Origin of the sequence: Exiguobacterium sp. SH0S1 (genome assembly GCF_004337165.1) — a bacterium.
Lineage (GTDB): Bacteria > Bacillota > Bacilli > Exiguobacteriales > Exiguobacteriaceae > Exiguobacterium > Exiguobacterium aurantiacum_A.
Map to the genome: position 1 here is coordinate 460,815 of NZ_SJVC01000001.1, position 871,543 is coordinate 1,332,357.

General features: G+C 52.4%; 887 protein-coding genes, 5 tRNA genes, 2 other RNA genes, 10 pseudogenes, 7 riboswitches and 2 other annotated features (1 of these 913 running past the window's edge). Of the genes and pseudogenes, 353 read left to right on the forward strand and 551 right to left on the reverse strand.

Features of this window, described 5'->3' with window-relative positions; translation table 11 throughout:
- The 6 genes from EVJ20_RS02295 to EVJ20_RS02320 form a co-directional block, all read left to right on the forward strand.
- Positions 1–589: the 3' portion of a GntR family transcriptional regulator gene (locus EVJ20_RS02295; RefSeq protein WP_016510124.1), read on the forward strand. It extends 131 nt beyond the left edge of the window; the window shows 589 of its 720 coding nt (coding positions 132–720); the start codon falls outside the window, past its left edge; the stop codon is at positions 587–589.
- 131 nt (positions 590–720) lie between these two features.
- On the forward strand, positions 721–1,806 hold the full coding sequence (locus tag EVJ20_RS02300; protein ID WP_131489986.1) for a BMP family lipoprotein: 1,086 nt from the start codon (positions 721–723) through the stop codon (positions 1,804–1,806).
- A 61-nt stretch (positions 1,807–1,867) separates the two neighbouring features.
- Positions 1,868–3,394 carry an ABC transporter ATP-binding protein gene (locus EVJ20_RS02305; RefSeq protein WP_131489828.1) on the forward strand — a complete coding sequence of 509 codons (1,527 nt, stop codon included), beginning with the start codon at positions 1,868–1,870 and terminating at the stop codon, positions 3,392–3,394.
- The gene (locus EVJ20_RS02310) at positions 3,391–4,455 is read left to right on the forward strand and encodes an ABC transporter permease (RefSeq protein WP_131465249.1); all 1,065 of its coding nucleotides are present in this window, start codon (positions 3,391–3,393) and stop codon (positions 4,453–4,455) included. Before EVJ20_RS02305 ends, EVJ20_RS02310 begins: the two co-directional genes overlap by 4 nt.
- Complete coding sequence (locus EVJ20_RS02315; protein WP_071399634.1) at positions 4,452–5,411, forward strand: ABC transporter permease; 960 nt, start codon at positions 4,452–4,454, stop codon at positions 5,409–5,411. Before EVJ20_RS02310 ends, EVJ20_RS02315 begins: the two co-directional genes overlap by 4 nt.
- Positions 5,412–5,494: 83 nt before the next feature.
- Complete coding sequence (locus EVJ20_RS02320; RefSeq protein ID WP_131506959.1) at positions 5,495–6,304, forward strand: thermonuclease family protein; 810 nt, start codon at positions 5,495–5,497, stop codon at positions 6,302–6,304.
- Between the two features lie 39 nt (positions 6,305–6,343).
- On the opposite strand, the gene EVJ20_RS02325 is transcribed toward EVJ20_RS02320, so the two are convergent.
- Positions 6,344–6,592 (reverse strand): ferredoxin, encoded by a 249-nt coding sequence (locus EVJ20_RS02325; RefSeq protein WP_016510114.1) that lies wholly within the window; start codon positions 6,590–6,592, stop codon positions 6,344–6,346.
- 144 nt (positions 6,593–6,736) lie between these two features.
- Here EVJ20_RS02325 and EVJ20_RS02330 point away from each other — a divergent pair, with 144 nt between their 5' ends.
- From EVJ20_RS02330 to EVJ20_RS02360, 7 genes are all read left to right on the forward strand, one after another.
- The gene (locus tag EVJ20_RS02330; RefSeq protein ID WP_070327450.1) at positions 6,737–7,759 is read left to right on the forward strand and encodes a helix-turn-helix domain-containing protein; all 1,023 of its coding nucleotides are present in this window, start codon (positions 6,737–6,739) and stop codon (positions 7,757–7,759) included.
- A complete protein-coding gene (locus EVJ20_RS02335) occupies positions 7,743–9,170 on the forward strand; it encodes a RecQ family ATP-dependent DNA helicase (RefSeq protein ID WP_131440210.1) in 1,428 nt (475 codons plus the stop codon). The genes EVJ20_RS02330 and EVJ20_RS02335 overlap by 17 nt, the downstream gene beginning before the upstream one ends.
- Positions 9,171–9,211: 41 nt before the next feature.
- Complete coding sequence (locus EVJ20_RS02340; RefSeq protein ID WP_070327448.1) at positions 9,212–9,415, forward strand: hypothetical protein; 204 nt, start codon at positions 9,212–9,214, stop codon at positions 9,413–9,415.
- A 170-nt stretch (positions 9,416–9,585) separates the two neighbouring features.
- Entirely contained in the window at positions 9,586–10,443 is an 858-nt protein-coding gene (locus tag EVJ20_RS02345) for a MerR family transcriptional regulator (protein WP_131506961.1), read from the forward strand.
- Positions 10,444–10,503: 60 nt separating this feature from the next.
- Positions 10,504–11,085 (forward strand): adaptor protein MecA, encoded by a 582-nt coding sequence (locus EVJ20_RS02350; RefSeq protein WP_131440208.1) that lies wholly within the window; start codon positions 10,504–10,506, stop codon positions 11,083–11,085.
- A gap of 96 nt (positions 11,086–11,181) precedes the next feature.
- On the forward strand, positions 11,182–12,099 hold the full coding sequence (locus EVJ20_RS02355) for a D-alanine--D-alanine ligase (protein WP_131506963.1): 918 nt from the start codon (positions 11,182–11,184) through the stop codon (positions 12,097–12,099).
- Positions 12,100–12,246: 147 nt separating this feature from the next.
- On the forward strand, positions 12,247–13,515 hold the full coding sequence (locus EVJ20_RS02360) for a Glu/Leu/Phe/Val family dehydrogenase (protein WP_070327444.1): 1,269 nt from the start codon (positions 12,247–12,249) through the stop codon (positions 13,513–13,515).
- 76 nt (positions 13,516–13,591) lie between these two features.
- Here EVJ20_RS02360 and EVJ20_RS02365 read toward each other — a convergent pair whose 3' ends face one another.
- Both EVJ20_RS02365 and EVJ20_RS02370 read right to left on the reverse strand, forming a co-directional pair.
- On the reverse strand, positions 13,592–14,602 hold the full coding sequence (locus EVJ20_RS02365) for a YpdA family putative bacillithiol disulfide reductase (RefSeq protein WP_131507416.1): 1,011 nt from the start codon (positions 14,600–14,602) through the stop codon (positions 13,592–13,594).
- Between the two features lie 28 nt (positions 14,603–14,630).
- Positions 14,631–15,602 (reverse strand): asparaginase, encoded by a 972-nt coding sequence (locus EVJ20_RS02370; protein WP_070327442.1) that lies wholly within the window; start codon positions 15,600–15,602, stop codon positions 14,631–14,633.
- Between the two features lie 108 nt (positions 15,603–15,710).
- On the opposite strand from EVJ20_RS02370, the gene prsW reads away from it, so the two are divergent.
- From prsW to EVJ20_RS02505, 27 genes are all read left to right on the forward strand, one after another.
- Positions 15,711–16,367 carry a glutamic-type intramembrane protease PrsW gene (gene prsW / locus EVJ20_RS02375; RefSeq protein ID WP_070327441.1) on the forward strand — a complete coding sequence of 219 codons (657 nt, stop codon included), beginning with the start codon at positions 15,711–15,713 and terminating at the stop codon, positions 16,365–16,367.
- Between the two features lie 19 nt (positions 16,368–16,386).
- Complete coding sequence (locus EVJ20_RS02380) at positions 16,387–17,052, forward strand: flagellar brake protein (protein ID WP_131465242.1); 666 nt, start codon at positions 16,387–16,389, stop codon at positions 17,050–17,052.
- Between the two features lie 74 nt (positions 17,053–17,126).
- Complete coding sequence (cmk, locus tag EVJ20_RS02385) at positions 17,127–17,804, forward strand: (d)CMP kinase (protein ID WP_070327439.1); 678 nt, start codon at positions 17,127–17,129, stop codon at positions 17,802–17,804.
- On the forward strand, positions 17,801–18,424 hold the full coding sequence (locus EVJ20_RS02390; RefSeq protein WP_131443335.1) for a lysophospholipid acyltransferase family protein: 624 nt from the start codon (positions 17,801–17,803) through the stop codon (positions 18,422–18,424). The genes cmk and EVJ20_RS02390 overlap by 4 nt, the downstream gene beginning before the upstream one ends.
- A 141-nt stretch (positions 18,425–18,565) precedes the next feature.
- Positions 18,566–19,714, forward strand: coding sequence for a 30S ribosomal protein S1 (rpsA, locus tag EVJ20_RS02395; RefSeq protein WP_070327437.1), 1,149 nt, complete (start codon positions 18,566–18,568; stop codon positions 19,712–19,714).
- A 129-nt stretch (positions 19,715–19,843) separates the two neighbouring features.
- Positions 19,844–21,154 (forward strand): ribosome biogenesis GTPase Der, encoded by a 1,311-nt coding sequence (gene der / locus EVJ20_RS02400; protein WP_035386714.1) that lies wholly within the window; start codon positions 19,844–19,846, stop codon positions 21,152–21,154.
- Positions 21,155–21,171: 17 nt separating this feature from the next.
- Positions 21,172–22,200, forward strand: coding sequence for an NAD(P)H-dependent glycerol-3-phosphate dehydrogenase (locus EVJ20_RS02405; protein ID WP_131440198.1), 1,029 nt, complete (start codon positions 21,172–21,174; stop codon positions 22,198–22,200).
- Positions 22,201–22,295: 95 nt separating this feature from the next.
- Entirely contained in the window at positions 22,296–22,496 is a 201-nt protein-coding gene (locus tag EVJ20_RS02410) for a DUF2768 domain-containing protein (protein WP_070327435.1), read from the forward strand.
- Positions 22,497–22,508: 12 nt separating this feature from the next.
- A complete protein-coding gene (locus EVJ20_RS02415; RefSeq protein WP_201738990.1) occupies positions 22,509–23,210 on the forward strand; it encodes a hypothetical protein in 702 nt (233 codons plus the stop codon).
- A 107-nt stretch (positions 23,211–23,317) separates the two neighbouring features.
- A complete protein-coding gene (locus EVJ20_RS02420) occupies positions 23,318–23,593 on the forward strand; it encodes an HU family DNA-binding protein (protein WP_198010937.1) in 276 nt (91 codons plus the stop codon).
- Positions 23,594–23,720: 127 nt separating this feature from the next.
- Positions 23,721–24,293: a heptaprenyl diphosphate synthase component 1 gene (locus EVJ20_RS02425; protein ID WP_071399652.1), complete on the forward strand. Its 573-nt coding sequence runs from the start codon at positions 23,721–23,723 to the stop codon at positions 24,291–24,293.
- Between the two features lie 20 nt (positions 24,294–24,313).
- Positions 24,314–25,015 carry a demethylmenaquinone methyltransferase gene (locus EVJ20_RS02430; protein ID WP_035386712.1) on the forward strand — a complete coding sequence of 234 codons (702 nt, stop codon included), beginning with the start codon at positions 24,314–24,316 and terminating at the stop codon, positions 25,013–25,015.
- A 3-nt stretch (positions 25,016–25,018) separates the two neighbouring features.
- Positions 25,019–25,981 carry a polyprenyl synthetase family protein gene (locus tag EVJ20_RS02435; protein WP_071399653.1) on the forward strand — a complete coding sequence of 321 codons (963 nt, stop codon included), beginning with the start codon at positions 25,019–25,021 and terminating at the stop codon, positions 25,979–25,981.
- 91 nt (positions 25,982–26,072) lie between these two features.
- Entirely contained in the window at positions 26,073–26,489 is a 417-nt protein-coding gene (ndk, locus tag EVJ20_RS02440) for a nucleoside-diphosphate kinase (protein ID WP_131489824.1), read from the forward strand.
- A 116-nt stretch (positions 26,490–26,605) separates the two neighbouring features.
- Complete coding sequence (locus tag EVJ20_RS02445; RefSeq protein ID WP_070327943.1) at positions 26,606–27,385, forward strand: CheR family methyltransferase; 780 nt, start codon at positions 26,606–26,608, stop codon at positions 27,383–27,385.
- Between the two features lie 10 nt (positions 27,386–27,395).
- Positions 27,396–28,559 (forward strand): chorismate synthase, encoded by a 1,164-nt coding sequence (gene aroC / locus EVJ20_RS02450; RefSeq protein ID WP_131465238.1) that lies wholly within the window; start codon positions 27,396–27,398, stop codon positions 28,557–28,559.
- A complete protein-coding gene (locus EVJ20_RS02455) occupies positions 28,553–29,602 on the forward strand; it encodes a 3-dehydroquinate synthase (protein WP_131506965.1) in 1,050 nt (349 codons plus the stop codon). Before aroC ends, EVJ20_RS02455 begins: the two co-directional genes overlap by 7 nt.
- Positions 29,602–30,852: a 3-phosphoshikimate 1-carboxyvinyltransferase gene (aroA, locus tag EVJ20_RS02460; protein WP_131489822.1), complete on the forward strand. Its 1,251-nt coding sequence runs from the start codon at positions 29,602–29,604 to the stop codon at positions 30,850–30,852. The genes EVJ20_RS02455 and aroA overlap by 1 nt, the downstream gene beginning before the upstream one ends.
- A gap of 35 nt (positions 30,853–30,887) precedes the next feature.
- Positions 30,888–32,159: a tetratricopeptide repeat protein gene (locus tag EVJ20_RS02465; RefSeq protein ID WP_070327427.1), complete on the forward strand. Its 1,272-nt coding sequence runs from the start codon at positions 30,888–30,890 to the stop codon at positions 32,157–32,159.
- Positions 32,160–32,183: 24 nt separating this feature from the next.
- Complete coding sequence (locus tag EVJ20_RS02470; protein ID WP_016509965.1) at positions 32,184–32,717, forward strand: ReoY family proteolytic degradation factor; 534 nt, start codon at positions 32,184–32,186, stop codon at positions 32,715–32,717.
- Between the two features lie 166 nt (positions 32,718–32,883).
- On the forward strand, positions 32,884–33,324 hold the full coding sequence (locus EVJ20_RS02475; protein WP_236633388.1) for a DUF2487 family protein: 441 nt from the start codon (positions 32,884–32,886) through the stop codon (positions 33,322–33,324).
- A 110-nt stretch (positions 33,325–33,434) separates the two neighbouring features.
- Positions 33,435–33,938 carry a QcrA and Rieske domain-containing protein gene (locus tag EVJ20_RS02480; protein ID WP_131465232.1) on the forward strand — a complete coding sequence of 168 codons (504 nt, stop codon included), beginning with the start codon at positions 33,435–33,437 and terminating at the stop codon, positions 33,936–33,938.
- A gap of 16 nt (positions 33,939–33,954) precedes the next feature.
- A complete protein-coding gene (qcrB, locus tag EVJ20_RS02485) occupies positions 33,955–34,626 on the forward strand; it encodes a menaquinol-cytochrome c reductase cytochrome b subunit (RefSeq protein ID WP_016509980.1) in 672 nt (223 codons plus the stop codon).
- 33 nt (positions 34,627–34,659) lie between these two features.
- Positions 34,660–35,454, forward strand: a complete 795-nt coding sequence (locus EVJ20_RS02490) for a menaquinol-cytochrome c reductase cytochrome b/c subunit (protein ID WP_070327424.1) — start codon at positions 34,660–34,662, stop codon at positions 35,452–35,454.
- 88 nt (positions 35,455–35,542) lie between these two features.
- A complete protein-coding gene (locus tag EVJ20_RS02495) occupies positions 35,543–36,160 on the forward strand; it encodes a DUF1405 domain-containing protein (protein WP_131506967.1) in 618 nt (205 codons plus the stop codon).
- Between the two features lie 38 nt (positions 36,161–36,198).
- Positions 36,199–36,882 (forward strand): zinc metallopeptidase, encoded by a 684-nt coding sequence (locus EVJ20_RS02500; RefSeq protein ID WP_070327422.1) that lies wholly within the window; start codon positions 36,199–36,201, stop codon positions 36,880–36,882.
- 50 nt (positions 36,883–36,932) lie between these two features.
- Positions 36,933–37,397 (forward strand): GreA/GreB family elongation factor, encoded by a 465-nt coding sequence (locus tag EVJ20_RS02505; protein WP_131506969.1) that lies wholly within the window; start codon positions 36,933–36,935, stop codon positions 37,395–37,397.
- Positions 37,398–38,071: 674 nt separating this feature from the next.
- On the opposite strand, the gene EVJ20_RS02510 is transcribed toward EVJ20_RS02505, so the two are convergent.
- A complete protein-coding gene (locus EVJ20_RS02510) occupies positions 38,072–38,947 on the reverse strand; it encodes a YitT family protein (RefSeq protein ID WP_016509982.1) in 876 nt (291 codons plus the stop codon).
- 113 nt (positions 38,948–39,060) lie between these two features.
- Between EVJ20_RS02510 and bshB1 the strand changes: the two genes are divergently transcribed.
- From bshB1 to nth, 14 genes are all read left to right on the forward strand, one after another.
- Positions 39,061–39,744 (forward strand): bacillithiol biosynthesis deacetylase BshB1, encoded by a 684-nt coding sequence (bshB1, locus tag EVJ20_RS02515; protein WP_131465226.1) that lies wholly within the window; start codon positions 39,061–39,063, stop codon positions 39,742–39,744.
- Positions 39,741–40,862 (forward strand): N-acetyl-alpha-D-glucosaminyl L-malate synthase BshA, encoded by a 1,122-nt coding sequence (gene bshA / locus EVJ20_RS02520; protein WP_131489819.1) that lies wholly within the window; start codon positions 39,741–39,743, stop codon positions 40,860–40,862. Before bshB1 ends, bshA begins: the two co-directional genes overlap by 4 nt.
- The gene (locus EVJ20_RS02525; RefSeq protein ID WP_070327418.1) at positions 40,859–41,998 is read left to right on the forward strand and encodes a CCA tRNA nucleotidyltransferase; all 1,140 of its coding nucleotides are present in this window, start codon (positions 40,859–40,861) and stop codon (positions 41,996–41,998) included. The genes bshA and EVJ20_RS02525 overlap by 4 nt, the downstream gene beginning before the upstream one ends.
- Positions 41,971–42,933 carry a biotin--[acetyl-CoA-carboxylase] ligase gene (locus EVJ20_RS02530; RefSeq protein ID WP_131465220.1) on the forward strand — a complete coding sequence of 321 codons (963 nt, stop codon included), beginning with the start codon at positions 41,971–41,973 and terminating at the stop codon, positions 42,931–42,933. The genes EVJ20_RS02525 and EVJ20_RS02530 overlap by 28 nt, the downstream gene beginning before the upstream one ends.
- 214 nt (positions 42,934–43,147) lie before the next feature.
- Entirely contained in the window at positions 43,148–43,984 is an 837-nt protein-coding gene (gene panB, locus EVJ20_RS02535; RefSeq protein ID WP_070327416.1) for a 3-methyl-2-oxobutanoate hydroxymethyltransferase, read from the forward strand.
- Entirely contained in the window at positions 43,981–44,811 is an 831-nt protein-coding gene (gene panC / locus EVJ20_RS02540; protein WP_070327415.1) for a pantoate--beta-alanine ligase, read from the forward strand. Before panB ends, panC begins: the two co-directional genes overlap by 4 nt.
- A 5-nt stretch (positions 44,812–44,816) precedes the next feature.
- A complete protein-coding gene (gene panD / locus EVJ20_RS02545) occupies positions 44,817–45,200 on the forward strand; it encodes an aspartate 1-decarboxylase (RefSeq protein WP_070327414.1) in 384 nt (127 codons plus the stop codon).
- A 116-nt stretch (positions 45,201–45,316) separates the two neighbouring features.
- Positions 45,317–48,127, forward strand: coding sequence for an ATP-dependent DNA helicase DinG (dinG, locus tag EVJ20_RS02550; protein WP_131506971.1), 2,811 nt, complete (start codon positions 45,317–45,319; stop codon positions 48,125–48,127).
- Positions 48,128–48,191: 64 nt separating this feature from the next.
- Positions 48,192–48,377: a YpmA family protein gene (locus EVJ20_RS02555; protein WP_016509977.1), complete on the forward strand. Its 186-nt coding sequence runs from the start codon at positions 48,192–48,194 to the stop codon at positions 48,375–48,377.
- A gap of 29 nt (positions 48,378–48,406) precedes the next feature.
- The gene (locus EVJ20_RS02560; RefSeq protein ID WP_236633731.1) at positions 48,407–48,853 is read left to right on the forward strand and encodes a hypothetical protein; all 447 of its coding nucleotides are present in this window, start codon (positions 48,407–48,409) and stop codon (positions 48,851–48,853) included.
- 22 nt (positions 48,854–48,875) lie between these two features.
- Positions 48,876–50,063, forward strand: coding sequence for a pyridoxal phosphate-dependent aminotransferase (locus EVJ20_RS02565; protein WP_131506973.1), 1,188 nt, complete (start codon positions 48,876–48,878; stop codon positions 50,061–50,063).
- A 20-nt stretch (positions 50,064–50,083) separates the two neighbouring features.
- Positions 50,084–51,385, forward strand: a complete 1,302-nt coding sequence (asnS, locus tag EVJ20_RS02570; protein ID WP_070327410.1) for an asparagine--tRNA ligase — start codon at positions 50,084–50,086, stop codon at positions 51,383–51,385.
- A gap of 61 nt (positions 51,386–51,446) precedes the next feature.
- The gene (locus EVJ20_RS02575; protein WP_070327409.1) at positions 51,447–52,034 is read left to right on the forward strand and encodes a DnaD domain-containing protein; all 588 of its coding nucleotides are present in this window, start codon (positions 51,447–51,449) and stop codon (positions 52,032–52,034) included.
- Entirely contained in the window at positions 52,034–52,696 is a 663-nt protein-coding gene (gene nth / locus EVJ20_RS02580; RefSeq protein ID WP_131465218.1) for an endonuclease III, read from the forward strand. Before EVJ20_RS02575 ends, nth begins: the two co-directional genes overlap by 1 nt.
- A 34-nt stretch (positions 52,697–52,730) precedes the next feature.
- Here nth and EVJ20_RS02585 read toward each other — a convergent pair whose 3' ends face one another.
- Positions 52,731–53,582 carry a DUF3800 domain-containing protein gene (locus EVJ20_RS02585; RefSeq protein ID WP_083273962.1) on the reverse strand — a complete coding sequence of 284 codons (852 nt, stop codon included), beginning with the start codon at positions 53,580–53,582 and terminating at the stop codon, positions 52,731–52,733.
- Between the two features lie 351 nt (positions 53,583–53,933).
- Between EVJ20_RS02585 and recU the strand changes: the two genes are divergently transcribed.
- From recU to EVJ20_RS02625, 8 genes are all read left to right on the forward strand, one after another.
- Positions 53,934–54,530, forward strand: a complete 597-nt coding sequence (gene recU / locus EVJ20_RS02590; protein ID WP_131506975.1) for a Holliday junction resolvase RecU — start codon at positions 53,934–53,936, stop codon at positions 54,528–54,530.
- A 20-nt stretch (positions 54,531–54,550) separates the two neighbouring features.
- The gene (locus tag EVJ20_RS02595; protein WP_131506977.1) at positions 54,551–57,145 is read left to right on the forward strand and encodes a transglycosylase domain-containing protein; all 2,595 of its coding nucleotides are present in this window, start codon (positions 54,551–54,553) and stop codon (positions 57,143–57,145) included.
- Between the two features lie 89 nt (positions 57,146–57,234).
- Positions 57,235–57,795 carry a hypothetical protein gene (locus EVJ20_RS02600; protein WP_236636151.1) on the forward strand — a complete coding sequence of 187 codons (561 nt, stop codon included), beginning with the start codon at positions 57,235–57,237 and terminating at the stop codon, positions 57,793–57,795.
- An 18-nt stretch (positions 57,796–57,813) separates the two neighbouring features.
- The gene (locus tag EVJ20_RS02605) at positions 57,814–60,063 is read left to right on the forward strand and encodes a DEAD/DEAH box helicase (protein ID WP_131506980.1); all 2,250 of its coding nucleotides are present in this window, start codon (positions 57,814–57,816) and stop codon (positions 60,061–60,063) included.
- Positions 60,060–61,217 carry a ribonuclease H-like domain-containing protein gene (locus tag EVJ20_RS02610; protein WP_131443307.1) on the forward strand — a complete coding sequence of 386 codons (1,158 nt, stop codon included), beginning with the start codon at positions 60,060–60,062 and terminating at the stop codon, positions 61,215–61,217. Before EVJ20_RS02605 ends, EVJ20_RS02610 begins: the two co-directional genes overlap by 4 nt.
- On the forward strand, positions 61,214–61,759 hold the full coding sequence (locus tag EVJ20_RS02615) for an SLOG family protein (protein ID WP_016509942.1): 546 nt from the start codon (positions 61,214–61,216) through the stop codon (positions 61,757–61,759). Before EVJ20_RS02610 ends, EVJ20_RS02615 begins: the two co-directional genes overlap by 4 nt.
- A 5-nt stretch (positions 61,760–61,764) precedes the next feature.
- Positions 61,765–62,061, forward strand: a complete 297-nt coding sequence (gene gpsB, locus EVJ20_RS02620; RefSeq protein ID WP_051121542.1) for a cell division regulator GpsB — start codon at positions 61,765–61,767, stop codon at positions 62,059–62,061.
- An 18-nt stretch (positions 62,062–62,079) separates the two neighbouring features.
- The gene (locus EVJ20_RS02625) at positions 62,080–62,655 is read left to right on the forward strand and encodes a nuclease-related domain-containing protein (RefSeq protein WP_070327404.1); all 576 of its coding nucleotides are present in this window, start codon (positions 62,080–62,082) and stop codon (positions 62,653–62,655) included.
- 22 nt (positions 62,656–62,677) lie between these two features.
- Here the strand turns inward: EVJ20_RS02625 and EVJ20_RS02630 are convergent, their stop codons facing one another.
- A complete protein-coding gene (locus EVJ20_RS02630; RefSeq protein WP_236636152.1) occupies positions 62,678–62,968 on the reverse strand; it encodes a hypothetical protein in 291 nt (96 codons plus the stop codon).
- A 91-nt stretch (positions 62,969–63,059) separates the two neighbouring features.
- Here EVJ20_RS02630 and EVJ20_RS02635 point away from each other — a divergent pair, with 91 nt between their 5' ends.
- Positions 63,060–63,311, forward strand: coding sequence for a hypothetical protein (locus EVJ20_RS02635; RefSeq protein WP_236633386.1), 252 nt, complete (start codon positions 63,060–63,062; stop codon positions 63,309–63,311).
- Between the two features lie 34 nt (positions 63,312–63,345).
- Here EVJ20_RS02635 and EVJ20_RS02640 read toward each other — a convergent pair whose 3' ends face one another.
- Positions 63,346–64,884, reverse strand: coding sequence for an FAD-dependent monooxygenase (locus tag EVJ20_RS02640; protein WP_084812875.1), 1,539 nt, complete (start codon positions 64,882–64,884; stop codon positions 63,346–63,348).
- 95 nt (positions 64,885–64,979) lie between these two features.
- Between EVJ20_RS02640 and EVJ20_RS02645 the strand changes: the two genes are divergently transcribed.
- From EVJ20_RS02645 to EVJ20_RS02705, 13 genes and pseudogenes are all read left to right on the forward strand, one after another.
- The gene (locus EVJ20_RS02645; RefSeq protein WP_083274014.1) at positions 64,980–65,606 is read left to right on the forward strand and encodes an NUDIX hydrolase; all 627 of its coding nucleotides are present in this window, start codon (positions 64,980–64,982) and stop codon (positions 65,604–65,606) included.
- A 41-nt stretch (positions 65,607–65,647) separates the two neighbouring features.
- The gene (locus EVJ20_RS02650; protein WP_035386447.1) at positions 65,648–65,848 is read left to right on the forward strand and encodes a DUF2187 family protein; all 201 of its coding nucleotides are present in this window, start codon (positions 65,648–65,650) and stop codon (positions 65,846–65,848) included.
- A 17-nt stretch (positions 65,849–65,865) separates the two neighbouring features.
- Positions 65,866–67,050, forward strand: a complete 1,185-nt coding sequence (locus EVJ20_RS02655) for a DUF2157 domain-containing protein (protein ID WP_070327402.1) — start codon at positions 65,866–65,868, stop codon at positions 67,048–67,050.
- Positions 67,047–67,511 (forward strand): GDYXXLXY domain-containing protein, encoded by a 465-nt coding sequence (locus EVJ20_RS02660; RefSeq protein WP_016509950.1) that lies wholly within the window; start codon positions 67,047–67,049, stop codon positions 67,509–67,511. Before EVJ20_RS02655 ends, EVJ20_RS02660 begins: the two co-directional genes overlap by 4 nt.
- 225 nt (positions 67,512–67,736) lie before the next feature.
- The gene (locus tag EVJ20_RS02665; RefSeq protein ID WP_131465212.1) at positions 67,737–68,459 is read left to right on the forward strand and encodes a 3D domain-containing protein; all 723 of its coding nucleotides are present in this window, start codon (positions 67,737–67,739) and stop codon (positions 68,457–68,459) included.
- A 107-nt stretch (positions 68,460–68,566) separates the two neighbouring features.
- Positions 68,567–69,235 (forward strand): annotated as a pseudogene (locus tag EVJ20_RS02670) (ABC transporter ATP-binding protein); the annotation flags it as partial.
- Between the two features lie 58 nt (positions 69,236–69,293).
- Complete coding sequence (locus EVJ20_RS02675) at positions 69,294–70,799, forward strand: ABC transporter permease/substrate-binding protein (RefSeq protein WP_070327398.1); 1,506 nt, start codon at positions 69,294–69,296, stop codon at positions 70,797–70,799.
- Positions 70,796–71,668 (forward strand): diacylglycerol/lipid kinase family protein, encoded by an 873-nt coding sequence (locus EVJ20_RS02680; protein WP_131440138.1) that lies wholly within the window; start codon positions 70,796–70,798, stop codon positions 71,666–71,668. The genes EVJ20_RS02675 and EVJ20_RS02680 overlap by 4 nt, the downstream gene beginning before the upstream one ends.
- 125 nt (positions 71,669–71,793) lie before the next feature.
- On the forward strand, positions 71,794–73,146 hold the full coding sequence (locus EVJ20_RS02685) for a sodium-dependent transporter (protein ID WP_070327396.1): 1,353 nt from the start codon (positions 71,794–71,796) through the stop codon (positions 73,144–73,146).
- Between the two features lie 146 nt (positions 73,147–73,292).
- A complete protein-coding gene (locus EVJ20_RS02690) occupies positions 73,293–74,009 on the forward strand; it encodes a 5-bromo-4-chloroindolyl phosphate hydrolysis family protein (RefSeq protein WP_016509957.1) in 717 nt (238 codons plus the stop codon).
- Positions 73,993–75,222 (forward strand): toxic anion resistance protein, encoded by a 1,230-nt coding sequence (locus EVJ20_RS02695; protein WP_131506982.1) that lies wholly within the window; start codon positions 73,993–73,995, stop codon positions 75,220–75,222. The genes EVJ20_RS02690 and EVJ20_RS02695 overlap by 17 nt, the downstream gene beginning before the upstream one ends.
- A gap of 49 nt (positions 75,223–75,271) precedes the next feature.
- Positions 75,272–75,847 (forward strand): deoxycytidylate deaminase, encoded by a 576-nt coding sequence (locus tag EVJ20_RS02700; protein ID WP_131465208.1) that lies wholly within the window; start codon positions 75,272–75,274, stop codon positions 75,845–75,847.
- A 199-nt stretch (positions 75,848–76,046) separates the two neighbouring features.
- On the forward strand, positions 76,047–76,403 hold the full coding sequence (locus EVJ20_RS02705; protein ID WP_070327393.1) for a hypothetical protein: 357 nt from the start codon (positions 76,047–76,049) through the stop codon (positions 76,401–76,403).
- A 310-nt stretch (positions 76,404–76,713) separates the two neighbouring features.
- Here EVJ20_RS02705 and EVJ20_RS02710 read toward each other — a convergent pair whose 3' ends face one another.
- Both EVJ20_RS02710 and hisJ read right to left on the reverse strand, forming a co-directional pair.
- Positions 76,714–77,805 (reverse strand): RNA-guided endonuclease TnpB family protein, encoded by a 1,092-nt coding sequence (locus EVJ20_RS02710; RefSeq protein WP_131506984.1) that lies wholly within the window; start codon positions 77,803–77,805, stop codon positions 76,714–76,716.
- A gap of 182 nt (positions 77,806–77,987) precedes the next feature.
- A complete protein-coding gene (gene hisJ, locus EVJ20_RS02715; protein ID WP_131506986.1) occupies positions 77,988–78,803 on the reverse strand; it encodes a histidinol-phosphatase HisJ in 816 nt (271 codons plus the stop codon).
- A 109-nt stretch (positions 78,804–78,912) separates the two neighbouring features.
- Here hisJ and EVJ20_RS02720 point away from each other — a divergent pair, with 109 nt between their 5' ends.
- The 10 genes from EVJ20_RS02720 to hisE are packed head-to-tail and all read left to right on the forward strand — an operon-like array spanning position 78,913 to position 85,863.
- The gene (locus tag EVJ20_RS02720; protein ID WP_070327390.1) at positions 78,913–79,836 is read left to right on the forward strand and encodes an ATP phosphoribosyltransferase regulatory subunit; all 924 of its coding nucleotides are present in this window, start codon (positions 78,913–78,915) and stop codon (positions 79,834–79,836) included.
- Positions 79,833–80,441 (forward strand): ATP phosphoribosyltransferase, encoded by a 609-nt coding sequence (gene hisG / locus EVJ20_RS02725; RefSeq protein WP_070327389.1) that lies wholly within the window; start codon positions 79,833–79,835, stop codon positions 80,439–80,441. Before EVJ20_RS02720 ends, hisG begins: the two co-directional genes overlap by 4 nt.
- Positions 80,438–81,655, forward strand: a complete 1,218-nt coding sequence (gene hisD, locus EVJ20_RS02730) for a histidinol dehydrogenase (protein ID WP_070327388.1) — start codon at positions 80,438–80,440, stop codon at positions 81,653–81,655. The genes hisG and hisD overlap by 4 nt, the downstream gene beginning before the upstream one ends.
- Positions 81,652–82,668, forward strand: a complete 1,017-nt coding sequence (locus tag EVJ20_RS02735; RefSeq protein ID WP_131465198.1) for a pyridoxal phosphate-dependent aminotransferase — start codon at positions 81,652–81,654, stop codon at positions 82,666–82,668. Before hisD ends, EVJ20_RS02735 begins: the two co-directional genes overlap by 4 nt.
- On the forward strand, positions 82,655–83,242 hold the full coding sequence (gene hisB, locus EVJ20_RS02740) for an imidazoleglycerol-phosphate dehydratase HisB (RefSeq protein ID WP_070327386.1): 588 nt from the start codon (positions 82,655–82,657) through the stop codon (positions 83,240–83,242). The genes EVJ20_RS02735 and hisB overlap by 14 nt, the downstream gene beginning before the upstream one ends.
- Positions 83,239–83,826: an imidazole glycerol phosphate synthase subunit HisH gene (gene hisH, locus EVJ20_RS02745; protein WP_071397365.1), complete on the forward strand. Its 588-nt coding sequence runs from the start codon at positions 83,239–83,241 to the stop codon at positions 83,824–83,826. Before hisB ends, hisH begins: the two co-directional genes overlap by 4 nt.
- The gene (locus tag EVJ20_RS02750; RefSeq protein WP_131506988.1) at positions 83,804–84,523 is read left to right on the forward strand and encodes a 1-(5-phosphoribosyl)-5-[(5-phosphoribosylamino)methylideneamino]imidazole-4-carboxamide isomerase; all 720 of its coding nucleotides are present in this window, start codon (positions 83,804–83,806) and stop codon (positions 84,521–84,523) included. The genes hisH and EVJ20_RS02750 overlap by 23 nt, the downstream gene beginning before the upstream one ends.
- Complete coding sequence (hisF, locus tag EVJ20_RS02755; protein WP_070327383.1) at positions 84,510–85,277, forward strand: imidazole glycerol phosphate synthase subunit HisF; 768 nt, start codon at positions 84,510–84,512, stop codon at positions 85,275–85,277. The genes EVJ20_RS02750 and hisF overlap by 14 nt, the downstream gene beginning before the upstream one ends.
- The gene (hisI, locus tag EVJ20_RS02760; protein ID WP_131465196.1) at positions 85,226–85,558 is read left to right on the forward strand and encodes a phosphoribosyl-AMP cyclohydrolase; all 333 of its coding nucleotides are present in this window, start codon (positions 85,226–85,228) and stop codon (positions 85,556–85,558) included. Before hisF ends, hisI begins: the two co-directional genes overlap by 52 nt.
- A complete protein-coding gene (hisE, locus tag EVJ20_RS02765) occupies positions 85,555–85,863 on the forward strand; it encodes a phosphoribosyl-ATP diphosphatase (protein WP_070327382.1) in 309 nt (102 codons plus the stop codon). Before hisI ends, hisE begins: the two co-directional genes overlap by 4 nt.
- Before the next feature lie 41 nt (positions 85,864–85,904).
- Here hisE and EVJ20_RS02770 read toward each other — a convergent pair whose 3' ends face one another.
- On the reverse strand, positions 85,905–86,828 hold the full coding sequence (locus tag EVJ20_RS02770; protein WP_070327381.1) for a DUF7916 family protein: 924 nt from the start codon (positions 86,826–86,828) through the stop codon (positions 85,905–85,907).
- An 88-nt stretch (positions 86,829–86,916) separates the two neighbouring features.
- Here EVJ20_RS02770 and EVJ20_RS02775 point away from each other — a divergent pair, with 88 nt between their 5' ends.
- Positions 86,917–87,471 (forward strand): maltose acetyltransferase domain-containing protein, encoded by a 555-nt coding sequence (locus EVJ20_RS02775; protein WP_016509483.1) that lies wholly within the window; start codon positions 86,917–86,919, stop codon positions 87,469–87,471.
- 43 nt (positions 87,472–87,514) lie between these two features.
- Here the strand turns inward: EVJ20_RS02775 and EVJ20_RS02780 are convergent, their stop codons facing one another.
- From EVJ20_RS02780 to EVJ20_RS02805, 5 genes are all read right to left on the reverse strand, one after another.
- On the reverse strand, positions 87,515–88,873 hold the full coding sequence (locus tag EVJ20_RS02780) for a glycosyltransferase family 2 protein (RefSeq protein ID WP_131506990.1): 1,359 nt from the start codon (positions 88,871–88,873) through the stop codon (positions 87,515–87,517).
- 191 nt (positions 88,874–89,064) lie between these two features.
- A complete protein-coding gene (locus EVJ20_RS02785; RefSeq protein WP_070327379.1) occupies positions 89,065–90,075 on the reverse strand; it encodes a pyridoxal phosphate-dependent aminotransferase in 1,011 nt (336 codons plus the stop codon).
- Positions 90,072–90,830 carry a transporter substrate-binding domain-containing protein gene (locus tag EVJ20_RS02790; protein ID WP_070327378.1) on the reverse strand — a complete coding sequence of 253 codons (759 nt, stop codon included), beginning with the start codon at positions 90,828–90,830 and terminating at the stop codon, positions 90,072–90,074. Before EVJ20_RS02790 ends, EVJ20_RS02785 begins: the two co-directional genes overlap by 4 nt.
- 122 nt (positions 90,831–90,952) lie before the next feature.
- A complete protein-coding gene (locus tag EVJ20_RS02795; RefSeq protein WP_131465192.1) occupies positions 90,953–91,483 on the reverse strand; it encodes an AAA family ATPase in 531 nt (176 codons plus the stop codon).
- 110 nt (positions 91,484–91,593) lie between these two features.
- Positions 91,594–92,100 carry a hypothetical protein gene (locus EVJ20_RS02805; RefSeq protein ID WP_070327376.1) on the reverse strand — a complete coding sequence of 169 codons (507 nt, stop codon included), beginning with the start codon at positions 92,098–92,100 and terminating at the stop codon, positions 91,594–91,596.
- A 142-nt stretch (positions 92,101–92,242) separates the two neighbouring features.
- Here EVJ20_RS02805 and EVJ20_RS02810 point away from each other — a divergent pair, with 142 nt between their 5' ends.
- The 14 genes from EVJ20_RS02810 (at position 92,243) to nhaC (ending at position 108,731) form a co-directional block, all read left to right on the forward strand.
- Positions 92,243–93,706 (forward strand): phytoene desaturase family protein, encoded by a 1,464-nt coding sequence (locus EVJ20_RS02810; RefSeq protein WP_131489809.1) that lies wholly within the window; start codon positions 92,243–92,245, stop codon positions 93,704–93,706.
- Positions 93,707–93,722: 16 nt separating this feature from the next.
- Positions 93,723–94,151: a GNAT family N-acetyltransferase gene (locus tag EVJ20_RS02815; RefSeq protein WP_071397378.1), complete on the forward strand. Its 429-nt coding sequence runs from the start codon at positions 93,723–93,725 to the stop codon at positions 94,149–94,151.
- Between the two features lie 102 nt (positions 94,152–94,253).
- A complete protein-coding gene (locus EVJ20_RS02820; RefSeq protein WP_070327373.1) occupies positions 94,254–94,685 on the forward strand; it encodes a RicAFT regulatory complex protein RicA family protein in 432 nt (143 codons plus the stop codon).
- Between the two features lie 53 nt (positions 94,686–94,738).
- A complete protein-coding gene (gene mutS, locus EVJ20_RS02825; RefSeq protein ID WP_070327372.1) occupies positions 94,739–97,270 on the forward strand; it encodes a DNA mismatch repair protein MutS in 2,532 nt (843 codons plus the stop codon).
- 4 nt (positions 97,271–97,274) lie between these two features.
- Entirely contained in the window at positions 97,275–99,071 is a 1,797-nt protein-coding gene (mutL, locus tag EVJ20_RS02830) for a DNA mismatch repair endonuclease MutL (RefSeq protein WP_131506992.1), read from the forward strand.
- A 164-nt stretch (positions 99,072–99,235) separates the two neighbouring features.
- Positions 99,236–99,883 carry a 50S ribosomal protein L25/general stress protein Ctc gene (locus tag EVJ20_RS02835; RefSeq protein WP_131506994.1) on the forward strand — a complete coding sequence of 216 codons (648 nt, stop codon included), beginning with the start codon at positions 99,236–99,238 and terminating at the stop codon, positions 99,881–99,883.
- A gap of 208 nt (positions 99,884–100,091) precedes the next feature.
- On the forward strand, positions 100,092–100,931 hold the full coding sequence (locus EVJ20_RS02840) for a formate/nitrite transporter family protein (protein ID WP_070327936.1): 840 nt from the start codon (positions 100,092–100,094) through the stop codon (positions 100,929–100,931).
- A gap of 191 nt (positions 100,932–101,122) precedes the next feature.
- A complete protein-coding gene (locus EVJ20_RS02845; RefSeq protein WP_131465184.1) occupies positions 101,123–102,967 on the forward strand; it encodes an anaerobic ribonucleoside triphosphate reductase in 1,845 nt (614 codons plus the stop codon).
- Complete coding sequence (gene nrdG, locus EVJ20_RS02850) at positions 102,945–103,400, forward strand: anaerobic ribonucleoside-triphosphate reductase activating protein (RefSeq protein WP_131506996.1); 456 nt, start codon at positions 102,945–102,947, stop codon at positions 103,398–103,400. Before EVJ20_RS02845 ends, nrdG begins: the two co-directional genes overlap by 23 nt.
- Positions 103,401–103,455: 55 nt before the next feature.
- Positions 103,456–104,274, forward strand: a complete 819-nt coding sequence (locus tag EVJ20_RS02855; RefSeq protein WP_131443861.1) for a fumarylacetoacetate hydrolase family protein — start codon at positions 103,456–103,458, stop codon at positions 104,272–104,274.
- 121 nt (positions 104,275–104,395) lie between these two features.
- Entirely contained in the window at positions 104,396–105,649 is a 1,254-nt protein-coding gene (locus EVJ20_RS02860; protein WP_131465182.1) for a S1C family serine protease, read from the forward strand.
- 54 nt (positions 105,650–105,703) lie between these two features.
- On the forward strand, positions 105,704–106,048 hold the full coding sequence (locus EVJ20_RS02865) for a DoxX family protein (protein WP_173647363.1): 345 nt from the start codon (positions 105,704–105,706) through the stop codon (positions 106,046–106,048).
- Positions 106,049–106,070: 22 nt separating this feature from the next.
- Positions 106,071–107,168 carry an amidohydrolase gene (locus EVJ20_RS02870; RefSeq protein ID WP_131489807.1) on the forward strand — a complete coding sequence of 366 codons (1,098 nt, stop codon included), beginning with the start codon at positions 106,071–106,073 and terminating at the stop codon, positions 107,166–107,168.
- Between the two features lie 162 nt (positions 107,169–107,330).
- On the forward strand, positions 107,331–108,731 hold the full coding sequence (gene nhaC, locus EVJ20_RS02875; RefSeq protein ID WP_370246370.1) for a Na+/H+ antiporter NhaC: 1,401 nt from the start codon (positions 107,331–107,333) through the stop codon (positions 108,729–108,731).
- A gap of 15 nt (positions 108,732–108,746) precedes the next feature.
- On the opposite strand, the gene EVJ20_RS02880 is transcribed toward nhaC, so the two are convergent.
- Positions 108,747–109,943 carry an HTH domain-containing protein gene (locus EVJ20_RS02880; protein WP_131506998.1) on the reverse strand — a complete coding sequence of 399 codons (1,197 nt, stop codon included), beginning with the start codon at positions 109,941–109,943 and terminating at the stop codon, positions 108,747–108,749.
- A gap of 81 nt (positions 109,944–110,024) precedes the next feature.
- Here EVJ20_RS02880 and EVJ20_RS02885 point away from each other — a divergent pair, with 81 nt between their 5' ends.
- Positions 110,025–111,155: a mandelate racemase/muconate lactonizing enzyme family protein gene (locus tag EVJ20_RS02885; RefSeq protein ID WP_131465174.1), complete on the forward strand. Its 1,131-nt coding sequence runs from the start codon at positions 110,025–110,027 to the stop codon at positions 111,153–111,155.
- Positions 111,142–111,813, forward strand: coding sequence for a hypothetical protein (locus EVJ20_RS02890; protein WP_131489805.1), 672 nt, complete (start codon positions 111,142–111,144; stop codon positions 111,811–111,813). Before EVJ20_RS02885 ends, EVJ20_RS02890 begins: the two co-directional genes overlap by 14 nt.
- 35 nt (positions 111,814–111,848) lie before the next feature.
- On the opposite strand, the gene EVJ20_RS02895 is transcribed toward EVJ20_RS02890, so the two are convergent.
- Entirely contained in the window at positions 111,849–112,598 is a 750-nt protein-coding gene (locus tag EVJ20_RS02895) for a GDSL-type esterase/lipase family protein (RefSeq protein ID WP_071397395.1), read from the reverse strand.
- Between the two features lie 117 nt (positions 112,599–112,715).
- Between EVJ20_RS02895 and EVJ20_RS02900 the strand changes: the two genes are divergently transcribed.
- From EVJ20_RS02900 to hfq, 7 genes are all read left to right on the forward strand, one after another.
- Positions 112,716–113,636, forward strand: coding sequence for an ABC transporter ATP-binding protein (locus EVJ20_RS02900; RefSeq protein WP_070327361.1), 921 nt, complete (start codon positions 112,716–112,718; stop codon positions 113,634–113,636).
- Positions 113,629–114,627 carry an ABC transporter permease gene (locus EVJ20_RS02905; protein ID WP_070327360.1) on the forward strand — a complete coding sequence of 333 codons (999 nt, stop codon included), beginning with the start codon at positions 113,629–113,631 and terminating at the stop codon, positions 114,625–114,627. Before EVJ20_RS02900 ends, EVJ20_RS02905 begins: the two co-directional genes overlap by 8 nt.
- A 179-nt stretch (positions 114,628–114,806) precedes the next feature.
- Positions 114,807–116,336 (forward strand): M4 family metallopeptidase, encoded by a 1,530-nt coding sequence (locus EVJ20_RS02910; protein ID WP_131465170.1) that lies wholly within the window; start codon positions 114,807–114,809, stop codon positions 116,334–116,336.
- 130 nt (positions 116,337–116,466) lie between these two features.
- Positions 116,467–117,318 carry a PPK2 family polyphosphate kinase gene (locus tag EVJ20_RS02915; protein WP_131465168.1) on the forward strand — a complete coding sequence of 284 codons (852 nt, stop codon included), beginning with the start codon at positions 116,467–116,469 and terminating at the stop codon, positions 117,316–117,318.
- A 112-nt stretch (positions 117,319–117,430) separates the two neighbouring features.
- A complete protein-coding gene (locus tag EVJ20_RS02920) occupies positions 117,431–118,024 on the forward strand; it encodes an AmiS/UreI family transporter (protein WP_131440514.1) in 594 nt (197 codons plus the stop codon).
- A gap of 237 nt (positions 118,025–118,261) precedes the next feature.
- A complete protein-coding gene (gene miaA / locus EVJ20_RS02925) occupies positions 118,262–119,212 on the forward strand; it encodes a tRNA (adenosine(37)-N6)-dimethylallyltransferase MiaA (protein ID WP_070327357.1) in 951 nt (316 codons plus the stop codon).
- 12 nt (positions 119,213–119,224) lie between these two features.
- A complete protein-coding gene (hfq, locus tag EVJ20_RS02930; RefSeq protein ID WP_016509830.1) occupies positions 119,225–119,473 on the forward strand; it encodes an RNA chaperone Hfq in 249 nt (82 codons plus the stop codon).
- A gap of 41 nt (positions 119,474–119,514) precedes the next feature.
- Here the strand turns inward: hfq and EVJ20_RS02935 are convergent, their stop codons facing one another.
- Positions 119,515–120,027, reverse strand: coding sequence for a hypothetical protein (locus tag EVJ20_RS02935; RefSeq protein ID WP_236633493.1), 513 nt, complete (start codon positions 120,025–120,027; stop codon positions 119,515–119,517).
- A gap of 157 nt (positions 120,028–120,184) precedes the next feature.
- Between EVJ20_RS02935 and EVJ20_RS02940 the strand changes: the two genes are divergently transcribed.
- The 6 genes from EVJ20_RS02940 (at position 120,185) to EVJ20_RS02965 (ending at position 126,638) form a co-directional block, all read left to right on the forward strand.
- The gene (locus tag EVJ20_RS02940) at positions 120,185–121,366 is read left to right on the forward strand and encodes a DNA-binding protein (protein ID WP_236633494.1); all 1,182 of its coding nucleotides are present in this window, start codon (positions 120,185–120,187) and stop codon (positions 121,364–121,366) included.
- Between the two features lie 15 nt (positions 121,367–121,381).
- Positions 121,382–122,317: a CobW family GTP-binding protein gene (locus EVJ20_RS02945; protein WP_131507000.1), complete on the forward strand. Its 936-nt coding sequence runs from the start codon at positions 121,382–121,384 to the stop codon at positions 122,315–122,317.
- Positions 122,314–123,096: a 5'-3' exonuclease gene (locus tag EVJ20_RS02950; RefSeq protein WP_131465162.1), complete on the forward strand. Its 783-nt coding sequence runs from the start codon at positions 122,314–122,316 to the stop codon at positions 123,094–123,096. Before EVJ20_RS02945 ends, EVJ20_RS02950 begins: the two co-directional genes overlap by 4 nt.
- Positions 123,077–123,466 (forward strand): reverse transcriptase-like protein, encoded by a 390-nt coding sequence (locus EVJ20_RS02955; protein ID WP_131507002.1) that lies wholly within the window; start codon positions 123,077–123,079, stop codon positions 123,464–123,466. The genes EVJ20_RS02950 and EVJ20_RS02955 overlap by 20 nt, the downstream gene beginning before the upstream one ends.
- A 110-nt stretch (positions 123,467–123,576) precedes the next feature.
- Complete coding sequence (gene fumC, locus EVJ20_RS02960; RefSeq protein WP_131507004.1) at positions 123,577–124,977, forward strand: class II fumarate hydratase; 1,401 nt, start codon at positions 123,577–123,579, stop codon at positions 124,975–124,977.
- 170 nt (positions 124,978–125,147) lie between these two features.
- The gene (locus EVJ20_RS02965) at positions 125,148–126,638 is read left to right on the forward strand and encodes a GGDEF domain-containing protein (RefSeq protein ID WP_131465158.1); all 1,491 of its coding nucleotides are present in this window, start codon (positions 125,148–125,150) and stop codon (positions 126,636–126,638) included.
- Positions 126,639–126,652: 14 nt separating this feature from the next.
- Here the strand turns inward: EVJ20_RS02965 and EVJ20_RS02970 are convergent, their stop codons facing one another.
- The gene (locus EVJ20_RS02970) at positions 126,653–127,138 is read right to left on the reverse strand and encodes a dihydrofolate reductase (protein ID WP_131505003.1); all 486 of its coding nucleotides are present in this window, start codon (positions 127,136–127,138) and stop codon (positions 126,653–126,655) included.
- Positions 127,135–127,929, reverse strand: coding sequence for a thymidylate synthase (locus tag EVJ20_RS02975; RefSeq protein ID WP_131507006.1), 795 nt, complete (start codon positions 127,927–127,929; stop codon positions 127,135–127,137). Before EVJ20_RS02975 ends, EVJ20_RS02970 begins: the two co-directional genes overlap by 4 nt.
- Positions 127,930–128,102: 173 nt before the next feature.
- Here EVJ20_RS02975 and EVJ20_RS02980 point away from each other — a divergent pair, with 173 nt between their 5' ends.
- The 3 genes from EVJ20_RS02980 (at position 128,103) to EVJ20_RS02990 (ending at position 130,584) form a co-directional block, all read left to right on the forward strand.
- Complete coding sequence (locus EVJ20_RS02980; RefSeq protein ID WP_070327347.1) at positions 128,103–128,627, forward strand: type 1 glutamine amidotransferase domain-containing protein; 525 nt, start codon at positions 128,103–128,105, stop codon at positions 128,625–128,627.
- Between the two features lie 26 nt (positions 128,628–128,653).
- Positions 128,654–129,388, forward strand: a complete 735-nt coding sequence (locus EVJ20_RS02985) for a Bax inhibitor-1/YccA family protein (RefSeq protein ID WP_084812878.1) — start codon at positions 128,654–128,656, stop codon at positions 129,386–129,388.
- An 80-nt stretch (positions 129,389–129,468) separates the two neighbouring features.
- Complete coding sequence (locus EVJ20_RS02990) at positions 129,469–130,584, forward strand: NAD(P)/FAD-dependent oxidoreductase (RefSeq protein ID WP_131507008.1); 1,116 nt, start codon at positions 129,469–129,471, stop codon at positions 130,582–130,584.
- 36 nt (positions 130,585–130,620) lie between these two features.
- Here the strand turns inward: EVJ20_RS02990 and EVJ20_RS02995 are convergent, their stop codons facing one another.
- Entirely contained in the window at positions 130,621–131,196 is a 576-nt protein-coding gene (locus EVJ20_RS02995; RefSeq protein WP_236636153.1) for a TetR/AcrR family transcriptional regulator, read from the reverse strand.
- A gap of 111 nt (positions 131,197–131,307) precedes the next feature.
- Between EVJ20_RS02995 and EVJ20_RS03000 the strand changes: the two genes are divergently transcribed.
- The 6 genes from EVJ20_RS03000 (at position 131,308) to EVJ20_RS03025 (ending at position 140,881) form a co-directional block, all read left to right on the forward strand.
- Positions 131,308–132,180: an ABC transporter ATP-binding protein gene (locus EVJ20_RS03000; RefSeq protein WP_201740699.1), complete on the forward strand. Its 873-nt coding sequence runs from the start codon at positions 131,308–131,310 to the stop codon at positions 132,178–132,180.
- Complete coding sequence (locus EVJ20_RS03005) at positions 132,181–132,978, forward strand: ABC transporter permease subunit (RefSeq protein WP_131505005.1); 798 nt, start codon at positions 132,181–132,183, stop codon at positions 132,976–132,978.
- A 64-nt stretch (positions 132,979–133,042) separates the two neighbouring features.
- Entirely contained in the window at positions 133,043–133,855 is an 813-nt protein-coding gene (locus EVJ20_RS03010; RefSeq protein WP_131465142.1) for an aldo/keto reductase, read from the forward strand.
- Between the two features lie 122 nt (positions 133,856–133,977).
- Entirely contained in the window at positions 133,978–134,724 is a 747-nt protein-coding gene (locus tag EVJ20_RS03015) for a TspO/MBR family protein (RefSeq protein WP_131440548.1), read from the forward strand.
- Between the two features lie 269 nt (positions 134,725–134,993).
- The gene (gltB, locus tag EVJ20_RS03020; protein ID WP_131505006.1) at positions 134,994–139,433 is read left to right on the forward strand and encodes a glutamate synthase large subunit; all 4,440 of its coding nucleotides are present in this window, start codon (positions 134,994–134,996) and stop codon (positions 139,431–139,433) included.
- Positions 139,430–140,881, forward strand: coding sequence for a glutamate synthase subunit beta (locus EVJ20_RS03025; RefSeq protein ID WP_131507012.1), 1,452 nt, complete (start codon positions 139,430–139,432; stop codon positions 140,879–140,881). The genes gltB and EVJ20_RS03025 overlap by 4 nt, the downstream gene beginning before the upstream one ends.
- A 148-nt stretch (positions 140,882–141,029) precedes the next feature.
- On the opposite strand, the pseudogene EVJ20_RS03030 reads toward EVJ20_RS03025, so the two are convergent.
- From EVJ20_RS03030 to EVJ20_RS03040, 3 genes and pseudogenes are all read right to left on the reverse strand, one after another.
- A pseudogene (locus EVJ20_RS03030) lies at positions 141,030–142,349 on the reverse strand (Na+/H+ antiporter family protein).
- 147 nt (positions 142,350–142,496) lie between these two features.
- The gene (locus EVJ20_RS03035) at positions 142,497–143,210 is read right to left on the reverse strand and encodes a YebC/PmpR family DNA-binding transcriptional regulator (protein ID WP_070327338.1); all 714 of its coding nucleotides are present in this window, start codon (positions 143,208–143,210) and stop codon (positions 142,497–142,499) included.
- A gap of 79 nt (positions 143,211–143,289) precedes the next feature.
- Entirely contained in the window at positions 143,290–143,736 is a 447-nt protein-coding gene (locus EVJ20_RS03040; protein WP_070327337.1) for a MarR family winged helix-turn-helix transcriptional regulator, read from the reverse strand.
- Positions 143,737–144,122: 386 nt separating this feature from the next.
- Here EVJ20_RS03040 and adhE point away from each other — a divergent pair, with 386 nt between their 5' ends.
- Entirely contained in the window at positions 144,123–146,714 is a 2,592-nt protein-coding gene (adhE, locus tag EVJ20_RS03045) for a bifunctional acetaldehyde-CoA/alcohol dehydrogenase (protein WP_070327336.1), read from the forward strand.
- 399 nt (positions 146,715–147,113) lie between these two features.
- On the opposite strand, the gene EVJ20_RS03055 is transcribed toward adhE, so the two are convergent.
- The 6 genes from EVJ20_RS03055 to nikA are packed head-to-tail and all read right to left on the reverse strand — an operon-like array spanning position 147,114 to position 153,175.
- Positions 147,114–148,427, reverse strand: a complete 1,314-nt coding sequence (locus EVJ20_RS03055; protein WP_161568082.1) for an MATE family efflux transporter — start codon at positions 148,425–148,427, stop codon at positions 147,114–147,116.
- Positions 148,414–149,184, reverse strand: coding sequence for an ABC transporter ATP-binding protein (locus tag EVJ20_RS03060; protein WP_070327335.1), 771 nt, complete (start codon positions 149,182–149,184; stop codon positions 148,414–148,416). The genes EVJ20_RS03055 and EVJ20_RS03060 overlap by 14 nt, the downstream gene beginning before the upstream one ends.
- Positions 149,168–149,938 (reverse strand): ABC transporter ATP-binding protein, encoded by a 771-nt coding sequence (locus EVJ20_RS03065; protein WP_070327334.1) that lies wholly within the window; start codon positions 149,936–149,938, stop codon positions 149,168–149,170. Before EVJ20_RS03065 ends, EVJ20_RS03060 begins: the two co-directional genes overlap by 17 nt.
- An 18-nt stretch (positions 149,939–149,956) precedes the next feature.
- Positions 149,957–150,736 (reverse strand): ABC transporter permease, encoded by a 780-nt coding sequence (locus EVJ20_RS03070; RefSeq protein WP_070327333.1) that lies wholly within the window; start codon positions 150,734–150,736, stop codon positions 149,957–149,959.
- A complete protein-coding gene (locus tag EVJ20_RS03075; RefSeq protein WP_161567031.1) occupies positions 150,733–151,674 on the reverse strand; it encodes an ABC transporter permease in 942 nt (313 codons plus the stop codon). Before EVJ20_RS03075 ends, EVJ20_RS03070 begins: the two co-directional genes overlap by 4 nt.
- A 1-nt stretch (position 151,675) precedes the next feature.
- Positions 151,676–153,175 carry a nickel ABC transporter substrate-binding protein gene (gene nikA, locus EVJ20_RS03080; RefSeq protein ID WP_070327331.1) on the reverse strand — a complete coding sequence of 500 codons (1,500 nt, stop codon included), beginning with the start codon at positions 153,173–153,175 and terminating at the stop codon, positions 151,676–151,678.
- A 266-nt stretch (positions 153,176–153,441) separates the two neighbouring features.
- On the opposite strand from nikA, the gene EVJ20_RS03085 reads away from it, so the two are divergent.
- The 10 genes from EVJ20_RS03085 (at position 153,442) to EVJ20_RS03130 (ending at position 165,408) form a co-directional block, all read left to right on the forward strand.
- Positions 153,442–154,638 carry a hypothetical protein gene (locus tag EVJ20_RS03085; protein ID WP_131507016.1) on the forward strand — a complete coding sequence of 399 codons (1,197 nt, stop codon included), beginning with the start codon at positions 153,442–153,444 and terminating at the stop codon, positions 154,636–154,638.
- A 99-nt stretch (positions 154,639–154,737) separates the two neighbouring features.
- Positions 154,738–155,646: an alpha/beta hydrolase gene (locus tag EVJ20_RS03090; protein ID WP_131507018.1), complete on the forward strand. Its 909-nt coding sequence runs from the start codon at positions 154,738–154,740 to the stop codon at positions 155,644–155,646.
- Between the two features lie 142 nt (positions 155,647–155,788).
- A complete protein-coding gene (locus EVJ20_RS03095) occupies positions 155,789–156,535 on the forward strand; it encodes a DeoR/GlpR family DNA-binding transcription regulator (RefSeq protein ID WP_131507020.1) in 747 nt (248 codons plus the stop codon).
- Positions 156,532–157,461, forward strand: coding sequence for a 1-phosphofructokinase (pfkB, locus tag EVJ20_RS03100; RefSeq protein WP_131507022.1), 930 nt, complete (start codon positions 156,532–156,534; stop codon positions 157,459–157,461). The genes EVJ20_RS03095 and pfkB overlap by 4 nt, the downstream gene beginning before the upstream one ends.
- Complete coding sequence (locus EVJ20_RS03105) at positions 157,458–159,365, forward strand: PTS fructose transporter subunit IIABC (protein WP_131489796.1); 1,908 nt, start codon at positions 157,458–157,460, stop codon at positions 159,363–159,365. Before pfkB ends, EVJ20_RS03105 begins: the two co-directional genes overlap by 4 nt.
- Positions 159,366–159,497: 132 nt before the next feature.
- The gene (locus EVJ20_RS03110; RefSeq protein ID WP_131507024.1) at positions 159,498–160,019 is read left to right on the forward strand and encodes a GNAT family N-acetyltransferase; all 522 of its coding nucleotides are present in this window, start codon (positions 159,498–159,500) and stop codon (positions 160,017–160,019) included.
- Between the two features lie 76 nt (positions 160,020–160,095).
- A complete protein-coding gene (locus EVJ20_RS03115; protein ID WP_131440576.1) occupies positions 160,096–160,608 on the forward strand; it encodes a hypothetical protein in 513 nt (170 codons plus the stop codon).
- Positions 160,609–160,773: 165 nt separating this feature from the next.
- Positions 160,774–161,634, forward strand: a complete 861-nt coding sequence (locus EVJ20_RS03120) for an SDR family NAD(P)-dependent oxidoreductase (protein WP_131507026.1) — start codon at positions 160,774–160,776, stop codon at positions 161,632–161,634.
- Entirely contained in the window at positions 161,615–163,174 is a 1,560-nt protein-coding gene (locus EVJ20_RS03125) for a class I adenylate-forming enzyme family protein (RefSeq protein ID WP_236636154.1), read from the forward strand. Before EVJ20_RS03120 ends, EVJ20_RS03125 begins: the two co-directional genes overlap by 20 nt.
- A 254-nt stretch (positions 163,175–163,428) precedes the next feature.
- Positions 163,429–165,408 carry a methyl-accepting chemotaxis protein gene (locus tag EVJ20_RS03130; protein WP_131465118.1) on the forward strand — a complete coding sequence of 660 codons (1,980 nt, stop codon included), beginning with the start codon at positions 163,429–163,431 and terminating at the stop codon, positions 165,406–165,408.
- A 63-nt stretch (positions 165,409–165,471) separates the two neighbouring features.
- Here the strand turns inward: EVJ20_RS03130 and EVJ20_RS03135 are convergent, their stop codons facing one another.
- Complete coding sequence (locus tag EVJ20_RS03135; protein WP_158625523.1) at positions 165,472–166,314, reverse strand: GGDEF domain-containing protein; 843 nt, start codon at positions 166,312–166,314, stop codon at positions 165,472–165,474.
- Positions 166,315–166,542: 228 nt separating this feature from the next.
- Entirely contained in the window at positions 166,543–168,000 is a 1,458-nt protein-coding gene (gene cls, locus EVJ20_RS03140; protein WP_131507028.1) for a cardiolipin synthase, read from the reverse strand.
- Positions 168,001–168,125: 125 nt separating this feature from the next.
- On the opposite strand from cls (EVJ20_RS03140), the gene EVJ20_RS03145 reads away from it, so the two are divergent.
- From EVJ20_RS03145 to EVJ20_RS03155, 3 genes are all read left to right on the forward strand, one after another.
- A complete protein-coding gene (locus EVJ20_RS03145; protein WP_370252266.1) occupies positions 168,126–168,521 on the forward strand; it encodes an OsmC family protein in 396 nt (131 codons plus the stop codon).
- 85 nt (positions 168,522–168,606) lie between these two features.
- Positions 168,607–169,095: a GNAT family N-acetyltransferase gene (locus EVJ20_RS03150; RefSeq protein ID WP_071397441.1), complete on the forward strand. Its 489-nt coding sequence runs from the start codon at positions 168,607–168,609 to the stop codon at positions 169,093–169,095.
- Positions 169,096–169,156: 61 nt separating this feature from the next.
- A complete protein-coding gene (locus EVJ20_RS03155; protein ID WP_131507030.1) occupies positions 169,157–170,152 on the forward strand; it encodes a Gfo/Idh/MocA family oxidoreductase in 996 nt (331 codons plus the stop codon).
- A 40-nt stretch (positions 170,153–170,192) separates the two neighbouring features.
- Here EVJ20_RS03155 and EVJ20_RS03160 read toward each other — a convergent pair whose 3' ends face one another.
- Positions 170,193–171,227: a PTS sugar transporter subunit IIC gene (locus EVJ20_RS03160; RefSeq protein WP_131489791.1), complete on the reverse strand. Its 1,035-nt coding sequence runs from the start codon at positions 171,225–171,227 to the stop codon at positions 170,193–170,195.
- 246 nt (positions 171,228–171,473) lie between these two features.
- Between EVJ20_RS03160 and EVJ20_RS03165 the strand changes: the two genes are divergently transcribed.
- Complete coding sequence (locus tag EVJ20_RS03165; protein ID WP_071397444.1) at positions 171,474–174,137, forward strand: cation-transporting P-type ATPase; 2,664 nt, start codon at positions 171,474–171,476, stop codon at positions 174,135–174,137.
- A gap of 57 nt (positions 174,138–174,194) precedes the next feature.
- Positions 174,195–174,326: a hypothetical protein gene (locus tag EVJ20_RS15325; protein WP_016509559.1), complete on the forward strand. Its 132-nt coding sequence runs from the start codon at positions 174,195–174,197 to the stop codon at positions 174,324–174,326.
- A 71-nt stretch (positions 174,327–174,397) separates the two neighbouring features.
- Here EVJ20_RS15325 and EVJ20_RS03170 read toward each other — a convergent pair whose 3' ends face one another.
- The 3 genes from EVJ20_RS03170 to EVJ20_RS03180 all read right to left on the reverse strand — a co-directional run bounded on the left by EVJ20_RS03170 (position 174,398) and on the right by EVJ20_RS03180 (position 175,834).
- The gene (locus tag EVJ20_RS03170; RefSeq protein WP_236633769.1) at positions 174,398–174,670 is read right to left on the reverse strand and encodes a hypothetical protein; all 273 of its coding nucleotides are present in this window, start codon (positions 174,668–174,670) and stop codon (positions 174,398–174,400) included.
- Between the two features lie 88 nt (positions 174,671–174,758).
- Positions 174,759–175,391, reverse strand: a complete 633-nt coding sequence (locus EVJ20_RS03175; RefSeq protein WP_016509573.1) for a hypothetical protein — start codon at positions 175,389–175,391, stop codon at positions 174,759–174,761.
- Positions 175,392–175,477: 86 nt separating this feature from the next.
- Positions 175,478–175,834, reverse strand: coding sequence for a PilZ domain-containing protein (locus tag EVJ20_RS03180; RefSeq protein WP_071397445.1), 357 nt, complete (start codon positions 175,832–175,834; stop codon positions 175,478–175,480).
- Positions 175,835–175,981: 147 nt separating this feature from the next.
- Between EVJ20_RS03180 and EVJ20_RS03185 the strand changes: the two genes are divergently transcribed.
- On the forward strand, positions 175,982–176,242 hold the full coding sequence (locus EVJ20_RS03185; RefSeq protein WP_233589672.1) for a hypothetical protein: 261 nt from the start codon (positions 175,982–175,984) through the stop codon (positions 176,240–176,242).
- 16 nt (positions 176,243–176,258) lie between these two features.
- Here the strand turns inward: EVJ20_RS03185 and EVJ20_RS03190 are convergent, their stop codons facing one another.
- From EVJ20_RS03190 to EVJ20_RS03220, 7 genes are all read right to left on the reverse strand, one after another.
- Positions 176,259–176,954, reverse strand: coding sequence for a queuosine precursor transporter (locus EVJ20_RS03190; RefSeq protein ID WP_070327311.1), 696 nt, complete (start codon positions 176,952–176,954; stop codon positions 176,259–176,261).
- Positions 176,955–177,100: 146 nt separating this feature from the next.
- Positions 177,101–177,661, reverse strand: a complete 561-nt coding sequence (locus tag EVJ20_RS03195; protein ID WP_131507032.1) for a hypothetical protein — start codon at positions 177,659–177,661, stop codon at positions 177,101–177,103.
- Positions 177,662–178,001: 340 nt separating this feature from the next.
- Positions 178,002–179,021 carry a hypothetical protein gene (locus EVJ20_RS03200; RefSeq protein WP_131507034.1) on the reverse strand — a complete coding sequence of 340 codons (1,020 nt, stop codon included), beginning with the start codon at positions 179,019–179,021 and terminating at the stop codon, positions 178,002–178,004.
- A gap of 757 nt (positions 179,022–179,778) precedes the next feature.
- Positions 179,779–179,849, reverse strand: a tRNA-Thr gene (locus EVJ20_RS03205).
- A 109-nt stretch (positions 179,850–179,958) separates the two neighbouring features.
- The gene (locus EVJ20_RS03210) at positions 179,959–182,340 is read right to left on the reverse strand and encodes an immune inhibitor A domain-containing protein (RefSeq protein WP_131507036.1); all 2,382 of its coding nucleotides are present in this window, start codon (positions 182,338–182,340) and stop codon (positions 179,959–179,961) included.
- Positions 182,341–182,505: 165 nt separating this feature from the next.
- Positions 182,506–183,279 (reverse strand): class I SAM-dependent methyltransferase, encoded by a 774-nt coding sequence (locus EVJ20_RS03215; RefSeq protein WP_236633497.1) that lies wholly within the window; start codon positions 183,277–183,279, stop codon positions 182,506–182,508.
- Positions 183,280–183,320: 41 nt separating this feature from the next.
- Positions 183,321–183,632, reverse strand: coding sequence for a hypothetical protein (locus EVJ20_RS03220; protein ID WP_070327307.1), 312 nt, complete (start codon positions 183,630–183,632; stop codon positions 183,321–183,323).
- A gap of 181 nt (positions 183,633–183,813) precedes the next feature.
- Between EVJ20_RS03220 and EVJ20_RS03225 the strand changes: the two genes are divergently transcribed.
- The 9 genes from EVJ20_RS03225 to EVJ20_RS03265 all read left to right on the forward strand — a co-directional run bounded on the left by EVJ20_RS03225 (position 183,814) and on the right by EVJ20_RS03265 (position 191,616).
- Positions 183,814–184,677, forward strand: a complete 864-nt coding sequence (locus tag EVJ20_RS03225; RefSeq protein WP_131443828.1) for a cation diffusion facilitator family transporter — start codon at positions 183,814–183,816, stop codon at positions 184,675–184,677.
- An 86-nt stretch (positions 184,678–184,763) separates the two neighbouring features.
- Positions 184,764–185,240: a GNAT family N-acetyltransferase gene (locus tag EVJ20_RS03230; protein ID WP_071397451.1), complete on the forward strand. Its 477-nt coding sequence runs from the start codon at positions 184,764–184,766 to the stop codon at positions 185,238–185,240.
- Between the two features lie 47 nt (positions 185,241–185,287).
- Complete coding sequence (locus EVJ20_RS03235) at positions 185,288–186,277, forward strand: LacI family DNA-binding transcriptional regulator (RefSeq protein WP_131465097.1); 990 nt, start codon at positions 185,288–185,290, stop codon at positions 186,275–186,277.
- Between the two features lie 109 nt (positions 186,278–186,386).
- Entirely contained in the window at positions 186,387–187,331 is a 945-nt protein-coding gene (locus EVJ20_RS03240) for a carbohydrate kinase family protein (protein ID WP_131465095.1), read from the forward strand.
- Complete coding sequence (locus EVJ20_RS03245; RefSeq protein WP_131465094.1) at positions 187,328–188,758, forward strand: sucrose-specific PTS transporter subunit IIBC; 1,431 nt, start codon at positions 187,328–187,330, stop codon at positions 188,756–188,758. Before EVJ20_RS03240 ends, EVJ20_RS03245 begins: the two co-directional genes overlap by 4 nt.
- A gap of 22 nt (positions 188,759–188,780) precedes the next feature.
- Positions 188,781–190,199: a glycoside hydrolase family 32 protein gene (locus EVJ20_RS03250; protein ID WP_131507038.1), complete on the forward strand. Its 1,419-nt coding sequence runs from the start codon at positions 188,781–188,783 to the stop codon at positions 190,197–190,199.
- Between the two features lie 124 nt (positions 190,200–190,323).
- Positions 190,324–190,617: a hypothetical protein gene (locus tag EVJ20_RS03255; protein WP_131507041.1), complete on the forward strand. Its 294-nt coding sequence runs from the start codon at positions 190,324–190,326 to the stop codon at positions 190,615–190,617.
- A gap of 77 nt (positions 190,618–190,694) precedes the next feature.
- Positions 190,695–191,117 (forward strand): hypothetical protein, encoded by a 423-nt coding sequence (locus EVJ20_RS03260; RefSeq protein ID WP_131489784.1) that lies wholly within the window; start codon positions 190,695–190,697, stop codon positions 191,115–191,117.
- 82 nt (positions 191,118–191,199) lie between these two features.
- Positions 191,200–191,616: a hypothetical protein gene (locus EVJ20_RS03265; protein ID WP_236633498.1), complete on the forward strand. Its 417-nt coding sequence runs from the start codon at positions 191,200–191,202 to the stop codon at positions 191,614–191,616.
- A gap of 25 nt (positions 191,617–191,641) precedes the next feature.
- On the opposite strand, the gene EVJ20_RS03270 is transcribed toward EVJ20_RS03265, so the two are convergent.
- Positions 191,642–192,487 (reverse strand): alpha/beta fold hydrolase, encoded by an 846-nt coding sequence (locus EVJ20_RS03270; protein ID WP_131465086.1) that lies wholly within the window; start codon positions 192,485–192,487, stop codon positions 191,642–191,644.
- Between the two features lie 116 nt (positions 192,488–192,603).
- Between EVJ20_RS03270 and EVJ20_RS03275 the strand changes: the two genes are divergently transcribed.
- From EVJ20_RS03275 to EVJ20_RS03285, 3 genes are all read left to right on the forward strand, one after another.
- Complete coding sequence (locus EVJ20_RS03275) at positions 192,604–193,599, forward strand: helix-turn-helix transcriptional regulator (protein ID WP_071397464.1); 996 nt, start codon at positions 192,604–192,606, stop codon at positions 193,597–193,599.
- A 221-nt stretch (positions 193,600–193,820) separates the two neighbouring features.
- The gene (locus tag EVJ20_RS03280; RefSeq protein ID WP_131465084.1) at positions 193,821–194,681 is read left to right on the forward strand and encodes a metal-dependent hydrolase; all 861 of its coding nucleotides are present in this window, start codon (positions 193,821–193,823) and stop codon (positions 194,679–194,681) included.
- An 8-nt stretch (positions 194,682–194,689) separates the two neighbouring features.
- The gene (locus EVJ20_RS03285) at positions 194,690–195,448 is read left to right on the forward strand and encodes a DUF817 domain-containing protein (protein WP_131507043.1); all 759 of its coding nucleotides are present in this window, start codon (positions 194,690–194,692) and stop codon (positions 195,446–195,448) included.
- 38 nt (positions 195,449–195,486) lie between these two features.
- Here EVJ20_RS03285 and EVJ20_RS03290 read toward each other — a convergent pair whose 3' ends face one another.
- Positions 195,487–195,894, reverse strand: a complete 408-nt coding sequence (locus tag EVJ20_RS03290) for a hypothetical protein (RefSeq protein ID WP_131507045.1) — start codon at positions 195,892–195,894, stop codon at positions 195,487–195,489.
- Between the two features lie 76 nt (positions 195,895–195,970).
- Here EVJ20_RS03290 and EVJ20_RS03295 point away from each other — a divergent pair, with 76 nt between their 5' ends.
- The 4 genes from EVJ20_RS03295 to EVJ20_RS03310 all read left to right on the forward strand — a co-directional run bounded on the left by EVJ20_RS03295 (position 195,971) and on the right by EVJ20_RS03310 (position 198,967).
- A complete protein-coding gene (locus EVJ20_RS03295; protein WP_131489780.1) occupies positions 195,971–196,387 on the forward strand; it encodes a hypothetical protein in 417 nt (138 codons plus the stop codon).
- Between the two features lie 365 nt (positions 196,388–196,752).
- The gene (locus EVJ20_RS03300; RefSeq protein WP_201739238.1) at positions 196,753–197,613 is read left to right on the forward strand and encodes an ABC transporter permease subunit; all 861 of its coding nucleotides are present in this window, start codon (positions 196,753–196,755) and stop codon (positions 197,611–197,613) included.
- On the forward strand, positions 197,613–198,671 hold the full coding sequence (locus EVJ20_RS03305) for an ABC transporter permease (RefSeq protein WP_131465076.1): 1,059 nt from the start codon (positions 197,613–197,615) through the stop codon (positions 198,669–198,671). Before EVJ20_RS03300 ends, EVJ20_RS03305 begins: the two co-directional genes overlap by 1 nt.
- A 59-nt stretch (positions 198,672–198,730) precedes the next feature.
- Positions 198,731–198,967, forward strand: coding sequence for a hypothetical protein (locus EVJ20_RS03310; RefSeq protein ID WP_236633766.1), 237 nt, complete (start codon positions 198,731–198,733; stop codon positions 198,965–198,967).
- 85 nt (positions 198,968–199,052) lie between these two features.
- Here the strand turns inward: EVJ20_RS03310 and EVJ20_RS03315 are convergent, their stop codons facing one another.
- The 4 genes from EVJ20_RS03315 to EVJ20_RS03330 form a co-directional block, all read right to left on the reverse strand.
- Positions 199,053–199,472, reverse strand: coding sequence for a DUF7674 family protein (locus EVJ20_RS03315; RefSeq protein ID WP_131489779.1), 420 nt, complete (start codon positions 199,470–199,472; stop codon positions 199,053–199,055).
- Positions 199,473–199,557: 85 nt separating this feature from the next.
- Complete coding sequence (locus tag EVJ20_RS03320) at positions 199,558–200,001, reverse strand: hypothetical protein (protein WP_131489778.1); 444 nt, start codon at positions 199,999–200,001, stop codon at positions 199,558–199,560.
- Between the two features lie 2 nt (positions 200,002–200,003).
- Positions 200,004–200,420, reverse strand: coding sequence for an NAD(+)--rifampin ADP-ribosyltransferase (arr, locus tag EVJ20_RS03325; protein ID WP_131507047.1), 417 nt, complete (start codon positions 200,418–200,420; stop codon positions 200,004–200,006).
- A gap of 130 nt (positions 200,421–200,550) precedes the next feature.
- Positions 200,551–200,919 carry a GNAT family N-acetyltransferase gene (locus tag EVJ20_RS03330; protein WP_131489776.1) on the reverse strand — a complete coding sequence of 123 codons (369 nt, stop codon included), beginning with the start codon at positions 200,917–200,919 and terminating at the stop codon, positions 200,551–200,553.
- Between the two features lie 180 nt (positions 200,920–201,099).
- On the opposite strand from EVJ20_RS03330, the gene EVJ20_RS03335 reads away from it, so the two are divergent.
- On the forward strand, positions 201,100–201,615 hold the full coding sequence (locus tag EVJ20_RS03335) for a short-chain dehydrogenase (protein ID WP_131507049.1): 516 nt from the start codon (positions 201,100–201,102) through the stop codon (positions 201,613–201,615).
- Between the two features lie 188 nt (positions 201,616–201,803).
- Here the strand turns inward: EVJ20_RS03335 and EVJ20_RS03340 are convergent, their stop codons facing one another.
- Together EVJ20_RS03340 and pyrH are read right to left on the reverse strand one after the other, a co-directional pair.
- Positions 201,804–202,649, reverse strand: a complete 846-nt coding sequence (locus EVJ20_RS03340; protein WP_071397477.1) for a GGDEF domain-containing protein — start codon at positions 202,647–202,649, stop codon at positions 201,804–201,806.
- A 220-nt stretch (positions 202,650–202,869) separates the two neighbouring features.
- On the reverse strand, positions 202,870–203,607 hold the full coding sequence (pyrH, locus tag EVJ20_RS03345; RefSeq protein ID WP_131507051.1) for a UMP kinase: 738 nt from the start codon (positions 203,605–203,607) through the stop codon (positions 202,870–202,872).
- A gap of 221 nt (positions 203,608–203,828) precedes the next feature.
- On the opposite strand from pyrH, the pseudogene EVJ20_RS03350 reads away from it, so the two are divergent.
- Together EVJ20_RS03350 and EVJ20_RS03355 are read left to right on the forward strand one after the other, a co-directional pair.
- Positions 203,829–204,173, forward strand: a pseudogene (locus EVJ20_RS03350) (NUDIX hydrolase); the annotation flags it as partial.
- Positions 204,174–204,176: 3 nt separating this feature from the next.
- Entirely contained in the window at positions 204,177–205,094 is a 918-nt protein-coding gene (locus tag EVJ20_RS03355) for an alpha/beta fold hydrolase (protein ID WP_131507055.1), read from the forward strand.
- Between the two features lie 127 nt (positions 205,095–205,221).
- Here EVJ20_RS03355 and EVJ20_RS03360 read toward each other — a convergent pair whose 3' ends face one another.
- The 5 genes from EVJ20_RS03360 to EVJ20_RS03380 form a co-directional block, all read right to left on the reverse strand.
- Positions 205,222–206,445, reverse strand: a complete 1,224-nt coding sequence (locus EVJ20_RS03360; RefSeq protein WP_131489771.1) for an MFS transporter — start codon at positions 206,443–206,445, stop codon at positions 205,222–205,224.
- Between the two features lie 115 nt (positions 206,446–206,560).
- Positions 206,561–207,091 carry a hypothetical protein gene (locus tag EVJ20_RS03365; protein ID WP_071397482.1) on the reverse strand — a complete coding sequence of 177 codons (531 nt, stop codon included), beginning with the start codon at positions 207,089–207,091 and terminating at the stop codon, positions 206,561–206,563.
- Positions 207,088–207,504, reverse strand: a complete 417-nt coding sequence (locus EVJ20_RS03370) for a group-specific protein (protein ID WP_131507057.1) — start codon at positions 207,502–207,504, stop codon at positions 207,088–207,090. Before EVJ20_RS03370 ends, EVJ20_RS03365 begins: the two co-directional genes overlap by 4 nt.
- Positions 207,505–207,789: 285 nt before the next feature.
- Positions 207,790–208,236: a hypothetical protein gene (locus tag EVJ20_RS03375; RefSeq protein ID WP_131489768.1), complete on the reverse strand. Its 447-nt coding sequence runs from the start codon at positions 208,234–208,236 to the stop codon at positions 207,790–207,792.
- Between the two features lie 13 nt (positions 208,237–208,249).
- Positions 208,250–208,705: a helix-turn-helix transcriptional regulator gene (locus EVJ20_RS03380; protein ID WP_131505029.1), complete on the reverse strand. Its 456-nt coding sequence runs from the start codon at positions 208,703–208,705 to the stop codon at positions 208,250–208,252.
- Between the two features lie 174 nt (positions 208,706–208,879).
- On the opposite strand from EVJ20_RS03380, the gene EVJ20_RS03385 reads away from it, so the two are divergent.
- Positions 208,880–209,182, forward strand: a complete 303-nt coding sequence (locus EVJ20_RS03385) for a hypothetical protein (RefSeq protein ID WP_131489766.1) — start codon at positions 208,880–208,882, stop codon at positions 209,180–209,182.
- A gap of 498 nt (positions 209,183–209,680) precedes the next feature.
- On the forward strand, positions 209,681–210,046 hold the full coding sequence (locus tag EVJ20_RS03390) for a hypothetical protein (protein ID WP_131507059.1): 366 nt from the start codon (positions 209,681–209,683) through the stop codon (positions 210,044–210,046).
- Here EVJ20_RS03390 and EVJ20_RS03395 read toward each other — a convergent pair.
- Positions 210,033–210,350: a hypothetical protein gene (locus tag EVJ20_RS03395; protein WP_131507061.1), complete on the reverse strand. Its 318-nt coding sequence runs from the start codon at positions 210,348–210,350 to the stop codon at positions 210,033–210,035. The genes EVJ20_RS03390 and EVJ20_RS03395 overlap by 14 nt on opposite strands.
- A 125-nt stretch (positions 210,351–210,475) precedes the next feature.
- On the opposite strand from EVJ20_RS03395, the gene EVJ20_RS03400 reads away from it, so the two are divergent.
- From EVJ20_RS03400 to EVJ20_RS03455, 12 genes and pseudogenes are all read left to right on the forward strand, one after another.
- Positions 210,476–210,778: a hypothetical protein gene (locus EVJ20_RS03400; protein WP_131489763.1), complete on the forward strand. Its 303-nt coding sequence runs from the start codon at positions 210,476–210,478 to the stop codon at positions 210,776–210,778.
- Positions 210,779–211,174: 396 nt separating this feature from the next.
- Positions 211,175–211,951, forward strand: a complete 777-nt coding sequence (locus tag EVJ20_RS03405) for a hypothetical protein (RefSeq protein ID WP_131489762.1) — start codon at positions 211,175–211,177, stop codon at positions 211,949–211,951.
- A 48-nt stretch (positions 211,952–211,999) separates the two neighbouring features.
- Positions 212,000–212,248, forward strand: coding sequence for a hypothetical protein (locus EVJ20_RS03410; protein ID WP_131489761.1), 249 nt, complete (start codon positions 212,000–212,002; stop codon positions 212,246–212,248).
- A 245-nt stretch (positions 212,249–212,493) separates the two neighbouring features.
- On the forward strand, positions 212,494–213,015 hold the full coding sequence (locus EVJ20_RS03415; RefSeq protein WP_131507063.1) for a DUF2750 domain-containing protein: 522 nt from the start codon (positions 212,494–212,496) through the stop codon (positions 213,013–213,015).
- Positions 213,016–213,170: 155 nt separating this feature from the next.
- Positions 213,171–213,323 (forward strand): annotated as a pseudogene (locus EVJ20_RS03420) (DUF2199 domain-containing protein); the annotation flags it as partial.
- Positions 213,324–213,337: 14 nt separating this feature from the next.
- On the forward strand, positions 213,338–213,946 hold the full coding sequence (locus tag EVJ20_RS03425) for a hypothetical protein (protein WP_131507067.1): 609 nt from the start codon (positions 213,338–213,340) through the stop codon (positions 213,944–213,946).
- Positions 213,947–214,121: 175 nt separating this feature from the next.
- Entirely contained in the window at positions 214,122–214,346 is a 225-nt protein-coding gene (locus EVJ20_RS03430; RefSeq protein WP_131507070.1) for a hypothetical protein, read from the forward strand.
- Positions 214,347–214,385: 39 nt separating this feature from the next.
- Positions 214,386–214,631, forward strand: a complete 246-nt coding sequence (locus tag EVJ20_RS03435; protein ID WP_328591029.1) for a GNAT family N-acetyltransferase — start codon at positions 214,386–214,388, stop codon at positions 214,629–214,631.
- Positions 214,632–214,809: 178 nt separating this feature from the next.
- Positions 214,810–215,604: a hypothetical protein gene (locus EVJ20_RS03440; protein ID WP_131507074.1), complete on the forward strand. Its 795-nt coding sequence runs from the start codon at positions 214,810–214,812 to the stop codon at positions 215,602–215,604.
- A gap of 12 nt (positions 215,605–215,616) precedes the next feature.
- Positions 215,617–216,099: an SRPBCC family protein gene (locus EVJ20_RS03445; RefSeq protein WP_131489757.1), complete on the forward strand. Its 483-nt coding sequence runs from the start codon at positions 215,617–215,619 to the stop codon at positions 216,097–216,099.
- Positions 216,100–216,101: 2 nt separating this feature from the next.
- Positions 216,102–216,578 (forward strand): GNAT family N-acetyltransferase, encoded by a 477-nt coding sequence (locus tag EVJ20_RS03450; RefSeq protein WP_131507076.1) that lies wholly within the window; start codon positions 216,102–216,104, stop codon positions 216,576–216,578.
- A 19-nt stretch (positions 216,579–216,597) separates the two neighbouring features.
- Positions 216,598–217,578: a Gfo/Idh/MocA family protein gene (locus tag EVJ20_RS03455; RefSeq protein WP_131489755.1), complete on the forward strand. Its 981-nt coding sequence runs from the start codon at positions 216,598–216,600 to the stop codon at positions 217,576–217,578.
- 136 nt (positions 217,579–217,714) lie between these two features.
- Here the strand turns inward: EVJ20_RS03455 and EVJ20_RS03460 are convergent, their stop codons facing one another.
- Together EVJ20_RS03460 and EVJ20_RS03465 are read right to left on the reverse strand one after the other, a co-directional pair.
- On the reverse strand, positions 217,715–221,095 hold the full coding sequence (locus EVJ20_RS03460; RefSeq protein ID WP_236636155.1) for a dynamin family protein: 3,381 nt from the start codon (positions 221,093–221,095) through the stop codon (positions 217,715–217,717).
- Positions 221,096–221,111: 16 nt separating this feature from the next.
- A complete protein-coding gene (locus EVJ20_RS03465; protein ID WP_131507080.1) occupies positions 221,112–221,732 on the reverse strand; it encodes an NAD(P)-dependent oxidoreductase in 621 nt (206 codons plus the stop codon).
- Between the two features lie 187 nt (positions 221,733–221,919).
- On the opposite strand from EVJ20_RS03465, the gene EVJ20_RS03470 reads away from it, so the two are divergent.
- The gene (locus tag EVJ20_RS03470) at positions 221,920–223,011 is read left to right on the forward strand and encodes an FUSC family protein (RefSeq protein ID WP_071397493.1); all 1,092 of its coding nucleotides are present in this window, start codon (positions 221,920–221,922) and stop codon (positions 223,009–223,011) included.
- Between the two features lie 272 nt (positions 223,012–223,283).
- Here the strand turns inward: EVJ20_RS03470 and EVJ20_RS03475 are convergent, their stop codons facing one another.
- Genes EVJ20_RS03475 through EVJ20_RS03485 form a run of 3 tightly spaced genes read right to left on the reverse strand, consistent with a single transcriptional unit; the run spans position 223,284 to position 225,963 of the window.
- Positions 223,284–224,339: a DUF58 domain-containing protein gene (locus EVJ20_RS03475; RefSeq protein ID WP_131440665.1), complete on the reverse strand. Its 1,056-nt coding sequence runs from the start codon at positions 224,337–224,339 to the stop codon at positions 223,284–223,286.
- A complete protein-coding gene (locus EVJ20_RS03480) occupies positions 224,336–225,262 on the reverse strand; it encodes an AAA family ATPase (RefSeq protein WP_131440667.1) in 927 nt (308 codons plus the stop codon). Before EVJ20_RS03480 ends, EVJ20_RS03475 begins: the two co-directional genes overlap by 4 nt.
- Entirely contained in the window at positions 225,262–225,963 is a 702-nt protein-coding gene (locus EVJ20_RS03485) for a hypothetical protein (RefSeq protein ID WP_131440669.1), read from the reverse strand. Before EVJ20_RS03485 ends, EVJ20_RS03480 begins: the two co-directional genes overlap by 1 nt.
- Before the next feature lie 392 nt (positions 225,964–226,355).
- On the opposite strand from EVJ20_RS03485, the gene EVJ20_RS03490 reads away from it, so the two are divergent.
- Together EVJ20_RS03490 and EVJ20_RS03495 are read left to right on the forward strand one after the other, a co-directional pair.
- Positions 226,356–226,865 (forward strand): PH domain-containing protein, encoded by a 510-nt coding sequence (locus EVJ20_RS03490; RefSeq protein WP_071397497.1) that lies wholly within the window; start codon positions 226,356–226,358, stop codon positions 226,863–226,865.
- A complete protein-coding gene (locus EVJ20_RS03495; protein ID WP_131505043.1) occupies positions 226,862–228,355 on the forward strand; it encodes a PH domain-containing protein in 1,494 nt (497 codons plus the stop codon). The genes EVJ20_RS03490 and EVJ20_RS03495 overlap by 4 nt, the downstream gene beginning before the upstream one ends.
- Before the next feature lie 118 nt (positions 228,356–228,473).
- On the opposite strand, the gene EVJ20_RS15370 is transcribed toward EVJ20_RS03495, so the two are convergent.
- From EVJ20_RS15370 to EVJ20_RS03515, 4 genes are all read right to left on the reverse strand, one after another.
- Positions 228,474–228,707, reverse strand: coding sequence for an ATP-binding protein (locus EVJ20_RS15370; RefSeq protein WP_131507082.1), 234 nt, complete (start codon positions 228,705–228,707; stop codon positions 228,474–228,476).
- Positions 228,708–228,822: 115 nt separating this feature from the next.
- Complete coding sequence (locus tag EVJ20_RS03505; protein WP_161568084.1) at positions 228,823–229,557, reverse strand: sensor histidine kinase; 735 nt, start codon at positions 229,555–229,557, stop codon at positions 228,823–228,825.
- Between the two features lie 49 nt (positions 229,558–229,606).
- Positions 229,607–230,287, reverse strand: coding sequence for a response regulator transcription factor (locus EVJ20_RS03510; protein WP_131505045.1), 681 nt, complete (start codon positions 230,285–230,287; stop codon positions 229,607–229,609).
- 19 nt (positions 230,288–230,306) lie between these two features.
- Complete coding sequence (locus tag EVJ20_RS03515; protein ID WP_131505046.1) at positions 230,307–230,867, reverse strand: VanZ family protein; 561 nt, start codon at positions 230,865–230,867, stop codon at positions 230,307–230,309.
- A 777-nt stretch (positions 230,868–231,644) separates the two neighbouring features.
- Between EVJ20_RS03515 and EVJ20_RS03520 the strand changes: the two genes are divergently transcribed.
- The 15 genes and pseudogenes from EVJ20_RS03520 (at position 231,645) to EVJ20_RS03590 (ending at position 243,887) form a co-directional block, all read left to right on the forward strand.
- Positions 231,645–232,907, forward strand: a complete 1,263-nt coding sequence (locus tag EVJ20_RS03520) for an NCS2 family permease (protein ID WP_016508713.1) — start codon at positions 231,645–231,647, stop codon at positions 232,905–232,907.
- A gap of 229 nt (positions 232,908–233,136) precedes the next feature.
- Positions 233,137–233,712: a TetR/AcrR family transcriptional regulator gene (locus EVJ20_RS03525; RefSeq protein ID WP_131505047.1), complete on the forward strand. Its 576-nt coding sequence runs from the start codon at positions 233,137–233,139 to the stop codon at positions 233,710–233,712.
- A 100-nt stretch (positions 233,713–233,812) separates the two neighbouring features.
- Positions 233,813–234,046, forward strand: a pseudogene (locus tag EVJ20_RS03530) (alpha/beta fold hydrolase); the annotation flags it as partial.
- A 33-nt stretch (positions 234,047–234,079) separates the two neighbouring features.
- Positions 234,080–235,093 carry an NADP-dependent oxidoreductase gene (locus EVJ20_RS03535; RefSeq protein WP_131505048.1) on the forward strand — a complete coding sequence of 338 codons (1,014 nt, stop codon included), beginning with the start codon at positions 234,080–234,082 and terminating at the stop codon, positions 235,091–235,093.
- A gap of 47 nt (positions 235,094–235,140) precedes the next feature.
- Positions 235,141–235,923, forward strand: a complete 783-nt coding sequence (locus EVJ20_RS03540; RefSeq protein WP_131507086.1) for an SDR family NAD(P)-dependent oxidoreductase — start codon at positions 235,141–235,143, stop codon at positions 235,921–235,923.
- A 151-nt stretch (positions 235,924–236,074) separates the two neighbouring features.
- Positions 236,075–237,109 carry a DUF2332 domain-containing protein gene (locus EVJ20_RS03545; RefSeq protein ID WP_131507088.1) on the forward strand — a complete coding sequence of 345 codons (1,035 nt, stop codon included), beginning with the start codon at positions 236,075–236,077 and terminating at the stop codon, positions 237,107–237,109.
- 91 nt (positions 237,110–237,200) lie between these two features.
- On the forward strand, positions 237,201–237,794 hold the full coding sequence (locus EVJ20_RS03550; RefSeq protein WP_161568085.1) for an Imm64 family immunity protein: 594 nt from the start codon (positions 237,201–237,203) through the stop codon (positions 237,792–237,794).
- 128 nt (positions 237,795–237,922) lie between these two features.
- Positions 237,923–238,411 (forward strand): DinB family protein, encoded by a 489-nt coding sequence (locus EVJ20_RS03555; protein WP_131507092.1) that lies wholly within the window; start codon positions 237,923–237,925, stop codon positions 238,409–238,411.
- Positions 238,408–238,899, forward strand: a complete 492-nt coding sequence (locus EVJ20_RS03560) for a DUF3916 domain-containing protein (RefSeq protein ID WP_161568086.1) — start codon at positions 238,408–238,410, stop codon at positions 238,897–238,899. The genes EVJ20_RS03555 and EVJ20_RS03560 overlap by 4 nt, the downstream gene beginning before the upstream one ends.
- Before the next feature lie 257 nt (positions 238,900–239,156).
- A complete protein-coding gene (locus tag EVJ20_RS03565) occupies positions 239,157–240,128 on the forward strand; it encodes a DUF2268 domain-containing protein (RefSeq protein ID WP_131440684.1) in 972 nt (323 codons plus the stop codon).
- A gap of 286 nt (positions 240,129–240,414) precedes the next feature.
- The gene (locus tag EVJ20_RS03570; protein WP_236636156.1) at positions 240,415–240,843 is read left to right on the forward strand and encodes a DUF58 domain-containing protein; all 429 of its coding nucleotides are present in this window, start codon (positions 240,415–240,417) and stop codon (positions 240,841–240,843) included.
- A gap of 14 nt (positions 240,844–240,857) precedes the next feature.
- Complete coding sequence (locus EVJ20_RS03575; protein WP_131507096.1) at positions 240,858–241,562, forward strand: hypothetical protein; 705 nt, start codon at positions 240,858–240,860, stop codon at positions 241,560–241,562.
- The gene (locus EVJ20_RS03580; RefSeq protein ID WP_131507098.1) at positions 241,559–242,695 is read left to right on the forward strand and encodes a hypothetical protein; all 1,137 of its coding nucleotides are present in this window, start codon (positions 241,559–241,561) and stop codon (positions 242,693–242,695) included. The genes EVJ20_RS03575 and EVJ20_RS03580 overlap by 4 nt, the downstream gene beginning before the upstream one ends.
- 119 nt (positions 242,696–242,814) lie before the next feature.
- Positions 242,815–243,063, forward strand: a pseudogene (locus EVJ20_RS15275) (CPCC family cysteine-rich protein); the annotation flags it as partial.
- 272 nt (positions 243,064–243,335) lie between these two features.
- Positions 243,336–243,887, forward strand: a complete 552-nt coding sequence (locus EVJ20_RS03590; protein ID WP_131507102.1) for a hypothetical protein — start codon at positions 243,336–243,338, stop codon at positions 243,885–243,887.
- Positions 243,888–244,352: 465 nt separating this feature from the next.
- Here EVJ20_RS03590 and EVJ20_RS03595 read toward each other — a convergent pair whose 3' ends face one another.
- Positions 244,353–245,063, reverse strand: coding sequence for a GntR family transcriptional regulator (locus tag EVJ20_RS03595; protein ID WP_201740008.1), 711 nt, complete (start codon positions 245,061–245,063; stop codon positions 244,353–244,355).
- Between the two features lie 164 nt (positions 245,064–245,227).
- On the opposite strand from EVJ20_RS03595, the gene EVJ20_RS03600 reads away from it, so the two are divergent.
- From EVJ20_RS03600 to EVJ20_RS03610, 3 genes are all read left to right on the forward strand, one after another.
- Positions 245,228–247,117, forward strand: a complete 1,890-nt coding sequence (locus EVJ20_RS03600; protein ID WP_131505056.1) for a beta-glucoside-specific PTS transporter subunit IIABC — start codon at positions 245,228–245,230, stop codon at positions 247,115–247,117.
- A 12-nt stretch (positions 247,118–247,129) separates the two neighbouring features.
- Positions 247,130–248,584, forward strand: coding sequence for a 6-phospho-beta-glucosidase BglA (bglA, locus tag EVJ20_RS03605; RefSeq protein WP_131489741.1), 1,455 nt, complete (start codon positions 247,130–247,132; stop codon positions 248,582–248,584).
- A gap of 422 nt (positions 248,585–249,006) precedes the next feature.
- Positions 249,007–249,270, forward strand: coding sequence for an excalibur calcium-binding domain-containing protein (locus EVJ20_RS03610; RefSeq protein WP_016508727.1), 264 nt, complete (start codon positions 249,007–249,009; stop codon positions 249,268–249,270).
- Between the two features lie 33 nt (positions 249,271–249,303).
- Here the strand turns inward: EVJ20_RS03610 and EVJ20_RS03615 are convergent, their stop codons facing one another.
- Positions 249,304–250,176 (reverse strand): alpha/beta fold hydrolase, encoded by an 873-nt coding sequence (locus tag EVJ20_RS03615; protein ID WP_161567351.1) that lies wholly within the window; start codon positions 250,174–250,176, stop codon positions 249,304–249,306.
- 193 nt (positions 250,177–250,369) lie between these two features.
- On the opposite strand from EVJ20_RS03615, the gene EVJ20_RS03620 reads away from it, so the two are divergent.
- Complete coding sequence (locus tag EVJ20_RS03620; protein ID WP_131507106.1) at positions 250,370–251,128, forward strand: glucose 1-dehydrogenase; 759 nt, start codon at positions 250,370–250,372, stop codon at positions 251,126–251,128.
- Positions 251,129–251,157: 29 nt separating this feature from the next.
- Complete coding sequence (locus tag EVJ20_RS03625; protein WP_131507108.1) at positions 251,158–252,078, forward strand: NAD(P)-dependent alcohol dehydrogenase; 921 nt, start codon at positions 251,158–251,160, stop codon at positions 252,076–252,078.
- An 85-nt stretch (positions 252,079–252,163) separates the two neighbouring features.
- Here EVJ20_RS03625 and EVJ20_RS03630 read toward each other — a convergent pair whose 3' ends face one another.
- A complete protein-coding gene (locus EVJ20_RS03630) occupies positions 252,164–252,976 on the reverse strand; it encodes a helix-turn-helix transcriptional regulator (RefSeq protein ID WP_161568087.1) in 813 nt (270 codons plus the stop codon).
- 165 nt (positions 252,977–253,141) lie between these two features.
- Positions 253,142–253,402, reverse strand: a complete 261-nt coding sequence (locus EVJ20_RS03635; RefSeq protein ID WP_071397523.1) for a DUF1294 domain-containing protein — start codon at positions 253,400–253,402, stop codon at positions 253,142–253,144.
- A 208-nt stretch (positions 253,403–253,610) separates the two neighbouring features.
- Here EVJ20_RS03635 and EVJ20_RS03640 point away from each other — a divergent pair, with 208 nt between their 5' ends.
- Complete coding sequence (locus EVJ20_RS03640) at positions 253,611–254,393, forward strand: LysM peptidoglycan-binding and 3D domain-containing protein (RefSeq protein ID WP_035386025.1); 783 nt, start codon at positions 253,611–253,613, stop codon at positions 254,391–254,393.
- 170 nt (positions 254,394–254,563) lie between these two features.
- The gene (cls, locus tag EVJ20_RS03645; RefSeq protein ID WP_131505061.1) at positions 254,564–256,030 is read left to right on the forward strand and encodes a cardiolipin synthase; all 1,467 of its coding nucleotides are present in this window, start codon (positions 254,564–254,566) and stop codon (positions 256,028–256,030) included.
- A gap of 49 nt (positions 256,031–256,079) precedes the next feature.
- Here cls (EVJ20_RS03645) and EVJ20_RS03650 read toward each other — a convergent pair whose 3' ends face one another.
- The 5 genes from EVJ20_RS03650 to EVJ20_RS03670 form a co-directional block, all read right to left on the reverse strand.
- Entirely contained in the window at positions 256,080–257,057 is a 978-nt protein-coding gene (locus EVJ20_RS03650) for a hypothetical protein (RefSeq protein ID WP_131505062.1), read from the reverse strand.
- Positions 257,054–258,082 (reverse strand): DUF58 domain-containing protein, encoded by a 1,029-nt coding sequence (locus EVJ20_RS03655; protein ID WP_131440713.1) that lies wholly within the window; start codon positions 258,080–258,082, stop codon positions 257,054–257,056. Before EVJ20_RS03655 ends, EVJ20_RS03650 begins: the two co-directional genes overlap by 4 nt.
- Before the next feature lies 1 nt (position 258,083).
- Entirely contained in the window at positions 258,084–258,992 is a 909-nt protein-coding gene (locus tag EVJ20_RS03660) for an AAA family ATPase (protein ID WP_131442828.1), read from the reverse strand.
- A gap of 96 nt (positions 258,993–259,088) precedes the next feature.
- Positions 259,089–259,784, reverse strand: a complete 696-nt coding sequence (locus EVJ20_RS03665) for an amino acid ABC transporter permease (protein ID WP_016508715.1) — start codon at positions 259,782–259,784, stop codon at positions 259,089–259,091.
- A gap of 6 nt (positions 259,785–259,790) precedes the next feature.
- Positions 259,791–260,639: a transporter substrate-binding domain-containing protein gene (locus tag EVJ20_RS03670; RefSeq protein ID WP_131507113.1), complete on the reverse strand. Its 849-nt coding sequence runs from the start codon at positions 260,637–260,639 to the stop codon at positions 259,791–259,793.
- A gap of 422 nt (positions 260,640–261,061) precedes the next feature.
- On the opposite strand from EVJ20_RS03670, the gene EVJ20_RS03675 reads away from it, so the two are divergent.
- On the forward strand, positions 261,062–261,571 hold the full coding sequence (locus tag EVJ20_RS03675) for a flavodoxin family protein (RefSeq protein WP_131505063.1): 510 nt from the start codon (positions 261,062–261,064) through the stop codon (positions 261,569–261,571).
- Between the two features lie 255 nt (positions 261,572–261,826).
- Here EVJ20_RS03675 and EVJ20_RS03680 read toward each other — a convergent pair whose 3' ends face one another.
- From EVJ20_RS03680 to EVJ20_RS03690, 3 genes are read right to left on the reverse strand one after another with little or no spacing between them, the layout of a single operon-like run.
- The gene (locus EVJ20_RS03680) at positions 261,827–262,276 is read right to left on the reverse strand and encodes a GNAT family N-acetyltransferase (RefSeq protein WP_131507115.1); all 450 of its coding nucleotides are present in this window, start codon (positions 262,274–262,276) and stop codon (positions 261,827–261,829) included.
- An 18-nt stretch (positions 262,277–262,294) separates the two neighbouring features.
- The gene (locus tag EVJ20_RS03685; RefSeq protein WP_070327246.1) at positions 262,295–263,011 is read right to left on the reverse strand and encodes an MBL fold metallo-hydrolase; all 717 of its coding nucleotides are present in this window, start codon (positions 263,009–263,011) and stop codon (positions 262,295–262,297) included.
- A gap of 15 nt (positions 263,012–263,026) precedes the next feature.
- Positions 263,027–263,638 carry an NUDIX hydrolase gene (locus EVJ20_RS03690; RefSeq protein ID WP_131505064.1) on the reverse strand — a complete coding sequence of 204 codons (612 nt, stop codon included), beginning with the start codon at positions 263,636–263,638 and terminating at the stop codon, positions 263,027–263,029.
- Positions 263,639–263,811: 173 nt separating this feature from the next.
- Between EVJ20_RS03690 and EVJ20_RS03695 the strand changes: the two genes are divergently transcribed.
- Positions 263,812–264,321: a DinB family protein gene (locus EVJ20_RS03695; RefSeq protein WP_131505065.1), complete on the forward strand. Its 510-nt coding sequence runs from the start codon at positions 263,812–263,814 to the stop codon at positions 264,319–264,321.
- Positions 264,322–264,392: 71 nt separating this feature from the next.
- Here the strand turns inward: EVJ20_RS03695 and parC are convergent, their stop codons facing one another.
- From parC to EVJ20_RS03710, 3 genes are all read right to left on the reverse strand, one after another.
- A complete protein-coding gene (gene parC / locus EVJ20_RS03700) occupies positions 264,393–266,798 on the reverse strand; it encodes a DNA topoisomerase IV subunit A (protein WP_070327244.1) in 2,406 nt (801 codons plus the stop codon).
- Between the two features lie 2 nt (positions 266,799–266,800).
- Positions 266,801–268,768 carry a DNA topoisomerase IV subunit B gene (gene parE / locus EVJ20_RS03705; protein ID WP_071397535.1) on the reverse strand — a complete coding sequence of 656 codons (1,968 nt, stop codon included), beginning with the start codon at positions 268,766–268,768 and terminating at the stop codon, positions 266,801–266,803.
- A gap of 132 nt (positions 268,769–268,900) precedes the next feature.
- Complete coding sequence (locus EVJ20_RS03710) at positions 268,901–269,305, reverse strand: CoA-binding protein (RefSeq protein ID WP_131505066.1); 405 nt, start codon at positions 269,303–269,305, stop codon at positions 268,901–268,903.
- 352 nt (positions 269,306–269,657) lie between these two features.
- Between EVJ20_RS03710 and EVJ20_RS03715 the strand changes: the two genes are divergently transcribed.
- Both EVJ20_RS03715 and EVJ20_RS03720 read left to right on the forward strand, forming a co-directional pair.
- Positions 269,658–270,710 (forward strand): GGDEF domain-containing protein, encoded by a 1,053-nt coding sequence (locus EVJ20_RS03715; protein ID WP_131505067.1) that lies wholly within the window; start codon positions 269,658–269,660, stop codon positions 270,708–270,710.
- Positions 270,711–270,726: 16 nt separating this feature from the next.
- Positions 270,727–271,737, forward strand: a complete 1,011-nt coding sequence (locus EVJ20_RS03720; protein ID WP_131505068.1) for a tyrosine-type recombinase/integrase — start codon at positions 270,727–270,729, stop codon at positions 271,735–271,737.
- Between the two features lie 58 nt (positions 271,738–271,795).
- Here EVJ20_RS03720 and EVJ20_RS03725 read toward each other — a convergent pair whose 3' ends face one another.
- The 3 genes from EVJ20_RS03725 to EVJ20_RS03735 all read right to left on the reverse strand — a co-directional run bounded on the left by EVJ20_RS03725 (position 271,796) and on the right by EVJ20_RS03735 (position 275,386).
- Positions 271,796–272,935 carry a hypothetical protein gene (locus EVJ20_RS03725; RefSeq protein WP_131464976.1) on the reverse strand — a complete coding sequence of 380 codons (1,140 nt, stop codon included), beginning with the start codon at positions 272,933–272,935 and terminating at the stop codon, positions 271,796–271,798.
- Positions 272,932–274,143 carry a hypothetical protein gene (locus tag EVJ20_RS03730; protein ID WP_131464974.1) on the reverse strand — a complete coding sequence of 404 codons (1,212 nt, stop codon included), beginning with the start codon at positions 274,141–274,143 and terminating at the stop codon, positions 272,932–272,934. Before EVJ20_RS03730 ends, EVJ20_RS03725 begins: the two co-directional genes overlap by 4 nt.
- Before the next feature lie 70 nt (positions 274,144–274,213).
- Positions 274,214–275,386: a MalY/PatB family protein gene (locus EVJ20_RS03735; protein WP_131464972.1), complete on the reverse strand. Its 1,173-nt coding sequence runs from the start codon at positions 275,384–275,386 to the stop codon at positions 274,214–274,216.
- A 117-nt stretch (positions 275,387–275,503) separates the two neighbouring features.
- On the opposite strand from EVJ20_RS03735, the gene EVJ20_RS03740 reads away from it, so the two are divergent.
- Positions 275,504–276,160, forward strand: coding sequence for a M48 family metallopeptidase (locus tag EVJ20_RS03740; protein ID WP_131464970.1), 657 nt, complete (start codon positions 275,504–275,506; stop codon positions 276,158–276,160).
- A gap of 49 nt (positions 276,161–276,209) precedes the next feature.
- Here the strand turns inward: EVJ20_RS03740 and EVJ20_RS03745 are convergent, their stop codons facing one another.
- The 4 genes from EVJ20_RS03745 to EVJ20_RS03760 form a co-directional block, all read right to left on the reverse strand.
- Positions 276,210–277,115, reverse strand: a complete 906-nt coding sequence (locus tag EVJ20_RS03745; RefSeq protein ID WP_201739010.1) for a methyl-accepting chemotaxis protein — start codon at positions 277,113–277,115, stop codon at positions 276,210–276,212.
- 367 nt (positions 277,116–277,482) lie between these two features.
- Positions 277,483–278,733, reverse strand: a complete 1,251-nt coding sequence (locus EVJ20_RS03750) for a hypothetical protein (RefSeq protein ID WP_131507117.1) — start codon at positions 278,731–278,733, stop codon at positions 277,483–277,485.
- A gap of 9 nt (positions 278,734–278,742) precedes the next feature.
- Positions 278,743–280,044 (reverse strand): hypothetical protein, encoded by a 1,302-nt coding sequence (locus EVJ20_RS03755; RefSeq protein ID WP_131463521.1) that lies wholly within the window; start codon positions 280,042–280,044, stop codon positions 278,743–278,745.
- Positions 280,045–280,148: 104 nt separating this feature from the next.
- Positions 280,149–280,532 (reverse strand): DUF302 domain-containing protein, encoded by a 384-nt coding sequence (locus EVJ20_RS03760; RefSeq protein WP_131463523.1) that lies wholly within the window; start codon positions 280,530–280,532, stop codon positions 280,149–280,151.
- 174 nt (positions 280,533–280,706) lie between these two features.
- Here EVJ20_RS03760 and EVJ20_RS03765 point away from each other — a divergent pair, with 174 nt between their 5' ends.
- Positions 280,707–281,102: a Spx/MgsR family RNA polymerase-binding regulatory protein gene (locus tag EVJ20_RS03765; protein WP_070327923.1), complete on the forward strand. Its 396-nt coding sequence runs from the start codon at positions 280,707–280,709 to the stop codon at positions 281,100–281,102.
- A gap of 30 nt (positions 281,103–281,132) precedes the next feature.
- Here EVJ20_RS03765 and EVJ20_RS03770 read toward each other — a convergent pair whose 3' ends face one another.
- From EVJ20_RS03770 to EVJ20_RS03790, 5 genes are all read right to left on the reverse strand, one after another.
- On the reverse strand, positions 281,133–281,795 hold the full coding sequence (locus tag EVJ20_RS03770; RefSeq protein ID WP_071397545.1) for a methionine ABC transporter permease: 663 nt from the start codon (positions 281,793–281,795) through the stop codon (positions 281,133–281,135).
- The gene (locus tag EVJ20_RS03775; protein WP_070327233.1) at positions 281,767–282,801 is read right to left on the reverse strand and encodes a methionine ABC transporter ATP-binding protein; all 1,035 of its coding nucleotides are present in this window, start codon (positions 282,799–282,801) and stop codon (positions 281,767–281,769) included. The genes EVJ20_RS03770 and EVJ20_RS03775 overlap by 29 nt, the downstream gene beginning before the upstream one ends.
- Before the next feature lie 9 nt (positions 282,802–282,810).
- Entirely contained in the window at positions 282,811–283,632 is an 822-nt protein-coding gene (locus EVJ20_RS03780) for a MetQ/NlpA family ABC transporter substrate-binding protein (protein WP_131507119.1), read from the reverse strand.
- A 77-nt stretch (positions 283,633–283,709) separates the two neighbouring features.
- A riboswitch (SAM riboswitch) is annotated at positions 283,710–283,813 on the reverse strand.
- A gap of 41 nt (positions 283,814–283,854) precedes the next feature.
- Positions 283,855–284,871: an iron-containing alcohol dehydrogenase gene (locus EVJ20_RS03785; protein WP_131507121.1), complete on the reverse strand. Its 1,017-nt coding sequence runs from the start codon at positions 284,869–284,871 to the stop codon at positions 283,855–283,857.
- Positions 284,868–286,043: an aminotransferase class I/II-fold pyridoxal phosphate-dependent enzyme gene (locus EVJ20_RS03790; protein WP_131507123.1), complete on the reverse strand. Its 1,176-nt coding sequence runs from the start codon at positions 286,041–286,043 to the stop codon at positions 284,868–284,870. Before EVJ20_RS03790 ends, EVJ20_RS03785 begins: the two co-directional genes overlap by 4 nt.
- 76 nt (positions 286,044–286,119) lie before the next feature.
- A riboswitch (SAM riboswitch) is annotated at positions 286,120–286,220 on the reverse strand.
- A gap of 177 nt (positions 286,221–286,397) precedes the next feature.
- Between EVJ20_RS03790 and EVJ20_RS03795 the strand changes: the two genes are divergently transcribed.
- From EVJ20_RS03795 to EVJ20_RS03805, 3 genes are all read left to right on the forward strand, one after another.
- A complete protein-coding gene (locus tag EVJ20_RS03795; RefSeq protein WP_131463531.1) occupies positions 286,398–287,498 on the forward strand; it encodes an AI-2E family transporter in 1,101 nt (366 codons plus the stop codon).
- 258 nt (positions 287,499–287,756) lie between these two features.
- A complete protein-coding gene (locus EVJ20_RS03800) occupies positions 287,757–289,001 on the forward strand; it encodes an MDR family MFS transporter (protein WP_131463533.1) in 1,245 nt (414 codons plus the stop codon).
- A 142-nt stretch (positions 289,002–289,143) separates the two neighbouring features.
- Positions 289,144–290,637 carry a peptide MFS transporter gene (locus EVJ20_RS03805; RefSeq protein WP_070327228.1) on the forward strand — a complete coding sequence of 498 codons (1,494 nt, stop codon included), beginning with the start codon at positions 289,144–289,146 and terminating at the stop codon, positions 290,635–290,637.
- A gap of 52 nt (positions 290,638–290,689) precedes the next feature.
- Here the strand turns inward: EVJ20_RS03805 and EVJ20_RS03810 are convergent, their stop codons facing one another.
- Positions 290,690–291,985, reverse strand: a complete 1,296-nt coding sequence (locus EVJ20_RS03810) for a glutamine synthetase family protein (protein WP_131440764.1) — start codon at positions 291,983–291,985, stop codon at positions 290,690–290,692.
- Between the two features lie 306 nt (positions 291,986–292,291).
- On the opposite strand from EVJ20_RS03810, the gene EVJ20_RS03815 reads away from it, so the two are divergent.
- Positions 292,292–293,329 (forward strand): SDR family oxidoreductase, encoded by a 1,038-nt coding sequence (locus EVJ20_RS03815; RefSeq protein WP_131507125.1) that lies wholly within the window; start codon positions 292,292–292,294, stop codon positions 293,327–293,329.
- Positions 293,330–293,380: 51 nt separating this feature from the next.
- On the opposite strand, the gene EVJ20_RS03820 is transcribed toward EVJ20_RS03815, so the two are convergent.
- The gene (locus tag EVJ20_RS03820; RefSeq protein WP_035386614.1) at positions 293,381–293,704 is read right to left on the reverse strand and encodes a general stress protein; all 324 of its coding nucleotides are present in this window, start codon (positions 293,702–293,704) and stop codon (positions 293,381–293,383) included.
- A 103-nt stretch (positions 293,705–293,807) separates the two neighbouring features.
- Positions 293,808–294,035, reverse strand: coding sequence for a hypothetical protein (locus EVJ20_RS03825; RefSeq protein ID WP_070327225.1), 228 nt, complete (start codon positions 294,033–294,035; stop codon positions 293,808–293,810).
- Positions 294,036–294,154: 119 nt separating this feature from the next.
- Here EVJ20_RS03825 and EVJ20_RS03830 point away from each other — a divergent pair, with 119 nt between their 5' ends.
- Both EVJ20_RS03830 and EVJ20_RS03835 read left to right on the forward strand, forming a co-directional pair.
- Positions 294,155–295,213 carry a GTP pyrophosphokinase gene (locus EVJ20_RS03830; protein ID WP_236633674.1) on the forward strand — a complete coding sequence of 353 codons (1,059 nt, stop codon included), beginning with the start codon at positions 294,155–294,157 and terminating at the stop codon, positions 295,211–295,213.
- Positions 295,214–295,302: 89 nt separating this feature from the next.
- Positions 295,303–295,740, forward strand: a complete 438-nt coding sequence (locus EVJ20_RS03835) for a MarR family winged helix-turn-helix transcriptional regulator (RefSeq protein ID WP_071397555.1) — start codon at positions 295,303–295,305, stop codon at positions 295,738–295,740.
- Between the two features lie 483 nt (positions 295,741–296,223).
- Here EVJ20_RS03835 and EVJ20_RS03840 read toward each other — a convergent pair whose 3' ends face one another.
- From EVJ20_RS03840 to EVJ20_RS03860, 5 genes are all read right to left on the reverse strand, one after another.
- The gene (locus tag EVJ20_RS03840) at positions 296,224–296,865 is read right to left on the reverse strand and encodes a class F sortase (protein ID WP_236633675.1); all 642 of its coding nucleotides are present in this window, start codon (positions 296,863–296,865) and stop codon (positions 296,224–296,226) included.
- Positions 296,810–297,607 carry a DUF4397 domain-containing protein gene (locus EVJ20_RS03845; protein ID WP_070327221.1) on the reverse strand — a complete coding sequence of 266 codons (798 nt, stop codon included), beginning with the start codon at positions 297,605–297,607 and terminating at the stop codon, positions 296,810–296,812. Before EVJ20_RS03845 ends, EVJ20_RS03840 begins: the two co-directional genes overlap by 56 nt.
- A gap of 250 nt (positions 297,608–297,857) precedes the next feature.
- A complete protein-coding gene (locus EVJ20_RS03850; protein WP_131507127.1) occupies positions 297,858–298,571 on the reverse strand; it encodes a glycerophosphodiester phosphodiesterase in 714 nt (237 codons plus the stop codon).
- A gap of 11 nt (positions 298,572–298,582) precedes the next feature.
- A complete protein-coding gene (locus tag EVJ20_RS03855; protein ID WP_131489716.1) occupies positions 298,583–300,049 on the reverse strand; it encodes a carboxypeptidase M32 in 1,467 nt (488 codons plus the stop codon).
- Positions 300,050–300,115: 66 nt separating this feature from the next.
- Positions 300,116–301,648: an FAD-dependent oxidoreductase gene (locus tag EVJ20_RS03860; protein WP_131489715.1), complete on the reverse strand. Its 1,533-nt coding sequence runs from the start codon at positions 301,646–301,648 to the stop codon at positions 300,116–300,118.
- Between the two features lie 163 nt (positions 301,649–301,811).
- On the opposite strand from EVJ20_RS03860, the gene EVJ20_RS03865 reads away from it, so the two are divergent.
- A complete protein-coding gene (locus EVJ20_RS03865; protein WP_236636157.1) occupies positions 301,812–302,828 on the forward strand; it encodes a D-alanyl-D-alanine carboxypeptidase family protein in 1,017 nt (338 codons plus the stop codon).
- Positions 302,829–303,177: 349 nt separating this feature from the next.
- Complete coding sequence (putP, locus tag EVJ20_RS03870; RefSeq protein ID WP_131463546.1) at positions 303,178–304,659, forward strand: sodium/proline symporter PutP; 1,482 nt, start codon at positions 303,178–303,180, stop codon at positions 304,657–304,659.
- 59 nt (positions 304,660–304,718) lie between these two features.
- On the opposite strand, the gene EVJ20_RS03875 is transcribed toward putP (EVJ20_RS03870), so the two are convergent.
- From EVJ20_RS03875 to EVJ20_RS03900, 6 genes are all read right to left on the reverse strand, one after another.
- Positions 304,719–305,015 (reverse strand): hypothetical protein, encoded by a 297-nt coding sequence (locus EVJ20_RS03875; RefSeq protein ID WP_236636158.1) that lies wholly within the window; start codon positions 305,013–305,015, stop codon positions 304,719–304,721.
- Between the two features lie 14 nt (positions 305,016–305,029).
- Entirely contained in the window at positions 305,030–305,584 is a 555-nt protein-coding gene (locus EVJ20_RS03880; protein WP_070327215.1) for a hypothetical protein, read from the reverse strand.
- Positions 305,585–305,662: 78 nt separating this feature from the next.
- The gene (locus EVJ20_RS03885) at positions 305,663–306,484 is read right to left on the reverse strand and encodes a YihY/virulence factor BrkB family protein (protein ID WP_070327214.1); all 822 of its coding nucleotides are present in this window, start codon (positions 306,482–306,484) and stop codon (positions 305,663–305,665) included.
- 110 nt (positions 306,485–306,594) lie between these two features.
- Positions 306,595–308,013 (reverse strand): alanine/glycine:cation symporter family protein, encoded by a 1,419-nt coding sequence (locus EVJ20_RS03890; protein WP_201739970.1) that lies wholly within the window; start codon positions 308,011–308,013, stop codon positions 306,595–306,597.
- 60 nt (positions 308,014–308,073) lie between these two features.
- The gene (locus tag EVJ20_RS03895; protein WP_131489713.1) at positions 308,074–308,979 is read right to left on the reverse strand and encodes a Gfo/Idh/MocA family protein; all 906 of its coding nucleotides are present in this window, start codon (positions 308,977–308,979) and stop codon (positions 308,074–308,076) included.
- Positions 308,980–309,048: 69 nt separating this feature from the next.
- Entirely contained in the window at positions 309,049–309,231 is a 183-nt protein-coding gene (locus tag EVJ20_RS03900; protein ID WP_016509062.1) for a hypothetical protein, read from the reverse strand.
- 197 nt (positions 309,232–309,428) lie between these two features.
- Between EVJ20_RS03900 and EVJ20_RS03905 the strand changes: the two genes are divergently transcribed.
- Both EVJ20_RS03905 and EVJ20_RS03910 read left to right on the forward strand, forming a co-directional pair.
- Complete coding sequence (locus tag EVJ20_RS03905; RefSeq protein WP_131489712.1) at positions 309,429–310,391, forward strand: DNA/RNA non-specific endonuclease; 963 nt, start codon at positions 309,429–309,431, stop codon at positions 310,389–310,391.
- 242 nt (positions 310,392–310,633) lie between these two features.
- A complete protein-coding gene (locus tag EVJ20_RS03910) occupies positions 310,634–310,855 on the forward strand; it encodes a hypothetical protein (protein WP_131458076.1) in 222 nt (73 codons plus the stop codon).
- Between the two features lie 101 nt (positions 310,856–310,956).
- Here the strand turns inward: EVJ20_RS03910 and EVJ20_RS03915 are convergent, their stop codons facing one another.
- Both EVJ20_RS03915 and rnpB read right to left on the reverse strand, forming a co-directional pair.
- On the reverse strand, positions 310,957–312,123 hold the full coding sequence (locus EVJ20_RS03915) for a THUMP domain-containing class I SAM-dependent RNA methyltransferase (protein ID WP_131504737.1): 1,167 nt from the start codon (positions 312,121–312,123) through the stop codon (positions 310,957–310,959).
- Positions 312,124–312,233: 110 nt separating this feature from the next.
- An RNA gene (gene rnpB, locus EVJ20_RS03920) (RNase P RNA component class B) lies at positions 312,234–312,601 on the reverse strand.
- Positions 312,602–312,721: 120 nt separating this feature from the next.
- Here rnpB and EVJ20_RS03925 point away from each other — a divergent pair.
- A complete protein-coding gene (locus EVJ20_RS03925; protein WP_070327210.1) occupies positions 312,722–313,126 on the forward strand; it encodes a hypothetical protein in 405 nt (134 codons plus the stop codon).
- A gap of 55 nt (positions 313,127–313,181) precedes the next feature.
- Here EVJ20_RS03925 and EVJ20_RS03930 read toward each other — a convergent pair whose 3' ends face one another.
- Both EVJ20_RS03930 and EVJ20_RS03935 read right to left on the reverse strand, forming a co-directional pair.
- Positions 313,182–314,636, reverse strand: coding sequence for a S8 family peptidase (locus EVJ20_RS03930; RefSeq protein ID WP_236633378.1), 1,455 nt, complete (start codon positions 314,634–314,636; stop codon positions 313,182–313,184).
- A gap of 106 nt (positions 314,637–314,742) precedes the next feature.
- A complete protein-coding gene (locus EVJ20_RS03935; protein ID WP_131440802.1) occupies positions 314,743–315,150 on the reverse strand; it encodes a hypothetical protein in 408 nt (135 codons plus the stop codon).
- Positions 315,151–315,319: 169 nt separating this feature from the next.
- Between EVJ20_RS03935 and EVJ20_RS03940 the strand changes: the two genes are divergently transcribed.
- From EVJ20_RS03940 to EVJ20_RS03960, 5 genes are all read left to right on the forward strand, one after another.
- Positions 315,320–316,210 (forward strand): hypothetical protein, encoded by an 891-nt coding sequence (locus tag EVJ20_RS03940; RefSeq protein WP_131489710.1) that lies wholly within the window; start codon positions 315,320–315,322, stop codon positions 316,208–316,210.
- A 79-nt stretch (positions 316,211–316,289) separates the two neighbouring features.
- Positions 316,290–316,955 carry a response regulator transcription factor gene (locus EVJ20_RS03945; protein WP_131507129.1) on the forward strand — a complete coding sequence of 222 codons (666 nt, stop codon included), beginning with the start codon at positions 316,290–316,292 and terminating at the stop codon, positions 316,953–316,955.
- Positions 316,952–318,307 carry a sensor histidine kinase gene (locus tag EVJ20_RS03950; protein ID WP_131507131.1) on the forward strand — a complete coding sequence of 452 codons (1,356 nt, stop codon included), beginning with the start codon at positions 316,952–316,954 and terminating at the stop codon, positions 318,305–318,307. Before EVJ20_RS03945 ends, EVJ20_RS03950 begins: the two co-directional genes overlap by 4 nt.
- 66 nt (positions 318,308–318,373) lie before the next feature.
- The gene (locus EVJ20_RS03955) at positions 318,374–319,378 is read left to right on the forward strand and encodes an ABC transporter permease (protein WP_131463560.1); all 1,005 of its coding nucleotides are present in this window, start codon (positions 318,374–318,376) and stop codon (positions 319,376–319,378) included.
- Positions 319,375–320,010, forward strand: coding sequence for an ABC transporter ATP-binding protein (locus tag EVJ20_RS03960; protein ID WP_131463562.1), 636 nt, complete (start codon positions 319,375–319,377; stop codon positions 320,008–320,010). The genes EVJ20_RS03955 and EVJ20_RS03960 overlap by 4 nt, the downstream gene beginning before the upstream one ends.
- 177 nt (positions 320,011–320,187) lie before the next feature.
- On the opposite strand, the gene EVJ20_RS03965 is transcribed toward EVJ20_RS03960, so the two are convergent.
- A complete protein-coding gene (locus EVJ20_RS03965; protein ID WP_131463564.1) occupies positions 320,188–320,607 on the reverse strand; it encodes a hypothetical protein in 420 nt (139 codons plus the stop codon).
- 171 nt (positions 320,608–320,778) lie between these two features.
- On the opposite strand from EVJ20_RS03965, the gene EVJ20_RS03970 reads away from it, so the two are divergent.
- The gene (locus tag EVJ20_RS03970) at positions 320,779–321,657 is read left to right on the forward strand and encodes an alpha/beta hydrolase (RefSeq protein ID WP_070327201.1); all 879 of its coding nucleotides are present in this window, start codon (positions 320,779–320,781) and stop codon (positions 321,655–321,657) included.
- Here EVJ20_RS03970 and EVJ20_RS03975 read toward each other — a convergent pair.
- On the reverse strand, positions 321,635–322,333 hold the full coding sequence (locus EVJ20_RS03975; protein ID WP_131489706.1) for a CPBP family intramembrane glutamic endopeptidase: 699 nt from the start codon (positions 322,331–322,333) through the stop codon (positions 321,635–321,637). The two genes, EVJ20_RS03970 and EVJ20_RS03975, sit on opposite strands and share 23 nt — an antisense overlap.
- 87 nt (positions 322,334–322,420) lie before the next feature.
- On the opposite strand from EVJ20_RS03975, the gene EVJ20_RS03980 reads away from it, so the two are divergent.
- Both EVJ20_RS03980 and EVJ20_RS03985 read left to right on the forward strand, forming a co-directional pair.
- The gene (locus EVJ20_RS03980) at positions 322,421–323,104 is read left to right on the forward strand and encodes a lysozyme (RefSeq protein ID WP_236633385.1); all 684 of its coding nucleotides are present in this window, start codon (positions 322,421–322,423) and stop codon (positions 323,102–323,104) included.
- A gap of 33 nt (positions 323,105–323,137) precedes the next feature.
- Positions 323,138–323,725, forward strand: a complete 588-nt coding sequence (locus EVJ20_RS03985) for a DUF1643 domain-containing protein (protein WP_131463566.1) — start codon at positions 323,138–323,140, stop codon at positions 323,723–323,725.
- A 13-nt stretch (positions 323,726–323,738) separates the two neighbouring features.
- On the opposite strand, the gene EVJ20_RS03990 is transcribed toward EVJ20_RS03985, so the two are convergent.
- From EVJ20_RS03990 to EVJ20_RS04035, 9 genes are all read right to left on the reverse strand, one after another.
- Positions 323,739–324,476: an energy-coupling factor transporter transmembrane component T family protein gene (locus EVJ20_RS03990; protein WP_131489705.1), complete on the reverse strand. Its 738-nt coding sequence runs from the start codon at positions 324,474–324,476 to the stop codon at positions 323,739–323,741.
- A complete protein-coding gene (locus tag EVJ20_RS03995; RefSeq protein WP_161566995.1) occupies positions 324,476–325,804 on the reverse strand; it encodes an ABC transporter ATP-binding protein in 1,329 nt (442 codons plus the stop codon). Before EVJ20_RS03995 ends, EVJ20_RS03990 begins: the two co-directional genes overlap by 1 nt.
- Entirely contained in the window at positions 325,797–326,372 is a 576-nt protein-coding gene (locus EVJ20_RS04000; RefSeq protein ID WP_070327197.1) for an ECF transporter S component, read from the reverse strand. Before EVJ20_RS04000 ends, EVJ20_RS03995 begins: the two co-directional genes overlap by 8 nt.
- Complete coding sequence (locus EVJ20_RS04005) at positions 326,365–326,958, reverse strand: YkoF family thiamine/hydroxymethylpyrimidine-binding protein (protein ID WP_131507133.1); 594 nt, start codon at positions 326,956–326,958, stop codon at positions 326,365–326,367. Before EVJ20_RS04005 ends, EVJ20_RS04000 begins: the two co-directional genes overlap by 8 nt.
- A gap of 79 nt (positions 326,959–327,037) precedes the next feature.
- A riboswitch (TPP riboswitch) is annotated at positions 327,038–327,138 on the reverse strand.
- A gap of 65 nt (positions 327,139–327,203) precedes the next feature.
- Positions 327,204–328,397: a GTP-binding protein gene (locus tag EVJ20_RS04010; protein WP_070327195.1), complete on the reverse strand. Its 1,194-nt coding sequence runs from the start codon at positions 328,395–328,397 to the stop codon at positions 327,204–327,206.
- 335 nt (positions 328,398–328,732) lie between these two features.
- Positions 328,733–328,999: a hypothetical protein gene (locus EVJ20_RS04020; protein WP_016509018.1), complete on the reverse strand. Its 267-nt coding sequence runs from the start codon at positions 328,997–328,999 to the stop codon at positions 328,733–328,735.
- A gap of 12 nt (positions 329,000–329,011) precedes the next feature.
- Positions 329,012–329,893: an SMP-30/gluconolactonase/LRE family protein gene (locus EVJ20_RS04025; RefSeq protein WP_070327194.1), complete on the reverse strand. Its 882-nt coding sequence runs from the start codon at positions 329,891–329,893 to the stop codon at positions 329,012–329,014.
- Between the two features lie 163 nt (positions 329,894–330,056).
- Positions 330,057–331,118, reverse strand: a complete 1,062-nt coding sequence (gene rlmN / locus EVJ20_RS04030) for a 23S rRNA (adenine(2503)-C(2))-methyltransferase RlmN (protein ID WP_016509033.1) — start codon at positions 331,116–331,118, stop codon at positions 330,057–330,059.
- A 69-nt stretch (positions 331,119–331,187) separates the two neighbouring features.
- On the reverse strand, positions 331,188–332,582 hold the full coding sequence (locus tag EVJ20_RS04035; RefSeq protein WP_131463578.1) for an amidase family protein: 1,395 nt from the start codon (positions 332,580–332,582) through the stop codon (positions 331,188–331,190).
- Between the two features lie 120 nt (positions 332,583–332,702).
- Between EVJ20_RS04035 and EVJ20_RS15200 the strand changes: the two genes are divergently transcribed.
- Positions 332,703–332,864, forward strand: a complete 162-nt coding sequence (locus tag EVJ20_RS15200) for a hypothetical protein (RefSeq protein WP_173647367.1) — start codon at positions 332,703–332,705, stop codon at positions 332,862–332,864.
- Between the two features lie 44 nt (positions 332,865–332,908).
- A riboswitch (SAM riboswitch) is annotated at positions 332,909–333,008 on the forward strand.
- 61 nt (positions 333,009–333,069) lie between these two features.
- Positions 333,070–333,588 (forward strand): peptide-methionine (S)-S-oxide reductase MsrA, encoded by a 519-nt coding sequence (gene msrA / locus EVJ20_RS04040; protein ID WP_131463580.1) that lies wholly within the window; start codon positions 333,070–333,072, stop codon positions 333,586–333,588.
- 29 nt (positions 333,589–333,617) lie between these two features.
- Here the strand turns inward: msrA and EVJ20_RS04045 are convergent, their stop codons facing one another.
- On the reverse strand, positions 333,618–334,481 hold the full coding sequence (locus EVJ20_RS04045; protein ID WP_131507137.1) for a GRP family sugar transporter: 864 nt from the start codon (positions 334,479–334,481) through the stop codon (positions 333,618–333,620).
- A 144-nt stretch (positions 334,482–334,625) separates the two neighbouring features.
- Between EVJ20_RS04045 and EVJ20_RS04050 the strand changes: the two genes are divergently transcribed.
- The 3 genes from EVJ20_RS04050 (at position 334,626) to EVJ20_RS04060 (ending at position 335,780) form a co-directional block, all read left to right on the forward strand.
- Positions 334,626–334,698, forward strand: a tRNA-Ala gene (locus EVJ20_RS04050).
- Between the two features lie 115 nt (positions 334,699–334,813).
- Positions 334,814–335,146: a four-helix bundle copper-binding protein gene (locus tag EVJ20_RS04055; protein WP_131463583.1), complete on the forward strand. Its 333-nt coding sequence runs from the start codon at positions 334,814–334,816 to the stop codon at positions 335,144–335,146.
- 67 nt (positions 335,147–335,213) lie between these two features.
- Complete coding sequence (locus EVJ20_RS04060; RefSeq protein WP_131463585.1) at positions 335,214–335,780, forward strand: 3'-5' exonuclease; 567 nt, start codon at positions 335,214–335,216, stop codon at positions 335,778–335,780.
- Positions 335,781–335,807: 27 nt separating this feature from the next.
- Here the strand turns inward: EVJ20_RS04060 and EVJ20_RS04065 are convergent, their stop codons facing one another.
- The 5 genes from EVJ20_RS04065 to EVJ20_RS04085 all read right to left on the reverse strand — a co-directional run bounded on the left by EVJ20_RS04065 (position 335,808) and on the right by EVJ20_RS04085 (position 340,448).
- Entirely contained in the window at positions 335,808–336,869 is a 1,062-nt protein-coding gene (locus EVJ20_RS04065) for a bifunctional glycosyltransferase family 2/GtrA family protein (RefSeq protein ID WP_131504729.1), read from the reverse strand.
- A gap of 111 nt (positions 336,870–336,980) precedes the next feature.
- A complete protein-coding gene (locus EVJ20_RS04070) occupies positions 336,981–337,970 on the reverse strand; it encodes a sodium:calcium antiporter (protein ID WP_070327186.1) in 990 nt (329 codons plus the stop codon).
- 213 nt (positions 337,971–338,183) lie between these two features.
- Entirely contained in the window at positions 338,184–339,032 is an 849-nt protein-coding gene (locus EVJ20_RS04075) for an HD domain-containing protein (protein WP_131463588.1), read from the reverse strand.
- Positions 339,033–339,147: 115 nt separating this feature from the next.
- Positions 339,148–339,852 (reverse strand): SDR family NAD(P)-dependent oxidoreductase, encoded by a 705-nt coding sequence (locus tag EVJ20_RS04080; RefSeq protein WP_131463590.1) that lies wholly within the window; start codon positions 339,850–339,852, stop codon positions 339,148–339,150.
- Between the two features lie 38 nt (positions 339,853–339,890).
- Complete coding sequence (locus EVJ20_RS04085; RefSeq protein ID WP_131463592.1) at positions 339,891–340,448, reverse strand: glycerol-3-phosphate responsive antiterminator; 558 nt, start codon at positions 340,446–340,448, stop codon at positions 339,891–339,893.
- 121 nt (positions 340,449–340,569) lie between these two features.
- Between EVJ20_RS04085 and EVJ20_RS04090 the strand changes: the two genes are divergently transcribed.
- The 3 genes from EVJ20_RS04090 to EVJ20_RS04100 are packed head-to-tail and all read left to right on the forward strand — an operon-like array spanning position 340,570 to position 342,637.
- Positions 340,570–340,989 carry a GNAT family N-acetyltransferase gene (locus EVJ20_RS04090; RefSeq protein ID WP_070327182.1) on the forward strand — a complete coding sequence of 140 codons (420 nt, stop codon included), beginning with the start codon at positions 340,570–340,572 and terminating at the stop codon, positions 340,987–340,989.
- A gap of 37 nt (positions 340,990–341,026) precedes the next feature.
- Complete coding sequence (locus EVJ20_RS04095; protein WP_131463594.1) at positions 341,027–342,220, forward strand: cation:proton antiporter; 1,194 nt, start codon at positions 341,027–341,029, stop codon at positions 342,218–342,220.
- A gap of 6 nt (positions 342,221–342,226) precedes the next feature.
- Complete coding sequence (locus EVJ20_RS04100; RefSeq protein WP_131463596.1) at positions 342,227–342,637, forward strand: arsenate reductase ArsC; 411 nt, start codon at positions 342,227–342,229, stop codon at positions 342,635–342,637.
- Positions 342,638–342,673: 36 nt separating this feature from the next.
- Here the strand turns inward: EVJ20_RS04100 and EVJ20_RS04105 are convergent, their stop codons facing one another.
- Complete coding sequence (locus tag EVJ20_RS04105; RefSeq protein ID WP_131463598.1) at positions 342,674–343,303, reverse strand: DedA family protein; 630 nt, start codon at positions 343,301–343,303, stop codon at positions 342,674–342,676.
- A gap of 104 nt (positions 343,304–343,407) precedes the next feature.
- Here EVJ20_RS04105 and EVJ20_RS04110 point away from each other — a divergent pair, with 104 nt between their 5' ends.
- The 7 genes from EVJ20_RS04110 (at position 343,408) to EVJ20_RS04140 (ending at position 350,472) form a co-directional block, all read left to right on the forward strand.
- Complete coding sequence (locus EVJ20_RS04110) at positions 343,408–343,965, forward strand: DNA-3-methyladenine glycosylase I (RefSeq protein WP_070327178.1); 558 nt, start codon at positions 343,408–343,410, stop codon at positions 343,963–343,965.
- A 127-nt stretch (positions 343,966–344,092) separates the two neighbouring features.
- Positions 344,093–345,580 carry a sodium/proline symporter PutP gene (putP, locus tag EVJ20_RS04115; protein WP_131463601.1) on the forward strand — a complete coding sequence of 496 codons (1,488 nt, stop codon included), beginning with the start codon at positions 344,093–344,095 and terminating at the stop codon, positions 345,578–345,580.
- Between the two features lie 138 nt (positions 345,581–345,718).
- Positions 345,719–346,855, forward strand: coding sequence for a CapA family protein (locus EVJ20_RS04120; protein ID WP_236636180.1), 1,137 nt, complete (start codon positions 345,719–345,721; stop codon positions 346,853–346,855).
- A 127-nt stretch (positions 346,856–346,982) separates the two neighbouring features.
- Positions 346,983–348,194, forward strand: a complete 1,212-nt coding sequence (locus tag EVJ20_RS04125) for an argininosuccinate synthase (RefSeq protein ID WP_070327175.1) — start codon at positions 346,983–346,985, stop codon at positions 348,192–348,194.
- Positions 348,187–349,572, forward strand: a complete 1,386-nt coding sequence (gene argH / locus EVJ20_RS04130; protein ID WP_131507141.1) for an argininosuccinate lyase — start codon at positions 348,187–348,189, stop codon at positions 349,570–349,572. Before EVJ20_RS04125 ends, argH begins: the two co-directional genes overlap by 8 nt.
- 110 nt (positions 349,573–349,682) lie before the next feature.
- Positions 349,683–350,213: a biotin transporter BioY gene (locus EVJ20_RS04135; RefSeq protein ID WP_016510846.1), complete on the forward strand. Its 531-nt coding sequence runs from the start codon at positions 349,683–349,685 to the stop codon at positions 350,211–350,213.
- A gap of 64 nt (positions 350,214–350,277) precedes the next feature.
- Entirely contained in the window at positions 350,278–350,472 is a 195-nt protein-coding gene (locus EVJ20_RS04140; RefSeq protein ID WP_016510851.1) for a hypothetical protein, read from the forward strand.
- Between the two features lie 29 nt (positions 350,473–350,501).
- Here the strand turns inward: EVJ20_RS04140 and EVJ20_RS04145 are convergent, their stop codons facing one another.
- The 5 genes from EVJ20_RS04145 to EVJ20_RS04165 all read right to left on the reverse strand — a co-directional run bounded on the left by EVJ20_RS04145 (position 350,502) and on the right by EVJ20_RS04165 (position 357,253).
- On the reverse strand, positions 350,502–351,353 hold the full coding sequence (locus EVJ20_RS04145) for a sulfite exporter TauE/SafE family protein (protein WP_131463605.1): 852 nt from the start codon (positions 351,351–351,353) through the stop codon (positions 350,502–350,504).
- Positions 351,354–351,421: 68 nt separating this feature from the next.
- Positions 351,422–352,309, reverse strand: a complete 888-nt coding sequence (locus EVJ20_RS04150; RefSeq protein WP_131507143.1) for an alpha/beta hydrolase — start codon at positions 352,307–352,309, stop codon at positions 351,422–351,424.
- Positions 352,310–352,350: 41 nt separating this feature from the next.
- Positions 352,351–353,133 carry an aminoglycoside N(3)-acetyltransferase gene (locus tag EVJ20_RS04155; RefSeq protein WP_201738342.1) on the reverse strand — a complete coding sequence of 261 codons (783 nt, stop codon included), beginning with the start codon at positions 353,131–353,133 and terminating at the stop codon, positions 352,351–352,353.
- A 5-nt stretch (positions 353,134–353,138) separates the two neighbouring features.
- Positions 353,139–356,150 carry an AAA family ATPase gene (locus EVJ20_RS04160; protein ID WP_131507145.1) on the reverse strand — a complete coding sequence of 1,004 codons (3,012 nt, stop codon included), beginning with the start codon at positions 356,148–356,150 and terminating at the stop codon, positions 353,139–353,141.
- Positions 356,147–357,253: an exonuclease SbcCD subunit D gene (locus EVJ20_RS04165; protein ID WP_131507147.1), complete on the reverse strand. Its 1,107-nt coding sequence runs from the start codon at positions 357,251–357,253 to the stop codon at positions 356,147–356,149. Before EVJ20_RS04165 ends, EVJ20_RS04160 begins: the two co-directional genes overlap by 4 nt.
- A 105-nt stretch (positions 357,254–357,358) precedes the next feature.
- On the opposite strand from EVJ20_RS04165, the gene EVJ20_RS04170 reads away from it, so the two are divergent.
- Genes EVJ20_RS04170 through EVJ20_RS04180 form a run of 3 tightly spaced genes read left to right on the forward strand, consistent with a single transcriptional unit; the run spans position 357,359 to position 360,240 of the window.
- Positions 357,359–359,092 carry an ABC transporter ATP-binding protein gene (locus EVJ20_RS04170; RefSeq protein WP_131507149.1) on the forward strand — a complete coding sequence of 578 codons (1,734 nt, stop codon included), beginning with the start codon at positions 357,359–357,361 and terminating at the stop codon, positions 359,090–359,092.
- Entirely contained in the window at positions 359,089–359,961 is an 873-nt protein-coding gene (locus tag EVJ20_RS04175) for an NAD(P)-dependent oxidoreductase (RefSeq protein WP_131507151.1), read from the forward strand. The genes EVJ20_RS04170 and EVJ20_RS04175 overlap by 4 nt, the downstream gene beginning before the upstream one ends.
- A 42-nt stretch (positions 359,962–360,003) precedes the next feature.
- Positions 360,004–360,240, forward strand: coding sequence for a hypothetical protein (locus tag EVJ20_RS04180; protein WP_070327164.1), 237 nt, complete (start codon positions 360,004–360,006; stop codon positions 360,238–360,240).
- A gap of 22 nt (positions 360,241–360,262) precedes the next feature.
- Here EVJ20_RS04180 and EVJ20_RS04185 read toward each other — a convergent pair whose 3' ends face one another.
- The 12 genes from EVJ20_RS04185 to EVJ20_RS04240 form a co-directional block, all read right to left on the reverse strand.
- Positions 360,263–360,910: a DUF975 family protein gene (locus EVJ20_RS04185; RefSeq protein ID WP_131507153.1), complete on the reverse strand. Its 648-nt coding sequence runs from the start codon at positions 360,908–360,910 to the stop codon at positions 360,263–360,265.
- Between the two features lie 59 nt (positions 360,911–360,969).
- On the reverse strand, positions 360,970–361,632 hold the full coding sequence (locus EVJ20_RS04190; protein ID WP_131463621.1) for a copper homeostasis protein CutC: 663 nt from the start codon (positions 361,630–361,632) through the stop codon (positions 360,970–360,972).
- An 18-nt stretch (positions 361,633–361,650) separates the two neighbouring features.
- Complete coding sequence (locus EVJ20_RS04195) at positions 361,651–362,421, reverse strand: DeoR/GlpR family DNA-binding transcription regulator (protein ID WP_131439717.1); 771 nt, start codon at positions 362,419–362,421, stop codon at positions 361,651–361,653.
- A gap of 225 nt (positions 362,422–362,646) precedes the next feature.
- Positions 362,647–363,261 carry a glycerol-3-phosphate 1-O-acyltransferase PlsY gene (gene plsY, locus EVJ20_RS04200; protein WP_370251742.1) on the reverse strand — a complete coding sequence of 205 codons (615 nt, stop codon included), beginning with the start codon at positions 363,259–363,261 and terminating at the stop codon, positions 362,647–362,649.
- 11 nt (positions 363,262–363,272) lie between these two features.
- Positions 363,273–364,157, reverse strand: a complete 885-nt coding sequence (locus EVJ20_RS04205) for a M15 family metallopeptidase (protein ID WP_236633377.1) — start codon at positions 364,155–364,157, stop codon at positions 363,273–363,275.
- Between the two features lie 76 nt (positions 364,158–364,233).
- Entirely contained in the window at positions 364,234–364,653 is a 420-nt protein-coding gene (locus EVJ20_RS04210; protein WP_071397620.1) for an acyl-CoA thioesterase, read from the reverse strand.
- Positions 364,654–364,683: 30 nt separating this feature from the next.
- Positions 364,684–366,945, reverse strand: coding sequence for an AAA family ATPase (locus tag EVJ20_RS04215; RefSeq protein ID WP_131507155.1), 2,262 nt, complete (start codon positions 366,943–366,945; stop codon positions 364,684–364,686).
- A 57-nt stretch (positions 366,946–367,002) separates the two neighbouring features.
- Complete coding sequence (locus tag EVJ20_RS04220; protein ID WP_071397622.1) at positions 367,003–367,692, reverse strand: hypothetical protein; 690 nt, start codon at positions 367,690–367,692, stop codon at positions 367,003–367,005.
- Positions 367,693–367,795: 103 nt separating this feature from the next.
- Positions 367,796–369,361 carry a BCCT family transporter gene (locus EVJ20_RS04225; RefSeq protein ID WP_131489692.1) on the reverse strand — a complete coding sequence of 522 codons (1,566 nt, stop codon included), beginning with the start codon at positions 369,359–369,361 and terminating at the stop codon, positions 367,796–367,798.
- A 127-nt stretch (positions 369,362–369,488) separates the two neighbouring features.
- A complete protein-coding gene (locus tag EVJ20_RS04230) occupies positions 369,489–369,977 on the reverse strand; it encodes a DUF3939 domain-containing protein (RefSeq protein WP_131463629.1) in 489 nt (162 codons plus the stop codon).
- A gap of 106 nt (positions 369,978–370,083) precedes the next feature.
- Complete coding sequence (gene acnA, locus EVJ20_RS04235; RefSeq protein WP_131507158.1) at positions 370,084–372,798, reverse strand: aconitate hydratase AcnA; 2,715 nt, start codon at positions 372,796–372,798, stop codon at positions 370,084–370,086.
- Positions 372,799–372,999: 201 nt separating this feature from the next.
- Positions 373,000–374,595 carry a peptide chain release factor 3 gene (locus EVJ20_RS04240; RefSeq protein ID WP_131458805.1) on the reverse strand — a complete coding sequence of 532 codons (1,596 nt, stop codon included), beginning with the start codon at positions 374,593–374,595 and terminating at the stop codon, positions 373,000–373,002.
- Between the two features lie 180 nt (positions 374,596–374,775).
- Between EVJ20_RS04240 and EVJ20_RS04245 the strand changes: the two genes are divergently transcribed.
- Entirely contained in the window at positions 374,776–375,207 is a 432-nt protein-coding gene (locus tag EVJ20_RS04245) for a DUF2621 family protein (RefSeq protein WP_070327153.1), read from the forward strand.
- A gap of 45 nt (positions 375,208–375,252) precedes the next feature.
- On the opposite strand, the gene EVJ20_RS04250 is transcribed toward EVJ20_RS04245, so the two are convergent.
- Both EVJ20_RS04250 and EVJ20_RS04255 read right to left on the reverse strand, forming a co-directional pair.
- The gene (locus EVJ20_RS04250) at positions 375,253–375,711 is read right to left on the reverse strand and encodes a CcdC family protein (RefSeq protein WP_174545499.1); all 459 of its coding nucleotides are present in this window, start codon (positions 375,709–375,711) and stop codon (positions 375,253–375,255) included.
- Between the two features lie 13 nt (positions 375,712–375,724).
- Positions 375,725–376,423: a cytochrome c biogenesis CcdA family protein gene (locus EVJ20_RS04255; RefSeq protein WP_016510637.1), complete on the reverse strand. Its 699-nt coding sequence runs from the start codon at positions 376,421–376,423 to the stop codon at positions 375,725–375,727.
- Positions 376,424–376,612: 189 nt separating this feature from the next.
- On the opposite strand from EVJ20_RS04255, the gene EVJ20_RS04260 reads away from it, so the two are divergent.
- Positions 376,613–376,792, forward strand: a complete 180-nt coding sequence (locus EVJ20_RS04260; protein WP_070327150.1) for an aspartyl-phosphate phosphatase Spo0E family protein — start codon at positions 376,613–376,615, stop codon at positions 376,790–376,792.
- A gap of 80 nt (positions 376,793–376,872) precedes the next feature.
- Here EVJ20_RS04260 and EVJ20_RS04265 read toward each other — a convergent pair whose 3' ends face one another.
- From EVJ20_RS04265 to EVJ20_RS04295, 7 genes are all read right to left on the reverse strand, one after another.
- Positions 376,873–378,636, reverse strand: coding sequence for an ABC transporter ATP-binding protein (locus EVJ20_RS04265; RefSeq protein ID WP_131463633.1), 1,764 nt, complete (start codon positions 378,634–378,636; stop codon positions 376,873–376,875).
- Positions 378,626–380,380 (reverse strand): ABC transporter transmembrane domain-containing protein, encoded by a 1,755-nt coding sequence (locus tag EVJ20_RS04270; RefSeq protein ID WP_131507160.1) that lies wholly within the window; start codon positions 380,378–380,380, stop codon positions 378,626–378,628. The genes EVJ20_RS04265 and EVJ20_RS04270 overlap by 11 nt, the downstream gene beginning before the upstream one ends.
- A 123-nt stretch (positions 380,381–380,503) precedes the next feature.
- Positions 380,504–380,737: a YneF family protein gene (locus EVJ20_RS04275; RefSeq protein ID WP_070327147.1), complete on the reverse strand. Its 234-nt coding sequence runs from the start codon at positions 380,735–380,737 to the stop codon at positions 380,504–380,506.
- A 129-nt stretch (positions 380,738–380,866) separates the two neighbouring features.
- On the reverse strand, positions 380,867–382,858 hold the full coding sequence (gene tkt, locus EVJ20_RS04280) for a transketolase (RefSeq protein ID WP_070327146.1): 1,992 nt from the start codon (positions 382,856–382,858) through the stop codon (positions 380,867–380,869).
- 199 nt (positions 382,859–383,057) lie between these two features.
- Complete coding sequence (locus tag EVJ20_RS04285) at positions 383,058–383,291, reverse strand: DUF896 domain-containing protein (RefSeq protein ID WP_070327145.1); 234 nt, start codon at positions 383,289–383,291, stop codon at positions 383,058–383,060.
- A 60-nt stretch (positions 383,292–383,351) separates the two neighbouring features.
- Positions 383,352–383,996 (reverse strand): YneB family resolvase-like protein, encoded by a 645-nt coding sequence (locus tag EVJ20_RS04290; RefSeq protein ID WP_131463636.1) that lies wholly within the window; start codon positions 383,994–383,996, stop codon positions 383,352–383,354.
- A gap of 73 nt (positions 383,997–384,069) precedes the next feature.
- Positions 384,070–384,306, reverse strand: a complete 237-nt coding sequence (locus EVJ20_RS04295) for a hypothetical protein (protein WP_070327144.1) — start codon at positions 384,304–384,306, stop codon at positions 384,070–384,072.
- Positions 384,307–384,506: 200 nt separating this feature from the next.
- Here EVJ20_RS04295 and lexA point away from each other — a divergent pair, with 200 nt between their 5' ends.
- Complete coding sequence (lexA, locus tag EVJ20_RS04300) at positions 384,507–385,127, forward strand: transcriptional repressor LexA (RefSeq protein ID WP_070327143.1); 621 nt, start codon at positions 384,507–384,509, stop codon at positions 385,125–385,127.
- Positions 385,127–385,567, forward strand: coding sequence for a metal-binding protein (locus EVJ20_RS04305; RefSeq protein WP_131463638.1), 441 nt, complete (start codon positions 385,127–385,129; stop codon positions 385,565–385,567). The genes lexA and EVJ20_RS04305 overlap by 1 nt, the downstream gene beginning before the upstream one ends.
- A 103-nt stretch (positions 385,568–385,670) precedes the next feature.
- Here EVJ20_RS04305 and glnA read toward each other — a convergent pair whose 3' ends face one another.
- From glnA to hflX, 4 genes are all read right to left on the reverse strand, one after another.
- The gene (gene glnA, locus EVJ20_RS04310; protein WP_016509758.1) at positions 385,671–387,011 is read right to left on the reverse strand and encodes a type I glutamate--ammonia ligase; all 1,341 of its coding nucleotides are present in this window, start codon (positions 387,009–387,011) and stop codon (positions 385,671–385,673) included.
- A 45-nt stretch (positions 387,012–387,056) separates the two neighbouring features.
- Positions 387,057–387,461, reverse strand: coding sequence for a MerR family transcriptional regulator (locus tag EVJ20_RS04315; RefSeq protein WP_131463640.1), 405 nt, complete (start codon positions 387,459–387,461; stop codon positions 387,057–387,059).
- A 93-nt stretch (positions 387,462–387,554) separates the two neighbouring features.
- Positions 387,555–388,850, reverse strand: coding sequence for a methionine gamma-lyase family protein (locus EVJ20_RS04320; RefSeq protein WP_070327912.1), 1,296 nt, complete (start codon positions 388,848–388,850; stop codon positions 387,555–387,557).
- Between the two features lie 3 nt (positions 388,851–388,853).
- Positions 388,854–390,098 (reverse strand): GTPase HflX, encoded by a 1,245-nt coding sequence (gene hflX / locus EVJ20_RS04325; RefSeq protein ID WP_070327140.1) that lies wholly within the window; start codon positions 390,096–390,098, stop codon positions 388,854–388,856.
- Positions 390,099–390,202: 104 nt separating this feature from the next.
- On the opposite strand from hflX, the gene EVJ20_RS04330 reads away from it, so the two are divergent.
- On the forward strand, positions 390,203–391,198 hold the full coding sequence (locus EVJ20_RS04330) for a tyrosine-type recombinase/integrase (protein ID WP_070327139.1): 996 nt from the start codon (positions 390,203–390,205) through the stop codon (positions 391,196–391,198).
- 38 nt (positions 391,199–391,236) lie between these two features.
- Here the strand turns inward: EVJ20_RS04330 and EVJ20_RS04335 are convergent, their stop codons facing one another.
- On the reverse strand, positions 391,237–391,785 hold the full coding sequence (locus tag EVJ20_RS04335) for a GNAT family N-acetyltransferase (protein WP_131507162.1): 549 nt from the start codon (positions 391,783–391,785) through the stop codon (positions 391,237–391,239).
- A gap of 175 nt (positions 391,786–391,960) precedes the next feature.
- On the opposite strand from EVJ20_RS04335, the gene EVJ20_RS04340 reads away from it, so the two are divergent.
- Complete coding sequence (locus tag EVJ20_RS04340) at positions 391,961–392,509, forward strand: DUF4256 domain-containing protein (RefSeq protein WP_131458793.1); 549 nt, start codon at positions 391,961–391,963, stop codon at positions 392,507–392,509.
- 24 nt (positions 392,510–392,533) lie between these two features.
- On the opposite strand, the gene EVJ20_RS04345 is transcribed toward EVJ20_RS04340, so the two are convergent.
- The 24 genes from EVJ20_RS04345 to EVJ20_RS04460 all read right to left on the reverse strand — a co-directional run bounded on the left by EVJ20_RS04345 (position 392,534) and on the right by EVJ20_RS04460 (position 415,624).
- Positions 392,534–393,016: a hypothetical protein gene (locus tag EVJ20_RS04345; protein WP_131489686.1), complete on the reverse strand. Its 483-nt coding sequence runs from the start codon at positions 393,014–393,016 to the stop codon at positions 392,534–392,536.
- Complete coding sequence (locus tag EVJ20_RS04350; protein ID WP_131507164.1) at positions 393,016–393,297, reverse strand: hypothetical protein; 282 nt, start codon at positions 393,295–393,297, stop codon at positions 393,016–393,018. Before EVJ20_RS04350 ends, EVJ20_RS04345 begins: the two co-directional genes overlap by 1 nt.
- Positions 393,298–393,551: 254 nt before the next feature.
- The gene (locus EVJ20_RS04355; RefSeq protein ID WP_070327133.1) at positions 393,552–394,733 is read right to left on the reverse strand and encodes a glycine C-acetyltransferase; all 1,182 of its coding nucleotides are present in this window, start codon (positions 394,731–394,733) and stop codon (positions 393,552–393,554) included.
- Positions 394,734–394,748: 15 nt separating this feature from the next.
- The gene (gene tdh / locus EVJ20_RS04360) at positions 394,749–395,825 is read right to left on the reverse strand and encodes an L-threonine 3-dehydrogenase (RefSeq protein ID WP_070327132.1); all 1,077 of its coding nucleotides are present in this window, start codon (positions 395,823–395,825) and stop codon (positions 394,749–394,751) included.
- Positions 395,826–395,994: 169 nt separating this feature from the next.
- Positions 395,995–396,255 (reverse strand): stage V sporulation protein S, encoded by a 261-nt coding sequence (locus EVJ20_RS04365; protein ID WP_016509762.1) that lies wholly within the window; start codon positions 396,253–396,255, stop codon positions 395,995–395,997.
- A gap of 26 nt (positions 396,256–396,281) precedes the next feature.
- Positions 396,282–397,076, reverse strand: coding sequence for a TIGR00282 family metallophosphoesterase (locus EVJ20_RS04370; RefSeq protein WP_035386387.1), 795 nt, complete (start codon positions 397,074–397,076; stop codon positions 396,282–396,284).
- 48 nt (positions 397,077–397,124) lie between these two features.
- On the reverse strand, positions 397,125–398,687 hold the full coding sequence (rny, locus tag EVJ20_RS04375) for a ribonuclease Y (RefSeq protein WP_370246299.1): 1,563 nt from the start codon (positions 398,685–398,687) through the stop codon (positions 397,125–397,127).
- A 189-nt stretch (positions 398,688–398,876) separates the two neighbouring features.
- Positions 398,877–399,926 (reverse strand): recombinase RecA, encoded by a 1,050-nt coding sequence (gene recA / locus EVJ20_RS04380; RefSeq protein ID WP_070327130.1) that lies wholly within the window; start codon positions 399,924–399,926, stop codon positions 398,877–398,879.
- Between the two features lie 76 nt (positions 399,927–400,002).
- On the reverse strand, positions 400,003–401,229 hold the full coding sequence (locus EVJ20_RS04385) for a competence/damage-inducible protein A (RefSeq protein WP_131507166.1): 1,227 nt from the start codon (positions 401,227–401,229) through the stop codon (positions 400,003–400,005).
- A 62-nt stretch (positions 401,230–401,291) separates the two neighbouring features.
- Positions 401,292–401,870, reverse strand: a complete 579-nt coding sequence (gene pgsA, locus EVJ20_RS04390) for a CDP-diacylglycerol--glycerol-3-phosphate 3-phosphatidyltransferase (protein ID WP_035386389.1) — start codon at positions 401,868–401,870, stop codon at positions 401,292–401,294.
- Between the two features lie 29 nt (positions 401,871–401,899).
- A complete protein-coding gene (locus EVJ20_RS04395) occupies positions 401,900–402,754 on the reverse strand; it encodes a helix-turn-helix domain-containing protein (protein WP_233589550.1) in 855 nt (284 codons plus the stop codon).
- 48 nt (positions 402,755–402,802) lie between these two features.
- Complete coding sequence (locus tag EVJ20_RS04400; RefSeq protein ID WP_071397654.1) at positions 402,803–403,579, reverse strand: YmfK family protein; 777 nt, start codon at positions 403,577–403,579, stop codon at positions 402,803–402,805.
- A gap of 99 nt (positions 403,580–403,678) precedes the next feature.
- Positions 403,679–404,374 (reverse strand): elongation factor P 5-aminopentanone reductase, encoded by a 696-nt coding sequence (gene ymfI, locus EVJ20_RS04405; protein WP_131489684.1) that lies wholly within the window; start codon positions 404,372–404,374, stop codon positions 403,679–403,681.
- Positions 404,371–405,630: an EF-P 5-aminopentanol modification-associated protein YfmH gene (gene yfmH, locus EVJ20_RS04410; RefSeq protein WP_131463660.1), complete on the reverse strand. Its 1,260-nt coding sequence runs from the start codon at positions 405,628–405,630 to the stop codon at positions 404,371–404,373. Before yfmH ends, ymfI begins: the two co-directional genes overlap by 4 nt.
- A complete protein-coding gene (gene yfmF / locus EVJ20_RS04415) occupies positions 405,627–406,865 on the reverse strand; it encodes an EF-P 5-aminopentanol modification-associated protein YfmF (protein ID WP_131463662.1) in 1,239 nt (412 codons plus the stop codon). The genes yfmH and yfmF overlap by 4 nt, the downstream gene beginning before the upstream one ends.
- 7 nt (positions 406,866–406,872) lie before the next feature.
- A complete protein-coding gene (locus EVJ20_RS04420; protein ID WP_131439764.1) occupies positions 406,873–407,424 on the reverse strand; it encodes a cob(I)yrinic acid a,c-diamide adenosyltransferase in 552 nt (183 codons plus the stop codon).
- A gap of 53 nt (positions 407,425–407,477) precedes the next feature.
- Complete coding sequence (locus tag EVJ20_RS04425) at positions 407,478–409,181, reverse strand: HAMP domain-containing sensor histidine kinase (protein WP_071397658.1); 1,704 nt, start codon at positions 409,179–409,181, stop codon at positions 407,478–407,480.
- On the reverse strand, positions 409,181–409,897 hold the full coding sequence (locus EVJ20_RS04430) for a response regulator transcription factor (protein WP_070327120.1): 717 nt from the start codon (positions 409,895–409,897) through the stop codon (positions 409,181–409,183). The genes EVJ20_RS04425 and EVJ20_RS04430 overlap by 1 nt, the downstream gene beginning before the upstream one ends.
- A 160-nt stretch (positions 409,898–410,057) precedes the next feature.
- The gene (gene ccsB, locus EVJ20_RS04435; RefSeq protein WP_071397659.1) at positions 410,058–411,242 is read right to left on the reverse strand and encodes a c-type cytochrome biogenesis protein CcsB; all 1,185 of its coding nucleotides are present in this window, start codon (positions 411,240–411,242) and stop codon (positions 410,058–410,060) included.
- Positions 411,242–412,789: a cytochrome c biogenesis protein ResB gene (gene resB, locus EVJ20_RS04440; RefSeq protein WP_236636160.1), complete on the reverse strand. Its 1,548-nt coding sequence runs from the start codon at positions 412,787–412,789 to the stop codon at positions 411,242–411,244. The genes ccsB and resB overlap by 1 nt, the downstream gene beginning before the upstream one ends.
- Before the next feature lie 19 nt (positions 412,790–412,808).
- Complete coding sequence (locus EVJ20_RS04445) at positions 412,809–413,390, reverse strand: redoxin domain-containing protein (protein WP_071397661.1); 582 nt, start codon at positions 413,388–413,390, stop codon at positions 412,809–412,811.
- 136 nt (positions 413,391–413,526) lie between these two features.
- The gene (locus tag EVJ20_RS04450) at positions 413,527–414,285 is read right to left on the reverse strand and encodes a pseudouridine synthase (RefSeq protein ID WP_071397662.1); all 759 of its coding nucleotides are present in this window, start codon (positions 414,283–414,285) and stop codon (positions 413,527–413,529) included.
- Complete coding sequence (gene scpB / locus EVJ20_RS04455) at positions 414,286–414,879, reverse strand: SMC-Scp complex subunit ScpB (RefSeq protein WP_173647368.1); 594 nt, start codon at positions 414,877–414,879, stop codon at positions 414,286–414,288. It lies immediately after the preceding gene.
- Complete coding sequence (locus EVJ20_RS04460; RefSeq protein ID WP_070327115.1) at positions 414,857–415,624, reverse strand: segregation and condensation protein A; 768 nt, start codon at positions 415,622–415,624, stop codon at positions 414,857–414,859. Before EVJ20_RS04460 ends, scpB begins: the two co-directional genes overlap by 23 nt.
- Positions 415,625–415,703: 79 nt before the next feature.
- Here EVJ20_RS04460 and EVJ20_RS04465 point away from each other — a divergent pair, with 79 nt between their 5' ends.
- Positions 415,704–416,174, forward strand: coding sequence for a DUF309 domain-containing protein (locus EVJ20_RS04465; protein WP_131507169.1), 471 nt, complete (start codon positions 415,704–415,706; stop codon positions 416,172–416,174).
- 10 nt (positions 416,175–416,184) lie between these two features.
- Here EVJ20_RS04465 and EVJ20_RS04470 read toward each other — a convergent pair whose 3' ends face one another.
- The 6 genes from EVJ20_RS04470 to xerD form a co-directional block, all read right to left on the reverse strand.
- Positions 416,185–416,541 (reverse strand): GCN5 family acetyltransferase, encoded by a 357-nt coding sequence (locus tag EVJ20_RS04470; protein ID WP_070327113.1) that lies wholly within the window; start codon positions 416,539–416,541, stop codon positions 416,185–416,187.
- Positions 416,542–416,630: 89 nt separating this feature from the next.
- A complete protein-coding gene (locus tag EVJ20_RS04475; protein ID WP_035386247.1) occupies positions 416,631–417,071 on the reverse strand; it encodes a peptidylprolyl isomerase in 441 nt (146 codons plus the stop codon).
- 106 nt (positions 417,072–417,177) lie between these two features.
- The gene (locus EVJ20_RS04480) at positions 417,178–418,479 is read right to left on the reverse strand and encodes a pyrimidine-nucleoside phosphorylase (RefSeq protein WP_131439774.1); all 1,302 of its coding nucleotides are present in this window, start codon (positions 418,477–418,479) and stop codon (positions 417,178–417,180) included.
- 28 nt (positions 418,480–418,507) lie between these two features.
- Positions 418,508–419,317, reverse strand: coding sequence for a purine-nucleoside phosphorylase (locus EVJ20_RS04485; RefSeq protein WP_016509380.1), 810 nt, complete (start codon positions 419,315–419,317; stop codon positions 418,508–418,510).
- 13 nt (positions 419,318–419,330) lie between these two features.
- A complete protein-coding gene (gene deoB / locus EVJ20_RS04490) occupies positions 419,331–420,497 on the reverse strand; it encodes a phosphopentomutase (RefSeq protein WP_131439776.1) in 1,167 nt (388 codons plus the stop codon).
- Between the two features lie 21 nt (positions 420,498–420,518).
- Positions 420,519–421,403 carry a site-specific tyrosine recombinase XerD gene (gene xerD, locus EVJ20_RS04495; protein ID WP_016509359.1) on the reverse strand — a complete coding sequence of 295 codons (885 nt, stop codon included), beginning with the start codon at positions 421,401–421,403 and terminating at the stop codon, positions 420,519–420,521.
- A 207-nt stretch (positions 421,404–421,610) separates the two neighbouring features.
- On the opposite strand from xerD, the gene EVJ20_RS04500 reads away from it, so the two are divergent.
- Entirely contained in the window at positions 421,611–421,991 is a 381-nt protein-coding gene (locus EVJ20_RS04500) for a VOC family protein (RefSeq protein WP_131507171.1), read from the forward strand.
- A gap of 55 nt (positions 421,992–422,046) precedes the next feature.
- On the opposite strand, the gene fur is transcribed toward EVJ20_RS04500, so the two are convergent.
- Positions 422,047–422,526 (reverse strand): ferric iron uptake transcriptional regulator, encoded by a 480-nt coding sequence (fur, locus tag EVJ20_RS04505; RefSeq protein ID WP_016509373.1) that lies wholly within the window; start codon positions 422,524–422,526, stop codon positions 422,047–422,049.
- Positions 422,527–422,638: 112 nt separating this feature from the next.
- Positions 422,639–423,169, reverse strand: coding sequence for an NUDIX domain-containing protein (locus tag EVJ20_RS04510; protein ID WP_071397666.1), 531 nt, complete (start codon positions 423,167–423,169; stop codon positions 422,639–422,641).
- Between the two features lie 77 nt (positions 423,170–423,246).
- On the opposite strand from EVJ20_RS04510, the gene EVJ20_RS04515 reads away from it, so the two are divergent.
- On the forward strand, positions 423,247–424,077 hold the full coding sequence (locus EVJ20_RS04515) for an aldo/keto reductase (RefSeq protein ID WP_236633375.1): 831 nt from the start codon (positions 423,247–423,249) through the stop codon (positions 424,075–424,077).
- A 3-nt stretch (positions 424,078–424,080) separates the two neighbouring features.
- Here the strand turns inward: EVJ20_RS04515 and EVJ20_RS04520 are convergent, their stop codons facing one another.
- Positions 424,081–424,626 (reverse strand): PadR family transcriptional regulator, encoded by a 546-nt coding sequence (locus tag EVJ20_RS04520; RefSeq protein ID WP_236636161.1) that lies wholly within the window; start codon positions 424,624–424,626, stop codon positions 424,081–424,083.
- Positions 424,627–424,746: 120 nt separating this feature from the next.
- Between EVJ20_RS04520 and EVJ20_RS04525 the strand changes: the two genes are divergently transcribed.
- A complete protein-coding gene (locus EVJ20_RS04525; RefSeq protein WP_071397668.1) occupies positions 424,747–425,061 on the forward strand; it encodes a thioredoxin family protein in 315 nt (104 codons plus the stop codon).
- 26 nt (positions 425,062–425,087) lie between these two features.
- Here EVJ20_RS04525 and EVJ20_RS04530 read toward each other — a convergent pair whose 3' ends face one another.
- The 9 genes from EVJ20_RS04530 to EVJ20_RS04570 all read right to left on the reverse strand — a co-directional run bounded on the left by EVJ20_RS04530 (position 425,088) and on the right by EVJ20_RS04570 (position 433,393).
- The gene (locus EVJ20_RS04530; protein ID WP_131507173.1) at positions 425,088–426,023 is read right to left on the reverse strand and encodes an FAD-dependent oxidoreductase; all 936 of its coding nucleotides are present in this window, start codon (positions 426,021–426,023) and stop codon (positions 425,088–425,090) included.
- Entirely contained in the window at positions 426,020–426,601 is a 582-nt protein-coding gene (locus tag EVJ20_RS04535; RefSeq protein ID WP_071397670.1) for a CDP-alcohol phosphatidyltransferase family protein, read from the reverse strand. Before EVJ20_RS04535 ends, EVJ20_RS04530 begins: the two co-directional genes overlap by 4 nt.
- Complete coding sequence (locus tag EVJ20_RS04540; RefSeq protein WP_131490355.1) at positions 426,601–427,485, reverse strand: ABC transporter ATP-binding protein; 885 nt, start codon at positions 427,483–427,485, stop codon at positions 426,601–426,603. The genes EVJ20_RS04535 and EVJ20_RS04540 overlap by 1 nt, the downstream gene beginning before the upstream one ends.
- Entirely contained in the window at positions 427,482–428,183 is a 702-nt protein-coding gene (locus EVJ20_RS04545) for an ABC transporter permease (protein WP_131507175.1), read from the reverse strand. The genes EVJ20_RS04540 and EVJ20_RS04545 overlap by 4 nt, the downstream gene beginning before the upstream one ends.
- Positions 428,180–428,956 (reverse strand): ABC transporter permease, encoded by a 777-nt coding sequence (locus EVJ20_RS04550; RefSeq protein WP_131490357.1) that lies wholly within the window; start codon positions 428,954–428,956, stop codon positions 428,180–428,182. Before EVJ20_RS04550 ends, EVJ20_RS04545 begins: the two co-directional genes overlap by 4 nt.
- Positions 428,943–430,115, reverse strand: coding sequence for an ABC transporter substrate-binding protein (locus EVJ20_RS04555; protein ID WP_070327100.1), 1,173 nt, complete (start codon positions 430,113–430,115; stop codon positions 428,943–428,945). Before EVJ20_RS04555 ends, EVJ20_RS04550 begins: the two co-directional genes overlap by 14 nt.
- A 19-nt stretch (positions 430,116–430,134) precedes the next feature.
- Positions 430,135–430,881: an SDR family NAD(P)-dependent oxidoreductase gene (locus EVJ20_RS04560; RefSeq protein ID WP_236633374.1), complete on the reverse strand. Its 747-nt coding sequence runs from the start codon at positions 430,879–430,881 to the stop codon at positions 430,135–430,137.
- Positions 430,878–431,855, reverse strand: coding sequence for an MBL fold metallo-hydrolase (locus tag EVJ20_RS04565; protein WP_233589552.1), 978 nt, complete (start codon positions 431,853–431,855; stop codon positions 430,878–430,880). The genes EVJ20_RS04560 and EVJ20_RS04565 overlap by 4 nt, the downstream gene beginning before the upstream one ends.
- 101 nt (positions 431,856–431,956) lie before the next feature.
- A complete protein-coding gene (locus tag EVJ20_RS04570; protein ID WP_070327910.1) occupies positions 431,957–433,393 on the reverse strand; it encodes an NADP-dependent glyceraldehyde-3-phosphate dehydrogenase in 1,437 nt (478 codons plus the stop codon).
- 228 nt (positions 433,394–433,621) lie between these two features.
- On the opposite strand from EVJ20_RS04570, the gene EVJ20_RS04575 reads away from it, so the two are divergent.
- Positions 433,622–434,497: a chemotaxis protein CheV gene (locus EVJ20_RS04575; protein ID WP_084812901.1), complete on the forward strand. Its 876-nt coding sequence runs from the start codon at positions 433,622–433,624 to the stop codon at positions 434,495–434,497.
- Positions 434,498–434,537: 40 nt separating this feature from the next.
- On the opposite strand, the gene EVJ20_RS04580 is transcribed toward EVJ20_RS04575, so the two are convergent.
- Positions 434,538–434,909, reverse strand: coding sequence for an Hpt domain-containing protein (locus EVJ20_RS04580; protein ID WP_236633372.1), 372 nt, complete (start codon positions 434,907–434,909; stop codon positions 434,538–434,540).
- A 146-nt stretch (positions 434,910–435,055) separates the two neighbouring features.
- Here EVJ20_RS04580 and EVJ20_RS04585 point away from each other — a divergent pair, with 146 nt between their 5' ends.
- On the forward strand, positions 435,056–435,991 hold the full coding sequence (locus EVJ20_RS04585) for a magnesium transporter CorA family protein (RefSeq protein WP_070327095.1): 936 nt from the start codon (positions 435,056–435,058) through the stop codon (positions 435,989–435,991).
- A 47-nt stretch (positions 435,992–436,038) separates the two neighbouring features.
- Here EVJ20_RS04585 and EVJ20_RS04590 read toward each other — a convergent pair whose 3' ends face one another.
- A complete protein-coding gene (locus EVJ20_RS04590) occupies positions 436,039–437,157 on the reverse strand; it encodes a PP2C family protein-serine/threonine phosphatase (RefSeq protein WP_236636162.1) in 1,119 nt (372 codons plus the stop codon).
- Positions 437,158–437,312: 155 nt separating this feature from the next.
- Here EVJ20_RS04590 and ytzI point away from each other — a divergent pair, with 155 nt between their 5' ends.
- A complete protein-coding gene (gene ytzI / locus EVJ20_RS04595; RefSeq protein WP_131439801.1) occupies positions 437,313–437,480 on the forward strand; it encodes a YtzI protein in 168 nt (55 codons plus the stop codon).
- 27 nt (positions 437,481–437,507) lie between these two features.
- On the opposite strand, the gene EVJ20_RS04600 is transcribed toward ytzI, so the two are convergent.
- Positions 437,508–439,634 (reverse strand): DNA topoisomerase III, encoded by a 2,127-nt coding sequence (locus EVJ20_RS04600; RefSeq protein ID WP_131507177.1) that lies wholly within the window; start codon positions 439,632–439,634, stop codon positions 437,508–437,510.
- Between the two features lie 127 nt (positions 439,635–439,761).
- On the opposite strand from EVJ20_RS04600, the gene EVJ20_RS04605 reads away from it, so the two are divergent.
- Positions 439,762–440,631 carry a DMT family transporter gene (locus EVJ20_RS04605; RefSeq protein WP_236633681.1) on the forward strand — a complete coding sequence of 290 codons (870 nt, stop codon included), beginning with the start codon at positions 439,762–439,764 and terminating at the stop codon, positions 440,629–440,631.
- Here the strand turns inward: EVJ20_RS04605 and EVJ20_RS04610 are convergent.
- The 3 genes from EVJ20_RS04610 to EVJ20_RS04620 all read right to left on the reverse strand — a co-directional run bounded on the left by EVJ20_RS04610 (position 440,626) and on the right by EVJ20_RS04620 (position 444,256).
- Positions 440,626–442,008, reverse strand: coding sequence for an MATE family efflux transporter (locus EVJ20_RS04610; RefSeq protein ID WP_131507179.1), 1,383 nt, complete (start codon positions 442,006–442,008; stop codon positions 440,626–440,628). The two genes, EVJ20_RS04605 and EVJ20_RS04610, sit on opposite strands and share 6 nt — an antisense overlap.
- 81 nt (positions 442,009–442,089) lie before the next feature.
- On the reverse strand, positions 442,090–443,343 hold the full coding sequence (locus tag EVJ20_RS04615; RefSeq protein ID WP_131507181.1) for a peptidase U32 family protein: 1,254 nt from the start codon (positions 443,341–443,343) through the stop codon (positions 442,090–442,092).
- Positions 443,344–443,353: 10 nt separating this feature from the next.
- Positions 443,354–444,256, reverse strand: coding sequence for a peptidase U32 family protein (locus tag EVJ20_RS04620; RefSeq protein WP_131507183.1), 903 nt, complete (start codon positions 444,254–444,256; stop codon positions 443,354–443,356).
- Between the two features lie 148 nt (positions 444,257–444,404).
- Between EVJ20_RS04620 and EVJ20_RS04625 the strand changes: the two genes are divergently transcribed.
- Entirely contained in the window at positions 444,405–445,199 is a 795-nt protein-coding gene (locus EVJ20_RS04625; protein WP_236633370.1) for an SDR family NAD(P)-dependent oxidoreductase, read from the forward strand.
- A 60-nt stretch (positions 445,200–445,259) separates the two neighbouring features.
- On the opposite strand, the gene EVJ20_RS04630 is transcribed toward EVJ20_RS04625, so the two are convergent.
- The 7 genes from EVJ20_RS04630 to rnz are packed head-to-tail and all read right to left on the reverse strand — an operon-like array spanning position 445,260 to position 449,921.
- The gene (locus EVJ20_RS04630; RefSeq protein WP_131464896.1) at positions 445,260–445,586 is read right to left on the reverse strand and encodes a hypothetical protein; all 327 of its coding nucleotides are present in this window, start codon (positions 445,584–445,586) and stop codon (positions 445,260–445,262) included.
- A 32-nt stretch (positions 445,587–445,618) separates the two neighbouring features.
- Complete coding sequence (locus tag EVJ20_RS04635) at positions 445,619–446,164, reverse strand: hypothetical protein (protein ID WP_131439815.1); 546 nt, start codon at positions 446,162–446,164, stop codon at positions 445,619–445,621.
- Positions 446,137–447,099, reverse strand: coding sequence for an ATP-binding cassette domain-containing protein (locus EVJ20_RS04640; protein WP_131504714.1), 963 nt, complete (start codon positions 447,097–447,099; stop codon positions 446,137–446,139). Before EVJ20_RS04640 ends, EVJ20_RS04635 begins: the two co-directional genes overlap by 28 nt.
- Positions 447,059–447,736, reverse strand: a complete 678-nt coding sequence (locus EVJ20_RS04645; RefSeq protein WP_131490364.1) for a hypothetical protein — start codon at positions 447,734–447,736, stop codon at positions 447,059–447,061. Before EVJ20_RS04645 ends, EVJ20_RS04640 begins: the two co-directional genes overlap by 41 nt.
- On the reverse strand, positions 447,714–448,127 hold the full coding sequence (locus EVJ20_RS04650) for a DUF4430 domain-containing protein (protein ID WP_131507185.1): 414 nt from the start codon (positions 448,125–448,127) through the stop codon (positions 447,714–447,716). Before EVJ20_RS04650 ends, EVJ20_RS04645 begins: the two co-directional genes overlap by 23 nt.
- Positions 448,124–449,014 (reverse strand): hypothetical protein, encoded by an 891-nt coding sequence (locus tag EVJ20_RS04655; RefSeq protein WP_071397691.1) that lies wholly within the window; start codon positions 449,012–449,014, stop codon positions 448,124–448,126. Before EVJ20_RS04655 ends, EVJ20_RS04650 begins: the two co-directional genes overlap by 4 nt.
- A 1-nt stretch (position 449,015) precedes the next feature.
- A complete protein-coding gene (rnz, locus tag EVJ20_RS04660) occupies positions 449,016–449,921 on the reverse strand; it encodes a ribonuclease Z (protein ID WP_131458475.1) in 906 nt (301 codons plus the stop codon).
- A gap of 74 nt (positions 449,922–449,995) precedes the next feature.
- Here rnz and EVJ20_RS15205 point away from each other — a divergent pair, with 74 nt between their 5' ends.
- Positions 449,996–450,169 carry a hypothetical protein gene (locus EVJ20_RS15205; protein WP_167615642.1) on the forward strand — a complete coding sequence of 58 codons (174 nt, stop codon included), beginning with the start codon at positions 449,996–449,998 and terminating at the stop codon, positions 450,167–450,169.
- A gap of 45 nt (positions 450,170–450,214) precedes the next feature.
- Here the strand turns inward: EVJ20_RS15205 and EVJ20_RS04665 are convergent, their stop codons facing one another.
- Both EVJ20_RS04665 and EVJ20_RS04670 read right to left on the reverse strand, forming a co-directional pair.
- Positions 450,215–451,345 (reverse strand): M20/M25/M40 family metallo-hydrolase, encoded by a 1,131-nt coding sequence (locus EVJ20_RS04665; RefSeq protein ID WP_131463704.1) that lies wholly within the window; start codon positions 451,343–451,345, stop codon positions 450,215–450,217.
- A gap of 171 nt (positions 451,346–451,516) precedes the next feature.
- Positions 451,517–452,515 (reverse strand): aromatic acid exporter family protein, encoded by a 999-nt coding sequence (locus EVJ20_RS04670; RefSeq protein WP_131490366.1) that lies wholly within the window; start codon positions 452,513–452,515, stop codon positions 451,517–451,519.
- Between the two features lie 67 nt (positions 452,516–452,582).
- Here EVJ20_RS04670 and EVJ20_RS04675 point away from each other — a divergent pair, with 67 nt between their 5' ends.
- Both EVJ20_RS04675 and fadH read left to right on the forward strand, forming a co-directional pair.
- On the forward strand, positions 452,583–453,665 hold the full coding sequence (locus EVJ20_RS04675) for an N-acetylglucosaminidase (protein ID WP_236633717.1): 1,083 nt from the start codon (positions 452,583–452,585) through the stop codon (positions 453,663–453,665).
- A gap of 90 nt (positions 453,666–453,755) precedes the next feature.
- Positions 453,756–454,526 carry a 2,4-dienoyl-CoA reductase gene (fadH, locus tag EVJ20_RS04680; protein ID WP_201738976.1) on the forward strand — a complete coding sequence of 257 codons (771 nt, stop codon included), beginning with the start codon at positions 453,756–453,758 and terminating at the stop codon, positions 454,524–454,526.
- 33 nt (positions 454,527–454,559) lie between these two features.
- On the opposite strand, the gene EVJ20_RS04685 is transcribed toward fadH, so the two are convergent.
- The 8 genes from EVJ20_RS04685 to EVJ20_RS04720 form a co-directional block, all read right to left on the reverse strand.
- Complete coding sequence (locus tag EVJ20_RS04685; RefSeq protein ID WP_131507427.1) at positions 454,560–455,147, reverse strand: HD domain-containing protein; 588 nt, start codon at positions 455,145–455,147, stop codon at positions 454,560–454,562.
- Positions 455,147–455,821, reverse strand: coding sequence for a metal-dependent hydrolase (locus EVJ20_RS04690; protein WP_131463710.1), 675 nt, complete (start codon positions 455,819–455,821; stop codon positions 455,147–455,149). The genes EVJ20_RS04685 and EVJ20_RS04690 overlap by 1 nt, the downstream gene beginning before the upstream one ends.
- A 38-nt stretch (positions 455,822–455,859) precedes the next feature.
- The gene (locus EVJ20_RS04695; protein ID WP_070327076.1) at positions 455,860–456,582 is read right to left on the reverse strand and encodes an amino acid ABC transporter ATP-binding protein; all 723 of its coding nucleotides are present in this window, start codon (positions 456,580–456,582) and stop codon (positions 455,860–455,862) included.
- Positions 456,579–457,238, reverse strand: a complete 660-nt coding sequence (locus EVJ20_RS04700; protein WP_201738347.1) for an amino acid ABC transporter permease — start codon at positions 457,236–457,238, stop codon at positions 456,579–456,581. The genes EVJ20_RS04695 and EVJ20_RS04700 overlap by 4 nt, the downstream gene beginning before the upstream one ends.
- A 56-nt stretch (positions 457,239–457,294) precedes the next feature.
- Entirely contained in the window at positions 457,295–458,086 is a 792-nt protein-coding gene (locus EVJ20_RS04705; protein ID WP_131463712.1) for a transporter substrate-binding domain-containing protein, read from the reverse strand.
- Between the two features lie 181 nt (positions 458,087–458,267).
- Positions 458,268–458,609 (reverse strand): DUF952 domain-containing protein, encoded by a 342-nt coding sequence (locus EVJ20_RS04710; protein ID WP_071397702.1) that lies wholly within the window; start codon positions 458,607–458,609, stop codon positions 458,268–458,270.
- A 59-nt stretch (positions 458,610–458,668) separates the two neighbouring features.
- Positions 458,669–459,097 (reverse strand): BrxA/BrxB family bacilliredoxin, encoded by a 429-nt coding sequence (locus tag EVJ20_RS04715; protein WP_070327072.1) that lies wholly within the window; start codon positions 459,095–459,097, stop codon positions 458,669–458,671.
- A gap of 34 nt (positions 459,098–459,131) precedes the next feature.
- Entirely contained in the window at positions 459,132–460,316 is a 1,185-nt protein-coding gene (locus EVJ20_RS04720) for a class I SAM-dependent methyltransferase (protein WP_070327071.1), read from the reverse strand.
- 99 nt (positions 460,317–460,415) lie between these two features.
- Here EVJ20_RS04720 and EVJ20_RS04725 point away from each other — a divergent pair, with 99 nt between their 5' ends.
- The gene (locus EVJ20_RS04725) at positions 460,416–461,192 is read left to right on the forward strand and encodes a sporulation protein (protein ID WP_070327070.1); all 777 of its coding nucleotides are present in this window, start codon (positions 460,416–460,418) and stop codon (positions 461,190–461,192) included.
- Between the two features lie 41 nt (positions 461,193–461,233).
- Here the strand turns inward: EVJ20_RS04725 and EVJ20_RS04730 are convergent, their stop codons facing one another.
- The 8 genes from EVJ20_RS04730 to EVJ20_RS04765 form a co-directional block, all read right to left on the reverse strand.
- Positions 461,234–462,520 (reverse strand): dihydrolipoamide acetyltransferase family protein, encoded by a 1,287-nt coding sequence (locus tag EVJ20_RS04730; protein ID WP_131507187.1) that lies wholly within the window; start codon positions 462,518–462,520, stop codon positions 461,234–461,236.
- Between the two features lie 11 nt (positions 462,521–462,531).
- Positions 462,532–463,509 (reverse strand): alpha-ketoacid dehydrogenase subunit beta, encoded by a 978-nt coding sequence (locus tag EVJ20_RS04735; protein WP_131507189.1) that lies wholly within the window; start codon positions 463,507–463,509, stop codon positions 462,532–462,534.
- Complete coding sequence (locus EVJ20_RS04740; RefSeq protein WP_131507428.1) at positions 463,509–464,507, reverse strand: thiamine pyrophosphate-dependent dehydrogenase E1 component subunit alpha; 999 nt, start codon at positions 464,505–464,507, stop codon at positions 463,509–463,511. The genes EVJ20_RS04735 and EVJ20_RS04740 overlap by 1 nt, the downstream gene beginning before the upstream one ends.
- A gap of 23 nt (positions 464,508–464,530) precedes the next feature.
- Positions 464,531–465,940 (reverse strand): dihydrolipoyl dehydrogenase, encoded by a 1,410-nt coding sequence (gene lpdA, locus EVJ20_RS04745; RefSeq protein ID WP_131490369.1) that lies wholly within the window; start codon positions 465,938–465,940, stop codon positions 464,531–464,533.
- Positions 465,924–467,015, reverse strand: coding sequence for a butyrate kinase (gene buk / locus EVJ20_RS04750; RefSeq protein WP_131507191.1), 1,092 nt, complete (start codon positions 467,013–467,015; stop codon positions 465,924–465,926). The genes lpdA and buk overlap by 17 nt, the downstream gene beginning before the upstream one ends.
- Before the next feature lies 1 nt (position 467,016).
- The gene (locus EVJ20_RS04755; RefSeq protein ID WP_131463720.1) at positions 467,017–468,138 is read right to left on the reverse strand and encodes a Glu/Leu/Phe/Val family dehydrogenase; all 1,122 of its coding nucleotides are present in this window, start codon (positions 468,136–468,138) and stop codon (positions 467,017–467,019) included.
- A gap of 24 nt (positions 468,139–468,162) precedes the next feature.
- On the reverse strand, positions 468,163–469,059 hold the full coding sequence (gene yqiS, locus EVJ20_RS04760; RefSeq protein ID WP_131463722.1) for a phosphate butyryltransferase: 897 nt from the start codon (positions 469,057–469,059) through the stop codon (positions 468,163–468,165).
- A 122-nt stretch (positions 469,060–469,181) separates the two neighbouring features.
- Positions 469,182–470,819, reverse strand: a complete 1,638-nt coding sequence (locus EVJ20_RS04765; RefSeq protein WP_131463724.1) for a sigma 54-interacting transcriptional regulator — start codon at positions 470,817–470,819, stop codon at positions 469,182–469,184.
- Between the two features lie 132 nt (positions 470,820–470,951).
- Between EVJ20_RS04765 and EVJ20_RS04770 the strand changes: the two genes are divergently transcribed.
- The 3 genes and pseudogenes from EVJ20_RS04770 to EVJ20_RS04780 all read left to right on the forward strand — a co-directional run bounded on the left by EVJ20_RS04770 (position 470,952) and on the right by EVJ20_RS04780 (position 472,374).
- Positions 470,952–471,200 carry a DUF2627 domain-containing protein gene (locus EVJ20_RS04770; RefSeq protein ID WP_016510497.1) on the forward strand — a complete coding sequence of 83 codons (249 nt, stop codon included), beginning with the start codon at positions 470,952–470,954 and terminating at the stop codon, positions 471,198–471,200.
- 568 nt (positions 471,201–471,768) lie between these two features.
- Positions 471,769–472,119: pseudogene (locus EVJ20_RS04775) on the forward strand (IS1595 family transposase); the annotation flags it as partial.
- Between the two features lie 30 nt (positions 472,120–472,149).
- Positions 472,150–472,374, forward strand: coding sequence for a hypothetical protein (locus tag EVJ20_RS04780; protein ID WP_131463726.1), 225 nt, complete (start codon positions 472,150–472,152; stop codon positions 472,372–472,374).
- A gap of 154 nt (positions 472,375–472,528) precedes the next feature.
- Here the strand turns inward: EVJ20_RS04780 and spo0A are convergent, their stop codons facing one another.
- From spo0A to nusB, 10 genes are all read right to left on the reverse strand, one after another.
- Entirely contained in the window at positions 472,529–473,260 is a 732-nt protein-coding gene (spo0A, locus tag EVJ20_RS04785; protein WP_131439845.1) for a sporulation transcription factor Spo0A, read from the reverse strand.
- A complete protein-coding gene (gene recN / locus EVJ20_RS04790; protein WP_131507193.1) occupies positions 473,261–474,958 on the reverse strand; it encodes a DNA repair protein RecN in 1,698 nt (565 codons plus the stop codon).
- 13 nt (positions 474,959–474,971) lie between these two features.
- On the reverse strand, positions 474,972–475,421 hold the full coding sequence (ahrC, locus tag EVJ20_RS04795) for a transcriptional regulator AhrC/ArgR (RefSeq protein WP_016510386.1): 450 nt from the start codon (positions 475,419–475,421) through the stop codon (positions 474,972–474,974).
- Between the two features lie 148 nt (positions 475,422–475,569).
- Positions 475,570–476,391 (reverse strand): TlyA family RNA methyltransferase, encoded by an 822-nt coding sequence (locus EVJ20_RS04800; RefSeq protein WP_070327061.1) that lies wholly within the window; start codon positions 476,389–476,391, stop codon positions 475,570–475,572.
- Between the two features lie 6 nt (positions 476,392–476,397).
- Positions 476,398–478,290, reverse strand: coding sequence for a 1-deoxy-D-xylulose-5-phosphate synthase (gene dxs, locus EVJ20_RS04805; RefSeq protein ID WP_070327906.1), 1,893 nt, complete (start codon positions 478,288–478,290; stop codon positions 476,398–476,400).
- Between the two features lie 124 nt (positions 478,291–478,414).
- Positions 478,415–479,290, reverse strand: coding sequence for a polyprenyl synthetase family protein (locus tag EVJ20_RS04810; protein ID WP_070327060.1), 876 nt, complete (start codon positions 479,288–479,290; stop codon positions 478,415–478,417).
- Positions 479,287–479,517, reverse strand: coding sequence for an exodeoxyribonuclease VII small subunit (gene xseB / locus EVJ20_RS04815; protein WP_016510387.1), 231 nt, complete (start codon positions 479,515–479,517; stop codon positions 479,287–479,289). The genes EVJ20_RS04810 and xseB overlap by 4 nt, the downstream gene beginning before the upstream one ends.
- Positions 479,486–480,835, reverse strand: coding sequence for an exodeoxyribonuclease VII large subunit (gene xseA, locus EVJ20_RS04820; protein ID WP_070327059.1), 1,350 nt, complete (start codon positions 480,833–480,835; stop codon positions 479,486–479,488). Before xseA ends, xseB begins: the two co-directional genes overlap by 32 nt.
- On the reverse strand, positions 480,828–481,664 hold the full coding sequence (locus tag EVJ20_RS04825; protein WP_131439853.1) for a bifunctional methylenetetrahydrofolate dehydrogenase/methenyltetrahydrofolate cyclohydrolase: 837 nt from the start codon (positions 481,662–481,664) through the stop codon (positions 480,828–480,830). The genes xseA and EVJ20_RS04825 overlap by 8 nt, the downstream gene beginning before the upstream one ends.
- 87 nt (positions 481,665–481,751) lie before the next feature.
- Positions 481,752–482,135 carry a transcription antitermination factor NusB gene (nusB, locus tag EVJ20_RS04830; RefSeq protein WP_131458862.1) on the reverse strand — a complete coding sequence of 128 codons (384 nt, stop codon included), beginning with the start codon at positions 482,133–482,135 and terminating at the stop codon, positions 481,752–481,754.
- 252 nt (positions 482,136–482,387) lie between these two features.
- Here nusB and EVJ20_RS04835 point away from each other — a divergent pair, with 252 nt between their 5' ends.
- Positions 482,388–483,503, forward strand: coding sequence for an RNA-guided endonuclease InsQ/TnpB family protein (locus EVJ20_RS04835; protein ID WP_131463730.1), 1,116 nt, complete (start codon positions 482,388–482,390; stop codon positions 483,501–483,503).
- A 281-nt stretch (positions 483,504–483,784) separates the two neighbouring features.
- On the opposite strand, the gene accC is transcribed toward EVJ20_RS04835, so the two are convergent.
- The 5 genes from accC to aroQ all read right to left on the reverse strand — a co-directional run bounded on the left by accC (position 483,785) and on the right by aroQ (position 487,794).
- Positions 483,785–485,128, reverse strand: a complete 1,344-nt coding sequence (gene accC, locus EVJ20_RS04840) for an acetyl-CoA carboxylase biotin carboxylase subunit (RefSeq protein WP_131463732.1) — start codon at positions 485,126–485,128, stop codon at positions 483,785–483,787.
- A gap of 7 nt (positions 485,129–485,135) precedes the next feature.
- Positions 485,136–485,582: an acetyl-CoA carboxylase biotin carboxyl carrier protein gene (accB, locus tag EVJ20_RS04845; protein WP_070327054.1), complete on the reverse strand. Its 447-nt coding sequence runs from the start codon at positions 485,580–485,582 to the stop codon at positions 485,136–485,138.
- 114 nt (positions 485,583–485,696) lie between these two features.
- On the reverse strand, positions 485,697–486,263 hold the full coding sequence (gene efp, locus EVJ20_RS04850; RefSeq protein WP_070327053.1) for an elongation factor P: 567 nt from the start codon (positions 486,261–486,263) through the stop codon (positions 485,697–485,699).
- Between the two features lie 30 nt (positions 486,264–486,293).
- Entirely contained in the window at positions 486,294–487,361 is a 1,068-nt protein-coding gene (locus EVJ20_RS04855; RefSeq protein WP_070327905.1) for a M24 family metallopeptidase, read from the reverse strand.
- On the reverse strand, positions 487,357–487,794 hold the full coding sequence (aroQ, locus tag EVJ20_RS04860) for a type II 3-dehydroquinate dehydratase (RefSeq protein WP_070327052.1): 438 nt from the start codon (positions 487,792–487,794) through the stop codon (positions 487,357–487,359). Before aroQ ends, EVJ20_RS04855 begins: the two co-directional genes overlap by 5 nt.
- Positions 487,795–487,935: 141 nt before the next feature.
- On the opposite strand from aroQ, the gene EVJ20_RS04865 reads away from it, so the two are divergent.
- A complete protein-coding gene (locus EVJ20_RS04865) occupies positions 487,936–488,877 on the forward strand; it encodes a DUF1385 domain-containing protein (protein ID WP_071397716.1) in 942 nt (313 codons plus the stop codon).
- A 16-nt stretch (positions 488,878–488,893) separates the two neighbouring features.
- Entirely contained in the window at positions 488,894–489,307 is a 414-nt protein-coding gene (locus EVJ20_RS04870; protein ID WP_016510385.1) for an SA1362 family protein, read from the forward strand.
- A gap of 26 nt (positions 489,308–489,333) precedes the next feature.
- Here EVJ20_RS04870 and hpt read toward each other — a convergent pair whose 3' ends face one another.
- The gene (gene hpt / locus EVJ20_RS04875) at positions 489,334–489,861 is read right to left on the reverse strand and encodes a hypoxanthine phosphoribosyltransferase (RefSeq protein WP_070327050.1); all 528 of its coding nucleotides are present in this window, start codon (positions 489,859–489,861) and stop codon (positions 489,334–489,336) included.
- Between the two features lie 174 nt (positions 489,862–490,035).
- Positions 490,036–490,464, reverse strand: a complete 429-nt coding sequence (gene mntR, locus EVJ20_RS04880; protein WP_070327049.1) for a transcriptional regulator MntR — start codon at positions 490,462–490,464, stop codon at positions 490,036–490,038.
- Positions 490,465–490,628: 164 nt separating this feature from the next.
- Here mntR and EVJ20_RS04885 point away from each other — a divergent pair, with 164 nt between their 5' ends.
- Positions 490,629–491,009, forward strand: coding sequence for a rhodanese-like domain-containing protein (locus EVJ20_RS04885; RefSeq protein ID WP_016510373.1), 381 nt, complete (start codon positions 490,629–490,631; stop codon positions 491,007–491,009).
- 59 nt (positions 491,010–491,068) lie between these two features.
- Here EVJ20_RS04885 and EVJ20_RS04890 read toward each other — a convergent pair whose 3' ends face one another.
- The 16 genes from EVJ20_RS04890 to EVJ20_RS04965 form a co-directional block, all read right to left on the reverse strand.
- Complete coding sequence (locus EVJ20_RS04890) at positions 491,069–491,296, reverse strand: thioredoxin family protein (RefSeq protein ID WP_035386597.1); 228 nt, start codon at positions 491,294–491,296, stop codon at positions 491,069–491,071.
- A 13-nt stretch (positions 491,297–491,309) separates the two neighbouring features.
- Complete coding sequence (locus tag EVJ20_RS04895; protein ID WP_131507196.1) at positions 491,310–492,254, reverse strand: permease; 945 nt, start codon at positions 492,252–492,254, stop codon at positions 491,310–491,312.
- A complete protein-coding gene (locus EVJ20_RS04900) occupies positions 492,247–492,558 on the reverse strand; it encodes an ArsR/SmtB family transcription factor (RefSeq protein WP_236636163.1) in 312 nt (103 codons plus the stop codon). The genes EVJ20_RS04895 and EVJ20_RS04900 overlap by 8 nt, the downstream gene beginning before the upstream one ends.
- Before the next feature lie 167 nt (positions 492,559–492,725).
- Positions 492,726–494,201, reverse strand: coding sequence for an aminomethyl-transferring glycine dehydrogenase subunit GcvPB (gene gcvPB, locus EVJ20_RS04905; RefSeq protein WP_070327045.1), 1,476 nt, complete (start codon positions 494,199–494,201; stop codon positions 492,726–492,728).
- Positions 494,201–495,538 carry an aminomethyl-transferring glycine dehydrogenase subunit GcvPA gene (gene gcvPA / locus EVJ20_RS04910; protein WP_131464900.1) on the reverse strand — a complete coding sequence of 446 codons (1,338 nt, stop codon included), beginning with the start codon at positions 495,536–495,538 and terminating at the stop codon, positions 494,201–494,203. Before gcvPA ends, gcvPB begins: the two co-directional genes overlap by 1 nt.
- 25 nt (positions 495,539–495,563) lie before the next feature.
- The gene (gcvT, locus tag EVJ20_RS04915; protein WP_131490372.1) at positions 495,564–496,637 is read right to left on the reverse strand and encodes a glycine cleavage system aminomethyltransferase GcvT; all 1,074 of its coding nucleotides are present in this window, start codon (positions 496,635–496,637) and stop codon (positions 495,564–495,566) included.
- Between the two features lie 147 nt (positions 496,638–496,784).
- Positions 496,785–497,123, reverse strand: a complete 339-nt coding sequence (locus EVJ20_RS04920; RefSeq protein ID WP_131490373.1) for a hypothetical protein — start codon at positions 497,121–497,123, stop codon at positions 496,785–496,787.
- Entirely contained in the window at positions 497,120–497,605 is a 486-nt protein-coding gene (locus EVJ20_RS04925) for a shikimate kinase (protein WP_236633366.1), read from the reverse strand. The genes EVJ20_RS04920 and EVJ20_RS04925 overlap by 4 nt, the downstream gene beginning before the upstream one ends.
- Positions 497,598–497,900, reverse strand: a complete 303-nt coding sequence (locus EVJ20_RS04930) for a hypothetical protein (protein WP_070327042.1) — start codon at positions 497,898–497,900, stop codon at positions 497,598–497,600. Before EVJ20_RS04930 ends, EVJ20_RS04925 begins: the two co-directional genes overlap by 8 nt.
- Entirely contained in the window at positions 497,864–498,358 is a 495-nt protein-coding gene (locus EVJ20_RS04935; RefSeq protein ID WP_161568088.1) for a hypothetical protein, read from the reverse strand. The genes EVJ20_RS04930 and EVJ20_RS04935 overlap by 37 nt, the downstream gene beginning before the upstream one ends.
- On the reverse strand, positions 498,294–498,530 hold the full coding sequence (locus EVJ20_RS04940) for a hypothetical protein (RefSeq protein WP_070327040.1): 237 nt from the start codon (positions 498,528–498,530) through the stop codon (positions 498,294–498,296). Before EVJ20_RS04940 ends, EVJ20_RS04935 begins: the two co-directional genes overlap by 65 nt.
- Positions 498,517–498,954: a prepilin-type N-terminal cleavage/methylation domain-containing protein gene (locus EVJ20_RS04945; RefSeq protein WP_131490375.1), complete on the reverse strand. Its 438-nt coding sequence runs from the start codon at positions 498,952–498,954 to the stop codon at positions 498,517–498,519. Before EVJ20_RS04945 ends, EVJ20_RS04940 begins: the two co-directional genes overlap by 14 nt.
- On the reverse strand, positions 498,951–499,274 hold the full coding sequence (locus EVJ20_RS04950; RefSeq protein ID WP_083273936.1) for a prepilin-type N-terminal cleavage/methylation domain-containing protein: 324 nt from the start codon (positions 499,272–499,274) through the stop codon (positions 498,951–498,953). The genes EVJ20_RS04945 and EVJ20_RS04950 overlap by 4 nt, the downstream gene beginning before the upstream one ends.
- Before the next feature lie 14 nt (positions 499,275–499,288).
- Entirely contained in the window at positions 499,289–500,266 is a 978-nt protein-coding gene (locus tag EVJ20_RS04955) for a type II secretion system F family protein (RefSeq protein ID WP_131490376.1), read from the reverse strand.
- Positions 500,236–501,054 (reverse strand): ATPase, T2SS/T4P/T4SS family, encoded by an 819-nt coding sequence (locus EVJ20_RS04960; RefSeq protein WP_236633685.1) that lies wholly within the window; start codon positions 501,052–501,054, stop codon positions 500,236–500,238. Before EVJ20_RS04960 ends, EVJ20_RS04955 begins: the two co-directional genes overlap by 31 nt.
- Before the next feature lie 59 nt (positions 501,055–501,113).
- On the reverse strand, positions 501,114–501,485 hold the full coding sequence (locus EVJ20_RS04965) for a Spx/MgsR family RNA polymerase-binding regulatory protein (RefSeq protein WP_016510368.1): 372 nt from the start codon (positions 501,483–501,485) through the stop codon (positions 501,114–501,116).
- A gap of 265 nt (positions 501,486–501,750) precedes the next feature.
- Between EVJ20_RS04965 and EVJ20_RS04970 the strand changes: the two genes are divergently transcribed.
- Positions 501,751–502,014, forward strand: a complete 264-nt coding sequence (locus EVJ20_RS04970; RefSeq protein WP_070327035.1) for a DUF2626 domain-containing protein — start codon at positions 501,751–501,753, stop codon at positions 502,012–502,014.
- 39 nt (positions 502,015–502,053) lie between these two features.
- Here EVJ20_RS04970 and EVJ20_RS04975 read toward each other — a convergent pair whose 3' ends face one another.
- Positions 502,054–502,674, reverse strand: coding sequence for an MBL fold metallo-hydrolase (locus EVJ20_RS04975; protein ID WP_070327034.1), 621 nt, complete (start codon positions 502,672–502,674; stop codon positions 502,054–502,056).
- Between the two features lie 157 nt (positions 502,675–502,831).
- Between EVJ20_RS04975 and EVJ20_RS04980 the strand changes: the two genes are divergently transcribed.
- The gene (locus EVJ20_RS04980; RefSeq protein WP_070327033.1) at positions 502,832–503,011 is read left to right on the forward strand and encodes a DUF2759 domain-containing protein; all 180 of its coding nucleotides are present in this window, start codon (positions 502,832–502,834) and stop codon (positions 503,009–503,011) included.
- Between the two features lie 91 nt (positions 503,012–503,102).
- On the opposite strand, the gene EVJ20_RS04985 is transcribed toward EVJ20_RS04980, so the two are convergent.
- The 22 genes from EVJ20_RS04985 to EVJ20_RS05090 form a co-directional block, all read right to left on the reverse strand.
- Positions 503,103–505,016, reverse strand: a complete 1,914-nt coding sequence (locus EVJ20_RS04985; protein ID WP_131507201.1) for an LTA synthase family protein — start codon at positions 505,014–505,016, stop codon at positions 503,103–503,105.
- Positions 505,017–505,239: 223 nt separating this feature from the next.
- Positions 505,240–506,202, reverse strand: coding sequence for an ROK family glucokinase (locus EVJ20_RS04990; RefSeq protein WP_304984974.1), 963 nt, complete (start codon positions 506,200–506,202; stop codon positions 505,240–505,242).
- 93 nt (positions 506,203–506,295) lie between these two features.
- Positions 506,296–506,490 carry a YqgQ family protein gene (locus EVJ20_RS04995; RefSeq protein ID WP_070327032.1) on the reverse strand — a complete coding sequence of 65 codons (195 nt, stop codon included), beginning with the start codon at positions 506,488–506,490 and terminating at the stop codon, positions 506,296–506,298.
- A gap of 2 nt (positions 506,491–506,492) precedes the next feature.
- On the reverse strand, positions 506,493–507,509 hold the full coding sequence (locus EVJ20_RS05000; RefSeq protein WP_131490378.1) for a M42 family metallopeptidase: 1,017 nt from the start codon (positions 507,507–507,509) through the stop codon (positions 506,493–506,495).
- Positions 507,510–507,524: 15 nt separating this feature from the next.
- Positions 507,525–508,583, reverse strand: a complete 1,059-nt coding sequence (locus tag EVJ20_RS05005; protein WP_070327030.1) for a rhomboid family intramembrane serine protease — start codon at positions 508,581–508,583, stop codon at positions 507,525–507,527.
- A gap of 148 nt (positions 508,584–508,731) precedes the next feature.
- Entirely contained in the window at positions 508,732–509,688 is a 957-nt protein-coding gene (locus tag EVJ20_RS05010) for an L-lactate dehydrogenase (protein WP_131439899.1), read from the reverse strand.
- A 169-nt stretch (positions 509,689–509,857) separates the two neighbouring features.
- Positions 509,858–510,628: a DUF92 domain-containing protein gene (locus EVJ20_RS05015; protein WP_070327028.1), complete on the reverse strand. Its 771-nt coding sequence runs from the start codon at positions 510,626–510,628 to the stop codon at positions 509,858–509,860.
- On the reverse strand, positions 510,607–511,161 hold the full coding sequence (locus EVJ20_RS05020; RefSeq protein WP_131507204.1) for a 5-formyltetrahydrofolate cyclo-ligase: 555 nt from the start codon (positions 511,159–511,161) through the stop codon (positions 510,607–510,609). Before EVJ20_RS05020 ends, EVJ20_RS05015 begins: the two co-directional genes overlap by 22 nt.
- Positions 511,162–511,217: 56 nt before the next feature.
- Positions 511,218–511,382 carry a 50S ribosomal protein L33 gene (rpmG, locus tag EVJ20_RS05025; RefSeq protein ID WP_016510885.1) on the reverse strand — a complete coding sequence of 55 codons (165 nt, stop codon included), beginning with the start codon at positions 511,380–511,382 and terminating at the stop codon, positions 511,218–511,220.
- Between the two features lie 84 nt (positions 511,383–511,466).
- Positions 511,467–513,668 carry a 1,4-alpha-glucan branching protein domain-containing protein gene (locus EVJ20_RS05030; protein ID WP_131463756.1) on the reverse strand — a complete coding sequence of 734 codons (2,202 nt, stop codon included), beginning with the start codon at positions 513,666–513,668 and terminating at the stop codon, positions 511,467–511,469.
- A gap of 12 nt (positions 513,669–513,680) precedes the next feature.
- Positions 513,681–514,445, reverse strand: coding sequence for a DUF4912 domain-containing protein (locus EVJ20_RS05035; RefSeq protein ID WP_131440104.1), 765 nt, complete (start codon positions 514,443–514,445; stop codon positions 513,681–513,683).
- Between the two features lie 120 nt (positions 514,446–514,565).
- A complete protein-coding gene (phoU, locus tag EVJ20_RS05040; RefSeq protein WP_131463758.1) occupies positions 514,566–515,228 on the reverse strand; it encodes a phosphate signaling complex protein PhoU in 663 nt (220 codons plus the stop codon).
- Positions 515,229–515,243: 15 nt separating this feature from the next.
- Complete coding sequence (pstB, locus tag EVJ20_RS05045) at positions 515,244–516,005, reverse strand: phosphate ABC transporter ATP-binding protein PstB (protein WP_233589588.1); 762 nt, start codon at positions 516,003–516,005, stop codon at positions 515,244–515,246.
- Positions 516,006–516,108: 103 nt separating this feature from the next.
- Complete coding sequence (gene pstA, locus EVJ20_RS05050; protein WP_131463761.1) at positions 516,109–517,020, reverse strand: phosphate ABC transporter permease PstA; 912 nt, start codon at positions 517,018–517,020, stop codon at positions 516,109–516,111.
- 1 nt (position 517,021) lies between these two features.
- Positions 517,022–517,966, reverse strand: a complete 945-nt coding sequence (gene pstC, locus EVJ20_RS05055) for a phosphate ABC transporter permease subunit PstC (protein ID WP_131463763.1) — start codon at positions 517,964–517,966, stop codon at positions 517,022–517,024.
- Between the two features lie 84 nt (positions 517,967–518,050).
- Positions 518,051–518,989 (reverse strand): PstS family phosphate ABC transporter substrate-binding protein, encoded by a 939-nt coding sequence (locus EVJ20_RS05060; protein ID WP_131463765.1) that lies wholly within the window; start codon positions 518,987–518,989, stop codon positions 518,051–518,053.
- Positions 518,990–519,141: 152 nt separating this feature from the next.
- Positions 519,142–521,199, reverse strand: a complete 2,058-nt coding sequence (locus EVJ20_RS05065) for a peptidoglycan D,D-transpeptidase FtsI family protein (RefSeq protein WP_199749299.1) — start codon at positions 521,197–521,199, stop codon at positions 519,142–519,144.
- A gap of 153 nt (positions 521,200–521,352) precedes the next feature.
- Positions 521,353–521,961, reverse strand: coding sequence for a superoxide dismutase (locus EVJ20_RS05070; protein ID WP_071397750.1), 609 nt, complete (start codon positions 521,959–521,961; stop codon positions 521,353–521,355).
- Positions 521,962–522,045: 84 nt separating this feature from the next.
- Positions 522,046–523,515 carry an alpha-amylase gene (locus EVJ20_RS05075; protein WP_131507206.1) on the reverse strand — a complete coding sequence of 490 codons (1,470 nt, stop codon included), beginning with the start codon at positions 523,513–523,515 and terminating at the stop codon, positions 522,046–522,048.
- Between the two features lie 122 nt (positions 523,516–523,637).
- A tRNA-Ile gene (locus tag EVJ20_RS05080) sits at positions 523,638–523,711 on the reverse strand.
- A 4-nt stretch (positions 523,712–523,715) separates the two neighbouring features.
- Positions 523,716–523,792 (reverse strand) — tRNA-Met (locus EVJ20_RS05085).
- Between the two features lie 114 nt (positions 523,793–523,906).
- Entirely contained in the window at positions 523,907–525,553 is a 1,647-nt protein-coding gene (locus EVJ20_RS05090; protein ID WP_131490382.1) for a Na/Pi cotransporter family protein, read from the reverse strand.
- 182 nt (positions 525,554–525,735) lie between these two features.
- Between EVJ20_RS05090 and EVJ20_RS05095 the strand changes: the two genes are divergently transcribed.
- The 3 genes from EVJ20_RS05095 to EVJ20_RS05105 all read left to right on the forward strand — a co-directional run bounded on the left by EVJ20_RS05095 (position 525,736) and on the right by EVJ20_RS05105 (position 528,225).
- Entirely contained in the window at positions 525,736–526,194 is a 459-nt protein-coding gene (locus EVJ20_RS05095) for a hypothetical protein (RefSeq protein WP_236636164.1), read from the forward strand.
- A gap of 254 nt (positions 526,195–526,448) precedes the next feature.
- Positions 526,449–527,570, forward strand: a complete 1,122-nt coding sequence (ispG, locus tag EVJ20_RS05100; protein WP_016508052.1) for a flavodoxin-dependent (E)-4-hydroxy-3-methylbut-2-enyl-diphosphate synthase — start codon at positions 526,449–526,451, stop codon at positions 527,568–527,570.
- 70 nt (positions 527,571–527,640) lie between these two features.
- Positions 527,641–528,225 carry a hypothetical protein gene (locus EVJ20_RS05105; RefSeq protein ID WP_236633687.1) on the forward strand — a complete coding sequence of 195 codons (585 nt, stop codon included), beginning with the start codon at positions 527,641–527,643 and terminating at the stop codon, positions 528,223–528,225.
- Between the two features lie 32 nt (positions 528,226–528,257).
- On the opposite strand, the gene EVJ20_RS05110 is transcribed toward EVJ20_RS05105, so the two are convergent.
- From EVJ20_RS05110 to EVJ20_RS05125, 4 genes are read right to left on the reverse strand one after another with little or no spacing between them, the layout of a single operon-like run.
- Entirely contained in the window at positions 528,258–529,655 is a 1,398-nt protein-coding gene (locus EVJ20_RS05110) for an NAD(P)H-hydrate dehydratase (RefSeq protein WP_131507208.1), read from the reverse strand.
- Between the two features lie 56 nt (positions 529,656–529,711).
- Positions 529,712–530,122, reverse strand: coding sequence for a Fur family transcriptional regulator (locus tag EVJ20_RS05115; RefSeq protein WP_131463777.1), 411 nt, complete (start codon positions 530,120–530,122; stop codon positions 529,712–529,714).
- Positions 530,109–530,972, reverse strand: a complete 864-nt coding sequence (locus EVJ20_RS05120; protein WP_131442970.1) for a metal ABC transporter permease — start codon at positions 530,970–530,972, stop codon at positions 530,109–530,111. Before EVJ20_RS05120 ends, EVJ20_RS05115 begins: the two co-directional genes overlap by 14 nt.
- On the reverse strand, positions 530,969–531,727 hold the full coding sequence (locus EVJ20_RS05125; RefSeq protein ID WP_070327013.1) for a metal ABC transporter ATP-binding protein: 759 nt from the start codon (positions 531,725–531,727) through the stop codon (positions 530,969–530,971). Before EVJ20_RS05125 ends, EVJ20_RS05120 begins: the two co-directional genes overlap by 4 nt.
- Positions 531,728–531,917: 190 nt before the next feature.
- Between EVJ20_RS05125 and EVJ20_RS05130 the strand changes: the two genes are divergently transcribed.
- The 3 genes from EVJ20_RS05130 to EVJ20_RS05140 all read left to right on the forward strand — a co-directional run bounded on the left by EVJ20_RS05130 (position 531,918) and on the right by EVJ20_RS05140 (position 535,877).
- A complete protein-coding gene (locus EVJ20_RS05130) occupies positions 531,918–533,453 on the forward strand; it encodes a Ppx/GppA family phosphatase (protein WP_131507210.1) in 1,536 nt (511 codons plus the stop codon).
- A complete protein-coding gene (locus tag EVJ20_RS05135) occupies positions 533,450–535,615 on the forward strand; it encodes an RNA degradosome polyphosphate kinase (protein ID WP_070327011.1) in 2,166 nt (721 codons plus the stop codon). The genes EVJ20_RS05130 and EVJ20_RS05135 overlap by 4 nt, the downstream gene beginning before the upstream one ends.
- 91 nt (positions 535,616–535,706) lie before the next feature.
- The gene (locus tag EVJ20_RS05140; protein WP_021065708.1) at positions 535,707–535,877 is read left to right on the forward strand and encodes a DUF1427 family protein; all 171 of its coding nucleotides are present in this window, start codon (positions 535,707–535,709) and stop codon (positions 535,875–535,877) included.
- A 37-nt stretch (positions 535,878–535,914) separates the two neighbouring features.
- On the opposite strand, the gene EVJ20_RS05145 is transcribed toward EVJ20_RS05140, so the two are convergent.
- From EVJ20_RS05145 to EVJ20_RS05165, 5 genes are all read right to left on the reverse strand, one after another.
- On the reverse strand, positions 535,915–536,484 hold the full coding sequence (locus EVJ20_RS05145; RefSeq protein ID WP_131507212.1) for a hypothetical protein: 570 nt from the start codon (positions 536,482–536,484) through the stop codon (positions 535,915–535,917).
- A gap of 3 nt (positions 536,485–536,487) precedes the next feature.
- Positions 536,488–537,390 (reverse strand): deoxyribonuclease IV, encoded by a 903-nt coding sequence (locus EVJ20_RS05150; RefSeq protein WP_131442975.1) that lies wholly within the window; start codon positions 537,388–537,390, stop codon positions 536,488–536,490.
- Positions 537,391–537,475: 85 nt separating this feature from the next.
- Positions 537,476–538,819 carry a DEAD/DEAH box helicase gene (locus EVJ20_RS05155; protein WP_071397764.1) on the reverse strand — a complete coding sequence of 448 codons (1,344 nt, stop codon included), beginning with the start codon at positions 538,817–538,819 and terminating at the stop codon, positions 537,476–537,478.
- Between the two features lie 61 nt (positions 538,820–538,880).
- Positions 538,881–539,816, reverse strand: coding sequence for a sugar ABC transporter substrate-binding protein (locus EVJ20_RS05160; RefSeq protein ID WP_071397765.1), 936 nt, complete (start codon positions 539,814–539,816; stop codon positions 538,881–538,883).
- Complete coding sequence (locus EVJ20_RS05165; protein ID WP_071397766.1) at positions 539,813–541,576, reverse strand: sensor histidine kinase; 1,764 nt, start codon at positions 541,574–541,576, stop codon at positions 539,813–539,815. Before EVJ20_RS05165 ends, EVJ20_RS05160 begins: the two co-directional genes overlap by 4 nt.
- Before the next feature lie 120 nt (positions 541,577–541,696).
- Between EVJ20_RS05165 and EVJ20_RS05170 the strand changes: the two genes are divergently transcribed.
- Positions 541,697–542,650: a 4-hydroxy-3-methylbut-2-enyl diphosphate reductase gene (locus EVJ20_RS05170; RefSeq protein ID WP_131463783.1), complete on the forward strand. Its 954-nt coding sequence runs from the start codon at positions 541,697–541,699 to the stop codon at positions 542,648–542,650.
- Positions 542,651–542,697: 47 nt separating this feature from the next.
- Here EVJ20_RS05170 and EVJ20_RS05175 read toward each other — a convergent pair whose 3' ends face one another.
- From EVJ20_RS05175 to EVJ20_RS05300, 26 genes are all read right to left on the reverse strand, one after another.
- Positions 542,698–543,810 (reverse strand): Nif3-like dinuclear metal center hexameric protein, encoded by a 1,113-nt coding sequence (locus EVJ20_RS05175; protein ID WP_131490386.1) that lies wholly within the window; start codon positions 543,808–543,810, stop codon positions 542,698–542,700.
- A complete protein-coding gene (locus EVJ20_RS05180) occupies positions 543,810–544,526 on the reverse strand; it encodes a tRNA (adenine(22)-N(1))-methyltransferase (protein ID WP_131490387.1) in 717 nt (238 codons plus the stop codon). The genes EVJ20_RS05175 and EVJ20_RS05180 overlap by 1 nt, the downstream gene beginning before the upstream one ends.
- A 107-nt stretch (positions 544,527–544,633) precedes the next feature.
- Positions 544,634–544,972: a cytochrome c550 gene (gene cccA, locus EVJ20_RS05185; protein WP_070327002.1), complete on the reverse strand. Its 339-nt coding sequence runs from the start codon at positions 544,970–544,972 to the stop codon at positions 544,634–544,636.
- 132 nt (positions 544,973–545,104) lie between these two features.
- Positions 545,105–546,199, reverse strand: a complete 1,095-nt coding sequence (gene rpoD / locus EVJ20_RS05190; protein ID WP_016508087.1) for an RNA polymerase sigma factor RpoD — start codon at positions 546,197–546,199, stop codon at positions 545,105–545,107.
- Positions 546,200–546,234: 35 nt separating this feature from the next.
- The gene (dnaG, locus tag EVJ20_RS05195; RefSeq protein WP_233589561.1) at positions 546,235–548,052 is read right to left on the reverse strand and encodes a DNA primase; all 1,818 of its coding nucleotides are present in this window, start codon (positions 548,050–548,052) and stop codon (positions 546,235–546,237) included.
- Between the two features lie 110 nt (positions 548,053–548,162).
- A complete protein-coding gene (locus EVJ20_RS05200) occupies positions 548,163–549,005 on the reverse strand; it encodes a pyruvate, water dikinase regulatory protein (RefSeq protein WP_070327897.1) in 843 nt (280 codons plus the stop codon).
- The gene (locus EVJ20_RS05205) at positions 548,992–549,621 is read right to left on the reverse strand and encodes a helix-turn-helix transcriptional regulator (protein ID WP_070327000.1); all 630 of its coding nucleotides are present in this window, start codon (positions 549,619–549,621) and stop codon (positions 548,992–548,994) included. Before EVJ20_RS05205 ends, EVJ20_RS05200 begins: the two co-directional genes overlap by 14 nt.
- Positions 549,622–549,642: 21 nt before the next feature.
- A complete protein-coding gene (gene glyS / locus EVJ20_RS05210; RefSeq protein WP_131507214.1) occupies positions 549,643–551,697 on the reverse strand; it encodes a glycine--tRNA ligase subunit beta in 2,055 nt (684 codons plus the stop codon).
- Positions 551,690–552,592 (reverse strand): glycine--tRNA ligase subunit alpha, encoded by a 903-nt coding sequence (gene glyQ, locus EVJ20_RS05215; protein ID WP_016508054.1) that lies wholly within the window; start codon positions 552,590–552,592, stop codon positions 551,690–551,692. Before glyQ ends, glyS begins: the two co-directional genes overlap by 8 nt.
- 280 nt (positions 552,593–552,872) lie before the next feature.
- Positions 552,873–553,622, reverse strand: a complete 750-nt coding sequence (gene recO, locus EVJ20_RS05220) for a DNA repair protein RecO (protein ID WP_131507216.1) — start codon at positions 553,620–553,622, stop codon at positions 552,873–552,875.
- A gap of 3 nt (positions 553,623–553,625) precedes the next feature.
- Positions 553,626–554,534, reverse strand: coding sequence for a GTPase Era (gene era / locus EVJ20_RS05225; RefSeq protein WP_070326997.1), 909 nt, complete (start codon positions 554,532–554,534; stop codon positions 553,626–553,628).
- Between the two features lie 34 nt (positions 554,535–554,568).
- Entirely contained in the window at positions 554,569–554,910 is a 342-nt protein-coding gene (locus tag EVJ20_RS05230; RefSeq protein WP_070326996.1) for a diacylglycerol kinase family protein, read from the reverse strand.
- The gene (gene ybeY, locus EVJ20_RS05235; protein ID WP_131507218.1) at positions 554,907–555,383 is read right to left on the reverse strand and encodes an rRNA maturation RNase YbeY; all 477 of its coding nucleotides are present in this window, start codon (positions 555,381–555,383) and stop codon (positions 554,907–554,909) included. Before ybeY ends, EVJ20_RS05230 begins: the two co-directional genes overlap by 4 nt.
- Positions 555,361–557,442, reverse strand: a complete 2,082-nt coding sequence (locus EVJ20_RS05240; RefSeq protein ID WP_236636165.1) for an HD family phosphohydrolase — start codon at positions 557,440–557,442, stop codon at positions 555,361–555,363. Before EVJ20_RS05240 ends, ybeY begins: the two co-directional genes overlap by 23 nt.
- A 17-nt stretch (positions 557,443–557,459) precedes the next feature.
- Positions 557,460–558,422, reverse strand: a complete 963-nt coding sequence (locus EVJ20_RS05245; protein WP_370251801.1) for a PhoH family protein — start codon at positions 558,420–558,422, stop codon at positions 557,460–557,462.
- Positions 558,423–558,549: 127 nt separating this feature from the next.
- A complete protein-coding gene (locus tag EVJ20_RS05250; RefSeq protein ID WP_131490391.1) occupies positions 558,550–559,014 on the reverse strand; it encodes a hypothetical protein in 465 nt (154 codons plus the stop codon).
- A gap of 5 nt (positions 559,015–559,019) precedes the next feature.
- Positions 559,020–559,895 (reverse strand): flotillin-like FloA family protein, encoded by an 876-nt coding sequence (locus tag EVJ20_RS05255; protein ID WP_131507222.1) that lies wholly within the window; start codon positions 559,893–559,895, stop codon positions 559,020–559,022.
- Entirely contained in the window at positions 559,892–560,404 is a 513-nt protein-coding gene (locus EVJ20_RS05260) for an NfeD family protein (protein ID WP_070326992.1), read from the reverse strand. The genes EVJ20_RS05255 and EVJ20_RS05260 overlap by 4 nt, the downstream gene beginning before the upstream one ends.
- A gap of 136 nt (positions 560,405–560,540) precedes the next feature.
- Positions 560,541–560,990: a GatB/YqeY domain-containing protein gene (locus EVJ20_RS05265; protein WP_070326991.1), complete on the reverse strand. Its 450-nt coding sequence runs from the start codon at positions 560,988–560,990 to the stop codon at positions 560,541–560,543.
- 33 nt (positions 560,991–561,023) lie between these two features.
- The gene (rpsU, locus tag EVJ20_RS05270; RefSeq protein WP_286203271.1) at positions 561,024–561,218 is read right to left on the reverse strand and encodes a 30S ribosomal protein S21; all 195 of its coding nucleotides are present in this window, start codon (positions 561,216–561,218) and stop codon (positions 561,024–561,026) included.
- A 79-nt stretch (positions 561,219–561,297) separates the two neighbouring features.
- The gene (gene deoC / locus EVJ20_RS05275) at positions 561,298–561,963 is read right to left on the reverse strand and encodes a deoxyribose-phosphate aldolase (protein ID WP_070326989.1); all 666 of its coding nucleotides are present in this window, start codon (positions 561,961–561,963) and stop codon (positions 561,298–561,300) included.
- 77 nt (positions 561,964–562,040) lie between these two features.
- A complete protein-coding gene (gene rarD / locus EVJ20_RS05280; RefSeq protein ID WP_236633361.1) occupies positions 562,041–562,904 on the reverse strand; it encodes an EamA family transporter RarD in 864 nt (287 codons plus the stop codon).
- Between the two features lie 147 nt (positions 562,905–563,051).
- The gene (locus EVJ20_RS05285; RefSeq protein ID WP_131463798.1) at positions 563,052–564,209 is read right to left on the reverse strand and encodes a bifunctional cystathionine gamma-lyase/homocysteine desulfhydrase; all 1,158 of its coding nucleotides are present in this window, start codon (positions 564,207–564,209) and stop codon (positions 563,052–563,054) included.
- Positions 564,175–565,113, reverse strand: coding sequence for a PLP-dependent cysteine synthase family protein (locus tag EVJ20_RS05290; protein WP_131463800.1), 939 nt, complete (start codon positions 565,111–565,113; stop codon positions 564,175–564,177). The genes EVJ20_RS05285 and EVJ20_RS05290 overlap by 35 nt, the downstream gene beginning before the upstream one ends.
- 1 nt (position 565,114) lies before the next feature.
- Positions 565,115–565,582, reverse strand: coding sequence for an S-ribosylhomocysteine lyase (locus EVJ20_RS05295; protein ID WP_131439956.1), 468 nt, complete (start codon positions 565,580–565,582; stop codon positions 565,115–565,117).
- Positions 565,579–566,223 (reverse strand): class I SAM-dependent methyltransferase, encoded by a 645-nt coding sequence (locus tag EVJ20_RS05300; RefSeq protein WP_131463802.1) that lies wholly within the window; start codon positions 566,221–566,223, stop codon positions 565,579–565,581. The genes EVJ20_RS05295 and EVJ20_RS05300 overlap by 4 nt, the downstream gene beginning before the upstream one ends.
- Before the next feature lie 338 nt (positions 566,224–566,561).
- On the opposite strand from EVJ20_RS05300, the gene EVJ20_RS05305 reads away from it, so the two are divergent.
- Positions 566,562–570,230, forward strand: a complete 3,669-nt coding sequence (locus EVJ20_RS05305; RefSeq protein WP_131463804.1) for a S8 family serine peptidase — start codon at positions 566,562–566,564, stop codon at positions 570,228–570,230.
- Positions 570,231–570,329: 99 nt separating this feature from the next.
- Here EVJ20_RS05305 and EVJ20_RS05310 read toward each other — a convergent pair whose 3' ends face one another.
- From EVJ20_RS05310 to hrcA, 6 genes are all read right to left on the reverse strand, one after another.
- The gene (locus EVJ20_RS05310) at positions 570,330–571,076 is read right to left on the reverse strand and encodes a 16S rRNA (uracil(1498)-N(3))-methyltransferase (RefSeq protein ID WP_131507224.1); all 747 of its coding nucleotides are present in this window, start codon (positions 571,074–571,076) and stop codon (positions 570,330–570,332) included.
- Positions 571,077–571,079: 3 nt separating this feature from the next.
- Positions 571,080–572,018, reverse strand: a complete 939-nt coding sequence (gene prmA, locus EVJ20_RS05315; protein WP_070326982.1) for a 50S ribosomal protein L11 methyltransferase — start codon at positions 572,016–572,018, stop codon at positions 571,080–571,082.
- Between the two features lie 18 nt (positions 572,019–572,036).
- Positions 572,037–573,143, reverse strand: a complete 1,107-nt coding sequence (gene dnaJ, locus EVJ20_RS05320) for a molecular chaperone DnaJ (protein ID WP_131439963.1) — start codon at positions 573,141–573,143, stop codon at positions 572,037–572,039.
- Positions 573,144–573,252: 109 nt separating this feature from the next.
- Positions 573,253–575,076 (reverse strand): molecular chaperone DnaK, encoded by a 1,824-nt coding sequence (gene dnaK, locus EVJ20_RS05325; RefSeq protein WP_071397788.1) that lies wholly within the window; start codon positions 575,074–575,076, stop codon positions 573,253–573,255.
- Between the two features lie 29 nt (positions 575,077–575,105).
- Positions 575,106–575,681, reverse strand: a complete 576-nt coding sequence (gene grpE, locus EVJ20_RS05330; protein WP_131463808.1) for a nucleotide exchange factor GrpE — start codon at positions 575,679–575,681, stop codon at positions 575,106–575,108.
- Between the two features lie 17 nt (positions 575,682–575,698).
- Positions 575,699–576,721, reverse strand: coding sequence for a heat-inducible transcriptional repressor HrcA (hrcA, locus tag EVJ20_RS05335; protein ID WP_070326978.1), 1,023 nt, complete (start codon positions 576,719–576,721; stop codon positions 575,699–575,701).
- Between the two features lie 192 nt (positions 576,722–576,913).
- On the opposite strand from hrcA, the gene EVJ20_RS05340 reads away from it, so the two are divergent.
- On the forward strand, positions 576,914–577,519 hold the full coding sequence (locus EVJ20_RS05340; RefSeq protein ID WP_131469711.1) for a DUF1054 domain-containing protein: 606 nt from the start codon (positions 576,914–576,916) through the stop codon (positions 577,517–577,519).
- Positions 577,520–577,556: 37 nt separating this feature from the next.
- Here EVJ20_RS05340 and hemW read toward each other — a convergent pair whose 3' ends face one another.
- The 5 genes from hemW to lepA all read right to left on the reverse strand — a co-directional run bounded on the left by hemW (position 577,557) and on the right by lepA (position 584,123).
- Positions 577,557–578,711 (reverse strand): radical SAM family heme chaperone HemW, encoded by a 1,155-nt coding sequence (gene hemW / locus EVJ20_RS05345; RefSeq protein ID WP_070326976.1) that lies wholly within the window; start codon positions 578,709–578,711, stop codon positions 577,557–577,559.
- A 66-nt stretch (positions 578,712–578,777) separates the two neighbouring features.
- The gene (locus EVJ20_RS05350; protein WP_131490393.1) at positions 578,778–579,962 is read right to left on the reverse strand and encodes a DUF1015 domain-containing protein; all 1,185 of its coding nucleotides are present in this window, start codon (positions 579,960–579,962) and stop codon (positions 578,778–578,780) included.
- Between the two features lie 12 nt (positions 579,963–579,974).
- Positions 579,975–581,138, reverse strand: a complete 1,164-nt coding sequence (locus EVJ20_RS05355; RefSeq protein ID WP_070326974.1) for a phosphoglycerate dehydrogenase — start codon at positions 581,136–581,138, stop codon at positions 579,975–579,977.
- Complete coding sequence (serC, locus tag EVJ20_RS05360) at positions 581,116–582,192, reverse strand: 3-phosphoserine/phosphohydroxythreonine transaminase (protein WP_131463815.1); 1,077 nt, start codon at positions 582,190–582,192, stop codon at positions 581,116–581,118. The genes EVJ20_RS05355 and serC overlap by 23 nt, the downstream gene beginning before the upstream one ends.
- Before the next feature lie 107 nt (positions 582,193–582,299).
- The gene (lepA, locus tag EVJ20_RS05365; RefSeq protein ID WP_070326972.1) at positions 582,300–584,123 is read right to left on the reverse strand and encodes a translation elongation factor 4; all 1,824 of its coding nucleotides are present in this window, start codon (positions 584,121–584,123) and stop codon (positions 582,300–582,302) included.
- A gap of 219 nt (positions 584,124–584,342) precedes the next feature.
- On the opposite strand from lepA, the gene rpsT reads away from it, so the two are divergent.
- The gene (rpsT, locus tag EVJ20_RS05370; RefSeq protein ID WP_034778152.1) at positions 584,343–584,603 is read left to right on the forward strand and encodes a 30S ribosomal protein S20; all 261 of its coding nucleotides are present in this window, start codon (positions 584,343–584,345) and stop codon (positions 584,601–584,603) included.
- Positions 584,604–584,633: 30 nt separating this feature from the next.
- Here the strand turns inward: rpsT and EVJ20_RS05375 are convergent, their stop codons facing one another.
- Both EVJ20_RS05375 and holA read right to left on the reverse strand, forming a co-directional pair.
- A complete protein-coding gene (locus EVJ20_RS05375; protein ID WP_131490394.1) occupies positions 584,634–585,065 on the reverse strand; it encodes a GNAT family N-acetyltransferase in 432 nt (143 codons plus the stop codon).
- 9 nt (positions 585,066–585,074) lie between these two features.
- Positions 585,075–586,085 carry a DNA polymerase III subunit delta gene (gene holA, locus EVJ20_RS05380; RefSeq protein ID WP_233589589.1) on the reverse strand — a complete coding sequence of 337 codons (1,011 nt, stop codon included), beginning with the start codon at positions 586,083–586,085 and terminating at the stop codon, positions 585,075–585,077.
- Positions 586,086–586,175: 90 nt separating this feature from the next.
- Here holA and EVJ20_RS05385 point away from each other — a divergent pair, with 90 nt between their 5' ends.
- Entirely contained in the window at positions 586,176–586,340 is a 165-nt protein-coding gene (locus EVJ20_RS05385; protein WP_016508105.1) for a YqzM family protein, read from the forward strand.
- A 53-nt stretch (positions 586,341–586,393) separates the two neighbouring features.
- On the opposite strand, the gene EVJ20_RS05390 is transcribed toward EVJ20_RS05385, so the two are convergent.
- The 7 genes from EVJ20_RS05390 to EVJ20_RS05420 form a co-directional block, all read right to left on the reverse strand.
- Complete coding sequence (locus EVJ20_RS05390; RefSeq protein ID WP_131507226.1) at positions 586,394–588,526, reverse strand: DNA internalization-related competence protein ComEC/Rec2; 2,133 nt, start codon at positions 588,524–588,526, stop codon at positions 586,394–586,396.
- Between the two features lies 1 nt (position 588,527).
- Positions 588,528–589,079: a helix-hairpin-helix domain-containing protein gene (locus tag EVJ20_RS05395; RefSeq protein ID WP_131490396.1), complete on the reverse strand. Its 552-nt coding sequence runs from the start codon at positions 589,077–589,079 to the stop codon at positions 588,528–588,530.
- A 180-nt stretch (positions 589,080–589,259) separates the two neighbouring features.
- Positions 589,260–590,903, reverse strand: coding sequence for a methyl-accepting chemotaxis protein (locus tag EVJ20_RS05400; protein ID WP_070326966.1), 1,644 nt, complete (start codon positions 590,901–590,903; stop codon positions 589,260–589,262).
- Positions 590,900–591,871, reverse strand: a complete 972-nt coding sequence (locus EVJ20_RS05405) for a BMP family lipoprotein (protein WP_131490397.1) — start codon at positions 591,869–591,871, stop codon at positions 590,900–590,902. The genes EVJ20_RS05400 and EVJ20_RS05405 overlap by 4 nt, the downstream gene beginning before the upstream one ends.
- A 164-nt stretch (positions 591,872–592,035) precedes the next feature.
- Positions 592,036–593,556, reverse strand: coding sequence for a flotillin family protein (locus tag EVJ20_RS05410; RefSeq protein WP_070326964.1), 1,521 nt, complete (start codon positions 593,554–593,556; stop codon positions 592,036–592,038).
- A 3-nt stretch (positions 593,557–593,559) separates the two neighbouring features.
- On the reverse strand, positions 593,560–594,081 hold the full coding sequence (locus EVJ20_RS05415; RefSeq protein WP_083273931.1) for a nfeD-like family protein: 522 nt from the start codon (positions 594,079–594,081) through the stop codon (positions 593,560–593,562).
- Entirely contained in the window at positions 594,081–594,482 is a 402-nt protein-coding gene (locus tag EVJ20_RS05420; RefSeq protein ID WP_070326962.1) for a hypothetical protein, read from the reverse strand. Before EVJ20_RS05420 ends, EVJ20_RS05415 begins: the two co-directional genes overlap by 1 nt.
- Before the next feature lie 123 nt (positions 594,483–594,605).
- On the opposite strand from EVJ20_RS05420, the gene rnhC reads away from it, so the two are divergent.
- From rnhC to EVJ20_RS05435, 3 genes are all read left to right on the forward strand, one after another.
- Positions 594,606–595,517, forward strand: coding sequence for a ribonuclease HIII (gene rnhC, locus EVJ20_RS05425; protein ID WP_131507228.1), 912 nt, complete (start codon positions 594,606–594,608; stop codon positions 595,515–595,517).
- A 72-nt stretch (positions 595,518–595,589) separates the two neighbouring features.
- On the forward strand, positions 595,590–596,402 hold the full coding sequence (locus EVJ20_RS05430) for an alpha/beta fold hydrolase (RefSeq protein ID WP_070326960.1): 813 nt from the start codon (positions 595,590–595,592) through the stop codon (positions 596,400–596,402).
- 344 nt (positions 596,403–596,746) lie between these two features.
- Positions 596,747–597,769: a PTS transporter subunit IIC gene (locus EVJ20_RS05435; protein WP_131507230.1), complete on the forward strand. Its 1,023-nt coding sequence runs from the start codon at positions 596,747–596,749 to the stop codon at positions 597,767–597,769.
- Between the two features lie 47 nt (positions 597,770–597,816).
- On the opposite strand, the gene pheT is transcribed toward EVJ20_RS05435, so the two are convergent.
- From pheT to infC, 9 genes are all read right to left on the reverse strand, one after another.
- Complete coding sequence (pheT, locus tag EVJ20_RS05440; RefSeq protein ID WP_131463829.1) at positions 597,817–600,192, reverse strand: phenylalanine--tRNA ligase subunit beta; 2,376 nt, start codon at positions 600,190–600,192, stop codon at positions 597,817–597,819.
- 12 nt (positions 600,193–600,204) lie between these two features.
- Positions 600,205–601,227, reverse strand: a complete 1,023-nt coding sequence (pheS, locus tag EVJ20_RS05445) for a phenylalanine--tRNA ligase subunit alpha (protein WP_070326957.1) — start codon at positions 601,225–601,227, stop codon at positions 600,205–600,207.
- Positions 601,228–601,525: 298 nt separating this feature from the next.
- Complete coding sequence (locus tag EVJ20_RS05450; protein WP_070326956.1) at positions 601,526–602,272, reverse strand: TrmH family RNA methyltransferase; 747 nt, start codon at positions 602,270–602,272, stop codon at positions 601,526–601,528.
- A 1-nt stretch (position 602,273) separates the two neighbouring features.
- A complete protein-coding gene (locus EVJ20_RS05455) occupies positions 602,274–603,350 on the reverse strand; it encodes a M42 family metallopeptidase (protein WP_131490399.1) in 1,077 nt (358 codons plus the stop codon).
- A gap of 25 nt (positions 603,351–603,375) precedes the next feature.
- Entirely contained in the window at positions 603,376–603,858 is a 483-nt protein-coding gene (locus EVJ20_RS05460) for a dUTP diphosphatase (RefSeq protein ID WP_070326954.1), read from the reverse strand.
- Between the two features lie 23 nt (positions 603,859–603,881).
- Positions 603,882–604,136, reverse strand: a complete 255-nt coding sequence (locus EVJ20_RS05465; RefSeq protein WP_070326953.1) for a hypothetical protein — start codon at positions 604,134–604,136, stop codon at positions 603,882–603,884.
- Positions 604,137–604,222: 86 nt separating this feature from the next.
- Positions 604,223–604,582 (reverse strand): 50S ribosomal protein L20, encoded by a 360-nt coding sequence (rplT, locus tag EVJ20_RS05470; protein ID WP_016508086.1) that lies wholly within the window; start codon positions 604,580–604,582, stop codon positions 604,223–604,225.
- A gap of 28 nt (positions 604,583–604,610) precedes the next feature.
- On the reverse strand, positions 604,611–604,805 hold the full coding sequence (rpmI, locus tag EVJ20_RS05475; RefSeq protein ID WP_016508031.1) for a 50S ribosomal protein L35: 195 nt from the start codon (positions 604,803–604,805) through the stop codon (positions 604,611–604,613).
- A gap of 30 nt (positions 604,806–604,835) precedes the next feature.
- A complete protein-coding gene (gene infC / locus EVJ20_RS05480; protein ID WP_070326952.1) occupies positions 604,836–605,366 on the reverse strand; it encodes a translation initiation factor IF-3 in 531 nt (176 codons plus the stop codon).
- 348 nt (positions 605,367–605,714) lie between these two features.
- On the opposite strand from infC, the gene EVJ20_RS05485 reads away from it, so the two are divergent.
- Positions 605,715–605,924 carry a hypothetical protein gene (locus EVJ20_RS05485; protein ID WP_070326951.1) on the forward strand — a complete coding sequence of 70 codons (210 nt, stop codon included), beginning with the start codon at positions 605,715–605,717 and terminating at the stop codon, positions 605,922–605,924.
- Between the two features lie 329 nt (positions 605,925–606,253).
- Here the strand turns inward: EVJ20_RS05485 and EVJ20_RS05495 are convergent, their stop codons facing one another.
- The 8 genes from EVJ20_RS05495 to EVJ20_RS05530 form a co-directional block, all read right to left on the reverse strand.
- Positions 606,254–607,117, reverse strand: coding sequence for a DUF1002 domain-containing protein (locus EVJ20_RS05495; protein WP_070327894.1), 864 nt, complete (start codon positions 607,115–607,117; stop codon positions 606,254–606,256).
- A 112-nt stretch (positions 607,118–607,229) separates the two neighbouring features.
- On the reverse strand, positions 607,230–609,167 hold the full coding sequence (gene thrS / locus EVJ20_RS05500; protein ID WP_070326950.1) for a threonine--tRNA ligase: 1,938 nt from the start codon (positions 609,165–609,167) through the stop codon (positions 607,230–607,232).
- A 309-nt stretch (positions 609,168–609,476) separates the two neighbouring features.
- Complete coding sequence (gene dnaI, locus EVJ20_RS05505) at positions 609,477–610,391, reverse strand: primosomal protein DnaI (protein WP_070326949.1); 915 nt, start codon at positions 610,389–610,391, stop codon at positions 609,477–609,479.
- A 5-nt stretch (positions 610,392–610,396) separates the two neighbouring features.
- Positions 610,397–611,746, reverse strand: coding sequence for a DnaD domain protein (locus EVJ20_RS05510; RefSeq protein ID WP_131463833.1), 1,350 nt, complete (start codon positions 611,744–611,746; stop codon positions 610,397–610,399).
- A 42-nt stretch (positions 611,747–611,788) separates the two neighbouring features.
- The gene (nrdR, locus tag EVJ20_RS05515; RefSeq protein WP_035385865.1) at positions 611,789–612,256 is read right to left on the reverse strand and encodes a transcriptional regulator NrdR; all 468 of its coding nucleotides are present in this window, start codon (positions 612,254–612,256) and stop codon (positions 611,789–611,791) included.
- 12 nt (positions 612,257–612,268) lie between these two features.
- On the reverse strand, positions 612,269–612,640 hold the full coding sequence (locus EVJ20_RS05520; protein WP_070326947.1) for a hypothetical protein: 372 nt from the start codon (positions 612,638–612,640) through the stop codon (positions 612,269–612,271).
- A gap of 111 nt (positions 612,641–612,751) precedes the next feature.
- Positions 612,752–613,138, reverse strand: a complete 387-nt coding sequence (gene speD, locus EVJ20_RS05525; RefSeq protein ID WP_029595188.1) for an adenosylmethionine decarboxylase — start codon at positions 613,136–613,138, stop codon at positions 612,752–612,754.
- A 230-nt stretch (positions 613,139–613,368) separates the two neighbouring features.
- The gene (locus EVJ20_RS05530; protein WP_131463835.1) at positions 613,369–614,400 is read right to left on the reverse strand and encodes a glyceraldehyde-3-phosphate dehydrogenase; all 1,032 of its coding nucleotides are present in this window, start codon (positions 614,398–614,400) and stop codon (positions 613,369–613,371) included.
- A gap of 154 nt (positions 614,401–614,554) precedes the next feature.
- Here EVJ20_RS05530 and EVJ20_RS05535 point away from each other — a divergent pair, with 154 nt between their 5' ends.
- Positions 614,555–615,037 (forward strand): site-2 protease family protein, encoded by a 483-nt coding sequence (locus EVJ20_RS05535; RefSeq protein ID WP_070326945.1) that lies wholly within the window; start codon positions 614,555–614,557, stop codon positions 615,035–615,037.
- A 17-nt stretch (positions 615,038–615,054) separates the two neighbouring features.
- Here the strand turns inward: EVJ20_RS05535 and coaE are convergent, their stop codons facing one another.
- The 15 genes from coaE to dnaE form a co-directional block, all read right to left on the reverse strand.
- Positions 615,055–615,660, reverse strand: coding sequence for a dephospho-CoA kinase (coaE, locus tag EVJ20_RS05540; RefSeq protein WP_070326944.1), 606 nt, complete (start codon positions 615,658–615,660; stop codon positions 615,055–615,057).
- Positions 615,661–615,672: 12 nt separating this feature from the next.
- Positions 615,673–616,497 (reverse strand): DNA-formamidopyrimidine glycosylase, encoded by an 825-nt coding sequence (gene mutM / locus EVJ20_RS05545; protein WP_131507232.1) that lies wholly within the window; start codon positions 616,495–616,497, stop codon positions 615,673–615,675.
- Between the two features lie 20 nt (positions 616,498–616,517).
- Entirely contained in the window at positions 616,518–619,115 is a 2,598-nt protein-coding gene (polA, locus tag EVJ20_RS05550; protein ID WP_131507234.1) for a DNA polymerase I, read from the reverse strand.
- A 208-nt stretch (positions 619,116–619,323) separates the two neighbouring features.
- Positions 619,324–621,051 (reverse strand): two-component system histidine kinase PnpS, encoded by a 1,728-nt coding sequence (pnpS, locus tag EVJ20_RS05555; protein ID WP_131463840.1) that lies wholly within the window; start codon positions 621,049–621,051, stop codon positions 619,324–619,326.
- A complete protein-coding gene (locus tag EVJ20_RS05560) occupies positions 621,048–621,752 on the reverse strand; it encodes a response regulator transcription factor (RefSeq protein ID WP_070326940.1) in 705 nt (234 codons plus the stop codon). Before EVJ20_RS05560 ends, pnpS begins: the two co-directional genes overlap by 4 nt.
- 196 nt (positions 621,753–621,948) lie before the next feature.
- Positions 621,949–622,884 (reverse strand): malate dehydrogenase, encoded by a 936-nt coding sequence (gene mdh / locus EVJ20_RS05565; RefSeq protein ID WP_070326939.1) that lies wholly within the window; start codon positions 622,882–622,884, stop codon positions 621,949–621,951.
- A 40-nt stretch (positions 622,885–622,924) separates the two neighbouring features.
- Positions 622,925–624,196 carry an NADP-dependent isocitrate dehydrogenase gene (icd, locus tag EVJ20_RS05570; RefSeq protein WP_070326938.1) on the reverse strand — a complete coding sequence of 424 codons (1,272 nt, stop codon included), beginning with the start codon at positions 624,194–624,196 and terminating at the stop codon, positions 622,925–622,927.
- 114 nt (positions 624,197–624,310) lie between these two features.
- The gene (gene citZ / locus EVJ20_RS05575) at positions 624,311–625,423 is read right to left on the reverse strand and encodes a citrate synthase (protein WP_070326937.1); all 1,113 of its coding nucleotides are present in this window, start codon (positions 625,421–625,423) and stop codon (positions 624,311–624,313) included.
- Between the two features lie 184 nt (positions 625,424–625,607).
- On the reverse strand, positions 625,608–626,072 hold the full coding sequence (locus EVJ20_RS05580) for a DUF441 domain-containing protein (RefSeq protein ID WP_016508479.1): 465 nt from the start codon (positions 626,070–626,072) through the stop codon (positions 625,608–625,610).
- A gap of 68 nt (positions 626,073–626,140) precedes the next feature.
- The gene (gene pyk / locus EVJ20_RS05585; RefSeq protein ID WP_070326936.1) at positions 626,141–627,883 is read right to left on the reverse strand and encodes a pyruvate kinase; all 1,743 of its coding nucleotides are present in this window, start codon (positions 627,881–627,883) and stop codon (positions 626,141–626,143) included.
- Positions 627,884–627,978: 95 nt separating this feature from the next.
- The gene (gene pfkA / locus EVJ20_RS05590; RefSeq protein ID WP_083273929.1) at positions 627,979–628,947 is read right to left on the reverse strand and encodes a 6-phosphofructokinase; all 969 of its coding nucleotides are present in this window, start codon (positions 628,945–628,947) and stop codon (positions 627,979–627,981) included.
- Positions 628,948–629,107: 160 nt separating this feature from the next.
- On the reverse strand, positions 629,108–630,043 hold the full coding sequence (gene accA, locus EVJ20_RS05595) for an acetyl-CoA carboxylase carboxyl transferase subunit alpha (RefSeq protein ID WP_131443027.1): 936 nt from the start codon (positions 630,041–630,043) through the stop codon (positions 629,108–629,110).
- The gene (gene accD, locus EVJ20_RS05600; protein WP_131507237.1) at positions 630,036–630,890 is read right to left on the reverse strand and encodes an acetyl-CoA carboxylase, carboxyltransferase subunit beta; all 855 of its coding nucleotides are present in this window, start codon (positions 630,888–630,890) and stop codon (positions 630,036–630,038) included. The genes accA and accD overlap by 8 nt, the downstream gene beginning before the upstream one ends.
- 14 nt (positions 630,891–630,904) lie before the next feature.
- Positions 630,905–631,459 carry a FadR/GntR family transcriptional regulator gene (locus EVJ20_RS05605; protein ID WP_070326933.1) on the reverse strand — a complete coding sequence of 185 codons (555 nt, stop codon included), beginning with the start codon at positions 631,457–631,459 and terminating at the stop codon, positions 630,905–630,907.
- Between the two features lie 74 nt (positions 631,460–631,533).
- Entirely contained in the window at positions 631,534–634,701 is a 3,168-nt protein-coding gene (gene dnaE / locus EVJ20_RS05610; RefSeq protein ID WP_236636166.1) for a DNA polymerase III subunit alpha, read from the reverse strand.
- Positions 634,702–634,802: 101 nt separating this feature from the next.
- Here dnaE and EVJ20_RS05615 point away from each other — a divergent pair, with 101 nt between their 5' ends.
- Positions 634,803–634,994 (forward strand): hypothetical protein, encoded by a 192-nt coding sequence (locus tag EVJ20_RS05615; RefSeq protein ID WP_016508471.1) that lies wholly within the window; start codon positions 634,803–634,805, stop codon positions 634,992–634,994.
- 16 nt (positions 634,995–635,010) lie between these two features.
- On the opposite strand, the gene EVJ20_RS05620 is transcribed toward EVJ20_RS05615, so the two are convergent.
- A complete protein-coding gene (locus tag EVJ20_RS05620; protein WP_070326931.1) occupies positions 635,011–635,976 on the reverse strand; it encodes a DHH family phosphoesterase in 966 nt (321 codons plus the stop codon).
- Between the two features lie 76 nt (positions 635,977–636,052).
- On the opposite strand from EVJ20_RS05620, the gene EVJ20_RS05625 reads away from it, so the two are divergent.
- Complete coding sequence (locus EVJ20_RS05625; RefSeq protein ID WP_236633359.1) at positions 636,053–636,367, forward strand: YtpI family protein; 315 nt, start codon at positions 636,053–636,055, stop codon at positions 636,365–636,367.
- A gap of 40 nt (positions 636,368–636,407) precedes the next feature.
- Here EVJ20_RS05625 and EVJ20_RS05630 read toward each other — a convergent pair whose 3' ends face one another.
- Complete coding sequence (locus tag EVJ20_RS05630) at positions 636,408–637,718, reverse strand: DRTGG domain-containing protein (protein WP_070329497.1); 1,311 nt, start codon at positions 637,716–637,718, stop codon at positions 636,408–636,410.
- Between the two features lie 161 nt (positions 637,719–637,879).
- Between EVJ20_RS05630 and EVJ20_RS05635 the strand changes: the two genes are divergently transcribed.
- A complete protein-coding gene (locus EVJ20_RS05635) occupies positions 637,880–638,974 on the forward strand; it encodes a M24 family metallopeptidase (protein WP_071397827.1) in 1,095 nt (364 codons plus the stop codon).
- Positions 638,975–639,264: 290 nt separating this feature from the next.
- On the opposite strand, the gene EVJ20_RS05640 is transcribed toward EVJ20_RS05635, so the two are convergent.
- A complete protein-coding gene (locus tag EVJ20_RS05640) occupies positions 639,265–639,987 on the reverse strand; it encodes a metallophosphoesterase family protein (RefSeq protein ID WP_131507241.1) in 723 nt (240 codons plus the stop codon).
- 12 nt (positions 639,988–639,999) lie between these two features.
- A complete protein-coding gene (locus EVJ20_RS05645) occupies positions 640,000–640,725 on the reverse strand; it encodes an SDR family oxidoreductase (RefSeq protein ID WP_070329494.1) in 726 nt (241 codons plus the stop codon).
- Positions 640,726–640,908: 183 nt separating this feature from the next.
- Here EVJ20_RS05645 and EVJ20_RS05650 point away from each other — a divergent pair, with 183 nt between their 5' ends.
- On the forward strand, positions 640,909–641,346 hold the full coding sequence (locus EVJ20_RS05650) for a universal stress protein (RefSeq protein ID WP_016508455.1): 438 nt from the start codon (positions 640,909–640,911) through the stop codon (positions 641,344–641,346).
- 49 nt (positions 641,347–641,395) lie between these two features.
- Here EVJ20_RS05650 and EVJ20_RS15360 read toward each other — a convergent pair whose 3' ends face one another.
- From EVJ20_RS15360 to tpx, 4 genes are all read right to left on the reverse strand, one after another.
- On the reverse strand, positions 641,396–641,986 hold the full coding sequence (locus EVJ20_RS15360) for a 3D domain-containing protein (RefSeq protein ID WP_131440042.1): 591 nt from the start codon (positions 641,984–641,986) through the stop codon (positions 641,396–641,398).
- 450 nt (positions 641,987–642,436) lie between these two features.
- Positions 642,437–643,648: an acetate kinase gene (locus EVJ20_RS05660; protein WP_070329492.1), complete on the reverse strand. Its 1,212-nt coding sequence runs from the start codon at positions 643,646–643,648 to the stop codon at positions 642,437–642,439.
- A 126-nt stretch (positions 643,649–643,774) separates the two neighbouring features.
- The gene (locus EVJ20_RS05665; protein WP_070329491.1) at positions 643,775–644,662 is read right to left on the reverse strand and encodes a class I SAM-dependent methyltransferase; all 888 of its coding nucleotides are present in this window, start codon (positions 644,660–644,662) and stop codon (positions 643,775–643,777) included.
- A 100-nt stretch (positions 644,663–644,762) separates the two neighbouring features.
- Positions 644,763–645,251 carry a thiol peroxidase gene (tpx, locus tag EVJ20_RS05670; protein ID WP_071397833.1) on the reverse strand — a complete coding sequence of 163 codons (489 nt, stop codon included), beginning with the start codon at positions 645,249–645,251 and terminating at the stop codon, positions 644,763–644,765.
- A 163-nt stretch (positions 645,252–645,414) separates the two neighbouring features.
- Between tpx and EVJ20_RS05675 the strand changes: the two genes are divergently transcribed.
- Complete coding sequence (locus EVJ20_RS05675; RefSeq protein WP_071397834.1) at positions 645,415–646,224, forward strand: NAD kinase; 810 nt, start codon at positions 645,415–645,417, stop codon at positions 646,222–646,224.
- A 43-nt stretch (positions 646,225–646,267) separates the two neighbouring features.
- Here EVJ20_RS05675 and EVJ20_RS05680 read toward each other — a convergent pair whose 3' ends face one another.
- Together EVJ20_RS05680 and ezrA are read right to left on the reverse strand one after the other, a co-directional pair.
- Positions 646,268–647,839 (reverse strand): amidohydrolase, encoded by a 1,572-nt coding sequence (locus EVJ20_RS05680; RefSeq protein WP_070329488.1) that lies wholly within the window; start codon positions 647,837–647,839, stop codon positions 646,268–646,270.
- A 75-nt stretch (positions 647,840–647,914) separates the two neighbouring features.
- Positions 647,915–649,645, reverse strand: a complete 1,731-nt coding sequence (ezrA, locus tag EVJ20_RS05685; protein WP_131443037.1) for a septation ring formation regulator EzrA — start codon at positions 649,643–649,645, stop codon at positions 647,915–647,917.
- A gap of 237 nt (positions 649,646–649,882) precedes the next feature.
- Here ezrA and EVJ20_RS05690 point away from each other — a divergent pair, with 237 nt between their 5' ends.
- Positions 649,883–650,365 carry a GAF domain-containing protein gene (locus tag EVJ20_RS05690; protein ID WP_070329486.1) on the forward strand — a complete coding sequence of 161 codons (483 nt, stop codon included), beginning with the start codon at positions 649,883–649,885 and terminating at the stop codon, positions 650,363–650,365.
- A gap of 222 nt (positions 650,366–650,587) precedes the next feature.
- Positions 650,588–651,187, forward strand: a complete 600-nt coding sequence (gene rpsD, locus EVJ20_RS05695) for a 30S ribosomal protein S4 (RefSeq protein WP_016508465.1) — start codon at positions 650,588–650,590, stop codon at positions 651,185–651,187.
- 43 nt (positions 651,188–651,230) lie between these two features.
- Here the strand turns inward: rpsD and EVJ20_RS05700 are convergent, their stop codons facing one another.
- Positions 651,231–651,857 carry a GTP pyrophosphokinase gene (locus EVJ20_RS05700; protein WP_131490408.1) on the reverse strand — a complete coding sequence of 209 codons (627 nt, stop codon included), beginning with the start codon at positions 651,855–651,857 and terminating at the stop codon, positions 651,231–651,233.
- Positions 651,858–651,964: 107 nt separating this feature from the next.
- Positions 651,965–653,212 carry a tyrosine--tRNA ligase gene (gene tyrS / locus EVJ20_RS05705; RefSeq protein ID WP_131469748.1) on the reverse strand — a complete coding sequence of 416 codons (1,248 nt, stop codon included), beginning with the start codon at positions 653,210–653,212 and terminating at the stop codon, positions 651,965–651,967.
- Between the two features lie 48 nt (positions 653,213–653,260).
- Positions 653,261–653,457, reverse strand: a binding site (T-box leader).
- Positions 653,458–653,624: 167 nt separating this feature from the next.
- On the opposite strand from tyrS, the gene EVJ20_RS05710 reads away from it, so the two are divergent.
- Complete coding sequence (locus tag EVJ20_RS05710) at positions 653,625–656,093, forward strand: transglycosylase domain-containing protein (RefSeq protein WP_131507242.1); 2,469 nt, start codon at positions 653,625–653,627, stop codon at positions 656,091–656,093.
- 49 nt (positions 656,094–656,142) lie between these two features.
- On the opposite strand, the gene acsA is transcribed toward EVJ20_RS05710, so the two are convergent.
- Entirely contained in the window at positions 656,143–657,849 is a 1,707-nt protein-coding gene (gene acsA / locus EVJ20_RS05715; protein ID WP_131507432.1) for an acetate--CoA ligase, read from the reverse strand.
- Positions 657,850–658,005: 156 nt separating this feature from the next.
- On the opposite strand from acsA, the gene EVJ20_RS05720 reads away from it, so the two are divergent.
- Genes EVJ20_RS05720 through EVJ20_RS05730 form a run of 3 tightly spaced genes read left to right on the forward strand, consistent with a single transcriptional unit; the run spans position 658,006 to position 660,445 of the window.
- The gene (locus EVJ20_RS05720; RefSeq protein ID WP_070329482.1) at positions 658,006–658,635 is read left to right on the forward strand and encodes a GNAT family N-acetyltransferase; all 630 of its coding nucleotides are present in this window, start codon (positions 658,006–658,008) and stop codon (positions 658,633–658,635) included.
- An 11-nt stretch (positions 658,636–658,646) separates the two neighbouring features.
- On the forward strand, positions 658,647–659,279 hold the full coding sequence (locus EVJ20_RS05725) for an acetoin utilization AcuB family protein (RefSeq protein WP_070329481.1): 633 nt from the start codon (positions 658,647–658,649) through the stop codon (positions 659,277–659,279).
- A complete protein-coding gene (locus EVJ20_RS05730; protein ID WP_131507244.1) occupies positions 659,276–660,445 on the forward strand; it encodes an acetoin utilization protein AcuC in 1,170 nt (389 codons plus the stop codon). The genes EVJ20_RS05725 and EVJ20_RS05730 overlap by 4 nt, the downstream gene beginning before the upstream one ends.
- A 49-nt stretch (positions 660,446–660,494) precedes the next feature.
- Here EVJ20_RS05730 and ccpA read toward each other — a convergent pair whose 3' ends face one another.
- From ccpA to EVJ20_RS05750, 4 genes are all read right to left on the reverse strand, one after another.
- Complete coding sequence (ccpA, locus tag EVJ20_RS05735; protein ID WP_070329438.1) at positions 660,495–661,508, reverse strand: catabolite control protein A; 1,014 nt, start codon at positions 661,506–661,508, stop codon at positions 660,495–660,497.
- Between the two features lie 126 nt (positions 661,509–661,634).
- On the reverse strand, positions 661,635–662,726 hold the full coding sequence (locus tag EVJ20_RS05740; protein WP_131507246.1) for a bifunctional 3-deoxy-7-phosphoheptulonate synthase/chorismate mutase: 1,092 nt from the start codon (positions 662,724–662,726) through the stop codon (positions 661,635–661,637).
- Between the two features lie 135 nt (positions 662,727–662,861).
- Positions 662,862–663,560, reverse strand: coding sequence for a YtxH domain-containing protein (locus EVJ20_RS05745; RefSeq protein WP_070329436.1), 699 nt, complete (start codon positions 663,558–663,560; stop codon positions 662,862–662,864).
- A 21-nt stretch (positions 663,561–663,581) separates the two neighbouring features.
- Entirely contained in the window at positions 663,582–664,100 is a 519-nt protein-coding gene (locus EVJ20_RS05750) for a DUF948 domain-containing protein (RefSeq protein WP_131490410.1), read from the reverse strand.
- Between the two features lie 172 nt (positions 664,101–664,272).
- On the opposite strand from EVJ20_RS05750, the gene EVJ20_RS05755 reads away from it, so the two are divergent.
- On the forward strand, positions 664,273–665,385 hold the full coding sequence (locus EVJ20_RS05755) for an aminopeptidase (protein ID WP_131463850.1): 1,113 nt from the start codon (positions 664,273–664,275) through the stop codon (positions 665,383–665,385).
- A gap of 40 nt (positions 665,386–665,425) precedes the next feature.
- Here the strand turns inward: EVJ20_RS05755 and EVJ20_RS05760 are convergent, their stop codons facing one another.
- From EVJ20_RS05760 to EVJ20_RS05785, 6 genes are all read right to left on the reverse strand, one after another.
- Positions 665,426–665,878, reverse strand: a complete 453-nt coding sequence (locus EVJ20_RS05760; protein ID WP_016508447.1) for a Dps family protein — start codon at positions 665,876–665,878, stop codon at positions 665,426–665,428.
- Between the two features lie 103 nt (positions 665,879–665,981).
- Complete coding sequence (gene murC, locus EVJ20_RS05765) at positions 665,982–667,289, reverse strand: UDP-N-acetylmuramate--L-alanine ligase (protein ID WP_070329432.1); 1,308 nt, start codon at positions 667,287–667,289, stop codon at positions 665,982–665,984.
- A gap of 86 nt (positions 667,290–667,375) precedes the next feature.
- The gene (locus EVJ20_RS05770) at positions 667,376–668,260 is read right to left on the reverse strand and encodes a hypothetical protein (protein ID WP_131507248.1); all 885 of its coding nucleotides are present in this window, start codon (positions 668,258–668,260) and stop codon (positions 667,376–667,378) included.
- A 54-nt stretch (positions 668,261–668,314) separates the two neighbouring features.
- On the reverse strand, positions 668,315–668,935 hold the full coding sequence (ytpR, locus tag EVJ20_RS05775; protein WP_131440072.1) for a YtpR family tRNA-binding protein: 621 nt from the start codon (positions 668,933–668,935) through the stop codon (positions 668,315–668,317).
- 48 nt (positions 668,936–668,983) lie between these two features.
- Positions 668,984–669,778: a DUF1444 family protein gene (locus EVJ20_RS05780; protein ID WP_131507250.1), complete on the reverse strand. Its 795-nt coding sequence runs from the start codon at positions 669,776–669,778 to the stop codon at positions 668,984–668,986.
- Positions 669,779–669,783: 5 nt separating this feature from the next.
- Positions 669,784–670,095, reverse strand: a complete 312-nt coding sequence (locus EVJ20_RS05785; RefSeq protein WP_070329428.1) for a thioredoxin family protein — start codon at positions 670,093–670,095, stop codon at positions 669,784–669,786.
- 114 nt (positions 670,096–670,209) lie between these two features.
- Here EVJ20_RS05785 and EVJ20_RS05790 point away from each other — a divergent pair, with 114 nt between their 5' ends.
- A complete protein-coding gene (locus EVJ20_RS05790; RefSeq protein WP_016508496.1) occupies positions 670,210–670,542 on the forward strand; it encodes a hypothetical protein in 333 nt (110 codons plus the stop codon).
- Between the two features lie 65 nt (positions 670,543–670,607).
- Here EVJ20_RS05790 and EVJ20_RS05795 read toward each other — a convergent pair whose 3' ends face one another.
- Complete coding sequence (locus EVJ20_RS05795) at positions 670,608–671,624, reverse strand: PTS transporter subunit IIC (protein WP_131463854.1); 1,017 nt, start codon at positions 671,622–671,624, stop codon at positions 670,608–670,610.
- A 128-nt stretch (positions 671,625–671,752) separates the two neighbouring features.
- Positions 671,753–672,826 (reverse strand): M42 family metallopeptidase, encoded by a 1,074-nt coding sequence (locus EVJ20_RS05800; RefSeq protein WP_070329426.1) that lies wholly within the window; start codon positions 672,824–672,826, stop codon positions 671,753–671,755.
- 136 nt (positions 672,827–672,962) lie between these two features.
- Here EVJ20_RS05800 and EVJ20_RS05805 point away from each other — a divergent pair, with 136 nt between their 5' ends.
- From EVJ20_RS05805 to dhaM, 4 genes are all read left to right on the forward strand, one after another.
- Positions 672,963–673,265 carry a PepSY domain-containing protein gene (locus tag EVJ20_RS05805; RefSeq protein ID WP_016508468.1) on the forward strand — a complete coding sequence of 101 codons (303 nt, stop codon included), beginning with the start codon at positions 672,963–672,965 and terminating at the stop codon, positions 673,263–673,265.
- Positions 673,266–673,368: 103 nt separating this feature from the next.
- Entirely contained in the window at positions 673,369–674,346 is a 978-nt protein-coding gene (gene dhaK, locus EVJ20_RS05810) for a dihydroxyacetone kinase subunit DhaK (protein ID WP_071397850.1), read from the forward strand.
- 19 nt (positions 674,347–674,365) lie between these two features.
- The gene (dhaL, locus tag EVJ20_RS05815) at positions 674,366–674,956 is read left to right on the forward strand and encodes a dihydroxyacetone kinase subunit DhaL (RefSeq protein WP_131507252.1); all 591 of its coding nucleotides are present in this window, start codon (positions 674,366–674,368) and stop codon (positions 674,954–674,956) included.
- A 16-nt stretch (positions 674,957–674,972) separates the two neighbouring features.
- A complete protein-coding gene (gene dhaM, locus EVJ20_RS05820) occupies positions 674,973–675,317 on the forward strand; it encodes a dihydroxyacetone kinase phosphoryl donor subunit DhaM (RefSeq protein WP_255569939.1) in 345 nt (114 codons plus the stop codon).
- Between the two features lie 143 nt (positions 675,318–675,460).
- On the opposite strand, the gene EVJ20_RS15145 is transcribed toward dhaM, so the two are convergent.
- The 3 genes from EVJ20_RS15145 to trmB form a co-directional block, all read right to left on the reverse strand.
- The gene (locus EVJ20_RS15145) at positions 675,461–675,688 is read right to left on the reverse strand and encodes a hypothetical protein (protein ID WP_070329422.1); all 228 of its coding nucleotides are present in this window, start codon (positions 675,686–675,688) and stop codon (positions 675,461–675,463) included.
- A gap of 155 nt (positions 675,689–675,843) precedes the next feature.
- On the reverse strand, positions 675,844–676,353 hold the full coding sequence (locus tag EVJ20_RS05830) for a hypothetical protein (protein ID WP_233589570.1): 510 nt from the start codon (positions 676,351–676,353) through the stop codon (positions 675,844–675,846).
- 105 nt (positions 676,354–676,458) lie between these two features.
- A complete protein-coding gene (gene trmB, locus EVJ20_RS05835) occupies positions 676,459–677,106 on the reverse strand; it encodes a tRNA (guanosine(46)-N7)-methyltransferase TrmB (protein WP_131463856.1) in 648 nt (215 codons plus the stop codon).
- A gap of 136 nt (positions 677,107–677,242) precedes the next feature.
- Between trmB and cydS the strand changes: the two genes are divergently transcribed.
- Entirely contained in the window at positions 677,243–677,353 is a 111-nt protein-coding gene (cydS, locus tag EVJ20_RS15375; RefSeq protein WP_438802343.1) for a cytochrome bd oxidase small subunit CydS, read from the forward strand.
- 45 nt (positions 677,354–677,398) lie between these two features.
- Here cydS and EVJ20_RS05840 read toward each other — a convergent pair whose 3' ends face one another.
- From EVJ20_RS05840 to pepV, 6 genes are read right to left on the reverse strand one after another with little or no spacing between them, the layout of a single operon-like run.
- Entirely contained in the window at positions 677,399–678,199 is an 801-nt protein-coding gene (locus EVJ20_RS05840) for a phosphotransferase family protein (RefSeq protein ID WP_131490413.1), read from the reverse strand.
- A 44-nt stretch (positions 678,200–678,243) separates the two neighbouring features.
- On the reverse strand, positions 678,244–680,409 hold the full coding sequence (pulA, locus tag EVJ20_RS05845) for a type I pullulanase (RefSeq protein WP_070329419.1): 2,166 nt from the start codon (positions 680,407–680,409) through the stop codon (positions 678,244–678,246).
- A 17-nt stretch (positions 680,410–680,426) separates the two neighbouring features.
- Complete coding sequence (locus EVJ20_RS05850) at positions 680,427–681,266, reverse strand: NERD domain-containing protein (protein ID WP_071397856.1); 840 nt, start codon at positions 681,264–681,266, stop codon at positions 680,427–680,429.
- Positions 681,236–681,811, reverse strand: a complete 576-nt coding sequence (gene thpR / locus EVJ20_RS05855; protein WP_131463858.1) for an RNA 2',3'-cyclic phosphodiesterase — start codon at positions 681,809–681,811, stop codon at positions 681,236–681,238. The genes EVJ20_RS05850 and thpR overlap by 31 nt, the downstream gene beginning before the upstream one ends.
- Before the next feature lie 6 nt (positions 681,812–681,817).
- Positions 681,818–682,969, reverse strand: coding sequence for an MFS transporter (locus EVJ20_RS05860; protein WP_236633356.1), 1,152 nt, complete (start codon positions 682,967–682,969; stop codon positions 681,818–681,820).
- A 59-nt stretch (positions 682,970–683,028) separates the two neighbouring features.
- The gene (pepV, locus tag EVJ20_RS05865; RefSeq protein ID WP_131463862.1) at positions 683,029–684,414 is read right to left on the reverse strand and encodes a dipeptidase PepV; all 1,386 of its coding nucleotides are present in this window, start codon (positions 684,412–684,414) and stop codon (positions 683,029–683,031) included.
- A gap of 306 nt (positions 684,415–684,720) precedes the next feature.
- On the opposite strand from pepV, the gene EVJ20_RS05870 reads away from it, so the two are divergent.
- A complete protein-coding gene (locus EVJ20_RS05870) occupies positions 684,721–684,942 on the forward strand; it encodes a DeoR family transcriptional regulator (protein ID WP_083274163.1) in 222 nt (73 codons plus the stop codon).
- A 99-nt stretch (positions 684,943–685,041) separates the two neighbouring features.
- On the opposite strand, the gene EVJ20_RS05875 is transcribed toward EVJ20_RS05870, so the two are convergent.
- Positions 685,042–685,752: a pseudouridine synthase gene (locus tag EVJ20_RS05875; RefSeq protein ID WP_131490417.1), complete on the reverse strand. Its 711-nt coding sequence runs from the start codon at positions 685,750–685,752 to the stop codon at positions 685,042–685,044.
- Positions 685,742–687,448 (reverse strand): putative polysaccharide biosynthesis protein, encoded by a 1,707-nt coding sequence (locus EVJ20_RS05880; protein WP_131490418.1) that lies wholly within the window; start codon positions 687,446–687,448, stop codon positions 685,742–685,744. Before EVJ20_RS05880 ends, EVJ20_RS05875 begins: the two co-directional genes overlap by 11 nt.
- Before the next feature lie 159 nt (positions 687,449–687,607).
- Between EVJ20_RS05880 and EVJ20_RS05885 the strand changes: the two genes are divergently transcribed.
- On the forward strand, positions 687,608–688,885 hold the full coding sequence (locus EVJ20_RS05885) for an NAD(P)/FAD-dependent oxidoreductase (protein WP_131507254.1): 1,278 nt from the start codon (positions 687,608–687,610) through the stop codon (positions 688,883–688,885).
- Positions 688,886–689,068: 183 nt separating this feature from the next.
- On the opposite strand, the gene EVJ20_RS05890 is transcribed toward EVJ20_RS05885, so the two are convergent.
- The 5 genes from EVJ20_RS05890 to EVJ20_RS05910 form a co-directional block, all read right to left on the reverse strand.
- Entirely contained in the window at positions 689,069–689,578 is a 510-nt protein-coding gene (locus EVJ20_RS05890; protein ID WP_131441468.1) for a hypothetical protein, read from the reverse strand.
- A gap of 14 nt (positions 689,579–689,592) precedes the next feature.
- The gene (locus EVJ20_RS05895) at positions 689,593–690,675 is read right to left on the reverse strand and encodes a hypothetical protein (protein ID WP_131507256.1); all 1,083 of its coding nucleotides are present in this window, start codon (positions 690,673–690,675) and stop codon (positions 689,593–689,595) included.
- Positions 690,676–690,792: 117 nt separating this feature from the next.
- Positions 690,793–693,195, reverse strand: a complete 2,403-nt coding sequence (gene leuS / locus EVJ20_RS05900; RefSeq protein WP_131507258.1) for a leucine--tRNA ligase — start codon at positions 693,193–693,195, stop codon at positions 690,793–690,795.
- A gap of 42 nt (positions 693,196–693,237) precedes the next feature.
- Positions 693,238–693,455 (reverse strand) — a binding site (T-box leader).
- A gap of 57 nt (positions 693,456–693,512) precedes the next feature.
- A complete protein-coding gene (locus tag EVJ20_RS05905; RefSeq protein WP_131490422.1) occupies positions 693,513–694,259 on the reverse strand; it encodes a bacteriorhodopsin-like in 747 nt (248 codons plus the stop codon).
- 142 nt (positions 694,260–694,401) lie between these two features.
- Positions 694,402–695,583 carry an MDR family MFS transporter gene (locus EVJ20_RS05910; RefSeq protein WP_131490423.1) on the reverse strand — a complete coding sequence of 394 codons (1,182 nt, stop codon included), beginning with the start codon at positions 695,581–695,583 and terminating at the stop codon, positions 694,402–694,404.
- 176 nt (positions 695,584–695,759) lie between these two features.
- On the opposite strand from EVJ20_RS05910, the gene EVJ20_RS05915 reads away from it, so the two are divergent.
- On the forward strand, positions 695,760–696,737 hold the full coding sequence (locus tag EVJ20_RS05915; RefSeq protein WP_131507260.1) for a TIGR01212 family radical SAM protein: 978 nt from the start codon (positions 695,760–695,762) through the stop codon (positions 696,735–696,737).
- On the forward strand, positions 696,691–697,260 hold the full coding sequence (locus EVJ20_RS05920; protein ID WP_131507262.1) for a class I SAM-dependent methyltransferase: 570 nt from the start codon (positions 696,691–696,693) through the stop codon (positions 697,258–697,260). The genes EVJ20_RS05915 and EVJ20_RS05920 overlap by 47 nt, the downstream gene beginning before the upstream one ends.
- Positions 697,261–697,291: 31 nt before the next feature.
- On the opposite strand, the gene EVJ20_RS05925 is transcribed toward EVJ20_RS05920, so the two are convergent.
- Both EVJ20_RS05925 and EVJ20_RS05930 read right to left on the reverse strand, forming a co-directional pair.
- Entirely contained in the window at positions 697,292–698,008 is a 717-nt protein-coding gene (locus EVJ20_RS05925) for an alpha/beta hydrolase (RefSeq protein ID WP_070329405.1), read from the reverse strand.
- Between the two features lie 89 nt (positions 698,009–698,097).
- Positions 698,098–698,568: a GNAT family N-acetyltransferase gene (locus tag EVJ20_RS05930; protein WP_071397869.1), complete on the reverse strand. Its 471-nt coding sequence runs from the start codon at positions 698,566–698,568 to the stop codon at positions 698,098–698,100.
- 164 nt (positions 698,569–698,732) lie between these two features.
- Here EVJ20_RS05930 and EVJ20_RS05935 point away from each other — a divergent pair, with 164 nt between their 5' ends.
- Positions 698,733–699,230: a YtxH domain-containing protein gene (locus EVJ20_RS05935; RefSeq protein ID WP_131507264.1), complete on the forward strand. Its 498-nt coding sequence runs from the start codon at positions 698,733–698,735 to the stop codon at positions 699,228–699,230.
- A gap of 39 nt (positions 699,231–699,269) precedes the next feature.
- On the opposite strand, the gene metK is transcribed toward EVJ20_RS05935, so the two are convergent.
- On the reverse strand, positions 699,270–700,478 hold the full coding sequence (gene metK / locus EVJ20_RS05940) for a methionine adenosyltransferase (protein ID WP_070329402.1): 1,209 nt from the start codon (positions 700,476–700,478) through the stop codon (positions 699,270–699,272).
- Between the two features lie 131 nt (positions 700,479–700,609).
- Positions 700,610–700,729: riboswitch (SAM riboswitch) on the reverse strand.
- Positions 700,730–701,047: 318 nt separating this feature from the next.
- Between metK and pckA the strand changes: the two genes are divergently transcribed.
- Complete coding sequence (gene pckA / locus EVJ20_RS05945; protein ID WP_131507266.1) at positions 701,048–702,619, forward strand: phosphoenolpyruvate carboxykinase (ATP); 1,572 nt, start codon at positions 701,048–701,050, stop codon at positions 702,617–702,619.
- A gap of 33 nt (positions 702,620–702,652) precedes the next feature.
- Here pckA and EVJ20_RS05950 read toward each other — a convergent pair whose 3' ends face one another.
- The 12 genes from EVJ20_RS05950 to EVJ20_RS06000 form a co-directional block, all read right to left on the reverse strand.
- Positions 702,653–703,411: an alpha/beta hydrolase family protein gene (locus EVJ20_RS05950; protein ID WP_131463878.1), complete on the reverse strand. Its 759-nt coding sequence runs from the start codon at positions 703,409–703,411 to the stop codon at positions 702,653–702,655.
- Positions 703,392–703,865, reverse strand: a complete 474-nt coding sequence (ytkD, locus tag EVJ20_RS05955; protein ID WP_131507268.1) for an RNA deprotection pyrophosphohydrolase — start codon at positions 703,863–703,865, stop codon at positions 703,392–703,394. The genes EVJ20_RS05950 and ytkD overlap by 20 nt, the downstream gene beginning before the upstream one ends.
- Before the next feature lie 98 nt (positions 703,866–703,963).
- Positions 703,964–705,316: a glucose-6-phosphate isomerase gene (locus tag EVJ20_RS05960; protein WP_131463882.1), complete on the reverse strand. Its 1,353-nt coding sequence runs from the start codon at positions 705,314–705,316 to the stop codon at positions 703,964–703,966.
- Positions 705,317–705,422: 106 nt separating this feature from the next.
- Positions 705,423–706,586: an iron-containing alcohol dehydrogenase gene (locus EVJ20_RS05965; protein ID WP_131463884.1), complete on the reverse strand. Its 1,164-nt coding sequence runs from the start codon at positions 706,584–706,586 to the stop codon at positions 705,423–705,425.
- A gap of 68 nt (positions 706,587–706,654) precedes the next feature.
- A complete protein-coding gene (locus EVJ20_RS05970) occupies positions 706,655–707,653 on the reverse strand; it encodes a Gfo/Idh/MocA family protein (protein WP_131463885.1) in 999 nt (332 codons plus the stop codon).
- 97 nt (positions 707,654–707,750) lie between these two features.
- Positions 707,751–708,143 carry a S1 domain-containing post-transcriptional regulator GSP13 gene (gene yugI, locus EVJ20_RS05975; protein WP_016509788.1) on the reverse strand — a complete coding sequence of 131 codons (393 nt, stop codon included), beginning with the start codon at positions 708,141–708,143 and terminating at the stop codon, positions 707,751–707,753.
- Positions 708,144–708,362: 219 nt separating this feature from the next.
- Positions 708,363–708,485 (reverse strand): hypothetical protein, encoded by a 123-nt coding sequence (locus EVJ20_RS15330; protein ID WP_268887649.1) that lies wholly within the window; start codon positions 708,483–708,485, stop codon positions 708,363–708,365.
- 179 nt (positions 708,486–708,664) lie between these two features.
- Entirely contained in the window at positions 708,665–709,852 is a 1,188-nt protein-coding gene (locus EVJ20_RS05980) for an aminotransferase (protein WP_070328780.1), read from the reverse strand.
- Positions 709,849–710,343 (reverse strand): Lrp/AsnC family transcriptional regulator, encoded by a 495-nt coding sequence (locus tag EVJ20_RS05985; protein ID WP_070328779.1) that lies wholly within the window; start codon positions 710,341–710,343, stop codon positions 709,849–709,851. Before EVJ20_RS05985 ends, EVJ20_RS05980 begins: the two co-directional genes overlap by 4 nt.
- Before the next feature lies 1 nt (position 710,344).
- Positions 710,345–711,148 (reverse strand): glycosyltransferase family 2 protein, encoded by an 804-nt coding sequence (locus EVJ20_RS05990; RefSeq protein ID WP_131507270.1) that lies wholly within the window; start codon positions 711,146–711,148, stop codon positions 710,345–710,347.
- Positions 711,145–711,393, reverse strand: a complete 249-nt coding sequence (locus EVJ20_RS05995) for a NifU N-terminal domain-containing protein (protein WP_070328777.1) — start codon at positions 711,391–711,393, stop codon at positions 711,145–711,147. The genes EVJ20_RS05990 and EVJ20_RS05995 overlap by 4 nt, the downstream gene beginning before the upstream one ends.
- A 12-nt stretch (positions 711,394–711,405) precedes the next feature.
- A complete protein-coding gene (locus EVJ20_RS06000) occupies positions 711,406–711,639 on the reverse strand; it encodes a DUF1871 family protein (protein ID WP_016509787.1) in 234 nt (77 codons plus the stop codon).
- A 509-nt stretch (positions 711,640–712,148) separates the two neighbouring features.
- Here EVJ20_RS06000 and EVJ20_RS06005 point away from each other — a divergent pair.
- Genes EVJ20_RS06005 through EVJ20_RS06015 form a run of 3 tightly spaced genes read left to right on the forward strand, consistent with a single transcriptional unit; the run spans position 712,149 to position 715,950 of the window.
- On the forward strand, positions 712,149–714,416 hold the full coding sequence (locus EVJ20_RS06005) for a ribonucleoside-diphosphate reductase subunit alpha (protein ID WP_255570028.1): 2,268 nt from the start codon (positions 712,149–712,151) through the stop codon (positions 714,414–714,416).
- A gap of 30 nt (positions 714,417–714,446) precedes the next feature.
- Positions 714,447–714,953: a flavodoxin domain-containing protein gene (locus tag EVJ20_RS06010; protein ID WP_131490429.1), complete on the forward strand. Its 507-nt coding sequence runs from the start codon at positions 714,447–714,449 to the stop codon at positions 714,951–714,953.
- Positions 714,910–715,950 (forward strand): ribonucleotide-diphosphate reductase subunit beta, encoded by a 1,041-nt coding sequence (locus EVJ20_RS06015; protein ID WP_070328775.1) that lies wholly within the window; start codon positions 714,910–714,912, stop codon positions 715,948–715,950. Before EVJ20_RS06010 ends, EVJ20_RS06015 begins: the two co-directional genes overlap by 44 nt.
- Before the next feature lie 108 nt (positions 715,951–716,058).
- Here EVJ20_RS06015 and EVJ20_RS06020 read toward each other — a convergent pair whose 3' ends face one another.
- Both EVJ20_RS06020 and EVJ20_RS06025 read right to left on the reverse strand, forming a co-directional pair.
- Positions 716,059–717,972: an N-acetylmuramoyl-L-alanine amidase gene (locus tag EVJ20_RS06020; RefSeq protein WP_131463893.1), complete on the reverse strand. Its 1,914-nt coding sequence runs from the start codon at positions 717,970–717,972 to the stop codon at positions 716,059–716,061.
- A gap of 128 nt (positions 717,973–718,100) precedes the next feature.
- A complete protein-coding gene (locus EVJ20_RS06025) occupies positions 718,101–718,889 on the reverse strand; it encodes a MazG nucleotide pyrophosphohydrolase domain-containing protein (protein ID WP_131507272.1) in 789 nt (262 codons plus the stop codon).
- A gap of 85 nt (positions 718,890–718,974) precedes the next feature.
- On the opposite strand from EVJ20_RS06025, the gene ytvI reads away from it, so the two are divergent.
- A complete protein-coding gene (gene ytvI / locus EVJ20_RS06030; protein ID WP_131490431.1) occupies positions 718,975–720,105 on the forward strand; it encodes a sporulation integral membrane protein YtvI in 1,131 nt (376 codons plus the stop codon).
- Positions 720,106–720,110: 5 nt separating this feature from the next.
- On the opposite strand, the gene EVJ20_RS06035 is transcribed toward ytvI, so the two are convergent.
- From EVJ20_RS06035 to EVJ20_RS06040, 3 genes are read right to left on the reverse strand one after another with little or no spacing between them, the layout of a single operon-like run.
- Positions 720,111–720,770 carry a DUF429 domain-containing protein gene (locus EVJ20_RS06035; protein ID WP_131441446.1) on the reverse strand — a complete coding sequence of 220 codons (660 nt, stop codon included), beginning with the start codon at positions 720,768–720,770 and terminating at the stop codon, positions 720,111–720,113.
- Positions 720,751–720,909 carry a hypothetical protein gene (locus EVJ20_RS15150; protein ID WP_161567373.1) on the reverse strand — a complete coding sequence of 53 codons (159 nt, stop codon included), beginning with the start codon at positions 720,907–720,909 and terminating at the stop codon, positions 720,751–720,753. The genes EVJ20_RS06035 and EVJ20_RS15150 overlap by 20 nt, the downstream gene beginning before the upstream one ends.
- Positions 720,906–722,348 (reverse strand): leucyl aminopeptidase, encoded by a 1,443-nt coding sequence (locus EVJ20_RS06040; protein ID WP_131490432.1) that lies wholly within the window; start codon positions 722,346–722,348, stop codon positions 720,906–720,908. The genes EVJ20_RS15150 and EVJ20_RS06040 overlap by 4 nt, the downstream gene beginning before the upstream one ends.
- A 331-nt stretch (positions 722,349–722,679) precedes the next feature.
- On the opposite strand from EVJ20_RS06040, the gene ptsP reads away from it, so the two are divergent.
- Positions 722,680–724,398 (forward strand): phosphoenolpyruvate--protein phosphotransferase, encoded by a 1,719-nt coding sequence (ptsP, locus tag EVJ20_RS06045; protein ID WP_070328769.1) that lies wholly within the window; start codon positions 722,680–722,682, stop codon positions 724,396–724,398.
- A 138-nt stretch (positions 724,399–724,536) separates the two neighbouring features.
- Here the strand turns inward: ptsP and ptsG (EVJ20_RS06050) are convergent.
- The 5 genes and pseudogenes from ptsG (EVJ20_RS06050) to EVJ20_RS06070 all read right to left on the reverse strand — a co-directional run.
- Positions 724,537–726,474: pseudogene (ptsG, locus tag EVJ20_RS06050) on the reverse strand (glucose-specific PTS transporter subunit IIBC); the annotation flags it as partial.
- Positions 726,475–726,607: 133 nt separating this feature from the next.
- Positions 726,608–728,107: pseudogene (ptsG, locus tag EVJ20_RS06055) on the reverse strand (glucose-specific PTS transporter subunit IIBC); the annotation flags it as partial.
- A gap of 216 nt (positions 728,108–728,323) precedes the next feature.
- Positions 728,324–729,172 (reverse strand): glucose PTS transporter transcription antiterminator GlcT, encoded by an 849-nt coding sequence (glcT, locus tag EVJ20_RS06060; protein WP_131441442.1) that lies wholly within the window; start codon positions 729,170–729,172, stop codon positions 728,324–728,326.
- Positions 729,173–729,278: 106 nt separating this feature from the next.
- Entirely contained in the window at positions 729,279–729,596 is a 318-nt protein-coding gene (locus tag EVJ20_RS06065) for a YuiB family protein (RefSeq protein ID WP_070328765.1), read from the reverse strand.
- Positions 729,597–729,725: 129 nt separating this feature from the next.
- Positions 729,726–730,937 (reverse strand): NAD(P)/FAD-dependent oxidoreductase, encoded by a 1,212-nt coding sequence (locus tag EVJ20_RS06070; RefSeq protein WP_131507274.1) that lies wholly within the window; start codon positions 730,935–730,937, stop codon positions 729,726–729,728.
- A 268-nt stretch (positions 730,938–731,205) separates the two neighbouring features.
- On the opposite strand from EVJ20_RS06070, the gene EVJ20_RS06075 reads away from it, so the two are divergent.
- Complete coding sequence (locus EVJ20_RS06075) at positions 731,206–732,183, forward strand: NAD(P)/FAD-dependent oxidoreductase (protein ID WP_131463906.1); 978 nt, start codon at positions 731,206–731,208, stop codon at positions 732,181–732,183.
- A gap of 40 nt (positions 732,184–732,223) precedes the next feature.
- On the opposite strand, the gene EVJ20_RS06080 is transcribed toward EVJ20_RS06075, so the two are convergent.
- Both EVJ20_RS06080 and EVJ20_RS06085 read right to left on the reverse strand, forming a co-directional pair.
- Positions 732,224–733,078, reverse strand: a complete 855-nt coding sequence (locus EVJ20_RS06080; protein WP_236636167.1) for an epimerase — start codon at positions 733,076–733,078, stop codon at positions 732,224–732,226.
- 109 nt (positions 733,079–733,187) lie between these two features.
- Positions 733,188–733,544: a HesB/IscA family protein gene (locus tag EVJ20_RS06085; RefSeq protein ID WP_131441440.1), complete on the reverse strand. Its 357-nt coding sequence runs from the start codon at positions 733,542–733,544 to the stop codon at positions 733,188–733,190.
- Between the two features lie 97 nt (positions 733,545–733,641).
- Positions 733,642–733,783: riboswitch (FMN riboswitch) on the forward strand.
- Between the two features lie 158 nt (positions 733,784–733,941).
- Here EVJ20_RS06085 and EVJ20_RS06090 point away from each other — a divergent pair.
- On the forward strand, positions 733,942–734,529 hold the full coding sequence (locus EVJ20_RS06090; protein ID WP_131463908.1) for an ECF transporter S component: 588 nt from the start codon (positions 733,942–733,944) through the stop codon (positions 734,527–734,529).
- Positions 734,530–734,640: 111 nt separating this feature from the next.
- Here EVJ20_RS06090 and EVJ20_RS06095 read toward each other — a convergent pair whose 3' ends face one another.
- Together EVJ20_RS06095 and EVJ20_RS06100 are read right to left on the reverse strand one after the other, a co-directional pair.
- A complete protein-coding gene (locus tag EVJ20_RS06095; protein WP_131463910.1) occupies positions 734,641–735,852 on the reverse strand; it encodes a NupC/NupG family nucleoside CNT transporter in 1,212 nt (403 codons plus the stop codon).
- Positions 735,853–736,051: 199 nt separating this feature from the next.
- A complete protein-coding gene (locus tag EVJ20_RS06100; protein WP_035386187.1) occupies positions 736,052–736,288 on the reverse strand; it encodes a YuzB family protein in 237 nt (78 codons plus the stop codon).
- Positions 736,289–736,384: 96 nt separating this feature from the next.
- Between EVJ20_RS06100 and EVJ20_RS06105 the strand changes: the two genes are divergently transcribed.
- Together EVJ20_RS06105 and EVJ20_RS06110 are read left to right on the forward strand one after the other, a co-directional pair.
- Positions 736,385–737,440 carry an NAD(P)/FAD-dependent oxidoreductase gene (locus tag EVJ20_RS06105; protein ID WP_131455937.1) on the forward strand — a complete coding sequence of 352 codons (1,056 nt, stop codon included), beginning with the start codon at positions 736,385–736,387 and terminating at the stop codon, positions 737,438–737,440.
- A gap of 249 nt (positions 737,441–737,689) precedes the next feature.
- Positions 737,690–739,120 (forward strand): S8 family peptidase, encoded by a 1,431-nt coding sequence (locus EVJ20_RS06110; RefSeq protein ID WP_131463912.1) that lies wholly within the window; start codon positions 737,690–737,692, stop codon positions 739,118–739,120.
- A gap of 56 nt (positions 739,121–739,176) precedes the next feature.
- Here the strand turns inward: EVJ20_RS06110 and EVJ20_RS06115 are convergent, their stop codons facing one another.
- Positions 739,177–739,464 carry a DUF1462 family protein gene (locus EVJ20_RS06115; protein WP_071397900.1) on the reverse strand — a complete coding sequence of 96 codons (288 nt, stop codon included), beginning with the start codon at positions 739,462–739,464 and terminating at the stop codon, positions 739,177–739,179.
- 126 nt (positions 739,465–739,590) lie between these two features.
- On the opposite strand from EVJ20_RS06115, the gene EVJ20_RS06120 reads away from it, so the two are divergent.
- Positions 739,591–739,818 (forward strand): NifU family protein, encoded by a 228-nt coding sequence (locus EVJ20_RS06120; protein ID WP_016509169.1) that lies wholly within the window; start codon positions 739,591–739,593, stop codon positions 739,816–739,818.
- A 32-nt stretch (positions 739,819–739,850) separates the two neighbouring features.
- Here the strand turns inward: EVJ20_RS06120 and EVJ20_RS06125 are convergent, their stop codons facing one another.
- Positions 739,851–740,621 carry a TIGR01457 family HAD-type hydrolase gene (locus EVJ20_RS06125; RefSeq protein WP_070328756.1) on the reverse strand — a complete coding sequence of 257 codons (771 nt, stop codon included), beginning with the start codon at positions 740,619–740,621 and terminating at the stop codon, positions 739,851–739,853.
- A gap of 4 nt (positions 740,622–740,625) precedes the next feature.
- Positions 740,626–741,069 carry a DUF86 domain-containing protein gene (locus EVJ20_RS06130; RefSeq protein ID WP_070328796.1) on the reverse strand — a complete coding sequence of 148 codons (444 nt, stop codon included), beginning with the start codon at positions 741,067–741,069 and terminating at the stop codon, positions 740,626–740,628.
- Positions 741,070–741,227: 158 nt separating this feature from the next.
- Here EVJ20_RS06130 and glpX point away from each other — a divergent pair, with 158 nt between their 5' ends.
- A complete protein-coding gene (gene glpX, locus EVJ20_RS06135; protein WP_070328755.1) occupies positions 741,228–742,208 on the forward strand; it encodes a class II fructose-bisphosphatase in 981 nt (326 codons plus the stop codon).
- A gap of 37 nt (positions 742,209–742,245) precedes the next feature.
- Here glpX and EVJ20_RS06140 read toward each other — a convergent pair whose 3' ends face one another.
- The 8 genes from EVJ20_RS06140 to EVJ20_RS06175 all read right to left on the reverse strand — a co-directional run bounded on the left by EVJ20_RS06140 (position 742,246) and on the right by EVJ20_RS06175 (position 749,265).
- Positions 742,246–742,923, reverse strand: coding sequence for a DUF975 family protein (locus EVJ20_RS06140; RefSeq protein ID WP_131507279.1), 678 nt, complete (start codon positions 742,921–742,923; stop codon positions 742,246–742,248).
- Between the two features lie 102 nt (positions 742,924–743,025).
- Positions 743,026–743,331 carry a hypothetical protein gene (locus EVJ20_RS06145; RefSeq protein ID WP_131463916.1) on the reverse strand — a complete coding sequence of 102 codons (306 nt, stop codon included), beginning with the start codon at positions 743,329–743,331 and terminating at the stop codon, positions 743,026–743,028.
- Between the two features lie 156 nt (positions 743,332–743,487).
- Positions 743,488–743,868, reverse strand: a complete 381-nt coding sequence (locus tag EVJ20_RS06150) for a YutD family protein (protein ID WP_035386184.1) — start codon at positions 743,866–743,868, stop codon at positions 743,488–743,490.
- A gap of 47 nt (positions 743,869–743,915) precedes the next feature.
- The gene (locus EVJ20_RS06155; protein ID WP_131507281.1) at positions 743,916–745,262 is read right to left on the reverse strand and encodes a bifunctional metallophosphatase/5'-nucleotidase; all 1,347 of its coding nucleotides are present in this window, start codon (positions 745,260–745,262) and stop codon (positions 743,916–743,918) included.
- A 9-nt stretch (positions 745,263–745,271) separates the two neighbouring features.
- The gene (locus EVJ20_RS06160; protein ID WP_131507284.1) at positions 745,272–746,117 is read right to left on the reverse strand and encodes a DUF72 domain-containing protein; all 846 of its coding nucleotides are present in this window, start codon (positions 746,115–746,117) and stop codon (positions 745,272–745,274) included.
- Between the two features lie 17 nt (positions 746,118–746,134).
- On the reverse strand, positions 746,135–747,316 hold the full coding sequence (locus tag EVJ20_RS06165) for an MFS transporter (RefSeq protein WP_070328751.1): 1,182 nt from the start codon (positions 747,314–747,316) through the stop codon (positions 746,135–746,137).
- A 110-nt stretch (positions 747,317–747,426) separates the two neighbouring features.
- The gene (gene brnQ, locus EVJ20_RS06170; RefSeq protein ID WP_131463922.1) at positions 747,427–748,746 is read right to left on the reverse strand and encodes a branched-chain amino acid transport system II carrier protein; all 1,320 of its coding nucleotides are present in this window, start codon (positions 748,744–748,746) and stop codon (positions 747,427–747,429) included.
- 246 nt (positions 748,747–748,992) lie between these two features.
- Entirely contained in the window at positions 748,993–749,265 is a 273-nt protein-coding gene (locus tag EVJ20_RS06175; protein WP_131490438.1) for an acylphosphatase, read from the reverse strand.
- Between the two features lie 92 nt (positions 749,266–749,357).
- Here EVJ20_RS06175 and EVJ20_RS06180 point away from each other — a divergent pair, with 92 nt between their 5' ends.
- Positions 749,358–750,740, forward strand: coding sequence for an alanine/glycine:cation symporter family protein (locus EVJ20_RS06180; protein ID WP_131504667.1), 1,383 nt, complete (start codon positions 749,358–749,360; stop codon positions 750,738–750,740).
- Positions 750,741–750,775: 35 nt separating this feature from the next.
- Here EVJ20_RS06180 and EVJ20_RS06185 read toward each other — a convergent pair whose 3' ends face one another.
- A complete protein-coding gene (locus EVJ20_RS06185; protein WP_131463928.1) occupies positions 750,776–751,741 on the reverse strand; it encodes an L-lactate dehydrogenase in 966 nt (321 codons plus the stop codon).
- Positions 751,742–751,859: 118 nt separating this feature from the next.
- On the reverse strand, positions 751,860–752,273 hold the full coding sequence (locus EVJ20_RS06190; RefSeq protein ID WP_071397913.1) for a DUF6678 family protein: 414 nt from the start codon (positions 752,271–752,273) through the stop codon (positions 751,860–751,862).
- A 778-nt stretch (positions 752,274–753,051) separates the two neighbouring features.
- Here EVJ20_RS06190 and EVJ20_RS06195 point away from each other — a divergent pair.
- Positions 753,052–753,981 (forward strand): hypothetical protein, encoded by a 930-nt coding sequence (locus tag EVJ20_RS06195; protein ID WP_131507286.1) that lies wholly within the window; start codon positions 753,052–753,054, stop codon positions 753,979–753,981.
- Positions 753,982–754,050: 69 nt separating this feature from the next.
- Here the strand turns inward: EVJ20_RS06195 and EVJ20_RS06200 are convergent, their stop codons facing one another.
- From EVJ20_RS06200 to EVJ20_RS06260, 13 genes are all read right to left on the reverse strand, one after another.
- The gene (locus EVJ20_RS06200) at positions 754,051–754,467 is read right to left on the reverse strand and encodes a protein-export chaperone SecB (protein ID WP_131507288.1); all 417 of its coding nucleotides are present in this window, start codon (positions 754,465–754,467) and stop codon (positions 754,051–754,053) included.
- Between the two features lie 4 nt (positions 754,468–754,471).
- Entirely contained in the window at positions 754,472–754,900 is a 429-nt protein-coding gene (locus EVJ20_RS06205; protein ID WP_131507290.1) for a hypothetical protein, read from the reverse strand.
- Between the two features lie 58 nt (positions 754,901–754,958).
- Complete coding sequence (locus tag EVJ20_RS06210) at positions 754,959–755,606, reverse strand: hypothetical protein (protein ID WP_071397917.1); 648 nt, start codon at positions 755,604–755,606, stop codon at positions 754,959–754,961.
- A gap of 236 nt (positions 755,607–755,842) precedes the next feature.
- Positions 755,843–757,240: a Fe-S cluster assembly protein SufB gene (sufB, locus tag EVJ20_RS06215; RefSeq protein ID WP_070328746.1), complete on the reverse strand. Its 1,398-nt coding sequence runs from the start codon at positions 757,238–757,240 to the stop codon at positions 755,843–755,845.
- 19 nt (positions 757,241–757,259) lie between these two features.
- Positions 757,260–757,694: a Fe-S cluster assembly sulfur transfer protein SufU gene (sufU, locus tag EVJ20_RS06220; RefSeq protein WP_070328745.1), complete on the reverse strand. Its 435-nt coding sequence runs from the start codon at positions 757,692–757,694 to the stop codon at positions 757,260–757,262.
- Positions 757,684–758,904: a cysteine desulfurase gene (locus tag EVJ20_RS06225; RefSeq protein WP_071397918.1), complete on the reverse strand. Its 1,221-nt coding sequence runs from the start codon at positions 758,902–758,904 to the stop codon at positions 757,684–757,686. Before EVJ20_RS06225 ends, sufU begins: the two co-directional genes overlap by 11 nt.
- A gap of 1 nt (position 758,905) precedes the next feature.
- On the reverse strand, positions 758,906–760,174 hold the full coding sequence (gene sufD, locus EVJ20_RS06230; RefSeq protein ID WP_131463934.1) for a Fe-S cluster assembly protein SufD: 1,269 nt from the start codon (positions 760,172–760,174) through the stop codon (positions 758,906–758,908).
- Between the two features lie 12 nt (positions 760,175–760,186).
- Positions 760,187–760,948, reverse strand: coding sequence for a Fe-S cluster assembly ATPase SufC (gene sufC, locus EVJ20_RS06235; protein WP_131507434.1), 762 nt, complete (start codon positions 760,946–760,948; stop codon positions 760,187–760,189).
- Between the two features lie 172 nt (positions 760,949–761,120).
- Entirely contained in the window at positions 761,121–762,335 is a 1,215-nt protein-coding gene (locus tag EVJ20_RS06240) for an MDR family MFS transporter (RefSeq protein WP_131507292.1), read from the reverse strand.
- 104 nt (positions 762,336–762,439) lie between these two features.
- A complete protein-coding gene (locus tag EVJ20_RS06245; RefSeq protein ID WP_131507294.1) occupies positions 762,440–763,270 on the reverse strand; it encodes a MetQ/NlpA family ABC transporter substrate-binding protein in 831 nt (276 codons plus the stop codon).
- Between the two features lie 29 nt (positions 763,271–763,299).
- Positions 763,300–763,962, reverse strand: coding sequence for a methionine ABC transporter permease (locus EVJ20_RS06250; protein WP_131507296.1), 663 nt, complete (start codon positions 763,960–763,962; stop codon positions 763,300–763,302).
- Positions 763,952–764,980, reverse strand: a complete 1,029-nt coding sequence (locus tag EVJ20_RS06255; RefSeq protein WP_071397923.1) for a methionine ABC transporter ATP-binding protein — start codon at positions 764,978–764,980, stop codon at positions 763,952–763,954. The genes EVJ20_RS06250 and EVJ20_RS06255 overlap by 11 nt, the downstream gene beginning before the upstream one ends.
- Positions 764,981–765,058: 78 nt before the next feature.
- A riboswitch (SAM riboswitch) is annotated at positions 765,059–765,164 on the reverse strand.
- A gap of 452 nt (positions 765,165–765,616) precedes the next feature.
- Positions 765,617–765,874: a thioredoxin family protein gene (locus tag EVJ20_RS06260; RefSeq protein WP_131441425.1), complete on the reverse strand. Its 258-nt coding sequence runs from the start codon at positions 765,872–765,874 to the stop codon at positions 765,617–765,619.
- 190 nt (positions 765,875–766,064) lie between these two features.
- Here EVJ20_RS06260 and EVJ20_RS06265 point away from each other — a divergent pair, with 190 nt between their 5' ends.
- Positions 766,065–767,120 (forward strand): PTS transporter subunit IIC, encoded by a 1,056-nt coding sequence (locus EVJ20_RS06265; protein WP_071397924.1) that lies wholly within the window; start codon positions 766,065–766,067, stop codon positions 767,118–767,120.
- 44 nt (positions 767,121–767,164) lie between these two features.
- On the opposite strand, the gene gcvH is transcribed toward EVJ20_RS06265, so the two are convergent.
- The 3 genes from gcvH to EVJ20_RS06280 are packed head-to-tail and all read right to left on the reverse strand — an operon-like array spanning position 767,165 to position 768,724.
- Positions 767,165–767,548 (reverse strand): glycine cleavage system protein GcvH, encoded by a 384-nt coding sequence (gene gcvH / locus EVJ20_RS06270; protein ID WP_071397925.1) that lies wholly within the window; start codon positions 767,546–767,548, stop codon positions 767,165–767,167.
- A 48-nt stretch (positions 767,549–767,596) separates the two neighbouring features.
- Complete coding sequence (locus EVJ20_RS06275) at positions 767,597–767,950, reverse strand: arsenate reductase family protein (protein WP_131443112.1); 354 nt, start codon at positions 767,948–767,950, stop codon at positions 767,597–767,599.
- Between the two features lie 45 nt (positions 767,951–767,995).
- Positions 767,996–768,724, reverse strand: a complete 729-nt coding sequence (locus tag EVJ20_RS06280) for a hypothetical protein (RefSeq protein WP_236636168.1) — start codon at positions 768,722–768,724, stop codon at positions 767,996–767,998.
- Positions 768,725–768,977: 253 nt separating this feature from the next.
- Between EVJ20_RS06280 and tnpA the strand changes: the two genes are divergently transcribed.
- Positions 768,978–769,376 carry an IS200/IS605 family transposase gene (gene tnpA, locus EVJ20_RS06285; protein WP_083274102.1) on the forward strand — a complete coding sequence of 133 codons (399 nt, stop codon included), beginning with the start codon at positions 768,978–768,980 and terminating at the stop codon, positions 769,374–769,376.
- A gap of 4 nt (positions 769,377–769,380) precedes the next feature.
- Positions 769,381–770,457, forward strand: a complete 1,077-nt coding sequence (locus tag EVJ20_RS06290) for an RNA-guided endonuclease InsQ/TnpB family protein (protein WP_070328733.1) — start codon at positions 769,381–769,383, stop codon at positions 770,455–770,457.
- Between the two features lie 146 nt (positions 770,458–770,603).
- Here the strand turns inward: EVJ20_RS06290 and EVJ20_RS06295 are convergent, their stop codons facing one another.
- From EVJ20_RS06295 to EVJ20_RS06305, 3 genes are read right to left on the reverse strand one after another with little or no spacing between them, the layout of a single operon-like run.
- Positions 770,604–772,388, reverse strand: a complete 1,785-nt coding sequence (locus EVJ20_RS06295; RefSeq protein WP_131507300.1) for an acyl-CoA dehydrogenase family protein — start codon at positions 772,386–772,388, stop codon at positions 770,604–770,606.
- A gap of 13 nt (positions 772,389–772,401) precedes the next feature.
- Positions 772,402–773,574 (reverse strand): acetyl-CoA C-acetyltransferase, encoded by a 1,173-nt coding sequence (locus EVJ20_RS06300; protein WP_016510281.1) that lies wholly within the window; start codon positions 773,572–773,574, stop codon positions 772,402–772,404.
- Positions 773,575–773,593: 19 nt separating this feature from the next.
- The gene (locus EVJ20_RS06305) at positions 773,594–776,005 is read right to left on the reverse strand and encodes a 3-hydroxyacyl-CoA dehydrogenase/enoyl-CoA hydratase family protein (protein WP_131507302.1); all 2,412 of its coding nucleotides are present in this window, start codon (positions 776,003–776,005) and stop codon (positions 773,594–773,596) included.
- A 214-nt stretch (positions 776,006–776,219) separates the two neighbouring features.
- On the opposite strand from EVJ20_RS06305, the gene EVJ20_RS06310 reads away from it, so the two are divergent.
- From EVJ20_RS06310 to EVJ20_RS06325, 4 genes are all read left to right on the forward strand, one after another.
- Positions 776,220–777,122 carry an SDR family oxidoreductase gene (locus tag EVJ20_RS06310; RefSeq protein WP_131507304.1) on the forward strand — a complete coding sequence of 301 codons (903 nt, stop codon included), beginning with the start codon at positions 776,220–776,222 and terminating at the stop codon, positions 777,120–777,122.
- A gap of 124 nt (positions 777,123–777,246) precedes the next feature.
- A complete protein-coding gene (locus EVJ20_RS06315) occupies positions 777,247–777,804 on the forward strand; it encodes a YcxB family protein (RefSeq protein WP_131463950.1) in 558 nt (185 codons plus the stop codon).
- 94 nt (positions 777,805–777,898) lie between these two features.
- Positions 777,899–778,462, forward strand: coding sequence for a YcxB family protein (locus EVJ20_RS06320; RefSeq protein ID WP_131463952.1), 564 nt, complete (start codon positions 777,899–777,901; stop codon positions 778,460–778,462).
- Positions 778,463–778,495: 33 nt separating this feature from the next.
- The gene (locus EVJ20_RS06325; protein ID WP_131463954.1) at positions 778,496–778,771 is read left to right on the forward strand and encodes a hypothetical protein; all 276 of its coding nucleotides are present in this window, start codon (positions 778,496–778,498) and stop codon (positions 778,769–778,771) included.
- Positions 778,772–778,815: 44 nt separating this feature from the next.
- On the opposite strand, the gene EVJ20_RS06330 is transcribed toward EVJ20_RS06325, so the two are convergent.
- From EVJ20_RS06330 to secA2, 5 genes are all read right to left on the reverse strand, one after another.
- On the reverse strand, positions 778,816–779,733 hold the full coding sequence (locus EVJ20_RS06330; RefSeq protein WP_131463959.1) for a proline dehydrogenase family protein: 918 nt from the start codon (positions 779,731–779,733) through the stop codon (positions 778,816–778,818).
- A 157-nt stretch (positions 779,734–779,890) separates the two neighbouring features.
- Positions 779,891–780,562 carry a PAQR family membrane homeostasis protein TrhA gene (trhA, locus tag EVJ20_RS06335; RefSeq protein WP_070328723.1) on the reverse strand — a complete coding sequence of 224 codons (672 nt, stop codon included), beginning with the start codon at positions 780,560–780,562 and terminating at the stop codon, positions 779,891–779,893.
- A 94-nt stretch (positions 780,563–780,656) separates the two neighbouring features.
- On the reverse strand, positions 780,657–782,099 hold the full coding sequence (locus tag EVJ20_RS06340) for a carbon starvation CstA family protein (protein ID WP_131507306.1): 1,443 nt from the start codon (positions 782,097–782,099) through the stop codon (positions 780,657–780,659).
- Between the two features lie 201 nt (positions 782,100–782,300).
- Positions 782,301–783,110 carry an SLAP domain-containing protein gene (locus EVJ20_RS06345; RefSeq protein ID WP_131507308.1) on the reverse strand — a complete coding sequence of 270 codons (810 nt, stop codon included), beginning with the start codon at positions 783,108–783,110 and terminating at the stop codon, positions 782,301–782,303.
- Between the two features lies 1 nt (position 783,111).
- On the reverse strand, positions 783,112–785,475 hold the full coding sequence (secA2, locus tag EVJ20_RS06350) for an accessory Sec system translocase SecA2 (protein ID WP_131507310.1): 2,364 nt from the start codon (positions 785,473–785,475) through the stop codon (positions 783,112–783,114).
- A 254-nt stretch (positions 785,476–785,729) separates the two neighbouring features.
- Here secA2 and EVJ20_RS06355 point away from each other — a divergent pair, with 254 nt between their 5' ends.
- Both EVJ20_RS06355 and EVJ20_RS06360 read left to right on the forward strand, forming a co-directional pair.
- Entirely contained in the window at positions 785,730–787,025 is a 1,296-nt protein-coding gene (locus EVJ20_RS06355) for a Y-family DNA polymerase (RefSeq protein ID WP_131507312.1), read from the forward strand.
- Positions 787,022–787,351: a YolD-like family protein gene (locus tag EVJ20_RS06360; RefSeq protein WP_070328717.1), complete on the forward strand. Its 330-nt coding sequence runs from the start codon at positions 787,022–787,024 to the stop codon at positions 787,349–787,351. The genes EVJ20_RS06355 and EVJ20_RS06360 overlap by 4 nt, the downstream gene beginning before the upstream one ends.
- Here the strand turns inward: EVJ20_RS06360 and EVJ20_RS06365 are convergent.
- Positions 787,348–788,904: a SulP family inorganic anion transporter gene (locus tag EVJ20_RS06365; RefSeq protein ID WP_131507314.1), complete on the reverse strand. Its 1,557-nt coding sequence runs from the start codon at positions 788,902–788,904 to the stop codon at positions 787,348–787,350. The two genes, EVJ20_RS06360 and EVJ20_RS06365, sit on opposite strands and share 4 nt — an antisense overlap.
- Before the next feature lie 139 nt (positions 788,905–789,043).
- Positions 789,044–790,456, reverse strand: a complete 1,413-nt coding sequence (locus EVJ20_RS06370) for an NAD-dependent epimerase/dehydratase family protein (protein WP_131507316.1) — start codon at positions 790,454–790,456, stop codon at positions 789,044–789,046.
- A gap of 139 nt (positions 790,457–790,595) precedes the next feature.
- On the opposite strand from EVJ20_RS06370, the gene EVJ20_RS06375 reads away from it, so the two are divergent.
- Positions 790,596–790,787, forward strand: coding sequence for a hypothetical protein (locus tag EVJ20_RS06375; protein WP_131443139.1), 192 nt, complete (start codon positions 790,596–790,598; stop codon positions 790,785–790,787).
- 85 nt (positions 790,788–790,872) lie between these two features.
- Here the strand turns inward: EVJ20_RS06375 and EVJ20_RS06380 are convergent, their stop codons facing one another.
- Entirely contained in the window at positions 790,873–791,832 is a 960-nt protein-coding gene (locus EVJ20_RS06380) for an HNH endonuclease (RefSeq protein WP_161568089.1), read from the reverse strand.
- Positions 791,833–792,032: 200 nt separating this feature from the next.
- Between EVJ20_RS06380 and EVJ20_RS06385 the strand changes: the two genes are divergently transcribed.
- Positions 792,033–792,872, forward strand: a complete 840-nt coding sequence (locus EVJ20_RS06385) for a hypothetical protein (protein WP_201740009.1) — start codon at positions 792,033–792,035, stop codon at positions 792,870–792,872.
- 330 nt (positions 792,873–793,202) lie between these two features.
- On the opposite strand, the gene EVJ20_RS15335 is transcribed toward EVJ20_RS06385, so the two are convergent.
- The 20 genes from EVJ20_RS15335 to EVJ20_RS06485 form a co-directional block, all read right to left on the reverse strand.
- Complete coding sequence (locus EVJ20_RS15335; RefSeq protein ID WP_268887650.1) at positions 793,203–793,334, reverse strand: hypothetical protein; 132 nt, start codon at positions 793,332–793,334, stop codon at positions 793,203–793,205.
- 217 nt (positions 793,335–793,551) lie between these two features.
- Positions 793,552–796,329, reverse strand: coding sequence for a TrlF family AAA-like ATPase (locus tag EVJ20_RS06395; protein ID WP_131507320.1), 2,778 nt, complete (start codon positions 796,327–796,329; stop codon positions 793,552–793,554).
- A gap of 557 nt (positions 796,330–796,886) precedes the next feature.
- Positions 796,887–797,042: an alcohol dehydrogenase gene (locus tag EVJ20_RS06400; protein ID WP_131507322.1), complete on the reverse strand. Its 156-nt coding sequence runs from the start codon at positions 797,040–797,042 to the stop codon at positions 796,887–796,889.
- Between the two features lie 127 nt (positions 797,043–797,169).
- Positions 797,170–797,525: a transfer-messenger RNA gene (ssrA, locus tag EVJ20_RS06405) on the reverse strand.
- 49 nt (positions 797,526–797,574) lie between these two features.
- Positions 797,575–798,045, reverse strand: a complete 471-nt coding sequence (gene smpB, locus EVJ20_RS06410; protein WP_070328710.1) for an SsrA-binding protein SmpB — start codon at positions 798,043–798,045, stop codon at positions 797,575–797,577.
- Positions 798,046–798,093: 48 nt separating this feature from the next.
- A complete protein-coding gene (rnr, locus tag EVJ20_RS06415) occupies positions 798,094–800,508 on the reverse strand; it encodes a ribonuclease R (protein WP_131507324.1) in 2,415 nt (804 codons plus the stop codon).
- 16 nt (positions 800,509–800,524) lie between these two features.
- Positions 800,525–801,265, reverse strand: coding sequence for an alpha/beta hydrolase (locus tag EVJ20_RS06420; protein ID WP_070328793.1), 741 nt, complete (start codon positions 801,263–801,265; stop codon positions 800,525–800,527).
- Positions 801,266–801,367: 102 nt separating this feature from the next.
- Positions 801,368–801,592 carry a preprotein translocase subunit SecG gene (secG, locus tag EVJ20_RS06425; RefSeq protein WP_012726902.1) on the reverse strand — a complete coding sequence of 75 codons (225 nt, stop codon included), beginning with the start codon at positions 801,590–801,592 and terminating at the stop codon, positions 801,368–801,370.
- A gap of 73 nt (positions 801,593–801,665) precedes the next feature.
- Entirely contained in the window at positions 801,666–802,553 is an 888-nt protein-coding gene (locus EVJ20_RS06430) for a YitT family protein (protein ID WP_167615727.1), read from the reverse strand.
- Between the two features lie 55 nt (positions 802,554–802,608).
- Complete coding sequence (locus tag EVJ20_RS06435; RefSeq protein WP_201740010.1) at positions 802,609–803,946, reverse strand: glycosyltransferase; 1,338 nt, start codon at positions 803,944–803,946, stop codon at positions 802,609–802,611.
- On the reverse strand, positions 803,943–805,151 hold the full coding sequence (locus EVJ20_RS06440) for a glycosyltransferase family 4 protein (RefSeq protein ID WP_236636184.1): 1,209 nt from the start codon (positions 805,149–805,151) through the stop codon (positions 803,943–803,945). The genes EVJ20_RS06435 and EVJ20_RS06440 overlap by 4 nt, the downstream gene beginning before the upstream one ends.
- Positions 805,152–805,172: 21 nt before the next feature.
- Positions 805,173–806,054, reverse strand: a complete 882-nt coding sequence (galU, locus tag EVJ20_RS06445) for a UTP--glucose-1-phosphate uridylyltransferase GalU (protein WP_131507328.1) — start codon at positions 806,052–806,054, stop codon at positions 805,173–805,175.
- A gap of 532 nt (positions 806,055–806,586) precedes the next feature.
- Entirely contained in the window at positions 806,587–807,888 is a 1,302-nt protein-coding gene (eno, locus tag EVJ20_RS06450; protein ID WP_070328705.1) for a phosphopyruvate hydratase, read from the reverse strand.
- 33 nt (positions 807,889–807,921) lie between these two features.
- A complete protein-coding gene (gene gpmI, locus EVJ20_RS06455; RefSeq protein ID WP_131507330.1) occupies positions 807,922–809,460 on the reverse strand; it encodes a 2,3-bisphosphoglycerate-independent phosphoglycerate mutase in 1,539 nt (512 codons plus the stop codon).
- Entirely contained in the window at positions 809,461–810,213 is a 753-nt protein-coding gene (tpiA, locus tag EVJ20_RS06460) for a triose-phosphate isomerase (protein WP_070328703.1), read from the reverse strand.
- A gap of 18 nt (positions 810,214–810,231) precedes the next feature.
- A complete protein-coding gene (locus EVJ20_RS06465; RefSeq protein WP_070328702.1) occupies positions 810,232–811,416 on the reverse strand; it encodes a phosphoglycerate kinase in 1,185 nt (394 codons plus the stop codon).
- Between the two features lie 98 nt (positions 811,417–811,514).
- Positions 811,515–812,522: a type I glyceraldehyde-3-phosphate dehydrogenase gene (gap, locus tag EVJ20_RS06470; protein WP_131469815.1), complete on the reverse strand. Its 1,008-nt coding sequence runs from the start codon at positions 812,520–812,522 to the stop codon at positions 811,515–811,517.
- 60 nt (positions 812,523–812,582) lie between these two features.
- Positions 812,583–813,608, reverse strand: a complete 1,026-nt coding sequence (locus EVJ20_RS06475) for a sugar-binding transcriptional regulator (RefSeq protein ID WP_201738329.1) — start codon at positions 813,606–813,608, stop codon at positions 812,583–812,585.
- Between the two features lie 112 nt (positions 813,609–813,720).
- A complete protein-coding gene (locus EVJ20_RS06480) occupies positions 813,721–813,978 on the reverse strand; it encodes a glutaredoxin family protein (protein ID WP_070328700.1) in 258 nt (85 codons plus the stop codon).
- 1 nt (position 813,979) lies between these two features.
- Positions 813,980–815,119 (reverse strand): RNA polymerase factor sigma-54, encoded by a 1,140-nt coding sequence (locus tag EVJ20_RS06485; protein ID WP_131507332.1) that lies wholly within the window; start codon positions 815,117–815,119, stop codon positions 813,980–813,982.
- A 124-nt stretch (positions 815,120–815,243) separates the two neighbouring features.
- On the opposite strand from EVJ20_RS06485, the gene EVJ20_RS06490 reads away from it, so the two are divergent.
- Both EVJ20_RS06490 and clpP read left to right on the forward strand, forming a co-directional pair.
- Positions 815,244–815,316: transfer RNA gene (locus EVJ20_RS06490), tRNA-Arg, on the forward strand.
- A gap of 114 nt (positions 815,317–815,430) precedes the next feature.
- Positions 815,431–816,045 (forward strand): ATP-dependent Clp endopeptidase proteolytic subunit ClpP, encoded by a 615-nt coding sequence (clpP, locus tag EVJ20_RS06495; protein WP_255569836.1) that lies wholly within the window; start codon positions 815,431–815,433, stop codon positions 816,043–816,045.
- A gap of 40 nt (positions 816,046–816,085) precedes the next feature.
- Here clpP and EVJ20_RS06500 read toward each other — a convergent pair whose 3' ends face one another.
- From EVJ20_RS06500 to hprK, 13 genes are all read right to left on the reverse strand, one after another.
- Positions 816,086–816,781 (reverse strand): MerR family transcriptional regulator, encoded by a 696-nt coding sequence (locus EVJ20_RS06500; protein WP_131507333.1) that lies wholly within the window; start codon positions 816,779–816,781, stop codon positions 816,086–816,088.
- A 57-nt stretch (positions 816,782–816,838) separates the two neighbouring features.
- On the reverse strand, positions 816,839–817,279 hold the full coding sequence (locus EVJ20_RS06505; protein ID WP_131507334.1) for a hypothetical protein: 441 nt from the start codon (positions 817,277–817,279) through the stop codon (positions 816,839–816,841).
- A gap of 60 nt (positions 817,280–817,339) precedes the next feature.
- The gene (locus tag EVJ20_RS06510; protein WP_233589578.1) at positions 817,340–817,864 is read right to left on the reverse strand and encodes a DUF2179 domain-containing protein; all 525 of its coding nucleotides are present in this window, start codon (positions 817,862–817,864) and stop codon (positions 817,340–817,342) included.
- Between the two features lie 93 nt (positions 817,865–817,957).
- Entirely contained in the window at positions 817,958–818,194 is a 237-nt protein-coding gene (locus EVJ20_RS06515; protein ID WP_016508644.1) for a hypothetical protein, read from the reverse strand.
- A gap of 86 nt (positions 818,195–818,280) precedes the next feature.
- Complete coding sequence (gene whiA, locus EVJ20_RS06520; protein WP_131441394.1) at positions 818,281–819,234, reverse strand: DNA-binding protein WhiA; 954 nt, start codon at positions 819,232–819,234, stop codon at positions 818,281–818,283.
- A 25-nt stretch (positions 819,235–819,259) separates the two neighbouring features.
- Positions 819,260–820,255, reverse strand: coding sequence for a gluconeogenesis factor YvcK family protein (locus tag EVJ20_RS06525; protein ID WP_131455833.1), 996 nt, complete (start codon positions 820,253–820,255; stop codon positions 819,260–819,262).
- A 1-nt stretch (position 820,256) separates the two neighbouring features.
- The gene (rapZ, locus tag EVJ20_RS06530) at positions 820,257–821,129 is read right to left on the reverse strand and encodes an RNase adapter RapZ (protein WP_016508640.1); all 873 of its coding nucleotides are present in this window, start codon (positions 821,127–821,129) and stop codon (positions 820,257–820,259) included.
- A gap of 124 nt (positions 821,130–821,253) precedes the next feature.
- Positions 821,254–822,207 carry a thioredoxin-disulfide reductase gene (gene trxB / locus EVJ20_RS06535; RefSeq protein WP_070328693.1) on the reverse strand — a complete coding sequence of 318 codons (954 nt, stop codon included), beginning with the start codon at positions 822,205–822,207 and terminating at the stop codon, positions 821,254–821,256.
- Between the two features lie 68 nt (positions 822,208–822,275).
- On the reverse strand, positions 822,276–823,748 hold the full coding sequence (locus EVJ20_RS06540) for a tetratricopeptide repeat protein (protein ID WP_236636169.1): 1,473 nt from the start codon (positions 823,746–823,748) through the stop codon (positions 822,276–822,278).
- A 296-nt stretch (positions 823,749–824,044) separates the two neighbouring features.
- Entirely contained in the window at positions 824,045–824,527 is a 483-nt protein-coding gene (locus tag EVJ20_RS06545; RefSeq protein WP_131441393.1) for an acyltransferase, read from the reverse strand.
- Positions 824,520–825,170, reverse strand: a complete 651-nt coding sequence (ppaX, locus tag EVJ20_RS06550; protein ID WP_131443172.1) for a pyrophosphatase PpaX — start codon at positions 825,168–825,170, stop codon at positions 824,520–824,522. Before ppaX ends, EVJ20_RS06545 begins: the two co-directional genes overlap by 8 nt.
- Positions 825,170–825,991, reverse strand: coding sequence for a prolipoprotein diacylglyceryl transferase (gene lgt, locus EVJ20_RS06555; RefSeq protein WP_070328688.1), 822 nt, complete (start codon positions 825,989–825,991; stop codon positions 825,170–825,172). Before lgt ends, ppaX begins: the two co-directional genes overlap by 1 nt.
- On the reverse strand, positions 825,988–826,926 hold the full coding sequence (gene hprK, locus EVJ20_RS06560) for an HPr(Ser) kinase/phosphatase (RefSeq protein ID WP_131507335.1): 939 nt from the start codon (positions 826,924–826,926) through the stop codon (positions 825,988–825,990). The genes lgt and hprK overlap by 4 nt, the downstream gene beginning before the upstream one ends.
- 156 nt (positions 826,927–827,082) lie before the next feature.
- Between hprK and EVJ20_RS06565 the strand changes: the two genes are divergently transcribed.
- The gene (locus EVJ20_RS06565) at positions 827,083–827,439 is read left to right on the forward strand and encodes a hypothetical protein (protein ID WP_070328686.1); all 357 of its coding nucleotides are present in this window, start codon (positions 827,083–827,085) and stop codon (positions 827,437–827,439) included.
- A gap of 93 nt (positions 827,440–827,532) precedes the next feature.
- Here the strand turns inward: EVJ20_RS06565 and EVJ20_RS06570 are convergent, their stop codons facing one another.
- The 3 genes from EVJ20_RS06570 to uvrB all read right to left on the reverse strand — a co-directional run bounded on the left by EVJ20_RS06570 (position 827,533) and on the right by uvrB (position 833,626).
- Complete coding sequence (locus EVJ20_RS06570; protein WP_131507336.1) at positions 827,533–828,711, reverse strand: DUF4097 family beta strand repeat-containing protein; 1,179 nt, start codon at positions 828,709–828,711, stop codon at positions 827,533–827,535.
- Positions 828,712–828,775: 64 nt separating this feature from the next.
- On the reverse strand, positions 828,776–831,649 hold the full coding sequence (uvrA, locus tag EVJ20_RS06575; RefSeq protein ID WP_131507337.1) for an excinuclease ABC subunit UvrA: 2,874 nt from the start codon (positions 831,647–831,649) through the stop codon (positions 828,776–828,778).
- Entirely contained in the window at positions 831,650–833,626 is a 1,977-nt protein-coding gene (uvrB, locus tag EVJ20_RS06580) for an excinuclease ABC subunit UvrB (protein ID WP_442899271.1), read from the reverse strand.
- Positions 833,627–833,769: 143 nt separating this feature from the next.
- Here uvrB and EVJ20_RS06585 point away from each other — a divergent pair, with 143 nt between their 5' ends.
- The 3 genes from EVJ20_RS06585 (at position 833,770) to glpK (ending at position 836,982) form a co-directional block, all read left to right on the forward strand.
- Entirely contained in the window at positions 833,770–834,627 is an 858-nt protein-coding gene (locus EVJ20_RS06585) for a sulfite exporter TauE/SafE family protein (protein WP_131507339.1), read from the forward strand.
- 99 nt (positions 834,628–834,726) lie between these two features.
- The gene (locus EVJ20_RS06590) at positions 834,727–835,434 is read left to right on the forward strand and encodes an MIP/aquaporin family protein (RefSeq protein WP_131507341.1); all 708 of its coding nucleotides are present in this window, start codon (positions 834,727–834,729) and stop codon (positions 835,432–835,434) included.
- Positions 835,435–835,464: 30 nt separating this feature from the next.
- Entirely contained in the window at positions 835,465–836,982 is a 1,518-nt protein-coding gene (gene glpK, locus EVJ20_RS06595; protein WP_131464009.1) for a glycerol kinase GlpK, read from the forward strand.
- A gap of 37 nt (positions 836,983–837,019) precedes the next feature.
- On the opposite strand, the gene EVJ20_RS06600 is transcribed toward glpK, so the two are convergent.
- From EVJ20_RS06600 to cspD, 12 genes are all read right to left on the reverse strand, one after another.
- Positions 837,020–838,156: a PDZ domain-containing protein gene (locus EVJ20_RS06600; protein ID WP_131507343.1), complete on the reverse strand. Its 1,137-nt coding sequence runs from the start codon at positions 838,154–838,156 to the stop codon at positions 837,020–837,022.
- 40 nt (positions 838,157–838,196) lie between these two features.
- On the reverse strand, positions 838,197–839,600 hold the full coding sequence (locus EVJ20_RS06605) for a S41 family peptidase (protein WP_131507345.1): 1,404 nt from the start codon (positions 839,598–839,600) through the stop codon (positions 838,197–838,199).
- 98 nt (positions 839,601–839,698) lie between these two features.
- Entirely contained in the window at positions 839,699–841,033 is a 1,335-nt protein-coding gene (locus EVJ20_RS06610) for a murein hydrolase activator EnvC family protein (RefSeq protein ID WP_131507347.1), read from the reverse strand.
- Between the two features lie 25 nt (positions 841,034–841,058).
- Positions 841,059–841,961 carry a permease-like cell division protein FtsX gene (gene ftsX, locus EVJ20_RS06615; RefSeq protein ID WP_131464015.1) on the reverse strand — a complete coding sequence of 301 codons (903 nt, stop codon included), beginning with the start codon at positions 841,959–841,961 and terminating at the stop codon, positions 841,059–841,061.
- The gene (gene ftsE / locus EVJ20_RS06620) at positions 841,951–842,637 is read right to left on the reverse strand and encodes a cell division ATP-binding protein FtsE (protein ID WP_071397982.1); all 687 of its coding nucleotides are present in this window, start codon (positions 842,635–842,637) and stop codon (positions 841,951–841,953) included. The genes ftsX and ftsE overlap by 11 nt, the downstream gene beginning before the upstream one ends.
- Before the next feature lie 337 nt (positions 842,638–842,974).
- Positions 842,975–844,594: a BCCT family transporter gene (locus EVJ20_RS06625; RefSeq protein WP_070328675.1), complete on the reverse strand. Its 1,620-nt coding sequence runs from the start codon at positions 844,592–844,594 to the stop codon at positions 842,975–842,977.
- Between the two features lie 104 nt (positions 844,595–844,698).
- Positions 844,699–845,031, reverse strand: coding sequence for a cytochrome c551 (cccB, locus tag EVJ20_RS06630; protein ID WP_131507350.1), 333 nt, complete (start codon positions 845,029–845,031; stop codon positions 844,699–844,701).
- Between the two features lie 107 nt (positions 845,032–845,138).
- Positions 845,139–845,996 (reverse strand): YitT family protein, encoded by an 858-nt coding sequence (locus EVJ20_RS06635; RefSeq protein WP_131507353.1) that lies wholly within the window; start codon positions 845,994–845,996, stop codon positions 845,139–845,141.
- A gap of 61 nt (positions 845,997–846,057) precedes the next feature.
- Positions 846,058–847,158 carry a peptide chain release factor 2 gene (gene prfB / locus EVJ20_RS06640; RefSeq protein WP_016508664.1) on the reverse strand — a complete coding sequence of 367 codons (1,101 nt, stop codon included), beginning with the start codon at positions 847,156–847,158 and terminating at the stop codon, positions 846,058–846,060.
- 54 nt (positions 847,159–847,212) lie between these two features.
- On the reverse strand, positions 847,213–849,735 hold the full coding sequence (secA, locus tag EVJ20_RS06645; RefSeq protein ID WP_131464019.1) for a preprotein translocase subunit SecA: 2,523 nt from the start codon (positions 849,733–849,735) through the stop codon (positions 847,213–847,215).
- A gap of 141 nt (positions 849,736–849,876) precedes the next feature.
- The gene (gene hpf, locus EVJ20_RS06650; RefSeq protein WP_016508657.1) at positions 849,877–850,437 is read right to left on the reverse strand and encodes a ribosome hibernation-promoting factor, HPF/YfiA family; all 561 of its coding nucleotides are present in this window, start codon (positions 850,435–850,437) and stop codon (positions 849,877–849,879) included.
- A 325-nt stretch (positions 850,438–850,762) separates the two neighbouring features.
- Positions 850,763–850,960, reverse strand: coding sequence for a cold-shock protein CspD (gene cspD / locus EVJ20_RS06655; RefSeq protein WP_035386012.1), 198 nt, complete (start codon positions 850,958–850,960; stop codon positions 850,763–850,765).
- 271 nt (positions 850,961–851,231) lie between these two features.
- Between cspD and EVJ20_RS06660 the strand changes: the two genes are divergently transcribed.
- The 8 genes from EVJ20_RS06660 (at position 851,232) to EVJ20_RS06695 (ending at position 856,812) form a co-directional block, all read left to right on the forward strand.
- A complete protein-coding gene (locus EVJ20_RS06660; RefSeq protein ID WP_131507442.1) occupies positions 851,232–851,726 on the forward strand; it encodes a competence protein ComK in 495 nt (164 codons plus the stop codon).
- 92 nt (positions 851,727–851,818) lie between these two features.
- Positions 851,819–853,534: a hypothetical protein gene (locus EVJ20_RS06665; protein WP_236636170.1), complete on the forward strand. Its 1,716-nt coding sequence runs from the start codon at positions 851,819–851,821 to the stop codon at positions 853,532–853,534.
- 9 nt (positions 853,535–853,543) lie between these two features.
- Positions 853,544–853,834, forward strand: coding sequence for an EscU/YscU/HrcU family type III secretion system export apparatus switch protein (locus EVJ20_RS06670; protein ID WP_071397988.1), 291 nt, complete (start codon positions 853,544–853,546; stop codon positions 853,832–853,834).
- Complete coding sequence (locus EVJ20_RS06675) at positions 853,831–854,211, forward strand: flagellar export chaperone FliS (protein ID WP_131507357.1); 381 nt, start codon at positions 853,831–853,833, stop codon at positions 854,209–854,211. Before EVJ20_RS06670 ends, EVJ20_RS06675 begins: the two co-directional genes overlap by 4 nt.
- Positions 854,195–855,097, forward strand: coding sequence for a flagellin N-terminal helical domain-containing protein (locus tag EVJ20_RS06680; RefSeq protein ID WP_131507359.1), 903 nt, complete (start codon positions 854,195–854,197; stop codon positions 855,095–855,097). The genes EVJ20_RS06675 and EVJ20_RS06680 overlap by 17 nt, the downstream gene beginning before the upstream one ends.
- 22 nt (positions 855,098–855,119) lie before the next feature.
- Positions 855,120–855,563 (forward strand): YaaR family protein, encoded by a 444-nt coding sequence (locus EVJ20_RS06685; RefSeq protein ID WP_016508634.1) that lies wholly within the window; start codon positions 855,120–855,122, stop codon positions 855,561–855,563.
- Between the two features lie 8 nt (positions 855,564–855,571).
- Positions 855,572–856,237, forward strand: coding sequence for a DUF2225 domain-containing protein (locus tag EVJ20_RS06690; RefSeq protein WP_131507361.1), 666 nt, complete (start codon positions 855,572–855,574; stop codon positions 856,235–856,237).
- Positions 856,238–856,311: 74 nt separating this feature from the next.
- A complete protein-coding gene (locus tag EVJ20_RS06695) occupies positions 856,312–856,812 on the forward strand; it encodes a DUF1572 family protein (protein ID WP_131507363.1) in 501 nt (166 codons plus the stop codon).
- A gap of 31 nt (positions 856,813–856,843) precedes the next feature.
- Here EVJ20_RS06695 and EVJ20_RS06700 read toward each other — a convergent pair whose 3' ends face one another.
- Positions 856,844–857,482, reverse strand: coding sequence for a DUF4352 domain-containing protein (locus EVJ20_RS06700; RefSeq protein ID WP_131507365.1), 639 nt, complete (start codon positions 857,480–857,482; stop codon positions 856,844–856,846).
- A 152-nt stretch (positions 857,483–857,634) separates the two neighbouring features.
- Entirely contained in the window at positions 857,635–857,820 is a 186-nt protein-coding gene (locus tag EVJ20_RS06705) for a hypothetical protein (protein WP_131441372.1), read from the reverse strand.
- A gap of 158 nt (positions 857,821–857,978) precedes the next feature.
- On the opposite strand from EVJ20_RS06705, the gene EVJ20_RS06710 reads away from it, so the two are divergent.
- Complete coding sequence (locus tag EVJ20_RS06710; RefSeq protein ID WP_131507367.1) at positions 857,979–858,362, forward strand: DUF3021 family protein; 384 nt, start codon at positions 857,979–857,981, stop codon at positions 858,360–858,362.
- 34 nt (positions 858,363–858,396) lie between these two features.
- Here the strand turns inward: EVJ20_RS06710 and EVJ20_RS06715 are convergent, their stop codons facing one another.
- The 5 genes from EVJ20_RS06715 to EVJ20_RS06735 all read right to left on the reverse strand — a co-directional run bounded on the left by EVJ20_RS06715 (position 858,397) and on the right by EVJ20_RS06735 (position 861,474).
- On the reverse strand, positions 858,397–858,750 hold the full coding sequence (locus EVJ20_RS06715) for a flagellar protein FliT (protein ID WP_131507369.1): 354 nt from the start codon (positions 858,748–858,750) through the stop codon (positions 858,397–858,399).
- Positions 858,747–859,121 carry a flagellar export chaperone FliS gene (gene fliS / locus EVJ20_RS06720; RefSeq protein WP_114165847.1) on the reverse strand — a complete coding sequence of 125 codons (375 nt, stop codon included), beginning with the start codon at positions 859,119–859,121 and terminating at the stop codon, positions 858,747–858,749. The genes EVJ20_RS06715 and fliS overlap by 4 nt, the downstream gene beginning before the upstream one ends.
- A 14-nt stretch (positions 859,122–859,135) precedes the next feature.
- A complete protein-coding gene (gene fliD / locus EVJ20_RS06725; protein ID WP_131507371.1) occupies positions 859,136–860,821 on the reverse strand; it encodes a flagellar filament capping protein FliD in 1,686 nt (561 codons plus the stop codon).
- Between the two features lie 12 nt (positions 860,822–860,833).
- Positions 860,834–861,190: a flagellar protein FlaG gene (locus tag EVJ20_RS06730; RefSeq protein WP_131507373.1), complete on the reverse strand. Its 357-nt coding sequence runs from the start codon at positions 861,188–861,190 to the stop codon at positions 860,834–860,836.
- Positions 861,191–861,258: 68 nt separating this feature from the next.
- A complete protein-coding gene (locus tag EVJ20_RS06735) occupies positions 861,259–861,474 on the reverse strand; it encodes a hypothetical protein (RefSeq protein WP_131507375.1) in 216 nt (71 codons plus the stop codon).
- A 101-nt stretch (positions 861,475–861,575) separates the two neighbouring features.
- Here EVJ20_RS06735 and EVJ20_RS06740 point away from each other — a divergent pair, with 101 nt between their 5' ends.
- Both EVJ20_RS06740 and EVJ20_RS15210 read left to right on the forward strand, forming a co-directional pair.
- Entirely contained in the window at positions 861,576–861,764 is a 189-nt protein-coding gene (locus EVJ20_RS06740; RefSeq protein WP_131507377.1) for a hypothetical protein, read from the forward strand.
- Between the two features lie 4 nt (positions 861,765–861,768).
- Positions 861,769–862,458 carry an endonuclease gene (locus tag EVJ20_RS15210; protein ID WP_201740012.1) on the forward strand — a complete coding sequence of 230 codons (690 nt, stop codon included), beginning with the start codon at positions 861,769–861,771 and terminating at the stop codon, positions 862,456–862,458.
- Between the two features lie 90 nt (positions 862,459–862,548).
- Here EVJ20_RS15210 and EVJ20_RS06750 read toward each other — a convergent pair whose 3' ends face one another.
- The 10 genes and pseudogenes from EVJ20_RS06750 to EVJ20_RS06790 all read right to left on the reverse strand — a co-directional run bounded on the left by EVJ20_RS06750 (position 862,549) and on the right by EVJ20_RS06790 (position 870,741).
- Positions 862,549–863,883, reverse strand: coding sequence for a flagellin N-terminal helical domain-containing protein (locus EVJ20_RS06750; RefSeq protein ID WP_131507381.1), 1,335 nt, complete (start codon positions 863,881–863,883; stop codon positions 862,549–862,551).
- A gap of 235 nt (positions 863,884–864,118) precedes the next feature.
- Positions 864,119–865,051, reverse strand: a pseudogene (gene arcC / locus EVJ20_RS06755) (carbamate kinase).
- Complete coding sequence (locus EVJ20_RS06760) at positions 865,044–865,286, reverse strand: hypothetical protein (RefSeq protein ID WP_131507383.1); 243 nt, start codon at positions 865,284–865,286, stop codon at positions 865,044–865,046. The pseudogene arcC and the gene EVJ20_RS06760 overlap by 8 nt, the downstream one beginning before the upstream one ends.
- A gap of 25 nt (positions 865,287–865,311) precedes the next feature.
- Entirely contained in the window at positions 865,312–865,440 is a 129-nt protein-coding gene (locus EVJ20_RS15340; protein ID WP_268887651.1) for a hypothetical protein, read from the reverse strand.
- 60 nt (positions 865,441–865,500) lie between these two features.
- Positions 865,501–866,790, reverse strand: a complete 1,290-nt coding sequence (locus EVJ20_RS06765) for a methyl-accepting chemotaxis protein (RefSeq protein WP_131507385.1) — start codon at positions 866,788–866,790, stop codon at positions 865,501–865,503.
- A gap of 188 nt (positions 866,791–866,978) precedes the next feature.
- The gene (locus EVJ20_RS06770; RefSeq protein WP_131507387.1) at positions 866,979–867,410 is read right to left on the reverse strand and encodes a hypothetical protein; all 432 of its coding nucleotides are present in this window, start codon (positions 867,408–867,410) and stop codon (positions 866,979–866,981) included.
- Between the two features lie 239 nt (positions 867,411–867,649).
- Positions 867,650–867,973: a hypothetical protein gene (locus EVJ20_RS06775; protein ID WP_131507389.1), complete on the reverse strand. Its 324-nt coding sequence runs from the start codon at positions 867,971–867,973 to the stop codon at positions 867,650–867,652.
- A 94-nt stretch (positions 867,974–868,067) separates the two neighbouring features.
- Positions 868,068–869,240 (reverse strand): IS200/IS605 family element RNA-guided endonuclease TnpB, encoded by a 1,173-nt coding sequence (gene tnpB / locus EVJ20_RS06780; protein ID WP_131507391.1) that lies wholly within the window; start codon positions 869,238–869,240, stop codon positions 868,068–868,070.
- Positions 869,241–869,342: 102 nt separating this feature from the next.
- Positions 869,343–870,197 carry a GNAT family N-acetyltransferase gene (locus EVJ20_RS06785; RefSeq protein WP_131507393.1) on the reverse strand — a complete coding sequence of 285 codons (855 nt, stop codon included), beginning with the start codon at positions 870,195–870,197 and terminating at the stop codon, positions 869,343–869,345.
- 58 nt (positions 870,198–870,255) lie between these two features.
- Positions 870,256–870,741 carry a hypothetical protein gene (locus EVJ20_RS06790; protein ID WP_236634178.1) on the reverse strand — a complete coding sequence of 162 codons (486 nt, stop codon included), beginning with the start codon at positions 870,739–870,741 and terminating at the stop codon, positions 870,256–870,258.
- A 158-nt stretch (positions 870,742–870,899) separates the two neighbouring features.
- Between EVJ20_RS06790 and EVJ20_RS06795 the strand changes: the two genes are divergently transcribed.
- Complete coding sequence (locus EVJ20_RS06795) at positions 870,900–871,394, forward strand: hypothetical protein (RefSeq protein WP_016509305.1); 495 nt, start codon at positions 870,900–870,902, stop codon at positions 871,392–871,394.
- Positions 871,395–871,543: the final 149 nt, after the last annotated feature.

Consider the following 871,543-nt stretch of genomic DNA (forward strand, 5'->3'; position numbering starts at 1 on the left):
AGTCAGTCGAGCGACGCTCCGAGAAGCGCTTCGTATTCTCGAAGACGAGAAATTTGTCGTGCGGAAACATGGTGTCGGGACATTCATCAGTTCAAAACCCCCATTCACTTCTGGGATCGAGGAACTGTTCAGTGTCACGGACATGATCATGCGCGCCAAGATGACACCAGGAACAAAAGTATTGGTGGCCGAAAAAGTGTTAGCGACAGAGAGAGAAGCCGAGCGTCTGAAAATTGAACCGAACTCACCGATTTATCGGATTGTCCGGATTCGTTATGCAGATGAAACACCGGTCGTTTACTGTGTGGATAAAATTCCAGCCCATCTCGTCTCTAATCCTGAAGCGTTGACAGAAGGAAAGTCGTTATTCGATGCGCTTGAAAAAGAGGTAGGACGTCGGGTCGCATACGCGATCACGCACATCGAACCGAGTGTGAGTTCAGAGATCTCGACCCAACTTCAAACGGACCAACCGTTACTCGCTTTAAAACAACTGCATTACGATGAGAGCGATTTACCGTTGCTCGATTCGGCAAACTTTTTCCGAGCGGACCGCTTCGACTTCCACGTCGTTCGTAAACGCGTCTAAGCAAGTTCTTGTAAAGCGGAAATAGTTATTTTTGGGTAATTGCGTGAAAGCGCTTTCTTATACCGGTGTAAAGACGACTGATGACATGACAACCTTAATTGTTATGATCCGAAAGGGGAAACACGACGATGATGAACAAGAAAAAAACGATTCTTTCAGCTTTAGCAGCAGGTCTCACGCTCTCAACAGTACTTGCAGCATGCGGTGGGGATGACAACGAAGGTACTTCTTCAAATGGCGAAGGCGGAGAAGGCAGCGACTTCAAAGTCGCGATGGTAACTGATACAGGCGGCGTTGACGACAAATCGTTCAACCAATCAGCTTGGGAAGGTCTTCAGAAGTTCGGAGCAGACAACAACTTGACTGAAAACGAAGGCTTCAAATATCTTCAATCTTCAAAACAAGCGGACTATCAGCCAAACTTGCAACAATTGGCACGCGATAACTTCAACTTGATCTACGGTATCGGTTTCTTGATGGGTGAAGATATCCAGAAAGTTGCCGAGCAGTTCCCAGACAACAACTTCGCGCTCGTCGACATGGTCGTTGACGCACCGAACGTCGCGTCGATCACGTTTAAAGAACAAGAAGGTTCGTTCCTCGTCGGTGTCGTCGCAGGTCTCACAACGAAAACGGACAAAGTCGGTTTCATCGGCGGCGTCGAGTCAGACTTGATCAAAAAGTTCGAAAATGGATATAAAGCGGGCGTCATGGCCGTCAACCCAGACGCGACAATTGACGTCAAGTACGCTGAAGACTTCAACTCGGCTGAAAAAGGAACGGCAATCTCTTCAGGGATGTATGGAGCAGGCTCTGACATCATCTATCACGCAGCAGGCGGAACGGGTGTAGGTGTCTTCACAGAAGCGAAAAACCGTAAGAAGAACGGCGAAGACGTATGGGTCATCGGCGTTGACCGTGACCAGTACGAAGAAGGACTTCCTGAAAACGTAACCCTTACTTCAATGGTCAAACGTGTTGATACGGCAACTTACGAAGTATCGAAACTCGCAATGGAAGATAAGTTCCCAGCAGGCGAAATCGTTGAGTTCTCATTGAAAGATGATGGTGTAGGTATCGCTGAAACATCAAGCGAAAACGTTGCAGCTGACGTCCTCACAAAAGTTGAGGAATACCGCACGCAGTTGATCGACGGCGACATCACGGCTCCAGCTACTGACGCTGAGTTCGAAGAGTTCATGAAAACAGTAAAATAATTCATTAAGTTAGGGGGGACCCATGCGGTCTCCCTTTACTTAAAGTTAGGGGTGGACTTTCTTGGAATATGTAATTGAAATGCTCAATATTCGCAAAGAGTTCGGAACGTTCGTAGCCAACGACAACATCACCCTCCAACTTCGCAAAGGCGAGATTCATGCGCTGCTCGGCGAGAACGGTGCCGGGAAATCAACGCTAATGAACGTCTTGTTCGGTCTCTACCAGCCAGAAGGTGGAGAGATTCGAGTGCGCGGGGAGAAAGTGAATATTGAAAATCCGAACATCGCCAATGATCTCGGGATCGGCATGGTACACCAACACTTCATGCTCGTCGAGAAGTTCACGGTGACCGAGAACATCATTCTCGGGTCTGAACCGAGAAGTGGATTGACGGTCGACCGGGCGACGGCTCGTAAAAAGGTAATGGACATTTCGGAACAATACGGTCTTCGCATCGATCCTGATGCCAAAATCGAGGATATTTCGGTCGGGATGCAACAACGTGTCGAAATTTTAAAAACGCTTTACCGCGGGGCTGAAATCTTGATTTTTGATGAGCCGACCGCTGTTTTGACGCCGCAAGAAATCCAAGAACTCATTCAAATCATGAAGCGTCTCATTGAAGAAGGCAAATCGATCATCTTGATCACGCATAAATTAAAAGAAATCATGCAAGTCGCCGACCGTTGTACGGTCATTCGTCGCGGACGCTATATCGGTACCGTCGAAGTCGACGAGACCGTGAATGAAGATAGCTTAGCCGAGATGATGGTCGGGCGTGAGGTAAACTTTGATGCGGAATATTCCAAGGCAGATCCACAGCAAGTCGTACTCGACGTTCAACAGCTCGTCGTCAAAGACAGCCGCGGACTGAAAGTCGTCGAGGGCTTGGATTTACAAATTCGTTCTGGAGAGATTCTCGGTATCGCCGGGATCGACGGGAACGGTCAGACCGAATTAATTGAAGCGCTTTCAGGTCTGAAAAAGCCTGAAGCAGGTAAAATCTTATTGAACGGGAAAGACGTGACCGGATTCACGCCGCGTAAAGTGACAGAGTCCGGTGTCGGGCACATCCCACAAGACCGTCACAAGCACGGACTCGTCCTCGACTACTCGATCCGTGACAATATGGTGCTCCAAACGTACTATAAAGAGCCGTTCTCAAAGCGTGGTTTGATGAACTATAAAGCCGTCGCTGAGAAAGCGAAAGCGTTAATTGAGAAGTTTGACGTCCGAACTCCGTCGATCGACGTGCCAGCCCGTGCTCTATCTGGCGGTAACCAACAGAAAGCGATCATCGCCCGGGAAGTCGACCGGTCACCAGACTTGTTGATCGCCGCGCAACCGACGCGGGGGCTCGATGTCGGAGCCATCGAATTCATTCACGAGCAACTCATTAAAGAACGGGAGAAAGGACGCGCCGTCCTGCTCATCTCGTTCGAGCTTGAAGAAATCCTTCACGTCTCCGACCGGATCGCCGTCTTATACGAAGGAAAGATCGTCGGGATTCGCGATCCGAAAGAAACGACCGAGCAAGAGCTTGGCTTCTTGATGGCCGGCGGTAAGAGAGGGGAAGAAACAGTATGAACAAGCTAGCATATAATCGACTTCTCATCCCGCTTTTGTCGATCTTGATGGGACTACTTGTCGGTGCGATCGTCATGCTCATCGGTGGTTACAACCCGGTCCAAGGGTTCTCATCACTTTTCAGCGGCATGGTCGGCAGCCCGTATGCGATCGGTGAGACGCTCCGTGCGGCAGCACCGCTCATTTTCTCAGGTTTGGCCGTCGCGTTCGCGTTCCGGACCGGACTGTTCAACATCGGGGTCGAAGGTCAAGTCTTGATCGGGTGGGTGGCAGCGGTTTATGTCGGGATCAACTTTGACTTGCCGATGTTCATTCACTTGCCGCTCGCGCTTCTCGCGTCCATGTTCGCGGCAGCGCTATGGGCGTTCGTTCCTGGTTTCTTGAAAGCCAAGTTCCACGTCCATGAAGTTATCACGTCAATCATGATGAACTATATCGCCCTCTACACGACGAACGCGATTTTGCGTAGCGTCATCGGTGTGACGAACGAACGGACCGAAGATATTAAAGACTCGGCCTCGCTCGCCTCACCGTTGCTACAAGAATTGACGACGTTCTCGCGTCTGCACTGGGGTATTCTCATCGCCGTGCTCGCAGCGATCGTCTATTACTACATCTTACAACGGACGACGCTCGGGTATGAGCTTCGTGCCGTCGGATTTAACAAACACGCCTCGCAGTATGCGGGGATGAGCGTTAACCGGAACATCATTCTCTCGTTCGTCATCTCTGGAATGTTCGCCGGACTTGCCGGCGCGATGGAAGGTCTCGGGACGTTCAACGGAATGACGCTTAGCGCGTCGTTCACCGGCGTCGGATTCGACGGGATCGCTGTCGCCCTGCTCGGTGCGAACACGGCGGTCGGTGTCTTCCTGGCAGCAATTTTGTTCGCCGGTCTCAACATCGGCGGACTTGCGATGCAACTCGGGGCCAACATCCCGTCTGAGCTCGTCAAAGTCATCATTGCCGCCATCGTCATCTTCGTGGCGTCAGGATACGCCTTGAACTATGTGATTGAAAAACTTAAAGGAAACCGTAAGAAAGGAGTGGAGAAAAAATGAGCTTCTTAGAAGTACTCTACATCGTCGTTCCGGTTGCGTTAGCCTATGCGACTCCACTCATCATCGCGGCGCTCGGCGGCATTTTCAGTGAACGTTCGGGTGTCGTCAACATCGCTCTAGAAGGCATCATGGTCATCGGGGCGGCGACGGGAATCATCGTCACGCTCACATTGACCGATATGGGATTTGGCGGGCTCAGCCCGTGGCTCTCACTGTTGATCGCCATGGTCGTCGGCGCGCTGTTCTCGCTATTCTTGGCCGTTCCTGCCATCCTCTGGCGGGCTGACCAAACCGTTCTCGGTGTCGCGATCAACATGCTCGCCGTCGGGCTCGCCATCTTCGTCGTTCGGGTTCTTTACAATAAAGGACAGACCGATTTCATCGAATATCGGATCGCCAAAGAGAACGTGCCGATTCTGTCGGACATCCCGGTGCTCCGCATGTTCTTTATCAACGTCCAATACACGTCGTTCATCGCGATCATCCTCGCGTTCGTCGTCTGGTTCGTCATCTTCAAGACGCCGTTCGGTCTTCGCCTTCGTTCAGTCGGTGAACATCCGATGGCGGCGGACACGATGGGAATCAACGTCACGAAGATGCGCTTCATGGGCGTCATGCTCTCAGGTGCGTTCGGTGGTTTGGCTGGTGCGGTCTATGCCGTCACGGTTACGACCAACTTCAGTGGGACGACGATCGTCGGACAAGGCTTCCTCGCCATTGCCGCGATGATCTTCGGGAAATGGAACCCGCTCGGTGCCCTAGGCGCTGGTTTATTCTTCGGGTTCGCCCAAGCGCTGTCGATCATCGGCAGTAACTTGCCGGTCATCAATAACGTACCGCAAGTATTGCTCTTGATCGCGCCGTACGCGTTGACGATCCTCGCCCTAGCAGGTGTCGTCGGACGAGCGGACGCTCCGAAATCAGTTGGTATCCCGTATATTAAAGGGAAGCGCTGACGAGGGAAAGGACATATGTCTCGTTTTGCCAAGGTTGTTTGACGCTTAAGTCAAACAACCTTTTTTGTTATACTGGTGTAGAGGTGAGACAATTGAAACAATGGTGGCAACTACTGCTCGTTCTCGTGCTGAGCGTTTCGTTAGCAGGTTGCTCGGTCGATGACTGGTTCGCCGAGCAAGTCGAGCCGCCGGAATCGCTCGTCGAACTCGAGGCGGATTACCCGGCAGCGGACGCCGGGACAAAAGTCCGAGCGCCGATCGGCAAGACGGAGACGGTCACGTTAGACCGCGTCATCGATGGCGATACGCTTAAAGTCGAGTTTGAGAGCGGTGCGACCGAGTCGATTCGACTCCTGCTCGTCGACACGCCTGAGACGAGTCATCCGACGTTGCCGGTCCAACCGTTCGGTGAGGACGCGAAGGCGTTCGTCGCGCGTTGGTTACCGGAAGGTGAGACGATCGTCCTCGAGTACGACGTCGGGCGGTACGACCGCTATCAGCGGACGCTCGCTTACGTATGGTATGATGATGCGATGCTCAATGAAGAGCTGCTGCGTCGCGGTCTCGCACGTGTCGCGTACGTTTACGCCCCGAACACCCAGCACGTCGATGCGTTCCGCGATGTCGAACGCGCGGCCCGGCGCGAGCTGCTCGGGATTTGGAGCATCGAGGACTACGTGACGGGCAACGGTTTCGACCATGAAGCGGCGCGACCGGCGAAACCTCGATCGGAGCCGAGCGAAGCGTGTGACATTAAAGGGAACATTAATCGGGAAGGCGAGAAAATTTATCACGTGCCGGGCGGTGCGAGCTATGAACGCACGAACCCGGAGGAAATGTTCTGTACGGAAGGAGAGGCCGAGGCGGCAGGGTTTAGAAGAGCGGCCCGTTAAAAAAAAGACATGTGTGTCAACTTGACACACATGTCTCTCTTATTCGTATTTGAGTGCGTCGCCATCGAACGATTCGTCAGCGACTTTGATTGAGTCGGTCGGACATCCTTCGAACGCATCCATCAAATCTTCCGACAGTTCGTCAGGTACTTCGACTGTGCCTGTGTTGTCGTCCATCAAGTTGAAGGCGAGACCTTCGTCATCATAGTCGAAGATGTCGGGAGCAGCTGCTCCACAAGCACCACATGCGATACATGTATCTTTGTCAACGATAGTAAATTTTGCCATTTGTAACCCTCCAAACGTTTCGTCTCTCTGCATAGAAATGACTTTCTACTGACTATGAGTAATTGTAGTCTACATACCCTAATATTTCAATGAGGAAACGAATAACGTTTTGGAGAGATAGTAATAATGAGAGAGGGTGGAAGGATGGTTCATTTAGCCGACGGAGTGTTGCTCCTATCGATTCAACGCTTAAAAGGGGAGCGCAGCGAACGCAGCCTGTTTCACGTTTTAAACGGAAAACGTTCGGCGACGACGCTCCAAGATGCTTTTTTTTATGACCTTGAACCGATTTTCGGACTGTTCCCTTATACGAAATATGATTATGAGAAGCTGTTAGTCTCGTTTGAGAAAAGAGGCTGGCTCAATCGGGCGACGTTCACGTTAACTGAAGCCGGAAGTATGCTCGCTAGTCCGGACGCGGTCAGCCAGTTGTTTGACCGGCTCGGTGGCGAGTACCGGGACTATACGACGATGACATGGAAACGTCTCAGTTTATTTATCCAGACGTTCATGTCACTCGAACACGAGCGCACGTTTTATCCGGTCCAAGCCGATCGGATGGCCGAGCGGTGGGTCAAGCAAATCGTGCGAACGGAACGAGAGTGGAAAGAACTGATCGCCTCGTTTCATCAAGAACTCGAAACAGCGCTTGAGACGGTCGGTGATCCATATGCGACGGCAGTCGTCTATCGCTTCACCGGAGCGTTCGAGACGGGATACACGTATGAACAGATCGCGACGCTCCTTGACGTCGATGCTCGGACGGCACGGCTTTACTTCTTGGCCGGATGGAACGCGCTGTTACGGACTGTGCCGCGAGACGCCAAAATACTAGGGTTTGCCCACGGGTTGTCGGATGAGCGGATGACGTTATCGGCGCGCGAATCGTTCGATTTGTTTTCGGCCGGCCGCACGTTCGCGCAAGTACAATCGATCAGGCGCCTGCGCACGAGCACAATCGAAGACCACGTCGTCGAGATGGCGATGTATTTGGACGACTTCCCGCTCGATCAATTCGTGCCAGCCGACGCGATTGCCGAAGTCGAACGGTTACGGGAAGAAGACAGCTGGGCGCTAAAGCCGATCTTCGAGAAAACCGACAATCTCAGTTACTTCCAAATTCGGTTAGTGTTCGCGAGATTGAAACGAGGTGAGACATTTGTATGAAAAAACGTTGAAGCGTGTGTTCGGTCACGAGACGTTTCGTCCCGGACAGCGTGACGTCATCGAAGCGGTCGCCGAAGGGCAGGACGTGTTGGCGATCATGCCGACGGGTGCCGGGAAATCATTAACGTTCCAACTCCCGTCGTATTTAAAGAACGAAGGCTTGACGATTATCGTCTCGCCGCTCTTGTCGTTGATCGAAGACCAAATGCTCCATATCCGGGAGCGCGGCGAGCGTGGCGTGGCGAGGCTGACGTCGATGGAGACGTTAGAAGAGAAACAAGACATACTGAATCATTTGAAGCGCTATCGGTTCTTATACCTATCTCCCGAACAGCTTGCCGTGCCGCACGTGACCCGGGCGCTCGCAAGGACTCCGATTCAAATGCTCGTCATCGATGAAGCGCACTGTATCTCGCAATGGGGTCACGAGTTCAGGCCAGAATACGCACGGCTCGGGGAGCTCCGCAAACAACTCGGAAGCCCGCAATGCATGGCCGTCACGGCGACGGCCCCGGAAAACGTGAAACGGGACATTATTGAAAAATTAGCTTTATTCTCGCCGTCCCAGTTCGTCCATTCGGCCAATCGACCTGAGATCCGTCTCATCGTCGAACGGCTCGAGACGGAACGAAAGATGCCGCGACTGATCGAACTCGTTCGAGAAGTGCCGACACCGGCCGTCATCTATACGGCGACACGACGGGAAGCTGAAGCGCTCGCGCTTCAACTCGATGACGCCTTGTTTTATCACGGCGGGATGTCGACCGAGGATCGGCGCCTCGTTCAATCGCAGTTTTTACGCGACGAAGTCGCGATCATGGTATGTACGAGTGCGTTCGGGATGGGCGTCAACAAAGATAACGTGCGCTCTGTCATCCATTTCCAACTGCCGGCGACGCTCGAGGCGTATATGCAAGAGATCGGCCGGGCCGGCCGGGACGGCGAACCGGCGTTTGCCGTCTTACTGTATGCCGAAGGGGATGAACGGATCCAACAGTTTTTAATCGATCAACAGTACCCGAAAGATAAAGACATCCGCATAGCTTATCTAGAACGGGACAACGGCACGAGCTTGTCGCAATTACCGCGGCTGTTGAAGATGAACGAGGAAGATCCGGTATGGGGCTTGCTAAACCAAATGCTCGCCGAACGCACGCTTGCCGATGCGGTCGATTGGGTAAAAGAGAGAAAGCGGGCCCGGTACCGCCAGCTCGGTCAAATGATCGACTACGCGCTTATCAAGAAGTGCCGGCGCGACTACTTGCTGAATTACTTTTCAGAGCAACCGGTCAAACAAGCCGATTGCTGTGACGTCTGTGGTGAGATTTCATTCCCGCCGTCGGTTCAAGTTGTGTCTAAAAATGTGACAGATTGGAAACATCGGTTGGCGCGCATCTTTTCCTTTGATTGATATCATAGTAAAATGATAAAAAAGGTAAAGGAGGGCACACGTTGCGACATCGAAACCAAGCAGATTCTCTTCGTGAAAAAGTCGTGGACACGTTGCCGTCTCGGTCGGAACGGCAAGAGCACGAGCGGAAAGAAAAATTGAATGATAATTGGTTGAAACGACCGCTGGCTATGATGCTGACTTTGACGATGTTTGCGATTATCCTCGCATTTTTATATATAGGACGTCATACATTATTTTTCTGATGATACGGTGGAGACGCCGTATTTTTTTATTTTGTTTCAACATCCTTGAGATGTTTACTTGAATTGGAAAAGTCACACCTGTTTCTCACAAATTTGCACAATAAAACAGGTAAAGCTGAAATGATGGGTCTATACTTAAAGAGAAGAACCTGTAGGAGAGGAGGGCTGCTATGCCGAAGTACTCCATCAAGACGGTCGCGTCACTGACCGGTGTGAACCCGACGACGATTCGGGCTTGGGAGCGTCGTTATCAGTTTATCGAGCCGAGTCGGACCGATTCGGGTCACCGGTTGTATTCCGACAAAGACGTCGAAAAAATCAAATGGGTCGTTGAAAAACAACGGGAAGGGTTGACCGTCTCGCAAGCGATTCAGCAACTTCACGAGGCACCGAAGCCGAAACCCGCTCGTCTCTACGACGAAGAATTGAAGGATGGATTAATGGACGCGCTGCTCAAATTTGATGAACGGAAAGCGCACGATTTGATGAACCGTGCCTTCAACACGTTCAGTTTTGAAAAAGTGACGAAAGATATCATTAGCCCGTTGCTGATGGATATCGGCACACGCTGGGAAAATGGGGAGGTCACGATCGCGCACGAACACTTTGCGACGTCCTTTTTCCGAGCCCGCTTGTCGACGTTGTCTCTTCAAATGCCGATGAATCCATTTTTGCCCCGGATCATTTGCGTCTGCGCCCCGGGTGAGATGCATGAAATCGGCCTTTTGTTCGTGACACTCTATTTAAGACAATACGGCTTTGACGTCATTTTCCTCGGATCGGGGTTCCCGAAAGAGGATTTGAGCATGGCGCTCCATGATATCGACGCGAAATGTTTAATCTTTTCATGTACGTTGACTGAGCACATTGCCAATCTTCAAGAAGCGATGCGTTACATTCAAGCGGAGCATCCAGACCTCGTCATCGGTGCGGGTGGATACGCCGTCAGTCAACAAGCGTCGCAATTTGAAGGAGCGTTTCTAGGAGATACGCCCGAAGCTTGGAACGAGTGGTTGTCAACCATTTGACAGGTCGACAAAACGGGAGTAGCTTATTAAGTAGAATGATTTTTCTTTGGAGGTTTTCGTTTGAGATTTGAAAAACAGACAAAAGAACATTTGAGGGTATACTTGACTGCGAGCGACTTATCGATTCGAGGGATCGCCATCGATACGATTGTCGGAGAGAGCGGTCAAGAACTATGGCGGGAATTGCTTGAAACGGCCGAGGCCGAATATGGGTTCATGCCGCAAGGTGCTGTCGACTTGAATGTGACGATGTTTCCACGCGATGGACTCGTCATCGATGTTCAAAAAGTCGATACGGTCGTCGCGGAGTCGGACCAAGAACAAGTCGAGATTCGCTTGACGATCGATGTGATCCACCATTTGATTTATCAGTTTGACGATATTGAAGACGTGATCAATGCGTCGATTTGTGCGTTTCCGCATATGCAAGATACCGACCAAGGTGGGGCACTCTATCATTATGACGGCCGCTACTACTTACATTTTGTAGAAGTTCTCAAACCGCAAGTCGAGGAACGGCTCGCCGCCATCCTGTCTGAATATGGCAAGACGACGACCGTCAGCCCGTATCTCATGATGGAGTACGGGAAGACCATCCAAACTGAACAAGCAGTGAAACAGCTGTACGATACGTTCGCGTAAGTACGGCTTTTTTACTATTCTGTTTCTATTGTTTTCAGCTGACACATGGTATGATAAAACTTGAATTTTTGAGAAGTTAGCTGAAGGAGAGATATGATGAAAGTCGCTGTTTTATATGGTGGAGTATCGGGTGAGCGTGAAGTGTCGCTTACGAGTGGTAAAGGTATGATCGAAGCGTTAGAGGCACGGGGTCATGAAGTCGTGGCCATTGATTTTCACCCGGATCGGGCTGAAGAGTTATTGACGCTTCAAGCAGACGTCGTCGTCAGTGCCCTGCACGGCAAGTATGGAGAAGACGGTCGCGTCCAGTCGCTCCTCGAGATGGCGCAGCTCCCTTATACAGGGTCGGGCGTCTTGGCTTCGGCTCTCGCGATGGACAAGGCACGCGCGAAAATCATTTTCGCCGCTTCAGGTATTCGTGTCGCCCGTGACGTCCTCGTCCAAGCAGGGGATGACCTCGATTTGAAGGTGGCCGAATGGGGCGGTGAGTTTCCTTGTGTCGTCAAACCGGCGCAAGAAGGCTCTTCGAACGGACTGACGATCGCGACCGACGAGTCGATGCTACGCGCGGGCATCGCCAAGGCGTTCCAATGTGATACGGCCGTGTTGGTCGAACAGTACATCAAAGGTCGTGAGCTGACCGTTCCGGTGCTCGGCAACCGTGGGAACGAGCACGCCCTCCCGGTCATCGAGATCATCCCGAAGAATGAATTTTACGACTACGAGTCTAAGTATTCGGAAGGCGGGTCGATTCACGTCTGTCCGGCGGAGTTGCCGGAGGTGTTGACGAAAGAAGTGCAAGCGGCCGCGATTGAGGCGCACCGTGCCCTCGGCTGCAGCGGCTATTCACGTTCTGATTTCTTAGTGTCGGAGCAAGGATTGGCCTACATCCTCGAGACGAACACGCTCCCGGGGATGACGCCGCTCAGTTTGTTCCCGGACAGTGCGAACGTCGCCGGTATTTCTTACGGTGAATTGCTAGAGCGTTTCATCGCGCTCGCCTTAGAAAAATAAGAAGGGATTCCCCTTCTCCGCTTTTTAGAGAACGCTTTCATTATTTTTGTAAAACCCTTTCAAAATGCTTGCTTATCGGCTATACTTTTAAACGAATACGAGGTTGATTCTTGGGGGAGAATTGACAATTTAGGGGAGGAAACCTTCATGATTACGGATCAAGAAAAAGGTCATCAAAAACGAAAAAACATCCTTGAATCGACACAGGAAGTTGTCCACGAGGCGCTCGAGAAACTCGGTTATCCAGAAGAGATGTACGAGCTGTTGAAAGAGCCGCTTCGGATGTTGACCGTGCGTATCCCTGTCCGCATGGACGACGGTTCGACGAAGATCTTCACTGGCTATCGGGCGCAACATAACGATGCTGTCGGCCCGACGAAAGGTGGGATTCGCTTCCACCCGAGCGTGACGGAAGTAGAAGTCAAGGCGCTGTCGATATGGATGAGCCTGAAGGCCGGTATCGTCGACCTTCCTTACGGTGGCGGTAAAGGGGGCATCGTTTGCGATCCGCGTGAGATGAGTTTCCGTGAAATCGAACGGTTGAGCCGCGGCTACGTTCGAGCGATCAGCCAAATCGTAGGTCCGACCAAAGATATCCCGGCGCCTGATGTGTTTACGAACTCGCAGATCATGGCATGGATGATGGATGAGTACAGCCGTATCGATGAATTCAACTCACCGGGCTTCATCACCGGTAAGCCGCTCGTGCTCGGTGGTTCACACGGTCGCGAGACGGCGACGGCAAAAGGTGTCGCCATCATGATCCGGGAGGCGTCGCTTCGCCGTGGGATCGAGTTGAAAGGCGCGCGCGTCGTCGTCCAAGGATTTGGTAACGCCGGAAGCTTCTTATCGAAGTTCATGCACGACGTGGGAGCGAAAGTCATCGCTGTCAGTGACGCGTATGGCGCGATCTATGATGAGAACGGACTTGACATCCCGTATTTGCTCGATCGACGCGACTCGTTCGGGACGATCTCGACACTGTTCAAAAACACGATTTCGAACAAAGAGATGCTCGAGCTCGACTGTGACATTTTAGTCCCGGCCGCGATCGAGAACCAGATCACTGAAGATAACGCCGATAACATCAAAGCGTCGATCATCGTCGAGGCGGCGAACGGACCGACGACGAACGAAGCGACGCGTATTTTGACAGAACGCGGCATCTTGCTCGTCCCTGACGTCCTCGCTTCAAGCGGTGGCGTGACAGTCTCTTACTTCGAATGGGTCCAAAACAATCAAGGTTATTACTGGACGGAAGAAGAAGTCGAAACGAAGCTTGAAAAAGTGCTCGTCCATTCGTTCAATACGGTATACAACACATCATCAGCCCGGAAAGTCGACATGCGTCTCGCTGCCTATATGGTCGGTGTCCGTAAAATGGCGGAGGCCTCACGCTTCCGTGGCTGGGTGTGATGGCGACTTGCCGATGAACATCGCAAAATGAGGAAGGACCCGCAGTCGGGTCCTTCCTCATTTTAGTTGAACAAGTTTATGACGATGTCACACCGATGCGCTCCCGAAGCGCTTCGGCGATCGCTTGGCCGTGAAAACGGCCGTTTTCGATGAAGATTTTGTTGGCATCGTTCCCGGCCGCGACGACGCCGGCGATGAACAGGTTATCGACGTTTGTCTCATACGTCGCCTCATCAAACTGCGGGATGCCGGTCTCGTCGTCGACGAGCACACCGGCTGCCGAGAACAGCCCGTGGTCAGGCAAGTAACCGGTCATGGCGAGGACGTGGTCCGTTGCGACCCGTTTCTCTTCGCCATGTTGTCGATAGACGACATGGTCCTGTTCGATGCGAATGATCTCGGCCTCGAGCTCAAGACGTACTTTTTCATGACGAACGAGGGAGTCAAAAGCGGGTAGTACCCATGGTTTGACCGATGGGCTATAGCCGTCACCGCGGTAGAGCACCGTGACGTATGCCCCGGCTTTCTCGAGTTCGATGGCCGCATCGACCGCCGAGTTCTTTCCGCCGATGACGGTGACGTGTTGCCGATAAAACGGATGTGCTTCTTTGAAATAATGGGTCACGTGCGGGAGTTCTTCTCCCGGGACGTCTAACTTGCGGGGCCGTCCGTAGTACCCGGTCGCGAGAACGACGAAGTCGGCAAGGTGTTCTGTGACGCCGTGGCGGTCGTGACGGGACCGGACGATGAATTTGTCGGCACGACGGTCGACCGATTCGACCGTCTCGAACGGTTTGACGACAAGCCCGGTCCGGCTCACGACTTCACGATAATAGACGAGCGCGTCTTGGCGATGTGGTTTTAAGTCTTTACAGATGAACGGGATATCCCCGATTTCAAGCAAAGTGGCTGATGAGAAAAACGTCTGATGGGTCGGATAGCGGTAAATCGCATCGACGATGTTGCCTCGTTCGATGATCGTGCACGAGATACCGATCCGTTCTAATTCGATTGCCGCCGACAGGCCGCACGGGCCGGCGCCGACAATGATCGCGTGTTTGTCCAATGAAATCACCTCATCCCTCATTGTATGGAACGAAAGCTGAGATGGCAAGTCACTGCTGGAAGCTGAAGCTGTGTTCCATGACCGGTTGCGATGAGCCTGATTCGAGCTCGACGAGAAGACGGAGCCGTGCTTTTTGCGAATTGAGACCGTTCGAGAAGATGATGCCCATCTCTTTCAGTTGTTTACCGCCACCCTCATACCCGTACACGTCTTGAACGATACCGTTAAAACAGCGGCTGACGATGACGACCGGGATGTGGTCGACGAGTCGTTCGAGTGCCGGGACGATCGATGGTGGAACGTTTCCTTGACCGAGCACTTCAAGGACGAGCCCGTCGTAGCCGAGGTCGAGCACGGCTTCTAGCAAGTCAGGCTCCATGCCGGCGACAACTTTCAACACGGCGACCCGTTTCGTGATCGCTGGAATCATCTTCGGCTGTCTCGTTGTCGGTTGGCTGTAGATGAGGACGTGGTCCTTCGTCACCATCCCGACGTTTCCGAAGTGGACCGATTTGAACGTGTCGACGGAAGAGGTGTGCGTCTTCGTGACGTTGAACGCCGAGTGGATCTCGCCGTTGAAGACGACGAGCACCCCTTTGCCACGTGCGGCTTCGCTCCTTGCGACCCGGAGCGCCGTGATGAGATTAAACTCGCCGTCCGACCCGATCTCGTTCGACGAGCGCATCGCCCCTGTCAAGACGATCGGCACGGGGGCACCGAGCGTGATCTGCAGGAAGTACGCCGTCTCCTCGAGCGTGTCGGTCCCGTGGGTGATGACGACGCCGTCGTACGTGTCTTGCGTCAACTGCTGCGCGATGAACTGGGCGAGCTCGAGCATCTTCTCGGGCGTCATATGAGGAGACGGAATGTTTGAGAAGTGCTTCGTCGTAATTTTTGCGATGTCGGTCGCTTTCGGCAACGTCGCGTCAATCGGATTGACCTCACTTGGTGAGACGTGGCCCGAACCGGTCTGCGACATCGCGATCGTGCCGCCGGTATGGATGAGTAATAGATGATTCATAGTCGACCTCCAACTTTTTTTGTCCTTTTCTTCCATTTTCTAGGCGTTAGCTACTTTTTCTTTCGGCTTATTCAGTGTATGCTTAACGATAGAAAGGAGAGATGCATCATGATTGCAATCGCCTTGTCTGCGGTTGCGCCAGGATTCGCCCTTCTTTCCTACTTCTATTTACGGCATGAGTTGGAAGCGGAACCGCTCGGCTATGTGATTCGTTCGTTTGTCGCCGGTGCCATTCTTGTCTTTCCGATCATGTTCGTCCAATATGCGTTTGTGGAAGAAGGGGTCCTTGTCGGCCCGTTTTGGCAAGCGTTCGTCGCCACCGCTCTATTAGAAGAATTTTTTAAATGGTTCATGATCTATTATACAATATACATACATAAAGTTTTTGATGATTACTACGACGGGATTCTCTATGCGGTCGCCTGTTCACTCGGCTTTGCCACGTTGGAGAATTTTCTATACTTGTGGGTTTATGACTCGCTCGAGATTGCGATTTGGCGAGCCGTCTTACCGGTGAGCGGCCATGCGCTCTTCGCCGTGGCAATGGGCTTTTGTCTCGGTCGGGCCAAACACTCCGCGCATGAACGGTTTTGGCTGTTCACCGCTGTCATGTCGGCAACGTTGCTACACGGAATGTTTGACTATATCTTACTCGTTGAATCGACGAACAAGGTGCCGGCCGTGCTCTATATCGTCATTTTATGGATGGTCGCGCTCTTGCTCGTCCGCACTGCAAATCGATCAAATCGTCGTCAATACAAATAGATAAAAGGGGAACGGGTTCATGTTAAAAGTTGGTCAAGAGTTACGAGTTGAAGTTGAAGGGAGAAACGAAGGGAAGACGAAAATCGCTGCCATTAACGGCGGTGTCGTCTGGATCGAATCTCCGAGCGAGATTGCGACGCTAAAGACGTTTTTTTTGCATGAGGATGAACCGATGCGTTTGTACTTTTTCAAAGGCGAAGATCAACTGTACGCTTTCGATTCAGTCGTCACGAAACGGATCAGTGACGCCCAGCTGACGCTTCGCTATGCGTTTAACTTGCCGGATGAGAAAAAAATCAAGCGCGTCCAACGTCGCGAGTACTTGCGCGTGCCGGAGATGATCAACGTGACGGTGCTCGCGGCAGACGGCGAAGCGTTTCCGTCATTCGAGACGACGTCACTAGACGTGTCGGCCGGCGGGATGCGTGTCGTGGCGAACCGTTCGCCGGTCGACGTCGATGAGTCGGTCATCGTCGTATTCCGGATCGAGGACGAGCGAGGGATACCCCAGACGTTCCGCGTCAAGAGCCGTCTCGTCCGGGTTCAAGAGCAGGCCGTAAAGCACGAGCTGTCACTTTGTTTTGAGGATTTGACGCCTCGTGATCAGGAGACGATTTTACGTTATTGTTTCCGGGCCCAGCTCGAAGCCAGAAAACGGACCGGCTCCGTATTTTCTTCACGTTAAAAAACTGGTATGATGTTCTCGGAACAAACGACCGAGAGGAGGTGGGTATCGGAATGAGCCGATACCCAATTTTTATGACTAAACCGCTACAAATCGCATTAGATGGGCCGGCAGGAGCCGGCAAGAGCACGATCGCTAAAACGCTCGCTAAAAAGTTAGGTTACGTGTACATCGATACCGGGGCAATCTACCGGGCTGTCACATATCGCGCGCTCGAGCAACACGTCGGATTAGAAGACGGCCCCGCCCTCGCTGAGATGATCGGCAAGATGGAGTTACGTCTCGTCCCGAGCGAGAGCGGGCAACGCGTGTTTGACGGTGACGAGGAAGTGACCGAAGTCATTCGGACGAGTGAAGTGACGAACAACGTCAGTTTTGTCGCAAGACAGCCTGAGGTCCGGGACGCACTTATGGATTTACAACGGGACTTGGCTCGGGACGGCGGCATCGTCATGGACGGTCGTGACATCGGGACGCACGTATTGCCTGAGGCAGACTTGAAAGTGTTCATGACCGCGACCGTCGAGGAACGTGCCCGTCGTCGCCACGAGGAGAACGTGTCAAAGGGTCTCCCGAGCGATTTCGAACAATTGAAACAAGAGATCGCCTTGCGTGATAAACGGGACTCGGAGCGCGTCGTCGCTCCACTCCGTCAAGCGGATGACGCCCACTTCCTCGACACGACCCATTTGTCGATCGATGGTGTCGTCACGGCTGTTGAACAGCTCATGGAACAGGTGGTCGGACGATGAAGCCGCTCAACAACGGCCCGTTCGGGATGTATCGGTTAACGGTCGGCGTCGTTCGAATCATGCGTCTGCTCAGCTTCCGCGTCGAGTATGTCGGTCGTGAGAATGTACCTGAGGACGGCTCGATCATCGTCTGTTCGAACCACCAGTCGAACTGGGACCCGGTCTTGTTGGCCAGTGCCATGCCGAAGCAACGGCCAATTCGTTTTTTTGCAAAAAAAGAGCTGTTCGATGTCCCGGTTTTAAAACGGATTTTGACACGCTCCGGGCAAATCCCGGTGTCACGCGGGGAAGGGGACCGTCAAGCGCTACGTACTGTTCTTCAGAAGTTGAAAGAGGACGAGGTCATCTCGATCTTTCCGGAAGGGACCCGTTCGAAAGACGGATCGCTCGGTAAGGCGCAGGCGGGTGTCGGTTTTTTTGCCCTCCGTTCAAACGCTGCCGTCCTTCCGATCGCGATCATCGGTAAATACAAGTTCCGTTCGAAGTTGAAGGTCGTCATCGGCGAGCCGATCGACTTCTCGCAACTGAAAGCGGACAAAGCGAGTGCCCAAGACGCCGCCGATTTGATCATGGCGACAATCGCCGAACTGTACATGACCCATTCACAGAACGTTCGCTAATTTCAGGTTTAATCTGTTGCAATCAGAGGAACAAACCTGATAACACCTTGACAAATCTGTCGAATTATAAGAAGTTTATACTAGGTGTTAAGCGCCTTAGGGCGCTCCTTTTTGTACTCATCGTGAGGGGGTAGTGTTGGAATGGTCGAAGAAATGAAAGATATGCCTGATTTTGAAATTAATCGAGGTCAAATCGTGACCGGTATCGTCGTCAAAATCGAGGACAAGCAAGCGTTAATTGATATCGGTTACAAAACCGAGGCGATTTTGCCAATCAGCGAAGTATCAAGCATGCATTTAGACGATTTAAACGAATCACTCCATGTCAACGACGAAATCCGTGTCAAAGTGAAAAAGGTCACGGATGAAGAGGTTGTCGTATCGAAGAAAGACGTAGATGCCGAGGCAGCTTGGGATCAAATCGTTGAAAAATTCGAATCGGGCGAAGTATTTGAAGTCATGGTGAAAGATAAGGTCAAAGGCGGTCTTGTTGTCGATATCGGCATCCGCGGCTTTATCCCGGCTTCACTCGTAGAAAACCACTTCGTCGAAGATTTCTCATCATACTTGCATAAGCCGATTACGGTTAAAGTCGTCGAGATGGACCGCGAAAAAAATCGCGTCATCTTGTCGCATAAAGCGGTGGCAGAGGCAGAGATGAGTGCGAAGAAGGCGGAAACGCTTGAATCGCTCGAGGTCGGTCAAATTATCGAAGGAACCGTCCAACGTCTGACTGACTTTGGTGCGTTCGTCGATATCGGCGGCGTCGACGGTCTCGTCCATATTTCTGAGATGGCTCATAGTCGTGTTGAAAAACCGAGTGATGTCGTCACAGAAGGTGACAAAGTGAAAGTGAAAGTACTTGGTCTTGACCTCGACAATGAAAAAGTGAAATTGTCGATCAAAGAGACGCAACCGGGACCGTGGGAATCGGTTGAAGGCAAGATTCAACCTGGGGACGTGATCGCGGGGAAAGTCAAACGTATCGTCACGTTTGGTGCGTTCGTCGAAGTCGCGCCGCAAGTCGAAGGGTTGCTCCACATTTCTCAGATTGCGAACCGACACATCGCGACGCCATCTGAAGTCTTGTCTGAAGGACAAGAAGTGAAAGTGAAAGTGCTCGACGTCCATCTCGATGAGAAGAAAATCTCATTGTCGATGCGTGCACTCGAATCAGAAGACGGTTCACGCGATGATGAAGAGCAGTCGCTGCTTGACGAATATAGCGATCAAGGCGGATTCTCTGTATCTGAACTGACAGGTGAGAACGCCTCGGACGATTCTAAATAAGACGGTCGTTCAAGCGGGAGTCATACTCCCGCTTCTTTTTGTATGGTCACTAATATTCGACTGTGCTATAATTGTACAGTTGCAAATAAGAACGATAATTTTTTGAATGAAAGTTAAAGAGGTGTTTATATGGGAATTCCAGCAGTGGCCATCGTAGGCCGCCCGAATATTGGGAAATCCACGATTTTCAACCGGATCATCGGTGATCGCGTATCGATCGTCGATGACAAACCGGGAGTTACACGCGACCGTATTTACGGTACGGGTGAGTGGTTGAACCGAAAGTTTCATTTGATCGACACAGGCGGGATCGAGGTCGGCGATGAGCCGCTTCTCGTTCAGATGCGTCATCAAGCCGAACTCGCGATCGATGAGGCGGACGTCATCGTCTTCATGGTAAACGGTCGCGAAGGGATCACGGCAGCGGATGAAGAAGTCGCGAACTTGTTGTTCCGTTCGAACAAGCCGATCGTGCTTGCCGTCAACAAAGTCGATAACTTCGAGATGCGTGAACTCATGTATGAGTTCTACTCGCTCGGGTTTGGCGACCCGTTCCCGATCTCGGGAACACACGGACTCGGTCTTGGTGATCTGTTAGATCGTGTCCTCGAACTCGCGCCGGACAAAGACGATTACGAATACAACGAAGATGTCATTCAGTTCTCGCTCATCGGACGCCCGAACGTCGGGAAATCGAGTTTGACGAACGCGATTCTCGGTGAAGAACGTGTTATCGTCTCGGCGATCGCCGGAACGACGCGCGATGCGATCGATACACCGTTCACTCGTGATGGACAAGAGTACGTCATCATCGATACGGCCGGTATGCGTAAGCGCGGCAAAGTGTACGAATCGACGGAACGTTATAGTGTCATGCGTGCCCAAAAGGCGATTGAACGCTCGAACGTCGTCCTCGTCGTCATCGACGGTGAAGAAGGCATCATCGAGCAAGACAAACGCGTCGCAGGACTTGCCCACGAAGCAGGGAAAGCGATCGTGCTCGTCGTCAACAAATGGGACGCTGTCGAGAAAGACGACAAGACGATGAAGAAGATGGAAGAGAAGATCCGCAAGGAATTCCTATTCCTCGACTACGCGCCAATCGTATTCTTATCGGCACTCACGTCGAAGCGGTTGCAAACGCTTCTTCCTGTCATCAATCAAGTTGCCGAATCACACCGTCAGCGTATTTCGACGAGCGTGTTGAACGATGTCATCGTCGACGCGGTCGCGATGAACCCGACACCAACGGACAAAGGACAACGACTCAAGATCAACTATGCGACGCAAGTGGCGATCGAGCCACCGACGTTCGTGTTGTTCGTCAACGATCCCGAGTTGCTTCACTTCTCGTACAAACGTTATCTAGATAACCAGATTCGCCGCGCGTTTGACTTTACTGGTACACCGATTCACATCGTGGCTCGTCAGAAAAACTAGTAATGGGGGTGCCTCACATGGCAAAAGTAGCTGTCATTGGTGCAGGAAGCTGGGGAACGGCATTATCGCTCGTCCTCGCTGACAATGGACACGACGTCGTGCTCTACGGACGTGAGGAAGATCACGTCCATGAGATCAACACGTCGCATACGAATTCGACTTACTTGAAAGATGTGCCGCTTCCGGCGTCGATCCGGGCAACGACCGATTTGAAAGAGGCGGTTCTAAATTGCTCGATCATTTTCCTCGTCGTCCCGAGCTCGGCGATTCGTCCGGTTTCCCGTGAAGTGAACGATCTGCTCACGGAACCGGTCACGATCGTTCATGCCGCAAAAGGGATCGAACCGAAGACGCATAAGCGGTTGTCTGAGATCATCGCTGAAGAGATCGATCCGTCAAAACGTCGAGCCATCGGTGTATTGACGGGTCCGACCCACGCCGAGGAAGTGGCCGTCCGCAAACCGACGACGATCACCATCGCGTGTGAGGATTTATTTGTCGCTGATGAGATTCAAGAACTGCTCACAAACGATCAGTTCCGAGTCTATTTGAACTCTGACGTCATCGGAGCGGAATACGGGGGCGCGCTTAAAAACATTATCGCCCTTGCCGCCGGGATGACCGACGGGCTCGGATACGGCGACAATGCGAAAGCTGCCCTCATGACGCGCGGCATCGTCGAGATCGCTCGGCTCGGTGTCAAACTCGGCGCCAACCCGGCCTCGTTCTCGGGCTTGACCGGGATCGGTGATTTGATCGTGACCGCGACGTCACAGCACAGCCGAAACTGGCGAGCTGGTAACGCCATCGGACGTGGGGAGAAGCTTGAAGACGTACTCGATCAGATGGGTATGGTCGTCGAAGGTGTGCGTGCCTGTGAAGCAGCGCATACACTTGCCCGCGAAGCCGGCGTCGACATGCCGATCACGGAAGCGCTCTACAACGTGCTGTTCGAAGGAAAAAGTCCGCATGATGAAGTGAAAAAGTTGATGAGACGCCCGCAAAAACATGAAATGGAAGAAGTTTTCCATTTCGAGGGCGAATAACAGCAAAGGAACTGACGTTTTCGTTCAGTTCCTTTGTTTTTTTTGCTACACTAAATTACGGAGTAAGATTTATAGAGAAAGTCGAGGGGATAGACGTGACACCGTCACTCATCAAGATGTGGATTTCATTTGCGGGGATTGGGGCGTTTGCCGTCGCTGCGCTCATGGTGGCAGTCAGCCACACGAAACTTTCAGGCTGGTTTGCGGTGCTCATTCGAGTCGTCGCATTCGTGATTTTTCTATTCGGAACGATCATTATGATTTATGTGGTCGCTTCTGGACCGACAGGAGGGTAAACCGTGAAACGAATGTTATTAGCCGTCAGTTTGGCGACGGCGACGCTGCTCGCCGGATGTATGTTCCCGGAAACAAATCGGGTCGACAACGTGCCTTATGAGGACCAGTTGCAATCGGTCCAGACGGCGGTCGACTCGTTCAAAGAGACGACCGGTGTCTTACCGATCAAAACAAAGCCGGCCGAGACGCCGCTGATGGAACGTTACCCGATCGAGTTTAGCCGCCTCGTCCCTGGTTATTTGGCAGATCCGCCGGCAAACAGTTTCGAAGGGGGCGGCTTGTTCTTATACGTCCTTGTCGACGCCGAGACAGAGCCGACGGTCAAACTGATTGACTTGCGGGTGACCGAGCGCCTCCAACAACTGCAGACGAATATCAACTCGTTCCGAGTCAAAGAAGGGAAATATCCGTTCAAAGGTTCGCTCGGCAAGAATCAGTTTACGATCGATTACGACCTCGTTTTCGTCTCCGAAGAACCGTTCATCCCGAGCCCATACACGGAAAACGAGTTGCCGATCTATGTGGATGGGACTGGTCAATTGTTCGTCGATTACCGGGCTGACATCGAAGCCGTGCTCGAGAACACGGATGCCGAGCCGAAAGTAGGAGAGGATATTCGTTATTTGCTCTACGATGACGCACCGTTCGCTCCGGCTTATTCGCAAGGGTATACGATTAATGACCAAGGTGAGGTCGAGTTTTTAAACAATTGAGTCGAGCAAGGTGTCCGCTTATGACCTTTTCGCTTAAAAAATGTTGTCATATCAACGTTTGTACGATATGATTAATCCCGTAAACTCTCTGTGAGAGGAGGTGAATCGTGATGAACAAAACTGAATTGATCAACGCAGTTGTCGAGAAAGCAGATGTGTCTAAAAAAGACGCAACGAAAATCGTAGAAGCAACGTTTGAATCAATCACTGAAGCACTCCAAAGCGGTGAGAAAATTCAATTGATCGGTTTTGGTACTTTTGAAGTTCGTGAACGTGCTGCCCGTAAAGGTCGCAACCCACGTACGAAAGAAGATATCGAAATCCCTGCAAGCAAAGTTCCTGCCTTCAAAGCAGGTAAAGCGCTTAAAGATGCGGTCAAATAATGAGCAATACATAAGTCGCCGAGAGGCGGCTTTTTTTGTAGTTGAAAGCAAGTTCACATGGCGTGAATGTGACAAAAATGTGCTATACTATGTCAGAATGACAACGAAGAGGACGAGGGGGGATAGCATGGAACAGTTGACAAACGAAAGCGTTGTCACCGACCTTGCTCGTCAAATCGAACAACGTATGACTCATCCGTATTTGACGAGACACGAGATTGTACCCGCAGTCGACATGCCTTTACTTCGTTGGATGATCGACATGATTGAACTCGAATCGCATCAACATCGACAGCTCGTGCTCGCGACTTATTTTGCCCATCAAGCACTCGAGCTGCACGATCAAGTGAAGGAGTGCCCGAACGGGTCCCTTGAACGGCAACTTAAAGTGCTCGCCGGAGATTACGCCTCGGCTCAATTTTATAAAATATTGGCGATGTTTCCAGCGGACTATAGCAACCGTTTCGGTCGAACCGTGCAGCTTGTGAACGGCGCGAAGTGCACACTCGCCTTGGGGACGGACGTCGCTGTTGTGACGTGGATGGAAGCGAACTTCGGATTAATCAAAACGTTTTCCGAACTGCTAGGTCAATCTTATTTGACATCGTACGGGAAAGAAATCATCGAACAGAAGGCAACAGAACTGCGCCAAGAAAAAAGAGAACAGCTATCGACACTACTCGCGCATGCTGTCGCTTAGAACGGAAAGGGTGTTACGTGTTGCAACCGAAAGAGAAAGAGCAAAAAGTATATGAAGTATTTCAAACGATCTCGCCAAGCTACGATACGATGAACTCGATCATCAGTTTCCGTCTGCATAAATGGTGGCGCAGAGCGACAATGCGGCGCATGCAAGTGTTCCCCGGCGCAAAATGTTTGGACGTTTGCTGCGGGACGGCCGATTGGACGATTCAACTCGCCGAGGCGGCCGGAAACACCGGGGTCGTCAAAGGACTCGATTTTTCTGAAAATATGCTCGCTGTCGGACACGAGAAAGTGGCTGATTATCCGATGATCGAACTCATTCACGGGAACGCGATGGAGTTGCCGTTCGGAGATCATTCATTCGACTATGTGACGATCGGATTTGGCCTTCGGAACGTACCGGATTATATGACGGTCCTCCGGGAGATGCACCGCGTCTTAAAACCGGGCGGGACCGTGGTCTGTCTCGAGACGAGCCAACCGACGGCACCACTATTCAGCGGGCTCTATAAATTTTACTTTGGATCAGTCATGCCGCTATTCGGCAAAGTGTTTGCCGGGTCGTATGATCAATACAAGTGGCTGCAAGAATCGACGGATCAGTTCCCTGACCGGTTGACGTTAAAGCGCATGTTTGAAGAAGCCGGGTTCGAGCAAGTCGAAGTCAAGGCGTTTTCCGGTGGTGCGTGCGCCATGCACCTAGGAAAGAAGTGGTGAACGATGTCTTTAAAGCGACTTTATCGCCACATGAACCGAGAAATCGAACAGATTGATCGGTTTTTGTCGACGCGGGTCCACACGGAACATCCGGTGATCGAAGCCGCATCGAAACAATTGCTAGATGCCGGGGGGAAGCGGATCCGTCCGGCGTTCGTATTGCTCAGTGCCGGATTTGGGACTGGGAATGATATTCGTCTGACGAAAGTTGCGGCGAGCCTCGAGCTGATTCATATGGCGTCACTCGTTCACGATGATGTGATCGATGACGCGACACTGCGCCGCGGAAAACCGACCGTGATGGAACGATATGACGAGAGCGTCGCCATGTATACCGGTAATACGTTGTTCGGGGAAGCGATTCGGCTCGTGTCCGAAGTCGATTCCCCGGAAGTGATGCAAATCATGGCGGAGACGATGGAACTGATCTGTATCGGCGAGATCAATCAAATTCAAGACCAATATGACTGGGCGCAATCCCCGAAGCGGTACTTGGACCGGATCGCCCGGAAGACGGCACTCTTGATCGAGACGAGTTGCGCGGCCGGGGCCGTCGTCTCCGGGGCGTCACCTGACGTCGTCAAACAACTTCGGTTGTTCGGCTACGATATCGGGATGGCGTTTCAGATGACGGATGATTTGCTCGATTTCACGGCGAAGAGTTTTCAACTCGGTAAGCCCGTCGGTGAAGATTTGAAGCATGGGCATAAAACATTGCCGCTCTTCTATTCATCAGAAGATCCTGTGTTTTATGAGCGGTTGCAGCAAGTCACGAACGCCTCGAACGATGAGATGACCCGGACGCTCGTCCGCGAAGTGCAACGGAACGGAACGCTTGAACGAAGTCAACGCACGATCGACCGTTACGTGAGTCGGGCGATTCAGCGACTCGATTCACTGCCGGATATTCAAGACAAACGGTCGTTGATTGAGATTGCCGAATATATCGGCAAACGAAAATGGTAGTTCACACCTTGTAAACCCTTTCAAAAATGAAGATGACCGTGTAAACTGATAAAGTACATGGTACACATATTGATTTAGGGGGACTAGGGGTATGGAAAAGACATTTTTAATGGTAAAACCTGACGGGGTGAAGCGTGGTTTGATTGGGGAAATCATCACACGTTTCGAGAACAAAGGGTACACGTTGAACCGTCTCGAAATGCTGACGCCGTCAGTTGAGGTTGCAAAATCGCACTATGCGGAACATAAGGAAAAACCGTTCTTTGGAGAACTCGTCGCATTCTTGACGTCAGGTCCGGTCGTCGCGATGGAGTGGGAAGGCGAGAACGTCGTCGCCGTGTCTCGGTTGATGATTGGCAAGACGAACCCACTCGACGCGCAGCCGGGAACGATTCGTGGCGACTTGGCCTCGACAATGTCACAAAACGTCATCCATGGTTCAGACAGCGTGGAAAGTGCCGAGAGAGAATTATCGCTCTGGTTCGCCACTGAAACATCACACGTTTGATGACGATAAAAGGGACGGGGCCTCCTGTCCCTTTTTCTATTTGCATTAAAGCGCTTTCGTATGTTCGGACACGACATGATCTAGGATAAGAGAAAGAATTGAGGTTAGAACTGGTGATAAATGATTATGCGATCTTCGTAAAAAAGTTTTATTTAAAGTCTGGAATCGACTTGAATTTATACAAAGAAGCACAAATGAAAAGACGAATGGTCGCGCTCCGCGAGAAGAAGGGCTACGCCACATTTATCGAGTATTTTAAAGCGATGGAGTCAGACCGAGGTTTGTACGACGAATTTTTAGACCGGATGACGATCAACGTCAGTGAGTTTTATCGAAACCCGGTCCGCTGGCAACAGCTCGAGACGGACGTGTTGCCTGAGCTCATTCGTAGAAGCCAAGGGAAACTCCGGGTCTGGAGCGCGGCTTGTTCGACGGGAGAAGAACCGTATTCACTTGCGATGTTATTGTCGAAGCATTTGTCACCCGCCCAGTTCACGATCACAGCGACTGACCTAGATGACTTGGTGATCGAAAAAGCGAAACAAGGGAAGTATCATGAACGGGCGCTCGTCGATTTGCCGCCTGAGTTTCGAGATCGTTATTTCACCCGTCGAGATGACGACTATTTTGTCTCGGACGAGATTAAAAAACTCGTGACGTTCAAAAAGCACAACTTGCTCGCTGACGTCTACGAACGTAACTTTGACTTGATCGTCTGTAGAAACGTTTTGATTTACTTTACGGAAGAGGCGAAAGAGAAAGTGTACAAGTCGTTCCACCGCTCGCTTCGTCCGGGCGGGGTCCTCTTCGTCGGAGGGACTGAACAAATCTTCCAGCCGAAGCGTTACGGATACAAGATGAAACAAAGTTTCTTCTACGAAAAATTTGAGGAGTGAGGTGGCGCATATGCGTTATTTGACAGCGGGAGAGTCACACGGACCGGGATTGACCGTCATCATCGAAGGAGTCCCGGCCGGCTTAAGCGTCGACGTCGAGGCAATCAACGGCGAGTTGGCGAAACGTCAGTCGGGCTATGGCCGTGGACGCCGAATGCAAATTGAATCAGACAAAATCGAGGTGAGGGCTGGGGTTCGTCATGGGATGACGACCGGAGCCCCTGTTTCGTTTTGGATTGAAAACAAAGACCATGCGCATTGGCGGAACGTCATGCAGGCAGAGCCGGTCGACGACGAGTTTGAAATCAAGCGCCGGGTCGTTCGGCCTCGTCCGGGACATGCTGACCTTGTCGGCGGTCTTAAGTATGACCACCGAGACCTTCGGGACGTGCTCGAACGTTCGAGTGCCCGCGAGACGGCGGCCCGCGTCGCTGTCGGTGCGCTCAGCAAACAGTTGCTCGACGCAGTCGGCATGTCGCTCGTCAGCTATGTGAAAGTGATCGGCGGCATCGAGTCCGCGCCGAAGCACTACGCAGCACTCGAAGAACTACGGACCGTCATCGAGGCGTCACCCGTACGCACGACTGACGAAACGTCCGGTGAAGCGATGATGCGTTTGATTGATGAAGCGAAAGCGGCCGGAGATTCACTTGGCGGCGTCGTCTGCACCGAAGTGCATGGCGTCATCCCAGGGTTGGGTTCTTACGTCCAATATGATCGCAAGCTCGATGCGGCCATCGCTCGCGCCGTCATGAGCGTCAACGCCATCAAAGGGGTTGCCTTTGGCGATGGATTTGACATGGCGTACCGTCCAGGATCGGAAGTGATGGACCCGATCGCCTATGACGAGTCCGGGTATACGAGACTGAGCAACCATCTAGGCGGTTTTGAAGGAGGGATGACGACCGGGATGCCGATCGTCTGCAGTGCCGTGATGAAGCCGATTCCGACGCTCTACAAACCGTTGCAATCGGTCGATATCGATACGAAACAGCCGTTCCTCGCTCAAATCGAACGAAGTGACGCTTGTGCTGTCCCGGCTGCGTCACTTGTCGTCGAGGCGGTCGTCGCGTTCGAACTCGCGCGTGAGTTGTGTGAGACGTTCGGACACGACACCGTCAAACGAATTCAGTCGCGGGTCGAGTCGTATCGTGAGGAAATCCGGTCGTGGTGACGATTCATGTTGACGCATCAGTCCCTTATGACGTGTCGATTGAACACAGCGACGCCTGGTTGGACCGCGTGGATTATTTCCCGGCCTGCTCGACGGTATGGGTCATTACAGACCGGACGGTGGATGCGCTACACGGTAAGGTGTTCAAACAACGTTTAGCCGGCATCCATCCGCAGATCGTTTGGTCGGTCGTCACGCCGGGTGACGGCTCGAAATCACTCGAGACCGTTGAAAAACTCGTGACAGATGGGTTGACCGCACGTTGTGACCGCGACACGCTCATCGTCGCTTTTGGCGGGGGCATGATCGGGGACTTGGCCGGTTTTCTTGCGAGTGTGTATATGCGAGGGGTCCGTTACATCCAAGTACCGACGACGGTGCTCGCCCATGATTCAGCGATCGGTGGCAAAGTCGCCGTCAACCACCCGCTGTCTAAAAATGCGATCGGTGCGTTTTATCAACCGATCGGTGTGCATTATAACGTGTCCCGTCTCGAGACGCTGAGCAATCGTGACGTCTTGAGCGGGCTCGGTGAGTTGATTAAACATGCTTACTTGTCACGTTACGTCCTCGCTACTTCATTCGAGGACGAACTGTTTCAGGCGTTGTCAGTTGGTACGCTAGACTGGGAAATGTGGCTTGCGCGCGGGATTGAAGTGAAACGTGTCGTCGTCGAGGCAGACGAACGGGAACACGGTGTCCGGGCGTGGCTCAATTTTGGTCATACGTTCGGGCACGCTTTAGAGTCGGTCGAACGGTATCGACTGTCACACGGGGAGGCGGTGCTGTACGGCATGGTATACGCCTTTCTCGTCGGAGGAGACACGGATCGGGCCAGTAAGCTCGCCGCTTGGATGCGGGCGCGCCGCGTCAGCCCGGTTGAATGGAAACCGTTCAAGACGTATTTGACGGTGATGGGGCTCGATAAGAAAAATCGGGATGGACAAGTCCGTTTCGTGTTGCTCGGTGAAGCGGCTACCGTTGAGGCGGTGCCGTCCGAGCGGCTTGCTGAAGCATACATACAGTTGAAAGGGTGGTTCTGATGGGGTTGAATGGATTGATTCGCGTACCGAGTGATAAGTCGATCACGCACCGCGCGATCTTATTCGGTGCGATAGCGAGCGGGGAGACGGTCGTCATGAATCCGCTCCTTGGGGCAGATTGCCGTTCGACGATCGATGCGGTCCGTAGTCTCGGGGCAAGCGTCGAAGAACTCGACGAGCGGCTCCGGATCGAAGGTGTCGCGTCAGTCGTTCCGGCCACGCTTGACTGCGGGAATTCGGGGACGACGATGCGCCTGCTCTCGGGTCTCGTCTCCGGATATTCGGGTGAGTTCACGCTCGTCGGAGACGACTCGCTCTCGAAACGGCCGATGCGTCGCATCACCGAACCGCTTCGACAGATGGGGGCCGACATCGACGGCGAATTCGCCCCTGTTCGGATCAAGGGGCGGCGCTTGAGCGGGATCGATTACACGTTACCGGTCGCGAGCGCGCAAGTGAAGTCGGCTATCCTATTGGCCGGTCTTCGCGCTGACGGGACGACGATTGTCCGGGAACCGATGCTGTCACGCGACCATACGGAACGGATGCTGCCGCTGTTTGGTGGACGAGTCGAGATCACGAACGAAGATGGCGTGCGGACGATCCGGCTATCGTCAAGTCACCTCGACGGGGCGACAGTCGACGTGCCAGCCGACCCGTCGTCGGCTGCTTTCTTCTGGGCCGGGGCCGCCATCGTCCCAAACAGCCGCGTGACGACGACCGACGTCTGTTTGAACGAGACGAGAATCGGCTTTTTACGAACACTTGAGCGTATGGGAGCGAACGTCGAGATCACTCGGCTGCGACCACTCGGGGAAGAGACGGTCGGAGATGTGACGGTGACGACGAGCGAACTTCAAGGGGTGACGCTCGAAGGCGAGGCCATCCCACGACAAATCGATGAACTCCCACTCTTCGCTCTCGTCGCGTCGCAGGCGTCGAGCCCGTCAGTCGTAAAGGATGCGGGTGAACTGCGTGTGAAAGAGACCGATCGGATCAAGACGGTCGCGAGCGAGCTCGCGGCGCTCGGTGTCGATATCCGCGAGACCGAAGACGGGTTCAGCGTTTTCCCGAGCCGGCTTCAGGCTGGTCATGTGTCCTCGCATGCGGACCATCGTCTATCGATGATGCTACAAGTGGCAGCTTTACTGATCGACGAACCCGTCGTCATCGACGGGATCGAAGCCTCTGAAATCAGTTACCCTCATTTTCGTGACGATTTACAACGGCTCGGTCGTGAGATAGAATAACGGCAATACCTGAAAGTGGTAGGAGGAAATTAATTATGTTAGACGAATCAGTATTAAACCATATAATCGAGATGCTCGAAAAAGGTGAGACCGAGCACGCCTTGGCGCACCTTGAAGCGCTTGAGACAGAAGGTTCGGACGAAGATCGGTTGGCGATTGCCGACCTATATCTCGAACTGGGCCTCGCCGACCGGGCTGTGAATTTACTAGCAGCACTGTATGTCGACTACGCGGGCAACCCGCACGTGGCGCTGTCGCTCGCTGAAGCGTATCTCGACAGCGACCGGGAAGAAGAAGCGATCGCCGTCCTTGAAACGATCGATGCGAGCGACAAAGAGGCGCACATGAGAAGTCTCGTCTTATTAGCTGATTTGTATCAATCGCAAGGACTTGACGAAGTCGCGGTCAAGAAATTGATGGAAGCGTTACAGGCGAATCCGGACGAGCCGCTGCTCGTCTATGGGCTGGCCGAACTATACGCCTCGATCGGTTCGTTTGAACAGGCGGTACCGCTCTATGCTCGCTTACCGCACTTGCGATTACCCGAAGAACTCGATTATCAAGCCGATTACGCTGAAGCACTGACGATGATCGGCTCGTTTGAAGAAGCGCTCGATGAATTCGAGAAGACAGAGAACCGCAATCTGAACACCGTGTTCGGACATGCGATGACGGCCCACCGCATCGGACGTGATGAGGTCGCCATCAAACAGTTCGAAGAGCTCCGCTTGATGGACCCTGACTTCACATCGCTTTACTTGCCGTATACGGAAGCACTCGAGGAACTCGGTCGCATCGATGAAGCGCTCGAAGTGATCGATCAAGGGATCGACCGTGACGACTATAACGATGAGCTGCGCACTGTCAAAGCGAAGCTGTTCTTGAAGCAAGGCCGCACAGACGAAGCGGTCAATGAACTCCGCGAAGCGCTCGCCTTGAACCCGGAATCGCTTCAAGCGACCGAACTGCTGTTGTCAATCTTGTTCGAAGCGGGAGACATGGAAGCCGTGCTCGAGACGATCGATGCGCTCGAGGAGCACTCGACGTCGACGCTCATGACGTGGTACAAGGCGAAAGCCGCCTATGAACTCGAGGACTATGAGCAGGCCGTCAATCTATACACATCGATCGAACAAGTTTATAAAGAGGACGTGTCATTTTCGACTGAATGGGCTACACTATTGGTAGAAGAAGGACAGCGTGACAAGGCGCAGCGTGTGCTCGAGCAAACGCTTGCGCTCACCGTGGATATGATCGACCGCCAAATTCTCGAAGAGCGGATCGACTTGTTGACGGATCGCGATTAATCAATATAAAGGAGATGGGGTCATATGGTCGAGCGGAAAAAGAATTTTTTAAAGCGATTCCTCGCTCATCATACGCTTCGTAAGCGAGAGGCCAAATGGATCATTGATTATTGGCTTAGACATCCTGAAAAACTTGGGAACGTTCATTTCGTGACGAACGCCTCGGTTTCACCGCGCAGCCTCGTCATGACGGCGTACGGCTTCGAAGGGGAACCGTTCCGTTACCGACGAGGTGACCTCATCACGGTCAATCCGGAAAAGGCGTACCATGACATTCGGCTCCACGACGGGACGATTTATGTCGAACTAAACTTTCAAGGGATGATGATTGATGAGAGTTGGATCGACATCGTCGAGCTCAATCCGTTTGAGCCTGTCGCCGAGATTAAAGACGAAGTGACGAACTCGGCCCAGACGGTCATTCGAGCATCGGTCGCCCAGTTCGAGGAAGAGCGTCTGCTCGTCGAGATCGACGAGGCGCTTGATCGCCGGGACGAGAAGCTGTTTCGTAATTTGACGAGCAAACTTCATCAAGTGAGAGCATCGAAATTATTTTAGGAAAAACAAGCGCTTCCGTTATGGAAAGCGCTTGTTTTTTGGTATATTAATGACGTAGGAATACACAATAATTTCACATTTCGTTCATAACTTTCGAGAGGAAGCGAATGTAGGTACGCTACAATGGACATGATGATGTATGTCTTCTAAAGAGAGGAGGAGGAAGATGAGGTTCGATGGCATGGATGCGTTGAAATCGCTGACCGAACGCCAATACGTCGATACGCTCATCGTCCCACTCGTCGAACTGGCGTTTGATGAGGAGATGGTGCGTAAAGCCGAAAGCTACGAGGTCGTCCAAGCGGTGGCGCTTGAAACCGAACGACAGCTGTCTGGACGGACGATGCTGAATCCGACGCTTAGCTATCTCGATGTCGAGGCCGGGTACGAATTTGCATGCGCAGTCATGACAAAAGCAACGACGGCCGGGTTTGCCCACGTGTTGTTCATCTCTTCAGACGTTCGCTTCAAAGCGTTCGAGTTACCGGTCATATTCGTTCCGCCGCTTGCCTTGAAAGGCATGTCGGGGGAGCAGTCGCACACGATGGTCCAAAATTTTGCGACGCAAGTCATTACAGAGCTTTCGGGCCGTTGGATGGCGACATGAAGCGGTTGACGTAGAGGTTTTATTGATATACTATTTTGGTGAGTGAGAAATTTTTGTGAAGAATGCATAAAGAATTATGGGGTTATGCACACGAATGAGGGGGGAACCAAATGGCTCAAAATGGGTCAAAAGTCACGCGCCGTCAGTTCTTAACGTATACGTTAACTGGTGTAGGTGGCTTTATGGCGGCAACATTGATCAGTCCGATGGTCAACTTTGCGATCGATCCGGTCTTGAAAAAATCGGGTGCGGGCGACAAAGTGAAGGTCATGAGTCTTGACGACATCACGACTGAGCCGCAACGTGTCGACTTTAAAAAACAAACGCAAGACGCTTGGTATGAATTTGAAGAAACACTTTCAGCATGGGTGTTCAAAGACGAGAACGGTGAAGTAATCGCACTCTCTCCTATCTGTACGCATCTTGGCTGTCAAGTAGGTTATGGTGGAGATCCGACAAGACCGTCAGAATTTTTCTGTCCGTGTCACTTCGGGCGTTACGAAAAAGACGGAACGAACATTCCGGGTACACCTCCGACATCACCGCTGGCACGCTATGAAAAAGAAGAAAAAGACGGCTTCCTATACTTGGGCAGTCCAGTCGCACAGTTGTGAGAGGGGGAAATAGTCGATGTTACAAAAAATTTATGATTGGGTCGATGAACGCGTCGACATCACGCCGTTATGGCGCGACATCGCTGACCATGAAGTACCGGAACACGTCAACCCTGCCCATCACTTTTCAGCATTTGTTTATTGCTTCGGCGGTCTGACATTTTTCACGGTCGTGATTCAAATTCTGTCAGGGATGTTCTTGACGATGTACTACGTTCCAGATATCATCAATGCCCACGCATCGGTGTATTACTTACAGAACGAAATCGCACACGGACAAATCGTTCGTGGGATGCACCATTGGGGCGCATCGGTCGCGATCGTCATGTTGTTCTTACACACGCTCCGTGTGTTCTTCACCGGATCGTATAAGAAACCACGCGAACTCAACTGGGTCGTCGGAGTCCTCTTGTTCTTCGTCGTCTTGGCGCTCGGTCTTACAGGTTACTTGTTACCTTGGGATATGAAAGCGTTGTTCGCAACGAAAGTTACGCTTCAAATTGCCGAAAGTGTTCCTGTCATTGGTGGAATCGCCAAGACCCTTCTCGCCGGTGGTGAGATCGTCGGGGCACGGACGCTCACGAACTTCTTCGCCATTCACGTCTTCTTCTTACCGGCGGCCTTGTTCGGACTCCTCGGAGCCCACTTCCTGATGATTCGTAAACAAGGAATATCTGGACCGCTATAAGCCGATTCGAAGACAAAAAGGAGGAGAAACGATATGCATCGCGGTAAAGGGATGAAATTTGTAACCGACTCTCGAGTAGGAATCGGGAATCGGAAACAAAATATTGCAAAAGACTATTCTGAATATCCAGGACGCACAGAAGCGTTCTGGCCGAACTTCTTGCTTAAAGAGTGGATGGTCGGTTCGGTCTTCTTGATCGGATTCATCGCCTTGACGATCGTCGAGGCAGCACCGCTCCAAAACATCGCCGATCCAACGAACACGTCATACATTCCGTTACCGGACTGGTATTTCTTGTTCTTGTATCAATTGCTCAAGTATCAATTCGCGGCGGGGGACTGGATCCTTCTTGGAACGGTCATCTTGCCTGGGGTCGCGTTCACGGCGCTCTTGATCGCACCGTGGCTCGACCAAGGAATCGAGCGCAGGCCGGCCAAACGACCGGTCGCGATCAGCTTCATGCTGCTCGGGATTCTCTCGATCATGTACTTGACGTGGGAATCTGTTCAAACGACGCATTGGGATCAAGTTCATGAGCAAGGAATCTTAGTCGTACCGGGTGAAGGTCCGGAAATCGACACAGCCGCACCTGGCTATGAGATTTATGCAGCCCAGTCTTGTGTGAACTGTCACGGTCAAAACCTCGAGGGCGGGGCGGCAGCTCCAGGACTCATCGGAACGGCCTACACGGCTGAAGAGATCGCGGAGATCGCGGTCAACGGTGTCGGCACGATGCCGGCCGGTCAGTGGGACGGTTCGGATGAAGACCTCCAAGCCATGTCCGAGTTCCTCGCCTCATACGGTGAAGGCGGCGAAAATAACCAGTAAGCAATCGAGTGTAGTCCCCTATGGGCTACACTCTTTTACTTATCGGTCACGCAAGCTACAATAAAGAAAAAAAGGACGGAATGATTTCATGAACTATACGATGTGGCTTCCCTTTCTAAAACATAAAGCCGTTTTAACATTCCTCTTCATCGTCAATCTGCTCGGCACGATTTACGGATACGTCTGGTATGAACCACAGCTTCGCGACACGCCGCTCATCTATTGGCCGTTCGTACCGGACAGCCCGACGGCGTCACTATTTTTCACAATCGTCCTGGCGCTGTGGCTGCTCAAGAAAAGCTCACCGCTCATCGAGACACTCGCCTTCATCACACTCGTCAAATACGGGGTCTGGGCCGTCGTCATGAACGTCATGTTCCTCATGAAGCTAGGAGACGACGCGGATACGTTCATCGTGCTCATGGCCGTCATACTCATGCTGTCTCACGGTGCGATGGCGGTCCAGGCGTTTCTATACGCCCCGTTCATGCGTTGGACCGTGTCGTCGTTCGTCTTGACGCTCATCTGGGTCATCCATAACGACGTCGTCGACTACGTGCTCGGACAATGGCCGCGTTATCCGTCGCTCGCCGAGCATATTATGTGGATCGGCTACGGGTCGTTCTGGTTGACGGGAATATGTTTTTTTGTGGGATACCGACTCATCCTGCGCGCTTCGCTTGATAATAAGTTCATAAGAATGTAAAATCGAGATATCAAATATACGCAGAGGTGATATAGAAAATGTCATTAGGTGGCTATATTTTCTATCTCGCGCTGATCATGCTCATCCCGTTATGGGCCCAGATGCGAGTGAAAAGTACGTACAAAAAGTTTTTACAACAACCACTTCAAAGCGGTGTCACCGGCGCTCAAGTCGCTGACTTCATCATGAAACAAAACGGTGTGCACGATGTCCGCATCGAGATGGTCGACGGTTTGATGAGTGACCATTACGACCCGACGCATAAAGTCGTCCGCTTGTCGCGCGAAGTGTATCAAGGATCAACGATCTCGTCGGCAGCGATCGCGGCCCATGAGATCGGTCACGTCGTCCAAGACGCGACGGACTATAAGATGATGCGTGTCCGCCATCGGCTCGTGCCGGTCGTGAACATCACGTCAAACTTGTCGTTCCCGCTGCTCATAGGAGGTTTCCTCTTAGGTGCGATGGGACTTGCCCAGCTCGGTGTCGTCATGATGCTCGGGGCGGTCTTGTTCCAACTCGTCACGCTCCCGGTCGAATTTGACGCCTCGAAACGCGCCATGGCCGAACTGACGAGCCACGGGATCGTGACCGCGACGGAAGAGTCAGGTGCCCGTAAAGTGTTGAACGCGGCTGCTTGGACTTATGTCGCAGCGACACTTGTCGCGGTTGCCGAACTGATCCGTCTCGCACTGATCGTCTTTATGCCACGCGATGAATAGAATCGATCCCGTCGACTGACGGGATTTTTTTGTATGAGGAGGGGAATTGTATGGCAAAACCACAGTTGACGAAGTCAGGCCGTCTTCGTCTCATCGAACAGCTCGAGTCGCTCCGCGGAAGCGGCCGGAGCGAGGCGCTCGAACGAGTGAAGATGGCGCGCAAATTTTGTGACTTTAGAGAAGACGTGACGTACTTTGAGGCGGTCCGGGAACAAGAGCGCATCGAGGCGAAAATTGTTGAACTCGAGCGCGTGCTTGCCGACGCGATGATCGAGGATGATGCGCCAACGGATCGCGTCGGTTTCGGAGTGGAGGTATGGATCAGGGAACTGCCGGACGGTGAGGACGAGACGTATCGGATCGTCGGTGAGCTCGAGGCTGATTTGGCGAACGGGACGATCTCGGTCTCGTCCCCGCTCGGAAGCGGCTTGATCGGAAAACGAGTCGGGGAGACCGCTAGTATCGATTCGCCGGGCGGTGCCCTTTACTTTGAAATTAAACGGATCGAACGATGATAAAACGAAGTGGAGACAGAACGAGCCGGTTTTTTTCCAATGAGAAGAGGCCACCTGGAGCAAACAAGTCGCTCTAGGTGGCCTCTTTCTTATCAATTTATTAGGTGATGACTCAATCTTATTTCAAGTCGTGGTGAGTTTAACATGTCTTCGAAAACTAAAATTGTCCATTGAAGTCGCGTGGAACAACTGAGGTTAATATTTTCTTATCTGAGTTTTTCTTAGACTCGTAAGAGATAATATACTCTTCATTTTCGTTCAGTAAAGCCCATATACTAACGTCAGCAATGTAAACTTTCTTCTCGTTTGCGAGTATGATCCATTGCTCTGTCTCAGACTGGTCTTTCGTAGTAACCTTTACTTTCTCAGTCACGGAGATCACCGAGCTATCCATAAATACATAAGTCGTAAACACTAAGACCAATATTACAAATAGTGAGGAGATAAAGATCGCTTTTTTCATCATACTGGATTACCAAAGATCATATTAGAAACATACAACTTCATACAACGAGCGTGTCTTTTCAAAATATAACCTCCCTCTGAAATGTGTAGACCACCATACTATCCTACCGCGCAGCAATTGGTGTGCGCTATATGGAGAACTATGGATGAACTATATCTCGTCCAATAAGGAGAAGAGAAACACAACTTAGCTTCAAATTTGGTGTGATTTATTTCAAAGGAACTCGATTCTCGTCGAACGTGAACCCTTCGCCGCCGACTTCGTATACGTGATGGAACGTGACGAAAGCGTGCGGGTCGATCTGTTTGACGATCGTCTTGAGGCGGTTGACCTCGTTGCGTCCGACGACGACGTAAATCACTTCGAGCTCTTTATTCGAATAGCCGCCTTTCGCGAGCAGACGGGTCGTCCCGCGGTTCATCGTCGCGTGGATGCCGTCGGCGATGGCGGTCCGGTGGTCGCTGATAATCATCGCGGCCTTACCGGCATATGTGCCTTCCTGCATCGAATCGATGACGCGGGCGCCGATATAGACGGCAAGGAGCGTATACATCGCCTCGCGGATGTCGAGATACGTCAAACTGAGGACGATGACGAAAAAGTCGAACACGAGGAACGTCTTGCCGATCGACCAACCGACGTAACGTTGGACGAGGCGAGCGATAATATCGATGCCCCCGGTCGTCCCGCCGTTGTTGAAAATGATGCCGAGACCGACGCCGATGAACAGACCGGCGAATAAACTCGCGAGCACCATGTCATCGGTCAAATCGATGACGAGGTTCGAGTACTTAGCGATCAGCCCATACCAGAGCGAAAAGCTGAACGTCCCGACGAGCGTATAGATGAACGTCGTCCGCCCGAGCAGCTTGTAGCTGACGAAGAAGAGCGGCAGATTGAGCGCCAAGTTCGTGATCGATGGCGACCAACCGAACAAGCCGCGCAGAATCAACGTGATCCCGGTGAAACCGCCTTCGGCCAAGTTGTTTTGGACGTTAAAATGAAACACGCCGAATGCAAAAATGAATGAACCGATGAGAATAAAGAATATATTGCGAAACCGAATCGGTAATTGTACCGTCATGTGGTTTACCTCCCATCCATAAGCGTACTCGAAAAACCTGTGGATTGCCTACCCTGAACATATGACATTCGACAGTGAGTCCGATATACTTTTCACAGAAGAGGTGATTTTTTATGAAAATAGTAGCAATCGGGGCCCATCCGGACGATATCGAAATCGGCATCGCCGGCATGACGGCCCAGTGGACGGGTGATCGCATCCCAGTCCTGTACGTCGATTTGACGCGGGCCGAACTGTCGTCGAACGGCGATGTCGTCACGCGGGCACAGGAAGCGGCAACAGCCGATAGAATTCTCGGCGTCCGTCGCATCAATCTCGGTTTCCCTGACCGTGGCCTGCTCGGGACAGCCGACCAAATTGAAACGCTCGTCCGCTTGATCCGGACCGAGCGACCGACGCATCTGCTCTATCCGTACGGCGTCGACCGCCATCCCGACCACGGGGCGTGCGCCCGTCTCGTCGAAGAGGCGCTGTTCAACGCCGGGATTCGCAAATATATGTCCGACGTCCCGGCTTACCGTCCGGACAGCGTCTATCAATACATGATCAACGCCCACGTGCGACCGGACGTCTGCATCGACATCACGGCGACGCTCGATAAAAAAGTGGACGCGTTGACGTCATACGCAAGTCAATTCACACCAGTTGACGGCGTCGACACACCATTGACCGATGCGTACGTCGACCGCGTCGTCGCGCGCGACCGTCACTTCGGTAGCTTGATCGGCACGGACTACGCCGAAGGGCTCATGACCGTCAAACCATACGTCGTCACGCAGGCGGGTGAGCTCGCATGAAGCTACGTATCGGAGTCCTCTGTTATCCGTCGGTCGGAGGTTCAGGCATCCTCGCGACCGAGCTCGGGATGAAACTCGCCGACCGGGGGCACGACGTCCATTTCATCACGTCGAGCATCCCGTTCCGGTTGAATGCGTATCATCCGAACATCACGTTCCACCAAGTCGAGATCAACCAGTACTCGGTGTTCCGCTATCCTCCGTACGATATCACGCTCGCCTCGAAGATCGCGAGCGTCATCCGTGCGTTCGGCCTCGACGTCATCCACGCGCACTATGCGGTGCCCCATGCGGTTTGTGCCGCGCTCGGACGCGAGATGGCCGAGAGTAAGACGCCGATCGTCTCGACGCTCCACGGCACCGATATTACGGTGCTCGGGGAAGATGAAGAGTTGAAACCGGCGATCCTGTACGGTTTACGTCAGTCGGACGCGATCACGGCCGTGTCCGACAGTTTGAAGCGCGAGACGCTTGAGCGGATCGATGCAGGCCTTGAGATCGATGTCATCCATAACTTTATCGACGAATCGGTTTATCAGCCGCAAGCCGAGCCGTCGCTCCGTGAACGTTACGGCTTGTCAGCAGCCGACCGCGTCGTCATCCATATCTCGAACTTCCGACAAGTGAAGCGGATCGACCTCGTGCTCGAGGCGTTCCAGCGGATGAGCGTCCCGGGCAAGAAGTTGCTCCTCGTCGGTGACGGACCGCTCATGGGGGCGATGCGTCGACTCGTGAGCGAGATGGCGCTCGAAGACAGTGTCATCTTCGCCGGGAAACAAGAGCAAGTCGCGGCGTTGTTGTCGATCAGCGACGTCCATCTTCTGTTGTCGGACAAAGAGGCGTTCGGTCTCGTCGCTCTCGAGGCGTTAGCGACAGGCGTCCCATCGGTCGTCAGCGATGCCGGGGGCTTGCCGGAAGTGATCACGGACGGAGTGGACGGTTTTGTCGTCGCGCGCGGCGACGTCACAGCGGCCACGACCGCGCTCGAAGCGATCTTGCTCGACGATGCGCTCCATGCGAAACTGCGTGCCGGCGGTCTCGTGAAAGCGAGACAGTTCGCGTCTAAAGACATCGTCACGCAATATGAACGACTATACGAACAGGTGGTGCGCCGATGACAGAATGGGAGTATGCGAAACAAATCATAAAAAAAATCAACGACCACGGGGGCGAGGCGTACATCGTCGGCGGTGCCGTTCGTGACTACGTGCGCGGCACGCTTCCCGACGACATCGATATCGCGACGTCGTTGTTCCCGGAAGACGTCATGAAACTGTTCCCGAAATCGGTCCCGACCGGAATCGATCACGGGACGGTCACGGTCATCCTCGATCATCATCCGTTCGAGGTGACGACGTTCCGTTCGGAAGGGACGTATTCGGACTCGCGACGCCCCGACCACGTCTCGCTCGGCGTCACGCTCGAAGAGGACATGTTGCGCCGCGACTTCACGATGAACGCGATGGCGTTCCATGACGGCAACGTCGTCGACTTGTTCGGCGGCCGGCTTGACCTCGAGGCGCGGATTATCCGGACCGTCGGGAGCCCGTACGAACGGTTCGGGGAAGACGCGCTCCGGATCATGCGTGCGTTTCGGTTCATGTCCCAGCTCGACTTCACGCTCGCTGATGATGTGCGGAACGCGGCGCGGACGCTCGGCCACAAATTGCAAGACATCGCGATGGAACGCATCGCCATCGAGTTCGAGAAGTTGATGACGGGACCTGCTTACCGCCGGGCGCTGACCGACCTTGTCGAGCTCGGCATCCATCAGTACTTACCGGACGTGTCCAAACAGCTCGTCCATCGTGTTATCGCTGACAGACGGGCACCAATCAACGCGGTCGGAGGCTGGGCGCTATTCGTCTATCACGCCGGAGACATCCGTTGGCTCTCGCCATGGAAGCGTTCGAACGCCTTGAAGCGGGAAGCGGGCGTATTGGCCAACCTGTTCGACTCCGGGCTCGATACGTTCACCGTATATGAGACGTCTCAAGCGACGCTCGAGACGTATTTGCGGATGACCGGGAGCACGGAATCGTCCGACGCCTTGAAACGTGTGCTCCCGATCCAGTCACGGCGGGAGCTCCGGTTCGACGGTCGCGATGCGCTTCAGGTCGGGGCGAGCGGCGCACGGATCAAGCACTTGCTCGCCGACCTCGAACGGCGCGTCGTCCTCGGCGAGTTAGCTAACGAGGAACAAACGTTACGAGAGGAGGCGGTCATGTGGCTTCAACGAGAGGAAAGGTCTTAAACTTGCTCCAAGACGGGGCGGTGTGGAGCGGACAGGAATTGGCCCGCCAATTAAATATTTCACGTACCGCCATTTGGAAACACATCGAGACGTTAAAACAAGACGGTTACGACATCGAAACGATCCCGCGTAAAGGGTATCAACTGTTCGGACGGACGGACCGGCTCGATGAACCGGCGTTCGTCTCGTTCCGGCACGGCCGGTTCGGGCAACACGTCTACGCCTACGACCAAGTCGACACGACGCAGCGCATCGCCCACGAACTCGCCCAAAAAGGGGCGCTTGAGGGGACGCTCGTCATCAGCGAAGAACAGACGGCAGGGCGCGGCCAACTTGGGCGCAGTTGGCACAACCCGAGCCACGTCAATATCGCGGCTAGTATCATCCTTCGTCCGGCGCTGCCGATTCGGGAAGCGTCGAAGCTGACGCTCATGGCGGCGAGCGCTTTCGCCCGGTCGCTAAGGCAACAAGGCGTCCCGGCATTTATCAAATGGCCGAACGACCTTCTCGTGAACGGGAAGAAGATCGGCGGGATTTTGACCGAGATGCAAACTGAAGGCGACCGCATCCAAGCCGTCATCCTCGGCTTCGGATTGAACGTCAATACGGAGTCGATCCCGACTGACCTGGTTCACCGGGCGACGTCGATCAAATTGGAGACGGGCGTCGCGTTACGACGCAGTGAAGTGCTCGCCGATCTATTGGCCGAGCTCGAGACCGAATATGACGCGTTGCTCGAATCCGGGTTCGGCCCGGTCCGCGACAACTGGCTAGAGCACGCCGCTTATTTGAATGAAGAAGTGACGTTGACCGCCTCGGGGGAGTCTAAACGCGGTATCATGCGCGGCATCTCAGAACAGGGGGCGCTCCTGCTTGAGCGTCATGGTGCCGTCGAAGCCATCTATTCCGCTGAAATCGCAGTCTGGAATGATTGATGGAAACGTATTCGTGGTCTATAATGAACGTGTCGGACGCTATCGCAAGAAGTGTACCGGAATTGCAGACCGTCGTTTTAGTTAATTGTCTGCCTTGATCATTTTGACAGGGACAGAAGGACACTCAACCTTGAGTTCGTTTTCGTGCGCCTTCTTGCCAATCGTGTAAGAAGGCGTTTTTCCTTTCCTGTCTCCACATTTAGGAGGAGAGCATATGCATACGATGACTTCATTATTGAAAAAGATGAAGCAAGAAGAGAAGTTGGTCATGTTGACCGCTTACGATTATCCGTCGGCGAAACTGGCCGAAGCGGCGGGAGTGGACATCATTCTTGTCGGAGACTCACTAGGAATGGTCGTGCTCGGTTACGACTCGACGATCCCGGTGACGATTCATGATATGGTCCACCATGCCAAAGCGGTGCGCCGCGGGGCGAAGGACACGTTCGTCGTCGTCGATATGCCGTTCGCGACGTATCACGGTGATTTCGACCGAACGCTTCAAGCGGCGGCGACATTGTTCCAAGACGGACATGCCGACGCCATCAAACTTGAAGGGGCGGGCGAAGTGCTCGAGACGATCGAACGATTGACGAAAGTCGGCATGCCGTGTGTCGCCCATCTAGGGCTCACGCCACAATCGGTCGGCGTGCTCGAAGGCTATAAAGTCCAAGGGAAGTCGCTTGAGGATGCCGAGCAACTGATCAACGACAGCCTCGAGGCCGAACGGGTCGGGGCGAAAATGCTCGTTCTCGAGTGTGTGCCGCATCAACTCGCTAAAAAAATCGCCGAAGCGCTTCACATCCCGGTCATCGGGATTGGTGCCGGTGCCGACGTCGACGGCCAAGTGCTCGTCTATCATGACGTCTTGAAGTATGGGGTCGACCGTCTCCCGAAATTTGTCGAGGCGTACGCCGACGTGAACGCGGTCGCGACGAGTGCCATCGGCTCTTACGTCCAAGCGACGAAAGACGGCTCGTTCCCGCTCGAACGCCACACGTTCACGATGGACGAGACGCTGCTCGACACGTTGTACGGTGGCAAAGCATGAGGATCGTCACCGATCCGATGTCGTTACGTGAAACTCTGTCCGACGGGTTGACCGTCGGCTTTGTGCCGACGATGGGTTACCTGCATGAAGGACACTTGAGTCTCGTCGAGGCGGCCAAACGCGAGAATGATCGCGTCGTCATGAGCATCTTCGTCAATCCGACCCAATTTGGGCCGAATGAAGACCTCGATCGTTATCCGAGAGATTTTGAACGGGACGAACAGTTGGCGCGAGAAGCGGGGGTAGACGTACTATTTTATCCGGATACCGCGACGATGTATCCGCTCGATATGGCGCGCGTGACGGTGCGTACCGGAGCCGACGTCTTATGCGGCGCCAGCCGGCCCGGTCATTTTGACGGTGTATTGACGGTCGTCTCAAAACTGTTCAACTTGGTGCGGCCGACGCGTGCTTACTTCGGCTTGAAGGACGCCCAACAAGTCGCACTGATCGAGGGATACGTCCGGGACTATTTCGTGCCGGTCGAGATTATCCGCTGTCCGATCATTCGTGAGGACTCGGGACTCGCCAAGTCGTCGCGTAACGTCTACTTGTCTGAAACGGAACGGATTGACGCGAGCGACATCAATCGAGCACTCATCGAGGCGCGTGACGCGTTGACTGAAGGGGACGCGATCACGTCGGTACAAGAACGACTCGTCGAACGGCTGTCGGCCATCCCGAACAGTACGATCGACTATGTCGAACTGGTAGACTATCCGACGCTTTCGCAAGTGACAGACTCGTCGACAGAACTGTTGATTGCAGTGGCGGTGCAGTTTGAACGCGCCCGCTTGATTGATAATACGATTTGGAAGAGAGGGTGAATCAAATGATTCGAACATTTATGCACGCCAAGCTACACAAGGCGACCGTGACCGAGGCGAATTTACACTACGTCGGCTCGATTACGATCGATGAGGATTTGATGGACGCGGTCGGGATTATGGAAAATGAGCACGTCCACATCACGAACAACCATAACGGCGCCCGCATTGAGACATACGTCATCAAGGGTGAGCGCGGTTCAGGCGTTATCTGCCTAAACGGGGCAGCGGCCCGCCATTTCCAAGTCGGCGATGTCGTCATCATCATGGCCTACGGTCAGATGACGGCTGAAGAGGCGAGATCGCATCGTCCGAAAGTTGCGGTGTTGAACGATCGCAATGAAGTCGATCAACTGTTGTACGAAGAAATCGCACATACGATTCTATGAACAGAGCGGGGATGCCCTTAGAGGCAACCCCGTTTTTTCGTGCATCGTTCTATGGTAAGATGAGACAGACAGAAAGAGACAGAAAGCACGAGCGTGCCGAAGATGGGATGGATGTTATGGACACTTATGTGATAGTGGATTTAGAGACGACCGGTCATTCCGTCAAATCCGGCGATGAACTGATTGAATTCGCGGCGGTGGTCGTACAAGGTAGTGAAGTGATTGAGCGCTACAGTACGTTGATTCGACCGAGTCGTCCAATCCCTCCTTTTATCACGCAGTTGACGACGATAACAGATCAGGATGTGGCGTCTGCTCCGACGTTTGAAGACGTTATCCCTGATATTTGGAAGATGTTAGATGGGCGAGTGTTCGTTGCCCACAACGTTTCGTTTGATTTGAATTTTTTAAATGAGAGTTTAGAACTGGCAGGATATTTACCTTTCCAAGGGCGGGCCATCGATACGGTCGAACTCGCGCGCATCTTGTATCCGACACTTGAAAGCCACGCGCTCGAGTCACTCGCCGACACGTTCGACTTGGTGCACACGGACGCGCACCGCGCCCTCAGCGACGCTGAGGCGACCGCGGAGTTGTTTATTCAACAACTCGATCGTCTGCAGACGCTACCGGTCGTGACGCTAAAACAGTTGCGCCGTCTGTCCGAGTCGTGGACGAGCAACATCGAGCCGTTGCTCGATGATCTCATCGTCGAGATTGGTATTCGACCAGATGACGAGACGACGTACGATATCCACCGGAAAATCGCACTCCGTCGCCTGACTGATTCGTTTGAGCCGGCGGTCGAGCGCGAACCGTTCGAACCGTTTCTTCATCGGACGATCGAAGAGACGCTTCCGTCACTGTTCGACCAATTCGAACCGAGACAAAGTCAATTCGAGATGATGCGGCACGTCTATAAGGCGCTCGACGATGAGGCGACGCTTCTCATCGAGGCCGGGACCGGCACAGGCAAGACGTTAGCCTACTTGATCCCGAGCGCGCATCACGCCCTTGAGACGAAACGCCCGGTCGTCGTCAGCACGCATACGATCCAATTACAAGAACAGCTGCTCAACCGGGACTTGCCGATCTTAAAAGCCATCTTCCCGGAAATCGAGTTCACGCTTTTGAAAGGAAGACGCAACTATATCGATCTTCGGAAGTTTGAGATGGTGCTCGAGGAGACGAATGACGGGATGCTCTCGGCGATGTGTAAGGCGATGGTGCTCGTCTGGTTGACCGAGACGGAGACAGGGGACTTGGAAGAGTTGTCACTCCCTGGAGCGGCGACACAAGGACCGGCTTCGTTCAAACGGCTCATTCAAGCCGACGCGGCAACGGATTTCGGCCGCTTCGATCCTTGGTATAGCCGTGACTTCTTCACGCGGGCCGTCCTGCGTTCGAAAGAGGCGGACATCATCGTCACGAATCACGCGTTGCTCTTCTCGGATTTGCAGCATCAGGCCGGGATTCTTCCGACCGACACGCCGCTCATCTTGGACGAGGCGCATCAAGTCGAAGAGGTCGCCTCACATCATTTCGGTGTCACGTTCGACGCGATCCAGTTCGATCGCTTATTCAAATGGTTCGGCTACGGGGCCGACGGGAAGTTCCACTCCCGGCTGCTGCAACTTGCCGACTTGACGTCCGTGTCCGAAGAGACGGAAGCGTTCAGTAAAGAGACCGACCAGGCGTTAGCCCAAGTCGATGTCGAACTAGACGACCTGTTGACGGCACTCCAGTCGCTCGGCAAGAAAAAAGATCAACGGCAAACCGTTCGCTTCGAACGGGAAGGTGACGTGTTCCGACCGATCCGTGAAGTGGCGAAGCGGCTTGAGAACCGTTTACGGACGCTTCGGATGTCGCTCCGGCAGATGCTTCGTCTTCTCGATGAGCATAAAGAGCATATGACGTTCAAGCAACGCGCCGTGATCGGTGACTTGAAGGCGTTCATCGGGGACGTGCGGGAGATTGAGAGCGTGCTGTATGAAACGATGCTCACCCGCGACGACGACGCTGTCAGTTGGGTCGAGTTGAATTTGGCCAACCGCAAATTGACCTCGGTCTATACGCAACCGGTCGAAATCGGACCGTTGCTCCATGAGCGCTTGTTTGCGAAACGGCCGACGATTTTGACGTCGGCGACGATGACCGTGTCCGGTCGCTTCGGTTTTATCGAGCGCAGGCTCGGTCTCGACGGTCAGGATGTGAGACGGGTCGTCCTCGCTTCGCCGTTTGACTTCAAGAAACAGGCGAAATTGTTCGTCCCGTCAGACATCCCGTTGATCAACGAAGTGCCGTTACCGCATTTCGTCGATCAAATCGCCGCTTCGATTGCCCGGATTGCTAACGTGACGAAAGGACGCATGCTCGTCTTGTTCACGTCGAACGAACTGTTACGTTTGACGCACGAGGCGGTGAGACATCAGCTAGACGACGCGTATACGTTGCTTGCCCAAGGCGTCAGCGGCGGCTCGCGCAGCCGTTTGACGAAGCAGTTCAAACGAATCGATCAGTCGATTTTGTTCGGGACGGCCAGCTTTTGGGAAGGGGTCGATATCCCGGGAGAAGCGCTCACCTGCCTCGTCATCGTGCGTCTCCCGTTCGCCCCGCCCGACCAACCAGTCATTCAGGCGCGGTCTGAAAAAATTGAAGCGACCGGGAAGTCGTCGTTTTTCGAACTGTCACTTCCGCAAGCGGTCATCCGCTTTAAACAAGGCGTCGGTCGCCTCATTCGCTCGAAAGAGGATTACGGCGCCATCTTCGTCTTCGACCGCCGCGTCGAGACGACGCGTTACGGGAAACAGTTTCTCAATAGTCTCCCGGCCGTCGACCGGATCGAAGGATCGCTTGAGACGTCACTGGCCGAGCTCGAACTGTTTTTAGATGAGAAAGAAGAGACGACTCTAGGAAATCAGAGATAACGCTAGGCAGCGTGAAATTATCGCTTTATAATGATGGGTATAGTGTTTTGAAGGAGGAGTAAACATGAATTCGAATATTGAGACGCTCGCGACCGTTCGGATCGAGCCGACGGCAGACGTGTACAAAATCGTCGACCTATTGAATCGTACACTGAAGAGCCAAGATTTGATGTTCGGTCTTGCACTAGAGAAAAAAGTGAATGATCCGAAGAAAGAAGAGATGGTGTTCACCATCTATCGGACAGAATGACGCGGAAGACAAAAGTAGTGGTTGCTCTTATGACGGCACTCATCGGTGTCGTCATCGTGTTTAGTGGGATTTATTGGTTCACGGTCGGTCATACGGAACGGACAAAACAAAACATGATCGCGGAAGCGCGCGATCGTCTTGAGGCCGAACAGCCGACGGTCCGGATCGAACGGGCTGAGCTCTTTAACGGGACGGAACCGTACGTCGTCTTCGAGGAGACGGACCGCGTCCTGTTCGTGCCGGTCGACAGTAAGCAACCGATCGAGACACGTGAGATCGAGTCGGTCGACTTAGATAAAGTCTGTGCCGATTCGCTCGAGGAGACCGGTGGTACGCTCGTCAGTTGTAAGTACGGGTTTGACGAGCGGGCGCTCATCGAAGTCGTGACGAAATCAGGGGCGACGTATACGTATTCCTATTACACGCTTCAAACCGGAGACTTTATAAGACGGGTCCAACTGGCGGATTCGAACTGAACGAGATTAGAGGAGGATATCGATGGAACATCTATTGGCAAGACGTGTAAAACAGTTAACACCTTCGACGACGCTCGCGATCACGGCGAAAGCGAAAGCATTGAAAGCTTCGGGACAAGACGTCATCGGACTCGGGGCCGGTGAGCCGGACTTCAATACGCCTGAACGAATTATTGAGGCCGCATGCAAGGCTGCACGTGACGGCGATACGAAGTATACGCCTTCAGGCGGAACGGTCGCTTTAAAAGATGCCATCATCGAGAAGACGAAACGCGACAGCGACCTCACGTTCGAGCGTAACGAGGTCATGGTCGCCTCAGGGGCGAAACATGCGTTATACGCCTTGTTCCAAGCGATTCTCGACGAAGGTGATGAAGTCATCATCCCGGTCCCGTATTGGGTGAGTTATCCGGAACAAGTGAAACTTGCCGACGGTGTCCCGGTCTATGTGGAGACGACAGAGGCGACGACGTTCAAACTGACGCCAGAGTCACTTGAAGCCGCCATCACAGACCGGACGAAAGCGGTCATCTTGAACAGCCCGTCCAACCCGACCGGTATGATCTATACGGAGTCAGAATTGGTCGCGCTCGCCCAAGTCGTCAAACGGCACGACCTGCTCGTCGTCAGTGACGAGATCTATGAGAAGCTCGTCTATGGCGATAGCGAGTTCGTCTCGATCGCCACGCTTCCTGACATGCGTGAGCGGACGATCATCATCAACGGGGTCTCGAAGTCACATGCGATGACCGGGTGGCGCATCGGGTACGCGATCGGAGACAAGACGATCATCGAAGCGATGACGAACCTCGCATCGCACTCGACGTCGAATCCGACGTCGATCGCCCAAGCGGCGGCCGTCGAGGCGTACAACGGCTCGCAAGATGATGTCGAGATGATGCGGGTCTCATTTGAAGAGCGCCTTGAGATCGTCTATGAGCGATTGATCAACATACCAGGCATCACGTGCCTGAAACCGCAAGGGGCATTCTACTTATACGCCAACGCCAAACAAGCCGCGTCGATGAGCGGCTACGACTCGGTCGACGCATGGTGCGAAGCAGTGCTCGGTGAAGCATTCGTCGCGCTCGTGCCGGGATCGGGCTTTGGGCAGGATGATTACGTCCGCTTGTCTTATGCAACAGAATTGAAGCGAGTACTAGAAGCGCTCGATCGAGTGGAAAACTTTATCAAGAGTAGCGCTCGATAAGCGAAAGGATGGATATGAACATGACAACTATTTCAATTAGCCAATTTAAAGATTATGAAGGACAATCGGTCCGGGTCGGTGCCTGGATCGCCAACAAACGTTCGAGTGGTAAAATCGCCTTCCTTCAACTCCGGGACGGGAGCGGGTTCGCCCAAGCCGTCGTCGTCAAAGCAGAAGTCGCGGAAGAACTGTTCGCCCTCGCAAAAGGCGTGACGCAAGAGACGTCAGTCTGGGTGACGGGTAACGTCAAATCGGACGGCGGCCGGACGCCGCTCGGCTTCGAACTCGAAGTGACAGCGATGGAAGTCATCTCGGAATCGATCGACTATCCGATCACGCCGAAAGAACACGGGACGGAGTTCTTGATGGACAACCGTCACCTCTGGCTCCGGTCGCGTCGCCAGCACGCGATCATGAAAGTCCGGAACGAATTGATCCGGGCCACATACGAGTTCTATAACCAAGAAGGATTCGTCAAGATCGATCCGCCGATCATCACGTCGAGCGCGCCGGAAGGAACGACGGAGTTGTTCGAGACGGACTACTTCGGTCAACCGGCCTACTTGTCGCAAACAGGTCAGTTATATATGGAAGCCGCAGCGATGGCGCTCGGCAAAGTGTTCTCGTTCGGTCCGACGTTCCGCGCTGAAAAATCGAAGACACGTCGCCACTTGATCGAGTTTTGGATGATCGAGCCGGAGATGGCATTCTTCGACCATGATATGAGTCTTGATCTGCAAGAGCGTTATGTATCATACATCGCGAAGTCAGCGCTTGACCATTGCCGGAACGAGCTTGAGTTGCTCGGACGCGACTTGGAGAAACTTGAAAAAGTTCAAGCGCCGTTCCCACGTATTCGTTATACGGACGCGATCAAGTTCTTGAAAGAAGAAGGCTTCGATGACATCGAGTACGGGGATGACTTCGGGGCGCCGCACGAGACGGCGATCGCCAACGCGCATGATTTGCCGGTGTTCATCACCCATTGGCCGAAAGAAATCAAGCCGTTCTACATGAAAGTCGATCCAGAGAACCCTGAACTCGTCCTTTGTGCCGATTTGATCGCACCTGAAGGTTACGGCGAGATCATCGGCGGTTCGCAGCGTGAAGACGACTACGACCGCTTGAAAGAAGAGATCGTCAAAGAAGGACTGGATGAGACCGATGCGTATGACTGGTATCTTGAGTTGCGTAAGTACGGCTCGGTCCCACACTCGGGCTTCGGGCTCGGTCTTGAGCGGACCGTCGCTTGGATCAGCGGAATCGAACACATCCGTGAAGCGATTCCGTTCCCACGTCTATTGAACCGAATTCACCCATAATCGCCAATCGGGGATGACTAATTGTCTTCCCCGATTGATTTGTCTAGAAAGGATGTGCGACATGGATGCACATAATCTGATCAAGCTGTTTGAACAAAGTCCGGTCGTCGTTCCGAGGAAGCTGTTCACCGATGCACGTCGTCTCAATCTCAACCCGGTCGAGTTTTGTCTCGTCGTCCACTTGTTGGAGTTGACGGGAGAAGGCATCGAGATGCCGCTTCCGAGCGAGCTCGGCGACCGGATGAACGTTCCCGAGAGCGAGGCACGCTCTGTTCTGCTCGGGCTGCTACAAAAAGAGCTCGTCGCCATCGATGCGTCGGCGGAAGTGGAGCGATACAGTCTGCTCCCTCTTTTCCAAGCACTCGAAGAAGACGGCGCCCCTGAAAAAAATACGCAGTCGCTAAACGAGAACCTTATCCATACGTTCGAGCGGGAGTTCGGGACGATCACGCCGTTTGAGATCGAGCAAATCGTCGGCTGGTTGACCGAAGACGGTTTCAGTGAAGAACTCATCTTGGCCGCGCTCCGCGAGGCGAAACTGCGTAACGTCCGCAACTTCAAGTACATGGATAAAATCTTGAGCGTTTGGCAAGACCATAAAGTCGAGTCACTTGAAGACTTGGTCGAGTATCAACGGAGGAAAAAGTGATGTTGACGAGAGCTCAATTGAACGAAATCTCGGAGACGATGCGGCAAATGTTCCCGGACGCCCATTGTGAGCTGACCCACCGCAACCCGTTCGAACTCGTCGTCGCCGTGGCGCTGTCCGCGCAGGCGACGGACGCGCTCGTCAACCAAGTGACGCCTGGACTGTTCGAGGCGTTCCCGACGGTCGAGGCGATGGCTGCGGCTGACGTAGCGGAAATCGAGTCGCTCATTAAACGAATCGGTCTGTTTCGAAACAAGGCCAAAAACGTCAAAGCGCTATCGATGCGAATTCTTGATCTGCACGGAGGGATCGTCCCGGACGACCGGGAATCACTCGAGGCGCTGCCTGGAGTCGGGCGTAAGACGGCGAACGTCGTGTTGTCGGTCGCCTTTCATGAACCGGCGTTCGCGGTCGATACCCACGTCGAGCGTGTGTCCAAACGGCTCGGCATCTGCCGTTGGAAAGACAACGTCCGTCAAGTCGAAGACACGCTCATGAAGAAGTTTCCCCGTGAAGACTGGTCGCAGCTCCACCACCAGTTTATCTTTTTCGGACGGTATCACTGCAAGGCACAACGGCCCGGCTGCGAGACGTGCCCGCTCTTGCATATGTGCCGCGAAGGCAAGAAGCGGATGAAGTCGCAACAAGCGACGAATTCATAAAAAAATCGCCTCGTAGATGGCTACGAGGCGATTTTTAATGGTTCCAGGGATGGTCGCTCCATTCGCGACGTTTTTTCGTGATTGGGACTTTTTTGAAGCCCCAGTTGCGGAAATCTTGGTCTGGACTGTCTTTACGAATGTAAATCTTGTCCTTGATGGCTTTGAAGATTCGGTTTTCATCCCCATAATGGACGAACCGTGGTTTCACTTCGATCACGCCGCGGCGCACGCGCGAGAGCGGCAGGCAGACGAGGTCAGCGATTTCAAGACCAGATTGATAGATCGTGCTTTGTTTCTCTGAGAAGATGAACCCTTTGATTTTTTGTCGGCTCTTCTCGACGTCGAGATGGACCGTCCCGGAATTGAAGATATCGAAAAATGCTTTTTGAATGAGCAGGTTCTGATAATCGTCGCGCGACTCGAGGACGACACGGGCGCTGACAGCTTCCGTCTCTTCCAAAAATGCATAAAACGATTTCATCAAATGGGCGAAAGCGACGACATAAGGGTCTTTCGGCGTCGAGTAGAAATCGTGAAGCTTCTGTTTATCGACCTCGACACTGACGATCGTGCAATTGATATCGCGCAAGAAGTCTGGGAGTTTGTTCCAAAAATCACGGAGCATATCGATTGTAATCCCATCGTCTTTTCCATATGGATGCTCGGCCTTTAAAATTTCTTTTAAATGCAGTGGGATATTTTCCGTTTTGAAGACATCTCGTTTGAACGCTTGTAAGCGTCGCTTCAATTCGCACGGCATTCCGGCCTCATCGGCGTCAATCGCATACTTGTATTCCATCAGTACCCCGGTCAAGTTGAACTGAGTGTTGCCTTTTGGTGTACCTGTCTCGTCGACGAACATGACATACTTCTTTTGTGTCTCCATCTTACTCCTCCAACAGGGCTTAGGGATATGGATTCCAAGCCGCCTAGTTTATTTCCAGTCCTCGCGAAACGCTCTCGATCGCTTACTTTTTTAAAGTCTCGTCAATCAGCGTTTAGCCTGTTCACATTTCGGTTAATAAGTAGAGGACTTATTGTAGAAAAGTATTCAGTGACACCGTAACAAGGTCGTGTCAATTTGAATACACAATGTACTACACACTAGTTTAACATACGGGAGTTTGGTACGATATGGATTGCGGAAAATCCACGGAGGAGTCGAGCGACATAACTCGACAATCAGACTTCAGACGGAAGGAACGAGTGGATCAACCTGTTAAACTAGTAATTAGGGGTGACGACATTGTTCCATTATCCAAACGGGAAGAAACCGAGAGCGGCCGAGATACCGGCAAAGTCCAGTCCACCAACGTATGCGAATCGAGGCATGAATTTAGAGACGCTTCTGAACGATACGAACGAGTTTTATCGACTCCACGGAAAAGCGGTCATCCATAAAAAACCGACCCCGCTTCAAATCGTCAAAGTCGATTACCCGAAACGGAGCGCGGCCAAAGTGACCGAGGCGTATTTTAAGCAAGCCTCGACGACCGACTACAACGGGGTCTATCGCGGGAAATACATTGATTTTGAAGCGAAAGAGACGAACAATAAAACGTCGTTCCCGCTCGGAAACTTTCATGATCATCAAATCAATCACATGCGCGAGTGTGAGCATCACGGAGGGATTTGTTTTGTCATCATCCGGTTTAGCCGCTATAATACGCAATATGTGTTATCAACGGAGCAATTATTACATTGGTGGGAGCAGCGAGAGACGGGACGTAAGTCGATCCCACTCGCATATATTGAACAAGAGGCAATCGAAGTTCCAACACGAGCCCTTCCAGCCATCGATTATTTGACGGCGATTGAAGCGTGGCTCGATTGAATAGAAGGAGTGAAGCGTGAATGGAACGAAGTCGGATGGCGCGTCGACAAGATACGACGAAAAAGCCAAAGCAACAAACGAAAAAATCAAAACAACAAACAAAGAAACCGATGTGGAGACGCATCCTACTTATTATAGGATTGTTGTTGATCGTCGGAGTGGTCGTCGGAGGAGCTTATACAGCCTACGCGATTGCGACCGCACCGCCGCTCGATGAGGAGAAATTAGTCGATACGTACCCGATTCAGCTACTGTCGGCTGAAGGTGAACCGCTTGAAGAAAGCGGTCAGATCCGTGAGTACGTGTCAATCGATGATATTTCAGAAGTGATGCAGCAAGCGGTCATCTCGATCGAGGACCGTCGCTTCTATGAGCATAACGGGATCGACTTGCGCCGCATCGGCGGTGCCGTGCTCGCGAACGTGACCGACGGTTTCGGGTCTGAAGGTGGTTCAACGATCACGCAACAGCTCGTCAAACAGTCGTTCTTGTCGACCGACAAGAAATTAAAACGTAAATTACAAGAGCAGTGGCTCGCCGTGAAACTCGAGCGCGAGTACACGAAAGAACAGATTCTCGAGATGTACTTGAACAAGAACTACTACGGTTCAGGGGCGTGGGGTGTGCAAGCGGCCTCGAAGACGTACTTCAATAAGCCGGTGTCAGAAGTGAACTATCAAGAAGCAGCTATCTTAGCGGGGCTCCCGCAGCGACCGAGCGCTTATGATCCCATCGCTGGCGACCAAGAACTCACGCGTTACCGTCAAGAACAAGTGCTGTCGGCAATGAAGCGGGACGGTCATATCACAGAACAACAGTATAACGAGGCGCTCGACGTCGAGATTGCCGACGTCATCTCGCCGGGTGCGCAGACAGAAGAAGAGTCGTACACCCGTTCGATTTACGCCCGTGTCCAAGCGGAACTCGAAGAAGACTACGGCTTAGAACAGTCTGATATTTACGGGACAGGTTTGAAAGTTTATACGTCGATCAATAAAGAGCTCCATGCGAAATTCAATAAAGATATTAAGACAGATAACGTGAACATTCCAAACGGTGAGTTCCCGGAAGATCTCCGCATGGGAGCGACCGTGTTGAACACGAAGACGGGTGAAATCGTCGCCGTCATCGACAGTCAGCAACCGAAACAAGGCGACAAGAACTACCGTGACTATTCGCGGGAGAAACGCCAAATCGGGTCGACGGCGAAGCCGTTCTTCGATTACGGCCCAGGGATTGAGAACGCGCAATGGTCGACCGGGAAGATCTTGATGGATGCGCCGTTTGAAGGGGAAGATGGCCCAAAAAACTATTACGAAGGTTATCGCGGTCCTAACACGATGCGCTACTACTTGACGATTTCCGGGAACACACCGGCCGTCCGTGCTTTCCAAGAAGTACAGGACGAGTTCGGTCCTGAGGCGATCGAATCGTTCGTCGAGAACGTCGGCATCGAACCGGCCCGTTCAGGTGACGAGATAGTGTTGTCGAACAGTCTCGGTACAGCCGAGGCGAGCACGACGCAAATGGCGGCTGCCTACGCGGCGCTCGGGAACAACGGGATGTATACGAAGCCGCACTTGATCCAAAAGATCGAGTTCAACGACGGATCGACGATCAACTCGCCGATCAAAGCGAAGCAGGCGATGGAAGACTATACCGCATATATGTTGACCGATATGCTCCGTGACGTCGTCAGCGGCTCAAACGGGACGTACGAGCCAGGAGCGTTCCCGTGGGACGTCGCCGGAAAAACCGGGACGACGAACGATGAGAAAGACAAATGGTTCACGGGTTACACGACCGATTATGCGATCTCGGTCTGGACCGGAAGAGTAAGCGGGGCTGATGAAAAAGTGAGCAAACCGAACCATGCCCAGTATTACTTCGAATATATGATGCAGCAAGTGACGAATGCGACCGGAAGCCCGGACCGCTTCCAACAGCCGGATTCCGTCTTGTCGCTCGGCAATGAACTCTACGTCAAAGGGACGAAACCGAAAGATTTGGAACCGAAAAATCTTCCGGCACCGACCGGCGCGTCAATCAATTACGACATTCCGGCTGACAGCGGGACGTTGACGTGGTCATATAATCGTCAAGCGGTCGAAGCGGACGGCTATCAAGGTCTCTCGTTCACCGTGACGGAGAAACGTCCGGACGGCAGCGAACGTGTCGTCGGAACGACGGAAGACACGAGCATTGCTATTTCGGGCCTCCAGAACGGGACGACGACGTTCACCATCGTCGCGACCGCTTCGAACCAACTCGTAGGTGAGCAACAGTCGAGCCCGGCCCAAACGCAATACACGGTCGAACGCAGTCAAGAACCGGCTGAAGAAGAGGAAGAACCGGCAACGGAAGAGACGCCTCCAGAAGAAGAGCCGACTGAAGAAACACCACCGAATGAGACTGACAACAATAACGGTAATGGTAACAGCGAAAACGAAAATGGAAATGGGAACAATGAAGGCGGTGAAGGAGAGACGACTGAAGAGCCGGCGACAGAAGAGACGCCTCCGGCTGAAGAAGAATCTTCGACCGAGCTCGAATCACAGTCTAACTCAGACACGTCTGAATCAAACCAAGACCGTGAAAATGACAATCGCGAATAAATTGACTTACTTTAAACAGGGCGACATCAACGCCCTGTTTTTCTGTGTGGTTTGTTATAATGAGAAGAAAGCGAATAGGATGGTGACATATGGTTCAACTCTCTCTTAAGCGAAAGATGAAAGTGTTGTTTGTAATCGATCGACTGCAAGACGATGATCTTGGCCTACCCCTTCACGGCGTCAATGGATTGAAGATGGGACGCATTCTGTTAGAAGAATCGATCCCGTTCGGACGATTGATCGATGATTCGGCCGTGGCAGAGGCGATCGGCCATCCTTATTTGAAACGGATCGGCGTCGAGACGATGTTTCTCGGCGATGAATCTTTTTATCCAGAACTTCTGCGCGGCAAGCGCCAAGCGCTGACGAAGCACGAGGATTATCATAAAGCGGTGCAACGTTACACGAAACATTTGCAAGCAGTCCATTCGAAATGCACGAAGTTACATACCATCGTCTTGTTCGGCCGTTCGACGCACCTGTTATACAACGATGCGTTGGAGCGGCTTGAAGAAGAAAATGAGCATGTCGCCGAGGCGTTCAAAGCGATGGAGGTGCTACACTTGCCTGCGGTTCATCGTCTCTTGCGTGACGAACGAATCAGTCAAGTGAAGACGATCGTGGAGCGACTTGCACCTTCAAAATCATGAAATAAGTTGGTGAGCACTATGCGGAAAAAACGTTCCGTCGAAGAGATGATTAAGACATTAAAGACCGACCCGAGTTTTTCCGCCAATGTCACACACTGGCATACGGTCGAGGCACAACCTGCAAGATACGCGGCCATCCCGTCGAGCGTCCCAGACGATCTTGTCCGGGTGTTAAACAGTCGCGGCATCGAGCAATTGTACACGCATCAGGCCGAAGCGGTCGAACAGACGTCACGTGGGCACTCGACTGTCATCGTGACGCCGACAGCTTCTGGTAAAACGCTCTGCTATAACTTGCCCGTGCTGTCTAGAATGATTGAGAAACCGACGGCACGAGCCCTCTATCTGTATCCGACGAAAGCGCTCGCGCAAGACCAGAACAGCGATTTGATGGAGATGGTCGAGGCGCTCGAAGGCGACCTCCGATGCTTCACGTATGATGGGGACACGTCGCCGGCAGCGCGGACGAAAGTGCGGGACGCCGGCAACATCGTCATCACGAACCCGGATATGCTTCACTCAGGGATTTTGCCGCATCACACGAAATGGATCCGGTTGTTTGAAAACCTCGAATATATCGTTGTCGATGAACTGCATACGTATCGTGGCGTATTCGGGAGCCATGTCGCCAACGTCTTTCGGCGGCTCAAACGAATCTGTGCCTACTATGGAAGTTATCCGAAATGGATCATGACGTCCGCGACGATCGCGAACCCGGTCGAGCTGGCCGAACTGTTGACCGAGGAAGAAGTGACGCTCGTCAACAATAATGGAGCTCCGCAAGGGAGGAAACACCTCATTTTCTATAACCCTCCGGTCGTCAATGAAGCGCTCGGGATTCGTCGGAGCGCCACGCTCGAAACGAAGCGGATCGCATCAAAACTTGTCGAAGCCGATATTCAAACGATTGTCTTCGCTCGGTCACGGGTCCGTGTCGAGGTGCTATTGACGTATTTGCAAGAATTGACGAGACGTGAACTTGGACCGAAGTCGATCGTCGGTTATCGGGGCGGTTATCTTCCGTCAGAGCGGCGTGAGATTGAACGCAGGCTCCGGAACGGTGAAATCAAAGCCGTCGTTTCGACGAACGCGCTCGAACTCGGTGTTGACATCGGTCAACTCGAGGCGTGCGTATTGAACGGATATCCCGGCACCGTCGCCTCGCTCTGGCAGCAAGCAGGAAGAGCCGGCCGTCGCCAGTCGGAATCACTCGTCATCTTCGTCGCCTCGTCGTCATCACTCGACCAACTCGTCGTCGAGCAACCAGACCTGATTTTAGAGCGTTCGCCTGAGGCGGCCCGTCTTGACCCGAACAACTTGATCATTTTAGTCGATCATATGAAGTGCGCCGCCTTCGAGCTCCCGTTCCAAAAAGGGGAGCGCTTCGGTACGGTCGAGACCGAGGATATCCTTGATTTCTTGACGGACGCGCAAATCTTGCATGAGCGTGCCAATAAATACTATTGGATGACGGACGCCTTCCCGGCCCACGACATCTCGCTGCGGACGAGCGATCAAGAGAACGTCGTCATCGTCGACCAGACGGCGAAACATCAAGTCATCGGCGAGATGGACACGTTCAGTGCGATGACGCTGCTTCACGACGAGGCGATCTATTTGCATGGGGCCGAGCAATATCAAGTCGAGAAACTCGATTTTGAAGAGAAGAAAGCGTACGTGCGGCGCGTCGATGTCGATTACTACACAGATGCGAACTTGGCCGTGGAGTTAAAAGTGCTAGAAGAAAACAAGACGAGCGGTGCCAAGACGTTCGGTGAAGTGTCGGTCATCGCGATGGCGACGCTGTTCAAGAAAATCAAGTTCGGGACGCACGAGAATATCGGATCTGGTCCGATTCACTTGCCGGAACGGGAGCTGCATACGACGTCGACGTGGTTCACGCTCGATGACCGGTTCGCTTACTCGGAAGCCGATATGGAAGATCAGCTCGAGGCCGTCAGCGACTTGTTACGCCGGCTCGCCCCGCTCTACTTGATGTGCGACACGCTCGACTTGTTCACGACGATTCAAATGAAAGCGACCCATACGAATAAACCGACCGTCTACTTGTACGACCGCTATCCGGGCGGTATCGGCTTGAGCGAAGCGCTCTTCCGAGACGCCGCTGAAATTTTAGACGCAGCAATCCGCACGGTCGAGGATTGTCCGTGTGTGAGCGGATGCCCACGTTGCGTCGGGATGATCGGCTACGGTGACTTTAAAGACCAAGTTGTTAATCAGTTGACCGCATTGAAAGGAACGATATGAAAGCGAAGCTATCACGACTCATCAAAACAAATGAACCGAAACAAGCGACGGTCACACCAGATGACGCGGAGCAAGCCAAGTGGATTGCGCGAGGTGGCGAGATCTTGACGTTTGAAAGCGAGTGGTGCGTGCGCTTGAAAGAGATTTATCCGCTTGAAGCGACGTATCACGACTTTACGTTCGACGCGGCGAAACGTGCCCTCGGGACGGCAGACCATCCGTTCTTCACGGTCGACGTGCCGTATGACCAAGTGTTGTTCATGGATACGGAGACGACCGGGCTCCGTGGTGCCGGGACGTCCATCTTTTTGATCGGGTTCGCCCGCTTCAAGCCAGACCATCTCGAGATGATTCAGTACGTATTGCCGCACCCGGCATTTGAGACCGCGTTCTACTATCACTTTCTCAATGACATCGGCGACGAGGTCCGGTTCGTGACGTACAATGGAAAATCGTTCGATTGGCCGCAAATCAAGACGCGTCATACGTTCGTCCGGACGAAAGTGAAGGCGTTGCCCGCCGTCGGTCATGTCGATCTGTTGCATGCGTCAAGGCGTCTGTTGAAGCCGACACTCGAGTCGGTCTCGTTAAAAGCGGTCGAGGCCCATTTTGGACATGCCCGAACGGACGATCTGCCAGGTTTTCTCGCCCCGATGCATTACTTTCAATACGTCAAAGAGCGGGACCCTGATATTTTACAACCGGTCATCGAGCACCATCACGCCGATTGCTTGAGCCTCGTGTCGCTTTATAAGCGGCTCTGTCACCTCGTCGAAGCAGACGAGCCGACGTTTGGAGAAGAGCGGGCCCATTGGTTGAACGATCTAGGGAGTACGGATGAGGCACTCAAACAGTATGAACGGATCGAGCAACCGACAAAACGAGCGAAAATGCGTCAAGCGCTGCTGTTAAAGCGGACCGGCCGCATCGTCGAAGCGCTTCCTCTTTTCAAAGAAGTCGGGACGACCGAGGCGTTGGTCGAGCTAGCCAAGTATGCAGAACATCAGCAAAAAGATGTCGTGTCAGCCATTCGATATACCGAGCAGGCGATTGCGATCGTGGAACAGCAAAAGACGGTCTTGAAACAGACCGTCCAAAAACAGCAACACGCGCTCAACCATCGTCTAGCTCGGTTAGAAAGGAAGAGGTTATGAAAGTTGTTGCGATTACCGGGTATCGGCCCCATGAGCTTGGGATCTTCAAAGCCGACCATCCCGGCATCGAGATCATCCAAGAAGCGTACCGCCGAAAGATCACAGAAGCAATCGAACTCGGGGCCGAATGGTTCATCTTCAGTGGAACGAACGGTTGTGAATTGTGGGCAGGACAAGTATTGTTAGAGTTAAGAGAAACACATCCGATTAAAATCGCGGTGTTTCCGCCATTTTTAGAGATGGAAGAACGGTATAAGCCGTATGAACAAGAGTTGTTCAGCCAGTTGCGGCTCGAAGCCGATTTTTTTGAACCGCTCACGCAACGTCCTTATGAAGACCCGAGTCAGTTGCGCGCAAAAACGGCGTTCTTTTTAGACAAGGCAGCAGGATTAATTACGTTGTATGACGAAGAGACGGGAGGAAGCCCCCGTTTCCTCGTTGAAGGGGCTAAACGAAAACACCAGATGGAACTATTCATGATCACACAAGACGACCTGCGTGTGATCGAGGAAGAAAAACAGTGGGAACAACAGTGGGAGTGAAGACTATGCAAACCGAATTAACAGCCGAAGCAATCTATAAACAAGAATTCAAGACGGCCCTCCGCGGCTACTCGCAAGAAGAAGTCGATCAATTTTTAGACGTCGTCATCCGGGACTATGAGAAGATGGCGAAAGAGATCGAACGTTTGCGACAAGAGAACGAATCGTTGCGCCGTGGTTCAAGCGAACCGACCGAGCCGGTGAAACCGGCCCAACCTGTCGCCTCGAACTACGATATGTTGCGTCGGATTTCAAACTTAGAAAAGGCCGTCTTCGGAAAACAAGTCGGACCTAGCGAATAACGAGAGGAGGTGGAATAGATGTTACAAGTGTTGACGGCCGTCAAGAAAGAGCCGGTGAAACGACAGACGAAAGGATTGTTCCGAACGAAAGAAGAGGTCATCTTGCCGCCGAAATCGTATACGGATGAGATCGTAGAAATCATTCGGCACACGTGTCGCTTCGATTGGATGATGATTGAACGGGTCGAAATCGGTGACAACGTGCTCGACTACGTGCTCGTCGGACCGAAAGGCGTCTTTTTAGTCCAAATCAATCGGACGACGACGGCCGTCCATGTGACGAACCGAGAGTGTCGGTTAGAAACCTCACTCGGGTGGAAAAACATCTATCCGCATCCAGTCGAAGGGCTCGAGCAGATGACGAAACAAGTTCGGAGCCTATTAAAAAAAGAATGCGGCAAGGCCGTACCGGTCACGTCATTTTTAATTTTTCCAGAAGCGTCACGTCTTAAAGTCGAACGTGTTAAAGCGAACTGTGAAGACTCGTTTGAAGCGATCGACAAAGTCATCGCCAAGACGAAACTCGAGCTCCTATCCGAGGCGACAATCAAACAAATCGCTTATTATTGTTCAGAGCGCCAGTTACATAAGTAAAAAAGGTGCCGCGGCACCTTTTTTACTTTAGTAGCTCTTTTGCTTTTTTTTCATCATTTCGGTGCACGAACAAGGCGACCCGGTCATCCAGGTTTTTGGCGAGCGGTTTAAACAAGCGCCCGGTCGGCAAGCCTTGTTCTATTCGGCACGTGACGCCTTTTTCCGTCAAGTAGGTGTAATCTTCGAGTAACTCCTCACCTTGTTTTCCGAACGCCTCACCAAAGCGGACCCACCGCAAGTTACGAATCGTCCGGATTGTCACGAGGATGACGAACAGCGCGCCAAGCGCAATAATCAATATAGTTTCCAACACATTCAACCCCTTCTTTACACAATTTTAAAGGGGGAAACGGTTGAAAGCAACAGCGGCGGACCGTATACTCGAAAAGAAGAGAGGGATGACTGTGAAAACGACGATACAATCACGGCGTGAAGCCGTAAAATTACTGCAAAGTGAGCACGTGCTCTACATTCGAATTCATAACGGACAGACGGGCATGATCAAATCGACGGTCGATGGTATCATCGTCGCGATACCGAACGAACAGACGGATAAAGTCGATTTTCGGAAATTAGAGGACGTGGAAGCGTTCGAGGCGTTTTATGACTTGACCCTCTCGAAACCGGGGACACTTTATTACAATGCACCATCCTGACAAAAGCTCCACTCTCACGAGTGGAGCTTTTGACTTAAGACGGTAACCAGACCGACAGTTTGTCACGTAGCGGTTCAGGTCGCATATGACGCTGTTTATGCAGCAAGTATCCGTCCGGTCGAATGACGAGGACACCCCGGCGCATGAACAAGGATTTCGCAAGTTCGTTGCCTTGGTCAAAGAAAGGACGGCTTGTTTTAGACAACGTGATGATTTGGAAGAATGATTGATGAGCGTTCAAGTATTCATATAACTCACTTGGGTCACGTTTGCCGTCATCGAGGACAAGTACTTGGAAGCGGCCATCGGCGACTTCTGAGATCTTTTGACGAAGGCCATCATCGGATCGGATCATCTCGATCTCGGGAAAGATCTTTCCTTCGGCGACCCGGATGAACGGTACACGTGAGTGCCCAGGGTAAGACAAGTGAAGCTGAGCGATTCGTTCGGTGATCTTTTCATTAATCAAATTGACGCGGGTGAACACGTCCGCTCCGACTGCTTGAAACGGCAATAAGATCGGGAGCGTCGTTTGGAGCACTTCGGTCGCGACGTTCGTCGTCTGCAAGACGTTTCTGGCGACGTGTTCACGCTCGTCCCGGTACGTGTCGACGACACTGAACGGCGCCCCTGCTTTCAGATGAAGCCAAAGCTTCCAGCCGAGGTTGAACGAGTCGGCGATGCCCGTATTCATCCCTTGGCCGCCGACGGGCGAATTGATATGCGCCGCGTCGCCCATTAAGATGACACGGTTATGGATGAACGAGTCGACCATGCGATTGTGCACCCTAAACAGCGAGAACCATTCGACCTCGTCGATTTCTACCGGCATGTGGCTCCGTTGTTCGACCAATTCGTGCAATTTGGCCTCGCTGAATGATTCGTCGCTCGCGAGATTACCGGTAATCCGGATTGTGTCATCCGTCAGCGGGAATACTTCTAACACGCCACGGTCCGAGAAAAAGATGTGTACTTCTTCACGGGAGATGTTCCATTTCGCCTTCATATCGGCCAACACCCAAGACTCTTTGAACGACTTCCCGCTGAACGGGAGCGCGAGCATACGGCGAATCGAACTGTTGGCGCCATCGGCCGCAACGATATACTTGGCTTCGATCGTGCGGTTCGAGTCGGATTCGAGATGGGCGAGCACACGTGTCGGATAGTGGGTCAACGAGACGAGTGACTCGCCGCGCTTGACGTAGTGCCCGTGGTCGTTCAACGCCTGTTCTAAGATGGCCTCGGTCTCGTTTTGTCGCAATAGCGTGACGAACGGGTAAGGTGTGACGAGACGTGAGAACTCGAGTTTGGCCGTCCACTGCCCAGAAAAGTATAAGTTTCCTTTTTCGATTGTTCTGGCGCGACTGAGTACTTCTTTGGCGACATCAAGGCGTGAAAACACTTCGATTGTTCGCGGCTGAATCCCGATGGCCCGTGAGTTGTTCGAAGGCGTCGTTTTTCGATCGATGATTTCAAAAGAGATTCCATATCTGGCTAATGTCAAAGCGAGTGTGAGTCCTGTCGGCCCCGCCCCGACGATCAATATATCAACTTGTTGAACCAATTCCACCATCTCCTATCATTAATAATGATATTTCCGACATTTGCCACGTTTAAACGAGGAGACGCTGGTGGAACTGTAAAACAGAGAGAGCGAGGTTGAAAATCATGAAACAATCATGGGTTACTGAAGCGAAATTACGAGAAAGTTTCTCGATGGAAGAGAATTATGAACAGACCGCCGCCGTCTTGATCCCGTTGACGCGAATCGATGACGTCTGGCACGTCGTCTTTGAAGTCCGGGCCCATACGATGCGGCGCCAACCTGGAGAGATCTCGTTCCCGGGAGGTCGGCTCGAGCGAGGGGAGACACCTGTCGAGGCCGCGGTCCGAGAGACGAGTGAAGAACTCGAGGTACCGCTCGAGACGATCGAGGTCATCGGTCGCTTACAGCCGCTCGCCACGCCGCACCGTCAACTCATCTATCCGTTCGTCGGGATGATTCCGACAGTTCCGGACGTACGTCAAACGGATGAAGTCGATCATTTGTTCACCGTTCCCGTCGAAACGTTACTGTTAATTGATCCGTTTCACGGCGAGATGGAATGGACGATGAATCCGGATCAAAATATTCCGTTTGACCGAATGGCGAACGCTAAAGCGTATGAAAAACGGGTAATTAAAATGAGAGAACCTTTTTACGAACATGAAGACTACATTATTTGGGGATTGACTGGAAAAATTTTGTCACAATTCATCAAATGTACAAAAGAAAACGTATTCAAACCTATATAATTTAGTTATAATGATAAAAACAAATTTAAGATTGGAAGTGAATGGGTGTGTCTTTAGAATTCGCTGTGGGTGATATCGTCAAGTCAACTCGTGAAGGATGGGTCGCAGAAGTGACTGCCGTATTAACGAATACGGTCATCGGGGACGTTTCCATCATGGAGGAATATCAACAGCTCGGCCTCGAGTTTGAGAAACAAGTTTTGTTGAAAAAAGAATTGGAATTGATTGAACGCGCCAGCTGACCTTTTAACCGAAAGGGATGATTCAGGTGTCCATTGACAAAAAAGTTCGTGAATGGAAAGAGGCGGGTTTGCTAGATGAAACGACCGGTCAACGGTTGATTGATTTTGAATATAAGAAATTGGCGGTTAGTGACAAACGTGAGCACAAACCGCCAATTCTTGTCATTATCGGATCAATCCTGCTCGCCCTTAGTCTATTCAGTTTTGTCGCCGCCAACTGGCAAGCGATCCCAGACCTCGTCAAAGTATCCATATTCCTTGTCTTCATGCTCGGGATGTACGTAGCAGCGGAGCGGCTTCAAGTGAAAGCCCCTCGGTATGTGACGTTGTTCCGCGTCCTCGGCGTCGTTTTCTTCGTCGCCACGATGATTGTCATCTTCACAACGTATAATCTTTCCTCGCAACTACCGCTTCTGTTCTGGCTATTCTTTGCTGTCGCCGTCCTGCACAAACTGATCTATAAGCACCCGATCTTCACGTTCATCGCAGCGCTAGCCGCTTTTTTAGCGGTCACGAACAGTTTTCAAGGAATCGGGATCACACTCATCCTGTTCGGCCTGCTCGTGACGTGGGTTTGGTTCCATTACGGTGATAACGAGCTCGACCGGATTTTCGCCTGGTTCAGCTTTTACGGACTGTTGCTCACGATCGGTCAGTATATCGATTACGAGGGACGGTTTTGGCCGCTTTGGGCACTCGCAGCACTGCATATCCTGTTCCTCGTCTACCGGGAGCGGGCTCAGTGGCAGTATCTCTACTTGTTCGTCGCTGCCATCTTGTCCATCGGTTACTTGGTCAATGCGACCGAGGGTTGGTTGTCTCAACGTCAGCCGTCCGTCATCGAGGCCACGCTGCTTTCCGTCGTCCTCGTGGCTGTGTACTTGACACATCGTCGCCCCGATTTGCTGTGGGTGAGCCTACTCGCGGTCATCCCGTTCTCGCTATTCGAAGATTCAGGTATCTTACTCGCGATCTTGCTTGAAGTGGTGGCGCTCGCTTACTTGATCATGCAAGACCATGAGCGGAAACCGATCGTTTTGGCGTTCATCTATTTCTTGCTTGTCCAAATGACGATCTACTTCATTTATGTTTGGGACCGGCTCGACATCTCGCTCTTCTTCTTGATCGGGGCGTTGATCGTATTCGCGTTGTCGCTCGCGTTGTGGTGGCGTAGCCGTACGAGAGGGGATGCTCGGACATGAAACGAATCACTCCTTGGCTTGTACCGATCGTACAAGTATTGATTGCCATCGGTTTTATCTTGCTCGTTTATGCGGTGTCTTGGTTCGGCCAGTCGTATACGTTCAAAGCGACGTCGTACGAGCCGTATGACCCATTTTTTGGGGATTACGTCTATCTCGAGTTCGATTCGTTGCAAGGGCGACAAGATGTCGATTCCGGGACGGTCTACGTCTCATTCAAAACGGATGACGCTGGTTTTGCCACAATCGACCGGGTCAGCTCCCGACCGTTCTTTGGTGGGACGCGGGCTGAATATTACGATCGCCAAGTCTTCATCACCGACATGAGTTCATACCGTGTCGCCGAGGACGAGAAAGCTGTGATCGAAGGTGCGAAAACGTTCGAAGTTGAAGTCGATGTGGCGCCTTGGGGGATGGTCCGGGCTCATGATTTACGTCCAATCGAAGCTGAAACAGAATGACAAAAAGATTACAGATTTGTTACGAGAACGTTTGTAACCGATCTGTAATTTTTTTGTTAGGTCGCTTGTATAGCAACGTTTTCGGCAATTGTTACAATCTGTAACTAAGCGTTCGCCCATATGTCAGCAATATTTCACTTCGTCAAAACCACTTCTCGGGTTCGAGACGGCATGGTAAATTTACTCCTGTTCGTTAGAAGACGAGAAAGGGATGACCTAATTTCAATGACATTCTTAAAATATATGATGACGCTTCTGTTTGTCCTAGCCGGTACGTTCGTGGTATCTACGACTGCCCACGCCGCTCAAATTGGAATCGGAACAGAACAGAAAATCGTACAAAACCCGCTTGAATTGGAACGGATTGCGATCGAGCTTGAACGCCAACAAAAAATCGAGCGTGAAAAGCGACTCGCGGAAGAGAAGCGCCTCGCTGAAGAGAAACGAGTGGCAGAAGAACAAGCCAAGCAGCAGGCAGAGCGGGAAGCGAAACGGTTGGCGGAAGCCAAGCGAATCGCGGCTGAGGAAGCGCGGCTTGCAGAAGCAGCGAAACGCCAGGCAGAAGCGACGGCAAAGCAAGCGAAAGCAGAGCAAGCCACGACAAACGCTGTGGCGACACCTGTCTCGACAAGCAGCGGGCGCGTCATTCAAGCCGAGTCGACAGCTTACACGAATGATGCGGCAGACAATGGCTCATACGGGGGCCGGGTGTTGACGGCGACGGGACACGACGTGACGGATTCGATTTTTTATAACGGCATGCGCATCATCGCCGTCGATCCGGGCGTCATCCCGCTCGGTACGGTCGTACAGATCGAAGGGATCGGTCAAGCGATCGCTCTCGATACAGGGGGACGCATTAAAGGCAACATCGTCGATCTACTCGTCGATACGAAGAGCGAGGCGATCAATTGGGGTCGTCGCCACGTTACCATCACACTTCCATAACGAAAAGGTTCTCCCGCGGGAGAACCTTTTGTTGTTTAACAATCGTTGGAAACGGGCAAACTAATATTTGACTTTCATATAACGTGAAAAGCCGAGGAGGGATTGTGTTGATTGAATTTCAAAATGTTTCCAAGCGTTATGATGATGGGACATTGGCCGTCGAAAACTTGAGTTTGACGGTACGAAAAGGAGAGATTTTCGTATTGATTGGGCCATCAGGTTGTGGCAAGACGACGACGATGAAGATGGTGAATCGTCTGATTGACCACACTGACGGGAAAATCCTGATTGATGAGCGCGAAATCTATCAGTTCGATATTTATGAACTGCGACGCAACATCGGCTATGTGCTCCAACAAATCGCATTGTTCCCGCATTTGACGGTCGAAGAGAACATCGCCGTCGTTCCGGACCTATTGAAATGGCCGAAGACGAAGACGAAAGACCGTGTGACCGAACTGATGAAAATCGCCGGTCTCGACCCTGTCCTCCGTTCTAAAAAACCGCCTGAACTGTCGGGTGGTCAACAACAACGAGTCGGCGTCCTGCGAGCGCTCGCGGCCGACCCGGAAGTCATTTTAATGGATGAACCGTTCTCGGCGCTCGATCCGATCAGTCGGGCCCAGCTCCAAGATGACATCAAACGGTTGAACGATGAGTTAGGGAAGACGATTCTGTTCGTCACTCATGACATTGAGGAGGCGATGAAACTCGGGGACCGGATCGCTCTCATGCGTGACGGGAAACTGGTCATCGTCGGCACGCCTGACGAGATTCGAGCGAGTGATGATCCGTTCGTGCTCGACTTTACACAACACGGAAGAGGTGAGGTAGATGCTTGAAACGTTCCAAAACCGACGCGGGGAATTGGTCGAAGCGCTAATCGAGCATTTACAACTTTCTGTCGTCTCCCTTTTGATTGCGGTGTTGATTGCGGTCCCGCTAGGTATCTGGCTGACGCGGCGTAAAAAAGTGGCTGAAACGGCAATCGGCTTCACCGCCATCATCCAAACGATTCCTTCTTTGGCTCTACTCGGTCTTATGATTCCGCTCGTTGGGATCGGTGCACTTCCTGCCACGATTGCGCTCGTTCTGTACGCGTTGTTGCCAATCCTTCGCAATACGTTCACAGGGTTGAACGAAGTCGATAAGTCACTGATCGAAGCCGCGCAAGGTTGCGGCATGAAACCGAACCAAAGTTTGATGAGAGTCGAACTACCGCTCGCACTACCGGTCATCATGGCCGGGATTCGAACGGCGATGGTGTTAATTGTCGGTACAGCCACGCTGGCGGCACTCGTCGGAGCAGGCGGACTCGGGACGTTGATCCTGCTTGGAATTAACCGAAACGACAACTATTTGATTTTGCTCGGAGCGATTCCAGCAGCCATTCTCGCATTACTGTTCGACTTCTTGCTCCGTCAAATGGAAGGTGCGACGGCGACCCGCAACAAGACGAAGCTGATCGCCGTATCGACCGTCTTGGCGTTAATTATCGCAGCACCGCTCGCATTGGGACGCACCCAACAGACCGACCTCGTCGTCGCCGGGAAGCTCGGTCCCGAGCCGGAGATCTTGATGAACATGTACAAACTGTTGATCGAAGAAGAGACGGATCTGACCGTATCGGTCCGTCCGAACTTCGGAGAGACGACGTTCGTATGGGGAGCGTTAAAATCCGGTGATGTCGATATTTATCCTGAATTTACCGGGACGGTACTCGCGAGTTTAGTGAAAGAAACACCGAATTCAAACGATGCCCGTGAAGTGTACGAACAAGCACGGGATGCGCTAGCAGACGACGGCTTCGCTTTACTTGAACCGATGCAGTTCAATAACACGTACGCCATCGCGATCCCGCGTGACTATGCGGAAACTGAAGGCGTCACGACGATTTCTGATTTACGTAGCGTGCAAAATGACATCCAGGCCGGGTTCACGCTCGAGTTCACGGACCGTGAAGACGGATATCCAGGACTTCAGCAAGCGTACGGACTTGATTTCCCTTCTGTCGTTTCGATGGAGCAGAAACTTCGTTACCGCGCCATCGCACGGGGCGACGTCAATCTTGTTGATGCGTATGCGACCGACCCGGATATCGCCGAAAACGACCTGCTCGTGTTAGAAGACGATCAACAGTTCTTCCCGCCTTATCAAGGTGCTCCACTCTTGAAAGCAGAAACGCTTGAAGAACATCCGGAAATCGAGGACGCGCTCAACCAGTTGGGCGGACTCATCACTGACGAAGAGATGTCTGAATTGAACCGTCGGGTCGCTTACGGGAAAGAACGGGCCTACGACGTGGCCGAAGACTTCTTGGAACAAGCGGGTCTATTATGAAGGCGATGATCATTTCGAACCCGAAGTCGGGTGCGAGCGAGACGATGCTCGGCGAAGTGGTCGGGACAATCGAGTCGATGTATCAAGAGATTCTCATCCGAAAGACGCTAGCTGAAGGGGATGCAGCGCACCTTGCTCGAACGAGCAGTGGGTTCGATCATTTGATCGTCATCGGTGGGGATGGGACGCTTCATGAAGTCGTCAACGGATTGATGGCGTTGCCTCGTGACGAACGTCCGAGCGTCGGTCTCGTACCGGCGGGGACGTGCAACGACTTCGCGAGGGCGATTGATCTGCCTGTCGAACCGATTGAGGCGGCTCGCCTGTTTAAAATGAGCGAGCAGCAATCGGTCGATGTGATGCGTGTCAACGACCGGTTCGGTCTCAACTTTGTCGGGGTCGGATTGATCGCGGACGCTTCCCGACAGATCGATCCGCTCCAAAAAGAAACGCTCGGCTCGATCGGATACTTTTTAGCGACGATCCGTCAGTTCCGCGAACTCGATCCGTTCAAGGTCCGTATCGAGCGGGCGGGCGAGGTCATCCACGATGGGGCCGTCAGTTTTCTATACGTCGGCAACGGTGCCTATCTCGGAACGGTCCCGACGAAGCTCGCGACGCAATCGTTCACGGACGGTCTCGTCGAAGTCGTCCATAGCTCGGCCATCGGCTTCCCGATGATTCGTCAGCTATTGACGCAACAGCTCGGACTCGAACAGTCGTCGCCAGAATGGGTCCATCTCCAAATGGAGCAACTTGATGTGTTTTTACGTGAGCCACAAGTCATCGATGTGGACGGTGAACACTTTGAGACGGATCATTTACAGATTGAAGTGTTGCCGAATGAGCTGACATTTCTCGTCCCATAATCGTTTACGAAGGCAGAGGAAAGAATTCAGACTTTTCTCTGTTTTTTGTTGTTCTCGTTTCTGAACCGTGTTAGTATTTCACTATTATTATGAAAATGAAATGAAATTAGGAAGTAGGGATAGTAATGGCGCAAAATTCGTTCGCCTCAAAAATTGGATTCATTTTAGCGGCCGCAGGGTCCGCAATCGGTCTCGGTGCCATCTGGAAATTTCCATATGTCACGGGAACAAGTGGGGGCGGCGCCTTTTTACTCATGTTTTTAGCATTCACATTCTTACTCGGTCTGCCGCTTCTCATTGGTGAGTTCATCGTCGGGCGTTCGACGCAAAAGACGGCGCTCCTTGCCTTTAAAAAACTTGGCCATCGCCGTTGGACATTGGTCGGTTACCTCGGCGTAATCGCTTGCTTCTTACTGCTATCATTCTACAGTGTCATCGGTGGATGGGTGTTGATCTACGTCGGGCTCGGCTTGAGCGGGACGCTCAGCGGCCGGTCACCTGACGAGTTCGGGACCGTGTTCGCGGACGTCGTCGCATCTCCTGGGATTGCCGTCTTCGGACAATTTTTGTTCTTATTGATCACGCTACTCATCGTCTTGAAAGGGGTAGAAGGCGGAATCGAGCGGATGAGCAAGATTTTAATGCCGCTCCTGTTCGTCAGTTTCATCGTGCTCGTCATCCGCTCGTTGACACTTGACGGTGCCATGGAAGGGGTCCGCTTCTTCTTGCAGCCTGACTTCTCGGCACTGACCGGCGAGTCGGTCTTGTTCGCGCTCGGGCAAGCGTTCTTCTCGCTGTCGCTCGGGGTGGCGGCGATGCTCACATACGCCTCGTACATTCAAACGAAAGGGACGCTCAACCGCTCGGCAAATATGATCGTCTTGTTGAACGTCACCGTTTCAATTTTAGCGGGGCTCGCCATCTTCCCGGCCGTCTTCGCCTCGGGGCTCGATCCGGCAGAAGGCCCGGCGCTCCTGTTCGTCGTGTTGCCGGCCGTATTTAACCAAGTCCCACTCGGCGGCTTCTTCATGGTATTGTTCTTCTTATTGTTCACGTTCGCCTCGATCACGTCTTCGATTGCGATGCTCGAAGTCGTCGTCGCCGGTGTGACGGATAAATTGAACGAGAAGAAACAAACGATGTCGAAGCGTAACGTCACACTCCTCTCGGCGGCCATCGTGTTCGCTGTCGGGATCCCCTCGGCCTTATCGTTCGGACTGATGAGTGAGTTGCAGTTCTTGAACGGCCGTACGTTCTTTGACTCGATGGACTATGTCGTCAGTTACATCCTCATGCCGACAGGTGCGTTACTCACGTCGATCTTTGTCGGACATGTCGTCGATGAGCGTATTTTGCAAGACGAGATTAAAACGTCCGGGACAGGCGCTAAACTGTATCCGGTATGGCGTTTCCTCATTCGTTACGTCATCCCGGTGACGGTCGCAATCGTTATGGTCTCGACATGGGTAATCAGCTAAGCAAGGGGAACTTCCCCTTGCTTTTTTTCGTACTTGCGACCGAGAGAGTGAACGTCGTCATTATGCTAAGCTTATAAAGATGACGAAACTTTTGTTGACGGTTCACGTAAGGTACAATAGAAGTATCATGAGACGAGGTGACAAGGATGAAGACATGGATGAAATGGGCCCTGACTGGGGCGATCCTGTATTTTGCCATAAGTGTGTTTGATTTCTCCTGGCTGTTTATCATCGTCGGGGCGCTCGTATTGAACGAGGTGTGGTCGAGTAACAAACGGCGTAAGCGGGCACCCGCACCGGTAGCGAAACGGGCGAAGAAAAAACTGCTGCTCGATGAAGAAGAACCGTTCGTCGGTTCTCGCATCCTTAAGCCGATGGAAGATGTGGCACCGGTCCGTCAGTTCGAAGCGACAGACGACTTGGAACTACAATTTTTACAACGGACGATCGAGCAAGGGTACGAGAAACTCCAGCAGATCGATCGTATCTTGCCTGAAATAAAAGATGTCGAAGTTCGTCGTGAAATGAAGGCGGTCTCGAGAGAGGCCCACGAACTGTTTGCCGAATTGTTCGAGAACCCTCAAGACGCGAAACACGTCAGAGATCTGTTCACGTTTTATTTGGACTCGCTCGTGTCCGTCGTCTTGAAATTTAAAGAACTAGAAGGAAAACGTGTCGTCATTCAAGAAGAGACACGAGAGCAACTGATCACCAATATGCGGCTCATCGTCGATAAGTTCAAAGAGCAACGGAGCCGTCTGCTCGAGGACGACGCTGTCGACTTCGAACGCGAATTGATCATGATGGAACGGGTATTGGCAGATCAACCGGAAGGGAGAAAAAAACATGACTTCATCGAATGAAACGAACTGGCAGTCATGGCCAGAAGAAGAGCTCACTTCACAGACAAAAACAAAGACCGAGACAGAGGAAATCTCTGACCCGTCTGTGGATTGGTCCGCGATGACAAAAAAACATGAGGTGCCGGCCATCCAACCGAAAGCCGACGTGCCGCAACAACATCGGGAACGAATCACCCGGATCGCCGAGTCGATCGATATTAAAAAAACAGACTCCGTCATGTTATTCGGATCGAACGTCCAACGGGAACTATCTCAATTCTCTGACCAGATCTTGACCGAGGTCCGCATGAAAGACGGTGGTGACGCAGGTAAGTTACTGTCCGATTTGATGCAAAACGTTCGGAAGATGGACCCGGATATGCTTCAACCGGAGAAGAAGAGTTTTATGGACAACTTGCCGCTCATCGGACGAGCGAAAAAGAAAGCTGAAAATTATAAGCTTCAATTTGAAAAAATGAACGTCTATTTGGAAGAAGTCATTCACAATCTCGACCGAGCCAAGTTCGGTCTGATGAAGGACATTACGATGCTCGATCAAATGTATGACAAGAACAAGCGCTACTTCGAAGAATTGAACGTCTATATCGCAGCCGGTGAGACGAAGCTCGACCACGTTCGCGATCACGAGATCACGCCGCTCCGTCAAGAAGTCGAAACGACGAGAGATCAAGTGAAGCTGCAACAGCTAAACGATATGATTCAACTGACAGACCGGTTCGAGAAGAAGTTGCATGATTTGAAGTTGAGTCGGACGATCAGTCTGCAGATGGCACCACAAATCCGTGTCATCCAACAAAATAACCAAATCTTAGCCGAGAAAATCGAGTCGGCTGTCGTCAACACGATTCCGCTTTGGAAAAACCAAGTCGTCCTCGCTCTCAGCTTGACGCGCCAGAAAACGGCACTCCGGATGCAGCAAGACGTCACGAAGACGACGAACCAACTGCTCGAACAAAACTCGAAAATGTTAAAAGACTCGTCGATCGAGATCGCAACCGAGAACGAAAAAGGGATCGTTTCGGTCGAATCGCTCAAAGTCGCGCACGAGAATCTATTGTCAACGCTCGACGAAACGCTGCGTATCCAACAGGAAGGCAAGCAGAAGCGTCGTGAGGCTGAACGTGAGCTCGATCGGATGGAGCACGAACTGAAAGAAAAAGTCATCGAAATTGCCTCAAAGAATAAAGAGTTGCCAAAAGAGACTGGATACTAAAAAGAAAGTCTGAGCATTCAGACTTTCTTTTTCCATGAGGAGGATCAGGATGGAGAAACAACGATTGTGGGACGAGACGTGGTTGCAGTTCGCCGATATGATGGCGGAACGGCACTCGAAATGTGCCTCGAAGAGTGTCGCCTGTGTCATCGTCAAAGATGAGAAACCGATCTCGATCGGATTGAATGGGACACCGCCGGGACATACGAACTGTAATGAAATCTTTCTAAAACGTGATGACGGGTTTTACCAACGAGCCGAATATGTGACGGATGATACGGTCGACTTGACCGAGCCGTCTGTGCGCATCATCGAGCAAGGTGTGACATTTGTTAAATGTAGCGACCCGTTCGAACATCACAATTGGTCAAAACAACATGAGATCCATGCCGAGATCAATGCGATCGGGAAATTGGCCGCTGATTCGACGAACGCGTTCGGTGCTACGGCTTATGTGACCCATTCACCATGCCATTCTTGTTCGCTCGCGCTCATCGCGGCGCGCGTGGCCCGAGTCGTGTACGCTGTCGGTTATGAGCACGGGGATGGCCTTGATTTGATGCGGGAAAGCGGGATTGACGTCTTACATATGCCGCTTGAAAAAAGTTTCAAAAACACATTGTAAACGTTTACATTCGATGTTATATTATTAATGTACTGCCAATGGTGTTTTACTCTTCCATTATTCGCCCTTCCTCGGAAGGGCCTTTTTTTATCAAATCATGAAGTGAGACAAAGTTTACACATAATGTTCAATATTTCACAAACTATTCCGCCGAATCTTTTTTATAATAAGAGTAGATAAACGAGAGGGGATATGTCACATGGAAAAACTAGTTCGTTTCACAGATGGTGCCTATGATGTGGAAGCGTTGATCACACTTGAAGAGGTATGGGAAGATAAATTTGCAATTGGCACGCACAAAGAGCTGGCTGTAAAATCACTTAAAATTAATGGGAATGACGTCTCCGAGATGAAGCATGTTCGGGCGTTGCTCCGTTACTACCCGACGCTAGGTGTTTCAGGAATTCTACTCGCACTTGACGGTGCGGCTGCTGAAATCGTCGCCTTGTCAGGTGATACCGATCCAGCCCTGCGCTTCGTCGAGCTCGTCGCCCTTCAAATGGATGAAGCCGCGACGAAACAGTTAAAAGACATGTATGCCGAAATCGCAGTTTAAACGTTAGGATGACTTTCGGGTCATCCTTTTTAATTTTGTCTTGAAACTCGTGACGAGTGTGGTAATATAGATAGTAGATGAAGAAATGGAACGCCATATCGTTGTCGACAAACCAAACATGGGGATCTAGATAGCTAGATCGCTGTTAAGGAGCCACGTTCATAGGAACGTGGCTTTTTTTTGCATATTTGTGAACTACTCACCACTTATTTGCTTCGCAACTTGAAGTGGGAGCTTCTTGGGAAGACCGTGCTTTGACCAGCCACGGTTGTGGACCAAGCTCGTCGGGCAGTCCCTGCCCTGGAGTGTTTCAGTCGGCGAGACCCAACAGGTTGAGGCTCGCGTTGACGTCGCGGTCATGGTGCGTGCCGCATACGGCGCATGTCCACTCGCGGACGTGCAGGTCCTTCTTGCCGCCGTTCTCGCCGCAGGCCGAACAGACCTGGGTCGAGGCGAACCACGGATCGGCTTGAACGAGCGTCCGGCCGTGGAACCTGCATTTATAGGCGAGCTGGCGGACGAACTCGCCCCATCCGGCGTCCCCGATCGACTTCGCCAGGCGGCGGTCCTGCATCATCTCCCTCGGTTTCAGCGTCTCGACGACGACGACTTGGTTCTCGTCGACGATGCGTCGTGACAGCTTGTGGAGGAAGTCATGTCGGCGGTTCCGTACCTTTTCATGCTTTTTGGCCAATAGGAGCCGCGCCTTCTCGCGGTTCCGGCTGCCGGGCTTCTTGCGGGAGAGCGAGCGCTGCGCCCGTCTCAGCCGTTCCTCGGCCTCGCGCAGGTTGCGCGGGTTCGCGATCTTCTCCGTGACGAGCGCGTCGTTCGTCATGACGGCGAAGTGCCCGAGGCCGAGGTCGATCCCGATCTTGTGCTCGGCCGGGACCCACGGCTCGTCGTCCTGCTCGACGAGGAGCGACACGAAGAACTTGCCCGTCTTCGTCATCGACACGGTCGCAGAGCGGATGGCCCCGTCGAAGATTCGGTGCTGTGTGAAGCGGATGAACCCGACCTTCGGGAGCCGTACCCGGTCCCCCTCGATGCGGATCGTGCCGTGCTGGTTGTTCGTCGTGTAGGACGCGCGCGCCTTTCGTCTCGACTTGAACACCGGGAAGCCGGCCGTCCCGGCGAAGAACTTCGCGAACGCCGCGTCGAGGTGAAGCTTCGCGTTGGCGAGCGCGAGGCTGTCCGCCTCGGCGAGGAACGGGAACAGGGGCTTGTACGAGGCCGGTGTCGGCGGCTTCCGCTTCGACCCACCGCTCGCCTTCGCCTCCTCGTGGATGGCGATGCGGTCCTCGAGCAGCTTGTTGTAGATAAAGCGGGCACAGCCGATCGTTCGTACCAGAAACTCGGCCTGTGCCGCCGTCGGGTGGAGCCGGTATTTGTAACCCTTCAGCATGTCTCCGCCTCCTCTCGGCCGATGGTCGTGATGCGTGTCTTCTACATCCGATACCCGCGGCGGGGGAAGGGAAATCCGACGGAATCACGAACTTCCGTTCGTCATATCTGTCACAGGGGTGGCCAAGAGGTTTATGTACGGGCGATCCATCTCCCACCTACGCTGGGCTTCGCCCCAGACGCTTAGAGGTGGGAGAATTCTCGCTTAATTATGTTAAAGTCGGCACCGACATCTGCCGCGATATGGGCGTCCGAACCGAGCACGAGTGGGATGCCGAGCCGGGTCGCTTCAGCGGCGACGGCCATGGCGTATGGCTGTCCGCAGGCGGCTTTACGGAGACCGGCGGTGTTGAAGTCTAGTCCGAACCCGCGTGAGGCGATTGTACGCAACAGTCGCGACTCGGCGTCTTTGACGTTCGCACGGTCCCATGAGTAGTTCGTCTGATATTTAATCGGTAAATCGATATGCCCGATGCGCGCGACGTTCAGTCGCTCCCACGGGAACTGTAACCCGGTCTCGAGCGCTTCGTAATACCGGTGTAGCACTTCTTCGAACGACCCGATCCGGCTGACGAGCGCATCAAACGTCTCCGGTGAGAAGTCGACGGGCAGGAGCTCGCCTTCGACTTGTAGAAAGTGTTGAGACAAGATCGTCTCGTCGAGGTATGAGCGATAGGGCTCGAGCAAGGCGAGCGTCTCATCGACATATCCCGGCAAATAATCGATCTCGAGACCGATCCGGATCTCGAGTCTTTCGGCGTAATCTCGTTTCAACTGCCCGACCTCTTCTATATAACGGGGCAATAAGTCGAGCGCCATCGCCGAGTCTTGATCTGGCGTCGGATCAATGAAACGTGCCGGCAACGGGGCGTGCTCGGTGAACGTCAGCGTCCGAACGCCTTGAGCAAGTGCTTGTTCGACGTACGCGTTGAGTGAATCGGTCGATCCGTGCGGACAAAATGGGGTATGGACGTGGCCATCATGGGTATAATCAATCATCAAACATCGTTCCTTTCGAGTTCGCCGGTTGACAGCATTGGCTTGATTTGATAAATTTAACACACTACTTTAGTTTGGTAAAGTGATAATAAGGTAAAGGGTGATACTGATGATTTGGTTCAATAAAAAAGGATCCATCCCGGAAGGATGGCACGAGTTGCAAGGTGAGGACGTGCTGCGTCCGAAGCAATGGATAAAATCATTTTTAGAGCGGGCCGAGGGGGACGGCTATAGTGTGATCGAGCCGCCGCTCGTTGAATACTATTCCCATTATCAAGATCTCGCACTCTTCGATGAGTCGGCGTATTACCGCTTGTTCGGCAACGATGGGGAGTTGCTCGTCATGCGACCGGACTACACGCTCCAGATCGCAAGGAAGCTCGCCGACGGACATGAACCGATGCGCGTCGCTTATGCCGGTGCCGTCTATCGACGCACGCCGAAGCATTCGGGACAACCGCATGAACGTCAGCAACTCGGTCTTGAATGGATCGATGGGGATTCAAAAGATATGGAGTTGATCGAATCGTTCCTTAGTATGACGGAACGGGTCCTGCCGAAAGGAAGCTTACGCATCCAAGTCGGATCTGCTGCATTGATCGCGTTAGTGGCGAACGAGGCCGGTATCCCGGAACGGACGTTGCGTCAATACTTAGCACTCCGTAATTTGGAGTCACTTCGCGACCTCGCGGAATCGTATCAATACCCGTTGATCGCCAAGCTGCCGTTCTTGATCGGTGACTCGGCGTTAGCAGAGTTACGCGACCTCGCGGAACCGGGCTTAAAACCGGCCATCGACGAAGTGGAGCATGCGGTCGAACATCTACGTGCGATCGGATTGAACGTCTCGTACGACTTCGGACAGACCGGCGACTTTGATTATTATTCAGGTTTGACCGTGACCGGCAGTATCGACGGCAGACGCGTCCTCTCAGGTGGCCGTTACGACTCGTTATACGGGCATTTCGGACAGTCGCGACGTGCCTTCGGACTATCGCTCGACTTAGAACAGTTAGGTGAGGTGATCAAATGAAAGTCGCAATCGCGAAAGGGCGCATCGAAACAGCGGCCCGTGAGTATTTTGAACAAGTCGGTCTCACCGTTTGGCCGGAAAAGCGGGGCCGTGAGTTGACCGTCGAAGTAGACGGTCATGAATTCATCTTCGTCAAAGGCGATGACGTCTATAAATACGTCATGCATGGCGCAGCGGACGTCGGAGTCGTCGGCGGCGACATTTTACGCGAGAAGACACCAGGCGTCCTCGAAGTCGTCGATTTGCCATTCGGCCGTTGTCGTATGGCGGTATGTGGTCCGAGAGAACGGAGAAACGGTACGAAGAAGCTGAAAGTTGCCAGCAAGTATCCGAATATCGCCATCTCGCACTTTGCCTCGAAACGTCAAAACGTCGAAGTGATCGCTTTGAACGGTTCGGTCGAACTCGCGCCGTTGACCGGTCTCGCCGACTGCATCGTCGATATCGTCGAGACGGGGGCGACGCTTCGCGCGAACGATTTAGAAGAATATGAGACGATTTTCACGGTTAACGCGAAATTCATCACGAGCGAGACAGCGCTCGCGAACGACCCGGACGAATTGAAAGCGTGGATTCGCCGGTTAAGCAAGGAGGCAGACAGATGAACGGACAAACGAATCGCACGCGCCGAGAACAGTGGGCAGAAGCCGTCAAACCGATTTTAGAATCGGTTGAGGCGAGAGGTGACGCGGCGCTCCTCGAATGGACGACGCAATTTGACGGGGTCGATGTGATTGAAACGGTCGACCTTGAGACGTTTGAACCGCCGGAGGCGTATCGGGAATTGACCGAGGCGCTAACGCTCGCGGCCGAACGGATCCGTACGTTTCATGCGCGGCAACAGCGTCAAGACGACGTCTTCGAAGATGAGATGTTCCGGCTCGGTCGTCGGTTCATGCCGCTCGATTCGGTCGGCGTCTATGTGCCTGGCGGGACGGCGGTCTACCCGTCGAGTGTGTTGATGAACATCATCCCAGCGAAAGTGGCCGGAGTGAAGCGGGTCGTCATGGTGACGCCACCGAAACAAGGCGGGATCGACTTATCGCTGTTGATTGCCGCGAAGATTGCCGGTGCCGACGAATGTTATCTCGTCGGTGGCGCCCAAGCCGTCGCCGCACTCGCGTTCGGCACCGAGACGATTTCGGCCGTCGATAAGATCGTCGGGCCGGGCAACGCTTATGTGGCGACCGCGAAGTCACTCGTCTCGCATTTCGTCGGGATCGATTCCGTCGCCGGTCCGTCCGAAGTGTTGATCATCGCCGACGAAACGGCCAATCCTAGATGGGTCGCAGCCGACCTGCTCGCGCAAGCCGAGCATGACGTCGAAGCGACAGCACTCGCCCTCGTGACGACAAGTGAACAGGCCGAAGCGATTCGGTCTGAGCTGGACAAGCAACTGCTCGATCTGCCACGCCGTGACATCGCGGTCGAAGCGCTCAAGCGCGGAGGCGTTCTCGTCAAAACGAAAGCAGAAGCAATTCGCTACGCGAACGATATGGCGGCCGAACACGTGCAACTTGCGGTGACAGATCCAGCCGATTATATGGCACAGATTCGCCACGGCGGCTCGTTCTTCCTCGGCCATGAGGCGGCCGAGGCGTTCGGTGACTATATTGCCGGACCGAACCACGTCTTGCCGACGAGCGGGACGGCCCGCTTCTCGAGCGGACTGTCGGTCGATGATTTTTACCGCAGACAGACGTTTCTCGAGATGACAGCGATCGACGAAGCGGTCACACGCGCCGCGATCCGAATCGCGAGACAAGAACAGCTTGAAGGACACGCCCGAGCGATGGCGGTCCGATTGGAGGACGTATGAGACGTAACTATACAGCGATCCCGCGCTATGTCCCACATGCGGTGAGCGGATACGCGCTAAATCAAAACGAGAGTCAATTCGAGCTGCCGGAGCGCCTGCAACGAGCGATTCAGCTCGTGACGCTCCGCTCACTCAGCCGTTATCCGGTCGATGAGCTGACGGCCCTTAAAACTAGCTATGCGACTTATGCGGGTGTACAAACTGACCAATTGATGGTCGGGAGCGGCAGCGATGAGCTGCTCGCCATACTTTGTCAAGCCATTCTCGACACAGAAGACGTCGTCTTGGCACCGGCACCCGACTTTTCGATGTACGGCATTTACGCGCACATCGCCCGGGGCCAGTTCTTCCAACCTGAGGCAGACGGCCTCACGATCGATTCATTGCTTCGATTGATTGAAGCGAACGAACCGAAACTTGTGCTCGTGTCGAACCCGAACAATCCGACCGGGAAGATGTGGACGCTCGACCAATTAGAAATGATTGCGAAACAAGTCCCGTACCTCGTCGTCGACGAGGCGTATATCGACTTCACGATGAGTGATTCCTTCAAGTCGCGACTCGCGGATTACCCGAACGTCATCATTTTGCGGACGTTATCGAAAGCGTTCGGGCTCGCGAACTTACGGATCGGCTTCATGATCGCCCATCCCGATTTGATCGAGAAGATCGACCGGTTCCGCTCGCCGTTCAACGTCAGTGGATTGAGCGCGGCTGTTGCGACCGTCGTCCTTGACGACCCGGATTATATCGCTCAGTCCGTCGCCTTCCATAACGGGCAACGTCAAAAGCTCGAACGACTGCTCGCGCCAATCGGCAACGTCTTGCCGAGCCGGGCCAACTTCCTATACGTCGAGACGCCCAATAGTGAGATGTGGGCCGAGCGGTTCCTCGCTTACGGTGTCCACGTCCGTGCGTTTCCGACCGGACTGCGCGTCAGTGCGGGGACGGACGAGGCGTATCGATTCATCAAACAAATGTTAGAAGAGGTGACTTCTTTTGAGAACAGCTGAAATTAAACGTGAGACGAAAGAAACGAACATCGAGCTTCGCCTCGATTTAGACGGTACAGGTCAAAGTGACATTAAGACAGGCGTCGGCTTTTTCGACCATATGTTGACACTGTTCGCCTTCCATAGCCGCATCGACTTAACGGTGCAAGTCGAAGGGGACACGTGGGTCGATGCGCACCACACGGTCGAAGACGTCGGCATCGCCCTCGGGCAGATGATCTTAGAAGCGCTCGGGGACAAAGTCGGGATCCGTCGCTACGGGACGAGCTACTTGCCGATGGACGAGACACTCGCCCGGGCCGTCATCGACGTCTCGGGACGCCCGTTCCTCGTCTACCGAGCTGAAATCAACAATCCGAAGCTTGGTGACTTCGACACGGAACTCGCGGAAGAGTTCTTCCGCGCCGTCGCGATGAACGCGCGGTTGACGCTCCATCTTGACGTGTTATACGGCTCGAACTCGCACCATATGATCGAAGGGCTGTTCAAAGCGTTCGGCCGCGCCCTCGCCGAAGCGATCGGGAAAGACGGGCTCGACCGCCTCCCTTCGACGAAAGGACGGATCGAAGGATGAACGTCGCGGTGATTGACTACGGCATGGGAAACGTCTTCAACGTCGAACGGGCGCTACAAGCGATCGGTTGTTACGTCACGATCACGAACGATCCGGCTGAAATCGAAGCGGCCGACGCCATCCTCTTGCCTGGCGTCGGTGCGTTCCCGCAAGCGATGCAGTCGCTTGAGGACACGGGACTCATTCCGTTGCTCAAGCGAGTGGCGACAGAGAAGCCGTTGCTTGGGATTTGTCTCGGGATGCAACTGTTATTCGAGTCGAGCACGGAAGGCATGCCGACGCCAGGACTTGGTTTGATTGAAGGACGGGTCGAACGGATGCGGGCCAAACGGTTGCCTCACGTCGGTTGGAACTCGATTTTACGCGACGAGGACGTCTATTTCGTCCACTCGTATCACGTCGTGACCGCTGACGACAATATCGTCGCCTCAGCTGACTATATGGGAGAGCGCGTACCGGCCATCGTCCGATCAGGTCTCGTGACCGGGATGCAATTTCACCCGGAGAAGAGCGGCGCGTTCGGACTCAGCTTATTAAAAGAATGGAAGGAGGCGGTCGAACGTGAAACTGCTACCGGCAATTGACTTAATCGGCGGCAAGATTGTCCGCCTGACTGAAGGTGATTTCAACACGGAAGAGCAATACGGCGACCCGTATGAGAAGTTAAAAGAATGGACCGGGCGCGTCCCGATGCTCCACTTGATCGATTTAGAAGGAGCGAAAGCTGGTGAGCCGAAACATCTCGATGTCGTCCGTTTCGCCAAATCGTGCGGCTTTTTCGTCCAGACGGGCGGAGGGATTCGCTCCGAAGCAGCGCTTGATGCTGTCATGGCTACTGGTGTGGACCGTGTCCTGCTCGGTACGAAAGCGTTCACCGATCCTGATTTCCTGGACCGGGCACTCGCCAAGTACGGGAGTCGTGTCGCCGTCGCCCTTGACGCCTATGACGGCATCGTTGCCATCAACGGCTGGCAAGACGCGACCGAACTAAATGACATCGATGTGGCCATCGATCTCGCCAGCCGCGGGGTCGAGACGATTCTTTACACGGACATCGGTTCGGACGGGAAACTGAACGGACCGAACTTAGAGCGCATGAAGGCGCTCCGGGAAGCTGTCTCGGTCACGCTCATCGCCTCGGGCGGTGTCACGACCGAAGCCGACGTCAAGGCACTGAGTGAGGCCGGAATTGATGAGGCGGTCGTCGGGAAAGCGCTCTTGTCTGGCAAAGTCAGTCTTGACGACTTGATCGAATGGGAGGCGCGACATGCTAAAGCGTAGAATCATCCCATGTTTAGACGTGAAAGACGGACGTGTCGTCAAAGGCATCGAGTTTGTCGAACTGCGTGACATCGGTGACCCTGTCGAGATTGCCAAGTACTACGACGCCTCAGGTGCGGATGAACTTGTCTTTCTAGACATTACGGCAAGCACGGAACGAAGACAGACGATGCTTGACGTCGTCAGTGCCGTCGCCCGAAAAGTGTTCATCCCGCTCACGGTCGGGGGCGGCATCCGTTCACTTGAAGACATCTCGTCCCTGCTCAAAGCAGGAGCCGACAAAGTGTCGCTCAACACGCTCGCCGTCGAGTCACCTGACTTGATCAAGCGGGCAGCCGAACGTTTCGGTTCCCAGTGTATCGTCGTCGCCATCGACGTCCGTTTCGAAGAAGGTGACTATTACGTATACACATACGGTGGGAAACACCGGACCGAGCTGACGGCAGTCGATTGGGCCAAGCGCGTCGCTGAACTCGGGGCCGGGGAGTTGCTCGTCACGTCGATGAACCAAGACGGGAAACAGAGTGGCTATGATTTAAAAATTCTCGAATTGCTACGGGCAGCGGTCGATATCCCGATCATCGCCTCAGGCGGGGCCGGGAACGCTGAACACGTCGTCGAGGCACTTGAAACAGTCGACGCCGCCTTACTCGCTTCGATCTTGCACGACCGAAAAACGACAGTAGAAGAGGTGAAGCACGTATGCAGCGCGAACAACTTGCCGATGCGGTTCGTTACGACGCAAACGGACTAATCCCGGCGATTATCGTTTCGACGGAAGATAACGCCGTGCTCATGCTAGGTTATATGAACGATGAGGCGATTCAGAAGACGATTGAGACGAATATCGTCACGTTCTGGTCACGTTCGAAAGGGCGGCTTTGGATGAAAGGTGAATCGAGCGGCAACACGCTCGACCTTGAGAGCATCCATGTCGATTGCGATCAAGACGCGCTGTTAGTCCGCGTCCATGCGAACGGACCGACGTGCCATACCGGAAATCGCAGTTGCTTTTTTACGGAGGTGAACACATGATCCACGAACTCGAAAAGCTGATTCAAGAACGAAAGACAGAGCCGAAAGAAGGTTCTTATACGTCGTACTTGTTTGATGAAGGGTTAGACAAAATCGCGAAAAAGTTTGGGGAAGAGTCGTTCGAGGTCGTCATTGCGGCATTGAACGATGAAGACTTGGTCGAAGAGACGGCTGATTTGTTGTACCACTTGCTCGTCTTGCTCGCAGCCAAAGGCGTCTCCTTACATGACGTCGAGACGTTGCTCGCCGAACGGCATGGGACGACGACACCGGCGAAACCGCGCCGCGACGTCACGGAATGGTGACAGACAAAGGGAAGGAAGCCGCGGCTTCCTTCCCTTTCTGGTTAACGATTGACGGAAGCAGCCATACGAATGTACGTATGACGGCGTCCACGGATGGCGATTGACAACGCCTGAATATTCTCAGGTGTGGCGATTCCGGACAGACCGGCGTCGCCGATATGGAAGATGTCGGTACCGCCGCGTTTTGATGATAAGGCGATGTCGCGGATCGTCCCTTCGTCGGCGCCTTCTTGTGACGTTCCGATGGCGGCCAAGACGAGCTTGTTCAGTGCTTGGATTTCTTGCGTCACGTGATAGAACTCATCTTCACGGACACCTGGGACGGTTCCTGGCGCGGGAATCAAGATGATGTCGGCACCAGCTTCGGCAAAGCGGACGTACGCATCACGGTCGATCACGTTACCGACACCCGCTTGATGCATCTTCCCGGCAATGATGACGCCGGCAAATTCAGATCGGGCCGTGATGATCGCCTTTTCGATGGCCTCATTCGTGACACCGGTGTTCGGATTACCGGTCAAACAGACGAAGTCGATTCCGAGTTCGGAAGCGCGGGCGAACGCTTCCTGCGTCGCCAGTCGGCCTTGTTTCACGTCGAACATGTCCGAGGACTTCTCGCTGAAGTCGACAGGCTCGAGATTGACACCGACCGGCAGTCCGATCAGCCGTTTTAATTCCGTGATCGGATTGTCGGACATCGTCTCACCCGGGATGTCGCCGAATAGGGCGTGGCTTTCAAGCCCCTTTATGTACGGATGGAACACGTCAAGCATGTTGAGCAAGATCATGTCGGCACCGAAAGCCCGGGCGAGCTCGGCGTTCGTCACTTCAGGATAGAGCGGCTGCACGGTCGGAATGACTTCGGCGAGCACGGTCCGGCCTTCGGCTTTTCGGATCGACTCAATCAAATCGTTACGGTTGAACGTCAAGAAATCACTCGCTTTGCAATCAAGAATGCGTTTCATAGTCAATTACCTCCTCTGATTCGTCCATTTTCCTATTCCCTATTCTCGCCAATATTCCTCTATAATAAAATAGAATGGAGGCAAAAACATGACAGAAAAAGAAAAGATGATTCAAGGTGAACTTTATCTGGCCGGTGATTTGGAACTCGTCGCTGACCGGCGGCAGGCGCGACGTCTGACGGAGCGGTTCAATCAGTCTGGGATCGATGAGCTCGACGTCCGCAAGCAAGTACTCGGCGAACTGTTCGGTTCGACCGGGGCATCGTTCTACCTCGAACCGACGTTCAAGTGTGACTACGGATACAACATTCATCTCGGGGACCGTTTTTTTGCGAACTTTGACTGCGTGTTTTTAGATATCTGTCCGATCCGGTTCGGAGATGATTGTATGCTTGCTCCAGGTGTCCATATCTATACAGCAACACATCCGCTCGACCCGACGGAACGGATCTCGGGCCTCGAGTATGGCAAACCGGTCACGGTCGGACATCGCGTCTGGATCGGTGGCGGGGCCATCATCAATCCGGGCGTGACGATTGGGGACGATGCGGTCATCGCCTCAGGTGCGGTCGTGACGAAAGATGTGCCGGCCCGTGCCGTCGTCGGGGGAAATCCGGCCCGAGTGATCAAGCTAATTCCATGAATCTTAAAATGACCTTTCCGAACTCGTTCGGAAAGGTCATTGTTCATTTCCAGACTCGTTTTACGTTGAGCGTTTCTTGAGCATAACCCCAAACGGAAATCGGGGACATGAACAATTGATAGCTCACAACAAAAAAGAGGAATCCGAAGAAGTTTTTGCGGACCCGTAAGTTCAAGTTTTTGAAAACGTAATCGCGTTGGTAGAAGTAGAGCAGTCCATAGCTAAGGACGGTCAATGGCAGGACGAGGAGCGTCATCGGTCCAACGATCCAATAATGACCGAACAGAGCGAGAACGAGACCTGGGATCCAGAAGAACGTGAAGGCGATATCGAGATACGGCATGATCAAATTGACCCCGGTCAAGTACTTCGTATAAAGCTGGGGCTGACGCCACGGTTTCACTTCTTGCAATCCCTCGATCATCCCACGGGCCCAACGCGACCGTTGACGCGCGAAATGGCGGAACGATTCAGGCGCGTCCGTGAACGCGACGGCGAGCGGTTCGAAATAGACGCGACGTTTCATTTCAAGGAGACGCCACGTGAGAACGATGTCTTCTCCGATCGCGTCCGGCCAACCGCCGACTCGTTTGACGGCATCGGTCTCGTACAAACTGAACGCACCTTGAGCGACGAGTGTCCCTTGGTAAAGCCCTTGAAGCCGCTTGATCGATGCGATGCCGAGAAAATAATCCCACTCTTGAAGCCGTGTCCAAAACGAACTGCGGCTATTGCGAACGAGCATGCTGCCGGCGACGGCACAGACGTCTTTTGGACTCGACACGAGCCGTGCGACCAAATAGCGAATCGCGGACGGATGAATCAACGTATCGGCATCGAGCGTGATGATGTATGAGGTAGTCACTTTCGTTAAACCGTAATTGAGCGCTTGGAACTTGCCGGCTCTCGGTTCATGCAATAGCTCGATTTGTAAGTCGAAATCTTCTTGCGCCCGCATCACTTCGGCTGATGTCGCATCGCTTGAGTTGTTATCAATGACGAATACTTGGAGCGGGCCCGTGTAGTCTTGCAGTGCCACGTAACGAATCGTCTCATAGATGGATGATTGTTCGTTGTAGGCGGCAATCATGACCGTCACGGCTTCGTCCGGATGTTCGTTTGTGAACGGCGGCTGCCGATCGAGGATGAGACTAGCGAGCAAGAACGCCATCAAATAGCCCGGAACGTAAGCGATACCACCGATGATGAACAAGGCGAGCACCCAATTCGTCAGTGCAGCCAAATCGGTCAACCAAGGTAAAGAGATGTAGATAGAAAACAATAACCAGAGCCATGAAAAACCGTGTGCCAACCAAAAGCGAGTCAAAATCGTCCAATACCAACGATTTCCGATGCGATTGCGTCCCCATCTCGATTCGACCGGTTCATTTCGTGAAATCATATGATGTCCTCAATTCTGTTTCAATGGAAACGAGCTTGTCTAATATTGAAAATATATCGTTCAAGTTAGATATACAGACAGCAAATTGAATTTTGATGGGGAATGATTATAAAGTCAACAAATGATGCGTCGTGCATAAAAAATATTGACCCAAATTAAAAACAGGACCCGGGTCCTGTTTTTAGTTTTAGTTATGAAATTGTTTCGGATGCGTGCGCCCAAGCCATCAATGTTTGTCGAGCAAGGGCAAGTGCTTGCTCGTTCCCGAGCGTGACGCGGATCCCGTCCGGTTGCCGCGACGTATGGATGCCGTGCTCGGCTAAGTGGGACCAAACCGCTTCGGGTTGGTCGAGTGTGACGTATAAAAAATTCGCCTCAGCTGGCTGAACTTGACCGATCGTCCCGAGTAACTCTGACCACTTGACGCGCATGTCGTGATGCCAAGCGATCGACTCGTCCAAGTAGGTCGCATCAGCCAAAAAGACGTTGGCAATTTTCGCGCTCACACCGCTTATATTGAACGGGGGGACGAACTGCCGGAAATACTGAGCGAGTTCGGTCGTCGTGATCATAAACCCGAGACGGACGTTGGCTAAGCCGAACGCCTTTGATAGCGTCCGTAAGACGATCACGTTCGTCAGTTCATTCAAGTGCGTGACGATACTCGATGCAGGCGTGAAATCGATATACGCCTCATCGACGATCAAATAAGGGACGAGGCCTGCCAGTTCGGTCAACTCACCGACCGTCCACAACTTACCGGTCGGGTTGTTCGGGTTCGACAACAGCAACAGCTTCGGTGCATGTTGCTGAATCGCCAGGGCGAGCGCCTCATACGATAAATCGTCCGCCTGAACATGCCGACCGTGTGCGATCGTCGTGAAGATCGGGTAGAGCGCGAAGTCAGGACTCGGTGACAAGACGACGTCTTCTGGTGACAAGAGCGCCTGCGTGACGACGTGAATCATCTCATCACTGCCACAGCCGACGAGCAACTGGTTCGGTTCGACGCCAGCATAGGCCGCGTAGCGGGTGAACAGTTCATCGATCGGTTGGACCGGATACTCATGCAGGTCATGGAACGAGATTGTTGCCAGCTGTTCATGCAATCGCTTCGGCACCGGGAACTGGCTTTCGTTTTGATTCAACCGATGTCCTTCCGGATAAGTGACGGGATAGATCGGGAGGTCGACTTGCCTCATTCCGTCGGCTCCATCGAGAACCATTTTTTAGCGAGTTTATCGATCTCGCCTGAGTCGATCATCTTGTTCAGCTCATCGTTGAACTGATCACGCAAGTCGTCTTCCAATTTGAAAGCGGCCGCCGATCCTTTTTCGCCGTCTTCTTTAAGCGCGAACGTATAAAGACCTGCGTCTTGGTCTAAGTATTTTTGAGCGACCGTGTCTTCGATGACCATCGCGTCGATGCGGCCCGTGTTCAACTCTTGAACGATTTCTGGAATCTTATTCAATGAGACGAGTTCAGCGTCAGGTGCTTGGTCTTGAGCGATAGTCTCTTGAATTGAAGCGGTCTGGACGCCGATCTTCTTGCCGGCTAGCGCTTCGATCTCTTTTAGCGATTCATCTTTTGTCATGATCAAGTTCGTTGCCGATAAATAGATGTCCGAGAACGACGCATTTTCTTTCCGCTCTTCGGTCGGCGTCATGCCAGCCATGACAAAGTCGATCCGTCCGGCGTTCAAGGCTCCGAGCAAACTACCGAAGTCCATGTCCTCAATCTTTAACTCATAGCCGAGACGCTCTGTGACCGTTTCAGCGATCTCGATGTCGAAACCGACGATCTCATCCCCGTTCGCCGTATCAACGAACTCATATGGGAAGTAATCGGCACTCGTTCCCATGACGAGTGTCTTTTTTTCTTCTCCCGTTGTCTCTTGGCTGCACCCCGCTAATAATGCGCTTGCGACTAGTCCCCCTGTAACGATCCACTTTTTCATGTATGAATTCCTCCTTCAAGATATGAGACTAAGTGTAATTGTATAATTATTAATTGTAAAGTATAAAAATACAGAAAAGCTAAAAAAAATCATCCAGTCCGCTTTAAACTGGATGACAAGGATCATCCGTCAATCTGCTGCACGTAGCTGATGACGTCGGTCAAATAGGTCTCGATCGGGCGATTTGCATCGATTGTAAGCGTATGCATAAAGTCTGGTTTTTTACGATTTGCGACAGTTCGATGAAAATCGTCCGGGGAAACGGATTCGATTTGACTAATCTTGCGTTCGCGCTCGGAAAGGCGGCGATTGATTTCATCGACGTCGTCGACGACACACTCGACGTAGCGATAAGTGGCGCCATGGTTTTCGGCGAGTGCCAATCCGCGTTCAAGCATCACATCATACAGGCAAGGGCTGTCCAGAATGACGTTCCGGCCTAGTGACAAATTGAACGCAACAAGCGCCCAATCGATGTCATAGGCGACTTTTCCGGCCAGTGCCGGGTCAAGCTTATGATCCACCATTGATTCGAGCAAGGCTGTCTTCGTCACGTCATGGTCGACGATGACCGCATTGAGCTGAGGCGCGATGGCACGGGCCAGCGTCGATTTGCCTGAGCCCGGAAATCCGGACATTTGTAAAAAGAACATGGTCTCACCTTACTTTTCGTTTGATTTACCACGGCTGAAACCGGCGAATAACCTGCCACCGAACGGCAACATCGCCTCGTCAACGAAGCAGACGAGGTCGTCAATCTCATTCATTTGTTCATGTCTTCTTTTGCGGTGATGTTCCATTTTTTCAACGCTCCGTCTTCTTCGTAAATGACCCGGACTTCCATCTGACTCAGTACGAGCCGTTGCTCCGAGGCAAAAAGGACGAGCGGATAGCCGGTCGACAGCGGCTCGTCCGCCTCATAAATGGGACTGTGGGCCTGCATCGCGTAATAGCCGTCAGACCGGGTGTTAGCCGCACCGGCGTCAACTTGGATGACTGTCTCGAAACCTTGTAGCCGTAGTACGTAACTGTACGTCGTTCGGGCCCCACGTTCGAGCCGCCATTCCTCAATCACGGCCTCATGATCGTTTTGATTCGCTTCGAATAAAACTTCTTGCGCCGTGTATTCTCGTTCATATGGAATCATCTCTTGAATGTTGACGGCCGTCATCGTCGCGAGTTTTTGCGATTCTTCCGATGGCGGTGTGATGAGAATCCCGATAAAGATCAAGATAGGGATGAGCAAATAAATGATGACCCGACTTTGCATATGGCTTCACCTGTCCTTTATCGAGTTTTTTCGCCATAATTTGTCAGAACCCTGCCTGACACTTGAAAAATGTCACGAGCAGCACGTTCAATCGTCAAAAATAGGACGACCGGATGTATGATGAATTCAGGAGGGGATTGGGATGAAGATTGGGGTTATCGGCGGGGGAATTGCCGGGTTGACCACGGCGGCTCTCGCTAGTCGATCGGGACATGACGTGATCGTGTTTGAATCATCGCGTGAATGGGGCGGATGTGCCGGTAAGTTTGACCGCGGGGACTACCGTTTCCCGGCGGGGGCGACGCTCGGGATGGGGTTCGAACGAGGCGGACTCCATCAACGCGTGCTCGACTACTTAGACGAGGCGGTCGCAGTCGAGAAGCTCGACGAAGTAATGCATGTCCATCTGAGTGATCGAACGGTCGTCTACTATCAAGCGCGCCAAGCGTTTCTCGATGAACTGAGTATGAAGTTTCCGGAACTGCAGTCGGATATCCGGTCATTTTTTCAAGAAGTATGGACGGATTTTGATAGAATCCGACCGCTGTTCGAGCGATTGCCGGCTTTACCGCTCCGGACGCTTGACGATGCGCTGACCGCATTTCGCGGATTTCGGCCGAATCAAGTAGCGGCACTCGTAAAACTATATCGTCCGCTACATGAAACGTTGCGACGTCATCGGTTGGGCGGGACACCGTTCGAGCAATTCATCGATGGCATTTTACTCGATAGTTTACAGACGGGGGCACGCGAGGCGAGTCACTTGCTCGCGACCGTCGCGCTATCGATTTATCATGAAGGGGCATTTTACGTCGAAGGTGGATTGTACACACTCGCCCACGCCTTGGAACGATCGATTCGACATAGCGGAGGCACGACGCTGCTCGGTCGTCAAATCATGAAAATCGAGCGCGTCGCCGACGGCTGGTTATTGACCGATCGCCGGGGCCGGCTTGAGATCGTCGACGTCGTCGTTGCCGCGATCCCGCTCGAGGCGACACAGCGCTTGCTGAGCGGTGCTGACGAGCGTCGATTTGCCGGGCAATATCGACGTCAGTTGAAGCAATCGCAATGGGGCACGTTCAGTCTATACGTGACGTTGCCCGAGCGCGTCTGTCTGGACCGGCCCTTATTCCAACAAGTGTATACGGACGACTTGCCGTCCGGCCATGCCTTCATCTCGATGTCGGCCGAGGACGACGTGTTACGGACGTCTCTCCCCGAACGGACCGTGACGGTCTCGACGCATATCGATTTATCAGAGTGGGACGATTGGAAAGACAGGGCCACCTATGAGAAACTAGAAGCAATATGGACCGAGCGTCTCATCTCGGCCGTGAAGCGGGCGTTTCCGGACTGGACGGGCGAATCAGCGGTCCTCCTTCCCGGGGGTCCAGGAGCGTGGGTGAAATATACGAGACGACCGCACGGTGCTGTCGGCGGCTATGCACAAACACCGCGTCAGGCTCTGTTCCATGCCGCGAGCTATCGGACGACGCTACCGAACTTTTTCGTGTGCGGGGATACGGTGTTCCCGGGAGCGGGGACGATCGGGGCAATGACGAGCGGGTTGCACGTCGGACGTGCGCTCGGTGCAAAGCTATAATGAAGGAGACGGTGTCATGCATAAGAAAACATTTAATGAGCTGACGACGAAAGAACTGTATGATCTGTTGGCGCTGCGGACCGAGGTGTTCGTCGTCGAGCAAGATTGTCCGTATCAGGAAGTCGACGGGAAAGATGTCACGGCGCATCATTACTGGATCGAAGAAGACGGTGTGATGGTCGCCGCACTCCGAGTTCTCGTCGAAGAAACGCCGATCGCCATCGGTCGTGTCGTCACGAAAGCGTCACATCGAGGCAAAGGGTACTCGCGCAGGCTAATGGAAGAAGCTGTCATTGACTTCGGGTCCGTCGAGCTCTACTTACAAGCTCAGACATACGTCGAACCGTTCTATGCGAGTTTCGGCTTTTCGCGAACGAGTGAAGAATACTTAGAAGACGGTATCCCGCATGTTGATATGACGCGGGAAAGAACAAAATCTTCCTAAAGCAGTGCGGTACCGTTCGCCAGAAGTTCATGGTAGAATGTTGAGGAATACATGCGCACATGAAAACGTGCGATAACATTATAGCGTGCAAAGGGGTTTACGATGGTGACTGACCAACAAGTAATTGAAAAAGCGAAAGAATTAGCCGACCTTTTGGCAAAGACTCCAGAAGTGGCCCGCTTCAAAGAAGCGGAAACGAAAGTGAACGAAAGTGAACGCGTCCAAACGTTGATCAAACGGATCAAATATTTACAAAAAGAAGCGGTCAACTGCAAACATTACGGCAAGACCGAAGCGCTTGCCAAAGTCGAACTAAAAATCGACAAGGCGATGGACGAACTCGATTCGATTCCGGTCGTCCAGGCGTTCCAAGAGACACAAGTCGAAGTGAACGACCTCCTTCAATACGTGACGGTGACGCTCGCCAACTCGGTGACGGACCGAATCATCGAAGCGACGGAAGGCGACGTACTCGCAGGTAAAACAGGAAGCGGCATGGCAGCGGAGAAATCACGCGGCGGTTGCGGATACTAAAAAACAACAGCTGGCCTTTGGTCAGCTGTTCTACTTTATAGAGGTGAGACGAAATGGAAGCGATACATCAGACACCGATGATGAAGCAATATTTTTCAATCAAGGCGGATTATCCTGACGCCTTTGTATTTTACCGGCTCGGTGACTTTTACGAGCTCTTTTTTGAAGACGCCCAAATCGTGGCGAAAGAACTCGAATTGACGCTCACCGCGAAAAACGGCAAAAACGCCGAGCATCCGATCCCGATGTGTGGAGTCCCGCATCACTCGGCAGCCGTCTACATCGAGCAGTTGATCGAAAAAGGATTCAACGTCGCGATCTGCGAGCAGATGGAAGATCCGAAAGCGACAAAAGGCCTTGTGAAGCGGGAAGTCATCCAAGTCATCACGCCAGGTACTTACATGGCCGCGCTCGGAGACAAAGACAACCGTTATTTGGTCGCAGTCGCCAAAGTTGGTGAAACCTACGGGGTCGCCCGTGGTGACGTGACAACAGGTGAATCTTGGCTGACGACGTTGCCGACGAAAGAAGCGGTCCTCCGTGAAGTCGAAGGATTGGTCCCGAGTGAGATATTAGTCGATGACGATCAGCTCGCGGACATGTTGCAACCGCTCGGGATCCCGCTGTCGATTCAAGTCGAACGCCGGTCGAGCGAACTGTCCGCATCGGCGAAAGACGACGCCCAAGTGAGCGCGTTTGATTTGCTGTACGCCTATTTGACACGGACGCAAAAGCGGGCGCTCGACCACTTGCAGCCGGCGATCGCCTATGAGGTCGAGGCCCACATGCAGCTCGACCCGAATACGGCACGCAATTTAGAACTGTTCCGCTCGGCCCGGTCCGGAGAACGGAAAGGCTCACTCTTATCACTGCTCGACGAGACGACGACCGCCATGGGTGGACGTCTTTTAAAGCGTTGGCTCGAACAACCGCTCTATACAGAGCAAGCGATCCATGAGCGTCAAGACGCGGTCGAGAACTTACTTGACGATTTCATGCTGCGCGACCAACTCCGGGACGAATTGAAACACGTTTATGATATCGAGCGGCTCGTCGCGAAAGTCGGCTACGGGACGGCGAACGCGCGCGATCTCGTACAATTGCGCGACACACTAGCACGCATCCCGGCTTTGAGCGTGATGCTCGAAGCGGTCGCATCAAGCCGGTTGCATCATATCCATGAGGACTTGGACACGTTCGAAGACTTGGCGGCGCTTCTTGAAGCGGCGCTCGTCGAATCTCCACCGATCTCGACGAAAGAAGGCGGAATGATTCGTAAAGGCTATTCTGAAGAGCTCGATCAGTTGCTTGAAGCGAAAGCGAACGGGAAGTCGTGGATCGCCAACCTGGAGCAACAAGAGCGGATCGCGACCGGGATCAAGTCATTAAAGATCGGCTACAACCGTGTCTTCGGGTATTATCTCGAAGTGACGAAAGCGAACGCCCGTTTACTCGAAGAAGGTCGGTACGAGCGGAAACAGACGCTGACGAACGCCGAACGCTACGTCACGCCCGAGCTGAAAGAAAAAGAAGCGCTCATCCTCGGTGCGGAAGAGAAGAGCTGCACGCTCGAGTATGACTTGTTCGTCACACTGCGCGACCGAGTCAAACTCGAGACGAAACGGTTGCAACAGCTCGCACGGTCGCTCAGTGAACTTGACGTCCTGCTCGCTTTGGCGATCGTCGCCGAAAAGCGGGACTACGTGCGTCCGACAGCGTCCGCAAACGTTCAAATCGATCGCGGCCGGCACCCGGTCATCGAGACGGTTCTGCCACGCGGTGACTATGTCGCCAACGACTTGACGCTTGACGACTCGCGTCAGATGCTGTTGATCACCGGACCGAACATGTCCGGTAAATCGACGTACATGCGCCAGTTCGCGTTGATCGCGATCATGCACCAAATCGGATCGTTCGTCCCAGCCGAGGCGGCCGAACTGCCGCTGTTTGACCGCATCTTCACTCGCATTGGGGCAGCGGACGACCTCGTGAGCGGTCAGTCCACGTTTATGGTCGAAATGACCGAGACGCGCCAGGCCGTGACCGAGGCGACGGCGAACAGCCTGATTTTGCTTGATGAGATCGGGCGCGGGACGTCGACGTATGATGGGATGGCGCTCGCGCAAGCGATCGTCGAATATATCGCCTCCTCAATCGGCGCGAAGACGCTGTTCTCGACGCATTATCATGAGCTGACCGTCCTCGAAACGACGATCCCGACGCTCGAGAACGTCCACGTCCGCGCCATCGAACGCGACGGACGCGTCGTCTTCTTGCATGAAGTTCATCCAGGCAAGGCCGACAAGTCTTACGGCATCCACGTCGCGGAACTGGCCGATTTGCCGCAATCGCTCATCGAACGAGCCCGGACGATCTTAACAGAGCTCGAACAAGAGAAAGAGCGGGTCGCTGCCCCGACTGACCCGATAACGAAGAAGTCGAGCGATGAAACCGCTCAGCTCTCTTTGTTCGAGACAAAAGATGAGTTAAAACAACAATTGCTCGAGCTCGATCTTTTAGCGATGAACCCGATCGAGGCGATGCAGGCGCTCTATGCGCTCCAACAGTCTGCGAAGAAAGGGTGAGTCGATGGGAATCATTCAAGAGTTGCCAGAACAGTTAGCCAACCGGATTGCGGCTGGGGAAGTTGTCGAACGACCGGCATCGGTCGTGAAAGAACTCGTCGAAAACGCGATTGATGCCGGCGCGACGAAAGTGGAAGTCGAGCTAGAAGAGGCCGGGATCCGGCTCATCAAAGTGCGGGATAACGGCCAAGGCTTTTATGAGGATGACGCGGCCCGTGCTTTTTTAAGACATGCGACGAGCAAGATACGAGACGAACATGATTTGTTCCGGATCCGGACGCTCGGATTCCGGGGCGAGGCTCTCGCCTCGATCGCATCGGTCAGTCACGTCACGTTAAAGTCGCGCCGGGCTGATGAGGCCGGCTTTGAGATGACGCTACATGGCGGCGTCGTGATCGAGCAAACACCGACTGCTGCGAACGTCGGGACAGAGATCACGGTCAGTCAATTGTTCTATAATACGCCAGCCCGTTTGAAATACTTGAAAACGTCTGCGACCGAGCTCGCGAGCATCACCGACACGTTGAACCGGATCGCCTTGTCACACCCAGAAGTTCGATTGACGGCTTTCCATGAAGACAAGGAGCTGCTCCGAACGAACGGGAACGGGGACATCAAGCAAGTTATGCTCGCGATCTACGGTCGGCAAGTCGCCGCCCAAATCGTGACGGCGTCGAGCAAGACGAATGACTACAGCTTGAGTGCTCACCTCGTGCGGCCCGAAGTGACGCGTTCAAATAAACAGTATGTGACTTTGATCTTGAACGGGCGGAGCATCAAAAATTTCGCGCTCACGCAAAGCGTGCTCGAAGGCTATCATACGCTTCTGCCGATTGGTCGTTACCCGATCGCTGTGCTCGAAGTGAACATGGACCCGATGCTGATTGATGTCAACGTCCATCCGACGAAGCGGGAAGTGCGGCTGTCAAAAGAGAAGGAACTCTGTCAACTGATCCGGGAGACGGTTCAGCTGACACTTCGGGAGCAACGGTTGATCCCGTCGGTCAAACCAAGACAGCCGTCCGTTCCGACAGAGCAATCGAAGCTTGATTTCACCGTCGAACGCTCAGACACAACAGTTGAGCCGAGCGCATGGAACTATCCGATCCCACGCGAGCCGGTCACATCTCCGAGTCGCTGGTCGCCGACACCACTCGTTCAAGAGACACCGGTCGAAACAGTGCTGCCAGAAGAACCGGGGGTTGAAAAGGCGGAACGCCGGCTGCCGGCGCTCGACGTCATCGGCCAACTCCATGCGAGTTACATCGTCTGCGGCGCGGACGATGGCATGTACATCATCGACCAACACGCCGCCCAAGAACGCATCAAATACGAGCTGTTTTATGACCAACTCGGCCAGCCTGAAAAAGAGTATCAGTTGTTGCTGTTGCCGCTCACGCTCGAGTTCACCCAACAAGAGACGCTTGCGATCGAAGAAGTCGTCCCGCTTCTTAAAGAAGCGGGCCTCGATTTAGAGGCGTTCGGAGGCAATACGTTTCTCGTCCGGGAAATCCCGACATGGTACCCGCAGCACGATCTCGAAGGGACGGTCCGTGATTTGATCGAGATGGCGATTCGGGACCGATCAATCGATATCGCTAAATATCGCGAAGAGGCGTCGATCCTGATGGCGTGCAAACGATCGATCAAAGCGAACCATCCGTTAAACCTCGAGATGATGCGACAGTTGATCCGCGACCTTGGCGAGACGACGTCTCCGTATACGTGTCCACACGGACGTCCGATTTTAGTGAAGTGGAGTACGTATGAACTCGAGAAGTTGTTCAAACGTGTCATGTGACAAACGTTGTAATCTTATTTTAACCGACTGTAACGTTTATGGATGCTTAGCTATGGGAACAATATACACATGTCGTCAAACGCATCGAGGTTGAGAGGTGGAGTTCACACTGCCTCACCCTCAAGGTGTAGACATGATTCATAAACCAGTAGGGGGAAATGATTATGACAGACACGCTTAAAGTAACGACACGAGAATTACGACCACGTTCGGTTCGAACAAACTTACGTAAAGAAGGAAAAGTACTTGGTGTCGTTTACGGCTACAAAGTCGAAAGCACACCAGTCGCGTTTGAAGAAATGGCATTGCGCAAGATTCTCCGGGAACACGGTGACAACGCCTTGATCGAACTCAACATCGACGGCAAGAAAGTAAACACACTCGTTCACGGGACGGAAGTTGACCCGTTCACGAACACATACAAGCACGTCGAGTTCATGGCAGTCAAAATGGATGAGGCAACTGAAGTTGAAGCAGACGTCACACTCGTCGGCGACGCGAAAGGTGTCAAAGAAGGCGGCTTCTTGTCGCAAGCACTCTATAAAGTCACTGTTTCGGCAACACCTGCTAACATCCCAGAGCGGATCGAGCTCGACGTTAGCGAGCTAGGGATCGGTGACTCACTCACAGTTGCTGATATTCCGGAGAATAAAGATTACGAAATCTTATCTGAAGGCGATCTTCAAATCGCATCAGTGAACGAGCCGGTAGCAGTCGAAGAAGAGGAAACTGAAGGTGAAGAAGCTTCAGCTCCAGAAAAATCGACTAAAGCATCGACTGATGAGACGACAGAGTCTTCTGAGAAAGAATAATTGGTTTCATGCGGCCCTTTACGAAGGGTCGCTTTTTTTAGTCACAAATCCGACAAATGTAACCGATTACGATGTGAAAAGTATGTCAACAGTTCGAATGGGCAGTTGCAAAAATGTCGCTCCGGGCTTATATTGTTAATGATTTCACATGTTTGTTCTTATTATATGGTTCATTTAAACAGAAAGAAGGGTTTGTGACATGGCATCAATGGAAATCCATGCACTCGAATCATTACGCAAGAAAGCACAGGCTTCCTCAGCGATGATTCACTATCGGCCGATGGAATATTTTTTACGGGCAATGCTCGCGGGGATTTTTATCGGGTTCGCATCAATCTTCACATTAAAAGTCGTCAACGGCATGTATCTTGTAGATTCACCATTTACGACGCTCATCGGGGGATTCTCGTTCGGGATCGCGCTCGTCATGATCATCTACGGAGGCGCTGAACTATTTACCGGGAATACGATGTATTTTACGACTTCAACGATGCGTGGCTATACGACGCTGAGTGATACGATGCTCGTCTGGTTGCTTTGCTTCGTCGGGAACGCGCTCGGCGGCATTCTTTTCGCCTTGTTGCTCGCGCCGACTGGAGTCATTCAAGAGCTCGGCATGAACAACTGGTTATTTGCCGTCGTCGAGAGCAAGATGCATCATACGACAGTCGAAATCTTTTTTAGAGCCATCTTCTGTAACTGGATGGTCTGTCTCGCCATCTTCTTGCCGAAACAGATGAAAAATGAATTTGCCCAAATCTTCTCGATGATTTTCCTAGTAGCCGTCTTCTTCGCTTCAGGGTTTGATCACGTCATCGCCAACTTCGTCTTGTTCGCACTCACACTCGTTGTTCCGCATCCAGAAGCAATCAGCTTTGCTGGAGCCATCCACAACTTGATTCCGGCTACGTTCGGAAACATTATCGGAGGCGCGTTATTCATGGGAGCAATCTATACATGGTTGAACGCTAAAGGATTGCGTGAAGCACAAGAGTCAGAGCAAGAAGAAGTCGAACTGAAAATCGTCAAGCCAGCCAAAGAAGTATGACATACATCACGAAACGCACAGTCGAGCCCACATCAGGGATTCGGCTGTTTTTTTACGTTCGGGATCGGTTGCAACTGTCACAATATCGACGTGCCTCAAATCGATAAAACGTGACATAATCTATATATAGAATTTTTATCGGTTATCAGCCGTTAAATAATCAATATATAGCGAGGTGATGCGGAGTGAACATGCTCCAGCTTTATAACGATGTCTGTGTGCTACCAGATCAAGATTTGATCCAAGAGAACGCCAACGTCGACGGGAAGTCGCCACTCGGCAAACTAGCGCGCATATCTTCAGAAGTGTCAAAACAATTATCGACCACGTACCTATTGTCGGAACGGTCACGTCTAGCGATCCGTGATAACTACTTGTATGTGCATGACGCCGATTACTATGTGACCGGATCGACGACGTGTTGTCAAATCCCGCTCGGAGAGTTACTCGCGAACGGGTTCCACACCGGACACGGGACGATTCGTCCCCCGCAGGACATTCGTTCGGCGCTGGCGCTCGCCTCGATCATTCTTCAAGCGAATCAGAACATGCAGCACGGGGGACAGGCGTTCCCGATGTTTGACGTCGATCTCGCTCCTTACGTCGAGAAGACGTATGAACGTCAACTCGAGCGGTTGAACGGACTACCGATTGAGCTGACGGTGGAGCAACAACAGCAGATTGCTGAAGCAGAAACCGTATCGGCGACGTACCAGGCGTGCGAGGCGTTTATCCATAACGCCAACTCGATGCATTCGCGCGGCGGCGGTCAAGTTCCGTTCGTGTCGATCAACTACGGCACCGACACGAGTCGGTGGGGACGGGTGTTTATCCGCGAGTTATTAAAAGCGACAGAGCGAGGATTAGGCAACGGGGAGACGCCGATTTTCCCGATTCAAATCTTCAAAGTAAAGGAAGGCGTCAATTTCAATGACGGGGACCCGAACGTCGATTTGTTCCGCCACGCATGCCGCGTGACGGGCAAGCGGTTGTTCCCGAACTTCTCGTTCGTCGATGCGCCGTTCAACCTTCAGTACTATGACGGGACACATGCTTCGGAAGTTGCCTATATGGGCTGCCGGACGCGGGTGATGGGAAACCGTCATGGGGCAGAGACGTCGATCGGAAGAGGTAATTTATCGTTCTCGACGTTGAATTTAGTGAAGATGGCACTCGTGTCATCCGATATCGAGTCGTTTTATAAGACGTTGGATGGATTCGTTGACATCGCCATCGAGCAATTGCTCGAGCGCTTCGACTATCAATGCAAGCGACATGCGGACGAATTCCGCTTTCTTTATGCGCAGCACGTCTGGCGGGGGAGTGAGACGCTTTTGCCTGAATCGGAATTACGAGACGTGTTAAAACAAGGGACGTTGTCGCTCGGCTTCATCGGTCTCGCCGAAGCGCTACGCGTCCTCGTTGGCGGGACGCACGTTGAATCAAGAGAAGCAGAACGTCTCGGGCTTGATATCGTGACCCATCTCGCGGAACGGATGAGGCAGGCGGGAGACGATCATGATTTAAACTTTTCGCTACTGGCGACGCCGGCCGAAGGATTGTCCGGGAAGTTCGTGTTAAACGATCAACACGAATTCGGGATGATCGCCGGTGTGACCGATCGCGCGTTTTATACGAATTCGTTCCACGTCCCAGTTTATCAACACGTCTCAATCCGGGACAAGGTTCGAATCGAGGCACCATACCACGCCTTATGTGACGCCGGACATATTACGTACGTCGAGGTCGACGGTTCGCTCGCCCATAACCCGGAAGCGGTTGAATCGATCGTGCGGCTCATGCGGGCGCATGACGTCGGCTATGGCTCGATCAATCATCCGGTCGATCGTTGCGGGAGTTGCGGTCTAGAAGGAATCATCGACGAGTCGTGCCCGACGTGCGGGGAACGAGATCAAATCGAGCGGATCCGTCGTATCACCGGTTATTTGGTCGGGACGATGGATCGATGGAACTCGGCGAAACGAGAAGAAGAACGAGCGAGGGTGAAACATCATGCGCGTCCTATCCGTACTTGAAGAATCGGTCGTCGATGGTCCGGGCATTCGAACCGTGATTTTTACAGCAGGCTGTCCGCATCGTTGCCCGGGCTGTCACAACCCTGAATCGTGGAATCCGCGAGGCGGTCATGACATCTCGGTCGAAGAGTTGTTGGACCGTGTCGAGACGGCCGCATGGGAAGGCGTGACCATATCGGGCGGTGAGCCGTTCCTGCAACCGGCTGAGCTGTCGGAGGTCGTGCGCGGTTGCAAGACACTCGGGAAGAACGTCTGGATCTATACTGGCTACACGTTCGAAGCGCTACAACAGCTAGAAAATGAGGACATCGACATCGTCCTTGACCACGCCGACGTGCTCGTCGACGGGCGTTTCGAGCAGCCGCTCATGGACCGCTCGCTCCGTTTCCGGGGGTCGAGCAACCAGCGGATCATTTTTCTGAACAAAGCGTGATCGGGGCGACAACGCCCCGATTTTTTGTATACTAACAAAAAAGGGGGAAATCATTATGAAATGGTGTAGCTATGAAATCGAAGGGGAGACAAGAGTCGGGGTGGTCGAAGCGGACCAAGTATATGATGTCAGTGATCAACTACATACGAACTCATTGTTAGAAGTAATTGCTCGCGAATTTAAACCGGATATCGATCTAGACGTCGCAAGCGTACGAGCGCTCGAAGACGTCAAACTTCAAGCGCCATACCGGCCGCTGAAAAATGTCATCTGCATCGGGAAAAACTACGAGGAGCACGTGAAAGAGATGGATACGGCGGGAGCCGGTAAGCTCGTCATCTTCACGAAAGCACCGACCTCGGTCGTCGGTCCTGATGCCATCGTCGAGCGTCATGCAGCGCTTACCGACCAACTTGACTATGAGGGCGAGCTCGCCGTCATCATCGGAAAGTCAGGACGCGACATTCAAGACGTCGAGGACCACATTTTTGGGTATACCATCATTAACGATATTACGGCACGAGACGTGCAAAAGCAGCACGTCCAGTTTTTCCGCGGCAAGTCGTTCGACACGTTCTGTCCGTTCGGACCATTTATCGTCACGCCGGAAGAACTCGAATTTCCACTGTCAATCCGCACAGACGTGAACGGGGAAAACCGTCAGCTCGGATCGACAGATGACATGATCCGACCGATCGATGAACTGATTCGGACGCTCTCAGCAGGGATGACGCTCGAAGCGGGTGACATCATCGCGACCGGGACGCCAGCCGGGGTCGGACATGGGATGAAGCCACCGGTCTACCTCCAGTCCGGAGACCGGGTCGAAGTGACGATTTCCGGGCTCGGCACGTTACGGAACGACATCGTCTGACGAAATTGACGCAAATTGTGAAGAATCTTGTAATCGTTCCGTCAATTCCATGAAACGGTGCCGGCTTCTATTATACTCAGGGTAGAAGTTAGAGGAAACATCATTGAGGAGATGACATGTTATGGAACGAAATGATCGGCCAAATGAACAAAATCGACATGAAGATTGGTTAGATACAGAGCTAGGTTCGTCAAAGCGGGCGCCTGAGCCTCCGCAAGCAGAACAAGTCGCTCGGCCCTCTTTCATGAGCCGGATGTTCCCAGGGTTCATCGGCGGCGTCGCCGGGGCGTTGTTGACCGGTGCGATTGCGTTACCGTTTATCGATCAAGCACCTGACGTCACGTCGAATACGAATGTGACGTCAGACGGGACACCTGTCCAAACCTCATCGAACATCAAAGACACATCGGTCACCAATGCGGTCGCGGTGGCACAACCGGCAGTCGTGACCGTGAACAACTTCGCGGCGAGCGGATTCTCGAACGAAGCGGTCGAAGCGGGTGTCGGATCAGGGGTCATCTATAAAAAAGAAAATGGCTCGGCTTACATCGTCACGAACCATCACGTCGTCAATGGCGCCGACCGTCTGACCGTCACGTTCAACGACGGTTCAACTGCTGATGCGAAGCTCATGGGAAGCGATGCGACGTACGATTTGGCCGTGCTCGAAGTCGACGCGGACAACGTATCGTCTGTGATTAAGATCGGGAAATCGAGCGAATTGAAACCGGGGCAGACGGTCATCGCCATCGGTAACCCGCTCGGACAGTTTGAGAACTCGGTCACACGCGGGATCGTCTCTTCGACGTCGCGTCTCGTACCGGTCGATACGGACGAGAACGGACAAGCGGACTTTAATGCCGAAGTCATCCAAACGGATGCGGCCATCAACCCCGGTAACTCTGGTGGGGCGTTGATCAATGAATCCGGTCAGTTGATCGGGATCAACTCGATGAAAATCGCGACCGATTCTGTCGAAGGGGTCGGCTTCTCGATTCCGGTCGACATCGCGTTGCCGCTCATCAATCAAATTGAGCAGACCGGCGAAGTGAACCATCCGTCGCTCGGTGTCTCATTGCGTGACGTTAATGAGTTCCCGCCTGGTTATTTGACTGAACAGATCAAGCTACCGGAGTCGGTGACGGCCGGGACGATTATCGTCGACGTGCAGGCGAACAGTTCGGCGGCGGCAGCGGGCCTTGAGGCTCGTGACGTCATCGTCAAAATCAACGATCAACCCGTGTCCTCGTTCATCGATTTGCGGAGCGAATTGATTCGTGACACGGACGGCGTCGTCACGATCGAGTACGTCCGGGACGGCAAGACCGAAACGGTCGATGTCGAGATTCAAAATGCGAACGGAGACGCGTTGTAAAGATGGGCACGATGCCCATCTTTTTTGTTATGCTTAGAAAAAGGAGGGGATAACGTGATTCGTAAGTTATACGGTGTGTTATTTTTAGGGGCCGGCATCATGCATTTCGTTCAAGAGCGCGCCTTCATGTCGATTATTCCGAAATCATGGCCGTTCAAGCGCTTCATGGTACAGGCTAGCGGTGTGATTGAAGTCGTCTATGGCGTGTTGTTGCTCTTGAACAAAGGGACCGGTTTCGTCAAGAAGACGTTGCCAGCTTTTTTGATTGCCGTGTTCCCGGCAAACATCAATATGGCACTCAAACCATCCCGGATCGGGGGCAAGACGTTACCAAAATGGGTGACATGGGGTCGACTGCCGCTGCAATGGGTGTTGATCAAAGGCGTCAAGAAACTGTGACTACATAACGGGGGAATCAATCATGACTACGAACGTACTGAACTGGTTCGAGCATTTTCATGCTCATCCGGAAGTGAGTTGGAAAGAAGAAAAGACGACGAAGACGATTGCGGACATCTTGGCGTCATGGAACGTGCGTCACGAGACGTTTGACGACGTGACGGGTGTTATCGCTGAAATCGGCACCGGTGCCGACGTTATCGCCGTCCGAGCCGATATCGATGCCTTATGGCAACAAGTCGACGGAGAGTTCCGGGCCAACCATTCGTGCGGCCACGACGCCAACATAAGCATGGTGCTCGGCGCGCTCGAGCTGTTAAAGGACGAGGCGCTCTCGAAACGGATCCGCTTTATCTTCCAACCGGCGGAAGAACAAGGTAACGGCTCGCTCGCGATGATCAATAAAGGGGCACTTGACGATGTCAGCCACTTGTACGGCATTCATTTGCGCCCGCTCGAAGAGCTGAAGCGCGGCCAATACGCCGCTGCGATTCAACACGGCGCCGCTTTGTTCTTGAAAGGACGGATCATCGGGGACGATGCCCACGGTGCGAGGCCACACCAAGGTCAGAATGCGCTCGACGTCGTCTTCACGATTCAACAGATGTTGAAAAGCATCTATCTGTCGCCGTTTGAGCCGCATTCGATCAAGCTGACCGGTGTCCAGGCAGGAAGTGACAACATGAATATCATTCCGGGCAACGCCACGTTCTCGATTGACGTGCGGGCCCAGCAAAATAAAGAACTGCTCGAGCTTCGTGACCGTCTCGAGACGATGTTGCATCAAATTAGCGTGCTGCATGGCGTCGAGATCGAGTTGGAATGGCAAGACTTCACGCCGGGTGCCGAGATCGGGAAACACTCGAGCCGGATTACAGCAGAAGCGATCATCGCACTCCATGGCGAGGACGCGCTCGTCAATCGCATCGTGACGTCGGGAAGTGACGATTTTCATTTTTACACGGTCGAGAAACCGGGACTCGATGCCACGATGATCGGGATCGGGGCAAATTTGACGCCGGGACTGCATCACCCGCAGATGACGTTCGACCGCGACGTCTTGCCTGAAGGGGCGGCTTTGCTCGCCGAGACGCTACGCCGAGCGGTTGCAATACTATAAAGTGAAACGAAATGGACGGGGCGTGAGCTTGCCGTCCATTTTTTTGTTGCCAACTCCTCATGTAAGCGTTATCATAATTTCATTAGCGACAATATAACGACAATTCTGAATTTTCGCTAACGGGGAGGAATTTACATGGAACTGCAGGGGAACAGGCAAGACATGAAGCTTGGTTGGGCGTTGTTGCCGCTACTTGTCATGATTGGGGTCATGCTCGTCGCCATCGTCAAACTCGAGCAAGGGCCACACATCCCGCTCATCGTCGGGACGGCGACCGCTTCGCTTGTTGCGTGGCGTCACGGCTACAAATGGAAAGACATCGAGGAGATGATGTACAAGGGGATACGGCTCGCCTTGCCGGCGGTCGTCATCATCATCTTGGTCGGTTTGACGATTGGCGCCTGGATCGGGGGAGGCGTTGTCGCCACAATGATATATTTTGGGTTGAAGATCATCTCGCCGGCCTACTTCCTCGTGACGATCTGTCTCATCTGTGCGGTCGTTGCTTTATCGATCGGCAGTTCGTGGTCGACGATGGGGACGATCGGTGTCGCCGGGATGGGCATTGGGCTCAGCATGGGGATTCCGGCGCCGATGGTCGCAGGTGCCGTCATCTCGGGCGCCTACTTCGGCGATAAGATGTCGCCGCTGTCGGATACGACGAACCTTGCGGCCGGTTTGACGCATACGAACTTGTTCGTCCACATCCGTCATATGCTTTATACGACGATTCCAGGACTCATCATCGCGCTCGGCGTCTATTGGTGGCTCGGGACGCGTTTCAATGATACGGCGACGAATCCTTCAGATATCGTGCAGACGCTCGGCATTTTGGAGGACAGTTTCGTCATTTCGCCTTGGTTGCTACTGATTCCGCTCGCGGTCATCGTGCTCGTCACGAAAAAAGTACCGGCCATCCCGGCACTCGTCGTCGGGATCGCGCTCGGCTTCCTGGCCCAAGTCGTCATTCAAGGCGGATCGCTCTCGGATAGCGTCGGTGCGCTTCAAAGCGGCTATGTGATCGACACCGGCAATGAGCTCGTCGATAATTTATTCAGTCGAGGTGGGCTCGACGCGATGATGTATACCGTCTCGATGACGATCGTCGCGATGACGTTCGGGGGGATTTTGGAGTATTCGGGGATGCTGCAATCAATCATGAACCAGATCGTCAAACTAGCGAAGACGGCCGGCTCGATGATCGCATCGACGATTCTCGCCGGGATTGCGACGAACGCGACGTGTTCCGAGCAATACATATCGATCGTCGTGCCGGCACGCATGTTTGCCGGGGCCTATGAGAAGATGGGGCTCCACTCGAAGAACTTGTCCCGGGCGCTCGAGGACGGCGGCACGCTGACGTCAGTGTTCATCCCGTGGAACACGTGCGGGGTGTTCATTCTCGGGACGCTCGGTGTCGGGGCGTTCGAGTACGCGCCTTACGCCGTGCTCAACTTCGTCGTCCCGGTCATCTCGATCATCTATGCGTTCACAGGGTTCACGATCGAACGGATCACGGTGTTGCAAGCAGAAACACAAGTCGAAGATCAAGCGGCATTATAAAAATTTCCCGGCCCTCTAGGCCGGGAAATTGAATTTATAGACGGCACGGGGGCGGCCTTGGGCGTAACTCATTTCTTCACCAATGACGCTGACAAGGTATGCGTCGTGTAGTTTTTTGATGAGTCGCTCGGTCGTCCGTCGCGAGACGTTCAAGTAGTCGGTCAGCTCTTTGGCGGTGAACTCGAGTTTGCGTTTCGAGAATCGGATGATCTTGCCGGCGTTGGCCGGGCTGATGCCGACTTGTTTGACGATATCGAACGCAACTTCTTCGGTCACACGGTAAGAAGTCACGTCGTCGCGTTTCGGGAAAGACAATCGCTTCGAGTCGTCAACGATGCGGACTCGTTCGTCGGTGGCTGCAGACAAGGCGATTTGTGCATGTTCGTAAGCTTGTTGGTATTGGGTGCCGTAGCCGATCCCGATTGAAGAGTCAAAAGACGGGGGGGCGAGCGTGTTTTCTTCGAGGGCGCTGATCGTCTCGCCTTTCGTCGTCAACAGAGCGGTCCAGGGACCGTCCGTCGTTTCGAGATGTCCGCCGATATAGTGAACCGTTGCCAAATGGTCGCGGAGCGCCTCAGAATCGGTATCATATAAAATGATTGAAAATTGAGCGTTGTCCGCCAATAGTTGCCGAACACGTTGAATCAGTTGCTCGAGATGGTACCGGATCGTACTCGGCGGCTCGATCATGAGCTGACTCTCATAGCCTTGCTCCTGCAATTGGCGGTGGACACGCTCGATGCTCGTCAAGGCCAAGTTCGTTTGAGCGGGTTGTAAGTCCGCATGAAACGCGAATACGTCTTGAAAGTCGACGTCAGGATGAATCTTCATTAAACGAGGTGGTGTCGTCACTGCGGGGAGGGACGATAAAATCGCCGCCAACCGTTTCGGCTCGATCACATCGATCGACACGTGTTCGAGGGAGACGGCACGAGTGAGCGCCGCCGACAGGAGCGTCGTCAACAGCACGGTCTCGTCTTGGACGACGTGGTGCGCCATATTCGTACTGAGATAAGGCAGCGCGTACGAATAAGGGAACGATCCCGAGAAGAAGACGCCGTCGAACGAACCGAGCTGTTTGGCGATCGTGGCCGCCTCGTGCGGATGTTGATACGTATAGTAGGCGAAGCGAACATCTTCATAATCGGGGGCCAGCGCTGTGATGGTAGCGACGAAGTCGGCTGAACCGACGATTGCTAAATGAAGCGACATGCGAAAACTCCTCCTTGCAATTTAGCGACTATTTAACGACAATATATACAATGAACTTTTAAATGTAAAGGAGCACTTATCATGAAACTAGAAAAAATAGAACTGTTTGCGATTGAACTACCGCTCAAAGTCCCGTTCATCGTCAGCTACCATCGCTATGACGTCATGCCGTCGGTAATCGTCAAGATGACGACCGAATGCGGTCTCGTCGGGTACGGTGAGGCGGTTGCCGACGAACACGTGACGGGCGAGTCGCTTGAGAGTACGATCAGTGTCATTCGCCACTTGCTCGGTCCACTGTTGATCGGACGGAACCCGATGCATCTAGAACGGATTCACGACGAGATGGACCGGGCCATCCGTGACGTTCCAGCGGCCAAGGCAGCGCTCGACATTGCTTGCCATGACTTGATCGGGAAGAAGCTCGGACAACCCATCTACGAGTTGCTCGGCGGACGCTATCACGACGCCTTCCCGGTCACACACGTCTTAAGTATCGGTGAGCCTGAAGCGATGGCGGCGGAAGCGTCGGAACAGGTCGCAGAAGGTTACACGGCCGTCAAAATGAAAGTCGGCGTCGATGTCGCCTCGGACGTCCGTCGTGTCGCGGCAGTAAGGCAAGCGGTCGGTCCTGACGTCCCAATCCGTGTTGATGTCAACCAAGGCTGGGTAAACGCGGCGAAGACGCTGCAGGCGATGCGTAAGCTCGAACCGTTTGATATCGATTGGGTCGAGCAACCGGTCAAAGCCGACGATTTTGAAGGAATGCTCGAAGTTAAAGGCAAAATATCGGTCCCGCTTATGATTGACGAAGGGGTACGGGGTGTCGCCGACATGCGCCGCTTGACGATGATGCAAGCGGCGCATAAAGTGAACGTGAAATTGATGAAGTGCGGCGGCATCTATCCGGCGAAAAAACTCGTCCATATGGCCGAGATGTCCGGTATCGAGTGTCAAATCGGCTCGATGGTCGAATCGTCGATCGCTTCGAGCGCGGGCTTTCACGTCGCGTTCTCGAGTAAAATCGTTCAATCGGTCGAACTGACCGGCCCGCTCCGGTTCGCTACGGACGTCGGCAATTTGACGTACGATTTACCGTTCATCCGCTTGAACGACCGTCCGGGTCTCGGTGTCGACGTCGATGAGGACGTGCTCCGTCGCCTGACGACCGATTACTATGAAGTCGGAGGCGCCGATCATGTGGCACGGTGAATGCAATGGACTTGAACTCGACGTTCGGCATTTGACCGATATGGACTTGACGGCCATCGAAGCGGTGCAACAAACCGTGATTGCTGATCTTGCCGAAGGTAGCCATTACCAAGCGCTCACGACAGACGAATTCATGAAGCTGTTGTCGGATCAGACGATCATCGGCGCGTTCCACAAAGATGCGTTGATTGCGTTTCGGGCGTTGCTCATCCCGCCGCTCGATGACGAACATTTAGGTCGTGACATCGGGCGGCGTGAGGATGAACTCGATCGCATCATCTACCAAGAGGTGACGAACGTCGATCCGTCTTATCGGGGCTACCGTTTGCAGCAACATTTAGGGAAGCTGTTGATGGAAGAATTGAGCCAAGACGAGCGGTTTGACCTCGTCTGTGCGACCGTCGCCCCGTTCAACATCCCGAGCTTGAAGGACAAGTTTGTCCTGGGCCTAAGAATCGGCGCACTCAAACAAAAGTATGGCGGTAAACTTCGTTATATCTTTATGAAAGAACTGCATACGGGTTGGCGACCGTTAGGTGAGACGGCGTGGCTTGAGATGAGTGATACGGACGGCCAAGTCGAATTATTGAAGACGGGTTGGTACGGCACGGCGATGAAACGAGTCGACGAGACGTGGCTTATCCAATATGAACGGTAAAAATGGCCTGATCCATGTGATCAGGCCAAACGTGTTTAGTCGAGGATAAATAAAATGTCATCGGCAAGTTTTTCATACGTCCGATCGCTCGGGTGGAACTGATCGCTTGCGAGGTCTCGGGTGACGTCGCTCACGTACGCGAACGGATCGATCACGTCGATGCGGTAAGTATTCCCAAGGTTAGCCGCCGCAGCGTTCCAGTCGAGAATCAGCTGGTTGAACGCCTGTCCGTTCGTGTTCTCGGGGAACGGGTTGTAAAGCGCGATATAGACGATTTGAGCCGTGTCGTTCAGACCACGGATTTCTGCAAAGATATCATTTAAGTTTGCTTTAGCGTCCGTGACGACTTGTTCGATATCGACAGATTCGAAGTTATCGACGTTTTCGCCCCGGTTGAACAGGTCGTTGCCGCCGATCGTGAGCGTGATGTAGCGGGCGTTTTTGATTGTCCGCTGAACTTCCGGCTGAGCGAGCTGAGCGAGCAGGTCCTCGGTGCGTGCCCCCGATATGGCCAAGTTTTGTGTGCGGATATCTTGGTCTTCGAGAGCTGCGCTGACCGGTTGAACGTAACCGGCGCCTGACGTCGAACCGACGCCGCGTGTGATTGAATCACCGAGAGCGACGAAAATTTCGCCGTCTGGTTCAGGTCTCGTATCTTCGCTGACCGAGAGCGTACGCTCCGGCGGGTTGACGATGTCTTGATACCCAATCCAAAGACCAAACAAAGCCGTTGCCGTCAACAAGACAGAGCCGATTAAAAAGGCATACCATTTCCCATTTTTCATCTGATGACCTCACTTTCTATGTAACCATCATATCAAATATATTTGAACCTGCCCTATGTGAATGTTCGAATAGGACAGAAGCGGACGAGTCCGCTAGAATAGAGTTGAGGTGAGACGATGCAACCAACATTGAAAATAGACCATTTGACAAAAGTAATCGGGAAAAAAACCATCATCGACGATATCTCGTTCGATGTGTTTCCTGGGGAAGTGTTCGGCTTTTTAGGACCGAACGGTGCTGGTAAGACGACGACGATCCGGATGATCGTCGGCTTGATCAAACCGACGAAAGGGTCCGTCTCGATTTGCGGTTTTGGCGTCGAGCGCCAGTTCGTCCAAGCGATGAACCAGATCGGGGCGATTGTCGAGAATCCCGAGCTGTATAAGTTTTTGAGTGGCCGCGAGAACTTGAACGTGTTCGCGCGCATGTTACCGGGTATCACGGAGGCCCGGATTCAAGAAGTGATCGACCTCGTCGATTTGACGGCCCGGATCGATGACAAAGTGAAGACGTACTCGCTCGGGATGCGCCAACGGCTTGGAATCGCGCAAGCGATGCTCAACAACCCGCGTGTCTTGATTTTAGATGAACCGACGAACGGGCTCGATCCGATGGGTATCCGTGATTTGCGACTGTTTATCCGTCGCCTCGTCGAAGAAACCGGACTCAGTGTGCTCGTTTCAAGCCACATCTTGGCGGAAATTGAGTTGCTCGCTGACCGTGTCGCCATCATGTCGCGCGGCAAGATTGTGAAAGTCGGTACCGTTCAAGAGCTGATCAATGAATTGGCGTCGACGGTCGACGTTCACGTGGCGGACAGTTTTGAGGTGTTGCCGATTGTTCGTGGTTTTGAATCGATCGAGCAGGCGGACGTCGTCGACGAACGGACGATCCGTGTCTCGATGAACTTAGAAGACACGGCCCGATTAAATCGTTATTTGCTTGATCGAGATGTGGAAGTCTTTGGTCTCGAACGACGTGTTCAGACGCTCGAAGAACTGTTTATCACATTGACCGGGGGTGACCATATTGTCTAATCCATCTTTACTCGGCCTGATTCGTAACGAAGTGTTGAAGATCCATAATAAGCGACGACTATTGGTCGTCTCGGTCATCCTCGTCGTACTCGTCTCGATGTTCACGTACGCCAACTATCGTCAAATCGAGAAGCAGCGTGAAGAGCAAGGGACGATCGACTGGCGTGTCGACTTGCAGCAAGAGATCGTCGATACGCAAAACCGGCTCGCCTCGGCGAACGTCCAAGACGAGTTCCGGCAAATCCTCGAGTTCCAAGTGCAACAAAACCAATACTACTTAGATAACGACATCAACCCGAGTTATCCTGGGGCGCCGACGTTCATGCGTGTCTTCTTCTCCCAAGGGACAACGCTCGTCCTGCCGCTGTTCATCATCGTTCTGATGGCAGACATCGTCAGCGGCGAGCATAATGACGGGACGATCAAGACGCTGTTGTCACGTCCGGTCCGGCGCTTTAAGATTTTGCTGGCGAAATGGATGACGACGCTGTTGTACACATCGATCCTCATCTTCATCACGGCGTTCGTCAGTTACGCCATTTCCGGGATCGTGCTCGGATGGGACGGTTGGACCGCACCGATCTTGACCGGATTCCAGGCCTCAGCGACCGGGACGTTCTCGACCGACTTCGTCCATACGCTGCCGATGTGGCAATACTTGCTCATGTCGGTCGGTCTATCGTGGTTCGTCGTGGCGGCCGTCGGTACGATCGCACTCATGATTTCGGTCCTCGTCAAAAATACGGCGACCGGGATCGGGATCATGATGGCCATCCTCATTTCGGGACCGCTCCTCACGTCGCTCGGTTCGAACTGGGACAGCTCGAAATACTTGGTGAACGTCAACTTCGGTCTTCATACCTATCTCGAGGGGCAAGCCCCGCCGATCGATGGTATGACACTGCCGTTCTCGCTCATCGTCATTTTCGTTTGGACGCTCGCGGCGTTGGCGTACGCGTTCTATCACTTCACCCAAAAAGATGTCTATTAAATGAGAAAGTGTCACCATCCCGGTGACGCTTTTTTTATACGGTTGAAAGCACTAAACAGGAAGACTGAATAGGTTAAATGTCTCAATAGTTAGAATTGTCAAAATAATCAATAAGTTGGATTCCTTAACTGTGGGAAACTATGTAAAGTAAGAGACACCACATAAGGAGGGAAACACATATGAAAAAAGTTTTATCGACATCATTGATCGCAGGCGTCTTACTCGTTCCACAATTCGCCGGGGCGGCAGAACTGAAGACAGGCACGTTGACAAAACCATCGACTGAGGCGCCGGCGACGATCGTCAAAGAGTTCGCCAAAGCGAAAGGAGAATTCAAGACGATCGAATCGAAGCGCGACAAAGTCGGACAAGTCGTCAAACTCCAACAGACGGTGGACGGTGTTCCCGTATTCGGCGGTATCGTCGTCGGAGTGGTCGACGAGGCCGGGCAATTGAAGACGGTCGTCGATGACACGAAACAACTGAAAGGACTACATAAATCGATCAAACTGAACGAACGAAAAGCAGTCGCCCGCTATAAAGAACTTGTCGGTCATACAGGCGCCTACGAGCTCGAGCCGGCAGCGGAACTCGTCATCTACCCGAACAAAGGTGAAGCGGCTTATGCCTATGAGGTGACCGGGACGATCCTCGATGCTGAGGAACCATCACGTTGGACGTACTTCATCGATGCGGCGAGCGGCGAGGTGTTGAACAAATACAACCAGTTGGCTCACGCCAAACCGGCGAACGGCGTCACAGGAACGGCGTTTACCGGAACGGGGATCGACGTGCTCGGACAGAGCCAAACGTTCAAGACGACGAAGAGCGGTTCATATTACTATTTACAAGACTCGACGCGCGGTAAAGGCATCTACACGTACGATGCCGGCAACCGGACACGTCTTCCCGGATCACTTTGGGCCGACGTCGATAACGTCTTGAACACGACGTATGACCGGGCCGCGGTCAGTGCGCACGTGAATGCGACTAAAACGTACGATTTCTTCAAAAACACTTACGGCCGCAATAGCTACGACAACAACGGGGCGGCTCTCAACTCGACGGTCCATTACAGCCGCAGTTACAACAACGCGTTCTGGGACGGCAGCAAGATGGTTTACGGGGACGGGGATGGACAGACGTTCACGTACCTCTCGGGTGCGCTCGATGTCGTCGCCCACGAGTTGTCACACGCCGTCACCGAGTACACGGCCGGTTTGATCTACCAGAACGAATCGGGTGCGATCAACGAAGCGGTGTCTGATATCTTTGGTACGGTCGCCGAATACAGTGTCGGATCGAACTTTGACTGGTTGGTCGGGGAGGATATCTACACGCCAGGCGTTGCAGGGGACGCTCTACGTTCGATGTCGAACCCGGCCGCTTACGGTGACCCGGATCACTATTCGGTGCGTTATACAGGAACGCAAGACAATGGCGGTGTCCATATCAACTCAGGAATCGTCAATAAAGCGGCCTACTTGTTAGGTAATGGCGGATCGCATTACGGTGTCTCGGTCCAAGGTGTCGGCGTCATGGAGATGGGGGACATCTACTACCGCGCCCTCACGGTCTACTTGACACCGACTTCGAACTTCTCGAGTCTTCGCCAAGCGGTCGTCCAATCGGCTAAAGACCTTTACGGTTCGACGAGCACACAAGCCGTTGCTGCCGCGAAATCGTTTGACGCGGTCGGCATCTATTAATCGGAATCAATTAAGTAGACAGACATCTCTTCCCGCGCGGAAGAGATGTTTTTAGTTTAGTAGGTGATAGACTCGCTAAAGAGGGTAAATAGGGTTGTAGTTTAAACTGAACTGATTCAGAGGAGGATTTATGAATATTCACCAATTTCGTATCGACCATAAAAATGGAATTCGCTTGAGCGACTTCCAAACGAGCATGCAAGACCGGCCGTCTGATGAGACGTTGACTGAGGAATTGATTCCAAAAAGTGTCGACAGGTTAAAAGAGTTACATTGGAAGCTATATGCCGAGGCTAAAAAGGGTGTCGTCGTCGTCTTGCAGGCGCTAGATGCCGGAGGGAAAGATGAAGCGATCAGCTATATCTTCTCAAACCTGAATGCCCAAGGGTTGAAGACGAACGCCTTCCAAAAGCCGTCGGACACCGAAAAGAAACATGACTACTTATGGCGGATGCACGATTTGATGCCGGAGCGGGGTCAAGTCGGTATTTTGAACCGATCGTATTACGAAGAAGTCATCGCACCCCGCGTCCACGATCTACTAGGCGACGAGGTGATCCCAGATGAAGCGAACGTATGGGCTGTGCGCTACCGTCAGATTAACGATTATGAGCAGTATCTTAAGGAGAACGGCTTTGAGGTCATCAAATTTTTCTTTAACGTCTCAAAAGAAGTGCAACGCGATCGTCTGCTCGAACGCTTGAAAGACCCGAAGAAGAATTGGGAGTTTTCATTCAGTGATGTCGAGGAGCGGAGACATTGGGACGATTACCAGGCCATCTTCGAAGACATGTTGTCGAATACGTCGACAAGTCAGGCACCATGGTATATTCTTCCGGCCGACGATGACTGGTACGCGCGTTACATTGTCTCGACCGTTATGATCGACGTGCTCGAGAACATCAATCCGCAGTTCCCGACGTTCACGGAAGAGGAGCAGGAAAAGATTGACGAGGCGATTAAAGAGTTAGAAAGTGAATGATTGAGCGTCGTGTACTGAAACGATTGATTTCCCTATTGCGTTGAAAGCGAATCCAATGTACAGTGGACGTATCGAATCAGACGTCAGACATCTATACAAAGGAGCAATCATTGTGGGGAATATTAGTTTGTTGTTCGGCGGCGTGGCACTGTTCATTAACAGCCTCGTCCTGTTTGGGAAAGTCGATATGAAAAGTGCCGGGGTGTTCAGCCTGTTCACCGGCATGTTCCAGGCGTTCATCGCGACATGGCTCGTCATCGGGGCGAGCCCGTCAGAACTGTTTGGATACGCAGGTATTTACTTGTTCGCATTCACGTATTTGTACGTCGGTGTGACGTTCATCTTTAACTTGGACGGACGCGGTGTCGGCTGGTTCTCACTGTTCGTCGCGATTTCGGCACTATTTTACGCCGTCGTCGGGTTCGCGAACGGTGACAGCATGGGCGCGGTGACGTGGTTGTTCTGGTCGTTCCTTTGGGGATTGTTCTTCTATGGGATGGCGCTGGAACGAGCGATCGACGGCGTGACAGCACGCGTCGCCTTCGTCCTCGCTTGGTTGACGTTGATCGTACCCGCATTGCTCGGCTTGGCCAATTTGATGACGCCGCTCTATGACGTCATTTGGTGGGCGGCGAGCGGTACGGCTGTTCTCTACTTTGCCTTCGCGATGTCGCGGTTCAAACGCCAAGTCGAGACGGCAAACTAAAAACGCTCATCCTGAGCGTTTTTAGTTTGCATGTTAAATTGTGTCTAATGTGTGAAAAGTGGGAAAGGAGTAGGTAAAGGAGGCGGTCACAGATGAGTGATGGCTTGATTTTACTGCTCGGTTTATTAATCTGCGGTTGGATGCTGTTTGCGGTCGTGTTTGATGATACAATTAAAAGAAGAATTTGACGGGCCGTTTCCTTTTTAGGAACGGTCTTTCGTTTGAGGAGTGACAGAAATGAAAAAGACACCAGTCATCGTGATTGTCGGGCCGACGGCAGTCGGGAAGACGAAGACGGGCATCGAGCTCGCCAAGGCGTTCGACGGAGAAATCGTATCAGGCGACTCGGTCCAAGTGTACCGCGGAATGGATATCGGTTCCGCCAAAGTGACGGTCGAAGAGGCGGAAGGTGTACCGCATCATTTGATCGACATTTGTGACCCGGATGAAGCGATGAGCGTCGCCAAATTTCAACGTCTCGCCCGCGCGGCGATCGACGATATCTACTCGCGCGGGAAGGTGCCGATTGTAGTCGGTGGGACGGGCCTGTATATTCGGGCGATTTTATACGATTACGAGTTCACGGAGCGACCGGTCGATACGGAACTGCGTGCAGCGCTTGAAGCCGAAGCGGAAGCACACGGCGCCGAGGCGTTACATGATCGCTTGCGTGGCCTCGACCCGAGGCGCGCCGACATCATTCATCCAAATAATGTCCGCCGTGTCATCCGTGCCCTCGAAGTCGCGCTCTCAGGTGACGAGCAGGCAATGGATAGTGCCCCATCTGAGCATTACGATTATAAGTTGTTTGTCCTGCACGCCGATCGCGACGTCTTATATGAGCGGATCAATCATCGCGTCGATTTGATGATCGAAGCGGGTCTCATCGAAGAAGTCGAGCGCTTATTGCGTGCCGGGTACCGGGAGACACAGGCGCTACGGGCCATCGGCTATAAAGAAGTCGTGCCGTACTTAGACGGGAAACTGACGCGAGAGCGGATGACCGAGACGTTGAAACAACATACACGCCAGTTTGCAAAACGGCAATTAACGTGGTTCCGTCATCAATTTGATGGGATTTGGGTAGATATGGGAAAGAAATCATTTGAACTATCGTATAAAAATATCTATGATGAGGTTGAGGAGTTTTTTCGAAAATTCCGATTATTTGAACGAGACATAGACTAGGGGGAATGCAACATGAAGGCAAGCTATAACATCCAAGATCATTTTCTGAACCAATTGCGCAAAGAGATGGTTCCGACGACCGTGTTTTTAGTCAGTGGCTTCCAAATTCGCGGAGTCATCAAATCATTTGACAACTTCACAGTGATCGTCGAGTCGGAAGGGCGCCAACAGTTGATTTATAAACATGCGATTTCGACGTTCTCGCCAGCACGGAACGTCACGTTGTTCGAACCGGAAGCGGTCGAGATGACGGAAGGTTAATTGAAGCATAAGAAAAGAGCGGCCCGGGGACCGCTCTTTTCTTATGCCGTTTTTATGTTGCGGTCATCATGGAGCGCCTCGAGGACGCGATGGATGGCGCAGCCACCGAGCAACGAGTCGAGTTGCTCGCACATTTGGGCGGGACTCGACCGATACAAGTGCGTATACGTCCGTTTCCACGAGCGGTCGGCCGACTGGATGCGGACGAGCAGGTCGGCGTGACCGAGCTCTTTCAGCTTATCGATATTCATCCGGTTCGTCCGGGCGAAGGCAGATAAGACGACCGCTTTCGCGAGCGGTGTTTGCACCGGATACCCTGAGACGATTAAAGCGGCCATCGCTCCTTTCATCTCATGCGCGACGACCGAGTCGATGAGGTCGTCGTGCGTATATGGATTTCCAGCGTGACCGGCGACTGCCTGCTCAAGCTCATTGTCTGATACGGGACAGACCGCCCCTTCGAGGATACCGTCAATCGTTGGATGGACATCTGCATAACGTGCCGCTTCCCCTGTCGCGATCAACCGTTCATACGTGTCTAGTAGTGAAATCATCATCATTCCCCCTTTTTGTAACTACTTATATCGTAACAATATAGGTAAGCGCTTTCAATATATTCCTCACAAGTTTCTGACCAGTAACGAAAGTATGTTCGCCTCGAACGATAAAACACGATACAATGGGCAAAGAGAAGAAAAAGGGGGTCATATCATGAATTATTATCAACAGATCGACGCGGTCGCAGGTGGTGGTACGTTCGACCGGGCCAGGTTTCAAGTTCCGAAAGTCGAGAAGTCGACGCTTCGGCTAACGGATTTGTCGGACGGGACACCGATTCAGACGAATGCGCTCGTCAGTTCGGTCGAGGTGCGGGAAGGGAAGTCTGGCGCCAAATGGTTGCAACTTAATTTGACGACGTCTGGCGGGCTGATCCGGGCCAAACATTGGCTGCGGGGCAACGAAGATCAACTGCTACCGATTTACGAATCGGGCGTGATCGCCTTAGAAGGAAAGATTGACGTCTATCCGAAGCCGGACGGCGCCAAATCGATTACGATCGATCGTGTCCAACCGATGTCCCGGGACGAGGCGGTGTCGCTCTTACCTGGACTTCCAGGCGACGAGACGTTCGATCAGTATGCCGAAGAGCTGTTCGCGATTTTGTCGACGCTGTCTCCGGACTATGAGGCGATCGCGTTGGCGCTCCTCGATCAATATTGGGACGATTTCGTATTGGCCCCGGCTGCGCTCTACCATCACCACAACTACGTCGGTGGACTGTTAAAACATACGGTCTGCATGTTGCGACTCGGTTACCGCATCCAAGAGCAAGACGATTATTTGGCGACTGCGTTCCGGATCATCAAAGAAGCCGAGCAGTTGCACAAAGTAGACGTATGGAATACGATGAACGGTGTTAAAGTCGAGCAGGCGTTCCGTGGGACGTTTGAGTCGCTCTATACGGCGTGTGAGGCGATGGCAGAACTGAAAGAACCGCTCCGCTGGGACGAGCTCGCGCTCGGTATCTTGTTCCATGATATCGGCAAGTTGTTCGAATACAGTCATCTGTTGTCGTCACCGAGACGGTTCGAGCAGCTGTTTTACGTCACCGGCACGAGTGAGACGACAGGGATCGCCATCAATCCGATGGGGAGTCTGGTCGGTCACATGCCATACGGAGGGCTGTTGTTCGAGAAGAGTCAACAAGCCGCCGGCATCACGTTGCCGCTTGACGTCCACCACCGGATTTGGCATATGATCTTGTCCCACCACGGAAAACGGGAATGGGGTTCTAGCGTCCTGCCGGCCACGACCGAAGGGTGGCTGCTTCATTTGATCGACTTGTTGGACGCTCGCTACGAGAAGTGGGCACGGGTCCACGAAAATTTATAAAGTGAGGTGCAAGGCATGATTCCCGTGCAATTAGTGACCGGCTTTTTAGGCGCCGGAAAAACGACATATATGAACCGTCTTTTAGAAGCGACGGACGAACGATTGCTCTTGATCGTCAACGAGCTCGGCTCGGTCAACATTGACGAACAATTGATCGTCAACATGGATCAAGAACAGATCGAACTGTCGAACGGTTGTATTTGTTGTTCAATCCAAAATGATTTGAGTAAGACGTTTTATCAACTCGCCTCGCGAGGCGAGTCGTTCGATCGCATCGTCATCGAGACGACAGGTGTTGCCGACCCGGCCCCAATCATCCAGACGATTTATTACGACGATTACTTACGATCGCGCTTTAAACTGACGGCGATTTTGACCGTCGTCGATGCGAGCCAGATGGACCGCGAACTGTTCATCGAAGGTATCCATCAAATCGCCTATGCCGATGTGATCTTGCTCAACAAAGTCGATCTCGTCAGCGAGGCCGAGCTCGGGCGTGCCCACGGCCGGATTCGTGAATTGAACCCGACCGTACGTGTCATCGAGACAGAGCAGACGGTCGGAGCGTATGAGTTACTCGAGAACACGTTCCAGCTCTCCCACATCGATGAACGTCTGCTCGGCGAGCTGACAGCCGGACATACGTCCGTCTCGACGCTGCGGGCTATCACGATCACGACCGACGTGCCGTTAAACCGCGAGCGGGTCACGCGTTACGTCAGAGAAGTGCTCATGCACTATGAACAAGACGTCTATCGTCTCAAAGCGATTGTCCGTATTGAAGGCGAGTCTTCAAAATTTGTCGTCCAGGCGACGAACCAGTTGATGGGCGCGACGTTCGCCAATGAACCGAGCGACGATACCCGGTCTGTTTTTGTCTGGATCGGCAAAGAACTTGACCGGGAAGCGCTTGAACGCGGGATGAAAGCTTGTGAGGTGAATGAACGATGAGATTGATGCTAGTAGATGGATTTAACTTATTATCACGTTATTATTTTGCGACCGAACGACGCCGAGCGCTCGACCCCGAAGTGACGTTGAAAGGTTTGCTCCGTAAAGTCGACGGCTGGACGAACGAGTTTACCCACATCGCTTTCTTTTGGGACGGACCGATTGAAACGACGCATCGGTTCGCCTTGTTCCCTGACTATAAGGCGACCCGGACCGGTCTACCGGAGCCGTTGTTTCATGATTATGTCAAACTGCGGGCCGCGCTCACGGAACGCGGCATCTTTCAGTCTGAGCTGGCCGGGTACGAGGCGGACGATTTGATGGGGGCCGTCGCGACGGCGTTTCCCGGAGAATCGTACATGTACTCGTCCGACCGGGACTTGCATCAACTGTTATCCCCGAACGTGTTTCAAATCGTCCCTAAAAAAGGTGAGGAACTGTTGATGAGCCGGGAATTGTTCGAAGCGACGTACGGGGTGAGACCGTTACAGTTCGTCGATGTGAAGGCGCTCCAAGGCGATGCGTCGGACAACATTCCGGGCGTCAAAGGGATCGGTCCGAAGACGGCGACGATCCTCGTGCAGTCATACGATACCGTCGAACAATTATACGAGCTGTTGCGAACGGAACAGTTGCTTGAAGCACACCAAAAGTATGCGAAAAAATTGGACGGTCACGAAGAAGTCGCGTTGCTGTCGAAGCGTCTGTCACAAATCGATATCGACGCTCCGATCGAGACCGACTGGGAGGCGTACCGCTTTGGTTCACGTTTATTTTGACGCGGCCACGAATCAACAGACCGGGGAGAACGGGCTCGGTGTCTGGCTAAAGGCGTCCGATGGGACGGTCATTACGTTCACAGAGAAGCGGACCGGGCTATCGAGCGTTCAAGCCGAGCTCGCGGCACTCGTCTTCGCGCTCAAACAAGCTGAAGCGCTCGAAGGGGAGTCGACGTTCCTGTTTTATTCAGACGCCGAGACAATCGTGCGTGCGCTCGAGCAACGCTTTATGAAAGACAAATCGGTCAAACCGCTATTTCTTGAGGCGTTGATCGCCTACGACGAACTGCCGGTCACGTTCATCAAGTGGATCCCACGGGCAGACAACCGGGCTGACTCGGTCGCAAAGGCAGCGCTGCTTGGCAGATGAAGAAGTCGAGACGTGTCTCGACTTTTTTTCGATTCTCATAGGCGCACGTTTCTTTTTTGCAAAAATTTCGCTAAAATGAAAGCGTAGTCAAAAAAAGAGGGGGAATTTTCATGGATTATCGGATCGAACGGGACACGATGGGGGAAATCAACGTCCCAGCTTCAGCAAAATGGGGAGCACAAACACAACGAAGCTTAGAGAACTTTAAAATCGGGACGGAGAAAATGCCGCTCGAAGTCGTTCATGCGTTCGCGATTCTGAAAAAAGGCGCGGCCTTGGCCAACGCTGAACTAGGGGTCCTCGAGCAGGGCAAGGCGGACATTATCGCCGAGGTCGCAGATGAGATTGTGGCGGGTGATCATGACGCCGAGTTCCCACTCGTCGTCTGGCAGACAGGATCAGGCACACAATCCAATATGAACGTCAACGAAGTGATCGCCCACTTGGCGAACGACAAGTTAAAAGCACGCGGGCAGGTGCTGACGATTCATCCGAACGATGACGTCAACAAGTCACAAAGTTCAAACGACACGTATCCGACTGCGATGCATATCGCCGCCATCCTTGCCGTCGAGGATAAAGTCATTCCGGCGATCGAAGCGCTCCATGCGACGCTCGACAAGAAGGCCGAAACGTATATGGACGTCGTGAAGATCGGGCGCACCCACTTGCAGGACGCTACGCCGGTCACGCTCGGGCAAGAGATCAGCGGCTGGGTCCGCATGCTTGAACTATCGAAACAGATGATTGAACGGACGCTTGAACCGTTAACAGAACTCGCGCTCGGAGGGACAGCGGTCGGGACAGGCATCAACGCGCATCCGGATTTCGGTGAAGTTGTCGCTGCCAAAATTTCGACTGAGACCGGTAAACGTTTCGTGACGGCCGTGAACAAGTTCCACGCGCTCACGAGTCACGATCAACTCGTCTTCACGCACGGGGCGTTGAAGGCGCTCGCGATGGACACGATGAAGATCGCCAATGACGTCCGCTGGCTCGCTTCTGGTCCTCGTGCCGGGATTGGCGAGATCACGATTCCTGAAAATGAACCGGGTAGCTCGATCATGCCTGGAAAAGTGAACCCGACGCAAAGTGAGGCGTTGACGATGGTCGCGGCCCAAGTGCTCGGCAACGATACGACGATCGGATTCGGCGCGAGCCAAGGGAACTTCGAATTGAACGTCTTTAAGCCGGTCATCATGTACAACTTTTTACAGACGTGCCGTTTATTGACAGACAGCCTCCATTCGTTCGATGTGCACTGTGCCGTCGGGATTGAGCCGGATTTAGATGTGATCGCCCATAACGTCGAGCGTTCGCTTATGCTCGTCACGGCGTTGAATCCGCACATCGGCTATGAAAATGCTGCGAAGATTGCCAAGCATGCCCATAAAAAAGGCATCTCATTGAAAGAGTCAGCGCTCGAGACGGGTCTATTGACTGAAGAGCAGTTCGACCAGTGGATTCGTCCGGAAGAGATGACATCACCTAATCTAAAAGTTGGAAAATAACAGGAAGAGCGGTCGCTGAACCGCTTTTTTTTTGATTTTATAGGACGTTTGAACTAGATTAATGTCAAACAATAGGAATTAAATGAGGAAATAGTTGTATTTTCGCGGGTGAAGTCGCATAATCAGAGACAGAAGCGAATATCGGGGAGAACGAAACTGGGGGGTCGGGCATGGAGCAACATCAACTCACAGATCGCGTATATGGAATTTTGGCGAAAATCACGGAAGCTAGACAGATTCAAAAAACCGAAATCGAATTTTTATTAGATTGGATGAAAACGGAAGTCAAAAACCGTCGACTCATGCATCTGCTTGAGATTTTTAGTCGGGTCGAGTCTGACGTGCGTGAACTGCCGCCCGTCTTGACGCAGTCAGAAGCGATTGCGTTGATTGCGCCGGTCAAACGTTATATTCATACGGTTTTGGGAATCGAACAAGAAGATGAAGACTTAGTATTGATTTTATCGGGTAGTTTCTCTACGTTTAGTCGCTACAAACCGAGAGTTGAAAAGTTAGGGGCGAGGCCGGTGTTTCTGCAGACGATCGCAGAAGCGGTCGAGTACGATTATGAAGACGTCCCGAAAGCGATCGTCATGGATGTCGAACTATGGTCTCACTTCCCAGAGCGAGACATTCAGTCGTTCGTCAGCAAAATGAAGAAACTCTATGTGCCGCTCATCGTCATCGGGACGAATGAGCATTATCGCTTGGCCGCTTATTCATACGGCTTTGATGATTACTGGGAATCGTGGATCCCGATGGAAGAACGGCTCGTCCGGCTCGGCTTACATATTGAAAAGGCACGGCTCGTCTCGAACGCGCTTCTCGTCGATGAATTGACGGGCGCTTTTAACCGTAAATACTTAAAAGCGACGTTCAGCCGGTTCGTCTCCCGCTTAGAACGTTCCGGAGAGAGCTTCACGCTCGCGCTTTTAGACATCGATCACTTTAAGCAGTTAAATGACACGTTTGGCCATGCGTATGGCGACGAAGTGTTGCATCGCATCGCCGAAGAGATCCGTCTAGCCATCCGCTCGAGCGATGAGTTGATTCGGTACGGCGGCGAAGAGTTTTTGGTCATCCTTAACGTTTCCGACCGGACCGTCGTCGACGCGGTACTTGAACGGGTCAGGACGCGGATCGAGCAGATGGAGTTTCCTTATGAGCACCATGTCACTGTGTCGATCGGTTATACGCGCGTCTGTCAGACCGGGATGACGCTCGGAGAGTGGTGCGCCTATGCCGACGAGGCCTTGTATAAAGCGAAGCGTGACGGGCGTAACCGCATCATCCGTTATTCGTCTGCAGTTCGAGAAGAGAAGCGTCTCGCTTATGTGACGATGAGCCCGCAAAAATACGCCTCACTAGCCGAACAGCTGCCGAAACAACATCGGCGCTACGAGGTCGTCTATCGACCGTACGACTTATACGCCTGTAACGATAACGTCGAGATGTTCATCTTAGACGAGTCGGGGTCGACCGCGACGAAAGGGACGCTATCGGCCGTGAAAGAACAACGCGGCAAGTATAGCCATATCCTTGCCGTCACGAAGCGAACGGCGACCGAGCTCGGGACGCTGTACGATGATTTGGCGGAGCAAGACCGTAACGACGTCATCACAGAAAAAATTGAGCAATGGCTTGAAAAATTACCGGATTGAAAAAGACATCGATTTCATTCGATGTCTTTTTTGTCGTATTGGCGGAACGTGAAACTATAATCATGTCGCTCATCTTTCGGATGGAACTGTTCTTCCGTGACGATGAGATTTTGCGGCGTGAGCGGGTAATACGTGTCCGCCTCGAACGTCCCGTCGACTTCGGTAATATAGAAGCGTTCGGTGACTGGCATCGTCTGTTCATAAAGCGTCGCCCCGCCGATGACCAAGAAGTCCTCGGTGTCGCGCGCGGTGAGGATGCGATCGAGGTCGTGCCAGACTTCGACGTCGGGTGCTGAAAATTCACGGTTCGACGTGACGACGATGTTGCGCCGGTTCGGAAGCGCCCGGCCGATCGATTCAAACGTCTTTCGACCCATGACGACCGTCTGACCCGTGGTGACGGCTTTGAAGTATTTCAAGTCGTCAGGCAGGCGCCAGAGCAAAGCGTTGTCTTTCCCGATTTCACGATTTGATCCACAAGCGACGACATGGATGATCATACGCTGACCGCTCCTTTAATGTGCGGGTGCGGGTCGTAACCGACGAGTTCAAAGTCCTCGAACCGGAAGTCCTCGATCGATGATACGTCACGCAAGATGTTCAGTTTCGGAAGCGGGCGCGTGTCACGCGTCAGCTGCAGCTGCACTTGCTCGAGGTGATTATGATAGATATGCGCGTCACCGAGCGTGTGGACGAAATCGCCGACCTCAAGACCGGTCACGTGGGCGACCATGTGCGTCAACAAGGCGTATGACGCGATATTGAACGGCACGCCGAGGAACGTGTCGGCGCTGCGTTGATACAACTGGCACGACAGTTTGCCGTCGGCGACGTAAAACTGGAACAACAGATGGCACGGCGGGAGCGCCATGTCATCGAGTTGACCAGGGTTCCAAGCAGACACGACGAGTCGACGAGAGTCGGGATTCGTCTTGATCTGTTCGATCACTTGGGCGAGTTGATCGACACTCGAGCCGTCTGGTTTCGGGAACGAGCGCCACTGGGCACCGTATACCGGGCCAAGATTGCCGTCCTCATCCGCCCATTCGTTCCAGATACGGACACCGTTGTCTTGTAGGTAACGGACGTTCGTGTCGCCAGAGATGAACCAAAGCAGTTCATGGATGATCGAGCGCGTATGTAATTTCTTTGTCGTGATGAGCGGGAACCCGTCCTGCAGGTTGAAGCGCATCTGATAGCCGAACACGCTCGTCGTACCGGTACCGGTCCGGTCTTCTTTGACGACGCCGTGGTCGAGAATATGGTTACATAAGTCGTGGTATTGTTTCATGGTAGGTGTGCCCCCTTTTCAATCATTCATTTCTAACGTTATCACATCTACCACAAGATGTAGATGATTTCTTGACTGTAAAATCGATATACAGCTACGAGACAGTGATTATTCGTTTTCGGGATGTCCGATTTCGGGTATACTAGGGAAAGACAATTAAAGGGAGGGATTCGATGAAGTTACAAGGTATGAATATTTTGCAGATCGTCAGTGACGACTTTGAAGACTTAGAGCTCTGGTATCCGGTCCACCGGTTACGTGAAGAAGGGGCGAACGTCATCCTCGCCGGCGAGAAAGCGGATCACGCTTATATTGGGAAGTATGGCGTCCCGGCCAAGTCGGACGTGGCGTTCGACGACGTCGACATCTCGTCGTATGATGCGTTGCTCGTCCCGGGCGGCTGGTCGCCCGACTTGTTGCGCCGTTTCGACTCGGTGAAAGGGTTCGTCCGCTACATGGATGAGCAAAAACGGCCGATCGGTCAAATCTGTCACGCCGGCTGGGTATTGATTTCAGCCAACATCCTTCAAGGCGTCAACGTGACGAGTACACCGGGCATTAAAGACGACATGGAAAACGCGGGCGCGATCTGGCACGATGAGCCGGTCGTCGTCGATGGCCATATCGTCTCGAGCCGTCGTCCGCCAGATCTGCCCGACTATATGCGTGAGTTTATCAAGGTCATGGCCAAAAACTGAAAAAAGAATAAAGGAGATTTCTACAGTTGAACTTAAAATCTAACCCAATTCTCCGTAAATCGATGGAGTCGACTGCTTATAGCACGGAGCCGATGACGAAAGCCGGTACGTGGTCGAAAGTGTTCACGTTGCTCTTGCTCGTGACGGCCGCGGCTGGTACGACATGGCTGCTCGTTCCGACGATCGGGGAAGCGCTCTTGTTCCCACTCATGATCGGCTCGCTCATTCTTGGCTTGATCATGGCGCTCATCATCACCTTCAAACCGAACACGGCGCCTGTCGTCGCACCACTCTACGGCATCGTCGAAGGGGTGTTCGTCGGTTCGATTTCGTACTTCTTTGAAGCGATGGCACCGGGCATCGTCGGTCGCGCCGTCTTGACGACGTTTATCGTCGCGTTCGCGATGTGGTTCGTCTATTCGACCGGGCTCGTCAAAGTGACGCAAAAGTTCCGGGCCGGTGTCACGGCCGCGATCTTCACGGTCATGCTATTGTATCTCGTCCAGATCGGCATGAGTTTCTTCGGTTCCGGACTTCCGTTCATGACGGGGTCGTCACCGCTCGCGATCGGTGTCCAGTTCGTCATCGTCATCATCGCCTCACTCGCGCTCGTCCTCGACTTCGACTATATCGCACGTCAAGTCGAAGCCCGGGCACCGAAGCAGTTGGAATGGGTGGCGGCGTTCGGATTGATTGTGACGCTCGTCTGGCTCTATATCGAATTGCTCGACTTATTGTACCGCCTCGCGATGCGAGACTGATCATCGGCCTTGGGCCGATGATTTTTTTAGGAAGACAGGAAAGGATGTGACCGCCCTCGCGATTAAAGGGGGCGAAACTTATGAAAAAAATTATTATCATCGGTTCGGGCATCGTCGGCATCTCGGCTGCCTATCATTTGGCCGGGAAAGCCGACGTCACCGTCATCGATCGAAAAGAAGTGGGCCGGGCGACCGACGCGGCCGCAGGCATCGTCTGTCCGTGGATCGCCCAACGCCGCAATAAAGCCTGGTACGCGCTCGCCAAAGGCGGTGCCCGCTATTATAGAGACGTCGTCGCCGAGTTAATGAATGAGGGTGAGCGTGATACCGGCTATAAACGCGTCGGGACGCTCGCGTTGCATGAAGACAAGAAGTTGAACGAGATGCTTGAGCGGACGACGCTGCGCCGGGAAGAGGCACCAGAGATCGGTGAGTTAACTCGACTGTCGGCTGAAGAGGCGAAAGTTCTTTTCCCACCGCTGTCAGATGAATACGATGCGCTCCTCGTCGAGGGCGGGGCCCGCGTCGATGGCGAGAAGTTGCGCGCGGCGCTCGAACGTGTCGCCGTCAAACGTGGCGTGAAACTTATCGACGGCTCTGCCGTTCTCGTCGAAGAAGACGGCTATCACGTCGAATGTGACGGCGTCCGCTACGATGCGGACGAAATCATTTTGGCGTGTGGGGCCTGGTTGCCTGAACTGCTCGAGCCGATCGGTTATACGGCACGCGTCTCGGGGGAGAAAGCGCAAATCGTCCACGTCCAGTTACCAAACGTCGATGCGTCAGATTGGCCGGTCGTCATGCCGCCGCGACGCCGGTATTTGCTCGGGTTCGAAGGGGGTCGGGTCGTCATCGGTTCGACGCATGAGCGGGGTAAGGCGTTCGACGCACGCCCGACGGCGGTCGGTGTCCATGAAGTGCTCGCAAAAGGTCTAGAGTCGGCGCCTGGCTTAGCAGAAGCCGAATTGATCGAGACGCGTGTCGGTTTCCGTCCGGTCACACCGAACTCGATCCCGATTCTCGGTCGTGTGCCGGGGGCGGAGAAATTACTCGTCGCCAACGGTCTCGGTTCATCGGGCTTGACGGTCGGCCCGTTTATCGGCAAAGTACTTGGAGACTTGGTGCTGACGGGAGACTGCGAACTTGATCTGTCGCTTTATCCGATAGAAGACCATGTCTACCGACAACTGCAGTGAACGAAACAGGCGACAATCCGCGGATTGTCGCCTGTTTTAACGGCTTCGTCGCATGATCCCGTGCAAGAAAAAATGAAAATACTCCTTCATCGTCTCGGTCATTTCGTGCGACGCGAAATCTGGATCTGATAAAACTGCCTGTTGCATCAAGCGAACGTAACGAAGGTAAGCATCGGTCGATACGTCTGGGTCGATCGCCCCGGTCGTCTTGCCGTACTCGATCAAGCTTCGAAACGCGGCATAGCCACGGGCCGCGAGTTGTTGCCATGACGGGTCGGCCGTGACGATTGATAACACCGCGTCATCGAACAATGCCGCCGATTCAATTTTCCGTCTTAATATCTCAATCAGTAACTCCTCGAACGGGATGTGTTCCCCGATGCGCTCCTCGATCCAGCCCATCTCATCTTCGGTCAGACACGTGAGCACTTGAAGGACGACTTGTTCCTTCGAGCCGAAGTAATTGTAAATTGAGACAGGTGAGACTGAGGCAGAGCGGGCAAGTTCACTGATCGTGAAGCGTGACTGCTTCTCGCTCATCAGCGACTTGGCGGCGTCAAGTATGGCCCGTTGTTTCGTCTCCGTCCGTTTCGTAAAACCGTCCACCTTCATCCCTCTTCTCCATTGTTTTGTAATCAATATACCATTTCCATTTCAAAAAATAACGTGATATACTAGTTTTGTAATCATATCATGTTTATATTTCAAAAAGGAGAGGGCGAAATGATCCAAATTGAGAAGTTGACGAAACGGTTTGACCAGACGCACGGCATTTTCGACGTCTCGTTCCGTGTCGAGCCTGGCACCGTTTTCGGCTTCATCGGTCCGAACGGGGCCGGGAAGTCGACGACGATTCGTCATTTGATGGGACTGCTCCACGCCGACTCAGGGAAAGCGACCGTGATGGGGCATGACTGCTGGAAGGAGACCGAGACGGTGAAAGCGCTCGTCGGCTATTTGCCAGGTGAGATCAACTACCCGCAAGACATGACCGGGGAAGAAGTCATTCGTCTCACGAGACGCCTTCACGTTACGAGTGCGGAGCGGGAGCGTCAATTGCTCGACGTGTTCGCTTTCGATACGGGTTTGAAAGTCCGGAAGATGTCGAAAGGGATGAAGCAAAAACTCGCCATCGTCACGTGTTTCATGAAAGACGTTCCTGTGTATGTCCTCGACGAGCCGACGAGCGGGCTCGACCCGCTCATGCAAGAGCGTCTCGTCGACTGGGTGCTCGCTGAAAAAGCAGCCGGGAAAGCGATTTTGATGAGCTCGCACCACTTCCCGGAAATGGAGAAGACGTGTGACCGGGCCGCCCTCATCCGCGACGGCCGGATGATCATCGAAGAAGAGATGGCGGAGCTGAAACGGCGAAGCAAAAAGACGTATCGCATCGGCATGAAAGACGAGGCGGCGGCGATCAAATTGAGCGAACAGATCGGGACACGTGAACAGACATTCGTCACGGTATCGTTATCGACGTCAGAAGAGTTGAACGGCTTGATCGAGCTGCTCGCCCGTCACGACATCGCGTCTTTGACGAGCGGCACCGACGAACTCGAGCACATGTTCATGCAATATTACGGGGAGGCGACTTAAATGGTACTCGTATCGTCACTGTTCAAGCAAAATCGGGGTTGGATATTAGGTTACGCGCTCGGGACGAGTGTGTACTTGTTCTTCTTGGCGGCCATCTTCCCATCGATTCAAGAGACCGGCCTGATCGAAGGGAAGCTCGATTCACTGCCGCCAGAGCTGCTCGACGTGTTCAAGATCGACCCGAATCTCGCGATGGACAACGTCATCAACCTGCTCGCCGGGAACTATTATGGGCTCATCTTCTACGTGCTCGCCATCTTGTTCGCGTTGACGTTTGCGTCAAGGCTCATGGCCAAACCGGTCGACTCGGGCGAGGTCATGCTCTACATGGCGGCCCCGATCTCAAGAAGCGGCTACGTGACGGCGAGTATCGCCTTGCTGGTCATCGCGACCGTCTTGTTCGTCGGGTTGAACGGGCTCAGCCTAATGCTCGCGAACGTGTTGTTCGACTTAAACATCGATAGCGGTCTGTTGTGGACGTTGCAACTCAACGCCGGTCTCATCTTGCTCGTCCTCGGGTCGCTCGCTTACGTGCTCGCGAGCCTGTTCGATGACAGCACCCGGTCGTACATGGTCACAGGCGGCATCTTTTCAATCTTCTTGATTGCCAACATCTTCTCAGGCTTCAGCAATCAACTCGACTGGTTGCGAAACCTGTCGATCTTCTCTCTATTTGACGCAAACGCATTGATTCAAGGCGATTCGGTTTGGTTGTCGTTGTTTTGGCTGACAGCGCTGAACGTGTTGATCATCGTCTCCTGCTATGGCTGGTTCACACGGAAAGACTTGACGATTTAGTTTTTCGGAATAAGATGTCGGGTATGTTACAATCAGCTCGACAGATTAGAAAGGGGAATGATTTATGCAACTCGCAACGTTACGAAACGGCGTTCAAATCCCGATGATCGGATTTGGCGTCTGGCAAGTAGACAATGAGACCGAGGCGCCGCAAGCTGTCGCCGAGGCGTTGAAAGTCGGGTACCGTCACATCGATACGGCGGCCGTCTATAAAAACGAAGAAGGCGTCGCCAAAGGGATTATGACTTCAGGCGTCAACCGCGCCGACATCTTTTTGACGTCGAAGATTTGGAACGAGGACATCCGTCAAGGACGGACGAAGGATGCGTTCGACGAGTCGCTCGCTCGCCTCGAGACCGACTATTTGGACTTGTGCCTGCTTCACTGGCCGGTCGACGGTTTCGTCGCCGCTTGGAAAGATCTTGTCGACTTGTATGAGGCCGGAAAAATCAAAGCGATCGGCGTCTCGAACTTCAAAGAGCATCATCTTGAAGCGTTGAAAGAAGCGGGTCTGATGACGCCACTCATCAACCAAGTCGAACTTCATCCGCAACTCCCGCAACCGGACCTCGTCGAGTACTGCCAAGATGAAGGTATTCAAATCGAGGCGTGGAGCCCGCTCATGCAAGGAAAATTCCTCGATGTCCCGGTGTTTGCCGAAATCGCTGACAAGTATGGGAAGACACCGGCTCAAGTCGTCCTCCGTTGGCACTTAGAGACAGGGAACGTCGCCTTGCCGAAATCGGTCACACCACACCGGATCGAAGAAAACTTCAACGTCTTCGACTTCACACTCGATGCTGACGATATGGCGAAAATCGATGCGGTCGCGACACATGAACGCATCGGTCCAGACCCTGACACTATTGAATTTTAAACCGATTGAGACTCATTATTTGAGTCTCTTTTTCATTTCGCTTGTGTATGAGCGGAGACACACGGGTATAGAATACTATGTTAATAAAGGAGGTGTCAGGTCTTCTTCGGAAGATCCTATTTATGGACTTGTCAAAATGGCCTTTAGTCAACTGGCTGGCGTTTTTAGCGACAGTCGTCATCAACTACTTCGCGAGCGGTGATAACGCGGCAGTGTCAGACCGGATCGATATTTATTTCAAACCGGCTGGATACGCTTTCTCGATTTGGGGACTCATTTACGTCGCGCTCGCAGTATGGCTCGTACTCCAATTGAAGAAAGGGTCGGTCGCGAACCGACAGGCTAACCGGATGAAGGCAGGCTTCCTCGTGTCGTGTATTTTGAACGGTCTTTGGCTGCTCGCGTTCACAAACGAGTGGTTCATCGCCTCGCTCGTCGTCATGGCGGCGTTTTTAGCGACGCTCGCTTGGTTGTATTACATCGCCTTCCGCACGTCGACGAGCTGGCTTGACCGTTTCCCATTCTCGGTTTACCTCGGTTGGGTGTCGGTCGCGACGATCGTTAACGTCTTCATCGTCATGAAGACGGAACGGATTACGACGTTGCTCGGCTTAGATGAGTTGGCATGGACGTCACTCATGCTCATGGTCGGGGTCGTCCTCGCTTTGGTGTTCATGTGGTGGCACCGCGACTTCATCTACCCGCTCGTCTTCGCCTGGGCGTATGTGGGCATCTTCGCCCGAATCGACAACGGGACGCTTTACGTCGTCCTCGTGAGCGCGCTCATCGTGCTCGCGCTCGGTTACGTCGGCTTGATCATTTGGAAACGGCCGCGTTCGTTTTTGCATCACTCCAGAAAAACAGTATGACAAGCAAAAAGATAGCCTAAACGGGCTATCTTTTTCTTTGGGTATAACAAGTTCTGATGAACCTATACATAAATATATTTGATGGATAAATATTCATTATGGATTATAAGTTGTTTTTAAAAATCCCTTGATATCAAATATGTATCCGCTTTCAAAAAATATTCATTCCGTTACCGTTATGCAAAAATTCATTCAACATACTTGATTTTTCAGAATATTTAGAACAAAATAAAATTTACGAACAAGATGGATAGAGAGGGGCTGATTCGATGGAGCGAACAAGTTTGTACGATCCACGATTCGAAAAAGATGCATGCGGTATTGGGTTATATGTCAATTTAATGGGAGAAACAAAGCACGATATCGTCAGCAAATCGCTATCGATGCTCTGTAAGCTCGAACATAGAGGTGGGCAAGGCGTCATCGACGCTGGTGACGGGGCCGGCATCATGACCGAGTTGCCACACGAGTTATTCACTCAGACGATGAACTTGCCAGCGCCGGGGGGCTATGCGGTCGGCATGGTGTTCTTCCAACCGAACGAGACAAAGTTGCGCGACAAGCAACAACAAATGGAGCGACTCGCCGATGAACTCGATTTCGCGACAATCGCCTGGCGGGAAGTACCGGTCGACAGTTTGGCGATCGGTGAACACGCTCGGGTGACACAACCGACGATTTATCAATGGTTCGTGTCGTGCCCGTTCGCGGACTACGATTCAAACGAACGCTCGCTCTATCAGCTTCGCCGGATGATCGAGAAAACAGACGAATTAAACCTTTATCTTCCTAGCCTGTCGACGAAGACGATCGTTTATAAAGGGATGTTGACGCCGATCCAGATTGAGCGGTTTTATCTCGATCTGCAATCGCCGGCTTATAAGAGCACGTTCGGGATCGTCCATTCACGGTTCTCGACGAACACGTTCCCGTCATGGGAGCGGGCCCATCCGAACCGGATGATCGTGCATAACGGTGAGATCAACACGTTACGCGGGAACATCGATGCGATGCGTGCCCGCGAAGGTGTGACCTCGACCGACCTGTTCGATGATGTGAACGAACTGTTCCCCGTGCTCCAAGAAACGGGCAGTGACTCCTCGATGCTCGACAACGCGTTCGAGTTCTTCACTCGGACCGGTCGTTCGATCGCACACACGGCGATGATGCTCATCCCTGAGCCGTTCGCCGAAGTATCGATGGATCCGTTCAAAAAAGACTTTTATCAGTACCATTCGTCGATTATGGAGCCGTGGGACGGACCGACGGGCGTCGTCTTCACGGACGGGCGTCAAATCGGGGCAATCTTGGACCGGAACGGCTTGCGGCCGATGCGTTATATCGAGACGATGGACGGGGAACTCATCCTGTCGTCTGAGAGCGGGGTCATCCCGGTCCATGCGGAGAACGTCAAGACGAAGCAGCGTCTCCGTCCCGGGCAGCTCCTCCTCATCGACTTGGAATCGAAACGTCTCATTCCAGACGCAGAGATCAAACAGACGATCGCCCGGGCCGAACCGTACGGGAAATGGTTGAAGCAGATGACGACGATTGCGGACCAGCCTGTGAATGAACCGGTCGTCGAACAGGTGCACCGTAAACAACGGGCGTTCGGATACACGAAAGAGGATATCGAGCAATATCTCGTGCCGCTCATCCTCGAGAAAAAAGATCCGATCGGCTCGATGGGCCATGACCAACCGGTCGCGGTCTTGTCAGAGCGACCGCGGTCGCTGTTCCATTACTTTAAGCAACACTTCGCCCAAGTGACAAACCCTCCGATCGACGCGTTGCGCGAGAAAATCGTCACGGCGACGTTCACTTGGCTCGGTCCTCAAGCGAATCCGGTTCATACCGGTCGGGGACACGCCCGCCGCGTCTGGCTCGAACATCCGATCATTGACGCGGCGACAGTCGAGGCGGTGAAGTTGAAAATGAACGTCGTCCGCATCACGACAACGTATGAAACAGACCTCGAACGTTCACTCGAGTCATTGTTTGAACGTGTCGATGCGGCCGTCCGAGATGGGGCTGAAGTCATCGTCTTGTCTGACCGTGACATGTCCGAGTCATCGCTCGCGATGCCGGCCCTGCTCGTCATGAGCGCGGTCCATCAACATTTGATTCGGTCGAACTTACGGGCGTCATGCAGTCTCATCGCTGAAAGCGGAGAAGTGAGAGAAGTGCACCAAGCCGCCGCTTTGATCGGATACGGGGCCGATGCGGTCTATCCGTATTTAGTGTACGCGACGATCGCCGAAGCGGTAGAAGCCGGATTGATTTCGTTCTCGGTCGAAGAAGCGATCCGCCGCTATCAAACGGCTGCAGTCGATGGAATCGTCAAAATTATGTCGAAGATGGGGATCTCGACCGTGCAAAGTTACCGGGGAGCACAAATTTTTGAGGCGGTCGGCATCGACCGCGCATTGATCGACCGCCATTTCCGCGGGACGACGTCACAACTGTCCGGGATCGGGTTCAAGGAGCTCGAAGCAGAATCACGGCGTCAGCACGAATCGGCATTTAGCCGTGACCGTCCGCTTGAAGCGGGAGCAGATTTCCAGTGGCGAGCCGACGGAGAAGAGCACGCCTTTAACCCTAAGTCGATTCACTTGTTGCAACGGGCATGCCGCGAGAACGAACGCCGTTACTATGACGCTTACGTCAAACAGCATGAAGCATCCGGTCAATTTTTAAGACAGTTGTTCGACTTTAAATCGCAAGAGCCTATCCCGATCGACGAGGTCGAATCGGTCGCCTCGATCGTCAGCCGTTTCAAGACGGGCGCGATGTCGTTCGGCTCCCTGTCGAAAGAGGCACATGAGACGCTCGCCATCGCCATGAACCGGATCGGCGGGAAGAGCAACTCAGGTGAAGGCGGCGAAAACCGTAACCGCTTCACTCCTGACGCGGACGGGAACGAGCGCATCAGTCGGATCAAACAAGTGGCAAGTGGACGATTTGGTGTCACGGCCGAATATTTGTATCATGCCGATGAGATCCAAATCAAGATGGCGCAAGGTGCGAAACCAGGGGAAGGTGGGCAGTTGCCGGGCAATAAAGTCTACCCGTGGGTCGCCGAAGTGCGCGGCTCAGTCCCAGGTGTCGGGCTCATCTCGCCGCCACCGCACCATGACATCTACTCGATCGAAGACTTGGCCCAGTTGATCTTTGACTTGAAGCACGTCAATCCGAAAGCAAAAGTGAGCGTCAAGCTCGTCTCGAAATCCGGTGTCGGAACGATTGCGGCCGGCGTCGCCAAAGCGAACGCCGACACGATCGTCATCAGCGGCTACGATGGCGGGACAGGGGCTTCGCCTCGGACGTCGATTAAGCATACGGGTCTTCCTTGGGAGCTCGGATTGCTTGAGACACACCAGACGCTCGCATTGAACGGACTTCGCGGTCGCGTCACGCTCGAGACGGACGGCAAGCTCATGACCGGACGCGATATCGTCCTCGCCGCCATCTTTGGGGCGGAGGAATACGCGTTCGCGACGGCACCGCTCGTCGTGCTCGGCTGTATCATGATGCGGGCCTGTCATCTGGACACGTGTCCGGTCGGCGTCGCGACACAAGACCCGGCGCTTCGCCAAAAGTTCATGGGTAAACCGGAACACGTCGTCAATCTTATGACGTTCCTCGCCGAAGAAGTGCGCGAAATACTCGCCTCGCTCGGCGCGAAGACGATCGGTGAGGTCATCGGCCGAACGGACTTGCTAGAAGAGAGCGCCTGGAAACAGGAGCACGCGAAAGCGAAAATGCTCGATTTGACACCGATGTTATCGGTCCCGACAGCGTTACCGGGGAAGGAAGAGTTAGCTCATCCGGCTTTTCAGTCGTACGACCATCGAAAATTGATCCCAGCCGTATCGCGTTCGATCAAATCGCTTCAACCGACGTTCTTCGTCGGGCGGGTCCGCAATACGGACCGGGCCGTCGGGACGATGCTCGGCTACGAAGTGACGAAAGTTCACGGCAACATCGGTTTGGCTGAAGATACGATCTCACTCCGACTGAGCGGATCGGCCGGACAAAGTTTAGGCGCATTTCTTCCTCATGGCATCACAATCTCTGTGATCGGGGATGCGAACGATTATGTCGGAAAAGGGTTGAGCGGCGGGAAACTCGCGGTCATCGCTGAGAAACATGCCCCGTTCGACGAGAGCGAACAAATCATCGCCGGCAACGTCTGCTTGTACGGGGCGACATCGGGGATGGCATTTTTCAACGGACACACGGGGGAACGGTTCGCGGTCCGAAACTCAGGTGCCGTCACCGTCACTGAAGGCGTCGGGGATCACGGGTGTGAATATATGACCGGTGGGACGGTCGTCGTCCTAGGAACGGTCGGCCGCAACTTCGCGGCCGGGATGTCCGGAGGTGTCGCCTTCCTATACGGTGACCAAGACTATGACCAACTCGTCAACACAGAACTCGTAGCGGTCGAACGCGAGTTGACCGATGAGGACACAGAACAGATTTACACGCTGCTCGAGATGCATCAATTCCACACGGATAGTGTGAAAGCGAGTCGTATCCTCGAGTCGTTCGATGACGAGCGGAAGCGCTTCGTCAAAATCGTACCTCGCGATTATGCGAACGTACTTGACGTCATGCGTCAAATTGAAGCCACTCGTCCGGAACTGAACGAGGCAGACCGTGCCCTCGAACTGTTCCGGGTCGTGACTGAAGGAGGCGTAGTATGAGACATAAATTTATCGATATCCCACGTGAGACGCTCCCTGAGCGTACAGTGCTCGAGCGGATACGTGACTATGATGAATATTCATCCCGGATGGACGATGAACCGATCGTCAAGCAGGCCGAGCGCTGCATGGACTGCGGGACCCCGTTTTGTCACGTCGGTGACATGATCGGGCAAGAGACGATCGGGTGCCCGATCCACAACTTGATTCCGGAATGGAACAAGCTCGTCTCGGACCAAGACTGGTATCGTGCCTACGAGCGGTTGATGGAGACGAACAACTTCCCAGAGTTCACGGGCCGCGTTTGTCCGGCCCCATGTGAAGGGTCGTGTACGCTCGGCATCAGCGAGGACCCGGTCGCCATCAAATCGATCGAACGGACGATTATCGACCGCGCGTTCGAAGAAGGGTGGGTCCAACCGCGCCTCGTCCAGATGCGGACCGGACGCTCGGTCGCCATCATCGGCAGCGGTCCAGCGGGTCTCGCTGCGGCGGACCAGTTGAATCAAATCGGTCATCACGTCACCGTGTATGAAAAAGCTGACGAGGCGGGCGGGTTGTTGTTTTACGGGATCCCAAACATGAAGCTTGATAAAGACGTCGTCCGGCGCCGGATTCACTTGCTCGCGGCGGAAGGAATCCGCTTTAAGACAGGTGTCAACGTCGGTGTTGATGTGACGGTCGAGTCACTCCGCCACAAGTTTGATGCCGTCATCCTGGCGACGGGGGCGCAGAAACAGCGGACGCTCGGAATCGAAGGGGACGACGCGACCGGCGTCGAACCGGCGATGGACTATTTGACCGAGTCGACACGGGTGCTCGGCGGAAAAATGATCGACGCACAGTATGACGCGGCCGGGAAAGACGTCATCGTCATCGGTGGCGGTGACACCGGGGCCGATTGTGTCGCGACGGCGATCCGGCAAGGTGCGAAATCGGTCACACAGTTCGGCAAACACCCGGAAAAAGGCATGTTCCGGGCGCCAGAACGTCCGTGGCCACTTCAACCAGATACGCTTTCGGTCGATTATGCTTACGCCGAGGCGATCGAACGTTATGAGCATGACCCGAGAACGTATTTGATCCGCTCGAACCGAGTTATTAGCCAAGACGGTCGCGTCGCCGGCATCGAGACGGAACGGATGGAAAAGATCGTCAAACCAGACGGTCACGCGACGTTCTTCGTCGTCGAAGATTCAGTTAAGACGTATCCGGCCGACCTCGTCCTCGTCGCCATCGGTTTTGAACGTCCTGAATCCGAATTACGCAAACTTGGCGTCGAAGCGAAGCAAGACTACGTTTCGAACGTAGACGGCGTCTTCGTCGCCGGGGACGCGAGACGCGGACAAAGCTTGATCGTCTGGGCGATCCGCGAAGGGCGAGAAGTCGCCGAAACGGTCGACGCTTACTTGGAGGCTTGTCAATCTCGTCTAAAAACTTCATCATAAAAAGGAGCGACGCGATGTCGCTCCTTTTTAGATTGATCAATAGGAGGAGTCAGAGATGCTAACAGAAGTCCTCATGTATACGGGTTTTTGGTTTTTACTCGTGCTCGTCTTGCTCGGCACGATTTACGCGCGGCGTAACCGGAAGTGATTATAATACCATCGCGGCAATCAAACCGAAGACGATGAGCGGGATGTTGTAGTGGAGGAACGTCGGCCAGACCGTCTCGCGCAAGTGGTCGTGTTGCCCGTCCGCGTTCAAACCGCTCGTCGGTCCGAGCGTCGAATCACTCGCCGGGCTACCGGCGTCACCGAGTGCTCCGGCCGTTCCGATGATGGCGATCGTCGCTTCGACCGAGAAACCGTACTGGATACATAACGGCACGAAGATGGCGGCGATGATCGGTATGGTCGAAAAGCTCGAGCCGATACCGAGTGTGATGACGAGACCGACGAGGAGCATGACGAGGGCGGCGAGGAACTGTGAGTCACCCATCAAGTTGCTTGCTCCGCTCACGAGCGGTTCAATCGCACCCGTTTCACGGATGACGGCGGCGAATCCGCTCGCAGCGATCATGACGAAACCGATAAAGGCCATCATGCGCATGCCGCTCGTAAAGATATCGTCCGCTTCTGACCAAGGGATGAGACGGAAGAGCGTCAACAGGATCAAACCGGTCACGGCCGAAGCGATCATCGATTCGGTCTGTAATTGAACGACCAAGACGACCAAGACGACGATCGCCGTCAACCAAATCTTCATGTTGCTCAACGTGCGGACCTCATAGTCGCTCGGACCGAGTTGGATCGTTTCATACGACCGCGGTTTCCGGTAGTGGAAGAAAGCGGTGATGAGTCCGACGAGCATCCCGAGTGCCGGGATGGCCATGATGCTGACGATATTGACGTCACCGACAGCCATCCCGTTCGTCTCGACGTTCGGGAGCAAAATCTCGTTCAAGTAGATGCCGCCGAAGCCGACCGGTAGCAACATGTACGGTGTGACAAGCCCGAACGTGAGGATCGTCGCGACGAGCCGGCGATCGAGTTTCAACTCATTGAACAAGACGAGTAACGGCGGTACGACGATCGGGATGAAGGCGATGTGGATCGGTAAGACGTTCTGTGAGCTGATAGCGAGTAAGAGCAGCAGCGACAGCAGTAACGCTTTGACGCGACCGACACTCTTGCCGGTCACATCACGGCCAGACATGCTGATCAACCGTTCAGCCAGGACGTCAGGCAGGCCGGTCTTTTACAAGCCGACAGCGAACGCACCGAGCAGGGCGTAGCTGAGGGCGATCGTGGCACCGCCACCAAGCCCGTCGCTGAAAGCGGTCAACGTGTCGTTGAAACCGAGTCCTCCGACAAGTCCACCGACGATGGCGGCGAGGATGAGCGATAAGACGATATGGACACGACTGATCGCGAGAGCAAATAAGACAATGACAGCTAATAATACAGCATTCATGAGTTCCAACACCTTTCGAATCATAAGTTCTTTCTCTTGTTATCACTTTAATACGATAAAGACTTTTGAAATTTAACATACGTTTTATGACTTGTCAAATCATGAAAACAAAAAAAGCGACAACTTCGAAAAGTTATCGCTTCTTCATCATAGTTCGACGTTATGGTACACCTGACGAACGTCTTCTAAGTCTTCGAGTACGTCGAGTAGTTTCTCGAATTGCTCTTTCGACGCTTCGTCGAGTTCGACTTCGTTTTGCGGTAGCATCGTCAGCTCGGCGACTTCGAACGTCTCCACACCCGCCGCTTTGAACGCGGTCTGGACGGCATGGAATTCTTCCGGCTCGGCATAGACGATGACCGTCTCGTCTTCTTCGATGACGTCACGGACATCGAGGTCGTGCTCCATCATGAGTTCGAGCACGTCGTCTGCTGTCATCCCGCCGACACCGATGACGGCCGTCGCATCGAACATATACGCGACCGACCCGCTGACGCCCATGTTACCACCGTTCTTGCCGAACGCGGCTCGAACTTCAGAGGCGGTCCGGTTGACGTTGTTCGTGAGCGTGTCGACGATGAGCATCGACCCGCTCGGCCCAAAGCCCTCATAGCGGAGTTCGTCGAAGTTCTCTTCGTCGCCGCCTTTCGCTTTGTCGATGGCCCGGTCGATGATCGCTTTCGGGACGTTATACGTCTTCGCGCGCTCGACGACGAACTTGAGCGATTGGTTCAATTCCGGATCAGGTTCACCTTGGCGGGCGACGATGTAGATCTCGCGGCCGAACTTCGCGTAGATACGACTCGTATTGGCGTCTTTAGACGCCTTTTTCTCTTTAATGTTGTTCCATTTACGACCCATTATGTGTCATCTCACTTTCCATTGTTCGATAGATTCACTGTCGATTATATAAGAAGAAGCGAGCGTTGACGAGAGAAAATCATCCCTCGCTCTTGTCCATCTTCTCAACGATCTCGGTCAGCGTCTTTAAACTGTCGATCAAGCGGTCGGTCTCATCCTCATCGAGGAACGCTAACCGATCCTCGAACAGGCGCCGAAACGAGTCGCGCCGCTCGAGGAGCACGCGCTCTCCTTGGTCGGTCAATTGGTTCCAGATGACACGGCGGTCGCGCTCGTCAGGGACACGTGTAATATACCCTTCGTCGACGAGCTTCGTGATGAGCGGCGTCACGTTCGGCGGGGCAATCGATAACGTCTCACTAATTTGTCCGTTCGTGACCGCGCCTTCATCCTCGATCAACATCAGTAGATGAAAGTGAGAGAAGTTCAAGTTCGGGATTTGCGGGAGGTCGGAGCGGCGGAGCAGTTTTCTTCTGATTAACGGGATCAGTTTCACAAACTGATCGGCTGCATCTTGTCTTGGCATAGTCATAGTCACTTCCTAGTCAGGTTCTTTCTTCATTATACACGACCACAGGCGGGGTGGACGAGCAATCATCGGACTGTGAGCATTTACACACCGATTCCGCCAAACTAATGACACAAACAATGTAAGCGTTTACATATGGATCTGTCCTTGTTTTCATGAAAACGCATACGATTTTACTGAGCTGATCTGTAAAAATCAAGACCTATCCTCAAACAGCAAAAAAATATTGTGAAAGAGTTCACATTGTTGTCACGCACAAATTGAATGAAACGGTGTATTCTATGAATGTGAAGGAAAGCACAAACTCTTATCAGGCAAACCGATTATCCCGTGCTCTCCATCAAGTCAGAAGATCAGCTCTCATTCATGAGGAGGAAACCAACATGGCAGTTAAAGAGAAAGCAGTAGTGGAAACATCAGCAGAACAGATGGTCGACACGCTCGTCAAGCAAGCGCACACGGCACTCGACACGTTGATGACGTTTGACCAAGAGAAAATCGACACGATCGTCCAAGCGATGGCGTTAGCCGGACTCGAGCAACACGTCGCACTCGCTAAACATGCATTTGAAGAAACAGGTCGCGGTGTGTTTGAAGACAAGATGATCAAAAACATCTTTGCGACAGAATATATTTTCAACTCACTTCGCGGTGAGAAAACAGTTGGCGTCATCGAAGACGATGAGCAAAACGGCATCACATACATCGCCGAGCCGGTCGGTGTCGTCGCCGGGGTCACACCGGTCACGAACCCGACATCAACGACGATGTTCAAAGCGATCATCGCCATCAAAACACGTAACCCGATCATTTTCGGCTTCCACCCGTCAGCACAACAATGTTCAAGTGCAGCGGCCCGCGTCCTTCGTGACGCAGCAATCGCAGCAGGTGCACCGGAACATTTGATCCAATGGGTCGAAAAACCGTCACTCGACGCGACGAAAGCACTCATGAACCACCCAGGCGTGGCCATGGTACTCGCAACAGGCGGCGCGGCAATGGTGAAGTCGGCTTACTCGACAGGTAAACCAGCGCTCGGCGTCGGACCTGGTAACGTCCCGGCTTATATCGACAAGACAGCGAAAGTGAAACGCGCCATCTCGGACGTCATCTTATCGAAAACGTTCGATAACGGCATGATTTGTGCGTCAGAACAAGCGATCATCGTCGACCAAGAAGTATATGAAGACGTGAAACGTGAAATGACAGCGCTCGGCTGCTACTTCTGCTCACCAGAAGAAAAAGCCAAACTCGAAACACTCGTCATCAAGACAGACACATGTGCGGTCAACCCTGAGATCGTCGGGAAACCGGCAGCATGGATCGCCGAGAAAGCTGGACTCAGCGTCCCGGCCGACACGAAAATCTTGATCGCTGAACTCGAGACAGTCGGCGCAACAGAACTGCTCTCACACGAGAAGCTCAGCCCGGTGCTCGGCGCTTATAAAGTTCAATCACGAGAAGAAGGCTTCGCGATTGCTGAGAAAATGCTTGAAATCGGTGGTCTCGGCCATACGGCCGCAATTCACTCGACAGACGACGACGCGATCCTCGCGTTCGGACTTCGCATGAAAGCTTGCCGCATCATCGTCAACTCGCCAACGGCACACGGCGGTATCGGTGACCTTTACAACGAAATGACACCATCACTCACACTCGGTTGTGGGTCGTACGGTAAAAACTCCGTCTCTGAGAACGTGACGGCGAAACATCTACTCAACGTGAAAAAGGTGGCGAGACGTCGCGTGAATATGCAATGGTTTAAAGTCCCTGAAAAAATTTACTTCGAGAAAAACTCGGTTCAATACTTGCAGTCGCTCACGTCAAAAAAACGAGCAATGATCGTCACAGACGAAATGATGGTCAAACTCGGATTTGCTGACAAAGTCATCAAAAACTTGCCGGCTGGTGTTGACTACCGCATCTTCGACCAAGTCGAACCAGATCCATCGGTCGAGACGGTCATGGCAGGTGCCGAGGCGATGCGCCAATTCCAACCGGATATGATCATCGCGCTCGGTGGTGGATCACCGATGGATGCTGCGAAAGGGATGTGGCTCTTCTACGAACGTCCAGAAGAGAAGTTCTCAAACCTTCGCCAGAAGTTCATGGATATTCGCAAACGGACGTACAAGTTCCCGACGCTCGGCAACAAGTCGATGTTCGTCGCGATCCCGACAACGTCAGGTACAGGTTCAGAAGTGACACCGTTCACGGTCATCACTGATAAAAAACGGAACGTCAAATACCCGATCGCCGACTACGCGATCACACCAGACGTCGCCATCATCGACCCTGAGTTCGTTATGACGGTACCGGCTTCAATCACGGCTGACACAGGAATGGACGTCTTGACACACGCCATCGAAGCGTACGTATCGGTCATGGCGAACGACTATACAGACGGACTGGCCCTCCGTTCGATGAAGATGATCTTCGACTACCTCCCGAAAGCTTACGAAAACGGAAGCGACGCTGAAGCTCGTCAAAAAGTGCACAACGCCTCAACAATGGCCGGTATGGCATTCGCGAACGCATTCCTCGGAATCAACCACTCGATCGCGCACAAAATCGGTGGCGAGTTCCACGTGCCGCACGGTCGGACGAACGCGATCCTCATGCCGCACGTCATCCGCTACAACGCGACACGCCCATCGAAACTTGCGGCGTTCCCGAAATATGAGTCATTCATCGCTGACGAGCGCTACGCTGAAATCGCACGCTTCCTCGGACTCCCGGCGAAGACGACTGAAGAAGGCGTCGAGTCACTCGTCCAAGCGATCATCGAGCTCGGACAGCGCTTGAACATCAAACTCTCGTTCAAAGCACAAGGCATCAAGAAAGCGGACCTTGATGCGAAAATCGACAAAATGGCGGTCGATGCGTTCGAAGACCAATGTACGACGGCGAACCCGAAAATGCCGCTCGTCGAAGAATTGAAAGAAATCATGTACGCAGCGTACGAAGGCGTATAATCAAAAAAAGGCGATCACTCCAACGAGTGGTCGCCTTTTGTCATGCAATTAAGGAAAGTCCCATGAACAGGAGGATGACGGATAAAGCGATGACGTTGAACCAGACGACAAACTTGATCGCGATCTCAGCCCACGCTTTATTTCTCAGCCCAAAATAAAGCAAGATTGCATAAAAAACTAGACCGCCGACGAGTCGGTACGGAGAGGATGCGTCAAAACCAATGTCGTATGCATGTTGTACTGTATTGAGCAAGGCGAGGAGGAGGAAAGCGCACAGGTAGCGCTTTTTCTTTATTTGTTGATTCGGATTGTAAACATTATTCATAGATTGCACCAACCGTCTTTGGGTTTTCGTATTTCTATCTTTCGACTTTGTAATATCTTTTCACTATACCATTTTTATGAAAGGTGAGATGGCGAAAACAGACAATTTCGTCTCCTGCGTTCATTCATCGCCAACGAGAGCGACCGTGTGAGACTGAAGCAAAGAAAAGCTAACCAAACCCCATGATTCCCGATGGAGGGGACGAGCAAGAAGGCCACAATCGTAAACACGATAAACGCATAGATGAGTGAGTTACGGACGGGCCGAGCGTCTCCGATGCCGGCAAAGACACCTTCATACAACATGGCCAAACCACCGATGAACGGATACAAAATAATCCACATATAATACGTCTCAATCGTCGAGCGGAGCGCTATATCTTCCGTGAAGAGGTGAATGATTCCATCCTGTGCCACTGACAGTAGTACGGTGATAATAACCGTTGACCACAAAATAAACCGAGAGCCGATCTGAACCGTGAGTCGATAGGTTTCATTCGATTTTTGCCCGATTGCGCGCCCAATCAATACGGTGGAAGCTTGACCGATGCCGCTGAACCAATAAGCGATCACATACTGCAATTGAAACAAGATGGCATTCGCACTCAATGCCTCGACGCCTTGTTTGGCTCCAAGTGCAGTGAACGAGCCCGTCATGAGAAGTAAGAAGACGGTACGGATGAACAAGTCACGGTTGACGGTCAAATAAGTAATATAAGCGCCCGTGTTCATCAAATCGCGGCTTATCTGTGCGGAAAACGTGATACGGCTTTGTACGAACAGCCAACCCAATCCAAACGTCATCACTTCTGACAAACTCGTCGCAAAAGCAATCCCGGCAACCGGATCGTAAAACACGTGGATAAACCAAACGTCTAAGATGATGTTCATCAGGTTGCCACCGACTTGGATGACTAAGGCGGTGCGCACGCTCCCATGCCCAATCAGCCAGCCGAGTAGGACGTACGTACCAAGCGCGAATGGAGCGGCGTAAAGTCGCGTCGTAATATAAGTCCGAACGGAGTCGGCCATGGATGCATCAGTTACAAGTAGATGAATGGCGGTTTCGCGAATCGGGATCAGGAACAAGAGAAAACTTGTTCCAAAAACAAACGCGATGACGAGCGGCCGGAACAAACTCATTTGAACGCGTGTTGCATCTTGTTTCCCGAGTGCTTGCGCTGTGAATCCGCTCGTACTAATCTTTAGAAAGCCGAACAGCCAATAAAGGGTGTTAAAGACGACCGCACCGACGGCGACTGCACCAATCGCGGTCAATTCGTCCGTGTTCGCGATTACAATCGTATCGACGACACCAAGCAGCGGCGTTGAGAAACCGGCGAGCACGAGCGGGTAAGCGATGAGCCAAAATGATTTAGTCGACACCATGCAAGAACCGACCCTTCTCGACGAAGGCGTCGCGCAATGCAATCGTGTACGGATGGCGCGAGTCATCAAACAATTCATTGCCGTTGAAAGAGTCCACGATCGTCCCTTCGGACAAGACAAGGATACGGTCACACAGTTTCGATACGACCGATAAATCGTGGGAGATGATTAAAAATGCCATCGACTGGTCGCGATGATAGGACTTTAGCATGTCGACGATGTGATGTTGCGTGATGGTGTCCAGTGCTGTCGTTGCCTCATCGAGAAGAATGAGTTGAGGATTCAGGCTAAGAGACCTGGCGATGGCGGCACGTTGTTTTTGCCCTCCGCTCAATTCACGAGGATACGAGGCCATGCATGTGTGCGGAAGTTGAACGATGTCAAACAAGTGTTCTAACTTGGCCCGTTCATCGTACGGTTCAATCAAACGAAAATGACGAAGCGGCTCCAAGATGGAATCTGCGAGCGTCCATCTCGGGTTGAACGATTCGGCGCTGTCTTGAAACACAGCTTGAATGCGTTGCCTCATCTGTGTGACTTCCCGACATGAAGCGGTCTGCCAAGACAGATCACATAGCTGAATCTGTCCTGCGTCAACCAGCTCAAGTCCGAGTATACAGCGAGACAAGGTGCTCTTTCCGCTACCGCTCGTCCCAATCAAGCCGACCGATTCGCCAGCCTGAACCGTGAACGTGACGTCACATAATACAGAGTGGCTACCATAGTTTTTCGAGACTTTTTCAACGTGTAATAACATGTTCGAGTCGTTCCTCTCGTTTTAAAATCGGTGCCGCTTGAAGCAAAGACTTGGTATACGGGTTCTCCGAGGCAATCAGGTGCTCACGATTTCCCGCGTCAACGATGCGCCCATCTTTCATGACGAGGATGTGATCGGCATAGGTCATCGCTTCGGCTAAATCGTGAGTGACCCACAGCATGCTCGATGTTTGACCGATCATCGACTTCAACCATTCGGTCACTTGCCGAGCCGTCAGCACGTCGAGCGCATTCGTGATCTCGTCCGCGATGATGAGTGTTGGTTGAAGAATGCTCGCAAGTAATAAGCAAAACCGCTGAAGTTGACCACCGCTCAGTTCGAGTGGATAGCGATTGAGGAGTTCTTCCGATAAATGAATCTCGGCCATGGCGGAGCGGATACGGTCTTTGTCGTATGCCTCGTCATGACTTTCGAACAAGTCCCGAATATGCTCATCCATCGTCAAAAATGGTGCGAACGACGTCGTGTAATGTTGTGGGATGTATCCAATCTCGCACCCATAAATGGAACACGTTTTACTCGCATCCCCAATCTCTTGGTCGTTCCAATAAATTGTACCTGTCGTCTGAAGCGTGTTGGGAAGCATCTGCAAAATCGATTTGACGAGAAGTGATTTGCCGCTTCCGCTCGCGCCGACGAGACAGACCCACTCATTTCGTTCGATGGCGAATGAGACGTCTTGTAAAAGTGGACGTTCGTCATGCTTGATAGAAAGTTGATCAATGACTAACATTACGTTGCCTCCTAACGCTTAAACTTGAAAATGACGTGTCAGTTTTGTCGAGAGTCTCGTCGACCCGATAATGGTTAACACGATACAGAACGCCGGCCAAAAAACGAGCGCCGGATTCGTTGCAAGGTAATGTCGTCCTTCACTGATCATCCCCCCCCATTCTGGTAACGGTAATTGAACACCTAGTCCAATGAAGGAGAAGGCGGAAATCAAGAGGATGACTTTTCCAAGGTCAAGACTCATGACGACAAGAATGTGCGGACAGACGGCAGGAAGGACGTGCCGGAGTGCGATTTTCGGTTTCGAAAGACCGTTCACGCGCGCAGCGAGGACGTGTCCCTTCGTGCTCTCTTGCAGGACGAGCGTGTGTACGAGTCGTGTATAGGACGTCCACTTAATCAAACTGATGGCGAGCACAAGGCTTTGAATGCTCGGACCTAGGACTCCAGCGAGGACGATGGCGAGCACCGTATCGGGAAAGATGATGGTCGCATCTGTCACTTTTGTGACGATTCGCTCCAATTTGCGATAGACGAACCCGCTGATCGTCCCAAGAATGATGCCGACCGTCGCTGTGATGAGAATGATGACGGTACTTAAACCGACCGTGATCCCGCCTGCAAGAAGGAGTCGTGACAAGACGTCTCGCCCTAGGTGATCGGTGCCGAGCAGATGATGCAGCGATGGTGAGGCAAGTCGATTCGTCACGTTCGTCGCGAACGGGTCGACCATCGATGTCAATGCATACATCACGACGAAGATTGCCAAACCGCTTATGATGAATCGGCGCTGTTTCATCGGGACACATCCTTTCGATAGAGGTGAGGCTGCAGTAAACGTAACATCACGTTGGTCACGAGATTGATACTGACGACTAAACAAGTCGTAAAGACGAGATACCCTTGCAAGACGGGGAAATCACGGCGTAAAACAGAATCCACCATCAGTTTGCCGACCCCGGGATAAGCGAATAACACTTCGAGCACGACGACTCCTCCCATGAGGCTCGCCACGCTCACGCCGAACATCGAGATGACAGGGGGCAAGGCGGCCCGGGCGATATAGCGCGTCAGTAACTTTTTTGAACGGATTCCCCGAACTTTTGCTATCACGACGTAATCAGCCGCCATCACGTCGAGTAATGTCGAGCGGATGAGCCGGATATAGACGCCGCCAACGGCAATGCCTAACGTCAAAGACGGTAAGGCGAGGCTGTCCCAGCCGTTTCGTCCCATTACAGGGAACCATTGGAGTGACACGGCGAATACATACATCAAAAACAAGCCGATTAAAAAACTAGGGACCGATGACCCGACAATCGACAATCCGGTTGCTAGCTTGGAAAAGACAGACATTGGTCGGAAAGCGCTGATGGTACCGAGCGGGACGGCGAGCACAATCGCCACGAGGAGACCTCCGGCCGCGAGTTCGAACGTCGCGGCATAGTTGTTTTTAAACAATTGTGTCACAGGCTGACCGGTGATGAGTGAATCGCCTAAGTTTAATCGAACGATTTCAGAGAGCCAATTCACGTATTGGACCCATACCGGATCCGTGAAGCCAAGCTCCTCGCGGAGGCGGTCAATCTCGGCGACATCGACTTGCAGTTCGTCGACCTTCAATAAGTATAGGACGGGATCTCCCGGGACGAGTCGGAGAAGCAAAAAACTGAAAAAAGTGAAGACTAGAAAAGCTAGTCCCCACTCAAGCGATTTACGTGCCACGAATCGCGTCATATCACAACACATCCAAATCTTTTGTGATCATATAGTATTCGCTCTTTTCAGTGACCCACCCATGCACGTTGTCTTTCAAAGCAACATTCGTCGAAGGGTGGACTAAAAATGAGTTGATGACACGTTCATCGACATATTGCGCAATTTCTTCGGTCATTCGGTCGCGTTCAGCACGGTCGACCGTCTGATTCAAGCGGTCGATTTTCTGCGTCAATGTCGCATCTTCTACGCCACTGAAATTCAACGCGCCGTTCGGATGGAACGTGGCGTTCAAGTAGTAGCCGCCGTCCCCACGTGGTGCGGTCAAATTGCTATACGTCGCAAGGTCCCAGTCTCGTTCGGCGGCCATATATTCTTCCGGTGTGTCAATCATTTGAATATCGATTTCTATCCCGACTTGCTTCGCATCCGATTGAATCAACTGTGCGATGAGTGGTAAGTCAGGTCGTGAGCTATACGTCAACAGATTGAGCCGAACCGGCTCACCGTCTTTCATCAACACGCCGTTGACTTGCTCGTAACCGTCTTGTTTGACCAGGTCCAGGACATCTTGTCCCTCGTCAGAAGGGTAGGACGGGGCGAACGGGAAAGACGGTAAGAATGGACCGACAGCAGGTGTGGCATAGCCATTCAAAATGCCGTCCACGATTTGTTCGCGATTGATGAGCGAGTCAATCAGGCGGCGCATCGCGAGTGACTGCATATGTTCACGTTCAAGGTTCATCGTCAACTGATGGACACGGAACGTCTCCGCCTTGTCGACGACGAACCCGTCCTGCTCCAACGTGTCGATCATCTCGATTTCTGGACGATAGACGATGTCTGCTTCGCCAGACCGGAGCGCCATCGTGCGCGACCCCGGGTCTTCGTTGAACGTGAACGTGACCGTATCGAGTTTCGGTTGACCGTCCCAGTATGCATCATGCCGTTCAAGTTGGATGTTCGAGCCGGGTTGGAACGACGTCACTTGATAAGGGCCGGTCCCGACAGGTATTTGATCGATGGCATCATCTGCAGTGACGTCAATGATGGATGTGTTCGGATGGACGAGTTCATTGACGAGTTCTGGATAAGGGACGGTCGTCTCGATTAGGAGGCTCGATGCTTCCGCTGTAATCGATTCGATACGCAATGCGCTGCGGATCCCTGTATTCTCTTCGAGAGAACGGTCGAGTGAACGTTTGACGGCCTGCGTGTCGAGCGGTTTCCCGTTATGGAACGTCACGTCTTCTCGTATGTAAACGCGCCACGTCGTTTCGTTCACTTGTTCGAACGATTGTGCGAGCCAGGGGTCGACCGATAACGTCTCATCGTTCAATTTAAAAAGCGTCTCTGTCACACCGGCCCGGAGCGGAACGTAACTTGAATCGCGGTGGGGGTCTAGCGACTGAGTTGAGAAGTTATAGACGAAATGTAAATGCCGATCGTCTTGATTGGAATCGTTGCAAGCCGTTAAAAAAAATAGAGCGATAGTACATATGAGCGGAACTACATATTTCATAGAGATGACATCCTTCTTTCAAATTGTAATGATTACGAATTACATCATAGCGTAATCATTACAATGTATCAACTGGTGAATTTTATGTTTAAATTAACAGGTAACACTGGTGGTGATTGAATGGTTATGTGTTGTTAAATATATTTAAACCTATAAAAAATTAAATGAAAAAGTACTAAAAGCCATTTATAATAATAATTTCCAAGTTATCCATTGTTTCTTGATCATTGGTTGAAATTATTACTTAGTTATTGGAGACAACTCGTATGAACATTATGTTTAGCTTACTATCGGTACTATATGTCGTCTTTTTGTACGTCAGTCCGTTCACAAACGCCACCCCGTATGAGACGGCCGAATACTTTGCGTCTTTCGACCGAGACGTTAACAGTTGGGAGAACGTCGAGCTGTTCGAGTCGCTCGGGACCGAGCTCGATCTTGAGATGGACCGTTTCGTCCATTATGCCTCCGTACCGAGCCATTGGACGACGTTGACCATTGAAGACGACGAACGATTCGATGGTGTATCTCATTTCATCTTAGAAGCTGGATTTGACGGTGAAGTGATTCAAACGGATTGGAACGAACCGATTGATGATGTAGAAGGAAAAGTCGTCGTTTTGCCGATGACGGTCAAATCACTCGAGTTTGACAGGAGGGACACGTCGGCTGATCCATATGGAGAGGTCCTCATTGATGATGAGGCGAATCGCCACTTACTCAACCTGTTGGAGGCAGGAGCCGAAGGGTACATTGTCACGCCCGATGAACAAGAAGAGGCTTATTACGGAACCATTTATACTTCGCCACGGACGCGGCTGCCCGGCATCGGCGTCGACGTTGAGACAGCAGATCGTTTGACGGACGGGACGCATGTCTCGGTCGAACCGTTCGTCGACGACGAGGTGCCGTATGTCGAATTTATTCAACCTGGTAAAACAGACGAGGAGATTGTGATCTTGGCTAGGCTTGACGGCACGGGTTACGGGGACCATGCGTTATGGAGCCTTGGTGGTTCATCGATATTGTACGCGCTCATCGAACAAATGGATGGCATTGATACGGATGCAACGATCCGGTATCTCTTCTTGAACGGAAGTGGGGGTGGCTACGAGACCGCCATGGATTATTTAGAAACAGCGAAACAGGCTGAAACTTTGCCGTCTTTAGTACTGTCATTAGATATTCTTGGTACCGGGGAAGATGCACGTTTTGTAAGGACAAAAGGGATGACAAGACTGCCGGTCCTTGAGCAAGGAAGCTGGTCATCACTTGATGTGAAGCCACTCGGGACGTCGTATTTAGATGAATTTCATGCGGAAGGCGTACCGGTCATGTCATTAAGCGATTCATTGACGGCTGAGTTTGATGCTTTAACTGAAGCCGATACAATCGACCGTTTGTCGAACGAGGCGATGGAAGACCACGTCTCTTGGCTAACAGATTGGCTCGCCACACAATGATGTCTTGAACCGTCCCCGTGTGAGGGCGGTTCTTTCTTTTTGACTGAAACACTCGTCCTCTCTCGAATTGTTCGGTATGATGAAAGAGGAGGCGATACAATGGAACGAAACATGAACATTACAAGACATTACGGTGAACTGGCCGGTACGCTTTTATTGCATGACGGGAAGCGAAAGACGGTCGTCATCTTGAGCGGGAGCGGGCCGAGTGACCGGAACGGCAATGTCGGACCTGTCCAGTTCAATACGTATAAAAAACTAGCCGACGCGCTATATGGCATGGGCGTCAACGTATTTCGGTACGACAAACAAGGGATTGGGGAGTCGGATGGTGACTTTAATAAAGTCGGACTCCACGACTTGGTCAACGATGCGATCGAAGTCGTGAAAACGATCCAAGGGTTGCCTGAAACGGGCGATGTCTACGTGCTTGGCCATAGCGAAGGGGCGGTCATCGCCCCGGCCGTTCAACTCGAGACGAATGCGGCCGGATTGATCCTCCTCGCCGGATTCAACGACTCGTCGAAACAGATGTTCTTACATCAAGCCGACGCACTCGCGAGCGAGATCGGGCGCGTGAAAGGGTTGAAAGGGATGTTTTATCGGTTGACCGGCGTCCCGAAAAAAGTCAGACAACGGCAAGACGATCTGCTCGAGCGCTCGCTCCGGACGAACGTCGCTGCGTTCAAATACCGAGGCCAAGTCGTCAACGCCAAATGGATTCGTGAACATGCGTCGTATGACGTCCGGGAACGGCTCGAGCTCGTGCGTGTCCCGCTGCTTGCCATCACCGGTGACCGTGACGTCCAAGTTCCGCCTGAACACGTCCATTCACTGCGGACGAAAGGCGATGTCGACAGCTATATCATTAAAGATATGAACCACCTGCTCGTCGAACGGACGAGCCCGCATTCACTTTTAACGTTGCACAAAGAATATCGTGAGGCGATCGAGGCCCCGCTTCATCCACAGCTGTTACAGAAATTGAACAATTGGTTAATCAAATAGTCAAAAACAGTCGAAAACGGTCACTTAGTGACCGTTTTTTGTGTTATAATTGTGACAATAAGATAAAAAATGAATGAATTTGAATGTTTTTGATTGTTTTTTGAATGTAAACGCTTTATATTAGAGATACGGAGGGAATACGATGTTAACGAAACAACGACATCAGATGATTTTGCAACGGTTGTCGGAACAAAAGATCGTCAAGCTGAAAGAGTTGGTCGAATGGATGGGGGCGTCAGAGTCGACGATCCGCCGTGATTTGACGGACCTTGAGGCCGAAGGCTACCTTGAACGGGTCCATGGCGGGGCGACGCTCGTCGTTCGCGCTGAAGACGAACCGACGTTCGAGGAAAAACGGGATCGGCACGTCGATGAGAAAGTCGCGATCGCACGGAAGGCCGCGACGTTCATCGAAGACGGGATGTCCGTCTATCTCGATGCCGGGACGACGACACAGGCGATGGTCCCTTACTTGACAGGTAAGAAAGTCATCGTCGTCACGAACAGCCTCCCGATTGCCAACGACTTGTTCGATCTCGATATTAAAACGTTCGTGATCGGCGGCGAGTTGAAACGTTCGACGCAAGCGCTCGTCGGCTACAACGCCCGCGAGAGCATGATGAACTATCGGGTCGATGTCGCTTTTCTCGGTATCAATGGGGTCGACCTAGAAGCCGGCTATACGACGCCTGACCCAGAAGAAGCCCTCGTCAAAAAAACAGCGATTGAACTGGCTCGGAACGCCTACATCTTGGCGGACGATTCAAAATTCGGGAAACGTTCGTTCAGCCGAGTGGCGCCCCTCGAGGCGGCGACACTCATCACGATGAGCGGTGCACCGTACGTCAGTTCAGTCGAAACATTAACAAAGGTGGTGAACGCCCAATGATTTACACGTTAACACTTAACCCATCAATCGATTATTACGTCACATTGCCAGAAGTCGTCTTAGGTGAGGTCAACCGCATCCAAGAGACGACGCAACGGGCCGGAGGAAAAGGTATCAACGTCTCGTTCGTCTTACGTGAGTTTGACGCCGATACGGTCGCCCTAGGATTCATCGGCGGAACGACAGGTGAATTTATTAAGAAAGCGTTGACGGACAAGGGTGTCGAGACCGATTTCATCGAAGTCGATGGCGAGACCCGAATCAACGTCAAGATCCGGGCGAAAGAAGAGACGGAATTGAACGCGAGTGGTCCTGTCATCTCGGACACGGAACTTGAACAGTTGACAGCACAGTTCGAACACGTCCAAGCAGGTGATATCGTCGTCTTGGCCGGAAGCATCCCTAGCAATCTGCCGAGCACACTTTACCGGACGCTCGCTGAGAAAGTTCGAGCGAACGGAGCCGACTTCGTCGTCGATACGACAAAAGAAGCGATGCTCGAAGTGCTCTCGCTCGAACCACTCATGATCAAACCGAACCATCACGAGCTTGGTGAACTGTTTGACGTCAACATCGAGACGTTTGACCAGGCGCTCCCTTACGCTGAACAGTTAGTCGAGCGTGGCGCCAAAAACGTCATCGTCTCGTTCGCAGGAGACGGAGCGATGCTTGTCAACGGTTCAGGCGCCTATACGGCGAACACGCCGAGCGGGAAACTTGTCAATTCGGTCGGAGCGGGCGATTCACTCGTCGCCGGTTTTGTCGCCAACATTTTAGACCATGACGCAACCAAGGCGTTCCGCTATGCGGTCACGACCGGCAGTGCATCTGCTTATACGTTTGGCCTCTGTACGAAACAAGACGTGGACCGCTTGGTCGGCGAAGTCGACGTCACCCCACTATCACGATTGGAGGAAACAACATGAACATCACGGACCTACTCAAAAAGGACACGATCCAACTGAATCTCCGCAGTCGTTCAAAAGCAGACGTCATCGATGAGCTCGTCGACGTGCTCGACCGGGCCGGTAAGCTATCGGACCGGAACGGTTATCGCGACGCCATCTTGGCCCGCGAAGCGCAAAGCACGACCGGACTCGGTGAAGGGATTGCCATCCCGCACGCGAAGACGAAAGCTGTCAAAGCACCCGCGATCGCCTTTGGTCGCTCGAGCGGGATCGACTATGAAGCGCTCGACGGCCAAGACAGCCGCCTGTTCTTCATGATCGCAGCAGGCGAACACGCCGACAACGAGCACTTAGAAACACTCTCGAAATTATCCGTCTTCCTTATGGATCCAAAATTCCAGGAACGTCTCTATGCGGCAACGTCAGAAGATGACGTCATTCGCGCAATCGAAGAGAAAGAAGCGGCCGAAGCGGCACCGGTTGCTGAAAAAACGGTCAAAAAGGATGCACCTTATATCCTTGCCGTCACAGCTTGCCCGACCGGCATCGCGCACACGTATATGGCAGCAGACAGCCTGAAACAAAAAGCAGAAGCGATGGGTGTCGACATCAAGGTCGAGACGAACGGTTCGACTGGCGTCAAAAACGAATTGACGGCAGCTGATATCGCCAAAGCGACAGCTATCATCGTCGCGGCCGATAAAGCCGTCGACATGGAGCGGTTCGCCGGGAAACACGTGATCGAAGTACCGGTCGCGCAAGGCATCCGCAAACCTGAAGAGTTGATCAATCGGGCTGTGAAACAAGATGCACCGGTTTACCGTTCGACAGGGACGTCAGGCGCTCCTAAAGAACAGCGCACCGGCATTTACAAACACTTGATGAGCGGGGTATCAGCCATGCTGCCACTCGTCGTCGCCGGTGGTCTGTTGATTGCCCTCAGCTTCTTCTGGGGCATCAACTCGGCAAACCCAGATGACCCGTCTTACAATGAATTTGCGGCTCAGCTCATGACGATCGGTGGCGCGGCGTTCGGTTTCCTCGTCCCAATCCTTGCCGGTTTCATCGCGATGTCGATCGCCGATCGTCCGGGTCTCGCACCTGGTCTCGTCGCCGGTGTGCTCGCGAGCGAAGGGAATGCCGGATTCCTCGGTGGACTCATCGCCGGTTTCTTAGCTGGTTACGTCGTCCTGTTCTTGAAAAAAGCACTCGCGAAATTGCCAGCGACGCTTGAAGGAATTAAACCAGTCCTCCTGTATCCGTTGCTCGGCTCGTTCATCTCAGGGATGATCATGCTACTTGTCGTCAACGAACCGATCGCAGCGTTCATGACATGGTTGATGGATACGCTCAACAGCATGAGTGGTGCTAACGCCATCTTGCTCGGTGTCATCGTCGGTGGCATGATGGCCGTCGATATGGGTGGCCCGATCAACAAAACGGCGTACGTGTTCGGTACGGCGGCACTCACAGCCGGTAACCAAGAAGTCATGGCGGCCGTCATGGCAGGTGGAATGGTGCCACCGCTTCTCGTCGCGCTCGCGTCAACCGTGTTCGCTCGTCAGAAGTTCTCGAAACAAGAACGTGAAGCTGGTAAGACGGCGTACATCATGGGCGCCTCGTTCATCACAGAAGCAGCCATCCCGTTCGCTGCGGCCGACCCGATCCGGGTATTACCGTCAGCGATCCTCGGGTCAGCACTCGCCGGTGGATTATCTGCCTTCTTCGCGATTCAATTGCCGGCGCCGCACGGTGGGATCTTCGTCTTCCCATTACTTGAAGGAGCTGGAAACGTCGCGATGAGCATGGGTCTCTACGCACTTGCGATTCTCGTAGGGGCACTCGTCGGAGCACTCCTCCTCTCGTTCTTGAAAAAACCGCTTACGACAGCGACGGCAGAGCCAACGCGTGATGTCGCTTAACAAACTCGACCGTAGGGATTCCTACGGTCGTTTTTTGTCAAATGATTGTCAGTCGTTTCTGGAAGAAGTGTGATTTCGATTCGGTGATTTGTGGTAAGATATTTGTAAAACTTAGGGTAGGAGGGGGTACGGATGCAAATACGGAAAGCTGAGCCGAAAGACGCTTACGGGATCGCACGCGTCAGGGTCAACGGTTGGCGAACGACTTATCGGGGGATCGTTCCGACTGAGGTTTTATTAAAGCTCTCTTCTGGCTCGATCGAGTGGTCGGAAAAAATCCGAACTGCCCTTTCTAACCGCGAAGTCAGCGGATTCGTCGCCATAGTCGATGAGGAAATCGTTGGTTTCGTTTTGTATGGGGACGAGCGGACGGGGGACTATCCGGACCATCCGAACGAGATTTATGCGATATATATTCTTGAAGAGCATCAGCGCATTGGAATCGGATCGCTGTTACTCGAACGCGCGGTCCAAACGATGTCTAGCCGTGGACTACTCATTTGGGCGCTCGAGCTGAACCCGCATCGGGCGTTTTATGAACAACGGCAAGGGCGGGTCGTCGATGCGAAAGAGCGCTTGTTCGGCGAACTCGCGTTGCGCGAAGTCGCCTATGGCTGGACGGAAGCGACCCATGATGCGATCATCGGGGCATGAACGGACGCGACGAAACTGTCGCGTCCGTTTTATTTAGACAACACAAATATATAGCAAAATAGGTGACTACATGAACATGTATAACATAACCAAATATCATCCTGAAACGAGAGGGAAGATTGACGAGTGGACGGAAATCTCGGACATCGATCAAACGTTTGAAGGTGTCGTCTTCACGTTGGAGGAATATCTCCGCATGGAGTCTAATTACGTTAAAGCGATTGAGCGAATCATGGGCTATTTAGGAGTGAAGACATTGACCGTCTCCTATCTTGAGCGACGTGACTATGCGTATCGAGCCTCTTCGAAATGCGCGTTCAATGCGCTTTATCCGATCCGGATGAGAGACCTTCGCAAAAAAGTGAAGCTAGGGAAGGTGCTGTCACGAGACCAAATCCCGAACATGCTTCGCCTCATGTTAAGGAATACGCTTTACGCCGAGTTAGAGTATAAAGTGAATGAGTCAGACGAAGAATATAGGTTCAAAGTGTTCTTTGGGTACGACTATATGATGGGCGTCCATTCGTTGAACGATTTGTCGCCGCTGCGAGACGAGTTGTTGCATTTGGATATGTATCTCGAAGATTGATGCAGAGGTGACACCTAAAAAACGATTACAAGGTAAGGGGAGGACGATGTTTATCTTTTCTCCTTATCCATTCCGTTAATAGGGTTTAAATGGTAAAATTTATAAAAATAAGAGTCGGAAGATTCCTGATTTTATAACGATATCTTACAAAAAGGTGCTGGCTACATGCATAACTACACTCTACTGGAGAGAGCCCTATTTTTATCGCCTTCCCTCAATTTCGAGAAGATGAAAAAAGAGATGGATGGAAAGACTGTCCTGATTACTGGAGCGAGTTCAGGAATCGGCAAGGAGTTCGCCTATCTATTAGCGAATACAACTGCGCATCTGATTCTGGTGGCCCGCAGAGAAGCAAGCATGAACGTCATGAAAGTCGAAATCGAAAAGGCTACAGCCAGTGTAACGGTATTCCCGGCAGATTTGCGCAATGAAGAGGAACTAAAAGGATTGCTGGCATTTCTTCATCAATTAACGGACGGAGTGGATGTTGTCGTCAGCAATGCCGGAATCTCCATCAACCGTCCAATTGCCCAGTCGCTGGATCGTTACCATGACTTCACACGTACCATGGCGCTTAATTATTTTGCTCCGGTACAGTTGTTGCTATCGCTCATTCCGGTGCTTGAGAAAAAGAACGGGCACATCATCAATGTCTCCACCATAAATGCTTTGCTATTCCCTATACCTCACTGGGCTGCCTACCAGGCGTCGAAAACCGCTTTTGATACGTGGTTGCGCTCGGCGGAGCCGGAACTGAAAATCAAAAACATTTCCACCACTTCCATTTATCTGCCGCTCGTGAAAACACCCATGATAAAACCAACTATTGCTTATCAGACTTCCCCTGCCATGTCACCGGTTCACGTGGGGGAAATTATAGGACACGCCTTGTATACGAAAAGAAAAGTTTATAAACCCTGGTGGCTGATTCTAGGTCAATGGGCTTCAGTTATTTTCAGATCACCGTTATCGTTTATCGTCCTCAGGTTATTAAGAAAAAAGGAGCGTGAAAGAGGCAATGTTTAATTTGCTGAAAATATTGTCGCAGCTCAATTTTCTTTCCCCATCAAACTTAGGACGTCTTTGCTTCGCTATCCATCAAAACGGTGTAAACCTTATGCTTCTTTTTTCATTGACGGAAAAGACGGGAGGCCAAAAAACTGCTTTGGTGGATAGTCGGGAAACACTCAATTATCTGGAGCTGCAGAAGCACTGTGAAAATCTCGCTCATCTTCTAGCGGAGAGGTATGGGATTTGTAAAGGGCATAAAGTGGCGTTCTTCTGTAAAAACCACGCGTCCTTCGTGCAGGGCATTTTTGCTGCTTCGCGGCTCGGCACAGATATATACTTGCTCAATTGTTCCATGAGTCAACTGCAGTTCGATCGGCTAGTGCGAGAACATCATTTCGACTTGCTGATTTACGACGAAGAGTTTAGCGGATTGATTGAAAAATCGTCTTACCAACATTCAAAAATCGTCAGTTATCATGAAAAAATTGAATCCATCAACAGTTTGTCGGATTCGGCTCTACATAGAAAAGAAAAATTGACGGCTTCTTCCAGCGGAAAGATTGTGCTGTTGACCGGTGGCACCACTGGAAAGCCTAAACAAGTGATTCACCGCCCATCCCTCTTTAATTTCCTGGATCCTTTTGCTGCTTTACTGAACCGACTGCAGCTGCCAACATACAGCACTGCCTATATTGCAACGCCGATTTACCATGGCTACGGCATCGCAGTACTGTTATCATTTCTTGCTTTGGGAAAGAAAGTTGTCATTCAGGAGAGCTTTGATCCGAAAGGAGCATGCGCCCTTATTCGGCAGCATCAAGTAGAAGTTGTCACGGTAGTTCCTTTGATGATTCATAAAATGTTGAAGCACGATAAAGAAGCGCTCAGTTCCCTAGCTTGCATTGCGTCTGGAGGTGCAAAACTAAATCCGGTTTTAGTGAATGAAGTAAACAATCATCTGGGGAATGTCTTATACAATCTATACGGAACTTCGGAAGCTGGCTTGAACATCATTGCTACACCCGAAGATTTAAATTTTCATGCAAACACGCTTGGAAAAGCAATTTCGGGAAGTCAATTGCAGGTAGTCGTGGACGGGAAAAAAGTTGAACCTGGCAGTATTGGACAATTTTGTATTCGGAATAAATGGTCCATGAAAAACAGCCCAAGCCACTGGATTCAAACTGGCGATATCGGATACCGGGACGAGAACGGCTATTATTTCCTGTGTGGACGAACAGACGACTTGATCATTTCGGCCGGCAACAACATCTATCCTTCGGAAATAGAAGTTGCATTGTGCAGCCATCCGAGTGTCGAAGACGTCGCTGTAATCGGTGTAGAGGATATCTACGCTGGCAACATTCTGAAGGCATATGTGCAGTTGTATTCTGAGAAAAAAATGAGTGAAGAAGAACTTTTCAGCTGGTTACGCACACGAGTGGCAGCATACCAAATCCCTCGAGAAATCGTTTTCGTTGAAGAGCTGCCTTATACACCTGTAGGAAAGCTGGACCGAAAACGAATTCAAACAATTACTCGTATCGGGGGTTAAGTGATCTAAGAATAGAGTTATAAAGATGTTGAGAGTACTTTGATCGCGGGGGAAGGAAGTGGAATTGAACGAGGCAATCATCGAACGGATGAAGTGTTGCGCTTAATTCGACAAACCGTCGAATGTAAAGGTTTTCAGGTTAGAAAAATAGAAAAACGGTAATGATTTTTTGTCTAGGTCATCAAAAAGACCCGAATTCTAGCCGATACATAGGTTAACGTAGCGAGAGTTATTCTCGGGAATAGGGGTTATTTATGAAACGGACGAAACAACGAACCATCAGCATTAAACAAAAGTTGATCACGATGTCATTGCTCTTATTATTGATTCCATCGTTATTGATCGGCTTTGTCGCTTACTATCAGGCGAAACAAAAAATTACGGATCAAATCATGCAGTCGGCACACGCGGGTGTGGAGCGGATGAATGACGAGATCACGAATCTGATTGAACCGATTGAGCGCGACGTCGCCTTTTTTGCGGGGCGGATCGATGAGTCGCTCTACGAAGAAGGAGAAGACAACCTTGGGTTAGAGGAGAAGTTCGTCGAATATTTGGCGACCCATCCGAAAGTGACGAACATCTATTATGCGTCCACTGAAGGCACGATGACGATCTATCCGGTCCAAACGATGCCGGACGACTATGATCCCCGGACGCGTCCGTGGTACGAAGCGGCAGATGGTGCCAAAGGAAACGTCGTCATCACCGACCCTTACGTCGATGCGGCCTCGAACAAGATGATGGTCACGTTATCGCAGACAACGGATGACGGTCGTGGCGTCATCGCGGTCGACGTCGACGTTGATGATATCGCCGAAGTCGCGACTAGCATTCAAATCGGGAAAGAAGGCTACGTCACGATCCTTGATGCGAACCAGCAGTTCGTGACCCATCCGACGTTAGCAGCAGGCGAGAAGGGGTCGGGCGATTGGGTCGAATCGCTTTATGATGGCAAAGATGGCAGCTTTTCATATGTGTTCGAAAATGAAGACAAACAAATGGACTTCATGACGAACGACTTGACGGGTTGGAAAGTGGCCGGAACGCTGTATGATGACGAGATCACAGAAGAGACGATTGGTATTCTTTGGACGACCGTGGGCGTGATTGCTGCGATGAGTCTTTTGGCCTCAATCATCTTATACTTCATCTTACGCTCAATCATTCGACCGTTGAACCGTTTGACGACGGGCGCGGAACGGATTCAGGCGGGAGATTTGACGGAAGAAATCATCATCGATTCGAACGATGAGATCGGCCGGGTCGCTGAAAGTTTCAACGGCATGACGGCGTCACTCCGTTCGATCATCATCAACCTCGATCAATCGATTGGACAAGTCGCCGCATCGTCGCAAGAACTGATGGCCAACTCGGCGCAAAATACAGCATCTTCTGAGCAGATTGCCGGTGCGGTCCAGCAGATGGCGGCCGGCGCCGACGATTCGAAACGTCAGCTCGACGACAACGCCGTCTCGCTCCAAGCAATCACGGCAGGCATCATGCGCATCGCTGAAAGCTCGACGGACGTATCGGAACTGTCTCGCGAGACGGCGATCGAAGCGGAAGACGGGACAGCTGCCGTCACCCATAACGTGACGCAAATGAAAGCGATCGACACATCGGTCGAGACGTTCGGCGCAGTCATCGAGTCACTCGCAAAGCGTTCGAACGAGATTGGAAACATTGTCGATGTGATCAACGGGATCGCGACGCAGACGAACTTACTCGCTTTGAACGCTGCGATTGAAGCTGCCCGCGCCGGTGAGAACGGGAAAGGGTTTGCCGTCGTCGCGAGTGAAGTCCGTAAGTTAGCAGAACAGTCACAGGACTCGACGAAGCAAATTTCGCAGTTGATTGAGAATATCAAGCAAGAGACGGAGCGGTCTGTCACGTTGATGAAAGAAGTGTCGGCCCATACGAAAGCGGGCCTTGAGACGACGGAGAATACAGCAGAGCGTTTCAAGAAGATTATGTTACGGACGCAGGAGATGACGCCACGGATCGAGGACGTGACGGCCACTGTCGAAGAGATTGCGGCGAACGTCGAAGAAGTATCAGCTTCAGCGACGCAAATCGCTCACATCGCCGACGAGAATTCGAACGCCTCGAGACAAGTCGCGGCAACGACAGAAGACCAGCTCGGTTCGATGGAGGAAGTCTCGCAATCCGCGAAAGCACTCGCCGATATGGCGGAGGAGTTGCAAGAACTCGTATCACGATTCAATGTATAAACGAAAGGCAGAGCGGATCCGCTCTGCCTTTTTGGTACATTTCGATTCTTCTTAGAGTTCATATCATCGTTTGCTCGACACTTGGTTGCGGCCTGAGTTTTTTGCCACGTACAGCGCCTCGTCCGCGTCTTGAAGTGCTTGTTCGACGGTCTTTCCGCCATCAAGCGAACTGACGCCGAACGAACATGTGACGTGCGGGACCGGACCGAACGGTTCGTCGTTGATCTTTTGACGTAACTTGTCGGCCAACTGGATGCCATCAGTAAGTGTCGACTGCGGGGCGACGATTAAAAACTCCTCGCCGCCCCAGCGACCGATCGAATCGGTCTTCCTTATATTTCGGCGGAGCAATTGAGCGATCGAACGTAACACGAGATCGCCGGTCGGGTGACCGAACGTGTCGTTGACGAGCTTGAAGTAGTCGATATCGAGCATGATGACGGCGGCAGGTGCTTTCGTGTCGACCGTATCTTGGACAGCCGAGGTCAGGACGTCGCCGACTTTTTTACGGTTGAATAACTCGGTCAACGGGTCGAGTGACGACAGATGCTCCATCCGTTCTTCATAACGTCGCTGTTCGGTCATGTCTTCGATGACGCCGACCCCGCCGTCGATTCGGCCGTCAGCCTGAAAGCTGGGCGACATCGTCGTCCGGACGAAACGGGGCTGTCGATTCGGAGGGGTATACCAACCGGCTAAACGGACGGTCTCGCCTGCCAATACACGGGCGACGGCACCGTATAAGTCAAACGTTGAGGTCGTGCACCGTTCAAACGTCGAGCTTGTCATTGGGACGACCCCGAGTAAGTCGACGAATGAATCGTTGTAACTGATGATGCGTCCGAACGTATCGAATGCAAAGAGACCGATCGGTAACTGGTCCCACGAGGAAGGATCGGGTTTCATGGTGTGGGTGTCTTGGTGAATTCGTTCTTGATCAGCCATAGAATGACATATGCGCGAACGCATACTTCCTCCTTTCTTTAACGAAACGAGAGTTTAGGACGTTCGTACTGATACTTTATACCCTTATTTGGAAGAATATTAGCTAAAACATGATAAAAATAAGCTGAAATCTAGAATCTGTCGGCTGATGGACATAAAAAAGAGACCGCTGGCGCGATCTCACAACGGTCATAAGATTGGGCTGAGCAACCGTGACACACCTTCGCGCATCCGGACGCTCCACTTCCGGACCGCATAGTCGTCGACCGTATAGCGGCGACTGACGGCGACGTCCGACTCGAACAACGAGGCGAGCTCAAGAGCGACCCGCTCGTCGTAGATGATGGCGTTCACTTCGAAGTTCAAGCGGAAGCTGCGAGCGTCCAAGTTCGTCGTCCCGACAGTTGAAATTTCATCATCGACGACGAGCGTCTTCGCGTGCAGGAAGCCTTCATCGTACATGTAGACGTTCGCCCCGTAGTCGAGCAGCTCACCGAGAAACGACAGCGACGCCCACATGACGAACGGATGGTCCGGTTTTCCGGGAATCATGATGTCCATCTCGACACCAGAGAGGAGTGCCATCTTGCAGGCGTCCATGAAGCTCGTATCCGGGATGAAGTAAGGCGTTTGGATGATGACCCGTTGCTTCGCCGACGCGATCATTTTGATCATCATATTCTTCAAGTGCTCGGTGTCCGAGTTCGGTCCGCTCGTCACGATCTGCATCGGTGACTGCTCTTTAATATCATGGTGCGCGAAGCAGAACGAGTTTTCAGGGTCGTGATGCTTGCTCCCCGAAAAGTTCCAGTCCAAGATGAACCGGTGCTGCAGGTGGTAGACGACGTCCCCCTCGACCCGGAGGTGGGTATCGCGCCAATAGCCGAACTTTTCGACGAGGCCGAGATACTCGGTACCGACGTTGAAGCCGCCGACGTAGCCGATCTTGCCATCGATGATGACGACTTTCCGGTGGTTCCGGTTGTTCAACTTGAAGTTGATCAAGCCGAGCGTCGGCGGGAAAAAGACACGGACTTCGCCGTTATGCGCGATCAACTCCTTGAAGTCTGAATCGCGGAGGCTGCGCGATCCGACCGCGTCATACAACAGCCGGACTTTGACGCCCGCTTTGGCGCGCTCGATCAGTTCGTGGATCAAGGCCTTCCCGAGGGCATCACGTTGGATGATGTAATACTGGATGTTGATCTCGGTCTCGGCGCTACGGATATCGTCCATCAGCGCCTTGAACTTCTGTTCCCCGTCATGCATGATGGTCGACTTGTTGTGGACGCTGATGAGTGACTTCGATGAGCGCAAGTTCATCTCGAGCAACTGCTCGTACTTCTCAAATAGCGGTTGGGCGAGCATCGTCTCTTTACGGTGAATCTGCTCGATTTGACTCTCGACTTGCAACGAATGAAATGAGCGTTCCTCAACACTCAAGTTAAAGAAGTTATCTTTTTTCAGCTGTCTACCGAGGAACAAGTAGATGATAAATCCGAGGATCGGTAGGAAAAACAAGACGAGCAGCCAGGCCCAGGTGGCACCGACATCGCGGCGTTCCGCGAAGATAACGGCTAAAGCGAACAATAAATTTAACCCGAGGACGATATACAGCCCCCAACTGATCATGACCGACCACTCCATGCGACCCACTCCTAAACGACAAATTGTGCAACTAGCTTTATAATACCTCAATCGAGGGAATAGTATGCTAGTGAAAAAATAAGGGGGAGACTGAGATGAACTTGAAAGTGGATTGGCAACAAGGGATGGCGTTTCAAACAACGACTCCTTCCGGTCATAGCGTGACACTCGATGCGGCGCCGGATGTCGGGGGATTGGATACGGGGCCACGGCCGACCGAGATGTTGCTGCACGCCACGGCGGCCTGTACGGGCATCGATATCGTTTCGATTTTGCACAAGATGCGCCTGCCGCTCGAACGGTTCGGGATGGAAGTCGACGCGGTGCGGGCGACCGAGCACCCGATGCGGTTCACGACGATCCATATTTTATATGTACTCGAAGGGGAGATGCCGGAGGAACGGGTCCGCCGTGCCATCGAACTGTCCGTCGATCGCTATTGCTCAGTATCGCATAGCTTGAACGCGACTTTGACGTATAGTTATCAATTGAACGGGGGCGACGTCATCCCGTTCCGATGACATCGCTCAGGCAAGATGGTTGAAATCGGTCGAACGTCTCCGTTATATTGGTATTTCAAATACTGCATAAATAAAGGAGGACGTTATGATTCGACTCGCGACGAAACGCGATGCTAAACACATCGCGCACCTAATCGAACAACGAGCCGTAGCGCTTAATGAAACAGGAAGTGACCAGTGGACGGAATATTTGGAGCTAGATTTGTTAGAACGCGTGCGAACCGACATTGCGACGGGAAGTGTGTACGTGTATGAACAACATGGCTTTGTCTTGGCCTCGATCGCCTTGCTTCCTCCGGATGAATGGGATCACAATTTATGGGAAGATGGCGAGCGCGGTCAATACATCCATCGCATCGTCGTCAGTGAGCAATTGAAAGGCCGTGGCGTCGGTCAACAGCTGATGCAACATGTGCTCCGCGAAGCTGATGGTAACGAGCCGATCCGTCTCGACTGTGTCGCCGACAACGAGTTTTTGAACGAGTATTATCCACGTTTTGGTTTCGTTTACGTCGATTCACGTAACGGATACAACACGTTTGAATATGGTTTGGATGAAAGTGTCAGTGCGTGAGGGGTCAATGTACCCCTTTTTTTGTTACAATGAATCATGAAGAAACAAAGGAGGAATAGATATGATCAACACTATATTGGTCGGTTTCGGCTTCTCGGCTACAACGTTCCACCTGCCATTTTTGACGACGCTCGAGGAATTCAACATCACTGGGGTCGTCTCCTCTAGACCGGATGACGTCCGTGCCGTGCTCCCTGATGTGGACGTATACGCGACGCTCGAAGAAGCGATTTCGACCGATGCGACGCTGTTCGTGATCACGACACCGTCGAACTTACATAAAGACATGGTAACGACGTGTCTCGACGCAAACAAAGACGTCCTCGTCGAGAAGCCTGCGTTCCTAACGTCTGAGGAAGGGGAATCCCTCATCGCCCTCGAGAAGACGCGTGACGGGATCGTCAACGTGTTCCACAACCGACGCATGGACGGAGATTTCTTGACGGTGGCGTCACTGCTCGAATCAAACCGAATCGGAGACTGGAAAGTGTATGAATCACGCTTTGACCGGTTCCGTCCGCTTGTCCGGGACAGATGGCGTGAGAACGCAGGTCCTGGGTCTGGTATTTTGTTCGACCTCGGCAGTCATTTGATCGATCAGGCGCTCGTATTGTTCGGCGAACCGGACCACGTCTCAGCAGACGTCATGGTCCAACGAGACGGCGGACAGTCAGATGACGGCTTCAACGTGACGCTGCACTACGGTGAGAAGCGCGTCTATTTACGATCGAACCCGTTCGTCGCCGTTGAAGCGCCTCGCTTTGAAGTCCACGGTACGGCAGGCAGCTTTATCAAATACGGTCTCGACCCGCAAGAGGCCGCGCTCCGAGACGGTGCGATCGAAGCGGGTGTCCGTGAGACGGGGACGCTCGTTGTAAATGAGCCGCAAACGATTGAAATCGAGCCGGGGCGTTATTTGGCATTTTATCGCCAGCTCGCTGACAGTTATTCGACGCGACGGCCGGTCGTTTCCCTCGAGGCCGCTTTGTTGACGACGCGTGTGATCGAACTTGCGCGGCAATCGTCTCGAACGCAAACAACGTTATCGTTTGAATAACGAAAAAGCAGGAAGTCCGCGAATTGGACTTCCTGCTTTTTCATGCGGCTTCCTCTTCAGGATTTGCCATCTTTTCCGTATGTCGAACGATCGGGAAATTGCTGAACAGTTTGCTGCCGATGAGACCGGCGATGATGCCGACGGCGAACACGATGATTGCCGTCACCGTCACCGTCTGCCAGTCATTAAAGCCATACATGACGAGCAGTCCCGGGATACCGGCGGCAGACCCAGGTGCGTTGTTCACCATTCCGGTCATCGCGACGATGAGTCCGGCGATGGCACCACCGACAAAGTTGACGCTATAGATTGGGATCGGATTCGCCGAGATGAGGTCGGCTTGTGTGAGCGGTTCGATCGCGACCGAAAGTTGGTCTTTCTTCGAGCCGATGTTCAATCGCTTAAAGAGTAAATAGTTCATCGAAATCGACGCCGTCAAGGCAAGGGCCGCGATTGCCATCGGGACACCGGTCAGACCGAGCATCGCCGTGAGCGCCATCGAACTGAGCGGTGATGTCGAGACGACCGTGACGATTCCGCCAAGGACGAGTCCCATCACAATCGGATTTTGCGTCGCTGCGAGCTCGATGACCGCCCCGATTTGAGCGAGCGTGTTCGAGACGAGCGGATCGACACCGATGGCGACGAGACGGGCGAGCGGTGCCATGACGATGACGTAAAAAATCATGTCGACACCGGCCGGGAGGTGCCGGTCGAGCTTGCCGCCGAGTAAGGCGAGGACGTACCCTGCGAAAAAGCCGGGGAGAATCCCGAAGCCTGACACGGACAAACCGAGCATCAACGCGTAGACCGGGTTCATGCCGAGCGCAATCGCGACAAGTGCTGCTGCCGCAGGTCCCGACAGCGCACCGGCAGCTTGGCCGACTTCTTCATATAAAGGGAGCGGCAGTAACCCACCGATCGCGTAGGCGTTGAACGCTTCGACGAGGAAGCTCGCGATTGCGGCGCCGGCGAGTGCTCCCATCGCTTTCATCCCGAACGGTGCTTTGTAACTGAATAACGTGAACAAGGCGAGAATCAACAGCAACAGGGCGATCCCTTGAATAATGACCATACGTGTACCTCTTTCTCTCTGTTTTATTTTCTCTATAGTTAACCATTCAGACCGTTATGTAAAGCCATTTCATCCATCTGACACGACTTTTTTGGATGGGAGCGTTTCCAAATGAAAAACGAGGCAAATGTGAACGGTTTTTTTGAAAAAGTTGTGAAAATGTGTCGTCTGATGTGTCAGGAAGCCGTGGAGTGGGAACATAAAAGAGATAGATTTTCATATAGGATCGACCAAGGAGGAGTAGAGATGCAAATGGAGAACAAAAATTGGCACGCACTCGAACCGGAAGAGGTGAGGAGTAGTCTTGAGACAGACGTAGACAACGGGCTGTCGAAGCAAGAAGTGTCGAGTCGGCAAGAACAGTTCGGGAAGAACGTTCTGCCGGAAAAGGAAAAGACACCTGAAATCATAAAATTTTTGAGACAGTTCAATGACATTCTTGTGTACGTCCTGATCGGTGCGGCCGTCGTCACTGGCTTTTTAGGTGAGTATATCGATACGATCGTCATCGCGCTCGTCGTCACGATCATTGCCGTCGTCGGCTATTTGCAAGAAAACAAGGCTGAACAGGCGCTTGAAGGGATTAAAAAACTGCTCGAGACGAAAGCAAGCGTTATCCGAGACGGCAAACAGATTCAAATCGAATCGAGCGAACTCGTCGTCGGAGACCTTTTGGTGCTCGCCGCCGGTGACAAAGTGCCGGCCGATGCGCGAGTCATTCTAGCCGAGAAGTTCAAAGTCGAAGAATCGGCTTTGACAGGTGAAGCGACGACGGTCGAGAAGAAAATTCAAGTCGTGGCGGAAGATGCTGTCCTCGGTGACCGGAAAAACATGATTTATTCAGGAACGAGTATAGCGACGGGCAGCGCGAAAGCGATCGTCACGTCGATCGGTGAAGGGACGGAGCTCGGTCAAATCAACGCATCGATCGCTGAAGTCGAGACGGTGAAGACACCGCTCATCCGTCAGACGACGAAATTCGGTCAAACGGTCTCGATTGCGATCCTTGTGATCTCGGTCATCATTTACGCGTTCGGCTACTTTGTACGTGATTTCGATCCAATCGAACTGATGCTGACAACGATCGGGTTAGCGGTCGCAGCGATTCCGGAAGGTCTCCCTGCCGTCATCTCGATTATTCTCGCACTTGGTGTTCGTAACATGGCCGAGAAGAAAGCGATCGTTCGTAGTCTACCGTCCGTCGAGACGTTAGGGGCGGTCTCTGTCATCTGTACCGATAAGACAGGTACGCTGACGAAAAACGAGATGACCGTCAAGCAAGTCGTCACGGCGAAGCACGATATCGAAGTGTCAGGCGGCGGATACGCTCCAGATGGTGACCTCGAACAAAACGGTCAACCGTTCGACCTCGATGACGACGAGTCGATGATCGATCTGCTCACGGTCGGGAAGACGTGTAATGATGCCCAATTGTATGAAGAAAACGGCGAATGGGTCATCAATGGCGACCCGACAGAAGCTTGCTTGCTCACGCTCGCCGAAAAAGCGGAGCGACCGATTGAACGGCTGAAAGTCATCTCGAAAATCCCGTTCGATTCGGAGTATAAGTACATGGCGACGCTCGTCGACTATAAAGATGAGCGGATGATCTTCATCAAAGGGGCGCCAGACCGCCTGTTCGATATGGCTGAAGATACGGAATTTGACCGCACCTATTGGGATGAGAAACGTAAAGAGATCGCCGACCGCGGACAACGTGTCCTCGGTGGCGGATTCAAACGGGTCGATCGCTCGAAAGAGACGGTCGACCATGAGGACGTCCAATCCGGTATCACGTTCCTTGGTTTGTACGGAATCGTCGATCCACCACGTCCAGAGGCGATTGAAGCCGTCGCGGCGTGCCGTGACGCCGGTATCCGCATCAAGATGATCACGGGTGACCATAAAGACACAGCCGTCGCCATCGCCCGTGAACTCGGCATGGAAGTCGAAGGCGCACTTGAAGGGAAAGAATTGACGAACATGTCGGACGAGGAGATCAAAGAAGCGTCGGTTCATAACGATGTGTTCGCACGGACGAGCCCAAATGATAAGCTGCGTCTCGTCAAAGGATTGCAGCAAAACGGGCTCATCACATCGATGACCGGTGACGGTGTCAACGATGCCCCGGCCTTGAAACGGGCCGACATCGGTGTCGCGATGGGTATCAAAGGGACCGAAGTCGCAAAAGAGGCGTCGCAGATGGTCCTCGTCGACGACAACTTCAAAACGATTTACAACGCGGTGCGTGAAGGCCGCCGTGTATACGACAACTTGAAGAAGACGATCTTGTTCTTGCTCCCGACGAACGGTGGACAAGCGCTCCTCGTCGCGATGAGCATCTTGCTCGGTGCCGCGGCACCGCTCAGTCCGGTCCAAATCCTTTGGGTCAACATGGTCGTTGCCATCACGCTGTCACTCGCGATCGCCTTCGAACCGCTCGAAGAGAGCACGATGAAACGTCCGCCGCGTCCGGCGAACGTCCCGCTGTTGAGTCGCTATTACGTGTTCCGGATCATCTTCGTCTCGATCTTGATCGGGGGAGGCAGCTTGATCATCAACTACATGTTAGCTGATTTTGATTTCTCGACTGCGAAGCTGCAGACGATCACACTCAATACGATCGTCATGGCCCAGTTGTTCCACTTGTATAACTGTCGGACCGAACTCGCTCCGGCGTTTAACCGGCACTTTTTCGATAACAAGATTGCGTTTATCGTATCGGCACTATTGATTGCACTTCAACTGTTCATCACGTACGTGCCGTTTATGCACACGTTGTTCGGGACAGCGGCACTTGATTTGAATGATTGGATCTATCCGGTCGTCTTCGGTGCCATCGTCTTCGTCATCGTCGAGATTGAAAAAGCGATCTCACGTCGTGTCATCGGCAATAAAGACATACACTGATGTTTCGACTCTTAATCGATGTGGAATTAGTCCACTATGACAGAGGAGGGATGCTCAATGAAACGTGACGAATCGCAACCTGGGGTTCACCCAGACCCGATGCCAGACGATGAGTCTGATCCGGCGAAAAAACCGGCTCCGACGCAACATCCAGATCCGGACCCGGAAGAAGATAACGAGGAGTCATAACGCACGTCGATGACTCGAACGATAAAAAGGCGACTTTCCCATTCAATCGGGAAGGTCGCCTTTGCTGTGGGTCACTTTTTCGGTGCGACCACACGATACTCGTTCATTTTATCAAACTCTTTTTCATTGAAGTATTCGACGACGACGAAGTCACCGACCGGGCATTCCCACCGGTCTTTCGCGACTTGGCACTCTTTGAGCGTCACTTTCTCGTCGAACATGTCGAGCTCTAACGTATCTTTGAGGAATTGTTCAGCCTGTTTGTCGGCGATTTTGAAATACTCGCTTAGGATGACGTCTTCTCCCTTGTCGTTCGTGTGTGTCATTACTTTAAAAAATCTCATTGGATTTGACCCTTCTTTCTCTAGATAAACTCTCGCTCTAGTATAAAGGAAAGAGTGGGTTTTGGGAAACCCACTCTCAAGTACAACATCAAACCACTTTCGGCCGTCGCGGCGGCGCCTCGTTGAACGGTTGCTTATGACGAATGATGAGCCAAAACAATAGACCGAATAACGGGATGTACGGGAGCGGCCACAAGCTCATCTTATAGCGCTTCGCATCTCGGGTCATCAATGTCATTTGGACGAAGGCGAGCAAAAAGAAATCGACCGTCATCGTGCGGACGAATTGATTCTGTTCGACGTATGACCAATACTGTGCGACATTCCCAGTCATCGCGGCAGCGATGAATAAACCGATCGTGACGAGGAGCAACACGACCCCGAGCAGTCTCGTCGGCAACGGCTTGATTGGCGTCGGGTAGGGCGACTGCCGTGCGAACGCGAGATACGGAGCGATGATGAATCCTCCGACGACGAAACCGGTTGCTGCCGGTAGGAGTGGATTCGGCCGCAGTTGGTTCACTTCCGACCAAAGCAGCGGGAACAGCGCGAGCGGGTAGACGCCTAGCACGCTAAAGAGGGATAAAGAATATCCTTCATAGGCATCGGTATTGTACGTCAGGAAGTCGAGCAAGAACCGGCTCGAGAACGGGGTGTTGGGACCAAGTAGCGCGATCGCGATCGCGGCGGCCCAAGGAATCAATAAAAATTTTCTAGTCATGGCTACACCTCTAATCTGTCTCTGTTGTCATTAGTATACCCTGTTATCGGACGAACAAAAAATGAGAAGTGTCTGACGACACGTTCTCATTGGTTCTCTCTTGCATAAGCTTTGATCATCGTCACGAGCTGTTGGGCTTCTTCTGAATTCGCTTCAAGACGGATCCCGTAATCGTACATGCTTCCTATTTGACTGCGGTGACGGACGTGACCAGTCAACTCGATTGACTGGATGAGCGGGACGAGGTCGAGCACGACCTGAACTTTCAGCCCTTCCGACAGCGGGAACAAGTAGTCGCAGCGCAACTTCAAGCCGTGGGCACTAATGTTGAGCAGCATGCCTTCACCGTCATGCAACTCCTTATCTTCCCATACGAGGCGGTAGGGGATGAAACGGGGGTTCGGTAAAATGTAGCGGAACGTTTCTTGTCGGCGATAACGCATCGGTTCACCTCATTTCTCTTCTAGATTATCGGTTCGGTTCCACCATTTTTGAAGCGTTGGACCGCCAAATTTTCGGGAAGCACGGTTTACAGAATCGTAAGCGCTTTCTATAATGAGGATAAAGGTTTGGTTTAAGGAGGGGATCGCGTGAACGTGTCTGATTTACTCCGACGTTACTCGATTGACGAACCAATCATCTATGTGAAGAACCTGCACGGGCAGTGGGTCAAGCTCGAACATCTGCCGCCCTACACCATACTTGAGGTCGAGACGACGGACGAGACCATCGAAGCGCTCGCTATCGACGCTTACATGGCGCTCACTGTTTGTCGGGAGACGTCGTCACTCGAAGATGCGCGGCCTTACGCGGTGCGTCTGCAAATTCGAGAAAAAACCGCAACCCGTTGAGGTTGCGGTTTTTTATTTAGGCTGCTTTTTCCGTCTCGTCGTCTTGTGGTTCGGTCCGTTTCGCATAATACATGAACGGCGTGGCCATCCAAGCGATGATGAACTTCGCGACATACGTCGTGACGAAGATGTTCCACCAGATATCCCATTCCATTCCCCAAAAGGCGATCGTACAGAACGTGAGCGTATCGATCAACTGTGAGACGACCGTCGATCCAGTCGTCCGGAGCCACAGTTTCTTCTCACCCGTTTTCGCCCGAATCTTCGAATAGATGAAGACGTCGAACAGTTGCGAGACGAGGTACGCCGCGAGACTGCCGAGCGTGATGAGCGGGAGCATCGAGAACAACGCCTTGAAGCTCTCATGCATGTAGAGCGCTTCTTCGAACGGTTCGTAAAGCAAGGCGAACTGCATGAGTACCGTCGAGACGATCAAGATGAAGAAGCCGAGCCAGACGCCTTTGCGGGCGGCGTGACGGCCATGTTTCTCGTTCAAGATGTCTGTCGCTAAATAAAGGGAACCGTAGACGATGTTCCCGAGTGTGAAGATGAAACCACCAATCACAATCTGCTGCGTCACTTGGATGTTGGCGACGACCGAGGCCATCGCGATCCAGGCGTACAGTCCGACCCGTCCGAACAGTTTATAGCTGAGGACGAGCAGACCGAGCGTGAGCAGGGCAGAAGGGATCCATAACCATTCATTCAGCATCTGTCATGCTCCTTCCGAAAAATCATTCAATTCAACTTTTCAAGTTTATAGAGGAACCGGAGACGTGTCAAGACAGTTTCCATGACTGTAAGAAAAAAGCCCTCACCCGAGTTTGGATGAGAGCAGCCTATGTAGTTGATATAATGTCACACACCACTTAGATAAATAGCGATGCCTTTTATGGTCGATGACATGCTATTCAATTGGGTCCGGGCTTCTTCCCAAAATGACCAATCGTCAGCTTCTAAAAAATGCGTCAACGCCTCACTCACGGATGTGAATTCGTTCAATACGTTGGTCAGTCCTTCACGGTCGATTCCTGATACGTCAGATGACACAAGGTGGTCAAGCGCCGGAAGAATTTCATCAATATCGGCACGGATTGATTCAAGCTCTTCCCGGTTACTGTCGATTTGAGTAGAGATTTCTTCGAGCGGATGGTCTTCACAAGACGTCCCACAGGCGAAGGTGGATTGCTCGGATTGACGCAGCGCACCGAGCGTATCACTGCTCAATGACTGGAGATAGCCTAAAAATATCGAGACTTCTTTTTCGGTCGGGACAGGTTCAGAGAAGGGTTGCGTCTCGGATACATCGATTACGACATTTTCATTCCTTTGGGCTGAGTCAGACGCACGATCTGTCGTCTGTTCAGAACAAGCGGCCAATAAGGTGACGGCAGCAAGTAAGATGGGGATATGTTTCATATCTAGTCTCCTTTATATATGTATTTACCCATTATACCATTTATTGGGATATTCAAATGAGCTAGAGACCATAAAAAGCACTTTCTCAAGGGTTTGAGAAAGTGCTTTTTATGGTCCATGACACGGAATTCGTTTGATGCCTCCGACGAGAATCGAACTCGTGCTGCAGCATTACCATTTCTATTTTGGGAAAACATAGGGACGGAACGAAATCGAACGATACGTCAACCACGCTGATTCTAGTGAAATCGCTGTAAGAATTTGGTGAACAAAATTGTGAATCCACCTGTGCATTCGAGGTAAGTGTGCACAAAATTGTGCACGAAATCAGTAGTTTTACTTAGCGTGGGACTGTGTATACTTCGGTTGCATACATCTTTTCTATCAAAAGATTTGCTTCTTCCATCTTGTCCCAAGCTTCTTGCCATGTTGCCCAATCGTTATGGGTCATAAGGAGGGAGATATACTCACTCATCCGTTCCATGTCCTTGACGAGTATGTCGCGCTCTTCGAAGTCGATATTCGGCGAACTGCCTTCCGGGATATCTTTCAGTGAGCGGGCGAAGTCGTAAAGGGTGTGGTCTAACTCGAAAACTTCTTGATTCATTGGTTCAAGCTGAAGTCCCCAATCGCTACCTGGCACGTCAGGACATACTTTGCCGCATACCCGACTCATTGAGGAAGCGTCTCGCATGGTGGCAATGCCATTTTCGAGCGTGAGACCGATCGCTGTGAAGAAGTCGGCTTCGGCTTGTGTGCTGGCAAATGGATAAGGTATGTCGGATTCTGTAGATTTTTCTACAGGCGCCTCTTCATCAACTTTTGTCTCTGGATCTGATTTGATTGAGGATGACTGTGCAACGAGAGTAAACGTCGCGCGAGTCACGCTCAAATACTCGCCAGATTGTACTTCCACGTACTCCGTACAGTCAAATAACGAGTTCGAGAGGATGCCGCCGTCCGACGACATATCGTCCTTCACCTCGTAATAGCCGCGATAGTCCGACTCGACGGCCGCAAGCTTGTACTCGCCCGCTGGGATGTCGGCACCCACCTTATATGTTCCCGGTCCATACACGCCCTCTGGCAACGTCTCGCCACTCGTATCGGCGACGACTGGGCCTTGTTGTGAGGCGGGACTTTTCGGAACGTTCGGTTCGAAGTAGAACAGCGCGAACATCAAGATGACCGAGGCGGCGAGCGTCAGGTCGATTCTCCGCGTGGTCCGCTTATATTTGTTCTTTCTTTCAACGGTGTCCATATACTCGTTCTTGCGTTTCCTGAAGTCATGCCGGGCGATGCCGGCGATCACTCCCGCGATGAGGACGACACCCATCAGTCCATTGAATAGATTTTCCATCATCTAAACTCCTTTCGAATCATCACGTATATTGTAGCACCTATACTACATATACCAATATTCGTTAAATGAAGTATCTAATTGTAATTAGACACCAATATGTAATTTTAATGGCGGTTTCGAAATAATAATGTTGTCTATTTTCGGAAGCAGCCGAAAGTGGATCGAGAAATCGGTTATAATATCACTTGAAAGGTGGGGGGAATATGAAAAATATATCAGCAGTGATTTTATTGTGTTGCTCTTTATGGATGACAATTTATTTGTATGGAGAATATGCTATTAGTTCTGTTAAATTTAATCCTTCTTTAGTAACATTCCCAGTAGCACTTTTTATATTGTCTATCATATTCTTTTTCACTTCTAAAGAAAGCTATCAAGCTAAAGAAAACAAATTGAATGACTAGTTAAGAGTTTAGAAAAGATTAGAGAATGCATCAAATGAGCAAATAAGCGTCCTTAGGGGCGTTTTTTGTCGTCTGTCAAAGTTACATTCATGGCTACAATTCAATACGTGACATCGCATTACAAAGAGGTCACGTATAAGCAAATAATAATGTCGTTCCAGAAACAGACGGCCGATACGTTTTGGATGTTGATGGACGAACATTCTGTCAGGGATATCTGATTCATTCGACATCAATCGGAATCGTTCGACAAACGCCAAGTGTGCACAAACTGTCCACGGATAAATAAAAGGCACCTCCTGCAAGATACAGGAAGTGCCGTGAACCGCTTGGTTGAGCGGTATTCTTGATGCCTCCGACGAGAATCGAACTCGTGCTGCAGCATTACCATTGCTGAGGTCTGCCACTAACCTACAGAGGCGTTACAACTAGTATGTTACACAGTCTCGATTGAAAATTCAAGCTTTTTTAGAATAATAAGACCCCCGTTCTTCTCTTGATGAGAAGAGCGAGGGTCAAACAAATCATGCTTACTTCGTCCGGACCCAAACAGCTCCAGCCGAATTGTCTTTCGCTTCGCCGACGACGTCGACGACGAGTCCGTATTGTGGAAGCTTACGGCCCGCATCCGGGATGAGCGGGTTGATGTACGTATTGGCGTCATTGAACTGTTTCACGCCAGATTGCGCCTTGTAGTCGTAAATTCCGCGGCTCGGAGAATCGAGGTACCAAGCGAGCGTTTTGTCTAAACTGAACGCGGCGTCCGCGATTTGGTAGCGCGTGCTGCCTGAGACCGTCTCCGCTCCGTTCAAGTTACCGACGATCGCCTCTGGATGTGAGTCGACGACTCCGAGGAAACCTTCACCCGGGTGGATACCGACCCAGTTGTCCGAGAACGAGTCATCGGCATACCAGACGACGAGACCGGTGTTGTACTTGACGCCACGGCCGTTCAAGAGACCCGTGTCAGCGCCTGCGTGGTTACGCCATTCGAGGTAGTAGTAGTGCGGTTTCGTGTCATAACCGTCCGACTTGACGAAGCCGTCGAGCGTGACCGCCTCAGCACCTTCCGCGTCATCTGCGAGAAGCGTCTGCCCGCCTGACGTGATCGCCAAGTTGTCGAGGGCGAATCCTTCAAGGGCGAGACCGCCGTCTGTCACGTATTCGAAGACGATCTGGACGTCTTGACCGGCGAACTGTGACAAGTCGTACGATTTGTTAACCCAAGCGCCGTTCGTCGACTCGGCGTCATTTCCGGTGTTGTCGTCACCGTAGACGTCAAGGACGACTTCTTTGCCGCCGCTCAGTGCTTTGACGTACAAGTAGTCGTAATCATATTCGATCTCGAACCGTGTATCGAAGGCGAGTGTGCCGTCAGCACTGAGCTTGACGCTTGGTGTCACGAGTTCAGTGTGCAAGTTATCACCCTTTGTCGAGTAGTAGTAGTACTGTCCGAACTCAGGTTCAATACCTTTCACTTTCTTGTCCGGAAGGTTCACTTTCAACAACCCTGGGTTGTTCGATTTCGTCACCGATTGATCGAGTTTCGAGACGAAACCTTGCTGGGTGATGTCTTCAAGATCGACTTCCGTGATGTTGGCCCAGTTGCCGCCCATCAATTTTTGGAAGTATTCCTTGTTTTGTGGCGAGAAGCTCGTCGGCTCTGTTCCTGCCACTTTACCAGCCCAGCTGCCGCCGCTCATGATCGACCATGATTGGACCGGCTCGCCTTGGCCTGTGTACTGCGTGTCATATTCGTCAGGAAGACCGAGGTCATGACCGAATTCGTGGGCGAATACGCCGACCGCTCCGTCTTCAGGTTGGATCGTGTAATCGTATGCGGCCATTTTACCGCCCCAATACGGGACGTCAGCCGTCGTGTTCTCAACACCATATACGCCATCCAGTACCCAACGGTGTGACCAGACCGCGTCGTCACCGAGGACACCGCCGCCCGCTTCTTGGCCGGTACCAGCATGAATGATCATCAAGTGGTCGACCAAGCCATCTGGTTCGTTGAAGTCGCCGTCGCCGTCGAGGTCATACAAGTCATACTCATCGTATTCGGCGAGGTCCATTCCTGAGGCGACTGCCGCATTCAACGTGTCTTTGACGAGTTGACGGGGACCTGGACCGATGTTGTCATTCCCGCCGGCCGGGTTGTCACCGCCATAGTCTTTCGCCGTACCCGGTACGGTCAACCAATCAGAGACGGTACCGTCGACAGTGTAGCTGCCGCCGGACTGTTCTTCATAATACTGCTTGAACGTCTGAACTTTTTCGCCGTTGAACAGTTCGAACGACTTATCACCGAACATATACTGCTCGTAGTGTTCTTTGCTGAAATTGTCGCTATACATATAACCGGGATCTTGGACGACGTTGTTATGTTTGAAGTCGCTGTACTCGACGAGGAGGACGAGCACTTTGTCTTCACGGACCGCACCGTTATAGCCCGTTGCTTTGGCCGGATCGACTTTGATTTGGCCATTCGGTTTGCCTTTTCGATAGTTGCCTTGCCCTTTTTTCGCTTTGTCGAGGAGACGTTTCGATTCTTTTTCGAATTGGTTATGTATCTTCTCTTTCGCTTTCACCGCTTTGTCATTCAATTTGTCATCATGTTTGTGGTCGTGGGCATCTTGCGCTGTACCTTGTTTCTTTTTAATATACACATCGACGGCTTTCTGTCGCTCTTTCGTTGAAAGCCCTTTTTTGATGACGCCACGCTTTTCGAGCGCTTTGGCGAGTCGATCCTCATCGATGATGTTGTGATCGAATGGGGCAGTATTTGTTGCGGTTGGTAACGGTGAAGCGGCAAGTGGAGCGGCACCGACGGCCGGGATCGCACTGACGCTCATGACCGATGTCAGCGCGACGGCGAGCGTCGTACGACGGATGGAACGTTTTTTCATTTGGACTGACCTCCTGTAAAAATAATGGGAAATTGTGTGAGCTTGATGTAAACGTTAAACTTGTGTCTGATTAATGTCAATATTCAGAAAATAACAATTATGAAAAATAAGAAAAAAGAGACTTTCGTCCCGATTAAGTCAAAATACCTAATCCGAACGAGTCTCTCAGTCGATATATCCATAATGGAACTTCGAAGTTTTGCGTGAAAGTCGCTTAAATCCATACTTTTCGAATGCCGGGCTCTCAAAATGTGCTTTTAGGACAATTCTGTTTTTCGCAACGCGTTTGGCTTCTGAAATCAGTTCATCTGACAACTGCGCTTCGTTTGCCAACGCTCGTAACGGGTTCAGATGAACTGATTCTGAAATCGTTTTTTCGAACATCGGATCGAAATAGACGACCTCAAATTCGTCATCCGCACAATTTTTCAAATAAGTGAGGGCGTCGGTCCAAACGACCTCGATGCGTCGCATCGCTTCATTCAAAGCGTTCTCTTTCTCTTCCCAGACCGACATGCCTTCTTTGACGAGTGTCGCTGTGATGAATTCGCTCTCGAGGCCGACGACGCGACCGCTCGGGCCGACGGCGTGGCTCATGACGATACTGTCGGAACCGAGTCCGAGTGTACAATCGAGCACGCGGTCTCCGAGTTGAAGGTCGGCCGCATCGATCAGTGGGTCGTTGCCATCACGAAGCAGTTGCTTGACACGGAAGACCGAGCTTGATGGATGGAAGAAGAACGGCTCTTTGGCGCCGAGCGGCGTATACTCAACGCGGCGCTTATCGAAAACGAGGACGGCGGCACCGTGCCGGCTCATCAACGTCTCGATTGAATGCTTTCGCCGCGAGACGAACGGCACATCGTGTAGCAATGAGTGCTCGTTTGCCTTATGAATGATTGCTTCAGTCGGCCGTAGACAAGTTGTGACGATATACATCATTTAATCTCCTTACTTAAAAAATGAGACGCGGTGGCGTCTCATTTTTTCTTACTGAGTAGATCTGACAACTCGTCGATGAGCGCCTTGTTCGAGGCGAGTTCTTTCTTTTTCTCATCGTTCGGGTTGATCGGACGTTTCGAGCGGGTTTGGAGCGCTTCGAGCGTCTCATCGATCGACGTTTTGAGCGTATCACGATCTTCTGGCTTAAGTGACGCTTCTTGTGGGCTCTCACCACTCGCATCAAGTTCGCGTAAGCGTACCATCAATTGTTTCGCTTCACGATTCAAATCGGATAACAATCTGTCAATTTGTTCCAAACGAAGTTTAATACCATCACGTTCTGTGAACATATCTTTCACCTCTTTTACGGTTTAACCACAAGGGTCTCTTCTTGTTTACTTTACCATAATTTTCGGAAGACGAAACTACCGGGAATATATTCCATTTATTTTGACTTCGGGAAACACTGTTTCTCTATGCCCACACGAAGAACAACTGGTATACTAACTTAGCTAAAAAGGAGGTGGGCGGATGCATTCGACAAATCATCCACCAAAAGCGCTCAAAGGAGCCATTTTATCAATCACGACTTATTTGATTTTATCTGTTCTCAAAGTCGTCTTCGGCTATATTTACAATTCGGAAGCCGTGCTCGCCGACGGTTTCAACAATACGACCGACGTCATCGCATCAATTGCCGTCTATATCGGGATTCGTGTGGCGGCAACGCCGCGGGATGCTGAACATAAGTATGGCCATGCGAAGATGGAGACGATTGCCGCGCTCGTTGCTTCGCTCATCATGGTCGCGGTCGGGGTGTTCGTGTTATTGAACAGCATCGCCAATCTGCTCGCCGGTGTCTACGTCGAGCCGAACCCGCTCGCCGCCGTCGTCGCGTTCTTTAGTGCGATCGTCATGTACGGTGTCCATCGCTACAATTTGAACTTGGCGAAACAGACCAAATCACTCGCGCTGAAAGCGGCCGCGAAAGACAATTTGGCCGACGCCTTGATCTCGATCGGTGCGACGCTCGGCGTCTTGTTCGCTTACTTTAAGCTGCCGTGGATGGATACAGTGCTCGCGGTCGTCATCGCGGGGCTCATCATCCGGACGGCCATCCAAATCTTTCTCGATGCGACGCATCAACTGTCTGACGGGTTCCCGCCTGATCTCGTCGAGTCTTATGAAGAGACGATCCAACATTTTGATACCGTCAAAGAAGTTCGAGAAATCAAAGGCCGGCATCTCGGTAACCACGTCATGCTCGACGTGACGATCGCCGTTGACGGTGGTTTGACCGTCGACGAGGCTCATGTGCTTTGTGACGATATCGAACGGGAACTCGATAAACATCACGCCGTCGATTCGGTCCACATTCATATCGAACCGGTCTGATTTAGGTTATCTTTTGCGCTTCATGATGCGCTTCGTATATAATGAGTTTGGAAAGACGTTGGAATAACTGTTAAGGAGGGCACGGGATGAAAATCGTGCGTCAACCTATTCGCCAGATCGATGAGATCGAATATGAACATTTTCAGAAATATGGTCAAAGCTCATACGGCATGTCGGCCGAAGAACTAAAAGGTATTTTTGTCGAGATGGGGGCCGAGCATGTGTACATGGCTGACGAACATAGTTATGGCGAGGATTTTTACTACGACCTCGTTCAAGACGGACAAATCGTCGGTAAAGTACTGCTTTTCAAGCTAGCTCGCGTCTATCAGCTCGATTTGATGGTGTTTGACCCGTATAAAGATAAAGGCTATGCGACAGAAGGATTACGCCTTGCACTCGAACAGTCCGATTTAAAAGACGGTCACACCGTCCGCGCCGGCATCCCGCCGACGAGTCCGCATCAAGAAGCGATGCGTCGCGTCCTCGAACAGAACGGCTTCGAGAAACGCAACGGACTTTACTATTTAAACTTTAAAAAACGATATGTGATGAACCACTGAACTGACGGCGTCTAGCGCGTCAGTTTTTTCGTATGGAGGGTTTTTGGATGAAACAAGTGACGATCAACGACATCGCTAAACTCGCCGGTGTTGCCAAAAGTACTGTCTCCCGTTATTTGAATGGGGGATCGGTCGGGAAGGCGACTCGTGAGAAAATCGAGCGAGTCATCCGTGAGACGAAATATGAACCGAACCAGTTCGCCCAAAGTTTGAAGTCGAAGCAGACGAAGATGATCGGCGTCATCGTCCCACGTCTCGATTCGTATGCGGCTTCAAGGACGATGATGGGGATTGATGAACGCTTGACCGAGCATGGTTATCAGATGCTCGTCGTCAACACGGCCCAACAGACCGAGCGTGAGATCGAGCAACTGTATAACTTGGCCAAGCAAAAAGTGGCCGGCATCATTTGGCTCGGGACGACCGTGACGCCAGCGCATCTACAGGCGATCGAAGCGATTCAAATCCCGGTCCTGTTGATTGGTCAGCAGCACGATGACGTGCATAGCCTCGTCTACCCGGACAATGAGTCGGCTTATGCGCTCGGGCGACAGTTCATGGAGTGGGGGCACCGGGACATCATCTATGTCGGGGTGGCAGAGGATGATATCGCCGTCGGACAAGCCCGTCGTGACGGATTTTTGAGAGCGTTCAATGAAGCTGGCGCCATCGTCCGTTCGATGACGACGACGTTCAGAATCGACGACGCCATCCCGATCGGTGAGCAGCTCGCGACCGACGTGACGGACGCGACGCTCGTCGTTTGTGCGACCGACAACATCGCGCTCGGTGTCTTGAAAGGGTTAGCGAACGGCGGCAAACGAGTGCCGGATGACATCTCGGTCAGCGGTTTCGGTGGGTACGATTTCACAGAAGTATTGCATCCATCGCTGACGACGGTCCACCTTCCATATCGGCGGACTGGTTCTCGTGCGGCTGACATGATCCTCCAGTTGCTGACAGGTGAAGCCACCCCGATGAAAACGTTCACAAATTTCGAATTAAAATTACGAGAAAGCGTTGACATGTTGAATTAAATCGTTTACATTTGTGTTGCGGAACCGGTTCCGCAACATTTTTTATTCGCTTTTGGAACCGGTTCGATAAATGATACGAAGCAATACATTCAAACATGGAGGTGGACGGATGAACACCGTACATTGCATTGGTGAACTATTGATTGATTGGGTTTGTGAAGACGCGTCGAGCGATCTCGTCAATGGGACGACGTTCGTGAAGAAAGCAGGCGGCGCACCGGCGAACGTGGCCGCCGTCGTCAGCAAGCATGGGGGACGCTCAAGTTTTCTCGGGCAGGTCGGAGCCGACCCGTTCGGACAATTTTTAAAACAGACGCTCGTCGACAACGGCGTCGGCGTCGAGAATCTAGTCGAACAGGGCGACACGACGTTCGCCTTCGTCTCGATCCAAGCGGACGGGGAGCGCGACTTCACGTTCCGGCGCGGAAGTGACGGCGACTATGCGTTCGAAGCGATCGACTTGTCGGCGTTCAAGCCAGGTGACATCGTTCATTTCGGTTCAGCGACGGCATTGCTCGACGGTGAGTTGAAAAATGCTTACTTCAAACTGTTACAGTTCGCCAAGCGTGACGGCCTGTTCGTCTCGTTCGACCCGAACTACCGGGACGCGCTCGTCACAGACATCGACGCGTTCAAACAAGACTCGCTTCACTTTATCGCAGAAGCCGATTTTGTGAAGTTGAGCGAAGAGGAAGCGCAACTTTTGACCGGGCATGACGATTTAAATCAAGCGGTCGCGTCACTTCTCGAAACGGGTGCGTCACGGATTGCCATCACGCTCGGCTCGCGCGGGACGTTGATCGCCACGAAAGACGGCAACAATGTGATTTCGTCGGTGAAAATTGACAGCGTCGATTCGACGGGAGCTGGTGACGCCTTCGTCGGTGCTTACTTGTATCGATTAGCGACACTCGGGGTCGATGACGCTCGTTTACTAAAGGATATCGAATATGCGAACGTGACCGGCGCGCTTACGTGCACCGCTTACGGCGCGATTCCAGCCATACCATCACAACAACGTGTGCTTGAAGCACTAGGAGGGAAACCAGTATGAACTACAGACAAGAAGCAGAAGCGATTTTAGAGGCGGTCGGCGGGAAAGACAACGTTGCAGCAGCGGCCCACTGTGCGACCCGGCTCCGCCTCGTCTTGAACGACGAATCGAAAGTCGACGAGAAGAAACTCGACGCACTTGACGTCGTCAAAGGGACGTTCTCAACGGGCGGGCAGTACCAGGTCATCATCGGTCAAGGTACAGTCAACAAAGTGTACGCCGAATTCGCCGAATTGACAGGTCTCGGTGATATGTCGACGACCGACGTCAAGTCGGCCGGTGCGAAGAAAGGTAACCCGCTCCAACAGTTCGTGAAGATGCTATCTGATATTTTCGTACCGATCATCCCGGCCATCGTCGCCGGTGGTCTCTTGATGGGGATCAACAACTTGCTCACAGCACCTGATTTGTTCTTCGACGGCAGCTCGCTGATCGACCAGTACCCTGGTATCGCCGATCTTGCCGCGATGATCAACACGTTCGCCAACGCCGCCTTCGTCTTCCTACCCGTCCTGATCGGGTTCTCCGCCGCCAAGCGGTTTGGGGGTAATCCATACCTCGGCGCCGCGCTCGGGATGATCATGGTCCACCCGGATCTCGTCAACGCCTACGCACAAGCGACGGTCGGCGACATCCCGGTTTGGAACATTCTCGGCTTTGAGATTGAGAAGCTCGGTTACCAAGGACAAGTGTTACCGGTCCTCGTATCCGCCTATATCTTATCGAAGCTTGAAATCAACATCCGTAAGTTCATGCCAGCATCACTCGACATCTTGCTCACACCGTTGCTCTCGCTCCTCATCACGGCGTTCGTCACGTTCGCCTTCGTCGGACCGATCACGCGTGAAGCAGGTAACTTGATCATCGATTCGCTCGTTTGGACGTATGATTCGCTCGGATTCTTCGGTGGTCTCGTCATGGGTCTCTTGTACGCCCCGATCGTCATCACGGGGATGCACCACAGCTTCATCGCCATCGAGACGCAACTTCTCGCAGACATCGCGCGCACAGGTGGTTCGTTCATCTTCCCGATCGCGGCCATGTCAAACGTCGCCCAAGGTGCGGCTACGCTTGCCGTCTTCTTCTTGACACGCGATAAGAAGATGAAAGGTGTCGCTTCGGCATCTGGTATCTCGGCACTACTCGGTATCACTGAGCCCGCCATGTTCGGGGTCAACTTGAAACTACGCTATCCGTTCATCGCGGCCATCATCGGTTCAGGGATCGCCTCGGCGTTCATCGTCGGTCGTGAAGTCCTCGCTGTCGCCCTCGGCGCGGCAGGTCTTCCAGGGATCATCTCGATTGCACCGGCATCAATTGTCTCGTATATCATCGGTATGGCCATCGCCTTCGCGGTCGCCTTCGGATTGACGTTCGTCCTTGCGAAACGCCAAACGAAAAAAGAAGCAGTTAAACAAGCAGCATAAGAAAGAAAAAGGAAGTGATTGTATGAGTTGGACGAAGGCAGAGCGTTACCGCTCGTTAAGTGACGTGAGTGCCCTCGAGATGGAGACGCTCCGTGCGAAGACGGCGGCTTCCCCGTGGCGGTTCGGATACCATATCCAACCGCCGACGGGCCTCCTGAACGACCCGAACGGATTCACGTATTACAACGGGGAGTATCACATGTTTTATCAATGGTTCCCGCTCGGACCGGTACACGGTCTGAAGCATTGGTACCATGTCACATCACCCGATCTCGTCACGTGGACGGACCGCGGGGTGGCGTTAGTCCCGGAGACGACCGAAGACTCACACGGTGCCTATTCGGGCAGCGGCTTCGTGAAGGACGGTGAACTCCACGTCATGTACACCGGCAACCACCGGACGGACGACTGGACGCGTCACGCCTCGCAAATCATCGGCGTGCTACGAGACGGAAAAATCGAACGCCGGAACGTCGCCATCCCGGACGTACCGGCCGGGTACACGGAACATTTCCGTGACCCGAAAGTGTGGCTCGAGAACGATGTCTATTACGCCATCGTCGGAGCGCAGCGTGATAATGATACGGGCTGTGTCGTCTTGTATCGGTCGACTGATTTGAACGACTGGACGTTTATCGGTGAAGTCAAAACGGGTCTCGACCCGTTCGGCTACATGTGGGAATGCCCAGACGTGTTCGAACTGAACGGTCAACACGTCCTCGTCTTCTCGCCACAAGGCATCGAGCCGGAAGGCCACCGTTATCACAACATCTATCAGTCTGGATTCTTGATCGGCAAACTCGACGTCGAAACGTTGACGTTCACACACGGTGCGTTCGAAGAACTCGATTTCGGGTTCGACTTCTACGCACCGCAGACGACCGAACATGAGGGACGTCGCGTGCTCGTCGGTTGGATGGGTTTGCCGGAGATTGACTACCCGACAGACCGCTACGGTTGGGCCCACGCCTTGACGTTGCCGCGTGAACTCTCGCTCGAGGACGGATTGCTTAAACAGCGTCCGGTGCAAGCGATGACGAAGCTGCGCCAAAACGAATTCGTCAACGCATCCGGTACGGTGATTGAAACTTCGACACCGGACCGTTACGAGCTCGAGCTGAAAACGGACGGATCTGACTTCACGCTCGACCTGCTCCAAGTCGGGAATGAGTCACTCATCATTCGTTATGATGCAGCGACGCATGAACTGACGATCGACCGGACGAACGCCGGTGAGCCGTTCGCGACCGAGTTCGGAACGACCCGGACGAAAACGATCGCCGTCGAATCACTTCACGTGTTCGTCGACTCGTCGAGTGTCGAATGTTTCGTCAATGACGGCGAGGCCGTCGCCACGCTCCGCGTGTTCCCGAGCGAGCTTGAAAAACAGTTGCGTTATGAAGGAGCGACTGCGAGCCTGACCGGTTGGACGTATCAATAAGGAAGAGCTGGGCTTCGGCCCGGCTTTTTTGTTGTCCTAAAAATCCGACTGCTTCATTCCTTGCGTGTGTTATTCTGGGAATAGGAAATAACTTACATATCAAACAACAGGAGACGATAGGACAATGTGGATCATATTTGGATTACTTGCGATTGCGGCGACGCTGTTCAACTTGTATACGTTCAGTGTCGGGAGAGACTACAAGCTGCCGATGGCGATTGCTTTATCGCTAACCGCATTGACGCTGTGCGCGGATTATAGTTATTTAACAGTCTGGGTCGAAGCGGAGGATTGGAGTGCGTTGGCGGATGTCGTACCGGGCATGGGGCGAGCGTGGTGGGTCCTGACGAGCATTTCGATTCTGCTGAACATGTTGCCAATCTTTTTAGAAAGAAGCATGAAGAAACGAAGATTATAATTCCGAAATGCAAGTGAAACCAAGCGCTCACTTTTTGCGTATGAAAGGATAATCATAAACTTGGGAGTGATGTAATTGTGGACCGACTGTTTGATTTTATGAAAGAAGTAAGGCGGATCACGTTGCCATATGGATATGGCAGAGAAGGACTCAAGGCGATTGACGCTGAAGAGATGGATCAGGTGAAAATCGCTGAGTCCTCAGGGCGGACGCGATTCAGTGAACAATTTTTAGTCGAGTTGAATCGATTAAATGACATTAAAGTATTCGCGGACATGCTTCGAAATGCTGATGAGTTTACGGGCGAAACGATTCACAATGAACCGGATTTTGATCTCGAAATCCGTTACAAGGGCGATGACGTGGAACGCTATCATCTTTGGCTCGGTCGAGTCGGGTCACCGAGTGTACTGATGAACGTCTCGCAAACGCATCTCGTATACAAAGTGCCGGCTGACGTCACAGACCGTTTGATTCGTACGCTCGGGATTGACGACTAAAGAAGTTAATTGTGTTCATCCTTGAAACCAATCACAAGCGTCTCTCGTATAGATACAAGACAACATGTGGAGGTGGGACTAGATGAAACGTCGGGATAAATGGATGACAGGTATAGCTGCACTGACCGTAGGGTTAATGGGAGGATGCGAGACGAGCGAGCTCGTCGCGGAAGACATCGTGCAAGTCCGTATCGCTGAATCGGTCGACTTTGGTCGGTTCCAGGAGCGAGAAGTCGTCACATACGACAGACTCGAAGACGTCAAAGTATTTGCGGACATGATTCGAAATGCTGACGAACAACCAGGAATCGTGAATATGGCGACACCTGAATACGATGTGGAAGTTCGATTTAAGAGTGACGAGACAGACCGCTATTACGTCTGGATTGGGGAATCCGGTAAACCGACTAGCCTGATGAACGTGAATGATACGAACACGGTGTACCTCGTCCCGGCTGACGTGACGGACGAGTTGATTGAACTGCTTGAGACGGATTGAAAAAAGACACCTGACTAAAGGTGTCTCACGAGTTGAAGCGGATGAAGCGTTCGATCTGTTGTTCGCTCTTCCGGGCGTGGCGGCCGATCCAAATCAAGTGGCCGGGGCTGTTCAAGATGATAAGTTGAGCGTGCGAGATGAGCCGCTTCGCATAATAGGCGTGACGGATCGGGACGGCCTTGTCGTTTTTAGAGTGTACGATGTACGTCGGACAAGTCACCCCGAGCAACGCCTCGGCGGCGACACGTTGCCTAAGATCGAACTGGGCGCCAAGCCCGAACGTCATCTGACTCGCGACCCGCTTCAATAAGAAGATATCGTACGGCGTCACTTCGTCGCGAACGGCGTCTAGTGCGAGCAGACTCGTCGATTCGATCATCCGTGCCGTCGCCTCGAACGGTTGTTTTTGAATCGCTTTAAAGACGAAGTACTTCATCGCATATTGTGCCAGGATGAACGCGGGCTGAGCGACGTTTCGGCTGACGTAGTCTCGGTACGGGAAGTCGACCGCGCTCGTCACGGCGGCGGCGAGCGTCAAACTCGACGCCCGCTCATTGTCAGAAGCGAGCTCGATCGCCGTCGGTCCACCTGCCGAGATGCCGTAGATGTGATAGCGATCGATGGCCATGACTTCCATCAAGCGCTGTAAGTGTCCTGCGAACTGTTGGGGCGTGGCCGAAAATGAGTACGGAGTCTCACCGTATCCAGGTCGCGATGGGACAATGACCCGGAATCCGGACAAGACGAGACGGTCCACATGGTACGGTTCTAGACTCGACGATTGGGTCCCATGAATCAAGATGACGACCGGACCATGACCGCGGTCCATATATTCGATTTTCGTGCCGTTGACATGGGCATAGTGTTTCACAGCGGCGTGCGCCTCCTTAAATGAATTGTAATGGAAAATAACTTTATTTCATGGAAATTACATGATAATGTCTGTTTATACATCATACATATAGAGAACTGAAAGGGGATTAAACCGTGAACAACCGAGAACGGTTACTCGAGGTGAGACGGTTTTTCGAACGCCACACAGATGACAATCATCCAAAGACGTTAGAAGACTTGCTCGAATATTTATCGACAATTGGAGATACTTCTAAGTTAGCAAAAAAATCGGTGAAAGACGACATTCAAGCATTGACCGATTCGGGGTTCGAGGTGCAGGATGAGCTTGAAAAGAACGGTCTCGCCAAAAAATATTGGCATTCGGCCCGTCTATTTGAAATTCACGAGCTTCGCATGATGGTCGATGCGATCGTCGCGGCCAAGTTCATCTCGGAAGATGTGACGGAAAGTATCGTCGAGAAGCTCCAGAAGCTGACGAGCATCCCGGAAGCGGAGACGCTCCAGTCGATCATCAAGACACCGAAGAAAAAGCATGGACAGATCCCGTACCATATCGACCGCATCCAACGGGCGATCCAAGAACAGAAGGCGATCTCGTTCCAATACACGGACGTCGTCGGCTTTGACGTCACGAAACGCACGTTCCCGCTCCGCCGTGACGGCGAGCGCTACGTCGTCAATCCGATCGACCTGCACTGGAACCATGAGCAGTACTATTTGATCGGCATCGACGAATCGATCGGGGAGATTCGCAACTATCGTGTCGACCGCATCGTCAATTCGGAAATCGTCGAGGACGACACGCCGCGCCTGAAGCATCATCTGGCGGACGATTACTTCCAAAAATCGTTTAACATGTATAACGGGCTCGATGAGGAGATCATTCTTGCCGTCGATGAGCGGGTGCTCCCGGTCATCTTCGACAAGCTCGGGGAAGATGTATCGATCACACGTGAAGAGGAACGCTTCCTCATCCGCTTCGACGCGGCCGTATCAGACGGTTTCGTCTTCTGGCTCCTGTCGCTCGGCACGCAAGTCGAGGTGCTCGAACCGGTCACGCTGCGCGACCATATGCGTGAAACGATTGAGTCGATGGCAGGCCGTTACGCCAAGGCGAGCATCCACTAAAACGATTGATTTGAAACTGTGATATACTGCTTGCGACACTTGTAGAAGGGGGACAGGCGGATGTTGAATTGGATGCCTTTGATCATTCCGATTGTCGCTGTCATTTTTGTCGCCGTCGTCGCAAGACGCGCCATGAAAATGGACCAAGAGAAATAAAGCACGGACGGACATCCGCCTCGCGATGAGGGGGATGTCTTTTCAAAACAGAAAGAAGGTGTTACATGGATACGATCACACATACGTTGTTCGGTTTGACGCTGTACGGGGCGGCCGATAAGCGTGAACTTCAAAAAAACGAAAAGCGGGCGCTGTTCGTGACGACGCTCGTCGGGAGCCAAATCCCGGACAGCGACGTCATCTCGCGCCTATGGGACACGGAAGGGATGTATCAGATGTGGCATCGCGGCATCACCCACTCGATTTTCCTCGTGCCGCTGTTCGCGTTACTGATTTACATACTCGTCCGCGTACTGTTCAACGTGACCGATGTCCGCTATTTCTGGTGGGCGTTCTTGTCCGTTTTCATCCATAATACGGCCGATTTGTTCAACGCCTGGGGGACCGGTTATTTCGAACCGTTGTCCGACGTCCGGGTCACGTTCGGCGTCATCCCGATCGTTGACTTCGTCTATTGGGGGATTTTCCTCGTCGCTTGGCTGATCGCGCGTCGGGCGGACGTCCGGCACACGGTGTATCGCTACGCCTGGGCAGCGATTGTCGTCCACGTCTTGATTCAAAGTGCGCAGGGTGCGTACTTGTATCAGACGTACGCCGCCGAGCATGAAGAAGTGGCACTATCGGCCTCGTTCATCCCGACCCAGTTCACGGTCGTTACGAAAACGGACGAGAGCGTCTCGATCTTCAGTGACTCGATCTACCAGACACCTGAGCTCGAATACGAGCTGACGAGCGCGGACGATGCCGACTTGACGCCGCTGTTTGATGAGAATAAAGAAGCGATCACGCTCAAACAGTGGTCCCCGTTCGTTGTCGTCGTCGAAGAGGATGAACGTCTCGGTCTATACGATCCGCGTTTCTTTGACGGCGAGTCGTCATTCCTCTATGAATACATCGAATTGTAGGTGACATCATGCGACGGCTACGTTATTTGTTCATCTTCGGTTACGAACAGGCGCTCAGTTGCATCTTCCCGGTTGCGATCTTCGGCGCGCTCGCGCTGACGAAATGGCTCGACTTTCCGCTGCCACGCTATGACGTGCTGCTCATTTGGTGTCTGCTCGTCCAAGTCGTGCTCGTCAAGACAGGGCTCGAGACGATGGAAGAACTGAAAGTCATCAGTTGGTTCCACGTCATCGGTCTCGGCCTCGAACTGTTCAAAGTACAGATGGGGTCGTGGAGCTATCCCGACGAGGCGCTGACGAAACTTTTTGGCATCCCACTTTACGCCGGCTTCATGTACGCGAGCGTCGGCAGTTACGTCGTCCAGTCGTGGCGCCGGCTTGATTTGGAGTTTCTCAAAATGCCGCCGCCGCTGATCGCTTTCGGGCTCGGCATTGCCATCTACTTCAACTTCTTTTGGCACCATATTTGGCTCGATCTACGTTGGGTGTTGATCGGACTCGTCTTTCTCACGTTCGGTCGGGCCATCGTCACGTATCGGCTTGACGACCGCCGTTTCACGATGCCGGTCGTCGTCGCTTTCTTTTTGATCGCCTGCTTCATCTGGTTCGCCGAGAATATCGTCACGTTCTATAACGGTTGGGCGTATCCGAATCAGTTGAGCGGCTGGGCACTCGTCGACCTCGGCAAGTTGTCATCGTGGTTCTTGCTCGTCATCATCAGCATCTTGCTCGTGGCGTGGCAGAAGCGGCGACAGGAACTCTCGTAAAAAACGTGTGCAACCGGAATCGGTCGCGCACGTTTTTTTTAGGTCGTTTGTTGTTTGGAGCGGGCCCACATATGGACGATGAATATATATAGTGGGAACGTGAGCGTGAGGGCGATGATCAATAGCCCGAAGGCGGGACTCGGCCAGGCTGCTTCGTTAGGAGGAGGGATGATACGCGTCCAGCCGTATGTGAACAGCGCCAAATAAGGGAGCCACAGGACATAGAGGAACAGGTTAAATGGTGAAGGTGCAAGGTGCTTTAAGCGTTTGATGATCAGACGTGCGAACAAAATGAGTGAAGCGAGACCAGTAATCGCTATGATAATCAAAGAAGCGTCACCCATAAGTAGGGATACTCGTCCGCTATTGGCGAGCAGTTGGATATTTATAAGTGAGGTGAGTGCCAGTAAGATTGATATTGATTGTAACTTGAGGAAGTGGGTCATAAAATACTCCTTAATCTGATAGGATGATGAAACATTGTTCAGCAGTGCTCGTATAATTATGAAAGAGGTGATCAAATTGGCGCAATTAATTGCGGCTTGGTTTGTCGGGTTTATGTGTGTGCTCTCGACGTTTGTGTATGTATCAAAATGGCGGAGCGAGCGTAAACTAATGAAATTGTTAGGTGCCGTATTCAGTGTTTTTTTAGCCGTCGTTTGTTTTATGATTGCCGTACCAGATACATACGATCGGGCCTTCGACCGTTATGAAACGGCGAGCGGAAATTGCTACGTCGTCGACAATCAGTCAAAACAAGGTGGCGTGACGCTCTGGTTCGAAGAGGAGTCCTACGATTTTCCAGAGATACCGGAAGACGTCGCATATGGCCCAGGCACGTTGTTTGCTTGCAACGTCACGTTGACGAAAGTGAACTCGACTGGAGTTGACTATATGTTAAAATCTGAAGATGGCAAAACTCTCTTTTCAACATACTAAAGTATTCTTCTGATGAGAAGGATACTTTTTTTAAACGATTTTCTGCCATTCATCTTACTAAATTCAATTATCATCTGGAATCTATTTTTCCAATAAAGATATAGTGGGAATGGAATGGATGTCGCTGAGTTATAAAGAGCATTTATTTAATGCGAAAACTGTCGAATCAAATGACTAGTTAAATTCCTGAAATTTTCCGAATATTGTTTTTATTCATAAATAATTATGATAAAATCATAACAGTGTAAATGGAGAATTTTTACTTTAAGGTGAGTGATATGCTCTATTTTGGAATTGGTTCTTAAATCTATATGTAAAATCGAAACGGTTATGAGATTGTACTTTTTTTGAAAGGAGAGAATCGGATGAATTTGCTTGCTCGAAAATCGGCTCAGTTTTTCATCACACTGTTTGTGTTGATTGCGATCAGTGCTTTGCCGTCACTCGTCGTGCAGCTCGAGTTCGTGCCATCGAATTACTGGAACGGGCTGCAACAACAATTTAGTCAGTTGGCGAAACTTGATGAGATTACATACTTCAACGTAACCGCGCAACGAGAATTACCGTTATTGCCTGCACTCGGTCCGCTCATGAAAGAGACGGTCATCATCTTTATGACGTCGCTTGTCGTTTCGGTCGGGTTCGCTCTTCTGTACGCTTATTTCTTTTATCGAAGCGGGAAGCGCGTGCGCACGGTGCTCCAACAATCGAGCCAGACGCTCGAGATGATCCCGGATTTATTTTGGCTCATCTTCTCGCAATACCTCGCCATCACGATTTACAAGAAGACGGGGTTTGATCGGATTGAAGTCGCAGGCGGGTTTGCCGAATACATACGCTTTTTGCCGATTGTGACGTTGACGCTCACCATCCTGTTCTTCTTTCTCAAATGGTTGACGAAACACATCCTTGAGGAGGAAGCGACGCTGTTTCTCGAGCTAGCGCGGGCCAAAGGCGTCCGACCGGCCGCCCTGTTCTGGAGACACTTGCTCCCGAATTTGGTGTATCGCTTCTATCTCTTTTTCCGCTCGAACCTAATTACGGTATTATCAAGTCTTTTAATCATCGAATATTTATTTAACGTTCAAGGGATTTTCCGTTTCGTCGTCTATAATCCTGTCATGCCGATCCTACTTGTCATTTTGTTGGTCGTCTATATCCCGATCTTTATATTGGATTTACTGGCGGAATGGCTCATCCCGAACGCCTGGAAAGGAGGTATTTGATGCGTCGTACGCTACTGCGTGACCCGATTTTCATCATAGGGTTCGTGATTTTTGCCAGCTTGCTGTTACTCAGTATCGGCAATACCGTATTCCGCGATGGCCAAGTCGATCAATTCCTGAACCGTTACTCCGACGAAGGTCGATTGATTGGCATCCCGCCACTCGAACCGTCGAAAGATCAATGGCTCGGAACCGACCGGGCCGGGAACGACTTGTTCCAGATGATGATTGAAGGCTTTAAATGGACGGTCGGCATTTGTGCGACCGTCGCACTCGTACGGATGGCGCTCGGCCTATTGGTCGGGATCCCACTCGCATTTCGCGGGGCACGCTTGAACCGAATCTTCAAAATGGTGTTAGATGGATTCTTGATTCTGCCTATCTCGTTGTTGGCCATGATGATGTTATTCCCGTCCTTTTTCTTCGCGGACTCGACGATGGTGCCGCCGTTATTAGACCGCGTAACCCTACAGTTGACGGTGTTCGTGTTGCTCGGTTTGCCTGCCGTCACGCTTTATCTGATAACAGAAGTCCGGCAGTTGCTCAAACAAGAGTTTATGATCGTCGCTGAGACGTTAGGAGGCAGCGTCTGGCATCGGACGAGGCGGCACCTGTGGCCGCACCTCGTCCCGACGTTGGTCATTGTCTTCATGCAGCAATTCGTGCAAACACTGATGTTGCTCATTCATCTATCCTTATTCGGTGTCTTTTTCGGGGGAACCGTCTTCCTGTTTGAAGGGGTCAGACCGACACTGTTTGAATGGTCGTCGATGTTCGGTTTCTATTTCACGCAGTTCACGGCAATGACTTGGATGACGAACCATATGTTCCTCGTTCCAGCCCTCGGGCTGTCCATGCTCGTCTTTCTCAGTAACTTGTTGACGAGTCGACTCGAGCGGGCATTCCGATTACGACGTCAAAAATCAGTCGTCACCGATGACACGACGTCTCAAGCCGAGGCGGCAGCAGCAACGCTTGCGGATCCGTTCACGCTCGTTCATGCGAATGCCTCGTTTCAACAGATGAATCAAAAGAAAGCGGATGACATCAAGTACTGATGCCATCCGCTTTCTTAATTAATGTCTGATTATCGTAAGAAAACATAGGGAGGTTGAAGATGATGAGCACGAAATCGCTTACGCTCATTTTTATCTCAGTGTACATACTAATGAGCCTTCCTGCCATGTTAGGGATTGGCTATGTGATTGATTGGATTCCAGAAACAACGCTATTAGAAAAAATAAAGGGACACGTGATTGAAGGTCTTGTGAATAACTATCTTTTCAAAATGGTTGTTTCAGGAGTTGTCAGTGTATACAGCCACTCCCACTTCTATATAGGTTGTGAACGGTGAGGATATACGATTCACAATGAAGTATTGTATTTGATTAAAGAGTAGAAACGATCGAATTCAAAAACGGTCTTCCGCTAGAAAAGATTTATCTTTCGGGACCACCAACAGATTTTGTTTTGCCATCCCAAAAATCATTTAAATGATTCCACCATTTGAGTGATTCTCGGTGCAAATAGGGATGAAAAACACTCGTATCTCTTCCACTGTATAATAATTTATTTTGTAAATCTTCTAATAACCCAATTGTCACAGCTTCCTTAACGTAAGCATCGCCAGTTGTATGCAGCAATTCAATTACATCAAACACAGCTGATAACTCATTCAACTCATTTCGTTTGTACAAGTCAACGACGTGCGTAGCGAAATCAGCAAAATCGATATATAGTAATTGTTCATCTCCAGTCTCGTAATTGTCCTGAATATACGAATCCCATCGTTTTTTATAAGAAGGACATGCTTGGAGAAACAGTTCCATGACTTCGCCTTTAGACACTTCTTCTTTCATTTTCACACCCTCCTTTTTAAGACACAATTAAAACAGACATTGTCGATGCGTCATCACCCTCACAGGTGATTGTCACAATGATTGTTTACTCATCATAATGCGTTTTAAATTGTGCCATCCATTTATCGAGTGTGTCATAGTCTATGTTTCCTGACTTTGCCGTGTGAAAGAAACCGTGGTACCTGAGCGTCGTCTCGCTATTGATGATGAATTCATCGAGCTCGTCCCCGTCCTCATCGTATAATGTGACACGGTACGAGTACCCCATATAGCCGAAGCTAGGTTTTCCTTTTTGAAACGTGATGTCATTCAGATTACGCATGATGGAGTCGATGTCACGCCGCTCGCTTAGTGAGACCTCATAGCCGCTCTGACCGTCAAACACATGGATACGGGACACATCCGACGGGGACGTCGTGATGACCCGCTGCGGGATATACGTCGTCGCGTACAGCAGCCCGAGTACGAGACAAGCGATTGCAAGGCGTTGGCGTTTCGTGTGTGGTTTCTTTAAAGGATTTTCCCACATGTTCAATCGTCAATCACATCTTCTCCAGCTTGCCGCAGTTTCTCAAGCGAGACGAGCATATGCGCGATCACTTCGTCAGGATGTCGCTCCCAAGCACCGAGTTCGGCGACGACTTTGAGCGGGGCGCTCGAGCGGTACGACCGTGTCGGGTTTCCTGAAAAGCGCTTGTCGGTCAGGTTCGGGTCGTTCTCGAAGTCACCGGTCGGTTCGACGAGATAAATGCGCTCACGGGCATCTCCGCTCGCCAGCTCGGCTCCCCATTTGGCGGCATCGAGCGTCGCCGTGAAATAGATATAGTTCGACTGTTTGTCTTGATAGTTCGAATCGCGTCGGGGCTCAAGTACCTCCCCAAGCTTCAGTTCGGCTTTTGTCCCGTGGAAGAACGGGCCCGGATCGGGCGGTTTTGATTCATTCGTCATGAGGCATCTCTCCTTTTGTCATGTATCCAAAGTATAGTGGTTGAAATTAGGAGAAGGTAGTCTGTTTTTGGTTACGGAATCACGATACAATGAGGCTAGGAAGAGCGGATCGCTCTTCCCTTTTCCATATCTACAATTGTTTCCGGAACGAATAGCTGGTGATGGCGTAGCCCATCTTGTCCGTATAAAAGCGGTGCGCATCGGTCCGGGCGAGCCCAGACTCGAGCGCGACACATGTCGCGCCACAATCATGAGCGTACTCGTGAACGAAATGAAGCAACATCTCGCCGTATCCGTTTGAACGATGCGCGGCACTCGTGACGAGGTCATATATGTAGACGTGCTTCCCGAGATACAGGTTGACGCGTACCTCGATGCCGGCTAATGACACGATGTCGTCGTCAGCATATAATGCATGCAACTCATACCCTTGTGGCCGCATTTTGGCGACGAGGTCTCGATACGACGCGAGGGTCAGGTCGGGCCGGAGCTGGTTCATGACAGCGAACGCTTGGTCGAGTGCGAACGGCGTCTCGATCGGTTTGATCGAATAGATGGTAGATTGAATTGGAATCAGTCCTCCTTGACTTGAGGTGAGTGCTATCGTTCAGTTCGCTTTTATAATCCACTATTCCTGTTCGAACGTGGAAAACGAAATGAATCGAGAGGAAGGGAAACAATGAAGCATGCGTTGGTTATTGGCGGCAGTGGGATGCTAAGAGAGACGGTCCTTTGGTTAGCTGACGTTGGGTACCACGTGTCGGTGATCGGCAGGGATGAGGCGAAGATGGGGCAATTGATTCCTCGCCGCCCTGAACGCTTGTCGGCCATATATGTGGATTACCATGACAGCGTCCAAATGGCAGATTCGGTGCGACAAGCGATTGCCGAACGAGGGGCGATCGACCTCGTCGTCGCCTGGATTCATTCGGACGCGCCTGACGCCTTGCCATGTGTCTTGAGAGAAGTTAGACATGATGCACAGCTGTTCCACGTCCTCGGAAGTCGAGCCCATCTTGAGGACGTGAAGAGCCGTTTGGTGCTACCGGACAAACTCCGCTACCACCAAGTGCAGCTCGGTCACATTACCGAGCATGGCGCAAGACGTTGGTTGACGCACGAGGAGATTGCCGGTGGCGTGATCATGGCGATTCAGGAGAACAAGTTGTGTCACATTGTAGGAGTTGTAGACTAACAAAACGAGTTATTCGTCATTTGATACAGCTAGGGATGTGGCAATATGGAAATTCTTATTGGTCAACCGAAGCTTGAACAACATCTACAGCAATTCATTCACCTCAAATGAATAGAACGTGCGATTACATATAAAAAACCTTGAATGACCACTTGTACCCAGTGATGATCATTCAAGGTCTTATAGTCTTATACGTCTAGGCTAGTTGCTGATGCTTTAGAGAGGATTTGCTCAACGACCGCATTGCAATTCTCTCGGCTCACTTCATAAAATGTATCCTCATACGTCAATCCAACGTGTTCGCCGCTCTGCAGTTCATATTGTTCAAGCAGCGGACGGATACGGTCATGGACGACTTGTGCCGCCGCAGGTGACGTATACGGGAAAATGATGGCGAACGTATCGTGTGCGACCCGGTATTTTTGATCGGTTCGTCTTGTCGCCATGTGGAGCTCATCACTGAAGTAATTCATGAACCATTCATATTCGGTCCGTCCATAACGTTCCTCGAAATGCGTGAACTCGTGCAGCTGGATAAACGAGACCGCGAAGGATCCACCGTGGCGGATGAGACGGTCTCGTTCTGAGTTGACGTCCATCCGAAACCGTTCGGCGTTGTCGAGCCACGTCTCGGGATCGACGGCGATCAGTTGCCGGGCCCGTTCTTCTAGCTCATGTCGTGACAACTGGACCTTCTTCACGAGTTGATGAATGAGGCCGGACAAGATAGACATGGTGAGGAGGAGAGCTGTATAGCTAAGCCCTTTCCAGTTGAAAAACTGAACTTCTCCTTCTTGATAGATAGGAGCGAACCATAAGAAGTAGACAAACAAGAATGCCAGCAAGGCGACAGAAAACGTCAATCCTGCCCGCATCCCAAAGGCGAGAGAGGCAATGACGATGATTGGTAAGATGACTAATCCGATGACTCCGACGTCACTCATCAAGAGTAGAGACACGTATAGGATGGTGCCGATGATGAGGCAAGAGATGAGCCCGAATAGTTTAATTGATTCTTGAGTCCATTGATTCATGATCATTCCTCTTTCTGCGTTCGTGTTGTCCCCAATTTTACATGAAGTATCAAGTATAGACTATACAGTTCGTTTTTGAGTGAACAACAGAAGCAGACAGACGATATTTCGAAATGGAGCGAGTGTGTTATTCGGCAGTTTTTAGACTTGATTGAGACGTTTAGGGAAAACCTGCTTAAACACCCGGTGACGCAAAGCTTGTCCTCGGATGTTTTGTCGTTTATTCCACGAAGACGGTGAGTCCGTCGTGGATTAGCGTACCAATCTTCTCACCCAAGCAGATTCGCTTCATCGCGTCCGTCTCTTTAAAATCGAAGACGTGCACCGGGAGTTGATTGTCTCGAGCAAGTAAGAGCGCCGATTGATCCATCACTTTCAAGTCATGGCGCCACACATCGTTGTAGTGCAGCGACGCATATTGTTTTGCCTCGTTCGTTTGATTCGGGTCTTGGTTGTAGACTCCGGAGATCCCATTCTTGGCGACGAAGATGGCGTCACAATTCATCTCGATTGCGCGTTGCACGGCCGGATAATCGGTCGACACGAACGGCTGTCCGTTCCCACCTGCAAAAATGAGAACGTAACCTTTCTGTAGATGGTTGAGTGCCTTCAGACGAATATACGGTTCGGCCATACTCGGAATCGGCATGGCCGTCATCACGCGAACTTCACGATTTGTCTTACTTTTTAAGACGCCTCGCAACATCAAACTGTTGATGACGGTCCCGAGTGTACCGATATTGTCTGCCTCAACACGGTCGATGCCCCATACGTCCGCCTGGTTACCACGAAAGATGTTGCCGCCACCAATCATGAGCGAGACGTTGATGCCCAGGTCGACCAACGACAGGACTTCGACCGCAATCTGGTCTAGCTTATGTTGATCGAAATTCGAGTTATCCTCGCCCGCGATTGCGGCTCCGCTTAACTTGATCAAAACATTTTGATAGTTATTCATCTAAGCACTCCCTTTCAGAATCCAAATCTTCAAAATTATATAGTGTTTTCAATTATTTAGCAATAATTTTCGCTAATAAATGCTGTAAAGTTTGATGTAAGGGTACTGAGAGGTGAATATGATTTTGGAGGAGGGAACAGATAAAAACGTGAATCGGGGCTGCGACGATTTGTTTTGATCATCAAAAAGTGTTGCTCGTGAGAAATAAAGACGTGTTGGGATGGAGCGTTCCTTCCGGCGGCTTGGAGACAGGGGAAACACTCGACGAATACTGTATCCGAGAGGTGAAAGAAGAAACGGGCTATTCGGTAGACACGGTAAAGAATATATTTGTGAATGAAAAAGAAAGTGACGGCTATCGAATTCAAACTCACTATTATCTTGTGGCACTTACAGATACGTTGGCGCCGAGCCAGATTGATCAAGATATTTCAGCTGTGCAGTGGGTGTCGATTGATTCAATGCATATAATCAGTCATCTCTACCAAGAAGATGTTCAAATCATTTTGGATACGTATGAGCGATTTCAAAATAAACTTGAAATCTATAAGTTAAAAGCGAGGTGACTGATGAAGCGATTCGTAAACGTGTTAGGGAAGAAACTTGAAATGATGACAAAAGGTGAGCACGGGTTTCCGATTGTCATCTTAACTGGGATGGGGTGCACATTTGACGAATGGCACGAGGTCTCGGAAAAATTGAGTAAGGCGAACCGAGTGATTCTATATCATCGACCAGGAATCGGAAGAAGTGAGCCGAGCGAAGGCAAACGTAACACGGAAGCAACCGTACGAGAACTAAGGGAACTTTTGGACGTCTTACAAATTACTGAGCCCTTCGTTTTATTGGGACATTCATATGGTGGATTGTGTGCGCAGCATTTCGCAAAACGTTATCCAAATGATGTGGCTGCACTTATTCTCATCGATTCCACATCACATGACCTGGACAGACTCGACACGTTAGATTTACCTGTCATGAACGATTTATCTTCAGACGAAGATTGGCTGAAACAATGCCAGGATTATGCGGAACGAACCGAAACCGAATTGACCGAATTGATACAGCCAACGCTAGCACCGAACCAATCAAAGTTGCCAGTGGACGTCCAAGCCGAATTAAAGGGATTTGTCTGTCGACCAAACTTGTACAAAGCGATGCTGGCCGAAGTCGAGAGTTGGTATGACGATGCCCGTCTGATCAAACGATTAGGTAACCTGTCAACTACACCTCTTAACGTGATTGGGCGCGACGCTGACTTCGAGGTAGACAGAGGGAAGGCGGACGGTCTGCCTGAATCAGAGTTAACGCTCGTGGAAGCAACGTGGCATCAACTCATCTGCGAACAAACCATGCTCTCGACAACTAGCAAGTTAGTGATTGCGGAACGGTCATCGCATGCCGTTCATTTAGATCGTCCTGACGTCATCATTTCGGTCGTGGAGGAATGCTTGTCTCGTTTGAAACCGAGTAGACAGTTTGAATAAGGACTTATTCAGTATAATTTGAGATTCAAATAAAAACCGGGTGATCGAGAAACAACTATCGATCACCCGGTTTTTCTATTCTAAATGTAAACGAAGTACGATTCTTGCAAACCCGTTTCATAAAATCTCACGATACTTTTTTTTCATCTGTGTTCATTACATACAGCGCACGTTTAGACCGTTCCCGGACAACGCGAATGGTGATGAAGCCGACGAGTAAGAAAGCGAGCGAGAAGGTGATATACGTCGAACGAATCCCGACATATTCAGCGAGTAGACCGATGCCGAACGTCAACCCGATAATCAAGATCGATTCCGCTACATTGATCACTCCGGAGAAACGGCCCATCAGGTCGGTCGGGACGTTGTTTTGATAAAACGTCAAGAAACCGGTGTTCGCGAACGACAGGGCAAACGTGAGCAAGAAGAATCCAACAGCTGCGAGCACGAACGATTCGGAGAAGGCGAAGACGAGATAGCCGACGGGTGTCATGATGGCACCGAAACTGATTAAGAACGGTAACGTCATCCGAGCACTGAACGTCGCATTGATAATGGAGCCGGCGATAATCCCGGCTCCGGCGACACTGACGAGAAAGCCATAACGACTCTCCGAGAAGTCGAGCATTTGCGTCGCGAACGACGCCTCGAGCGAGTCGAGTCCAGACATAAAAATCGTCATGACGCAGAACAGACTGTAGACGAGCGTGACGTAACGCCGCGTCGACGCAAAACGGACGACTGCTTTCCAGTCCTCGATAATCATGCGAAGACTGAACACTCCGACTTCATCTTTCGGGGTGAATAATGTCGGCAGGAGGGACAAGATACCGACAGAAACGAGGAGCGCTGCTGCATTCAACTGAATGGCGAGCGTCGGTGTGCCGATCATGAACAGGATTCCGGCGATGGCCGGTCCTAAAATGAAGCCTGCCGACTGGACGAAGTTTTTCAAAGCGTTGAACCGTTGGCGGTCGCCGCTCGACACGAGCTTCGTCATATAGACGAGTGAAGCCGATTCAAAGATTGAACTCGCAACGTTCAACGCGAAGACGAGCACGTAGATGATTGCGAGCGAGTCGATGAAGGCGAGGCTGAACACGACTGCTGCGCGGAGTGTGTCGAGCAAAATCATCAAGCGGCGCGTGTCGGCACGGTCAATGACCGTACCTGACCAAAAGTTCGCGCAAAGGGCCGCGAGCGGGACGAGGATGTATAACACAGACACGGCGAACGGTGACTGCGTCATGTCGAGGACGATCAAATTGAGGGCGATGAAATACACCCAAGCGCCCAAATTCGAGATGCCGACGCCGGTCAGTAAGAGTAGCGGATGTTTCCAAGTGTGCATACAGATCGTCCCCGTTCAAATAAGATTTTGAACAGTATGTCACAAAAATGATTGTCATGCTAGAAAAATCAAATATTTTCTTTTTAATGGTTTGTATACTTTTGAATGCGTTGCATTAATTTTGGTTGTTGAGTAATTCGATTTTAAATACGCTCGTCATCCCCGATCGATCTTTCATCAGGATGACTGAGATTAAATCCTCTTCAGACAAGTCAGAGAGTTGGATGATTTTATCCTGTCGATAGATGCTTACGTGCTCTTTCACAATTTCATATCGAATCGTGCCTTGATCAGTTGCGTCATCGAACGACATCTTTTGCACTTCAATGGCATCGTCTTCAACTTCTCGTACCTCAGCATAAAATGTTTCAATGTCAGACGGTGAAAGGACCCAGACATCTTGTTCATACGCTTTGTAGGCGTCGGTGTATCCTGCAACATAACTAATCAAGACACTCACGACTATAGTGACGATGAATAAGACAATCGCAAGTTTATCAGGCGGTGCGATGGCGGCACCTTGGCCTGAATTTGATTGTACAGCGTCAGTTCGACGTCGTTTGTACACTTTGATATAAATGGTGGTAGCAGTTGCGACCAGAACCAAAATGACAAACCCTGTGACTAAATAAATCGGGAACATCATAAACTATCCTGCTTTACATATGACGTTACGTAATGGGCGGCGATACATGAAGGAATGTCCTCGAGCGGTCCCGTCAACTTGATGACGTGGGGGAGATGATAAAACGTGCTCGTCGTCTCGAAGTCATCGAAACGATTTGCTGCGTCATGGATGAACAGTGATACGTCCGCGCCGAGGGCGATCCCGAGTTCGACGTGGCTGCTCTTGCCCGCCGGTAGCAAGATGACGACAAAATCAGATGTACGAATCGCTTCGTATTCTTTGGCGCCGATGTCTCGCAAGTCCTCGATTGTCGCTGCTCGTTCATTCATGGTCCAATCGTATGTATGGGTGTGGCCTTGTGCGATGAAATGGTCCCGCAATTGCCGGACGTGATTGATGTTATAAAAACCGGACCCGATGTAAAACTTCATAAGTAGCCTCCTAAATCGTGTTCATGTTGTATGCGACGACTCGCCATAATAGAAATAGAAACGCGAGAGCATAGGCTGTAAGCAAGCCGATCCCGAAAGTAATGCCTTGTCGTCGCGTCCACTTTCGACTGTGGTATATGTGAAAGCTTAAACCGATGGCCGAAATGATGAGCAAGATGACTGTACCGCCTATCCAGACGAATTCAGCATGCGTCCAGTTCGGAGCGAGTAGAAAGTAGGGAATGGCAATCAGCAGGCTTGAAGATCCGATGAGTTGCGCTCTTGTCATAGCCGTTCGCGTGAAGCCGTGATTGCGACCTCGTGGATGATGAGTAACAGAATCGCGATGAAGAAAGTGATCAATGAGACGTATTCCGCTCCGACGTTCAAAAAGAAGTTGAGGCCGAACAACGGAGACACGAATAGAATGTAGAGCGGATATTGGATTGAAAACAAAGCGTCCAAAAGAAGGATGTCACGCATATATGTCTCGAAGCTGTTCAATGTAAAAACGGTGACACTCGCGAACAGGAGTGCCGTGATATATAGCTTGGCAACCTGGTTTCGTAATAAACAAGTTCCTAGTAGACAGAACAGGAGCGCGACCGAGGCTGCGGCATGCAGGGGACGAATCGTTGCGTCGGGGAAGGTGGCCGACGGGATAATGTTCACTATCAACGCGATGACATAAACGACTGACAACGTCACGATGCATCTTTTATTAGTTTTCACGATCTGACTCCTTTCATACGTCTTGCGCTAGTTTGGCCAACACGAGTGTGGCTTCTTCTACGTCGAACGAGCTGTGCCAGCGGACGTTTTGACGATCTAAAATCCGGTAATGCCCGCTGATCAGGTTTTGTTGCAACACATAATCTCCTTCTGTTGCGGTTTGCTTCCACCATACACGACCACCGAGTGTCTTTGACTTCGGTTCGTACGAGACGTCTTTGGCGATCAGTCTGACGAACTCGACTGGGTCGTCCCCGATTTCGCTCAAAAGAATCTCGCTGTCATTAAACAGGGCGCACAATGTGACGACCGTGCTCCAGTTGGCGATGGTCCGCTCTTTTTCGATTTGAATGAGCGTCTTTTTGGATAAGCCTAAGATGTCAGCCATCTCTTCTTGAGAATATTGTCGTTCCAGACGAACCGTTTTTACTTGTTTCGATACGAGTTGGATGAAATCCGATTTGTTCATCGAGCACCTCTTTGCTTGAAAGCATTAACCCTTTTCTAGGTGTTTTATTTACAATTAGTTACAAGTGTAATTTTACACTAAGCATGAACAGTGTCAATGTGATTTCTCATTTTATGTATATAATTCGGAATCATCCTTGCTATAAAATAGATGAAGTTGGAAAGGGGAATGAGTATGACGAAAGAACAGGTGATGGCGCTGTTGCCGACTTCCGAGATAGAAATTAAACTTGAGGATGCAGAAGGGCTAAAGCGTTTCGCATTTTTAAATGAACGCGATCGCTTCGACGAGGTTCAATTAGAGGTTTTCGACGAGGAAGAGCCGTGGCCAAACCATCTCCCTATCATCGGGTACGAAGACTTCCTCGGTGACCTCGTCTGTGTCGACTTGAAGACGAACGAAGTCGTCATTGTCGACCATGAGACGTTTGAAGTAGAGGAGACATTGTCGACCTCAGTCAATGATTGGTTACGGTAAGGTGGGCGGGTGGTTGTTAGAGAAACGAGTCATCTTATCGTCCTTGCGTGACGAGGAAATTGAACGTCATCTGTTTACGACAGACGAAGTCTGAAAAAAGCCAGGCTGTTGACGAGGGATGACGCCGCGCAACTTCGTGTTTTACAAGCAAACAACTTAAGATACATCCGGATTGGTTACCATAGGGAAGGGAATTGGCTGGCTGTCGACTTAACCAATGTGGAGCTTATTTCGTGTGACGACGAATTTAATCCGATTGATGTGAGTCGGACACCATTCGAAACGGTTTTGAACTGGGTAACGACGTCAGAGAGATTACTGCTCTTGACGCAACGTTTAATTCGCGGGGTGCTGTCTAAGGAAGAACTTCCTGGAAAGCGCAATACTCCTACGTTAGAAGAGATGATCGAATGAATTTTGTACATGAAGGCGGGCATTGTGACACGAGAGAACGTTTCTGATTGAACAGGACGTGCGCTTTGGCAATCGGAGGACGAGATGACTGAAGGACCGATGATTGATGCACTAAATTTATTGAGCGTGATGGATATACCAGATCAGAAGGGTTCATACTTCTGTAATGAAGAGGACTGGGATGAATGGATCGAGCAATGGCAGAGAAAACCGCATGAATTTGTCACATCACTCTCCACGTCCTATCGCTTGTCTCTTCAATTGTACCGACAGCGCTGGGAGACGCTGTATACAGTAGGTGTCATCGGAAGGTTTGGTGATTGTTTTCGGTATCATATCTATCCAAAACAAGATGGTCGTTGGAATTCCATGCTGATCAGCTCGAGCAAAGACGGTCAGAGCGCTAAAATCGTTTCATTGCTATATCGCGGTACGGTTAACCGGAGATAAAGGACCAAATGTACCAACATAAATGAATCGTCGTAATCGAATAGAGCGCAGTGAGTGAAACGAGCAGGCGAGGGTTGTCTCGTTTTTTGAAGTAGCGAATCGTATATTCTGAAATAATCGCGCTACACAGTGGGATCACGGACATCATCATGAGGAATGGCAAAAATAAAAAGGTCTCAAATCCGATCAGCTCAATGATGAAATGGTCTTGATCGATTAAGACACCTTCTACAAAAAAGTACTGACGACCGAGAATGTAATTCCATGCGACAAAAGATAAGATGCCAAGTATTCGGATATACAAATGACAATCTCCTTTGCTATAAAATGGATACGGATTACAATTATTATAATTCAAGATGAATCGATTAACAATTTGAATCAAACGTTATTCTGTATAGGATGTATCGCTGAAGGTATGCGGATGATTTGGCGATTTATCACTTTGTTTGCGACCTGATCCAAAGTGAAGAGACTGCTGAATGGGAAGAGATTGCCTCATTATTATTGAGCCAACCATTCTGTCACTATCCTCACGTCTATGAACGGGCCTTCGAACACGCGAAACGCGCTGCTGAGCTTGATGCTAGTAGTATAGATGTAAAGGAATACTTGCTGTTTTTCAATACGATTCCAGACAAATTGATGACGGATGCCGATGCGGACGAATTAGCGGTCGAGATTTTGAAACTGCGACCAACAAGTCAGGTGGCAAAGATGCATCTTCTATGAACGATGGTTATGCCAAATCTAAGGGTCCGGTGATGAAATAAGAACTAAGAACATAGAGGCGGCGGCGATATGTGTTGGATGATTCGGTTTGGATTGACAGCAGTACTGGCGCTGTCCTCATCACCTTCAATCACGCATTGCCGCTGAGGGAGAAATGGCTGCCGACGGGGACTGTATTGCAGTGGGCTCGGCGTATCGGCTTGAAGAATATCGATTCAAATTATACATGGACATACGCTATAGAACGGTAGTCACGATGACACCGAAAGAGGTTGACCGGTTCCGTGAGACGTTTGAGCAGTATCGAAACCGTCTAACTCGTTGAGCAAACTAACAAACGATTCAGCGCATCCTGTTTAGCAACAAGACGGATATGAATATAGGAGGTGAAATCAGATGGAAGTATATGTTGAGTCATTGTTTCAAACGGACGGGTCTAGCATATTTGATGCCGATTTATTAGGTGACGAACTGATTATTCTAGTCGACAAGGAATTTCCCGTCGTCTATTGGAACGAGCGGACGCTAAGACTGCCGGTTCAATTGAGTTCTCCCTTTATCCGTCTCCTTAATTCAGAAACGTTTCTCCTCGTCGATGTGACAATGGAGGAGACTCCCGTCAACGCCTGGGTCATCGATGAGCGAGGAACGTTTCTTCATGCGTTCCATGCGGGAAACGCCATCGGAGCGGTCGCCGTCAACGAGTCTGGTATTTGGATTGGCTATGTCGACGAGGGGGTGTTCGGGGAAGGCATCTCCACCGAGGCACTCGTCTGTTTCTCACGGACAGGCGAAGTTTTACAGCGCTATCAGTCCGATTTTGTACGTCCGCCGACCATTGTCGACTGTGAATTGTTGCAAGCGGATCGAACCGGGGTCTGGCTCTGTCCGTCGATTTGGTATGAGTTAATTCATATCGATGTGACCGGTCGACTCAAAAAGTATAAAACGCCGAAGAGGCTTCACGACAGTTCGGCGCTGACGATTCAAGGACAAGTTGGCTATTTCGTGAAGGATGGATTGCTTTACAGCTGGCCGTTCGGCGAGCGGAAACGCCCTGACGTCGTGACTGAGTTTTCGGGAAGAGTTAGAGGTTTAGGGGAGGGCGAGAGGTTCCACTTCATTTTAATCGGTGACCATGAAGTGAGCGGCATTCAGCTGGTCGACGAGTAATGACAATTCTTTAGTTCATCATAGGATTGAAAAATGGGAGCGTAACAGATGAAGCTAGATTTACCGAAGCAAATCAAGACGTTCTATTGGCATGTTTTTTCATTCCCTTTTGTATTGATTGCCTATCATCATCTCGTTCACGAATGGCAATTGGAGCAGTACGGTTTTGATGAGCTCGAAGATGTCGGGACATTGTTCTTTATTTTTGGGTTCAGCGCATGCGAGGTTACGTTAGTGACAGTGTTCCTTTGGTCCGTAGTCGACTCAGTAACGAAGTTGCTGCATTTATCCAAATAATTACTCAATTCGATGGACCTGGTGTACAGGTTCTTTTTTACGTTTTTGAACGTCTGGTCATACAAAATCGTATTGATCATTGAATCAACTTGTCAGAATCAATTCCCTCTTTTTTGTAAATTCAGTATACTCATGTTATTGATATGAGAAAGAGGGCGATAATATGAGACTTGAGACGAATCTTCCAGGGTTTACGGTTGAAGCGATTGTACAGGTCGAGCAAAAGTTTGGGGCACGCTTCCCGGATGGATTGCGTGACGCTCTCAACGAATGAAACTGGTGACGAGTTCGGTTTTTTAAAAGACGATCGGGAGACGATTTATGTCTGGTGGCACGAGATGAATGAACTCGAGGTGGCGGCATCGTTTGAGGCGTTCGTCGAAGTGAAACAGATGGAAGGTGATGTGATTGAGGCGTTTTGTGAACGAGTCGAGGCAAACGGTCTCGTCTTCGGTCTATCTGCGAAACAAGACGAAGGGTGGGCGTACGCACCATCGCACGTCGAAGCGACAGACGTCTTGTTATTCTTTTCGTCCAGAAAGTTTGCGCTCGCTTGCCGGACTGAAGAATGGACCGACTATCATGTGATTGAGTTGCCGGTCGAGCTGTTTCTTAAACGCTGGCTGCCGAACGTGTCGGAAGATGAACTGCTGTGCGGCCTCGATTGGTCGAGCGGACTGGTTGGGTTGGAGGATGATTCAGAAACCATGCTAGAGTTTCTAGAGTGTTTATATTTCACATACCATATATATAATTTTCAAAAATAAAAGAAAGTAGCGAATATGATAAATCCTCTTTCTCAAAAACGCGATCATATCGACAATTGTTTATGTTCTGTCTGCCACCAGGAACTCGGAACCCCACTCTGTCATGCCAGCAAGCATTGAAGGCTACACGAAGAAACAGTTGAAGCGCCGCGTTCAATTTGAAGACGAATGTCCATATCCGAGAGGTCGGGATGCGGCCGTTTATCGAATTAGAGCCGACTGATCATCCGCTCGCCGCCGAGCAGCGGGAAGGCATCACACGTGAACGGATTGAAGAACTAGGGCGTATTGTGAAAAGCGACGTGTGAGAGGAGAGCTCAATTTGAATGATTACACGGTAGGGAATATTTTTGAGCTGTACTCAGGAAACGAGGTCCTTTCGGCGGAGCAACAAGCGATGATGGATTGCATCAATGCATACGTTGAGGCAAAACAGTTCAAACAGCTCGAGTATTACCTTCAACAGACCCAGGGTATCGAACAGCTGTTGATTGACCACGTGATGATGGACCCGACCGATAAAAGCCGATGGGACTGGCTCATTGGGTATAAGTTAATTGATACAATCGAAGATTTTGCACGGGTGAACAGCTTCGCTCTCACCGCCTATACATATCATCCGAATGATACGTTCTATTATGCGCTCGCCTTATATTGGACGGGATGGAATGACTTTGTCATCACGGATGAGGACGTCGCCTTGGCAGAGTCGCTCATCGAACAAGGACCGGAAGAAGTGAGTGGCTTGCTTTGCATTGCGTTGGCGAAAGAGTTCAGTCATCTGAAGCAGCACTATTATCAACTCGCCATCGAACGCTGTCCTTGGACACCAGAACCTTACTTATGGCTCGGGAAGCGCCACCTTTATTTTAATTCTGCAGAAGGAAAGATGCTCATCCAGCAAGGACTTGACCGAGTGAAGGATACATAGGGATTCGATCAAAAGGGGCGCTGGTTCAATACGGGATTACAATATTTCAATCCCACCACGTGGCGACAAGACACCATCGCTGAGCTGCTCGGTCTAAGCATGTCCCATGACGAGTATAAAAAATATGAGCGGATGATCAATAAAAAATAGTCACTTTTAAGAATGGAGCATTGGAATGACCACAATCTCTTTAGCCAAACCATCAGATGTGAATGCAATCGAACAACTGTATCTCGCCTGTAAAGACGATTTGCTCCACAGACAGATTTTCCAATGGGACGACACGTACCCGAACCGCGCCTATTTCGAGGATTGTATCAAAGAAGGCTCTGTCTATATCATGAAAGACGGTGAGCAGTTGCTCGGAGTCGTCGTAATCGATGAATGGCAGTCGCCGTAATGGAGAGAAATCGACTGGCGTCACGATAACCCGCTTGTCATCCATTCCTTGATGGTACATCCTGAGGGGCAAGGCAAAGGTCTCGGAAGAAACGTGCTCGAGTTCTCGGAACGATTGGCTGTCGAGCGAGGCTATGCCAGTATCCGGCTCGACAGCTTCACAGGGAATGAAGCAGCTTGCAACTTTTATAAGCGGCACGGTTACGTCGAATGCGGAAACGTCCATTTTGATTCGAAACCGAAAGGGCATGAACGGTATGTCTGTTTTGAAAAGGAGCTTGTCTAAATCAGGCAATGGTCTGCCGTCACGGTTTGGCTTGAACGAAGTCCAAAATATGTTTCTATGAAAAGGAAATGGGCTACTATACCGATGTAAGAGAACTGAGCCGGAGCAACTCAAAGGGGCTACATACACGAGGGGACGTCGAACAGTCATCAACATGACAAGAAGGGGAGATTCAACGATGTGGGATCAAACAACGAAGTTACTGATGAAAAAGGTAAAGAAACATAAAAAATGGACCGAAGGCGTTTTTGTCAATCCAGTCTATTGGATGGTAAACGGAACGCCATACTACATGGCAGGCTTTACGCGAAACAATCAATCGGTGGCATGCGCCTACTTTACAATCGGGGATGAGAAAGTAGACGAAGTACTGATTGCGCAGCCAAACCTGTCTTATTTTGCCGATTTAAGCGGCAACCTATCTCAGATGGCGACGGAACGCTTAAACATTCCGATTACTTTTTACACGAAACCGTTAAGCATACCGGTTGTTAATGCGAGTCCACAAGTTCAGCAGGGGAGAGACGCATTTGAAGATTTTTGGGAGGTTCAACAAGCGTATAACCAGGTGCTTCGTGACTATACGGCGTACTATAACGATGACGTATTGATCCGAAAACACATTACGGACACGGATTTGACTAAGATTAAAGAATTCGCCGTGCTAGCAGACATCTATCAACATCAAACGTTGAAGATTTTAACGAGCCAGGGTGAAGCCATTCAAGCGTTCGCGGCGTTTCTTGAAAACACACAAGAGTGGTCAAGCCTGTCTCGAGAAGAAAAGAAATTCATCAAAAGGATTGCGGTCGGCAAAGAAAATATGCAGAAGAACATGGACGCTTTAAACGTGCTCGAAGCCAATGATTTTGACCAAATGGTTAAGTTGAATTATGACCACTTAATTAATAAAAATAAAGCAATCATCGAGGGGCAACGACAGTATATCCGTTATCCGAAAGGGATTTCTTAAGGGGGATTTGAGGTGAAACAACTTGAAGTAGCTACATACCACATGACAATTGACGCACCAATCGACCATGTTTTCTCCTGCCTCGCAGAAGATGAACATATCGTCAAATGGAACGACCATTTGATTGAAAACATTTATGAGGATGGGGACGCATCGCTCGTGACGGGGAAACGGTTCATCTCGGTCCAACAGTTCGAGAAGAAAGAGATTCGGGTCGAATCCGAATTGACGTATGTGAATCGCCCTTATGAGTGTGAAGTGCTAGCGATGACGAATCAGGGAATATCGACGTCTACTTATGTGCTGACCGAGACACCGAATGGGACGGACGTAATAATTCGCCTCACACTCATCCCATCATCATGGCTGTACTCCTTGTACGTGAAAGGCTTTGCTTGGGCGATTCGGCTCATTTACGACGATCAGTTCAAACAATTTCGGATCTATACGGAAGCGAGCGCACCGAAGCAGCCTTCCGTTCAGGGGGCGGAGTGACAATGATTCGACCTATTATTCCGTCGCTACGTGAGCCGGTGCGTGACGTCTTTATCGCTGAGTGGGGATCACCTCAAATGGTCATCTCGACCGGGACGTATGACTGCGCTACGCTCGACGGTTTCGTCGCGATGGAAGAAGCGACAATCATCGGGCTGATCACGTATGTCATTAGAGAAGAGGAACTTGAAATCATCTCGCTCGATAGCTTACGAGAAAACCGCGGCATCGGGTCGTCACTACTCGATGAAGTGGAGCGCTTGGCCCGACTTCATCGAATCAAGCGTATGTCGCTCATCACGACGAACGATAACTTACGAGCGATCGCTTTTTATCAAAAGCGGGGTTGGCGCCTCGCAGGCATCATCCCTGGTGCGGTTGATGCGGCCCGCCTACAAAAACCGTCGATTCCAATGATCGGCGAGCACGGCATCCCGCTCCATGACGAGATCATCCTACGCAAAGCCATCACCAACTAAAGAAACGAGGTACATCCTTATGATTCGATTCGGTATCATCGGCACGAACTTTATCACCCATTCATTTTTAGAAGCCGTCCACGAAGTCGAAGGTGCGACCGTTGCGGCCGTCTATTCACGGACAGCGGAGCGGGCGACCGATTTCGCAAAAGAGTATGGGATCGTCCATACGTTCACATCGCTTGACGATATGGCGACGAGCGACGTCATCGACGCAGTCTATATCGCAAGCCCGAACTCGCTCCATGCCGAGCAGGGCATCTTGTTCATGCGACATGGCAAACACGTCCTCTGCGAGAAACCGTTCGCCTCGAACGTCGACGAGGTCAAGCTGATGCTCGAGACGGCGCGCGAGCACGACGTCGTCCTCCTTGAGGCGCTCCGCAACATGTTCATGCCGAACTTCCGAATATTGCGTCAAACGCTGCCTCGCGTCGGTCCCGTCCGGCGCGTCATCTTGAACAAGTCGCAATATTCGTCGCGCTACGACTTGTATAAGCGCGGGGACAACCCGAATACGTTCAATCCCGCTTTCTCTAATGGTTCGCTCATGGACCTCGGCGTCTATTGCCTCGGTCCCGCCTTGAAACTGTTCGGTCGACCGGACGCCGTGCAAGCGAACGCCGTCAAACTCGAGTCGGGCGTCGACGGGAGTGGTTCGGCCATCTTGTCGTATGACGGCATGGACATCATCGTGCTTCATTCGAAGATTCACGGCACGGACGCACCGTCCGAAATCATCGGGGAAGCGGGGCGTATCGTCATCGACGATATCGCCTCACTCGACCGCTTGACGTTCGTCGGGCGCGACGGGACGACCGAGGAACTCGCCACGGAACAGACGACACACATGAAGTACGAGATTGAAGCGTTCGTGCTTATGATTCTAGCAGGCGAGAGGGAGACCGAGATCCACTCATTTGACGACATGCAGTTGCTTGCTGACGTCATGACCGATATCCGGCGCCGCATCGACGTCCGTTATCCGGCAGATGTATAAAAACAAGCCTCGAGCGCGCGCTCGAGGCTTGTTTTATGATTCTTTATTGAGATACAAATGGCGGATAAACAAACCTAGTGCGACCGTCATGATGACGGCCGGGATCAGGCCGACGAGCAGTAATGAACCCATGCGTTCAATCCTTTCTGAGCGCATCGAGGCGCTGTTTCATGTCATCGAACGACTGCCCGTCCGTCAGTACGCTCAGCTCACCGGCGACGAGGTCGTTCACTTCACGGTTCCAAGCAGTGCTGAGCGTCGTCTCGAGCAATTGTAAGTGCGAAGCGGTCCGTTCGGCTTGAGCGGCACCGACTGCTTCGAGCTGTTCCCGGACGGCGGCTTTTAAGCGCGCGCTCAAGTCGTCGCGCAGCTTCGTCCGACCGTCGGCTTCGAAGAATTGATTCGCGTTCTTATAGTGCTTCAACACGGGACGGAACGGGTCCGCTTCGAACGTGACCGGATCGACGGCGTCGCGGAGCCAGTCGATGTCGATGTCTTCTTCGTATGATAACGTCGGCAAGACGGGGCGCAGTTTGAGCGTCTCACGCTCGATCAACCGTTCTGTCTCTTGCTTCAAGAAGCGCTCGAGCCGATATTGGAACACTTGCAGCTCTTGGTGAATGTCATACGCATACTTGTCGAGCGTGCGTGTCAGGGCGCGCTCGAGACTCGCCTTCGAGCCGTCGACTTCGACCGGATGGAACGTCTCCTTGACGAAGTCCGAGAGCCGGAAGAGGGAGCGCGTCTCGAGGTGGGCGAGCAGTTCGTTCACTTCGCGCGTGAACGGGTCGACGAGCGTCGTGACGCTTAATCGGTTGTCGGACTCACGCAACTGTTCGAGTTGTGTGCGATGTGTTTCTTTAACAGTCGCATCTGCTTCGGCTTCGCGTAAGACGTCCTCGAACGCGGTGACGAGAGCGCTCGTCTCGTCTTTGATGCGGACGGCGTTCGCTTGGCGCAGGTCATGGTCGACGAACTGCTCGAGCTTGGCCGAGAAGCGGTCGAAACCATTGTCTCTGCCTTGGATGGCGTTCCGGCTTGAGATTGGCAGGACGGTCGGATTGCGGACGCCGAGCTTCGTCAACTGGTTCGACACGTAATCGGTCACGGCATCGCGTTCCGCGTCATCGGTCGCCAAATCGGACGCGTTGACGAGGAAGAACATGTCATGGCCGCCCGTCCCTTGGACCCGCCCGAGCTGAATGACGAGCTCGCGGTCGGCCTCGGTGAAGGCATGGTTGTAGTACGTCACGAACAGGACGGCGTCGGCGTCGCGCATATAGCCGAACTGTACCTCGCTGTGGCGGTTGAACTGGGAGTCGGCGCCCGGCGTGTCGACGAAGATGATACCGCGCTCGGCCCAAGGGGAGTCGACATATAGCTCGATCTCCTTGACGATGCAACTCTTCTCTTCCTCGGTGACGAACGAGCAGAACGTGTCGTAGTCGACCGACTGCTCACTGCCGAGATAGGACAGGGGAGCGTTCTTGACGGCGTTGACGAACGGGTGGTCGATGCTGAGCGCTTCAAGCGAAGCGCCGTAGCCGTTCAGTTCCGCCTCGAGCTCGTCGCGTGTCTTGAACGTGATCGAGGCGCTCTTATGGGCTTGACCGTTCGGGGGCACGATCTTTGTGATCGAGGCCGTCAACGGGTTCGGCGACGTCGGGAGCACCGTTTCGCCGAGCAACGCGTTCAGCGTCGACGACTTTCCGGACGAGAACGCACCAAAGATGGCGAGCGTGTAACGCTCGGACTCGGCCCGGGCCAACTTATGACGCAACGACTTCACGCGTGACTTGAATAACGGATGTTTCTCTAATATTTCACATACCGCATATTCATACAAAAAATCAAATGAAAAAGCTGTTACATCATCGCCCAAAAGCGAGGTCGACGCAACTTCTTGTTGCTGGTGTTCGACTTGTTTTTTCGGTAACTGGCCGGCCTCTACGTAATGGCGGGTCTCGAGGTCGCCCAACCGGTCTTCCGAGATGTCACGTGTGGCGTAAGTAGAGAGCAGCGCTTGCTTTTCAGCAAGCCGGCGTTGAAGCGCCAGCGTATCGAGCATGTCATATAAGTCGTCTTGCTCGGCCTTGATTTGGTCGATCCGGTTTTTTCCTTCAGCCTCGAGATACGTCTCGACCGAGGTGACCCACGGGTCGGACACTTTCGTCACCCAAGCGGCGAGGGCAGACTCGATGTCACGGCTGAACTGGAGGACCGTGTCGCCACTGAGTGACGCCCCGGCCTTCACTTGCTCGCTGATGAGCGTCTTCGGTGCGGACGGCAATGTGTCGGGACGAGACAAGATCGCTTCTGGCAGCTTCAAGTCACGGACGATGTCCTCGGCGTATTTGATCAAGTGGGGCCGCAAGTTCGTATCAATCAATCGGTTGAACTCTTTGGCGGCGACGTCTTCACGCCGCACACGTTCCTGGCGCGTCTTTTCTTTTGAGAAGAACAGGCCGACTTTGAACTCAGGTGCACAACTCTCCAGGTAATCCCGCAACAGTTCACGGAACTCATAGTTCATGATCGGCGCACTGGCGACAATCGGGGACTGGTGTTTAAAGAACTCACGACGGAACGACTGCAGCCACGTCGATTTCTTCTCGAGTCGCTGGAGCCGGGATTGGATCTCCGCCGTCTGCTTCTCGACGACCGGAAGCTGTTCGAGCGCTGTCTCGATTGACCGTACAGATCGGTCGAGCAACGTGTCGACGAGGAGATTTGCTCGCGCCTCACTCTGCTCTCGGGCCGTCTCGATGACGGCTTGGACGTGGGTCCGGAGCCGGACGACCTCGTTCTCTGGGTGGTCGAGCTCGCGGAGTGAGATGTAGAACATATCGTCCGGATTGATGGTATGACGCATAAACGCCGTCTCGAGCGAGCGTTTGAACGCGTAAAACGGAAGTTCCGTCTCATCGTGCTTGTCGATCTGATTGATGATGATCGAGTAGGGGCGGGCTTCGGCGCTGAACTGTTTCATCAACTGAATGTTTTGCTCCGATTGGACGTGATTGTAGTCCATCATGAAGAACAAATGGTCGGCGAGGAAGAGCGACCGTTCCGTCGCTTGGCGGTGACGCTCATCGGTCGAGTCGATACCTGGTGTGTCCATCAAGACGACATCACTTCCGAACGGGAAGCGCGGTAGCGCGTATTCGACTTCTTTGATCTCTTCGATTTTGCAGTAGTCGCCCAAGTGCTCGAGCTCGTCGGTCCCGAGTCGGATCCAGTCCGTGTCATTGACGGCGACCGAGGCACTTGCGTCACCATTACGGAGCGTGACGATGTTCGCGCTCGTCGGGATCGGGCTCGTCGGCAATACCCCGTCGCCGAGCCAGTTGTTGAGCAGCGTCGATTTACCGGCCGAGAAGTGACCGCAGACGGCAATCCAAATCTCGTCACGCGTCACTTTCCGGAGTGCGGTCCGGGCGAGCCGGGCCGACTCGGTCTCGTCTTGTGTTTCAAATACGTCAGTCAATTGCGCCAGGCGCATGCGTTGTTCGTTCATAATCCCCATCCCCTAATCATGATTCCGTCGTGATCCCGACGCGGTGTCTGATGTATGTTCTGTCTGTCCAGGCGCGAAGCACGAGCTCGGCGACGTCATCCCGTGCGATCGGGCCTGAGTTCAACGTGCCCAACACGTCGGCCGTGATGACGATCTCACCGACAGATTTGCCTTCGATCAATTGCGTCGGACAGACGATCGTGTAGTCGAGGTCGGATGCTTCGAACAGCTCATAGGCTCGGGCGTGGTCCTCGGCTGCGGTCGTCATCGACCGTTTCGACTCACGCGTCTCGAAGCGATAGTTGTCCGAGTCGTGTGCCCGTAAAATGCCGGCTGTGCCGACGATCAAGATGCGTTTGAGTCCTGCCTGTTGCATCGCCGCGATGACGAGCGGGGTGAAGTGCGACAAGACGTTTTGTTTGTCGGTGCCGAGTGCTGACATGACGACGTCAGCACGTTGTATCGTTTCAATGACGGCTTCCTGGTCGGTGGCGTCGCCGATGATGACGTCAAGACCGTCCCTCGGTTGAAGCGGTCGTCTCGTTAATAGGCGGACGTGATGTCCGTCCTCCAGTAATCGTTCAAGCATCCGCATCCCCGTGCGGCCGCTTCCTCCAAATAAAGCAATGGTTGACAAGTAAACCCCTCCCCATCAAGATTAAAGAAAATATCCAACGCCATCATACCACGGAAGCGCTCTCGAATCGGGCAAAATGACCTGACTTCGACCGGTTCGAAGGGCAAATGTTTCACGCACGCCGAAGTCGGCTAAAAAAATTGCATGACGTGTACAAAGGGGGAAGACACTCCGGTGTCGAGAACGTATGAGATTTGGAGCTAGAACGATCAAAACCGGGATTTCTGTCGCCCTGGTGTTACTTATTGCCGAAGCGTTTCAATTTGAACAAATCGTCGTCCCGGCACTCGCGGCCTCACTCGCCTTACTGCCGTCGGTATATCAGACGGGTGTCCGGCTTTTAGAGGAGATGAAAGGGAACTTGATCGGCGCCTTACTGGCCGTGTTCTCGTTGATGCTGACACCGAACCCGACACCGATCGCGATCGGCGTCGTCATCATTATCGCCATCTCGATCCTGCTCTTCTTGAACCTCGAGTCGACGACGCGGACCGTCATCTTGACGACGATCTTGATCATGGAAGGGGCGAGCCAGTCCGACTTGTCGATCTGGATGTTCGCCGGCGAACGTTACTTGCTCATCATGATGGGAATCACCGTCGCGCTGCTCGTCAACGCGTTATTGTTCCCGCCGCGCTATGAACGGAAGCTCGAAGACGAGATCACGACCGTCTTTCAAATGGCGGTCCGGATCGCCCGCTTGTTCTCCGAGACGGAAGGCGGCCGCTCGTCGTTCGAATCGCTCGACGAGACGAAAAAGAAACATCGCGGTTCGAAGACGACGTATGATTATTTCGAAGAAGAGATCAAAGCCAACCGCTGGCTCGAGAAGAAGACGCCGATCTATCGTCGGGCCGTCCTCAAGTCGAAGATGATCGACACGAACAGTGCCGCCATCCACGTGCTCGACAAGTTGTACGACGATTATTTGACGGTCGAACATCTGCCGCCACAACTCGAAGAAGAACTATTGCGCCATATGCGGCACTTGCTGCGTCGGCATGAGCGTTTGTTCTCGGCGTATGAGCTCGAGAACGAACACATCATCGACCGCGAGGAAGACTTGATCCACGAGAACTTCGACTTCGCGAAGTTGATGATTGAGAAGATGCGCGACGAAGAGGAAGAGCTCATCTTGACCGTCGTCCCGCTCGTCGCGGCGATGACGAACTGGGTCAAGGCGATGAACGAACTCGAACGCTACCTCATCACCGAGATGAAGAAGCATAGCGACAACTTGAAAGTAGAACCGCGCAAGAAGTGGTTCTTTGAAGACTAAAACCGCTCTCGTGAACTGAACCAAAAAGTTAGACACTAAATAATTTGTCAGGCGACTTCGAGAACCTGGGTCCGGTATTCCACCGGGCTCAGTTTTTTTGTCGTTTTTTGATGCGACGGTGATAGTAGGAGTCGACATAACGCTCGATCTCTTGTTTGAAATGAGCCATGTCATAAAGAAAGCGTTAGTGAAGTTACAGATGTACCATAATCAGCTGGTTGAACTGCTTTTTGAATAAAAAAAACGCATCAGCTAACTTGGCTTTTAAAAAGTCAGTTAGTTGATGCAATTTTTATGAGCTGAGCTTGTTTATTTTTTATTTTCGTCACGTAAGGGGAGAACCGGGTTGAACCCATGTAATGATCTTGTTCCGATAGACTGGAGAGTAACGCGAGGATACTTTTAAGCTGTTTCGCCCCTTCTTGGATGCTCAAGTGGTTGACATGCCCTTTCTGATCTAATCGGTTCACAAACAGCTCGACTTTCCCGCCGCTTTCAATCAATTCCCGACTGACCAATGCCGTATCCTCTATCAGTTCCTCAAACTTATGATGTAGGCCGATCCCGTTCGAAGCTGACAAATCGAGGTACACCGTGAACATATCTTGATTGACCGGCTGGTACAGTTTCGTTTGCAAGGTGGACTTCTTCGCCGTCGCATACCAATCGATTTGTCTGGACGGTTCATCCTCATAGGGCTTCGAGGAGATTTGTAATAACCGATCTTTAATTGGAGAATATTTAGAGACGCGCTCACCAAGCTTCAGGTGTGACCGGATACGTTGCGCATGAGTACTTGAAATCGATGGATAGACCGTCCAACGTAAAGGGGGAGCCAAATAGAGTGTCAACGTCCCTAACGATAGAGGCAAGCTAATCGTGATGGAGATTTCAGCTACTTCGATGGGTCCCCTTCGATTACCTGTAAGTTCGAAGACGAAATCAGACGGCAGCTCGTCCAATTCGATGATGGATTCCGTATGCCCCTCTAGATTCACGACGTAATGTCCATCCTTCGGCGTACGTATATATGTTTTCGTGCTCATTTCGTTTAACAGGTGCACGTTCGTCAGGTCGAGGGTGAACTTACACCTGTCGTCTTTGAACAGAATCGAGTCGTACTGCCTCCAGGTGACGTCCATTTGTGCAGTCAATCGTTTCGTGTAACGCTCGATGTAAAGACTTGCCGCCAAAAAAACAGCGAGAACGAATGAAAGGATCGAGAGGTACGGCACGAACAATAAGATGAGCATCACTGAAAACAAGACGATTTGGATGCGCTTCTCAAGCAAGAAGAATACATTGGTCGAGATGTTCATCCCGGTCACATGCCCATCTCGACCGGGACCGGGACGGACTCCAAGATTTCTTCCACAACCATTGCCTTCGAGGACTTGATCTCGCCTTCGAGCGTCAGTGTCAACCGATGAGCGAAAACGTATGGGGCCAAGAATTTGATGTCCTCTGGTGTGACATAGTCACGATTGTGGATATAGGCATAACTTTGCGCGGCTTTCGAGAGCGCAATCGTCGCACGGGGGCTGATTCCCGTCTGAACGTTCCGGTGACTGCGTGACGCGGTCGCGATCGAGACGATATAACGTAACACGTCTTTCGAGATGTGAATTTTCATGGCATCTGCTCGATATTGTAAGAGTTGCTCGAAGTCGACATTCGCTAAAACCGTCTTACGGGTCTCGGTGACGGATTCCTCTAGCAATTGAAGTTCGAATTCCTCAGTCGGATACCCTGTATGTAGACACATCATGAAGCGGTCAAGCTGCGCATCAGGCAAAGAGAATGTGCCGGATGATTCAATCGGATTTTGCGTCGCGATGACGAAGAAAGGGGTAGGTAGATGATATGTCTTGCCCCCGACCGTCACCTGTCGTTCTTCCATCGCTTCGAGCAACGCGGACTGCGTACGTGGGACGGCCCGGTTGATTTCATCGATGAGCACGATGTTGGAGAAGATCGGGCCTTGCTTATTTTCAAACTCTTGCGTCTTCAGGTTAAAAAAATCCGAACCGATAATGTCAGATGGTAATAAGTCGGCTGTGAACTGGATCCTTGAAAAGTCGCCATGGAAACTCGTCGCCAATGTCTTTGCCAGCATCGTCTTCCCGGTACCAGGGACATCTTCCAAGAGCACATGTCCGTTCGCCAGCAGCGACGTCACACACAGTTCGACCACTTTCGGGTTGCCCAAATAAACTTGGTTGATTTCATCGATCATCGCACGAATGTTCATCAAGATTTCTCTCCTTTATGGTGTTGTATGTACTGTCTGACAGATACTTTGAAGTCATGAAGTGAGCGCTCGTCGATCACGTCCAGTTCTCCATATCGCACATCGGCATAAGGTTTCACAGATTGTTCGAATCGAATGCGTGCAAACCACTCTGAGACGGTCTCATGTGGTTTTCGTTTTTGAGCGTCGCTCAAGGCGTCATTCAACGCCACGAGTAGTTTTCCAAGTTCGGTATCAGAGGCATAGAAAACGGTTGGTGTGGTCGTGGACACTGTGTTCATGTTGGCTTGCGCTGATAATGGTCTCTCGTCATCTGAGGACAGAGTCGCTTTGCGGCGCCGCTTATCCCACCAATCCCGTACTCGCTTGTAGTACTTGAGAAATAAAATGATCAAGAAAGCTATAACGGCCCATTTCAGGACGTCTGAAGCAGTATTTTGATTCTCACCGGTAATTTTTTTCTCAAAGCGTTCTTTCGACAAAAGGTTATGCCATTTCGGTATATCATTAGTGTCCTCAAGATTCTCTGTTTTTTCCTTAAAGGTTGCCGGCTCACCGTCAATATACCTTGGCTTCCCAGACATGTCTTGTTGGGTGGGACGATCTACAATCATTCCATATAGGAAAGTGCCCCCGATCTTAACTAAAGCGACGATGATCAAGGTCGATATGATGAAATAATACATTCTTCTTTTCTGCATAAACCCTCCTTCATTTTATTCTTCGAAAAGGTAAAAGCATAAATCAATCTTTCAAACGAGTTCAGTAGAGTAAGTTAATTTATACTTAAATATTCCATTATAAAAAAATAATGTCAATAATTGAATTTAAATACATTTAGAGGCTGTTAACCACCAACTTTTTAATTCGTCGTATAATAAAGAAATCTTAAGCGATGCGGAGAGAAGCGAATGCAGACTCATTTACAGCATATGATGAAGTTCTGGAACATCCGCGTCAGGTCCGACGAGTCAGACCTCGATTGGGACAGGTTGAACAGTTTCACAGTATCAAGGTGAAACTTTTTTCAAATAAACGACGTATACTAAAAGAGAGACGGACAACGCGTCCGAACGGATAGGGGGAAACACCAATGTCAGACATAGAAACAGTACCAGCATCACTCAGCGGAAAACTACCGATCGAAGCACGGACCGTGTTCCGGTTGTCTAGCGCCATCTTTTACTTGATCGGGCTCGTCATCACCGGCGGTCTCGTCGTCGCCTCGCTCTATTTTGACTGGCCGACGTGGCTTCAATACACGATGTACGCCTTGCTCGCCATCGATCTTATCTATAGCGCGATCGACATCATCGTGTTCCAAAAGTGGAAACAAGAACGCTTCACGTATGACGTAAAACCGCTCGAGATACGATTGCATCATGGCATCATCACGACACACGACGTGTTGATCCCGATGACGAAAGTGCAATACGTCCACGCCCAGCAAGGGCCGTTGCTCCGGAAATATGGTCTGCAGACGATCACGATTGGCACCGCGGCCGGGTCGCATGAGATCTATGCGATCGAAGAGTCGTTCGCGAAGACGCTCCGTGAACAAATCGCGGTCTACGCCCGGATTGAAGAGGAGGATGTCGTATGACGGAAGCGACGCTCACTTGGCATCGTCTACCGACTCGCGTTTTACTGTTACGTGTATTAGAGGTCATCAAGTCATTTATCATCCCGCTCGTACTGCTATTTGTGATCAATAACGATTGGAGCACGACGTTCGGCATCATCTTGCGCGTCGGGATCTTGCTCTTCCTCTTGCTCGACGTGATCCAAAAGTTCTTCGGCTGGCGCAATTTCCGTTACGCCTTGGACGACAAGACGATGTATATCATCGACGGGAACTGGATCAAAAAAGAGAAGTCGCTCCCGCTCTATAAGATCCAGAGCGTTCATTCGAACAGCCCGTTTCTTTACCGTCTGCTCAGTGTCGTCGAGTTGACGTTCGATACGAACGCGAACAGTGATGACGCCTCGTTCAAATTGGCCGGGGTGCTCCCACAGGAAGCGCAACGGTTAGAGGACATCCTCGACCAATCGCGGCAACGCAAGACCGAGACCGAACCGACACTCGAAGGCGAAGCAATCGAAGCCGTGACGGAAAAACCGGCCGGCGTCATGCTCTATGCCTTGTCGACACGCGAGATCATCATCGCATCACTGACATCGCTGTCGGTATTCGCCATCTTCCCGGTCGCTTCGACAGTCGTGTCCTCAATCGATGACTTCATCAACCTTGATGGAACGTTCAATCAAATCGAGGACTGGGTCGTCCATGCCTCGTTCATCGCGCTAGGATTATCTGTCCTGACGATTCTGATCATGTCTTTAATCATCGGGACTGTCATCAACTTCATGAAGTATGGAAACTTCCACCTCGAACGAAGAGGTGACCGGGTCCGCGTCGAGAAAGGACTTTTGAACCGTTCAGCGAAAGAAATCCCGTATGAGAAGATTCAAGCGATCCGCATCAAAGAAACGTTCATCCGGCGCTGGTTCAATATCGTCGGTGTCGAGCTCGTCGCAGCGGGCACGATGGACGAGTTAAAAGATGAGTCGTCGACGATTCTTCCGTTCGTAAAACGGAACAAGGCGATGGCCGTGCTGAACGAACACTTCAATCAGTTCACATGGGCCGATACGCTCCATCGTCTGCCGACACGTTCGCTTTGGATCAAGTTGATGCGCATCAGTTGGTTCGGTCTCATCATCAGTGGCGTCGTCCTTTATTTCTTCCGCGATTACGCCTGGTGGCTCGTCTTGTTGTGGGCCATCATCATTAGCGGCCGCGTGTTGAACTACATGACGACCCGCTATGCTCGGAACGATGACTTCATCGAGCTTCGGACAGGTGCGTTCAACGTCCGTTCGTTTTTAACTGATAAACCTCGGATCGAACGGGTAGAAGTGACGCAGACGCCGCTCCAACGCCGCTTTGGATTATGTAACGTCCAATTGTCGACGCGCGGCGGTCTCTTATCCGTCGAGTCGATTGAGGACATCCCGCGCCAAGAGGCGGACGCCATGCTCGCCTGGTTCTCACGCTATACAGTAGAGGCAGACATGAAAACATCGGTTTAACCTCAACTCAGACAAACTAAAAAGACGAACCAAGTCGCAATAGGCGATGTGGTTCGTCTTTTTAGTTCGAACAGCTAATAAAAAAGTATGGCGCGTCTGAGCGCTTGCGCGATGTTTTTCATAAAGAGGACTGTGTGGGGGCTTTGGGAAGCACGATCGTAAACGTCGTTTCCCCCGGTTGACTGCTCACATGAATTTCGCCCTCATGCAAATCGACGATAGACTTGGAGATGGCGAGACCTAGACCTGATCCGCCGGTGTAGTGGGCTCGTGACTTTTCGACTCGAAAAAATCGTTCGAACACGAAGGGGAGATCACGGGAGGGGATCGCCTCCTCCCCATAATTCGTCATTTTGATGAAGACCGCTCTATCCGTATCTTCAACGAACGTATCGATATACGTTCCGTTCCGTCACGCCCATAACGCATCGCATTCTCGAGTATATTCTCGAACACGCGCACGAGCTTCAACGCATCGCCTTCAACGCATCGCCTTCAACGATGGGCCGTTCGGCTGAAGAACTGAATCTTGCTTCCATCTCAACTTCTAAGAGACGTAATCGGGACTGCGTGATGAGCTGATTGAGCAATTCATCGAGATGGACCTCGCTTTTTTGTCGGACGATGCGGTCGTTTTGTAGAAACGTATAGTCAAAGATATCGTTAATCAAACCTTTCAGATTGCTCGCGTTCTCATGGATCACTTGGATGTAATGACGCAATTCGACCTCGTCCCGGTAACGGTCACTATGAATCAAGTCAAGGTAGCCGGTGATGGACGTGAGCGGGGAACGTAAATCGTGCGCGACGTTCGTCACGAGTTCGTGCTTCAATCGATTTGCCTGAATCAATTCATACTCTGCTTTTGCCGCACTATTCGAGATGCTGCGGACGGTTGCCATCAACCGGTCTAGCTCTGGCGGGACATCTTGTTCAACCGCATCACAGTTGGCGTGGAGTTCTTCCACAAGTGATGTCATCCGCTCAATATGAAACTGTAAATAACGTTTATGCTCATACTGATAGATCAAGACGAAACAAACGGCGACCATTAAACTATAAAACAGGAATAACACACCTTCACGGAAATAGGAAAGGACGATGACAAGACTTTCCACAAATCGTGAAGACTCCTCAAAGTACCAGACGGCAGGCAGTAAGAGAACGCCGCTCAGTGTGGCGACCCCAAAAGTAATCAACACATATAGCAGACGTTTCCACATGGGGATGAACGTTATGACGCGCCATATATTATGTCTCAATTTTATATCCCACTCCCCACACCGTATGAATGATGACTTCATGTGGCACAACGGAATGTAATTTCTCACGGATGTTACTGATGTGAACCATCACGGTCTGGTTCGTCCCGACGCCGTGCTCTTGCCAGACAGTCTCAAAAATCTCTTCTGAACTATATACCCGGCCTTTATGTGTCGCCAGTAAATATAAAATCTCAAATTCACGTGCCGTCAATCGAATCATCTGCTCTTGCATCGTGACGGTGTGGCTGGCTCGATCAATGAGAAAAGGTCCTGCTAATACGCTTGAGGACTCACTGGGTCGATTGTAATTGGAACGGCGTAGTAATGCTTTAATACGAGCCATCAACTCGAGCGGGTTGAACGGTTTGATGATGTAGTCATCTACACCCGTCGTCAATCCCAATATTTTATCCATATCACCAACTTTGGCACTGACCATGAGGATCGGGATCTGACTCGTCTGGCGCACCCGCTTACAAAACTCAAGCCCATCCATCCGAGGCATCATCCAATCTAAAATAATTATGTCAAACGGTTCTTGGTTAAATAAAGCAAGCGCCATCTCCCCGTCGGTAGCCATCGTCGTGTGATACCCGTCATTCTTTAGATACACATCAATCAGTTCTGCGATTTGGACATCGTCATCCACTAACAAGATTTTTGTCATGCCGAAACTCCCTTGCGAATTAAAGTTGGAAATTCTGATACAAACGTCGGAACGGAGCGTATTGGACGACGAAGCGAACGAGTAGAAAGCCTAAGAGTGCGCCAAGCGCATTCGCCAATAAATCATTCACATCCGTGCTTCGTCCACTGCCTAGTGTCGTACGCACCAATAATTGTGTCAGTTCAAGGATCAGACTAAACTGAAACCCTCGTTTAAGTATTTCTTGTGTCGTGATCGCCGGTTTCAAAAATGGAAGAAAACAGCCGAATGGGAGGAACATCACGATATTCAGCAAAAATGAATGCAAGTCGATGGTCAAAACCGGAATGAAATTAATCGTTCTCCACCATGGGACTTGGTTCGCGTATTTTCCTAAATTGACGTCAATCGGGAAAAAGACGAAGTGAAGGACACCTAATAAGTATATCCCGAATGATAGAAGCAAAATCGTTTGTGCGACTTTTACATTCTTTTTACGAAACGACCAGACGAGTAACGTGATCAATCCGAGAATCGCGAGCGGGATGAGGACGACCTTTGATTCGATTGTGAACATAATTGAATAATCTTGATTATACATGGTTGTAAACCTCCTAAGAATTTGAACTGCCTTTATCGTAGATGACAGTTCTAAAGATTTCTTAAAGGAGTTATAAATGAAATCTAAAAAAAGGCAAAGCGTCTCGCCTTACCCCAAGGTTTATTGAACAATGGACCAGGAAATGAACTCGGATTGTTATCGGGTGACCCAGTGGTTGTTCGTCACGTCAAATTCATCGTTTTCGTGTTTCTAATACTGAAAACCGGGAACAGATATGGTATGATGCAAGTAGAAAGAGACCGGTGCTCGATACACCGGCCTCTGGCTCACAGGCTACCACTTTAAGAGTGGCCCAGCCGCCACAATGGTTAGTGAATCAGAAAGTGACCCATCTCATTGCGCCGAGGGGGTCATTTTTTTGTGCGTTCAGACTTTGCACGATCGGATGATTGGTAGATTACCAAGTGAACAATGATCGGAGCGAGGATCGGGACGATTACGTAATCGCCGACCCAGGTCCATAGTTGTTCCATCCGCACCACCGCCTTCCTCCATTGCGGAATTGGCGGCTGACCCCACTATTGCTGTGTTAACCTGCCTCTTCATTATAGCAGATTCCGACTAAAATAGATGCTGAAAATAAGAACGCTTGTTCTTATTTTATAAAATGAACCTTTAGATGGAGTCGTCTCAACACTGGGTCCAAAGGTGGAATTGAACTACGATAGTGTTGCATGTCTGAAGTCAGACAGGATATAATGAGTCTCGTGTGTAACCACATGGGTGGGTGAGGGTGCCAACAAAGGATTGATTCCTATGGCAAAACAAACAGAATGGAAAACAGAAACATACGGGGGCGTGCTGAACTTTCTGGCGACAGCATACATCCCGGCCGTACATGCGGCAATCTTGACACAAGCCGGACTCCCGTTCGAGGGAGCGCTCGTCGGAGCGATTTTGACAAGCATCATCGGGACGTTCATCGCGGGACTGTTCAACTTACCGTTGTTGCTCCTACCTGGTATGGGCATCAATGCGTTGTTCACGTACACGCTCGTCTTGCAGATGGGGCTGAGCTGGCAGAGTGCGCTCGCCGTCTCGCTCGTCTCGGGGGCGCTTGTCGTCCTCATGACGGTGACGAAAGTGGCGAGGAAACTCGCGAACGCGTTCCCGCCGATTATTCATGACGGACTGACGGTCGGACTCGGCCTGTTCCTCATCTTGATCGGGCTCGAAGCGGCAGGGATCGTCTCGGGCGGTGGTGGGGCACTGCTCCACATCGGAGACCTTGGGGAGCGACCGGTGCAGGTCGCGTTCCTGACGCTATTCGTTGCGATTCTTTTGTTCTTGAAGATGGGACCGAGCAGCTTCCTCTGGACGATCGCGTTCGGTGTCGGCTTGAGCGCTGTCACGGGCACGCTCGACTGGACAGGTGAGTTCGCGCTCACACCGTTCTTCGAGTCGTTCGGTACCGTGTTCGGCAACGTGTCGTTCGCGCAGTCGACATCACCGATCTTCCTGATCGCGGTCGGCGTGTTGACGCTCGTCTTGTTGATCGAGAACATCAGCCTGATCCAGAATCAGACGCGGGCGATCGGCAAGGACGATCAAGCCCCGAAAGGCTTGATCGCCCAAGGGTTGTCGACGATGGCCGGTGCCATGTTCGGCTCGAGCCCGACCGTCTCGACGGTCGAGGTCGCGGCCGGCATCTCGGTCGGCGCACGCGGCGGCATCTCGTCGTTCGTGACGTCAGGTCTTTACGTCGTCTCGCTCTTGCTGTTGCCGCTGTTCGCGATCATTCCGGTGACGGCGATCGCACCGGTCTTGATCATCATCGGCATGATGATGTTCCAGAACGTGAAGCATCTGCCACTCGACAATTGGGAGCAGGCCTTCCCGGCGATCCTCGTCATTATCATGATCCCGTTCACGTACTCCATCGTCGATGGCATCGGGCTCGGCTTCATCGCCTACACGATGATCGTCTTGTTCAAGAAGGGCTATCGCTCGCTCAGTCCGGTCGTCGGTGTCTTGACCGTATTGTTCTTGGTTTTCTTTTCTTTACCAGTCTGGCTGTAAACATGCTGAACGGGACCGTTCAGCATGTGCTCTCCAATCGACAGTAGAAACTTGTTCCTAACGATTGGAGAGATAATCACGAGAAGAGGAGCGTCGTCCCGGGAGGATGATGCTCCTCTTCTTTCGTGTAATCAACTTCATTCTTTACTAATCGTTCTAGAAAGGATATAGTGAGGGTGTAGTTAGAACGTTCATTCTAAAACTGTGTGGTGACCGAAGGAGGATCGAGATGGCTAGAAGTAAAGAGTTTGACGAAACGATTGTATTAAAGAAAGCGATGGAATTGTTTTGGGAACAAGGGTATGAGAAAACATCGATGCAAGACTTGGTCGACCACATGGGCATTCATCGACGAAGCATTTACGACACGTTCGGTGACAAACGCTCGTTGTTCTTAGCATCGCTCGGCGAGTATGAAAAATTCATCACGCATGAGATGGAGACGATTATTCGTCAACATGAATCCGTGAAGTCAGCCATCGGGGACGTATTTCGATTCATTCTGAGGTCTTCTGAAACCTATCCAAAAGGGTGCCTATCCGTCAATGCAGCCGTCGAATTGTCGCTCTTGGACCAAGAGGTAGACCGGATGGCGACGACGATGTTCCATCGGACCGAGGACATGTTCCAAGAGTTGATTCAACAAGGAAAAATCAGTGGCGAGCTGTCAACCGACATCGATTCGGAACAGATGGCGCGTTTCTTGCACAACAACTTGATCGGTCTTCGTGTCTTGATCAAAACGAACTACACGCAAAAAGAATTAGAAAGCATCATCGCGCTGGCACTCAGCGTGTTGGACTGACTTTCTTTTTTTACCTGTTTTAGAACGTTCATTCTAAAAAACGTCAACAGGTTTTTATCATACTTAGGGTGCACAGTTACAAGCCGTTGCGAAATGGGCGCAACAAAAGCCGGACGAAGACTATGCATGGCTACATGCGATCGAACAACCGGTCCTCGTGACGAATGGGATTAAAGATGTCATGGTGCCGACTGAGAACAGTTACATTTTGGCCGAAAAAATACCGAACGCACAATTGATCGTCTATCCGGATTCTGGACACGGTCATCTGTTCCAGTTCCCCGAACGATTTGCCGCACACGTCAACCTATTCCTCGATTCAGATGCGATTTGATCATCTGTCGAGACAAACAAAGGAGAGTCAATCATGAACAAAATGATGAAAGCAGCTCAAATCAGTCGATATTCGAAAGTAATCGAAGCGCAAGTGAACGAGGTACGTGTTCCGGACATCGGGGACAATGATGTGTTGATCATGGTAAAGGCCGCCGCCATCAATCCACTCGAGATGTTGATCATGATCGGTAGCGTAAAACTGATTCAAGATTATGCTTTCCCGCTGACAATCGGGAACGAACTGGCGGGTGTCGTCGAACAGGTCGGGAAACATGTGACCGGTTATTCCGTCGGGGATGACGTCTACACGCGTCTGCCGATTGAAAAAATCGGGGCCATCGCTGAATATGTAGCAGTCGATGCATCTGCCATCGCAAGGATGCCCAAAAACTTATCTTACGAAGAGGCAGCAGCTGTCGCTTTAACGGGACTCACAGCCTACCAAGGACTACATGAAGAGTTAAACGTCCAGTCCGGACAATCTGTGTTCATTCCGGGGGGATCGGGTAGTTTCGGTCAAATGGCCGTTCCGCTCGCGAAGTCGTTAGGTCTGACAGTGATCGTCAGTGGAAATGCGGAGTCACGCGAACGGACGCTGAAGCTCGGTGCCGATCAATATTTGGATTATACGACGCAAAACTATGAGGACGTCTTGAAAAACGTGGATTATGTCATCGATACGTTAGGGCCGACAGAATTCAAGAAAGAGCTGAGCATCCTCAAACGAGGCGGACGACTCCTGTCTTTGCGGACAGGACCGAATAAACGTTTCGCAAAAGACCGACAGCTCCCGTTCTGGAAACAAACGTTATTTTCGATGGCGGGTGCGAAATATGACCGGATGGCCAAAAAACATGACGTCGAATACCGCTTCATCTTCGTACGTGCGAATGGGTCACAACTCAAAGAAATCACGAGCGTCGTGGAGGCGAACCAAGTCGTTCCTGCCCTTCATCCGAAACGATTTACGATTGATGAAGTGAACGAAGCACTACAGTTAGTTGCGACGGGTCGGCCGAAAGGAAAGGTCATCATTACGTTCTGAAGTATGTGAGACTACTGCTTGTAGCAGAAAAAGAGGGAGAGACTGCCATGAAAAAAACGGTTCTCATCACAGGCGTGTCAGGTGGGATCGGCAAAGAATTGGCCGATCGCTTTGCCCGGGATGGACATGAGATGGTACTCGTGTCACGGAATGAAGCGAAACTGTTAGAAATCGCTAAAGATTATCGGATCAATCATGGTGTCGGCGTCACCGTCATCGCCAAAGACATCGCGTCACCTGGAGTGCCAGAAGCGATTTACAAGGAGCTCCAGGAGAAGGGGATCCACGTGGACTACTTGGTCAACAATGCCGGGTTCGGTCTGTACGGGACGTTCTTAGAGACAGACATGAACCAAGAGGTGAATATGATTGACGTCAACATCAAGGCGTTGACGGTGATGACCAAATTGTTTTTACCCGGTATGGTTGAACGGAATCAAGGGGGCGTCATGAATGTATCTTCCATGGTCGGTTTTTTCCCGGGACCATTGATGTCGGTGTACCACGCGACGAAGTCATACGTGTTGTCGTTTTCAGAAGCGCTCGAAAATGAAGTGAGCGGGACGAACGTGACGGTGACCGCTTTATGTCCAGGGTTAACATCGACCGGTTTCGTCGACCGCTCCGGGATGCAGGCGTCAAAACTGTTTCAAACGGGCACGATCATGGAAGCAGGACGGGTCGCGGATATCGGGTATCGCGGTTTCATGAACGGAGAGACCTTGATCATCCCAGGAAGACGGAATCGGCTCGTTGCCTTCCTGCCCCGACTGCTTTCGCGTAAGCGAATCACTCGCATGATGCGAACGATGCAGGATGGATCGAAATAAATGAACATGACGTCAATTGTTTGATCATAACATGCTCAAACGTCGCGCGGTACCTTACATGAGGTACCGCTTTTTTGTGTTTTAGATAGGAGTTTGAAGACTTTAACGGAATGTATGAATTAAGAATAAGTACGTATCGGAGGAGAAGGCGTTGACTACACATGATCTATCTCAAAAATTTTTGAGGTTTGCCGAGAGAGAATGCCGGGACTCGAGCCCGCTCTATGAATCGTTATCGATTCATCTTTCAAAGGACGACGAGTTGCTTGAAATCTGTAGCGAGGCGAGGCGAGGCCAACCAATCCCGAACCTGTTGTTTGGAGCCGTCCATTACTTGATGATGCAGGGTACCGACCACCCCGTAAAAGAGTATTACCCGAGTATGGTAAGTGACCCGAAACCGTACGCCGAATCGTTCGAGTCGTTCAAATCGTTTTGCCTCACGTATCGGAATGAAATCGAGTCCATCATCAATTCAAAACTCGTTCAGACGAACGAAGTCCGGAGATGTGCATATCTGTATCCTGCTTTTGGCCTTGTCCACCAAAAAACCAACAAACCGCTTGCACTCATCGAAATCGGAACAAGCGCTGGCTTACAACTCCTATGGGACCAGTATGCCTACTCATATGGTACAGAGGACGTGATGGGAGATGTTCAGTCACGGCTGCACATTCGTTCAGAGCTTGTCGGAGAGCTTATGCCACCGCTCTCGCCAACACCCGCCCCGGTCGGATCGCGCATCGGCCTTGATTTGAACATTGTCGATTTAGAGAATGAAGATGAGCGGCTATGGCTTAAGTCGTTGATCTGGCCAGAGCACAGAGAACGTTTGGAGATGTTCGAGCGCGCGTCTAGTTATATGGGCGAGCAAGCAATCGACTTCATCGAAGGCGACGGAATCAGTCGATTGAGCGGTCTTATCGAGAGCATTCCAGAAGAAAGCACCCTCTGCATCTTCCACACCCATGTGGCCAACCAGATGACGATCGATATGAAGAAGCACTTGCTGCACGTGGTCGAACAGATTGGACAGACGAGAGACGTGTTCCATCTTTACAACAATATCCAAGACAAAGACCTGCATCTAGACGAATATGTGAACGGTGTGAGACGAGAACAGACGATTGCTGAGACGGATGGGCACGGCAGATGGTTGCTGGAAAATGAAGCGATGTCCTTCTAAGCTCGGTCGTTACATTTTTTCTGAACATGCGGCAGAGGCACCGTTCCTAACGGTGCCGTTTTTTTCTATAATTGAAAAAGGAGGTGTTCGAATGGATCAAGCAGGCGGATTCATTTCCATTGGAATGGCTTATCCGAGCCATTATCCGTTACCTAAACTTTCTCAAAATGTATGTGAGGAACTGTTAAGTAGCGGAGGAGAAATCATCAATGTGACATACAGTCAGGATGAAGCGGGGAACGATTGGACAACAACGACAGACATCGACTATGCTCACATCGGATATTATGGATCTATCCATTTACGAAGCAACTATTTTGGAGGCGTGGATATAGTGATGACCGTGTCCCTTCAAGAGATGGACACATATGTCGGAATTCTCATCGATATAAAGTGGAATGATGTCGTTTCACACCCGGCAGCGATAACAGAGTTCACACAGCTAATCGAACGACTGCTCGTCGACGTGTACCGTCATGTGCCATTCTCGTACGCGATTGCTGGGCACGAACTTGAACTGGATTGGGCCCCTGAAGCATTTCCGACATCAGCGGACTGGTTGGATGCGTTCCCCCTTTCTATGGTCCCGTCACCACAAGGCGTGGCGGTCACTTTCGGTTCGATTTCGATCGATGGGATAACTCCTCAACCAAAAAAGAAGACGTCCATCCTATTCGATTCCTAAGTCATCATCGAGAACCAATCGCTTCTGTCAATTTAATTTGATTAGCGAATCACAGAAGAGTATGACCGGATGGAAGTAGTCCAACATGCTACAATTCCCTAGCTTTCTAAACCAAGGAGGATACTTTCATGACGAACACTTCAAACGTCATCGATGAGTTTGCATCTTATATAGACTGGTTAAACACCTTATCGAGATTAGATGAATCGATGTGGGAAAAATCGATTGCGACCGACAAGTGGTCAATCAAAACAATCGTCCTTCACATCGCCCATTGGGACAACCATCTGTTGAACGTCATCATCCCAGCTGTGAAGAACGGGGAAGGGATGATCTTCCCTGAGTTCGACTCGTTTAACGCGCGGGCGACCCAAAAAGCGAAACGTCTCTCGGGAGAAAACGTTCTCCAATTAGCCAAAAAGAGTCGGAGTTCGCTCGTAGAAGCGCTGCGGTCATTGCGTCAAGAGACGCTGACTTCGCACACGACGGCGAACGGGGTGACCCATTGCCCGCATCAGGGTGTTCCGTATACGCTTACTTATATCGTCACCGAGTTCATCGGACATGACCGGCATCACCAGCAGCAAGTCGACGCCATATTGGGAAGAACATCTTGAAGAGACGAGCGAAAGTGCGCGGTATCAGACGAAGATTGAAACGATTGCGCACGTATATCGACGAACAGACCTATTCGTTCCCGACGACGTTCCATGACGGGTATTGGCACAACAAAATCCCAATTGATCAATCGTTCTTACTGTCGGTGCAGGAGAACAGCCGGATTCAATATGCGGTCATCGAGGCGATGATGGAGGGGGCCTCCCGTCTCGTGCGTCTCCGAGAAGAGGAGCGGAACCGGGTCGTCGTCTTGTTGGACCTTCCGACGCTTTGGCAGTCCGAACTCCTCGTGTTTGAAAATGATGCACGATTGAAGGTGTTTATGAAACGTGACTCACCGGATCAGACATGGACGCCCTTGCCCTTAGATGATGTGTTTCAACAAAAGCTCGTCGCCTCAGCGGATGACGAGGTGCATCGGTTCCACGAGCGGATTCAAGATGAGGATGATATTTATACAGGAGAAGTCTGGTTGCTCGTTCAATGAACGGGCAATTTTTTTGTATGACGAATAATAGGAAGTTAAGCACAACGTCTCAACGTAAACCCAAAAACAACAGTGATATTTACAAGTTGATTAAAATGTCGAAAGGTAATTTGATAGAAAATATGGTACAATTTAACATGTAAAAGGAAGATGACTCATAATCTTTACTACACAGTCTTTCGAAGAGAAAAAACATCATCATGATAAAAGCTCACGATAAATGCTTGATGGTTTAAAAAGAGACGGAGGTCGTTCAGTTGAAAAGATTCACACTTCTTCTACTTTGTATTCCTTTGATTCTGTTATCGGCATGCATTGGTGACAAAGAAAATGTCGAAGCTATAAAAGAGAACGTTAACGTGCAGCCTAAGACTATAAAAATAAGCGACGATAGTGAATTAAAAATCGTGCCACTTTACACACAGTATCAAAAGTATTTGGAGGCATCTCTAGAGACGAATGATTCAGAACAGAAAAAGAAATTTTTTAGAGAATTTGTTCTCGATTACATAGGGAAGATTGGAGAAGAGGAGAAGTTCGGAACAGCGGATTTGAAAGGCAACTTTTTGATGAAATCGACATCCTATGAGCAACAACTCCTAAATCGAATCGATGTGCTGATGAGCAAACATGGTGAGATTGAAGAAACGATTATAAAAACTTACATCGCTTCCCATCAGGCACTTCCTAAAAAGAAAAGTACGATTTTTCTCGTACCAATCAATTCAGAATTTGCATTTATCGGTGAGTCACTGGGTGGGATTAGTGGAAATGCATATAAAGATACTTTTGTCTTTTATCTGAATGAAGACTTCGATAAAGATATCCTTGCTTATGCGACTGCACATGAATATCATCACTTGATTCTTCGCGACACACCAAACTTTATGGTTAGTTCGGTTTTAAATTCTGTCATATTAGAAGGGAAAGCAGATGCTTTTGCAGATCGAATTGTCAAAGGCGTCTCACCTCCTTGGCATGAACCAATGGATGAGAAGACGAAGGAGCATGTAGCCAACCTTGTTAATGATTATGAAACAACATTTAACGATTTTGTTATCGGTAATGAGCAAAAGAATCTTCCTCGCTGGAGTAACTATATTTTAGGAAAAGACATTCTCAACCATTACTTAGAATCAAATCCAAAGCTTTCGATTCAAGATTGGACATTCAAAGAAGATCATGAAATCTTAGAGGGCTACAAATATCAAGAGATTCTTCAGCAATGACGAAACAAGTCACATGATTTTCCAGTATCGCAGTCGTGATACCCGGTCCCCAATCAGTTCGCTCTATTGATTGGGGGCTTTTGTTTAAAGGAAGGATTACTGAGCTGTGATTATGAAGGGTGATGTTTGACGAAAATCAGCGCGTGCATTCCCTACAACTTCGTGACGAAGCGACCTATCTACTTCCGATTCACGCCTGGTAAGGATGGGGGATCGACTCGTCAAACATTCACCACTCCACGACCCGTTGATGATCCAAAGCTCAAAACAATATGAGCAAGAGCCGGTGAAACAAATTGACTGGGTCGCTACAGCCAAGACAGGGAAGCTACAGGCGAAAGTATATGAGCGCCAAAACCTCGATACGTTCACATTGATGCTTGACTTGAGCAGTCCGCTCGGGAATGGTCTCCACGCCCGTTACGAAGAGTTGATTCAACAGGCCGCTTATCTGGTATCCTATTTGGTGAAGGAAGAGTGTAAAGTCGAGCTGTTCATCAATCGCCTAGATGCTGATAATAAAGTCGATCACCTTCGGATGAGTGACGGTCGTAAGCAGTTGCGCCTCGCACTCGTGCGCCTGGCGTGGATTCACGAGTCGAATCGATTCGTCGCCTCAAAACGGTTTGGCCGAATCATCGAGCGCCAAAAACATCCACATGCGGAACTGATTCGGATTGATGCGTCATTCCTAAAACAAATGTCTGTCGGTTGAAAGGAGAAAGAAACATGTTCCGCCTGATCACAACATTCGCTTTAGCCGGGGTCTTCACGCTCGGTGCTACGTCGGCAGCTGCGGCGCCGACAGAACGATCCGCGGAGCGTTTCGCTGAAGAACATTTCGAGTCAATCGTCCTCGACCATATCGAAGGAGACGACCCGAGTAACTATCACTTGACGGAAAGTCGCACCGTCTCGTTCGGTCCGCTCCATGAAGTATTGATTGCCGCGCAATCCTGTTATTCGTTGGACGAAATGTGTACGTTCGTCTCGAGCAAGGAGTACGTATCAGCCGTCCTACAAGATGGGGAGCCGAGAAACGTCATCGGTACGTGGGAGCAAGAACCGGGCATTTTCGCCTTCTCCACGTTCGGGTATGGCGACGAGTTGGCCATTGCCTTAGCTGATGTGTCCGGCTCACTCGTCCATTCTGCTCAAGAGAATGTCTGGTTTGACTTAAACGGGGAGACGTTGACCGCCATGACGACCGATGCGAAACGGTTCATCAGCGGAGACACGATCACGCTCGAGATGTATCAGAAACTCTTGGTCGAAACACATTCAAACGATCAAGGTTCTGTGGAGGATGCCCTTACTGGTGGTTCAGGTGACGTTCAGACGATAGAGCCGAAATCTTTTCGGATGATTGGACTCGCGTTGTTGACGGGACTCCCGCTCGGTTATCTTTTTTACCGGAGGCGATGGAAAAGATGAATGTGAAACGTCCGTGGTTACGTGAAGTTGACGCGACCACGGCTTTTTTTGTGCGTCGACACGCAGTGGACACGGATAAATTTGAACAAAAGACGGAAAGGTTATCACGTTCGAACGATGGGACGTTATGGAAAATCGACCGTTATGAATTCGACCAAGTCTATGATCAAAGGCTTGATGAGGTGTATCGCTCGATTCGTCGACAAGATGCTGACATCTTTTCATTTCATTCGGATGACATACAGATCGATAAGGGTTTTACCGATGTAACGATACTACGTTACCTCATCTTGCATCCGTTCACGCGAGACGTCTATGTCGATGCCGCATCATCTGGGGTCGTTGAGACGGTGTATGTCTGGATGCATCCGATTGAGGTGTGTAAACAGAGAGACCGAATCACTCGTGTGACGCTAGACGTCTCGGACATCGCGACATGTTTTACGGACTACGAGAAAGAGCCGGACTTGAAACTTTGTCGAATCATCTATCAAAAGATTGAGATGCTTATTTTACCGCGTCATGCGCTGAAGGAAGGCGAGGCAAGCCGTTTGATCTACCGACATCTCACCGACGCAACGTTCCCGTTACGCGTGGAGCGGAAAACAAAGGTACTGTTGCCAAAGAGACATCGTTTCTCGTTTGAACGCTTAGAAGAGGAGTCTGTCACATCCGGGATTGTTCGCAATCGTGAGGAGATTGCCCCATGGCTGACACTTTCCCGTGACGAACATCGCCAAGGCGTCGTCACATTCTCAAATAAAACGGATTGGTTGGTGATCTATACCCGTGAGGGGCTGACACTCCAAGGAACGACAATTGAATCCTTTGAATCGATTGACAGAGCAGATCATGAGACGTTCTTTTACCACGTGACACGTGGTGCGTATCCAATTGAATTGACGTTCTGTCTCGGAGGAACGTTTGGACCAAAAGAGAAAGTCTATCGATTGACGCTTCATGATGACGACTGGAAGAAGTTGATTGAAGACAAACTGCTACCCCAGCTCGGCATTCCGAAAGCAAACGGGTTTTGGCAGTCCCTCTCATCCCCTACGTCTGTACAGACACTTGAAACTTTCATGGGAGAGTATCCATCCTCATATCTTCGGAAACTTCGTACTGGCGCATGATGCGGACGACGTGTATCACTTTCTTGACCATGTGAACGTGGCAATAAAGCGGTTTTGAAGTAGTAAGCAGTGCTTTTACATTGCTTGTTGCATATTTTTTACGAAATGGATCTGTACAAATGAAAACATATACGTGTCTCTGTTGTGGTTACAAAACGCTGGAGGAAAAGCCGCCCGGAACGTTTTTGATTTGTCCGAACTGCTTTTGGGAGGATGATAGCGTAGGCCCCGACGATTGGAGAGGAGCAAACGGTGTTTCTTTACGAACGGCGCAGCGAAATGTGATTCGTTTCGGGTTTTCCGAGGAACAGTTGGTCGGCGATCGTCCATCGAGAGAATATGAAAAGGACGCGGCATGGAAACCCGTATGGGAAGCGAATTCGTCGATGTCACTCTCCTTATTAATCGATGGTGTAGTCTTGCATCGAAAAAAGAATAAGCCTATTGATATCAACCGGTTCAATGAACAGTTTGAAAAAATGTTGAAACAAAATGGATGGACGTTTGGCGGAGAATTTGTTCAGTCTGAAGAATAAGAGACTGTTTCGAAAACTACACAACGCATCAAGCCATAAGGTTATACCTCGCTGATCTTGTTTGGCATTTAGAGTAAGAGAACATACAGAAATCAGGTGAAGTTATGTACCGATATAGAATAACCAAATACAATCCCGCCTTTCGAGACGAACCCTATGGATATGAAAAGGACGAATGGACAGCCATTTCTGACATCGGAAAGTCGTTTGAAGGCGTCACGCTTCACTTCGAAGAGTACATGAGAGTTGAAGATGCCTATGTGACCTCGGTCAAGTGGGTCATGAAGCATTGCAATGTGATTTCCCTAAGAGTGTCTTATATTGAGAAGCGAGGTCGACTTTCACGTCATGAAATTCAACGGCCTGACCTTTCGGAAATCGTTTATACTGCAAAAACGAGAGATTTGTATAAACGGGTAAAGAAAGGAACTGTGCTGACTGGGTGGAGAATCGAACATATGATTCGCTTGATGTTGCGAGAAGAGCTTTATGCGCAACTCGTTGGGAATGAATCGCATCATAAAGATGAACCGTTTAAAGTGTTTATCGGATACGATTATTTGATGGGGATTCATACGAATATAAATCTTCAGCACCTGAAAGAACAGCTTTTGAATATCGGAATGTATCTCGAAAATCCGTCTGGGGAGAGTTGACTTGAACATACTTAGAGAATTCAAATCAATCGATAGTGAAGTTTGGCGAGTGCAACTCGACGAGAGTGACGCATTCCTCATCATCAAAGATGAGAGAAGGCGGAGTGATCTCACCGATTATCCGTGGTTTTCTGAACATGAGGCTTCTATTTTTGAATCAAAAGAAAACGTGATTCATGTCAGTTATCTCGTCACCCCGGACGTCCGATTGAGTCCGGAACACTTGGCTGAAGTGTATGTAGTTGTCGAACAGCTATTGCATCACATCGCCCAGGCCTCATGTGATATCGTATTCAGCCCATACAGTTTCCCTACCAAAACGGAGATACATACTCATATAAATGAGACGTGTAAGATTGATTCGTATTCAGTCGATGCGTATCGAGACCTGACTCAAGTACAGTCCAAATAGATTACGGTTATACAAAAACACCGCCCTTACGCCAATGCGTAGGAGCGGTGTTTTCACATATAAGGTCCGTTCGCCTGAACGACGAACTGCGAGTGCTCGTAATGATAGGTGATGCGGGAGTAGTCGAACGGCTTCCCGTTCGTGAGATGAAAGATCGTCTCGATGCGAAGCGTCGGGTCGTCCGCCTGCAAGCCGAGGTATCCGGCTTCCGACGCGTTCAACCGACCGACCTGCATGTACATGTCGGAGAAGCCGATCGTGACGCCGAGCGCGCTCTGGACATAATCGAAGATCGAGTCGGCAACGATCTCCCGGTTCAAATACGGGACGATTTGCTTCACGTAATACGACTCCTCGTGACAAAGCACCTCGCCATCGACGAAGCGGACCCGTTCGACGTGATAGACGTCGTCCGTCACGTCGATCCCGAGGTTCTGCGCAACTGTCTCGTCAGGTTTTGTGACCGAGACGTCGAGCACGTCCGACGTCAAGACGCGGTCGCCGAGATTGCTCTTGAACCCTTGCGTCGAGAACAGGCTCATGTAGCCCGGGCGGTTATGACGCCGGACGAAGATGCCGCTCCCGCGAAGTTGGAAGACTACCCCACGCCGTTCGAGCAGTTCGAGCGCTTTCGTCACCGTGCTCTTACTGACGGCATATTGGCTCATCAACTGTTCGAGCACGGGAAGTTTATCGCCTTGTTTCAAATCATGTTGATTGATGTACTGTTCGATCTCTGCTGCAATCTGTTGGTATTTTAGCACGTTCATCCCTCATCTACTTGAAAATGTTGTCTTCATTATACCACACACATGTTTGCTAAACGTTCACAAACTTTTTTATTGTATCGCTATTGATTAATTGTACCGGTACAATTATAGTAAAAGTGTACAAAATGTAAGCGTTATGAAAAAAGGAGGGTATTCACTTGAGTAAAGTTCGGGATTATTCAAAACTCGCCAAGGACATCTTGGAGGCTGTCGGCGGGGAAGACAACATCATCAACGCAGCCCGGTGTGCGACACGGCTTCGTCTCGTCTTGAAGCGGTCAAACCCGCAGGCGAAAGAGCGTGTCATGGCGATGCCAGGCGTCATCACGGTCGTCGAGACGGGCGGACAGTTCCAAGTCGTCATCGGACAGCACGTCGGAGAAGTGTTCGAGGAGTTCACGCAGCTCGTAAAAATCGAAGGCACTGAAACGGAGGCGGACCAAAAAGGAACAATACTCAACCGGATCATCGCGACGATGTCCGCGGTGTTCGCGCCGTTCATCTATATTTTAGCGGCAGCCGGGATTTTGCAAGGAGTACTCATTTTAACGACATTGTTGTTCGAAGGTTTCGCCGAGACGGGAACGTACGAAGTGTTCAGCTTCATCTCATGGGCACCGTTCACGTTCTTACCGATCTTTATCGCCATCACGGCATCAAAACACTTCAAGACGAACACGTTCATTTCCGTCGCGGCAAGTGCGGCCTTGGTCAGTCCGACATGGGCCGAGATGGCGGCACGCATCACGTCAGGGGAGACAATCAGCTTCCTTGGGATTGCCTTGTCCGGTACGACGTACACGTCATCGGTCTTGCCACCGCTCTTCCTCGTCTGGATCTTGTCTTACGTCGAGCGGTTCTTGAACCGGCATATGAATGAGGTCATTCGTCCTCTATTTGTGCCGTTCTTCAGTTTGGTGCTCATGGTGCCGCTCACGATCCTCGTCATCGGACCAATCACGACGATGGGTGCGGTCGGGATCGCCAACGGCTATAACTTCCTAGCTGAAAACGCGCCGTTGCTCGCTGGCGCCATCATCGGTGGACTCTGGCAAGTCGTCGTCATCTTCGGGGTCCATTGGGGCGTGACGCCGATGGTGCTCGCAAACTTCGACCTATACGGCCGTGACTCGTTCCAAGCGTATCAGACGATCGCCGTCATCGCCCAAGTCGGCGCCGTCCTCGGTGTCATCTTGAAAGCGAAGAGCCAAGAAATCAAAAAAGTCGGAGTCTCGGCAGGAATCACCGGTCTGTTCGGGATCACCGAGCCTGCGATCTACGGGGTGACGCTACGCTTCAAGAAACCATTCATCTTCGGATGTATCTCGGGTGCGGTCGGTGCCATCGTCGCAAGTTTCTTCACCCCATACTACTTTGCCTACGCCGGACTCCCGGGCCCACTCACTCTTGTGAACGGAATCAGTGAAGACGTGCCGACATCGATTTGGGGACTGTTGATCGGGACGGCGATTGCCATCATCCTCCCGGTCATCTTGATTCAAATCTTCGGCTTCGGGGAAGACACTGCCAAACAGGCAAATGAAGAATTGGCGACGCCAGCGACAGCGGAAGCGAGCGCGACGGTCGTCCAAGAAGAAACGATTACGTCACCGCTATCAGGGAAAGTCATCGCCTTGAGTGATGTCCCGGACGACGTGTTCGGCTCTGGGGCAATGGGGAAAGGTTACGCCGTAGAACCAAACGGGAATAACATTGTGGCGCCATTCGATGGGACGGTCGTCATGGTTGCACCGACAAAACATGCGATTGGACTGCGTTCGAACTCAGGGATCGAGCTCTTGATTCACGTCGGGCTCGACACAGTGACACTTGACGGGAAACCGTTCACTGTCCACGTCAAAGATGGGGACAGCTTCAAAGCGGGCGATGTATTGATGACGTTCGATCGCGACATGATCGCCGCCCATAACTTATCAAGTATCACACCAGTCATCGTGACGAACAGCTCGACTTACGCCGATGTACTCGTTCAACCAAGCGATGAGACAGACACAACGAAGCCGATGCTCACGATTGTTCATCAATAAGGAGGAATAAACATGAAGACATTACCGAAAGATTTTCTATGGGGTGGCGCCCTCGCCGCCCATCAATTTGAAGGCGGCTGGGACGCCGACGGCAAAGGCCCGAGCGTCGTCGACGTCTTGACAGCAGGCGCCCATGGCGTCGCACGCCGGATCACGGACAAGGTCGAGCCGGACGAGTTTTATCCGAACCATGAGGCAATCGACTTCTACCACCGCTATAAAGAAGACGTCGCCTTGTTCGCCGAGATGGGTTTGAAGTGTCTCCGGACGTCGATCGGCTGGAGCCGCATCTTCCCGAACGGTGACGACGCCGAACCGAACGAGGCCGGGCTCAAGTTCTACGACGACTTATTCGATGAGCTGTTGAAGCACGGCATCGAGCCGATCATCACGTTGTCACACTTCGAGATGCCGCTCCACCTCGCCCGTGAGTACGGCGGGTTCCGCAACCGGAAAGTCGTCGACCATTTCGTACGCTTCGCCGAGGCCTGTTTCGACCGTTACAAAGACAAGGTCAAATATTGGATGACGTTCAACGAGATCAATAACAAGATGGACGTCAACAACCCGCTCTTCCTCTGGACGAACTCAGGCGTCATCGTCGAGGAAGGCGAGAACGCCCGTGAGGTCATGTATCAGACGGGGCACCATGAGTTGATCGCGAGTGCGCTCGCCGTCGCCAAAGGGAAAGCGATCAACCCGGACTTCGAGATCGGGGCGATGGTATCGCACGTGCCGATCTATCCGTATTCGTCGAACCCGGACGACGTCATGCTCGCCGAGGAGATGATGCGCCAGCGCTACTTCTTCCCGGACGTGCAAGTACGCGGGTTCTATCCGCGCTACGCTTTGAACGAGTTCGAGCGTGAAGGCTACAACATCCCGTTCCTGGACGGGGACGACGACATCTTGAAGAACGGGACTGTCGACTACCTCGGTTTCAGCTACTACATGTCGACGACCGTGAAGAGCGACGTCGTCGCCGACAACAGCGGCGACATCGTCAACGGCGGTCTGCCGAACGGTGTCGAGAACCCATATATCAAGTCGAGCGACTGGGGTTGGGCGATCGATCCGGTCGGTCTTCGCTACGTGCTGAACCGGTTGTACGACCGCTATCAGATCCCGCTCTTTATCGTCGAGAACGGTTTTGGCGCCGTCGATGAGATCATCGACGGAAAGATTCACGACGCGGCCCGCATCGATTACTTGAAGGCCCACATCGAGCAGCTGAAACAAGCGGTCGTTTATGACGGAGTCGACTTGATCGGCTACACGCCGTGGGGCATCATCGACATCGTCTCGTTCACGACGGGCGAGATGAAGAAGCGGTATGGCATGATTTACGTCGACCGTGACAATGAAGGCAATGGCTCGATGGAGCGGATGAAGAAAGACTCGTTCGATTGGTATAAGCACGTCATCGAGACGAACGGGGAAGCGTTGGAATACGAAGCGACAAAATAATTTTCCATGAATAAACCCACCTCTTTCAAAAAAAAGAGGTGGGTTTATTCCTTCTACAGATGTTGCGGCAATAGGAATTTGCAAAAGTCACTGATTATAGCCGAAGAATAACGTAAATGTGATGAGCATGACGGATGAAATCATGAGAACCACAGCGAGTGAGCTGGCGAACAGCAAAAAAAGTTTTGAGAAGTTGATCCGTTTCTTCCAAACCCCTATTAGGAATGCAAGATTCAGTACCAAGAAAAATGTGAGCACGAGCAGAGGTACCGCGCGCTCTTGCATTAAAATAAACAAATCCATAATAAAACACGTTCCTTTCTGTCTTTATCATATTTGCAAAAGAGGTATATTGCTCGTAATCAACCGTATAATGATGAAAACTGCTAGACGTATCGTCTGCTAATTTGGAGGAAATAAGAATGAAGAAACTGCTTCGTGCAACTGTGGCCTGTCTCGCTTTGTTTACGCTGAGCCTCGCTCCTGCGAATCCGGCTGATGCCGCTGCCAAAAAGTTTAAAAACTGTACCGAGCTCAACAAAACCTACAAGGGTGGTGTCGCGAAAAACAAGACCATCAAAAACAAAGGCGGCAAGACGCAGTATAAGCCGCTCGTCAACGCGGCACTCTACCAAGCAAACATTGGGAAAGACCGTGATAGAGACGGAATCGCCTGTGAACGTTAAGAGATTTGGGGACTACTCCCCGAATCTCTTTTTTCATTGAGGATATCGATGCACAATGTTTCCCGCTTGATCCAGTAAAAACTGACGCACCCGCTCGAGCGGGAACTCCGGACTCCAATGAACGAAGTGACCTCCCGGAACGGACTGATAGGTGACTGGAGGTCGATCTTGCTGAAGACTCGCAACGGCAGACTTCGTCAATTCAGCTTCTTTCGTGTCCACTCCGATAAAGTCAGCGTAGACGAGAAGCGTCGGTACGCGGAGCATCCTCATGAGTCGGCTCATGTCCAAGTTATAGTAGCCGAACAGTAAGTTCATTCCACCGGGACCTAGTTTGGCAGGAGCATCCAAGGCCCGGCGTACTTCGTCCCGCTCAGGCAAACCCGTCTGCGTGCAGAACGCTTTGAACTGTTCCTCTGAAATCGGTTCTGCCGCTTTGTCCGTTATGAATTTCGCCTCGATTTTCCGGACGGCTGCCGGCCCAAGTATGCGGTAGATCACGTTCAAGAGCGGTACGACGAGTCCAAACGCGCCATATTCTTGCAGTGGGACACGCGGGAACGGCTTATGTCCGGCGTCGAGCAAGATGAGCCGTTCCAGCTTTTCAGGATAATGGGCGGCAAACGCGAGGGCGACCGCGCCCCCGAGCGAGTGACCGCTCACATGGACAAGGCCGAGTCCTGCTTCCACGATATAGCCGTTCACCCAATCCGCTAATTCCAAAGAAGTGACTCTCCCTTTGAGTCCTTCGCTGCGACCGAACCCTGGCAGATCGAGCAGATGGACCTCGAAGTCGTCGGCAAGCGCCTCGGCGAGCGTCAGTCCCTCGTTTCCTGAGAATCCCCCAGCCGGTAGGAACAACAGCGGAGACCCGCTACCGATCACTTCAGTATCATATCGTCCCAAGTCATCAATCCTTCCTCAAATCCCAATATATGTATTCCTTTCATTGTAAAGGAGATATCGTACGAAAAGAAGAACATTCTTCCATAACAGCATGCAGGTCACTTAAAATTCGGGTATAGACTACTGACACGTGTTCAGTCCGCACTTGTCGTTTTGCTGTGTCGTCTTCTACTTAACCAAGGAGGAATGCTGTGTGAAACTATCAGGCAAGACAGCGCTCGTGACCGGTGCCGGTTCTGGAATGGGGCGGGCCATCGCCAAGCTATACGCCGCGGAAGGTGCTCGCATCGTCGCCGTCGATATGAACGGGGATACGGTCGAGGCGGTCGCAAGTGAGATCAAGTCGTCCGGCGGGGAAGCGGTCGGTATCGCCGCGAACGTGACGAAGCAAGCGGACATCGACAACATGGTCGCGACGGCGACGAGCCAGTTCGGCTCACTCGATATTTTGGTGAACAACGCCGGCATCATGGACAACTTCATGACGGTCGGTGAAGTGACCGACGACGTGTGGGACCGTGTCATCGCGGTCAACTTGACCGGTCCGATGAAGATCGCCCGGGCCGCCATCAACGTGATGGAGAAACAGGAGTCGGGTGGGGTCATCATCAACATCGCCTCGGTCGGCGGCTTATTCGGGACACGAGGCGGGGCCGCGTACGTCGCATCAAAACACGCGCTCATCGGTCTCACGAAAAACATTGCCGCGACGTATGGCACGTTCGGTAAGATTCGGGCCAACGCCATCGCACCAGGCGGGGTCAATACGAACATCGGGGCGACGATCACGGCGCCGAGCGATCTCGGGATGCGCGCCATTCAAGCGGCAGGAGAAGCACCGATTGGCGAACCGGACCAAATCGCAAGCGCCGCGCTGTTCCTCGCTTCAAGTGACTCAAGCTTCGTCAACGGGGACGTCTTGAAAGCAGACGGTGGTTGGACCGCCCGCTAAAAGACAAGCGACTTGTGAGGAGGTACACGATGAGAGCAGTGATTTGTACCGCATATGGTCCGCCGGATGTGTTACAGCTTCAAGAGATTAAAAAGCCTGTACCGAAAGCAACCGAACTGCTAATTAAAGTACACGCATCAGCCGTTCAATCCGGGGACCGCCGGCTTCGTGCGTTAGATGTACCGGCAGCAGGTAAGTTGCCGATGCGGGTCGTCGTCGGCTTTAACGCCCCGAGACAGCCTGTCTTAGGTGTCGTCCTAGCAGGTGAAGTGGTCGAGACGGGCCGACGTGTGCAACACTTCAAGGTGGGAGATCGTGTCTATGCGCTGACCGGGATGCGATTTGGCGGCTATGCCGAATATGCATGCATCAACGAGACGAAGTGTGTCGCGCTCATGCCTCACCACGCAAGCTTTGCAGAAGCAGCCAGTCTTCCGTTTGGTGGAACGACAGCCCTTCATTTTTTGCGTAAAGTGAACATCGAACAGGCGAAGTCCGTATTGATTTACGGAGCTTCCGGGGCGGTCGGCTCCATCGCGGTACAGATCGCCAAACATTTCGGTGCTCACGTGACAGCTGTCTGTCGGGAACGAAACTTCGAATTGGTCAAAAACCTTGGCGCAGACGTCGTCATCGATTATACAAAAGAGGGCTATGACAGCGAACTGACAACGTACGACGCTGTGTTTGACGCGGCAGGAAAAATCGATAAGCGGATGGCTCGTAAACATGTCGGGGAAACAGGCCGGTTCAGTTCGGTTGCCGGACAGGGAGTAGCAAGCGAACGGAAAGAAGATCTGAGCCTGTTGAATCAGATGTTTGAAGCCGGAGACCTGAAGGCCGTCATCGATTCGATCTATCCGATGGAGGAAATCGTCGCAGCGCACCGCTATGTGGACGCCGGTCAGAAAGTTGGAAATGTCATCGTGTCGGTCGTGCATGAGGAATGACATCGTCTCTCGTCCATCGAGAACGCAAAAAGAAGGAGTCTAGCCATCGAAACTCGGCGGCCAGACTCCTGTTTTCATTTCCTCTTCACTTGGTCTTCTTGCCCTTGCGGTAAGCGAGCGGGGTGACCTTATGTACTTTCTTGAACGTCTGGACGAAGTGACTGACGCTCGTGTAGCCGTAGTGACTCGCTATTGCGGCGACCGACTCCGTCGTCTCTTGTAACTGATGCGCCGCTGCTTCCATGCGGACGTCACACGCATAGGCGAGCGGGCTCGTGGCGGTCCACTTCGTGAAATAGCGGCAACATTCCGCCCGGCTCAAGCCACCGGCCTCGGCAATCTGTTCGAGCGTCACGCGCTCCGTCACATGTTCATGGATATAAGCGAGCATCGCCTTCATCCGGTCTTGACCGACGAGTCTCGTTTGCTCGTTTGTCTGTTGAATCCAGTAACGCCAGACGACCGCCATCTGGAGCGTGGCATCTAAGAGGGCGAACGATGAGTCGCCATGTAAACTTCGGGATACCTTGTCGATCGTATCTAACACGGCCTTCTCCGCGCGCTCGGTCGGCGTGAGGAGTTTTAGGGGCAACGTCGCCCCCGTCATGAACGGCGTGACGAACCTTTCGGCAAGCAACGGTGCGAACAAGTCGTATGGATCGACACGGACGTCGACGAACCGAGTCGCTTCTTCGGACGAAACGACTTGATACAGTTGCCCCGGCGCCAACAAAAGGCCCGACCCGGTGCGAAGACCATGACGGTCCCCGTTGACCATCAAGTCGACGCGACCTGCCCTCACTATAAAGGCGTGGAAGTGATCGGTCACGTGGATCATAGCTGTCATGACCGCGCCTGTTGTCGATTCCACGATCTGAAGTGAACTTTGTTCCAACATCTTCATCCCACCTCAATATTTGAACATTTGTTTCGGGATTACACCGGGCTGACAGTCTTGAACCAGATGAATTCATGATTAATCCGACATTTATATCTCTATTGTCACGAGACGTCTTATCACGTTCCTTCTATATAATGGAGCAGAAAAGATAGCCAGCTCCACTCAGAAGATGAAAAGTGACGTGATCCCGGCGTGAACGAGAATCGCGACCGGGACCCCGATCCGAAACTTCGGCTTCAACGTCTTGTGACGGAAGAGGCGCATCGCGACATAAGCCCCAAACGCTCCCCCGATCCAGACGAGAATGAGCAACGTTTGTTCCGAAATACGCCAAGCCCCGGATTTTGCACGTCGTTTATCGAGGAAAAATGACATAAACGCTAGTAAATTAGTCACAATGTAATACAGCAGTAATAGTTCCAAAGACTAAAACCTCCTTTCTCACCTTATCAGTATAGCTGAAAACGGCTCAACAAAGCCATTTTTATCTAGATTGTAAGAATTCAGACTCCTCTCATCTCCCTGAAAGCTTCTGTAACTGAACTGATATCACTCTCATATCAGCCTGTAACGGCAGTGAAATATAGAGGTGTTACAGTAAGGGAGCGTTAGAAAAGGGAGGAATATTCTTATGAAAAAACCACTATTGACACTAACGGCACTCGCTGGCCTTAGTTTAGGAGTCGCTGCTCCAGCTTCGGCAGCATCAACACACACGGTTCAGTCTGGAGATACTTTGTACCGTATCGCCGTGAACAACGGTGTATCTGTGAACGACATCAAACAAGCAAATAGCTTAAACTCGAATATGATTTATCCTAACCAAGTGTTGAAGCTCGCGAAGTCGGAAGCAAAAGCGACAGCTTCTTCAAACACTTACACAGTTAAATCAGGCGACACGTTGTATCGGATCGCGACAAACAACGGTGTCTCTGTCAATCAATTGATGACATGGAACGGTCTTAAATCAGATCTCATTTTCCCTGGTCAACAATTCGCTGTGAAAGGTGCCAAAGCAGCATCGGTTGCGAACAGTGCACCAGCAGCTAAACCAAAAGCATCAACGTCTGCACCGGTGACAAAACAGTCTACGTCTACAACGCAAACTCAAGCTCCGGCTTCGGGTAAGACGATGACAGTTGAAGCAACGGCGTACACGCCATATTGTGCAGGTTGCTCTGGTATCACGGCAACAGGTATCGACGTTCGTTCGAACCCGAACCAAAAAGTCATCGCGGTTGACCCTTCAGTCATCCCGCTCGGCTCTAAAGTATGGGTTGAAGGCTACGGCGAAGCAATCGCTGGAGACACTGGCGGCGCAATCAAAGGGAACAAAATTGACCTCTTGATGCCGACACAACAGCAAGCGCTCAACTTCGGTCGTAAATCAATCACAATCAAAGTCTTAAACTAATCGATCGACCCCAAAAACACCGCAGGCGCGGTGTTTTTTTGCGTTCTATTCGCTCAAACCTGCAAGCTCGTATACCTTTCTCCTTCGAAATCAGGCAAACTAGATATATCAGGTCTTGTCTGGTCAGAAAAACCGGGTATGTACCAAATCGTAAAAGGGGGGAGAACCTGATGCTCACGACAGAAATCATCATCAGCGTGTTCGGCATCCTGCTCGTCATCTTGAACATGACGTTCGCCATCACGATCATCTTCTTTGAACGGCGCGACATCGGCTCGACATGGGCCTGGCTGCTCGTCCTCTTCTTTTTGCCGCTCATCGGCTTCTTCATTTATATCTTCTTCGGTCGTTTGATCAAGTCGAACAACTTCTATCAAGTCGATGAAGAGCGGCGTAGTGAGTATGCGTTGCACGTTCAACAACAGCTCGATGAGTTGGATGGGAACCAGCTGATCTTCAAGCAAGACCCGCTGTTAGCAAAATACCGGCGTCTCGCCCGGTTGAACCTGTCGTCGACGAACGCGCTCGTCACGTATCATAACGACATCCAAGTCATCCATGACGGGAAACAGAAGTTCGCGGCCTTGTTCGACGATATCGAGGCGGCCAAACAAGAAATCAATATCCAATACTACATCATCCAGAACGATTCGCTCGGCCAGGCGTTGATTGCGGCGCTGACCAAACGGGCCCAAGGCGGTGTCCGGGTCCGGTTGCTCTATGACGCCGTCGGCTCGAGAGGGCTGAGACGTAAACATTTCAAAGAGCTGCTTGAAAGCGGAGGCGAGGTCAAGTCGTTCTTCCCGTCGAGCCTCGGCATCAACTTCCGCGTCAACAATCGCAATCACCGCAAGCTGTGTGTCATCGACGGGGACATCGGCTATATCGGCGGCTTCAACGTCGGCGACGAGTACATGGGGACGAACCAACATTTCGGCTATTGGCGTGACGTCCATCTGCGGATGAACGGGGAGGCGGTCCAAGAGTTGCTTGAACGGTTCTTGCTCGATTGGAACCGTTCCGTCCCGACGAAACGAAAAGCGTTGAAAGAAGAGTTCATTTGGCCAAGCAAGACACTCGAGGCGTTCAAGTCACCCGTCCAGATCGTCACCTCCGGTCCGAACTCGACGACGGAGCATTTAAAGAACATGCTCGTCAAGATGATCGGGGAAGCGAAAGAGACGATCTACATTCAGACGCCATACTTCATCCCGGACGCGAGTTTCCTTGACGCCTGCCGGATCGCCCTCATGTCAGGGACGAAGATTCAACTGATGATCCCGAACAAACCGGACCACATGTTTGTCTACTGGGCGACATACGCCAATGCGGCCGAGCTCGTCCGGTACGGGGCCGAGGTGTATACGTACGAGGGCGGTTTCTTGCATGCGAAGACGCTCGTCATCGACGGCGAGGTCGCTTCGATCGGGACGACGAACATCGACGCCCGCAGCTTCCACCTCAACTTCGAGATCTCGGCCCTCGTCTATGATGAGGCTGTCGCCCGGTCCGTCATCGACGCGTTCGACCGCGACAAATCGTGCGCTGAGCTGTTGACGCTCGAACGTTATGAGACACGGACGAAATGGATTCGCTTCAAAGAGAGCGTGTCGCGTCTGTTGAGTCCAATCCTATAAAAAAACCAGTCAAGACGCCCGGGTTCAATCCCGAACATCTTGGCTGGTTTTATTTTTTCAACACGTGTTTGACGTGTCGTTCAAACGCCTCGACGACCGTGGTCGGCGCTTCTTTCTCACCGTACTCGGCCGCCTCGAGCCAACTTGCGAACAAGCTTCCATCGGTAAAGTCGATCCGTTCTAACCACTCGTGCGCGGTCTCCTCGCGATGGCGAGGGTGCACCTGTTCGAGCCGGCGTCCGGCCTCGAGCAGGCGGACATCACGTGGCGTCCGCGTCAAGCGACGTTCCGTCCGTGCCGTCTGATGGGCCTTTTTCGGGACCGACAACACTTCGTGGATGTCTTTTCGCTTTTGTAAATAGAAGAACAACAGGACACCGCCGACGAGCAGGACGATGAAGAAGATGACTAGCGCGGAAGACTGATTCTTCGCCGATTCGAGCAACGTCTCGTTCGCGATCGTCTCGGCATCAATGTTCGGGTTGTCCGGTATCATGAATCGATTGACCCGGTCGGACGGGTCGAGCGTGATCCCATCGAACCAGCCGCCGATCCAAAGCAAGAACGGTCGGATCCAGGTGATGAGGTCGCCGAACAACAGCTCTTTGACCGTCCGGATGACAAAAGCCAGTCCGAGACCGACCGCTAGGCCGACGACGAGCGTCGACAACATCCGTTTATAGTCGCGACGGTAATACAGGCTCCGTTGCCAAAACAAAAACAGGAACGGGAACACGATCATGAGGAGCCGTTGCTCGGCTGGTGGGAACAGCCAATCCGTGATCAAGAACAACACGCTCGCGATCGCGTAACGGTCGGTCCAATCGAGCGTGCGGATGAAGGCGTGCACATACGTGAACAACAGCAACGTGATGCTCATCTCATACGAGAACCAGAGCGCACCGATACTGAGCAAAGTCTGGACGCCGAGCTGCCAGTTCCGCGGCAGACGGAGCGTCAACAGGAAGACGAGCGGATAGACGTGACCGACATAAAATGCCGCGAACAACCACCAGAGCCAGTTCATTTGCCGTCACCTCCGAGCCGAAGAATCGATTGGCTGCCGCCGTATTTGGCGACTTTCCGTTCGAACAATGACCGGGCCATCGGGAAGTCTCGTTCCGACAGACAAGCGAGCGTCGTCATGACCTTGCGGAAATGGGTCTCGCCGCTCCCGGGTGCGAGGTCGTACGTGATCCCGTCTTTCGTCAGCGTCGGGACGATCAGCCCATAGCTCGCGTTCTCTTTCTCGAAGTCACGGCACAGCGCCGCCGCTTGCGAGATCACGCGTTCCATCTGATGGGTGAGGGAGCGCCCGTCTTTCGTCAACAGGTCCAAGACGACGACGTACTCGTTCGCCTGGACGGGCTGTTCGGTCCGGGCCAGCAGTTCGCCCGTCTTCGCGTAAGCCGACCAGTACAGTTGACGCATCGGTTGACCGTGATACGGGGCGACCGACTGGAACGTCTCCGGGTCACGATAGGCGCTATGACGGACCATCTCCTCGCCCGGTAGCGTCGGCGGGCGTTTCGGGATCGGATAAGGCAGGAACTCTGGGAAGACGTACCCTATCCTTGCGAGCGGTTCCTCTTTATAGAGCGAGAACATGCGGAGCGGGTCACGGATCTCCATGCCGATCGCCTCGACACGGATCGGACCTCGCTTGATGGCTTTGAGCGGTAGGTCGTAAGAGACGACCGCCTCGCCGCCGACATAATTCTCTTGGCGCCAGAAGGCGTGGTTTTCCACTTCGACGGTCGGGTGGAGATAACCCGACAAGCGGACGACACCGAGCGGGACTTTCGCAGTCGAGATGAGGCGGATGACGTACGACTCTTCGTCACCCGGAAACAGTTTCAGTTCGTCCGTCACTTCGACACGGACGTGTTCGGCCAGGCGGAACAACAGCTCGGGCATGACGAGCGCGTAGATGCTGACGCCGAGCAAGGCGCTCGCGAGGAACACGTTCCCGTAAAGCGCCGTGAAGACCCCGACGACGAACAAGAGCCACATGTAGCCGGATTCTAGATAGCGCGGGCTGACGAGTTGCATGTCACACCTCGGATGGGACCGCGATGGTCTCTAACACAGATTTGATCAGTTTCGACGGTTTCGTCTTGAGCGATGCCTCGACCGTCAAGACGATGCGGTGCCCGAGAATCGGCAAGGCGAGCGCCCGGATGTCTTCCGGTGCGACGTAGTCCCGTCCGTCCATGTAGGCGTGGGCCCGGGCCGCCATCGTGTAGGCGAGCGTCGCCCGCGGGCTCGGCCCGACCTCGATGTCCCGGTGGTGCCGGAGCGCCTCGACGAAGTCGAGCAGATAGTCTTCCATTGCCTCGTGCAGCGTCACGTCACGGACGGCTTGCTGCATCACGGCGAGCTCTTCATGTTTCAACGTGAACGGAGCGGCGCTCAAATGCTCGTTCCGGAGCAGTCGGCGCTCTGACTCCCGTGACAGCGGGGCGAGCGAGAGCTTGAATAAGAACCGGTCAAGCTGTGCCTGCGGAAGCGGGAACGTCCCTTGTCCGTCGAACGGGTTCTGCGTCGCGATGACGAAGAACGGGTCCGGCAAACGGAGCGACACCTCACCGAGCGTCACTTGACGCTCTTGCATCGCTTCGAGCAGCGCCGACTGCGTCCGTGGCGTCGTCCGGTTGATCTCATCGACAAGTAAGATCGACGTGAAGATCGGTCCGGTCCGTCGCTCGAACGCACCCGTCGTCGGATTGAATAATTCCATCCCTAAAATATCACTCGGTAGCGTATCCGGCGTACATTGCACGCGCTGGAACGCGGCCGATACGGAGGAGGCGAGACTCCGTGCGAGCGTCGTCTTCCCGGTCCCCGGCCGGTCCTCGAGTAAGACATGTCCCCCTGAAAGCAAGGCAATCGTCGATAGCTTGATCGCTTTCGACTGCCCAATCACTAAACTATTTAAATGAGTCGTCCATTGTTGCACCATAATCAAATTTCCCCCGTCTGTTTTCTGATAATTAAGAAAATCATAGCACATTCGACGCTTACACAAAAAGGAAAACAAAAAACGATGACCGCTAAGTCATCGTTTCGGTGTATCCAAATAGCGTTCGAAATGCCGCTCGAGCCAGTCTTGGAAGAACGACATGAACGTACAGATTCCCCAGTAGATCAGAGCGACGACCAAATAGACGGTCATATAGTCGAACTCACGTCCGCCGACGATCTTCGCCTTGTTGAAGATCTCAGGGACGGTGATCATCGCGGCGAGCGAGCTCGCCTTGATCAGATCAAGGAACACGTTCGAGAGCGGGGGCAGGGCGATCCTCGTCGCTTGAGGCAACGTGACCCCTTTCAACGTCAGCCACTTGTTCATGCCGAGCGACCGGGCCGCTTCAATCTGTCCCTGATCGACGGCACGGATCGAGGCGCGGATGATCTCCGCGATATAGGCGGCCGAGTTCAAGCTGAAGCCGATGATCGCTGCCGTCAACGCCGCGAACTCGATCCCGATGAACGGGAACCCCGAGTAGAGAATGAACAAGATAATCAAGATCGGGACGCCGCGCATGAACGAGACGTAAAACGTCGACGGATAACGCACTAACCTTGACGGAGACAGCTTCCCGAGCGCGAGCACGAGCCCTAACACTAAACCGAAGAACATGCTGAGGAAGGAGATCCAGAGCGTGTTCGGTAGCCCACCTAGCAAGTATGGGAACGAGCGGATGGCGAGGTCGGCGTCAAAGATCGCTTCCCACTTTACACCTTCGAACATATCGCCTTAGTCCAATTCGACGATTGTCGTGTCGACGTCCGGTTCGACGGATACGTCAGCACCGTTATAGAACTGTTCGGAAAGCTCCTTCACCGTGCCATCCTCAAGCATCTCTTCGAGGACGCGGTCGATGTTCTCTTGCAAGTCGACGTTGTCTTGATTCATCAAGAGTGCGACGTCTTGCGGGTTATAGGCGATATCCGGGTGGATCGCGATATCGAATTCCGGGAAGAAGGCGAGGGCGAGCGTCTGGAGGTAGTAGTCGTTCAAGATGACGTCGGTCCGACCTGTCGACACGTCGCGAAGATACTGATCGTTCGTCGCGTTGTCGTAGATGACTTCTTCAGCCCCATACTGGCGCGCCACGTCCATGAAGACGGTCGTCGCTTCACCAGCTGCCTTTTTACCTTTCAAGTCTTCGAGCGACTTGATGCCTGAAAGATCGCTCTTCCGGACGATCGCCGTCCCGTACGTGTGCTTATACGGTACGGAGAAGGCAAACTTCTCTTTCCGGTCTTCCGTCACCGAGATGTCGTTCGCCACGACATCGACTTGTCCGTTCTGGACGCTCGTCAACATGTTATCGAACGCCATTTCTTTGAACTGGACCTCGAGGTCGAGACGTTTTCCGATCTCTTTCATGACCTCGACGTCAAACCCTGTCAAGTCGTCACTTTCTTCTTCGCGGAACGAGGCAGGGTAGAGTGTCCCGGCCGTACCGACCGTGAGCGTACCTTCTTCTTTGATCTCATCCCAACGTGTCGTATCGGCCTGATCGGTGCTAGAATCACCACACGCCGCGAGCGGGACAGCGAGCAAGATAACTGCTGCTAAACCTTTTGTCATACGTTTCATTCATGTTCCTCCTTAAAGTATCATCTGTCTAAAAATAGCATGATGAACGCCTAGAGGCAACTACGAAGAACATAGAAACAGCAGGTAAGATATTTTTGAAACGTTTATTCTAAAAGCGCTATCATGTCATTGAATCAGGGTTTCATACAGGTAATACAGATAAGAATAATTTATGAAACAGCATGCGATTCACCAACCTTCAACCTCTAGAGAATCGACAGGTGCGCAAGTGGGAGATAGAGGCAAGATGAGTCCACAGCTTTTTAAATCAGGTGAGAGGACTGTGCTAGGTCCCGAGAGGAAGGCCTATGCTACCCTGTCCAAGAACAGGCGAGGACAGTTAGGTTCTTTGCCATCGTTTAAGGGTATTTCCTCTGTAGATAGAGGGAGGGAAAACTAAAAACGATGGAAGGAGTGACATAATGAAGAATAGTAGCTTGATTGTGTATTACTCATGGATCGGCAGTACAGAAGTAGTCGCGAAAGAAATTCAAAGGCTTACAGAGTTTGACATTCAAAGAATCGAAGATAAAAAGAAGCGAAAACTCGGTAACATCGCCGGTGCAGCAATGGGAGCGTTTTTTGGTCTGAGAGGCGTTATCATGCCAATGGACTTTGCATTAAAAGAATATGAGCATCTATTCCTAGGAACCCCAGTCTGGGCAGGAAAGACGCCCCCGGCCATCAATAAATACTTAAAAGAGACTTCCTTTAAGAACAAGAAAGTTTGGCTGTGCATAACTAAAGGTGATGAAAAAGTTCCCCAACAGGTTATCGACTCAATTACAAAAAGGATTGAGAAGAAAGGCGGAAAAGTGATGGGCAGTATTTCGATAACGACAAAATGGGATCCCAAGACGAACATTCCTATTGCACTTGAGGATGTCCAGAAACCGATCTATGACTGGCTGAAAAGAGGAGGCATTTTATAAAATCTGAACGGAATCAAGCTGTGCCAACGTCTGAGCGAGGAAAAACAAAACGAATCGGTGGCTAAGGGAAGCACGACCTGCCGACATAACTGATCACGTGAACGTGGGAAGCAGGTGAGTCCTGAAAACTACCGAGGAATCGGTTCAAATTTTATTAGTTTACATAACATATATTATCAGTAAAAATAAAACTCCGTCTCAATCCTTTAGTATACTTAAAGTAGTGAGACAGAATCTGAAATTATGAGATCGGGATCAAATTCGCGTAAACCGGATCAATGTGACACCTGGTTCCGGTTCGAACTCGGCACTCGGCTCGAAGCCAAGCTTCGAATACAATCGTTTGGCCGGACCGTTATGTTTGCCGGTATGCACGTAGACAAGTTTGTCCTCGTGTAGACTGAGCACGTGTTCTAACAACGTCGTCGCGAGCCGCGCCCTGAAGTATGTCGGATCGATGCACAGCTTCGTGATCTCGACCGTGTTCTCGGCCGCCTCGATCGTCACAAACCCGATCATCCGCTCCTCGTTGTATAAGCCGTAGCTCAGACCCGGCAAGTTTTGAATGACTTCGACCGTCTCATATCGGGCCGGGATCTCGTCAAATCCGATCAGTTCGGCCTCGACCGCATAGGCGTTCCGTTGAATCTCGAGCATTTGCTCGGCTTGCCGGTAATCCGTCGTCTGAATCTCCCGTAACTCCATCTGTCATACCCCCAAAGATTATCGTGAAAAGCGACGGGCTTGCTTACGCTTAGCTCGTTTCAGTGCCAAATAGAGCCGATGTGTGCCTTCAAGCGCTTTGCCGTGGCCGACGAACGTATGACGCGGCGCCAAGTCAAGCAACCGCTCGGCATGGTCGACCGCGGCCCGCTTGTCCCATGTCGCCAGACCCGGGAGCGGGAACAACGGACGCGTGTCCCCTGCCACTGCGACTCCCCCATGTGATTGGAACGCGTCACCGGCGAACAACAGGCGATGCTGTTCATCGAAATAAGCGATCGAGCCCGGGGTGTGGCCGGCGGCGGCATAGACGCGAAGACCGAACAGCCGCTCACCCGGGTCGAGCAGCTTGTCCGGTAGCGACCGGATCGGCGGCAACGAGCCTCTTATGTTGAGTGGCCGCTCACCTGAGTCCGTCGTTCGGTCCCCTGCTAACAAGCGGGCGTCACGGCGTGAGACGTAAAGCTCGGCGTGTGGATGCGCCTTCAGGATCGTATCGACCCCACCGACGTGGTCCCCGTGGGCGTGGGTGAGCAGAATCGCGAGGAGGGGGCGATCTTGTGCCTCGATATACGTTAAAATGTCAGCGGCGTTCTGCTTCAACCCGGTATCGATCAAGACGAGGCCGAGCTCTTTCTCGATCAATTGGACGTTGATCGGCAAGACGGGTGAATAGAACGTCAGCTGGTGGACATCTTCAATCCGTGTGACTTTCATAAGACCTCCCCTTTCCTAGTCGAACAGTGTGACCCAATCGTCCTGCCACCGGGCGTCAAAGCACATATGGAGCTGTTCGAGCGTGTTGCGGGCGAGCGACAACGGCGGCAAGGCGTCACGCGAGAAGAAGCCGACCTCGCTCGTCTCATGGCTGACTTGAGCTTCCCCGCCGATCAGCTCACACTCGATGAACAGTTTATAATAATGTTGTGACAACGGCGGGTGCGGGTGACGGTGCATATCGAACAAGGCGACGAGGCGCATCGGGGCGACATCAAAGCCTGCCTCTTCCCCGATTTCCTTGATGATATTGTCTGACGGTGACAGCCCGACCTCACAGAAGCCACCTGGCAGCGTCCATAGCCCGTCCGACCGCTCACGCACGAGCAACAGCTCGTCGTCTCGGAAGACGACACCGCGTACGTCGAGCTTCGGTGTCGGATAGCCGTTGACGTGCGTCAGTTCAGTGATCTCATGCAAGGCGAGGTTCGACTGTCGGTCGAACATATCGGTCGCAATCTGCTGGAGCTCGAGATAGCGCTCACGGTCGAACTCGTCCTTCGTGAACGTCAAGCCCGCTTGCGACAGTGCTTGTAGCCGTTTGGCCCAAGTGAGCCAGTCTGACATAGAAATCCCTCCATCGTTTGTCCTGCTTATCCCATTCGCCATCGGGCTTGATTGTTCCTTTTCATAATACCCGCTCCCACAAGAAAGTATTTGTCGCGCCAGTCTGGAGTTTACGACACCCGGCTCATGGTATACTCGACGGAAGCATCCGTAGCAGTAGAAGGAGGAGACATATGACCGCCATCGAATTGTTGTCCCGGTTCAAGCAAGACCTCGACCAATACTCATCAAATCAACTCCGCTATAAGGAGAAGACGGATGTTTGGTCGATCGGGCAGATGTATGACCATATCATCGTCGTCGCCCATGAGTATCTAGACGAGATGGAAGCGTGTCTGACGAATGCTGAGCACCAACCGCTCGGGAAGACCGAGTTTGGGGAGCTGTTGTTTAGCGACGGTGGATTCCCCCCTATTAAAATCAAACTACCGGACGAAATGAACGGCCCGCCCGACAATACCGATAGCCGTGAAGCTTTGAAACGCCGTCTTGACGACCTCATCACACGGTTGGAGAAGTGTGCGCCGATGATTCACGCGGCCGACCCGAACTGTAAAGCGCTACATGGCGGCTTCGGCTGGTTGAACGCGCAAGAGTGGTACACGCTCATCGAGATGCACACGCGCCATCATCTACGGCAACAGACGGACTTGGAACGGTATCTTAGAGCGTTCCATGACTGACAAAGACGAATAGAGACAAAAAAAGCCTGCACACATGACATATACTGTCGCGTGTGCAGGCTTTTGCTGAATCAATCGAGATAGACGTCCTCGATGTCACCGAACGTCTCCTCGTCGAAGACGAATGAGCCGTTGGCGTAGCGGTCGAGCAGTGTCAGTTGTTTCGCGTTGACCGTCTTCGCGGTCTCTTTGCCGACGATGTGGATCGTTTCATCCCCATGCACCGGAAGCACGCGGCGGATCTGGTGCGGTTTTGATTTGACCTCACGGATGAGCATCGTGCCACGCAAGTTGCGGTTCGTGCAGTCGAATTGGTCTTCGAGCTTCATCTTCTTGACCGCTCCGCGTTGCGTCACGAGGACGAACAGCGGCGGTGTGAAGAAGGCGAACGCGTCGGCGACGACGTCACCGTCTTTCAAGTTCATCGCTTTGACACCGGCGGCACGCTGTCCGACGACCGGGACGTCGTCTTCTTTGAACCAAAGCCCGTATCCACGCTCAGAGACGAGGAAGAGTTGGCCTGGACCGTCACTGATGCCGGCGAAGACGACCTCGTCGTCCCCTTTCAGTTTCAGCGCCATGAGCGCCTTCGACTTGCGCTGGGCGTCATAGTCACGGAGCGGCGTCCGTTTGACCATGCCGTCTTTCGTGACGAACAGGCAGTGCGCGTCCGTCTCGAACGTCGAGACGACGTCGGCCGAGACGACTTGCTCGCCTTCGATCGGCACGAGGTTGGCCACGTGTTGGCCCGCGTCTTTCCATTTCGTCTCCGGGATCTGGTGGACCGGGATGAGCAGGTAGCTGCCTTTGTTCGTCCAGACGAGCAAGTGATCGGTCGTCATCGCCTGGGTGAGGAGGACGGACCGGTCTTTTTGTTTCATCTCCGGCATATCCTCGCTCGAGGCGCCGTATGAGCGCATCGACGAACGTTTCACGTAGCCGTCACGGCTGACGAACACCATCGTCTCTTCGACGGCGATCATGACCTCGGTCTTCAGTTTCAATTCTTCGACTTCGGCCTCGATGACCGAACGCCGCTCATCACCGAACTCGTCGCGGAGCGCCGTCAACTCTTTTGAGATGAGTTTCCGCTTCGTCGCGTCGACGTTCAAGATGTTGGCGAGGCGCGCGATCTCTTTTTGCAACACTTTCGCTTCTTTTTGGAGCTCGACGATGTCTGTGTTCGTCAAACGATACAATTGAAGCATGACGACCGCTTCGGCTTGACGGTCCGTGAACGAGAAGCGATCCATGAGCTTCTGCTTCGCCTCGGACTTGTCCTTGGCCGAACGGATCAGTTCGAGCGTCTCGTCAAGCACTGAGATGGCTTGTTCGAGCGCGTCGACGATCTCGGCGCGTTTCTTCGCCTGTTCGAGCTCGAACGTCGTCCGGCGGGTGACGACTTCCTCGACATGTTTCAAATAGGCATCGATGATCGGTAACAGACCGAGCTGTTTCGGTGTCCGCTGCACGATCGCGACCATGTTGTAGTTATAGGCGAGCTGCAGGTCGGTATGCTTCAAGAAGAAGTGGAGCACACCTTCCGCGTCCGCTTCTTTCTTCAATTCGATGACGACGCGGACCCCGGTCCGGTCGGTCTCGTCACGGACTTCGGCGACGCCTTCGACTTTCTTGTCGAGGCGGAGCTCTTCCATCTTCTTGACGAGGTTGGCTTTGTTCACCTCATACGGGAGCTCGGTGATCGTGATCTGTTCACGGCCGCCCTTGAGCGGCTCGATGACCGATTTGGCGCGGATGATGATCTTGCCTTTACCGGTCTCGAACGCTTTCAAGATGCCGTCTTTGCCCATGACCGTGCCACCGGACGGGAAGTCGGGACCTTGCATGTAACGGAAGGCGTCATTCGGTGTCTCGACTTCGCCGGCGAGTCGGGCGATGGCGAGATTGAGCACTTCGGTCAAGTTGTGCGGTGGGATCTCGGTCGCATACCCCGCCGAGATCCCGGTCGTCCCGTTCATGAGCAGGTTCGGTAGGAGTGACGGCAAGACGAGCGGTTCCTCGGTCGAATCGTCAAAGTTCGGCGTGTAGTCGACCGTGTTCTTGGCGATCGACGTCAGCATGACACCGGCGATCTTCGACAGCCGTGCCTCGGTATACCGCATCGCGGCAGCCGAGTCGCCGTCCATCGAGCCGTTGTTCCCGTGCATGTCGATGAGCGGGTAGCGGAGCTTCCAGTCTTGCGACAGGCGCACCATCGCCTCATAGACAGAAGAGTCACCGTGCGGGTGGTAGTTCCCGATGACGTTCCCGACCGTCTTGGCCGATTTCCGGTACGCCTTGTCGTTCGTGTTGCCTTCATGGTGCATCGCATACAAGATCCGGCGCTGAACGGGCTTGAGCCCGTCGCGCGCGTCCGGGAGCGCCCGGTCTTGAATGATATATTTCGAGTAACGCCCGAAACGGTCTCCGACGACCTGTTCGAGCGACAAGTTTAAAATGTGTTGAATCGTCGACATCGTTACATCACTTCCTCAATCGCTTTAGTCACATGTTCATTGGCGATGATCGAATCATCTTCTTGGAGGCCGAAGGCGACGTTCTCCTCGATCCATTCGCGGCGGTGGGCAACGTTGTCCCCCATGAGCACCGAGACGCGCTTGTCGGCGACGGCAGCGTCATCGATCGTCACGCGGATGAGTGTCCGTGTGTCCGGGTTCATCGTCGTCTCCCACAGTTGATCGGCGTTCATCTCACCGAGACCTTTGTAGCGCTGGATGATATAGCCTTTTTTGTACACTTTGACGAGTTTCTCGAGCGCTTCCTCGTCCCAGGCGTATTCGAATTGCTCCGACTTGCCTTTCCCTTTCGAGATGCGATAGAGCGGCGGCAAGGCGACGAACACTTTGCCCGCCTCGACGAGTGGTCGCATGTAACGGAAGAAGAACGTCAACAAGAGCACTTGGATGTGGGCCCCGTCGGTATCGGCATCGGTCATGATGATGACTTTGTCGAAGTTGCAGTCACTGAGGTCGAAATCGTGTCCGACCCCGGCGCCGATCGCGTGGATGATCGTGTTGATCTCCTCGTTTTTCATGATGTCATTCAGTTTCGACTTCTCCGAGTTGATGACCTTCCCGCGGAGCGGCAAGATCGCCTGGATCGTCCGGTCACGGCCTTGCTTGGCCGAACCGCCGGCCGAGTCCCCCTCGACGAGGAACAGCTCGTTCTTGGCGGCATTTTTTGATGTCGCCGGCGTCAGTTTCCCGTTCAGAATGCTCGAGCGTTTCTTTTTCTTGCCGTTACGCGCCTCTTCACGCGCTTTCCGGGCCGCTTCACGGGCCTGGGCCGCGCGGATCGCCTTCTTGATGAGCATCGTCGCCATCTGCGGGTTCTCCTCGAGGAAGATCGTCAGCTGCTTGGCCATGACGGCGTCTGCGCTGGCGCGGGCTTCAGGCGAGCCGAGTTTCGACTTCGTCTGTCCCTCGAACTGGAGGAACTCCTCCGGGATCCGGACCGAGACGATGAGCGTCAAGCCTTCACGGACGTCGCCGCCGTCGAGGTTCTTGTCTTTTTCTTTCAACAAGCCGTTTTTGCGGGCGTACTCGTTCATGATCCGGGTCATCGCCGTCTTGGCGCCGACTTCATGCGTCCCGCCGTCCCGGGTGCGGACGTTGTTGACGAACGACAACACGTTCTCCGAGTAGGCGTCCGTGAACTGGAAGGCGAGTTCGAGCTCGATGTCGTTCTCGGTCCCTTCGAAGTAGACGGTCGGGTGGAGCGTCGCCTTGTCGTCATTCAAATAGTGGACGAACTCGGCGATCCCGTTCTCGTAATGGAACGTCTCTTGCTTGTCCGAGCGTTCGTCGGTCAACGTGATCGTCAACCCTTTCAATAGGAAAGCCGACTCCCGGAGCCGTTCGGCGAGCGTGTCGTAGTTATACGTCGTCGTCGAGAAGATGGTCGTGTCCGGCTTGAAGTAGACGCTCGTCCCGGTCTGGCGGGCTTTCCCCGTCTCGAGGAGCGTCGTCTGTGGCACACCGCCGTCAGCGAACGTCTGCTCGAACACTTTGCCGTCGCGATAGATCGTGACGAGCAGCTTGCTCGAGAGCGCGTTGACGACCGAGGCGCCGACCCCGTGCAGTCCGCCTGACGTCTTGTAGCCGCCTTGGCCGAACTTTCCGCCGGCATGGAGGACCGTGAAGATGACTTCCGGCGTCGGTTTTCCCGAGGCGTGCATCCCGGTCGGCATACCACGTCCGTGGTCACGGACCGTGATGGCATCGTCTTTATGGATCGTCACATCGATCTGGTCACCGAAACCGCCGAGCGCCTCGTCGATCGCGTTGTCGACGATCTCGTAGACGAGATGGTGTAGCCCGCGATGGTCGGTCGAGCCGATATACATCCCTGGTCGTTTCCGAACGGCAGCGAGCCCTTCGAGCACTTGGATGGCGTCTTCATTATAATTAAATAGTTTTGTTGACATGTCAGTCACCTCATCTTCGAACACATGTTCGTTTTTCATACCTAATTGTATAGCTGTTTCGGGATTCTGGCAAGCCTCCCTCTCCGCGCCGTCGACGCGTGAAAAAAAGTAGACCTGCCGCAGGGGCAGGTCTCAGCCGAGGAGTCGAGCGTGCTCGACGTAAATACACCGGTTCTCGATGTAGTCAAGTCCGGCAGCATGAACGATTCGTTCGGCGTCCTTGCTCGACAGACCGAGCTGGTTAAAGACGAGTCCGACATCCCCATGACGGACCGCGTCCTCGGCAACGCCGGCCAAATATTCGTTCCGGCGAAACACGTCGACGATATCGATTCGTCCCGGGATGCTCTCGACCGTCGGATACACCTTGCGGCCGTTCCACGTCTCAAGCGTCGGATTGACAGGGATGACCGTATACCCGTGCAGGAGCAAATACTCCGCAATCTGATTGGCGGTCTTGTTCGGGTTCGATGACACACCGACGACAGCGATCGTCTTCGCTTCAGCGAGATGTTGTTTCAAACGTTGGTCGTCCATCCTGAAATCCCCCTTTTGTTTACGTTCTCAGTGTAACGTTACCTCGTTCCCCGTTTCAAGCTTTATTTTCGCCTAACGGATGAACGGCTGTCGAAACAAAAGTTTATATCCCTCATAGTGGTTTACATAATAATGTATTGTCACCCTATTGATTCGCTTTTAAATCGAACGATGCCACCATGTCTGTTTTAACGAATCAAACGACGCTTCTATAAACATTGCGTGAAATATCTATTTCACGCAATTATAACGTCCTGAAATCAACGTTTACAGAGAGTGGATTGACTCGATTCTCGAACAGGCGTAGGCAAATCCTTACAGTTTCGGTATACTGGAACGAGGAGGTGTTCACGTGGGGACTGCCTATGAGGAACGTCGCGGTACACTGTATAATTACCGCATCACTTTTTACGGGAACGCGCTCGCATGGCTCATCCATGTCGTGTTCTTGGTCACGTTTTGGCGTCTCGACGTCACGGTGCTCGCCTGGTCGAACGTGTTCAGCGTTCTTTATTACACGCTCTCATTTTATTTCGTACATAAACGGTACTACCGGACGTTCTTTATCGGACTGTTCGTCGAAGTCGTCTATAACGCCATCATCTCGACGATCGTCCTCGGGTGGGGCGCGAACGTCCATTACTTCATCATCATGGTGGCGTACGGTGTGTTCTTCATGCCGAACGTCAGCCGCTTGGTCCGCGTCATGTCGACCGGGCTCGCGATGGCGATCTACGGGTTCCTCTACTGGAACGTCACGGTCGGGACACAGCCGCTCGCCCCCATGATCGAGCAAGTGATCGGGCTGACTTGTCTGCTGTCGACGATCGCACTCATCGCCGGGCTGACGTTCGTGTTCGAGAACTCGGTCGTCGAGGTGACGACCGAGTTAGAACGGTCGAACGAACGCTTGAACGTCCTCGCTTCACGGGACGGATTGACCGGGCTGTATAACCGGATGACCGGCTATCAACGAATCGAGCAAGCCATCGCAGAAGCGGTCGCAGACGGCCGCCCATATGCCGTCGCACTCGCCGATATCGACCACTTCAAAGCGTTCAACGAGCGCCACGGCCATGATTGTGGCGACCTCGTCCTCAAACAAGTCGCCGCCGCCCTCGAGCGGACCGACGGGATCTGTGTCCGTTGGGGTGGAGAAGAGTTCTTGCTGTTCATGAGCAATCAGACAGCAGATGAGGTCGCAGAGACGCTCGACTGTCTCCGGGAACGGATCAAGACGACCGAGACGATCTATGACGGGCGTCGCCTCAGTGTCACGATGACGTTCGGCGTCTCGTGCCGTGACGGATTAGAGGCCGTCGACACACTTGTCAAAGAAGCAGACGACCGCCTCAGGGCCGGGAAACAGGCCGGCAAGGACCGGATCGTCACATCGATCAGTTAACAAAAGGAGAGATTTTTTGAGTATATTCCGCCAGCTCGGGCAAGCGCCGGCACGTGTCACGACGCAGCGTTTCAAGCTGAACGGATACGAGCGCATGCCCGGCTTCATCCAACGTTTCTTGAACCATTTGGCCGCGAAACACTATTCAGAACAGACCGCGCAGCGGTACTTATACGATTTCTTCGACTTCTTCCGGTGGGTCGAGGCCGCGAGCGCATCCGAGGTCGACCCAACCACGGTCGACCTCGCCTCGTTCGTCGAACTCGATTATGCGGGCGCGGATGCCTATGCGTCCTATCTCGCGCTCGAGCTCGATAACGCCCCGAGCGTCATCAACCGAAAGTTGTCGACGATGCAGTCGTTGTTCAACTTCTTGATCGAGTCCGGGATCGCGTCACACAACCCGTTCCAAGCGGTCGAGCGTCCAAAGCGCGCCAAACGGAACCCGGTCTATTTGACGGAACACGAGTGGCTCGACTTCTCGACGCTCGTCCGCAGCAACGTCGGCATGTCCGACCGCGAGGCGAGCTGGTACGAACGGAACCGCGACCGTGATTTTCTGATCATCCAGCTGCTCGGACTGACCGGGATGCGCGTCTCCGAACTCGTCGGGCTCGACTGGAGCGACATCGACCTCGCGACCGGGACGATCCGTGTCATCGGGAAGGGGAACAAAGAGCGGGTCATCCCGCTCGCCTCCCCGCTCGAGCCGTTGCTGCTTGACCATCGTCAAGACGGGAACGGGCCGCTGTTCCGTTCCGAGAAAGGAAGACGCATCTCGGTCAGGACGGTGCAACACCTGCTCAAAGGACATATCGACCGGTTGAAACCGTATCTCCCGTTCTTGACCCACAAGCAGGTCACGCCCCACAAACTTCGCCACACGTTCGCTTCCCGGTTGGCGATGAGCGGGGTCGACGTCTTGACGATCCAACAACTGCTCGGTCACGAGTCGGTGGCGACGACGCAAGTCTATGCCCATATCGGTGACGAGAAGAAAAAACAAGCGTTATCCGGTTTACGATAATATATTATGTAAACCATACTGTAAAAGCACGGCCCTCGATTCGTAGAGGGCCGTGCTTTTACAGTTGTTTCGTCGACAAGATGACGATCGTCTCGTCGAGTACCGTATAATAAGCGTCTTCGAACGCCTGTCGCTCGTTCGCCTCCAAGTTGAAGATGCTGACCCCGCCGTTGCGCCCATCGGCCGATTCGTGGATGAAGTAGTTCGCGTCGAGCACCCGTTCGAACGGTGACGTGTCCAAAAATCTCGCCCCGGTCGTCGCATCGATCAACTCCGTATGCTCCATCGATTCTTCGACCTTGATGAAGATGGTCGAACTGACGTCGTCATACGTGAAATCGATCGGCTCATAGGCACCCCAGTCGACGACGGCGAGCTCGTGCAGGACGTCCGGTGCCGCCAGTTCGTACACCGTCTCCTCATTGGCTGCGTCGATGAACGCCGCAAACCGGAGTTTTTTGTCACGCTCCCCGAGATACTGGACCGTGTCCCCCTCCCCTTGCAATCGGATCAAATCATCGAACGGGATCTCGTCCGCTTTCGACCAAACGGCCTCGACCGCCTCGTCGAGCGGACAGATGAGAATCGCTTCGGAATGGTCGATCGGGTCATCGGGTGAGATGCGTCCCGATTCGAGCGCGTCATAGTAATCAAACTCGTCCAACCGTGCGTTACATACAATGTAAGACACGCCTTCGAGCTCCGTCGTGAACAAATACAGTTCACGGAAGCGCCCGGCATGGCCGACGAGCCGCTCGTCACGAATACGTTCTTCGCGGGACGTCTCGGCGTCGAACAGCCACGCCTCGTCCGTAGCCTCGAAACTCGTCAAAAAGAGGAAGTAACGGTCGGCGAGCACCCAGTATAACGTGCTGTTGCCCCGTTTCTCGAACGTCGTCAGCACTTCTTCATCACCTGTACGGTAGTCGAACGCGATCAGTTCCGTGCTCACGACCCCGGTCCGGTCCGGGGTCTCGTTCAAAAAATAGACACGGTCGGCGCTGATGAACAGTTTTGATATGCCATAGTCTTCGAAGACGCGGCGATTGATTTGCGTGATGGTGCCATCCGCTTCATCGTACCGAAAGATGGAAAAGCTCGTCTCCCCCGTCTTCTCACGGTAGTACACGGACGACTCGGTGACGGCGATCAAGTCTTCGTGGCTGATTGACATGGCACGTGCATCGACGATTCTCATAGAGCACCTCTTTCATAAGTGGATTCGATCGGTTCGACTGTGACGATACCGGGAGGACGTTTCGGGAACGAGATCCGAAGGTGGGCGTACTCGATGATCGACTGGTGAGAGTCTGCCTTCTCGACCCAGCGGATCCGTTGCTGGTTCGCGAGCGCGTGGCCGATCTTCTCTTCGATTTGAAACTTGGAGATGCCGCGATAAGCGACTTCTTGAATATAGGTCGACTCATCGGACTCGAACTGCTGCCACACTCCCATGACGAGCTGTCCGAGGGCCGAGACCCGGTTCTCGGGTAAACGGACCGTGCGCAACGTCTGCTCGACTTCTTTCAGACAGACGACCGGGTCGTCGGCGACCGCGAACAGCCGCTTCGCCGAGTTGTTCATGACCCGATAACGGCGCTTCCCGCTCTCGAGCCGAAGCACTTGGGCGTACGGTTCGACCGGTACGCCGTGGAAGAACGTGTCCGTCCCGCCCCAGGCGAACCCGAACGACGGGTCGAACTTCCGGATCGTTCGCATGAACGCGAGCATGAAGTCTTCGACTTCCCTGCGCTCGAGCCGGAGCCATTCGGCGAGCGCCAACGGTCCGTGCTGTTTCGAGATCCGGTCGACCGGAAAGAACAGGTCCCCTTCGGCGAGACGGTGGGGGCGCAGTTCGACCCCATCGGCCCGGTAGTCGGTCGCTTGACGGCCGCTGCGCCCCGCGTAGATGATCCACTCGTCGTCCGTGCTCTCGATGGCGTACGCCTGATGCGCCCAAGGCGGCGTCACATATAGCGCCGGGAACTCCTCATACGTCTCGAGATGCAAGTACGAGCGGTCGTTCCAGATTTGGGCGAGCAACCGGACGATCTCCCCCGTATCCGAGTCTTTCGGGGCGATATAGTTGCCGGTGTTCCCGATATAGGTCAAGACGTGGAAGTCGTAGGCGTGGTAGAGATGCCGGACGATCCGTTCGAACACCGCTGCGATCATCCGCTCGAACAGCGGGTGGTCCTCGCTCCGGTCGACCGTCGTCGCATCGACGGTACACATGAGCCAGCCCATGCGCACATACAGCCGGATGCGGAGCGGATAAGAGATCAACGGCGACGAGGACGCGTGGATCTCCGTCATTCCGATGTTGGCCATATTCTCAACCTCTAGCGTAAACCCGCTACGCCTCAGCTGCTCCTCCATCTTCTTCTTCCAATTGATCGTCTCCATCTGCCTCACTCGCTTTCTGTCGCCACGTCATCTTGACTGACTCGTTCTGAAATTTTTCCCGTTTCTCGTTTCATACAAACGCTTTTCCATCGGAATGGGTCTTGATCCGTCCGAGCGCCTCGTCAACGATCGTCCGGGATGTACCGAAGTTGAGACGCTCGAACATCGACGCCGACGCCCCGAACGGAACACCCGGTGACAAGAAGACCCGCACCTCCTCGTGGAGCCATTTCTTCCGAGCTTCGGGCTCAAGGCCGAGCGCGGCGAAATCGATCCATAACAAGTAACTCGCCTCCGGCATGAAGCACGTCAGCCGGGGTAACTCGGCATTCAGGCGCTCGACGACATAGGTGGCTTGTTCCTCGAGCTCGGCCGTCAGCTGGTCGAGCCATCGTTCCGCCCGGACGTCTGTGTAGGCGGCGATGATGGCCGTATTGGCGAACGGTGTCGGTAGGACGTGGTGTTTGTTTTGGACTTGGATGATCCGTTTGCGCCAGGCGTCATCCGGACAGATGATGTACGACGCGAACAGGCCGGCGATGTTGAACGCCTTCGACGGGGCGCTCACCGTGATGACCCGGTCGTCGAGTCGATTGATCGCCGTATGGTGCTGCGACGGATACGTCAAATCGGCATGGATCTCGTCTGCGACGATGATGACGTCGTACGTTCTCGCCAACTCGACGACGCGCGCGAGCTCGGACTCTGTCCAGACGCGACCGACCGGATTATGCGGTGAACAGAGCAAAAACAGTTTCGCCTGTCGCATTGCGTGTTCGAGGGCGTCAAAATCCATCTCATACTTGCCATCGACTTGTTTGAGCGGGGCGTCACGCACAACGCGTTTCAACCCGGTCACGAGTTCATGGAATGGTGGATAGACCGGTGATTGGATGACGATCCCGTCCCCTTCCTTCGTCAACGCCTCGACGATGTGGGTCAGTCCGGGCACGACCCCGCTCGAGAACAACACATGTTCGGGGGTGACGTCGAGTCCGTGTCTCCGCCCGTACCAAGAGCTGACGGCTTCCTGGGCTTCTTTCGCGAACATCGTATAGCCGAACTCTCCGGTCGCCGCACGCGCCGCGAGCGCTTCCGAGATCGAAGGTGCCGTCCGGATATCGATATCGGCCACCCAGAGCGGCAGTACGTCAGACTTCACATGGAACCAGCGCTCGAGGCCGTCCCATTTCACCGAGTCGGTGCCGACCCGGTCAAGCGGTTGATGTAAGATTGATTTCATAGTGATCCCTCCTGTCCCTACTGTAACAAAAATTGAAGCAACTGGTCGTCAAAAGCGTGGCGGATTTTCGAGACGTCGGCTATAATCGACCGAGAACAGTGTTTGGAGGTGACAACGATGAGCGTAAGTATCATCCGCCATAAACGGCGAAAGAAAGCGGCTTTCTACATAACGGCCGAAGGGATCGAGCTCCGCATCCCGGCCCGACTGTCGAACCGGGTCGTCGAGACGATCTTACGCGAGCATGCGGACTGGATAAACGACCGGCTCGCGGCATTACCTAAAGCCCCGTCATTGCCGAACGACCGGCTCCGTTATCGAGGTGAGACCGTGCCGCTCGTGCGCACGAACACCGTTGACGCCTTCGACTACGACGGGACAGCTTTCCGTTGCCCGGACCGGTGGGACGAGTCCAGGATAGGGGCCGCATACGAGGCGTGGCTCCGCGACGAGGCGCTCACTTATGTCACCGGGCGGGCGCCCCACTATGAACGTCTGCTCGGGGTGAGCGCCGCGCGCATCCGCATCGGCCATCAAAAGACGCGCTGGGGCTCGTGCAGCTCGCGCGGAACGATCTCGATCAACGTCCGGCTCATGCTCGCCCCGGTTGAGGTGATGGATTACGTCATCGCCCATGAGTGGACGCATCTCGTCCATTTCGACCACTCCAAATCGTTTTGGTCGACTTTATCCTCTGTTTATCCGGACGTCGATGGTGCGATGGCCTGGTTGAAACAACACGGTCATACGCTCGTCGTCAAAAAAACCAATTGAGCGGACTCGCCACCGACGACGGTGGCGGTTCCTTCAATTGGTTTTTTCGTCAGATCGCCGAAGTGAACTGTTCGGCCGTCCCGTTCAATGACTGGGCCGACTGCTCGATCTTCCCGAAGCGTTCGAGCGTCGCTTCCATGATGTTGACACTCGCATTAATGTCTTCGTTCGATCGTGAGACGCCGTCGACGATCGAGGCGAGCTCTTTGTTCATCCCCTCGGTGTTGGCCCGGACCTCGATGACGGCGCGCTCGACGAGACGAGACAAGTTACGGACCTCGGTCGCGACGACGTTGAAGCCGAGGCCGTGTTCACCTGCCCGCGCCGCCTCGATGGCGGCGTTCAGTGACAACAGGTTCGTCTGGGCCGCGATCTCTTTGATCGTGCTGGCGATTTTCGTGATCTCTGCCGCTTGGTCTTGAAGGTTGCCGAGCGTCTTCAAGTTTACCGATGCGTCCGACTCGAGCCGCTCGATCGTCCGCTTCAAATGTAGGCTCTCCTCCATGCCACGGCGGGCCCGGTCATCAAGATTCTCGGCCATATCACGGAACGTGCGGGCGTATCGTTCGATCGTCTGTTGCCGCTCGGTGATGTCCGAGGCGATCTTGACGACACCGATGACGTCATCCCCCTCATAGATTGGCATATACGTCGCCTCGAGCCAAATCGAGTCGCCCCGGGCGTCGACGCGCTCGATCTTGTCGGCCGAGCTGAACCCGTCGAACAACTTGTTCCAAAACGCTTGATAGTCCGTACTGTTGACGAAGTTCGGCGTACAGAACAGATGGTGCTGCATCCCGATCATCTCGTCGCGTTTGTATTTCATCGCCTTGGCGAAGGCGTCGTTCACATCGACGACACGGCGCTGGCGGTCAAATCGAATCATCGCCATGTTCGCTTCGATGGCGCGAAGCACGTCTGGTGACGATAGGCTGACATCTCTCGTTTCAATCATTCCGATAATTCCCACCTTTATAATTTGAGTTATTTCAGGACATTTTTCCTTTGTTAGTACAATCGAGTTCAAGTGTAACTTGTGATAAAAGTCCTGACTAGCGCCGTTTTTAACAGTAAGTCAATATCTTGAGTTTGAAGTATTTACCAACTTCATCACAGGTTATCAGACAATGAATCGCAAAAAAAGAACTCCTCGTTTACAGGAGTCCCATTCGACCTTTTCGTGAAAATGACGGTGCTGATCTTGTAAAAAGATTTGCTTCTACATAGTTGTCGATTCTTCGGTCAGTTGCGTGCGACTGTCGGATTCATCGACACCGCCAATCGTCGCTGCAGCCGAAGTCTCATCAAACCAAACGCTCTGCTTACTCCACTGCACCGGGAAAAATTTCATGGAATATTTTCGCACCTTCACTCGACAACTTGAACTGTTCGTCCGTGTTCATATCTTTCACGAAGACATCAACTTTCTGCGAACGTTTGTGGTAACTCAACTCGAACTGTTGACCACGATTTCCTTTCAGCAGCGTCAAATACATGTACTCTCCCGCTTCCCCATTCTTGGTCGAAGGTGTCCCCGTCTCGAGCGCCTCGGTCAATCGTTCATAGCCTTGCCCCTCGGTGCTGACTGCGTCCGGATAGTAAAACGGGACACTGGGATGGTACGGGTATTTATGGACATAACCGATCGAGACGGCATCGGTATCGGTCGGCTCCGTGATGAATGGATTCGGTTTGAATCGAATCGAGATCGTCTTCGTCATCTTTTGACCGTTTGACTCGTAGGTTAATTCGTATAACGGAAACGGTTCGAGCGGTTCGAGCGTACCGCCTTCAAGAAGCGTCCGGACACTTAAGTTGTCGACTCCGTCCAGTAATTCGCCATCGTTCAACGAATGCTGTCCATAGTGAATCCCGTCACTCGACATTAACATGTATGGCGTCTTCGTCTTCGTGCCATATCCTAACGCAACATGAGTGTCCTCCCTGACCACGTAAGGAGCAAAATCTAAATACGGTGTGAAGACCCCGTCGTCCCCGATTCCAAACTCGATGGACCCGTTGAAACCGGGCGAGATCGTATAAAGACTGTTCATGAACGGTCGAATGGTGAGGTCTTGCCTGTAAGAATGGATCGCTTCTTCCCGTGATAACCTTTCCCGAATTTCTTCTGTCCCGCTTACTACGCTAGGTAGCAACGAGATCTCGCGTGCGGTCTCGTCTTTCAAAAACTCCGGTCTTTCCTCCAGCTTGACCGCCCGATATCCCTCGACATGGTCCGACTTACACAGCGCGTAAACGGCATCACCTTCGACGAACGATGCCTCATTGAAGGCGTATGTTTCAGTATCGGGCTCAGTGAACGGCATTCGGCTTGCAAACGTCACGCCAAGCAAGGATAGATGGTCCTCCTCGATGTCGTTGAGTAACTCGCCTTGTTCACAATAGGTCAACACGTCCTTTGCCTTGATTGCCTGCACTTCAAGGTCGAGTGTGATGTGCTCTGCCGTCCAATGGGCCTCGACAATATCATATCGGACTACTTCTTGGTCCCGGACGCATCCTGCGGCCAAAACGATTAGCGATAGACCGATTCCTAATCCGAACTTTTTCATCAGTTCACCTCAATTCTTCGGTTTCTTCTTCAAGTCGGGGAAGTAGGACAAGAACGTCTCCGCCCCTTCGCTCGTCAGTTTATACGTTTCCTCAGTAGATTGGTCCGTCACGTAGATATCCAGTTTCTTCGATCGCTGTTTATAAGTCACCTTGAATTCCTGACCTTTGAGCCCGTCGACGATCGTTAGAAGCGGATAGTCGCCCTGATCGCCTACACGTTTCGTCGGCTCGGCGGAATCGATTGCTTGAATCAGATCATCCATCTCGTTGCCGGCCGCACGCAACACAGCGGGATAGGATACTGTCGATTCGTTGTCAAACGGTTCCTGATGGAGATACACGAGCGGCCCGGTCACAATCGGCATATACTCCTCGTCAGGGTGTGTCTCGAGCGTCTTTCGTTCATCAGTGGACAACAGCTTTGCGGCACGATATGTGATGCTTGCTGTCTCGGTCACCCCTTCTCCGTCGCGGGTGTAACTGAACTCATATAACGGATAGGTCTTATTCGGCACGAGTTCCGTGTCAAGCGGGAGTCTCTTGACGACGAGGTCGTCATACGTCGGTTCTTCTTTCGTTGGATCATTGATTGTATGTAACGGACTGACCGAAACGTAAAGGTCAGCAAGTAGTAATAACACGTATGGTTTGGCGTCACGCGAATCATAGCCAATGGCTAATTTGACATCTTCCACATCCGCCATCATCGGTTCGAACGCGAACAAAGGGAATTGGCTCGGCCGATCCCCGACGGTCAATTCGATCTCTCCGTGGATCGCAGGAGAAAACGCCATGACCGTATCGGGAAACGGCTCGATTTCATTCCCGGCCTCTGTCAATTCATCAGCATTTTGCACGGCGAGGCGAGCGGCTTCGTCTGCTGGACGGACAGACGGATAGTGCCGAATCGAATGACCCGCAGTCAAATCGACGAACTCCGGGAATGCATCGACCATTTCCACTGAATAATGTGGTGAGGCCATATCCCGACACATCGCATAATTTTCGTCCCCTTGTATGTATGTCACGGCTTTAAATCCATATTCCCAACCCGTGTCCGTCATCGGATGGCGGCTCGCCACGACCGTATCGAACACAGTCAGGTCACCCTTCAACTCGGTCGTCAAGTCCCCAGTGCAGGCCGCGAGCGTCTCACCGGCCGATTCGAGCACCACTGGTTGTTCTAGTGAGTATTTGCTGACGGTCCAATGGGCGTCGACATACGACAATTTCACGACGTCTTGTTTCTCTTCACCACACCCGGCCAACAAGCTCGTGGATATTACAAGTAAACCGACTAACTTTTTCAAATTATCCGCCCCTTGAATTTTATTATCTCCAATTTTACCATTATATTACTTTGGAGAGGGTATGAAAAACCCGCCCATGAAATTGGACGGGTGCGATGAATCGATTAGATGCTGTTATCGATGGCGCGTGTCAGTCTCGTCTCGACATCCAGTGCGATGGACTGGAGCGACTCGTCCTCGATCAATTCGATCAGTTTCGTCGGTTTCGGCATGCCGACGTGGGTCGCCCCGTCTTTCGTGAAGACGGCGAGCTTGCACGGCAGGAAGTAGCCGCCCTCACGGTGCGCCGTGATGACTTTCTTGGCCTCTTTCGGGTTGCACACTTCGAGGATACGATAGTCCCCGTCGATGGCTTCACCTTTCTCTTTGAGCGTATCACTCAAGTCGAAATCCCACAGCACGCCGAACGATTCGTCCTTGAGCGTCGCTTTCAACTTTTCGACCACTGCTTCGACCGACTGATCCGTCTTCACCGTATAATCAAACATGTAAGCCCCTCCTTGTTTGTTGTCTCTCTCGTCATGTACCCGAACTCGCTTGAAACGAATCGTTCCGACGATTTCGAAAAAAGTATATGTGATTTGAAACATATTCTACGCCGAACCCGTATAATCGAGAGACAATAAAGTAATCCAACCTTAGGAAAAGGAGAAGTGGTTGTCGTGACGGTCACCGTATTCACGCATACAAGCTGCAGTTCTTCCCGCAAGACGCTCGATTGGTTACGCGAACAGAATATCCCGTTCATCGAGAAGAAATTGACCGACCAAGGAATGTCGTTCACCGAGTTCAAGGAGATGCTCCGGCTCACCGAAAACGGGACGACCGATCTCTTGTCTGTCCAAAAAAGTGTCTACAAACAAGCGGCCGACCAGCTCGACGAGATGTCGCTCCGCGAACTGTACAGTTTTGTCGCGACGCATCCGCAGATCTTGAAGAGTCCGATCGTCGTCGATGACAACCGGATCCAGATCGGGTTCAGCGAGAAAGAGATCCGGACGTTCATCCCGCGGCATAACCGGATCGCCGACTTGAAACGACTATTAGACAAACAGTAAGAGCGCCGCAAATTTTGCGACGCTCTTTTGTCAGGCTTTCTTTAGACGGGCCGCCAAGCGGTTGCCGAATGATTGGATCGACTGCACGAGCAGGATCAAGACGAAGATCGTCACGTACATGACTTCCGGCTCGAACCGGAGATGCCCGTACTGATAGGCGATATCGCCGAGTCCACCCGCACCGACGAGACCCGCCATCGCCGTCGCACCGATCAGACCGATCGTCGCGATCGTCAGACCGAGCACGATCGACGACCGCGCCTCACGGATCAATACGTACCAGATGATCTTACGCGTCGAGATGCCCATCGCCTCGTACGCCTCGACGACGCCGCGATCGACTTCGAGCAGTGCCGACTCCATCAAACGGGCGATGTATGGCGCCGTGAAGACGATGAGCGGCAACAGCACGCCTTGGACGCCGATCGTCGTCCCCATGATGAAACGGGTGAACGGCAAGATGAAGAATAGCAGAATGATGAACGGGATCGAGCGGACGACGTTGATCACGCTCGACAATGCCCCGTAAAAGTAACGGTTCGCGAGCCGTCCATTCGGCCGCGTCAAGACGAGGAGCGTCCCGAGCGGCAAGCCGATCAGTGTCGAGATGACGAGCGCGATGCCGGTCATCGTCAGCGTCTGGATCGTGCCCGTCCAAATCAAGTCACCCCAATTTTCCCAAAACTGCAGCATGGTTCGTCACCTCCTTCACTTTGACGCCGCTCGCTTCAAGGTAGCGGACGGCTTGGTCGGTCTGTGCCTGGTCCCCGTCGAGATGGACGAGCAAGTTGCCGACGAGACCGCCTTTCAGCTTTTTGATCCCGCCCCCGATGATGTTCGGCAGCAGGCCGAACCGTTTCGTCAACTCGGCGAGGACGGCCTGTTCGGTCTGGTGACCGATGAACGACAAGTTGACGAGCGTCCCGTGCGAGCTCAACACGTCGACGACTTCTTTCGGGACGTCGAGGTTCGCTTTCAAGAAGCGGCGCGTCGTCGGATGTTGCGGGTCCGAGAAGACGTCGAGGACGTCCCCTTCCTCGACGATCTTGCCGGCGTCGATGACGGCGACCCGGTCACAGATGCGCTCGATGACTTCCATCTCATGGGTGATCAAGAAGATCGTCAGCCCGAGCTCGCGGTTGATCTCGAGCAACAGATCGAGGATCGACTCGGTCGTCTCCGGGTCGAGCGCGCTCGTCGCCTCGTCACTGAGCAGGATGTCCGGCTCGTGCGCCAAGGCCCGAGCGATGGCGACGCGCTGTTTCTGGCCGCCGGAGAGTTGCTCCGGGTAATGTTTACGGTGATCGGTCAGTCCGACGATATCGAGATACTTGTCGACCCGCTCGCTGATCGAGCGTTTATCGAGTCCTTCTAGGCGGAGCGGGATGGCGACGTTGTCTTCGACGGTCGCCGTCTTCAGCAGGTTATAGTGCTGGAAGATCATCCCGATGCGGTGACGGAGCTTTGATAACCCTTTTTTGTCGAGCGTCGTGATGTCTTGTCCCTCGATCTCGACTTGACCTGACGTCGGCCGTTCGAGCAGATTGATCATGCGGATGAGCGTGCTCTTGCCAGCGCCGCTCCGACCGATGATGCCGAAGATTTCGCCCTTTTCAATCGTCAGCGAGACATCGTCGAGTGCCGTGACGGTCCCTTTGTTTACCGTGAACGTTTTTGAGATCTGTTTGAGTGCGATCATAGTGCCTCCTTAAAACGCCGGGACGATCGAGCCGTCGAACGTCTCTTCGATGAACGTCCGGACCTCGTCCGAGTGGTAGTAAGATTTGAGTGTCTCGACGACTTCATCGTCTTTGTTGTCGGTACGGACGACGACGTAGTTCGGGTACGGGTTGTCGACCGTGTCTTCATGGAACAAGGCGTCCTCATTGATCGATAGGCCGGCACCCATCGCGAAGTTCGTGTTGATGGCCGCGAGCGCGACTTCCGGGAGCTGGGTCGGGAGCTGTGACGCCTCGAGCTCGATGAATTCGAGGTTGAGCGGGTTCTCAGCGATGTCACGTTTCGTCGCCTTGTCCGTCAATCCTTCTTTCAAGGTGATGAGTCCGGCCGTCTCATACAGGCGCAGCGCCCGAAGTTCGTTCGCCGGGTCGTTCGGGACGGCGACTTTATCGCCCTCCTTCAACTCCTTGATGTCCGTCAGCTTGTCCGAATAGAGCCCCATCGGGAAAGCGACCGTCTTGAACACGTCGTCAATCTTATAGCCTTTGTCCGCCTTCTGCAGCTCGAGGAACGACAGCGTCTGGTAACTGTTCACGTCGAGACTGCCTTCGTCGAGTGCGGTGTTCGGCGTGTTGTAGTCGTTGAACACCTTGATGTCGAGCTCGAGGCCATCCTCGGCCGCGAGTTCTTTTACTTTCTCGGCGATCTGCTGGTGCGGTCCGCCTGTCACGCCGATCGTGAGGGATTCTGTGCTGAGCGATTCGCTCGCGTCCGATTGGCCGCACGCCGACAAGGCGATGGCCGCGAGTAGAGATGTTCCTGCGAGTACTGTTTTCTGTTTGATGTTCATGAATGATTCCTCCTCCAAAATAAAAGCCCGCTACTCATAAAGAGTGGCGGGCACGACAAGTCAAAGACAGTCGGACACGCTCATCTCCCAGACGTTTCGTCTGTTGGAATTAGCACCATGATCATTACGATCTGGTTGCCGGGTTTCATAGGGCCAGTCCCTCCACCACTCTTGATAAGCTATCGGTCTTATTTAATTGTTATCATCTTACTTTTAATTATTTTATTTGTAAACAGAAAATACTAAATTTTCAAAAATTATTTTCAAATAGTCAATATCGAGCGGGACGGGTGAACGTTGCAATTCGGTCTCGGCCCGGACCGCGTCGACCAGTTGCGGGATGTCGGCCGGAACGAGTCCGAGCGTCTCAAGTGACGTCGGCGCGCCGATCCTGGCGAGCCACGCCTCTAAATATGGGGCGTCAGACGAGCCACGCAACCGTTCTTGGACAAGGAGTCCGAATCCGACCTTGTCGCCATGTAAGAACGGGTGGGTCGACTCGAAGCGGCTGAGCGCGTTGTGAACGGCGTGGGCGACGGCTACGCGTGTCCCGGCGTCCCCGAAACCACCGACGGCACCGCCGACGGCAAGGGTGTGATCGACCGCGAACCGGGTCTCTGGCCCATACGCGGTGAAACTGGACTCACTCAAGTCGAGTTCGACGAGCCGGCCGCATTGCTTGGCCAAGGCGAGACCGGTATTGACGCCGGCATCAGGCGAACTGTCGCCGCTCAAATAGCGGGCCTCGTAAAACTTGGCGACCGTGTCGATGACGCCGGCCCGGAAGTAGTCGTACGGCGAGTCGGTCACGACCCTTGCGTCGACGATGACCCGCTCGATGACGACGCGGAACACGTCGTAGCGGTCATAGGCTCCCTGCTCGTCATAGATGACGCTGAGCGGCGTGAAGGCGGCACAGTTCGAGGCGAGCGTCGGGATGACGATCAGCGGGACACCTTGCCGGTAAGCGACGAGTTTCGCCGTGTCGACGAGCTTGCCCCCACCGACGGCAAGGAGGACGTCCACATCCTTCAAACGGAGCCGTTCGACCTCGGCGTCCGTGCATTCGCCACGGAACAGCGATGTCGGATAGGCAGTGATCGCTGGCAGGACACGCTTGACGACGTCAAAACCGTTCTGCCCGCGCAGCACGTGAGCACGACGGCCAGCGATCAATTCATCGAGCCGCTCGAGCGCGTCATCCGCATGGTCGTACTCGAGCACGGCTTGGCGGATCATGCCCGGACCTCTTCATACGTCGCGAACAGTTTCTCGATCCGCTCGACGGCCTCGTCGATCTTCGGCTCGGCGGAGACGAGCCCGAACCGGACGTACCGCTCGCCTTCTGAGCCGAAGAAATAGCCCGGCGTCACGGCGACCCCTGCCTCGTGGAGCAGCTTATACGAGAACGATTTTGCGTCCCCGTCCGGCACTTTCGCCCAGACGAAGAACGAGCCACTCGGGGCCGTGATGTCCCATCCGGCCTGACGTAACCCGTCGACGAGCCGGTCGCGGCGGGCCTCATACAACCGTGACAAGTCGTCCCGGAGCGAACGTGGCGACTCGAGCGCGGCGATGGCCGCCTCTTGGATGGCCGAGAACACGCTCACATGGACGTGGTCTTGATACGTGTTGATCGCCTCGATGATGTCGCGGTTGCCGACGGCGAAAGCGACCCGCCAGCCGGACATGTTGAACGCCTTCGACATCGTATACACCTCGATGCCGATGTCTTTCGCTCCAGGCGCCTGCAGGAAGCTCGGCGGGACGTGACCGTCGAAACCGATGCTGCCGTAGGCGAAGTCGTGGACGACCATGAGGTCATGCTTATTCGCGAACCGGACCGTGTCGTCAAAGAACGCGGGCGACGCGACGGCGCCGGTCGGATTGCTCGGGTAGTTCAAATACATGAGTCGCGCCCCCTGCGGATCGAGCGTCTCGTAATCAGGAAGATAGCCGTTCTCTTCCCGGAGGACGAGGTCGTGGACGACCGCTCCGGCGAGACGTGCCCCCGAGATGTAGTCCGGATAGCCCGGGTTCGGTAGCAACATGCCGTCACCTGGCTCGAGCACACATTGCGGGAGCGTGATGAGTCCCGACTTGCTGCCGATCAAGATGGCCACTTCGGTCTCGGCATCGAGCGCGACGCCGTATTCGGTCTGGTAGAACGTCGCGACCGCTTGCTTCAGGCGCGTCTGTCCCCGGAACGGTCCGTATTGGTGCGTCGCCGGGTCGAGCAGGGCCGTCTGCAGCGCCTCGCAGATCGAGGCCGGTGTCGGCAAGTCGGGCGTCCCTTGGCCGAGCCGGATGACGTCGCGGCCTGAACGCTCGAGTGCGGCGACTTCGGCGGCGAGTCCGACGAAATGCTGGGGTGGTAACGTTTTAAGTAACTTCGAGCGTCTGTCTGTCATGAATAGTCCTCCTATGCAAAAACACCCCTTTCCGAGGAAAGGGGTGTCGAGATACGGACGTATTCAAACAACCACCTTTCCATCTCTCAAGGTCACCTTGCTGGAATTAGCACAGTATTGAAACAATCTGTTGCTGAAGCTTCATCGGGCCAGTCCCTCCGCTTCTCTTGATAGAAAGTGTTTTTATATGCAATTGATAATTTCTGTAATATGTCATTTAGTAAACCAAACGTTACCAACCTTGTCAATCCTTATTTCAAAAATTCCTTACCGCTATTGAATCCCGGTAAAAAAACGTTCATAGTAAAAGGTGAACGTTATTCTGCAAAATTTACAGCATGAGGGGATAGACCATTGGAACTAAACCGTCAATTGATATGGAAGTTAAGCGTGATCGGGCTGATTCTGCTCGTCCTATGGAAAGTCATCAGCGAGCCGGACACGATCTCTCGGGTCATGCAGTATGCGTTTCAGCTGTTGACGCCGATCATCATGGGGATCGCCATCGCGCTGCTCCTCAACACCGTCCTATCCTATATAGAAGAGCGGTTCCACTTGAAGCGCTACCAAGGCTTGTTGATCGTCTACGTCACGTTCATCGGGATCCTTGTCGTGTCAGCGGTGACGCTGTTCCCTCGCATCTATTCGAGCGTCGCGTCTCTCATCGAGGAGCTCCCGTTTTATATTCGCCAAATCGATGGCTTTCTCGGGCAGCTGAAAACGTATGTCGAGGAGTATAATGCGACGATCGCCCAAGCGATCGATTTTAACCGGTTCGAGGAACGGTATTCCGGATGGGTCGAGACGGCCGTCGTGTCTTCGGTCGGTTACGTGTCGAGCTTCACGATGACGTTGATCAACTTGTTGATCGGGATCGTCATCTCGATCTACTTGTTGAAAGACAAGGAAGTGTTCGCCCGGATGTTCAAGCGTCTACTGTACGCGATGTTCCCGGTCGCCTCGGCGAAGACGACGATCGACATCTTCCAAGAGATGGACTATATCTTTAAACGCTACATCATCGGAAAGTCGCTCGACTGTCTCATCATCGGCGTGATGGCCGTCATCGGGCTCTTGATCATCGGCGCGCCGTACGCGCTCTTGCTCGGTGTCATCATCGGGGTGCTGAACTTCATCCCATACGTCGGGCCGCTCTTAGGGATGATCCCGGCGTTCATCATCACCTACTTCTACGACCCGTTCACGGCCCTGCTCGTCTTGTTGTTCATCTTCTTGCTGCAACAGTTCGACGGACTTTGGCTCGGCCCGAAAATTCTCGGCGACAGCGTCGGGATCACCCCGTTCTGGGTCATCACATCGATCATCATCGGGGGGAGCCTGTTCGGCCTCGTCGGGATGTTCATCAGCGTACCCGTGACCGCGATGATTCAAGTCGTCTTGTCCCGGTTGATCGATTATCGGCTCACCCGCAAGAATTTAAATGAACTGTTATGACGCAAGTCAAAATATGTTGACACATTTCAAGAACCTGTCATACAGTTGAAACGAAGAGTAAACTTTCAGAAAGGAGGACCCGCCATGTCAGTCATGACGCAGCCACATCGTATCCAATTTCATACTGACAGGTCGGGGTCTTCCGTTTCATGAACTGAAGTCACCCGCCTGTCTTCCGAGGCGTGCATAAGCAAGTAGGGACGAGTATGCCTCCGTGCATCCTTCGTCCCTTTTATTTTGTAGAAGCAGGTGAAACGCATGATTCAATCACTCAAACGGCTCGACCGTAACATTTGGATTCGCTTCCTCGGCGAGACGATCACCGGTGTCATGATGTTCATGATCGCCCCGTTCCTCGTCCTCTATTACAGCGACAAGCTCGACAGCTACGTCCAAGTCGGCGTCATCTTAGCGACCGGACCGATCATGGCGCTCATCGGCTCGGTCGTCGGCGGACGTCTCGCCGACTTATATGGTCGAAAACCGGTCATGATGACCGCCATCCTCGGTGATGCGGTCGCGCTCATCGGTTTCGCTTTCGCGGAAACGTTTTGGCCGCTGCTCCTTTTGAACGCCATGCTCGGTTTGACGAACTCGCTGTTCCACCCGGCAGCGAGCGCGATGGTCGCCGACGTGACCGAGCCGGAACAGATGAACGAGGCGTTCGGTCTCTTACGGATGGGGCATAATATCGGGGCGGCGTTCGGTCCCCTGCTCGGCAGTGCCGTCTTGTTCATCGACCGACAGTACATCTTCTTCACGGCAGCGTTCGTCTTCGCCTTGTACGCGCTCGTTCTCGGACGTTTCATCCGCGAGTCGCTCCCAGAGACGACCGAAGCGGAGACACCGTCGAACCGTGACGTCTTACGTGTCTTTTACAACGACAAAGTCTTTCTCGTCTTCATCTTCGCCGGCGTCTTCATCTCGATGGGCTTCTCGCTGATCGAGAGCATGTTGCCGCTGTTCTTGAAAGAGTCGATGCCGTCGTTCACCGACCGCGAGAACCCGTTCGCCTATCTGCTCGCCTTGAACGGCATCATGGTCGTCTTGTTCCAATTCCCGATCGCCTCAAAACTCGGGCGCAAACCGTTCGGCAACGTCATGCTGGTCGGGGCGACGATTTTCGGGATCGGGATGATGTTGATTGCGGTCGTGCCGCGGCTCCTCTATACGCTCGGTACCCCGTACCTCGTCCTCGTCGGTATCCTGCTCGCCGTATACGCGTTCTATACGCTCGGCGAGATGATCATGTCGCCCGTCCAACAGACGTTCATCGCCATGATCGCCCCCGAGAACATGCGCGGTGCCTATAACGGGGCCGCCAGCATCCAATGGTTGATCGGCGGCGTGACCGCACCGCTCATGGCCAGCCTGTTCCTCGACCAACGCGCCGGGCACATCGCCCTCATCCTTGTCGGGGCGGCAAGTTGTTTGTCGGGTCTCATCTATTGGCGTCTCGGAAAATATGTTAGCTCTGAAGAAGCCAGGCAAAAGACCGCTTAATTGTTCAATCCACCTAAAACAACTTGGTTTAGGTGGATTTTTGTTTCGTTTCAAATCTGTTAAAGTTTGAATTTTACATTCAGTTTTCCTTTACAAACATAATGATTCTTCTTATGATAATACGGTTAAGGAGGGATCTTTCATGGAAAGGATCGATAAACAGAAAATTGTGGACAGCGTTCCACAAAAAGGATTTTTCGGACAGCCGAAAGGCTTGTTCACGTTGTTCTTCACTGAATTTTGGGAGCGTTTCTCGTACTACGGCATGCGGGCCATCCTCGTCTTCTACATGTATTACGAGGTATCGGAAGGCGGTCTCGGTCTCGACCAGAACGTCGCCCTGTCGATCATGTCCGTGTACGGCGCACTCGTCTACATGTCAGGAGTCATCGGGGGATGGCTCGCCGACCGCGTCTTCGGGACGTCTCGGGCCGTGTTTTTCGGTGGTGTGTTCATCATGCTCGGCCATATCGTCTTGTCAATCCCGGGCAGCCTCACGTTCTTGTTCATCTCGATGGGGCTCATCGTCATCGGGACCGGACTATTGAAGCCGAACGTGTCGAGTATCGTCGGTGACCTGTACCACGAGACGGACCGTCGCCGTGACGCCGGGTTCAGTATCTTCTACATGGGGATCAACCTTGGTGCCTTCATCTCGCCGTTGATCGTCGGTGGCGTTCAAAAGAGCTACGGCTTCCATTGGGGCTTCGCTCTCGCCGCGGTCGGGATGTTCATCGGTCTCGTCGTCTTCGTCCTCACGAAAAAAGGCAACCTCGGCCTCGCCGGGTCTTACGTGCCGAACCCGTTGACGGCGTCTGAAAAGAAGAATGCGATCAAGTACACGACATTGGCCGTCATCCTCATCGGAGGATTACTGGCCATCCTGATCCCACAAGGCTTGTTCACGATCAACACGTTCATCGGTCTCGTCGGTGTGTTCGGGATCGTCATCCCGACGATCTACTTCATCGTCATGTACCGGAGCCCGAAAACGACAGAAGTCGAGCGGTCACGCATCATCGCCTACATCCCGCTCTTCATCGCCTCGGTCATGTTCTGGGCGATTCAAGAACAGGGCGCGACGATTTTGGCAAGCTATGCCGATAAGCGGACCGATCTTGAATTTTTAGGGTTCACGCTGTCGCCGGCCTGGTTCCAATCACTGAATCCGTTGTTCATCATCCTGCTCGCCCCTGTGTTCGCCTGGTTATGGGTGCGGCTCGGTGATCGTGAGCCGAGCATCCCGACGAAGTTCGCTTTCGGGATCTTGTTCGCCGGTTTGAGCTTCCTCGTGATCTTGCTGCCGGCCTACTTCGGTGGACCGGACACGCTCGTCAATCCGCTCTGGCTCGTCCTCAGTTACTTCATCATCGTCCTCGGTGAGCTCAGTCTGTCTCCGGTCGGTCTGTCGGCGACGACGAAACTCGCCCCGGCCGCCTTCTCGGCCCAAACGATGTCGCTTTGGTTCTTGTCGAACGCGGCGGCACAAGGGATCAACGCCCAGCTCGTCCGGTTCTACTCGCCAGAGAACGAGATGCTCTACTTCGGGATCATCGGCGGAGTAGCGATCGTGCTCAGCATGATCTTGTTCGCGCTGGCCCCGGTCATTAAAAAGTATATGCGCGGTATCCATTAAGTCAAAAAAACGCCATTCCTCGCGCGAGGAATGGCGTTTTTTATTTATCGGATTACTTACGGACTTGGATGAGCGACAAGTAACGATCGATCATGTCGTGGTTGAAGTAGTCGTGGAAACGGTCTTGCTTCAATGCTTGGATCGACTCATGGAACGTCGCCGGGAGCGACGAGATGCCTTGGCTCTCGATCTGTTTCGCCGAGTACTCGAACAAGTCGTCCTCGTTCGGTGCCGACGGCTCGATCTTATGCTCGATCCCTTCAAGACCGGCGTAGATGAGCGCCGCAAGTGCCAAGTACGGGTTCGCGCTCGGGTCTGGGTTACGGACCTCGACGCGTGTCGCGCTGCCGCGTGAAGCCGGGATGCGGATCATCGAGCTACGGTTCGACGGGCTCCAACAAATGTTGACCGGTGCCTCGAACCCTGGGACGAGGCGCTCGTATGATTCTGGGAGCGGGTTCGTGAAGATGGCCGTCGCCCGGGCATGCTTCAAGATCCCTTCGATGAAGTGGCGGGCCGTGTGCGAGAGACCGTAGTCAGACTCCGGCTCTTCAAAGGCGTTATCGACCGGGTTGCCGTCTTTGTCGTTGTTCCAGACCGAGATGTTCAAGTGCATCCCTGAACCGTTGACGTCACGGAGCGGTTTTGGCAAGAACGATACTTTAGCCCCTTTTTCCTGTGCCGCGAGCTGGACGACTTCCTTGAAGAACTGGATGTTGTCCGCCGTGTGCAAGGCGGTGTCGTACTTGATGCCGATCTCGTGTTGGGCCGGTGCGACCTCGTGGTGGACCGCTTCGATGTTGAATCCGACCTCGCTCAAGCGGTTGGCGATATGTTGACGTACTTCGTAGCCTTTATCTTCTGAACGTGTCGAGAAGTAACCGGCCTCGTCATAAAACTCGCCGTTTTCGTCAAAGATGAAGAATTCTGGTTCGGCCCCTACGAAGATGGAGTAACCGTCACGGGCAGCGCGCTCTAACGCGTCTTTCAACACGTTGCGCGGGTCGAACTCGTAACGTTCGCCGTCTGGTGTACAGACGTCACAGAAGAAAGCGAGGATGCTCTCGTCACCGTCTTGTTCGTAGCGTGGTCGATCTAAATCCGGTCTCAAGAATAGGTCTGAGTTTTTGATAGAAGAAAAACCGGCGATTGACGAGCCGTCGAACATCGTCTTCCCTTCAAAAACTTCCGGCAACAACTTTGCAGAAAGAGTCAACAGCTTCAAGTCTCCGATCACGTCAGAGAAATACATGTGGATTTGTGTAATCCCTTTCTCTTGGACCGTTTTTTCAATCTCTTCTTGCTTCTTCCTATTGCCGTCCTTATCAGTTCCGAATAGATTTGCCATGATTCTTAAAAACCTCACTTAATTTATTTGACAGGTCATCACTGTCATGACGTACCATACGTACGCTTCTCCTTAAGTCATAACCTACTTTTTAAAAAGTTAAACCCCTATTCTTTCGATTTTGGCGGCTCGGCATCGATGACCACGCTCCTCGGGAAGGAAGAGCGTGGTCCTGCTCGCGCGTTTGTTTTACTCGCGGCGGCTCGCGTAGACCGTTGATGCTGCTATAAAAATCTGAGTTCGAAGTGGCTCATTCTCGTGACGCTTGGTATGATGGGTAGAGACTGAACAGAGAGGAAGAACGCTGTGAATATATTTATGACCGGTGCGACCGGATTTTTAGGAGGGCGGCTCGCCCGCGAACTGATTGCCCGAGGACATCGACTTTGCGTCTTGGCCCGAACGCCACAGAAAGTGACGGCGATGTTTACGAAGAGTGAACTTCGTTCGATTGACGTGCTCGCCGGTGATTTGACGGCTCCGCTCCTTGGAGCGGACGAGGCGTTTATCCAATCAAACGTTGATCAATTCGATTTGGTGCTCCACATGGCGGCGCTCGTCAAATTCGACGAAGAATTGCGCGAGGAGCTGTTCGATACGAACTTGATGGGGACGAGACAGGCCCTCGCTTTAACGAAGGCGTTGCACTGCCCCCGCTTCTTCCATGTCAGCACGGCCTACACGCTCGGGGCTCGTGAAGCAGGGGATGAGACGCTATATGCGACGGACCAGCCGTTCCATAATCCGTATGAGGAGAGCAAGGCCCATGCCGAACGCGAAGTCTGGGCGGCCCGACACGACCTCGCCGTCTCCATTTTCCGGCCGGCCATCATCGTCGGCGACTCGAAAACCGGGGAAGCCGACTCGAAGTTCACGATGTACGGTTACATGCGCGCCCTCGAGGTGTTCAAGCGCCGCCTCGAGCGTCGAGGTGCCCCGGCCGAACCGATCCGTCTGCTCGGCTCGGAGACCGGTACGTCTAACCTCGTCCCGGTCGATTACGTGGCCGACGTGTTGCTCGCCGCCATCGAGCACGCCCGTCCGAACACGATTTACAACGTGACGAACGATGCCCCGCCTCGGAACGAGACGATGCTCGAGTATATGAAGCAGGCACTCGCGTTCCCGCATCTCAAGATCACCGAGACTCAATCCTCAAAGCTCAGCAACGTTGAGCACACGTTCAACGAGATGGTGAAAGTGTTCAATCCTTATTTGAATCGTAATATCGTCTTCAACGATCAAAATACGAAGCAACTTTTAGCCGATGCCGGCTATAAGCCGCTTGATTTGGATGAACGGTCGCTCCGCCGGATCGTCGATGCCTACTACGATACGAAGTGACATCAAAAAACGGACCTGACAAATTTGTCAGGTCCGTTTTAAAATGATTACTCAACTCTTGTCGCAAACGAGAACGATTTTACCGTCCTGAATCTCACTTTCAAGTGATTCGACCATCTGCTTCGTCAGCCCGAGGCTCTCGAGCTGGTCAAGACGGTCATCCGAGTTTTTCGTGAATTTTGACACGAGTGATTCCCACATGCCTTTCTCGGTGATGCGGTAAGGCTGCACACCCGCTTCGGCAGCGAGTCGAATCGTCAATTCTTCATCTTTGGCAAATAAGTAAATGCTCTCATTGACGCATCCGCCCGACACCATTCCGTTCACTTCATGGTCGACCGAAGTCATATCTGGCACAATTCTCGTTTCTAACATCTTTCATCCTCCTAAACGTTCGCTTTCTAAAATCGAATAATATACTATTCCCGAAAAGTGAGTCATAAAACCCGATTGGACGAATCGTTTTATTAACAAGAGGTCAATGTATCGTGTAAGACCAATACTCGATCTCGAAGTGGTCGACGAGCCCTTGGATGCGCTGCCGCTCCTCGGCTTCGGTCTCCACCCCTTCCCGTCCGACTTTTATCCGGAACAGTTCGGGTTGCGAACTGGGCTTCGAGACTTTGTAACCGGCCTGTTGCAACAGGCCCGAAACGATTTCAAGTTTCTCGCGCTCAGGCGATTTGAACGTATGCGACACTTTCATAACATTCTCCCTTCCCCTTTTTCTCTGACGTATTGTATCATATCAACCGGGAAGTACCGCCGTGCTATCAAGTTTTCATTGATGATATAATAAGAACAATGAGACAAGGAGTGATTGAGATGCCGAGACAGGATATGAACACAATCATGCTCGACTATATGAATGAGAAAGAGGACTATGAGGCGTTCGCCGCCAAGCTGAAGTCGCTGCTGAGCGAACTGTTGGACGATGCCGGGATCCAGTTCCACTCGATCGTCGCCCGAGCGAAAGAAGCCGAGAGCCTATATGCGAAACTGTCCCGCAAGCCGTACCAGTACCGGTCGCTGCGTGACGTCCAAGATTTGGCCGGGATCCGGATCGTCACTTATTTTCATGATGACGTCCGCGCCGTCGCCCATATTCTTGAAGAAGAATTTCGAATCGACCGCGAGCAGTCGATCGACAAGTCGACGTTGCTCGACCCGAACGAGTTCGGATACCTGTCCGTCCATTACGTCGTCGGATTGAGCGATAAACGGCTCGCCCTCGGTGAATATCGCCGTTTTGAGGAGAAAGAGGCCGAGATCCAAGTCCGCTCGATCCTCCAGCACGCCTGGGCCGAGATCGAGCACGATTTAGGTTATAAGAATCCGAACGCGGTCCCACCGGAGATCAAGCGCAGCTTCAGCCGTGTCGCCGGACTGCTCGAGATCGCGGACTCGGAGTTCGTCAATATTCGCAAACAGTTGCGCACGTTCGAACAAGAGACGGTCGAACGGATCGTCGAGTCACCGGAGAAAGTCACGATCACCCGCGATAACTTGAACTACTATATCGCCAACGACGTCACCGTCGAGAAGCTTGATAACGCCATCTTCCAAAGCGACTGGTTGCTCGAGACCGACTTGTCGACCATCGTCGAGCTGACGCGCATGTTCCATTATGCCGAGATCCGAACGTTTCAAGATTTGAGGGATACGCTCGATCGTTACTTCAATCGAGCCGTTCAATGTGCGACGCTACTGCCGTCCTCGTTACTGCCGCGTCAAGGGATGGGTGTCGTCTATGCCGTTCTCGCCAAACTGCTCGCGGAAGGCGATGATCAACAGATCGAATTCTTCTTCCGTCGGTTTTATCCGGACTTGAAGCATTACGACGAAATCATTCAAGAATTGCGTATCCACGAAGAGCCATCATAACTTTACAGACTTCATGTTTTTGTTGTAGAATGTTTTTATGTACTGAAATATATGCAAATAATGATTTTTTATAGAAGGGACTTTCGAGGATGACAACACCTGTACACACGGCATCCCGTCGCCAGCTCGTCGCAGACGCTGAGCGTGGGATTCGCATGAACTACCGCGGAGTGAAAAAGAACCTCCGCTCGATGTTTTCGCAATACTTGACGCGTAACGAATTCTTCATCCTCCGATCGCTCTGTCAAAATAGTCCACAAATCGCCTCGGCTTTGTCGAATGAGTTTCAATTCTCGGCCTCGATGATCACGGCCCTTGCTGATGAGTTGACGAAAAAAGGCTTGATCTCGCGCGAACGCAGCGATCGCGACCGTCGTGTCGTCGAACTTCAAGCGACAGAGGAAGGCCGTGTCTTGTTCGAAACGCTCGAACACATGAAAATCGAGTACTTGATGGACGTGTTCGGCGATTTTTCAGACGAAGAATTGGTCCTTCTCTCGAAGTTGCTCGACCGCATGGACGCCTAAGGCGAACCAGACTTTATAGTGAATACGACTTAAAACAAGCAACAGGTCCCGATGATTCGGGACCTGTTGCTTGTTTTAGATATCAGATTCATTCACCTAGCCGCGTCTGATCGGCTGCCTGTTCACGCGCCCTCATCTTTTCATTCCATCTTCGGTGCTCTTCAAAAAACAAGTCTTGCTCATTATGGAGACGCATTTCTCTCATTTTCTTACTCAGTTCCCGTTTCTCTTTCACTGAGTCACGACCTAACACGAACTGCCAAGTCAAATATATGCCGATCGCAAGTAGGAAACTGCCGCTGCCAGTCCCAACTCTCTCATAACTGATTAACCAAAAAATAATGAACAGTCCTACATTTGCGATGTGTTTTCTTTTTAGCACGCTCTATTAAATCCCCCGTCAATTTATTCAATCAATTTTCCGACAGTTTATAATATATCAAAAAACTCGGGATGATTTTCATCCCGAGTTGAAAAATTGTGCTATTGCTTAACAATCGCCGTGACGACAATCCGGTCTCGATACCCATGTTCTGGGTCATAAGGACCCGCACACGTGATGAGTTGAAGACGAACCGATTGTGTCGCCGCGAAAATCGAGGCGAGCGGAACATCTTCGACCCGGTACCGTTCGACTGACACGACCTCATATTCGATCACTTGCTTGTTACGTTGGAGCGTCACCTGCTCTCCAAGTCGTATCTGATCAAGATTAGCGAAAATGGCCGGGCCTTGTAAATCGTCTAAATGTCCGGATAAGACGACGTTGCCTTTCGCTCCTGCTTTCGCCCCGTAACGATACCAGCCGACCTCGTCTGCTTCAGCCGGTGTGTCCATCCGGTCGTATCGGTCTTTACCGACCGGTTGGATGACAGTATCGACTTCAATAGACGGGATCTTCAGTCGTTTTGGAACGAACGTCTCGGTGTGAAAGGACTGACGATCGATTTCAGTAGCGGCCAACACGAGCGGTTCTGCGAATCCGACAGTTGAAAGTTTCGCATCCACGTCCGGGGCATCCGCTACTGGTGCTACCATGAGGAACGAGAACGTTCCGATCAAAAGTAGCTTAAGCGTCTTGTTTCTGACGACGAAAGACGTAGAAGCCAGCTGCTGCTGCGCCAAGTACTGCTGCTGCGAGCAACCAGTTCATTGAAGCTGTCTGAGCGAGACCGCCTTGACCTGTCTCAGGAGCTTCGGCCATTTCTCCACCATCAGCTGCGAGGAGTACTTCGAAAGCAGGTTCCCCTTCAAGAAGGCCGATTGCGAATGCCGTATAGTTTTTACCGCCTTCGAGGGCGACGCCGTCAAGCGCTTTTACGACGTCAGTCGCGCCAGCTGGGCGAACTTCAAGATCGTACGTTCCAGCATCGAGTGTACCGTAGTCACTGACTGCTTTGAACTCGAGGTTTGAGAAGAGTGGGTCTCCACCTTTTGGAGCTACATCGACTGCAGGTGCGTCAGGTGCGAAGTGAGCGACGCGGACTTTCGATTTGCCATCTTCAAAGTTGGCGTCATCTTCCATCGCTGCGATCTCGATGTTTGCAAGTTGACCGATCGCTGCCGCTGTGTAGAATTTACCAGCTTCGATTGAAAGATCGGCTGCGACGACGACTGTCTCAGTGTCGCCTGCTGGTTTGATTTCGACGTTGTAGTCACCAGCCGGTAGTGTCAAGTAATCCGTAAGCGCTTTGAACTCCGCGCCTTCGACTGCGACTTCACCGTTGACATAGACGTCCACCGCAGGGGCGTCAGGCGAAGCGTGGAGCACACGGACCATCGCGTTCTCGTGTCCATCTGCACTGACTGGCAGGATGAACGCGAACGCTAGAGCAAGTGTACCAAGTAAAGACATCAATTTCTTCATGTGAAATTTCCTCCTTTTTTTCCTTGGGTTGACCGATCGACTGCATACGACAAGTTTGATGCGATGCTGCATAGTGTGCTACATCTGATTGCTATGTAGCTGGTGACATCTTAAACTTAAGACAACAGGACGACGGCGTAAAGATGACGGTGTGCTTTGAATATGCCGGTCGGCACATTTGGTTGTTACCGTTTTCTTTACATAGTCTTCCTTCCCGTTTCCATAAATTTAAAAACCCCGTAACGACCTGTTACGGGGTTGAATGTGCTCGAGCCCACTCGATATCGTTGACGAAAATCGCATCGACACCGAGCAGTTGGAACCGTTTCAGCTGTTCGATCGTCTTGACCGTGTACGGACGGACCTTGACACCGTTCTGTTGAATGAGCTTGATCTCGTCATCGGTCATCGTTCGGACACTTGGATGCACGCCTGTCGCCCCGAGCTCGTTCAAGTAACCGGCCAAGTCGAACAACGGTTGGGAGATGAGCGCGGCAGACTCGTACTCGGGTGCTAACCGCTTCAACCGGTAGAGCGTCTCATGATTGAAGGAAGAGAACAGGACGCGGTCGGCCGGGAATCGATGGGCTCGCAGCGTCTCGACGAGCCGGTCTTCAATCCCCTCGTACCGGTCGATGTCGGTCTTCACTTCAAGGTTGAGACAGACGCCCGTTCCTTTTACTAAGTTTAACAGGTCGTCTAGTGACGGGATGCGCTCCTCGAGGTCGAATAAGACACCGGCGTTGTATCGTCCGAGCTCGGACAACGTCATCTCGGCAATACGGCCCGACCCGTCTGTCGTCCGGTCGATCGTCTCGTCGTGAATCAAGACGAGGCGACCGTCATTCGTCAAATGGACGTCCGTTTCAATCCCGTCGGCATGGGCGGCGAGCGCTGCGCGAAACGCCGCCATCGTGTTCTCCGGGAACTGGTTCATCACCCCGCGGTGCGCGAATAGCTTCATCGGAAGACTCCTTACTCGGTGACGTATTTTTTCGTCAAATAGCGGACGAGCGGACGGACCGAGATATCGCCTCCGGTCACTTGCTTGATCAGCTCGTTCGGGGTGAGCGACTTACCGTGGCGATGGACGTTCGTCTCGAGCCACTGTTTGATCGGACCGAACTCGCCTTCATGCACTAACGTCTCAAAGTCGGACCGTTCCGATTTGAGCGTCTCGGTCAACTGCGCCGCATAAATCAATCCGAGCGCATAGCTTGGGAAGTAGCCGAATGAACCGCCGGCCCAATGGACGTCTTGCAATACGCCTTTCGCATCATTCGGCACCTCGACGCCTAAGTACTCTCGATATTTCTCGTTCCAAGCGTTCGGCAGCTCGGCGACGGTCAAATCACCTTGGATGAGTGCCTTCTCAAGCTCGTAGCGAATGATGATATGGAGGCTATACGTCAGTTCATCCGCCTCGATCCGGATGAGCGATGGCTTCGCCTCGTTCACGCCTGCGTAGAACGTATCGAAGTCGATATCTTGAAACGCCGGATGCCGTTCTTGTAGCCGTGGATAGACGCTGCGTAAAAATGCTTCGCTGCGCCCGACGAAGTTTTCAAAGAAGAGCGACTGTGACTCGTGGATACCCATCGATGCGCCTCCTCCGAGTCCGACCTCATCGAGCGCCTCGTCGATCTGTTGCTCGTAAGTCGCGTGGCCCGCCTCGTGCATCGTCCCGAACAGGGCGTTGCGGAAGTCCGACTCATCATACTTCGTCGTGATCCGCACGTCGCGGCGGTTGATCGTGATCTCGAACGGATGCACGGTCGCGTCGAGACGACCGCGGGACAAGTCATAATCGACGACCCGCATCCAATCGTGACAGATCTGTTCTTGCACCGCCGCCTCCATCGACCAGTCGAGTTCATGCTTGCTCGACTTCAACTGACGGATCAACGGGACGAGCTCGTCCCGTAGCGTCTGGAACAATTCGTCGAGTTGTTCGACGGTCATACCCGGTTCGTAATCATAGAGCAACGCATCGTACGGATGCGTCTTATATCCGAAATAATCCGCGAACTTACGCTGGAACGCGACGATTTTTTCTAAATACGGGGCGAATGTGCCCCAATCGTTCTTGTCTTTCGCTTTTTCCCATGCCGTCTCGGCTTCAGAGACAAGTGTGACGTAGGCCTGATACTCCGCCGGAGGGATTTTGGCGTTCCGTTCATATTGCGTCTTCGCCACGGCGACCGAGCGGACCTCGGTCGGTGTCAACTCTTCGGTCGCTGTCATCTCGGCGAGCAGTTCCGCGAACGAATCGCTCGTCTGACGTTTGAACGCCTCTGTCGACAAGTAACCGATCGTCTCGGCACGAAGCGGGGCCGACTGTTCCGGCATCTGTGTCCGCATGTCCCAATATAGTAGCGAGATCGCCTCATCGAACGCACGTAACTGTTTGAAATGTTCACGCCATTGCTTTGTAATTTCCATCTGATTCCCACCCCTATGACAGTTGTTTCCTTACCTCTCTACTTTAATCGATGTGACGAAAAATGCCTATTCTTTCGACACATCCGCTTTTTTCTCATAGTGGAGCGGCTTCGTCGCCGGACCTTCAAGGACGTTTCCTTGCGTGTCAAAGCGCGATCCATGGCATGGACAGTCCCAAGACCGCTCCGCGTTGTTCCAATTGACGCCACAACCCATGTGCGTGCAACGGGTCGATACGAGATGACAGTTGTTATCGAGATCCCGATAAGCGCCGACTTTCTTGCCATCGACGTGAACGACCCCACCTTCGTCGAGTTGGAGGTCGTCGAGCGAGCCCGGCTTCTCGAGCGTTCCTTTGACGAATTGGGCAGCCGTGTCTATATTCGTCTTCAAGAACTGACCGACATCCGCCGGTTTGAACTTCGAACGGAGCGGATCCAACAGTTCGGTAAACCGGTTCTCGTGACCGGTCAGTAGGTCGGCGAGCAACAGTCCGGATGCGATCCCGTTCGTCATCCCCCATTTGGCGAATCCGGTAGCGACGAAGATGTCCGGTTCACGACTGAACATTTGACCGACGTAAGGAAGATGGTCCAACGTGATCAAGTCTTGGGACGACCAACGGAAACTTGATTTTTTAGCGCGGAACGCCTCATTCGCGAACTGCTCCAACCGGTCGTAGCGCGTCCGCGTCTCCGTCACGTGACCGCTCAGATGCCCCTCCCCTCCGACGAGGACGTACGAGCGATCGCCGTCATCGAACGTCCGGAACGAGCGACTCGGCGAATCGACGCTCAAATACATGCCGTCCGGCACGGGACCGTTCGTCTCGCAAGCGACGATGTAGGACCGTTCGACCTCAAATTTCGAGAAGTATAGTCCACGGATGTCGTTGAACGGATAATGCGTCGCGACCACGACTTGATCGGCTTGGACACGGCGCCCGGTCGATGTCGTGACGATCGGACGCGGGCTTTGGCTGATCTCCGTCGCCCGTGTTTTCTCATAAAGCTTCCCGCCCGCTTCGACAAAGCGACGCGCCAGTTCGTTCAAATATTTCACCGGATGAATCTGGGCTTGGTCGCGGATGACGGCTGCTTGTTGTACCGGAAATGGAAAGACTGCGTTGACCTCGTTCGTCGCATCCCCACCATTCAACCCGATTTTTTGATACGCCTCGATCTCGGAGGCGAGCTGACTCGAGCTGTCGATCGTATAAAGATATGAATCTTTCACTTCGTAATCGATGTCAAACCCGGTTTCGACTTGACGTCTCAAATAGTCGAGCGCCTCATCGTTGAACTCATAGTAAAGACGTGCCATCTCTTCATTGAACGTCTGCATCAATTTCGAATAGATGGCGCCATGCTGGACGGAACATTTGGCCGTCGTGTGCCCGGTCGTGCCGCGGCCGACTTCCATCGCTTCGAGCAGGACGACCTGCTTGCCCCGGTTTTGAAGCTCATAGGCGGTGACGAGTCCGGCGATCCCCGCCCCGATGACGACGATGTCACAAGAAACGGAACTCTCGAGTCGTGGATACTGTAGGGTGCGATCGTGTTGTCTCCACAATGAATTCGTGAATGGATAGCGATGCATGATGATACCTCCTTTAGGAATGAACGTGTCTGCTTATGTGTATACCCATTCCCTTCTGTTTCATCACTCGATAAATATTGACCTGTTTCTCGATTTTGAAGACGATTTCATTGCCCGACATCCATTATGGTAGAAAAGTAAACTATGAAGGAGCGATTGCAAAGTGAAACGTACCCGTAGACATCGTAGACACACCTATATAATGAGACGCTTGACCGTCGGCTTGATGCTCGTCGGAATGATCGCGATCATTCCGGCACTCATCGGCTTCAAGCAAGAAACACCGGTGAAACCTGATCCGAAGGCGCCGGTGGCCGAACCGGTCAAACAAGGACCGTCTTTCCCGGATATCCCAATCCAAGAATGGGTAGAAGATTCCACTCTGACCGCCGACCCGGAACAGGTTCTTGTCGGGGCGATGACGTTCGTTGATTTGACGGACGGTGTCGTCTTGTTGGACAAACACGGGGAGGAGCGTGTATACCCGGCCAGTACGACCAAGCTGATGACGGCATTGCTCGCCTATGAGAAAGCGGCGGTCTCCGGCGAACTGGACCGCCCCGTCGTCGAAGTGCACGCGACGACGCTCGACATCCCCTGGGACAGTCACATCGTCCATCTCGCTGTCGGCGACCGCCTAACCGTCCGGCAAGCGCTCTACGCGACACTGCTCGAATCGGGCAACGATGCCGCCAATAGCTTGGCGGAGTATGTGAGCGGCTCGACGGCGGAATTCGTTGAACTGATGAATGAACGGGCCCGCGTCCTAGGCTTGACTGGAACAAACTTCAAAAATGCCCACGGCTATTCGGACCCGGACCACTATACGACGGCACGCGACATGGCTAAAATCACTTACGCGTTCGGGACGTATCCCGAACTCGTCGAAATCGCCGGAACGTATGAGTACGAGGCGAAGTTCGAAGACAAAGATGGATTGATGAAGCGACGGTGGTGGTATCACCTCGGGTCGGCGATCAACAGCCGCAGCATCCACTACTCGGACCTCGTCAAGGCGACGAAGACCGGCTATACCGACGAATCGGGCTACACGATGGTGTTCTTGATGGAGCATCAAGGCAAGCAGTACGCGCTCGTGACGATGCAGGCGCGTTCCGGACAGACGTTCCCGACGATGCGGCTCGTCGAACAACTCGCATTTGGACGTCAGGCTGAATAAACGTTACATATAAAGAAGACCTGAACCGATCGGTTCAGGTCTTCTTTATGGCATATTCGTCTTAAAACAGTCACTTATGTTACAAGGAGATTACAGAGGCGTTGCCTCAATATTTCTAATTGTCATAATATTTAAACTTTTAGGGTGAAAAATAGCCTGTTTATCCGTTGGTATAATAGGCTTTAGAGCCGTTTTTATGAAAAGATGACAGTTTGCAATCATTCTGAAGGTCCGTTAAGGTTAGTGACAAGTTCGTAAAATCAGTTGGGTTCGTCATCTTTATGGGAGACTTCCCACATTTCAAACCAAAACTGTTGAACAACATTGAAAGCGTACAGGAGGTAATCAAATGTTATGGCAAGAATGGGTATCCATCGCGCTTTACCTCGTGATGATGCTAACTATCGGTTACGTCGCTTATAAGCGAACGACCGACTCATCAGATTATATGTTAGGCGGCCGCAAAATGGGGCCGGGTGTTACCGCCATGTCAGCCGGAGCTTCGGATATGAGTGGTTGGATGTTAATGGGTCTTCCGGGGGCAATGTATGCCACAGGATTATCAGCGATTTGGTTAGCCGTTGGATTGGTCATCGGAGCTTACTTGAACTACTTGTTAGTCGCTCCCCGTCTACGTGTCTTCACGGAGATGGCAAATGACTCGATCACGATTCCTGACTTTTTAGAGAATCGGTTCCGAGATCACTCGAACTGGCTACGGATCCTATCAGCTTCCGTTATCATCATCTTCTTCACGTTCTATACGTCAGCTGGACTTGTGTCTGGCGGGAAGTTGTTCGAAAGCTCGTTCGGGATCAACTATCAGACCGGTGTCATCGCCACGATCAGCGTCGTCATTCTTTACACGCTCTTCGGTGGGTTCACTGCTGTTAGTTGGACAGACTTTGCACAAGGAATTATCATGTTCATCGCACTCGTACTCGTACCGGTCGTCGCTTTGACAGACGTCGGTGGGATGACGAACGCCGTCAACACGGCGACAGCGATCAACACCGATCTTTTCGACTTGTTTAAAGGGACGACAACGCTAGGGATCATCGGTCTCCTCGCTTGGGGACTCGGTTACTTTGGCCAACCGCACATCATCGTTCGTTTTATGGCGATCAGAGATGTGAAATCATTGAAGGCGGCACGCCGAATCGGTATGGGCTGGATGACCGTCTCGATCATCGGTGCGGTCATGACCGGCCTCGTCGGTATCGCCTACTTCCGTGGTCAAGGCAATCCGCTAGCAGACCCGGAGACGGTGTTCATCCGTTTCTCTGACGTCTTGTTCCACCCGTTCATCACCGGATTCTTGCTCGCAGCGATCCTCGCAGCCGTCATGTCGACTGTATCGTCGCAATTGCTCGTCACGTCGTCGGCGTTGACTGAAGACTTCTATCGTAAGTTCTTCAACAAAGATGCAAGCGATAAAACGATGGTACTCGCCGGTCGAATCGGCGTATTGACGGTCGGTGTCGTGGCGACACTCATTTCGCTCAGCCCATCGAACACGATCTTGACGCTCGTCGGCTATGCTTGGGCCGGATTCGGCTCGGCCTTCGGTCCAACGATCCTCTTGTCGCTCTATTGGACGAAGATGACGCGCCAAGGCGCACTCGCCGGTATTCTCGTCGGTGCCATCACGGTCATCCTTTGGATCATCACGGGACTCTCGAGCGTCATCTATGAGATGGTGCCAGGCTTCTTCTTGAGTATGCTTGCCATCGTTCTCGTCAGCACGTTCACGAGCCAACGCGAACAAAAACGGATCAGCCGTGAGTTCAGTGAAATGGAAACAGAACTTGCTGCCGCTAGAAAAGATTAAGTCATACAAAACGCTCGACCCAATTCACGGGTCGAGCGTTTTTTGTCGGTTGTACTTCTTTAGTACATCGTCCCCGCCATCACCCAAAGTTGGAGGAAGAACGTGGCGAGCACGAGTGCGAGCATGGCATTTCTCATCCATCGATTTCGGTTCCAATAATACGCCATTAAGACGAACGGATGAAGCGCGGTCAATTCGTAGGGATTGAACCAAAACCAAGTGAGGATCAAGACGAGCAGGAAGTAGAGCACCGATTTCTGTTTCGTGGCACGATACTCCCGCCACATGTCGTAAGCCCCTTTAAAAAAAGCGACGAACGTGACAACCCAAAACACGATAACAATTATATTATTCAATCACCTTACCACCTTCATGAGACGTTTTCGAAATAGAAGCCACCCCAGTAAATATGTCGATACGTGAACTCCTTGCCGCTCTCGGCCGTGATCACGATCTCATCTTCGGTCAAGACGAGCACGTGAACGGGGACCTCCCCTTCCCGTAGCATCGGGCTGAACAGCTGGAACTGCTTGTTCAACCACTTCCGTTCCGTGAAGTCACGATAGTGGTGCAGTGCCAACGACGGGTGGACCAAGAACACTCCGACGATCAAAGCGATAGCACCAGGAGAAGCGGAGAGCTCGATCAGTAAAAACAGGACGAGCACGAGCGACAAGACCGCATAGCCGAATTCTAACAGCTCCATCAAGGAAGCCCGGCTGGCGACCACGTATTGGATGACACGAAACGTGACGTACAGCAGGAGGCTGACCATCAAGTATTGCGAAAATGGAGCGGTGCTCATTGAGATATCCAAATAAAAGAGTACCGGTAATAACATGACCCACTTCCATAATTGTAAGGCGAGGTAAAACAATGTTTGATCGATGAAACGACGATTGTGTACGAGCCGTTGCATATCCATGTTTCCCACCTCCGATTAAAAGATGTGTCTTAACGGTATCATTCCCTCAATCGTTGAATGATAACAAGCATTTGCAGGTCAATCGGAAATTTCTTTTCGTTCAATGAGCGTCGCGTTCAATAGCCCTCCAAGGAGGATGACGGAAGCCGCCAAATAAAACCAAACCAACAAGATAATAAACGCACCGAGCTGACCGTAAAACTGTTCGTAGTTGGCATATTGAGAATAGTAGCTGAAGACGTTGGAAACTGTCAATATGCCGATAGTAGCGAGTGTTGCCCCGGCCCAACTGTCACGGAACGTCCCGCGATGGCTCGGCAGCCATTTATAGACGAGCAGGAAGACACCAAACATGACGAGCGTCCCGACGACCCAGCGGAAGTAAAACCATATTTGTGCATATCCCGCGACGATGTCGTCGACAAAAATGATCCGCGTCGACAGTTCGCGCAACGCGGTCTCGGCCACAGGGATGACCAATGAGAACGGCAGAACGAACATGAGTGCCAGCGTGACGGCGATGTCCTGGAGAGCCCCTCTTAAGAACGACTTGTTCCGGATGAGGCGATACGCATCATTCAATGACCGGACGAGCGACTGGACCGCCATTGACGAAATCCACAGCGCCGGCAAAATGCTGAGCGACGCCAGACGCAGCCTCGAGTCATCAAATATCGCCTCGATGTTCCCTTCTAGCAGTCGGTAGCTCGCTTCCGGCATGACGAGAGACAGCGCCGAGATGACGTCCCCGCTCGTGAACGGGAGCCATCCAACAATGCCGAGGACGAACAATAAGAACGGAAACGTCGACAAGATGAAATAATAAGCCAACATCGCGGCTTGATCGAAAAAACGTTCGGCAAAAAAGCGCTTGAATAAAACTTTAAACGTCTGTATCATGCTGTCTACTCTTTTCTTAATTTATTTAGTATAAATGCGGTATTTGAAATAATAATAATGTTGCTTGAAAGGCAAGAATACGACAGTCGTTGCCTATTCTTGCCTCGTCCTTAACTGATGTGTTCTCGTTTCGATTCCCACGCCTCGAGATGTTCTTTGCCCGGCAGATCGACGTCATCGCGCGAGAACACCGGATCCCGTCCGGACCGTTTTTGGGCGACGTAATCGTCGAGCAACAGTTTGGCGACTTTGCTGAGACGGAAGATGGCGTACATGTTGACGAGCGCCATCAATCCCATGAAGATGTCGGCGATCGACCAGACGAGTCCGGCCGAGCGGACCGAGCCGAACATGATCATCCCTAGCACGGCGATACGATAGATGACAACATACACTTTCCGTTCCGAGATGAACTCGATGTTCGTCTCTCCATAGTAATAGTTCGCTAAAATCGAGCTGAAGGCGAACAGCAGGATGGCGATCGTCATGAGCGTCGTCGCGACCGGTCCGATCTCCGTCAACAGCGCCTCTTGCGCGAGCTCGATACCTTGGAAGTCTTCAGAACCAGGAACCCCGGAGATCAAGACGATCATCGCGGTCGCCGTACAGATGAACAGCGTATCGACGAAGACACTGAGCGATTGGATCAACCCTTGCTTCACCGGGTGGCTGACCTCAGCGGTCGCGGCGGCGTTCGGCGCCGACCCCATCCCCGCCTCGTTCGAGAACAAGCCGCGCCGTATACCTTGAAGCACCATCGCTCCGACGGCCCCGCCGAACAATTCTTGGAAGCCTAGCACACCTTCTGAGAAGATGGCCGAGAACACGGCCGGAACGACGTCGAGATTCGTCAGCACGACCCAGAGCGCGAGCAAGATATATCCACCCGCCATGATCGGGACGATGATCCCGGACAACGTCGAGATCGACCGGATCCCGCCGAAGATGACGATCCCCGTCGCAACGGCCAAAATAACACCAACCCAGACCGTATCGATGGCGAAGACGTTATTGACAGAAAGCGCGATCGTGTTCGCCTGCACGGAGTTAAAGGCAAAGCCAAATGCGAACGTGATGAGGATCGCAAAGACGATCCCGAGCCAACGTTGACCGAGCGCCCGCTCGATGTAATAGGCCGGTCCGCCGCGCCACGCCTTGCCGTCATGCACTTTGTACACTTGGGCGAGCGTGCTCTCGACGAAAGCCGAGGCCGAGCCGATCAAGGCGATGAGCCACATCCAAAACACGGCCCCAGGTCCCCCGAGCGCGATCGCAGTCGAGACACCGGCGATATTTCCGGTGCCGACCCGTGCCGCCGTCCCGATGGCGAACGCCTGGAACGAAGACACTTGCCCTTTCTCGTGTTTGATTCCTTTGACGAACAATAACTTGAACATTTCCGGCAACATTCTAAACTGCACGAATCCCATCCGGATCGTGAAGAAAATCCCACCGGCAATCAATACAAAAATAAGAACGTACGTCCATAACAGGTCGTTCGCTTGCATGACCAATTCGCGGACATCCACTGCGCATCCCCTCCTTTTATGGAGTTCTTACCCGGTCTAGCCCCGCCAGAAACGATTCCGTCACCGCGTTGCCGCGTCCAGTATTTGTTCACAAAGGGCATGGGTCGTCAAGCTGTCCTCGGCGCGAACACAACCGTTCGGCTCCCCGTTCAACAGTTTGAGAAACGCGTCGATCATCGTCGTAAAGCCGCGCCGTGTCAAATTCGACTCCCACGGGCTCAAGGCGCGCTCGAGCATGCCGTCGGGCGTATAGTCGTAGACGCGCTCGACGTCTCGAGAGACGCGTTTTAGACCCGGTGACATCACTTCCATCACTTCTTCGGTGCAGCCGTTGTCCCGGTTCATGATGCCGACCGCCTCGACGCCGCCGGCCGTGAAATTGATCTGGAGCTGTTTGAGCGTATCCCCTTCATAACGCGTCCGAACAGACAAGTCCTCGACCGGATTGAGACCGGTCAAGTAACGGAGCGTATCGACGACGTGGACGAAGTCCTCGATGATGAACTCACGCAGCGTCGCCGGCTGATATGTACGATTCTTTTGGATCAAGACGAGGTTCGGGTTCTCGACTTCTTTGAGCGCCGCCATCGCCGTCGCAAAACGACGGTTGAAGCCAGTGACGAGTTCGACCTCGTGCTCGTCTGCGAGCCGGACGAGACGTTCGGTCTCCTCGAGCGTGAACGTGACCGGTTTATCAATGAAGACGTGGACGCCTTGCCGAAGGGCGTACTCGGCTTGTCCGGCATGCGCTGACGTCGTCGAATGGATCAACACCGCATCCATCTCACCGAGCGGGACGTCCTCAAGCGCTCTGAAGTGACCGCTGAATCGATATTGACGGACGAGTTGTTCCGCTTTCCCCTGATCCCGCGAGACAAGATAAACGTCTATCCCGTCTAGCCCGGCATAGACCGGTAAGTACGCTTTCTTGGCAACATCACCTAAACCAACAACGACTAATTTCATTTCAACATCACTCCTCTTTCGATTGACTGAACAAAACCCCAAAGCGTCGGCCCGGGGTCGATGGTTCATTTAATGGACCGCTAAAATTTCAAAACTTGTGATTGGCTTACGAATGGCGTCCGATACGATTTGATAAAGATCAGCGAGTTGCTCGTTATCGTTCAAGTCCGGCGTTCGATCAAGCTCGACTTCACACGTTCGTGTCGTCTGCTCCTTGTCTTGAAACGCATATTCAATCGTGTATAGTTGCATGAGACGTCTCCTCTCCACTATGTATACGTATGTATTACCTGTAACTGAACGATTGAAACGCTTCAAGTACACCTAGTCAAATCGTTCATGTTATATATATTCAGAAATCCTACAATTTCCAATCATAAGCCTTGTATAATCATTCAAAGATTCCTAGAATGAACAAGTATGTACCAAGTGATTAAAGGAGTTTTTTAATGAAAGCACGATTTACTTATTTAGCCTTACCGCTGGCGATGTTTCTACTGGCCGGATGTAGCACCGAAGAAGAGACGTCTCCTATCGATGATACGATTGAAGTGACCGATTCGCAAGAAGAATCGTCCGATGTGGCTGAGTCTCAAGCGGAATCCGTTGAAGTGACCGATTCACAAGAAGGACCCGCTGTCGAGACGGAAGAGGAGGAACAACAACCGACTAGCGATCGCTTCTCTGGTTATGAACGTGTCGAAGTCGACGGTGGTGATTTATCCGGACATCGCGAGGCGAATGTTGTCGTCGACGTCGGTTTCGGAGACCGTGAATATTGGGCGTTCACGAACGATCATGGGCAACTCGTGAAAGTAACAGCTGACGAGATCATCCTACAAGATGATGAGAGCGAGGACGTCACCTCGTCAGGACGCTACTACTGGGACGAGGCGAAAGTCCCCGGCGTTGAACATCAATCTTTAGATGAAGGACATGTCATCGCTGATTCACTTGGGGGCGTCTCTAACGCCTTCAATATCACCCCGCAAGACAGCACGCTCAATCGTCACGGGGACCAGGCTTATATGGAAAGTGTGATCCGTAGTGCGGGCGGGGCGACCGATTTCGAGGCCATCATCACGTATCCGGATACCGAGACGCAAATCCCGTCGAGCTATCAATACACATACACGTTGAAAGGTAATGTCATCGTCGACAAGTTTGATAATGTGAACCCGGACGAGGTCAATGCCGGCCTCGGTCTGACCGAGAGCGAACCAAAACCGGAGGCTACTCCCGCTCCCGCTGCAGAGCCGGTTGGCGACGTATCAAGCGTCGATGCGAACGGGAACGGGCAAGTGACGATCCAGGAAGCGAAAGACGCCGGCTTCAGCATGCCGATCACGAGCGACCACTGGCTCTACCCGCATATGCGGGATAATGACGGGGATGGAATGGTCGGCGAATAACACGTAACCTCCCCGCGTGAGTCAACTTTTTTAACGCCGATTTCACAGTATACGTGACGACGCTCTTTCTAGTTAAAGGAAGAGCGTTTCTTTTTGTTGAATAAGATATGCAGTCGAATGTTTCACGTTTCTCTTGAATGATGGTGAATCGGGATGGAACACAAATTTTCAAATTTTTAACCCCGCCTTATTAGGAGTTATTGCTGTCAGTACGGCATACATATAGTTTAGGAGGTTCAAATATGAAACGCTTGGTGGGTTTGCTGATCATTACGCAAACAATTTTGTTTGGCATGTTAATCTTTCAATTGAATGAATTAGCTGATTCTGTCTTACAGGCTGCATCTTACGTAGCAACACAAGAAGGATCGCTTGCATGGGGTGGAAACATCTCGCCTTGGTTTTTGTTTTTACTTCTCGGATTGACATTGCTAGGCGCCTATTTAACGTTTTCTAAAGAATAAGAAGCATTTTTGTCGTCCGAACAGAAAAAAGACCATAGACATGTGTCTACGGTCTGAAGTCGCTCTAGAAGCGTTTCTTTGTATCTACGAGCAATGACGACTTACTTACCTTCTGAAGTCGTCTCGACTGAACGTCTCGGCGGACGTTTGCCGAAGAACTGGTAGTACTGCGTCTCGATATTCCCGTTATACAGCTTGCGGCGCTTCGTCGCCGGGCGGCCGTAGGCTTTCTCGAAGTCTTCGTAACTCGTCAACATATAGACGCTATAACCCGGATATTTGGCATATTGCTGCCCGATCCGCTCGTACAGCTCGATGATCTCATCTTCCGTCTGCAACCGCTCACCGTAAGGCGGGTTGCCGATGATGATCCCGTAATCCTCGGTCGGCTTGAGCGCCGCCGCATCGGTGTGGACGAACGTGATCGCGTCACGGACGTCGGCGAGGTCGGCGTTGTCTTTGGCGAGTTTGACCATGCGCGGGTCGAGGTCGATGCCGTAAATCTTGAGCGGCTTGTCCCACTCAGCTTTTTCGTTCGCTTCATTGATTGCCTCGTACCAAGCTTTCTTCGGTACACATGGCCAATCTTGCGAACAGAATTCACGGTTTAATCCCGGTGCGATATTGCGACCGATGAGTGCGGCCTCGATCGCGAGCGTACCAGAGCCTGTGAACACATCATAGAACGGCATGTCCGGCTTCCAGTTCGTCAGTTTGATCATCGCTGCGGCCATCGTCTCTTTGAGCGGTGCCTGCGAATGGAGCTCGCGGTAGCCGCGACGATGGAGCGCGTCACCCGACGTGTCGATCGTGATCGTCGCCACGTCTTTCAAGAGCGCGACTTCAATTGGATAGATCGCACCCGTCTTCGGAAGCCATTCATCCGGTTTGTTGTAGCCGCGTTGCATCGCATCGACGATCGCTTTCTCGGTGATTTTTTGGCAGTCGCGGATCGAGAACAGTTGCGACTTGACCGAACGTCCGTCGACGGTGAAACGGGCGTCCCACGGCATCAGCTCCGTCCAAGGCAAGTCGACGACACCGTCGAATAGTTCCGTGAACGTCGTCGCCTTGAACTCGGCGACGACGAGTTTGACGCGGTCGGCCGTTCTGAGCCAAATGTTCAAACGGGGAATATCCTCCATCTCGGCGTCGATGTAGACGCGTCCATTCTCGATTTCACACGTGTAACCGAGGTCACGTACTTCTTTAGCGACGAGCGCTTCGATGCCCATCGCTGCAGTTGCGATCAGTTTTCGTTTTGCCATATGATCCCTACTTTCCTAATTCGTAATTGTTAAGCGTAAAATGGTCAAGTAAAAAGGAGCTCAAGTAAGATTGCTTGAACTCCTTGTCAATGTAAGTTGAGACTATGCTGCCCTGTAAGCCATGTTCTGTACTCCGGTGCTCGTAGCGGTTTCCCTGGCACGATGGAGTGACAATCATCTATCTGCGCCGCTTGGCGCCTTCCGTCCCGTTCGATTCCAGTCAGGAAGTTCCCCTACCATAGTTTGGGTTTCTCGCTCGTGGGGTTTACCTCGTTCCACTCTGAACGTTTCCGAACAGACTCCGTCACTGTGGCACTTTCAAGAAGCTTGCACCGTATCCGAAGACTTAGGTGCTTCTTCTGCCGTCAACTTGCGTTGCCTACACTTATCTTTTCGTGTAGCACGATCACTACAGCCATCACAGGCTGTGCGAGCATGGACTTTCCTCAAGACTTGCGTCCCGCGATTGTCCAGACTTCATAGTCACTTAATCATTGTAGCGGATATTGCCAAATATGACAACTAAGAAACCGAACTTGATTTTCATTGGCGTCAGCGCTAAAATAAGGCGTGTTCCATTGAACAAGGAGGGATTTTGATGCGTCAAGATGCAAAGAAAGGTTGGATCCAACGACTGACCTATGTGATCGAGATCGATGACATTAAAGCGCTCCACCCGAACAACGGCGTATTCGCCTTCTACCGTAAAAATCGACTCGTCCGAGGATTTGAGCCGTTTGACATTAAAGGACCGAATGAATTGTCTAAACGCGCTTATCACTTCGATCACCATAACTTGGCCCATTTACAGGAACGTTTTCCTGAATCGATTCCTTTATTCGACGCGTCGAAACAGACGCGACGCGTTTGGAGCGACGCCGTTCGCGTCGGTCTATGTGAAATCATCATCGACGGGAAGCTAAGTTTTGAACACATCGACGACAACGGCAACGTCTTAGAAGCGAATATCCGCTGGAGCGGTGAAGCTATCACAATCGATTAACGAATTAAAAACGCCCGCATCTTTCGACTCGTCTGTCGGAGATGCGGGCGTTTTTTTATATCGCTTCAGTCGTGTCCGTCGTTTCTTCGACGACAGGTAATGCCGGGGCATACTTCGTCGAGACGACTTTTTCGGAGATGTCGGTCGGTTTCAAGAGGACGGTAAGGCCTTCGGCGGTACTTTTACGGACCGGAAACGTTCCCGGTATATGCAGTGCCTCATAGACGACTTGATTGTCTTTATCGAGCACGGTGACGGTCCCTTTGCGCGTCGTCGTCAGTTCGAACGTCTGCGCATCGGCCACTTTGATCGCCACGGACGGTTTGACCGGGTTCACGTACGTGAACGAACGACTGGCTGAACGTTTAAATTTCCCGTCCGTCACGACCGCGGTTAGACGGTACTGCCCGCTCGGGAGCCAGTCCCCACCGGCGAACATGGTAAAAGCCGGATTGTTTGCGGTCAACGTCTTCACTTTGCGCGTTCCCTGATAGAGGTAATAAGACGTCTTCAAGTTCGGTTTGTTCGAAAGAGCCAGCTTCGCCTCCGTCACATAACGGTTCCGTAGCGTCGCTGGTGACGTGATTGTGACCGGACGCGGCGTCGCGTCAAGCAACCGCTTCGTGTTCAGTTCGGTGTACGTCTTCCCGCTGACGCGAGGCATTTTTTGAAGCAGTCCCTCGATCTCAGCCGGTGTCAAATACGGATTGACCGACTTGACGAGCGCAAGCCCAGACGAGACCATCGGCGCCGCCATCGATGTCCCATCCATGTAGATAAAACTGTTCTTGACGCCGAGCGATAAAATGTTCACGCCCGGTGCGACGATTTTCACTTGGCTATCCATGTTGCTAAACGAGGCGACACGGCGATTCGCATCGACCGCTCCGACGGCGATGACTTCTTTCATATTGGCGGGGAAAGAAGTCTTCGCGCCGTCATTTCCAGACGAGGCGACGATGACGACACCTTTCGCCCGGGCCCGGCGGATCGAGTCGGCGAGCACTTTATCGTAATCCTGTCCCCCGAGTGACAAATTGATGATGTTCGCACCTTTGGCAACGGCCGTGTCGACGGCTTTGGCGACCGTCCACGAATCCGTGAACTCTGAGTTCTTCCCGTAGAAGACGTTATAGAAATGATAGCGGACGTTCGGTGCGAGACCGGCCATCCCAAATTTATTGTGCAGTCCCGACATGATTCCGGCCGTGTGCGTGCCGTGATAGTCGACACTGTATGGCCCTTTAATCGAATTGACGACTCGTGGTACGTTATAGAGCTCTTTATGGCTCCGGTCTGCAGATGAATCGATCAAGGCGACGACAATGTCTGACGCCCCACGGGTCGTGTTCCACGCTAAATCGGTACCGGTCTGCTTGATGTAATATTGGTTACCGACCCGCGGCTCTGTCACAACGTACCCATGCTTCTCTAACAACACCGGCTTAGACGCCCCGGCAGTCGAAGGCACGAGTAACGTCAAAGCCGTCAGTAGAAGAATTTTTTTCATCGCCTTACGCTCCATTCCAAACTTCCTAAGATTTACCCATTATCTCAAATTTCACGACGGATTTCCCTTTTTTCTTAAAAAAAGGTTGTGACATTTTTCTGACGGTTTACCAGTAGTCCGGCTCATCAGGATGTTCCATCTCAAAATCGATAATTTTACCGATCGTCAAGTACGTATAATACCGGGCCAACTCCGTCCGGTAAGGGTCCGGTGTAAAACCTTCTAAATCTTCACCGAGCGGCGAACCGTCAATCGTTTCGAACTGTTGACAGAAGAATGACTCCGTCTCTTTATTCCAGACGATATTGTCACCGATATAGCCACTTCCAAAGCGGATATAGTCGATGATCGAAGGGACGATCACTTCAGCCGGGAGCCGTTCACTCATCCGTCCGACCAATTCATAGCGATCCCGGTCCGCATAATCAGCTTGTTCAAGCGACGTACATTTCAACACTTCTTTATTGATCTCGATCAACACGACATAATCCCCAGACTCAATCGACAGCTTCATCTCTTCACCTCATCTCAATCTCCACTGATCCGTCTATGTTAACAACTATTCGGAATAAAATGCCGAAATCCTGTATACCTGTACAAATTTTCCAACGGCTCGATTCGCACAACATGATGAAATCTGTTTTTGTTATACTAAGGATATGAATCAAGAGAGGAAGTGCACTATGGCCAAACGCCCTTTGACCCCTCGTGAAAGCGAATTGATCGCCACCGCCCTGTTTGTCGTCGGTAGCGTCCCTTACGCCGGACATATCGACCGGCTCGAATCGCTGACACTTCGCGACATCGCAGACGACTACTTGTCCGGAAAACGTCCTGCCGCGGACGCCGTCGAGGCGCTCGACCAGTACATTTTCGTACGCCGCCATCGCTTTAAAAATGTTACGCCTCATAACCTATGGACGCTCGACGACCGGACCGAGCAGGAAGCGCTCCGTTATATCGTCAGACGTCCGGAATTGAAGAAAGGTGAGACGTTAAACAAGCAAAACTCGCCGTTCACGATCGGACAAGATGTCGAATTCAAAGTCGACAAACAACTCGACCGCGGGCAATTCCGCATCTATATCGGGAAATTGAACGGGTACACGATCAAAGCCCAGTCGAAAGAAAAAGACAAGCTTAAATCCGTCAAAGGCTGGATCACCCATCTCGACCGCAAAGACCGGCTCGTTTTCGTCAATATTTCCGAGTTCGGGCGCGAACCGATTGACGCCGACATGTTGGTCCAGTTCGAGGCGATGAGCGCGGGACTGCTCGGCTGGTTCGATACGGCCACCCTGCCGACCGAAGACGAAGCGAAGACGGCCAAACAAATGATCGCCACGCTACAACGACGCGACCAGCCGTATTGGTTCACACTGACCCAAGCGTTGAACCATCCTCGACCTGAACATGTGAAACGCTGGAATACGGTCGTCAACTTGCTCGTCAAAGCAAGCGCCGGTGACGCGGCCGCCGTCGAGACGCTCGAAGTCAAAGAAGACAAATACTTTAAAGACGCCTTTTTACGGGCGCTGCGATCACTTCACGCCGAGTTGACGAAACCGACGTGACCGTGTCTTGACAGGTGGCTTCGGATTACCCGAGGCCACCTGTTTTCACCGTGGTCGCCATATGGAAAGGAAGAGGGATATGCACGTATTGATCGTAGAAGACGACCCGGCCATCTTGCGCCTCATTGAAGGGACGCTGCGGCAGGCCGGACATCACGTGTCGGTCGCCATGGACGGACACGTGGCCGAGCAATTGTTTTTATCGAACCCGGCCGACGCCGCCGTCATCGACATCATGTTGCCCGGGATGGACGGGCGACAGTTGTGTCATCGCTTGAAGGAGCTCGTGGACATCCCCGTCATTTTGCTGACGGCGCTCGGGGAATGGGAAGACAAACGGAGCGGGTTCGAGCATGGCGCCGATGACTACATGACAAAACCGTTCATTCCGGAAGAACTATTATTCCGGCTTCAAGCCGTGGCGAAACGGTATGAAAAAGTCGCCGCCTCATTGATCAAGGCCGGGCCGCTCACGTTAAATCTCCGGGAATATCGCCTCACCTTCAATCAAGAGACGATTCACCTGCCAAAACGCGAATTTGAGCTGTTGTACCAGCTCGCTGCCTTTCCGGGACGCGTGTTCAGTCGCGACGAGCTGATCGAGAACGTGTGGGGGTTAGAGTTTGACGGCGACGACCGGACGATCGACGTCCACATCAAACGGCTCCGTAGCCGCCTACCTGATGAGACGGTCATGATCCGAACCGTCCGGGGCATCGGCTACACGCTCGAGGTGAGGCCATGAGATCGCTCTATTCGCGAATCGTCGTGACCGTGTTCATGATTTTACTCTTGTCGGGTGCCATCGCCCTGCTCGTCAGTAACGTCGCCTATTACACGTGGTGGCAGCCATCGTATAGCGCGAAGACTGAACAGATGGCAAGTTCCGCGCGCGGCTACTTTGACAATCATACCGATCAGGACGAGACCGCATTTTATTCGTTGCTCGCTCAAAGCGGCTACCAACTGTTCGTCGTCAAACCTGACGATCGCATCATGCGTTACGGTGGAACGTTCCGAGACGAGACGATCGATGACGAAACGATCGATGCGGTCCGCTCGGGCATCGCCTATGAAGGGATGCGCGATTACCCGTTCCACTTGTTTTTGCTCGGTCTGTTCGATAACGAGGTCATCAATACGTACGGCTTCAACGTCGCAGGGGCTGACGGGGATGATGCCGTCTTCCTACGTCCGGACTTGAGTGCCCAAATTCGTGAGCTTCATCTGTTCGTCGGACTATTTTTCGCCGTTCTGACCGCTTCGGCTTTCATCTTGATCGCCTTGGCGACCACGCTGCTCGTCCGGCCGCTTAAGATCCTCACGGCTGCGACGAGCTCTGTCGCCTCCGGAGAGCGCCCGAGCTCGCTCCCGCTCAATCGTCATGATGAGATCGGTACGCTCGCACGTCGTTTCGCCCTCATGGTCGATTCACTCGAAAAGTCAGAAGGTGAACGGCGACGGTTCGTCTCGAACGTATCGCACGAATTTCAATCACCGCTCACTTCGCTCACAGGCTACGCGAGTATTCTGGCCGATCAGTCGACAGGCGAGGCGAAAGAATATGCGACGATCATCCGGAATGAGACGGAACGTCTGTCAGGGTTGACCAAACAGCTGTTGATGCTCGCCCGTCTAGATGAGGCCAACGTGTCTCTCCAGACCGAGGTCTCGATTAGCCGCTCCATCGAAGACGTGATTCGCATGCACGCGTTCGAACTCGATCAAAAAGGAGTCGCCGTCACGACGGATCTCGATGCGTCGCTCGTCGTCACGGGCGACCCCGTCTTGTTGTCGCAAGTTTGGTCCAACTTGTTGTCCAATGCGATTCATGCCTCACATGAGGGCGGGATGATCACGATCCGGGCCTACGAGGAGACACGTCCGACCGTCTCGATCCAAGACGAAGGTGTCGGTATGGACGATGCGACAAAGGCTCGCTTGTTCGAACGCTTCTATAAAGCCGATCTGTCCCGGACGAGTCGCGGCACCGGACTCGGGCTCGCGATCGCGAATGACATCGTCCGCTTGCACGGCGGGGAGCTCCTCGTCACTTCAGAGCTCGGGCGTGGCAGCGTCTTTATCGTTCGATTGTAGGTTTGTTCATATTCCGTTCATGTTCGTCAGCTATGCTTCCTTCATCGACATGAAGGAGGTTTTTTTATGGAGTTAGGACTGAAAGAAATGTGGCGTCAAAAACGGAGGTTCTCGCTCATTTTTGTGATCACGCTGCTCATCGTCTTGTTGACGACGCTGATCACCGGACTCGCCGATGGGCTCGCTTATGATAACGGTGCGACCGTACGTGAACTTGATACAGACACGTTTCACTTGTCCGCTGACGCGGAAGGTCAATTGACGCGATCGTTCATCGAACAAGCGCCAACGGACGGTTTGACACCCCTTGCAGTCAAACCGCTCACGTTCGTGAACGAGACGAAAGTCGATGCGACCGTTTTCGCCTTGCCGGCCGATTCGTCGATTGGACCGTCACTCGACCTCGAAGTCGGGGAAGTGCTCGTCGACCCGAGTTTTCTTGAGACATTTGTCGTTGGAGATACGGTCGAAGATTTCACGAGTGGGTATCGCTTCACCATCGCCGGCGTGACGGATGGACGGTTCAGCCACGCCCCGGTCGTCTGGACGACGATGGAGACATGGGCCGCCTATCAACAGGCGGCCGGTGGTCCGACTTACGTATCTGCTTTACTTGGAGAAGGCGACACGTCCCTCTCCGCGTACACGAAACAAGAAATCATCGAGTCCGTTCCTGGCTATTCGGCCGAACAAGGCACGTTCGATATGATGCGCGGTTTTCTATTAGTAATCGGCGCATTCATCTTGACAGCATTCTTCTATATGGTGACGCTACAAAAGTTGCCAGAGCTCGGGATTTTAAAAGCAATCGGTATTCGGACACGTTCGATCGGCACAGCGCTCGTCAGCCAAGTGTTCGTCACCGTCGTCTTCGCGAGCGGCGTCGCGTCACTGATCACATGGCTGTCGACACGTATCGTCCCAGAAGCGATTCCATTTCAATTTGAGCTTGCGAACGTGATGCTCTTTAGCGCACTCTTCGTCCTCATCTCGCTCCTTGGGACGATCTTGCCACTACAAACACTACGCCGGCTCGACGCAGCTGACGCCTTAGGAGGTCGAATGACATGAAACTGACTGGCATTTATCACGCATATGAACAACCGATTTTGTCTGGGATCGACTTGACCGTCTCTCCCGGTGAGTGCATCGGGATCGTCGGACCGAGCGGTAGCGGGAAGAGTACGCTCCTGCAAATTCTCGGGTTATTGAAACAGCCGGATGCCGGGACACTCTATCTCGATACGGTCGATGTATTTACACTCGACGAAGAAGCGAGACGGAAGTTACGCCTCAATGAGATCGGGTTCGTCTTTCAAGACGCCCACCTCGTCCCGTATTTGACGGTCATTGAACAACTTGCACTCATTCAGGCGGAAAGTGACACAGACGGCGACGCGAAACAGCTGTTGACAGATTTCGGACTCGGCCATCGATTGAACGAGTTGCCGAATCGCCTCTCCGGCGGCGAACGGCAACGGGTCGCTGTGGCCCGCGCGCTCATCAATGACCCAAAACTCCTGTTGGCTGATGAACCAACAGCAAGTCTCGATTATACGAATGGCCGCCTCGTTATGGAGCGTCTCGCCGCAGCGGCGCATGAACGGAACAAACGAGTGATCGTCATCACCCACGATGAGCGCATGCTTGATGTGTGCGACCGAGTTCTCCGTTTACGAGACGGTCAGCTCGAAACGCTGTAACATGTATGTCGCATGCTTGCACACTACTCGCTTAATCGGGGGCGCTAGCATCGGGACACCCCGCTTCTGATTGAGGAGACTATAGAACTTTAACTGATTATGAGAAGAGGAGCGCCGACCCGGAGGGGATGACGCTCCTCTTCTTTCAGTATCTATGGCAGCGTGTTGAAGTTTTCATCAACCGACCCGATGCCTTTCCGGATGACGGATGAGGTCGAGATGATAGGACAACCAGGCGCTGAACGTGATATGAACGGATAACGTCCGCATCACATCGATGTCAATCTGTTGAATCTTCAGAAGCCTCTCTTCGATATGGTGTGAGACGAGGAAGACGTCGGATAACGCCAGGAGCGCCCGCATCGCCTCATCTGGTTTGACGCCCGCGGTTATCGCGAGCGTATGTAGCGACAGATGAATGCTGCGAGTTGTCCCGGTCAAGTAACATTCGATCAACGCATCGAGTACAGGCGACAAATGTGTGGTCTCGTGCGTCCCCCGCTGATAGATGCTGATCCCCTCTTCGGTCACGTAATCCGTCCGCCCCATTAAACAAGCTTGAATCATCCGATACATCGCTTCACGCGTCACGTTCATCCGCCTCCTTCTTTTCTGCCGTTTCAGCATAATGTCAAACGACTCACGGGGCAAATATCCTTGTTCACACTTCCATAGACAATTCGGTCACATATGCTCGGACATTAGTAACTCGAACGTGAACGAAACGATTCGTTTCGGGTACAATAATGGAGAAGGGAGCGGTTTTATATGCAGAAAAAATGGAAGTACGGTCTCGCGACTTTGTTCACAGGCTATTACGCCGTCAGTTATTACGCGTTCAAGCGGATGACTCGCGGAAAACGTAAGACGCCCGAGATGCTCTTAGCACCCTATACGAAAGAAGATCAATCCTTTTATCACGACGTGCCGTTCGAGCACGTCTCCCTCCGTTCCCGTGACGGCTACCGTCTGTATGGCCGGGTCTATCGGAACAATAATCATAAAAAGTGGATTGTTTTTGTCCACGGTTATACGGCCTCCCACAGCTTTATGGCACCGCACTTGGCGATGTTCCACCGGCTCGGCTATAACTTGCTTGCGGTCGACTTGCGCTCACACGGAGAGTCGGAAGGGGTGTACGCCTCGTACGGATACCACGAGAAACATGACATCGTCGACTGGGTCGAGTGGTTACGCGACCATGAGACGGTCGATCAAGTCGGGCTCCACGGCGTATCGATGGGCGCCGCGACGATTCTTCAGGCCGGGCCGCTCACTGATGTGGATTTTTTGATCGCCGAGTGCCCGTTCGATGACATGAGGCAACTCATGCGTCACCAATTGAACGTGCTACATCGCTTACCGGGGGACTTGTTGTTGCCCGGCATCAATTACTTCTTGTGGAGTCGGGCCCGGTTCACGATGCGGCAAGTCCGACCGAAAGTAGCGCTCGCATCAATCACTGCACCGGTGCTGTTCATCCATGGCACGAAAGACGACTTTGTCCCGACCTGGATGTCCGTCGAGATGAACGCACTCAACCGCCAGAACGCGCTCGCACTCATTCACGGCGCCGAGCATACGAATTGTATCTTAAAAGACCAACCTGCCTACGAGAACGCTGTCAGTCAGTTTTTGCGTCGGTGACGTGAATCGGCCCGGCGATCAAGTCGAGCAACGTATGGATGAGGATCAACGGCCACAGCATTCCCATCGCCAAATATAAATAGCCGAACAGGAAACCGACAAGGCCCGTCGTGACAACCCCTTTCGGACCCTGGTACGCATGGGCCAGACCGAACAGCCCGCCCCCGATGATGGCGAGCGTCGCATCCGGGACGTTCGTGTATAAAGAAATCGTATACAAGAGGACGCCGCGGAATATGAACTCTTCGGTCGCCCCGGCCGTGAACGATACTGCGCCCCACGCTCTCGCTTCGTCGGTCGTGCGCGGAAGGAGCAATCGTTCAATCTCAAGCCCGTAAAACGGCCGAAGCTTTGTCCGTAACGCGGCCGACGTCTTGACGAGCAAATAGAACGCGATGAGACCTGAGATGACTATGGTCGAAAAGAAGAAATACTGCCAGGCGCGCCCGTCCCCATCCGGCGGCGCGAACCCGAGACCGACCGCTTCCGGCGGGACTTGGAACAAGAAGACGAGCGCTAGTAAGAGCAGGCTCAGCCCCCATGCCGACTTGATCGTCTCTTCATAGACACGGGTTCTCCCGAGCGCCTCGATCATCGGCTTCACGAGCCGGGCGTTGAATAGTTGTACGATCAATAAATACGCAAGAATAATCGTAAAGACGACCTGTTCAAGCATCTATATCCTCTCCTGTCCTTCCTGTTAGCTATATGCTACACTATTCGGGTATTGTCTAGAAAGCTAGGAGGCGGAATCTTGAAACGAATGATGCTGCGACTGACCGGCGTAATGCTTGTGATCGTGCTGTGCCTCGGCGCAATCGGCTGGTTTGGTCAACATGATAAAGTGAACAACGCCCTCTACCGGGCCTATTACGGTGACCACGGTATCCCGGCGGTCCACCAAGACGTCTACAAGGAAGCCGCGGCCACCTATGACGTCGATTGGCGGCTACTCGCCGCCGTCCACCGTGTCGAGACGATCTTCTCGCACAGTTCATCGATGCGCTCTTCGGTCGGCGCGATCGGACCGTTCCAATTTATGCCGCGGACGTGGCTCGGTTGGCAGTACGATACGGATGACCAAAAAGGTGATGTCCCGGAAGACGAAGTCGATTTGACCGACTTGACGCTGATTGAGCAGTACGGCGGCTTAGGCCGAGACGGGGATGATGACGGCAAGGCCGACCCTCATAGTTTGGTCGACTCGGCCCATGCCGCCGCTTACTATTTGAGCGAGCACGGCGGGCAGACGACTGATTCAGTCGACTCGATTCAAAACGCCATCTTTGAATACAACCGGAGTGACCAGTACGTGTCAGACGTCATGTCCTTTTATGAGCAGTATCAGGACGAGCTGTCTTTACTGCCTGGTGACGCGACGACGACGACGCAGCAGGTCGCCCGGTATACGATCCGGTATCTCGATTGGTTCGCAGGCTGGGCATGACCCGGCACTACTTGGTTAAAGTGAGGAAACAACATGAACACGCATATCGAGGAAGTGACGATTCGAGTCAAATCGATATTTAACGAAGACAAGACAAAGCGTTACATGCGAACGTATGAATTCACCGACGTCGTCGATGGGGTGATTTGTGCCGTCATCATCTATTCTCCACGGATGAGCGATGCATTTTTATCTGGTACGACGACTCAACGCGCCTACATGCTCATGCGGAACCATTTGGACAAACCGATCCGCGAGATGCGCGTCATCAGTCTCGTCCCGACGCTCGCCATCAATGACAACCTACCCTACGTCGAGTCTCAACTCGACGAAGTGAACTTTCATTACGTGGAAGAGACGCTCGACGAGGTCGAGACGAGCGGCGGCATGATCATCGTCGGTTGGGGTTCGCCTGGGCGCCTCATGCACCATTCCACACTGTACAAGACGTTATTCGCCGAGCACGAGGCGAGCATGTATTGTATCGGTACGACGTCAAAAGGCGAACCGCAACAAATTCGCATGGCCAATGAAAATACGGTACTCGAAGCGTTCAATAACGAATCGATCAAACCGAAATTTAAGATCTTGAAAGAGACAAAACAGGACGACTCGAAATGAGTCGTCCTGTTTTTTATCGCACGCCGATCCATACACTTACTCCGAACAGCGTGAACAAGAGTGACGCCAACAGAAAATCGTTTCGCGTGACCGGAATCACCTCGTACGTGGAACGATGTTCACCCGTAAATCCCCGAGCCTCCATCGAGAACGCGATCCGCTCGGCTTGACGGATAGCGCCGGCAAGAAGCGGGATTAGGAGTTTCGGGATGTGCCGCACGTGATCGATCCGGGTGTCGAGGCGCACGCCACGTAAGGCATGCGTTTCATAGAGCTGCATCAGTTCGATCTTTAAAATCGGGAAAAAGCGAAAGCCGACGAAGACGCTATAGGCGATGTTCGGAGACAATCTCGCCTGCTGCATCAGACTGTAGACGAACCGCTTCGGGTCCGTCGTCAGCGTGAACAGAAGCGACAGGACCGTAAAGGCGAGGACCCGAAGCGAAAGTGTCGCCGCCAACAACACGTTCTCCTCGGTGACATCATTGCCGAAGAGCGAGAACACGACTTGCCCGCTCGCCTCTCTGCCGAAGACGAGCGTCGTCCAAAGCGTCCCGAGCGCGGTCAGTAAAAATGGGATCATGAACAGTCCCCATCGCTTCCAGCTCACGTCGGAAAAGATGAATTGGAGGGCGATTGTGCCGAAGAAGACGACGAGCGGAGTCCACGGGTTGTACACGAAGGCGAGACCGAACATGAGACACGTCACGGTCAAGAACTTGATTGTCGGGTTCATCTCGTGAAACGTCATCAAAACGCCTCCGTCAACAGTCCGTGGGCCCGCAATAAGTCCGAGTCGTCCCAAATCGACGCATCGTACGGCCCACTCAAGTTCCCGTCACTCATCAAATAATACGTGCTCGCGGCACGGGCGAAACTGAGATCGTGCGTTACGAACAAGACCGTCTGCCCCGCACGGACTCGTTCAGCCATCAATGCATGGAGCGCTCGAAGTGATGCCTCGTCTTGACCGGCCGTCGGTTCATCAAACGCGAGCAGTTGTTTACCCGACAGAAGCATCACCCCGATGGCGAGTCTCCGTTTTTGACCGTGACTGAGTGAGAGTGGATGGGCGTCACGCAGACGTTCAAGCCCGAGGCGTGCCAACATGTCCTCGATTGAACGGTTATGTCCATATGCTAGTTCCCGCGACACGTCACTCGTCACAAACAAATGCGCCGGGGATTGCGGGACGAGCCCGACTTCACGGTGATGCCGCGCCAGGCTTTTTAGCCACGTCGATTTGCCGCTGCCGTTCCGACCGAGGATGGCGATCACATCCCCGGGGGCCACTGCGATTTTGCTCGCTGCAAGTTGAAACTTTTTGTGATTCACTTTCGGTATCTGAAATAATGTGTTTGTGCCCCGTGTCGTTTCAATCGGCGTAAATGTATAATCCGGTTGAACGACGAACGATCCATCGCCTGCGATCCTTCCGTTCACGAGTTCCAGGTGCCGGTCAAAGAAGTCGCCCCACATGTACGGACGATGCTCGATGACGACGATATTGACGTTCCGTGCGGACTTGTCGAGCCAGCGAACGAACCGACGTGCCGTCGCCGGGTCGAGGTGTGAGAGCGGCTCGTCGAGTAAGAGCCATTCCGGACATCCGATCAAGGCACAGGCGACGGCGATTTGCTGCTTCTCGCCCCCTGATAAATCATGGATGGTGCGGTGGCGATAATCGGACAAATGTAACTCGTGCAAAATCGCTGAGACACGGTCCATCATCTCGCTTCGGGCGACCGAAAAGTTTTCGAGCGTGAAAATCAGCTCTTCCTCTACCGTCTGCATGACGAACTGGCTGTCCGGGTCTTGAAACACCGTCCCGACGCGGCGATTCACCTCGCCAGGCCGATACGTGGCATAGGACCGACCGAATAGATGCAATCGCCCCGTCACAATCCCATCACAGTTGTCCGGGTAGAGCCGATTGAACAAGGCGAACAAAGTCGACTTCCCCGACCCGCTCGCCCCGGTGATGAGCGTCCTGCCGTCCTTAAGACGAAGTGTGATATCTGTCAATACGTCGCGTTCTTCTCCCGGGAAACGAAACGCCAGACGCTCGGTCTCAACCATGTGCCTTCCTCTGCCGGGTGACGGCATACCCTTCTAGCGCACCCGTTCGAAGCAACAAGTCGCTCAAAATCTTCCCGCCGATCCCTGCGATGAGCATCCCGCTCGTCGCCCGTAGTGCGAACATCAAAGCCACGTACGTCGGACTTAGCGCGCTGAGACCTCCCATGACGTACGTATATGCGAAACTCGTCACTGCCGCACCGAATCCGGCGAGCATGAGCACCCACAAGTCATACCGCTTATACCCGGTTAGTGCGAACGCCGCTTCGGCGCCGAGTCCTTGAATGATGCCGACGAGGATGATGCGCGGACCGATCGCATTGCCGATCATCATCTCGATCGACGCTGCGAGCACTTCCGACAAAAAGGCGGCGCCTGGCTTTCGAATGATGTAGGCGGTAATAATCGAGACGATGAACCAAATCCCAAAAATCCATTCATAGGCGATCGGCCCGATCAAGCCGGCCCACAAGTTCCCGACATGGACGAACGCCAAATAGACGACGGCAAAGACGACCGATAAAATCGACAACAAGACGATTTCTTTCAACTTCCATGAGTTAAGCATCAACGCGTCCCTCGTGTGACGGACTGTTCACACTGAACGTGACCGTCATGACGACGTGGCTCGTCTTCTCGCGAACACGGTTGAACGTCGCCTCATAAAACGCGAACACCGGCTCGATGTCTCCGTGAATTCCTGAGGCATAATGCATCGCGTCATTGAACACACCCCGTTCTTTCGCGAAATCGATCTCTTCATAGATGATGTCCATGTAATCATCATCACCGAGCGGGTAGAGCGCGAACTGTGAAGAGACGTATTGCGCACCTACCCGCCCGTTCACCGGCTCACTCGATACGTCGAGCAGATTGTCCCCGGCCGTGTCGCCCGGACATCCGGCCGAGAACGTCCCGCTCATCGACACATGCGCCCCTGTTCTCGTGGCGTGTGACAAGACTGCTTTCGCGACGTCAAACACGTGCTCGGCCCGACCGCGAATCACGGTCGACACATCGTCCGTGTGCCTCCAGACGTTGCTTAAATCAGTCTCTTTGAGTGCTCCTTTGATGACCGGTATGAACTCTGACGTCATCGGGCTTAGCGTAAAGCGGAACCCGACGATCGGGCTCGTTCCACATTGTTGATTCATGATGATTCCCCCCTTATTTGGTTACACAAAAAAGCCGCATCCATGAGAATGCGGCCACTTATCCAATCATCAATCCATCAGAAAAAGTGCCACACTTCCTCACGCCAGTATTACCTGGATCGAGTTATAAGGGATTGGAGCCATGCTCACATCTCAGCCGAAGCACCCCTAGTGTAGTCCAATGTATGCGGTTGTTCATGCAAGCAAAAGTATAGCCGTTCGATTCTGAATTGTAAACGGTTAAATCATGAAAACGTCGCGATCCCGTTTCCTGGAAGCGTATCCCGTAACGTTGTCCAGTCTGACGCCATCTCTTCGTCTGACAGTAGACAGGCGTCAAGTTCAAGCTCGACGCGCACTCGGTCCATTCGGTGACCGATCAAGACGAGCTCCGTCTGGCGGTCGCCGTACGGCTCGATGTAATCGGCCTCAAGCTCTGGTTCGGCGGCGAACATCTGCTTTCGTTCCGCGTCAGGAAGCGTCGCGAGCCAACGCCCGGCATGTTCGAGCGTCGACGCGTACCCCGCTTGGGAGAACAAGCACGCGATGTCGTTCCGTGAGGCGATCCATAAAAAACCTTTCGCCCGGACGACTTCTTCCGGGAACTGTTCGATCCACGCATGTAAACGCTCCGGGTGGAACGGACGGCGGCGGCGATAGACGAACGAACTGATGCCGTACTCTTCGGTTTCAGGGGTATGGTCGTCTGTCTCGAGCTCTTGGATCCATCCGGCGGCATGCATCGCCTGGTCGAAGTCGAACAAGTTCACGTCTAACAGGTCGGACAACAACACGTTCCCGTATGTGCTTGTCAAAAGTCGCGCCGCCGGGTTTAACGCGCGTAACAGACTTTCGATTTCGTGCAGTTCCGGTTCCGTGACCCGGTCCGCCTTGTTGAGGACGATGATGTCGGCAAACTCGACTTGATCGACGAGCAAGTCGACGACTTCCCTGACATCACCCGTGTCGACAGCCTGTTTCCGTTCATGCAGCGATTCGCCCGAGTTGAAGTCTTTTAAAAATCGATATGCGTCGACGACCGTCACCATCGCGTCAACATACACACGGCTCGTCAAGTCGATACCCAAGGCGTCATCCGCATATGTAAACGTCTGCGCGACCGGGATCGGTTCCGAGATGCCTGACGACTCGATGATGATGCCGTCGAGCTGTCGGTCGTTCGCAATCTCGCTGACCGCCTCGAGTAAATCTTCTCGCAACGTGCAGCAGATGCAACCGTTAGACAGCTCCACCAACTTCTCGTCCGTCCGTGAAAAACCTGCCCCGTCAATCAATCGCTCATCGATGTTCAGCTCGCTCATATCGTTGACGATGACGGCATATTTTTTACCATCCCGATTGTTCAACATATGATTGAGCAACGTCGTCTTGCCACTTCCTAAATATCCGGACAAGACTGTGATCGGAATTCGTTTCATGATGTATACCACCTTTAAATCGTAATCATTACTTTTTAGATAATGAACGGGATCACGTCCGTTGTCAACAAAAAAACACGCTCAAAAGGAGCGTGTTTTCTTGTTGACTAACATGATTGTTATCGCTCGTCCTTCGGGCGCCCACGCTTTCCGCAGGCAATCCCGGAGCCTCATCGCGACTCACGTCGCTACTGGGTCTCCGTTGGATTGCTTTCCTGCAGGAGTCGGGGCGCCATCGAACGAGCAACGCAAACGGTCGCCATCTAGCGGCCATTTGTCTTTTTCTGAGGCCTCGACGGCCGAAGAAAAAGCTCTGGATATGTTCTTCGTACCGGTTATTCTTCTAACGCTTTCCGTTCCGCCTCGGAGCGAGGATACGTGTTCGCCTGCCACTCGGCCCGGTAAATCGAATCGAGTTGCGTCAATCCGACCTCGTCATCATCCTTATCGGCATCCACACTCGGCGTCTCGTCCCACTTTGGTTCAAGATACGTATGGTCTTCTTTCCGAGCCCGGTCGTCCAATATCTTTTGAATCCCGACCCGAGCCACCGCCGCTAGTGCCAATCCGATTCCCGCTCGCACGAGCAATCGCTTCACCATAGCCGTCCCTCCTTAACGTCCAAACCGATAAAGTGGCATCCCTTTCACGTCCGTATCAATCTTGAAGACCGAACCCGCATCCGGATGAGCGGCGAGCGCCTCGTCGTCCATGCCTTCCCGTGCCGTCGTGATCGCCAATTGTTTTAAGTCATCCCCGATAAAACTACACGACGTGACGTTCGGCGCCGGGACGATGACTTCAAGCACTTTTTCACCCGTCTCCGGATTCCACCGCGTGACGCGCCCGCCTGCAAAGTGGGCAATCCATAAAAAGCCGTCTTCATCCGACGTCATACCGTCCGGGAACCCGTCCTCATTCTTGAAATCAATGACGACCTCACCTTCCCCGAGCGTGCCCGTTTTCAAATCGAACGGGAACTTGCGAACCGTCTCGGTCGGCGTATCGATATGGTAAAACGACGTATGGTCAGGTGACCACGTCAACCCGTTCGATAACGTCAATCCGCTCAACATAACCTCGGTCGTGCCGTCGCGGTTCAAGCGGAACAACGTCGCCTGCTCAGACTCGTCTTTTAAGTGGAGCGTCCCGGCGAAGACACGACCGTACGGGTCGGCTTTCCCATCGTTGAAGCGAAGGACACCTTCCGGGTCATCAAGTTCGACGAGTTTATCGAGTTGTTTCGACGTTTCATCCCACTCATAGATACCATCCTTCAATCCGACGATCACGCCGTCGGTCACTTTAGGGACGACAAATCCGACCTGCTGTCCCATATCAAACGAAGATAATTCATCTTCTTTCTCATCGTACCACCAGAGCGCGTGCCCTTCGATATCGACCCAGTAGAACCGCTTCAGTTCAGCGTCCCAGCAAGGCCCTTCCCCGAGCGTGTTTCTGACTCGAATCCATAACGTAGCGTTTACTGTCTCCATTGAATTGCCTCCACTCTCTGCTTTGATATCAAAAGACTATTCCCTGAGGGGGTAAGGACTATTCATCATTCACAAAAATGTTTAAAGATATTTCTCGTCTGACGCATTATGCGCCCGGGCACGATAAAAGCGCTCCGAATCGGTTTCGATTCGGAGCGCTCGTTTATTTGGCGCCTTCGACGTTCATTTGTTTACTGCGTAATTGGCCGCACGCCGCATCGATATCGGTCCCGTGCTCGAGACGCACGCCCGTATTGATGCCCCGTTTTTTCAAGACGTCGTAAAACGCCATGATGTCCTCGGTCGTACTCCGCTCGTACTGGATGTGCTCGTTGACCGGGTTGTATGGGATCAAGTTGACGTAAGACTTGTCTTTGATGTCATCGATCAACGCCGCGAGTTCTTCGGCATGTTCCGGCAAATCGTTCACTTTCGAGAGCAAGATGTACTCGAACGTGATCCGTTTATTCGTCTTCTCGACGTAGTAGCGGATCGCCGGCATCAGTTTATCGAGCGGGAACGCCCGGTTGATCTTCATGATTCTCGTCCGCAGCGCATCGTTCGGCGCGTGCAGCGAGAGGGCCAAGTTGATGCGCAGGTCAAGGTCGGCGAACTTGTAGATCTTGTCGGCGAGCCCACTCGTCGAGACGTTGATTTTACGAGGAGCGATCGCGAGACCGCGCTCGTCTTTGACGACACGGAGGAAGTCGACCAAGTTATCAAAGTTATCGAATGGCTCCCCGATTCCCATGACGACGATGTGGCTGACGCGGTCATCTTCACCGACCTCGTCTAAATAGTGTTGAACGGTCATGATCTGTTCGACGACCTCACCCGCCGTCAAGTCGCGTGTTTTTTTCAAGAGGCCGCTCGCACAGAAACTACAGCCGATGTTGCACCCGACTTGTGTCGTCACACAGACGGAACGTCCATACTTATGGCGCATGAGCACCGTTTCGATATAATGCCCGTCGTGCAGTTTAAGTAAGAATTTGACCGTGCCGTCACCCGCTTCTTGTTTGACGAAAAGTTCTTGTGTCGTCAGCGCATAGTTCGCCTCAAGCTGTTCGCGAACTTCGGGACGAACCGCGATCTCGTCGAGCCGTCTGACACGGTCGATGTAAAGCGAGTCCCATATTTGTCTGGCGTGGTAGGCACTGTATCCCCAAGATACGCAAGCGTCCGACAGCTGATCAAATGTCAGCCCATATATAGATGATTTCATTGTAATCTGTCCTTTCTTCAATCCGCATACGTACCATTGTAGCGGACGTGAGCGACAGGTGCAACGTTCTTACATAGGCGGGATCGGACGCGTCACGTGGCGTTCGAACGCGTAGGCGATACGGATGAGGTCTCGTTCCGCATAGCTCGTACCCGTGAATGACAGCCCGAAAGGTGCCCCGCTCTGTTTGAGCTTGTATGGGATCGTGACCGTCGGGTGCCCTGCCTTCGCCGCCATATCGTAATTCAAGTCGTGTGGCAACGCCAGGGCGTGAAGCGTTTGTTCCATCAATAAACGATCGAGGCCGTCCGTTTTCGCGTGCCGGACGTCGGCTAAGCGTCGCTCGAGGTAGCTCGACTCGGTCAAACGCCCTGATAACTGATTCGCTTTCTCGAACGTAACTTGTCCGTGCGGGATCGTTTCCGGGTGAAGCTTGTTCCAGTCCATCAAGTCCTTGAGCGTTTCATACGGGAGCGCTGTCGTCGCCAAATACGCCTCGATCCCGAGCTTGAACTCATGGTAGAGGACGTCGCCTTGGTCAAGTCCGTCGTTTGACGGCAGGTCGACTTCGACGAGCTCGACCCCGCTCGCTTTGAGTAACGCCAGCGCCGCTTGATAGAGCGTCTGTTCTTCATCCGACAGTTCCGCCTTCACGAAACCGACGCGCATGCCGACGGCTTGACGTTCGTCGAGACACGTCCGGTACGGTGGACCGGCCGGTAGATGTGTCGTCGCCGGGTCCGAGTCGTCTTCCCCGCACATCGCTTCTAGTGCGAGCACCGCGTCGCGGAGCGTCCGCGCCATCGGACCGGCCGTATCTTGCGACCGCGAAATCGGGATGATCCCACTCCGGCTGATGAGCCCGACCGTCGGTTTGATGCCGACGATGCCGTTATGGACGCTCGGGTGGATGATCGACCCGCTCGTCTCGCTGCCGACAGCGAGCATCGTCAAGTTCGCAGCGACCGCTGACGCCGAACCAGAACTCGAACCGCCGACGTCGAGATTGTCACCATACGGATTGAGCGTCTGGCCACCGACCCCGCTCCATCCGTTCGGCATGTCCTCCGTCAAAAAATTGGCCCATTCCGATAAATTGGCTTTGCCGAGAATGACCGCCCCGTGCTCACGGAGGCGACGGACGAGTTCAGCGTCACGACCGGCAAAGTGATGCTCGAGCGCCACGGCGCCGGCAGTCGTCCTCATGAGTCCCGCCGTCTCGATGTTGTCCTTGAGTAAAACGGGAATACCGAGGAGTGGCAGCCGGTCTCCGCGTCGGTAGGCACGGTCAGCCGCCTCCGCCTCAAACAACGCGTCCGGGTTCACTTGGATGACCGCTTTCAGTTTATCGTTCAAGCTAGCGATCCGTGTCAAATAGTAGGCCGTCACGTCCCGGGCCGTGAACGTCCCTTCTTTATATCCGCGCTGTGCGGTCTCGATGTCTAGTTCAAATAAGTCTTGCATCCAATTCCCTCCTTATAGGCAATGTTATTCGGTATTCGCTTAATGCATCGAATCCCCTTCTTTTTATCGCCATTGGATGTGCAACTTGATACACTAGAAGAAACGTTATTGGAGGTAGCCATGTCCCGCTCTTACATCCTTGTTTTACTGTCCGTGTTCGCCCTGTTCTTTCTACAATTGTTTGGGGATGATTTGCCGTGGGCATTCCCTGCGTCCATCGCCCTCATTATCTTGATTGTTGGTGCCACGCTATTTCAACTTCGGCGCACACCAAATCGTTGACGTTTAAACGAGACAGATGATATGATGCTGTCACCAACTACATATCGATATCTTGAGTGAACGAGAGACCTGGCTCTACGACTTCACAGCAACCTGCTTCGGCAAGGTGCTACTTCCAGCAAGGCATCGCCTTGGACGATATGACAAAACGCTCATGTCGATGACATGGGCGTTTTTTTGGAATGAACATGAGGGGGATTTTATTTTGGAAAAAGCTACATTCGCAGGTGGTTGTTTTTGGTGCATGGTGACACCGTTCGAGGAACAGCCAGGAATCGAAGGAATCGTATCCGGTTATACAGGCGGACACGTTAACAATCCGACGTATAAAGACGTCAAGACAGGCACGAGTGGTCACTACGAGGTCGTCGAGATCACGTTCGATCCTTCTCAATTCTCATATGAGCGCCTGCTCGAATTGTATTGGATTCAGACTGATCCGACCGACGACGGCGGCCAGTTCCAAGACCGCGGGCAACAATACGCGCCCGCCATCTTCTATCATACGGAAGAGCAACGCGTGGCGGCAGAACAGAGTCGCGACGCGCTCGCCGCGAGCGGAAAGTTCAAACAACCGATCGTGACGAAAATCTTACCGGCTGACGTCTTTTACCCGGCCGAAGACTATCATCAAGATTATCATAAAAAAAATCCGGCCCACTATAAAGCGGACCGGAAACAATCTGGCCGTGACGAGTTCATCGACCAGACGTGGACAAGCTGACAACGACGGGCCTCATGCCCGTCGTTTTTTTAGCTCTTGGCAAGCCCGAGCATGAATCCAGCGACCACGATCAGACCGATCCCCATAAACACGAAGACACGTTCTTTCGTCGTCTTTTCTTCTTTTAACAAGTAAATGCCACCGAGCGTTGCGACGACGACGTTCAATTGTGACAAGGCGAACGACGTGGCGATGCCGACTTCTCCGCTCGAGACGAACAACCCGAAATTCCCGATGCCCCAGGCAAGCCCGGCGAAGATGTTCTTGAACGTCTTCGGATCAAATTTTTTCACATCTTTTTCACGAAGACTGAACAAGAGCGCGGCGATGAACATCCCGAGCGACTGTGGCAAGATCGCGGTGATGCCGTCCACTTCAAAGTAGTTGGTCAGGACGGCGTACGTCACGTAACCGATGCTCGAAACGAGGAGCACGAGTAGCCCTTTTTTCAAAGCACTACTGCTGTCCGATTCTTTATTTTGTTGATATGACGTCATGACGGCCCCGATGATGATCAAAACGAGGGCCGAGAAGCCGAGCCATAGCTCGGTCGATGTCTTCCAGTCCCCGAGAACGATGACTCCGAACAGTGATGTCCCGACAAGCTGCATCCCTGTACTGATCGGCATCGCTTTCGAGACGCTTAAAATTTGGAACGACTGGAACTGAAGGTACTGTCCGAGCGCCCAGAACACACCCGAAATGAAACCAGTCACGATCGCGAGCGTCGTGAACTCTGGTTTGAAGACGAGCGCGATGACAACCGCCATCACCATCGCGCCGATCGTCGTGCCGATCAATTGTTGAATCGGCTTGCCGCCGACAATAGATACGATAAGCGGGATACTCCCCCACATGAGTGCGGGCAGTAGCGCTAGCAAAATCATCTCCATACGTTGCACCTGCTTTCTTAATATAACATTCTGTCTATTCTTCCCGGCTCTAGCGCTCATTAAACTTCAAAAAAATGATTTTCAAACTTCTTTCGTTTTTCTTGTTGCCAAATCATTTATTAGAATGATATAATAATTTCCAACGGGGCATTAGCTCAGCTGGGAGAGCGCCACGCTGGCAGCGTGGAGGTCAGCGGTTCGAGCCCGCTATGCTCCATTCCTTAAGTCGGTCCACTGATGTGGGCCGGCTTTTTTGTGTCCCCGCCTCGGTTTAAGTCGACACGAACCGGGTAATGATTGTAAGACATCATTTATCTTAAGGGGGACTTCCAATGAACCGAGCCTCTGTCGAAGAGACGATTTTGGCAGTGATCGATTGTATCCGGGCGAGCAACCATTGCTTCTCGAAATGTTTACAAGAAGAAGACCTGCTGATGGTCTCGGAATGTATCCGGTTGACGAAAGAATGTGCCGAAGTCGCCACACTCACCTTGAACGCGCTCGAAACCGACTCTGCGTTCACAAGACCGATCGCGGCGCTCTGCGCGCAAGTGTGTGATACGTGTGCCGTCGAATGCGGGCGTCACTTATACGACCATTGCCAACGTTGCTCTGAGGCGTGCTTGCGCTGCGCCGAGGCGTGTCGGCACCTCTCGGCCGCATGATCGCTTTCCAGTCTAACCTTGTGTTAGACTTTTTTTGTACAGATTTTTAACGAAGAGAGGAACTTTTATGCCACATTCTATTCTAGCAATCGACGTCGAGACGGCCAATCGCGACAGTCGGAGCATCTGCTCTGTCGGTTGGAGTTTACTTACAGACGGTGAAGTCGTCGAGACGAACCAATTGCTCGTCAATCCTGAGGAAGACTTTGACCAAGGCAACATTCGCGTCCACGGGATTCGCCCGAGCGACGTCTGGGACGCCCCGGCATTGCCCGAAGTGCTCGAACAGCTCTATCCGACACTGAACGCCGTCGACGTCGTCATAGCCCATAACGCCGCGTTTGACATGGGTGCGCTCCGCAAAGCGATCGCCAAGTACGACTTGTTCACTTTCCCGACGATTGAATACGGCTGCACCGTCAAGTTGTCCCGCAAGCTATACCCGGGGCTACCGAACCATAAGTTGAACACGATGGCCGAGCATTTGAACGTCCCGTTCATCCACCACGATGCCGCCGAGGACGCCCGCGTCTGCGCCCTGCTCATGCGCGACATGATGATCAAGACCGGGATCACCGACGTGCGCGAGTTGCACCGCTACACGTCGGTCAAACTCGGAACGCTCGCTTATTGACGAAAGGCCCGACAGCTGTCGGGCCTTTTAGCGTTTGAAGATCCATCTCTTTTGGACGTAGTAACTCAATACGAACAACACACTGTCGACGGCGACCTTGAGGATGACCTCGCCGTCCCGGAACAGCAGGAACAACACGTAGACGAGACTCGCCGACAGCGCCATCTGCACAGCGACCAGCCCAAAGTATTTCAACATCGAGCGCTTCGCTTTCGATTTGAAGACGACTTTCCGGTTGACGTAATAATTGAATAACGAAGACACGATTCGCGCCAAAACCGTCGCCACGATGACATGGACTGATTCGAACCATGGATTCAATAAGAAAATCAACAACGCGTAAACGCCGATGTCCATTAAGAATGAAGCGACTGATGATAAAGAATAGGCCAAAAACATGCGATAAATGAGAATCGAATCGATGACTGGACGAAAATGTGAAGACGCGTTCTCGTCAACGTATACCGTTTCGATCGGTGTTTGATGGATCGGTACTTGCAATCGTTTCGTGAACGTCAACATGTTCATCTCGAACTCATAGCGGTTGCCCGGAATATCGATCAGTTGCTTGGCATAGCGGAGCGGAATCGCCCGCAGTCCGGTCTGTGTGTCGTTCAGACGGAGACCGCTGCCGAGCAACATGACAAATCTCGTCATTTGATTGCCGAACCGGCTCCGGAACGGAATCGCAGGCGACGAGAAATCACGACAACCCATGATCAGATGATGCGGCCACTTCACCCCTTCATCGTACAGGTTACGGACGTCCGCCGGCAGATGTTGTCCGTCCGCATCGACGGTGATCACGCCGGTCGTCTCCGGGTACGCATCGACGATGTGGCGGAGCCCGGTCTTTAGCGCTGCGCCTTTGCCGGCATTTTGTTCATGCTCGAGCACAGCGGAGACGTCCGCCTTTACGCCATCAAACACGGCACGGCACGTATCGGCACTGCCGTCGTTCACGACGATGACATGGACGAACCCTTTGTCCTTCAACTCCTGGACCAGTGTGACGAGCGCTTGATCAGGGTTATAGGCCGGTATTAATACGACATAGTCGTCTAAACGTTCCACGGCATGCATTTGCATCGCCACCCCTCCTTCTTTCCTCTTATACCCCAGTCAGACGAAAGTGATACCGAGACAAGAAAAAAAACGTGATGGCTTTGCGCCATCACGTCAAACAGACGAGCTGATGATTCATCCGGTAAAGATGAGATATGAAGAAACGGCGTAGACGAAGACGACGAGAATCGAAGGAAGGGCGTATCTGACTTTCGATGTCACGTCTTTGCGAAGGACGCTGTACATGACCAAGATCGACAGAATCGTGATCCCGATCGCCGTGACCAAGTGTGATGCCGACACATCCGCTAAAATCGACCCGTTCTGATAAAATACGTCCGACATGGCGATGATGAGCATGTTGAAGATGTTGCTCCCTAAGATCGAGCCGAACGCCAAGTTGACGTTACCGAGTTTCAAGGCGACGAATACCGCGACCGCTTCAGGCAGCGACGTCGACGCCGCAATCAAGAAACTACCGACGAAGCTTGAACCGAGCCCTGTGACGACAGCGATCTGGTCACCCGTGATCGACAGCGCCGTCCCGGCCGCCATGATGACGAGTGCCGCGATAACAAACCCGACGCCGGCTTGTTTCACTGAAATCGTATCAGTCACGCTCGCACCGACTTCTTGCTCGACTTCTCGTTCGGCCGTCGGTTCTTGAGGCCGCTTCCCGATATAGTAAATCCCAATCGCATACAAGACGGCAATTAATATCGCGTCAATGCCAATGCCTAGTACCGTATAATCAATCCGGACGATGAGCGCGATCATCGTGACGAGCGTCAACATCAATCCGAGACTGGCCGTATATAGGTGGTCTCGACTTGCGTCATTGAACAGTCGCTTTTGACGATAAAATAGATCGAACATCGCCAAAATGAAGATGTTGAACAAGTTCGAACCGAGCATGTTCCCGATCGCGATATCCGGGTTGTTGATCAAGACGGCGGATACGCTCGTCGTCACTTCCGGAAGTGACGTCGCACCTGCAAGCAAGACCGTCCCGACGAGCATCCCGCTCATCGTCGACTTCTCACTGATGACATCAGCGTACGTCGATAATTTTATGGCAGCATACACTGTAATCGCAGCGGCCAAAATAAAGTAAATAAATACCATGTAAATTTTTCTCCCCTTTTCATGAATTCAAAAAGACCTTTTTATGGACGCCGAAAACGCATCCATAAAAAGGTCTTGCGGACTTGGTAAGAAGCTCGATGGACCGAGTGCATACGCACCGTAATGACGACCCATCGACCACGTTCGTGGTCGCTACTCCCCTTCTCATGTTCATGACGAATATAACACGTTCAAGGTCACTTGACAATCATTTCACTTCAACAACGTGATGACGTCCTCAGACCGGAGCGCGGCCCGGTAAGATAATTCGTTGATTGCTTGCAAGACGGGAATTGACAAGTCTTGTCTAAGACCGCTGTCTTGCAGTTGGTCTTTCAGCGTTTCGAGTTCAAGCCTTTCCGCTTCAGAGCCGTGACGATAGCCTTCCCGCATCGACTCGTTCAACTCGTAAGCAGTTTGACAAAGCGTCGACGACTCTTGGAGCCAATCGTCTTCGTGGAACCCATGCCCGATCACATCGAACAGTTTGTTCAACTTCTCGTCACGGTCTTCTTCGACACCGTAGAACAGCAAATTCAACTCGATCTCAAATTCATCGATCAAACTCGTCGTCTGACTGAAAGGCTGAAGCGCGTGGAGCAGCTCATGATAGTACCAAGACTGATCACGAAGTGGCCGCTTGAATCGTCCCCACACCTGCTTTCCTTCACGCTCAATGTCGAGTCGGATCGAGCGCAGATTATGTAACTTGTCTGCCGCTAGAAGCGCGACTTCATCATACTGGAGAGTGTGCACTTTCTGAATCGTCATCCGCTTACGTTCTTCCCACGAGTGATGCTTCCCCGGTTCCGAAACGGCTTGGACTAACCGGGCGACTTCTCGTCCGAACTCCTGTTCAATCTCCTCGGCCGTCGTCAGCGTGTCTTCTAGTAAGTCATGGAGCAGTCCGGCCGCTACGACCGGAATCGGCTGCCGGTCTTCGACGAGCAACATCGAGACGGCGACCGGGTGGGTCACATACGGAATGTTCGTCCCTTTGCGAAACTGTCCGTCATGACGGACGGCCGCAAAGCGTAAAGCCTCTTCGATCAGCTGGTGCACGACGCTTCCCCCTTCAAATTTGTTTACTCACTCCTTCCTGTTATACCCATGACTAGGACTTATCACTCACATCCGCATTTAAAATATAGGGTAATGGTCCTACCGGCAGACTTCATCAAGACTCGTAAATCATTTTCTTTGTCATTCCACCATCGACGACGAGGTTATGTCCGTTCACGAAATCGTTCATCGGATCGATCAAGTACGTAACGGCACGGACGATATCTGTCGTCGTACCGACCCGGCCCGACGGATGTTGACGATGGTCGACGTCTCGCAACGGTTCGTCGGACGTATGGATCCAACCTGGGCTGATCGCGTTCACCGTAACCGGTCGAGACGCGAGCGAGACGGCCATCGAATTGGTCAATGCGACAATCCCGCCTTTTGACGCTCCGTACGCTTCCCAGTCCGGCTCGTTTTGGTGCGCGCGCGTCGAGGCGAGATTGATGATGCGTCCATACTCCGCCCCTTCATTTAGCGTCAAAAATGCTTTTGAACAAGCAAACGTCCCGACAAGGTTGACATCGATGACATGTTTAAACGTCTCGACGTCCAACTCTTCAATCGGGGTCTCAAGTGACGACACGCCCCCATTATTGATTAGAATATGTACGACACCGAAGTCTTGTCCAATCTTCTTGAAAGTGTTGGACACGTCCTCATGGTTGCCTAAATCCATCTGTATGAACGTCACATCACGAAGCAACGGGTCCTCTCCAATGTCGAGTCCGATGACGTGATAAGACTCCGCAAAATGATGCGCGAGCGCGTAACCGATCCCTTGACTGACTCCTGTAATGATCATTGTCTGTTTCATCGTCTATCCCTCCTCGAAATCATTTACCCGGAATGTGCTTACTTAAGTCCTGCCGTACGCCAAAGCGTTTGATCGGACGTCGTCACGACCGTCGCTCCGGCCGCGAGTGCTTGCTCAACTTCGTCTAGCGACGTAATCAATCCGCCCGCGAACACGGGGATACCCGTCTGTTCTTTGACGAGCCGGATGTATTTAGGGACGAGCCCCGGCAAGACCTCGATGTAATCAGGTTGCGTCCGATTGATTAACCGATAGCTTTTTTCGAGCGAGCTCGAATCGATCAAAAATAGGCGTTGCACGGTCTTGACTTGTTTTTGTTTCGCCTTTAGGATCACATTCCCTTTCGTCGAGATGATGCCGTACGGTTTATACGACTGACAAATATATTCGGTCGCGAACTCGTCGGCCTTCAATCCTTGGATCAAATCGAGATGGACGAAGACCTGCTTACCGTGCGTCTCAAGCAACCGAAAGACCGCATCGAGACGCGATATGTGGATCTCAAGCAAGACGCCGATGGCGAATTCACTTTCCAGAAAAATTTCTACATCCCGCATATCACGAAGCGCAGGCAAAATCGATTGGTTCTCAAACATTTGGCCGCCACACCCTTTCCATTTTCTTTCATTATTCGGACAAAGGCTTTATGAAATCAAGGTTTATGAATTCAATATAGCGGGAAAACGATTACAACTTGTGTGGAGGGGGACTCATCTTATGGTAAATGAAGTCGAGGTACGGATTGAAACACCGACACCGGAGCAACATCAACAGCTCAGGGTCAAGGCCGGAATGCCAAAGCGTTCAGACAAAGGAACGATTAAAGGACTGGCCAACACGCTATTCGGTGTGTGCCTATATAGAAACGATGAGATGGTCGGCATGGGTCGCGTCGTCGGGGACGGGGGGATGGTATTCCATCTGGCCGATATCGTCGTCGACCCGGATTGCCAAGGCCTTGGGCTCGGGAAGCTGATCATGGAACATTTGATGGACTGGATCTTGAAAGAAGCGGACGAGACGGCCATCATCAGCTTGATTGCCGACATCCCGGCCGACGGGCTGTACAAGCATTTCGGTTTTGACTATTCGCGGCCAGAATCGGTCGGCATGGAGTACCAGTGGAATCAAGACTAGTCGCTGTGGACGGCGACTCGTCACAAAGGGGTGACGTATGGAACTATTGAATATTATCGTTTTACTCGGTTTAGGACTGACCGTCATCTCCGTTCTTAGCCTCATCATCGAGCGACTCTTCTTCCCGAGTATATTGGCATTTATCGCGATTGGGGTCGCCGTCGGCTTCTTCTGGGATGGGAACGAAGTGTTCAAGGTCGCCGGTGAGATTGGGATCATCTTATTGTTTTTCTTGCTCGGACTGAAGTTCCCGTTAACAGAGCTCGTCAAGCGAATGAAACAAGTTTGGAAAGCAGGCGTTTTAGACATCGTGCTCGCGTTTGGTGTCACGATCGGCATCGCTTTGCTGTTCGGGCTCGATTTTCCGCAAGCTTTCTTGATCGGGGCCGTCCTTTATGCGACGAGCTCGTCCATCTCGGCCCGGTTGCTCGAACGGAACCCGGACAAGCACGAAGATATTAAAGAATTCGTGCTCGCCTTGCTCATCTTTGAAGACATCTTCGCACCACTCATTTTGACCGTCGCTCCGTTCATCATTCAAGACGAACCGATTGCTTTCTCTGACATCGGCAAAGTGTTCGTCGGTTTCCTCGTGTTCGGGGTATTATTGTTTGTCGGATCACGCTTCGTCACGAAACAACCGAAGATCGCGAAGCACCTGCTACGTCAGGACGATGCGAGCATCGGCTTGATCGGCTTGATCTTATTCTTCGCGGGCATCGGCATGATATTCGGGTTATCGGAGATACTCGGAGCGTTCATCGCGGGGATCATGTTGGCCGGCATTCACGACGTCAGACCGTTGAAACGTCTGACCGTACCGGTCCGTGATTTGTTCTTACCGATTTTTTTCATCTCATTCGGAATCTCGATCAACCTCGAGCAAGGAGTGATCATCAACACGCTCTTCTTCGTCTTGATCGTCTGGGGCGTGCTGTCGAAGTGGATCGTCGGCCGTGTCGGCGGCAGGCTGTACGGGTTGACGCGGGTTCAAGCGAACGAGGCCGGTTTCTCGCTCGCACCTCGAGGCGAGTTCTCGATTCTTTTCACCGCGCTCTCGAACGGTGCCATCAACTTGTTCGTCGGATTATACATTTTCGTTTCCGCCATCATTGGCATCGTCTTGTTCCGCTTCTCTGAAAGTTTAGCGGCGAAGACGGAGCAGACGCTCAAAAGAGTCTTGCCCGAGGAAACTGATAGAAAACCTGACCAAACCGATAAAGGAGACTGAAAACTCATGGTTGAAGTTGCCTTCGTATGTATTCATAACTCATGCCGCTCTCAAATGGCAGAGGCGATCGGACGCGATGTGCTCGGAGATATCGCCCGCGTCCACTCAGCCGGCACGGAAGATTATCCGGAAGTAAAGCCGCTCGCGCTCGAGGCCGTCCGGGAGATCGGTCTTGATCCGTCGGGTCAACACCCGAAACGGCTTGACGAGATTCCGGACCGGCTCGACTATTTGATTACGATGGGTTGCGGGGTCGAGTGTCCGTACGTACCGACGACATATCGGGACGACTGGGGGCTCGACGACCCTTCCGGTCAGCCGCTCGAAGCGTTCCGGGAGACGCGTTCGCAAATCATCACGAAGATGAAGCAGTTGCGCGAACAGATTTTGAACGACTATCCTGAACTCCAAAAATAACGGGCCCTCTTAGGAGGACCCGTTTTTTAGTCGCCATCAAACCGACGACGCTTTGTTCGACTGTTTCCGTTTCCGCCGCTTCCGCCACAAGACGAAAGCGATGATCGCGATGACGAGAAGCGCGTACATCACGTATGAATACACGTCGAGATAGCCTAAGATCGATTCCCAGTTCTCCCCGACCCGAATTCCAATATAAATCAGAATCGAATTCCAGATCACCGTTCCGGCTGTGCTCAACAGCAAAAATTTAAGGAACGGCATGTTCGACATACCGGCCGGCAGCGAGATCAAACTCCGAACGACCGGCATGAGCCGACCAAAAAAGACCATCCAGCCGCCATAGCGGTCAAACCACGCGTCCGCTTTTCGGACGTCATCGATATCGAGTCGAATCCACTTCCCGTGTCGTTTCGTCCACCGCTCGATTTGTTCGACGTCTAAATATAATCCGATGCCATACAACAAGACCGCTCCTAAAATGGCACCCGCTGTCGCCGCCAAGACGACGACCCAGACAATCAAGTTTGTTTTGACCGCAAAGAACCCACCGAACAGCAAGACGACTTCTGACGGGATCGGCGGGAACACGTTCTCGATAAAGATCATGAACGCGATGCCGAAATAACCGTACTGTTCAATGATACTGATCATCCAATCTCGCATAAATCCATCAACCTCCAATATGACGTATTATACCCGTCCATGAACGTCGGCAATCGTTCCGACGTGCTAAAATGAATCGACAACGAAAAGGAGATGAAAGCAACATGGAAGAGACGTCACGCTGCCCTTGGTGCGGCACAGACCCGGACTACGTTCGGTATCATGACGAGGAATGGGGCAAGCCGGTCCACGATGACAAGAAACATTTCGAATGTTTGACGCTCGAGAGCGCGCAGGCAGGGCTCAGCTGGATCACCATCTTACGGAAGCGTGAGAACTATCGGCGCGCGTATGCCGATTTCGATGTCACGCGCGTCGCCGACTATACCGATGTCGACATCGAACGGCTGCTGTCAAACGATGGCATCGTCCGTAATCGCCGCAAGATTGAAGCGTCGATCAACAACGCCAAACGGTTTCTCGAGATCCAGCACGAGTTCGGTACATTCGATGCGTACATCTGGTCGTTCGTCGACGGAAGGGTCATCAACAACGACTGGACGTCGGTCGAAGAGGTTCCGGTGACGACGGAGCTATCGCATCGCTTGAGCACAGACTTGAAACGACGCGGCTTTAAATTTCTCGGTCCGACGACCGTTTACGCCCATCTGCAAGCGACCGGTCTCGTCAACGACCATCTGATCAACTGCCCCGCCAAATGATTTTTTGTTATTTTAGTCAATGATGAAAAATAAACGTGCAGCCGATTCAATTTTGTGACAAAATCTTGTCAAGGTATAAGATATAGATTTTGAAAACGTTTTCACAACTGAATGAGGGGGCTGTTACATGAACGGAATTTTAGTTTCCATCACGATTTACATGGTGCTCATGGTCGTACTTGGCGTCGTCGCCTATCGCCGTACAGAGAGCATCGGCGACTATATGCTCGGAGGAAGAGGGCTCGGTCCAGGCGTAGCCGCCTTGTCGGCCGGGGCATCTGACATGAGCGGTTGGCTACTGATGGGCTTGCCGGGCGCCATGTTCGCGACCGGTCTCTCGAGTGGGTGGATCGTCATCGGGTTGACGATCGGCGCCTACTTGAACTGGCTCCTCGTCGCCCCGCGTTTACGCACGTATTCGTATTTGTCAGAAGATGCGATCACGATTCCAGACTTCTTCGAAAAGCGGTTCAAAGATTCTCGGGGCACGCTGCGGACGTTCTCAGCCGCCGTCACCTTGATTTTCTTCACACTGTACGCGACGAGCGGATTCGTGGCCGGCGGCCGGTTGTTCAACGCCGTCTTCGGCATCGAATTTGTGACGGGCGTCTTGATTTTAGCGTCGATCATCATCCTGTATACGTTCATCGGCGGGTTCCTCGCTGTCAGTTGGACGGACTTCGTCCAAGGACTGATCATGTTGTTCGCGCTAATTTTCGTTCCGGCGATCGCGATCACGGCGACTGATGGCGTCTCGAACGCGCTCCAAACGATCGGTGATATCGATTCGGCGCTGCTCGATCCGTGGACGGGCCAATCGTTCATCGGGATCGTGTCTCTATTCGCCTGGGGGCTCGGTTACTTCGGACAACCACATATCATCGTCCGCTTTATGGCCATCGAAAAATTACAAGATATTAAGACCGCCCGCCGGATCGGCATCTCGTGGATGCTCTTCACCGTCGTCGGGGCGATGGCGACCGGATTGATCGGTCTCGCCTACTACACGCAGCAAGGACTTGAGATCGACAATCCAGAAAATATTTTCATCAATCTATCAGACCTATTATTCATCGACTTGATCACGGGCGTGTTACTCGCTGCACTGCTTGCCGCCATCATGTCGACCATCTCGTCGCAGTTGCTCGTCTCGTCTAGTGCGGCGACGACCGATTTCTATCAGAAGTTTTTCCGCAAACAGGCAGGTGACCGTGAACTCGTCATGGTCGGCCGGATCACCGTCATTCTCGTCTCGGTCATCTCGATTTGGCTCGCCTTCGGTGCTGATGATACGATCTTGAACCTCGTCGGCTACGCTTGGGCCGGTTTTGGTTCCTCGTTCGGCCCGCTCATCTTGTTCAGCTTGTTTTGGAAGCGGACGACGCGCCAAGGCGCACTCGCGGGCATGTTGACGGGTGCATTTATCGTCATCGTCTGGAAGAACTTCGCCAGCGACTGGTTCGGGACCGTCGGTGAACTGTATGAGATGATTCCAGCGTTCTTCTTGTCGGCGCTTGCCATCTATGTCGTCAGTTTGATGACACCGCCACCAAGCACGACAATCACGAACGAGTTTGAACAGATGGAGCACATATTGAAAAAAGAAGGCATCTGAACCGCACAAAGTACCGGGATCCACTACCCCGGTACTTTTTTGTCTGTCGTGACAAAAGGAGATTTAGCGCTTTTGCCGAACTCCTCTATATACACGTTCGATTTCAAACGAAAGGAAGTGACCACTCACTTGAAACGAGTGATCTTGCTAAAACAACCTGCCCTGCTTTTGTCCCTCCTTTTCCTGTTCGGCTGCACCTCAGCCGATGTCGAAACTACGCAACCCGAGCAAACTGAGAATCCGCCGGTCGAGACGGAACAACCGGTTGATACCGTGCCCGAAGAACCGGAACCGGTCGTGACGACGACGTCCATTTACGCGATCGGCGATATTTTATTGCACGACTCCGTCTACAACGCCGCCAAGAACGGTGACGGCTATGACTTCACCCCCGCGTTTGAAAAAGTTGCGCCCGCTTTGGCCGAAGCCGACATTACCGTTGCCAACCAAGAGAGCATGATCGGCGGCAGTGACATCGAATTGTCGAGTTACCCTGCCTTCAATAGCCCCTACGAGATCGGTGATGCGTTGCAAGAAGCAGGCATCGACCTCGTGACGACAGCGAACAATCACACGCTCGACCGCGGCGTGAAAGCGATTGAGAATTCAATCGCCTACTGGAACTCGATCGATATGCCGTATACCGGTTCGTTCTTATCCGAAGCAGATAAAGCCAACGTCCGGACGCTGACCGCGAACGACATCTCGTTTGCGTTCCTCGCCTACACGTATGGGACGAACGGTGTCGTACCGAAGCAGCCGTATCACGTCAATTACATTGACGTCGAAGCGATGAAACGAGATATCGAGGCGGCCGAACAAACCGCCGAGCTGACCGTCGTCGCACTCCACTTCGGGAATGAGTACGAGCCGCTCCCGAACGAAACGCAAGAAACACTCGTCCAACAACTGTCCGATCTTGGTGTCGATATCATCATCGGCCATCATCCGCACGTCCTGCAGCCGACGGCCTGGGTCGACGGCGCTGCAGGCAATCGAACGTTCGTCGCCTACTCACTCGGAAACTTCTTGTCTGGCCAGCAAGGCGATGAGCGGAATACGGGCGGCATCGTCGGTATCGACATCGTCAAGACAACCATCGACGGCGAATCGACGTTTGAGCTCACGAACCCGATGTTCTATCCGACGTTCACACGGCAATCGAGCGCGGGCCATTTCGAGGTCGTCCCTCTCCAGTCCGCCAAACCTGAGCTATTCAACGAGACGAGCGAGCATATGAAACAATGGATGCCAGAACTCGAGATCATTCAGTGACGAACCACTTTTCATAAGTGGTTCTTTTTTTTTTAGGAAAACCATTGCTTTCCACCCCAGCATCCTTTAATGTAAGTTGTATATTTATAAAAACAGATGAATAATTATGTATAAGGGGTGCAACGAAATGAAACAAAAACTCGTATTAGCTTATTCAGGTGGATTGGATACTTCGGTCGCCATCAAATGGTTGAACGAACAAGGGTATGACGTCATCGCTTGTTGTTTGAACGTCGGGGAAGGCAAAAATTTGGAGCATATCCAACAGAAAGCGCTCAAGGTCGGCGCCGTCAAATCAGTCGTCATCGATGCCGTTGATGAGTTCGTCAATGACTTCGCTCGTTACTCGATGCAGGCTCACACGATGTACGAAGGTGTCTATCCGCTCGTCTCCGCCTTATCACGGCCGCTCATCTCGAAAAAGCTAGTCGAGGTCGCACAAGCCGAAGGAGCCGTCGCTGTCGCTCACGGCTGTACCGGCAAAGGCAACGATCAAGTCCGGTTCGAAGTATCGATCCACGCGCTCGACCCGTCGCTCGAAATCATCGCACCGGTCCGGGAATGGAAATGGTCGCGGGAGGAAGAAATCGCCTACGCCGCCAAACACGATATCCCGATTCCGATCGTGCAAGCAGAACCGTTCTCGATCGACCAAAACATTTGGGGTCGTGCCGTCGAGTGTGGCATCCTCGAAGACCCGTGGGCCGCTCCGCCAGCAAGCGCCTATGAATTGACGGCGCCGCTCGAGGATACGCCGCATGAACCAACGTACGTCGAGATTGAATTCAAACAAGGCGTCCCGGTCGCCCTCGATGGGAAACCAGCGACGTTCACGTCGATCCTTGAACAATTAAACATCGCCGCCGGCGCCCACGGGATCGGCAAGATCGATCATATCGAGAACCGGGTCGTCGGTATCAAGTCGCGTGAAGTGTATGAGGCACCTGGGGCGATGACGTTGATCACGGCACACCACGCGCTCGAGGCGTTGACGCTCGTTCGTGAAGTCGCCCATTTCAAACCGATCGTCGAACAAAAATTGACCGAGACGATCTATAATGGCCTGTGGTATTCACCGCTCACGAAAGCACTCCTCGCCTTCATCGATGAGACACAACAGACGGTGACCGGAACGGTGCGGATGAAACTGTTCAAAGGTCAAGCCATCGTCGACGGACGGAAGTCGCCGATCTCGCTCTATGATGAACAACTTGCCACGTACACGTCAGCCGATACGTTCGACCAACAGGCTGCCGTCGGCTTCATCAAACTTTGGGGCCTACCGACAAAAGTCCAGGCCGAAGTGTTAGCCGAGAAAGGATTGATGCCCCATGAGTAAACTATGGGGGGGACGGTTCGAGCAGACAGCGAGCGAATGGGTCGACGAGTTCGGTGCCTCGATCCATTTCGACGCCCAGCTCGTGCTAGAAGATATCGAAGGGAGCATCGCCCATGTGACGATGCTCGGAGACCAGCACATTTTAACCGCTGACGAGTCCGAACAGATCATCGGCGGTCTGAATATCCTCGCTGAGAAAGCGCAAGCCGGCGAGCTGTCGTTCAGCGTGTTCCATGAAGACATCCACATGAACCTCGAGTCGTTACTTCGCGAGGAAATCGGTCCGGTCGCCGGGAAGATGCATACGGCACGCAGTCGAAACGACCAAGTTGCGACTGACATGCACCTGTATTTGAAGCGTCGCGTCGGTGAGACGATCGAAGGCATTGAAGCACTACAGACAGCGCTCTATAACCATGCGGCAAACAACGTCGAGACGATCATGCCGGGCTACACGCACTTGCAACGGGCACAACCGGTCTCGCTCGCCCACCATTTGCTCGCTTATTTTTGGATGCTCGACCGTGACAAGGAACGCTTCAGTGACAGTTTGAAACGGATCGATATGAGTCCGCTCGGTGCCGGTGCGCTCGCCGGGACGACGTTCCCGATCGACCGCCATCGGTCGGCCGAGCTGCTCGGTTTCAGTCGGGTCTATCCGAACAGCCTCGACGCGGTCAGCGACCGTGATTTCATCTTAGAATATTTATCAAACGCATCACTCCTGATGATGCACTTGTCACGGTTTTGCGAGGAACTGATTTTGTGGAGCAGCGAAGAATTCAAATTCATCACGATCTCAGACGTGTTCTCGACCGGTTCGAGCATGATGCCGCAAAAGAAAAACCCCGACATGGCCGAGCTCGTCCGCGGCAAATCAGGTCGTGTCATCGGTAACCTGATGGGTCTACTCACGATCATGAAAGGTCTGCCGCTCGCTTACAACAAGGACTTGCAAGAAGATAAGGAAGGTATGTTCGACACGGTCAAGACACTTCAAGGTAGTTTGAGCATCATGACCGGCATGATTCAAGACATGACGTTCCACGCTGACACGATGAAACAAGCGACCGAGCGCGATTTTTCGAACGCGACCGAGCTCGCCGATTACTTGACCGCGAAAGGACTGCCGTTCCGCGAGGCCCACGAAGTGACGGGTACGCTCGTCCGCTACTGTATCGAGCAGCGCCTCTACTTGTCAGAGCTTCCTTTAGAGACGTATCAAACTCACTCCACTTTGATCGGGATTGACGTCTACGAGGCACTCTCACCGGTCACGGCCGTCAAACGCCGGAATAGCTACGGCGGGACCGGCTTCGATGCGGTACGGACGCAACTTACGGAAGCGGCCACAAAACTTCATCAACCAACGAGTTGACACGAAAGCACCTGGCCAATCATGACCAGGTGCTCATTTTATGCTTGCCAACGTAAATCACTAGATGTTAACCTATATGTAGTCAACGTTAACAGAAATGAGGTTTACATATGAAAATTCATGATTTGACACAAGTGGCCATCGGTGCTGCATTGCTAGCTAGTATCGGTTCTGTCGCCATCCCGATCGGACCCGTCCCGATCACGCTACAAATGCTCGGCATCATGACGATCGGCGCCATTCTCGGTGCCAAAAAAGGCGGACTCGCCGTCGTCGTCTATCTACTTCTCGGAATGATCGGTCTCCCGGTGCTCAGCGGTTCCGGCGGCTTGGCTCCGTTCGTCGGCCCGACGGTCGGTTATTTGATCGCGTTCCCAATCGCTGCTTACTTGATCGGGTGGTTGTCGGAGCGATATCGCTCTTTCCCCGCCCTCGTTGCCTACAACTTGTTGATTGGTCTCGGTTTCGTCTATCTCGTCGGCAGCCTTGGCCTCCAAGCCGTATTCGGTCTATCGTTTATCGATGCGCTTAAAGTGAACATCCCGTTCATCTTCGGCGACGTTATTAAAGCGGTGCTCGCCGCAGCCATCGCCGTCAAAGTCTCGGCAAATTCGCAAGTCCGACGTTTACTTGCTTCGTGAGTGTTCAAACGTTTCGCCTTCTTCCTTATGTGGAACTTATATAGTATGGAAGGGGGGTGTCCTTATGAGCGATTCAACGTTTAAAAAACGCTTGATGAAAGCGACCCATCTCCATCGCTCCACAAAAGGACCAAAGCGCGGCAAAGATGAATCGCGTGATGAGAAACGCGACACAGAGGCGTTCGAACGACGACTCCGTGAAGCGAAGAGCAAAGTCGGCGAAATCCAAGAAAACATTGATCATATTTCTAGACGCTAAAAACCCCGTCCACGGACGGGGTTTTGTTGTCATTTCTTTCGTCGCGGCCGGATGAACAGTGCGACGATGAACGAAAGCGCCAGGACGACGAGCAGTCCGAGCGAGATGTCATTGAAGCCGAGCAAGTTAAGGGTGACGCTGATGGCGACGGCGACGTAAAATCCGCCGAGCGCTTTCTTGACGAGCTGCGAACTGAACCGTTGTAACTGCTTCGCCCCGATCGGCGAACCGATCATCGCACCGGCAATAAGCGCCAAACCGTGCCAATAGTTCGTATCAGCACCGGCGACCGCGTAATTGATCACGCCCGAGACGACGATGAGGAACGCCGCGGCGATACTCGTCCCGACAGCCCGTTTCATCTCGGTGTTGAGCAGTTTGACTTGGAGCGGGGTCAATACGAACCCGCCGCTGACGCCCATGAGTGACGAGATGAATCCGCCGAACAGACCGATAAAACCGAGTCGTGGCACCGATTCCGATCCGATACTTCCCTCCTCATGTTGCTTCGAACGGAAAAACGAGACGGCGAAGTATGTGAGTAGCGCGATGTAGGCGAGCGAGATAACGGGCTTCGCACCGTCGAGCGTCTCTAAGTAAAAGACGAGCGGCGTCGCCACCCACGTCCCGACGACCCCGAACGCCCCGATCAAGAGGGCGTGTTTTGGATTGACGTTCTTCAGTTTGAGATGTGAAATCGTCCCGGCCGTCGTCGACCCGAGCGTCAGCATCAAGCTGAGCGCGATGGCCGCACTCGCCTCATATCCGAAGACGAGTAAGAGCGGCGTGAGTAAGATACCGCCCCCGATGCCGAAGAATCCGCTCAAAATCCCGATGAGCGTTCCGAGCAGTAAAAATGATAGTAACGCAGTGACATCCATATAGAACCCTTCTTTCATTCATTCTCGTTAGCAATCATATCAAAAAGGAGCGCAAGATGCGCCCCCACTCATAACGACCGCTCTAAAAAGTCGAACAGTTTTTGACGGTACTCCGTCTGGAATGATTCGTGTGACGCCACGTGTCCGTCATTGTCGGTCACCCAGAGCTCGATCCCGTCATTTTTCTCCACCAACTGCTCACTTTCAGACACTGGGATGGCGTCGTCGCCTTTCCCGTGAATGAGCAGGATCGGGGCCTCAATTTGAGCGACATCGTCAATCGGCTTCACGATATCCGCGTCAAGGCCAGTGAACCACGGCGTCACGGTCATGATGACCGGTGTGAACGGGAAGTTCGGCAAATCGCTCCATATCGGCAGATTCGTCTCGAGATAACCGCGAAGATCGCTAAACGGACTGTCGGCGATGACGGCCGCGACATCCATCTCATCGGCTGTCGCGAGTGCCGTCGCCGCTCCCATCGATACGCCGTATAGGACGATCGGTCCATCCGTCCGCTCATTCGCAAAATCGATGGCCGCCATCAGGTCCGTCTGTTCTTTCACCCCGACCGTCACGCGGTCTCCTTCCGAGATGCCCGAGCCACGAAAATCAAACGTCAAAAACTGGTAGCCTTGCTCATGGAACTCAGGGATGAGTTCTTTCAGCGGCAAGTCGGACTGCTCGCGGTTTTTCCCATAACCATGGGCGAAGACGATCGTCGCCCGTGGCGTCGGATGAGGAATCCACCAGCCGTACAGGTCGCTGTCGTCCTCTGCCTGGATCGTCACGTTCTCATATTTGATGCCGAGCGCCTTTGGCGTGAACGTCAGCGTCTCCCGCACCGGCGACGTCAATTGGTCGCCGATATGGGCCGAGATGCCGACGACGGCCAACATGGCCACAATCACCACGACACTTACCGCAATTCCTATATATTTTCCCCATCGACTCATCGCCCGACTCTCCTTCATCTTCAAAATATTGCCCGATCGTTTCATCGGAGCCAGCTCCGTAACGCAATCAAGGCGTGTTGCACCGGCTCCCATGTCGACGCCGGGATCAAGTAACACGTTGCTTCATGGATCACGAACGTCTTGACGTCCGCCCGCTTGACGATGTTCTCCCCGATGGCACCGAACGGGTCGCTGTTGACGTCCGTATGTTCGAACGTCTTCCACACCCGTTCGCCATTCTCGTATAAGGCGCAACCGAACTGCTTCACCGGTCCGTCGATCCCATATTCGGCATAATGCCATAACGTCGTCGCATCGAGCGGCGACCCGAGATGGAGGATACGAGCGTCTCGTTCAATCATTTTTTCGATTGGTGACCCTGGTCCGAATCCGATATCGGTCGTGTGATTCGCGACCAGTTGCTCGGCGTCACGACCCCAGGCCGCGACCGACCACATCGGATGCTCGCTCCGGTGTACGTCCGGATACGTCCGGAACAGCTCGGGGACGCGGCCCATGCCGCGAGTCGCCGTTTTCCGTTGATCAAAAGCAGGCATCTCGGCTCGGATTTCGTCCCACCACTCGCTTGGGACGGGCGGCGCCTCCCATTCGGCCGGGTCGGAGTTGTCCCCACTTTGAGTCGCCATCATGATGAGCCCGGTCGGCCCGACGACGTCTTGTAACGCTTCGATCACCGCCTCCGGTCCGCCGCAAACCCACCCAAGCTTGGATAACGAGCTGTGCACGAATAATGATTCCCCCGACTTGATGCCGCTCTCGCGCAACCGGGCGACCAAACTTGATCTTGTTTCCATATGTTTCATCGGTTTCACTCCACAACGAGCTGGATCGTCGACCCGCTTCTTGATTTTTTCACTTCGATCCGCGCATCGACGCGGTCTTTCAACTCTTGGACGTGGCTGATGACACCGACGAGACGTCCGCTCGACTGCAGCGACATCAACAGTTCGATCGCCTGGTCGAGCGATTCGGCGTCGAGCGTCCCGAATCCTTCGTCGATGAGCATCGTCTCGAGACTGACACCGCCGCTCAGTTGCTGGACGACCTCGGCCAACCCGAGCGCGAGGGCGAGCGAGGCTTTGAACCCTTCTCCACCCGACAAGTTTTGGACGCGCCGGGATTGTCCCGTATAAGCGTCAAAGACCAATAATTCGAGTCCAGATTTTGCGTTCCCTTTCGCCGTCTCGACTTTTCGCTCGAGTTGGAACTGCCCACTCGTCATCAGATCAAGATGAATGTTGGCCGCATGTAAAATCTGATCGAAGAACGCCGTCTGCACATACGTCTCGAACGTCAGTTTCTGTGGGTTCAAACCACGACCCGTGTCGGCGATCAGTTTGACCGTCTCGAGATTACGTTGCTCGTCTGCGGTCTGGTCTCGAAGCCGGTCCCATTCCGAAATGACATGGCGATGGCGCTTCAATTGGCTGTCCGCTGTGACGAGTTGTTCCGCCAATGCGTCGAGACTTGCCTGCGCTGTCGTCAATCGGTCGTTTAACAGAACGAGATCCGGTTTGACCGCATCACCGATCTTGTCGGTCAATGCGTTGAAGCCATGTTCGAGGCGGATCCCGTCTGCCTGTTCTTCCGCGAGTTGTTCTTGCAGCGACGACAACGTGTCGATCTGTTCGACGTGTGTCAAAAAGACGTCACGGCTCAATTCGTTTTTCGCTAGCGACTCCTCGAGCTCGGTCTCGGTCTGGTCAAAACGTTTCTGCTCGAGGTCGAGCCGTTCGTTCAGAAGCCGCAAACGTTCTGCTTCGGTCCACTTCAAGCGTGTCACGTCTTCGAGTTCGCGTTCATACTGCGCGATAACTTGCTGCAGTCGTTCGAGCCGCGTCGATTGCGCGTCACGTTCGGCTTGCAGTTGTTGCAGCGAGGCCGCGTCCGGTTGCCGCATCGCTTGCAGCCGTTCTTGGACGGCTTGCAACCGCTCGAGCAATTGCTGCCGTCGCTCCGTCAGTTCGCGTTTCTCTTTCTCTAATCGTTTTAGTTCTGTCATGACCGTGCGGTACGTGCGTTCCGCTTGAGCACGCGCCCGCTCTTCATCTCGAAGCGAACGGATGAGTCGCTCTTGCAGAGCGGTCGCCTCTTGAACCGACCCGGACAAGTCGAGTGCCTGTCTTGACGATTCGAGTTCGCCTCGGACTTCTTCGGCCTGTTGCTTCAACGCCCGGTAGTCCGCTCTCGCCTCGTGCAAGGCCGCCTCATATTGTTTCAGCGCCTCCGTCGCGGCGACGAGCTCGCCTTGGTCACTCGTCACCTCGTGCGACGCGACCGTCCCATGGGTCCGCGATCCACATACGGGACAAGGCTCACCGTCGACGAGCGTCGCACTGAGCTTCTGTGCCCATAACGCCTGCTCTTCATGCATGAATTGCTCGACGATATCCGACTGGGCCTTGTGACGCCGTTGTGCTTCCTTGCCGTTGCGCTCACACGATGCGAGCCGCTCCGTTACAGCTTGAAATCTTGCCTCGAGTTGCGCGTGTGCCGTGAGCCGGTCATACTTCCGTTCAGCTTCGACGAGACGGTTCGGTGTCGTTTCCTGTGCGAGCTCTGCTGACAACACCTCTTCTTGCCGTCTCAGTTCGGTTAAACGGGAATCGTCCTTGAAGACGGCGAGTTGGTCGGTCAAGCGTTTCAACTCGTCTCGCTCTGTCACGGCGGTCTGCCATTCGTCAACGAACGGAAGCATGTCATCGATGGCTTTCAGACGGGCGGTGATCGTCTCGACTTCTTGCTTCGAAGTCGCGATGCGCTCCGTCTTGGCGTGGAGCTCGTCTAGTTTGCTCGCGTATTGTGTCAACCGTGTTTGAACAGCGTCGATGTCATGATTTAGCCGTTCGATATCTTGTCGATTCGCCAAGTAGCGATCATATAACGGCCGGACACGGCTTGACGCCTCCAACCGTTCAATCAATCGGCGGCGCTCCAACCGGTCGGCTTCACCCGATTTGTAGCGTTCAAGGGCGCGTGCCTGCTCGTCACGTTCGACGAACAAACGGACGAGCGCGTTCGCCTGTTCGAGTTCGCTCCGTATCGCATCGACCCGTTTCGATTGTACGTCCCGTTCGCCTCGTAACGACTCGGTCGCCGTCAGCAGACGCTCTTCTCTGGCCTCGAGCCAGTCCTGAATCTCCGGCAAGTTACGCTCGGCGACGGTTTCGATGTCATCGTCTTCAAGTTCGAGCAGCTTCAAGCGTGTCGTCTCGGTCGCCCACTCGACTTGTTTCCGATACTTGCCATACCGCTCGACCCAATTCTCTTGAAACGCTCGATACGCCTCGGTCTTAAAGATCGACTGGAGGATCTGTTGTTTCTTCATCGAGTCCGAGTCGAGTAGTTGGCGGAACTGGTTTTGCGGGAGCAGCAGGATTTGGCTGAACTGCTCATAATCAAGTTGCAGCAACGATTCGATCTGCTGCTCGACATCCCCGACTTTCGTCGCCAGCGGTTTCCAGCTGTCCGCCCATTCATAGAGGACGGCCTCATGCGGGATCGGTGTCTTATTTTTCGGGTGCGGTTGTTGGGGCTGGCGGACGATCCGGTACCGCTCCTCACGAATCGTGAATGAGAAATCGATCTCCGTCTTTCGTTCCGGTTCGGCGTATTGGCTTCTAAAATCGCTGGCGTTCCGGAGGGCACCGCTCGCCCGTCCATACAAGGCGAACGTCATCGCGTCAAAAATCGTCGTCTTGCCGGCGCCGGTTCGTCCACTGATGACGAACATCGAGCGCCCTTCAAGCTGTGTGAAGTCGATCTGTTCCGTCTCGGCGTAAGGACCGAATGCGGTGATCGTCAATCGTTCAGGTCTCATATCGGTCCATCTCCTTCCACGAATCGTCGTACCGTCTCATCGGCGTCTCGGCCATGGACAGCTTTATAGAACTCCATATAGACGTCCTCGATCGACTGCCGTTCGAGCGTCTCACGCTCGAAGCGGGACGTCTCGTCTTGGCGGCGCAACAGTTCAAGCTCGAGATGCAAAATGTTCGGATAGACGGTCCGCAGTTTCGCCATCGGGTCGAATAACGCAGACTCGTCGGTCAAGACGATTTTCAAGTAATCATCCGTTTTCTCGTCTTGATAGAACACCGGATCGAGTAGTTCATTCAACGTGCCCGTCAAGATGCGCAAGTCGCGTCTTGCTTGAAGCGGACGACGGCGGCGCGTCCATCCTCCGTCCCATTCGATGACGTCGACCGATTTCACGTGGTTCGCCTCAGAGAATGAATATTTCATGAGCGAACCGCTGTAGGCGATCTTATCATCGCGGAGCGCGTCACGGTTATGGAGATGGCCGAGCGCCGTATAACCGAACGGTTCGTATAGTCCTTTGGCGACTTGTCCGGCCGTACCGACCGACAGTTGCCGCTCAGAGTCGGTCTCGAGACCGCCAGCGACGAAGCTGTGGCCGATCCCGACCGCTCGGGCATCGATGGAACCGAACGATTCGACGACGGACGTGAGCGCGTCGTGATGGGTCCGGATCGTCTCGTCTTGCAGCGTGTAGCGGATTCGGGCCGGTTCTAAAAACGGCATCAAGTAAAATGGGATGCCCGCGACGATGATCGGTCCCGAACCCGGCTCATACTTCCCGACGATATGGAGCCCGACTTTCGTCAACAGTTTCGAACTATATTGGAGCCGTTCGGCCGAATCGTGGTTGCCGGCGATTGCGAGCACGGGGATGTTCCGCTCGAGCACGAGCGCTTTCCACATCTCATCGAGCAAATCGACTGCTTCAACCGGGGGAACGGACCGGTCGTATAGGTCTCCCGCGACGACGATTGCGTCCGGCTTCTCCTCGTCGACAATCTGTAGAAACGCTTCAAATAAAATGATGCGTTGATCTTCTGTCATGTGGCGGCCGTGGACGATTTTTCCTAAATGCCAATCGGCCGTATGTATCCATTTCATTCGTCCTCACCTCTCTTCCCATTCTAGCATTTTTCACCGTAACGATTCGACGTCTTGACACTTGTTTTCGAAACAGCGACAGTTAATAGGAAAGGGGGACGTTCGATGGAGTCCACAACTACTTGGCAAGCTTTCCTTCGCTTGTTCCGAGTCGCAAAACCGCCGAAACAATTGTTTATCGGTGCCGTATTGATTTCTTTAGTCCAAGCGATGGCGGCCCTCGCCATCCCGCTCATTTTGCAACGTGTCGTCGACAATTGGAGCGAGGCCGTGCTCGACGCCCGGCTCGTCGCCATTTTTGTCGTCGCTTTTCTCGTCCAAGTCGTCTCGAGCGCCATTTCCATCTATTGGCTACATATCGTCGGACAACGCGTCGTCGCCAATCTCCGGACGACGTTATGGGAGCACCTCGTCGCGTTGCCGATCCCGTTCTATGACGGTGTCAAATCGGGGGACCTCGTCTCACGCCTGAACAACGATACGACGACGCTGCAACAGCTGTTGTCGGAACAGAGCGTCCGCCTGCTCACTTCGTTCGTGTCGGTCATCGGGGCCGTCGGTATCTTGTTCACGCTCGACTGGCAGATGACGCTCGTCATCTTGTTCTCGGTCCCGACGACGCTCGTGATCGTCATCCCGCTCGGCCGCAAACTTCGAACGATCGCCAAGAAGACGCAACACGAACTTGGCGGGTTGTCTGGATTTTTCGCCGAGCTGCTCGGTGAGATCCGGCTCGTCAAATCACAGGCGACCGAACGTGAGGAAGTCGCCGAAGGGAGCCGGCGGATTGAACGCTTGTTCGATTACGGTGTGAAAGAAGGACGGATCCAAGCGATCTTGATCCCGCTCTTGAACGTCACACTGACGGCGATGCTGATCGCCATCCTCGGTTTCGGGGCGTACCGTGTCTCGACCGGGGCGTTATCGACCGGGGCGCTGCTCGCTTTCATGCTCTACTTGTTCCAAATCATCACCCCGCTCATCACGATGACAGAATTTATCACGCGCCTGCAAAAGGCTCGCGGCGCGACCGAGCGCATCTCTGAACTGCTCGCGGTCGAACCGGAACGTTACGCCGCTGCCACGGAACACATCCAACAGTCGACACTGACGTTCGAGGACGTCACGTTCCGCTATGATGAGCAACCAGTCATCGACGCCATCTCGATGACCGTGCCGTTCGGGGCGACGACCGCGATCGTCGGACGGAGCGGCGCCGGCAAGACGACGCTGTTCGCGCTCGTCGAACAGTTTTACGTTCCATCGTCGGGGCGCATCCTGTACGGCGACCGCGACATCGATTCGTACGGCCGCGACAATTGGCGGCAAGTCATCGGTTATGTCGCCCAAGACTCACCCGTCCTCTCGGGAACGGTCCGCCAGAACATCTTGTACGGCCTGAAGCGTGACGCGACCGAGACCGAGATTAAAAACGCCTGTGAGATGGCGAACGCTTGGTCGTTCATCGATACGATGCCGAACGGCCTCGAGACCGAGATCGGTGAACGCGGTGTCCGTTTATCGGGTGGCCAACGGCAACGGCTCGCCATCGCCCGGGCGCTGCTCCGCGACCCCCAAATCTTGTTGCTCGATGAAGCGACGTCGAGCCTTGATTCAGAGTCCGAGCGTGTCGTCCAAGAGGCGCTCGACCGGCTCATGCGAGGACGGACGACGCTCGTCATCGCCCACCGCCTCTCGACCGTCCAACACGCCGATCAAATTATCGTCCTCGAGAACGGAGGAATCAGCGGACTCGGTACGCACAAGACGCTGCTTCAAGACAACGAATTATATGAACGGCTCGTTAAACAGCAACTACTAGGAGGAAATCAACCATGAAGACAATCGGATTTATCGGACTCGGCGTCATGGGTCAATCGATGGTCAGAAACTTAATGAAGGCAGGCTATACCGTCCAAGCGTACACGCGGACGAAAGACAAGGCCGCCGACCTGCTCGCGGAAGGTGTGACGTGGTGTGACTCCATCGAAGCGGCGTGTCAAAACGCCGATGCGGTCATCACGATCGTCGGCTATCCGTCAGACGTCGAAAGCATCTATTTCGGTAAAGGGATGATTCTCGACTCCGCCGAACCCGGCACACTCGTCATCGACATGACGACGTCGTCACCGAAGCTCGCCGAACGAATCGCTGAGGCCGCGATCGACCGCAGCCTGCTCCCGCTCGACGCCCCGGTCACGGGCGGCGATGTCGGCGCCAAGAACGGGACGCTATCGATTCTCGTCGGCGGTGGCGAATTCGCGTTCACGAAAGCAATGCCGCTGTTTGAAGCGATGGGGCAAGCGATCGAACGGATGGGATACGCCGGGAGCGGCCAGTACGCCAAACTCGCCAACCAGATCGCGATCGCCGGCATCATGATGGGCAACGCCGAACTGCTCGCCTTCACGAAGCGTGCCGGGCTCGACCCCGATCAATTGCGCCAGACGATCCGTGGCGGCGCGGCCGGCAGTTGGACGCTCGAAAACCTGGTACCTCGCATGATCGTCGAAGATTATTCCCCAGGCTTCTTCATCAAACACTTCATCAAGGACATAGCGCTCGCCCTCGAGAGCGCGCAAGAGTTAGGTGTCAAACTCCCGAGCCTCGAGCTCGCATACCGACTCTATTCGATTTTAGAAGAGAACGGATATGGTGAGAACGGGACGCAGGCGCTCATCGAATACTACATGCACCAGGACGTTTGAATCGACGTTGTTGTGGAATTAGTAGTACAGAAGGGAGTGATCATGATGCCTTGGAATATGAAAGATTATCCAGAGTCACTGAAAAACTTCGACCCGCTCGTCAAAAAGAAAGCGATCGATATCGCCAATGCCCTCATAGCTCAAGGGTATTCCGATCAAAAAGCGATACCGATCGCGACAGAACAGGCTAAAAAGTGGCATGAACATGCGACGAATGAAGAGAGACAAGACTTTAAGGATGCGCCCGATCCACAGAAGTCGGATCGGCACGGATCATAAAAAAACCACGGCCGGCTGAGATTCAGCCGACCGTGGTTTCGTTTGCTTGTCTTTCTGCTTTGATTTCAAGGTAGAGCCCGCCGAGCGCCGTATGAAGATACGGCTGGACGAAGATATAGGCGATCCCGCCTGTCATGAGGACAAGCACGTACCAACCGATAAAGCTTGCATACAGCCTGAGCATGATCTGTTTTTTCCCGCGCATGAGGCGTCGGCTCTCACGCATCGCCGTGAACGCCGTCAGTTCGGGCTGATCGCGCAGGATGAACGGGACCATTCGATACGTCAAGTAAAACCAAACGCCCGGGACGATCAAGAAGAGCATGAGCACGTTCAGTCCAAGATAGAACACGGCGTAATACGTGACGGCACGGACGTAGTCTTTAACGGACCCGAACGACTCGAGCAAAAGACCGAACCTTGGTTTTTCCGCTTTGGCGATGTCGAGAAAAATCCAGTTTCGTCCCATTTCGAGCGGGGCGAGCAAGACGGTCGCACCGTACAAGAGACCGATCGAGACGAGCATGACGGACGGGTCCGTCGATGACAAATCGAGTTGCGTCGTGATCATCGCTTGAACGAGCATCGTCGAGAGCACGGCAAGGAGTGAGATCCCCCAGTTTCCGGACAACATCCGGAGCGCAAATTGTTTATAGACTGCTGATTGCATGACGTCACCTTCATTATCGTTTTTTTCATTATAGCAAAAAAACAGTCATCCGACTGTTTTTAGCGTGTCATTTGCTCGAGCAGGTTTTGAAATTTCGCCTCGTCGAGTCTCCCGTCCGTCCGAACGCCGTTGCCGACATGGACGAAAGGAACATCGAGCCGGGCGACGAGTTGAGCGACGTTGTCCGCCGTGATCCCGGCTCCAGGCAGTATCGTCATCGTCGCCGTGTCCCGCATCGCTTCGAGACGTTCGATCCCTTCAACGGCCGTCACCGCTCCCCCGGACGTCAAAATTTGATCGACTTCCGGAAATCCGTTCAACACGTCCAGCGCTTGAATGAGATCAGCCGCCTCGTCGATCGCCCGGTGGAACGTGAGCGCCATGTTACCTTTATGCTTGATGACCTCGCCGAGCAGCCGTTCATCGATTCGTCCGTCTTCCGTCAATGCGCCGAAGACGATCCCGTCGGCCTCGAGCTCACGGCATAGCCCGACATCCGCCAAAATCGTCTCACTATCATCTTCGCTGTAGACGAACGAGTCGGTATGCGGCCGGATCATAACGTGGACAGGGATCGTGACGTTCTCCAATACGTTACGGATCGTCCCGAAGCTCGGGGTCGTCCCACCGGCACGCATATCGGCAATCAGTTCGAGCCGATTCGCCCCGTATCGTGCCGCTGCTTTCGCTTCGTTTAACGTCGTGACGATGACTTCGATCATAAATGACTCCTCCTTTAGTTATGGAGCGAAACGCCATTCGACCTCGTGTTCGGCCAACGTCCGCTTCCAATCGGTCGGTTCTGGAAAATCTGAGATAATCGTCGTCACCGTCGAGAAGTCGGAGACACGATATCGTTTCTGTTGATTGAACTGGGTGTGGTCGGCGAGCAGATAACACATGCGGCTCTGCGTCATGACGGCTTGCGTCACAGTCGACAGCCCATGGGCGTCACACGTCAGCCCGAGCGTCGCGTCGACCCCTTCGACAGACAAGATCGCCATATCGAACACGTACGCTTTCAGTTGTTGAAGCACTTGTTCGCCGACGGTAACGAGATGTTTCGGGTCAATCGTACCTCCGAGCAATTGAATATCGCCCGTGAACACACCTTTGGCCCGCTGCTCGAATAGCGCTTTCGCGACCATGAGTGAAGGCGTGACGACCGTCAAGTTTCGCCCGCGGAGCCTTGACGCGACTTGCTCGGGGGCGACACCATGCCCGATGTAGAGCAGCATGTCGTCTTCGACAAGTTGAAACGCCGTATAGGCGATGCGACGAATCCCGTCCATGTTCGAAATCGTCATCGGCTGGAACGAGACGCTTTGATGCAAGACGGCCCCCCCGTATACCCGTTTGATGCGATGTTCTTTCTCAAGCTCTTCTAAGTAGCGGCGAATCGACTCCCCCGAGACGTTCAACCGTTCGATCAGTTCACTCGTCTTCACTTTACCTTCCCGCTCGATCCACTCGACAATCTTTTGTTTACGTTCTTCTCCAATTAACGACACAAGCCTGCCTCCTCCGCAAAAATCGCTTCCTCTCTCATTTTAGCGAACGGATGTAAATTTAACGTAAACTGAAAGTAAAGAACGGGCAAATCCAACACTTTTTTCATTCTTTTTAGCAAAAATCCACGGAAATCCACAACAATTGGTCGGTCGTTCGAAATCGTTTCGTCGCAAACGACAAAAACCGAACAGAACCTGATAGACAGGTCCCGTTCGGCAACATCTTTATTTTTTCTTTTGGAACAGCGGCACTTTCGGTTCGGTGCCCGCGCGGATCCGTTGCCAGTTCGTACGGTGCTTGATGATGATGAACAAGGCGAGCGGCACGATGACGATGAGCGGCAACCAATCTTTCGTGATGACGCTATACGTCACGACCGTCACGAGTCCGACGGCTGACGCCGCCATCGACGAGAGCGACACCATCTTCGAGATGAGGAGCGCCACGATAAACGTCCCGACTACGACGAAGAAGAACCAGGGGAACGCCGCGAGTAAGATCCCGGCGCTCGTCGCGACCGATTTTCCGCCTTTGAACTTGGCGAAGATCGGGTACGAGTGGCCGATGATGGCTGGAATCCCAGCGAGCAAGAGACTCATGTCGCTCCCGAACAGGAGCGGCAACAGCGCCGCGACCAACCCTTTCCCCATATCTCCTAACAATACGAGCGTCCCCGCTTTTTTTCCGAGCACGCGGAACGTGTTTGTCGTCCCTAAGTTCCCGCTCCCATGCTCCCGCACATCGACTCGATAACCGAGCTTTCCGACGATGAGCGCAAATGGGATCGAGCCGAGCAAATAGCTGACGATGATGATCATCACTTCTGTCATGTAAGGCATCGCAATTCCCCTTAGTCCATTAATTGCTCGAGGTAGCGCTCGAACGGAACGTTCGCTTTATGAACGTTCGTTGCATGGTCTACCCCGATATATCGTAAGTGCCACGGTTCATACATATAACCGGTTTCCGCTTCGTAAGCACGTTGGTAACGGACGATAAACCCGTACTTGTGTGCATTGTCGGCAAGCCACTTGCCCTCTGTCGTCTGTTCAAGCTCTTGCGTCAGTTGATAACCGACCGATGCGCTCGAGACGTCGATCGCGAGCCCTGTCTGATGCTCTGAGTGTCCCGGAGGCGCCGAGTACTTCATGGCCTGCTCCTTGCCGTCACGCGCGACGTAGGCGTTGAACAACTGCACTTGATACGCATACGTCCGGAACGCGCTCGTCCCTTTCAAGTCAATCCCGGTCGCTTTCGCGTCCTTCATGAGTGACTCGATGGCACGGGCCGCTTCTTTACGCAACATTCTACGCTCACCGGTCGCCGAATCGACGAAATCGATGTTCGCCGGCACCAAATCGGCCGGTTGATAATCACTCGGCAAGGCAATCTGTTTATTGACGAGGACAAGTGCGTCCAACTCAAGGTTTGCTTGCCCGTTCAATTCGATCGGTTGACTCGGGTCGTCTGGTTCGGCCACTGGTTCTTCCTCGACCGGCGGCTCTGGTTCGGTCGCCGGTTGTTCGTCCTTATCCGTTTCGGCCGGCTCTTCTGCTTCCGGAGCTGGCTCTGCCGGTGCCGTCTCGTTATCAGTCGGCGTTTCCGCCGGCTTCTCCGTGTCAGACACGGTCGGTTGCTCTATCGGTTCGTTCGGATCAGCTTGTTCGCTTGTCGTACATCCCACTAACGTGAGCGTCAAGGCGCAGCACACCATCAACATAGATGGTTTTCGCATGCGATCTTCCCCTTTCTTCATACAAAAAAATACCGTCAAGATATGATACCACACTGACGGTACAAAGGAACGACTGTTATTGAACCGGGCTCAAGACTTTCAAATACATATTGTGCCATGCCGGGAATTCCCGATCGAGCCGGATCGGCTTGAAATCGCCGCGCTTCACGACGACATGCGTCGTCTTCGCGGTCCCGACCAAATCGTTGTTTTGGTCGGTCAACTCATATCCGTAGACGGTACGGATCTTCGAATAACTGTCGACCCAGACGCGCACGTTGACCGTGTCTCCGAACGTGACGCTCTTCTTATAGTCGACCGTCACGTTCGTCACCGGCGACACGAATCCGGCCTGTTCCATGTCTTTATATTCCACTCCGAGTTGTCGTAACAACTCGGTTCTCGCGATCTCAAGGTAGACTAAATAATTCGCATGATAGACGATCCCCATCATGTCCGTCTCTTGGTATCGTACAGGAATCTGAATCGTATGCATCAAATCGCCCTCTTTTCAGTATACAGTATATTATAACTTACTATTAATATCTACTACTAAAATCTGATTTAACTCGCTATCTTCGGCGTTCTCGGCGATGAGCCGGTACGATTGCCGGGCGATCGCCTCATCGACGAGCGACAGCGCTGTCCGTGCGTTCGGTTTATCTGCATGCTTCAGTCGTTCGGCCAGTGCGGCTTCGACACCGTCCCCGAACGCATAACCGAACTTCTCGGCATAGCTGTTCGCGATTTGGGAAAGTTGGGCGAGTGAATAGTCGTCGAACTGAATCGTTCGTTTGATCCTACTGCTCAGTCCTGGGTTCGAATCGATCAACCGGCGCATCGGCGCCTCATAGCCCGCCAAAATGACGACGAGGTTCTCCCCGTGCTTCGGCATCTCGTCGACGAGCGTATCGATCGCTTCGCGTCCGTAGTCGTTCGGACCGCCGTTCAAACTGTACGCCTCATCGATCAGCAATACCCCGCCTAGCGCGTCGCGGATGGCTGCTTTCGTCTTTTGAGCCGTCTGTCCGACGTAGCCGCTGACGAGGTCGGCACGGCTGACGACTTTCAAATGTCCCCGTTTCAAGTAGCCAGTCTTCTTCAACAACTGAGCGTACACGTGCGCAAACGTCGTCTTACCGGTACCGCTGTTGCCGACAAGCGCGGCGTGAAGTTGGACCGGAGCCGTCTTCAGCCCGAGCTCGCGCCGCCGTCTTTGAATCGTGATCAACGCCTCGATCTCCTGAAGCTGTCGTTTCGCTTCTTCCATCCCGATCATGTCATCAAGCGTCGGAGCCGTGCCATCTTCGCTCGTTGCCTCTTCAAAGTCGAGCTCTGTCAACAAAGCCATCTCATCGAGCGGGGCGTCGGCACCGAAACGAGATCCTTTTTTGAACATCGCATCGAGCAAGATGTTATGGACGGTCCGGGCGTTCCCGAACGTCGCATCGACTCGTTCCCGGTCAATCCGGGCGATGAGGGCGCGCTTGGCATCGGTCGTCAGCACATAGTTGTTCTCCTCGGCCACTTTCTCACCGATCGCGACGAGCTCTTCGTCGCTGTAGTTCGGCAGCTCGTAATGGTTCGATTCAGGGAACCGCGACCTGAGTCCTGGATTCGCGAGTAAGAAGTGGCGCATCTCTTCCGGATAACCGGCCAGGATGACGACGAACTTTCCGGCATATTCCCCGCTCGTCATAGCGGCGACGAGTGTGTCGATTGCCGATTGTCCATAATCGCTCCCGCTCGCATCTTGCCGTTTGAGCGCATATGCCTCATCGATGAACAAGACGCCCCCTTCGGCTTCCTTGACTTTATTCATGACTTGTTCTTCCGTCTGGCCGACGAAAGCACCGACAAGGCTCGAACGGTCTGCCTCGATAACATCAGGCCGTCCGAGAAGACCGAGCTCGAAATAGATCTCGGCCATGAGCCGGGCGAGCGTCGTTTTGCCGGTACCGGGGTTCCCTGTGAAGACGAGATGGAGCGATGGTTGATGTTTCGACGAGAAACCGGCCTTGTCCCGTTCTTTTTGGAACAACAAGAACCGATACCACGCTTTTACCCGCTGCTTCACTTCCGTTAGACCGATCATCGACTCGAGCGACTCGATCGCACTCGAACGGACCTCCCGTGGGCGTTCCGGCAACAGCTCGCAAATCGCATCGATCCGTTGTTTGACGAGACCGACCCGCTCACCGAAACGACGGAACGCCTCCCGGCTGAAGTAGTTGCCTTGCATCGACGCGAGCAGTGACGCGGTGTCATCTTCGAGTGACGCGACTTCTTGCATCGCTTCGATGACGACCTCGAACAAACGCTCCAATTGATCTTTGAACTCGGAGTCCCGCAGATCTGACTTGGCCCGTTCGATTTCGTCGTGTAACCGATCGAGCTGATCGAGCAGTTCGGACGTCTTCGCTTCGTACTCGGTCAAAATTTGGACTTTCATCGAGGCGTAGTCGGCTTCGCGAAGAGTCGGCCAGTCGACATGGAGCGATTGTCTGAAACGGCGCAACTTCTCATTCAGTTGGCTGACCCTCAGTTCGGCCGGTAAAGCGCCGAGCGACTCGAGTTCCTTCACCCAGCGATTGAGGAGCGGATCGATCGTTCGGTTGTGCTGCAACCGTCTCGTCGAAAGCAGTGTCAACGTCCGGATCAACTCGTCGTTATGCTCTGTCGCACGCGACCAGTGGGCATAGGACAAGAGCGCCGCTTCATCGACCTTGTTGCCTTGTTCCCACCGTTCCAAGTCATGTTGAACTTGTTCCAAATGGATCTGTTTCATAAAGTTCTCCCTTTCAGACGACAAAGGAGCCGACGTCTCAGTCTGCTCCTCGTCGGGTTATAGTGCTTCAAAAGAAGTCATGCGAATTGAGTGGAACAAGTTCCCGTTGTTGCGTGACTCAGCAGCGAGCAGGATCCGTTCGTTCACATCGACGTAATACGTCACCGCTTCCTCATTTTCGTCTTCGTCGAAGATTGATGGGTATTTCTCAACCCACTCCGCAGGTACCGCCTCGGCGGATTCCGTTTTGACGAACGCCTGAGCTGTCCGACCGATGATATTGACGTCACCTTCACCCGTGCCTAGCGTCCCGTCATCCAGCCACTTGCGAATCTGTTCGTTCGTCGCCCGCGACAAGAACGGATGGGGTGCGACTGCACCCGAACTCGTCTCTTGACTGTTCGTTTCGTCGCCTTCCGGATTGAACTCACGGTACATCGTGCCATCCCATTCGGCCCGGGCACCGGCGTTCGGTCCCGATACGACCTCGGATACGAAATGTCCGTTCTCATCGTACGTGACGAGGTAGTTGCGAACTTCGAGTGTCTCCCCGTTTTCCGGCAACTTCTTCTCTTCATAGCCGATTTCGACGGACGTGTAGAACGGTTCGGTCCGATTCTCACGACCATTGTCATCATCATCATTCAAGTTGGTGACCAAATAAAAATTATAAGCGAGCAGAGCGCCGACGATGAGGATGCCGGCAAAAATGATCCAACTGAGCCGCTTTTTCACTTCTCGTTTCATAACATGCCCTCCCAATATTCTTCACTTACTATCCTACACTAGCGAGGGTGCCATGCAAAACATTTACAACTAAAAAAAGGGCCTCGACTGAGACCCTATAATTTTATCCAAGTTTATCTTCATCACGCTTATAGCTTTCAATCCACTTATCCCGTTCGTCCGGTTCATCGGCCAAGTCCTTGAACAAGGCGACAATCATCAGAATCAGCACGAAGATGAACGGGAAGGCGACAAGGATCGCGACGGCTTGAAGCGCGCCGAGACCACCCGCATACAAGAGCACGGCTGCGATCGATGATTGGATGAAGCCCCAAATCAACTTGATCCGCATCGGCGGGATGAGTTTCCCTCCTGTCGTCAACATCCCGAGCACATATGTCGCCGAGTCGGCTGATGTGATGAAGAACGTCGAGATCAAGAAGATGGCGACGATGCTGAGCACCGTCCCGAATCCACCGAACGTCTCGAACAAGGCGAACAGTCCGACTTCCGTTCCGATCTCGTTGACCGCGTCGATCAAGTTCGCCCCGCCGAACAAGTCAGCCCAAATGGCCGATCCGCCGAAGACAGAGAACCAAAGCAGTCCGAACGATGTCGGCACGAGCAAGATTCCGATGATGAACTCACGGATCGTCCGACCTTTTGAGACACGGGCGATAAACGTCCCGACGAACGGTGACCATGAGATCCACCACGCCCAGTAGAAGATCGTCCAGCCGTTGATCCACTCGCGCTCGACCGGTTCAAAAGCACCCGTTCGGAAGCTCGTCGTCGGCAATTGTTGCAAGTACGTCCCGATTGTCTGCGTGAACAAGTCGAGAATGAACGCGCTCGGTCCGGCGATGAGCGTCGCGACGAGCAAGACAATGGCGAGGAAGATGTTCGTGTTACTGAGAATACGAATCCCTTTATCTAATCCGGTCGAGGCACTGAACATATACAGCACCGTCACGACGGCGATGATGATCAACTGCGTCGAGAACGCGTTCGGTACGCCTGGAATTAAGTAGTGAAGCCCACCGGCAATCTGCTGGGCACCGAATCCAAGTGACGTCGCGACCCCAAACGCTGTTGCGACGACGGCCAAAATGTCGACCGTCTGTTTGACCGGACGTTCATAGCGGTCATTGACGAGTGAACCGATCGTCTCCCCGATCGTCGCCGGACGCCCTTTGCGGAACGTCGAGTAGGCGATGGCGAGAGCGATCATCGCATAAATCGCCCATGGGTGGAAGCCCCAATGGAAGAAGGCGTAACGCATCGCCGTGCGCGCATCACCTTCCGGCGTTGGCGACTCGAATGGTGGCGCATGGAAGTGAAGCAACGGTTCCGCCGCTCCCCAGAAGATGAGACCAATTCCCATCCCGGCACTGAACAGCATGGCGAACCATGTCAAATATCCAAAATCTGGTCGGTCTGTATCTTTTCCGAGCCGAATCGACCCGAAGCGCGAAAAGATTAAAAAAATCGCGACGAGTAAAATCCCGGTCGCGCTGAGCAGGTAGAACCAGCCCATCCCGTTCGAGAGCAAACCTTGCAGTTTCGTCGTCACGTTGATCAAGCTTGCGTTTCCGAGCAAGCTTTCAGGGAAGATTCCCCAAATCGTAAAGAGGACCGTAATGATGGCTGATACGATAAATACGGTCGTCACTCGACTTTCTCTTTCCATAATCTCACTCCTATTCAATTTTCTTATTTTCATATACGTTTTCCACCCTAACACAGTTTACAATCTCGGCACAACCCGAAAACGTGTTCGCTCGTGTCACGATGAAAAAAGTGACGATGGAATCTCGTCACTCGGTCGACTTCGGTTCTAACGATACGATCAACGTCTCATCGACGACGTAATAGGGCCGTTTTGGCAACACTTTCAAATAGCCGCCTTCACGCAGACGCGTCAAATCAAGTTGCGCCGTCTGTTGGAATTTACGTAGCGGTAATTTTTTTTCTTGCTCGAAATATAAGTCGAGCGCCCGCTGCACCTGGTCCATCTCATAGACGACGTCACGCTCGTCCTCTGGGGCGATGTGGAACGTCTCTTTTGACATGTAAAACCGCTGTCTTGGCTTGCCTGGCAAGTGACGTTTCAAACGTCCGAGATCGATCTCTTGGGACTCGTCCAACAGCACCGTCCGGTTGACCCCTTTCGGTAACGTCTGTTCATACTCATGGATGGCTTCTCGTAGCTGCGGCAACGTGATATCGACTTCTTGCTCGACCACGTCTTCTTTTTGCGTCAGACGCTGCCACCAATTTTTACCTGACCGTGTTTGTCGCTCCATACACTCCCCCCTCTCCCCGTTCCTTTCCCGTTATCTTTGACCATCTCACCTTATATTCGCATATTCACGAAAAAAACCTTCCTTTTTTCAAAGGAAGGTCTGACGCTTATTTCAATTTGTTACGGAGGACCATCTGGAGGATCCCGCCGTGACGGTAGTAGTCAATCTCAATTTCCGAGTCGAAGCGGGCGACGACTTTGAACGATGTCACCGTGCCGTTTTCATGCGTGGCCGTGACGTTCAAGATGTCGCGCGGACGTACCGACTCATCGACTTGGATATCGAGTGCCTCTTCGCCTGTCAGTCCGAGTGATTCCGCAGACTCACCGTCCATGAACTGGAGCGGTAACACACCCATCATGACGAGGTTTGAACGGTGAATTCGTTCGAAACTTTGGGCGATGACGGCACGAATACCGAGCAGGTTTGTACCTTTGGCTGCCCAGTCACGCGACGAGCCCATGCCATAGTCGTTTCCGGCGAGCACGATCAAGCCTGTGCCCTGCTCTTTATATTTCATAGCCGCATCATACATCGGCATGATCTCACCTGTCGGCCAGTACGTCGTGTATCCGCCTTCTGTGCCAGGCGCGACTTGGTTACGGATACGGATGTTCGCGAACGTACCGCGCATCATCACTTCGTGGTTACCACGACGCGACCCGTATGAGTTGAAGTCGAGCGGCGCGACGCCTTTCGACTGCAGGTATTGCCCAGCTGGTGTCGTCTTCGAGAACGCTCCTGCCGGCGAGATGTGGTCAGTCGTAACCGAATCGGCGAACTTACCGATGACACGAAGACCATTAAGTGGGAGCACAACGCCCGCTTCCGGTTCGAGGTTTTCGAAGAACGGCGGGTTTTGGATGTACGTCGAGTCGTCCGAGAAGTCGTACAAGTTACCTTCTGGGACGGCGAGTGCGTTCCAACGTTCGTTGCCTGTGAACACCGTGTCGTACTCTTTACGGAACGCTTCCGGCGAGACGACGTCTTGGACGACCATCTTGATCTCATCGTTTGACGGCCAGATGTCTTTGAAGAAGACTTCCTTGCCGTCTTTATCCGTCCCGAATGATTCGTTCATGATGTCGAAGTTGACCGACCCTGCGAGCGCGTAAGCGACGACGAGTGGCGGTGACGCCAAGAAGTTCGCTTTGACGAGCGGATGGACGCGGCCTTCGAAGTTACGGTTACCCGAGAGCACGGACGACACGAGAAGATCGTTCGACGTGATCGTCTCTTCGACTTCGCGGTCGAGCGGCCCAGAGTTCCCGATACATGTCGTACAGCCGTAACCGACCGTGTTGAACCCGAGCTGGTCGAGGTACGTCGTGAGTCCGGCTTTATCGAGGTAGTCAGTAACGACTTTCGAGCCCGGGGCGAGCGACGTCTTCACGTATTTCGGTACCGTGAGTCCACGTTCGACGGCTTTCTTGGCCACGAGGCCAGCGCCGACCATGACGTAAGGGTTCGACGTGTTCGTACAGCTCGTGATCGCCGCGATCGCGACGTCACCCGTCTGCATGTCGACCGATCCATCCTCATAATGGATGGCAGCTTTCTTGTCGAGCTCGGCACGGTCGAGACCGAAGCCGCTGTGTCCGGCCGGTGCGCTCAAGCTGTCGATGAACGCCGTATGCAAGTCAGACAAGTTGATGCGGTCTTGCGGACGTTTCGGGCCTGCGAGTGAAGGTTCTACTTTAGACAAGTCGAGTGTGAGCGTCTTTGTGAACGCCGGATCGGCTTGATCAGGTGTGTAGAACATGTCGTTCGCTTTCGAGTAGGCCTCGACGAGGTCGATCAACTCTTCTGAGCGACCTGTCGTACGCATGTAGTTCAACGTTTCCGTATCGACCGGGAAGAAGCCGCAAGTCGCCCCGTACTCAGGCGCCATGTTGGCGATCGTCGCCCGGTCAGAGAGCGGCATCGTGTGGAGTGACGGTCCGAAGAACTCGACGAACTTGCCGACGACTTTCTCGTTACGAAGCATCTCGGTCACGACGAGCGCGACGTCTGTCGCTGTGACACCTGGGTTGACCTCACCGATGATCTTGACGCCGACGACGTCTGGTACCGGGAAGTATGACGGTTGGCCGAGCATGCTCGCTTCGGCTTCGATTCCGCCGACGCCCCAGCCGAGGACACCGAGTCCGTTGATCATGGTTGTGTGCGAATCCGTTCCGACGAGTGAATCTGGATACGCGACATTACCTGTTCCATCATTCTTTTCAAGCACGACCGACGCCAAGTACTCGAGGTTGACTTGGTGGACGATTCCCGTCGCCGGTGGTACGGCACGGTAGTTGTCAAACGCAGTCTGAGCCCAACGCAAGAATTTGTAACGCTCTTCGTTCCGCTCGAACTCGATGTCCATGTTTTTCATGAGCGCGCCGGCGAATCCGTAGGCATCGACTTGGACCGAGTGGTCGACGACGAGATCGACCGGGATTTCCGGGTTGATCTTGTTCGGGTCGCCACCAAGGTCAGCCATCGCTTTACGAAGTGAAGCGAGGTCGACGACAGTCGGGACACCCGTAAAGTCTTGCAAGACGACGCGAGCCGGTTTGAACGGTACGTCAATGTCTTTCGAGACTCCGGCAGTACCCCATTTTGCCAAGTTCTCGACGTGTTCTTTCGTGATGGCACGACCGTCTTGTTGACGCAAAACTGATTCGAGCAAGACGCGAATCGAATACGGGAGGCGGCTGAGTTCCGTCACCCCATCTTCCTCTAACTTTTTAAGCCGGTAATAATCGTAAGCTTGTCCGTTGACCTCGAACTGTGTCCGAGATGAAAAAGCGTCTACTACGTTCGTCTGTTCCATACAATTTCCCCCTTTTTGAAAGCGACGACCACAGCAGTTGCCGTAATCGCTTACTTATCACATGTTTATCATAATACAACTATAGCGTGACGTAAAATACATTCCGTCACAAATTAGTCATAAGTAAAACTTATCAATTGCTCCGATCGTCTCAAAACACGAAAAAAAGACGGCCATCTAAGGCCGTCTTTACAATCTAGCTTATTCGGCACCGATCTCGACATTGACATCGAGTGCGTCGACGAGCGTCAACTCATCTTCATAGCGTTCTTTGAAACGGTCAAACGTGAACTCGTTGGCGAACAAGAACACAGGGCGTTCCCAACGGTCGGTCACGAGCATGTTCCGTGAGTCTTGGAACGGCTTGAGCGCCTTCAATTCTTTGTCTTTCACCCAGCGAGCGACACTGTACGATACCGGCTCCATCCGGATGTCGACCCCGTACTCGTTATTGAGACGATATTCGAACACCTCGAACTGGAGTTGACCGACCGCGCCGAGATAAATCTCGTTATACTCGTTGCGGTACACTTGGATCGCTCCTTCTTGGGCGAGTTGCTCGACACCTTTGTGGAAGTGTTTCGACTTGAGCGAGTTGATCGGCGAGACGCGCATGAACAATTCCGGCGGGAACGTCGGCAACGCCTCGAACGCGATCTTTTGCTTCGACGTCGTGATCGTGTCACCGATTTGGTACGTCCCAGAATCGTAGATCCCGATGACGTCACCGGCAAACGCCTTATCGACAGTCTCCCGGTCGTTGGCCATCAACTGCGTCGATTGACTCAGTTTGATTTTCTTGCCGGTCCGCGTCAACGTGACGTCCATTCCCCGTTCGAACACACCCGAACAGATGCGGACGAAGGCGATGCGGTCACGGTGGGCCGGGTTCATGTTCGCTTGAATCTTGAAGACGAAACCACTGAAGTCTTCAGACGTCGGGTCGATCGGACCGACGTTCGATTTACGGGCCTCTGGGGCCGGCGACATATCGAGGTAGTGGTCTAAGAAAGACGTCACCCCGAAGTCGACGAGCGCCGTACCGAAGAAGACAGGTGTCAGCTTACCTGATTGGATCGCCTCGACGTCGATGTCGTTGCCGGCACCGTCTAACAGGTCGATCTCGTCGCGCAAGTTCGTCAAGTTTTCTTCTGTCAAGTAGTCGGCGAGCACAGGATCGTTGACCCCGTCCTCGTTCAACGTGAGCTTGCCTTTCTCGCCACGGAACAAGTGGATCTCGTTCTTGATACGATCGAACACACCTTCGAACTGCATCCCGCTGCCGATTGGCCATGTGACGGCGACCGAAGGCATACCGAGCACTTCTTCAAGTTCTTCCATGAGCTCGAGCGGATCTTTCGCCTGACGGTCCAACTTGTTCATGAACGTGAAGATCGGGATACCACGCATACGACAGACTTGGAATAATTTCTTCGTCTGTGTCTCGATCCCTTTGGCGGCATCGATGACCATGACCGCGCTGTCGACAGACGTCAAGACGCGGTACGTGTCTTCTCCGAAGTCGTTGTGACCCGGCGTGTCCATGATCGAGACGACCTTGTCGCGATAGACGAACTGCATGACAGACGACGTGACAGAGATGCCCCGTTGTTTCTCGATCTCCATCCAATCGGACTTGGCGTGTTTTGAGTTTTTGCGGGCTTTGACCGTCCCCGCCTCGCGGATCGCTCCCCCGTGTAAGAGCAATTTCTCCGTGAGTGTCGTCTTACCGGCATCCGGGTGGGAGATGATGCCGAAAATGCGGCGTTTCTCTACTTCTTGTTTTAATTGGTTCATATATTGTCCTTTCCCTTCCAGACTTTCAACTTCATTCTCATTTCTGACTGCAACGCTCTCTATTCTAACGAAATGGTGTCGTTTCGTCCATCATTATAGGATGCTCATGCTTTTGTATTCGCGGTCTTTTTTGTATACTAAGCTTGAATGATTGTGAAATGAAAGAACGGGGGAAAGACGATGCCAGAAAACTTGATGATGTATTTCATTGTCTTCTGGGGATTTGTGATGATCGGGTTGATGACGATCGGCGGATACTTCATGTTCCGTAAGTTTTTAAAACGGATGCCAAAAGAAGACGGCCGCTCTCTCCTAGATATCGAGGACGATTACATCGCGAAGACACGCCACCTGTGGACGCCCGAGACACGGACGCTACTCGATCGGCTCGTCACACCAGTGCCTGAGCTGTTCCGCGATGTCGCCATTCGCAAGATCGCCGGCAAGATCGGACAGTTCGCGCTCGAATCGAGAGCGAAAGTGATGACGACGGAACTCGTCGTCAAAGGATATATCGCCGCCACACCGAAGCGGGACCACAAGTTTTTGAAGAAAGCGCTCGAAGAAGAGCAAATCGATTGGATGACTTATAAACGTTATTTCCAACAGTGAAGATTCGAAAAACAACGGCATACCTCGCTCGAGGTATGCCGTTGTTTATGTCGTCGCGATGCGCTTATATTTTTGATACATGGCGATCCGCCACGGCACGATCATGCCCCAGGCGATCAAATAGAACAAGCCGCCCGTCGCGAAAATGTTGACCTCATCGCCGAGGAACGCTTTCATGACCGTCCTGATCGCGAGTAAGGCGAAGACGACGATGAAAAACGCTTTCGAGCGGGATAAATAAACCTCACCATCACGTTTTTCAAAATTGGACGTCTTGATCAAAAAGATACTAAAAATCAAGCCTACGACAAGCGCCTCACCGACTTCGAGCCATGTCAGACGAAAAGCCGGCACTAAAAATTGAAGCATGCCCGTCGACATCGCGAGCGGTGGAATCAAGATTTTTTTCGCATTCGTCGGTCGGGCCGATGCCTTCACGCGAACGAAACTCGCGATGACCCCCATCAGCAGTGCGACGAGAGTCGATCCCCAAAATATCGACATATGGTCAGCCCCTTTAGAATCCGGTGAATCCCACTAGTTCGCTCATCCAGGCAGCGAAGCGGTTCATTCCATCAAAATATAATACGACTCCGAAAGCCATCATCAAATAGCCTCCGAACTTTGTTACTTTCGCGCTGTTGCGCGCCAAATATTTGATTTTGCCGACGAAACCGGCCATGACGAGAAACGGGATCGAGAACCCGATGACGTAAGCGAGCATATACCCCATGCCTTGGCTCGGGTTAGACGCAGCCAGTGCGATCACCCCGGCGAGAATCGGTCCTGTGCACGGCGTCCATCCGGCTGCGAACCCGATTCCGATCAACACGGTCCCAAAATACCCGCTCTTCCGTTCTCCAAGTGCGAGTTTCTTTTCGCGCATCATGAAGCGCGGTTGCCATAGCCCCGCTAAAAAGACCCCGAACACAAAAATAAGGATTGCCCCGAACATGCGTAGACTATCTTTAAATTGAATGAAGAAGTCGGCGATCAACGAAGTTGATAAACCGAGGACGAGAAAGACGATTGAGAATCCGAATAAGAATGAGAACGTATGAAACCAAGCCGTCCGTTGCCGGAGCCCTTCGCTTTTCAAGTCAGAGACAGATACCCCTGTGATATACGACAAAAAGACCGGATAGAGCGGCAGCGTACACGGTGATAAAAAAGACAAGACGCCCGCCCCAAAAGCGAGCCATAAAGTGACTTCCATGCGTTTTTCCACCTTTCAGCCCCATTATAGCGAAAACCATTTCAAAATGCTCGCATCTTTTCTCCGTCCACTTCGTCCGATTTTGTAATCATTGAAATGGAAATGTAACTTGTGATGTGTAGTGTTGAATGCTAAGATTTGGATATTCTACTTCACCAGGTTCTATTTTAATATGATGGGGGAAATACCGTGGCGGTCATCACAGCTGAAACCTTACACTATGCCATTGAACAAAAACGCGATGAACTGTATGAAATCGCCTCGCAGTACAGTTGGACGTCTCCAGAAGTGATTCATGTCAGCCAAGAGCTAGACACGTTAATCACGTCTCACGTCCTCTCGAAACACCTAGCAGACAACTTAAATTGATCATCAACTCCAGCTCGTCACTTTCTAGTGGCGAGCTTTTTCCATGGAAAAAGGACACCCCTACGGGTGTCCTTTGCAAATTATGACATCAGACGTTGTCCTGATTGTAACTCGTACATTTTTTTGTACAATCCATCATGCTTCAATAAGGCCTGATGATTGCCCCGTTCGACGATCTCGCCGCGATGTAAGACAAGAATCAAGTCGGCATCCTGTATCGTCGACAAGCGGTGGGCGATTGCGATCGTCGTTCGTCCACGACGCATCCGGTCGAGGGCGAACTGTACCCGCTCCTCCGTCTCCGTGTCGATCGAGCTCGTCGCCTCGTCCAAGATCAGGATTTTCGGATCACGGGCGACCGTTCGGGCGAAGGCGAGCAACTGCCGTTCCCCGCTCGAGAACGTCGCTCCCCGTTCGCCGACTGTGTGACCATACCCCGTCTCGAGTTTTTCGATGAACGTATTGGCTTGGACAAACTCCGCCGACTGGCGTACTTTATCGGAATCAACTGTCGGGTTGAACAATTTTAAATTATCTTCGATCGTGCCGCTGAACAGGAACGGGTCTTGTAAGACGAGACCGATCTTATCGCGAAGTTCCACTTCTTCGAACTGCTCGAGTGGGTGTCCGTCGATGGTGATCCGTCCCCCTTCATACGGATAAAACCGAGTGAGCAAGTTGATGATCGAGCTTTTCCCGCTCCCCGTGTGACCGACGAGCGCGACCGTCTCACCAGGCTTGGCAACGAACGAGATGTTCTTCAAAACATCGACTTCCCCGTCATAACTGAACGTGACATCGTCAAACCGAACTTCTCCTGCCTCGATCGCTGCCTCGCCAGAGAGACTTTTTCCTGGCGCCGGTTCATCGGTGTCGAGCACTTTGAAGACGCGGTCTGCCGAGACGACCGCTTGTTGGAACTCACTCAGCCGTTGCATGATATCGAGCACGGGGCGGAAAATGCGCTCGATGTAACTGATGAACGCATAGACGACCCCGACTTGAACTTGTTCCGTCATCGACAGGAAGCCATAGTAGCCGAGCAAACCGATGATCGAGAACGCAAGCAACAGCTCGATGATCGGGCGGAGCAACATACTATCGAGCTTCAAGTTCTTGAAGCGCGCTTCTTGATGCGCCTCGTTCGTCGCTTCGAACTGACGGACGAGACGCTCTTCTTGACGGAATTGTTGAACGATACCCATCCCGTTGATCGACTCGCTCAACTGCGCGTTCAGTTGCGATAACAAATCACGGACTTGGGCAAAGTATTTAGTCGAGTACCGGCGATACGCCCAAATGATGAGCCAAAACAACGGGAGGAGGACGAGCCCGATCGTGGCGAGCGTCGGCTCTAAAATGTACAGGAAGATGTACGTCCCGAGCAATTGAACGCCCGACTGGACGAACGTGCTCATCACGCCGACGTACAACTCTTTCACCGCTTCCGTGTCGTTCGTGATCCGGGAGACGAGCACACCCGCCGGCGTCCGGTCGAAATAGGCGAGACGCAGCCCCATCACATGGCGGAAGATGTCCATTCGAATATTTTGGACGATTTTAAGGGCGATCTTCTGAAACGCAATCGATTGTAAATAGTCGAAGATGACGGCTGAGATGTGTAACACCATATAGACGACGAGCAGCGTGACGACCCAATTCGTCGGATAGACGCCCGGTGTCACGAACTCATCGATGAACACTTTGATTAAAAACGGTCCGGCAAGCTTCGCTCCCGTCGCAAGAAGCAAAAAGACGAAGGCGAGGCTGAGCGGCCGGCCGTATCGTTTCGTATAGGCCAATAACCGCTTGATGACCGCCCATTCTTGAATATCATGCTTCATGGTGGCCCCCTCCTTCCACGATCGCCTCAAGTTGTTGGCGGTCGTACGTTTCTTTGTACCAGCCCGGTTCTCGAATGAGATCATTGTGTCGGCCTCGCTGAATGACTTGGCCATCAGCGAGTACGAGAATCTCATCGGCATGCTCCACTGCCGACAGACGGTGGGCGACGATCAATCGAGATTGCTCCGGATTGCCGACACGGAAATGTTCGATGATGGCTTCTTCCGTCTTCGCATCGACGGCGGACAACGCGTCATCAAGGATTAATAGATCGGCCTCGATCATAAGCGCCCGGGCAATCGAGATACGTTGCTTCTGTCCCCCCGAGAGCGTCACGCCGCGTTCACCGACGAGCGTAGCATACCCTTCCGGCAACCGTAAGATGTCGTCATGCACTTCGGCGATTTTGGCAGCCTCCATGATCTCATCCATTTTTGCTTCCGGTTTTCCGAAGGCGATATTGCTCGCAATCGAATCCGAGAACAGGAAGTGGTCTTGCGGGACGAGGGCGACTTTATCTAGTAGAAGTGATTTTTTGACTTGACGAACATTGACGCCGCCGATTTTGATTTTACCGTCGGTCACGTCATATTCACGGGTCAACAATCGAACGATCGTCGTCTTACCAGAACCGGTCCGACCGACAATCCCGAGTGTCTTGCCACGCTCGATCCGGAACGTGACATCACGCAGCACGGTCGTATCGTCATAACGGAACGAACCGATATCCGCCTCGAGCTCGGAATGATCCAGTTTCGTCGCCGCCATCGGATCGTCTTGGATCTCCGGCTTGATGGCGAGCATGCGCTCGATCCGGTCGTACGAAGCCCGACCACGTTCGACGATATTGAACAACCAACCGAAGGCGAGCATCGGCCAAGTGAGCAGACTAAGATAAGCGGTAAAACTGACGATTTGACCGATCGTGAGCTCGCCTTGTTCAATCAAGTAGGCCCCGTAGCCGATCGACAATATGTAAGATAATCCGACGATCCCGAAGATTGTCGGGTCGTACAAGGCGTCAATTTTAGCGACACGGACGTTTTTTGCCATGACTTCATCTGACAACTTCTCGAACGATTCGACGTCGTGGTCGACTTCCCCGGTCGATTTCAAGACGCGAACCCCACTCACACTCTCCTGAACCTTGTCATTCAATTCGGAAAATGCCGCTTGGGCGACACCGAACCGGCTATGGAGCATCTTTCCATATCGTGTCGTCAAAATGACCATGATCGGCAGCGGTAGTAAAGCGACGACCGTCAGCTTCCAGCTGATCGTCGTCACCATCGTGATGATGACGAACGTACCCATCGTCACACTGTCGACGAGCGTCAAAATACCCGCCCCCGCCGTCGTCGAGACAGCCTGGACATCGTTCGTCGCGTGCGCCATCAAATCGCCGACACGCGACTTTTTATAAAACCGTTGATCCAAATCCGTGAAGTGACGATACAGTTGGCTCCGGAGCAGGCGTCCGAGCCGGATCGAGGCCCCGAAAATGAAATAGCGCCAAAAAAAGCGCGCCACATAGTTTCCGATCCCGACAGCCGCAAGGCCTCCTAACAGCATCCACAGCAAGTCCGCTTCGAGCGAACCTTGGTTCATCCCATCGATGACTCGACCGATGATGCGCGGCGGTATGAGCTCGAGTGCGGCGACAAACGTGAGCAAGACGATACCGACTGCATACGTCCGCCATTCGAGCCTGAAGAACCAAGCTAATTGTTTAAATACACGAATCTGAAACGCCCCCTATATCTTGAAATAAGACTATTCATTTATGGTAGCGAAAGTTTGTTCGATTGTCGAACAAAAGATGAATAAAAAAAGCACTTCGCGGGTGCGAAGTGCTTCGGTGACTCATTATGATTTTTTTTCGTTCTTCGCTTGAACGTTCATGGCACGCATCACTTGGTTGACTTTTTTCTGTGACGGCTTTTGACCCATCTGCATCATTAACGTACGAATCATGTCTTCGTTGATTGGTGGGTTCTGTTCAAGGTAGTTCATCATGTATTTACGAGCGATGAAGAACCCGATCGCGATACCCCCGATAAGTGCTGCCACGACAAGAAGAATCCAAATAAATGTACTCAAGGTTTTACCTCCTCTACCATATGAAACATCGTTTTTTACTATACACTATATTGCGCTAATTCGCTAGTCGTCAGAAAAAAAAGTGATGACCTAGACATCGTCTAGGCCATCACACGTTTTTAATGATAATTATAGTGATTTGACAGCGTCGACGACGTTCTCGACCGACATGCCGTATTCTTTCATGAGGAGGTCTCCAGGAGCCGAGGCACCGAACTTGTCGATTCCAAGCACTTTACCGCCGAATCCGACGTATTTGTACCATCCGAGCGTCGAACCTGCTTCAAGCGAGACGCGTTTCGTGATCGACGAAGGAAGAACTGATTCCTTGTACTCTGCCGATTGGGCTTCGAACAGTTCCCATGACGGCATTGAGACGACAGCAGCGTTCACGCCTTCAGCAGCGAGTTGCTCGCGTGCTTCGACGAGGACATGGACTTCTGAGCCTGTACCGAGAAGAAGGACGTCCGCTTCGCTAGACTTACCTGCGACGACGTAGGCACCTTTCGCCGCGTCTTCGACAGATGTTCCTACGAGTTCTGGCAACGCTTGACGTGTCAAGACGAGAAGTGACGGAGCTGACGTCGTCGTGATCGCTTGTTTCCAAGCGGCGATCGTCTCTTTACCGTCTGCCGGACGGAGAACTGACAAGTTCGGCATCGCCCGGAAGCTCATCAAGTGCTCGACCGGTTCGTGCGTCGGACCGTCTTCACCGACTGCGATCGAGTCATGCGTCAAAACGAATGTCGACGGAATTCCCATGAGTGCAGCGAGACGGACCGCTGGACGGAGGTAATCCGAGAAGACGAAGAACGTTGCGCCGTAAGGAAGTACGCCACCGTGAAGTGCCATCCCGTTGACAGCTGCCGCCATTGCGAATTCACGGACACCGAACCAGATGTTACGGCCAGCCGGATCTTCGTCGAAGTCAGCCGCGCCTTTAATCATCGTGTTGTTCGAGCCGGCGAGGTCAGCCGATCCACCGAACAATGTCGGTACCGCTTTCGCAATCGCGTTCAAGACTTCTCCGCTCGTTTGGCGCGTCGCTTTTTTCGAACCGACTTCAAACGTTGGCAACTCGCTATCCCAACCTTCAGGAAGTTCGTTGTTCATCGCACGTTCGAACTGAGCACCGAGTTCAGGATGAGCCGATTTGTAGGCTGCGACGAGCTCGTTCCAATCCGACTCAGCTTTAGCGCCAGGCTCAACGACTTTATCGTTGAACAAGTCGTACACTTCGTTCGGGACGTAGAAGTTCTCGCCTTCCCATTTATAGAACTGTTTCGTGAGCTCGATTTCTGCTTCTCCAAGTGGAGCGCCGTGTGATGCCGATTTACCTGATTTATTCGGTGAACCGAAACCAATGACCGTCTTCACTTCAATCATCGTCGGTTTAGACGTCTCAGCTTTCGCCTCGTCGATCGCTTTGGCGATCGTATCGATGTCCGTTCCATCCTCGACGCGAATGACTTGCCATCCGTAAGCGTTGAATCGATCTTCTACGCTTTCCGAGAACGACTTATGGAGATCCCCGTCAAGCGAGATGTCGTTTGAATCATACAAGACGACGAGTTTACCGAGTTTCAAGTGACCGGCGAGTGAGGCAGCCTCAGCCGACACACCTTCCATCAAGTCACCGTCTCCACAAATTCCGAACGTATAGTGGTCAACCACGTTGAACTCGTCGCGGTTGTATGTTGCTTCCAAATGCTTCTCAGCCATTGCCATACCTACAGCCATCGCAATCCCTTGACCGAGTGGTCCCGTCGTCGCGTCTACACCAGCCGTGTGACGATACTCAGGGTGTCCTGGCGTCTTCGAGTCTTTTTGACGGAACGACTTGAGGTCGTCGAGTGAAAGGTCGTAACCAGACAAGTGAAGCAGCGAGTACAACAGCATCGAACCGTGTCCCGCTGAAAGGACGAACCGATCGCGGTTGAACCAGTTCGGGTTTTTCGGGTTGTGACGCATTTTGTCTGTCCAAAGCGTGAACGCCATCGGGGCCGCACCCATCGGCATACCTGGGTGACCTGAGTTCGCTTGTTGGACAGCATCAATCGAGAGCGTCCGAATCGAGTTAATCGCTAATAATTCTTTAGTAGTTGTTTCCACTAATTTCATCCTCTCTGTTGTTAAGAAAGTTTCTACCCGTCATATTTTAGCACACTCAATCGTGTGTCACAACTAATTAAATAGTATGTCACATTGATTGGAATCGTTTACTTCCATACGTCTGTTTTCGAGGGAATGGTCGAACCTTATCGAGCTTCGTGTATAACAAACATGCACATCCTATACGAAATAGGATGTGCATTCGAGTTCATTCAGAACGGTGTCGGTTCTGTTCGTCTTTTAGTTTTTCTGGTGTCACGTCGTTGCCTTCCGGATCGACGACTTTCATGCCCATCATCTGGGATTTGAACGATTGACGGAACGCTTTTAAATATTGTTGACGCAACGCTTGTTGCTCGTCCATCTCTTGTTGTGACAAGCCGTCTGTCTTTGCCTTGTTGGCGAGGAAGTTAATCCGCTCCAATTGTTCGGGTGCTAACATGAGGTTCGCCCCCTCTCTACTGAATTTGTAGTTCTACTGTACAAAATCAGGGCGCAGGAATCAAGTTTCTGGCACTGCCACATGTTCCAAATAGCGACGGTTCACAGTCGCTTTCGAGACTTCGTAGCCGAATCCGCGGAGTGTGGCCGCGATTTCAGCGAAGGTGAGCCCCCGCTCCCGAAGTTGGACGATCTCCTCGATCGGCACTTCGATCCGGCTCCTCCCACCTTGGTCATGGTGCTGAATATTGCGTTGCGGGTTGAAGCCGTTCGCGACCGCCCGGCGCATGCCGCGCGATATCTTGGCGTTATGAATCTTCCGTTGATACTCCTCGACGACGCTGACAATCTCAAGCACCATCTTCTCGGCGTCGGAGACGACATATTCGTCGGACGACTGCATCGTCAACAGCCGGACGTTATGCTTCATGAGCGTATGCAAGATGGCGATTTTTGCATTCCCTCGGCCAAGGCGACTGTCATCGCTCACGAGCACGGCATCGAGCTTTGACGCCGACACATGCTCTAACAGATCGAGCAGACCCGTCCGATTGACCTCGAAACCGCTCTCTTGTTCGGTGATCACATCGATCACTTCCGCATCGAGACGTTTGGCCATCTGTAACAATTCCGCTTCTTGCCTCATGAGCGAGGTTTCCTGAGTTGACTTGTTCGTCGATACGCGACAATAAATGACGACTCGCATCTCGTCACTCCCTTTCTTTCCAGTCATCCTTTTACGATACACAGGATGAGCGGGTGTTCGCAATCCAAATCGATCATTCAGCGGCGAACCACGTCGTTTTCCGTTCTTCTTTTTCCGCACGTTCCGCTAACAGCTGGGCTTCGAGCGTTTCCGCTTCGTTGAACGCAACTTCTTGTTCGATACTTCTTTCGACCGTCATCACTGTCGGCTCGACAACTTCGCCTTGGCGAAACTCGCCGACTAAGTAAAAGGCGAACATCCCAAGCACTACCATTCCGACCAATATGAATCCGTTGATTGTATCTTTCATTTGAACCGCCTCCAAATATGAGAATATGCGTTCTTAGGAACGTCTGTTCGTTTATCTGTTCTCATCATAAAACAAGAACTTCTGTTCGGTCAAGAAAAAACGAACGAATGTTTGTACGCTCATATGTTCTTGTGTTAAAATAAATCCATAAAGAATAGGATGCGTTCGCAGGTTATTCGACATAAACGAGGTGAAATCCATTGAAAAAAATGTCAGCAAGACAGCAACAGATTCTTGATTTTATAAAAGCTGAAGTTCGGACGAAAGGTTATCCGCCGTCAGTCCGAGAAATTGGTGAAGCCGTCGGTCTCGCATCGAGCTCGACCGTGCACGGTCACTTGGACCGTCTTGAAAAACGTGGATTGATTCGGCGCGATAAGACAAAACCGCGTGCGCTCGAAGTGTTGAGCGAGGACGCCCCGTCAATCGAGGAGCGTGAGACGGTCATGTACGTCCCGGTCATCGGGAAAGTTACGGCCGGAACACCGATCACGGCGATCGAGAACGTGGAAGAACACTTCCCGCTCCCGGCCCATATCGTCGGTTCGGATAACGTGTATATGCTCTCCGTCTCTGGCGATTCGATGATCAACGCCGGAATCCTCGACGGAGACCGTGTACTCGTGAGACAACAGAACACGGCAGACAATGGAGAGATTGTCGTCGCGATGACGGACGAGGGTGAGGCGACCGTCAAACGGATCTACAAAGAGGCGTCGAAAGTCCGACTCCAGCCGGAGAACGATGAACTTGAGGCGATGTATTTCGATAACGTATCCATTTTAGGGAAGGTCATCGGTGTATACCGGACGATCCATTAATGGCTAGCGGCAAGACACATACGCGTACGAACCTCGTGGCAATCGGTGCTTTAGCGATTGCCACGCCTTTTATTGATGTCGATATCCCGACTACCCTTTTCCTCGGTGCGCTTATCGGGACGTTCTGGCTCTCCCCGGACCTCGATTTGAAATCGGATGCATACTATCGGTGGGGACCGCTGCGTGGCTTTTGGCTCCCTTACGTGAAGCTGATGCCGCACCGGTCTCCGCTGTCGCACTTGCCGGTGTTGAGCGATCTCATTCGTGTCATCTACCTTGGCTTCCCGCTCGCGCTCATCCTTACGTTCACTCCGTATGAAGCGGTTGTGAAGACGTGGCTCGACTTGAACGGCATCCCGTTCTTCCTCGGTCTCGTGTTCGCGACGACGCTCCATACGGCACTCGACTATGCGTCCACATTTTTCAAACGTGCGTTCTAATCGCAAAACAAGCGACCACTCAATTTCGAGTGGTCGCTTGTTTTGACTAAAAAAACGCCCGATCCAAGAAACTGGATCGAGCGTTTTTTCAAGTTCATTTGACTTAGTAGAGCGTCATGTACTGATCGCGTTCCCACTCTGTTACTTGCGTGCGGAACATGTCCCACTCGATCTCTTTCAACTCGAGGAAGTGTTCGCCGATATGGTCACCGAGCGAATCCATGACGATTTTGTCGGCGCGGAGTACTTCGAGCGCGTCGAAGAGTGTCGCCGGAAGATCGTCGATCCCGTTCGCAACACGCTCTGGCTTGTCCATCACGTAGATGTTGCTGTCGATCGGTTTCGGTGCTTTCAAATCTTTCTCGATGCCGTCAAGACCAGAAGCCAAGAGGGCCGAGAGCGCGAGGTACGGGTTCGCCGCCGGGTCGACCGAACGTACTTCGATACGTGTCGAGAGGCCGCGGGCAGCCGGTACACGAACGAGCGGTGAACGGTTACGAGCGCTCCATGCGACGTAGCATGGTGCTTCGTATCCAGGCACGAGACGCTTGTACGAGTTGACCGTTGGGTTACAGATCGCCGTGAACGCACGTGCGTGCTCAAGGATACCAGCTGTGAAGGCGCGTGCCGTATCCGAGAGCTCCATGTCACCGTTCGGGTCGTAGAACACGTTCGTGTCGCCTTTAAAGAGTGACATGTTCGCATGCATCCCTGAACCGTTGACACCATAGAGTGGTTTCGGCATGAACGTCGCGTGAAGGCCATACTTCGCCGCGATCGTCTTGACGACGAGTTTGAACGTTTGGATGTTGTCGGCAGTCGTTACCGCATCCGCGTATTTGAAGTCGATTTCATGCTGTCCTGGTGCGACTTCGTGGTGTGACGCTTCGATCTCGAAGCCCATGTTTTCGAGCTCGATAACGATTTCTTTACGGCAGTTCTCGCCTGAATCGACCGGTGCCAAGTCGAAGTAACCGCCTTGGTCGTTCAATTCGAGTGTCGGCTGTCCGTTCAAGTCTTTCTTGAAGAGGAAGAATTCTGGCTCTGGTCCGACGTTGAACGCTGTGAAGCCGAGCTTTTGCATGTGCTCGAGGTTGCGTTTCAAAATGCCGCGCGGGTCACCGCTGAACGGTGTGCCGTCCGGATTATAAATATCACAAATTAAGCGAGCGACTTTACCGCTGCCGTCTGTCCATGGGAAGACAACCCACGTGTTAAGGTCTGGATAGAGGTACATGTCTGATTCCTCGATGCGTACGAACCCTTCGATTGAAGAGCCATCGAACATCATCTTGTTATCAAGTGCTTTGTCCAATTGGCTGATTGGCACCTCGACGTTTTTAATCGTACCGAGGATATCCGTGAATTGAAGACGAATAAAGCGTACGTCCTCTTCTTGTGCGATCCGTTTGATGTCTTCTTTTGTGAACGTTTTTCTGGCCATGGTAAAAGTCCCCTCTCACATTGTGTAATGGTTTGTGTACTGGCGTCATCGATAAAAACGTGACAACTCTCCTTGGATGAGCGACGTTTTATTGAAACGACCAGCTTCTTGAAGCTGCGTTTTCAATAATTGATGTAACTCTTTCTCGGAAATCTTTGGCGGTTCGCTTGGCGGGGCCGTAGAAGCAGATTGTTCTGTCTCTTTGGCACCGTCGTTGTCGAGCATATGGCGAATCGCCGCCAAGTTGAAGCCTTGGTCAATGAAATCTTTGATTGCGAGTAAACGTTCGACATCATTAAAGGAATAAAGTCGTCGTTTCGATTCCGTCCGACTAGGCGAAACCAGACCCTGTTCTTCGTAATATCGAATCTGCCTGCCTGTCAGTTGCGTCAGATCTTGGACGATCCCAATCGGAAACAACGGGTTGGAGCGACGAAATTGATCGGCCATCCCTTACCCCTCCTTTTCTGTCTCACAATGTGAGAATAATACATGACAACTTTCCTGTCAATAGATGTTAAGAAAGTTAACATGACATTTCGGTTACAACGTTTGAGTTGAATTTTCACGGTCAAATGTGACGAGCCCTTTCGTCCGCAATTGGCTCAAGGCGAGCATTAACGCGACTTTAACGTGCGCATAGGTCAAGCCGCCTTGGACGTATGCCGTGTACGGTGCCCGGAGCGGTCCGTCCGCTGATAGTTCGATCGACGAACCTTGGATGAACGTCCCGGCTGCCATGATGACGTCATCCTCATATCCTGGCATATAGGCCGGTACCGGCAGTGCGTGGGCGTTGACCGGGGACGCCATCTGAATGCTCTGACAGAACGCGATCATCTTGTCGCGGTCGCGGAACGTGACCGATTGAATCAAATCGGTCCGCCGTGACGTATAATGCGGATCGGTTTCAAAACCGAGCAGGCCGAGCAGGCTCGCCGTCAAATGGGCCCCTTTCAACGCTTGGGCGACCGTGTGCGGCGCCATATAAAAGCCTTGATACATCTCCTGCAGCGAATAGAGCGACGGACCGGCCTCGCTGCCGATGCCTGGCGTCGTCATCCGGAACGAGCATCGTTCGATCAATGCTTTCGTCCCGGCGATATAGCCACCCGTCTTCGCCAAGCCACCGCCCGGGTTTTTAATGAGCGAACCGGCCATGAGGTCGGCCCCGACATGTGTCGGCTCAATCGTCTCGACAAATTCGCCGTAGCAGTTGTCGACGAAGACGAACACGTGCGGGTGCGCTGCTTTGATCGCCGCGATCGCCTCGCCGATTTCACGCACCGGGATGCTGCGTCGATTGGCGTACCCTTTCGAACGTTGGATGCCGACGAGCTTCGTCTCGGGGCGGATCCGTTCGATCGCAGCCGCGACATCGATTTGATCGTCTTTCAACTCGACCGTATCGTAGCCGACACCGAGTTCTTTCAATGAACCGCGGCCGTCGCCGCGGATGCCGACGATCTCTTCAAGCGTATCGTACGGTTTACCCGTGATATACAAGAGTTCATCTCCCGGTAACAACACACCGAACAAGGCGATCCCGATCGCGTGTGTCCCCGAGATGATTTGCGGACGACAGAGGGCGAGTTCGGCCCCGAACACGTCCGCATAGATCGACTCGAGCGTGTCGCGCCCGATATCGTCATAGCCGTACCCGGTCGTCGGATTGAAATGAAAGTCTGACACTTTATGCTTCTTGAACGATTCGAGGACACGGTATTGGTTGAACTCCGCCGTTTCCTCGATCGCTTCAAAATAAGGTTTCACCCGTTGTTCCGCTTGCTTGACGAACGGGGCCAATTCATCGTAATGCTCAATCTTTTCTTGCCACATCATTCACACCTCAAATGGTTTCAGCGTCGCATATAGACGCGTGTCTTCTCTCATATAACCGACAAGTTCGACCGAGCCGTCGTCAAGGAAGTTCTCCTCGAGCCGGTACATCGAATCTTTGGCCGGATGGTAATGTTCGAACGAGCTGACCGGCAAGACGACGTGCACTTTCGTCAACACGTCCGAAATCTTGTCCTCAATCGCGCCGATGAGCGTCTCGATATCGGCCGAGTCGAGCGCCGAGATGACGAGCGGTCCACCGACGAAGTCAGCCGTCAAGCGATCTTTCTTGTTGTACACTTCGAGCTGCGGCAACTCACTCGCGCCGAGATCGGACAAGACCGAATTGGTCGTATCGATCTGGTTCATGTAGTGCGGGTTCGACGCGTCGATGACATGAAGCACGAGGTCGGCCCCGAGCACTTCTTCAAGCGTCGAGCGGAACGCGGCGACGAGTTTCGTTGGCAAGTCGCGGATGAACCCGACCGTGTCGGTGATCAGCACTTTCCCGCCGCGCGGCAGTTCGAGCTCACGCGTGAGCGGGTCGAGCGTCGCGAACAGTTCGTCCTGTTCGTACGTGTCGGCATCGGTCAGACGGTTGAAGATCGTCGACTTGCCGGCGTTCGTGTAACCGACGAGCGCGACTTGGAACACACGGTTCTCTTTCCGGCGCACACGGTAGCGGTCACGGTGCGCGACCGTGCCTTCGAGTTGTTTCTTGATCTCATCGATGCGGCGCTTGATGTGACGGCGGTCACTTTCAAGTTTCGTCTCACCCGGGCCACGTGTCCCAATCCCGCCTCCGAGTCGTGACAACTGTGTGCCTTGCCCGATCAGGCGTGGGAGCAAGTAGTTCATCTGGGCGAGCTCGACTTGGAGCTTCCCTTCCTTCGACTGGGCCCGTCCGGCGAAGATGTCCAAGATGAGTTGCGTCCGGTCGATCAATTTCATCTCGTCCGGGTCGTTCAACGAGATCCGAATGTTTTTCGATTGGGCCGGTGACAGCTCAGCGTTGAAGATGACAATATCCGGCTCGAACTGTTCGATGAGTACGGCGAGCTCCTCGACTTTCCCTTTCCCGATAAACGTCCGGCGGTCGACTTGTTGCCGTTTCTGGTCGAGTCTTGCGACGACCTCACCTTTTGCTGTATCGACCAATTCGACGAGTTCACCCATCGATTGTTCATATGTCCAATCGTCGACGGTCGGTAGCTGACACCCGACGATGATCACTTTCTCTCGTTCCATATACATCCCTCATTCCTAATAAGTCTCATCCTCCATCTTACCACGAATCCATGAATGGAGAACGTCCGTTTGTGGTACGATATGAAGAGAAGGAGGGACGTCCCATGACGAAACGCAGAAAAGAGTACTCGCTCCCCGAGTATATCGAAACGTATTTATATCATCTCGGTGCGAGCGGCCGCCAGCCATCGACGCTGAAACGCTATCGCTACGACTTGATCGACGTGCACAAATACTTCAGCGACCATAACGTCGAACTCGTCACCCCCGAGGAATGGCTCGCCGTCCCGCTCGAGTCATGGAAGACGTTCATCAACGATTTTTTGATCGAAGAGAAACAGTACCAACAGGCGACGGTCGCCCGCATCGTCACCGTCATCAACAGCTTGACCCAGTTTTTGAACCCGCTCCGCAAAAAGATGCTCGCCTATTCGCAACCGGCGCACACGCTCACCATCGACCAGATCGCGTTACAGTCCGAGTTCGACAAGCTCGTCCGGACGATCCGGTCGCCGCGGGGATTGAGCGAGAACCAGCTTCAGGCCCATCCGTACCTCGTCAACCGCAACGCGCTCATCGTCACACTGTTCTACAAATACGGTTTGCGCGTCCATCATATCATCCGTCTGAAAATGAACGACCTACACTTGGCGAGCTACGAGTTCGATGTCTATGACCGGCTCGGTAACAAGTTCACGCTGAAGCTGACGCCTGAGGACCAATCGCTCCTCATGAACTATCTCGCCGACATCCCGACGCCGGTGCGCCCGCGCTGGTACTCGGAAGATCCCGTCTTCGTCTCGTTCGACTTTGCCCGGATGACGTTCCGCTGGGTGTACGCCAAAAACCAGCCGAAACAGCTGACGATCGTCATGATTACGAAGATGATGCGGCAGTTGAACGAGCGCAGCGGCGTCACCCGCTCGGTCACCCCGTCGATGCTCCGGAACGCCCATGTCTTGAAGACGTATGCGACCGACATGACCTCTCTCGAGCGAATGAACGTGACGTGCATGCATAAAGAGTCGTCGCTCCGCCGTTATGAGCAGGCGTATGCCGAGTTCGGTGCCGAGCTGTTCGGTGAAAATGTGACGAACTAAAACCCGCCCTTTTCCGAGGACGGGTTTTGCTTTGTCGATCAATGGGCCCATTCATCTTCTAGTAACCCGTAGACGACATGGTCGACGTACCGGTCGTACAGCCATTCGGCGTCTCGAAGCACGCCTTCTTGTTTGAAGCCGAGCCGTTCCGGCAGCGCCCGGCTCTTCACGTTCCCGGTCGCGACCCGGATCTCGATTTTATGTAAGCGAAGTTCCTTAAATCCATACTCGATCATTGTCTCAAGCGCTTGGCTCATGATGCCCTTGCCTTGAAAGTCTTGACCGAGCCAATAGCCGATTGTTCCGCACTTGATCCCGCGGTCGATGTCGTTGAACCCGATCGTCCCGGCGAGCTTGCCTTGATACAGAATCGCGAACGATTTCGGATAGCCGCCCGTCTCAATCAATCCTTTGATTCGCCCTTCGATGTTTTGCCGCGAATCCTCGACCGTCTCGGTGTAATCGAGCCAACCGAGCCACTCGCGAAGATACGGCTTCGATGCCATCGTCAGTTCGAACAACGCCTCTGCGTCGTCAACGGTAAACATGCGTAACTGCAGCTGTTCATTGATATCATAGGTCAACATGTTGATCCCCCAATCGCTTTCCAATTATTGTTCTGATAATAGTTTCATTGTAAGCTTGCTGAACATCTAATATATCGAAATTCAATCTAAATTCCCCCTTTTAATCAATGGTTTGATCAATCGACGACGAAGGATGGATTATACTAAAGGAAACCTCTGAATGGAGTGATGATCCATGCCAATCTTTTCACAAGAAGAAACGAACGAGCTCCTGAGCATTCTTGAGAAGCGTTTCGCCGCCCACACGGCACGCCATCCCGACGTCGAATGGTCCGGCGTTTTGACAAGGCTCCAACAAGACGACAGCAAACTCGCATCGATCGCCGAGATGGAGCGGACCGGCGGCGAACCGGACGTCATCCGACTGCCGAACGGTGATCTCGCCTTCTGCGACTGTTCGCTGGAAAGTCCGAGCGGCCGACGCAGCCTTTGTTACGATGAGCAGGCGTTAGCGACGCGGAAGAAGAACAAACCGGACGGAAGCGCCGTCGCGTTGGCCGAAGAGATGGGGATTGAACTATTGGATGAGGTCACGTATCGTCATCTGCAGACGCTCGGCGCGTTTGACTTGAAGACATCGAGCTGGATTGCCACCCCGGGAGCGATTCGTCAAAAGGGCGGCGCCTTGTTCTGTGACCGCCGCTATGACCACATCTTCGTCTACCACAATGGTGCGGATTCCTATTACGCGGCCCGCGGGTTCCGAGGGATGTTCATTATTTGAGCAAGGCCAAGTGCCTTGCTCTTTTTATGTGAATAGCCACTTGAAGACGAGCGGAATGTATTTGACGAAAAAGAGACTCACGAAGAAGAGCGACGGTGCTTTCAACAACCAGATGTACCAGGCATTCTCTTTACGCATCATAATCAACACGATGCCATTAATCAAAGCGTTCTGTGTAACATGAGGTTCGTGCATCCATTTACTTACTAACGTCCCCCATCCTGGAAAGGAATCCAGACCAAACGTTGCCGAAAAATCCGGCGACGTATCGTACTTAATTCGGACGTACCATGCCATCGCATAAACCGAAACGAAAACCGAGGCCCAAATCGTCATCCCTAAAAACAAGAAAAAGTCTTTCCATGACTCCACGTCGATAGAGAACACGACGACCAAAATCCCGATCCCAATCACAACGTTAATAATGAACAGCGGTGAAATCGTCAGAATAGAGAATTCTTCCGCTGTCATAAACGACCCTAAAACTAAACTTGAATGTTGGTCCATCAACGCATCCTCATCGCTTTCACGTGCGGTAACAATGCGTCATACAGTTCGACGTATAGTCCCATCCCCAAGCCGATGCCGATAAGTAACAAGATTGCCCCCAAATGTTTTGTCGTCATAAATATAAGGACAACGTGAATCACAATCGTAGCGATGATACCATCCACGCTCCCTGAACTATCCGTGATCGCTTTTCCCGGTTTAATCAATAGATAAATGCCCGCTGTCGAAAAAAGTACACTCATACAGGCGATTCCGATAACATCAATCCATAATGACATTCTTTGAACTCCTTAATTCTAAATTAGGTATTTGAAATAAAATTAAATTCTAAATTATTCTTTTTCAAATTTTAGAGTCTGCACCCTCAAATGTCTACCAAAATTTTCAAGACGAACCAGTATAACTTGTTCAAATAGGTCATCTCTTACTCCACGGTTGATTAAGTTGACACGATATATTCATAGATTGAAGAGGATAGTATAGACGTTTTTGACACATAAAAAACTGCAGACAAATCGTCTGCAGTCCAATCTTACGCGTGAAGCGTGACGTTCAACTCTTCGGCGACCGCCTTGAAAGCGGCGAGCGCGCGTTCGAGGTCGTCACGGGTATGTTCCGCCGTCACGATCGTCCGGATACGGGCCTTGCCTTTCTCGACCGTCGGGAAGGCGATGCTCTGTGCGAACACGCCGTGGTCTTTCAGCTTGTCCGAGAACGTGTGCGCGAGCGTCTCCTCACCGAGCATGACCGGCGTGATCGGCGTCGTCGCGTGGCCGATGTCGAAGCCGAGGTCACGGAGACCCGATTTGAAGAACTCGGTGTTCGCCCATAGCTTGTCGAACAGTTCCTCTTCTTCTTTCATGACCCGGATCGCCTCACGGTTCGCCGCGACGACCGCTGGCGGGTGTGACGTCGAGAACAAGAACGGACGCCCTTTTTGGATCAAGAAGTCACGGACGTCGTTCGAACAGGCGACGTAGCCGCCGAGGACCCCGATCGCTTTCGACAACGTCCCGACTTGGAGGGCGACGCGGCCGTCGAGACCGAAGTGGTTGACCGTCCCGCGTCCATTCTGACCGAGGACGCCCGACGCGTGCGCGTCGTCGACCATGACCGCAGCATCATACTTCTCGGCGAGCTCGACGATCTCCGGGAGCGGTGCGATGTTGCCGTCCATCGAGAAGACGCCGTCCGTTACGACGAGCCGCGTCCGGTAGTCTTGCGTCTCTTTCAAGGCCGCCTCTAAGTCTTCAAGGTCGGTATGCTTGTAGATGCGACGGGCCGCTTTCGTCAGACGGATTCCGTCGATGATCGAGGCGTGGTTGAGCGCGTCACTGATGACGACGTCTTCCGGTCCGAGCAGCGCTGATAAGACGCCGAGGTTCGTCGCGAATCCCGATTGGAACACGAGTGCCGCTTCCGTATGCTTGAACTCGGCGAGCTCGCGCTCGAACGCTTCATGCATCTCGAACGTTCCGGCGATCGTCCGGACCGATCCCGTCCCGGCCCCGAACGCTTCGACCGCTTCAATCGCGGCTTGTTTTAAGCGTGGGTGGTTGGCGAGTCCGAGGTAGTTGTTCGACGATAATTGGACGAGCGACTTACCGTTGATCATGACTTCGTTCCCTTGCGCCGATTCGAGCGGCACGAGCGAGCGGAACGTGCCCGCTTGCTTCATTTCATTGACTGCTTCTGTAATATGTTCAAATGCCATATCGATTCCCCCTGTTTATGGTAGTAAGACGACTTTCCCGCATTTCCCGGCCCGCATGAGCTCGAAACCTTGCTCGAACTCCTCGAGCTTGAAGACGTGGGTGATGATCGGTTCGACGTTCAATTGGCCGGACGCGAGCATTGTCGACACTTGGCCCCACGTCTCGTACATTTTACGACCGGTTATGCCTTGGACCCGGATTCCTTTGAAGACGACGTCACGCGTCAAATCGAGCGCGACCGGTCGTGCCGGAAGTGACAAGACGTTGACGTCACCGCCCGCCGTCACCATCTTGAACGCCTGGTCGATCGCGACCGGATGCCCGCTCATCTCACAGACGACGTCGATCCCGTCCCCGTCCGTCTCAGCCATGATCAGGTCGAGCGGATTTTGGTCCATGCTGTTGATGACGACGTCCGCTCCCATCTGTTCTGCGAGCTTCAACCGGTACGGATTGATGTCAATCGCATACACGCGGCTCGCACCGGCCGCCTTGGCGACGCCGACGGCCATGAGACCGATCGGGCCGCAGCCGACGATGGCGACAGATTGTGCCGTTACGTCACTTGCGAGCACGGTATGGACCGCGTTCCCGAGCGGTTCTTGAATCGACGCGAGCTTCGACGGCATCGTCTCCGGGTTCACCCATAGATTCTCTTCCGGCATGACGACGTACTCGGCGAAACAGCCTTGGGTATCGACCCCGATGATTTTTGTGTTTTTACAGATGTGATACTGGCCACGCAAACATTGTTTACACTGGTGGCAGACGATGTGCGTCTCCGCCGACACGGTTTGACCGACTTTGATGCGCTTCGCGCCTTCCCCGAGCGCCACGACTTCCCCTGAAAACTCATGCCCGAACACGTAAGGCGGTTTGACCCGGCTCTTCGCCCAGTCGTCCCATTCATAAATATGGACGTCGGTCCCGCAAATCGATGTCGCTTTCACTTTGATCAATACTTCACCGGCACCCGGTGTCGGAATCGGCACCTCGACCAGCTTTGCCCCAAATCCGGCCGTGTGTTTTTGAATCGCTTTCATAACAGGTGTCGTTGCTTCCTTCTCTGTCGTTGACACGAGCTGTTCCATCGAAAACGTCCCCCTCTTGTCTGTTTGTCGAACTTCATGTTCTCTTTCATCTTGTCATAAAATGACGAAACTGAGAAGATAGAACCTCATTTTTCAACAAAAAAGAGAAGCCATCCGCTCCGATGGCTTCTCTTCACAAGAATAGGACCTATGTCCCGACCGCACAAGCTCATCTAGGTTCGATGATGAGCTTGATGGCAGTTCGTTCTTCCCCGTCAATTAGAATATCCGTGAACGCTGGAATACAGATCAAATCAAGACCGCTCGGCGCGACGAAACCGCGGGCGATGGCGACAGCTTTGATGGATTGATTGAGCGCACCGGCGCCGATCGCTTGAATCTCACACGTTCCTTTTTCACGAAGAACGCCAGCTAATGCACCCGCAACGGAGTTGGGATTCGATTTTGCTGAAACTCTGAGTACGTCCATTCTTGTTTCCCCCTCGGGTAGGTTGTTCAATCAAACCAGACGGTCTGATCATCTAGGTGTATGCGTTCGATCTTGGTCGCTCGTTTCGACTGGTCGTCGATCGTGATTAAAACTCCATTAAGTTGTTCCCGTCCCTCGGCAACTTCAAACCGGACCGGGAGTTGTGTCACAAACTTTTTCAACACGACAGATGCGTCCATGCCGAGGACACCGTCGAGCGGACCGGTCATCCCGACATCAGTGATATACGCCGTCCCGTTTTTGAGCACGCGCTCATCAGCGGTTTGGACATGGGTGTGCGTCCCGACGACGGCTTGGACACGGCCGTCTAGATGATACCCCATCGCGATCTTCTCACTCGTCGCCTCGGCGTGCATGTCGACGAAGATGGCATCGACATCGTCCCGCACCTCATCGACGAGGGCGTCGACTTTGCGGAACGGACAATCGAGCGACGGCAAGAACACTGTCCCCATGACGTTGATGACGGCAAGCTTCTTCCCGTTCTGCTTGAGCACCATCATGCCGACACCGGGCGTGCCGTCCGGATAGTTGGCCGGACGGACGATACGCTCGGCGTCGTCGATCCAATCAAAGATTTCACGGTTGTCCCAAGTATGGTTCCCCATCGTCACGCCATGGAATCCAAGTTCGAGAAATTGTTGGTATATTTTTTTTGTGATACCGCGTCCGTTGGCTGCGTTCTCACCGTTGACGAGCATGAACGTCGGACTATATTTGCTTTTCAAGCGCCCGATTTGTGCTGCCAAAATGTCACGACCCGGTTTCCCGACGACGTCACCGATAAATAAAATCTTCATAAATATTTCCTCCTTCAAAACAGAAAAAGCGGAGAATGTCTCCGCTTTTTACTTCGCATAATCGACGGCACGCGTTTCACGAATGACCGTCACTTTAATTTGTCCTGGATAATCCAGTTCATCTTCAATCCGTTTGCAAATATCGCGGGCCATCTTGTTCGCCACGACGTCGTCGACGACGTCTGGGCGGACGATGATGCGGACTTCGCGTCCTGCTTGGATCGCATATGATTTCTCGACACCTTCGAACGACTCACAAATTGACTCGAGGCGTTCTAAGCGGCGAATGTAACTCTCGAGCGTCTCTTGACGAGCGCCTGGCCGTGCCGCAGACAGCGCGTCTGCCGCTGCGACGAGAACAGCGATCGTCGATGTCGCTTCGACGTCTCCATGGTGCGAGGCGATCGAGTTGATGACGACCGGATGTTCTTTATACTTCGTGGCCAGCTCAACGCCAATTTCGACGTGGCTGCCCTCGACTTCATGGTCGATCGCTTTCCCGATATCGTGGAGGAGTCCCGCTCGCTTGGCGAGCGTCACGTCTTCCCCGAGCTCGGCGGCCATCATGCCGGCGAGGTGGGCCACTTCGACCGAATGGGCGAGTACGTTTTGACCGTAACTCGTCCGGTAACGCATGCGTCCGAGTGTTTTGATAAGGTCAGGATGTACCCCGTGGATACCAGCCTCGAACGTCGCTTCCTCACCGTATTCACGGATGCGCTCATCGACTTCGCGGCGTGACTTCTCGACCATCTCTTCGATCCGGGCCGGATGGATCCGTCCGTCTTGCACGAGTTTTTCTAGCGTCATCTTGGCGATCTCACGACGGACCGGGTCAAATCCGGACAAGATGACCGCTTCAGGCGTGTCATCGATGATGAGATCGATCCCAGTGAGCGTCTCGAGCGTGCGGATGTTACGTCCTTCACGACCGATGATGCGCCCTTTCATCTCGTCACTCGGCAAGTTGACGACGGATACCGTCGTCTCAGCGACATGTTCAGCCGCATAACGTTGCATCGTGAGAGACAACAAGTGTTTCGCTTTTTTATCAGCTTCAAGTTTTGCTTTTTGCTCGATGTCTTTTTGAAGGAGAGCAGCATCGTGAAGCGCTTCCTGCTTCGCTTCGTCCATGATGATGGTTCGTGCTTCTTCTTTCGACAAGGCCGCCACGCGTACAAGTTCTTGACGGGCTTCCTCGTATAATTCCTCCACTTTGCTTTCGAGCGTCTCTGCTTCACGTTTCCGTTTCGCAATGCCCGCCTCGCGTTCATCCAAAGCATCTTCTTTCCGTTCGAGCATGTCTGCTTTCCGGTCAAGAAGCTCTTCTTTTTGAACGAAGCGATTCTCTTTCACTTTCTGCTCTTCGCGACGTTCACGTAACTCTTGTTCCGTCTCATTGCGAAGTTGAATCATCTCTTCTTTTACTTCAAGCCGTGCCTCTTTTTGCATCGCTTCCGATTGTTGTTTCGCTTGCTCCACAATCTTGGTCGCTTCCGTCTCAGCACCTTGAATCTTCGCTTCGGCGATCGATTTACGCACAAAAAAACCTGCAACAAAAGCTATCGGCAAAAGGAGGATCAGAATAAGCCAATTTAGCCATTCCATCATGTTCACCTCCCTTTCGCAAGGTTATTTTATTTTTTTAAGATTGAATGACACGGGGGGACCCGCGCATAGCTTTATTGTACTTATTTACTTGTTAGAATGCAATGCAAGGACAGGATAGAACTCCCAATTCCTTAAAAAATATTGTGATATACAAAAACCCCGCTCGGACGCATCCGGCGGGTCGCTTGCTTAATCTTCTTCGATGAGTGAGAGCACTTCATCACTGTCGGCTTCGACCGTGACCGTCTTCTCACCGTTGAGACCGTAGTGATCGCGAATTTGTTGTTCGATCGCTGCGGCGATTTGTGGATTTTCTTTCATGAACTGCTTCGCATTTTCACGACCTTGTCCAACGCGTTCTTCGTTGTACGAATACCAAGCACCGCTTTTTTGAACGATATCAAGATCGGCACCGATATCGATGAGTTCACCTTCACGTGAAATCCCTAGACCGTACATGATGTCGACTTCAGCTGTTTTAAATGGTGGGGCGACCTTGTTCTTGACGACTTTGATCTTCGTCCGGTTACCGACCATTTCTTGGCCTTGCTTCAACGTCTCTGCACGACGGACTTCTAAACGAACCGACGAATAGAATTTCAAGGCACGTCCACCTGGAGTTGTTTCCGGGTTCCCGAACATGACACCGATTTTTTCACGAATCTGGTTGATGAAGATGACGATCGTCTTCGATTTGTTCGTCGCACCCGACAACTTACGGAGCGCTTGGCTCATGAGACGAGCTTGAAGTCCCATGTGTGAGTCACCCATCTCACCTTCGATTTCAGCTTTTGGTACGAGTGCCGCTACCGAGTCGACGACGAGGATGTCGACGGCACCAGAACGAACGAGCGCTTCTGCGATTTCGAGCGCTTGCTCCCCTGTGTCCGGCTGTGACAAGAGCAGTTCATCGATGTTGACACCGAGGTTGTGCGCGTACTTCGGATCGAGCGCGTGCTCCGCATCGACGAACGCTGCTTGGCCACCGCGTTTTTGGACTTCCGCGATCGCATGGAGCGCCACTGTCGTCTTACCTGAAGATTCCGGTCCGTACACTTCGATGACACGACCACGTGGATAGCCGCCTGCGCCGAGCGCGATGTCGAGGGCGATCGATCCTGACGGAGTGACGGATACTTGTTGATCTGTATTTTCACCGAGGCGCATGATTGAGCCTTTACCGAATTGTTTCTCAATTTGGCGTAATGCCATTTCTAACGCTTGTTTACGATCACTCATAGATTAATGAGCCTCCTTTGATTTGTATCTTCATTATAAACGAACCCAACCTTTTACACAAGGTTTTTACGAACGTTTATTCGCCTTTTTTCATTCGTTGCCACAATGCCCATAACCCATCCTTGGCCGCGCGCGCCTGGATGATGTTCCGCTGTTGGTGCGGATAGACGCGTTCGATCACTTCCATATCTGACGGCGTCTTCACCCCGATGAACACGGTGCCGACCGGTCGACCCGAATTTGAGACGGGTCCGGCCTCACCGGTGAAGGACAATCCGTAATCCGAATTCGTCTGATCAGCGAGCCCTTGGATCATTTCTAAAGCAACTTGTTTTGAGACGACCGACTGTGACTCAATTGTAGCAAGGGATACCCCTAAAAACCTATTTTTTAGCTTGTCCGAGTATGTGACGACGCCTCCTAGAAAGACTTCTGACGCCCCTGGGACCGCCGTCAGCATCGCTTGGACTTGTCCCCCGGTCAACGATTCAGCGATCGATAGCGTCGCGTGGCGCCGTCTTAGCTCGCGAATCAAATGCGCAGCCAGCGTATCCTCGTCCGAACCGAAATAATAGGCGCCGACACGGGACAGAATGTCTCGTTTGACGCGGTCGATCATCTCCCGGGCCGCGTCCTCGGTCTCCGCTTTCGCGCTGACACGCAGTCGCGCTTCCCCTGATTCCGCGTACGGGGCGACTGTCGGGTTCACCCCGTCCATTAGATCGGATACCGCCTCGTCAAGCGCCGACTCACCGATCTCATAAAAACGTAGTGATTCAGAAACGATCGTCGCACCCGAAAACTTGCTCGGAAACGTCGCTTCGACAATCGCTGTCATCTCGCGTGGCACCCCGGGCAAGAGCAGCCACGTCGTCTCGTCCTCGACCCACATGCCGGGAGCGAGACCGGCCGGATTGTGGAGCACTTCAGCTCCTGATAAAACATCTGCTTGTCTGGCGTCCCCGTCGTTCATGGCTCGTCCCCGCGAGGCGACAAAGCGTCGGATCGTGTCTAAAGACGCTTCGTCCCGAACGAGCGGACGGCCGAGCAAGTCAGCGAGCACTTGTTTCGTGATGTCATCATTCGTCGGACCAAGTCCACCGGTGACGATCACGAGTTCGCTCCGCCGCTTCGCTTGCTCGAACGTTTCTCTCAGGCGATCGAAGTTATCCCCGACCACTACATGATACAGCACGGACAGTCCATATTTCGACAACTGCTCTGATAAGTAACGGGCGTTCGTGTTCGAGATTTCCCCTAAGAGTAGTTCAGAACCTACCGCAATGATTTCGGTCCGTTTCATCGAAGTTCCTCCTTTGATTCAAAAAAAAGACGAGTTGCTCCCACAACTCGCCTGTCGTCGATTTACATCGATTTTACAATGATCTTATAGTTTTGTGCGAAATACTCGGCCCCAGAATAAATCGTCAAGACGAGTGCGAGCCACATCGCCCACTCCCCGAACGGGATGCCGATATAGTTGAAAATCGGGTTGCCGAACAATAAGAAGATGATGGCAAAGAGCTGGACCCATGTCTTCGCTTTACCCGACTTACCGGCCGCCACGACAATTCCTTCATCAGCCGCGACGAGACGAAGCCCCGTCACCGCGAACTCACGTGACAAGATGACGACGACGACCCATGCCGCGACGAGGTCCATCTCGACGAGCAAGACGAGCGCCGCCGTGACGAGTAACTTGTCAGCGAGCGGATCCATGAACTTGCCGAAGTTCGTGACCAAGTTGTGCTTACGGGCCAAGTGCCCGTCAAGCCAATCCGTAATCGCTGCGATCGTAAACACGACCGCGGCGATGAATTGATGGAGCGGTACTTCCGCCCCGAGGAAAGCGATGTCTCCCCAGTTAAAATCTACAGCGAGCAAGACGACGAATACGGGGATGAGCAAAACCCGCAACATCGTCAGGCGGTTAGGTAGGTTCATCGAGAACTCCTCCTCTAGAAGACGTCGACTTATTCAGCGTCGACTCTCTTCACAAATATATTTTGTGTGACCGGAGAATCAGCAAGCTCAAGCTCACGGCCGTTGACGACAATCTTCTCGACGCCACCGATCAAACCGATCCGAATCCGAAGCGTATCTGTTTCGGCACCTTCGATGACGATCGGGTTTTGTTTCGATTGGTTCGGATATTCCGGTGCAAGGAACGCTCCTTCAAGCGATGTATCGCGAACGCCGACATAAGTCGCCGGTGATTCTTTGACGTGAATCTCGGTCGTCAGCTTGTCAGCTGTTGCGATCTCATACGTGAGGTCGGCCCCGTTCGTTTCCGTCACCGCGATCGGTCCGGTTTCTTCTGGCGGCTCTTCCTCGGCCGGTGTTTCTTCGACCGGCGCTTCTTCCGTCGGCTCTTCTTCAGGAACGTCTTCATTTTGATTGATCGTCACGCCTGAAGCCGGTGGTTCAGCCGGTGTCGCGTCCTGTCCGCCTCCAAAATCGAGATTTCTAACGACGTAGTAGACCGCTGTCACAAGCAAGAAGGCGACAAGCACGAGCATGATTTTCGGCACCCATCTCGAGACGCGGCTCGATGTCTCGGAAGCTTTTGAATAAGTTTGCTTACGTGATAATTGAGCGGTCGGTTGCGGTTCGATTTTCGGTAAATCTTTTGCATATGTCTCGTAAAGCTCATCGACATCAAGACCGAGCGATTCCGCATACGTTTTGATGAACGCCCGTGCATAAAACGAACCAGGGAGATTTTTATAATCACCTTCCTCGATCGCGATGATATAGCGTTTTTGAATCTTCGTCGTCTGCTGAATTTGGTCAAGCGTCAGACCGCTCGCCTCACGCCTTTGTTTCAAAAAAGTCCCTAGTTCTGTCAAAGGGGTCCACACCTTCCATTCAATTAATTATTCAAACCATTCTGCTTCACGATTCGTTTCTTGCGGAATGATGATGATTTCATCTTGGTTGTTTCGCAGTTCGATAATATAGTCAAAGTCCTCAAACACGCAATCGGTATTGCGGACGTAAAGATCGGGATGCTCGATCACTTTGACGGCAGGCAGACGCATGACTTCCCGGATCAACTGACGATGACGTTCGTCCATCGTCCGCGTCGAAACGGCGCCGTCGATTATGTAGACGTGATCGCCTTCTCGTTCTTCTTCAAACAGTGACGTCCGGACCGTCTGTTTCATGAGCGTCGACGAGAGAAACAGCCAACGCTTGTTTGCGCAGACGCTCGCCGCGACGATCGACTCCGTTTTGCCGACGCGCGGGTTGCCCCGGACACCGATCAACAGATGTCGTTCTTCTTTCATCAGTTCAGCGACAAAATCGACGAGTACCCCTAAATCTCCACGCACAAAGCGAAACGTCTTTTTGTCGTCGTTGTCGTGTTCGATATAGCGGCCGTGACGGATCGCAATCCGGTCCCTCAGTTTCGGGCGGCGGAGTTTGATGACGACGATTGCTTCCATCTTCCGCAAAATATGCTCGAGCCGATGGACGTGATCGGCGGCCGGTGCCTTGAGCAACATCCCACGACGTTGCAGATCGACCCCGTTGATGGTCACGATCGAGATTTGGAGCATCCCCATCAGCGAGGCGATATCGCCGAGGATACCGGGGCGATTTTGGCAAAGTTCATATTCGAGATACCATTCTTCGAACTTATGATCCATCTCGTCCACCCTTTCCGAATGTAGGCTCGCTACCTTGTTCATTCTAAATTATTTTAGAAGAATTGAAAAGAACTCGTTTCAACCGAGACGACAAAGTTTTTACTGCCAACCGCCATCGACCCGTAACACCGTGCCGGTCACGTAGGACGCGGACGGTGAACAGAGGAAACGGATCGTCTCGGCAACTTCTGTGACATGACCGAGACGGCCGAGCGGAATCTCATCTCTAACGTCTTGTTTCGTCTCTTCTACCGTATCATTCATCGGCGTCTCAATCCACCCCGGCGTGATGGCATTGATGCGAACATTGAACGGGCCGGCCTCGCGCGCGAACGCTTTGACGAAGCCGAGCTGTGCCGCTTTGACGGTCGAGTACATCACTTCTCCGGCCGCTCCGACTTCCCCCCAGACGCTCGAGACGATGACGATGTCTAGCGGGCGATCGTAAGCTTTTTGCCCGACGACGTGTTGAACGAGTCGAACCATCGCGCGCACATGAACGCGATAGAGACGATCGAGTTCAGTGATGTCCGCGTCGACGAGCAGCCCGTAGGCGTGGTTACCGGCGACGTGAATAATCCGATCGACCGCGCCGACCGTAGCGAGCCAGGCGTCTAGCTCCTGGTCGTCGCCGAGGTCGCACGTGACGACTTGTCCTGACAAACCCTCTGTCTTCACGAACGCTTCGAGCGCTTCCGTGTTCGCGTACGCATGTAAGATGAGCTCATCATCGCGAAAGGAAAGGGCGACGGCACGACCGATCGCCCCACTCGCCCCGGTGATGAGTGTCGTCATGGTTTTTTGACGACACAGACGGTCCGTTGATCCGGTTTGAACAATCGGTCATACGTGTCGTATAGGTCTTCAAGCGTGACCGCGTCTAGCAGCTCAGGCAAATCGAACATGTTCCCGCCCGTTAGCGCGTAGCGTGAAAATTGGTTGGCGATGAACTCGGGTGAGTTGAGCGCCTTCAAAAACTGCCCTTTCATCATCCGCTTCTTACGGTCGAGTGTCTCATTTCCAATGTCGAGCGGACGCTCGAGCACCTCGGTGATGCGGGCGACGAACGCATCGACATGCGGTGTCTCCATCGACAGCACGGCGAAGGCGAACGATTCTTCCGACGTATAGTCGAACGAGAAGGCATCATCGATCAACCCTTCGGCGTAAAGCTCTGCATAGAGCGGCGCCGTCGTGTCAAACAAGGCGTGCATGAGCAGTTCGACGGCCAGTTCTTGTTTCATCCCGTCTTCCCCGGCGCGTGGCGTGTCCTTGTAGCCGATCATGACTTTCGGGACTGATACGTCCATCTCGATGACACGCGTGGCTAAGCGGACCGTTCTCGGCTCTTGCACGTGTTCGCGTTCAGTGAGTACAGGCGGTTCGAACGTTTTCGCGGCCTGATTCGAACGGATCTGTTCGAGCACGATGTCAGGGTCGATGTTGCCGACGACGAACAGCGTCATGTTACTCGGATGATAGAACGCTTGATGACACGCATAAAGGTCAGCGGCCGTGATCGCGCTGATCGACTCGATTGTTCCGGCGATATCGATTTTGACCGGATGCGCTTCATACATCGCCTCGATCAAACCGAAATAAAGACGCCACCCTGCGTTGTCTTGATACATTTGAATCTCCTGGCCGATGATGCCTTTCTCTTTCTCGACCGAAGCCTCCGTAAAGTACGGATCTTGGACGAAATCAATCAACGTCTTTAAGTTTGCCTCGACGTTTGACGTGGCACCGAACAAATAAGCGGTCCGGGTGAATGATGTGAAAGCGTTCGCCGACGCCCCTAGCTGTCCGAACTTCTGGAAAACATCGCCGTCCTCTTTTTCGAACATTTTATGTTCAAGGAAATGGGCGATGCCGTCAGGTACTTCGATCCAGTCGTCCGTTTTGAAGCGGCGGTCGATCGAACCGTATTTTGTCGTGAATGTGGCGTACGTCTTTTCATATCCAGCTTTCTTCAGCAAGTAGACCGTCAGCCCGTTATCGAGAACGACGTGATGAATCGTCTCACCGACGTTTGGAAAATCTAGTTTCATGCTGTCCCCCCCTTTAAACAATAAATCGCCTTCAGTTTGATTTGACTCGAGAGCGCGGCCACGTCTTCTCGCGTGGTCCGGGCAAGGATGGCCATCTCTTCTTCGAGTGAGAACGGACGGATGTCCGAGCCACTCATCCAGGCGATCAGTTGACGCGGACTGTCACCGAGTTGGCGCCGTTGATGGAACAACATCTCTTTCGTCTGCTCAAGCGTCATGTCATCGAACTCTCCTGCTTGCAGGTCGGCAAGTTGGTCGGCAATGATTTGTTCTGTTTTTACTTGGTTCAAGGCATCGATCCCGGCATAGACGAACAACATCCGGCTAAGCGAACTGTATTGCGACGCCGCATAGTACGCCAAGCTCTCCTTTTCACGGACGTTCATGAACAGTTTCGAGTGTGGGAACCCACCGAACAAGCCGTTGACGACTTGCATCTTGATCGCGTCCTCGCTGCGCGGGTCAACGTTGGCCTCATAGGCGAGGTGAAGTTTACTCTGCTTCACGTCCTGCTGTTCCTCAAGTCGTTGAAACTCTCGGTCGACCGGTTCAGGATACTCTCGGACGAGCGGCGAGCCGAGCGTCTCGAGTGGCAAAAACGCCTCGGTCACTTGGTCACGCGTGACGTCCCCGACGACGTAGACGTCGATGCGGTCGTGCTTGATCATGGACGTGTACGCCTCATAGAGCGATCGCGGCGTCACCTGGTCAAGTTGTTCGAGTGTCCCGAGCGACGGGATCGCGAGTTCTCCACCGAGCAGTTCTTGCAATCGCTGCTGGGCGAAGCGCATTTTATCATCGTATACCGACTCGATACGTTGACGCTGTAGACGGGATTCTTGTTCGACGATGAGCGGTTGGAACGCGTCGTCGTAAACGTTCGGGCGGAGCAATACTTCTTCTAATAGCTTGATCGCCTGAGACAGGACCGGTTCCCCGACGAGCCGGTCGTTCACGACTTCTAGTTGGAACTGGATGACATGCTCTTTCCCGACTTTTGACGCACCGGCGAATAGGCTAGCATCATATAATTGTTCGAGCGGTGTATGAAACAGTTCAATCGACGGATACGCCGCCGTCGCTTTTTCCATGACGTACGGCAGTAGCGCCCGGTCGGCAATCGTCTCTGCAGACAACGGCGCTGCGAACGAGACGAGGCACGTCGTCGTTTTGAATTTATCGGTCGGATAGACCGAGTAGTGGAGCTGGTTACGGAATTGTTCGATCCCTTTCATGAATCATCTACTCCTTTTTCGTTTTCGGTTGGAACACGGACGCACCGCGCGCATACTCTTGATCGGGTACGCCCGCCACCACGTTGGCATAACGGGCGGCCGTGAACAAGTAATCGCTTAAGCGGTTATAGTAAGACAATTGACGAACGGCCGCATCGATGTTGACGAGCTCGCGTTCGACGCGGCGACAGACCGTCCGGGCGACGTGCAGACTCGCCGAGGCCACGCTGCCCCCCGGCAGAATGAAGCGGACGAGTTCCGGACACTTCGTCTCTAGTTCATCGATCCACGTCTCGAGCTCGGTGACGATCGCTAAGTCGACTTGCTGCGGCGGATCTTGTTTGTACATCAGTTCTGAACCGAGGTCGAACAGATCGTGCTGGATTTTCGTCAGTTGATCCCGTAACGTCGCGTCCGTCTGGTGCGCGAGCGCGAGACCGATGTGACTGTTCAATTCATCTAACAATCCCATCGCCTCGATTTGCGGGTGTACTTTCAAGACGCGTCCGCCGATCAATGACGTTTCACCCTTGTCGCCTCCACGTGTATATCGCTTCATGTCATTTCCTCCTCTATGCCACAAATGGTGACCCATAGGAGTCACCATTGTCGTTATGATTGCGGTTGGTCGTAAGGGAGCCGAATCGTGAACGTCGTCCCTTCGCCGTACACGCTCGTGACGTCGACCGTGCCATGATGGGCGTCGATGACATTCTTGACGATGGCGAGTCCGATGCCTGTTCCGGTCTTCCCGCCGCTCGTCCGGGCCTTGTCCGCTTTATAGAACCGCTCGAACACAAACGGCAAGTCCTCTTTCGGGATCCCGCTGCCGGTATCGGTCAAACAGATCAAGAAGCCGTCCGCTTCTTCGGTCGCCTCGAGCCGAATCGCTCCGCTCTCGGTGTGGGCGATGGCGTTGCCGATCAAGTTCGTGAACACTTGTTCTAACCGGTCCCCATCCGCTTCAATCATCCGCTTCGGAGCCACGGTCGACAACGTGATCCCTTTCTCGTTCGCCATCTGGTTAAACTTGCGCATCACCCGAGGTAAAAATTCGCCGAAATCGAACGCCGCGAACTGCATCGTCTCTTTCCCTGATTCGATTCTCGCCAAATCGAGTAAATCGTTGACGAGCCGGGCAAGCCGTAACGACTCGTCGTAAATGATCGAAGCGAATTCTTTCGTCGCCTCGTCACTCTCGGTCATGCCGTCGATGATCGCCTCGGAATAGCCTTGGAGCGTCACGAGCGGTGTTCGCAGCTCGTGGCTGATGTTGGCGACGAAGTCGGTCCGCATCTTGTCGAGGCGGTGACTTTCGGTCGTATCACGGATGACGACGACCGCTCCCTCGAAATCTTCCTCCCCGAGGAGCGGTGTGACCGTCAACGTGTAGTAGTGATCGTCTTGCTTCACTTCAATCGTCTTCTCAGGCGCACCGCCGACGACGTCTTCGTAGAGCGCGAGCACGACTTCGTGCGGTTGATCGTCGTGCAATAACGGCTGTGCCTGCGGGTTCGTCACGATCACGTTCGCATGGCGATCGAGCGTGATGACACCGTCTGCCATCGAACGTAGAATCGAAGCGAGCTGCAGCCGTTCGCGGTCGAGCGCGTTCACGTATGTCGACAGCTGGCTGCTCATCGCATTGAATGAGCCGGCAAGTTCACCGATTTCGTCATTCGTCTTCTGGACGAGCCGCAGATCGAACTGTCCTTCACCCGTCTTATTGACGGCATCCCTCATCTCACGCAGCGGGGCCGTGATCCGGGTCGATAAGAAGAAAGCGAACACGGTCGTGACGATGATCGCCGAGGCGACCGTCCAAAAGATGATTGTCCGCGCCCCTTCATTCGCGCTTGAGATCGCATTGAGCGGCTCAATCAAATAGAGTGTATACTCGCCCGTCTCAAGAGAGAATGTCGTCCGATATGCCAAGGCAGCCTGGTCATCGAACGACGAGAAGTTCCCGATCGCCGTCTCCCCTACAGCTTGATAAGGACCCCATGACTGACGTCCGAGTTCGGTCATCAAGCCATCGACTTCCGTGCCGAAGTTCGAACGGACCGACCCGTTCTCTAAAATATAGTTCGCTCCGTACACTTCGATGATTTGGTCGACCGTCCGTGACGAATCGCCTTCCTCTAGCAAGACTGACTGGACTTGCCCACCGAGTTTCGCTAAATGCCCACGTTCCTGATCAATATGGAACGAGTTGAAGAACTCGAGCATTAGGACGGATACGATGAACAAAATCAGGCTGACCAACACGAGGATCGTCAGCCACAGCTTCGTGACAATACTATTGCGGCGGATCATCACTCACTGACGACTTCAAACTTGTATCCGACACCCCATACCGTCGTGATCATTTGGGCCGCGGATGGAGAGACACGGTTCAATTTCTCACGAAGCCGTTTCACGTGCGTGTCGACCGTTCGAAGGTCTCCGAAAAATTCATAGTTCCATACTTCTTTTAACAGTTGCTCCCGCGAGAACACTTTATCGACTTGTTTGGCCAGGAAGAATAATAGCTCATACTCTTTCGGCGTGAGGGCGATTTCTTCTCCGTCGACCGTGACGCGGTGTGCGTCATTGTCAATCGTCAAATGCGGGAACACGATCAAGTCTTTCGACTTTTCGGCCGTTTGCAAAAACTTTGTCGAACCTGAGCGACGGAGTAGCGCTTTGACGCGTAAGACGACTTCACGAGGACTGAACGGTTTGACGATGTAGTCGTCCGCGCCGACCTCGAACCCTTGAACCCGGTCGATCTCCTCACCTTTCGCCGTCAGCATGATGACAGGTGTCGCTTTCGTTTTACGGAGTTCGGTACACACCTCGACCCCGTCCATCTTCGGCATCATCAAGTCGAGCAAGATGACGTCAAAGTCGCCTTCAAGTGCGAGTTGAAGCGCTTCTTCACCATTCGTCGCTTCTTCGATCACGTATTGCTCCCGTTCTAGATACATTTTTAACAGTCGGCGAATTCTTTCTTCGTCGTCGACTACTAGAATTTTTGTTTTATCAGCCATCAACTAAACCTCCCAGAGAACCATTACAAGATGTAGCGAATGTTGCACAATTGTGAACATTTCGCTCTCTTTCATAACTATACCACTCTATTATTTCGCTTAACAACGGTGAGTTGTATGCCCTTACGAAAAAGAAGCCACCGAAGTGACTTCTTTTTCATCAAGCGTATGAATGTAATCCGGCGATGACGAGGTTGACGAACACTAAGTTGAACATGATGACGGCGAATCCGCCGACACAGAGCCATGCTGCTTTCGTCCCCGTCCAGCCCCGCTGGATGCGCATGTGCAAGTAATAAATATAGATGAGCATCGTGATGAGCGCCCATACTTCTTTCGGGTCCCAGCCCCAGAAACGGTTCCAGGCAATCTGCGCCCAAATCATGGCGAAGATGAGCCCACCAAGGATGAAGACCGGCAACCCGATCGCGATCGAACGGTAGCTGATCTCGTCCGCGAGGTCAAGATCGACTTTCTTCGCGAGCGGTTGCAACGCTTCCGCAATGCGTTTGCGTAAGACGACGAACCGGAGCACGAGGTAAATGACGGCGCCAGCGATAACCGACCAGAGCAACGTGTTCAACTTCAACGTATTGATGAACGTCGGCAATTCGAGCGATAGTCCACTCGCACCTGATAACAGTTGTGCGCCTTCCGGTACGAACAAGATCGGCATGAAGTATTCGTACGACTCTTGCGTACCGCGGTCATTCGTAAATTCGACGACTCCGCCGGCACCGATTGCTTTAAACAGCATCGATACGAGGATGAAGCCGAGCGTGCACATGAGGACGAACATCGTCACTTCTAGCCATGTGCGCGATTTCGATTGTTCGCGCATCGACGTTTCGTTGAGCAAGAAGATCAAGCCCGAGGCGAAACTGATGGCGAGAATCCCTTGACCGAGCGCGGCCGTCGTGACGTGAATTTTCAACCAGACACTGTTCAATGCCGGAATGAGCGGCGCCACTTCGCTTGAGAACATCGATGCGAACGCGATGACAAGAAGCGCCACCGGCATGGCGAATAAGCCGAGCACATCGTTTTTATAGATCCCGTAGACGACGAGAAAACCGAGCACCATCATCATTCCGAAGAATGTCGTATACTCGTAAAGGTTAGAGACCGGCGCGTAGCCGACCCCGATCCAACGCATGATAAAATATCCCATTTGGGCGACAAAGCCGATGACGGCTAGCGTGAACGCATACTTACCGTAAGCGATCCGGTTGACGTTTCGGTCTTTGCGCATGCCGCTGACCGCGATTGTGAACAACACGGTCGCCACGGCGTAAAGAATGAACGCGATCAAGAGCAGGCGGCTGCTCCACTGAATCCACTCCATTATGATTCCCCTCTTTCTTTAGTTGAGTCGATGTCTGCCTTTTTTCCGAACCGAGCCTGGTCTTCCCAAATCGGCAGCCCATTTTTTTCTAGGAGCGGTGTGATCTCGCGGTGAAGCGACGACGGGTTCTTGTTCGTGAATCCAGCCACGAGCACGTCCGTCTCGTTATGACGTCGAATCCAGACCCGGCGGTGCGGCCAATACATCCCCATAATGATCCCGATCATGAAGATCGTCCCACCGACAATTAAAATCGGATACGTCGAGTCGCTCTTGACCCGAAGTCCGCTCGTACTCGCCATTTCCGTTCCTGCGAACTGGATCGCGTAACGATTGTCTTCATCGGCAACGTTCAATCGAATCCCGATCAAGTTCGATTCGGTCGTCCCATCCGGGTTCTCGACCGCTAAGAAGAAGGCAGGGTTCAACGCCCGTGGTGACTTCGTATCCGGCTGTCCGTTTCGAACTTCAAAGTCCGGATACAAGTCGTTGAGCGTCACCGTGACCTCGCCGAGATCGTATGTCGTCTCAGGGTCCGTCAAGTCAACCGTGAACGGTCCGTATATGTCACCTGTCTGTTTGTCACCGACGTTAAACGACATCGACAAAAACTCCGGTCGGCTTGAATACTGTTCCTGATACACTTCGTACTTATCAAATTTGAACGGATGGTTCACTTTCGTCGAACCGGTTTCGACTTCCTCGAGTTGCGGCGATCCGTCCTCGTTCGTTCCGGTCTTCTTGAACAGTGTCAGTTCCGTCTCATAGTTTTTCGGGACAGCACCGGCTTTTTCAATCGCTTCGGCGAACTTGGCGTCCTCCGCATTATTTTCTGGATCATACATCTCGAGGATGAACTGATCGTTACGAATGTAATACGTGTCATCGGTCGCCTCGAGCGCGACCGTGTCCCCTTCTCTCACCCATTCGAGCGTATCGGTGTGAAATGCCGGGAAGACGCGGAGCATCGCCCCCATAAAGAAGATGACAAGCCCGATGTGGTTGATGTATGGACCCCAACGACCAAACCGATACTTCTCGGCGAGTAGCGCATCGCCGTCGCGTTTTACATGATAACGCTTAGACTTTAATGCCTCACCGAGCGCGTCGATCTGTTCGTCCGTCCCTTTACCTTCACCGATCAGGCGTTGCCCGCGCATGAAGCGGTCGGTGCGTCGGACCGGTTGATATTTCAACGCTTTATACAACGGAAAGAATCGATCGATCGAGACGACGATCAGTGACAACGTCAGCATCACGATCAACGTGATGTACCACCACGACGTATATAAGTTATGGAATCCTAACGTGTAATAAATCGTTCCTGGCGTGCCATATTCTTCGGTATAGTATTGACTCGCCGGCAATTGTTGCGGAATATACATCTCTTGCGGAAATGTCGTCCCGACCGCAGAGCCGACGATAATGAGTCCAATCAACCAAAGACCGACTTTGACCGATGCAAAGAAACTCCAGACACGGTCAATCCAAGATCTCGGACGACGCTTCGACCGTAAATCGGCGCCGTCGTATTTCATATCTAGCATGTGTGCGCCCCCCGTTCGCTTACAATGACTTCTCGGCTAACTCTAACAGTTTCTCTTTCGTGAGTTCGCCTTCATACTTTTCAATGACTTTTCCGTCGGCATCGATGACGAACGTCACCGGTAAGTTATAAATGCCGTACGCCTTCTCGACTTCGCTACGTGTATCCATCAAGATCGGATAGTCGAGTTCGACGCCGAGGTCATTGATAAAGTTGTCGACCCGCAGCGGCGTCTCACCGACGTTCACGGCCCAAAAATCCACGCCCATATTTTGAAGCGTGGCATAGTTGTCTTGTACGACCGGCATCTCTTTCTCGCACGGTTCACAGAACGTACCCCAGAAATTTAACAGCATCCCTTTCCCATCATACGTTTCGCGCTCGACCATCGTCGCACCGTCAAGACTGACGAGTTTAAAGTTCGGCGCGTCGTCTCCGGCCTCGACCCGGCCATCGTTCCCGGCCTGCTCGATCAATTGCATGATGACGACCGCACCGGCAAACAGCACCATCGTCATAATCATGAGGCGCCAAAATGACCGCTTTTTCTTATGGGCCATCGCTTGATTCATCCGATCGCCTTGTTTCGTCTCTTTCGTCATGATTTCACACCATCCTTCAGTTGCTATTGTACTGAAAAAACAACGATAACGCACATTAACAGACTTTTTTCATCTTTTTGTCACAGAATCTCCACAAAAGAAAAAATCATCCTGTGTAAGGACGATTTTTAACTTGTTATTTTTTCTTTTTCTTGCCTCGTGGTTCATTTGGCACGACCGGGTTCGCGAGCTCACGGAGCTTGCTCACTTCCTTGCGTGACAACTCGCGCCAGTCGCCTGTCGTGAGTCCGTCGAGCGTCAAGAAACCGAACTGTTCGCGCTTCAGTTTGATGACTTCCGAACCGACTGCTTCGAGCATGCGTCGAATCTGACGGTTGTGCCCTTCCGAAATGACGATTTCGAGAATCGCCGAGTTCTTCTTATGGTCGACTGTCTTCATTCTGACTTTCGCGCTGCCCGTCTTATAACCGTCATCGAGCTCTAAGCCTGACTCGAGCTGCTTGATAGCGATATACGAAGGGATGTTTTTCACTTTCGCGACGTAACGTTTCGGGATTTTGAACTTCGGATGAGTCATCATGTTCGAGAATTCTCCGTCGTTCGTCAAGATGATGAGTCCCGTCGTATTGTAATCGAGACGACCGACCGGGAAGACACGTGACCCTGGTGGGACGAGATCGGTAACGACTTTGCGTCCTTTATCATCGTCGACCGTCGACACGTAGCCGCTCGGTTTGTAGAGCACGTAGTAGACGTGTTCTTCCTGTTCGATTTTGACGCCATCGACTTCAATCTCCGACTTCGGTCCGACTTTCGTCCCGAGTTCACGAACGACTTTGCCGTTAATGCGAACCCGTCCGTCTAAAATCATTTCTTCGGCTTTACGCCGTGAGGCGATACCCGCTTGGGCAATCACTTTTTGTAAACGTTCCATTTAATCATTCTCCAATCTATCTTCCGTAATCGAAGTTGGCTGGCCGAAGAACAGATCGCCTTCGTCTGCCAACTCGTCAACAAACGTTAATGGTGGCAACTCCTCGAGTGAATTGAATCCGAAATGGTCAAGGAAATGCTCGGTCGTCCGGTACAGTTTCGCGCGCCCAATCGTCTTCGCCCGGCCAGCTGATTCAATCAGCCCTTTTGACAACAACGTATGAATGACGCGTTCGACTTTGACACCGCGGACTTCCTCGATATCGGCCCGTGTGACCGGCTGCTTGTAGGCGATGATGACGAGCGTCTCCATGGCCGCACGAGACAGCGCCTGTTCGGCCATCGTCCCGACATACCGTTGAATGTACTCGGACACGTCCGGGATCGTCACGAGTTTGTACACGCCGCCCGATTCGATCAATTGAAACGGACGCCCCGAATCCGTGAACGACGCCCCTAGCTTATTCAATTGTTCGCGGGCAGCGGCCTCAGAAATATCGAGCGTATCTGCTAGCGCCCGGACTTCCATGCCCTCTTCTCCGACGACAAACAATAGGCTTTCAATGATCGTTTCATAAGACAACAACGGCTTCATCCCTTTCCTTTGACGCTTCGACAAACGAAATGTGAATATCTCGGTCGACTTGCTTTGTCGTGACGACTCGTAACTTAATCAACTCAAGCAGCGCCATGAACGTGACGACGAGGTCGGACACGTCCGGCCGTTCTTCGAAGAATGCAAAGAACGACGTGTTCCGGTTCGCCGACACATGTTCATGCAAACGGGTCATCTGCTGTTCGAGCGTCCGCTCTTCCCGCTTGATCGTCTTTTTACGCCGTTCTTTCCAACGCTTCCGCTCGACCATCTTTGAATAGGCGTGCAACAAATCTGAAAAGTTGAGCGGTCCATCGTAAGGTTGGACCAGTTCAGACATGTACCGTGTCAAATCTTCGCCGGGACGGCTATATAGTTCGAGCCGTTGCTCTTCTTGCTCGCGCATGAAGACGACCGCTTCTTTATAAGCTTTGTATTCAATCAACTGTCGAATCAACCCTTCCCGAGTCGGCTCTTCGCCGAAATCCGGAATCTCATCGTCCTCGATCGGGACCGGTGGCAACAGTTGTTTGCTCTTTAATTGGAGCAACGTCGCCGCCATGACCAAATATTCACTGGCCACATCGAGCTCAAACTTTTGCATCGTCCGGATAAAGGCGACATACTGGTCCGTGACTTCCGAAACAGAGATGTCGGCGATATCGAGCTCCATCTTGCCGATCAAGTGGAGCAACAAGTCGAGCGGGCCTTCGAACGTATCGATTTTGACGTTATACGCTTCCATAGAGACACCTGCCATTTAACATTTTTGCGCTTTAGTATAACATGTTTTGTAGTACAGTGACCACGAAAGGAGAAAATTGATGCTTACCCCTTTTTATCAGTATACATTGCTGTTTGAATGTCATGCCGATTATTTCGAGTGCCACGAGGTGCTCGAAGAGGCGTGGCAGGATGGGAACCGTGAACATCTCGGCTATGCCGTCTTGATCCAGTACGCCGTCGCCCACTACCACTTCCGCCGGGGCAATACGGCCGGGGCCGTCAAGAGCGTCGCTGCATTGAAGCAAAAGCTTCCTTTGGCCAAAAGCTCTCTTGAACCGCTCGGCATCGACATGGAGGCGTTCACACGCGACTTGGAACGTTGGCCGCTCTCGGACACACTCCCGCTAGACGAGGCGACACGCCGACAAATCGACCGGTTGAAATCCACGTTCGAACCGACCTCCCTGACTTTCGACGAGCTCGTCCATAAACATATCCACCGTGACCGGACGCCCGTCGTTGAAGAGCGTCTGCTCGCGCTAGAACAACGACAAAAAGCTAGGCGCTGAGCCTAGCTTTTTATATCGAGACTTGATTCCATTTATCGAGCAAGTCACTCGTCTTCCCGTGACCGACAAGCGTCAAATCGAGCGGTAACAAGTTCCGCGTCTCATCGAGCAGTTCATATGAACGTTTTTCGCCACGGAACGAAGGCGACAAGGCGATATGATGGATGCACATCGTCGTCTCAAGCTGTTCCATCCCGATGATCCCGACGAAGTCTTCTTCGACTTTCCACAAGTAGAGGAACTTCGAAGCATCTTCCTCGTAAGACCGTACGAGTTCGAGAAGGGCGAGCGGAGACTTGTCGCTACATGAAAATGCGAGCAGCCCCATCGCCGTCTTCTCGTGCGATTGTTTATACTTCACCAGCATGGCTGGTCTCACCACCTTTAGTCAGACATGTTTCACGAAGTGAACACGTGAGAGACATGGCTCATTGTGCCATAACGTTTAGGCAGAAATCAATTCTCATCCCAAACTTTAACTTCAGCCATCTTCGTGCCTTGGCGAAGTTTGACCGCGTGTTCAAGGCCTGACGTCACTTTACCGAACACAGTATGAACCCCATCAAGGTGCGGTTGTGGCGCATGGACGATGAAGAACTGTGATGAGCCCGTGTTGCGCCCAGCGTGTGCCATCGAAAGCGAGCCGGCTTCATGTTTGTACGGGAACGAAGTCGACGTCTCACAAGGGATCGTTTTACCTGAACCGCCCATACCTGTTCCGTCCGGGCATCCGCCTTGACTGACGAAGCCTGGGATGACACGGTGGAACGTCAATCCGTCGTAGAAGCCGCGGTTCGCGAGCTCTTCGAAGTTGTCGACCGTGATCGGTGCTGCGTCATGGAATAAATCAAATTCAATCATTTCACCGTTCTCTAATTTCATTGATCCTTTTTTCATATGGAAATACCCCTTTATGTTCATATAGTCAATAATCACTCACATTACCCATCTTATCAAAAAAAGACGTCTGCCTCCACTGTTTTGTGGAAACAGACGTTCTGACTTACTGGATGACCGCGTGGACGAGCGGACGTGCCTCTGGTTGAGTGGCGCCGATCGTGTAAGCATGATCCATGCGTTCAAGTGCCGAAGACATGTCTTCGATGTTTGAACGAAGGACCGCGATGACGTCACCCGCCTCGACTTTGTCGCCGACTTTCTTCTCGAGCGTGATACCGGCCGCGAAGTCGATCAAGTCGTCCTTCGTTGCCCGTCCCGCTCCGAGGAGCATCGCTGCGACACCGACCTCGTCCGCGATGATCGATTCGACGTAACCGGCTGTCTTCGCGACGAACGTCGTCTCAAATTTCGCTTGCGGGAATTTAGTCACATCATCGACGAGTGAGGCGTCCCCACCTTGTGCCGCGACGAACTGACGGAATACTTCAAGCGCGTGACCGTCGGCCATCCGGCGTTCAAGATCGGCGTATGCTTCGTCAAACGTCTTATAAAATTCACCGAGGACGGCCATATGACCGGCAATCGTGAGTGCGATCGTTTTCAAGTCTTTGACGTCTTTCCCAGACAATACTTCAATCGCCTCTTTCACTTCGTTCGCGTTCCCGATTTCAAAGCCGAGCGGTTGGTCCATATCAGTGATGACGGCGATCGTCTTGCGACCGACGTTCTTCCCGATGGCAACCATCTCTTCAGCGAGTGCTTTCGCGTCGTCGAACGACTTCATGAACGCACCAGACCCTGTCTTGACGTCAAGGACGATGCTGTCGGCACCGGCCGCGATCTTCTTCGACATGATCGAGCTCGCGATGAGCGGGATCGACTCGACCGTCGCCGTCACGTCGCGGAGCGCGTAAAGACGTTTGTCGGCCGGCGTCAAGTTGCCCGTCTGCCCGATGATCGACATCTTGATGTCGTTCACTTGCTTCGTGAACTGCGCTTCTGTCAACTCGACGTTGAACCCTGGGAATGATTCGAGCTTGTCGATCGTCCCACCTGTATGACCGAGCCCGCGCCCGCTCATTTTAGCGACCGGGATACCGATCGAGGCGACGAGTGGGGCGACGATCAAACTGATCTTGTCACCGACGCCACCAGTTGAGTGCTTATCGACTTTTTTCCCTTTAATTTTAGAAAGGTCGATGACGTCACCTGACTTGACCATTTCCATCGTCAACGCCGCCGTCTCTTTCTCGGTCATGCCATTGAAATAAATCGCCATCGACAAAGCAGACATTTGATAGTCTGGAATCGTCTCATTCGTGAAGCCTTCCACGACGTAGCGGATCTCCTGTTCGTTTAATTCTCCACCGTTACGTTTTTTCAAAATCAAATCGACCATACGCATAAGTTTCGTCCTCCTAGAATTGTTTTAGTCACATGCTTTTAATCGTGCCACGTACGAGTGAAAGGAAGTCTTGACGGACGCGCTCTGTCGTCTCGATGACTTCTTCGTGGTTGAGCGGTTGGTCAAGGATACCTGCGGCCATGTTCGAGACGCACGAAATTCCGAGGACACGCATGTCTGAGTGACGAGCCACGATGACTTCTGGTACGGTCGACATGCCGACGACGTCGCCGCCGAGCAGACGGGCCATCTTGACTTCGGCCGGTGTCTCGTATGTCGGACCGGTGTTCCCGAAGTAGACGCCTTTTTGAATCTTGAGACCGAGGTCTGACGCGACCCGCTCTGTCAACGCGACGAGTTGTTTGTCGTACGCCTCTGACATATCCGGGAAGCGTGTCCCGAAGTCGCTCGCGTTCTTGCCGATGAGCGGGCTCGTGCCGAAGAAATTGATATGGTCCGTGATGACCATCAAGTCGCCCGGGTTGAACGCCTCGTTGCAAGCACCAGCGGCGTTCGTGACGATGAGCGTCTCGACACCGATCAATTTGAGGACACGGACTGGGAACGTGACTTGTTCCATCGAATATCCTTCATAGAAATGGAACCGTCCTTGCATCGCAACGACACGTTTCCCTTCAAGGTCACCAAAGACGAGCTGTCCGGCATGACCTTCGACTGTCGAGACCGGGAAGTGCGGAATATCTTCGTAAGGAATCGCGACCGGATTCTCAATCTCGTCGGCGAGCACGCCAAGACCCGATCCGAGAATGAGTCCGATTTCTGGCGTTCCGTTCATGCGTTCCTGTAAAAATGCTTTTGTTTCGTTCCAATTTACCATGTGTAGTGCCTCCTCAAATTTCGTTTAAGAAACTGTTTCCGATTGCTGGTGCGTCGACGTCAAAGTTATCCGCCACCGTGGCGCCGATATCTGCGAACGTAGCGCGAACGCCGAGGTCGACCGCAGTCGAACCGTGGTGATGGACGATGAGCGGGACATATTCCCGCGTATGGTCCGTCCCTGGTGCCGTCGGATCGTTACCGTGGTCGGCCGTGATGATCAGCAAGTCGTCTTCACGCAAGCGAGCAAACACTTCAGGAAGACGGGCGTCATACTCTTCGAGCGCGACCGCATATCCTTCCGGATCCCGGCGATGGCCGAACAATGCGTCAAAGTCGACGAGGTTCAAGAAGCAGAGCCCTTCGAACTCCTCATCAAGCGAAGCGACGAGTTTGTCCATCCCGTCCATGTTCGACTTCGTACGGACCGCTTTCGTCACGCCTTCTCCGTCATAGATATCACTGATCTTCCCGAGGGCAATCACGTCTTTGCCAGCTGTTTCGAGCGTGTTCATGACCGTCTTGCCGAACGGTTTGAGCGCATAGTCGTGACGGTTTGACGTCCGGACCCAAGCACCAGGCGTTCCGAGGAACGGCCGGGCGATGATCCGTCCGAGCATGTACGGATCTTCGCGCGTGATGTCGCGCGCGTATTCGCAGATGCGGTACAGTTCTTCGAGCGGGACGACTTCTTCGTGGGCCGCGATTTGAAGCACCGAGTCGGCCGACGTATAGACAATCAACGCACCTGTCGCGACATGCTCTTCACCGAGCTCGTCTAAAATTTCCGTTCCTGATGCCGGCTTGTTGCCGATGATGTCGCGTCCACTGAACTCTTTAAGCCGGTTGATCAAATCGTCCGGGAATTCCTCGAACACACGGAACGGCGTATCGATGTGGAGACCCATGATTTCCCAATGACCAGTCATCGTATCTTTCCCGGCCGAAATTTCTTCCATCCGCCCGAACGCGCTCGGCGCGCTTGACGGTTCGATGCCTTCGATCGGTTTAATGTTCGCCAATCCGAGCTTGCCCATGTTCGGCATGTTCAGGCCGCCATGCTCACGAGCGATGTGACCTAACGTGTCTGAACCGACGTCTCCGAACTGGTCGGCATCTGGGGCTTCCCCGATCCCGACTGAGTCCATGACGACTAAGAATATACGTTTAAATTTCTTCACAAAAGTTCCTCCTTTAAGTGTCTAGGCCCGCGGGTGATGCTTACGGTACACATCGTGGAGCCGCGCCTTGTTGACATGTGTGTAGATTTGAGTGGTGGAGAGATCGGCATGGCCGAGCATTTGCTGGATGGCGCGCAGATCGGCACCATTCTCGAGCAAGTGCGTCGCGAACGAGTGACGCAGCACGTGCGGTGTGATCTCTTTCGGGATACCGGCGTCTTTCGCCCGTCGCTTGATGATCTTCCAAAACCCTTGGCGGCTAAGCCGACCGCCACGTCCGTTCAAGAACAACGCCTCGGTCTCCCGACCACCGAGGCCGTTTCGCGCTTGCTGGATGTAACGTTCGACAAAATTTTGGGCGACCGACGACACCGGAATGATCCGGGCGCTCTCGCCTTTGCCTTCACACTGTAAATACCCCAGTTCAAACTGTAAATCATCCAAATCAAGACCGAGAAGTTCGCTGACGCGCATGCCTGTCCCGTAGAGCAGTTCGAGCATGGCACGATCCCGAAGCGCGAGCGGATCGTTCGTCGGGACGCTATCGAGCAAGCGCTCGACTTCGTCTTGCGACCACGTGTCCGGCAGATGTCGTTCCGCTTTCGGCGTCTCTAAGTAAAGTGCCGGATCAGTCGAGGCGCCGCCGCTCATCTTCAGATGGTGATGAAACGTGCGAATCGAACTGACGGCTCGCCGCAGTGACGAGGCGGCCCGACCCGCTTGCGACAGTTCCTCTAAATGCTTGACGATATGTGAGCGCGTGACTTCATTCCACTCGGTCACCCCAAGTTGGGTTAGTGTCGATAAGTACTGGGTCAAATCGCTCGCATAGGCTTGTCTCGTGTTGGTGGACATTCTTTTCTCAACCGTCATATATTGTAAAAACGACTCGACTTGCGAACGCATGACATCCCCCTCCTTCCTCGCTACACCTGAATACGCTTACATCATATCACTTATGTAAACCGTTGTGAAGACGTCTGACCTCATTTTTTTGTAAGTTTTTTTGACAGTTTTTTGTCATCGATTTCACGCCCGTTTTCTCCAGGAAATCGACTGACAATCCCGCTGCATCACTGGTAAGATGAACGTAGTTGAAAAGGAGGGATGACGATGAACATCGAACACGTTGCCGTATGGGTCCACGACCTCGAACGGATGCGCCGCTTTTACGAGACATACTTTGGTGCCAGCGCCAACGACAAATATACGAACCGGCACAAACAGTTCACATCGTATTTTTTAACGTTTCCGGAATCAGCGTGCCGACTCGAGCTGATGTCGCGGTCGGACATCCAAGGCGAAGCGATGCCGACACTCGGCTGGGCGCATGTGGCGTTCGCGCTAGGCAGCGCCGAGGCCGTCGACGAATTGACGGCGCGCTTGCAGGCTGATGGCTATGAACTCGTCGATGGACCGCGTCTGACCGGGGACGGCTATTATGAGAGCGTCGTCCACGATCCAGAACTAAACAAAATTGAACTGACGATTTGATCTGATGATCAACATAAAGGAGGACAAGCCGCTCGGCTTGTCCTCCCTTGTTTCGTCAACCGTTAATGACGGCTTTATGCCCTTCGAGCGTGACGCCTTTCGCTTGGCACACTTTACAGATGCCATGGAACGTCAAACGATGGTCTTTGATTAAAAATTCATACTTGCTCTCGACTTTCTTCTCGACGTCGACGAGCAGGTCTTCCATGATCTCTTCGACTGATCCGCACTCGACACAGACGAGGTGATGGTGCGAATGGTTCGCCCCTTCTGGTCTGAGATCGAACCGGGCGACACCGTCACCGAAGTTGACTTTGTCGACGACGCCGAGCTCGGTCAACAGTTCGAGTGTCCGGTACACGGTCGCGAGACCGATTTCGGGTGCGATACTCTTGACGAGCATGAACACGTTCTCTGCACTTAGATGGTCTGTTTCATTCTCAAGCAAGATACGGACCGTTGATTCTCGTTGCGGTGTCAATTTATATCCTTTGGCGCTCAATTGCTGTTTGATCCGTTCAATTCGCGTTTCCATAAGGCGCCCCCTCTTTACATAATTCACTATTCAAAGCATACCGAAGTTCCGTCGATTTTTCAAATTAAAATCATTACTATGTAAGTCTATCACAACCTACTACAGATTAGAATTATTTCAATTTAGATAATTGCCACCATTGAATCGCCATAATCGTCTTGGCATCGGTGATCCGGCCACTCGCTAAAAGTTCGCCCGCTTCTTCGAACGTATAACGTTCGACTTGTAAAAATTCGTCCTCGTCTAGGTTCATCGCTCCCGCCGTCAAACCTTTGGCGACGAACACGTCAACGCGCTCACTACAAAATCCAGGTGCCCCGTAAAACGAGAACATCTTTTCAAGCGACTCGGCTTTATAACCGGTCTCTTCCTCGAGTTCACGCTTCGCACTCGCGAGCGGCTCTTCTCCGATTTCAAGTTTCCCGGCCGGAATCTCGAGTGACATCGATTCGAACGCTTTCCGGTATTGCTCGACGAGAACGATCTTGTCGTCCTCATCGATCAACAATATCGCGACGGCCCCATTATGATACACAAGCTCTCGGACCGACGTTCCTCCGTTCGGGAGCGCGACGACATGCTTCTCGACATCGAAAATCTTCCCTTGATAGATGACTTCCCGTTCAATCGTTTTCTCTTCCATGGTTATGTACTCCTCACGTTTTCTTATATACTGTAATTATGAGTCAAATCAATGGACGGAACAAGGAGGAATTATCGATGGCAGAACTTGGACTAGGAACGATGTCGATTTTAAAACAAGGTGACGATGAGGGCCGACGGATTCTCGAGGCGGCTTACGCGTCAGGGATCCGTCATTTTGACACGGCTGACGTCTATGACCGTCACGACGTCGAACGGCTCGTCGGTGAGACGTTTGCCGGTCGGCGCGACGATTTGTTTTTGACGAGCAAAGGCGGAAATGAATGGACCGAGGACGGAATGCGCTGGAACCCAACCCCTTCTTATTTAGAACAGGCGCTTCACGGTTCTCTCGAACGACTACAGACGGATTACTTAGACTTATATTACGTACATGGTGGAACGATGGAAGACGACCTTGACGCGACGATCGATTTCATGCGCCGACAAAAGCAGGCCGGGGTCATCCGTCAAATCGGGCTCTCCTCGATTCGTCCGAACGTGATCCGCTACTGGCTTGAGCACGGGGAGCTCGATGTCTTGATGACACCGTACTCACTGCTCGACCGCCGCATCGAATCGCTCGGGCAAGACGTTCCGCTCGTCGGTCGAGGACCGCTCGCTAAAGGGCTGTTGACCGATGAATGGTCCGAGCGCTTGAGCGCTAAGGGCTTCGAGTCGTGGAGCGAACCCGAGTTACGCAACCTCCTGTCGACGTTACCACACCCGATTCAAGCGTATGCGCTCGCTGCCGCGAAACGGACGTGTGCCGTCGTCTTGCCTGGCGCTTCTTCTGTTGAGCAGTTGCAGCAGACGATTGACGCGTATCATGACGACATCAATGAGCGTGCACTCGATAAACTACTGGCTCGTCTACCGATTCATCCGTATACAAAACATACGACCTGAACGTCAGGTCGTATGTTTATCGCGCTGTTTCATTTGTTCGATCGCCCAATCGGCCCAATCGGCATAGTTTTCCATCATGCGGATCGCATATTCACTCGTCAATAAGTACCCGAGCGTGTCCGCTTCCGATTGATGGGCTGCTTGGAACGCACGAATTTGATGTGCGACTTGTTCATGATGCGTTTTCGTCTCCTCGACGTAACGGATCGCCTCGTCGAGCGGAAGCAGTTGCAGCAGGCTGACGCGCAGCAGGTTCTCATCTTTCATCTTCGGCTGAAACGACGTCGGTTGTCTGAGCCAGTCAATCAACTCTTGACGTCCCGTCGCTGTGATCGAATAGATCTTCTTATCGGGAAGATCATGTTGGGTCACATGCTCTGACGAAACGAGGTGCTCGTCTTCCATCTTTAACAGTTCCCGATAAATCTGTGTATGATGGGCGTGCCAAAAGTGGATCATTTGCGCTTTGAACGTCGCGTTCAAGGCGTAGCCGGTCGCAGGCTGATGGGTCAACAACCCGAGTAGTGCATGACGTAACGCCATAACCATCACCATTCCCTTGCAGTTCAGTTTTTTTAAGTGTAGCACAATCTCTTGTAAGTCCGAGAATGTCAATCGGTTGACGGGCGCACCGAAGACACAGACAATGAGAGAAAGGAGTGATCAATCATGAAACCAATACAATCTGAACAACAATTCCAAACTGCCATTCAAGATAAAGGAATGGTCATCTTCACGACGTCTTGGTGCCCGGACTGCCGCCGCCTCGACATGTACGTCGACGAACTCGTCAAAGACTACCCGCAATTCAACTGGTACGTCGTCGATCGCGACGAACTGCCTGAACTATCTGACACGCAGGAAGTCCGTGGCATCCCGTCACTGCTCTTCTATAAAGAAGGCGTCAAACAAGAACACCTTCATTCGGCGCATGCGAAGACGGAAATGCAAATTCGGTCGTTCCTCGACACGTTGAACGCCTAATCAAAAGACGACCGCGGTCGTCTTTTTTAGTGCGTGAATTTCTGCATGTAGCGCCTGTCGATTTGACGCTTGATCCAATACGAACACCGGCCGTGCCACGTCAAGCGCCCAAACGTGAGTAAGGCGTGTCCCGGGGTCGTCAATAAAATATTGAGCGACGTCCGCTGTTTGTATGGCTTTTGGTCACCGAGGAGCGCCGACGCGACGTGACGGCCCGATCGGACCGCGTCGACGCCTCCGTTCAAGCCCATTGCCATATCCCCGGTGATGTAAATATCTTGATACGTCGCGTGACGCAAATAAGCGTCGGTCGGAATAAACGACCCCTCCTCGGCAAGGCCTGAGCGGTGCCACCACTCGACCGGCACGACTCCAGTCGCGTCAAGGACAAGACCGTCTGGCGCGTCCCCACCCTCATACTGTTGCGCGATCAGCGTCACCCCGCTTGCAACGAGACGACGGGCAATATGACGGCCGACCCGGTTCGGCAAGTCGGGCAAAATCTGCTTCGCATAGAGCGTGACGTGTTGCTTCGACCTCACGCAAGCGAAAGCGAGCTCGACGCCAGCTTTGCCCCCTCCGACGATCGTGACCGCACGGCTCGCTTGAATGTGTTCGATCGCTACGTCCGTCATCGGTTTCAAGCCCGTTCCGATCCCTCGGCTCTTCGCACCTGTCGCGAGCACGAGATGATCGTAAGCGATCATACCTTGATCGGTCTCGATGATTCGTTTGACCGGGTCGAGCGAGATGAGTCTGCTCGCGACCGGTGTGACGTCCGGTCGCAAGTTGACGACTGCCGAAGCCATCTCATTTGCGATCACTTGGGGGAACGCCCCGGTATAAATCGTTTCCTCAAGTCCGACATAACTGACCTCGTACCGTTCACGCAACTGTTCGATCCGCGCTAAAATTTCGAGTTGCCCGTGACCGAGCCCGACTAGGATGAGCCGCGGCTTCATCGTAAAATCCGCCGTGCTTCCAACAGGCGCTGGCTGATCGTGAACACTTCAAGGATGAGGAACAGCGTCGCGACGACCCCGATCCACGACGGGAACAAAATCATGAGCGTGAACAAGATGAAGCACTCCGTCCGTTCAAGGAGACCTGGTTGATAATAAAATGATTTCTCAGAACGTTTTGAACTGCTGGCTCCGACGGCGAGAAACAGCGTCATCGCAACGACGAAGGATCCGAGCAAGAAGAGAAAGACCGGCATGTGCTCAGGATAACGAAGCGCCAGCGCGACGACGACCGAGATCTCGACGATGCGATCGAAGACGAGGTCGAGCACTGTGCCAAACCCCGTCTTCCGAGAGCGGCGCGCCATCGTCCCGTCAATGACATCGAGAAGACCCGATAACCAAAGCAGGGCGACCGCTGTCCAAAGCATGTCATTATAAATAAAGAACCCGACCGAGATTCCGATGACGCCTCCAAGGATTGTCACTTCGTTCGGTGTGAAATTCCATTTTAGAAGCCGATCGGCCCCTCGTTCAACGATGGGACGAACCCAGCGGCTTCCGTACGTGTCTAGCATCAAACCACTCCTTTTTTCTTCCGCAAATAGTAGGTTTCCCCGACCTGAAACGATTCATCCCGGGGGAGAATGACGTACGTACCGGTCGCGAGGCGATACTCGCCTAGGCGATTGCCGAAGCGATTCAACTGTCGGACGAGTACGACCGGTTCGCCTGCTTGTTTAGTCACTTCCATCATCGTCGCCGGATAAGACGAACCTGAAAGCTCGATAAAGTCTCCAAACGCCGGCTCAGTCTCGTAAAGTTCGCCTGGCGTCCCCGTCGCTAGGACTTCTCCGTCCTCGAGCAACGTCACCCGATCGGCGACGAGCATCGCTTCTTCCCGGTCGTGGGTCACGAGCAACGCAGTCAACTCGAGTTGTTGGACGAGGTCCCGGATCAGCCGCTGCAACTCGTACTTCAAATCCGGATCGAGATTCGTGAACGGCTCATCTAATAAAATGAGCCGCGGCTCGGCCGCAAGGGCACGGGCAAAACTGACACGCTGTTGCTCGCCTCCGGAAAGTTCGTGGATGTCATCGTCATATCGGCCCGGAAGGCGGACACGGGCAAGCCACGCCTCTGCCTGCTCCCGTGACCGATTTTGAGTCGCGAGCGTCACGTTCTCCCCGACGGACAAATGCGGGAACAGAAGCGGTGATTGTGACAGCATCGTGATGCGCCGCTTGTGAGGAGGCGTCCCGAGGAGCGGCTCTCCGTCCCACGTCACCGTCCCCGTGTCTGCCGTCTCAAGTCCGGCGATAATCCGTAGCAACGTCGACTTCCCGGACCCGCTCACCCCGACAAGCGCATGGATCTCTTTCTTGTCAACGATCAGGTCGACCCCGTTCAACACGTCGCGTTGTTTAAAGTTTTTTTGTATTCCCGTAACGACTAAACTCATCTTAACCGCTCCTTCATAATTCTTACCGCTGCGCGGAACAATCCTCCGAGACCGATATACAACAAGACCGGCAACAAGATGAGGACCCACGTGTTTTGTAGTGCCAATGAAACGTCATTTCCCGCATACGATTGATACAGTTGTGTCGTGACGGTCGGGATGAGCCCTGCACCGATCAATTGCACGAGCACGAACTGACCGAGAACGATGACCGTCGAGAACAAGACGATCGTCCGCATCGTCGCCGCCAACAAAGGAAACAGCACCATGCTAAATCGAGGCAGCGGCGGCAGTGTCATCGTCTGCTCAAGGAGCGGACGTCCGATCACATACATCGCATTGTAGGCGAGCCGGATCGAGTACGGGAGCGTCGAGACGAGCAAGACGAGCAAGACACCGGCATAAGTCCCGACGAGCCCGACGTTCGCGAGCACGATGTACATACCGAACATACTCGCCATGACCGGAATGAACAACGGGATAAAGACGAGCCACTCGACGAGTGTCCGCCATCTCGACTCTGTAAAAATCAGCCACCACGCTGTCCCGAGACCGAGCCAGACATTGATGACGGCCAAACTGACGACGTAGAACACCGTGTTCATGAGCACTTCATCCAATCGGATCGGAGAAGGCAAACCGAAGAGTAAGCCGAGAAACGGGAACAAGATGAAACTGATGATCAGGACCCGACTCATCGCCTCACCCCTTTTTCAATCCGGCGTCTTCGTTTGGCCGTAACGAGATACGATACAAAAGCCCCGACTGAGATCAATAGTGTCCAAACGAGTGCGACCGCGTAGGATTCATTCGCGTTTAAAAACAACCCTGTCGTCAGCCGTTCGTATGCGAGCACCCCGAGCAGCTCCGGGAATGTGACCCCGAGCAGGGCCGGTACCTCGTAAGCGAACGAGATGAACGCCACTAAAATCCAAAACGAGTCCAAGAGCGGCTTCAGTAAAAACGGCCACTCCGCGACTTTGAACTGCTCGAACCGTGTGAGTTGGAGCGTCTTCGCCATATCGAGATAGCCGCGATTCAGTTGCCCGTATGTGCCGAGCATCATCAAAAAGACGAACGGCACTTCTTTCCACACATACGTAAATATGATGACAAAGTGATGGCGCTCGTTCGCTTCCACAAGCCCGTAAAACGGAAAACCGCCCGAGAACAACAACAAAAATAAATACGCACCTGCGACATGCGGCACGAACATCGGCAATTTGAGCAGCGCTGAAAGCCAAACCGCCTCTCGAATCCGGACCGTTCGTGCCAACCACGTCCCGATGAGTAGCGAAATCGTCGTCGAGACGAGCGTCACGTAAAGCGTGACGGCTAAACTCGCCCGCCACGCCGCATCGCGCCAAAGTGACGTCCATTCGAATGAAGCGGTCTCACCGGCTAGAAACGCCAGACCGGCGAGCGGTAGCAATAAGACGATGACGCTCAAGCCGACGCTACCTCGCGACACGGGACCATCCTTCACGAACTTGATCGATCACGCTCGGCCCGAAGTCGGCAATCGAACGTTCGGCAAGTTGTTCAGGGTCTGGATACGTGACGCCCGTGTCCAGTTTGAGGAAGGCTTCCCGGTCCGCTCGTTCAAGCTTCGTCAAATCGAGCGACGTCCCGTCCCCCCAATACGTCGCATCTTGTTTGGCGAGTTGGGCTTCCGGTGACAACAATTCATTGATCACGACGATGGCACCGTTCGGATTGCTTGCGTTGAACGGGACCGCGAGAAAATGCGTCGAGGCGATTGAATGGTCGAGGACGAGTGCACGCGTCCCGTCTGGAAACACGCCGTCGTTTCGCTCGGCCTCAGCACGACGCTCATTGAATCCCATCGTCATCCACACGTCACCTTTCGCATAAAGTTGGTCGAGTTGGGCGAGTGACTTCGGATACGTCGCTCCTTGTTTCCACAGATTCGGTGACCACGTCGCGAGTTCATCCCAAAATGCATCCGGGATCGTTTGATCGCTTCGGATCGTTTCCCCGTACTCGGCATAGAGCAGATGGCGGACGAACGCGTTACCGGTGAAGTCTGTCACTTCAGGATACGTGAAACGGCCTGGATTTGCTTCGGTCCAACGATGTAGTTCTTCGAACGTCGCCGGAGGATTCGTCACTTTGTCGGCATCATAGTGCAGCACGAACTGAACGTTGCCCCACGCCACCTCGAGTCCGTCGGTCGGCGTCCCGGCGTCGGTCGCTTGCGCGGTTTCGTTCAAAAGTGCTGCGTTCGGGATTTTATCGAGCAGGTCGCCTTGTAGAAGCTCCGCCTCGGCCGCGTTTCTAAAATTATCACCATTGATCCACATGAGGTCGATCGTGCCCGCCTCTCGGTTCGAACGTTTATCGAGTGACAGTTGGCGAATGAATTCGGCCGTGTCCATCGGGACGCGATTCAACTCGATATCGTATGTTTCTTTCAGGCGCGGTGCGACGTAGTCATCGATGTAACGGTTGATGCCGTCGTCCCCACCCCACAAGTAAAAGTTGACCGTCGTTTGCTCAGCCTCTTGAACCGCCTCGTCAAACGTCGGGGCCAAGTCTGCTCCCGTCGTCCCGCAGGCGCTGAGGAAAACAAGCGCAAACAGCAGCCCAAATTGTCGTATTCGTCGCATCGTACTTCCCCTCTCTCTACTACTTTTTGTCAAATCCCCGTTTTGCCAACCGTTCGAACCAAATCGGGCACATTGCGTACAGTTTTCCGCCTAAGTCCATCCACCACGGGGCGTTGACTTCACGTTTCGACTGTTCAAACGCTGAGACGACCCCCTGTGCCAACTGATCTGGGTCGAGCATGATACGACGCACACTCTGTTCATAGCGCCCCGTCTTATCAGCACGATCAAAGAACGGCGTGTTGATCGGACCAGGATTGACCGTCAGTACATGGACACCTGCCGGCTTCAGCTCGAGCCGGAGCGCGTTTGAAAACTGGAGCAACGCCGCTTTCGATCCGGCGTACACGGCCGACTTCGGGGTCGGCACTTTGGCAGCTTGCGAGCAGACGTTTATGATCGTCCCGCCTCGCTTCATCCGGCGCCCACAGTCACGCGACATCACCATCGGCGCGATCGCGTTCAAGCGCATCGTCTCTTCGATGACGTCCGTCGTTTGATCAACGACCCGGTCAAACTCACCGACGCCGGCGTTGTTGACCCAACCGTCGATCGGTCCATATTTCCGTACGACATCGTCGACGAGCGTCTCATAACTTGTCAAAACATCCGCGACCATCCAGTCTGCAGATAGTTTCGTCCCGAGCTCTCGAAGGCGCGTCTCGTTTCTGGCAATTAACGTCAGCTTATAGCCCGCTGCCGAAAAAGAATGCGCCAAAGCGGCACCAAAGCCGCTCGACGCACCCGTGATCACAATATGTCTCATTCCATTGCTTCCTCCACTCTCACATAAATCCATTTGCCATCGGCTAACTGCTTGACGACATGACCGCGCTCCTCGAGCAATGTCAACCGCGCGAACACTTCGCTGAAGACAAGCGGCATCGCCCGGCGCATCTTCCGCCCGTACAGCCGCATCGACCAATCGAACACACTCAAGCCGTCGGCCCAGTCGTTCAGCAGCTGTTCGCTCCGTTCATAGCGTTGACTGATCCTTGATTCGATGAGTAAACGCGGATGCTGAATCGGATTGCCGTGTCCGCTCACGACGAGCTTAATATCAAGCTCCTGTAACTTTCTAAGCGAGTCGAGATACAGTAAGACCGGTGACGCAAACCCTTCGTCCTCATACGGTTGTTCGATCAACGGGTTCGGTTCGACCGCATCGATCAAATGATCACCGGCGATCAAGACGCCGCCCGGTCCGAGCAGTCCGAGTTGATCGCTCGCGTGTCCCGGCAGATGAATCGTCTTCCATGCCCCGTCGCTCGTCACGTCTTGTCCTTCTTCGAACGTCATCGTGACGGTCGTCGGACCGATCCAACGTAGCGCCTCCCGGTAGTCCGGCAACTTGTTGATGATCGACTCCGGTGCCCCGAACCAATGAGCCAGTTCATATAAGAAGTGATTGCCTTTTTTAATAAAGTTCGGTGTCTGTTCCAAATAACGAACGAGCTTCTCGTGACCGTAGACTGGAATCGAGGCGTCCCGCAGCCGCCAAGCTTGACCGGCATGGTCGGCATGATGGTGCGTTAAAAACAGAAAATCGATATCCGCTAGCGTCAGTTCGAGTTCAGCCAATTCGCCGTTCAAGGATGCCCATGCCTCTTCCGTATCCGGGCCACAGTCGACCATGAAAAACCGGCCCCCATGCTCTACGATGTATACGTTCACGTTACCGACCTCAAACGGTGTCGGAATATCGAGTCTTGCCAGTTGGCTTGAAATCCAGTTCGCCACGTCCACACAACCCCTTCCACCTATCTTCATTCATTATACCTGTCAGAAAGAAGGGATTTCAATGGCACAAAAAAAGGAGGGGATTTCTCCCCTCCAATCGTTTATAAGTTGATGACGGTCACTTTATCGCGTGTCATCGTTTCAAGACTGCGTCCGATCCCTTGGACACCGAGACCTGATTGTTTCACACCGATGAACGGGAAATGGTCAGGACCGCGTTCCGTTCGACCGTTGACTTGGACCGTACCGACTTCAAGCTTGTCGGCGACCGTGAACGCACTGTTCACATTTTGCGTGAACACGCTCGCTTGAAGACCGAACTCTGACTCGTTCGTCAGTTCGATCATCTCGTCGAGCGAGCTGACACGGATGATCGGAAGAACAGGTCCGAACGGCTCTTCCCAAGCGACACGCATCTCACGCGTGACGTGATCGAGCAGCGTCGGGTGGAGCAGGTTGCCGTCACGTTCGTTACCGTGGACGACCGTCGCACGCTTGTTGACGGCGTCGTCAATCAAGCCTTGAACGTAGTCAGCCGACTTTTTGTCGATGAGAGGGACGATGAAGCTGTTGTCGACTGGCGAACCAACCGTGAGCTTCTCGACACGCTGTTTCAACATGGCGACGAGTTCGTCCGCTTGATCTTCGAGCACGAAGACGCGTTTGATCGCCGTGCAACGCTGACCCGAGTAAGAGAACGCACCGCTGACGATTTGATCCGCCGCAAGCGTCATGTCCGCGTCTTCTAAGACGAGCGCCGGGTCTTTGCCGCCGAGCTCTAAGACGACCGGGACCATCGATGCCTGTTGTGACAAATGTTGACCGGTTCCTGTACCGCCTGTGAATGTGATCATGTCGACACCTGGGTGCGACGTCAAGTAGTCGCCGATGACCGAACCGCGACCCGTCACGAGGTTCAACAATCCGCTCGGAAGACCGGCGTCTTGCAGTGCCTCGACCATTTTGACGCCACTGATCGCACCTTGCGTCGCCGGTTTGAAGACGACCGCGTTCCCCGTTATAAGGGCCGGGGCGATTTTAGCAGCGGCTAAGTTGACCGGATAGTTGAATGGTGAGATCGCGAGAACGACACCGAGTGCCTCTTTTTTGATGATCGCCATTTTGTTCTTTGATCCGCCCGGGAACGAATCGCCTTGCATGAATCCACCTGTGAAACGAAGTCCTTCCTCAGCCGTATAACGAATAATCTCAGCTGTGCGGACGACTTCTTTCTTCGCGTCGCTCAAGTTCTTCCCGACTTCGCGCATGATGATTTGACCGATCTCATCGACGCGTTCTTCGAGTTTGTCCGCCCATGCGTACAACAGCTCGGCGCGCTTGTTGACCGGAAGCGCCGCCCACTCTTGTTGTGCACGTTTAGCACCGTGAATCGCCTCGTCGACTTCGTCGCGCGACATCGCTTGGACGTGTCCGACGATTTCTTCTGTATAAGGTGAAACGAGTTCGATCGTCTCATTTGTTGTTGATTCTTGCCATTGCCCGTTAATTAAATATGGATACGTGTTCATACTCATAATCTCTATCTGCCTCCTGAGTAAGCTGTGATATCTCGTTGCCACCCTCATTGTATGCAAAATCAATTCCGTTGAACAACTATAAAGATTCAGTTTATGTAATGTAAACGGTTACTCCATGACTTTTCGTGATTTTTGACCTGACTTTGACACTTTTCAACTGAAGACTTTGATCGATTTGACCGATAGAGAGGAAGAGAGAACGCGATATAGGAGGGACCACCATTGAGCATGGATCATAATATTTTACTTGAAGCAGGTACGAACGAGTTAGAAATCGTCATTTTCCAGTCAGGCCCGTTTATTTTCGGGATTAACGTCATGAAGGTTCGCGAGATCATCACGATGCTTCCACTCACCCCGTTACCTGGAACGCCTGAGGCGATCATGGGGTTGATCGAACTACGCGGTGAAGTCATGACGGTCATCGATCTCCCGATGGTCATCGGCCATCCACGTGAAGCCGGAGACGGGGATCGCTTGATCGTCTGTGAGTTTAACGGTGAGAAATCGGTGCTCCGAGTCGACCAAGTGACAGAGATCAAGCGCATCTCATGGGAACAGATCGATACACCGTCAGATCTCGCCCGCGGTGTCCAAGGCATCACGAACGGCGTCGTCAAAACAGGAGACCAAATGATCATTCTTCTCGACTATGAGCGCATCGCTCTCGAGTTGTCACGAAAAGACATCATGGCTCGTGAATCCGTCAAACGACTCGGTGCAAGGGAACGCTCGAACAAACAAGTGTGGATCGCAGAAGATTCGGAGATGCTTCGCACCTTGATCATCGACACGCTCGATGAGGCAGGCTACTTCAACACGACAATCTTCAACAACGGGAAAGAAGCGCTTGATGCGTTCGAGCAAGATGGTGTCGAGTGCGATCTGCTCATCACCGACATCGAGATGCCACAAATGGACGGGTTACATTTGACGAGACGGCTACGCGAAATGGACCGCTACGCGACATTACCGATCGTAATTTTCTCGTCACTCATCTCAAACGACTTGAAACATAAAGGCGACGCCGTCGGCGCGAACGCACAAATCACGAAGCCTGAGATCGGCATGTTGATCGCGACGCTCGATGAGTTTTTAGCCTAATGACAAACGGAGGGGCCGCAAAATTGCGGCCCCTCTTTCATTACACCAATCGATTGAAATAGGCGTCCCACTCGACAGCGAACCGTTTCATTTGACGCTCGATGTCTTCAAGCACCGGTTCAAGGTTCTCGACCTCGTTCGTCTCACCGGCGAGTTCAAGTTGTTGGAAATGCGACGCCGTCTCGTCGAGTCCGACCGAATAAGAGGCGCCCTTTAACAAGTGGGCGAGTTGTTCGATTTGTTCATGATCTTTCGTCTCGACCACGCGCTTTAATTCAGGAAACTTCGCCTCGAACTGGGCGACGTACGTCTCTGCAATCTTTTTCAGAAAATCTTTATTTCCACTAGCGATTTGATGGAGCTCTGCTAATTTCTCTTCGTTAAACAGAGCGTTTTGGGGTGTTTGAGTCATCTCCATCCCTCCTTCTACTCATTCCTTCTGACATTCTAACTCACTGTAGTATGTTTTCGAGAGAAAACAAAAAATCTCCTTCTTTGCGATTGCACTCTCCTACTCGCCTACCTATAATAAAGTTGAGCTAAGGTAGGAGGAAGATTATGCTAACGATTTACCGTACCGACGCATCTGGTCGTGTGCACGAGATCGAAGACTTTGACAAAGGAAGCTGGATCCAACTCGTCAATCCGACGAAAGACGAGGCCGATCAAGTCATTGCCGCCTCCGGCATTCCTGAAGACTTCGTGTACGACCCACTTGATATTGAAGAAAAGCCGCGTTTTGAGAAAGATGACGAAGGCCTGCTCATGATCATTGACGTTCCATACGTCGAAGAAGACGATACGGGACGTGCCTATAATACGATCCCACTCGGTATCATCGTCACGGGACGACATTTCATCACCGTCTGTTCGCGTGACCTCGATGTACTCAACTTGTTCGCTAACGGCAAAGCCCGCTTGTTCCGGACAAACTATCGCAGCCGGTTCGTCTTCCAGATTTTGCACCGAGTCAGCATGACGTACTTGCGGTTCCTCCGCCAGATCGACCGGCGAATGGAAGAGCTAGAGCAAGAACTTCAACGTTCGATGCGAAATCAGGAAATTTTCCAGTTGATGAACTTACAGAAGTCGCTCGTCTACTTCATGACATCGCTCAAAGCGAATGACAGCGTCCTCGACCGCATCGTCAAGACGCCGAGTCTTGAGAAGCATGAAGAAGACGAAGACTTGTTAGAAGACGTATTCGTCGAGCATCGTCAGGCGATGGAGATGGCCTCGATTTATAACGACATCATCAGCATTAAGATGGATGCATTCGGGTCGATCATCTCGAACAACGTCAACTTCGTCATGAAGTTCTTGGCGTCAATCACGATCGTGCTCAGCATTCCGACGATGATTTCCGGGATCTTTGGGATGAACGTCCAAGTCCCGTTCGAAGGTCAATCAATCGGTTTCGTGTTCGCACTTGCCATGATGGTCGGTTTTTCGAGTCTCGCCTTTTATATTTTATGGCGGAAACGTTATTTCTAGACAAAAGGATGAAATCGTCACGAGCGACGGTCTCATCCTTTTGTCATTTAAATAAGCTTTACCGTGACGAGACACAAGTCGTCGTCAATCTCGATTTTCGGGACGAGCCGTTCGGCAACGTGACGGGCATAATCTAAGCCGTACGTGGCGATGTCTTTTTCAAGCCAACGGATGCCGTCATCGATGTCTTTGCTGTAACATTCCATCAGTCCGTCCGTGTACATATGCAGGACCATACCTGGCGTGATCTTGATTTCTTTCGATTCATAATTCGGTTCCTCGAACATGCCGACCGGCACCCCAGTCGTCTCGAGACGAGTCATCCCTTCCGGAGACGTCACGATCACAGGCGGATGGCCGGCATTGACGTACTCGATGCGTTGATTCGTCGTATCGATGTAACAATAGACGGCCGTGAAATAACTTTGCATATCGTCGCCCGAAAACAGGAACGTCATCTGTCGGTTCAGTTCGGTCATGACGTCGACCGGGTACTGGACGTTGGCGACAAGGCCTGGCAAGATCGAGCGGATTCCCATCGTGATCAAGGCTGAAGACACGCCGTGACCCATCACGTCGAAGATGATGACGCCGTAACGATCAGGCGCGACTTGGAACCAGGCGTACATGTCACCCGCCAATTTTTTAGATGGCAGGTACAGCGCCCGCATATCGATTTCCGCGCTACTGATTGGTGGGGTCAGCGCGCTCTGCTGAATCTTTTGGGCCAAATCTAGGTCATATTGGAGACGCGCCTCATATTTTTTGCGCTCGTCGACGGCCGCTTTGTAACGGAGCGCCGAGCGAATCCGAGCGAGGAGTTCGGTGATTTTGATCGGCTTCGTCGTATAGTCGGACGCTTCAGCATCTAGCCCTTCGGCAATTTGCTTCTCTTCGGTCCGGCCCGACACCATGATTACCGGCAGTTCTTCATATCCTGTCATTTGTCGAATCCGTTTGCACGTTTCAATCCCTGAGATGCCCGGCATCTCGACATCGAGCAGGACGAGGTCATACAGCGACGGGGCTTGCGGGTCCATGAGGAGCGCGAGAGCATCTTCACCACTTGAGACCGAGACCGTCTCATAATCGTGTTGATGCAATAATTGTTCGAGAACCATCGTATTGACCGGTTCGTCGTCGACAATCAAAATCGCCATAGTCATCCCTACCTTCTCTGTCAGTGTTCTTCTATATGTTATTGTATCATATCTAATCAAGAGACCAACCATTTCAAACCTGTAACAGTTGTGAGAGACTCAAACATGGAGAACGTCTCAGATTTTTGTCATACTAAGAGAAAGAAAGCGAGGAATGCGCTATGGGATGGATATTTGCCGTGAGCGGATTGATTATTTTACTCGTCTTGGTCGCCTCTGTCGTCGTCATCCAAAAAGGATACGCCTACAAAGACAACAAAGACGACATCGTCCTCGATTACGATGAGATTAATCGCCGCATCACCGAACAAGATCAGCAGGACAAATAGAGCCATCCACGACGGATGGCTCTATTTTTATTTGAATTCGAAACGGAGCGCCCCTTTTTCAAGATAGAGCGTGGCATCAAACGTCTTGTCGCTTTTTTTGAACGCATGAACATTTGACTGCCCGCCGTTGATCATCTGTTTCAGTTCATCTTTCGCGAGTCCGACGCCGAGCACTTGTTTCGACATCGTAAACTTGCAGCCCTCACGATACCCGCTGCACCCGATGAACTTCGGATGCTCGACGAGTCCTTTTCCACAGCTCGGACAGACGCCGAACGACGCTTTTGGCCGCGAGGCAGATTTCTTCCCGAATCGTCTCGGTTCAATCGTATAGCCTTCCGGATTCGCCGCCGCGACTCTCGCTTTGGCTTCTTCGACGAGATGAATCGACATCTTTTTCGCCTGGTCGATGAATTCGGCCGCAGACGCAGACGCCTGTCCGATCTCATGGAGCCGCTTCTCCCATTTCGCGGTCATGGCCGGCGAGGCGAGAATGCTGTCGCCGAGCACATCGATTAACAGACGGCCTTTATCGGTCGGAACGAGCTCTTTCTTTTGAAGTTCAACATAACCCCGCTTCTTCAAGCCGTCGATTATGTTCGCCCGAGTCGCTTCCGTGCCGAGCCCCTCGACTTCTTTCATGATATGGATCAGTTCCTCGTCGTCGAGCTGTTTCCCGGCGACTTTCATCGCCATGATGAGCGCGCCTTCCGTATACCGTTTTGGCGGCTCGGTCTGTTTCGATAACACTTCGACTTTCTTTTCAGTCAACGGCTCACCGAGCGTTAGCGCCGGTAGCTCGACGTCTTTTGATTTCATCTCGACGACTTGACGGTACCCCGGGCTGACGACGACCGTCCCTTTCGCCCGGTACAAGTCGTCTCCGTCCATGAGGTCGACGGTCGTCTTCTCGAGTTTCGCCGGGGGGGCGAACGCCGCGAGAAAGCGGCGGTTGATCAAATCATACAGTTTCGCCTCATCCCCGCTGAGCCGGGCCACGTCCCCGCAAGCCTCGGTCGGGATGATCGCATAGTGGTCGCTCACTTTTTTCGCGTTGACGTAGCGGCTGTTCCGGGACGGATTTTCGGTCAAGACGGCCGCAAGCCCGGCGTAAGCGGCGGACTTCAACAGTCTGGCTTTCGTCTGCGGGAACAGCGTCGCCTCGTCGGGCGTGACGAAACTAGAATCTGTCCGCGGATAACTGATCCACCCTTTCGTATACAACTTTTGGGCGATATCGAGCGTCTTCTTCGCCCCGAAGCCGAACCGTTTGCCGGCCTCGGCCTGGAGACCCGATAAGCTGAACCAGAACGGTGGGTGTTCCGTCTTGTCTTCCTTATCAATCGACCGCACGACCGCCGTTCCGGTCGATCGGTCGACGACGGCGTCAGCTTGTTCACGCGTCTTCAGTTTCGTCGTCTTTCCGAGTGTGTATTTCGCTTTGAACGTGCCCCGTCCTTTTTGGAGCGTCGCTTCGACCTCGAAGTACGCCTCCGGGACGAACTGTTTGATCTCGCGCTCTCGATTGACGATCAAGGCGAGCGTCGGTGTCTGGACGCGGCCGAGTGAGAACACGTCTTCGATGCCAATCGTCTTCAAGAGCGTCGTATATGCGCGCGATGCGTTCATACCGACGAGCCAGTCGGCACAGGCACGACTCATCGCCTCATGGTAATACGGAATCGTCTGCTCTCCCGGTAACAGCTGCGCGAAACCGCGGTCGACCGCCTGCTCGGTCAAACTCGAGATCCATAAGCGCTCGAGCGGTTTTTTGTTGCCGGCAAGGCGCAAGATGAGACGAACGATCGCCTCTCCTTCCCGCTCGGCGTCAGAAGCGATGATGACGTCCGTGATCGAGCGGTCGTGGAGCCATTTTTTGATTGTCTGGAACGGCTTCGACTTGCCCTTCGAGATGCGATAGTCGAACCGATCTGGGACAATCGGAAGTGATTCATACTTCCAAGACTTCCACTCCGGGCGGTAGTGGGACGGCTCTTGGAGTTCACATAAGTGCCCGACTGCCCAGACGACGATGGCACCTTCCGGGAAACGAGGGCATGCCGCGATTTCAATCTCGTCTTTTCTCTTTTTTGATGGATACGGTGCCGCCAGCTTTTGTGCCTGCGACGGTTTCTCCGCAATGATTAATCTCATGTGATCCCTACTTTCGTTGTCGTTCGAACGATCTCGTCGGAACGACACTTTCGAAAAAGAATGTTTTTTCTCGTATGTTTCATTATATCATTAGAGGAATATGTACAAAACCAAAGGGGGATGCCTGTTGTCTTATTTAATTTTATTTGCCGCCGTCTTTTTCCTGTCGACGAGCGTCTTGTTCGTCAAATGGACGTCCGCTCCGGCGGAGACGGCCGCATTCTACCGTATGCTGTTCTCGAGCCTCATGTTGTTACCGTTTCTCGATTACCGCTCGCTCTTCTCGTTACGCTCGAACACCCGCTACGCGATCTTGCTCAGCGGGACGCTCCTCGCCTTCCATTTCTGGCTCTGGTTTTTATCGCTCGACTACACGACCGTCGCGAGTTCGACGTTGTTCGTGACGTCGAGCCCGATTTTCGTCCTCATCGGGAACGCCCTGTTCTTTAAAAAACATCCGACCCGAAAAGGTTTGGCGTTTGCGCTCGTCGCCGTCCTCGGCGGCATGCTCGTCGCAGCCGGTGATATCCAAATCGGTCGCGACGCGCTCTACGGGGATTTACTCGCGCTTCTCGCCGCCTTGTTGATCGCCGGCTACTGGCTCGTCGGTCAACACATTCGGACCGAGATGAAGACGAACGACTACTCGTTCAGCGTCTATCTCGTCGCCACGTTCGTTCTCGGTTTCATGTTGCTCGTTCGGGACACGACATTCGTCGGCTTCGAAGCTGTGAATTGGTGGTATTTCATCGCCCTCGCCTTCTTCCCGACGCTCCTCGGCCATAACTTGTTCAACTACGCCCTCGCCCGCGTCAGTGCGACCGTCGTCAGCATCACCATCCTCGGCGAGGCGCTCTGGGGAATGCTGTTCGGGTTCGTCTTCTTCGAGGAACGGCTCGGCGTGATGCAATGGATCGGCGCGGCCGTCTTGCTCGGTGGGATTTACTTATTCCTAAAAGAAGACGCCCGTTCAACAAGAACGGACGTCGTTTCATAAATTGGTCGCTTTCGCTTCTACCTCATCTTCTGACGGACGGAACAGCAGTTTCCGGTCCCAAATCGCCATGCCGACCGCTGTCAGGAAGGTCAAGCCGTCGGCGATCGGGAAGGCGAGCCAAACACCGAACACACCGAAGAAGTTCGGTAAGATAAACACGAGCGGAATCGTAAAGAGCGTCTGTCGAGACAACGACAAGAACATCGCGACCCGGGCTTTCCCGAGTGATTGATAGATGCCGTTGACGAGCATTTGGACGCTCGTTAAGAACGAGACAGCGAACAGGACATGAATCGCCGTCACCCCGCCAGCAATCAAGTTCGCGTCGGACGTGAACATGCGCATGAGCGGTTCCGGGAACAGCTGGAGCGTCAGCCAGATGAAGACCGCAATCGTGATTCCGGCCCGTAGCGCCGTCCAAATCGTCTCGCGCATCCGCTCGAACTGTCGCGCCCCGAAGTTATAGCCGACTATCGGTTGCATGCCTTGGACGATGCCCATGATCGGCATCCCGACGAGCGCCATGAACTTATTCAAAATGGCGAACGTGGCCAATTCTTGGGTCCCCCCATACGTCCCGAGCATGATGTTGACGAAGACGAACAAGATCGATTGCGACACCATCATGACGAACGAGGATGACCCGATTGCCATAATCTCCTTCAACTCGCCGAACCGCAGCCGAAACTTCCGCCATTGGAAGTTGAGCTCGGTCCGGCGATTTTTTGCGAAGAAGAAGCGTAACATGAGCACCGATCCGACGACTTGAGCGAGCGCCGTCGACCAGGCCGCCCCGTAAATACCCCATCCGAACGTGAAGATGAACAGCGGCGTCGTCACCAAGTTGACGACGACGGTCGTGAGCATCACTTTCATCTGATAAGGTGCTTGTCCTTCGGCCCGCACCATCGCGCTCGCCGCGAGCGTGAACATGAAGAACGGCGAACTGATCAGCGTGACCGATAAGTATTGACGACTCAATTCCATGATCTCCGACGTCGCTCCGAACACGGTCAAGATCGAGTCGAGCATGAAGATGGCCGAACTGACCGCGAACGCGGCGAACACGCCTACGAGCACGAGCACGTTCATGAACGTGACGGCGGCACCGGCGTCATCTCCTTTGCCGAGTTTCCGCGAACTGATTGAGGCCCCGCCGAGACCGACCGCACTCGAGACGGCCATTAGAATCATTTGAATCGGGAACGCGATCCCGATCGCGGCCACGGCAGCAGGGCCGATGCCACGCGAGACGAAAATCGTGTCAATTATATTATAGAGCGCCGTCACCAGCATACCGATCATCGCCGGCAGCGACAGCTTGAACAGCAGGCGTCCGATCGGATCGGTCCGGAGTTGCTCCGTGTTCTGATTCATCCTTCCATCCCCTTTTTCGTATATGTTAATAGGGTAGCAAGATTGGATGGAACGGTCGACTATGTTGCCTTGACGGATGTGTCAACGGGCACTCGAAGCGGGAACTTTCACTGCTGCCACTTTTCGTTTTCGCATGATGAAGTCGGTCGCGACAGGTTGGTCGACTTTGACGCGTACCGTCATCATCGCCTGGTTCGCCGTCTCGAGCGGCATCCCGGTCTCATCGAATAACTCGTCGATCCGTTGCGTGAAGCGGACGAACCCGGGACCAAAGAATTCGACTTCTTCTCCGCGGCGGAAATGGTTACGCTGCTCGAGCGTCGCCATGCCTGTCGACGCTTCATACGAGATGACGCGCGCTGCGAACGCATATTGCGGGATGGAACGCGATTTGCCGAACAGTTGCTCTTTCTCGGTCGGGATGCCGTAATAGAACCCGCTCGCGAGCTCCCGTTGCGCCGCTTTCCAAATCTCTTCTTCCCATGCTGGGTCGAAGACGAATCCTTCAGGATCCGCGCAGTAGGCATCGATGACTTGACGATAGACGTTACAGACGGTCGCCACGTAATGGATCGACTTCATCCGTCCCTCGACTTTCAAGCTATCGACGCCGGCATCGACCAAATCGGGTATGTGCCGGACCATCGCAAGATCGACCGAACTCATCGAGAACGGTTCCTCATCGCGCGCTGACATGTCGTCTGTCAACAACTCATCCGCCTCGAAGAAGCCGTATTTCCAGCGGCACGACTGGGCACAGCCGCCGCGGTTCGCATCGCGGAGCGCCATATGGTTCGACAGCGTGCAACGTCCCGAGTAGGAGATACACATCGCGCCATGGACGAACGCCTCGATCTCGACGTCGACTTGACGCTTCATCTCTTTGATCTCTTCCATCGATACTTCACGGGCGAGGACGATTCGCTCTAGCCCTTCCTCTTGCCAAAAACGGAGCGTCTCGTAGTTCGTCGCCGACGCCTGGGTCGACAAATGGACTGGAAGACCGGGCGCGTCCGTTAGACAGACCTCGATCATGGCCGGGTCCGAGACGATGACGGCGTCGATGCCGATGTCACGGAGTCGACAGAAGAAATCGCCCGCGCCATCGATATCCCCTTCATGGGTCACCATGTTCGCGGCGACATACACTTTCGCCCCGCGCTCGTGCGCGAATGCGACGCCTTCAGTCATCTCCTCGTATCCGAAGTTGCCGGCCCGCGAGCGGAGCCCGAACTGTTGACCACCGATAAAGACCGCATCGGCCCCGTAAAGAATCGCCATCTTTAATTTTTCTAAGTTTCCTGCCGGAGCTAGTAGTTCTGGACGTTTTTTCATCTTGATCCCCTCACTTGATCTCTTCTGGATTTCGTAACAGCAGTCCGGTCCCAAGCCGGAATTGTTCAGGTTGGAGTTCGGCGAGACGCCGTTCCATGAGCGTGCGGTCGAACTGGCCATTCAACAAATCGGACCGGGCTTTGTCGAACAGACGGACGATGTCGACGAACGCGTCCCCGGCATGCCATCCTTCGAGTTTCCACGTATGCAGTCCGCCTTTTAAGAGCACCGGCAATTGACCCATGAGCGTCAAATCTTCGGAGAAGACGTGCGTCCCATTGTCGTCTTGGTAGACGGGATAGCGACTGTCCGCATCAGACGGTTCGCTCATATAGTACTCGCGCGCTTCCGCGTCCCCTCTCGACCGACCGATCTCATTGAAATAGTTCGTCAATAGCGGTCGTTTCGAGTGATGGATACATGTTGGTCCGTACACTTGAACCTCGACGGGGAGCCCGATCTGCTGTTGAATCATCCCAAGTTCGGTCAGTGTCACTTCACGGGCCGCGACCGCCCCGATGGCGTCGCGCTTACCCCAAAATTGAATGTGTCGCGCCGACGTGACGAGCGTTTGAGCATCGTACCAATAGGGGATATTGGCATTACGGATCAAGCGGATGGCACCTGGATCGCCCGCCGTCACACTGTCGATCCCGATTTGCTTGAGCGCGTGTAAATAATCCGGCAACGCCTCGATTTGATCGTTATGCATCAAATTGTTGACGGCAACCGTCACTTCTTTGCCGTAACGATGGGCGAGCGCTGTGACTTCTCTCACAGCAGGAAGCGACCAGTCACCTTTATGGCGTAAACCAAACGTCGACTCTCCGATATATAGACGGTCTGTCCCCGCCATGATCAGCGCCTCTGCTTGTTCGACGCTTTGTGCTGTAGTAACTAGCTGAATCATCATCTGTTTTTTCTCCTGACTTTGTGAGTCTAATCACATATTCTTGATATACTTTAGCACACGTTCAAGCGTGTCGACGAAGCAGGAATTTAACAACTGGTGAAGAAATCAGTAACAATGTATGACTTTTTAATTGAAGGAGTGGACGATTTTGACAAAAACAGCCTTGATTACCGGTGCCTCGACTGGCATCGGCCTAGATCTCGCCGTCTTAGCGGCCCGAGATGGATTTGACTGTATTCTCGTAGCTCGTAGCGAGCCACGGTTACATGAACTCAAAAAAGTGCTTGAAAAACGATACACGATTAACGTGCACGTATTCGCACTCGACCTATCTGAACACAACGCCGTGAAACGGTTGACGAACGCGATTGACGACGCCGGGCTCACGGTCGATTTTTTAATCAATAACGCTGGTTTCGGTACGGCTGGCGAGTTTATCGAGCTCGATGCGGAAACCGAGGCCGAAGAGGTCCGGTTGAACGTCAACGCCTTGACCGAGTTGACGAAAGCGTACTTGCCTGACATGGTCGCCCGCAATCACGGCTATGTCTTAAATGTCGCCTCTGTCGCCGCATTCCAGCCGGGACCGTATATGGCCGTCTATTACGCGACGAAAGCGTACGTCTTATCACTCACAGAAGCGCTCCATGCCGAGACGAAAGGCACAGGCGTAAACGTCAGCGTCCTTTGCCCGGGTCCGACCGACACCGGTTTCTTTAACCGGGCCGGCAGTGAAATGATGGTATCGAAAATGCCGTCTCATCTCGTCGCTTTCTTCGGTTATAAGGGCGTCATGAAAAATAAACGGGTCATCATCCCAGGTTTGTCGAACCAAGCGCTCGTCGGACTCGCGAAAATTATGCCGCGAGCGGTCAGTCTCGAAATTTTACGTCGATTCCAAAAACCGACAGATGCCTCGGTCGAACAGCTCCCGACATCTTGAACCTAAAAAAAGCAGAGCGACTCAAACGTTTGAGTCGCTCTGCTTTTTTAGGTTGAGGAATCAGTCGCCATGGCGTGACAGCTGAATCAGACGTCGAATAAAGATAAAAGCTGGTATCACCGTCATGAGCGCCGTCGTGACGACGAGAGACCAGGCGAACACGGCTTCAAGTGTGACCGTTCGGGCTCGTAGCTCCTCGAGAAGATTGACGTTTTGAACGGACAAGACGATCATCAGTGCCGGCCAGACGCTAGAAGCGAGGATGCTCAACATCGCGTATCGTGTCCGAATGAGCCGACGCGACATCAAGAAGATATTGACGGCCATAAACAATAGTCCGATGAAGAGGAACAAACCGATCTCATACATATTGACGTATCCGCCCATGCTCAACCACCTCACTCGAGTAGTACTCATGTTTACCCGTCTTCTCGGACAAATATGCGAACGAATAAATCATGTAGGACGATCAAAAAGAAGACGTTTGCGATTCCATGCGCCAAATCGAACGGCAAGCTAAGGATGAGCAATTTGATAAAGTCGGCTCCAATCACTTCCGCGAACGACAAGTTCGCCGTCCAGCCGAATAAAAAACCAGAGCCGAGCCCGATTGACCAAAGTAACATGCGCGACCGTAACAAGATCGGTCGTAACAAGTAAACGAGCGTGATCACGAGCAGCCAACCGAGAAACTGATACAAAACGAACGGACCGAGCCCGAGTAAAAGTCCAGATAAAATCGGGACGAATAAAGCGAGCATGCCTGCACTCGTCCATCCAAAATAGAGCGCGGTCAGCATCAATAATGCGGTCGTCGGTTGCACGTTCGGTATGGCCATGAAAAGCCACCGTCCGATGACGGCGAGCGCAAGAAGCTGCGTCAATACAGAAATAGGTGACTTCGTCCGCTCAAACTTCGACAAAAGTGCGAACGCGGTTATGAGGGCGAGGACGTAAGTGACCATAACGTACTCCGATCCACGTACTGTTCGCGCGTGCCGTCAAACACGACCGCTCCGCTCGCCATACATAAGACATGACCTGCCGCCGCAATCAAGCGTTCATCGTGGGTCGCACATAAAACACGCGCCGTCTCGGCTTTTTGTACGATTGCCGCAACGAAGGCGTCGCGTTCGTTCTCCGACAGTCCGACCGTCGGCTCGTCGAGGACGATGAGTGACGACGTGGACGCGAGTACCGCCTGCAACTGTTCGACCCGTCGATTCAACGATTTTGGGAACGGTCCGTACTCGGGGTCTGCCGGAAGATAGAGCGGCCGCTCTGATAACTTCACTTTCCCGTATAGCGGACGCAGACTCTTCGCCATCAGTTCTAGGAGTGTCGACTTGCCACTGCCGTTCGTCCCGATGCACACCGTTAACCCTGGTCCGTCAGACCGGTACGACACGTGTTCGACCGCGTAGGTGGGTTGCAACGGATGACGATAGGAAACGTCTTTGACGTTAATCGATGCTTCACTAGACGACTTTACGACCGTAAACGCATGTGTTGCACCGCCTTCACGCGACCGGTCCGTATAAGCGACGCTAATCCCGAGCTGTCCTAGCCGCCGAAGCAGCATCGACAAGTGTTCGCTTCGGAATCGATCGAGATAACGGAACGGCTCGATGAGAACGAGCGCATCGGGATTTTCGCCGAGCACGTGAGCGATTCGAACGAGTTGTTGTTCTCCGCTCGAGCATTCATCAAATCGTTTTTTGGACAGATGATCGATTTGCAAGAGAGCTGCCAGTTCGGCGCCGCGCATCGCATCATCACCGGCGAGCAGTGAGGCGACCGAACCGGCGAGCGGGTCATCGAGATTGACGATATGGGCCCGCTCTGAAGCGACCCACTCCTCAATTTGCTGACGTCCGTGCTCTGAGGATAACCAACGCATCTCGCACCCCTCCTTTCGTCAAATACGGGTAAAGCAACCAGATGAGTGGTGACCACTTAAGCGCCGCCACAAAGCAAATAAACAGGATGAACAGATGAACGAGATCATCGCCTTGGAATGAACGTAGGCGCGGCAACGCGTAAACGGGTTCACGGCGCTGGCTGTCAATCCCGACCACGATTGCTTCTCGCCAATCTTGTCGCTGGTGACTGCGGAGCGACAAACGGATGGCCCGTTCCATCGACGGGACGAGCGCCCAAGCACCGTACAGCAACCGGGTCGATTGCGGAAAGCGTCGCAAGAGCGGCAATAGCCGTTCTAATCGCATGAAACGGCTCGCCCAAACCATTCCGAATAAAAACGTCGCCAAGCGGACAATTTGGTCGCTGAGCGCACGGATGGAGACGTCCCACTGGAGCAAAATCGGTGCGAGCGAGATCAGCGCGAATGCGACAAGCAGACCGAGCATCGCGACGGGAAAGCGCCGCTCCAACAGTAACAACAAGACCAGCCCGGCGAGCAGACTTAACGAACCGTTCACATGGATCAAGACGTACAGATGGACGAGTAGAAAGAAAAGGAGCGTGACAGCATGTCTACGCTCCCAATCCGCCTCATTCGAAGAAAGAAATCGCATCTTCTTCAAACCGCCATTGGATAATATCGGTGGACTCGACTTCTTTTGCAGCCGCCCCTTCATCGCCAGGGCTGCCGTTAAAGGCGTACACCCAGCCAGATGACTGACCGGCCGATTTTTCTTGAATCCCGTCGATTGCCGTGACGTAGGTCATCTCCCCGCTTCCGACCGAATCAATCGGCAATTCTGTCGCCTTGAGGGCATCGAACACCGTCGCCCCATCCTCTAGGCAGACACTTTTCTCATGGTACAGCGTCTCTTCCGTCGACGCGTCGTAAACGGAAATCGTCGGTTCGACGTCACAAGACTCACTTTGTCCGTTCGATGTCTCTTCTCCAGCACAAGCTGCCAATAAAGGTATCATCATACCCATGATGAGCATTTTTTTCATTGATCCGTCAAATCCTCTCGTTGGTGGATAGAGTAGTTGTAAAGAATCGTATATTTTTCGCCTGTAGTTCTGCCTTCACGGGTCAAACCGGTCAATTGAATACTGTTGGCGAGCACGGGTTCGCGCTGGAGCCAGAATTTGACGATTCGTCCGTCCCGGTTGATCATGAGCATCGCTTCGTTCTCGAACGTGTACATGTCATACAGTCCGTCAAATGAGAGCTGCAAGAGCGGTGCCTCGACTTGTTTGGCAAAGTCTTCCCACGCTGTCCCCCGTACGGCTTCGATCACGTGTTCGAAGTCAACGAGCTTCTCGAAAAAGGCTCGACCGGAACTTTTGTTCATCTCATCGACTTGACGATATTCAAGTTCCCCTGAGTCGTCATAGTTGATGCGGATTTGCTGGAACGAGCTGTTGCGTTCGACCATGAGCAAATACTCGAGTGACTGCAGTTCACCGTCCCGGTCGACAATCATCTTGCTACGATCGAGCTTGATCACCTCGCCGTTGATCCGGCGTAAAATCGTATCTGTCATCCGGTCGAACGACTCGTCTTGCACCGACACCGGCCCGATTTGTTGAGATTCGGCCCGGAATTCGGATTGGTCGAACAAAGGTACGAACAGTAAAACGATGAAGAAGAAGAAGCCGACGAGCGCCCCGTACCATTTATACCGGCTGTTTCGTTTTGGAAAGAACAAGAATGACATCAAAAATCCGATTGGGATATGAAACCCGCCGATCGGAAACGAAACGATTCCGAGCAACGAGTAGAATAAGAACTTGGCGAAAAAGTTCGGTTCTGGCTCTTTCAACTGATTCAATCTTACACCTAGCAACAGGCTGATGACGATGAAACCTAGCCAAACGTATAGTTGTATTGTCACATCAATCCCCCACTATAAACTCGGAAAAGTCGGTTGCCACATGGCTATCCGCAAACCCAGACACGACCTCGGCCTCAAATTCTGCTTCCCGGCCTTGGTAGCGGGCCGAGATATGGGTGACGATCAACCGGCCCGCTCCCGCCTCGTTCGCGAGCCTTGCGGCTTCGACCGTCGTCGAGTGACCATACTGTCTCGCAAGTTTTGACTCCCCTTGCATAAACGTCGCCTCGTGGACAAGAACGTCGGCAGCTTGTGCGAGCACGAATGCATTCTCGCACGGAGTCGTATCCCCTAAGATGGCGACGATCGCTCCACGGACCGATTCTGTGACATATTCTTTAGACGCGTATGTTTTCCCTGCAAATTCAAACGTGTCTGCTTGTTTGATTGTCCGATAGACTGGACCGCTCGGAATACCGAGTGCTCTCACTTTGTCGACGAGGAGCGTCCCCGGACGCGCCGGTGCCTCGATGCGAAACCCGTAAGATGGAAAGCGATGCGCGAGCTTCCGCACCGTGACGAGGTGACCGTCTTGCTCGAACGTGTCCCCGTCCTCATATTCGACAATCGTCAGGTCATAGCCTAAATATGAACCGGTCAGTTTCAACGTCAGCTCGAGCCATTGCTTGATGCCACGCGGCCCGTACAGCGTGAGCGGATCCTTTCCGTCGAGGGCGGAACGCGTCGATAAGAAACCTGGCAACCCGAAGACATGGTCCCCGTGTAGATGCGTGATCCAAACAGCCGATACTTTTCGCGGTTTGATCGTGGTATGGAGAATCTGGTGCTGGGTCGCCTCCCCGCAATCGATCAGCCACGTCTGTTTAGGCAATGTAAGTGCGAGCCCGGAAACGTTCCGTTGTTTCGAAGGCATGCCTGAACCAGTTCCTAAAAAATGTAACTTCATAAATATATTTGTCCTTTCTGCTAGCCTAATCCATGCTATACTTGAGTCACTCGTTGAAAAGGATGTGATCCGTGATGAATAAAGTTGAACATTCCGATGCTTTGTATGAAGTGATTCGGGAACGAGCGACTTCAATGAATCGCAAACACCAACAAGATGCAGGCACCTCGATCCGAATTCACGACATAGCGACCGAACTTCACTGCTCAGACGAACTCGTCTTAGAATCGTTGGAGTTCGCCGCATAAACACACGAACACATAGGAAGAGCCGACTTAGCGTCGGCTCTTTTTTTAGTTTGTTTCCCGTGTTGCGACTTGCTCGACAATTTCAACAACGAGTTCAATTAACTTATACAGTTCGACGAGTGGCATGCGTTCGTTCGTCGTATGGATTTCTTCATACCCGACAGCAAGGTTAACCGTCGGAATGCCTCCACCGGCGATCACGTTCGCATCTGAGCCCCCGCCCGAATGAAGGATACGAATCGGACGTCCAATCGCTGTCGCCGCTGACTTCGCCACTTCGACGACCTCGTCGCCTTCTTCGAACTTGAAGCCCGGGTACATGATGTCAATCTCGACTTCAGCACGACCACCGTGCGTCTCAGCAACTTCGATATACGCTTGCTTCATCGCTTCAGCTTGCGCTTCCATCTTATCGTGGATAAGCGAACGGGCCTCGGCGAGCACTTCGACGTAATCACAGACGATATTCGTCGCGCGTCCGCCTTCGAAGCGTCCGATGTTAGCCGTCGTCTCTTCATCGATCCGGCCGAGCTTCATTTTTGCGATCGCTTTTGCTGCGATTTGAATCGCCGAGACGCCTTTTTCTGGGGCGACACCGGCGTGGGCCGTCTTCCCGTAAATTTTCGCGTTCACTTTTGCTTGGGTTGGAGCTGCCACGATAATATCGCCGACCGGTCCGTCCGAGTCGAGGGCGAAACCGAATTTCGCATCGATTTTCGAGAGGTCGAGCACTTTCGCACCGACGAGACCCGATTCTTCACCGACCGTGATGACGAACTGGATCTGACCGTGTGGAATTGCCTCCTCTTTCAAGACCCGAACGAGTTCGATCATCGCTGTAAGCCCCGTCTTGTCGTCGGCACCGAGAATCGTCGTCCCGTCTGTGACGATATAACCGTCTTTAATACTCGTTTTGATGCCTTTACCTGGTGTGACCGTATCCATGTGGGCCGTGAAGTAAATCGGGTCAACGCCCTGTTTCGTCGCAGCCAACGTGACGATAAGATTGTTTCCTGAATGCGCAGTTTTTGTCGATGCGTCGTCTTCGTAGACGTCACATCCGAGTTCTGTGAAGACCGACTTTAAATGCTCACAGATGACCGCTTCTTCTTTTGTCTCTGAATCGATGCTGACCAACTGTAAAAATGTGTCCAGCACACGTGTCTCGTTTACCATAAAAACATCCCTCCATCCAAACATTTCTTGGTTATTATAACAAACTCATGTCGTTTGCACGAACCTTTTCCATTCTGTACAATGAGGTCAAACACGTTTTGGAGGATCCTCATGAGAAAAAAACAACAAAAACGACAACGCATCATTCAAATCGGCGTCGTCGTCATCGTATCAATCTTCTTGCTTAGCACGTTTTTGTCGGGGATGGCCATGTTCCTGTAACAGGAGAATGTACCGTTCTTTCAAGATCAAGTAACTCTTCACATCTGACAAAATATTGAGCAGCGACGAGCGTACCTCAAATTCCTCACGCGATGTGGGGAGAGGTACGTTTTTTCGATAATGGTCGATGATTTCCTCGAGCTCGCGAAGAAACGCCGAGGCGTCAGCCTGCTCGTTGACGTTGTCGCCGACGCGGCGTAAAAATGTGGCGACGGGTTTCGCCTCATTGACGACCATCGTGATCTCCCGCGCATTATCAGCAATCCGCTTCAAAATGTCGTACTGGCGCTCGCGCATCCGGAAGTATAGATAGTCCATGTCTTCGTTGCGCTTCCCGATCGAGTTTCCCATCCGGCGGAGGGCCAAGTCTTTCCCGTTCTTTAAATAGTCACGCGTCTTCAACAGCATCATCGAATGGTTATTGTACACCCCGGTCTCGACACAGGCTGCGACGTCATAGAAGTGGACCGCGAGCGCCCGGTTGATACTCTCTTTAATGCGCTCGATGTCTTTATCGAGCGTCGGCATATACATGTTGACGACGAGTCCGACGCCAACCCCGATCGCGATCAACAGGAGTTCGTTCAAGAACAAGTCGAGTGAGAACCGTCCTTCGGTGTACAGATGGGTCAAGATGACGACACTCGTGATCATGCCGTCCTGCAGTTTGAGCTGTTGAACGAGCGGGATGAACATGACAAAATAAAGTGTAAGCGTCGCCGGCGAATAGCCGAGCAGCGTGAACATCAACGCGCCCATCCCGATGGCGAGCAAGCTTGCCATGACACGTTCATATGAGGCCCGAAATGACTTCTTGCGCGTCTCTTGGATACTGAGGATGGCGATGATGGCCGCGAAGACGTAATAATCGAGATGGATCGTCTCAGCGATGAGCATCGCGATCCCAGCCGCGACCGCCGTCTTTAACGTACGTGTACCAATTTTCATATCATTCCCTCCTCTCATACAAAATTGTTTACTAGTTTTCTCTGTTTGGCAATCCTCAAGTTTGGAAGTGATCCTATTGAAGAAAAAACAACGACGCCGGCTCTTGCCCGCCCTGCTCAGCTTAGCACTTGCCATCTTCGGCTTTCTTTGGTTACAAGAGCGAGGCAACGGGACGTACACCGTCGAGACGTTCGCAGATGGTGACGTCTCGTCCCGTCACTTCGAGTCGCTCGCTGAAGCCCGCACCTATATGGAACGCGGCGGCAATCGCGCCTTGCTTGGCCCGTCCGGCGAAGTCATCGACTTTACCGGCACCGGCATCGCCGTCACGCCGACTGACCGGGTCACGAACCTGTATAAAGATGCCGCGTTCAAGGAGCAGCAGTCGTACGTCGCCGGCGGCACCCGGCTTAGGCTCGTCGGAAAGGGTTCTGACCATTTGCGAGTCACCATCTCCGGTGCCGACGTGTACGTACCGCTGGCCGACATGACGCTATACCCGGACGCCGTCGTCGAGAAACGCGGCTATTACGAGATGCGGGACGGACAAGTGCTCCATACCGTTGAAGCGAACGGGAACTTGGCTGGGACGTTTTTGGTCGGACCCGCCCCGCAGGAAACGTCGGACCGGTTTTATACCGAAAACGTCCGGGACGTCTTCGATTCACCGTACCAATTCGCCTCGATTCAGTCCAAATCGCCGTACTCGGCCCGCGAACTCGATCAATTTCTCGCCACGCTCGGTGACAGTCCGCTCACCGGAAAAGGTGATGCCTTCAAGGACGCCGAAGCCGAGTTCGGTATTAACGCCCTGTTCTTACTCGCCGTCGCCGGTCACGAGTCGGGATACGGGACGTCCGCGATCGCCCGCGATAAAAATAATCTCTTCGGGTTCAAAGCGACAGATGACGACCCGAGCGGCAACGCCTCGACGTTCGCTTCAATCGAGGCGAGTGTCGATGCTGCGGCCCGCTTGTTCGCCGAGAAGTATGTGACCGGATCGTACGACCGCGGCCCGTTCCCCGGCAACAAGCAAGAAGGTGTCAACGTCTTCTACGCCTCGGACCCGTATTGGGGCGAGAAAGTCGCCGGGACGATGTATCGCATCGACCGCGAGCTCGGATTAAACTATTTGGAACAGCTCCAGTGACGGCCAAACGGCCGTCGCTTTTTTTTTGCAGGAATCCCTAGAGTCAAACCCGAATACTAAAAATGAACGACCATTCATTCAAAGGGGGAGATTCATTTGAAAACGATTTGGATTACCGGCGGTTCGTCCGGCATGGGGAAAGCGATGGCGCTAAAATTTAAAAGCGAAGGCTGGAACGTTGCCATCAGCGGCCGTAACGAAGAGCGCCTGCAAGAAACGATGGGTGAACTCGAGGCGATCGGTGCGGGACAAGCGTTACCCGTCCAACACGACGTCCGCGATTACGAGGCGTGCGCCCAAGCGCTCGATCAGATTGTCGAACGATTCGGTCCGGTGCATGCGCTCGTCAATAACGCCGCCGGCAATTTCGTCTGTCCGATGCTCGATTTGACACCGAACGGTTGGACGAGTGTCATCGACATCGTTTTGAACGGCACGTTCAACTGTACGCACGTCCTCGGAAAGCACTGGGAGCGCGAACAACTCCGTGACGGTTCGATCATCAACATGGTCGCGTCGTACGCGTGGCAGGCAGGTGCTGGTGTCGCACCAAGCGCCGCCGCTAAAGCAGGCGTACTGAACTTGACCCGGACGCTCGCCGTCGAATGGGGCTATCAGTTCGGGGCCCGCGTGAATGCGATCAGCCCGGGACCGATCGAACGGACTGGCGGGGCCGACAAACTCGCCGTCCACGTCAAAGAAGTCGAGCGCATCCGCCGCAACGTCCCGCTCGGCCGCTTCGGGACACCGGAAGAGATCGCTGACCTCGCTTTCTGGATGACGTCGGATGAGATGCGTTACTTGAACGGTGAATGCATCTCGCTCGACGGCGGGCATTGGCTCAATAAACATCCATTTTAACGCCAAACGGCCGAGGATCCCTCCTCGGCCGTTTTACATATCTTCGCCAACCCATTCCGCCTCGAACTGCTTCAAGAAAGACGTCATGAACGCGTGACGGTCGCGGGCGATCGCTTTCGCCCGGTCCGTATGCATCCCGTCTGCGAGCAAGAGCAGTTTGTCACTAAAATGCGCGATGGCGCTCGACGGGTCGTCCGGATCATAGAGCGGTGTGCCACGTGATCCGGCATACTGGAACGTCCTGGCGATGCCGATCGCACCGACCGCATCGAGCCGGTCTGCGTCTTGAATGATCGCACTCTCGAGCGTCGTCGGCAGTCTGCCTTGCGAGAACGACGTCTCCGCGATGACGGCGAGTATGTGATCCGTCTGGCTTGTACTGAGGGCGATCGTCTCGAGATGATGCCGGACGAGCCCTTTGGCTCGACCGAGTTTCGCGTCCTCGACGTCATGAAGCAGCGCCGCGAGTGTGACGACGAGCGGGTCGACCGCCATCCCTTCAGCGAGATGTTCGGCGAGCCGACGCACCCGTTCGAGATGACTCATGTCATGCCCGGTATGATCCCCGGTATGAAGCTTCGTCACGAAGCGTTCGGTCGCTTGAATCGCTTGACGCGCCATCAAATCTCGATCGTCGTGTTCGGTTCGATCAACAGACCGCGTTGATGTAACTGGTCACAGAAGGCACGTGCATCTTGTTTGATTGGTGGGAACGTATCGAAATGAATCGGGACGATTCGTTTCGCCTGCAGCCAATGGGCGGCATCGAGCGCGTCAACCGGCCCCATCGTGAAGTTGTCCCCAATCGGCAGGAAGGCGACGTCGATCTCGAACCGTTCACCGTACAGTTTCATGTCCGAGAACAATGCCGTATCACCCGCATGGTAAAGCGTCAGCGAGTTCGTCTCGATGATGAAGCCCCCCGGCATCCCCATATAGACCGGGACGTCGCCCATGTCAAGGCTCGAGCTGTGGAACGCCTGCGTCATCGTCACACGGCCGAACGGGAAGGAATACCCGCCCCCGATGTTCATGCCGTGGACCGAATAGCCTTTTTTCTCGTAATAGGTCGCGAGTTCATGTGTCGCGACGATCGTCGCGCCCGTTTCTTTCGCGATCAGTTCGACGTCCTCGATATGATCAAAATGCGCATGCGTCAACAAGATGTAGTCGGCTGTCAATGTCGCCGGGTCGACGTCTGTATGCGGGTTACTCGTCAAAAACGGATCGATCAAGACGCTCATTCCGTCGATATCGAGCTGGACTGTCGCATGGCCATAGTAAGTGATCTTCATTCGAATCCTCCCTTTCTGGTGTCAGATGGAACGTGTCATCACAAGACTTTTTCTAAGAACCGTTTGGCTCGGTCCGTCTGCGGGTTGAGGAGCAGGTCGGCCGGTTTGCCTTCCTCCATCAAGATGCCTTCATCAAGGAACAGGACACGGTCAGCCACTTCACGGGCAAAGCCCATCTCGTGCGTGACGACGACCATCGTCATCCCTGAATCGGCGAGTCCTTTCATGACGTCGAGCACTTCATTGACCATCTCCGGGTCGAGCGCCGACGTCGGCTCGTCAAACAGCATGACGTTCGGCTCCATGGCAAGCGCCCGGGCGATCGCGACACGTTGTTTTTGTCCGCCTGACAACTGACTCGGATAAGCATCGATCTTCTCCGATAATCCGACACGCTCGAGCAACGTCTTCGCTCGTTCGATCGCTTCAGCCTTGCTGACTTTCAACACGTTGATCGGTGCGTACGTCAAGTTGTCGAGCACGTTCATATGCGGAAACAAGTTGAACTGTTGGAACACCATCCCGATATTTTGCCGTGCCTTCGAGACGTTGGCCCCTTTTTTCGTCAACTCGTATCCGGCGACGCTGACCGTTCCGCTTGTCGGCACTTCGAGCATGTTCAAGCAACGTAAGAACGTCGACTTACCGGAACCCGACGGACCGATGACAGCGACGACTTCTCCTTTTTCAATCGAAGTCGTAATCCCTTTCAACACTTCAAGGTCACCGAACTGTTTGTATAAATCCTTTACTTGTATCATCTGCCATCACTCTTTCTTAACCGTTTTTCAAGACGTTGACCAAAGTATGTCAACACCATTACTATCGTAAAGTATATCACACCGGCGAACAGGAGCGGTTCGAAGTAGATCGCCTTCTGTCCTCCGACGATTTGGGCCCGGCGCATAATATCGAGGACGCCGACCGTCGAGACGAGTGCCGACTCTTTCGTGAGCGTGATCATCTCGTTGACGAGTGCAGGCAAGATGTTTTTAAACGCCTGCGGCAAGATGATCGAGCGCAGCTGTTTGACATAAGGGACACCGAGTGCGTCAGACGCTTCCCACTGGCCTTTGTCGACCGCTTGAATCCCGGCCCGAATGATCTCCGAGATGTACGCCGCCGAGTTGAGCGAGAAGGCGATGACGGCCGATTGATAAGGTGTCGTGATAAATCCCGTCAACTGCGGCAAGCCGAAGTGGATGATGGCGAGTTGCAAGATGAGCGGTGTTCCCCGGAACACGGCCGTGTAGGCGTGTCCGATGAAGTTGACGAGACGGTTCGGCACAATCTTGAACGTGGCCACGACGACACCGAACGTGATCCCGAACAGCGCCGAGACGAGCACGACTTGGAACATGACCGGGATCCCTTCAAGAATGTACGGCATAGAATCATAAATCCGACTAAAATCCATTATAAGTTCCTCCTAAAAAAGGCTGACTGATGTTTTCAGTCAGCCTTAATCCATAATTATTCAGCTGGTGCTGCCTCTTCTTCGAACCATTTTTGAGCTAACTTCTCGATTTCTCCTGATTCGATCAATTTGTTCAACTCTTCGTTGAACTGATCGCGGAGCTCATCGTCTTTACGGAAAGCCGCGGCCGAGCCGGCTTCTTCTTCGTCAACGATTTCAAACGTCGCTAGCTCGCTGTCTTGGTCGAGGTACTTCTTCGCGACCGTGTCTTCGATGACCATTGCGTCGATGCGGCCTGTCTTGATCTCTTGAATGATCTCAGGGATCTTGTTCAAGGCGACGATTTCCGCGCCGGGGATCTGGTCTTTGGCAATCCCTTCTTGGATCGAACCGAGCTGGACGCCGACTTGTTTCCCGTCTAGGTCTTCAAGCGTTTGAATCGCGTCGCCTTTTGATAGAATCAAGTTTTTCGCCGTGAAGTAAATATCTGTGAAGTCGGCGTTCTCTTTCCGCTCTTCAGTCGGCGTCATGCCCGCCATGACGAAATCGACGCGTCCGGCGTTCAAGGCCCCGAGCAAGCTACCGAAGTCCATATCTTCTATTTTCAATTCATAGCCCATGTTGTCGGCCACTTGTTTGGCGATGTCGATATCGAATCCGACGATCTCGTCACCGCTCGCCGTATCGACGAACTCATAAGGGAAGTAATCCGCGCTCGTCCCCATGACGAGGACTTTGTCGTCTTCCTCATTCGTCGACGATGACCCGCCTTCATTGACGTCGGCGCCACAGGCGACCGAAAATGCAGCCAGTGCTGCGATACATAATGCTAGAAAACTTTTTTTCATGTTCATTTTCCCCTTTTCAATAAGATGGAATTGTCAGAACTTTAACAAAATTATGACATATTTGTTTTTCTGTCTCAATAGTTCTTTCGCTCTTCATATGTCTGACTTGTCTTCAACCACTATATACACATAATTATTAATTGTAAAGTATATTCATGCATAAAAATCAAAAAAATTACGGTCACATCCGCTCGTAAGCGAAATACGTGACCGTACCGTTATCTGTCGACCCATAAGGTTGCACCCGTTTCACCGACGTGATCGGGATGGCGCTATATACGTGCGGATAGCGATCTCCGTCCTCATCTAGCTCGTAGTGGAGCAAGCTACCGAGGCGCCCAATATGGAACGAGACGAGCACGACCCGCTCCCCATGATAGTGGCGCCTCGCGACTTTGCTGATCTGTTGCGGGGTGCAGCAACGAACGTATCCTTCCGTTTGGAGCGATTCTTCGTTGATCTCACCTCGCGACAAGGCGATCGCATATTCCGCCTCGCTCATGATTTTAACGACTGGTTCCATTCGATCGATCCCTTCTTAAGGAAAAGCGCAAAGGCAAAGCCTTTGCGCCCACACATTGATTACGCGTAATAAATATCGAACAACGTCTGTAACTGTTCGACGAGCTCTTCAGCCGTCGACGACTCAATCGTGCTCCGTTCGACCATCGTGACGATGTTTCCGTCTTCGAGTAGCGCGATCGATGGTGACGACGGGGCGTACCCTTCGAAATACTCACGAGCCCGGTCCGTCGCTTCCCGGTCTTGTCCGGCGAAGACGGTGACGAACTGATCCGGTTTCGTGCCTTCCATCTTGTTCACATAGGCCGCGGCCGGACGAGCGATCCCACCGGCGCAACCACATACCGAGTTGACGAGCACGAGCGTCTTGCCTTCTTTTTTCAGTGCCGCATCGACTTCTTCCGGTGTCGTCAGTTCGGTGTATCCTGCTGCCCGTACCTCATTGCGTGCCTGTTCGACTACATCTTGAAAGTATAATTGAAAATCCATATTGTTTCCCCTTTCGACTTTCGTCTTATCTTTCTTATTTTACGTCTTGTGGATCGGTTAGGACAAGTCTATCGCTCAACTGACCTTCAAGGAACGGGTCCGCACCGAGTAACGACTTGAACGCTTTGTAGCGGACGCGCTGCTCTTCGGTCGCTTCGCGGTTCGTCAAATAGGCGCGAATCAAAATATTTTTTGGTGTATGTTCCATGTCGATAAATTCGAGCAACTGCGCTTCATAGCCGACGAGACCGAGCAGTTCGGCCCGGATCGAATCGGTGGCGAGCGCCGCGAACCGTTCCTTGACGAGGCCGTGTTGAAGCATGACGTCGAGGCTCGGCGCCTCGAGTTGCCGGTTCAGTTCTTTCTGGCAACACGGCACGCTCAAGATGACTTTCGCCCCCCAGCGGACCGCTCGCGCGAGCGCCATGTCGGTCGCGACGTCGCAGGCATGGAGCGTGACGACCATATCGACCGCCGACTCGCCTTCAAATTCATTGATGTCCCCAACGAGAAACTCGAGCCGCTCGTAGCCGAGGTCGCGGGCGATCCCGGCGCACTCCTCGATGACTTCCTTCTTCAAATCGAGCCCGGTGATGTGTACGTCATACCCTTTCATCTCATGCAAGAAATGGTACAAGGCGAACGTCAGATACGATTTGCCCGAACCGAAATCGAGAATCCGGACAGTCCGGTCGGTCGGGAGGTATTTGATCGAATCCTCGATGAACTCGAGGAACCGGTTGATTTGTTTAAACTTATCGTACTTCTGACGCTTCACTTTCCCATCTGCCGACTGGACGCCGAGGCGAATCAGGAACGGGACCGGCTCATCGACCGGCAACACGTACTGCTTTTCGCGGTTGTGCGTCAGTTTCACTTGCTTCACGTCCGTTGGCCGCTCTTTATACGTTACTTTAAACTTTTTCGAGAGTTGGAAATGGAGCTCGGTCGCTTTCAGCTGAAACTGTCCTTGCCGGAAGTTTTCGAGCAGCTGTCCAAGCTCTGCGATCGCTTCTTCCGTACGTAAATTTTTATGTTTCATGACGCGCTCAAATTGGTATTCAAACTGTATGTGGTACTCATCTTTCAACAATACCGGCTTCAGTTTCACCCGGCGTAAATCGCTCGATTTTTGACGTGGTTGACTGATTGTCGCCGTCACGAGCTCCCCATCTTCGATCAGACCGTTGAGCCGTTCCATCAAATCTGTATATTCCACTTGATTCATCCTTTTTTTAAGTAGTTGCGAAACTTTTTAAACGTGCATCCGTACATACTATTACACGAACACGTGCAAACGTCAAAGGAGGATCACCATATGTTTAAAAAGTTACTTTCATCGATTGGAATCGGGGCTGCGACTGTCGATACGCGCCTGGCGGAGAACAGTTGCGTTCCCGGCGGTACGCTCGACGGGGTCGTCCACATCAAAGGCGGCAACGTCGAACAATCGGTCGACCGTATCTACATTTTCTTCAATACGCTCTACAAGCACGAGGTCAATGACAAGACGACCTATTCGACGTTCACGATCGAAAAAATCCTGTTGAACGAGGCACCATTCATGATCGGACCGGACGAAGTGAAAGAGATCCCGTTCACGATCGAAGTGCCGTTCAACACACCGATCTCCGTCAGCCAGTCGAAGACATGGATCGAGACCGGCCTCGATATCGCCCAAGCGGTCGACCCGAAAGACGAGGACTCGATTCTCGTCAAACCGAACCGCGAGCAGCAAGTCATCCTCGACGTGCTCGACGATATCGGTTTCCGGCTAAAAAAAGCCGACACCGAGATGCTGCCGGCCAGACATCGCTCGGGACGACTCCCAATCGCTCAAGAGCTCGAGTATTCGCCGAACGGCACAAGTTTCGGACGTCGGCTCGACGAACTCGAGGTCATCTTGCTGCAAGACGAGACGAGCCTCGACTTGTTGATCCAAGTCGACAAGAGCGTCCATAGTTTAGGCAGTCTATTCGCCGACTTAACCGGGACCGATGAGTCGACACATCGGCTCAGTTACTCACAGGCCGACTTATCTTCGCCCGAACGTATTCGCCGCGACATCGAGTCATTGATTGAACGGTCAATTTAACGAAAGGAGCCACGGACATGCGTCCGTGGCTCCTTTTTGGATCAATAAAGTGTGTACGTGTTCGGGTCGATTGATTCGAGCGACTGTTTAATCGCCTGTAAAAACTGTCCGGCGACGAGACCGTCGAGGACGCGGTGATCGACCGACATGCACAAGTTGACCATGTCGCGTGCCGCGAACATACCGTTCACCCAGACGGGACGTTTCACGATCGATTCGACCGAGAGAATCGCCGCTTGCGGGTAGTTCAAGATCGGGGCCGATTGGATCGATCCGAAAGCGCCCGTATTGTTGATCGTGAACGTGCCGCCACGCATCTCGTCGGCTTTCAAGCGGTTTGCGCGGGCACGGCCGGCGACGTCTTGAAGCGCGACGGCGAGCCCTTTGATGTTCTTCTCGTCCGCATGCTTGATGACCGGGACGTAGAGCGCATCGTTCGCCGCGACGGCGACCGATAGATGGATATCTTTATGGACTTTGATATGGTCCCCGGCCCACTCCGAATTCATCATCGGATGTTTCTTCAGACCCTCGACCGCCGCCTTCATGAAGAACGGCATAAACGTCAACTTGACGCCTTCCCGTTCGAAGAACTCATCTTTCAATTTGGCGCGCGCCTCGACGAGGTTCGTCACGTCGACTTCGATCATGAGCCACGCGTGCGGTGCCTCGTGCTTCGAGCGGACCATGTTGCTCGCGATCGCTTGACGGACACCCGCCGTCGGGATCATCTCAATACGGTCTGACGATTCACTCGGTGTCGAAGCGGTCATTGGCGCGACGACAGGCTTCGTGACGGTTTCTGGCACATCGAGCTTCACTTGCGTCGCCGGTTCCGGTTGACGCGGACGACCTTCCGATAAGTAACGAAGGACGTCTTTGCGCGTGATCCGGCCACCGAGTCCTGAGCCGTCGAGTTGATCCAAATCGATATCATTCTCACTCGCGAGACGGATGACGGCCGGTGAGAAACGCCCGTTCGCGCTTCTATTACGCGGCGGCGCGGAAACTGGAACGGTCGCGACGACCGCAGCCTGTTCCGGCTGCTTCGTGTCTTCAGTTGTCAATTCGGCGGGCTCATCGGTAGCGCTTGCGACTTCCATCGTCAAGACCGGCGTGCCGACGCTAACGGTATCGCCTTCACCAATCAACAGCTCTTTAATGATCCCAGCACTCGTCGCCGGGATCTCGGCCGTCACTTTATCGGTCATGACTTCAGCGAGTGGTTCATACTCTTCGACCCGGTCGCCCGGCTTGACGAGGAATGTCGTGATCGTCCCTTCGGTCACACTTTCCCCGAGTTGTGGCATCTTGATCGTCTGTTCCATAAGACCCCTCCTTAAAACGCAGCGAGCTGACGGGCCCGCTCCGCAATTTTTTCAGGGGATACGATGAAATACTTCTCCATCGGTGGCGCGTATGGCATCGCCGGCACGTCCGGCCCTGCCAAGCGTTCGATCGGCGCATCGAGTTCAAACAGCGCTTTCTCGGCGATGATGGCTGCAACTTCCCCGATGATGCTGCCTTCTTTGTTGTCTTCGGTCACGAGCAGGACTTTACCCGTCTTCTTGACGGCTTCGACGATCGCGTCTTGATCGAGCGGATAGACCGTGCGTAAATCCAAAATATGCGTGCTGATCCCTTCCGCCTCGAGCGTCTTCGCGGCTTCTTGGGCCATATGGACACAGAGGCCGTACGTGATGATCGTCACGTCGTCGCCTTCGCGTTTGACGGCGGCCTTGCCGATCTCGACCGTATAGTCGTCAGTCGGTAAGTCCGCCTTTAACAAGCGGTACGCCCGTTTATGCTCAAAGAAGAGGACAGGATCGTTCGAACGGATCGCCGCCTTGAGCAGTCCTTTGGCGTCGACCGGGTCGGACGGGACGACGACTTTCAAACCAGGCGTCGAGTTGAACATGCCCTCGACCGACTGTGAATGATAGAGCGCGCCATGGATCCCGCCTCCGAACGGCGCCCGGATGACCATCGGGCACGTCCAGTCATTGTTCGAGCGATAACGGATTTTCGCCGCCTCGGACACGATTTGGTTGACGGCCGGCATGATGAAGTCGGCGAACTGCATCTCGGCGATCGGCCGCATCCCATACATGGCCGCACCGATCCCAACGCCTGCGATCGCACTTTCAGCGAGCGGAGCATCGATGACACGGTCCTCACCATACTTTTCAATCAAGCCTTGCGTCGCCCGGAAGACACCACCGCGGACGCCGACGTCCTCACCGAGCACGAACACGTTCTCATCGCGTTCCATCTCTTCATGGATTGCTTCGTTGATCGCTTCAATAAACGTTTTCATCAGTTATCCCCCTCGTACACGTGGTCCATCGTCGATTCCGGTGACGCGTAAGGCGCCTTGTCGGCGTACGTCGTCGCTTCGTTCACTTCGACGTCGACTTTCGTCTCGATGTCTGTGAGTTCGGCCTCGGTTGCGACGCCATCTTCGAGCAATCGCTTCCGGAACAATTGAATCCCGTCGCGGTTTTTCAGTTCGGCGAGTTCTTCTGACGAGCGGTACGCCTTGTCATCGTCATCTGACGAGTGCGGCACGAGCCGTTCGACTTCCGCCTCGATCAACGTCGGACCTTCTCCGCGGAGTGCGCGGGCGCGCGCCTCTTTCACGGCGACGTAGACGGCGATCGGGTCTGTCCCGTCGACCGTCACTCCTGGCATACCGTATCCTTTCGCCCGGTCCGAGACGCGCTCGCAGGCGAGTTGCTTCGACAGCGGTACCGAGATCGCGTACTTGTTGTTCTCACAGAACAAAATGACCGGAAGTTTATGCACGCCGGCAAAGTTTGCCCCTTCGTGGAAGTCCCCTTGGTTCGACGAGCCTTCACCGAACGATACGAACGTGACGAGCTCATCTTTTTTCAGTTTGGCCGCGAGCGCGACACCGACCGCGTGCGGCACTTGCGTCGTCACCGGAGACGACCCCGTCACGATGCGAAGTTGTTTCGAGCCGAAGTGACCTGGCATTTGCCGGCCGCCCGAGTTCGGGTCTTCCGCTTTGGCGAACGCCGACAACATCAAGTCACGCGCCGTCTGACCGAAATGCAAGACGACGGCGACGTCCCGGTAGTATGGAAGGATGTAGTCGGTCCCTTTCTCGAGGGCGAACGCCGCCCCGACTTGGGCCGCTTCTTGTCCTTGACACGAGACGACGAACGGGATTTTCCCGGCCCGGTTCAATTTCCACATCCGTTCATCGATTTTACGGGCCCGGACCATCGTCTCAAACATCGCGGTGAGGTCTTGTTTCGACAAGCCGAGCTCTTCATATGAATTCACAGTCATTTGTTCCATTTCCTGTTTCCTCCTTAGGCGTGAATCGGTAACCCGTCCACGGCGAGCGCCGCTTCTTGGAATGCTTCGCTCAGTGCCGGGTGCGGGTGGACGAGCTGACCCATCTCCCAAGCCGTCGCGTTCAAGACGAGGGCGAGCCCGCCTTCCGTGATCAGTTCTGTCGCTTTCGGTCCGACGATGTGCACTCCGAGCAGGTCGTCAGTGTCCGAATCTGAGATCAGCTTGACGAATCCGTCGGCTTGTCCTTCGATCCGGGCTTTTCCGAGACCGTTGAAACGGTACGTCCCCGTCTTGACAACGTGTCCCGCTACTTTTGCCGCCTCTTCGGTCAATCCGACCGATGCGACTTCGGGTACACCGTACACACAGCGCGGGATGACGTTGTAGTCGAGCGGTGTCGGTTCTTGACCGAGAATCGCTTCGACCGCTTTGACACCTTCAGCTGACGCGACGTGGGCGAGCTGGAGTTTACCGATGCAGTCACCGATCGCAAAGATGTGACGTTCTTTCGTCCGATATTGCGAGTCGACTTGGATGACGCCGTTCTCGACGATGATCGACGTGTTCTGCAGCCCGAGGTCTTCCGTATTCGCGATCCGACCGATCGAGACGAGCACACAGTCGACCGTAAGTTGTTCGTCACCGACCGCGAGCGCGACATCGTCCGCTGACACGGTCGTCCGTTCCGGGTCGACCGTCACATTTTTCTTCACACGCACGCCGCGCTTCTTGAGCAGTCGCTCGACTTCTCGCGAGACGGCCTTGTCTTCGAGCGGTAACAGACGTTCGCCGACCTCGATCAGCGTCACGTCGACATCGAGGTCGATCAGCATCGACGCCCATTCGACGCCGATGACGCCGCCTCCGATGATGGCGATGGACGTCGGCAACTGCTCGAACCGGAGCAAGTCGTCTGAATTGAGGATGCGCTCATGATCGAACGGCAACCCTGGGAGCTCCCGGGGGATCGATCCCGTCGCGATGATCAACTGGTTCGGCAACAACAGCTCCGACTCGCCGGTTTCATCCTCGACCGCGACCGTTCCCGGTTGGGGCGAGAAGATGCTCGGTCCCAAGATCGAGGCTTTGCCGCGGAACACTTCGATTTTCCCTTGCTTCATCAAGTGCTCGATGCCTTTCTCAAGGCCGGAGACGAGCTCTCGTTTGAACGTTTGTGCCCGTCCCATGTTGAACGTGACCGTCCCGACTTCTACGCCATACGTTTCGCCATGTTTCGCCGTTTGATAGACGTGCGCTGCCTTCAAGAGCGCTTTTGTCGGGATGCAGCCTTTATGTAGACATGTCCCGCCTAGTTTTTCCGCCTCGACGATCGCGACGTGCTTACCGGCCTGCGCCGCTTTGATCGCGGCGACGTAACCACCAGGTCCGCCGCCGATGACGATGACATCAAATTCTCGTGCCATGTGTATCCCCCTCATATGCTTTTACAGCTTCTTCCTGCCGGATGATCCGAAGGGCCCCTTCCGTGAGCGCCTTCAATTCATCCTCACCCGGATAGACGTGGACGGGTGCCAAGTAGCCGACCCGGTCTTTGATCTTCCCGGTCAGCCAATCCGAGTAGGCGATCCCGCCCGTCAAGATGATGGCATCGACGTTCCCGGACAGCGTGGCCCCGTGCTTGGAGATCTCTTGGGCGACTCGGTACGCCATCGTCTCATAGAGAAGTGCGGCCTTATCGTCACCTGCCGTCATCCGGTCTTCGATTTCGATGGCGTCGACCGTTCCGAGGTGCGCATACAGTCCACCACAACCGACGATTTTCTGTTTCATATCGTTTTTATTATACCTGGTACTATAACATAGTTCTACTACCTGTCCAACAGGAATCGAGCCGGCTCGTTCCGGTGCGAGCGGACCGTCCCCGTCGAGTCCATTGTTCACATCGATGACGTTCCCGGACGCGTGCGCCCCGACCGTGATGCCGCCCCCGAGATGCGCGATAATCAAGTTGAGCTCATTGTAATCGCTTCCATTTTCTGCGGCAAAGCGCTTGCCCACGGCTTTTTGATTCAAGGCGTGGAAGATGCTCCGTCGATTGATTTCTGGCATGCCCGTCGCTCGAGCGAGGTCATGCATCTCGTCGACGACTACCGGGTCGACGATAAAATTCGGTACTTGAAATAATTCACCGAGCTTATGGGCGATCAAGCCGCCCAAGTTGGATGCGTGCACGCCGTAGCGCCCGCTCGTGAGATCTTCGCGCATGAGTTCATTGACAACATATGTCCCCGAAGTCATTGGGGCGAGCAGTCCGCCGCGACCGACGATCGCCGACAACGATTCGCCGGCGATGCCTGATTCAATTAACAAGTCCCGTACTTCTCGCTCCCGGTGAGGCAATTGTTCCGGGAGTGACAATCCTGTGACATCTTCTCCGTGGCGGACCGTTTTCGACAAAATTTCGTCTGAGCCCTCAAATAAACCGACTTTCGTTGACGTCGATCCCGGGTTGATCGCTAGAACGAGTTGTCTCGTCATGTTAGCGCCCACCTAACAGGCTCTTTTCGACTTTCAAGAACTGGCTGCGCGAACGCGACATCATCTCGATGCGCTCTTCGGCCATCTTCTCTGCCGCGACGTGAGTCGGCACCCCGTCCCGTTCAGCGATTTCGAACACACGCTGCATGTTGTCATAAATCAAGTCGACTTTCTTCATGGCCCGCTCGCGGTTGTACCCTTCGAGCTCATCGGCCACGTTGATGACACCGCCGGCATTGATGACGAAGTCTGGTGCGTACAAGATGCCTCGCTCCTCTAACACGTCGCCGTGACGGTCTTCAGCGAGTTGGTTGTTGGCCGCACCGGCCACGATTTGAGCTTTCAGTTGCGGGATCGTCGCATCGTTGATGACCGCACCGAGCGCACATGGCGCGAAGATGTCACACTCGACCGCATAAATCTCATCCGGTTTGACGACTGTCGCCCCAAAGTCCGTCTCGGCACGTTTGAGTGCGTCTTCGTTAATGTCCGTGACGATCAGATGCGCGCCTTCCTCATGCAAGTGGCGGCACAAATTATAGGCGACGTTCCCGACACCTTGGACGGCGACCGTCTTGCCGGCGAGCGAGTCGGAACCGAACTTCCACTTCGCGGCCGCCTTCATGCCGCGATAGACACCGTACGCAGTAACAGGAGACGGGTTGCCGCTCGAGCCGAACGCTGGGCTGACGCCCGTCACGTAGTCGGTCTCCATATGGATGAAGTCCATATCGGCGACGGTCGTGTTGACGTCTTCAGCCGTGATGTAGCGGCCGCTGAGCGACTGGACGTAGCGGCCAAAGGCACGGAACAATGCTTCCGATTTGTCCGTCTTCGCGTTCCCGATAATGACGGCTTTCCCGCCGCCGAGGTTGAGTCCCGCCGCCGCATTCTTGTACGTCATCCCTTTGGCGAGACGTAGCACGTCTGTAAGCGCCTCTTCTTCTGATGTATAATTCCACATCCGCAGTCCGCCGAGGGCTGGTCCGAGCGTCGTATCATGAATCGCGATGATCGCTTTCAAGCCTGATGCTTGATCTTGGCAAAATACGATCTGCTCATAGTCTTCAGCCTGCAATACGTCAAAAATTCGAAAGCGTGGTTCCATGTTTGTTTCCATCATTTTTTATTCCTCCTGAGTCATCAGTTATTTTTTAGCGTGCAATAGGGCGAACGCGAGCGAATAAAGTTTCGCCTCGGCCGTATCGGCCCGGCTTGTCAAGACGACGGGGGCACTGGCCCCGACGACGATCGCCGCGACGCTGGCCCCGGCGAAGTACATGATCGATTTATAAAGGACGTTGCCGACCTCTATGTATGGAACGAGCAATAAGTCGGCTTGTCCGGCCACTTCACTAGCGATTCCTTTTTGTTTGGCGGCAATCATGTCGACGGCGTTGTCGAGTGCGAGCGGTCCGTCGACGACGCAACCCTTGATTTGACCACGCCGGTTCATCTGGGCAAGGAGTGCGGCGTCCATCGTCGCGGTCATTTGCGGATTGACCACTTCAACTGCCGCGATTGCAGCGACACGCGGCAACTCGTAACCGATGTCTCGCATCGCGCCGACCGCGTTATGAATGATATCGACTTTTTCTTCGAGCGTCGGAGCGATATGGATCGCCGCGTCGGTCACACCGATCAACCGCTCCCGATTTGGAATTTGGAACAAGGCGACGTGGCTTAGCGTCCGGCTCGTCCTGAGTCCCGACTCCCGGCTGAGCACCGCCTTCATGAAGACCGAGGTCGACACCATTCCTTTCATGAGAACATCAGCCTCGCCGTTGCGAACCGCAAGTGTCGCTCGTTTGGCGATATCGACTTCTCCCTTGACGTGCAAAATATCGATCGTCGACTCGGCAATGTCATGTTCATCACACAAGCGTTTAATCTCCCGGGCGTCACCGAATAGGATAAATCGTGACAATCCATGGTCGGTCGCAAGCTTGACGGCGCGGATCACTTCCACGTCGGCCGCCCCGGCAATCGACACGGTGCATCCATCTAACCGTTTTGCCCGTTCGAGCATCCTGTCAAAGTTCATCGTTGTCCCCCCTAACCTGTCTACACTTTATATTATGCAAGTTTGTTTCCATTTTTGAAAGCGCTTTAAACAAAGGGCCACCCTGCAATATATTACATAGTAAGCAAAATTATGCATGCATATTACTGCAGACGTTCAAGTTTATTATACAGCGTCCGGATCGAGATGTGTAACCGCCGCGCTGCTTCTGATTTGTTCCCGTCCGCTTCAGCGATCGCCCGGTCGATCAAATCTCGTTCATAGCGAGCGACGGCGTCTTGAAGCGATACGGCTTCGACTGATCGCGCCGTGACGGTCCGTGTCGATAGTTGAAGGTGATGGGGAGCGATCCATTGCTCAGAACTTGCCATATAAATCATCGCCCGGCCAATCACATTCTCAAGCTCACGGACGTTCCCTTTCCAGTATTGACTCTTTAATAGTTCAATCGCAGCTTGATCGACCCCGTGGACGAGTCGACCGTACTCTTGATTCAGTTTACGGATGATCCGCTCGCAAAGCGGCTCGATCTCTTCAAGTCGGTCACGGAGCGGCGGGATGTGGATTGGCATCCGGTTGATCCGATAATATAAATCCTCACGAAACGTCCCGTCCGCCACTTTCTGTTCTAAGTTCGCGTTCGTCGCCGCGATGATCCGGACATCGACCGGGATCGCGTTCGTGCCCCCGACTCGAACGATTTCATGTTCTTGGAGGACACGGAGCAGCTTGACTTGAACGTCGACCGGGAGTTCGCCAATCTCGTCTAAAAACAAAGATCCGCCGTCCGCCTCCTCGAAATAGCCGACTTTCCCGCCGCGCCTTGCCCCGCTGAACGCACCGTCCTCATACCCGAACAGTTCGCTCTCTAACAGCGTCGGCGAGATGGCTGCACAGTTGACCCGGACAAACTTTTTAAACTTCCGCGGCGATTCGCCGTGGATGGCGTGGGCGAACAGTTCTTTGCCGGTGCCGGACTCGCCGCGTATGAGCACGGTGACCGGCGTGAGTGCCGCTAGGCGGGCTTGTTCGATGACAAAGCGCATCGCTTCGCTCGTCGCAATGATATCTGTAAATTGATATTTCGCCTCCAAGTTGCGAATCCGCGTCTTCGCTTCCTTCAACTCATCACGCAACGCCCGAATTTGGGACACGTCGCGAATGACGCCGACGGAACCGCGCAGCTTCCCTTCGACCACAATCGGTTCGGCGTTGACGAGGATGTCTCGGCGCGTCGCCCCGATCTGCATCCGAATATCACGTACGCCTTGACCGGTCGATAAAACTTTCAAGTGCACGCTCTCCTGCATTCCAATGTCGGCCGTCGCCGGTTTATCAACGACATCTTCTTTTTTAAATCCGGTCAAGCGGGTATAGGACGGATTGATTAAAATCGTATTCCCGTTATGGTCGGCGACCGAGATCGCCTCGCTCGTACAGTCGATGATCGCTTCGAGCATCTGTTGGTTCTGCTTCAGCCGCTCGACGACGATCCGGATAAACTCGCCTGGCAGCACGACCGCCTCCGAAAAATGGTCCTTCAGTTCAACGAACGTCTCGCTCTGTCCGGTCGTCTCGATCACAAAGTCGACTTTTTTGTCGGCACACGCGCGCCAATCGCTCGAAGTCTGGATGCCCCAACTCCGTGCTAGCTTCAATCCCTCTGCCGCTATGTCCGAGTCGATGACGGCAGCGACGGTGACGAGTGGGGAATCAAGGAGCATCTTGAGCACCTCGGTCCCGCCTTTCCCCGCTCCGACAATCAACAATCGTTTATTCATTTTTAAAATCCCCCATTTTCCTAATCTATATTCATGCTACTCAACCGCCTTCCTTTTCGCAACTCTTCGAAAAAGGCAGTGTCTCCGCTCTCGTTTTCTGTTAAAATAATGAGTGGAAAAGGAGGAGATACTATGCGTGTGATCGCGCTTCTGATCCTAATCATCCCAGGCCTATTCGGCGTTTACGGCATCAAGCTTTTACGTGACAGCTTCTTTTTAAAAACGAGTGCCCCATTCACATGGATCGAGTCGGTTGCTGCAGCATCGATGTTGCAAGGAACGTTCGGTCTGTTACTGGCAATGGGCGGTATCGGTTTCGTTGCAGGGTATATCTTTAATCGCGACAAGAAGACAGGAAAAGTCCCACGAATAGATTCTTGAACACACAAAAAAAAGGTTCCCTAACTTGACTTCATTTCAAGTGCGGAACCTTTTTATTCATATTGAATTGTGATCACTACGGATGATCTCCTTTCAGACTTGCTATACTGCTTTGACATGAGATCCAATGGTCTTCTTAATGAAGAAGTTTGAAAGAAATTAGTAACTGCCGTCTTGCGTGAACGGAAACGTACTCATTCGAGTTACTAACAAATATTCATCGGGTCATGTCCAACCATCCATTGTGAAGTCGAACGCTTGCCATGAGATGTTCAACGATTGACAACACTCCTTTTGGTCAACTGAACGATTCGTTTTACCCTGACATGGGTCCCTAGCTTCGAACCGATGTCGGAATCGTCTCGCAAATGAGCGAATGTCGCGACCTCTCGTCGGAACAATAACGATTTGAGATGTCGTTCGCACCTCTGAGCTATTAACGGATAGCGAGCCGAGATGATTTCTTGCTCTAACCTGTTCCGGAACATGTTAGAAAGCGTTCATCTGACGCTCGTCCAAGTAACTTGGTACACCTTTATTATAACAAGAATCATCAAAAATGCAAGCGCTTTCTTTTAAGAACGTATTATGCACGGATTCTTGGCGTGCTTTTAAAACATATGCTGCTAAAAAAGGGATGGCTATTTACCAATTCAAATCTGATGGAAAGGTTCGTACGAAGGGGCTTTATCACATACAAAACGTCAATAATTACCACCGTAGGCTAAAAGGGTGGATACAACGGTTTAATGGCGTTACGACCAAGTATTTGAACAATTACCTTGCTTGGTTTCAATTACTAGGAAGTATTCATCACCAACGAAAGGAAGTCACGATGAATGACTTCATAATAAAAGGGAATTTTATTCCAAATAAGGAAACCTATGATACACTTGGGTTATCCAAATTCACGAAATAATTATATTTCTTTATTGGAAGGTTGTGACGTATGAAACGTAAAGATAACAGTAAACGAACTATTATTCAGTGGATTGCATTTGCGATAGTAATACTAGGTCAAGTTATAAGACTAGTGTTGGAGATATCAGGTTTAGCTCAGAACTTATCTTTAAGCACACTTAATGCTATATCCTTGACAGGTTTTGCGATAGGTATTATTTTGATTTTGGTTTCCTTTTTATTTCCCAATAAGAAAAAAAAGGATGGTATATAGAATCTCAACAAAAGGGTGAATTGATAAGGACAATAGAAACAACCAAAGGGACTTCTATATTAATCGGAAGTCCTTTTTTATATAGTAAAAACAACATTAACCTTTAACAGAGCCCATAAAAAAGAAAAGAAATCAGGGGATTCCCCTGACTCCTTCACTGTTGTTTGAACGATTGGTACGTTACGAAATACGAAATAAATTCTGAGTTTTTCGGGCTGCGCTCTCGCTCTGGACGACCGTCAAACATCTCGTGATCCCGCATCCCGTTTTCCCAAGCCGTCTTAATCGCGTGACGCATCGCCCGCTCGACCCGAGACGACGTCGTCTCATGTTCTTTGGCGATCATCGGATACAATTCCTTTGTGATCAACCCTAAAAGTTCTTGCCGCTCCCTCACATAGACGACCGCTTGGCGGATATACTTAAATCCTTTGATCCGCGGCGAGATGCCGAGCTGTTGCAACAAGAGCGAGATGTCGAGTTCTTCTGGCGACATCGGTTCGAACTCGCGGCTTGAACCCGCAGCCAGCTCGCGGATTTTAGAAATCAGTTGTTGAATGTTGAACGGTTTGACCAAGAAATAAGAAGCACCCAGTTGAACGGCTTGTTTCGTGACTTCATCTTTCCCGAAAGCGCTGAGCATGATGACTTCCGGCTTCGTGTTTGGCAAGTCTACTTGAAGCCGTTCTAGCACACCGATCCCGTCAAGATGCGGCATGATGATATCTAGCAGTAGCACATCCGGCTGGTGTGTCTTGACGACGTCTAAGCATGCTTCGCCGTCGAAAGCGGTCCCTACGACTTTCAAGTCGGACTCGGACTCAAGTTGTCGAGTCAACAAGTCGACGATTTCACGATTGTCGTCCGCAATGCATAATGTAATCAATTAAGACACTCCTTCGATAAACTTCCGTTTTAATTGGAGGGACATATCAAGCAGCTCCTCCACATGCTGTTTCGTCAGATCGGTCATTTGCGCACCGGCAATCATTCTTCCGAGTTCATCGATGCGGTCCTCATGGCTAAGCGCGGCGACGTTTGTCTTCGTCCGTTCGTCCGTCTCGGTCTTCGTAATATACAAGTGATGATCCGCCATGGCGGCCACTTGGGCCAAATGCGTGATACAAAGCACTTGTGAACCGACCGACAAGCGGAAAATCTTCTCCCCCATCGCTTGGGCAACCCGTCCCGAGACACCCGTATCGACTTCGTCAAAAATAATTGACGCGACACCGACCGTCCTTGAGAAAATCGATTTTAACGCGAGCATGACCCGTGACAGCTCTCCGCCTGAGGCGACTTTCGCTAGCGGCTTGAACGGCTCTCCGACGTTCGTCATCATATAGAATTCGACTTGATCGAGCCCGTCCGCCTTGCACGACACTTCTTTGAATCGGACCTCAAACTTCGTCTTCTCCATATAGAGCTCTTTCAACTCACGCTGAATTGCCTTCTCAAGCTCGCCGGCTGCTCGTTTCCTTGCTGCCGACAACTCGAGGCCGGCCGAACGCATCAAATGTTCGAGCCTGTCGAGACGATCTGTTATTTCTTGAAGATGTTCTTCCCGATTTGTCATCGTTTTTAACTCTTCTGTGATTTTTTCTCCGTACGTGATGACGTCGTCAATCGTCGCCCCGTATTTCCGTTTCAATTGTTGGAACAACGCGAGGCGCGTTTCAATCTCATCGAGCCGGATCGGATCAAATTCAAGCGAATCGAGTTGGTCGCGCAATTGGAACTTGGCGTCTTCAAGCAGGAAGTATGCGTTCGAGATCATCTCGGCCATCGGCGCAAGTGATGCCGTGAGCGCCGAACCTTCTTCCATCTCCCGCATCGCGATGCCGATTTGATCAATCCCTTTCCCCTCGTCCGCAACGGCGTCGTAGGACAAGCGGACGTGCTGATGAATCCGTTCAAAGTTTGCAAGTTCGTTCCGTTCTTCAGTCAACGCCTGCTCTTCCCCGACTTTGAGCTCGGCCGCGTCGATTTCATTCGTTTGAAACGATAATAAGTCCATTCGTTGGGCCAATTCCTGCTCGCTCTGACTGAGTCGTTTCAGTTCATCAGCGACACGTTTCCAATCGGTGTACGTCTCGTGATAACGCGCTAACAACGGGGCCAGATCCGTTTCGCCGAAACTGTCCAATATGCCGAGATGATGCTCGGCATCAATCAAATGTTGGTGCTCGTGTTGTCCATGAATATCGACCAAGAGACGTCCCAACTCACGCAACGTCGACAGCGGCATCATTTTGCCGTTGACACGACACACACTCTTACCGCTACTATGTAAATCACGGCGCAAAATGACGGTCCCTTCCTCGATCTCGATTCCGTACTGCGTCGCCGCCTCGATGATCAAGTGATCGGGTTCGACTACGAACAGCCCTTCGATTTCCGCTTTATCTTGACCGTAACGCACGAATTCACTCGAACCTCGTCCTCCGACGAGCAGTCCGATCGCATCCAAGAGAATTGATTTTCCCGCCCCGGTCTCTCCGGTCAATACGGTCATCCCGCGCTTGAACGTGACGTTCAATTCATCGATGATCGCAAATTGTTTGATCGATAGTTCTGCTAACATCTGATAATTCACCTCATAACATTCCGAGTAGTCGTTCGATGATCTGCTTCGCCTGGTCCTCATCCCGCGCAATCATCAAGATCGTATCATCCCCGCACACTGTCCCGATTAATTCATCCCATGACAAGTGGTCAATCAAGACGCCGATCGCGTCCGCATTACCGGGCAACACTTTCATGACGACCAAGTTTTGGGCCGAGTCGACTGAGACGAAGCTGTCTCCGAGTATCCGTTTCATCTTGCCATACGGGTTGAAGCGCTGGTCGGCCGGCAGACTATACTTATAGCGGCCGTCGTTGAGCGGCACCTTGACGAGATGAAGTTCTTTAATGTCACGCGACACTGTCGCCTGCGTCACTGGGTAACCAGACCGATGGAGTTCGTCCACGAGTTCATCTTGGGTCTCAATTTCACGATTCGTAACGATTTCTCGAATTTTAATCAATCGTTGTCCTTTGTTCATACGCCCTGACACCTCATTTTTCGTTTCACATATACAGTATCATTCTAAAGTATTGACGAAAAAAGGTCTACCATTCCAAGGTTGAAAAGGAAAGATATGGTGAGCAACCACCTTTAAAAACAGCTGCAGACAAATCGTCTGCAGCTGTTCATACGGTTTTCTTCAGTTGAGTATGTGCCTTGTCGATGACCGCTGACACGTCGAGAGCTGGTTCGACCCCACCGATCCCCGTGTAACGGGCGAACAGCAAGAATTCGATATTGCCGTCACCGCCAGTGATCGGCGAGAAGTCGAGCCCTTCGACCCAGAACCCTTCAGATGCGAAGTAGCGGACCATCTCATTGACGACGCGTTCATGAATCGACCGGTCCCGAACGATGCCTTTTTTTCCGACATCCGCTTTACCGGCCTCAAATTGAGGCTTGATGAGCGCCATGACGACACCGTCCGGTTTTAAAATTTGTTTTAACGGCGGAATCATCAGCCGAAGCGAGATGAACGAGACGTCAATCGTCGCAAAGTCGGGTTGAATCGGGAACTGCTCGTTCGTTGCGTGCCGAAAGTTCATCCGTTCCATGACGACAACACGTTCGTCGCTCCGAAGCTTCCAAGCCAACTGATTGTAACCGACGTCGACCGCATACATTTGCGTCGCCCCGTTTTGAAGGGCACAGTCGGTAAAACCACCCGTCGACGAGCCGATATCGATCCCGATACGCCCGGAGACGTCGAGCGGGAACACTTGGAGTGCTTTTTCAAGCTTTAGCCCGCCACGGCCGACGTAAGGCATTGTCTGCCCTTTGACTTCGAGCGGGATGTCGTCAAACACTTTATCGCCGGCTTTATCGAGCCGCTCCGTCCCGCTGTATACGATTCCGGCCATGACGGCCCGTTTCGCTTTCTCTCTCGTCTCCGCTAATCCGCGATCGACGAGCAATACATCTAATCTTGTTTTATTTCGTTTTTCCATAATTCCTCACACATTCTGTCGATTTGTCATTTGAATGAACTGCTCTACCGATTCCGCAATTTGAGACGGTCTGAGCCCGATCTCTTCTAGCAGTTGATTGACCGCGCCATGTTCAATATAACGGTCCGGAATCCCTAGACGAAGGACGCGCGGGAACTGTCTCGCATCACTCGCATGCTCGAGCACACTGCTTCCGAACCCTCCGGCAAGAACGGCCTCTTCGAGCGTGACGAGCGGGATGCCTTCCTCATAGAGCGCGGTAAGCATCGCATCGTCGAGCGGTTTGATCGTACGGCAGTTGATGACCCGTACGCTCCGTTGTCCTTCGAGGAGCGTTCTCACTTCTAGCGCATCTTGCACTTGCGGCCCGAACGTCAAGATGGCCACGTCCGTCCCGTCAGCCACGACTTCCCACTCATCGAGCGGAAGTTCACGCAACGTCTCACTCATCGGGGTACCGATGCCTTCTCCACGCGGGAACCGCACAGCGATCGGTCCATCATCGTATTTTAACGCCGTGTAGACGAGATGTTGCAATTCTTCCTCATCTTTCGCCATCAAAATCCGAATGTTTGGCACATGGCGCATGAAGGCGATATCGAACACGCCTTGGTGCGTCTCCCCGTCGGCGCCGACAAGGCCCGACCGGTCAATCGTGAAGACGACGTTCAAGTTTTGGCGGCAAATATCGTGCACGAGCTGATCATAGGCGCGCTGGAAGAACGTCGAATAGATTGAAACGACCGGTTTGAGACCTTGTGTCGCTTGACCTCCGGCGAGCGTGACCGCATGTTGCTCGGCGATGCCGACGTCAAACATGCGTTCCGGGAATTGCTTGTTGAAACAGTCCAGTTTCGAACCGACGCTCATCGCTGGCGTGATCAACGTCACACGCTCATCCGTCTCCGCGACTTTCGTAATCGTTTCGGCAACGACTTTTGAATAACTCGGTCCTTTGACTTTCCCTTTAATGACTTCACCAGATTCAATCTTGTACGGTCCGAGACCGTGCCACGTCCCGATGCCGTCTAGTTCGGCCGGGCGATAGCCTTTGCCTTTTTTCGTGATGACATGGACGAGTACCGGTCCATCAATTTTTTTCGCATACTCGAGTGTCTCAAGCAAATCTTTCAAATCATGACCGTCCGTCGGTCCGAAGTAAGTGAAGCCAAGTTCTTCGAAGAACGTACCCGGTATGAGTGCCGACTTCAACATATACTTGACTCGTTCGCCACTGCGTTCGAGCGAACTTCCGACAATCGGGATGTGCTTGATGAGCGCTTCGACTTCCTCGCGGGCATGCTTCAGTTTACGTGACGCCCGCATCCGGCCGAGCATATTATGCATCGCCCCGACGTTTGGTGCGATCGACATTTCATTGTCATTTAAAATGACGATGACGTTTTGTTTCTCGGCCCCGATGTGATTGAGTGCTTCGAGCGCCATTCCGCCCGTGAGAGCACCGTCTCCGATGATGGCGATGGCGCGATCATTCGCTCGTCCTTTTAGCTCGTTGGCGATGGCAATCCCCATTGCCGCCGACAACGAGGTCGAACTGTGCCCCGTCTCCCATACATCGTGCTCGCTCTCACAGCGCTTCGGAAACCCACATAAGCCATTATACTGGCGAAGCGTGTCGAACTGGTTCGTCCGTCCCGTTAAAATTTTGTGGACATAGGCTTGATGCCCCACGTCCCATACGAGTTGATCTTTCGGACTGTCAAATACACGGTGCAAGGCAAGCGTCAACTCGACAACGCCGAGGTTCGGCCCGAGATGCCCTCCCGTTTCTGCCAATTTTTCAATCAAGAACCGTCTGATGTCTGCGCCAAGCGCTTCGATCTCGGTCACCGACATTTTCTTTAAAAATGACGGGTCTTGAATGGATGTCAGGTCCATGATGACCATCCTTTCTCCTGTCGTATTACTGATTCGTACCTTACATTTTACAAGAATGTGTCCATATATGCTATACATACAGAAAAACAAAGGTGACACGATGTGCTCATCGTGTCACCTAAAGTCAATGATTGCGTTTGACGACAAAGTAAAGTAGCTCATGCAAACGAGGTGAAGCGACCGACAGTTCGGCGAGCGCAGCTTCAGCTTGTGCGACTTCTTGAGCGAGCGCTTGTTTCGCACCGTCAAGACCGAGCAGCTTCGGATACGTCGATTTATCGTTCCCTTCATCCGAACCGACACGCTTCCCAATCAACGCCTCGTCGCCTTCGACGTCTAAAATGTCATCTTGGATTTGGAACGCAACACCGAGATGCGCTCCGAAACGCTTCAATGCCGCTTGGTCGCTTGCGGACGCATCGGCCAAAATCGCTCCTGCTTCGAGCGCATAGACGAGCAGCGCCCCGGTCTTGCGGGCATGAATCGACTGAAGCGTCTCTAACGATACGTGTTGTCGTTTCTCGGCTAGCATATCGTCTAGCTGTCCACCTACCATCCCGGCACTACCGGCCGCCTCGCTGAACCGTGAAATCAAACTCACTAGTTTTTCAGGCGCGGCGTGCGTGCGGGTGATCACTTGAAATGCGTCCGTCAAGAGCGCATCGCCCGCAAGGATCGCGGTCGCTTCATCAAACTGACGATGGTTCGTCGGGCGGCCTCTGCGGACATCGTCGTCGTCCATCGCCGGCAAATCGTCATGAATGAGTGAATACGTATGTACCATCTCGAGTGCGACGGCGGCTTCGTGACCGAGTTCAATCGGTCGGCCGTATGTATCGAGGACAGCGTACAGGAGGGCCGGACGAATCCGTTTCCCACCTGCCTCTAATGAATAGGTCATCGCTTCGAACAGTCGCTTCGGCATGGCCGCGTCGTCAACGAGACGACTCATCGCCTGTTCGACCGCACGTTTCCACTCATCGAGCATCAACTGACTCATACGGCGCCTCCTTTGTCACGGAGCGTACCGTCCAGTTCTAAAATTTCGTCCATTTTCTTTTCGGCAGCCGTCAATTTTGACTGACAAAGCGCCGACAGACGAACACCTTCCTCATAGAGCGTCATCGCTTCTTCAAGCGCGACTTCTCCAGTCTCAAGTTTCGCCACGATGTCTTCGAGTCGGGCTAGCGCCGTCTCAAACGTCTGTTCTTCTTGTTTCTTCGCCATAATGTCTCTCCTTCACTTCCGCGACGGCATGACCGTCACGGAAACGGATCGTCACGACTCCGTCATGTAGTTGTTTGACATCTTTCACGTACGTCCCGTCTTGCTCGGTAAGCGTATAGCCTCGGGATAGGACCGCGAGCGGGCTGACCGCATGCAACCTGCCGACCTGCGCGGCAAAGCGTTCGGTCGGCCGTTCGAGCGGCCGAATCCGGTTCAGTCGTCCTTCAAATTGACGGTACCGTTCATCGTTCGTCCGCAGTGCCCGAGCCAAATTCCGGACATCGAGCCGCTGCTGCGATTGAGCGAGACGATGGCGGGCGAACGTCAGTTGTTTGGTGACACCTTGCTCGAGACGGATCTCAGCCTGAGCGAACCGGTCCCGCTTTTGTGAGAGCGTGAACCGCGGCGACTTCAACCCGTAGCTGTTCGCCGCCCGTTCGAGCCGGTCGCGCACAGCTGTCATTTGATTCGTGACGGAACGCTGCAACTGCATCGTCAAACGCTCGACGTCTTTTCGCTGCGCATCGATCGTCGCCGTCGCGAGTTCCGCCGCAGCCGTCGGTGTGGCCGCACGTAAGTCGGCGACGAAATCGGCAAGTGTGAAGTCGGTTTCGTGACCGACGGCCGAGATGACCGGAATCGTCGAGTTGTAAATCGCTTCAACGACGATATCTTCGTTGAACGCCCACAGTTCCTCGATCGAGCCGCCGCCCCGGCCGACGATCAAGACGTCACAGTCCGTCCGTTCGTTCATCCAGCGAATCGCACTCGCCACTTGCGGGGCCGCCAAGTCACCTTGGACGGCAACCGGGGCGAATGTGATGGCTACGTGTGGCGCCCTGCGCCGCAGTGTCGTCGCGATGTCGTGCAAGGCAGCACCTTTGGGGGACGTAATGATCCCGATTCGTTCAGGGAAGGCCGGGAGCGAACGCTTCCGTTCCGCGTCGAACCACCCCTTCGCTTCGAGTTCGCGTTTTCTCGCCTCGTAACGTTCAAACAATAGACCGACACCGTCTTGACGCATCAGTTCAACGTACAGCTGAACGTCACCCGTCGCCTCGTACATCGTCACGCGCGCGACGACGACGACGTTCATCCCGTCTGTCGGTTCGAACGTGAGCGTTCTGGCGTCACGTGAAAACATGACGGCTTTCATACGAGACGCCTCATCTTTCAACGTGAAATAGCAATGACCCGAAGCGTAACGTTTAAAGTTCGAGATCTCACCGACGACCGCGATTTGTTGTAAAATCGGATCGTCGTCAAGCTGTCGTTTGACGTAACGGACGACTTCGGACACTTGAATCGGATTAGCCACGCGAAGCGACCTCGACCGTGTTATGCATGAGCATCGTGATCGTCATCGGTCCGACGCCGCCAGGTACAGGCGTGATGGCGCTCGCCACGTCTTTGACACCTTCATAGTCGACATCCCCGACGAGACGATTGTCGACACGGTTGACACCGACGTCGATGACGATCGCACCTGGTTTGACCATGTCGGCCGTGACGAGTCCGGCCCGTCCGACCGCGACGATCAAAATATCGGCCTGTCTCGTCATCGCTCCGAGGTCAGCCGTCTTCGAATGGCAATACGTGACAGTCGACGACTCGTTCAAAAACAGCATGCCGACCGGTTTGCCGACGATCTGGCTTCTCCCGACGACGACGACATGCTTCCCGACGAGGTCGGTCTGCGTTTTGACGAGGTGTAAAATCCCGTGCGGCGTGCACGGCAACAGCGTGTCAAGACCGAGCATCATTTTCCCGACGTTCTCCGGATGGAAGCCATCGACGTCTTTCTCCGGCGAAATCCGCATGATGACGCGAGATTCATCGATATGGTTCGGTAACGGGAGTTGGACGAGAATCCCATGTACCGCTTGATCTTCATTCAATAAATCAATCAGCTTCAGTAAATCCGCTTCGGTCATGTCATCATCAAATCGAAGTATTTGCGAGTCGATGCCAATCTCTTTGGCCGCTCGCTCTTTCCCGCGAACGTAACTGTGGCTCGCTGGGTCGTCCCCGATTAAAATGACTTTTAATTTCGGGGTGATGCCGCGCGCCCGAAGAGCTGTCACCTGATCTTTCAACGTTTCCCGATACGATGCTGCGATTTGTTTCCCGTCGATCACTACTGCCATCTCTCTCATCCCCCATTGTCTTAGGTTTCTCTGTAGTTGGTGTGGTGTCTTCTCTATTTGTTTAACAGACCGTGTGCTTGTCTTCGCTTACGCTTTAATGATGTTACCGAGCACGCCGTTGACGAGCTTGGCCGCTTCTTCATCGGCGAACGATTTGGCGAGTTCGACCGCCTCGTTGATCGTGACTTTGTCCGGAATCGTCTCGACGTAGAGCAACTCGTACGTCGCCATGCGGAGAATCGTCCGCTCGACATTTCCGAGACGGTCGAGTCTCCAGTTTTTCAAGTTTTCGATGAGCAATTCGTCAATCTCATCTTTCTTCTCCAACGTTCCAACGACGAGTTGTTCGTAGAATGGATCAGAGTCCATGCCATCAAGGGCAAATTCGATAGCCTCGTCTACCTCAAGTTTTGATACTTCGATTTGAAAAAGCGTTTGAATCGCTTTTTCCCGTGCTTCATGACGTTTCATTCAGATACTCTCCTTTTGCTTGCTTTCATCTTTAATCGGCAAGGATACCCCTACTTCAATCGTGCTCCGGGCACAGCCCGACGATAAGTGGGGGAGAAATTGCCGCCGGGACTGAATCACGCATGTCCGTTTTGGCAGACAACGTCGCTATCGATACCGGCCTCATCTCTTGCCCATCCTCTCCGGTTGTTCGTTTGTAAACTGTTCTCTACGGGAAAAAAATATTATCTCTAGTGAAAGGCGGTGAACCCAATGTCCACCATCACTGCGAAGGTCCAACTCTTCGTCCCGCCCCCTCAAGCGGCTATCCTGAGGGCAACGATGGACGCATACCGGTCGGCTTGTGACTGGCTGTCGGGACACGTCTTCGAGACGAGGGACCTGAACCAGGCGAGCCTCAACGACTCGCACTATGCCGAGCTCCGGCAACGGTTCGGCCTGAAGAGCCAGATGGCCCAGTCGGTCATGAAGACGGTGATCGCTCGGTACAAGTCGGCGAAGTCGAACGGGCACGCGTGGTCCCGTGTGGAGTTCAAGCGTCCCGAATACGACCTCGTCTGGAACCGCGACTACTCGCTCACCCAGGACCGGTTCAGCGTGAACACGCTGGACGGACGGATCAAGCTGGACTATGCGCGTAAGGGCATGAGGCAGTACTTCAACGGGACGTGGCGGTTCGGCACAGCCAAACTGGTGCACAAACACGAGAAATGGTTCCTGCACATCCCCGTGACGAAGGCGTTCCCCGAACTCGACGACGCTTGCGTCACAAACATCGTCGGTGTGGACCTCGGCATCAACTTCCTGGCGGTCACGTACGACAGCCAGGGCGAGACCACCTTCTACGACGGAAGAATGGTGAAGCACAAGCGAGGCACGTTTAAAGCCACCCGCGAACAGCTCCAACGACGGCAGACCCCATCGGCCTGCAAGCGGCTGAGACAGCTCGGCTCGAGAGAAAACCGTTATGTGACCGATGTGAACCATCAGGTCACGAAGGCACTCGTCGACCGATACCCGAGGGGCACGCTGTTCGTGTTGGAGGACCTGACCGGCATCCATGCCGCCACAGAGAAGGTGCGGGCGAGAAACCGCTACGTCTCCGTGTCGTGGGCGTTCTACCAGTTCCGTCGCATGCTCGAGTACAAGGCCGCACTGAACGGTCAGAAGGTGATCGTCGTCGACCCGAGACACACCTCCCAGACCTGTCCGACATGCGGGCACACCGAGAAGGCGAACCGGGACAAGAAGCTGCACACGTTCCAATGCAAGAACTGCCGGTACCGATCGAATGATGACCGCGTCGGCGCGATGAACCTGCATCGGAAAGGCATCGAACACATCGGTACAGGTGCCACGGGAGCATGACCCCCATGGAAGGGGCGAGGTCAACCGTCCCGATGTTCCGCCACGCGAAGGTAGGAGGCGCATGAGCGCCGTCCGCACTACCGGGCAGGAACGAGCGTAACCGTACTCTACGAGGGTAGAGGCGCCGTCGAGTCCTCGATGGACGCAAGCCCCCACCTCAAACGGACCGTCAAGGCGTTAAGTGGCGGGTTGTTGACTGTGATAGTTTAGCATAAAGCACTCACAAATTCAGTACAAAAAACAAGGAAGCCCGAAATAATGTTCGGGCTTCCTTGTTCGACTCATTTCGTCAGTATCATTTCTTTTTCGACAAATTTCGTGTCGAACGCACCGTTACGGAAATGTTCGTGCGCCATGACTTGTTGATGGAACGGAATCGTCGTATGAATACCCGACACCGTGAACTCGTCAAGGGCACGGAGCATCTTCGCGATCGCTTCCTCGCGCGTAGGGGCGTGGACGATCAACTTCGCCACCATCGAGTCATAGAACGGCGGGATGACGGCACCTGCGAACAGTCCGCTGTCGACCCGCACACCCATTCCTCCTGGAACGATATATTGATCGATCTTGCCGGCCATCGGACGGAAGTCGGTGAACGGGTCTTCGGCGTTAATGCGGCATTCGATCGAGTGGCCGCTAAAGACGATATCGGCCTGTGAGATGGCGAGCGGATGCCCGAGCGCGACTTCAAGTTGCGCTTGGACGAGATCAAAGCCGGTGATCATCTCCGTGACCGGATGCTCGACTTGGATTCGCGTGTTCATTTCCATAAAGTAAAACTCGTTCGATTCAGGGACGTAAATAAATTCGATCGTCCCGGCGCTCGAGTATTGGATCGCTTTCGCCGCTTTGACGGCCGCTTCTCCCATCGCTTGGCGCGTCGCCTCGTCGATCGCAGGCGACGGGGCCTCCTCGATCAGTTTCTGCATCCGGCGTTGGATCGTGCAGTCCCGTTCTCCTAAATGAATGACGTTCCCATACTGGTCAGCGAGCACTTGCACCTCGACGTGACGGAACGATTCGATATATTTCTCTAAATAGACGTCGCCGTTCCCAAAAGCTTGTTTCGCTTCTTTACGGGTCGCGACGAGTCCTTTGATGAGCTCTTCTTCGTCGAAAGCGACACGAATCCCGCGTCCGCCGCCTCCGGCCGTCGCCTTGATGATGACCGGATAACCGATTTCTCGAGCGAGTTCAATCGCCTCATCATCCGTCACGACACCGCTCGATCCCGGGACGACAGGAACACCTGACTCGATCATCGTCCGCTTCGCTTCATCTTTAATGCCCATCTTCCGAATCGCATAGCTGCTCGGACCGACGAACTGGATCCCGCACGCTTCACTCATCTCGGCGAACTCGGCATTTTCTGCCAAAAATCCATACCCAGGATGGATCATCGTCGCATCGACCGCACAAGCGACCGACAAGATGTTCGGGATATTCAAATAAGAGTCTTTCGACGGGTTCGGCCCGATACAATACGCCTCGTCCGCGAGACGAACGTGCAACGACTCACGATCTGCCTCCGAAAAGACGGCGACTGTCGGGATATTCATTTCTTTGGCTGCCCGAATGATTCGTACCGCGATCTCGCCGCGGTTTGCAATGAGTAATTTCATAGCACCCTCACTTCACGCTAAAGAGCGCTTGGCCATATTCGACTAGATCGCCGTCGGCGACGAGGATTTCAACGACTTCCCCGCTGATTTCGGCCTCGACATCGTTGAACAGTTTCATCGCTTCTAATATACAGACGACCTGACCCGTCTCGACACGGTCGCCTACTTTGACGTACGAGTCTTTATCCGGGGCCGGGCGTGAATAAAACGTTCCGACCATCGGTGATGTGATGGTACGTAAGTTGCTCACTTCCGCTTGAGGCGCTTCGCTCTCTTCTACGGCTGGTGCAGATAACGGAGCAGTAATCGGTTGAGCAAGCGGTGTGCTCGCGACGATTTGCTGCGCCGTTTCTTTTTTTAATGACAGTTTGAACTCGGACGTCTCGAGCTCCATCTCATGGATAGACGTCTGGTCGAGCAGTTCAATCAGCTCTTTAATATGATCGATTTGCATGAAATAAACCCCCTATTTATACCTGGTACTAATCTCTACTCTACTATAACTGGTCAGACCAGTGAATGCAACGACAAAAAAAGTGCCCATTCGTTTGAATGGACACTGCTCGTATTACCCGTTATAACGTCCCATGAAGTCGCCGGTACGTGTGTCGACCGTCACTTTTTCACCTGGCTCGATGAAGAGCGGGACTTGAATGATATGGCCAGTTTCGACCGTAGCGTTCTTTTTGACGTTCGACGCCGTATCCCCTTTAACACCTGGGTCAGCTTCTGTGATCGTCAAGACGACCGTCGTCGGAAGTTCGATCCCGAGGATCTCACCGTTATAATCAGCGATGCTCACTTCCATGTTCTCGAGCATGAACGGAAGCGCCGCTTTCACTTGCTCGCCCGTCAATTCGAGCTGCTCATACGACTCCGTATCCATGAAGACGTACGTGTCGCCCATCGGATACAAATACTGCATTTTTTTACGTTCGATGTGAGCGCGTTCGACCCGCTCGCCGCCCCGGAACGTCGTCTCTTGAATCGCGCCAGAACGTAAGTTGCGCATTTTCGTACGAACGAACGCTGCGCCTTTACCTGGTTTGACGTGTTGGAACTCGATGACTTGCCAAATCGAACCATCTGATGTTTTGACTGTTAACCCTGTCTTTAAATCGTTTACTGATACCATAGTGATTTCCTCCTAAAAATGAGCTGAGACTCAAGCCTCGATCGTGATTAACTCTTTTGGCGACTGCGTGAGACGGACATTTCCATCCTTCGTGATGACGACATCATCCTCGATACGGCAGCCACCGATGCCGGCGATGTAGATCCCAGGCTCGATTGTGACGACCATCCCAGGTTCGAGCACCGTGTCAGACCGGAACGACAACCCTGGCGCCTCATGTACTTCCATTCCGAGTCCGTGACCGGTTGAGTGGCCGAAGTACTCGCCGTACCCGGCTTCTTTGATGACGTCACGCGTCAACGCGTCAGCCTCGATGCCAGTGATACCGGCCCGAGTCCCTTCCACGCCTGCCAGTTGGGCACGCAACACCGTGTCATAAATCTCGCGCAATTTGTCTGAGATCTCGCCGACTGCGAGCGTACGCGTAATATCCGAACAGTACCCTTTGTAGTACGCTCCGAAGTCGAGCGTCACGAGTTCACCGGCTTCGATGACTTTGTCACTGGCCACACCGTGCGGCAATGCCGAACGATGACCAGAGGCGACGATCATATCGAATGAAGACGAATCCGCACCTTGGCCGCGCATGAACATCTCCAACTCATTGGCGACTTCTTTCTCAGTGCGTCCCGGGCGAATGAACGTCTGGATGTGGGCAAACGCCGCATCAGCAATCGCCGCAGCTTCCTTCATTATCTTAATCTCTGCCTCGTCCTTAATCAAGCGCAGCTTTTCCACGATCCCTGACGTCTCGACCAGTTCAGCCGCTACCTCTTTCTCATACGTCCGATACGTCCCGACCGTCATGTCATCTTGTTCGATCCCGAGACGCTTCACCCCTTCTCGGCTCGCGATGTCAGACACCGACTTGATGAGCGATGTTTCGAGCTCGATGATGTCATAACCGGTTACTTGGCTAGCTGCCTGCTCGGTATAGCGGAAGTCCGTGATGAAACTCGCCGCCTTCGCTGTGATCAAGATGACCCCACTCGACCCGGTAAACCCAGACAAGTAACGAATGTTCTCTCGTTTCGTCACGAGCAATCCATCGATCCCGTTCATTTCTAACTGAGCTTGTAGCTTGTTGACGCGTTCAATCATGTCGATTCCTCCAATGTTCGATGAGTGCATGCAACGCGAGCGTATAGCTCGTCAATCCGAAGCCGCTGATGACGCCGAGGCAGACACCGGCAAGTTTCGATTCGTGACGAAACGACTCACGGGCATGCACGTTCGAGATATGTACTTCGACGACCGGGGCTGAAATAGCGGCAATCGCGTCCCGCAATGCAATCGACGTATGCGTATACGCCCCGGCGTTCAAGATGACGCCCGCGTAATCATACGCCTCATGCAGCGCATCGATCAGCTCACCTTCATGATTGGACTGGATGAACGTGAGACGAACATCTCCCGGTGCTTCGAGCAACAGTTCTGCCGTCAAGCCTTTCAGCGAGACATCCCCGTACACATCCGGTTCCCGTCTACCTAGCAAGTTCAAATTCGGTCCGTTCAAGACAAGTATATGCACAAGCCTTCCCCCTCATTCGTCAAGTCTTTCTTATTGTAACAAATTTATGCGAAGAGCGATAATCGCGTCACCTGAGGTTTCGTTTTTCGATCAAATCACGTTATAATTCAACTATATACTTGTCAGAATCGAGGAGAACCTATGAAAAATAAAAAGTTGATCCCCGTCGGCGGTCAAGCACTCGTCGAAGGCGTCATGTTCCAAGGACGCACCGAGAGCGCCTCGGCCATCCGGCGTAAAGACGGATCGATCGAGACGTTCAAACAGCCTCGACTCCTCGTCCCGTGGGTCCAATCGTTGAAAAAAGTCCCGTTCCTTCGTGGCATCGTCGCTTTATACGAGTCGTTAAAGAACGGCTCAGCCCACATGAACTTCGCGAGCGATCGCTATGACGTCGACCCGAGCGAAGACGTCACGGAGAAGCCAGAGCAAAAGCAAAACATCCTCATGGTCATCATGATCGCCATCGTCGGTGTCATTTCTTACATCTTCGGCAAATTGATCTTCAACGTCACCCCGGCGCTCCTTGCCGCTATGTTCCAAAACGTGCCCGCACTGTCCGGTCACGTGATTCAAAACCTGCTCGAAGGGGGAATTAAACTAGTATTACTGCTCAGCTACCTATACTTGATTTCATTGACCCCGCTCATCAGACGCGTCTTCCAATATCATGGCGCCGAGCATAAAGTTATCAACTGCTACGAATCCGGACGACCGATCACCGTTGATAACGTCCGTTCAAGCTCACGCCTCCACTATCGGTGTGGTTCAAGCTTCATCCTGTTCACCGTTTTTGTCGGCATCGGCGTCTATATGGTCGTCCCGATCGACCCACTTTGGGTCCGGCTCGTCAGCCGGATCGCGCTGTTGCCGGTCGTCATCGGCATCTCGTTCGAGGTGCTTCAATTCACCAATCGCTTCCGGGAGCATCGGTTTTTATCCGTGCTCGGTAAACCAGGACTTTCATTGCAACTATTAACGACGCGAGAACCGAACGACGAACAGATCCGCGTCGCCATCGAAGCGTTCGAGACGTGGGAACGTTCCGAACTCGGTCAACCGGACGTCCAAAGAGAGGGATAAAGAGGAGGAAAACACCATGATCAGACAAAGAATCGGCTCGACCGCGGCGACCATCGTGTTCATCTTAGGCTTCATCGGAGTCGGACATATGTTAGCGACCGATCCTGGTCGATTGTTCAGACAGCTACTCTTCATCGGTATTTTCGGGTTAATCTTTTACGTGATTTACCGGGTCTTCATGGCTCCTAAAATTTCGGCCGAGGACGTGCGTTACCGGAAGACCGCGCAAGCGTCGAAAAAACGGATGGCGCGACCGGGCAATAGCCCCAAAGTCAAACCGTCCGCAGCGGCCGCTAAGAAAAAGAACACCAAACCAGGCTCGAACGTCACCAAACTGTCGAAGCGCACGAGCGTCCATCGCAGCGACGCCCCTCACCTGACCGTCATCGAAGGGAAAAAAGGCAAGAAGAAAAAGAAAGCGAACATGTAAAAGGAGCGCCTCTCGAGGCGCTCCTTTTAGTCTGTCTCGACAAATCCTATATACGGTAAGTTGCGGTATTGTTCCGCGTAGTCGATGCCGTACCCGATGACGAACTCATCTGGAATCTCGAATCCGACATAATCCGCGTCAAGTTGGACGAGGCGACGGGCCGGTTTGTCGAGCAACGTGCAAATTTTCAATTCTCCCGGTTGATGCAACTTCATATGCTGACACAAAAACTTGAGCGTCTGGCCGGTATCGATGATGTCCTCAATAATGACGACATATTTCCCTTCGACGTCGAGGTCGAGGTCTTTCCGAAGTTGGACGTTCCCGCTCGAGACCGACTTTTTCCCGTAAGACGAAGTCGCGACCGTGTCCAGTTGGACGCTCCCTTTCATCTGTCGCATCAAATCAGCGGCGAACACGAGTGAACCTTTTAACACGGGGACGAGGACGATCGGCGTCCCGGCCGCATCACGTTCGATCTGTTCCGCGAGTTCAGCGACGCGCTGTTTAATCTGTGCTTCATCAAATAACTTCCCTTTGATTTGAATGTTCATTTGTCGGCGATTGTTCGCCGTCACCCCCTCATTTATCTATCCAGCAACCATTCTATCATACAATCACCCTAAAAATAGACTTTAATTCAATAAAACGATGTTAATGTTCGGCTTTCGCTTCGAATGCCTAAAAAAAGACCACCATCCGATTCAACAATCGGATCGCGGTCGATTTCACTCATCCCGTGTCATATTCAGTTCTTGAAACTGTCGAAACTGCTCCATCAGCTCAGGTTTGTCTTCGAAGAATTCGACGAATTGGGTCATGCAGTCGAGCGTGTTCGAGCTCAAATGATGTTCGATGCCTTCAACATCCTCATAGACGTGCGCTTCATCGACCCCGATCAGCCGTAGGAACGACTCGAGCATCGTATGCCGCTCGACGAGCCGCTTGCCGATTTTCTGCCCTTTATTCGTCAACATCAGGCCTCTGTATTTTTCATATACCAAATAACCTTCCCGGTCTAACTTTTGCACCATTTTCGTGACTGAGGAGGGATGCACCCCTAAATGTTCGGCGATATCAGATACACGAGCGTATCCTTTCTCGACCATCAGTAAGTAGATTCGTTCTAAGTAGTCTTCCATACTCGGTGTCGGCATGGGCGTAGCCTCCCCTTATGTTCCGTTCTCCAATCTCCATTTTAGCGTAACCCGTGTAAAACCGAAAGCAGAACGGGCAAATCGTCTAGTCAATCATTGTCTCATGACCTTAAATTCTTTATAATGAATGTTGGTGAAACTTAATAGAGAAAGGGAGAACATCAATGGGAATCGAAACAATCCTCGTCATCATCCTCTGGGCTGCGCTCATCGCATATATCGTCTGGCGCTTCATGCCGGCTCGTGGTTTGAAAAAAATGAAACAAGAAGAATTTCGCGCTTCGCTCCGCAAAGGACAATTGATCGACGTCCGTGAACCGAACGAGTACAAGGGAGGCCACATCATCGGGGCCCGTAATATCCCGGTCGGCCAGATGAAACTTCGAATGAAAGAGCTACGGAAAGATCAACCGATCCTCATGTACTGCCAAGGCAAGTCACGTACGAACCAGGCGGCCAAACTGCTCATGAAAAATGGCTACACCGACATCTATATGCTTGAAGGCGGATTTAAAAACTGGAAAGGGAAAGTCAAAAAAGACTGACCCTCACAAACAAGCGTTGCTCCAACATTCGTTGGGGCAACGCTTATTTGATTGAACGTTCAAAAGAATTTAGCGATCGATTTCGGTGTTAAAACTTTCCCTACCGATTTGATTTCCTCATTGACGACAAGGCCAGGCGTGCTCATAATTCCATATGACATAATTTGCTCGATGTCCGTCACTTTTTCAACCGTCGCCGTCTTCCCAGTTAATCGTAGCGCTTCTACGACATTTTGCTCCAGCGTTTTGCAATTGCGACACCCGGTCCCTAAAATTTTTATGTTCATGTTCGACTCCTCCTCATAGTATAAAGTTGAATAAGTAACCAATTACCGTGATCCCCAACGTCACAATGACAAAGAAAATGATGACGAGCTCTTTCTTCAACACTCGGCTCAACAATAGACCTTCAGGTACAGACAAAGCGACGGTCGACATCATGAACGCAAGAGCCGTTCCGATCGCCATTCCTTTCCCTACGAGCACCTCGATGACTGGCAACGTCCCGATTGCATTGGAATAGAGCGGAACCCCGATCAACGTTCCAACGATTGGGCCATACCAGTTATCTCCCCCTGCGACACGCATAATGAACTCGGCCGGGATGAACCCGTGAAACCCTGCCGCGATCGCAATCCCAATCAGTAAATAAGGTCCCACTTTTTTCACGGTCTCATAGACGCTATTGAGCGCTGTCACTAAACGATCTGCTTGTGATAATTCAATCGTGACCGCGACTTGTTGACTTTTGATTTGATATACGTAGTCTTGCACATACTTTTCAAGATGTAACTTTTCAATTAGCAGGCCAGCGAACAACGCGACCATCACTCCTGCAAATACATATAAGAACGCGATCTTCCAACCGAACATTGAGATGAGAAGGACGATAGAAATTTCATTCACAATCGGTGACGTGATGAGAAACGTGAACGTCATCCCGAGCGGAATACCCGCTTCCACGAACCCGATGAAAAAGGGGATCGTCGAGCAGGAACAGTATGGTGACAAGACGCCTAGACCAGCGGCACCAATATATCCGCCAACTTTCCGCTTGCCACTCAAATAGTCGCGAACTTTTTCTACAGGGAAATAACTGCGAATATATCCGATCACAAAAATCATAATGCTCATCAGCACGGTTATCTTCACGACGTCCATCACGAAAAATTGTACAGCTTCACCGAAACGGCCACTTAGATCAAGGACGTCGTATGCGATAAAGTCTCCAATCCGATCAAACATGTTCACCCACTTCTTTCTCTGTCAATTGGAAAACGGTGTTCCGTCCCAAGCGTGTCGAGCGAATGACTTCACCACGCTCTAGCAAACGGAGGTGATGTGTCAACGTAGAGTTCGGCATCTCGAGCGTGCTCGACAGTTCACATAAGCACATCGGGGCTATGCCTAACAGGCGGACGATCTTTAACCGAGTTGGATCTGCCAGTCCTTTATGGAAGGCGGCTTGTCGCTCGAGCTCTCCCTCATCAAATTGACAGATACGTAAGGATTCGCGAAGTTCTTCGTCTGTTTTCAAAGTCCATTCCATCTTCATCACCTCCTCTTATATAACTAGTTTGCTAGTTATATAGTTTCAAGTCCACACACTTGTTCAATTATTCACATTTAAGACATTTTTTAGTTCATACAATCGTCACAACCACTCATCTTGGCACAAATCAAAAACCCGCTCGCGAATTGCGAGCGGGTTGTGGCTTAGTTGATTGACGATGGTTGGCGTCGCTCATACTTCAATACCGGCTTACGGGCAGCGAGCGTCTCGTCGAGTCGTTTGACGACCGTCGTATGCGGCGCCGTCTGAACGATCTCCGGATTCTCTTCTGCCTCTTTGACGATTTGGAGCATCGCGTCACAGAACGCGTCGAGCGTCTCTTTCGATTCCGTCTCGGTCGGCTCGATCATGATGCACTCCTCGACGTTGAGCGGGAAGTAGATCGTCGGCGGATGGTATCCGAAGTCGAGCAATCGTTTGGCGATGTCGAGCGTACGGACACCGAGTGCCTTTTGACGTTTACCTGACAAGACGAATTCGTGCTTGCAGTATGTGTCGTACGGCACATCGAACGCGTCCTTCAAACGGGCGAACATGTAGTTGGCGTTCAACACTGCTTCGCGTGAGACACGCGTCAGCCCTTCGGCGCCCATCGTCTTAATGTAGCTGTAGGCGCGTACGTTGATGCCGAAGTTTCCATAGAACGGTTTAATGCGTCCGATCGACTGCGGGCGATCGTAATCGAGCGTAAAACCTGAATCCGCTCTTTTTACGATCGGTGTCGGCAAGTACGGGATCAAGTCGCGCTTGACGCCGACCGGTCCCGAGCCCGGGCCGCCGCCGCCGTGCGGTCCTGTGAACGTCTTGTGCAAGTTCAAGTGGACGACGTCAAAGCCCATATCACCAGGACGGGCGATCCCTAGAATCGCGTTCGAGTTAGCCCCGTCGTAGTACAGTTTACCGCCTGCCTCATGGACGACTTTGGCAATTTCAAGGATGTCCGCCTCGAACAACCCGAGCGTGTTCGGGTTCGTGAGCATGAGCGCTGCCGTGTCGTCCCCAACTTTCGCCTTTAAGTCAGCGAGGTCGACAAGTCCCCGCTCATCCGATTTGACCGTGACCGTCTCGAATCCGGCGACGACGGCCGAGGCCGGGTTTGTCCCGTGCGCCGAGTCCGGGACGAGTACTTTCGTCCGATTCATATCGCCGTTATGCTGGTGGAACGCTTTGATCAACATGAGTCCGGTCCATTCACCGTGGGCCCCGGCTGCCGGTTGGAGCGTCACTTCGTCCATCCCCGTGATTTCAGCGAGCTGGTCTTGAAGGTCGACCATCATCTCGAGCGCCCCTTGCACCGATTCGATCGGTTGGAGCGGGTGGATGTGGGCGAACCCAGGCAGACGCGCCATATCTTCGTTCACTTTCGGGTTGTATTTCATCGTACATGATCCAAGCGGATAGAAGCCGGAATCGACACCGTGGTTCCGCGTCGATAGCGACGTATAGTGACGAACGACATCTAGTTCCGACACTTCCGGCAGTTCGGCCGCCTCTTGACGAATCATCGACGCCGGTAACAGCGCCTCAATATCAACTTCTGGCACGGTCGGTGTCGGCAAGTTGTACCCGGTCCGTCCGGCACGTGACACTTCAAAAATGAGCGTTTGTTCGTGTTGCATCAGTTCGTCCCCCCAACCACTTCAATAAATCCGTCAATCTCTTCTTTCGTGCGCAGTTCGGTCGCACATAGCAACATCTGTGTTTGACGATCAGCATCATACGTTCCGAGAGGCAATCCACCGATGATGCCATTGTCAAGCAAGCGGCGTGACACGGTTTCGGCATCGGTACCGAAATCGACGACGAACTCGTTGAACATCGGTCCTTCGTCGATGATCGGGTAACCGGCCGACTTCAGCGCCTCTTTCATATAGTGGGCCGTTTGAATGTTGCGGACGGCCATGTCACGAATCCCATATTTCCCGAGCGCGGACATCGTGATCGAGGCGGCGAGCGCATTGAGCGCCTGGTTCGAGCAGATGTTCGATGTCGCTTTATCGCGGCGGATATGCTGTTCCCGTGCCTGTAGCGTCAAGACGAAGCCGCGTTTCCCGTCCTCGTCGACCGTCTGACCGACGAGACGACCCGGCAGTTTACGCATGAGCGCCTTTTTGACGGCGAAGTAGCCACACGATGGACCACCGAAACTTTGCGGGATCCCGAACGGTTGGGCATCGCCGACCGTGATATCGGCCCCGAGCGCACCAGGAGACTCTAAAATACCGAGTGCGAGCGGGTTGCTCGATACAACAAAGAGCGCACCGGCATCATGGGCCGCTTTCGCGAGCGTCGCCAAGTCCTCGACGCGACCGTAGAAGTTCGGGTACTGAACGACGAGACACGAGGCGTCCGTCAAATCGACGTCCGTCAAATCCGTCACGCCGGCCGCAACATGCGTATATTCAACTGAAAGTCCCGGTCCATCCGCGTATGTGCGGATGACGTCTTTCGCTTCCGGGTGAACAGCACCGGAGACGATGACACGTTTCTTCTTCGTATGGGCGCTCGCGAGGTAAGTCGCTTCCGCGAGTGCGGTAATGCCGTCATACATCGACGAGTTGGCGACGTCCATCCCCGTCAGTTCACAAATCATCGTCTGGAACTCGAACATCGCTTGCAGTTCACCTTGTGAAATTTCAGGTTGATACGGCGTATACGCCGTGTAAAACTCAGAACGGAGCAACATATGGTTCATGACGCTTGGCGACAAGTGATCGTACATGCCGGCTCCTAGAAAACTCGGATGTGATTTCGTGTGAAGGTTCTTCTCGGCAAGCTTCGTCATGTGGCGGACGAGATCGACTTCTGGGAGCGGAGCGCCGATGGCAGATAACGATGCCGTCTCCCGGAGCGTGGCCGGGATATCTTCAAGCAAATCTTCGATCGATTCGACACCGATCGTCTGGAGCATATCGCGTTCGTCTTGCTCGGTCATCGGTAAATAACGAAATTCCATTCTGTTCATTCTGAATCCCCCTGTATCATTTACGTTTATAGAACGGTGTCGGCACACGTTCGGCTTCTATTTGTTTGCCCCGAACTTCGACGATGAAGTTTGATTGTTCGACAAACCGGCGATCAATCCGGGCCCAAGCGATCGATTCGTTAACGGTCGGCGGCATCGTTCCCGTCGTGACGACGCCGATCGTCTCGCCGTCAAACAAGACGGGCGCACCTTGTCGGGCAATCCCGCGGCCGAGCAGCTTCAAGCCGATCAGACGGCGCGGAATATCTTCTTTTTGTTTGACGAGGGCATCTTTCCCGACGAAGTCGGTATCGAGCTTGACCGCAAAGTTCAAGTTGGCCTCGAACGGCGTCACCGTCTCGTCTAACTCATGCCCGTACAGCGGCAGACAAGCTTCAAAACGGAGCGTGTCACGTGAACCGAGCCCGCACGGCGTCACTTGTTCTGCTTCGAGCGCAGTCCAAATCTTCGCGACATCTTCGGCCCGGGCGTATACTTCGAACCCATCCTCACCTGTATAGCCACTCCGCGAGACGATTGCTGGCACACCGGCAACGTCGCCGCTCAAAAACCGGAAGAACTTGATCTCATGTAGCGGTAAGTCCGTGATTTGTCCGAGTACTGTTTCTGCAATCGGACCTTGGATCGCGATTTGACCGTACGCATCCGATTCATCGGTCACAGTGACGTCCCCTGATACGTATCGACGGACGTGGGCCACGTCTTTTTCAATATTCGAGGCGTTGACGACGAGCCAATACGCGTCTTCATCGAGCCGATAGACGAGCAGGTCGTCGACGACCCCGCCGTCAGGTAAACAAAACAAGTTGTATTGCGCTTGCCCGATATTCAGCTTCGAGACGTCATTCGTCACAAGACGTTGGACGTTTTCGAACGCGTCCGGACCTTCAATCCGAATTTCCCCCATGTGCGATACATCGAACATGCCAACCCGCTCCCGAACCGCTTGATGCTCTTCTTTGATTGACGAGAACATGATGGGCATCTCAAACCCCGCAAAATCCACCATCTTCGCCTTCGTAGAAATCAGGTCGTACAAAGGCGTACGTTTCAACGTTAACTTCTCCATAATATCCCCCAATCCCGAACGTAATTAATCCATTTGATGAAATATTTCGTTTTCTATTCCACTCTATCAATTTTTTGACGCGCTGCCTAGCAAAAATGGGCAAAAATAAAGAGGATTGAAAACGAAAACGTTTTCATCCTCATTATTTCATATTTCAGTCTCAGTGGAAACGCCTGAACGATCGATTCCAGCGGTCCGCTTAATTTCCTTCGTAAGGCCGACCGTTGCCTGTTTCATTTCGAGCGATTCGTCTTTCACTTTAACCGAATAAGCCTTCATTTGCTTCACCGATGCGTTGACCGTGTCGATGTGCTGTTTGATCTCACCGACCAAGCCTTGAATCACATTCATTCGAATCGTAAACCGTTCTGTCAACCGTTTCACACGGCGCAGATCGGTCTTCATTTTGTTCCGATACAATAAAAATCCGTATCCACCTAGCCCGACGAGTGCGAGCACGATAATACCAAGATTAATCCAAATCATCTGTCTTCCTCCTTCAACCGATCTAGTTCACAAGCAATCGCTTCCGAGCTCAATGAGGCGTCGATTGTCACATCGGCGTAAGCGTAAAGCGGACGCCTGCGCTCGTATAGCGCCTCGACGCTCCTTTTACCAAGTTGCACGAGCGGGCGGTCCGAGTCTTTAATGCGCCCCCAACACAGTTCGAACGGCAACTCAAGGGCAACGATGCGCCCATGACGCCGCATCCATTCGATATTTTCTGAGCGCTCGACGATTCCGCCACCTGTCACGATATAGTCCGCATGAACGTTTCGAAGCATCGCCGTCTCTTCGGCCCGAAACGCGCTCTCACCGTGTCGGGCGAAATAAGCAGGTAAACCCATCCCAAGATGCCGTTCGAGCGCTTCATCCAAATCGATGACATGATTCGATTTTTCAAGATATCGTTTTAAGCTTGATTTACCTGTACCCATAAACCCGATGATGTAAAACGGTCTAGTCATCGAAATAAATCACCTCTTTATGCTTTTCTCCCGTCTTCAACCGGATCTCGACCTCCGTCGTACCTGGCCCGAGCGGTCGGCAGAAAATCGTACCGGTCGGTTTGACGATGATCTCTGCTTCTGTCTGGCACGAATGTTTGGCGACCATGAGATGGGATTCGAAGCGAATCGCCAAAATTTCGAGCGTCAGACGTTCCGTGCTTCGTTCGATATCAGTATACCAAAACAAAGCTGCAGCTAATAGCCACGTCAAGAGGACTAACGTAGAGATGACGAAGAACCCGAGCGCATGCACATCACGGACTTCTCCCGCGGGCCGATCGAGTCGGTCCACTGAATCCGGTAGCCGTTTCCTAACGGTTCGACGCGATAACCATCGATTCCTCTTATAAATAACAAGTTCCCTCCTTCTTCGCCTACCATGACTAAGTTCCGATTGATCTGCTTGAGCGTCCACGTCCACGTCGTCTCATCGGGTCGAACGTACGTACCGACGAGTCTACCTTCTCGCACCTGACAGTCACGACTGTCGAACAGTTTGCGGACGATGAGTTGTGGTGTCGTGTTCACTTGACCGCGCGGTTGTTCGTAAAACGCCTCCCCGAGCGCTAAAAAGTGGACGAGCAGCCCGATGAACAAGGGGAGCAACAATAATGTGAACGTCATCTCGAGCAACGTGAAGCCACCCTCAGAGTGTCGGCAGACATATGTCTTGTTCACAAATTTCGACTTCACCGCTTGGATCGGCCGCATCGAGCAACACCTCCCCTTGAAGCCGTTCATAAGTCCGAACCGTCGCCTCGAGACGCTCCACCCGCTCCGTACCCGCCGTAACGAACGGCGCAATCACACCGACCCATCCGAGCAGGAGGGCTAGACTTAAACAAACTTCCCAAAACGTGACGCCTTGCTCATCCTCCCCCACTACGGATCACCTCCGGCTCATACGTGCCCATCCTGAACTTCAACGTGACCGCGACTTGGCCCGTGTAAAATTTCCACTGCCCGGCATACGTCGCCGCCGACTTTGAAAAGACGATTTCGTTCGTTGCCGGCAGGCTCATCTCGACACCGTCGGGAACGACGCCTGAAGTGATCGACGTCGTCCCGCACGTGATGTGATACCGCCGTTCTTTCATGTACCATCTCAAGCGCGGGACACATTTTTCATCGGCGGCCACATACGGATACTGGCCGACCTCGGCGATGTCTTGGACGAGCGCCTCCGTGAAGTCGATGAGCGCGAGCCGGTCCATCGAACGGACGGTAGGCGTCGCCACTAAAAGGAGTAGCGACAGGACGACGAGTACCCAAGCCATCTCGACGAGCGTATAGCCGTCTTGTCTCATTTCAGCGCCAACGCACCTGTGCTCGGCGTGTACGTGTACGTCATCGACTGACAGCTATATTCGAGCGGATTCTCGGTCGAAGCACGTTTGATGACGGCGAGTGATTCTGGATACGCCTTATGTTCCGCATAGTATAAATTGATTTCAGATTCGACAATCCGTACGCTCCCTTCACAGCTGACGCTATCCGCCCGTGACTTCCCGTCCGACATAGACGGGACGAGTAGCAGCAACAAGACCGAGATGATCAGTAACACTGCCGCCATTTCAACGAGTGTGAATCCTTGCTCTGCCTGACAGTCTGATTTGAGTTTTGCCACGATAATTCTCCTCCTCATAGTTGGGCCATAATTAGTTTGACCGGCAAATAAATCGTATAGAACATCATCGTCACCATGACGGTCAAGAAACCGTACAAAAGCGGCTCCGTCTTGGCGATCAGTTGCTTCCAATACAGTTCCATCTCTTCAAAGATCAAGTCTCGATGTAACGCCATAATCAATCCGAGGTCTCCACTCACCGTCCCGACCCCGAACAAGCTGACGACTTCATGATCGAGCAGACGTTCCTCTCGGGCCGCCGCCTCCAACTCGATCCCGCTAGACATCCGGTCATGGATGCGCCGGGCGATTTGCGCCACTTCCCCGTCCCCGTGAGAGAGACGCTCGATGACGTGACGAACCGAAATTTGCCCTTCACTCAGTAAGGACAGTTCGCTGACAAACAAATACGTGATATACAGTCGTCTTCCCCGCTCGACGAATCGGATCGGGACGGACCGGCCTCGCTTCACGACCCAATAGCCCCAGCCACCTGTCAAAACGAGCGCGACGAACAAGCCCGGGAAAAAACTTCGTGACAAGAGGATGGCGCTGATTCCGTCTAAATCGTCGACCTGCACCATCGAGAGCAATTTCGGAAAGATGTACAGCGCATAAATGGCACCAAGCCCTAAAAGCATCGTCAAGATGACGAGCGGATACCTCGCCAGTTGTTTTAACTCTTGCTGCAGGCCTCGACGCATCATCGATAAGGCAAGTACTTGTTCTAGACCTTCAATGAAATGATGTCCCCGTTCCGCCGTGACGAGCATGTCTCGCATACGCGCATCCGTGACGAGTTCTGAGAATACGTCGGCGAGTGCCAGACCACTCTCGAGCTTTTGCCGCATCACACGAATCAGTTGTTTTTGCTTCCCCCGCTCATGCAGCTCGAGCGTCTCGAACGTCTTTTTCAACCCGACCCCTCGTGCTTGCAGTCGCAGGAAGCGCCGGATCGTGTTCAGCTCCCTACTGGAACGGACATCGACCATGAGCAAGTCACCTCCTCTCTCCGCTGCAACACACACCAATGGCGCGGCACCTCTACTTTGCCGATCAACTGTTCGAGACGGCGTTCACCGTCTTCGATACTCGCCGTATGAAACGTCGCGATCGTCAAATGTCCGCTCAGTGCCGCATCATGCGCGACAAGCAGTTCTTCACTCGTCCGCACCTCCCCGACAACGATGATATCCGGGTCGGCTCGCAACGTTTCTTTCAACAAACGTCTATGATCCAGTCCTGCCAATACATTCACCTCGAGCTGGATCACACCCGTCAATTGCTGTTCGGGAGGGTTTTCGATCGTCACGATCCGGTGGTTCTTCAAACTTTCAAGAAAAGCATAGAGGACTGTCGTTTTTCCGGCCCCCGTCGCGCCACCGATTAAAAACAAGCCGTGCCGCAGCTCAGCCATGCCTTGAAAACGCAACACATCCACTTCAGATAACAACTCTTGAAGTTGGAACGAGACGTTCGGCAGACGCCATGACATGAGCACATCAGTAAATGACGGCAAAAACGTGACCCTGATCATTTCTTCGTTTCGATCATATATCCCGGATTGCGGAACCCGATGATCCGTTTCAGCGAGCGAACACCAATATTTCATATGTAATGTGAGCCGTTCGTAGTCTGGACGTGGTATCGTCTCAAGCTTTGTGATCGACGTCCCGTGACGCGCCTGTGCGATAACGGCGTCTTTGCCTGGCATGAAATGGACATCGCTCGCCTCGAGCCGTCGCGCCGCTTTAATCAATCGATCAATCACCAGTTTCATTGTCCCCACCTCATAAATGAGCATAAAAAAAAGCCCACTCTTAGGAAAGTGGACTTGTCTTATGAAACGTTTACCGAAGTCAAATCATGGCGGCGGGCATACGTCTCGATTGATGCCTTGTCGTAGCCGACAATGACTTCTTTACCGTCTGTCAAAATCGGGCGTTTCAACAGCTTCGGATTTTCGCTCATCAACTTCAGCAATTCGCTCAGTTTCAATTCATCGACGTCAACGTTGAGCTGTTTGAACGCTTGACTTCTCGTTGCTAGGAGTGAATCGACTCCGTCTTCGCTAAGTGCAAGTAGCGTCAAGAGTTCGTCTACCGTCGGAGCGTCTCGGAAAATATGGCGTTCGTTCACATCAAGTTGTTGCTCTTGTAAAAACGCTTTCGTTTTTCGACACGACGTACAGCTTGGATACGTATAAAACATAAGTTCACTTGCCACTTTCAGCGCCTCCTTTTATTTGACAACCTGTTCCGTTCAATGTTTGTAAGTTGATTATACAACCTATTCCGCTTTTTGTACATAGTTTGTACAACCTTTTTTGAATTTTTGTACAACTTTATATAACATATCGATTTCACATATTTTTCACGATTATTTTGCTCAATTCACACGTTTTCATAGCATTTTTCTGAATGTGTTGGTAAAATAGTGAATGAGAATGGAATAATGTACGTATGGGGGGATTAACATGGCGAGAATGTTCCGTGTCCTAGGCTTTTGGACTGGGTTGATCGCGGCGCTGGCTTTCGTGGGCGCACTCGGTGGAGATCAAAGCAGTAGCGAACATACTGGTGACTTCGTCGTAATGGGTCTTGTCTTTTTAGCTCAAACAATTTTCTTTGTCGCACTAGGCTACTTGAAACTGACTGAAAAAACGTATGTATACGTGTTCGGCGCTTACTTGACTGTTTTCTTCGTCGTCTTCACGTATTGGAGTAACTTCCAAATGTAAAAAAAGATTGTCTCTCGTTGAGACAATCTTTTTTTATGTTCACCGTTCAAAAAATGGATTTGAACGAATTTCAGCTTCGAGTGTCGTCTTCGGTCCGTGACCTGAATAGAGCACCGTCTCGGCCGGCAATAATTGACGCATCCGATCGATCGATCCGAGGAGCGTCGATTGGTCGCCGCCGAATAGATCGGTCCGGCCGACCGATTGTTTGAAGATCAAGTCCCCGCAAAAGGCAACACGTTCGCTCGGGATGTGCAATGTGACACTCCCCGGTGAATGACCCGGCGTGTGATGCAACTCGATTGTAAACGCACCAATCTCTAGCTTCTTACCTTGATAAGTTCGTTCGGCCGGTCGCATCGATGAGTGGGGCAGATGGAACTTTGCCGCCCCGTTCTTTTCACCGTCGGCGAGCCATGACCGCTCGGCTTCATGAACATAGACCGGTACCGGATAGCGATCGCGCAGCGCATCGATGCCGCCGATATGGTCAAAGTGGGCATGCGTCAACAAAATGGCGTTCAATCCGCCGAAACGTTCCACCGCCTCAAAGAATTTCGGGTCGTCCGTGCCCGGGTCGACGATAACGACCGTTCCGTCTTGTTCGAGCACGTATCCGTTCTCTTGGGCAAGGCCCGATGTGATTTTTACAATATTCATCTAGAACACCTCCACAACCATTCTAAACGATATTGTGGCAAAATTGTAGCGGTGGCAACCTTTGCTCGACAGCGTGTGTTATTTCGGATAAAATAATAGTGATATTTCAGTGAAATTTTTATGAATTTCATGACGTATAATAAAGGGGGAACTCGTCATGCATTTGTATGAGCCATTTGGATGGATTTCACTCATCGTAGCACTCGTTGCACTTTGGGGGATGGCCCGTTCATTCAAAAAACGCCAATTCTTTCCACTTGCGTTTGCCGGAATCACCGCGCTCGTCTTTGGATTCTTTGGCGTCGCAACATTGATTTTCGGTGGAATCCCAGGTTAATGTTGACTTACCACGAAGACGACTGCGGTCGTCTTTTTTTATTCCGTAAAAAAAGCGCTGACGTTTAACGGTCAGCGCTAGCTCTTGATTATTAATCGGTTTGTTCTTTAAAGCGAAGCAAATCCGAATAGATCAAGTCATCGTTCATTTGCAGGATTTTTTCGGCTTCTTCCGTGACCGGTCCGCAAAGTGTCGTATCTTCAACCGCTTCTCCAGTCGTCGCATCGTAACACATCGATTGCGTCCACACGTAATCGTCCGTGACGACCGTGCCGTCTCGGAAGATGGCGCGACTGTTGCGGTCTTCAGCGAACAAGTCGTTCCCAAACCCGACCAAGTCCGACGTATCGATGCCGAGCAAGTGCAGGAGCGTCGGCTTCATGTCGATATGACTTCCGATCGTCTCATGGACTTCGCCTGTTTCTTGGCCCGGCAAATGGATGGCGAACGGTACTTGTTGAAGTTTCGCCACATCATACGGCGTCAACTCTTCTTTACCGAGCAAGCCGGCCACCGCGTCGTTATGGTTTGTCGAAATGCCATAGTGGTCACCGTACACAACGAAAATCGTATCTTCCCACATCCCGTTCTGTTTCAGTTCGTCGATGAACAGGCCAAGCGCATAGTCTTGGTAAGCAAGTGCCTGCGGGAAGTTGTTAAGCGTCGTCGAGTTCGTCTCGAATTTCGGCACGAGTTCGTAATCCTCGCTCGGCATCGTATACGGGAAATGGTTCGTGAGCGTGATGAACTTCGCATAGAACGGTTGCGGGAGTTCCTCGAGCATCGGAATCGATTGTTCAAAGAAACTATCGTCCAACAAGCCCCACTCCGTCATGTCCTCAGGATTCCCAAGGTCGTAACTCTTCTCATCATAGAACATGTCGACGCCGGTGTTCTTGTACATCAAATCGCGGTTCCAAAACGATTTGTTGTTCGCATGGAACACGGCTGAATAATAGTTCTCTTCTTTGATCAGTTCAGGAAGAGCTTGGTACTCATTATCGGCGTTCGTGAAGTAAACGGCTCCACGTGGCAGGCCATACAGCGAATTGTCGAGGGCGAACTCGGCGTCTGACGTTTTCCCTTGCCCGACCGTATGGTAATAGTTTGGCCAGTAATGGGACTCTTCGATCAGCTTGTTCAAGTTCGGCGTGATATACTCGCCGTTCGCGGCTTTCATATTGTGCGTGAAGTTTTGTGTCGACTCGAGCGAGACGACGACCACGTTTTTACCTTTATATTTTCCGAACAAATCCGGATTCGGCGCCGCATAGTTTTGGCGGGTATACTTTTCAATCTTGGCTAACTCCGACCCATCGGCCATCGCTTTCTGCGCGGACGTCTTCGTTTGAAGCATCGCGTCATAGACGTGGAAATTGAACGTCCCGATGTTTTTGACGAGCAGCTCACGGTCGAACGAACGCGTCAACAGTTCAGGGCGTTCCGTCTCAGCAAGCGACAAGTTGAACAAGAACACGGCGACAGCTGCCACGAACGTGATGAGCGCCCGGCGGTGAGACGCGGCGGTTTGCAACGTATTGATCTTCCATAGTACGAACGGCAAGACGAGCACGTCCCCAAGAATGATCAAGTCTTTCCATTCAAGCAGTGATATGAATGAAGTCGACAGCGTCTCCATGTTCGACGGTTGCAAAATGACAGGCATCGTCAAGTAGTCCGTAAACTCGCGGTAGTAGACAGCGTCCGCGAACAACAGGAACGAGGCGACCGCATAAAGGGTGTACAGCACCCACTTTTGCTTATTTCCTTTAAAGAAGAAACTAAAAGCGAACAAGAACAAGGTCGAGCTGATCGGACTGATCAGCAAGATGAATGCTTGAGCTGTGTTTTCAATCGGGATGTTAAAGAAAAATTGGTAAACTACGTACGTCTTCGTCCAAAGTAATAAACTAAATATCCAAAATAACCGATATTCTTGAAACGAAGCGCGGACCGTTTCATTCAGTCGCATAGTCAGCTTCGATAAGCTTTGAGATGACTTCATCTGACGGCCTCCTCCTCTTTTCAGTTTTAAGACGTCCTCAAGCAGGATGCGCCATGAATAAGTTCAATAACATGTAGTTGGATTGTTATCTATTTCACTAACGGTAACAGTCCAGTATCAAGTCCAAATCTTACCCCTTTTTTAACAAAAAATCAACCACACCTTTACAATTCCCTTTGTACGTCAAAAGCACACATGCGAGATCGCATGTGTGCTTTACAGGTTAGACTCTAGTCGGCAAAAAATGTTTTCGTGCCAGCCAAGCGCAGCCGATGACCCCGGCGTCATTCTCGAGTTCGGCAATTTTGAACGTCGTCGACGTATATACCCGTTCAAGGGCAAACCGCTTAAATTGTTCATCGAGCGGCTCGAGCAAAGCTTGTCTCGCTTTTGAAACGCCGCCGCCGATCACGATCATTTTAGGGTTCAACGTGTTGGCGATGTTTGAAATCGTCAACCCAAGATATTCCGTCATCTCTTCAACGACTTCTGTCGCGACCTCGTCTTTCGCTTTATAGGCTTCAAACACATCGCGAGCCGTCACTTCACCTAACTCGTTCAATGACGTCGTTCTCCCTTTACGCTTTTGTAAGGCGAGACGGGCGATACCGGTTGCTGAGGCGATCGTCTCGATGCAGCCTTTGCGCCCACATCCACACATGACCGCTTTCGCCTCGTCGCGCTCGACCGTGATATGCCCGATCTCACCAGCCATGCCGGACGCCCCATGGACGATGTTCCCGTTCGTGATGACACCGCCGCCGACACCCGTACCGAGTGTGATCGCGAGCAGTTCAGACGCTCCTTCACCGGCGCCTTTCCACATCTCACCGAGCGCGGCCGCGTTCGCGTCATTCTCGAGCACGGCCGGCAATCCGACTGCTTTCTCGAATTCGCCGACGAGCTCAAAGTTCTTCCATCCGATGTTCGGCGAGTATTCGACGACACCTTCTGAGAAGTTGATGAATCCTGGAGCTCCGATTCCCGCACCCGCAAAATCTTGCTTCGCTTTTCCGGATTGCTGAAGGTACGCTTCAAACGAGGCGGCGATATCAGTCGGGATATGTACCCCATTATCACGGATGTCCGTCTTGATCTCCCACTTATCTGAAATGATCCCGTTCATGTCCAAGACGGCCATTTTCACCGTCGTCCCACCGATGTCGATTCCTAATAACCACTTCATGCATTCCACTCCTCGTCTCAAATAAATCGCTTTCATCCAATAGTCTACACTATAAAACCTCTTGTGCAAACATTTGCACAAGAGGTTTTTCTGTCAATCTATTGAATTTTTTAGTTCATGCGTCAGAATAATCTTTGCCGTGTCATACTCGCGCTGTTCGATCATCCCACCGGCGTTCAATTCGTCTAACTCCATCATCATGAGACCGATCTCGGCGTCACGCTCTCCGATGTAAATAATCGTGCCAAACGATTTTAAAAACTGTTGCACGTCATAAAAGTTTCTCATTATTATTCCCCCATCGCGGTCAATACGTAGCGATACAGCAACGCTCGTGTCGCCTCGAGCGATGTTTGGTGCGTCCGCTCATAGCTGTGGCTCGACTCGATCCCAGGACCAATGAGCGCATGTCTTACGTCATAGCCGGCCCGGATCGCAGCTGATGCGTCCGAACCGTAGAACGGATAAATGTCGACTTTGAACGGAATGTCGTGGTCGCGGCAAAGCTTTGTGAACTGACGACGCAACTCGAGATCGTACGGTCCTGAAGAATCTTTGGCACAGATCGATACAGTGTACTCGTCCGAGTGTTGCCCGTCCCCGAGCGCCCCCATATCAACTGCGATGTACTCGTCAACTTCGTCCGGGATCCCGGCGTTCCCGCCAAAACCGACCTCTTCATAGTTCGAAATTAAATAGTAGACCGTATGCGGCAAGTCCGCTTTGACCAAGTCACGCGCCAAATCGAGCAGGATGGCGACCGACGCCTTGTCGTCAAGATGACGCGATTTAATATAACCCGTCTCCGTCTGTTTGAAACGGGGATCGAACGAGACGAAGTCCCCGACTTCGATTCCTAACGCTCGGACGTCGTCCGCCGTATGAACGTCGGCATCGAGACGTACTTCAATGTTCGCCGCCGTCCGCTCGGCACTGTTCGTGTCTTTATAGACGTGCACACTCGATTGATGGACGAGGATCGTCCCGTCCACTGCCTCGCCCGCTTCGCGATGGACGAGACAGTTCTCACCTTCGATTGCGGTCCAAGCGTAACCGCCGACTTGCGTCAGCCGCAAGCGTCCGCTCGGCAACACTTCCTTCACCATCGCACCGAGCGTATCGACGTGGGCGGTCAAAAGACGGGCCGGCCCGCTTTGTCCAGGAAACTTGGCCAACAATGCACCTTTTCTCAACCGGCTCGTCTCAACCCCGAGGTCCGTGAGCTCACGTTCGACGTAACTGACTGCTTCGTGCGTCATTCCAGAAGGACTCGGGATCTCTACTAATCGTTTTAACGTATCAATCATGTTGTTACTCCTTTGTCATCGATGATATCCGAGCCAGTATAGTGTCCCGGTCAATAAAACTGCCAGCGCCGTGAACAACAGGCGCCATTTTTTTGTCGTTTCATCAGGTAATCCGACCACGCCCGCCATCAAAAATCCACCGATGAGGCCCCCGGCATGGGCCGAGTGGTCCAAGCTGGCACCGAGGACGAAGGCGAGCCCTACGTTTAATCCTAACATAATAAACAGCGGTGGGCCGAGCGTCTTCATGAACAGCGAGCGGTCACGCAGTCCGAAATAGAGCAGTGCGCCGACGAGACCGAACAATGCGCCGGACGCCCCGGCCGAAATCGCCTCACTGAACGCGTAGGAGGCGGTCGACGCGATGACGCCCGCCAACAGATAGATCGTCAAGAACCTCGGTGACCCATACATGCGTTCGACGAGCGGGCCGAGCGACCAGAGCGCGAACATGTTGATCGCAAAATGAAACCAGCCGATATGAAGGAACATCGGTGTGACGAGGCGCCACCATTCGCCATCGTCGATGAGCGGATTGACTTTGGCGCCGAATCGGATGAGCGTGTTCGGATCGAGCGTCGAGCCGAGCGATTCGGCGAGCCACATGACGACAAACGTCAACATCATGAGCGCATAGACGAGTTGCGGTTCACCGAATGAGAATCGCTTCTTCAGTTCGGCTTTTCGCTGTTTATCGAGCGCGAGCGCGAGCGACCGAAACCGGGTCTCATCTTGTTCATCGCCACACGCGTGCCTGTCGAGTCTCACCTTGGCCGCGACTTGGAACGACAACGTCTCAAGTCGCTCCTCATCGACGAGAGGGTCGCCGTATATATGAACGTGAAGCTTCGCACGCCCGAGTCGTGCGAGTCGGAACGAGCTCATGACCGCCTCGATCTCGATCGCGACATGGTTTGCCCACGCCTTATCCGTCTTTATGTACAGGTGATAGAGGTCTCCAGCTTTCGTGTCGAACAATAGCAGCGCGCGCGAAGGCTCGAGTATACCTTCGACCCGACCGCCCGCCTCGACCGCATGGTAAATGTCTTCCCAAAAACATCCCGGTTGCGTCAACTGAATCCCCTCCTTTCCTTCTGTCTTAATTGTAATCCAATTCGATCATGACGACAAAAGTTGGCGCTTTCTGAATCTGTCCGGCGTCCGTACCAACACATAAAAAACGTAGCCGGCATACGCCGACTACGTCTATATCGCGAATATATTATAAAACAGGTTGCATCGTTTTCAACAACACGTCTGCCGAATGGAGCATTTTCTGCTTCTCTTCTTCTGATAATTCGATTTCGACGACTTGACGCACGCCTTGGCGGTTGATGATTGCCGGCACACCGATATGAATATCGTTCAAGCCGTACTCTCCGTCCAAGTAGGCACCGACCGTGAGTAGCGTGTTCTCGTTACGGAGCACCGCTTTGACGAGACGAAGCAAGCCGAGACCGATCGCATAGTACGTCGCGCCTTTACGTTCGATGATGTGGTACGCAGCGTCACGAACGTTGACGTAGATGTCTTCAAGGTCTTCCCACGTATACTCGTCGTTCTCTTCGAGCAACTGTTCGACCGATTTGCCGTAAATCCGGGCGTTGCTCCATGCCGCGAACTCGGTATCGCCGTGCTCACCCATGATGTAAGCGTGGCAGTTGCGCGGATCGACGTTGAAGTAATCACCTAGCATGTAGCGGAGGCGTGACGTATCGAGTACAGTCCCTGATCCGAAGACGCGATGTTTCGGAAGACCCGAGTATTTCCAAGCCAAGTGTGTCATGATATCGACCGGGTTTGACGCGACGATGATAATACCGTCAAAGCCAGAGGCCATGATGTCAGTGATCATCGCTTTCATGATTTTCGCATTTTTCTCAACGAGGTCGAGACGTGTCTCACCTGGTTTTTGAGGAGCGCCGGCCGTGATGACGACGATATCTGCAGCACCGCAGTCCGTGTAATCTCCAGCCCAGACGCGCATCGGTGACGAAGCGAACGAGACGCCGTGGTTCAAGTCCATCGCTTCGCCTTCTGCCTTCGCCTTGTTGATGTCGATGATGACGAGTTCTTCACATAGGCTCGCTGTCGTCAATTGATACGCGAAGCTTGCACCGACCGCTCCGGCCCCGACGAGAGCGACCCGTGTTACTTTTGCATGATTTAATGTTTCCATGTTGTTTTTCCACCCTTCAAACAATCTGTTTCATGTTTTTGTTTTGTCTGTTACACCTAGATTGTAACATCATTCACAAACAGTCAATACAAGAGAAACCGTTTTCAGTTTGGCAATATTGTGACAAAATTCACATTCGTTTGAAACATCCTCATTCTCTGTACTACCCTTAGGCGAAAACAAGAAAACCAATCGCTGCCGCGGAGGCGATCGCCAAGAAATTAACGGCGTCGTTGCCGAGAAAGCGCCATCCAGATACATAGTCGGTCGCTTCACCGTGATGCAGCTTTTTCTCCGTCAGTTTTCGGCACGTCCGACAGCGATACTTACGTTGCACGGTCGCACCGAGCAACGTATCGACGACGCTGCCGCTCAGACCGAGCGCAATCAATAGAAATAGCGTGCCCATCGTTATGTTTAAGAACGGGAGCGATGCCAAGACGATGATCGTCGCGCCGGCGACGGACATGAGCGTACCGAACGGTGACACCCCACCGCTCGTCCCCGGTTCAACTTCACGCAATGTCAAAATAGAGCGCGGTCGGCGCGATGCGAGGACGCCGAACTCGGACCCCCACGTGTCACTCGTCGCCGCCGCGATTGAAACGACGTAAGCGAATAGCCACGCCTCGTTCGAAGTCATCGCCATTCCGACGGCGGTGAGCATAGCGATTCCTCCGTTCGCAAGCACTTGCACGAAGTCACGCGGTCCGGATTTTTCGACGATGTCATCGACCGACGCCTTGTCGCGGGCGCGATATTTTGAAGCGAGCGAGGACGTCGAAAAGAACACACCGAGCAAGTACAGCCCGAACCAGCCAAAACCAAACCCGATGACCGTCCCTGTCACGATCGTCAAGATCGCCCCAGAGAACGTCAACGACCGGAGACGATATCCGGCCAGTGCAACTAGACAAGTTACGAGGACGATTGAGAGCATCGAATCATTTCCCTTTCTGTCACGATCAGTTCGACAGGTATGTCGTGTGGTTCGATCGGTATTTCGTCGAGCACTTGTACGTCGTAGGCGAGCGCGATCGTCGCACCGTGATATGTCGCTAAGAAACGGTCGTAATAACCCCCGCCCCAACCGATCCGATATCCAGAACGGTCAAAGACACGGCCTGGGACGATACAGACATCGATGTCGAGGTCGGTTTCCGCGGTCGTCGGCTCGAGAATACCCATTACCCCCGGCTCGAGGTCGCTGAACGTCCTGATTTCGTGGAACGTGAGCCCCTGTTTCGTTACTTTCGGCACCAACACCGATTTTCCTGCTTTTAAAGCTGTATCGATGAGCGGACGCGTATTCACTTCAAGGTCGAGTGACAATGTGAGTGCGACCGTATACGCTTGTTGCCACTCAGGGAGCGACGCCACGGTATGTAGGATCGCTTCATCACGCCCGTCACGATCGGTGAGCACGCGAATATTCACATGAACCGCTTTTCGGAGCTCTTGTTTAGCTGTCATTTGTTATTCCTCCTATCGAAAAAAAAGGCCGCCACATGAGTGACGGCCGGTCTCAATTATTTCACTTCGCGGTAAAGCGTGTGACGACGGAGACGTGGGTTGTATTTGCGCAATTCGAGGCGCTCTGGGTTGTTACGTTTGTTTTTCTTCGTGATGTACGTGCGATCGCCTGTTTCTGTGCAAGCTAGTGTGATTTTAACGCGCATATCTTTCACTCCCATCTTACTAATGTTGTATCAAGTGCTTTTGCTTTACAGTCTAAGCATACTCAATTATCCTACCAAGTTTTTTTTGAAAAAGCAAGGTTATTTCACGTTCTTTTTCAAACGTTTCTGCCCGTACGGTGACGCGTCGAGCGGTAGGCACGTTTTTACGTTATCGCCGATCACATACCGCGTCGCGAGCTCCTCGATCGAGAGCTGTTCACCGACATAAACCGTATCAGCTTCCGAGAGGACGCCGTTCTCAATGCGATGGATCGCATCGAACAGGCCACCGTGCCCGTGCGGGTTGCGGGTCGTTTCAAATGACAACATAGTTGAGTATAACGGAACATCTAGTGACTTCGCAAGTGAACGTGCCGCTGGAATCGTCATCCAATCAAAATGATGGACCGCTTTGAAGTTGACCATCGTCTGTAACTGTTGGACGAGTTTCACGTAGGCGACGTTCTGAGCAGCGATTTGGTTCATGACATGCTCTAGAAACGGACTCGTGAGTGGGACCCGGTACACGTGCACGCGATTGTGGCGCTCGTATTCAGGCAATCCTTCACTGTGCGGCGTGAGGACGTAAACGGTCTCCCCGTCAGCCGCTCGTGCCTCGACTTCAGCGACGACGCGATGACCGAGGTCGCCCACTATATTGCCTGTATATTCTGGCGTGAGGACGAGAATGACCTCACCTTCTTCGCCACGCTCCTGCGTCACATAATAGTCGTGTGGAGATAGGAACGTATCGATATCAATATCCACGTCGTCTAAGAACGGATAGACCGTGTAGTGCTCGTCTAGCAAGCGATCCGATAGCTTGCCTTCGTAGAGCGCCGTCTCGAGTTCGGCAAACAGGCGGGTATGTTCGCGGAAACGTTCGGCGGCGTATTGCGCCGTCGTCTGGCCGTCCAAGATAAACGCCCAATCGCTCGAGACTGAGAGCACATAATGACGAATGAGCTGTCTCAAAGCCCGGTCGGCGAGTGGCGAGGTGTTCCGATAGTCGGCTACGTCTTTGACGAGTTGCGTCTCCATCGTGTGCAAATGTCTGAGCATCCATTCGTTGCGTTCGTTGATCCACACATCGCCGTAACCTTTCCGGCCCCACGTGTTCATCGAAACTTGTACTGTTTGCAGGTCTTGGAAATGACGCTCGAGGAAGAGTGCCGGCGTGATCGTCTCAATCCCGTATGCCTCTAGTCGCTCTGCGACTTGCCCTAAAAATTCAGGGCCCTCAAACCACCAATGGCCGAACAGTTCGGCGTCAAACGGTGCCGTGACGAGGAACGGCGGGAACGTTTGTCCACCGTGCGCTTCTAAATGCGCCGCGAGCGTCTCCGCGAAATCGGTCGCGTGATTATCGATTTGATGTTCGGCCCATCCGCGGACGTAAAAGTCTTTTTCGTCGCTGTCGCCCGTGATGCGATGCATCTTCAGACCTGTGTCGAAGCGGATGCCCTCTGGATGCATGAACGCTTGAATGTATTCCCAGTCCCGGTCGTAGGCGAGATCGCGATAAAACTCGCGATAGTCCGGATGCCCCGGATAACCGATCATCGAACTCCAAATCTTCCCGGAGATGATTTGATCACGTGGGAATAAAGCGACTCCGTGCGGCGAATAGACAGGCGCACCGATGCCTTTGTCCGGCGTCGGGTCGGCTTCGAGCAACGCGTGCTCATCGACGAACGTGTAGCGAATCCCTTCCTCATAGAGGATGCGGTCGACTCCTGGCGTATACGCACATTCCGGTAACCAAATGCCGGTCGGACGGAAGCCGTAATGCCGCTCGAAGCAGTTCAATCCAGTCCGAATCTCGGCCCGTGCCGCCTGATCGGTGAACAGATGCGGGTTGAAACCGTGTGTCGCCGTACATGTGACCATATCGATGAAGCCTTGCTCACGATATGTACGGAACGCATGGTTCAAATTTTTCTCCCAATGGAGGAACGTGTTCTTCAAGTCTTGATAACGGCGTTCGTAAAAATGAAGCGTCTCGACTTCTTGTTCGCTCCGACCCTCAGCCAGTTCGATTGAGATCAGTTCAAGCATCTCATCTAAATGCCCGAGATAGCGATCTTGGACGAGTGGGTCGGCGAGCATTTCGATGACGGGCGGAGAGATACTGACCGTCCAATGCAGGGGCCGTTGAAGTCGATCGACTTGCCACAGAATCGGGATGTATGTCTCGGAGATGGCTTCATATACCCAGCGTTCTTCTAGCCGGTGTTTCTCTTCATGCCTCACGTACGGAAGATGGGCATGTAGGACGAGTGAAAAATAACCTGGTTTCATAGTGTGTCCTCCTCAGCGTACGCAGCGGTATGCAGAATATTTTGGTAACGTATCGAGTAGTTCTGGTGACTCGACTTCACCGAATTGCCAACGTCTGACCGGCTCGGCAAAACGTCCGACTCCTGCCGGTTCGTTCCGCGGCGTATCAATCGGCATCGAGGCGACGAGCGGAAGAAATTCGCCTTCCATCGTCCGAATCCCGAATTCGAAGACGTACGTCGTGTTCGGGTCGAGCGGACGGACGAACCAGCTGTTCGTCATTTCCGGCAACTCGAACGTATAAGACCGGTTCGCATGACCAGATGTGTAATCGAGCAGGGTGATGTCTAAGATGCGGAACGCCTTCGGCAAATCTTCCCACGGGCGCATGAACTGCATCGTCAGCGTCTCTTTCACAGCGTCTGACACTTCCCAAAAAACATAGACCGCGTTCGGGGATTGAACGACCGCGTGCATGAGGTCGACATCGTAGCGGTCTGGAAGCTTCCAAAAACCGTCTGGACCTGTTTCAAGGAGCGGTGACTGCTTCGGCTCTTCGTGATGGAGTGTCGAGGCGACCTGCCCCACTGTTGGAGCTTCTTTCTCGTTTCGTTTCATTCTATCCTTCCCTTCATTAGAAGATTTTTTAGGAGCGGTTGTCGGCTTGGTGACCTCACCGTTCTGGGAACGCCATTTACGCCATGCGTACTGGACTTTTCCGACTGGCATGTCTAATTGTTCTGCAATCTGCTTTAACGTAAGCCCTTGTTGTTTCAAGGATACGATTTTTTCTTCCATTTATGTCTGGCTCCCTTCCAAAAAAAAATCCATATGCTCTACGTATTCGTTCTTTTTCAGTGAACTCCTGCACAAAAAAAAAGTAAAGAACAACAGACCTGTTGTTCTTTACCACTTTTATCACTGATTTAAATCATAATGCTTCCCTTTTTCGAGAAAAATCAAATGTTCCCCGAAATTGGTCACATGGTCGCCCATCCGTTCGAGATAGCGGGCGATGTTTGCAAACTCATAAACATCGTTCGTTCCGACCGTCATCGTCGGTAGACTTCCGATATATTGCTTGATCACCTGTAAGTTGAGATCATCGATGACTTTATCCATCTCATTCAACTCACGGACCCGGCTGGCTTCACCTTTACGATAGGCACGGGTTGCGAGTTCAAGCATATCGATCAACTGTTCGGCCATCTGCTTGAGCGGCTTAATGTCAAGCAAGTACGGGACGTGCTCGATTCGCGTCACGGCTTTGGCGATGTTCGTCGCGTAATCCGCGATCCGTTCAAGGTCGGTCGCGGACTTCATCGTCACGATCAAGCGACGAAGATCGGTCGCGACCGGTTGTTGTTTGGCAATCAAGAGAATCGCCTGGTCGTTGATTTCAAGTTCGAGGTCGTCTAGTTCGTTATCATTGTCGATTACCGTCTGGGCGAGCGTGAGGTCTCGTTTCTCAAGCACCTCGATTGCTGTCGCCGTTTGGCGCATCGTCAAGTTCGCCAGGCGAACGACTTTCTCTTCTAGTTCGTTTAATTTAACATCAAAAAATGCGCGATTTTGTGCCATAGTAATCTCCCCCTCTTAACCGAACCGGCCAGAAATGTAATCTTCAGTCCGCTTGTCAGTTGGATTCGAGAAGATTTTATCGGTTGCGTCGAACTCGACGACTTCCCCGTTCAAGAAGAACGCCGTCTTGTCAGACACACGTGCTGCCTGTTGCATGTTGTGCGTGACGATGATGATCGAATATTGTTCTTTCAACTCTTGGACGAGCTCTTCGACTTTAAGTGTCGAGATCGGGTCAAGCGCTGACGTCGGCTCGTCCATAAGAATAACGTCTGGTTCAATCGCAAGTGTCCGGGCGATACAAAGGCGCTGTTGCTGACCACCTGAGAGACCGTAGGCGTTCTCGTTCAAGCGATCTTTCACTTCCTCCCAGATTGCGGCGCCGCGTAGTGAGCGTTCGACGATCTCGTCGAGCACTTTTTTATTTTTGATCCCGTGCGTGCGCGGTCCGTACGCGACGTTGTCGTACACGGATTTCGGGAACGGGTTTGGCTGCTGGAACACCATCCCGACTGACGTGCGGAGATCTTCAACTCTATAGTCACGATCAAAGATGTTGCGGCCGTGGTAAAGAATCTCCCCGTTCGTCCGCACCGTCGGGACGAGTTCGACCATCCGGTTCAACGTCTTGATGAACGTCGACTTCCCACAACCAGACGGACCGATGATGGCCGTCACTTCGTTTTTCTTAATGTCGAGATTGACGTCGATCAATGCTTGATCGTCGCCGTACCATAAGTTCAAGTTGTTCACGACATAGGCGCTGTCTTTTTGCATCGCGGTCTCGTTCGGTTGGGTCGTCGTTGTATTCACGTTGTGATCTCCTTTAAGCTCTGTTTGTTTCATCATCTCGAGAGTCCTCCTCGTTTACTGCTGCGACTCAATGTCGATTTGTATACTTGTTGCGGATATAGATTGCGACCGAGTTCATCGTGATGAGCACTGTCATCAAGACGATGATACCGGCAGCGGCAAGGTTTTGGAATTCTGCTTGTGGACGGCTCGTCCAGTTGTAAATTTGGATTGGGAGCGCCGTAAAGTCTGAAAATACATTGTTCGGTGTCGTCGAGATGAACGTCGCCGCTCCGATCATGATGAGCGGTGCCGTCTCGCCGATGGCCCGGGATACGGCCAAGATGATCCCGGTGATGATCCCTGGAATAGCTGACGGTAAAACGACGTTGAACGTCGTCTGCCATTTCGAGGCACCCATAGCGAGCGACGCGTGACGTAGCTCCATCTTAACGGACCGTAACGCTTCTTGTGACGCGACGATGACGATCGGCAAACTCATCAGACCGAGCGTCAGCGCCCCAGTCATGACCGAGCTGCCAAGTCCGGCCGTCCGAACGAAGAACGTCAATCCGAGCAAACCGAACACGATCGACGGGACACCCGCCAAGTTCGAGATGTTCACTTCGATAAACGATGTGAGCCGGTTTTTCGGTGCGTACTCTTCCAAATAAATCGCGGCACCGACACCGACGATAAACACCATCGGCACGATTAGCATCATGAGCCAAAGCGTCCCGATCAAAGCCGGATAAAGACCGGCCTGTTCGGCACGGCGTGACGGGAAGTTGCGGAGGAAGTCGAGATTGACCCAGCCGCCACCTTTTGAGATCACGTCATAAATAAGCGTCGATAAGACAAGCAAGGCGAAGACGAGCCCCGCTAAAAAGATGTATTTAAATACTTCGTTCAATCGTAGGCGACTTTTAATCCGTCGCGATACGGTCTCATGGTCAATATAGTTCTTCGTATTCTTGAACTCACTGTTCGGCAAAGCCATATTAGTACTCCTCTCTGAAGCGGCGCGTCACCCAGTTCGCGAACAAGTTCATCACGAGCGTAAAGATGAATAGAAGCGCACCGACCGCATAGATACTATAGTATTCGATTGTCCCGTAACCAGCGTCACCTTTGGCGATCTGGACGATATACGCCGTCATCGTTTGGATCGCGTTGAGCGGGTTGAACTCGAAGTTCGGTTGCGACCCACCCGCGATCGTGACGATCATCGTCTCACCGATCGCTCGACTCATCCCGAGGACGATCGAAGCGATGATCCCTGAGAGCGCGGCCGGCATGACGACTTTGAGGGCGACCTCTAGACGTGTCGCACCGAGGCCGAGTGCCCCGTCACGAATCTTTTTCGGAACGGCACTCATCGCGTCTTCCGAAATCGACGCGATCATCGGGATGATCATGATGCCGACGACGATCCCTGGACTGAGGGCGTTATAAATCTTCAACCCCGGAATGAGCGACTGCAAGATCGGTGTGACGAATGACAAGGCGAAGAACCCGAAGACGATTGTCGGAACGCCGGCGAGGACTTCAAGGATCGGCTTGAGAATCGTCCGGGCCCGTTCAGACGCGTACTCGCTCAAATAAATGGCCGATGCGAGTCCGAGCGGCACCGCCACGATCATCGCGATGAGCGTGATTTGGAGTGTGCCCATGACGAGCGCCCAAACACCGAAACTCGGATCCGCACTGAGCGGGTACCATTCGGTCGAGCCGAGGAAGTCGCGTACCGGGACTTTTTCAAAGAACTTGAACAGTTCGAAACCGAGCGTCAAAGCAATCCCGATCGTCGTGACGACCGAGACAAATGCGCTCAAGAATAATAAGAACGGCATGACCTTATCAAACACGTTCGTCGTACTATATTTTTTTTGCTTATTCGCGTTAATCATCTCTCGAATCGAGAACTCATTTTTTGATTCGTTCATCTCGTTTATCGCTCCCTACCTCTTCATACTAGAAAGCATGGCGAGAAGGCGAGAGAGTCTCTCACCTTCTGCCATTTGCTCTATTTATTCACCAGCGAGTTCATCAATCAGTTTAGCGTTCTCATCGTAACTTGCTTGCTCCATCGCGACGTAGCCGACTTCTTCAGCAAGTGCTGCGGCATTTTCGTTCATAAAGCGTGCGAAGTTTACAACTTGCGGCTTTTCTTGCATCGATGCGTTGTTCACGTACGTGTAGATTGGACGTGACAGTGGATATTCGAACGATGTCACGTTCTCAGCTGTCGGCTCGACGCCGTCTACTTTCAACGCTTTCAACGTTCCTTCGTTTTCAATGTAGTACGCGTATCCGAAGAAGCCGATCGCGCCTTTCGTTCCGGCAACTCCCGTCACGAGGACGTTGTCGTCTTCTGACAACTGTGCATCTTGGCGAACGTCTGTATCTTCGAGAACTGCTTCGTTGAAGTAATCGAACGTACCTGAGTCTTTACCAGGTGAGAAGAATGAGATCTCTTCATCCGGCCAGTCCGAGCGGACGTCTTTCCATGTCTTCACGTTGCTGTCTGTCCACATCTTGTTAAGCTCATCCATCGTGATATCATCGGCCCAATCGTTCTCTGGATTGACGACAACCGCCAATCCGTCAAGTGCGACCGCGATTTCTGTGTATTCGACACCGTTCGCTTCAGCTTCGGCTGCTTCTTCTTCTTTGATTTCACGCGATGCGTTCGAGAAGTCTGTCTCACCGGTCACGAAACGTTTGAAGCCGCCGCCCGTTCCAGATACACCGACCGTTACTTCAACGTCTGGCTGTTCAGCTGAATACTCTTCAGCGACCGCTTCCATGATCGGGAATACGGTAGACGAACCGTCCATGACGACTTTACCTGAAAGTGCGTCCCCTTCGGCTCCGCCGTTTCCTTCTTCATTGTTTCCACACGCGGCACCGACGATGGCCACCGAAGTGATTGAAGCGAGTAAAGCTGATTTTTTCATCCAAGACATTTCTGACGTCCTCCTTGAGTTTGCTTTGATTTGTGTTGCGGGTCTGTTGTTTCGTCCTACAATTAACATCCTAATAAACTACTATTAACGATAAATAAACGGAACGTAAAAGAATTGTAAAGATAAAAAAAGAAGCCACCGAAGTGACTTCTTTACTGGAGCTGTGCTTGGACGTCTTCTAAATCAAAATATACTTTCATGATGTCATGGGCGACGCGCGTGTTGACGCCTTCCGCCTCAAGACCTGGCATGATGATCGCCCACGCGATCTCTGGGTCGTCGTATGGAGCCCAGCCGACGTGGTTCGAGTTGAGCGTCTTGATCGGCTCACCGTTCGCGTTTCGTTTCGCTTGGCCGTCCGGCCCTTCCGCGATCGCTTGCGCGGTCCCGGTCTTACCGGCCGCCGTCATCCCCGTCTGTTGGAGAATCCGTGACGTCCCGGTCTCGACCCCTTGACGGAAGCCTTGACGCGAACGCTGGATGAACTCGTCGCGGATGTCGACTTTGTTCAGCGCTTTCGGCTGGAACGTGCTGACGACTTGTTTGTTCATCTCATCGAGCGAGCCCGGTTCAATGATCTCTTTTAACAGATGCGGCTGCACGCGATATCCGCCGTTGGCAAGCGTCGACGTATATTGCGCGAGTTGGATCGGCGTATACGAGATGAACTGACCGATCGACATATCCATCAACAGTGTGACGCGGTCGGGCACGCTCCGGAAACCGATCGATTCGTAAGGAAGATCGATGCCCGTCTCGATCCCGAGTCCGAACTGTTTATAGTAGTGCTCCATCGTATTGAACGCTTCGGTGACGTTGTCACCGACGATTTGGCCGGTCGAATAATAATCGGCGAGCCTGAGCGCGATCTGGAACATGTAGATGTTCGACGACATGGCAAGCGCATCGAGGTCGTTGATGTTCCCCATGTTCCGGTAAGACGATTTGAGCGAAGACCCGATGCGGATCGGCGCGTCGTAAATGTATTCGCCCGGCTTGATGACTTCTTCTTCAAGTCCGAACGCGACGGTCGCCCCTTTGATCGTCGAGCCGATTTGGCTCGCCCGGAGAACGGTTCCTGTCGAGACGTCTTTAAACTCGTTCGTCTCAAGATCTAACTCTTGCCCAGACAAAGCGAGCAGCTCGCCCGTCTTCGGATTCATGACGACGACGAAAGCCCGGTCGAAGTGCGGACTCCCCGAACGCCCGGCACGGATCGCCTTCTTCAAGATCTCATCGACTTCTTTTTGGAATTCGATGTCCGTCGACAAGATGATATCTTTTCCGGGATTACCGCTCACGCGCGTAGGCTCACCGACCGGTTGGCCTTTATACGTCGTGAACACGTCATAAGCCGGGGTCCCGCGTAAAATATCTTCATACTGTTGCTCGAGATAAGACGTCCCGACCCGATCGTTCAACCCGTAGCCTTTCGCCTGATACGAGGCCCGTTGCTCGGCCGGGATTTGACGATAGCTTCCGAGGAAGCTTTGGAACGTTTCACCGAACGGATAGGCCCGCTGGTAATACGGTTCGACGCTGACGCCTGGCAACAGCTCCAAGTTTTCTTCGATCAAAGCCATCTCTTTCGGCGACGCGCCGATTTTGATGACTTGCGGGTCTAACGCGTACCCGCTCTCCATATTATGTTTGATAGCGATGATCTCTTCGGTCGCATCATCGAACGTGATCTCTGCTTGCGTGATTGAATCAAGCAGCAACTGATCGACTGCTTGGTTCGACAAGGCGGCCCGCTCTTCTTCCGGCAGCTCGGCGAGAAGCGATTGGACTCGTTCTTGCGAGCGCTCAGGATCGATGGCGATCCAATAGTCCTTGCGGTCCCGTTCGGTCACTTTGCGATCTTTCTCCGGAATGTCGACGATCTTAGCAAGTTTGACCGCAACATCGAGACGCTCCTCCGTTTTCGTCACTTGGGAGCGACGGTACATGACCGAATAGTTCGAGATTGTGTCGGCCAACACTTGACCGTTCCGATCGTAGATTTTGCCGCGAGGCACCTCGTACTTGATTTTGCTCGACTCGGTCTTTTGAACCTCTCGGGCGATCAACTCTCCGTTGACGATTTGGACGACGCCTAACCGAAAGATCAACGTCGCAAACAAAATGAAGACGATAAAAAACAATAAATTTAATCGTAACGGAAGGTGGTTACGCCGTTTTTTCGGCACTTTCACACGGTGTCTAGCCAATTCAGTTATCTCCTTCCACTTTCAGTTGCTTCTATATTATACTTTTCTGTATTTCTATTTTCAGACTCGATTTTTACTATATCATAATTTGTTTACAAATTAATGAAATGTAGAAAAAATCCCGAGATTCAACCGAATCTCGGGATCGTGTCATTATTTGGCGTCAGCGTAAAGCTTCGCGACGTAATCCCAGTCGATGACGTGGAAGAACGCTTGGATGTAGTCCGGGCGACGGTTTTGATAGTTCAAGTAGTACGCATGCTCCCAAACATCGAGTCCAAGGATCGGCGTGATGCCTTCCATGATCGGTGAATCTTGGTTCGGTGTCGACGTGACTTCGAGCTTGCCGCCTTTGACGACGAGCCAAGCCCAACCTGAACCGAAACGAGTTGTAGCGGCTTTCGTGAACTCATCTTTGAACGCGTCAAAGCTGCCGAACGCTTCGTCGATCGCCGTTGCGAGTTCGCCCGTTGGCGTCCCGTTCTCGTTTTTCTTCAACAACTTCCAGAAGAACGAGTGGTTCCAATGACCGCCGCCGTTGTTACGAACAGCTGTCTGAATGTCAGCAGGAAGCGAATCGAGTTTTTGGAGCAAGTCTTCAAGTGAAGAGTACTCTACGTCTTTTCCTTCGAGTGCATTGTTCACGTTCGTGACGTAAGCGTTGTGGTGTTTCGAATGGTGGATTTCCATCGTGCGTGCGTCAATGTGTGGTTCGAGTGCATCGTATGCGTAATCAAGTTGTGGTAATTCAAATTTAGCCATAACTAAAATCCCCCTTAAAATTGGTTTGAACAACGTTCGTTTTAAATGTAACAGATTTGTGACGGCTTACTCAATTGTAAAGGCTTATTCCACATCTTCGTCCGGCAACGCCCAGACCGAGATCGATCCTGCCGCTACTTTAAATACCCCTTTTCCATCTTCGTCAATCTCGATGATTTCATCGATCGTCTGCGTCAAGTCGACCCATTTCTCACCGGCACGATGCTCCCCGACGTACATCTGTTTCTCCGCCTCTTCGTTATTCGAGATGATGACGGCACAACCTGAACGCTCGATATCCTCGCTGCCGTGTCGGACCCAGCCGATCACGTGCTCGTTATCGAAGTAGTCGTCTTGTTGCCCATACGCTTTTTCACGACGGGCGTACAGAAGTGGATCGATGGCCAGCTTCTTCCCTTCGACCGGGTGGGGCCCGTTGATGCCGTAGTAATCACCGTAGAAAACACACGGATAACCGTCTTGGCGGAGTAAAATCAAACCGTAAGCACTCTGTTTGAACCAATCTTCGACCCATGACTCGAGCGCCTCGGCCGGCTGTGAGTCATGGTTGTCGACGAACGTGACCGAGTGAAGCGGGTGGGACTGGACGAGTGTGTCGTCAAAGATCGTCCGCAAATCAAACGATGCGCCTTCAATCGAGGCACGCTGCAAATTGTAATGGAGCGGCACGTCGAACAGATCGACGTGGTAGTCGATGTTGTCTAAAAAGGCGCGGCAATCTTCGAGCTCCGACTTCCAAAACTCACCGACCAAGTAAAAGTTCTCGCCTTTTTCATCTTTCATCGTTTGGCTGAACTCTTTGACGAAATCATAGTTGATATGTTTGATCGCATCGAGACGGAAGCCATCACATTTCGTCTCTTCGATGAACCACTTGCCCCAACTTAACACTTCTTCCCGGACTTCCGGATGATGATAGTCAATGTTCGCAAACATCAAATAATCGTATACGCCGAACTCACTATCGACGTTGTCATTCCATTTTTTGTTATCGCCTAAAATGAAGAAGATACCGCTATGCTCGCTCGCCGCGTCATAGTCCGTGCCGTTGAAATGATGGAAGTTCCATTTGAACGACGAGTACTTACCGTTTCGTTCTTTATAATCAAACTTCGTCCAACCTTCAATCTCAAACGGTTCTTCCGACAACACTTTCGTCCGGTCTTCCGGGTCGACTTCTAACACGTCGAACTTCTCGGTCGCGTCGGCTCCGGCTTTATGGTTCAACACGACATCCATATATACTTGCATCCCGAGTTCTTGGGCGTGTTTCGTCGCCTCAAGCAGCTCTTGCTTCGTCCCGTATTTTGTGGCGACGGTTCCTTTTTGATCAAACTCGCCTAAATCATACAAGTCATAGACACCATATCCCGTATCCTCATCACTTTGACCTTTTGTGATCGGTGGCAACCAAAGTGCGGTGATTCCTGCTTTTTTTAATTTAGAAGCCCGTTCTTTCAATCGCTTCCAATGCTTTTGGTCAGCCGGGACGTGCCATTCAAAAAATTGCATCATCGTATGATTTCGTTCCATCTCGCTTCGCCTCGTTTCATATTTTTCAAAAACAAAATGCTAACGGATATTTACCCGCGTCTTCACTTTTGAAAACAAAAATGTAAACAAAAAAGCAGCTTTCATTAGAAAGCTGCCCTCGATGGACCCTGTAGGACTTGAACCTACGACCGGACGGTTATGAGCCGTCTGCTCTAACCAGCTGAGCTAAGGGTCCTTATTGGTAGCGGCGGAGGGAGTCGAACCCACGACCTCACGGGTATGAACCGTACGCTCTAGCCAGCTGAGCTACACCGCCACGTTGTTATACAGTAATAATATACTGAAGGAAGCCTCTACTGTCAATGAAAAGTCACACGTACGCAAAAAAGTCTTGCTACTTATAACTTAAGTAGCAAGACTTTTTGAAACGTTAGACCGATATTTCGTTCGTTGCATCTTCAAGTGTGATTTCCGTGATGTTCATCGCATGGTCACCGATCCGCTCAAGGTTCGAGAGCATATCGACGAAGAACATACCAGCTTGGCCGTCACATTCACCTGTGTTCAAACGAACGACATGATTTTTACGGAATTGACGCTCGAGCATGTCGAGTTTCGCTTCCATCTCGATGACTTGACGCGCCTCGACCATGTCACCGCTCGCAAGCGTTTGAAGTGACTTCTCGAGTGTGGCCCGTGTCAGATCATACATTTCCGTCAACTCTTTTTGAGCATCAGGTGAGAGGGTGATGCGTGTTGCCGTCTTATAGTCGATCAACTCGATGATGTTCTCAACGTGGTCACCGATTCGCTCGATGTCGTTGATGGCATGCATGAGTGTCTTATGCTGTTGTGATTCGTGCTCCGTCAAATCGACGGCCGCCAATTTGACGAGATAATCCGTGATTTTAGAGTTCAATGAGTTTAACGCTTCTTCGATATGTGCCGACTTCTCAGCGTGTTTCTTGTCTCCTGACGCCATATAGCTGCGCGCTTCGTCAAGACCGAGCTTCGCGAAATCACCCATGCGGATGACTTCATATTTAGCTTGTTCGACCGCGATCGAAGGCGACTGTTGGATGAAGACAGGGTCTAGATGTTGCGCTTTCGTATCGACGATTGAATCTTCACCTGGTACGAGTTTCGTCACGAGCCAAGCAATCGTCCCGATGAACCAGAACTGGACAAACGTGTTGACGACGTTGAACGTACCGTGCGCGAAGGCGATTTGCATCTTGTCTTCAATCGCTAATAAGTCTGTGATCCACAAAATGTATCGCGTGAAGAGCGGCAAAATAATCAAGAACATGGCTGTCCCGATCAAGTTAAAGATAACGTGAGCTGCCGCCGCACGACGAGCCGCGACCGAGGCACCGATTGAAGCGAGAATCGCCGTGATCGTCGTCCCGATGTTGTCACCGAACAAGACAGGCAGTGCTGCATCGAGTTGGATCGAGCCACCTGCGTACAGTTCTTGCAAAATCCCGATCGTCGCAGAAGACGATTGAACGATGACCGTGAACACCGTACCGACGATGACGCCTAGGAACGGATTGTCACTCATCGATTGCGTCAAATCAATGAAATATTCACTCGAACGAAGCGGGCGCATCCCGTCTCCCATGAGTTCGAGACCGTAGAACAGCATCCCGAATCCGAAGAAGATTTGTCCGAGGTGTTGGAATTTCTCTCTTTTAAAGAAGAACAAAAGAATCGCACCGACTGCGATAATCGGAAGTGCATAAGCACCAATGTCAATCCCGATGATGAACGCCGTTACCGTCGTCCCGATGTTCGCACCCATGATGACCCCGATCGCTTGACGGAGCGTCATGAAACCGGCGCTAACGAGGCCGACCGTAATGACGGTTGTTCCACTTGATGTTTGAAGTAAGACCGTAACAATGATCCCGGCTAGTACTCCGAGGAACGGATTCGATGTATACTTATCAAGGATGTCGCGGAGTCGATCTCCTGCAGACTTTTGAAGGCCGTCTCCCATCGATTTGATACCGAATAGGAAGATCCCTAATCCTCCAAAAAACATGAATAACATTTCTTGCAAATTGTATTCCACGATTTTTGTACTCCTTTTGATTGTGAATTGGTTGTGTTTAATTGGTTCTTGTTGCCCTACTCATTATGCCTTCTTCCCTGAGTCGATGTAAACACGTTTAATGTTAAGGTTTTATTAAATAGCTGTCTTATTTTTATGTATTTTAGATAATTTGTACTATAACAGAATGGGGTTTTGTCTGTATGCTTAAAACGACATCAATGTTTATCCGCCATAGCCTGCTACCTACGAAGCAAACGCTACGGCTCCGTCTAGCTCCGCTACACGCTTATATGTTGGCGAGCCTCGTCTTTACAATCGTCGCGACTGTCTTAGATTACCTCGTCTTGCGGCCCGATTTTTTCGCACCGATGTGGCTGTTTTTACACGGCTTCGCCATTTTCTTCTTCTATATGATGTGGGTCGCCGTCGCCGCCTTGTTCGTTCAACTCGTGACGAGACTTCGAATGAAGAAACCGTGGCCGTATCGGCAAGCTTGGCCTTACGCGGTCGCGATGACACTCGTGCCGACGCTCTTGCTCGTCGCCTTGTATCACTTTATGCCTGCATTTCTTTGGTTCGGCTTCGTTGTCACGATCGTCTACTTGACCGTCCCACTATTCCAAATTCCGCTTAAACAAAAAAACTCAGGACGACGCTAACACGCGCTGTCCCGAGTTTTTTATCACGTCTTCGGTGCAAGTTCAGTAAGTACTTCCTGTTGCTATTCGTCCGATATATCGGTCTTGAGACGGTGGAAAATTATGAAGCATCTGTTAAGATAACGTTAGACTTTGTAAAGAGCACATCTTAGGAGCGCTTGCCGGGTGCTTTTTCACAAGCATTTCGTTATGATAAGAAAGAAACCAACCATCTAAATCGATTGGAACCTTTCCAAAAGAAGGAGATTACGTATATGTCAGAAATCTTACACCGTTCATTAACTCGTCCGATTCGTGTCGGCAACGTCATCATCGGAGGATCTGATGAAGTCGTCATTCAGTCGATGACGACGACGAAAACGCACGACGTCGAAGCGACTGTCGCCGAAATTTTACGTCTTGAAGAAGCAGGTTGCCAAATCGTCCGCGTCGCTTGTCCAGATGAGCGAGCGGCCGACGCGCTCGCTGAAATCAAGAGTCGCATCAACATCCCGCTCGTCGTCGATATTCACTTCGACTACAAATTGGCGTTGAAAGCCATCGAAAGCGGTGTCGATAAGATTCGGATCAACCCCGGTAACATCGGTCGCCGTGAGAAAGTCGAAGCGGTCGTTAACGCCGCTAAAGCGAAAGGCATCCCGATCCGCATCGGTGTCAACGCCGGTTCGCTCGAGAAGCAGTTCCTCGAAAAATACGGATATCCGACAGCTCAAGGCATGGTCGAAAGTGCGATGCATCACGTCAAGATTTTAGAGGACCTCGGTTTTTACAACACGATCATCTCGCTCAAAGCGTCTGACGTGAACCTTGCCCTCGAGGCGTACACGCTCGCCGCGAAGACGTTCGACTACCCGCTCCACGTCGGGATCACTGAATCAGGACCGCTGTTCTCAGGATCACTCAAATCAGCGGCCGGACTCGGCGCGATCCTCTCACTCGGAATCGGCTCGACGGTACGTGTGTCGCTGTCTGACGACCCTGTCGAAGAGATCAAAGTCGCCAAAGAAGTGCTCAAGTCGTTCGGCCTAGCCGCTAACGCCGCGACGCTCATCTCTTGCCCGACATGCGGCCGCATCGAAATCGATTTGATCTCGATTGCGAAAGAAGTTGAAGAGTACATCCAAAACATTAACGTCAACATCAAAGTCGCCGTCCTCGGCTGCGCGGTCAACGGACCGGGTGAAGCACGTGAGGCGGACATCGGCATCGCCGGTGCCCGTAACGAAGGCCTGCTCTTCCGTCACGGGAAAATCATCCGTAAAGTACCGGAAGCAACGATGGTCGAAGAGTTGAAGAAAGAAATCGATGCCATCGTCGCCGAGAAACTTGCCGCGCGTGAGCTTGAAGAACAACAACTTGCAAACCAATCTAACTAATCTCTCGCCCGCTCGGTTGCAACCGAGCGGGCTTTTGATACAATGAGTGTTATGGCAAGGAGGAATCAAGATGCACATTGGGATAGATTTAGACGGAACCGTCACGGATCCGCAAAGTTGCTTTCACTATATGAACGACACGCTCGGTTACGCCATCGATTATCATCAGGCGACCGAATACGAGCTCCATACGTACACGAATATGACGCAACATGATTTTTGGACGTTCATGATCGAACACGGTCATGAAGAAGCCATCTATCGGCGTTCACTCCCTCACTCTGAAGTGAACGAAGTGCTCTGGCACATTCGGAAAACGCACCAACTTCACTACGTGACGGCGCGCAGCGAGGCCGTCCGCTCCGTCACCGAGGACTGGATCAAACAGCATGAACTGCCGCTCGACTCATTGATCATGACAGGCAGTCACGACAAAGTCGGCGTCGTCAAAGATCTCGCGCTCGACTTGTTCATGGAGGATCGCTATGAGAATGCCATCTCGATCCATGAACAGACATTGATTCCGGTGCTCTTGTTCGACGCCCCGTATAATCGTCGACCGTTACCGGACGGGGTGAAACGCATCACGTCTTGGAACGAGGCACTCCATCTCGTCGACAGCTTCGAGACTACAAAATCCATCATCACCCTATAAAAAAGAGGAATCCGCCGCCGGATTCCTCTTTTTTATACCAGTCCGATCGCCTCGATGACATCGCTCGCGAGAACGCTTGCCGGATGGATCCGTTCACTCGCCGACCTAGCGGCTAACGCGTGCCATAGGACGGCTTGTTCGTTCGGGGGCTGCTCTGGCTCGATCCGCGCACTCCGGGCCCAAAGCGCGAGCAGCATGCCGGTCAGGACGTCACCGCTCCCGCCTTTCGAGAGTGCCGGTGCTGCGACCGTGTTGACGGCACCAGTCCCGTCTGGCGAAACGATCAACGTGTACGTCCCTTTTAGAATGAGATGAACCCCATGTTGCCTCGCAAAGTCTGATGCGGCCTTGAACCGGTCTGCCTCGATCATCTCGACCGTCTGTCCCGTCAACCGGGCAAGTTCACCGGGATGCGGGGTGAGCGTCAATGGGCCCGACGCCTGTAAGTGTTCCTGCGTCAGCGCACCGGCATCGACGATGATCGGCGTCGTCCGTTTCTTGACCGCTTGCCAAGCGTTCGTCAACCGTTCATCCTCGACCATGCCGGGACCGATCGCCGTCGCCGCGTATCGTGCATCCGGTATGGCATCGATCTCGTAAAACATCGCCTCCGGTAACGTTGCGGCCAGTGCCATCGCCTCAGCCGGCACCGCCAAATCGAGTAGTCCGAGTCCGCTCCGAAGGGCGGCCTGAGCTGCTAGAAACGGTGCCCCGATCAAGTGGCGGCTCCCGCCGACGAGCTGACCGTGACCGTAAGTCGATTTATGGCCATATGGATCACGGGATAGCAGACCGCGGTCAAAATCGGTCTCCGTCAATACGCGCCAGTTCGACGTCTCAGGCAATCCGATGTCGATTCGTTCGACTTTCCCGTAAAACGGTGCAGTTTGATTCAAGAACGCACTTCGCTTGTAACCATGTAACGTCAACGTCTGATCGGCTTTGATCGCGTGACCGTCGAACCGGCTCGTCTCGTCGCTCGGCACACCGGACGGGACATCGACCGCGATCACCGTCGCCGCTTGGTCGCACATCCAGGTGATCACGTCTCTCGCCTTCCCTGTGACCGGCCCATCAAGGCCGACTCCGAACAAGGCGTCGATAATATAGTCCGTCCGTCTCGGATCATCTACGACCGGGACCACTTGCTTCGCTAACGCTGCGTGCGTCAAGGCTTCTGGCGATTTCGGCTCGCCGAGTGGTGCCCAGACGCTGACGTCATACCCACGCCGGTGCAGTTCACGGGCGATGACCCAACCGTCGCCCCCGTTATTCCCTCGTCCACAGACGACGAGGACGGACGCCTCTGCTCGAATCGCTAAACGATTCGTCAAGGCCAGCGCCGCCCGCTCCATCAAGGCTTCGGGCGTCGTCCCGTGCGCAAAAGCCTGTTCATCCGCTCGCTTGATGTCGCTTGCCGTATAAATCATCGACTCACTCCTTTCTTATATGTACACAAAAAAGGAAGTTGCAGTAATCAACCTCCTTACTTACATTGTTTACAATACCCGTAAATCTCAAATTTATGATCGATGACCTCAAAATCAGGGTCAAGCGTCTCTACGTAACGCATCGGGCAAAGTTCGAGCAGTTTCGTCTTGCCGCACCCGCGGCAGATCAAATGATGGTGGTGGTGCGATGAGCCACACGTGACCCGGAACGCTTTCTCACCGTTCAACTCGGTCGCTTCGAGCAACCCTTCCTCCGCAAACGACTTCAAGTTCCGGTAGACCGTATCAAAGCTCATCGTCGGATGTTTCGAACGCATATAATCCAGGACGTCTTTCGCACTGACGTAGCGTTCTTCGGTCGCCAAATAAGCGTACATCTCAATCCGTTTCGGCGTCACTTTCAATGACGACGATTGCAACCGTTCGATTTGTTCAGTCTGTTTCATGGAGTACCTCCTTCTTCCGTAACGAGCCGATCTTCTCAAACAACATGACGGCAGCCAAAATCAAGACGGCGAGCAAGACGATGACACCGCCCGGGGCGACGTCTAGTTCGTAGGCGAGGACAAGTCCCCCGATCGTCGCAAGCTCACCGAACACGATTGCCCAAACAATCGTCTGTTTGAAACTGTTCGTGAACCGGAGTGCGGCCGCGACCGGTAACGTGATCAAGCTCGAGACGAGCAACGTGCCGACGATCCGCATACTGACAGCGATGACGAGCGCGACGACGAACATGAACAACATGTGTAACAACGTGCTCGGCAACCCGGACACTTTCGCTTGTTCTTCATCGAACGACAAGAACAAAAGCTGTTTATAAAACACGACGATGACGATGACCGTGATGAGCGCGACAGCTAGAATCAAACCGATATCAGACGGACTGACCGCTGAAATCGAACCGAACAACAGCGTCGACAAATCGACCGAGAAACCTCGCGACAACGAAATGAAGATCGCGCTCAGCCCCATCCCCGCCGACATCATGATCGGGATCGACAGCTCTTGGAAATGGACGTACTTATTGCGGAGCCAATCGAGACCGAGCGCCGCGAGCACCGAGACGAGCGTCCCGAGGTAGAGCGGATTCAAGTCAGAGAAGAACAAGACATACTGTCCGAGAAACAAACTGAAGGAGATGCCGGCGAGTGTCACGTGTGACAAAGCGTCGGCAATCAGACTCATCCGTCTGACGACGACGAAAGAACCGATCAACGGGGCCGTAAACCCGATGACGACGGCCGCTATGAACGCATAACGTAAAAAACTATAGGTTAACAAGTCGGCAATCATGACATACCTTCATGAACGAGGACTTTGACGGGATACGGCTTGATGGCGGCAAGTTCTCCTAGTTCGCTATACTCTTTCAACCCACAGTTACAGGCCATACGTCCCCGGTCAAGATGGACGACTTTCGTGACGAGGTCGGTGACGACGTTTAAATCGTGCGTGACGAGGATGAACGTGCACGACGTCTGCTCGCGCAACAAGTGGAGCACTTCATAAAAGTCCCGCAGATGCTTTTGGTCGACCCCGACCGTCGGCTCATCCAAGATGAGCAAATCGGGTTGGTTGACGATGGCCCGGGCGATGAACACACGCTGCTGCTGCCCACCGGACAGGCTTCCGATTTTGCGATTCCGATACTGCCACATGTTGACCGTCTCGAGTGCATTTTGAATGGCGGCCTTATCTTCCATGTTCAATCGCTTGAACAGGCCTAGCCGTCCGTACCGGCCCATGGCGACGACTTCTTCGACCGTCACCGGAAACCCCGAGTTAAACGACGCCGCTTTTTGGGAAACGTAACTGATACGGGACTTGTCCTTGAATTGGCCTTGCGGGCGACCGAACAGTTCGACCGTTCCCGCCTGCGGGCTCAATAGACCAAGGATCGTCCGAATCAACGTCGACTTGCCTGACCCGTTCTCGCCGACGATGGCGACGAAATCACCTTGCTTGATATCGATGGACACGTCCCGAAGTGCGGCCGTGCCATCATAATAATACGAAACATGATCTAATTTTACGACAGATGTCGTCATGAGCTACCCTTCTCTCGTTTGATAAATCGTAATCATTTCTACTTGCTTGGCGTCTGTATTATACAGAATATTATTAAATGCTTCAAGTTTGAGAAGATCGAGAAGCTCGTCGTCACGTCTTCACACAAAATCAAGATGAGTTTGTCTAGTGTTCGTTGTACACTAGAGGTATCGCAGAGGGGGATTTACCGTGGAAAAAAAATTAGCAGTCATTGATATCGGGTCAAACTCGATTCGCAACGTCATTTTTGAAGTGAATCGACACGGCCAATATTTTGAACGGTTGAACGTGAAGGAAGTCGCTCGGCTCTCGAGTCATATCACCGATGCGAACGAACTGTCCGAAATGGGCATCCAATCGTTAATCGAGACACTCGACCATTTCATCAGCCTGAACAAGCATCATGGCGTCAAAGAGATGTTGCCGGTCGCGACCGCAGCCATCCGCAACGCCAGCAATTCTGAAGCGATTTTAAACGAGGTCCTTGACGCGACCGGGATGGAGATCCGCTTGTTAAGTGACTATGAAGAGGCGTATTTCGGATACTCGGCCATCGTCAACTCGACTTATATCGAAGACGGCTATTCGGTCGACATCGGCGGCGGCTCAATGGAAGTGACTTACTTCAAAGACCGCGAGCTCGTCTTTTATCATAGTTTCCCGTTCGGTGCCGTCACGTTGACGAACGATTTTATGTCAGGCGACACGCTCTCGAAAGATGAGCGGAAACAACTGACCGCGTTCTTGAAGAAGGCGTTCAAAGACATCGATTGGCTCGTCCCTCACGGTGTTCCGCTCGTCGGTGTCGGCGGGACCGCCCGAAACCTCGTCCGCGTCGAACAGTCGTTGTCCCACTTCCCGCTTGAAGGCATCCATCAATATACGCTCGGTGCCGACCGGCTTCACGAAGTCGTCGATGAACTGATCGACATGTCGACGAAACAACTCGGACGACTCGATGGCCTGTCAAAAGATCGGATGGACATCATCGCTCCGGCCGTGACCGCAATCGATGAACTGGCCCGCTATTTAAAAGTGCCTGAGTTTACGATGAGCAATAACGGTCTGCGGGAAGGGCTATTTTATGAATACTATTTAAAAGAGAACAACGAGATCCGTTTCGCCGATGTCAAAGAAGAAAGTTTCCGCCACTTCGAGAAACAATACGACGTCGATCCGGTCCGGCATCGTCATCTCGTCCATCTGGCCCGTCAAATTTATATGGGCTTGATCGAGGCGAAGACGATCAAACCAAAACCGTTCGAACCGGGACTGTTAGAAGCAGCTTGCCGTCTCGCTTACGTCGGTGAATACATCGACCATAACAACAAGAGCGACCACACGTTCCATTTGATCACGACCAATGACTTTAAAGGCATGAACAACGAAGACCGGCTCGCCCTGGCGCTCGTCACGTCTTACAAGTCACGGCGCCTGCTCGAACAGCATATCGAGGGCTTTCCTGAATGGTTCGACTCGAAAATGTTGAAGAGTCTAGAGCTGATCGGATCAATCGTCAAACTTGTCGACGCGCTCGATTTGACCGAGCGTCAAGTCGTCGAGAACATCGACGTCGAGACAACAGACGACGGGCTTGCCTTCACCCTTCATACATCGACGTCCCCGCGCTTTGAATTGCAGCGCGGCATCCGTCACAAAAAGCATTTAGAACGCGCGATCGAAACGACGATCGAGTTACGCGTAGAGGAGAGGATCACTTTATGACGACTTACTTACCAGAACATTTTAACAACCGCGAATTGAGCTGGCTCAGCTTTAACGAGCGCGTGCTCCAAGAAGCGATCGATGACCGCAATCCGCTCATGGAACGCCTCAAATTTCTCGGCATCTTCAGTGCAAACCTCGATGAGTTCTACATGGTCCGTTTCGGAGGACTGAAAGACGAGGTGCTAGCCGGATTCAACCAACCGGAGGACAAGGCCGGGCTGACACCGAAGCAGCAAATTAAAGCGATCTCAATCAAAGCTCAAGAACTCGTCGAAGTCCAATATGCGACGTATAAAAAAATCGTCAAACAACTCGGAACAGAAAACGTCCGCTTTTTACGTCCGAAGCACTTGAACAAAGAGCAACTTGATTTTGTTAAACTGTATTTTCGGACCCACGTCTTCCCGGTCTTGACACCGATCGCGGTCGATGCGTATCGCCCGTTCCCGATGCTGTTGTCAAAATCGCTCAATATCGCCGTCGAAATCTCGTCGACCTCAGAAGGCAAAAAGCGACTCGCCCTCGTTCAAGTACCGGCCGTCCTACCGCGTTTTCTCGAACTGCCGACAGAAGACGAAGAACATGCCGATTTGATGTTGCTCGAAGACGTCATCATCCAATTCATCGATTCGCTCTTCAAAGGCTTTGAAGTCGAGTCGACGATGCCATTCCGGATCACCCGCAACGCTGACATGCCGTTCCATGAAGAAGGCAGTCACGATGTGTTGAAACAGATCGAGAAAGAATTGAAGAAACGCCGTTACGGCGTCGGCATCCGCCTCGAGGTCCAACAACGTTCACTCAGTAAAGAACTGTTGTTTATGCTGCAAGACGTCCTCGATCTGCACGACCGCGACATTTTCGTCGTCGACGGACCGATCGATTTGACGTTCTTGTTTGGCATCTATAATAAGATCGGAATCGAGTATGATGAGATGATCAACGAGACGCTCATCCCGTTCGTCCCGGAAGGACTCGAGCCCGGCAAGGACTTGTTCAAGGCCGTCCTGAAAAAGGATTACTTGCTCCATCACCCATACCATTCGTTCGACCCGGTCGTCCGCTTTATCGCCCAGGCCGCGAAAGACCCGAACGTCTTGGCCATCAAGCAGACGCTTTACCGTGTGTCTGGCGATTCACCGATCATTAAAGCGCTCACTGACGCCGCCGAGAGTGGCAAACAAGTCACCGTCCTCGTCGAACTAAAGGCTCGGTTCGATGAAGAGAAGAACATTCAATGGGCGAAACAGCTCGAAAAAGCCGGGGCCCACGTCATCTACGGCTATAAAGAGTTAAAAACGCACTCGAAGATCACGCTTGTCGTACGGATTCTAGAAGGAGGTGTCCTCCAACGCTTCGTCCACCTCGGTACCGGTAACTACAACGACTCGACGGCGAAGCTTTATACGGACATCGGCTTGTTGACGACGAACGAGGACTTGGCCGAAGATGCGACCAACTTCTTCAACTGGCTCTCCGGTTACGGTGAACGACCGTCTTGGCACGAGTTCGAGACGTCGCCTGACGACATGCTCGACTTCTTCCTTCACAAGATTCAAGACGAGATCAAACTGCATGAGAAGTATGGGAACGGTCGCATCGTCGCCAAGATGAACTCGCTCACCGACAAGTCGATCATTACGAAGCTGTATGACGCGTCTCAGGCCGGGGTCAAGATCGATTTGATCATTCGCGGCATCTGTTGCCTGCGGCCGGGCATTAAAGGCGTCTCGGAAAATATTCGTGTCGTCTCGATCATCGACCGCTATCTAGAACATTCTCGCATCTTCTATTTCTACCAAAACGGGAAAGAAGACTTGTATTGCTCGTCTGCGGACTGGATGACCCGAAACATGAAAAAGCGCATCGAGATCTTGTTCCCAATCCTAGATGCGGGTCATAAGTCTTACATTAAAGACATGCTCGCGCTACAGCTCGTCGATAACGTCAAAGCACGGATCCAACGCGCCGATGGCAGTTACGTCTACATCAAGCAAGAACCTGGCCAAGAGAAAATTCAATCGCAGATCATCATCCATCAATATACAGGCGGCCGTTGGAACAACATCCCGAGCGTCTTCGAACGGGAGCCGTCGAACTGGGCCGAACGTGAAGTCCTTCGCCTCCGGGCCGAAAATGAGAAAATGACTGATGACTGATGTTAGACTTCTCAAACGAGAAAGAACATTGTATAATTAGTTCGTTCAGTTAGTTGAAACGCTTTCATTTTCGAATATGGAGGAATCATTCATGCAAGAAATCTTACTCTCGTTGCTCGCCGGCCTCATCTGTGGCATGATTTTCACTGCCTTGAAGTTGCCGTTGCCTGCCCCCCCGGTCTTGCCTGGCGTCATTGGAATCTTTGGCGTCTTTCTCGGGATGAAAGTTTACCAATTCGCGCTTGCGAACTGGCCATTTTAAACAAAAAGAACGATGCCCGCGGGCATCGTTCTTTTTGTTACTCTGCATGATGGATCGCCTTATGACAAGTCGGACAGACCCACATCCCGCTGTCTCCTTCAAGATGGTACTCTAGCAGACGATGGGCCATCGCCCCATACCTGTCTATCAAGTCGACTCCACAGCTCGTACAAGCCGTGACGGAAGCGATACGGTGCATCATCATTCGTTCCCGGGCTAGATGCGTCTCGTACGTTTGCCGTGTCCAGCGTTGGGATGGGACTTGATAACCGCGGTCCCACATATCTTTTAACGTCGCATATGACGTCGACACGTCGTACATACCACTCTTGAGCAGCGGATGATGAAAATCAAGGCCGACTAAATCGACGAGACAATAGTCTCGAACTTCATCGTCGGGACGCGTTCGCCAATACCGGTCGTCGGGGCGCGTCGTCGTCTCGACGAGCATAATCTCGACTTCCGCGACGATCCCATATCCAACGACTTCGATCAAGGCTGGTCCCTCAACGCTTCCTTCAATGTAAAACGGGCTCTGCTCGCGAAAGTATGTCGGGAGCGCCGCAAATACGTCATACGTCTCTGGATCGATCTTTAGCACGCTCATCGCTTATTGGTGCGCGAGCGCGAATCGTTCGCGCCATTCGGCGTCGAACGCGCCTAATCGGAACATGTCGATCTCTTGCTTATACGGCGCGACTTTCGTCTTCTCGCTGATTGGAATGTAAGGTGTTTCAAGAATTTTTGGCAAATGCGCGAACGCCTCATGATGGATGATTCGGTTCAACGCGTCAAAACCGATCTCCCCGTAGCCGATATTTTCGTGGCGGTCTTTTCTCGCCCCGCGCACATTTTTCGAATCGTTGACGTGGATGACGCCGAGTCGGTCGATTCCGACGATGCGGTCAAACTCGGCAATGACGCCGTCTAAGTCCCCGACGAGGTCATACCCGGCGTCATGGACGTGGCACGTGTCGAAACAGACCGACAGCCGGTCGTTATGCGTCACTCCGTCGATGATCGTCGCGAGTTCTTCAAACGTCTTCCCGAGTTCGCTTCCTTTTCCTGCCATCGTCTCGAGGGCGATCTTCACCGTCTCGTCTCCGGTCAGCACTTCATTCAAGCCTTCGATGATGCGAGCGAGACCGACGTCTTCGCCGGCACCGACATGGGCGCCTGGGTGAAGGACGACATGGCGGGCGACTTGTAGCGCTTCGGCCCGCTTGATTTCAGCTGCCAAAAACGAGACCGCGAGTTCGAACGTCTCGGGTTTCGTCGTATTGCCCAGGTTGATGATGTATGGGGCGTGGACGACGATCTCCTCGATGTCATGCGCCGCCATGTGGACGAGCGCCGCTTCGATATTTAACTCCTCGATCGGTTTACGACGCGTGTTTTGAGGCGCGCCCGTATAGACCATCATCGTCGTCGCACCGTACGAGACGGCCTCCTCACTGCCAGCGAGCAGCATCTTCTTACCTGAAACCGAAACGTGTGAACCAATTTTTAACATAGTCAACTCTCCTTCGCAATCTTCTGCCTTTAGTGTACACAAAAAGAAGAACCGACTCCATGAAGTCGATTCTTCTGTTTAGTGATTACCGTCTGTTCTTCTTACGGGTCTCACGACGTTCCGTGCGCTGTTGTTGCATATGCTCGCGCGAAGCCGTCTCTTTCAATTTATACTTGAACTTCTTCTTGTAGCCTGGTTTGACTTTCTTCTTCGCCTTCTTGATCTCACCGGCCATACGGCTGTGCGCCGTGTGCGATACTTTCATCTTACGGTCGGTCACGCGGCGTTTACGAGTCTTGATCTCTTGGAGCGTCCCGCCTTTGACATCGACATGTGTGAACGCGAAACCACGCTCTTCAAGTCGATTGATCGGGCCGTTCTCGTGATCTTCATACAGCGTATACGCTTCTCCGGTAGCACCGGCACGACCGGTCCGGCCGACACGGTGTGTGTAGAAGTCGAGATCTTTCGGGATACCGAAGTTGATGATGTGCGACACACCTTTAATATCAATCCCGCGGGCAGCCAAGTCGGTTGCGATCACGTATTGATATTTTGCATCGTTGATGTCTTTGATCGCTTGCTTGCGTCGACGGGCTTGCATGTCGCCATGAAGCGTCCCGACGTTGAGGCCTGCCTCACGGAACGACTTCTCGAGCTCATCCGCGTCTTGTTTCGTGTTCGTGAACACGAGGCAGACGAACGGATTGATTGCTTTGGCCACTTCGACCGTCAATTCTTTGCGGTCGCGGTGACGGACCGGGATGACGTGGTGCTTGATCTTCGGTGCGACGCGGTGCTCGGCACTCGCTTCAGCGTAGCGCGGATCGTGAAGATATTTCTTCAAGAACGGCTCAAGCTTCTCTGGGATTGTCGCTGAGAAGACCATCGTTTGCAGTCTTTCCGGAAGCGACTGCGCGATGCGGTCCACTTCTGGCAAGAAGCCCATATCAAGCATTTGATCGGCTTCATCGACGACGAAATGTTTGACTTTATGCGGGAACAACGCCTGAACTTTCATCAAGTCGAGCAGACGGCCTGGCGTCCCGATGATCAACTGTGGTGGGTTTTTCATCTTGTCGATTTGACGTTCACGGTCAGTTCCGCCGACGATCAAACTCGTCTTAATATAGTCAGGCTGCTTCACGAGGAGTGTTTTCAACTCTTCGTGGATTTGCCAGGCAAGCTCGCGTGTCGGTGCGACAACGATCGCTTGGACTTCATGTTCGCTCGGGTCGATCGATTCTAAAATAGGTAAGAGGAACGCGAGTGTCTTCCCGGTCCCGGTTTGTGATTTTCCAATGATGTCACGGCCATTCATCGCGGCTGGAATAATCCGTGCCTGAATGTCCGTTGGGTTAGTGATGCGCTTTTCTGTCAAGGCATCGACGATAAACGGTAACAATTTGAACTGTTGGAAGCTGTTCAATCGATACACCTCCTGTTTCTTTCCACTTTTCCTAGCATAGCGGAATCTAGTTATTTGTCAATTAATCTTTACCGAGTCCTTCATACAAGTAACTCGATGAATAGTAGTGCGCCGAGATTTTTTTACTGCTCAAATGCTGTTCGAGCGCTTTGAACCCGACTTCAATCATTTCGTTCGGGGATTGCACGACCGTCGCATCGACTTTCCCGCTATGAATCAACGGGTAAATCTCTGTCACACCGTCTACCGACACGATTGTCTTGTCATTTAGTCTCTTGCTCTCGAGCGCCCTCACGACCCCGAACGTATTGTCGTCGTTATGGGAAAACACGGCGTCGAACGGGATGTCTTCCTCGAGCCAGCGCGACATCTCGATCTCGGCTTGGAACGGATCGTAGTTACCCGTGAGCGAGGCCACGACCTCGAGGTCGTCATGGGCTTTATCGTACTCGGTCAACCCGAGGCTACGATCGATGGTCGAGCGGACTTTTGCCGTTCCCCTCACTTCGACGACACGGATCGGCCGATCGAGTGCGGTATGTTTGGCGGCAATATGGTTGGCGGCCATCCGCCCGATTTCAACGTTATCGGACACGACGGACGTGAGCACGCTATCGTGGTCGATCATCCGGTCGATCGCGATAATCGGAATCCCTTTGTCTCTCGCCTTTTCGAGCGATGATTGAATGAACGTCTCGTCAAGCGTCGTCACGAAGATGGCTTTGACACCGCGCTCGATCAAAGAATCCAATTTCTCTTTTTCTAAGACACGTGAATCCTCACTTGTCGTCGGAATCGGAATGAACCCTTTTTGATTGGCCGTTCGTACAAATGCGGCTAACAACTTATTGGCGTGTTCGTGTTTTTCACTGACGAACACGAAGCCGACCTCATTGTTCGTCGTCGCGCGTTCCGGCAACTGGATCGACGTGATCAATAAAATCGTCATGGCCCAGATGACGGGAATCCAAAGCCAGTAATAGCGGAAGCCCTTCATACGTTTGTCCGCCTTGGGATTTTAATCATCATCGCCGTACCTTCTCCTTCAACGCTCTCGATTTCCATTTGACCGTTTACGGCTTTTAATGATTCTCGAATCATGTACAGCCCTAGCCCGTTGCCGTTCTCTTTCGTCGTATAGAACGCCGACCCGACCGTGTTCACTTGATCTTTCGTCATCCCGATTCCGTTATCCTCAATCAAGAACCGATAATCCCGCTCCGTGAAGAGGACCGTGACCGTGACGCTACCGTCCGCCCCTTTTGAATCGACGGCTTCGACGGCGTTTTTAAACAAGTTGTAGATGGTTTGAACGAGCATGTCGCTCGAACAGTAGAACGGCGGCATCTCATTCGGAACAATCAGTTCCCACTTCGTCACCCGTTTATAACATTCGGCGTCGAGTAAGAACTCGAGCCGACTCGCAAATTCAGTCATGTCGAGCCACTCTTCTTGAAGCTTGGATTGATCTGGTTTGGCGAGCGTGAGCATCGTCGTAATCAAATGGTTAGCCCGATTGAGCTCGGACAGTGCAAGGTCGAGCATTTCTTCACTACCATGACCTTCTTTCGCCATCTGCAAGGTGATTTGGACAGGTGTGAGCGGGTTACGGATCTCGTGAGCGATCCCGGCCGCGAGTTGACCGAGCGAGGCGAGCTTCTCTTGTTGGAGCAAGAGCTGTTGTTGGCTCAACTGCTCACGTCGAGCCGTCTCCATCCGGTTCGAGTAGTCGTTATACGTATCGAGGAGCGTCTGGACTTCCTTTGAACCGGTGCGTTCGAGTAAAATCGGTTCGAGTGACTGTTGTTTCTTGATGTTTTGAACGAGTTCGAGCAGCGGGCTCGTCAATGTCTTCGAGAGAAGGAGACCGACTAAAATACTTAAGAAGAAAGTGACGAGCGTAATCATCAAATATTGCCAACGTGTATCATAGACCGCCTCATAAACCGAATCCGTGCTATGCTTGGCCAATACGCTCCATCCGTTCACTCGAGCGTCCGGTTCGAACATGATGACATCGTCTTCGGTACTTAAAATCGTCCGAACGTCATACTCATCCGTCGTTTCGACGATTGAGCGTGACAACCTTCGCTCCGCATCCGTGACGAGGTTAAACGATGTCGATAACACTTCTCCCCGCTCATTTAAGAGGTAGAGAATCATATCATCGTTCGTGGATTCGAGCATGCGCCGATAGAGGTCCGAGTTAAGCACACTGATGCTTCCACCAAACATGCCAATCGGTCGGTTGTCCTCGATGACGGGTACGTAAAGATACGTGCCCGCATCACCAGAAATCGATACAGGGTCACTCATGAATAAATCGTCGCCGTTCGAAGTGATGACTTCTTTAAATTTCGGATCAGCCTTTAACGTCATCGCGGGGACTTGCCGTTGCGAATACCAAGTGAATTCATCTTCTCGTAAATCATAGTAAAAGATCGAAGTGAAACTCGTTCGTTGGTTCAAGTAACCCGTCCGAATCCGCTCTTCAATCAAAGGTTCGTTTCCAACATAAGCACCAAGGTAGACGAGGTCTTCATACAATTTCCCAAGCCTTGTCTCGAGGTTCTCGATACTCCCATCAATCGCATAGTCAAATTGTTCTTTCGCCAATTCTTCCGCGCGGGACACCGTCACGCGATCGGCAGAGAAAGCTAGTGATGAGATGACGAGTCCAAGAATGATAAAGATAATAAATGTGATTTGAAAGAAGTACGATTTTCGAACTTCAAGCAATGTTCTCAAGCGTTCCACGGTGTCCCTCCTTTCTAACCTTAAGATTATAGCATGAATACACGCAATTCTTTTCGTATTTTCGAAACAATGTTAGACTAATACGTAGGAAAGCATCGCGAAAGGAGCGTTCATCACGAAATGAAAGTTAAAAAAATTAGCCCACGCGGATACTGCTATGGCGTCGTCGATGCCATGAAATTAGCGAATGAAGCCGTGGCCAACCCAGATTTACCACGGCCTATCCATATACTCGGTATGATCGTCCATAACCGTCACGTCACCCAAGCGTTTGAAGACTTAGGCGTCAAGACCGTAGACGGTGAGGATCGGATGCAAGCAGTTGAAACAATCGACAAAGGGACCGTCGTGTTTACGGCCCACGGCATCTCTCCGCTCGTTCGGAAGCGTGCCATCGAAAAAGGACTGACGATTGTCGATGCGTCTTGTCCTGACGTTCTCGTCACGCACGATTTAATTCGTGAGAAGACAGCGGCCGGCTACGAAGTCATCTATATCGGCAAGCACGGTCACCCCGAACCTGAAGGCGCGATGGGAGTCGCCCCTGGAAAAGTCCATCTCGTCCAGTACGAGAGCGATTTTGAGGCGTTGCCAGATCATTTGTTAGACGCAAACATTCTCGTCACGAACCAGACGACAATGAGCCAATGGGACGTTTCGGCATTGATCGAACTCATTCAAGAACGCTATCCTCACGTCGAGGTGCATAACGAGATTTGTAACGCGACACAAGTTCGTCAGGAAGCCGTGGCCGAACAGGCCGGCGACTGCGACTTGCTCATCGTCGTCGGTGATCCGAAATCGAACAACTCGAACCGCCTCGCCCAAGTCTCTAAAGAGATTGCCGGGACGAATGCCTATCGCATCGGTGACTTGAGTGAGCTCGATCTCAATTGGCTTCAAGACGTCGAAACGGTCGCGGTCACATCGGGCGCGTCGACACCGACGCCGATCACGAAAAAAGTCATCGACTTTTTGACGCAGTACGACCGTGATGACTTGAGCACACACGACAAGACACCTTATCTCGAACTGCGAAACATTTTGCCGAGAGTGAAGGCGCTTCGCAAATGACAAGCAACCCCCGTCCTCATGCATGAGGGCGGGGGTTGTGTTCAGTTTCAGCGGAACTTAAAAGGATTCGTGTCCGTAGCGGAAACGAGGAGCTCGACCTCGAGTTTTGCTGCCGTGAACTTCTGTTGCAAGACGTCGACGACGCCTTGTTTCATGACGCTCTCGACGTGATGACCCGGGTCGACTACGGCGAGCCCGAGCGCCATCGCGTCGTGGGCGACATGGAAATATAAGTCACCGGTCACGTAGGCGTCGGCTCCCTTGAAGTGCGCGGCTGAGACATACTTGTTGCCGTCACCACCGAGCACGGCCACTTTTTTGATTGTTCGGCCCAAGTCGCCGACGACCCGCACCGCTTCGACACCAAAGCTTGCTTTGACATGTTCCGAAAATTCAGCGAGCGTCAGCGGCTTGTCGAGTCGACCGATGCGGCCGAGACCTAGGACAGGCCCTGTAATCTCATCCCGAATCAAGTCATGAGCGACCTCTTCGTAAGGATGAGCGTCAAACATCGCTTTTAACACCCGCTTCTTCTTACTTTCGGTAACGATTGTCTCGATCTTCACTTCATCGACTTGCTCCGTTTTCCCGATTTGTCCGAGGTACGGGTCGGCCAAGTCGAGCGGGGTGAACTGCCCTTTCCCTGTGACCGTGAATTGGCAATCGCCATAATTCCCGATCCTTCCGGCTCCGGCCGAGCCTAACGCTTTAGACACGGCGGACTGATGTGTCTCCGGGACGAAGACCGACAATTTATACACCGGCTCTTCATACGTCGGGACGAGCACTTCGGTCTCACGCAATCCGAGTGCCTCGCTCATCCAGTCGTTGACCCCGCCCTCACAGACGTCTAAATTCGTATGGGCGACGTAGACGGCGATATCGTTTTTCAGACATTTCGTAACGATTCGACCGGCGGCGTTGCGATCGGTCACTTGGGTGAGCGCGCTAAAGATCGGCGGATGATGCGCGATAATCAAGTCCACCTCTTGCTCGATGGCTTCGTCGACGACCGATTCGAGCACGTCGAGCGTGACCATGACCCGATTCACTTGTTTATTCAGCGTACCGATCTGTAGGCCGATCTTGTCGCCTTCGACCGCGAGATGTTTCGGTGCGAACTCTTCAAACAGTTGGATGATATGATTTCCGTTTGCCATCACTGACTCACCTCTCTCATTTTGTCGCGTAACGTTTTGAACTCCTCCTGCTTCCGGACGAGCGCCTCGGTCTGGGCGCCTTCGGCCATTTGACCGAGCACGTAATCCAATTTGTCCGCTTCCCGGCCCCACTTCAATTTGAACGGTTCAGGACGAGTCTTCAGCAACTCCGGCCCGAACATAAGCTGCCACGTCCGCTCCGCCTCGTCCGCACTGTAACGCGTTTCTGTGCCCCGCTCCCCGACAAGAATCTCATATATTTTATCGTTCTCCTCGACAATCGTTTCCGTGACGAGCGTAAAACCTGATACAAGCAACCATTCCCGAACTTGCTGTCCATCGACGTTCGGTTGCAGCACGAGTCGTTCGACCGCGCCTAACTTATCCCGTCCGTTCTCTAAGATCGATCGGATCAAGCTTCCGCCCATCCCGCAGATCGAGATACATGTCGCCTCGTCTTCATTCAGGACCGCCAATCCGTCACCGAGCCGGACGTCAATCTTGCTCGATGCGCCGATCAATTCGACTTGGGCTTTGGCCGCTTCCATCGGACCTTGATTCACTTCTCCGGCGATGGCTCGGTCGATGATTCCTTGCTGTACGAGATAACACGGGACGTAAGCGTGGTCGGAACCGATATCGGCTAAAATGCTTCCAGCTGGTATAAAATCGACGACTCGCTTCAGTCGCCGGTCTAACGTGACTTGTTCTTGCATGGGGACAACTCCTTTTGTCTACTTCTTCTTCTTCTTCTTCTTTAGGGTAACGAAATATTCTTGTCCGGACAACAAAAAACGTACCCCAGAAGGAGTACGCCTCACCCTTATTGTTCAATCAACCATGTCGCGAGCACGTCGGCTTCTTCAGCAGACGCGAGACCGGCCGGCATTGTACCTTGACCGTTGACGATGATGTTCGCGATCTCTTCAGCAGACAAACGTTCTCCGACTCCAGTCAACGCCGGACCGACGCCACCTTCAAGATTTCCGCCGTGGCAACCTGTGCAGCCTTTAGCAGCGTACAAGTCTTCCGGGTTCATCTCGGTGACGGCTGGACCTTCAGCGGCTTGTTGCGCTTGGTTTACGCCAAAATACGATAATGAGACCATAGCGATGATTGCGACGATCGCGATCGCTGCAAACGGTAACAATGGATTACGCATTGTATTTCCCCCTCATGTTCTTTCCAAATGTCTATTCCTCACTATTTTACTCAAAAAACAATAAAGAAGGAAGGAAAATCACTCATTTTCCTTCCTTTCTTCTTAATCTTCACATTTTATTCAAAAACACGATTAATCGAGGAAGTCTTTCAAGCGTTTCGACCGGCTCGGATGACGGAGCTTCCGTAACGCCTTCGCTTCGATTTGACGGATCCGCTCACGCGTGACCCCGAACACTTTACCGACTTCTTCGAGCGTGCGCGTCCGACCGTCATCAAGCCCGAAGCGGAGACGGAGTACGTTCTCTTCCCGGTCTGTCAACGTATCGAGCACGTCTTCGAGTTGTTCTTTGAGCAGTTCATAGGCTGCTGCGTCCTGAGGAGCCATCGCATCTTGGTCTTCAATGAAGTCACCGAGGTGCGAATCGTCCTCTTCACCAATTGGTGTTTCAAGCGACACCGGTTCTTGAGCGATTTTTAAAATCTCACGAACTTTCTCAGGCGTCAATTCCATCTCCTTGGCAATCTCTTCAGGAGCAGGCTCGCGCCCGAGGTCTTGCAGCAATTGACGTTGAACACGGATCAATTTGTTGATCGTTTCGACCATATGGACCGGAATCCGGATCGTCCGGGCTTGGTCGGCGATGGCACGTGTGATCGCTTGACGAATCCACCACGTCGCATACGTCGAGAATTTGAACCCTTTCATGTAGTCGAACTTCTCGACTGCCTTGATCAAACCCATGTTCCCTTCTTGGATCAAGTCAAGGAACAACATGCCGCGACCGACATAGCGTTTCGCGATCGAGACGACGAGACGAAGGTTGGCTTCAGCGAGACGTTTCTTCGCCTCGTCATCGCCTTGCTCGATTCGCTTCGCGAGTTCGGTCTCGTCTTTGGCACTCAACAGATCGACACGGCCGATCTCTTTCAAGTACATCCGGACCGGGTCGTTGATTTTAATTCCTGGCGGGACAGCCAGATCATTCAAGTCGACCTCTTCGTCTTCTTTTTTCGTAGGAGTCTCTTCGGCATCGGCCGCATCTTCTGTGACGCGGATGTCTTTGCCTTCTAAATCTTCAATGAAGTTATCGATAAAATCTGAATCGACCTCAAAATGGCTGAGGCGATCCTGGATCGCTTGCATCGATACGACACCCTTCTTTTTCCCCAACTTTTCAAGTTCGTCTATGGCGTTAAATAAATCCTCTTTTTTCTTCTCTGCCATCTAGCAGTTCAACTCCTTCCAAACTTCCTTCGCGTTCATCGTTCACGTAAGCGGCGACTCCGGGTAATCAATTCTTGTAGCTTCGATGCCTGGTCTACTATACTTTCGGCATCCTGCCCGATTTCCCTTTTTGCTCGCTCGATTTGACGCTGTTCCTCATAACTGTTTATCACCTTAATGTATTCATCTAAAACCTCTTCAGTCAGATCATCAGGCGCTGACATGAGGCGAATCTCTGCATAGCGGTTGGCATAGTCAGGACGTTGGTCGCAGTGACGCTCCATAAAAGGCGGCATGACCTGCTCAAACTCTTCAAGCGTCATGTCTTCTGAAACGATCTCATAAAACGCCGTCGCCAACATGCGATGAATCTCATCTTGATAAGCTAGGCCGAGTCGGTCGCGAACGAAGCGAACCCGTTCCGGCCCACTGAGCATCGCCCGTAACAGTAATTTTTCAGCCTTCACAAAACGTGGTTCATTCGCTTTACTCGATCGTTTACGGATTGGTTCTGGTTCACGAACCGCTGGTGATGCCTGCACTTGGCTCGACACCGGTCGCGGCATTCGATTCGCTAGCGTTTCGACAGGAATGTCAAACTCATTCGCCAATTTTTTTAAATATAAATCGCGGCGAATCGAGTTGTCCGTCTTGCTGATTTCCCCAAGCATAGCTTCAATAAACCGGATCCGTTCTCCTTCACGATTCATATTTTTCCCGCGCCGAAGCGTCCGGTTCATGAAATCGAGGACGGATAAGCGTTCCGATTCGACAAAACGTTGCCATTGCTCCCGACCGTTCGTCCGAATATAATCATCCGGGTCCGTCTTCTCCGGCAACATGAGCACTTGGACGTCGAGCGGATACGCCTCGAGCATGCGAACGACTTTTAGCGTCGCCTCTTGTCCGGCATGGTCTCCGTCGTAACAAATCACGACTTCATCGACCATCCGTGACAACGCCCGGGCATGCTGCGATGAAAATGCCGTCCCGAGTGAAGCGACGACCTCGGCCGTCCCGGCTTGGGCGACTTGGAGGACATCGACGTTCCCTTCGACAAGGAGCACCCGTTTTTGTTTCCGCATCGATGCACGTGCTTGTGAAAATCCAAATAACAACTCACTCTTGTTAAAGAGTGGTGTCTCCGCCGTATTTACATACTTGGGCTGTCTGTCGTCAATCGCACGGCCGCTAAATCCGACGATCGTGCCGTCTCGATCCGCAATCGGAAAGACGACTCTTCCTTCGAACCGGTCAAAATATTCACCGGATCTAGATTTAGAAATAAGTCCTGCTTCGACCATGACTTCTAGGTCGAACCCTCTTCGCTCGAGTGAATCGACGGTGAAGCGGCGTTGATCAGGGGCGTATCCGATTTTGTATTGCCCGATCGTCGCCTCAGCCAAACCGCGTTCACGTAAATACGTCAAGCCGACTTCTCCGGCCTCGGTTTTCATCAATACCTCGTGATACAGGTCGGCGATGATCCGATGAGCATCACGCATTTGTTTGCGAACGACTTGATCGCGTGTCAACTCTTCGTCACCGGCCACCCCTTCTACAGCGATGTTTGCCCGTGTCGCTAAGCGCTCAATCGTTTCCGGGAAGGACAACCCTTCCGTTTCCATGACGAACGTAAAGACGTTCCCGCCAGCACCGCAACCGAAACAATGGTACATGCCTTTTTCAGGCGATACGGAAAAAGAAGGACTATTTTCCGAGTGGAACGGACAAAGTCCGACAAGACGGTGGCCTTGTTTTTTCAATTCAACGCGTTCACTGATCAAGTCCACGATATCCGTGGCTTGTTTCACTTCCGCAATGACTTCATCCGGTATACGTGGCAACTCCACCACTCCCTATCCAATCTCGCAACGAAACGGAACGCTCACCACGTTCCGTTTCACTATCGTGTCAATACTCTATTATACCGTTAACACGCGTCGATTACTAATGCGAGCGCTCAGTCATCTTTTGACAGTTCAAGCTGACGTAAGATGATTCCTGCCGTCTCTTCGACCGCCTTATTCGTCACATCGATGACCTCGCAACCGATTCGTTCGTATATCCCTCGCGCGTACTCGAGTTCCCGATTGATTCGCTCGAGTTGAGCGTAATCCGCTTCCGGTTTTAGACCGAGCGATTTCAAACGCTCCATTCGAATCGAAATCAACTTGTCCGGAGAAATGATCAAGCCGACGCACTTATCCGGTGACACCTCAAACAGTTCTTCCGGCGGACGCGACTCCGGCACGAGCGGGACGTTAGCGACTTTATAACGTTTTAGCGCCAAATATTGTGACAACGGCGTCTTCGATGTGCGAGACACACCGACGAGGACGATATCGGCCTTTTTCAAGCCACGCGGATCACGTCCGTCGTCATATTTGACGGCAAACTCCATCGCCTCGATTTTACGGAAGTAATCCTCGTCTAGACGATAGATCAGACCCGGTTTCTCACGCGGGCTCTCCCCGAGTTTTCCCGAGAGCACGTCTAGGAGGTCGCCGAGCAGGTCGATCGTTTTGACGTCATACGTTTTACCGAGCGACACGAGCAGTGAGCGATGTTCTTCATTAACGAGCGTGAAGGCGATCACCGCTCCTTGGGCTCTAGCCTGCGTGACGACATCATGAATCGTCTGTTCGTCTTCGACGAAAGGAATCCGGAGTGTCTCGATCGCGTTCTCATGGAACTGGATGCTTGCCGCCCGGACGACGAGCTCACACGTTTCTCCGACAGAGTCACTCACGACAAATACGAGTTGTTTGTTTGTCAAACCAATTTCCTCCTCAGAACGATTCATCGTTGGCAAGTGCAATCAACACCTTGGTCATGTTCGTCTTTGTCATTCGGCCGAGCACGATGAGCGAACCATCCTTCTCTTCGACGACTGGCATGGCGTCAATCTGTTTCTCAATCAACTTCATCCCGGCCCGAATGAGCGTCTCACCTTTTTCACAAACGGTAATATTCGGCATCCGCGTCATAATGACGTTGACAGGCAATTGGTCGAGGTCCTGATTGCCGATGGCGGCCCGCAGTAAATCTTTGCGGGACAACACCCCGACAAGCTCATTGTCTTTTCCGACGACGAACAACGACCCGACATCTTCTAAGAACAACGTGACGACCGCATCATACACGGTCATTTCATTGCTGACGACTTTCGCGGACGACATGAAATCACCAACGGTCAGCGAATCGAGTTTTTCGCGGAGCAGCGATGAATTTCGCTTGCCGACGAACGTGTAGCCGACGCGTGGTCTTGCTTCTAATATTCCAGTCATCGTCAAAATAGCAAGATCAGGGCGGAGCGTGGCACGGGTGAGCGATAACTCTTGAGCAATCTGCTCTCCCGTGATCGGTCCGTTCACTCTCACAATCTCAACAATCTTCTGTTGGCGTTCATTCAGCTGCATAGCCAACCCCCTCTAGTTTGATCAGAGTACGAGCGCGCTGAAGTCAGCAACACGCTCGATCGTCGTAGCGAGTCGCTTCATCTCACTGAGACGATTATGGCGAATCGTTTCTACGTCGCTCATGACCATCGTATTTTCAAAATAAGCACTTATCGGTTGTTCAAGCGCTCGAAGTGATGTGATGGCACGCGTGTAGTCGCCCACTTCGACCGCTTCATGTGTCTCGGGCAATGTTGATTCGACCGCGGCGTGAAGGGCTTTCTCTTCAGCATTCTCAAACAAGGCCGGATCCACTAGTCCTGGTTCGCCTTTTTTAGCGATATTGACGACGCGCGTCAACTGCTCGATCAACTGTTTCGCCTCGTCTGACAGCATATTTTGAACCGCCTCCGCGCGAGCGTCGAGCTGTTCGACAGTCAGACCAGTCGTGAGAACGGCATCAATCACATCGTATCGTACTTGTCTCTCTTGCAGACGATACTTCAAGCGGAGCATAAAGAAGTCGTTAAGTTGCGCCTTGACTTGTTCTTTATCGGCATCGTAAAGTCCTGCTTCCACCTGAGATTCGACAACTTGTGAAAGTAATTTGTCGACTGGTAGATCGACGTGCCAATCTCCAAGAATTTGAACGACTCCTTGCGCTTGGCGGCGAAGGGCGAACGGATCTTGTGAACCGCTTGGAATCATGCCGACCCCGAAGAACGCAGCAATCGAATCGAGTTTATCCGCGAGTGCGAGCGCGGCCCCCGTCGGCGTGGCCGGTGATGCGTCTCCGGCGAAGCGTGGCATATAGTGCTCACGGATCGCGGCCGCAACTTCTTTGTCCTCACCTTGCTGGAGTGCATACTTTTCTCCCATCACGCCTTGAAGCTCGGTAAATTCGTAAACCATCTGGCTAACGAGGTCGAATTTATGAATCTTTCCAGCGCGTTCGACTTTTTGAGCATCGGCACTGAACAGTGGAGCGAGCGTGAGCGCGAGTTGTTGGACGCGACGAACTTTCGCGCCTGTCGTTCCGAGCTTCTCATGGAAGACGATGCGGTCGAGACGGTCGAGCTGGTCGTCGATCTTCGTCTTTTTATCTTCCTCATAGAAGAAGACGGCATCGGCGAGTCGTGCCCGGATGACTTTCTCGTTCCCTTTGGCAACGTTTTGCAGATGGTCTGCGTTACCGTTACGAACCGTCACAAAATAGTGTTGGAGCGTGTCACCGACATAGACCGGGAAATAGCGCTGATGCTCTTTCATCGTCGTGATCAACACTTCTTCCGGAAGGTCGAGGTAGCTCGCATCAAACTCACCGAACAGGGCTGTCGGCCACTCGACGAGGTTCGTCACTTCTTCAAGCAGCGATGCGTCAAGTGGCACCGTCCATCCTTGCTCGTTCGCCAATTGTTCGATTTGACGCTCGATGCGTTCGCGACGGTCGTCGTACGATGCGACGACAAACTCTTGTTCGAGCGTGGCCGCATAGCGGTCAGGTGATGAGATCGTCACGTCGCCTTTACTTAAGAAGCGATGTCCGCGTGTCACATTACCTGTTTTGACGCCCTCGATCTCGAAATCGATCTGTTCTGTCCCAAACATGGCGACTAACCAGCGGATCGGACGCATGTAACGGAGGCTGCTCGTACCCCATTTCATATTTTTCGGGAACGTCATGCCGCGGACGACGTCTTCAAGGCCGCCAAGTAATGAAGCCGTCGGCTGACCTGACTCGTGACGATTTGCGAAGACGTATTCGACCCCTTTTTCTTCCGCGAAGTAAAGGTCGTCGACTGACAGTCCGCGTCCACGCGCAAATCCTGCTGCCGCTTTCGACCAGTTTCCGTCTGCATCTTGCGCAATCTTTTTAGCCGGTCCCCGGAGCGTCTCCGTCAAATCTTGTTGACTCTCCTCGACGTCACGGACGAGTACAGCGAGACGACGTGGTGTCGAATAGACCGTGACAGCTCCGAAGTTGACGCGGGCGTCCGACAAGAACGCCGCTACGCGCTCTCCTAACTGTTTCTCCGAGCGGAGCACGTATTGGGCTGGTAGTTCTTCAAGTCCGATTTCTAGTAAAAGGTCACGCATCCAAGGCACCTGCTTTCTCTTGATTAAGGAGTGGGAAGCCGAGGCGTTCCCGTTCTTCGATAAATTTGGCCGCACATGCCCGCGACATGTTGCGGACACGTTGGATGAAACCGGTCCGTTCCGTCACCGAGATCGCGCCTTTCGCATCGAGCAGGTTGAACGTGTGCGAGCATTTTAAGATGTAATCGTACGCCGGGAAGACGAGGTTTTCCTCGAGCGCCCGCTTCGCTTCTTTCTCATACGTGTCGAACAACGTGAACAACATATCGACGTCTGACAGCTCGAACGTGTACTTCGAGTGTTCAAACTCTGGCTGATAGAAAATATCGCCATACTTGAAACCGTCTGTCCAGACGAGGTCGAACACGCTCTCGACTTCTTGAATATATGACGCGAGACGTTCGAGGCCGTACGTGATCTCGACGGCGATCGGGTCGCACTCGATCCCGCCGACTTGTTGGAAGTATGTGAACTGGGTGATTTCCATCCCGTTCAACCATACTTCCCATCCGAGTCCGGCCGCACCGAACGTCGGGTTTTCCCAGTTGTCCTCGACGAAGCGAATATCGTGTTCGAGCGGGTTGATGCCGATGAGCTCCAAACTCTCCAAATAGAGTTCTTGAATGTTGTTTGGGGATGGCTTCATGATGACTTGGAATTGGTGATGTTGATACAGACGGTTCGGGTTTTCCCCGTATCGACCGTCAGCCGGACGGCGTGACGGCTCCGTATAACAAACGTTCCACGGCTCTGGTCCGAGACTCCGTAAAAACGTCATCGGGTTCATCGTTCCGGCCCCTTTTTCTACGTCATACGCTTGCATCGTCAGGCAGTTTTTCGACGCCCAAAAATTTTGCAACGTGAGAATGATTTCTTGCACCGTTTTGTGCTTCATATGTGACACCTCCAAAAGTATTGAAACGACAAAAAACGCCCCTATGTGCCAAGCACATAGGGACGGGATTACCCGCGGTTCCACCCTACTTGCCTCGGTATCGAGGCCACTCTTTGGATTGGGGCGCTCCGGAATCGCCATTCGCTCTCTTCATGGCGTTCGGCTCTCACCTTCCCGAACTCGCTTTACCCATGATTTAAGAACTACTCATTTTCCTTCACAGCGCACGCTATTTCATTTGTCTAATCGTAGATTATGGTATCGAACCTTGCATGAATTGTCAATCATCGTTCAAGTAAAGTCGCTGCATCTGATCGAGGACTCGTTTCGTCTTGAGGTTCAATCCGCTGTAAGAGTCCATATAGGCGTCAAAAAGTTGCCGTAACAGGAGACGTGTCTCCTTCGTCAACGGGACGTTACTAAACTCTGACAGCTCATGCCGGCTCAACAAGTAAAGTAACTTCGCCAGCCGCTCACTCATCTGAATCGACCCTGCCTCTTGGTGACGCGAACAGAGAAACCCGCCCGACGTCACGGAAAAGAACATCGGGTCGGTCACATCGTTGCACCGGACACAACCGGTCAAGACCGGGGCAACACCGAGCAGATACATAATTCTGAGCTCGAAATGATGGATGATGATCTCTGGGTCCATTCCGGCGTTCAGCGCTTGGAGCGCGTCATTCAAAATTCGGTATAACGGCCGGTTCGGGACTCGATCTTCGACAGTTTTATCGACGAGTTCGAGCAAGTACACGGCATACGCCATCCGCTCGACATCTTTTCGCACTTCCGGGTATGACGTGATCACGTCAGACGACTTGAGTTGACCGAGACCGCGGCTCGACGGGAAGATATAGACGGCTTCGACGAACGGTTGGCTCGATGCGTGCAACCGACTCCCTGGCTTTTTCGCACCACGTGCCATGACGGCGACTTTCCCGAGCTCTTCTGTGAAGATTGTCACGACTTTGTTGGATTCACCATAATTGACGGTCCGAATGACGATGCCCGTGACTTTTTGTAACATGGCTCAATACTCGTCGTCGCGGAAACCGAGGTCACGGAGTTGGCCCATCTTATTGCGCCAATCTTTTTGGACTTTCACCCATAAGTTTAAATACACTTTCGTACCGAGCAAGAGCTCGATGTCATGACGCGCTTCCGTCCCGACCTGACGGAGCATCGCACCTTTCTTGCCGATGACGATTCCTTTTTGCGAGTCACGCTCGACCATGATGACGGCTTCGACGTCGACCATGTCCGAGTTGTCTCGTTTCTTGATCGATTCGATGTTGACCGCGATCGAATGCGGGATCTCATCGCGCGTGTTATGGAGCACTTTCTCGCGAATCAGTTCCGAGATGATGAAGCGCTCCGGGTGATCCGTCACTTGATCGGCTGGATAGTACATCGGCCCTTCAGGCAGCAGCTTCTTGATCTCACCGATGAGCGGTTCGACGTTATTGCCTTGCAAGGCTGAAATCGGAACGTACGCCGCGAAATCAAGTTGATTCGTATACTGTTCGATGACAGCGGGAATCTCGTCCGGGTGAATCAAATCGATTTTGTTCATCACAAGGATGATCGGTGTGTCGAGTCCTTTCAACTTCTCGATGATGAACTCGTCACCGGCACCGCGCGGCTCTGTGACGTTGACCATGAACAAAATCGCGTCGACTTCACGCAACGCGTTCGTCGCCACTTTCATCATGAAGTCGCCGAGACGGTGCTTCGGTTTATGGATCCCTGGCGTGTCGATGAAGATGATTTGCGTGTCGTCTGTCGTATAGACACCTTGGACCTTGTTACGTGTCGTCTGGGGCTTGTCTGACATGATGGCGATCTTTTGACCGATGACCCGGTTCAAGAACGTCGATTTCCCGACGTTCGGACGTCCGATAATTGAAACAAAACCTGATTTAAAACCTTCTTGATACATAGTGCACCTGCTTTCTAAATTTCCAATACATTGATTATAAAGCGAATAAATACGGCCCGAAAATGACGAGCGCTGTTACGGCTGCTCCGCCCGAAGCGACGAGAACCGATCCCGCCGCGACGTCTTTCGCTTGTTTGGCGAGCGGCTCGATGTCTTTCGTCACGAGATCGACCGTCCGTTCGACGGCCGTGTTCATCAATTCGAGAGCGATGACAAGCACGACCCACCCGAACAAGATGAGGTTTTCAAGCGTTGTCGTCGGGAGCCACCAACAGAACAATCCGACGAGCAGGCTTGCAATGAGGTGAATCAGCATGTTCCGTTCGGTTCGCACCGCGTGCACGATCCCGTGCACCGCAAACCAGAACGGATTCACACCTCGCCTCGCTTCAACTCAAAATGAGCGAGCACTTGCTCCTGACGCACCGTCATCTCGGCTTCTTCTTCTGGCGTCATATGGTCGTAGCCGAGCAAATGGAGAAAGCCATGAATCGCCAAGAAACCGAGTTCACGTTCGAACGAATGACCGTAGTCCGCCGCTTGCTCGCGGCACCGCTCCACCGAGATGACGATGTCGCCCAATAGACGGGGTTCATCCTCATCAAGCATGAAGTCCATCTCTTCTTCTCCCATCTCGTCAAAAGCAAAGCTGATGACGTCCGTCGGCGCGTCTTTGCCGCGCCACTCCTGGTTGATCACTTGAATCTCGTCATTCGTTAAAAATGTGACTGACAGTTCACTCGGTTCTTCGACTTGTTCAGCCAAGGCCGCGTGAACTAAAATCGATTCGACTAACTCGAGCTGAGACTCGGTCAACAACCCTTGTTCATCGTTCGAGATGATTTGCATGTAATTCGCCTTCTTTCTTTAGTTCTGGGTATTCGATCCGTTCATGGAACAAGCCGGTCAACGTCTCGCATGCACTCTCGCCGACACGCCACACTTCTTTCGTCGTCAAGTCACACTCTTCGAACTGACCGTCTTGAAGCTTGTCGCGAATGATCGAGCTGACGAGCTGACGTATCCGCTCCGGTGTCGGCTGTTTTTGCGACCGAACCGCTGCTTCGATCGAATCGACGATCATGACGACCGCCGCCTCACGCGACTGCGGTTTCGGTCCCGGGTAACGGAAACGTGACTCTGTCACGTCTCGTGACTCTTTCGCTTTCACATAAAAGAACTTGAGCAGCGACGTCCCGTGATGTTGCTCGGCGATGTCGATAATCTCTTTCGGCAGTTTATAGCGCCGCAACAAATCAGAGCCGTCGTAAGGATGCGCCATAATGATGTCGGCCGACTCTTCCGGTGTGAGCCGGTCGTGCGGGTTCACCCCGTTTTGTTGATTCTCGATAAAGTGGAGCGGCCGTTCCGTCTTGCCGAGGTCGTGATAATAACTCGCGACCCGGGCGAGCAGACCATCGGCCCCGATCGCCTCACACGCCGACTCGGCGAGATTGGCGACCATCATGCTATGGTGATACGTTCCCGGCGCCTCCATCAACAGTTTTCGCAGCAGCGGATGCGTCGGGCTCATCAATTCGACTAGGCGTCCGGACGACAATACGCCGAACCAAGGCTCTAGAAACGGCAGGAAGCCGAAAGTGAGAACGATCGACAGCAAGGCGCTCGTGATTGCGAAACCGGATAAATAGGCGACCATCTCCCACGTCACTTGCGTGTTCCGCAAGAACAGGAGCGCGAGCACCATGATGATGTTGATGATTCCGAGCAAGACGCCTGAAAGGAACAAGCGTTTCCGTTGAATCTTCGGTTCGACCAAAAAGACAGCCAGGAAACTCCCGGTCGCAAAGTAAACGACCGTCATAAAGCTCGTATTTTGGCCAAAGCTCGCAACAATTGAACCAGCGATCATCGTGATGAGCGCCGAAGCCAACGCGACCCGTTCATCGACTAAGATACGGAGCAATAAGACGACGAACGCCGTCGGGGCGATGACGTACGCATACGTCGTGAACTCGATCCCGATATAACCGACGCCGAAGAAAATACCTAGTTGCAGCAATAGTAGGCCATAGACAGTAATCAAAATTTTAGGTCGGAGCAAAAGCTCTTGAATTTTTGAACGGATCAGCATGAATAAAAATCCGACCGTCAAGAGTCCGCTGAGCAAATAGGCACCGAACAAAGGCGCGAACGAACGGTTCGGGTCAATCGCACCGGTCAATTCGAGCTTCCGATAGATTTCACGGGTCACGACTTCCCCTTGGTTGACGAGGAGCTGCCCTTCTTGAATGATAACCGGTTCAACGGCGTCGATCGCTTCTTGTTCTTTCTGACGAGTCGCTTCCGAATCGAAGACATAGTTCGGGACGATCAGTTGGTCACTTAAACTCGTCGCGACCGCTCGGAATTCTAACGACAACGGTGATTGGTCGATGACCGTCGACGCCCGGTCTCTCGCCTCGGCAATCGACTCGGAACTCGTTTCGATCCGATTGGCCATGACTTCTTGAAGCGCCGTCACGGCGACGTCTTCGACGGTACGACGCGTGTTCACGGTCGCCTCCAGGAGTGAGTTCAACTCATCGTCTGCAAGGAGCCCGTTCACTTCTGTAGAGTTCAATCGATTTTTGATATCAGACAGTTCAGTGTCCTCATCTGTGTCTTCGAACGCCGCAAACAATTGCTCAATTTTGGCAATCTGTTGATCGGCGAATTCACGGCGTAATGAGAACTGACTCCCGACGGCGTTCGTCGCGTCTTGTCTCAGACGGTCCGACGCGACCCTGTCCTCGATCGTGATCGGGGAGCGGATATCTTGTGCGGCGATGCCAAGCGGCTCAACGCTGATGATTGATGGGCGCACCGTAAAGTAGAGGATCGCGCCAAGGATGAGAAAAAAGAGGACGGAGATTGTGGCGACCGTCCAATGACGTGCTTGCTGCATCAGTGCCCCCCCTTTCGTCATGTAATATCTGTACTGTAGGCGTTGATGATTTTTTTGACGAGTGGATGCCGCACGACGTCTGAGGCGCTAAAGTGTTCGAAGTGAATCCCGTCGACCCCTTCGAGGAGATGGAGCGCTTCTTGAAGCCCCGACGCTTTCCCTCTCGGTAAGTCGACTTGCGTCAAATCACCGGTGACGACCATCTTCGACCCGAACCCGAGCCGTGTCAAAAACATTTTCATCTGTTCTTTCGTCGTATTCTGCGCCTCATCCAAAATGACGAACGCATCTTCAAGCGTCCGTCCGCGCATGTAAGCGAGCGGGGCGACTTCGATTGTGCCTCGCTCGAGCAGACGGTTCGTGTGTTCGACACCATAGACGTCAAACAAGGCGTCATAGAGCGGTCGTAAGTAAGGGTCGACTTTTTCTTTTAAGTCGCCCGGCAAGAAACCGAGGTTCTCACCCGCCTCGACGGCAGGACGCGTCAAAATGATCCGTTTCACTTGACCTTCTTTCAGCGCCCGCGCAGCAAGGACGACCGCCAAATACGTCTTCCCGGTCCCGGCCGGCCCGATCCCGAATACGAGGTCGCGTTTCTCGATGGCCCGGACGTAACGGCTCTGTCCGACCGTCTTCGCCCGGATCGGTTTCCCTTTGTTCGTCGTGAAAACGACGCGGCCATAATGTTCGAGCAGTTCTTCCCCTTTGCCGATCTTAATATGTTGGATGACACTGATCGCATCGCCCTCGTTCAACCGTGCACCTTGTTTAACGAGTTGTTGCAGCGTCTTGATCACACTTTTCGTCAATTCGAGCGTCTCCACGCTATCGGCTTGGATGATCAGCTCTTCGCCACGGGGCGTAAGCGCGACGGCAAGCTCGGCCTCGATCGCATGGAACACCTCGTCTTTCGGTCCGAGGAGTGCCTGCGCTTCGCTCGCATGTTCCATGACGAACGGTATCTTATCTGTCGTAATCAATGGATGTTTCTCCCCCTCATCTATAGATTGTTCCTTCTTTACTTTAGCACTATCATGCCGTTCGTGAAAGAAAGACCGTTAGCTCGAGCCACAAAAAAAGCAGCGACATCGAGTCACTGCTAAAAAATTACCGACGGCGGCGTTTCGAGACCGGCGGCTGAAGAATCTCACTCCAGACGATGGCTTGACGCGCTTGCTTCATCGAAATGCGTGGTTGCGCTGTCTGTCGTGAATCGGTCGCTTCCGTTATCGGAGGGATTTTGACTGCCTGTTCGAACGCAGCGCTCACTTTCGGGAGCGACTCACGCGACTTTGGTGCGTGCCGATTCGGATCAAACTCGTGCCGGTCTGAATTTTCGACCGGAATCGCGACACGACGACGAACTTTTTGCGGTACTTTGTTCTGTCGTTCGTCTCGCGGATCGTTGAGTGGCCCATCGACTTCTTTCATCATGTCGCCGACCGTATCCAAATACCGTTTCAGATCCGTGCTCGGTGGCTTTTCTCCGGTAGATGACGACTTCTCAAGTCGCTTCATGACCGCTGAAGCGACCCCGAAGGCGGCTAATAGTAAGATCCATAATCCATCCATATCGATTACTCTCTATCAGATTCGACTGGATGACCGATCGCATTACGCATTTGCGTATCCGCTTGGACGTTCAAGTAGTTGACGTAATCCATGACCCCAAGCTTGCCGTTACGAAGCGCATCTGCCATCGCGAGCGGTACTTCCGCCTCGGCCGCGACAACTTTGGCGCGCATTTCTTCGACCGACGACTTCATCTCTTGCTCGCGGGCGATCGCCATTGCACGACGTTCCTCGGCTTTCGCCTGCGCAATTTTCTTATCTGCCTCGGCTTGGTCGGTTTGGAGCACCGCGCCGATGTTTTTACCGATATCAATGTCGGCGATGTCGATCGACAAGATTTCAAACGCCGTCCCTGAATCGAGACCTTTCGTCAATACGGTACGTGAAATCATATCCGGGTTCTCAAGCACGTGTTTATGGTTATGTTGCGAACCGATCGTCGAGACGACCCCTTCACCGACACGGGCGATGAACGGTGTCTCGATGACTTTCGGGTTAACCGACATCTGTACGGCTTCTAACACGTTCCGGCCAGCAAGGTCGATGGCGGCGGCACGTTCGAACGATAACTCGATATCGGCACGGTGCGCCGCGATCAAAGCGTTGACGACACGGTCGACGTTACCACCGGCTAAAAAGTGACTCTCGAGCTGGTTCGTGTTCAAACCGATGCCCGCTTTGACGGCTTTGATGAGCGGGTTGATGATTTTAGACGGGACGACGCGACGAAGTCGCATCCCGATCAATGTGAAGATGGAGACGTGGACGCCTGAAGCAAACGAGCTGATCCACAGGCCGACCGGTACAAACGTGAAGAACACGGCGAGCGCGATCAATCCCCCACCTGTGATGAGTAACGTGCTTAATAGTTCTGGTGTCATTCTGTTACATCCTCCTTCGGTTCTACAAAGCGTCGGACGACAACGCGTCCTGAGTCGACTTTATACACCTCAATTTTTGTTTGTTCATCGAGATAGCTACCTTCTGCCACGACGTCGATTCGTTCGCCTTCAATCTCAGCAGTACCTGCTGGACGAAGTGGCGTCAATGTGACACCGACTTTCCCAAGCAACCGCTTCCGGTCATCATGAGACAAATACCCCTTATCAGTCGACGTCGAATCGGTCAAAATCAAGCCTTTATACATGAGCGAGCGATTCGACTGCAGTCGACGGTACGCCCAAAACCCGAGTCCCGCAACAAGCGCCGTCGCTAAACCAAGTGACAGCCAAAGCTGCCCGATCGTGGCACCTGCCATAATCAAACTCGCCACGACGGCGCCTATCCCGAGGACCCCGAACAATCCAAAACCGGCAACGAACACTTCAATTCCAAGAAGGACAATCCCGACGAAAAACACCGTCAGAATCACTCCGAGACCAAATGTCATCGTATTGCTACCCCCTTCCAAATCCAAAGCTACCTCTTATCTCTAGTGTATACGAAACAAGATTGAATGTGGTTTCATAATACGCAAAAAAAGGCAGAAACTTTTGGATTTCTCCAAAGTTCCCTGCCTTTTATCATTAATTCGTCAATTGTTGTTTGACAATTCGGTTCACAAGACCACCGTCAGCCTTGCCTTTAACTTGTGGCATGACGACGCCCATCACCTTACCCATATCGGACGGACCCGCAGCGTTCGTCTCGGCAATTGCCGCCTTGACGATTGCTGTGACTTCGTCTTCAGAGAGTTGCTTAGGCATGTAGACCTCTAGTACGACAATTTCATCAGCTACTTTAGAAGCAAGGTCTTCACGACCAGCGCTTTCGAATTCTCGGAGGGAGTCTCTGCGCTGTTTCATCTCTCGGTTGAGCACCGTGAGCTCCTCTTCCTCAGTAAGATCTTGTCGACCAAGTTTGATGGCCTCGTTCTGGAGCGACGCTTTGACCATCCGGATCGTCGTGAGACGATCTTTCTGTTTAGCGCGCATGGCTTGCTTCATGTCGTCCGTCAAGCGTTCTTGCAGACTCATGAGCCAACACCCTCTCTACAAAAGAAACTTCAATCAGAATTTCTTGTTCTTGCGAGCAGCTTCTGATTTCAATTTACGTTTTACGCTTGGCTTTTCGTAGTGACGACGTTTGCGAACTTCGGCAAGAGTGCCATCTTTCGCAACACCGCGTTTGAAACGACGAAGAGCGTCTTCAAGCGATTCGTTTTTACGGACACGAGTTTCCACTAGTTTTCCCTCCCTCCGAATTACACGACTAAGGAAACGTGTTTCACACGTCATACCACATTATAGTGAAATTAAGTCGTGTGGTCAACTACTACTTCAATTAATAATCGCTGTCCGAACGCCCGCCTGTGACGATGGCAATTCCGGCAGAAGCGCCAATGCGCGTTGCACCAGCATCGATCATCGCTTGTGCGCCTGCGAAATCACGGACGCCGCCTGATGCTTTGACGCCAAGATCCGGTCCGACCGTCTCACGCATGAGTCGGATGTCTTCGACGGTAGCGCCGCCAGTTGAGAATCCAGTCGACGTTTTCACGAAGTCTGCACCCGCTTTGACTGACAGCTCAGCCGCTTTTTTGATTTCTTCTTTAGTAAGCAGGCACGTTTCAAAGATGACTTTGACGAGCGTACCGTTTGCTGCTTCGACGACGGCACGGATGTCGCGTTCGACGAGGTCGAAATCGCCGTCTTTCATCGCACTGATGTTGATGACCATGTCGACTTCGTCTGCGCCGTTGGCAATCGCATCTTTCGTTTCGAACGCTTTCACTTCAGGTGTGTTCGCACCGAGCGGGAATCCGATGACCGTACAAACTTTGACGTCCTCATCTAATTTAAGTTGCTCGGCAGCGTAAGCGACCCATGTCGGGTTGACACAAACGCTCGCGAATTTGTACTCAAGTGCCTCTGCACATAATTTTGTAACTTGATCTTTCGTTGTTTCTGCCTTCAAGGCCGTGTGGTCGATATAACGTGCTAATTCCATAATAAATTCCTCCTCTGACATATAGGTCTGACATCTAACATATTATCATGTTTTTGAGAAATGTAACAGCTTTCACTTCATGCAAGTTGACGGCGTTTTCGCGTTTGGACCCAGCTGTTCCAACTGAAGAAAAAGATGGCGATCCAGATGCACGTGAACGCGAAAACATGATACGTCGTGAACGGTTCGTCGTACAAGATGACACCGATCGCCAGACTGAGCGTCGGGGCGATGAACTGTAAAAAACCGACGAGCGTGAACGGGATATGTTGCGCCCCGTAACCGAACAACAGGAGCGGCAACGCCGTCATGACGCCCGTGCCTAAGAGCGCGGCCCAAACAATCGGTTCGCCCGTCATCGTGAGCCCGCCGCGCGACGTTTCGAAAGCGAGGAAGATGACCGCGACCGGAACGACCGCGAGCGTCTCGATGCCTAGACTGACCGTCGACGCAAGCGGCCGCCGTTTTTTGACCATCCCGTAAAACCCGAACGTACTCGCCAATATGAAAGCGATCCACGGGAACGACCCATAACCGAACGTCAAGACGAGCACCCCGACCGTCGCGACACCGACCGCGAGCCATTGGACTCGATTTAATGATTCCCGAAAAACGAGGACACCTAACACCATGCTGACGAGCGGATTGATATAATATCCGAGCGATGCCTCGATGATATAGCCGTGATTGACCGCCCATATGTAGACAAACCAGTTCGCACTGACGATAAAGCCGTTCAACATAAAGGCGTTCCGCGTCGCCCGATGTCTGAGCGCATAATTGAATTCAGTCCACTGTTTCGTCCATTTCAAGACGAGTAAAATGAATAGAAACGACCAGACGATACGGTGGGCGAGGATTTGACTGCTCGGTATTTCCTGTAGAAACTTCCAATAGATCGGCAGGATGCCCCACATGACGTACGCACCGATTGTGGGCATGACTCCTTTATTCAATCCGTTCACCCGCTCTCCTAATCAATTATCGTCAGTTTAGTCGATGCGTTTCGGACATTCAAGCGATTTCTTCCAACCTTCCCACGACAAAAGAGGCGCGCTCTGAGAGCGCACCTCGTGTCACACGTTCATTCAGCTCGTGATTGTCGTCAAGGCCGCAAGTGCTTGCTCCAAGTCTTCAATCAAATCGTTTACATCTTCAAGTCCGACAGAGATACGGACGAGCCCGTCCGTGATGCCGAGTTCTGCCCGACGTTCGGCCGGAATCGAGGCATGTGTCATCCGTGCCGGCACGCTAATCAAGCTCTCGACCGCACCGAGACTTTCAGCGAGCGTGAAGTAGTTCGTTTTCGCAACGACCGTCTCTGCCGCTTCGGCCGATCCGACGTCAAAAGCGATCATGCCGCCAAAGCCTCGGGCTTGTGACAGATGGATTTGTTTCGCTGTCTCGCTGGCAATGCTCGGGTGCAACACCCGGCTGATCGCCTCGTGAGACGTCAAGAACTCGACGAGTGCGAGCGCGTTCGTCTCGATCTCTTCCATCCGGACCGCGAGCGTCTTGATGCCGCGCACGACGAGGAAGCTGTCTTGCGGTCCGAGCACGGCTCCGACCGAGTTTTGTAGGAACGCCAAACGTTCCCCAAGTTCTTCTGTCCGGGCGACGACGAGTCCGGCGACGACGTCACTATGTCCACCTAAATATTTCGTGGCACTGTGCAAGACGTAGTCCGCACCGAACTCAATCGGATTTTGGAAATACGGTGTCATGAACGTATTGTCGACGACGAACAAGACGTCGGCCTCGGTCGCAATGTCACGCACACTGCGCATGTCCGTGACGTTCAAGAGCGGATTCGTCGGCGTCTCGACATAAATCATTTTCGTGTTCGGTTGGACGGCTTCGCGGACTGCCGCCGCGTCAGACGTATCGACAAAAGATGCTTCCAAGCCAAGTGATTGAAATACTCGATTGAATACACGGTACGTTCCCCCATATACGTCAGAACCGACGATGACGTGGTCCCCTGATTTCATTAACATGAGAATCGTTGAGATGGCGGCCATCCCTGAAGCGAACGCAAAACCACGCGCCCCGCCTTCGATGTCGGCGATCAGCGTCTCAAGCGCCGTCCGCGTCGGGTTAGCCGTCCGCGAATATTCATACCCGTCCCGCAAATTGCCGATTCCGTCTTGTTTATAAGTACTCGTTTGATAGATGGCTGGTGTCACGGCACCCGTCAACGGGTCCGTCGTCTTACCGCCGTGAATAAGCGCTGTTTTTGTACGCATGTTCTGCCTCCTTGACTATTCCTTGACTTAAATATCGTTCGACACTGTCTGGTAAAATCGTGACGATCACACCTTCGGTCATCCGGTTTGCTTCCTTCACACAAGCGGCGATGGCCGCACCGGAAGAACTTCCGACGAGCAGTCCTTCTTGCTTCGCCAAATGGGCGACGTAATAAAACGCGTCATCATCAGAAATCGTATAAATCCCATCGACGAGTTCACGATCTAAAAATGGAGGCCACTTCTCGACACCGATTCCTTCTGTTTTATGGGGCCCTGGTTGCCCACCGTTTAAGATCGATCCTTCAGGCTCGACAACGACGTTGCGTGTGCCGTGATTTTTTAGAACCGCGGCTACCCCAGTGAACGTGCCACCCGAGCCCGCGCCGGCGATGAAGACGTCGATATTCGGTATATCTTGCAATAGCTCTCGGGCGAGTGAGTCGACGTACGTATCCGGGTTATCCGGATTCGAGAACTGTTCAGGTAAATAGGCGTTATGTTCAACCGCCAACTCTTTGGCCCGCTCGATCGCACCCTTCATCCCGAGCTCGGTTTCCGTGTTAATGACAGTCGCGCCGAGCAATGACATGAGCGCTTGCTTCTCTTGACTAAACTTTTCAGGCGTGACCGTCATCAAGTTCACCCCGTACCGCTGACAGGCGAGGGCGAGCCCGATGCCGGTATTTCCGGCCGTCGGCTCAACGACCGTACCACCTCGTTCGAGTTGGCCGCGTTCAAGCGCTTGTTCGATCAAATGAAGCCCGAGCCGGTCTTTCACACTCCCGCCTGGATTCATCATCTCGAGCTTGCCGTATATTTTAACGCCTTTCGGAACAGGCAACGTCCGTAACTCGAGCAGCGGCGTGTCCCCGATCAGTTCATAGACGTTATTGACGAGCATATTACGCCTCGTCCTTAAAGATGATGTGCCACTCGTCACGTTTCGCGAGCATGTCGGCCGCTAATTTTTTTGCGCCCTCAAAGTCGTGGTGGTTGGCACTTCCGCATTGGATTGGGTTTTGCGCCGGCAACTCCGTCGCATTTGCTGCATCACGGAGTGTCGCCTCGACGAGGTCGAGCATCGATTCGTAATCGCCGTCGTTCAACATCGTCCAATAAAAACCAGTCTGGCAACCCATCGGCGAGACGTCGATGATTTGGTCCGAGTGACTGCGGCTGTTCTCAGCGATCAAGTGCTCGAGCGAATGGACGGCCCGCATCGGCATGAGACCCTCGTTCGGTTGGATGAAGCGAATGTCGTATTTATAGATCGTATCGGCCGTCCCTTTTTTCACTCCTGCTAAACGGACGTAAGGCGCTTGTACTTTTGTATGGTCCAAATTAAAACTTTCGACTTTATAACTTTTCATGATTGAGTTCCTCCTGATTGTTTCGTGGCCACGACGAGCCAGACGAATTTATTTTTTTGTGTCATCGAGACCGTATAACCGTTCGCTTCGAGCATCGCTTGAATCGTTTGCGTATACGGATAAAATTCGCGGTTCAAATCTTCTACCAAGTCGTCGTACCCGTTACCGCTCGCCCAGTCGAGAATGTCTCGCTTCGCCTTTTGCGAGGCGAACATCGTGTCGAGTAAGACGAATCGCGGTGAATCGAGCTGCTCGACGTAACCTTGAATCGCTGTCCGTTTCTCTTCATCCGTCAGATGGTGAAACGCGTATGACGACACGATCGTATCTATCTGCTCTGTCGTCGGATAGTTTAAAAAGTCACCGTCGATAATATCAATCTCAAGTTTTTCGGCGGCGACAGCCCGCATCTCCGGGGACGGTTCGACCGCAACCAGCTCGTGACGTTCTAAAATCTTCATACTTAAGTTCCCGGTCCCGACTCCGAACTCCATGACCTTCCCTTCGAGATGATCCACGACCTCGCTCAACATCTCCTCATAACCTGCGAACACTTCTTTATATTGCTCGTCATGTCCGGCCACGGTCGTGTCGTATTGCGTTGCCCATTCCTTAAAAATGTCCATGAACTGTAATCCCATTGCTCCACCCCATCGCTTTATTCCGACTATGTCGATAAGTTTTATATGTTTTATCTATTCAGACCATACCAATTTTCAAAAAAAATCTCAAGCGAATTGTTCGAATCATTTTATTCGAGGGCATATCACGCCCAAATTTTGAAACTTGAGTTGAACGCGTGAATTTAGACCTAGCTATTTTAGTAAAAGATAGGCCGAAAGTAATTGTCAGAATTTTTAAATTTGTTCAAATTCATTACCTTGTTTTCGAAAAAAACGAGCGATTATCGCCCTGCATTCAGCTATCATTTTCCACAAATACATATACTTCTCAATTAAACGATTGGAGGATTTTCAAATTGCCAAACTTTAAATTTTATGTAAACGTCTCCCTCGCTACATGCCTGGCGTTGACACCTGGGCTGCTCGGACTCGGAACAGATCCGGTACTTGCCAAACGATCCGTTACGCCGAATGCTGAGATCGCCGACAAGCAAGAAAAATTGCGTGTCGTCGTCGAACTCGTCGGTGCACCTGCCATCGAACAAGCAAAAAAGAAAGGGAAAAAATTCAATGAATTGACGAAGGTCGAGAAAGACAATGCTCACGGACTCGTCAAAGCCGAACAGAAAAAAGCGAAAGCCGCCATCTCAAAAAAAGGTGTGAAAGCAGAAACGATTGAAGAGTTCACGACCGTCTTCAACGGATTCAGTACGTTGCTCTCGGCTACAGACGTCCAGAAAGTTGAAGCGTTGCCTGAAGTCGCTCACGTCCATGTCGTCAATGAATACGAGCGCCCCGAGGTCAAACCGGATATGGTAACGAGTAACGGCATGGTCCAATCGCAACAGACATGGGGCGACTATGGGTATACCGGCGAAGGAACGATCGTCGCCGTCATCGATACGGGTGTCGATGCAGACCATCGCGACTTCCGCTTAACCGACGATACAAAAGCAGAGCTCACGCAAGGTGAGGTCGAGTCGGCAGTCAGTGAGTTCGGTTTGCCGGGAGCCTACATAAACGAGAAAGTTCCTTATGCTTATAACTATTACGACGAGAACGATGATATTCGCGATGATTCCCCTGGCGCCTCGATGCACGGGATGCACGTATCGGGTACGGTCGCGGCCAACGGGGATGAGGCGACTGGCGGTTTGAAAGGTGTCGCTCCAGAATCGCAAGTACTCGGTCTCAAAGTATTCAGCAACGACCCGAACTACGCCTCGACGTACGGCGATATCTATATTAAAGCGATCGACGATGCCATCAAACTCGGCGCCGACGTCATCAATATGAGTCTCGGATCGACGGCCGGTTTCGTCGATGCCGACTCACCCGAGCAACAAGCGGTACAGCGTGCTGTCGATAACGGTGTCTTCATGTCGATCTCAGCTGGTAACTCGGCGTACTTCGGAAACGGATACGATCTCCCTTATGCGAACAATCCGGATACCGGCGTCGTCGGCGCTCCGAGCGTGAGCTCGGCCTCGACTTCAGTCGCCTCACTCGAGAACGACCAAATCCAATTGGACGCTTTCTCGATTCAATCCGGTGACAAGACCGATAAAATCGGATGGAAGAAACAAGATGGCCCAGCTTTCACGAACGGGGACTATGAACTCGTCCATGTCGGTGACGGACAGCCTGGTCAATACGTCGGGAAAGACGTGAAAGGGAAGATCGTCTTCGCGGTGCGTGACGGCGCCTATTTCTACTCGAACATTCAAAAGACAGCCGAAGCGAACGGGGCTGCCGGTGTCATCGTCCGCGGTGCCGTCGGTCATGGTGATTACGTCAGTATGGCGCTAGCGAACCCACAAATCCCGATGGCGTCACTCAGCATTAAAGACGGAAATGAGCTTCAACAGCGACTCGTTGCCGGTGAACAAATGAACATTAAATTCGCAGGTGACCGCATTAGCGTCGCTAACCGTGCAGCCGGTTCACTGTCTAACTTCACTTCGTGGGGCGTGACACCAAACCTCGATTTCAAACCTGAAATCTCGGCGCCAGGCGGACAAATCTTCTCGACGTTGAATGACGATCAATACGGATTGATGAGCGGAACGTCGATGGCTGCACCACACGTCGCAGGAGGCGCCGCCCTCGTGCTCGAACGTGTCGATCGCGAGTTCGCTTTAAGCGGTACGGCTCGGGTAACGATGGCGAAGAATTTGTTGATCAACACATCGAAAGCCGTGACTGATATCGGTCCATACAACCAACAGTTGAATCAGAACCTCCCATACACGCCGCGTCGGGGAGGAGCCGGTTTGATGCAATTGCACGCGGCCGTCTCAACGCCAGCCGTCGCCTATGAAAAGACAACAAAAGAAGCAAAAGTTGCCTTAAAAGAACTCAACCGAAGCAAGGCGACGTTCACGCTTGTTGTCGAGAACTTATCCGACAAAGCCGTGTCATACGATGTTTCGTCTTCACTTCAGACCGACCTCGCCATCGAACGGACGGCCGGGACGATTCAAAATGCGATGGAGGCCCAACCACTCCAAAACGCCAGCGTGACGATCAACGGGAAGAAAGCAAATACGGTCAAACTGAAAGCGAAGCAAACAGTCGAACTCAAAATCGCGCTCGACGTCTCGAAAGCGCAGGTTCTCAATCCAAAGACGCTGAACGGTCTCGTCTCGGCCAAAGACGTATTTGAAAACGGCTATTTCGTCGACGGTTTCGTGCGCTTGACCGATGTGAACGGGGCAGAAGGCAATCCAGGACTCGTCGTACCGTTCGTCGGTTTCGAAGGCGACTGGGGCAAAGCACCGATCTTTGACGCTTCCATCTATGAATCAGGATCGTTCTATCAGACGGCTGGAATGGTCGATCAGACAGGGAATTATTTGGGCATGAACCTAGATGAGTCGTTCACGTCCGACACAATCGCGTTCTCTCCTGACGGGGACAACGTAAAAGATGTGGCGACACCGGTCTTCTCGCTCCTTCGTAACGCCAAAGACGTCAAATATCGCATCGTCGACGAGTCAGGCGATGTCGTCCGCACGCTCCGGCAAGATGACGAGTTGCGTAAAAACTACTTCGATGGCGGACGCAATACACCTTACTACTACTCAGCCGACTACAAATGGGACGGACAATTGAACGGTAACCCGGCCCCGGCCGGCAAGTACTTCTATGAGATCGAAGCGAGCATCGATTACATGAAAAAAGAGGCACAGACGCTCCGCTTCCCGGTTAAAGTCGACTATACAGATCCGACGTTCTCGGCGAAGTGGCAAGATGACAGTTTGTCCGTAAAAGCGAACGACGACTTCTCTGGTATCCATTCTGTCGAATACTTCTTGAACGGTAAGTCTGTCGCCAAACTTGCAAACGGGTCGGCCAGTCATGCCTTCACGTCGCCACTTAATGAGACCGATGAAGTCAGCGTCCGCGTCACCGACCATGCCGGAAATAGCACGACCAAAACAGTCGCCTATTCGACGGATTCAGAAAAACCTGGCGTCTTCTTGGACGCGCCGCTCGCTTTGTCACCTTACGCGACGTCAATCGTCCCCATCAAAGGATCGATTCAAGACGCATCAAACATCAACTCATTCCAAGTCGATGGGATTGATGTCCCGCTCACATGGAATGAAACAACGAAACGATATGACTTCAGTACGAATCGGACATTTACAGACGGCGTGCACAAACTCCGCTTCGTCGCTGAGGATGCGGCTGGAAACGTCGCCAACTTCCAACGGACAATTTTCGTCGATGCGACACCAGCCGTCATCGAGATCGGGAAACTACCGAAACAAATCGGGAAAAAACAAACTACGGTCAACGTCAACGTGACTGTCAAAGATAATTTTGATGAAGTGAAGCTCCTCGTGAACGGTGATTTGAAATTCAGCCAGGCACTAAAAGCACCTTATGAGATGCGCGCTTTCTCAAGAACTGAAAAAGTCACGCTTCCTGTGACGTCAGGAGAGAATACGTTCACGTTCGAAGCGGTCGACCTCGCCGGCAACGTGACGACGAAGACGATCACGTTGTTCAAAAAATAATCTGTCATGAAGAAGAGCCCTCGCCTAGGCGAGGGCTCTTGTCATGTGGTCATTAAACATAAAATCAGCTCCCGCAAACTGCGGGAGCTGATTTCGTGTTCAATTCAATTCAAGCGCATACGACAACGCCGCTAACGCGTAGAGCGGCGCCGTCTCGGTGCGCAAAATCCGGGGGCCGAACGCACACGGGCGCGCGCCTTGATTCGTCCAGGCGTCAATCTCCTGATCGTCAAATCCGCCTTCAGGACCGACGATCAGCAGGAGACGCTGTCCGCGTTCAAGCGCTTTGAAGACAGCCGCGAGTGCCGCTTGTTCCCCTTGCTTCGCCGACTCTTCATAAGCGATGACGACCGCATCGTAATTAGAAAAGTCGTCTAGCAGGTCACGCGACGAGACGTACGCGCACGTCGGGACGACGGCCCGGTACGACTGTTCGGCCGCTTCTTGCATGATTTTCTGTAGCCGTTCAACTTTCTTAGGGGCTTTTTTTGCGTCCCATTTCGCGACCGATCGTTTCGACTCGAACAACTTCAAGTGATACAACCCGAGCTCGGTCGCTTTTTGAGCGACAAGCTCGACTTTATCACCTTTCGGCAGTGCGTAGGCGAGCGTCACATCAACGGGCAGTTCAGTCGTCGCCTGCCGCGCTTCGAGTACTTTTGCCGTCCCCGATTTTTTTTCGAGCGCGATCACCTCACAGACGTACTCGACACCTGTACCGTCTAACAACACCATCTGATAACCCGGTCCCGCCCGCAACACCGTCCCGATATGATGGACGACGTCTTGCGGCAATGCGACCGTGTCTGTTTTAAACGCATCACGTTGTAAGAAATAGCGTTGCATGGCTTATCCCTTCTTCGCGATGATGGCGACCCAGTCTTCCATGACTCGCGTCTCTTCGATCGAGAATCCAGCCGCCTTGAGCGCTGCCGTCACTTCATCTCGTTTTTGGCCGATGATGCCCGACGTGATGAAATAGCCGCCTGGTTTGACGCGCACGTAAGCATCGTCAACGAACAGCATGATGACGTCAGCTAAAATGTTGGCGACGATCAAGTCATACTCACCGCTCATCCCTTTCAACAAATCACCCGTCTTGACGTCGACGACGTCTAGAACGCCGTTCGTCTCGACGTTTTGGCGGGCCGATTCGACCGCGACCGCATCCAAATCGAGCGCCTCGACTCGTTCCGCGCCAAGCTTCGCCGCCGCGATGGCAAGTACGCCTGAGCCCGTCCCGACATCGATCAAGCGGTCACCCGGTTGGATATAGTTCTCGATCGCTTGAATGCACAGCATCGTCGTCGGGTGCGTCCCGGTCCCGAACGCCATACCCGGGTCGAGCAAGATCACGTTCTCTTCCGGTTGTGGCACGTATTCTTCCCACAGCGGCACGATCGTGAGATGTTGCGAGATCTTGACCGGTTTATAGTACTGCTTCCACGAGTGGGCCCAGTCCTCCTCATCCATCTCGAGCGCCGTCACGGTACCAGCGCCGACTTCAAAGATATTGCGCAGCCGTTCAATTTCTTTTTTCAGTGTCGAGAGCGTGTCCGGTAGGTCGCCTGAGACAGGAACGTACGCTTTCACGTGGACACCCGACGTTGGATACGTATCGCGGCCGGATTCGTCCCAAATCTCTCCGAAATGATCTTCTGCCATCATCCGGTCGTAGTCTTCGACGTCCTCGATGACGACACCTTGTGCCCCCACTTCATGTAGTAAATTTGATACGGCTTCGACTGCCTGCTGTGTCGTGTGGACACAAATTTCAGACCATTTCATCGCTTGTACACGCTCCTTTTACTGGCTAAAAAACTTTTTCATCTTTTGGAAGAGGCCGTGCTGTTCTTCCACGCCCGCTTCTCCGCTGATCTCTTCAAACTCGCGGAGCAATTCTTTTTGACGATCTGTCATGTTCGTCGGTGTCATGATGACGATATTGACGTACTGGTCGCCGTTGCCGCCGCCGCGAACGCTCGGCATCCCTTTTCCACGCAAACGGAATTTCGATCCGGTCTGTGTTCCGGCTGGCACTTTCAAGCTGACCTTGCCGTGCACGGTCGGGACTTCGAGTTCGGCGCCGAGTGCTGCTTGCGCGAACGTGACCGGCATCTCCATCGAGATGTGCTGGTCGACACGCTCGAAGATTTCGTGCGCCCGAACGCGGACGACGATGTAAAGATCGCCGGCCGGGCCACCGTTAGCGCCAGGACCACCTTTGCCGGACATGCGGATCTGTTGCCCGTTATCGATACCGGCAGGAATTTTGACTTCGACTTGCTGTGTCTTCTTGACGTGACCAGAGCCATGGCACGTCGTACATTTCTCTTTGATCGTCTTGCCTGTTCCATGACATTGGCTACACGTCCGCTGATTGACCATGCGACCGAGCACCGTGTTCTGTTCGACCGTTTCGACACCGCTACCGCCACAACGGCCGCACGTCTCTGGTTTCGTCCCCGGCTTGGCACCGCTACCCATACACGTGTCACATTCGACTTCGATCTCAAGGTCGATCGTTTCCGTCTTACCGGTCACGCTCTCCATGAAGTCGAGGTCGACGACGTATTGATAATCTTCTCCGCGTCGCGGTGCGTTCGGGTCTTGACGACGTCCGCCGCCGCCGAAGAACATGTCGAAGATGTCGCCGAATCCGCCTTGGAAGTCACCGCCGCCTCCGAACTGGCTCGCTCCTTCAAATCCGAAGCGGTCATATTGAGCCCGTTTCTGCTCGTCTGACAGCACTTCATACGCCTCACCGAGCTCTTTAAATTTATCGGCCGCATCCGGCTCTTGGTTGATGTCTGGATGATATTCCCGTGCCAATTTGCGATAGGCCCGTTTGATGTCTTGCGCCGAGGCCGATTTGTCTAGGCCAAGCACTTCATAATAATCTCGTTTCGCCACGTTACTCTCTCCTCTTTACTGTTTCAAGTTCGATTTTACCGATTCTACCTTAACATGGAAAGAGCCAAAGCAGAAACCTGCTTTGGCGCCATCCAATCTATCGGTTGCCTTATTTACGATCGTCGAGATCTTCAAACTCCGCGTCGACGACGTTATCGTCTTTCGCTTCTGTTTGTGTCTCAGCGCCTTCAGCACCTTGCTGTTCAGCCATGTTCGCATATACTTTTTGCGTCAATTCTTGTACGACTTCAGATAGCTCATCTTTCGCCGTACGGATTGCTTCGAGGTCTGTACCTTCAAGTGCTGATTTTGCTTTTTCTTTCGCTGCTTCGGCTTTGTCTTTATCTGTTGCGTCGACTTTATCTCCAAGGTCTTTGATCGCCTTGTCCGTCGCGAAGACGAGTTGGTCCGTTTCGTTACGGAGCTCTGCTTCTTCTTTACGCTGTTTGTCTGCTTCCGCGTTCGCTTCCGCTTCTTTCACCATGCGCTCGATTTCAGCCTCGTCGATACCTGAAGACGACTGGATCGTGATCGACTGCTCTTTGTTCGTGCCGAGGTCTTTCGCCGATACGTGAACGATTCCGTTCGCATCGATGTCGAACTTGACTTCGACTTGTGGGACACCGCGTGGTGCCGGCGGGATGTCCGTCAATTGGAAACGACCGAGCGTCTTGTTGTCAGGCGCCATCGGGCGTTCTCCTTGCAAGACGTGGATGTCAACGGCTGGCTGGTTGTCTGCTGCTGTCGAGAAGACTTGTGATTTCGATGTCGGAATCGTCGTGTTGCGATCGATCAACTTCGTCATCACGCCACCCATCGTCTCGATACCGAGCGAAAGCGGAGTCACGTCGAGAAGGACGACGTCTTTCACGTCACCGGCAAGGACACCGCCTTGGATCGCTGCACCGAGGGCAACGACTTCGTCCGGGTTAACGCCTTTGAACGGCTCTTTCTTCGTGAAATCGTGAATCGCTTTTTGGACCGCAGGGATACGTGTCGAACCACCGACGAGAATGATCTTGTCGAGATCAGACGGCGTGAGGCCTGAGTCTTTCAACGCGCGGCGAGTCGGTTCCATCGTGCGCTCGACGAGGTCTGCTGTCAATTCATCGAATTTCGCACGTGTGAGTGTTGTTTCAAGGTGAAGCGGGCCAGCTGCTCCTGCTGTGATGAACGGGAGGCTGATGTGCGCGCTTGTCACGCCTGAAAGGTCTTTCTTCGCTTTCTCGGCCGCATCTTTCAAGCGTTGGAGCGCCATCTTGTCTTGCGCGAGGTCGATACCGTTCTCTTTTTTGAATTCAGACACGAGGTAATCGATGACTTTTTGGTCAAAGTCGTCTCCACCGAGTCGGTTGTCCCCTGCTGTCGCGACAACTTCAAACACGCCGTCTCCGAGCTCGAGAATCGAGACGTCGAACGTACCGCCACCGAGGTCATAGATCAAGATCGTGTGATCTTCACCTTTGTCGAGGCCGTAAGCGAGCGCCGCTGCTGTCGGCTCGTTGATGATCCGTTTGACATCGAGACCGGCAATTTTCCCGGCGTCTTTCGTCGCTTGACGCTCAGCGTCGTTAAAGTAGGCAGGAACTGTGATGACCGCTTCAGTTACGGACTCACCAAGGTAGTCTTCTGCATCTTTTTTAAGTTTTTGCAAAATGATGGCCGAAATTTCTTGTGGCGTGAATTTCTTACCGTCGACTTCGACCGTATGTGACGTTCCCATATGACGCTTGATCGATTGGATCGTGTTCGGGTTCGTGATCGCTTGACGCTTCGCGACTTCACCGACTTGACGCTCTTCCCCTTTGAATGCGACGACAGACGGTGTCGTACGGTTCCCTTCTGCGTTTGAGATGACGACCGCTTCGCCACCTTCCATAACTGCTACACAAGAGTTCGTTGTTCCTAAGTCAATTCCGATAATTTTAGCCATTGTCTATTCCTCCATCTAGTTAAGTAATTTTATTCCGAAACTTTTACCATGCTTGGACGAATGACGCGTCCGTGCAACGTGTACCCTTTTTGAAGCTCCATCGTTACAATCCCAGACTCGAACTCATCACTCGGTTCTTGCATGACCGCTTGATGATAATTCGGGTCGAACGGCTGACCGACTGCTTCGATCACTTCAACGTTCTCGGCGTTTAACACGTCGAGCAATTGACGGTGGATCATGTCGACACCCGCTTGAATCTGTTTAGCGTCATCCGATGACGCTTCGACTTGAAGCGCACGCTCAAAGTTATCGATGAGCGGAATCAGTTTCTCGATGACGGCTTGCGAAGCGAACTTGACGCGTTTCGCGTTCTCTTCGTTCGTTCGGCGACGGAAGTTGTCAAAATCAGCACGAATCCGAAGCTCGCTCGCTTTGAGCGCTTCGATTTCTTGTTGCAAATCTGGTCCCTCAGAACTTTCTTCCACTATTTCAGCATTTGAAACCTCGTCAGCGTCCGCAGTCTCTGACTGCAACGCGTCGAAATCTTTCTCTTCGAGCACTTCTTCTTCTTGGTCTGGCCCGTTTTGATTTTCAGTAGTCATATTGAGGCTCCTTTCGTTCACTCTTCTAGTTTCGTTCGCCTTAACGCTTCAATGATTTGTCCCATCATCCGCACCCCGTGCCGATAATCCATCCGGGTCGGACCGATCATCGCAATCGTCCCGAACGTCTTGCCGTCGAGCGTATAGTCCGAGGTGATGACGCTACAATTTTGAAGCGCAAGAATCCCATTCTCGCTCCCAATGCTCACATAAATCTCGCGATTTGGCAACGATTCGAGCCAGTCGGTCAACCGTTCTTGCTCGTCGATCCACTCTAGGAACGGACGTAACGTATCGAGCGTTTGAAACTCGGGTTGGTTGAAGATGTTTTTCTTCCCACCAAGATACAGCGAGGTCGGATGATGTACCCCGACGGTCGCTTGAATGAGTTGCATCATCGACTCATATTGTTGTTGATGAGCGAGGCGAAGGTTTGACACTTCTTCTCCGATACGGAACTTCAGTTGACCGAGCGGAGTTCCTTTTAGACGATCGTTTAAAAATCGGATTGTTTGTTCGACCATATCCGGCGCCATCGGCGATTCGAACACGACCGTTCGATGTTCGACGTGGCCTTGATCCGTTACGATCAAGACGACACCGCGCCGTTCATCGAGCGGCATCAAATCGATCCGTGCCAGCCGGTTCATCTGACTGCTCGGGCCGAGCGCTACCGTCGTATAATTGGTCAAATCAGAGAGTAGGTCAGCGGCTTGACGAATGAGGACTTCTGACTCTTGGGCGGACGCTCGCAAGCGTTCCCCGAGCCGATATGTTTCCCGCTCGTCGATGAGTTTCGTCTCGACAAGGTGATCGACGTAATAACGATACCCGACTTCAGACGGGATTCGTCCTGCTGAAGTGTGCGGTTTTTCGATCAAGCCCATGTCTTCTAAATCCGCCATGTCGTTTCGGATCGTCGCCGAACTGAACGACAAGTCATCCCGTTTCGAAAGCGTCCGTGAACCGACGGGCTGGGCTGTCTGAATGTAATCATCAATGATTGCTCGTAAAATGAGCAATTGTCTCTCTGTCAGCACAACATCACTCCTCTCTGAAGGATTGGCCTCACTTTTATTAGCACTCATATTTACTGAGTGCTAATCACACTTCAAATATTATCATGTTCTCCTTATTTGTCAATTCAAATGCATCATTTTTTCCATCGATTGAAAGTCATTCGAAATGCATCTTCCGCGCACTTTCGGTATGATACGAATTGAGGTGATCATATGTTTACAACTAAACAATTTAACGTGTTTACGCAAGACGGGCTCGACGCCCGCATGTCAGGTATTCGCGCGGACATTCAACCGCTGTTCCATCGCATCTATGACGAGGTCGGTCCGCAGCTTGAAGCCGACGTCGGCATCCCGCTCTATCTCCACGTCGCCAAGCACGCCCGCCGGACGGTCAATCCGCCGAAAGATACGTGGATGGCGATCTGTCACGATAAACGTGGCTATAAGAAACATCCGCATTTCCAAGTCGGTCTGTTCGACGACCGTGTCTTCGTCTGGCTTGCCTTCATCTATGAGATGCCGAACAAAGAAGCAATCGGCAAACGACTCATGACAATCGACTTTAAACATAAATTTCCCGACTTCCATCTTGCCGGCGATCATATGAAAAAAGAGGCGTTCTTGATCGAAGAGACGTCCTCTGCGTCAATCGATGCTATCGTCGAGCGCTTCGCGACCGTCAAAAAAGCCGACTTCTTGATCGGTCGTCAACTTTCGGCCGATGCCTCGATCCTCCAAAACGAAGCGGCGTTCCTCGCCCTTGTCGAGGACACGTTCGGACGGCTCATGCCGATCTACCGCGAGCTCGTTCTCTAACTAAAACAGGCGAATCCGACATCGGATTCGCCTGTTTTTACGTTGTCACATCATTTAATCGTGCCTCACCGATGAATGCCGCGAACGCCTCGTTGGCGAGCGGGAGTCCCGACTCGGTCAACCGGACGTGCGTGTCCGTCGTTTCAATCAACTGTTTCGCTTTCAGTTCGGACAAGACGTGCCCGAACACCGACTCCATCGAGACACCGTACTTCGTTTCGAACGTCTCAAACGACACACCGCTGCGCATCCGGAGTCCGAGAAACAACTCTTCTTCCATCCGCTCGAACGTCTCGAGTGTCGTCGTACTTCGAACCGGTAAACCTTCCGCCTTGATATAGTGCGGGATCGGCGCGACGTTCGCCCGGCGCTCGCCGTTCAAGTAACTGTGAGCCCCGGCTCCGAAGCCGTAATACTCCTCGTTCCGCCAATACACTTGGTTGTGACGGCTCTCCCGTCCCTCGACACTGTAGTTCGAGATCTCGTACTGCTTGAGCCCACGGCGTTCGAGCGTCTCCATGACTTTCAAGTACATGGCGACTTCGATGTCCTCACCCGGCAGACGAAGCTTGCCTTTGCGGTCTTGGATCGCGAAGACGGTGTGCGGTTCGAGGATCAAGGAATAGGACGAGACGTGTTGGATCGGCAGTTTGAACGCCAAGTCGAGGTCCCGTTCGATCTGTTCGAGCGTCTGCTCCGGTAGTCCGAACATGAGGTCGATCGAGATGTTGTCGAACCGTTTCGCCGCCTCCGTCACCGTCGCGAACACGTCATCCGCCCGATGCGTCCGCCCGATCCGTTCAAGCCCGCCGTCGTCGAACGTCTGGACGCCGAAACTGACGCGGTTGACACCGCCTCGTTTCATCGTATCGAGCTTTTCGGCGCTCACAAAGTTCGGATTCGCCTCGACCGAGTATTCTATATTCTTTGTAGCGAGCGGGAGCAAGTGCCGCTCGACCATGTCCATGAGACGTTTCATCTGCACCTCATCGAGCGCGGTCGGCGTTCCTCCGCCGATAAAGATCGTCTCGATCTCATCTGTCGGATATTGTTCAAGCGATAGGACGATCTCTCGTTCTAACGCATCTAAATAGTCATCAACCGGTTGGTTCTTTAAGAACACCTTGTTGAAATCGCAGTAATAACAAATATGTTCACAAAATGGAATGTGAAGATATACGGCTTTAGCCATGGCGGCCACCCCTTTCTTCTCCTTCCATTTATAACGCTTTTTACGTCTTCACGCCACTGTCTGCATTCAATCGAAACGATGGATGAACAATCCGCTCTTCAGTTTCGGATCGAACCAAGTCGATTTCGGTGGCATCTGTCCGGATTCATCGGCGACCTGCATCAACTCTCCCATCGCCGTAGCGTGACATGTCAACACGACGACATCCGGTCGCTCGGCCAACCGTTCCAGTTGTTCGACGGCGTCTGAGCCGCCGACGAAGTCAATCCGTTTATCGGTCCGGACATCGTCCACTCCGAAGTACGGTTCGAGAATATCCCGTTGTAGCGTGGCAACGTCGAGAGCCGCGGTCGACTGTCGTTTCGTCAACTCATACTGTTTGCCGCGGTAAGACAATCCGAACGAACCGCGCGCTTGCGGAACGACGAGGCCGTCAGTCGACACCACTTCGTACGAGAACGAAATCCCGTCCAATAAAGCCGCGACTTCTTCAGGCGTAACATCGGTCAACAGGCGATGGTACGGCAAGATCGTCAACTCGTCGCTCGGGAAGAGCACACCTAAAAAGTGATCGCGCTCTAGTTTCGATTCACCTTCAGGCAGTTCTAGCGCCGCGACGACAGCCGCCGCTTTGGCCCGATGATGCCCGTCGGCGATATAGATGGACGGGATCGTCGCCCCGATCATAATGACACGCGCCTGGTCTTTCGGCGGCACCGCATAGCCTTCGTGCAAGACACCTTGACTGTCCGTGAAGGAAAATAGAGGTCGTTCGTTCGTGGCGGCTTCAAGGATACGCCGTAACGCCTCGTCCGGCTCATGGCTCAGTAAAATCGGTCCGGTGTGCGCTTTCGTCGCCGCCACATGTTCGACCCGTTCCCGCTCTTTCACTTCTCGTGTATGTTCATGGATCTTGATGCGGCCCGCCTCATAATCCGCGACCGAAAACGTCGCCACGAGACCGGTTTGACGCCGCCCTTGATTCGTCAGCCGATACACGTAAAAGCCGTTTGCCTGTTCCGTCAGTTCAGTCGCGTACAACCGTTCCAACTCGGTCCTCGCACGTCGTCCCCACGCTTCGAGTGACAGGTCAGCGGCAAACAGTTCCGGCTTATCGACCGAGAGAAATGAGTTCGGACGTCGCTCGACGTCTCCTCGTGCCTGTTCGACGTTCACGATGTCGTACGGGTCGGCCGCCACAGCTTCAGGATGGGCCGGCATATACGGTTTAAACGGTTTAAATATGACCATGTTGATCCCTCCTTAAAATTCACGGACGCGCATGACGCCCTCGATGTCGTACAAAGCATGCACGGACAGTTCTTCTTGTTTATGGTTATCGATGTCGATCATCGTGTAGGCCACATCGTTCCGGCTGCGATTCACCATGTTATCGATGTTGATCCCGTTCTCGGCGAGCCGGCTCGCAATTTGACCGACCATGTTCGGGACGTTCAAGTGCAGCACCGCCAAGCGTCGCTTGCCGACGTAAGGAAGTTCAGTGTCCGGAAAGTTAGCGGAATTCCGGATGTTTCCGGTCTCTAAATACAGTTTCAGCGTATCGACGGCTTGAATCGCGCAATTCACTTCGGATTCTCGTGTCGAAGCCCCAAGATGCGGAAAAGCGACGACTTGAGGATGGCCGAGTAACGCCTGTTGCGGGAAGTCTGTAATGTACGTCGCCACTTTATCTTGTAACGCCTCAATCAAATCAGCATCGTTCACGAGCTCGCCACGGGCGAAGTTCAATAACGTCACCCCAGGCTTCATCCGTTTGAACCAACTAGCGTCGATCAAGTTGCGTGTGTCGTCCGTGAGCGGCATATGGATCGAGAGCAAATCGACGTCTCTGAGCAAATCGTCCAAGTGCTTGGCTCGTTTTACTTGCTTTGATACGTTCCACGCTCCATCGACCGATAAATGCGGGTCGTACCCGACGACGTCGACACCGAGCTGAAGCAGGTCGTTCGCGAGCGACGCCCCGATCGCGCCGAGGCCGACGATGCCGACCTTCTTGCCTCGTAATTCAGAGCCGACAAAGCGACGCTTCTCGTCTTCCATCGCCCGCTCAAGTAACGCTTGGCTTGGGAACGTTTGCTCGTTCACCCAACGCGCGCCTTCAAGGATCGGCCGGACCGATAAAAGCATGCTCGCGAGTACGAGTTCTTTGACCGCGTTCGCGTTCGCCCCTGGTGTATGGAACACGACGACGCCTTGACGCGCCAAGCGCTCAAGCGGGATGTTGTTCACCCCAGCCCCGGCCCGGGCGATCGCGAGCAAGTACGGGGGAATCTCGGCGTCGTGAACGTCATGGCTCCGAATGACCCAGGCATCGGCCTGCTCCACTGCGTTGACGGCGTATTCTCTCGGCTCAAAACGCTCTAGCCCGGCTGATGCGATTTGATTATATGTTTTGATGTGAAACATCGTATCCCTCCTGTTCAAATGCTTGCATCACTTCGACTAGACGAACGACTCCTTCGAGCGGCATCGCGTTGTAAAGACTGGCCCGCAGCCCTCCGACCGAGCGGTGGCCACCAAGTTCGATCAATCCACGTTCCTCGGCGAACTGTTGAAACGCTCGATCCGTCTCGTCCCGTCCCGTCGTGAACGGAATATTCGTCAATGAACGGATATCTCCTGTGACGAGCGACCGGAACAACGTTGAGCCGTCTAAATAAGCATACAATCGCGCGCTCTTCTCACGGTTGCGCCGTTCCATCTCGGCGACGCCACCCGTCCGTTCGACCCAGGCGAGAACCCGTTCGGCGACATACATGCTAAACGTCGCCGGTGTGTTCAAAACGGTGTCGGTGTGACGGGCGTAGTTCAAATAACTTGGCAAATCGCGGTCGACAATCAAGTCGCGACGAATGATGACGACGCTTAACCCGGCCGGTCCGATATTTTTTTGGGCGCCTGCGTACAGCAGACCGTAGCGGCTCACGTCGATCGATTCTGCCAAAATATTGGAGGACACGTCCGCGACGAGCGGGATGCCTGTATCCGGAAGCATCGTATAACGTGTCCCTTCGATTGTATTGTTCAGCGTCAAATGGAGATAATCGGCGGTCTCGCCATCCCCTTCATAGTCAGGCAGTTCCCGATAGTTCGAACTCGCCGAACTGCCGACGACGGCGACGTCCCCATAGTGGCGGGCATCAGCGATCGCTTTTTTCGACCACGTGCCGCTGTCGAGATAAGCGAAACGCCCTGTCGTACGCAAGTTCATCGGAATCATCGAGAACTGGAGCGTCGCCCCGCCTTGCAGCCAAAGGACGGCGTAATCGTCTGAGATGTCCATCAATCTCCGCAGCCTCGCTTCGAGCGCCTCGGTAATCGCAATGAAGCGCTCCGAACGGTGGCTCATCTCGACGATCGAGACACCCGTTTTTTGATAAGACAGAAACTCGTCTTGCACTTCTTGTAGTACCGATTTTGGCAAAACGCTCGGCCCTGCTGAAAAATTATAGACGGTCACCGCTACTCCTCCTCTATTTTTCTGTAAGTGGGTACTATTCCGTACCGGACGTCACGAATCCTGCCAAATGAAAAAAATCGCCCTTATCCATGGATAAGGGCGACCACTCATTCTTCGTCCATCGACAAGACGGACATGAACGCTTCTTGCGGCACTTCGACGGATCCAACCATCTTCATGCGTTTTTTACCTTCTTTTTGTTTCTCGAGAAGTTTACGTTTCCGCGAGATGTCGCCGCCGTAACATTTGGCAAGGACGTTTTTACGTAACGCCTTGATCGTCGACCGGGCGACAATTTTCGTGCTGACCGCTGCTTGGATCGGCACTTCGAACTGCATCCGTGGGATGAGCGCCTTTAACTTTTCAACGATGACTTTCCCACGTTCGTAGGCGAAGTCGCGGTGAACGATAAAGCTGAGCGCATCGACGAGCTCGTTGTTGAGGAGAATATCCATCTTGACGAGGCGTGACGGACGATACCCGATCAAATCATAGTCCAGTGAGGCATAGCCTTTCGTACTTGATTTCAATTGATCAAAGAAGTCGTAGACGATTTCACTGAGCGGAATATCGTACGTGATTTTAACACGGGTCGTATCGATGTACTCCATATCGATAAAACTGCCACGTTTCTTCTGACAAAGTTCCATGATCGAGCCGACGTAATCGTTCGGTGTCATGATCGCCGCTTTAACGTATGGCTCTTCGATCAATTCAACTTTTTGTTGCTCAGGCATCTTCGACGGGTTATCGACGTGGATGACGTCTCCTGACGTCGTCGTAACGTGATAGATAACCGACGGTGCCGTCGTGATCAAGTCGATTCCAAACTCGCGCTCGATCCGCTCTTGAATGATTTCCATATGAAGCATGCCGAGGAATCCGCTACGGAAACCAAATCCGAGCGCTTGTGACGTCTCGGGCTCGAACTCGAGTGCCGCATCAGATAACTGGAGCCGCTCAAGCGCTTCACGCAAATCGTTATACTTGGCCGCATCAATCGGATAAAGACCGCAGTATACCATCGGGTTCATCTTACGGTAACCAGGAAGTTGCTCGGTCGATGGGTTTTTAGCGAGCGTGATCGTATCACCGACACGAACGTCGCCAACCGTTTTAATCGATGCTGAGAGCGTACCAACGTCTCCGACATTCAACTCTTTCACAGATAACGGTTTAGGTGTCGAGACACCAAGATCCGTCACTTCGAACGATTTACCGGTCGACATCATTTGAACTTTATCCCCGACTTTGACCGAACCGTTGACGACTCGGATCGAGGCGACGACGCCACGATACGCATCGTAATACGAGTCGAAGATCAAAGCCTGAAGCGGTGCTGACGGATCTCCCGTCGGCGGCGGCACAAGCTCTACGATTTGTTCAAGAATTTCTTCAATCCCGATTCCTGCCTTGGCAGAAGCCGGCACCGCATCACTGGCGTCCAGTCCGATCACGTCCTCAATCTCTTGACGGACGCGTTCGACGTCAGCCGACGGTAAGTCGATCTTGTTGATGACCGGGATGATCTCGAGGTCGTTGTCGAGTGCGAGGTAGACGTTTGCGAGCGTCTGCGCCTCGATCCCTTGGGCGGCATCAACGACGAGGACCGCACCTTCACACGCTGCGAGTGAGCGCGAGACTTCATACGTGAAGTCGACGTGTCCAGGCGTGTCGATCAAATGAAGGATGTACTCAACTCCATCTTTTGCGGTATAGTTCAATTTAACAGCGTTCAATTTGATCGTGATGCCACGTTCCCGTTCGAGATCCATCGCGTCAAGCGTCTGTTCTTTCATTTCACGCGCCGTAAGCGCACCAGTTCTCTCGAGAATCCGGTCAGCTAGCGTCGACTTGCCATGATCGATGTGGGCGATGATGGAAAAGTTGCGAATCTTCTTCTGACGGTTCTCTAATTCTTGTTTATTCATATATGGGTTCACCTATCCTTCTCATGCATACCGTGTCATTATATCAAAATCCTAAGTTAATGTGTACGACCTACTACAACAATACCACATATAGTTTTCAGAATAATCATCAAGTGGTTGCTTTTCGAATAACCGTTTGCTACAATTGTGCTTGTTCTGTTGAATGATTACTTGAAGTAATGAGAACATACACTTTCTTGTTTCAGGAGGTGAAATAACATGGCAAATATCAAATCAGCAATCAAACGTGCAAAAACTTCTGAAAAACGTCGCGTCGCTAACTCGCAAGAGAAAGCAGCAATGCGTACAGCAGTAAAACGTGTCGATACTCTCGTCGTCGAAGGAAACAAAGAAGCAGCTCAAGAAGCTTTCGTCCTCGCTACGAAGAAAATCGACAAAGCTGCAGCAAAAGGTCTCATCCACCAAAACAAAGCAGGTCGTGACAAATCACGTCTCGCAGCTCGTATCGCAGCTCTCTAATTAGAGAACAAACGAAACAGCCGCCTCCGTTCAGGAGCCGGCTGTTTTTTTGTATAGCATGACGTAATGTGTCCCGATGCCTTCAATTTCGAACGGATCCCCGACGATGACGAGGCCGTTGCGTTCGTAAAACCGGACCGCGACCTCGCGGGCGTTACACCACCAAGAAGCGTTCAATTCACGATGGACCGCCTGTAAGAAACGAGATCCGACGCCTGTCCCGGCGACGGCCGGATCGGTGGCCATGCCGCGCAGTTGAAACGAAACTCGTTCGCCAGACAGCTCCCGGTCTTGTCGCATCACCGTCGCAATCGATAAGATGCGCCCGTCTTCAGCCCAGGCGTAGTGACGGGTCGACTCGGCGTCATCCCCGTCAAAATAACACGTCGAAACGGCTAAACCTGGACGCAGTACTTCATGCCGGAGCGGGACCACTTCTTCAAGCAACACTTGCTGCAACATACAACCACCTCACAGTAATGTTAATTGACAGACGAGCGTGTCAAACACGATCTGTTTGTCGCCCCGTCCTGTCTTCATCGCTTCGTCCGCATCGGCGATGAGCGTGAGCGCCTTGGCGAGCTGCGCCTCTGAAAAGTTACGGCTCGCTTGCGTCGCCAGTTTCACCGTATAAGGGTGGGCGCCAATTTTTGAGGCGATTTGCTTCTCGCCGTACCCTTTCTCGGTCAACTGCTTGGCGAGGTACATATTTCGATATTGACGAGCGAGCAACGCCAAGAGACCGATCAGTTCTTGGCCTTGTTTTTCTAAATCACGGACGAGGCGCAACGCCAAATCGGCCCGTCGGCCCACCAAATACTCGGACAGTTGGAATACGTTATCTTCTAGCGTCCGAGGCACGAGATCGTTGACGATTTCAAGCGGGATGTTGGCTCCGTCGCCAGCATAGAGCTGGAGCTTCTCCAGTTCCCGGACGAGCTTGCCCCAGTCGTCTTGACAAAGGAATAGCAAGCGTTCGACCGTCGTACGCTCCATCGACTGCCTGCGCCGGTTCAGCTCGTCATTGACGTAGCGCATGAGCTCGCTTTGGCTCGGCTTCTTCGCCTCGAGGACGATGGCTCGCTCTTTCAAGCGCTTGACGACTTTCTTCCGCTCATCGAGTTTTTCCGCTTCAACGATGAAGACGAGCACCGAGTAAGGCGCCGGCTGCAACACGTACTCGGTCAACCGCTCGAGATTTTGCTTTTGTTTTTCTTTGGCGCCGGTTAAAAATTGGGCCTGTTTGACGATGACGGTGCGGTAGTCACTAAAGAACGGTACCGTTTCAGCTTCGTCTAACGCCGTATCGAGTGACGTTTCATGTAAATCAAGCTGCATGACGTCAAATTTGTCGCCAGACGGACTGGCCGCCTTGACGATTTCTCGTTCCCACGTCTCGAGTAAGTACTTCTCTGTCCCGTACAGGACGTATACGTTCGACAACTTGCCGTTGTGCAACCACGGTTCATTCAAACCACACACCACTTTCACAATTTATTCTTATCTAAACATAGATTATCCTTCTTTGATTCGCTATACTTAGAACGGAACCATTTTAAGGAGGGACTCACTATGCATATTAACTCGGTTCGCCCGCAAAGCGAAAACCCGTTTGAGAACGACGTGCAGTGCAAACGTAACGATGCCATCGATTCAGCAATCGGCTTCATCGTCCCGTTCGGCTTTTTCTTCACGATTTTCGCAATCGGTGTTCTTATCAAATTTTTAAGTCTTTAAGTCGTAAAGCGATTGCCCCGGGGGAGCAATCGCTTTTTAGTTTATCATAGTTTTCACGGCCTGACTGCCCTTCTCACGCTCCCCTGACACCGTCCCCGCTCACAGACGACCATCCCGTCCTCATCCGTCCGCAGCAACCGCCTTCCCTGAATACGGGCGAGCGTGTCTGGATGAGGATGACCGTATCGATTGTTGGCGCCGACGCTGACGACCACAAACTCTGGATCGATGCGAGCGATCAAGTTAGCACCGGAAGACGTTTCGGCCCCGTGATGGCCTAGTTTGAACACATCGACGTCGACAGTCGGGATCAACCGCTCGTTCGCCTCCGGTAAGTCACCCGTCAATAAATAGGACAAGTCTCCGACTTTCATAAAAACCGACAATGAATTCGCATTCTCGTCCTCACCCGCATCAACCGGTGTGACGACCCACATCCATGGATAAGGCCGCTCTCCTGCTTCTAACAACCGCACGTTCACGTCATACGGTTCGAGCTCGTCGACTAACGCCCGCCGCTTCGTTTCATCGGCCACTTCCGCCGCGATCCATACTTCCTCGACCGGAATCAGATCAAGCACGCCCGTCAGCCCACCGATATGGTCATGGTCGGCATGCGTCAGCAAAATGAAATCAAGTCGGGTCTCGCCTCGTTTCCATATGTAAGGGACGACGACATCGGCACCCGGGTCGAACGTCGACCGTTTCTGCTCATCCGGATGTTGAAACACGCCGCCGACATCGATGACACCGGTGATGCCGGCTTGCTCGACGACGATGGCGTCCCCTTGCCCGACGTCTAAAAACGTCACCCGCGGCTCCTCCGACCATTCTAACCAGACGTGCAGCGCAAGCAGCGAAACTGCCGCAATGACCCATCCGACCGCTCGTCTCTTATCTAATAGAATCAATCCAATCCCGAGCAACACGAACAAATAGACCGCATGCCAAAATGTGATGTCGTGCAACGGGACCCACGGACGATACGTATGATGCATCTGAAACATCCCGTTCAACCCGTCGAGAATCGGATAGAGCGTCGGTTCGAACTGCGGCATCACATAAGTGACGAGTGCAAGCGGAAGGATCGCCCAGGAAATCAACAATCCGGCAATCACGTTGTACACCGGAGCAAAGATTGAGATAATCGGCTGGATTTGCCATAAAAAAATTAAACCGAACCATTGGGCATAAAGCGCTACGCTGAACAGATTTGTCCACATCGACCGTGTCAAAAGCAAAAACAAGGTCATACCGACTGTCAATTGAAACCCGAGATTCCATAGCAAGTACGGTTGAACGGCTAACAAGGCTGCCGCACACCAACTGAGCATACGAACCGGGTCGCGAATCGTCTGACCGAATAGCGACAAGACGAGCACGACATCAGCGACAAGCACGGCTCGTGCCACCGGCGGCGAAAAACCGGTCAGCCAACCGAATGCGGTCACGCAGACGATCACGAGACCAAGTTTCGTCTCCCGATGAAGCGGCAACGGACGAAACACCCATCTGAGCGCAAACACGAGCAAGGCGATGTGGGACCCGGAAATGACGAGCAAATGAAGCAGACCCGTCACGCGATAGGAGAACGATGTCTCCTCGTCGAGCAGACGGCTCTCGCCAAACAGTAACGCCTCCATGTAAAGCGCCACGTCCGGACGGTGCGACGCTTCGATCCGTTCGAGCTGACGTTCTTTCCAGCGCAGCATGCGCCCATTTAATCCGTCACTCGGTCGACACCGCTCGACATGGACATCCTTCCCTTTAAAAGACAATCCAGCCCCGTGCGCCCATTTCGCCTCGTCAAAACCTCCTGTATTTCGAAGCGGTGAAAAAGGGACTGGTTCGAACGTGACGAGACACGTCTCACCCGGCCGCCCGAGCTCGACGTCGCGCCCGATCAAGACCCCAGACATCCCGTTCGATTCACCATAGAGTCGAACCGATTGACCGTTGTCGCGTCGGCTCTCGATCGCAAAGACTGAGTCCCCGGCTTCATGTACCGCCGGGTCAGAACTTTGTAACAGGACTAGGAAAACGAGTGAGATCGCACCGACATGTGTGTAGATCGTTTGCCGACGCCACGTCAGGAACAAGGCTAGCCCGAACAAGAGCACGACACCAAAAGCCCCGGACTTCCAAGCAATGAATAGACCAATCGGGATCAATGGATAGATCGGCATATCACGGGACCAACAAATAGCCTTCCATGCTCTCGAGCGTTTTCTCACCGAACCCTTTGACGTTCCCGAGCTCGTCGTACGATTTAAATGGACCGTTTTCTTTCAAATAGTTCAAAATAGCGTCCGCTTTGGCCGGACCGATCCCGGGGACGGTCATCAACTCTTCTTTCGTCGCACTGTTGACGTGAATGCCGTTCGTCGTATCGGTTTCCGGGACTGCAACGGCCTCTCCTTGTTTCGGTACCGTGATTTTAGTGCCGTCTACGAGCAATTGGGCTAAATTAAGCTGTTCAGGGTCAGCTTCGTCCGTCAACACGGCGAGAGACAAGACGTCCCCGACTCTAGCCCCTTGCGGCATCGTATACGTGTCGGGCGCTTCGACCGCTCCCGTGACGTAGACGACAACTTCTGTCACCGGGACCGCCTCTGCTTCCTCCACCGTCGTAAACTCCTCGACCATCGTCGTTTCCGGCTCTTTCGAATAGAACATAAAGCCGACACCGACGAACAAGATGACGAGCAACGCGACGACATACCGTTTCCACTTCTCCATATCGTTCCTCCCACATTAACGAATGTCTCTTCATTAGTATGCGAGAAGTAGCCGGCGCACGCTCAAGTCCTAGTTGCTAGATGCGGTCGCAATGCTTGACCGTTCACCCACGGATCGATGACGTATCGGAACGCAAAAAAGAGACAAGCCGAAACTTGTCTCATTGCTCTTCAACTTGTCTCATTGCTCTTCAAAATGTTGAACTTGGCTCGCCAGTGAGGCGGCTTGTCCTTCTAGCTCTTGCATCAAGGCAAAGATTTGATCAAAGCTTGCCTGTTGCTCTTTCATCGAGGCGGCGACTTCTTCGTTACCGGCTGCTAATTCTTCGGTCACACCACTCACTTCTTCGACGCGTTTCAACACGTTCGTGACTTCACGGCTCGAAGCGACCATTTCTTGTTCGATCGTGCCCACGAACGAGGCCACGTGATCGGTCCGATCATGGATGCGTGTGAACGCTTGCTTCGTCAGTCCGAACGCTTGAAGTTGCGCCGTTTGCTCGTGGCTCGACTCTTCGACCATGTCTGTCAAATTGCCGACCTCGTCTCGAATCGTTTGGACGACCCCGAAGATCGAACGCGTCGCCACATTACTCTCCTCAGCCAATTTCTTCACTTCACTTGCGACGACAGCAAAACCTCGCCCGGCCTCACCGGCTCGTGCGGCTTCGATCGCGGCGTTCAAGGCAAGTAAATTCGTCTGGGCGGCAACGTCTTCGACAAGTTTTGCCATCTTCTCGATTTCTTCTGTTTTTCTCGCGAACTGGTCCATCCGTTCGACGAGCGATTGATTCCGCTCGCTCGAGCGCCGTAGAATATGTTCTTGATCCGTCAACGTCTCGATTCCGGCCGCCACTTCGCGCGTCATCTCGGTCGTCTCTTCGGTCGTTTGTTTCGTCTGGTTCAAGCTCGTCTCGAACGATGTCGCCATGATCCCGACCGACTCGAGCGTCTCTTGAAGTTCAGTCGCGATCGATTGGGCCCCGTTCGCCATCTCATCGACCGCGTTCGTGATGTTTGACGTCGTACTCGCGACTGCTTCATTTTCAGCGGCGGCCGTCTCTGTCATCTCATTCACTTTGACCGACGTGACCCGGATCGAGCCGATCACGGTTTGAAGCGACGCCGTCATATCTCGCATGGCGCGTTCTAGTCGGCCGATCTCATCGCGTCGCGTTGAATCCGGCAACGTGATCAAGTGCCCGGCCGCGATCGCCTCGGCTGCTTTCACGTTCCGTTCGAGCGGAAGTGTGATCGAGCGGGCGAAGAAGAAGTTGTACAGGCTTAACACCGTGACGACGAACACCGTCAACAAAATTGAGACGAGGAACAGGCGCTTCGTCTCGTCGGCCGCTTCTTTTTGCAACGCCTCGTAAAACGTTCCGTTTTTTAACAACAACGTGTTCACGTCGTTCAAGACCCCTTCTAGTTTCGCCGCTTGAATCCGGGCAGCAATGCCGCCTGCTTGAGCCGTTTCAATATTTGCTCCAATGCGCTCATATTTGGCTGTGGCTCGGTCAAGGTGAGTTGAAAACTCATCGATCAAATAGGTTTGATTCATCTCTTGGAACGTCTCCGTGTTCGTGGCACGAATCCGCTCGAGCTGCGTCAGTGTCGATTGACTCATCTGTTCACCGAGCGACGTCCAAAGGGATTGTTCTTGCAAAAGTGACGTCTCGAGTTGAGATAACTCGATCATTTGGGTTCCGTATTGCTCATTGTACGTCTGCAACCGGTTCAACGTCGTCAATACATAACTCATCATCAAGACGATGAGTAAGACCGTGAATACGGTCGAGAAGATAAAGCGTTTGCGTAAAGTCATTGTAACGTCCCCTCCAGCAACCGTTTCTGAACCGCTTCAAACTGCTCTGTCTCTTCATCGGTCCATTGCACACGGCGCAGCGCTGCTAGCCCGATACCGCCCTCTTCGATTCCGAGTTCGATATGGTCGTTGATTGCTTCTGTTTGAAGACTGTCCGCGATCTTGACGATGGCCAAGTCGACTTGCTTTAACATCGACGTGATGACCGCATCGGGTGCGATCATCGATTGATCGCTGTCGACTCCGATCGCCTTGATCCCGTTTCGTTCAGCCGTCTCGAGTACACCGACACCGGTCAGACCGGCCGCAGCGTAGAGCACGTCGGCCCCTGCGGCAATCTGTTTTTCCGCCAATTTCCGTCCGATCTCAGGCGAGGCGAAATCGTTCGCGTAGTCGACGATCATTTCGACGTCCTCGTTCACGCTTTTCGCCCCTAACTCGAACCCGGTTCCAAATTTCTGGATCAACTCGTTGTCGACTCCTCCGATGAATCCGATTTTATCGGACTCGGTTTCAAGTCCTGCGACCGCACCGGCCAACGCGCTGCCTTCTGTCTCTTCGAACGTGACCGAGATGACGTTTGGTAACGTCGATACCGCGTCGACTAAGGCAAATTGTTGATCTGGGTGCTTTGAAGCAACCGTTTCTAGATCGGTTTGACTCGCGAAACCGAGACCGACGACCACATCGTGTCCACCTTCGACCAATTGCTCAAATCCTGCTTTGTATGTTTCAGTCTCGTCCAATTCTCGATAATCGACGAACCAATCTCCCGTCTCTCGTAACTGCCCCATGCCACGCATCGCAGCGTCACTGAACGATTGGTCCCCGAGACCAACGTCAGACAGGACGACACCCATCGATTGGCGAGGTTCGACCGTCTGTTCGGGCTGATCGATGACAGACTGACACCCGGATAGCCAAACGATACAAGTCGTCAATGCGCCGATTATAATTGTTTTGTTCATAACATGTACTTCCTCTCTCTAATGGTCTGACATCTCATGTATCGTCTGATTTACACCGGATTTGAAGTCAAACCTTTTGAAATTTAAGGGAATTGTTCGAACAACGTGACGACTTCATGACAAACAAGGCTGCAGACGATTGCCTGCAGCCTTGTTGATTCAACTTATTCTTCTGACGCCGCGACGGTCGTTTCCGTCAACTTCCGTTCAGCAGTCGGTGAGGTCGGCACGTTGCCTTTTCCGGCAAAATTGTCGAGCAAGTCTTTCATATCGATGCCAGACGACGCTTTGAGCGTCTGCTGCAGTGAAGCCATCAAATCAGTCGCGTAACCCGTGACTTTCCCGGCTCCCCCGTCTTTACCGCTCCCCGTATCGACGACCGTGATTTGGTCGATGTTACCGAGCGGTGCCGCAATTTGCTTCGCGTAGTCAGGAAGCATCTTGACGACCATGTCGAGAATGGCGGCTTGACCGTACTGTTCGAACGCCTCGGCGATCTTTTGTTTCGCTTCGGCTTCGGCGAGACCAGTAAGACGAATAATATCGGCCTCTGCTTCCCCTTTCGCCCGTTCAGCATCGGCTTCGGCGACACCAGCGAGACGGACGCGTTCGGCATCGGCTTTCGCCTCGGCCTCGATGCGGTACTTCCCGGCATCTGCTGCGGCGATTTGACGCGCTTTATCAGCTTCCGCAGCCTGTTCGATCGCATAGCGGTCGGCGTCGGCTTTTTTCTTCACTTCTGAATCATATTGCTTTTCACGACGCATGATTTCTTTCTCTTCGAGCTCGATTTGCTTTTGACGCTCGATGATCTGAACTTGCATCTGTTGCTCTGTGACTTCTTGTTTGGCTTTGGCTTCTTCAAGCTCGTACGATTGGTCAGCCCGTGCTTTAGCGACATCTTGCTCGCGGCGGTAGTCGGCGATGCGGAGTTGGTTCTCTTTTTCCGCTTCCGCGATTTCAGAGTTTCGTTCAAGCTCCGCTTTCCTCGCGTCCTTCATCGCTTCCGCTTGTTTGATGCGCGTTTCTTTATCCGCTTCAGCCGTGGCGATGTCGGCGTCACGTTTTACTTGGGCGATCCGTGGCTTCCCGAGCGACTCGAGGTATCCGTTCTTATCCCGCACGTCTTTAATCGTGAACGAGACGATGACGAGGCCCATCTTCGCTAAATCTTGCGAGGCGACACGTTGCACTTCTTGCGAGAACTTGTCGCGGTTTTTATAAATCTCTTCGACTGTCATCGAACCGAGGATCGAACGAAGGTGACCCTCGAGCACTTCTTTCGCCTCGTTCTCACGCTCGATTTTCGGTTTGCCGAGGAATTGTTCGGCCGCTGTCGCAATCTCACTGATCGAGCCGCCGATTTTAATGATGGCCGTCCCATCAGCCATGACCGGGACTCCTTGCTCGGTATATACTTCAGGCGTTGTTACTTCGAGCTTGCTCGAGAGCAAACTGAGCGGTTCCGCTTGTTGAAATACTGGCAAGACGAACGCCCCGCCGCCGCGGATGATTTTGACGCGGTTACCGGAAGCGTCACTGTGGACGTTCTTTTTACCTAAGTAGCTCCCGGTGACGATGAGAGCCTCATCCGGTCCGACTGTACGATATTTCAAGACAAACACGAAGATCAAGGCGAGCAAAATCACCCCGACGATAATACTGACTAAAATGGTTGTGTCCATACATTATTGCTCCTTTCGAATAGTGGGTTCGTCATATTCCATGACGACCGCGATATTTCGTTGTACTTCGATGATGACGACTCGACGATCACTCGGAATCGCTTTCCCGTCAATACTTTGCGCCGTCTTCAAAATCGAACCGACGACCGACTCGACGAGCACTTCCCCGTAACCGCCTTCCGGGACGGGGACGGTCAATCGCCCGACCAGTCCGACGAGCGACTCATCAGTCATACCAATCGACTCTTCCGCATTTGACAGCGGTAGGAGGACGAACAAGTATAGTAACGTCGTGAGCGCGAATGAGCCCGCGAGCGCCACCGCGAGACCGATCATCGGCGACACATGGGCGAGCGCGTTCAAGATTAACCCGATACCTGCCCCGAGCGCCAGGAAAGAGAGGATGACGGCCGGATTGAACCAGCCTTCGAAGAAATCGAACGCGTCCGAGAACAGCATGTATAAAAATGTACCGAGACCGGCAATGATGAGTACCCACCAGTACAGTTGATCTAACGATTCCATTACCATCCCTCCTCGGTGCGGCGCTGTTGTTCATATGCGAGCACACGTCGCAAATGTTCGACTTCAAGTGCGAGCGCCTGTTCAATCGTATCCCATTCCGATAACGGCCGGGTCGGATACTGTACCGCCTTCCGCACGCGACCAAGCGTTCGTTCAAGGTTTAACCGATCATACCGGTCAACCTCTTCGAGCCGTTCCTGACGCAGTAGTTTTAAATAGTGATCGACTTCGCCCTGTAACGTAATAATCTGCTCTGTCGCCGCCTCCGACGACTCTTGCATCAGCAGGCGACGCACCCTGACTTGATGGGCAACCAGTTTGGCGATCCTGGCCTCGAGCTCGAGAATATGTTTATAGAGGAACTCTGCCTCATCTTGGTCCGTGTCATCGCGCCACCACATCTCCGTCTCACCTCACTTCTTTTCTACTCACTCATTCATACGTATCAATTGAATCATTGGTTTCAAAATGCGCGAAAAAAATGTAAGATAAATTTGCGAACGTTAAGAAAGGAAGTGCTCACTTTGGGCAATCAAGTCATCAAACTATCGACCGCGGCTCAAGAACAATTAATCCAGAGCTATCGCGCTCACGCGGTCAATCCGCCACCACACGCTCGCTTCAGTGCCAAGACGCCCCACTGTGTGATCACCGTGTACAATTCGGGAAAAGTCATGTTTCAAGGTCGGGCTGCGGATGAAGAGGCGGCCAAATGGGGAGATTCCATCAAAAAGGAAACGTCCGTTCCAAAACATACGTTACCGGCCGGTTTTTCCGATTGGTCCGTCATCGGGAGCGATGAAGTCGGGAAAGGCGATTATTTCGGTCCGCTCGTCGTCGTCGCCACCTACGTCCCGAAGGAAAAGATTGCCCTCGTCAAAGAACTCGGCGTCAAAGATTCTAAATTGCTTACCGATAAAGATATTTTACGCATCGCTAAAGATTTGCACGTCACGATTCCCTACCAGAAAGCGACGCTGCACAACCCGACGTACAACAAAATGCAACGGACGATGACGCAAGGGAAGATGACCGCAATCGCCCACAACGCGGCGTTGTCGGCGCTCTTGAAAAAGTTAGACGAGACGCCAGAAGCGATTCTAATCGACCAGTTCGCCGAAAAAGCCGTCTACTACAGACATTTGAGTTCTGAGACCGATATCGTCAAAAACGATGTCTACTTCTCGACGAAAGCGGAAGGCCTCCACGTCGCCGTCGCCGCGGCCTCGATCCTCGCCCGCGCTTTTTTCTTGAAAGAGATGGACAAATTGAGCGCGACGCTCGGTGCTACGTTACCGAAAGGGGCCGGAGCGAAAGTCGATCAAGTGGCCGCGACCTTGATCCTTCGCTACGGTCAAGAACGTTTGAACGATATCGCTAAAGTTCACTTCGCGAACACGAAAAAAGCAATGCGTTTATGCGAGCAGAAACGATAGTTCTCACTTCAAAGATATGTTATATTTATTTTATGGTTCAATGAACTTAAAAACTTTTGGGGGATAGCGTTCATGTTGCATTATAAAACGTACACATTAAGCGACGACCATCCTTGGGTCATCTTCATACATGGCGCAGGCGGGAGTCTATCTCACTGGTATCGTCAAATTCGTCCATTTCGAAAGAAATATAACGTCTTGCTGCTCGACCTCCGCGGTCATGGCGGCTCATATAACGAAGAACAATCTTTGAATCAACCACTCAACGCCTACACACTCGATGTCGTCGTCGAAGACGTCGTCGAAGTGATGAACTATTTAAATATTGAAAAAGGCCATATGGTCGGGCTATCGCTCGGGACGATCGTCATCCAAGCGATGTTCGAGCATCACCCCGACCGCATCGCCTCTGTCGTCTTAGGTGGTGCGATCGTCAAGTTCAACGTCCGCTCGACCTTGCTCATCCGGCTCGGCAGCCTCATGCAAAGTTTCGTGCCTTACATGTGGCTGTATCAACTATTCGCTTGGATCTTGTTGCCGAAGAAACGGCATAAAAAATCGCGGATGATGTTCGTGCGCGACGCGGCCAATTTGTGCCAACGCGAGTTCATCCGTTGGTTCAAGATGACGGAAAACATGAATCCGCTGCTGCGTCACTTCACTTCAATCCAAACATCCGTCCCCATCCTCTACATTATGGGCGACGAGGATTACATGTTCCTTGAGGCCGTCGAACGAACGGCGAAGCATCAACCGACAGCACACGTCCAAGTCGTCCACGATTCGGGGCATGTCGTCAACGTCGATCAACCCGATACGTTCAATTCCATTTCAATGGACTTCATCGATCAACAAGTCGGTTTACTGGCAGCCAGTACGTCTTAAGTCTATACCGTTAAACAGAGACTCACTTCCTTAAACGGAAGCGGGTCTCTGTTTTCGTCTGTGGAAAAATATTTTTCAGAAAGTTTTCAGAAAATATTGATTATTGAAAAATATCGTGTTACTCTTAGAAAAATCTTGAACAGAGGAGCTGGCGACGATGCGTACACCATTACATAACGGCCTACTGATTATTATTCGACTGAGGGACTGAAAAATCGACTCGCTGACCGAGACGAATTTTTGGGCCCTTGTTTCGATGGTTTCGGACGAGGCGCTCATGGTATGACCGACGCGCCTATCCAATCAGGATAGGTTTTTTTATTGGAGTAACACATATAGAGGAGATGATGGAAGTGAAACAGTACGCAATGGATCGGATGATCAAAATATCAGCAGGGATGGCTAGCGCCGTCCTCGTCACACTCGGGGTCGGACTCTTGATTGAAACGATCGGTAAGATGGCCGGAATCGAGACGCTCGTCTTGATCGGACAAGTCGCGAAGTCACTGCTCGCCCCGGCGCTCGGTGCCGGAGTCGCCTATCAGCTCGGCGGCAACACCCTCATCTTATTCAGTTCGATGATTGCGGCGACCGTCGGGGGTGCGGCCCTTCAAGCGACGGAGAGCGGGCTTGTCCTCGTCCCCGGTCAACCGATCAGTGCCTTGATTGCTGCAGCTGCGGCCGTCTGGTTAGGCAAACGTGTCCTCGGCAAGACGAAGTTCGATATGATGGTCGTCCCGGTCACGGCCGTGCTCGGCGGAGGCATCGTCGGTGTCGGCGCCGCTGCCGTCACGACACCGCTCATCAACTCGATCAGCGCGAGCATCACTTCGTCGGTCAACACATCACCGATCGCAACGTCACTCGTCATCGCCCTCGTCTTCAGCGTCATGCTCATGTCACCTGCCTCATCAGCCGCGCTTGCGATCGCGCTTCAGCTCGACCCGGTCGCGAGTGCTGCTGCCTTGATCGGCTGCACCGCCCAATTCGTCGGCTTCACGCTCATGGCTTATCGCCAAACCGACCCCGGCGGCTTGGTCGCATCGTTTTTCGTCACACCGAAAGTCCAGTTCCCGAACGTCGTCAAAAATCCACGGGTCGTCATGCCGCCGTTCATCGCCGCCATGATCAGCGCTCCGATCGCGACGCTTTGGTTCTCACTCGAGGTGCCGTATGAGATTGCCGGGCTCGGCTTGAACTCAATGATCGCCCCGCTCAATATCCTTGCCGCACAGGGTATGGAAGCGTTTCTCGTCTTCGTCGGCACCGGCGTCATCCTACCGGCTGTCATCACGTTCCTTCTTTACAAAGTGACTTGCCTCGTCGGTTGGACGAAGTTCGGTGACTTGGAGCTTGAAGTTCAATGAATTCTAAAAACAGCGATTCCCACAATAAAGGGAATCGCTGTTGTCTGTTAAGCGCGTACTTCTGCGCCGTATTTGGTTTTGACTGCTTCGATGATTGCATCATACGACGCTGTCACTTCTTCATCAAGAAGTGTCCGCGTCGGATCTTGATATTTGAGCGAGAAGGCAATCGACTTCTCCGCTTCACCGACGTTATCGCCCGTGTAGACGTCGAACAGAGCAAGCTCGATCAAGAGCGGACCCGCCGCTTGTCTGATCGTCGCCTCGACTTGACCGGCCGGAATGTCACGCTTCAATACGAGCGCAAGATCTCGCGAAATCGATGGGTAACGTGGTACGTCTTGATAGACGAGCATCGCTTCAGACTTCAATGCGCCAAGGTCGAGCTCGAAGACGTAAACTTCTTTCAAGCCGTATACGTCTTTCGATACGGCCGGATGGACTTGCCCGACGTATCCGATGACGTTCCCCGCGACGAGAACATTCGCCGTGCGGCCAGGGTGCATGTCTGAAATGACGGCCGCTTCGTACGTCACGTCGATGCGTTGCGAACGCATCAGTGTATCGACGATGCCTTTCGCGACGAAGTAATCGACCGGGATGCGTGTTCCTTGCGAACGGTGATCGTACCAAAGTCCTGTCACTACGCCCGCGACGCGTTCCGTTTCGCGTGGCAACGTTTCTCCGTGCTCTACGTACACCCGTCCTGTCTCAAATAGACGGACGTTCGCTTGTTGACGCGCCGTGTTATAACGGGCCGCTTCAAGCAATCCCGGAACGAGTGATGTCCGTAACACCGAACGCTCCTCGCTCATCGGCATGGCGAGTCGGACTGTCGTCGCTCCCTCACCGTCGAACCGTGATGCATGAAGCTCGCTCGTGAGCGAGTACGTGATCGCTTGTGACAAGCCCGTTCCTTGAAGGACGCGGCGCACTTGACGACGGAGTACGTTGTCTTTTGGCAGGTAGCCTTTCGACTGCGACGCCGGGAGTGTCGATGGAAGGCTGTCGTATCCGTATAGTCGCGCCACTTCTTCCGTAATATCAGCCGGCACTTCTAGGTCCGGTCGCCGCGACGGGACGTGAACCGTCAACGTTTCGTCTCCTGTCACGTCTAACCCGAGCCGCTTTAGAATATGTTTGATCGTCGTTTGGTCGAGGTCCATCCCGAGTCGGTGGTTAATATAATCGATCGACACGTCAATCGTGCGGGCGTCGGACGCTTTGCTTCCGGCGATGACCGGCTCACTGATTGTTCCGCCGCTTACGTTGACGATCAATGCAGCGGCACGGTCAAGCGCGAGGAGTAAACGTTCCGGATCGACTCCTTTTTCGAAACGGGCGCTTGAATCAGAACGAAGACCGAGCGTGCGGCTCGTCTTGCGGACCGAGGCCGGCGTGAAGTAAGCCGACTCCAGGATGATGCTCGTCGTCGTCGCGTCGACTTCGGTATTCGCTCCGCCCATCACTCCAGCGATTGCGACCGGATGTTGTCCATCGGTAATGACCATCATCGACGAATCGAGTGTGCGCGTCGCATCGTCAAGTGTGACGATTTCTTCTCCGTCCTGGGCTTGGCGAACCAAAATGGTACGGCCGAGCTTAGACGTGTCAAACGCATGGAGCGGTTGACCGAGTTCGAGCATGACGTAGTTCGTCACATCGACCACGTTATTGATCGGGCGCACACCTTCCGCGATCAAGACGTTTTTCAACCACTGTGGCGACTCGCCAATCGTTACCCCGTCGACGCGACGCGTCGCGTAGTACGTGCAGTTGTCTGTCTCGAGTCGCACAGACACGTCGTTCGGCGTATCCGTTTCGACATCGGCTGCTGGCAACGTATACGGGCGTTCTAAAATCGCCGCGACTTCATGAATGATGCCGTATAGGCTAAGGCAGTCCGAACGGTTCGGCGTCAATCCGAGTTCAATCACTTCGTCATCGAGATCGAGCAAGCTGATGACATCCGCTCCGACTTCAACTTCTTCCCGGAACGTATGGATGCCGTCCTGTTCGTCTTCGCGAATCTGTTTTTTCTCGAAACCGAGTTCTTCGAGCGAACAGATCATGCCTTGCGACTCGACGCCACGAAGTTTTGCTTTTTTGATTTTAAGGCCAGGTAGTCTTGCGCCGACTTTTGCGACGATGACATGTTGTCCGGCCGCGACGTTCGGTGCTCCACAGACGATTTGGACAGGGCTGTCGTCACCGACGTCGACCGTTGTCACGTTCAACTTGTCAGCCTCTGGATGTTTCGCGCATGAAAGGACGTGTCCGACGACAAGACCTTTCAATCCTTCAGAGCGGTCTGTCACGCTCTCGACTTCAATCCCGTTTTTCGTGATCAAATCGCCTAACGCTTGCCCGCTCAAGTCTGAGACGTCGATATATTGGTTCAACCATTTTTTCGATAATAACATGTATGATCCTCCTTAGAATTGCTCGATGAAACGTAAGTCGTTTGTATAGAAGTGACGAATATCATCGACACCGTGTTTGAGCATCGCCATCCGTTCGACACCGATCCCGAAAGCAAAGCCAGACATTTTCGTCGCGTCATAGCCTGCCATCTCGAGGACGCGCGGATGGACCATCCCGCCTCCAAGAATTTCAATCCACCCTGTCCCTTTACAGACGTTACAGCCTTTGCCGCCACACTTGAAGCATGAGATATCGACTTCAACGGACGGCTCTGTGAATGGGAAGAAGCTTGGACGAAGCCGGATTTCTCGTGTCTCGCCGAACAGTTGCTTGACGAACACTTCAAGCGTGCCTTTCAAGTCGGCCATCGAGATATGCTCATCGACGACGAGTCCCTCGATTTGCATGAACTGGTGTGAATGGGTCGCATCATCTTCGTCACGACGGTACACTTTGCCCGGACAAATGATGCGAATCGGTTTCCCGTCCGCTTCGAGCATCGTCCGTGCTTGCACCGGCGACGTATGCGTCCGCAGCAGCGTCTCGTCCGTGATGTAGAACGAGTCCTGCATGTCACGTGCCGGATGATCTTTCGGCAAGTTCAACATTTCAAAGTTGTACAGATCGGTTTCGACTTCTGGGCCTTCGGCAATCGTATACCCGAGACCGACGAACAAGTCTTCCATCTCGTCGACGATTTGTTGCAGCAAGTGGCTATGTCCCGGAAGTGCGGTTCGACCAGGGAGCGTGACATCGATTGTCTCGGCAGCGAGTTTCGCTTCGAGCTCGACCGCCTTCACGTCCTCGATCCGTGCCTCTAACACCTCTTGAATCGTCGTTCGCACCGTGTTGGCGAGTTCACCGACGACCGGGCGCTCTTCGGCGGACAACTTGCCCATCCCGCGCAATACTTCGGTCATCGGGCCTTTTTTACCTAAATACTTAATCCGGACGTCGTTCAACGTTTTTTGTGATGACGCCGTTTCAATTTCTTGAAGGGCCTCACGTTGTAATTGTTCTAACTGTTCTTTCATCAATGTTTCCTCCTCTACAAAAAAAGTCCCTTCAGTCGATGACTGAAGGGACGAATAAACGCGGTACCACCCTACTTGGCCGATCAGGCCCACTTGAGAGCATCGGTATCGGGATGCCAGTTCGGTGTTGTCTCCAACACGACTCCAGAGTGAATTCAGCGCCGACCTCGGCATCGGCTCTCAATCTAGGCCGATGCTCCCTGTGCTCGTTCGGGGGTTCGCGTACTATGCTCTTTCAACGTCTTACCTATATTGTTCGATGTTTCTAAACTATCACGATTCTCAAGCGGTGACAAGATTATTGTAGCGCGATGCGATACATGAGAATGCCGGCGGCGACTGCCGCGTTCAATGATTCGGCTTCTCCGATTACAGGAATGTGGACACGTGTGTCACAAAGGGCGAGCACGTCGTCATGGACGCCTTGCGCTTCATTCCCGATGACAAGCGCGACTTGATCGTTGAACGCGACTTGGTCGTATGACTTCGCTTTCGAAAGTGCCGTCCCATAGACGTGAAACCCTAAACTTTTCAGTTCCGGCAACGTGTCGAGCAAGTCGACCGATTGAATGTTCACATGGAACAACGATCCTTGCGTCGCCCGTACGACTTTGGCGTTAAACGGGTCGACCGTACCTTTACCGAGAAACACGGTATCAAAGCCGGCCGCGTCTGCTGTCCGAATCATTGTCCCGAGGTTACCCGGATCTTGAATGCGGTCAAGGACGAGCACATGCTTCATCTTGCGTTCGACTGGCGTCATCTTGACGACAGCGAACACCCCTTGCGTCTTCTCTGTTTCTGATAACAGATCGGCGACATGGTCGGACAGTTCGAGCACCGGCATCTCGTCTAGACGCCATGAACTTTTCGGACGATAAGATTCGCCCATAATCAATTGGACGAGTCGTCCGGCCCGGATCGCTTCGTCGACCAAGTGTTCACCTTCAACTAAAAATTGCCCAGACTCTTGTCTGCCTTTTTTCGTCATCAAGCGCTTCAAACGCTTAATCGTCTCGCTTTTCGTAGACGTGATTTTCGTCATATTATCCCTCTTTCAACCATTGAACCGTTTCGTTATCTAACCGTTTTGTGAGCGCCACGACCAGACCGATGGCCGCTTCATAATCGGCTTTATGAATGATTGACACGTTCGTATGCAAATAACGGACTGGAACCGTGAGCGCGACAGCCGGCATCCCGACTCCTGATAAATGGAACCGTCCGGCGTCGGTGCCGCCGCCTGGTGTCAAATCTAACTGATACTTAATGTCTTCTGCTTTCGCGACTTCGACGATCAAGTCGATGAGGCGTGGGTTCGTGACAGTCGTCGCATCAAAGAAGATGACTTGAACGCCTTCACCAAGTTTTGACAAGCCTTCTGCCGGTGTCATACCTGGCGTATCACCTGGGATACCCGTATCCACGGCAATCGCGACGTCCGGTTTAATCAAGTTTGCCGCTGTGACGGCTCCACGCAATCCGACTTCCTCTTGAACCGTGGCCCCCGAGAAGACGGTTCCTGGCGCATCATTTTTCAGACGTTTAGCCGCTTCAATCGCGATCGCACATCCGATTCGGTTATCCCATGCCTTCGCCATCAAGAAGTCTTCATTTTTCATGACCGTGAACTCGCAATGCGGCACGACCGTGTCACCTGGACGGATTCCCCACTCGGCGACTTGTTCTTTTGACGTCGCTCCGATATCTAAGAACATGTCTTTGATCTCGACCGGTTTTTTACGAGCTTCGACTGGAAGGACATGCGGTGGCTTCGCACCGATCACGCCTGGGATTTTCTCTCCAGAGCGTGTGACGACGTCCATGCGTTGAGCGAGCAATACTTGGTTCCACCAGCCACCGAGTGCTTGGAAGCGCAGGAAACCACTATCTTCGATGCGTGTGACCATAAAGCCGACTTCGTCCATATGACCGGCAATCATGACACGCGGTCCTTCACCGTTCCCCGTCACACGGCCGAACAGACTACCAAGACCATCCTGTTCGAACGATTCGACGTGGGGCTCGAGATACTCGCGCATGAGTGAACGGACTTCCCCTTCGTTTCCCGGGACGCCAGTCGCATCCGTCAGTCGTTTTAGCATATGTAAAGTTTCATTCATCTCGTATCGCTCCCTTTCGACTCCATTAGTAGCCTTGATTTTGTCGCTCATGGTTGACTTCATTCTTCGATAGATACGCCATCAGAATCAATTCTTCATTGAAACCTAGCGTATAGCCTAGTTCGAGATATGCCGCCATCAGCGTCTCGTACATCGCTTCTGTCTTCGACAAACCAAAATTCGTCACTTTTCGAAAGATATCTAAAAAAGCATCAGTCGCGTCAAGATACGAGCTGCCTGCCGGGAACGTCTCCCGTTCGTATCCGAGGGCGAGTCCGAGCGACAGTAAGAAATGGATACCGTCAACGTACTCTTCTAAGATCACGTCTTGAGGCGACGGGCCTTTCGTTGACCAAAATTTAAAACTTCGGGTCTCATTGGCGAGTTCACCGAGTTCGACGAGTAAAGCGAGTAACCGTTCATCGAATTGGTTGCCGGATAGTTGATGTTCTTGTTTGATCCGCTCATCTAATTCACGTTGCCGATCAAATAATGTTGTCCAGTTCACCGGTTGCTCCTCCTATTCTCCACTTAAAGCAGTACTAAAATCATTAAAGACCAGCCCACTGCTAAAATCAATACTTGTATTTGCATGCTTTTTGGGGCATGAACCGTTTTTTGGCGTGTCAAATGAAGTCCAAACAACGCTCCAATGGCTCCTCCGGCATAGGCGTACAACACGTTGAACTTCCCTTCGCCGTGCGTATACTGCTTCGCCTGGAAATACGTATAGACGTTTAAAGCGATGAGCGCCAACGCAACGATGGCCAAGATAGATTGATCCATAGCGTGTCCTCCTTATCTTCATCTTAAGAAATTTCCGAGAAAAAAGAAAGCGCCGAGATAGAGTCTCGGCGCTTTCGATTGAACGATTACGCGTTCAATTTTGATTTAGCTGTGTTAGCGAGTGAAGCGAACGCTTGTGCATCCGATACTGCAAGCTCAGCAAGCATCTTACGGTTGATGTCGATCCCTGCAAGCTTGAGTCCGTGCATCATACGGCTGTATGAAAGACCGTTGATACGTGCTGCCGCGTTGATACGTGTGATCCAAATACGACGGAAATCACGTTTCTTTTGACGACGGTCACGGTATGCGTACATGAGTGACTTCATGACCTGTTGTTTTGCTACTTTAAATAGAATATGTTTCGAGCCATAATAACCTTTGGCAAGTTTGATTTGCTTTTTACGACGTTGACGAGTCGTATAACCGCCTTTTACGCGTGGCATATAGTTTCCCTCCTAAATTCCTTCTGTATTACTTCGCAATCATGTTGCGAATACGTTTGTAGTCTCCAGCTGATACGATAGCACCCTTACGGAGCTTACGTTTTGCTTTCGTCGATTTGTTACCGAACAAGTGACTTGTGAAAGCGTGTGAACGTTTGAGTTTACCTGATCCTGTACGTTTAAAACGTTTAGAAGCACCGCGGTGCGATTTCATTTTCGGCATGAGTATTTCCTCCCCACTATGACTCGATGATTAATCTTCTTTCTTCGGAGCCAGCACTAAGAACATGCTGCGTCCTTCCATCTTCGGCTTTTGTTCAACTGTTGCCAAGTCGGCACATTCCGCCGCCAATTTTTCCATAACACGTCTACCGATTTCCGAGTGTGTGATGGCACGTCCGCGGAAACGGATCGACGCCTTCACTTTGTTTCCACTTTCAAGAAACTTGCGAGCGTTACGCAATTTCGTTTGGAAATCGTTGTCCTCGATTGTAGGACTGAGACGTACTTCTTTCAATTGGATGACTTTTTGGTTTTTACGCGCTTCTTTCTCCTTTTTCTGGAGTTCGAAACGGTATTTACCGTAGTCCATAATTTTAGCGACCGGTGGGTTTGCTTTGTCAGCGACCAAGACGAGGTCAAGGTCAGCTTCTTCCGCTAAGCGTAATGCTTCACTACGCGATTGTACACCGAGTTGTGCACCGTCCGCTCCAATAAGACGAAGTTCACGGGCACGAATGTTTTCGTTGATAAATAGCTCTTTGCTAATGGTTAGCACCTCCATCGTGCGATTGCACGAGTTTTAGATTTTAAAATAAGACAACATAGTAATAGTAACAAAAAAAGCGTCGGCAGTTTCCCGCCCACACATCATTGCGTACTCAGAACGGCAAGACACCGAAACTGAATTACGTACATGATGGACCTGACCGAACCGATTCGGACGAGGTGAGAAGCGGGCGCTTCTGCTTTGTTGTATTTACTCACTAAGTCATCTTAACACTAGCAGAAAAAGATGTCAAGAATTCGCGCATGAATAATTGATAGCTCGCACTTTTATGATAATAACAGTCATTCCATCGTTTCGCAATACCTTTTCAAAGGGAATAAAATAAAAAAGGAGGCGGCGAGGATGAACTGGAGAAAAGACGTGAAACAAGATCACGATTATCATGATCAAATCAAACATATCGTTCAAGAAACGATGCGTCACCATGAAATGAACGACGCTAAACTTGAAGCTGTATTGACCGATCTGCTTGAAGAGATGAACCGCATCACGTTGAAGATCGTCGATGATCATGAATCCGCTCGGGACTATATCCATAAACGTTGGTATTAAAAAGCAGAGCCTTCTCTCTCAGCTTGTTGACTAACCTGATTGATATCGCTCGTCCTTCCGGCGCCCACGCTTTCCGCAGGCAATCCCGGAGCCGCATCGCGACTCGCGTCGCTGCTGGGTCTCCGTCGGATTGCTTTCCTGCGGGAGTCGGGGCGTCGTCGGACGAGCAACGCAAACGGTCGCCATCTGGCGGCCGTTTACATAGCATTTCTTAAATTATATGTCGGTCAGAGCGCCTCGAGGTCTTCGAACATAAAAAAAGACGAACCAGATTGCTTTTAGCGACCTGGTTCGTCAACAGCCTGAGAGCCTTCGCTCTGCTTTTTCGTTTAGTTCGTCAACGACTTGAAGAAATTACTGAGCGACTCAAACAGCCGCGCAAAGAAACCTTGTACTTCTTTCGTCTCTAGAAACGCCTGCACGTCTTGGCCCGCTCCTTTTAATCCATCACTGATCGCTGTCCAATCCAAGTTGGCTTGCTGCATGTTCTCGAACAACGTCGTCAGCTGGTTCAATTGCGTATCGGACAATTGAACGTTGTTTTGATTCAATACTTGAATGACGATATCACGAATTTCAATATTCGTCTCGGGCATTTGATTCGCGATTTCCGCTTTGATCTCATTCATCAGCCCGGCCACATCTTCTTGACCGACCGTCTTCCCGATCTCTGACGTGACCGCAAGTTCTTCTTGCGCGAGATTTTTTCGTTCCTCGGTCAGTTGGATCCCGGTCTCGTCAGCCGTCTGGTCGTACGCCTTCATAATACCTGTCAACGCAGACGTCCCGGTCACACGGATTGGAGACGTGATGTAAATATCGGCGTCAGTGACCCCGGCCGTGACGAGCGCGTTCGCATACATATCTTCCGTCACCCACGTGACGTTCTCGGTTTGAATATCAAGACCCGTCCCGTCAGTCAGCTTGATGCGGGCCGATGAGTACATGCCGCCGCCACGTTGTGCCTGGGGTACGGCGTCACCTAAATACTTCTCTTCGTCAGCTGCAGTCGTGATAATCGGTTCGATTCCTGCCGGCGCTTCAACACGCTCGAGCACCCAGTCTCGCTGCTCTGCTGATAATGTCTCCCCGAGGGTGACGATTGTATCGTCGACGATCGCTTCGGCGTTTACTTTAGGAATCATGCTAGTCGAGACAATCGTCCCGATCGTCAGCGCGATAATTGGTTTCATATAATTCAAACTGAATCACTCCTTTCTTCTACCATACGTGTTCTTTCATAGGTTGCGCATCCGTCTCTGGACCGAAAAGAAGACCACCCTTCCGTTGAAGGATGGCCTACCTTTACCGTGAACGATTCGCGATTTCTTCAGTGAGGGACGTCAAGAACTCATCAAGCGTTGCCGATACTTGTTCTTGTTGACCGTAGCGACGGATGTTGACCGAACGCTCATCACGTTCTTTATCACCGAGTACGAGCGTCATCGGGATCTTCTTCATCTGTGCTTCACGGATCTTATAGCCTAACTTCTCATCCCGAAGGTCTGTCTCGACACGGACACCACGTGATAACAGTTCTGCTTTCACTTCGGCCACATAAGCATCATGGACGTGAGACACCGGGATCAATTTGACTTGGACCGGCGCGAGCCATGTCGGGAAGGCACCTTTGTACTCTTCGATCAAGTAGGCGACGAACCGTTCCATCGTCGACACGACACCGCGGTGGAGGACGATTGGACGATGATCTTTGCCGTCAGGACCTGTATACGTCAAATCGAAACGTTCTGGAAGCAAGAAGTCGAGTTGGACTGTCGACAACGTCTCTTCTTTCCCGAGCGCTGTCCGGACTTGGACATCGAGTTTCGGTCCGTAAAACGCCGCTTCGCCATCCGCTTCGAAGTACGGCAGGCCGAGTTCATCCATCGTTTCTTTCAATTGACGCTGTGCCGATTCCCAGATCGCATCGTTGTCGAAGTATTTCTCTTTATCGGCCGGGTCGCGATAAGACAGGCGGAACCGGTAATCTTTAATCCCGAAGTCGGCATACACTTCTTGGATCAAGTGAACGATATCTTTAAACTCTTGCTTCATCTGCTCTGGTGTCACGAACGTGTGTCCATCGTTCAATACCATGTAACGGACACGTTGAAGACCTGTCAAAGCACCTGACATCTCATAGCGGTGCATGCCGCCAAGTTCGGCGATACGGAGCGGCAACTCACGGTATGAGCGTGGCTCATGCTTATAGATCGTCATATGGTGCGGACAGTTCATCGGGCGCAAGACGAGCTCTTCGTTATCCATCTCCATTTTCGGGAACATGTCGTCTTGATAGTGATCCCAGTGACCTGACGTCTTATACAAGTCAACCGAACCGAGCACCGGTGTATAGACGTGCTGATAACCGAGTTCGAGCTCTTTGTCGACGATATAACGCTCGACCGTACGACGAATCGAGGCACCTTTCGGGAGCCACATCGGCAATCCTTGGCCGACTTCTTGCGAGACGAAGAACAAATCAAGTTCTTTCCCGAGTTTACGATGGTCGCGTTCTTTCGCTTCTTCAAGTAGACGCAAATGCTCGGCGAGCTGTTCTTTCGTCGCCCACGCCGTACCGTAGATCCGTTGCAACATCTTGTTGTCAGAATCTCCGCGCCAGTAAGCACCGGCGACACTCATCAATTTAAAGACTTTCAATTTCGACGTCGACGGGACGTGCGGTCCACGGCAAAGGTCAAAAAAGTCACCTTGATGGTAAATTGTAAGTGTCTCACTTGCCGGGATATCTTCGATCAACTCGACTTTGAGCGGGTCGCCGAGCTGTTTGTAACGCTCGAGCGCTTCGTCACGCGTGACGACTTCACGTGTGATGTCGAGGTTTTCATCGACGATCCGTTTCATCATCTTCTCGATTTCCGGCAAATCCTCTTCATTGATGCGGCGGTCCATCTCGATATCGTAATAGAACCCGTTCTCAATCGTCGGTCCGATACCGAAATGAATCGTCCCTTCTTCGCCGTACAACCGTTTGATCGCTTGAGCCATCAAGTGAGCGGATGAATGGCGCATCAAGTCGAGGCCTGCCTCCGAGTCCGGCATGACGAGCTCGATTTTACCGTCGCGCTCGATCGGACGACGATAATCGATCAGTTCACCATCAATTTTTGCGGCGATGGCTTTCTTACGAAGTCCCGGGCTAATCGAACCGGCTACTTCTTCTGCTGTGATACCAGCTTCAAACGCTTTGACTGCCCCATCTGGAAATGTCAATTGAATCATGTGTCAACTTCCCCTCTCTATTTGAAAAAAAATAAAAAAAGCCCATCCCTATGAAAGGGACGAGCTTTGATTCTCGTGGTACCACCCTCGTTCCCAAGCTGTAAGCTTGGCTCGAACACACGATAACGAGTGTGAATCGCCGCACGATTGACCCGTGCGGTGCTCCGAGGGAGTAAGTCGATCGGCGTGTTTAGGAAGCTCTCACCATTCTTCCTTCGCTTTGAAACCCGTGACGATGTCTCGTATCCTCTTCTATGCATCAGTTATATGGTTATTAGTATAGTCAACTCGTTCGAGAAATACAATCCTTTACCGACGACGATTTTCGCCTTTCAGCTCGATCTGTGTCGTCGTCGTCGAGATCCGTTGCATGAGCCGCTGTGCTTTCATCTTGTTTTGCGGCGAGCCGTCAATCGAGAAGTGCGTCTCGAGCTCTTCGCTGCTGAAGTTTGAGCTGTAGAGCGTCGGCAGACGATGCATCATGCGGTACTGTAAAATAATCCCGAACAGTTCGTCTCGTACCCACGGGCTGATCGCCTCGGCGCCGATATCATCAATCAACAAAATCGGCACGTGCTGGAACGAGGTCAAAAATGAATCGAACGAATCGGTACGAATTTTACGTTTCGCTTCCGAGACGAATCCCGGGGCGTGAACTAAAATCGTCTCGATATCGGCGACTTTGAGTTCATTGGCGATCGCGGCGAGCAAGTACGTCTTCCCGACCCCGAAACTGCCGTACAAGTAAAGGCCGTTCACTTTTTGACGCGTCTTCATCCCCGAGACGAATCGCATCGCCTCACGGAGCGCGATCTTTCGGGCATCGTCCGAATAATCAAACGATTGAAAGCTCGCTTCCCGCACTTCTTCCGGTAAAAATAAGCTCTTGAACTTTCGATCCATCTCTTTTTGACGTCTCGCTTGGCGGTGAGCGACCGTCTCTTCATAGCGGATCGCAATTTGACCGAGATCGACATAAAGGACCGGCTGATGCCCGGGGATAACGGCTTGTTCATCGACAAGCTTCTTCCCGTCCATCTGCTCGGCATATTCGCTCAATTTCGTAAATCCGACTTCGATCGCCGTCTCGTCGAGTTCTGGATGCGCCTTTAAAAATGTAATGACACCAGGGTGCTCGAGAGTTCGTCTGCGAATCGACTCGTACGCTTCCCGCACTTCTTTACGGTTCATCATCTGGGCGAGCGTCTGATTGATCCGTTCCATGTCGCTCATCCTTTCTCTTTCAGTTCATTCAACAATTTGACGAGTTCCGCGTCATCTGGCACCGATGATTCGAGCGCCTCTTTGCGCTTCTGATCGTAAGACCGTTGCTCTTTCGCATCGTCTTCGAGCCATTTCGGCAACTCGGTCTTGTCTTTCCGACGCGAGCCGACCGTCGTACGCTGGACGTTCTCACGTTTTTGTTGCTTCTTCTCGATCAACGCGTCTTGCGTCGCTTCACGCTCTAATGCGTCACCTGCGTGCAAATAGCCCGCCGTCTTCCAACTCGTGGCGATGCGCATCACGTAATTCTCGCTGAGCCGCGTCTGTTTCTTCACTTCGATACAATAATAGAACAGCGCGTTGATCACACCTGGTGCGAGACCGAGTGTATCGACCATCTCGATGATGAGCTGTTCGTCACTTTTCGAAAGTTGTGGCGTCTTCCGAAGCGTCGATACGTACTGATGCGGGTGTGCTTCCTCCATGACCGTTGTGTCATGCAAATCGCCGACCTCCGCCTGCTCCGTCTCGTCTGACTTCACTTTTCGATGTCTCGTCTGTTTTTTCTTCAATTGTAATACCATCTGCCTGCAACCATCACGCTTCTCTTGTTCGCTGAGCGGTAAGTACGCTTCGTGAACGAAATACTCTTTTAGCATCTCGGCCATCGTCTCTTCATCGATTTGCGACACGTACGCGAGTTTTGTGATCGTCTCGTCTAACTTCTTCGTGAAGAAGCCGATTGGGAAGTTTGTCAGTTTTTTGACGATATCCATATCGAACGTATAGTTGATCTCGATCTTGGCGCGGTCCGGCTTCTCATAATTTTTTTGAGTGAACGCCATCTGGTTGACCCCTTTGACGTCGAACACTTCATTGAAGTCTTTCGTCACTTCGACGATGCCTGCCGGTAGCGGGTCGATGGTGAATCGTCCTTGCAACTGCTTGAATCGGACCTCCCCTACTTTATAGAAGAGAAAACTCGATAACAGCCCATCGTTTAGGAACGTGTGGGGCGCGAGCGGAACTCTCAGTTGATAGACGTATTGCGTCAGCCGTGCGTCTTTCGTCTTGTACGTCCGGACGAGGCCGATCGCTTCGAGCCGGAATAGACTGTCCGCCAGTTCGTTAATCGAATAATCAAGCATTTCACACAAGGCGCTATGTGATATATAGTTCGACTTCATTTTACCCGGCTTCAATTCACTCCAAAGCGTTTGATACAACGCGAGCGCCTTCACGCCGATGACGGGTTGATATAAATGATAAAGTGACTGATAAGACTCGCGATCAATGAGCCCAGTGCTCATGATCAATAGCTCATCAGTCCCGTAAAGAATCCGTTCTTTTTCCATAACGTTTCTCCCCTGAAAAAAGACGACCAGAAGGCCGCCCCTTTAGTTGGTCGATTTTTCTTGCTTCATTAAATCCTCTAACTCTTTAAAGAACACAGAGATGTCCTTAAACTGTCGATAGACCGATGCGAAGCGGACGTACGCCACTTCATCGACGCGGGCGAGTTCGTTCATGACGAGTTCGCCGACTTGTTCACTCGGGATCTCGGACTGGCCGAGCGCCCGTAACTGTTGTTCGACTTTCGTGACCACACCCTCGAGTTGCTCGAGTGTGACCGGTCGCTTCTCACAGGCGCGAATGATCCCGCGCAGAACTTTCTCTCGACTGAACTCTTCGCGGTTCCCGTCCTTTTTGACGATGATGAGCGGCGTCTGTTCAACCGTTTCAAACGTCGTGAAGCGATAGCCGCACTTTTCACATTCGCGACGGCGTCGAATCGAATAATAATCTTGGACTGGTCGGGAGTCGAGCACCCTCGTTCCGTTATGATCACATTTAGGACAACGCATGCTCAGCCCTCCTTATCGTTCGACAGATTGATTCCCGATGGCACGGAGTGGGAACTTATTTTGTAAAGCATCATAATACGCAGCGACAACTTGTTTCAGGTCAGGACCGAGCATTTGTTCACGATTCATCGTGAAATCGACGGCGGTCCGCCCTCCGTCCACTTGAACGACTGTGGCCAATGCGTCCCAACCGTCACCGTAAAAGGCGAGCTCGCCTCGCTCGGCGTCGATTCGGCGCACCGTCTGCCCCTCCGTTTTAATTCGTTCATCTAACCATGTCAGGACTGCGTTCGGCGACGTCGCGAAATAACGCGTGCGCAACGCCTCATTTTTATGCGTATCATCCGTTTGGATATGTGTTTGAAACTTGTCTAGTAATCCCATTGTCCACCTCGGCACCTAATTTATATACGTTAAGCATATCAAAATTAACGACTTAACAAAACAATTAAAAGGGCTGACCGAAAATCGGCCAGCCTCAAAAGGTCAATCGGATTACTTGCTGATCGCCACTTGTGCTTCTGGAACACGAATCGGTCCCATACCGCGATCAAGTTTGACGTCTTCGCGAACTTTCGCTTCTAAGCCTTCAGCAATGTATTGTGAAGCTGTCGCTGGATCGATCCGGTCCCCACATGTGAACACATCGACTGATGCGTAACCATGCTCTGGGAAACTGTGAATCGTTAAATGTGATTCTGAAATGATAACGACACCACTCACACCGTGCGGCGCGAATTTGTGGAAAGCGACTTCGCGGACTTCAGCGCCCGAGCGAAGTGCTGCATCGACGAACAAGCGCTCGATGTAGTCGATATCGTTCAATTTGTCGGGATTGCACTCCCAAAGTTCTGTAATAATGTGACGTCCCATAGTATCCATATAAGTGGATCCCCCTTTACATCAATGGTCTCAAAGTAGTTGATGATCACTCACTTTGTGCCTGAATCGCCCACAACCACGGGGGCAAGTTAGTCCAGAGAGGTCCTAACCCTTTAAGTTGCGTTTGTCAGACCAATTGAAGTTCACGAGATTGAGTGTATCCTGTTTAGGACGTCGATACAAGCTATTTGTTTGAATTCGTTAAAATATTTTTGACGAAATATATTTTCTCAAGCATGCGTTTCTTGTTGGCCGATTTGCAGGTAGCTCGCTACCATATCCAAAAGATCGACGACGCGGCACGAATAGCCCCATTCGTTGTCATACCAAGCGAGCACTTTGACGTGGTTGCCGCCGAGCACCATCGTCGAATCTGCATCGATAATCGAGGAGCGCTCGTCTCCATTAAAGTCGATTGAGACGAGCGGTTCGTTCGAGACACCGAGAATCCCGGTCATTTCTCCGTAAGCGGCCCGTTCGAACGCATCGTTCACTTCGGCGGCCGTGACATCACGACGCAGCTCGACGACGAGATCGACGAGCGAGACGTTCGGCGTCGGGACACGGAGCGCCATCCCGTTCAACTTGCCTTGCAGCTCGGGAAGCACAAGACCGATCGCCTTGGCTGCCCCGGTCGAAGTCGGTATAATGGAGCTACCACAAGCCCGGGCCCGGCGCAAATCTTTATGCGGATTGTCGATATTGTTCTGGTCGTTCGTGTAGGCGTGTACCGTCGTGACGAGTCCTGTCTCGATGCCGAACGTCGAATCGAGCACTTTGACGACAGGTGCGAGGCAGTTCGTCGTACAAGAGGCGTTTGAGATGATATGGTCTTGCTCCGGCATATACTCGCGATCATTGACCCCCATCACGATCGTCCGTAAGTCGCCTTTGCCCGGCGCCGTCAAAATGACTTTCTGCGCCCCGGCCATCAAATGCTTGCGCGCCCCGACGTCCGAATTGAATTTCCCCGTCGCCTCGACGACGATCTCGACATCAAGTTCTTTCCATGGTAATCGTTCCGGGTCACGCTCTGCGATTAACCGAATCTGTTTCCCGTCGACAACGAGCGTATCCCCATGCGCTCGAACAGTGAGCTCAAACGGCCCATGGACCGTATCGTGCTTGATCAAGTGAGCAAGCGTCTCCGCCGGATAACTCGCATTGATCGCCACGACGTCGTGACGCCCTTCAAGCATCAATTTACGAAACACCATTCTCCCGATTCGTCCAAACCCGTTGATTGCAACTTTCGTCCCCATTCCAGTTCCCCCTTTTTTCTGCGTTACGACACCATTATAACGGAAAAATGGAAGCGTTTTCACTATGTATCGTCACATTTTTATCACTTTTTTACAGTTTCGTTTTTGAAAAAGAGGGAAATTTGGTGTAGAGCTTGGAAAGGAGCTACGTTATATGTTTGATTGGACAGACTTAGACAAATTTGTCATCTCGTTTTTTGTCATCTTGCCGATTGTGACAATTATCCATCAATTCGGGCATTTCTTTTTCGCAAAATTATTCGGGGGATCACTCGATATGGAGATTGGGACCGGGAAGAAGCTATTCAAGGTCGGGCGCATGCAGTTTAACCGCGTCTACTTCTATGACGCCTGGTGCCAATTCTCGGACTTGAAATACAGTAATCGCTTGACGAGGAGTATCGTCTACGCGGGCGGGTCGATTTTCAATCTATCGAGTATCTTGATTGTGAACTGGTTTATCCTGAGACGGGAGATTGAACCGACACTCTACACGTATCAGTTCGCCTATTTCTCGTTTTATTATGTGTTCTTCTCGCTCTATCCGATTTATTACTCGAACGGACACCCAAGTGACGGGCGCGCTATTTTCGACACATGGAAAAAAGGGCGACCGGACGCAGATCCGCTCAACTGAACAAAAAAAAGAAGGCGTCAGTCGCCTTCTTTTTTCATGTCTTGAAATTGTTCGACGAGACGCGTCACTTGAGGCAACAAGTCTCCGAGTGCCCCGTTGTTGTTGATTAAAAAGTCAGCGTGATGCTTCTTTTCTTCGATCGGCATTTGCGAGTGGATCCTTGCGAGCGCTTCTTCTTTCGTCAAGCCGTTACGCTCCATGAGACGCATCAACTGCATCTCTTCCCGGCAATAGACGACGACCGTATAATCGACGAGGTCACGCATCGTCCCTTCGAACAAGAGCGGGATGTCGAAGATGACGACAGATTCCCCTGCTGCCGCAAAGGAATGCATCTGCTCCTGCATTTCTTCCCGGATCGCCGGATGCATGAGCTGATTCAACAATTTCCTTTTTGCTTCGTCATGAAAAATCTCTCGCCCGAGCGCCGGCCGGTTCAACTGCTCACCTTCAAAACAGCGCGGAAACGCTTCTCGGACAGCAGAGTAAGCTTTACCTTCAGGGTCGACGACGGTACGGGCAATCTTGTCGGCATCGATAATCGGAATCCCTTGTTGTCGGAATAGGCGGGACACCGTCGACTTCCCTGTCGCGATGCCGCCTGTCAAACCAATTTTCAACATTGTGTCCACCTCTTACTGTTGGCAGTGCGGACAGTAATGCGTCCCCCGTCCGCCTAGTTTCATCTTTTCAATCGGCCGACCGCAATTGTGACACGGTTCACCGGTCTGCCCGTAGACGTAAAGCGTCTCTTGAAACGTTCCAGCCGCCCCGTCCGGATTCGTGTAGCTGCGGATCGTACTTCCACCCCGCTCGATCGCTTCCAATAACACGGCGACCGCTTCTTGACGGACGGTCTCAACTTCAGTGAGTGAAAGCGAGGCTGCTGACCGGGTCGGATGAATCCGTGCCCGGAACAACGTCTCGTCGACATAAATATTGCCGAGACCGACAAAAATCGATTGATCGAGCAACGCCGTCTTGATCGCTCTCACGTTCATGCGCTTCAGACGGGCGTGCAACGTTTCGGCCGTCACTTCAGGGTCGAACGGCTCGAGCGCGAGCAGCGACAGCGGCGGCGTCACGAACAACTCGTCGTTCGTCCGAAGTTCCATCGTGCCGAACTTCCTGACGTCGTTATAGTGCAGGCTCGTACCGTCGGTGAACGTGAAGACGACGTGCGTATGCTTGACCGGATCGACGGCTTCGCTGTGCGGAAAGAATTTCCCTTCCATCCGTAAATGAGAGACGAGGTAACCGTTCGTCAATTTAAATAAAATGAACTTGCCGCGCCGCTCGACGTCGACCATCGTCTCGCCGATCAGCTGTTGTACCCACACGTCGGCCTCATGTCCGCGAATGATTTTCGCGTCGCGTACATTGACGTCTTGAATCGTTTTTCCGGAGACGAACGGTCGCAGTCGGCGACAGACCGTCTCTACTTCTGGTAATTCTGGCATATCGATTTCCTTCCTTTACTTTATTTCGTGTCGAACCACGTCTCACCGAACGAGCCGTCCGCCCGAAGCGGGACGTCGAGTGTGATCGTATGTTCCATCGCTTGCTTCACAAGTTTTTCAAGCGCGGACGTCTCAGCAAGCGGTCCTTCAAAGATGAGTTCATCGTGGACTTGAAGCAATAGTTTCGATTGCAGGCCCGATGCTCGAAGCGCCGTATCGACGTCGATCATCGCTTTTTTAATGATGTCCGCCGCTGTTCCTTGAATCGGCGTATTGATGGCCGTCCGTTCGGCAAAGCCCCGCAAGTTGAAGTTGCGTGAATGGATGTCCGGGATGTTACGGCGACGTTTGAGCATCGTCTCGACATACCCATGTTCCCGCGCCCGCTCGATAGCGGCATCCATGAAGCGCTTCACACCAGGGAACTGCTCGAAGTACGTGTCGATGAACGTCTGCGCTTCTTTACGGCTGATGCCGAGGTTTTGCGACAATCCATAATCACTGATGCCATAAATGATCCCGAAGTTGACCGCCTTCGCTTGACGCCGCATGAGCGACGTCACTTCTTCTTTGGCGACGCGGAACACGTTCGCCGCCGTCGACGTATGAATATCTTCGTCATTTAAAAACGCCTCGAGCATCTTCGCGTCTTGCGACATATGCGCCATGATCCGGAGCTCGATCTGCGAGTAGTCGACCGCATACAGCACCCAGCCCGGCTCACTTGCCGTAAACGCCTTACGGATTCGGCGTCCTTCCTCGAGCCGAATCGGGATGTTTTGCAAGTTCGGATTGACCGATGACAGTCGCCCTGTCTGTGTGAGCGTCTGCGTGTAGCGTGTATGAATCTTCCCGTCCGCTTTGATGACTTTTTGTAAGCCCTCGACGTACGTCGACTGCAGTTTTCCGAGCTCACGGTAATGCATGATATGTTCGACGATCGGATGGAGCGGCGCCAGCTTCTCTAACACGTCGGCCGCCGTTGAGTATCCGGTTTTCGTCTTCTTCACGGGTGGGAGTGCCAACTTCTCAAACAAGATGACGCCAAGCTGTTTCGGCGAATTGATATTGAACGACTCGCCGGCCAATCCGTGAATTTCTGTCTCGAGCTGATCAAGGCGGTCCCTGAGATCGGTTTCCATCGCTTGAAGCGTCGCCACGTCGACGTGAATTCCGGCCCATTCCATTTCCGCGAGCACCGAGGCGAGCGGACGTTCTAAATCTTGATAAAGTGACGTCTGCTCGTTTTCATCGATTTCCGGAATGACTTTCGCGAACAACGTGAAGATAGCCATCGCCTTCTCGCCAAGATGTTGGTCGAGCACCGCTTGTTCCGGCACGTGCAGTTTCGCCCCTTTCCCGTAGACGGCCTCGTCTTCAGGCAACGCGTAATCGAAGTGCGCGGCGATCGAATCGAGCGTCGTTCCGCCCGACAAGTTGAGCAAATAGCCGGCGACGAGCAAGTCTTCGTAGCCGCGAAGTGTCAATTCGTTCCGTTTCAATTGAACGATCGTCTGTTTGGCATCCAAACAGATCGTTTTCCGGGTCTCGTCCGTTAGCCAAGCCTTCACGTCCGGTACGTCTAACAACGACATATCACCGACGGTCACACCGACTTTCGATGCGATCGCCACACCGATGATGTCGTCTTCGAAATAGTCGTCCCGCAGCTGTTCGATAAACAGGACGGCTTCCGACAAATCTTGCTGTTCGATGCCGACGTGCGTCACGTCTCGCGCTTCTGCCGCCTCTTCCGTCGTCGCATCGGTGTTCAGCTTACTGACCAGTGATTTGAACTGAAGGCTCATGAACAACGGTTTGACTTTTGCCGCGTCATACGGATGGAACTGTAAGTCATCCACACTGACGTCGATCGGGACGTCCGTATGGATCGTCGCGAGTTGTTTTGACATTCGAGCTTCCTGCTCGTTCGCCTCGACTTTTTCTTTTTGCTTCCCTTTTAACTCATGTGTATGTTCATACAGCCCTTCGACCGAGCCGTAATTTGACAGCAACTTGAGCGCCGTCTTCTCGCCGACACCCGGAATTCCCGGTATGTTATCGGATTTATCGCCCATCAGCCCTTTGAGATCGATCATTTGGCGAGGTGCCAAGCCCTCGTAACGTTCGTGGAACGCCGCCTCGTCCATCGTCTCGACGTCAGTGATGCCACGTTTCGTTAAGTAGACGGTGACTCGCTGATCGATCAGTTGAAGTAAATCTTTATCACCCGTGACGACCGTGACTTGTTCGAACGCCTCGTTTTTCGAAAGTGTCCCGATTATGTCATCAGCCTCATATTGATCGAGTTCGAGCACTTTGATCCCGAACGCCTCACACAGTTCACGAACGATCGGGAACTGTTCGCGGAGCTCACCTGGTGTTTTCTGCCGCCCACCTTTATAGTCCGCATATGTATCGTGGCGGAACGTCTTCTTCGACGCATCGAACGCGACCGCGAAATGCGTCGGTTGCTCGTCTTCCATCAATTTTAAAAGCATCATCGTGAACCCATATACCGCGTTCGTGTTTCGTCCCGATGCATCCGTCATCGGAGGCAACGCGAAAAACGCACGATACGTCAGTGAGTTTCCATCGAGGAGCAGTAATTTATTCATCGTCCAACCTCCATTCTCTTCTGTATCCATCATATCATACGGGCACATGCGCTCGAAAAAAAAGACCCTTTTCTAAGTACTAGAAAAGGGTCAATCTTCTCGACCGAGTGGAGATGAGCACCGGCCGGGATACGAGATGATGAAGAGGTCTCATCAATAGAGTAGCATCTGTTTGTAAAGGTCGTGTGAACGCGATATAAATTCCTTGTTAAGCGAGCGGGAATTCGATTGTGAACGTCGTCCCAACGCCTTCGTCGCTGTCAACATGGATCGTCGCATGATGAAGATCGACGATGTGCTTGACGATGGCGAGGCCAAGGCCGGTCCCTCCAGAATTTCGACTCCGGGCCTTGTCGACCCGGTAAAACCGTTCGAATATACGGCTCACTTCTTTTGGAGCGATGCCGATCCCGTCGTCTTTGACGATCAAGCGCGCCGTCGTCTCCCGCTTCTCGACCGTAATCTCGATCTGGCTGCCTTCTGGCGAATAGTTGATCGCGTTCGCGACAAGGTTCAAGATGACTTGCTTGATCCGATTCAAGTCCGCTTGCAAGACGACGTCGCCTTCGTGATGCGCTTCAAGATGGATTGATTTTTGCTCCGCCTTCTGGCTTAAGACGAGACACACCTCTTCGACGAGCTGATTGAGTTGGACAGGCGTGAACTCCAAATGGAAATTTTCCTGCTCGAGCCGTGACAGTTCGAGCAAGTCCTCGACGAGCATTTGCATGCGAGTCGCTTCTTTTTGGATGATATCCAAAAATTGATCGCGCAACTCGGGCACTTCTTTCGCCCCGTCGAGTAACGTCTCACTGAAGCCTCTGATCGAAGTGAGCGGCGTCTTCAATTCATGGCTCACGTTCGCAACGAAATCTTTCCGCATTTTCTCAAGCCGTTTCAGTTCGGAGATGTCGTTAAACAATAGAGTCGTCCCGCGCAGCATGCCGGTATCGCTAAAGATCGGGGCAGCTGACACCATATACGTCTTTTGGTTGAACCCGATTCGAATTGATAGCTGGCGACGGTGCGGCTCTTCTGTCAAATAGACGTCCTCGATCAACGTCTCGACGTCCGGACTCGGTAAAATGCCATGGTAAAACTGGCCGATCATCAAATCGTCGTATTGGAACATATCCCGGTACGATCGGTTGACGAGCGTGACGATACCGCGTTCATCGACGAGCAACAGACCGGCTCCCATATACTCGATCAGTGACTCGAGCCTTGCCCGCTGCACCGACTCCCCGAGCGAGATCGTCTCTAAGTTACGGGCGAGGACGTTAATCGACCCGGCCAGACTTCCCGTCTCTTCATCGTTGCGTAGTTCATACACACGGGCCCGGTAATTCCCGTCGGCGAGTTCGCGTAACACGATCGTCGCCTCATCGATCGGCCGGATGAACTGGTTCGTCAGATTGTGGAGGACGAATAAAATGAGGAAGAATGAGAAGAACAATGCGAGCGCGACCGTCAGCCAAATCCGGTTGTAGACACCTTCTAAGTCAGAAATATAGCGGATGAAGCTAAGGTAGACCGTTTCACCGGTCGACAGTTCAATCGGTTTCGTGAACTGGATCAAATCGTCGCGTGTCGCGTTGCCGAACGCACCGTTAACCGGAATCGTGTCGGCGTCAATCCGGTATTCGAACGCTCCGACGCGGAACGGCGTGCCGGCAATCACTTCCATCCTTCGGTTCAACAGCAAGATGTCGAAACTGCTCTCATCATCGATTTGTCGAACGTAGTCACGAATCTCCTCAAGCTCACCCCCGTCCAAATACAAGGCGGCGAGTTGGGCGTCTTCTTTCAACCGGTCGCGCTCCGAGTCCAAATAGAAATCTTTGAACAGTTGACCGAGCACGATCCCGAGTGTCAGCAACACGCCCGTCACGAGCAGGATGAGTGTCGTCAAAAAACGCGAGCGATACGTCTTCATTCGGGCATCGGTTCTTCCATCTTATAACCGAGACCTCGGATCGTCTTGATGTACGTCGGTTTCTTCGTCACCGGCTCAATTTTTTCACGCAAATGACTAATATGAACGTCGACGATACGCGTATCACCGACAAAATCATAGTTCCAAATGGCTGACAGCAGTTGATCACGCGTCAACACACGGCCTTTGTTTTTGGCGAGATAAGCCAGCAGTTCAAACTCTTTCGGCGTCAATTCGAGACGTTCGCCTTTTTTGAAAACCTCATAGTTCGAAGCGATGATTTTGACGTCTCCGATCTCGATGACGTCGGCGTCGACCGTCGTCGTTTCCTGTGGACCTGACCGGCGCAAAATCGCTTTGACCCGGGCCACGACTTCGCGCGGGCTGAACGGTTTCGTCAAATAGTCGTCAGCGCCAAGTTCGAGACCGAGCACTTTATCGAACTCGTCGTCTTTCGCCGTCAACATTAAGATCGGCGTGTTCACTTTTTGTTGGCGCAGCCGTTTACATACTTCAAGCCCGTCCATTTCCGGCAACATCAAGTCGAGGATGATCAACACCGCGTCTTGTTTCTCGGCTAATTCAAGCCCTGCTTTTCCATCATGGGCCGTCTCGACCTCAAATCCGGCTTGTTCTAAATTAAATTTTAATAACGTCGCAATCGATACTTCGTCATCAACAACAATTACTTTATCGGCCACACTAGTTCCTCCTCGAATCTATCTGTTCAGTCGTTTACACTACCTATTTTACAAATCAATCCCACTCGCGACCAACTTCAAAGCAATTCTTTACAAAAACAAAACAAATCCACTGTCTATCTCCAGTTTAGCACGCTTGGAAGAAAAACGAATCCAACAAAAAAAGTCTAGCCTGCGACGCAGACTAGACTTGCTTTCAAGTTAGGACGTTCAAGACGGAACGGACCGAGTCAGCCGAGCGCTTGAGCGCGGCTTGTTCTTCGTCCGTCAGGTCAAGTTCGAGCACACGCTCGATCCCGTTCGCACCGAGAACCGTCGGCACGCCAAGATAGAGGTCACGGAAGCCATACTCTCCATCAAGATACGTGATGGCCGGTAAAATGCGGCGTTGATCTTTTAAAATCGCTTCCACCATCTCGACGATGGCCGCGGCCGGCGCGTAGTACGCCGAACCGTTGCCAAGGAGTTGGACGATCTCACCGCCACCTTTACGCGTTCTCGCGACGATCGCGTCGATGCGTTCACTCGGCAACAACTTCTCGAGCGGGATGCCTCCTGCATACGAATAGCGGATGAGCGGCACCATGTCGTCGCCGTGACCGCCGAGGACGAACCCGGACACGTCTTTCACAGAGACGTTCAACTCCGAAGCGACGAACGTCCGGAACCGCGCCGTGTCGAGCACACCGGACTGGCCGATGACGCGCTCTTTCGGGAAGCCCGACTCTTTGAACACCGTATACGTCATCGCATCGACCGGGTTCGTCAAGACGATCAAGATCGCGTCAGGTGAATACTTGACAATCTCTTTCGTGACCGACCGCATGACGCTAGCGTTCGTCGTGACGAGGTCGTCCCGGCTCATGCCCGGCTTGCGGGCGATACCAGCCGTGATGACGACGATGTCCGAATCAGCCGTGTCAGCGTAATCCGACGTCCCGGTGATCAATGAATCAAATCCTTGAATCGGCGCCGTTTCTTGCATATCGAGCGCTTTTCCTTTCGTCGGGTTCTCAAACTCTGGCATGTCGAGAAGGACGACGTCTCCTAACTCTTTTTGAGCCAAGTATAGTGCCGTCGTGGCCCCCGTGAATCCGCTACCGATAACAGAAATCTTGTTGCGACGAATCATTGTGCTCTCCCCCTTGGTTTAGTCCAAACTTGAGTGCTACTTACATGTTTTTGATCAGTTCATCCGCAAACTCTGAACATTTCACTTCTGTCGCGCCGTCCATGAGACGGGCAAAGTCGTATGTGACGACTTTCGATGCGATTGTATTCTCCATCGAACGAACGATGAGGTCAGCCGCTTCGTTCCAGTTCATGTGACGGAGCATCATCTCACCTGACAAGATGACAGATGACGGGTTAACTTTGTCAAGACCGGCATACTTCGGTGCCGTACCGTGTGTCGCTTCGAAGATGGCATGTCCTGTCACGTAGTTGATGTTCGCACCTGGTGCGATCCCGATTCCGCCGACTTGAGCAGCGAGCGCGTCCGAGATGTAGTCACCGTTCAAGTTCATTGTCGCGACGACGTCGAACTCACGCGGACGAGTCAAGATTTGTTGGAGGAAGATATCAGCGATTGAATCTTTCACGATGATTTTGCCTTCCGCTTCCGCTTTCGATTGCGCTTCGTTCGCAGCAGCTTCGCCTGACTCTTCTTTGATGCGGTCATACTGGGCCCATGTGAACACTTTGTCGCCGTACTCTTCTTCTGCGAGTTCATACCCCCAGTTTTTGAAGGCGCCTTCTGTGAACTTCATGATGTTACCTTTATGGACGAGCGTGAGCGATTTACGGTTGTTCGCGATCGCGTATTCGAGAGATGCCCGAACGAGACGTTTTGTTCCTTCTGACGAGATCGGCTTGATGCCGATACCCGATGTTTCTGGGAAACGGATCTTGTTGACGTTCATCTCTTCTTTCAAGAACGTGATCAACTTCTTCACTTCGTCGCTGCCTGAAGCGTATTCGATCCCTGCATAAATATCTTCTGTGTTCTCACGGAAGATGACCATGTCTGTGTCTTCAGGACGTTTGACCGGTGACGGGACGCCAGTGAAGTAACGGACAGGACGCAAGCACGTGTACAAGTCAAGTTCTTGACGGAGCGCAACGTTGAGTGAACGGATTCCGCCGCCGACCGGTGTCGTGAGCGGTCCTTTGATGGCAATCAAATATTCACGGATCTCGTCGAGCGTCTCGTTAGGAAGCCACTCACCCGTTTGGTTGAACGCCTTCTCGCCAGCGAACACTTCTTTCCATTCGATCTTCTTCTCGCCGCCGTATGCTTTCTCGACAGCTGCATCAAAGACGCGGACTGCAGCGTTCCAGATGTCTGGGCCTGTTCCATCTCCGATGATGAATGGAATCGTTGGTACGTTTGGTACGTTGAGTGCACCGTTTTCTACTGTAATCTTTTGACCTTGTGTTGACATATGAATCCCCCTAAGTACATTTATGTAGGCCGACGCGAGCGCCGACCTACGTCATCTGTTAGTTTACCAAAGTTTATGTCTAAATTGTGACGCAATCTTCGAACGATGCGTCAATTAACGCTCGTTTACCGGTACGTATGAACGATTCGTTTCGCCTACGTACTCGGCACGCGGACGAATGAGACGGTTGTCGGCGTATTGCTCGAGGATGTGTGCGATCCAGCCTGACATCCGCGAGACCGCGAAGATCGGCGTGAACAGCTCTTCGTCAAGGCCGAGCGCATAGTACGTCGAAGCCGAGTAGAAGTCGACGTTCGGTTTGAGCCCTTTTTCAGTCTCGACGAGGTGATCGATCTTCTCAGACATCTCGTACCAATGTGGCTCATTGATTTGAGCCGTCAGTTGGCGACTCATCTCTTTCAAGTGTTTCGCACGCGGATCACCGTCCTTATAAACACGGTGACCGAAGCCCATGATCTTCTCACGGCGTTCGAACTTGCCGCGCACGTAGTCTTCGACTTTGTCGACCGAACCGATTTCGTGAAGCATCTTCATGACCGCCTCGTTGGCGCCACCGTGAAGTGGACCTTTGAGTGCGCCCATCGCTGCCGTCACACCAGAATACATATCTGAGAGCGTCGCTACGCAGACACGGGCTGTGAACGTCGAAGCGTTCAACTCATGGTCGGCGTGAAGAATGAGCGCCTTGTCAATCGTCGTCTCGGCGACTTCATTCGGCTCTTCCCCGTTCAACATATATAAGAAATTGGCTGCATACGACAAGCCTTGCTTCGGCGCAATCGGTTGCTTACCTTTCCGTAACCGCGCGAAAGCAGTCACGATCGTCGCGATTTGTGCTTGAAGACGAATCGCTTTACGCATGTTTGCCTCTTCGCTCATGTCTTCAGCCTCTTCATCGTACAACGCGAGTTGAGAGAGTGCCGTACGAATCGTGGCCATCGCGTTCGCAGACTTTGGTGCCCGCTCGAGTGTCGCGATGACGTCTTCTGGCAACTTCGCTTCTTGAACGAGCGCTTCTGAGAGTTTCGTTAATTCATCTGCCTTCGGAAGGCGGTCGTTCCATAATAGAAAGACGACTTCTTCGAACGTGGCATGGTCTGCCAAGTCATCGATTGTGTATCCTCCATAAGTCAATTGTCCATCAATGATCGAACTGACTTTTGAGGCTGCCGCCACAATTCCTTCTAACCCTTTAGTTGTTGACATTAATAACTCCCCCTCAGTCTTTGAAAGTAGTCGACCGCATCATACAGTCTGTTTGCAGGGAATAAGGGTGGGGGTTCGATAAATCTCCCCAGCACGTATCGAGTTCGCGCCACCCTGTCCTCCGTCTAGTATAAACAATTTACTGAAAAAAAGAAATGTAAGCGTATCCAGTCGTAAAAAAATGTCAAACCCACTTCTCGATAAGGTTATATCCCCCTAAAATGAGCGCGGCAATCCCGGCACCAACGAGCGGACCGACCGGAACGCCTTTCATGAATCCGACCGCAAGAATGGTGCCTGCGAGCAAGGCCGTCGTCACGACCGGGTCGACACGCATCAGTTGCACGCCCTGGGCGGCGGCGAGGGCGACGAAGATACCGGACGAAAAGGCAATGATGCCGACCGGTCCTTTAATACTATTCCACAATTCTCTAAAACCTATGTCTCCGGTCGCGATCGGGACGAGGACTGCGATCGTGATGATCGTCACACCCCAATGGATCCCTTTTGCGGCGAGCGTCGGGAACAGCTGGTCACCGAAGCCGATTGCTTTAATGATTAAGAGTACACTGCTCGCGATTATGACCGATTGATTATGGGAAATCACGCCGATCAAGACGAGTAATAGCAGAAATAAATAAGCACCCATGATTCATCCCTCTTTCTGAATGGAAAAAGAACCGACCTCATGAGAAGGTCGGTTCGATTGTCATTCGATTACGCGTTATAAATTTTTCCAGTAAGCGGGTCGATCGAGATCATCTGTCCGTCACGGAACGTAGACGTTGCAGATTCAACACCGACGATGACCGGTTTACGGAGCGATGGTCCAACGATGCCGGCATGGCTCGTCAATCCACCGTCTTCTGTGATGATGCCGGCTGCTTTTTCGATCGCTGGCATCATTTCTTTATCAGTGAACGGTGCCACGAGGATCATGCCGTCTTTTGCTTTAGCGTTCGCTTCGTCCGCGTTGTTCGCAACGACGACTTCTCCGACGAGGCCGCGCTCACCGATGCCGCGTCCGTTTGCAAGAGCGTGTCCGACGATGTGAATTTTCATCATGTTCGTCGTACCAGAAGTCGCTGCCGGAATACCTGCTGAGATGACGACGAGGTCGCCGTCTGTGACGAGTCCAGCGTGACGAGCTGCTTCAGATGCTTGAACCAACATCTCATCCGTGTTGTTCGGCATCGTGTCAGCAACGATCGGGTATACGCCCCAAACGAGGTTCAACTGACGAGCGACGCGCTCTGATTCAGTCACCGCGATAATGTTTGCTTCCGGACGATATTTCGCTGTACGGGCAGCCGTGTAACCTGATTGTGTTGGTGTCAAGATCGCTTTCGCGTTCAAGTTGATTGCCGTATGGGCAACCGCTTGTGAGATCGCATCCGTTACCGTATGCTCACTGCGTTTTTGACGATCTTTGAGCAAGTTTTTGTAGTCAAGCATACGCTCTGTACGAACAGCGATCGCTGCTTGCATTTGAACTGACTCGATTGGGTAGTCCCCTGCAGCCGTCTCACCTGAGAGCATGACCGCATCCGTACCATCGAGGATGGCGTTGGCAACGTCAGACGCTTCCGCACGTGTCGGGCGCGGGTTGCGTTGCATCGAGTCAAGCATTTGTGTCGCTGTGATGACCGGCTTACCGAGGTCGTTACACTTCTTGATCAATTCTTTTTGTACCGGTGTGACTTCTTCAGTCGGGATCTCGATACCGAGGTCACCACGCGCAACCATCAAACCGTCAGAGATAGACAAGATTTCGTCGATGTTATCGACACCTTCTTGGTTTTCAATTTTCGGGTAAATCTTGATGTGCGACGCATCGTGCTTCTCGAGAAGTTGACGAATGGCGACGACGTCAGACGCACGACGTACGAATGAAGCCGCGATCACGTCGATATCTTGCGAGATACCGAACTCGATGTCCGCGATATCTTTGTCTGTTAAGGCAGGAAGGTTAACCTTGACGTTCGGCAAGTTTACACCTTTCTTCGTCTTGATGACGCCTTCGTTTTCGATGATGCAACGAAGATCGCGGTTCGGAAGTTTTTCGACGACACGGAGACCGATGAGTCCGTCATCGAGCATGATGCTAGAACCGACTTCGACGTCATCGAACAATCCTTCGTACGTGACCGAGAAACGGTCTTTCGTTCCGACGATTTCTTCTGTTGAGACGATTGTCACTTCTTTCCCTTTTTCAAGGAGTGCCTTTCCGTCTGCGAACGTATGCGTCCGAATTTCAGGACCTTTCGTATCGAGAAGGACAGTCACGATTTTGCCTGCGACGCGTGATGCTTCACGGATGTCGCGGATACGTGCTCCGTGCTCTTCGTAGTCACCGTGTGAGAAGTTAAGACGAGCCACGTTCATTCCAGCTTCAATCATTTCTGGGAGAAGCTTCTCTGAAGCTGGTCCGATCGTACATACAATTTTCGTTCTACGCATAAATAAAAACCTCCTAGGGGATGTATTACATTTACACACAGAAAACGGGGGGTCGATTGACCTGATCCCGTCTCTGTGGAGTTCACTGTCACTCGTTAAATCGAAAGTTGGTTCGACAGGTCGATCAACTTCATGTCAAGCGTATGCTTGTTATGGTCGAGCGCCTCGTCGATATCGAGGTCCATCATTTTACCGCCACGGATTCCAACGACCCGGCCAGCTTTGCCTTCTAACAGGATTTCAACGGCGTAAGCGCCCATCCGGCTAGCAAGCACGCGGTCGGCGGCAGTTGGTGAACCACCACGTTGGATATGTCCAAGGATCGTGACACGTGTTTCCGAGTTTGTCTGCTCAGCAATGAGTTTACCAATCTCTTCGGCACTGCCAGCTCCTTCAGCAACGACGACAATCGAATGTTTCTTGCCGCGGGCAACACCATGGTTGATCCGCTCCACAATCGCACTCAAGTCTTCAGGACGTTCTGGGACGAGGATCGACTCCGCTCCACCGGCAAGACCGGCGTAAAGAGCGATGTCACCCGCGTCGCGACCCATCACTTCAATGACATACGTACGTTCATGTGAAGAAGCCGTGTCACGAATCTTATCGATCGCATCGAGCGCTGTGTTGAGCGCTGTGTCAAATCCTATCGTCGCGTCCGTTCCCGGAATATCATTGTCGATCGTGCCAGGCAGCCCGATTGTCGGGAAACCTAGCTCCGTCAACTTCTGAGCTCCACGGTAAGAACCGTCTCCGCCTACGACGACGAGCGCATCGATGTTGAATTTCTTCAACTGTTTGACCGCTTTAGCCCGGCCTTCTTCAGTTCTAAACTCTGGGCAACGGGCAGAACGTAAGAACGTTCCTCCGCGTTGAATGATATCGCCGACTGAACCTAGGTTCAATTCAACGAGATCGCCTTCAATCAAACCTTGATAGCCGTTATACACACCGTACACTTCTAGACCTTCAAAAATTGCTTTTCGGGTCACTGCACGGACTGCAGCGTTCATTCCAGGGGCGTCTCCCCCACTTGTCAATACCGCAATTCGTCTTAAATTCACGTCACTCACCTCTTATGTGTTTTAACGAAATCTGAAATAAAAATACCATGTCTGACCTTTGTTTTACAACACAAGTATGTGAAAAAAATGCATGGGGTACCGTCGGAAGCAGTCATTTCGTGAGTGGTTTAACGTGAACCTCAAGCGGTTGTTACCGTTTTCACGAGCCAAATGTGCCAATTTGATGATATTTGGCAGCGCGCCCTTGCAGCAACTCATCGCGCGAGCGTTTCACCAACTCACTGACATGCTGTGTTAATACAGGCTTCAAGAGCGAAGACTGTAGTGACACATCGATGTGGGCTCCGCCAAACACTTCCGTCACAATCTCATCGACAATCCCTAAATCGAGCAAATCTTGTGCTGTAATCTTCATCGTTTCAGCGGCACGTTCCGCCAGCTTAGCGTCTTTCCAAAGCAGTGCTGCCGCACCTTCTGGCGAGATGACCGAGTACGTGCTGTTCTCGAGCATGAGCAGCCGGTCGCAGACACCGATGCCGAGCGCTCCTCCAGAACCGCCCTCGCCGATGACGACAGAAACGATCGGGACTTTCAACGTCGCCATCTCAAACAAGTTGCGTGCGATTGCCTCGCTTTGTCCGCGTTCTTCGGCCGCCTTACCCGGGTAAGCACCTTTCGTGTCAATGAACGTGATGACCGGCCGGTTGAACTTCTCGGCCTGCTTCATGAACCGTAACGCTTTGCGATACCCTTCCGGATGAGGCATGCCAAAGTTTCGCAACATGTTCTCTTTCGTATTGCGGCCGCGTTGATGGCCGATGATTGTCACCGGGACACCGTCGAGCGTGGCAATCCCCGCGACGATCGCCGCATCATCATATCCATGTCGGTCGCCATGCAGTTCAATAAAATCTGGGAACAGCTGATCGATATAGTCGAGCGTCGTCGGCCGTTTCGGGTTCCGTGCCAATTGCACGCGATCCCACGGTTTCATATTCCCATAATTGTCTTTTTCTAATCGGTGGAGCTTCGTCTCGAGATGGCGGATCTCCCGGGATAGGTCGATCCCTTTCGTTTCCGCCATCTCGCGCAACTTCACGAGTTGTTCGTTCAATTCTTTCGTTGAGTCAAACATGATGTGCCCCCCCGTCATGTAAATCGATGATGTTCTTTAAGAACGAACGCATCTGTTCACGATGAACGACGGCATCGAGTTGACCAGCCTCTAGCAAGAACTCAGCAGTTTGGAAGTTGTCTGGTAATTTTTCACGAATCGTCTGTTCGATGATCCGCCGTCCGGCGAAGCCGATCAACGCACCCGGTTCGGCGACGTTCAAGTCACCGAGCATGGCAAAACTAGCCGAGACGCCACCTGTCGTCGGATGGGTCAAGTAGGCGATATACAGCAATCCGGCCTCGTCATGTTGCTTGAGCGCGATGGACGTATTCGCCATCTGCATGAGGCTGACCATCCCTTCTTGCATGCGCGCACCGCCTGAAGCGGTGAACAACACGACAGGTAATCGTTCCGCAGTCGCAGTCCGGACGGCTGAAGCGATCGCTTCCCCAACGTAAGCTCCCATTGACCCCATCCGGAAGCGCGCGTCCATGACACAGATGACGGCGTGACGGCCAGAGATCATCCCCCGGCCGCAGACAATCGCCTCTTCAATCCCAGTTCGTTCCCTGTCTTTTTTTAATTTTTCTTCATAATCTGGAAAATCGAGCGGATTTTCTTTCACGCGCGGTCCAGCAAATTTTACGAATGAGTTCTCATCAGTGAGCAATCGAATCCGCTCATCTGCACTGAGCGGGAAATGGTAGCCACAATCGCACACTTTATAGTGTTCGTTCAATTGTTTCGTATAATGCATATATTTACAGGATGGACATTTCGTCATCAATCCTTGTGGTGCGTCAATTTTCGGTTCTCGTTGACGCAACGGCATGTATCGTTTTGGTTTCTTGAAAAAAGCAGTCATCGCTTCCCCCTCGTTCATTCCGGCATCCTCACCTTGCGCCACATCTCCAATAATTGTGTTCGTTCTTCGATCGTATACAGTTCACCTGCGTCCGTCCCGTCATAAAATCGGTTCACTTCACTCCAAATTCGAATGAAGAGCTCGTTGTCTAGGCCTAGAATCAGCTGTTGACGGAACTCGCGATCATTCGCTAAGTTCGCTTCGAGCAGCTTGACCCGCTCCGGTGTCGGCTCGACTTCAGAAAACGCAAGGCGCTCAAGCAACCGCAACATGTCGACGATGTCGGACGCTTTCGTCTGTTTCGTGACGATAAACTCAGACAAGATCTCAATGTAGCGGTGCCGATCTTGCTCGCACAAAAACGTCCCGCCCCCGTGACGCGTCTCCACGATCCCAAGAAAGCTGAGGGCCCGAAGCGCCTCTCGGACCGAAGCGCGGCTGATTGAAAGCGTCTCGGCCAGTTCACGTTCGGATGGAAGACGGTCGCCCGGCGCGAGCGATGCCTGAACGATCAACGATCTAATTTTAGAAATGTTTTCGTGAAATGAGGATGCGTATTTTCCATGCATCTGACCGTTCAACTCCTTTTCGGATGGCATTCTCTTTAAAGTGGTCAGACCAATCAAACAGATTATACCACTTTTTATGACTTGGTACTAGTTCCCGCGCCGGACGTTTTTGAATCGACCCGCTTCAAGACGACGTCCGCTTCCCCGAACCGGCTCTTCAAAGCGGTCATGAAGGATTCCGTTGGATTGACCGAGTAAGCAGACGCCAATTGCTTCACCTCTTTTGAGTCGGAGAAGCGACAAATTACCGGGACGTCCCCACTTGCTGTATGAAGGAGTTCTTCGAGCTCGGCGAACGATTCACGGCGAAGCCGGACGAACAACGCTTGACCATTTAATGGCCGCACCCGCTCCACGACGAGTTGATTCCGCCCGTCCCGCTCGTTTGGATGAACCTCGAGCAACAGGACGTTCCCGACATAGAGCGAGCGTGCGTAGTTTGCGAACACGCGTGGGAAGATGACGACCTCATCTTGCGAGACCCCGTCATCGACCATGGCGACACCCATCTCCTCGTTTTTCTTCGTCTTGAACGTCCGGATCGCATCGACGTAGACGACGATGAACCCTCTGTCGCCGCGCAACACTTCCTCGATCGTGGCCGTGTCCACTTGAAGGGGTGCCACCGTCGTCAAAGGTGAGTGGACGATCCACGTCCCGAGCGCCTCGCGTTCTTCTTCCGACCAATTCGGTTCCGGCGTCTCGGTCCGTTTCAAACCGAGGGCCGACAGTTCATCCGGGAGCAGATGTGTCCCCGCCTCTTCCCGCAAGCGTTCCACGGCCCGGAAAGCCCGGCTCCGCTCCCCGTGGTACATGCGGTCTAACGCCCCGGAACCGAGCAGACGGCGCAATTTCAACTGATCTTTCGTTCCCCAGTCCATCAGTTCCACGAGTCGTTTCACATCGGTGAACTGATCGTGATGCTCAATCAATCGTTCCACGTCCCGCTTCGTCAATCCTTGAATCGCCTTGAGGCCGAGACGGACTCCCGGACCTTCTAGAGACGCTCCCGCTTTCCCGTGCAAGACGTCAGGAGGATAGACGGGGATTTTACCTTTCCTTAGCATACGCACGAGTTGATTCGTCTTATCGTACGTCACGAGATAAAAAATGCGTTCAAAGTGTGCTTTCACATACGCTAATCGATAACTGATCAAACTATAGGCGACGGCGTGCGACCGGTTGAACCCGTAGCCTGCGAATTTTTCAATCCATGAGAACACTTGTCGCATCGAATCCGTGTCGTACTCCGCCGTCTTCTCCAAAAAACGGGTTTTCTCGACCTCGATGGCGGCCATATCCTTTTTAGCGATGGCTCGACGAATCAAATCGGCCTCGGCGTATGAATATCCGGCGAGTTCGCGCAATAACTTCATGACTTGTTCTTGGTAGACGAGCACGCCTTTAGTCGTCTCCATCACTTCGCCAACGATCGGATGGACCGGCTTGTACGGCATCCCGTGCTTGCGTTTGGCATACGTCTCGATGAACTGCATCGGTCCAGGGCGATAAAGCGACATCGTGACGACGATATCTTCAAACTCGGTCGGTTTCACTTGCCGCAGCGCCTGCTTCATCCCGTCCGACTCAAACTGAAAGACGCCGTCTGTATCGCCTCGTGCGAGAACACGTAACGTCCGATTGTCATCGAGCGGGATCGATTTCAGCGAGAAGAGTGAATCGGTGTCACGAATCAACATCTCCATCTCGCGCAATCGTGTCAAGTTCCGGAGACCGAGCAAATCGATTTTTAGCAGTCCGAGCGCCTCGAGATCCTTCATATTATATTGTGTCACTTGGCCCCCATCCGTCGGTTGCAGCGGCGTTACCGTGTCAAGCGGATCTCGGCTCAAGACGATCCCGGCCGCATGGATCGACGCTTGCCTCGGCAACCCTTCCAATTGAGACGCGATCGTCAACAGGTGCGACCGTTTTTGACTTCCGGCAAACCACTTCATTTTAGTCGGATTGTTCGTAATGCCCGCGATCCCGTCGTCCTTGACTTGTTTACTGGCAGCCTGGCCTTCTTCAAGCGTCATCCCGAGAGCGCGGGCCACGTCACGCAGCGCCGCCTTCGCTCCGAACGTCGCTAACGTACCGATTTGAGCGGCGTGATGCAGCCCATACTTGTCAAGCACGTACTGGACGACCTCGTCTCTCCGTTCGTCTTCGAAGTCTAAATCAATATCTGGCATACTGATCCGTTCCGGGTTCAAGAAACGTTCAAACAGCAAATCGAAGCGAACAGGATCGACTTCTGTAATATGAAGCGCGAAACTGACGAGCGACCCGGCCGCTGAACCACGACCTGGACCGACTTCGATGCCCTGCTCCCTGGCGAAGCGAACGATGTCCTCGACAATCAAAAAGTATGAGGCGAACCCCGTACCGGCGATGACGTCAAGCTCGTACCGGGCCCGCTCGATATACGTGTCGGTGAGCAAATCAAGTGCTTTCAATCGCTCCGCGACGAGACGTTTGAGTCGATCGACGGCATCAGGCAGTTCCGGGATCGCGGCAGTCGCGGCCGGAATCTGCGTTACCGACGTAAGTTGTTCGAATCGCGCGAGTTCCTCGAGCTCCAAGGGTTCGAACCAGTCGTTCATCTCGCTCGGAAGCCGCACATACTTGCCTTTTTGATGAACGTCCTCTTGGGAGATGACCTCGCCTTCCCCGATTGCGACGATGGCACGATACGCTTCAAAATCTTCTGGTCGCATATAGCATGTCTCTGGCGTCGGCACTAAACGAACACCGAGTTCTTCGCGCATCCCCCGAAGCTGTTTGACGATGAGCGTCTGTTCGGTCGTCTGCGGAGCAGGCAACCCGAGCCATAACCGTTCTTCTGCCACAAAGCCGAGTATACGGTTAAACAAACGACGTCGGTGGACCGGGTCACTCGTTTTCCAATTCTCAGGTAAGATGACGACCGATAAATCTGTCGGTTCGGTTAATCCGCCTGCCTCGACGATGCGATACAGCTTTGGAATATCTAGGTCGGTCATCGCATACACGAGCACGGCCAACTCGAGCCCATCGACATGAAGGCTCGTCCGTAGACCGATGACCGGCTTGACAGCATAGCGTTCGCATAGTCTCACAAATTGAGGAACGCCATAAAACGCGTCATCTGCGACCGCGACCGACTTACTCCCCCGCTCCGCCATCGAGGCGACATATTGCTCTAAGCGAATCGTGCTATGCATCAAGCTAAACGCTGATCTTACATTTAAATGGAGCACAAGCGCCCCCCTCTCTTGTTTCTTAATTGTCAAACTCATCTCGATGCTTCTCTGATACAATAATTATAGACAAAACGAATGATAAAAGGGGGTAAAAGCGTATGATTATTAATCGGGGTAAAATCGCGCGCGACAAGTTAGAACTTTTACAGAACGGACAGACCGTATTTGCCGACAGTCCTGAAATTATCGAACGGCTGCGCAAATACATTACCGAGTACCAACTTGACGTCGTCGAAGACGTCACCGATCGCGGCACGTGGTTCATTCCACAAGACGACGATACAAAATGAAGAGAGCTGACCGCGGTCAGCTCTCTTCATTTTCAAATTCGAACGGTGCGGCCACTTCTTCTAGTGCGGCAATCACATCGTCCATTTCTTCCCACGTGTCAATTGTCGCACCGGCTGCCATCGGATGCCCGCCGCCACGGTAACGTTTGGCGACTTCATTGATGACCGGGCCTTTCGAGCGGATACGGACACGAATCTCATCTTTGTTCTCGACGAACATGACCCAACATTTCAACCCCTCCAGTCCAGAGAAGCTGTTGACGAGCAACGACGCCGCTTCTGGCGTCGCATGAAACGTCCGGAGAACGTCGGCGTCGATTTTGACATATCCGACGCCCGCCTCTGTCACTTGAACGTTTTGCAGGACGTAACCTTGCAGTTGGAGTGTCGCCAAGTTCGTCTTATACATTTGGCGGTACAAGCGGTTCGTGTCGATGCCGTAACTGATCAAGTCAGCAGCGATCTCAAACGTGTGCGGCGTCGCGTTCCGGAACTGGAAGCGTCCCGTATCACCGACGATACCCGCGAAAAGTAAGAACGCCGACTGCTCATCGATAGCCAAGCCCCATATCCGAGCGAGCTCGGCCACAATCTCCGACGTCGAACTGACCGTCGTATCGACGATCTGATGTGTCGCATACTCGTCTTCGTCAGGATGGTGGTCGATCTTGACGACGGTCTTCCCTTTCAAGGCGTATGGTCCATCGATTCGTTCGTGGTTCGCTGTATCAAGCACGAGGACGAGCGCCTCGTCATACATCTCCGGCTCCACGTGTTGCATCTTCCCTAAAAATTCGAGGTCGCGGGCAATACCGCCGACGACGTAAACGTGTTTATCCGGGTAAGCCCGCTCGATGATCCGCTTTAAGCCGAGTTGACTTCCGAGCGCATCCGGATCGGGACGGACGTGTCGATGGATCATAATCGTGTCCGCCGCCTCGATTAACTTCAATATCGTTGTTGCTTCAGGCCAATGTGCCATGGTCGTTCCTCGCTTTCTTGATGTCCATTCTATGGTATGATGATAACAGATTATACGTTTGAAAGGGGTTTCTCACTTGAGTCAATTAATCATGATCGGACTCATCTTGTTCTCACTCGGTGCGTATTTGGTCTATAAACGTCGGGCCTTCTTGACGAAGACGCCGTACCGGAAAGCGTTGTTCAACACGCAAGCGCTCATCTGGCTCAGCTTGTTTTTGGCGCTGTTCGCCATCAACCAGATGCTCGGCGGCCTCGGCCTCAATTCGACCATCGGCTGGATCGTCAGCATCGTCATGCTCGTCCTCGGGCTTGGCAACGCAATCGTCGGGATCATTCGCTATCGCAAGATTTTCCCGAAGGCGTCTGAAGAACCAATCAACCAATCTTAATATGTAAAACGAGCTGATGACATCATCAGCTCGTTTTTCTTTACCGGTCGATCAGTTGCGCTGTGACGAGCGCTTTGGCGACGAGTTGTGTCCCTTGTGTCATCTCGACGTCGACTTTCCCGAACTTTCGTCCGAGGTCGAACACGTTCGCCGAGACGCGGATTTGGCTCTCGATTTGAATCGGTTTCATGAAGTAGACCGTGATATTCTCGACGACAAGGTCGCCTTTTTTCATATGCCGCAAACTCCGGGTCGCCCCTTCGACTAGAAGCGTCGTCAAGACTCCGGACGACGCCGTCCCCATGTGGCTCGTCATTTGAGGTGCCACTTCGACCGTGAACGCCGTCCCGTTCGAAGTCGGATCCTCTTTCAACTGATTGGTGATCATATTATCAAACGTCTCACCGACTTGTGGTTGCCGGTTCGCGAGCTGAAGCGCCTTTAGGACGTCTTGACGGCTGATGATGCCGAGCAGGCGACCGTAGTTGTCGACGACCGGCAACATCTCGATCCCTTCCCATACCATCTGGTGGGCCGCATTCGTGACACTTGTCTGAACGCCGGCCGTGATCGGGCTTTTCGTCATCACTTTTTCGATTTCTGTATCGTGCGGCCGATCGATGAGATCTTTGGCGGTGATGACGCCGACGACTTTCATCTGGTCGTCGATGACCGGGTAACGGTTGTGCTTCGTCCGTTCATTGAGTTCGTGCCAACGTTTGACCGTATCGTCCACTTTTAAATAAAACGTATCGTGTAACGGAATGACGATATCCGAGACGAGCAGAATTTCCTTTTTGATCAAACGGTCATAGATGGCGCGGTTGATCATCGTCGCCACGGTAAAGCTGTCATAGGAAGTCGAGATGACAGGCATGTTGTACTTATCCGCCATCCGTTTCACTTCGTCGGTCGTATCGAATCCACCGGTGATTAGTACGGCCCCGCCTGATTGCAAGACGAGTTCATGCGCTTTCTCCCGGTTACCGATGATGACGAGCGAGTCGACGTCGATATATCGCATCATCGCTTCGAGCTTCATCGCCCCGATGACGAACTTAGATAGCGTTTTATGCAGGCCGTCGCGTCCGCCGAGCACTTGACCATCAACGATGTTGACGACTTCGGCAAATGTCAGTTTTTCAATGTTCTCTTTATGTTTGCGCTTGATGCGGATCGTGCCGACCCGTTCGATCGTTGACACGAACCCCAAGTTCTCCGCTTCTTTGATGGCCCGATAAGCCGTCCCCTCTGATACCGCAAGTTCTTTGGCGATTTGGCGAACGGAGATTTTAGACCCGACATCGAGCGACTCGATATGTGCTATGATCTGTTCATGTTTTGTTGTCATGTCACGAGTCCCTTTCCTCAATACATTTTCTGTCATCCTCAGTATACTGTATCAGTGAACCTTGTTCAAACTGTACTACTGAAAATGCAACATTTCCTTTCCATTTTGGAAAACGCTATAATGAACGAGAAAGCCACTGAACAAGAAGGAAGGGAATCGAGTTGAATCAACGAACCAACCACATTGCACAATCTTTGGCCACGAAAGGGCTAGACGCCGCGTTTGTCACGTCAAAAGCGTCCGTCTTCTATTTTTCAGGAGTATACGCCGAGGCCCATGAACGTTTGATCGCTATCCTAGTACTGAAGAACGGGACAACGGCGCTCGTCTGTCCGGCCCTTGAAAAAGGAATCGTCGAAGCGAGCGACTGGAACGGTGAGATCGTGACGTACATGGACCACGAAAATCCGTGGGACAAAGTCGTCAAACTGTTTCTCGACCAACAAATCATTCCGGAACGAATCGGGATTGAAGGCGAGCATTTACCATATAACCGCGTCGAACAACTGCGTGCCGGATTTGCCGGACTGTCGATCATTGATTTGACGGAAGAATTACAAGCGCTCCGAATGATCAAGTCGACAGATGAGATCCGGGTCATGAAACGCGCGGCCGAACTTGCCGACATGGCAATCGAAGCCGGCATCCGCGCGTTGCGTGAAGGGGTGACCGAACTTGAAGTCATCGCCGAGATCGAATACGCCATGAAACGGCAAGGTGTCCGTGAAATGTCATTTGACACACTCGTCTTGTTCGGTGAAAATAGCGCCGATCCGCACGGTGTTCCTGGCAACAACCGACTCAAAAAAGGTGACTTCGCCTTATTCGATCTCGGTGTCGTCTGGCAAGGCTACTGTTCAGACATCACCCGCACCGTCGTCTACGGTGAGGCGAGCACAAAACAACGGGAAATCTACGAGACCGTGCTCCGGGCCGAAGAAGCCGCCATCGAGATGGCGAACGTCGGGACGACGCTCGGCTCGATCGATATCGCCGCCCGCCAAGTCATCACGACGGCCGGATACGGGGAATACTTCACCCATCGCGTCGGTCACGGTATCGGCATCGAGGTCCACGAGTTCCCATCGATGGCAGCCAACAACGATATGACGGCCCAGGTCGGCATGACGTTCACGGTCGAGCCAGGCATTTATCTCCCTGGTGTCGGCGGCGTCCGCATCGAGGATGACATCGTCATGACCGAAAGCGGACCAATCTTGTTGACGAGCTTCCCGAAGACGTTACAAGAAATTTAAAAGAGGTTGACTAACACAATCAAATTCGCTCGTCCTTCCGGTGCCCACGCTTTCCGCAGGCAATCCCTGAGCCTTAGTACCATCGGACGAGCAAAGCAAACGGTCGCCCTCGGGCGGCCGTTTCACGTTCTACCGCGGACGAGAACGACCGTTACATAGCATTTCTTCAATTTCATGTCGGGCAGAGCGCCTCAAGGTCTTCGGACATAATAAAAGACGAACGAGATTGCTTTTAGCGACCTCGTTCGTCAACAACTTGAGGTTGAAGGCATATGTCCTCAACCTCTTTTTCAATAGAACAGGCGCCACATCACTTCGCGCTGTGGCACTTCGTCACGCTCCATCTTGTTCATGAAAGACGGTTTATCGTACGGGATCGTCTTAGCACTGACACGCAGTCCCGCCTCATCCCACTGCAGCACCCCGTAGCGGGCCAAATCGTCTTTGGCGACGCCGAGCGCCCCTGGATTGAAATACCGTTTACGCTCATCTTGAAACGCGTGGACCGGGTGATGGTGACCGAAACAAACGACGTCCGCCGCGTAATCACCAAATAAGCGTTGCATGTTCGGAAGCGTCGCTTCGACGATGTCATGAAACGGCTCGTCGACGATCGATGCCTCACGCTTTTCAGTCGGGATGTGGTAATGAATGCCGTATATACGCTCCCTGCCTATCGTTTGCTCGATCGTACGAGGCAATTTCATAAGCGCATCGGCGTAGTCAGGGCGCAACGTTCGCGCGACCCATTCGTGATGAGGCCGCGTATGGGCATAACTTTCGGGATGTCCCGTTCCCGCGAGCAGTGAGAGGACGGCTTCATCGTGGTTTCCCGTGATCATCTTGACACCTCGGTCGAGGAGTCGCGCCATCACTTCGTTCGAATCTGGTCCCATCGCGATCATATCGCCGAGACTCCAGATGTCATCGATCCCTTGACCGTCCAACTCGTTCAATACCGCGTCTAACGCTTGGACGTTCCCGTGAATGTCCGTCAAAATGGCCAACTTCATATGAAGCACTCCTTACTTTCGATATTGGTGGACGACGTTGACGCCTCCGGTCACATCGATGACCGCCCCGGTGACCATGTCCGAGTCCCGCGCGAGCAAGAACATGATCATTCGCGCGATGTCTTCGCCGGTCCCATGCCGACCGACCGGTGTTTGATTATCCGGTTCAGCGGATTCGATCCGCATCTCTTTCTGCGCACCGACGATGTTACCCGGATTGATCATGTTCGCCGTGATACCGTGCACCGCTTCCTCGAGCGCGACCGTCTTCGTCAAACTGACGAGACCGGTCTTCGCGGCAGCAAAGGCGGACCGGTGCAACCAGCCCGGTGCCGTCGCACTCTCAGGGAAGCCGTACGTGATGATACGACCGAACTGTTTCGCCCGCATATCCGGAATCGCCCGACGCATCAGCCAAAACGAGGCGGACAAGTTCCCGGTGATCACTTCCTCCCACTCCTCGTCCGTCAAATCAACGAGACATTTTCGTTCGAAAATATATGGACCCGCGTTCAAAATCAAAGCGTCCGGCTTACCGAACTTGCTCACCGCCTCGTCATAACCGGCCGTCACCGCTTCTCGGTCCGTCAACGGTGTCTCGATCATATGTAGCCGTTCGTGCTCCCAATCAATCGGTTTTCGTTGAAGCACGCTGACATACCAGCCTTCCTCCAACAGTCGTTCCGTTACAACCCGGCCGATCCCTTTCGCACCAGCCGTGATGACTACGTGTTTCATCGTCATCCCTCCTCTGTATCATCTTACCCGTTCCATCTATTGATTTCCAAACTTCAACCTGTTCCGTAAGAAAGTTGTGAAAATTTCACACATTCTCAAAAGAAGCGGGCGTGAATTTCGAGTGAAGTGGTATACTATATATGTAAGCCGCACGTACATTTCAAGCGAAAGGTTGGGATTTACATGGCAATTGTCTACAAACATATCCTTTCTGCCGTCGACGGCTCGAAAGAGGCGGAACGCGCATTCGAAACAGCAATCGACGTCGCACTTCGAAACGACGGAAAACTGTATATCGGTCACGTGATCGATACACGGACGTTCGCAACGGTCGAAGCATACGATCGGACGATTACCGAACGTGCAGAAACTTATGCGAAAGAACTGCTCGACGACTATGTCAATCGGGCCAAAGAACGTGGTGTCAAAGAAGTCGAAACGGTCATCGAATACGGTTCGCCTAAAGTGACGATTGCGAAAAAAATCGCACCGAATCACGAAATTGACCTTATCATCTGTGGAGCGACCGGCTTGAATGCGGTCGAACGCTTCTTTATCGGTAGCGTATCCGAGAGCATCGTCCGGTACTCGAAGTGCGACGTCTTGATCGTTCGTCAATAATTTCATTAAAAAAGAGTCATCGCGTTTGCGATGACTCTTTCTTATTGGCTTATAAGACTTTGACCGTGACCGTCTTGCGGCCGAAGTTGATGGCCGCACTTTGCGAGTACATGAGAATGTCGATCTTATGTCCTTTGATAGAGCCGCCTGTATCAGCCGCCGTGTACGTACCCATCAACTTCCCACCAACATACACTTGTACTTTAGAACCGAGCGGGATGACGCGCGGGTCGACAGCGACGACGTTATGTCTTTGTGTACGAACGTTCCATCCGAGTGCCGTCTTACCTGAACACCCTTTGCAGTATGGTGTGTAGGCAGAGGCGTTCATCGTATACGATTTCACGCTCGCTTTCGCAACCGGTTTAACGGTGCGTAAGTATTTGGTTGCGATCCAACCGGCCTTACCTTTATAGTTGACGCGAATCCAAGCCCCTTTTGTACCAGTGCGCTGGAGTTGTTGTCCTTTATTGATTTTTCCAAGTACCTTACCATTAATCGTAGCCGCTGAGCGAACGTTCAATCCGTTCACTTGGCTTTTTACATAAATTTTAGAAGACGCCTCTACTGGTTGTTGCGGTAAAAGCATGGCGAATGTCATGACCGTCAGTAATAAGACCGTTCCAATTTTTTTTAACATGAGGTTCGTCCTTTCCTAGTCGGTTTGTTTTGTCGTTTTTCATAGTTGTCAGTTCTTGGTGATTGTTACGTTCAAACATAAACACGATGCGTCAAGACGAGTAATGTTTCGTCCAGATAACTATATGACGAAACAACCGGACGTGCGTTTACAACTAAAATTCATTTGAATGACACAAAAATTACAGGAGTGTTACAAAAACGGACTATTTTAACGGTAGATGACAACTTTACAGATATACGACCTTTTGTGTCATATTAAATTCCAATTATTGGTTTCAATATGACTCAAACGTTACAAACGTATCGTTTTCCGACTCTTTTTATTACAGTGCGCGTCTCCCGGATAATCCTTTAGACACAATTTTCCCGGATGAACTATGACAAAAGAACTAAAAAAAGTCGCGCTGTTCGGATGAACAGCGCGACTAGAGAGGTTAAATTGTGTGGATTAAGCGTGTGTTTCTAAAAGGTTTGCGATCCGAACTGTATCGCGGGCGATGACCAATTCTTCATTCGTCGGAATGATGATGACTTTGACCGGCGAATGCGGATAGTTGATGAACAACTCTTTGCCGCGCGCTCCGTTGTTGAGTGATGGATCCCAGTAGACGCCCATGAATTCAAGCCCACGCAGGATACGCTCACGAATGACGTCAGAGTTTTCACCGACACCCGCCGTGAAGATGATGGCATCGACGCCGTTCATCTCAGCAGCGTACTGACCGATGTAACCGTGAATCCGGTTCGAGAAGATTTTAAGTGACACTTCAGCCCGGTGGTTACCTTCTGCTGCAGCTTGTTCGATGTCACGTAAGTCACTTGAAATACCCGAGAGACCGTAAACGCCTGATTCTTTATTCATGACGTTCAATACGTCTTCAGCCGACTTGCCCGTTTTTTGCATAAGGAATGGGATGAGGGCCGGATCGAGTGATCCTGAGCGCGTTCCCATCGTGATTCCTTCAAGCGGCGTGAAGCCCATCGTCGTATCGATCGAACGACCGCCGGCAACCGCCGCGATTGACGCCCCACTGCCGAGATGGCATGAGATCAAGCGCAAATCTTCGAGCGGACGACCGAGTAGCTCAGAAGCACGTTGCGTGACATATTTGTGGCTCGTCCCGTGGAAACCGTATTTCCGTACGCCGTGTTCCGTGTAGTACTCGTACGGGAGGCTGTACAGGAAGTTTTCTTCCGGCATCGATTGGTGGAAAGCCGTATCAAACACGGCGACTTGCGGCACGTTCGGCAAAATCGTTTGGAACGCACGAATCCCAGTCAAGTTAGGCGGGATGTGAAGCGGTCCGAGTTCGACGAACGATTCGATGTTCTTCATCACTTCCTCATCGATCACGACTGAATCCGCGTACAGTTCTTTCCCGTGAAGAACACGGTGCCCGACACCCGAAATTTCATCGAACGAAGCCATGATTCCAAGGTCAATCAATTTTTCGAGCGCAAGCTCGACCGCTTCTTTATGTGTGTGAAGCGGTGTGACGACGTTGAACTTTTGCCCTTCGCCGTATTTAATAGTAAAGATCGCATCGTCTTTTCCAACGCGCTCGACGAGACCAAGCGCGAGCATGTTCTCAGATGGCATCTCGAGAAGTTGGAACTTCAGTGACGAACTACCTGCGTTGACTGCCATAATTTTTGTCATGTCATACACCTCTTACCTTTCGATTTAAACACGTTTCTTTATCTGTTCTCTTTAAAACCGATAACTGTATCATAATGAAGATACTTGATATGGCATATGTTTTTCAAGTCTTTTGCCCAATAAATATTATGTTGTTTTAAACCACTCATCAATCTGTTTCACAATATTGGCAACAGCGCGCACATCAGTGAACGATGGCAACTCGACGAGGAGCGCTTGTTTCGGGCGTGTGACGCCCTCTCCTTGCTTCTGTAAGATGAGGATACTCTTCGCATACCGTTCATCTTTGAACATCGTCGTCGGCAGTTGGAGGACACCTTTCACGACCGCTTCTCGGTCCATCCACTGTTTTAATTTCCCTTCATCATCCTGTTCAAACAAATTGTTCGGGATGACGAAGACACCATGGCCTCCCGGCAACGTATGCCGCATCGCCTGCTCGATCATCAAGAAGTGAGAATAGGAATGACCTTCTTCTCGCTTCAACTCATAACCGCTCGCCACTTCGTCGTTCGGATAATAACCGATCGGCAAATCGACGAGTGTGAGGTCACTCGGCTCGACGAACAGCGGTGCAAGTGCGTCTTGATGGAAGTAAGAAACCGGTTTTTTGAGCAAATTGCTGATCGCATATGACAAACGAAGCATCAGTTCATCGACTTCGACGGCTTGTGCGGTCGCGTCCTTCACTTGCGATAAAATGGCGTGGACGAGAGTCCCGGTGCCGCTTCCGAGTTCAAGCACGTTCGCTCCGTCTTTGACGAGCTTCGTCGCCAAATATCCGATAAACAAGCTGACTGCGTCCGGTGTCGGTTGATGGTTCGGCGGAAGCGTTGTCGTCTCTTCAAGCACAAGCAGACTCACTGCCTTGCGCACGTCATCCGGTTTCTCCGATTCAACGTCAACTCGCTCAAACACTTCGATCAAAGCTTCGAGCGGCAATAAATCGAGGTCGCCCACCAATTTTTTCGTTTCTTTCTTCCAATCTCGGTACAACTGTTCAAATCGTTCCATAGTCGTTCATCTCCTCCATACAAAACCGGCTCTCGTTTCGAGAGCCGGTTGGTTAACTACAATATAGTGTAAGCTATTCGTCCACGTTTCGCCAAGTGAATCAGTTTGCCGCGTCGAACGCTTCAAGCGCCGCGTCAAAATCGACTTCGTCTGTCATCTCATCCATATACTGAACGTATTGGATAGTTCCTTCCGAGTCGATCACGAAGACTGACCGGGCTAGCAAACGAAGCTCTTCCATGAGCACGCCGTACGAATGCGCGAACGACTGGTCGCGGTGATCTGACAACATGATGACGTTATCGAGACCTGACGCCGCACACCAGCGTCGCTGGGCGAACGGTAAATCGTTCGAGACGGTCAATACCGTTCCACCGAGCGATGCCGCGTTTTCATTGAACGCACGAGTTTGCGTGTCGCATAGTCCTGTATCGATCGATGGGACGACACTAATCAATTTCTTCCCTGGGTAAGACGCGAGCGACACTTCTTCGAGTGCAGTCGTGAGGGCGGTGAAATCGGGTGCAGCATCTCCCACTTTCACTGGATTCCCTTGCAATGTGACTGTATTCCCTTTAAATGTTGGCATCAAATCATCCCCTTGTTCTGAATTTTACTTCTTCATCATATCGATGGTGCCGTCACGAAGACAAGCATCCTGCTTCAGACGGCCTGATTGTCATTTTCCCTATATCGGACGCCTAAAACAAGTTATAATGAGAAGGACACAATTGACAAAGGGGATGATTTAGATGAGAAACAACGTGTATCTGCACCATCGTAACGTCAACGAGTTCACGAAAGAGGTAAAAAAATTAAGAGAGATCGGGGAGAAACATGGTTTCAACATCATGGACCGCCCGGAAGATGCCAACATCATCGTCGCCATCGGGGGAGATGGCGCGTTTTTACAGGCCGTCCGTTACACCGGGTTCCGTCAAGACGCCATCTATGTCGGTTTCGGCCGCGGCCTCAACGAATTTTACTGTGACTTCGATATACATAAACTCGACGAAGTCGACCGTTTATTCTCGGATAACTCTGCCCGGATCGAAGCCGGTCTCGAAGTACGGAAATATCCGCTCTTATCCGCTTCGATCAACGAATCGTCGCCACTCCTCTGCCTGAACGAGGCATCGATCAAATCGAGTATCATCAAATCGCTCGCGATCGAAGTCTACATCGACGACCTCCACTTCGAGACGTTCCGCGGGGATGGAATGGTCGTATCGACACCGACGGGATCGACCGCCTACAATAAATCGTTGAATGGCGCGGTCGTCGACCCGCTCATCCCATGCATGCAAGTGAGTGAAATTGCTTCGGTGAACAACAACCGTTACCGCACGCTCGGCTCAGCGTTCATCGTCCACGATTCACGCAAGCTGTCGCTCCGCATCGTTGAAGACGGAAACGATTATCCGATTATCGGCATGGATAACGAAGCGCTTAGTCTGAAATATACAGACCGGATCGACATCGAATTGTCGGACAAGGTCGTCAAAACGGTCAAGTTGAAAACCAACTCGTTCTGGCACAAAGTGCAACGCTCTTTCTTCTAAACTGACAAAGGCTAGTCGTCCATCGCGGACGACTAGCCTTTTCTCATGCTTTGATGACGTCCGCCTCGTAGACGGGCGAACCTTCGACGACGGTCATGACAAGTCGGTTGCTCAAAATATCTTGTCCGTTCAAGTCGAAGAAATCCTCTTCCCATACGGTGAACGTCGCATTATAGCTTTGAATCAACAAGCCATCACGGCCATGCGTCCCAGTCGCGACACGCGGTGAGTAGGTGAAACTCCGTAGCGCTTCGTACATCGACAGACGTTCCGTTGGATTCAGTGCACCCGACGCTTCAAACGATTGTCGTGTCACAGCGGCATAGAGCCCCTTTCTGACGTCGACAGAAGAGATCGGGGCATCACTACCCCCGAGTACGAGCGCACCCGTATCGAGCATCGATTTGAACCGATACGCGTCGTCGACCCGCTCGTTGCCTAGGCGGTCGAACAACAAATCCATATCATCCGACAAAAAGACCGGTTGCGCGTCGATGAGGACCGGCAACGCACTGATCCGCTTCAACAGCGAATCGTTCAATAGCGAAGCGTGGATGATGCGGTCGCGCGTCCCTCGTTTCGCCGGATACTTCTCGAGCAGCGTGATGAACTGCTCAGCCGCCGCATCTCCGATGACATGAGCCGCAACGTTCATCCCGTATGAGCGCGCCTTTTTGACGAGCGCCTCGAGGTGGTCCGGGCGATGGACTTCGATCCCGCGTTGCCCGACTTCATCTGCATACGGCTCGGACAAGAGCGCCGTCCGGCCGCCGAACGAACCGTCGACGAAAATCTTCATCGCCCCGAAGTCGAAGCGCAGGCGCTTCGCAAGCGCATCTTTTTGCAGCAATTGATCAACGACTTGTTCATGGACGAGCAGATGGGCATGAAACGGAAGTTCTTGAAGCACATCTTCATATGCTTGAATCGTCTCGAGCGGGTCTCCGTGGTAGAACAAGTCTTCCGTGTGGGCTCCGACGATCCCATGGGCGAACAACGAGTCGACGGCCCGACGGATCGAGGCGACGTTCTTCTCACGATTTCCGCCGAGCTCTTTATGGAGCAGATCGAGCGCCGCATCGTACAACACGCCGTTCAATTTCCCGTCGTCATCACGTCCGAGCTTCCCGCCTTCAATGACGGTGTGATGAATGAGGCCTAAGCGCTCGAGGCCTTTCGAGTTGACGACGGCGACGTGGCGACAGACGCGCTTCAAGACGACCGGGCGATCCGGAATGACGGCATCAATCATCTCACGTGTCGGCATCTGTCCGAGCAGACGATCGTTAAAGCCTTCAGCGACGATCCAGTCGTCCCCTCCCGACTTCGCTTTCATCGCTTCGAGCAAGGCGTTTAAATCCGTCGTCTCGGTCGCGTCGATGCGATCGAGCGCCTCGCCATATCCGATCAAGTGAATGTGCGAGTCCGTAAACGCCGGATACACGCTCTTCCCTTCGAGGTTCACAATCTGTTTGATCCGGCCCGCGTATGTACGGCGAAGATGACCTTCCTCCCCGAGTTTCAACACGCGTCCGTGCTCGACATACATCGCCCGTGCCATTTCATGTTCTTTGTTCAGCGTATAGATCTTTCCGTTTACCCAAAGCGTTCCCATCACAAAATTCCTCCTCGATTCAAAAAAGATTGACGTCTACGTTAATTCCCGTTTACGTCAATCTTCATGCATAGATTATTTTCGAAGCATATCTTGTTGTTCCAAACCTTTTTCAACACGTTGACGGATCTCGCGAGCCGCTCCTTCGTCGAAGCGCCCGAGCACACGTTCACCGATTTCGACGGCCGTACCGTACTCGCCGTGTAAAAACTTGTTCTCAGCGAGCGTCAAGGCGACATGCACCTCGTTATCACGACGACGGTACCGATTCGCATACTGGAGCAACTGTTCCGCATACGTCACTTGCCGGAGCAGTGCTTTGACGCGGTCACGGAAGTTATCCATCGTTTCCTCGACATCGTGACTGAGGCCGACGATATACGTCATGTTGAACGGTGCCTTCTCGAACTGTTCATCTAGCGACTGCACCCCTTTTTGAAGTTGTCGCATGTCACTCGTCAAATCAGTCGGAACGACCGGCATCGCGCTCTTCGCCAAGAGGCGACGGTGAGCGGACAATTCCTTCTTCCATGACTCGAGTTTATTCCGAACTTCGAGCTCTTCTTTACGAAGCGAGTTCGTATTTTCGATAAACCGTTCATGCATCGCACCGAACTGGTCGAGTGACCGTTTCGCATCTTGCACTTTTGATTTGATCAGACTGAACGGAATCACCTGAGCGACGAGTGCTTGTTCGATATCGAGGACGTTCGCAGCGAGCACCGCACGTTCCCGGTCCAATTGTTCGAACTCCTCACCGACCCGGGCATTGATCTCATAGTTGCTGACAAGCCGCGACATCTCTTGGTGAAGGCGCGTCATCAATTCGTTCGTCTGCCGTTCGCGTTCTTTGACCCCAGCAAACTCTTTTTTTACGTACTGCCTTGCATCGACCTCGGAGCTGAACGCCTCGAACAATTGATCGATATCCGAACTGAGTTGCTGCATGTCCGTTTCAAAGTGTTCAAAATCAAGCTGTTCGATCCGAGTCATGAGCGCAAGACGGCGGTCTTCTGCCTGCTCGATCTCTTCGACTAACCCGAGCGTCTCGAGGGCGTAGCCATCCATCTGCATTTCTTTATGACCCGCACGCAGTTGATTCAGTTGGTGCTTTAAGTCAAATTGAACCGTCCGGACAAACTGGGGAATCACTTGAACGAGTTCACGGATCTTCGTCACCTTTTCAGACAGGACTTGGCCGGCCATGAACGCCTCTGAGACTTGCCCTTCTTGCTTGAGGGTCATCATCTCGGTCCGTTTCGCTTCCGCAACAGCGATTTCGGTTTCGACGAGATCGTATGTCGGGCCAAAAGCGCTATTTTGAGAAATGAGCGTCTTGCGGAACTGATACAGTTCTTTCTCGTCTTTTTTGACGATATCTAGCAGGGAGGCATGATAGTCGTTAAACTCCGCCATCTCATCGAGCATCGCGTGAACCATCGATTCGAGTTCTTCGATCAACTGTTCGGTCGCAGCCAAGTCTGATTTGACTTTGAGGAAACGATATTTGTCGAGGTCTTCCTCTGAACGATATAGCGCCTCATCGATTTGACCCGTGTGGACGCTGACGAGTTCATCCCACGACTGGTGCCAGCGTTCGAATTTTTCTTTCGTTTCGCCTTCCATCGGCCACTGTTTGAACTTTTGAAGCTCGGCCGGGACACTCGCACTCAGGATGCCTTGTTTTCGCATATCCAAATCATCAATTTTCTGGTAAAAACTTCGTCTAGCTAGCATACTACCTAACATTGCTCCTAGAGCGATGACAATAATTCCAATTAAAATTCCGTATATTCCGTAATCCATCTCTGTAACAACCTCCAAGCCGCTTTCGTGGACTTATGTATCTTTAAGAAGAAAATGAAGTATTTTATAAGTATAGATATTAATAATCATATTATAGAAACAATGTTTTGCATAGGTTTTCCAACGGTTTAGGGAGAGAATGTTATTTTCCGCGAAAATCTTTTTGGGAGACAAAATAAAAAAATGCGTGTACCATGATGCTAATCTGAAATACATCTTGATATAGGAGGGAAACAAATGTTCCAAACTACTACTTACTCTGGCGACCTGGCCGCCGGCTATGACTTACTTAACAAACAACTCGCTGCCCTGCTCGAAGGAGAGACGAACCAAGTCGCTAACCTTTCGAACGCGAGCGCTCTGCTCAACCAGTTTCTTGACCGCATCAACTGGGTCGGCTTCTATTTGACTGACGGTGACGACAGCCTCATCCTCGGACCGTTCCAAGGTCTTCCTGCTTGCGTCCATATCGCCTTCGGCAAAGGCGTCTGCGGCACGGCCGCATCGACACAAGAGACACAGTTGATCGCCGACGTCCACCAATTCCCAGGCCATATCGCCTGCGATGCGGCCTCGAACTCTGAAATCGTCGTCCCGCTCATCCGTGACGGCAAAACGATCGGCGTCCTCGATATCGACAGTCCCGAGTTCGATCGCTTCTCAGAAGTCGATCGCCAAGGCTTAGAGCAATTTTGCCAGACATTACTTCGCTTCATCTGATTGACAAGCTGCCCGATCCATCGTATACTGATTTTTGTGCATGAAATGACGATAGCAGTCCTAGACAGACGTATCCACCTTTCGGGCCTCGACTGAGTCGGAGGAGCATCTTGTAGCTTCGCTATCAAGTGAAGGTGCTTGAACCTAGAAAGGGGCGTCACCCGTCTTTGACACCGTTGTTCTTTTGTGCAAAATACATGAACAACAAGGAGGAGTCCAATCATGGCTCGTTACACAGGTCCAGCTTGGAAACTCTCGCGTCGCTTAGGCATCTCGCTTAGCGAAACGGGTAAAGAATTAGCAAAACGTCCTTACGCACCAGGCCAACACGGCAATGGTCGTCGTAAAATCTCTGAATACGGTCTTCAGCTTCAAGCGAAGCAAGCACTCCGTCACATGTACGGAATCAACGAGAAGCAATTCCGTCGCATCTTCAACGATGCTGGGAAAATGCAAGGTATCCACGGTGAGAACTTCATGTTCTTGCTCGAGTCACGCCTTGACAACCTCGTTTACCGTATGGGCCTCGCTCGCACACGTCGTGGAGCACGCCAACTCGTCAACCACGGTCACATCCAAGTTGACGGTTCACGCGTAGACATCGCGTCTTACCGTGTAAAACCAGGTCAAGTCATCTCGGTTCGCGAAAAATCGAAAACTTTCAAAGCGATTGCTGAAGCTCTTGAAGTAGCACCAGCTACAAAAGAATTCATCACGTTCGACGCTGAGAAACTCGAAGGTACGTACGTACGTATCCCTGAGCGCGCTGAATTGAACGACCAAATCAAAGAGCAACTCATCGTTGAGTACTACTCACGTTAATGCTTTTATCCCCTTCCCTGCATCGGCAGGAAAGGGGATTTTTTTATTGTTGTAAAATCTGTTCGCGAATCCGGCCCATCTGCGTATCGAGCGCGTCTGCCATACGAGCCGCTTCCATAAGCTCTTGTCGCGACGTCTCTGGGATTTTTTGCTGATATTTATATTGAAGCTTATGTTCGGTCGCCGCCCAAAAATCCATCGCGAGCGTCCGAATTTGAATCTCAGCCGGCACCCAGATGACACGTTCCGCCAAGTACACTTTCGTCCGCACAATCAGATGGAGACTGCGGTAACCGCTCGGCTTTGGATGTTCGATATAGTCTTTGATGACGTCGATCTGTAAGTCGTCTCGCTTTTTCAAATGATCGAGAATCGCGTAGATGTCATCGCGGAAACTCGTGACGATCCGTACGCCGGCGACGTCATAAATATTGTCCCATAACGCTTCCACTTCGAGTGGGAGCTGTTTTTGATTCATCTTCCGAATGATCGACGGCAACGTCTTCATCCGCGTCTTCACGTGCTCGATCGGCGAATAGCCGAGTCGGGTCTGCCAATCGAGGTCGATGATGCCAAGGTCGCTCTCAAGCTCCGTGATCGCCATCTCGTAATAGCGGAACCGTTCCCGCCACTGATGAAACTGTTCGCCAAAAAACTCTTCGATATCCATTAGACGTCCTCCTCGTTCTCTATATTTGAAATGGTATCAGACCACACCTGATTTGACACAACAAAAAAAGTCCATGTTCGCAAACTTTGCGGACATGGACGGATCGGTTAGACGTGACGGATCACGAAGTATTTCTTTTTGCCTCGGCGGATGATCGTGAAGTCCCCGAGCGTGTCTTCACGCGTGACGAGCTTGTCGAGCGCTTGCTCGCGTTCGCCGTTCAAGTAGATCGCCCCGTTTTGGACGTCTTCGCGCGCTTGGCGTTTCGATGGAGCGATTTTCGCCTCGACGAGAAGATCGACGAGATTGCGTTCGCCGTCGAGTTCGAACTGCGGCATCCCTTTGAACGCGGCATCCATATCCTCGGGCTTGAGTGTCTTCAAATCGCCGCTGAAGAACGCTGTCGTGATGCGTTCCGCTTGGTCAAGACCCGCCTCACCGTGGACGAGCTTCGTCATTTCCTCGGCAAGACGGCGCTGTGCTGCACGTTTTTCAGGTGCTGCCGTCATTTCCACTTCGAGCGCGTCGATCTCTTCATGCGTCATGAACGTGAAGTACTTGATGAACTTGATGACGTCGGCATCGTCGACGTTGATCCAAAACTGGTAAAACTCGTACGGTGTCGTCTTGTCCGCGTCGAGCCATACCGCACCACCGGCCGTCTTCCCAAACTTCTGTCCGTCCGACTTCGTGACGAGCGGCACAGTCAGACCGAACGCCTTCTCCGAATGGCCGAAGCGACGGATCAATTCAAGCCCGGCCGTGATGTTGCCCCACTGATCGCTGCCGCCGACTTGGAGACGGCAATTCTCTGTCTCGTACAACTTCAAGAAATCAAACGATTGGAGCAACATGTATGAGAACTCCGTGTATGAAATCCCGTTTTCCATGCGCGAATCGACCGAGTCTTTCGCGAGCATGTAGCTGATCGGAAAATGCTTGCCGATGTCACGTAAGAAATCGATGATCGACAACTCTTCTGTCCATTCATAGTTGTTGCGGATCGTGATCGGGTTCTCCCCTTCGAGCGGGAGGAAGCGGCTCAACTGATCTTTGATCCGGTCCGAAAATTCTTTGACCGTATCGAGCGTGTTGAGCGATCGTTCGTCCGACCGTCCTGACGGGTCGCCAATCATCCCGGTCGCGCCACCGACGAGAGCGATGACGTGGTGTCCCGCCTCTTGGAAACGCTTCAACGTCAAGATCGGTAGCAAGTGTCCGATATGGAGCGAGTCCGCCGTCGGGTCGAACCCTGTGTATAGTGTCGTCGGTTTGCTCAGTTGCTCTTTCAATCCTGCCTCATCCGTCATTTGGTTGACGAGCCCTCGAAATTCTAAATCTTTTAATAGTTCCATGTTTTCCACTCCTTCAATTGACATAAAAAAAACGTCCCTTCTCAAATGAGAAGGGACGGAGATTCCGCGGTACCACCCTAATTGCCACAACCGTGGCCACTTAAAACGAGAGATAACGGTCCCAACCCGGCCGAATGGCACGCTCCAAAAGTGTAATTCATCGTTGACATTGGCTAGTTCACAGCACCCACTAGCTTTCTGGACAAGCGGTCAACCGACTACTTCGTTTTTTTCATCGCGTCTACTATTATTGACTATGCTATTCATTTTATAAGTTCCGTTTCCTCGTTGTCAACTGCAAGATTGAAACTTGCATTAGTCTGCTCATTCACGATAAGGTGGGCAAGGACTTGTGCTATAATCGTATATAATACTGTCTAAAATAGTTTTACACCATATTAAGGAGGCTGTCATGCTGCAGAAGATTCGAGACATATGGAACACACCAAAGTCGTTGAAAGCCCGCCGTTATGCCAATGTATTTTATGATGTGTCGTGGAACGTTTTGCTCCTCACCATCATCTCTGTCGTCCTCATCGGTTTCTTAGGCGCCGGGATCGGGGCCGGGTATTTCGCATCACTCGTTAAAGATATGCCGGCTCCGGCCTATAAAACGATGACGTCACAAATCAATACGTACTCATCGACGTCCGATATTTACTTCGGAAGCGGTGAACGGATTGGGAACTATACGACCGATGAAGTTCGGGTACCGATCACGGTCGATAAAGTTTCACCTTTCGTCGTCGATGCTTTACTCGCCACCGAAGACGTCGAGTTTTATGAACACGACGGCGTCGTCCCGAAAGCGACGCTTCGGGCCATCCTGCAAGAAGCGACCGGTTCGGAAGAGCGGACAGGTGGTTCGACACTAACCCAACAGCTCATTAAAAACCAAATGCTGACGAACGAGGTCTCATTCGAACGGAAAGCAAAAGAAATCCTGCTTGCCCTCCGTTTAGAGAAAGCGATGGGCAAAGACGAGATTTTGAACGCCTACTTGAACGTCGTCTCGTTCGGCCGTAACTCGATGGGACGCAACATCTCAGGCATCGAGGCCGCCTCGCGCGGCGTCTTCAACACGTCGGCCGAGAAGCTGACGTTGCCGCAAGCCGCGTTCTTGTCCGGCATCCCGAAAAACCCGTTCCTTTACACGCCTTACTATCAAGGCGGAGTCATTAAAGAAGACGTATCACCGGCGATCAACCGGATGAAGACGGTGTTGAACCGGATGTACGTTGCCGGCAAGATTACAAAAGCAGACTATGATGCCGCATATAATTACGACATCACGCAAGACTTCATGAAGACGCAGTCGAAGCCGCGAGACCGGTATCCGTATGTGATTGACGTGGCCGAGCGTGAAGCACTTGCGATCGTAACCGCTCATCTACTCAAGCAAGATGGCATTAACTTGAACGACCTCGAGCCAAAAGAACGGAAAGAAATCGGCTCTAGCTATGGGAAGCGCGCTCATAACGCCCTTCGCCAAGGCGGGTATAAGATTCATTTGACGCTCGACAAACAAATCCATGAATCGATGCAACAACCTGCCAAAAACGCTGACAATTTTGGTCCGAACAAAAACGTCGATGGTAAGAGTTATCCGGAACAAACAGCCGGCGTCATGCTTGAAAACAAAACCGGACGTGTGCTTGGATTTGTCGGCGGTCGTTATATTAACGGCAAGACCGAAGAGTATAACCATGCGACACAGATGACACGCCAAATCGGATCGACAGCAAAGCCGATTCTCGTTTACGCGAACGCGATTGAAGCTGGCATGATCACGCCTGAGACAGTCGTCATTGATGAAGAGTACTTCTACAAATTTGATTACAGCAATCGGAAAGATCCAGTCAACAATGAAGGGAAAACGTATCGTGGGCCTGTCACTGTCCGCGATGCGCTCAAACTATCGTTGAACGTGCCTGCCGTCAAAATTTATGAAGAACGGAACGAGATGGAGTCAGACACACAAAAACTAATCGACATGGGCATCGCCGTATCAGATACGAACCGAAAAGCATCATCGATGGCACTCGGTGTCGGTGAAGTCAGCCCGGTGAACTTGGCATCGACATACGCGATGCTTGCCAACTACGGTGAACACGTCGAACCGTATTTCATCGATCGTGTCGAATATCAAGGTGAGACCATTTTTGAAGCGCAACCGAAAAAGACTCGCATCTATGAAGATCGGACAGCGTATCTCGTCGTCGATATGTTACGTGATGTGTACACGTCCGGTACCGGAACGTACGCCAAATCATTGTTAAACGCCCCAGGCGACTGGATGGGGAAATCGGGTACGACTCAATTCAAGCGCGATTCGTATCTCGTCGGTTCGACACCGGACGTCACGCTCGCCGTCTGGTCAGGATATGACTCACAAGAACTCGGGATGACCGATGATTATCCGTACGGACCATACTATCAACGTACGCAACGCATCTGGTCACAGATCGCGAACCGCGTTTACGCCGACAAACCGGAGACGTTCACGAACGCACGCTTCAGTCAACCGTCTAGTGTCAAACCGGACGACTTCAAAGACTCTGGAACTTTCTCTGAGAAGAAGAAACTCGAAGAGAAGAAGAAAGAAGAGGAAGCGAAGAAGCAAGCTGAAGAAGCAAAACAGCAAGCCGAAGAAGCAAAAGAAGAGGCTGAACAGGCAGAACAAGATGCCGATGCACAGCGTGATGCTGATGCAAAAGCAAACGCTGAAGCTGAAGCAAAACAAAAAGCTGAGGCCGCTAAGAAAGCCGAAGACGAAGCGAAGAAAAAAGCCGAGGCTGAAAAGAAAGCTGAAGCAAAACAAAAAGCTGAAGACGAAGCAAAAGCAAAAGAAGACGCTGAGAACGAAGCGGACGCTTCATAACGCAAGCCAAACGAAAGGTCGACACATCGCGTGTCGACCTTTTTTATGCTCAATCTTCCATCGTCGATAAGTCTCCGGCCTCAAGGTTCAACTCCCACGCTTTGAGGACGCGACGCATAATCTTCCCGCTCCGCGTTTTCGGCAATTTGTCTTTGAACTCGATCTCACGCGGTGCCGCATGGGCCGCCAAACCTTCTTTGACGAATTTTTGGATTTCTGCTTTCAATTCGTCCGATGGCTCATAGCCTTTTCTGAGCGCGATGAACGCTTTGATGATCTCACCGCGGATCGGATCCGGTTTCCCGATGACTCCGGCTTCGGCGACAGCCGGATGCTCGACGAGGCGGCTCTCGACTTCGAACGGCCCGACCCGCTCTCCTGCCGTCATGATGACGTCATCCACTCGGCCTTGGAACCAGAAATAACCGTCCTCGTCCATATAGGCCGAATCACCAGATACGTACCAGTCACCCCAGAAGTAGCTCTCGTACTTCGCATCATTTTTCCAAATTTTACGCATCATCGACGGCCAAGGCGTCTTCAATGCCAAGTTGCCCATCCGATGCGGTGGTAGCGGTTGGCCACGGTCGTCTAAGATCGCCGCCTCACAGCCAGGAATCGCTTTCCCCATCGACCCCGGTTTAATGTCCATCGTCGGATAGTTACAGATCATCATCGCTCCTGTCTCCGTCATCCACCACGTGTCATGAATGCGTAGCCCGAACGATTCGTTGCCCCAGCGAATGACTTCCGGGTTGAGCGGTTCGCCGACCGATAGAATGTGGCGCAGTGATGACAAGTCGTACTTCTCGAACGCTTCCTCCCCCGCGCCCATCAACATCCGGAACGCTGTCGGTGCGCTGTACCAGACGGTGACGCCGAACCGCTCGATGACCGAGTACCAAAACTCAGGGTTGAACCGTCCGCCGACGATCACGTTCGTCGCCCCGTTCAAGAACGGCGCAAAAATTCCGTAACTCGTACCCGTCACCCAGCCCGGGTCGGCGGTGCACCAGTAAATATCGTCCGGTTGCAAATCGAGCACCCATTTCCCGGTCATCAAGTGTTGGACCATGGCGTTATGGACGTGCAAGACGCCTTTCGGTTTCCCGGTCGAGCCCGACGTATAATGCAAGATCATGCCGTCTTCCCGGTCGACCCACGTAATATCAAGATCGGTCGATGCGTCATGCGCCAGTTTCCGGTAATCGATGATTTTCCCTGACTCGTCGACGTCGTCGCCAACAAGCAAAATCGTCTCAAGATGTGGCAATTGTTCGACGGGTACACGCGGCAACAGCGCCTCTGTCGTCACGATGACTTTCGCTTCCGCGTCGAGCAACCGGTCGTGTACCGCCTGTTCCATGAACGCCTCAAATAGCGGTCCGACAATCGCACCGAGCTTTAACGCACCGAGTAAAATAAAATAAAGTTCTGGACTCCGCGGCATGAAGACAAAGACACGATCGCCTTTCTCCACCCCAACCGATTTCAGAACATTTCCAGCGCGATTGCTTTCCTGTTTCATCTGCGCGTAAGTATACCGCTCTTCCCGATCCCCATCGAAATAGAGCAGTGCCAGTTTGTCCGCCAGCTCCCCTTCAGCGTGACGATCAATCGCCTCGTACGCCATGTTGACATTTCCAGTCAAGTTCCAAGACAACAGTGCTTCTGCTTGTGTCCACTCGAACGACTGACAAGCCTCTTCATACGACGCTAATTGATGTTCCCCTGATAACGCTTTCAATTTTTCCATCGTCAAAGATTCGCCTCCCCCTATAGTGAATGGTGTATCCACTTTCAGTATAGTGTTAATATTATGACAAATCAATGAATTTCCAAAAACTCCAAAACAGTGTGAACGTTGTGCAATGAAAGCGCTATAATAGAACGTGAAGAAGGTGGTGACTCCATGGAAAAACAATATCATTCAAAAGTGTGGGAAACCTCACTCGGAGCCGTAATCATCGATGGACCAATCGGGAGCGACGTGCTCGCAACGTATCGGCTTGATGAAGGCTTGACCGCGTTTCGAGAGCCAGAAGACCAACATAAGGCGCTCGTTGAAATTGCCGGGTTGAAAGAAGGACGGATCATCGTCGCGCGCGTTGACGACCTCGTCATCGGTTACGTCACGTATTTATATCCGGACCCGTATGAACGTTGGAGCGAGGGCAATGATCCGTATATTCTCGAGCTCGGCGCCATCGAGGTGAGCCCGCGCTTCCGGGGACAACGGATCGGTAAACAGCTACTCGAAGTGTCGATGCTGGATCCACATATGGATGATTTTTTAATCTTGACGACGGAATACTATTGGCACTGGGATTTAAAAGGAAGCGGTCTGTCGATTTGGGACTACCGCAAAGTGATGGAGAAAATGATGAACCACGGCGGTCTTGTCTTCTATCCGACGGACGACCCGGAAATCGCGTCCCACCCGGCCAACTGTCTGATGGCCCGCATCGGAAAAAACGTGCGGCAAGAATCGATCGATCACTTCGATTCACTCCGGCTTCGCCGCCGGTTCATGTATGACTGAGGAGGGTTACGATGCTGATTGAGCAAATGATGAATCGCCACGTCGTGACGATTCAACCGACCAATACGATTGCGCACGCGGCAAAACTCATGCGCGACCATAAAGTACGCCACTTGATCGTCACCAATCCGGCCCGGCAAGTCGTCGGGATTGTCGGTCAGTTCGAGATGAGCGGCGCCACAAGTGTATTTCATCCAGAGAGTGAGCGTGCCGACTTCAAAAACCCGGTCTCGAGCATTATGCGTCAAGACGTGACGACAGCCCACCCGTACGATTTTTTTGAAGACGCGGCCGCCCTGTTCTATGAATATCGTTTGACGTGCCTGCCGATCGTCGAACAAGGAAAACTTGTCGGTGTGTTGACCGAAACCGATTTACTTCGTTATTTCGTCCAATTGACGGGCGCACTCGAACCGAGCTCGCAAATCGAGATCCTTGTCGAGAATACGACCGGGGCACTTGAAAAAGTGACGCGGCTCTTAGCAAAAACGAACGTGAATATTATCAACGTCTTCGTCCATCCGACACCCGATCCATATAAGCGAATCATCTCATTCCGTGTTCAAACGATGAACCCGCTGCGCATCATCGATCGATTAAAGCGAGAAGGTTTTGACGTACTGGGTCCGGAGATGTTCCAATGAGACCCGCCTACATATTCGGGGAGAATGAGAACTCGTACCGCTTCCACGCGGATCATCCGTTCAATCCGATCCGTTTAGAGCTGACGACATCTCTTCTGGTCGATTCCGGAAAACTGTCAGCCTCTGAGTGGATCGCCTCACCGATCGCTTCAGTCGAGTCGCTCGCGCTTGTCCATGACGTCGACTACATCGAGGCCGTCCAAGCAGCTGCCGCGGGTAAACTGTCAGGGCTGAAAGCAAATAAATTCGGACTCGGGACGGAAGATACGCCCATCTTCCCAGCTATTCACGAAGGAGCTGCCCGGCTCGTCGGCGGAACGATGCATGCGCTTGAACTCGTCGCGAGCGGACAAGTCGAACGCGCTTTTCACGTCGGTGGCGGGCTCCATCACGGGATGAGACGAAAAGCGTCCGGCTTTTGCGTCTATAACGACGCGGCCGTCGCCATCGCTCACGTCCGCAAGCAATACGGGACGCGGGTCCTCTACGTCGATACAGACGCTCACCACGGAGACGGTGTCCAATGGCTGTTCTATGATGACGCTGATGTGATGACGCTATCGATCCACGAGACCGGCCGCTACCTCTTCCCAGGCACAGGCGCGGTCACAGAGCGCGGCAACGGGAACGGCTACGGCTATAGTTGGAACGTCCCGATTGATGCTTTCACCCAAGACGAATCGTTCCTGCGTTGTTACGAGACCGTGCTCCGAGAAGCGTGTGAGTGGTTCAAACCAGATATCATCTTGACGCAGAACGGGGCTGATGCGCACGCGTTCGACCCGTTGACGCATCTCGCCTCGACGATTCATACGTTCGAACAAATCCCTCAAATCGCCTCTCGCCTCGCCGACGAGTACACAGAAGGACGACTCGTCGCCCTAGGCGGCGGCGGGTACGACTGGTTCCGAGCTGTCCCGCGCGCCTGGTCGCAAGTATGGGCCGGATTGACACGCGAAGCTCCGTACGCAGGCGACATCCCCTCCGCTTGGATTGAACGGTGGCAAAACGAGTCAGACCAGCCGTTGCCGACGACATGGGATGACCATTCGTACACGTTCGACCATATTCCGCGACGGCAACAAATCGAAGAGAAGAACTGGGAAGTGACGAAACGCGCATTTTGGCCGTTCATCTCAAACGACCGCAAGTCACTTTACTTATGAAAAACCCGATGTGAGTTGGCAATTGCCAACTCACATCGGGTTTTTTGATTCAGTCTTTTCGTAACGAGTCACGACGCTCGATCCGGTGCGGCAAGACGACGTTCTTCTCTTCGATTTCTTCAGCATTCAAGATTTTCGTCAATAATCGCATAGCGACAGCTCCGATGTCATACATCGGTTGAACGACCGTCGTCAACTTCGGACGAATCATCGTGGCGAGACGCGTGTTATCGTGACCGACGACTTCAAAGTCGTTCGGCACAGAATACCCAGCGTCTTGAATCGCATGGATGACGCCGAGTGCCATCTCGTCCGTACCGGCGAAGATTGCTTTCGGGCAGTCATCGCGTCCGAGCATCTTTTGCATCGCTTCGAGGCCAGACGCATACGTATAGTTCCCAAGGATGACATCGTTCTCACGGAACGGAAGTCCCGCATCCTCAAGGGCACGGCGGTAGCCAGAGAACTTCTTCTCGCCATTGATTTGTTGCTCGAGCGGCCCCGTGATGAAGCCGACTTGTTTATGGCCGTGGCCGATCAACATTTTGGTTGCGTCATAAGCAGCCTGCTCATAGTCGATATTGACCGCTGGGAGGTCATACCCTTGGTTCAACGTCGCTGCAAGAACGATCGGGACCGGTGATTTTTTGAACTCATCGACGAGGTCTTCGTGAAGACGGCCGCCCATGAAGATGATCCCATCGACTTGTTTACCGAGTAACGTGTTCAACAAATGAATTTCCTTGTCGCGGTTCGAGTCCGAGTTGCCGAGGATGATGTTGTATTTATACATCGTCGCCACGTCCTCGATTCCGCGTGCTAAATCAGCAAAGAAGATGTTTGAGATGTCTGGCACGATGACGCCGACGGTCGTCGTCTTTTTACTCGCGAGACCACGTGCGACGGCGTTCGGACGATAGCCGAGTCGATCGATTGCTTCCTGTACTTTTTTACGGGTTGTCGGCTTCACGTTCGGGTTTCCGTTGACGACACGTGAGACGGTCGCCATCGACACCCCGGCTTCACGTGCGACGTCATAGATTGTGATATTGTTACTGTTCATTAAAACTCCTCCTACAAGCAATGATTTTCAAACGATTTTCAAAAAACGTATCAAAAAAGGAAGACAGGTATCTGTCATCATTTTACCCTGTCTTCACGCTATATAAAACGTTTCCAATTGGAAAGCTTATTTTTTAACCAAATCAAGTTGAGGGAACTGAGCTGTGAGCCCATCGATGAACTGATCAAATTGATCGAAATCAAGCTGCTGCTGGGCATCAGACAAGGCGATTGTCGGATTCGGGTGCACTTCGACCATGACGCCGTCGGCCCCGACCGCGAGCGCCGCCTTCGCTGCAGGAAGCAACAAATCGCGTCGTCCCGTTGAGTGGGTGACATCGACCATGACCGGTAAATGTGTCTCTTGTTTTAAAATCGGCACGGCCGTGATGTCGAGCGTGTTACGTGTCGCCCGCTCATACGTCCGGATACCGCGTTCGCACAAAATGACTTGGCTATTGCCGCTCGCCATGATGTATTCCGCCGCATAGATGAATTCTTCGATCGTCGCCGCAAGACCCCGCTTCAGTAGAACCGGTTTTGACGTCTTTCCGACTTCTTTCAACAAATCGAAGTTTTGCATGTTGCGCGCCCCGACTTGAATGATATCGACGTAAGGCAGCGCTGACTCGACCGCACCCGGTGTCATAATCTCTGAGATGACACGCAAGTCGTGGCGATCGGCCGCTTGTTTCAACAGTTTGAGCCCTTCAAATCCGAGACCTTGGAAGTCGTACGGTGAAGTCCGCGGCTTATAGGCGCCGCCGCGCATGATTTTCACGCCGGACAACGCTAATTTCTCAGCAACTGCATTCACTTGCTCGAACGATTCGACCGCACATGGACCGGCAATCAATTGCGGCCGACCGTTACCGATGACTACATCTTTCAATGTGACGATCGTATCTTCGGCTTGACGCTTGCGCGACACGAGCAACGTTTTATCTCGGTCTTCTCCTTGCAACTCGGCAGACGCTTTAAACATTTCTTTGAACAAATGCTGAAGGCGTGACGTCTCGAAAGGACCGGGATTCGAGGCGGCGATGAAATCTAACATTTCTCGTTCTCGAACCGGGTCATACCGCTCCACACCTTGAAGACGTTTCACTTTTCCAATTTCGACCGCGAGCGTTCCACGACGACTAATCAAGTCGAGCATCTCACGGTTCAACTCATCCATTTCACGACGTAATCGATTCAATTGATCTTGTGGACTCATAATTTCCCTCTCATTCCTAATCCGTTCTTTCCAGAATCTTAATTATAGCGAACTTTATTCGCTTTGTCATAGACAAATGGGCTGTGACACAAAATCCACAAAAAAAGTGTCCGGATTGTCCGGACACTTGACGCATTATTTATTGCCGTTCTTCAAGTCGTTCTTCAATTCTTTCAGCTCTTGTTTTGATTCATCGTCGAGCAAGTCTTTGACAGGTGCCTCGAAATCCGACTCATAGTTCGTCGACTCGTCGCGACTATTCTTCGGCTCTTGCTTGCTCGCATTCGACTTATTCGTGTTCGATTTGTTCGCATTCGAATTGTTCGCTTTCGAGTTTGACTCGCCTTTTGATTGGGCCGATTCTGGCTTAGCGTCCGTGTCAGCTTGTTTTGTTGCTTCGCTTGACGTCTCTTCTGCTGCTTGATCGAGCTGTTCTTTCACTTCGGCTTCCGCTTCCGCGACGAGCTGATCCGCTTTTTCCATCGCTTCTTCGATTGAGAGTTCATCTTCGTCGACTTGCTGTTTCAGTTCAGCAGCCTCGCGTGCCTTATCTTTGACGAGATTGAGGACCGGAGCAGCCTTGTCGCTCGCTACTTTGATCCATTCCCCGACGACCGGCTCAGCTTTTTCACGTACTTCTTTTGATTTGACGGTCAAGCGTTCACGTGAAGTCGATGTTTTCTCATCGAGATAAGTACGTACTTCGCGTCCACTTTTTGGCGAGGTGAGCAAGGCAACGGCTGCACCGATGATACCGCCGAGGACGACGCCGGCTAGGAATCCGCCGCTTGATTGCTGATCTTGATTTGTTTGGTCTTTTTTAACGTATGTCATAATATATCCTCCTTGGGCTTGTTATGATTTGATTGTATCGTCTGTCGCGATTAATCCTGGTGAGACCGACGGCGTTTCTTGCTTACGCTCCCGGCGGCCACGACGGCGTGACGGGCGCTCTTCTGAAGAAGTTTCTGTTTTGTTTTTCTTGAATAATTCTACTGCGACCGAGCCCCAACGTACAGCTTGGGCAATCTGGTCTTTATTTTCGTCTGCTGCCACGTGAACCGATGAAGAAACTGTTCGTACCGACTCAGTCACTTCATTTAGCGAAGTACCAAGTTCGTCGAGGGCATGTGCCACCGGTGCGAGCAACTCTGTCTTCTCTTCCACGTTATCTACGAGACGGTTCGTCTTATGTAAGAGCGCCGTCACTTCCATTGTGATGCCATCTAATTGACGTTCTAAATTTTCTGTCGTATTCGCGACGCTGCCGAGTGTGCGATTGACGTTCGACAAGACGCGAGCCAAGAAAAATACGAGTACGACAAATGCAAGTGCTGCGATGAGCCCTGCAATGCCTCCTAAGGTGATTTCCATTCGTCCATTCCTCCTGTTCGATTATGTGGTGGTTTCATTATAGCACCATTATGACTGAAAAGATTTGTCACTACCGTTTTCGCCATCCGGTCTGATTATTCCTTTACCCGTTTTTATGTTTTCGATTACACTAAAATAGAAATAAATTAAAAAAAGTTTAAGGGGTGTTTGTATGAGAGATCCAAGAATCACGCAATTGGCAGACGGATTGATCAATTATTCAACCGAATTAAAGCCAGGCGAACGCGTTCTCATCGAGAATTTCGGCGTCGAGGAGTCGCTCGTCGAGGCACTTGTCGAAAAAGCGTACGAAGCCGGGGGGCAGCCGTTCGTCTTGTTGAAAGAAAGCCGTATCTTGCGGAAGTTATACACGCAAGCAAGCAAGGAACAACTCGAGTTGATGGCCGACATCGAACGCAAGCAAATGCAAGCGATGGACGCCTATATCGGTCTCCGTGCGGGTGATAACATTAACGAGCTGTCGGACGTTCCCGCCGAGCAACAAAAGCTTGTCGGCGCCACAATCGGTAAAATGCATACGGAAGATCGCGTCAAAGGGACGAAATGGGTCGTCTTACGTTACCCATCACCGTCAATGGCCCAACTCGCCGGAAAATCGACGGAGGCGTTCGAAGACTTCTATTTCAACGTCTGCACACTCGATTACGGCAAGATGGACCGGGCTATGGACGCACTCGTCACGCTCATGGACCAGACCGACCGTGTCACGATTAAAGGACCAGGCACGGAGCTCACGTTCTCAATCAAAGACATCCCAGCCATCAAGTGCTCAGGTCAAATGAACATCCCGGACGGAGAAGTGTTCACCGCACCGGTCAAAGATTCAATCAACGGCGTCATCACGTACAACACGCCATCGCCGTACCACGGTTTTACGTTCGAGAACGTGACGCTGACATTTAAAGACGGAAAAATCGTCGAAGCGACGGCGAACGATACCGAGCGCATCAATGAAGTGTTCGATACGGACGAAGGAGCTCGTTACGTCGGCGAATTTGCGATCGGCGTGAACCCTTACATCCAACACCCGATGAAAGATATTTTATTCGATGAGAAAATCGATGGCAGTTTCCATTTCACCCCGGGACAAGCGTATGACGATGCCTATAACGGCAACAACTCTTCCATCCATTGGGACCTCGTCAATATCCAACGTCCTGACTATGGCGGCGGTGAGATTTGGTTTGACGACGTCTTGATCCGGAAAGACGGCCGTTTCGTCGTCGACACGTTACAACCGTTGAATCCAGAAAACTTAAAATGAACAAAAAAAAGGTGCGCCTCCAAATTGGCGCACCTTTTCGTTATAGTTTCGTCTTTCTGCCGAGAGCAGCAGACATCATCCAAATTTCTTTTTCGAGACGCTCGATGTGGGAAACGAACGTATCTTCGATCGCTTCGTCCCCGTCTTCAAAGTTTTCCATCGCATCTTGCATCTCTTGACGGATTTGTTTGAAGTCATTGATCACGTCTTTGATCATTTGTTCTGTATCGGCGTGACGATCACCTTCTTGTAGTGTCGAGTGCTCTAAATACTCTTTCATCGTCGCATACGGTTCCCCGTCATTCATGAGTAAACGCTCGGCGACATCGTCATACAGCTCAGCGACCAAGTTGTAAAGCTCCTCTAATTTTTCATGGTATGTGAAGAAGTGAGGTCCGCTAATATACCAGTGGTAGTTATGAAGTTTGACGAATAATAGGCCGTAGTTGGCCACCTCTTTGTTCAACGTATTCAATGAGCCTTGGCTTGCCATCCTTAACATCTCCTTTTTTGTGTTCAGTCGATAATACTATTTCCTTCTTTATTCGAGTTTAAACACAAAAAAAAGCGAATGGCCCGGGCCATCCGCTCACAACTTACGCTTCGAGTTTGACGAAGTTCTCATACTCGCGTTGATACGTCTGAATATCTCCTGCTCCCATGAACAACAAGACCGCATCACGATGTTGACGGAGAACGCCGACATCAGGACGTTTCAATACGTTCGCACCGTCGATCCGCGATTGAAGGTCTTCGATCGTGACCGTTCCTTCTTGTTCTCGGGCTGAGCCAAAGATATCGCACAAATAAACGGCGTCCGCTTCGGCGAGTGATGACGCGAAGTCATCCATAAACGACTTGAGACGCGTGTACGTATGCGGTTGGAAAATCGCGACGACTTCCCGTCCGGCGTACTTTTTACGTGCCGCTTCGACGGTGGCACTGATTTCGCGCGGGTGATGCGCGTAATCATCGATCAGGACTTGCCCATCGAGCGTCGATTCACTGAAACGGCGTTTAACGCCGTTGAACGTCTCGAGGCGCTCCTTCACAAGATCTTTCGATAAGTTCTCGTAGTCGCACGTCGCGATGACGGCAAGGGCGTTCAAGACGCTGTGGTTACCATATCCCGGAATGCGGAACGTCCCATAGAAATCGTCACGCAAATAGACGTCAAACGTCGTCCCGTTATCCGTCGAGTTCACGTTTTCGGCACGGAAATCGTTATGGGCACCAAACCCGTAATAGACGATCGGCACGTTCGCTTGAATCTGTTGAAGATTCTCATCGTCACCACAAGCGATAATACCTTTTTCCACTTGTTTCGCCATTTCTTGGAACGCATCAATGACATCGTCTAAGCCAGAGAAATAATCTGAATGATCAAAATCGACATTCGTCATAATCGCATAGTCTGGGCGATAGTAAAGGAAGTGACGCTTATACTCACACGCTTCAAACACGAAGTTTTTCGAGTCTTCCACGCCTTCGCCCGTACCGTCTCCGATCAAGAATGACGTCGGCTCAATCCCACGCATGACATGAGCGAGCAGACCCGTAGTAGACGTCTTTCCATGCGATCCTGTGATGGCGACACTTGTATAATGATCCGCTAGTTCACCAAGGAACTCGTAATATTTATAAATCGTCAAACCGAGCTCACGCGCGCGCAAGATTTCAGGATGATCGTCAGTGAACGCATTTCCTTGAACGACGATTTGACCTTCAGTAATATTTTCAGGATCAAACGGAAGAATTTCGATACCTTTCCGTTTCAATGCTTCTTCTGTAAAAAATGTTTTGTCAACGTCCGAACCTCGGACTTCATTGTTCATATCATTTAAAATTTGAGCTAAAGGACTCATGCCCGTTCCTTTAATTCCGACGAAGTGATAACGGTTCATCTGTAAATAGCCCCCCTAATTCATTGCGGTTTGCAGAAAAAGCGACAAACCTTTGTCATTATAGCAAAACTCATGGAGTCGTGCTATTACAGATTATTGTTTTTTTGAGCAAGGCGTCGGCTGCGGTACATCGCCATCCGGTCTTGCGGAGTCATCATGACGTTCAATGGAGGGCTATCCGCTTTGTAAGACACGTTGACAGCAGGTGTCAACTCGGCTTCGTCAAGAGCGTGAAAGGGCTCGTCGGTATCGGTCTGTAATGTTTTTGCAACATCCTCGACGACAGGAGCTACTTCTTCGACCGATGTCACTTCGATTGAAACGTCCGCTGAAGCTGCCTCTTCTTTTTCTTCACGGACGGCGATCTTTGACGTTTTCAAATGGGTAGAACCCATGAACACCGAGGCAAAGCCGTCTTCTAAAATAGATACGTCTCCGAGTAACGGTTTCAGATCACTCGGCGAGTCGGATACGTTGTCGGCCCCCGGTACAAAGGACTCATCATCGCTCAAGTCAGACGTTTCCGGGGAAATAATCGTCTCTTCTGGCTCAGAAGGCTCGGCCACAGTCTGATGTTCTGCCGAGACCGTTTCCTCTGCCACGAATGGAGATTTGACCGACTCATTCACTTCCACGACAACCTCGTCTGGAACGAAAGGTTCTGTAACTTGTACAGGTTCGTCGACGACTATTTCCTCGGTAACAGGCACTACAGTCGATGGTTCTGGATCAATATCAGGCTCGCTTTGATTGATGGACAGATCGTCCCTCGTCTCAGGCGAATGCTCGGTCGGTAAGTTGATCTTTGGTTTCGGTCGCGCATATCCATAAATCGGAGATGGGACGTCAGACGGAATGAACTCGCCCGTTGGTTCAGGTTTTGGTGCAGGCGCACTTTTCTTCCCTTCTTGGGATAGTTCGCGCCGAATTCGCTCTGCTTGCTGTTTTAATGAACGTTCATATGCATCCATAGTCGATTCCTCGCTTTTTCACTCAATCCTCATTTAGCAAAAAATCGGTCGAGTTTAGCGACCGATTTCAAATGCTTTCCCTACTTCATATTCGTCATCTAACACTAAAATTCCTTTTTCTTGCGGTGCATCAGGAAGGTTCAACTCGCGTGCTGAACAAATCATCCCGTGCGAGCTCTCGCCACGGAGTTTAGACGGCCGGATAATGAGACCCGACGGCATGACCGCTCCTGGTTTTGCGACGACGACCTTTTGTCCGGCCGCAACGTTCGGCGCTCCACAAACGATTTGAACCGTACCTTGATCGATCTCGACTTGGCAGATCGATAATTTATCCGCATCGGGATGTTTCTCAGCCGATTCGACATAACCGACAACGAACGTCGGTGTGAAGTCAACGCCCGATAAATCCGCTTCGATATTCTGCTTGCGTAAAATGACACCGAGCGTCTCAATCAATTCTGCCGTCAAGCCGACCGGACCGTGCCAGTCACTGACATTGAAATAGTTACTCGCATTGAACACGTTGTAGCCGTTCACTGATCCGTCCGCCGCTTTAACGATGGCGACATCGTCTTTTCGTTCGACGACTTGATGATGGCGATCGCCTTCTTTTAACAACACCATGAGAACATCGCCAATTCCTTCACGGTTATAAAAAGCATTAATTTGCATACGTAAATACGCCCCTTCTTTCAAACTAGACACAAATAGTTTAGCAGATTATGCGTCCGTTGGTGGGTTCTTTTTTCCAACAATAAAAATTGGTTCGAGAACGCCGTCCTCATAATGAAACGCGAGAGCTGTCACCGGGACGCGTCCGTTCGTAAAAAAGTCGAACATGAGCTGTTGCATCGCGTCATATCCTTGATCGTTCCGGATATCGGCGATGATCATCACATCTTGATGCGGCACCCCGACTAACATGTCTCCTTCGATTCGTCGATCCATGACCCGTAAAAATTCGTCATTGAGGATACGAGACGCCTCGTAGCCATCACGGGCAGACAGGAAATAGAATTTGTTGCCGGCGACATCGTCTTCTTTTAAGTCGGTCGGTAACTTTTTCACGTTATCCCGCGCCACTTGATCGACTCGCTCTTTCGTCATCATCGCATTCAAATGCCGCTCTTCAATCAAACGATACCCGTTGCCAAGGTCGAGGGCATAGTAGATGGCCGTCTCCGCCGTATGCGGTGTCATGACAAGCGCTTGTCCGGTTTTCGTTTCTGTCGAGAACGAAGCGGCCCGAATGACCGGGAAAATTTGGGCTTCATTGCCGACTAATTCAATCTCTTGGTCTGCTGTGAGGGCCGTTTTTATATAGTCGACGATTTCTTCAACCGCAATATTGCCGCGCACTTTTGCTTTGGCAACAAGTGGGGCCAGTCGAATGTTGACGCCGAACCGGTCAGCTGCCCGTTCGATTCGCAACACTTCATTTTCTCTGTCATAAGACGTCCGATACCCGTCAGTGAATTGACGTTCGATCGCTCGACGCAGTTCATTCCGTTCCATCTAGATCACCCTAACTCGCTAAGAAATGCTTCGACTTGCTCCGGCGTTTTACGTTCGCGTCCGACGTAGCGGTCCACTTCTTGCCCACCGTTAAAAGCGACAAAACTCGGAATCCCGAAAATATCGAGTTCTTGTGCGAGTTCCATCCATTCGTCACGGTCGACGTAGTAGAACGTCCACTCGTTGAACTTTGACTCCAGTTCGGGCATGAACGGATCGAGGAAGCGGCAATCGCCACACCATGTCGCTGAGAACATAAACACAGTCTTTCCTTGCTTCGCTTCCGTATATTCAGTCATCGTTGTCAGTCGTTTCATCTTCATCACTCCTGTTCTATTTTCCACGTTAATGATAGCATAAGTCCGTTCTCACAATCCGCTCTCGTGTTTTGCTATAATCAAGGGCGAAGACTATTTGAAAAAGGTGACGATATGACAAAATGGACGCGTGAACAATTAAATCCGGATATGAAACACCCACTCGAACAGCTCGTCGGCGCCGTCGGAATGCTCTCTATTCTCCGCTACGGGTACTTGTTCATCGATACAGATAAGACACGAAGTCAGATTCTCGTTTGGCTCATCGTTGGATTCGCCATCATTTACATCGTAGAACGTGGATTGAAACGCCTTGTCCGCTACTTGCCGATTGTCAGGAAACGTTTTTTACTTCCCATCTACGCATTGATACTCACGCTGTTCTTCGTCAGCTTTAGAATCCCGCGCGAAACCGTCGAGACCGTCCGTAACTTCTTCGGCTGGTGATCTGCTCGGCGTCAAATGAATAAGCGTCTCGCAACTTGGCGAGACGCTTATTTTTGTGTGTCGGTTCAATATTCGATTTTCATATCATTCGGCTGAATCCGGTTCATCCGGGTCAATACTTGATATACCGCATAGCTGAGTATGGCCGGACCGACGATCAAGAAACCGAAGACGACGATCAACGTATGCCAACTGAAGCCCATCGTTTCGAGCATGACGATCGGACCGACGAGGCCGCTCGTCCCCATCCCGGCTCCGGCCGCGACACTCTCTAATTCAAACAACAAGATGGCGATCGGGGCTAGCACCGCACCGGCAACCGTCGGGGGCAGTAGGATCCATGGATTTTTGACGATATTCCCGACTTGAAGCATCGACGTGCCAATCCCTTGAGCAACCGATCCGCCGATGCCGTTGTCACGGTAACTCGTGATCGCGAACCCGACCATTTGGGCCGCACAACCGACCGTCGCCGCACCGGCGGCGATCCCGCTAAGCCCGAGCATGAGCGCGATGGCCGCGCTTGAAATCGGGGCCGTCAACGCGAGACCCATGAGCGTCGCGACGATGACGCCCATAACGAGCGGTTGTTGTTCAGTCCCCCACTCGATCCACGTGCCGAGTTGGGTCATGAACAGACCGACATATTTCCCGATATACGTCGCACTCAAGTAGCCGATCGCGATCGTCGTGAATGGCGTCACTAAAATATCAAGCTTCGTCGACTTCGAAACGAGTTTGGCCAGTTCGACCGAAAGAAGCGTCGCGACGTAACTACCCGCCGGCCCGAACTCATAGCCGAACGTCCCGACGACGAGCGCTGAAAACAAGATGAGTGGCGGAGCCTGGAGCGCATAGGCAATTGCAATCCCGATGGCTGGTCCCGTCAAACTTATGGCGACGTCTCCGATTTGTTGGAGTGTATCACCGAGACCGCTAACGCTCGTGCCGAGCAATTGTCCGCCAATCGTCTTCATGATCAACCCGATAATGAGTGTACTGAATAATCCGAGTGCCATATAGCTGAGCGCCGTCACAAAGTAGAGTGACGGGCTGAGCGTGATCCCTTTCTTCTTGAGCATGGGATTCACCCCTCTTTCTGTTGTCTTGTCAGTCGTAAAGTTTCTGTCTTCACACTTTTATCAGTATAATCTTTTCCCGGTAAATATCAACAGAAAAAAACGCCACTCGGTTAAAGTGGCGTCGTTCATTAACGGGATGCGCGAAGCGTTTCCATCGTCGAACGGTCTAACCGTTTGACGAGCGCTTTTAGAAGCGCTTTGGCCGCATCGTAGTCATCCGTGTGCAAAATCGAGGCGTGCGTATGAATGTAACGGGCTGCGACGCCGATGACGGCGGTCGGCACACCTTGCCCACTCATATGGATACGACCTGCGTCCGTCCCACCTGGTGACACGAAGTATTGTGTCTTAATGTTTTCATCTGACGCTGTATCGAGCAAGAAGTCACGCATCTCAGGAGACATGACCATGACGCGGTCAAGAATCCGGATGAGCGCGCCTTCGCCGAGCTGACCGAATTCCGTCTTATTGCCGGAAGCATCATTGGCTGGCGACGCATCGAGCACGAGCGCGACGTCCGGCTGAATCATCTCGGCAGCCGTCTGGGCCCCGCGCAGGCCGACTTCTTCTTGGACAGTCGCACCCGAGAACAAAATGTTCGGGTGATCTGCTTTGGTCGTTTCTTCGAGCAACTCGACGGCGAGACCGACGCCGTAGCGGTTGTCCCATGCTTTGGCCATAATTTTTTTCGGATGGTGGAGCGGAGTGAATTCACTCGTCGGCACGGCAGGAACTCCTGGCCGGACGCCCCATGACTCCGCCTCTTCTTTTGAGTCGGCACCAATATCGATGAACATCTGCTTGATTTCCATCGGTTTGTTCTGTGCCTCAGGCCCGAGTAAATGCGGAGGCGTCGAGGCGACGACACCCGGGATTTTTCCGTTCGATGTTATGATGTCGAACCGTTGTGCCATCAGCACTTGGCTCCACCAGCCGCCGAGCGGTTGTATGTACAGCATGCCGTTCTCTGTGATCCGTGTGACCATGAACGCGACTTCATCCATATGACCGGCGACCATGATGCGTGGTCCCGACTCGTCCCCGACTCGTTTCCCGAAGATTGAACCGATTCCGTCCGTCATCACTTCATCGACGTGCGGGGTGATCCGATCGCGGACAAATTGCCGAACTTCTGATTCGAAACCAGGCGCTCCTGGCAATTCTGTCAACGTCTTAAATAATTCTCTCGTTTTTTGTTCCATTTTATTTCATCCTTTCACTCGTTCTGGTCTCATTATATACAGAATATTTCGATGGAAGCGAATGCTTTTCATTCCAATGGGGTACAGGTTTTGGTACGATGTATGTGATAGCCATAGTTCAAGGGGAGGTAGTCATATGAAGAAAAGGTATTGGTTAGTTGGAATCGGGGTTGCCGTCGTTGCCGCACTTATGACGAAAAAAGTGTTAGATGAACGAAGCTTATCGGCTGAAGATGCGCTCGAGTACACGAAACGGGCATTCTCAGCGAAAGGTCACGTCCAAGGCGCATGGATCTCGGCATCACCAGAGATTTATACTTATGACGGTCGTGAGTATGATGTTTACAAAGGCGGGATTTCGGTCCTCGAGAGCGACGAAGAAAAAACGTACCAATTCACGGTCGATTCAGAGACTGGCGCTTTACTTGAATATGCATGAAACAAAGTCGGCGAAACAATTCGCCGACTTTTTTGTTTAGTCCGTTCGAAAGAGTGGAAAATTGAGAATGGTAGTTTTCAAACTTAAAAAGGAGTGATCCCACGTGAAAAAACTGATTGGTGAAGCAAGTGAACTTGTGTCGCAAATGGTCGAAGGGATGGTCCACGCCCATCCTGAACTGTACGGTCGCGTCGAAGGGGTGAACGTCATCTGCAGAGCGGACGGCGCCAAGTCCGGAAAAGTCGGACTCGTCTCAGGTGGCGGAAGCGGGCATGAACCTGCACACGCCGGTTACGTTGGCGATGGGATGCTCGACGCCGCTGTCTGTGGTGAAGTGTTCACGTCCCCGACCCCAGACATGGTACTCGAAGGCATCAAAGCGGCAGACGGCGGCAACGGTGTGTTACTCGTTGTCAAAAACTATGCTGGTGATGTCATGAACTTTGAACTAGCCGGCGAACTAGCCGACGCCGAAGGGATCAAAGTCGATCACGTCGTCGTCGCTGATGACGTCGCGATTGCGAATAAAGAAGACCGCCGTGGCGTAGCGGGCACGGTGTTCGTGCATAAGATTGCCGGAGCCGCAGCAGCGAGCGGGAAGTCATTGGAAGAAGTGAAAGCGCTTGCCGAGAAAGTCGCATCTCACGTCCGCTCGATGGGAATGGCGGTCGAGCCGTGCTACATGCCCGTGAGCGGTAAACCCGGCTTTGACCTGAACGAGGAAGAGATGGAAATCGGAATCGGGATTCACGGCGAGCGCGGTGTCGAACGGAAACCGACGACCGACGTCGATTCGATTGTCGACGACCTACTCGAACATTTGACAAAAGAAGTCGAGCCTGGAGAAGTCGCCGTCATGGTCAACGGTATGGGTGGGACACCGCTGTCTGAGCTTTACGTGACGTACCACTTCGTTGCCAAAAAATTAGAAGCAGCTGGTTACACGTTAAAACGTAAATACGTCGGTAACTATATGACATCTCTCGAGATGCATGGTTTCTCCATCACCCTGTTACCGCTCGACGATGAATTGACAAGTTATCTTGACGCGCCATCAGCGGCGCTCGGTTTCAAAATCTAACAAACGAGGTGTTTAATCGATGTTGACGATTGAAGGGTTCAAACAAGCGCTACGCCATGCCCAATCTGAGATTGAAGCGAATAAAGATACACTGACAGACCTAGACCGGGCGATCGGGGACGGTGACCACGGCATCAATATGTCACGCGGCTTTGATGCGGTCGCTGCGATCCTCGACGATGAGTACGCTTCTCTCGGTGAGTTGAGTAAGAAAGTCGGGATGACGCTCATGTCAAAAGTCGGTGGTGCGGCCGGTCCACTCTACGGTTCGGCATTCGTCAAAGCAGCACCGAAATTTGGTGACGCGACCGAGGCCGACTTCGCGCTCGTGAAAGAAGCGCTAGAGGAAGGGACGGCTGCGATCAAAGCTCGTGGCAAGTCCACCGCCGGGCAAAAGACGATGGTCGACGTCTGGGAGCCATTTTTAGACGGTTTGAGTGAATCAGATGATTTCACCTCAAAGTTGGATCATCTCGTCAATGAGACGGAGGGGATGCTGGCGACGAAAGGCCGCGCCTCATACTTCGGAGAGAACTCTCGCGGTACAATCGACCCTGGCGCGTTGTCCAGTTCAATCGTCTTGAAAGCGATCATGAAGGAGGTCGATTGACATCGTAGAGCTCATCATCGTTTCGCATAGCGCTAAAATTGGTGAAGGGATTCAAGATTTGATGAAAGAGATGGCTCCAGCCGTTCCGATTCATCTTGCGAGCGGACTAGAAGACGGCAGTATCGGAACCGATGTGACCCGTATCCTCGAGGCCATCGAAACCGTCGGCAAAGAGGCACTCATCCTGTCCGATATCGGATCGGCGACGATGAACGCTGAGCTTGCCATCGATATGTATGAAGGCGATAAGAAAATCAAGTTCTATGACGGCCCGATCGTCGAGAGCGCGTTCGTCGCAGCCGTCTCTTCAGGAAACGGCATGGGTCTTGATCAAATTATGGAACAGTTGAAAATGACGTAAAAAAAGAGCCAATTCGCGAAAAGCGAATTGGTTCATCTTTTTTTATGTTCGATGACCTTGAGGCGCTCTGCCCGGCACAAGATTGAAAAAATGGTATGTATACAGTCTCTCCAGGCCAGTGAACTGGCCAACTTCTTCATGTTTTATGCGGTGGCTGCCATAAGGTTGGCGCGATGGACGATGGAGAAGTCGACATGGCGGTCAATCTTACGGACGAGGTGGTTTTTCGGGACCAACTGGTCTAACGAGGCGTCGGTGCGGATCGGTTCATGATGATTCCCTTCCTGTTCGGAGGCGGTGACGGTCCATACATACCGTTTTCCGTTTTCATCGGTTCTAAGAACATATCCAGGGCTTTTCTCGTCGGCCATCGAGGCCTCAGAAAAAGACAAACGGCCGCCAGATGGCGACCGTTTGCGTTGCTCGTCCGACGGCGCCCCGACTCCTGCAGGAAAGCGTGGGCGCCGGAAGGACGAGCGATTCTATTGATGTTAGTCAACAAGCTGAAGAGCCTCTCGGCTCTTTTTTAACGTGGATTATCGTTTTTCTCATAAATCGGATTCATGTAATCTGTCGTCGAGTAGAAGCGTGGTACGACGAAGAAAAGAATGAGCGCCGGAACCGCGATTAAGAGCAACATGATCAAGACCGGCAGCCAGTAGATGATCTGTTGACCGAGCATGTCGATGTTCGCGTCCGAAAACTCGGTCGCACCTTCGACTTCGACAAGGTCAGCCGTTGCAAGAATCTTGTTGTCCGTCGCATCGTAATAATGGAACTCCGTCTTACGTGTGATGAAGATGCCGTCACGTACCGTATCGAGTTCGACGACCGCTGCGATGACTTCGTTGCCGTTCGAGTGCGTGAGCGTCTCTTCTTTGACGATTTTAGCCGTTCCTTCTTTATAGTCGTAATGCGTCGCTTTCAAATCCTCTTCGAGTGCGTCTAAGAACGCCTCGTTTGCCGAGGTATTGAGTGGTGCGATTGTTAGAATGAAGATTACTGCAAGCAGGCTTGCCCATGCTTTTTTCAACATCCCCATATTCCCCCTTCTCTAATTCCAATTTAGCGTCATTCCTATTGTACCAAGAAGAAAGAAAAAAGTGTGAAGAAAATGCTATCAAAATAAGAAAAAAGCGTGTCAAATTTTTGGTCGGAACGCTGCTTCCATCCGGTAGATCGGCTGACCCATGGCGCTGAAGCGCTCTTCGTACTCGGTACGAACGTTGTCACCCGGTTCGTTTGCGTGCAAATCGAGTGAAATATCCGTGAAGTACATGCCGTATTGGCTCATGCTCTCGAGCGAATATTCGAACAGACTTCGGTTGTCCGTCTTAAAGTGGATTTCGCCCCCGCGAGGCAGAATCGCTTCGTATGTGGCTAAAAACGTCTTATACGTCAAGCGACGCTTCGCATGTCTCGTCTTCGGCCAAGGGTCCGAGAAGTTCAAGTAAACGCGGTCGACTTCCCCTGCTTCGAAGTAATCGACGAGTTGCTTCGCATCGACGGTCAAGACGCGTACGTTTGGCATCGGCGTTTCGACGAGTTTTTGGACGATCGAGACGGCAACGCTCTCGAATAGCTCGATGGCGATAAAGTTGGCGTCCGGGAACTGTTGGGCCATCCCGAGAACGAATTGCCCTTTCCCAGAACCGACCTCAATAAAGAGTGGATTGTCGTTACCGAATTCGGTTTTCCAACTCCCTTTCAACTGTTCGGGATTCGTGATAAATACATGTTCTTGGGCTTGCATATAGTCTTTAGCCCAAGGTTTATGGCGTAAGCGCATTGAAATCCTACCTTTCGTTCATGAAATGTTCAAGTTTCTGCTGACTGAGCCGCTTCACGCGAGCAGTCCCCTTGCGATTATACACGAAATCATTGTTTAATGAACATGAATCATCCCTCACAAGGAGGTTAAATCAATGAGCACGTTAGATCAATTCTTAATCTTTTATGCGGCCCCGCTCACGTTTTTCGGCGCCGTCATCGCTACGTTCGTCTGGGCGTACTTTATGAAACCTGAAGATGTCTGATGTATATCGAAAGGGATGACTCACATTCGTGAGCCATCCCTTTTTTCATTGCGTCCGTTCATCCGCTTCGTCGAGAAGCTCACGAAGCACGGTCAAACCTTCAGCTCTTGCCATGGCGCTCTGTTCACCATAGATGGTCAACACCGTCTGGGCAATCGCGTACCAGTGCATTCGGTAATGCAGATCGGGGGTCAGCGTGATCCCGTAATGGCTGAACCACTCTTCCCAATCGACTTCATCGACATAGCTATAGACGACCATCGCCAAATCAAACGCGCGATCCGCGATAATGGCGTCGTCCCAATCGGTCAAATAAAGAAGTCCCGACTCATCCTCAATCCAATTATTGTGGTTGAGGTCAGAGTGACAAACGACTAGTTCGCGCTCGTCATCGGGCAGCCGATGGTCTGATAACCAACGGACCGCCTCATCGATCGTCTCATCTGCCTCATCTTGCTCATAGGCGGCACATTGCCGGTACAACAGTTCTGAAGTGACCGGTGTATGGTTTAACTGCTGTAACATGAATAATAGCTCTTTCGAATGATGGATCTTTCCGAGTTGCGCCGCCACTTCGGAACGCTCCATGTCGGCAGGCGATAACTCGCGACCTTCGATGAACTGTTGGGCACTGAGAACGTCTCCGTTGAACATCCGCTTCGTCCACAATAGTTTCGGGACGATGCCTTCGGCGGATAGAATCGCTAAAAATGGAGACGAATTCCGTTTAACAAAGATTTTTTGTTGGTGCGTCGTCGCTACGTACGCTTCACCCGTAATCCCGCCTGCGGAAGCCACTGTCCACTCTTCACCGAGGGCACCGATTATATCTGAATACATGTTCATCACGCTCAAATCTCATTGGAAGTTAAAAAGATACAATCACAATATTAACACGCGATAATCGTCATTGACAACGACTCGACTTGAATCTGACTCGGGTTTCGAACAATCGGCGTCAAACTCGCCTTATCCCCTTGCACGTATACGTTCCAGTCGCCTTCGGCTTGGAACGTCACTTGCTCGAACGTCCCGTTCAAATACACACGCACTCGCTGCCAAGCATCGTAAGAATGGCTTGCTGTCAGTTCGTAAGCGATCACACCAGGCGGCGACGGGAGAAACTTGAACTGCTCGACTACTTTTTGCCGGGTATCATATCGGAAACACGTGTGGCGCCGGCGTAACTTGAGCAGCGTTTTCACATACTCCACTTCTGTCGCCCGACTGTCACGAAGGTCCCAATCAAAATGATTGATCCGATCAGGGGCGTTGTAGCTGTTCTCTACGCCTTGTTTCGTCCGACCGAACTCTTGTCCGGCGTGAAGGAACGGAACGCCTTGTGACGTAATGACGATCGCCGTGGCCAGCCGTTGCATCCGTAACCTCGTCGTCTCATCCGTATCCTCACAAGCGAGCAGCAATTTATCAAACGTCGTATAGTTATCGTGCGCTTCCACATAATTGATCGTATATTGCGGACTCGGGAACCGACCGACGGTGACGTTCGGAATCTGAACGGCACCGGTGATGCATTCACGAAGTTCCCACTCCCGCCATTCGTTCCCGGATACGAAGCCGCGCTCGCGCTCGTTGAACGAGGAACCTTTCAGCGCATCTCGCATCATATCGTTAAAATGACCAATTCGTGGCATATGCGCCGCATTGTGGGAAGACGCCTTCAAGGACGGGCCGAGCGGTGTCGCCAAATCCCAACCTTCTCCATAGATCAAGATAGACCTGTCGACTTTATCAAGCGACGTCCGAACTTGGTTCATCGTTTCCACATCATGGATCCCCATCAAATCGAATCGAAAACCGTCAACTTGATACGTCGTCGCAAAATAAGTGATGCAATCGACAATCATGCGACGCATCATATACCGCTCAGACGCTGTGTCATTCCCGACACCGGTACCGTTTGCGACCGTTCCGTCGTGCTCATACCGGAAATAATAATACGGCACGAGCGCTTCGAGCGACGACTGTTCACGAATGAACACATGGTTCATGACGACATCGACGACGACGCGCATCCCGGTTTTGTGTAACTCATTCACCATTCGGGCATATTCGAGCACTCTTGTTGTCGGGGCGCTTGGGTCTGAGGCGTAGCTCCCTTCTAAAGCGAACCAATGAATCGGGTCGTACCCCCAGTTATAAGGCATGCGTGTCAACTCGTCGACGCTGCCGAAGTCATGCACCGGGAGCAATTGTAAATGTGTGACGCCTAACTCTTTCAAGTAATCGAGACCGGCACTCTTGTCACCGGTCGTCCGAATCCCGGTTTCGACGATGCTGCCGTACAATCCGTTTAGACGGCTCGTCGAAGCGGGGTGGCTCGTGAAGTCGCGGATATGAAGTTCGTAGATGACGGCGTCAGTCGCTTTTCGGAGCGGCGGCCGTAACACCGGTTCAACGTGTTTCGCAATCTCGGCTTCGACATCGACCAATACGCCAAATTCGCCATTCAGGCTGACGGCTTTCGCGTAAGGGTCGACGATATCGTTCGTTTCGACCGGTGTTTTGACGTGAAGACGGTATAGTAAACCTTCGTAACCTTTTGGCACCTCGGCATGCCAAACGCCGCGGCTACCGCGCATCATCCGAAATCGCTCGATTTCCCGATGCGTGTCTTCATCATGCACCGTCACCCAAATCGAGAAAGCGACAGGTGACCAGACGAATACGTCAATCACATTTATGCCAAAGAGGAGTCCGAGCGGTCCATCGTAGGCGTATCTGCGTTCAAATTCATTCGTCTGGACAATTTCTCTCGGGACGACCACGATTGTTTTATGTCCAGGATGAAATACGGTATAAACCGATTCCAGCGTTACCGGGCGCGCGAGACGGATGTCCCGTTCAATCGTCCCGGCCTCAGTTGATCGTTCTTCGAGCACCACGTAAGTAACAGGGCGCCCATTTTGCTCGATTTGTACTGGAATGGACTCATATTCGGCGATGACTTCGAGTCGAACCGTCTCAAATGAGAGGAGCGTTGCCCGCTCGATTGTTACATGCGTTGTCGCCTGTTGATCAGGTGTGTGATACATACTCGTTCCATCCTCTCCTACTGATCCAAAAATTGTCGAAACGGCATCTGTGCTGTCGTATCTAGAAGTTTCGCCACATCTCGAATTTGTTGGGCTTTCACGATGGATGCCCTCGCATTGACTTGTTTCATCCATTGGTCGTAATCCGACCGTGAAACAAACTGGGTCGCGCGTGTCTCCGGCACATGATCGAAATAGCCGTTCGGAGCCAACGCCACTTTTTGGATGACCCCATCATAGGACGGAAGAAACTGCCTTACGATTTCTTCGGTGCGTGTCAATGCGATGAGCGGATTGACTACACGTTTATTTTCCCCTTTGAGTGGTTGATGAATCCAAGTCTTCTGTTTCGATACGTGATAGATGCTGCGGTCACCTTCAAGCCATTCAACGAGATAAATATGCGACGGCCCAACGATGATATGGCTTAGTTCAACCATGGCCCCGTTCCACTCGACGACAGGACGATACATGAAAAAGTGATGCTCGTTCCATTCTGTGAGCATATGCCGATAACTATAGTCCCGCAAAAAAGCTAATAGTGGCATGTCCGCTTCTGTTGCCCCTTCGCACGCAAATTGAAGCTTTTGGATGCGGCGCCGGTTTGTGAGCAGCGTTTGAAATTGTTTTTCCGTCAACGGGTTCGCTTCGAGCTCGATGCGTTCCGTACGACGCCAAAATTTCCACCACGGGTTTTCAAACTCCATGATTTCCGGCGGAGTTAGCCGATTTGAGTCGTAGAGTCTGCGCATTCGCGCCGTATCTGATTCGATATACTCTTGAAAACGATTGAATTGATCGAGCATGTTCCGTTCATATTTAGAAATTACGTCAAAAATTTTAATCGGGATCGCCATGTGTCCTCCTCTGAATGCGCTAGCGGAAATACTTCAACTGCTTCATAGGCAGGAGTCTTTGTCGGATTGATTCGATAGAGCACTACTTCTGTGATTGCTTCTTCCACGTCAAACGCAGGTGCGATATAAGGGATCCGCTCGCCGGTATCCCATTTCTTTGCAAGGGTGACGTGTGCTGCGAACGGTTTCCGATCGATTGCTGAAATCTCTTCTGCCAATTTGCGCCGAAGTGTACTGACGAATGTCGAAAGCGCTACAGACGGATTCGGGATGATTGTCAGCACGCGCGGACGATCCGGTCTCCCAAAATGATCAATCTGCTGAAAACGTAACGTGAACGGCGCCGTTTCGTGCGCCACGTCTCGAGTGATCTCTTTGACTGCCTCTACTTGGTCATCGTCTAATGCCCCTAAAAATTGAAGCGTCAAATGAAATTCCTCTGGTCGATAAACGCGGCGATAGGAATAGAACGGTAAGATGTCCCGTTGGATTTGTTCAAACTGTCGCGCTTCAATCGGGAGCGCTATAAAATAATGTGTCGACATCGCTCGTCATCCTTTCTCACGGAACCGTCTCAGTCCCAAGAATAAAATCGCGCCGATGACACTGACTGCTGTGTACATCCAAAATACACCGATAATGCTGTCTACTTCAATGATAATCCCGCTCAACTGATTGAATGCGGCTGTCGCCAAGCCCGATGTGACAGCCATATAGACGCCAATCGCTGTCGAGGTGACGTTTAAGCTGACGAGACTTCGGACAAACTGAAGTGCAACCGGAATGAGCAACCCGACGACGAGTCCTTGAACGATGGCGAGCAACCAAACGACCCACAACGACGGTTCGAGTGCGAGCCAACCGTTCCGAAGCGCTGAAATCAAAGCTGCCCCAGCGAGTACGTTGACAGTGCCGAGACGTGCGACAATTTGATGCGCCACTTTCATAAACGGGATCTCACAGAGCACCGCCACTAAAAACAACGTCCCGACGAGCGTCGTCGAGCCGCCGATGCTCGTCACATAAATGCCAAAGTAGTAGTTGTTTGCGTAAATCGGACCAAAGACGAGCATGCCGCCGACTAAAAACGCCACGAACGGTGCATTCCAAATGGCTGACCAAGCGAACGGGGCTGCTGTCGTCGTATGGGTTACACCCGTATCCGTAATTTGCTTCAAGGCGACGGTTCCGACGACGAGCACGATCGCACTAAGCAGAAACGTACTCGATAACCCCCATGACGTATCCGCAATCCGGCCGATCATGAAGACCGCGATAGCAAACCCGGCCGAGCCGAACAAACGGATGGCTCCGTAATCGATTTTAGCGCGGGACGTGTAATCGAGCGTCATCATATCGACGAGCGGAATGTGGGCACATTGAAATATCGACCAGACTATCATCAACAGAATGATCCAGACGTACGATGTCGCAAATAAAAATGTGATTGAGATTGCCGCAGCCGCAATCATTGCTAACATTAACCAGGCGCGGGTTCGGCCCGTGCGGTCGGCCAGCATGCCCCAGAGTGGTTGTACACCAATCGATAAAATGGGCAAGATAGCGACGATCGTCCCGACCTCACTTGGTGACAAATCAAAACGTGCTTGTGAGAAGAACAAGGCCATGTATGGGATGAGGGCGCCTTGTGCGAAAAAGATGGCGACATAAATCGATTGAAACGATTTTTTTTGCTGGTTCACGTTCAACTTCCTTCCTAACAGACAGAGAGCCGACCGATGCAGTCAGCTCTCAAAGGTTATTATTTAGCGAGCTCGTAAATTGCTTCCGCATAGATTGCGGCCGCACGTAATAAATCTTCAACTTCCATATACTCGTCGACCTGATGGGCGACATCTTTCGCTCCCGGGAACAACGCGCCGAACGCGACGCCGGCTTCGAGCGAGCGGGCATACGTACCGCCTCCGATTGCCATCAGGTGCGCTGATTCACCAGTTTGGCGCTCATAGACGCCTGCTAATGTTGTCACGAGCGGATGGTCTTCCGAAACGTGGTGTGGCGGCATATGGTGTTTTGTCGTCAATTCGAAACCGAATGACAACGCGATTTCTTTCAAGTTTTGCAGACGTTCCGTGAACTTTGCCGTATACGGGTAACGGATGTTGACCGTCGCCATTCGCTCCGTGTCGTTGTAGCGGAAGACGCCACCGTTGATCGTCAAATCCCCGGTCTCGTCGCTCGCTTCAATACCGAGCGAGATGCCGCGTGAGTCCGCAAAGACGTGACGGACGAACTCGATGTAGCGCTCACCTTGAATATCGAGCGCGAGCGTGAGCAGGAAGCCTGCGAGCACGTAGGCCGCGTTCACCCCGTTGTCTGGTTCCATCGCGTGGGCCGCGACGCCTTTTATTGTGAACGTGTACATCCCTTCTTCAAAAACACACGTCCCGTCCGCTTCATACTTCTCGAGATACGCCTCGAATTGGTCTTCGAGCACTTCATTCGTTTTCAACACCGCTGTCGCAACGTCTGGCACCATGTTCGGGCGTTCCCCGCTGATGAACGAGACGAGGTGATGTTTCGTTCCCGTGCCGTGCTGGATCGGAAGTTGCTTGAGCACGCCATCGTATAGACCTTTCTCGGCGTTGATGATCGGGAAATCGGCGTCAGGCGCAAACCCATACGTCGGCATCTCTTCTTGTTTGAAGTACTCACGTACGCAACGCCACTCGCTCTCTTCGTCACAGCCCGCAATGAGACGGACCCGTTTCGATAGTGGCAAACCGAGCTCTTTGACGATCCGCAGTCCGTAATAGGCAGCCATCGTCGGTCCTTTATCGTCATTGCTGCCGCGTGCAAAAATTTTGCCGTCGGTGATTGTCGGGTTGAACGCCCCATATGTCCACCCGTCCCCGGCCGGTACGACATCGAGATGGCACAAGATGCCGACGAGTTCTTCACCTTCGCCGTATTCTAAATGTCCCGCATATCCGTCGACATCCTTTGTGATAAAGCCATCACGTTGACCTAGCTCGAGCATATAGTCGAGCGCTTGACGGACTTCTGGGCCGAACGGCTCGTTCGGTCCTGTTTTCGATTCGTTTAACACGCTCGGAATTGTAAGTAATCCTTTAAGATCGTTTAAAAACGCATCTTTTCGTAAGTCGACTTCTTGTCTCCAGTTCATGTCAATCTCCCCTTTGCGAATGTTCTCTCCCTTATTAGTATATCCAAATGTCAGAAAGACGAACATTTATTTCGAAAATAATTTTTCGTTCGTCTTTAAGCTCTATAACCGATGATTTACAGTTCGTTCATTCGATATTTACGTTCATAACATGTTCTTTACATTGAAATCGTTCGTTCTTTTTTCTTGCTTTTCTGTTTAGGAGCGTTATACTTAAGATGTAATTTTAAAAAATAACAATTTCATATTTCATTCGTCGTCCGTCGGTTTCGTCTTTCACCATTCTACGCATTGGGAGGTCATCCAATGAAAGGTTCAACAGATCGTATGCTAACCCGTATTAAGTCGATTTATTTATTTATCAACGAAAGGGATTGCGTTACCACTTCAGAACTAGTAGAAGAGTTCGGCATCACATCACGCACTGTCCAGCGTGATTTGAACGTACTTGAATACAACAATCTTGTAGAAAGTCCGAGTCGCGGCACGTGGACGTCATCGAAACGTTCACTGAAGACGGCAAATTGAATATAATTACAAGGGGTTCCGCGAGCGGGGCCTCTTTTTTTGCATAAAAAATGAGACCGGATGCCTTTCTGACATCCGGTCTCACTTTTTACCCCTGATTCATGACAAAAACTGTTCGACTTCTGCTTCGGTCAGTTCACGGTATTCACCAGGCTGTAACGATTCATCGAGTTCGAGCGGTCCAATTTGGACACGTTCGAGCTGTTCGACGTGCTTGCCGACCGCAGCGATCATCCGCTTGACCTGATGATACTTCCCTTCCGACAACGTCAGGCGGACGACCGATTTTTGGCCCGTCTGACTGAGCACTTCAAGACGCGCCGGTTTCGTCGTGTATCCGTCCTCGAGAGCGACTCCTTCTGCGAACGTGCGGATGTCCTCGACCGTCATCTCACCGTCGACTTCGGCGATATACACCTTGTCGACGTGTTTACGCGGTGACATGAGGGCGTGGTTGAACGCGCCATCGTTCGTGATGAGCAGCAGGCCCGTCGTATCTTTGTCGAGACGACCGACAGGAAACAGCTCGTAATGGGCGTAAGCCGGGTCGATCAATTCGATGACCGTCGACTCGACTTTGTCCTCGGTCGCACTGATGACACCAGCCGGCTTATTCATCATCAAGTAGACGAACGGACGGTACTCGACCGGCTCACCGAGCACGGTGACCGGCTCACTGTCCGTGTCGACGTGACGTTTCGCATCTTTCACAGGTTGGTCGTTGATTCGAACCGCTCCCTGTTTTAATAACAGTTTCACGTCTTTACGTGAACCATAGCCCATATTGGCTAACAACTTATCAATTCGCATTATTTTTCCTCCGATATTGGAATCGTTTTCCTAACAGTTTCCCGGCCAAGTGGCTTCTCCATCCGAGATAGCCATACACGACGAGCCCGATCCCGAAGCCGACGACGGTCGCGACGATGTCATTGCTCCAACTCGGTTGGTCATTCAGCGTGACGAACAACGACCCATACACCGCAACGAACATCGCCGCACCCATCGCAAACATGAGGATCGTGCGACGTAACAGTTGTTTATATGGAAACTGAAGTGCCCGCTGAATCTTCCACACCATGAGGATGATCGCCACGATGTATCCGGCAATCGTCGCATACCCGGCCCCGATGCCGCCGAGCGCGTATACGAACGGGACGTTCAAGACGACTTTCGTCAAGAGCCCCATCGCTGTCGCGAAAATCGTGAAGTATTGTTTATTGATCCCTTGCAAAATTGCCGCAGCGACCGAGTAATAGGCGAGGAAGAATGCACTCGGTGCGTAATGGAGCAAGTAGACCCACCCTTCCCGGTCACCCGGGAAGAGCGTCCCAAACAAAGGCTCTGAGAGCGCGACGAGTCCGATGACGGCTGGAATCGTCACGAAGAACGATACTTGGAAAATATGATTGACTTGATTGCGGACTTTATCCATGTCCCCGTGTGTGAACGATCGGGTGACGAGTGGAATCGTCGCCATCGACACACTAGCCGCGATCGATACCGGGATCAAAACGATCTTGTGGGCGTTACCGGTCAAAAAACCGAACGCCGACGTCGCCTCAGCCACCGATTTCCCAGCGTTGAGCAGCGTGTTGACCATCGTCAACTGATCGACGAACTGGTAGAGCGGTGTCGACAAGCCGACCATGACGATCGGAATCGAGTAACTGAGCAATTCGAGCAAGAGCGATTTCATCGAACGGACCGGCGTCCCTTCAGGGTTGTCGGTCTGTCGATGAATGTCTTTTCGCTTGCGCCAGTACATCGCGAGGACGGCGATACTCCCGATCGCACCGATGAACGCGCTGAACGTCGCGATCGTCACGGCGAGCACTTTCAATCCATTCAGTTCCGTCGTCTCGACCGCCGCCGTTCCGCCGAGCGTGTCAGCGAGCGGACGGACGAGTTCCGAGTCTGAGAAGACGAACAAGACGAGCATCGTTCCGCTGAGCAAGAACATGATGCGTACGATTTGTTCAATGACTTGTGAGATGGCCGTCGGGGCCATATCTTGATGTCCCTGAAAATAACCACGGACCATACTCATCGCCGGGATGAGCAAGAGCGCAAAACTGACGCTTCTTGTGACGAGCGTGAGCGAGTCGATATACTGTTGATTATTTTCCGAATTGCGGACCATGAGCTCCGATAACCACGGAGCGGCAAAGAAGAGTAAGAAAAAGGCGACGACACCGGTCACGAGCATCAGCTTCATCCCTTGCCGGAACAGCCGTTGACTCGTCCCATACTCGCCGAGCGCGTTATACTTGGCGATGAATTTTGAGACGGCAACCGGGATCCCTGCCGTCGAGATGGCGATCATGAGCGCATAATACGTATATGCCGCTTGGTATAACGTAACACCGGCAATCCCGACCATCGCTTGGAACGGGAACGTGTACAGCAGTCCGAGCGCACGGGAAATCAAGTTCCCGGCTGATAAGAGCAGCGTTCCTTTGACGAAGGATTCTCGTCCTGAATCTTGTTTGACGCTTGATGACATGAGATACCTCCATCTATTCATACAACGTTTGAAATGTCCTAGTTTTACAAAACGACCGTTTCTCATTATACTCTTACTGTTGCGGATAATAAAGTTACGATAATTTTACGTGTCGATTTGAAACAGAAACGAGGATTTGAAACAGAAACGAGGGATACTATGATGAAAGATGTCATCGTCATCGGAGGAGGCCCAAGCGGCCTGATGGCGACCTATGCAGCCGCAAAAGCCGGGGCGAACACGCTCCTGATTGATAAAGGTTCTAAGCTCGGACGCAAGCTCGCCATTTCCGGCGGCGGGCGTTGTAACGTCACGAACCGGAAACCGGTCGACGAGTTGATTCAGTTCATTCCTGGGAACGGCCGCTTTTTGTACAGCGCCCTCGCCCAGTTCGATAATCAGTCCATCATCGATTTGTTCACGGGCTTCGGCATCCCGTTGAAAGAAGAAGACAACGGCCGGATGTTCCCGGTGACGGACAAGGCCCAGGACGTCGTCAACACGCTCCTCCGCGCGATTGATTCGCTCGGTGTCGAGATTCGGAAGAACGCGAAAGTGAAGACGCTCCATTTTAATGAAGCAAATGAGTTCGAGGCGGTCGAGCTAGAAGACGGGGAACGGATCGAGGCCAAAGCTTGCGTCATCGCCGTCGGCGGACAATCCGTCCCCCACACCGGCTCGACAGGCGACGGTTACCCGTGGGCCGAGAAAGCGGGGCACACGATCACCGAGCTGTTCCCGACCGAAGTGCCGATCCTCTTGAACGATTCGTTCATCGGGACGAAACAGTTGCAAGGGCTATCGCTTCGTGACGTCGCCCTCACCGTGCACGGTAAAAAAGGTAAGCCGATCAAGACGCACCGCGGCGACATGATCTTCACCCACTTCGGTATCTCGGGTCCGATCGCACTCAGATGCAGCCAATATACGATCAAAGAACGCAAGCGCAGCAAAGAACGGGTCGTCGCACTGTCACTCGACTTGTTCCCAGACATGGCGCGCGACGAGCTCGTTCAAGAGTTGTGGAACCAAGTCCAAGCTCAGCCGAAACGCGCCGTCAAAAACGTCTGGAAAGGGTTCATCCCGGAACGGATGCTCGACCTCCTCTTGGCTGAACTCGCTTTCGGCGAAGAGGACGCGAGCCAGTTGAAACGGCAATCAGTCATCGATTTCGCGACGCATCTCAAGACGTTCGAACTGCACGCGACAGGTACGCTCGACTTCGACAAGGCGTTCGTCACGGGCGGTGGTGTCTCGGTCAAAGAGATCGCCCCACAGACGATGATGTCAAAAAAAGCAGACGGTTTGTTCTTCGCCGGCGAGGTGCTCGACATTCACGGATACACGGGCGGCTATAACATTACGGCCGCTTTCACGACCGGCCACTGCGCCGGGTCACATGCGGCAGAATTCTCCACACTCCAGCCTACAACGTAAAGAGAGCGTGGACTAACAGGAGTGATATCGCTCGTCCTATCGGCCTACTGCGGACTCGACTTCAATTTTATGTTAGGCAGAGCGCCTTAAGGCCCTCGAACATAAAAAAAAGATGAACCAGATCGCTTTTTACGATTTGGTTCATCAACAACCTGAGAGCGTGGTCCTAGTGACCACGCTCTCTTATTTTTCTGCCATTTGGCGACGGACCTCAGCCTCGAGTTCCGGCTCCGGTGGCATCCACCCTTCAGGCTTCATGACTTTATTGTCTGACGCGCGCAGGATCGGCAATCCGTCCGGGCCGAGTTTCGCCATGTTGGCACGCTGGACGATTTCAAACAGCGGCACCGGGTCTAGCCCGAGCTCGACGAAACTCCCCATCACGAAATAGAGTGCGTCCGTGAGCGCGTCCCCTTGACCGACGAGCCGGTCGACGTCGTTCGTCGGCGGCGCTTCTTGGAGCGATTTGTGCACGGCTTTCTCAAACCCTTGTTGGAACGTCGCGACGGCTTGCAAAAACTCGTCTTCCGTCCGGGCTGACTGGTGCAAAAATTCGACGACCGCTTCTTCTGCCGTCCAGACCGACCGTTTCACGGCCCGGTCAAGTTCGAGCGGGCTCGGCACGCTTGCTTCCGGGTGACCGAACGTTTCGTGAAACTGGCGTACTTCTTCATAAAAATAACGTTTACTCATTTGATCCGCTCCTATCAGTCGACCGAGACGAATGCGTCAAGATCGAACACGTCTGGTCGTACGATTGCAAAAATTTCATTGTCTTGCAGGAACATGCCGGTCGAACCGTAGACGCGAGGCGTCACCATTTGACCGTTCATCGTCCCTTCGCCTGGGTTGATCGTGTATAACACGAGTTCTTCCGAATCGAGGACGTAAATCCGTCCTTGCCGTTCGACAAGACCGACCCCACGGAACTTCTCAAACTTCTGTTGAATCGAGGCGCTCATCCCTTCCGTCGTGAGTGGCTTGCGTGATTCAATCGTCCACTCCGTCAACGGTTCGACGTCTTCTGTTTCTTCTGTTTGAAGTGCCTCATCTTCCGGAGAGACAGCATCCGTCTCGATCGTTTCTTCAGCCGATTGGGCCGGTTCATCCGTTGCTGGGTCGGCTTCCTCATCCGGTGTCGCTTCGGCTTCATCCGGCGTTTCCGCCTTCATAATCCGTTCTTGAACGTAGATGAGTTCGATATCCGGCGCCGCTGCCGTGCGGTTCATGATGATGAGCCGTTCCGTCTCTTGGTCGTACCCGAGCCCGAACAGCCGATCGGTCGAAACAAGCCCGCCGATTGCTTTTCGTTCGCGCTCCATCCAACGTCCTTCTTCTCGCTCGATCGTCACGATGACACCGGTCGATGTGACGGCATAAATTTTATCTTCTGCAATCATACGCATCCCGATAAAGTCACCGAGCGGGAACGATTGATTCTCGGTCTCGAGCTTGAGCGAAGCGTTCACTCGATTCGCGTTTCCGCTCACTTCAAAGAAGTCGTTGTCTTTCGTCAAGACCAAATAAGCCCCGATCGTGTCGCTATAGTAAACTTCGTCAATATTCTGTATTTGTTCGAGCGCATCGGTCGTATCGATGTCTTCTTCGTCTGGCGAGGCCTCGACCGGAGGCATCGACGTCGCTTGATGACTCGTTTGAATCTCAATCTTTTCAAATGTCGCAGCGATTTGGCTTTGAATGTCTTCGTCTGAAAAAACGAACACGTAACAAAGAATCACGCCGACCACGACCGCAAACAACGTCGTGTACAGTACGTAAGATCGTTTCATGGACGCTTAGTCCCCTTTATATTCAGTGTCGCCCTTTAGTGTAACAAAACCGCCTCAAAAAGAAAACGGCATCCCCAAAAAGAAAGGAACGTGTGACAATGTCACACATTCCTTAACTTATCCTACGACGATGTTAACGAGTTTACCTGGGACGACGATCACTTTACGGACCGTTTTTCCTTCAGTGAACTCTTGTACACGCTCGTTCGCGAGTGCCTCCGCCTCAAGTGCTTCTTTTGAAGCGTCGCGCGTCACGTGCATCTTCGCCCGGAGCTTGCCGTTCACTTGGATGACGACCTCGATCGTATCGCTGACGAGTTTCGACTCGTCAAACGTCGGCCACGCCGCATACGTCAACTCTTCTGCCATCCCGAGACGCTCCCACAACTCTTCAGCCAAGTGTGGTGCGACCGGAGCGAGCATCTTGATGAAGTTGACCATCTCTTGCTTCGGTAACGTGTCTTGCTTGTACGCTTCGTTGATGAAGACCATGAGTTGCGAGATCGCTGTATTGAAGCGAAGTGCCTCATAATCTTCCGTCACTTTTTTCACAGTCTGATGGTACGTGCGCTCAAAGTCGGCCGTCGCAGCGACGTCTTCGAGTTTCGCTTGTTCGAACAAACGCCAGACACGGTCGAGGAAGCGACGTGCCCCGTCAAGGCCGTTTGTCGACCACGCGATGGCCGCATCAAGCGGTCCCATGAACATCTCATAGAGACGAAGCGTGTCGGCACCGTGTGATTTGACGATATCGTCCGGGTTGACGACGTTGCCTTTTGATTTCGACATCTTCTCGTTGTTCTCACCGAGAATCATACCTTGGTTGTAGAGCTTTTGGAACGGCTCGTTCGTCGGGACGATCCCGATGTCGTAGAGCACTTTGTGCCAGAAACGCGCGTAGAGCAAGTGTAGGACCGCGTGCTCCGTCCCACCGACGTACAAGTCGACCGGGAGCCAGCGCTTCAACTTCTCAGGATCGGCGATCATGTCTTCGTTATGCGGATCGATGTAGCGGATGTAGTACCAGCAACTGCCGGCCCATTGCGGCATCGTGTTCGTCTCACGACGACCCTTCTCACCCGTCACCGGGTCTGTGTACGTCAACCACTCGTCTGCGTTCGCGAGTGGTGACTCGCCTGTGCCTGACGGCTTGATCTCATCGATGATCGGAAGTTCGAGCGGAAGCTCTTCGATCGATACCGTCTTGAGCGTCCCGTCTTCCATATGAACGATCGGGATCGGCTCGCCCCAATAGCGTTGACGGCTGAACAACCAGTCACGGAGACGATACGTCGTCTTCGCCCGGCCCGTGCCGGCAAGTTCGAGTTCTTCGATGATTTTGGCGATGGCATCGACTTTATTGAGACCGTCGAGCGCTCCTGAGTTCACATGTTCGCCGTCTTCCGTGTAAGCCGCCTCATCCAAGTTACCGCCTTTGACGACTTCGCGGATTGGGAGGTCAAACGTCTTCGCGAACTCATAGTCTCGCTCATCGTGGCCCGGTACGGCCATGACCGCACCCGTGCCGTACGTCGACAAGACATAGTCAGCGATCCAGATCGGAAGTTTTTCCCCGTTGACCGGGTTGACCGCGTAAGCGCCCGTGAAGACACCCGTCTTCTCTTTGGCGAGATCGGTCCGTTCGAGGTCGGTCTTCTTCGAGACTTCTTCCGCGTACGCTTCGACCGCGTCGAGTTGTTCCGGCGTCGCAATCGCTTTGACGAACGGGTGCTCCGGCGCGAGTGTGACGTACGTCGCTCCGTAAAGAGTATCAGGCCGCGTCGTGAACACGGTCACGACTTTATCGTGCCCGTCGACTTTAAAGTCGACTTCGGCGCCGACCGATTTTCCGATCCAGTTGCGTTGCATCTCTTTGACGCTCTCTGGCCAGTCGAGTGTTTCTAAATCATCAAGCAACCGCTCGGCGTAATGCGTAATGCGGAGCACCCACTGTTTCATCGGGACGCGGTAGACCGGGTGGTTCCCACGCTCAGACAATCCGTCGATGACTTCCTCGTTAGCGAGTACCGTACCGAGGGCCGGACACCAGTTGACCGCCACTTCGTCGACGTAGGCAAGGCCACGCTCATAGAGCTGCGTGAAGATCCATTGCGTCCACTTGTAGTATTTCGGGTCGGTCGTGCTGATCTCACGGTCCCAGTCGTACGAGAAGCCGAGGTCTTTCAACTGACGGCGGAACGTCCCGATGTTACGCTCCGTGAACTCGCGCGGGTCGTTCCCTGTGTCGAGGGCGTACTGTTCGGCCGGAAGACCGAACGCGTCCCAACCGATCGGGTGAAGGACGTTATAGCCTTGCATCCGTTTCATACGGGCGATGATATCTGTCGCCGTATAACCTTCCGGGTGACCGACGTGAAGTCCGGCTCCTGACGGGTAAGGGAACATGTCGAGGACGTAGAAACATTCCTTGTCCGGGTCTTCCGTCGTCCGGAATGAATCTTTCTCTTCCCAACGCTTTTGCCATTTCGGCTCGATGTCTTGATGTTTAAAATAGCTCAAATTTCTTCCTCCTCTGCATAATAAAAAGCCCTCCGCCCCGGTAAATGGGACGAAAGGCTTGAAAGCTCTCCGCGGTACCACCCATGTTGCATGTCTGCCACTTGAGACGCCGGTAACGAGGCGTAACTTCGGTTCACCCTACTTTTAGTTCAGGCGAACAGCTCCAAGGCGAGTTCTCGCGGTCCATATACCGGTTTACACCAACCACCGGCTCTCTAAAATATCGACCCTACGATACTATTCCTTATCAACGCAATTTTTATCTCACCTCTTCATTCTAGCGCAAGATAAAAATCTACGTCAATGTGAACTTACAATCACGTTTTAATTTGTTTGAGCGTCGAGATCGTTTTCACTGCGAAGAAAGCGATCAATCCGAATCCGACCTTGTTGACCAAGTCGGCGACGTTGTAGATGAGCTCACGCACTAACTGAACCTCTACCCCGGTCGCGAACAGCGTGACCGCGTAACCGATCGGGTAAATCGCCCAACCGATCAAGATGAACAGGCGCATGTTGAGCAGCGCTTTCCGGATCGGTGCCGGCGACGATTCCGCCGCTTTCGTGACACTCGTGAACAGCAAGTAGATGATATAGATCCATGCTAAACAGCCGACTAGATAGCCCCACAATCCAAGTTGCGTGAAGCCGCCGTTCAAGTTGATCGATGATTCACCAAGATATCCCGAGACGATCATAATAATGTCGGCGACGATCAATTTCGTCAGCAGTCCCGACTTCATCTTCCCCTTTAAATTGAGGAGAAGCGGGAACTTCACGAGCAAGAGCGGTGTCGTCACGAGCCAATCGATATAACGAATCTCGGTTGGAAAACCTGTGATCTCAGACAACAGTCCCGAATCACCAACGGCGTCCTTCATGAAATAGTAATGAATGGCAGCGACAAACGTGACCAAGGCAGCGACCGTGGCGACAGAACGATATTCCGGGTCAAGGCTGTTTCGTTCCACTAAAAAATAGAGTGTCGCGGCGGCCATTCCGACAAATCCGACCCAAAACATGTATTGGGTCGCGAGCACGAGTAAATTGACTTCTTCGTTCATGGTGTACATCCCCTCATCGGCTAGAAACAGGAAACGACGGAACGATTATGTGAAAGGATCCTCTGACTATATTTTACTTGAATTTTACATGAGATTGCAATACCTCATGCGAATTGGATACGCGGTCGATGTGACATTCGGATCAAGTTTGACGATTCAACGAACTGATTTTCATAAAGAAGAACAGCGCTGTGATAATGAGTAGAAGCAGCAATCCAAACACAGCGTTCATCCCGAGCAAATCGAACGTGAGTCCTGAGAGCGTCGGTCCAATCATCCGTCCGACCGACGCGGCGATGTTGACGAGTCCTTGGAACTGTCCGGCTTTACCTGGAGGTGCAAGTTTTGCGGCGATCGTCGGAACGGCCGGCCAGATAAACATCTCACCGATCGTCATGACGATCATCGCGACCATGAACATCGTAAATCCTCCCGCGAACGGGACGATGATGAAAGCAGCGAGGAAGATGATGGCACCGACGACGAGTTGGCGCTTCAAATCGTCTTCAAAGTAGCGCAGCGCCCGGTTGAGGAGCGGTTGGGCGAACACGATCAACGCTCCGTTGACCGTCCACAGCAGTGAATATTGGCTGATCGTCACACCGAGGTCTTTCGAATGGACGGCGATCGTTCCTTGCCACTGGACGTAGACGAACCAGAGTGCGGCATAACCGATGGCGACAAACCACAGCGATTTCATCGTCGCGCCAGAGAGCGTCGTCGCCGCGGCCTCGAGCTGAGACTGGACGATTGGACGACCCGGGTTTTTCAAGTAACGCAGGCCGAACAACAGCACAACGACGAAAAGGACCGACAAGAAGAAGTTCGCATAGAAGATCCACTCGATGTTGATACGCGCGATCTGACCGCTCATCGCCGTCCCGAGGGCGACACCGACGTTTTGGGCGACGTAGATCGCGTTGAACGAGCGCCGGCCGCCTTCAGGCCAGATCAAACCGGCAAACGCGTACACGGTCGGAAAGACGAGCCCACCCGAGAACCCGATCAAACCGAGCCAAGCCAAATACCCGAAGAACGTGGCATGAAACAATAAGAAGCCGAGCGAGCTCGCGAGCAACAGCCCGACCGAGATGACGAGCGTCCGCTTCCCGCCGATGCGGTCGAACAACGTCCCGCCGATATAGTTACCAGCGATCGCGAGCGCTGAGTTGACGAGCAGCGCAATACCTGCGAGCGTCATCGACTCGCCTAAATATCCATTAATATAGAGTGTGTTAAATGGCCATAAAAAAGACGCCGCCGTTGTGTTGAGCGCCATCGCAATGACTAGAATCCATACCGAAATCGGCATTTTATTGTTCATACCCGTTACTCCTTTCATTCCTTTAAACGATAAAAAATCCGGCACGACGGCCGAATCTGTGATGAGTCCTTCTCCAAGCTAACGGAACGCTACATAACTGTCAAGAAAAATTACTTATTATGAAGTAAAGCAAGCTCTACCTTGTGATAGCATGAGCAAGGAAGGAGAGGATAGCATTGAATAATCCGTTTGGCCAAGCTAGATTCCACAAATTAAATGAAGCATATCGTCGCGAATTCGGCGAGAAAGTGTTCAAAGTCCCGCTCGATGGCGGCTTCACGTGTCCGAACCGCGACGGCCTCGTCTCAAAAGGCGGCTGCACGTTCTGTTCGGATGACGGCAGCGGCGATTTTGCCGGCAACGCCTGTGATCCGATCCCGGTCCAGTTCGCCGAGGGCACGGCCCGTCTGCATCGGAAATGGAAGCAGGCGTTGTATATCGCCTACTTCCAAGCGTTCAGCAACACGTACGCACCCGTAGAGCGCTTGCGTGAGCTGTTCGAACCGGCACTCGCAGAAGAAGGCGTCGTCGGACTCGCGATCGCGACACGACCCGACTGTCTGCCAGACGACGTCGTCGACTATCTCGCTGAGTTGAACGAGCGGACGTCGCTCACGGTCGAACTCGGCCTGCAGACGATCCATGACTCAACCGCGAAAAAGATCAACCGGGGCCACGACTATAAGACGTTCCTCGATGGTCTCGCGAAACTGCGGAGCCGGAACATTTCCGTCTGTGTCCATATCATCAACGGGCTTCCCGGTGAAACGCCAGACATGATGCTCGACACGGCCCGAGAAGTTGCTAAAATGGATATACAAGGAATCAAGATCCATTTGCTCCACGTCTTAAAACAGACGCCGCTCGCCAGACAATACGAGTTAGGGCTGCTCGAACTCATGGACGAGACGACATACGTTTCGCTCGTCTGCGATCAGCTCGAGTACTTACCGCCTGAAATCGTGATTCATCGATTGACGGGCGACGGTCCACCCGACTTATTGATCGGACCGACGTGGAGCCGGCACAAAATGGCCGTCTTGAACGCCATCAACGCCGAGTTGGAACGTCGTGATTCCTTCCAAGGAAAAAAGAAGGATGAGATCTATGGGATTAATGAGAGTTTTACCGTTCGCGAAGTATCTATTAAGTGAACACGTTACAGACGGTGCCGTCGCCATCGATATGACGGCCGGCAACGGACACGATACATTGTTTCTAGCAGAACGAGTCGGCAGCGGCCACGTCTACGCGTTTGACGTCCAAGAGGCGGCAGTCAAGGCGACGACAGACCGCATCACCGCCGCCGATCTGCTTGATCGTGTCTCGGTCGTCCACGACAGCCACGACACGGTCAAGGCGGTCGTCGCGGATGAAACCCGTCCGATCACGGCGGCCGTCTTCAATCTTGGCTACTTGCCCGGGAGCGACAAGTCGATCACAACGACCGGCAACACGACGATCGACGCCCTCGAGCAATTGCTCGACGTGATGGCCGTCGGCGGTATCATCGTCGTCGTCATCTACCACGGCCATGAGAGCGGGAAAGTCGAGCGGGACGAGGTGCTCACGTACGTCGAGTCACTCGACCAAAAACGAGCCGGCGTCCTCCATTACGGTTTCGTCAACCAAATCAATCATCCGCCATTCATCGTGGCGATCGAAAAATGGGCATGAAAACAGGCGACTCACGCGAGTCGCCTGTTATTTATTCCCGAATCAATTCATAAAACGTTAACAGCGTCTCCGCGAACTTTGTGTTCAACCGTTCATAGCCAAAGTGCGGGAACCCTTCGAGTCGACGGATGTAGACTTGGTCGCCGCCGATTTTGCGGCAGACGTTCAACGTCAGCTTCACGTCGGCGAAACGATCGTCCGGCGCGTAGAAGCAAGCGAGCGGTAAGCGAGGTAAATGTTTCTTCTCCTCTTGATGCTCGACGATCTCTTCTTCGATTTCGCGGTACTGCGCGTATGTGATCTCGCCGAAACGAGATGACTCTTCCCCGCCGCCGGTGAACGTCATCATACTGAGCGGCAAATCGGGGCGGAACCGGTCGACCGCACTGGCGACGACTTGCTTGAGCCCGCCGATTTGGCGGGACGAATGCCAATCAAAGAGCGGGGAGATGTATGTCAAACTCCCGAGCGGCACGTCGTACTCTTGCAGGAGGCGGTTCGTCAAGAGCGCCCCGAGACTGAAGGCGATGACGTGAATCGGTAGTTTGGACTGACTCGCTTCCCGTAGCGTGTTCTTGATCAGCTGTTTATGGTCTTCTGCCGTTAGTCCGACCGTCTGTCCGGTCACGACGAGCACCTCATAGTCGACACTGAGTCGCTGCAAAAATGCTTCGCTGAGTCGGGACGTGAACTGCAACGGGTAAACGATCACGATGACCCCTTTTCGTGATTCTTCTTCATATGTCATGCTGTCACCTCATTATTAGTATGTCTCATCAATTCTAACAAAAAACATCAGCCGCTGACTGATGTTTGAAAGAAAATCCGTCTGGAGTCTTAGCGTGGGTCGTAACGCAAATGGATGAGCTCCATCGGTTGATCGTACACTTCTTCTTGAATTCGGTTCAGTTCGGTGAACGCTTGGTGGCTTAAGAACGCGATCGCCTGCTCGTTCGAACTCTCGACGTACAGCTCGATCGGCTGCGCTTTCCGCTCTTGGAGATGTGTCAGCAGTTCCGCCCCAAGTCCTTGGCGATGGTGAGCCGGATGAAGATAGAGACGAAGCACTTCCCACGTATCACCGCGGTCGATCGCATGGTAAAACCCGATGACGTCTCCTTCGGCCTCACCGACGATGAACAACTGTTCTTTCGCTTCTTCACTCGAACCGATGGCCCGGACGATCTCTTCTTGTTGATAGGCGCGCTCCATCACCTTAGACCGAACGTCATCTGTCACACTGATGGTCGCAAGTGCGATATCTCGAATCGTGGCGGCATCTTCTGGTACGGCTTCCCGCATCTTCATAACAGCTTCCCCCTTTTGGCCAATCTAGTACTATCATTCCCCATCACGTAAAAAATATCCTGCTCTTCTATTACTTTTTCGTGTCGAAATCAAGCAGAACGTTATTTTCTATTTTAACTAGGGTATATGAGTACCAATGCCAACTTACAAAGGAGTGTTTAGACATGGAACCAACATTACAAAACGATCCGCACGCAGCTAACGCTAACAACCCGAATCGCCAATTCGACCAAACCAACTCGGGTGGTCCTAGAATCAACGTCGTGACCGGAATGCTTCTCGGTGCGCTCGTCGGCGGTCTGATCGCCCTACTTAGCTCGTCGAACCGCGAGACGACGAAACAGTCGCTCACGAATGCGAAGTCGTCTGTCGGCGGTCTCGTCGACACGATCAAAGAAGATCCGTCCGGTAAAGCGTCTCAAGTCATCGAGCAAGTGAAATCGGCGTCGGGTATGATTCAAGAAGTGTCGACCGATGTGCAAAACGTCTATGAAAAAGTTGTCGGTGAAGTCGACACGGTCAAAGAAGACGTGAACAAAGTCGTCGAGACGGCCCAGGAAACAAAATCAGATTTACAAGATATTGGTGAGAAAGTCGTCGAGGCGAAAGATACGGCACTCGGCAACGAGAACGCAACAAACGAAAATAAACCACAAGCATAATAAAAACGACCTTTCTCGCGAAAGGTCGTTTTTTTATGCTTATGCGAAACGTTTTGCGCCTTCTTCAAGCACTGCCGCTTTGTCCGTCTGCTCCCATGGGAGTTCAACGTCTGTGCGACCAAAGTGTCCGTAAGCTGCTGTCTGTCTGTAGATCGGGCGACGAAGGTCGAGCATCTTGATGATGCCGGCCGGACGAAGGTCGAAGTTCTCACGAATGAGTTCAACGAGTTCAGTCTCGCTCAATTTACCAGTGCCGAACGTGTCCACCGCGATTGAAACCGGGTGTGCGACACCGATCGCGTATGCAAGTTGAACTTCCGCTTTGTCAGCAAGTCCAGCTGCCACGAGGTTTTTCGCCACGTAGCGGGCCGCGTATGCTGCCGAACGGTCAACTTTTGTAGGATCTTTACCTGAGAACGCACCACCGCCGTGGCGAGCGTATCCACCGTATGTGTCGACGATGATTTTACGTCCTGTGAGACCTGCATCACCTTGTGGTCCACCGATGACGAAACGGCCAGTCGGGTTGATGAAGTATTTTGTCTCGGCGTCGATGAGTTCAGCCGGGATGACTGCTTCGATCACATGTTCTTTAAGGTCCGCTTGGATCTGCTCGAGCGTGATGTCTTCTGCGTGTTGCGTCGAGATGACGATCGTATCGATACGGACCGGGTTGTTGTCTTGGTCGTATTCGACAGTTACTTGCGTCTTACCGTCTGGACGAAGGTAAGTGAGCGTTCCGTTTTTGCGGACTTCTGCCAAGCGACGTGACAATTTGTGAGCGAGTGAGATCGGGAGCGGCATGAGTTCAGGTGTCTCGTTCGTTGCATAACCGAACATGAGGCCTTGGTCACCGGCACCGATCGCATCGATTTCTTCGTCAGTCATTTGACCTTCACGAGCTTCGAGCGCTTGGTCGACACCGAGTGCGATGTCTGCCGACTGCTCGTCGATTGCTGTGAGTACAGCACAAGTCTCAGCGTCAAAACCATATTTGGCGCGCGTGTAGCCGATCTCACGAACAGTTTCACGTACAACTTTCGGGATATCCACGTAAGTCGATGTCGTGATTTCACCAGCTACGAGCACGAGACCTGTCGTGACAGACGTCTCAGCCGCAACGCGGGCGTTTGGATCTTCAGCCAAAATTGCATCCAAAATCGCATCTGAGATTTGGTCACAAATTTTATCCGGATGTCCTTCAGTGACGGACTCCGAAGTGAAAAGTCGACGGTTCAAGTTTGACATTTCGAAAAACCTCCTATTAATAAGGGTGATGTGTGGACGGTACTCGTTCCCCTTACGCGTTGCTTTGGGACGGTAATGAAAAAAACCTTTCGCCACGTTCAATGGGAAAGGTTGAATCGTTCTTCCTTACCCTCTTATCGTTCGAAGCTGTCGCTTCGCTTCAGGATAGCACCTTTTCCGAAAAAGACTACAGGATCGGACGGTTGCTGGGCTTCGTAGGGCCTTGTTCCCTCCACCGCTCAGAATAAGAGTATCCGTTACGAACACCATCATATAAATGCCATACCGTTCTGTCAAGCGTATCTGCTTAATTTGTAAATTTCTTCGTAATCACGGAAATCATTTATGTTTGTGAAATATCAAACATTTTTTTGACGGTTTCCGTTTTTTCACTCCCCGCTTATACAGAATATGTTAGAATGTCTTTGTAAGAAAGCGCTTACTTTAAAGGGTAAAGAAATGCTTGTTTTTGATTAGTGTGTCACATATAATAAAAAGTGTCATACTAATTAATCGCGGAAGTATGCGGATTTCATCCACATCTATTTAGGGGAAAGGTGGGACTCAGGATGGCGACTACGCTCCTGAAAATCGAAGAATTAATTAAGGGTGCCGATGTATTACGGAACTTAACCGTTCCAGAACTGGTGGAAGAAGCCATTCGTAACGGTGAAGGCGTACTGACGAAAGACGGGGCTTTATCGGTCAGTACAGGGAAATTCACAGGGCGGTCACCGAAAGACAAATTCGTCGTCAAAGATGAAGTCAGCAACTCGTTAGTGGACTGGGGGCCGGTCAATCAGCCGATCGCAGAAGACAAGTTCACCGCTCTTCTCGACAAAGTCCTCACTCATCTCGAGACGAAACAGAAGCTGTATTATCTCGAAGCTTCGGCTGGAGCTGACGAGCACTACACGCTACCTGTACGCGCCATCACCGAGTACGCGTGGCACAGCTTGTTCGCGAAGCAGTTGTTCTTGCGTGAGTGGCCAGCGAGAGCTGCATTTGACCCGTTCACGGTCATTTATGCACCGAGCTACAAGGCCGACCCAGCAGTTGACGGGACGAACTCAGAAACGTTTATCCTCGTCTCGTTCGCCAAGCGTACCATTCTGATCGGGGGAACAGAATACGGCGGCGAAATTAAAAAATCGATTTTCTCGGTCATGAACTTCCTATTACCTGAACAGCACGTCTTGTCGATGCATTGCTCGGCCAACGTCTCGGACGCCGGAGAGACGGCGCTCTTCTTCGGACTATCGGGCACGGGGAAGACGACGCTATCAGCCGATATGGAACGTCATCTCATCGGTGACGATGAACACGGTTGGTCACCAGACGGCATCTTCAACATCGAAGGCGGTTGCTACGCCAAGACGATCAACTTGTCGCGTGAGAACGAGCCGCAAATTTATGACGCTATCCGTTTCGGATCGTTGATCGAAAACGTCATCTTGAACGAAGACCGCTCACCCGACTACAAAAACATCTCGCTCACCGAAAATACGCGAGCAGCTTATCCGATTCAATACATCGATAACGCGATGCTCCCTTCACGGGCCGGTCACCCGAACACGATCGTCTTCTTGACGGCCGATGCTTACGGGGTGCTCCCGCCGATCAGCAAGTTGACGAAAGAGCAGGCGATGTATCACTTCCTATCTGGCTACACATCAAAACTAGCCGGGACGGAGCGCGGCGTGACCGAGCCACAAGCAACGTTCTCGACTTGCTTCGGCTCACCGTTCTTACCGCTCGCCCCGGAACGGTACGCCGACATGCTCGGTAAGTTGATCGAACAGCATAACGTCGACGTCTACCTCGTCAACACGGGTTGGACCGGCGGGGCTTACGGTGAAGGATCACGTATGAAGCTCAGCTACACACGGGCCATGGTGAACGCCGCGATCAATGGTCAATTGCGTGACGTCGACACTGTCAAGCACGACATCTTCAACGTCGACATCCCGGTCCATATCGATGGCGTCCCACAAGACGTGCTCAACCCACGTGACACTTGGAAAGATACGGCTCATTACGATGTCGAAGCGCGAGCGCTCGCCTTGAAGTTCCAACAAAACTTTAAACGATTCACGAAAGCGAGTGAGAAAGTCATCGCGGCCGGCCCAATCGTCTTCTAACTCAAAATGACTAGTACCCCGCTCGGGTACTAGTCATTTTTTTCTTGCAATCGCCAACATCCAATCCATCGCTCGGTCCGTCGTCTTCCATTTTTCCCAGAACGGGAGCTGATGGGCGAACGGCAAGATCCAAAGCTCTGCTTGCGAACCGATCTTGTCGGCGAGGGCGGTCGCATGACGAAGCCGGACTTGCTCGTCGTCCGTCCCATGAATGAGTAGCGTCGGCGCCTGCCAGTCTTTGAAGAGCGGAGACCGTTCGACATACGCCTCATGGACCGCCTCCGGGTCTCCCCCGGTCATCCGGCGCAACATCTTCCGCATCGAACGCTGTTCTTCATACGTCCACTCCAAATTCGTCACACCCGCCCACGACGTGACCGACGTGACGGGACGTTTTGATGCGAGCGACAACGCCATCATGCCGCCCCGGGAAAAGCCGAGGGCGTGGATCGTCTCGTGCGTCCGGCTAACGCGGTCATACAGAGACACGACGTCCTCTAAGTCGGCGCCTCCGAAATCCTCTTTCCCGGTCCCCCCGTGGTTCCCGCGATAGACCGGCGCCACGACATGGAACCCTTTCGCCGCGAACTGCATCAGCCGAGGCAACCGGACGTCACCGATCCTCCCGGTGCCGCCTCGTAAATAAAACAGCACCTGGCCGTTCGGGCGTTTTGGAGTGATCGTGTAGGCGACGACTTCTTCCCCGTCACTCGTCTCGTACCAACCTCGATGAACGGGATATCCCGCATAAGGAGGCAGGACGTCGACTCGATCAAACCAACTTTTTGTCATGGAGTACTTTCATCGTCTCGGGCAACACTTTATCTTTCATCATGAAACTGTAGCGGCCGTTACGGAGCAGGTTCGTCGGTAACATGTCCAACAAGACGGCCCCATCGGTCTCATCGACGGCCGGATGATCCTCGAACCGCTCGATCTCCGCAAAATAAATATTTTTGATGACGGTGTCGCCACGCCCGAGCACCCGGTACTGCCCTAAATAATGGAGCGTCTTGACGACGCCTCCCGTCTCCTCGTACACTTCCCGAATCGCCGCGTCGTCCTCGTGTTCTCCGGGTTCGACTTTCCCTCCCGGAAATTCGAGTCCGCGCTGCTTATGCTTCGTGAGCACCCATTTGTCCGCATAGCGGGCGACGACCCAGACGTGAAGCGGCGTATCCGAAAATGGATAGTGCTCGAAGCTCAACTCGACTTTATTGTGATAGTAGTCCGTGAATGTCAACATAGTCCATCCCTTTCTTTCCCGTGTCTACTCTCACTTTACCTTGTCTCACCCTAGTTTCAAACAAAAAAATAGGCCCGCCGAGGCGGACCTACAACAAATCATTGGTTTAAGCGCTTTTCAAGCTCAGCTTTTTGTTCTTCGTAACCTGGTTTTCCAAGCAACGCGAACATGTTCGCTTTATATGCTTCAACACCTGGCTGGTTGAACGGGTTGACTCCGAGAATGTAGCCGCTCATCGCGCACGCCTTCTCGAAGAAGTAGAACAAGTAGCCGAGATGATATGGCGTCATCTCTGGCAATTCGACGACGAGGTTCGGCACGTTTCCGTCCGTGTGGGCGAGGAGCGTTCCTTCCGTCGCCTTGTCGTTGACGAATTGGATCGTCTCACCGGCAAGGAAGTTCAAGCCGTCGAGGTCTTGTGCGTCTTCAGGGACGTTCAACGCGTGACGGACGTTCGTGACACGGATGACCGTCTCGAACAAGTCGCGGCGACCTTCTTGGATGTATTGTCCCATCGAGTGGAGGTCAGTCGAGAAGTCAACTGCCGCCGGGAAGATCCCTTTGTTGTCTTTGCCTTCTGACTCGCCGTAAAGCTGTTTCCACCACTCTGATACATAGTGGAGTGCCGGCTCGTAGTTGACGAGAAGTTCGATCGATTTACCTTTCGCATACATGGCGTTACGGACGACCGCGTACTGGTACGCCTCGTTCTCTGAAAGTTCAGGTGAACTGTAGGCATTTTCCGCGTCACGCGCACCTTCCATGAGGGCATCGATATCGATGCCTGCCGCCGCGATTGGAAGCAAACCGACTGGTGTGAGGACAGAGAACCGTCCACCGACATCGTCCGGAATGACGAACGTCTCGTAACCTTCTGCATCAGCGAGCGTCTTCAAAGCGCCACGGGCACGGTCTGTCGTCGCATAAATGCGCTCGCGTGCGCCGTCTTGGCCGTACTTCTCTTCCATGAACTGCTTGAGGACACGGAAAGCAATTGCCGGCTCTGTCGTCGTTCCCGATTTTGAGATGACGTTGACTGAGACTTCTTTGCCTTCGAGTACTTGAAGCAACTCCGTCATGTACGTTGACGAGATGTTGTGGCCCGCGAAGAAGACTTGTGGGGCGTTACGCTCCTCTTTTGACAACACGTTGAAGAATGAATGTTGCAGCATCTCGATGGCTGCACGAGCGCCGAGATACGACCCACCGATTCCGACGACGACGAGGACGTCCGAGTTGTCGCGGATTCGTTCAGCGGCCGCTTTGATGCGTGCGAACTCATCCGTATCAAAATTCGTTGGAAGGTCGACCCAGCCTAGAAAATCGCTGCCGGCACCGCTCCGGTCGTGGATGACCGAATGGAGTGCTTTCACCGTTTCTTGCATTTGATCGACTTCGTGTTCCCCGACGAAAGACAGGGCGTTAGAATAATCGAAACGTACTGTTGACATGGCATTTCCTCCTTTAAATCGCTCATCTAAGAGCCATACATGACCCATCATAAACGGAAACGACGGATTCGTTCAATCATTATTGCAAAATAGGCATCAAATCGCCTTATTTGCTCAATTCAAGAATCGCAGCCACGTCTTCGCGTTCGAGTGTACGGAAACGTCCGAACGCTCCACGCTTCATCGCTGAATCAAGGATCGCCTCAAACGTCGACTCGTCGATCTCATAGTCGCGGAGTGAACTTGGCGCACCAAGTTGGTCGAAGAAAGTACGAACCGCTGTGATCGTGCGTTTCGCTGTCTCGAGGTCAGTCGCACCCGGTTCGACGTTGAACACTTCTGTCCCGAGTCGTGCGAACCGTGCCGCGTTGTCTTCTTCAAGGACGTGCTCCATCCAGCGCGGGAAGAGGATGGCGAGACCGCCGGCGTGCGGGATGTCATGGACAGCCGAAACGGCGTGCTCGATGTTGTGCGACGCCCAGTCACCAGAAGCGCCCATCTGCAAGACCCCGTTCAAGGCGATCGTGCCTGCGAACAAGATGATGGCACGCAAGTCGACGTTCTCTAAGTCGTCGACGAGCTTCGGTGCCGACTCGACGACCGCTTTCAAGACGCCTTCAGTCATCCGCTCTTGGACCGGAGCGTGGTTCGGGTGGAAGTACTGCTCGAAACAATGGCTCATCATGTCGACGATGCCATAGATCGTTTGGTCTTTCGGCACCGACACGGTATAGCGCGGGTCGAGGATCGAGAACGTCGGATAGACGAGCGGGTGGCCCCAACCATATTTCTCTTGCGTCTCCCAGTTCGTGATGACCGAACCGGAGTTCATCTCAGAACCTGTCGCCGCGAGTGTGAGCACCGTCCCGAACGGTACCGCTTCAGTCGGGATATGGTCACGGAGGACGATGTCCCATGCGTCGCCGTCATACGGGATCGCTGCCGAGATCAATTTCGTGCAATCGATGACTGAACCGCCGCCGACCGCGAGCAAGGCGTCGATGCCTTCTTCGCGTGCTTTCGTGACCGCACGTCTCACCGTTTCAATCCGCGGGTTCGGTTCGACACCTGAGAAGTCGACGAACTCGATGTCCGCTTTATTTAATTCAGCAACGACTTCCTCATACGTCCCGTTCTTCTTGATGCTCCCGCCTCCATAGACGAGCATCACTTTCTTCGCGTCAAGCGCTTTGAGCTCGCCTGTGAGCTTCTCGATCTGATGCGTCCCGAAGATTAATTTCGTTGGGTTTTTGTATTCAAAGTTGTGCATAAGTCATCCTCCTTCAAAAATATGTAACACCTACACTATATACCCTGTTTTTCTGGATTGAAAAGTGATTAGCCCTGACTGTATATGCGGTCGATGATTTGATGAAGCAGGACCGCCTGTTCGGCCTGCTCGTATGACGGCTCATGCCGACACGCCTCAAGGAAGGAGCGAATCTGTGTCGCGTACGGGTCTTGTAACGTCAAATGAGCCGGCGTCTTGTCAAACAGAGCGCCATGTTCTTCCGTATGGATCGTGAGCGGGAACAACGACGCCCCGCCGGCTGTCCCGCGCAATTCCACGTTCATCGTATCCTTCGGCCCGATGTTCGCCATGAAGCTCGCGTCTAAAAAGAGTGAGGCCCCGTTCTCGAACGTGACCATCGCCCGGGCCGTGTCTTCAACCGAGAAGTTGTCGGCGTCCCAGTCGCCCATCAGACCGACACCAGGACGCGTCCCAAGATACTGTCCGACGTGACCGACCACGTCGACCGGTTTCGGATAATCCATCAAATAGAGGGCGAGGTCGAGCATATGTACGCCGATATCAAGCAGCGCCCCGCCTCCTTGAAGTTCTTTGTCCGTGAACACGCCCCAACCCGGGATGCCACGGCGCCTTAGGGCGAGCGCGGTCGCCGCATAGATGTGACCGAGTTCATTTGAGTCAATCAAACGTTTCAGCAGTTGCGTGTCCGTCCGGTGCCGGAAATGGAAGCCGTAGTGGAGCGTCCGGCCGGCCCGTTTGGCCGCTTGTAGCATCTCGTCCGCCTCACGCTCCGAAATGGCCGGCGGTTTCTCGCAAAGGACGTGACAACCGGCATCGAGCGCCTGAATGACATGGTCTTTATGCAGGGCGTTCGGTGTGCAGACGCTGACCGCATCAAGTTGCTCGTTTGCGAGCATGTCCGCTACCGTGTCATAAACCCGTTCGATCCCGAACTGACGGGCAACCGCCTCCCCGCGCTCGCGTGTCCGGTTCATGACCGCGACGACATCCGCCCCGGCCGCGATGTAATGCGGGATGTGTGCGTTTGTGGCGATACCGCCCGTCCCGATGATTCCAATTTTCATGTAAATCTACTCCTTTCTCTATCTCTTTCGGGAACATCTGTTCAATTTCCTGTACAAAAAAAAGGCGACCTATTTGGAATAGGCCGCCTTTCATCACTTACTTTTTGAAGTTCGTGTTTTTGATCCAGTCTTCGAGCTTGTCCTTAAGGACTGTGAAGCCTGGCGCTTCTTCTTGCTTGAAGTTTGAAGCTTCGTTGCGGCGTGGTGCGCCACGACGAGCTGGCTTAGCCGACTTCTCGCGTTTTGGTGCTTCTTGTGTCGCTTTCATTGAAAGCTTGATTTTCTTAGATGCTTCATCAACATCAAGAATTTTCACTTCAACTTCTTGGCCGACTTGAACGTACTCGTTCACGTCTTTCACGTAGTCGTGTGAGATTTCAGAGATGTGGACAAGACCTTGTGTCTCGTCGTCGAGTGCGACGAACGCACCGAAAGGTTGAATTCCTGTTACTTTACCTTTTAAAACTTGATCTTTTTCGTATTTTGCCATTACAAACACTCCTATGCTAAATTCATCAACTTACTATAACATACTTTTTTCGATAAAGTGTAGAAAATAGTAAAAAAGATTATTTAGGATTATTTTGACGTTTCAAAGTCGCACCTCAGGGTAAATACAAATCAAGCAAGACTTCAAGTATTCCCCCCTGATTCCGCTAGGCTAACGCCTAGCCCTTTTTTTGTTTTAAGATGTCGCAACCGTCCGCTGCTAGCTGATTTCATAGACATCCCCACTAGCCATCTCATCCAAACTCATCGCGAATCGACCGACCGATATCCCCAAGTTCATCGCGGTCGGATCGTACGAATATTCAAGGTTCGGGTGCTTCACTCATTTACCTTCTAATCCGCCCTCAATCTCGACCCCATAATCTATATTCACACGCCACTTTCGTATATCTTCCCATTTTATGTTACATCGTTCAACCCATTTTAGAATAATCGGTCGATATTCGGTCGTGGGCGAGGCGCGATCACCATTCACCTTATCGCTAAAACGTCAACAGACCCTCATCGCTGAGAGTCTGTCGTTGACGTTGCCAGTTCAAACTGTTTCATGAATCGATCGATACGGCGGATCGCTTCTTGAAGCTGCTCGATCGACGTCGCATAACTCGCACGGACAAAGCCTTCCCCGCTCGCTCCGAACGCATTGCCCGGAACGACCGCCACTCGCTCTTCAAGCAGCAACCGTTCGGCGAACTCCTCGCTCGAAAGCCCAGTATGGCGGATGGACGGGAATGCATAGAACGCACCACCCGGGACGTGGGTCGGGAGACCTGCGTCGTTTAACGCCTGGATAAAATAGTTACGACGCTGGCGATAACTCTTCACCATCTTCGGGACGTGTTGGTCGCGGCTGCGCAACGCCTCAAGCCCTCCAAATTGGACGAGCGTCGGCGCACACATCATGCCGTACTGATGCACTTTAAGCATTTCCCGGGTCACGACTTCCGGGGCGCACGTGAAGCCGAGGCGCCATCCTGTCATCGCGAACGCTTTTGAAAAACCGTTGACGACGATCGTCCGCTCGCGCATATCGTGGAGCGTCGCAAAGCTCGTGAACGGGGCATCGTAAGACAGCTCCGCGTAAATCTCATCGCTCACAACCCACAAATCATGTTTCGTAGCGAGTTCCGCGATTTCGGCGAGCTCGTCGCCCGTCATCGTCGCACCGGTCGGGTTCGACGGGAAGCAGAGCAAAATCGCTTTCGTCCGTTCCGTGATCGCTGCTGCGACGTCTTCCCGATTCAAGCGAAACCCGGACTCCGGACGACAAGCGACCGGGACGACGGTCCCACCGGCTAATTCAATGAGCGGCCCGTAGGAGACGAAAGCTGGCTCGACGACGAGAACCTCGTCACCTGGGTTCAATAAAGCACGGAAGGCGATATCGAGCGCCTGAGACGCCCCTGTCGTGACGATCAATTCGGTCGCCGGGTCATACGTGACGTCAAAACGGTCGGTCATGTAACGAGCAATCGCTTCACGCAGCTCGAGCAGACCCGCGTTGGCACTATAAGCCGTATAGCCTTGCTCGAGTGCCGCGTAGCTCGCTTCGCGGACGTTCCATGGCGTGATGAAGTCCGGCTCTCCCACCCCAAGAGAGACGACATTTTCCATCGTCTGTGCCAAATCGAAGAAACGGCGAATGCCAGACGGCTTCATCGAGACGACTTGATTCGATAGCGACTTCATGGCGTGATGTTCAACCGTTTGTCTTCGACTTGTGGGGTGAACAAAATACCGTCATGCTTGTACGTCTTCAACTTGAAGTGAGTCGTCGTCGACACGACCGAGTCAAGCGGTGACAGTTTGTCCGAGACGAACGACGCCACGTCTTGGAGCGAACTCGCCCGGATGACGACTTGCAGGTCGTACGCGCCCGACATCAAATAGAGAGCCGTCACTTCCGGGAAGCGGTAAATCCGCTCCGCGACCTCGTCAAACCCGCGACCTCGCTTCGGTGTGACTTTGACGTCGATGAACGCCGTGACATCGTGACGGTTAATCTTCTGCCAGTTGATCATCGCCCGGAAACCGAGCAAGATGCCGTCCGCTTTGAACTTCTCGAGCATCGCTTCGACGGTCGCCTCATCGGTCGCGAGCAAGTCCGCGAGCAACTTCGTCTCGAGGTATCCTTTTTCTTCAAGCAATTCCAAAAGTTCTAACTCTTTTGTTGTGTACATATTAGTTGTCTCCTTCCGTTCTACCGGGAAACGTCCCTGCGAACGACCTTTCTGTCTGTCTCACGTAGTCCCGCCGTTCGGACTGGACGATATGAAAATTCTTCATCTCCATATTCACCAAGCCGTGTTTTTGACAAAACCGCTCAAAGTAGCGTCGACGCGCCTCATCTTGTTTCGCCGATAAGTTGTCGGTTCCGTTAAAAGCGTAGAGCACCGTCGCCCGGGCTGGATGAACGACCGTCCCGTGCTCGATCACACGTAAGATAAAGTCCCAGTCCCAATAGTTATAAACCGTCTCATCGAACATGCCAATAGCGTCATGAAGCCGCTTGCGGTAAAGCGTGCCGGACGGGATGAACGTCGAGTCTTGCCGAATCCGGTCCAAGTCGAGCTCGTAGGCGAACGCCTCCCACTCCGTGACGACCCGCCGCCCGTCTTGCCATGTGAACCGAAACAGTTCCGCATCGGTGAAGACGAGGTCTGCCGTCGTCAAATCATCGAGCGCTCGTTCGATATGGGTCGGCATGAGTAAATCATCGTCATCTAATAAGAGAATATACTCGCCTCTTGCCTCCATCACGCCTCGGTTTCGCGCTTTGACGTGATGATTTTCTTCAAGCTCGATCAACCGAACCGACAATCGATTCAAAAAAGGCGCCAAAAGATGTTGCTTTGGCGGCCCATCATTATTTACTACAAGCACTTCGAACTGTTGAAACGTCTGTACCGTCAAACTTTCGAGCAGTTCCGTCAGTTCCGCCTCGCGCGCGTAGGCCGGAATGACGATCGAAACGAGCGGGTTCATCCGCGGTAAGCAGTTTCGACGTGCGGTAAGATTGCTTCCCAGCTGACGCCGTTCTCTTTTGATACTGTGACAAAATCGCCGTAAGCGAAGACGCTCTCGACACCTTCGATCGTGACGAGTTTCGCGAGAAGCGGTTGCTCTGTTGATTCGCCGGCTTTCACGCTTTGGCTCTTAGCTCCGAAGACGTTTTCAGGAAGTGTGATTTTCATTGCATTTGGATTAGGTGTTGGATCGATTCGTAACATGTTGGTTCCCCCTTATAATTGACAAGCTTCTGAAGATGTAAGTAATTGTCTGGCCATGGCGCGCGTATCGTCCTCAGACGGGCACTCTCCAAACGAATCCGTCAGAATACGACGAATCGTTTCATTCAACTCCGCTTCCGAGTCGATCTGCACGAGCGCCACTGTGATGTCATCGAACTCTGGCCCGTAAGACCCAAGCCCGTAACCGAGCGGGTCCCATGCTAATAATAAATCTTCTGAACGCATTTTTAAAACCCTTCTTTTTAGCCTTGATATTATATCGTACTTCCTCAATCTACCGCACTTTTGACGATGGCGCTAGCCTTACCTCGGATTTCCCGCTTTTTCAAATCGAGCCAACACTATATCTAGTATTGGTTCCTGGTCATAACCTTTTTAATAATTTATGGAATCAGTGACATTCTTCTTGATTTCTGTATTGACAAATCGGATTGAACGCTTACAAAAAAAGCGGACAGCTTTGACCTCGGGAATCAGTAAATCTTTTTTTCGTCTCATATCACGTCTCAAAACGGTTGAGAGAGCCGTTTTAGAGTAAAAGTAATTCGCATCGTCACAGTTTTATAAATTTCAATGATTGCAAAACTAAATATGGGTGATTTATGATTAAAAAGAGAATAAAACGTCAATATATAGTTAACGGATATTTATCACGTTCTATCCCCATTGACGTTGAATCGGACAAGTTCCGCTATACCTTTATAATTTCTACACCTGAAGAAGGAGTGATCGTTTTGACATCCCCTATCCACCACGAGACGATGTTGCCGGCAACACCAACCCTTGCCGACGTAGCAACATTGATCCAATCCTTAACACAACGCTACCCGCAGCTCAGCGTCGCACGCTACGAGGAACGTTTGATTCGAGCACTCGATTCAAAATCACTGACACAAGATGTAGTATATGACTTGATGACGATGCACGCCCTCGATATGTTGAAGGCTGAAGAGCCGGACTGGACGTTCGTCGCGACCGAGATGTACTTAAACCGTCTCTACCTTGAAGCAGCACGCAACCGCGGGTATGACGCTTCGATGCGTTACGGCTCACTCTATTCGATGATCGAGACGCTGACGAACAAAGGCATCTTCACGTCGGCGTTAATTGACACATACTCTAAAGAAGATATCGCTTATTTAGAGACGTTGATCGACCCGTCACGCGATCGCCTCTTCACTTACATCGGCCTACGGACGTTATCGGACCGTTACCTCGGACGCGATCACGTTAAAAACTTATATGAGCTCCCACAAGAGCGGTTTATGGTCATCGCCATGACGCTCATGCAAAACGAGGCCGCGTCTAAACGGGTCCAACTTGCCGAAGAAGCCTACTGGGCGCTATCGAACTTATACATGACCGTCGCGACGCCGACGCTCTCGAATGCCGGTAAATCGTACGGGCAGCTTAGCTCTTGCTTCATCGATACGGTCGATGATTCACTCCGCGGTATTTACGACTCGAACACGGACGTGGCCACACTTTCAAAAGGCGGCGGCGGCATCGGGGTCTACCTCGGCAAAATCCGTTCACGCGGAAGTGACATTAAAGGATTCAAAGGTGTCTCGAGCGGTGCGTTGCCTTGGATGAAGCAGTTGAACAACACGGCCGTCTCGGTCGATCAACTCGGCATGCGTCAAGGCTCGATCGCCGTCTACTTGGACATCTGGCACAAGGATATCTTTGAATTCCTCGATGCCAAGTTGAACAACGGCGATGAGCGCCTCCGCACTCATGACTTGTTCACCGGCGTCTGTTTACCGGACTTGTTCATGCGTACCGTCGAAGCGCGGGGCGATTGGCATTTGTTCGACCCGCATGAGATCCGCACGGTCATGGGCTTCAGCCTTGAAGACTTCTACGACGAGACGGACAACGGCGGTTCGTTCACCGAGAAATATACGGCTTGTGTCAACAATCCCGAGCTCACACGTGTAACCGTGCCGGCCATCGACCTCGTCAAACGTTACATGCGCTCACAGCTCGAGACGGGCACGCCGTACATGTTCTTCCGGGATGCGGTCAACCGCGCCAACCCGAACAAACATGCGGGTATGATTTACAGCTCGAACCTCTGTTCAGAAATCGCCCAGAACATGTCGGCGACGACAATCGATGAAGAGTACACAGCAGACGGGAAAATCGTCATCACGAAGACTCCGGGCGACTTTGTCGTCTGTAACTTGAGCTCGATCGCACTCGCACGTGCCGTCAAATCCGACGTGCTCGAGCGCCTCATCCCGATTCAAATGCGAATGCTCGATAACGTCATCGACCTCAACACGATCGAAGTGCCGCAAGCGATGATCACGAACCAGAAATATCGTTCTGTCGGTCTCGGCACGTTCGGGTGGCACCATTTGCTCGCCCTCGAAGGCATACGCTGGGAATCGGTCGACGCCGTCCATTACGCTGAGAAACTTTACGAAAAAATCGCCTATCTCACGATTCACGCTTCGATGGAACTTGCGAAAGAAAAAGGCGCGTTCGGCGTGTTCGAAGGTTCGGAATGGCACACGGGCGAATACTTCAGTCGCCGCAACTACCGGTCGCACGACGAGCTCGACTGGGACGGACTCGCGGCTGAGGTTCACCAAAACGGTGTCCGCAACGCCTACATGATGGCCGTCGCACCGAACTCGTCGACAGCGATCATCGCCGGCAGCACCGCTTCGATCGACCCGATCTATAAGAAAGTATATTCGGAAGAGAAGAAAAATTATAAGATCCCAGTGACCGTCCCTGACCTCAACTCGGAGACGAACTGGTTCTACAAATCAGCGTTTGAAGTCGACCAACTTTGGAGCATCCGTCAAAACGCGGCCCGCCAACGCCACATCGACCAAGCGATCAGTTTCAACTTATACGTCAAGAACGACGTGAAGGCGACTGAAATGCTGGCGATGCACCTCGAGGCATGGTCGCTCGGTATGAAATCGATCTATTACACGCGTTCAACGACCGTCGAAGTCGATGAATGCGAATCGTGTTCGTCGTAACATCTGTTTAACGAAAGGTGGGACCTAACCATGAACGTCGCAATCGTCTATAGTTCAATGAGCGGGAATACAGAAGAGGTCGCCGAGTTGATTCAGGCGACCCACGTCAATCGGGGCGACCGTGCCGTCTTGTACGAAGCGGACCGCATCGGCCATCGCGAGGCCCAAGCGCTCGCCACGTACGACCTCGTCTATTTCGGGTCGTACACGTGGGCCGATGGCGTCTTGCCAGACGAGATGAAAGATACGTTCCGGCTTCTCTTGAAAGAGCAGTCGGTACCGATTCGTCAAGCCGCCGTCTTCGGGACGGGTGACAAGATGTTCGTTCATTTCTGCCGCGCTGTCGACGAGATGGCATACCACCTTTCGAAGTTTGGAATCCCCCTTGCCGGTGAACTGTTGAAAATCGAACAGTCGCCGCGCAACCAACCGTACAACGTCCGTGCTTGGACCGAACGGTTGGCACGAAACGCCGAAGAAGGAGTACACGTCTATGACTATTCAAAAGATCAAACTACTGTCGCCCAAACATCCTAATCGGGCGACAGCCATTATCGGTGGCGAGACGAGTTCGATCGTCAACTGGAACGATATCGCCTATCCACAATTTTATACAATTTATAAACAGTTGCTGTCTAACTTTTGGATCCCAGATGAGATCTCGATGTCAAAAGACATGCAACAATGGCCGCAACTGACCGAGCGTGAACAAGACGCGTTCAAGCGCATCATCGGCTTGTTGTCGATTCTCGACTCGGTGCAGACGCGCTACATTCTCGAGTCGGCGATGTTCTCTTCCGACTCGTCGGTCCACTCGGTGCTCGCCATCATCGCCCAGCAAGAAGTCGTCCATAATCAATCGTACAGCTACGTGTTGTCGAGTCTCGTTCCGCTCAGCGAGCAGAACCGCATCTTCGATATCGCCAAAGATGACGAGATGGTCATGAAACGTAATCAGTTCATCTTAGACTTGTATGAAGACTTCCGGGCCGTGCCGAACGCGGAGAACTTCGCGAAGTCTCTCGTCGCCTCGGTCATCCTTGAAGGCATCAACTTCTATTCCGGATTCGCCTACTTCTATAACCTCGCCCGTCATCAGAAGATGGTCGGGACGTCGACGATGATCAGCTATATCCAACGGGACGAGATGCAACATTCGCATTTCGTCAGCCAGCTGCTTCGCGCCGTCTTGACCGAGAACCCGGAAATCGACGCCGACGGAAGCTTCAGCCAGTTCGTCTACGACACGATGGGACAAGCGGTCGACCTCGAGATCGAGTGGTGCGAATACGTACTCCGTGACCTCGATGGCCTCGACGTCAGCGAGATGCGTGATTACATCAAATACCTTGCCAACAAACGCCTGCGAGTCATCGGGTTGAACGATTTGTATGAAGGCTTCAACGAGGACGTCATGCCGTGGATCCGTGCCTATTCGGACGACTCGCTCAACGCGACGAAATCCGATTTCTTCGAACAAAAATCACGCTCATACGCGAAAGTGACTGACGCCAACGGTTTCGACGACTTATAAGCCAAGCCCTCGCCCATTCGGACGAGGGCTTGTTTACTACATAAAAGGAAGGCCCCGGCTCGTGTTGAGCTGGGGCCTTCTGTATACTCCTGCGCGAGCAGGTTGGAATTAATGGTACGCTCTCACGTATTGGGCAATACCTTCAGCAACACCGATTGCCATGCGCTGGCGCGATGCTTCACTGCGAAGGTGGACAATATCTTGCGGAGACGAGATGAACCCGAGTTCGACGAGTGCTGACGGCATCGTGTTATACGTGATGACGTAGTAGTTCGCCGTCTTGACACCGCGGTTTCTCATCCCTGACATTTCACCCATCAAATTCGATTGGATGTTCGTTGCGAGCACCCGACTCTTGGCACTATGGGCCGACGAGGTCGAGTAGAACGTTTCGACTCCGTTCGCCGCGGATGTCGTCGCCGCGTTCGTATGCAGGCTGACGAAGAGATCGCCACGTAAGTTTCTGGCCGCTTGGACACGTTGATTGAGCGTCAAGTAAACGTCTGTCGAACGTGTCAACCGGACTTCGTAACCATACTTCGAACGAAGATACGCTTCCGTACGTTTCGTCACGTCGAGTACGACCGTTTTCTCATAAAGCGAACTTCTCACTGCACCCGGATCGGTTCCACCGTGTCCGGCATCGAGAACGATGACCGCACCACTTGATACGCTAGGCTTTGAAGCCGATGCATACGCCGTTGAGATGTAACCATCACGGTTGTTGTATTTAATCTTGTAGAAGCCGTTCGATGAACCGTAGTGGTCGACTTGCGTGCCGTGTGCAAGTTTCCCGAGTATCGTCGAGCTGGCCGAAGCCGTCGCTCTGACGTTCAAGACATCACCCGGCGTGTTGATATACACTTTCCCTTGTGGCGATGCAGCAGGTGCTGATGGCGCCTTACCAGCAGTCAACCATGAAGTCGGTGTGAAGTAGGTCTTCGTCCCGACGAAAACGTTTGACCAGCTTGAGTTGTATGTGCTGTACGTGACAGCCGTGTACTGCGGCAAGACGAGCAATACCGATGAACTCTGGTGCGTTTTACCGAACAAGTTGATGTTGCGGTTGGCGTATCCTTGAACTTTCGTCTCGACTGGCTTTGTCGTCGTCGGCGGTTGAACCGGGGCAACGCCTGGTGTGATCCATGCCGTCGGTGTATAGTACGTGTCGCTGCCGATATAGACAGTCGACCAGCTCGAGTTGTACTTACTCGATGCGACTACCGTGTTCAACGGGAGTACTTTAACGACTTTCGATGCCTGGTTGCGCGTATCGAACAATTTCAAGTCCCGGTTCGCGTAGCCAGTCTCTGTCGTCGTCGCCGGCTTCAGTGTTCCGGCTGTAATTCCTCGAGTCGGTGTGTAGTAGGTCTTCGTGCCTTCATAAATAACCGACCAGCTCGAGTTGTGGATGCTGAACGTGACAGCGCGCTTGGCCGGGATCGTTTTCGCGACCGGTGATGTTTGTAGCGTGCGATTGAACAGCTGAATGTCGCGATTCGTGTAGCCCGATTGCTTTTTAGGCGCTGAAACGACTAACTTTGGCGCAAGGTAAGCTTTCGCCGCATAGTACGTCTTTCCATTCAAGAAAACTTTGGCCCATGATGAGTTATGGACGGCATAGTTCACTTCAGTGCCTTTTTTAAGCGTCGTAACGATTTTCGCATCACGGTGTGACGTCACTCGAATGTTCAAGTTTTCTGTCGTGACGCCTGTCGATGATGCTGCTTGCGTCGTGATCGTCGTCGGTGACGAGGCGATCCGTTTAATGTACGGGGCCGAAGCATAGTAAGTGCGACTATTTAGATACACTTTATGCCATGATTGGTTATAAGTCCCATACTTTACTTTTGTGCCTTTCGGTAACGTCGTGATGACCGCTCCCGTCGTGCTTGGTGTCGATCGAACGTTTAAATTGACAGTCGTTTCGCCATCTAATGTCGATGCCTCAACCGCAGGGATTTGAGCACCGAACAACAACAGCGATAAGATGAGAGCAACTTTCAATAGCTTCATTTTCATCCAAAATATTCCTTTCTTCTCGCGCTAATTTATACTAACAACACCTTCATAGTAGCATAACGCTTTTTAAAAAAAAGTAAGTATTTGAAAAAAAGATGAATATTTTTGATAAAAAGGGGAATACTTTTCTACCAGTTTTTACGAATAATAATAAATTTGTCTATCCCATGCCATTCTTCGTCGATTACGAACGATTCCGGCACCTTCCAGTCTTGCTCGAGAGAGGACGTCATGATGAACGGATCGTCTGGTTGAAGAATGACGAACCCATCCAGCCCTTCGACATGGGCAATCTTAAAGAATCGTTCCATGTTATATTCTCGTTCTCTATATCGGCTCGCTTCCTCCGAAGGTTTAGCCTCAATTCCTCCCCAATATCGACCAGATTTAAAACGCGTGTACAATCGCACCGCCGATTCGGTGATCGGGTCAGGCGTATGGTCGAACCGCCCGAAATCGCGCGCGGATTTCTCATCGATCAGCGAACCGATTTCCGCATACAAATCAAGCTCAATCTCGCGTGCGATATCGAACACCGCTGCTTGGACGCTCTCGATTCGATACTGTAACGAACCCGGCGTCGATGATGCTTTCAATTTTTTATCCCCTTCGTAGGCGTTCAAGGTCCGGGCCACCTCCCCCGCTTCACGAACGAGCGAATAGTAAGCGCGATGAACGAGGCGCTCGCCTCGTCCGTTCGATTGATCGTCAAGTTCGATCGCATACTGATTGGCGAGACAAGTTGAAATGACGAATACATCTAACAGCTCTTCCACGAGCGCTGCCTCGTCCTGGTCATGCAAGGCACCACCCACTTCTCCCACTTCTTCTAATAATCTGGCCAAGCCTGATAGCGGCCGCCAATACCCTCCTAAGTGGATAATCATCCGATCGATTTTCTGTTGAATCTCCTTCATATTTAATCACCTATCCATCCTCTTCATTTACCAGTTGCGTGGTATACTATGCTCAATCCAATTGTTAGGAAAGGGGCAACCCCTCATGTCTCCTGTAAGACTTTGGCAATTACTTCGATTTCTCCTTGTCGGCATCGGACTCGTGCTCGTTATTTGGGGACTGAGCGTCCTCTTTACGTACACGTATCCTTTCGTGTTCGCTTTCTTGTTATCCTTGTTGACAGTCCCCCTCGTCAACTTGTTCGAGCGTCAGACGAAGATGCCGCGTGCCCTTGGCACCCTCGTTTCACTGCTAATCGTTATGAGTCTTGTCAGCGGCGTCATCGCCATCGTCGTCACCCAATTGATTCGTTACTTGACGATTGCGGCCGAAAAACTTCCAGACCAGATCGAGACGTTCACTGCCTACGTGCAGCGTATGTTCAATCAAAAAATCGCCCCGTTCGTCAACGACGCCTACGACAGCATCCAACGGTTAAACCCTGGTCAAACGACATCGCTCGAAGGTGGCATCACTGAAATCGGCGTCCAACTCGGTGCCGCGATCGGCGTCCTGTCTCGAGGTGTCGCCGGGCTCCTGCAAGACATCCTGAGCGCACTCCCGCTTGTCCTGCTCTTGTTCGTCGTCATCGTCCTAGCCTGGTTCTTCATCACGAAAGACTGGCCGTCTTACATGCGTTCGATCGAGCGGTTGAACAAACGAAAAGGCTTTAAAGAGTTCGAACTCGTCATGCTCAATTTACGCTCGGCTTTGTTCGGCTATGTCCGGGCCCAATTGACCCTCATTTCCATCACGTTCGGAATCGTCTTGGTCGGGATGTTCATTCTACGTGTCGACAATCCGTTCTCATTCGCCTTGTTAGCCGCGTTCTTTGATCTGTTGCCTTACCTGGGTGTCGGAACACTCTTAGTGCCATGGGCAGCCTACGCGGCCATCTCAGGCGACTGGTTCAGCGCGATCGGGCTTCTCGTGCTCTACATCCTCGTCATCGTCCAACGCAACTTGGCCGAGCCGAAGATCGTCGGCTCTCATATCGGCCTCGATCCGCTCGCGGCTTTGATCTCGATCTTTGTCGGTCTGCAACTGTTCGGTGTCCTCGGTTTCATTTTAGGACCAGTCCTCGCGGTATTGCTGAAAGCACTCTACAACGCCCAAGTATTTCATTACATATGGAAGTTCGTCCTCGGACCGATCCAGACACCAAAAGAGCGATGACGCGGTCATCGCTCTTTTGTCTTCGGTACCGCTACGAACGGTAATCCCTCTGTTTGATGCGGATGCGTCTCTAAGCCTGTCGTCCCGGCCTCATAGGCGGCGACGGCAAGGATACATGCGTCGATGATATCGTCGACTTTGACGTTCGACATCTTCCACTTCCACGGCGAACTTTTCGAATAGCGCCGCAACAGCTCGATCCGTTCGGCTTCGCCGGCCTCAGTCTTTTTGCTGAAATCGGCCTCGTGTCCGGTCATGACGGCGAAACAGACTTCCGGATGCGACTCATACACGTCTTCAGCCGTGATCGTTTGAAACTCACGAATACGCGGCACGAGGTTCCATGCTTGCTTGCTGATTCCTTTTCCAATCAGTTCGCGACTTCTCACATTGGCGGCTTCATACGTCTGTTCCATCACGACGTCTTGAATCGGCGGCGTGAAGATCGACGACTTCCGTTGCTTCAACTGGGCCCGCATCCACGCATCGCACGTCCGATCCGGGTTTGAGATCGTCCCGAGATCGTTCGGCATGTCGACGAAGTGCATTGCCCCGTCAATCAATAAATCTTCCAACTGTTCTGAGATGGTCAAGCACAGCGAGATGCTATCGTACGTGATTCGCACCCAGCCTCCGCGTGCCCCATCAATTCCTACTCCGACCACGGCGTCCCTCCTGAATCAAAAACAAAACTCCGAGCACCGCACTAAAGACGGATACCCCTAACAACAACTGGCTCGGCCAAGCCGCATAGCCGAGACCTGCGACGATGGCCAAACCGATCAACATTAATCCGAATTTCAACGCTTCCACCCTTCGAGCATTGACGCAAGTGTACGTACCATAACACCGGTCGGGCCTTTCGGACCGAGATCGTTCGCCGCAGAACGTTCGCTCGTTCCAGCGATATCGAGGTGGAGCCACGGCGTGTCACCGACGAACTCGCCGACGAACGCGCCACCGAAAATCATATGACCGAAACGGCCCGGTGAGTTGTTCAAGTCGGCGACTTCAGATTTCCGAACTTGCTTGATGAACACATCAAAGTAAGGCATTTGCCAAACGAGCTCATTCGTTGCTCGGCTCGCCGTCTCTAGTGCCTCATAGAGCGAGTCGTCGTTCGTCAGGCAACCAGTTACCTCAGTACCGAGCGCGACGAGTACACCGCCTGTCAGCGTCGCTACGTCGATAATGGCTTTCGGCTCATACGTCTTCGCGAACGTCACCGCATCGGCAAGAACGAGTCGTCCTTCCGCATCGGTATTGAGCACTTCGATCGTTTTCCCGTTCATCGCCGTAATGACGTCGTCCGGTTTGAACGCGTCTCCTGAAATCATGTTGTCCGTTGCCGGAATGACGCCGAGCACGTTGACAGCCGGTTTCGTCGTCGCGAGCGTCTCAAACAGACCGAGCACGGTGGCGGCACCACCCATATCGCCTTTCATCCCGACGATCCCGTCTTTCGGCTTGATCGAGTAACCGCCCGTGTCGAACGTGACACCTTTTCCGACGACGGCAATCGGCGCATCGTCCCCGGCACCGTTGTACTCGAGCACGATCAACTTCGGCGGAATTGTCGAACCTTGATTGACAGCGAGCAGCGCCCCCATACCGAGCGCCTCCATCTCTTCTTTTTCAATGATTCGATGGCTGAAACCATGACGCTCGGCCAGGTCGACGGCGTAGTCGGCTAGTGCCACTGCGTTCAAAATGTTAGCCGGCATCATCGTCAACGTCCGAGCGACGTTGACCCCACGCCCGTAAGCGGCACCCGCTTCGACGTCCGCTTCGTTCGCGTCTCCTAAAAGGGTGATCGTCACGTCCGGTGTCGCCGATTTTGGCGCCGACTTATATGTAGGATGCTCATACGTCGCCATCTCATACGCTTCTGCGAACAAGCTCGCCACGCCTGGTTCAAACGTGTCGAGCGCGACCGCGACGTCCGTGAAGGCGCGGGCTTTGATTTCTTTCGCGACTTTCCCGAACCAATTTCGCAAGTTTTCGACGGACGAATCGTTGCGTTGTCCTAAACCCACGAACAGCACGCGTTTGATGTTCCCCTCAAACGTCGGCACGATCGAGACTTCCCCTGTCTTCGTCGAGATGTCAGCTGACTGGATGAGCGATTTGACGCGCCCGTTGAACAACGTGTCGAGCCCTGTTTCGACGGCGTCGGCCGCCCCGATTCCGACAACGACCGTGTCGTGTGAACCGGTCCAGTCTAATTCAGCGAATTGATACATATTTGCCACTTCCCTTCTTTATATAAGGTAAGCATAACGAACTTCATCGAAATAATGAAATAGTATGCGCAATCGTCGCTAATTCTTCAAATTCAAAGGCTATCTCCTCGTTGTGACGATGTTTTATTTTATGATAGGATAGGAAAGTACGCAATCAGGCATCCCTCGTGCTCGAGGCGAGGCCATTTTGTTCGGTCGAGGCTTCCCCTAGTAGTAGACCGTTGCTACTTTAATCTTCCGGGTTTTCGTTAGTTCCTTTTTCATTTCGGGTAAGAACTAACGAGGTAACGTTGGAAAAAACACTATTTCTTTGAAGAGAGGGATTACGCTTATGTCACACATTAAAGGTATTGGCGCATCTGCAGGAATCGCAGTTGCGAAAGCATTCGTCATGGAGACACCTTCATTTGACATCCCGACGAACAAAATCGAGGACGTAGCCGCTGAGAAGGCGCGCTTCCAAGCAGCCATCGCTCAGTCGAAAACAGAACTCGAAGAAATCCGCCAGATCACACTGCGTGAACTCGGAGAAGACAAGGCTGAGATCTTCTCGGCTCACTTGCTCATCGTGGAAGACCCAGAGATCGTCTCGCAAGTGAACGAAAAAATTGAAAGCGAACACATGAACGCTGCGAAAGCGCTCGATGAAGTCGCTCAAACGATGATCATGATCTTTGAATCGATGGACAACGAGTACATGCGCGAGCGCGCGGCTGATGTCCGCGACGTCACAAAACGCGTCATGGCCCACATCCTCGGCGTCACGTTCATGACACCTGCTTCAATTTCAGAGGAAGTCATCATCATCGCTGAAGATTTGACACCGTCTGACACGGCTCAGCTCAACCGCAAATACGTCAAAGGGTTCGCGACAAACATCGGCGGTCGTACATCACACTCGGCCATCATGTCGCGCTCACTTGAAATCCCGGCAGTCGTCGGAACGAAAGTCGCACTCGAAGAAATCAAGAACGGCGACCTCGTCGTCATCGACGGGACAGAAGGAGACGTTTTCGTCAATCCGTCTGAAGAACTCGTCAATGAATACGTCGCTAAACGTGCGTCATTCGAAGCCTACAAAGAAGAGTTGAAGCAACTCGTCAACGAAGAGTCTGTCACGGCAGACGGTCATAAAGTGAAACTCGCGGCGAACATCGGGACACCGAACGACCTTGAAGGCGTTCTTAAAAACGGTTCTGATGCGATCGGTCTTTACCGGACAGAGTTCCTTTACATGGATTCAGAAACATTCCCGACTGAAGAAGAGCAGTACACGGCATACAAAACAGTAATCGAAGGCATGGAAGGCAAACAAGTCGTCATCCGTACGCTCGACATCGGTGGAGATAAAGAATTGTCTTACCTCGACCTCCCGAAAGAGATGAACCCGTTCCTCGGCTATCGCGCCATCCGCCTTTGCCTCGAAGAAACGGACTTGTTCCGCACACAGCTTCGCGCCCTTCTCCGCGCCTCGGCTCACGGTGACCTCGCTATCATGTTCCCAATGATTGCGACACTTGAAGAGTTCCGCGCAGCGAAAGCCCTTCTTCTCGAAGAAGAAGCGAAGTTGAAAGCAGAAGGCGTCGCTGTCGGTAACTACGAGACAGGAATGATGGTCGAAATTCCTTCGACAGCCGTCATGGCGAAACAATTCGCGAAAGAAGTCGACTTCTTCTCTGTCGGCACGAACGACTTGATTCAATACACAATGGCAGCTGACCGCATGAACGAGAAAGTCTCGTACTTGTACCAGCCGTTCAACCCGGCCATCTTGAACCTTCTCCACAACGTCATCACAGAAGCACACAAAGCAGGCAAATGGGTCGGCATGTGTGGCGAGATGGCTGGAGAAGAGCTTGCGATTCCAATCCTGCTAGGACTTGGCCTCGACGAGTTCTCGATGTCGGCTTCAAGCGTCCTTCGCGCACGTAGCCTCGTGAAACGTTTGACGAAAGCTGAAACAGAAGCGATCGTCAACGACGTCCTCAACATGGATACAGCCGAAGAAGTCGTCAACTTCATCAGCCAAAAATTCGATATTAAAGCATAATCAAAAGTGGCTCTCGCAATTTGCGAGAGCCACTTTTTTTTGCGCTTATTCCGCGCCTTTGTCATCCGTTCTAAAATCGAGCGCTTCCCCGGCGACGACCGTCTCTCCGAACGGTACGACGACGACTTTGCCGTCCCCGTTCGTCCAAATGATCGGCGTGATGAGCGACGGGACTTTGTCACGGATCAAGTTGAGGTCGACATCGAGCAGAATATCTCCAGCTTCGACGCGGTCGCCTTCTTTCACTTTGGCGACGAACCCTTCCCCTTTCAGATTGACCGTATCAAGACCGACGTGGATGAGAATCTCGCGTCCGTCGTCCGCGAGCAGCCCGATCGCGTGTTTCGTCGGGAAGAACGTCGTGATCTGACCGGTGACCGGTGCCACGACTTGGCCGGAACTCGGCTCGATCGCGAACCCTTCACCCATCATCCGGCCCGAGAAGACTTGGTCCGGTACATCGTCAAGCGACAAGATGACACCCGACATCGGTGCGAGGAAGCGATGGTCGGCATGCTCGGCCGCTTCCGGCGTGATGACCGCTTTTTCTTTCGGTTTGTACTCGCCACCTTCGATGATGGCGGCGATTTGCGATTTGAGTGTATCGGACTTCGGTCCGAAGATGGCTTGAATGTTATCCCCGACTTCAAGCACACCGGCGGCACCAAGATCTTTCAGCAAGTCTTTATCGACTTGTTTGACATCGTTCACGGTGACACGGAGTCGTGTGATACAAGCATCAAGATGCTTGATATTCTCAGGGCCACCGAGGCCAACGAGCACTTCGTACGGAAGGTCATCGTCGACAACCGTTCGGGCGCCACGCCCTTCGGCGACGACGTCACGACCTGGAACTTTCAAATCGAACTTCGTGATCGCGAAACGGAATCCAAAGTAATAGACGACCGCGAAGACGAGACCGACTGGAACGACGAGCCACCAAGCGGTCCGGTTCGGTAATACCCCGAACAGCAGGTAGTCGATGAGTCCGCCCGAGAACGTCATCCCAATTTTAACGTTGAGCAAATGCATCGTCATAAACGATAGTCCAGCGAACACGGCGTGAATACCGAAGAGAAGTGGTGCGACGAAGACAAACGAGAATTCGACCGGTTCAGTGATACCAGTCAAGAATGAAGTGAGGGCTGCTGAGAAGTAAAGTCCTTCCACGTCTTTACGACGCTCTTTCGGGACCGTGTGGTACATGGCGAGACAGGCGGCCGGTAACCCGAACATCATGAACGGGAACTTCCCAGTCATGTACGTCCCGGCTGTGAATTCGACGCCGTCACGAAGCTGGGCGAAGAAGATCCGTTGGTCCCCCTGAACGAGATCCCCGGCTTGGTTCGTATATTCCCCGAACTGGAACCAAAACGGCGAGTACCAAATGTGGTGAAGACCGAAAGGAATCAATGACCGTTCGACCAAACCGAAGACGAATGCGGAAACCGCGACGTTCGCCTCAATGATCGTGCTCGAGAACGTATTAATGGCAGTACCGATCGGCGGCCAAATGTAGGCGAGCGCGATCCCGATCACTAAACTGAACGCGGCGGTCGCAATCGGAACGAAACGTTTCCCAGCAAAGAATCCTAAGAAGTCCGGCAACTTGATGTTAAAGTACTTGTTATACGCGAACGCGGCAATCAAACCGGCGATGATACCACCGAATACCCCCATTTGGAGCGTCGGGATACCAAGTACCGATGCATAGGCAGGATCCCCCTGGACAATTTCTGCAGTAATCCCGTTCCACGTGCTGATAACTTTGTTCATGATCAAATAACCAACGATAGCTGCTAACCCGGCAACACCGTCTCCGTTGGCCAGCCCAATGGCGACCCCGACGGCGAACAACAGACCTAAATTGGCAAACACGATATCCCCGGCATCGGTCATGACTTGCCAAATGAGGACGAGTGCATCGTTTGCCAAGAAAGGTAACAGCGAAACGAGATCAGGATTTTGGAACGCCGTACCAAATGCAAGTAATAGACCGGCTGCCGGCAAAATCGCAACCGGAAGCATGAGCGCCTTCCCGATCCGCTGCAATACGCCAAACACTTTCTTCCACATCATGGTTCCTCCTTTTGTCAGAATACTTACTTTTCCCCATCTGATACCAGGCTGAAACCGTTTCCCCATACAAAAAAAGCCAACCCTTAATGGATTGGCTTAATACTTAGTTTGCTTTCTTTTCGTTACCTGAAGCGATGACCGCTTGCATCTCTGATTTCAATGCATCCGAACGCGGTCCAAAGATGGCTTGAATGTTGTTACCGACTTCAAGGACACCAGCTGCCCCGAGACGTTTCAACTCTTCTTTGTTCACTTGGCTCTTATCTTTAACTTCGACGCGAAGACGTGTGATACATGCGTCAAGGTGTTTGATGTTTTGTGAACCACCGAAACCAACGAGGATATCTTGTGCAAGTTCCGAACCAGTAGCTGTTGATTGCTCAACGACTTCATCTTCACGGCCCGGTGTTTTAAGGTTGAACTTACGGATAACGAAACGGAATCCGAAGTAGTAAATGACTGCGAACGCGAGTCCGACTGGAATGACGAGCCACCATGCTGTTTGGTTAGGAAGTACACCGAAGAGAAGGTAGTCGATCAAACCGCCCGAGAACGTCATCCCGATTTTGACGTTCAAGATGTGCATGACCATGAATGAAAGACCAGCGAAAACTGCGTGTACTGCGAACAAGAGTGGAGCTACGAACAAGAATGAGAACTCGATCGGCTCTGTGATACCTGTCAAGAACGATGTGAGTGCTGCCGAAGCCAAGAGACCGCCGACGACCGCTTTACGCTCAGGACGTGCTTCATGGTACATCGCAAGTGCTGCTGCAGGAAGACCGAACATCATGAACGGGTATTTACCAGTCATGAACGTACCGGCTGTAAGCTCGGCACCGTCACGGATTTGAGCGAAGAAGATCGCTTGGTCACCGCGGACGATGTTGCCAGCTGCATCCGTGTATGATCCGAATTCGAACCAGAACGGTGAGTAGAAGATATGGTGCAAACCGAACGGGATCAACGAACGTTCAATCAAACCGAAGACGAACGCTGCGAGCGTACGGTTTTCTTCCAACATGAAGTTTGAGAACGTGTTCAAACCGTGCTGAACTGGTGGCCAGATGAGAAGCATGACGAAACCAGCGACGACAGCCAATACAGCTGTGACGATTGGGACGAAACGCTTACCAGCGAAGAAGCCAAGGAATTGTGGCAATTCGATGTTGAAGTACTTATTGTATGCCCAGGCCGCTATCAGACCGACGATGATACCACCGAAGACACCTGTTTGAAGTGTTGGGATACCAAGGACTGACGCGTAAGCCGGGTCACCTTGTGCGATGATCTCAGGTGTGAGTTCGAGCCAAACACCCATGACTTTGTTCATGATGAGGAACCCGACGATGGCTGCGAGTCCGGCAACGCCGTCCCCTGCTAAACCGATCGCGACACCGACTGCGAATAAGAGTGCTAAGTTCGAGAAGATAATTCCGCCTGCTTGCTCCATGAGCTGAGCAAACTTGACAACGCCTGCGTTAGTCAACCAACCAGCGCGTGACGTAAGGGCCGGGTTTTGCATCGCGTTACCGAATGCGAGAAGAAGACCGGCTGCCGGCAAGATCGCAACAGGAAGCATAAGCGCTTTACCGACTTTTTGAAGAACACCAAAAATCTGCTTAAACATGATAAATCCTCCTTTTGTAATTGTTTATTCTGAAACCGAACGTAGATGTCAGACAACCGACGTATCTAAACGTTTTCATAATGAACGTTTATAAAAACAGAAACAGGCATGAATAAGGTATAGAACGTAGACTTCTCCTCAATAGAGAAATCGTAGCCGTTCCACTCCTTACTCATGCCTGATCGAATCAGTAACACGTAAGATACGTGGTATCAGTTATCTACTTGTAGTCAGTCGCTGGAGATGCATCGTCAAATATGTCGCTTCACCTCGTGGCACAGGACGCTTTAATTCGCGTTCCATGATGCCCATCAGCTCCCAAGCAGTACTATAGCATAGCGGATATTCTTCACGCAACACCTTTTCTATTTTTTGTGGAGCCTCGACCGTCTCACCTGTCGCAACCCGCTCAACGGCGTACCTTAAGTGCCGAAGTAAGCGCTTATAATCGAGCGAAGTCCGGTCCATTTTGACGTTCAAACGACTCTCAATCGTCTGAACAATCTGGCCGATGATTTGATTATGACGATTGACTTCGAGGACGTTTTTAAACGTCGTCGCCGAATGGATATGAAGGGCGATAAATCCGACCTCGGCATCAGGAAGCAACACATCGAGGCGCTCGTGGATCATGTCGACGATCCGTTCAGCGAGCGCGTACTCGTTCGGATAGAGCGATTCAGTCTCGAGTAAGAACGGATTCGTCACTTCCATCCCTTGCTCGATCCGTTTCATCGTAAAGAACAAGTGATCGGTCAGGCCGATATGGATATGTTGGTCGACTTTTTTTCCTGTGTTGCTCTCGATGAAGCCGACGATGTCTTGCATGAAGGCGATGAAGTCTTCATCGACGTGCTTCACGAGCTCACGATATTGAGATTGCTCTTCCTTATCCGTCAATTGATACACTTTCTCCGGGACGCTGGCCGGGTCGACGAGATCGCCCGCTTTCTTGCCGAAGCCAATCCCCTTCCCAAGCAGAATGACTTCCGGATCCGTATCATGTTGACAAATGACAACGCTATTATTCAACACTTTTTTGATCGTATACATCGGTAATGTCATTCGTATCGCATCCCTTACTAATTAAATCGTTATCTTATCTAGTATATCGGTTCAGCTTCTAAAAAAGTAGGCAGAAACCAAAAAAAGACGAACATTTCTGTCGTCTTTAAAACATCGAGTAACCGCTCTTACGCAAGTACCGGATGGTGACCCCTGCCAAGATGGCACCGAGCAATCCGAATCCGAGCATAAAAATGTCGAGAAACTGCAGACCGAGCAGACGCTCATAGACGTTCGCGAGCGCGGTCGATGTTTCCGTGACGTAGCTTGACAGCTTGACGTTGTCGATCATCATGATGACGAAAATCGGATAGATGAACACGAGCGTCCACGTCTTTTTGAGCAGCATATTCAAGATGAACCCGATGCTGAAGAAGATGACTAAATATAAAATCGCGCCAATGACGGCTTGGATGATGTGCATGTGATTGCCCCCTTTTCCCGTTGTCTATTATACCGAAAAGAAATCCGCTTGGTCAAAGAAGTTCACTGAATCGTTGACATGAAAAAGCAGCCCGTTCAAATGAACAGGCTGCTCGTTGGCTCAAACGAATCAGAATTTACCTTTTTTAAGGACGAGACCGTATTTTTTGAGCTCGATAAAGTGTTTGTTGTCGATGACTTTCTTCATGAATGAAGCGTTGCGACCGAAGATTTTTTTGCCCATGACGATTCCGATTCCATCGTTATGACCAAGTGACGCGACCGTCCCTTTGCTCTCATACGTGAACTTCGAAGTCGACTTTCCGTTGATGAGCGCAGCGATGTTTTTCGCCACGTTGTGCGCTTGTTGCGTCGCGATTTGCGCCGTCGGCGGGTACGGACGGTTCGAGACAGGATCCATGACAGCTGAGCAGTCACCGATGATGAAGACGTTATCGTGGCCAGGGGCACGGTTGTCCGCCTCGACCATGACACGGTTACGGACCGCTTCGAAGCCAGACTTCTCAACGATCGGGCTACCGCTGACGCCGCCTGTCCAAAGGATCGTGTTCGCTGCGATCGTCTCTGTCGTGTCACCTTTGAGTGGACCGAACGTGACGACACCTGGCTCTACACCTTTGATGCCGTTGCCGAGTTTCATCTCGACGCCGTTACGCTCGAGCCATTTTTGCGCATACGTCGTGAGTTCCGGGTCGAACCCTGGAAGAACCGTTGGCGCTGCCTCGATGTTAACGATGCGGACCGCTTCACGGGGAACATCGTACTGTTTGCAAAGTTCAGGGACACGGTTGACAAGCTCACCGAGGAACTCGATACCTGTGAATCCGGCACCACCGACGACGATCGTGACGAATGAACGGTCAGATGATCCGTTCGTCTTGTATTGTGCGAACGAGTACTCGATATGTTCTTTAATTTTACGAACGCTGTTGAGCGAGTTGATCGTCATCGCGTTCTCTTTAAGGCCCGGGATACCGAATGTTTCCGGTACGCCACCGAGGGCGAAGACGACGTAATCGTACTCGACAGTCGATCCGTCTTCGAGCATCACTTGTTTAGCTGTAGTATCGACGCGATCGACGATCCCTTTGACAAATTTAACGCGTGACGCATTGACGACGTCGTTAATGTAGACACGAGCCTGCTCAGGCTTCATCGTTCCGGCCGCCGGCTCATGAAGCCAAGTCGTTTGGTAATGGTAATCGTGTTTGTTGATCAACGTGATGTTTGCATCTCCAGCTGCAAGCGTCTTCTGAAGGTTTACTGCCGTGATGAGTCCACCGAAACCTGCGCCGAGGATAACAATGTTAGGTCGTTTCATGTTCATTTCCACCTTATTTTAAAAGTTTTGTTTTCCTGAACAACTATGTTGTGTGTTTTTTCACATAGACGTTCACAATAAAGCCTAATTCTTGTTCAACCAATGTTCACAATTGCTTCCCGTTCATTGTACGACGTTTAATCCGTTTTCTCAATGAAAAAGCTTATCTTCTTGAATTTTTTTCGAAAGTATTGCATCTTTGTACTGAATGGATTTAGTTCACGTTAGACCATATAATAGAAGTACACGCTTCATGAGGAGGAATTCGATGAAATCGACGAAAGATGTAGTCATTATCGGTGGTGGTCCAATCGGACTGTTCACCGCATTTTATGCAGGTATGCGCCAACTCGATGCGACGTTGATCGAAAGCTTGCCGCAACTAGGCGGACAATTATCGACGCTCTATCCAGAGAAATATATTTATGACATCGCCGGCTTCCCGAAAGTGAAGGCCCAAGATCTAGTCGACCAACTGAAAGCGCAAGCCGATCAGTTCGAACAAGATTATCGCCTTGGCGAGACGGTCGAAACGGTCGAGCGACTCGAAGACGGTACGTTCCACATCTCGACGAACAAGGACGAGTACCATACGAAAGCGATCATCATCACAGCCGGCAACGGCGCGTTCGCCGCACGTCCGCTCGGACTGGACGGTTGTGAAGATTATGCGAACCTTCATTACTTCGTCGACAGCATGGAGAAATTCCGCGACCGTCGCGTCATGATTGCCGGCGGCGGCGACTCGGCCGTTGACTGGGCACTCATGCTCGAAGGTATCGCCAAAGAAGTCCATATCGTCCACCGTCGTGACCGCTTCCGGGCTCACGAGCATACGGTCGAACAAATGAAGGCCTCGACGATCAACGTCTGGACGCCTTATAATATCGAATCACTCTCAGGCGCGACGCATATCGAGTCGGTCGAACTGACGGACAAAGATGGCGAATCGAAGTTCGTCGACATCGACGACTTGATTTGTAACTACGGGTTCGTCTCATCGCTCGGCCCGATCAAAAACTGGGGCATGGAGTTTGAGAAAAACACGATCCGTGTCGACTCACGAATGGAGACAACAGTCGCAGGCATCTTCGCTTGCGGTGACATCGCCACGTACGAAGGCAAAGTGAAATTGATCGCGACCGGCTTCGGTGAAGCACCGATCGCCGTCAACCAAGTGAAACAGCTCGTCGACCCGACAGCGCGTCACCCACAACATTCAACCTCGGTATTTGCCGGGAAATAAAGACTGGCCTCTCATCTGCGAACGATGAGAGGCCATTTTTTCATTTGCGGATCGTTTGAATGATGACACGGTCAATCCAATCATCGAGTTGCGTGAACACGAAGCCAGCTTTTTTCGCCTCGGCATTCGACATGTAGTAGTCGACGTCCGTATCGTACGGGGACGACTCCCCATCCTTAATGATTTGGACCGGTTTACCGATATGCTGTCCAATTCGTTCCATGAGCGCACCTAGCGAGATGAGGCCGTCGCTCGCGGCGTTGAACGGCCCCCTCACGTCGGCACGGCCGACCCATTCCAAGAAAGCTGCCGCCTCGAAACTCGAGATGAATCCCATCAACGCCTCCGGATGATGTAATACGATCTGTTCTTCGTTCCGAACCGCGTCGACATAAAATTTTAACCGGTCGGTGTAATCATCCGGCCCTAGGACGATCGGCAACCGCACCGTCGTGACCGGGAATGAGGCCCGATGGAAGAAGTACGATTCGGCCTCTCGTTTCCCTTGTCCGTAATCGTGTTCCGCGTCAAGGTGATATTCATGATGGAGCGGATTGAAGTCGCTCTCTTTTAAAGCTGCCTCTGGCGCATAGACGGACATCGTAGACGTGAGCACATATTTCCCGACCCGGTCCATGAAGGCGTCTGTCGCAATCTTCGCCTGATACGGATTGAAACAAATATTGTCGTAGACGAGGTCATACTCGTTACGTGCGAGGTCTTTCATCGTCGCGACCGACTGACGGTCGCCTTTAATGGAGCGGATCCCTTCCGCTTCCGGCACTTGCAGCTGTCCGCGCGTGACAATCGTCACGTCGTCCCCGGCTTCAGCGAGCCGCAGTGCGAGCCGTTTCCCAAAGTAACGTGAGCCACCAAAAATCAACACTTTTCTCATCACTCCTACCCCCTTCTCATCCTTCTTCCACCAATATTCCCGTTCATTTCCTCTCATTAACATACTCACCAAAAAAGGTTGCCGAACATGTCGGCAACCCGTCTATCGTTTAGCAATCCCCGGGCGTGCCGGCGTTCGCCGCCGTCCGGAAACTCGAGCCGCAACCGCACGTCGCGATCGCGTTCGGATTTTTGATCGTGAAGCCACCGCCGAGCATCGACTGCTTATAGTCGATTTCGAGCCCGTCGACGACACCGTGGTCAGCTTCGGCGACGATGACGCGGACGCCATGATGGTCGAACTGGACATCCTTGTCCGTCTTGTCTTCATCGAACCCCATCCCGTAGGATAGGCCGGTACACCCACCGCCTTGGACTTTAATGCGTAAGAATTGGGCTTCAGGGCGTTCGGTCTGTTTCATCATATCGATGACTTGTAGTGCGGCTGGCTCTGTTAAATGAATCATCTGAACTCCTCCTCATTTATCTTCACTTCAAGTCAACTGACTTGTGATTTTGTGAAATATCTTGTATAACTAAACTGTAACAAAAAAAATTAAATCGTTCCATCTTCGGGGCAGGGTGAAATTCCCGACCGGCGGTATTGAAGACAAGTTCTTCTCAGCCCGTGAGCGAGCAAGGCGTTGCTTGCTGATTTCGTGAGATTCGAAAGCCGACAGTAAAGTCTGGATGGGAGAAGATGGCGGCATCCGACCGATATCCGGATGTTTTCTTTGGCGTGGTTTAAACGTTGATGAGAACATCTATTTCGTATGCGCGTAAACTCTCCCGATTGTTCACACAATCGGGTTTTTCTATGCGACGGGTGCCATTCATCAAGGAGCGACAAAAGGAGAGATTTTGATGAAAACAACGCGCAACAAACGATTGACAACACTGGTGACGCTATCGATGCTCGGGGCGATTTCATTCGTCCTCATGCTCTTTAACTTCCCGCTGCCCTTCCTGCCACCCTTCCTGAAAGTGGATTTCAGTGACATCCCAGCGCTAGTCGCCGGTATCGTCTTCTCGCCACTCGCAGGTGTCGTGGTCGTCGCTCTAAAAAACGTCCTCTACTATGTCTTTAACGGTGGCGGCGTCCCGGTCGGTGAAGTCGCGAACTTCTTTGCAGGTGTCGCATTCATGTATCCGGTCGCTTGGTTCTACCATAAACGTAAAACGAATAAAGCGCTCGCTTCAGGCCTCGTGGCAGGTACGATCACGATGGCGATCAGCTTGGCGATTTTGAACTACCTACTCATCTTACCAGCTTACGCGTTCTTCTTCGGAATGGCCGAGATGGCCGATCCAGCAGTCAAGACGAACCTCGTCCTGTACGGTATCTTACCGTTCAACTTGATTAAGGCATTATTGATCACCGCCTTGTTCGTCCCGCTCTTCCTGAAGTTGAAGCCGTGGATCGAACGTCAACAAATGCAACTGCAAGCTTAATACACAAGCACCCAAAGGAACTTCTCCCTTGGGTGCTTTTTTCGATGCGGATAGTTACATGAACGAACAAGAGCGCCCACCGGAGTGAGCGCTCTTGTTTGTGAATAACGATTAGAGAAGAAGACCAGCGAGAGTCGCTGACATCAAGTTCGCAAGCGTACCTGCGAGAATCGCGAGGACACCCATACGTGCGATGTCGTTACGACGGTTCGGAGCCATACCACCAAGACCACCGAGAAGGATGGCGAGTGATGAGATATTGGCGAATCCACAGAGTGCGAACGCGATCATCGCTTCTGTACGAGCTGACAAATCACCTGAACCGATGATCGGTGCGAACTCAGAGAAGGCAACGAATTCGTTCAAGACGAGTTTTTGTCCAAGGAAGCTACCGAATTGTACGGCATCTGCCCATGGCACACCGATGACGAACGCGAGCGGTGCAAACACGTAACCAAGGATCAACTGAAGTGAGAGACCTTCTAGACCGAACCAGCCACCGATTCCACCGAGAAGCAAGTTGACGAGTGCGATCAATGAAACGAAGGCAAGAAGCATCGCACCGACGTTCAACGCGAGGAACAACCCGTCTGACGCACCGCGAGCGGCCGCATCGACGAAGTTTGCTGCTTTGTTCTCTTCATCTTCTGCAATCTCAATATCATCATCCGGAGTTTCTGTTTCCGGGACGATGATTTTCGCAAACATCAAACCAGCAGGCGCTGCCATGAAGCTCGCTGCGAGCAAGTACTCGAGCGGAACACCGAGCGCGGCGTATCCAGCAAGTACCGAACCGGCAACTGATGCGAGACCACCGACCATGACGGCAAACAATTCTGATTGTGTCATTGATGGGAGGTAAGGCTTGATGACGAGCGGTGCTTCCGTCTGACCGACGAAGATGTTCGCCGTCGCTGAGAGCGATTCTTTACGTGACGTACCGAGTGCTTTTGCAAGTGCCGTACCGAGGATCCGGATGACCCATTGCATGACGCCGATGTAGTAAAGAAATGCAATTAACGAAGACATAAAGATGATGATCGGTAATACTTGGAACGCGAAGACGAAGTTGTCTCCCCCGACTGCCGTACCGAAGACGAAGCCGATTCCGGCGTTCGCCGTGTTCAAGACGTTTTGGACGCCTCCTGAGATAAATTCTAACGCCGAACGCCCTACCGATGTGAAGAGGACGAGGAATGCGAACGTAAACTGGATCGCGAAGGCGGCAAGAACTGTACGCCATTTGATGGCTTTACGGTTGGTCGAGAAGATGTAAGCGATTCCAATTAGTGCCAAAATACCAACCACGCTCATGATGTTCATTGGTGTTGTGCTCCTTTCATATTGAAAACCCGATGATTGTGTTATACCCGAATCAAGATGTGCCCTACCGTTTGAAACGCTTTCTTTTTATGTTGTTAAACGTCAGACAACCTACATTCGAACCTCTTAGAATATACCAAACCGTTTTAAAAAAAGCAACGGGTCAAAAAGAAAAAAGTTTGAGAAATCTCAAACTTTTTTACCAGGCCATCTCTTCGATTTTTTCATACACGTTCGTGACGAGTTGTTCCGGCGTCTCCCCGATCACGACTTCTCCGTCGACGAGACAGAACAAGTCGAGCGAGCAGACCCCACAGTAGCCGGTACAGCCATATTCGACGACGTCTAGGTCAGGATCGGACTCTAGTTTTGCCCGGGCGATCTGTGAACCCATCGCTAAGTTCGAGGCACAAAACTCGATGATCGGATTCATCATTTTTTTCACCGTCTTTCTTCCCCTATTGCGGGAAAATGGTTCTTCTACGAGGTATTATATCATGGTACAGTTAGAGAGTAACAAAGGGGGATTTTTATGCGCAAATTAGTCGTCTTAGGAGGCGGTTACGGGGGTATGCGTGTAATCGAACGCGTCCTCGGCCATCAGCTGAAGGACGTATCGATCACATTAATCGACCGTCTACCTTATCACGGATTAAAAACAGAGTATTATGCACTAGCCGCAGGAACGGTATCCGATCGTGACATCCGTGTCGATTTCCCGGAAGAAGTCGACTACATATACGGGCAAGTCACCGACATCGATACGACCGACAAGATGGTGTTGCTCGCAAGCGGGGAAAAAGTGCCGTACGACGACCTCGTCATCGGCTTAGGCTGCGAGGACAAATACCATAACGTGCCCGGCGCCGCCGAGTTCACGTATAGTATCCAAACGTTAGAAGAGTCACGCAAGACGCAACAAGCGATCAACGGCTTGTCGCCCGGTTCGATCGTCTCGATCGTCGGGGCCGGGCTATCCGGTGTCGAGCTCGCGAGCGAACTTCGCGAGAGCCGTCCCGATCTGACCGTCCGACTGTTCGACCGTGGCCCTTCCGTCCTGTCCTTTTTATCGAGCCGTGTCTCGATGTACGTTCAATCATGGTTTGAAGAGCATGGCGTTGAAGTCATCAACAATGCCAACATCGTCCGGGTCGACCCAGACGGTCTATGGAACCACGAACAACACTTTGCCGCTGACTTGACGGTCTGGACGGCCGGGATCCAACCGGTCGCCGTCGTCCGGAACCAAGGGTGGGAGCTCGATGGGGGCGGCCGTGTGAAACTGACACCGCACCACTACGTCCCCGATTTGCCTGACGTCTTCGTTGTCGGTGACAACGCCAGCCTCCCGTACGCACCTTCAGGTCAACTCGCCGAGGCACAAGCGGAACAAATCGTCCAAGTGCTGCTCTGCAAGTGGAAAGGCGTGGCTTATCCTGAGTTGCCGGATATTAAACTCCGAGGCACGCTCGGGTCGCTCGGGAAGAAGGCCGGCTTCGGCGTCTTCATGGGGAAACAGTCGCTGACCGGGAAAGTGGCCCGACTTCTCAAGTCCGGTATCCTGTGGAAACATAAAGTCATCAAATAATACGACCGAATCGCGAAATGGCTGCCTTGCCATCTCGCGATTTTTTTATGTGATGACAGCCGCTTACCCGTTCATCCTTCTTTGCCTTGCGCCAAAAGTCTTGTATCTCTGTCCCTGATATACTTGTCTAAATTTTCAGATTATTGATTCGATTGACATATTCTATCCGATGGAAAAACTTGTTACTCTATGAGCACGGCAGTTCGACATCATGTCATCTCGCCTACATAATCCAAAGGGGGAAATCCATTGAAGAAGATCTGTAGCACCGTCCTCGCCTCGCTTCTCGTCTTGTCAACCGTCCCACAAGCAGTAGACGCCAGTCCTGACAAGGAAAAAGAACGTGTCATCGTCGTGTTCAAACAGTCGGCGAAGAAAATCCCGCTCTCGATTGAAGGCATGGAAGTCAAACAGCAATACGCCAACATCCCAGCTGCTGCCATCGAAGTGCCGAAAGCAGCGCTGAACGGATTGAAAAACAATCCAAACGTCGCCCACATCGAAGTCGATCAGACGGTACAAATTGAGAATCAAACCCAAGACTGGGGAATTCCAAAACTGAAAGCACCCTCGGCTTGGCAGAACGGCTTCACCGGAAAAGGTATTAAAGTATCCGTCGTCGATACCGGAATCTCAGCGCATCCGGACTTGACGATTGCAGGTGGAGCGTCATTTAGCAGTGTGACGAGTTCATATGCCGACGACAACGGACACGGCACGCACGTCGCCGGGATCATCGCGGCACGTGACAACGGCATCGGAACGGTCGGGATCGCCCATGAGGCAAGTATTTACGCCGTCAAAGCGCTCGAGGCGAACGGCAGCGGTAGCCTGTCGAGCATCATCGCCGGTATCGACTGGTCGATTTCGAATCAAATGGATATCATCAACTTGAGCCTCGGAACGACGAGTCCTTCGACGACGCTCCAACAAGTCGTCGATCGGGCGAACAATTCAGGCATTCTCGTCGTCGCAGCGGCTGGTAACAACGGCCGAGCCGACGGCAGCGGCGACCTCGTCAACTACCCGGCGCGCTACAGCTCGGCCATCGCGGTCGCGGCGACGGACATCAACAACAATCGCGCTTCGTTCTCCGCTACCGGCAGTACAGTCGAAGTCGCGGCTCCTGGTGTGAACATCAACTCGACACTCTCAAGCGGCGGCTACGGTCAATTGAGCGGGACGTCGATGGCGACACCATACGTCGCCGGGAACTTGGCGCTCATGAAACAAGCGTACCCGACGCTCTCATCTTCACAGCTCCGGACGCGTCTGTCACAAGATACGATCGACCTCGGCACGGCAGGTCGCGATACACTATTCGGCAACGGACTCGTTCAAGCGCCAACGTCAGGCGGCACGTCACAACCGGTTCAAGCGCTCGCGGCGACTGTATCGACGTCTAAGTCGACATACTACGCTGGTGAAGTTGTATCAATCTCATCGACGGTACGTGATGCGAACGGTCAAGCGGTCGCGAACGCGGACGTTCGTGTGACGGTGACACAACCTTACGGCTCGACGCTCACAGGGACAGGTAAAACGAACTCAAGCGGAGCAATCACGTTCACGCTCTCGACTGGTTCTTCTTCACAACGAGGGACGTACCAAGTGAAAGCGGATGCGACGCTCTCAGGATACACGGCAAGTTCAGCGACGTCGTCGTTCCAACTTCGCTAAATCGAAAACAAGGTTGAACGAATGTGTATTCGCTCAACCTTGTTTTATGATGTCGTTTAATTCTCGTCAATCGCCGTATACACTTTACGCAACTGGACGACTCCTTCGTCGACGACTTCCCCGTTCAAGAGGACGAGCGGGTAAAACCATTCGTCTTGCTTGATCGCCTCGGCGATCTCATCGTCCGCTTGCTCGAAGTCGATGTATTCGAACTCGAACTTGCGCTCCGGATATTTCCGAGCGAGCGCACTTTGTAACCATTCATATGTCTCGACCGAGCTCGGTGCCCCGACACAGCTCGCACACTGTACTTCTGCCCCGTATACCGTGATTTTCATCGTCATTCCCCCTATTTATTTCTATTATACAAAAATCACGCAGCGCCCTTGTCACAAAACGCTCAGCGTTAAAGATTGAGAAACAATCTCAAACTTGCTAGAATGGAATAGAACCAGAAAGGGGTAGATACCATGGAAATGTTTGATCAAGTCCAAGAAGTACTCGATAAATTACGCCCGTTCTTGCTTCGCGACGGCGGTGACGTCGAACTCGTTGATGTAGATGAAGGCATCGTCAAACTTCGTTTGATGGGTGCATGCGGCAGCTGCCCGTCTTCAACAATCACTTTGAAAGCCGGAATTGAGCGCGCGCTCATTGAAGAAGTACCTGGCATCGTCGAAGTCGAACAAGTATTCTAAACAAAAAGGGAGACGTGAGTCATCCCTTTTTTTCATGCATGTGTCCATTCGTCCAAGCTCTCGACCATATAGGTCGGGAGCTTTTCTTGTTCTTGGATGAACGCTGGCCCGTGAACGCCTGAATTGACGTGCAGCGTCCGTAGCCCTCCGTTGATCCCAAACAAGATGTCCGTATGGTAGTTGTCCCCGACCATGACGACCTCGTCTTTCGTCAGACCGATCATCTCGAGGGCGATGTCGATCATGACCGGCTCCGGCTTGCCGATGAAGAACGGGTCTTTCTCCGTTGTCACCGTGAGCACGGACGTCAGCGCCCCGTTGCCCGGTAAAAAGCCGCGCTCGGTCGGGATGGCGATATCTCCGTTCGTCGAGATGAAGCGGGCGCCGGACCGAATCGCGAGCGCACCTTTCGCCAATTTCTCGTACGTGATGTGGCGGTCGAGCCCGATGACGACGTAGTCGGCTTTCGGTTCGTCCGTCACATGGAAGCCACGCTCTTCAAGCGCGATCCGGAGACCGTCTTCCCCGATCATATAAACGGTCGCCCCTGGTGTCATCTTCTCGATATAACGGGCCGTTGCCATCGCACTCGTCAAGACGTGCTCGGGCGTCACATGGACACCCATCGACACGAGCTTATCCGCGACTTGTTTCGGCGTCATCGAGGCGTTGTTCGTGACGAACAAGTACGGGAAGCCCGTCGCCTCGAGCCGGTTCACGAAGTCGACCGCTGCTTTGATCGGCTCGGTGCCCGCATAGATCGTTCCATCTAAATCAAATAAGTATCCTTTAATTAAATTCATCTAATCACTCGCTTTCCGGTAAAAATGCTGATACTGGTCCAAGTTCCACTTCTAAATAGCGGCGGACTTGCTCGGGAAATGCTGCGAACGTCTCTTTTTGACGCTCCGTCCAGGCGTCAAAGCGAGCCGAATCCGACGTGACGAACTCCCGGACGTAATAGGCACGCATCATGACGAGCTCTTTCGCCGCTTGAGCCGTCTGGGCGTCGAGCACGCGCTCGTCCAATAAAATGTCGACGATATCTTCATAACTCCCCGGATCGCGCATAATGAAGCCGTCGATCATCGAGTTGCCGACATCGATGACGCCTTCCATCAAATGCACGGCCAAACGCTCTTTCGCAAGTTCAAGTGTGAACGCGTCCCCTTCGAGCTGATCGATCCGATGCAACATCGTTTCCATATGGGCCAGCGTCTCATTGATTTTTTCTCTATTCACAAAATACATCGTCATCCCCCCTGCCCCTTATCATAATCTTTTTTCCGACTCGAGAAAAGAATCTCCCCTATTTACATCATTTATCCGATTGTGATACACTAATCCACGGATTAACACTTTAATTAGTATGTCACATTAAATAGAAATCACGTGGAGGGTTCAACACTATGGAACGAGAATTAGCGTTAGAGATCGTACGAGCAACCGAGGCAGCGGCACTGGCATCATCAAAATGGATTGGTCGCGGCCAAAAGAACGAGGCCGATGACGCGGCGACGTCAGCGATGCGCGAAGTGCTCGGTACGGTCAATATGGATGCGACTGTCGTGATTGGTGAAGGCGAATTAGATGAGGCGCCGATGCTTTACATCGGCGAACGCCTCGGTACGACGTTCGGGCCGGAAGTCGATATCGCGGTCGATCCGCTCGAAGGGACATCGATCGTCGCCAAAGGACTCGGCGACGCCATGGTCGTCATCGCAGTCGCCGATAAAGGCGCTCTCCTCCACGCACCTGATATGTATATGGATAAACTTGTTGTCGGACCGAACCTGAAAGGGAAAGTCTCGCTCGACGAACCGCTCGAGTCGATCATCGAGAAAGCCGCGCTCTATAACGGCAAACGGATCGAAGAAGTGACCGTCATCATGCAAGACCGCGATCGCCACGAACATCTCCGTCAAGCGGCGATGCGTATGGGCGCACGCGTCAAACTGTTCGATGACGGCGATGTCTCGGCCGGGATCGCCGCAGCCATCAAATCGAACCCGATCGACATCTTCATCTCGACAGGCGGCGCACCAGAAGGCGTCATCACGGCAGCAGCAGTCAAGGCGCTCGGCGGCGATATGCAAGCCCGCCTTCACCCGATGAACGAAGAAGAGACGGCCCGCGTCATCTCGATGGGCATCGAGGACCCGCTCCAACTCCTCACGATCGACGATCTCGTCAAGAGTGACGATTGCATCTTTGCCGCGACCGGTGTCACGACAGGTGAACTGCTCGACGGCGTCAAGTTCTTGACGGACGATATCGTCGAGACGACGTCGCTCGTCATGCGTTCGAAGACGAAGACGATTCGCAAAGTCGTCGCTGAACACACGTTGTCGTTGAAGCCGTACCTGAACAAACAACAAGTCGAAGCATGACAAAACCTCCGCTCAAAATTTGAGCGGAGGTTTTTCTTTAGAACCCTTGTTCCATATCAGGCGTACCGACGTGGTTCGTGCGCGGCTGATCTGCTCCTCGGAGCGAATCATAGAACGCGGCGTACGTCGTCGAGAAGTACGGATATACGTACAAGAACCCGATTCCGAGCGTGAACACGCCGACGAAGAACCAACCGATGAACGAGAGGACGAGTTTGAACGCGTCCATCTTGTGACCGTCCATCATTCGGCGTGACTCCGTGATCGCCTCTAGAGCCGACAGTTCTGGCTGATCACGTAAAATATAGTTCGTGAGCGAGTACGAGAACGCTTTGACGATTCCTGGGATCACAAGTAACAATGCCCATAAGAAGATGAACAACCCTACGAAGAACGGAGCGAGCACGTGCTTCACATAGCCGGTTTGGAACGGTTCAAATAATTTCGAGACGGCCGGCTTGTCGCCGCGTGACACGGAGAGGACGAGCCATGACCATCCGACCGTGAGCGGTGCGATCAACAACGTCAGAAGGAACGATAAGAACGATAACGTCATCTCGATAGACGTCAATGGCTCCATTGACTCTGCGTCAATCGTCGGTGCGAACGATTGGGGAATCCCGTTCAATACAACGAACAAAATCAAAATCCCGGCGAGCAGCCAGCGATTACCTGTCAACATTTTTTGTGCGTGTTGTTTCCATTGTGCTGTCATAGTATCCATCCTTTGTTTGTGTTCTTTCCTTAGTGTACGTCATTGGCCGGCAGAAGGTTTCAAAAAACACGAAAACAGGGGAAAGGTTTCTCCTTCCCCCTGTTAATATAAGATATTGCCCATAAAAAACTGCGACATCGATAGAATAAATAAGAGCACACCTGTAGCGACAACAGTCAGTGAGATCGCTTTAAATAACCGGCTTTTTAGAAATGCATTCCGATACTCGAACCGGCGAACGAGCAAGACATGGACCAACTCAAACAAAAGGACCGCGGCTGTGAAATAGAATGTCATGATACTACCTAACCCGAAGAACAGCATCGTCAGTAAGCCCAATCCTAAGTTATGGATTCGGTTATGGACGTCATCGCGATCGCCGACGGTCGTCGTTTGTACGTGTTGCATCCTTCCACCTCACTTCCAAAACCCGAACAGAAAAAGTTATCTTATATATAAATTATCACAATTTTCTTATCCCTAAACCTGTCACACCATCTTTTCACCTAAACGAAACATCTAGGAAATATATGTAATAAAAAAAGCGCTGATGTCATCAGCGCGTCATGAACCGGTCGAAGTTTCAGCTTCTTCCGCTTTATTGAATTTTCGTTTTAGTTTGAGCGGTTGTTTCGTTCCGCCGAACACAGGACCGTCTTCACTTTCATCAATCTCTGTCTCTTTCTTCAGGACGAAGAACGGACAACCAAAGTTACAATACTCATACACATAGTCCATCACATGATCGATTCGATTATCGTACGTGGCAAACTTCGACTTCACTTCATAAAATCCTTTGAGACGAAGTTGACCATGTCCCCAATCTCCGACGATGTAATCATATTTATCGAGCACATCACTATAACGAGCGATGAATGCCTCTTCGTCAAACCCGTCGCGTTTCTCTTCGATGACGGTATATCCATGGTGATTCACTCTAATCATTTTCACACCTCCACTTTCCTATCATATCACGCCCGTCGACAGTTCCCCTATCGTTTTCGGATCACATCATGACGCGCCATGATCGTTTCACGCAGCACGTCACGCAGAAGTTCCGGCATGTAGTAACGCTTCGGCTGGTCCGCCAAATACGGCAGGAGCGGACCGAACGTGAACATGTCGACCGTGGCGACACGATACGTCTGTTCAAACCCGATCTCGTTGCCGCGAAGCAAGTAGCGGCCTTGTTTCAATTCAAGACCGTGGACGATCGGTTGTCCGAGCACCGTCCCGCGAAAGCCGAGCCCACGCACGTGCATCGTCGTGAACGGCTCATCATGAACATCGCTCAAGAAACGAAGCAACGTTGCGCCGTCGAGTGTCAACAGGCATGGATTGATCGGGTGCGGACAGATGCGGTGGAGCATATTGAGCGTGACTTGTCCGGGTGCCAACCCTTCAAGCAGGATCCCCGACGGAAGGATGCTTACTTCGGCATCACACCAGTCCATTAATCCGTCCGCCAACAACTCCGCAATCGGAGATGGTCCGAACCAATCGCTCACATAGCCTGGCGTGGCGGCAATCGTCACATCAAGCAAACTCTCAGCTTGTTCATACTCGAACCGCAACGCCCGTAGCGTGTCGTCGTCCTGAACGTGATCTGTCAAGTCATGGAGACACGCCTTCTTCTCTACGACTTGGCCGTCCCGAAGCGTCAACTCGACTTCTCCGACGTATTGCCCGTACTTCCCGGCCTGGGCGATCAATACCCCGTTTTTCATGACACCGTCGTCTAACACGTGATGCGTATGCGCCCCGAGGATGACATCGATGGCCGGGAACGCTTCGGCGAGTCGCTCGTCGGCGTAGAAACCGAGGTGACTGAGCGCGATGATGACGTCACATCCTTTGAGTTCCTCGAGTGCCCGAGCAGTCGCCGTCAGCGGTGACTCAATTTGCCAACCGAGTTCAGGATACAGCTCTTCATACGGTGCGGTCACGCCGAACAGACCGACACGCACACCGGACCGCTCGAGGACGAGCGTCTCCGTCGCCCAGTCCGGTCGCGTCCCGTCCGCTTGATAGACGTTCGCGAGCAAGACGGGGAACGTCGCATCCACATAGAGCGAATCGAGCCAGTCGTGCGGAAACGTGATGCCTTCGTTGTTGCCGATCGTCACGGCCGTCGGATTGAGCCGATTGAGCAAGCGGACGTTCACTTGCCCTTTCGTCACTTCCGTCGCCGGGTGTGTTCGATCGGCATGATCGCCGAGGTCGAAGACGAGCGTGTCCTCATGTCGGTGTTCGTTCAAAAAGGAGACAAGTTGGGGCCAATTATGAAATTTTGAATGCAAGTCATTGTAGTGAAAGATTTTAATCGTACGCACGGCCATCCCCTCTTCCTAAAACAGGCTGATTTGGCTCGGGGCGAGCTCATACTCGGCACCGAGAATCTCAATCAAACGTTTCGCGTTCGGTGCCGCATCCCCGGCCGAGTTGTTGTTGAAATAGACGTAGACCGACTTGGCATCTCGTTCGAGTGCCCGGCACGCCGTCGCAAGTTCTTGCAGTTCATCCTCACTGTATCGATACAAGCAGCGGACGTGACGCCACTCTTGGCTCGTCATCCCGGGTTTGCGGAGCCACCCTGCCGTATTGCGGCCGTGCAGACGGACGACTGCGACTTCCTTGTTCGTGACGACCGGGACGAACGGGATGCTGCTCTCTTTCGTCTGAGGTTCGTCGCACACCGTGTTGATGAAGCGTTGCTCGGTCAAGAACGCGAGCGTCCGGTCGCGAAATGCTTCCGAGAACCACGTCGGGTTCCGAAACTCGACGGCGATGTCATAGTCGATCAGCTCCGCTCGAATCGTCCGCAAATAGTCGAGATGCGGCTTCGAGACGTCGAACCACGGCGGGAGTTGGACGAGGACGGCCCGCAGTTTCCCCGCCTGTTTGAGCGGCTCGACCGATATCCGGTAGCGCTCGAACAGTTCGGTGAGCGGCAGCTTCGGTTCACGGTCGTGACCGCTCATTTCCCTGGAAACTTTGACGACGAACTGAAAGCCGTCCGGCGTCTCACGATTCCATTTCTCATAGTTTTTCACAGGTTGGATCGCATAGAACGAGGAGTCGACCTCCACCGTCGGAAAGTGCCCGGCATATGTCGACAGTTTGTGCTTCCGCTCTTCCGGCGTCGTATAGAGCAGGTCGTGGTCTCCCCAACCGGTCACACCGACATAAATCATCGTGTTTCCTCCTCACATTATTGTTCGAACGATGTCTCCGCGTTTCGCTTTGACCAATTGAGTGTCCCGCTAAACGTCACGAGCAACAAGACAAGTCCCATGATGAACGGATAGCGCATGTCGATATCGAAAGCGATCCCGGCAAGCGTCGGCCCGACGATATTACCGATACTCATATAGGCGTTGTTCATCCCCATCGCGAAGCCTTGTTCTTTATCTGCCATCTTCGACACAAGCGTATTCAACACCGGACGAAGAATCGAGGTCGACAAGAAGATGATGAGCGTGATTGCGAAGAAAATCGCATACGATCCCGCGAACAGCGAGAACAAGAAGCCGAGTGCCGCGAGCATAATGAAGATGAGCACGACTTTGATCTCACCGAAGAGCGAGACGAGTCGGTCGACGGCAAACAGCTGAACGATGACACTGACGATCCCCGTACCTGTGATCATGACGGCAATTTCTTGCGGCGTCGCACTGAACGTCTCACTGACGAACAATCCGAGCACCGACTCGTATGCCATGAGCCCAAACGCCATGACCAAGTTGATGACGAGCACGAAGAAGTACGGCTTTCGAGTCGACGACAAGAGTTGCCGTGGCAGCGATTCGGTCTCGTTCGTCCGGACGTAAGCTTCCCGGTCCGGTTCTTTCAATAGAATGATCGATGAGATGACGGCGACGAATGAGACGATCGCCGACAAAAGTAGCGGTGCCTTCAGCCCGAACTCGGCGACGAAGCCCCCGATCCCTGGTCCGATGACGATCCCGAGCGACATTGCCGCGGAAATATAGCTATTTCCTTTCGCCCGTTGTTTGAGCGTCGTAATGTCGGCCACGTAAGCAAAGATGGCTGGAATGAGCAATGCGGCCCCGACTCCGCCGATGGCGCGCGAGATCAGTAAGACCGTCAAATTGTCCGATAAGTAAAAGACTGCCATCGAGATGGTGAAGCCGATGAGCCCTGAAATGATCATCAGCCGGCGACCGTAGACGTCCGCCCATTTCCCCGCGATCGGTGACATGAGCAACTGCGCCCCGGCAAAGACCGAAATCATCAGTCCGGCGGCGGTACCGCCTTCACCTATCATTTTTAAATAGTCGGGAATGATTGGAATGATAATCCCGAATCCTGCTACAGCGATGAACATGTTCAGCATGAGAATCGCCAATTGTTTCTTTTGTTTTGTCGTCAACGTACATCACTTCCTTTTCATCTATTCATTTTACTTGTTGATGAATGGAATGAGCAAACGATAAGACAGCAAAACACCCATCCTGGACCAGAGGATGGGTGTCGTTGTGATTATGAGATGCGTGACTCGGCGAGTGATCCGCTCGACCGCTGTTTCGGTAAGAACAGTGTGACGACATAAACGATCAACGTCGGAACTGCCCAGGCGAGCCCGATCTCAGCCATCGGCAAGTTCGTGATCCATGCAGTCACGGCTGTTGGAGCCAAGCCTTGTGCCGTCTCGAACAACGAGAACACGAGCGCCGTGTAAACGGTCGCCTTCATGGCGACTTGCGGGTTACGTTGAATCCGTTCCGTGACCGAAACGAGCACGAGTGCGATCATGACCGGATACAAGAGCGTGAGTAACGGTATCGCGATTTCAATCAACGTACCGAGACCGACGAGTGAAATCAAGTAACCGAATAACGTTGTCCCGATGACGACTTGGTAGTACTTGAGCGACTCGAACGTGTTACTCATGAACCGTGAAAACTCACTGATGAGTCCGACGGCTGTCGTCAAACAAGCAAGGAAGACCGCTGCCCCGAGTGCGAGCATGCCGACTTGACCGAACGATGTACCGGCAAACGTTTGAAGGAGGCTTGCTCCGTCAGTCGTTCCCGTGACACCCGTCATGTTCGCTCCGATCGATGCGAGCGAGATGTAGACGAGCATCAAACACGTGACGGCAAGCAATCCCGATGTCCGGAGAAGCGATGACGCTTCTTTTTGATCCGACATCCCGTTCGCTTTAAGCGTGACGAGAACGATTGCACCAAAGACGAGTGCCCCGAATACGTCCATCGTCAAGTAACCTTGTTTAAAGCCTTCACCGAGTGCCCCGAGCCACGTCTCATACCCTGCTGCCGGCGCGACCGGTGAGCCGAGCGGAGCCACAAGGTTTGTGATCCCGATGCCAGCGAGCAAGACGAGGAGGATCGGCGTAATGATCCGTCCGATGATCTCAATCAATTTTTGAGCGCGGAGCGTCAAAAGGAACGTCAAGCCGAAAAAGACAGTTGAACTGATGGCGAGTGTGAACGTTGACGGCGCACCGAGGAACGGCACGACTCCCATCTCATACGTGACCGCTGCCGTCCGAGGAATCCCGAAGAACGGTCCGATGGCCACGTACATTAATCCCGTCAAAAGGAGTGCAAGACGCTTCGGAATATACTGGGCGATTTGATCAGACCCTCCACCGACCCGCGCGACCGCGAACAAGGCGAGTAAAGGAAGTCCGACGCCGGTAATGACGAATCCGACTAGGGCTGGGAACAGGTTCTCACCTGCCAACGCTCCTAGCATCGGTGGGAACAGCAAGTTCCCGGCTCCGAAGAATAATGCGAAAATCGTAAACGCTAACGGGAATAATGTTGATTTTTTCATACAACTACCTCCACATACATTGTAGTACCTTCCGTGTTGAACAAATTCCGACTAAATGACTAAATTTTCTGACAATAAAGCGCTTGGTCTATTCCATTATACACACTATCCTTTTTTTGACCACCCTATCTTTAAAAAAGATGTTTATTTTTCTGAGAAGTAGATTTCCATATAAAAAAAGCTCCCTCTTTTTACAACAGGAGCCTACTTGTCAACCGAATTCATGTCATCTTTTCAAAAAAATAGTCAATAGCGGATATCGAATTTACGGTACGATGCTTCCGCGATATCCGTTTCTTCGATCTGTTCGACGCCGACGAACCGATTGCCGTCATAGAGCGCTCGTTTGAACGATGCATAGTCGGCCTCGTCCCCTTCGACGTGGATTTCGACCGTACCATCGCTCAAATTCCGGACCCATCCCTTTAGATTCGATTCGATTGCGGTCGCTTGACAAAAATAGCGAAAGCCGACCCCTTGGACGCGTCCTGAGACGATCAATTGTTTAGCCAGTTTCATGCGTATTCTCCTCCTTCATATGAAATAACAGGTTTAGCGAGACGCTGCTTAGGTAACACTATATAAATAAAATACTGATTAGGAGTGGTGATGTGGAACAGATTGTGAATATCGTGACGTCGTTTTCGAATTGGCTATGGGGAGTCCCAATCATCTCCCTGCTCGTGTTATCAGGTGTATACTTGACCATCAAATTAGGATTCTTCCAATTCCGATACCCGCTCTACATAGTTCAACAAACGTTAGGAAGCGTCTTTAAAAAACCGAAAGGCGAAGGCGACATCAGTCCTCGCCAGGCGTTGACGTCGGCGTTATCGTCGACGATTGGTGCCGCCAACATCATCGGTGTCCCGGCCGCGATTATGTTCGGGGGACCGGGCGCCATCTTCTGGATGTGGGTCATCGCCGTCGTCGGGATGGCCATTAAGTTCTCAGAAAGTGTCCTCGCCGTCCGTTACCGCGAGAAAAATGAAGCTGGGGAATTTGTCGGCGGTCCGGTCTACTACATGGCCAAAGGGCTGAAGTGGAAATGGCTCGCCTCATGGTTCGCGTTCGCCCTCATGATCGAGCTCATCCCGAGCATCATGGTCCAAGGCAATGCCGTCAGCTCGGCCGTCCGTGAGACGTTCAACGGCGACACGCTCATTACCGGGATTATCGTCGCCGGACTCGTCGCACTCGTCGTCTTCGGTGGCATGAAACGGATCGCTAAAGTAACAGAAATCATTGTTCCAGCGATGGCACTCGTGTACGTCGGGGCCGGTTTCATCATCGTCTTGATGAACTTCTCGCAAATCCCTGACGTTCTCGGTCTCATCTTCTCGTACGCGTTCCAACCGATGGCCGCGCTCGGCGGATTCGCCGGGGCAGCCATTGCTGAGACGATCCGTTGGGGTTTCGCCCGCGGACTCTATTCGAACGAGGCCGGTCTCGGGACGGCGCCGATTGCGCACGCAGCCGCCCAGACCGATCACCCGGTCCGCCAAGGTTTCTGGGCCGTCATCGGGATCGTCATCGACACGCTCATCATCTGTAGCACGACCGCGTTCGTCGTCTTATCGTCTGGTGTCTGGACTCGCGAAGGCGCGATGAGCGACCCGGCCGCACTCACGACGATCGCTTTCCGTGAATACTTCGGGTATACGGGCAGCCTGCTCGTGACGATCTCACTCATCTTCTTCGTCTTGTCGACGATCATCGTCATCATCTTTTATGGTTCACGCCAAGCCGAGTACTTGTTCGGTTTGACGGCCGGTAAAGTGATGAAAGTCGTCTATATCGCCTCGATCGTCATCGGTTCGATCGGTGGCGCCCAGATGATTTGGAACTTCCTTGACTTCATGCTCGCGATGATCCTCATCCCGAACATGATCGCCGTATTGATGCTAAGCGGTGAAGTGAAGCGACTGACGACTGAATTCTTCTCGTCTGAAAAATATTACAAGAAAGACGTCGCCGAGAAAAAGGCGTCGTAACAACGAACCCGGCTGCAACGGCAGCCGGGTTTTTGTTATGAACTTGTCTCGATTTTGTCAATCGCCTGGCGAATCCGTCCGACCGAGGCGTCGAACTGTTGTTGCTCCTCAGCCGTCAAGTCGATCTCGATGATTTGACTGATACCGCTCCGGTCGATCAAGGCAGGTACCCCGATATGGAGGTCGGAGGCGCCGTATTCACCGTCGAGATGGGCACCGATCGTCACGACCGTGTTTTCGTTCCGGACGATGGCGCGGACGATGCGCAGCAGGCCGAGACCAATCGCGTAATACGCCGCGCTCTTATATTCGATGATCTGGTTCGCGGCATCGCGTACTTCTTGATAGATCGCGTCTAAATCCTCTTGGTGATACGAATCATTGTCGGCGAGCAATTGCTTCATCGACTTGCCATAAATCCGGGCGTTGTCCCAGGCGACGAAACCACCGGCACCATGTTCGCCCATATAATAGACGTGACAGTTACGCGACGACAAGTCGAAGTATTCGCCGAGCTTATAACGCAGACGTGCCGTATCAAGCACCGTCCCTGAGCCGATGACGCGGTGTTTCGGCAAGCCGGACGCTTTCCAGGCGACGTGGGCCATCACATTGACCGGGTTCGTCGCGACGACGATGATCCCGTCAAAGCCGCTCGCCATGATTTGTTCTGTGACGTCACGGACGACGACCGCATTTTGCCCGGCGAGGTCCATCTGTGTCTGCCCGAGCTTTTGGGCGGCTCCAGCCGTGATGATGACGATGTCGGCGTCACGACAATCCGTGTAATCCCCTGCCCAAATCCGAACCGGGCTCGGTGCGAACGAGATGCCGTGGTTCAAGTCCATCGCCTCACCTTCCGCTTTCGCGTGGTTCGAGTCGATCAAGACGAGCTCTTCACAGAGCGCCGCCATCGATAATTGGTAAGCAAAACTGATGCCGACCCAGCCGGCACCGACGACGGCGATGCGGGTAATGTCTTTTGGATCAATTGTTTCCATTCAATCATTCCTCCCTAAAAACAGTCTCTCTTTTAGCATACCCGACTCGCTCTAGTTTCACGACAAAAATCCAATAGATGAGGATGTCACCTGATTCCTCGCTTCGCTAATTCTTAAACTATCTCTCAAAAATCCCTGTATCCCGAACATATCCAAACACTTGGATGGTATCGCTTTTTTGGATGAATGGGATTCGCTCTTTCTTTAGGATGTCTATAAGTTCATCGGTCATATCACACATGTCTGGGTCAATGATGACTCCTTTATAGAGCAACACCTTTGAGCGCAATCGAATCCATTCGATTGATCGTAAAGATGATTCCACCCAAACATCATCCCAATCTAAATTTTCGAATTGAGACAATTCGTCGCTTGGAAATAACGTATCTTCACCTAAGTATTTGATTTGATACGGCGGTAAATACGGTAACGTCGTGCTCACAGCTTGACCAAATCGTTTCCATTTCGTCTCATTCATCACCGAGGTCAATTGCCGCTCCTCGATTATTTGTAATTCTTTTTGTCGATCCATCTCGGTTCATCCTTTCTCATATTCGAGTTCTAATCGTTTGATCGCCCGCAACACATCCTCTCGGTTGTGTTTTTGCTTCATCCACTTGGGCAGGCGACTCTCGATACTGCTGTTCTCACCATCACTCTTCTGCAAATAAAGCGGTAATCTACAGAAAGGATTGAAGGCCACCCACCCGTTCGATAGACTCCGTCCGTATACATGCGCACGTATCCTCAACCGAGACAGCTGAGACGCAACGTCTCATTCTTCACAATATCTGGACATTGCTTACATCGATGACACCGCACATGGATGTAATGCATGAAGGACATTATTTTTTTTGCTCTCTAACTGAAATCGCTTCATGAGACATACCTCCTTGTTTTATTAGAGGATGAATTATAAAATCAAGTCCAACCCCCCAATCAGAAAATAAGAAGCCCATAGCATCTTCCTCATTCAGAATTAAGGTAACATAGTGGAGCGTGTTAAAATAAAGACTTATCTAGAGCCAGAGATGTATACCCACCTATTCTATTGCTTGATAATCGACGTGCTCAAGACCAACTCGCTGACTCGCTTGCCATAATCAACGGACCATCGAAGAAATGTCTCGAATAGAAAATATTATGTGAGTCCTCCATCGAAAAATGTTTTGCTCTTCATTTGACAAATCGGTAAAAGTTAAAAAACATTTTTCTAAGCGAAGATATTATTAAGAATCATATTCAGTACTCTCGTTTTGAATTAAGGTGTGTAGTTTAATTTAAATTAATCGAAAAGGGATGAATTTTTAATGAGAAAAGCTCAGATGATGGCCTCGACACATTTAGATCGACATAATCAAAGAATGACTAAAGAATCCTTAGAAGGCGCTGCGAATCAAATGAACGAATCATCAGCGTTAGGGATGACTATTGAGCATGATTTAACATTACCCTTTTTTGGTAAAATCACTAAAGCCTATATTGAACAATTGCCTGATGGAGAATATGGATTATTCGGCGAATCTATTTTATTTGACAGGGAAAATTCTCAAGAAATAACTCTACCTACAGGACAAAAAGTAATCATCGATACCTGGCCAAATGAAAAACCATTTTTAATCAAAAAAGATCAGATTCCTTCTTCAATTCAAGTTTCATTTGATTTGAACAACTTCAACTCAAATGAGGATTTAAAAATTTTTCAAGATGAAGTGCCAGAAGAAGTATCATTTGACTCTAAAATTATAGTTAGAAAATCATTTATTCCTGATCCTCAGTTAATCATTAATTTGTCTGAGAGCGCCATACAGTTATTAATTGCACAAAAACTCCTTACAACTGTAGGAAAAAAGATAACAGACGATATAAATAATGACATCGCCAACCTTTACTCCACACTTCGAACTGTTGCAATTAAATATGCTAAGCTCTGTATCCCTAAAAACAGACCGATTACCTATATATTTGTTATCTCTAAAACACCAGTAATTGAATTTGTTATACAAACAGAAAATCCCGCAATAATTGCAGAAGCCACAAAAAAAATGAGTGACCATCTCGACGAAGCCGAACAACTTCATAAGTTGTTCAACTCTCAAAAGACACAGTTTTTGTTTATGGAACATGGTACGTGGGAGTTTAATTATTTACTAACGAATTCTGGTAAAGTGGTAGGATCGCAAGATGCGATATCTAGACGGGAAAAAGCTATAGAGGTTTATCTTGAACAGAATGAATAATAAGCTGCAGGTAAACGTCATATTAAATTGGAAAAAGAAAAAGTGCTCAAATAAAAAGAGGAGGACCGATTATTTTTCGGGTTCCTCCTCTTTGCTTTTTTGAATGAAGTCAAGAATATTGATTGGCGGCAACACAACTGGATTATGGTATCCAATCGAAGTAACTTGCGATATTGCCGACCTAAGATACGGGAATAGAATAGATAAACTGTTCCGGCTCAAAAGCAACTCGTTCGTCACACCCGGAATATTATCTTTCGTTTCATCCTCTTCTACAACAAAATCTCCAGAAACGCGAATAGATAACTCGAAATTCTCGTCTGCTGATTCCAAATGACAAATGATTGAAACAATCGCACTATCTTCGCCAGTCATTTCTACATTTGATCCCATTGAAACTGACAAGTTTTTATCTTCTCTGAAATCTTGGTCTTGTTTAAAAGACAAGTTTTCAACTCTATAACGCTCAAACTTTAACTTTTTCATTAAATCAAGCAGCCCCTAACATCATCTCGTCTGGAATATCCAAGGTGAATTCTTCTGATGAGTAATCGTCAATTTGAATAAACATTTTGCTCGGATGTTCAATTTTGATTTCTAGACTTGAAGTCACGTGTTGATCGAACAAACCAATTTCTTCGATAGACCCACTGTCAGAAATCAGCATAGTGTAGAAGTTTTCGACAAGAATGTCCTCGGACAAAATCGGTTCGACTTCTGATTCTTGTGACGACCTTACAAGAATAGAAATGATTTCTTCTTGGGGGAGAGGTGAACCTAGTTCTCCTAGCACTTTACCGTCTTCGATAACAATAAGTTTCCCTTCACCCTTTGCTCCGATTGTGTAGTCAACACCATCTCTCTCGAGCTTTTGAATCAACTTTTCTTTCATTTTTCTTTTTCTTTCTTCTCTGTTCACTGCTCATTCCTCCTAGTCCTACATCGTCAAACGAAAATAGAACAAAACCTACATCATTTTAGCAAGCTAACCACTTCAACGCCTCTTGTGAAATGAGTTGTGAATCTCTCACAACCACTTGGCATCCGTTAATTAAATGAGTAGGTATATTCGGTACTTCTACTTCTTCTTTGTTTTTCCCTGTTTTTATCGGCAAAAACATTAAAGTGTTGAATATCGTGGTGTCATGTTTGTCATATACGCTAGGAACCGAAAAAGTTCGTTGGATGACTTTAAATTTTTCGTCAATTCCTTCATAGAAAAGCGAGTTCAAATACCACCAGTTTCCCGGGACCTGAATCCCTTCTTCATCAATCATCTCCATGAACTCTTCGAGATGTTCACTATAATAAATAGCACCTGATCGAGTATCTAGGTTTAAGAACTCTTCTCCCGATAGGATAGCCTTCCACTCAAATACACAACCTTTATACTTCTTTGCTTCGCGATATTTTCTTTTTTTAATTAAATTATGCTTTTCGTGGTAAGCCCACACCCTTGCTTGGGCATCATCTTCTCTGAAAAAGTAAATTCCATCACCTAACCAGTGTTTTTCGCCAACCGATGGCCAGAACCCGTTTTCCATGATAGATTCTGCGTTTTTCAGGGAGGTACCATGATAAGCCTTCATGACGGTAGTGTCATCTCCAAAAGACAGTTTCTTCATTTTCGACCCCCGCTTGCAATCAATCTTAATTAATCATATCGAACAGACAGAAAAATTGGTACACAATACCACAATTTAAGGTGTTGGTTTCCACAAGTTTCGTTCGACAAAATACGACCGTCCTTTAAAGAAAACGGAGCATCCAATGGATGCTCCGCCGTCAACTTTGAGGGCTGATTGAGGGTTAGAACGAATCGTCACCACCAAAAACTCTCCAAAACACTGATTTTATGCGGTTATCCGATCGAACCTTCCATCTCAAACTTGATGAGACGGTTCATTTCGACCGCATATTCCATTGGCAATTCTTTCGTGAACGGCTCGATGAAGCCCATGACGATCATCTCGGTCGCTTCTTCTTCCGAGATACCACGGCTCATGAGGTAGAAGAGCTGCTCTTCTGACACTTTCGAGACTTTCGCTTCGTGCTCGAGTGAGACTTGGTCGTTCAAGATCTCGTTGTACGGGATCGTGTCCGACGTCGACTCGTTGTCCATGATGAGCGTGTCACATTCGATGTTCGAACGGGCACCTTTCGCCTTACGGCCGAAGTGGACGATTCCGCGATACGAGACTTTTCCGCCTTGTTTCGAGATCGACTTCGAGACGATCGACGACGACGTGTTCGGTGCGAGGTGAATCATCTTCGCCCCAGCGTCTTGGTGCTGCCCTTTACCGCCGAGTGCGATCGAGAGCGTCATCCCACGTGAGCCTTCACCTTTTAAGATGACGGCCGGGTACTTCATCGTGAGTTTCGATCCGATGTTACCATCGATCCACTCCATCGACGCGCCTGCTTCACAGACGGCACGCTTCGTGACCAAGTTATAGACGTTGTTCGCCCAGTTTTGGATCGTCGTATAGCGGCAGTATGCGTCTTTGTTGACGAAGATTTCGACGACAGCTGAGTGAAGCGAGTTCGTCGTGTAGACCGGTGCCGTACATCCTTCGACGTAATGGACCGAAGCGCCCTCGTCGACGATGATGAGCGTCCGCTCGAATTGACCCATGTTTTCCGAGTTGATCCGGAAGTAGGCTTGGAGCGGTTGCTCGAGTTTCACACCTTTTGGTACATAGATGAACGAGCCACCTGACCAGACGGCCGAGTTGAGTGCCGAGAACTTGTTGTCCGTCGGCGGGATCAATTTCCCGAAATACTCACGGAACAAGTCTTCGTTTTCTTTCAAAGCAGTGTCCGTATCTTTGAAGATGACACCTCTTTCTTCGAAGTCTTCTTGCATGCTATGGTAGACGACCTCTGACTCGTACTGAGCCGAGACACCTGCCAAGTATTTTTGTTCCGCTTCCGGGATTCCGAGCTTATCAAACGTCCGTTTGATTTCTTCAGGAACCTCATCCCACGAGTGTTCCGTCTTCTCAGACGGTTTGACGTAGTACGTGATCTCATCAAAATCAAGTGACGTGAGATCGCCGCCCCATGTCGGCATCGGCATCTTGCGGAACTGTTCGAGTGATTTTAAACGGAACTCGAGCATCCATGCCGGTTCTTCTTTCATGTTCGAGATCGTTTCAACGATTTCTTTCGTCAAGCCGCGGCCTGAACGGAAAATCGAGATGTCTCGATCATGGAAGCCATATTTATAATCGCCAACGTCTGGCATGTTTTTCGCCATATCGGTCTCCTCCTTCTACTTACGCTTCCTCGTCGACTCCCTTTTCAAGCGCTTTCCACGCGAGCGTGGCGCACTTGATGCGAGCCGGAAACTTTGAGACACCAGACAACGCTTCGATGTCGCCTAGGTCGAACGTGTCTGTATCGTAGTCTTTCCCTTGGACCATCTGTGAAAAGATGTTCGCCAATTGGAGCGCTTCGTCTACAGACTTGCCTTTTACGATTTGGGTCATCATCGATGCCGAGGCGAGACTGATCGAACAGCCTTCCCCTTCGAACTTGGCATCTTTCACGATTCCGTCTTCGACTTGAAGTTGGAGTCGGAGTGAATCCCCGCACGTCGGGTTGTTCAAGTCGATCGTCACGCCATCTTCGATGACGCCACGGTTTCTTGGGTTTTTATAATGATCCATGATGACTTGTCGGTACAACATGTCGAGATTGTTAAAACTCATAATTGAAATACTCCTTCGTTTGACGTAACCCTTCGATGAAGCGATCGACTTCATCTCGTGTGTTATACAAGTAGAAGCTCGCTCGGGCAGTCGATGATTGCTTCAGGAGGCGCATGAGCGGTTGGGCACAGTGATGACCGGCCCGTACCGCGACCCCTTGCATATCCAAGACGGTCGCAAGGTCGTGGGCGTGGACGTCGTTCAAGTTGAACGTGACGAGCCCGACGCGCTCCTCAGGACCGAAGATCTCGATCCCTTCGATCGTACGCATCTGTTCGATGGCGTACGTCACGAGCGCCCGTTCGTGCGCCTCGACATTCTCGAGACCAAGGTCTTCTAAAAAGTCGATGGCGGCAGCCAAACCGACCGCACCGGCGATGATCGGCGTTCCCGCTTCAAAGCGGTACGGGATATCTTTCCACGTCGACTCATACAAGTCGACGTAATCGATCATCTCACCGCCGAACTCGACCGGCTCCATGTTTTTAAGCAGCTGTTTCTTCCCGTATAAGACACCGATCCCGGTCGGACCGAGCATCTTATGGCCAGAGAAGGCAAGGAAGTCACAATCGAGCGCTTGGACGTCAAGCTTCCGGTGCGGCGCGCTTTGCGCCGCATCGACGACCATGACCGCGCCTTTTTCGTGGGCGAGTTGCGCCACTTCCGCGATCGGGTTAATCGTGCCGAGCACGTTCGAGACGTGGCTCATGGCGACGATCTTCGTCCGGTCCGACAACACTTCCCGCACCGCGTCGAGCGTGATCCGGCCGTCTGGTGTCATTTCGACGTAACGGAGTTTCGCACCTGTGCGTTTGGCGAGCTGTTGCCATGGAATCAAGTTCGCGTGGTGTTCCATCGGTGTGAGAACGATCTCATCTCCCGCGCTGACGTTGGCGTCCCCGTAACTTGAAGCGACAAGGTTGATCGCCGTCGTCGTCCCACGCGTGAAGATGATCTCTTCCGGTACTGAGGCGTTGATGAATGAACGGACACGCTCCCGCGCCCCTTCATACGCATCCGTCGCGTGCGTGCCGAGCGTATGGACGCCACGGTGCACGTTCGAATGGATGCGGCGATAGTAATCCTCGATCGCCTCGATGACAGCAAGCGGTTTTTGGGAGCTCGCCGCGCTGTCGAGATAGACGAGCGGATGGCCGTTGATTTCCTGATCTAAAATCGGGAACTGTTTACGAATCGAGGCATCAATCATCTTAACGCACTTTCCCTTCGATGACTTCACGGAGACGGTCTTTGACCGACTCGATCGCGAGTTGCTCGACGACCGGGTTCAAGAATCCGTGAATGATTAAACGTTCTGCTTCTTTACGTGACAGACCGCGGCTCATCAAGTAGTACAACTGAATGTCGTCGACGCGTCCGACTGAAGCGGCGTGGCCGGCCATAACGTCATCCTCATCGATGAGGAGGATCGGGTTGGCGTCACCCCGTGCTTTTTCAGATAACATGAGAACGCGTTCCGTTTGGACACCGTTCGACTTCGAGGCACCGTGATGAATCATCGATGTCCCGCTGAAGATCGCTGTTGCCGAGTCTTTTTGAACACCGTGGATCAAGATGAACCCTTCCGAAGACTTCCCGAAGTGGTCGGTCCGGATGTTGAAGTTTTGTTTCTGTGCGCCACGACCGATCGTGACTGCTTTCGTGTTCGAGTACGTGTTGTCTCCGACGAGATGCGTCTTCGTCTCGACGAGCGAGTTGCCGTCGTTCATATGTCCGAGTGCCCAATCAAGATGAGCGTTCTCGTAGACGACACCGCGGCGGTTCATGAACGTGAGTGCTGACTCAGCGAGCTGGTCGACTCCACCGAATACGACTTTCGCGTTCGCTCCGACGAACACTTCCGTCACGGCGTTGACCGTGTGCGGCTCATTTGTGTTCGACAAGAAACTTTCGATATACGTCACTTCACTGCCTTCATCGGCGACGACGATCGTGTGATGGTACAACGACCCGTTCGCTTGTTCCATCGTGAAGATGGCTTGAAGCGGGTCTTTCAATTGCATGTTTTTCGGGACGTACAAGAAAGCCCCACCGTTCGTGAGCGCTGCGTTCAAGGCAGACAAGCGATCTTCGTCAACCCGAACGCCTTCTGTCATGAAGTATTTCTCGACGAGGTCCGGATGTTGTTCCATCGCTTGTTGGATTCCCATGAACAAGACGCCTTCTGGCATCGTAAGTTCGTTATAGACGACATGACCGTTGCGTTCAACGAGCACGTTTGTCCGGTGGTCTCCGAGCAATGCTTCGATTTCAGGCGTCAACCCGTCAAGCTTCGCGAGCTCGACGTCTCCGCTTGTGAAATCCCATTTATCAATCTTGATTTTTTCAACTTTAGGCAAGGCGAGAGTCGGCGCAAGTTCTGCTGCTTCTTTACGTCGGTTGACCATCCATGCTGGTCCACCGAGCGCCTCTGCACGTGCCGCTACTGCTTGTGCATCTAATTCAAATTGTACGGTCATCGTACAGCCCCCTTACGCTTCTGTGTCTACTGTCATCCCAAGATCTTGCTTCACCCAGTCGTAACCTTCTGCTTCGAGTCGTTGTGCGAGCTCTTTGCCGCCCGACATGACGATTTTACCGTCGATCATGATATGGACGAAATCTGGCTCGATGTAGTTGAGGAGACGCTGATAGTGCGTGATGATCAAGCAGCCGAACTCTTTAGTGCGCATTTCGTTGACGCCTTTAGCGACGACTTTGAGCGCATCGATATCAAGACCTGAATCGATCTCATCAAGAATCGCGATGTTCGGTTTGATCATCATCATTTGAAGGATCTCGTTACGTTTTTTCTCTCCGCCCGAGAAGCCTTCGTTCAAATAGCGGTGTGCCATTTCTGAAGGGATTTCAAGAACGCCCATCTTCGAATCAAGTTCGCGGATGAATTTCATAAGTGAGATTTCTTCGCCTTCTTCGCGGCGCGAGTTGATCGCTGAGCGCAAGAAGTCGGCGTTTGTGACTCCGCTGATTTCAGCTGGATACTGCATCGCGAGGAACATGCCTGCTTGCGCACGTTCATTTACTTCCATCTCGAGGACGTCTTCTCCGTTCAAGTCGACGCTCCCTCCTGTCACTTCGTACAATGGATGACCCATGAGGGCAGATGCGAGTGTTGATTTACCAGTCCCGTTAGGACCCATGATGGCGTGAATTTCGCCACCTTTAATTTCAAGATTAAGACCTTTGACGATCTCTTTTCCTTCGATTGAGACGCGGAGGTCATCAATTTTCATGTGTGGTACGTTAGACATTCGGATACCCCTTCCGTTTTCTCGCCATTTTTGGCGTAGATTAGATATATTCTAATCTTAATCTAGGCAATTTTTTATTTCAAGCGACTCACCTTATATTTCATTCTCAATAAAACATAAATGTTGAGAATGAGAATATCGGGAAATCAAGACATTATCCAACATTTTCCTCGACTTGAACCGAATTCGCTTGTTTTTCCCGTAGCGCGCCGGTGAAGAAGAAGGCGCCACACGCGGTCAGAACGGCTAGGCTCCCAAATACAGGGAGCGACGCGTTGTCGAAGCCGTCGAGCAGCAGTCCGCCGATGACCGGCCCGATCGATTGACCGAGTGCCGTCAACCCCATCGCCCCGAAATACGTGCCGCGCAAATGTTCCGGTGCCAAATCGTCTGTCAATACGTCCGTCATCGTGAACATGAGCACTTCCCCGACCGTGAAGATGACCATCGCGACGAATAGTACCCACACCTCGGCAGCGAAACCGATTAACAACAGCCCAATCGAGAGCGTCGCGATCCCAAAGAACAGCGACTTGATCGGCGAGACGCGAATACCGAACCGCATGATCGGATACTGCACGATGAGAACGGTGATCGCGTTGACCGTCAGCAGATAAGCGAATAGGCGCGACCCGTCACTGAATCCGTCGTGAAACGCGATGAACTGCGGCAACGTCGAATTGAATTGACTGTAGCCGATGATGGCGAAGATCATGCCGATGATGACGAAGCGGAACGTCTTGTCTTCTTTTAACACGCGGAACGTCTCCGTCAGGCGCGGCCGCACTTTGACGCCGTCCCCTTCTTCAAACGGATACTTCCGGAACAACGTCGAGATAACGAGGCCGTAAAGGACATAGACGGCGGTCACGACGAAGAATGCGCTCTTCGCTCCAGTAAGTGACAAGACGACCGCAAGCAGCGGTCCGATCGCCGCAGCGATGTTGATCATGAAGTAGCGCACGTTATAGACGATGACACGCTGGTCGGGTTGCGTCGTGTCGCTGATCAAGGCCCGAGACGCTGGTTCAAGGAATGAACGTGAAACGCCCATCAATACCGAAAATATGTAAAACCAAACGAGCTCCGTTGCAAGTGCGAAACCGGTGAACGTCAAGGCGTTCAAACCGATACCTATCAACATCAGCTGTTTGCGCCCGTAGCGGTCAGACAGCGTCCCCCCGAAAAAGCTCATAAATAGACCGGATAATGCCGACGTCGCGAACACCGTCCCGATCACGCTCGCCGAGAAACCGAGCGTCGCGAGATAAATCGCAAAAAACGGCATGACAAAAAACGTCGACAGCCGTGCAAAAAATGTACCGAACAAGACGCCAAGCGTCAGCGGATGAATCTGTCGTATGCTCACCCGGATCCCCCCTTTTTCTACATATAAATAGTTTACTTCTATTATTGAAGCAAAACCACTGCAAACAAAAAAGGCCCGGGATGTCCCGAGCCTAAAATCAATCATTATTTAACCGGTACGACCGCACCTTTGTACTCATCCAAAATCCACTGTTGTGTCTCTTCTGATGTCAATACTTCAAGGAGTGCCTTGACGCGCTCATCGTCTTCGTCGCCTTCACGCGTGACGATCAAGTTGACGTACGGTGAGTCTTCGCCTTCAAGAGCGATTGCGTCTTCGAGCGGGTTGAGGCCGGCATCAATCGCGTAGTTCGTGTTGATGAGGACGGCATCGCCTTCACCGTTGTTGAACGCTTGCGGGAGAAGTGCCGCTTCGACGTCCGTCTTGAACTCCAAGTTTTTCGGGTTGTCGACGATGTCAGCGACTGTCGCGTCTGTCGTCTTGCCGTCAGCGAGCGTGAGCAAGCCTTCTGTTTGAAGCATCGTCAAGATTCGTCCGTGGTCAGCGACCGACGAGCTCATGATGATTTCAGCGCCGTCCGGAAGCTCATCGAGTGATCTGTAGTCTTGTGAGTAGACACCGATCGGCTCGATGTGGACGCCGCCGGCTGAAGCGAATTTATAGTCTTTGTTCTCAGCCATTTGTGACTCGAGGTACGGCTCGTGTTGGAAGTAGTTCGCGTCGAGTTCGCCAGCTGCGAGCGTCTTGTTCGGGAGCACGTAGTCTTGGAACTTCTTGATTTCAAGCGTGTAGCCTTTTTCTTCATATTCGTCTTGGACGTGCTCTAAAATCTCGGCGTGTGGTACGTTCGACGCGCCGATGATGAGCGTCTTGTCGTCGCCCGAGCCTGATTCTGAGTCCCCGCCGCCACATGCCGCGAGAATTGTGAGTGCTGATGCTGCTGTCAATCCGAGTACTGTTTTCCATGATTTCATTATAAAACCCTCCATATGATTGTATTTGATTAAGCTGATCGCTTATCGATTTTTGAGACGAGTCGATCGCCGATAAACTGAACGACGAAGACGATGACTAAGATCAATACGGTCGCGACGAACGTGACGTCGCTTTGTGAACGCTGGAACCCTTCGAGGAACGCCAAGTTCCCGAGACCACCACCCCCGACGACTCCGGCCATGGCCGTGTAACCGACGATGGCGACGATCGTCACCGTGATGCCTGACACGATGGCCGGGAGTGATTCCGGGAACAACACTTTATAGACGATCTGCCATTTCGTCGCGCCCATCGACTCGGCCGCCTCGATGACACCGCGATCGACTTCGCGGAGTGCGAGTTCGACCATCCGTGCATAAAACGGGGCCGCACCGATGATGAGCGCCGGGAGCGCCGCCGTCGAACCGAGCATCGTTCCGACGAGAAGGAGCGTGAACGGAATGAGCAAGATGATCAAAATAATGAACGGGATCGAGCGGAACACGTTGACGACCGCACTGATGATCGTGTAAATCGGACGATTCTTCATCATGAGCGGTTCGTTCGTGACATATAAGAGCATGCCGAGGGCGAGACCGATGACGAATGTCGCGGCTCCTGCGACGAGCGTCATATAGAGCGTCTCCCACGTCTGTTCGAGCATGACTTGCCAATCTACATTAGGAAACATCGCTTTCTACCTCCACTTCCACTGCCTGCGATCGGATTGAGGCGATGGCCCGCTCGACTTCAGCCGGCTCTCCGATCAATTGGATGAATAGCGTTCCGAGCGCGCCGACTTGCGACTGCGTCACGTTACCGCCGATGATGTTGAAGCCGATGTCGTGCTGTTTCAACACTTCCGATAAAATCGGCTGTTCGGCCGTCTCGTTCAAGAACTTGAGTTTGACGATTTGGCCACTCGGATAACGTGCTTTCAAATGCTCGAACGTGAGCGACATGTCGTCGACGGCACCAATCTGTTTGACGAACTCTTTCGTGATCGGCTGTTCCGGATGTTGGAACACGTCCGCGACTTGGCCGGTCTCGACGACTTTCCCTGCCTCCATGACGGCGACGCGATGACAGATTTTTTGGATGACGTGCATCTCATGGGTGATGAGGACGATCGTCAGTCCGAGTTTCTTATTGATGCTGACGAGCAGTTCGAGAATCGAATCGGTCGTCTTCGGGTCGAGTGCGCTCGTCGCTTCATCGCAGAGGAGCACGTCTGGATTTGTAGCGAGCGCGCGGGCAATCCCGACTCGCTGTTTTTGACCGCCCGATAGTTGCGACGGATAGCTGTCTTCACGTCCGGCGAGACCGACGAGATCGACGAGCTCTTGGACGCGGCGTTTACGTTCACTGGCCGGTACCCCGATCAGTTCGAGCGGGAAGCTGATGTTCTCAGCGACCGTGCGCGACCATAACAAGTTAAAGTGTTGGAATACCATCGAGACGTTTTTGCGCACCCCGCGCAGTTCTTTCGGAGTGAGCTTCGTCAGCTCACTCCCTGCGACGACGATTTCACCGCTTGACGGTGACTCGAGTCGGTTGAGCAGACGGATGAGCGTCGACTTCCCCGCCCCTGAATATCCGATTATTCCAAAAATTTCGCCGCTCTCGATTGTGAGCGACACATCATCGACCGCCTGGACTCGACCGTTCTTCGTGTCGAACCATTTGGCCACATTACGTAATTGAATCAATACCTTTCCCTCCTGACAACAAAAAAAGTACACACGTTTGAGCAAACGTGCGTACTTTATCGGTACGGACAACGATTGCTCTCATCTTCCAAGGTTCTCACCTTGCTGGAATTAGCACCATTTCGGATTGCTCCGCGGTTGCTGGGCGTCATAGGGCCAGTCCCTCAGCCTCTCTTGATAAGAGTGTTGTTTATTCGATTAGCTTTATAATAGCGACACATTATTTTCATGTCAAACTATTTTGTGCGAAAAATCAAAAAAAGGTGCCATCCGAGGATGACACAGAACGTAGCACCTTGAGTCACGGAAGGACAACCCATAGATGAAACTCTTTTGCCCGATCAGAGTGTTCATCCTTATATGGGGGATTCAAGCCATCCATCACTCGGCCTTAGAACGTACCATGCGGTTACGCGGTAGGTGTCCCTGCGCTTGATTTTTTTGGGGGACAATCGAAGGGAAGGTCCACCTAAAAGTCGCGTAAAGTGATGCACCGGCTGTTCTAAAACGTCTTGATGGCTGGAGAATCTCGTCCTATATTGTGTTCAAGTAAGATGTTGTAATGAATATACCATTCGTGAACTTTCTGTGTCAACTGATTATTTAAAATTTTCTGATTATTCTAATCATCCTATCTCATTTAACGAAAGATAGGACGTGCTGTACGTTTTGAAACGCATATAATCGGTCTTCGACTTGGCCGTCTTTAAGCTTTAACAGCGCCGGGACGCTCATCACTTGATACGCTTCTAACTCTTGCGGGATAAAGTTGGCGTCCTGCTTGTCAATCGCGAGAGTCGGGTCGACCGCTTCGACGACGGCGAGCATCCGCTCGGCCACAGCGCATGTTCCACACATCGGGGCGTATATATATAACAATCCGTCTGTAATCATTGTTCTCACCTCTTTTATAAGTATATGAATGTGAGCCGATCTGTTCAAAAGTTGTGCTCACCCCACGAATTTTCTGAATCGTTCAACATTTCCTGTTGACGCTTCACGAAAAGAGGCATAGTATGGTCATTAACTTTAACGCTTTCGTACATAACAGCGTATACGTAGAAAAGGACAGGTGAATCGACTTATGACGGAACAAACGAAACTGACAGGCAAACAATTTTTGATGAACGTATTGAACGGACTCAGTCTCGCTATTTTAATCGCCCTCATCCCGAGCGCGTTGCTCGGTGAATTAACGAAAGCCATCTTACCGTATTTTCCGTCTTTGCAGTTCATCTTAGACGCGACGACGATCGCGATGCGCCTACTCCCGGTCATCATCGGTGTCACCGTCGCGATGCAATTCGGACGCTCGGCGCTCGAGGCCGGGACGATCGGTATCGCGACCCAGGTCGGGAGCGGCGCTATCCGTATCGAGGAAGGCGCGTTCCTCATGGCGGGAATCGGCGACGTCATCACGGCCGGTGTGACCGCCGCCCTCGCGACATATATGGTCATGCAGCTGTCGCCACGGTTAAAGACGTACACCGTCCTCGTTTTACCGATGACGGTCATCGTCATCGCCGGCGGAATCGGCATGTTCTTACTCACGTACATCTCACAGATCACGACGTACATCGGCACAGTCATCATGACGATGACTGAACTCCAACCGATCGTGATGGGCATGTTGATCGCGATGGCGTTCTCGCTCATCATCGTCTCCCCGATCTCGACAGTCGGGATCGCGACGGCGATCAGTCTGTCCGGTGTTGCCGCCGGGGCCGCTAACCTCGGCGTCGTCGCAGCCGGTTTTGGTCTCGCTATCGCCGGGTGGCAGATGAACGCGACCGGGACGTCGCTCGCTCACTTCCTCGGCTCACCGAAAATTCAAATGGCGAACTTCGTCCGTCGTCCGATCATGATGCTGCCGGTGCTCGCGAACGCGGCCATTCTCGGGGCGCTCGCCGGTATCCTTCGTATCGAAGGAACACCGATCAGTGCCGGATTCGGTGTCTCTGGACTGATCGGACCTGTCAACGCCCTGCACTTGATGCCAGGCGGATTCGCGCTCTGGAACGTCATGCTCGTCATCGTCTTGTTCGGCCTCATTCCGGTGACGCTCGGGATTGTCTTCTATCGCCTGTTCAACCGGACATCACTCATCCAGCCTGAACATTACCGCCTCGACTTCGACTAAATCAAAAAATCCCGGGTTCTCATAAAGAGAAACCGGGATTTTTGTTAGCCTTGAATCATCGTTTCATATTCTTCGGCCGACATGAGTTTGTCGACGTCCGTTGAATCGTTTAACTCGACTTCGATCATCCATGCGCCTTCGAACGGTGCTTCGTTGACGAGTTCCGGCGAATCCGCGAGTGATTCGTTTACCGCCGTGATTTTGCCAGAGATCGGTGCGTACAGTTCAGACACCGTCTTGACCGATTCGACCGAACCGAACGGCTCGTCGAGCAAAATCGTGCCGCCGACTTCAGGAAGTTCCACAAACACGATGTCCCCTAGTTCGCTTTGTGCGAAATCCGTGATCCCGATGCGGGCAACGCTTCCGTTCACTTCAACCCATTCGTGTTCTTTTGAATAACGTAGATTTGCAGGTACTTTGCTCATCATGACTTCCCCCTCAAATAAATTAGACTCACATGTGTATTATAGCACTTAGCCCCAAACGTCTGTAAATGACTTTTCTGAAAAACCGACCGTCGATTTTTGACCGTCCGTGACGATTGGACGCTTTAAAAGCATACCATTGCTGACTAAAAGCTCGATTTGTTCGTCTTCTGACAAATTCGGGAGCTTATCTTTAATGCCTTCGTTGCGGTACACTTGCCCGCTCGTATTGAAAAACTTTTTGAGCGGTAGCCCTGACTGTTGCCAGATCGACGTGAGTTCATCTTTTGACGGTGTCGCCTCGACGATATGAACGTATGTATACGCGACGTCGTTCTCCTTCAACCATTTCTCTGCCTTCTTACACGTACTGCATGGCGGATAGCCATATAGTGTCACCATATTTATCACCTCTTGTTTTACTGTAGCATACTCCATTCCCGCAAATCACGCTTCGAGCAAGCGTGCGATTTCTCGCTTCAGCGTCGCGTTGACCGGGTGACGCGCTTCGATATAGCTCAGCATCGCCGCGGCCGCTTCGACCGACTTGCCGTAACCTGGCAGCCACTCGTTGAGCCCGGCGACGAGCTCCGGGTGCCGTGCCTCGACCCGGCGCGTCGGATTGAACGGGTCGCCCGTCTCTCCATGTGCTTTCAATACGTTGTTGACGGCCGCGACTTGGATGAGTTCGAAGCCGGCGAGACGCTCTCCGCGTCGTTCACGGAGCAGACCGACGTACAGGTTCGTCAGCGCCTCTTCGTAGCAATACGCTGCGTCTGGGACGTCCGTGACGAGCTTAGGCGTCGCAAACGATTCGAGCGCTTCATCCCGTTTCCAGACGATCCGTCCCGGGGTATAGGCGATGTGTGGCATCTCGAACAGTTCGAACACGGCGAACTCCCCGTAAATACCGTCCGCGTACATGATCTTGTGGCCGTCTTTCGTGTTTTGGAATTGGTAAGCGATCGGTTCAACCTCGAGCCAGTCCAAGTTGTCGATGAAGCGGGTTTTTCGTCCGTCCTCGACGATCAAAAAGAAATCGAGGTCGGAGTAGTCGTCGAGCCGCTCGGTCTCGAGGCCAATCGAACCGAGGGCGAGCAGCATCAGCGCCCCTTCTTGTTTCGCGACCAAACGCCCGATTCGTTCCATTCGTTCCAACAGTTGATCTCGTCTCATAAACATTCCTCCTTTTCCTCATTGTACGTTCTGATCAAACGAAAAAGAAAGGGCTGACCGCGTCCGGCCACCCCTCCCTGTTCGAGAAATTTTTATTACAGAATTTGCGAACGAGAAAGCCCACTCCTTTAGTGGTGGGATGAACGTGAGCTTGATTTCGGAGTCCCGTTAGTCGGAATTTCAGAAATCAACAAGCAGAATCTTATCCCGATAAAATGTATCACTCTAATAAATCTAATGATACAATGGACGTATGAACAACTACAGAAGAACCAAAACCACCGTATCGATGATCCATTATCATTTCGTGTTCTGCCCGAGGTATCGCCGAAAACTATTTGATGACGATACGTTCGAGCAACGATTCAAAGAGATCGTCCGTGATGTCTGCGAAGAGCTCGACATTCGACTCATCGCCATCGCGTGTGATCGGGACCACACACATCTATTCTTGTCGGCGTTGCCATCCCTCAGCCCGTCTGACATCATGGCGCGCATCAAAGGCGTCTCGTCGAAGCGACTACGAGAGGAATTTCCCCATCTCACACATCTCACAAGCCTTTGGACGAGATCCTTCTTCGTCTCGACGGCCGGAAATGTTTCCAGCGAGACCATCAAGCGTTATGTCGAGGAACAAAAGACAAGGAGGTGACACCGTGTCGCAGACATTGACGGTGAACATCAAACTTCATCCGACAAAAGAGCAACAATCGATCTTAGAGCGGATGATGCGCACCTACATCGGCACGACGAACCAGCTCGTCTCGGACATGGTGCAGGCTCGAGAAAACTTAAAGCTGACGAGCAAAAACGTGAGTTCCGATCTGCCGAGCGCCGTCAAGAATCAGGCCATCCAGGATGCGAAGAGCATGTTCAAAAAGGCGAAGAAGAAGGGCTTCCAGGTCGTCCCTGTCCTCAAGAAGCCGTACTGCACCTGGAACAACCAAAACTACTCGTTCGACTTCGAGTCGATCTCCTTCCCGGTCATGATCGACGGAAAGGTCAAGAAGACGGCGATCCGCGCCGAGATGGTCGACCCGGACAACCGGAACGCCACGCTCCTCGCCAACAAGCTCGGGACGCTCCGCATCATCAAGAAGTCGAACAAGTGGATCGCCCAGATCGCCGTCACGATCCCCACGACGGAGAAGGGGGGCACCAACGTGCTCGGGGTCGACCTCGGCCTGAAAGTCCCCGCCGTCGCATCGACAGATCGTGACAAGGCGCGGTTCTTCGGGAACGGGCGTGAGAACAAGTATATGAAGCGCAAGTTTCGTGCGAAACGGAAAGAGCTCGGTCAACAGAAGAAACTGGATGCGATCAAGAAGCTGAACAACAAAGAACAGCGCTGGATGAAAGACAAAGATCACAAGGTGAGCCGTGAGATCGTCGACTTCGCGAAAGAGAACAAGATTTCTGTCATCCGCCTCGAAAGATTGGCGAACATCCGACAGACGGCAAGAACAAGCCGTAAACACAACAAGAACCTGCACACCTGGTCGTTCTATCGCTTGGCACTATTCATCACGTACAAGGCAAAGCTCGAAGGCATCAAGGTCGAATCTGTCAATCCGGCCTACACCTCCCAGACATGCCCTTCTTGTGGAGCAAAAAATAAAGCGAAAGACCGAACATATTCCTGTCCGTGCGGATTCAAAAAACACAGAGATCTAGTCGGTGCGATGAATATCCGATACGCACCTGTGGTCGATGGTAACAGTCGACCAGCCTGAGAACCTATACGGTCTGTCTCAGGAGGGGTGATGGCACACCCTCATCTGAAGGCTTGAACAAAACAGAAATGGACTGCGTTCGCACAAGCACTTCAGAATCCCACTCATACCGAAGGGGTGAGCTTGCGGCTTTAGCCGTGGGAGTGTCAAACGATGAACTTGTTCGCTTTGATGAGACTCGCTGCGACTTCGCGCTTCGTACCGATGACGTTGATTGGCTGATAGCGGCTGAACTTCTTCATCGCCGAGAGCAACATCCGTTGCTCGTCGCCTGACGTTGCCGCATACAACACTTCTTTCGCCATGAGATCGACTTGCTTAAACACTTGCTCGGCGAAGATTTCCGTGTAACGGACTTTCTGGTTGTTCTTATCGAGGCCAGTCCGGGCAATCGCTTTATCCGTCCGCGCAATCGCCGCTTCGAGCGCATAGATGGCGCTGATGATGTCGGCTAGCTTGGCGAGGATCTCTTGCTCGTTTTGGAGGTTCTGCTGATATTTCTGGACGGCTGTCCCTGCGATCATCAAGTTGATCTTCTTCATGTTCGATAGAAGCATCTTCTCGCGCGCGAGCGGTGAACCGTCGAGCTCTTGCGGCATGTAGCTCATGAGCTCTTTTTGGAGCTTCTGTGCTTCGGCGAGGAGTGGCAAGTCGCCTTTCATCGCTTTCTTGAGGAGCGTGCCCGGGACGATCAAGCGGTTGATTTCGTTCGTTCCTTCGAAGATCCGATTGATCCGTGAGTCACGGTACAAGTTTTCGACCTCGTACTCGGTCATGAAGCCGTAGCCTCCGTGAATTTGAACGGCTTCATCGACGACGTAGTCGAACGTCTCAGACGCGAACACTTTGTTGAGCGAGCATTCAATCGCATACTCCGCGATCGATTGGGCGACTTTCGAGCCGTCGCGCATGTTCTCGTCACCTAGCGCGTCGAGGCTGTCTTGGAACAATCCGCCTGTGCGGTAGACCGAGCTCTCCATCGCGTAAATGTTCGCCGCCATCGTCGCTAATTTTTCTTGGATGAGCGGGAACTGGCTGATCGGCGTCTTGAACTGCTTACGCTCGTTCGCGTATTGGACCGAGAGATCGAATGCACGTTTTGATGAACCGACCGCTCCGACCGCGAGTTTGTAACGACCGACGTTCAAGATGTTGAAGGCGATGACGTGCCCTTTACCGACTTCACCTAACAGGTTATCGACCGGGACTTCGACGTCTTGTAAAATGAGCGTCCGCGTCGATGATCCTTTAATGCCCATCTTCTGCTCTTCAGCACCTGTTGAGACGCCGTTGTAGTCGCGTTCGACGATGAAGGCGCTGAACTTGTCGCCGTCAATTTTCGCGTAGACGACGAACACGTTGGCGAAGCCTGCGTTCGTGATCCATTGTTTCTCACCGTTCAAGACGTAGTGCGTCCCGGCCTCGTTCAAGACGGCCGTCGACTTCGCGCCGAGCGCGTCCGACCCTGAGCCTGGCTCTGTGAGCGCGTACGCTGCGATCCATTCGCCCGTTGCGAGCTTCGGCAAGTACTTATGCTTTTGCTCTTCTGTCCCAAAGAAGACGATCGGAAGCGTCCCGATCCCGACGTGAGCGCCGTAACTGAGGGCAAACGAACGGGCTTTGGCGAACCGTTCCGTGATGATCGATGACGAGATCTTGTCGAGCTGATAACCGCCGTACTCTTCAGGTACATCGGCACCGAGCAGACCGAGTTCGCCCGCTTCTTTCAACAGTTCGACCGAGAGATCGAACTCATGTTTTTCGATGCGTCCAAGTACCGGCATGACACGGTCGTCGACGAAACTCGACGTCGTGTCCCCGATCATCTTATGCTCGTCTGAAAAGTCTTCCGGTGTGAAGAGACGATCCGCGTCGAGTGCGTCAATGACAAAGCTACCGCCTTTAATCAATTCGTGTTCTGTACGTTCCATAGTCATTTCCCCCTTATAGTAATTCGAAGACGCCAGCAGCGCCCATTCCGCCACCGATGCACATCGTGACAACCCCATATTTTTCATTGCGTCGTTTCATTTCATGCAGAATCGATACCGCTAGTTTCGCGCCCGTACAACCGAGTGGATGGCCGAGGGCGATCGCGCCGCCGTTGACGTTCACTTTGGACGGGTCGATGCCGAGTTCACGGATGACGCCGAGTGATTGGCTCGCGAACGCCTCGTTCAACTCGAACAATCCGACTTCTTCAAGCTTCACGCCAGCCATCTCTAACGCTTTCGGGATGGCGACGACTGGTCCGATCCCCATCACTTCCGGGCGGACCCCGCCGACTGCGAACGAGAGGAACTTCGCCATCGGCTTCAAGCCTTGGCGTTCCGCCTCTTCCCGCTCCATGACAAGTACGGCTGCAGCGCCGTCTGATACTTGTGACGCGTTACCGGCTGTGACCGACCCTTTGATTTTGAAAGCTGGACGCAATTTGCCGAGTGCTTCGACCGTCGAGTTGGCCCGGACGCCTTCGTCGTGCTTGACGACAAATTCACGTTCCGCGACTTTCCCGTCTTCACCGAGGACGTGCTCGATGACCGTCACCGGCACGATCTCTTCTTCGAACTTGCCGCCCGCGATCGCAGCCGCCGCTTTTTGATGGCTGTCGATGGCGAACAGGTCCTGGTCAACTCGTGAGATGTTGTACTCGGCCGCTACGCGCTCAGCCGTGTGTCCCATGCTCATGTAATACTCAGGCGCCGTCTCCATGATCGTCGGGTTAGGACGGATGACGTGTCCGCCCATCGGGACGAGGCTCATCGATTCCATTCCGCCGGCAATGATCGCCGTCGCTTGACCGATCATGATCTTCGCTGCCGCGTCCGCGATCGCTTGAAGGCCTGACGAGCAGTAACGGTTGATCGTGACGGCGGGCACTTCGTGTGATAGTCCACCGCGTACGGCCGCATAGCGGGCGATGTTCATCCCTTGCTCCGCTTCCGGCATGGCGCATCCCATGATGACGTCGTCAATCGGTCCCGTGTATCCCGACCGCTCGAGCGTCGCTTTGATGGCGTGACCTGCGAGCTCGTCCGAACGAACGTTTCGGAACGACCCGCGTTTTGCTTTTCCGACCGGTGTTCGTGCACCGGCCACGATGACTGCTTCTCTCATCTGTTAAGTCCCCCTTTTGTCAGTTCCGAAGTGGTTTGCCTTTGACGAGCATATGTTGCATCCGTTGCTGCGATTTCGGTTCTCCGATGAGGCTCAAGAACGCCTCACGCTCGATGTCGAGGAAGTATTGCTCGTCGACCATCGTGCCGTATGCCAAATCGCCGCCGCTGATGACGTGGGCAAGTTTTTTGGCGATCTTCAAGTCGTGCTCTGAAATATAACCACCGTAGAACATCTCGTACGCTGCGAGTTCGAGCGTCGCTTTCCCGGTTCGACCGACGACCGGCAACTTCTCGCGCATCGGCGCGACGTATCCGTCCGTAAGTCCAAGGACGGTTTGTTTCGCGTCGAACGTCAAGTGGTCACGGTTCATCGAGATGCCGTCGACCGGACGATGATAGCCGAGCGCTTTCGCGTCGTACGCCGACTTCGATACTTTCGCCATCGCGATGTTCTCGAACGTCTGCTGTGCCGCCTTCTCGATGTTTTGCATCGATTTCGGCGTCTGTTCAAGTAGACGACGGTACGTGTTGACGTTGCCGCCGCCGCCAGGGATGAGACCGACACCGACTTCGACGAGTCCCATATATGTCTCGAGCGCCGCTTGCATGCGTGCTGCCGGCAAACTGATTTCCGTGCCGCCTCCGAGTGTCATGCCGTAAGGTGCGACGACGACCGGGCGACCTGCGTAACGGATTTTTTGAACGACTTGTTGGAACTTGTTGATGATCCAGTCGAGCTCATACCAGTTCTCGTCTTCCGCCTCCATGAGCATCATCGCGAGGTTGGCGCCGACGCAGAAGTTTTTACCGTCGTTGGCGAGGACGAGTCCTTTGAAGTCTTGCTCGACGAGGTCGATCGATTGCTCGATCATCTGCATGATGTCGACCCCGATCGCGTTGTTCGGTGACGTGAACTCGAGGGCGACGACGTCGTCACCGATGTCGATGAGGCGAGCCCCGCCGTTCTCGAGGATGATCCCGTTCGACTTGGCGAGCGGTGCAAGTTTCAATTCTTTCGGGTTGACGGTCTTCTCGACGTACGTCCCAGACGCTTGATCGTAATACTGGTCCCCTTTATAGAAGGAAGTGTGTCCGGCAGCGAGCATCTCATCGATCCACGCCGGGACGGCATATCCTTCCGCTTTCATGCGTGCGACCGATTTTTCGACACCGAGTGCGTCCCATGTCTCAAACGGTCCGAACTTCCAACCGAAGCCCCACTTCATCGCGTCATCGATGGCGACGATCGAGTCACTGATCTCACCTGTGAGTCGTGCCGAGTAGACGAGCGTTTTCGCCGTCACCGGCCAGAGCAACTGTCCGACGCGTCCCTTGTTCAAGATCGCGCCTTTCAGTTTCGCTTTCGAGCCCGGGAGCGACTTGATTTGGTCGAGCTCAGGTCCTGTAATCGCTTTCAATTGTTCGTATTCAAACGTGCTCAAGTTGAGTTCCTGGATGACTTTCCCGTCTTTCTTATAGAACCCTTGACCAGACTTTTGTCCGACCCAGCCTTTTTCGACGAGCGTCTTCATCTCAGCAGGGACATCGAACGTATCTTTCTCCTCGCCCGCTTCGAGCGCCTCATAGACGTTACCGGCGACGTGGACGAACGTGTCAATGCCGACGACATCGAGCGTACGGAACGTCGCTGATTTCGGACGGCCGATGAGCGGGCCTGTGATCGAGTCCATCTCGCCGATCGTCGCGTTTTGTTTCAACATCTCCTCGAACGTGACGAGCAGGCCGTACGTGCCGATGCGGTTACCGATGAAGTTTGGCGTGTCTTTCGCCTCGACGACGCCTTTACCGAGACGGTCCTCAGCAAAGCGGGCCATGAAATCGATGACCGGGCGCGCCGTTTTCCCCGTCGGGATGAGTTCGAGCAGCTTCAAGTAGCGCGGCGGGTTGAAGAAGTGCGTTCCGAGGAAGCGTGACTTCAATCCTTCCGGCAAGACGCTCGCCATCGCTTCGATCGAGATCCCAGACGTGTTCGAGCTGAGAATCGCGTCTTCACGGATGAACGGTGCGATTTTGTCGAATAGTTGCTGTTTCACGTCGAGCCGTTCGACGATGACTTCGATGACCCAGTCGGCTTCTTTCAATCGCTCGAGGTCATCTTCTAAGTTCCCGACCTCGATGAAGTTCAAGTGTTCCGCCGTCGCGAGTGGCGCCGGATTTTGTTTCAACAACTTGTGACGGTTCTCGGACGCGATGCGATTCCGCACTTCCGGTGACTCGAGCGTGAGCCCTTTCCCTTCTTCTTGCGCCGTCAATTCACGTGGTACGATGTCGAGCATGAGCGAACGAACCCCCGCGTTCGCCAAATGGGCCGCAATCCCCGCCCCCATTACTCCTGAACCGATGACGACCGCAAAACGGATATTGCTCGTCAAACGGAGGTCGGCTGATTGTTCGATGTGACTCGTCATATTGTTCCCCCCTAAATGAGAATGAATAGTGATTCATTTCACGCGTAAAAAAAATCGCAATCACCATCGTGTTTACTCTTCTATCATAAATGAATGACAATTCATTCGCAAGCGTTCATTTTTCAAATTCATTCCATTTTTCTGATTTACGATTATTTTTTGATGTGTGTGGTATAGACACATTGAGTCAATTTTTGAAAGGGGACTAAACAATATGAGTGACAATCGTTTAAATACAGTCGGAAGCCGCAAAGATTTTGAATCGTTCAAGAAGGACGGACAAGCGCAAGCCCATCAACCGGGAATCGATTCAAAGATGGAGCCGTTCCCGATCTATGAGCGTGAAGGATACAAAGGAAGCGACAAATTGAAAGACAAAGTCGCCATCATCACGGGTGGTGACTCGGGGATCGGGAAATCGGTCGCCATCTTCTTCGCCCATGAAGGCGCAAACTCGGTCATCGTCTACAAAGACCAAAACGAGCTCGAGGACGCCGAGGCGACGAAAGAACGGATCGAAGAACTCGGTCAAGCGTGCCTGTTGCTGCAAGGTGACCTCGGTGATTCGGCGTTCTGCCAAGACGTCGTCAAACAGACGCTCGAGACGTTCGGCCACTTGGACGTGCTCGTCAACAACGCCGCCGAGCAACATCCGCAAGAGTCGCTCCTCGACATCTCGGACGACCAGCTCGAGCGGACGTTCCGGACGAACATCTTCAGCATGTTCTATTTGACGAAAGCGGCGCTCCCGTACTTGAACGAAGGCGCGAGCATCATCAACACGACGTCGATCACGGCGTATGAAGGTAACGACCAATTGATCGACTATGCGTCGACGAAAGGTGCGATCACATCGTTCACGCGTTCGCTCGCCAAAAACTTGGCCGAGAAGAAAATCCGCGTCAACGGCGTCGCCCCAGGTCCGATTTGGACACCGCTCATCCCAGCTACGTTCTCGGCTGAGAAAGTCGCTACGTTCGGCGATTCAGCTGAAATGAAACGAGCTGGTCAACCGGCTGAGCTCGCTCCGGCTTACGTCTATCTCGCAAGCGATGATTCGACATACGTCAGTGGGCAGGTCATGCACGTCAACGGTGGTACGGTCATCAACGGATAATCTTGTAAGGCGACCCAGTGTTCAGTCACTGGGTCTTTTTGTTGGAAAATTAACCCATCCTATGTTAGCGTTGTCTGCAGACATTAACCCCGTCATTCAGACGGAAGGAAGGAGCCAGTGATGGATGATTCATTACCAATTGACACAAGATGATTTTTTCGCTTTTCAAAAGAATTTCATCGGAACCTCGCCTTACCATAAAAGATTTTCGAGATTTTACACGGCCATACTTTCGCTCCTTGCAGCTTATCTCGGGTTTGCACTCGTCATCATTTTGTTGCCTCGAACGATCTCTTCTGCCCCGCTCATTCTCGCACTCGCCGTCAGTGCTAGTGTATTGTCGGTGCTTCTCCAACTTCGCTTCTCTAAAAAAATGTACCAAAACATGACGCTTTGGCAATTTCGCTATATGCTGAAAAAAAATACGAAATGGCCACGTGACGTCACGTTGTATTTTAATGAGTTCGGAGTCGAGGTCAACTCCCTTCATAACCGCGTAAATAAACGGATTCAAGTCGCCTGGGAAGCAATCGAACGAGTGAGCGAAGACGAGACAAACTATTATTTATACCTTGAAGTAAGGGAAGCGATTATTGTCCCGAAGCAAAACAACACGCTAAGTGAGACTGAACAAACTAAAATCAACGACTTGTTGCAAAAACATTTGAGCATCTCATTCTAATCGCCTACTGGATCAAGAGTTCGACGTGATTCTACGTCTGTATGGAAGGCAATGGATGAACACGACTATGACTTAACTCAGAAAGGAGTAGCAAATGGTCACCACATATAAAATGACACTTGAAGATTTTCTATCATTTCATAATGATTTGAGTCACCATTCAAACCTATATCAACGAAATCGCAAACTATGGCTTTTCATTATGATGATTCCTACGTTCACTCTCGGCTATGTGCTTACGGCCTTTGTGCTACCTCGCCCCGAGTCCCCTGTTTTATTTTATTTACTCCCAGTAGGTGTCGGGATTTTGTTCACACTGTTACTCAGGCCACTCCTAAAGGATTTGCACGGACCATTCGCCATTTGGATAGCTCGGCAGCAACTAAAAAAACATAACGTTTGGCCAAAAGACATCACGCTCCACCTTGATGACACTCATGTCGAGATGCATGTCGTTCGTGGTAAAGTCAGTCGAACGACGCAAGTCCCTTGGACATCTATTATCAAAATGAACGAGGATGAGACACATCGTTTCCTGTATTTCGAAGAAGATGAAGCGTTGATTATTCCGAAATCGAAAGATGGAGTCACTGAAGTCGAGCAAAGCGAAATTGACCGCTTATTAGGAAAACATCTTTTGACTAAAAAATCGATTTAATAGAGTGGTCTATTACTTTAGGAGGTGCTGTACATGCTATCTTGGTTAGGCATAACGAAAGAAAAGGAACAGGAAACGGGACGGCCGTTCTTTGGAAACATACATAAGAAAACAATCACGTTCGTCTTGCTTTCGTCCCTTGCGATACTCTTTGGAGTGAAATCATTGTTGACTTATCTACTCCCAAAAGCAGCTCTCGCTGACCCCTTGGTTGCTGTGCTGCCAGGTACAGTAGGCGTTCTTGTTGCTCTAGTGTATGTTCTAGTTATTGAACGACTCTTACAAGACAAGGCCGAACGTGGAACGTAAGCCAATCATACAAAAACACGCGCTCCGCTGAGCGCGTGTTTCGTTTATTTCTTCACCATACCTTTTAACACGAACGCCACGTTCGCCGGACGTTCCGCGAGACGGCGCATGAAGTAACCGTACCAGTCACGGCCGTACGGTACATAGACACGGACTTTATAGCCTTGGCGGACGAGCTCGAGTTGACGCTCGACCCGGATGCCATACAGCATTTGGAACTCGAACTGGTCGAGTGGGATGTTGTTCAGTTTCACATGCTCGATGATGGCATCGATCATGTGGTCGTCATGGGTCGCGATAGAGGCGTAATTCCCGTTCGCAAGATGGAGTTTGACGAGCTTCAGGTAGTTGTGGTCGACGTCTTCTTTCTCCGGGAAAGCGACCGTCGCCGGCTCTTTGTAAGCCCCTTTGACGATACGGAGGTTCGGCTTGATCAGCGCGAGATGATTGATGTCATCTTCCGAACGATACAAGTACGATTGGATGACCGTCCCGAGTCCGTCAAAGTCCGCTTTCAACTTCTTGAACAAGTCGAGTGTCTTCTCGCAGCGCGACTCGTCTTCCATATCGATGGCGACGAAGACGCCGACTGACTTAGCCGTCGTCAAGATCTGGCGCATATTGTCCTCGATCAACTTGTCCGAAATATCGAATCCGAGTGACGTGAGCTTGAGCGACATATAGGCGTCGAGTTTCTCTTCGGCCATGATTTCGATGGCACGGATGATCTCGTCACGGTTTTGGTTCGCTTCTTCGACCGTGTTAATGAATTCCCCTAGATGGTCGACCGTGACCGATAGCCCTTTCGCGTTCAGTTCGCGAATCGTCGGCACCGACGTCTTGAAATCTTCTCCCGCCACAAATCGTGAAGCCCCGAACCGAAGCCCGTACTTTTTAGCCAAACTGTTGAGTGCTTTGTTTTGAGACATGTAAATAAATCCATCGCGTAACACTTTTTCCATCAGATTTTCCCCCTTGCGTATACACCCATCTATCTCTATGACGATGTCTGAAATTATTATGACATACAAACGTCAATTCGTCTTTAGTTTTGTAACCGTTTCCAAAACTTCATTGGCTAAGTTTATAAAAAAGCAGACGCCCTCACGGACGTCTGGTTCACAGGCCTGTATTCGGTGCGACGTAGAGCAAAATACTGAGGAAGACGAACACGCTCCCGGCGAGCACGAACAAGTGCCAAATCGCATGATTGAACGGCAGTTTCTGCCAGACGTAAAACACGATCCCGACCGAATAAGCGAGCCCACCGGCGAGCAGCAACATGAACCCTTGATGGCCGAGCGACTCGTAGAGCGGACGGATCACGATGATACAAATCCACCCGAGCCCAAGGTACGTCACGTTCGATACCCACATGTACTTCCCGGTCGAATACATTTTCCAGACGATGCCTAAGATGGCGACGCCCCAAACGATGCCGAATAACACCCATCCGAGCGTTCCCTGAAGCGACACGAGTGCGAACGGCGTGTAGCTCCCGGCAATCAATAAGTAAATCCCAGCGTGGTCGAACACTTGGAGCACCCGCTTCGCCCGTGGATGCGGGATCGCATGCATGAGCGTCGAGAACAAGTACAACAAGATCATCGATACCCCGAACACGCTCACCGCGATGACGTTGCCTGTGCTCCCGGTCTCAGTCGCGGTCGTGACGAGCAGGACGAGAGCGACGATGCTGAAGATGACCCCTAGTCCGTGCGTGACGGCGCTCGCGATTTCTTCGCCGAGCGTATCGGCATGGAGCATGTCTTTTAGTTTCTCTTGATCCATTCGGGCCCCACCTTTCTTTCCTTGCCTCTATTATGGATATTCCCCAATTTTGTTGCAAACAAAAACACGGGTCTGTAAAAACCCGTGTCCTCGATTAAGCGACTTCCTTCACCGGAACGTCACATTCCATATTTTGTGCCCGCATCGCACGTGCGCGCATGTGGAACAAGACGAGTAGCGTCACTGTACCGATTGTCGAGATGACGTACGGAATGACCCCATCCATCTTGAAGCCGATCGGTGCTGTGAGAATGTAGAACCAAACCGCATATAGCATGAACGTCCCCGGGATGAGTGCGATCCAATGGTTGCGTCCTTTGATGTACAAGTACATTGCACCGACGAACAAGGCGATGACCGCTGTCGTCTGGTTGGCCCAGTTGAAGTACTGCCAAAGCATTTGGAAGTCCATGTTTGTGAGCACGTACGAGATCGCGAACAACGGGAGTGCGATCCAAAGACGTGACGAGAAGTTCTTCTGTGCGACTTTCAAGTAGTCGGCGATGATCATCCGGGCACTCCGGAACGCCGTATCGCCTGACGTGATCGGCAAGACGATGACGCCGAGGATGGCGAGCGTGCCGCCGATGCTGCCGAGCATGAGCGTCGCCACTTCTTGGACGACGAGCGCCGGTGTCCCCGCTTGAATCATGCCGAGCAACTCACCCGGATCAAAGATGGCCATGGCCGCTCCGGCCCAGATCATGGCGATGACGGCCTCGACGATCATCATGCCGTAGAAGATGCTGCGGCCATTACTTTCTTTCATCGTCGTCCGCGAGATGATCGGCGACTGCGTCGCGTGGAATCCTGAGAGTGCGCCGCACGAGATCGTGAAGAACAACAGCGGCCAGATCGGCAAGCCGTCCGGGTGCATGTTCGTCAATGTCATCTCTGGGATTTGATAGCCTTGGACGAACAGGCTGACCCCGATCCCGATGGCGCTGATCATGAGGAGCGCCCCGAAGAACGGATAGATGCGGCCGATGATCTTGTCGACCGGGAGGAGCGTCGCCAAGATGTAATAAGCGAAAATCGCAAAGACGACGAACACGAGCGTCGACGCGTTGCCGTCGAACAAGTTGTTAATCATGTTACTCGGTGACGTGACGAACACCGTCCCGACAAGGAGCAGCAGTAACAGGGCGAACCCGTTGACAACGTGGCGGAGCGAGCGGCCGAGGAACTTCTCGGCGAGCTGCGGCAAGTGTGCCCCGTTGTTACGGAGCGAGATCATCCCCGTCAAGTAGTCGTGCACGGCACCTGCGAAGATCGATCCGAAGACGATCCACAGGAATGCGACCGGACCGTAGAGCGCCCCCATAATTGGCCCGAAAATCGGACCGACGCCGGCGATGTTCAACAGTTGGATCATCGAGTTCCGTTTTTTCCCCATCGGCACGTAGTCGATGCCATCCTGCGACGCATAGGCGGGCGTCGTCCGCTCTTCCTTGATGCCGAACGTCTTTTCGACGTAGCGGCCGTAGACGATGTACCCGACAATTAAAATAGCTAAGGCGATAAAGAATGTAATCATGTGTGCTGTCCCCTTTTAAACTGTGTAGCCGATCCCCATCGGCCCCGAAAAATGAATCCTGATGTTTTACGCATATAATGTAAACGCTTTCGTGATTGATTATACAGCAATTCCCAACGTTTCGTAAGGGGTTTCGTTCACTTTTTTGACACAAAAATAGACCCGGCTTTTTATCGAGAGCCGGGTCGTCTATCGTACTGCTTATTGTTTGATCCGGACCGTGAACGGACCGTCCGCGGTGACGTCTTCGAAGACAACCGAGACCGGATAGGCGTGCTTGCCTTGGACCGGCTCGCTCAAGCGAATCGTCGTGTTTGCGATCGCTTCGTCCCCGCTCACGAGTTCGAGCGGCAACTGTTCGACGTTCAGTTCGCGCTCGTAGCCGTTACGGAGAAGCAACGTCGCCGTGACGTTCGTCTCACTTGTTTCGACCGAGACGAGCATCAAGTTGAACTCATTCTCGCCGACGGGCGGTGTCGACACGTTCGTCCGACGGAGCTGCTGCCACGCCGTGCTCGAAAATTGTTCGACTTCCTCATCTAGAAGCATCTGTAGCGGATCAATCGGGTTCATTTGGAAGACGAGGCGCATCGACGTCTGTTCTTCCGCTTCAAACTCACCGAACAGTTCATCCGCAAAAAAGTCCAAATAGACCGGTTTGCTCGTCCACGGCTCGAAGCTCGGAAGGTCGACGCGGCTCAATACTTTCCGCCCAAGCGGAACGTTGTCTCTGTTCAAGAGCAGAACCGGCAATTCATTGACTTCGAACGAGCTCGGAAGCGTGTTACGGAACAAGGCGACGAGTGACAGTCCGTCCATCAAATGTTCAGCGTGCAGCAGTTCGATCGACAGCTGGTTGTCGAGGAGCGCCGGCAGCCGCTTCGCGTGGTAGCGGAACATGTACTCGTCTTCTTTCGGAATCCCCATGTCGCTATCGATCACGAGCGTCAGTTGACGCCCTGTCTCGGTCTTCCCTGTCTCGATCTGTTTACGTTTACGAAACCCTAACATATTACTCCTCCTCCAATTGCGTGACGAAATAGCGGTCGAGCTGACATACTTCCGTTGTCACTTCACGGGCGATATTGATATACGTCTGTTCGAAGATCTCAAATCCTTCTTTACCGAACTGACGACTCGGATCTTCCTGCCCATAACCACGGAGGCCGATGCCTTCTTTTAATCCACTCATCGTCGTGAGGTGGTCCGTCCATTTTCCGTCCAGCGCCCGTAACAGTGATTCTTTGACGAACGTGACAACTTCCTCGGCTTGAAGACGGGCCTCTGCCGTTTCGACAATGTCGTCGATCCACGGTTTAAGCTCTGCCTTCAATTCCAACGAATCGGCGACCTCATTTGACCAGACTGGCTCGCGTGTCGTCAAGTAGACGAGGTCTGTCTTCAACTCGTCGAGCGGCCACTCTTCTGGGACGAGCTCGTCCGAGACGTGCATGTCGATACTATTTTCTAAAGCGAGACGCATCATACCGAGGCCGTTGTTCGTGATCGCCGCAGCGTCGGCGTTGACCGCTTGATCACGGATCGTGTAGATAATTTTCCGTTGCTCGTTCAAGACGTCGTCGAGCTTGAACAAGTAGTCCCGAATCGAGACACCGAGCCCTTCGATCGTCGTCTGGGCGTACTCGATAACGTCAGCCGCGTCTTTCGCGGACACCTCACCACGTTCGTCCGGCTTCAGTTTCTTCTCGATCCGCTCCAGTTTTTTGATCGCATAGCGTTTAACAATCTCATCTTCGAGAGAGACGAAGAACTGCGTCGCGCCAGGATCGCCTTGGCGTCCCGAACGGCCACGGAGCTGGTTGTCGACACGTTGCGACTCATGGCGTTCCGTCCCGATGACGAACAAGCCGCCCACTTCTTTCGATTTCGCATCGAGCATAATATCGGTCCCGCGACCGGCCATGTTCGTCGCGATCGTCACTTTGCCGAAATGTCCGGCGTCGGCGATGATGTCCGCTTCTTGCGTGACCGTCTTCGCGTTCAACACCTCGTGCTGAATCCGCTGTTTCGACAAGTGTTTACTGATGGCCTCGGACTGGGCGATCGACGTCGTGCCAATCAACACCGGCCGTCCCGTCTCGTGCAGCTCGACGACTTTGTCGGTCACGGCCGCATACTTTTGGTCGACCGTCATGAAGATACGGTCGGGGTGGTCTTCGCGCAAACGCGGCCGGTTCGTCGGCACTTGGACGACGTCCATGTTGTACGTCTTCAAAAATTCTTGGCGAGATGTCTGGGCCGTTCCGGTCATACCGCCGATGAGCGGATACATTCGGAAATAATGCTGAATCGTGATCTCGGCCGTCGTCTTGTTCTCCTCGGTGATCGTGACGCCTTCTTTCGCCTCGAGCGCCTGATGGAGCCCTTCGGACAGACTGCGTCCTTCCATGATCCGTCCCGTGAACAAATCGATGAGCTCGATCTTGTCTTCTTTGACGATATAGTCGACGTCGAGCTCGAACAAGACGTTCGCCCGGAGCGCTTGGACGAGGTAGTGATAGAGCACTTGATGCTCGGCGCTAAACAAGTTGTCGACCGCGAACATGTCTTCGATTTTCAAGATTCCGGAGTCAGTGAGCGCCGTCGATTTCGATTCGAGGTCGACTTCGTAGTCCGCCTCGTCGAGCTCGGTGACGACACGTTGCGCCAATTCCTTCAAGCGGATGTGCGAGCGGTCTTTTTGGGCGATGATGAGCGGCGTCTTCGCCTCGTCGATCAAGATGCTGTCGACTTCATCGATGATGGCGAAATGGAATGGGCGCTGGACGCGCTCTTCCGGTGACCCGACCAAGTGATCGCGCAAGTAGTCGAAACCGAACTCGGTCCCGACGCCGTATGTAATGTCGGCCTGGTAAGCAGCGCGCTTGTCACTCTGTTCCATCTCAGGAACGTTCAACCCGACCGAGAGACCAAGGAAATCGTGGATCTGCCCGATTTGGTTCGCGTCACGCGTCGCGAGATATTCGTTGACGGTGATGACGTGGACGCCTTTGCCTTCGAGTGCTATGACGTAACTCGGGAGCGCGGCGACGAGCGTCTTCCCTTCCCCGGTCGGCATCTCGGAAATATTCCCTTCGAGGAGGGCGAACCCGCCGATGAGCTGGACGTCATAGTGACGCATGCCTAAGACACGCACTGCCGCCTCACGGACGAGGGCGAACGCTTCTTCGGCGACATCATCGACTTTGGCACCGTCGGCGATTTTTGCTTTCAATGTTTCGGTATATGTGCGCATCTCGTCGTCCGAGAGCGCCTGCATCGTTGTCTCTAATTGGTTGATCCGGTCGACGCGCCGCTGATAGCCTTTCAAGCGCCGGCTTTGATCATTCGTCAATTGCTTTACAAACTGAATCACGTTGTAGCCTCCATTTAGTTCACAGTCATTGTCAAATCTATACCCGTCTATTATAGCGAAATTTTGCTCATTTCGGAGACTTTTTTACGAAAACTTCCTAAAAGATGGTTTTTTAATTATGAAATCCCTATAAAAATTGGGTAAATTTCAAAATACATTCACAAGTTTATTTTTATTTTTCTATTTGAGACGGTTTGAGACCATGATACGATAAGAAAAACAGAACATTTGTTCGTAAAAAAGGAGATGGGATCATGCGCCGGCGGATCTTCTGTGTCGACAGCGTCTCATTTTATGCCAGCTGCGAGTGCGCGGCCCGTAAGTTGAACCCGTACAAGACGAAGCTCGTCGTCTTATCGAACTTGCAAGACAGCGGCGCCCTCGTCCTCGCCGCGACCCCCCCGCTGAAACGGCTCGGCATCAAGACCGGCTCCCGGCGCTTTCACATCGACCGCCTGCCTTGGCATGAACGACGGCACGTCCTCTACGCCGAGGCCCGGATGAGCCACTACTTGAACGTATCGGTGCAAATCGTCCACATCCTGCACCAGTTCGCACCGCCTGAGGCGATCCGCGTCTACTCGGTCGATGAGACGCTCATCGACTTGACGGGGACGGAGCGCTTGTTTGGGAACGATGACCACGTCGCCCGCCTCATCCGCTCGACCGTCTTCCGCTACACCGGCGTCCCGGTCACGATCGGGATCGGACCGAACAACGTCCTCGCCAAACTCGTCCTCGACCTGCATGGCAAAACGACCGGTGTCGCCAGTTGTGCCCTCCACGACGTCGAACGATTGATCCATCCGGCCCCGATCGAGAAGATGTGGGGCGTCGGTGCGAAGATGGCGGTCCATCTCCATCGGCTCGGCATCGACACAATCGGTGACCTGGCCCGCTATCCGCTCGACGCGTTGCACGACAAGTTCGGCGTCATCGGTGCCGAGCTGTGGCACCACGCCTGGGGCATCGACGAGTCGCCGACGATCCTGCCGACGAGTTCGCTGTTCGGGGCGAAACGCCAACGGCCCCGGACGATTGGCCACGGCATCACGCTCATGAAAGACTATACGACGGAGGCGTCGATCCGCCTCGTCTTGCAGGCGATCGCCGTCGAGGTCGGGATGCGCACACGGCAGTCGGGACTCGTCGGCGGCAGCATCCATCTCGGTGTCCGCTACACTCGGACGAGCGAGCGGCGCGGCTTCAGCAAACAAAAAAAGCTCGCCCGCTTCACAGCGGACGAGCGTGAGTTTTTGCCGGTCCTGTTCCAACTGTTTCTTGAGGCGTGGGACGAGACCGAGGCGGTCCGTTACGTCTCGGTCGCCCTCGGCAAGCTCGAGCCCCGGAGCGACCACGTCCAGCTGTCGTTGTTCGAGGACGAATGGGCCCGGGCCCGTCGGTTCGACTTTTTAAACCTCGTCGATCAATTGAACGTCCGCTTCGGCCGCGGCACGATCCGTCCGGCCTCGAGTCTACTGAAAGACAGTCCGCTCCGCACGCGGCAACGCCTGATCGGCGGACATAAACAAGGAGGTGAACCGTCATGAGCCAGACCCGCTACAAAGACCGCGGTGAATTGAAGTGGATCCCGTTTCTCATGCCCGAACACGTGGCGCTGCTCAAAAAATATTACGCCCACGTCCAAAAGATCGAGCTGCCCGACATCGACGAGCAACTCCTTTATCTGTGGCAGACCGAGCTCGAACGGGCCATCCGGGAAGGCGACCAAGTCGAACTGACGTTGTTCGAGGATGGTCTCGCCCGCTCCGTGCGTGGCTACGTCCATGCCATCTATTACGCCGAACGCGAAGTCGAACTGTTCGACACGGACGTACGCCGCATCCCGTTCAGCCACATCCTGTCGGTCCGTTAAGACGCGTCAATCGCGTCTTGCGTCGTCTCGAACGTCACAATCCCGTCGAGGACGCCATAGTGATCGAGCGTCTGCCGCACGGGTTCTGATAAGTGGGCGAAAACGACACGTCGATCCGCCGCTTTCAGTTCCCGGACGACGCGGCGGACTTCTTCGACCGCCGTCACATCGATGACCGGACAGCGATGGAAGTTGAAGATGAACACGTCGGGCTCGTTATGGATCTGTTGCAACACGTGCTCGAACATCTCGATCGCCCCGAAAAAGAGCGGCCCTTCGACGCTGAAGACGACTTGCCCGTCGCGCGTCATGTACCGTTCCGTCTGTTCGCGGACGTCGATCGTGTCGGCCATCCGTTTCGCGAACAAGGCGAGCGCACAGATGACCCCGACCTCGACGGCGACGACGAGGTCGACGAAGACGGTCAGCCCGAGCGTGACGAGCAGCACGAGTGATTCGGCCGACCGATGACGCAGCATCTCGAAGACGTGGTGCCGCTCCGACATGTTCCAAGCGACGCGCATCAAGATCGGCGCGAGTGCGGCGAGCGGGACATAGCTCGCGAGTGGTGCCAACACGAGCACGGCGAGGAGCACCGTCAACCCGTGGATGACACCGGAGCGGCGGCTGACGGCTCCGGCTTGGATGTTCGTCGCCGTCCGGGCGATCGCACCCGTCGCCGGGATGCCGCCGAAGAACGGGACGACGACGTTGGCGAGCCCTTGCCCGAACAGTTCCTTGTCTGGGTTCATCTTCGTGCCGGCCATGCCGTCCGCGACAGCACCTGACAACAGTGACTCGAGCGCCCCGAGGAAGGCGATGGCGAACGCCGATGGGAGCAGCGTCGCGATCAAGTCGAGGTCGATCGTGAGCCAGTTGAAGTCAGGCAGTCCGCTCGGGATGCCACCGTAGGCGCTACCGATCGTCGCGACCTCGCCTGGTATGACGAGGCTGATAAACGTCGGCACGAGCATCGCCATGAGCAAGAGCGGCAACCGGACCGGTAGTTTCGGGACGAGCCAGAGCGTCAAGAAGCCGATAGCCGCGATACCGATCGGCCAGAGACTCGCCTCGGGGAGTGACGTGACGAGTTTTAGGACGTTCTCGTGAAAGTGCGGCGCCTTCTCGAACGTGATGCCGAACAGTTCATCGAGCTGGTCGACGAAGATGACGACGGCGATCCCCGCTGTAAAGCCGATTGTGACGGCGCGCGGCATGAAGCGGATGAGCCGGCCGACGCGGAGCACACTCATAAGGAACAGCAAGATCCCGGCGAGAAATGTCGTCACGAGCAGCCCTTCGTAGCCATGCGCCAGCATGACGCCCGAGACGATCGGGATGAAAGCGCCGGTCGGTCCGGCGATTTGGAACGTCGAGCCCCCGAACAGGCTGACGAGGATGCCGGCGATGATGGCCGTATAGAGCCCGTACACCGGTCCGACGCCCGAGGCGATCGCGAACGCCATCGCGAGCGGAACGGCGACGACCCCGACGGTGATCCCTGCCGAGATGTCTTTTTGCCACGCCTCACGCTTACTCATTAAATTTTCCATCTTACATTCCTTCTTTCCATTAGTTCGAAAACAAGTTCAGTGTACGCCTGTCACCACTTCTTGTAAACGTCACAGAAGAAACGTTTACATAATCGACAAACCAAAAAGACGTATCCATCACGCGATGGACACGTCTTCGTTAACTGGTCGGTGCTTCGACAACTTGGTCACCCTCATCCGCCTCTTCCCCAAGCAGACGGACGTGACGGCCGAACAGCCACATGACGACGAGGTGGGCTTTCGCCTGCGTCTTCGTATATAACCACCACGGCATGGCCGGCACGAACTCGTGGATGGCGATAAGCCCCTCGTTCGAGTCCGGGAGCCGTCTAAACTCGAGGCGGCCGGTTTTATCGTCCTCGGTCAGCTTCGCGAACAGTCCTCCGTCGATCTCGAATGATGCCATGTCGTCTGTCGCCGCATCTTCAAGCGACAGATGGAGTGCGACGAGTGATGGGCGCAAAAGCGCGATCTCCCAATCATCCTGTTCTTTCGTCGTCTGGATGAGCGGATACGCGACCCGCCCGAGCCATTCGAAGTACTCGTCGGCCATCCAGGCAGCCGACTTGTCGTCCGGCAGACCGAAGCGTTGAATCGAACGGACCGTATACTGTTGCGGCGCTTTTTTCTTCTTCTTGTCACTCGCCTTCTGCTTCGCTTCTTCCTCGAGCGCGTGCTCGACCGCTTCTTTGAACGGAATCTCGCCTTGTTTGACACCGGTCGTATCTTTCGCGACCATGGCGTGACCCATGCTCTCGACGAGCGGATAGACAGTATCTTTCGGCTCACCGGTGACCGCCATGACCCAAAGGCGCGACAGCTTGATTGTCGGGAACGGGAAGTCGATCATGACGCGACGTTTGCCCATGACGTCAGCCGTATCTTCGATCATCTTTCGATACGTCATCACTTCCGGACCACCGATGTCGATATGATGGTCGTACAGCGACTCGGCCCCGACGACCGAGATGAGCGCTTGGACCGCTTCTCGCAAATCAATTGGATGTGTCTCCGTCTTCGTCCAGTTCGGGAGGATCATGACCGGGAGTCGTTTGACGAGTTTCGCGAGAATCGGGAACGACGACCCTTCCGGACCGATGATGAGCCCGGCCCGGATCGTCGTCACCGGGACACCTTGCCCGCCGAGGATGCGTTCGACCTCGAGCCGGCTCTTCAAGTGCCGTGACAACGTCTTCGACTCTTTTGGAATGATGCCGCTCAAATAGACGATCTGCTCGATATCGTTCGCGCTCACTGCCCGGGCGAAGTTATCAGCGATGAGCGCGTCCATATCCTCAAACGTCGCCTGCGTTAGCCCACCGTCCGGGATCATCGAGTGGACGAGGAACATGGCGTAGTCCGCCCCTTCGCACGCCTCGCGCGTCTGCTCATATGAGAACAAGTCGCACGACCGCCACGTGATATGGGCCTCGTCTTCCTTGTTCTTCGTCGAGCGGGACAAGGCGATAATGTCGTACTCTTCTTTTAAATGTTCCATCACGTTCGAGCCGATATAGCCGCTCGCCCCCGCGATGACGATGGTTTTCCGCATAGTGGTCACTCTCCCCTTCATTTGCACATAGAGGTTATGTACCCGTCTTGGACTGAGATTAAATCAGTCGCGAGCCCTACAGTGTGCATTGGAAAATTTATGTAAACTAGACTCAATTACAGGCAGAGGAGGAATGGTTATGGGATTTTGGTATTTCTTGATGCTGTTGATCGGTGGCTGGCTCGTAATTCGTGCCGTATTCAAAAAGAACACGAACGGCCTCCTGCGGATTGGCACACTTGTCGTCGGTGGTCTGTTGATCGCACTCGGATTGTTCATGTTTCAAGATGGAAGTGATGCGATTGTTGCGGATTTATTCAACTTGTGGTGAGGATCAAATCACCGAATTGAGTTCATGATGGAATCACGCTTGAAATGAAAACGAGTCGAACCTTGTCTGGAAGGTGCGACTCGTCTTATTTTTTCGGTACCCAGTTGGCTTCAAATCCGTTTTGGACCGCATAGTCATACAGGTGAATCAATTTCGCCTCTTTATACGTTTTCATCTGTTCGGCCACTCGCAACTCATGATTTCGTTCCACAAGCGCATACAGATAGTCAATTTTCGCCATTCGGTTGTTTTTACTCGTGTTGCAACTCGGGCATGCCAAGACAAAGTTCCATAAGACATCATTCTGTATATAAGACCACGGGATAAAGTGGTCGACATGAATCTGTCTCAACGGCTTCAAGCAATAAAAACAGACGGGATGACCGTGACTCAGCAAAATTTGTTTAAACTCATCGAGTGATTGACGAGCCGAAACGAACTCGATTTTGCTCAAAATCTTCTCCATCACTTCGCGTGTATTGTATTTCTCTAAGAAGACAGCGAGTTGATAGTTCGTAACGTTCATTAAAACCCGCTTGTACTTCTCGAAAAAGACGACATAGCTGGGCACGAGTTTGACCCACTCTTCTTTCCGATTGAACGAATAAATCGTCTCACCAAACGCAGTATAGAACGAGCCATACACATACTTCTTATAGAACTGATTGACGTTCCGAATCAATTGCTGTTGCTGCTCATCCGGCAGGCGGTCAAAATTCCACGTTAACGGAATCTCATGCGTCGCTTGAAACGCAAGCATCGTTTTTTCAACCGAGCTCAATTTCCCAATTTGATTCACTTGTCGCAACCCGTTCGTCACAATCAAATTCCAATACATCTTCGTCACGTGTCTCGAAATTTGTCGAAACGTCAGTACACCCGAATCATTCAGTTCGGTCGTACATTCGAGTAGCGCCTTCATCAGCATATGTTTGTACGTCGTCGTGTGTGTCGCGTTCATTAGAAACTGTTGGGTGTAGCGCCATAAATCTGTCTCCGTCAAATAGTCACCTTTGGCCTCAGCCACTTCTAAATTCCAGCCCATAGCCATGCCCCCTAGTCTTATGTATCGTTGTGACGACATCCCTCTTAAAATTTTAAGTATATGCTGCATTTTTTTCGAATCACACCCCATATCGGGTAGAGCACTATATAAGCAATTGTTCAGTACCTAATCAGCAGACCAATTGAGCACCGTTTTGGAAAATCGAGCCGACCCTGCTAGCGTTCACCTGGGGAAAGAGAGTGAAAAAAATGTCTGTAGAGAATCCATACAAATCGGATTTAGAGAAGATTTTATCACATCGGTATGACCAAGGCGCAGACTATTGGACAACACCCGACAAACGATTGAGTAAAGGGTCTCCCTTTTCCACACTCGATTGTGTACTCTATCTTTTAGAATTAGGCATGGACCCGACTGATCCTTTATTAGAAGAATGTGCTGAGCTCATCTTTAGTACATGGCGAACGGACGGACGATTCAAACTGTATCCACAAGGCGCTATCTATCCGTGTCATACAATCAATGCCACTAGTGCACTTTGTCAATTAGGCTACGTCCATGATGCCAGATTGCAACAAACGTTTCAGCATTTGTTCACGACCCAACATGTCGACGGCGGGTGGCGATGCAGAAAGTTCAGCTTCGGTCATGGTCCCGAAACTGAGTATTCAAACCCGTTCCCAACACTGAACGCCTTGAATGTATTCCGTTTCAGTGATTACTTAAACAAAGAACCAGCACTCGATAAAGCCGTTGATTTTTTGCTCGAGCATTGGACCATCCGCGAACCAATCGGTCCGTGTCACTTTGGAATCGGGACGTTATTTATGCAAATAGAATATCCATTTCAAAATTACAATCTCTTCATTTATGTCTATGTTCTATCATTTTATAATCGCGCCAAAGACGACAAGCGCTTTTTGGAAGCCTTGGCCACACTACAGTCTAAACTGGTCGATGACAAGATTGTGGTCGAGCGGGTCGTTCCAAAACTAGCGAAGTTGTCATTCTGCCAAAAAGGAAAACCGAGTGAACTAGCCACGCTTCGTTATAACCAAATCTTAAAAAATCTTCTGTGATTACATCGCACAAGAACAGAAATAATCAAGCAAAAGTGAGGCTAGGACATAGTCTAGTAAAATGATAAGAAAGAGGCCACCTGATGCGATTTGTTTGCGCCAGGTGACCTCTTTTCGCTGAAATGCTTTAAAATCAGCTGATTATGTACCAACCTCTTTGTCTTCTCTCTACAGATTACTTGCTGAACGAAGCATCAAAACTAGGAGAGAAGATGACTCGGTATTAAGGTGATGTTGTCGCAATCAATGAATTCATATCTTTAGAATATCGCTTTCGTGCCCGCCGTCCGGGATCATCGAGTGGACGAGGAACATGGCATAGTCCGCCCCCTAGCACGCCTCACGCGTCTGTTCATACGAGAACAAATCGCACGCCCGCCATGTGATATGCGCTTCGTCTTCTTTGTTCTTCGTCGAGCGCGACAAGGCGATGATGTCATATTCTTCTTTTAAATGGTCCATCACGTCGAATCGATATAGCCGCTTGCGCCTGCAATGACGATGGTTTTCCGCATGTTAGTCACTCCTCTTGATTTTCACATAGAGGTGATGTACCAGTCTTAGTAAGAAAGTAAATCAGTCTTAACATATAAAAATCAGTCAACTTGATTCTTAATACATTAAATTGACAACAGCTAAAAAGTAAAAATATACATCAGCCGACTCTCAGAATATTTATTCAGTCGACAATTAAAGTATTCAAATCATATTTAACAGCTCTTGATTTAAAGGCCGAAGTGCCACCTTCCATTATTTTGCATATGGAATCTTTAACTTTCGTGTTGTCAATACTCCCTATCTCTTTAGGGGTAAAAGAAAGTTTATTAGAATTCATAACTAAAACTAAATCCGAATCTCCGTTCACAGGAATATTAGCGTTATGCGTAACAATAATTATTTGACGCTTACTTTTTGATTTTTTAATTCTGTCTACAATTAAAGAATAAATTAAAGAGTTGTCTAGATCATCTTCTGGCTGATCTAAAATTAATGGACCTTCTCCAACACTTAAAATAAGAGTTAGTATAGCCGAAGTTTTTTGTCCGGCAGAAGCATTACTTAAAGGTTTATAGTCCTCTTTCTCACTACTTTTATATTTTATAACAATTTCATCTTCTGGAAATAGTACATTCATTTCTTCTAACTGGAGCTGTGACATATCATTAATCAAATTCACAAACCTACCAGACAACTCTAGGGGATTTTTGTCAGTAGCTTTCGTTTCTTTTATTAAATCCACAAGTTTTTGGAGTTGTGTTTCGACTTTTCCTTTTTGCACATATGAAACAATTTTTTCGAAATCATTTTCAAATCCAGTACTTCTTGAAAAATGTTCTCTAAGTTTATATAAGTAGTCTTCAAAATCTCTGAAAAGATTTACTTGCCCACTGAGTAGATTATTATCTTTAAGAACATCATCTATAAATTGAAATCTAACACTTCTCATTTCTTTTCTAACGCTATGAAGTTCTTCAAAAATATTTGTTTTCTGTTTTAATAAATCTACAACTTTTGTTTCCAGCTCAGCTAATTGAAGTAGTTCTTTTTTGAGATCGAGGATTTCTTTAGAAATAAGCTCTTTTTTTAATATCAATTGAGTAACATCGCCTTGCTCTTCTCTCTTTTTGGTCAATTTTTCTGAGTGCTCTAAAAGTTCAGTGTTCCACTTCGTCGCTTTAAAATCCGAAATTATGTTTTCTTTAAATTGAATAAAATCATTAATACTATCTGACATAATTTTTTCGTAATTAAGTAAGTAATCTTTAATTTTTTCGTTAATAGCAAATAATTCAGGATGTGAAGAAACATTGTAACGTTCCTCATCTAAGGTACTGACCTCAACAGATAACGCTTGATTAATTTTTTCTATTTTCACATCTATAGTCTTGAATACATTATTTATATTATCTCGATCAAGAGAAAATTGCTTTTCATCCTCAAGTAATTCTACAATTTCGGGTGCGCTAATTTTATTTTCTTCGTTTTCTAAGTCTTTTAATTTTAATTCTAGAACTGATTTTTCCTTCAAACGCTTTTCCATATTATGAATTTCAGTCAAATTTTTTCTATAATCCTCCAAACATGCTTGAAGTTTATTTTTTAATTTCTCCATAGGAGAGATACTTGAGTCTATAAAATTTCTTAAAGCATCTGGTTTTTTTGAAATATCATAAACTTGCTTTTGTGAAAATAATTTAATGCCCAATTTCTCAATAACATTACTAATCTGATCCACAGGAATTTCTGTTTCTGTTCCATCTACATGTAATACTTTTAATTGATGCTTTATTTCTGAGTTATTTTCAAATTTTAAAAAATATTGAGATTCACCTACTATAACTTTTAGATTGGTTTTGGTTTCACTTGTAAAGACTCCGAGATCATTTGATTTTAATCGACAAAATTCATTATGATCTTTTAAAATTTCATCATGTCTCTGGATATCATGCAATAAATTAAGAGAATTTCTAACTAATCTCAATACCCCTGACTTTCCAGTTCCTCGGCCTCCTATAATAGTTGTAAGCTGAGGATTAAAATTGATTGTATCCATACTGTTTTTCAAATTATATGTTGTATTTTCAATCTGTAATTCTTCAATATAGACCGAAGAATGAAACTGGGTACTTTCTTTAAAATCGAAATCATTTATAATCCGTAATTCCGGCATAAACAAAGCTTGCTTCAAACTATCAATAGTAATTTTTTCATCCATTTTAATCCAAGTATATCTTGATCCTATACCGTATAGACCGTGTTTAGGAGTATTTATTCCTGCAGGGTTATCTGAAAAAGTCAATTTTGCAATCTTCTTGTCTTGGAAAAAACGAGATGTCTTAACCCAGGGTAACCAAATATCTTTTGATATATTCGGATACAAATCATTAAAATAATTTTGCATTTCATCTTCGGTTTTAAGAGAGTTTTGAAAAATTTCCTTATGCACTATTTGAACACCTAAAATATTATTTTCTTCACATACCTTGTGTTTATTCTCATCAGAAAATGGTCCTAATCCAGAGTATTGATCAATGTGAGCTGCAATGACTATACCATTTCTAATTTTCGCTTTTTCTGCCACATCGAAAATGCTTAAACTTGTACTGTAGTTTTCTTTTGAAATATTACTTTCATATACTTCAATAAATGATAAAAAAGCATTCACGTGCTTACTATCTTTTGATGGGTCAAACAAAACTAGAGCATGTTGTTTACTGTCCCCACAAGTAACTTCCACGCCCGGAAAAATAACTAACTTCCCTGAAGCAGCTTGCTTAATTACATTAATTCCATCCCCTGTATTATGATCAGTCACTGCCACACACGATAAACCATTGTCTAAACAAGCTTGAACCCATTCTTCAGCTGTAACTGACTGATCTTCAAAACAATCACTAGTAACAGTATGTAAGTGTAAATCACATTTATACCAATTTAATCCACGTACCTTATTCATAATTTCCTCCTATTAAATCTTTCTAAGTTTTTTTAACATCGTTTCTATTATAACTAAATTTCCCTATATTATCCTTTTGAATAAAAGGATAAAAAAGGATTAGATGTCTTATAATTCAAGACATCCAATCCTTTAAACTTTTATTGGAGATAGCGAGAGTCGAACCCGCGTCCGAAGGCATCGTAACGCATGCTTCTACGTGTGTAATTTATCTATTGAATCTCAATGGGACACTGCCGATAAACAGGAGTTGTCGCATCCAAGTGGATGGCTCGTAATTCACAGCCCTTTTTAAAAAGAACACGAACGGGCTCATCCGTTTCGGCACACTCGTGATCGGTGGTTTATTAATCGCACTCGGATTATTTCCTGTTTAAGTTTAGAATTGATACGGTTGTTGCGGATTTGTTTAATTTGTGATGAGATTCAAATCGGTTCTGATCAGCAAAAGAAGAAACAAGAAGAGGGCCACCCATGCAAAAAACATGCACGGATGACCCTCTTTATTTGTCCCGACTTCTTATGGCAAAACACTTGAAGTCAGCTAAGCTGTCTGATCATTCACCAGATGGTTTTTTTTCTGTTTGCTTCTGCAAATATGCTTCTCGAATCTGATTTAGCTTTTCTTTTTTATTCGAAATAGCTGGTTTTTTACCGTCTTGATACTTTGCAGCAGCTACTTTACTTTTATGATCTAATTGATATTTTCCCATTCTATTCACCTGCTTTCATTTCATTGTGATTGACTTGCTCCATTAACATCAAAAGACCTTCTAATCTCAATGAAATTAGAAGGTCTTCATTAAAAATCATTGATTGCAGTCACTGTAGACTGCTTAAAAATGGAGACGGCGGGAGTCGAACCCGCGTCCGAAGGCATCGTAACGCATGCTTCTACGTGTGTAGTTTATCTATTGAATCTCAATGTGACACTGCCGATAAACAGGCGTTGTCGCATCCAGTCTGATTCATCTCTTCTTCGCGCCCTCAGACGGCGAGGTTGAAGCGTAGCTTGCTTAGTTTGAGACCCTGAAAGTCATCCACACAAGCGATGGATGTCAGGATCCGCAGGGCACTTAGGCTGCTGCGAGTTGTGTGTTAGTTTTGCCAGTTATAGGCGTTTGCGTTTTAACGAGGCCGACCCCTCGACACGCCACATACGACCGACCTACCCCCGTCGAATCCATAACGTCCCCGAGGTGGTAATTGGTACTACAACAACTATACCACAATCAGGTCTCGCTGTCAGTATTTTTGCCGGTCCCGGAGTGCCCGGTCGACGTCACGCTTCGCGTCTTTCTTCTTCAAGTCATCGCGCTTGTCATACTTCTTCTTCCCGCGCCCGATGCCGAGGAGACATTTAGCGAAGCCGTTCTTGAGATACACTTTGAGCGGGATGATCGTATACCCGTCCCGGCCTTGTGCGCCGATGAGCTGGTTGATTTGTTTTTTATGCAACAATAGCTTTCGGATACGGAGCGGCTCGTGATTGAACCGGTTCCCTTGCTCGAACGGGCTGATATGACAGTTGTGAAGCGTTGCCTCGCCACCGTCAAAGCGGACATACGCGTCGGCGATGTTGATCTTCGACTGGCGCACCGATTTAATCTCGGTCCCGGTCAACACCATGCCGGCTTCAATCGTATCTTCGATCGCATAATCGAAGGACGCTTTTCGGTTTTGCGCGAGCGCGTTCGAATCTTTCTTCTTGGCCATATTACTCAGTCCTTTATATCAAATTACGGAAGGGGTCTCCCCCTCCCGTCAGCGACGTTTCTTCGCTCCGCGTTTCGCGTCGCCTGTTCGTTTTTGACCGTCTTGTTTCTTCAGATCGAGCGCCGAACGTCCTTGCGACGATTTCGGCTTCTCGCCTGGCTTACTCGGCTTGCTCGCTTGGCCCGGTTTTCCTGGTTTTCCCGGTTGTCCAGGCTTGCCACGTTTTGGACGTTTGTCGTCACGCCCGCGACCTCCGCGCTTATCGTCTTTCTTCGGACGACCTTCCGTCGCTTTGATCGTCGTCGGTTGACGACGACGCGTCTGTTCCCGTTTCGGCATACCGACGACCGTGAAGTCGATCGTGCGCTCGTCTAGGTTGACGGCGTCGACTTTGACTCGGACCGAGTCACCGATCCGGAACTGACGTTTCGTCCGCTCACCGAGCAACATGAGCTGTGACTCGTCGAAGTGGTAGTAATCATCCATCGTTTGAAGACGGACGAGCCCTTCGATCGTGTTCGGGAGCTCGATGAACATCCCGAAGTTCGTGATACCGCTGACGACACCGTCGAACTCTTCACCGAGACGTGACTCCATGTACTCGGCTTTCTTGAGCGCTTGCGTCTCCCGTTCAGCGTCGACCGAGCGACGTTCGCGTCTCGACGTCTGTTCGGCGATCGAACTGAGACGTTCCTCGTACTTGGCGATCGTCTTGTCCGACAAGTCCTGGTTGAAGGCGTACGTCCGCATGAGACGGTGGACGATCAAGTCAGGGTAACGACGGATCGGCGACGTGAAGTGCGTATAGAAGTCGGTCGCAAGACCGAAGTGACCGAGCGAGACGTCGTCATACTTCGCCTGTTGCATCGAGCGCAACATGATCGTGCTGATGACCGGCTCTTCCGGCTGACCTTCGATCGCTTTCAAGATCTTCTGAAGCGTCTTCGGTTCGACTTTTTGGCCTTTGAAGCGTTCGATATGCACGCCGAAGTTGGCGACGAAGTCGAAGAAGAAATCGAGCTTGTCTGATTTCGGGTTATCGTGTACACGGTAGATGAACGGGACGTCCATCTTGTGGAAGTGTTCGGCGACCGTCTCGTTGGCCGCGAGCATGAACTCCTCGATCAACTTCTCGGCGACCGAGCGTGGGCGCAAGACGATATCGGCTGCTTTCCCTTCCGTGTCGACGATGACTTTCGCCTCGGCGAAGTCGAAGTTGATGGCACCGCGCGAGTTACGGCGTGCACGAAGTACTTCCGCGAGTTCGGCCATGAGGTCGAATTCACCGATGTACGGCTCGTAGCGCGCGAGCGTCTCCTCGTCGTCACGTTCGATGATTTCACGGACGTTCGTATACGTCATCCGCTCCGTCGTCTTGATGACACTCGGGAACAGCTCATGGCTAACGACTTTCCCGTTTTGCGGCGAGATCTCCATGACACAGCTGAGCGTCAGGCGGTTGACGTGCGGGTTGAGTGAACAGATCCCGTTCGACAAGCGGTGTGGCAACATCGGGATGACACGGTCGACGAGATACACACTCGTCCCGCGCTCGAACGCCTCGACGTCGAGCGGTGAGCCTTCCTTGACGTAGTGCGACACGTCGGCGATGTGGACACCGAGTTCATAGTTGCCGTTGTTCAGTTTCTTGACGTGGACGGCATCGTCCAAGTCTTTGGCGTCTTCGCCGTCGATCGTGAAAATCGTCTCGTTACGCAGGTCGACACGGCCGATGAAGTCTTTCTCGTCCGCCTCTTCCGGCACGGCGTTCGCCTGGTCGATGACGTCTTCCGGGAACTCCGTCGGGATGCCGTGCTTGTAGACGATCGACAAGATGTCGACGCCAGGGTCGTTCTTATGTCCGATGATACGGACGACGTCACACGCTCCGGCGAAACGTCCATCCGGATACTTCGTGATGCGGACGACGACTTTGTGTCCTTCGACGGCACCGAGCGATTTGTCTGTGTTGACGATCGGCCAGAAGTTGATGCGTTTGTCGTCCGGTTCAATGAAGGCGAACTGGTCGAGGCGGCCGCTCGGGAGTGTGTACGTCCCGACAAATTCAGATAGGCCGCGCTTCAAGACTTTGAGCAATACGCCTTCTGTCTTGCCACGGTTATCCTCGCGTTTTTTGACGAGAATCGTATCGCCGTGATAGACGTCTTTCAATTGGTCCGGTGGCAAGAACACGTCTTCTGTCTCGCCTTCGACCGACAAGAAGCCGAAGCCGCGTTGGTGGATCGAAATGATCCCGGCCGCTTGGCCGAGCACGGCGAGCGTGCCGTAACGGTTCGTCCGCGTCCGGCCGATCAAGCCTTCCGCTTCAAGTTCGTTCAAGGTGCGGATGAGCTCTTTAAAGGCATCCGTCGACTCGAGCGCAAGACGCTCGGTCAATTGGTCTACAGTCAGCGCTTTGTCGCTTGCCTGGATGATTTCTAGTAGTTGGTCACGTAAATTCAACGTGACACCTCCTTTTTCACACTGACCAGTCTAACGTTTCGAGAAAATCGAGCACGTCCTGGTGCAGTTTCTCTTTTTCTTTGTCGAGGGTGATCACGTGTCCCGAATGTTCGTACATGAGCAGTTCTTTTTGGAACGCGTTGATCGCCTCGTAGATCTCGTGTGCAGATTGAGGATCGACCATGCGGTCTTTCGCTCCTTGGATGACGAGCGCCGGTACGAAGATATCTTCGAGCCGAGACGTCGTCTCCTCGACGAACGCACGTAAATCGGTGAGTGTCGGCATCGGTTTGAAGTCCGCCATCTCCCGTTCGATTTGTTCGGTCGATTTGTCTTCCCTTGATTTATATTCTCGGGCGTATGCCTGGACTCCTTTATACAATCGGTCCTCGGCATCGATTTCAGTCGGTGCGCACATCGGCACGACACCTTTGACGCTCGCTTCTGAAGCGAGACGGAGCGACATGACGCCGCCGAGCGATAGGCCACAGACGACGATTTCGTCGTAGCCTTTGTCTTTCAACGCTTGGTAGGCGTCTTGGACGTCCTGCCACCAGTCGTTCGGTCCAAATTCGAGCAACTCTTCTGGTGGGACGCCATGTCCCCGGTACTGGGGTCCCATGCACGTGTAGCCTTCTTTTTGTAGGAAACGACCGAGCATGCGGACGTCCGCGCTCGATCCTGTAAAGCCATGTAACATTAACACGGCACGTGGTCCGCCTTCGAAGAAGAACGGTTTCGGTGCACTCACTTTCATCGTCCAAGTCAACTCCTCATACATTCCATTATTCCCAAAAAATAATGCAAAAAAACAAAAGCTGACCGCCTCACGTAAAAACCGAGAACGATCAGCCTTTCATCATAGTGATGCGACTAGTAATCCTAAAATGAAAAACAATGTGCCTAGTACAGCTGCAGTTCGGTTCAAAACAGCGTCAAAGCCGCGTGCTTTCTGGCGGCCGAACAACTGCTCCGCGCCACCTGCAATCGCCCCAAGACCTTGCGACCGACCTGACATGAGCAGTACGACGACAATCAATAAAACAGCCACGACGAGCAGGCTGATTGTAGCGATCGTTTGCATAATAGTCAGTTCCTCCTTCTTTTTACACGCTTCTTATTATATAGAAGTTGTGATAAAAACGCCAGCTTTCAAATTAACGGGATGGGTAGCTGAACCCTTCCCCGATCACTTCTTTCACTTGGTGGATGACGACGAACGCACGAGGGTCGGTCACTTCGACGATTTTCTTGAGCGGACCGACTTGGCGCTTGTCGACGATCATGTACAACATGTTCTTATCTTGCTTCGAATAATGGCCGTGACCGTGGATGATCGTCGCTGAGCGGCCGAGCGTCTCCGTCAAGACGGCGGCGAGCTCTTCGTGCTTGTCGCTGATGATCGTGACGGCTTTCCGGATGTTCAACCCTTCGGCGACGAGGTCGATGACCCACGAGCCGATGATGATGGCGATGAGCGTATAAAGCACGACTTGTTCCCCGAGGAAAAAGCCCGACGCCCCGACGACGATGACGTCGATGATGAACATCGAGACGGCGACGCTCATGTGGAGATAGCGTTCCATGAGCCGGGCGATGATGACCCCGCCCCCGGTCGTCCCGCCGACGCGGAGCACCATGCCGATGCCGACACCGATCAAGATCCCGGCATAAATCGCCGCGAGCAGTTTATCCTCGGCCGGGCTGCCCCAGTTATGGGTCAAGCTGAGGAAGAACGACGTCGCGACGACGGCGACGACGGAATAGACCATCGTCCGGCGGTCGAGCAACTTATAGCCGACGATAAACAACAGGCCGTTCCCGATGATCGACGTGATACCGAGGTCCCAACCGAACAAGTAGTACAAGATGATCGTGACCCCGAGCAGGCCGCCTTCCGAGAAGGCGTTCGGGACGGTGAAGTAGTTGACCCCGAAGGCGAGGATGAACGACCCGGCGATGATCCAGGCGATGTCCTTCAATGAGATCGATTGGAGTTTTTGCCAAACTTGTTGACGCAAAAGATGTTGTTGCTGACGTTTCATAAAAAATCCCCTTTCCATTTTGCATATAAAAAAGACCGCGGCAAAAGCCGCAGTCTTAACGTTGTACTGGCTTTGGCGCACCGTCTTTCATAATCGGCAACTTGCGGTCTGCGACGTTTTCGTAGACGTTCAAGAGTGCCTCTTTTTCCAAATCCCAGTTATATTTCTCACGCGCCGTCTTCGTGTTCTCTTTGACACGGGCGTAAAGTTCTTGATCTTCGAGCAGGCGATTGACGCCTGCCGCAATCGATTGTGGATCGTGTGAGTCGACGACGACACCGACGTCGTTGCCGGCGACGACACGTTCGATCTCAGGGAAGTCACACGACACGACCGGCACTTCGGCCATCAAGTATTCGAACAACTTGTTCGATGACGCCGAGTAGTGATTGAAGCAGACGTTGTTCAACACTTGGAAACCGAGATATGCGTTCATCGTGTAGTACGGTAACGCCTCGACCGGCACTTTATCAATCATCTTGACGCGGTCGCTGACGCCTTCGTCCTCGATCATCTGTTTGATGACCGGCTTCAGTTTCCCATCGCCGATCATGACGAGCGTGCCTTCTTTAAAGTCTTTCGCTGCCAAGACGAGTTGTTCGAGACCGCGTCCCGCTTGGACGCCCCCTTGATAGAGCAAGATCTTCTCATCTTGCGGCAAGTCGAGCAAGGCGTGCAAGTCTTTCCGGAGCGAGAAGTCGAGCGGACGGTAGAACGGATAGTTATGGAGCACGTACGGATAGAAACCGTACAACTCTTCGTTGTGCGCCGCACGCGTATGGTTCTCGACCATCATCGAATCGACGTATGGCAACAACCAGCCCTCAAGGTTACTTTGGATGTAGCCGTAACCGGTCCGATCGGTCTGGACCTCATGCGAGTCGTAGACGATCTTGCCTTTATTGACGAGTTTGCCGGCGATCAACGCCTGCGGGAGCGTGTTCAAGTCGTTCGCGTGATAGAAGTCGTACGACTTCTTCGTCGAGGCGAACACCATCTCGAGCATCGCGCTCGCGTTGACGATGTTCTTACGGACCGCCGGGAGCAGGATCGCACCCGCTGCCGCGCCGAGACCGAGCATCGTCAGTGGCGCGAGGATGACTAATCCCGCCCCGACAAGTCCAGCCCCGAGTTGGCGCGTCTTCTTCGTAAAAATCCACTTCTTAATCTTACTCGCAACTTTCATCCCGTTCACTAAAATCGACGGTTGACGTTTCACGCGGATGACGCGGAAACCTTCTGGTCGCATTTCTTCGGCCGGAAGCTCTTTGTTTTTAGGGTCTTGCAAGGCGATCAAATCGACCTCGTACCCCGCCTCGGCGAGCGCCGAGCATTCGCGAAGGACACGGGCGTCATTCGTAAAGTGGTTCCAAACAAACATACATACCTTCATCGTTGTTCCTCCATCAATAACTTTTCGATCACGTCGTCGAGGACGTGGATATTGTTTTCCCAGCACAGGTTGTCTTTCACGTAACGGATGCCGTTCGCCCCGAACTTATCGCGCAGGTCAGGACGATCGAGCAATGTCCGGAGTGACTGTTCAATCTCGTCGATGTCACGCTTCCGTGACACGTAGCCGACTTCCGCCGCTTCGATGACATTCGCCGCATGGCCTGACACCGCAGCGACGATTGGTTTGCCGACCGCCATATAATCAATCAGTTTACCCGGGATGACCGTGTCAAACACGTCTTGGTCGATCAGGCTGACGAACGCGACGTCGGCATTTTTGATCGCTTGGAACGCCTCCGTCCGTGGCATCGCCTCGAGGAAGAGGAAGTTCTTGAATCCGCGGGCTTTAATCGTTTCTTTCAATTCGTTCTTCCGATAACCGTAACCGATCAGCTTGAAGTGGACGCGTGGCTCGTCGCGGAACCGCTCCGCGAGTTCAAGCAAGAGCGACACGTCTTGGGCGAGCCCCATGTTGCCGGCGTATAAAATCTCCATCCGGTCGTCTTCGGGAACGGTCCGCTCCAAGTTGCGCTCGCTCACACGGATCGAGTTCGGCATATAGTGGATCATGCCGTTGTCGACACCACGTTGGCGCAAATAGCTGCGGAAGCCTTCCGAGTTGATGATGATCGCATCGGCCGACTTGTAGAGCCGCTTCTCGAACCAAAACGCGGGCGTGAGCATCCAGTCGTACTTGAACACACCGACACCTTTGACCGACTCCGGCCACAGGTCACGGACGTCGAGTACGAACGGGACGCCATGTTTTCGCTTCGCATACACCCCGACGAACGCCATAAAAAAAGACGGGGTCGTCGCGAAGACGACATCCGGTTTCGTATCGAGTGCTCTGACGGCGGCGACACCTTTGATCATCTGTTCGAGGAACAAGGCGAGCCGGCTCAACATGTTCGACGTATGCTTCCGCTTTTTCGTGATGAGTCGCTTGATGAACGGTTGGTTGTTCAGCTCCGTGTCGTTCCAGAACCGGTCGTCTTTATACAAGTTGAAGTTCGGATACGACGGGGCGGCCGTGATGACCTCGACCTCGTAGCCGCGTTCTTTCATGAGATGCGTAATATTTTGCATCCGGTTGCCGGCGCTGCCGATCTCCGGATAATAGTTTTGACACACCATTAACATTGTTTTCAAAAATAACACACCTTACTGTTGTTCGAGTTCGTCCACGAACCGATTTAACAGCTTATGGACGTTGGTTTTTAAATCTGGGTCGCATAACGCATAGGCAATCGTCGCCTCGATAAAGCCGATCGGTTCCCCGACGTCAAAGCGACGTCCGTCAAATTCGTAGGCGAACACCGTCTGCGCCTCGTTCAAGCGCGCGATGGCGTCCGTCAATTGAATCTCGCCCCCGGTACCGACCTCTTGGGCCGATAACGCCTCAAAGACGTCAGGCGTCAAAATGTAGCGGCCGAGGATGGCGAGGTTCGAAGGCGCTTCCCCGGCGGGCGGTTTCTCAACGAACGTCCGCACCGGGATGAGCTTCCCTTCGACGGCAAGCGGGTCAATTATACCATATCGATTCGTCATTTCATACGGGACACGTTGGACCCCGATGATCGAGCGTTCATGTATCTCGTACTGCTCGATGAGCTGGCGTGTCGCCGGCACTTCCGCCTCGATAATATCATCGCCCAAGAGGACGGCGAACGGTTCGTCGCCGATGAACTTGCGGGCACACCAAATCGCGTGGCCGAGTCCTTTCGGCTCCTGTTGGCGTATGTAGTGGATGTTGGCGAGGTTTGACGAGTGGCGGACCGACTCGAGCAGCTCCGTCTTCCCTTTCGACTCGAGGTTTTGTTCGAGCTCGATGGCCCGGTCAAAATGGTCCTCGATGGCACGTTTGTTCTTCCCGGTCACGATGATGATGTCCTCGATGCCGGAGGCGACCGCTTCCTCGACGATGAACTGGATCGTCGGCTTGTTGACGATCGGGAGCATCTCTTTTGGCATCGCCTTCGTCGCCGGCAAGAAGCGCGTGCCGAGCCCAGCGGCTGGGATGATGGCTTTGCGTACACGTTTCATGGACCTATCCCCTTTTATCATTATGTAGATGATTATACCCAAAAATCCGACTTTCACGCACGTAAAAAACGGCCGTGACATGCGTCACGACCATTTCCGATCGTCCATATACTTATACAGGAACCACCCGCCGACACCGAGCGCAATGAGAAGAAGGAGAAAGCCGCTGATCATCATGACGAACGCCTCCTTTTACCTACACTAGTCTATTCCCGGAAATGCGAAGGGATATGCGCTCCGTCTTGGCGGCACCGATGCTTTCTGCAGGCAATCCACGGAGCCTCCTCGCGCTTACGCGCTTGCGGGGTCTCCGCGCGATTGCTTTCCTGCAAGAGTCACGGTGCCGCTCGGACGGAAATCAGACGGTGGGCGACTCCTTGGGGAGAGTGATGCAAGGATGACCCCGTAAAGCGCGCAGGCGCTGCGGAGGCATCCGCATCACCCCAGGAAAGCGTCCCGCCGTCTGATGAACGCCTTCTCCCCCCCTCCACAAAAAAACAGGCCCGCCATAAGGCGGACCTGAAACAATCAATTATTTTTTGAGGTTTTTGAGGTTGTAGAACGACTTGATGCCGTCGTATTTCGCTACATCGCCGAGCATGTCTTCGATGCGGAGAAGTTGGTTGTACTTCGCGATACGGTCTGTACGCGAGAGTGAACCTGTTTTGATTTGACCAGCGTTTGTCGCAACTGCGATATCAGCGATTGTCGCATCTTCTGTTTCACCAGAACGGTGCGAGATAACTGCTGTGTAGCCAGCTTTTTTAGCCATTTCGATCGCGTCGAATGTTTCTGTGAGCGTACCGATTTGGTTAACTTTGATGAGGATCGAGTTCGAGATGCCTTTTTCGATACCTTCAGCAAGTTTCTCAGTGTTCGTTACGAAGAGGTCATCCCCAACGAGCTGAACTTTGTGACCGATTTTATCAGTGAGCAATTTGAAGCCGTCCCAGTCGTTTTCGTCGCAACCGTCTTCGATTGAGATGATTGGGTACTTGTCAACGAGCTCAGCGTAGAAGTCTACGAGCTCAGCAGTTGTCATTGACTTGCCTTCGCCAGCGAGTTCGTACTTGCCAGTCGACTTGTCGTAGAACTCAGACGATGCAACGTCCATTGCGAGGTAGATGTCTTCGCCAGCTTTGTAACCAGCTTTTTCGATCGCTTCAAGGATAACTGTGATCGCTTCTTCGTTCGACTTAAGGTTTGGTGCGAAACCACCTTCGTCACCGACAGCTGTGTTAAGACCCATACCAGAAAGAACTGATTTGAGAGCGTGGAATACTTCTGCACCCATGCGGAGCGCTTCGCGGAACGTTGGCGCGCCTACAGGCATGATCATGAACTCTTGGAAGTCAACGTTGTTGTCAGCGTGCGAACCACCGTTGATGATGTTCATCATTGGAGTTGGAAGCGTCTTCGCGTTGAATCCACCGAGGTACGTGTAAAGTGGAAGGCCGAGCTCGTCTGCTGCTGCGTGTGCTGCTGCCATTGAGACACCGAGGATCGCGTTTGCGCCGAGTTTACCTTTGTTTTTCGTACCGTCGAGCTCGATCATTTTCGCATCGAGTGCGTTTTGGTCGAAGACATCGTAGCCGATGAGTTCAGGTGCGATTGTGTCGTTTACGTTAGCAACGGCTTTGAGTACGCCTTTACCAAGGTAACGTGACTTGTCGCCATCGCGAAGCTCTACTGCTTCGTGCTCACCAGTTGATGCGCCTGATGGGACGAGGGCACGACCGAAGCCGCCGTCTTCTGTGAATACTTCTACTTCGATTGTTGGGTTACCGCGTGAATCCAAAATTTCGCGTGCGTAAATTTCTGTGATCATTGACATAAAAATCGCTCCTTTTTGTTTGGAAAATGTAGTTTACTTCTTAACGATTGACGTACCGGTCATTTCAGCCGGTTGCTCTCCTCCGAGGAGGTGTAAGAGCGTCGGCGCGAGGTCGCAAAGCGAACCTTTCATAACTGGTTTCAGTTCAACGCCTGGCTTCGTGACGATACACGGTACAGGTTCTGTCGTATGGGCCGTCATCGGTGAGCCGTCCGGGTTCGTGACAAGGTCAGCGTTCCCGTGGTCCGCCGTGATGATCGCCGCGCCGCCTTTGGCGAGTAGTGCGTCCACTACTTTACCGAGGCATTCGTCGACGACTTCGACCGCTTTTTTCGTCGGTTCAAGCATACCGGAATGGCCGACCATGTCCGGGTTCGCGTAGTTGATGATGTACGCGTCGTACGTGTCTGATTCGATTCGCTCGAGAAGACCTTCTGTGAGCTCGTATGCGCTCATTTCCGGTTTCAAGTCGTACGTCGCTACTTTCGGCGACGGGACGAGGAAGCGATCTTCACCTTCGAACGGTGTTTCTTGTTGTCCGTTCAAGAAGAACGTGACGTGCGGGTATTTCTCAGTTTCCGCTGCGCGGAGCTGTTTGTACCCTTGCGCGGCGAGCGTTTCGCCGAGCGTGTTTTTCAAATCTTCCGGCGGGAAGACGATATCCGTATCGATCTCATCCGAGAATTTCGTCATCGAGACGAGCAAGACGTTCTCCGGATGCGCGCTCGAGAGCTCGAACCCTTTGAAGCCTGTCTTCTCTTTGAACACTTTCGCGAGTTCGATCGCCCGGTCCGGACGGAAGTTGAAGAACATGATTGCGTCGTTGTCTTTGATCGTCGCGACCGGTTGACCGTCTTTCTCGATGACCGTCGGCAAAACGAACTCATCTGTCAAACCGTCTGCGTACGACTTGTTGAGCACGTCGACCGCATTCGTTCCGACTTCGCCTTTTGCGTTGACGAGGACGTCGTAAACTTTTACGACGCGTTCCCAACGGTTGTCGCGGTCCATGGCATAGTAACGTCCAGACACACTAGCGACTTGACCGACACCGAGTTCAGCGAGCTTCGCTTCCGTCTGTTCGAGGAAGCTTGCACCTGATTTCGGATCACAGTCACGGCCGTCCGTGAAAGCGTGAATGAATACTTTTTCAATGCCTTGGAGTTTCGCGAACTCGACGATGGCGAACATGTGCTGGATGTGGGAATGGATCCCACCGTCTGAGACGAGCCCCATGATGTGGAGGCTTGAATCATACTTCTTCACATGTCCCGCCAAATGGTTCATCGCTTGACGGTCGAAGAGCGACCGGTCTTTGATGGCGTTGTTGACGCGTGAAAGTGACTGATAGACGACCCGGCCGGCACCGATGTTCAAGTGACCGACTTCCGAGTTGCCCATCTGACCTTCCGGGAGACCGACGTACTCACCTTGCGCGTTTAACAGCGTGTGTGGATACGTCTCCCAGTAACGGTCGAAGTTCGGTTTGTTCGCCGCAGCGACCGCATTACCGAACGTTTCGTTCCGCATACCGAAACCATCTAAGATGATAAGGGCGACAGGTCTTGCCATTTAAATCGCCTCCAACAACTTGAGGAACGAAGCAGCTTCGAGTGAAGCACCGCCGACGAGTGCGCCGTCGATGTCTTCTTGAGCCATATACTCCTTGATGTTCTCAGGTTTGACTGAACCGCCGTATTGGATGCGAACCGCAGCCGCCACGTCTTCACCGTAAAGGCCTTTTACAACGTCGCGAACGTATTTGCATGAGCTTTGCGCGTCTGCTTCGTCCGCTGATTTGCCAGTACCGATTGCCCAAACTGGCTCGTACGCGATGACGAGTTGTTTGACTTGGTCAGCTGAAAGATCGGCGAGGCCACCTTCGACTTGCGTCTTGATGACTTCTTCGAACTTGCCGCCTTCGCGCTCGTCAAGTGTTTCACCGACACAAACGATTGGCGTAAGACCGTGTTCGAACGCTTTTTTCGTTTTGCTGTTGATGAACGCATCTGACTCGCCGAAGTATTCACGGCGCTCTGAGTGTCCAAGGATGACGTAAGTGACGCCGAGGTTGGCGATCATCGCCGGGCTCGTTTCACCTGTGTATGCCCCGCTGTCTTTGTCGTACATGTTTTGCGCACTAAGCTTTAAGTTCGATCCTTTAGCCGCTTCTACCATTGGGGCTAAGAATACTGCTGGTGCACCAATCGCCGCGTCAACTTTGTCCGTTGACGGGATATTGTTTTTAACTTCCTCTACGAAAGCGACCGCTTCCGAGAGTGTTTTATTCATTTTCCAGTTACCTGCAATAATCGGTTTACGCATCGATAATCCTCCTCAGTTTTACTTGTCGTTCAACGCTTCGACGCCTGGAAGTTTCTTGCCTTCCATGAATTCGAGTGAAGCGCCGCCACCAGTTGAGATGTGACTCATCTTGTCAGCAAGGCCAAACTTGGCTGCTGCCGCGGCTGAGTCGCCACCACCGATGATTGAATACGCGTCGCTGTCTGCGAGTGCTTGAGCGACACCTTTCGTTCCGTTAGCGTATTTATCGAGTTCGAATACGCCCATCGGTCCGTTCCAAACGACAAGTTTCGATTCGCGAATCGCTTCCGCGTAAATTTCGACCGTCTTCGGTCCGATGTCGAGACCCATGTGATCCGCAGGGATCGAGTCGATATCGACTGGTCCGACGTATGTTTCTTCGCCGAATTCTTTCGCAATCACAGCGTCGACCGGTAACAAGAACTTCACGCCTTTGTCTTCTGCTTTTTTCATGAACTCACGAGCGAGGTCGAGCTTGTCTTCTTCAAGGAGTGACGTTCCGACTTCGTTCCCGAGTGCTTTCGAGAACGTGTACGAGAGTCCGCCACCGATAATGAGCGTGTCAACGATGTCGAGAAGGTGGTCGATGACCCCAATCTTGTCAGCAACTTTCGAACCGCCGATGATAGCCGTGAACGGGCGATCCGGGTTCGAGAGCGCTTTGCCGAGCACTTCAAGTTCTTTCTCCATCAATAAACCAGCAACCGCCGTGTCGACGTTTTGCGCGATCCCTTCCGTCGAGGCATGGGCACGGTGAGCCGCACCGAACGCGTCGTTGACGAAGACGTCAGCGAGCGCCGCAAAGCCTTTAGCGAGTTCTGGATCATTTTTCGTTTCACCAGGGTAGAAACGGACGTTTTCGAGAACGACGACGTCACCTTCACCAAGTTTTGAAACGGCTTCTTCTGCAACTGGACCGTACGCTTCTTCAGCGAGCGGGACGTCTTTGCCGAGAAGCTCACCTAGACGTTTTGCAACCGGTGCGAGCGAGTATTTTTCGTTCTTCTCGCCGCCTGGACGGCCGAGGTGGCTCGCCAAAATGACTTTCGCGCCGCCGTCGATCAAATGCTTGATCGTCGGAATAGCTGCTTGGATCCGCGTCTCGTCTTGAATGACGCCATCTTTAGTTGGAACGTTGAAGTCAACGCGGCAAAAGACGCGCTTCCCTTTTACATCGATGTCACGAATAGACTTTTTGTTCATAAACTTCGCCTCCATATGTCGTGCGTTTAAATTTCATAAATAGAGCGGAGAACAATCTCTTGTTTCCGCTCCTATTTGGTTCTATTTAGTTCACGAACTTACTTCGCGATTTCAGCAAAGTGCTTGAGTGTGCGAACCAATTGTGCAGTGTATGACATTTCGTTGTCGTACCATGCAACTGTTTTAACGAGTTGCTTGTCGCCGACTGTCATGACTTTCGTTTGTGTCGCATCGAAGAGTGAACCGTAAGTGATTCCGACGACGTCAGAAGATACGATTTGGTCTTCAGTGTAACCGAATGACTCGTTCGCTGCTTTTTTCATTGCTGCGTTGATTTCGTCAACAGAAACTGTTTTCTCGAGAACTGTTACGAGCTCAGTCAATGAACCAGTTGCGACTGGTACACGTTGTGCTGCGCCGTCAAGTTTACCTTGAAGTTCTGGGATAACAAGGCCGATCGCTTTAGCCGCACCAGTTGTGTTCGGTACGATGTTCGCTGCTGCCGCACGTGCACGACGGAAGTCACCTTTAGGGTGTGGAGCGTCGAGTGTGTTTTGGTCGCCAGTGTAAGCGTGGATTGTTGTCATGAGACCTTCGATGATTCCGAACTGATCTTGGAGAACTTTCGCCATTGGCGCCAAGCAGTTTGTTGTACAAGAAGCACCAGAGATTACTGTCTCAGAACCGTCAAGGATTTCGTGGTTCGTGTTGTAAACAACTGTCTTCATGTCACCTGTAGCCGGAGCCGAGATCACAACTTTTTTCGCGCCAGCTTTCAAATGAAGCTCCGCTTTTTCTTTGTCTGTGAAGAATCCAGTACATTCGAGAACGATGTCAACACCGAGCTCGCCCCATGGAAGTTCTTCTGGGTTACGGTTAGCAAGTGTAACGACTTTCTCGCCGTTTACGAGGAAGTGACCGTCGTGTACTTCAACTTCTCCGTCGAAACGACCTTGTGTCGTGTCATATTTGAGAAGGTGAGCAAGCATCTTCGTGTCAGTCAAGTCGTTGATTGCAACAACCTCGACGCCTTCACTCTTCAAGATCTCGCGGAATGCCAAGCGACCAATACGTCCAAAACCGTTAATACCAACTTTTACTGTCATAGTTAATTTCCTCCTTAGGGTAGAAGCTATTTATTAGAAGAGCCAACGGGGGTCAACTCTTTAATAACGAGTTAATAATTCTGTGGCCGCACCTTCGTCTGTGACGAGGATGATGTTCGGCCTATGTTTCGCATATGCGGCAATCGCTTGTGCCTTTGACTTTCCTCCGGCGACGGCGATGACGGTGTCCATGTCGTCGAGCTCCTCTAATTGGATGCCGACCGTCTTGACCCGATGAACGATTTCGCCTTCTGCGTTGAAATAATATCCGAACGCTTCGGCGACGGCTTCGTGCCGTTCGATCATCCGCAAATGCTCCGGTGTGGCGTGACGACGTTTTGCCATCGTTTCGGCCTCACCAATTCCATGTACCACTATTCGAGCCGCTCTAATCATTTCCAGCACATTTTTTATGCTTGGTTCCTCCACCATCCGTTCAAACGTCTTTTGTGAAACCTCGTCTGGAATGTGGAGTAAATGATAGTCGGCGTGGGCCCGGTCCGCCATTCGAGAACAGACGGTGTTCGCCTGTAACTCGAGCGTTTCGCCGAGTCCGCCGCGTGCCGGCACGAAATGCATCGGTCGTTCTTTTTTATCGGGCGACATCATTGCCGCAACCGATGCCATCGTCGTCCCGCCTGTGACCGCGATGATATTGTCGTCAGGTGCCAGTCGCGCTTTTAGTTGCGTGACGGCGGCCCGACCGATATCTCGCTGGACCCAGAACGTCTCGTCCGAATCTCCCGGTACGATGACGACTTGGCGAACGCCTAGTTTTTGCTCGAGAACTCGTGCGATTTGTGAAATCCCTAGGATTTCTCCCATGACCTCGTGCAAGTCTCTGAGAACGTTTCGGCCCGATTCTGTAAGTGAGATCCCTTGGGTCGCGACTGTGAGAAGACCTTGGTCTTTCAAAAAGTCGACTTCTCGTCTTAAGATTCGTTCCGTCAGCCCGAGGCTTGTGGCCAACGTCCGGCGGCCGATTGGCTGCATGAGCCGGACATAATGTAAGATGTCATAACGATGTCGGAGCGTGTCGAGCAGGTCAGGGACGATTTGCTTCTGAACTTGAATCAGTTGCTGGATCATGCTCATTCCCCCTCGACTTAAAGTGTGGACAAAAATTGTCCCACTTTTATTTTTACGTCCCACCGCTACGAGTTCATCTTACCAATCACCTTACCGTCTGGCAACCCCTTCAAACGTTTTTTTTCGATGTAAGCGTATACTTAACAAATTCTTCAACTTTCTCATCATCGTATCGCCCTTGACTGATAAGGGTTCCTTCATGTACAACGACGGGAATCTCAAATAAATATTTTTCTTCAAGCAACGCGTCGCCCGTGATGTCGATTTGCTCGAGCTCGAACGGATAATCTTCCTGTAGCCATTCGAGCATGACGAGCGCCTCCTCACAAAGCGAGCAGTTCTCCCGGCGATATAACGTCAGTACCATGTCATGTCTCCCCTTTCCATAACTGTCGTTCCCGCTCCCGCGAATTGCCAAAACCTAGCGCCTCGCGATAATTCGCGACCGTCCGCCGCGTCACCGTGTAGCCGATCCGGGCCAGCTCCTCGGTGAGCGCCTGGTCGCTCAAAGGCGCCGTCTCTTGTTGGATCAGCTCGGCGAGCGCCCGTTTAATCATGAACGGGGCTTGGCCGTGGTACGTGGCGCGGACGAAGAAGTGACGCCACTCCATCACGCCGCCCGCGGTCTTGGCGTACTTGCCTTGAATCGCGCGGCCGACCGTCGACTCATGCTTGCCGATCTCGATGGCGACTTCTTTTCGTGTGAGCGGATGCAGGACGAGCTGCCCACGGAGCCAGTCCGCCTGGCGTCGCTCGATGACGGCCCACACAGAGCGGAGCGTCTCTGCGCGCATCGCGAGCGTCTCTTGCCACCACTTCGCCTCCCGGTCCGAACCGACGTCTAAGGCGATCATCGGGCTGAACCACGTCGTGATGAGTTCCCCGTCTTGAACGACGACCTCGAGTTCGGGCAGAATATGCTCGGTTTCTTCATATAATATCGGTGTCCTCGGGAGCGTGGCGACGATTCGGCTGATTCGCTCGTATTCGTCAGTCGTCATCCCGAGCCTGTCCGCTATATGCTCGACCTTTGCGTCAAGCGCCTCGAACACGTCGAGCACGTGTGGATCGTCATGCTCGATCGCGTGACGGTATTGGCAGTCATGTTCTGAAATCGCACCGATCCCGGTCGGCTCTAAAAATAACAGTGCGCGCCGGGCCAGATCGACGTCCGTCATCTCGACACCGAATCGCTTCGCGAGGACGGCATCGGTCTCCGGCAGTAGCCCGCGATGGTCGAGCGCCATGACGAGTTGCTTTTGAAGCTGCTTTTGGGCCCCGGTCCCGCTTCCTTCGTCAATCTGTTCAAATAGCCGTGCTTCAAAACCGCCCGCCGCGTCCGCAATCCATTCGACCGTACCGCCCGTTGTGACGTGCGCGTTTCGTTTAGCCAACCGGGCGAGCTGCCACTCGAGCGCGACCCGGTCCGCCTCAAGAACCGGCAGACGCCGGACCATGTCTTGTGTCAGCTGAAGCTTCTGCAGTTGTTGCTGTTCTTGCCGTTGCATCGGTCACACCCCTCTCACTTCTAATTGTAACGAATGGTCGCCGAACGCGCTTGCAAAAAAAGACATAACAACAGGATTGCTTTTTCAAAAAAACAATTGTATAATAAATCGTGTCAGAGAACATGCACCCGTAGCTCAGGGGATAGAGCACTGGTTTCCGGTGCCAGGTGTCGGGAGTTCAAATCTCTCCGGGTGTATCAAATCAAGAGGTCAGGCAGATGCCTGGCCTCTTTTGTCGTTTATAATTGGGCGAACGGTGGAATATGTGAGAAACAAAGACTATCGTTTGACCAACATTGACTATAGCGGTTATGATAGGTTTACACGATACATACAAGGAGGCAAATTCAATGTTAATTCCAACAGTTATCGAACAAACAGGTCGCGGGGAACGCGCGTACGACATTTACTCACGCTTGCTTAAAGACCGGATCATCCTTCTCGGAAGCGCGATCGACGACAACGTCGCCAACTCGATCGTCGCCCAGCTTCTTTTCCTTGCAGCTGAGGACCCAGATAAGGACATCTCACTCTACATCAACAGCCCGGGTGGCTCGATCACTTCCGGAATGGCGATCTACGACACGATGAACTTCATCAAGCCGAACGTATCGACAATCTGTATCGGAATGGCCGCATCGATGGGTGCCTTCTTGCTCCAAGCCGGTGAAAAAGGTAAACGCTTCGCGCTTCCAAACGCGGAGATCATGATTCACCAACCGCTCGGCGGAACACAAGGTCAAGCGTCGGACATTAAAATCCACGCCGAACGCATCATCAAGATGCGTGAGAAGTTGAACCAAATCATGGCCGACAACACAGGCCAGCCGCTTGAAGTCATCGAGCGCGACACAGAGCGCGACTACTTCATGTCAGCTGATGAGGCGAGCAACTACGGTCTCATCGATAAAGTCATGACACGTTAAACCAAAAGCGCCTTTCCCAGCTTCGGGAAAGGCGCTTTTTTTATTGGGTCGGTAACCAAATCTCAATCAAATCATCGGCCCCATCTTGCCCATGGATATAGCGCTCAAAATCAACTGCATCACGCAACGTCACATCCGGCAAAGCCAAAAGTTGATCGTACGTCGATGGAATGGCCGGGATCCCTCCTTCGACCGTTGCGACCAGGTAACGTCCTGCCGACAATTCGACTTGTCTTGCACCCTTCCCATGTACGGGTTCGGTCATGCCGGCCAGATAAGCTTCTTCTCTCGGCAAACAGACACCGTACGATTCGTTTGTCGTCAGCTCTGGATTTAGTTTTTCCCATACGACCGAGATTGCTGTGAGTTCGGATACGTACCCGTTCACAACTTTAGGTTGCTCCCACGTCTCATAGCGAACATTCATTTGATTCCCTCCTGTTTGCATCCATTCGATTTGTTGCTCGATTTGTCGCAACGCCTCGATTTCACGTTGGACTTCATCAAGCCTCCCTTCAAGTAACTCGCTCACACTTCCTGCGGTCTGAATCTGTTCGAGCGAAATGCCTATTTGCCGCAATAACTTGATTTCGTTCAAGCGTCTTATTTCTTCTATTCCGTATAACCGATACTGATTGTCTAAACGAGTCGGCTGGACGAGCCCTTTCGCTTCATACCACTTTATCGCTTTAATTGACAACCCCGTTAGATGGACAACTTTTCCGATTTGAATCATTGGCGTTCCCCCTTCTCGTTTATGTTAAAGCCGTCCGTAACGGACAGGTCAACTCTTTTATTCCTCGACCTTGACGCCGAACACGTAACGGCTGTCGCCTTGTGCCCAGTCCCCGCCCGTCTCGAACAAATAGACGCCCGGTTCATCGGGAACGACTTGCTCGGACGGGACGAGTTCCCCGTCGATAATCTGATTGAATGAAAAGTTCGAAGGCTCGGCGTGGAACGTCACGTCGATTTCAGCACCTGGTTTGACCGGGACGAGCTGCAGGTCGTCCGCTCCCGGTAACCCGTGGTCTTCACATACCCCTTGTCCCTCATCGGACCAACAAAACGTCGACTGTCTCACTTCGGCGGTCACTGAACCGACCCGGACCGTCGGCAGTGGCGGGCGCAGCGACGATTCTGTTTTCCAAAAGGATATCGCGAGCAATCCTCCCCCGACTACCAGTAACCCGATCACCAACACCCATCGCCCTTTTCGCTTCAACACGCTCATCTCCTTTCCCTGTCTATTCCCCACTCCACAAAAAAGGACCCACTTTCGTGAGTCTTCCGTTCATTTCGGGCGTCGGAGCCCTTTCAACATATATCCACCTTTGAAATCGACCGGGTCGAACGCGACGAGGAACGCCTTCGGTTCATACTCCTCGACCAGTTGGCGCAATTCTTTCATCCGCGTCCGAGCCGCCAAGACATCAAGACGATAACGCGTTCCATCACGGCCTTGGCCTTGATAGTGCGTCACACCGTATCCGCTGTCGCGCATCTTTTGAATGAGCTCAGCCGGAAACTCTTGCGTGTGGACTTGGATCATGTTGTAGCCGATCGCAAGTTTCCGCTCGACGAAACCGCCGAGAAGAATACCGAGCCCGAACCCGACCGCATACACGATCATCCCGAGCGTCGTCAAATCTTGAAAGACGATACCGAGCGCAAAGATGTAGATGAGCGTCTCGAGCGTCCCGAACATGGCCGCAATCACCGTTTTCCCTTTGACGAGCATGATCGTCCGAAGCGTGAGCACCGGTACAAATAGTAATTGTAATAATAAAATGAGCAAGAGTTGGCTCGCTTGTCCCATAGGATCGACCTCCATTCCAATTCAGTAACTCCACTATTCCAAATTTCCGTGACGGATGCAACCAAAAAAGGCTGACCGCGGTCAGCCCTTTTCTCATTTGCTTAAATTATCAACGCTCGTGAGCAGTTCATAGTCTTTACGGATAACTTGGTAAATCGCGTTCGTATCGCCCGACAACATCTCTTCAGCACGCAACTGGTTGAGGAAGAGGCTTGTCGCGAATGTCACGAGCGCACTTTTCGGAATCCCGATTTCTTTGGCCCGGTCCGTGATGACCCGGTCTAGCTCAGCGTCAATCGTGAGCGAAAGTCTTTTCTTTGCATTCGACATAATGTTGAAGCTCCTTTAGTTTACATTTCAAATTCCTATACACAATTGCTAATTATATAGGAAGAATGCTTTTGACGCAACCGGTGTCAGGATGACCCGATTTCTTCACCGCTGCGAACTTTCTCCGCAATCTGGTCGATTTTGCGAAGCCGGTGGTTGATGCCCGACTTCGAGATCGGTCCCGTCTCGAGCATCTCCCCGAGTTCTTGGAGCGACACGTCTTGATGGGTGACCCGAAGCTCGGCGATTTCGCGGAGCTTGACCGGTAAAACTTCAAGCCCGACCGTCCGTTCGAGATACTTGATATTCTCGACTTGCCGGAGCGCCGCCCCGACCGTCTTGTTCAAGTTCGCCGTCTCACAGTTGACGAGCCGGTTGACCGAGTTGCGCATGTCTTTGATGATGCGGGCGTCCTCAAAATCGAGCATGCCGCGCGTCGCCCCGATCAGTTTAAGGAAGTCGGAGATCTTCTCGCTCTCTTTGATGTAGAGGATATGCCCTTTTTTCCGCTCGAGCGTCTTTGCGTTCAAGCCGAAGCGGTTGGCGAGGTCCCGGAGCGCCTGGTTATGGTTCTCATACAGGCTGTACACCTCTAGATGATACGACGACGTCTTCGGATGGTTGATCGATCCTCCGGCGAGGAACGCACCACGCAAGTAAGCGCGGGCCAGGTTCTGGTTGCGCGTCATATCCGAGTTGAGTGTCCGGATCATCTCATAGTTCTCCCCGAGGATCTCGAGGTCACGGAGCATCGTCTCGGCGCGTTGCGAGACACGGACGATGTAGACGTTGTTCTTCTTCAACCGCATTTTCTTCCGGACGAACAGATCCAAGTGATGGTCGTACAGACGTTTCATGAGGGAGTAGATGCGGCGCGCGATCGCGGCGTTCTCGGTCGAGACGTCAAGCGTCATCCCCCGTCCTAAAGCGAGCGAGATGACACCGTTCATGCGGACGAGCGCGGACAATTCCGCTTTCGCCTCGGCATCGGTGACGTCGAGTTGCGTCAGTTCTTTTTTCACTTCTGAGGCAAAGCTCATCTCGGTCCCCTCCTTTCCATTCCTGCTATTTCAGTTCAAGCTCCTGGTACGAGCGTGGTTTCTTGATCCGCAGCACGCGTTGCATGACGAGCCCAGCAATCGCATCCGAATCGTGACGGATATAGTCCCGGTTATAGTCGACGATGTCCCCGGCGAGCACGTTCGTGCCATAGTTGCGGAGCTTCTTCCGATCGAACCGGACTTCTTCCGATCCGTCTTCGAGGTAGCGCTCTAAATAAATATCTTCAATCGGTTCGTTGTTGACGACGATCGTATCGACCGTCGACTTCCCGAGGTACGCCTCGACCGACTTCAAATGCCGCATCGCGTCGTAGCCTTGCGTCTCACCCGGTTGCGTCATGACGTTACAAATATAGACGATCGGGACGCCGGCCCGGACGATGGCGTCGCGCACTTCCGGGATCAACAAGTTCGGAATGATGCTCGTATACAGGCTTCCCGGACCAAGGACGATCACATCTGCCTGTTCAATCGCTTCGACGACACCCGGTGCTGCTTTGATGCCTTCTTCTAGCAAGAACAGGCGCTTGATCGCTTTTCCGACGAGAGGGATCTTTGATTCGCCTTTGACGATCGTCCCGTCCTCAAATTCAGCGGCGAGCGTCATGAGCGTCTCCGTGACGGGCAAGACCTTCCCTTGGGCGTTCAACAGCTGCGACAGCACGTCGATCGCTTTGACGAACGAACCTTCACAAATATGTGTCGCCGCCGTCAACATCAAGTTGCCGAGCGAATGCCCCTCGAGCCCGTAGCCGCTGTCGAACCGATACTGTAAGATGCGGTCCATGAGCGGCTCGACTTCAGACAACGCTAAGATGACGTTACGGATATCCCCGGGCGGTAGCATGTGGAACTCGTCGCGGAGCCGTCCCGAGCTGCCACCGTCATCCCCGACCGTGACGATTGCCGTGATCGCGAGCGGATAATGCTTGAGACCACGGACGAGCGTCGATAGACCCGTCCCGCCACCGATGGCGACAACTTTTCTCTCGCGTCTCATCTTACTTCTCCTGCGTCGCGTGGACGAGGTCGCGATGGACCGTCTTGACGTTGTAGCGTTCGGCGAAATGGGCCGATACTTTTTCAGCGAACGTGATCGAGCGGTGTTTCCCGCCCGTACAACCGAAAGCGACGACGACTTGCGCTTTCCCTTCCCGCTTGTATTGCGGCAACAGGAACTCGAGCATATCAATCACTTTTTTATAAAATGCGCGCGCCTCAGGATGCGACATGACGTAAGTCTGGACTGCTTCCGTCTGCCCTGTGAGCGGCCGTAGTTCCGGGATGTAAAACGGGTTCGTGATGAAGCGGACATCGAACAGTAAATCGATGTCGAGCGGTACGCCGTGCTTAAAGCCGAACGACATGAAGTTGACGGTGAACGGGATCCGCTCCTCGTTGAACTGGAGCAAAATCCGGTCTTTGAGCATTTGTGGCTTCAAGTCGCTCGTATCGTAGAGCGTGTGGGCCCGGTCACGGAACCCTTCGAGCAGCGAGCGCTCCATCTTGATGCCGACGAGCGGTGCGTCTTCCGGGGCGAGCGGATGCGACCGGCGCGTCTCTTTATAACGACGGACGAGCACGTCGTCCCGTGTGTCGAGATAGAGCAGATGCGGGTGCACGTTCTTTTGTTCGAGATCATCGATGACGATGAACAAGCTATCGATGAAGTCCGGCGTGCGCGTGTCGATCGCGACCGCAATCTTCGGACGGACCGAACTGATGACATCGATCAGCTGCGGCAACAGTACTGGCGGCAAGTTATCGACGCAAAAATAGCCGAGGTCCTCAAAGCTATTCATTGCGACCGATTTACCAGCCCCACTCATCCCGCTGATGATGATCAATTCTTCTAATCCTTTAAAGTCTTCCATGTCGCTGACGCCCCCTTAAATTTGACAACCGAGCCGTGTGTTCGGCTCTCTTCTACCCTCAGTATAACGAACGCCCGAAAAAAAGAGAAGGGATTGCGGTTGCCCGCAATCCCTTCTGCCTTGGTCACGCGTTTTGTTCTTGTAATTTCTCGAGGAGACCCTCGATGAAATGTTGCGCGTTTTGAGCGGCGATTGACCCGTCATTCGTCGCTGTGACGACTTGACGGAGCGTCTTGTCGCGAACGTCTCCGGCGGCGAAGATCCCAGGGATCGTCGTCTCCATCGCTTCGTTCGTGACGATATAGCCTTGCTCGTTCAAGATGCCGAGGTCTTTGACGAATCCAGTGATCGGGTTCATCCCGATATAGATGAACACGCCATCGATCTCATGCTCCGACTCCGTGCCGTCGATCGTGCTGACGAGACGGGCCCCGCCGACTTTCCCGTCTGCTTCCACGATCTCTTTCAACGTGTGGTTCCAGATGAAATCGACTTTCGGGTTGTCGAACGCACGTTTTTGCAGGATCTTCTGCGCCCGTAGCTCATCGCGACGGTGGACGATCGTCACTTTGTCCGCGAAGCGCGTCAAGAACACGCCTTCTTCGACAGCAGAGTCGCCGCCGCCGATGACGAACAAGTTTTTCCCTTTGAAGAACGCACCGTCACAGACTGCACAGTAGGATACACCGCGACCGCCGAGCTCTTCTTCACCCGGTACGCCGATTTTTTTATACTGCGCCCCTGAAGCAAGGATGATGGCGCGTGCCTTGTAGTCACGGTTATGGGCGTGGACGACTTTATATTCGGTTTCGTCCGAGATGCTTTGAACATCGCCATACGCGTACTCCGCACCGAAAGCTTTCGAGTGGTCAAACATTTTTTGAGATAGGTCAGGACCGAGAATGCTGTCGTAACCTGGATAGTTTTCGATATCTTCCGTGTTCGCCATCTGCCCACCTGGGATGCCTCGTTCGATCATAAGTGTCGACAAATTGGCACGCGACGCGTAAAGTGCCGCCGTCATTCCGGCTGGGCCGGCCCCGATGATAATGACGTCATAGATTTTTTCTTCTGTCATAGTGATTCCACCTCTGCATGAAATTGATTGACTTCAGTATAAGAAACCTAGGGAGGTATCGTCTATCTTTATGCTTGCTCGAGTGTCCGCTTGAACGTCCGGATCGTCCCGGTGAGCGTGTCGACCGAGACGCCGAACGTATCGGCGCATTCCTCGAGCAGGAGTGATTCGCGTTTCGCGTAAAACATCCAGACGAGCGCCGCGGCCGATGCCGTGACGTCTTCGAACGTTTCTCCCGCTAGCAGCAGTCGCGAGAAGCGCTCATAGAAATCGCCGTCGAGGCTCATCTGTTCTGCTTCCGTCACTTCCGTTTCGGCGAGGACGAGGGCGGCGTATCCTCGTTCGATCCGGGCGTCGCCCGTGAACGGAGAACCACAAATTTCAGCGCGACACTTTTCGGCGAACGAGATCACCGTCTCGTTATCGGTCAATCCGTTCGTCAAGGCGAGCGCCTCGAACGCTTCGTCATCGGCGAGCTTGGAGATAATCCGAATGATCTCGATGCGGGCCGTGTCTTCCTCTTGGCGCAGACCTTGGACGAGCGCCGAGCGGAACTCGAGGTTGTCGCGGATGTCGAACGGATTTTTCTCTTCAAACTGTTTCAACTCGTCACTGTTCAAATAGGTAGCCGCTTCTTCAGAACGTCCTGTCTTGTAGGCGGATACGCTGAGCCAATGCCCGAACAGTGAGTCGCCACGGAAGCCGCGTTCTTTCAATAGACGCAGTTCTTCGTAGGCATGGTCGTACTGGCCGACGAGAGCTAGCGTCGTAGCGAGCTTGTAGCGCAATTCAAATTGGATCGGACGGACGCGTGTGAGCGGGACCGACAGTTGCAGCGCCGCTTCCGACTGTCCGGCCTCATGTAATAGAAGAATCGTGTTCAAAATCGCATGCAAGTTGCCCGGATTTTGGTCGAGGACGTACTCGAGCGTCTCGAACGCCGATTCGTCGTTGCCGAGGTAAAAGTGGACGATGGCCAAATTGTTGAACGCCGGCCAAAACGTCGGATATTGATCGATCAAGCGCTCGAGCGTCGACTTGGCGGCGAAGAGCCGACCTTTGTCGATGTGTTGCTGCGCCTCGGTGTGCCACGTGATCAACTCGTCCTCTTCTTCGTCCTCGAGCTCTTGTTCAAGCTCGATCAGTTCGAGAAGGGATTGGACCGATTCCGCGTAACGACCGTGCGCTTCCTGTTCAAGATAGCGGCTCGCATACGTGGCCGCTTCTTCGTACTGTGAGATATAGGCGCAGTTGCTCGCGAGGTGATAAAGTGCCTCTGTCGCCGTTTGGTCGAGTTCTAATACCCGTTTCCACACATCGTTGGCGTGGTAGACCTCCCCTACTTCGAATAACAGTTCAGCGTACTGTTTGTGGTAATCGACGCGATGGGCTGCCGCAGCAGTTGCTTCAGCCATGAAAAAAGTCGCTTCATCTAGGCGACCTTCTCGTAACGCTCGACGACCTCTATAGTAGTGGAGCTCCGCAGCAAGCGGAGATTCTGGTTCGGGTAGCGTCATTAGTGCTTCATAGTTCGCTTCCATATTCTAAATCCTCCACATCGTCTCTAGTATCTTTTTTTAGTTGCAGGATTAAGAATACCGCACTCAATCCATGAGGGCAACCGAAAAAGTTTAAAAAAATCGGGACTATATTCCTTCTATAATGAATATATTTTACTAGGTCTGACAATTGTTTTTCGACAAAAATATACATGACGGCTCACCTCGCGACACGACACAAAAAAACGGCATCACCTTCAAATAAAGTGATACCGCTCAAGTATTTTTCACACGAAGACCAATCGAACAGCTTGAAATGATTTCGCACTAAATTGTGTCTATTTCGTGTCGATGGTTTGCAATTTAGCGCCGACGACGCGTTCACCAGGCAAGACGTCTCGATGCACGACGGCACCGGCTCCGATGACCGCCTTGTCACCGATCGTGATGCCCGGCAAGATCGTCACGTTCGCCCCGATCAAGACGTCGTCACCGATCCGAACGTCACCGATCCGATACTCGTCGACGAGGTATTCGTGACAGAGGATCGTCGTGTTGAAGCCGATGACCGTGTTGCGTCCGATCGTGATCCGCTCCGGGAACATGACGTCAGGCGTCACCATGAGGGCGAGGGCGCTATACTCCCCGATCTTCATCCCGAGGAAGTTCCGGTACAGCCAACGCTTCGCCTTGACGGACGGGAAGTAACGCCCGACGAGGACGACCGTCGTATTTTTGAAGACGCGCAAGAAGCGGATCGTCCGATACATCTGCCAGAGCGGGTTGGGCCCGTCCAGATGATACCGTTCCGTCTTACGCATTGACCGTGACCTCGTCGAGCCACGTCTCGAAGTGCTCCATCGACTCGATGATGACGTCAGGCTCGAGCGTCTCTAAGAACGCCCGGCCCTTCAAGGCCCAACCGACGGCGACCGTCTTCGTGCCGGCGTTTTTGCCGCTGAAGATGTCCGTATCGTTGTCCCCGACCATGACGGCCCGCTCCGGTGTCGAACCGAGCGCGCGCAGCGCCTGCTCGACCGGCTCGGCGTGCGGTTTCTCGTTTTCGACGTCGTCAGCCGTGACGACGACGCCAAACAAGTGGTCGATGTTGAACAAGCGAAGTCCGTGTTCGACGACCGGCCGGCCTTTCGATGTGACGATGCCCATCTTATAGCCTTTGGCGTGCAGACGATGCAGTCCTTCGATCACGCCAGGATATTCGGCGACGAGCGCGTCGTGCATGGCGATGTTGAAGCTGCGATAGAACGCCTGCATCTCTTTCCATTCCGGTTCATTGAGCGCTTTGAACGACTTCTCGAGCGTCGGTCCGATGAACGGGAAGATATCTTCGTCCCGATACGTCTCGTTCGGGAAGTAATACCCGAGCGTATGCCGAAAACTCGCAAGGATGAGCGGGTTCGTATCGAGCAACGTACCATCTAAGTCAAATAAAATCGTATCCATCAATCAAACAGTCCTTTCTCAGAAGGGTCATCGTACCGCTTCGCTTTCCGGCGCAACACCATCATCACGATCCCGAACACGATCATCGCGATCGAGACGAGCTGTGCCGTCCGTAGATCACCGGCCATGAGGCTGTCCGTACGGAGTCCCTCGATATAGAAGCGACCGATCGAGTACCAGACGAGGTACGACAAGAAGATATAGCCGCGCGGCGGATTGCCGACCATGCGCCAAACGACGAGCAAGATGACGCCGAGGATGTTCCAGACGCTCTCGAACAAGAACGTCGGCAAGTAGTACGCCCCGTCGATATACATCTGGTTGACGATCCAGTCCGGTAACAACAACGTCTCTTTCAAAAACCGGCTCGTCGTCTCAGACCCGTGCGCCTCTTGGTTCATGAAGTTGCCCCACCGGCCGATCGCTTGACCGAGCAAGAGCGACGGCGCGAGGATGTCGGTCACTTTCCAGAACGACATCGATTTACGCATCGAGTAGATGATGACGACGAGCAAGGCGCCGAAGATGGCCCCGTGAATCGCGATCCCGCCTTGACGGATATCGATGATCTGCCCGAGGTTTTGGCTGTAGTAATCCCATTGGAACACGACATAGTAAATCCGGGCGAAGACGATACTGATCGGGATCGCCCAGATGATGACGTCGACGACCCGCTCCGAATCATAATTGAGTCGCTTCGCCTCGAACAAGGCGAGGACGAGACCGAGCATCGCTCCGAAGGCGATGATCATGCCGTACCAATAGATCGGGAGCGACCCGATCTCGAACGCTACGCGGTCAAACGTCGGCTCCACCATCATTCCATGTCCCCTTCGTTATCGTGGATCGCGTTGGCGAGTCGTTCGGCGAACTCTTCCGCCGTGTTGATGCCCATGTTTTGCAGGCGATAGTTCATCGCCGCGACTTCGACGATGACGGCCAAGTTACGTCCCGGACGGACCGGGATCGTGAGGAGCGGCACTTCACTGTCGATGATCTTCATCGTGTTATGGTCGAGCCCGACGCGGTCATACACTTTGCCGGCGTCCCAGTTCTCGAGGTTGATGATCAAGCTGATCTTTTTGTGCGAACGGACGGCGCCCGCTCCGAACAGCGTCATCACGTCGATGATGCCGATCCCGCGAATCTCGAGCAAGTGGCGGATCAGTTTTGGTGCCGACCCGACGAGCAACTGGTCGCCCGTCTGCCGGATTTCGACCGAGTCGTCGGCGACGAGACGGTGGCCCCGCTTGACGAGCTCGAGCGCGGTCTCGGATTTACCGACGCCGCTCTGTCCTTTGATGAGGACGCCGACACCGTAAATGTCGACGAGGACGCCGTGCATCGCCGTCATCGGTGCGAGTTCCATCTCGAGGAAGTTCGTGATCTGTGACTCGATCGACGTCGTCACCGCGTTCGTGCGCATGAGCGGAACGTTTGCCGCCTCGGCCTCTTCCTCGATCTCGACCGGGATGTCGAATCCGCGCGTGATGAGAATGCCTGGTGTCGACTCCGTGCAAAGAATTTTGGCACGCTCGCGCCGGCTTTCTTCAGACAGGCTCGCGTAAAACGTGAGCTCCGTCTTGCCGAGCACTTGGAGACGATTCTTCGCATAGTGCGTATAGTAGCCGGCGAGGACGAGTCCTGGTCGACTGAGGTCCGGTGTGGCGACAGGACGGTGAAGCCCTTCTTCTCCGGAAATGACTTGAAGCTTGAAGCGCTCAACGAGTTGAGCCGTGCGTACGATATTTTGCATAAGTATCTGCCCCTTTCACGCTCATTATTGTATCATAGCTCCTTAGCAGAAGCGTTAATGAAAAGTGAGGCAGAACTTGTCAATTCAAAAGGAATGAAACTAATTTGTGGCAATTGCGTAGAACGGGTATAGAAGTTTATAAGGAGGTGAAACAAAATGGACGCACTCTTTTGGATTGCCATCGTCTTTATTTTCATCGTCGGGATCGCGGCGCTCGTCTATTTGATCAAGTCGCTCATCGACATGTGGCGCGAATATGCGACGACGAAGAACGAGACGGTGCTCTTGTTGTTCATCCTGAACATCGTCGGTGTCTTCTTGTCTGGCTCGTTACTTTCGATGATCGTCGCCATCATCTTCTACTGGAACCGCTCGAAAAAAATGCGGAACCTCGGGATCTTCCTACTCATCGCTGGACCGATTCTGTTTATCCTCTTTATCATCGGCTCGTTCACGTTGTATGACGCCCCGATGATGGAATGGGAACAGTTCGAGAACGAAATGAATTTATGACGTGACAAAGCCCGGAGGCAATCGCCTTCGGGCTTATTATGATTCACGCTGTACAAAAAGAACCCCGAAGGCGCTCACCTTCGGGGTTGATCGTCATTGCTGATGGAACGGGTTGTTCAAGTCGGCCGGGTTGACCGGGTCGACCGGATCATTCGGTTCCGTCGGTTCGTGCTTGTCTTCTTCGAGGAACGTCGATGGCGTATGGAGTGAACCGTGCTCGAGGTCGATCGTACCCGTACGTGTACCGGCTTCGACTTCGATGCGCGGCGTCTGGCCACGGCCTGATAAGAACTCGAGACGACGCTGGGCGACGTCTTTACGGTCGCGGACGATCTCGAGGTCGTCCAAGTCACAGTGGAGACCACCGAAGTTCGTCTCGAGGTCACCTTCGACTTCGACGCCGTGCGGCAAGACGAGTCGGATGTTCCCGGCGAGCGAAGCGAGTTCGAACTTGGCCGGACGCGCCGTCGCGAGTTCGGCGCGGATGTTGCCGTTCCCGGTCTTGAGCGAGGCCTTGTCATACTTCCCGTTCACGATGACAGAACCGTTACCGGTCCGGACGTGGACGAGCTCAGACTCGGTCGCTTCGACCTCGACCGTACCGTTGCCCGTGTTGACGAGGATTTCTGAAGCGTGCACCTCGTGAAGCACGACGCGGCCGTTCGCCGTCTGGACGCGGAAGCTCTCGACGTCGATCCCGTCGGCACGGACTTCACCGTTCAACGTTTGGACGTTCAAGTGGTCGAAATGATGATGCGGGACGTACAGTTCGACGTGGGCCCGGACGAGCTTGTCACGAAGTGAGATGACGAGACGGTCGCCGATGACCGAATGTTTGACGGCCGACTGGAGCTGTTCGAGCGCTTTGTCCGCGTCTTGCTGACGGAGCGGACGACCGGTGACGATCAGTTCACACTCATCGTTGTCCGACGAGACGATCGTCGCCGAGGCGTTGAACAAGTCGAGCAAGATATCTTTCCCGGTGAACGGGAACGATTTCGAGTACGTCACTTCCGGCCCGAAGTTCGAGCTGAACGAGAAGTCGCTGTCGCGAAGCTTCGTCACGAGTCCATCGACCGCTGACGTCAGTTTCGTCGTGAGCGATTCGACCGAGTAGGCATCGACCTTCTCCGTCTCTTGATGCTCTTCAAGCGCTTGCATACGCTCCGGCTCCAACTTCTCGAGCCGTTCGAGTTGGGTCATCCCTTCCTCAATCGTCAGTTTGCCATCTTTCACTTGCTGGAGAATCAGTTCACGCATTTCTTGTTTCACGTTCGTTTCCCCCTTCGATTTGGTTACACGTCAATCATGTTCCCGTTTCTAAACATTTCTATACTTATTTCTTTTTTCCTGCTTTCGGTTTGGCCCGGGCCGCATCGCGTTCGAGCACCGGTTTCAAATACTTTCCGGTGTACGACGCCGTGACTTCGGCGACTTCTTCCGGCGTCCCGGTCGCGACGATCGCGCCGCCGCCGTCCCCGCCTTCCGGTCCGAGGTCGATCAAGTAGTCGGCCGATTTGATGACGTCTAAGTTATGCTCGATGACGAGCACCGTGTCCCCGTTCTCGACGAGGCGCTGCAATACGATTAACAACCGGGCGATATCGTCGACGTGAAGACCGGTCGTCGGCTCGTCCAAGATGTAGATCGTCTTGCCGGTCGAACGTTTGTGCAGCTCAGACGCGAGCTTGACGCGTTGCGCTTCCCCGCCCGACAGTTCGGTCGCCGGTTGTCCGAGCTTCATGTAGCCGAGGCCGACGTCAGAAATCGTCTGGATCTTCCGCTTGATTTTCGGAATCTTGTCAAAGAAGTCGAGTCCTTCCTCGATCGTCATGTCGAGCACGTCGGCGATCGTCTTCCCTTTATACTTCACTTCGAGCGTCTCCCGGTTGTAGCGTTTGCCGTGACAGATCTCACACGGGACATAAACGTCTGGAAGGAAGTGCATTTCGATCTTGATGATCCCGTCCCCGCGGCACGCCTCACAGCGTCCGCCTTTGACGTTGAAACTGAAGCGGCCTTTCTTGTAACCGCGCATCTTCGCCTCGTTCGTCGACGCGAACACGTCACGGATGTCATCGAACACACCCGTATACGTCGCCGGGTTCGACCGCGGCGTCCGTCCGATCGGCGACTGGTCGATGTCGATGACTTTATCGATCTGGTCAAGCCCTTCGATCGTCTTATGCTTCCCTGGCTTCGCTTTGGCGCGGTTAATATGGTGCGCGAGCGACTTGTACAGGATCTCGTTGATGAGCGTCGACTTCCCGGAGCCGGAGACACCGGTGACGGCGATGAACATACCGAGCGGGATCGATACGTCGACCTCTTTCAAGTTGTTCTCTGCTGCTTTGACGATCCTGATGAAACGCTCGTCCGGCACTTTGCGCTCGGCCGGCAGCGGGATGAACCGTTTCCCGGACAAGTATTGACCGGTGAGCGACTTTCGGTTCTTCATAATCTGCTTCGGTGTGCCGGCGGCGATGACTTCTCCGCCGTGCTCTCCGGCGCCCGGTCCGATGTCGATCAAGTAGTCGGCCGCCATCATCGTGTCCTCGTCATGCTCGACGACGATGAGCGTATTGCCGATGTCGCGCATCTGTTTGAGCGTCGCGATCAAGCGGTCGTTGTCACGCTGGTGCAACCCGATCGACGGCTCGTCCAAGACGTACAAGACGCCGGTCAGCCGCGACCCGATCTGCGTGGCTAGACGGATCCGCTGCGCTTCCCCGCCTGATAACGTCCCGGCCGCCCGCGACAACGTCAAGTAGTCGAGACCGACGTTGTTCAGGAAGCTGAGCCGTTCTCTGATCTCTTGCAAGATGAGCCGGGCGATGGCGATATCTTTTTCGCTCAGTTCGTCCATGAGCGACTCGAACAAGGCGAGCGCATGCTCGACCGAGAGTGTCGTCACTTCCCCGATGTGGCGGTCGGTGATCTTGACGGCGAGCGTCTCTTCTTTCAACCGATAGCCGTTACACGTCGGGCAGGCGTGCGTCGCCATATACGTCTCCATCTGTTCCCGGATGTAATCCGACGTCGTCTCTTTATAGCGACGCTCGATGTTGCGGAGCACCCCTTCAAAAAAGATCGTGTTCGTCCGGACTTGGCCGAAATCGTTCTCGTAGCGGAACAAGAACGATTCTTCTTCCGTCCCGTGCAAGACGAGGTCTTGGTCACGTTTTGACAGCCGTTCGAACGGCACGTCCATGTCGATGTCGAAATGCTGACACATCGAGGCGAGCAGCTGCGGATAATATTGCGAGCTCGTCGGCTGCCATGCGACGACCGCGCCTTCTTTCAGCGTCTTCGACGGGTCTGGGATGACGAGCTCCGGGTCGACGTCGAGTTTCGTACCGAGACCGTCACACGTCGGGCAGGCCCCGAACGGTGAGTTGAACGAGAACATGCGCGGCTCGAGCTCACCGATCGAGAAGCCACAGATCGGGCAGGCGTGGTGCTCGCTAAACAACAGCTCGGTCCCGTCCATCTTGTCGATGATGGCGCGGCCGTCCGCGAGGCGGAGTGCCGTCTCGAGTGAATCGGCGAGGCGGCCTTCGACGTCAGCACGGACGACGAGCCGGTCGACGACGACTTCGATCGAATGTTTCTTGTTCTTGTCGAGCTCGATGTCATCGGTCAGTTCGATCGTCTCCCCGTTGACGCGGACACGGACGAACCCTTCTTTTTTGAGCGAGTCGAACACTTTGACGTGCGTGCCTTTCCGTCCCGACACGATCGGCGCCAAGATTTGCAGGCGCGTCTTCTCCGGGAGCTCCATCACTTGGTCGACCATCTGCGAGATCGTCTGGCTTGAGATCTCGATGCCGTGGCGTGGGCAGACCGGTTTCCCGATGCGGGCGAACAAGAGTCGTAAGTAGTCATAGATCTCCGTCACCGTCCCGACGGTCGAGCGCGGGTTACGGCTCGTCGTCTTCTGGTCGATCGAGATGGCCGGGCTCAACCCTTCGATCGTATCGACGTCCGGCTTGTCCATCTGTCCGAGGAACTGACGGGCGTATGCCGACAGGCTCTCGACGTAACGGCGCTGCCCTTCGGCGTAGATCGTATCGAATGCGAGCGATGACTTCCCTGATCCCGACAGACCCGTCAAGACGACGAGCTGGTCACGGGGGATATCGATATCAATGTTTTTCAAGTTGTTGACGCGCGCCCCTTTGATGACGATCGCATTTTTCTTTTCAGCCATTTAATTCCCTACCTTCAACTCCAAGATTAAGTCACGCAATTCGGCCGCCCGCTCGAACTGAAGATCGCGGGCCGCTTGTTTCATTTCTTCTTCTAGTTTGCCGATCGCCGCCTCGCGCTCGTCTTGATTCATCGAGCTGAGCGACTCGAGCACTTCTTCTTCGGCAGCGACGGTCGCGCGGATGACGCCGCGCACTTCTTTGCGGATCGTCTGCGGCGTGACGCCGTGCTCTTCATTGTATTCTTGTTGGATCGTCCGACGGCGGTCGGTCTCCCCGATCGCCCGCGTCATCGAATCGGTCATCTTGTCCGCGAACAGGATGACGTGGCCGTTCGAGTTACGGGCCGCCCGCCCGATCGTCTGGATGAGTGACCGGTCAGAACGAAGGAACCCTTCCTTGTCGGCGTCGAGGATCGTGACGAGACTCACTTCCGGGATATCGAGACCTTCTCGCAGCAAGTTGATCCCGACGAGGACGTCGTATTTACCGAGTCGCAGGTCACGGATGATCTCGATCCGTTCGAGCGTCTTGATCTCGGAGTGCATATAGTTGACCTTGATGCCCGCTTCACGGAGATAGTCCGACAAGTCTTCGGCCATCTTCTTCGTGAGCGTCGTCACGAGGACGCGTTCGTCCTGTTTGATGCGGTCGCGGATCTGGTCCATCAAGTAGTCGATCTGTCCTTTGATCGGGTGGATCTCGATCGTCGGGTCGAGTAGACCCGTCGGCCGGATGATCTGCTCGATCATGTTTGGTGTATGCTCGAGCTCGTACGGGCCCGGTGTCGCCGAGATGAAGATCGCCTGATTCAACTTCTTCTCGAACTCCTCGAACTTGAGTGGACGGTTGTCCTTGGCCGATGGTAGACGGAAACCGTGGTCGACGAGCATTTGTTTGCGCGCCTGGTCGCCGTTGAACATCCCGCGGACTTGCGGCAATGTCACGTGTGACTCGTCGGCGATGAGCAAGAAGTCTTTCGGGAAGTAGTCGATGAGCGTGTACGGCGTCGCTCCTTCTTCCGTCAAGTTCAAATGACGCGAGTAGTTCTCGATGCCTGAACAGTAGCCCATCTCGCGCATCATCTCGAGGTCGTAGTTCGTCCGCTGCTCGAGACGTTGCGCTTCGAGCAGTTTGCCTTCTTCGCGGAACTTCTCGAGCTGTTGCTCGAGCTCGGCCTCGATGTTGATGATTGCCTTTTGCAGCTTCTCGTCGCGGGTGACGAAGTGGGATGCCGGGAAAATCGAGACGTGTTCACGGTCGGCGATGATCTCGCCGGTGAGCGGGTTCATCTCGCGGATGCGGTCGATCTCGTCACCGAAGAATTCGACGCGCAAGCACTGCTCGTCGCGTGACGCCGGGAAGATTTCGACGACGTCGCCGCGGACACGGAAGCGCCCGCGCTGGAAATCGATGTCGTTCCGTTCATATTGGATGTCGATCAGTTTGCGGAGCATCTGGTCGCGCCCCATCTCTTTGCCGACGCGGAGACTCAAGACGAGACTGTTGTATTCTTCCGGGTTACCGAGACCGTATATACACGATACGGATGCGACGATGATGACGTCATCCCGCTCGAACAAGGAAGACGTCGCCGAGTGGCGGAGCTTATCAATCTCGTCGTTGATCGAGGCGTCTTTCTCGATGAACGTGTCGGTCGACGGCACGTACGCCTCCGGTTGATAGTAGTCATAGTAGCTGACGAAATATTCGACGGCGTTGTTCGGGAAAAATTCTTTGAACTCGGAATAGAGCTGGCCGGCGAGCGTCTTGTTGTGGGCTAAGACGAGAGTCGGCTTCTTCACTTCCTGGATGACGTTCGACACGGTGAACGTCTTCCCGGTACCGGTCGCACCGAGCAACGTCTGGTAACGGTCGCCACGATTGACACCTTCGATGAGTTGGCGGATCGCCTCCGGCTGGTCGCCGGCCGGACTGTATTCCGAATGTAATTCGAACGGAAGCTTGATCTTGTCCATGTATATTCCTCGCTTTCTGTCCCTTGCATATTGACTTGATTATAGCACATACACGAACAAATATTCGCTTCTGAGACGCTTCCCAAACCGCTCTTCGATTCGCTATAGTAAGGTGGAATCTAAACAGAAATGGGTGGGTCGTCATGTGGTCACTTCTCTTTATCCCGCTCGGCGCGGTCGTCGGCGCCTTGTCCGGTTTCTTCGGAATCGGCGGCGGTGTCATCATCGTCCCGGTGCTCTTGTTCAACGGATATTCGGCGGCCGAGGCGGTCGCGACGTCACTTTTGTTCGTCGTCGGGACGAGCCTGGCCGGGGCGAAGAAGCACTCGTCGCTCGGCAACGTGGCTTGGTCGACCGGCCTCACGGTCGGTCTGGCCGGCGCCGTCACCGCGCAGCTGTCGAGCCGGCTCGTACTCTCGATCTCCGGGACGTATGACTGGTTGCTGAATGTGTTCTATTTGCTTATCCTTTCTTATTTTGCCGTTACGCTTCTAAAGAAAACATCGAAGCCGCCGAAACGGAAAAAATCCGGATTGGCCGCAAGTTTCTCCATCGGGGCGATCGCCGGGCTCTTGTCGGCGCTCCTCGGTATCGGCGGCGGTTTTATCATCGTCCCGTTGCTCGTGAGCTGGCTCGGGTTTTCGACGCACCGTGCCGTCGGGACTAGTCTCGCCGCCGTCCTGTTCATCTCGCTCGGCGGGCTCATCGGTTACTTGCCGTCGCTGTCGCTCGATTACGTTGCCCCGCTCGCCTTGGTGACAGGTGCTTTCATCGGTGCCCCATTCGGCGCAGCGCTCACGAATCGTTATCGGGACCACGAGATTTCAAGGCGGCTCGCTTGGCTCTACTTGGCTGTCATCGCCTCGATCGTGCTCGACCTCGGGGCGACATGGTGGACACCGTTCTCTTATGCGAGCTTGAGTATCCTTGCTGTCTTTCTCGTCGGCATCAGCATCGATTTTTCCAAACGATTTTCCAGTCCGAACCACTTTCCTCATTAAGAAGTGGTTTTTTTCAATATCTTGGTTTTAAAGCGCTTTCAAACGGGGGATATAGAAAAGTGGTAAGCCAAATTCAATATGGAAGGAAGGGAGTATCACATGTCAGCATTTGTCAGCGAAATTATCGGTACGATGCTACTCATCTTGCTCGGTAACGGTGTCGTCGCCGGCGTCGTCCTCCGCCACTCGAAAGCCGAGAACGGCGGCTGGATCGTCATCACGTTCGGTTGGGGTCTCGCCGTTATGGTCGGGGTGTACGCCGCAGGTATTTACGGAGGCGCGCACATCAACCCGGCCGTCACAATCGGACTCGCCACGAGCGGGGCATTCCCGTGGGAAGATGTGCCACTGTACATCCTTGCCCAGTTCATCGGGGCGTTCATCGGGGCTTGTCTCGTGTACGTGCACTACAAACCGCACTACGACGCGACCGACGACCCGGGTGCGAAGCTCGCGACGTTCTCGACCGCTCCTGGTATTCGGAACACTCCGTTCAACTTGATTTCGGAGATCATCGGAACGTTCGTCCTCGTCTTCGCTTTACTATCGTTCGGGGCCAACACGTTCGCAGATGGATTAAACCCGCTCATCGTCGGTTTCTTGATCGTCTCGATCGGTCTCTCGCTCGGTGGAACGACCGGTTATGCGATCAACCCGGCCCGTGACCTTGGACCGCGGATCGCGCATGCGATACTCCCAATCAAAGGCAAAGGGACGTCCGACTGGGGCTATTCATGGATTCCAGTCGTCGGACCGATCATCGGCGCTGTCATCGCCGCGTTGCTCTATGGTATCCTCGTCCCATAATCACCCTAACTTCTAAGGAGGCACATTCATATGGACAAAGAAAAACGGTATATTTTAGCAATCGACCAAGGTACGACCAGTTCACGGGTCATCATCTTTGACCACGACGGTAAGATCGTCACGACCGCTCAGCGCGAGTTCAAGCAGTACTTCCCGAAACCAGGCTGGGTTGAGCATAACGCCAACGAGATCTGGGGTTCGGTCCTCGCCGTCATGGCCGAGGCGTTCGGTTCGGCCGACATCGACCCGAAAGAGATCGCGGCCATCGGCATCACGAACCAACGGGAGACGACGGTCGTCTGGGAGAAATCGACCGGCAGACCTGTCTACAACGCCGTCGTCTGGCAATCGCGTCAGACTGCCGGCATCTGTGACGAATTGAATGCGGCCGGTCACGCCGACTTGTTCCGCGACAAGACCGGATTATTGATCGACGCTTACTTCTCGGGGACGAAAGTGAAATGGATCCTCGACAACGTCGAAGGCGCCCGTGAGAAAGCGGAAGCCGGGGAATTGTTGTTCGGAACGATCGACACGTGGCTCATCTGGAAACTCTCGGGCGGTCTCGCGCACGTCACCGACTACTCGAACGCGTCACGGACGCTCATGTACAACATCTACGAGCAGAAGTGGGACGATGAGTTGCTCGACATCCTCACCGTACCGAAGTCGATGCTGCCTGAAGTCAAGCCATCGAGTGAAGTATACGCCCACACGATTCCGTACCACTTCTTCGGATTCGAAGTCCCGATCGCCGGCGCGGCCGGTGACCAACAAGCCGCCTTGTTCGGCCAAGCCTGCTTCGAGTCAGGCGAAGGGAAGAACACATACGGAACGGGTTGCTTCATGCTTATGAACACGGGAGAAGAAGCCGTCAAGTCGGACCACGGTCTGTTGACGACGATCGCCTGGGGCTACAACGGCAAAGTCGAGTACGCGCTCGAAGGATCGATCTTTGTCGCTGGATCAGCCATCCAGTGGCTCCGTGACGGACTGCGTATGCTCAAGTCGGCGAAAGATACGGAACAGTATGCGAACCGTGTCGACACGACCGACGGAGTCTACGTCGTCCCGGCCTTCGTCGGACTCGGTGCCCCGTATTGGGACTCGGACGTCCGCGGCGCCATCTTCGGGATCACCCGCGGTACGGAAAAAGAACACTTCGTCCGGGCGACGCTCGAGTCGCTCGCCTATCAGACACGCGACGTCTTGACGGCGATGGAGCAAGATTCTGGCATCGCATTGAAGACGCTCCGCGTCGACGGTGGTGCAGTCAACAACGACTTCCTCATGCAGTTCCAAGCGGACATCTTGAACGTACCGGTCGAACGTCCGGAAGTGAGTGAGACGACGGCGCTCGGCGCCGCCTATCTTGCCGGACTCGCCGTCGGGTTCTGGAAAGACCAGAACGAGATCAAGCAGCAATGGAAACTCGATCATCAGTTCGAACCGAACATGGACGAAACGCATCGTGAAGCGCTCTACAAAGGCTGGCAACACGCCGTCGAAGCGACGATGGGCTTCAAACCATCAAAACTTGAAGTATAAGCATACGAAAAGGAGCATCCGTCGCGGATGCTCCTTTTTATAATTTCCGTAAGCGCAAGCGCGGGCTCATCGGATCCCCGACGAACAAGATGCCGAGCTCGTGCGGATCGGCCTCATACATCGCCCGTTGCACGAAGCGGATATCCCCGTTCAAGTTGAGCACTTCGAGCTTGATGTACGGCTTATGGAGTTGAAGCGCCTCATAAAAGCTGCTCCCTCCGGTGATGACCGTACCGTTCACTTTGTAGATCGACTCACCTGGTATGAGCTGCATCGTCTCCCCCGGCGAACCCGGAAGCGTATCGATGATGACCGCCCCGCGGTTCCCGTTCAGGAAGACCGGTGTCGTGCCGCGGTTCTCCCGTTTGATGAGCTGCAAGGCAAGCTCGTACAAGACGAACAGACCGATCAACACATAAGCGACGTACGGGACGTCTAGGACGTACGACCCGGCGAACAAGCCGAGCGCGACCACCGCGAGCAAACCGCGATACAGGCTCAAGCGGCCGAGCAGCGTTCCCGGCAGTGCCCCGGTCGACAGCAGGCTGACCCCGATCGGGATCGGCAAGATGACCGGCACCGAGAAGTCGAGCCCGAACGACGGCGGTAAAAAGACGACGAGCGGAAAGAACCAAACCCGCTTGACGACGTGTCCGCCGATGAACTGGCCACGCTTCGACAAGATGAGCGTCGGTGACGTCTCTTTGATCCCGTTCCAACGTAGGAGGATCGCTTCGGCGAGCGTGACGATGCCGAACACGAGCGCATACACCGGCCACTCGACGTCGGCGAGCCGGTCGACCCAATTCGTGAGCCCGGCTAGCGGGACAACGTCGCGCAGACCGATGACCACGAGCATGATCAGGAACGGAAACGCCGGACTCATGAAGCGCGGATGCATCGTCAAGACGATCAGGGCGTAGAGGACGGTGAACGTGACGACCCACTCAAAGTTGACTGTCGTCTCGAGCAAGACGGTCGCTACAGTTCCGAGGACCGCGAGCAACAGACTCGGCCACACAAAGTGGCGCCAATCTGACTTCGGCGAGCGTCGGCGCGACCGGAACATGCTTCGCTCCCGTTTAACGCGCGTCATGGATATGTAAGCGAGGGCGACGAACGTCGCCCAGAGCAGCGGACTACCTAACAAGGTCAACAAAGCGGTAAAACTCATTCGTAGAACGTCCACACTTGTCCAATCCTTTCCCTAATCCTTATTTTGCGGCTTCTTCAAGTGCCCGGTTCAACTGGGCATCGTTCGCCTCGTCTTGGATGACTTCAAGCAACCGTGACTCGAGCGCGGACGCCGTCGCTTCATTGACGACCCCATCCTCCGCCAAGTTGTTGTCGGCTTGGAAGTCCGAGACCGCCTGTGCCATCGTGTCACCGAAGTAACCCGCCTGACCGCCCGGCTCATAACCGATCCCGGTCAACACCGTATGCAGGTTCGACACCGTCTCGCCGTAGTCCCCGACTTTGAGCGAATCCTCTTCCGCGAGGATGCGGTTGACCCCAAAGTAATCCGGTTGATCGACCTCAACGTCAGGCTCGATACCCGTCTCGTTGATCCAATTGCCGTCCGGTGTGAGCCATTTGCTCGTCGTCAGCTTCAAGTTGCTACCGTCTTCCAAGTCGAACGCCGTCTGGACGACGCCTTTCCCGAACGTCGTGTTGCCGACAACCGTCGCACCGGCGCCTTCTTTGAGCGCACCGGCCAAAATCTCGGACGCCGAGGCCGAGCCTTCGTTCGTCAAGACGAACAACTTGTACGGCTTCGCCTCACGGGCGCGTCCGTTTTGGGCCTCACGTTCCCCGTCGGCGTTCTCGATTTGAACGACCGGCTTATCCGTCGGGACGAACCCTTCGGTCATCGCGATGACGGCCGGCAAGAGACCACCCGGGTTGCCCCGGACGTCGATGATCAAGCTATCGATATTTTGGCTCTCGAGCGTCTCGAGCTGCTCTAAAAACTCATCGGCCGTCGGCTCTGAGAACTGGGTCACTTCGAGATAGCCGATTTTTTTGCCGTCCTGCTCTTTCACTTCCGAATAGACCGTCTCGATCGGGATCGTATCCCGCGTGATCTCATAATCGGCCTCTTGCCCGCCGCGACGGATCGTCAGCGTGACAACCGTTCCTTTTTCACCACGGATGAGCTGGACCGCCTCTTCGACGGCCATTCCTTCAATCGATTCGCCGTCGACCGCGGTGATGATATCCCCTGGGCGAAGGCCTGCCGCTTCAGCTGGTGCACCTTTGATCGGAGCGACGATCAAGATGTCTTCTCCTTTCTTCTCCAAAGTTGCGCCGATTCCTTCAAAGCTCGACTCGATCGAGTCGGTGAACTGTGACGTCTCTTCCGCGTCGAGGAAGTCAGAGTACGGGTCATCGAGCGCTGCCGTCATGCCGTCAAGGGCGCCGGTCAACAAATCTTCTTCCGAGATGTCCTTTAGCGAGTGCGTCTCGATCAAGCTGCGGACTTGTTCGACCTTGTCCCAACCTTCTGCTTTCGGTTGGATTGGTAACCTCGTATCGGTGAACGCCATCGTCGCCAGGCCTGCACCGGCCCCTGCCACGAACGTCGCGCCGGCGAGTAGTCCTGCGGTTGTGTTTTTCACGGGTAAGTCCCTCATTTCTTTTTGTCGGTCTTTCATCCAGTATAGCAAAAACTTCAGAAAAACGGACGCGTTCCACATATTTGGGACGCGTCCGTCTGTCAGTAGCCGATATAAGGGCCCGGGTCGACCGCATTTGGTTGCCCGGGTGCCCATTCCCCACGGTGGAGCTCGAAGTGGAGATGCGGTCCCGTTGACCAGCCCGTGTTGCCGAGCGTACCGATCGTCTGGCCCGCCCCGATCGTCTGGCCGGCCGTTACCGTGATCGAATCTAAATGACCGTAGACGGTCGTCCAGACCTGCCCGCTCACGACGTGCGAGACGAAGACGACGTTGCCGTAACCGGTCGCTTCAGCCGCCTTGATGACGATACCTGGGGCGGCCGAGACGATCGGTGTGCCGGTCGCGTTGACGATATCGATGCCGCGGTGCGATTCGGGCGCCCCGGTGAGCGGGTTTTCACGCGGTCCGAACCGGCTCGACACGTAACCCGATACCGGACGCAAGAACGTACTGACCGGAGCCGTGACGGCTTCCGGTTCCGCTGCTGGCGGTGCCTGTGGTGTCACGGTTTCTTGATTCGCTTCGGCTCGTTCAGTGGCTTCGGCCCGTGCTCGCGCTTCTGCGGCGGCTTTCGCCTCGGCCTCTTGTTTCGCGCGCGCCTCGGCTTCCGCTTGTTCCCGTTCAGCCGTCGCGATCGCGTCGAGCTGACTGGCGATGATGCGGCGCTGTTCGTTCATGAGCGCCTGTTCTTCGTCACGGGTCATCTGTTCGAGCTCGAGCAGTTCGACCTGCTCGTTCAGTTCCGAGAGGAGCGCATGTTTCTCTGTGGCCGCTTGATCGAGCGCTTGTTTCGTGACGACGAGCTCGCGCTCTTTTTGTTTGACGAACGACAGCTGTGTCCGTTGTGTCGTCTCGAGCGTCTCGAGGCGCTCGACTTCATGCATATAGCTATGTATGAGGTCCCGGTCTTGCTCCGCGATCGTCTGTGCGGTCATGAGCCGCGTCACAAAATCCCCGAACGAGCGGGATTCGAACACGACTTGGAGATAAGACCGGTCCTCATGGATTTGAAGCACACGAAGACGCTCACTAAGGAGCGCCTTCTGGCCTTCAAGATACTGCCCTTGGGCAGCGAGTTGTTGGCGGGTCGCTTCGAGCTCTGAGCGTGCCGCGTCCGCTTCGACTTGCTGGACGGCGATCTGTTCACTTAAGCCCTCGAGACGTTCATTGACGGCGCGGATCTCGGTTGAGACCGCGTCGCGCTGTGCCTCGGTGACTTCGAGCTCGGCGTCCGTCTCGACTTGCGCTTTTTTAGACTGCTCCAATTGATTGGATAGACGATCTTGTCGTTCTTTCAACGTCTCTTTCTCCGTCGCCATGACCGGCGCGGCGAGTAGCGTCAAACTTAATCCAAGCGCAAGCGAACGTTTCATCCGCCAATTCCTCCTCATATTTAAATTAAACTTTTAAGAATCGACCGAGCGATGTCGTCGATCCCCAGATCCCGATGAACGCACCGAGCGCAAGCAAGACGAGCGAGACTTGCGTCGTGAGTACCGATGGATCGATCAATTTAAATATATCACTATTCAGTTGATCTAGCGATGGTTGTAAAGCACCATATGCGACGTCATACCCGAAATAAATGACCGCGATCGGGATGAGCGCGCCGAGCACACCGAGCAGAAGACCTTCGATGAAGAACGGCCAGCGGATAAAGCTGTTTTTCGCTCCGACGAGACGCATGATCTCGATTTCGCGACGGCGTGAGAAGATCGTCATCTTGATCGTGTTCGAGATGAGGAACATCGCCATGAGCGTGAGTCCGACGATCAACACGAGTCCACCGATGCGGATCCCGTTGAAGAAGGCGAACATCTTATCGATATAGTCCTGACCGTACGTGACCTTATCGACGTTTTCAAGTGACTGGACTGCGTCGGCGACCGTCTCCGTGTTGAGCGGGTCTGCCGCTTTGACGATATAGCGGTCATGGAGCGGGTTGTCTTTCTCGACCGTACCGTACGCGTTGGCGTCTTCCCCAAGCTGGTTGCGGAAGTTTTCGAGTTCATCCTCTTTCGAGCTGAACGTCACCGAGGCGACGCCCGGGATTTGTTCTAAGTTTTCCCCAAGTTTCTCGACGTTCGCTTCCTCCGCCGTCCGTGTGACGAACACTTGGATCTCGACGTCGTTCTCGACGTTCTCTGAGATCTCGTTGACGTTGAACATGACGAGGGCGAAGACGCCGACGAGTAACAAGGTGATGGTGACGGCACTGATGGCCGCAAACGACATCCAACCGTTGCGAAGCGTCCCTTTGAACCCTTCGCGTAAATGGCGTAGCCCACTTTTAAATATCATAGCCATATGCTCCTTTCTCTTCATCGCGGACGACTTTGCCGTTTTCGATCGCGATGACGCGATGACGGATCTTATCGACGATGTCACGGTTATGTGTCGCCATGACGATCGTCGCCCCGCGGCGATGGATCTCTTGGAATACTTCCATGATGCCCCATGCCGTATCCGGGTCTAAGTTACCGGTCGGCTCGTCGGCGATGATGAGCTTCGGCTTGTTGACGATGGCGCGGGCGATCGAGACACGTTGCTGTTCGCCACCTGACAGTTCGTCCGGATAGTTACGTGCCTTATGTTTCAATCCGACGAGGTTCAAGACGTCCATGACTTGCTTACGCATCGTATTCGTGTCGGCCTGAACGACTTCAAGTGCGAACGCGACGTTCTCATACACTGTTAATGAAGGGAGCAGCTTATAATCTTGGAAGATGACGCCGAGCTGGCGGCGTAGTTTCGGGACGTGGCGGTTTTTTAATTTCCCGACGTCGATCCCGTCGATCAACAGTTGACCGTTCGACGGCTTCTCCTCCCGATAAATCATTTTCATGAACGTCGATTTCCCGGCGCCGGATGGTCCGACGACGTATAAAAATTCGCCGTCTTCGATCTTCAAATCGAGGTCGTCGACTGCGACGACACCGTTTGGATATACTTTACTAACTTTTTGCATCGAGATCATAACGTATTCCCTACCCTTTTTATAAATTTTTCATGCATCTATGACGAGTGTGTGATTGTTTAGTAAGTGAATATTTTCGCCTAGCCTCAGTTCTACACGATAACTAGTGATTCTGTCAAGGCACCGTCCAAGTTTCTGAACGGGCCAAGATTCATCCGGTTCAGTAGTAGGAGCGCCTACAATTATAACAACCAGAATTTTAAATAACCATTACAGGATTGTTTCAGTTCGATTGAGTTCGGTGTGAAATTGTTGAACTGAACGTCCGTTTCACGTCGCGGTCACATTTGGTGAAACTCACATTCAAATAGGCACTCGCCGGGGCGAGTGCCTATGTTCAATCGTTCCGTTTATCGGTCGGACGTTTTTTCAACGCGTCGAACGGTGAACGTTTCCGTTTCCGGTATTTGATGTGGATCGTCGGTGACTCATACTCTTCCGACGCCCGGATGTCTTTGCTTGAGACGCGCATGAACGACCAGGCGAGGAGCACCATGATGAAGATGAGCGGGAATCCGCCGACGATGCTCGCCGTCTGCAACGTGTCAAGCCCACCGAGGAACATGAGCGTCAGCGGCATGATACAGAGAGCGAACGCCCAAAACAGGCGGTTCCAGACGAGCGGCTCTTCTTCGACATGCTTTTGCGTGACCGATGCCAAGATGTAGGAAGACGAGTCGAACGTCGTCGCGAGGAAGATGATCGCGAGGAGCGTGAACACGGCGACGACGACTTTACCGAACGGCAGCTGGCCGATAATGGCGATGATCGTTGCCGGCGGTCCGTACATGTCCATATACGAGATGACGTCGAACGCACCGGTCAAGTGGAGGTAGAGCCCGTAATTGCCAAGTATCCCAAAGAACAGGATACAGCCGAACGTCCCGTACACCATCGTCCCGATGACCATCCCGCGGATCGTGCGCCCCCGCGAGATCCGGGCGACGAACAGGCCGACGAACGGTGCGTAAACGAGCCACCACGCCCAGTAGAACACCGTCCACGATTCCGGGAAGCCTGTCTCTTCGAAGCCGCCGAGGTTGCCGAACGGCTCCATCCACGTCGCCATCAAGAAGAAGTTGTCGAGCATCGTGCCGACTCCGTTGAACGTCGTCTCCAAGATGAACCGGGTCGGACCGAAGGCGAAGACGAACGTCAGGATAATGATGGCGAGCCAAATGTTCAAATCGCTCAGCACTTTGATGCCCCGTTTCAAGCCGACGTACGAGCTGATGGCGAAGATGACGGTACAGATGAGCATGATGACCGCCTGCATGCCGAGCGTGACCGGGATGCCGGTGATCTCGTTCACCCCTTCGGCGATCATCGGTGTCCCGAGGGCGAGCGTCGTGCCGGCCCCGCCGAGAAGACCGAAGATGAACAAGATGTCGATGACTTTACCGACCGGTCCGTCCGCCCATTTGCCGATGACGGGCCGGACCGCCTCGCTCACTTTCAACACCGATTTGCGGCGTACATAATAGAAGTAAGCGATCGGGAGCGCCGGTAGCGTATAGATCGCCCAAGCGATCGGCCCCCAGTGGAACATGCCGTAGGCGGTCGCCCATTGGATCGCCTCGGTCGACTCCGGTGTGACACCGAACGGCGGTCCTTGATAGTAGTACACCCATTCGATGACCGACCAATACAAAATACTTGAGCCGATCCCGGCGGCGAACAACATCGCCGCCCAAGAGAACGTGCTGAACTCGGGTTCCTCATCTTCAGCGCCTAACTTGACGTGCCCATTTTCACTGAAAGCGACGAAGATCAAAAATCCGAACGCGCCGAGCCCCATCGCTAAATACAACATGCCAAAGTTCGTCGTCATGAACGTGTTGGCGGCGCCGACCCATGCCTTCCCCGTCTCCGGGAAAAAGACGAGCGGCAACGTCACCGTCAGCAACAGGACGAACGCACCGATGAACGTCGGCCAATCAATCAGTTTTGTCTTCACATCATATCCACTCCGTTTCAATGTCTTTATCGTTCCTTACCAAAATTCGATCAATCCAAAACGCGGAATGCAAAAAAACCACGGTTATCCCGTGGTCCTGATGATCACTTCTTCTCGGCGAGCCAAGCCGCGACCGCTGTGATCTCTTCGTCCTTCTCAATCACGTTCGCTGGCATCGTGCCTTGTCCGTTTCGAATAATGTTCTCGATGTCTTCAGCCGAGAGGCGTGCGCCGACGTCCGTCAATGCCGGACCGCTCATGCCTTCCAAGTTCGCGCCGTGACAGGCCGCACAGTTCTGGGCGTATACCGCTTCCGCGTCGACTGAAGCCGTGTTCGAGCCCGTATCCCCATTGCTTGTCGTTTCTTCTTCATCGCCGCCGCACGCACCGAGCGTGAGCATGGCGCCGAGGCCGATGGCCATCATCCACTTCTTCATATAGGGTTCCCCTCCTAAGTTGTAGAAATTGCCTACATTATCCATTATAACCGTTTTGACACGGCCTTTAACCTAATCTCACGAAAAGTACACAAAGATTCCACATCTCACGGGACGTTGCTATACCGTTTATCTGAGGTGAAACCTTGGCCCATCACCTCGTGCGCCTCGCTGAAGATGAGGAACGCGTCGGGGTCGATGCGGCGGATCAGGTCTCTCAACCGGCTCACCTCGTTCTGACGGACGACGACGAGCAACATCGGCCGGTCGAGACGCGAATAGGCGCCGATCGCCTGGATCTCGGTCGCGCCCCGGTCGAGCTCGTCGAAGACGGCGCGCGTGATGACGTCACGCTTGTCCGAGATGACATACGCCATCTTGTCTTGCGTGAAGCCGAGCTGGACGAAGTCGATCATCTTGATCGTGATGTACAAGGCGATCAGCGCGTACAGTCCCGTCGTGAACGAGAACGTGACGGCAGCGACGACCACGACGGTACCGTCGAGGATGGCGATACAGAGATAGAGCGGGATGTGCGTGAACTTATGTAGGATCTGGGCGAGTAAGTCCATCCCGCCGGTCGAGGCCCGGCCGCGGAAGATGAGTCCGAGGCCGATCCCGACACCGACACCGCCGAACACGGCCGCGAGCAACGTGTCCTCGACCGCCGCGCCCGCACCGATTGCTTCATAAAACAAGATCACACCTGGTAAGAAGATCGAGCCGACGAGCGATTTGACGCCGAAGCCGAGCCCGAGGATCATCCAGCCGACGAGGAGGAGCAACACGTTCGAGACGAGCTGGAACGCCCCCGGCGAGATGCCGAACAGCTCGTACGTGATGATCGAGATCCCGCTGACGCCGCCCGAGGCGATGTTGTTCGGGAACAGGAACAGACTGAACGCCGAGGCGACGAACACGGAACCGGTCAATAAGTAAATATAGTCTTTGACGATTTGCTTCATTAAAGAAATTCTCCTCTACATACAACGTGGCCCAAAGACGGACGTCTTTGAGCCACATGCATCACATATTTGTCTTACGGAGGTAAGCGTCGATGAAGCCCATGATGTCTCCATCCATGACGCCGCTCGTGTTCCCGACTTCATAACTCGTGCGGTGGTCTTTGACCATCGCATACGGGTGGAAGACGTATGAACGGATCTGGCTGCCCCAGCCGATGTCTGTCTTCTCACCGCGGATCTCGTCGAGCTTGCGTTGCTGCTCATCGAGTTCGCGCTGGTACAGTTTCGCCTTGAGCATCTTCATCGCCGCTTCACGGTTCTTGATCTGTGAACGCTCGGCCTGACACGAGACGACGACACCCGTCGGCACGTGCGTGATCCGGACGGCCGAGTCGGTCGTGTTGATGTGCTGACCGCCGGCGCCCGACGCGCGATACGTGTCGATGCGGAGGTCTTCGGTTCTGACGTCGATCTCGATATCGTCATCGAATTCCGGCATGACGTCGCACGAGACGAACGACGTATGACGGCGGCCTGACGAGTCGAACGGCGAGATCCGGACCAAGCGGTGGATCCCTTTCTCTGCTTTCAAGTAGCCGTAGGCGTTATGCCCGACGATGCGGAGCGTGACCGACTTGACGCCGGCCTCCTCGCCCGCGAGGTAGTCGACCGTCTCGACTTTCCAACCTTGCTTGTCCGCGAAACGCTGATACATGCGGAGAAGCATCGAGGCCCAGTCTTGCGACTCGGTACCGCCCGCACCCGGGTGCAGCTCGAGGATGGCGTTGTTCGCGTCATACGGTCCGTTCAAGAGGATTTCGAGTTCGAACGCGTCGAAGTCGGCCTTGAGCGCCATGACCATCTCTGAGAGATCACCTTGCATCTCGACGTCCGGTTCTTCCTTGATGAGTTCGAGCGTGACTTCGCCGTCCTCGTGACCATCCGCGAGCTCTTGATACTTGTCGACCATCGCTTTGAGCACGTTCGACTCGTCGATGACTTTTTGTGCCTTCTCTTGGCTGTCCCAGAAGTCTGGGTACGTCATCTCGTTCTCGAGCTCGGCGATGCGCGCCTGTTTCTCCGTTAAGTTGAGCGATTGTCTGTAATTTTCGAGGCGTTTTGCCATGCCCTCGAGTTCGTTCCGAATATCTGAAATTTCCATAGTGAGATTCACCTTTCCGTAGGAAAGAGGCGAGCAGGCTCGCCTCTTCAAAAATTAAGCTTGTTGTTTGCCGTGACAGTTTTTAAACTTCTTGCCTGAACCACACCAGCACGGGTCGTTGCGCCCAAGGCGTTGGTCTTCTGAACGGCGGACCGGTTTTTTCTTCACCGGCGCGTCGTCCTTGCCAGACACCGCCACTTCCTCCTCGACGACTTTTTCGCGTCGGAGGTTGTCGCCGACCTCGGCACGGAGCACGAAGCCGGTCACTTCTTCCGAGATGGCCGCGTTCATCGCGTCAAACATGCTGACGCCTTCCGCCTGATACTCACGGAGCGGGTCGTTCTGTCCGTAAGCACGCAAGTGGATGCCTTGACGTAGCTGGTCCATATGGTCGATGTGCGCCATCCAGTGCGAATCGACGGCACGGAGCACGATGATCTTCTCGAACTCGTTGAACCGTTCCGGCGGTGCGAGTTGACGTTTCGCCTCATATTGGGCGTTTGTCCGCTCAAGCAACAGCTCAGTGATCTCCTCGCGTTCTTTGCCGTAGAAGTCTTTCCCGGCGACCGCATTCTCGAGGGCGAGCGTCTGGTTGGCCCAGTGCGCCAGCTCGTCGATGTTCCATTCTTCCGGCACGAGTTCGAGCGGCGTGTATTGCGCGACGCCCATCTCGACCGTCTCACGGATCATCGAGCGGACGATATCGGTGACCGATTCGTTCTCGAGGATGCTGGCCCGGTCTTTATACATGACTTTCCGTTGGTCAGCCATGACGTTGTCGTAACCGAGCAACTGTTTACGGGCATCATAGTTATTGCCTTCGACACGTTTTTGAGCCGATTCGACCGCTTTCGAGACCATGCGACTCTCGATCGGTTGCGTGTCGTCCATGCCGAGGCGCTCCATCATGCTCTGGAGGCTGTCGGTCCCGAAGCGGCGCATGAGTTCATCTTCGAGTGACAAGTAGAACTGCGATTTACCCGGGTCGCCTTGACGACCGGCCCGACCGCGGAGCTGGTTGTCGATCCGGCGCGACTCGTGGCGCTCGGTACCGACGATGTAAAGACCGCCGAGCCCGATGACACCTTCGCCGAGCTTGATGTCGGTTCCGCGTCCAGCCATGTTCGTCGCGATCGTGACCGAACCTTTTTGTCCGGCGTTCTCGACGATTTCGGCTTCACGGGCGTGGTTTTTCGCGTTCAAGACTTCGTGTTTGATCTTCTTCTTCGTGAGCAGCTTGCTCAAATATTCAGACGTCTCGACGGCGACCGTACCGACGAGGACCGGTTGTCCGGTCGCGTGCGCCGAAGCGATCTCTTCGACGACGGCTTTGAACTTGCCTTCCATCGACTTGAAGATGAGGTCAGAACCGTCTTCACGGACGATCGGCTTGTTCGTCGGGATCGTGACGACTTGCATGTTGTAGATGTTACGGAACTCTTCTTCCTCCGTCTTCGCCGTACCGGTCATCCCGGCCAGCTTCTCATACATCCGGAAGTAGTTTTGGTACGTGATCGTCGCGAGCGTCATCGATTCACGCTGAATCTCGACGCCTTCTTTCGCCTCGATCGCCTGGTGCAGGCCTTCCGAGTAGCGGCGTCCGTCCATGACCCGACCTGTGAACTGGTCGATGATCATGACTTGGCCGTCGCGGATCATATAGTCGACGTCATGATGCATGACGGCGTTCGCACGCAACGCGAGCCCGACGTGGTGGTTGACCGAGACGTGCTCGATCGCGAACAAGTTGTCGATGCCGAAGAACTTCTCGGCGAGGTCGACCCCTTTGTCCGTGAGTAACACCGATTTCGTCTTCACGTCGACCGTGTAGTCGTCTTCGAGCTTGAGCGTCCGGACGAACGCGTCGGCACGTGTGTACAACTCGGTCGATTTTTGGGCCGACCCTGAGATGATGAGCGGGGTCCGCGCCTCATCGACAAGGATTGAGTCGACTTCATCGACGATCGTGTAGTAGAGCTCACGCTGAACACGGTCTTCCTTATAAAGGACCATGTTGTCACGCAAGTAGTCGAACCCGAGTTCGTTGTTCGTCGAGTACGTGATGTCACAGTTGTACGCCGCCTGCTTCTCGACGCGGTCCATGTTCGAGACGTTCAGTCCGACCGAGAGGCCGAGCGCGAAGTAGAGCGGTTCCATGAGTTCTTTGTCACGTTTCGCCAAATATTCGTTGACCGTCACGACGTGTACGCCACGGCCAGTCAGGGCGTTCAAGTAAACCGGGAGCGTCGCGACGAGCGTCTTCCCTTCACCAGTCTTCATCTCGGCGATGTCGCCGTTATGGAGCACGTAGCCCCCGATGAGCTGGACGCGGTAGTGACGCATGCCGAGCACGCGTTCTGACGCCTCGCGACAGACCGCGAACGCTTCCGGAAGGATATCGTCAAGCGTTTCCCCTTTATCCAGACGCTCACGGAATTCGACAGACTTCGCCTGAAGCGCTTCGTCAGACAACGCCTTGACCGGCTCAGCGAATGACTCGACTAAGTCGGCTGCTTTTTCTGCTTTTTTCAATACTCGTTTCTGTGGAGCAAATAAATCTTTCAAAAAGTTCGCCATACGTTTTATCTCCTCTGCACTCAGTCAAAAATGCATGTTTTTTCCCTAATGTACAGTTTAACCGAAGTGACCCACGCTTTCAAGGAAAGGCAAAACGAAACGGCCCTCCAAGTCGGAGGGCCGTGTGAATTCAAAGTTAGATTATTCAGGTTCGATCAAGCCGTATTTACCGTCTTTCCGACGATAGACGACGTTCGTGTTCCCGGTCTCCGCGTCTGAGAAGACGAAGAAACTGTGACCGAGCATGTCCATTTGAAGGATCGCTTCTTCCGTGTCCATCGGCTTGAGCGTGAATCGCTTCGTCCGCACGAGTTCGAGTTCTGCCTCGTCCTCGTCGTAAGCAGGAATGTCTTCAGAACCTTCGAGTGATTTGAAGTACTCGCCGATCCCGCCTTCTTTGGCGCGTCCTTTACGGTTGAGCTTTGTTTTGTGTTTACGGATTTGACGCTCCAATTTGTCGACGACGAGGTCGATTGCCGCGTACATATCGAGGTTGGTTTCCTCAGCGCGAAGCAATAAGTTCGTCATCGGGATCGTCACTTCTACTTTTTGCTTTTCGTTGTACACTTTCAAGTTGACGTAAGCCGTCTGTGCATCCGTAGGAGTTGTGAAATACCGAGTCAACTTCTCCAGCTTTTTCTCGACATAGTCTTTGATGGCTGGTGTGACTTCAATGTTTTCGCCGCGAATGTTATAAATCATCTGAACTCCTCCTTAAAATAACCGCTTGAACCAATGATTCGTCATTTTGGACCGAATCTCCTGCCTCATTGCTTAAAAAGATCTTAAAAAGAAAGCGGAGGCGGGTGGCTCATATATAGTATACCCCGAATTCAGTTTATTTGAAAACGTTATCATCAGAAAATAATGACAATTTTGTTCCGATGCTCACGCCTGCAATCGAATCGGTTGTATAAAAAGAAGTTACCCGTTATCGCCGTTTTTAAACTCGTTTTCTTAAGAGAAAAATACTATGTAGACAAAACAAAAAACCGACTTCACGAGGAAGCCGGTTCACGGTTTGAAATTATAATTTTACAACGTTAGCCGCTTGTGGGCCGCGTTCGCCATCTACGATTTCAAACTCAACTTCTTGACCTTCGTCAAGAGCTTTGTAGCCGTCAGTTTGGATTGCTGAGAAGTGTACGAAAACGTCCTTGCCGCCTTCTACCTCGATGAAACCAAAACCTTTTTCTGAGTTAAACCATTTTACTTTACCTACCATGTGCAAATCCATTCCTTTCACCATTGAAGAATACAGAGGCTTTCCCTCTAATAGCTATATTACCACCTTATCGTCCTCGACACAAACATTTTCTGCTTTTTTGTAAATGAATCGTCTTTTGGCTTACATTGGAATTATATTTCCCTACTTTTCATATTGGCTTATTGAATTTACATTTTTTGTGATATATCATGGAAGAGATGATTTAGGTTTGTGCTTTTTGAGTATCGGCCGATCCTGAAAATTTAATACGAGGAGGATGGTGCAGCGTATGCGCCCCTACTATTCCGAGGAAAAATATCGCATCACGAAGCGAACCGTGGCGATCCTGCCTTGCTTTGACATGATGAAGCAATCGCGGATCATTCTCGAGGACGGCAGCGAGATCTCGACCCCGCTCCGGCCGTACCAGTTGCTGCAGCTCTCTTGCCGCCAGTACAACAGCTCGATCGAGGAACGGATCTTCGTCGCCAAACGCGTCGCCGGTGTCAAAGGCAAAGTGCCTGTCGTCATCGAACCGACGACAGGCCTCGTCTTCTTCCCGACGAAATCGCCGAAACGTGAAGATTGCGAATGGTACGCCTGGTCCCACATTCGGGAGATCGCGACTGTCGAGGGTGCCCCGCACGGCGTGATCGTCACGAAAGACGGTCACCGCATCCAGACGAACGCGACCGCGTACGTCTTAAAAAACCAGATCAAAGCGACCGGCGAATTGGTCGCCCGGTTCCAACAACTGAACATGAGCCCTGCGCTCGAATCTTGACCTGCCTTCCGTCGTTTGACGGGAGGTTTTTTTATGGTCTTTTTGCTTCACTTTTTGAAAAAGAGGTCGATATATTGGTCGAGGTGACAACAATGCAAATCCAAGCGCAACTCGCTACAACCGTAGCCGCGAACGCGGGTGTCCAGATGAACCGCGTCTATAAAGCTGAAATCGTCAAACAGACCGGTCCTGACACGGCCATCGTCAAGGTCGGCGGCGAACAAGTCGAGGTCACGTTCAAAGACGGGCTGCCGAAGACGAACCCGTTCCAACTAACGCTCGTCGAAGAGGACGGGGTGTTGCTCGGGACCGTCGTCGTGAAACCGGAAACGGAGACGACGGACGCACCTGTTCAAGGGACAAAACCCGAGACGAAAGTCGATACGAAAATTCAAGCGTTGCTCGCATCGCTCCCGCCCGAAGTACGGAGCGCCGTCAGCCGCTTGATCCAATCGGGACGCCTGCCGCTGAACGAGGACACGGTCCGCTTGCTCGAGACCGTCTTCAAAGGCGACATGCGCGACGCCGTCTTGTTCTTGCGCACGATGGACGCACCCGTCGTCAAACCGGACGTCGCCCGTGACATCGCGGTCGCTTCATTAGATGAAGCGAAACGTCAACTGAAGGTGCCGGCACCGGACGCGCCGTACCCGCAAAAAGAGCGCTACGTCGAACTCGTCAACTTGTCGCGCCCAACCGCAGAACGTGTCACACCGACACCGGAGACGGTCGACCGGCTGATCAAAGAACTCCCGGCCGCACCATCCGCCCGTCCCGAACCGAGGGAAGCCTTGCCACCCGTAGGCGGACGTCAAGTCGTGGTCAAGGAAGTGACGACGCATCTCGCTGCCGTGACGAACACGTTCCGCGCAGAACAGGCGACCGTGACGAAACAGCTCGGACAAGTCGCGGCGCTCGTCGAATCGAAGCCGCATTTGGCCCGCCCCGCCCTCGAGACGGTCGGGACACGTCTGACGCAGCTCATCCAAAAGACGGACGCGCTGTTACATACCGACGCTAGGCAAGAGAAAGCGCTCGTCGCGATGACGGCGAAGCTCGACGTCGCCTTGTCACTGTTATCGACGAAGCCTGCCGAGAGTGCCGTCCTCATCAAAGACGTGCGCACAGCGTTGAACGAGTTCCGTTACGTGCCGAACCAGGTCCGCGTCGAATACATCCCGCATGGCGCCACTCGTGCCGGTGAGGTCCACGTGACACCGCTCCGCCTTGACGCCAACCTGTCGGGCCGCCACGTCCAAGAGACGGCGCAGCGCGTCCAGACCGCTTCACAACAGGCGCAAGCGCAAACGTCACAAGCCGTTCAGGCATCGGCCTTGTCGATTCGTTCCGAAGCGGCGTCACCGGAAGCAGCGCGCCTCGCCTCGTTCTTCCAAGTCCAACAGACGATCAACCGGCTCGACGGCGGGCAGCTCCATCAGCTCCTGCTCGCCCTGCCGGCGAAGGTCCAGGAGATCGACACCGGCATCCACGTCCACATCCAAAACCGGGAAGCCGGCGACGTCGTCGATTGGGAGAACAGTGTCCTCTACATCCGGCTCGAGACACCTCGCTTAGGCGAGATCGGCGTGAAAGTCGAAGCACTCGACCGCAACCTCCGGCTCACGCTCGAACATGATGACCCGACGGTCGAACGGATCGCGCGACCGCTGCTCGGAAAGATCGAGACGACGCTCGAAGCGATCGGCTACCGGAGCGTGACGACCCAGTTCCGCCCGCTGACGAAAGCCGAGAAAGTCGAAGTCGAACCAGAGCGCACGCAGACGACCGGCTATGACTTTAGAATCTAGGAGGCCCTTATGTATCAACGCATGGATTTGACGAAACGTAAGACGGCCGCCGTCGTCCGTTATGACGAGACGACCGACCGGGCCCCGATCATCGTTGCCCGCGGCACAGGTGCCGTCGCCGACAAGATTTTGGAAGAGGCACGCTCGCGCGGTGTGGCCATCGAGCACGACCATTCGCTCCTCGGCCACCTGCTCGACCTTGACCTCGGGGATGCCATCCCGCCGGAACTATATGACGTCATGGCCGAAGTGTTGCTTTTAATAGAAGAACTTGACTCGATCAAAGGAGAACAATCATGAATTCGAACCGATTATATGAAATGAGCCCGGAGGAGTTGACGCAAGCGATGCTCCACGCGCTCACCTACCATTACGAGACCGCGCTGACAGCGACAATCGCCGAGCGCAACCGCCATCTGCGCCAAGCGCGCGAGCTGCTCGTCAAGCTGCATCAAGGGCTTCATGACGGCGGCGGCATCATCTCGGCCCAGCTCGATGAATTGTATTTGTATATGGCGAAAGGCAGCCTCGAGGCGCTGATCGAACAAGACTTAGGTAAAATCCAAGAGCTCCATTCGCTCGCGACCGACTTAGAGATGACGTGGGACCAGGCCATCGCGAACGCCCGGCTTCAACCCGCACACGTAGGAGGAAACCGTTATGAAAATTACCAATAACATTCAAGCCTTGAAAGCCTATACGTCGTTATCGCTCAACCAGACGACGATGAAGAAGACGATGGACCGCCTCTCGAGCGGTGTTCGCATCAACAAGGCGTCGGACGACGCGGCCGGCCTCGCCATCTCCGAGAAGATGCGGATGCGCCTCGACTCGTTGTCGATGGCCGAGCGCAACACGCTCGACGGCATCTCGCTCACCCAGACGCTCGAGGGCGGCATGAACGAGACGCACTCGCTCCTGCAGCGCATGCGCGAGCTGTCGGTTCAAGCGGCGAACGGGACGTTGAGCCCGGACGACACGAAAGCCGTCCAAGAAGAGATCAACGCGCTCACAGAAGAAGTGACGCGTATCGCCGAGACGACCGATTTCAACTCGAAGAAGATTATGAACGGTGAATATACCGCGCTCAAATCGTCAATCTTCTTCCAGCTCGGTGCCAGCAGCGGTGAAGGCGTCGTCGTCAACGTCGAAGATATGCGGGCCCACGCGCTTAGCATTACATCCCCAACGTTGGGCGGCGGCGCTCTAGGCGCGGTCGACCATGACAATGACACGACAACACCGGATAAAACGTACTACGCGCTCAGCGTACTTACTCCAGAAAAAGCTGGAGAAGCGATCGCCAAGTTCGACGCCGCCATCAACAAAGTCTCCCTCGAACGCTCGAAGCTCGGTGCCATCCAAAACCGTTTAGAAGCGAACATCGGCGTCGTCACGATCGGTGCCGAGAACTTGACCGCGTCCGAGTCACGCATCCGTGACGCCGATATGGCCCGCGAGATGATGGACTTCGCCCGCCTCAACATCTTGAACCAGTCCGGCATGGCGATGATCGCCCAGTCGAACGCGTTGCCGCAAGGCGTGTTACAATTGTTGAACTAACTTACAGAAAGGACGAGGCCTTATGGACATTCGTCGAATTATGGAGACCCAGTCGCTTCACGGCGCGGGCAAAGCCAAGCGTCCTGACGCGGAACCTGGCGTCTCGTTCCAGAACGTGATTGGACAAAAACGCGAAGACCGCGAATACGAGCGCTTCCAGCGCCAGATCGCGGCCATTCACGATCAAGGTGAGCTCCTCGCCGAGAGCCAGACGGTCGAGTCGCTCACCGAATATAAACGATTGATTAAAGACTTTATGAAAGACGCCGTTGACGCGGCGCTCAGCCTCGAAGACAAACGCGGGTTCAACCGCCGGGGCCGAGCCAAGATCTATAAGATCGTCGAGCAGGTCGACCAGAAACTGCTCGCACTGACGGACCAGGTCATCTCGGGGGAAGCGTCACGTCTGTCGCTCCTCGACCAAGTCGGTGAGATTCGCGGATTGCTCGTCAACGTGTACGTGTGAGGTGACGTATGGCTGAACATTTGTTTTCGAAGAAAGTGAAATGCCCGTACTGTTTGAAGGAAAGCGTGACGCCGCGCATCTTGTCGCGCCATATCCGGCCGCAAGAAGTCGCGAAGGACGGCTATACGACGTATGACGGCGAGAACCCGTACTTGTATGAGCCGGTCGTCTGTAGCCACTGCCACCTCGTCTTCCACGACTCGTTCGATAAAGTCCGGAAAAACAACCGCGAGGCGCTCGAGACGAACTATTTGTCCCGGATCAACCCGGAGACGCTCGAAGGTGACCGCACGCCCGAGCACGTCATCCAACTGTACAAGTTCGCCGTCATGACAGCACAGCTGAGCGGACAGAAGCCGTCGGTCATTGCCATGCTCGGGATGCGTCTCGTCTGGATGAACCGCTTGATCGGGAACGGGGCGGCCGAGAAGGAATGGATGCAACGGACGCTCGACAAGTACAATGAGGTGCAGGAAGTGTATACCGACCAAGTCCGGACCGGCCTGCCGTACGATCAGCTCATGCTGCGGATCGCTGACTTGTCGGCCGCCCTCGGGTTGTATGAGGACGCCCGACGTTGGTACGGGATCTTGCTCGGCAGTAAGGAAGTGTCAGAACGAATCCGGACGCAAGCGAAGGATCATTGGGAAGACTTTCGGGCTGAGCACGCCTAGACGGACAGGATAACCTGTTCGTCTTTTCTTGATTTCGGGTATGGGAGAGAGACACTACATAAGGGGGAAATGACATGTTTGAACAACGTTACGTGACAGAAGTGCGCAGCATCTTTCAAGAACAGAAACAGCTCGCAGAAAGCGCGCTCAATCAAGTGAGCGACGACGACTTGCACCGGGTGCTCGCACCGGACACACTCTCGCTCGCCGTCATCGTGCAACACATCTCGAACAATATGTTATCACGCTGGACCGACTTCTTGACGACAGATGGGGAGAAACCGGACCGGAACCGCGACGCCGAGTTCGAGGACCAACAGTTGTCTCGCACCGAGCTCATGGCGACGTGGGACAAGCGTTGGCAACTGCTTGATGACGTCTTGGCGAGCCTGACACCCGACGACATCGGCAAGACCGTCTACATTCGCGGCGAGGAGAAGAGCGTCATCTGGGCGATTGAGAAGCAAGTGTCGCACTACAGCTATCACGTCGGCCAAATCGTCTACTTAGCGAAAATATTCGCCGGCGAGAACTGGAACGTGTTGACGATTCCATTGCCGCATCAACGTAAATAAGAGAAAGCGCATCGTCGCGATGCGCTTTCTCTTATTTGGTGACATCGATCTTGTATTCATACGACTCCTCGGCCAACTTCTCATAATCCGTGTTTGTTGGTCCACCGACGATGAACCGGACTTCCGTCAACTCTTCCGGCATCGCGTCCGCCATGAACATGACATTCCCTTCCTTTTTCACTTTTCCGAGGAAGTCCCCGCCGACGTCATCCGAGAACCAAAGATCGGCATCAATCTGTTCACCCGTGTTCGTGACGAGCGTGCCTTGGTCCGGATAGAAGTGAATCGTGTCATCGACCGTATTCTCGGCAGTGACGTTCACGACGACGAGCGTCACTTCGTCTTTCCCGTCGAACATATCAAGATACTCTTCCGCGACGTTCAGACGAGACGTCTGGACTTTATTGACGTTGAACTTGACCGAGCCCATCGTCTCGTTCATCGTTAACTCGGTGTTCTTCATGTGAATCGTGTTCGTGCCGATTTCACTGTCATATACTTCAGCGTCTTCCGTGGTAACCGCTTCTTCTTGTTCTTCCGCTTCCGTTTCTTTGACGTCCTCGACTTGTTCTGTCGGTGCCGTACTCGAGGCAGGCTCAGTTTCTTCCCCACAGCCGACGAGCAGCGCGAGTGGTAAGGCAAATAGGAATCCGTATCGTTTCATGTTCATTCAAAATCTCTCCTTTTAAGTTGACGAGTTGTGGTTGATACAACGAGCATAACGGATTCATCCGCCTGACCTTGCTAATAAAAAGTAACAGGTCCATACCCCATCACAATAAAAAACAAGGCTCGCAATTGAGCCTTGTTTGGTCTTGACATCTATCCTCGAGCTTTTAAGTCTTCTTCTTCATACGGGTCAGGATTGTCCTCGATTGGTGCGTCGTCCTCAACGTACGCCTCGAGTTTCGGGTCCCGTTCCACGTATTCATCGTACGCCCCTTCTGGACCGTAGACGAAGTAACGACGATCTTTCGATGACTTAGGCTTTACCTTTTTCTCACTCATCTCGTTTCCCTCCCCTTTCCAGAACAGAAGCAACGGGTATAGTGGTATTTACCCGATATTACAACAAAACAGACGTGTTTGCATCTTCGTCATTTGTTGAAACATTTATGTGCCTCTTTCCGTATGAGTAGGAACGACAACACGAAGGGTCTGGACGTATGTTATTCAAAACAGGATTGATTCGAGGCAGTGTACTGCTTGCAGGCTTTCTCACCCTTGCCCTATGGCAGAACTTGGACGGCGACGACAGTGTGGCTCGTAGTTTGCTGTTTTATGGAGTCATCGCCTTTTTCCTCGGACTGACGAGCGTCATCTACCAAATCCACGATTGGAGCTTCTCGAAACAGATTCTCGCCCATTATGGCGCGATGCATGTCACCATACTACCGACTGCCTTGTTGAGCGGCTTCTATTCATTGAACTCGTTCCAAGATGTACTGCACGTCTACATACAGTTCAATTTGACAGGGCTCCTCTTATTTGCCACGACATTTTTCATCTCAAAATTTTCAAGAAATCGAAAACCTATCAAAACAGACTGAACACAAAACGAGCCTGGGGCATCCCCAAGCTCGTTTATGTCTGCTGGTCGAATAGTCCAGAAAAGTTCGAGTCGACGTCCTCGTACGGGTCGACGTACGACTTGACCGTCTTCCGTTCTTGCCGCGTCGTCCCGAGCGTCATCCCGAGTCGCTGATGCTCGGCTTCGATCAACCGGGCAATCTTTTGACTGTCGTCGACGAGCTGACGGATGACCATCTGATCGGCCGCTTCTAAGTCTGGGCCATGCGCCGATAGCAATTGCTCGCGGTCGTCGAGCAGTTCGTGGATTTGGTCCATCCACGTGTCGTACGTGGGTTCTTCTGGCACTTGCGCCAGCAAGTCTTTCAGCCGTTGCGTCTTGAGAATGATCTCATCGATCGGCCTCATCCTTGCTTCGCGAGTTTCATCGCTTCCTTCCACGTATCGCGGAGTTCGGTCGTGAAGTCGAGCACTTCGTCGAGGATCGTCGTATCGTTCTTGACGTTCGCGTCGACAAGTCGGCGCCATAAGTACTCGTAGAGCGAGTCCAAGTTCGCCGAGATGGCGATGTCTTTATTTAAAGTGAGGCGTAACTCTTGGAAGATGGCTTGCGTCTTTTGGATGTTCGTATTTTTCAAGTCAGGATTCCCTTGCTCGAGCGCGAGTTTGGCGAGGCGCGTGAACTTGAGCGCTCCGTCATACAGCATGAGCGTCAGTTCCTGTGGGTTCGCAGTCGTGACCGCGTTGTTTTGATATGCTGCATATGGGTTGGCTACCATTTAAATTCCTCCTCTTACATTCCGCCGCCTAGAAACTGTTGCAGTGATGCTGCTTGCGAGTTCGCTTGGTTCATCGCCGTCTCCATCGCCGTGAAGCGACGGTAGTAGGCGTTCTCTTTATTGACGAGTAAATCATTTAAGCGCTTGATGCGCGCATCGATGGCTGTCATTTCTTTCCCCATCGAGTGGGACTGTGATCCGGATCCGTCAGCGCCGGCAATTCGGGTGATCGTCTCCCGAGAGTCCGTTGCCGCGTCGCGAAGCTGTGGAAGTAATCCAGTTTCAGCATCCGTGAATAGATTGTATACTTGCTCAGGATCTTTTTCGATGGCGGCTTTCAGTTTTTCTGCATCGATTTCAATCTTTCCGCCATTCATATTATCTCTTCCTGTCGATATACCGATTTGGAATAAGAAATCCATCTCTTTCTCGACCGTCGCCGATGTCGTACTCGACCATTTCGAGCGGAGGGTATCCATGCCACTACGAAGGATTGAATCCCCGCGTAACATCCCACTCATTGCTTTCTCTTCCCATTTCTTAATTTCGTCTTCAGATAGTTCATCACGTTGGGCTTTTGTCAGTGGCGTAAATGAGCGGAACTTATCTTCTCGGACTTTTTTATTCATCAGGTCGATTGTCTCGTTATATTTGTCGACAAAGCCTTTAATATTGTCGAAGATCTTTTGCGTGTCGGTTGCAGCCGAGAGGGTAACGGGCGTCGGGTTACTAGCCACCTTGAATTCAGCTTTCAACGTGATTGTCATATTGTCGATGGTAACGGTGTTTGAGCTTTGTTTCATGTCGATTCCGTTTACAATAAATTCTGCGTCTTTCCCCGTTACAGGAAGCGCCGTGTCTAAAATTCGGAATGTCTCTTTTGTCGTTGCATCAAATTCAATGATTTCATTTTTGCCAGTTTGTTTTTGGGTAATCGACATCTTTCCTGAAACTGGTTCAAAGAAAGCAGAGACACCCGTATCTTTTCCGTTTAACGCTGACACGAGTTGGTCCATCGTCGCATCTTCTGCTACTTTAATTGTCTTGAAATCACCGACAGTACTTGTTCGAATCTGGATTTGATAGCCTGATTTGTACGTAGCTGTCGTACCTGCTGGAATGTCAGATCCATCGTTCATCGTCAATTTTCCGGTTGTTCCATTATACGTGTACAAGTCTGTGGTAATCGTGTCACCGGTAGCCGTTTTTAAAGCAACGCTTTCCGCGACTTTTGGTTTAGGTGTAATCGCCCATTCCTTTGTTGCAGTATCTAATTTAATTTCTTGTGTGGCAGGTTGTAGATCCATATCTGCTACTTTTGTCGTTTTCGTAACATTCATTCCATTTTTATCTTTTGGAAGTACTACTTGAGTGGCAGCAGTCGCCAACTGTTCAACCGATGTGATTTGTATCGCTGTATTGCCACTTGACGGTCCGGCCACGACCGAAACGCGTGATTCATCGGATGAGCTAGACGTCTTCGCATAAAAGTTTCGGCTGAACGAAAGATCGACGGCACTATTACGGAGCGTCATGAGCGAACGGTTGATTTCACGGTAGGCGTCGCGTTTCCACTCAGTCGTTTGCTTTTTCTGTTCGAGCTTGTCGACAGGTGCCCGTTCGACTTGCATCAACTGTTTAATAATTGTATCGGTATCAATTCCACTGGCGAGACCGCCAAATCGGATTGGTGATGTCATAGTTATCCTCCTTTAGACACGTTCATCGAATAAATGATTGAACTCCATGAACGCCGCAAAGAAGTCGAGTGACTTCTTGCTTGGAATCTCGCGGATGACTTCGTTGTTCGCATCCACGATTTGAATATAGTAGTCGTTCAATTTCTCGTGTTTCATAAATTTAAGACCGGTACGTTGTTGCTCCAAAACTTGATTCGCCTTCTCGACGGCCGCCTCTAACTTGGTGACGTGTTGAGGCGTCGGTAAAATAACGATGCCTTCATTGGCGAGACGAGCATGATTCGCTTCGACAAACACATTTTTCGTTTGTTCATACGGCAATACGGAAGAAGGTAGGTGAAGCCGGACTTCAGAGATGGTCGGGTTCATAAGCTTCTGCTCCTCTTATAGTTGTTCTCATGGACTATATCGGTTTATCTCAAATGTTTTTGCAGTTTTTAGTGAAAAGAGTCATCATTCTTTGATTCTAAATAAATTAATTGCTGTTTTAATTCTTGGAACAATCGGTCAAGGTTCAGGCGTTTTGATTGATCGACTTCAATCGCTTCAATCGCAAGCATACGCATCGCGTATAAAATTTCTTCTTTTTGCTCAAGCAATCGTTGATCGGCTTTAACCTTCTCTAATAATCGAATAGCTTCTTCTCGATTCATAAACCTTCACCCTCTCTCTTTTTCTATATCGGTCAACGGGATAAAAGTTGTAGGAACGGGAAAAGGAAGTTGGTGAGATTAATCGTAAAGGGGCGAGTATCGTGAAGTGGGATGATTTAACTGTATTTGAGAAGAGTTTATTGTTAGGGACGTTGCTTGGAGATGGGACAATTGCTCGTACAAAAGCAAAACAGATCCCAAAGAAGGGATTACAGTACCGTGAACATTTTTCGGTGAAACAAATCGAGTATCGGGAATGGAAGTTAAAAATCGCACCTCGCATTTTTTAGCGGTATTAAAGTTCGATCTACCGGTACAAGCGCTGAACTGTATTCAGAGAGAGACGAACTGTTCACATGGATCTGGGAGAAATGTTACATCGATTGCAAAAAACATATTCCCGTTCACTTGCTAGAAGACTGTACTCATCCTCTCTTCTTACTCGCACTATATTTGGATGACGGTAGTCTGTCGCTGACCAAATCAACTCGCTCTAAATTAAATCAGGTCATCATCACTCCTCACATTTACATTTACTTATACTTACAAGCATTCTATCCAGAAGAATTAGAGCAGTTGAGCGAATTTATTGCTCGGACGTTTAATCATCATTTTGTCTTGAGTCGTCGATCCGATGGGCACTTCTTTACGCTCCGCATACAAAAGACAGAAGAGGCAATCCGGTTCTTAAATGACTTCTCACCTTATGCTTATGCGCTTCCATCAATGCGAAAGAAATTAGATTGGGACTATCAACTAAAGTTAGAACGAGAGAATCACCCCGAGATGAACGCCATTTCCTCCAAAGCAAAATATGATTACACGGAAGATGAGATCAAATTCATCATTCAAGCGAAACAAGAGGAAATGACTGACGCCAATATCGCAAAGGAATTGAATCGATCATATTGGTCGGTCGTCTATAAGTGGCAGGATATTAAGAAAAATCATTTGAAAGAGACAGCTGCAGTCTATGTTTATTAAACAAAAAGACCCGTCCCTCGATATACGAGAGACGGGTTTCGTTTTGTAACTGTACCTTGTGAGTACTGATTAAAAAGTTGAAGAAAAATCTTAACGAAGAAGTTGGAGAACCGCTTGCGGCTGCTGATTTGCCTGTGACATCATAGCTTGTGCAGCTTGGTTAAGAATGTTGTTCTTCGTGAAGTTCATCATTTCTTTCGCCATGTCAACGTCACGGATACGTGATTCAGCTGCTTGAAGGTTCTCAGCACCAACGCTCAAGTTGTTGATTGTGTGCTCGAGACGGTTTTGGTAAGCACCTAACTTTGAACGTTCTGACGATACAGTATCGATTGCTTGTTGAATTGTTGTTACGCTTGTTTGTGCAGTAGCAGAATCTGTTACTTTAACATCAGAAACCTTTAGAGCTTCAGCACGCATATCACTAATTCCAATATTCATTGTTTGACCTTCGTTTGCCCCGATTGCTAGTGCAAGAGTACCATTAGAGGCTACTGTGATTGTGTGGTTTGCCGCCAGTGTAGCATGTGCTTCGGAAATTTGAAGTTGTAAACCTTTTGCATTGCCACTTTCAACTGTAATTGTGTTTCCTTGAGCAGAATATGTCCCTGCTCCTGTAATAGTTGCATCAGCACCTGTGCTAGTCGCAATTGTTCCGACGGCTGCAGCATTTGACGTAAGCTTAGAAGCACTACCTACTGAATTCGAAGTCAAAGTCAAATCAGCTGCAGTTGCAGTTGCCACTACACCAATTCCTGCTTTATTAATTGTCTCAAGAACGTCTTTACTAGAAGTTCCTGATGCAAAGTTAAATTCCACACCATTAACTTTTAAGTTTACTGCCGCAGTTGTGGCTCCTGCTGTAAATGCTCCAGTACGAGTAGCCGTAGCAGCTGTTGCAACTGTAGTATCAGTAATTGTTAAAGTTGCTCCTTGTTTTGTATCTCCACTTCCACCAACGATTTTAACACCAGTAAGGGCTGTACCAACCGTACCCGAAACATTCGCACCACCGTTGATCAATTTTTTCGTGTTAAATTCTGTTGTATTCCCAATTCGATCAATTTCAGCTACTAACTGATCCATTTCTTTTTGTACTTGACCTCTATCGTTAGCATTTAATGTGTCGTTTGATCCTTGAACACCTAGTTCACGCATACGTTGTAAAATAGAGTGTGTTTCGTTTAACGCGCCTTCAGCCGTTTGAATAAGCGAAATCCCATCTTGTGAGTTACGTGTCGCTTGATCTAGACCGCGAATTTGTCCGCGCATTTTTTCAGAGATTGCAAGACCAGCTGCGTCGTCACCAGCACGGTTGATGCGAAGACCTGAAGATAATTTCTCCATCGCTTTACCCGTTTGTGATGTGTTGAATGACATATTGCGATGTGCGTTCATTGCGTTCATGTTGTTGTTAATAATCATTGTAATTTCCCTCCATAGGTTTAAGTTTTTTCCGCTCTTCCAAATCCTTTTGTCCGAGCATACAAGGTTTAGGCCGGCCCCTCACCTTGTATTAGTTGGCAACGTTTTTGCGTTTCCATACTCTATATCGGAGTCATCTCGATTCTGTTTAGTCTTTTTCAAAAAAAGTTACACGTTTTGACTACTTCTCTTCAAATTGCATAGAAAAAGCGACCCATCACTGGGCCGCTCCTCTTCACTTCACAGCTGTTCTAGCTTTATCCACAAACTTCGTCCCTGTCTTTCCATGAATCGCTTCACCGGCTCGCTCGAGCGAAGTGATGATTGCTTCGCGTCCGAAACGAGATGTCACGAAAGCGAGTGCCGCTTCCACTTTCGGTAACATGCTCCCCTCTGGGAACTGACCGTCCTCGATATAACGGCGTGCTTCATCGACCGATATTCGGTCCAAGCCCAGCTGCGACGGCTTCCCAAAATCGACCGCAACTTGATCGACGGCTGTCAAGATGAATAAGATGTCGACGTCAAGTTCGCGTGCCAGTAGTTCACTCACCCAGTCTTTATCGATGACCGCATCGACCCCGACGAGTCGTCCCTCTTGTTCAATGACCGGAATATCGCCTCTCCCGCCAGCGATAACGATATGACCAGCCGCAACGAGTGTTCGAATCACCTCGATTCCCACAATTTCTAGCGGTTCAGGCGATGGGATGACGCGTCGGTACCCACGTCCAGCGTCCTCGACAAAGACCATTCCTCGTTTCTCAAACCGACCCATCTTTCTAATAAAACTGCCCGATCGGCTTCGTTGGATTGGAGAAGGCGGGATCTTCTGCGGCGACGACGGTCTGCGTCACAATCGAGGCGACTGCTTTGTCTATATTTCGCTGATGTAACTCTTCGCGAAGCGCTTGCTGCAAATGATACCCGATGTACCCTTGGCTCATCGCCACGGCTTCTGCCATCGGGACGTCCGGAAGCTGATCAGCTTCGTCGAACGCCTGATGAATCATTCCGACTTGAGGACCGTTCCCGTTCGCGACGATGACCCCGTGCCCCGCTTCAATCAAATCGACGATCGAGCTCGCCGCTTCCTGGACCAGTTCAAGCTACTGGCCGGGTTGTTACCGAGCGCGTTCTCGCCTAATACAATCAGTACGTTAGACATGGCTGACCTCCTCTGAATAGGCTTTTAACGCTTTTATGAAACAATCGAGCGGCGGATGGACGATGCCGACCCCGATGACAGCACCTTGCATCGGTCCGTAAATATACGCCCCAATCGGTAAGATGCGACCATTTCGGGGCGCCGATTCAATCATTGGGCGGGACTTGCCGACCGTGAACGCGTCGTCCCCGAAGTCGACGCGCGTATGGCCCGTACTCGTTAAGATATCCATCATGTTTTTTTCTGTCCATTTCGTGACGTTAAGCGTGAACGAGATGATTTGCCCCCTTAAAATCGACAGCGCTTCGGTTCATCCCGTTTCGACCGGCGATGACGGTCGCCCCAGCATACGCCGGTAGTGACAGGACTGCTTCCACATCAATTTTCACGAGACATCCCTCCACCTGGTAGTGTAGCAAAAAAACGACCCATCACTGGGCCGCTCCTCCTTACACTTCCACCTTCACTTGCTCCGTCTCGTTCTGCAAACTCTCGGCAACACGGACGAGCTCCGTCATTGCACCGTTCACTTCGCCGAGACTCGCCGCTTGCTGGCTCGCAGCCGACGTGACTTCTGTCGCGTAGCGTGACGCTTCTTCGACCATCCCGACGATACCGGCCGAGTTTGTGACGACTGAGTCGATCTGACCGCGTGACTCGTCAAGCAACGCATCGACCGAATGGACGTGGCTGTACACTTCGTTCGCCGAACTGTGGATCGTCGCGAACGCGCCGCCCGCTTTCTCGACGAGCCCGACACCCGTCTCGACTTCCGCTTTCACGTTCGCCATCGATGACGACGTGTCACCAACCAAACGTTTGACGTCGACAATCAAATCGGTGATCTCTTGCGTCGAGTTCGCCGTCTGTTCGGCGAGCTTTTTGACTTCGGCCGCGACGACCGCGAAACCGCGTCCGTGCTCACCGGCCCGCGCTGCTTCAATCGATGCGTTCAAGGCAAGCAAGTTCGTCTGCGCCGAGATGTCACTGATGACGTCCGTGATGCGTGAGATCTCACCTGTCTTCTCCGTCAATTGACTATTGAGTGTCGACGACTGTTCGACTTTCCCAGCGATCGCATGCATCGCGTCGACTGACGTCGAAGCAAGACCTTTCCCGCTCTCGGCTTCTTGTTGCATCTCACTCGCCGATTCGAGCGCCGAGCCCATCTCTTTACGGATGTTCTCCATCGTCCGGGCGACGGCACCGAGGAGATCCATCGAGCTGTATGTCGCGCTGACATTATCCTCAAGCATCTTGTTCAAGGAGTTCATCGCCGAGCGGATGCTCTCGCCGGCCGTGTTGCCTTCTTGGACCGCTGCCGCGATCTCTTGCGCCGAGCCCGTCAATTGGTCCGCCGTGTAGCGCATGTTCGTCCCTTGTTCCCGCAAGTGTTCGACCATGTTATCCATCGACAGAAGCAGACGTCCCATCTCCGAGCGGTCGCTCGTCGTCTCACTCGCGAACACGACCGTCAAGTCGCCGTTTCCGACCTCGACCGCCTTGTCTGACGCTAATTCGATCGCTTTAAGCGGGCGACGGGCGATCAAGTAAATGACGCCCCCACCTAGTACTGAAATGAGCAAGGCCACCGCTGTCCCGACGAGCATGACCTGCCCCTTAGCTAGTTCGAGCTCAGTCAATTGAAGCGTGATGAACCCGACCGCCCCGCCTGTAATGAACGATGTGACCAAGATCCAGGCGAGCAGTTGAGTCGTAAAGTTTTTAAATACTTTCACTATGAGTTCCTCCTCTGTGTAATTCATCACCTACTATATCGTCCACTTGGAAGCTTTTGTATAGCGTTTTCACTTGAAGTTTTGGTCAATGAAAAAACGCCCTCATTGGAGAAGGGCAAGGAAAAAGGAGGATTGTTCGGTCAGCATCGAGATTTTTCAGTAGCCTAGCTGCTCTCTTGGTCTTTTGTTTAGGCGCCGATGATCAGCAAGACACGTCCTTCTTCTAACGCGAGTGATTTGATGTTTCCGACTTTCACTTTTTGTAGTAGCCCCATTGTGCTCAAATCGAGCGTAAGCGTACGTGCGTCATAGGCGATATAAGGCGGGTGATTCAAAAACTTGTCATTTAATAGCTCGTTATCAGAAGGTTCAACTTTGACGACGTTAAAAACGATTTTTCGTCCGTGGATTTCTTTTGGTACAACTGTCAGTTTCACACGCACCTCTTTTGAGAAAAATGCGATTCCCACTTTTTTAGTCCCGCTTAATATCAATTGTCCATTCGTGACTTCAACTGTGACATTCGATAGCTCAGAGATTTTAGGTTGGAGAAATGATTGAAGCATAGACGCCTCGATCGGAATGGTCACCGCTAGATTGTTCATTAAGTTTTTAAACACGTCATCGACCCCTATTTCCATTTATGTACTTGAATAATTTAATTATACCTATATTTTACAAATGCTCTATCGCTATTTCAGATATACGGTCAATAAGAAAAGACCAAGCTGTGAGCAAGGCCACTGAAAACTTCAAGTTCCGATTTCTTCGGGCCGATGCTGTACGCCATCCCTGTCAAGGAAAAAAGGATGATTGTTCCGACTCGTGTCAGAACAATCACCCTTGGAGAGCGTCTTCGTCAAAACGGTTCATTGTCTTTTTTCATACGTACCTGTTCACGGGTCGTCGTGAGCGCATCGATCGCAAGAGCGATCGCCGCCACCCAGTGCAACATCATGCCAACGAACGGGATGAAGCCGAGCACCGACGCCGTGATCCCGACGATTGGGCCGAACGAGACTTTGTTCAGCCGCGATACCGACAGGATCAACACGACGATGTGAAACACGAGCATGAATCCGAGCGGTGAATAACCCATACTGATGATGAACAGTCCACCGAGCACCGGGATGCCGAGCAATGCCTCGAACGCGGCACCTAACCATTTTAAATTACGAACCATTTTCTCACCTCACAGTTCTATTGAACTACCCCCACCTGCGCTTTGCTGAGAGGTGGGGATTCCTGAGTTATCCGACCTAACGGCCGAAACCTTATCAGGCTAACCCCGTCGTCCCGACGGTTGAAGAAGCCAAAATACGCTCGGCCTCTTGTTTGAGATTCAGTCCTGCGTTCACATCGCGGTCGTGATGGATCCCGCAACTCGGGCATTTCCACTCACGTAAGCCAAGATGCTTCACGTCTTTATGTTGATGACCGCAACTTGAACAGAGTTGACTCGAGGCGAAGGTCTTCCCGACCTTCACGACGGTTTTCCCGTACCAGTCGGCCTTATATTCGAGCATGCGGAAGAACTCAGACCAACTAACCTCGGAGATGGACTTGCTCAACTTGCGGTTCTTCTGCATGTTCTTCACCTGCAAGGTCTCGATTCCAATGACGTCGTGGTTTTTGACGATCTCGGTCGATACCTTGTGCAGGAAGTCGGTCCGCTTATTGGCGATTTTCTCGTGGATACGAGCGACCTTCTGCTTTTGTTTTTGATAGTTCTTTGCCTCGGACAGCTTTACTTTCTTGTTCATGGCGATGAGCTGACGACGTGACAACTTGCGTTGTTCGCGCGCCAGTTTCTTCTCGAGAGTGCGGAAGTAGCGAGCGTTCTTGTACACCGTGCTGTCCGACAGAATGGCGAAGTTCTTGAGCCCCACGTCGACGCCGACAGATGAGCGGGTCTTCGGCAGTTCGTTAATCTCCTGCTCGGCGAGCAGGGAGACGAAATACTTCCCTGAAGCGTTGCGTCGGATCGTGGCGTTCAAGATGCGTCCTTCGACTTGTTTCGAGTTCGCAAAGCGAACCCACTTCAGCTTGGGAAGTTTAAGCCGATTTCCGATGATCGAGACCTCAGGGAGTTGAGACTTGCCTTGGATGTTCGTCTTGTAGGATTGAACAGGGTTACGCTTTGACTTGAATCGAGGTCGTTCGTTCTGTTTCTTGAAGAAACGGTCATACGCATCGGCTAGATGCTTGACGCTAGTTTGCACAGAAGTGCTATCTACTTCCTTCAACCAGTCAAACTCTCGCTTCAGCAAAGGGATTTCTTTAGAACAAGAGCTATAAGACAATCCTTTGCCTGTCGCTTTATAGGTTTCATCCCACTTCGCTAAGAAGTGATTGAAGACGAAGCGCGAACAACCGATTGTCTTCGCGATCAGGATTTCCTGCTCTTTTGTCGGATATATTCTGAATTTGTAAGCCTTATGTTTCAACATGATGTTCACCTCCTTTAAAGGTATTATATCTTAAAGGAGGGTTGGCGATTCATCTCCCACTTTCATTAGAGCGTCGCCCTTATCGTTTAGAGAGCTTCGCCCTTATCGTTTAGAAGTGAGAGTATTCTCGACTAGTTCTAGTAAGTAAAACTCATAGCCGCCGTTCTCTGCGAATCCGGCCCGCTTGTAGATCTCGAGCGCGGCCTTGTTCTCGGTCTCGACGTCGAGCTCGAGCTTCGTGCGGCCCATGCGGAACAGTTGTTGGACCATCTGCTTCAACATCTTCGTGCCGTAGCCCTGACCCTGATCACTCGCCCGCACACCGAACGCGTGGATGCTCGCGGCATCGTCTCCAGAGAGAAGCGCGCGGATGACACCGACGGGACGGCCTTCAACTTCACCGATGTACGTCACCCGGTCCGGCGTGTCGATTTGACTATAAATATTCTCGGTCACGTCGACCGGGTCACCGAACGCCTCACTGAGCGTCTCGATGATGACAGGACGGTCGGCGTCGGTCGCCTCACGGAGCGACACCTCGTTCGGTTTCAAGAACAGCTCGGCCTTCTTCAAAACGAGGTTGTACTCCGAGAACTGATACGCCGCTTGAATGTGGTCGACGACCGCCTTACCCGACTTCGACTTGCGGTCGATGACGAACGTGAACGCCTCGCAACCGTTCTCTTTCGCGTCGCGTTTCGCCGCATCTAGGAGCGCCGTGAAGACGCCTTGCTTGCGGTAGTCCGGATGCACGAGCGCATTGACCTCATACTCGTTCGGGAGATACGGGAACAACATCAAATAACCGATCAACTGTTCACCGTCATAGACGGCGTAGTCGTTCTGTCCGACCGCGACGTGACCGATTTTCACGTCGATCGCGTCATGCGCGTTGACCGCTCCTTCGAGCGCTGTTACATGTTCTGCCTGTCTTGCTTCTTCTACTGTCCAATTCATACGAATCACCTCAACTGTATTGTAGCATAATCGAAAAAGCCCGCCGAAGCGGGCTGACTCATAGCGTGCGGAACTCGAGCTCTGGGAGCGTCTCGAGTAACTCCGCGATCTCATCCGTATGCGCCTCAGCGCCTGGGACGGCCTCGGTCGGTTCGACCCAGAAGAACGTCTTGTCGCTCGCGCCGAGATAGTTGCCGTAACCGATTTCGGTCGCGAACGCCTCTTCCGAGAGCTCACGGTCGATCAAGTCAAGGTGGAACAACAGTTGGTCATCCCCCTCCTCGACGTTATAGTAGAGGTCGAACGTGCCGTAGCTATTTTTATCGCCGATATCGACGACGTCTTGTGCTTTCTCGATATAGACGTCACCGCGTTCGATCGCCTCGGCGATCTTCGATGGGAGAATGATCTCGTAGCCGAGGTCGCGGTCACGGATCGTCTGTGACGTATCATCGGTTCGTCCGCGTGACGAGACGACACCGACCGTTGCGACGAGGGCACCTGTCACGCCAAGCGCGACGGCCCATTTTACTGTTTTATTCATGTTGAACTCACTCCTCTTTGATGACTGCCATGAGACGATTATCGCACAAAACATCACCAAATCATTAAATATTCTGAAAAAACTTTTTAGGATGCGTTGACGCCCGTCCGCCAATCCCATACGATGAAGATATCGTATTATAGAAAAGAGGAACTGACATGTCAAACGAATCCCAATTGTCGCGCGCACAGCTCGACGCGCTCTTAAAAAACGTCTTCGCCCTGCAAATCCCGGTCATCGAAAAATTCATGACGGATCTGTTTAAAAAATACGTCTCGACGGCGTCAACGTTCAAGCAAGACATGGACACGATGAAAGCGAGCGAGTGGCACCAACAATTCTTCGGTCAGAAGGCGATGCCGCACTTGTTCATCGAGAACCTTGGCTTCGGCGCTTCGTTCCGTCACCAGGAACAAGAAAAAGTCGTCAAGATCCCGGACAACATGACGGTCGTCAAACCGGACTCGGACAACCAGATCGAGGAGATTCTCCAAAACCTCGATAAGACGCTCGCGTCGATGGAAGTCAAAAACAAAGGACTCGTCAAAAAGTTCTATAAAGAGACGCTCGAACTCATCTGTCAGCTCGGCAGCCGTACCGGCATGATGGACGAGTTTTATGAGCAGGTCAAAGGCAGTTTGACGAAATCTTGATAAAACATCCACGTCCGCGGACGAGGGCACTGAAAAACCTCCGCTCTATCCGAGCGTGAACAGAAAAAAGGGCGATTGGACCGACTCAAGTCGGGACAATCGCTCTTTTTCCTTGCCCTTATCCTGTTTTTTCTTTTGAGAGGGTGATG

What these genes read in the sequence shown, in the direction of transcription:
- EVJ20_RS02300 (WP_131489986.1), top strand. Translation starts at nt 721, where the DNA reads ATGAACAAGAAAAAAACGATTCTTTCAGCTTTAGCAGCAGGTCTCACG.
- EVJ20_RS02310 (WP_131465249.1), top strand. Translation starts at nt 3,391, where the DNA reads ATGAACAAGCTAGCATATAATCGACTTCTCATCCCGCTTTTGTCGATC.
- EVJ20_RS02315 (WP_071399634.1), top strand. Translation starts at nt 4,452, where the DNA reads ATGAGCTTCTTAGAAGTACTCTACATCGTCGTTCCGGTTGCGTTAGCC.
- EVJ20_RS02325 (WP_016510114.1), bottom strand. Translation starts at nt 6,592, where the DNA reads ATGGCAAAATTTACTATCGTTGACAAAGATACATGTATCGCATGTGGT.
- EVJ20_RS02330 (WP_070327450.1), top strand. Translation starts at nt 6,737, where the DNA reads ATGGTTCATTTAGCCGACGGAGTGTTGCTCCTATCGATTCAACGCTTA.
- EVJ20_RS02345 (WP_131506961.1), top strand. Translation starts at nt 9,586, where the DNA reads ATGCCGAAGTACTCCATCAAGACGGTCGCGTCACTGACCGGTGTGAAC.
- EVJ20_RS02355 (WP_131506963.1), top strand. Translation starts at nt 11,182, where the DNA reads ATGAAAGTCGCTGTTTTATATGGTGGAGTATCGGGTGAGCGTGAAGTG.
- EVJ20_RS02360 (WP_070327444.1), top strand. Translation starts at nt 12,247, where the DNA reads ATGATTACGGATCAAGAAAAAGGTCATCAAAAACGAAAAAACATCCTT.
- EVJ20_RS02365 (WP_131507416.1), bottom strand. Translation starts at nt 14,602, where the DNA reads ATGAGGGATGAGGTGATTTCATTGGACAAACACGCGATCATTGTCGGC.
- EVJ20_RS02370 (WP_070327442.1), bottom strand. Translation starts at nt 15,602, where the DNA reads ATGAATCATCTATTACTCATCCATACCGGCGGCACGATCGCGATGTCG.
- prsW (WP_070327441.1), top strand. Translation starts at nt 15,711, where the DNA reads ATGATTGCAATCGCCTTGTCTGCGGTTGCGCCAGGATTCGCCCTTCTT.
- EVJ20_RS02380 (WP_131465242.1), top strand. Translation starts at nt 16,387, where the DNA reads ATGTTAAAAGTTGGTCAAGAGTTACGAGTTGAAGTTGAAGGGAGAAAC.
- cmk (WP_070327439.1), top strand. Translation starts at nt 17,127, where the DNA reads ATGACTAAACCGCTACAAATCGCATTAGATGGGCCGGCAGGAGCCGGC.
- EVJ20_RS02390 (WP_131443335.1), top strand. Translation starts at nt 17,801, where the DNA reads ATGAAGCCGCTCAACAACGGCCCGTTCGGGATGTATCGGTTAACGGTC.
- rpsA (WP_070327437.1), top strand. Translation starts at nt 18,566, where the DNA reads ATGGTCGAAGAAATGAAAGATATGCCTGATTTTGAAATTAATCGAGGT.
- der (WP_035386714.1), top strand. Translation starts at nt 19,844, where the DNA reads ATGGGAATTCCAGCAGTGGCCATCGTAGGCCGCCCGAATATTGGGAAA.
- EVJ20_RS02405 (WP_131440198.1), top strand. Translation starts at nt 21,172, where the DNA reads ATGGCAAAAGTAGCTGTCATTGGTGCAGGAAGCTGGGGAACGGCATTA.
- EVJ20_RS02415 (WP_201738990.1), top strand. Translation starts at nt 22,509, where the DNA reads ATGTTATTAGCCGTCAGTTTGGCGACGGCGACGCTGCTCGCCGGATGT.
- EVJ20_RS02425 (WP_071399652.1), top strand. Translation starts at nt 23,721, where the DNA reads ATGGAACAGTTGACAAACGAAAGCGTTGTCACCGACCTTGCTCGTCAA.
- EVJ20_RS02435 (WP_071399653.1), top strand. Translation starts at nt 25,019, where the DNA reads ATGTCTTTAAAGCGACTTTATCGCCACATGAACCGAGAAATCGAACAG.
- ndk (WP_131489824.1), top strand. Translation starts at nt 26,073, where the DNA reads ATGGAAAAGACATTTTTAATGGTAAAACCTGACGGGGTGAAGCGTGGT.
- aroC (WP_131465238.1), top strand. Translation starts at nt 27,396, where the DNA reads ATGCGTTATTTGACAGCGGGAGAGTCACACGGACCGGGATTGACCGTC.
- aroA (WP_131489822.1), top strand. Translation starts at nt 29,602, where the DNA reads ATGGGGTTGAATGGATTGATTCGCGTACCGAGTGATAAGTCGATCACG.
- EVJ20_RS02465 (WP_070327427.1), top strand. Translation starts at nt 30,888, where the DNA reads ATGTTAGACGAATCAGTATTAAACCATATAATCGAGATGCTCGAAAAA.
- EVJ20_RS02470 (WP_016509965.1), top strand. Translation starts at nt 32,184, where the DNA reads ATGGTCGAGCGGAAAAAGAATTTTTTAAAGCGATTCCTCGCTCATCAT.
- EVJ20_RS02475 (WP_236633388.1), top strand. Translation starts at nt 32,884, where the DNA reads ATGAGGTTCGATGGCATGGATGCGTTGAAATCGCTGACCGAACGCCAA.
- EVJ20_RS02480 (WP_131465232.1), top strand. Translation starts at nt 33,435, where the DNA reads ATGGCTCAAAATGGGTCAAAAGTCACGCGCCGTCAGTTCTTAACGTAT.
- qcrB (WP_016509980.1), top strand. Translation starts at nt 33,955, where the DNA reads ATGTTACAAAAAATTTATGATTGGGTCGATGAACGCGTCGACATCACG.
- EVJ20_RS02490 (WP_070327424.1), top strand. Translation starts at nt 34,660, where the DNA reads ATGCATCGCGGTAAAGGGATGAAATTTGTAACCGACTCTCGAGTAGGA.
- EVJ20_RS02495 (WP_131506967.1), top strand. Translation starts at nt 35,543, where the DNA reads ATGAACTATACGATGTGGCTTCCCTTTCTAAAACATAAAGCCGTTTTA.
- EVJ20_RS02500 (WP_070327422.1), top strand. Translation starts at nt 36,199, where the DNA reads ATGTCATTAGGTGGCTATATTTTCTATCTCGCGCTGATCATGCTCATC.
- EVJ20_RS02505 (WP_131506969.1), top strand. Translation starts at nt 36,933, where the DNA reads ATGGCAAAACCACAGTTGACGAAGTCAGGCCGTCTTCGTCTCATCGAA.
- EVJ20_RS02510 (WP_016509982.1), bottom strand. Translation starts at nt 38,947, where the DNA reads ATGACGGTACAATTACCGATTCGGTTTCGCAATATATTCTTTATTCTC.
- bshB1 (WP_131465226.1), top strand. Translation starts at nt 39,061, where the DNA reads ATGAAAATAGTAGCAATCGGGGCCCATCCGGACGATATCGAAATCGGC.
- bshA (WP_131489819.1), top strand. Translation starts at nt 39,741, where the DNA reads ATGAAGCTACGTATCGGAGTCCTCTGTTATCCGTCGGTCGGAGGTTCA.
- EVJ20_RS02525 (WP_070327418.1), top strand. Translation starts at nt 40,859, where the DNA reads ATGACAGAATGGGAGTATGCGAAACAAATCATAAAAAAAATCAACGAC.
- panB (WP_070327416.1), top strand. Translation starts at nt 43,148, where the DNA reads ATGCATACGATGACTTCATTATTGAAAAAGATGAAGCAAGAAGAGAAG.
- panC (WP_070327415.1), top strand. Translation starts at nt 43,981, where the DNA reads ATGAGGATCGTCACCGATCCGATGTCGTTACGTGAAACTCTGTCCGAC.
- panD (WP_070327414.1), top strand. Translation starts at nt 44,817, where the DNA reads ATGATTCGAACATTTATGCACGCCAAGCTACACAAGGCGACCGTGACC.
- dinG (WP_131506971.1), top strand. Translation starts at nt 45,317, where the DNA reads ATGGACACTTATGTGATAGTGGATTTAGAGACGACCGGTCATTCCGTC.
- EVJ20_RS02555 (WP_016509977.1), top strand. Translation starts at nt 48,192, where the DNA reads ATGAATTCGAATATTGAGACGCTCGCGACCGTTCGGATCGAGCCGACG.
- EVJ20_RS02560 (WP_236633731.1), top strand. Translation starts at nt 48,407, where the DNA reads ATGACGGCACTCATCGGTGTCGTCATCGTGTTTAGTGGGATTTATTGG.
- EVJ20_RS02565 (WP_131506973.1), top strand. Translation starts at nt 48,876, where the DNA reads ATGGAACATCTATTGGCAAGACGTGTAAAACAGTTAACACCTTCGACG.
- asnS (WP_070327410.1), top strand. Translation starts at nt 50,084, where the DNA reads ATGACAACTATTTCAATTAGCCAATTTAAAGATTATGAAGGACAATCG.
- EVJ20_RS02575 (WP_070327409.1), top strand. Translation starts at nt 51,447, where the DNA reads ATGGATGCACATAATCTGATCAAGCTGTTTGAACAAAGTCCGGTCGTC.
- nth (WP_131465218.1), top strand. Translation starts at nt 52,034, where the DNA reads ATGTTGACGAGAGCTCAATTGAACGAAATCTCGGAGACGATGCGGCAA.
- EVJ20_RS02585 (WP_083273962.1), bottom strand. Translation starts at nt 53,582, where the DNA reads ATGGAGACACAAAAGAAGTATGTCATGTTCGTCGACGAGACAGGTACA.
- EVJ20_RS02595 (WP_131506977.1), top strand. Translation starts at nt 54,551, where the DNA reads ATGGAACGAAGTCGGATGGCGCGTCGACAAGATACGACGAAAAAGCCA.
- EVJ20_RS02600 (WP_236636151.1), top strand. Translation starts at nt 57,235, where the DNA reads ATGGTTCAACTCTCTCTTAAGCGAAAGATGAAAGTGTTGTTTGTAATC.
- EVJ20_RS02605 (WP_131506980.1), top strand. Translation starts at nt 57,814, where the DNA reads ATGCGGAAAAAACGTTCCGTCGAAGAGATGATTAAGACATTAAAGACC.
- EVJ20_RS02610 (WP_131443307.1), top strand. Translation starts at nt 60,060, where the DNA reads ATGAAAGCGAAGCTATCACGACTCATCAAAACAAATGAACCGAAACAA.
- EVJ20_RS02615 (WP_016509942.1), top strand. Translation starts at nt 61,214, where the DNA reads ATGAAAGTTGTTGCGATTACCGGGTATCGGCCCCATGAGCTTGGGATC.
- gpsB (WP_051121542.1), top strand. Translation starts at nt 61,765, where the DNA reads ATGCAAACCGAATTAACAGCCGAAGCAATCTATAAACAAGAATTCAAG.
- EVJ20_RS02625 (WP_070327404.1), top strand. Translation starts at nt 62,080, where the DNA reads ATGTTACAAGTGTTGACGGCCGTCAAGAAAGAGCCGGTGAAACGACAG.
- EVJ20_RS02640 (WP_084812875.1), bottom strand. Translation starts at nt 64,884, where the DNA reads ATGGTGGAATTGGTTCAACAAGTTGATATATTGATCGTCGGGGCGGGG.
- EVJ20_RS02645 (WP_083274014.1), top strand. Translation starts at nt 64,980, where the DNA reads ATGAAACAATCATGGGTTACTGAAGCGAAATTACGAGAAAGTTTCTCG.
- EVJ20_RS02650 (WP_035386447.1), top strand. Translation starts at nt 65,648, where the DNA reads ATGGGTGTGTCTTTAGAATTCGCTGTGGGTGATATCGTCAAGTCAACT.
- EVJ20_RS02655 (WP_070327402.1), top strand. Translation starts at nt 65,866, where the DNA reads ATGATTCAGGTGTCCATTGACAAAAAAGTTCGTGAATGGAAAGAGGCG.
- EVJ20_RS02660 (WP_016509950.1), top strand. Translation starts at nt 67,047, where the DNA reads ATGAAACGAATCACTCCTTGGCTTGTACCGATCGTACAAGTATTGATT.
- EVJ20_RS02665 (WP_131465212.1), top strand. Translation starts at nt 67,737, where the DNA reads ATGACATTCTTAAAATATATGATGACGCTTCTGTTTGTCCTAGCCGGT.
- EVJ20_RS02675 (WP_070327398.1), top strand. Translation starts at nt 69,294, where the DNA reads ATGCTTGAAACGTTCCAAAACCGACGCGGGGAATTGGTCGAAGCGCTA.
- EVJ20_RS02680 (WP_131440138.1), top strand. Translation starts at nt 70,796, where the DNA reads ATGAAGGCGATGATCATTTCGAACCCGAAGTCGGGTGCGAGCGAGACG.
- EVJ20_RS02685 (WP_070327396.1), top strand. Translation starts at nt 71,794, where the DNA reads ATGGCGCAAAATTCGTTCGCCTCAAAAATTGGATTCATTTTAGCGGCC.
- EVJ20_RS02690 (WP_016509957.1), top strand. Translation starts at nt 73,293, where the DNA reads ATGAAGACATGGATGAAATGGGCCCTGACTGGGGCGATCCTGTATTTT.
- EVJ20_RS02695 (WP_131506982.1), top strand. Translation starts at nt 73,993, where the DNA reads ATGACTTCATCGAATGAAACGAACTGGCAGTCATGGCCAGAAGAAGAG.
- EVJ20_RS02700 (WP_131465208.1), top strand. Translation starts at nt 75,272, where the DNA reads ATGGAGAAACAACGATTGTGGGACGAGACGTGGTTGCAGTTCGCCGAT.
- EVJ20_RS02705 (WP_070327393.1), top strand. Translation starts at nt 76,047, where the DNA reads ATGGAAAAACTAGTTCGTTTCACAGATGGTGCCTATGATGTGGAAGCG.
- EVJ20_RS02710 (WP_131506984.1), bottom strand. Translation starts at nt 77,805, where the DNA reads ATGCTGAAGGGTTACAAATACCGGCTCCACCCGACGGCGGCACAGGCC.
- hisJ (WP_131506986.1), bottom strand. Translation starts at nt 78,803, where the DNA reads ATGATTGATTATACCCATGATGGCCACGTCCATACCCCATTTTGTCCG.
- EVJ20_RS02720 (WP_070327390.1), top strand. Translation starts at nt 78,913, where the DNA reads ATGATTTGGTTCAATAAAAAAGGATCCATCCCGGAAGGATGGCACGAG.
- hisG (WP_070327389.1), top strand. Translation starts at nt 79,833, where the DNA reads ATGAAAGTCGCAATCGCGAAAGGGCGCATCGAAACAGCGGCCCGTGAG.
- hisD (WP_070327388.1), top strand. Translation starts at nt 80,438, where the DNA reads ATGAACGGACAAACGAATCGCACGCGCCGAGAACAGTGGGCAGAAGCC.
- EVJ20_RS02735 (WP_131465198.1), top strand. Translation starts at nt 81,652, where the DNA reads ATGAGACGTAACTATACAGCGATCCCGCGCTATGTCCCACATGCGGTG.
- hisH (WP_071397365.1), top strand. Translation starts at nt 83,239, where the DNA reads ATGAACGTCGCGGTGATTGACTACGGCATGGGAAACGTCTTCAACGTC.
- hisF (WP_070327383.1), top strand. Translation starts at nt 84,510, where the DNA reads ATGCTAAAGCGTAGAATCATCCCATGTTTAGACGTGAAAGACGGACGT.
- hisI (WP_131465196.1), top strand. Translation starts at nt 85,226, where the DNA reads ATGCAGCGCGAACAACTTGCCGATGCGGTTCGTTACGACGCAAACGGA.
- hisE (WP_070327382.1), top strand. Translation starts at nt 85,555, where the DNA reads ATGATCCACGAACTCGAAAAGCTGATTCAAGAACGAAAGACAGAGCCG.
- EVJ20_RS02770 (WP_070327381.1), bottom strand. Translation starts at nt 86,828, where the DNA reads ATGAAACGCATTCTTGATTGCAAAGCGAGTGATTTCTTGACGTTCAAC.
- EVJ20_RS02775 (WP_016509483.1), top strand. Translation starts at nt 86,917, where the DNA reads ATGACAGAAAAAGAAAAGATGATTCAAGGTGAACTTTATCTGGCCGGT.
- EVJ20_RS02780 (WP_131506990.1), bottom strand. Translation starts at nt 88,873, where the DNA reads ATGATTTCACGAAATGAACCGGTCGAATCGAGATGGGGACGCAATCGC.
- EVJ20_RS02785 (WP_070327379.1), bottom strand. Translation starts at nt 90,075, where the DNA reads ATGAGGCAAGTCGACCTCCCGATCTATCCCGTCACTTATCCGGAAGGA.
- EVJ20_RS02790 (WP_070327378.1), bottom strand. Translation starts at nt 90,830, where the DNA reads ATGAAAAAGTGGATCGTTACAGGGGGACTAGTCGCAAGCGCATTATTA.
- EVJ20_RS02795 (WP_131465192.1), bottom strand. Translation starts at nt 91,483, where the DNA reads ATGTTCTTTTTACAAATGTCCGGATTTCCGGGCTCAGGCAAATCGACG.
- EVJ20_RS02805 (WP_070327376.1), bottom strand. Translation starts at nt 92,100, where the DNA reads ATGCAAAGTCGGGTCATCATTTATTTGCTCATCCCTATCTTGATCTTT.
- EVJ20_RS02810 (WP_131489809.1), top strand. Translation starts at nt 92,243, where the DNA reads ATGAAGATTGGGGTTATCGGCGGGGGAATTGCCGGGTTGACCACGGCG.
- EVJ20_RS02815 (WP_071397378.1), top strand. Translation starts at nt 93,723, where the DNA reads ATGCATAAGAAAACATTTAATGAGCTGACGACGAAAGAACTGTATGAT.
- EVJ20_RS02820 (WP_070327373.1), top strand. Translation starts at nt 94,254, where the DNA reads ATGGTGACTGACCAACAAGTAATTGAAAAAGCGAAAGAATTAGCCGAC.
- mutS (WP_070327372.1), top strand. Translation starts at nt 94,739, where the DNA reads ATGGAAGCGATACATCAGACACCGATGATGAAGCAATATTTTTCAATC.
- mutL (WP_131506992.1), top strand. Translation starts at nt 97,275, where the DNA reads ATGGGAATCATTCAAGAGTTGCCAGAACAGTTAGCCAACCGGATTGCG.
- EVJ20_RS02835 (WP_131506994.1), top strand. Translation starts at nt 99,236, where the DNA reads ATGACAGACACGCTTAAAGTAACGACACGAGAATTACGACCACGTTCG.
- EVJ20_RS02840 (WP_070327936.1), top strand. Translation starts at nt 100,092, where the DNA reads ATGGAAATCCATGCACTCGAATCATTACGCAAGAAAGCACAGGCTTCC.
- EVJ20_RS02845 (WP_131465184.1), top strand. Translation starts at nt 101,123, where the DNA reads ATGCTCCAGCTTTATAACGATGTCTGTGTGCTACCAGATCAAGATTTG.
- nrdG (WP_131506996.1), top strand. Translation starts at nt 102,945, where the DNA reads ATGCGCGTCCTATCCGTACTTGAAGAATCGGTCGTCGATGGTCCGGGC.
- EVJ20_RS02855 (WP_131443861.1), top strand. Translation starts at nt 103,456, where the DNA reads ATGAAATGGTGTAGCTATGAAATCGAAGGGGAGACAAGAGTCGGGGTG.
- EVJ20_RS02860 (WP_131465182.1), top strand. Translation starts at nt 104,396, where the DNA reads ATGGAACGAAATGATCGGCCAAATGAACAAAATCGACATGAAGATTGG.
- EVJ20_RS02870 (WP_131489807.1), top strand. Translation starts at nt 106,071, where the DNA reads ATGACTACGAACGTACTGAACTGGTTCGAGCATTTTCATGCTCATCCG.
- nhaC (WP_370246370.1), top strand. Translation starts at nt 107,331, where the DNA reads ATGAAGCTTGGTTGGGCGTTGTTGCCGCTACTTGTCATGATTGGGGTC.
- EVJ20_RS02880 (WP_131506998.1), bottom strand. Translation starts at nt 109,943, where the DNA reads ATGTCGCTTCATTTAGCAATCGTCGGTTCAGCCGACTTCGTCGCTACC.
- EVJ20_RS02885 (WP_131465174.1), top strand. Translation starts at nt 110,025, where the DNA reads ATGAAACTAGAAAAAATAGAACTGTTTGCGATTGAACTACCGCTCAAA.
- EVJ20_RS02890 (WP_131489805.1), top strand. Translation starts at nt 111,142, where the DNA reads ATGTGGCACGGTGAATGCAATGGACTTGAACTCGACGTTCGGCATTTG.
- EVJ20_RS02895 (WP_071397395.1), bottom strand. Translation starts at nt 112,598, where the DNA reads ATGAAAAATGGGAAATGGTATGCCTTTTTAATCGGCTCTGTCTTGTTG.
- EVJ20_RS02900 (WP_070327361.1), top strand. Translation starts at nt 112,716, where the DNA reads ATGCAACCAACATTGAAAATAGACCATTTGACAAAAGTAATCGGGAAA.
- EVJ20_RS02910 (WP_131465170.1), top strand. Translation starts at nt 114,807, where the DNA reads ATGAAAAAAGTTTTATCGACATCATTGATCGCAGGCGTCTTACTCGTT.
- EVJ20_RS02915 (WP_131465168.1), top strand. Translation starts at nt 116,467, where the DNA reads ATGAATATTCACCAATTTCGTATCGACCATAAAAATGGAATTCGCTTG.
- miaA (WP_070327357.1), top strand. Translation starts at nt 118,262, where the DNA reads ATGAAAAAGACACCAGTCATCGTGATTGTCGGGCCGACGGCAGTCGGG.
- hfq (WP_016509830.1), top strand. Translation starts at nt 119,225, where the DNA reads ATGAAGGCAAGCTATAACATCCAAGATCATTTTCTGAACCAATTGCGC.
- EVJ20_RS02935 (WP_236633493.1), bottom strand. Translation starts at nt 120,027, where the DNA reads ATGATTTCACTACTAGACACGTATGAACGGTTGATCGCGACAGGGGAA.
- EVJ20_RS02940 (WP_236633494.1), top strand. Translation starts at nt 120,185, where the DNA reads ATGAATTATTATCAACAGATCGACGCGGTCGCAGGTGGTGGTACGTTC.
- EVJ20_RS02945 (WP_131507000.1), top strand. Translation starts at nt 121,382, where the DNA reads ATGATTCCCGTGCAATTAGTGACCGGCTTTTTAGGCGCCGGAAAAACG.
- EVJ20_RS02950 (WP_131465162.1), top strand. Translation starts at nt 122,314, where the DNA reads ATGAGATTGATGCTAGTAGATGGATTTAACTTATTATCACGTTATTAT.
- fumC (WP_131507004.1), top strand. Translation starts at nt 123,577, where the DNA reads ATGGATTATCGGATCGAACGGGACACGATGGGGGAAATCAACGTCCCA.
- EVJ20_RS02965 (WP_131465158.1), top strand. Translation starts at nt 125,148, where the DNA reads ATGGAGCAACATCAACTCACAGATCGCGTATATGGAATTTTGGCGAAA.
- EVJ20_RS02970 (WP_131505003.1), bottom strand. Translation starts at nt 127,138, where the DNA reads ATGATCATCCATGTCGTCGCTTGTGGATCAAATCGTGAAATCGGGAAA.
- EVJ20_RS02975 (WP_131507006.1), bottom strand. Translation starts at nt 127,929, where the DNA reads ATGAAACAATACCACGACTTATGTAACCATATTCTCGACCACGGCGTC.
- EVJ20_RS02980 (WP_070327347.1), top strand. Translation starts at nt 128,103, where the DNA reads ATGAAGTTACAAGGTATGAATATTTTGCAGATCGTCAGTGACGACTTT.
- EVJ20_RS02990 (WP_131507008.1), top strand. Translation starts at nt 129,469, where the DNA reads ATGAAAAAAATTATTATCATCGGTTCGGGCATCGTCGGCATCTCGGCT.
- EVJ20_RS02995 (WP_236636153.1), bottom strand. Translation starts at nt 131,196, where the DNA reads ATGAAGGTGGACGGTTTTACGAAACGGACGGAGACGAAACAACGGGCC.
- EVJ20_RS03000 (WP_201740699.1), top strand. Translation starts at nt 131,308, where the DNA reads ATGATCCAAATTGAGAAGTTGACGAAACGGTTTGACCAGACGCACGGC.
- EVJ20_RS03005 (WP_131505005.1), top strand. Translation starts at nt 132,181, where the DNA reads ATGGTACTCGTATCGTCACTGTTCAAGCAAAATCGGGGTTGGATATTA.
- EVJ20_RS03010 (WP_131465142.1), top strand. Translation starts at nt 133,043, where the DNA reads ATGCAACTCGCAACGTTACGAAACGGCGTTCAAATCCCGATGATCGGA.
- EVJ20_RS03015 (WP_131440548.1), top strand. Translation starts at nt 133,978, where the DNA reads ATGGACTTGTCAAAATGGCCTTTAGTCAACTGGCTGGCGTTTTTAGCG.
- gltB (WP_131505006.1), top strand. Translation starts at nt 134,994, where the DNA reads ATGGAGCGAACAAGTTTGTACGATCCACGATTCGAAAAAGATGCATGC.
- EVJ20_RS03025 (WP_131507012.1), top strand. Translation starts at nt 139,430, where the DNA reads ATGAGACATAAATTTATCGATATCCCACGTGAGACGCTCCCTGAGCGT.
- EVJ20_RS03035 (WP_070327338.1), bottom strand. Translation starts at nt 143,210, where the DNA reads ATGGGTCGTAAATGGAACAACATTAAAGAGAAAAAGGCGTCTAAAGAC.
- EVJ20_RS03040 (WP_070327337.1), bottom strand. Translation starts at nt 143,736, where the DNA reads ATGCCAAGACAAGATGCAGCCGATCAGTTTGTGAAACTGATCCCGTTA.
- adhE (WP_070327336.1), top strand. Translation starts at nt 144,123, where the DNA reads ATGGCAGTTAAAGAGAAAGCAGTAGTGGAAACATCAGCAGAACAGATG.
- EVJ20_RS03055 (WP_161568082.1), bottom strand. Translation starts at nt 148,427, where the DNA reads ATGGTGTCGACTAAATCATTTTGGCTCATCGCTTACCCGCTCGTGCTC.
- EVJ20_RS03060 (WP_070327335.1), bottom strand. Translation starts at nt 149,184, where the DNA reads ATGTTATTACACGTTGAAAAAGTCTCGAAAAACTATGGTAGCCACTCT.
- EVJ20_RS03065 (WP_070327334.1), bottom strand. Translation starts at nt 149,938, where the DNA reads ATGTTAGTCATTGATCAACTTTCTATCAAGCATGACGAACGTCCACTT.
- EVJ20_RS03070 (WP_070327333.1), bottom strand. Translation starts at nt 150,736, where the DNA reads ATGAAACAGCGCCGATTCATCATAAGCGGTTTGGCAATCTTCGTCGTG.
- EVJ20_RS03075 (WP_161567031.1), bottom strand. Translation starts at nt 151,674, where the DNA reads ATGACGCGATTCGTGGCACGTAAATCGCTTGAGTGGGGACTAGCTTTT.
- nikA (WP_070327331.1), bottom strand. Translation starts at nt 153,175, where the DNA reads ATGAAATATGTAGTTCCGCTCATATGTACTATCGCTCTATTTTTTTTA.
- EVJ20_RS03085 (WP_131507016.1), top strand. Translation starts at nt 153,442, where the DNA reads ATGAACATTATGTTTAGCTTACTATCGGTACTATATGTCGTCTTTTTG.
- EVJ20_RS03090 (WP_131507018.1), top strand. Translation starts at nt 154,738, where the DNA reads ATGGAACGAAACATGAACATTACAAGACATTACGGTGAACTGGCCGGT.
- EVJ20_RS03095 (WP_131507020.1), top strand. Translation starts at nt 155,789, where the DNA reads ATGTTAACGAAACAACGACATCAGATGATTTTGCAACGGTTGTCGGAA.
- pfkB (WP_131507022.1), top strand. Translation starts at nt 156,532, where the DNA reads ATGATTTACACGTTAACACTTAACCCATCAATCGATTATTACGTCACA.
- EVJ20_RS03105 (WP_131489796.1), top strand. Translation starts at nt 157,458, where the DNA reads ATGAACATCACGGACCTACTCAAAAAGGACACGATCCAACTGAATCTC.
- EVJ20_RS03110 (WP_131507024.1), top strand. Translation starts at nt 159,498, where the DNA reads ATGCAAATACGGAAAGCTGAGCCGAAAGACGCTTACGGGATCGCACGC.
- EVJ20_RS03115 (WP_131440576.1), top strand. Translation starts at nt 160,096, where the DNA reads ATGTATAACATAACCAAATATCATCCTGAAACGAGAGGGAAGATTGAC.
- EVJ20_RS03120 (WP_131507026.1), top strand. Translation starts at nt 160,774, where the DNA reads ATGCATAACTACACTCTACTGGAGAGAGCCCTATTTTTATCGCCTTCC.
- EVJ20_RS03130 (WP_131465118.1), top strand. Translation starts at nt 163,429, where the DNA reads ATGAAACGGACGAAACAACGAACCATCAGCATTAAACAAAAGTTGATC.
- EVJ20_RS03135 (WP_158625523.1), bottom strand. Translation starts at nt 166,314, where the DNA reads ATGAAACCCGATCCTTCCTCGTGGGACCAGTTACCGATCGGTCTCTTT.
- cls (WP_131507028.1), bottom strand. Translation starts at nt 168,000, where the DNA reads ATGGAGTGGTCGGTCATGATCAGTTGGGGGCTGTATATCGTCCTCGGG.
- EVJ20_RS03145 (WP_370252266.1), top strand. Translation starts at nt 168,126, where the DNA reads ATGGCGTTTCAAACAACGACTCCTTCCGGTCATAGCGTGACACTCGAT.
- EVJ20_RS03150 (WP_071397441.1), top strand. Translation starts at nt 168,607, where the DNA reads ATGATTCGACTCGCGACGAAACGCGATGCTAAACACATCGCGCACCTA.
- EVJ20_RS03155 (WP_131507030.1), top strand. Translation starts at nt 169,157, where the DNA reads ATGATCAACACTATATTGGTCGGTTTCGGCTTCTCGGCTACAACGTTC.
- EVJ20_RS03160 (WP_131489791.1), bottom strand. Translation starts at nt 171,227, where the DNA reads ATGGTCATTATTCAAGGGATCGCCCTGTTGCTGTTGATTCTCGCCTTG.
- EVJ20_RS03165 (WP_071397444.1), top strand. Translation starts at nt 171,474, where the DNA reads ATGCAAATGGAGAACAAAAATTGGCACGCACTCGAACCGGAAGAGGTG.
- EVJ20_RS15325 (WP_016509559.1), top strand. Translation starts at nt 174,195, where the DNA reads ATGAAACGTGACGAATCGCAACCTGGGGTTCACCCAGACCCGATGCCA.
- EVJ20_RS03170 (WP_236633769.1), bottom strand. Translation starts at nt 174,670, where the DNA reads ATGAGATTTTTTAAAGTAATGACACACACGAACGACAAGGGAGAAGAC.
- EVJ20_RS03175 (WP_016509573.1), bottom strand. Translation starts at nt 175,391, where the DNA reads ATGACTAGAAAATTTTTATTGATTCCTTGGGCCGCCGCGATCGCGATC.
- EVJ20_RS03180 (WP_071397445.1), bottom strand. Translation starts at nt 175,834, where the DNA reads ATGCGTTATCGCCGACAAGAAACGTTCCGCTACATTTTACCGAACCCC.
- EVJ20_RS03190 (WP_070327311.1), bottom strand. Translation starts at nt 176,954, where the DNA reads ATGCTGAATGAATGGTTATGGATCCCTTCTGCCCTGCTCACGCTCGGT.
- EVJ20_RS03195 (WP_131507032.1), bottom strand. Translation starts at nt 177,661, where the DNA reads ATGAAACATATCCCCATCTTACTTGCTGCCGTCACCTTATTGGCCGCT.
- EVJ20_RS03200 (WP_131507034.1), bottom strand. Translation starts at nt 179,021, where the DNA reads ATGGAAAATCTATTCAATGGACTGATGGGTGTCGTCCTCATCGCGGGA.
- EVJ20_RS03210 (WP_131507036.1), bottom strand. Translation starts at nt 182,340, where the DNA reads ATGAAAAAACGTTCCATCCGTCGTACGACGCTCGCCGTCGCGCTGACA.
- EVJ20_RS03215 (WP_236633497.1), bottom strand. Translation starts at nt 183,279, where the DNA reads ATGTATATCGTCACAACTTGTCTACGGCCGACTGAAGCAATCATTCAT.
- EVJ20_RS03220 (WP_070327307.1), bottom strand. Translation starts at nt 183,632, where the DNA reads ATGTTCACAGAACGTGATGGTATTAAACTTCGTTTGGAACAAATTGAC.
- EVJ20_RS03225 (WP_131443828.1), top strand. Translation starts at nt 183,814, where the DNA reads ATGCATTCGACAAATCATCCACCAAAAGCGCTCAAAGGAGCCATTTTA.
- EVJ20_RS03230 (WP_071397451.1), top strand. Translation starts at nt 184,764, where the DNA reads ATGAAAATCGTGCGTCAACCTATTCGCCAGATCGATGAGATCGAATAT.
- EVJ20_RS03235 (WP_131465097.1), top strand. Translation starts at nt 185,288, where the DNA reads ATGAAACAAGTGACGATCAACGACATCGCTAAACTCGCCGGTGTTGCC.
- EVJ20_RS03240 (WP_131465095.1), top strand. Translation starts at nt 186,387, where the DNA reads ATGAACACCGTACATTGCATTGGTGAACTATTGATTGATTGGGTTTGT.
- EVJ20_RS03245 (WP_131465094.1), top strand. Translation starts at nt 187,328, where the DNA reads ATGAACTACAGACAAGAAGCAGAAGCGATTTTAGAGGCGGTCGGCGGG.
- EVJ20_RS03250 (WP_131507038.1), top strand. Translation starts at nt 188,781, where the DNA reads ATGAGTTGGACGAAGGCAGAGCGTTACCGCTCGTTAAGTGACGTGAGT.
- EVJ20_RS03255 (WP_131507041.1), top strand. Translation starts at nt 190,324, where the DNA reads ATGTGGATCATATTTGGATTACTTGCGATTGCGGCGACGCTGTTCAAC.
- EVJ20_RS03265 (WP_236633498.1), top strand. Translation starts at nt 191,200, where the DNA reads ATGAAACGTCGGGATAAATGGATGACAGGTATAGCTGCACTGACCGTA.
- EVJ20_RS03280 (WP_131465084.1), top strand. Translation starts at nt 193,821, where the DNA reads ATGGATACGATCACACATACGTTGTTCGGTTTGACGCTGTACGGGGCG.
- EVJ20_RS03285 (WP_131507043.1), top strand. Translation starts at nt 194,690, where the DNA reads ATGCGACGGCTACGTTATTTGTTCATCTTCGGTTACGAACAGGCGCTC.
- EVJ20_RS03290 (WP_131507045.1), bottom strand. Translation starts at nt 195,894, where the DNA reads ATGACCCACTTCCTCAAGTTACAATCAATATCAATCTTACTGGCACTC.
- EVJ20_RS03300 (WP_201739238.1), top strand. Translation starts at nt 196,753, where the DNA reads ATGAATTTGCTTGCTCGAAAATCGGCTCAGTTTTTCATCACACTGTTT.
- EVJ20_RS03305 (WP_131465076.1), top strand. Translation starts at nt 197,613, where the DNA reads ATGCGTCGTACGCTACTGCGTGACCCGATTTTCATCATAGGGTTCGTG.
- EVJ20_RS03310 (WP_236633766.1), top strand. Translation starts at nt 198,731, where the DNA reads ATGATGAGCACGAAATCGCTTACGCTCATTTTTATCTCAGTGTACATA.
- EVJ20_RS03315 (WP_131489779.1), bottom strand. Translation starts at nt 199,472, where the DNA reads ATGAAAGAAGAAGTGTCTAAAGGCGAAGTCATGGAACTGTTTCTCCAA.
- EVJ20_RS03320 (WP_131489778.1), bottom strand. Translation starts at nt 200,001, where the DNA reads ATGTGGGAAAATCCTTTAAAGAAACCACACACGAAACGCCAACGCCTT.
- arr (WP_131507047.1), bottom strand. Translation starts at nt 200,420, where the DNA reads ATGACGAATGAATCAAAACCGCCCGATCCGGGCCCGTTCTTCCACGGG.
- EVJ20_RS03330 (WP_131489776.1), bottom strand. Translation starts at nt 200,919, where the DNA reads ATGAACCAGCTCCGGCCCGACCTGACCCTCGCGTCGTATCGAGACCTC.
- EVJ20_RS03335 (WP_131507049.1), top strand. Translation starts at nt 201,100, where the DNA reads ATGAAGCATGCGTTGGTTATTGGCGGCAGTGGGATGCTAAGAGAGACG.
- EVJ20_RS03340 (WP_071397477.1), bottom strand. Translation starts at nt 202,649, where the DNA reads ATGAATCAATGGACTCAAGAATCAATTAAACTATTCGGGCTCATCTCT.
- pyrH (WP_131507051.1), bottom strand. Translation starts at nt 203,607, where the DNA reads ATGAATAACTATCAAAATGTTTTGATCAAGTTAAGCGGAGCCGCAATC.
- EVJ20_RS03355 (WP_131507055.1), top strand. Translation starts at nt 204,177, where the DNA reads ATGAAGCGATTCGTAAACGTGTTAGGGAAGAAACTTGAAATGATGACA.
- EVJ20_RS03360 (WP_131489771.1), bottom strand. Translation starts at nt 206,445, where the DNA reads ATGCACACTTGGAAACATCCGCTACTCTTACTGACCGGCGTCGGCATC.
- EVJ20_RS03365 (WP_071397482.1), bottom strand. Translation starts at nt 207,091, where the DNA reads ATGATGTTCCCGATTTATTTAGTCACAGGGTTTGTCATTTTGGTTCTG.
- EVJ20_RS03370 (WP_131507057.1), bottom strand. Translation starts at nt 207,504, where the DNA reads ATGAAGTTTTACATCGGGTCCGGTTTTTATAACATCAATCACGTCCGG.
- EVJ20_RS03380 (WP_131505029.1), bottom strand. Translation starts at nt 208,705, where the DNA reads ATGAACAAATCGGATTTCATCCAACTCGTATCGAAACAAGTAAAAACG.
- EVJ20_RS03385 (WP_131489766.1), top strand. Translation starts at nt 208,880, where the DNA reads ATGACGAAAGAACAGGTGATGGCGCTGTTGCCGACTTCCGAGATAGAA.
- EVJ20_RS03390 (WP_131507059.1), top strand. Translation starts at nt 209,681, where the DNA reads ATGACTGAAGGACCGATGATTGATGCACTAAATTTATTGAGCGTGATG.
- EVJ20_RS03405 (WP_131489762.1), top strand. Translation starts at nt 211,175, where the DNA reads ATGGAAGTATATGTTGAGTCATTGTTTCAAACGGACGGGTCTAGCATA.
- EVJ20_RS03410 (WP_131489761.1), top strand. Translation starts at nt 212,000, where the DNA reads ATGAAGCTAGATTTACCGAAGCAAATCAAGACGTTCTATTGGCATGTT.
- EVJ20_RS03415 (WP_131507063.1), top strand. Translation starts at nt 212,494, where the DNA reads ATGGATTGCGTGACGCTCTCAACGAATGAAACTGGTGACGAGTTCGGT.
- EVJ20_RS03430 (WP_131507070.1), top strand. Translation starts at nt 214,122, where the DNA reads ATGACCACAATCTCTTTAGCCAAACCATCAGATGTGAATGCAATCGAA.
- EVJ20_RS03440 (WP_131507074.1), top strand. Translation starts at nt 214,810, where the DNA reads ATGTGGGATCAAACAACGAAGTTACTGATGAAAAAGGTAAAGAAACAT.
- EVJ20_RS03450 (WP_131507076.1), top strand. Translation starts at nt 216,102, where the DNA reads ATGATTCGACCTATTATTCCGTCGCTACGTGAGCCGGTGCGTGACGTC.
- EVJ20_RS03455 (WP_131489755.1), top strand. Translation starts at nt 216,598, where the DNA reads ATGATTCGATTCGGTATCATCGGCACGAACTTTATCACCCATTCATTT.
- EVJ20_RS03460 (WP_236636155.1), bottom strand. Translation starts at nt 221,095, where the DNA reads ATGAACGAACAACGCATGCGCCTGGCGCAATTGACTGACGTATTTGAA.
- EVJ20_RS03470 (WP_071397493.1), top strand. Translation starts at nt 221,920, where the DNA reads ATGAGATTTGGAGCTAGAACGATCAAAACCGGGATTTCTGTCGCCCTG.
- EVJ20_RS03480 (WP_131440667.1), bottom strand. Translation starts at nt 225,262, where the DNA reads ATGAACATTCGTGCGATGATCGATGAAATCAACCAAGTTTATTTGGGC.
- EVJ20_RS03485 (WP_131440669.1), bottom strand. Translation starts at nt 225,963, where the DNA reads ATGCAGAAAAGAAGAATGTATTATTTCATCATATCGACCTTGATCATC.
- EVJ20_RS03490 (WP_071397497.1), top strand. Translation starts at nt 226,356, where the DNA reads ATGTCAGACATAGAAACAGTACCAGCATCACTCAGCGGAAAACTACCG.
- EVJ20_RS03495 (WP_131505043.1), top strand. Translation starts at nt 226,862, where the DNA reads ATGACGGAAGCGACGCTCACTTGGCATCGTCTACCGACTCGCGTTTTA.
- EVJ20_RS15370 (WP_131507082.1), bottom strand. Translation starts at nt 228,707, where the DNA reads ATGACGAATTATGGGGAGGAGGCGATCCCCTCCCGTGATCTCCCCTTC.
- EVJ20_RS03510 (WP_131505045.1), bottom strand. Translation starts at nt 230,287, where the DNA reads ATGACAAAAATCTTGTTAGTGGATGACGATGTCCAAATCGCAGAACTG.
- EVJ20_RS03515 (WP_131505046.1), bottom strand. Translation starts at nt 230,867, where the DNA reads ATGTATAATCAAGATTATTCAATTATGTTCACAATCGAATCAAAGGTC.
- EVJ20_RS03520 (WP_016508713.1), top strand. Translation starts at nt 231,645, where the DNA reads ATGGCAAAACAAACAGAATGGAAAACAGAAACATACGGGGGCGTGCTG.
- EVJ20_RS03525 (WP_131505047.1), top strand. Translation starts at nt 233,137, where the DNA reads ATGGCTAGAAGTAAAGAGTTTGACGAAACGATTGTATTAAAGAAAGCG.
- EVJ20_RS03535 (WP_131505048.1), top strand. Translation starts at nt 234,080, where the DNA reads ATGAACAAAATGATGAAAGCAGCTCAAATCAGTCGATATTCGAAAGTA.
- EVJ20_RS03540 (WP_131507086.1), top strand. Translation starts at nt 235,141, where the DNA reads ATGAAAAAAACGGTTCTCATCACAGGCGTGTCAGGTGGGATCGGCAAA.
- EVJ20_RS03550 (WP_161568085.1), top strand. Translation starts at nt 237,201, where the DNA reads ATGGATCAAGCAGGCGGATTCATTTCCATTGGAATGGCTTATCCGAGC.
- EVJ20_RS03555 (WP_131507092.1), top strand. Translation starts at nt 237,923, where the DNA reads ATGACGAACACTTCAAACGTCATCGATGAGTTTGCATCTTATATAGAC.
- EVJ20_RS03575 (WP_131507096.1), top strand. Translation starts at nt 240,858, where the DNA reads ATGTTCCGCCTGATCACAACATTCGCTTTAGCCGGGGTCTTCACGCTC.
- EVJ20_RS03580 (WP_131507098.1), top strand. Translation starts at nt 241,559, where the DNA reads ATGAATGTGAAACGTCCGTGGTTACGTGAAGTTGACGCGACCACGGCT.
- EVJ20_RS03590 (WP_131507102.1), top strand. Translation starts at nt 243,336, where the DNA reads ATGTACCGATATAGAATAACCAAATACAATCCCGCCTTTCGAGACGAA.
- bglA (WP_131489741.1), top strand. Translation starts at nt 247,130, where the DNA reads ATGAAGACATTACCGAAAGATTTTCTATGGGGTGGCGCCCTCGCCGCC.
- EVJ20_RS03610 (WP_016508727.1), top strand. Translation starts at nt 249,007, where the DNA reads ATGAAGAAACTGCTTCGTGCAACTGTGGCCTGTCTCGCTTTGTTTACG.
- EVJ20_RS03625 (WP_131507108.1), top strand. Translation starts at nt 251,158, where the DNA reads ATGAGAGCAGTGATTTGTACCGCATATGGTCCGCCGGATGTGTTACAG.
- EVJ20_RS03630 (WP_161568087.1), bottom strand. Translation starts at nt 252,976, where the DNA reads ATGTTGGAACAAAGTTCACTTCAGATCGTGGAATCGACAACAGGCGCG.
- EVJ20_RS03640 (WP_035386025.1), top strand. Translation starts at nt 253,611, where the DNA reads ATGAAAAAACCACTATTGACACTAACGGCACTCGCTGGCCTTAGTTTA.
- cls (WP_131505061.1), top strand. Translation starts at nt 254,564, where the DNA reads ATGCTCACGACAGAAATCATCATCAGCGTGTTCGGCATCCTGCTCGTC.
- EVJ20_RS03650 (WP_131505062.1), bottom strand. Translation starts at nt 257,057, where the DNA reads ATGAACTGGCTCTGGTGGTTGTTCGCGGCATTTTATGTCGGTCACGTC.
- EVJ20_RS03655 (WP_131440713.1), bottom strand. Translation starts at nt 258,082, where the DNA reads ATGCAACTCGTCAGCCCGCGCTATCTAGAATCCGGCTACATGTGGCTC.
- EVJ20_RS03660 (WP_131442828.1), bottom strand. Translation starts at nt 258,992, where the DNA reads ATGGTGCAACAATGGACGACTCATTTAAATAGTTTAGTGATTGGGCAG.
- EVJ20_RS03665 (WP_016508715.1), bottom strand. Translation starts at nt 259,784, where the DNA reads ATGTTCGAAGGTGTAAAGTGGGAAGCGATCTTTGACGCCGACCTCGCC.
- EVJ20_RS03670 (WP_131507113.1), bottom strand. Translation starts at nt 260,639, where the DNA reads ATGAAACGTATGACAAAAGGTTTAGCAGCAGTTATCTTGCTCGCTGTC.
- EVJ20_RS03675 (WP_131505063.1), top strand. Translation starts at nt 261,062, where the DNA reads ATGAAGAATAGTAGCTTGATTGTGTATTACTCATGGATCGGCAGTACA.
- EVJ20_RS03680 (WP_131507115.1), bottom strand. Translation starts at nt 262,276, where the DNA reads ATGGAGTTACGGGAGATTCAGACGACGGATTACCGGCAAGCCGAGCAA.
- EVJ20_RS03685 (WP_070327246.1), bottom strand. Translation starts at nt 263,011, where the DNA reads ATGAAAGTCACACGGATTGAAGATGTCCACCAGCTGACGTTCTATTCA.
- EVJ20_RS03690 (WP_131505064.1), bottom strand. Translation starts at nt 263,638, where the DNA reads ATGTCAGACTGGCTCACTTGGGCCAAACGGCTACAAGCACTGTCGCAA.
- EVJ20_RS03695 (WP_131505065.1), top strand. Translation starts at nt 263,812, where the DNA reads ATGACCGCCATCGAATTGTTGTCCCGGTTCAAGCAAGACCTCGACCAA.
- parC (WP_070327244.1), bottom strand. Translation starts at nt 266,798, where the DNA reads ATGTCGACGATTCAACACATTTTAAACTTGTCGCTCGAACAGGTCGTC.
- parE (WP_071397535.1), bottom strand. Translation starts at nt 268,768, where the DNA reads ATGTCAACAAAACTATTTAATTATAATGAAGACGCCATCCAAGTGCTC.
- EVJ20_RS03710 (WP_131505066.1), bottom strand. Translation starts at nt 269,305, where the DNA reads ATGGACGACCAACGTTTGAAACAACATCTCGCTGAAGCGAAGACGATC.
- EVJ20_RS03725 (WP_131464976.1), bottom strand. Translation starts at nt 272,935, where the DNA reads ATGAGAATCGTCGATGCACGTGCCATGTCAATCAGCCACGAAGACTTG.
- EVJ20_RS03730 (WP_131464974.1), bottom strand. Translation starts at nt 274,143, where the DNA reads ATGGAGACGATCAATTGGAAGAAGAAGATGGAGGAGCAGCTGAGGCGT.
- EVJ20_RS03735 (WP_131464972.1), bottom strand. Translation starts at nt 275,386, where the DNA reads ATGAAATCAATCTTACATCAACCGCTTGACCGGGTCGGCACCGACTCG.
- EVJ20_RS03740 (WP_131464970.1), top strand. Translation starts at nt 275,504, where the DNA reads ATGAGCGTAAGTATCATCCGCCATAAACGGCGAAAGAAAGCGGCTTTC.
- EVJ20_RS03745 (WP_201739010.1), bottom strand. Translation starts at nt 277,115, where the DNA reads ATGATTGAAACGAGAGATGTCAGCCTATCGTCACCAGACGTGCTTCGC.
- EVJ20_RS03750 (WP_131507117.1), bottom strand. Translation starts at nt 278,733, where the DNA reads ATGAAAAAGTTCGGATTAGGAATCGGTCTATCGCTAATCGTTTTGGCC.
- EVJ20_RS03760 (WP_131463523.1), bottom strand. Translation starts at nt 280,532, where the DNA reads ATGTTTGATTATACGGTGAAGACGGATCAGTCGGTCGAAGCAGTGGTC.
- EVJ20_RS03770 (WP_071397545.1), bottom strand. Translation starts at nt 281,795, where the DNA reads ATGCTGCAGTTTTGGGAAAATTGGGGTGACTTGATTTGGACGGGCACG.
- EVJ20_RS03775 (WP_070327233.1), bottom strand. Translation starts at nt 282,801, where the DNA reads ATGATCGCACTCAAACAGATCTCAAAAACGTTCACGGTAAACAAAGGG.
- EVJ20_RS03780 (WP_131507119.1), bottom strand. Translation starts at nt 283,632, where the DNA reads ATGAACATCAAACAGAAAACAGTACTCGCAGGAACATCTCTACTCGCG.
- EVJ20_RS03785 (WP_131507121.1), bottom strand. Translation starts at nt 284,871, where the DNA reads ATGATCCGCCAAGCCGTGCTCGAGTACGACCATGCGGATGACGCGCTC.
- EVJ20_RS03790 (WP_131507123.1), bottom strand. Translation starts at nt 286,043, where the DNA reads ATGACAGACAGACGCTCGAAGTTACTTAAAACGTTACCACCCCAGCAT.
- EVJ20_RS03800 (WP_131463533.1), top strand. Translation starts at nt 287,757, where the DNA reads ATGATTCAATCACTCAAACGGCTCGACCGTAACATTTGGATTCGCTTC.
- EVJ20_RS03805 (WP_070327228.1), top strand. Translation starts at nt 289,144, where the DNA reads ATGGAAAGGATCGATAAACAGAAAATTGTGGACAGCGTTCCACAAAAA.
- EVJ20_RS03810 (WP_131440764.1), bottom strand. Translation starts at nt 291,985, where the DNA reads ATGGCAAATCTATTCGGAACTGATAAGGACGGCAATAGGAAGAAGCAA.
- EVJ20_RS03820 (WP_035386614.1), bottom strand. Translation starts at nt 293,704, where the DNA reads ATGTTAGAAACGAGAATTGTGCCAGATATGACTTCGGTCGACCATGAA.
- EVJ20_RS03825 (WP_070327225.1), bottom strand. Translation starts at nt 294,035, where the DNA reads ATGAAAGTGTCGCATACGTTCAAATCGCCTGAGCGCGAGAAACTTGAA.
- EVJ20_RS03830 (WP_236633674.1), top strand. Translation starts at nt 294,155, where the DNA reads ATGCCGAGACAGGATATGAACACAATCATGCTCGACTATATGAATGAG.
- EVJ20_RS03835 (WP_071397555.1), top strand. Translation starts at nt 295,303, where the DNA reads ATGACAACACCTGTACACACGGCATCCCGTCGCCAGCTCGTCGCAGAC.
- EVJ20_RS03845 (WP_070327221.1), bottom strand. Translation starts at nt 297,607, where the DNA reads ATGAAGAAATTGATGTCTTTACTTGGTACACTTGCTCTAGCGTTCGCG.
- EVJ20_RS03850 (WP_131507127.1), bottom strand. Translation starts at nt 298,571, where the DNA reads ATGAAGCTATTCGCGCACCGCGGGGTGATGAACCAGTTCCCGGAGAAC.
- EVJ20_RS03855 (WP_131489716.1), bottom strand. Translation starts at nt 300,049, where the DNA reads ATGGAAATTACAAAGCAATGGCGTGAACATTTCAAACAGTTACGTGCG.
- EVJ20_RS03860 (WP_131489715.1), bottom strand. Translation starts at nt 301,648, where the DNA reads ATGCATCGCTATCCATTCACGAATTCATTGTGGAGACAACACGATCGC.
- putP (WP_131463546.1), top strand. Translation starts at nt 303,178, where the DNA reads ATGTTATGGCAAGAATGGGTATCCATCGCGCTTTACCTCGTGATGATG.
- EVJ20_RS03880 (WP_070327215.1), bottom strand. Translation starts at nt 305,584, where the DNA reads ATGGATATGCAACGGCTCGTACACAATCGTCGTTTCATCGATCAAACA.
- EVJ20_RS03885 (WP_070327214.1), bottom strand. Translation starts at nt 306,484, where the DNA reads ATGATACAGACGTTTAAAGTTTTATTCAAGCGCTTTTTTGCCGAACGT.
- EVJ20_RS03895 (WP_131489713.1), bottom strand. Translation starts at nt 308,979, where the DNA reads ATGAAATTAGTCGTTGTTGGTTTAGGTGATGTTGCCAAGAAAGCGTAC.
- EVJ20_RS03900 (WP_016509062.1), bottom strand. Translation starts at nt 309,231, where the DNA reads ATGCAACTATACACGATTGAATATGCGTTTCAAGACAAGGAGCAGACG.
- EVJ20_RS03905 (WP_131489712.1), top strand. Translation starts at nt 309,429, where the DNA reads ATGAAAGCACGATTTACTTATTTAGCCTTACCGCTGGCGATGTTTCTA.
- EVJ20_RS03910 (WP_131458076.1), top strand. Translation starts at nt 310,634, where the DNA reads ATGAAACGCTTGGTGGGTTTGCTGATCATTACGCAAACAATTTTGTTT.
- EVJ20_RS03915 (WP_131504737.1), bottom strand. Translation starts at nt 312,123, where the DNA reads ATGGCAAAACGAAAACTGATCGCAACTGCAGCGATGGGCATCGAAGCG.
- EVJ20_RS03925 (WP_070327210.1), top strand. Translation starts at nt 312,722, where the DNA reads ATGCGTCAAGATGCAAAGAAAGGTTGGATCCAACGACTGACCTATGTG.
- EVJ20_RS03930 (WP_236633378.1), bottom strand. Translation starts at nt 314,636, where the DNA reads ATGAAAAAAATTCTTCTACTGACGGCTTTGACGTTACTCGTGCCTTCG.
- EVJ20_RS03935 (WP_131440802.1), bottom strand. Translation starts at nt 315,150, where the DNA reads ATGAAGCTGTCGATTGAGTCTGGGGATTATGTCGTGTTGATCGAGATC.
- EVJ20_RS03940 (WP_131489710.1), top strand. Translation starts at nt 315,320, where the DNA reads ATGGCCAAACGCCCTTTGACCCCTCGTGAAAGCGAATTGATCGCCACC.
- EVJ20_RS03945 (WP_131507129.1), top strand. Translation starts at nt 316,290, where the DNA reads ATGCACGTATTGATCGTAGAAGACGACCCGGCCATCTTGCGCCTCATT.
- EVJ20_RS03950 (WP_131507131.1), top strand. Translation starts at nt 316,952, where the DNA reads ATGAGATCGCTCTATTCGCGAATCGTCGTGACCGTGTTCATGATTTTA.
- EVJ20_RS03955 (WP_131463560.1), top strand. Translation starts at nt 318,374, where the DNA reads ATGGAGTTAGGACTGAAAGAAATGTGGCGTCAAAAACGGAGGTTCTCG.
- EVJ20_RS03960 (WP_131463562.1), top strand. Translation starts at nt 319,375, where the DNA reads ATGAAACTGACTGGCATTTATCACGCATATGAACAACCGATTTTGTCT.
- EVJ20_RS03965 (WP_131463564.1), bottom strand. Translation starts at nt 320,607, where the DNA reads ATGAACGTGACGCGTGAAGCGATGTATCGGATGATTCAAGCTTGTTTA.
- EVJ20_RS03970 (WP_070327201.1), top strand. Translation starts at nt 320,779, where the DNA reads ATGCAGAAAAAATGGAAGTACGGTCTCGCGACTTTGTTCACAGGCTAT.
- EVJ20_RS03975 (WP_131489706.1), bottom strand. Translation starts at nt 322,333, where the DNA reads ATGCTTGAACAGGTCGTCTTTACGATTATTCTTGCGTATTTATTGATC.
- EVJ20_RS03980 (WP_236633385.1), top strand. Translation starts at nt 322,421, where the DNA reads ATGATGCTGCGACTGACCGGCGTAATGCTTGTGATCGTGCTGTGCCTC.
- EVJ20_RS03985 (WP_131463566.1), top strand. Translation starts at nt 323,138, where the DNA reads ATGAACACGCATATCGAGGAAGTGACGATTCGAGTCAAATCGATATTT.
- EVJ20_RS03990 (WP_131489705.1), bottom strand. Translation starts at nt 324,476, where the DNA reads ATGACGTTTCACGAGATGAACCCGACAATCAAGTTCTTGACCGTGACG.
- EVJ20_RS03995 (WP_161566995.1), bottom strand. Translation starts at nt 325,804, where the DNA reads ATGGTTGAGACCGAGCGTCTGGCGTTTCGTTTCCCGGGAGAAGAACGC.
- EVJ20_RS04000 (WP_070327197.1), bottom strand. Translation starts at nt 326,372, where the DNA reads ATGCTTAACTCATGGAAGTTGAAAGAAATCGTCTTGTTGTCGATTTTA.
- EVJ20_RS04005 (WP_131507133.1), bottom strand. Translation starts at nt 326,958, where the DNA reads ATGAATCAACAATGTGGAACGAGCCCGATCGTCGGGTTCCGCTTTACG.
- EVJ20_RS04010 (WP_070327195.1), bottom strand. Translation starts at nt 328,397, where the DNA reads ATGAAACGAATTCCGATCACAGTCTTGTCCGGATATTTAGGAAGTGGC.
- EVJ20_RS04020 (WP_016509018.1), bottom strand. Translation starts at nt 328,999, where the DNA reads ATGGTGAAGCGATTGCTCGTGCGAGCGGGAATCGGATTGGCACTAGCG.
- EVJ20_RS04025 (WP_070327194.1), bottom strand. Translation starts at nt 329,893, where the DNA reads ATGGAGACAGTAAACGCTACGTTATGGATTCGAGTCAGAAACACGCTC.
- rlmN (WP_016509033.1), bottom strand. Translation starts at nt 331,118, where the DNA reads ATGAAATCATCTATATATGGGCTGACATTTGATCAGCTGTCGGACGCT.
- EVJ20_RS04035 (WP_131463578.1), bottom strand. Translation starts at nt 332,582, where the DNA reads ATGCAAGACTTATTTGAACTAGACATCGAGACCGCACAGCGCGGATAT.
- EVJ20_RS15200 (WP_173647367.1), top strand. Translation starts at nt 332,703, where the DNA reads ATGTCCCGCTCTTACATCCTTGTTTTACTGTCCGTGTTCGCCCTGTTC.
- EVJ20_RS04045 (WP_131507137.1), bottom strand. Translation starts at nt 334,481, where the DNA reads ATGGAGATGATTTTGCTAGCGCTACTGCCCGCACTCATGTGGGGGAGT.
- EVJ20_RS04055 (WP_131463583.1), top strand. Translation starts at nt 334,814, where the DNA reads ATGAACCGAGCCTCTGTCGAAGAGACGATTTTGGCAGTGATCGATTGT.
- EVJ20_RS04060 (WP_131463585.1), top strand. Translation starts at nt 335,214, where the DNA reads ATGCCACATTCTATTCTAGCAATCGACGTCGAGACGGCCAATCGCGAC.
- EVJ20_RS04065 (WP_131504729.1), bottom strand. Translation starts at nt 336,869, where the DNA reads ATGCAAATGCATGCCGTGGAACGTTTAGACGACTATGTCGTATTAATA.
- EVJ20_RS04070 (WP_070327186.1), bottom strand. Translation starts at nt 337,970, where the DNA reads ATGGTATTTATTTACTTTATTTTGGCCGCTGCGATTACAGTGTATGCT.
- EVJ20_RS04080 (WP_131463590.1), bottom strand. Translation starts at nt 339,852, where the DNA reads ATGAAACAGACAATGATCATTACAGGAGTCAGTCAAGGGATCGGTTAC.
- EVJ20_RS04085 (WP_131463592.1), bottom strand. Translation starts at nt 340,448, where the DNA reads ATGTTTGAGAACCAATCGATTTTGCCTGCGCTTCGTGATATGCGGGAT.
- EVJ20_RS04090 (WP_070327182.1), top strand. Translation starts at nt 340,570, where the DNA reads ATGGTAAATGAAGTCGAGGTACGGATTGAAACACCGACACCGGAGCAA.
- EVJ20_RS04095 (WP_131463594.1), top strand. Translation starts at nt 341,027, where the DNA reads ATGGAACTATTGAATATTATCGTTTTACTCGGTTTAGGACTGACCGTC.
- EVJ20_RS04100 (WP_131463596.1), top strand. Translation starts at nt 342,227, where the DNA reads ATGGTTGAAGTTGCCTTCGTATGTATTCATAACTCATGCCGCTCTCAA.
- EVJ20_RS04105 (WP_131463598.1), bottom strand. Translation starts at nt 343,303, where the DNA reads ATGCGAGATTGGATGATCAGTATCATTGAACAGTACGGTTATTTCGGC.
- EVJ20_RS04110 (WP_070327178.1), top strand. Translation starts at nt 343,408, where the DNA reads ATGGAAGAGACGTCACGCTGCCCTTGGTGCGGCACAGACCCGGACTAC.
- putP (WP_131463601.1), top strand. Translation starts at nt 344,093, where the DNA reads ATGAACGGAATTTTAGTTTCCATCACGATTTACATGGTGCTCATGGTC.
- EVJ20_RS04125 (WP_070327175.1), top strand. Translation starts at nt 346,983, where the DNA reads ATGAAACAAAAACTCGTATTAGCTTATTCAGGTGGATTGGATACTTCG.
- argH (WP_131507141.1), top strand. Translation starts at nt 348,187, where the DNA reads ATGAGTAAACTATGGGGGGGACGGTTCGAGCAGACAGCGAGCGAATGG.
- EVJ20_RS04135 (WP_016510846.1), top strand. Translation starts at nt 349,683, where the DNA reads ATGAAAATTCATGATTTGACACAAGTGGCCATCGGTGCTGCATTGCTA.
- EVJ20_RS04140 (WP_016510851.1), top strand. Translation starts at nt 350,278, where the DNA reads ATGAGCGATTCAACGTTTAAAAAACGCTTGATGAAAGCGACCCATCTC.
- EVJ20_RS04145 (WP_131463605.1), bottom strand. Translation starts at nt 351,353, where the DNA reads ATGGATGTCACTGCGTTACTATCATTTTTACTGCTCGGAACGCTCATC.
- EVJ20_RS04150 (WP_131507143.1), bottom strand. Translation starts at nt 352,309, where the DNA reads ATGAGTCGATGGGGAAAATATATAGGAATTGCGGTAAGTGTCGTGGTG.
- EVJ20_RS04155 (WP_201738342.1), bottom strand. Translation starts at nt 353,133, where the DNA reads ATGAAACATATGGAAACAAGATCAAGTTTGGTCGCCCGGTTGCGCGAG.
- EVJ20_RS04160 (WP_131507145.1), bottom strand. Translation starts at nt 356,150, where the DNA reads ATGAGACCTGAACGATTGACGATCACCGCATTCGGTCCTTACGCCGAG.
- EVJ20_RS04165 (WP_131507147.1), bottom strand. Translation starts at nt 357,253, where the DNA reads ATGAAATGGATACATACGGCCGATTGGCATTTAGGAAAAATCGTCCAC.
- EVJ20_RS04170 (WP_131507149.1), top strand. Translation starts at nt 357,359, where the DNA reads ATGGAGTCCACAACTACTTGGCAAGCTTTCCTTCGCTTGTTCCGAGTC.
- EVJ20_RS04175 (WP_131507151.1), top strand. Translation starts at nt 359,089, where the DNA reads ATGAAGACAATCGGATTTATCGGACTCGGCGTCATGGGTCAATCGATG.
- EVJ20_RS04180 (WP_070327164.1), top strand. Translation starts at nt 360,004, where the DNA reads ATGATGCCTTGGAATATGAAAGATTATCCAGAGTCACTGAAAAACTTC.
- EVJ20_RS04185 (WP_131507153.1), bottom strand. Translation starts at nt 360,910, where the DNA reads ATGCAATCAGCAGTCTATAAACAATTTGCGCTCCGGATGTTGTCCGGA.
- EVJ20_RS04190 (WP_131463621.1), bottom strand. Translation starts at nt 361,632, where the DNA reads ATGATCGAAGTCATCGTCACGACGTTAAACGAAGCGAAAGCAGCGGCA.
- plsY (WP_370251742.1), bottom strand. Translation starts at nt 363,261, where the DNA reads ATGCCTTACATGACAGAAGTGATGATCATCATCGTCAGCTATTTGCTC.
- EVJ20_RS04205 (WP_236633377.1), bottom strand. Translation starts at nt 364,157, where the DNA reads ATGCGAAAACCATCTATGTTGATGGTGTGCTGCGCCTTGACGCTCACG.
- EVJ20_RS04210 (WP_071397620.1), bottom strand. Translation starts at nt 364,653, where the DNA reads ATGCATACGATTCAGATTCCTGTACGATACCAAGAGACGGACATGATG.
- EVJ20_RS04215 (WP_131507155.1), bottom strand. Translation starts at nt 366,945, where the DNA reads ATGAAACAGATCCATTTGGAACAAGTTCAACATGACTTGGAACGGTGG.
- EVJ20_RS04220 (WP_071397622.1), bottom strand. Translation starts at nt 367,692, where the DNA reads ATGAAACGAGAAGTGAAAAAGCGGCTCAGTTGGATCATTTTTGCCGGC.
- EVJ20_RS04225 (WP_131489692.1), bottom strand. Translation starts at nt 369,361, where the DNA reads ATGGAAAGAGAAAGTCGAGTGACGACCGTATTTATCGTATCAGCCATC.
- EVJ20_RS04230 (WP_131463629.1), bottom strand. Translation starts at nt 369,977, where the DNA reads ATGGAGCGACAAACACGGTCAGGTAAAAATTGGTGGCAGCGTCTGACG.
- acnA (WP_131507158.1), bottom strand. Translation starts at nt 372,798, where the DNA reads ATGGAACAGACGAACGTAGTAGACGCTTTTTCATCTCGGACACAGTTC.
- EVJ20_RS04240 (WP_131458805.1), bottom strand. Translation starts at nt 374,595, where the DNA reads ATGAACCAATTAAAACAAGAAGTAGAGAAACGCCGCATTTTCGGCATC.
- EVJ20_RS04245 (WP_070327153.1), top strand. Translation starts at nt 374,776, where the DNA reads ATGCCAGAAAACTTGATGATGTATTTCATTGTCTTCTGGGGATTTGTG.
- EVJ20_RS04250 (WP_174545499.1), bottom strand. Translation starts at nt 375,711, where the DNA reads ATGTCGATATTTTGGGGATCGACTCTCGTCGCACTGCTGATGGGGGTC.
- EVJ20_RS04255 (WP_016510637.1), bottom strand. Translation starts at nt 376,423, where the DNA reads ATGGAAGTCACTTTATGGCTCGCTTTTGGGGCGGGCGTCTTGTCTTTT.
- EVJ20_RS04265 (WP_131463633.1), bottom strand. Translation starts at nt 378,636, where the DNA reads ATGAAGCATGATATTCAAGAATGGGCGGTCATCAAGCGGTTATTGGCC.
- tkt (WP_070327146.1), bottom strand. Translation starts at nt 382,858, where the DNA reads ATGAAATTAGTGGAAACAACTACTAAAGAATTATTAGCGATTAACTCG.
- EVJ20_RS04285 (WP_070327145.1), bottom strand. Translation starts at nt 383,291, where the DNA reads ATGTTAGCACCCGAACAATTGGAGCGGATTAACTTCCTCGCCAACAAG.
- EVJ20_RS04290 (WP_131463636.1), bottom strand. Translation starts at nt 383,996, where the DNA reads ATGCGAGTCGTCATTTATTGTCGCGTATCGACGAACAAGTCAACTCAG.
- EVJ20_RS04295 (WP_070327144.1), bottom strand. Translation starts at nt 384,306, where the DNA reads ATGAAAGATACAATCAACGGATTCATATTGGTCGGAATGGTAGTGCTT.
- EVJ20_RS04305 (WP_131463638.1), top strand. Translation starts at nt 385,127, where the DNA reads ATGGCTAGCGGCAAGACACATACGCGTACGAACCTCGTGGCAATCGGT.
- glnA (WP_016509758.1), bottom strand. Translation starts at nt 387,011, where the DNA reads ATGGCCAGAAAAACGTTCACAAAAGAAGACATCAAACGGATCGCACAA.
- EVJ20_RS04315 (WP_131463640.1), bottom strand. Translation starts at nt 387,461, where the DNA reads ATGGCCGATCAATTTCGTCGCTCCAACCCGTTGTTTCCGATTGGGATC.
- EVJ20_RS04320 (WP_070327912.1), bottom strand. Translation starts at nt 388,850, where the DNA reads ATGTGGCAAGAAAAGATTGAGCATTACGATGAATTGGCCCCGTTCGTC.
- hflX (WP_070327140.1), bottom strand. Translation starts at nt 390,098, where the DNA reads ATGGAACGAGAGAAAGTGATCATCGTCGGGTGTCAGCTACCGACCGTC.
- EVJ20_RS04330 (WP_070327139.1), top strand. Translation starts at nt 390,203, where the DNA reads ATGACGAAACGCAGAAAAGAGTACTCGCTCCCCGAGTATATCGAAACG.
- EVJ20_RS04335 (WP_131507162.1), bottom strand. Translation starts at nt 391,785, where the DNA reads ATGTTGACCTATGATATCAATGAACAGCTGCAGTTACGCATGTTTACC.
- EVJ20_RS04340 (WP_131458793.1), top strand. Translation starts at nt 391,961, where the DNA reads ATGCCAATCTTTTCACAAGAAGAAACGAACGAGCTCCTGAGCATTCTT.
- EVJ20_RS04345 (WP_131489686.1), bottom strand. Translation starts at nt 393,016, where the DNA reads ATGGACCAACATTCAAGTTTAGTTTTAGGGTCGTTTATGACAGCGGAA.
- EVJ20_RS04350 (WP_131507164.1), bottom strand. Translation starts at nt 393,297, where the DNA reads ATGTCATTATGGATTGATGTTATCGGAATCGCCTGTATGAGTGTACTT.
- EVJ20_RS04355 (WP_070327133.1), bottom strand. Translation starts at nt 394,733, where the DNA reads ATGGCATTTGAACATATTACAGAAGCAGTCAATGAAATGAAGCAAGCG.
- tdh (WP_070327132.1), bottom strand. Translation starts at nt 395,825, where the DNA reads ATGGAACAGCTCGTGTCAACGACAGAGAAGGAAGCAACGACACCTGTT.
- EVJ20_RS04365 (WP_016509762.1), bottom strand. Translation starts at nt 396,255, where the DNA reads ATGGACGTACTCAGAGTTTCAGCAAAATCGAATCCCAACTCCGTTGCG.
- EVJ20_RS04370 (WP_035386387.1), bottom strand. Translation starts at nt 397,076, where the DNA reads ATGAAGATTTTATTTATCGGTGACGTCGTCGGGAAACCGGGTCGTGAC.
- rny (WP_370246299.1), bottom strand. Translation starts at nt 398,687, where the DNA reads ATGATGGAATGGCTAAATTGGCTTATTCTGATCCTCCTTTTGCCGATA.
- recA (WP_070327130.1), bottom strand. Translation starts at nt 399,926, where the DNA reads ATGAGTGATCGTAAACAAGCGTTAGAAATGGCATTACGCCAAATTGAG.
- EVJ20_RS04385 (WP_131507166.1), bottom strand. Translation starts at nt 401,229, where the DNA reads ATGAAACGGACCGAAATCATTGCGGTAGGTTCTGAACTACTCTTAGGG.
- pgsA (WP_035386389.1), bottom strand. Translation starts at nt 401,870, where the DNA reads ATGAACCTACCTAACCGCCTGACGATGTTGCGGGTTTTGCTCATCCCC.
- EVJ20_RS04400 (WP_071397654.1), bottom strand. Translation starts at nt 403,579, where the DNA reads ATGGATCATAAGTTCGAAGAATGGTATCTCGAATATGAACTTTGCCAA.
- ymfI (WP_131489684.1), bottom strand. Translation starts at nt 404,374, where the DNA reads ATGACGACACTCATCACCGGGGCGAGTGGGGCGATCGGTCGTGCCGTC.
- yfmH (WP_131463660.1), bottom strand. Translation starts at nt 405,630, where the DNA reads ATGAAACTAGATTTTCCAAACGTCGGTGAGACGATTCATCACGTCGTT.
- yfmF (WP_131463662.1), bottom strand. Translation starts at nt 406,865, where the DNA reads ATGAAAGGGATCGAACAATTCCGTAACCAGCTCCACTACTCGGTCTAT.
- EVJ20_RS04420 (WP_131439764.1), bottom strand. Translation starts at nt 407,424, where the DNA reads ATGAAGCGATATACACGTGGAGGCGACAAGGGTGAAACGTCATTGATC.
- EVJ20_RS04425 (WP_071397658.1), bottom strand. Translation starts at nt 409,181, where the DNA reads ATGATCCGCCGCAATAGTATTGTCACGAAGCTGTGGCTGACGATCCTC.
- EVJ20_RS04430 (WP_070327120.1), bottom strand. Translation starts at nt 409,897, where the DNA reads ATGGCTGATAAAACAAAAATTCTAGTAGTCGACGACGAAGAAAGAATT.
- ccsB (WP_071397659.1), bottom strand. Translation starts at nt 411,242, where the DNA reads ATGGAGTGGATTCAGTGGAGCAGCCGCCTGCTCTTGATCGCGTTCATT.
- resB (WP_236636160.1), bottom strand. Translation starts at nt 412,789, where the DNA reads ATGCTAGATATGAAATACGACGGCGCCGATTTACGGTCGAAGCGTCGT.
- EVJ20_RS04445 (WP_071397661.1), bottom strand. Translation starts at nt 413,390, where the DNA reads ATGACGAAAGAGACGAAACAAGGCGATCGGATGAATCAAGCGATGGCC.
- EVJ20_RS04450 (WP_071397662.1), bottom strand. Translation starts at nt 414,285, where the DNA reads ATGGAACGTTTACAAAAAGTGATTGCCCAAGCGGGTATCGCCTCACGG.
- scpB (WP_173647368.1), bottom strand. Translation starts at nt 414,879, where the DNA reads ATGAAGCCGTTGTTGTCTTATGAAACGATCATTGAAAGCCTATTGTTT.
- EVJ20_RS04460 (WP_070327115.1), bottom strand. Translation starts at nt 415,624, where the DNA reads ATGGAAGCGTATAACGTCAAAATCGATACGTTCGAAGGCCCGCTCGAC.
- EVJ20_RS04465 (WP_131507169.1), top strand. Translation starts at nt 415,704, where the DNA reads ATGCTTACCCCTTTTTATCAGTATACATTGCTGTTTGAATGTCATGCC.
- EVJ20_RS04470 (WP_070327113.1), bottom strand. Translation starts at nt 416,541, where the DNA reads ATGCTGGTGAAGTATAAACAATCGCACGAGAAGACGGCGATGGGGCTG.
- EVJ20_RS04475 (WP_035386247.1), bottom strand. Translation starts at nt 417,071, where the DNA reads ATGAAAAAAGGATCAATGAAATTAGAGAACGGTGAAATGATTGAATTT.
- EVJ20_RS04480 (WP_131439774.1), bottom strand. Translation starts at nt 418,479, where the DNA reads ATGCGTATGGTCGATTTGATTTTGAAAAAACGTAACGGTGGAGAATTA.
- EVJ20_RS04485 (WP_016509380.1), bottom strand. Translation starts at nt 419,317, where the DNA reads ATGGTAAATTGGAACGAAACAAAAGCATTTTTACAGGAACGCATGAAC.
- xerD (WP_016509359.1), bottom strand. Translation starts at nt 421,403, where the DNA reads ATGCGTTCGCAAGTCGAGTCGTTTTTACAATATATGACGGTTGAGAAA.
- EVJ20_RS04500 (WP_131507171.1), top strand. Translation starts at nt 421,611, where the DNA reads ATGAACATCGAACACGTTGCCGTATGGGTCCACGACCTCGAACGGATG.
- fur (WP_016509373.1), bottom strand. Translation starts at nt 422,526, where the DNA reads ATGGAAACGCGAATTGAACGGATCAAACAGCAATTGAGCGCCAAAGGA.
- EVJ20_RS04510 (WP_071397666.1), bottom strand. Translation starts at nt 423,169, where the DNA reads ATGGAAGAGAAAACGATTGAACGGGAAGTCATCTATCAAGGGAAGATT.
- EVJ20_RS04515 (WP_236633375.1), top strand. Translation starts at nt 423,247, where the DNA reads ATGGCAGAACTTGGACTAGGAACGATGTCGATTTTAAAACAAGGTGAC.
- EVJ20_RS04520 (WP_236636161.1), bottom strand. Translation starts at nt 424,626, where the DNA reads ATGGTTATGGCGTTACGTCATGCACTACTCGGGTTGTTGACCCATCAG.
- EVJ20_RS04525 (WP_071397668.1), top strand. Translation starts at nt 424,747, where the DNA reads ATGAAACCAATACAATCTGAACAACAATTCCAAACTGCCATTCAAGAT.
- EVJ20_RS04530 (WP_131507173.1), bottom strand. Translation starts at nt 426,023, where the DNA reads ATGAAGCCGCGGCTCATCCTAGTCGGGCTCGGTCACGGGCAACTCGAA.
- EVJ20_RS04535 (WP_071397670.1), bottom strand. Translation starts at nt 426,601, where the DNA reads ATGCTAGACACGTACGGAAGCCGCTGGGTTCGTCCCATCGTTGAACGA.
- EVJ20_RS04540 (WP_131490355.1), bottom strand. Translation starts at nt 427,485, where the DNA reads ATGAGTTTAGTCGTTACGGGAATACAAAAAAACTTTAAACAACGCGAC.
- EVJ20_RS04545 (WP_131507175.1), bottom strand. Translation starts at nt 428,183, where the DNA reads ATGAGTCGGGTCCTGATCATCAGTTTCATCTTGTTCCCGTTTCTCGGC.
- EVJ20_RS04555 (WP_070327100.1), bottom strand. Translation starts at nt 430,115, where the DNA reads ATGCGACGAATACGACAATTTGGGCTGCTGTTTGCGCTTGTTTTCCTC.
- EVJ20_RS04560 (WP_236633374.1), bottom strand. Translation starts at nt 430,881, where the DNA reads ATGAGACATATTGTGATCACGGGTGCGTCGAGCGGCTTTGGTGCCGCT.
- EVJ20_RS04575 (WP_084812901.1), top strand. Translation starts at nt 433,622, where the DNA reads ATGGATCATAATATTTTACTTGAAGCAGGTACGAACGAGTTAGAAATC.
- EVJ20_RS04580 (WP_236633372.1), bottom strand. Translation starts at nt 434,909, where the DNA reads ATGACTCAAACACCCCAAAACGCTCTGTTTAACGAAGAGAAATTAGCA.
- EVJ20_RS04585 (WP_070327095.1), top strand. Translation starts at nt 435,056, where the DNA reads ATGCTAACGATTTACCGTACCGACGCATCTGGTCGTGTGCACGAGATC.
- EVJ20_RS04590 (WP_236636162.1), bottom strand. Translation starts at nt 437,157, where the DNA reads ATGACTATGGCGATTTTGATTGTCGACGACGAACCGGTCAATACGATG.
- ytzI (WP_131439801.1), top strand. Translation starts at nt 437,313, where the DNA reads ATGGGATGGATATTTGCCGTGAGCGGATTGATTATTTTACTCGTCTTG.
- EVJ20_RS04600 (WP_131507177.1), bottom strand. Translation starts at nt 439,634, where the DNA reads ATGAGATTAATCATTGCGGAGAAACCGTCGCAGGCACAAAAGCTGGCG.
- EVJ20_RS04610 (WP_131507179.1), bottom strand. Translation starts at nt 442,008, where the DNA reads ATGAATCAGAACACGGAGCAACTCCGGACCGATCCGATCGGACGCCTG.
- EVJ20_RS04615 (WP_131507181.1), bottom strand. Translation starts at nt 443,343, where the DNA reads ATGAAAAAACGTCCAGAACTACTAGCTCCGGCAGGAAACTTAGAAAAA.
- EVJ20_RS04620 (WP_131507183.1), bottom strand. Translation starts at nt 444,256, where the DNA reads ATGATGATTCAGCTAGTTACTACAGCACAAAGCGTCGAACAAGCAGAG.
- EVJ20_RS04630 (WP_131464896.1), bottom strand. Translation starts at nt 445,586, where the DNA reads ATGGGCGGATACGTCAATATGTATGAGATCGGTTTGTTCCTCTTCATC.
- EVJ20_RS04635 (WP_131439815.1), bottom strand. Translation starts at nt 446,164, where the DNA reads ATGGTCACTTACGTCCTCGCCCTCATAACCGCGTTCGCACTTTTGTCG.
- EVJ20_RS04640 (WP_131504714.1), bottom strand. Translation starts at nt 447,099, where the DNA reads ATGCGTTGGTTATCCTCAGAGCACGGACGTCAGCAAATTGAGGAGTGG.
- EVJ20_RS04645 (WP_131490364.1), bottom strand. Translation starts at nt 447,736, where the DNA reads ATGCGATTTCTTTCTTCGAATGAGGCGGATTGGGAGCGTAGACATGCT.
- EVJ20_RS04650 (WP_131507185.1), bottom strand. Translation starts at nt 448,127, where the DNA reads ATGAAAAAAATGCTCATCATGGGTATGATGATACCTTTATTGGCAGCT.
- rnz (WP_131458475.1), bottom strand. Translation starts at nt 449,921, where the DNA reads ATGAAGTTACATTTTTTAGGAACTGGTTCAGGCATGCCTTCGAAACAA.
- EVJ20_RS15205 (WP_167615642.1), top strand. Translation starts at nt 449,996, where the DNA reads ATGAATAAAGTTGAACATTCCGATGCTTTGTATGAAGTGATTCGGGAA.
- EVJ20_RS04665 (WP_131463704.1), bottom strand. Translation starts at nt 451,345, where the DNA reads ATGGTAAACGAGACACGTGTGCTGGACACATTTTTACAGTTGGTCAGC.
- EVJ20_RS04670 (WP_131490366.1), bottom strand. Translation starts at nt 452,515, where the DNA reads ATGAAAATTGGTACACGTACGTTAAAGACGGCGGTCGCGGCTGGGATC.
- EVJ20_RS04685 (WP_131507427.1), bottom strand. Translation starts at nt 455,147, where the DNA reads ATGGCGCGTCAAGCGATTCAAGCGACCGAACGCTTCGTGACGAAGCTT.
- EVJ20_RS04690 (WP_131463710.1), bottom strand. Translation starts at nt 455,821, where the DNA reads ATGAAGATCACTTACTATGGCCATGCGACAGTCCAGCTCGATATCGAC.
- EVJ20_RS04695 (WP_070327076.1), bottom strand. Translation starts at nt 456,582, where the DNA reads ATGATACAAGTAAAGGATTTATACAAACAGTTCGGTGACCTTGAAGTG.
- EVJ20_RS04700 (WP_201738347.1), bottom strand. Translation starts at nt 457,238, where the DNA reads ATGGATTTTAGTCGGATTTATGATTCTATGCCGTACATTCTTGAAGGG.
- EVJ20_RS04705 (WP_131463712.1), bottom strand. Translation starts at nt 458,086, where the DNA reads ATGAAAAAAAGTTTTCTAGCATTATGTATCGCAGCACTGGCTGCATTT.
- EVJ20_RS04710 (WP_071397702.1), bottom strand. Translation starts at nt 458,609, where the DNA reads ATGGAACCAGTCGTTAAAATCATGAGCGAGGCGGAATATGCGATCGCC.
- EVJ20_RS04715 (WP_070327072.1), bottom strand. Translation starts at nt 459,097, where the DNA reads ATGGATTTTCAATTATACTTTCAAGATGTAGTCGAACAGGCACGCAAT.
- EVJ20_RS04725 (WP_070327070.1), top strand. Translation starts at nt 460,416, where the DNA reads ATGTTTAAAAAGTTACTTTCATCGATTGGAATCGGGGCTGCGACTGTC.
- EVJ20_RS04730 (WP_131507187.1), bottom strand. Translation starts at nt 462,520, where the DNA reads ATGGAACAGACGATCAAGATGCCACAACTCGGGGAAAGTGTGACCGAA.
- EVJ20_RS04735 (WP_131507189.1), bottom strand. Translation starts at nt 463,509, where the DNA reads ATGAAAACGTTTATTGAAGCGATCAACGAAGCAATCCATGAAGAGATG.
- EVJ20_RS04740 (WP_131507428.1), bottom strand. Translation starts at nt 464,507, where the DNA reads ATGACTGTGAATTCATATGAAGAGCTCGGCTTGTCGAAACAAGACCTC.
- lpdA (WP_131490369.1), bottom strand. Translation starts at nt 465,940, where the DNA reads ATGGCACGAGAATTTGATGTCATCGTCATCGGCGGCGGACCTGGTGGT.
- buk (WP_131507191.1), bottom strand. Translation starts at nt 467,015, where the DNA reads ATGACGAGACAACTCGTTCTAGCGATCAACCCGGGATCGACGTCAACG.
- EVJ20_RS04755 (WP_131463720.1), bottom strand. Translation starts at nt 468,138, where the DNA reads ATGATGGAAACAAACATGGAACCACGCTTTCGAATTTTTGACGTATTG.
- yqiS (WP_131463722.1), bottom strand. Translation starts at nt 469,059, where the DNA reads ATGAACTTTGACAGGATGCTCGAACGGGCAAAACGGTTAGATGGATGC.
- EVJ20_RS04765 (WP_131463724.1), bottom strand. Translation starts at nt 470,819, where the DNA reads ATGAATAAACGATTGTTGATTGTCGGAGCGGGGAAAGGCGGGACCGAG.
- EVJ20_RS04770 (WP_016510497.1), top strand. Translation starts at nt 470,952, where the DNA reads ATGCGTGTGATCGCGCTTCTGATCCTAATCATCCCAGGCCTATTCGGC.
- EVJ20_RS04780 (WP_131463726.1), top strand. Translation starts at nt 472,150, where the DNA reads ATGAAACGTAAAGATAACAGTAAACGAACTATTATTCAGTGGATTGCA.
- recN (WP_131507193.1), bottom strand. Translation starts at nt 474,958, where the DNA reads ATGTTAGCAGAACTATCGATCAAACAATTTGCGATCATCGATGAATTG.
- ahrC (WP_016510386.1), bottom strand. Translation starts at nt 475,421, where the DNA reads ATGAACAAAGGACAACGATTGATTAAAATTCGAGAAATCGTTACGAAT.
- EVJ20_RS04800 (WP_070327061.1), bottom strand. Translation starts at nt 476,391, where the DNA reads ATGGAAAAACGAAATAAAACAAGATTAGATGTATTGCTCGTCGATCGC.
- dxs (WP_070327906.1), bottom strand. Translation starts at nt 478,290, where the DNA reads ATGGACCTGACATCCATTCAAGACCCGTCATTTTTAAAGAAAATGTCG.
- EVJ20_RS04810 (WP_070327060.1), bottom strand. Translation starts at nt 479,290, where the DNA reads ATGAGTCAGTTGATGCTCGATGAGTGGAAACGTGCGGTCGAACAGGCG.
- xseB (WP_016510387.1), bottom strand. Translation starts at nt 479,517, where the DNA reads ATGGCGAAGAAACAAGAAGAACAGACGTTTGAGACGGCGCTAGCCCGA.
- EVJ20_RS04825 (WP_131439853.1), bottom strand. Translation starts at nt 481,664, where the DNA reads ATGGCAGTAGTGATCGACGGGAAACAAATCGCAGCATCGTATCGGGAA.
- nusB (WP_131458862.1), bottom strand. Translation starts at nt 482,135, where the DNA reads ATGAAACGTCATGAAGCACGGGAAAAAGCGATTCAAACGCTTTTTCAA.
- EVJ20_RS04835 (WP_131463730.1), top strand. Translation starts at nt 482,388, where the DNA reads ATGTCCACCATCACTGCGAAGGTCCAACTCTTCGTCCCGCCCCCTCAA.
- accC (WP_131463732.1), bottom strand. Translation starts at nt 485,128, where the DNA reads ATGAAATTACTCATTGCAAACCGCGGCGAGATCGCGGTACGAATCATT.
- accB (WP_070327054.1), bottom strand. Translation starts at nt 485,582, where the DNA reads ATGCAAATCGATCATATTAAAGAGCTGATTGAACTGCTCGACCAGACG.
- efp (WP_070327053.1), bottom strand. Translation starts at nt 486,263, where the DNA reads ATGGTATCAGTAAACGATTTAAAGACAGGGTTAACAGTCAAAACATCA.
- EVJ20_RS04865 (WP_071397716.1), top strand. Translation starts at nt 487,936, where the DNA reads ATGAAAAATAAAAAGTTGATCCCCGTCGGCGGTCAAGCACTCGTCGAA.
- EVJ20_RS04870 (WP_016510385.1), top strand. Translation starts at nt 488,894, where the DNA reads ATGATCAGACAAAGAATCGGCTCGACCGCGGCGACCATCGTGTTCATC.
- hpt (WP_070327050.1), bottom strand. Translation starts at nt 489,861, where the DNA reads ATGAACATTCAAATCAAAGGGAAGTTATTTGATGAAGCACAGATTAAA.
- mntR (WP_070327049.1), bottom strand. Translation starts at nt 490,464, where the DNA reads ATGCCGACACCGAGTATGGAAGACTACTTAGAACGAATCTACTTACTG.
- EVJ20_RS04885 (WP_016510373.1), top strand. Translation starts at nt 490,629, where the DNA reads ATGGGAATCGAAACAATCCTCGTCATCATCCTCTGGGCTGCGCTCATC.
- EVJ20_RS04890 (WP_035386597.1), bottom strand. Translation starts at nt 491,296, where the DNA reads ATGAACATAAAAATTTTAGGGACCGGGTGTCGCAATTGCAAAACGCTG.
- EVJ20_RS04895 (WP_131507196.1), bottom strand. Translation starts at nt 492,254, where the DNA reads ATGTTTGATCGGATTGGAGACTTTATCGCATACGACGTCCTTGATCTA.
- EVJ20_RS04900 (WP_236636163.1), bottom strand. Translation starts at nt 492,558, where the DNA reads ATGGAATGGACTTTGAAAACAGACGAAGAACTTCGCGAATCCTTACGT.
- gcvPB (WP_070327045.1), bottom strand. Translation starts at nt 494,201, where the DNA reads ATGCAACACGAACAAACGCTCATTTTTGAAGTGTCACGTGCCGGACGG.
- gcvPA (WP_131464900.1), bottom strand. Translation starts at nt 495,538, where the DNA reads ATGGAATTTCGTTATTTACCGATGACCGAGCAAGACGAACGCGATATG.
- gcvT (WP_131490372.1), bottom strand. Translation starts at nt 496,637, where the DNA reads ATGGAGAAGTTAACGTTGAAACGTACGCCTTTGTACGACCTGATTTCT.
- EVJ20_RS04920 (WP_131490373.1), bottom strand. Translation starts at nt 497,123, where the DNA reads ATGATTTGGATTAATCTTGGTATTATCGTGCTCGCACTCGTCGGGCTA.
- EVJ20_RS04925 (WP_236633366.1), bottom strand. Translation starts at nt 497,605, where the DNA reads ATGACTAGACCGTTTTACATCATCGGGTTTATGGGTACAGGTAAATCA.
- EVJ20_RS04935 (WP_161568088.1), bottom strand. Translation starts at nt 498,358, where the DNA reads ATGCGGCCGATCCAAGCGGTGAAGTCGAAATTTGTGAACAAGACATAT.
- EVJ20_RS04945 (WP_131490375.1), bottom strand. Translation starts at nt 498,954, where the DNA reads ATGAGACAAGACGGCTATACGCTCGTCGAGATGGCTTGGGTACTCGTC.
- EVJ20_RS04955 (WP_131490376.1), bottom strand. Translation starts at nt 500,266, where the DNA reads ATGGTCGATGTCCGTTCCAGTAGGGAGCTGAACACGATCCGGCGCTTC.
- EVJ20_RS04960 (WP_236633685.1), bottom strand. Translation starts at nt 501,054, where the DNA reads ATGAAACTGGTGATTGATCGATTGATTAAAGCGGCGCGACGGCTCGAG.
- EVJ20_RS04965 (WP_016510368.1), bottom strand. Translation starts at nt 501,485, where the DNA reads ATGTTTTATACGTATCCAAGCTGTACGTCGTGTCGAAAAACGAAAGCG.
- EVJ20_RS04970 (WP_070327035.1), top strand. Translation starts at nt 501,751, where the DNA reads ATGGCGAGAATGTTCCGTGTCCTAGGCTTTTGGACTGGGTTGATCGCG.
- EVJ20_RS04975 (WP_070327034.1), bottom strand. Translation starts at nt 502,674, where the DNA reads ATGAATATTGTAAAAATCACATCGGGCCTTGCCCAAGAGAACGGATAC.
- EVJ20_RS04980 (WP_070327033.1), top strand. Translation starts at nt 502,832, where the DNA reads ATGCATTTGTATGAGCCATTTGGATGGATTTCACTCATCGTAGCACTC.
- EVJ20_RS04985 (WP_131507201.1), bottom strand. Translation starts at nt 505,016, where the DNA reads ATGAAGTCATCTCAAAGCTTATCGAAGCTGACTATGCGACTGAATGAA.
- EVJ20_RS04990 (WP_304984974.1), bottom strand. Translation starts at nt 506,202, where the DNA reads ATGAAGTGGTTATTAGGAATCGACATCGGTGGGACGACGGTGAAAATG.
- EVJ20_RS04995 (WP_070327032.1), bottom strand. Translation starts at nt 506,490, where the DNA reads ATGAGAAACTTTTATGACGTGCAACAGTTTTTAAAATCGTTTGGCACG.
- EVJ20_RS05000 (WP_131490378.1), bottom strand. Translation starts at nt 507,509, where the DNA reads ATGATTGATACGTTAAAACGATTAGTAGAGATCCCGAGTCCTTCTGGA.
- EVJ20_RS05010 (WP_131439899.1), bottom strand. Translation starts at nt 509,688, where the DNA reads ATGGAAACATTAAATCATGCAAAAGTAACACGGGTCGCTCTCGTCGGG.
- EVJ20_RS05015 (WP_070327028.1), bottom strand. Translation starts at nt 510,628, where the DNA reads ATGCTCTCAATCGTCCTCGTAACTTGTCTAGTTGCACTGGCCGGATAT.
- EVJ20_RS05020 (WP_131507204.1), bottom strand. Translation starts at nt 511,161, where the DNA reads ATGACAGCTAAACAAGAGCTCCGAAAAGCGGTTCATGTGAATATTCGC.
- rpmG (WP_016510885.1), bottom strand. Translation starts at nt 511,382, where the DNA reads ATGGGAGTGAAAGATATGCGCGTTAAAATCACACTAGCTTGCACAGAA.
- EVJ20_RS05030 (WP_131463756.1), bottom strand. Translation starts at nt 513,668, where the DNA reads ATGAAACCAGGTTATTTTTCACTCGTCCTACATGCCCATCTTCCGTAC.
- EVJ20_RS05035 (WP_131440104.1), bottom strand. Translation starts at nt 514,445, where the DNA reads ATGGAAGAAAAAATCGTATCCTTGAAACAACAAGGGCTTACGTTAAAG.
- phoU (WP_131463758.1), bottom strand. Translation starts at nt 515,228, where the DNA reads ATGGCACAAAATCGCGCATTTTTTGATGTTAAATTAAACGAACTAGAA.
- pstB (WP_233589588.1), bottom strand. Translation starts at nt 516,005, where the DNA reads ATGCAAAAAGACAGCGCCTATGTCGTGAACAACTTGAACTTATGGTAC.
- pstA (WP_131463761.1), bottom strand. Translation starts at nt 517,020, where the DNA reads ATGGCTTTGCCGAACAGTGAGTTCAAGAATACGAAGAACTATATTGAC.
- pstC (WP_131463763.1), bottom strand. Translation starts at nt 517,966, where the DNA reads ATGAACGAATCAAAAAATGAGTTCTCGATTCGAGAGATGATTAACGCG.
- EVJ20_RS05060 (WP_131463765.1), bottom strand. Translation starts at nt 518,989, where the DNA reads ATGTCTTGGATGAAAAAATCAGCTTTACTCGCTTCAATCACTTCGGTG.
- EVJ20_RS05070 (WP_071397750.1), bottom strand. Translation starts at nt 521,961, where the DNA reads ATGGCTAAATTTGAATTACCACAACTTGATTACGCATACGATGCACTC.
- EVJ20_RS05075 (WP_131507206.1), bottom strand. Translation starts at nt 523,515, where the DNA reads ATGGAACGAAATCATACGATGATGCAATTTTTTGAATGGCACGTCCCG.
- EVJ20_RS05095 (WP_236636164.1), top strand. Translation starts at nt 525,736, where the DNA reads ATGCTTAAAACGACATCAATGTTTATCCGCCATAGCCTGCTACCTACG.
- ispG (WP_016508052.1), top strand. Translation starts at nt 526,449, where the DNA reads ATGTCAGAAATCTTACACCGTTCATTAACTCGTCCGATTCGTGTCGGC.
- EVJ20_RS05105 (WP_236633687.1), top strand. Translation starts at nt 527,641, where the DNA reads ATGCACATTGGGATAGATTTAGACGGAACCGTCACGGATCCGCAAAGT.
- EVJ20_RS05110 (WP_131507208.1), bottom strand. Translation starts at nt 529,655, where the DNA reads ATGATTTATACGGCAAGCGACATCAAGCGAGCGGATGAACAGGCTTTT.
- EVJ20_RS05115 (WP_131463777.1), bottom strand. Translation starts at nt 530,122, where the DNA reads ATGAAACAGACTGAACAAATCGAACGGTTGCAATCGTCGTCATTGAAA.
- EVJ20_RS05120 (WP_131442970.1), bottom strand. Translation starts at nt 530,972, where the DNA reads ATGATTGCCGACTTGTTAACCTATAGTTTTTTACGTTATGCGTTCATA.
- EVJ20_RS05125 (WP_070327013.1), bottom strand. Translation starts at nt 531,727, where the DNA reads ATGACGACATCTGTCGTAAAATTAGATCATGTTTCGTATTATTATGAT.
- EVJ20_RS05135 (WP_070327011.1), top strand. Translation starts at nt 533,450, where the DNA reads ATGACGACTTACTTACCAGAACATTTTAACAACCGCGAATTGAGCTGG.
- EVJ20_RS05140 (WP_021065708.1), top strand. Translation starts at nt 535,707, where the DNA reads ATGCAAGAAATCTTACTCTCGTTGCTCGCCGGCCTCATCTGTGGCATG.
- EVJ20_RS05145 (WP_131507212.1), bottom strand. Translation starts at nt 536,484, where the DNA reads ATGAGCGTGCTAAAGATCGATCCAGAGACGTATGACGTATTTGCGGCG.
- EVJ20_RS05150 (WP_131442975.1), bottom strand. Translation starts at nt 537,390, where the DNA reads ATGTTAAAAATTGGTTCACACGTTTCGGTTTCAGGTAAGAAGATGCTG.
- EVJ20_RS05160 (WP_071397765.1), bottom strand. Translation starts at nt 539,816, where the DNA reads ATGAAGGGCTTCCGCTATTACTGGCTTTGGATTCCCGTCATCTGGGCC.
- EVJ20_RS05170 (WP_131463783.1), top strand. Translation starts at nt 541,697, where the DNA reads ATGAAAGTTAAAAAAATTAGCCCACGCGGATACTGCTATGGCGTCGTC.
- EVJ20_RS05175 (WP_131490386.1), bottom strand. Translation starts at nt 543,810, where the DNA reads ATGGCAAACGGAAATCATATCATCCAACTGTTTGAAGAGTTCGCACCG.
- EVJ20_RS05180 (WP_131490387.1), bottom strand. Translation starts at nt 544,526, where the DNA reads ATGCAAGAACAAGTCACGTTAGACCGGCGACTGAAGCGAGTCGTCGAT.
- cccA (WP_070327002.1), bottom strand. Translation starts at nt 544,972, where the DNA reads ATGCGTAATCCATTGTTACCGTTTGCAGCGATCGCGATCGTCGCAATC.
- rpoD (WP_016508087.1), bottom strand. Translation starts at nt 546,199, where the DNA reads ATGGCAGAGAAGAAAAAAGAGGATTTATTTAACGCCATAGACGAACTT.
- EVJ20_RS05200 (WP_070327897.1), bottom strand. Translation starts at nt 549,005, where the DNA reads ATGAATCGTTCTGAGGAGGAAATTGGTTTGACAAACAAACAACTCGTA.
- EVJ20_RS05205 (WP_070327000.1), bottom strand. Translation starts at nt 549,621, where the DNA reads ATGCAGCTGAATGAACGCCAACAGAAGATTGTTGAGATTGTGAGAGTG.
- glyS (WP_131507214.1), bottom strand. Translation starts at nt 551,697, where the DNA reads ATGCGTGACCTTTTACTAGAAATCGGACTTGAAGAACTACCAGCCCAA.
- glyQ (WP_016508054.1), bottom strand. Translation starts at nt 552,592, where the DNA reads ATGAAGCACAAAACGGTGCAAGAAATCATTCTCACGTTGCAAAATTTT.
- recO (WP_131507216.1), bottom strand. Translation starts at nt 553,622, where the DNA reads ATGTTACAAAAAGTCACGGGCATCGTCATTCGGACCGTCAATTATGGT.
- era (WP_070326997.1), bottom strand. Translation starts at nt 554,534, where the DNA reads ATGTATCAAGAAGGTTTTAAATCAGGTTTTGTTTCAATTATCGGACGT.
- ybeY (WP_131507218.1), bottom strand. Translation starts at nt 555,383, where the DNA reads ATGCAAATCATCTCGAACGATGAACAAGGGTTGTTGACCGAGTCTCAG.
- EVJ20_RS05240 (WP_236636165.1), bottom strand. Translation starts at nt 557,442, where the DNA reads ATGCAGCAAGCACGTCATTGGACGGTCGCCACAATCTCCGTCCTCTTT.
- EVJ20_RS05250 (WP_131490391.1), bottom strand. Translation starts at nt 559,014, where the DNA reads ATGGATGGATTATGGATCTTACTATTAGCCGCCTTCGGGGTCGCTTCA.
- EVJ20_RS05255 (WP_131507222.1), bottom strand. Translation starts at nt 559,895, where the DNA reads ATGACACCAGAACTATTAAGCACGTTACTCATCACAGGTGGGGGATTG.
- EVJ20_RS05260 (WP_070326992.1), bottom strand. Translation starts at nt 560,404, where the DNA reads ATGACATTTGGTCTCGGAGTGATTCTGACGGTGTTTTTCGTCGGGATT.
- EVJ20_RS05265 (WP_070326991.1), bottom strand. Translation starts at nt 560,990, where the DNA reads ATGAGTCTGCAAGAACGCTTGACGGACGACATGAAGCAAGCCATGCGC.
- deoC (WP_070326989.1), bottom strand. Translation starts at nt 561,963, where the DNA reads ATGGAATTAGCACGTTATATCGACCACACGGCCTTGAAGGCAGAAACA.
- rarD (WP_236633361.1), bottom strand. Translation starts at nt 562,904, where the DNA reads ATGCCCACAATCGGTGCGTACGTCATGTGGGGCATCCTGCCGATCTAT.
- EVJ20_RS05285 (WP_131463798.1), bottom strand. Translation starts at nt 564,209, where the DNA reads ATGCGTACAAAAACAGCGCTTATTCACGGCGGTAAGACGACGGACCCG.
- EVJ20_RS05290 (WP_131463800.1), bottom strand. Translation starts at nt 565,113, where the DNA reads ATGCTCGTCAATAACGTCTATGAACTGATCGGGGACACGCCGCTGCTC.
- EVJ20_RS05295 (WP_131439956.1), bottom strand. Translation starts at nt 565,582, where the DNA reads ATGAAAAGTTATAAAGTCGAAAGTTTTAATTTGGACCATACAAAAGTA.
- EVJ20_RS05300 (WP_131463802.1), bottom strand. Translation starts at nt 566,223, where the DNA reads ATGGGATTACAGTTCATGGACATTTTTAAGGAATGGGCAACGCAATAC.
- EVJ20_RS05310 (WP_131507224.1), bottom strand. Translation starts at nt 571,076, where the DNA reads ATGCAACGCTATTTCTTACAACGTGATGCGTTTAAAACAGACACGGTC.
- prmA (WP_070326982.1), bottom strand. Translation starts at nt 572,018, where the DNA reads ATGAAATGGTCTGAAATTTGTGTCCACACGACACAGCAGGCAGTCGAA.
- dnaK (WP_071397788.1), bottom strand. Translation starts at nt 575,076, where the DNA reads ATGGCTAAAATTATCGGAATTGACTTAGGAACAACGAACTCTTGTGTA.
- grpE (WP_131463808.1), bottom strand. Translation starts at nt 575,681, where the DNA reads ATGACTACTGAAAATCAAAACGGGCCAGACCAAGAAGAAGAAGTGCTC.
- EVJ20_RS05340 (WP_131469711.1), top strand. Translation starts at nt 576,914, where the DNA reads ATGTTTACAACTAAACAATTTAACGTGTTTACGCAAGACGGGCTCGAC.
- hemW (WP_070326976.1), bottom strand. Translation starts at nt 578,711, where the DNA reads ATGGCTAAAGCCGTATATCTTCACATTCCATTTTGTGAACATATTTGT.
- EVJ20_RS05350 (WP_131490393.1), bottom strand. Translation starts at nt 579,962, where the DNA reads ATGGTCATATTTAAACCGTTTAAACCGTATATGCCGGCCCATCCTGAA.
- EVJ20_RS05355 (WP_070326974.1), bottom strand. Translation starts at nt 581,138, where the DNA reads ATGTTTCACATCAAAACATATAATCAAATCGCATCAGCCGGGCTAGAG.
- lepA (WP_070326972.1), bottom strand. Translation starts at nt 584,123, where the DNA reads ATGAATAAACAAGAATTAGAGAACCGTCAGAAGAAGATTCGCAACTTT.
- rpsT (WP_034778152.1), top strand. Translation starts at nt 584,343, where the DNA reads ATGGCAAATATCAAATCAGCAATCAAACGTGCAAAAACTTCTGAAAAA.
- EVJ20_RS05375 (WP_131490394.1), bottom strand. Translation starts at nt 585,065, where the DNA reads ATGTTGCAGCAAGTGTTGCTTGAAGAAGTGGTCCCGCTCCGGCATGAA.
- EVJ20_RS05385 (WP_016508105.1), top strand. Translation starts at nt 586,176, where the DNA reads ATGCATATTAACTCGGTTCGCCCGCAAAGCGAAAACCCGTTTGAGAAC.
- EVJ20_RS05390 (WP_131507226.1), bottom strand. Translation starts at nt 588,526, where the DNA reads ATGCCGATCTATCCATTGATCCCGATTGGTCTATTCATTGCTTGGAAG.
- EVJ20_RS05395 (WP_131490396.1), bottom strand. Translation starts at nt 589,079, where the DNA reads ATGGAGAAGTGGAAACGGTATGTCGTCGCGTTGCTCGTCATCTTGTTC.
- EVJ20_RS05400 (WP_070326966.1), bottom strand. Translation starts at nt 590,903, where the DNA reads ATGACTTTACGCAAACGCTTTATCTTCTCGACCGTATTCACGGTCTTA.
- EVJ20_RS05405 (WP_131490397.1), bottom strand. Translation starts at nt 591,871, where the DNA reads ATGAACAAAACAATTATAATCGGCGCATTGACGACTTGTATCGTTTGG.
- EVJ20_RS05410 (WP_070326964.1), bottom strand. Translation starts at nt 593,556, where the DNA reads ATGGACACAACCATTTTAGTCAGTATTATCGTCGGGGTGATTTTGCTC.
- EVJ20_RS05415 (WP_083273931.1), bottom strand. Translation starts at nt 594,081, where the DNA reads ATGGAATCGTTAGATCAACTGTACTGGTGGGTACTCATCATTGCCGGT.
- EVJ20_RS05420 (WP_070326962.1), bottom strand. Translation starts at nt 594,482, where the DNA reads ATGTGGTGGCGCGATGACACGGACCAAGATGAGGCAGAGTTCCTCTAT.
- EVJ20_RS05430 (WP_070326960.1), top strand. Translation starts at nt 595,590, where the DNA reads ATGTTGCATTATAAAACGTACACATTAAGCGACGACCATCCTTGGGTC.
- EVJ20_RS05435 (WP_131507230.1), top strand. Translation starts at nt 596,747, where the DNA reads ATGATGGAAGTGAAACAGTACGCAATGGATCGGATGATCAAAATATCA.
- pheT (WP_131463829.1), bottom strand. Translation starts at nt 600,192, where the DNA reads ATGTTATTATCGAAAAAATGGTTGAACCAATATATCGACGTCTCAGAC.
- pheS (WP_070326957.1), bottom strand. Translation starts at nt 601,227, where the DNA reads ATGAAAGAACAGTTAGAACAATTACAACGTGAGGCCCTTCAAGAAATT.
- EVJ20_RS05450 (WP_070326956.1), bottom strand. Translation starts at nt 602,272, where the DNA reads ATGACGAAAATCACGTCTACGAAAAGCGAGACGATTAAGCGTTTGAAG.
- EVJ20_RS05455 (WP_131490399.1), bottom strand. Translation starts at nt 603,350, where the DNA reads ATGAATGAAACTTTACATATGCTAAAACGACTGACGGATGCGACTGGC.
- EVJ20_RS05465 (WP_070326953.1), bottom strand. Translation starts at nt 604,136, where the DNA reads ATGGATCAATCTATCTTGGCCATCGTTGCGTTGGCGCTCATCGCTTTA.
- rplT (WP_016508086.1), bottom strand. Translation starts at nt 604,582, where the DNA reads ATGCCACGCGTAAAAGGCGGTTATACGACTCGTCAACGTCGTAAAAAG.
- rpmI (WP_016508031.1), bottom strand. Translation starts at nt 604,805, where the DNA reads ATGCCGAAAATGAAATCGCACCGCGGTGCTTCTAAACGTTTTAAACGT.
- infC (WP_070326952.1), bottom strand. Translation starts at nt 605,366, where the DNA reads ATGGAGGTGCTAACCATTAGCAAAGAGCTATTTATCAACGAAAACATT.
- EVJ20_RS05485 (WP_070326951.1), top strand. Translation starts at nt 605,715, where the DNA reads ATGAACTGGAGAAAAGACGTGAAACAAGATCACGATTATCATGATCAA.
- EVJ20_RS05495 (WP_070327894.1), bottom strand. Translation starts at nt 607,117, where the DNA reads ATGAAACCAATTATCGCGCTGACGATCGGGACGATTGTCTCGACTAGC.
- thrS (WP_070326950.1), bottom strand. Translation starts at nt 609,167, where the DNA reads ATGATTCAATTGACATTTCCAGATGGGGCAGTCAAAGCGTTTGAAGCT.
- dnaI (WP_070326949.1), bottom strand. Translation starts at nt 610,391, where the DNA reads ATGGAACGGATCAATCAGACGCTCGCCCAGATGATGAACCGTAAAGAA.
- EVJ20_RS05510 (WP_131463833.1), bottom strand. Translation starts at nt 611,746, where the DNA reads ATGGAAAAAGAACGGATTCTTTACGGGACTGATGAGCTATTGATCATG.
- nrdR (WP_035385865.1), bottom strand. Translation starts at nt 612,256, where the DNA reads ATGCGTTGTCCTAAATGTGATCATAACGGAACGAGGGTGCTCGACTCC.
- EVJ20_RS05520 (WP_070326947.1), bottom strand. Translation starts at nt 612,640, where the DNA reads ATGGGATTACTAGACAAGTTTCAAACACATATCCAAACGGATGATACG.
- speD (WP_029595188.1), bottom strand. Translation starts at nt 613,138, where the DNA reads ATGGATACTATGGGACGTCACATTATTACAGAACTTTGGGAGTGCAAT.
- EVJ20_RS05530 (WP_131463835.1), bottom strand. Translation starts at nt 614,400, where the DNA reads ATGGGGACGAAAGTTGCAATCAACGGGTTTGGACGAATCGGGAGAATG.
- EVJ20_RS05535 (WP_070326945.1), top strand. Translation starts at nt 614,555, where the DNA reads ATGTTTGATTGGACAGACTTAGACAAATTTGTCATCTCGTTTTTTGTC.
- coaE (WP_070326944.1), bottom strand. Translation starts at nt 615,660, where the DNA reads ATGTTGAAAATTGGTTTGACAGGCGGCATCGCGACAGGGAAGTCGACG.
- mutM (WP_131507232.1), bottom strand. Translation starts at nt 616,497, where the DNA reads ATGCCAGAATTACCAGAAGTAGAGACGGTCTGTCGCCGACTGCGACCG.
- polA (WP_131507234.1), bottom strand. Translation starts at nt 619,115, where the DNA reads ATGAATAAATTACTGCTCCTCGATGGAAACTCACTGACGTATCGTGCG.
- pnpS (WP_131463840.1), bottom strand. Translation starts at nt 621,051, where the DNA reads ATGAAGACGTATCGCTCGCGTTTTTTGACGACACTCATCCTGCTCGTG.
- mdh (WP_070326939.1), bottom strand. Translation starts at nt 622,884, where the DNA reads ATGATTCGTCGCAACAAGATTTCTGTTATCGGTAGCGGATTCACGGGG.
- icd (WP_070326938.1), bottom strand. Translation starts at nt 624,196, where the DNA reads ATGTCAACACAAGGTCAAAAGATTACAGTAGAAAACGGTGCACTCAAC.
- citZ (WP_070326937.1), bottom strand. Translation starts at nt 625,423, where the DNA reads ATGTCAACAACTAAAGGGTTAGAAGGAATTGTGGCGGCAGCCTCAAAA.
- EVJ20_RS05580 (WP_016508479.1), bottom strand. Translation starts at nt 626,072, where the DNA reads ATGGGTGCTTATTTATTTCTGCTATTACTCGTCTTGATCGGCGTGATT.
- pyk (WP_070326936.1), bottom strand. Translation starts at nt 627,883, where the DNA reads ATGCGTAGAACGAAAATTGTATGTACGATCGGACCAGCTTCAGAGAAG.
- accA (WP_131443027.1), bottom strand. Translation starts at nt 630,043, where the DNA reads ATGTTTGACTCAACGAAAGAATTGAACGAACAACTCGTGAAGTTGCGC.
- accD (WP_131507237.1), bottom strand. Translation starts at nt 630,890, where the DNA reads ATGACTGCTTTTTTCAAGAAACCAAAACGATACATGCCGTTGCGTCAA.
- EVJ20_RS05605 (WP_070326933.1), bottom strand. Translation starts at nt 631,459, where the DNA reads ATGCATGGAAAATACGCATCCTCATTTCACGAAAACATTTCTAAAATT.
- EVJ20_RS05615 (WP_016508471.1), top strand. Translation starts at nt 634,803, where the DNA reads ATGATTATTAATCGGGGTAAAATCGCGCGCGACAAGTTAGAACTTTTA.
- EVJ20_RS05620 (WP_070326931.1), bottom strand. Translation starts at nt 635,976, where the DNA reads ATGGCACATTGGCCTGAAGCAACAACGATATTGAAGTTAATCGAGGCG.
- EVJ20_RS05630 (WP_070329497.1), bottom strand. Translation starts at nt 637,718, where the DNA reads ATGACAACAAAACATGAACAGATCATAGCACATATCGAGTCGCTCGAT.
- EVJ20_RS05640 (WP_131507241.1), bottom strand. Translation starts at nt 639,987, where the DNA reads ATGAAGTTGGCCATTTTGACGGACATTCACGGGAACGTCCAAGCGTTA.
- EVJ20_RS05645 (WP_070329494.1), bottom strand. Translation starts at nt 640,725, where the DNA reads ATGAAACACGTAGTCATCACGGCTGGTGCGAAAGGGATCGGCCGGGTT.
- EVJ20_RS05650 (WP_016508455.1), top strand. Translation starts at nt 640,909, where the DNA reads ATGGCAATTGTCTACAAACATATCCTTTCTGCCGTCGACGGCTCGAAA.
- EVJ20_RS15360 (WP_131440042.1), bottom strand. Translation starts at nt 641,986, where the DNA reads ATGTTAAAAAAAATTGGAACGGTCTTATTACTGACGGTCATGACATTC.
- EVJ20_RS05660 (WP_070329492.1), bottom strand. Translation starts at nt 643,648, where the DNA reads ATGACAAAAATTATGGCAGTCAACGCAGGTAGTTCGTCACTGAAGTTC.
- EVJ20_RS05665 (WP_070329491.1), bottom strand. Translation starts at nt 644,662, where the DNA reads ATGGAACGATTTGAACAGTTGTACCGAGATTGGAAGAAAGAAACGAAA.
- tpx (WP_071397833.1), bottom strand. Translation starts at nt 645,251, where the DNA reads ATGCCAACATTTAAAGGGAATACAGTCACATTGCAAGGGAATCCAGTG.
- EVJ20_RS05675 (WP_071397834.1), top strand. Translation starts at nt 645,415, where the DNA reads ATGAGAAACAACGTGTATCTGCACCATCGTAACGTCAACGAGTTCACG.
- EVJ20_RS05680 (WP_070329488.1), bottom strand. Translation starts at nt 647,839, where the DNA reads ATGGGAACGCTTTGGGTAAACGGAAAGATCTATACGCTGAACAAAGAA.
- ezrA (WP_131443037.1), bottom strand. Translation starts at nt 649,645, where the DNA reads ATGGATTACGGAATATACGGAATTTTAATTGGAATTATTGTCATCGCT.
- EVJ20_RS05690 (WP_070329486.1), top strand. Translation starts at nt 649,883, where the DNA reads ATGTTCCAAACTACTACTTACTCTGGCGACCTGGCCGCCGGCTATGAC.
- rpsD (WP_016508465.1), top strand. Translation starts at nt 650,588, where the DNA reads ATGGCTCGTTACACAGGTCCAGCTTGGAAACTCTCGCGTCGCTTAGGC.
- EVJ20_RS05700 (WP_131490408.1), bottom strand. Translation starts at nt 651,857, where the DNA reads ATGGATATCGAAGAGTTTTTTGGCGAACAGTTTCATCAGTGGCGGGAA.
- tyrS (WP_131469748.1), bottom strand. Translation starts at nt 653,212, where the DNA reads ATGGAACTATTAAAAGATTTAGAATTTCGAGGGCTCGTCAACCAAATG.
- EVJ20_RS05710 (WP_131507242.1), top strand. Translation starts at nt 653,625, where the DNA reads ATGCTGCAGAAGATTCGAGACATATGGAACACACCAAAGTCGTTGAAA.
- acsA (WP_131507432.1), bottom strand. Translation starts at nt 657,849, where the DNA reads ATGGAAAAATTGAAAGCGTTATCAGGGGAACATCAATTAGCGTCGTAT.
- EVJ20_RS05720 (WP_070329482.1), top strand. Translation starts at nt 658,006, where the DNA reads ATGGAAAAACAATATCATTCAAAAGTGTGGGAAACCTCACTCGGAGCC.
- EVJ20_RS05725 (WP_070329481.1), top strand. Translation starts at nt 658,647, where the DNA reads ATGCTGATTGAGCAAATGATGAATCGCCACGTCGTGACGATTCAACCG.
- EVJ20_RS05730 (WP_131507244.1), top strand. Translation starts at nt 659,276, where the DNA reads ATGAGACCCGCCTACATATTCGGGGAGAATGAGAACTCGTACCGCTTC.
- ccpA (WP_070329438.1), bottom strand. Translation starts at nt 661,508, where the DNA reads ATGAACAGTAACAATATCACAATCTATGACGTCGCACGTGAAGCCGGG.
- EVJ20_RS05740 (WP_131507246.1), bottom strand. Translation starts at nt 662,726, where the DNA reads ATGAGTCCACAAGATCAATTGAATCGATTACGTCGTGAAATGGATGAG.
- EVJ20_RS05745 (WP_070329436.1), bottom strand. Translation starts at nt 663,560, where the DNA reads ATGACATACGTTAAAAAAGACCAAACAAATCAAGATCAGCAATCAAGC.
- EVJ20_RS05750 (WP_131490410.1), bottom strand. Translation starts at nt 664,100, where the DNA reads ATGGAAATCACCTTAGGAGGCATTGCAGGGCTCATCGCAGCACTTGCA.
- EVJ20_RS05755 (WP_131463850.1), top strand. Translation starts at nt 664,273, where the DNA reads ATGAGAGATCCAAGAATCACGCAATTGGCAGACGGATTGATCAATTAT.
- EVJ20_RS05760 (WP_016508447.1), bottom strand. Translation starts at nt 665,878, where the DNA reads ATGGCAAGCCAAGGCTCATTGAATACGTTGAACAAAGAGGTGGCCAAC.
- murC (WP_070329432.1), bottom strand. Translation starts at nt 667,289, where the DNA reads ATGAACCGTTATCACTTCGTCGGAATTAAAGGAACGGGCATGAGTCCT.
- EVJ20_RS05770 (WP_131507248.1), bottom strand. Translation starts at nt 668,260, where the DNA reads ATGGATGCATATGAACGTTCATTAAAACAGCAAGCAGAGCGAATTCGG.
- ytpR (WP_131440072.1), bottom strand. Translation starts at nt 668,935, where the DNA reads ATGCAAATTAATGCTTTTTATAACCGTGAAGGAATTGGCGATGTTCTC.
- EVJ20_RS05780 (WP_131507250.1), bottom strand. Translation starts at nt 669,778, where the DNA reads ATGGAACGGAATGAACTGCGTCGAGCGATCGAACGTCAATTCACTGAC.
- EVJ20_RS05785 (WP_070329428.1), bottom strand. Translation starts at nt 670,095, where the DNA reads ATGAAACGACTGACAACGATGACTGAATATACGGAAGCGAAGCAAGGA.
- EVJ20_RS05790 (WP_016508496.1), top strand. Translation starts at nt 670,210, where the DNA reads ATGACAAAATGGACGCGTGAACAATTAAATCCGGATATGAAACACCCA.
- EVJ20_RS05795 (WP_131463854.1), bottom strand. Translation starts at nt 671,624, where the DNA reads ATGCTCAAGAAGAAAGGGATCACGCTCAGCCCGTCACTCTACTTTGTG.
- EVJ20_RS05800 (WP_070329426.1), bottom strand. Translation starts at nt 672,826, where the DNA reads ATGGAACAAAAAACGAGAGAATTATTTAAGACGTTGACAGAATTGCCA.
- EVJ20_RS05805 (WP_016508468.1), top strand. Translation starts at nt 672,963, where the DNA reads ATGAAGAAAAGGTATTGGTTAGTTGGAATCGGGGTTGCCGTCGTTGCC.
- dhaL (WP_131507252.1), top strand. Translation starts at nt 674,366, where the DNA reads ATGTTGACGATTGAAGGGTTCAAACAAGCGCTACGCCATGCCCAATCT.
- EVJ20_RS15145 (WP_070329422.1), bottom strand. Translation starts at nt 675,688, where the DNA reads ATGGCCGACGAGAAAAGCCCTGGATATGTTCTTAGAACCGATGAAAAC.
- EVJ20_RS05830 (WP_233589570.1), bottom strand. Translation starts at nt 676,353, where the DNA reads ATGTTGAAAAAAGCATGGGCAAGCCTGCTTGCAGTAATCTTCATTCTA.
- trmB (WP_131463856.1), bottom strand. Translation starts at nt 677,106, where the DNA reads ATGCGCTTACGCCATAAACCTTGGGCTAAAGACTATATGCAAGCCCAA.
- cydS (WP_438802343.1), top strand. Translation starts at nt 677,243, where the DNA reads ATGAGCACGTTAGATCAATTCTTAATCTTTTATGCGGCCCCGCTCACG.
- EVJ20_RS05840 (WP_131490413.1), bottom strand. Translation starts at nt 678,199, where the DNA reads ATGAACATGTATTCAGATATAATCGGTGCCCTCGGTGAAGAGTGGACA.
- pulA (WP_070329419.1), bottom strand. Translation starts at nt 680,409, where the DNA reads ATGTATCACACACCTGATCAACAGGCGACAACGCATGTAACAATCGAG.
- EVJ20_RS05850 (WP_071397856.1), bottom strand. Translation starts at nt 681,266, where the DNA reads ATGGCGATCCCGATTAAAATTTTTGACGTAATTTCTAAATATGAACGG.
- thpR (WP_131463858.1), bottom strand. Translation starts at nt 681,811, where the DNA reads ATGTCGACACATTATTTTATAGCGCTCCCGATTGAAGCGCGACAGTTT.
- pepV (WP_131463862.1), bottom strand. Translation starts at nt 684,414, where the DNA reads ATGAACTGGAGACAAGAAGTCGACTTACGAAAAGATGCGTTTTTAAAC.
- EVJ20_RS05870 (WP_083274163.1), top strand. Translation starts at nt 684,721, where the DNA reads ATGAAAGGTTCAACAGATCGTATGCTAACCCGTATTAAGTCGATTTAT.
- EVJ20_RS05875 (WP_131490417.1), bottom strand. Translation starts at nt 685,752, where the DNA reads ATGCGAATTGATAAGTTGTTAGCCAATATGGGCTATGGTTCACGTAAA.
- EVJ20_RS05880 (WP_131490418.1), bottom strand. Translation starts at nt 687,448, where the DNA reads ATGTCATCAAGCGTCAAACAAGATTCAGGACGAGAATCCTTCGTCAAA.
- EVJ20_RS05885 (WP_131507254.1), top strand. Translation starts at nt 687,608, where the DNA reads ATGATGAAAGATGTCATCGTCATCGGAGGAGGCCCAAGCGGCCTGATG.
- EVJ20_RS05890 (WP_131441468.1), bottom strand. Translation starts at nt 689,578, where the DNA reads ATGAGTAAACGTTATTTTTATGAAGAAGTACGCCAGTTTCACGAAACG.
- EVJ20_RS05895 (WP_131507256.1), bottom strand. Translation starts at nt 690,675, where the DNA reads ATGAAACGATCTTACGTACTGTACACGACGTTGTTTGCGGTCGTGGTC.
- EVJ20_RS05905 (WP_131490422.1), bottom strand. Translation starts at nt 694,259, where the DNA reads ATGAACGAAGAAGTCAATTTACTCGTGCTCGCGACCCAATACATGTTT.
- EVJ20_RS05910 (WP_131490423.1), bottom strand. Translation starts at nt 695,583, where the DNA reads ATGAACAATAAAATGCCGATTTCGGTATGGATTCTAGTCATTGCGATG.
- EVJ20_RS05920 (WP_131507262.1), top strand. Translation starts at nt 696,691, where the DNA reads ATGGGATTAATGAGAGTTTTACCGTTCGCGAAGTATCTATTAAGTGAA.
- EVJ20_RS05925 (WP_070329405.1), bottom strand. Translation starts at nt 698,008, where the DNA reads ATGACATATGAAGAAGAATCACGAAAAGGGGTCATCGTGATCGTTTAC.
- EVJ20_RS05930 (WP_071397869.1), bottom strand. Translation starts at nt 698,568, where the DNA reads ATGAAGATGCGGGAAGCCGTACCAGAAGATGCCGCCACGATTCGAGAT.
- EVJ20_RS05935 (WP_131507264.1), top strand. Translation starts at nt 698,733, where the DNA reads ATGGAACCAACATTACAAAACGATCCGCACGCAGCTAACGCTAACAAC.
- metK (WP_070329402.1), bottom strand. Translation starts at nt 700,478, where the DNA reads ATGTCAAACTTGAACCGTCGACTTTTCACTTCGGAGTCCGTCACTGAA.
- pckA (WP_131507266.1), top strand. Translation starts at nt 701,048, where the DNA reads ATGGCGACTACGCTCCTGAAAATCGAAGAATTAATTAAGGGTGCCGAT.
- EVJ20_RS05950 (WP_131463878.1), bottom strand. Translation starts at nt 703,411, where the DNA reads ATGACAAAAAGTTGGTTTGATCGAGTCGACGTCCTGCCTCCTTATGCG.
- ytkD (WP_131507268.1), bottom strand. Translation starts at nt 703,865, where the DNA reads ATGTTGACATTCACGGACTACTATCACAATAAAGTCGAGTTGAGCTTC.
- EVJ20_RS05960 (WP_131463882.1), bottom strand. Translation starts at nt 705,316, where the DNA reads ATGTCAACAGTACGTTTCGATTATTCTAACGCCCTGTCTTTCGTCGGG.
- EVJ20_RS05965 (WP_131463884.1), bottom strand. Translation starts at nt 706,586, where the DNA reads ATGCACAACTTTGAATACAAAAACCCAACGAAATTAATCTTCGGGACG.
- EVJ20_RS05970 (WP_131463885.1), bottom strand. Translation starts at nt 707,653, where the DNA reads ATGAAAATTGGAATCATCGGGACGGGCGGTATCGCCACAAACGCACAC.
- yugI (WP_016509788.1), bottom strand. Translation starts at nt 708,143, where the DNA reads ATGGCAAAATACGAAAAAGATCAAGTTTTAAAAGGTAAAGTAACAGGA.
- EVJ20_RS05980 (WP_070328780.1), bottom strand. Translation starts at nt 709,852, where the DNA reads ATGAAGTCGCTATCGAATCAAGTCGTCTCGATGAAGCCGTCTGGCATT.
- EVJ20_RS05985 (WP_070328779.1), bottom strand. Translation starts at nt 710,343, where the DNA reads ATGTACACAACAAAAGAGTTAGAACTTTTGGAATTGCTTGAAGAAAAA.
- EVJ20_RS05990 (WP_131507270.1), bottom strand. Translation starts at nt 711,148, where the DNA reads ATGAACCCGCTCGTTTCGATCGTCATTCCGGCCTACGCGCGCGAGGCG.
- EVJ20_RS05995 (WP_070328777.1), bottom strand. Translation starts at nt 711,393, where the DNA reads ATGTTACGAATCGATCCAACACCTAATCCAAATGCAATGAAAATCACA.
- EVJ20_RS06000 (WP_016509787.1), bottom strand. Translation starts at nt 711,639, where the DNA reads ATGCGTTCAGAAGATTTATTATTAGCATGGGACCCGCTCGGTTACGGG.
- EVJ20_RS06010 (WP_131490429.1), top strand. Translation starts at nt 714,447, where the DNA reads ATGAACGTCGCAATCGTCTATAGTTCAATGAGCGGGAATACAGAAGAG.
- EVJ20_RS06015 (WP_070328775.1), top strand. Translation starts at nt 714,910, where the DNA reads ATGACTATTCAAAAGATCAAACTACTGTCGCCCAAACATCCTAATCGG.
- EVJ20_RS06020 (WP_131463893.1), bottom strand. Translation starts at nt 717,972, where the DNA reads ATGAAAATGAAGCTATTGAAAGTTGCTCTCATCTTATCGCTGTTGTTG.
- EVJ20_RS06025 (WP_131507272.1), bottom strand. Translation starts at nt 718,889, where the DNA reads ATGAAGGAGATTCAACAGAAAATCGATCGGATGATTATCCACTTAGGA.
- ytvI (WP_131490431.1), top strand. Translation starts at nt 718,975, where the DNA reads ATGTCTCCTGTAAGACTTTGGCAATTACTTCGATTTCTCCTTGTCGGC.
- EVJ20_RS06040 (WP_131490432.1), bottom strand. Translation starts at nt 722,348, where the DNA reads ATGTATCAATTCGCTGAATTAGACTGGACCGGTTCACACGACACGGTC.
- ptsP (WP_070328769.1), top strand. Translation starts at nt 722,680, where the DNA reads ATGTCACACATTAAAGGTATTGGCGCATCTGCAGGAATCGCAGTTGCG.
- glcT (WP_131441442.1), bottom strand. Translation starts at nt 729,172, where the DNA reads ATGACATTACCGATGTATACGATCAAAAAAGTGTTGAATAATAGCGTT.
- EVJ20_RS06065 (WP_070328765.1), bottom strand. Translation starts at nt 729,596, where the DNA reads ATGCACATCATCCAAGCCGTCATTGGCGCGATTTTATATTTAGTCATC.
- EVJ20_RS06070 (WP_131507274.1), bottom strand. Translation starts at nt 730,937, where the DNA reads ATGAAACGACCTAACATTGTTATCCTCGGCGCAGGTTTCGGTGGACTC.
- EVJ20_RS06075 (WP_131463906.1), top strand. Translation starts at nt 731,206, where the DNA reads ATGAAATCGACGAAAGATGTAGTCATTATCGGTGGTGGTCCAATCGGA.
- EVJ20_RS06080 (WP_236636167.1), bottom strand. Translation starts at nt 733,078, where the DNA reads ATGAGAAAAGTGTTGATTTTTGGTGGCTCACGTTACTTTGGGAAACGG.
- EVJ20_RS06085 (WP_131441440.1), bottom strand. Translation starts at nt 733,544, where the DNA reads ATGATTCATTTAACAGAGCCAGCCGCACTACAAGTCATCGATATGATG.
- EVJ20_RS06090 (WP_131463908.1), top strand. Translation starts at nt 733,942, where the DNA reads ATGAAAACAACGCGCAACAAACGATTGACAACACTGGTGACGCTATCG.
- EVJ20_RS06095 (WP_131463910.1), bottom strand. Translation starts at nt 735,852, where the DNA reads ATGAACATCATGAGCGTGGTTGGTATTTTGGCACTAATTGGAATCGCT.
- EVJ20_RS06100 (WP_035386187.1), bottom strand. Translation starts at nt 736,288, where the DNA reads ATGATGAATCCGATCATCGAGTTTTGTGCCTCGAACTTAGCGATGGGT.
- EVJ20_RS06105 (WP_131455937.1), top strand. Translation starts at nt 736,385, where the DNA reads ATGCGCAAATTAGTCGTCTTAGGAGGCGGTTACGGGGGTATGCGTGTA.
- EVJ20_RS06115 (WP_071397900.1), bottom strand. Translation starts at nt 739,464, where the DNA reads ATGACGATGAAAATCACGGTATACGGGGCAGAAGTACAGTGTGCGAGC.
- EVJ20_RS06120 (WP_016509169.1), top strand. Translation starts at nt 739,591, where the DNA reads ATGGAAATGTTTGATCAAGTCCAAGAAGTACTCGATAAATTACGCCCG.
- EVJ20_RS06125 (WP_070328756.1), bottom strand. Translation starts at nt 740,621, where the DNA reads ATGAATTTAATTAAAGGATACTTATTTGATTTAGATGGAACGATCTAT.
- EVJ20_RS06130 (WP_070328796.1), bottom strand. Translation starts at nt 741,069, where the DNA reads ATGTATTTTGTGAATAGAGAAAAAATCAATGAGACGCTGGCCCATATG.
- glpX (WP_070328755.1), top strand. Translation starts at nt 741,228, where the DNA reads ATGGAACGAGAATTAGCGTTAGAGATCGTACGAGCAACCGAGGCAGCG.
- EVJ20_RS06140 (WP_131507279.1), bottom strand. Translation starts at nt 742,923, where the DNA reads ATGACAGCACAATGGAAACAACACGCACAAAAAATGTTGACAGGTAAT.
- EVJ20_RS06145 (WP_131463916.1), bottom strand. Translation starts at nt 743,331, where the DNA reads ATGCAACACGTACAAACGACGACCGTCGGCGATCGCGATGACGTCCAT.
- EVJ20_RS06150 (WP_035386184.1), bottom strand. Translation starts at nt 743,868, where the DNA reads ATGATTAGAGTGAATCACCATGGATATACCGTCATCGAAGAGAAACGC.
- EVJ20_RS06155 (WP_131507281.1), bottom strand. Translation starts at nt 745,262, where the DNA reads ATGGCCGTGCGTACGATTAAAATCTTTCACTACAATGACTTGCATTCA.
- EVJ20_RS06160 (WP_131507284.1), bottom strand. Translation starts at nt 746,117, where the DNA reads ATGATTTATGTCGGTGTGACCGGTTGGGGAGACCACGACCTGCTCTAT.
- brnQ (WP_131463922.1), bottom strand. Translation starts at nt 748,746, where the DNA reads ATGAAAAAATCAACATTATTCCCGTTAGCGTTTACGATTTTCGCATTA.
- EVJ20_RS06175 (WP_131490438.1), bottom strand. Translation starts at nt 749,265, where the DNA reads ATGAAACTGGCTAAACAATTGATCGTCTCAGGACGCGTCCAAGGGGTC.
- EVJ20_RS06185 (WP_131463928.1), bottom strand. Translation starts at nt 751,741, where the DNA reads ATGGAAACAATTGATCCAAAAGACATTACCCGCATCGCCGTCGTCGGT.
- EVJ20_RS06190 (WP_071397913.1), bottom strand. Translation starts at nt 752,273, where the DNA reads ATGGATCGACAAAAAGAATTACAAATAATCGAGGAGCGGCAATTGACC.
- EVJ20_RS06195 (WP_131507286.1), top strand. Translation starts at nt 753,052, where the DNA reads ATGAGAAAAGCTCAGATGATGGCCTCGACACATTTAGATCGACATAAT.
- EVJ20_RS06200 (WP_131507288.1), bottom strand. Translation starts at nt 754,467, where the DNA reads ATGAAAAAGTTAAAGTTTGAGCGTTATAGAGTTGAAAACTTGTCTTTT.
- EVJ20_RS06210 (WP_071397917.1), bottom strand. Translation starts at nt 755,606, where the DNA reads ATGAAGAAACTGTCTTTTGGAGATGACACTACCGTCATGAAGGCTTAT.
- sufB (WP_070328746.1), bottom strand. Translation starts at nt 757,240, where the DNA reads ATGGCGAAAAACATGCCAGACGTTGGCGATTATAAATATGGCTTCCAT.
- sufU (WP_070328745.1), bottom strand. Translation starts at nt 757,694, where the DNA reads ATGAGTTTTAACAATCTCGACATGTTGTACCGACAAGTCATCATGGAT.
- EVJ20_RS06225 (WP_071397918.1), bottom strand. Translation starts at nt 758,904, where the DNA reads ATGATTGATGCCTCGATTCGTAAACAGTTCCCGATTTTAGATCAGGAA.
- sufD (WP_131463934.1), bottom strand. Translation starts at nt 760,174, where the DNA reads ATGACCGTACAATTTGAATTAGATGCACAAGCAGTAGCGGCACGTGCA.
- sufC (WP_131507434.1), bottom strand. Translation starts at nt 760,948, where the DNA reads ATGAAAATTGATGACCTCCGCGTCTCAATCGAAGGAAAAGAGATCGTC.
- EVJ20_RS06245 (WP_131507294.1), bottom strand. Translation starts at nt 763,270, where the DNA reads ATGAAATCATGGAAAACAGTACTCGGATTGACAGCAGCATCAGCACTC.
- EVJ20_RS06250 (WP_131507296.1), bottom strand. Translation starts at nt 763,962, where the DNA reads ATGTTTCCTAATGTAGATTGGCAAGTCATGCTCGAACAGACGTGGGAG.
- EVJ20_RS06260 (WP_131441425.1), bottom strand. Translation starts at nt 765,874, where the DNA reads ATGATTACAGACGGATTGTTATATATATACGCCCCGATGTGTGGAACA.
- EVJ20_RS06265 (WP_071397924.1), top strand. Translation starts at nt 766,065, where the DNA reads ATGACGGAACAAACGAAACTGACAGGCAAACAATTTTTGATGAACGTA.
- gcvH (WP_071397925.1), bottom strand. Translation starts at nt 767,548, where the DNA reads ATGAGCAAAGTACCTGCAAATCTACGTTATTCAAAAGAACACGAATGG.
- EVJ20_RS06275 (WP_131443112.1), bottom strand. Translation starts at nt 767,950, where the DNA reads ATGGTGACACTATATGGCTATCCGCCATGCAGTACGTGTAAGAAGGCA.
- EVJ20_RS06280 (WP_236636168.1), bottom strand. Translation starts at nt 768,724, where the DNA reads ATGAGACGAGATCAACTGTTGGAACGAATGGAACGAATCGGGCGTTTG.
- tnpA (WP_083274102.1), top strand. Translation starts at nt 768,978, where the DNA reads ATGAACAACTACAGAAGAACCAAAACCACCGTATCGATGATCCATTAT.
- EVJ20_RS06295 (WP_131507300.1), bottom strand. Translation starts at nt 772,388, where the DNA reads ATGGAACGTACAGAACACGAATTGATTAAAGGCGGTAGCTTTGTCATT.
- EVJ20_RS06300 (WP_016510281.1), bottom strand. Translation starts at nt 773,574, where the DNA reads ATGAGAGAAGCAGTCATCGTGGCCGGTGCACGAACACCGGTCGGAAAA.
- EVJ20_RS06305 (WP_131507302.1), bottom strand. Translation starts at nt 776,005, where the DNA reads ATGACGAGTCACATCGAACAATCAGCCGACCTCCGTTTGACGAGCAAT.
- EVJ20_RS06310 (WP_131507304.1), top strand. Translation starts at nt 776,220, where the DNA reads ATGAGTGACAATCGTTTAAATACAGTCGGAAGCCGCAAAGATTTTGAA.
- EVJ20_RS06315 (WP_131463950.1), top strand. Translation starts at nt 777,247, where the DNA reads ATGATTCATTACCAATTGACACAAGATGATTTTTTCGCTTTTCAAAAG.
- EVJ20_RS06320 (WP_131463952.1), top strand. Translation starts at nt 777,899, where the DNA reads ATGGTCACCACATATAAAATGACACTTGAAGATTTTCTATCATTTCAT.
- EVJ20_RS06325 (WP_131463954.1), top strand. Translation starts at nt 778,496, where the DNA reads ATGCTATCTTGGTTAGGCATAACGAAAGAAAAGGAACAGGAAACGGGA.
- EVJ20_RS06330 (WP_131463959.1), bottom strand. Translation starts at nt 779,733, where the DNA reads ATGGAAAAAGTGTTACGCGATGGATTTATTTACATGTCTCAAAACAAA.
- trhA (WP_070328723.1), bottom strand. Translation starts at nt 780,562, where the DNA reads ATGGATCAAGAGAAACTAAAAGACATGCTCCATGCCGATACGCTCGGC.
- EVJ20_RS06340 (WP_131507306.1), bottom strand. Translation starts at nt 782,099, where the DNA reads ATGATTACATTCTTTATCGCCTTAGCTATTTTAATTGTCGGGTACATC.
- EVJ20_RS06345 (WP_131507308.1), bottom strand. Translation starts at nt 783,110, where the DNA reads ATGTTAGGGTTTCGTAAACGTAAACAGATCGAGACAGGGAAGACCGAG.
- EVJ20_RS06355 (WP_131507312.1), top strand. Translation starts at nt 785,730, where the DNA reads ATGCGCCGGCGGATCTTCTGTGTCGACAGCGTCTCATTTTATGCCAGC.
- EVJ20_RS06360 (WP_070328717.1), top strand. Translation starts at nt 787,022, where the DNA reads ATGAGCCAGACCCGCTACAAAGACCGCGGTGAATTGAAGTGGATCCCG.
- EVJ20_RS06365 (WP_131507314.1), bottom strand. Translation starts at nt 788,904, where the DNA reads ATGGAAAATTTAATGAGTAAGCGTGAGGCGTGGCAAAAAGACATCTCG.
- EVJ20_RS06370 (WP_131507316.1), bottom strand. Translation starts at nt 790,456, where the DNA reads ATGCGGAAAACCATCGTCATCGCGGGGGCGAGCGGCTATATCGGCTCG.
- EVJ20_RS06375 (WP_131443139.1), top strand. Translation starts at nt 790,596, where the DNA reads ATGGGATTTTGGTATTTCTTGATGCTGTTGATCGGTGGCTGGCTCGTA.
- EVJ20_RS06380 (WP_161568089.1), bottom strand. Translation starts at nt 791,832, where the DNA reads ATGGGCTGGAATTTAGAAGTGGCTGAGGCCAAAGGTGACTATTTGACG.
- EVJ20_RS15335 (WP_268887650.1), bottom strand. Translation starts at nt 793,334, where the DNA reads ATGGACCATTTAAAAGAAGAATATGACATCATCGCCTTGTCGCGCTCG.
- EVJ20_RS06395 (WP_131507320.1), bottom strand. Translation starts at nt 796,329, where the DNA reads ATGAATAAGGTACGTGGATTAAATTGGTATAAATGTGATTTACACTTA.
- EVJ20_RS06400 (WP_131507322.1), bottom strand. Translation starts at nt 797,042, where the DNA reads ATGGGAAAATATCAATTAGATCATAAAAGTAAAGTAGCTGCTGCAAAG.
- smpB (WP_070328710.1), bottom strand. Translation starts at nt 798,045, where the DNA reads ATGGCCAAGAAGAAAGATTCGAACGCGCTCGCGCAAAACCGAAAAGCG.
- EVJ20_RS06420 (WP_070328793.1), bottom strand. Translation starts at nt 801,265, where the DNA reads ATGAAAGTGAGTGCACCGAAACCGTTCTTCTTCGAAGGCGGACCACGT.
- secG (WP_012726902.1), bottom strand. Translation starts at nt 801,592, where the DNA reads ATGCAAACGATCGCTACAATCAGCCTGCTCGTCGTGGCTGTTTTATTG.
- EVJ20_RS06430 (WP_167615727.1), bottom strand. Translation starts at nt 802,553, where the DNA reads ATGAAACGTCAGCAACAACATCTTTTGCGTCAACAAGTTTGGCAAAAA.
- EVJ20_RS06435 (WP_201740010.1), bottom strand. Translation starts at nt 803,946, where the DNA reads ATGAAGGTATGTATGTTTGTTTGGAACCACTTTACGAATGACGCCCGT.
- EVJ20_RS06440 (WP_236636184.1), bottom strand. Translation starts at nt 805,151, where the DNA reads ATGTTAATGGTGTGTCAAAACTATTATCCGGAGATCGGCAGCGCCGGC.
- galU (WP_131507328.1), bottom strand. Translation starts at nt 806,054, where the DNA reads ATGAAACGTGTACGCAAAGCCATCATCCCAGCCGCTGGGCTCGGCACG.
- eno (WP_070328705.1), bottom strand. Translation starts at nt 807,888, where the DNA reads ATGTCAATGATCACAGAAATTTACGCACGCGAAATTTTGGATTCACGC.
- gpmI (WP_131507330.1), bottom strand. Translation starts at nt 809,460, where the DNA reads ATGGCAAGACCTGTCGCCCTTATCATCTTAGATGGTTTCGGTATGCGG.
- tpiA (WP_070328703.1), bottom strand. Translation starts at nt 810,213, where the DNA reads ATGCGTAAACCGATTATTGCAGGTAACTGGAAAATGAATAAAACACTC.
- EVJ20_RS06465 (WP_070328702.1), bottom strand. Translation starts at nt 811,416, where the DNA reads ATGAACAAAAAGTCTATTCGTGACATCGATGTAAAAGGGAAGCGCGTC.
- gap (WP_131469815.1), bottom strand. Translation starts at nt 812,522, where the DNA reads ATGACAGTAAAAGTTGGTATTAACGGTTTTGGACGTATTGGTCGCTTG.
- EVJ20_RS06480 (WP_070328700.1), bottom strand. Translation starts at nt 813,978, where the DNA reads ATGGTACTGACGTTATATCGCCGGGAGAACTGCTCGCTTTGTGAGGAG.
- EVJ20_RS06485 (WP_131507332.1), bottom strand. Translation starts at nt 815,119, where the DNA reads ATGCAACGGCAAGAACAGCAACAACTGCAGAAGCTTCAGCTGACACAA.
- clpP (WP_255569836.1), top strand. Translation starts at nt 815,431, where the DNA reads ATGATAGGTTTACACGATACATACAAGGAGGCAAATTCAATGTTAATT.
- EVJ20_RS06500 (WP_131507333.1), bottom strand. Translation starts at nt 816,781, where the DNA reads ATGATTCAAATCGGAAAAGTTGTCCATCTAACGGGGTTGTCAATTAAA.
- EVJ20_RS06505 (WP_131507334.1), bottom strand. Translation starts at nt 817,279, where the DNA reads ATGAGCGTGTTGAAGCGAAAAGGGCGATGGGTGTTGGTGATCGGGTTA.
- EVJ20_RS06510 (WP_233589578.1), bottom strand. Translation starts at nt 817,864, where the DNA reads ATGGGACAAGCGAGCCAACTCTTGCTCATTTTATTATTACAATTACTA.
- EVJ20_RS06515 (WP_016508644.1), bottom strand. Translation starts at nt 818,194, where the DNA reads ATGTCGAATGCAAAGAAAAGACTTTCGCTCACGATTGACGCTGAGCTA.
- whiA (WP_131441394.1), bottom strand. Translation starts at nt 819,234, where the DNA reads ATGAGCTTTGCCTCAGAAGTGAAAAAAGAACTGACGCAACTCGACGTC.
- EVJ20_RS06525 (WP_131455833.1), bottom strand. Translation starts at nt 820,255, where the DNA reads ATGAGACGCGAGAGAAAAGTTGTCGCCATCGGTGGCGGGACGGGTCTA.
- rapZ (WP_016508640.1), bottom strand. Translation starts at nt 821,129, where the DNA reads ATGGAAGACTTTAAAGGATTAGAAGAATTGATCATCATCAGCGGGATG.
- trxB (WP_070328693.1), bottom strand. Translation starts at nt 822,207, where the DNA reads ATGACAGAAGAAAAAATCTATGACGTCATTATCATCGGGGCCGGCCCA.
- EVJ20_RS06540 (WP_236636169.1), bottom strand. Translation starts at nt 823,748, where the DNA reads ATGGAAGCGAACTATGAAGCACTAATGACGCTACCCGAACCAGAATCT.
- EVJ20_RS06545 (WP_131441393.1), bottom strand. Translation starts at nt 824,527, where the DNA reads ATGCGTAAGACGGAACGGTATCATCTGGACGGGCCCAACCCGCTCTGG.
- ppaX (WP_131443172.1), bottom strand. Translation starts at nt 825,170, where the DNA reads ATGGATACGATTTTATTTGACTTAGATGGTACGTTGCTCGATACGAAC.
- lgt (WP_070328688.1), bottom strand. Translation starts at nt 825,991, where the DNA reads ATGATGGTGGAGCCGACGTTTGACCGCGTAGCGTTCGAGATCGGGTCG.
- hprK (WP_131507335.1), bottom strand. Translation starts at nt 826,926, where the DNA reads ATGCAAAATATCGTACGCACGGCTCAACTCGTTGAGCGCTTCAAGCTT.
- EVJ20_RS06565 (WP_070328686.1), top strand. Translation starts at nt 827,083, where the DNA reads ATGGACGCACTCTTTTGGATTGCCATCGTCTTTATTTTCATCGTCGGG.
- uvrA (WP_131507337.1), bottom strand. Translation starts at nt 831,649, where the DNA reads ATGGCTGAAAAGAAAAATGCGATCGTCATCAAAGGGGCGCGCGTCAAC.
- uvrB (WP_442899271.1), bottom strand. Translation starts at nt 833,626, where the DNA reads ATGGACAAGATCAAGCTTCCGTTCGAATTACATTCGGAATACAGTCCG.
- EVJ20_RS06585 (WP_131507339.1), top strand. Translation starts at nt 833,770, where the DNA reads ATGTGGTCACTTCTCTTTATCCCGCTCGGCGCGGTCGTCGGCGCCTTG.
- EVJ20_RS06590 (WP_131507341.1), top strand. Translation starts at nt 834,727, where the DNA reads ATGTCAGCATTTGTCAGCGAAATTATCGGTACGATGCTACTCATCTTG.
- glpK (WP_131464009.1), top strand. Translation starts at nt 835,465, where the DNA reads ATGGACAAAGAAAAACGGTATATTTTAGCAATCGACCAAGGTACGACC.
- EVJ20_RS06600 (WP_131507343.1), bottom strand. Translation starts at nt 838,156, where the DNA reads ATGAGTTTTACCGCTTTGTTGACCTTGTTAGGTAGTCCGCTGCTCTGG.
- EVJ20_RS06610 (WP_131507347.1), bottom strand. Translation starts at nt 841,033, where the DNA reads ATGAAACGTTCGCTTGCGCTTGGATTAAGTTTGACGCTACTCGCCGCG.
- ftsX (WP_131464015.1), bottom strand. Translation starts at nt 841,961, where the DNA reads ATGATATTTAAAAGTGGGCTACGCCATTTACGCGAAGGGTTCAAAGGG.
- ftsE (WP_071397982.1), bottom strand. Translation starts at nt 842,637, where the DNA reads ATGATCTCGATGCAAAAAGTTAGTAAAGTATATCCAAACGGTGTCGTC.
- cccB (WP_131507350.1), bottom strand. Translation starts at nt 845,031, where the DNA reads ATGAAGAAGTGGATGATGGCCATCGGCCTCGGCGCCATGCTCACGCTC.
- EVJ20_RS06635 (WP_131507353.1), bottom strand. Translation starts at nt 845,996, where the DNA reads ATGAAGCAAATCGTCAAAGACTATATTTACTTATTGACCGGTTCCGTG.
- prfB (WP_016508664.1), bottom strand. Translation starts at nt 847,158, where the DNA reads ATGGAAATTTCAGATATTCGGAACGAACTCGAGGGCATGGCAAAACGC.
- secA (WP_131464019.1), bottom strand. Translation starts at nt 849,735, where the DNA reads ATGGCGAACTTTTTGAAAGATTTATTTGCTCCACAGAAACGAGTATTG.
- hpf (WP_016508657.1), bottom strand. Translation starts at nt 850,437, where the DNA reads ATGATTTATAACATTCGCGGCGAAAACATTGAAGTCACACCAGCCATC.
- cspD (WP_035386012.1), bottom strand. Translation starts at nt 850,960, where the DNA reads ATGGTAGGTAAAGTAAAATGGTTTAACTCAGAAAAAGGTTTTGGTTTC.
- EVJ20_RS06660 (WP_131507442.1), top strand. Translation starts at nt 851,232, where the DNA reads ATGCGCCCCTACTATTCCGAGGAAAAATATCGCATCACGAAGCGAACC.
- EVJ20_RS06665 (WP_236636170.1), top strand. Translation starts at nt 851,819, where the DNA reads ATGCAAATCCAAGCGCAACTCGCTACAACCGTAGCCGCGAACGCGGGT.
- EVJ20_RS06670 (WP_071397988.1), top strand. Translation starts at nt 853,544, where the DNA reads ATGTATCAACGCATGGATTTGACGAAACGTAAGACGGCCGCCGTCGTC.
- EVJ20_RS06675 (WP_131507357.1), top strand. Translation starts at nt 853,831, where the DNA reads ATGAATTCGAACCGATTATATGAAATGAGCCCGGAGGAGTTGACGCAA.
- EVJ20_RS06680 (WP_131507359.1), top strand. Translation starts at nt 854,195, where the DNA reads ATGAAAATTACCAATAACATTCAAGCCTTGAAAGCCTATACGTCGTTA.
- EVJ20_RS06685 (WP_016508634.1), top strand. Translation starts at nt 855,120, where the DNA reads ATGGACATTCGTCGAATTATGGAGACCCAGTCGCTTCACGGCGCGGGC.
- EVJ20_RS06690 (WP_131507361.1), top strand. Translation starts at nt 855,572, where the DNA reads ATGGCTGAACATTTGTTTTCGAAGAAAGTGAAATGCCCGTACTGTTTG.
- EVJ20_RS06695 (WP_131507363.1), top strand. Translation starts at nt 856,312, where the DNA reads ATGTTTGAACAACGTTACGTGACAGAAGTGCGCAGCATCTTTCAAGAA.
- EVJ20_RS06700 (WP_131507365.1), bottom strand. Translation starts at nt 857,482, where the DNA reads ATGAACATGAAACGATACGGATTCCTATTTGCCTTACCACTCGCGCTG.
- EVJ20_RS06705 (WP_131441372.1), bottom strand. Translation starts at nt 857,820, where the DNA reads ATGAGTGAGAAAAAGGTAAAGCCTAAGTCATCGAAAGATCGTCGTTAC.
- EVJ20_RS06710 (WP_131507367.1), top strand. Translation starts at nt 857,979, where the DNA reads ATGTTATTCAAAACAGGATTGATTCGAGGCAGTGTACTGCTTGCAGGC.
- EVJ20_RS06715 (WP_131507369.1), bottom strand. Translation starts at nt 858,750, where the DNA reads ATGAGGCCGATCGATGAGATCATTCTCAAGACGCAACGGCTGAAAGAC.
- fliS (WP_114165847.1), bottom strand. Translation starts at nt 859,121, where the DNA reads ATGGTAGCCAACCCATATGCAGCATATCAAAACAACGCGGTCACGACT.
- fliD (WP_131507371.1), bottom strand. Translation starts at nt 860,821, where the DNA reads ATGACATCACCAATCCGATTTGGCGGTCTCGCCAGTGGAATTGATACC.
- EVJ20_RS06730 (WP_131507373.1), bottom strand. Translation starts at nt 861,190, where the DNA reads ATGAACCCGACCATCTCTGAAGTCCGGCTTCACCTACCTTCTTCCGTA.
- EVJ20_RS06735 (WP_131507375.1), bottom strand. Translation starts at nt 861,474, where the DNA reads ATGAATCGAGAAGAAGCTATTCGATTATTAGAGAAGGTTAAAGCCGAT.
- EVJ20_RS06750 (WP_131507381.1), bottom strand. Translation starts at nt 863,883, where the DNA reads ATGATTATTAACAACAACATGAACGCAATGAACGCACATCGCAATATG.
- EVJ20_RS06760 (WP_131507383.1), bottom strand. Translation starts at nt 865,286, where the DNA reads ATGATGGATATCTTAACGAGTACGGGCCATACGCGCGTCGACTTCGGG.
- EVJ20_RS06775 (WP_131507389.1), bottom strand. Translation starts at nt 867,973, where the DNA reads ATGGTTCGTAATTTAAAATGGTTAGGTGCCGCGTTCGAGGCATTGCTC.
- tnpB (WP_131507391.1), bottom strand. Translation starts at nt 869,240, where the DNA reads ATGTTGAAACATAAGGCTTACAAATTCAGAATATATCCGACAAAAGAG.
- EVJ20_RS06785 (WP_131507393.1), bottom strand. Translation starts at nt 870,197, where the DNA reads ATGAATTGGACAGTAGAAGAAGCAAGACAGGCAGAACATGTAACAGCG.
- EVJ20_RS06790 (WP_236634178.1), bottom strand. Translation starts at nt 870,741, where the DNA reads ATGAATAAAACAGTAAAATGGGCCGTCGCGCTTGGCGTGACAGGTGCC.
- EVJ20_RS06795 (WP_016509305.1), top strand. Translation starts at nt 870,900, where the DNA reads ATGTCAAACGAATCCCAATTGTCGCGCGCACAGCTCGACGCGCTCTTA.